Here is a 922746-nt window from a genome sequence, read left to right as displayed (position 1 = left end):
TCGGGAGGCAATCAGCAGAAGGTCGTCCTGGCCCGCGAACTGTCCACGGAGAAGCTGCAGTGTCTGGTCGCGGCGCAGCCCACCCGCGGACTCGACATCGGGGCGGTCGAGTACGTCCTGAACCAACTCCGCGGCTGCGCCTCCTCGGGAAACGCAGTCCTGGTCGTGTCCAGCGAGATCTCCGAACTGCTCGCGCTGTGCGACCGCATCTTCGTCAGCTACCGCGGGGCCCTGCTGGGGCCCGTCGACACGGCGGCGGCCTCTGCGGGGCAGCAGATCGGTGAACTGATGACGGGAACGGCGGCATGACTCGACTTCGAACCTGGGCACATCACCCACTTCCGGTGGCGATCGCCGCGATCGCCCTCGCGGGACTCGTCGGAGTGCTCCTCGCCGCGGCCGCGGGTGCCACCGTGACCGAGACCGCCGAAGCGCTGTCCGAGGGGATGTTCGGCAGCAGCTACGCGATCGGAGTCTCGCTCAACACTGCTGCGGTGCTGGCTCTCGTCGCGGCCGGATTCACCGTCGCGCACCGGGCCGGACTGGTGAACGTCGGCGGTGAGGGCCAGCTGTGCGTCGGGGGCATCGCCGCGACCGCGGTCGGCACCACGCTGGGGGCGGGCACCCCCGCGCCGATCGCCGTCACCGCGGTTCTCCTCGCCGCGGCCGGTGCCGGGTGGGCATGGGCTGCGATCGCCGCGTACCTGAGGGTCCGCCGGGGCACGAGCGAGATCATCACGACGCTGCTGCTGAACTTCGTCGGCCTCGCGCTGGTGCTGCTGATGGTGCACGAGCCCAGCCTCCTTCGTCAGCCCGTCACGTCCTCGGAGACACTGCCGCAGTCCGCGCCGCTGATCGAGTCCGCGCACCTGCCGTTGCTGGGGATCGAGCGTTCGCCGGGAACGATCGCGTTGTGGATCGCCGTGGTCGCGGTGCTGATCGTGGGCGTGGTCCTGCGCCGGACGGCGGTCGGCGTGCGACTGCGCTCGGTCGGCCTGAACCCGGACGCGTCGGCGCGGCTGGGACTGCAGGTCGGGCGGCTGCGCTTCCTCAGCCTGTCTTCGGCAGGCGCGTTCTCCGGGCTCGCGGGCGGGATCCTCGTCGCGACGGCACCGTTCGTGCTCGTCGAAGGATTCTCCTCCGGCTATGGGTTCTCCGGGCTGGTCGTCGGACTCCTGGCGCGCGGTTCCATGCTCGCCGTCGGCGCCGTGTCGCTGCTCCTCGGATTCCTCGTGTCCGGCGGAATCAATTTGCAACTCGCAGCCGGTGTTCCGGCATCGACCGTCTCGATCGTGGAATCGCTCATGATCATCCTGATCGCGGGAGCGGTGCTGTGGACCGCGACGGGCCGGAGATCGAGATCCGCGGCCGCGCCGACGGCGAAGACCCACGACGTCCCCGACCTGGCAGGAGCGAAGAAATGATCGACACGGTGTCGGACATCGCCGTCAGCGGCGTGGGATTCGCACTCCCGATCCTGGTGGCCGCGAGCGGGGAACTGGTGAGCGAGCGGGCAGGCGTGCTGAACCTCAGCCTCGAGGGCATGATGCTGACCGGGGCGTTCGCCAGCGTGCTCGGCGCCGTCACCACCGGATCCGCGGTGGGCGGTCTCGCGGCCGGACTGGCGGCCGGGTTGCTGTTCGGGCTGCTGCAGGCACTGCTGAGCGTCACGTTGCGGGCCGACCAGATCGTGGTGGGCATCGCGAGCAACGCCCTCGCGCTCGGTGTCACCACCTACGGCGCCCGGCTGCTGCTCGCGGACGGCAAGGGGCAGAACGCCCCGGGGTTCGCGGCACTCGAGATCCCGCTGTTGCACCGGATCCCGATCCTCGGACCGGCTCTCTTCTCCCAGACGGCTCTCGGCTACCTCTGCATCGCCGTGGTCGGGCTGCTGGCCGTCACCCTGTCGCGCCGGACGCGGACCGGTCTCGTCGTCGACGCGGTCGGGGAAGACGCCAAGTCGGCCGACTGGAGTGGACTGCCGGTGCGGAAGGTCCGCTACCTGTGCGTGCTCGTCGCGGGACTGGTGGCGGGCTTGGCCGGGGCGCAGCTCGCGCTGTCCGAGGTGCGGTCGTTCAGCGACAACATGACCGCCGGAATCGGATACCTGGCCGTCGTGGCCGTGATCGCGGGCAGGTGGCGCGCACTCGGCGTGATCTGCGCGTCCGTGTTCTTCGGGATCGCGCAGGCGCTCCAGTTCGCGTTGCCCGCCCTCGGTGTCAGCGTGCCGTTCGCCCTGCTCGTCATGTTGCCCTACGTGATCGCGATCGTCGCGGTCAGTGGATTCCTCCGCAACAGCCGCTCACCCGCAAACCTGACCGTCGCGTTCGCGCGCATGTCCTGATCGATCTCTCAGCGAGGAAACTCTTGTGACACTGATCCTTTCCCACTCCGACGTGGCCGGCCTCATCGACCGCGCCGAGGTGTTCGCCGCGGTGGAACGGGCGCACGCCGACCTGGCCGCGGGCAGGGCGTTTGCACCCGCCCCACCCGCTATGACCCTGCAGTCCGCGGCGTTCATCCCGATGGTCGCGGCGGCGACCTCGGCCGGCGCGGCCGCGGTGAAGATGCTCGTCGATCTTCCCGGCAACGCCGCCCGCGGTCTGCCCGTGCAACGTTCGGCCGTGCTCGTGACGTCCGCGGACACCGGCGAGTGCGAGGCGCTCCTCGACGGCCGCCTGATCACCGCCGTGCGCACCGCCGCCGCCAGCGCCGTGGCCACGCAACACCTCGCGCGCCGAGGCAGCCGGGTGCTGGGATTGGTGGGCGCCGGGACCCTCGCCGTCGAACACGCCCGGGCGATCACCCGGGTGTCGGACGTCGAGACGGTGCTGGTGTGGTCGCGCTCGGACGCAACGGTCGAGGAATTCCGCAGCCGGACAGAGGATCTCGGAATCTCGGTCAAGCCGATGGACTCGCCCGAGGCGGTCACCCGGTCTTCCGACGTTCTCTGCACACTCACACCGTCGAGGGACCCGATCGTGCGGGGAGCCTGGTTCGGCGAAGGCTTGCACGTCAACGCCGTGGGCGCGCCGCCGCGCGCGGACCACCGGGAGGTCGACGGCGAGGGCATGCGGCGTGCCCGCGTGGTCGTCGACTCGGTGGCCACCACGATGACCAAATCGGGGGAGACGCTGCTGGCGCTCGCCGAGGGCGCGATCATCGAGGACGACGTCGCCGTGGAGTTGGGCGACGTCATCGCGGGCCGCACCGTCGCCCGCACATCCGATCGGGACATCACGCTGTACAACTCCGTCGGGATCGGCCTCCAGGACCTCGCCGCGGCGCGCATACTGATCGACAGAGCCCGGGAACGGGGCGTCGGAACAGAAGTGGATCTGAGTCGATGAGCCAAAGCGATGTCGACGACGTGGACCTAGCGCACCTGCGGCGAGCCATCGAACTCGCCGACGAGACGGGCGACGCGGGCAACAGACCGTTCGGTGCGGTGGCGGTCGGGGCCGACGGTCACGTGATCAGCGAGGGCGCCAACTCCGTCGCGACGTCCGCCGACGTCACCGAGCATGCGGAACTCGACGCGATCACCACCGCCTGCGGTGAGGGACGAACCGGCGACCTCGTCGGCGCCACCATGTACGCCAGCGGCGAGCCGTGCCCGATGTGCAGTGCGGCGATGGTGTGGGCCGGCATCACGCGGGTGGTCTACGCGGCGTCGTCCGCGGACTTCTCCCGGATACTCCCGGACGGTCCACGGTTCACTCTGGGCTGCTCCGACGTACTCGAATCCGCGAGCGTCGAGATCGAGGTCAGCGGACCGCATCTCGGCGACGAGGCGCTCGCACCGTTCCACCGCTTCCTCGACACGGACTGACCCTCGAACGCCGTCAGCCCCCGGCACGGAGGTGCCGGGGGCTGACGGACGTGTGTGCCGGGACTCAGCCGAGCTGCGAGACGACCCAGTCGATGCTCTTGGTGAGCTGCGAGACGTCCTCGGGATCGATCGCCGGGAACATGCCGACACGCAGCTGGTTGCGGCCCAGCTTGCGGTACGGCTCGGTGTCGACGACGCCGTTGGCGCGCAGGATCTTCGCCACCTGGGCCGCGTCGATCTTGTCGTCGAAGTCGATGGTGCCGACCACCTGCGAGCGGTGAGCGGGATCGGTGACGAACGGGGTGGCGTATTCGCTGGCCTCGGCCCACTGGTACAGGCGCGAGGACGAATCGGCGGTACGCGAGGTGGCCCAGTCGAGGCCGCCCTTGCCGTTCAGCCAGTCGATCTGGTTGGCGAGCAGCAGCAGCGTCGCGAGCGCCGGGGTGTTGTACGTCTGATCCTTGGAGCTGTTGTCCACGGCGATGGGCAGCGACAGGAAGTCGGGGGTCCAGCGGCCCGAGTCCTTGATTTCCGCGACGCGCTCGAGCGCCTTAGGGCTCATCAGTGCGATCCACAGGCCACCGTCGGCGGCGAAGCACTTCTGCGGGGCGAAGTAGTACACGTCGGCGTCGGCGACGTTCACCGGCAGGCCGCCGGCGCCGGACGTGGCGTCGATGGCGATGAGCGCATTCTCCGAGCCCGCGGGACGCGAGACGGGGATCGCGACACCGGTGGACGTCTCGTTGTGCGCCCAGCCGATGAGGTCGACGGACGGATCGGAGACCGGCTCGGGCGCACTGCCCGGGTCGGCGGAGACGACGATCGGGTCGCCGATGAACGGGTTGTTCTTCGCGACCGACGCGAACTTGGAGCTGAACTCACCGTTCGTGAGGTGCAGCGACTTCTCCCGGATCAGGCCGAACGCGGCCGCATCCCAGAACGCGGTGGTGCCGCCGTTGCCGAGCACCACCTCGTAGCCCTCGGGCAGGGAGAACAGATCTGCGAGGCCGGACCGCACGCTGGCGACGACGTCCTTGACAGGCTTCTGGCGGTGGCTGGTGCCGAACACCGAGGAGCCCACCTCGACCAGCGACTGCAGCTGTTCGGGCCGAACCTTGGACGGTCCGCAGCCGAAACGTCCGTCGGCGGGCAGGAGGTCTGCGGGGATGATCGGTGTGGAGGTCATCGCTACTTTCTGTTCCTTACTGGTTCTGGCGGGGGAGACGGTCAGCTGGTGTGGGCGATCTGGTCCCAGCCCTCGACGGACTCGGGGGTGCGGGGCGCGGGTCCGGTGTAGATGGCGGCGGGGCGGACGAGCTTGCCGAGACGCTTCTGCTCGAGGATGTGGGCGCACCAGCCGGCGGTGCGGCCGCAGGTGAACATCGCAGGCATCATGTGCGCGGGGACCTCGGCGAAGTCGAGGATGACCGCGGCCCAGAATTCGACGTTGGTTTCGATGGCCCGGTCGGGGCGGCGCTCGCGCAGTTCGGCGAGGGCGGCCTGTTCGAGGGCGGCGGCCGCCTCGTAGCGGGGGGCGTTCAGGCGTTTCGCGGTGGCGCGCAGCACCCGGGCGCGGGGGTCTTCGGCGCGGTAGACGCGGTGCCCGAAGCCCATCAGCTTTTCCTTGCGGTCGAGGATGCCCTTGACCAGGGCGCGGGCGTCGCCGGTCTTTTCGGTGTCCTCGATCATCGGCAGGACGCGGGCGGGGGCGCCGCCGTGCAGCGGGCCGGACATCGCGCCGATCGCCCCGGACAGGGACGCGGCGACGTCGGCGCCGGTGGAAGCGATGACGCGGGCGGTGAAGGTGGAGGCGTTCATGCCATGTTCGGCGGCGGAGACCCAGTAGGCGTCGATGGCGGCGACGTGGGCGGGATCGGGGTCGCCCTTCCAGCGGACCATGAACCGTTCGGTGACGGTCTTGGCTTCGTCGATCCGTTTCTGCGGGACGGCGGGCTGGTAGATGCCGCGGGCGGATTGGGCGACGTAGGACAGGGCCATGACGGAGGCGCGGGCGAGTTGTTCGCGGGCGGTGTCGTCGTCGATGTCGAGGAGGGGCTGGTATCCCCAGATGGGGGCGAGCATGGCGAGGCCGGCCTGGACGTCGACGCGGACGTCGCCGGTGTGCACGGGCAGGGGGAACGGTTCGGCCGGGGGCAGTCCGGGGCCGAAGCGGCCGTCGACGAGCAGGGCCCACACGTTGCCGAACGTGACGTGCTTGGAGACCAGTTCTTCGATGTCGACGCCGCGGTAGCGCAGGGCGCCGCCGTCCTTGTCGGGTTCGGCGATGTCGCTGGTGAACGCGACCACGCCTTCCAGTCCGCTGACGAAATCGTCCGGTATTGCCGCGCTAGCTGACATAGCTCGTGGACTCTCCTCGTTCGAGTGCCCCCGGTCAGAGCGGCACTGTCTCGGCGTTCGACAATTGCGCTGGGCGTGCATGCGGGATGGGCAGGCACCTTCGTCCGCGCAATCGACTTCCCTTCCCCGGGCATCGCACGATCGCGGCTGCAATCCGAGGGGACGGGTTCGGTCCCCAAAACTTTAGCCGGTGTCACCGGAGAGTTGATCAGTGCATACCCGGGAGTAGCGTTCTCGGCTGTGTCTCCAGATGCAGAACAGCCGAAAACGGTGAACAAGGACCTCGCGGGCATGCGCGTCGGGTACGCACACCAGGGCGCTGACGGTCGGTACGTCGACTCCGATCTGGACGCCGACCAGCTGAGCGGCGGCTGGCTTCCCCTGATGCGCCTGTGGCTCGAGGACGCCGTCGAGGCCGGGGTTCCCGAACCCAACGCGATGACGCTCGGAACCGTCGACGAGCACGGACATCCGTGCACCCGCACCGTCCTCTGCAAGGGATTGAGTACCGACGGTGTGCTGTTCTTCACCAACTACGACTCGGACAAGGGCCGCCAGCTGGAGGCGGTGCCCTACGCGTCGGTGACGTTCACCTGGGTGCCCGTCGCCCGGCAGATCACCGTCCGCGGTCCCGTCGAGCGCGTGAGTGCCGAGGTCACGGACGAGTACTGGCACAGCAGGCCCCGCGGATCCCGGCTGGGGGCATGGGCCTCCGAGCAGTCGAAGCCGATCGGTTCGCGGGCCGAATTGGACGCCGCGCTGCTGCACGCGGCGGAGCGCTTTCCCGTCGACGTCGACATCCCGGTCCGGCCGGACTGGGGCGGAATCCTGATTCGCCCCGCGGTCGTGGAGTTCTGGCAGGGCCGCGCGAACCGGATGCACAACCGCATCCGGACGTCGCTGGTCGACGGCTCGTGGACGGTGGAGCGACTGCAGCCGTGACTGCCGGGGAATAGTGAGCATGGGAAACGAGCTAAGGGAAAAATGAGCGACACCGTCACCGAGAAGAAGAAGCGGCGGCTGCTCGCCGACACGGCGCCGCTGCAGAACCGGGACTACCGCCGACTGTGGGCGGCCGGGATCGTGACGGTGATCGGCGGGCAGCTCAGTGTCGTCGCGGTGCCGCAGCAGGTGTACGAGATCACCCGAAGCTCGGCGTACGTGGGTCTGACCGGTGTCTTCGCGCTGGTACCGCTGATCGTGTTCGGGTTGTGGGGCGGCGCGCTGGCCGACGTCATGGACCGGCGGAAACTGCTGACGATCACCACCGTCGGACTCGGTGTGACGTCCGTGCTGTTCTGGGTGCAGGCGGCGCTGGGCCTGGACAACGTGTGGCTGGTGCTCGGACTGCTGGGGTTGCAACAGGCGTTCTTCGCGGTCAACCAGCCCACCCGAAGCGCTATCATCCCGCGGCTCATCCCGGCGGAACAGCTGGCCGCCGCCAACTCGCTCAACATGACGGTCATGCAGTTCGGCGCCATTGCCGGACCGCTGCTCGCCGGCGTGATGATTCCGACGGTCGGGCTGTCGACGCTGTATCTCGTCGATTCGATCGCCCTACTGGCCACACTGTGGGCGGTGCTCCGGCTGCCTGCCATCCCGCCGACGGGGGAGTCGCGCCGGGCCGGGCTGCGTGAGGTGTTCGACGGGTTCGCCTACCTCGCGACGCAGAAGGTGCTGCTCGCGTCGTTCGTCGTCGACATCATCGCCATGGTGTTCGGCATGCCGCGGGCGTTGTTCCCGCAGATCGCGCACGACACGTTCGGCGACCCGGCATCGGGCGGTGTGGCGCTGGGCCTGCTGTTCGCGGCGATGTCCTTCGGCGCGGTGGCCGGTGGGGTGTTCTCCGGCTGGCTGCCGAGGGTCCGGCGCCAGGGCCTCGCCGTGATCGTGTGCATCGTGCTGTGGGGTCTGGCGATGGTCGGTTTCGGCGTGGTGGTGGGGATCGCGTCACCCGGCGACAGTCCGGTCCTGTTGTGGATCGCTCTCGCGTTCCTCGCATTCGGTGGTGCCGTCGACATGGTCTCCGCCGCGTTCCGCAGCACCATGCTCCAGCAGGTCGCCACGGACGAGATGCGCGGACGACTCCAGGGCGTCTTCATCGTCGTCGTGGCCGGGGGCCCGCGGATCGGTGACGTCGTGCACGGCGTGGCAGCGGCTGCGGTCGGGACGAGCGTGGCGGCCGCGGGCGGCGGCGTCCTCGTCGTCGTCGGTGTGGTGATCGCCGCGCTCGCGTTCCCGGCACTGGTGCGGTACAAGGTCACCCGCTAGGTTCCTGTGCGCCATCACATATCTCGCGCCCATCTCGGGCACACTGAAGTGCATGGGTGAACCGCAGTCTTCGAAGACGGACAGGCCTGCCACGGCCGGATTCGAGATCCGGGGAGGCGGCTACCGGGCCGGTATCGCGGCCACCGGCGCCGGACTCCGGCTACTCGAATGGGACGGTCCGGACGGGCCGACGGCGCTCACCGAGACGTGGGACATCGGAACCCGGCCACCGTTGTCGGCCGGTCTGATCCTCGCGCCGTGGCCGAACCGGATCCGCGACGGCCAGTTCGTCTTCGACGGCATCGACCATCAGCTCGAGATCACGGAACCGACATTCGGCAATGCCAGTCACGGATTCGTCCGCCGCCGGGACTGGCGTGTCATGAATCACGCCGACGACCGCATCGAGTTGTCTATCGACGTCGGCCTCCACAAGGGGTGGCCGTACCCGCTGCGGCTCACCGTTGCCTACGTCGTTGGCGACGACGGCCTCACCGTGACGCACACAGCCACCAACACGGGAGCCATCCCGGCACCGTTCGGGATGGGCTTCCACTCCTACGTCCGCGCCGGCGACTTCCCGCTCGACGAGTGCACGCTGCGACTGTCCGCCGGCACCCGGCTGCCGCTCGACGAGCGCATGCTGCCGAGTGGGGGTTCGCAGCCCGTGGCAGGCACCGAATACGACTTCACCAGCCCGCGCACGTTGGCGGGCGTCGCGCTCGACACCCCGTTCAGTGCACTGGACGTCGACGCGGACGGCAGGTCGCGGCACGAATTGCGTGCGCCGGACGGCACCGGAACGATCCTGTGGGCGGCTCGTGAGTTCGGCTGGCTGCAGGCGTTCGTCGCGGATCCCGACGCCGGGAAGTCGTACCCGGGCCGCGGGCGGGCGCTGGCGCTCGAACCGATGACGTGCCCGCCGGACGCGTTCAACTCCGGGATCGATCAGTTGGTGCTCGCTCCGGGGCAGCAGTGGACGGGTGCGTGGGGCATGTCCGCGTTGGGGTCGTAGCGGTTCAACTTTCGAGCATCGAGTGCCCACTTGGTGAGACGGTGTAACACCGGTCGCGGTCCGGCCGATACGTCGGGCGGGGGTTCTTCTGTCGCGGCTGCGGCGCTTTGTGTCACCCTCTGTTCTTCCCTCACCGCTTCGGGCACCGCGGTGTGCGTTCTCCACCGTCTTCGGCATCTGTGCAGGTAACGCGGCCAGTCCAGTCTCAGGTAACTGGCCCTCACCGATTCCGCTCCCGCGCCGTGCGGGCAAATCGGACACTCGCCGATCCCGTTCGGCGACCCTTCCCGGTGGTCGCCGCGCATCCCGCGGCGGACCCGGATCGCGGGCTCTGAGCGGACCCGCCTTCGGCACGCAGGCCAGAGTGGGACTAGTTTCTACCTGAATGAAGTTGTTACTCATTGGTTTGAGCTTGAGAGGGATGCTTCGTGCCTGACAATGACACAAAGCCCACGCTTACCTACCCTGGTGGTGAGCACACGATGTCCATTGCCAGGGCAACCGAGGGCAATGACGGTATCGAACTGGGCAAGCTGCTCGCCAGCACCGGGTACACCACCCTGGACCCGGGTTTCGTCAATACCGCCTCCACCAGCTCCGCGATCACCTACATCGACGGTGAGCACGGGATTCTCCGCTACCGCGGGTACCCGATCGAACAGCTGGCCGAGAAGTCGACCTTCATCGAGGTCAGCTATCTGCTGATCTACGGTGAGCTGCCCACCACGGCGCAGCTCGAGTCGTTCACCGACCGGATCCGGCGCCACACGCTGCTGCACGAGGACCTCAAGAGGTTCTTCGACGGATTCCCGCGGAACGCACACCCGATGCCGGTCCTGTCCAGCGCCGTCAACGCGCTGTCCGCGTACTACCAGGATTCCCTGGACCCGGCCGACCCGGAACAGGTCGAGCTGTCGACCATCCGTCTTCTCGCGAAGCTGCCGACCATCGCGGCCTACGCGTACAAGAAGTCCGTCGGGCAGCCGTTCCTGTACCCGGACAACTCCCTGAACCTGGTCGAGAACTTCCTCCGGATGACGTTCGGCTTCCCCGCGGAGCCCTACGAGATCGATCCCGAGATCGCCAAGGCTCTCGACATGCTTCTGATCCTGCACGCCGACCACGAGCAGAACTGCTCGACGTCGACGGTGCGGCTGGTCGGCTCGTCCGACGCCAACCTGTTCACCTCGATCTCCGGTGGCATCAACGCACTCTGGGGCCCGCTGCACGGCGGCGCCAACCAGGCCGTGCTGGAGATGCTCGACGAGATCAAGGCCAGCGGCAGCAACGCGGACGACTTCGTCCGCAAGGTCAAGAACAAGGAAGACGGTGTGAAGCTCATGGGCTTCGGACACCGTGTCTACCGCAACTACGACCCGCGCGCGGCGATCGTCAAGAAGACGGCTCACACCATCCTCGAGAAGCTCGGCGGCGACGACGAGCTGCTCGACATCGCGATGGCGCTCGAAGAGGCGGCGCTCACCGACGACTACTTCGTCGAGCGCAAGCTGTACCCGAACGTCGACTTCTACACGGGTCTGATCTACCGCGCGATGGGTTTCCCCACGCGCATGTTCACCGTTCTGTTCGCCATGGGCCGCTTGCCCGGGTGGATTGCACACTGGCGCGAGATGCACGAAGATCCCGCTACGAAGATCGGCCGTCCGCGCCAGATCTACACCGGTTACACCGAGCGTGACTACAAGGACGTCACAGGTCGCTGATCGCGAATACCTGTGCCGAACCATAGAGCCCTCACCGAGGAGGACATATGACCAAGCCCGAGATCGAATTCCAAGACGGACCTGCCCCGACCGACCTGGTCATCAAGGACGTGGTGGTCGGAGACGGCGCCGAGGCCGTTCCCGGGGGCACCGTCGAGGTGCACTACGTCGGCGTCGAGTTCGAGTCCGGCGAGGAGTTCGACTCCTCCTGGAGCCGCGGCGAGTCCATCCAGTTCCCGCTGCGCGGCCTCATCAAGGGCTGGCAGGACGGCATCCCCGGCATGAAGGTGGGCGGACGTCGTCAGCTCACGATCCCGCCGGAGCTGGCCTACGGTCCCGCCGGCGCCGGACATCAGCTGTCCGGCAAGACGCTGGTCTTCATGATCGACCTGCTGGACGTGAAGGAATAGTCTCCCCAGCACCGAAAGCCCCGCATCACCTCACGGTGACGCGGGGCTTTCCGCTTTCCGTGCTTCCGCTTTCGGGGGCTGGTGTGGGGTGTCGGTGTGGAGTTCGACGACGAGCCGGGCGCCACCGAGCGGGCTGACTTCGAAACGTGCGCTGCCGTTGTGCAGTGCCGCCTGCTGCGCGACGAGCGCGAGGCCGAGACCCGACCCGCTCTTCGTCGCGTTGGAACCGCGGTGGAACCGTTCGAACACCACGGCCCGTTCGGTCTCGGGCACCCCCGATCCGTTGTCGTCGACGACGACGGTGGTGATGCCGTCGGCCGCTCTCAGCGTGATCGTCACCGCGGTGGCGCCGCCGTGCCGGACCGCGTTCTTGATGGCGTTGTCCAGGGTGAGGCGCAGCCCACCGGGCATGCCGCGAACCGTCACCGGGGTCGCGTCGACGGTCACCTGCAGTCCCGGATTGTGACGCATCGCCTCCTCGGCGGCGAGGTCGCTGATGTCGACGAGGTCGCAGTCCACGAAGTCCTTGTCGGTGGACAGTTCGCCGCGGGCGAGGCGTTCGAGATCGGACAGCGTCGATTCCACCCGGCCTTGTGAGCGGGCGAGGTCGCGGAGGATCTCGTGCTGCTGTTCCGGCGTCAGGTCGAGAGTGGTGAGGACCTCGAGGTCGGTGCGCATCGCGGTGAGCGGGGTCCGGAGTTCGTGTGCCGAGACGGCCGCGAAGTCGCGTGCGGTGGCGAGCGCGGCGGTGGTCGCGTCCTGCGCCTCCGCGACGTCGCGCAGCATCGACTCCGCGGCGGAGGCCAGTTCGTCCGCCTCCCGTACACCGGAGGTCGTGGGCGTCAGCTTCGGTTCGCGGCGCACGATGCGGCCGGTCAAGTCGACCAGCGGTCGCACGGCCCGACCGCCGAACAACCAGCCGAGACCGCTGGCCGCGGCGATGGCGAGCACTCCGACGAGCGCCACCTGTCGTTGCTGCTCCGACGTCACGTCCTGGGCTTCGGCGTACGGCACGGCCAGGGAGATCCGGGTGCCGAGGAGCGGCACGGTCGCGGTGTACGCCCGGTACTTCGTGTCACCGACCTCGACGGTCTGCTGGCCCGGGTCGAGTTCGGGCAGCTGGGTGGGGGTGCTCACGAGCACGGTGTCGCCGTCGGCCGAACGGATCGTGATGGCGAACGCACCCTTGTCGCCCAGTGCCCCGAGGAACAGTCCCGCGGTGGCCGCGTTGGGAACCAGGACGTCCGACGCCGTCTCCAGCCGCCGGTCGAGTTGCGACAGGTTGTTCCGGTTGATCGCCAGCGACACCAGGATGCCGAGCGCCACGACGATGATCGTCGCCCCCAGCGCGGTCGCGGCGGCCACACGGGTCCGGAGGGAGAACGACCGTTTCACGACGGTTCCCGGAGCACGAACCCGACTCCGCGGACCGTGTGCAGGATGCGCGGTTGACCACCGACTTCGAACTTGCGACGCAGGTAGCCGACGAACACGTCCACGACGTTGGTGTCGGCGACGAAGTCGTACCCCCACACCAGTTCGAGGAGCCGTTCACGGCTCAGGACGATGCCGACGTTGCGGGCGAGCACCTCGAGGAGTTCGAATTCCCGTTTGGTCAGCGTGACCTCCTCGCCCGCCATGAAGACCCCGCGTGCGGACGTCCGGATCTCCAGGGCGCCGACGCGGATCGGTGGGGTCGCGGGCGAACCGGCCGGCGCGGCTGCCGTCGTTCCGTGCCGCCGCAGCATCGCCCGGATCCGAGCGATCAGTTCGGCGAGGACGAACGGCTTGACCAGGTAGTCGTCGGCGCCCGATTCGAGGCCGGAGATGCGGTCGTCGACGGTGTCGCGGGCGCTGAGCACGCAGATCGGGATGTCGTTGTTCATCGCGCGCAGGGCGGTCACCACACCGGTGCCGTCGATGACCGGCATGTTCATGTCGAGCACCATCGCGTCCGGACGTCGTTCGCTGACCACCCGGAGCGCGTCGGCGCCGTCGACGGCCGTGAGGACGGTGAATCCGGACAGGCGCAGGCCGCGTTCGAGGGACGTCCGCACGTCCTCGTCGTCGTCGACCACGAGGACACTGGCTGAGTCGGTGACGGTCACTCCTGCATTGTGCCGTGAGCGCGACCACTGAGCGTGCGGATGGCAGTTGTGGGAGCGTGTCTCGTCCGTACACTCGTTGGAGATGTTTTCTTCGCTGCAGGCATTCGAACTGACCGAAACCAACCGTGACTGGCTGATTCACCGCCCGGCCGAGATCGCGACCTACGTCGTCCTGGCGCTCGTGCTGCGTTTCGCGTTGCACCGGATGATCGACCGGATGACGCGGCCCCGGGAGCCTTCCGACAAACCGGCCATGCTCCGTCCCCTGCGGGAACGCGCCCCGCGCGGCGTCAAGGAGGCAATGGTCAACGAGCGCCGCGCGCAACGCGCCCGGACGATCGGGTCCGTCCTCAAATCGACCGTGTCGATCGTGGTGCTCATCTGGGTGGTGCTCCAGGTCCTCGCCGTCCTCGGCGTCAACGTGGCGCCGTTCATCGCGTCCGCCGGAGTGATCGGTGTCGCACTCGGATTCGGTGCGCAGAACCTCGTCCGGGACTTCCTGTCGGGCATCTTCATGCTGCTCGAGGACCAGTACGGGGTCGGGGACGTCGTGGACCTCGGCGAGGCCGTGGGCACGGTCGAGACGGTGGGTCTGCGGGTCACCACGATCCGCGACGTCAACGGCACCCTCTGGTACTGCCGCAACGGTGAGATCGTCCGCGTCGGCAACATGAGCCAGGGTTACGCGGTCGCGGTGGTCGATCTGCCGATCGCGCACGCCGCCAACGTGCAGCGGGCGTGCGAGGTGGCACTGGAGGCCGTCACCGAGGCGGCGAAGGGCGACGCGATCGCGGCCGACGTACTCGAACCCCCGGAACTGCTGGGCGTCAACTCGGTGACCGCGGAATCGGTCACACTGCGGATCACCGCGCGGACCAAGCCCGGCAGGCAGTGGGCGGTGCAGCGGACGTTCGCCCGCGCGGCGCTGTCGGCGTTCGAGCACTACGACATCGACGCGCCGTACCTGTCGGTGCTGTCGTCGGCTCGCTCCACCAACTGATCGGCCCGCGCTTCGTTACCGTGGCAGGTATGGACACCGCACTCGTCTGGTTCCGGCGCGACCTCCGGCTCGGTGATCTGCCGACGCTGCACACGGTGTCCGAGTCGGGGGCGCGGGCGCTCGGGCTGTTCGTCCTCGACGACCGGCTGCTGACAACATCGGGCGGTGCTCGCCGGGACTTCCTGTTCCGCAGTCTCGCCGCACTGGACGACCAACTCGACGGCCGGTTGCTGGTGGTGAAGGGCGATCCCGTCGACGTGGTTCCGAGGGTCGCGAAGAAGGTATCGGCCGAAGAAGTGCACGTGAGCGCGGACTACGGGCCCTACGGTCGCGAGCGTGACGCCGCCGTCGCGGAGCACGTCGATCTGGTGGCCACCGGTTCGCCGTATGCCGTGGCGCCGGGCCGGGTGACGAAGACGGACGGGGAGCCGTACCGCGTGTTCACCCCGTACTTCCGGCAGTGGCTCGAACACGGGTGGCGCGCGCCGATCGACACCGGGTCTGCGACGGTGGAGTGGCTGGACCCGAACGACGTGAAGGCGCGGCGGGTGGCGATCCCCGAACCGGAATCCGACGGGTGCCCCGCGGGTGAGGCGGCGGCGCTGCAGCGGTGGGCGGAGTTCTGCGACGACGACCTCGCCGGCTACGAGGATGCGCGGGATCGTCCCGGTCTCGACGCGACGAGCCGGATGTCCGTCTACCTGAAGTACGGCAACATTCATCCGCGGACGATGCTCCGCGATCTCGCGCGCCGCCGCAGCACGAGCGCCGAACAGTACCGGCGGCAGCTCGCGTGGCGGGACTTCTACGCCGACATCCTCGTCCAGCGCCCCGACAGCGCCCGCGGGAACTATGACCGTCGCTTCGACCACATCCGCTACGACAGCGGTTCCGACGCCGAGGAGGCGTACACGGCGTGGTGCGAGGGCCGCACGGGGTTCCCGATCGTCGACGCCGGGATGCGTCAGCTGAAAGCCGAAGCCTGGATGCACAATCGGGTGCGGATGATCGTCGCATCGTTCTTCGTCAAGGATCTGCATCTGCCGTGGTGGCGGGGTGCCCGCTACTTCATGAACCAGCTCGTCGACGGGGATCTCGCGAACAATCAGCACGGCTGGCAGTGGACCGCGGGATCGGGGACGGACGCGTCGCCGTACTTCCGGGTGTTCAACCCGACGACGCAGGGGGAGAAGTTCGACCCCGACGGCGAGTACGTGCGGCGGTGGGTGCCCGAACTGCGCGGCATCCCCGGCAAGGCCGTCCACGCTCTGAAAGACGGCCGCCCCGAGGACTATCCGCCACCGATCGTCGACCACGCCCACGAACGGCAGGAGGCCCTTGCCCGCTACGGCGAGATCAAGGCCCTGTGAGTACTTGTTAACCGCGGGCGGTTAATAAGTACTCACGGGCGCTTTGCGCATGAGAAGCCCGAGGAAGGCTGCCGCGGCGAGGACGATGACGAGTCCGCCGTAGATGCGGGTGGTGTCGACGAGCCCGACCTTCCCGACGAGGTATCCGGCGATCAGTGCCGGAACGCTGTTGGCGAGGTAGGCGATCACGTAGATGCTCGACAGCAGTCCCGCGCGCTCGTGCGGTTCGGCGAGCGGCATGACGGTGCGGATGGTGCCCTGGAAGCCGGCGCCGAACCCGACGCCCGCCACCGCGGTTCCCGCGAGAATCCACAGCGCCGAGGACGTTTCGGCGCCGACCAGGGTGATGGCGACCCCGGCGACGAGGGCGGACGCTCCGACGTACAGGATGGGGCGTGCCGCCACGTTGCGCAGCAGGAACACCGCGGATGCACCGGTCCCGGTGAGTGTCGCGACCATGACGGCGCCGATCAGCGACGTGTGGACGTCGAGCGCGTTGCGGGCAAGCGACGGTCCGAGTGACAGGTAGAAGCCGCCCAGCGCCCACACGGCGACCAGGCAGGGTCCGGTGAGGACGAGCATGCCCAGTGCGGTGGGCGGGACCGCGAGTGTCGGACGCATCGAGGCCAGAGCCCCCTTCTGCCGGACCGCCGTCTCGGGTGCCGCCCAGATGCCGAGGATTTCGAGGAGGAACAGCGCGAAGAACACCAGGAACACGGTGCTGGTGGGCCGGGGAAGGTGCTCGCTGATCAGGCTCGATCCGATGGCGCCCAGTGCGAGGCCGACGGTGGGCGCGATGCTGTTGACGGTGGCGCCGCGTCCGGGCGTGCGTTCGAGGTCGAGGAGTGTGGAACCGAGTGCGCTGATCGCGGCGCCGGTGGCGAAACCCTGCACGACGCGGGCGAACAGCAGGAGGCCGATGCCTTCGGCTGTCGCGAACATGATCATCGAGGCGGCTTCGACCACGAGTGCCGTGATCAGCACGGGCCGGCGGCCGACGTAGTCCGAGAGCGAACCGACGGTGAGCAGCGCCAGCAGCAGGCTCACGGCGTAGATGCCGAAGACCAGCGTCGACTGCAGCGACGAGAAACCCCAGTTCGACTGGTACACCTCGTACAGCGGTGTGGGTGCGGCAGACGCGCCGAGCAGGGTGGCGATCACGACCGCGACGAGCGTGAAGGCGGCTCCGCGGCGCAGTGCGGGTCGGGACGTCGGTGGTGCTTCGGGCGCGGCAAGCGTCGTCATGGCGTACTCCCGGAAACATTAATGCAAAAGGTTTGCGTTAATGTACGCTACGCCGCCACCATTCTTAATGCAACGTCTTTGCGTTAGCATGGGGGCATGAGTCCGGCTCCAGGTCCACGCCCCGGTGGTCGCAGCGCCCGCATCCAGCAGGCGGTGCACGCGTCCACGCGCAAACTTCTCGACGAGCGCGACCGAGCGGACATCACCGTCCCGATGATCGCCGCCGACGCCGGGGTCACCCCGTCGACCATCTACCGGCGCTGGGGGGACATCACCGAATTGTTCGCGGACGTCGCGCTCGAGCGTCTGCATCCCGACGCGCCCCCGCGTGAAACCGGCAGTGTGCGAGGCGACCTCGTCGCCTGGGCGCAGGACTACCTCGAGGAGATGTCCTCGCCGGTGGGGCGGGCGGCACTGCGCGACGTTGTGATGAGCGCCGACACCCTCAGGTCCGAGGACGGCACCAATCAGTTCAAGTGCGCGACGTTCTGCCGCACCCAGATCGAGACGATCCTCGGACGCGGCGAACCCGTGCAGGGCGTGGTCGAGCACGTGATCGACCACGTCGTGGCGCCGATCATCTACCGCATCCTGTTCGACCTCGACCCCCTCGAAGCGGACCGCGTCGAGGAACTGGTGGTTCACGCACTCGACGCGGCCGTCCGGGTCTGAGAGGTCAGCCGCCCAGCTGCTTCTTCAGCGCGTCGAGTACGGCGACGTCCTCGATGGTGGAGGGCACCGTGTACTCCTCGTGGTCGGCGATCTGCCGCATCGTCTTGCGCAGGATCTTGCCCGAGCGGGTCTTGGGCAGTGCCTGCACGACCGTCACGTCGCGGAACGTGGCGACGGCGCCGATCTGCTCGCGCACCATCGCGACCAGTTCGTTGCGGAGCGTGTCCGGGTCGATCTCGACCCCGGCCTTGAGCACCACGTAACCGCTGGGCCGCTGGCCCTTGAGTTCGTCGCGGATCCCGACCACCGCGCACTCGGCCACCGCGGGGTGCCCCGCGACCACCGCCTCCATGCTGCCCGTCGAAAGCCGATGTCCGGCAACGTTGATGACGTCGTCGCTGCGGCCGAGGACGAACACGTACCCGTCCTCGTCGATGTAACCGGAGTCGCCGGTCAGGTAGTAGCCGTCGAACGTGGCGAGATACGACCTCACGTACCGCTCCGGGTCACGCCACAACCCGGCCAGGGTGCCCGGGGGCAGCGGCAGTCCGATCACGATGTTGCCCTCGGCCCCGGCGGGAACCGTGTTCCCTTCGGCGTCGACCACCTGGACCCGGTACCCGGGCACCGGGACGGTGGGGGAGCCGGCCTTCAGCGGCATCGGTTCGAGCCCGCGCAGGTTGGAGCAGATCGCCCAGCCGGTCTCGGTCTGCCACCAGTGGTCGACGACGGGACGGCCGAGGACGCGGGTGGCCCACGCGTACGTGTCGGGGTCGAGGCGCTCGCCTGCCGCGAACAGCGTCTTCAGTGAGGAGATGTCGTACTTCTCGATCTCCTTCGCGTCGGGATCGGCCTTGCGGACGGCGCGGATCGCGGTCGGGGCGGTGAACAGCGCCGACACACCGTGATCGGAGATCACCCGCCAGAACGCGCCCGCATCCGGGGTCCCGACCGGCTTGCCCTCGTAGAGCACGGACGTGGCACCGGCCAGGAGCGGCCCGTAGACGATGTACGAGTGCCCGACCACCCAGCCCACGTCGGACGCGGTCCACCACACGTCGCCCGCGCCGATGTCGTAGATGTTGCGCATCGACCACGTGAGCGCGACGGCATGCCCACCGTTGTCGCGGATCACGCCCTTCGGCTTCCCGGTGGTGCCGGACGTGTAGAGGATGTACAGCGGGTCCGTCGCGGCCACCGGAACCGGCTCCGCGGGTGACGCATCCGCCATCAGCGCGTCCCAGTCGAACCACGCCGCCCCGTCACCCTGGTAGTCGGCGGCCGAACCGGGGACCTGCTCCCGGTCCTTGACGATCACCGTGTGCGGAGGGGTGCCGGACAACTCCAGCGCCTTCGCCACCATCGGCAGGTAGTCGACGGTGCGCCCCGGCTCGAGGCCGCCCGACGCAGTCACCAGGACCACCGGTCCGGCGTCGTCGATGCGGGTGGCGAGTTCCTTCGCGGCGAAACCACCGAACACCACCGAGTGCACGGCGCCGATGCGGGCGCAGGCCAGCATCGCGATCGCCGCTTCGGGGATCATCGGCATGTAGACGATCACCCGGTCACCGGCCACCACGCCCTGGTCCTTCAGGACGCCGGCGAACCGGGACACCTCGTCCAGAAGTTCTGCGTAGGTGTAGGTGCGGGACGCAGCGGGGGCCATCGCCGAGTCGTAGATCAACGCAGCCCGATCCCCGTTGCCGTCCCGGACGTGCCGGTCGAGGGCGTTGAAGCAGGTGTTCAGCGACGCGTCCGGAAACCACCGGTACATCGGGGCGGCGGAATCGTCGAGCGCCCGCGTCGGCGGCTTCACCCATTCCACGGCCTCGGCGGCGGCGAGCCAGAAGTCCTCGGGACTGTCGGTGCTCCGGCGGTACACCTCGGCGTAGCTCTGGCCATGGTCGTCGCTCGAAGGCGGAGTTCCCGGGGAGCTCATCGATGCACGTCCTCTCGTCGTCGTGTGACCCGCAACACCCTATGCGACGTCGGGTGTCCGGGACACCGTCCGGACGGCCGGGGCGGACGCCTGCGCTGGGCGGTGGTTTTTCGTCGCCCAGCGGAATCGCGTCGTGAATCGGTCAGAGGCCGAGGGAACCGGCGATCATCGGCCAGGAGTTGTGCAGGTCGTCCTGCCAGTAGCCCCACGAGTGGGTGCCGGTGGGCCGGAAGTCGTACGTGGCCGGGATTCCCAGAGCGTTCAGTCTGTCGGCCAGCCGATGGGTGCACTCGTTGGTTCCGGCCTCGATGATGCCGCCGATGATCACCTGGTTGGCCAGCACGCCGACGTCTCCGTTGATGTCCGGGCCGTTGAGGTTCTCGTGGATGCCGGGCAGCCCGGTGGCGTTGCTGATGTACAGGTCGATGCCGCGCAGCTTCTCGGCATTGACGACGGGGTCGTTGGCCACCCAAGCGGGGTCGTCGGGCGGTCCCCACATGTTCTCGACGTCGCCGCCTCGGAAGCTGACGACGAAGGTGACGTAGTCCCGGCCCGGTTTGGTGCTCGTCTCGGCGCACCCGCTGAACGCGCCGACTGCGCGATACAGCGACGGGGCCGCCTCGGCCAGGCTCAGGACGGATGTGCCCGACATCGACAGACCCGCGATGGCATTTTCACCGTTCGTTCCGAGTGTGGCGTCGACGATCGGCGGAAGTTCCTCGGTGAGGAAGGTGGTCCACTTGTTCACGCCGAGGACGGGATCGGGCTTCTCCCAGTCGGTGTAGTAGCTGTACGCCCCGCCGACGGGAGTGACGACGTTGACGTTCTTGTCGGCGAAGAAGTCGACCACGTCGGTCCTCGCCTGCCAGGTTGCCGAATCCTCGCCGCCACCGGCACCGTTGAGCAGGTACAGAGTCGGCCGGGGCACGCTCGTGTCGGCGGGGCGGATCACCTCGAGGAGAATCACTTTCTCCATCGCTGCCGAGTAGACGAACATGTTCAGTTGGCGGTCGTCGATCTCCTCGATGTGGTCGAGGACGGATCCGTCTGCCGACGCCGGCTTGTCGGCGGGAAGGGCCCGCCACTCGTCCGCCGACGCCGCTGCCACCTGACCGAACATGGCCGACGACGCAACGACGGCGACCGCCAGGAGTGCCCGACAGTGTCCGATCGCGCTCATAGCCGCTCCTCGTGCTTTGACTGCGGTGCCCGACAACCGTCCGGTGAATACTCAGAACATTGCCCCTTCACGGTAACCGGCAAACATTCCCCGGGGCGGCTGAACGGACACCGGACTTCGCCGCGACGCCCGCCCTATCGTGGAAGCATGACGCTGCTCGCCGAAGACCTGCTGTTGCTGCTGCTCGACGACACTTCGGGAAAGCCCGTCGTCGACGGGACCCGGATGCCGCGCGTCCTCGCCGGCGCCGTCCTTCTGGAACTGGCCCTCGGCGACGTCGTCACCCCGGCCGAACCCGGCGAGGATGTCAAGAAGGGGCGTCTCGTCGTCCGGGACGGAGTGCGGCCGCAGGATCCGCTGCTCGCCCGGGCCGTCGACCGCATCGGTACGTCCAAGCCGATGAAACCGGAAGCAGCCATCGAGAAGCTCGCCAAGAACCTGCGCGACGAACTCGCGAAGCGCATCGTCGACGCGGGATGGGTCCGCGAGGAGAAGGGCAAGGTGCTGGGCATCTTCCCCACCACCCGGTGGCCGGAGGTCGACGGCAGCCACGAACGCGCGCTGCGGTCCGCACTGGGCGCCGCACTCCTCGACGGGATCACCCCCACTCCGCGCACCGCCGCGCTCGTCTCGCTGCTGTCCGCCATCGTCGCGGGGAGTGGGTAGGCGGGCGGGCTCTGATCCGGGTCTTGTGGAGCGCAGGGGATTTCGCTAGCGTAGAACACATGTTCGATACGGGGGTATTCGATCGGGGGGTTCGCGAGACGGTCTGCTGTCTCGTCGACGGGGAATCCGATGTGGGTCTGGTCGAGTTGATGACCGACCTGCATCGCAGTGAGTCGGTGGTGGCCGAACGGAAGCTGGCGGTGATCGCCGAGCTCTTCGTACGCCGCACTGCCGAGGTCGAGTCCGGCGGGGCGTGGACGTCGACCGCACACGAAGTGGTCGAGGCCGAGATCGGTGCCGCGCTCACCATGGGGCGAGCGGCGGCGGGTCGGCTGATCGGCCTGGGCATATCGTTACGTACCCGGTTGCACACCACACGCGAGGTCATGGCGCGCGGTGATCTCGACATGTACCGGGTGCGCCTGATCGACGACGCGACGGCAAACGTCAGCGATGACCGGATCGGCGAGGTCGAACATCAACTCCTCGAACAGGTTCTGGCCCCACTTCGCTCCGGTGGAACCGGGTTGACCGGCCGCAGGCCGACGAATGCCGCCAACCGCATCATCGCAAGGCTCGACCCGGCAGGGGTGCGGGCCAAGCGGGAGAAGGCACAGGCGGACAGCTTCGTCGGAGTCGGTGCGGCGGAGGACGGCATGTGCCGAATCCTCGGTCCCATCCCTGCGGCGCAGGGTCGCGCATTCGACGCGAGATTGCGTGAACCGGCAAACACCGTGTGCCCGAAGGATCTTCGAACGTACGAGCAGAGACGGGCCGACGGATTGTCCGCGCTCATCGACGGGGTCGGGTTCGTGCACTGTGAATGCGGGCGAGTCGATTGCGGCAAGAGCTCCCGCATCGCGACGACCGCGCGCAAGCCCCTCGTGCACCTGATCATGCTCGACTCCACACTTGCGGGCGGCGACGAACCGGCCTACCTCGACGGCTACGGAATCGTCGACGCGGCGCACGCGCGCGAGATCGCAGCCGACGCGGATGTCGAAGCGGCGCGGGCACCGGGTTCTGTCGTCCCGACCACGTACCGTCCCGGCACCGTGCTCGACACCTGGATGCGGGTGCGGGCCGGCGGGTGCGAGTGGTTGCACTGCCTATTGTCGAAATCATCACCGGCTCAAACATTCCGGTCACTGGAGGGTGTCCGCTGGCGGTGGATTCGAGTTGGTCGCGCCCACCGGTCACCGATACCGACCGCGGTCGTCGGGGCTCCTGGGTGCCGGACGGAGCGATGCCGGCGGAAGCGACCACGGTGGCGGAAGCGACCGCGCCGCCGGAAGTGGCCATGCCGCGGCCGCGGCCCGCCGCCGCACCCGTGCGGAGAACACCGCTGCCCGGATTCGGGCGGAGCGCCGCCGACGGCAGGCGCACCTGGATGCGGTGCGGCACCGGTCGCCCGGTGCACGCGCATCCGAGGCCTACGCGACCGACGAACCCGCGCCGTTCCGACCGGCGGTGTTTCCGGGCCCACCGCCTGCGCGCCGAAAAGGGTTACCGTGGAATACAGGTGGTTAGCAAGAGTAAAGAACAGTCAATGTGATTGCTACGGTTCCGACTCGGTTCGCCACCTCGCAACTGACCACGCGCTGAAGGAAGAGCGCCAGCGACAGCCGGAGGAACACATGTGCGGAATCGCCGGATGGATCTCGTTCGAACGCGATCTACGCGTCGAACAGTCCACCGTGGATGCCATGGCCGAGACGATGAACTGCCGGGGACCGGACGATCGCGGTACCTGGGTCGTCGAATACGCCGCGCTCGGGCATCGAAGGCTCGCGATCATCGATCTGCCGGGTGGGCATCAGCCGATGAGCGTGGACACCCCCGGTGGGACCGTTGCGATGGTCTACTCCGGTGAGGTGTACAACTTCGGTGAACTGCGCGAGGAGTTGTACCGGCGCGGTCACCGGTTCGCCACCGACTCCGACACCGAGGTGGTGCTCCACGGATACCTGGAGTGGGGAGAGGCCGTCGCGGAGCGGCTCAACGGCATGTATGCGTTCGCCATCTGGGATTCGCGGACCGACACACTCGTGATGATCCGCGACCGGATGGGCATCAAGCCGTTCTACTACTACGAGACCCGTGACGGCGTCCTGTTCGGTTCGGAACCCAAGGCGATCCTTGCCAATCCGATCGCCGAGTCGACCGTCACAATGGACGGGATCCGGGAGCTGTTCGCGTTCGTGAAGACACCGGGACACGCCGTGTGGGACGGCATGCGTGAGGTGGAACCGGGCACGGTGGTCACCGTCTCGCGCACTGGACTGCGAACGCACCGGTACTGGACCCTGCAGACCCGCCCGCACACCGACGACCGGGACACCTCCGTCGCGCACGTCCGCGCACTCTTCGACGACATCGTGCGGAGGCAACTGGTCGCCGACGTGCCGCGCTGCACCCTGCTGTCCGGTGGTCTCGACTCGTCCGCGATGACCGGCATCGCCGCCGAGCAGCTCGCCGAGGTAGGTGAGACTGTTCGCACGTTCGCCGTCGACTTCGTCGGTCAGACCGAACATTTCGTAGCCGACGAACTGCGGGGCACCCCGGACACTCCGTACGTGCACGACGTGGCCCGGCGATCCCGGACCGCGCACCAGGACATCGTCCTCGACTCCGACGCACTGGCGGACCCCGCCGTGCGCGCGAAGGTCATCCGGGCACGTGACATCCCCATGGGCCTCGGCGACATGGACGCGTCGCTGTATCTGCTGTTCAAGGCGATCCGTCAGCACTCCACGGTGGCGCTGTCCGGTGAGTCGGCCGACGAGGTGTTCGGCGGATACAAACAGTTCTTCGACCCGAAGGCGCAGCAGGCGAACACCTTCCCGTGGCTCGTGCAGTTCGCCGAGCACTTCGGCGACGAGAGCAACATCTTCACCCCGGAGGTCACGGCGGGGCTGAACATGGACGACTACGTGCAGGACTCGTACGACGCAGCGGTGTCCGGGATCGACCGGCTGGACGGCGAATCCGACTTCGAGTGGCGGATGCGCAAGATCTGCTACCTCCATCTGACGCGGTTCGTCCGGGTCCTGCTCGACCGCAAGGACCGCGCGAGCATGGCCGTCGGACTCGAGGTCCGGGTGCCGTTCTGCGATCACCGGTTGGTGGAGTACGTCTACAACACGCCGTGGTCGCTGAAGACGTTCGACGGCAAGGAGAAATCGTTGCTGCGGGCGGCGACCAGGGACGTGCTGCCGCAGTCGGTGATCGACCGGGTGAAGTCGCCGTACCCGTCCACCCAGGACCCGAAGTATGCGGTGGCGTTGCAGCAGCACGGCAAGGACCTGCTCAGCGACCCCTCGCACCCGGTGTTCGGCCTGGTCAGTGCGGACTGGCTGTCCCGGGCGGTGTCCGTCGACACCCCACAGATCAGTCAGGTGTCGCGGCGCGGACTCGAGCGCACGCTCGACCTCGCGCTGTGGATGGACATGTACAACCCGACGATCAAACTGTCTTAGGTAGGCCGAGGTTCCGGTAGCGGGCGAGCCGGGCCGCGAAGCGTTCGCTTTCGGGAACCCCGGTCAGGGCACGGAGTTCCCGGGAGATGGCCTCGCCGACCCGCTTGGAGAAGTCGACGGCCTCGTCGGCGGCGTCCGGATGCTCGGGGATGATGGCGTCGATGACGCCGTCGCGCAGCAGGTCGAGCGAACGGATGCCCTGGGCGGCCGCCATCTCGGGGGCGTGTGAGGTGTCGCGGTGGACGATCGCGCTGGCGCCTTCGGGAGGAAGCGGGGCCAGCCACCCGTTCTGCGCGGCGAGCACCCGGTCGGCGGGGAGGAAGGCGAGCGCCCCGCCGCCCGTGCCCTGACCGAGCAGAACGGACACGGTCGGCGTCTTCAACGTCACGAGGTCGGAGATGCAGCGGGCGATCTCGGGGGCCAGGCCGCGTTCCTCCGCCTCCTGAGACAGTGCTGCACCGAGGGTGTCGATCACCAGGACCAGAGGGATCTGCAGTTCCTCCGCCAACCGCATGCCGCGGCGTGCCTCGCGGAGGGCGGCGGGCCCCATCGTGTTCAGCGCCGACTGCCCGGCGCGGTCCTGGCCCAGCAACACACACGGTGCGCCCCGGAAACGAGCCAGCGACAGCAGCACCGTCCCCTCGGTTTCGCCCTGACCGGTGCCGCTGAGGGGCACCTGCTCGGTGGCCGCGTGCCGTAGCAGGTGCCGGATGCCGGGCCTGTCGGCGCGCCGCGACAGCATCACCGACTGCCACGCGGGCACGTCGGGGATGTCGGCCTCCGGCGCCGGTTCGGTGACGGTGGCGGTCGGCGTCGGCGGATCGATCAGCACCCGCAACGCCCGATGGACGAGCCGGCGCAAGCGGGTGGCGGGGACGACGCCGTCGATGACGCCGTTGCGGTACAGGTTCTCGGACGTCTGCACGCCCTCGGGGAACTTCTCGCCGTACAGGGCCTCGTAGACGCGGGGTCCGAGGAACCCCACGAGCGCACCGGGTTCGGCCACCGTGATGTGCCCGAGGGAACCCCAGGACGCGAACACTCCGCCGGTGGTCGGGTTCCGCAGATACACCAGGTAGGGGAGATGGGCGGCCTTGTGGGTGGCGACGGCCGCCGCGATCTTCACCATCTGCACGAAGGCGACGGTGCCCTCCTGCATGCGCGTGCCCCCCGACGTGGGCGAGGCGAGCAGGGGCAGACCCTCACGGGTGGCGCGTTCGATGGCGGAGACGATCCGCTCGGCGGCGGCCACACCGATAGAACCGGCCAGGAACGCGAACTCGCAGGCGATCACCGCGACCGGGCGCCCGCGAACCGTGCCGACGCCGGTGATCACCGATTCGTCGACGCCCGACTTCTCGGCGGCCTTCTGCAGGTCGGCGCGGTACTTCTCGTTCGGCCGCGCATCGACGGGTGTGGTGTCCCAGGAGACGAAGCTGCCTGCGTCCAGTACCAACTCGAGCACGTCGTGGGCGGAGATCTTGGCGGCCATGGCCCTGAGAGTAGCGGTCGGGCCGGGGCTGCAGATGTCTGCTACGGCGGGTGACGGTCGCCCACGCGGCCGGAACACGGCACACAGCGCCCGGGTGGAACCCGGCAATTAACACCGAGACCGCCGCCACGGTGTCTAAAGTCAGGTGAGTTGACGCAGGCCGGGTACGAGAACGACGACACTTTTCCCGAGTGGAGCAGTCATATGGACCTCAACACCATCACCGATGTCGTTCGGCGTCCAGCCGACCGTCCGGGTGCGGCGTGGCGGGAAGGCGACGCGTGGCTGGCCGGGGGAACGTGGCTGTTCTCCGAGCCGCAGCCCGACCTGCGCCGTCTCGTCGATCTCACGACGCTCGGCTGGGACACCCTGGTGCCGAGCGACGCGGGCCTCGAGATCGGCGCGACGTGCACGGTCCGTGAGCTGTATGCGCTTGCGCCGCCGGACGACTGGAGAGCCGCCTCGCTGTTCGGAACGAGTTGCGAGGCCTTCCTGGCGTCGTTCAAGGTCTGGAACTCGGCGACGGTGGGCGGCAACATCTGTATGTCGCTTCCCGCGGGTCCGATGATCACGCTGACGGTCGCGCTCGAGGCGACGTACACGCTGTGGGCCGCCGACGGGTCCGAGCGCACCGTCGACGCCGCCGACTTCGTGACAGGCAACCGCGAGAACGTGCTCACACCGGGTGAGATCCTGCGCCGCATCGACATCCCGGTCGGTGCCCTCCGCAAGCGTCACACGCATCGCCGCTTCACCCTCACACGCCTCGGCCGTTCGACGGTGTTCATGATCGGCACCCAGGCGCCCGGCGGCGACGACCTGCTGCTCACGATCACGGCGGGCACCGCCCGTCCGATCCGGCTGGCCTTCGACGCCGTACCCGACGCCGACTCGCTCCAGCAGACCATCGACGCGATACCCGACGACGTGTGGTTCGACGATCCCAACGGCACCCCCGACCACCGTCGCCACCTGACGAAGCATTTCGCCGAGGAGATCCGGACCGAATTCACCGCAGGAGACCGGCAATGACGTACATCGTGAACGGCAGGGCGTTCGACGAGGAACCGAATCCGGGGCAGTGTCTGCGCACGTTCGTGCGGTCGCTCGGTCATCACGGCGTCAAGAAAGGTTGCGATGCAGGCGATTGCGGAGCCTGCACGGTGTGGCTCGACGGCGATCCCGTGCACAGTTGCATCACGCCCGCGTTCCGCGCGGAGGGGCGGGAGGTGACCACCATCGAGGGCCTCGGTTCGCCGGACGACCTGCATCCGCTGCAGCGGCAGTTCCGTGACGCCCCCGGGTTCCAGTGCGGATTCTGCACCGCGGGCATGATCATGACGTCGGCGACGTTCACCGACGCCCAGAAGGCAGACCTGCCACGCGCGCTGAAGGGCAATCTCTGCCGCTGCACCGGCTATCGGGCCATCGAGGATGCCGTGAACGGTGTCGCCGCGGTGGAGGTCGCCGAGCCGGGCCGCGCGGTCGGGACCAGCGTCGGGGCACCCGCGGCCACCGATGTGGTGACCGGTCGAGCCGAGTTCACCATGGACACCGAGATCGAGGGCATGCTGCACCTCGAGGTGCTGCATTCTCCGCATGCGCACGCCCGCATCGTGTCGATCGACACGACGGCGGCGCTCGCCGTCCCCGGCGTGCACCGTGTGTACACGTGGGAGGACGTGCCCCGGAAGCGGTTCACGACCGCCATCCACACCGATCATCTCGTCGACCCCGACGACACGTACATCCTCGACGACACGGTCCGCTTCGCCGGTCAGCGGGTGGTCGCGGTGCTGGCCGACACGGTCGGCGCCGCGGAGGAGGGCTGCCGCGAGGTGGTCGTCGAATACGACGTGTTGCCTGCGGTGTTCGACCCGGAGGAGGCGATGGCCGACGGCGCACCGCAGTTGCACGGTTCGGACGACCCGTTCGTCCGCGATCCCGTGCACAACATCCTGCTCGAGCTCCACGGGGAGGTGGGCGACATCGAGGCGGGGTTCGCCGAGGCCGACGTGATCCACGAGGGCACCTACTTCACCCCGCGCGTGCAGCACGCTCATCTCGAGACGCACGGGTCGATCGCCTGGATGGAGGACGGCCGCCTGCACGTGCGCACGAGTTCGCAGTCGCCGTCGATCGCCAAGGTCAAGCTGGCTCACCTGTTCGACCTGCGCCCCGACCAGCTGCGCGTGTTCTGCAAGCGTGTCGGTGGCGCTTTCGGCGGCAAGCAGGAGGTGTTCTCGGAGGATCTCGTCGCGCTCGCGACCCTCGACACGGGCAGGCCGGTCTGCTTCGAGTTCACCCGGGAGGAAGAATTCACGACGGCGTCGCCGCGGCATCCGATGAAGCTGACCATCACGCTCGGCGCCCGGTCGGACGGCACGCTCACCGCGTTCCAGGTGCGCAACGTGTCGAACACGGGGGCGTACGGGAATCACGGGGGTGAGACGTTGTTCGCGGCCGGTGCCGCCATCTCGGCGTACCGGTGTCTCAACAAGAAGTTCGATGCGTATGCCGTCTACACGAACAGCGTGCCCAGCGGAGCGCTGCGGGGCTACGGGATGACCCAGCCCGCCTTCGCGGTGGAGTCCGCGATGCACGAGCTGGCGGTCGCCCTCGATATCGACCCGCTCGAGTTGCGGCGCCGCAACATCGTCCGCCCCGGTGACTCACTCGTGGCGATCGACGACGTCCCCGACGACGTCGGGTTCGGGGAGGACGGACTCGGGCAGTGCATCGACCTCGTCGACGACGCATTGCGGCGGACCGCGAACGGGCAGGTGCTGGGCGACGACTGGCTCGTCGGCGAGGGCACCGCGAGTTCACTGCACGAGACCGCGCCCCCGACCGAACACATCTCCGAGGCGTGGGCGACGCTCGGCGACGACTGTGTGTACGAACTGGCCGTCGGCACCGTCGAATTCGGTGAGGGGACGTCGACTGCGCACGTGCAGATCGCGGCCACCCATCTCGGCACCACACCCGCACGGATCCGTCTCGTGCAGTCCGACACCGACCGTACGGGTTTCGACACGGGAGCCTTCGCCAGCGCCGGCCTCTTCGTCGCGGGCAACGCCGTGTCGAACGCCTCCGTCGCCCTGCGCGACCGCATCCTGGCGTTCGCCGCCGTGCACACCGGAGTCGACGTGACCGAGTGCTCGATGGACGACGACGGGGTGCTCTGCGGGAGCACCCGAGTGCCGTTGACCGACCTCGTCGCCGCGGCCCGTCGCCGGGGCATCCGGTTCACCGAGGCGCGCAAGGCGTACGGGTCGCCGCGCAGCGTCGTCTCCAACACCCACGGTTTCCGCATCGCCGTCCACCGGGTCACGGGCGAGATCCGAATCCTCTACAGCGTTCAGGCCGCGGACGTCGGGGTCGTCATCAACCCGGTGCAGGTGCGCGGCCAGATCGAGGGCGGCGTCGCCCAGGGAATCGGCTTCGCGCTGACCGAGAACTTCCACGTCGACGACAACGGCGTGATGATCAACCCCAGCCTGCGGAACTACCGCATCCCCACCTACGCCGACATTCCCCGCACCGAAGTGCTGCTGGTCGAGTCGAATGACTCCGTCGGGCCGATGCGGGCGAAGGGAATGGCGGAGTGCTGCATCAACCCGGTGGCGCCTGCGCTGGCCAACGCCCTGGAAAACGCGACCGGTGTGCGTTTTCGCGAGTTGCCGCTCACCCCGGAGCGGATCTACCACCGAATCGGCGAGAACCGATCGGTTCCGACGACCTGAGCCGTGAGGAGAGGGCGATGGACACCGAGAAGCCCACCGAGAAATCCACCGGCAACGCCGCGACGGTCATCATCGGCCAGAAGGTGCGCGCCGGATCCGAGGAGGCGTTCGAGGCCTGGCAGCAGGACATGAACACCGCCGCGTCCCACTACCCCGGGTTCCTGGGCGCCGAGATCTCCGCGCCCACCGCCGTGCAACCCGACTGGGTCGTGGTCTACCGCTTCGATTCCGTCGCCCACGTGCAGGCCTGGATCAACAGCGCCACCCGGCAGCAGCGGCTGGACGAGGGACAGCAGTACTTCGACGGCCCCGCTACCCAGCAGGTCATCAGCGGGGGCACACGCGAGTCGGATCCGCTCGTGACGGTCGTCGTGACGCACCGTGTCGGTCCGGAGCACGTCGACGATTTCCTCGCGTGGCAGGATCGACTGCGATTGGAAGAGAGCAAGTTCGACGGCTTCCGCGGCAGCGAACTCTTCCGGCCCATCGAGGGAATCCAGGACGAGTGGACCGCGCTGTACCGCTACGACAACGCCGCCGACCTCGACAGGTGGCTCACCTCGGCGAAGCGTCAGGAACTCCTCGCCGAGGGGGAGAAGTTCCACGACTTCGAATTGCGCACCATCGACAACTCCTTCGGGAGCTGGTTCGCGTTCGACGAGAACGGCAACGAGGCGCCGCCGCCGTCCGAAACCAAGACGTCGATCGCGGTGTGGGTCGGTCTCTATCCCACCGTCGTGATTCTCACCCTCGCGTTGTCGCCGCTGAAGATGCCGCTGTGGCTCGGTCTGCTCGTCGGAAACCTGCTGTCCAGCTTCATCATGAGCTTCGTGACGATGCCGTACTACGTGAACCGGGTTCTCGGGCGCTGGCTGCGGCCGCCACCGGACGTTCCGGAAGCGACGACGAACCGTCGAGGGATCGCGATCGTCGCCGGGGTTATGGTGTTCTGGGTCATCGTCTTCTACCTGGTGACCCGCCAGTTCTGGACCCTGCCCTGAGAAGAAAGAAAAGGGTGCCTCATGTCAGCCTCGGAGATCCGTGTGAGCCGAACGATCGATGCGCCCGTCGGCGCGGTCTGGGTGGTCATCACCGACCTGGACAACGCAGAATCGGTGCTGAGCGGTGTGGAGAAGCTCGAGAGGCTGGACTCGACGGAGTACGAAGTCGGCACGCGGTGGCGCGAGACCCGGGTGCTGTTCGGCAAATCGTCGACCGAGGAAATGTGGGTCACGGAGATCGACCCGGAGAAGCGCACCGTGGTGAAGGCGTCGTCCCATGGCGCGGACTACACGACGGTGTTCACCCTGGAGCCTGCCGGTGACGGCACCACCCTGACCTTCCACTTCTCAGCGGAAGCAAGTGGGCTCGGCGCAGTGTCGAGGTTCATGATGAAAGTGTTCGGTTCCTTCGCACTGAAGGCCACCACCAAGGCGATCCGGCGCGATCTCGACGACATCGCCGACGCCGCCGAGAAGCGGGCCGGCTGACCCCCTGCACCTATCTGCCACCGAGTGGCACGGACCCTTGCGCTGAGGGGAGCGCGGGGAGCGTGCCCAACGGCAGCGGCACCAGTGTGGTCGATCGGGGTTCGGCGCGGCCGAGCCCGAACTTGCGCACCTCCGTGCCGCCCGGCCCCGGACCGCTGACGAGCAGGTCGGCGCCGGTGGTGGTGCTGGTGGTGGCCACCTGAACCCCGCTGCCGGCAGGGCCGCCGGCGAACGGTGCGAACGACGCGATCTGAGTGAACACGACGTCGGCGGAGTGGTGGTTCGGGCTCTCGAGATACATCCTCGGCTCACCGTCGAGGCGTGACCCACTCGACCACACGCGAACAGTGCCGTCGCCGCCCAGCATGCCGGTGACGATGCTCTTCGCTCCGCCTTCGGCGCCGGCCACCCACCCCGTCGAGAGTGAGACACCGCCGAGGTAGCTCTCGTCGAAGGCCAGGAACTCCGACGTCGTCCTCGGTCCGTCGGTGTGGCCGGCGTGCTCGTCCGCGGTGCCGTCGGCAGTCGCGGCGGCGGTCGGCTCGAACAGGTCGTAGCGGAACGTCTTCACACGAGGCGCTTCTCCCGGCCCCGGGGCGGTGACGATGCTTGCCCGGCCGGAGGCGGCGTCGACCAGGCCCGTCGCGACCGTGACCCCGGACTGCGACCCGGGGTAGGGGGTGAAACTCGAGAAGACCTCGGGTGCTGTGCCCTTCTCCGTGGGCAGGCTGGACGAGAACACCTTCACCTGCGATTCGGTGCCGGGGCCCGTGCCGGCGATGATGTTGTCGGCCAGCGCGTTTCCGTCGATGTCTGCACCCGCGACGTTCACGCCTCCGCGGAAGCCGTCGGCGAACGGGGCGAACCGGGTCAGCTCGGCGGTGAACGGGCCGGAGCCGACATCGTTGCCGTCGTACGCGACGACCTCCGGTGCCACGCCCGCACCGGTCCCGGCGACGAGGTCGAGGATCATGTCGCCGTTGACGTCGGCCATCGCCACCGTCGGGGTGCCCTCGAACGACGGGAACGGTGTGACCGCGGCGATCACCTTGTCGCCGTTGCCGTCGTGGACCTGCACGGTCGCGGGGGTGCCCGCAGAACCCGGCACCGCCACCGCGTACGTCGACACCTCGGGAATCACGTTGACGGTGGCCATCAGTCCGTTGTCCTCGTGGTTGAGGCGATGGCAGTGGATCACGAAAGTGCCCGTGTACTCCGTGAATTTCGTGCGCAGCGTCACCGATGCGGGCACGAGCGGGTTCTCGTTCGCGTCGGTGACGGGCGCCGGCACGTTCACGTTGTCCTCACCCCACGGTTGCACCCCGGTCCGGGTGCCCGCGATCGGGTCGACGATCTCCATCACCTGGAAGTCGTTGACGTGGATGTGCATCGGATGTTCGTCGTTGTTGAGGTTCGTGATCAGCCATTCCTCGACCGAATTGAGGCGCGGCTGGATCAGCGGGATGTTCGGGAACGTGTTGTCGTCGAACTCGTAGGTGAAGGCCTTCGGGTCGCTGTTGCTGGCCTTCTCGTTGCCGAATCCGCCCGAGACCGTGAGGGTGCGCTTCACGTCGGGTGTCATCACCGACGTGTCCACGAAAGACGTGTACGCGTCGAGGTTCTGGCCGGGCTCGAACGGCGCGGTCCGCCCTTCACCGCTGTCGGGTGTGACGTGGAGGAGGGTCTGGGTGGGGAAGGTGAAGAAGCCGTCGGCGTAACTGATCACCGACGGGTCGACCGTCACCGTGCCCAGCTCGGCCGGCGGATTGTCGGTGCCGTTGTCGGTGTAGAGCACGCCGGGATTGGTGACGGGTTTCGCCCCTTCCAGCGGTGGCATGTCGAGCACCAGATCGCCGGTGTCCGGCATCGTCACGGCGATCGCGTACCGCGACCCCGGCGGGATGACGAGCCGGGTGCCGTCACCACCGACGGGCAACTGCACCTGGGTGAAGGGGTTTCCGTCCTGGCCGACGACGGAGAACGTCGGGTGGTTGCCCGTCGCGGTCTCGGTGAGTCTGAGCGGCATGTAGGCGAAATCGCTGATGTTCGCCAGCGACCAGATCTCCGTCTGGCCCGGCTTCAGTTTCAGCTCCGGCTGGAACTGCCCGTTGACGGTGTACTGCACGTCGCGTTCGTTGTCCGGCAGCGACGGGTCGGCGGGAATCTTCGTCGAATCACTGCTGAAGCTCTGGAGATTGCCCGGCACGAACTGGTTCTGCCCGCGATGATTCGCCGGCGACAGCGGCCCGGAATACCAGTTGGTGACGTACTGGGAGCCCTCCGTGGTCTCCGAGAAATTCACGGGCGCCAGACTCGGCTGGTACGTTCCGTCGGCGAGCTGGGTCCCCTCCGGCGGCTTCAGTGTGCTCACGAACTGTGGCCAGTTCGGGTCGTTCAGCTGGTGGCCCTTGCCTTTACGGTCGAAGACGAAGTTGTACTGCAGCGCCATGTCTCGGATGGGAACGTCGTTCTGCGTCACCAGCGGAAGGTTGCCGTCGGGCCTGCCGATCTCCAGCAGTCCCGCGAGCCCCGCGTACGTCTGTTGCGCCGTCATCGTGTGACGGTGGCTGTGGTACCAGTACAGCCCGTTCGGCATGTCCTTCGGCACCGCATAGTCGTAGACGTTGCCCATCCCGGCGGGGATGTCGAGCAGCACGTTGTCGGCGTTGCCGTCCGGGCTCACGTGCAGACCGTGGGTGTGCAGGTTCAGCGGCGCCGAGTCGAGGGCCGGGGGGTAAATCGGGACCTCCCCGCCCGCCGGCGTGAACGCGGGGTCGTAGAAGTCCTCGATCGTCAGGTTCCGGAGATCGTTGTCGTAGTGGATGATCAGGCGCTCACCCGGATCGACGCGCAACGTCGGTGCCGGGTAGACGTCGTCGCCCGTCGTCGAGCCGTCCGAACTCGTGCCCTGCAGAACCTCGTATCCGAAGACCAGGAAGCCCGACACCGGTTCCGAGACGGTGTCGAGGTCGACCGTGCCCTGGTGGGCCGACAGCCGAACCTCGAGCACCCCGTTCTCGCTCGACAGCTTCACCGGCTCCTCGTAGGCGACCGGGGTGCCGTCGGGGCCGGCGTTGCCACCGCGCGCAGTGGCCGGCTCGTCGGACGTGCAGGCCGTCAGCATCAACGTCATGGAGGCGACCACGGCGACGGCGATGGCGACGATCGGCTTCCTGCGACGGACGACCATGGGTGTTCCCCGTTCCACGACGGCAGCTGAGCAGCATCGATCGACGATTCGAAGACTACACAGGGAACTTGGCCGTGCGCTGGGAATTCTCTACCTCCCGAGCGCCTCCTTCCACGACACGACCTTGCCGATCCGCAGGATCGAGCGCTGGTAGATCTTCGCGGCCAGCACGCTGAGTGCGGCGGTCACCGCGAGCATCAGGGCCACCGTGACGACCACCTGGACCGGGGACGCCACCCCGGCGGCGATGCGCAGCGGCATCAGGATCGCCGAGAACGGCGGAATCCAGCTGAGGACGTTGCTGAGGGTGCCGTCCGGGTTGCTCACCGAGGAGAAGGCGCTGAAGAACATGATGACGATCAGCACCATCAGCGGCGACGCGGTGGCGTTGACGTCCTCCTGCCGCGACACCATCGACCCTGCCGCGGCGTAGAGGACGGCGAAGAATGCGAATCCGAGCACGAACCAGCCGAGCGTTCCGGCCAACACTCCGATCGCCGTCCCCGTCACGGTGAGCACCCCCGTCGCGAGTCCGGCCGCGACACCGGCCACACCGTAGGCGGTCAACTGGACGAGACCCACCGCGCCGATGCCGATCACCTTGCCCCAGAGCAGTTGCAGCGGGCGGAGGGTCGACAGGAGCAGTTCCACGACGCGGCTCGACTTCTCCTCCACCACACCCATCGCCACGTACATGCCGAACATCATGATCTGCATGTACAGCAGGACGACCACGGCGATGGAGAGGGCCACGCGCTGGCCCTTCTCCGGGTCGGGCGGATCGAGTGCGTCGACGGTGACCACCGCCCGGCCGGTCGCTTCGGCGAGTTGCGCGGGATCCACGCCCTGCGCGGCGAGCGCGCCGGCCTGAGCCTGCTGCAGAACGGCCGCGTCGATCACGGTGCGAAGCCCGGAACCGATCTCGGATTCGGTGACGGCCGTGACGGATCCGTCGATGCCGGGAATCAGGGCGACGTCGAGGTCACCGTTCTCCACCTCGTCCCGTGCGGCCTGTTCGTCCGTGGTCGGGACGACGTCGACCGGCGTCCCGACCGCGTCACCGGTGGCGACGAGAGCAGGCGCGAGCGACTGGTCGCCGACGAGTCCGATGGTGGCGCGTTCGTCGTCGCCGCCCGAGAACAGCGAGTACGCGACGATGCCGCCCACGATGGCCAGCAGGATGATCACGTTGCTGATGACGAAGCTCTTCTTCGCCACCTGTGTCAGGAATTCGCGGCGGGCCACGAGGCCGATCGCGCGGGCGGGGCTCAGTGGGGCACTCATGCCGTGACCACCTCTCGGAACAGATCGGTCAGGGTGGGCCGGTGCAGCGAGAATTCGTGCACCGGTCCGGTCTTCAGGGCGGTGTGCAGGATCAGCTGGTCGTCCACGTGGGCGTCGAGCGACAGCAGGGTCCGGCCGTCGAGGTGACTGATCGTGGTGACGCCCTCGAGATGATGGGCCCAGCCGACCGGCGCCTCCGGAGCGTGGACTTCGAGTTGGGCGTTGCCGCCGCCGCGGAGTTCGTCGACGGTGCCGACGGCACGCATCCGGCCGTGGCTGATGATGCCGACGCGGTGGCACAGGCGCTGGACGAGTTCGAGCTGATGGCTCGAGAAGATCACCGGCACTCCGGTGTTCGCCTTCTCCACCAGCACGTCGCTCATGACGTCCACCGCGACGGGGTCGAGCCCGGAGAAGGGTTCGTCGAGAACCAGCACCGCCGGATCGTGGACGAGCGCGGCGGCCAGCTGGACGCGTTGCTGATTGCCGAGCGAGAGTGCGTCGACGGTGTCGCCGACACGGTCCGCGATGCCGAGGCGTTCGGTCCAGCGGCCGACCGCCTCCCGCGCCGCCGAGCGGGAAATGCCGTGCAGCTCGGCGAGGTATTCGAGTTGCTTGCCCACCTTCATCTTCGGGTACAGCCCGCGTTCCTCCGGCATGTACCCGATGGTGCGCCGCACATCCAGGTCCACCGGCTTGCCGCCGAGCCGGACCTCGCCGGAATCGGCGGACAGGACGCCCAGCGCGATGCGCATGGTGGTGGTCTTGCCGGCACCGTTGCTGCCGACGAAACCGAAGATCTCACCGGGGCGGACCTCGAAGGACAGGTCGTCGAGCGCGACGACCTCGCCGTACCGTTTGGAGATGCCGTCGATCGTGAGGGTGTGAGACATGGGTCCTTCCCGTTCTCGAGTGCGGGTGTTCCTACGAAGCGAGGTCGTCGGGGTCGGGATCGGGTTGCGTCCAGCCGAGGATCATGGCGGGCGTGCACCCCCCGACCATCAGCGCGGTGACGACGAGCAGTCCCGCGGCGTACGGCACGTTGCCGTGATCGCCGTCCAGCGCGCCGACGAAGATCAGGTAGAGCGCGGGAACGAGCGTCAGTAGCTGGGTGACCGTGAGTCCGATCGACCGGGCACTGTTGCGCTGCTGGATCTCCCACTCGTCGAGGGCGTCGCGCGGAGCGTCGCCCTGCCGCCCGGACACGATCTGGAGCATCGTCCACAGCGGGAAGAACAGCAGGCACGCGGGCAACCACAGCAGCGGCCCGACGACCATGTCGAAATGGCACACGATGCCGACGGCGGTCATGAACACGAACGTCACCGCGAGGGCGATCACCAGGAATCGTCTGCGGCTGCGCGTCCGCCACGCCGGTAGCCACGTCCGGTACCGGCGTTCGTTCTGGAGGAATCTGCGCGTCCGGAACCCCTGGTACCGCTCGATCAGATTGGTCTCAGGCATCGGAACTCTCCCCGTTTCCTGTCGTGGACGGCGGTCGGTCGGTGCGGTACAGCTCGGTGGACAGGGGTCCGAACTCGGTGCGGGAGAAGATGGCCTCCACGGGCAGTTCGAACACCCACGAGATACGGAACGCCAGGTCGAGGCTGGGGTAGTGGTCGCCCCGTTCGAGCGCGCCGACGGTCTGGGGATTGACGTCGATGAGTCCCGCCAGCTGAGCCCGGCTCATCCCGCGTTCGGCGCGAAGGACGCCGATGCGGTTGTAGATGGGGAGGGCGTCCCCCCGCCGCACTGGGCTCATGCAACAAAGTGTTGTGAAAACCCAACAGTTTGTCAATGGGATACAACGGAGTGGGTGTCGCAGACCGCCGTCGACCTCCTCGCCGCCGGGCCGCACGCCGACAGGTTGACCTCGGGAAATTGAGTGGCAGAGTGGAGGCGATTCGCGCGGGACGGCAGGAAAGGACAGGATTACTGACGTGACCTATACCATCGCAGAGCCTTGTGTCGACGTTCTGGACAAGGCATGCATCGAAGAATGTCCTGTCGACTGCATTTACGAGGGCGGTCGGATGCTCTACATCCACCCCGACGAATGCGTCGACTGCGGCGCCTGTGAGCCGGTCTGCCCCGTCGAGGCGATCTTCTACGAGGACGACGTCCCGGACCAGTGGGTGGAGTACACCAAGGCGAACGCCGACTTCTTCGACGACCTCGGTTCCCCCGGCGGCGCGGCGAAGCTGGGCAAGGTCGACTACGACCCGCCGTTCGTCAAGGCGTTGCCGCCGATGGCCGAAGGCGACTGACTACTCCTCGGACAGCCGGCCGCCGTCCATCCGCCACCGGCGCGTGCTGCGCGTCGAATCCAGCATCCGCCGGTCGTGGGTGACGAGCAGCAGCGTGCCGTCGAAGTTCTCCATGGCCTGCTCGAGCTGTTCGATCGCGGGGAGGTCCAGGTGGTTGGTGGGCTCGTCGAGCACCAGCAGGTTGACGCCCCGCGCCTGCAGCAGGGCCAGGGCGGCGCGGGTGCGTTCGCCGGGTGACAGCGACGCCGCCGGCCGCAGCACGTGGTGTCCCTTGAGCCCGAACTTCGCGAGCAGTGTCCGCACGTCGGCGTCCGGCCAGTCCGGGACCTGCGCCGCGAACGCGTCGGCCACCTTCTCGCCGCCCTCGAACAGGCCGCGGGCCTGATCGATCTCGCCGACCGCCACACCCGAACCGAGTGCGGCGGTGCCCGCATCCAGGGCGATCTTGCCGAGCAGCACGTTCAGCAGGGTCGTCTTGCCGGAACCGTTGGCGCCGGTGATGAGGATCCGGTCACCCCAGTCCACCTGAGTGGTGACCGGACCGAACGTGAATTCGCGGTCCCCGCCCCATGCGACGGTGGCGCCGTTCGCCGTCGCCACGACCGATCCGCTGCGCGGGGCGGTGGCGATCTCCATCCGCAGTTCCCACTCCTTGCGCGGCTCCTCCACCACCTCGAGCCGCTCGATCCGGCGTTGAGTCTGCCGGGCCTTCGCGGCCTGCTTCTCGGTGGACTCGGTGCGCAGACCCTTGCCGATCTTGTCGTTGTCCTTCGCCTTACGACGCGCGTTCCGGACGCCGTGCTCCATCCAGTTCCGCTGCATCTGCGCGCGGTCCTCGAGGTCCGAACGGGTCCCGGCGTACTCCTCGTACGCCTCCCGCGCATGCCTGCGCGCGATCTCCCGCTCGGCGAGATACGAGTCGTAGCTGCCGTCGTAGACCGCGATCTGCTGCTGTACCAGGTCGAGTTCCACGATTCCGGTCACGGTGCGCGCCAGGAATTCTCGATCGTGACTCACCACCACCATCGCGGCCCGGCTCTCGGCGACGAAACGCTCGAGCTGCTCGAGCCCCACGAGGTCGAGGTCGTTGGTCGGCTCGTCGAGCAGCAGCACGTCGTACCGGGACAGCAGCAGCGACGCCAATCCGGCGCGCGCGGCCTGCCCACCGGACAGCGACGTCATGTGCGCGTCGAGCGGCACTCCCAGCCCGAGTTCGCTCACGACCTTCTCCGCGCGCTCGGCGAGGTCGGCGCCGCCCAGCGCCAGCCAGCGTTCGAGGGCGGGGGAGTAGAGATCCTCGTCCGACTCGCCGAGCGTTTCCGCGGCCGCGTTCATGGTGTGCTCGGCCTCGGTGACGCCGGTCCTGCGGCCGAGGAAGTCGAGCACCGTCTCGCCGGCGATCCGGTCGGGTTCCTGGGCGAGGTAGCCGACGGCCGCGTCGGGCGGGCTCAGCACGATACTGCCCTCGACGTCCGCCGAGCCGACCCCCGCGAGCGCGGTCAGCAGCGTCGACTTGCCGGCACCGTTCGCCCCCACGAGTCCGGTCACGTCGCCCGGGGCGACAGTCAGGTCGAGGCCGGAAAATAGGGTGCGCTCCCCGCGCGAAGCCGACAGTCCGCTGATGCGCAGTGTTGCAGTCACCAGGCGATTATCCACTCAGCGCTTGACGAGGCGGAACCAGCGGGGGTCGGCCTTCTTGAGCGGTCCCGGCATACCGGTCGTGTCCGCGTCGACGTCCGACACGAGTTTCCACTTCTCGAACGTCCGCTCCACGTCGGAGCGGGAGACCCCGCGCGGCAGGGGGCCGCGGTGCCCCGGCCCGAACGCGAACATCAGCAGGGTGGCGTGCGGTTCGCTCACGGTCGTGACGTTCTCGGCGTACGCGACCCGGTCGTGGTCGCTGAGCCCGTGATAGCACCCCACATCCAGGATCAAGTGGTACCCGCGACCGACGGCGTGCTCGAGGTCGGTGGCGTCCGCGTGCATGAAACGCACGTCGACGCCCGCCTTCCGGGCCTTGGACCGCGCCTTGTCGAGGGCCAGTTGGACGGTGTCGATCCCCGTCACCTGCCACCCCCGCCGGGCCATCTCGATGGCATGGTCACCGGTGCCGCATCCGATGTCGAGGACCTCTCCCGGTGGTGCGTCGAAGGGATCGAGCAACGTGTCGATCTGACTTCCGAAGACGCGGCCCGCTTTCACCCAGGGCGTGATCTTGAACCGATAGGCCAATGTGTATCCGAGGCCCATGTCCGCCCCTTCCACCGGGCGCGTCACCACCTGAACGCCGATGCCGTCGGATTACCCGGTCGTACCGAAACGACACGCGAAAGTCCACATTCTGAGACAGCGGGGAACATCTGGTCCGGGTCCCCGGTTGGACAGTCTCATGGGTTTCAACAATGCACAGAGTCCTGTACCTACGGTCACGCTCAACGACGGGAACAGCATTCCTGCCCTCGGCTTCGGCGTGTGGCAGGTGCCGGACGACGAGAGCCATGCCGCGGTCACCGAGGCGCTGAAGGCCGGCTACCGCAGCATCGACACCGCCAAGATCTACGAGAACGAAACCGGAGTGGGCCGCGCGCTCGCGGACTCCGGAATTGCCCGCGACGAGCTGTTCGTCACCACCAAGCTGTGGAACGAGGACCAGGGGTACGACTCCACGCTCCGCGCATTCGACGCCAGCCTGAACCGCCTCGGGCTCGACTACGTCGACCTCTACCTCATCCACTGGCCCGTGCCGTCCGCGGACCGCTACGTGGACACGTTCAAGGCCTTCCAGAAGATCAAGGCCGACGGGCGTGCGCGGTCGATCGGTGTCTCCAACTTCACCCCGGAGACCCTCGACCGACTGATCGCCGAGACGGGCGAGGTGCCCGCAATCAACCAGGTCGAGCTGCACCCGCGGTTCAACCAGGCCGACCTGCGCGCCTTCCACACCGGCAAGGGCATCGCGACCGAGGCGTGGAGCCCGCTCGGTCAGGGCACCGTCCTCGAGGACGAGTCCATCGCGAAGATCGCTGCAGCGCACGGTAAGACGACCGCACAGGTGATCATTCGCTGGCACCTGCAGATCGGGAACGTGGTGATCCCCAAGTCGGTGACGCCGGAGCGCATCGCCGCCAACTTCGACGTCTTCGACTTCGAGCTGACCCCCGACGAGATCAACACGGTCGGGTCGCTGACCCGGGCCGACGGACGCATCGGCCCCGACCCGGACACGCTGGGCGCGTAGGGCCTAGAGCCGGAAGTCCGCGAAGTCGAAGCCCGGGGTGACGACGCAACTGACGAGAGTCGGTTCGTCGCCCTCGGGCTTCGCTCGCTGCCAGTGTCGCGGCGGGACCAGCAGCTGTGGTTGCTGGCCCGCCGCGACGTCTGCGCCGAGGATCTGCGCGTCCGGATTTGCGGGTTCGCTTCCGTCCCCGCCGAGTTCGAGCCGCAGGGGGCTGCCCCGGTGGTACAGCCAGATCTCGGCGCTGCGCACGCTGTGCCACTCCGACTGCTGGCCGGGCATCAGCAGGAACAGGATCGCGGTACCGGCCGCCCTCGGTCCCGGGTAGTCGCCGGGCAGGCTCCTCTTCGGGATCGTGACGTCGCTGCGCCACGTCTCGCGGTACCAGCCGCCTTCGGGGTGCGGGGCGAGGTCGAGGGTTCGGGCCCATTCCGGTAATTCCGTCATGGCCGCCATTCTGCCGCCCGGCGCCGCGTCCGGGGGTGTGGTCGCACCACCCCTGGGGTGTCTTATCTCGGACGGCCGGAGCCGCGAGAGTCGTAGGTGTTCAGAAAGCGGGGGCACGAATCCCGCACACCAGCGACGAACAGGAGACAACATGCTCGGAATCATGCTCGGACTCGGCGGAGCCGCAATCGGACTCGGAATCGGCGTCATGGCCCTCGGGGTCGGACTCCTTCTCAGTGACGCGACGATCAAGCACGATGTCGGCGAACTCCCCGACTGACTCCATGTGGGTCGACACCCGTCGGGGGCGGGTGCGGGCGCGAACAGCGGCCCGTACCCGCCACCCGCTGGCGTGGTTTCACTCGGTTCTGACCCGCAAACGCGGTGTTGCCGTCCAGACTCCGCCTGCCAGTGCCGGTGAGGTGCTCGAACGCCTCGTCGACCTGCCGCTCAGCGTCTGGACCTACGGTTTCGATCACGAGTCGGTGCGGCACCTGGGCCCGATGGCGCAGGATTTCGCCACCGCATTCGGTCTCGGTTCCAACGACCGCCGGATCGCGATGGTCGATGCGAACGGGGTGTGCATGGCAAGCATTCAGGCCCTGTACCGGCGGGTCATCGCGCTCGAAGCGGAAGTCGAACGCCTGCGGAGGTAGCATCCTCGTCCGGTGCCGCATCCCGGCGTCCGCCCGGCCGCCACCAGTTGGCGTTGCCCAGCAGATACATCGTCGCGGGCACCAGCACCATCCGCACGATCGTCGCGTCGATGAGGACCGCCGTCGCGAGGCCGACGCCCATCATCTTCACGGTCACGTCGCCGTCGAGTGCGAACCCGGCGAACACCGCCACCATGATCGCCGCCGCGCTCGTGATCACCCGGCCCGTGGATGCCAGTCCCTCGACGACGCTCCGGTGCGAGTCGCCCGTGTCGAGCCAGCGCTCCCGTATCCGGGAGAGCAGGAACACCTCGTAGTCCATCGACAGTCCGAACAGGATGGTGAACATCAGGATCGGTACCCAGCTCGACACGGGAAGCGCATGCGGAAGGCCGAGTAGCTCCGCGCCCCAACCCCATTGGAACACCATCACCATCACGCCGTAGGCGGCGGCCACCGACAGCAGGTTCATCACGGCCGCCTTCACCGCGACCACCGGCGCGCGGAACACGAACGTGAGCAGCACGACGGACAGTGCGACGACGAACGCGATCACGAGCCACAGCCGTTCGGCGAGGCGGGCGGAGATGTCGGCGAACGTCGCGGTGAGTCCGGTGACGTGGACGCCGTCGGCGGCGTCGGAGCGGATCCGTTCCAGCAGTTCGGTGCTGCGGGGGTCGCTGGGACCGGTGGTAGGCTGCACGGAGATCAGCGCGGCCGTCGCGTCGGCGTTCGTCAGGACGGGCGTCACCGACGCCACCCCGGGTTCGGCTGCGAGTTCACGCGCGATCGCCGGAAGTTCGGCTGCCGGAACCGTGTTCAGGTCGACCGCCACCATCAGGGGTCCGTTGGCGCCGGGTCCGAACTCGGTGTCGATCAGGTCGTACGCCTGACGGATCGTGTTGGCGGCCGGCGCGCTGCCCGCGTCCTGCGGCCACGTCCGCATGCCCAGAACCGGAGCGGCCAGGAGCAGCAGCACCCCGAGCGCCGTCAGGGCCCACAGCCACGGGCGACGGCTCACCCGGATCGCCCACCGTTCCGTCAGCGGCGACGTCGTGCGACGTTCGGCCCGGGCACGGGACCGCTTGCCGAGCACCCGCGTGCCCGCCAGTCCGCACAGTGCGGGCACCAGCGTGACCGAGGTGAGCATGACGATGCCGACCATCGCGAACGTGGCGTAGCCGAACGACGCGTACATCGGCAGCCCGGACAGCCGCAGTCCGAACAGGGAGACGAGGACGGTGGTTCCGGCGAAGATCACCGACGTCCCGGCCGTGGAGTTGGCCGCGGCGACGGCGTCCCGGACCGACATCCCGGATCGCAGGCCCTCGGTGTACCGGGTGACGAGCAGCAACGCGTAGTCGATGCCGACGCCGATGCCGACCATCGTGGCGATGGTCGGGGCGATGGTGCTGATGCTGGTGAACCCGGCCATGATCGTGATGAGGCCCGACCCGATGCCGACGCCGACGAGCGCGACGGCCAGGGGCAGTCCGGCGGCCACCACGGATCCGAACGCGAACACCAGGATGATCAACGCCAGGACCATGCCGACCGCCTCGGCGGTGCCCGACGGTGTGGAGATGTTCTCCGGGACCTGCCCGCCCAATTCCACCTGCAGTCCCTGCGCCTGGGTGTCGGCGACCGCGGCGTCGAGGGCGTCGACCCCTTCGCTGCCGTGGAAGTCGGTGACCGGGATGCGGTAGTTGAGGCTGATCACCGCGGTGTCGGAATCCTGGGACAGGCGGGGCGGCGACACGGAACTCACGCCGTTCACCTCCGCCAGCCTGGTGCCGAGATCGGTGAGGACCGCGGGGGCGAGCGGGCCGCTGTCCGAGTGCACGACCACCCGCGCGTCCGCTCCCGACATCTCCGGGAATCGCTCGGTCAGCAGATTCGTCCCCTGCTGCGACGGCAGACCGGGCACGTTGTAGTCGTCGTGGTTGGTTCCGCCGAACGCGGACGCGGCGGCGAGCACCAGGACGAGCAGCGTCAGCCACGTGGCGATCACCCGCCAGGGACGGGTGGCGGCAGCCGAGCCGAGGCGCGCGAGCAGGGAACTCATGGGGAGCCTCCAGGAAAGCCGGTTGGTTCTGTCGCCTCCGACTCTGCGCCCGGCGGCTAGTGGCCCACTTGGAACTCGCTTGGGCGGGTCGTCACCCGGGTGCGCGCGGCCTCCACCCACGCCGGGCAACCGCAGCGTTCGGCCAGTTCGAGTGCCGCCGCGTAGTGCCTGCGGGCGTCGTCGGGGCGGCGGAGGAGCATCTCGAGGTCGCCGAGAATGGTGTCGACGGGGCCGACCGCGAACGCCGCCGTGTCGCCGCCGCCGATCTGGCCGCTGTACGGGCTCAGCTCCGCGTGCACCGAAGGCGCCTCGTCCCGCTCACCCAGACCCGCGACGACGATGCCCCGCAGCGACATCATCAGGGAATGGAAGAAGTCGCGGCGGACAGGGCGGAGGTGACGCCGGACCTCCCGCGCCCGGTCCGGTTTGCCGTTGCCGAGGAGTGCGAGGGCGTGCAGATCGGCGATCACGTCCATCGCCGCACTGTCGACGGTCTCGATCACCGCCTCGAGTTCTCCGGCGCGTCCCTCGGTGAGCCGGAGCGTGAACAGCGCGAGCGCGAAGACGCTGTCCGCGTCGAGGCCCGCCCTGGTCATCAGCTCGTGGCCGCGCACGTAGTGTCGTTCCGCCGTGGCCAGATCGCCGGTGAGGTGTGCGACCATCGCGCGGCTCATCTCCCGGGTGGCCTGCGCCTGCTGGAACTGATACCGGTCCGCCAGCTCCGACTGGATGCCCATGTGATGTTCGATCGCCGGGATGTCACCGTTGCCGGACGCGATCTCGGCCAGTAGGTGGTGGCCGAGCATGGTGAACACGGGGAGCTGTGTCCGGTCACCGATCTGGAGCAGCTCGTCACCGATGACGTGGTGGCCGAGCGTGCTGGTCGGGGAACCGGTGCCTGCATGGACGGCGCAGAGCACCAGCCCGAGCAGCACCGGATCGTCCAGGTCACGGGCGAGAGCCTCGGCCTCCCGGACCGCGGAACCGGTGCGCTCGTGATCCTCCGCCCCGATCTCGTGGACGAGGGTGACCAGCAGCCGGCACCGCACCGCAGGTTCCAGTACCTCGTCCCGCAGCAACGCCTCGATCTGATCGACGACGGCCGCGTCCACTTCGCCGTATCGCCGATTGATCCACGGCGTCGGGGTGTCGACGAACGCGAGCGCCCGGATCGCCAGGTCGGTGCGGCCCGCGTCCCGGGCGAGGGCGAGCGCCCGGTTCCGTGAGCGGGATCCCGCCAGTCCGATGCCGGCGGCGAGTTGCGTGCGACTGAGCTCGGTGAGGATTTCGACGCGCTCGTCCACGGACGCCGCCGCGTCCGGCGGCAACCGGTCGGCCGCTCGAAGGGCGTTGTCGAGGAAGCCGATCTCCGCGTCGTGGGCGTAGCGGTCGGCGGCCTGCGCCGCGGCCGCGACATTGTGGTCGAGGGCCTGCCGTGCGGTGGCGGCCGACAGCGCCTCGGTGAAATGGTGGGCGAGGGCCGCGACATCGTGCGGCCGCAACTCCTCGAGTGCCGTCCCGACCCGGGCATGCCAGCGGCTCCTGCGCAGCCGGGTGAGGTCGGAGTAGAGCGTGTCGCGGACGAGGGCGTGCGTGAACCGGACCGTCCCGGCGCGCGGCTCGCCGAGAAGACCGGCGATCACGCCCGACTCGAGGGCGTCGAACACGGTGTCCTCGTCGACCTCGGCGGCGCGGGTGAGGACGTCGATGTCGGATTCGCGGCCCACGACCGCGGCCAGCCGCAGGACGGACACGGTGAGTTCGGGGAGACGGGCGATCCGCCTGCGCAGGACGTCCCGGACCCCCTCGGGCACCTCCGACGTGGCCACCAGCTCGCCCTCACTGGCCAGGAGTCGGGCGCTCTCCTGCAGGTAGAACGGGTTTCCACCGGTCCGGTCGGCGAGCGCGCGGAGGGTGCCGGGATCGGGGTCGCGTCCCGCCACATGCCGGATCAGCTCAGCCGAATCGTCGGGGCCGAGTCCGCCGAGGCGGATGCGGGTCGGTTGTAGCGATGCGAGATCGGCGAAGCAGCTCTCCAGGTTCGGGTCCACCTCGTCCGGGCGGAATGCGAGGAGCAGCAGGATCGGGTGCCGCTGCTGCGCGAGCCGCACGAGGATCGACAGGGTGTCCTCGTCGGCGCGGTGGACGTCGTCGAGGACGACGGCGAGAGGGCCGTGATCGCGGACGGTCCCGATGTAGTCGGCGACGGCGCGGTGCAGCAGGAACCGTCCGCTCGGATCGTCCGGCCGCGCCGCGCGCGAACGGTCGTCGGAGAGCAGGGGTGCCAGCGCGTCGGTCTCGGCGCCGGGGTCGACCGTCTCGCGCAGCGCGCGCAGGATCTCCACCCACGCCCAGGCGGGTGGGGCGCCGTCCACTTCGGGGCAGCGACCCACCGCCACCTGCCACCCCGCGGTGTGCAGTGTTCGACGGAACCGGCGCAGCAGGGACGACTTCCCCGATCCGGCGTCGCCCCCGAGGAGGACGACGGGGGTGCCGGCGTCGGTCATCAGGTCGGTCAGGCTCACCAATTCCTCGGTGCGGCCGAGGAACCAGGTGTCCGGCGTCGTGTCGACCCGCCCGGCTGCGGGGGCGGGTGCGGGTGGAGACGGGACTGTGCCGGTGAGGATCTGTCGTTCGAGTTCGGTCAGGGCGGCACCGGGGTCGAGGCCGAGTTCGTTCGCCAGCCGGCCGCGGGCCTCGCGCAACGCGGCCAGGGCGTCGGCCTGTCTCCCACTGCGGTGCAAGGCCAGGGCGAGCAATCGCCACCCCTCTTCCCGGAGCGGGTGGTCCCGGGTGAGGGCCTGCGCGTCGAGCACGGCGCCGGCCGCATCCCCGCTCGCGACGGCCGCCGCCACCAGACGTTCGCGCGCGACCACCCGCAGTTCCTCGAGCCGGGCGATCTCGGCGAGAGCCCAGTGCTCACCGGCCACCTCGGCGAACGCCGGCCCCCGCCACAGGCTCAGCGCGTGTTCGAGATCTGCGCGCCCGGTATCGGCGGCCGACCGGATCAGGGTCTCGAATTCCCACGCGTCCACACCGGACGGGGGCAGGATGAGCGCGTAACCCGGGGCCCGGCTCACCAGGACGGTGGAGTCCGCCCGGGGCGCGCGGTGCGGCTCCAGCGCGCGCCGCAGATTCGAAATGTATGCCTGAAGTGCGCCGACCGCTCGCGGTGGGGGAGCGCCGTGCCAGAGGTCGTCGATGAGCCGATCCACTGGCACCACCTCGCCGTGCGCGACGAGCAGTAGCGCGAGCACGGCGCGCTGGCGGGGGCCGCCGAGGTCCACCGTCCCCGATTCGTCCTCCGCCTCGAGCGTTCCGAGTACTCGAATACGCAGCATCGTTCAGCCAGCGTAAGCACTAGTGGCCTCCAAGTCCTCTCCAAGACGCCGAACCGACCCTGAGTGCATGACTACGTCAACTGCTCACACAGTCCGTCCCGACACCCGCGAGATGGTGGTGGTCCACAACTGCTTCCGTCGACAGTTCGCCGCGCTGCCCGCACTCGTCCGGGGTGTTCCCGCCGGAGACACCGCCCGCGCCGGGGAGGTGGTGACGTTCTTCGAGGAACTCGCCACCGCCCTCCACCACCATCACACGAGTGAGGACGACCTGCTGTGGCCGAAGCTGCTCGACCGCGCGCCCACCGACGCGGCGCTGGTGCTGCGGATGGAGGAACAGCACGAACGCCTCTCCGAACTGCTGTCGCGGGCGCAGTCGCAGGGCGCCGCGTTCACGGCGGATGCGGTGGACGGCGAACCGCTGGCGAAGACACTGACCGCCCTGTCCGCCGCGCTCGACGAGCACCTCGGCGAGGAGGAACAGCGCATCCTCCCGATGGCGGAGCAGTTCATGACCCTCACCGAGTGGCAGGAGATGGGCGACCGCGGCCGCGCGTCGATCCCCAAGGACCGGCTCCTGGTGTTCCTCGGCTTCATCCTCCAGGGTGCGACCCCCGAGGAACGCCGAATGTTCCTGTCCGAGATGCCCTTCGCGGCCAGAATGGCGTGGTCGATCTTGGGCCGCCGGGCATTCCGCAAGGACTACCGGCGGATCTACCGCACCGAACCGGCCGCCTTCTGACGCCGGATCACCCTGCGTCGCAACCGGCCGCGGCTGGTCCGCTCCCAGAGGCTCGGCGGTGTGCGTTCGGGATCCATCAGTTCGTTCTCGGCAAGCGGACTGTCCTCGTCCTCGACCGTCTCCGGTTCGAACTTCTCGAGCGTCCGGCCGCCACCGCGCAACGCCTCCACGGTGCCCACGAACGACGACGTCTGTGCCAGCGTGTCCTCGAACAGTGTCGCCGGGACACCGAGGTGCTCGCAGACGAGCTGACGGCGAATGCCGAGAATGGTCTGCCGCAGCTCGTCACCGTTCGCGGTGTCGGCGGTGACCTCGACAGCCAGGTCGCACTCGGTGTCGAACCCCATCGACCGGTTGTTGAGGTTCGACGAACCCACGCGCAGGAGACGGTCGTCCATCACCAGCACCTTGGCGTGGACGTAGATCGGCTCACCGCCCGCCGTGACGGGGTAGTAGACGCCCAGCCGGTTCCCGACATCGGCCCGCCACAGCAGGTGCAGCAACCGGCGGCGGGCGCCGTCCATGGCCTTCTGCTCGAGCCAGCCGTCGGCGTTGCGCGGCAGCACCAGCACGATCTCCGGCCCGTCCGGTTCGCGTAGTCGCTCGGCGATCGCCTCGGCGAGGGTGCGGGAGGCCAGGTACTGACTCTCGATGTACAGCGACCGCTCGGCGCCCGCGATCGCAGCGAGATACAGGGCCTCGATCTCCCGGACCTCGTCCCGGTCGGCGAGCTCCGGCAGCGTGCGTGCGATGCCCACGTCCACGGAGCGCATCGCCGGCTTCAGCCCCTCCGGCCACGGCGTCGTGCCCGCGACCTCGTCGACGGGCGCCAGATCCTGTCCCGTGGCCGCCTTCCATCGGGTGCGGGCGAGCTCGCCGATGGCCTTCGCCGCGTCCCCGTCGACGGCGGTCGTCGCGTCGTGCCACGGCCCGTACCGCTTGCCGTTCGGCTGCGTCCGGTAATGGTTGCGATCCCGATGTTCCGGGGTGTCCCACCGGTCGACGGTCATGTCTATGCCGCCGCAGAACGCGAGCGCGTCGTCGATGACGACGATCTTCTGGTGGTGGGCCGAGCCGACCGGGTGGGCGGCGTCGAGTTCGAAGTGCAGGCGGCGGTCGGTCACCCAGTTGACCACGAAGATCGGTGTCATGCCGCGACCGATCGCGGTGAAGGCCCCGATGTTCCATTTGAGCAGGTAGATGTCGAGATCCGGGCGTTCCCGCGTCAGCCAGGCCAGGAACCGGCCGAGCTGGTTGGGGCCGTCGAGCGTCTTCTCGTCCGGCTCGAACTTGATCCTCGTGTCGAAGTCCCAGCCGATGAGGATGATGCGCCTGCGAGCCTGCAGCATCGCGGACTTGGCATGGCGGAAGTAGTCCGCCGCATCGACGATGCACGCGAGACGATCGGCGTGGGCAACCTGCCAGCACGTGTCGCCGGGAGTCAGGATCGTGCCGTCGTCGCTCATGTCTTTTCGGTTCTCCCCGTCGCGTTCGTCCGCCCCCCTGCGGGTGGCCGATTCACAGTACTGCGCCACCCCCACACAGCTACCGTTGAGAGGTGCGGAGGTGGTGGCGCATCGTGGCGTTGCTCGCACTGGTCAGCGTGCTGTGGGCACCAACTGTCGGTGCGGATCCGCTGCGGGCCGGATCGAGCCCCGGCACGGTCGTCGCCTCGTCCGAATTGCCGGCGGAGCTCTGGCTCCGCGGAACCGGCAGTGCCTACCGGATGACGTACCTGACCACCGACCGGCACGGCATCACCCCGTGCACCGGGATGGTGTTCGTGCCGCCCGGTGCACCGCCCGCCGGGGGCTGGCCCGTCATCGCGTGGGCGCACGGAACGGTCGGGGACTCCGACGCCGACGCACCCTCCGCGACCGGGGTCGACAAGGAATCCTCCGACTACGTGAGCAGTTGGCTGCAACTCGGTTACGCCGTGGCCGCCACCGATTACGTGGGCCTGGGTACCCCCGGGGTGCCGCCCTACCTCGACGGGAAGGTGGCCGGGCGCAGCGTCGTGGACTCCGTGCGCGCCGCCCGCGAGGTCGACGCCGATCTTTCCGCCACGTGGATGGCGGTCGGGCTGTCCCAGGGCGGGCAGGCCGCGGTGTTCGCCGCACACGCCGCCACGACGTACGCGCCGGAACTCGACTACCGCGGGGCAGTCGCGAACGGGGTGCCGTCGAACATCGAGATGGTGGCGAACTGGAGCGGTCCCTCGTTTCCGCCGCAGGGCCTCGCCGGACTCACCGTGTACATCTCGTACCTGATCGCCGGGGTCCGTGACGCGTATCCGGAGCTGGACATCGACAGCTACCTGACCCCGGTCGGGAAGCAGTTCGTCGACGCCGCGCCCGAAGTGCCGTTCCGGCAGTTCGCGGCCATGACCCGGAACGTGTCGGTGGCGCAGATGCTGTCGCGGGCACTCGACGTCCCGGCGCTGCAGGACGCGTTGCGCGAATACCTCGCGGTCCCGGTCGCGGGGTACGACCGTCCGCTGCTGCTCGTGCAGGGGGTCACCGACGCGTCGGTGCCGATCCCGCTGACGGAGAAGCTCGTCTTCGAGATGCACAGTGCGGGAACGAATCTCGATTACCGGGTGTACTCGGGTGGTCACTTCGGCAGCATGTACCAGGCCGGCCCCGACCAGGCGGCGTTCGTCGCCTCCCTGATCAGGTAGGGCGCGCTGATCCGGCCGACAGGCCGAGGTGCCGGGTGAGTTCGCGGGCCGCGGCCTGCCCGGCCCGGTTCGCGCCGATCGTCGACGACGACGGGCCGTAGCCCACGAGATGAATCCGCGGATCCGACGCCACCTGGGTGGCCAGGCGTCCGGTCATCGTGATCCCACCGCCCGGCCCGCGCAGCCGCAGCGGGGCGAGGTGATCGAGTGAACTGCGAAAACCGGTGCACCACAAGATGACATCGACCTTCAGTTCGCGGCCGTCGGGCCAGCGGACGCCGTCCGCGGTGATCTCACCGAACATCGGTTGCCGCGCCAGCACCCCGCGTTCGCGGGCGGCGCGGATCGCAGGCGTCACGGGCAGTCCCGTCACCGACACCACCGAGCCCGGCGGCAGCCCGCGACGGACCCGGTCCTCGACGAGAGCGACGGCGGCGCGGCCGATCTCGGGCGTGAACGGCTCGTCCCGGAACTCCGGTGGGCGGCGCGTCACCCACGTGGTGGTCGTGACGCGGGAGATCTCGTCCAGCAACTGCACCGCCGAGATGCCGCCGCCCACGACGAGGACGTGCTGTCCTGCGAAGTCCTGCGCCGAGGAGTAGTCCTTGGTGTGCACCTGGCGGCCGGTGAACGACTCGGCGCCGGGGTACCGGGGAATGAAGGGACGTTCCCACGTACCCGTCGCGTTGATCAGACCGCGGGCCGACACGACGCCGCGGTCGGTCTCGATCCGCAGCCGCTCGTCGCGGGCACACACCACCCGCGTGTGCACGGGACGGTGCACCGGCAGTTCGAACTGTTTCTCGTACGTCGCGAAGTACTGGGGAACCGCGCTCGCCGCATGCACCAGCGCGGCCTCCGGGTCGTTCGGGTCCACGCCGATCGTGTCGGCGAAGCCGAGCCCGGGAAGGTCGTGGACACCGTTGACGGTGCTCAGTGTCAATGACGGCCACCGGAACTGCCACGCGCCGCCGGGCCCCGGGGCGTGATCGAGCACCACGAAACCGGACTCCGGGTCCATCCCGAACCTGCGCAGATAGTAGGCGGCAGACAACCCCGCCTGCCCCGCGCCGATCACGGCCACGTCCACTTCGCTGTTCATGTCGGTCCTCACCTCCACCCTCACAACTACCGGAGAGGCTCGTGTGTTCCGGCCGATTCGAATGTGGTTGGCTGACAGGTGTCCAGTCGGGTGGGCGGGGGAAAATTGTCAGTGGACAGCAATCACGAAGAAAGCGAGTGGACATGATCGGGACGAGTCGTGACGGCGACGTCTTCACCCTCGAACTGCAACGCCCCGACCGTCGCAATGCGTTGAACACCGAGATCTGCGAACTCCTGCGGGAGGAAACCGAGAAGTCCGTCACCGACGGCGCGCGGGTGATCGTCCTCACAGGGCAGGGCAGCGCGTTCTGCGCCGGCGCCGACCTGTCGGGCGACGTGTACGCCGACGGATTCACGGACACCCTGCTCGAGATGCTGCACACCATCGACTCGGTGCCCGTCCCCGTCATCGCCGCGATCAACGGCCCCGCGATCGGTGCGGGCAGCCAGCTGTCGCTCGCCGCGGATCTGCGTGTGGTCGCTCCCGAGGCGCGCTTCGCCATCCCGGCCGCCAAGCTCGGCATCTCCGTGGACCGATGGACGGTGCACCGTCTGGCCGCCCTGATCGGCGGCGGACCGGCGCGAACGATCCTGCTCGGCGCGGAAGAGGTCGGGGCCGACGAGGCGCTCGCGCACGGCCTCGCCAACAAGCGTGGCGACCTCGCCGTCGCGCAGCAGTGGGCGCACTCGATCGCGCGTCTGGCGCCGCTGTCGCTGCAACACCTCAAAATGGTGCTCAACGACGACGGCACCCAGAGCCCGCCGCCGCCCGAGCAGCTCGCTGCGTTGCATGCGGCGTGGAAGAGCTACGACGCGCAGGAAGCGCGCGCGGCACGCGCCGAGAAGCGTCCGCCGGTGTTCCGGGGTCAGTAGCCGCTCGCCGCACCTTTCCCGCACGCGTGGTTACAGTTGTCGGGGTGAAAGCGAAGAACGCTGTGACGACAGTTCTGGCCACCGCCGCCCTCGGGTGGCTGACGCGGGCCGCGTGGGGGCTTCCGTCTCAGATCGGTGCGTCGCGGGCCAAGGTGCGCCCGTACGCCGCGACGTCGCCGCGGTACCGCGACCGGCAGTTCCACAACACCGATCCGAGCAGCACGATGATGCCCGGATCGGAGACCGGGATCGTCAAGGCACTGATCACGCGGGGCGCCGCGGGCCGCCCGCGCAGGCCGATCCCGCTCGCGACACCCCTCGCGCCCGTCGAGGCCGCCGACGTCGCCGTCACCTGGTACGGCCATTCGAGCGTGCTCGTCGAGGTCGACGGGTACCGGGTGCTGGCCGACCCGGTGTGGAGTGATCGGGTGTCGCCGTCCGCGATTCTCGGCCCGTCCCGCATGCACCCGACCCCGGTGCCGCTGGCCGACCTGCCTGTTCTGGATGCCATCGTCATCTCGCACGACCACTACGACCACCTCGACATGGCCACCGTGCAGCAACTCGCCGCCACCCAGAAGGCGCCGTTCGTCGTTCCGGTCGGGCTCGGTGCCCACCTGCGGCAGTGGCGGGTGCCGGAGGAGCGGATCGTGGAACTCGACTGGGACGAGTCGACCACACTCGGCGACCTCACGCTCACGTGCACCGAGGCCCGGCACTTCTCCGGCCGTGGGCTGGTGCGGAACACCACCCAGTGGGCGTCGTGGGTGCTCGCCGGACCGAACCGGAAGGTGTTCTTCGGCGGCGACAGCGGGTACACGCCGCGGTTCGCCGACCTGGGCCGCCGATACGGTCCGTTCGATCTCACACTCCTGCCCGTCGGCGCCTACGACACGCGGTGGGCCGACATCCACATGAACCCGGAGGAGGCGGTGCAGACCCACGCCGACCTCAACGCCGGCGACGCCCGCCGCGGACTGCTGGTTCCGGTGCACTGGGCCACGTTCAATCTCGCGTTCCATTCGTGGTCCGAGCCGATCGTCCGGTTGCTCGCCGCCGCGCAGGAGAAGGGCACCTCGGTGGCCGTGCCGATGCCCGGACAGCGGGTCGACGCGTTGAAGCCGACGGCCCAGACACCGTGGTGGTCCGCGCTCGGCTGAGTCCGGCGCGCATCCCCTCGGAGCGAAGACTCGTTGCGTAGCCTTTGACCATGGCATACGACGAAACGGGCACCGACAGCGTTGCAGTCGTCGCAGTGGAGGGGCTGACGGCCGCCCAGGTGGCGGAGCGGGTGGCGGCCGGCAAGACCAACGACGTTCCCGATCGGGCCAGCCGATCGGTCCGCGACATCGTGCGCGCCAACGTGTTCACCCGGATCAACGCGATCCTCGGTGTCCTCCTGATCATCGTGCTGGCCACCGGTTCGATCATCGACGGCATGTTCGGCCTGCTGATCCTCGCGAACAGCGGGATCGGCATCATCCAGGAAGTGCGAGCCAAGCGGACCCTCGACAAGCTCGCGATCGTCAGCCAGACCAAACCGGTGGTGCGCCGCGACGGTGCCGCGGTGGCGATGGCACCCCGGGAGGTAGTGCTCGACGACATCATCGAGCTCGGTGCCGGCGACCAGATCGTCGTCGACGGTGTGGTGGTGGAGGCGATGTCCCTCGACGTCGACGAATCCCTCCTCACCGGTGAAGCCGACCCCGTGCACAAGGACGCCGGCCAGCAGGTGCTGTCGGGAAGTTTCGTCGCGTCCGGCAGCGGCTGTTACCGCGCCACGAAGGTCGGAAGCGACGCGTACGCCGCCAAACTCGCGGACGAGGCCAGCAAGTTCACGCTGGTGCACTCGGAATTGCGCAGCGGCATCGACAAGATCCTGAAATTCATCACGTATCTGATGATTCCGGCGGGACTGCTGATCATCTACAACCAGTTGTTCTCCAGCGGCGAGTCGATCCGGCCTGCGCTGAGCGGGATGGTGGCCGCGCTGGTCCCGATGGTCCCCGAGGGACTGGTGCTGATGACGTCGATCGCGTTCGCGGTCGGGGTGGTCCGGCTCGGTCAGCGGCAGTGCCTCGTGCAGGAGCTGCCCGCCATCGAAGGTCTCGCGCGCGTCGACGTGGTGTGCGCCGACAAGACCGGAACGCTCACCGAGAACGGCATGCGGCTGTCCGAACTGCGCTGCGCCGACAGCGCCGACACCGCACCGTCCCGTGCGGCCCTCGCCGCGATGGCGGCGTCCGACCCGCGGCCGAACGCCAGCGTCCTCGCGATCAAGGAGGCGTTTCCCGACGACCCCGGGTGGGGTGACGCCACGGCGGAGGCGCCGTTCTCGTCTGCCAGGAAGTGGAGCGGGCAGTCGTACGGCGCCCACGGCAACTGGGTCCTCGGTGCGCCGGACGTGCTGCTCGACCCCGGCAGCGACATGGCCCGGCAGGCCGAGGCAGTGGGGTCCTCGGGACTGCGGGTGCTCCTGCTCGGCAGTTGCGACGTCCCGGTCGACCACCCCGCGGCGCCGGGTGCGATCACCCCGCGCGCGCTGGTGATCCTGGAGCAGCGGGTGCGTCCCGACGCCCGCGGGACCCTCGAGTACTTCGCGAGCCAGAACGTCACGGTGAAGGTCATCTCGGGGGACAACGCCGTGTCGGTCGGTGCGGTGGCCGGATCGCTCGGACTGCCCGGCGGCGACCGTCCCGTCGACGCCCGCGAACTGCCCGACGACCGCGACGCCCTCGCCGAGACCCTGGAGACGTCCACCACGTTCGGCCGCGTGCGCCCCGATCAGAAGCGGGAGATGGTGGGGGCTTTGCAGTCTCGCGGGCACACGGTCGCGATGACGGGCGACGGTGTCAACGACGTGTTGGCCCTCAAGGACGCCGACATCGGGGTGTCGATGGGCTCGGGCAGCCCCGCCACCCGCGCGGTGGCGCAGATCGTGTTGCTGGACAACAAGTTCGCCACCCTGCCCTACGTGGTGGGTGAGGGCCGCCGGGTGATCGGCAACATCGAACGCGTCTCGAACCTGTTCCTCACCAAGACCGTGTACTCGGTGTTGCTGGCGTTCCTCATCGGCATTACCGGTGTGCTGTCGCAGATCTTCCACTTCGAGCCCGTGCCGTATCCGTTCCTGCCGCGGCACGTGACGATCGCCGCCTGGTTCACCATCGGCATTCCCGCGTTCATCCTGTCGCTGGCCCCGAACAACGAGCGGGCGCGCTCCGGGTTCGTGCCGCGCGTGATGCGTCTCGCCGTGCCGTCGGGTGTGATCATCGGTGTCACGACGTTCATTTCGTATCTTCTCGTGTACGCGGGACCGGATCAGACGGAGGCAGAGAAGGTCCAGGCGGGCACGTCGGCGCTGATCACGCTCATCATGATCGCGCTGTGGGTGCTGGCCGTGGTCGCGCGGCCGTACGTGTGGTGGAAACTGGTGCTGATCTTCGGATCCGTAGCGGGATATCTCATCCTGTTCGCGTTGCCGTTCACACGGGAGTTCTTCAAGCTCGATCCGACCGACATCGGAGCCACGACCTCCGCTCTCGTGTGCGGGCTCGTGGGAGTGGTTCTCGTCGAAATCGGTTGGTGGGTGACGGGCCGCCTGCACGGTGAGCATCGCCGCCTGTTCGCTGCGCCGGAAGACCTGCCGGGCGTGCACTGACGCGAATACCGCTCGCGACGATTCGAACGGTTGGCGTCGCCGAGCCAATGCTGTGAGACTGGGTGTACGGCGAGTGATCGAACTCGGTCGGAATGCGTGCGCATGCACCGGAGGAGGAAGAACGATGAGTTTCGTCGACACACTGAAGGGCCTGCTGGGCAAGGGGAGGGAAGCCGCTTCGCAGAACGCGGACAAGGTTCACGGCGCCATCGACAAGGCCGCCGACGTCGCGGACAGCAAGACCGGCGGCAAGTACAGCGACAAGATCGACAAGGCCGCCGACGCGGCGAAGAAGGCTGTTCCTCCGAAGGAGTGAACTCTTCTCACACTCTGACGCGCGTGGGCCCCGGTTCTCGGATCGGGGCCCACACGCGTCTTCGGAGATGACCCGCACACGGCGGGCAGGCGCGGCAGAATCGGTGTCGTGAACGGCGTCCTCGTGCTCCTCGTCATCATCGCGGCCATTGCCGTGACGAGTTTCGCGAAGCGCCGCGACCTCCAGGCGCCGCTGGTGCTCGTGACCATCGGGTCGGTGGCGTCGTTCATCCCCGGGATGCCGCGGCTCGAACTGGACCCGGACGCCATCCTCGGTGTGGTGCTGCCGCCGCTGCTGTACTCCGCGGCGCTCAAGTTCTCGGTGGCCACGTTCCGGCGTCACCTCGCACCGATTCTCCGGCTGGGGATCTTCACCGTCCTGGCGACCGCCATCGGGGTGGCCTTCTTCGCCAACTGGCTGGTCCCCGAATTCACCCTCGGCGCCGCGCTGGTCCTCGGCGCCGTCGTCGCGCCGACGGACGCGGTCAGTGCCGTCGCGGTCGGCCGCAGGCTCGGCCTGCCGAACCGGGTGATCGCAATCCTCACCGGCGAGGGACTCGTCAACGACGCCACCGCGCTGACCCTGTTCACCGTCGCCGTCTCCGCCGTCGTCGGGGCCGCGATCCCGGTCCATCCCGTCGTGTTCTTCGGCTACGAGGTGGTCGGCGGGGTCCTGATCGGACTGGTGCTCGCGAGGATCGTCGAGTGGGTGCGCCATCGCATGTACGATTCCCCGCTGGAAACGGTGCTGGGGCTGATGCTCCCGTTCGTCGCGTACCTCGCCGCCGAGGAGGTGCACGCGTCCGGCGTGCTGTCGGTGGTCGCCGCGGGGTTCCTGATGGGGCACAAGGCCACCGACGCCTCCGTGGCCACCCGCATCCAGGAGCGGTCGCTGTGGGAGAGCGTCGATCTCCTGCTCGAGATGTTCGTGTTCGCCTACATGGGACTGCAACTGAAGTTCGTCATCGACGACGTCCGCGACCAGGGCCTACCGGTTCACCACGTCTTCTTCTACGGCTTCGCGGTCCTCGCCGTGGTCATGGCGATACGGCCGGCGTGGATCCTGCTGCACTGGCTCCGCCGTCGAGTCGGGCTGGCAATCGAGCCGCCGGGAGGCTCGGTGGAACTCGGGTGGCGGGAAAGCCTCGTCGTGTCCTGGGCGGGGATGCGCGGGGTCGTCACACTCGCCGCCGCGTCCGGTGTGCCCGTGGTGATCGCGAGCGGACAGCCGTTTCCGGGACGCGAGGTGATCCAGGCGATCGCGTTCGTCGTGGCCGTCGGCACGCTACTGATCCAAGGTGCCACCATGCCGCTGCTGATCCGGAAACTCGACCTGGCGGATCCCGGCGAACGCGAGCGCGAGGAGGAACAGGTGAAACTGGCGCGCGCGATCTCCCGCGACGCCGGCGAACGGGCGCTCGTCGAATTCACCGAACACCCGCCGGAGGGAATCGACCGAGCCGACCTGACCGACATCCTCGAACGGGTGCGGCGGTCGATGCGGGCCAGGCTCCAGGCCGAGGAGGCGGAGGACGGCGCGGAGAAGCAGCGGGCAGGCGCACTGTTCGACCACTACCGTCGCGCCGCCCTGCGCGCGCAGCGCGAGGCGATCATCGCCGCCCGCGACGCGGGAACGCTCGACGACGAGGTGATGCGTAGCGTGTTGGAAGGCCTCGATGTGGAGGAGGCAGCAGCCGAGGAGCGGGTGCGGAGACGTCGCGAATGAGGTGTGAGGTGGGTGTGCGTCCGGTGCGAACCGCCGTGGTCGCCCTTGTCGCTGTCGTGGTGCTGACCGCCTGCACCACGGACGAGGCGTCCCCGAGTCCGTCTCCTACGAGCTCGGTGGCCGCTGATTCCGGTCCTGTCGGCTCTCCGGCGCCGACCGGCGATCAGCGTGGCGCGCTCACCAGCCGGGAGCCGGTGCCCGACATCGATCCGGCGATTACCGCCCTCGGCGCGACCGCCACCCGCGTCGTCTACCGGTCGACGTCCGGTGTCGACGGCGGCGGCGCGGAGGTCGTGGGCACCGTGTTCACTCCGGGCGGCCCCGCACCGGACGGCGGCAGGCCCGTCGTCACGGTCGGGCACGGCACCACGGGCGTCACCGACGAGTGCGCTCCCTCGTCGTCACCGACCCTGCTGGGCACGACGAACCTCGTCCGCCCGCTGCTGCAGCGGGGCTACGTCGTGACCGTCACCGACTACCAGGGACTCGGCACCGACGGCCCGCATCCCTACCTCGAACCCGACACCGCCGCCTACGACCTGATCGACGCGGTCCGGGCGGCGCGCAACGTGGTGCCGGAGGCGTCGACGCGCTGGGCGGCGATCGGGGTCTCGCAGGGTGGTCAGGCGTCGTGGTCCGCGGCCGAGCACGCCGAGAACTACGGCGGCGGGCTCGAGTTCGTCGGCTCGGCGAATCTCTCACCCGCGGCCGATCTGTCGGGGATCGTCGCCGACGGGACCGTCGAACCACTGTCGTTGCCGCAGAAGATGTTCCTTCCCTACCTCCTCGAGGGACTGAAGGTGGTGCACCCCGAGCTGAATCCGGACGACTACATGCGCGGCGCCCTCGCCGCCACGCCCGACGTCACGCTGTCGTGCGTCGCCGCGAAACTCCCCGAGAAGTGGACGGTGGCAACCCAACTCGCTCCGGCCGACACGGGACCGCGGACGGAGGCCGACGCCGAGCGCATGCGAGGATGGCTCGAGGACGTCGCCCTGCCGAAGAACGGCGCGGGCGGGCCGATGCTCGTCGTGGTGGGGGAGCGGGACAACCTCATTCTGCCGCAATGGACTTCGCAGGCCGTCGACCGCGCGTGCGCACTCGGCGACGTCGTCGAGTTCGACTCCCGGCCCGGGGAAGGGCACGCCGACGGGCGCTCCGTCCCCGGCGCGATGCAGTGGATCGCCGACCGCTTCGCCGACGTGCCCGCCCCCGACACGTGTCCCGAGGGAGGAACACCGTGAAGAAAGCCGACCTCGAACGGCTGCGGACCCTGTGCCTCGCCCTGCCCGAGGCGACGGAACGGGTCAGCCACGGCGAACCGGCGTGGTTCGTCCGCAAGGCGCCGCAGTTCGCGTCACTCGCCGACCGCCACCACGACGACCGGGTGGCGTTCTGGGCGGCGGCTCCGCCGGGCGCGCAGCAGGATTGGGTGCAGCGTGACCCCGGCAGGTTCTTCGTCCCGCCGTACGTCGGGGGACGCGGGTGGATCGGCGTCTATCTCGACGTCCCGCAGGACTGGGCCGACGTCGCCGACGTCGTCGAGGACGCCTACCGCGCCGTCGCCCCGAAAACCCTGATCGCCCGACTGGACGACGGCGAATGACGGGAACCGTCGTCGCCGTCGTCGCGTTGCTCGTCCTCGTTCCCGTCGTCGCGTTCACTGCCGTGTGGCTGCGCGCCCGGCGCGAGCTGACGACACCCACCGAACGGGCCGTTCACACGACCCTCCACACGGCGTCGCTGGCGGCGCGGCCGTTGCGGCGGGGGCTGGACGAGATGTCGGCGGAGGAGGCCGCGCCGCACTTGCGCCAGCTGACCGGCGCGCAGGCGCTGGGCGTTTTCGACGCCGCCGGTGACCTCCTCGCGTGGAGCGGACCCCACGAGGCCATGACCGAACAACTGCACGACGCGGCCGCCCGCGCCGTCGACGGGGAGCGCCGGGTGCTCGTCGCCTACGGCGGCCTCGTCCGGGGCGCAGGCGACGACGCGGTGCGAGGGTTGATCGCCCAGCCCCTGCTCATCGAGGCCATCGGCGTGGTCGGGGTGCTCGGCATCGTCACCACGGAAGACCCCGGTCCGGGCATGCTCGGCGCCGTCACGGAGGTCGCCCGGTACGCGTGCAGCCAGATCGAACTCGCCGACCTCGACGCGTCCCGCGCCCGACTCGACCGCGCCGAGGTCCGGGCGCTGCGCGCACAGATCAGCCCCCATTTCATCTACAACGCGCTGAATACGGTGGCGTCGTTCGTCCGCACCGATCCCGATCGCGCCCGGGAACTGATCCTCGAGTTCGCCGACTTCACGCGGTACTCGTTCCGTTCGGCGGGGGAGTTCACCCTGCTCGCCGACGAACTGCGCAACATCGACCGGTACCTCACTCTCGAGCGCGCCCGGTTCGGCGACGCCCTCGCGGTGAAATTGCAGGTGGCGCCGGAGGTGCTGAACGTGGTGCTGCCGTTCCTCGCGCTGCAACCGCTGGTCGAGAACGCGGTGCGGCACGGGATCGCCGCCAAACCGGACGGCGGCACCGTCAGCATCGTCGCCGCCGACGAGGGCACCGACTGTGTGATCAGCGTCGAGGACGACGGCGTCGGCATGGATCCCGAACTGCTGCGGTCGGGGTCGCTGGACTCGGTCGCCGAGACGTCGGGGGTGAAGGAGGCGGCGCACGTCGGGCTCGCCAACGTCGACGACCGCCTGCGCGCCGCGTTCGGCAACGACTACGGACTCGTGGTGGAGACCGCGCCCGGTGCGGGCACCAAGGTGAGCATGCGCGTCCCGAAGTTCCGGCGGGGGATCTCGACATGAACGGGGAGGGTCCGTGCGACGATTGCTGTCGTTGTGAACCACACTGACGACAAGTCTCCGGACGCACCCCTCACCGTGCTGGCCGTCGACGACGAGAAACCCGCCCTCGACGAGCTGGCGTTCCTGCTGCGCGCCCAGGACGCGGTCGGGGACATCCGGACCGCGGGCGATGCCACCACGGCGCTGCGCATCCTCCGGGACGGGGAGATCGACGCCGTCTTCCTCGACATCAACATGCCCGGACTCGACGGTCTCGAACTGGCCGGGATCCTCGCGAACTTCGCGTCCCCGCCGCAGGTGGTGTTCGTGACCGCCCACGACGACCGGGCCGTCGCCGCATTCGACCTCGGAGCCGTCGACTATCTCCTCAAACCCCTGCGCGAGGAACGGCTGGCGGAATCCGTGCGCCGCATCGTCGAGGGGCGCCGCAGGCGGGTCGACGCCGGACCGGCCGCCCCCACCGACGAGGTGATCCCGGTCGAACTCGGCGGCATCACCACGCTCGTGCACCGGTCCTCCGTCGAGTGGGTCGAAGCGGACGGCGACTACGCCCGCCTGCACACCGCGGACGGCTCCCACCTCGTCCGCATCCCCATCTCGGCGCTGGAGACGCGCTGGGCGGACGCCGGGTTCCTGCGGGTCCACCGCTCGTACCTCGTCGCGTTGCCGCGGGTCACCGGAATCCGGACCGTCGGCAACGGTCTCGTCGTGTGCCTCCGCGCGCACGGCGACCACCCGCCCGTCGAACTGCCCGTCAGCCGCAGGCACACCCGGATGCTCAAGGACCGGCTGGTCCGGGCGCCGAAGCAAACGTGGACCGCGCGATGAGTTCGCCCGAGCGGGTGCGGGTCGTCCTCGCCCAGCGCCGCGGTGCGCGGATCGTCCGCACCCGCGTCGAGGTGCAGGAACAGACCGCGGTCGGGGACGCGATGATCCGGGGGCTCGTGCGCACCCAGCTCGTGCTGGCCATCCGGCTCGCGCTCCTCGCGGCGTGCCTGCTGTGCGCGGTGCCGCTCGTGATGTTCCTGTTCCCGGCGTTGTCCGACGTGGCGGTGCTGGGGATCCGGCTGCCGTGGGTGGTGCTCGGGGCGCTCGTGTACCCGGTGCTCCTGACCACCGGCTGGATCTACGTGCGGCAGGCCGAGCGCAACGAACAGGAATTCGCCGACCTGGTGGACGACTGAGCCTCCCGTGACCCCCGACCAACCCATTCCCTGGCTGACCCTGGCCGGGCTCGCCGCGGCCGCCATCGCGACGGTGGCCATCGGTATCTACGGAGTGCGGTTGGCGCGCACCACCTCCGACTTCCTCGTCGCGTCCCGCAGCGTCGGACCGCGGTGGAACGCCGCCGCCATCTCCGGCGAGTACCTCTCGGCCGCATCCTTTCTCGGCGTCGCCGGCCTGATCGCGAAATACGGTGCGGACGCCCTCTGGTACCCGATCGGGTTCACGGCCGGCTACCTCGGGCTGCTGCTGTTCGTCGCCGCACCGCTGCGACGCTCCGGCGCGTACACGGTGCCCGACTTCGCCGAGTTCCGGCTCGGCTCCCGCCGGCTCCGCACCCTGGCGATGCTCGTCGTCGCCGCCGTCTGCGCGCTGTACCTCGTCCCGCAACTCCAGGGCGCGGGACTGACCCTGAACATCCTGCTCGGGGTGCCGAGCTGGGTCGGCGCCGTCGTCGTCGGGCTCATCGTCATCGCCAACGTGGTGGGCGGCGGCATGCGGTCCATCACGTTCGTCCAGGCCTTCCAGTACTGGCTGAAACTCACCGCGGTCGCGATCCCGGCGCTCGTGCTGTCGGTGTACTTCTTCGGCGACCACCACGAATTGGGCGCCGCCGCACCACCCACCGTGAGCGAGCAGACCACCGTCGACATCACCACCGACGTCGTCGTGCAGGTGTCCGAACCGGTGACGGTCGGCGGGTCGGGGACGATCGACGGGGTCCCGGCCACCGGGGACGTTCGCCTCGAGCCGGGCGAGCACCACCTCGGCGAGGGCACGTCGATGACCCTCGAGGCGGGCGCACCGGTACCCGTGGTCGCGGGCGCTCCCGCCGACAACTCCGACTGGATCGCCCCCGGCTGGGGGTTCGGCGGCGACCACCCGATGTACCAGGTGTACTCGCTGATCCTCGCCACGTTCCTCGGCACGATCGGGCTGCCGCACGTGCTCGTCCGGTTCTACACCAACCCCGACGGGCGGGCCGCACGGCTGACGTCGCTGGCCGTCGTCGGGCTGCTCGGAGTGTTCTACCTGTTCCCGACGCTGCTCGGGGTGTTCGCGCGGCTGTACGTGCCGCAACTGCTCATCACCGGCACGTCCGACGCCGCGGTCCTGCTGCTGCCCGGCTCCGTGATCTCCGGGTGGGCCGGGCAACTCCTCGCCGCGCTCGTGGCGTCTGGGGCCATCGCGGCGTTCCTGTCCACGTCGTCCGGTCTGCTCGTCAGCATCGCCGGGGTGCTCAGCACCGACGTCCTGCGCGGACGGGTCCGGGACTTCCGGATCGCCGCAGTCCTGGCCGGGGCGGTGCCGCTGGTGCTGTCGCTGGCGGTGACGTCGCTGGACCTGTCGCGCACGGTGGGGCTGGTGTTCGCGGTCGCGGCGTCGACCCTCTGCCCGCTGCTCGTGCTCGGCATCTGGTGGCGTGGTCTGACCGCCGCCGGGGCGGGTGCCGGGATGGTCGCAGGCGGGCTCGTCGCCGGCTGTGCCGCCGGGATCTCGGTGCTCGGCGGCTTCACCGTCGACGTCTGGAACGGCTGGCCCGCGGCGATGGTCGCGTATCCGGCCGCCGTCAGCGTTCCGCTGGCCTTCGTCACGATGGTGCTGGTCAGCAAGGTGACCAAGCGTCAGATTCCCGCCGACGTCAGCCGGATCTTCACCCGCATGCACGCCCCCGAACGCCTCGACGTGGGCTCCGACCGCGAGAGGGAGCTCCGCTCCCCGTGAGTGCTTGACGAGTCCCTGCACTCCTCGAGCACGCACGGGTGGCGGAGCCGCTTGTCGCGGTCGGGTGACCGTTCGGCGCACAGTCCCGCAGCTCGCCGTGTGACAGATGCCACAACCTGTTTCTGTGACTCAACTCTCACTAACGTCGGTAGCCAGTTCACTTCACACGACCAAGGAGTCTGCAGTGACCACAGCCGATCTCAGTGAGGGCGCACCGCAGAAGCGGCGCGCTCCTGATGCGCAAGCCTTCGTAGACATGCAGGCGAGCCCGGAGTTCCAGGAGTTGCGACACCGCCTGCGTAGTTTCGTCTTCCCGATGACGGCGTTCTTCCTCGCCTGGTACGCGGCGTACGTCCTGCTGGCCACGTACGCGGCCGAGTTCATGGCCACCAAGGTGATCGGCAACATCAACCTCGGCATCATCCTCGGTCTCGGCCAGTTCGTGACCACGTTCGTGATCACCGCGCTGTACGTCAAGTTCGCCAACCGGGAACTCGACCCGCGCTCCGCCGCGATCCGCGACGAGCTGGAAGGACCCCTCAAGTGATCACCACGCTCGCAGTCGGCACCGACGTCGGCAACCCGCTCCTCAACATCGCCATCTTCGTGGCATTCGTCGTGATCACGATGACCATCGTGATCCGGGCGAGCCGCACCACCAAGAAGGCCTCGGACTTCTACACCGGCGGCGGTCAGTTCTCCGGACCGCAGAACGGTTTCGCCATCGCCGGCGACTACCTGTCGGCCGCCTCGTTCCTCGGCATCGCCGGCGCCATCGCCGTCTACGGCTACGACGGATTCCTGTACTCGGTCGGCTTCCTCGTCGCCTGGCTGGTGGCCCTGCTGCTTGTCGCGGAACTGCTCCGTAACACCGGCCGGTTCACGATGGCGGACGTGCTGAGCTTCCGCCTCAAGCAGCGTCCCGTGCGGATGGCCGCGGCACTGTCCACGCTGGTGGTCTCGCTGTTCTACCTGCTCGCGCAGATGGCAGGAGCCGGCGGACTCGTCGCCCTGCTGTTGAACATCGACGGCAAGGTCGGTCAGGGCGTCGTCGTCGCGGTCGTCGGCGTGTTGATGATCGTGTACGTGCTCGTCGGCGGCATGAAGGGCACCACCTACGTGCAAATGGTCAAGGCGGTGCTGCTGGTCGCCGGAGCCGGCATCATGTTCTTGCTCGTGCTGTTCGCGGTGCGCGGCAACTTCTCCCAGCTGCTCGCCGACGCCCAGGCGACTGTCAGCACTTCCACGAACGAGGCCATCGCGGGCCGCGACATCCTCGCTCCCGGCGCCAAGTACGGCATCAGCTCGATGAGCAAGCTCGACTTCATCTCGCTCGGCATCGCACTCGTCCTCGGCACGGCGGGCCTGCCGCACGTGCTGATGCGGTTCTACACCGTCCCCACCGCCAAGGAAGCCCGCCGCTCGGTCACCTGGGCAATCGGACTGATCGGCGCGTTCTACCTGTTCACGCTCGTCCTCGGCTACGGTGCCGCCAAGATGGTCGGCCCCGACGTCATCCTCGCAGCACCCGGCAAGGAGAACGCGGCGGCGCCGCTGCTCGCGTTCGAACTGGGCGGCACCATCTTCCTGGCGATCATCTCCGCGGTCGCGTTCGCAACGATCCTCGCGGTCGTGGCGGGGCTGGCGATCACGGCGTCCGCGTCGTTCGCCCACGACATCTACGCCAGCGTCATCAAGCGCGGACACGCGTCGGAAGAGTCCCAGGTGCGGGTTTCCCGGATCACCGTCGTCGTGATCGGTCTCGTGTCGATCGTCCTCGGCATCTTGGCCATGGGCCAGAACATCGCGTTCCTGGTGGCGCTCGCCTTCGCGGTGGCCGCCTCGGCCAACCTGCCGACGCTGCTGTACTCGCTGTTCTGGAAGAAGTTCAACACCACCGGCGCCCTGTTCAGCATCTACGGCGGCCTCGTCAGCTGCCTCCTTCTGATCGCGTTCTCCCCGGCCGTGTCCGGCAAGCCGTCGTCGATGTTCCCGAACGCCGACTTCGACTACTTCCCGCTCGCCAACCCGGGCATCGTCTCCATCCCGCTGGCGTTCGTTCTCGGCATCGTCGGCACCTATATCGGCCGCGGCAAGGCGGAGGATCCCGCCAAGCAGGCCGAGATGGAGGTCCGCTCTCTCACCGGTGTCGGTGTGGAGAAGGCCGTCTCCCACTGATGCCTTCGGCCTGTGAGTACTTATTAACCGCCCGCGGTTAATAAGTACTCACAGGCCGTTAGGCTGCACCAATGGCGAAACTCACGGTCAAGACCGATGTTCCCCTCAGCCCCCAGGACACCTGGGACAAGGCCTCGAATCTGCAGGACTTCGACAAGTGGTTCGTGGTCCACGACGGCTGGCGCGGCGAACTTCCCGAGACCCTCACGGCCGGAACCGAGATCAGTTCCGTCGTGACGGTCAAGGGACTCCGCAATCGCGTGAAGTGGACGATCAAGGAGTACGACGCCCCGAACCGCATCGTTCTCAAGGGTGACGGCAAGGGCGGCGTGAAGCTCGGAATGGTGCTCGACGTCAAGGCGAAGGGTGATGCGTCCGAGGTGGCGTTCACCATCGAACTCGGTGGCGCACCGCTGTTCGGGCCCATCGGCTCAGGTGTCGCGAAGGCGCTGAAGGGCGACATCGAGAAGTCCCTGAAGACGTTCGTCGAGCTATACGCCTGATCAGTCGAGGACGTGCGCGCCGCCGGTGTCGGTGATCCACTCGGCGGCAAGGGCGTCCAGCGTCCCGTCGGCGTAGAGCGAATCGACGGCCGCCGAGACGCACGCGGTGAGCGGACTGTTCTTCTCCAGCACGAGGCCGAAGAATTCGGTGACGGCGTTGGGGCGCGGGAACTGCCCGACGAGGACACTGTCCTTCACCTCGTTGGCGGTGATCTGAAATCCGGTCGGGATGTCGACCACCAGTGCGTCGATGTCGCCCGCGGCCAGGGCTGCCTTGGCGTCGTCGGTGGTGGTGAAACTGACCGGTGTCTGGCGGGGCTGCACGGTCTGGGTGATGGCGTCGAAACTGGTGGACCCCACCTGCGCCCCGAGACGGAACGGCGCGAGGTCGGCGAGCGACTTGGCTCGCGCAGCGGGAGAGTTCTTCAGCGCCAGCACCGACTGCGTGACGGCGTAATAGGGCGAACTGAAATCGACCGTCTCGCGCCGGGTGTCGACGATCGTGAACTGGTCGATGGCGAAATCGAAGTTCTTCTCGCCGGGCGCCAGCGCGTCGTTGAATGCGACGGTCTCGAATTGCACCTGGTCCGGACCGTATCCCAGCTTCTCGACCACTTCCCGGGCGACGGCGCCCTCGTAGCCCTTGCCGTTGGACGGGTCACCGTCGACGAACCACGGCTGGTACGACGGACTGTCGGTGGCGATGGTGACCACGCCGTCCCGCGCGGTGACGCCGCTGCCGGGGGCGCAGTCGCCGACCGCGCGGGTGGACGGAAGTTTGGTGAACGCTTCGGGAATCGTCGAGGCTTCGGCCTGGGCGTCGACCTCCGACGCGGTGTCGGTGGAGCAGGATCCGGCGAGCAATGTCAGTGCAGCGGATATGGCGGCGACGGCTGTCTTGGGACCTCGGTGCACCACGCCATCTTGCCTGGCGGGTGGCGATCCGGCCAGCGAAGCGGCCGCGCGGCGCACAATATGTATGTATCGGCGGAGGGAGGCGCGCGTGGCCACTGCGGGAACCCGGCAACTGACGGTCGACGGACATCGCCTGTCCCTGACCAATCTCGGCAAGGTCCTCTACCCGGAATCGGAAACGACGAAGGGCGAGGTCATCGACTATTACACGCGGATCGCCCCCGCCATGCTCCCGCACGTCGTCGACCGCCCCGCCACCCGTAAACGCTGGCCCAACGGGGTGGACAGCGAGCCGTTCTTCGAGAAGAACCTCGCGGCCTCCGCACCGGCGTGGTTGGAGCGCCGTGCACTCGAGCACTCGGATCGGTCGGTGCACTATCCGCTCCTGAACTCGGTCGCGGCCCTGGCGTGGGCGGGGCAGCAGGCCGCACTCGAACTGCACGTGCCGCAGTGGCGGTTCGACGGACCACATCGGGGTCCCGCCACCCGGATCGTCTTCGACCTCGACCCCGGTCCCGGTGTGGGCCTGGTCGAATGCGCGGAGGTGGCACGGGCCGTGCGCGACCTGGTCGCGAACCTCGGCTGGACCGCGTACCCGGTCACCAGCGGCAGCAAGGGTATTCATCTGTACGTGCCGCTCGACCGGAAGCTGGACGGTTCGGGCGCGTCGACCGTCGCGAAGCAGGTGGCGACGGGACTGGAGAAGCTGCGGCCCGAACTCGTCACCGCCACCATGGCCAAAGCGGTGCGCGCGGGAAAGGTCTTCGTCGACTGGAGCCAGAACAATCCGTCCAAGACCACCATCGCGCCGTATTCGCTGCGGGGGCGCGCCCAGCCGTATGTCGCGGCGCCGCGGAGCTGGGACGAACTCGACGACCCCGACCTACGGCAGCTGCGGTTCGAGGAAGTGCTCGAACGGTGGGAGTCGGACGGCGACCTGCTCGCCGGACTCGATCCGCCGATCGAGAACGACGCCACCCTCGCCGAGTACCGCCGCAAGCGTGATCCCGGACGGACACCCGAGCCGATGCCGGACACGGTGCAGCCAGGGGAGGGTAACAGCTTCGTCATCCAGGAACATCACGCCCGGCGTCTCCACTACGATCTGCGGCTCGAACGCGAGGGGGTGCTCGTGTCGTGGGCGGTGCCGAAGAACGTGCCGACGACGACGGGGGAGAACCGGCTCGCGGTGCACACCGAGGATCACCCGCTCGAATACCTCACGTTCTCCGGGACCATCCCGAAGGGCGAGTACGGCGGCGGCGAGATGACCATCTGGGACACGGGAACGTATGACACCGAGAAGTGGCGGGACGACGAGGTGATCGTCCAGTTGCACGGCGAGCAGGTGGAGGGCCGGTTCGCGCTGATCCGCACGAAGGGCGACCAGTGGCTGATGCATCTGATGAAGGATCAGACCCCGGGTGGGTCGCACACGTCCGAACTGCCGCGGGGACTGTCGCCGATGCTCGCGAGCCCCGGCACCCTCGACGGACTGGACGCCGACGAGTGGGCGTTCGAAGGAAAGTGGGACGGGATCAGGGTGATCGCCGAGATCAGTGGCGGCGAGCTGAAGCTGACGAGCCGGGCGGGCAACGACAAGACCCGCGACTACGCCCGATTGGGTTGGCTGGCAGACGCTCTCGGCGACCACGAGGTGGTCCTCGACGGTGAAGTGGTCGCGTTCGACGAGCGGGGTGTCGCGAACTTCGGCCTCCTGCAGCAGGGCAACGAGCCGCACTTCCTCGCGTTCGACGTGCTGTATCTCGACGGAGTGTCGTTGTTACGCAAGAAGTACACCGACCGGCGCCGCGTCCTCGAAGCCCTGGCGGCCAAGGTGGACGACCTGGTCGTTCCGCCGCAACTGCACGGGTCCGCGCAGGACGCTCTGGACGAGAGCCGCGGCAAGGGCTGGGAAGGTGTCGTGGCCAAACGCCGCGAGTCAGTGTACTTGCCGGGCAAGCGGGGGTCGAGCTGGATCAAGGTGAAGAACTGGCGCACACAGGAAGCCGTGATCGGCGGGTGGCGCCGGGGTCAGGGCGGGCGGTCCACGGGAATCGGGTCGGTCCTGCTCGGCGTTCCCGAGGACGGTGGGCTGCGCTACATCGGGCGCGTCGGAACCGGCTTCACCGAACGGGATCTGCAGGAACTCGCATCTACCCTGGGGCCGCTGGAAACCGACACCAGTCCGTTCGTCGAAGACCTGCCCACCGCCGACCGCAAGGGGGCCGTGTGGGTCACCCCGACACTGGTGGCGGAGGTGCGGTTCATGGATTGGACCGGCTCGAAGAGACTGCGGCACCCCAGCTGGCGTGGGCTCAGGGACGACAAGGCACCCGAGGACGTCGAAGTGGAGGTCTCGTGATGACCGGTATCCGATTCCAGTCGACCCCGGAGAACGAGATCCCCGTCTCCGTGCCGGTCGGCACCGTGCTGGCCCGCACCGAGTCGCTCGTGCTGTGGCTGACCGACGTTCACGTGTACAGCTGTGGTGTCGAATTCACGATCCAGGCACGCAGACCCGAGTCCACGGTGCTGCTCGACATGTTCGGCTTCGGCAAACCCGCGTCGGCGAAGAGCAGCGGGCCGTTTCTGTTCGGAATCGAGTACGCGGACGGCAGTGTGTTCACGAACCTTCCCGGCGCTCGCATGACCGACGGCCTGCACGGCGGGGCAGGGCGCGGCGGACCGCTCACCGCGGACAAGACGTATTTTCTCCAGCCGCTCCCGCCGCCGAAACGCTGGTCGATGATCACGGCGTGGCCCTACTTCGGGGTTCCGGAATCTCGGACCGACCTCGATTCCGCCGTCTTCGCCGAAGCCGCCGAGCGGGTGGAGACACTGTGGCCGGAACCGGTTCACGCGCTCGTCGAGGCACCGGACGGTCGACAGCAGCCGCCGGAACTCGAGTTACCGCCAGGGGGCTGGTTCGAATGGGCCGGCCGACGCGGTGTCGAATGACCCGGGCGGTTCCTGTGTCGGGGTGTGCAGCGCCGGGGGTGTGAAGACCGGTAGGGGCGCGGACGTCGTGTCCTCGTCCTGGTGCCGCTCGGAGACACTCACCTCGGCGGTCGGTGACGCCGTGCCGCCGGCGACGGCGATCCCGGCGGCTCCGACGACCGAGAGGACGAAGGCCGCGCCCCCGCCGATCGCGATACGGGTCTTGGTGTGGGACATGGTGTGGATTTCCTCCGGTGATCAGGGGCCGACGACGGTTCCGCCGTCGACGGGGCCGACTCCGCCGGGCGACTGCGGGGCCGCGGGCGGGGCAGGCTTCGGGCCGCCGCCGACGGGGAACGGATTGGTTTCGGGTTCGAGAACGCCCGGCTCGACCTGGCCCGGTCCTTCGAACGGACCCTTCGGCGGGTGAACAGGGTCGACGACGACGGGCGGGTCGACGACGACGGGCGGGTCCACCACGACGGGAGGCTGGGCGATGGGCGGCTGGGCGATGGGCTGCGGGACAACCGGCGGCTGGGCGATCGGTGCTCGGACGATGGGCGGTGCCGCCACGACGGGCGGAACGACACCCGGTCCCGGCGCAACCGTTTCGGTGTCTGCCGGGTAGCCGGGCGCCGAGTACCCGGGATTCACCGAGTAGCCGGGGTCTGCGACGACGATCCGACTCGGGGCCGGCGCGATCGCCGGAGCCGGCTGCTGCTGCGAGACGGCCCCCTCCGAACTCGGGGTCGGAGCCCCGTCGGTATGTCCACCGGCAAGAACGATCACTGCGGCTCCTGCGAGGGAGAACGTGAGGGCGGCGGTTGCGCCGATCGCGATGCGAGTTGCGGTGTGGACGATGGGATGCCTCCGGTGGTTTGGGGTGTCTAGCTGGGCTGATAGACCAAGCTTGCGCCGGGCGCGAGCCTTTCGACAGGCACCCCAGGGTGCGCATCTCCCACCCCGCGGCGGAACCGCGGGCAAACCTGCACAGAATCTTCACAAGCTCTGACGGGGATCCGCACGTGCGCCCAATACAGTCGGGGAATGGGCCAGCGAAGAGTGCTCGTCGTCGACGACGAGGCGACGATCCGCGAGGCGGTCGCGGCGCGGTTGCGGGCGGAAGGCTTCGACGTCGTGACGGCGTCGGACGGTCCCTCCGCCGTCGCTGAGTGCGAGGCCTCGTCGCCCGACGTTCTGGTACTGGACGTGATGCTGCCGGGATACGACGGCCTAGAGGTGTGCCGGCGCGTCCAGGCGTCGCGGCCGGTGCCGGTGCTGATGCTCACCGCGCGCGCCGACGAAACGGACATGCTGATCGGTCTCGGCGTGGGTGCCGACGACTACCTGAGCAAGCCGTTCAGCATGCGGGTGCTGGTGGCGCGGGTGCACGCGCTGCTGCGGCGGGCCGATCGTGCCCAGGAGACCGTGCCGGCCGAGCGGGACGGACTGTCCGTCGGCGACATCGAGGTGGACCTCGTGGAGCGTCGTGTCCGGCGCGGCGTCGACGAAATTCATCTGACGCGAACCGAATTCGACCTGCTTGCGTACTTCGCCTCCCGGCCGCGCGCGGCGATCGCACGGGAGTCGCTCCTCGCGGAGGTGTGGGGGTGGGGTGACGGGGCGGGTAGCCGGACCGTCGACAGTCACGTGAAGGCGCTGCGCCGAAAACTCGGCGGCGACCTGATCCGCACCGTGCACGGCGTCGGCTATGCCCTGGACGTGCAGCGGTGAGCGCGGGCCGGATCCTGGACAGGATGCCCCGACCTCTCGATCCGCTGCGATCGTTCAAGGTGAAGACCGGTCTTCTCGTCGTGGCCGCGTTGTTCTTCGCTTCGCTGACGTTCTGGGTGACCGCTCGCTGGCCGTTCCGATACGCGCTGGTGCTGGCGTTGCTGGTGTCGTTGGCCGTGACCCAGATCCTCGCGCACGGCATGACGTCTCCGCTCCGCGCGATGACCGCCGCGGCCCGCGCGATGGCGACCGGCGACTATTCACGCCGGGTGCGGTCGACGTCGCGGGACGAGATCGGCGAGCTGGCTCGCGCGTTCAACCAGATGGCGGAGGACCTCGAGGCCGCCGACCGGTATCGCCGCGAACTCATCGGCAACGTCTCACACGAACTCCGTACACCGATCTCCGCTCTGCAGGCACTCCTCGAGAACATCGTCGACGGGGTGGAGGAACCCGACCCCGCCCGGATGCGGGTGGCGCTCGACCAGACCGAGCGGCTCGGCCGCCTCGTCGCCGAGTTGCTGGACCTGTCGAGGGTGGAAGGCGGTGCGGTGCAACTCGAACGGGAGAACTTTCCGGTCCGTGAGTTCCTCGAGGACGTGGTGCGGCAGTCGGAGGACCCGCGGCGACCGCGGCAGGTGATCGTCGACGTGCAGCCGCCGCACCTGCGCGCCGACGCGGACACCGCACGCTTGCATCAGGTGGTGACGAATCTCGTTGACAACGCGTTTCGGCACGGCCCGGCGCGCACCCGGGTGGTCGTCCGTGCCAGACCGGACGCGGGCGGCGTGATCATCGAGGTGGAGGACGACGGCCCCGGTATCGCGCCCGGCGAGCGGTCGCGGGTGTTCGAGCGGTTCACCCGCGGCGGCTCCACCGACGGTGGGACCGGCCTCGGACTCGCCATCGCCCGCTGGGCGGTGGATCTCCACGACGGCCGCATCGAGGTCGTCGACACGGCCGAAGGCTGCTGTATCCGGGTGAGTCTGCCCGCCGCCTGACTACCGATCCACAACCGGGACGCGACGTCCCGCGATGACGCCTGCCTTCATCCGGCAGCGACAACCAGGGAGGGAACCATGACCATCGCACCCCCACAACCCGCCGCGCCCCCGTCGGGCGACTTCTGGCCGAGACGTGCCTGGCGCCGCGACCGGACGTCGATGGCTCCACGGCCGATAGTCCTCGCGGCCTTGGCGGCAGGCGTGGTCGCGGCGCTGACGCTGCAGGTCACGGTGGTCGGCCTCGGCTACGTCGTCACCGGCGCCGCGGTTGCCGTCGCGGTGTTCGCGACGCGCAGGACGATGCCGACGGCTGTTCAGTCCGTCGCGATCCTCGGTGCCCTCGCCCTGCTGGCCGTGCTCAGCGTCCGCGGTGCGGGGTGGCTGGCCGCGGTCTGTGTGGCGCTGAGCTGGGTGGTCGGGTCGTTCGCCCTCGTCGGCGGACGCACGTGGACGGGGTTGGCGGCCGGGTCGTTCGCGTTGTGGTTCACACCGCTGCGGGTGGCGCGGTGGACGCGTCGAGGTGTGAGGCGGTGGCATTCGAGCGGGAAGGTGCCGGTGGGTAGGGCTCTCGGTGTCGCGGCCGTGACGGCCGTGCTGCTCCTGGTCTTCGGTTCGCTGTTCGTCGGCGCGGACGCGGGTTTCGCCGCCTTGCTCGGCAGAGCCGCACCGACCGTCCACGTGTCGAATCCGGTCGGGCGGTTCGTGCTCGGCGTCCTGGTGTGCGGGGGAACGCTGGGGGCCGCGTACCTGCTGAGGCGGACGCCCCGCGTCGACGCACTCGCCCCCGGGCCGGGGCGTCCGGTTGCCCGGTGGGAGTGGGCGTTTCCGCTCGCACTGCTGGATCTGTTGTTCCTCGGGTTCGTCGCGGTGCAGTTGACGGTGCTGTTCGGTGGGAGCACGCACGTGCTGACCACGGCAGACCTGACGTACGCCGAGTACGCGCGACAGGGCTTCTGGCAGTTGCTGGCGGTGACCGCGCTGACACTGGTGGTGATCGCCGTCGCGGTCCGGAAGGCGGCGCGAGTGGAGGTGGTGGATCGCATCCTCGTGCGCGTGCTGCTGGGATTGCTCTGCGTGTTGACGCTCGTCATCGTGGCCTCGGCGATCCACCGGATGTCGCTGTACGAGAACCAGTACGGGTACACGCGGCTGCGGGTGACCGTGACGGTGACGGAACTGTGGCTGGGGTTGGTGTTCGTGTTGCTGATCGCGGCAGGCGTCCGGTTGTCGGGGCGGTGGTTGCCGCGTGCCGTCCTGGCATCCGCGGTGGGTGGGGTGCTCCTGCTCGCCGCGATCGATCCGGACGCGTACGTCGCCAGGAAGAATGTGGAGCGGTTCGGCGAGACCGGGCGGATCGACGTGAGCTACCTCGATTCGCTGTCCGTCGACGCCGTCCCCGCTCTGGATCGGCTGCCCGAACCGGAACGGTCGTGCGCCCTGTACCGACTCGACCGGCAGGTGAGGGGAGAGTCGCAATGGTACGAGTACAACGCGGCACGCAGCCGCGCGAAGGATCTGATGGCCGCGCATCCCGTCGGCTCGTGTGAGCGGGCGGGGTCGTAGCGGTTCTCGCGCGGTTTGCCGGCGGATTTGCCCGAGTCACAGGCAATTGCGTGGGAACCGGGCCAATGGCCGTGCGGCTGTGGCGCGCCGAGCGCTACCCACTCACGACCGGTCGCGGAACGTCATGACGAAGCCGGCCATGGCGGCGAGCACGGCCAGGACGTAGACCGGCACCTGCACCCAGACGGGTGCGGTGCGGTTCACGATCATCGCCGCCGCCAGTGCGACGACGATGAGCACCACACCGTAGAACGGGGTGCGCTGAGGGTGGTCGCCTCGTGCCATACCCACCAGTGTGCACCGCGTCGGCGGTTATCCGACCGTCTCGGGCACCCGCGTCTGCGCGACCCACCGCCCGCGTTGCCGGGTGATCTCGATCGGGTGGTCGAAGCATTCGCTGATGGTGTCGGTGGTGAGGACGTCCGTGACGGGGCCCTGTGCGATCACCCGGCCGTCGCGGATGAGGACGGCGTGGGTGGTGGTGGTCGGGATTTCCTCGAGGTGGTGGGTGACGAGGATGCTGGCGAGGCTCGGGTACGTTTCGCGCAGTTCGTCGAGTGCGGTGAGGAGTTGTTCTCGCGCAGCCAGATCCAGGCCGGTGGCGGGCTCGTCGAGCAGGAGGAGTTGCGGCTCGGCCATGAGGGCTCGCGCGATCAGGGCGCGTCCGCGTTCGCCCTGGGACAGGTTGGGCCACAGGGCGTCCGCGTGCTTCTGCATGCCGAGGGACGCGATGAGTTCGTCGGCGCGGGCGACCTGGCCGGCGGTCGGTGCCCACCTCGGCACGAACTCGGGTGTGTTGGTGAGACCGGTGAGCACGACGTCGCGCACCGTCAGCGGCGCGTCGATCCGGTGTCGCGGGTTCACGTGCCCGATGTGGGCGCGCAACTCCCGCATGTCGACCCGGCCCAGCTGATGGCCGAGGACGTGGACGGTGCCGTGGGTCGGATGAGCAAAGGCGCCGAGCATGCTCAGCAGCGTGCTCTTGCCCGCACCGTTCGCGCCGAGCAGCACCCAGTGCTGTCCGCGTTCGATGTGGAGGGTGATGTCGCTGAGCAGATATCGCCCGCTCCGCACGAGGTCGACGTGGTCGGTGCTGACGACCGAGTTGGGGGTGGTCACTGATGTTCGCCTTTCCGCAGAATCGACATGGTCGGATCGAGGTTGGCGGCGGTGGCGGCGACAGCCGCCCCGGCATCGCCTGCTTCCAGCGCGCGCACCAGGTCGTCGTGCGCGCAGCTGGTGTCGGGTCTGCCCGGTTCGTGGTCGACGAGTTCGGCGAGCGCGTCGACGAGCAGCGGCCGGATCGAATCGAACAGGGCGGACAGGATCGAGTTGCCTGCGATCTCCAGGATCGCGGCGTGGAAGTCGAGGTCGGCCGCGACGAAGACGGCGGTCGACTCGGTGGTGCTGTCGTGCCGGGCCGACAGCTGCTCTCGCAGTCGCCGCAGATCCTCGGGGCCTGCGCGTTCCGCGGCGAGTCGGGCGGCCTCGATCTCGAGGGCTCGCCGCACCTCGTACACCTCGAGCAGGCGGGCGCGGCGCAGCAGCTTCCCGAGTCCCGCACCGCCCGTGGGTGGTTTCGCGACGAACGTGCCGACGCCGTGCCGCACGTCGAGCAGGCCGTCGCGGGCGAGCAGCCGGACCGCCTCGCGCACGGAGGAGCGGCCGACACCGAGTTCGGTGGCCAGTTCGGCCTCGCTGGGGATGCGGCTGCCGAGGGCCCACTTGCCGTCACGGATCCAGGCGGTGAGGAGTTCCTCGAGCTGGGGTACCAGCGGTCCGCTGCGGAGGGTGTGACGTCCGGCCATTCGGCGACGCTAGCACAGTCCTCAGACGTCTGAGGACTGTGGTGGAGCCTATGGTGAACCGGAGAGAACCAACGCAGCAGAGGAGAGGTGCACCATGGCCATCGCCACCGCAGACCGTGTCACGCGGGAAGAGTTGCTCGACTTCGTCCGGCCCCGCCATCGCAGCGTGCTGATCACCCGGAAGCGCTCCGGCGGCCTGCAGATCTCCCCGGTCACGTCGGGACTCGACTCGGAAGGGCGGATCGTCGTCTCCACCTACCCGCAGCGCGCCAAGGCCGCGAACGTGCGACACGACCCCGCCGTGAGCGTCTGCGTGCTCTCCGACGAGTTCAACGGCGCTTACGTGCAGATCGACGGAACGGCCGAGGTACTGGACATGCCCGACGCACTCGAGCCGCTGGTGGAGTACTTCCGCGGCATCTCCGGTGAGCATCCCGACTGGGACGAGTACCGGGACGCCATGCGGAAGCAGAACAAGAGCCTCATCCGGATCACCATCGACGAGTGGGGACCCATCGCGACCGGTGGCTTCCCGCCGGACGCCGATCGCGGATAGGTCCCCGTCACCTACTCGACGGCACCCGCCGAGCGCAGCTGCTCGATGCGCGACGGGTCGTAACCGGCCTGCGCGAGGATCGCATCGGTGTCCTGCCCGGGCCGCGGGGCCGGCCGGGGAACGGGCGCCGGGGTGCGGCTGAAGCGCGGTGCCGGTGCGGGCTGGCGGATGCCACCCACCTCGACGAACGTCTCCCGTTCCTTGTTGTGGGGGTGCTCGTGCGCCTCCCACGGCGACAGGACGGGCGACACGCACGCGTCGGAATCGGCGAAGAGTGCCGCCCAGTCGTCCCGCGGCCGGGTCGCGAACACCTCGGCGAGGCGCTTCTTCAGTTCCGGCGCCGCATCGAGGTCGTACTGCAACGGCAGATCCTCGCCGCTCAACCCCAGCACGTCGAGGAGTTCACCGTAGAAGTGCGGTTCGACGCACCCGACCGCCACGTGCAGACCGTCGGCGCACTCGTAGGTGTCGTAGAACGCGGCGGCCCCGTCGAGGACGTTCCGCTCCCGACCCTCCTGCCACAGACCGGCGGCGTTCATGCCGTGGACGAACGCCGTCAGCAGGGCCGCGCCGTCGACCATCGACGCGTCCACCACCTGTCCGCGGCCCGACCGGGAACGCTCGTGCAGCGCGGCCAGGATCCCCATCGTCAACATCAGGCCGCCACCGCCGAAGTCGCCCAACAGGTTCAGCGGCGGCACCGGCCGCTCGCCGGCGCGCCCGATGGGTTCGAGCGCGCCCGCGAGCGCGATGTAGTTGATGTCGTGCCCGGCCCGCGGTGCGAGGGGTCCTTCCTGGCCCCAGCCGGTCATGCGCCCGTAGATCAGTCCGGGGTTGCGGGACAGGCAGTCGTCGGGGCCGATGCCCAGGCGTTCCGCGACGCCGGGACGGAAACCCTCGACGAGGATGTCGGCTGCTTCGACGAGTGTCAGGACGGCCTCCAGCCCCTCCGGAGTCCGCAGGTTCACGGCGATCGATCGTCGTCCGCGGTCGAGTACACCCGACGGCGCCATCAGCCCGCTGCCGCCGTCACCCGCCCGCTCGACGCGGATCACGTCCGCGCCGAGGTCGGCGAGGATCATGCACCCGAACGGGGCGGGCGCGAGGCTCGCAATCTCGACGACGGTCAGCCCGCTCAGCGGCCCGCCGGTCACGACACCCCCTGCGCGTCGCGGGGCAGTCCGAGCATGCGTTCCCCGATCACGTTGAGCTGCACCTCGGTGGTGCCGCCGTAGATGGTGGTGGCGCGGCCGGCGATCAACTGCTCCATCGCCTTGTCGCTCGGCTCCCCGGGAATGCTGACGGCGCCCGCCGCCCCCAGTTCGGCGACGACGAACTCGGCGATCGACTGTCCGAGCCCCATGCCCAGCAGCTTCCCGACGCTGGACGTGGTGCTCACGTCCGCCCCCGACAGTTGCTTCAGCACGATCCGTGCGCCGATCAGATCGATTGCCTGGCTCTCGGCAACCAGTTCGCCGACGCGGAAGCGTGCCAGCGGGCCGAGGTCGCGGCCGCGGGCGAACTGCAGCAGATCCTTGTCGGTGGCGTAGGCCTCCATCTTCTGGCTCAGGGCCACCCGCTCGCCCGCGAGGGTCGTGCGGGCCACGTTCCAGCCGTCGTTCACGTTCCCGACCACGTTCTCGTCCGGGATGAACACGTCGTCGAGGAAGACCTCGTTGAACAGGGCCGACCCGGTCATCTCGCGCAGCGGCCGGACGGTCACCCCCGGCGTCGACATGTCCAGCACGAAGTACGTGATGCCCTCGTGTTTCGGCCTGGACGGGTCGGTGCGGGCGATCAGCATCGCCCAGTCGGAGAACTGTGCCACCGTGGTCCAGATCTTCTGGCCGGTCACCGTCCAGCCGCCGTCGACCTTCTCGGCCTTCGTCGTCAGCGACGCCAGGTCGGAACCAGCCCCCGGTTCGCTGAACAGCTGGCACCACACGAGATCTCCGCGCAGCGTGGGGACGGCGAGATCCCGCTTCTGCGCGTCCGTGCCGTGGGCGACGACGGCCTGCACCGCCCAGCCGCCCATCAGCAGCTGCGGCATCGGGATTCCGGCGGCCTTGATCTCCTGGGCGATGACGATCTGCTCGAGCGGGGACGCGCTGCGCCCGTATGGCTTCGGCAGGTGCGGCTGCACCCATCCGCCGTCGCCGAGTGCGATCAGCTGGTCGTCCTCGTCGAGGCCCACCAGCGGGGCGAGTTCCGCCCGCACCTCGGCGCGGATCGCCTCGGCTTCGCCCGGCAGTTCCAGTTCGGAGGTGCGGGCGATGCCTGCGAGGGACTGGTCGGCAACCCGAGTGGCCCGCTCCTCCCGGGTGCCGAGGAGCCCCCGGATGGCCAGCGCCCGGCGGTAGAACAGGTGCGCGTCGTGCTCCCAGGTGAATCCGATGCCGCCGTGGACCTGGATGCAGTCCTGTGCGCACTGCACCGCGGCGTCGGGAACGACGACGGCGGCGATGTCCGCGGCGAAATCGGCGGTGTCGTCGCCGTTGTCGAGAGCGGAGGCGGCATCCCACAGCACCGCGCGCGCCTTCTCCAGTGCGATGCCCATGTGGGCGCACTTGTGCTTGACGCCCTGGAACTGGCCGATCGGACGCCCGAACTGCACCCGCGTCTTCGCGTACTCGGATGCGGTGGACACGCACCACGACATCACACCGATCGCCTCCGCACCGAGAACGACGGTGGCGACGGACCGGACGCGCTGCGCGCTCAGACCGTCGAGGATCCGGTCGGCGCCCACGTGCACGGCGTCGACCGTGATCCGTGTCGAACCGCGGAGCACGTCGATGCCGTCCTGCACCGTCACGGTGACGTCCGCCGAATCGACGACGGCCCAGCGGACGTCGTCGCCGACGGTGATCGGGAGTAGCAGGATGTCGGCGTGTTCGCCGCCGAGAACCGCGTCCGCGACCCCGGTGACGCGGTATCCGCCTTCGCGCGCCGACGCATCGAGTGGGCGGCCCAACGCGACTGCGGCGGTGTGTGATCCGTCGAGAAGACCCGGCATCACCTCGATGCCGACCTTGGAATCCGCGGCCGCCACGAGCGCGGCGGACAGCGCGGTCGGGACGAACGGACCCGGAGCGGCCGTCCGGCCCAGCGCTTCGAGAGCCACCGCCAACGTGAGGAGCCCGGCGCCGTGACCGCCCTTGTCCTCGGGGATGTGCAGTCCCAGCAGGTCCTGACTGACGAGTGCATCCCAGAACGGCGGGAACTTGTCCTCGCTGGTGGACTCGACCGCGGTCCGGACATGATCGGAGGTGATGGTGCGTTCGGCGAAAGCGCGGACCGAGTCGGCGAGGGCCCGGTGTTCCTCGGTCAGCCCGAGCCCGAGCTCGTACGTGTTCTTGGCCATGTCGGGGCCCTTCAGCCGAGCCGGTCGGCGAGGTCGGCGACGGTCCACGGGCCGTCGCTCTCGATGGTCGTGACGTCGTGCCAGCCGGCGAGCTCGGAGATGGCACCGCCCTGCACGGCGAACACCTTGCCGGTGATCTTGCAGTTCGCGTCGGCGAGACGCGCGACGAGCGGAGAGATGTTGGCGGGGCTGAACGCGTCGAACTCGCCCTCCGGCACCTCCTCGGCGAACAGCGCGCCCATACCCGGGGTGGCCAGGGTGAGCCGGGTGCGGGCGATCGGGGCGATCGCGTTGACCCGGACGCCGTAGCGTTCGAGCTCGTCCGCGGCGACCAGGGTGAGTGCGGCGATGCCGGCCTTCGCGGCGCCGTAGTTGCCCTGGCCCGCATTGGGCATGAACGTGCCCGACGCCGACGCGGTGTTGATCACGGACGCGTTCACGGTCTCACCCGCCTTGGTCTGGGCCTTCCAGTACGCCGCCGCGTGGCGCAGAGTGGCGGCGTGTCCCTTGAGGTGCACGGCGATGACGGCGTCCCACTGGCTTTCGGTCATGCCCGCGATGAAGGCGTCCCGCAGGATGCCCGCGTTGTTGACGAGGACGTCGAGGCGGCCGAATTCGCTCACCGCTTGGTCGACGAGTCCTTCGGCGCCGTCCCAGGACGCGACGTTGTCGGTGTTCGCGACTGCCCTGCCGCCCGCGGCGACGATCTCGTCGACGACCTGCTGCGCCGGGCCCGCGTCCTCGCCGGTGCCGTCGTTCGCGCCGCCGAGGTCGTTGACGACCACGGCAGCGCCCTCACGCGCGAAGAGCAGTGCGTGCTCCCGGCCGATTCCGCGTCCGGCGCCGGTGACGATGGCCACCCGTCCGTCGAGTGTTCCCATGTGTGTACTCCTAGGTTTCTGTGTCCGCGATGACGGCGAGGCCGTCCTTGATGACGAGTGCGTCGCCGACGGTGGTCTCGTAGGCGTACGACGTCGCCCCGCCCGTGGACTCGGCGACCTGCCGGAACTGCGTGGCGATGTCCTGACCGGGCAGGACGGGTTTCGCGAACCGCACCGCGAGCCGGCGGAGCCGTTCGACCCTGCCGTCGGCGAGTTCGGTGAGCGCCGCCCACGACGTGAACGCCATGGTGCACAGGCCGTGGTTGATGATTCCGGGAAGTCCGGACATCCGGGCGATCTCGTCGTCCAGGTGGATCGGCATCGGATCACCGGAGGCGGGCGAGTACCGGAACGTCTGGTCGTCGTCGATGTGCTGGGTGATCGACGCGACCGGGGCCTGTCCGCGCAGGGACTCGTCGAACCGGTGCGCGGGTGCCCGCTCGCCGAGTCCGGCTCCCGCGTCGACCTTCCGGAAGAACGCGGTCATCCACTGCTCGTTGACCAGTTCGCCGTCGTCCGTGGTGGTTTCGACGTAGACGACGACGGTGGAGCCGTTCTCCCGGCCCTCGAATCCGATCGGCTTCGCGCGAACCACGAGGGCGTCGCCGGGACGGATCGGACGGTGGAAGTGGAAATCCTGCTCCCCGTGCACGAGTTTCATGAGCAGTTCGACCGGGGCGACGGACAGTGCCGCCGGTGCCATCGACGTGAACGCGGGGACCACGGCGAACACCGGTGGCGCCACCTCGCCGGCGAGGTGGCGTGCGATGGGATCGTTGGTGGCCGCGGCATAGTCGGCGATGCGCTCGGCGGTGACCTCGAACCGCTGCGGATCGGTCCACTCGCCGAGGCCGTCCGTGTCGAATTCGACTGTGGGGGTGGTCATGCGGATCAGCCCACCATGTCGGCGAACCCCGCCAGGGACGCCTCCAGATCCGCCTTGGCGTTCTTGGCGACGGCCTTGCCGATGGGGCCGACGATCATCGTGCCGGTGAAGCTCGCGTCGATGATCGCCGTGGATCCGGCGCCGTCCGGCTCGACCTTCAGCGTGAATTCGACGGTGACCCCCGCCATGCCGGTGCCGGAGATCTTCACCATCTCGGGCACCTGCACCTCGGTGACGGTCCACTCGATCTTGTTGGCCATGCCCATCACGGAGACGACCTCGGTGAACTTCGATCCGAGTGCCACCTCGGCGGGGATCTCGCTCTTCCACGACTGGTGGATGGTGAGCCACTCCTCCCAGCGGGACAGGTTGGAGAGCGCGTCCCACGCCTTGTCGGGGGAGGCGGGCAGGGACGCTGCGACGGAAACGGAAGCCATGGTGTACTCCTGGTGCTCGACGTGAAAGGAATTGTGGGAGAGAAGAATCAGAGTGCGCGGTAGGCGGTGACGACGACGGCGCCACCGAGGCCGATGTTGTGCTGGAGGGCGACCGCGGCGCCGTCGACCTGGCGCTTGTCGGCCGTGCCGCGGAGTTGCCAGGTGAGTTCGCTGCACTGGGCGAGTCCGGTGGCGCCGAGCGGGTGCCCCTTGGAGATGAGACCACCGGACGGGTTGACCACCCAGCGCCCGCCGTACGTGGTGTCGTCGTTGTCGACGAGTTTGCCGCCCTCGCCCTCGCCGCACAGGCCGAGCGCCTCGTAGGTCAGCAGTTCGTTGGTGGAGAAGCAGTCGTGGAGTTCGATGACGTCGATGTCGTCCGGTCCGATGCCCGCCTGTTCGTACACGCGGGCCGCGGCCGTGCGGGTCATGTCCGCGCCGACCAGGCTGATCGCGCTCCGGTTTTCGAACGTGCTCGGGAGGTCGGTGACCATGGACTGGCCGACGATCTCCACGGCCTGCCCGGCGAGGTCGTGCTTGTCGACGAACTCCTCGCTCACGACGACGACGGCACCGGAGCCGTCGGAGGTGGGGGAGCACTGCAGTTTGGTGAGGGGCCCGTAGATCGGCTTCGAGCCGAGGATCTCGTCGAGCGTGTACTCGTCCTGGAACTGGGCGTACGGGTTGTTCTGTGAGTGGCGATGGTTCTTCACGCCGATCTTGGCGAACTGTTCCGCCGTGGTCCCGAAGCGTTCCATGTGTTCCTTGCCCGCGGCGCCGAACATGTACGGGGCAGGCGGCATCGCGAACTCCTGAAGTTCGGCGAGCGCGAGGAGATGGCGCATCATCGGCTGTTCCCGGTCGTCGTACGTGGACCCGAGCGAACCGGCCTGCATCTTCTCGAAGCCCAGCGCGAGCGCGCAGTCGACCTGACCGCTCCGGACGGCCTGCGTGGCGAGGAAGAGCGCGGTCGACCCCGTCGAACAGTTGTTGTTGACGTTCACGATGGGAATGCCGGTGAGGCCGAGTTCGTAGACGGCCCGCTGTCCCGACGTCGATTCGCCGTACACATATCCGACGTACGCCTGCTCCACGAGCCCGTACTCGATTCCGGCGTCCGCGAGTGCCCTGCCGCCGGCCTCGCGCGCCATGTCGGGGTAGTCCCACTCGCGTGCACCCGGTTTCTCGAACTTCGTCATCCCGACGCCGACGACGAACACCCTGTTACCCATTGCGGCTCCCTAGAGTCCGGAGAAATGTGTGTGTGACACCCTGTCCCACCAAAGTATGTGAGACAGTATGTCCAGTCAACAGTCGGATGGGTAACGTGTGCGTGATGCCGGACAAAGTGGAAACCGCCGCGTCGCCCCAGGGCGACGGCCGCGCCACGCGCTGGGAGGACCACAAGGCGGAACGCCGAAGCCGGATTCTCGAAGCCGCGATGGACGCCATCAACGAGGACGGCCCCGACGTGGGCGTCCAACAGATCGCCAACCGCGCCGACGTGCCGCGGTCGGTGGTCTACCGGATCTTCACCGATCGCGGCGACCTCGACGAGCAGCTGCGCCGACGTATCATCGAACGACTGATGACGGACCTCGCGCCCACGTTGACACCGGAGGGGACCGTGGGCGAGGCGATCGCCCGCGCGGTCGAGACGTACCTGCGGTGGATCGTGGAATATCCACGGCTCCACCAATTCCTCGGCACCGGATCGCCGAGCAGGCGCACGACCGGCTCGCGTGTGGTGACCGGAACGAAGACCGCGATCGCACTTCAGCTGTCGGGTCTGCTCGCGACGGTCCTCGACTCGGTGGCCGGCAATTCGGATCTCGCCGAGTCGCTGGCCTTCGGGTTGGTGGGACTCGTGGATGCCAGCGTCAACCGGTGGCTGAGCAACCCGCAGTCGGCGCTCGGCAGCGACGAGCTGGCCGAGTTCCTCGAGGTGTCGATCTGGCAAGTGCTGCACGGCAATCTGGCGCGGATCGGCGTCACCATCGACCCGTCGACCCCGGTGTCGGAACTGCAGTAGTCCGCTGGGCCTGGCCAGCTACCATGGCTTTCATGCCCTCCCGGCGAGGTTCACCGGCCGCTTCCGAGCAGGCCTGGGTGTCGGACACGGCGGTCGGCGACGCCGTCGCGCGTTTCGCGAGTGCCTGGGAGTCCTCGTCGTCCGCGCCCGATCTGGTCGCCTACCTGCCGGCGTCCCCCGCTCTCCGCCGGGTCACGCTCATCGAACTGGTCAAGGTCGACCTGGAGAACCGCTGGCTGCGCGGCGACCACCCGAAACGGCTCGCCCAATACTGTGAGGAGCTGCCCGAACTGCGGCGGTGGCCGCTGCCACCGGACCTGCTGTACGAGGAATTCCATATCCGGCGGCGCAGCGGGGAGTCGGTCGAGGCGAGCGAATACACGCAGAATTTTCCGGGTCAGGCCGGTCAGCTCGACGAACTGCTCGGCACCGGCGAGTACCAGAGCACCTCGCTCCACCACGGGGAGAAGACCTTGACGGTGTCTGCGGGAAGCGCAGGCACCCTCGACGATCTCGAGGTGGGTCAGCGGATCGACGACTTCGACCTGATGACCGGTCTCGGCCGCGGCGCGTTCGCGCGGGTGTTCCTCGCCCGGCAGCGGTCGCTGCAGAGGCTGGTCGCGGTGAAGATCTCCCAGGATCACGGCACCGAGCCGCAGACCCTGGCCCAGTTCGACCACGACTACATCGTCCGGGTCTTCGATCAACGACTCCTCGCGGGCCGCGACCTGCGACTGCTGTACATGCAGTACGTGCCGGGGGGAACCCTGCTCGACGTGGTCGGGCGGGTCCGTGAGACTCCGCCGGACTCGCGCAGCGGCGCCGTGCTGCTGGACGCGATCGACCGGGCGCTGGTGGGCAGGGGCGAGATCCGGCCCAGCGAATCCGGCGTGCGTCAGGAGATCGCGACGCTGAGCTGGCCGGAGGCGGTGGCCTGGCTCGGCCGCCGGCTGGCGCAGGCGCTCGATTACGCCGGCAGGCACGGCGTCCTCCACCGCGACGTGAAACCGGCAAACGTGTTGCTGACGGCCGAGGGTGTCCCCAAGCTCGCCGACTTCAACATCAGTTTCAGCGGGAACATCGCGGGTGCGAGCCCGGTCGCGTACTTCGGCGGCTCGCTGGCCTACATGTCACCGGAACAGCTCGAGGCGATCCACCCGGACCGGCCGGGCACACCCGGCGATCTCGACACCCGCAGCGACCTGTACTCGCTCGCCGTCGTCCTGTGGGAGTTGCTGACCGGCAGAAGGCCTTTCGATGACAGTGACGCCGAGCTTCACTCCCATCCGCCCGGCGACCGCACCACCCTCGACGCGATGCTCGCGCGGCGGCGGGGGGACGCCGAACCGGCCGCCGACGAACTGCCCGCCGACTGCCCGAACGCGCTGCGGCGAGTGCTGCTGAAATCGCTGGCGCCGGAACCGAAGGATCGGTTCTCCTCCGGTGCCGAACTCGCCCAGCAACTCGACGTCTGCCTCGACGCGCACGCCCGCGATCTGGTCGATCCGCCGCCGGGGAGCTGGAACCTGCGGATGCGCCGGTGGACGCACCCGATCATGTTCCTGGCCATCGCAGTTCCCAATCTGCTGGCCATCCTCTACAGCTACCACCACAACACCACCCTGATCATCAGCAAGCTGCCGCCCGACGCGCAGGAGAGCTTCGAGCGAATCACCCGGATCGACTACACGATTGCATTCCTGATCGGGACCGTGGGCACGCTGTCGATGGTGCTCTACCTGACGGTGGTGGCCGGCGGTCTGCGCCGGGGGAGGGTGTACTCCGGCGCCCAACTCGCCCGCGCCCGCCGGGACACCCTGCTGCTCGGCCAGCGGTGTGCGCTGCTGTGTCTGGGGTTGTGGGTGGTCACCGGCATCATCGTGCCGATCACGCTGGAGGTGAGCGGCAGTGAGGTTCCGTGGAACACCATCGTCCACTTCACCGCGTCACAACTGGTCTGCGGGGCGATCGCCGTGGTTTATCCGTTCTTCTTCGTGAACTTCTTCGCCGTGCGCTGCCTGTACCCGGTCTTTCTGCGGCACGGCGAGATCAGTGCCTCGGACGCCCGGATGCTGCGGCGGCTCGGGCGGCGCAGCACGTTCTTCCTCGCCGCGGCGGCCGCCGTGCCGTTGCTCGGAATCGCGGGGGCCACGTTCATTCCCCCGGAGGACCTGCCCCGGGTGATCGTCGCGCTCCGCGTCCTGTGCGTCGGCAGTGTCGTCGCGTTCGTCGGAGCCTATTGGATGTTCCGGATGCTGTCCGAGGACCTGCAGGCGCTGCATCGCGTCGTCTCCGGTGCGCCGCGACACGAGTGATCAGGCCGAGCCCGTGAACGTCAGCCACAGCAGCGACACGTTGAGCACGACGATCAGCGACGCCGCCACCCAGGCGGCGACCGTGGTGGCCGTCGCGTTGCGGTGGACGCCCATCAGGTCGTGGCTCGACGTCATCCGCACGAGTGGAATCACCGCGAACGGGATGCACAGGCTGAGCACCACCTGACTGAGGACGAGCGCGAACGTGGGATCCACGCCGACCGCCAGCACGACCAGTGCGGGAATCAGGGTGACCACCCGGCGTAGCAGCAGCGGGATGCGCATCGACAGCAGGCCGTACATGATCTCGGAGCCGGCGGCGCAGCCGATCGACGTGGACGCCAGGCCGGAAGCCAGCAGTCCGACGGCGAAGATGACGGCGACGGTGGGGCCGAGCGAACTCTGGATCGCGGCGTGCGCGCCGTCGATCGAATCGGTGCCGGGGATGCCGCGCAGGGCCGAGGCGGCGAGCAGCAGCATGCCGATGTTCACTGCGCCCGCCACGATCAGCGCACCGACCACGTCCCACTTCGTCACCCGTAGCAGCCGCGCGAGGCGTGGTCCTTCCAGGTCGTTCCCGTGCCGGTCGCGGGCGAGGGCGGAGTGCAGGTAGATCGCGTGCGGCATCACGGTGGCGCCGAGCATGCTCGCGGCGAGCAGGACCGTCTCGGTGCCCTCGAAACGCGGCACGAGTCCGGCGAGCGCGTCCGTGCCCGACACGTCGGTGAACGCGAGCCCGGTGAGGAACCCGACGGTGATGATCGTCAGGAGTCCCATCACGACGAACTCGAACGTCCGCTGACCGCGGCGACTCTGGATCGACAGGATGCCCATCGATACGACGCCCGTGATCAGGCCTCCGGCGAAGAGGGGAACGCCGAACAGGAGATTGAGTGCGATCGCGCCGCCGATCACCTCGGCGAGGTCGGTGGCGACGGCCATCGCCTCCGCCTGCAGCCAGAACGCGCGACGGTTACCGGTCCTCAGGCGGGTCCCCAGCATTTCGGGCAGTGATTTGCCGGTGACCAGCCCGAGTTTCGCGGAGAGGTACTGCACCAGCACGGCCATGGCGTTGGCGAGCACGAGGACCCAGACGAGCAGGTACCCGTACTTCGCGCCCGCGGTGAGGTTGGCGGCCACGTTTCCGGGGTCGACGTACGCGATGGCCGCCACGAAGGCGGGCCCGAGGAGCGCGACCGTTCGGATACTGCCCTTGCGGGGCGTGCGGCGCGGGAGGAGAGGGCGGGGTGCCTCGATGCTCACGGAGCTCCTGGTCCTGGTCTGTCGATCTACCTGCTGATTCGTATCTCCGCACTATAGATTTAGGTGGTACGAACTTTCAAGCGTGGGGTGCGGATCGGCTCGGAAATGCCACCTCGCGCTATATTGACTAGAACGTGTTCTACTCACGGTGGAAGGGAGTCCCGATGGGTCGGGTTCTCGACAGAATCGAAGTCGTCGCCGAGGAGATTCGCGGGCAGGCGGTCCAGTCGGAGGCGGACTGCCGGCTCACCGACGCCGCCGCAGGCCTCCTGCGCGACTCCGGGGCGATCCGGTTGCTGCAGCCCAAGCTCTACGGCGGCTACGAGGTGCACCCCCGCGAGTTCGCCGAGACCGTGATGGGAGTCGCCGCACTCGACGGTGCGAGCGGATGGGTCACCGGGATCGTCGGCGTGCACCCGTGGGAACTGGCGTTCGCCGACCCGCAGGTGCAGGAGGAGATCTGGGGCGAGGACAACGACACGTGGATGGCGTCGCCGTATGCGCCCATGGGTGTCGCGACACCGGTCGACGGCGGGTACGTACTGAAGGGGCGATGGTCGTTCTCGTCCGGAACCGACCACTGTCAGTGGGCCTTCCTCGGGGCGATGGTCGGCGACGGCGAGGGTGGCATCGCGATGCCGCCCTCGTCGCTGCACGTGATTCTGCCGCGCACCGACTATCAGATCGTCGAGGACACGTGGGACGTCATCGGCCTGCGCGGAACGGGAAGCAAGGACCTGATCGTCGACGGTGCATTCGTCCCGGGATACCGGACGTTGAACGCGGCGAAGGTGATGGACGGGCGTGCGCAGAAGGAGGCGGGCAGGCCGGAGCCGTTGTTCAACATGCCGTACTCCTGCATGTTCCCGCTCGGCATCACCGCCGCCGTCATCGGCATCACCGAGGGCGCGCTGGCCTGTCACATCGCGGTGCAGAAGGACCGCGTCGCCATCACGGGCCAGAAGATCAAGGAGGATCCCTACGTGCTCAGTGCGATAGGAGAATCCGCCGCCGAGATCAATGCGTCGCGGGTGTCCCTCATCGAGACCGCCGACCGGTTCTACGACAAGGTAGACGCGGGCAAGGAGATCACGTTCGAGGAGCGGGCGATCGGACGCCGCACCCAGATTGCCGCGGCCTGGCGTGCGGTGCGTGCCGCGGACGAGATCTTCGCGCGCGCCGGCGGTGGCGCGTTGCACTACAAGACTCCGATGCAACGGTTCTGGCGGGACGCGCACGCCGGCCTGGCCCACGCGGTTCACGTTCCCGGCCCCACCAACCACGCGAGCGCGCTCACCCAGCTCGGCGGCGAACCGCAGGGGATGATGCGCGCCATGATCTGAAAGCGCCGGGAGGCCGAGGCGCGCGCCTCGGCCTCCCGGCATCGGATCAGACTGCGGCTGCGGCGAATCCGGTCTCGAGGTCGGTGAGGATGTCGTCGATACCCTCGATGCCGACGGCCAGCCGGACCAGTCCGGGCGTCACACCGGCGGCGAGCTGCTCCTCCGGGGTGAGCTGCGAGTGCGTCGTGGACGCCGGGTGGATCACCAGCGAGCGCACGTCGCCGATGTTCGCGACGTGGCTGTGCAGGGTGAGCGCGTTGACGAACTTCTTGCCGGCATCGACACCGCCGGCCAGTTCGAATGTCACGATCGCACCCGGACCCTTCGGGGTGAGCTGCTGTGCGCGCTCGTGCCACTGCGAGGACGGCAGACCCGCGTAGGCCACGGATGTGACCTCCGGGCGGGCCTCGAGGAACTCGGCCACCTTCTGGGCGTTGGCGACGTGCCGCTCCACGCGCAGGCTGAGGGTCTCGATGCCCTGCGCGATGAGGAACGCGTTGAACGGGGCGACCGCGGAACCCAGGTCGCGCAGCAACTGAACGCGCGCCTTCAGCGCGTAGGCCGGGGCGCCGAGGTCCGCGAAGACGACACCGTGGTAGCTCGGGTCCGGGGTGGTGAAGTTGCCGTGGCGGCCCTGGGTCCAGTCGAACGTGCCGCCGTCGACGATGACACCGGCGATCGCCGTGCCGTGACCGCCGAGGTACTTGGTGGCCGAGTGCACCACGATGTCGGCGCCGTGCTTCAGTGGCTGCAGCAGATACGGTGTGGCCACCGTGTTGTCGACGATCAGCGGGATTCCGTTGTCGTGGCCGACCTTCGAGATTCCCGCGATGTCCAGGATGTGATTCTTCGGGTTGGCGATCGTCTCACCGTAGAACGCCTTCGTGTTCGGGCGGACGGCGCTGCGCCACTGCTCGAGGTCGTCGGGGTCCTCGACGAACGAGACCTCGATGCCGAGCTTGGGCAACGTGTAGTGGAAGAGGTTGTAGGTGCCGCCGTACAGGTACGGGCTCGAGACGATGTGGTCGCCCACCTCCGCGAGGTTCAGCACCGCAAAGGTTTCCGCCGCCTGCCCGGAGGACAGCAGCAGGGCGGCGACGCCGCCTTCGAGGGCGGCGATGCGCTGCTCGACCGCGTCCTGGGTGGGGTTCATGATGCGGGTGTAGATGTTGCCCGGCTCGGCCAGACCGAACAGCGCGGCAGCGTGATCGGTGCTGTCGAACGTGTACGAGGTGGTCTGGTAGATCGGCAGCGCCCGCGCCTTGGTGGTCGCGTCGGACGTCTGCCCGGCGTGGATCTGCTTGGTCTCGAACGACCAGTTGACGGTGGGATCGATGCTCTCGGTCACGAGTGGTGTGCTCCAGATTCGGTGAGGTGGATGTGGTGAATCAGTTGTCGCCGGTGAGTGTTTCGACCACGGTGTGGACCGGGGTCTGGTTTCGGGTCAGGTCGAGGACGGGGCAGTGCGCATCCACCGCCTCTTGCAGTTCGAGGTAGCGCTCCCGCGATTCCGGGCCGGTCAGCGTCACGACGACGCGCACTTCGCCGAACCCGGCACGGACGGCGTCGTCGAAGCCGAAGAACCCGCGCACGTCGAGGTCGCCCTCCGCGCGCGCCGAGATGTCGTCGACGCGGACACCGAGCTTCTCGGCCCAGAATCGGTACGTGACCACCTGGCAGGAGAGCAGCGACGCGAGGTAGTACTCCACGGGATTGGCCGCCGAATTGTCGCCGCCGAGCGCCGGCGGCTCGTCCACCTCGACGCTGTACTTGCCGAGCGTGACGGTGCTCGCGACGGCGTCGTGCGCCTGTGCGGAGGCGCGGAAGACGACGTGAGCGTTCGCGGAATCCTCGGACACGGCGTCGCGGGTGACGCCGATGACCGACGCGAGATGCGAAACGGATGCAGTGGTCATGACAGTACGAATCCTTAGAAAACGAGGGTGTGCAGGAAGAACCCGGCGTGAAACGTCACGCCGGGACGGGTCCGATCAGGAGATCGGACACCTCGAGGTACACACCAGTGCGAAATCGACATGGCGACGCCGCGTCAGCAGTTCACCTGAGTCGAGCACGCCGGATTCGGTCACGGATCAGACTGTAACCGCACGACACGCATTCCGACCAGTCCCATAGGAAATTCTGTTCACGGAGTGGGCAGCGCGCGGCACAGGGCGTCCAGAGTGGCCGAGAAACGCGCGGACGACGGTGTGCTGTAGCCGACGACGAGCCCGTCGGACCGGTCCGAGGGACCGTCCGGATGACGGAACGTGCGCAGACCCTCCACTGCGAGACCGAGGGCTGCGGCCCGGTCGAGGGTGGCCGCCTCGGTCCCGTCGGGAAGTTCGAGTACGGCGTGCAGACCGGCCGCGATGCCGGTGACGTGCACGTGTGGTGCACGGGCGGCGAGGGTTTCGACGAGGCTGTCGCGGCGACGACGGTAGAGGGTGCGCATCCTGCGGACGTGCCGATCGAATGCGCCGCTCTCGATGAAGTCTGCCAGGGTGAGCTGGTCCGGCGAGCTGACCCATCTCTCGTATCCGCCCTTGACTGCCAGGACGCGGTCGATCAGGCGTTCCGGCAGCACCATCCAGCCCACGCGGATCGCGGGGGAGAGGGTCTTGCTCACCGTGCCCAGATAGGCCACCTCGTCCGGGGCCAGGCCCTGCAGGGCGCCGACGGGTTGGCGGTCGTACCGGAACTCCCCGTCGTAATCGTCCTCGATCACGATCGCCCCCGTCACACGTGCCCATTCGACGAAAGCCGTTCTCCTGCTGGGATGGAGTGGCCCGCCGGTGGGGAATTGATGCGCCGGGGTGAGTAACGCCGCCGACAGTTGCCTGCCTGTCGCATCCGGGGGTTGCGCTCCGCGGTTGTCGAGGTGCAGGGGGACGGTGGAGACGCCGGCGTCGCCGAGAAGTTCGCGATGAAGATGCAGCCCGTACCCTTCGACGGCGATCGATCCCTTCACGGCGCGGGCGAGCAACCACAGTCCGTGCCCCGAGCTCGCACTGACCACGATGTGGTCGGGATCGGTGCGCACTCCTCGTGCACGAGAGAGGTATTCGGCGAGAGCGTGACGGAGCTCGGGACGTCCCCGCGGATCACCCGGTCCGAAGGCGTCGTTGGGTGCCGCGGTCAATGCGCGGCGGGCCGACGTCATCCAGGCCGTACGAGGAAACTCCCCGACGTCGGGAGAACCGGGCATCAGGCTCAACGCCGGTCGGGGCGTGGCCGCGGAGCGGGTGCGCGGACGCCGAGCAGGCTCGCCTGCCCGATCGGCGACCCGGGTGCCCGACCCCTGCCGGGCGGTGAGCCAGCCCTCGGCCACGAGTTCGGCGTACGCCTCGGCGACGGTGTTGCGGGCGATGCCGAGGTCGAGGGCCAGGGTGCGGGACGGCGGGAGAGTGGTGCCTGCGACGAGCCGTCCCGATCGAACCGACTCGCGCAGAGCGGAAACCAGGTTCGCGCGCACCCCCTGCGCCCGTCCGCCGCCGGACGCGGTGAGGTCGAGATGGAGGTCGCGGCCCAGACCCGAATTGGCCCAAGTTTCCATCACTGAATTGAACCATACAGATGGGCTATTCCGCGACTACTGTTCTCGTATGACCACAACAGAGCGCAAGACCCGAGTCGATCTCGCACGCAAGGCGCCCGCCGTCTACAAGGCCATGATCGCCCTGGACGCCGCGGCACGGCAGGGCCTCGACCCGGAGCTGGTCGAGTTGGTAGTCACCCGTTGCTCCCAGATCAATCACTGTGCCTGGTGCATCGACATGCACACCGCCGACGCCCGCAAGATCGGCATCAGCGAACAGAAGCTGTACCTGCTGAGCGCGTGGGAGGAGGCGCACGGGCTGTACACCGACAAGGAGCGTGCGGCGTTCGCGCTCGCCGAGGCGATCACCGTGCTGACCGACGGCTTCGTCCCCGACTCGGTGTACGAGGAGGCGGAGGAGTACTTCGAGGAGACGGAACTGGCGCAGCTCATCTCGCTGGTGCTCACGATCAACGCGTGGAATCGCATCGCCGTGAGCACGCGGAAGTCCCCGCGGGTGCGCTGATCCCGGGTACGGACCTGCCGCCTCGCGCCCGCTGCACGCCGCCCGCTCAGAAGTTTCCGCGGGCGGCTTGTTCGCGTTCGATGGCCTCGAAGAGGGCTTTGAAGTTGCCGATGCCGAAGCCGAGGGAGCCGTGGCGTTCGATGAGTTCGAAGAACACGGTGGGCCGGTCGACGAGGGGTTTGGTGAAGATCTGCAGCAGGTAGCCGTCTTCGTCGCGGTCGACGAGGATGCCGCGTTTCTGCAGTTCGGCGATGGGGGCGCGGACGTTGCCGATCCGGGCCCGCAGTTCGGGGTCCTCGTAGTAGGAGTCGGGGGTGGCCAGGAACTCGACGCCCTCGGCGGTGAGCTGGTCGACGGCGGTGAGGATGTCATTGGTGGCCAGGGCCAGGTGCTGGGCGCCGGGGCCGCGGTAGAAGTCGAGGTATTCGTCGATCTGCGAGCGTTTCTTGGCGAGGGCGGGTTCGTTGAGGGGGAACTTGACCCGGTGGTTGCCGTTGGAGACGACCTTGCTCATCAGCGCGGAGTAGTCGGTGGCGATGTCCTCGCCGACGAACTCGGCCATGTTCGTAAAGCCCATGACCCGGTTGTAGAAGTCGACCCAGTGGTCCATCTTGCCGAGTTCGACGTTGCCGACGACGTGGTCGAGGGCCTGGAACAGGCGCTTGGGTGCCCCGTCCCGTTTGGTGTGGCCGGAGGTGCGGGCGACGTAGCCGGGCAGGTAGGGGCCGGTGTAGTGGCTGCGGTCGACGAGGGTGTGGCGGGTGTCGCCGTAGGTGGCGATCGCGGCGAGGCGGACGGTGCCGTGGTCGTCGGTCACGTCGTGGGGTTCGTCGAGGACGGTGGCGCCCTGGGCGCGGGCGTGGGCGATGCACTTGTCGACGTCGGGGACGGCGAGGGCGATGTCGACGACGCCGTCGCCGTGGGTGCGGTGGTGGTCGATCAGGGGGCTGTCCGGGTTCACGGCGCCCTTGATGACGAAGCGGACGGCCCCGGATTCGAGGACGAAACTGTGGTGGTCGCGGTTGCCGGTGGTGGGTCCGGAGTAGGCGACGAGGGTCATCCCGAACGCGGACTGGAAGTAGTGGGCGGTCTGGGTGGCGTTGCCGACCACCCAGACGACGGCGTCCCAGCCGCTGACCGGGAACGGGTCGCGGGTGCCGTCGTACTCGACGAGCCCGACCAGCTGCTCGAGCTGGCCGAGGTCGAGACCTGCGAGGCGTTCCTTGTCGGTGAGAGTCTGCTCGATCGTCATGATGGTGCCTTTCCGTGCAAGGGTTTTCGGATACCGGGGATGTGCGTGCGACTGCGCACCGGGGGAGTGGCGAATGCCTGACACAGAGGTAACCGGGCCCCGATCCGGTCGTCAACCGACACCCGGACAACTAGCCGCATCGACGGATGCGGGCGGTCGCGCACCGGCTTTCCTATACAATCTGAATACTTCAATGGGGCAATAGAAATGGACTGCGATGGTTGCGCGGAGTGAGATCGGCGTCGGAGTGCTCGCCCGTGCGGTGGCGATCCTCGACGTCGTCGAGTCGAGCCCGATGGGCGCGAGCGACCTCGCCCGTGAACTCGACCTGTCCCTCTCGACCACGTACCGGCTGGCCACCGACATGGTCAAGCACGGCCTCCTGCGCAAGGATCAGGAAGGCCGTTTCTATCTGGGTCAGCGATTCGTCACCACGGCGTTGAGCGACCTCGCGATCCCGGCGCTGCGGGAATTGAGTGAAACGACAGGGGAATCCGCGCAGTTGTGGGTTCGCCGGGGCGAATCCCGTCTCTGCGCCGCGAGCGTCGATTCCCAGCACGAACTGCGGGTGGCACTGCCCGTCGGAACGTTGGTCCCGCTACCGCAGGGGTCGAGCGGCCACGTGTTGTCCGGAGACTGGGAGGCCGACCCCGAAGCCGTGAAATCGGGTTGGTGGGTGTCGGTTTCGGAACGGACACCGGGATCCGCGTCCATCAGTGCGCCGGTCCGCAGGCATGGCGAGATCGTGGCCGCCGTGTGCGTGTCGGGTCCCGAGGGGCGGATGGGGAAGAACCTGGGTGCGTCGATGGGCCGCGCAGTCGTCGCTGCCGCGCGGCAGATCGAGAAATCCGTTCCGGGCGACTGAGCCGCTCAGGCGATGTCGAACGTGGTGACGTCCGCCGATCGATGTTGCTGCGCCAGTTGACGGTAGACCGCGGCGTTGGCGGCGTTGTGGGCCACCTCGTCGTCGGTCAGTTCGCGACGCACCTTCGCTGGCACGCCTGCGACGAGTGAGCGCGGCGGAATTTGCGTGCCCTCGAGGACCAGTGCGCCGGCCGCGACCAGCGACTGCTCGCCGATCACCGCACCGTTGAGGACGGTGGCCCCCATGCCCACGAGGGCGCCGGCCCCCACGGTGCAGCCGTGCAGGACGGCGTTGTGCCCCACACTGACGTCCCTGCCGACGACGACGGGGAAGCCCGGGTCGACGTGAACGGCCGCCCCGTCCTGGATGTTGCTGCCCTCGCCGAGGGTGATGGAATCGCAATCGGCACGCAGCACCGCGCCGTACCAGACGCTGGTCTCCGCGCCGAGCGTCGTGGCGCCGATCACCGCGGCCGTCGGCGCGACCCAGGTGCTCTTCTCCGCGCGCGGCGAACGTCCATCGATCGCAACGACGTGTGGTTCTCTCACCGTGTTCTCCTCCTGTCGAGCAGCGGAATCCTGCTGCATTGCGCAGCGTCCCGTCGTCCATTGTCGTGTGGTGCGGACTCCGGGCATTGCCAATTGTGACTGCTGCCACTACCGTCATTCTTATCAGACGGGAATCTAACTGCCAAATAATGAGAATTAGCAGGTTAGGAGCCCAGCCGTCATCCAGTTCAGATCGACGAGGGAGAACTCTCACATGCAGGTCCCAGAGAACGGCCCACTGCACGGCATCCGTGTGCTGGAACTCGGCAACTTCATCGCAGCCCCCATGGCGAGCCGCATCTTCGCCGACTTCGGCGCCGAGGTGGTCAAGATCGAGCGACCGGGCGTCGGCGACGAACTGCGGGGTTGGCGTCGCCGCCGTGGCGCGACGTCGATGATGTTCCGCACCATCGCGCGCAACAAACGGTCCGTCACCCTCGACCTCCGGACCGACGAGGGCCGCGCGATCATTCTCGGCCTCGCCGCGAAGTCGGATGTCGTCATCGAGAACTTCCGTCCCGGAACGCTCGAGCGGTGGGGCATCGGTCCCGACCAGCTGACGGCCGCCAACCCCGACATCGTGCTGGTCCGGATCTCCGGCTACGGGCAGACCGGCCCGTACCGGGAGCGCACCGGATTCGGCGGTGTCGCCGAGGCCTTCGGCGGGCTGCGGCACGTCACCGGCTACCCGGACCGTCAATCGGTCCGGGCGGCCGCCCCCATCGCCGACACCCTCGCCGGGCTGCACGGCGCGATCGGCGCCCTGATGATGTTGCTGGCCAAGGCGAGACAGGGCGATCACTCGACCCCGCGGGTGGCGGACGTGGCCCTGTACGAATCGGTGTTCATGGCGATGGAGTCCCTCGTTCCCGATTACGACGCGTACGGCATGGTGCGCGAACGGACCGCGGGCAACCTGCCCGGCGTGGTGCCGAGCGGTGTCTATCCGTGCGACGGCGGCTCCGTGATGATCGCCGGTAACTCGAGCGGCGTGTTCGGCCGGCTGATGCAGGCCGTGGGGCGCGGCGATCTCGCCGACGATCCCGAACTGGCCGACGGGGATCAGCGATTCCGGCGGGAAGCCGAACTCGACGACGCGATCTCCTCGTGGACGTCGCAGCGGCGTCCCCGTGACGTCGTCGCCGAACTCGGCGCCGCAGGCGTGCCGGTGGGCGAGGTGTACGACGCGGTCCAGATCGCGGACGACGAGCACTACAACGCCCGCGGCATGTTGCAGAGCCTGAAGGTGTCCGTCGACGGGGAACCCGAAGAGGTGCGCTTCCCCGGAGTCGTCCCGCAGCTCGACGGCGAACCCACCCAGATCCGCTGGGCCGGACCCGAGCTGGGTGAGCACACCGACGAGATCCTCGGCGGATTGCTGAACCTGTCGGGCGATCAGCTCGACGACTACCGCGCCCGCGACATCGTCTGAATCGGAGAAGTGAAATGACAGTCACCATAACGGATGTCGTACTGCGGGACGGACTGCAGGACGAGAACGCGGTCGTCTCCACCGACCGCAAGATCGCCGTCGCGGACGCACTCGTCGCCGCAGGCGTGAAGCACATCGAAGCGGCATCGTTCGTTTCGCCCACACGCGTCCCGCAGATGGCGGACGCCGACGACATCATCGCCCGGCTGCCCCGCACCGATCCGTCGGTCACCTACAGCGCACTCGCACTCAACCCGCGTGGGGTGCACCGCGCCGCCGCGACCGGCATCGACGAGATCCAGGTCGTGACGTCCGCCAGCGCCGGGCACAGCACTGCGAACACGGGCCGGAATCCGGACGAGGCGCTGACCGGACTCGCCGAGGCATTGCAGAAGTACCCGGACCGGAGTTTCCTCGGAGGTGTGTCGACCGCGTTCGTCTGCCCGTTCGAGGGCATCATCGCCCCCGCCGCGCTGGTGCGGGTGGCGCGCGCGATGGCCGCGATGGGTGTACGCAGGCTCGGGCTGGCCGACACCCTGGGAACGGCCACCACCGAGCAGGTGCTTGCATCGGTCGGGGCGGTGCGCGACGCCCTCCCCGACATCGAACTGAGCCTGCACCTCCACAACGCGCACGGGCAGGCCCTCGGCACCGTGATCGCCGCGCACCGGCACCTCGGCATCACGCACTTCGACAGCGCCATCGGAGGGTACGGCGGCTGCCCGTTCGCCCCGGGCGCCCACGGCAATCTCGCCACCGAGGAACTGGTAGCGCATCTCCACGCGCACGACATCGACACGGGGATCGATCAGCAGGCCCTCGGCCTCGCCGTCGGCACCGTGAAACACGCTCTGGCCCAAGCTCGGCCCCTCTCCGCAGTGTGAACTGCGAACTCACCCCGAAAGGCCGACCATGGTCTACGCAATCTCCATCGTCGCTCTGATCGCGATCTTCACCGTGGCGACACTCACCCCGATCAACATGGGCATCCTCGCGTTTGCCGGAGCATTCGTCATCGGCGGCTGGGTGTCCGGGATCCCGGTCGAGGACATCATCGACGCCTTCCCCGGCAGCACGTTCATCATCGTCGGCGGCATCACGCTGCTGTTCGCCATAGCCAAGACGAACGGGACCATCGACCTCGTCATCGAGGCCTCGCTCCGACTCGTACGCGGCAGGCGGTGGGCGATCCTGTGGATGATGTTCCTGCTGTCCGGACTGCTGATGGCCCTCGGATCCGTCCTCGCGGTCGGGATGCTCGCCCCCATCGCGATGCCTCTCGCGGCCAAGAACAAGATCAACCCGTTCCTGATGGGCATGGTCATCAGTCACGGCGCCCTGGCCTGCGCGTTCTCGCCCATCAATCTCTACGGCGCATTCATCAACGGACTGATGGACTCGTCCGGCGTCGGAGCGAATCCCCTGGTCCTGTTCGCTCTGCCGTTCGTGCTCAACCTGGCCATCGCGATCGTGCTGTTCCTGATCTACGGCCTCGACCTGATCGGTCGCCGCACTCCGCGTCCCGTCGAGGAGACACCCGACGGCGGAGGATTAGGCGGTTTCTCACGTCGGCCGTCCGGTGGCGTGACTCCGGGCAACGGCCCGGGCGGGAACACCGCGACCCTCACCGATCGTGAGGTCATCGAGGAGGCGCTGATCCACGAAGGCGTGAAGCCGGTGAAGATGAATCGGTACCGGTTCGCGACGCTCGCCGGCATCGGCTTCCTCGTCGTCGGGTCGGTCGCGTTCGGAATCGACGTCGGCGTCAGCTCGATCTGCATCAGTGCGGTGCTGCTGCTGATGGCGCCCAAGTCGCACCCCAAGGTCATCGACAACGTGGCATGGCCGGCCGTGGTGCTCGTGTGCGGGATGCTCACCTACATGGCGGTCATGACGCAGAACGGCACGCTCGACTTCCTCGGCGATGCGGCGTCGGCTCTCGGATCGCCGTTGCTGACCGCGTTGATCCTCTGCTACGCGGTTGCGATCATCTCCGCGTTCGGATCGTCGATCGGTACCCTCGGCATCGCGTTGCCCCTCGCCGCGCCGATGCTCGCGATGGGAGAGGTGGGCGCCGTGGGATTCGTCGCGGCCCTGGCATTCTCCGCGACGGTGGTCGACGTCAGCCCGTTCTCGACGAACGGCGTGATGGTGCTCGCCAACGCACAGGTCGAGGACAAGGGTCGTTTCCAGCGCAAGATGCTCGCCTACTGCGGTCTGATCGTGCTGGCGGCCCCGATGTTCGTCTGGGCGCTGGTCGTCGTGCCCACGTCCGTGTAGGCCGGCCCGGCCGTGCCGGTCACCGTTTCCCGCGGTGACCGGCACGTCTCACGGTGCAAGGGTGGGCACGGTGAACTTTGTGTACTTTAAGCTTCATGTAATGGACTGTTGTCCAATAGTTTTCGATTCAACTGGTCGAAAAGCACTGTCACAGTGACACATGCCACAAGATCCCGTCCGTTTCGGGCGTCTCGTCGTTCTCCGCCCGTAAGGTGTCGTCATGTCGATCCTCGAGAACGAGAAAGCACCCCCATCCGGTGCCCCCGCCCCCGGACCGACCCTCGGCGAAAGGTTGCGAGATAACGCGCGATACGACCTGCCCGCGTCGCTGGTCGTCTTCCTCGTCGCACTACCACTGTCGCTCGGTATCGCGATCGCGTCCGACGCCCCGATCATGGCGGGGCTCATCGCGGCGATCGTCGGCGGTGTGGTGGCGGGTTCCATCGGAGGTTCACCGCTCCAGGTCAGTGGTCCCGCCGCCGGATTGACCGTGGTGGTAGCAGAATTGGTCGCCACGTTCGGCTGGAAGGCCACATGCGCGATCACCGTCGCGGCCGGATTCCTTCAAATCATCTTCGGACTCAGTAGAATTGCCCGTGCGGCCCTGGCCATCGCGCCGGTCGTCGTCCACGCCATGCTGGCGGGTATCGGAATCACGATCGCCCTCCAGCAGATTCACGTCCTACTCGGCGGTAGCTCGCACAGCTCGACCGTCGAGAACATCACTCAGCTCCCCGGCCAGCTGACGTCCGCCCGGTACAGTGACGTCCTCGTGGGATCGGTGGTCATCGCCGTCCTGCTGTTCTGGAAGAAGATCCCCGGCAAGCTGCAGGTGCTCCCCGGCCCGCTGGTCGCCGTCGTCGCCGCCACCGTTCTCTCCCTTGTCTTCCCACTCGACATCGATCGAATCACGTTGGACGGCTCCCTGTTCGACGCCGTGGCACTGCCTTCGATGCCGGAGGGCCCGTGGCTCGCAGTGGCCACCGGCGTACTCACGGTCGCGCTGATCGCGAGCGTCGAGAGCCTGCTGTCCGCGGTCGCCGTCGACAAGATGCACGGCGGCACGCGTTCGGAGTTCAATCGTGAACTCGTCGGTCAGGGCTCGGCCAACATGATCTCGGGTCTCATCGGCGGCCTGCCGGTCACCGGTGTGATCGTGCGCAGTTCCACCAACGTGGCCGCCGGGGCGCGCACCCGGGCGTCCGCCGTGCTGCACGGCGTGTGGATCCTCGTCTTCGCCGCGCTCCTCACCGGACTCGTCGAGCAGATCCCGATGGCAGCGCTGGCCGGCCTCCTCATCGTGATCGGCATCCAGCTCGTCAAGATGGCTCATCTGCGGACGGCCCGGCGCACCGGCGACCTGTGGGTGTACGGCGTGACCGTGGCCGGCGTGGTCTTCCTGAACCTGCTCGAGGGCGTGATCATCGGTCTCGCACTCGCGGTGGTCCTGCTGTTGTGGCGGGTCATCCACCCCAAGATGCGGGCCGAACCTGTCGGCTCCGAGGATTCCGGGCGGTGGCGCGTGACCGTCGAGGGGTCGTGCAGCTTCCTGTCCATGCCGGCGTTGACGGGGCTCCTCGCGAAGGTGCCCGGGGGTGCGCACGTCACCGTGGAACTGGCGGTCGACTTCCTCGACCACGCCATGTTCGAGGCGATCGACGACTGGAAGCGTCACCACGAGCGGAACGGCGGAACGGTCGTGATCGATGCGCTCGGCCCCGTCGACATGGACGCCGTCGGCGCGTCCCCGCCCCGGCGCGGCATTGGCGTGGTGAGCCCCCGCGGGTTCGCCCCGTGGAAGAGCTGGCAGCCGCGGCACAGCGACACCGCGGAATCCACCACCACACCGGCGGCGCTCCGACCGGTCCTCGCTGGAGTGTCGGAGTACCACCGACGGAACGCGGCTCAACTGCAACCGCACCTCGACGAACTGCGGGACGGGCAGCGCCCCGACTCGTTGTTCCTCACCTGCTCCGATTCACGCATCGTGCCGAACGTCATCACCAGCAGCGGTCCGGGAGACCTGTTCACGGTGCGCAACGTGGGCAACCTCGTCCCGATCGGGAAGCAGGACGTCTCCGTCGAGGCCGGACTGGCCTTCGCCCTCGACGAACTCGAGGTCAGCTCGGTGATCGTGTGCGGCCACTCCGGCTGTGGCGCGATGAAGGCCGTGCTCGCAAATGCGCAGCCCGAGAACGACAGATCCGATCGCGACGCCGTCGAACAGTGGCTGACGTTCGCGCAGCCGAGCCGCAACGCGTTCCTCAGCGGTCATCCGGTGGCGCGGGCAGCGGCCGAACTCGGATTCGACGAGGTCGACCAGCTGGGCATGGTGAACGTGGCGGTCCAGGTGCAAACCCTCGGGCGCCATCCCCTCGTCGGCGCGGCGGCGGCCGAGGGCCGAGTACGCGTCGCGGGAATGTTCTTCGACATTCCGTCCGCGCGCGTCCTCGAGATCACCTCGACCGGTGTGTCCTACCTGGACCACATCCCCACATGATTCAGAGGAGATGGACCCTCTTGTAGAGGCGCTTGGACGGGCCGCCGACGAGGCCGACGCCATCGAGGAACTGCATCAACTTGGAACCGGACGTACGAACGGTGTCCTTGTAGTGCTGGTTGTTCTTGGCCTCGGCGGCGGCCCGCTCCGGGTCGAGTCCGGCGTTCGCATACACGTCCTTGCGGATCATGCTCTTCATCACGAAATACACGACCACCGCGGTGTTGAGGCGCTCGAACTGCAGTCGTGCCCAGCTGGCACCCTCGATGCGGCGTCCGACCTCTTCGCGGGCGAAGCGGATGTGGCGGGCCTCCTCGAGGACGTGGATCTTGCTCACCGTTCGGGTGACGGGCTGCACGCGTTCGTCCTTCATGAAGTCGCGCTGCATCATGTCGAGGATCTCCTCGGCGGCCATCACACTGGCGTACGCGTTGGCGCCCCGGAAGAAGCCGCCCCAGATGCGTCCGAGCTTGTGGATCGCGGGGTGCGGGCCGTAGCTCGGCATGTTGAGGCGTTCACCGGCGCGGGCGAACATCACCGAGTGGCGGCATTCGTCGGCCACCTCGGTGAGCGCGAACTGGACGTGGCGCGAGTGCTTGTCGCGGCCGTACACGTCACGCAGCAGCATCTGCATGAGCAGGATCTCGAACCACAGTCCGACGCTGGAGACACTGGCGGCCTCGTGCTTGGTGAGTTCGATCTTCTGCTCTTCGGTCATCTCGTCCCACAGGGCGGTGCCGTAGAGCGTGCTCCACTCGGGGGTGAGACCGAACTTGTCGTCGGGGATCGGTGCTTCCCAGTCGACCTCGACCATCGGGTCGTAGGACTTGCGTGCCGACGACGCCAGCAAGCGCTGGGCGGTCTCTTCGCGGTCGGAGACGACGATCGATGCGGTCATCACTACCCCTTGATCTGTGACTAGGCGGCCAACTAACTGTGACATTCAGTAACTGATACTGAACGATACAATGACGGCGGTCACAAGGGCAATGTTCGCTCAGTCGACGTCGGCCAGTTCCTCGTCCTTCCACGGCGCCGGAGACGACCCTTTCCGGCCCGGCGCCCACACCGCGAGCACGACCGCGGATGCAAAGCACACGCAGGCCAGGGCGATGGACGCCTCGTCCATTCCCTCGAGGAACGCTTTCCGGGCGAAGCTCGCGAGCTGCTCACCCTGCGGTCCCGCCGACTGGGCGACGTGCAGCGCGGCGGCCAGGGAACTCGACACGGGCTCCTTCGCGACGTCGGGGACGGCGTCGACGGCCGGCTGGACGTGCCTGCCGTAGCCCGCGGCCAGGATGCTGCCTGCCAGTGCGACGCCGATCGCCGCCCCGATCTCGCGTGCCGTGTCGTTGACGGCGGACGCCACTCCCTGTTTCTCGTCAGGAGTGTTCTGCACGATCGCGGTGGTGGCGGGTGCGGTGCACAGGCCGATGCCGAACGCGGCCACGACCAGCGGCAGAGCCACCTGGGGGTAGCTCGAGTACTCGTCGAGCCGGACCATCAGCAGGATTCCGACACCGAGAATCGCGGCGCCGACGGAGAGCAACGGGCGGAGGCCGACATAGGGGAGGACGAACGGCATCCCCACGGACAGCATCATCACGGGTACCGCGATGGGGGCGAGCGCGAGCGCCGACTCCAGCGGCGAGTAGCTCAGCACCAGTTGCAGGTACTGCACCGCGAAGAAGAAGAGCCCGAGGATGGCGAGGAACTGCACCAGCAACGACATCGACCCCGACCCGAAGGCGCGGTTGGCGAAGAGCCGCACGTCGAGGAGCGGATGCTCGCGGCGCAGCTCGACGAGCGCGAACGCTACCGCGGCGGCGACGCCACCCGCCATGAGTCCGACGACGGTGGGATCCAGCCAGCCGCGGTGCGGCGCCTCGATCGTGCCGAGCACGAACAGGCCCACCGCCGCCGCGATCGTCACGGTGCCGGGAAGGTCGAGCGGTGCCTGGTCGGTCTGGCGTGAGGAGGCGATGGTGAATCCGGTGAGGAAGAGGACGCCGGACACCACGGCGAGGCTCACGAAGATCGCCTTCCACGACCACTGTTCGAGCAGCAGTCCCGAGACCAGCAGTCCGGCGATCGCGCCCGACCCGGCGACACCCGACCAGATGCCGACGGCCCGGCCGCGCTGGGACAGCGGGAAACCTGCGGTGAGCAGCGACAGCGTCGCCGGCATCACGAAGGCTGCGCCGATGCCGGCGACCGCGCGGGACCCGATGATCCACTCCGGGCTGTCGTTCAGGATCGGAATAGCGGCACCCAGGCCGAAGATCAGCAGTCCGAACATGAGGAGGCCGCGGCGACCGTACCGGTCGCCGAGCGCGCCAGCCGGAAGCAGGAGGGCGGCCAGGGTGAGGGTGTAGCCGTCGACGATCCACGTCAGCTGGCTCTGGGTCGCGCCCGTGTCACGCGCGAGGTCGGGCAAGGCGGTGTTCAGCGCGGCCATCGCCGCGACGACGAGCGCGACCGCGCAGCACGCGACGGTCAGCATCCAGATCTGCCGAAGGGTCCAGCCGGTGGTGTTGCTCTGTTCGATGTCCTGCGGTGGTGCGGAGTCCCGAGAGCGCACGATGTAGTCCCTCCGTGGAAGTAACGAGACTGCCAGTATCGTTGGTAGACTGACAGTTCACAAGAGGTCGGGCAGTGGCAGGAACAGGCGGTGCAGATGACCGAGCAGGATCCCCGCAGGCAGCGCTCTCGCGCGAGACTTCTCGACGCCGCGACAACTCTTCTCGCGAAGGGTGGCACCGACGCCGTGACGATCGACGCCGTCACCAAACTCGCGAACGTCGCTCGGGCCACGCTCTACCGCCATTTCGACAACGGCACCGAACTGGTCGCCGCGGCCTTCGGGCGGCTGATCCCACCCGCGCCGACAGTGCCCGCCGACGGCGACCTCCGTGACCGGCTCGTCGAGTTGATGGTCAGTCAGGCGAAACTGATCGAGAGTGCCCCCATGAACGTGACGGCCATGTGCTGGCTCGGCATGGGTCCGGCATTGGACGACTACTCGAGCGCGGCCGCCGTCGAGGCGGACAAACCGGAACTGCGGACGCTGAGGCAGACCATCGTCGAGCAGTACCGGGCGGCGTTCGACCAGGTCTTCGGAACACCCGAGGCGGCCGAACGCCTCGGCGAATTCGACTACGACCTCGCTCTCGCGCAACTCATCGGACCACTCGTCTTCACCCGGCTCGCGACCCTGACCCCACTGGGACGGACCGCGTGTGAGCAGATCGTCGACGACTTCCTCGCCGCACGCGCCGCCCAGGTCGCCGCCGGTCCGGCCACGCCGGCGCTCCTTGAGATACCGCCTGCTCAGGCATTGTGACGTCGACAGCTCCGCACGTCGTCATTACCGTGGCACGTGCGCGCGGCACCGGATGCCGCGCGTATCGAATGAATGGTGTGGGAAGGTTTCTCGATGATCACTGATGCACTCAACTGGCTCCTCGGTGCTTGGGGCGGCGTCGCCGCCGGCAGCAGCGGATACTCCATCCCGCCCGGAACCCTTCCCTTCGGAAGCTGACGGTCGCTAGGCGTCCCGGTCTCGGCGCAGCACGAACTGTTCGAGTCGTCGAATCCCTCGAACACGTCGTGGGCGTAGCTGCTTGAGGTAGTAACCGGGAGCGTCGGCGAGTTCGTGGGCGAGCGCCTCGTCGATCAGCACCGTGCCGGGACGCGCCGAACCGGTGAGTCGCGCCGCGGTGTTGACGACGGAGCCGTAGAGGTCGCCGAACCGGACGAGCACCGGACCCATCGCGAGTCCTACCCGCAGTTCGGGGTCCGTCTCGTCCGGCAGAACCTGCTCCCGCAGCTGCAGGGCGATCTCCGCCGCATCGGCCGGCGACTCGACCGCGAACATCACCTCGTCGCCGACCGTCTTCACCACCCATCCCTGATGCCGGCCGATGACCGACGTCGACGCCGACTCGAATCGTTCCAGAAGGTCGCTCAGTTCCCGGGCACCGAGCTGACGGGTCAGCGACGTGTACCCGACGATGTCCGCGAAGCCGACCACCAGTTTCCGGCTCGCGACCTCCTCGCCGGGATTCCCGACGTTGCGACCGGTGGTCGAGGCGATGTGCCTGCGCCACACGTACGCCTGCAACGACTCGACCGCCGGAAGGATCTCGGCGGTGAGTTCGCGCACCTGCTCCCGGATGGCCTGCTCGTCGCTGCCCGCGGACCCCGCGAGCTGATCGACGATGTGGGTGCTGATCAATGACACCTGCCATTCGGCGAGCCGCGACATCGCCTGGCCGAGTGCACGGGCCGCCGCCACCTCGCGTTCCGGCGAGATGATCCCCTGATCGACGAGCGAGGCGATGGTGCGCAACGCGGCGGCGTCCCCCTCGGTGAACATGACGCCGTCCGGATCGGTGTCGACCGCGAAACCCATCGACACCCACAGGCGGTCCGCCCGTTCGAGGGACACCCCCGCGAAGTCGGCGATCTCGGCCCGCGTGTAACGGCGGGGACCGCCCAGAAGCGATTCCTCGAGATCGGCCTGGACGTCGCGGAGCAGGGTCGGTGAGATCGGCGTCGTCGTTGCGGTCTCGTCGCCGTTCTCCGGTGCTTCCGAGGTCACGTCGTTCCTCTCGATACGTTCGATCCGCACGCATGGTCGCCGGTGCGTCCGTCCCCCTCAATCTGCCACTGTGCGAGCCCGTCCGATGCGGAACCGTCGGTGGGGTGTGCGAGAGTTGCGGTGCTCACGAGCGTAACCAGGACACAGACCAGAAAGGACAGCGCATGCCGCCCCGTAGACGTTCCGGTGCCGCCGCACCGGATCACCTGACCGCGGAGAATCTCGAGACCCTCGCTGCCGCGATCGCGGAAGGTAAGCGGGCCACCGTGTATCTGCGCGAGGCGATGCCCAGCCTCGGGCTCGAGGCCGGAGCCTCGGCGAAAGCTATCTCGGTGCAAGGCAATACGCTCTTGATCCGCCCCAAGGGTGTCGACGACGAGCTCCCCTTCGAAGCGGAGGAGCTTCTGATGAGACGAATTCCGGCCCCCAAGCCTGCGCCCGCACCCGCCGCCCGCGCGACACCGGTCGTGCACCAGGAGATCGAGCCCGGCCCGCCCCCTGCCTCCAAGACGCCCGCCGCCAAGACCGTCGCGACGCCTGCGCCCGTTGCCACCGCGGTTCCGAAACCCGCCACGGCACCGGCCAAACGCACCAGCAAGAAGGTGCCCGCGGGAGTCAGCGTCACCATCCACGCCGGCGCCGACAACGACTGGAGCGTCACCGTCGCGCACGGAGCCAAGCGTCCGGGCAAGGCCGTCCCCGTCTCTCCGGACGCCGTCGAGCGCGCCGTCCGGGAACTCGGCGAGGAGACGGCGATCGAAGCCGTCGAGTCGATCATCGTGGCGGCACGCAACCTCGCGGCGGCCCGGGTGGACGAGCTGAGCCGGCAACTCGAGGACGCCCGCAAAGCACTGGAGGCACTCGGCGCCGTCGAGTAGCGCCCGGGTGAGTAACGGGTCGCGGTCTCTACATCGGCATTCCCCCACACAGGTCTTGCGTGGGGTGGGATTCTTATGGGGAGACACGCGGCCGTCGGGGCTCATCCGGGAAGGTTCGAAAAATGTTGAAACGATTCGCGGCGGTTGTTGCGGCGACAGCGGGAATTCTGGGATTCGTTGCGGCGGGGTCCGCGACAGCAGCTCCGGCCGCCGTCTTGGGGGGCGGTTCGGGGATCGTGGTGAACGACGAACTCGTCTGCTCACTCACCACCATCGGCCACGACAACGCGGGCAGGCTCGTCGGCCTGACGGCGGGCCACTGCGGTGAGGCGGGCTCCTACGTGGTGCCCGAAGCCAGTCAGGACAGTGGCATCGTCGGAAAGTTCGTCGTCTCCAATCCCGCTCTCGACTACGCGGTGATCCAGTTCGACCCGGCGAAGGTCGTCCCGGTCAACCGGGTCGGCGGCGTCACCATCACCCAAATCGGCGCACCGGCAGCGTTCCCGCAGGTGGCGTGCAAGGAAGGCCGCACCACGGGCAACACCTGCGGCATCGTCTACGGCGACCTAATGCAGACGGGGGAGACGTGGACCCAGGCCTGCGTGATCGAGGGTGACTCGGGCGCACCGATGGTCGTCGGCACCACCCTGGTGGCCATGGTCAACGCCTACCTCGCGGCACCGTGCATCGGCCCGGAGATCGGCACCAACCTCAACTCCATCGTCGCCGATATGAACGCGAGCGGTGGTCCCGGCGCCGGGTTCCGGCCCATCTAGGCGCCTCCGGCGCCCGTGCGTGGTTAACGAGTCTCTGGACTCGTCAACCACGCACGGGCGCGAAGCGCCTACCCGCAGACGGCGCCGCCCGAGGCGGAACCGACGAGCTTCGTGTACTTGGCCAGGACCCCGCGGGTGTAGCGCGGGGGCAGAGGCTCCCACCCGTTCTTGCGGCCGGCGAGTTCCTCTTCGTCGACGAGCAGTTCGAGGGTGCCCGTTCCGACGTCCAGTCGGATCTGGTCGCCGTCGCGGACGAACGCGATGGGACCGCCGTCGACGGCTTCCGGTGCCACGTGGCCGACGCACAGGCCGGTGGTGCCGCCGGAGAATCGGCCGTCGGTGAGCAGGAGGACGTCCTTGCCCAGCCCGGCGCCCTTGATCGCGCCGGTGATCGCGAGCATCTCGCGCATGCCGGGACCGCCCTTGGGGCCCTCGTAGCGGATGACCACGACGTCGCCGTTCGTGATGGTGCCGTCCTCGAGGGCATCCATCGCGGCGCGTTCCCGTTCGAAGACGCGGGCGGTGCCGGTGAAGACGTCGGAGTCGAACCCGGCCGACTTCACCACCGCGCCGCCCGGGGCGAGGGACCCCTTGAGGATCGTGATTCCGCCGGTCGGGTGGATGGGCGAACTCATCGCGCGGAGCACCTTGCCGTCCGGGTCGGGAGGGGCGATGGCCGACAGGTTCTCGGCCATGGTCTTGCCGGTGACGGTGAGGCAGTCGCCGTGCAGCATCCCGGCGTCGAGCAGGGCCTTCATGATGACGGGGACGCCGCCGATGTGGTCGACGTCCTTCATCACGTGCTTGCCGAACGGTTTGACGTCCGCGAGGTGCGGGACGCGGGCGCCGACGCGGGAGAAGTCGTCGAGGGTCAGTTCCACATCCGCTTCGCTCGCGATCGCCAGCAGGTGCAGGACGGCGTTGGTGGAACCGCCGAAGGCCATGACCACGGCGATGGCGTTCTCGAACGCTTCCTTGGTGAGGATGTCCCTGGCGGTGATGCCGCGGCGGAGCAGTTCGACGACGGCTTCACCGCTGCGCCTCGCGAATCCGTCGCGACGACGGTCGGTGGCGGGCGGGGAGGCGCTGCCGGGCAGCGACATGCCGAGCGCCTCGGCGGCACTGGCCATCGTGTTCGCGGTGTACATTCCGCCGCACGCGCCCTCGCCGGGACAGATGGCACGCTCGATGGCGTCGACGTCCTCACGGCTCATCAGTCCGCGCGAACAGGCGCCGACCGCCTCGAACGCGTCGATGATGGTGACGTCGCGTTCGGTGCCGTCGGACATTTTTGCGACACCGGGCAGGATCGAACCGGCGTAGAGGAACACGCTCGCGAGGTCGAGGCGGGCCGCGGCCATCAGCATGCCGGGCAGGGACTTGTCGCAACCGGCGAGGAGCACCGACCCGTCGAGGCGTTCGGCCTGCATCACCGTTTCCACGCTGTCGGCGATCACCTCACGGGAGACGAGGGAGAAGTGCATGCCCTCGTGTCCCATCGAGATGCCGTCGGACACGGAGATGGTGCCGAACTCGAGGGGATACCCGCCTGCGGCGTGGACGCCGTCCTTGACGGCCTTCGCGAGCCGGTCGAGCGACAGGTTGCAGGGGGTGATCTCGTTCCAGGACGACGCCACGCCGATCTGGGATTTCCCCCAGTCGTCGTCGCCCATGCCCACCGCACGGAGCATTCCGCGCGCTGCGGTCTTCTCCAATCCGTCGGTGACGTCACGGCTGCGGGGTTTGGGATCCGGGGTACTCATGTCACCCAGCGTAGGCGGGACCCTCCGCGGCGGTTGGTTAAATGCGTTGCCGGGGATCGCGACCGGTCAGGGCGATCAGGCGATCCTGCAGCGGCGAGTCGTCGGGAACGTCGACGGGGTCGGCGAACAGTCCGCTCTCGGAGAGCATCTCGCGTTGGCCGTCGAGATCCGACCAGACGCCGGCGACGAGGTGCGGGTCGAGTGTGTCGTCGGATCCGGTGGCCTTGGCGAGGTCCCATGCGTGGATGGTGACGTCGGCGATCTGCTGCCGCAGATACGGCTCGAGCGGCACCGTCCCGTAGGACAGGTGGACCTGCGTCTGCGGGTCGGTCGACGACCACGCGTGGATGGCCGCGTCCGAATACCGCTGCCATTCCGACCGCATGTCGCCGTGCAGGGGCTCGATGTCCGGGGTCGCTTCGCCGACCGTCTTCCCGGCAAGCAGTGGGGGAACCCACTGCTGTTCCTCGATGACGTGCCGCACCAGGTGGGTGACGTCCCATTCGCGGTCCGGGGTCGGCGCCGACCAGTCGGTGATCGCGGCGACCCGTGCACCGAACTCGCGGTGGGCGATGCGGGCGAGTTCGAACCAGTCGAATGCCATGTCTTCAGGGTAGAGCCAGCCGGGTCACGATCAGCGCGATTCCAAACGATGCACCTGTCGGGGTGCTCGGGAAGGATGGTGCGCATGACCAACATCCCCACCGTGCAGTTGTCCGAAGGCCTCACCGTCAGCGCGCAGGGCTACGGCGCCATGTCCGTCGCCCCCGTGTACGGCCCCGTCGATGCCGCGGAGGCGCTCGCGACCCTCCACCACGCCATCGACATCGGAGTGACGTTCATCGACACGGCCAACGTGTACGGCGACGGCGCGAGTGAGATCGCGGTGGGCACGGTGCTGAAGGAACGCCGCGACGAGGTGCAGCTGGCCACCAAGTTCGGTCTCGTCGGCAACATCGCGAACGGCCGGCGCAGCATCAACGGCAAGCCCGACTACGTGGCGCAGGCCCTCGACGAATCGCTGTCCCGGCTCGGCGTCGACACCGTCGATCTGTACTACCTGCACCGCGTCGACCCCGAGGTGCCCATCGAGGACACCGTCGGCGCGATCGCGGAACAGGTGAAGGCAGGCAAGGTCCGCAACATCGGACTGTCGGAGGCGACCGGCGACGAACTGCGTCGCGCGTCACAGGTGCACCCCATCGCCGCGATTCAGAGCGAGTGGAGCATCTGGAGCCGCGACGTCGAGAAGCACGTCGTTCCCGCGGCGGCCGAACTGGGCATCGGCTTCGTGCCGTACTCGCCGGTGGGCCGGGGCTTCCTCACCGGAACGTACGACCCGGCCACGCTGGGCGACAAGGATCTGCGCCGCCGGTTCCCGCGTTTCGGCGACGATGCACTGCCGGCGAACCTGAAGGTGCTCGACGTCGTCCGCGAGGTCGCTGCCGAACTCGACGCGACGCCCGCCCAGGTGTCGCTGGCGTGGCTGGACGCGAAGGGCCGCGAGTTCGGGTTGCCGTCCGTGTCGATTCCCGGCACCCGGTTCGCGGCGCGCGTCACGGAGAACGCCGGCGCGCTCGCAGTCACGCTGACCGAGGGGCAGATCGCGCGCCTGGACCTGCTCGCGGATCTCACCGTCGGCGAGCGCACGGCCGATCCGACCTGGGTGTCGCTGGGCCGCGAGTGACTTCACTCAGCGGGTAATGCCTGCTGGGGGGTAGTTTGATCTGCGATGAGCAGAGTGTGGTTGGTGTGGGGCGTCGGGGTTGTCGCTTATATCGTCGCCGTCCTGCATCGAACCTCGTTCGGTGTGTCGGGCCTCGCGGCGACGGAACGATTTTCGATCAGTCCGAGTGTGTTGTCGGGTTTCGTCGTACTCCAGATCGTGGTGTATGCGGGGATGCAGATCCCGGCGGGTGTGCTCCTCGACCGGTACGGGTCGCGGATCATGATTTCCGCGGGCGCCCTCATCATGGCCTCGGCACAGATGCTCCTCGCGCTCACCGAATCGCTGCCGCTGGCGGTCGCCGCGCGCGTTCTCGTCGGCGTCGGCGACGCGATGACGTTCATCTCCGTGCTGCGCCTGGTGCCGCAGTGGTTCGCGCCGCGGCGGGTCCCGCTCGTGTCGCAGCTGACCGGCATCTTCGGTCAGATCGGTCAGATCCTGTCGGCGCTGCCGTTGATGCTGTTGCTGAACGGGCCGGGCTGGAGTTTCGCGTACGGCAGCGCGGCGTCGCTCGGTTTGCTGTCGTTCGTGCTCGCCGTGTCCGTCATCCGCAATGCGCCGCCCGGTCTGGAGGTGGTGGCCGCGCCCGCCGGACTGCGGGAGGTGGGCAAGCAGATCCGCGCCGTGTGGGGTCGTCCCGGCACCCGGCTCGGGTTCTTCACCCACATGGGCACGCAGTTCTCGATGACCACGTTCGCCCTGTTGTGGGGTGTGCCGTACCTGAGGTCGGCGCAGGGGTTGTCGCCGGCGGAGGCCGGTTCGCTGCTGACCCTGTCGGTGATCTCGGCGATCGTGGCCGGGCCGATCATCGGCATCCTCAGCGGCCGGTTCCCGATGCGCCGCTCCTATCTGGTGCTGGCGATCATGATCAGCAACGCGGCGATCTGGACCGTCGTCCTGTCGCTGCCGGGTCCGGCGCCGATCTGGTTGCTGATCGTGCTGGTGATGGTGATCTCGGTGGGCGGCCCCGGTTCGATGATCGGCTTCGACTACGCCCGCATGTTCAATCCCAGCACCAGCATGGGAACGGCGCAGGGAATGGTCAACATCGGCGGCTTCCTGGCGTCGTTGCTGGTCATCCAGGCGATGGGTCTCATCCTCGACGTGATGGGCGGGTACTCGTTCGACGCGTTCCGGGTGGCCTGGCTCGTGCAGTACCCGGTCTGGATCGTGGCGATCACGGGTGTTCTGGTGACGCGTGGGAAGACGCGGAGGCAGATGGGATTGGTGCTGCGGCCCATTCGTCAGGTGTGGCGGGAGCGGGGCGGTCGCTGAAAGGGCTAGTTACACTCTTACATGATGTGTAACACTATAACGCATGAGCAATGAGCGATCGGAAGATCACGCCGTCCTGACGGCACCCCCGATGCAGTGGGACGCCTGGGGTGCGCCGGAAAAGCACAAGGTCCTCTCGGACGGCGTCAAAGGACTGCTCCAGCAGGCCCTCGGCGTCACGATCAGGGAACCCTCCGACCGGGTGGCCGACGACGTCGTCCTGGCTCCCAGCGCACTGTCAGACCAGCAGATCGCCGCGCTCGCGGGCATCGTCGGAGAACAGTTCTGCAGCACCGCGCACTCCGACCGGCTGCTGCGTTCCGGCGGCAAGAGCACGCTCGACCTGCTGCGTCGCCGCAGCACCGAACCGCAGAATGCACCCGACGCCGTGATCACTCCCGGCACCGACGCCGAGGTCGCCGACGTGCTCCGATACTGCGCCGACCACGGCATCGCGGTGGTGCCGTTCGGGGGCGGAACGAGCGTGGTCGGCGGACTCGACCCCGTGCGCGACCGATTCGACGCCGTCGTCTCGCTGGACCTGCGCCGGTTCGACGCGCTCATCGACCTCGACACCGACTCCGGCATCGCGACGCTGGGCGCGGGCGTGACGGGTCCGCTCGCCGAGGAACTGCTCGGCGCGCACGGCTTCTCGCTCGGGCACTTCCCGCAGAGCTTCATGTTCGCGACCATCGGCGGCTTCGCGGCCACCCGGTCGTCGGGGCAGGCGTCCGCGGGGTACGGGCGGTTCGAGGACATGGTGCAGGGACTGCGGGTGGTGACCCCCACCGGGACCCTCGACACGGGGCGCGCCCCGGCCTCCGCGGCGGGTCCGGACCTCGGCGAATTGTTCGTCGGGTCGGAGGGCACGCTCGGCGTGATCACCCGGGTGCGGGTGCGGGTGCACGCGGTCCCCGACACCACCGTCCGGGAAGGGTGGAGTTTCCCCGACTTCGAGACGGGCGCGGCGGCTCTGCGTGCGTTGCGGCAGGAAGGTGCGGTCCCGACCGTGCTGCGACTGTCCGACGAGGCGGAGACGGCGGTGAACCTCGCGACCACCGACAAGATCGGTGAGGAGACCGTCACCGGCGGCTGCCTGGCGATCACGACGTTCGAGGGCACCGCCGAGCACACCGCGGAGCGGACGGCGGAGGCTCGTGCCGTGCTGGTGGCGCACGGCGGCACGTCCCTGGGCGAGGGGCCCGGAAACGGTTGGGAGCACGGCCGTTTCGACGCACCGTACCTGCGCGACTCGCTGCTCGACGCCGGAGCGCTGTGTGAGACACTGGAAACCGCGACCACCTGGGGCAACCTCGCTGCGCTCCGCACGGCCGTGACCACCGCGCTGACGGAGTCGCTGTCCGGGCAGGGCACCCCGCCGCTCGTCCTCTGCCACATCTCGCACACGTACCCGACCGGCGCCTCGCTGTATTTCACCGTCGTGTCCGCGCAGGCGGACGACCCGATCGAACAGTGGCGGAAGGCCAAGACCGCCGCCGGTGATGCGATCGTCGCCGCCGGCGGCACCATCACGCACCACCACGCGGTCGGAGTCGACCACCGCCCGTGGATGCGGGACGAGATCGGCGACCTGGGCGTCGCGATTCTGCGGGCGGTCAAGGACACGGTCGATCCGGTGGGAATCCTCAACCCCGGCAAGCTGATTCCGTGAGCACCCAGCAGGTGATCGAGAAGGTCACCGTCCTCGTCAACCCCCTCGCCGGTCACGGTCACGCACCCGTCGCCGGCCGCAAGGGGGTGGCCCGCCTGCGTGAGCGCGGGGTCGCCGTCACCGAGATCATCGGAACGGATGCCGATCACGCGCGCATGCTGGCCCGCCGGGCGATCGACGACGGCACCGACGCGCTCGTCGTCGTCGGCGGGGACGGCGCCATCAGCATCGGGTTGCAGGCGGCGGCGCAGTCCGGGACGCCGGTCGGGCTGATCCCGGCCGGCACCGGCAACGACCACGCGCGCGAATTCGGTATCCCCGTCGGCGATCCCGTCGCCGCGGCCGACGTGATCGCCGACGGGGAGGTGCAGGAGTCCGACCTCGCCAGGATCACGCTCACGGACGGCACGGTGGTGTGGGCGGGCACCATCGTGGCGAGCGGATTCGACTCGCTCGTCACGGACCGCGCCAACCGGATGTCCTGGCCGAAGGGTCCGATGCGGTACAACCTCGCGATGCTCGCCGAACTGACGCAGCTCCGCCCGCTGCACTACAGCATCGAACTGGACGAGGAGAGGTTCCAGGTGGACGCCACCCTCGTGGCGGTGGGCAACGGACGCTCCTACGGCGGCGGCATGCAGATCTGCCCGGGCGCCGACAAGACCGACGGCCTGCTCGACGTCACGGTCGTCGACTACGGTCGCCGGTCGAGGCTGGTCCGCTTGTTCCCCCGGGTCTACAAGGGCACACACGTGGATCTCCCCGACGTGCAGACCTACCGTTCACGAACGGTGCGATTGCAGTGCGACGGCATCACGGCCTACGCGGACGGCGACCGGGTCGGCCCGCTGCCCGTCACCATCGAGGCGGTGCCGGCCGCCCTGCGCATCCTCAGCCACACCCCGGCCTGAGCGGTCACGACCCGCGCAACCGGTCCATCTCGCGGCGTTCGCGTTTGGTGGGCCTGCCGGCGCCGCGGTCGCGCTGCGGTATCGACGCGAGGACTTCGCGCGGTGGGGGCGGTGGTGTGTTGTCGGTGTAGCACTCGACCGCCACCACCGCGCCGACCCGTTTGGTGATCGGCCGGACAACCTCGACGATGCGTTCGACACCCGCCGCGCGAATGCGGACCTCGTCACCGGCCTTGACCGGCTGCGCCGGTTTGGCGGTGGTGCCGTTGACCCGCACGTGCCCCGACCTGCAGGCGGCCGCCGCCGCGGAGCGCGTCTTGAACAGCCGGGTCGCCCAGGTCCAGCTGTCGACCCGGACGCTCGCGGGATCGGTACCGGAAATCGCCACCCGACCAGGATACGAAAGCGCGCGTGACGGTGTGGCCTGCGGGCGCGTCACCCGTTCGGGGGAGTACGGTTCGACCGGGCGAGGGTCGGTTGCACTGCCGGGCCGGTGACGTCGCAATGTGGTTTGCATGCAACCGAATCCGCGGGGGGAGTCGGCGGGGCGGGCGCCCGGATCAGGGCTGCGGCGATGGTCGCCCCGACCAGGAGCAGTGCGATGCAGATGTACATCGCGATGCGGAAGCCCTGCGAGAAGCTGTCGGGGTCGATCATGCTTTCGGCGTCGATCCCGGCGATCCCGGGGAGTGCGGCCACCGCCAGCAGCTGGCTGGTGCGCGCGACGGCGTTGTTCACCCCGGAGGCGATTCCGGACTGTTCCACCGGGACCGACCCGAGCACGGCGGCGGTCAGCGGCGCGACCATGGCGGACAGTCCGAGGCCGAAGACGACGACGCCGGGGAGCACGACCGTCCAATAGTTCGCACCCGGCCCGATCCGGGTCATCAACAGCAGGCCGATCGCTGCGAGTGCGGGCCCGACGGTCATCGGCAGCCGTGGGCCGTGGGTCTGGGCGTAGCTGCCGGCGCGGGAGGAGAACGCCAGCATCGCCAGCGTGATCGGGATGGTGGCGACTCCGGCTTCGATCGGCGAGTATCCGGCCACCAACTGCAACTGCAGGACCAGGAGGAAGAAGACGCCGCCGAGTGCGGCGTACACGGCGAGCGTCACCAGGTTTGCCACCACGAACATGCGCGACCCGAACAGGCTCGGCGGCACCAGGGCGTTCGGTGAGCGCCGTTCCACCACGACGAACGCGATCAGCGCGACGGTCCCGACCACCCCGGCGATCAGGTTCATCTCGATCAGACCGTAGGTGAGCGCGCCGAGGCCGATCACCGCGCACACCGACCCGAGCACGTCGAGGTGATCGGGCGGATGCGGGTCGCGGCTCTCCGGGACGTGCCGCATCGACGCCCACACGACGACGACGGCGAACGGAAGATTGAGCAGGAACACCGACCGCCAGCCGGCCACCTCCACCAGCCAGCCGCCCAGGAGAGGGCCGATCGCCCCCGCCACCCCGCCGAGTCCCGACCACAGTCCGATCGCGGCACCCCGGTCGTCCTCGTGGATCGAGGCCGAGATCAGAGCGAGGCTGCCGGGGGTCAGCATCGCGGCCCCGACACCCTGCAGAATCCGTGCGATCACGAGCATCGTGATGTCGGGTGCGATGCCGCACAGGAGTGACGCCGCCGCGAACCAGACCGTCCCCCAGACGAAGACGCGGCGCCTGCCCCAGCGATCCCCGAGCGCCCCGCCCAGCAGGATCAGCGACGCCAGGGCGAGGGTGTACCCGCTCAGTACCCACTGCATTCCCGCGACATCCGACCCGAGGTCCTCGCCGATGTGCGGCAGGGCGATGTTCACCACCGTGCCGTCCAGTAGCGCGAGGCTCGAACCGAGAACGGTCGCGGTGATCACCCACCGCCCTTGGCGGGTGCTCAGGCGCAGAACTGTCTCGGTCATCTCCCCATGGTGCGCCGCGGTTCAGGCAGCGCGGTACTCGTTGCGATTTCTCGCGCGGGCTTCGGCATACTCGACATCGTTGCCCGGTCGAAACCGAAAGTCGAGAGCCTGCACGTGTACATCGAAGTCGACGACCTGTCCCGCGAGGCCGTGCACGGACTGTTGGCCGAGCACCTGGCGGACATGCGTGCCACGTCGCCGCCCGACAGTGTTCACGCCCTCGATCTGCCCGGCTTGCGGGACCCGTCGGTCACCGTGTGGACGCTCTGGGACGAGGAGACGGTGCTGGGAACCGTGGCTCTGCGTGAGCTCTCGCCGGCCGAGGGCGAGATCAAGTCGATGCGGACGGCCACCGAGGCGCGCGGGCGGGGTGTGGCCAGCCGGCTCCTCGCGCATCTGGTCGACGAGGCGCGGGCACGCGGGTACGTCCGGCTCAACCTCGAGACCGGCACCGAGGACTTCTTCGCCCCGGCCAGGCGCCTGTACACCGAGCACGGCTTCACCGAATGCCCCCCGTTCGGGAGCTACGGCAACGATCCGAACAGCATCTTCTTCACACTCGCCCTGTGACGGCCCGGTCCGTGCGACACTTTCCGCCACGCACCTCGATATACGGAGAACTCATGGACATCATGCGCAAGGTCGCAGTCGGGGCCGTCGCGGTGGCCGGCCTGTCTTTCTTCGCCGCGGGGACGGCCGCGGCAGACCCGGTGCCGGCGCCCATGCCGCCGCCGCTACCCGCGCCGATGCCGGTCCCATTGCCTGCGGGGACATACCTCGGCACCACCAACGTTCTCGGTGGCGACCTGATCTGGAAGGGCAAGACGTTCGGGCCCGGCTGGGTCATGGACAACTTCGGTGTGTTCTTTCCGTACATCTTCGGCATGACCACCCCGGAAGCGAGCGGTTCCCTCGTCACCGACTACAGCCCTTCCGGGCTGCCGTTCCTGACCGACCGGATCACCCCGAGGCCCGACGGCACCTACGAGGGCACCGTCTACATCAACGGCAACCCCGTGGCGGGGTACGCCCTCCACAAGTAGGCGATCAGCAGGGCTACACCTTCGACGGTGCGAGCGGTTCGGGGGTAATCGAGTTCGGCGCTGCGGGGGTGACGCGGCGAGTGGGGATGGCCAGCGTGATGGCCGCGGCGACCAGTGCGACACCGCAACCGATCAACAGGCCGGTTCGGAAGCCGCCCTCGGTGGGCAGGGTGTGGCCGGCGACCTGGACGCTCATCTGGGCGAGAACCACACCGACGACGGCAGCGGACACCGCGGTACCGACCGAGCGCATCAGAGAATTGACGCTGTTGGCGGAGGCGGTCGCGGACTGCGGCACGGCGCTCATCACCAGGGCGGGCATCGCACCGTAGGCCAGACCGACGCCCGAGCCGCAGATACAGGTCACCACGACCAGGCCCCACGTCGACCCCATCAGGAACATCGACGATCCGTAGCCGAGCGCGATGACGAGGCTTCCGACGAGCAGGGTGACCTTCGGCCCGCGGGTGGATGACAGCTTGGCGCCGAAAGGGGAGACCGCCATCATCATCAGACCCGAGGGGGCCATCCACAGACCCATGGCCAGCATCGACTGTCCCAGGCCGTATCCCGTAGACGCCGGCAACTGCAGGAGCTGTGGAACGATCAGGGACTGGGCGTACATGGCGAAGCCGACGACGACGGACGCGGCGTTGGTCAGCAGCACCTGACGGCCGGCGATCACCCGCAGGTCGACCAGCGGTTCGGGAGTGCGGAGTTCCCACCAGCCCCAGGCCGTCAACGCGACGACCGTGGTCGCGAACAGACCGAGGGTGGTGCTGCTCGCCCAGCCCCAGTCGGCGCCCTTGGACACAGCCAGCAGCAGGGACACCAGTCCGACACCCAGTCCGACTGCGCCGATGGGATCGAAGCGGGCCTTGGGTCCGTGGACGGGTGTGGCAGGCACGAAGAACCAGAGCAGCACGGCGATCAGCGCGCTGAGCCCGGCGGCGCCCCAGAACAGCACGCGCCAGCTCGCATTCTCCGCGACCGTTGCGGCGAGCGGCAGACCGAGGGCGCCGCCGATGCCCATGGACGAGCTCATCAAGGCGATGGAGGAGTGCAGGCGCTCGGGCGGCAGCAGGTCCCGCAGTGCGCTGATTCCCAGCGGAATCATGCCCACACCGATGCCCTGCAGCCCTCGGCCGATCACCATCGGGGCCAGGGACGTCGCGACCGCACAGACCACCGAGCCCAGGACGAGCGGAACCGTGCAGATCAGCATCATCCGCCGCTTGCCGTACAGGTCGCCGAGACGTCCGGTGACCGGTGTCGCCACGGCGCCGGCGAGCAGCGTCGCGGTGATCACCCAGGACGCGTTGGAGGCGGTCGTGTCGAGCAGTCGGGGGAGGTCGCCGATCAGCGGCACCACGAGGGTCTGCATGAGCGCGGCGACGATGCCGGTGAAGGCCAGCACGGCGACGAGGCCGCCCGGTCGGACGGCGGGCGTCGGACTGTCCACACGAATCTCCTCAACTCAGCGAAACACAATTTGTGCACCATACACAGCGTATGCATGGTGCACAACGTATGTATCGTGCAATGAGTTCAGGTGGGGCGTTTTCCGAGGTAGGCGGCGGCGAGTCCGCACGCGACCACGGCAACCACCGACAGTCCGGTCGATGTCCACGCCCACGAGTCCGGCCCCGGCGTGCTCTCGGATCCGACGAGCGGCGCGTACGCCGTCCACCCGTAGTCGGCGATCAGCGGGACGGCCAGCGCGGCCGGCACCGCCAGCGACATCGCGGTGACCGATTCGCTCGACGGCAGACTCGACGCGACCGTGTACGACGCCGCGAGCGGAAGGAGGAGCCACGTCGCACCGGCGTGCAGGTTGTCCCACGGCGGGTGCTCGAACAGCGCCGCCGCGGCCACGACTGCGAGTGCCGCGATGCCGAACACCGGCTGCGGGAAGCGCCTGCCGAGCACGGCACCCGTCAACGCGAGCGCCGCGGGCACCAGCAGCCACGGCCAGGAGTCCGGGAACGCCACGCCGATGTCCCCCGCGGCGACGAAGGCCATCGCGGCAAGCAACACGATCCCGGTGCGGCCCTCCAGCCACAGCGAGGCGGCGATCACCACCACGACGAGGACGAGTCCGAACATCCACCGGCCCTGCGTCGCACCGTAAGTGCCCACGTCCCAGACACGACGAACGAACCACCAGCACAGCACCAGCCCGATCAACGGCAGAACGATCCCGACGACGAGGGCGCGCCCGCTCACCGCGGCGAGCGTCCGCTCACCGAAGTCGCCGGACGCGAGCGTGACGGCCAGAACCACGGCCGTGAGCGCCAGGACGGTCAGCATCACCGGCTCGAACAAGGGTTCCGGAAGGTAGTCCGCGTAGCGCCGGGGAACCGGCGTCCGGAAATGGTCGATCGGTCCGGCGAGGAGGAGTCCGGTGAGAACCCCCGCCGCGAGTGCGGTCTGCGACCACGCCCGGTCGGCGGTGGCGCACAGTCCGACGATGCCGCCGAGCAGAAGGCCCGCACCGACTCCGCCGAGATACACCTCGGACTCCCACGGCCCCGTCGCCGGAGCGACACCCAGCAGCGCCAGGCCGGTGAACGACAGCGTCGACAGGATCCGGCGGGCACGAACCAGCGTTGCCACCAGGACGGCGACGATCGCGGCGAGGAAGGCGCCTGCGGCCGGACCGACATACAACGCTTCCAGGCGGTCGCCGTCGACCACGAACGCGAACTCACTGGACGTGGTGGACCTCAACGCAATTCCCGCGACGAACCCGCCCAGCAGCAGGCACACGTGCGAGATACTGAATGTCATCCCCTGAGCATCGCGTAAGGGCACCGGCCTTGAAGTGACCGACGCGCAGGAGAAGGCTGGAGGTCGTGCTGTGCCCGCGGCAGAGAAGGGGTGGTCCGCTTGGTCATCGACAACGACGTCTACAACCGGGTGGGGGAGTCGTGGTGGGAGGAAGACAACCCACTCAACCTGCTGCACGGAAGTCTGACGCCGGGACGATTCGCCTACTTCCGAAAGGTGCTCGGCGAAACGGTCGGTCGTGACCATCGCGGACTCCGCCCCCTCGACGTCGGTTCGGGCGGCGGGTTCCTCGCGGAGGAGTTCACCCGCATCGGTTTCCAGGTGACGGGCATCGATCCGTCCCCGGTATCGGTCGACACCGCGCGGCGTCACGCGGCCGGCTCGGCACTCGACATCGAGTACCGCATCGGGTCGGGGGAACACCTGCCGGTGCCGGATGCCACGTTCGACGTCGCCTACTGCTGCGACGTCCTCGAGCACGTGTCGGATCTCGACGGAGTGATCGCCGAGACGTCCCGTGTGCTGAAACCTGGCGGCCTGTACCTGTTCGACACCATCAACCGCACATTCGCCAGCAAGCTCGTCGCGATCAAGATCATGCAGGAGTGGCGGATGACCCGGATGTTCGACACTCCCATCCACGACTGGTCGATGTGTATCCGTCCAGCCGAGCTGGCGCCGATCATGGAGCTGCACGGTCTGCGGCTCGGCGAGATCGTCGGGCTCGGGCCTCGGTCGAAGAATCCTCTCCGGCTCCTCGACCTCGCCCGGGCAGGCGGAACACGGCTCAGCTACGGGGAGTTGAGTCGCCGGCTCGACTTCGGGCAGATCCGGAGCACGGCCATCTCCTACATGGGATTTGCGGTCAAGAACGGCGAAAGCCCGCCGCGACGACGCGACGGGCTTCCGGACGGGCGTGATCAGCTGTAGTCGTAGAAGCCCTTGCCGCTCTTCTTGCCGAGCTGTCCGGCGTCGACCTTGCGCTTGAGCAACGTCGGGGGAGCGTAGTGCGGCTCGGCGAACTCCGCGTACAGCGACTCCGCCGCGGCGAGGGTGATGTCGAGACCGACGGTGTCGATGAGCGTCAGCGGGCCCATCGGGTAGCCGCAGCCGCCCTTCATGGCCTCGTCGATGTCCTCGGCGGTGGCGTACCCCGACTCCAGCATCCGGACCGCCGACGTGAGGTACGGGATGAGCAGCGCGTTCACGATGAAGCCCGCGCGGTCACCGGCCCGCACCGTCTTCTTGCGCAGCGTGTTCTTCGCGTAGTCGGTGACCGCGAGGACGGTCTCCTCCGACGTGACCAGGCTGACCACGATCTCCACCAGCGGCATCACTGGCACCGGGTTGAAGAAGTGGACGCCCACAACCTGCCCGGGACGCTGCGTGGCGTTGGCCATCTTGATCAGCGGGATGGACGACGTGTTGGACGCCAGGATGCCCGACGGCTTCACGATCTTGTCGAGCTTCTGGAAGATGTCGACCTTGAGCGACTCGATCTCCGGTGCCGCCTCGATCACGAGGTCGCGGTCCGCGAACTCCTCGATGTCGAGGGTGACCCGCACGCGGGCGAGCGCGGCATCCGCGGCGTCCTGGTCGAGCTTGCCCGCCTTGACCCCGCGAGCCAGGGACTTCTCGATCCGGGCCTGCGCGGCCTCGGCGAATTCCGGCTTGGTCTCGAGGATGAGAACCGAGCTGCCGGCCTTGATACATACCTCGGCGATGCCGGCACCCATGGTGCCGCCGCCGATCACGCCTACTAGTTCCACAAATTCTCCTCACGTAGCCGTGCGTGGTTAGCGAGTCCAGAGACTCGGTAACCACGCACGGGTGGCGTAGCCGCCTACTTCAACAGTGCACGCGACATCACGACGCGCTGGATTTGGTTCGTGCCTTCGTAGATCTGAGTGATCTTTGCATCACGCATCATCCGCTCGACAGGGAAGTCGGTGGTGTAGCCGGCGCCACCGAACAGCTGGACGGCGTCGGTGGTGACCTCCATCGCGACGTCGGAGGCGAAGCACTTGGCGGCCGCGGAGATGAATCCGAGGTTCTTCTCGCCGCGCTCGGCGCGGGCCGCGGAGGTGTAAACCATGAGGCGTGCGGCCTCGACCTTCATCGCCATGTCGGCGAGCATGAACTGCACGGCCTGGAAGTCGCTGATCGACTTGCCGAACTGCTTGCGGTCCTTGGTGTAGGCGAGGGCGGCGTCGAGGGCGCCCTGCGCGAGGCCGACTGCCTGCGCGCCGATGGTGGGACGGGTGTGGTCGAGGGTCTGCAGCGCCGTCTTGAAACCGGTGCCGGGCTCGCCGATGATGCGGTCGCCGGGGATCTTGCAGTTCTCGAAGTAGAGCTCCGCGGTGGGCGAACCCTTGATGCCGAGCTTCTTCTCCTTCGGTCCGACGACGAAGCCCTCGTCGTTCTCGTGGACCATGAACGCGGAGATGCCGTTGGCGCCCTTGTCGGCGTCGGTGACGGCCATGACGGTGTACCAGCTGGACTTGCCACCGTTGGTGATCCAGCACTTGGAGCCGTTGAGGATCCAGTCGTCGCCGTCGGCCTTGGCGCGGGTGCGCATGCTGGCGGCGTCGGAACCGGCCTCACGCTCGGACAGCGCGTAGGACGCCATGGCCTCGCCGGACGCGAGCTGCGGCAGGACCTGCTGCTTGAGTTCTTCGGACCCGTTGAGGATGAGGCCCATGGTGCCGAGCTTGTTGACGGCGGGGATCAGGGAGGAGGAGCCGCAGACGCGGGCGACCTCTTCGATGACGATGCAGGTGGCGACGGAGTCGGCGCCCTGGCCGTCGTATTCCTCGGGGACGTGGATGGCGTTGAACCCGGAGTTCACGAGGGCGACGCGGGCCTCTTCGGGGAAGCGTGCGTCCTCGTCGACCTGCTTCGCGTAGGGGGCGATCTCCTTCTCGGAGAGCGCGCGGATCGCGGACCGCAGTTCGTCGTGCTCTTCACCGAGCTTGAACAGATCGAAGTCCGGATTTCCGGCCATGGGGCGCTCCTTGCTGAGTCTCGACGGCACCGAGTCTGAATAGGCACTCCGTGCCAGGGTTATTGTCGTTCAGGTGGGCCGCAATGTTCGTGGTCGGCAAACTACTGCCACTACAGTGCAGTCAACCACGGCACTGAGTGCCAGTCAAGGGTGGTTGTCGTCACCCGGCCGCCTCAGCCCCGGCGCCGGGACAGCTGGGCCTGGATACGCCCGGTGATCTCGTCCACCGGCGTTCCCGGCGGGTACGACACCACCAGCACGGCGTCCTGTTCCTGCGTCGATGCCCCCGGAGCGACGCCGAACGTCCGGCGCACGTCGAGGAGGGCCCGCTCGAGTTCCTCGGCGGTGGCGTCGGGATCGCCCTTGATCATGTTCCGGAGCAGGAAGTTGTGGCACGCGGTGACAGCGGCCGCGAATCCGATGACCTTCAGGACCGGCTCGGTGGGTACGACACCGCGCAGGTAGTCGACGAACAACCGCTCGTAGCGGAAGCCGGTGACGATCTCCCGGTCGCGCAGGGCGGGCACCCGCTGCACCACCTGGTACCGGCGAGCCGACAGCTCCCGGTTCTCGCGGAACCTGTCGAAGACCAGGCCGGCCGTCCTGCAGACCGCGGCCCACGGGTCATCGGAATCCGTGGACAGATAATCGCCTGCCTGCTGCAACAGTGATTCGTGATCGGCGAAGATCACGTCCTCCTTGGAGCGGAACTGGCGGAAGAACGTCCGCCGGGACACGCCCGCCGCGGACGCGATCTGCTCGACGGTCGTCGCCTCGTACCCGTTCTCGGAGAACAGCCGGATGGCCTGCGCCACGACGTGGACGCGGAAGTCCGCGGGATCGATGCCGGGTGTGTCGACGCGCTCGGTCATGGGGCCCAGTATCCATCGGCGGCATTGGGCCCGCAGTGCCCTGGACCCGGCGCGCCTCGCGGGCGGATACTCGAAAGAGTGCGTCCGTCCTGGTTGGGCGGGGCGAGGTCGAGTTCGAGTGTGCCCTGGACAAGGTGAAGGACCCGTTCCAGGGGCGGGAGAAACGCGCCGCCCCGCGGACGTCCGTGTTCCGGACGGCGGCGAACCGATTCCGCTCTCGGCGGCCCAGCGGGCCACGTGGTTCGCGCAGCAACTCGAACCGCAGGTCCCGATCTCCATCGCCCAGTACGTCGAGTTCCACGGTGTCCTCGACATCGACCTGCTCCGGCAGGAGACGGTGGAAGCGGCCCGCGAATTCGAATCACCCTTCCTCAAGGTGTACGACGTCGACGGCCGGCCGCTGCAGTACGTGGACCATCGGACGGACACGTCCATCGCGTACGTCGATTTCCGCGCGGACGAGGACCCGGTGGCGGCGGCACACGCATGGATGGAACGTGATTACGTCACACCGCTCGATCTGAGCGCCGACCGGCTGGTCGAGACGTCGATCCTGCAGACCGGTGACACGCACTTCCTGTGGTACAGCAGGATTCACCACGTTGCTCTCGACGGTTACGGGGCCATGACGATGCTGCGCCGCATCGCACACCGGTATTCTGCGAAAGTCGCGGGCCGCGAACCGGATCCGAACCGGGCGGTGAGCCTGCGGCAGTTGTACGACATCGACAGCCGGTACCGCGCCTCCGAGCGGTTCGTGACCGATCGGGAGTACTGGGCGGGCCGGGTCGCCGGGCTCGAGGGCACCACGCTGGCGCGGACGGCGGGGCAGGTGTCGGCCACCAGCACGGTGGAGAGTGCCGTCCTCTCGGACGACGTCGTGGCCGTTCTCGATTCCCGCGACAGTCTGTCGGCGGCGACGATCATCGCGGCCGCGGCGTGCTACCTGTCGCGACGTACCGGCAGAACCGATGTGCTGGTGACCATTCCGGTGTCGGCCCGCACCACGGCGGTGCTGCGCAATTCCGGGGGCATGCTCGTCAATGTGGCACCGATGCCCGTCAGCGTCCGGGCCGACGACACCGTCGCGGAGCTGATCGAGAAGGTGCAGCGTGAGCTGGTCGCCGCACTGCGACACCAGCGGTGCAGCCTCGACGACATCCGCCGCGACGCCGGCGACACCGCGACGACGGCACTGTACGGGCCGATGGTGAACGTAATGTTGTTCCGCCAGGAGGTCGCGCTCGGTTCGCTCCTCGGCGATTTCCACATCGTCACATCGGGTCCGGTCGAGGACCTGCTGATCAACGTGTATCAGAGCGGCACCCCCACCAGGATCTTCGTGGACTTCCGCGCGAACCCCAGCCGCTATGAGGACGCGGAACTGCGGGAACACCATCGGCATTTCGTCGAACTGCTCGAGGAACTGGCCACCGCAGACCCGGCCTCCCGGGTGGGCAGCATCCACGAGACCAGTTCCCGCGCCGGCGAACGACTTCTGCGCGAGGCGGCGGAAATCGACTACTGGCGCCGGCAGCTGGACGGGTTGCCCGACCTCCTGCCGTTGCCCACCGACCACCCGCGGCCCGCGAGGTTGTCGCAGGCGAGCGACCGGGTCACCGTGGTGGTGCCGGGGGAGTTGCACCGCCGCGCCGCCGCTCGGGCCGACGCCGCAGGCACCACCGGCCGCACGGTGTTCCTGACGGCCCTGTCGATCCTGTTGGGCAGGGTCACCGGTAGCAGCGACATCGCCGTCGGAACGGCCGTGGACGTGGGCGATCGCACGGACGTCGTGGTGGTGCGGTCGCGGTACGCGAGCGAGGTGTCGTGCCGCGACTATCTGTCGCACGTCCGGGACGTCGCCACCGAGGCGGCCGCGCACACCGGTGTTCCGTTCGACCGTCTGGTGCGGGAACTCGGCGTGTCGGTGTCGGACGCGTACGCACCGATCGTCCAGGTGCTGCTCGACACCCGCGCGCCCGGCGCCACGGGTTCTGCCGTCTCCGGCCTCGACCTATGCGTGACCGTGACCGAAGCGGCCGACGAGTCGGGCGATCCGGCGGGTGTCACCGTCGAATTCGGTTTCGCCGCAGACCTGTTCGACGCCCACACGATCCGGGTGGCCGCCGAGCGGTACCTCCGCATCCTCGACGCGATGGCGGCCGATCCGGAGGTTCCGGTCGGTGACATCGAGATCCTCTCCGCAGACGAACGTTCCGCGCTGACGCCGGTACGAGGACGGCCGGGCCGGTCCGAGCGCACCCTGCCCGACCTCTTCGCGGATGCCGCGGCACTGGATCCGGCGGCGACGGCGCTGTCGCGGCAGGGCGAGGAGTTGTCGTACCGCGAGCTGGACCGGTGGTCGACGCAGGTCGCGCGCATGCTGATCGACCGGGGGGTGGGGCCGGAATCGTTCGTCGCGCTGGCGCTCCCGCGTTCGTTCCGGTCGGTGGCGTCCGTGTGGGCCGTCGCGAAGACCGGGGCGGCCTTCGTTCCCGTGGATCCGAACTACCCGGCCGATCGGATCGACTACATGCTCGCCGATTCGGGTGTGGTGCTGGGCCTGACGGAGGAGGCGGCGCGCGGTCGCCTGCACGACTCGATTCCCTGGTGCGTGCTGGACGATCCCGATTTCCAGGCCGACTGCGCCGCCCGCTCCGGCCGTCCGCTGACCGACTCCGACCGCATCCAGCCCCTGCACCTCGACAATGCCGCGTACCTGATCTACACGTCCGGTTCGACGGGGCGGCCGAAGGGCGTCACCGTCACCCACCGCGGGCTCGACAACTTCGCTGCCGACCAGCAGGAGAGGTTCGGCGCCACGAGATCGTCCCGGACGCTGCACTTCTCGACCCCGAGTTTCGACGCGTCCGTGTTCGAATACCTGCAGGCGTTCGGGGTGGGCGCCACGATGGTGGTCGTGCCGCCGTCCGCGTACGGCGGCTCGGAACTGGCCGATCTGCTGAGGTCGGAACGCGTCACGCACGGCTTCGTCACCACCGCGGCGCTGGGCACGATCCCGCCGGATTCGCTGGGCGACTTCCTCGACGTGGTGGTGGGCGGTGAGGCCTGCCCGCCCGAACTGGTGGCCCGGTGGGCGCCGGACCGCAGGCTGCACAACGCGTACGGTCCCACCGAAACCACCATCATGGCGAACATCAGCGTACCGATGACCCCCGGCGACCCCATCACACTCGGCGGGCCGATCCGGGGCGCCGAGGAAGTGGTGCTCGACGCCCGGCTCCGTCCGGTACCCGTCGGCGTCCCGGGTGAGCTGTACATCGCCGGCGCCGGTGTGGCCCGGGGGTATCACCGGCGGCCCGGTCTCACCGCGGCACGGTTCGTCGCCGACCCGTACGGCCGGGGCCGGATGTACCGCACCGGTGACGTGGTGCGGTGGCGGCCCGACCACACCCTCGAATATTTGCGGCGCAGCGACTTCCAGGTCAAGGTGCGGGGTTTCCGCATCGAACTCGGCGAGATCGACGCGATGCTGCAGACGCATCCGGACGTGCGACTGGCCGTCACCATCGGCAGGCCGGGACCGTCCGGGGACACCGTCCTGGTCTCGTACGTCGTCCCGGCTCCGGGCAGGCCGATCGAGACGACGGAACTGCTGCGACAGGTTCGGAACCGGTTGCCGGCGTACATGGTTCCCTCGGTCGTCGTGGTGCTCGACGAGATCCCGCTGAACCCGGTCGGGAAGCTGGACCGCGCGGCACTGCCGGAACCGCGGTTCCTGTCCGCGGCCGCCGAGTTCAAGGCGCCTACCGACCCGGTCGAGGAGTCGATCGCCGAGGTCTTCACCGAGGTCCTCGGCGTCGAACGGATCAGTGTCGACGACAGCTTCTTCGACCTCGGCGGCAATTCTCTCGTGGCGACGCGGGTGATCGCGCGCGTCAACGCGGCACTCGGATCGGATGTGGGTGTGCGGGCGTTGTTCGAGGCGCCCACCGCCGAACTGCTGGCCGCGTACGTTCGGCGTGCGGGGACGGAATTCGTGGACCGTCCGCCCCTGGTCGTCGGGGAGCGGCCCGAGCGGATCCCGTTGTCGCTGGCGCAGCAACGGATGTGGTTCATCAACCAGTTCGACACGTCGTCGGTGGCGTACAACATCCCGATGGCCGTGCGCCTCACCGGACCGCTGGATGCGGACACGCTGCGGGCCGCGGTGGGCGATGTGATCGAGCGGCACGAGTCGTTGCGCACCGTGTATCCCGCGTCGACGGACGGGCCCTACCAGGTGGTGGTCGACACCGCGGACGTCGTCCCGGACCTCACCCCGCACGTCGACGGCGACGAGTCGCTGCACGAGAGGATCGCGACCCTCCTCGCGGGCGGATTCGACGTGAGCGCGAAGGTCCCGCTGCGCGCGGCGCTGTTGTGGACCGGCCCCGACGAACACGTGCTGGTGATCGTGGTGCATCACATCGCCGCCGACGGGGCGTCGCTCGCGCCGCTGGCCCGCGACCTGATGGTCGCGTACTCGTCGCGCCGGTCCGGGACGCCGCCGAGCTGGGAGCCGCTGCCCGTGCAGTACGCCGACTTCAGCGTGTGGCAGCGTCGCCTTCTCGGCAGTGCCGAGGACGCGGACAGTCTCATGTCCCGGCAACTGCAGTACTGGCGCGGTGTGCTCGCCGAACTGCCGGAGGTCAGCGCCCTGCCGCTCGACCGGAACAGGCCGCCCGCCCGCTCGCTCGAGGGTGCGACCGCGGCGTTCGCGATCGACGCGGGCCTGCACCGGCAACTGCTCCTCCTCGCGCGCGAGCACCAGGCGACGCTGTTCATGGTGATGCACGCGGCGCTGGCCGTGCTGCTGTCGAGGATGTCCGGTTCGGGTGACGTCGCCATCGGCACCCCGATCGCCGGTCGCGGTGAGGCGGCGCTGGACGACCTGGTCGGGATGTTCGTCAACACGCTGGTGCTGCGGACTCCGGTGGAGCCGGGTGAGGTGTTCACCGACGTACTGGCCCGGGCCCGCGACACGGACTTGGGTGCGTTCGGGCACACGGACGTTCCCTTCGAGAGCGTCGTCGACGAGCTGGCTCCAGGCAGGTCGACGTCCCACTCGCCGCTGTTCCAGGTGCTGCTCGAATTCCAGAACACCGTGCGCGCCCACCTCGAACTGCCGGGCCTGACCGTCGAGGCGGTCGACGTCGACCCGGGAGTCGCCAAGTTCGACCTGCAGCTGTCGCTCGCCGAATACCACGATGAGAAGGGCACCGCCGCAGGCATGGCCGCCGCGTTCCTGTATGCGACGGACGTGTTCGACCGGACGTCGGTGGAGGGGTTCGGGGAACGCTTCGTCCGGGTACTGCGGGCGGTGGTCGACGACCCGGCGGCGGTGGTGGGGGACATCCCGGTTCTCGGTGCGGTCGAGCGCGACCTGGTGCTGGACCGGTGGAACCGCGAGGGTGTCACCGCCGACGCGCAGACCGTGGTCGAGTTGTTCGCGCGGGTGGCCGCGTCGACCCCGGACGCCACCGCGGTCGTGTGCGGTGACGAGACGCTGACCTACGGCGAACTGGACGAGCAGGCGAACCGGTTGGCCCGGTTGCTGATCGCCGAGGGGGTGGGAACCGAGTCGCTGGTCGCGGTGATGGTGGATCGCACACCTGCCCTCGTGGTGACGTTGCTGGCGGTGCTCGCCGCCGGTGGCGGGTACGTGCCGGTCGACACCAGCTATCCCGCCGAGCGGGTGGCGGCGATGTTCGACGACGCACGACCCGTCTGCGCCGTGGTGAGCGCCGAATTCGCGTCGCTGGCACCGGCCGGAATCCCGGTGGTGGCGATCGACGATCCGGCGACGGCCGGTGCGATGGCCGAACTGTCCGGGTTGCCGGTCACCGACTCGGATCGGTTGCGGCCGCTGTGGGCCGACGCCGTCGCGTACGTCATCTTCACGTCGGGGTCGACCGGGCGACCAAAAGGCGTCCAGGTGTCGCACCGGTGCGTCGACACGCTGCTCGCCAACACCCGGGAATTGTTCGGGTTCGACTCGTCCGACGTGTGGACGCTGTTCCACTCGTACGCTTTCGACTTCTCCGTCTGGGAACTGTGGGGTGCGCTCGTCCACGGTGGCCGGCTGGTGCTGGTCGACTACTTCACCGCACGGTCGCCGGACACGTTCCTCGAACTGTTGCGCCGGGAACGGGTGACGGTGCTGAACCAGACCCCGACGGCGTTCTACCAGCTGACGGAGGCCGATCGCGCGGCGAACGCCGTCGAGGACGCCGGCGGATCGCCACTGTCGTTGCGGCACGTGATCTTCGGCGGCGAAGCCCTCGACGTCGGGCAACTGGAGCGGTGGTACACCCGGCACGACGACCGGGCCCCCGTGCTGGTGAACATGTACGGCATCACCGAGACCACGGTGCACGTCAGCTTCCTCGCCCTCGACCGCGCGCTGGCGGCGTCCGTGCCGGGCTCGGTGATCGGCGGCGGACTCCCCGGTCTACGGGTCTACGTCCTCGACGGCCGGTTGCATCCGGTACCGCCCGGGGTGGTGGGCGAGCTGTACGTGTCCGGCGACCAGGTGACCCGCGGCTACATCGGCAGGCAGGGTCTGACCTCGACGCGTTTCGTCGCCGACCCGTTCGACCACCACCGGGCGGGGGCGCGCATGTACCGCTCGGGCGACGTCGTGAAGTGGGGTGCGTGCGGCCGGCTCGAGTACATGGGGCGCAGCGACTTCCAGGTGCAGTTGCGCGGATTCCGGGTGGAACTCGGCGAAGTGGAGGCGGCCCTGGCCGCGTGTGCCGGGGTCGCGCAGTCGGTGGTCGTGGTGCGCGGCGACGACCGGGACGGTGACCGGCTGGTGGGTTACGTGGTCCCGGAGACGGGTGCGGATGTCGACGCGGCGGCGGTTCTCGACGCGGTCGGGGAGAGCGTTCCGTCGTACATGGTGCCGGCTGCGGTCGTGGTGATCGACGCGCTGCCCCTGACGGTGAACGGCAAGCTCGACCGGAAAGCCCTGCCCGAAGCGGACTTCGGCACGTCGACGCTGGGTTTCGTCGCCCCGCGCAACCCGGTGGAGGAGATCGTCGCCGCCGTGTTCGCCGATCTGCTCGGCAGCGTCCGGGTGGGGGCGAACGACAGCTTCTTCGCACTCGGCGGGAACTCGCTGACCGCGACCCGGCTCGTCGCCCGCGTCAACGCCGCGGTCGGCAACCGTTTGGGCGTGCGGGACGTGTTCGACGCCCCGACCGTTGCCGGATTGGCCGCCCGGGCCGAGGCCGGGGACTCCCGCCCGGAATCCCGGCCGGCGCCGGCGCCGCGGGATCCGTCGCGGGAGGTCCCCGTCTCGCTCGCACAGCAGCGGATGTGGTTCATCAACCAGTTCGACACGGCCAGTGCGGCGTACAACGTCGCAATCGCGCTGCGCCTCTCCGGCACCCTCGACGCGCAGGCGCTGGACGCGGCCGTCGCCGACGTCGTCGAGCGCCACGAGTCCCTCCGCACCGTCTTTCCCCTCACCGACAACGGTCCGCGGCAGGTGATCCTCCCGGCAGAGAAGGTGGCGCCCCCACTCACACCGCACGCCGTCGCGTCGGCGGACCTCGACGCGGAACTCCACCGCCTGCTCTCCGCCGGGTTCGACGTGACGACGGAGGCGCCGGTGCGGGCCCGGCTGTTCGGAGTGAACGAGCACGAGCACGTGCTGGCCGTGGTCGTCCATCACGTCGCGGCGGACGGCTTCTCGATGGTTCCGCTCGCCCGCGACGTCCTGTCGGCGTACACCGCCCGGTGCCGCGGCGCCGCACCCGACTGGACCCCGCTTCCCGTGCAGTACGCCGATTACACACTGTGGCAACGAGACTGGCTCGGCGACGAAGACGACGACGGTTCGCCTCTCGCCCGCCAGCTCGACTACTGGACCGCGACGCTGGCCGACCTTCCGGATGTGCTGGAACTGCCGACGGACCGGCCCCGCCCGGCCGCCCGCACCCTTGGCGCGGGCCGCGTCGAGTTCGACATCGACCCGGACCTCCACCGGAGCGTCGTGCAACTCGCACGCAGGCACGGATCGACCGTGTTCATGGCACTGCACTCCGCGCTGACGGTCCTGCTGTCGCGGCTGAGTGCGTCGGACGACATCGCCGTGGGCACACCCATCGCGGGCCGCGGCGAGGCCGAGCTCGACGACCTGGTCGGGATGTTCGTGAACACCCTCGTGCTCCGCACCCCCGTCGACGGCGCCCGCACGTTCGCCGAGCTGCTCGCGCAGGTCCGCGAGGCCGATCTGGGGGCGTTCACGCACGCGGACGTCCCGTTCGAGCGTGTCGTGGAGAGCCTGCGGCCCTCCCGTTCGACGGCGTACTCACCGCTGTTCCAGGTGATGCTGGAATTCCAGAACACCGAGCGCCCCGAGTTGGAACTGCCGGGCCTCCATGTCGAACCCCTCGACCTCGCGTTCGACACGATCAATTTCGACCTCCAGCTGACGCTGCGGGAGAATGTCGACGCCGACGGTCATCCCGCGGGGATCAGCGCGGCGCTGGGGTACGCCACCGACATCTTCGACGCGGACACGGTGACCGCGTTCGCCGAGCGCCTGGTCCGGATCCTGAGCGCCGTCACCGAATCGCCGGACGCTCCGGTCGGCGACGTCGACGTCCTCGGCGCCGGCGAGCGGGCCGCACTGACGTCCGCGAGCGGAGGCCCCGGCGTGGCCGCGCGGACACTGCCGCAGATGCTGACGGCCGCCGCAGCCGCGGACCCGGCCGCCGTGGCGCTGGTCTCCGACGGACGTCAGGTGTCCTACCGTGATCTCGACGAGTGGTCGAACAGGCTCGCCCGGCTCCTGATCGAGCGGGGCGTCGGCCCGGAACAGGTGGTGGCTCTGGCACTGCCGCGGTCGATCGAATCCGTGCTGGCCGTCTGGTCGGTGGCCAAGACCGGGGCCGCGTTCCTGCCGGTCGACCCGAACCATCCGGCCGAGCGCATCGAGTACATGCTCGGCGACTCGGGCGCCGTCGCCGGTCTCACCACGGCCGCGCTGCGGTCGGCCCTTCCCGCGTCGATTCCGTGGCTGGTGCCGGGCGACCCCGGGACCGAGGCCGAGTTGGCACTGCTCCCGGCGGCGGCGGTGACCGACACCGACCGAACGTCGGCGTTGCACGTGGACCACCCCGCGTACGTGATCTACACGTCGGGATCGACGGGCAGGCCGAAGGGTGTGGTGACCACGCACCGCGGCCTGGCGAATTTCGCTGCGACGGAGCAGAACACGTTCGGTACCACCGCGGCGTCCCGGACCCTGCACTTCGCGTCGCCGAGCTTCGACGCCTCCGTGCTCGAGCTGATGCTGGCGATCGGGCCGGGCGCGACGATGGTGATCGCGTCCCCATCCGTCTACGGCGGCGACGAGCTGGCGGAACTGCTGCTGCGCGAGCGGGTCACGCACTGCTTCGTCACCCCGGCGGCGCTCGCCTCGGTCGATCCCGCCGGCCTGGAGAGCGTGCAGTGCGTCGTGACCGGCGGCGAGACGTGCCCGCCGGAACTTGTGGCCCGCTGGGCACCGGGCCGGGCCATGTTCGACGCGTACGGTCCGACCGAGTCGACCGTCGTGTCGAGCATCAGCACCCCGCTGGCACCGGGCGAACCGGTCACGATCGGCGCGCCGACGCTCGGGTTCACCGCGGCGGTCCTCGATCAGCGGCTGCATCCCGTACCGGCGGGGGTCGCGGGGGAGCTGTACCTCGCAGGACCGGCGCTCGCGCGCGGCTATCACGGCCGATACCCGCTCACCGCGGAACGCTTCGTGGCCAACCCCTTCGGGCCGCCGGGCAGCCGGATGTACCGGACCGGCGACCTCGTGCGCTGGACGGCGGACGGGCAACTCGACTACCTCGGGCGCACCGACTTCCAGGTGAAGATCCGCGGATTCCGGATCGAGCTGGGCGAGGTCGAGTCGGCGCTGCTCGCACACGGCGACGTGGCGGCGGCGGTCGCCGACGTGCGCCGGGACGAACGCTCGGGCGACCGGCTGATCGGATACGTGGTCCCCGAACCCGGAGCGGACATCGACCCGGGCGAGGTCCTGCAGTTCGCGGGCACGCGGCTCGCGTCGTACATGGTGCCCGCCGCCGTCGTGGTGATCGCGGCGCTCCCGGTGACGGTCCACGGCAAGCTCGACCGGAAGGCGCTGCCGGAACCGGACTTCGGTGTCGTCGTCACCGACAGTCGTCCGCCGCGCACCGAGACGGAGGCGTTGCTCGCCGGCCTGTTCCGGGACGTGCTGGGACTCGGGTCGGTGGGTATGGACGATTCGTTCTTCGCGCTGGGCGGCGACAGCATCATGTCGATCCAGCTGGTGGCCCGCGCGAAGGCGGCGGGTCTGATCCTCTCCCCGCGGGACGTGTTCGAGCGCAGGACCGTCGCCGGTCTCGCCGAGGTGGCCCACTACGAGCGCGCGGATGCCGTGGTGCTGGAGGAACTGCCCGGCGCCGGCGTCGGCCCGGTTCCGCTGACACCCGTCGTCGCGTGGATGCTGGGGCGCAGCGGCGGCCGGCTGAACCGGTTCTCTCAGGCCGTGCTGGTCACCGCGCCGCCCCGGCTCACCCGCGACGATCTCGCCGCCGCCGTCGACGCGGTGCTGGACCGTCACGACATGCTCCGCGCGCGGCTCGCCGTCGACGAGTCGGGGCAGTGGGCCATGACGGTGCTGCCGACCGGATCGGTGCCTGCCGATGCGCTGATCCATCACGTGCCCGTGACGTCGTTCGACGCCGGCGACTTCGATGCGGTGGCGAGAGCGGAACTGAACGCGGCGGCGGACCGCCTGGACCCGGCCTCGGCCAGCATGGTGCAGGTGCTCTGGTTCGACGGTCCCGGCGGGCAGGGGCGGTTGCTGCTGGTCGCGCATCATCTCGTGGTCGACGGCGTGTCGTGGCGGATCCTGATCGCGGATCTGGCGGCGGCCCACGCTCGCGCCGCCGAGGGTCTGCCCGCCGCGCTGCCTGCCGTGGGGACGTCGATGCGGCGGTGGTCGCACGGACTCACCGATGCCGCGGCGGCCCGTCGCACCGAAGCGGGGCGGTGGCAGTCGATCCTGGACGGCCCCGACCCGCTCCTCGGCTTCCGGCCCCTGGATCCGGCCGTCGACGTCGATGCCACGACGGGCCGCGTCAGCGTCGACGTCCCCCCACCCGTCACCGAGGCACTCCTCACCACACTGCCCGCCGCGTTCCACGGCACCGTCGGCGACGGCCTCCTCACCGCGCTCACAATGGCGATGATTCGGTGGCGGCGGCACCGCGGGGTCGAGACGGCCGACGTGCTGATCAACCTCGAGGGTCACGGCCGCGAAGACCACGTCGTGCCCGGCGCCGACCTGTCCCGGACCGTCGGGTGGTTCACCACCCTGTTCCCGGCGCGACTCGACCTCACCGGCATCGGCATCGACGCCGCCCTCGCCGGCGACGACGCGGCCGGGACCGCGATCAAGGCGATCAAGGAACAACTCCTCGCCATCCCCGATCACGGCATCGGTTACGGGATCCTGCGGTACCTGGATCCGGTCGGCTCGGAGGCACTGCGCCGATTCCGGCCACCGCAGGTGAGTTTCAACTACCTCGGCCGGGTGGCGACGAGCGGGGGCGACGTGTCCTGGCTGCCCGTCGCGGGCAGCGGGGACCTCGGCGGAACCCAGAACTACGACATGCCCGCCGCCTGGGTCGTGGACGTCAACGCCGCCACCACCGTCCGGGACGGCGCACCGGTACTCACGGCGACGTGGTCCTACCCCACCGGTGTGCTGGCCGCCGAGGACGTGGAAGAGCTGTCCGCGCTGTGGGTTCGGGGACTCACAGCCCTGGCCGAGCACGCGAGCCGTCCGGGCGCAGGCGGGCTGACGCCGTCCGATCTCGATCTGGTGTCCGTCGGGCAGGCAGACATCGACCGGTTCGAGAGCGCCTACCCGGACCTCGCCGACATCTGGCCGCTGTCACCGTTGCAGGCCGGTCTGCTGTTCCACGCGCAGCTGTCCGAACATCGCCTCGACGCGTATCAGGTGCAACTGGTCCTCGACCTGCGCGGCACCGTCGACTCCGCCAGGCTCCGCCGCGCCGCACAGGGCCTGCTCGACCGGCATGCGAACCTCCGGGTGGCGTTCGCCGACACCGGTGCCGGACCCGTCCAGGTGGTACTCGCCGGGGCGACCGCGCCGTGGACCGACGTCGACCTGTCGGATCTCGCCGACACCCGGATCGCCGCGGAGGCGGAGGCACTCGTCGCGGCAGACCGCGCCGTCCCGTTCGAGATGTCCGAGGCGCCGCTGCTCCGATTCACGTTGCTGCGCACCGCACCCGACCGGTACCGGCTGGTCGTGACCCATCACCACATCCTCCTCGACGGATGGTCGACGCCCCTGGTCATCAAGGACCTGCTGATCCTCTACGCCACGGACGGCGACACGACGGCCCTTCCCCGCGTCACGTCCTACCGCGACTACCTGCAGTGGATCGGCGCGCAGGACCACGAACGCTCCACGGCCGCCTGGGTATCCGCCCTCGCCGGCTCGGACGAACCGACATTCGTGGCCCCCGCGGCGCGCGGCGAGCAGAGCTTCGCCGAACCCGAGGACGTGCGCCTCGACGTGGGCGAGGAGAAGACCCGGGCGCTCGAGGCACTTGCACGGGAGCACGGACTGACGATGAACACCCTCGTCCAGGTGGCGTGGGGGTTGGTGCTGACCACACTCGGCACGCGCGAGGACGTGGTTTTCGGAGCCACGGTGTCCGGCCGCCCACCGGGCGTCGCCGGCATCGAGTCGATGGTGGGGCTGTTCATCAACACGGTGCCCGTCCGGCTGCGCCTGCGCCGCGAGGAGACGCTCGCAGAACTGCTGCAGCGCTTCCAGCGTGAACAGTCGGCCCTGCTCGATCACCACTACGTGGGCCTCACGGAGATCCAGCGCGCCGTCGGGGAAGGCGCCGCCTTCGACACGCTGACCGTGTTCGAGTCCTATCCGGTGGACCGCATGGGATTGTCGGAAGACACCGACATCGACGGCATGCACGTCGCCGGGATCGAGGGGATCGACTCCACCCACTATCCGTTCACCCTGATGGCGCACGTCGACACCGGACTGCACCTGCGCTTGCGGTACCAGCCGAACGTCTTCCGGAGCGAGTTCGCGGAGTCGGTGGCGGCCCGCGTCGCGCGCGTCGTGCAGATCCTGCTGTCGGACATCGAGACACCCATCGCCCACCTCACCCTGCTGTCGGAGGCCGAACTCCAGGAGTACACGGCGGTGTCCGGGGCCCCCGCCGGGCCGCCGAAGACCCTGCCCGAGATCCTCACGGCGTCGGCGGGGAACCGGCCGGAGGCGGCCGCGCTCGTCTGCGACGGACGCGAGACCAGTTACCGCGAGCTCGACGAGCGGTCGAGTGCGCTGGCCCGGGTCCTCATCGAACGCGGTGCCGGGCCGGAGACGTTCGTGGCGCTCGGGTTGCCCCGATCGCGGGAATCGGTGCTGGCGGTGTGGGCGGTCGCGAAGGCGGGCGCGGCGTTCGTGCCCGTCGACCCGAACTATCCCGCCGATCGCATCGAACACATGCTGGCCGATTCCGGTGCGGCACTGGGTGTGACGACGTCGGCCCACCGGCACCGTTTGCCGGGCTCGGTGCCGTGGCTGGTGCTGGACGATGCTGCCTTCGACCGCACGTGGGCCGCCGCATCGCCGGTCCGCGTCACCGATCTGGACCGCCGGTCGGTGCTCGACGTCGACCACGCCGCGTACGCGATCTACACGTCCGGGTCCACCGGCAGGCCGAAGGGCGTCGTCGTCACCCACCGCGGTCTGGCGAACCTGCTCACCGAGCAGACCGAGCACTACACCGTTTCACCCGACTCCCGGTGCCTGCACATCTGTTCACCCAGTTTCGACGTGGCGATACTCGAACTCGTCCAGTCGTGTGCCGCCGGGGCGACGCTCGTGATCGCTCCCCCCGACGTCTACGGCGGGGCGGAACTGGCGGCGCTGCTGCGGCGCGAACGCGTCACCCACGCCTGCATCACCCCGGCCGTCCTGGCCACCGTCGAGCGCGACGGCATCGAGCACCTCGAGGCGCTCGTCGTGGCCGGCGACGCCGTCGGCGACGAACTGGTCGCCGCGTGGGGTGCGGATCGGGCGATGTTCAACGGGTACGGCCCCACCGAGGCCACCATTCTCACCACCTTCAGCCGGCCGATGAGACCGGGCGAGCCGGTCACGATCGGGGGGCCCGTCCGCGGCATCGCGCTGTCGGTCCTCGACGCCCGGTTGCAGCCCGTCCCGGCCGGGGTGCCCGGCGAGTTGTACATCGCGGGACCGGCGCTGGCCCGCGGATATCACCGGCGGCCCGCTCTCACCGCGGAGCGGTTCGTCGCCGACCCCTACGGCGGTGGCCGGATGTACCGCACGGGTGACGTCGTGCGGTGGTCTCGTGACCACACCCTCGAGTACCTCGGGCGCAGCGACTTCCAGGTGAAGATCCGCGGTCAGCGTGTCGAACTGGGCGAGATCGATTCCGTTCTCACCACCCACCCGCACCTCGACTTCGCCGCGACCCTCGGCAGGCCGGGACCGCTGGGGGACACGGCGCTGGTGTCGTACGTGCTGCCGCACGACGGCGAGGAGGTGGCGGCGCCGGACGTGCTCGCGTTCGCGGGCCGGATCCTGCCCAAGTACATGGTGCCCGCCGCGGTGGTCGTCCTCGACGAGATTCCGCTGACCCCCGTCGGCAAGCTCGACCGGAAGGCTCTGCCCGCACCGGAATTCACGTCGGCGACCATCGGGTACCGGGCGCCCACCACTCCGGTCGAGGAGGCTGTCGCGCAGGTGTTCGCCGACGTGCTCGGCGCTCCGCGCGTCGGTGCGGACGACAGCTTCTTCGAACTGGGCGGCGACTCGCTCAGTGCCACCCGGGCGGTCGCCCGCATCAACTCCGCCCTCGACGCCGGGATCGGCGTGGCCGCGCTGTTCGACGCGCCGGTCGTCGCCGATCTCGCAGTCCGGATCGACTCGGCCGTAACGGCGGCCACCCCGTCGGTGGCACTCGCCGCACGACCGCGCCCCGACCGGATCCCGTTGTCGCTGGCGCAGCAACGCATGTGGTTCGTCAACCAGTTCGACACGTCGTCGCCCGCCTACAACATCCCGATCGCTCTGCGACTGACCGGAGTCCTCGATCACGCGGCCCTGCTCGCGGCGGTCGGCGACGTCGTCGCGCGGCACGAATCGCTCCGCACAGTGTTTCCCGGGTCGGTCGACGGACCGCACCAGGTGATCGTCGATGCCGGGCGGGCCACCCCCCGCCTCGATCCGGTGGCCGTCGCCGGTGACCGCGCACTGCGGGACGCCCTCGCAGCCCTGGTCGGCGCCGGTTTCGACGTCAGCGACGAGATCCCGTTCCGCGCAAGGCTGTTCGAGCTGGAACCCGAGCAGCACGTCCTCGCCATCGTCGTGCACCACATCGCGGCCGACGGCTTCTCCATGATGCCGCTGGCCCGTGACGTCATGCTCGCGTACACCGCCCGGACCGTGGGGGAGACGCCCGGCTGGACCCCGCTGCCGGTGCAGTACGCCGACTACAGCGTGTGGCAGCGGGACTTCCTCGGTGCGGTGGACGATCCGGACTCGGTGCTGTCGAGGCAACTGGGCTACTGGACGGACACCCTGTCCGGTGCGCCCGAGGTGCTGCAGATCCCGGTAGACCGGCCGCGCCCCGTCCAGCGGTCCTACCGCGGGGACGTCGTCGAGTTCGACGTGCCTGCCCGGCTGCACCGTGCGTTGAACACGATCGCGGCCCAGCACAATTCGACACTGTTCATGGCGGTCCACGCGGCCTTCGCCGTCCTGCTGTCCCGGTTGTCGGGCACGGACGACGTCACGATGGGAACGCCCGTCGCCGGTCGCGGGCAGGCGGTGCTCGACGACGTGGTGGGCATGTTCGTCAACACGCTCGTCCTGCGGACGGTGGTGGATCCGCGGGCATCGTTCGGTGAGGTACTGACCGCGGTGCGAGCGGCGGACCTCGGTGCGTTCGAGCACGCGGACATCCCGTTCGAGCGGCTGGTCGACCATCTCGCCCCCGAACGGTCCACGTCGCACACCCCACTGTTCCAGGTGCTCATCGAGTTCCGGAACGCGGAGGGCACCCACCTCGAACTGCCCGGACTCACCGTCGATTCGCTCGACGTGGACCTGGGCGTCGCGAAGTTCGACCTGGAACTGAGTCTCGCCGAACAGATCGACAGGGACGGCGCGCCCGCCGGACTCGCTGCCGGACTGCGGTTCGCGACGGACGTGCTCGATCGCGACACCGTGGCCCGATTCGGGGAACGGTTCCTCCGGGTGCTCGAGTCGGTCGCCGCGGCCACGGAGCTTCCCGTGGGCGACATCGAGATCCTGGACACCGCGGAGCGGGACCTGGTGCTGCCGCCGTTCGCCGAGCCCCCGGCCCCGGACGCGACCCTGGCGGAACTCTTCGAGCGGGCCGCTCAGCGATCCCGCCACGCGACGGCCGTCGTGTGCGAAGGCGTCTCGCTCACCTACGACGAGCTGGACACCCGGGCGAATCGCCTGGCGCGGTTGCTGATCGCGCGGGGCGCCGGCCCCGAGACCCTGGTGGCCGTCGCCGCCGCGCGGTCGGTGGAGCTGGTGGTGGCGCTGCTCGCGGTGGTGAAGTCGGGTGCCGGCTACGTGCCCGTGGATGTGACGTACCCGGCGGAGCGGCTCGCGTTCGTGTTCGCCGACGCCCGGCCGGTGTGTGTGCTGACCACCGAGGCCGAATCCGACGCGGTCCGGGCGAGCGGGGTCCCGCTCCTGCTCGTGGACAGCGCGGAAACGGTGGCCGAACTCGACCGTACGTCGCCGCTGCCGGTCACCGACGGCGACCGGACCGGGCCGCTGCGCCCGGACTCGGTGGCGTACGTCATCTACACCTCCGGCTCGACGGGGCAGCCGAAAGGCGTTCAGGTGGCGCACCGCAACGTCGTCACCCTGTTCGCGAACACGCAGCCGCTGTTCCGGTTCGATGCCTGCGACGTGTGGACCATGTTCCACTCGGCGGCGTTCGACTTCTCCGTGTGGGAACTGTGGGGTGCGCTGCTCCACGGCGGCCGGCTGGTGGTGGTCGACTACTTCACGACCCGCTCACCCGACATGTTCCTGCGACTGCTGCGGGACGAGAACGTCACCGTCCTGAATCAGACCCCCACCGCCTTCTACCAGCTTGCCGAGGCGGACCGGGTCGCCGGCGCCACCGAACTGTCCCTCCGCGTCGTCGTGTTCGGCGGCGAGGCCCTCGACCTGGGGCAGCTCACCCGCTGGTACGCGCGACACGTTGACACCGCCCCGGCGCTGGTGAACATGTATGGCATCACGGAAACCACCGTGCACGTCAGCCACCTGCCGCTGGACGCGGAACTCGCCGCGTCCGCGTCGGCCTCCGTGATCGGCCGGGCACTGCCCGGACTGCGCGTGTACGTGCTCGACTCCCGTCTGCACCCGGTGCCGCCGGGAGTGGTCGGGGAACTCTACGTGTCGGGCCCGCAGGTGTCCCGGGGCTATCTCGGACGGTTCGCGCTCACGTCGACCCGGTTCGTGGCCGACCCGCACACCCCCGGGTCGCGGATGTACCGGTCCGGCGACCTCGGCCGGTGGAACGCGGACGGTCAGCTGGAATATCTGGGCCGCAACGATTTCCAGGTTCAGGTCAAGGGCTTCCGCATCGAGCTCGGCGAGGTGGAGTCGGCGCTGCTCGCCTGCGAAGGAGTGGCGCAGTCGGTGGTGCTGGCGCGACGCGAACGACTGGTGGGCTACGTGGTGCCCGAGGCGGGCCGGGTGCTGGATCCGGCCGGAATCGTCGACGCGGTCGCCGGCCGGCTGGCGGCGCACATGGTGCCCGCGGCCGTGGTGGTGCTCGACGCCCTGCCTCTCACCGTGAACGGCAAACTCGACCGCAGGGCGCTGCCCGAACCGGACTTCGGACGGCAGGTGTCGCTCGGCCGCGCACCGGCGACGGAAACGGAGCGGATCCTCGCCGGCCTGTTCGCCGAGGTGCTCGGCCTCGAATCGGTGGGCGTCGACGATTCGTTCTTCGCGGTCGGTGGCGACTCCATCATGTCGATTCAGCTCGTCACCCGGGCGAAGGCGTCCGGGGTGGTGATCACCCCGCGGGACGTGTTCGAACGCAAGACGGTTGCCGCACTCGCGGAGGTCGCGACCGCGGGAGAGGAGGTGGTCACGCTGGAGGAGTTGCCCGGCGGCGGCGTCGGCGAATTCCCCCTCATGCCGATCGTGCACTGGATGCTGGGCAGGGGCGGCGATTTCCGCCGGTACTCGCAGGCCGCGCTGATCACCACCCCCGCCGCACTGGACGAGGACGCGCTGACTGCGGCGCTGCAGGCCGTCCTGGACCGGCACGACATGCTGCGCGCCCGGCTGTACCGGAGCGACCGGGCCGAGCGCGGTGCGGCGATGGCGGTCGCGCCGCCCGGCTGGGTGCGGGCGACCGCGGTGGTGCGCACGGTGTCACTCGACCCCGCGGACTCGTTCACCGTGGCCGCGTCCCGCGAACTGGACGCCGCCGCGGACCGGCTCGACCCGGAGTCGGGTGTGATGGTGCAGGCGGTGTGGTTCGCGAGCAGTGCGACACCGGCAGCCCCGGGCCGGCTGCTGATCGTCGCCCATCACGTGGTGGTCGACGGGGTGTCGTGGCGCATCCTCGTCCCCGACCTCGCCCTCGCCTGCGCCCAGGTGCTGTCGGGTGAGCCGCCGAGCCTGCCCGGCACCGGCACGTCGATGCGCCGGTGGGCGCACGCCCTCACGGATGTGGCGCAGGAGCCCTCTCGCACAGCCGAACTCGACCTGTGGCGGCAGGTGCTCGACACCCCCGACCCACCGCTCGGGTCGCGGGCCCTCACCGCAGCCGACGTCCAGACCTCCGACGTCGAGGTCCGGATTCCCGTCGCGGTGACCGAGGCCCTGCTGACGACGCTGCCCCAGGCCTTCCACGGGAGTGTCGGCGACGGACTGCTGACGGCGCTGGCGTTGGCGCTCGTCCGCTGGCGCCGGGCGCGGGGCATCGAGTCGTCCGGCGCGTTGGTGAATCTCGAGGGGCACGGTCGTGAGGAGCAGGTGGTTCCGGGCGCCGATCTCGCCCGCACCGTCGGCTGGTTCACCACGATCTTCCCGGTGGGCCTCGACCTGAGCGGCGTGGACATCGACGACGCATTCGCAGCCGGCCCCGCTGCCGGGGTCGCGGTCAAGGCGGTGAAGGAGCGGTTGCAGTCGATCCCCGACCACGGCATCGGGTTCGGGCTGCTCCGTTACCTCGACGCCGAGACGGCTCCGGAACTCGCGGCCCTGCCGGGCGCGCAGGTGAGCTTCAACTACCTCGGCAGGCTCGGTTCGGGTTCCGCTCCGGACGGCGACTGGACGCCGGTCTCCGACGAGGGCCTCGCCGCCGCCGCGCACTCCGGGCTGCCCGCGGCGGCCGTCGTCGACGTGAACGCCAGGACCACCGACACCGCCGCCGGTCCCGCACTCACCGCCACGTGGTCGTTCCCCGTCGGGGTGATCGCCGCCGACAACGTCGGCGAACTGGCCAGCCTGTGGGCCGACGCGCTCGAGGCCCTCACCGCGCACGCCCGGTCCGGTGGCGGCGGATTCACCCCGTCCGACCTGAACCTCGTCCGGCTCGGCCAGAGCGCGATCGACGACCTCGAGCGCCGCTACCCGGCGATGACCGACGTCTGGCCGCTGTCGCCGCTGCAGGCGGGCATGCTGTTCCACGCCGAACTGGCCGACGAATCGGTGGACGCCTACCTCGTCCAGCTGATTCTCGACCTCGGCGGCGACGTCGATGCCGCACGACTGCGCCGGGCCGCCGCCGCACTCCTCGACCGTCACCCGAACCTGCGCAGCGCGTTCTGTCACGACGCCGAGGGCGGGGCCGTGCAGGTGGTCTCGGGCCGGGTTGCCGTGCCCTGGCGGGAGAACGACCTGAGCGGACTGGACGAGGACGCGGCAGCCGCCGAGATCGAGCGACTGCTGGCCGCCGACCGGACCACCCCCTTCGACATGGCCACCGCACCACTGATCCGATTCCTGCTGGTGCGGACGGCCGGCGGCCGCTGCCGACTGGTGTCGACGAACCACCACATCCTCCTCGACGGCTGGTCGATGCCGCTGATGATCCGGGAACTGCTCACGCTGTACGCCACGGATGCCGACCCGTCGCCGCTGGCGCGCGTGCGGGACTACCGCGACTACCTGCTGTGGATGAGCGGGCGCGACACCGACGTGTCCGCGCGGGCCTGGGCGGACGCCCTCGCGGGGGTCGAGGAACCGACGCTGCTGGTGCCTGCCGACCGGGCTCGGCAGCTGTCGACCGTGTCGCGGGAGTGGGTGTTCGATCTCGACGAGGACCGGACCGACCGGCTCCGCGAATCCGCGCGGGCGCGCGGGCTCACCCTCAACAGCATTCTGCAGACGGCATGGGGCATCGTGCTGGCGATGCTCACCGGACGCGACGACGTCGTGTTCGGCGCCACCGTCTCCGGCCGGCCGCCGGAACTCTCCGGCATCGAGACGATGATCGGGCTGTTCATCAACACCGTTCCGGTGCGCGTCACGCTGCGCCCGGAGGAGACACTCGGCGCGTTGCTGGAGCGGGTGCAGGCCGAGCAGGCGGCGATGCTCGATCACCACTACACGGGTCTCGCCGAGATCCAGGACGCCGCGGGTCCCGGCGTCGGGTTCGACACCCTCACCGTGTTCGAGTCGTATCCGGTGGACCGGGCGGGGCTGTCGGAAGACACCGACATCGCCGGGCTCCGCGTGACCGGCGTGGATGCCCGCGACGCCGCCCACTACCCGCTGAGTCTCGTCGCGTCGGCGGCGGCGAGCCTGCACCTGAAGTTCGAGTACGTGCCCGACCTGTTCGCCCCCGGCGCGATCGAGGACATCGCCGAGCGGGTGGTGCGGGTGCTCGACGCCTGCACCGGACCCGACGTGCCGCTGGCCCGGCTGTCGCTGCTCACCGAGCGGGAACGCGCGGAACTGGTACCGGTCCGCGGTGGTCCCGCCGGCTCCGTCCGTACGCTCCCGCAGATCTTCACGGACGCCGTCGCGGTCGACCCGGATGCGGTCGCCCTGTCGTCCGGCGACGTCGAGGTGTCCTACCGGGAGCTGGACGAGCGGTCCAACCGGCTCGCCCGTGCTCTGATCGCCCGCGGACTCGGACCGGAAACATCGGTGGCCGTGGGTATCCCGCGCTCGATCGAGTCGGTGCTGTGCGTCTGGGCGGTGGCCAGGATCGGGGCCGTGTTCGTGCCCGTCGACCCGAACTATCCGGGCGAGCGCATCACGCACATGCTCACCGACTCGGAGTGCGCACTCGGGCTCACGACGTCCGAGCATCGCGCCCGTCTGCCCGAGAACATCGGCTGGCTCGTTCTCGACGACCCCGCGTTCGCCGCCGAGTGCGCGGCCGCATCCTCGGCACCGGTCGACGACGGCGACCGCACGGCACCGGTCACCCTCGACACGGCCGCGTATCTCGTCTACACGTCGGGGTCCACCGGCAGGCCGAAGGGCGTGACCGTGACGCACCGCGGTCTCGACAATTTCGCGCGCGACCAACTCGCCCGCTTCGGGGCGGATCCCGGGTCCAGGACGCTGCACTTCTCGACACCGAGCTTCGACGGATCCGTATTCGAATATCTGCAGGCGTTCGGTGCGGCGGCGACGATGGTGATCGTGCCGACCACCGTCTTCGGCGGCGACGAACTCGCCCAGCTGATCCGGGACCGGCACGTCACGCACGCATTCGTCACCACGGCGGCGCTCGCATCCCTCGACCCGGCGGGGCTGGATCACTTCACCGACGTCGCCGTCGGCGGCGAGGCCTGCCCGCCCGAACTCGTGTCCCGGTGGGCGCCGGGGCGCCGGTTGTACAACGCGTACGGGCCGACCGAGACCACGGTCATGTCCAACATCAGCGATCCCCTGACCCCGGGGGACCGCATCACCATCGGCGGACCGATCCGCGGTGTCACGGAGCTGGTGCTGGATTCCCGGTTGCAGCCCGTTCCGGCCGGGGTTCCGGGGGAGTTGTACCTCGCCGGTGCAGGACTGGCGCGCGGCTACCACCGGCGCCCCGGGCTGACGGCGGAGCGGTTCGTCGCCGACCCCGCCGAGGCCGGGCAACGGATGTACCGCACCGGCGACATCGTGCGCTGGACCCCCGAGCGCACCATCGAGTACCTCGGCCGCAGCGACTTCCAGGTGAAGGTGCGCGGGTTCCGCATCGAGCTCGGCGAGATCGACACCACCCTCACGGCCGACCCCGACGTCCGGTTCGCGGTCACGGTCGCCTACCGCGGTCCGGCCGGGGACACACTCCTCGCGTCGTACGTCGTGCCCGCACCCGAGCATGCCCTCGACACCGAGACGATCACCCGCCGTCTCGCGGGCAGACTGCCCTCCCACATGGTGCCGTCCTCGATCACGGTGCTGGACGAGATCCCGCTGAACGCCGTCGGCAAGTTCGACCGCAAAGCCCTGCCCGCACCACGATTCGACGTCGGCGCGCGCGAATACCGGGCACCCGCCGATCCGGTCGAGGAGACGGTGGCCGAGGTCTTCGCGGAGGTCCTCGGACTCGCCCGGGTGAGCGCGGATGCGGGATTCTTCGACCTCGGCGGCAACTCGCTGAGCGCCACCCGTGCCGTGGCCCGCCTGCGCGCCACACTCGACACCGACATCGGCGTGCGGGCGTTGTTCGAGGCGCCCACCGTCGAGGCATTCGCCGCGCGCATCGAGCACGCGGGAGCGGGTCCCTCCGGCCGTCCCGCCCTCACCGCCGGAGCCCGTCCCGACCGCATCCCGCTGTCCTACGCCCAGCAACGCATGTGGTTCATCAACCAGTTCGACACGAGTTCGCCCGCCTACAACATCCCGATGGTGGTGCGGCTCACCGGCGACCTCGACGTGGATGCGCTGACCGCCGCCGTCACGGACGTCGTGACCCGGCACGAGTCGTTGCGCACCCGCTTCCCGCTCCGCGACGGCGAACCAGTCCAGGAGATCCTCGCGCCCACCGCCCCGATGCTCGCGCCGACCGCGGTCGCGGACGACAGTCGGCTCCGGGAAGAACTCACCCGGCTCGTGACGGCCGGCTTCGACGTCGCCCAAGCCGTCCCGCTGCGCGTCGCCCTGTTCTCCCTGGACCCGACGGACCACGTGCTCGCCGTCGTGGTCCACCACATCTCGGCCGACGGCTTCTCCATGGCACCGCTGGTGCGGGATGTGATGGTCGCGTACGAATCCCGCGTCCACGGCCGCACTCCCGGATGGACGCCGCTGCCGGTCCAGTACGCCGACTACACACTGTGGCAACGCAGGCTGCTGGGTTCGGAGGACGACCCCGGGTCGCTGATCTCGCGGCAACTGGCCTACTGGGAGTCGGCGCTGGCCGGGCTGCCCGAACTCCTCGAACTGCCTGCCGACCGCCGGCGTCCCGCACAGCAGTCGTTCCGCGGCGAGCGGGTGCGCTTCGCGATCGACCCGGGCCTGCACGAGCGGATCCGGAAGGCGGCGCGAGAGCACCGGTCCACCGAGTTCATGATCGTGCACGCGGCACTCGCCGTGCTGCTCGGCCGGCTCGGCGGCACCGGGGACGTGGCGATCGGCACCCCGATCGCCGGCCGCGGCGAGGCGGCGCTCGACGACCTCGTCGGCATGTTCGTCGGCACGCTGGCCCTGCGCACCCCGGTGGAGGCGGGACAGCCGTTCCGTGACCTGCTTGCGCGGGTCCGCGACGCCGATCTCGGCGCCTTCGCGCACGCCGACCTGCCTTTCGAACGGGTGGTGGACGCCGTCGGACCGGTGCGGTCGACCGCCCACTCGCCGTTGTTCCAGGTGTCCCTCGAATTCCAGAACACCGAGAATCCCGCCCTGCGGTTGCCGGGGCTGACCGTCGAGGGGCTCGATCCCGACCTCGCCGTCGTGAAGGTGGACCTCGAGGTGATCCTCGACGAGCGGTTCGCCGCCGACGGCAGCGCGGCGGGCATGGTGGGTGCGATCGACTACGCGACCGACCTGTTCGACGCCGACACGGTGCGCGGGTTCGCGGAACGGTTCGTGCGCATCCTCGGCACCGTCACCGCGGAACCCGGTGTTCCGGTCGGCGACATCGAGATCCTCGGCACCGACGAAGTCGCGGCGCTCACCCCGGCGCGTGGCGCATCCGACGCCCCGAATGTCCTGCTGCCGGAACTGCTGTCGGCCGCGGTCGAACGAGACCGGGGCGCCGACGCGGTGTCCTACCGGGGCCGGACGATCGGCTACCGCGAACTGGACGAGGCGTCGAACCGGCTGGCGCGCCGCCTGATCGAGGACGGTGCGGGTCCGGGAACCACTGTCGCGCTGAGCCTGCCGCGCTCGATCGAATCGGTGCTGTCGGTGTGGGCGGTCGCTCGGACGGGCGCCGCGTTCCTGCCGGTCGACCCCGGGTATCCACTCGACCGCATCGAGCACATGCTCACCGATTCCGGGGCGGTGTCCGGGGTGACCCTGCGGGCACACCGGGATCAGCTGCCCGGCACCGTGAACTGGATCGTGCTCGACGACGCCGAAGACGAGGAACGGATCCGGCTGCAGTCGCCTGCCCCCGTCACCGACGCGGACCGGACGGCACCGCTGCACGAAGCACATCCCGCGTACCTCATATACACGTCCGGATCCACGGGCGTCCCCAAGGGAGTGGCCGTCACACACCGTGGGCTGGCGAACCTCGCCGCGGAGGAGCGCGACCGCCTCGCCGTCACACCCGGCGCCCGGGTGCTGCACTTCGCGTCGCCGAGTTTCGACGCGTCCGTGTTCGAACTGGTCATGGCATTCTGCGCGGGAGCGACGCTGGTGATCGCCCCGCCGACGATCTACGGCGGCACCGAACTGGCCGCACTGCTGAGCGACGAGCGGGTGTCCCACGGATTCGTCACCCCGACCGCACTGGCGTCGATGGACCCCCTCGGCTTCGAGTCGCTGCGGATGCTGGTCGTGGCCGGTGAAGCCTGTCCACCCGAACTCGTCGCCCGGTGGGCGCCCGGCCGCCGGATGTTCAACGCCTACGGGCCGACCGAGACGACGATCATGTCGAACATCAGCGACGCGCTGGTGCCGGGCGAGCCGATCACGCTCGGCGCACCCACCCGCGGCGTCTCCGAGGTCGTGCTGGATTCGCGGCTGCGCCCGGTGCCGGTCGGTGTGGTCGGTGAGCTGTACGTGTCGGGACGCGCTCTGGCGTCCGGGTATCACCGTCGGCCCGGTCTGACGGCGTCCCGTTTCGTGGCCGCCCCCTGGGGTCCCCCGGGCGAGCGGATGTACCGCACGGGAGACGTGGTGCGGTGGCGCCGGGACGGCACCCTCGAGTACGTCGGGCGCAGCGACTTCCAGGTGAAGATCCGCGGGTTCCGCATCGAACCCGGCGAGATCGACGCCGTACTCACCGATCATCCGGACGTCGGGTTCGCCGTCACCATCGGCCGTGCAGGGCCCGCCGGGGAACCGCTGCTCGTCTCGTATGTCCGGCCGATCGGCGGCGCGGACGTCGACACCGCGGAACTCACCCGTCTCGTCGGGGAGCGTCTGCCCGCCCACATGGTGCCCGCCGCGATCGTCGTCCTCGAACAGATTCCGCTGACGCCGGTGGGCAAGCTGGATCGCACCGCACTGCCCGCACCCGAGTTCCTGTCGGGCGCCGCCTTCCGGTTGCCGGCGAACGACCTCGAGGCGGCGATCGTGGACGTCTTCGCCGAGGTGCTCGAGCTCGACCGGGTGGGGGCCGAGGACAACTTCTTCGAGAGAAGCGGCAACTCCCTGCTCGCGACGAAGGTGATCGCCGCCCTGCAGGAGAGGCTCGGTCGGAAGATCCCGCTGCAATGGATGTTCCTCGATCCCACCCCGGCCGGCCTCGCTCGCAGGATCGCAGTGCCGTCGGCAGAGAGCGGGGTGACGGAGGCGCTGGGGGTGGTCATCCCGCTGCGAACCGAGGGCACCGGACGACCGCTGTTCTGCGTCCACCCGGGAATCGGGCTCTCCTGGGGATATGCGGGCCTCGTCCGGTATCTGCCCGCCGACCGCCGCGCGTACGGACTGCAGTTGCCCACGATCAGCGGAGACGGCGACTACCGGTCGATCGAACAACTCGCGCACCGGTACGTCGAGGAGATGAAGGCCATCCAGCCGGAGGGACCGTACGACCTGCTCGGCTGGTCGCTGGGCGGGGTCATCGCCCACGCGATGGCCGTCGAACTCCAGCATGCAGGCGACGACGTCGCCTCCCTCACCGTCATGGACAGCTATCCCGACAACGGCGAGGATCCGCTGTTCGGGAAGCTCGACATGCGGGATCTGCTCCGCGGCCTTGGGCTCGTCGTCGCCACCGACGGCGACCTCACGTACGATCGCGCGGCGCAACTGCTGAACGAATCGTGGGGCAGTGACACCGGACTGCGCGGAGAACACCTCGAGCGCATCAACGCCGGATACGAGAATTCGCGAAACCTCGTCCACCGGTTCGAGCCGCAGGTCTACGACGGCGAACTGCTGATCTTCCCCGCGACCGGCGACGACGACGGCACCACGCGCGCCCGGTCGGCGGACGAGTGGCGGCCGCTCGTGACCGGTCGAATCGTGGAGCACCGGGTGGACTGCGGGCACAACGACATGATCGAGCCGCAGTCCCTCGCCGTCATCGGGCCGGTGCTGTCGAGGTATCTCGAGGCCGGTCGCACCCGGCGCCGCGACGACCGAATCCGCTGAACGGGGCCGTGCCGCTGTGCAACGATGGGGTCTGTGCGCCCTGTGGACGGCGAACGAATTTTCTGGGGGACGGCGAAAAGTTACCGCCTCCCGCATTCGCGAGCCAGGATACGGACGCGGTCACGCTGTGAGTGGTCGGGGATACCTTATGGGGAGGAACCGCCGTGAAGCCCGTCGACGCGCGGAAGCCGGCCACACACGATTCGGAAGGGGAGCCGTTCCCGCTGTCTGCGGCGCAGCGTGCCACCTGGTTCGCGCAGCAACTCGACCCCGCGGTGCCGATCTCGGTAGCGCACTACGTGGAACTGCACGGCGACCTCGACATCGACCTGCTGCGCCGGGAGACCATCGCGGTGGCCCGCGAGTTCCAGTCGCCGTTCCTCAAGGTCGTCGAGGTCGACGGCCGACCGATGCAGTACGTGGACCACGCCACCGACACGTCCATCGCCTTCATCGACTTTCGCGGTGAGGACGACCCGGTCGCTGCCGCGCACGAATGGATGGACCGGGACTACCAGGCCCCCCTCGATCTCGACGCGGATCGACTGTTCGAGACCTCGATTCTCTGCGTCGGAGAGTCGCATTACCTGTGGTACAGCCGCATTCACCACGTTGCGCTCGACGGATACGGCGCCATGACGGTGATCAACCGCATCGCGCACCGGTACTCGGCCGTGGTGGCCGGGCGCGAACCGGATCCGAGTCGCGCCGCGACCCTGCACGAGCTGTACGACGTCGACGCCCGCTACCGGTCGTCGGATCGCTTCGTGGCCGACCGGGAGTACTGGGCGAAGCGAGTCGAGGCCGTCGACGGATCGACCCTGGCCGACGCGCCCGCCCCCGCACTCGCCAGGAGCAAGGTCGAGAGTGCCCTGCTGTCCGAGGCCGCCGTGTCCGGTATCCACGGCGCCGACAGTCGGGCAAACGCCACCGCGGCAGTCACGATCATCGCCGCCTTCGCCTGCTACCTGTCGCGGACCACGGCGAAAACTGATGTCCTCGTGAATGTTCCGATGTCCGGCCGGACCACGTCGGTGCTGCGCAACTCCGGCGGCATGATGGTCAGCGTCGCACCGCTGCCGATCACGGTCGACGAGGACGAGACGGTCGCGGACCTCGTGTCGCGGGTCAGACGTGAGCTGATGGGCGCGTTGCGGCATCAGCGGTGCAGTGTCGAGGACATCCGCCGCGACGTGGGCGCGGGCAGCGGCGCCGATCTCCACGGACCGATGGTCAACGTCATGCTGTTCCACCAGAACGTGCAGCTGGGCCCACTGGTCGGCGAATACCACATCGTCACGTCGGGTCCGGTGGAAGACCTCCTGGTCAACGTGTACCCGAGCGGGACGCCGGCCGAGATCTACGTCGATTTCCGGGCCAACCCGAACCGGTACGAGGACGCGGCGCTGCGCCTGCACCACCGGCACTTCGTCGAACTGCTGGAAGAGTTCATCTCGGCCGACCCGCAGGCCCGGGTCGCGACGATTCACGAGGTCACGGCCCGCGACGGCGAGCGACGACGCCTCGAGGCGCATCAACTCGCGTACTGGACGGATCAGCTGTCGGGGATGCCCGAAGTGCTGAATTTGCCGTCCGATCGGCCCCGGCCCGTCGAGCAATCCGGGCGGGAAGACCGCGTCGAAATTCAGATCGGCGCGGAAGCGCATGCCGCGGTGCTGGCCCTCGCGCACGAACACGACACCACCGCGTTCTCGGTTCTGCACGCAGCGTTCACCGTGCTGCTGAGCCGGCTGTCGGGGGCCTCGGACGTGATGATCGGAACCACGACCACGGCGGACCACGGCCGGAACCTCGTGGCGCTCCGTACCCGCGTCGAACCGGACACGCACTTCACGCATCTCCTCGGCCACGTCCGCGACATCGACCGGGAGGCGTTCGAGCACCGCGACGTCCCATTCGAACGGGTGGTCCGGACGCTCGCCCTCGGCGATTCGCCCGCGTACTCGCCGATCGTCCAGGTCCTTCTCGAGTGCCGTGACGAGGCGGAGACGTCCGGGATCGGCCGACTCGACCTCCGGGTGACCGCGACCGAGACCTCCGACGCCGACGGCATCCCGTCCGGCATCACGGCGACTCTCGGGTTCGCCACCGATCTGTTCGACCCCGACACGGTACGTCGCCTCGGCGAACGGTTCCGCCGAATCCTGGAGACGACCGCCGACGACCCCGGGCTCGTCGTCGGCGACCTCGACATCCTGTCCGATACCGAACGGGCCACACTCGTTCCGGTCTCCGGCAGTCCGGGGCGACCGGGCCGCACCTTGCCCGAATTGTTCTCCGCGGCAGCACGAACCAACCCCGACGGTATCGCGCTCTCGTATCGCGGTACCGAGGTGACGTACCGCGAAGTGGACGAGCGCTCGAACCAGTTGGCGCGCGTCCTCGCCGGACGCGGCATCGGGCCGGAGAACTTCGTCGCACTGGGCACGACTCGCTCGATCGAGTCGGTTCTGTCGATGCTGGCGGTGGCGAAGTCGGGTGCGGCCTACGTGCCGGTGGACCCGAACTACCCGGCCGAACGTATCGAGCACATGCTCGGCGATTCGGGTGCCGCCCTGGGCATCACGGTGTCCGCCGTCCGTTCCCTGCTTCCGGACGCGATTCCGTGGCTCGTACTCGACGACGACGAATTCCGGACCCACTGTGCGGCGCACCCGGTATCCGTCGTGACCGATGCCGAGCGGGCGCGGCCTCTCCGCGTGGAGAACCCGTCCTACGTGATCTACACATCCGGTTCCACGGGCAGGCCCAAAGGCGTCGTGGTCACACACGGTGGCCTGGACAACTTCGCGGCCGAGCAGCGCTCACGATTCGGGGCGACGGAGACATCCCGGATTCTGCACTTCTCCACACCGAGTTTCGACGCGTCCGTCTCCGAGTACCTGCACGTGTTCGCCGCCGCGGCAACCATGGTGATCGTGCCGCCCACGGTTTACGGCGGCGCCGAGTTGTCCCGCTTCCTGAAGTCGGAGCGGGTCACTCACGGATTCGTCACCACTGCCGCGCTCGGAACGGTCGAACCGGACGGACTCGCCGACCTCGGCGACGTGGTGTTCGGCGGCGAGGCGTGCCCGCCGGAACTCGTCGAGCGGTGGGCGCCCGGTCGCAGATTGAGCAACGCGTACGGGCCCAGCGAGGCCACCGTGATGTCCAACATCAGTGCACCGATGTCACCGACCGGCACCATCACGGTGGGCGGTCCGCTCCGCGGGTTCCACGAGGTCGTCCTCGACGCGCGGTTGCAACCCGTGCCGCCCGGCGTCGCCGGGGAGCTGTACGTCGCGGGTGACGGCCTCGCCCGCGGGTATCACGGCAAATCAGCGCTGACGGCCGAACGGTTCGTGGCCAACCCCTTCGGCGGCCCCGGCGAGCGGATGTATCGAACCGGGGACGTGGTGCGGTGGCGCACCGACCTTTCACTGGAGTACCTGGGCCGCATCGATTTCCAGGTGAAGATACGCGGATTCCGCATCGAGCCCGGTGAGATCGACACCGTCCTCCACGCCCATCCGCGCGTGCGGACCGCGATGACGATGCCGCGAACGGCACCGTCCGGCGACACGGTGCTCGTGTCGTACGTGCTGCCTGCGGCCGGGCACCAGCTCGCGACTCGCGAGTTGATCGACTATGCCGCAGAGCGATTGCCGACGTACATGGTGCCGGCGGCGATCGTGGTACTGGACGAGATCCCGATGACACCGGTGGGGAAGCTCGATCGTGCGGCACTGCCGGCGCCGGAATTCATCTCCACGGCCACCGAGTTCCGTGCACCTGCCACTCCGGTGGAGCGGGCCGTCGCGCGAGTGTTCGCCGACGTGCTGGGTGTCGAACGAATCGGGCTCGACGACAGCTTCTTCGACCTCGGCGGAAATTCACTGGTCGCGACGAAAGTGGTGGCGCGGGTCAACGCCGCACTCGGCATCGACCTCGTGGTGCGGACCCTGTTCGAGGCACCGACGGTGGAGGCACTGGCAGACCGGATCGAGGGTACTCACGCGAGGCGTCCCGACCGCCCGGACCTGGTGGCGCAGACACGTCCCGACCGGATCCCGCTTTCGCTCGCCCAGCAACGTATGTGGTTCGTCAATCAGTACGACACCTCGTCGCCGGCCTACAACATTCCGATGGCGCTCCGACTGTCCGGAACGCTCGACGTGGAGGCGCTCCGGGCCACGGTTGCGGACGTCCTCGAACGACACGAATCGCTGCGCACGGTGTATCCGGCGTCGGTGGACGGACCGCAACAAGTGATCCTGCCACCGGGGGAGGTGATTCCGGATCTGGAGCCGACGGTCTGCGAAGACGAGGACGCGGTGCGCGCGCGGATCGCCGAATTGACCGCTCGGGGCTTCGACGTGAGCACCGAGGTGCCCGTACGTGGTGCCCTGTTCCGGACCGGCCACGACGAGAACGTCCTCGTGCTGGTGGTGCACCACATTTCGGCGGACGGAGCGTCGCTGGCCCCGCTCGCGCACGACCTGATGGTGGCCTACTCGGCGCGGATACAGCAGCAGGCGCCGGACTGGCGGCCACTCCCGGTGCAGTACGCCGACTACAGCCTGTGGCAGCGGGCGGCCCTCGGCAGTGACGAGAACCCCGACAGCATGATGTCGGCGCAGTTGGAATACTGGAAGCAGACGCTGTCCGGCCTCCCCGACGCGATAGATCTTCCCCTCGATCGACCGAGACCCGCGGACAGAGCATTACGGGGTGGGATCGTCCGGTTCCCGGTGTCGGCGGAACAGCATCGGGCGCTTCTGCGCATTGCGCGGCAGCACAACTCCACGATGTTCATGGTGATGCACGCGGTGCTGGCGGTATTGGCGGCGCGGCTGAGTGGTTCCGGAGACATCGCGATCGGGACGCCGATCGCCGGGCGCGGCGAGGAAGCACTCGACGACGTGGTGGGGATGCTCGTCAACACTCTGGTCCTGCGGACGACCGTCGAGCCCGCAGCAACGTTCGCCGAGGTGCTGTCGCGGGCGCGGGAGGCGGATCTGGCAGCGTTCGGTCATGCCGAGGTGCCGTTCGAGAGCGTGGTGGACACGGTCGCACCGACCCGCTCGACAGCGTACTCACCGCTGTTCCAGGTTCTTCTGGAGTTCCAGAACACCGCCCCGGCGCACCTCGACCTGTCGGGACTGACGGTGGAGATCCTCGATGTCGATTCCGGTGTGTCCAAATTCGATCTGCAGTTGACGCTCGCGGAACGCTACGACGCGTCCGGGACGCCGGCAGGCATCGACGCGTCGTTCACGTTCGCCTCGGACGTGTTCGATCCGGACACGGTCACGGGATTCGGGGAACGGTTCCTCCGGATTCTGGCGGGTCTGGTTGCGGATCCGGACACCGCGGTCGGTGATGTGGAGGTTCTGGGGCCGGGTGAGCGGGCGTTGGTGGTGGGTTCGTGGAATGCGACGGGTCACCCGGTGCCGCACACCACCCTCGTCGACCTGCTCGACGCGCAGGTGGGGCGGACTCCTGGTGCTGCGGCGGTGGTGTGTGGGGATGTGGTGTTGTCGTATGGGGAGTTCGATGCGCGGGTGAATCGGCTGGCGCGGTTCTTGGTCGCGGCGGGGGTGGGTCCGGAGTCGTCGGTGGGTGTGGCCGTGCGTCGTTCGGTGGAGATGTTGGTGGGGATTTACGCGGTGGTGAAGGCGGGTGGGGCGTATGTGCCGATAGATCCGGGTCAGCCTGCCGAGCGGGTGGGGTATGTGGTGGGGATTGCGGATCCGGTGCTGGTGTTGACGTCGTCGGCGGATCGGGTGGTGGTGCCTGCGGGTGTGCGGGTGGTGGAGTTGGACACCCTGGATGTGTCGGGGTTTTCGGCGGGTCCGGTGGGGGACGGCGATCGATCGGGTCCGGTGCGGCCGGAGAATCCGGCGTATGTGATCTTCACGTCGGGGTCGACGGGTCGGCCGAAGGGTGTGGCGGTTCCGCACGAGGGTGTCGTGAATCGGTTGTTGTGGATGCAGGATCGGTATGGGTTGGCGTCGGATGATGTGGTGTTGCAGAAGACGCCGGTGACGTTCGATGTGTCGGTGTGGGAGTTGTTCTGGCCGTTGATCGTCGGTGCGCGGTTGGTGATCGCGGAGCCGGACGGGCACCGCGACCCGGCGTACCTCGAACGGGTGATCCGCGAGGAGTCGGTCACCACTGTGCATTTCGTGCCGTCGATGCTCGAGGTGTTTCTGGCGGGGGCGAACGTGGAGGGGTGCGGTGCGCTGCGCCGGGTGTTCACCAGCGGTGAGGCCTTGCCGTCGGCAACTGCGGCACGTCTGCGCGGGGTGAGCGGGGCGGAGCTGCACAACTTGTACGGTCCGACCGAGGCTGCGGTCGACGTGACGTTCTACGAGGTCTCCGGGTCGGATCGGGCGGTGGTCCCGATCGGGGCGCCGGTGTGGAATACGCAGACCTATGTGCTGGATGGGCGGTTGCGGGTGGTGCCGGTGGGGGTGGCGGGGGAGTTGTATCTCGGGGGCGTGCAGTTGGCGCGGGGGTATCAGGGGCGAGCAGACCTGACGGCGGATCGTTTTGTGGCGAATCCGTTCGGTACGGGGCGGTTGTATCGGACGGGGGATCGGGTCCGGTGGTTGCCGTCCGGTGAGTTGGAGTATTTGGGGCGTACGGATTTTCAGGTGAAGTTGCGGGGTCAGCGGGTCGAGTTGGGGGAGATCGAGGCGGTGTTGTTGCGCCGGGAGGATGTGGCGCAGGCGGTGGTGGTGCTGCGCGGGGATGGGTCGTCGGGTGATTATCTGGCGGGGTATGTGGTGCCGGTGGCCGGGGCGGTGGTGGACGAGCGGGTGGTGCGGGAGTCGGCTGCGGTGGCGTTGCCGGGGTTCATGGTGCCGTCGGTGGTGGTGGTGCTGGCGGAGTTGCCGGTGACGGTGAACGGCAAACTGGACCGCAAAGCGCTGCCCGAACCGGACTTCGTCAGCACCGCGGTGGGTTTCGTCGCTCCCCGATCCCCGATCGAGGGGATAGTGGCCGCCGTGTGCGCCGACCTGCTCGGCCTCCCGCGGGTAGGCATGAACGACGACTTCTTCGCCCTCGGCGGAAACTCTCTGATCGCCACCAGGCTGGTCGCGCGGATCAATGCCGCCGTAGGAGACCGGATCGGCATTCGCGACGTGTTCGACGCCCCCACCGTGGCAGGTCTGGCGGCACTGGCGGAGTCGCACGAGGGGCTGGAGGCCCGGCCACCGCTGAAGCCGAGGGAAGGTACCGCCGAAGTCCCCGTGTCGCCGGCCCAGCAGCGGATGTGGTTCGTCAACCAGTTCGACACCTCCTCGTCCGCGTACAACGTCGCGTTCGCGTTGAGGCTCGAGGGTCGGCTCGACCTGCATGCGCTCCAGGTAGCGGTGGCCGACGTCATCGAACGGCACGAGGCCGTGCGCACCCTGTTCCCGCTCACCGACGACGGTCCGCGCCAGGTGATCCTGCCCGCGGCGAGCGCGGTGCCCGACCTCCAACCGATCGCGATGTCGGGGGAATCCGAGCTCCGCGAACAGTCGCGGCGAGTGCTGTCCGCCGGATTCGACGTCACGACGCAGGTGCCGTTGCGCGCACGACTGTTCAGGCTCGACGAGGACGTGCACGTGCTGGCGGTGGTGATGCACCACATCGCGGCCGACGGCTTCTCGATGGCCCCCCTCGCGCGCGACGTCATGGACGCGTACGTGTCCCGGGTGAACGGGTCGGCCCCGGACTGGGCCCCGCTCGAGGTGCAATACGCCGACTACGCTCTGTGGCAGCGCGAGTGGCTGGGATCGGAATCCGACGAGAATTCACCCATTTCGCGACAGCTGACCTACTGGACCACCGCGCTGTCGGATCTGCCCGAAGTGCTGGAGTTGCCCACCGACCGTCCCCGTCCCACCGTGCGGTCACTTCGCGGCGGCCACGTCGAGTTCGTGATCGATCCGGAAGTTCATGCCGGTGTGGTCAGGCTGGCGCGGCACCACACCACAACGGTGTTCATGACGTTGCATGCCGCGTTGGCGATCATGCTGGCACGGGTGAGCGGCGCGGACGACATCGCCGTCGGGACGCCGATCGCCGGCCGCGGCGAACGCGAACTCGACGACGTGGTGGGCATGTTCGTCAACACCCTCGTCCTGCGCACCCACGTCGACGGCGGCGCCACCTTCTCCGAGTTCCTGGCCGGCGTTCGAGAAACCGATCTGGGCGCCTTCACCCACGCGGAGGTCCCGTTCGAACGGGTGGTCGAAGTCCTGAGTCCTTCCCGGGTGACGGCGTACGCGCCGCTCTTCCAGGTGATGCTGGAGTTCCAGGACATCGAGCGCCCCACGCTGGAATTGCCGGATCTGCAGGTCCGGAACGTCGACCTCGAGATCGACACCGTCAACTTCGATCTGCAGTTGACCCTGGCCGAGAACGTCGACGCCGACGGCAACCCCACCGGCATCGCGGCGGGACTGGGTTACGCGACCGATCTGTTCGACGAGGACACGGTGCTCGGCTTCGCGGAACGGCTCGTGCGCATTCTCGAAGCAGTCACGGCCGACCCCGGCGCCCGGGTCGGAGACATCGACATTCTCGGACCACTGGAGCGTGCCGTACTGGCCCCGGTGACGGGCGGTGCGGCGGTCGAAGCACGGACGCTGCCGGATCTGATGGCCGAGGCGGCCGTGAACGATCCGGAGGCCACGGCGCTGGTCTTCGACGGACGGGACGTGCGCTACGGGGACCTCGACAGGCGATCGAACCAGCTGGCCCGCATGTTGATCGAGCGCGGTGTCGGCCCCGAATCCGTCGTCGCAGTGTGTGTGCCGCGGTCCGTCGAATCCGTCCTGGCCGTCTGGGCGGTGGTCAAGTCGGGGGCCGCCTTCCTTCCGGTGGATCCGGACCATCCGGCAGCACGGATCGACTTCATGCTCACCGACTCCGGTGCCGTGTGGGGCGTGACGGGGTCGGCGCAGCGCGGCGCACTTCCGGACACGGTGCCGTGGCTGGTGCTCGATGACCCAGGCTTGGACGATCGGCTGTCGCACTATCCGTCGTCGCCGGTCACCGATGACGAGCGGACAGAGGCGATTCGGATCGACAATCCCGCCTACCTCATCTACACCTCGGGGTCCACCGGCCGGCCCAAGGGCGTGGTCACCACCCACCGCGGTCTCGCCGCCTTCGCCACCCAGGAGAGGGAGACGTTCGGCACGACGCCCGAATCCAGGACGCTGCACTTCGCATCACCGAGCTTCGACGCGTCCGTTCTCGAACTGCTGCTGGCGATCGGCGCGGCAGCCACGATGGTGATCGCACCGCCGTCCGTCTACGGCGGTGCCGAACTGGCGCAGTTGCTGGAATCCGAGCGGGTCACGCACTGCTTCGTCACTCCGGCGGCGCTCGCGTCGGTCGACCCCACCGGTCTCACCGCACTCGAGTGTGTGGTGACGGGCGGCGAAGCGTGTCCGCCCGAACTGGTCGCGCGGTGGGCGCCGGGCCGTCGCATGTTCGACGCGTACGGGCCGACCGAGTCGACCGTCGTGTCGAGTATCAGCGACGAACTGGTACCGGGGGCTCCGATCACGATCGGCACGCCCACGCTCGGTTTCGCCGAGGTCGTGCTGGACTCGCGACTGCACCCGGTGCCTGCCGGTGTCGCGGGGGAGTTGTATCTCGCAGGCCCCGCTCTCGCACGCGGGTACCGCCGGCGGTTCCCGCTGACCGCCGAACGATTCGTCGCCGACCCCTTCGGCCCGCCGGGAAGCCGGATGTATCGCACCGGCGACCGCGCGCGCTGGCTGTCCGACGGTCAGCTGGAGTACCTCGGGCGCACCGATTCCCAGGTGAAGATCCGGGGCTTCCGGATCGAACTCGGCGAGGTCGAGTCGGCGTTGCTCGCCCACGACTCCGTGGCCCACGCGGTCGCAGGCGTATGGAACGGGGACGGCGGCGGCGATCGGCTGATCGGTTACCTGGTGCCCGAACCGGGTGCGACGGTCGATGCGAGGGCTGTCCTCGACTTCGTCGGGGGCCGGTTGGCGTCGTACATGGTGCCGGCGGCGCTCGTGATACTCGAATCGCTTCCGCTGACGGTGCACGGAAAGCTCGACCGCACAGCGCTTCCGGCCCCCGACTTCTCGGGTTCCGAGAGTCGGCCGCCGCAAACCGAGACCGAGGCGCTTCTCGCCGGACTGTTCGAGGAGGTGCTCGGCCTGGACTCGGTGGGCGTGGACGACTCGTTCTTCGCCCTCGGCGGCGACAGCATCATGTCGATCCAGTTGGTGGCCCGCGCACGAGCCGCCGGTGTGATCCTCTCTCCCCGAGACGTGTTCGACCACCGGACGGTCGCCGGTCTCGCCGCGTCGGCGCGATTCGACAGCGACGGCACAGTGGCTCTCGACGAGCTGTCGGGCGGTGGTGTCGGCCCCCTGCCGCTGACACCCGTCGCCCGCTGGATGTTCGAGCGCAGCGGCGGACGGCTCGACAGGTTCACGCAGGCACTGCTGCTGGCGGCCCCCGCCGGTCTCACCCGTGAGGTCCTCGTCCGCGCCGTCGAGGCGGTAGTGGACCGGCACGACATGCTCCGCGCGCGTGTGTCCGGGGAAGACATGGACGTGCTGCCTGCGGGCGCGGTGCCGGCGGAAACACTGGCCCGCCGGGTGCCGGTCGACACGGTGGTGGGCGACGGCTTCACCGCACTCGCGACCGCAGAACTCGATGCTGCGGCCGACCACCTGGACCCTGCCGCGGCCCGCATGCTGCGGGTGGTCTGGTTCGACGTCCCGGACGGCGCCGGGCGACTGCTCGTGGTGGTGCACCATCTCGTGGTCGACGGTGTCTCGTGGCGCATCCTCGTCGCTGATCTCGCGTCGGCGTGCAGCCAACTCCAGGCCGGTCTCCCGCCGGCACTGCCGGCAGTCGGAACGTCGATGCGGCGGTGGTCGCACGGCCTGTCCGACGCTGCTCGGCACCGGGCCGGCGAACTGGCCTCGTGGGAGAAGATCCTGGACGGCCCGGACCCGCTGATCGGTTCGCGACCACTGGATCCCGCGATCGATGTCGACGCCGCCGTCGGCACCGTCACGGTCGACGTGCCGTCGGTGGTGACCGACGCCCTGCTCACCACGCTTCCGGCCGCGTTCCACGGGAGTGTGGGCGACGGACTGCTCGCCGCCGTCACGCTGGCACTGATCGCCTGGCGACGGGATCGGGGCGTCTCCGTCTCGGACGCTCTGATCACCCTCGAGGGCCACGGCCGCGAGCAGCAGATCGTCGTCGGCGCGGACCTGTCCCGCACCGTCGGCTGGTTCACCACCGTGTATCCGGCGCGGTTGAACCTCACTGGAATCGATGTCGACGACGCGATGGCAGGTGGTGTCGCGGCAGGGCGAGCAGTCAAGGCCGTCAAGGAGCAGTTGCTGGCGATCCCGGATCACGGGATCGGTTACGGTCTATTGCGCTACCTTGGCGACGAGACGGTGGAGTCCCTCCGCCGGTTCCCCACTCCGCAGGTGAGTTTCAACTATCTCGGTCGAGTGACCACCACGGACGGAACCGAGGACTGGCTGCCGGTGGAGAGCACGCTCGGCGGCACGCGCAACCCCGACCTGCCGGTCGCGTCCGTGATCGACATCAACGCCGTCGTCGCCGACAGTCCCGAGGGACCCCGGCTGAGGGCGTCGTTCGCCTTTCCTGCGGGGGTTCTCCGCGACACCGAGGTCGCGGCGTTCGTGGATCTTTGGCGCCGCGCCCTCGACGGACTTGCCGCGCACGCATCACGACCGGATGCGGGCGGGCTGACACCGTCCGACCTGCCGCTGGTGTCGGCGAACCAGCAGCAGATCGAGCGTTGGGAGGAGCGTTTCCCGGCGCTGCGGGACGTGTGGTCGCTGTCTCCGCTGCAATCGGGATTGCTGTTCCACGCTTCCCTGGCCGCGGAGTCGATGGACGTCTATACAGCGCAACTGCGCATCGACCTCGAGGGCGCGGTCGACGCCGAACGTCTGCGCGCCGCCGCCGCGGGACTGCTGGCCCGGCATCCCAGCCTGCGGACCGCGTTCGTTTACGACGACGGGGTGCCCGCACAACTGGTGGTCGACACGGTCGACGTGCCGTGGCGGGAGGTGGATCTCACGCTCGACGGGCCGGCCCCCGACACGGAACTCGCGCGCCTGCTCGACGAGGACCGCAGTGCCCGATTCGACCTCACCCGGCCGCCGCTGCTCCGGCTGACCCTGTTCCACACCGCACCGGAGCGCTTCGTGCTGGCGGTCACGAATCATCACATCATCCTGGACGGCTGGTCGATGCCGCTGCTGGTGCGGGAACTGCTGGTTCGCTATGCCGCCGACGGCGACCCGGCCGGGCTGCCGGAGCCGCCCTCGTACCGCACGTATCTGGACTGGGTAGCGACCCGGGACGCGGAGGCGTCGGTGCGGGCCTGGGAACGAGCGCTCGACGGTGTCGAGGAGCCGACGCTGGTGGCGCCCCACGCGTCCCCGGCGCTCTACGGTGTGCCCCACGAACTCGACGTCGAACTGCCCGCCCCGGTGCGGGGCGGACTCGCGGCGGCGGCGGAGCGCGCCGGCGTCACCGTGAACACGGTGATTCAGGCGGCGTGGGGGATGCTGCTGTCCCGGTTACTTTCCCGCGACGACGTGGTCTTCGGTGCCACCGTGTCCGGTCGTCCACCGCAGCTGCCCGGTGTCGAGAACATGCTGGGACTGTTCATCAACACGGTGCCCGTGCGAGTGCGGGTGGACCCGGACGAGAGCGTCGCGCGGCTACTCGTCTGCCTGCAGGACGAGCAGACGTCCCTACTCGACCACCATCATCTCGGCCTCGGCGAGATTCAGTCGCGGGTGGGTGTGGGCAATCTGTTCGACACGCTGTCGGTGTTCGAGTCGTTCCCGATCGACACGTCCGGACTGGACGAGAACACCGACATCGGGGGCATGCGGGTGACCGGTCTCGATGCCCGCGACGCCACGCACTATCCGCTCACGCTGCTGTCGATCCTCGAACCACGGCTGCGATTGAGTCTGCGCTACCAACCCGGAGCCGTCGACCGGGACGATGCCGGAGCGCTCGCCGACCGCCTCGTCCGGATTCTCGTGACGATCGCCGGCGATGTGGACACCGCGGTCGGTGATGTGGAGGTTCTGGGGCCGGGTGAGCGGGCGTTGGTGGTGGGTTCGTGGAATGCGACGGGTCACCCGGTGCCGCACACCACCCTCGTCGACCTGCTCGACGCGCAGGTGGGGCGGACTCCTGGTGCTGCGGCGGTGGTGTGTGGGGATGTGGTGTTGTCGTATGGGGAGTTCGATGCGCGGGTGAATCGGCTGGCGCGGTTCTTGGTCGCGGCGGGGGTGGGTCCGGAGTCGTCGGTGGGTGTGGCCGTGCGTCGTTCGGTGGAGATGTTGGTGGGGATTTACGCGGTGGTGAAGGCGGGTGGGGCGTATGTGCCGATAGATCCGGGTCAGCCTGCCGAGCGGGTGGGGTATGTGGTGGGGATTACGGATCCGGTGCTGGTGTTGACGTCGTCGGCGGATCGGGTGGTGGTGCCTGCGGGTGTGCGGGTGGTGGAGTTGGACACCCTGGATGTGTCGGGGTTTTCGGCGGGTCCGGTGGGGGACGGCGATCGATCGGGTCCGGTGCGGCCGGAGAATCCGGCGTATGTGATCTTCACGTCGGGGTCGACGGGTCGGCCGAAGGGTGTGGCGGTTCCGCACGAGGGTGTCGTGAATCGGTTGTTGTGGATGCAGGATCGGTATGGGTTGGCGTCGGATGATGTGGTGTTGCAGAAGACGCCGGTGACGTTCGATGTGTCGGTGTGGGAGTTGTTCTGGCCGTTGATCGTCGGTGCGCGGTTGGTGATCGCGGAGCCGGACGGGCACCGCGACCCGGCGTACCTCGAACGGGTGATCCGCGAGGAGTCGGTCACCACTGTGCATTTCGTGCCGTCGATGCTCGAGGTGTTTCTGGCGGGGGCGAACGTGGAGGGGTGCGGTGCGCTGCGCCGGGTGTTCACCAGCGGTGAGGCCTTGCCGTCGGCAACTGCGGCACGTCTGCGCGGGGTGAGCGGGGCGGAGCTGCACAACTTGTACGGTCCGACCGAGGCTGCGGTCGACGTGACGTTCCACGAGGTCTCCGGGTCGGATCGGGCGGTGGTCCCGATCGGGGCGCCGGTGTGGAATACGCAGACCTATGTGCTGGATGGGCGGTTGCGGGTGGTGCCGGTGGGGGTGGCGGGGGAGTTGTATCTCGGGGGCGTGCAGTTGGCGCGGGGGTATCAGGGGCGAGCAGACCTGACGGCGGATCGTTTTGTGGCGAATCCGTTCGGTACGGGGCGGTTGTATCGGACGGGGGATCGGGTCCGGTGGTTGCCGTCCGGTGAGTTGGAGTATTTGGGGCGTACGGATTTTCAGGTGAAGTTGCGGGGTCAGCGGGTCGAGTTGGGGGAGATCGAGGCGGTGTTGTTGCGCCGGGAGGATGTGGCGCAGGCGGTGGTGGTGCTGCGCGGGGATGGGTCGTCGGGTGATTATCTGGCGGGGTATGTGGTGCCGGTGGCCGGGGCGGTGGTGGACGAGCGGGTGGTGCGGGAGTCGGCTGCGGTGGCGTTGCCGGGGTTCATGGTGCCGTCGGTGGTGGTGGTGCTGGCGGAGTTGCCGGTGACGGTGAACGGCAAACTCGACCGCAAAGCGCTGCCCAAACCCGACTTCGGCACGCGCACGATCGGATATCGCGCCCCCACCACACCCGCGGAGGAAGCGATCGCCACGGCCTTCGCCGCCGTCCTGGGGGTCGATCGCGTCGGGGCCGACGACAGCTTCTTCGACCTCGGGGGAGACTCGCTCAGTGCCACCCGCGCGGTCGGACGCATCAACAGCGCACTGGACACGGCTCTGGGTGTCGCCGCGCTGTTCGACGCACCCGTGGTGTCCGATCTGGCCGTCCGGATCGACTCGGACGTGAGGACGAGTTCCGCCTCCCCGGCACTCACCGCGACGGCGCGGCCCGAACGGATTCCCCTTTCCCTCGCGCAGCAGCGCATGTGGTTCGTCAACCAATTCGACACCTCCTCACCGGCCTACAACATCCCGGTCGCCTTGGACTTGGACGGCGCGGTGGACCTGTCTGCGCTACAAGCGGCACTCGGCGACGTCATGGAACGGCACGAGTCGCTGCGGACCGTGTTTCCCGGTTCCGCCGACGGACCCCGGCAGGTGATCGTCGATTCCGCGCTCGCGACCCCCGAACTCGATCCGGTCCCGGTTGCCGAAGGGGCCCTTCGCGACTCGCTCACCGCATTCTTCGGCGTGGGATTCGATGTCACCGAGGACCTTCCGATCCGGGTGCGACTGTGGGAACTCGCTCCCGAGCGGCACGTCCTCGCCCTCGTCGCGCACCACATCGCGGCCGACGGCTTCTCGATGGCACCCCTGGCGCGGGACGTGATGCTCGCCTACACCGCCCGCGCACAGCAGCAGGCACCCGGCTGGGCGCCGCTGCCCGTGCAGTACGCCGACTACAGCCTGTGGCAGCGAGCGGCTCTGGGCACCGAAGACCAGCCCGATTCGATGATGTCCGGGCAGCTCGGCTACTGGGCGCGGACGTTGTCGGGCATCCCGGACGTGCTGCCACTGCCTCTGGATCGGCCACGACCCCTCCAGCGGTCGTTCCTCGGGGACGTCGTCCCGTTCGACATCCCGCCCTCCGTTCACAAAGCTCTGACCGAGCTTGCACGCCAGTACAATTCGACGCTGTTCATGGTGGTGCACGCCGCGCTGGTCGTGCTGCTCGAGAGAGTATCGGGATCGGACGACGTGGTGGTGGGAACCCCGATCGCGGGCCGGGGCCACGCGGCGCTCGACGACGTCGTGGGAATGTTCGTCAACACGCTGGTGCTTCGCACAGCGGTGGCACCAGGGTCGTCGTTCGCCGACGTGCTCACCGACGTGCGGTCGGTCGACCTCGGCGCGTTCGAGCACGCAGACCTCCCCTTCGAGCGTCTGGTGGACCAACTCGCACCCGAGCGGTCCACCGCGCACTCACCCCTGTTCCAGGTGTTGCTCGAATTCCAGAATGCCACCCGCACTCACCTGGAACTGCCCGGGTTGACCGCCCGGTCGCTCGACGTCGATCTGGACGTCGCGAAGTTCGATCTGCAGCTGAGCCTGGTGGAGCGGGTCGACGAGCAGGGGGTTCCGGCTGGGATCGGCGCCGGCCTCCGCTACGCGACCGACGTGTTCGATCGTGCGTCGGTAAAGAGTTTCGCGGAGCGCCTCGTGCGCGTGATCGAGGCCGTGACCACCGACCCGGCCACACCCGTCGGGGACATCGACATCCTGCACGCGCCCGAACGCGAACTCGTGCTCACCGCCGCGCATCGGCCGGGGACCGACGTCCCGCCGCTGTCGCTCGTGGACGCGTTCGATCGCGTGGTGGCATCCGCGGGCGACGCCGTCGCGGTGCGCTGCGACGGCGCGTCGATGACCTACCGCGCACTCGACGACCGGGCCAACCGGCTCGCGCGACTTCTCGTGGCGCAGGGGGTAGGTGCGGAAACGCTGGTGGTGGTGGGGATGACGCGGTCGATCGACCTCGTCGTGGCGCTGCTCGCGGTGGTGAAGTCGGGCGCCGGGTACCTTCCGGTGGATGTGGCCTCTCCTGCCGAGCGGTTGGCTTTCGTGCTCGGCGACGCCCGGCCGGAGTGTGTGCTCACCACGACCGCGGACGCGGGGACCTTCCGCGGCGCCGGGGTCCCGGTGGTGGTGCTGGACGACCCCGAGACCGTGACTGCGCTGCAGCAGTTCTCGTCGCTGCCGGTGACCGACGACGACCGTCGTACTCCACTGCACCTGGACTCGGTGGCATACGTGATCTACACGTCGGGTTCCACCGGGCAGCCGAAGGGCGTGCAGGTCTCGCACCGCAACGTGATCACGTTGCTGGCGAACACCCAGACGCTGTTCGGATTCGGACCGGCCGACGTGTGGACCATGTTCCATTCCGCCGCGTTCGACTTCTCGGTGTGGGAAATGTGGGGAGCGCTCGCACACGGTGGCCGGCTGGTGCTGGTGGACTATTTCACGGCGCGCTCACCCGAGAGGTTCCTCGAACTCCTGCGCGGTGAAACCGTCACGGTCGTGAATCAGACCCCCACCGCCTTCTACCAATTGGCGGAGGCCGATCGCCTCGCCGGTGGTCCCGGCCTGTCGCTGCGATACGTGATCTTCGGCGGGGAGGCCCTCGAATTCGGCCAGTTGCGGCGCTGGTACGCACGCCGCGGCGACGCCGCACCGGTCCTGGTCAACATGTATGGCATCACGGAAACGACCGTGCACGTCAGCCACCTGCCGATCCACCGGGACCTCGTCGAGGAGGAGTCCGCATCGGTGATCGGCCGGGGACTGCCCGGACTGCGCGTGTACGTGCTCGACGGACGACTCCATCCGGTGCCGCCGGGCGTGGTCGGCGAGATGTACGTCTCGGGTGCGCAGGTTTCGCGCGGCTACCTGGGCCGGGCCGCCCTCACGTCCGGCCGATTCGTCGCCGACCCCTTCACTCCCGGGGCCCGCATGTACCGGTCCGGCGACCTGGGCAGGTGGAACGGGCACGGACAGCTGGAGTACCTCGGCCGCAACGACCTCCAGGTGCAGGTGAAGGGCTACCGGATCGAACTCGGGGAGGTGGAAGCGGCGCTGCTCGCGTGTGAGGGGGTGGCGCAGTCGGTCGTGACTGCACGCGGGGACCGGTTGGTGGGGTACGTGGTGCCGGAGACCGGCGCCGCGATCGACCCGGCCGCGATCATCGATGCGGCCGCGGTGCGATTGGCGTCGCACATGGTGCCGGCCGCGGTGGTGGTTCTCGACGAGCTGCCGCGGACGGTGAACGGCAAACTCGATCGGAAAGCCCTGCCCGAACCGGACTTCGGACAGCGGGTGACGGCGGGCCGCGGCCCGGTCACCGAGACCGAACGGATCCTCGCCGACCTGTTCGCGGAGGTCCTCGGCCTCGACTCGGTGGGGGTCGACGATTCGTTCTTCACCCTCGGCGGGGATTCGATCATGTCCATCCAACTGGTCACCCGCGCCAAGGGCGCCGGGATACTGATCTCGCCGCGCGAGGTGTTCGAGCGCAAAACCGTTGCCGGGCTGGCCGCGGCTGCCGGGACGGAAGACGGGACGGTGGTTCTCGACGAGCTGCCGGGAGGCGGGATCGGCGAGATTCCGCTGACCCCGATCGTGCGGTGGATGCTCGCCCGGGGCGGGGATTTCCGCCGCTACTCGCAGTCCGCACTGTTCACGCTGCCCGCCACGGTGGACGAACGCACCCTGACGGAAGCTCTGCAGGCCGTGCTGGATCGGCACGACCTGTGGCGGGCCCGGCTGTACCGCACGTCCCGCACCGAAGAGGGCTGGTCGATGGAGGTGCAGGCCGAAGGATCGGTGCGGGCGACGACCGTTCTCCGCCGGGGGCGGATGGACGATGTCGGCGCCGAACTGGACAGCGCCCTCGACCGGCTCGACCCGGAATCGGGCGTGATGATGCAGGCGGTCTGGCTGGACGGGGCCGAACATCCGGCTCGCGTGCTGATCGTCGTCCATCATCTGGTGACGGACGGTGTGTCCTGGCGGATCCTGATCCCCGACCTCGCGGCGGCGTGCGCGCAACTGCAGTCCGGCGCGGCACCGGCGCTGGAGCCACCGGGGACGTCGATGCGCCGGTGGGCGCACGCACTCGCCGACGCCGCGCGTGAACCCCTGCGCACCGCCGAGGTCGAACTCTGGCAGGGAATGCTGAACGCGCCCGACCCGCTGCTGGGATCGCGCCGGGTGACCCCGTCGGACACCGCCGCGACGGCCGCGGACATCGCGGTACGGGTTCCGGCCCCGCTGACCGAGACGCTCCTGACGACCGTGCCGCGGGCCTTCCACGGCAGCGTGGGAGATGCGCTGCTGACGGCGCTGACCATGGCGCTGACGAGCTGGCGGCGACGACGCGGGGTCGAACTGTCCGGCGCGCTGGTCAGTCTCGAGGGACACGGTCGCGAGGAGCAGTTGGCGCCTGGCGCTGATCTCGCACGCACGATCGGCTGGTTCACGACGATCTTCCCGGTGCGACTCGATCTGAGCGGGGTGGACCTCGACGACGCGTTCGCCGCGGGCCCGTCCGCGGGGGCCGCGGTGAAGACCGTGAAGGAGCAACTCCTCGCCGTTCCCGACCACGGCATCGGTTTCGGGCTTCTCCGGTATCTGAACGACGAGACGGCGCAGGTTCTTTCGCCGCTGCCGATGCCTCAGGTCAGTTTCAACTATCTCGGCAGGATGGGCCCGACCGCCACGGCGACCGCGGAGGGGTGGGTGCCGGTCGACGAACCCGGACTGCGCGAGAAGTCGGCGGTGCCCGTCGCGGCCGTCGTCGACGTCAACGCGATGACCGTCGACTCGGGCGACGGCCCCCAGCTGAACTCCACGTGGACGTACCCGCCGGGCGTCCTCACCCGCGAGGAGGTCGAGGAACTCGCGCAGCTGTGGGTGCAGGCACTCGCTGCTCTCGGCGCGCATGCGGAGTCGGGCGGCGGCGGGTTCACACCGTCGGATCTCGATCTCGTCGAACTGCGGCAGGATGCGATCGAGGACCTCGAACACGTGTGTCCGGACCTGACGGACGTGTGGCCGCTGTCGCCCCTGCAGTCCGGCATGCTCTTTCACTCCGAACTCGCCGACGACTCCCTCGATGTCTACCTGGTGCAGGTGAGCCTCGAACTCGAGGGCACCGTGGATCCGCGTCGACTGCGCCGTGCGGCCGATGCGCTGCTGGACCGGCACGCCAATCTGCGCGCCGGCTTCCTGCACGACGCGCAGGGCAACGCCGTCCACGTGATCCGGCGACGGGTGGAGGCGCCCTGGCGCGACGTCCAACTCACGGCTCTGGACGAGGACGCCGCGGCGGCCGAGGTCGCGCGACTGCTGGCCGAGGACCGGGTCCGCCCGTTCGACCTGACACGTGCCCCGCTGATCCGGTTCATGCTGATCGCGACCGCCCCGAACCGCTACCGGCTGGTGTCGACCAACCACCACATCCTCCTCGACGGCTGGTCGATGCCGTTGCTGGTCCGGGAGTTGCTGACGCTCTACGCCACCGACGGGGACCCGTCGTCGCTGCCCCGCGTCCGCGGGTACCGCGACTACCTGGCGTGGATGAGCCGCCGAGATCGGGGCGCTTCCCGGGAGGTGTGGGGGCGGGTCCTCGCCGGGGTGGACGGACCGACGTTGCTGGCCCGCTCGGATCCGGGACGACGGCTGTCCACGATGTCCGACGAGTTCGTCTTCGACCTGGACGAGGACCACACCACCCGCCTGCGTGACGTCGCGCGGTCGCGTGGCCTGACGGTCAATACGCTCGTTCAGGTCGCGTGGGGGATTGTGCTGGGTACGTTGACCGCCCGCGACGACGTGCTGTTCGGTGCCACCGTCTCGGGGCGGCCTCCCGAACTGGCCGGCATCGAGACGATGGTCGGACTGTTCATCAACACCCTGCCCGTCCGGGTCAGGCTGCGCCCCGACGACACGGTGGGTGCCCTGCTGGAGCGCGTGCAGGCCGAGCAGGCGGCGTTGCTGGATCACCACTACCTCGGGCTGGCCGAGATTCAGAGTGCCGCCGGGCCGGAGGTCGGATTCGACACGCTGACGGTGTTCGAGTCGTACCCCGTCGATCGCGCCGGGCTCTCCACCGAGACCGACATCGCCGGAATGCGCGTCACCGGAGTGGATGCGCGCGATGCGGCCCATTATCCGCTGAGTCTCGTGGCATCCGTCGACTCTCGTCTTCGCCTGAAATTCGAGTACCTGCCGGACATCTTCGACGCGGACACCATCGACGACATCGCCGGGCGCGTGCTGCGGGTGCTCGACGCCTGCACTCGTCCCGACCGGCCGCTGGCCGCGCTGTCGCTGCTGACCGACCGGGAGCGCGCCGACCTGGTGCCGGTCCGCGGCCGTCCGGGTGGGTCGATACGCACGCTGCCCCAGATTCTCGCCGAGGGAGCCGCGCTCGATCCGGGCGCGATCGCACTGTCCTCCGAGGACGGCGACGTGAGCTACGGCGACCTGGACGAGCGGTCGAATCGCCTGTCGCGCGCACTCATCGCCCGTGGTGCGGGCCCGGAGACGTTCGTGGCCATCGGAATACCGCGGTCCCTCGACTCGATACTGTCGGTGTGGGCGGTGGCGAAGACCGGTGCGGCGTTCGTGCCGATCGACCCGAACTACCCCGACGAGCGCATCACCCACATGCTCGTCGATTCCGGAGTCACCCTCGGCGTGACCACGACCGCACACCGTGACCGGCTCCCGGGCGCCGCGCACTGGCTGGTGCTCGACGAACCCGCCTTCGCGATCGAGTGCGCCGAGCGCGCGGGGGCACCCGTGACCGATGCCGACCGGAGCGGTCCGGTCACGCTGGACACCGCCGCGTACGCCGTCTACACGTCGGGATCCACGGGTGTGCCCAAGGGCGTAGTGGTCACCCATCGCGGACTCGACAACTTCGCACTCGACCAGCTCGAACGTTTCGGGGCGACAACGCAGTCCCGGACTCTGCACTTCTCCACGCCGAGTTTCGACGGGTCGGTGTTCGAGTACCTGCAGGCCTTCGGTGCCGGCGCGACGATGGTGATCGCGGCGCCCACCGTGTTCGGGGGTGAGGAACTTGCGAGGCTGCTGGCCGACCGGCGCGTCACCCACGCGTTCATCACCACCGCTGCGCTGGCGTCACTCGATCCGGCCGGGCTGGTGCATCTCACGGACCTGGTGTTCGGCGGCGAAGCCTGCCCACCCGAACTCGTCGCCCGCTGGGCGCCGGGCCGTCGGCTGTACAACGCGTACGGACCGACCGAGACGACGATCATGTCCAACATAAGCGAGCCGATGGTTCCCGGAAACCCGATCACCATCGGCGGCCCGATCCGCGGGGTGACGGAACTGGTGCTCGACTCCCGGCTGCAACCGGTCCCCGTGGGAGTTCCCGGCGAGTTGTATCTCGCCGGCGCCGGCCTGGCCCGCGGCTACCACCGCCGACCGGCACTCACCGCCGAACGGTTCGTCGCCCACCCCGTTCGGCCCGGCGAGAGGATGTACCGCACCGGCGACATCGTGCGGTGGACGGCAGACCACAGCATCGAGTACGTGGGCCGCACCGACTTCCAGGTGAAGGTGCGCGGCTTCCGCATCGAACTCGGCGAGATCGACTCCACCCTCATGTCGGAGCCGGACGTCGGATTCGCCGCCACTCTCGCGCACCGCGGTCCCGCGGGAGACACCCTGCTGGTGTCGTACGTCGTTCCGGCGTCGGGGCGCTCCCTCGACCCGGTCGTACTCACCCGCCACCTGGCGGACCGCCTGCCGTCCCACATGGTGCCCACCTCCATCACGGTGCTGGAGCGCATCCCGCTGACCGCCGTCGGCAAGCTGGACCGCGCGGCACTGCCCGAACCCGACCTGCTCTCCGGGACAGGGCACGACCGGGTGCCGGTCGGTCCGATCGAGGACGCGGTGGCCGTCGTCTTCGCAGAGGTGCTTGGACTGGCGCGCGTCGGCGCCGACGCCGGTTTCTTCGACATCGGCGGCAACTCCCTGAGCGCTACCCGGGTGATGGCACGGCTGCGCGCGCTGCTCGGCACCGACTGTGGGGTGCGGGATCTGTTCGAGGCGCCCACGGTCGCCGCGCTGGCGGCACGGATCGAGCACACCGGCGCCGGGCCGTCCGGACATCCGGTGCTCGCGGCCCGCAGCCGGCCCGACGACATTCCGCTGTCGTACGCGCAGCAGCGGATGTGGTTCGTCAACCAGCTCGACACCACCTCGGCTGCCTACAACATCCCGATCGTGGTGTCACTGAGCGGGGCCCTCGATGTGGGAGCGCTGAACTCGGCACTCACCGACGTCGTCGCCCGGCACGAGTCGCTGCGCACGATGTTCCCGGTCCGCGGGGACTGGCCGGTTCAGCAGATCCTGCCCGCCGAGGGTGCCGTGCCCACTCTGACCCCCGTCCCCGTCGCGGACGAGCACGGCCTGCGAGAGGAGCTGACCCGGCTGGTCTCGGCGGGTTTCGACGTCACCGTGCGGATCCCGCTGCGGGCCGGACTGTATTCACTGAGCGACACCGAGCACGTACTCGCCGTGGTGGTGCATCACATCTCGGCGGACGGGTTCTCGATGGTCCCGCTGGTGCGCGACGTGATGACCGCGTACGGCGCCCGCGTCGGCGGCGGCGCACCCGACTGGCCGCCCCTGCCGGTGCAGTACGCCGATTACGCCCTGTGGCAACGGGAGTCGCTGGGTTCGGACGACGACCCCCGATCGCTGATCTCGCGGCAACTCGACTACTGGACGACCACACTCGCAGGCGCCCCCGACCTCCTGGAACTCCCCACGGATCGGGATCGGCCGTCCCAGCAGTCCTTCCGCGGCGCGCGCATCCACTTCGCCGTCGACAGCGACCTGCACCGTCGCATCGGCGAACTGTCGCGACGTCTCGGCTCCACCGAATTCATGACCGTGCACGCCGCACTGGCGGTGTTGCTCAGCCGTCTCGGGGGAACCCCGGACGTCGCCGTCGGCACCCCGATCGCCGGCCGGGGAGACCCCGCACTCGACGACCTGGTGGGCATGTTCGTGGGCACGCTCGCCCTGCGCACGCAGGTGGATGCGGCCGAGTCGTTCACCGCCCTGGCCGCGCACTGTCGCGACGTCGATCTCGAAGCCTTCGCCCATGCCGACGTTCCGTTCGAGCGGGTGGTGGACGCGGTGGGCCCGACCCGATCGACGGCGTATGCGCCGCTCGTCCAGGTCTCGCTGGAATTCCAGAACAACGAGCGACCGGTCCTGACACTGCCGGGGCTGGAAGTCCGCGGAATCGATCCCGGCCTCGCCGTGGTCAAGGTGGATCTCGAATTCCTCCTGGCGGAGGAGTTCGACCCGAACGGTGCGCCGGCCGGGATGAACGGCGCCGTCGACTTCGCCACCGATCTCTTCGACCCCGACACGGTCCGCGGCTTCGCCGACCGCTTCGTGCGCATCCTCGACGCCGTCACCGCGAATCCGGACCGGCCGATCGGCGACCTCCCCCTCCTCGACGAGGTGGAGTTGCGGGCGATGGTGCCTGCCCGCGGCGAGCCGCAGGTGCGCCCCGAGCTGTGGCCCGATCTGCTGACGGCCGCCGCCGCACTCGACCCGGACTCGGTGGCTCTGTCCTTCGAGGACCGGCGGGTCAGCTACCGCCAACTCGACGAGTGGTCCAACCGGGTGGCCCGGGTCCTCCGCGGACGCGGGGTGGGACCGGAGACGTTCGTGGCAGTCGGAATGCCCCGGTCGATCGAGTCGGTGGTCTCGATCTGGTCGATCACCAAGGCAGGCGCGGCGTTCGTGCCCGTCGACCCCACCTACCCGCGCGACCGCATCGACTACATGCTCATCGACTGCCGGGCTGCGCTCGGCCTCACCGTGAGAAGTCGCCGGAGCACCCTGCCCGACACCGTTCCGTGGCTGATCCTCGACGACGAGGACTTCGCCACGCAGGCGTCGGCCGTGTCGTCGGCACCGATCACCGACGCGGATCGGACGAATCCGTTGCACCTCGCTCACCCGGCCTATCTCATCTACACGTCGGGGTCGACCGGCAGGCCGAAGGGCGTGACCGTCACCCACCGGGGCATGGCCGATTTCACCGCGGAGACGCACCAACGGTTCCAGGTCACGCACGAGTCCCGGGTGTCGCAGCTGGCGTCCCCGAGTTTCGACGCCTCGGTGTTCGAGCTGATGATGGCGTTCAGTGCGTCGGCGCGCGTCGTGATCGTGCCGCCTGCCATCGTCGGGGGCAGCGAACTGGCGGATCTGTTCCGTCGCGAGCAGGTGACTCATGCGACCATCACGCCGACCGCACTGGCGGCCCTCGACAACGACGGACTCGATTCGCTCCGGGTCCTGGATCTGGTGGGCGAGGCGTGCCCGCCGGAGGTGGTGGCGCGGTGGGCTCCGGGTCGGAGCCTGCACAGCGGGTACGGGCCCACGGAGACCACGATCCAGGCGAGCGTCAGCGACCCGATGCGTCCCGGCGAGAGCGTGAACATCGGGGCACCCGCCCGGGGATTCGCTTTCCTGGTCCTCGACGCGCGGCTGCAGCCGGTCCCGGTCGGTGTGCCCGGCGAGTTGTACATCGCCGGACCGGGTATGGCACGCGGGTACCACAACCGGGCGGCACTCACCTCGGAACGATTCGTGGCCTGCAACTTCGGGGAACCGGGGTGCCGGATGTACCGGACCGGTGACGTGGTGCGCTGGCGTGAGTCGGCGAGCGCACTCGAGTACATCGGGCGCAGCGACTTCCAGGTCAAGGTCCGTGGATTCCGTATCGAACTCGGGGAGATCGACGCCGTGCTCGCCCGTCACCCGGCGGTTGCGTTCGCCGCGACCATCGGTCACACCGGCCCGTCCGGTGACACCGTGCTCGCGTCGTACGTGCGGGCTCAGGACGGGCAGGAGGTGCAGCCCGCGGGACTGCGCACCTACGCGTCCGAGCGACTGCCCGCCCACATGGTGCCGTCCGCGGTGGTCGTACTCGATCGGATTCCGATGACCCCGGTGGGCAAGCTCGACCGGAAGGCGTTGCCCGCCCCGGAGTTCGGTTCGACCGGTGCGGCGTTCCGGGCGCCGGCCACGGAAAACGAGCGCATCGTCGTGGACGCCTTCACGGAGGTTCTCGGGGTGGACCGGGTGGGTACCGCGGACAGCTTCTTCGATCTCGGTGGAAATTCGCTCCTCGCCACCAGGATCGTCGGCGCGCTGCAGGCTGCGCTTGACCGGAGGGTTCCGCTGCAGTGGATGTTCCTCGACCCGACACCGGCGGGGATCGCGCGCCGCCTCGACCTGCCGCATCGGAGCGCCGGCATGGAAGAGGCACTCGCCGTGGTGATTCCGTTGCGTGCGCAGGGAAGCGGGCGACCGTTGTTCTGCGTGCATCCGGGCATCGGCCTGTCCTGGGGGTACGCCGGGCTGGTGCAGTATCTCCCTCCAGACCGGCCGGCGTACGGACTGCAGCTGCCCACGATCAGCGATGACGGCGACTACCGGACGATCGAGCAACTGGCCCACCGCTACATCGAGGAGATGCAGGCCATCCAGCCCACGGGCCCGTACGACCTGCTCGGCTGGTCACTCGGCGGGGTCATCGCGCACGCCATGGCCGTCGAACTGCAGGCAGCCGGCGAAGAGGTCGCGACGCTTGCCGTCATGGACAGCTACCCCGTGGGCGGCGAGGACCCGCCGGCCGACCGGCTGGAGATCCGGGACCTCCTGCGCGGGTTGGGACTCCAAGCCGAGGGGGACGGTGAGATGACCTACGAGCACGCCGCGCGGTTGATCGACGAATCGTTCGGGACCGAGACCGGAGTGCGGGGGCACGACCTCGAACGCATCGCCGCCGGGTACGAGAGTTCGAGGTGGCTCGCCCACCACTTCGTGCCCCGGGTGTACGACGGCGACCTGCTCATCTTCCCCGCCACGCACGACGGGAACGGCACGACCCGGGCCCGGTCGGCGGACGAGTGGCGGCCGCTCGTGACCGGTCGGATCGACGAGCAGCCCGTGGACTGCGGGCACAACGAGATGATCGAGCCGCAGTCCCTCGCCGTCATCGGGCCGGTCCTCTCGCGCACGCTCTCCGAACGGCCGTGACTCGGATCAGGCGATGCGGAACTCTGCGAGACCGCGAATCGGCCACTCGCCGTTGACGTCCGATGCGTCCCTGCCCTGCCGGACGAGGTAGTCGGCGAAGTCGCGTTGCCGTTCTGCGTGCCAGCCGGCCTGATGCGTCATGATGTCGAGGGCCCGCAGATTCGGGTACTCCTGCGCGAGCGTCCGGGCGAGGTGTGCGGCGGCGATCGCGTCGGCCTCGGCCTCGTGGGCGTCCTCGAGGGCGATGCCGTAGTGCTCGCACACCGCGCCCAGTGTGCGCCTGCCCTTCCGGTACCGGTCCATCTCGCGGTCGATGACGTACGGGTCGACCACGATGCCGGTGACGAGTTCGGCCAGCCCGAGGCGCAGGCCCTCGGTGTGCATGACGGTCAGGTCGTAGGAGGCGTTGAAAGCGACGACGGCATGGTCGCGGGTCCATGCGTCGTGCAGAGCCTCGCGGATCTCCCCGTACCCGGTGGCGTAGTCCTGCCCGTGGGCCCGGGCGTACTCCGTGGAGATTCCGTGCACGTCCGAGGCGCCCTGCGGGATGGGAACCTCCGGGTCGAGCAGCCACGTTCGCGACTCGAAGTGGTGAGCGTCGACGACGGCGATGCACGCGGAGACGATGCGGGCGTCGGTGGGGTCGGGCCCCGTCGTCTCCAGGTCGAACGCGCAGATCGGTCTGTCCGACCAGCTGGTCATGGGGGCCTCTCGGTGGTGATTCGTTGCCCGCCCAGTATCGGCCGCGTCTGGCGCCGGATCCGGGACCGACACGGCGGGGATCCCAGGTTGTCGTGGCCGGTCGCCGGGGGTATCGTGTCCTCCGGTCTGCAGTTCGCCGAGGTCGTGAACTGCCATTTCGAGAGAGCAAGGAGGTGTGGCGTCCGATGAGAAGCCAACCTCCGAGTACCAACTGAAACCGTTCCACCGGTAGGTGCGCGGTTTCACGGTCCGTGTTCCTCAGCGCTGTTCCGCGCTGCCCACTTTCCCTCGAAAGCCCCGTGTCATGCCTCAGCTGCGCCCGATCCGTTCCCTTCTCCCCAGCCGTTCCGCCGGTCTGTCCGACGCCGACGCCGGTCACGCGGTGACCCGCCGGCCCGTCGAACCGACGCCTGCCGAGGAAACGGTGGTCAACAGCGCCGTCTACCGCGACGGCCGGAAGACGGCCACCCCGGCCACCCTGTCCGAGGCCCTCGCGAGCCTGCCGGACGCGTCGTCGATGGCGTGGATCGGGATGTACCGGCCGAACGACGCCCAGTTGTATGCGGCAGCAAAGCAATTCGACCTGCACGAGTTGGCCGTCGAGGACGCGATCGTCGCCCACCAGCGGCCCAAGCTGGAGCGTTACGGCAAGACGCTGTTCGTGGTCCTGCGCGCCGCGCGCTACTGCGACGAGACCGAGCGCGTCGAATTCGGTGAGCTGCACGTCTTCTGCGGTCCGACGTTCGTGCTCACGGTCCGGCACAGCGAATCCCCCGACCTGTCGGCGGTCCGCCGGCGGATGGAGAGCAACCCGGACCTGCTCCGGCTCGGACCCGAAGCCGTCCTCTACGCGATCCTCGACGCCGTGGTCGACGGGTACGCGCCCGTCGTCGCCGGATTGCAGAACGACATCGACGAGATCGAGACCGAGGTGTTCAGCGGAGCGCCGGGTGTCTCGCGGCGCATCTACGAACTCACCCGCGAGGTCATCGAATTCCAGAGGGCCACAAGGCCGCTGCTCGGGATGCTGCGCGGGTTGTCGGCGGGATTCGAGAAGTACAACACCGACGAGGAACTGCAGCGGTACCTGCGCGACGTCACCGACCACGCGACGGTTGTCGTGGAGCGGGCCGACGGCTTCCGTCAGCTGCTCGGGAACATCCTCACCGTCAACGCCACCCTGGTGTCGCAGGAGCAGAACGAGGAGATGCGCAACCTGACCCAGGCCAGCTACGCGCAGAACGAGGAGATCAAGAAGGTGTCGGCTTGGGCGGCGATCCTGTTCGCGCCCACCCTGATCGGGACGGTCTACGGCATGAACTTCGACCACATGCCCGAACTGCACTGGGTCGGTGGGTATCCGTTCGCCCTGTCGCTGATGATGCTCACCTGTGCCGGGCTGTACACGATCTTCAAACGCCGCGGCTGGTTGTGAGCGAGGCCGGCTGCGGGCAGTGTCCGCAGCCGGCCGGCGCCTGCTGTCAGAGTTCGTCGACGCAGACGACGAACTTGCGCTCGGGGTATTCGTATCCGTTGGACGACGTGCTGCACGAGTCCACGGACGTGGCGCCCTGCACGATCTCCGTCACCTTCACACCGTCGACGGCCGTTGTGTCGCCGCAGTCGATGCGCGCGGGATCCTCGCCGCCGACGTCCATGCACCCGCCGATAACCCAGTCCACGTCGAGGCAGATCGCGCCCTGCTCGATGCCGCCGAGGGTTTCGTAGTAGTACGAGTCGGCGTCGCTGATGCACTGGCTGTTCTTCGCGGCCTTGGCGATCACCTTGTAGTTCGAATCGGCGCTGCCGCACACCGCCTTGTCGATCTCGGCGTCGGAGACGGTGCCGCCGAGCTTCACGCACTCACCGATCGCGACCTCGAAGTCGACGTCGCCGCCGGCGTCCTCGCCTTCCTGCCCGTCGATCACGGTGGTCGATTCGCTGGACGTGGTGGCCGCGGAGGCACCCGACTCCGGCACCGCGGTGGGAGTCGTGTCCGAACCGCACCCGGCCACCAGAACTGCCGTCGCCGACAACGCGACGACTGCGGTACACACCCGCCGAACTAACCCTGTCATGTCTGACCCCTCCGTCAGGTGACCGTCCGCCACCTGTTCCTCCGAGATGACCGTTGCCACCCCGATCGTGTCCACCGCGATTGCCGTGTCGCGCATAATTTGATTACATCGCTGTCCGATTTGCCAATCGTGGTGACAGTATGGACGGGTGGATCTCCCCGTGATGCCTCCGTTACAGCCGATGCTCGCGAAGGCTGCGTCGTCCGTTCCGGCGCAACCGGAGTCCGGCCTCGCCTGGTCCTACGAACCGAAATGGGACGGTTTCCGCACCCTCGTCTTCCGCGACGGCGACGAGGTGGTGCTCGGGTCCCGCGGCGGAAAGGATCTGGCCAGGTACTTTCCCGAACTCGTCCGGGCAGTGAAGGACGAACTGCCGCAGCGGTGCGTGGTGGACGGCGAACTCGTCGTCCCGCGCAACATCGACGGCCGCACCCGGCTCGACTGGGAGTCGTTGTCGGAGCGCATTCATCCGGCCGAGAGCCGGGTGACGATGCTGTCCGAGAAGACCCCGGCGCAGTTCGTCGCCTTCGATCTGCTCGCCCTGGGCGACCGCGACCTCAGCCGGGAGGACTTCTCCGTACGCCGCGCGCAGCTCGTCGACACCATCGGCGGCGGACCCAGCTGCCACGTCACCGCCGCCACCGAATCCAGTGCGACGGCCACCGAGTGGTTCGAGGCGTTCGAGGGTGCCGGCCTCGACGGGGTGGTGGCGAAGAAGCTGGTGGGCCCGTACCTGCCCAACAAGCGGGAAATGGTGAAGGTGAAGCACGCCCGCACCGCCGACTGCGTCGTCATCGGATACCGGCCGCACAAGAGTCAGCCGGGGATCGGGTCGATGCTGCTCGGACTGTACGACGGCGACCAGATGGCGATGGTCGGCGGTGCGTCGGCGTTCACGGCCGCGCGGCGGATCGAACTGCTCGCCGAACTCGACGAGCTGCGCGTCGGCGACGACGTGGTCGCGGACGGCGCGCCGACGCGGTGGCAGTCGGGCAACGACCGAACCTGGGTGCCGCTGCGCCCCGAACGCGTCGTCGAGGTGGCGTACGACCAGATGGAGGGTGCCCGGTTCCGGCACGCCGCGCGGTTCCTGCGCTGGCGCCCGGACCGGACGCCCGACGAGTGCACGTTCCAACAATTGGAGGTCCCGGTGCGATACGACCTTGCCGACGTCCTGGCCGGAGGTTCCTAGATGGCGAGTCCTGCCGAAGAACTCGACGTCGACGGCGTCGCCGTGCGGCTGTCGAACCCCGACAAGATCTACTACCCGAAACTCGGTGCCGAGGGCGGCACGAAACGGCACCTGGTGGAGTACTACCGGACCGTGGCACTCGACGGTGCGCTGCTGACCGCCCTGTTCGATCGGCCGACGCATCTGCAACGGTTCCCGGACGGGATCGAGGGCGAGGAGATCTACCAGAAGCGGGTTCCCGCGAAGCGCCCCGACCACGTGGAGTCGTGCGAGGTCACGTTCCCGTCCGGCCGCAAGGCGGATGTGCTCCGCGTGCGCAGTGCCGCGAACATCGTGTGGGCGGCGAACCTCGGCAACATCACGTTCCATCCGTGGGCGGTCCGGTGCCCCGACGTCGATCACCCCGACGAACTGCGCATCGACCTGGACCCGCAGCCGGGAACCGGATTCGACGACGCCCGGGCGGTCGCGCTGGACGTGCTCCGGCCGCTGCTCGACGAACTCGGTCTCGTCGGCTACCCCAAGACGTCGGGCGGCCGCGGGCTGCACGTGTATCTCCGCATCGAACCGCGCTGGGATTTCATCGAGGTGCGGCGCGCGGGCATCGCCCTCGCCCGGGAGATCGAGCGGCGCAGCGGCGACCGGGCCACCACGTCCTGGTGGAAGGAGGAACGCGGCGAACGCATCTTCCTCGACTTCAACCAGAACGCCAGGGACAAGACCATCGCGTCCGCCTACTCGGCCCGCAAGACGCCGATCGCGACCGTGTCGACGCCCGTCACCTGGGAGGAACTGGTGGACGTCGACCCCGACGACTTCACCATCGCGACCGTGCCCGCGCTGCTCGCGAAGCGCGGCGATCCCATGGCGACCATGAGTGACGTGGCGCAATCGCTCGACGTGCTGCTGGAGATGGCCGAACGGGACGCCGCGAACGGTCTCGGAGATCTGCCGTACCCACCCAATTACCCGAAAATGCCGGGGGAACCCAAGCGGGTACAACCGAGTCGGGACCGAGACCGCAAATAGCCGGCGCTCACGTAGGCTCGGGACGGTCGGGTCGGGAACAATGTGAGGTCGCCATGGAACGTACGACAGTCGGTACTGCCGGACTCGTCCTCGGTGTCGTCGCGACGGCACTCGGGGCCCTGATGATCGCGCCGGCCACCGCGTCGGCCGTGTCCCTCTCCTGTGTGTCCCCACCGGGCCGGGGTGACACCACGGTCGTCGACCGCACCGCGTGCGGGGCCAACGCCGATACGAGCAGCAATTCGGCGGCGTTCGGCACGGACGGTGTCGGGTTCGCCGACGCAGCCCACGCGGGAGCGGCGCTCGGCGCCGGCCTGGGCGGCGGTGTCGGTGCCGCCGAGGCACGTCGCGGCGCAGTCGCCGCGGTGGCGGTCGGGCCCCAGAGCGTCGCCATCGGAACGGTCGACAGTGCCGGTCCCGCGCTGGTGCTGAGCGGTCCGGGAGGGCAGGCGCTCGTCGCGGATCCGGCCAAGGGCGTGGTGTGCGCCGGTGGACCGTCGCTCGCGATCAATTTCCTTGCAGGTCAAGCGTGTCTGAGCGACGGCATAACAGTGTGGCGGCTTCCCTGAACGGCACCCCGGTCCGCGTCGTATGGTGACGGTAGTCACAATGGGCTGACGCAACTGCCGTAGGAGATGCGGCAGCGAGATCGGAGGTGGTCGATGACGACCAGCGTTCGAGTTCCCCGGCCCGCGTCCGTGCCACGGACGGAGTTGCACGTGGATCCGCGGTTCCTGCCGCTCGCCGACCGATTCTTCGCGATGTACCGGCAACCACAGCACGGCGGCGGGGCGCTCACCGCGTACTTCCGGGGTGAGAAAGTCCTCGACATCTGGGCGGGCTGGGCTGACCGCGACCGCCGATGGGACCGCGACACCGTCGCCCTCTCGTTCTCGACGGGAAAGGGTGTGGCCAGCACGGTCGTCCACCGCCTCGCCGAGCGCAGGCTGATCGACTACGACGCGCCCGTCGCACGCTACTGGCCCGAGTTCGCCGCGGCAGGCAAGGACGACATCACGGTCCGCGAACTCCTCACCCACCGGGCCGGACTGCACAAGGTCCGGGGCCTGATGCGGAGCCCGCTCGATCTCCTCGACTACGACGCCGTCGTCCAGGCCCTCGCGGCCACCCCCGCGGATCCGCGCAGGCTGCGCGGTCCCGGGTATCACGCCGTCACCTACGGGTGGCTGGTGGCCGAGCTGATCGCACGCGTCACCGGGAAGCCGTTCGTCCAGGCCGTGCAGGACGAAATCGCGGGCCCGCTCGGCGTAGACGACTTCTGGTATCAGGTTCCCGGACAGCACCGTCCACGGATCGCGAAGCTGTTTCCGCACATCAACCCGGCCGGCCTCAACTGGGAGCTCACGTCGAACGTGCTCTCGCTCGTCGGCCCCACCCGGGGCCTCGCCGAGGCGGCGATGCCCCAGGGGTTCGACGTTCTGGTCCGGAACCCCGCGGTGTACGACGCGGTGATGCCCGGCTGGAACGGCGTGTTCAGCGCGCGGGCGCTCGCGCGCATGTACGGCGCCATCGCAAACGGGGGCAGGCTGGACGGACACCGGTTCCTGCGCAAGGCCACCATCGCGCAGATGTCGCAGGTACAGACCCACGACCGCGACTACGTCCTCGGTATCCGGCCGCAGTGGTCCCTCGGCTATCACCGGCCGATCCTCGCGTCCCGGGAACAACCGCGGAACGCGATCGGGCACTACGGCGTCGGCGGGTCCGGTGCCTACGCGGACCTCGACAGCGGACTGTCCCTGGGCTTCGTCACCAACCGCCTCGGGAGTTCCCTCACGGCTCTCGGCGATCTTCGTCTGGCCCGGCTCGGTGTCGAGGCGCAGGCGATCGTCCGGAACGGCAAGTAACCACGAAAGGAATCCCGATGAGTGATCACGTGTACCGAGTTGTCGAGGTCGTCGGTTCGTCGAGCGACAGCACCGATGCGGCCATCGAGAACGCCATCGCGCGGACCAACGAGACCGTGCGCAACGTCGAGTGGTTCGAAGTCGTCGAGACCCGGGGTCACGTCGAGAACGGCGCCGTCGCGCACTACCAGGTCACGGTGAAGGTCGGATTCCGTGTGGAGCCTGGCGACGCGGTCTGACACCGCGCACGGTTCTCGCGCAAAATTGGAACACGTTATAGTCTGGTGTCACATCTCGACGTCGGACTGCGCGTACTCAGGTAGGGGAGAACCGTGGCTTATGTGATCACGCAGCCGTGCTGCAACGACGCCTCGTGCGTCGACGTCTGTCCGGTCAACTGCATCCATCCCACACCGGACGAGAAGCCGTTTGCCACCACGGAAATGCTGTACATCGACCCGGACACCTGCATCGACTGCGGGGCCTGCGTCGAGGAGTGCCCGGTGGAGGCCATCTACGCGGAGAACGACCTCGACGAGGTCGACGAGCCGTACCTGGACATCAACGCGCAGTACTACACCAAGCACCCCATCGGCCCCGACTGGCCCGAGCCGCTCAAGCTGCCCCAGATCGATGCGGCCCTCGGCACACTCCACGTCGCGGTCGTGGGGTCGGGTCCGGCCGCCTGCTACGCCGCGATGGAACTCACCGCGAAGCCGCGCGTCGAGGTCGACATCTTCGACCGCCTGCCCACACCGTACGGACTGGTGCGCGCCGGTGTCGCGCCGGACCATCCGGGCACCAAGGGCGTCACGGACCAGTTCCGCTCCGTCGTCGGCAAACGCACGGTGCACTGCCACTTCAACGTGGAAGTGGGCCGGGACGTCAGTCATGAGGAATTGCTCGCGCACCACCACGCCGTCATCTACGCGGTCGGTGCGGCAGGCGACCGCACGCTGGGCATTCCCGGCGAGGATCTGGTCGGCAGCCACGCCGCCACCGAGTTCGTGGCCTGGTACAACGGTCATCCCGACTACGCCGACCGCACGTTCGACCTGTCGGGAGAGCGGGCCGTCATCGTCGGCAACGGCAACGTGGCACTCGACGTGGCCCGCATCCTCGTCACCGATCCGGAGATCCTGGCGAAGACGGATCTCGCGGAGCACGCCCTCGAGGCCCTGCGGGCGAGCAACATCCGAGAGGTCGTCGTTCTCGGCCGCCGGGGCCCCGCCCAGGCCGCCTACACCAACCCCGAGCTCCTGGCGCTCGGGCGCATGCCGAACGTGGACATCGTGGTCGACCCGGAAGAAGCGGTGCTCGACCCGGCGAGCCGCGCGTTCATCGACGGCGACGAGGCCGAGCCGTCGCAGCGCCACAAGGTGAGACAGGTCGAGGAATTCGCCCGGCGCACCGCCGATCCGGCGAAGAAGCGGATCGTGCTGCGTTTCCTGACGTCACCCGTGGAGATTCTCGGCACCGACACCGTCGAATCGGTTCGCATCGCGAAGAACGAGTTGGTCACGGACGCATCCGGCAGGCTCAGCGCCAAACCCTCCGACGTCACCTCGACGCTGGACACCGGCCTGGTGCTGCGCTCGATCGGCTATCGCGGCCAACCGGTGGCCGGGATCCCCTTCGACGACCGGCGCGGCGTCATCCCCAACGAGAACGGCCGGGTGATCGATCCGGAGACCGGCGCTCCCGTGCCCGGCGTGTACGTGGCGGGCTGGATCAAACGCGGGCCGACGGGCGTGATCGGCACCAACAAGTATTGCTCCGCGGAGACGGTCAGGATGCTGATCGACGACTTCTGCGCCGGGCGGCTCGACGCGCCCGCCGAACGCGAGGCCCTCGACCGGCTGATCGCCGAGCGTGCACCCGACGCCGTCGACTACCAGGGCTGGCAGCGGATCGACAAGACCGAACGCGCCGGGGGCAGGGCGGCCGGTCGGACGCGCACCAAACTGATCACCATCGAAAGCATGCTCGCCGCCGCCCGCGCCGAGACCTGATCGTGAGCACTTCTTGACCGCTCGGTGACACCACCGCCTCGCAGGCCGCGGAGCGGCAACGATTGCGGGCAAATTGCTCGTGGCCGGATGATGTGTGTTAATGGCAGTGCGCGATTGATAGGTCCGTCGGGGACGCGCGTTGCACACGTCGTCGAACGAGAGTGGTCATATGGGCAAGTCAGGAATCGGATTTTCCAGGAACAAGCACTGGTCTTCGCGCGTCGCCGTCGCACTGACCGGGGCCGTCGTCTCCGGAACTGCGCTGGTCGGGGCCGCACAGGCCGCACCGCTCTTTCCCGGTGGACCGGAGATTCCGAGTCTTCCCACCCTTCCCGGGCTGCCCGGCGCGCCGCAGCTGCCGCTTCCCGAGCCGGCACCCGCGCCTGCGAACTTCTCGGCTCCGTCCCTCAACCCGGGCGCGGGCGAGGTCGTGGGTGTCGCGCAGCCGGTGATCATCCGCTTCAACGAGGCGATCGGCGACCGCGCCGCCGCCGAGCGGGCAATCAAGGTCACCACCAGCCAGCCCGTCGAGGGTGGTTTCTACTGGATCAACGACAGCCAGGTGCGCTGGAAGCCCACCGAGTTCTGGCCCGCGAACACCGAGGTCACCGTGGATGCCGGCGATTCGCACTCCACGTTCACCATCGGCGACGCGCTGGTGGCGACCGCGGACGACAACACCAAGCAGATCACCGTCACCCGGAACGGCGAAGTGGTCAAGACCATGCGGACCTCGATGGGTAAGACCGATCACGAGACGCCGAACGGCACGTACATCATCGGCGACAAGTTCCGCGACATGTACATGGACTCGTCCACGTACGGTGTCCCGGTCGACTCGGCCGAGGGGTACCGCACGTACGTCGAGTACGCCACCCGCATGTCGTACAGCGGCATCTTCGTCCACGCCGCACCGTGGTCGGTGGACGCCCAGGGCAACACCAACGTCAGCCACGGCTGCCTCAACGTGAGCACCGAGGACGCCAAGTGGTTCTACGAGAACTCGAAGAAGGGTGACGCCGTGGTCGTGCAGAACACCGCGGGCGGCGTGCTGAGCGGCTCCGACGGACTCGGCGACTGGAACCGCTGACCCCGATTCCCACCGCGTTCTTCCCGTAGCCCGCACAGTTCAATGTGCGGGCTACGGCAATTCACCGGCTATTCGTCATCGGTCGTCAGACTGCCGCAGTGAGATCGAGTCCGCAACGTTTCCTGCCGTCGCCGGGAAAGCAGGGACTGTTCGGGCGTCCGTGGCGGGACTACGCGTTGTTCGCGGCGCTGGTGGGTCCCAATCTGGTTCTGCTCGTGCTGTTCACCTACCGGCCCCTGGTCGACAACATCCGGCTGTCGTTCTTCGACTGGAACATCGCCGACCCCGTCGCCACGTTCGTCGGATGGGACAACTACCGCGAGTGGTGGAGCCGGCCCGACACCTGGCAGATCGTCGGGAACACCGTCGTCTTCACCGTCGCGACCGTGGTGGGATCGATGATCGCCGGTCTCGCGCTCGCCGTGCTGCTGGACCGTAACCTGCACGGCCGCAACCTCGTCCGCTCGGCGATCTTCGCGCCGTTCGTCATCTCGGGCGCCGCGATCGGCGTGGCGTTCCAGTTCGTGTTCGATCCCCGTTTCGGGTTGATTCAGGATCTGCTGCACCGTGTCGGGGTCGACTCCGTCCCCGACTTCTATCAGGACCCGCACTGGGCGCTGTGCATGGTGACGGTTACCTACCTGTGGAAGAACCTCGGCTACACGTTCGTGATCTACCTTGCGGCACTGCAGGGCACGCGGCGTGAGCTGACCGAGGCCGCGGAGATCGACGGGGCCGGCAGGTGGACGACGTTCCGCCGGGTCATCCTGCCGCAGTTGCGTCCGACCACCTACTTCCTCTCGATCACGGTGATGCTGGGCTCCCTTCAGGTGTTCGACATCATCAACGTGATGACCCGGGGCGGTCCGCTCGGCACCGGAACCACCACGATGGTCTACCAGGTCTACAACGAGTCGTTCCGCAATTTTCGTGCCGGCTACGGCGCCACCGTGGCCACGATCATGTTCCTCGTCCTGCTCGGGATCACCGTCTACCAGGTGCGGATCATGGATCGCGGTGAGGTCCGGTGACCGCGGACACCCTGCGCGAACAGCGCAGCACGGAGGTGCCGGTGACGGCAGACCCGGCCCGTGACCATCGCCGCCGGGAGGTGCTCGTGACGGCCCTGGGATACGCCGCGATGGTGGCGGTGCTGGTCATGGTGGCCCTGCCGCTGTACTGGATCGTGATGACGTCCTTCAAGGATCGCCCGGACGTCTACACCCTGCCGGTCACCTGGTGGCCCGGCACCTTCCATCCCGAGAACTACTCGGAGGCCACCACGTCGGTGCCGTTCTGGACGTTCCTGCGCAACTCCGTGATCATCACCGGGGTGCTGGCCGTCGTGAAGTTCGCACTCGGCGTGTTCAGTGCCTACGGGCTGGTGTTCCTGCGGTTCCCGGGCAAGAACGTCGTGTTCCTCGGCATCATCGCCGCCTTGATGGTGCCCAACCAGATCACGGTCATCTCCAACTACGCACTCGTCGCCGAATGGGGCTGGCGGAACAGCTTTCACGGCATCATCGTTCCGCTCGCCGGGGTCGCGTTCGGAACGTTCCTGATGCGCAACCACTTCCTGTCGATACCCACCGAGATCGTCGAGGCCGCTCGGATGGACGGCGCAGGCCACTTCCGGCTGCTGTGGCGGGTGATCCTGCCGGTGTCGGGGCCCACCATGGTGGCGTTCGCGATCATCACCGTCGTCACCGAGTGGAACGAATACCTGTGGCCGTTCCTGATGGCCGACGACGCGTCCGTCGCGCCCCTGCCGGTCGGGTTGACCCAACTCCAGAACAACGACGGGCTCACCAACTGGTGCCCGGTCATGGCGGGAACGGTACTCACGATGCTGCCGATTCTCGTGGTTTTCCTTGTGCTGCAACGGCACATGATCAAGGGCCTCACATCGGGTGCGGTCAAGGGATAGCGGAGAACGAGGAGAGACATGAATCGGATGAACCGTCGAGGATTCCTCGAGCTGGCGGGCGCGGTGGCCGCCGGCGCCGCGCTGACGCCGCGCTGACGGCGTGCGCCGGGTCGGGGTCGGGCTCGTCGGCGACGTCCGGCGCGAACACCATCACGTTCTGGTCCAACCACCCCGGCAAGTCGCAGGACGTCGAACGGGAACTGATCAACCGGTTCGAGGCGAAATACCCCGACCTCGCCTTCCTCCCCGCGTCGGGCGCGCCGGGCTGCCCGACCGGTGGCGCGGGCCTCGCGATTCCGGCGCGGATCTCCGACGAGCGGAAGAAGAACGCGCTGACGTTCAGCGACTTCGTGACCAACGGCGAGAGCACCGCGTACTTCTCCCAGAACGTCGGGTACATGCCCGTCCGCAAGTCTGCTGTCGAGGACCCGAGCATGAAGGCGTACCTCGACGCGAACCCCAACGCGCGCACCGCCGTCGACCAGCTCGCGAAGACCCGGTCGCAGGACTACGCCCGGGTGTTCGTCCCCGGCGGTGACCAGATCATCGGCACCGGACTCGAGCAGATCGCGCTGCAGAACGCGGACGTGGCGGCGACGTTCGCCGGTGTCGGGACACAACTCCAGCAGATCATCGACCGCCAGATCACACCCAAGCTGCCCCAGTAGGAGGAGAAGGAATTTTCATGGCCCACGTGCAGTTCGCAGGTGTCACCCACCGCTATTCGGGAGCCGATCGACCCGCGGTCGATCGGCTGGACCTCGACATCGCGGACGGCGAGTTCCTCGTCCTCGTGGGTCCGTCCGGGTGCGGTAAGTCGACCAGTCTGCGGATGCTGGCCGGCCTCGAAGCCGTCGAGGCGGGCCGCATCGAGATCGGCGGCGCCGATGTCACCGCGCTGCCGCCCAGGGCGCGGGACGTGGCCATGGTGTTCCAGAGTTACGCGCTGTACCCGAACATGACCGTCGCGGACAACATGGGTTTCGCGCTCCGCAACGCCGGCGTCGGGAAGGTGGAACGCACCGCGCGGGTGCTGGAAGCGGCGCGGATGCTCGAACTCGAGCCGCTGCTGGATCGTAAACCGGTGAAACTGTCCGGCGGGCAACGTCAACGGGTCGCGATGGGCCGGGCCATCGTGCGGCACCCCAAGGTGTTCTGCATGGACGAACCGCTGAGCAACCTCGACGCCACGCTGCGGGTGAGTACCCGCTCGCAGATCGCGGGTCTGCAGCGCCGGCTCGGCACGACCACCGTGTACGTCACCCACGACCAGGTGGAGGCCATGACGATGGGCGACCGGGTGGCGGTCATGCAGGGTGGGCGCCTCCAGCAGGTCGCCCGGCCCCGCGATCTCTACGACGACCCGGTCAACACGTTCGTCGCCGGTTTCATCGGCTCGCCCGGGATGAACCTCATGGACACCCCGATCCGCGACGGCGTCGCCGAACTGGGCGGCCTGCGTATTCCCGTGCCGCACTCGGCGATCGGGGACGGCTCCGTGATCGTGGGGGTGCGCCCGGAGTCGTGGACGCTGGTGGGGTCGTGGCGTAAGGACTCGTACACGGTCGACGCCGACCTGCTCGAGGAACTCGGGGCGGAGTCCTTCGTGTACGCGTCCGGGACGTCCGGGAAGGTGGTGGTGCGGGTGGACCGCACCCGCACCGTCGCCGCGGGGGAGAGGGTGCACCTGCAGCCGAAGCCCGGTGCGGTGTACTTCTTCTCCGCGGCGACGGGGAACCGTCTGCGGTAGTCGCTACCAGATCTTGACGCGCTCCTCCGGATCGAGGTAGAGCGCGTCACCGGGCTTGACGTCGAACGCGTCGTGGAACGTGTCGAGGTTGCGGACCACGCCGTTGCAGCGGAACTCCGGCGGCGAGTGCGGATCGACGGCGAGCCTGCGGAGCGCCTCGGCGTCCCGGGCCTTGGTGCGCCACACCTGCGCCCAGCCGAAGAACACCCGCTGGATACCGGTGAGGCCGTCGAGAACCTCGGGCTCGGACCCTTCCGTGGCGATCCGGTACGCCGCGATGGCGATGGACAGGCCACCGAGGTCGCCGATGTTCTCACCGATGGTGAACTCGCCGTTCACATTGTGGCCGGGCAGCGCCTTCGGCTCGAACTCGTTGTACTGCTCGATCAACGCCTTCGTGCGCTTGCCGAACTCGGTCCGGTCGTCGTCGGTCCACCAGTCGACCATGTTGCCGTCGCCGTCGTACTTGGCGCCCTGATCGTCGAAGCCGTGGCCGATCTCGTGACCGATGACGGCACCGATTCCGCCGTAGTTGGCGGCGTCGTCTGCGGCGGCGTCGAAGAACGGAGGCTGCAGAATGGCTGCGGGAAAGACGATTTCGTTCATGCCCGGGTTGTAGTAGGCGTTGACCGTCTGCGGCGTCATGAACCACTCGTCGCGGTCGACGGGGCCGCCGAGCTTCGCGAGGTCGCGGTCGTACTCCGCCGCGTAGCCGCTGCGGTAGTTGCCGACCAGGTCGTCGCGGGAGATGGTGACGGCCGAGTAGTCGCGCCACTTGTCGGGGTACCCGATCTTGGGCGTGAACTTCTCCAGCTTGCGCAGCGCCGCCTGCCGCGTCTCGGGGCTCATCCAGTCCAGGTCGGAGATGTTGCGCCGGTACGCCTCCTGCAGGTTGGCGACGAGTTCCTGCATGCGGGCCTTCGCGTCGGCCGGGAAGTGGCGTTCGACGTAGAGCTTGCCGACGGCCTCGCCCAGCAGATCCTGCACCAGGGACACGCCGCGCTTCCAGCGCTCACGGATCTCCTCGGCGCCGGTCAGCGTCTTCCCGTAGAACGCGAAGTTCTCGTCGACCAGGGCCTGCGTGAGGTACGGGGCGCGGGAGCGGATGACGTTCCACGTCGCCCACGCCTTCCAGTCGTCGATGTCCTCGGACGTCCACAGCTCGGTCAGCGTGGTGAGGAAATCGGGCTGGCGGACCACGATCTCGGCGAACTGCTCGGACGTGCCGCCGAGCGCGCCGATCCACGACGACCAGTCCAACCCGGCGGGGAGCTGGTCGAGGGTGAGCAGGTTGTAGCTCAGCTCGGCGTCGCGACGCTTCACGACGTCCCAATGACCGGCCGCGATCTTGGTTTCCAGGTCGAACACGCGCTGCGCGTCGTAGTCGACGTCGGCGAGGGCGAACATCTTCGCGATGTGCTTCACGTACGCCGCGCGGATCTCCGCGTGGTCGTCCTGGCGGTAGTACGACTCGTCGGGCAGGCCGATGCCCGACTGGCTGAAGTGGACGAGGTAACGCTCGGAGTTCTTGGCGTCCGTGTCGACATAGTGGCCGACGGCTCCGCCGACCCCCGTGCGCTGCTGGCGGCCGATGACGGCGGCGAGCGCGGAGAGGTCGGCGGCCGAGGCCACGTCGGCGAGCTCGCCCGCGATCGGTGCGAGCCCCGCGGCCTCGACGACGTCCGCGTCCATGAAGCTGCCGTACAGGTCACCGATGCGCTGCGCGTCGGTCCCCGGCGCCGCGCCGGAGTCCGCCGCTTCCTCGATGATGGTCTGGACGTCGACCTCGGCCTTGTCGTACAGCGTGCGGAACGCACCGTCGATCGCCCGGTCCGCGGGAATCTCGTAGTCGTCGATCCACTTGCCGTTCACGTGGACGAAGAGGTCGTCCTGGGCGCGGGTGTCGTTGTCGAGGTGAGTGAGGTCGATGCCGGAGCGCTGAGCCGTGGTCATGCGTTCCATCCTTACACCGTTCCGGGCCGGGAGGTCCACCACTGCGCTCAGGGCGAAACAAAGGTCCGGGGATCGATCAGACGTCGATGCCGAGGTTGATCGCCGCGAGGTAGCCGTCCGACTGCTCGGCGACGGTCAGCAGGCCTGCGGCGTCGTAGATGCTGTCGGTGGAGTTGTTCACGTTGTTCTCGCGTCCGGTGTGGTCGGAATACGGTGCGGTCGCGTACACCTCGTCGAGCAGGGCCTCGTCGAAGAACAGCTGGATGGTGAGCACCGTCTTCTTGTCGATGTGCACCTTCAGGTGGATGTGCGTGGTCCGGCCGGTGTACCACCCGGGGAAGATGGTGGTGAACTGGGCGATGCCGTTCGCGTCCGTGGTCTGGGCGCCGCGCAGGTAGGTGCCGTCGTCCGTGGTGGCGGCCTCGCTGTCGCCGACGCTGTAGGACCCGTCGGACGTCTCACCCGAACCGCCGGACATGTCCCCACCGGGACCACCCGCTCCGGGACCACCGGGACCACCGGCCGGGGGCTGGCCGCCGCCACCGGGTCCGCCCACCGGAGGCGCGCCTGCGGGGGCGCCGTTGCCGCTGAGGTCCGCGGCCCTCGAACCCGACTCGAAGCCCGAGTACACACCACCCGCGTCGCAGTGCCAGATCTCCACGACGGCATTGCTCACCACCGCGGCGGAGCCGTCCGCGGAACAGTTCGTCAGGTCCTGCACCCGCAGTGCGAGCTGCAGCTTCGTGCCCGGCCGGTCCTCGCGGATGTCGCTGCGGATCGAGTCGACGTCGAACCAGTACGGTCCCTGCGTCTCCTCGACGGCCATGACGCACTGCGGGGCCTGGTCGAGCAGGGCGCTCACCGTGTCGGCGCTGGTCGTCGCGGCACTGGATGCGGCTGCGGTCGACGTGGCCGACGCCGACGTGCTGCTGCTCCCGTTCCCGGTGCAGGCGGCGATGAGCCCACCCAGGCTCACCGTTCCTCCGACCGCCAGCGCGCGGCGGCGGCTGATGCGCAGACGGCTCTTCTCGACGTCCTTGTTCACTGTGCGTACCTCTCCATGATCGGGCTGTGACCCGATCGTGGCGCACGAACCTGCGCGCAGCGTGCCGTCGAGCTGTGAACTTGCTGGGAACTCACCCGCCGAGGCGGGCGTGCATCTCCCAGACGAGGACCTCGGCGCCGGAGTGCGAGGTGACCTGCTGGCCACCGGAGGCGCTCAAACGGACGGCGTCCCCCTCGTACAGGGTGCCGACACCCTCCATCTCCGCGGTGCCCCGGGCGACGAACACGTGGAGGAACGGCGCTTCGGGAAGCGTCACCGATGCGCCTGGAAAGAGTCGCGCGACATGCAGGGCCGCGTGCTTGTTGTTGATCCGGATCGCCGAATTGTCCTTGTATTCAGGCATTCCGGACGCAACGGGCACCAGCCCGCCCTTGAGGATCTCGTCCTCGATCTCGAGTTGTTCGTAGCTCGGAGTGAGGCCGGCTTCGTCGGGTACCACCCACATCTGGACGAAATGCACCGGCTCGTGATGCTGCTCACCCTCGAGGCGCCAGCTGTCGTTCTTCTCGGAATGCATGATGCCCTTGCCTGCGCTCATGCGTTGCGCAAGGCCGGGATAGATGATGCCGGAGTGGCCGATCGAATCCTGATGCACGAGCGAGCCGCGCAGCACCCACGTGACGATCTCCATGTCCTTGTGCGGATGCGTGTCGAATCCCTGACCGGGGAGCACGGTGTCGTCGTTGTTCACGAGGAGCAGCCCGTGGTGTGTGTTGTCGGGGTCGTAGTGCTGGCCGAAGGAGAACGAGTGCTTCGAATCCAACCAGGAAATCTTGGTTTTCAGCCGATCGCCGGCACGATGAACATAGACATGAGGTGTGGTGACTGCTGGCATATCGGTCCTCCTTCGGGTGGTACCCGGTCCAGAGTACGAGGTGCCGGCTGCAGGTACTCGCAAGACGGTGTCGATTGTGCATCGAATTCATCGCCTGCCGGCAGCGGTGGAGGACCCGCGTCGAAGGCGAAATGAGGTTGCGCAGTGCGAGATTGGCGTACCTGGCGCCCGTAAGGCCGTGTTCGGCAACAGCTTTCATCGACGGTGCGAAACGCCTGAAAGACGGGCGTCCAGTTCGTGCCGCCGTGAATGCCCGCTTCGGCGGGGCCCGCGGCGTACAGTTCGAATTGTGCGTCCGGAAGTCGCAGGATTTGCGGCACGTCGCACACAGCGGAAGGAGCGTGATGAAGGCGAATTCGGATCGACACGATCAGCACCTCCCCGAGCACCAGCGGATCGCAGACCTCGTCGACGACATGGAAGACCGGCTGGTGGCCGAGCGTGAGGCGAAGGGAATCGCGGGCAATGCGTCCGAGCGGAAGCAGGCGGAACAGGTCGAGCCCGACGACCAGGCCCCCGAGTAGGCATGCGCCTTCGGCGCCTGTGAGTACTTGTTAACCGCGGGCGGTTAACAAGTACTCACAGGTGGGTCACTCGAAGAAGCGGTACACGGCCTCGACGACGACCGCGGGACGCTCGCTGCCCTCGAGTTCGATCTGCCCGGCGACGGTCACCTGGACGCCGCCCTTGGGCAGCTCCTCGACGGACTGCAGCGTCGCGTTCAGGCGGACGCGTCCCTCGGCGGGCACGGGGTTGGTGAATCGGACCTTGTTGAGACCGTAATTGACGGCCATGGTGACGCTGTCGACGGTCAGGATCTCGTCCCACATGGGGATGATCAGCGACAACGTCAGGTAGCCGTGGGCGATGGGCCCGCCGAACGGGCTCTCCGCCTTGGCGCGCTCGGGGTCGACGTGGATCCACTGGTGGTCGTCGGTGGCGTCGGCGAACGTGTTGATCCGCTGCTGGGGGATGTCGATCCACGAGCTGGTGCCCAGCGGCCGGCCCTCGAGTGCGGCGAGGTCGGCGAGGGTGGCGACCCGGGTGGTGGTTGCGGTGGTCACGATGAGTCTCCTGGTGGTTCGGTGGGGCAGGGTCAGTGCTTGATGCCGAGAACGCGCAGCGCGTTCTGCTTGAAGATCAGGGGCGCGACCTCGGGTTTGATGTCGAGGTTCGCGAAGTCCTTCATCCAGCGGTCGACCTGGACGACGGGGAAGTCGGAGCCGAACAGCACCTTGCCGCGGAGCATGCTGTTGGCGGCCTTGACCAGCTGCGGCGGGAAGTACTTCGGCGACCACCCGGACAGGTCGATGAAGACGTTGGCCTTGTGGGTGGCGATGGAGATCTGCGAGTCGACCCACGGCACCGACGGGTGCGCCATGATCACGGTGAGGTCGGGGAAGTCGGCGGCGACGTCGTCGAGCAGCATCGGGTCGGAGTAGCGCAGTTTGATGCCGTGGCCGCCGGGCAGCCCGGCGCCGATCCCGGTCTGACCGGTGTGGAACAGGGCGGGGACCCCGGCCTCGGTGATGGCCTCGTAGAGCGGGTAGAACTGCCGGTCGTTCGGTTCGAATCCCTGCATGCTGGGGTGGAACTTGAACCCCTTCACGCCGTAGTCGTCGACGAGCCGGTGCACGCGCCGCACGGCCGCCTTGCCCTGCCAGGGGTCGACGGATCCGAAGGGGATCAGGACGTCGTTGTGGCGGGCCGCGCCCTCGGCGATCTCCTCGACCGAGTTGGTGGGGTGTCCGCTGGCCGAGGCCGCGTCGACGGTGAACACGACCGCGGCCATGTTGCGGGCACGGTAGTGGTCGGCGATCGCGTCGATGGACGGGGTGCGTTCCTCGCCGGACTTGAAGTATTTCTCCGAGGCGGCCATCAGTTCGTCGTCGAGGGACCGGTGGCCGCAGCCGTCGATCTCGACGTGGGTGTGGATGTCGATGGCGTCGATCTTGTCGAAGTCGATGCCGTACTCGTAGCGGCTCACTTCGCCATCAGCTCCTCGGGGAATTCCTCGCCGACGGACTGGACGGCGTCGCCGAACGTGCCGGCCCACTGAGCCGCGATGTCGTCGGCCGACCAGCCACCGTCGTGGTACTCGACCGCGGTCAGGTCGGGGTGCGACCACAACGCGAGGCGGTCGCCACCGACGGCGAACGCCTGTCCGGTGATCTCGGCTGCCGCGTCGGACGCGAGGAACGAGATGATGCCAGCGGCGTCCTCGGGGGTGCCCAGGCCCACCTCGCGGCGGATGATGTCGGGCAGCGGCTCGCCGTTCTTCATGCCCTCGATGTAGGGGGCGAGGAACGGGACGGTCTCGGTCATCGCGGTCGCGGCGACGGGGCAGACGGCGTTGGCGGTGATGCCCGCACGCTGCAGTTCCATCGCCCACGTGCGGACCATGCCGACGATGCCGGACTTGGCGCCCGAGTAGTTGGTCTGCCCGAAGTTGCCGCGCTGACCGGCGGGGGAGCCGATGCAGATGATGCGACCACCGTCGCCCTGCTCGCGGAACTTCAGGACCGCTTCACGGACGCAGGTGAACGTCCCGCGCAGATGCACAGTGATCACGGCATCGAAGTCGTCGTCGGTCATCTTCCACAGCACCTTGTCGCGGAGGATGCCTGCGTTGGTGACCATGACGTCGAGGCGTCCGAACGCGTCGATCGCGCCGGCGACCACTTTCTGGGCGGTTTCGGTGCTGCCGACCGGGGCGACGACGGCGACGGCCCGGCCGCCCGCGGCGGTGATCTCGGCGACGGCGGCGTCGGCGGTGGCCTGGTTGACGTCGTTGATCACGACCGCGGCGCCGTGGCGCACCAGGTCCTTGGCGTATGCCAGTCCGAGGCCCTGTCCGCTGCCGGTGACTACGGCGACTTTGTTGCTGAGGTCCATGTCGTGATTCTCCTAAGGTCGTGTTCGCTGAATCACACGTAATCATTGATGATTGAGAATGTCAATGATTAAGGTCTGCTACTCTACCGACAATCATCAGAAGGGGGTCGTCGCATGGCAGAGTCGCAGGCGTTATCAGACGACATCGGGTTCCTGCTCTCGCGCGTCGGCGGAATGGTGCTGGGCGCGGTGAACAAAGCCCTCGTACCCACGGGTCTGCGGGTGCGCTCCTACTCGGTCCTGGTCCTCGCCTGTGAGCAGGCCGAGGGCGTCAACCAGCGCGGTGTGGCCGCCACCATGGGTCTCGACCCCAGTCAGATCGTGGGTCTGGTCGACGAACTCGAGGAACGCGGACTCGTCGTGCGCACCCTCGACCCCTCGGATCGCCGCAACAAACTGATCGCCGCCACCGAGGAAGGGCGCCGGCTCCGCGACGACGCGAAGGCGCGCGTCGACGCCGCGCACGGACGCTACTTCGAGGGCATCCCCGACACGGTCGTGAATCAGATGCGGGACACGTTGCAGAGCATCGCCTTTCCCACCTTCGTGGAGTAGCGCGCGCGATGACCGAGCTCCTCACCCCGGCACCGCCCGGCATGTCGTTCCTCGCCACCTTCGTCGTGGAGGTGGCCGAGCCGGTGGAGATCGGGTCCACGCCCGAAGGCACACGGCGCATCATCCCCATCGTCGGTGGCCGGGTCGAGGGCCCCGAGCTGCGGGGCACCGTGCTGCCGGTCGGGGCGGACTTCCAGCTGCTCAGCTCGTCCACGCTCACCGAGCTCGAGGCCAAGTACGTCATCGAGACCGACGACGGCGACCGCATCTACGTCACCAACTTCGGGCTGCGCTCGGGCACCGCCGAAGACATCGCCCGGCTGGTCGACGGCGAGGCCGTCCCGCCCGAGCGCGTCTACTTCCGCTGCACCCCACGGCTCACCGCCGCCGAGGGCCGGTGGTCGTGGCTGCGCTCGCGGATCCTCGTCGGCACCGGCGAACGCCTCCCCGGCGAGGTACGACTCGCGGTGTTCGTGGTGGACTGACCGGCCATGGAAATCCGCTGGATGAAGTCGTTCGTCGCGGTCGCCGAAGAACTCAACTACGGCCGGGCGGCCGAGGTGCTGCACATCGCGCAACCGGCCGTGAGCCAGCAGGTGCAGCAACTCGAGAAGCGCCTCGGCGTGAAACTGTTCGACCGCACCACGCGATCGGTCCGGCTCACCGCGGCGGGGGAGCGCTTCCTGCAGCCGTGCAAGGACGCGCTCGCCGGAATCGTTCGCGCCGTCGATGCCGCGGTGATCGCGGATCCGGCGGTCGAGGGTCGCGTCCGGGTCGGTTTCAGCGGCGCCTACGGGCAGACCGAATTGTCCTCTCTGGCACGATCGGTGCGCCGCCGGTACCCCCTGATCGATCTCGTCCTCGAGGGGGCGACGGTCAGCGGGCAGATCCTCGACGAAATCTGGGAGGGACAACTCGACCTCGGCATCGTCTCGGACGCGGTGTCCCACCCCCATGTGCTCACGCGGCAGATCTCGGTGGAGTACCTCAGTGCGCTGCTCCCGAGCGATCACCCACTCGCCGAACGGAAGTCGATCGACCTCGCGGAACTGCGCGACGAAACGTTCGTCGCGAATCCCGCCGCCACCGGATCCACTCTCCGCCGCGATCTGCTCGCCGCGTGCCGGGACGCCGGGTTCACGCCGAACATCGTGCAGGAGACCACCGACGGCATCGTGCTGACCGCCCTCGTCGCGGCGGGGGTCGGTGTGGCGCTCGTGCCGGGTGACGTCCAGACGTATCCCAATCGCGTGGTGCTCGTTCCCCTCGATGCCGGCCGATACGAAGTCCGGGCCGCGCTGGCCTGGTCGGACCGTCCCGTATCGCCCGTCGTGCAGACGGTTCTCGACCTCGCTGCCGAGGTGCTGCCGTCGCCGGACGCCCTCGCCGACGAGCAATAACGATCGCTTATCAATCACTACCGATACTGCTCTTGGACGGTGATCGGTTTCTTTGGCAGAGTCTCCCTCGGTGGCAGCGGATGTGACCTGGACAACTCCGATCCCCGGTGCCGCACCCGCCTCGAGGCCTCTCCGAACTCCCGGATGCCCTTCACATTCAGGTAGGAACCACATGACTTCCACATTCGACGGCCGCGTCGTACGCGCCGACACCAGCGTCCGATCGCCCCACGCGCGCCGGGCAGCCCTGGCCTCATTCGTGGGCAGCACACTCGAGTACTACGACTTCTTCATCTACGCCTCCTTCTCCGCGCTCGCGTTCAACACCCTGTTCTTCCCGGACCTCAGCTCGTTCTGGGGGACCATCGTGTCGATGGCGACCATCGGAATCGGTTACGTCGTCCGACCTCTCGCAGCCCTCGTCTTCGGGCACTTCGGAGACACGCTCGGGCGTAAGCGGATGCTGGTGGTCACGCTCGTGATGATGGGTGTGGCCACGTCGCTCATCGGCTGCCTGCCGACATACGGGGCGATCGGCGTCGCAGCACCGATCCTGCTGGTGCTGCTCCGGGCCGTTCAGGGCGCGTCGGCGGCAGGCGAATCGGCGGGAGCCGCGTCCCTGGCGCTCGAACACGCACCCGCCCACCGCCGGGCGCTCGCGGCCAGCTGGGTGAACACCGGCGCCGCCGCAGGAATGCTGCTGGCGTCGCTGGTCGTCCTCGTGTTCTCCGGACTGCCCGAGGACGCCTTCCTCAGCTGGGGATGGCGTATCCCGTTCCTGCTCAGCATCTTCGTCGCACTCGCCGGGCTCGTGATCCGCCGGATGCTGCCCGAGAGCGAGGTGTTCGAGGAGGCCGTGTCGACCGACGAGCCGAAGGAGATGCCGGCGAAGGTGATCTTCCGCGACCACTGGCCGAGCGTGCTGCGGGTCGTCGGGTGCGGACTGTTCGCGGTGGTCTCCACCATCTTCAGTGCCTTCGCCCTCTCGTGGGGCACCCACGAGGCCGGTGTGTCCCGGACCGTCATGGTCGGCGCTACCGTGCTCACCGCCGCACTCGCGCTCGTGGCCCAGCCCGCCGCGGGGATTCTCGCCGACCGGATCGGACGCAAGCCGATCTTCATCACCGGCAACCTCGTCTGCGCCGTCGCCATCTCCGGATTCTTCTGGGCGGTCAGCCAGCGTTCGACAGCCCTGATCCTGATCACGGCGTGCGTCGTGATGGTGGCCGGCTACTCGCTCGTCAACGCCGTCGGTCCCGCGCTGTACGCCGAGATGTTCGAGACGCGCATCCGTTATTCGGGCATGGCGATCTCCGGGCAGCTGGCGCTGGTGGCCACCGGATTCGCCCCCACCATCGCCGCGGCGCTCGTCCGGCCCGGACCGAACGGCTGGATCCCGGTGGCCGTGTTCACCGCGTGCTGCTGCCTGGTCAGCGCACTCACCACGCTCACAGTCCGCGAAACCTACCGGACCAGCACCACCGACCTCGGCAAATGACCGAACTCCCGTCGAAAGTGACCGAACCTGTGAAACACGATGTACTGATCGAGAACGACATCGAGGCGACGATGCGGGACGGGGTGGTTCTGCGCTCGACCGTATACCGCCCGAACGGATCCGGACGCTTCCCTGTACTGCTCACCCGCACCCCGTACGGCCGCGACCTGTCCGTGAACTCGGGCTACCTCAACCCCACCACCGTCGCGGCCGCCGGATTCGTCGTGATCATGCAGGACGTCCGCGGCAGGTTCGGCTCGGACGGCGAGTTCGTGCCGTCCGAGAACGAAGGTCCGGACGGTTACGACACGATTCAGTGGGCCGCCGAACTGCCGTACTCGACCGGCGCCGTGGGCATGTGGGGGCGGTCGTACTTCGCCGAAACCCAGTGGCGTGCAGCCCAGGAGAAGCCGCCGGCCCTGCGCGGTATCGCCCCGGGCATCTCCGCAGGCGGCAATGCGCGGTCCGGTGGACTCGTGCGCGGTGGCGCGATGGAATTCGGTGCCCGGCTCGGGTGGGGGCACCACTCGGCCGGACCGGCCGAGATCGCGAAACTGTCCCGCACCGATCCCGTCCGCGCCGAACGCGAATGGGCGGCGTGGGCCCGGATCGATCGGGCGATGTCGGAGGACACGTTCCTCGACACCCTCCCCGTCCGCGACATGGCCGCCGACGCCCCGGCGTTCTTCGCGTCGCCGATCGTCGAATCGCTCGGATTCCCGATCGATCACCCCACCCGCGACCTGTGGGACAGCGCGAGCGATCGGGCCGTCGACCTCCCCTCACTGCACATCGGCGGGTGGTACGACATCTTCGTGAACAGCACCCTCGACCAGTACTTCGGCCAACTGGCGCACAGTGATTCCGGGGCGGCCCCCGCGCCGTACCTGATCGTGGGCCCGTGGAGTCACACCAACTTCTCCGGGCTCGGTGGGTCGGTCGTGTTCGGAAGTCCCGCGAATCAGGCGGTGCTCGATTCGGGTCAGGACCTGTCGTCGGTCCACGCGCAGTGGTACGCGTCGGTGCTCCGCGACGAGGAACCCACCATGCCCCGCGTCCGGATCTTCGTGATGGGGGAGAACCGGTGGCGGACGTACGACCGCTTCCCGGAACCCGCGCGGACGGCCGAACTCTTCCTCGCTCCAGGCGGAACCCTCGTCGCGGACGCGGAGGACACCGACGGGCGCGTCGACTACGACTACGACCCGGCGGATCCGGTGCCGACGGTCGGTGGGGCGACGATGATGCCGGGAACGTTCGCGCCCGGCGCACTGGAACAGAGCCGCGTCGAATCCCGCGACGACGTTCTCGTCTTCACCGGTGAGGCACTCACCGAGCCGTTGACGGTGATCGGCCGGGTGTCCGCGACGCTGTTCGCGTCGTCCAGCGCGATCGACACCGATTTCGTCGTGCGACTGTGCCGGGTGACCGCGGACGGCACGTCGATCACGCTCACCGACGGCATGGTGCGGGCCCGCTACCGCGACTCCTACCGCACCCCCGGGACGTACACGTCCACCGAACCGAGCCTGCTCGTGCCCGGGGAGGTGTACGAGTACGCGATCGACCTGTGGTCCACGGCCGTCACGTTCCAGCCGGGCGAGCGGATCCGGGTCCACGTGACGTCCAGCAATCATCCCCGCTGGGACCGCAACCTCAACACCGGCGAATCCGCCTACGAATCATCGGAATCCGTGGTCGCCCACCAGACCGTGCACACGGGACCGCGTCACCCCAGCCGCGTGTCGCTGTCCGTGGTGCGCTGACGCGCCCTGTGAGTACTTGTTAACCGCGGGCGGTTAACAAGTACTCACAGGTCGCGAAGCGGCATGCGTCGCAGCCGGCTTGCCTTTCAGCAGGCCGGCTTTTGCGTAGACCAGGGAACCGGTGCAGACGCTGGTCATCAACGGAACGTCGGCGCGCTGCCGGCGGACCCAGTCGAGATGGGCGTCGTCGAGCAGTTGTGGTCGCGTGCCGTGAACCTGGTGGCTGACGCGCTCGTGAGTACTTGTTAACCGCCCGGGTCAAGAAGTACTCACAGGCTGCGAAGCGGCAAGCTTGCGCAGGTCGGGTTTGCGGATCTTACCGGTGGCGGTGCGGGGGAGTGCCTCCGCGATCTGGATGAATGTGGGAATCTTGAACCCCGCGAGCTTTTCTCGCAGCCGGGCGCGGACCGTCTCCTCGTCGAGTGTCGTGCCGTCGGCGGCGACGACGAAGGCCATGCCGGTCTCACCCCACTTCTCGTGGGGGACGCCGATGACCGCCGCCTCCCGGATGCCGTCCAGTTTCAGCAGCGCAGCCTCGACCTCGGCGGGGTAGACGTTCTCGCCGCCCGAGATGTACATGTCCTTGTAGCGGTCGCAGATGAAGAGGAAGCCTTCATCGTCGAAGTAGCCGGCGTCGCCGGTGTGCAGCCAGCCGTCGACGATGGTGCGGGCGGTCGCCTCGGGCTGATTCAGGTAGCCGAGCATCACGTTCGGGCCCTTGGCGACGATCTCGCCGATCTCGTTCGGTTCGGCGCTCGACCCGTCCGGGCGTACGACGTCGACGTCGGTGAAGAACGTCCGCTTACCGGCGGAACCGATCTTGGTGCGCACGTCCGCACTCGACAGCATGGTCACCGACGGCGCGGTCTCCGTCAGGCCGTACGCCTGCGTGATCGCGACGTCCCGGTCCTGCCACGGGGAGATGAGCGCTTCGGGCAGGGGAGCCCCGGCGACGCAGATGGCCCGCAGGCTGGACAGGTCGGCGTCCGCGAACCGGGGGTGGTGCCAGAGTTCCTGGATCATCGTGGGGACGGCGAAGAAGGTGGTGATGCGTTCCTTCTCGATCGTGTCGAGGACGACGCCGGCATCGAACTTGCGCAGCAGCACCACGGTGCCGCCGTTGAGCAGTGTCGGTGTGACAGCACCGCCGATCCCGCCGATGTGGAACAGCGGCGCCACCGACAGTGTGCGTTCCTTCGACGTCATGTCCTGGGCGAGAAGCTGGTTCAGTGCGTTCCACAGCATGTTGCCATGGCTGAGCATGACGCCTTTCGGTGCGCCGGTGGTGCCCGACGAGTACATCAGTACGGACAGGTCGTCGAGGCCGACCTGTTCGTCGATGCGGGTGTCCGGCTGCCCGGCGCGCACGCCCTCGTACGTGTGGGTGGACCACGAGCCGCCCAGGCCGATCCAGGTGGTGACCGGGGTGTCCGACTGCGCCAGCTCCTGCGCGACGTCGGCCTGCAGATCGCCGAAGATCACTGTGGTGCAGCGTGAATCGCCGAGCACGAAGCGCGCTTCCTCGGCGGTGAGGCGTGCATTGAGCGGGAGATACGTGGCGCCGAGCAGCCCGGCCGCGAACATCACCTCGAGCGCTGCCGGGTCGTTGAACCCGAAGAAGCCGACGCAGTCACCCTTCTCGACGCCGAGGGCGCGCAGGCCGTGGGCGAGTCGGCGTGTCCGCAGAGCCATCTCCTCGTACGTGACGGCCCGTCCGTCGAAGACGAGCGCCTCGTTCTTCGGCGTCATGGTGATGCGGCGCTCGAGCCACGAGCCGATGCCTTCGTTGTCCATGGTGACTCCTCGTTCTCTTCGAAACTACTCTCGAGCTTGTAGCGGGGTGGTGTGTCAGGCCGACGGGGTGTCGGCGGTCAGGTCGTTGTCCTTGCTCTCCTTCGTCGCGACGAGGAAGACGGCGCTGACCACGCACAGTGCGATGATGAACAGCCCGACGGGGAGGATCGATTTACCGGACGACGCGAACAGCGACGCCAGGATGACGGGGGTGAATCCCGCACCGATGAGGGTGGCCAGCTGATATCCGAGCGACGCACCGGTGTAGCGCGCCCGGGTGCCGAACTGCTCGGAGATGAACGCGGCCATCGGACCGTAGGTGGACGAGTGGCAGATGGTGTAGCCGACGAAGGCGAGCGCGATGAACAGGAACTGTCCCGTGCTCAGCAGCAGGAAGAGTGGGTAGACGCTGAGGATCATCGCGCCGAGTCCCGCGAGCATGACCGGGCGGCGGCCGATCCGGTCGGACAGTCGCGCCGATCCGAGGACCAGGAAGATCGCGCAGAACTGGCAGAAGGAGAACGCCAGTAGCGCGTCGGACCGCGCGGCGCCGCTCGACACGGCGTAGGTGATGGCGAACGTGGTGAACGCGGTTTGCATTCCGAAGCTCGCGATGCAGCTCATCGACGCCACGACGACCGCGCGGGGCCGCTTCAGGATGGTGACGATGGGCGGGGTGGTTTCCTTCTTCGCGGATTCCTTCAGCGCCGCCGTGAACAGCGGGCTCTCCGACACCTTGGACCGGATGAACAGGCCGAGGGCCAGCATGAACGCCGAAATCAGGAACGGGATGCGCCAGCCCCAGGTCAGGAACTGCTCGTCGGGGAGAAGTGACACGGCCGCCAGCGCGAGCGTGCCGAGCAGTGCGCCGGTGGGGGCGCCCGCGTTGGTGAACGCCGCGGCGAAACCGCGCTTGCCGGATTCGGCGTGCTCGAGCGACATCAGCGCTGCGCCACCCCATTCGCCGCCGACGGCGAGTCCCTGGCAGACGCGGAGGAGGACGAGGATCACCGCGGCCCAGGAGCCGATCATCTCCGGCGGGGGAATGAGCCCGATCGCGAACGAGGCGATGCCCATGACGGTCATCGAGATCAGCAGCATGGCCTTGCGGCCGACGGTGTCCCCGAAGTGACCGAAGACGATTCCGCCCAGGGGGCGCGCGACGTAGCCGGCGGCGAACGTTCCCATCGACGCGATGCTCGCGGCCAGGGGGTCCAGATCGGCGAAGAACACCGGGCCGAAGACGAGGGACGCTGCGGTGGCGTAGAGCAGGAAGTCGTAGAACTCGATGGTGCTGCCCAGGTAGCTCGACAGGATCACCCTGCGAACTTCCTTCTTGCGTTGGGTGGCCGACATGGTGCCGGCGGTGGCGGTGACCGTCATCGATACTCCTTGGCCGAAGCGTGGGACAACAGAGCGGATCGCGTGTGTAGCGCGGATCACAATTAAACATTAATCATTGAACTTGTCAATGGAAGAGATCGCCAACGCTTCTGTGGTAACTGCACCCGTCAGGCACGCGTGAGCTTGCGCCCGATGATTTCCTTCATGATCTCGGTGGTCCCCGCGTAGATCGGCCCGCCGCGGCAGTCGAGATAGTCCTGGGCGACGTCGTACTCGCGCATGTATCCGTACCCGCCGTGCAGTTGAACCGCGCGCTGGACGACCCGTTGCTGCAGCTCGGTGATCCACCATTTGGCCATCGCCGCGGTCACCTCGTCGAGCGTGCCGTTGGCGGCGTCGAGGATGCAGCGGTCCGTGAAGCACTGCGCGATCTCGATCTCGGTGGCGAGTTCCGCGAGGTAGAAGCGGTTGGCCTGGAAGTCGGCCACCCGCCGGCCGAACGCTGTGCGGTCGCAGCTGTACGTCAGAGCCTGGTCGAACGTGCGTCGCATCGACGCCATGGACGTGACGGCCACGCTGAGGCGTTCCTGGGGCAGATTGTGGCGCAGGTAGCCGAAGCCGTCGTTCGGCTCGCCCAGGACGTTCTCGCGGGGGACGCGGACGTCGTCGAACACCAGCTCGGCGGTGTCCTGTGCGGTCAGGCCGATCTTGTGCAACGGTCCGTTGCGGGTGAAGCCGGCCATCCCGTCTTCGACCACCAGCAGGCTCACGCCCTTCTTGCCCGCCGCCGGATCCGTCTTGGCCACGACGATCACGAAGTCGGCGAGCATTCCGTTGCTGATGAAGATCTTGGTGCCGTTGAGGACCAGGTCGTCGCCGTCGGGGAGGGCGGTCGTGGAGATCGCGGCCAGGTCGCTACCCGCCCCCGGCTCGGTCATGGCGATGGCGCCGATCTTCTCGCCGGTGCACAAGGGAGTCAGGAACCGATGCTTCTGCTCCTCGTTCGCCAGCGAGACGAGGTACGGCGTCACGAGGTCGTTGATGCCCGCCAGGCCCATCACCACGGCGGGGGCCCCGACGCGGCAGAGCTCTTCGATGACGATGGCGTTGAAACGGAAGTCGTCGATGCCGCCGCCGGCGAATCGTTCCTCGACGTCGATCCCGAGGAGCCCGAGCTTGCCGGCCTGACGGTAGAGGTCCCGGTCCACCTGTCCCGCCTCGGCCCAGTCACGAAGATGCGGGGCCACGTCACGTTCGGCGAACCGGCGCACCGTTTCCCGGAACGCATCGTGATCGGCGTCGAAGATGGTCCGTTCCAGTGCAACCGAAGACATGCGAGGTTCCTTTCGACGGCACACGTGCGGCGCACGCATGCATACTCGAAAGGAACCTATCTATCAATCATTGATAATGTCAATGATTGATTATGTCTGGCGAATGGGCGCCGGGCGTCAATACCAGTACTTCCGCCCGCCGACCGCGCGGCCCGTCGTGCCCAGCACGAGTAGCACGAGGCCGATGACGAGAAGGATGATTCCGATCGTCGTGAGGATGGAAATCCCCGCGACGAGGCCGATGACGAGCAGGATGATCCCGAGAACGATCACGGTCTTCCCTCTTTCGGTTGACGGTCTGGAACTACTGACTCGGTTGCGGCACTTCACAATCGATCTTCGGGTTCACACCCGCGTAGTTGAGTGGGCCGGCGATCACGGTGACCGCGATCGTTCCGGCGCTGGCGCAATCGGCCGTCGTGTCCTTGAAGTAACCGCGCTGCCACACGGCAACGGCGCCGATGATCAGCCAGATGATCACGATGAGCGTCACGAGCCGTCCGATACGCATTTCCGACCTCCCGTGTGGGCACCGGCGCCGAGCCGGTGCACATGTCGTACTCGAATGCTATGTCGACGACGTGTCGGTCGGCTTCGCGTGTGCTCCATGAGTATTCGTGGAGTCCGTGCCGTTGGGGCGACCGTTGGCAGGCCCTGCGCCCGTGGTTCGAGCGTCGGTGGCCCGAGTGTTCGTGGCCCCCGCTCCCGTGGTTCGAGCATCGGTGGCCCTGGCGTCGTTTGTCGCAGTGTCCGTCTTCTTGACGTCGGGATCGAGCTCGTCGGCGCGCTGCCACTCGTGCTTCAGGTCGTCACGGGACGTGGTCGCCGTGTTCTGATGCGTCTGCGCATCGACCTGCAGTCTCTTGGCCTCTGCCGCCTTGGCCTCGGCTTCTGCTTGAGCCCTTCTGGCGTTGGCTGCAGTTTCCTCCGCGATCGCCTCGCGCTTCTCGACGACGGACGTCTGCTCCTGCGCGTTTGCGCGGATGCTGTCGGCCTGCTGACGGTGGCGCTGGTTCCGCTTGCGCGATGCCGCAACGGCCAGCGCGATCAGGGCGAGAACGACGACGATCGCGACGATGATCCAGATGACAGTCATGGTGTCCATTGGTTACTCCCAGCGGTTGTGTTGTTAAGGTACCCCGCGCTGAAACCCGGCAAACAGACCGAGAGCCAATCGCAATCAACCTCGTATTTCGACACGACATAGGGTGCGGGCATGGAGATCCGCTGGATGCGCGCGTTCCTCGCCGTAGCCGAGGTGTCGAACTACGGCCGGGCGGCCGAGTCGTTACGCATAGCCCAGCCCGCGGTCAGCCAGCAGATCCAGCAGCTGGAGAGGCATCTCGGAGTGAAGCTGTTCGACCGCGGTACGAGACCGATTCGGCTGACCGCCGCGGGCGAGCAATTTCTCGAACCCTGCCGGGCCGCCATGAAAGCAGTTGCCTGGGCCGAGCAGTCGGCGTCGGCGGGCAATCCCGCGGAGGAGGGGCGTGTGCGGGTCGGATTCAGCGGTGCCTACGGACAGTCGAAGCTGCCCCTGTTCGCGCGGACCGTGCGCAAGAGGTATCCGAAGCTCGAGCTGGTTCTCGACGGGGCGAGGCCGAGCGGGCTGATCCTCGACGACATCTATTCCGGCAAGCTCGATCTCGGTTTCGTCTCGGCGGCTCTGTCGCATCCCGAGATTCGGACGAGAGTGATCTCGATCGAGCCACTGGGGGCGCTGCTCCATGCCGACCACCGACTGGCGAAACGCTCGGAGATCTCGCTGTCCGAACTGCGCGACGATCCGTTCGTCACCAACCCCGCGTCGTCGGGATCCACACTTCGTCTGGACGTGCTGGCCGCATGCCACGACGCGGGGTTCACGCCGGAGATCGCGCAGGAAACGTCGGATGGATCGACGCTGACCGCACTGGTCGCGGCCGGCGTGGGGGTGTCACTCATCCCGGTGAGTTCTCATCGCGCCGGAGCGGCCGACGCCGTCGTCGTGCCCACGGACGGCGGCCGCCACCGAATCCGCGGGGCACTGGCGTGGGCGGACAGGCCCCTGACACCGTTGCTCGAGACCGTCCTTGCGCTCGCGGAGGAGCTCATGCCGACGATCCACGGGATCGATAAGTAGAGCTTATCAAAAGTATGCCAAGTTGATCTTGGACGGTGATGAAGGGGTTTGGCAGAGTCGTCGGCGCAGCGGTGGTGTGATCCGCGGCACGTCATCACCTCCACTCCGGTCCGAAAGGCCTCCCATGAGCGTACGAGCTGGTTCTGCTGCGCACCCGGACGCGCAGCAGCCTGTCGGTACCCCGGCGAGTGTGCCTGCGCGTCAGCCGCGCAAGGCGGCTTTCGCGAGTTTCCTCGGCAGCCTCGTCGAGTACTACGACTTCTTCATCTATGGGTCGGCGGCCGCCCTGATCTTCCCGACGGTCTTCTTTCCGTCGGAGAGTCCGGCGACCGGCACGTTGGCGGCACTGGCGACATTCGGCGTCGGATACATCGCCCGCCCGATCGGGGCCGTCGCGCTCGGACACTACGGCGACCGCATCGGGCGCAAGCGTGTGCTCGTCTTCACCCTGGTCCTGATGGGTGTCTCGACGTTCCTCATCGGATGCCTGCCGGGCTTCGGGAGCATCGGGATCGCGGCGCCGATCCTGCTGGTGGTCCTACGGCTCATGCAGGGCGCGTCGGCGGCGGGCGAGCAGAGTGGCGCCAATTCGCTGACCCTCGAGCATTCCCCGGAGGGTTCGAGGGCGTTCTACACCAGCTTCACGATGAGCGGCACCCAGGCGGGCCAGCTCATCGCGACCCTGGTGTTCATCCCCGTCGCCGCGCTGCCCGAGGACATGCTGATGACGTGGGGATGGCGAATCCCGTTCCTCGTCAGCGGAATCCTGACGATCGTCGCGCTGTTCGTCCGCCGGACGATGGAGGAGACACCGGTGTTCCGGGAGGCGGAACGCGACAACGAGCTGGTCGAGATACCCGTCGTCGAACTGTTCACGAACTATCGGCTGCAGATGCTCCGGGTGATCGCGTGCTCGCTCTTCGCCGTGTCGGGCACGATCATGACGGTCTTCGCGCTCGCCTACGGTACCGGTGAGGCCGGGCTCGAACGGCAGACCCTGCTGTGGGCGGGCGTCATCGCAAACATCATGCAGCTGTTCGCAATTCCCCTCTGGGCGATGCTGGGAGACCGGATCGGCCGCCGGCCCGTGTATCTCGCCGGAATCGTCGGCGCCATCGCCGCGTTCTTCTTCTACTTCGAGGCGATGAGCATCGGTTCCGTTCCCCTGATCTTCGCGGTGTCGGCCTTCTTCGGTGCCGCCGCCTCCGGTGTCAGCGGTGTCGGTCCGACCTTCTTCGCGGAAATGTTCGATACCCGAGTGCGGTTCTCCGGCATCGCCATCTCGACGCAGATCGGGTTCGCCTTCGCGGGCTTCGCCCCGAGCATCGGCTATGCGCTGCTCGGAACCGGCACGCACGGGTGGATACCGGTGGCCGCGTTCGGCTCCGTCTGCCTGCTGGTGGCCGGCCTCTCGGCGGTGACCGCCCCGGAGACGGGCAGCGTCGCGATCACCGACCTGGGCAAGAAGTAATCGTTCCCCGAACCGCCTCGGTGCGGTTCCCCATCACGAGGAGAATCATGACGCTCGACCCCGACATGGCCGTACTACTGGACAAGTTGAACGACTGGGACGCCGCCGCAGGTCCGCAGACGACGATCGAAGGCGCCCGCAAGCGCATCGAGGAGATGCGTGCCCTCTACTTCGAACCCGAACTGCTCGAGGTGCGAGAAGTCGAGAACGTCACCGTCCCGGGTCCTGCCGGCGGCATCCCCGCCCGGATCTACCGGCCGGACACGGAGGAGTCGACCCTGCCGACCGTCCTGTACCTGCACGGCGGTGGCTGGGTGATGGGCGGCCTCGACTCGCACGAGTCACACGCTCGACGCGTCTGCGCTCGAACCGGCTCCGTCGTCGTCGCCGTCGACTACCGGCTGGCGCCGGAACACCCGTTCCCGGCCGGCTACGACGACTGCCTGGCATCGCTCCACTGGATCCACGACACCATCGATCAGCTGGGCGGCGACGCGTCCCGAGTTGCCGTCGCCGGAGACAGCGCGGGCGCCAATCTCGCGGCGTCGGTGGCCTTGGCGGCCCGCGACGCGCAACTTCCGCTGCAGGCACAACTGCTGCTGTACGTGCCGGTGCATTTCGCGAAGCGTTACCCGTCGATGGACGAACTCGCCGACGGGTATTTCCTCAGGATGCCGGCAAACGAGGACATGGGGGCCGGCTACCTCGAAGACCGCAGACTGTCAACGGACCCCCGCGTCTCGCCGATCGAGGGCGATCTGACGGGGGTGGCACCCGCCATCGTGTGCGGGGCCGAATGCGATCCGCTCCGAGATCACGCCCCCGCGTACGCCGCTGCGCTGGAGGCCGCCGGCGTGCCGGTGCGACTCCGGATCTCGCCGGGCATGCTGCACGGGTACTGGAGCATGGGCGTCGTGCCACGCGCCAACGACCTCGCGAACCAGCTGTGCGAGGAACTCGCGGAGTTGCTCACCCCGGAGTAGCTCGACATTCCACTACCGTGAACCGCATGAGCGAGTTGCTGGAACGTGAGAGCGTGCGCGGACATCTCCACCGCCCCACGGGTGACGGGGTGGCGGGGCTGGTTCTGACGCATGGAGCGGGAAGTGACTGCGACACAAAGCTGTTGCGTGCCGTGACCGACGGGTTCGTGGAGCGGGGCGTCGTCGTCCTGCGGTTCGATCTCCCGTTCCGTCAGCGCCGCGCGTCGGGTCCTCCGCATCCGTCGAAGGCGGCGGAGGATCGGGACGGCATCGCGGCCGCGGTGGCCGTGATGCGGGAGCTGGTGTCGGCGCCGGTGTGGGCAGGCGGGCACTCGTACGGCGGGCGGCAGGCGTCCATGCTCGCTTCGGAGCGACCGGGTCTCGTCGACGCCCTGTTGTTGCTGTCGTACCCGCTGCATCCACCGGCCAAGCCGGAGAAGCTCCGGACCGAGCACCTGCCCGGTCTCCGCACCCCGTCCGTGGTGGTGCACGGTTCGAAGGACCCGTTCGCGACCACCGGTGAAATGCGGTCGGCACTCGAACTGATCCCCGCACCGACGACGCTCGTCGAACTCGAGGGGGCCCGCCACGACCTGGCCCCGGACAAGTTCCCGGTGGTCGAACGCGCGGTCACGGCCATGCTCGACCTTCTGTAGGGCGGTCGAGGACGGCCGCGCGTCGTCGGTATGTTCGGTGAATGAGCAACGTGCAGACGGACGCGCCCCACTGGTTCACCACGGCGTTGGCGTCGCCGGTCGACACCGGCCGAGTCGACGTCGCAGGGGCGCAGGTCCACTACCGTGCGTGGGGGCCGTCGGGCTCACCCGGAATCGTGCTCGTGCACGGCGGCGCCGCCCACAGTCGGTGGTGGGACCATGTGGCACCCATGCTGGCCACGGGCCGTCGCGTCGTCGCACTCGACCTGACCGGGCACGGCGACAGCGACCGGCGCGCGGAGTACGGCCTGGAGCAGTGGGCGGAGGAAGCCCTGGCGGTGGCGAAGCCGGCGGGCATCTCGGGGGCGCCGGTGTTCGTCGGGCACAGCATGGGCGGCATGGTGTCCTACGTGGCAGCGCAGCTGTTCGGCGAGGATCTGGCCGGTGTCCAGCTGATCGATTCGCCCGTCCTCGCCCGCACACCGGAGGAGGAGGAAGCGCGCAAGCAGCGTGCCTTCGGTCCGAAGAAGGTCTACCCGTCCAGGGCCGAGGCGCTCGAGCGGTTCCGGTTCGTCCCGCCGCAGGACACCGCGGTGCCCGCGGTCCTGCGTCACGTCGCCGAGAACTCGATGGAGGAGGTGGACGGCGGCTGGTCGTGGAAGTTCGATTCCACGTTCTTCGCGCGCCACAGCAGCAACCACCTCGGCGGATCCGACCCACGCTGCCGCATCGCCTACTTCCGTGCCGAGAACGGCATCGTCACCGAGGCCATGATGGACGACATGCGCCGTCGATTCGGGCCCACCGCGGTGGTCGTCGAAATCCCCGACGCCGGACACCACGTGATGATCGACCAGCCGCTCGCGCTCGTCGTGGGCATCCGGACGGTGCTCGCGTCGTGGGACGTCGAAGATTCCGTGGCCGGGATGCCGGGCTGACTCAGTCGCCGGACCGGACGGCGGCGACGAACTGCTCGATCAGCGCCGCATCCTTCACTCCACGCGACGATTCGACGCCGCTCGACACGTCGACGCCCCACGCGCCGGTCGCGTCGACGGCGGCCCGCACGTTGCCCGGATGAAGTCCGCCGGCGAGGATCCACTCGCCGTCGGGACGGCTCTGGTTCGCCCAGTCCCAGGGCTCGCCCGCCCCGGCGGTCGCCCCGTCGACGAGGATGCGGTCGGCGCCGAAATCGCCCGACGTGTCACCGGCGACCACGGCACGGATCACGCCGAGCCCCGCCTCCCGCAACCGGGCGACGTCGTCGGCGGACGTCAGGTCGTGCACCTGGACGGTTCCGAGACCCGCCGCGGCGGCGACCTCGATCACCTCCGACACGGGACTCCCCTTGAACACACCCACCGCGACCGTGTGACCGGTGACCCGGCGGACCAGCGGCCCGGCGTCCGCGGGGGAAATCCGGCGGACGCTGTCGGCGAACACGAAACCCACGGCGTCGACGCCGAGGCGCACGGCCAGATCGACGGAGGTCTCGTCTCGCAGACCGCACACCTTGATGAATGTCACCCCGGCAATTTTACCGGTCGCTCCGAGTCGCCGACGCAGCGCGGGTTCGCGCTCTAGGCTTCGTGACGTGGAATGGCTCAGCGACCTCAGCGTGATCTCAGGGCCTCTGCCCTGGATCCTCACGGTGATCGGTGTGCTCGGCGGCGTGTGGCTGCTCGCCGCCCGCACCCCGTGGTACCGCAGGAAGGCGATTCCGATCTGCCTGGCCGTGTCGGTGGTCGTCACCGTCGTCCTCTACGTGATGGTCGAGAAGGTTCTCCGGCCGTTCCCCGACCCCATCGAGATCCCCATCTACGTGTGGATCGGACTGGGGCTCTTCGCGATCGTCCTGTTCGTGCCGAGGATTCGCGCCGGCCGGACGGTGAAAGCCGCCGTCGTGTCGGTTCTCGCGGTACTCGCCGTGCTTCTCGCGTCCGCGACGCAGATCAACCTGGTGTTCGACGCCTACCCCACGGTGGGCACGGCATTCGGGGCGGAGCCGTTCGACCGGGTTCAGATGAACGACCTCGGCAGCACCGCCGAGAACGTGGTGACGGGAACGCCTCTGGACTCGTCGTGGACCGCCCCGCCCGGAATGCCGAGCGAGGGACGGGTCCTGACGGCGGGCATCCCCGGAACGGCGTCGGGGTTCGCCGCCCGCGATGCCGAGATCTACCTCCCGCCCGCCTACTTCGCCAACCCGCGCCCCCTGCTGCCGGTGCTCGTGATGCTGGCCGGTCAGCCCGGTTCGCCGGAGGACTGGTTCGCCGGAGGCAAGCTCGCCACCACGATGAACGAATTCGCCGCGAAACACGGGGGACTGGCCCCGATCGTGGTGGTGGCGGACGGCACCGGCTCGCAGATCGCGAACCCTCTGTGTGTCGATTCGAAGCTGGGCAACGTGGCCACGTATCTGGCGAAGGACGTTCCGTCCTGGGTGAAGTCGAACCTGCAGGTGAATCCGGACCCCAAGGCGTGGGCCATCGGCGGCCTCTCCTACGGCGGCACGTGTTCGCTGCAGTTGGCCACCAACTATCCCGACGTGTACCCGACGTTCCTCGACATCTCGGGTCAGGAAGAACCCACGCTCGGCGACCACCAGCGCACCCTCGACGACGGATTCGGCGGTGACGAGGCGGCGTTCAAGCGGGTCAATCCACTCGATCTGATGGCGTCGAAGCAGTACCCGGATTCGGCCGGGGTCTTCGTGATCGGCAGCGACGACGACGCCTACAAGCCGGGGGCCCAGAAGGTCTATCAGGCCGCGAAGAACGCGGGCATGGACGTGCAGTACGTGGAAGTGCCGGGCGGGCACAGCTTCGCGGTGTGGTCTGCCGGACTGGAGAAGGAACTGCCGTGGCTGGCACAGCGGTTGGGGCTGATCGGCTCGTAGGCACTCGTCGCGGCGGAGAGGGATGGGATGACGGCGGCAGCGCACATACTGCGGGTGGGTTCGGCGTTGCCCGACCCGCCGTTCGAGTTCCGGGACGGCGGGGCTCCGGCGGGTTTCGATGTCGAGTTCACGCGGGCCGTCGCGCAGGTGCTCGGCCTCGAATGGTTGCTCGTCCCGTACCGGGGCACCGACTTCAACGGCATCTTCGATGCGCTGGCGGACGGTGAATTCGACTGCATCGCCTCGGGAACCACTGTGACGCCGCAGCGGAGGGCGCGCGCGGATTTCTGCGCTCCGTACCTCGTGTCGGGTCAGTCCCTCGCCGTCGACACGTCGCGGCATCCGGGAGTGCGCGGGGTGGACGACCTGGGCGGTCTCACCGTCGGTGTCCAGCACGGCAACACGAGTCAGCCGATCGTGGAGGGACTGGTTGCGGAGGGTCGCGCGGGCGCGATCCGGGTGTACGCGTACGACCGGATCGGGCAGGCTCTCGACGATCTGTCCTCGGGCGGGTGCGATGCGGTGATGAAGCTCGCGCCTGTCCTCACCTGGCTCGTCCGGGACCGCCCGCACGTGGAGGTGGTCGAACGAGGAATCTCCCGCGAGGAGATCGCTGTCGCTGTGCGCACGGGTGATGACGCGCTGCGCGAACGTATCGAGTCGGCGCAGCGCACCCTGGCCGCGGACGGCACCCTCGACCGGCTGAGGTCGACGTGGCTCGGGATCGGTGAAACGGACGGCAGCTCGTTCTGACCGGCACACCTGTCCAAGAATAGGAACGTGTTCTATATTTGCGGCAACCCTTTCTCTCAGTGACTGGAGTGCCCGGCATGTATGAGTGGTCAGATACCGACCTGATGTTCCGCGACGCGATCCGCGGTTTCATCGACAAGGAAATTCGACCGCACGTCGACAAGTTGGAGACCGGTGAGCTGCCTCCGTTCGACATCATCCGCAAACTCTTCGCCACCTTCGGTCTGGACGAGATGGCCCGTGATGCGCTGACGAAGTCGCTGGACCGCGAACGCAGTGGGGCCGCGTCCGGCGCGAAGGAAGAGAAGTCCGGCGGGCTCGGCGGTGCGGGCAGCATGGGCGTGATCATGAACGCCGAGTTGGCCGGCGTCAGCCTCGGGCTCGTTGCCTCGCTCGGGGTGAGCCTCGGGCTGGCGGCGGGCACCATCCGCAGTCGCGGGACGCTGGCGCAGAAGGAGCGGTGGCTGCCCGGCCTGGTCACGTTCGAGAAGGTCGGAGCGTGGGCCATCACCGAGCCCGACTCCGGCTCGGACGCGTTCGGCGGCATGAAGTCGTACGTGCGCCGCGACGGTGACGACTACATCCTCAACGGGCAGAAGACGTTCATCACCAACGGTCCCTACGCCGACGTCATCATCGTCTACGCGAAGCTCGACGAGGGAGACTCGTCCGTCGACCGCCGCGACCGGAAGGTTCTCGCCTTCGTCCTCGACGCGGGCATGGAGGGGCTCACTCAGGGTGCGCCGTTCAAGAAGATGGGCATGAACTCCTCGCCCACCGGAGAACTGTTCTTCGACAACGTGCGCCTCACCCGCGACCGTCTGCTCGGCGAGACGGAGGACGGCGGTAAGTCCGACGGCAAGTCCAGCGCGAAGGAGAGCTTCGCCGCCGAACGGATCGGCATCGCGTCGCTGTCGCTCGGGATCATCAACGAGTGTCACCGGCTGTGCATCGACTACGCCAAGTCCCGCAAGTTGTGGGGCAAGGAGATCGCCCAGTTCCAGCTCATCCAGCTCAAGCTCGCCGAGATGGAAATCGCCCGCATCAACGTGCAGAACATGGTCTTCAACGCCATCGAACGCACCGCGGCGGGCGATCAGGTGAGCCTCGCGGAGGCGTCGGCGATGAAGCTCTACTCCTCGCGGGCGGCTACGGAGGTGGCGATGGAGGCGGTGCAGTTGTTCGGCGGCAATGGGTACATGGCCGAGTACCGGGTCGAGCAACTCGCGCGCGACGCGAAGTCGCTGATGATCTACGCAGGCAGCAACGAGATCCAGGTGACGCACATCGCGAAGGGCCTGCTCGCGATGTGATGGGGGCGCCCGGGAACTAATGTCGTACGGCGTACGTTAGTGGGGTGTCGTCAACGAAAGGACACCACCATGAAGGTCACCGCGAGCGCACTGTCGCTGAACGTCGCAGACCCCAGTGCGTCGGCCGAGTTCGCCAAGTCCCACCTGGGCTTCGTCGAGGAGATGGCCGCCGAGGGCTTCGTGTCACTGAAGCGTGCGGACGTGGGCTTCAACCTCGTCTTCCTGAAGACCGGACTGGAAACCTTCAAGCCTGCGCGGATCGCCGGTGACGCCGGCCAGGGGTTGCTGATCGCGCTCGTCGTCGACGGTATCGACGCCGAATACGAGCGACTGCAGGCGGAGGGCGTCCCGATCGTGACGCCCATCGAAACCGAGCCCTGGGGCGAACGCTACTTCCAGATGAGTGACCCCAACGGGGTGATCATCCAACTGGTCGAATGGATGTAGCGGTCACACCGAGGCGAGGAACGGCTCGACGGCCGCGAGCACCTCGGGGCTCGCGGCCACCGCCGTCGAGTGGTCGAAACCGGGCAGGATCGTCAGCGACGCACCGGGAATCAGCGCCGCCACCCGCTGGGTGTCGCCGATCCGCTCGGCGTCGTTCGAACCGACGAACAACAGGGTGGGGACGGCGATCCCGCGCAGGACGTCGTCGTCCACTCCCGGCTCCACACCGGAACGCCGCATGTACGCGGCGAGCGCCTGCGCGTCGTTCGCCATGAACGCCGCCCGGGTGCCCGCGTCGATCGGCCACGAGCGCCGGGCATTCCACTGCGCCAGGAACGCATCCATGCCGTCCCGTTCGAGGACGTCGATGCAGCCCGGGAAGAACAGGCGGTCGAACGCGCCGGCCTGCGGGCGGCTGCTGCCGCCGCCGACGATCAGGCTCTCCAACCGTTCGGGCGCCCCGACCGCCAAGGCCAGCGCGACCCGGCCGCCGAGCGAATACCCCAGCACGTGCGCGCTCGGAAGATCCAGGTGATCGAGGACCGCTAGAACGTCGCCGCTGACCAGCTCCATGGCGTACGCGCTCTCGTCGTGCGGCTTGTCGCTGCACCCGTGGCCCCGCAGATCGACCAGGATCAGCCGGTACCGGTCACGCAGCGCGGCGACGTAGCCGAATCCACGCCAGATCGCGTGCGAGAGCGCCGTGCCGTGGATGAGAACGAGGGGCTCGCCGTCCCCGACGGTCTTGTACGCGATCCGGACACCGTCGACGGGATTCGTAGCATGCTGCACCCGCCCAGTCTGCATCACTCAGAAGTCGCGGCCCTCCGACACCCACTGCAGATCCTCCGAACGCGCACCCTCCACGTGTTCCCCGGCCGAGTTCAGTACCGCCAGCTGCTCCGCATCGAGTTCGATATCGAGAGCGCCGGCGTTCTCCGTCACTCGTTCCGCACTGCGGGTTCCGGGGATGGGTACGACCGGAAGTCCGAACGCGCGGCCTTGCGCGTAGAGCCACGCCAGCGCAACCTGTGCGGGCCTGGCACCCAGGTCGCCTGCGACCGAATTCACCGCGTCCACCACGCCGAGGTTCCGCTGCAGCGTGCCCGCCGCGAACCGGGGGAGAGTCCGTCGGAAGTCGTTGGGCGCCAAGGTGTCGACGCCGGTGACGGTCCCGGTGAGGAACCCCCGGCCGAGTGGCGAGTAGGGGACGAACCCGACACCCAGTGCGGCCGCCGCCGGCACGATCCGCGCCTCGACGTCGCGGCTCCAGATGCTCCATTCCGACTGGACTGCCGTGATGGGATGCACCGCGTGCGCGGACGCCAGCTCCCCGGCCGTCACCTCCGACAGTCCGAGATGTCGCACCTTGCCCGCCGCCACCAGTTCGGCCATCGCACCGACGGTGTCCTCGATCGGAACCGACGGGTCGGGGCGGTGCAGGTAGTAGAGGTCGATCGTGTCGATGCCGAGTCGGCGCAGGCTGGCGTCCACCGACTCGTGGACATAGGCGCGGTCGCCGCGGGTCGAGGCGCCGCCCTCGCTCCGCTTCCTCGGATCCCCCACAATCCCGAACTTGGTTGCCAGCGTGACTTCCTCGCGCCGGTCCCTCAGCAACTGCGCGATCAACCGCTCGTTGTCGCCGGCCCCGTACACGTCGGCGGTGTCGAGGAAACTCACTCCGAGATCCACCGCGTGATGCAGTGTCGCGAGCGCCTTCCCCGGTTCCACCCCGCCGTAGACGGGTGTGAGAGCCATTCCTCCGAAACCCATGTCGGAGACGGTGAGCGAGTCGCCCAGGGTTGTCGTACCGATGTCGGTCATGCTTCTCCTCGTCGTTGTCGGGCAGGGTCCTCGTCGGTCCCTGCGATGAGGGCCCGGTAGTGATCGACCTTGGTGTCGAGGGCGGCCAGGGCCTCGTCGAGCCTCGCCTGCTGGGCGAGGATCCGTTCGCGATGCGCGAGCAGCAGCGCCAACCGCCGCTCATGGGTCTCGGCGCCCCCGGCCAGCAGCACCGCGAAACGCTGCATGTCACTGGTCGGCATGCCCGTCGTCCGCAGCTTCACCAGCAGTTCGATCAGCCGCACGTCCCGCTCGCTGTAGCGGCGGCGACGGTCCGAACCCCGCGCGATCGTCGGGATCATCCCCTCACGCTCGTACCAGCGCAGGGTGTCCTGCGTGAGACCCGTGATCGCCGCGACCTCCGAGATACTCGCGAACGTTCCGGGCGGCTGCTCCAACTGGGTGGCCATGACTGAACCGTACGACCTGGAGTGCACTCCAACGCAAGGCCCGGGCCGACTACCGCCTCGTCGATCTGTCCGCACCGGGAGCCCGTTTGACGGACACATTGTCGGTTGTCGCTGCAGGCCTGGGCGAACACAGTGCTTCTATGGCAATTACCGAGGGCACCAGCAGCGAGGCGACGCCTGCCGAACGCGAGTACGGCGACCGCGTCCTGGCCGTCGAACCGGGCGGAAACGAATTCATTCCGCACGAGGTCCGCCACGGAACTCCACGCCAACTCTTCTGGACGTGGATGTCGCCGAACCTCGAGTTCGCCACGATCTTCATCGGGGTCCTGTCCGTGTCGGTGTTCGGGATGACGTTCTGGCAGGCGACGCTCGGGCTCGTCCTCGGAACAGGACTCGGGGCGGCAGCGCACTACGTTCTGTCCGCGCGAGGTCCCTCGCACGGCGTTCCGCAGATGGTGCTCGGACGCCTCGGCTTCGGCTATCGGGGCAACGCCCTTCCGGCGGCGTTCATGTCGATCATGTGCGGCGTCGGCTGGTTCGCCACCAACAGTGTCAGCGGCGCGTTCGCGCTCAACACGCTGACCGGTCTGGCGCCCCTGCCGTCCCTGCTCGTGATCGTCGTCATCCAGACCGTGTTCGCGTTCTTCGGGCACAACCTGGTCCAGGCGTTCGAGCGTTACGCGTTCCCCGTGCTGGCCGTGATCTTCGCGATCACCGCAGTGGTGGTACTCGCGAAGTCGAACCCGGGCGCGCCGGCGGTCGAGGGTGGTGTCGGCGGAATGGGCGGGTTCCTCCTCACCGTCGGAACGGCGTTCGGCTATGCCGCCGGGTGGACGCCATACGCCGCCGACTACACGCGGTATCTGCCGGCCACCGTGTCGAGGGTCCGCACCGGGCTGTTCGCCTCGGCCGGACTGTTCGTCTCGTGCGTCGCACTGTCGGTGGTCGGTGCCGCCTCCGTGACGATCGGCGCACCGTCCTCCGACAACCCGACCGACGCGTTCACCGCGAATCTTCCCTCGGCACTGGCGAACCTGACGCTGCTCGCCATCGCGCTCGGGGCGGTCGCCGCCAACGCCCTCAACGTGTATTCCGGGTCGATGGCCTTCGTGACCATCGGACTGAAGTTGCCGCTGAAGACTCAGCGGGCCATGGTCACCCTGATGTTCGGAGTCGTCGGATTCCTCGTGGCGTGGTGGGCGCTCGCCGACGCCGCCGCGAGCTACGAGGCCTTCCTGCTCATCGTCGCCTACTGGATCGGACCGTGGCTGGGGATCATGTTCGCCGACCAGTACCTGCGCCGCGGGCAGCGGATCGACAACCTTCTGTACGACCGCGGGTACAGCAACTGGGGTGGTCTGACCGCGTTCGTGATCGCCCTCGTCGGATCCGTCCTGTTGTTCTCAAACCAGGAGAAGTTCGTCGGCTACTTGGTGCGCGCTGTACCCGAACTCGGCGACATCACGTTCTTCGTCGGCTTCGTGCTGGCCGGTGCGCTCTACTTCGCGATCAACGGTGCCAGGATCTCACGTGGCCAACCTGTTGGCGCACAGGGCAAGTAGCAGCGAACCGTACATCGACGGCGAACCCGGGTCGTATCCGAGCAACGCCCGGATACGCTCCAGGCGCTGGTACATCGATTGCCGGCCGAGATGCAGCGCCGACGCCGAACTGGTGGCGCTGCACCCGTGCCGAAGGTGCACCTCCAGGGTGCGGACCAGGTCGCTCGAATGGGTTCGATCCCACTCCACCAACGGCGCAATGGTTGTCGCGACCATCCGCTCCCGGACGTCGGGAGGTAACCGGTCGAGCGCGAGTTCGGGGGCGAGTTCCCGTGTCGTCGTCACCACCCGCCCCGCCAACCACGACCGCCGGGCAGACATCGCGAGGCGCAGTCCCGAGCGGGCGGTGTGCAGCGCGGCGCCGACGTCCCCGGGAGCGAAGTCGCACGGATCGCCGACCACCACCGTCACCCCGTCGGTGATGTTGGACGCCAACGATTCCTGAAAGCAGTCGACGGCGGTCCCCACCGGGTCGACCACGGGCGCGGGGACCGCGATCAGGCCGAACGTGCTCGCGTGCACCTCCGCACGCAGGCACGGCTGCCCGAGCAGTTTGGCGGCCGAATCCAGCAACCGGGTCGCGATGCGCGAACCCGGGGAATCGATGGCGACCGCGACCACCCGGTTGCCCGGTGCAGGATGGAACCCCGCCGCGGCGGCTCGCACCGTGAGGTCGATCTGCCGAACGTCGCTGCGGTCCAGCAGGTCCGACACCAACGCGGCCGCGGCGCGCTGGGGACGTCCCGCGAGGCTGCCGGAGTAGGTCAGTGCCAACCCCAGCGACGCCGTCGATCGTTCGAGCAGCGCACGCAACACGGAAGGATTCATCGTGGAACCGGGGCCGGCCGTCAACGTCCCCCACGCGCCGTCGCGTGAATGGATGGTGGCCGTGACGGTTCCGGCGTCGGCCGCCGCCCAGGCTGCGCGGTCGTCGTCGACGCCGTGCGCCGCGACCAGTGCCCCGCTGCCGCTGGTGACGATCAGCGGGCAGCCGCTCGTCTCGCTGATGCGCTCGAGCAAGCGGGCCACCCCGTTGCCTGCCATCAACTCCGCTTCCAGCACACGGGACAGTTCGTTCTGGGTCCGCAGGGCCGACACCTCGCGGGAGATGATCTCGGTGTTGGCGTTCTGGCAGAGTTCGATGAACGGGACCACCGTCCGGAGCGCGATGAGCGGTAGGTCCAGGGCGGCCGCCTCTTCGATCATGTCACCAGGAACGACGTCGAACGTCCGGCCCAGCTCGATCGCCACGCCCGCGACATTGCGTTCCCCGACCTCGCGGAGATAGTGCCTGCGCGTCCCGGGATCCACACCGGACAACCCCAGCCCGGTGGTCAGCAGCAACTCGTCGCCGGACAGCAGCGGGCTTATCTCGTAGATCTCACTGGAATGCACCCAGCGCACCGCGCGGCCGAGCTGCGACTTCCCGGCCAGAACCTGCGGGTTCGCGCTGACGAACTGGTTCCGGAGCAACTCGCGCACGGTCAACGACATCGTCGAACCCTCCTCGGGAGGCGGACAGTCTGTACAGGTTAAGGCCCGTTCGTTACCACAGTGTGTCCGTTGTGGTCGCGGCGTCCGAGACGGAAGGTAGAGGCATGTCGATCTCTGTGAACCCTGCGCGGATGGCCCTCGACCCCGAGGAACTGCTGACCGTGGCGATCGCCGAAGCCGAACTCGGCAAACGCGAGGGCGGGATACCCATCGGGGCCGCACTCTTCGCCGGCGACGGATCCCTGCTGGGCAGCGGCCGCAACCGACGGGTCCAGCACGCCGATCCGTCCGTCCACGGTGAGACGGACGCGTTCCGGGCTGCCGGGCGCCAGCGCGACTACCGCTCGACGATCATGGTGACGACCCTGTCGCCGTGCTGGTACTGCAGCGGTCTGGTCCGGCAGTTCAACATCGGTGCGATCGTCGTGGGGGAGAGCGTCACGTTCACCGGCGGTCACGAATGGCTCCGTGAGAACGGCGTGGACGTGACCGTCCTGCGCGATCAGCACTGCATCGACCTCATGACCGAATTCATCGAGAACCAGCCCGAACTCTGGAACGAAGACATTGGAGTAGCCGAATGACCCCGATCGCCACCGTCGACATCGCCCTCTGGCGGGCGGGCGGGCCCTCCGCTGCGGCCGTCGCCAGGGACGTCGACGAGGGACTGCAGCGCGCCGGGTTCCTCCTCGTCCGCGGCCACGGAGTCACCCGCGAACTGGCCGCGGACGTACGGGCCGCCGCGCGCCGGTTCTTCGCACTCCCGGAAGAGGTGAAGGCGCGGTACTCGGCGATCGTGGGCGAGCGCGGCTGGATCGGGCCCGGGATGGAGGCCAACGGCTATGCCGAGGGCACCGAGACGCCTCCGGACCTCAAGGAGACGTTCGCCATCGGGGCCGAGACGCGTACCGGGGATCCCGTCGTCGACGACGTGTGGTTCAAGCCCAACGTGTGGCCCACCGAAGTGGCGGACCTGCGCGCCCTCCTCACCACCTACACCGAGGCGATGCGCCGGCTCTCCGACGACCTCCTCGCCCTGTTCTCGGCGGCACTCGCACTGCCCGCCAACCCCTTCGACGGACTCGCGGACCGCCCGACGTGGACGTGCAACATCAACCACTACCCGCCGATGTCCTCGGTGGGGGAGCCGGAACCGGGCCAGTTCCGTATCGGGCCGCACACCGATTTCGGCACCGTCACCGTCCTGGACCGGGAACCCGGCGCAGGCGGACTCCAGGTGTACACCGACGAAGGCGGCTGGGCGGACGCGCCCTACGACGCCGACGCTCTCACCGTCAACATCGGCGACCTCCTCGAGTACTGGAGCGGCAAGCGCTGGCCGTCGGGCCGACACCGCGTGCTGCCGCCGCAGGCCGACGCCCCCGAAGAAGACCTGGTGTCGCTCATCTACTTCTACGAACTCAACCACGACGCGCAGGTGACACCTCTCGAGCCGCCGATCGGAACCGTCGCCGGGCTCGGGCCCGTCACGTCGGCGGACTTCATCAAGACCCGCCTCGACGCGATCACCTTGTAGGCGCCTCCGGCGCCCGTGCGCCTTTCCGGTAGCCGGGGCTACCCGAAAGGCGCACGGGTCCGAAGGGCCTCGTCGGTCAGTTCCAGCCACCGGGTGACGCCGATGTCGTGGAGGAACTGCCGGTCGTGGCTGACCACGATCAGCGCGCCGCGGTAGCTGCGGAGCGCCTGCGTGAGGTGGGCGAGGCTCGGCAGGTCGAGGTTGTTCGTCGGCTCGTCCATCAGCAGCAGCCACGGGGCGGGTTCGGCCAGCAGGATGGTCGCGAGCGCGGCCCGCAACCGTTCGCCACCCGACAGCGCCGATGCGAGCACGTCGGAATCATTGCCCCGGAACAGGAACCGGGCCAGCTGGGCACGGATCTGTTCCTGCGACGCGTGAGGCGCCGCCGCGGCCACGTTCTCGGCGACCGTGAGCGATTCGTCGAACACGTCGAGTCGCTGCGGCAGCGCCTTGAACGGAACCCGCGGTCCCGCGGCCACGACGGCGTCGAGGAGGGTCGTCTTGCCGACACCGTTGCGTCCGACGAGGGCGATCCGCTCGGGGCCCACGACGTCCAGCGACACCTCCTGTCCGCTGAGCAGGCTCACGTCCCGGACGGAGACCACCTCCTGGCCCGAGTGCACCTGCGTGGCCGGGAGGTCGATGCGCACCTCCCGGTCGTCCCGTAGGGCACTTTCCGCTTCCGTCAACGACTCCCGCGCTTCGTCGACCTTCGCGATGTGGTTGTTCCGCAGCTTTCCCGCGGATTCCTGCGCCTGACGCTTCCGCAGCCCCATCACGATCTTCGGTTCGCGCTTGTTCTCGAACATCTTCTGCCCGTACCGCTTACGACGGTCGATCTTGATGCGGGCCTCGACGAGTTCCCGCTTCTGCTTCTGCACATCGCTGCGGGCATCGCGCACCGCCGACCGCGCGGCCTCCTGCTCCGCCTCGACGATCTCCTGGTAGGCGCTGAAGTTCCCGCCGAACACGCGGATCTCACCACCACGCAGCTCCGCGACGGAATTCATGAGATCGAGCAGGTCGCGGTCGTGGCTGACCACCAGCAGGGTGCCCGGAAACTGTTGCACCACCTCGTAGAGCTTGCTGCGGGACGCGCTGTCGAGGTTGTTGGTGGGCTCGTCGAGGAGCAGCACCTCCGGTTCCTTCAACAGTTGCGCGGTGAGGCCGAGCAACACCGTCTCACCGCCGGACAGGGTGCCGACGGTGCGATCGAGGTCGGACGTGCTGCCGAGCACACGTTCGAGACCGAGCCGGTGCAGGGTCGAGACCGCCCGCTCCTCGATGTCCCAACGGCCGGTCGCGGCATCGAAATCGTCGGGTGTGCCGTCGCCGGACTCGATGCGGTGCAACGCCGCCCGGAGGTCGGCGATGCCCAGGATCCGGTCGACCTTCAGCGTGGGATCGAGCGTGATGTCCTGCGGCAGGTACGCCACCTCGCCCTGCGCCGTCACCGACCCGCGGTCGGGGTGCAGGCGCCCGGCGATCAGCCGGAGCAGTGTGGATTTACCGGAACCGTTGAGACCGACCACCCCGGTGCGTCCGGGGCCGAAGACGGCGTCGAGGCCGTCGAAGACCGGCTCGCCGTCGGGCCAGGTGAACGTGAGGTCGGACAGGGACAGATATGACTGGGCCATGGCGTACTCCCGAGGTGTGTGCGGATGAAGACTCGCGTGACTACCTCGTCAGGAGCAATGGACCGTTCCCCTCTGTCTGACGCGCCCGGTGCGCATCGGTGACGTTCACGATAGGACGCCGCCGATGCCCGCGCAATCGAATTAGATCTGGGGCCCGTCGGCCCTGAGTTCGTCCACCTTCGCCATGGCTTCGCGGAGCTCGGCGAGCCACTGTTCGCTGTGCTGGCCGGCTAGGCGCACCGTCCACATCAGCGCGTCCGACCGCGACCGCGCCACGCCGGCGTCGACGAGCGTGTCGAGAACCTTGCGTTCGGGCTGGCGGAGCCGGGTCATCACCGGCACGGCGAGGTGAGTGAACAGCGTCTTGTGGCCGTCGAGGCTGACGCCCCACGCGACCTTGCGCCCGTAACGCCTCTCGGCCTCGTCGGCGATGCGCATCCGATCGCCCCGGGTCGTTTCGCGGAACCGGGAGATGCGTCCGTCGATCGCGGCCTCCGAACCGGAGTCGGCGGACTCGACGGGCGGCAATTCGCCGACCACGACGATCTCCTCGCGGTCGACCTCTACGGTCGCGGGGCCGGTGAACCAGTCGTCGGGAAGACGGCCGGTGAACCATTCGGCCGCGTCGCTCGCATCGGGGACATCCGCCTGCTGCCATCCACCGGGCCGGCCGAAGCGGCGGGGGCCCGGACCTTGTGTGTTCCTCATGGCGTCCTCCTGGGGACCCTGGTGCCGCGATCACTGTGATGCAGCACTGATTACATAATTACACCGATTATTCGAAGCGCGCCACCACGTCAGGCATGATCGAGTTCGTGCGCACCTCAACCGTTCGTCACAGCCCCATCCGTCCCACCCCCACCCGGAAGGCAGCGGCCGGAATCGCCGTCCTCGCGTCCGTGCTCTCCGCCTGCGGACTCTTCGGGCCGGACCAGCCCGACACCGTCTCGCAGCAGTTCGCCGACGCCCTCAACAGCGACGACGTGCAGGCCGCCGCCGAACTCACCACCGATCCGGCCGCCGCAACCGCCGCGATCACGGCGATGTACGACGGGCTCGGAAACAAGGACGGAACGTTCACCCGCACCGACGTGCAGGAGTCGGGTGACAACGGCGGCACGTTCACGATGGACGTGTCGTGGCCGTTCGCCCCGGGGCAGGAGTGGAAGTACAGCACCACCGGCAACGCCACCAAGGAAGGCGACGACTGGAAGATCGTCTGGGACCCGGCCGTCCTCGCACCCGGCCTCACCGACGACACCACCGTCCGGTACACCACCACGACCGGGGCGCCGCCGAAAGTCCTCGCCGCGGGTGGGGCGCCGATCCTCGAGCAACAAGTTGTGACGCTCGTCAACCTCGAACCAGGTGCGGACACCGCGGCGGTGGCCGCGTTGCTCTCGCCCATCGCCCCGACGATCACCGCCGCCTCGCTCCAGCAGGATCTGGCCGGTGCCCAAGGTCAGCCGGTCACGGCCATCTCGCTGCGCGCCGAGGACCTGGCGCCCATCGAACCGCAGTTGCGGCAACTCGCCGGAGTGACACTGGCCCCGCAGACCAGACTGCTCAGCACCGACAAGGCGCTGGCCTCACCCACCCTGGCGGGCCTCGGCGACCTGTGGCAGGAGGGACAGGACGCCTCCGCCGGCTGGGCGGTGCAGCTGGTCGGCCAGGACGGCGCGGCGAAGAGCATCGCCGGCGAGCAGGGACCCGACGCCCCCGACATCGCGACGACCCTCGACCTCCCGATGCAGATGGCTGCCGAGCGGGCGCTCGCCGACGTGCCGCAGCAGGCCGCGATCGTCGCCCTGCGACCCTCCACCGGGGAGGTGCTGGCGGTCGCGCAGAACGCGCCGGCCGACGCACTCGGGCCGATCGCGCTGACCGGCCTCTACCCGCCGGGATCCACGTTCAAGACGGTGACGACGTCCGCGGCACTGCAGGCCGGTGCCGCCACGCCGGACACCGTCCTGCCCTGCCCCGGCACCGAGAACATCGAAGGCAGGCAGATCCCCAACGACGACGAATTCGACCTGGGCGCGGTCCCGCTGCACACCGCCTTCGCGCGGTCGTGCAACACCACCATGGGACGGCTGGCGGTCGGCTTGCCGCCCGACGCCCTGCAGCAGGCCGCGCTGCAGTTCGGGCTCGGCGTCGACTACGTGACGCCCGGGCTGACGACCGTGACCGGCAACGTGCCCGTCGCCGACAGTCCGGCGGCCCGCGTCGAGTCCGGGATCGGGCAGGGGCAGGTGACCGCGACGCCGTTCGGGATGGCCATGGTGGCCGCCTCCATCGCGAACGGTTCGACGCCGTCGCCTATGATCGTGCAAGGCCAACCGGGTACAGCCGACAAGACGGCGCCCACCGTGCCTGCGAACGTCACCTCCGACCTCCGGACGATGATGCGTGAAACTGTGACGGGCGGTACCGCTACTGCGCTGCAGGACATTCCGGGACTGCTCGGCAAAACGGGGACGGCCGAGTCGGGAAATGGACCCGCGCACGGCTGGTTCGTCGGAATCAAGGACGACCTAGCATTTGCCGTATTTATAGCAACAGGTGACAGTTCGGCCCCTGCTGTGCAGGCTGCGGGGCGTTTTCTTCGATAAACCCGTTCGCGCGTTGCTGTTCGGGGATAAGTTGTGGCTCAACCGTAACTCCTTCGTAGGCAAATGGTGCTTGTTACGCATGTGACTGAAAGCAAGATGGTGGACATGGGGAATGGACGATCGCTTGGCCGCCGCAACAGATACGTGATCGCCCTGACGTCGGCTGTCGTTCTGGCGGTGATTCTGGCGTCGTGTGTGCTCTCGAAAGAGGAGGCGACCGCTGAGTCGGTCGTCGACGACTTCGTCAATGCGCTGAACGAGGGCGACGCCGCCGCTGCTGCAGCGCAGACCTCTTATCCCAACGCCGCGGAGACGGCGATTCAGCAGATGTTCGACGGGCTCAAACCCGAGGACGCCAAGTTCGACCTGACCCAGTTCATGGATCTCGGCTCGGACTCCGGCTTCTTCACCGTCGGTGCCGCTTGGCATTTCGGTGAGGGCAAAGATTGGACCTACCAGGTTCAGGGTGGTGTGCGGAACCTGTCCGTCGGCTGGCGCATCTCCTGGGATCCGTCGATCCTCGCGCCCGATCTGGGCAACGGGCGTATCGTCCGCTACGACCGGACGGACGCCGCTCCGCCGCGGGTCTTCGACGCGTTCGGTGCGTTGCTCATGAACGAGCAGACCATCAACTCTGTCACCCTCGATCCCGCCACGATGCCCGATCCCGTCGCGACCACCCGGCGTCTCGCGGAGGTCCTCGAGCCGGTGGCACCCCTCGTGACGTCCGACACGATGATGGCGGAGATGGCCGAGAAGCCCGGCCAGCAGGTCACCGCCGTGCTGCTGCGCGACCAGGATTGGGAGTACCTCGAGCAGGATCTCGCGATCCCCGGCGTCATCACCATCAAGACGCCGAAACTCATCACGGCGGATCGCCGCATCACGACGCCGCTGCTGGATCCGCTGCGCAAGGTGTGGCAGGCCAACCGGGACGCCACGGCCGGCTGGGCCGTCCATCTCGTGGACCCCGACGGCACGCTCATCCCGCAGGCAGGGTTCCAGGGCCCGCCTGGACCGGACATCGTCGCGACCATGGACTCCCGCCTGCAGCTGGCAGCCGAGGAAGCCGTGGTCAGTGTCGGCACCCCCGCGACGATCGTCGCGATCCAGCCGTCCTCCGGCGCGGTGCTGGCCGCCGCGCAGAACAATCAGGCGATGGAGCAGGGACCGATCGCATTCCAGGGCCTGTATCCCGCCGGGTCGAACCTCGACCTGGTGAAGAAGGCCGCCGGACTGCAGAAGGGCGTCGACCCGTCGTCGCTGTCGATCGAGGACATCGAGAAGGCAGGCAATCAGCTCGGGCTCGGCATGAACTACAAGATCCCGGGCCTCGACCATCAGACCGCCGTCTTCACCGCCGACCAGTCGGGCATGAACCAGGTGATGAACCGTAAGGACAGCGACCTGCCCGCCGTGACGCCGTTCGGGATGGCCATGCTGGCTGCATCGATCGCGCGGGGCAGCGCGCCCGCCCCGATGATCGTCCAGGGACAGCCGGGCACCACCGATGTGGCCGCTCAGCCGCTTCCGGCGAACGTCAACGATCAACTCCGCGGCATGATGCGTGACAACGTGGTGCGGGGCGGGGCGTCGTTCCTCAACGGCTACCCGGACCTCATGGGCATGAACGGTGCGAGCGGCGACGACCGCTGGTTCTACGGCTCACGCGGCGACCTGGCCTTCGCGGTCTTCGTCGCCGACGCCGACGGTGGCGACCGCGCGGTGAAGATGACCGACATGCTCTTCCGTGAGATGGCGAAGCCGGCGAACTGAGGACACGGAGATGGCGAAGCCGGCGAACTAGAGGGCGGGGCCGTCCACGCTGAGGGAGTAAGTGAGCAAGGGTAAGTTTCTACCTTGTGTCCCTGCTTGATATCGGTCTTCTCGTCGTAGCGGGGTTCTTCGCGGGACTGGTCGGCTTCGTCACCGGCCTGGCGTCCATCGTGTCGTATCCCGCACTCCTCGCGGTCGGTCTGCCGCCGGTGACCGCGAACGTCACCAACACGGTCGCGATGGTGGCGGTCGGCGTCGGCGCCTTGTCCAACTCGACGCGGGAGGTCGCCGACACCGGCCCCAAGCTGTGGCGCTGGGCGCTGTACTCGGCCGCGGGCGGCCTGGTCGGCGCGGGAATCCTGCTGGTGGCTCCGGCGGGGTCGTTCGAGGCGATCGTCCCGTTCATGGTGGCGTTCGCCGCGCTGGCGCTGCTGCTGCAACCCCGGCTCCGCGCGCTGGCGGGCGAGCGGGACATGCCACGCGCGTACTCGGTGTCGCTGTTCGTCGTCGCCATCTACGGCGGGTACTTCGGTGCCGGCGCCGGCGTGATCTTCCTGGCGATCGCCTTGATCCTCACCTCGGAGAAGATCTGGCGCGCGACCATCCTGAAGAGCTTCCTCCTGGGCGTCGCGAACCTGGTGGCGGCGATCGGGTTCGCGGTCTTCGGTCCCGTCCACTGGGGCGCCGCCGCCGCGATGGCGGTCGGCGCCCTGGCCGGTGGCTGGTGCGGGCCGCCCGTCGTCAGGCGGATACCACCGTCCGTCCTCCGCGTCGTCATCGCGATCGCGGGATTCGGGTTGGCCGTGTGGTTGTGGGTGCGCTGAGACGACGCTCAGTGCATCGTCAGTGCACGCCCTTCATCAGACGCCGGATCCACGGTGAGCCGATGGCGAGGAGCACACCGACGGCGATCGAGCCCAGCCCGACCGCGGTGAAGTACGGGACTTCGTTGTTCTCGTCGTAGTAGCCGGCCAGTGTGCCCGCCATGGCGGTGCCCAGGGCGACGGACAGGAAGAACAACGCCACCATCTGGGTGTGGAAGGCCTCGGGCGCCAGTTTGGTCGACAGCGACAGCCCGACCGGGGACAGCAGCAGTTCGGCGAACGTGAACAGCAACAGGATTCCGGCCAGACCCAGCAGCGGTGCACTGTTCGCGCCGCCACCCGACATCGGGATGAACGCCAGGAACGCGATACCCATGATGACGGTGCCCGCCGCGAACTTGATCGGCGACGACGGCTGTCGGGGTCCGAGCTTCGTCCACGCGGCTGCGAAGACGCCCGCGAAAATGATGATGAAGACCGGGTTGATGGACTGCACCCACGACGGCGGGAAGTCCCAACCGAACAGGTTGCGGTCGAGTCGCTTGTCGGAGTACACCGCGACGGTGGTGAACTGCTGCTGGAACAGCGACCAGAACACCGCGCTGGCGATGAACATCGGGATGAACGCGTAGACGCGGCTGCGCTCGACGGCCGTGATGCGGCGGCTCGACAACATGATCGCGAAGTAGCCGATCGCCGCGACGATGGTGAGGCCGACCACGATGTCCGACATGTTGGCCGCGGTGATCACCCCGGTCAGGGACAGGGCCGCAATGACCACGACCGCGGCGGCGCCGATCGCGATCCACTTGGGTCGCTGGGCGCGGGGGAGGGGATTGGGCGGTTCCGCACCGATGCCGCGGAGGTGCTTGCGGCCGAGTGTGTACTGGATCAGTCCGAGCGCCATGCCGATTGCGGCGAGCGCGAAGCCGGCGTGGAAGCCGATGGAGTCCTGCGCCCAGCCCGTCAGCAGCGGGCCGACGAGGGCGCCGAGATTGATCCCCATGTAGAAGATGGAGAATCCGGCGTCCCGGCGCTCGTCGTTTTCGTCGTAGAGATCCCCGACGAGGGATGTGGCGTTGGCCTTGAGCCCGCCACTACCGAATGCGACGCAGACCAGGCCGATTCCCACACCCCACAGTCCCGGGAACACGGCGAGGGCGATGTGGCCGAGCATGACGAGGATGGCGCTGTAGAACAGGGTCCGTTCGGAGCCCAGGAGCCGGTCGGCGATCCAGGCTCCGAGAATGGTGGACAGATACACCGTGCCGCCGTAGGCGCCGACGATACTGGTCGCGGACGATTCGGCGATTCCGAGGCCACCGTCGGCGGCCGAATAGTAAAGGTAGTAGATCAGGATGCCTTGCATCCCGTAGAAGGAGAATCGCTCCCACATCTCGACGCCGAACAGGTTCGCGAGGGCGGACGGCTGGCCGAAGAAGCCGCGGTCGGACCGCTTCTCGTCCCGGGCCGGATCGATGGTGTCACTCATGGGAAAACTGTCTCACCTCGAGCGGGTGTTCGTGTGCCGTCGGGGCGGATTCGCCGCTATCGGGTGGTGGCGCGCGACCTCGTCACGATCTTCGCGACGGCACGCCAGCCGAGGAGGAACACGGCGAGCACCGTGCCCGCCACGAGGACGAAACTGAACGCCGTTCCCTGGCCGCTGACGACGCGCAAGAGCATGCCCACCACGAGCGTCGACAGCCACACCGCGATGCCTGTCGGGACGATCAGGAACGCGTCGAACTTGTCGCGGTAGAGCGCGACGGTGGCGAGCCAGCCGACCGCGAGTCCGGTCAGGAACGGCCACGCCGTGGTGGCCAGACCTGTCAGGGCATTGGCTTCGTCGTGGCTGCGGCGGCCGATGGCACAGAACACGATCACGAGGACGACGTCCAGGGCGAGCGCGGGGAGGTACTTCTTCACACGGCCAGCCTAGAGGGGCCGCATTGCCGACGAGAGGTGGACTCATACCAACAGTGGACCGGGGAGAAAATTGTACTCGGTCCAAGTTGGGGTTAGGGTCGATTCATGGCTGCGGAGAGCGGATCAGGTCTGCGCGTCGCGAAGAAGCACGAGACGTGGCGGACGTTGCATGCGTGCGCCCTCGACCTGGTGGACACCCGCGGTTACGACGACGTCAGCGTCGAAGAGATCGCCGCCGCGGCGCGCGTGTCCAAGAGCACGCTGTTCAATTACTTCGAGTCCAAGGAAGCGCTGCTCTTCGACCCCGGACCGGGTGACCGTGAGCGGTGGCAGAAGCTGGCTGACGAGCGTCCCGACGGCGAACCGATGTGGGTGTCGGTCCGTGAGATCATCCGCGCGAACATCGCCCACAACGCCGCCACCCTCACGGTGCAACGGCGGATACTGGATGCGGCGCCCCACCTCGCGCAGTCGACGAAGGCCGCCGGCGAGCGATTCCAGCAGTTCGTCCAGGAGTGGGTCGACGCCCGGGTCGGACCGGATCAGGTCGACTCGCTCTGCAGTGCGCTGCTCGTCAACACGGCGTTCGCCGTCCTGCGCACGGCGTATCTGCAGTGGCAGCCCGGCGACGACGCGCAGCGGTTCCTCGCGTTGCTGGATTCGGCGTTCGCGGAGATCGAGGCCGGGGTCCTCGACCTACCCCGGTCGCGGACCGGCGTCGCGTCCCATGAACGTCACTGACGTGTGGCGCGGGCGCTCGATACCCAGGACGGCGTTGGCGCTCGCCGCGGCCGGTGCACTGGCCGTCGAGGTTCTGGTGTTGAGTCCGTACATCGCGCGAGCGTCGGGCACGTTGCTGCACCCGCGGTGGCGGTGGCTCGTGCTGGCGGTGATCGCCGAGATCGCGTCGATGACGACGTTCGCGCGACTGCAGCGGCAACTGCTCGCGGCGGGTGGTCTCCGGGTGGCACTCCATCGTTCGATCGCACTGACTTTCGCGTCCAACGCGCTGTCCGTCACGCTCCCGGCCGGACATCTCGTGTCTGCCGGATTCACGTTCAGGAGACTGCGCACGTGGGGCGCGAGCACGCCGCTGGTCGCCTGGACGATGCTCGCGTCGGGGATCATCAGTTCGCTCGCGCTCGGGGCCCTCGGAATTCTCGGGGCGACCGTCGGCGTCCGGGCGCATGCCGATCCGCTCACCGTCGGCGGCGAGATCCTGGGAGTCGTCGGCCTCGCCTTCGCGATCCGGGAACTGCTGCGTCGACCGGAACTGCTCGCGCATGCGGGGGAGCGGGTGCTCGGCTGGGCCAACGCGTTCCTGCGGAGACCCGCGGCTTCGGGCGTCGAACGTGTCCGCGCCCTCGTCGAGCAACTGTCCCTCGTCCGGCCCCGCCCGCGGGACTGGGTGCTGGGCGGTGTGTTCGCGGGACTGAACTGGATCGGCGACCTGCTGTGCCTGATCGCCGCGTGCCGCGCGGTGGGCGTCACCGACGTCGGGATCGGCCTCGCGATGACGGCCTACGTCGCGGGCATGGCCGCGTCGAGCATCCCGCTGATTCCCGGCGGGATCGGCGTCGTCGACGGCGCCCTGATCGTGGCGTTCGTCGCCGGCGGGCTGGGCGCGGACGAGGCGACTGCCGCCGTGATGCTGTACCGGCTGATCAGCTTCGCGCTCATCGGCGCGATCGGGTGGGCAGTGCTGTTCGCCGCCAGGTATGCCCGTCGCACGACCGCGCCCCGTCGTCCGGGTGGATGACGGGGCGTGTGGTGCGGGTGGGGTCAGGCCTGCAGGCCGGCCTCGATCTCGAGGGTGATGGTGATCTTGTCGCCGACGACGGCTCCGCCGCCTTCGAGGGGCATGTCGATGGTGATGCCGAAGTCCTTGCGGTTGAGGACGGTGGTGGCTTCGAAGCCGGCGACCGGTCCGTTGCCCATGCCGGGGTTGACGCCGTTGAACTCGAGGGCGAGCTCGACGGGGCGGGTGACGCCGTGGAGGGTGAATTCGCCCTCGACCACGTAGTCGTCGCCCTTGGCGCGGACGGCGGTGGAGGTGAAGGTGGCGGTGGGGTACTGCTCGGCGTCGAAGAAGTCGGCGGACTTGATGTGGGCGTCGCGGTCGGTGTTCTTGGTGTCGATGGACGCGACCTGGATTTCGGCGGTGACGGCGGCGGTGCCGTCCTCGGCGACGGTGATCGCGCCGGTGAAGTCGTTGAAGGTGCCGCGGACCTTGCTGACCATCAGGTGGCGGACGGAGAAGCCGACGGTGGAGTGGACGGTGTCGATGGCCCAGGTTCCGGCGGTGAGGTTGGGCAGGGTGGCGGTGGCGGTGGTCATGTGAACTCCTCGGAGTGTCGACTCAAATAGTTGAATGTTCAAGTTCTTGTAGCTTCAACTATGAACCCGGAGAATTTCTTCCGCAACCCGAATGTGATGCCTGTCACACGACGCAGGTGAGTGGCGCGGTGTGGCCGGGTCGCTTTCTCACTCACGTGGGGGGAGGCAGGCAGGCGCGTGCCGCGGCAAGGACCGTGGCGCCGGCGGCATCGAGTGGTTCGGTGCTGCGCAGTGCACGCGCGAGGACGAATGCCCCCTCCAGGCTGGTGACGAATCCCAGGATCAGGCGCCTCGCATCGGCCTCGTCGAATCCGCGCTCGCGCAGCAGGGCGCTCCCCGACTCGATCCAGCTCGTGAACACGTCCGCCGTGGCCACGCGAAGCACCTCGTTGGTGCTCGCGACCTCGAGCGCGACCGTGGCGATGGGGCAGGCGTCCGCGTAGTCGGTGGCCACCAGGGTCTCGCCCGCCAGCTGGAACCCCACCTCGATCCCTTCGAGGATGTCGGGATGCGCGTCGAGGATGGAGAAGACCAGCCGGGCGTACTCCTCGCCCGACGAGCGGATGACCTCCTCGCCGAGTTGCTGTTTGCCGCCGGGGAAGAAGTGGTAGATCGACCCGAACGGTGCGCGGGCCTCCGTGGCGACCTGCTTGAGGCCGGTCCCGGTGTAGCCGTTGCGGCGGAAGAGGTCGCTGCTGGTGCCGAGGATCCGGGCCTTCGTGTCGTTCACTTTCCTGCCCTCCGACCGTTGCGCTGGGTGCGTATCTCATCGTAACGTGATTCTCAGTAGAACGATCTATCAAATGGAGTGAGCGCCATGAAACAGATCGAGCTGTCCGCGGGCACCGTCGAGTACCGGGACACCGGGGGCGACGGCCCCGTCCTCGTGTTCATCTCCGGGCTGACCATCGACGGCACCGTGTGGCGACACGTGGTGGAGCAACTCGCCCCGGACTTCCGCTGCATCGTCCCGAACCTCCCGCTCGGCGCGCACCGCATTCCGATGCGCGAGGACGCCGACCTCTCGCTACGCGGACTCGGACTGCTCATCGGCGAATTCCTCGAACGGCTCGACCTCGCGGACGTCACACTCGTGCAGAACGACTGGGGTGGCGCGCAGGTGCTGATCGCCCTCGGCGACTCGAGCCGCATCGGGGCTCTCGTCCTCACCCCGTGTGAGGCGTTCGACAATTATCCGCCCGGAATTCCCGGTCGCGCAATCGGTCTCGCGGTGGCGATCCCCGGTGGTCTGGCGTTGACCATGCACGCGCTGCGATTCCGGGCGATGCGCCGGGCGCCCGCTGGTTGGGGCTGGATGAGCAAGCGGCCCGTACCGAAGTCGGTGATGGACGGGTGGTTCCGGCCCGCGACCACCGACCGCCTGGTGCGACGAGATCTGCGCAAGTACACGACCTCGGTGCCGCCGAAGTCGACGCTGCGGGAGTGGGCGGAAGCGAACCGGAGCTTCGACCGTCCGGTCCTCGTGCTGTGGGCCGTCGAGGACAAGGTGATGCCCCGCGACCACGGCCGGCGCCTGGCCGAGCTGTACCCGCACGCCGAACTGCAGGAGGTCGAGGACAGCTACACGTTGATGCCCGAGGATCGCCCGGACGTGGTCGCGGAGGCTCTGCGGCTTCGCCGCCCGTGAGTACTTGTTAACCGCGGGAGGTTAACAAGTACTCACGGCTCGGTACACCGCCCGGATCGCGGAGGCCGTCACCGACTGATGTGAGCCCATGCCCCACACCGTCCGATCCCCGACGCGGCACTCCGCCAACGTGATCGCCGCGCTGTCGCGGCCCGACCTCTGTGAGTGCTGGGTGAGGGAGAGGACGTCGACGTCCTTGCCCTTCGACGCGAGGACGTGGGTCATCGCCTCGACAGGGCCGGTGGCGACCGCCTCGCCCGACACTTCCACGCCGTCGACGTCGAACACGACGAACAGCCGGTCGCCGTCCGGGCCGTGCTCGACGGACCACCGGCCGAGGCCGCCCCGGTACCCGTACTCGGCGCAGAACAGCGTCCACAGTTCCTCGGCGGTGATCTCGAGCCCCGACGAGTCCGCCGCCTCCTGCACCTTCGCGGCGAAGTCGATCTGGAGCCGCCGCGGCAGTGTTACGCCGTATTCGCTCTGCAGCAGGTGCGCGATGCCGCCCTTGCCGGATTGGCTGTTGATGCGGATGACGGCCTGGTAATCGCGTCCCACGTCCGCCGGGTCGATCGGCAAGTACGGCACAGCCCACGGTGCGGTTTCCGCATCCAGCCCGGCTGCCGCCGCGGACGCCCGATGCTCCGCGAATCCCTTCTTGATAGCATCCTGATGGGTGCCGGAGAACGCCGTGTACACGAGGTCGCCGCCGTAGGGGTGCCGCTCGTGGACGGGAATCCTGTTGCAGTACTCCACGGTTCGCCGCACGGTGTCGATGTCCGAGAGGTCGATCATCGGGTCGACGCCCTGCGCGTGCAGATTCAGGGCCAGCGTCACCAGATCGACGTTGCCGGTCCTCTCACCGTTGCCGAACAGGCAGCCCTCGACCCGCTGCGCACCCGCCAGCACCGCCAGTTCGGCGCAGGCGACCCCGGTGCCGCGGTCGTTGTGCGGGTGCACCGACAGGATGACCGAATCCCTCCGCTCCAGATGCCGGTGCATGTATTCGATCTGGTCGGCATACACGTTGGGTGTCGAGACCTCCACCGTGGCAGGCAGATTGTGGATCACCGGACGGTCGGGGCTCGCGTCCCACAGCCGGGTCAGGCTGTTGCACACGTCGAGCACGAAGTCCGGTTCGGTCAGGTTGAACACCTCGGGTGAGAACTCGAAGCGTCGGCCCGGATGGTCACCGGCGCCGCGTGCCACCTCCTGCGCTGCATCGAAGATCAACCGGTGCAGCGCTTTCCGATCCCTGCCGAGAACGACGGAGCGCCACGTCGGCGCCGTCGCCGTGTACATGTGCACCACGACGTTCGGCAGTCCCTCGACCGACTCGTACGTCCTGGCGATCAGATCGTCGCGGGCCGCGGTGAAGACGACGATCGTCACGTCCTCGGGCACCAGGTCCAGACGCACGAGGTCGCGGACGAAGTCGAAGTCGGTCTGGCTCGCTGACGGGTATCCGACCTCGATCTCCTTGTAGCCGATCGAGATCAGCAGTTCGAAGAATCTGCGTTTGCGCTCCGGATCCATCGGCTCGGCGAGGGCCTGGTTGCCGTCGCGCAGATCGACGGGCACCCACAGCGGGGCGGTGGCAGTGCGTTGCGTCGGCCAGGTGCGGTCGAGGTCGGGGACGGGAACGCGGTCCCAGATCGCGCGGTAGCGATCGGAGGGCATCGGCGAGGGTTGCTGGTTGTTCCATGTGGGGACGGTGCCGGTCATGACGGTCTTCTCCTGGGAAATGGGATGCACGAGACGACCGACGCGGCGAAACCCCGCGGCAGGGTGCCGGCCTTCAGACCCCGCCGCGGCAGTGGAGGAGAAGTCCACGGAACGCCACGGCGCTAGACTAGGAGAAAATCACTCATCAGACAACCTGAGGAGTTCTGCGTGACCTCGTCGATACGACGCCACCTGCTGACGGACCAGGCGGCGGACCTGCTGCGCGCGCGGATCGCGAGCGGAGAGTGGGAGATCGGTGCCAAGCTCCCCGGGGAGACCACGCTGGCGGCCGAGCTGGGCGTCGGGCGGTCGACCGTCCGTGAGGCCGTCCGGATGCTCGCGGGCCTCGGCATGGTCGAGTCACGGCAGGGGGCCGGCGTGTTCCTCCGCAGGTCGTCGCCGCGGCAGGATTGGGACCGGGTGCTCCGGACCGAGGAGATCCGGCACGTCGTCGAGGTGCGCCACACCGTCGAGATCGAGGCGGCCCGGCTGGCGGCGTCCCGGCGCGACGAGTCCGATGTCGCGGCGCTCCGTCGGGCGCTGGACGCGCGGGCCGCGGCGTCCGGGGCCAGTGCTGCCGCGTTCGTCGACGCAGACATCGCGCTGCATCGCGCGGTCGTGGTCGCCGCACACAACCCGGTGCTGACCGAGTTGTTCGAGACATTCGTCCCGCGGCTGCGGGAAGCGATGCTCGACCTGACGGCGGCGCTGGACCTGAGTGCGGACAACGAGCCCGACGCGGACGCCCACCGACTGCTGGTCGAGGCGGTCGCCGACGGCGACGCCGAGGAGGCCGTCCGGGTCAGTACCGACCACCTCATGCGGCTTCGCCGCCCGTGAGTACTTGTTAACCGCCGGCGGTTAAGAAGTACTCACGGCTGGGAGTCGGGCTCGGGGTCCCCGGTGTGCGGCGTGCGCTTGGTGGTCGGTGAGGACTGCTCCCTGCGCTCGAACTCGAGGTCCATCTCCAGGTCTTCGTGCTGGTTGTGCCGGAACAGGATGAAGAAGACCACCCAGCCGACGAGCGCGACGAGGATGTAGCTCACGACGCGGTAGACGAACACGGCCGCGAGGGCCTGCGACGCGGTAGCTCCCGCCGCCGTCAGCGTCGCGATCAGGGTGCCGTCGACGAACCCCAGCCCGCCCGGGGCCAGTGGAATGCTGCCCACGGCCTTGGCCGCGGCGAACGCGATGAGCAGACCCGCGAACGACGGTTCCGCGCCCACCGCCCAGCACGCGAAACCGAGGCAGGCGACGTCGGCGAGCCGGTGCACCGCCGACCACCCGAACGTGATGACGGAATCCTTGCGGCTCAGCTCGACCGAATCGAGCTGGCTCAGGATTTCCTTCCACCGCTCGACGCCGGTCTCGGGGGGATTCTTGCGGAACTTGTTGTAGCGGGTCAGCACCCAGTGCCCGATCGACTCGATCGAGTCGGGATTACGTGAGATGTAGCGCAGCCCGTAGAACAGGGCGAACGCGGCCACCAGCGACAGCGCCAGCGTGACCGGACTCACCTTGGTGCCCACCGCGAACGCGCCTGCGGCGCCGAGCAGCGCGAGGCTGCCCGCGGCGATCACTCCGGAGATCGCCAGCTGCCAGGACGCGACGATGGGGGTGGCACCCCATTTGCGGGTCTGCTTGTAGGTGAAGGCGGTGGAGAACACCTGACCGGCCGGCAGGCTCACGGCCATCGCGGTGCTCGCGTAGATCACCGACACCGACTTCAGCTGACTGACGACGACACCGCCCGCCTGGAGCAGGCGCTGCTGGACTGCGCCGTACCCGCTCAGGGAGACGGCCTGGGCTGCGATACATGCCGCGACCCACCCCCAGTGGATCTCGGTGAGTGCTTTCCACGAGTCGCTGAGCGTGGGCCACAGGTAGATGCCCTCGACGGTCAGCAGGGCCAGGAGGCCGGCGCCGAGTAGCCATTTGATCCACCAGTATCGACTTCGCTGCCGAGGAGGCTCGGCAGTGGGCGGGTCGGATCGAGGCTGGGCCACCTGGCCAGCGTAACCAACGGGTAGCGGATCACTCCGGATAGTCCTCCGGCCAAGCCAGATGGGTGTTGCGGCGCCGCCCCCGCAACTGGACTTGTTCGCCGAGTTCCCAGTGCGCCTGTTCGTCGTCGTCCGCGAAATACAGGGCACTCGTCGAGGCCAGCACGCGGCTGGGGTGGAGTTTGGCGAGTTCGGTGAGCCGCGACGCCTCGTTGACGGGGTCGCCGATCACCGTGTACTCGAAGCGTTCGGCGGCGCCGATGTTGCCGGCGACGGCGAGGCCTGCGGAGACGCCGATGCCGACGTCGAGGCCGGTGATCTCGTTCAACGCGAACCGCAGCTCCCGGGCTGCCGCCAGCGCCGCCGTCGGTGCGTCGGGGCGGTCGAGCGGGGCGCCGAAGATCGCGAGAGCCGCGTCACCCATGAACTTGTTGACGAAGCCGTGGTGCCGGTCGATCACGTCGACGACGACGCGGAAGAACTCGTTGAGCAGGTTCACGACCTCGCCGGGGGGACGCTCCGCGGCGGCGCCGGTGGAGCCGACCATGTCGACGAACAGCACCGCGACGAACCTCGTCTCGCCGCCGAGTTCGGTACCGAACTGCAGTGCCCGCCGCGCGACGTCCTCGCCGACGTGCTGGCCGAACAGTTCGCGCAGCAGTCGCCGTTCGTCCGATTCGCGCATCATGCGGTTGAACCCGACCTGCAGTCGCCCGATCTCGCTGCCGTCGAACACCTCGACGCGGACGTCGGTGGCACCGCGCTGGACGCGTTCGATGGCCCGCCGCAGCTGCTTGATCGGGTCGGAGATCTGGCTGGCCGTCAGCATCGACAGCGCGAAGGCCTGCGCGATCGCGATGATCGACAGCAGCATGATCGCCCACGCGAGCGCGTTCGGGGAGAACACCAGGTCGGTGGTTATCTGCGTCACGCACAGCAGGATGATGCCGATGACGGGCATCAGCGTTCCGAGCCCCCAGGTCATGGCCATCCGGGTGCCGACGCCGGGCGCCATGGTCCGGTCGAACTCGCCCTCGCTGAGCGCGCGGGCGGCCACGGGACGCAGGATGCGTTCGCCGAGCATGTATGTGAAGCCGAACGTCGTGGTTGCGGCCATGCAGACGGTGACGATCACGGCGACGGCGAGTTCCGGCATCTCGGTGATGGTGAGCAGCACGAAGATGATGCCGCCGAGGATCCACAGCACCAGGTGCACGATCGCCTGCCGCAGCGGTGCGTGCAGCGCCGACATCTGCTCGCTGCGCGTCGGCGGACCCCCACGCAACTGCCAGCGGACGACCGACCTCAGCATCATCGCGGCGGCCGTGAGACTCACCACGGCGGCGAATGCGAGGTAGCCACCGAAGATCGCGACGTTGCGGACCCGGTCGGCGATGATTTCCTGCGATTCGGGGATCGGCACGCCGTACCGCACGAACGCGAAGACGAGGATGGCGCCGATGAAATTGGCGAGGAGCATCGAAACCATATAGAGCGGCCATCTGCTGCGGACCGTCGCCGCGATCGCTCTATAGGATTTCCGCACGCCGTTCAATTTAGCGGGGGGTGTACCGGGTGGCGTAGGACACGTCCCCTAAAGGGCGCATATGCGTTCCCCGCGCGCGTGTTTCCCACGCGAATCGCCCGGCACTGTCCGAACCTCGATACGCTCCGCACGTGAACGCGAACGAGCAACGCTCGGACACTGCCGCGGTAACACAGGGCGGGGGCCATCCCTCGGCGTCCGTGCACCCGGTGGTGCGGGTGGCGGCCGAATGGACGTGGCGGCTCCTGGTCATCTTCGCGGGTCTGCTGACCCTCGGCTACATCGTGACCAGGCTCGACACCGTTCTCATCCCGGTGGGTCTGGCGCTGCTCTCGTCGGCGCTGCTGGTGCCGCTCGTCGACTGGCTGCAGGCCAAGGGCGTGCCGCGGTCGGCTGCCGTCGTGGTCGTCCTCATCGGTTCGATCGGCATCGTCGCCGGGATCATGACGTTCGTCGTCGAGCAGTTCATCGAAGGTCTCCCCGGCCTCACCGAGCAGTTCGAGGCGAGCGTCACACAGATCCAGGGGTGGCTCACCGACGGCCCGTTGCACTTCAGCGAGGATCAGATCCGGCAGGCCGGCGACTCGGTGGTGAAATCCATCCAGGACAACCGCCAGCAACTGACGAGTGGGGCACTGACCACCGCCACGGTCGTCGGCGAGATCTTCACCGGTGCCCTGCTGACGCTGTTCACGCTCATCTTCTTCCTCTACGGCGGGTCTCAGATCTGGGAGTTCGTCACCCGACTCGTCCCCACCACGTCACGACGGCGGGTCCGGCTGGCGGGGAGCCAAGGGTTCGGCTCGCTGATCGGATACGTCCGGGCCACGGTGGCGGTGGCCGCCGCGGACGCCGTCGGAATCGGCGCGGGCCTCGCGATCCTGGGGGTACCGCTCGCCCTGCCGCTGGCGTCGCTCGTGTTCATCGGCGCGTTCATCCCGATCGTCGGTGCGTTCCTCACCGGATTCCTCGCGGTGCTCGTCGCCCTCGTCACCAAAGGATTCCTCACCGCGCTGATCGTGCTCGGCATCATCATCGGGGTGATGCAACTCGAGGCCCACGTGCTGCAACCGCTGCTGCTGGGGCGCGCGGTCCGGCTGCACCCGCTCGCAGTGGTGCTCGCCATCACCACCGGCATCGTCCTCGCCGGGATCGTCGGCGGCCTCCTGGCGGTGCCGATCGTCGCACTGCTGAACACGGCGGTGCGCTCGCTCCTGTCCACGGATCCCGACGCCACCTACGACGCGCTCGAGGTCGACGATCCGGCAGTCCCGCTCTACCCGGCGGAGGCCGACGGCCCGCACCCGCCGCACCCCGCCGACCCGCATCTCGATGACACAGCGCAGACCCATGACCGACCGGAATGAGCACCGCACCCGCCTCCACTACCGCCCACGAGCGACGACCGAGCTCGACACCCAGCCGGACGCACCGCTGTGGCGGGCGGCGCAGGCGTTCCGCCTCGTCACGCTGGTGTACGCGATCAGCTACCAGATCGTGTCCGTGCAGTACTACACCCATCAGCGGCTGAGCTGGTTCCTCGTCGCCCTGATGGCGGTGTGGTCGGGACTCTCGGCCGTCCTGCTGTCCCACGGGAAGGTCCCGCGCTACCAGGTGGTGATCGCCGACCAGCTGATCGTCATCGCGCTCATGGCATCGACTCGCCTTGTCTCCGATCACGATTGGTACAACCACCATCAGACGCTGCCGACGACGCTGTGGGTCACCAACGCGGTGATCTCCGCCGCCGTGTTCGGCGGTCCGTGGCTCGGGATGGCGTCCGGTGTGCTGATGGCGACGGTGAGCGCGGTGGTGCGCGACCAAGTCAACCTCGACCTGTGGCGGGACGCGACGGCACCGGTCCTGGTGTCGGTGGGTCTGGCGCTCGGGCTCGCCACCACCACCGCGAGGCGTGCGCAGGCCCAGCTGGAGCAGGCCGTGCGGTTGGCCGCCGCCACCGAGGAACGGGAACGACTCGCCCGCGAGGTGCACGACGGCGTCCTGCAGGTGCTCGCGCTCGTCCGTCGCCGCGGCAACGAGATCGGGGGACCCGCAGCCGAGCTCGCGGATCTCGCCGGCGAGCAGGAGGTGGCCCTGCGCATGCTCATCTCCGAGCAGGGGGCGGGTGTGGCGTCGGATCTGGGTGGAAGCGCGATCGACGTGCGACTGCTGCTGGGCACGCGGGCGAGCACCACTGTGTCCGTGTCGACGCCGGCGGATCCGGTGACGATCGAGCGTGGCCGGGCAACGGAACTCGTCGCAATCGTCGACACCGCACTGTCCAACGTCGCACTGCACGCGGGGACCGGCGCCCGGGCGTACGTGCTGCTCGAGGATCTGGGCGACGAGGTGATCGTCAGCGTCCGCGACGACGGCAGCGGAATCGCCCCGGGACGGTTGGCCGAAGCGGAGGCCGAGGGTCGCATGGGAGTATCGAAATCCATTCTGGGCCGCGTCGGTGCGCTCGGCGGCACCGCCGAACTCGACACCGAACCCGGTCAGGGCACCGAATGGGAGATCCGCGTGCCGAAGGGAGACGAAACGCATGGGTGACACGGAGACCGACGAGCAGATCACCGTGATGGTCGTCGACGACCACCCGATGTGGCGGGACGCCGTGGCCCGCGACCTCGAAGGCGCCGGATTCACCGTGGTCGCCACGGCCGACGGCGTCGCCACCGCGGGACGTCGGGCGGCGGCGACCCGACCCGCCGTCGTGCTCATGGACATGCAACTGCCCGACGGAAACGGTGCCGCGGCCACCGCCGCCGTTCTCCAGGTGTCGCCGGACAGCCGGGTGCTGGTGCTGTCGGCGTCGTCCGAGCGTGACGACGTCCTCGACGCAGTCAAGGCCGGCGCGTCCGGGTACCTCGTGAAGAGCGCGTCCGTGGTGGAACTGCTGGACGCGGTGCGGGCCACCGCGGCCGGGCAGGCGGTGTTCACACCGGGGCTCGCCGGACTCGTGCTGGGGGAGTACCGCCGGATGTCGAGTGCGCCCGCCGACGAGCAGGGTCTTGCCGTCCCCCGACTCACGGAACGGGAGACCGAGGTCCTGCGGTTCGTCGCGAAAGGGCTCAGCGCCAAGCAGATCGCGACCAAACTGTCGCTCAGTCACCGTACCGTCGAGAACCACGTCCAGGCGACCCTCCGCAAGCTGCAGCTGGCAAACCGCGTCGAGCTGACCAGGTATGCCATCGAGCAGGGCCTCGAGTAGCCGTGAGTACTTGTTAACCACGGGCGGTTAAGAAGTACTCACGGGCGCTAGCCTGGTCGGTATGGAGGCACGGGACCTACGCGTATCGGATGCGGAGCGCGAACACGTCGGCGAATTGTTGCAGCGGGCGGTGGGCCAAGGGATGCTCTCGCTCGGTGAGTTCACCGAACGGATGGACACGGCACTCGCCGCGAAGACGCGGGCGGAGCTGAACGTCGTCCTGGTGGATCTGCCGGGAATCCAGCTGATCTCCGAGTTCACGCCGCCGCCGTACCCCGACCAGCCCTACGTGTCTCGCCCGGCGCCGCCGGTTCCGCCGGTCGCGCACCGGTCGCCCGCGCCGCCGCCGGGCGCCGTCATCCGGGGCCGGATGTCGTCGGTCAGCCGCACCGGCTCGTGGAGCGTTCCTCCCGCCCTCGAGGTGAACACCCGGCTGTCGACGGTGACGCTCGACTTCACGCGGGCCGTCATGGCTACGCAGGTGGTGCACGTGACCATCGACGACTACGCGAGCACGATCTCGCTGGTCGTGCCGGAAGAGGCGACGGTCGACCTCAACGGCGTCGAAACGGTTGGCGGTTCCGCGACCAACAAGGTGCGGACCGGCCCTCCCATCGGCCCGCTGCACGTCGTCGTCCGGGGCAAGGTCAGGTTCGGGAACGTGACCGCCAAACACCCTTTCGGCACCTCGATTCGCCGAATGTTCGGGTAGCGCGACGCAGGCCTCTCGAGTAGGCCTACTCATGTGTGGGGGCCGTCGCCGCAGGACGATTGATCCATGTCCACACCTGGTACTCCTTCGATCGACCCGCGGCTGGTCGCGCAGCTTTCCGGTGACTTCTCGGCGCTCGGGCAGCAGATGCGTCACGTGGGTGAGAACCTCGCGGTCCTGCAGGCTCAGCTCGCAACCATCCAGAGGCCCCAACCCCAACCCCAGCCGGCGCCGCAGCCGATGTACCGACCCCCGATCGCCCAGCCGCCGCCACCCGCACCTGCCGTCCCGTACCGTCCCGCTCCGCCGCCACCGCCCCGGGTGGCTCGCGAACCCTGGTGGCAGCGCGACGGGGTGATCAGCCGCGTGCTGGCCGTCGCGGGTGTCGCCGTCACCCTGATCGGTGTCGTGATGCTGCTCGTGCTGGCGGCGCAGGCCGGATTCTTCGGTCCGGAACTGCGCGTCGTGGCGGGCGGGTTGTTCTCGGCCGGTCTCGTCTACACCGGTGCCCGTGTCTTCGGGCGGCCCGGCGGCCGGGTCGGCGCGATTGCGCTCGCGGCAACGGGTATCGCCGGCGCCTACCTCGACGTCGTGGCCGTCGCGGTCGTCTACCACTGGTTGCTGCCGGTGCTCGCGATGGTCGTGGCACTCGGGATCGCGGGAGCCGGTGTCGCACTCGCGGTGCGGTGGGGTTCGCAGCCCCTCGCGCTGCTCGTGGTGACCGGCGCCGCCGTGCTCGCACCCGTCCTCACCGACGGCATCACGCTCACCCTCATCGGATTCCTGTTCGTCATCCAGGTCGCCAGCTTCCCCGCGCAACTCGGTCGCGACTGGCTGTACCTGGCGATCGCGCGGACGTGCCCGGTGGTGATCGCGTTGCTGATCGCGATCGCGAGTTCCGGACTGTCCGACCGGCCGGAGAGGTTCTGGCTGCTCGCGTCCGCCGCTCTGGTCGCCCTGTTCGGGCTCGTCTCGTCGATCATCCTGTTGCGCAGCAATTCTCGTGACGTCACCGCGACCGCGATGATCGTCACGACGGCCGTCCCGACGCTGGTGATCGGCCACCTCTTCGACCGGCTCGGGTCCACGCTCATCGCGTTGGTCCTGGCCGCCGCGATGTTCGCCGCGTTCGCGGCGGCGCGGTCGTTGCCGCGACACGCACGGATCGCGCTCGCGGGCGCGGGTACCCTCGCTCTGCTCGAGGCCTGCCTCATCGGATCGAGCGAAGACCTCGCGCCGCTCGTCCTGCTCGGGGTGGCGGCACTGTTCCTCACCCTCGGCGGGCAGGCGGACTCGCGGATCACGTATGCCGTCGGTGCGGTCTTCACCGTCGTCGGCGGGTTCGCCTTCGTGATCACCGCGCCGCCGTTCGTCCTCGTCGACGAGGACAGCGCGCTCGACTCGCTCGGGGTGACCACGGTGCTGTCCTCGCTGGTGCTGGCGGGAACAGTGTTCCTGTTCGTCTGGTACGCGCACACGCTGAAACTGTTGAGCGACAACACCACCCAGCCGTGGTGGGTGCTCGCCGGGCTGGTGATCCTGTACGCCGTCACCACTGCGACGGTGTCCGCGGGCACGGCGCTCACCGGGACGACGGCAGGATTCATCGCCGGACACTGCGCCGCGACCATCGCGTGGATGGCGGCGGCGACGGCGGCACTGGTGTTCGGACTGGCCCGCCGCGACTACGCGCACACGGCACTCGGGGTCGGACTGGGACTGACCGCCGCGGCGCTGGCCAAACTGTTCCTGTTCGACCTGGCCACCCTCGACGGCCTGTTCCGCGTCCTCGCGTTCCTCGTGGTCGGACTGCTGTTGCTCCTCGCCGGCACCCGCTACGCGCGTGAGTTCGCGGAGCGGGAGGCCGGACGGGGAACGCCGAACGGCTCCGTCAGCGCCGGTTCTGCCGAGCGATGAGCTCGCTGACGCTGACGGCGTTGCCGTCGTCCGCGCGGTGCCTGCCGCTCGAGGCGTCGTCCGGATCGACGGGCGGTTCCTCGACGCTGCGGCGGCGCGAGCCGTTGGCAGGCGTTCCGTTGGCAGGGGCGCCGTTGGGCGGGGTGCCGTTGGGCGGGGTGCCGTTCGCGGGCGAGCCGTTGCTGCGCCGGCCGCCGTTCACGGGTTCCGAAGGCTCGGCGGCGCGACGTCTCGACGGAATCGGCGGCACCGGGCGGGCAGGAGACGACTGGGGGGTCTCCTGCTCGTACGGTGCGGGCACCGAGCGCGGCGAGCGGGTCGGCAGTGACGGCGCCGACGCACTGGGTCGCGGTTCGGCGGGCGAGGAGATCGGCCGCGGTTCGGCGGCCGACGTGGACCGGAGGTCCGCGAGCCAACTCTCGATCGGACGCGACTCGGTGGCCGGACCCGGTGCGGGGGCCGCCGGACGGGGCCGCGGAGCAGGACGCGACTGCGGTGCTGGGCGCGACTGCGGTGCTGGGCGCGACTGCGGTGCTGGGCGCGACTGCGGTGCGGGGCGCGGCGGAGCAGGTTGCGGCAGCACAGTGGTCTGCGGTTCCGCGGTCGGGGTGTCCTCGATCTCCTCCGGTGCCCGAGCGGGACGGCCGGTCGCCGACCGGCGGGCCTCGTTCTGCGCCCGGCGCGCCTTCGCGTCGTCCTCGGACATCTTCGCGGCCAGCGCCCGCGCGGTGACCAACGGGATCGGCTCGGTGAGCGGTTCCGGTTTGCGGGGTGCGGGCGGCGCCGCGAGCTTGCGCTGCGGCGGGACGGCACCGATCGGGGTGAGCTCCGGGACGTCGGTGGGCATCAGCTCGTTGTCGAGGATGGGCTCACCGAGACCCGTCTTCTCCTGGATTCGCTTCATCCACGCCGGCGCCCACCAGCAGTCGTCGCCGAGGAGTTTCATCGTGGCGGGGACGAGGAACATACGGATGAGGGTCGCGTCGATGATCAGCGCGGCGATCATGCCGTAGGAGATGTACTTCATCATCACGAGTTCCGAGAACCCGAACGCACCGGTGACGACGATGAGGATGAGCGCGGCCGCGGTGATGATGCGGCCCGTGTGCGCCGTGCCGATGCGGATCGACTCCGTCGTACTCGCCCCCTGCGCCCGCGCCTCGACCATCCGCGAGAGCAGGAACACCTCGTAGTCGGTGGACAGGCCGTAAACAATCGCGATGATCAGCACCAGCACCGGCGACATGATCGGGCCGGGGGTGAAGTTCAACCACTCCGAACCGTGACCGTCGATGAAGATCCACGTCAGGATGCCGAGCGTGGACCCGAGGCCCAGCGCGCTCATCAACGCCGCCTTGATCGGCAGCACCAGCGAGCCGAACGTCAGGAACATCAGCAGCGTCGTCAGGACGAGGACGGAGATCACCATCGTGGGCAGGTGGTCGAGCAACGCGGCGATACTGTCCTGCTCGATCGCCGGGGTACCGCCCACCAGTACCTGCACGCCGTCCGGATTGTCCATGGCGCGCAGATAATCGATGGTCGGCTTGGACTCGTTGCGGTCGACGAGACCGGCCTTGAGGACGACCACACCGTCCTTGGCCGCACCCTCCGGGGTGAAGCGCTCGATCAGCCCCGGCGCGCCACTGGCCTCCTTGATGATCTGGCCGAGCGCTTTGTTGTCGGCGTCGGACACGACCAGCTTGACCGGTTCGGTGCGCAGATTCGGGAAGATCTCGTCGAACTGTTCCTGCGCGGCGCGGGTCGAGCTGTCCGGGGGAAGATAGGTCTCGTTGATGCCACCGAACTTGATGCCCGTCAGCGGCACGATCAGCAGGAGCAGACCCACGACGATCGGGATGGTGACCTTGAGCGGGTTACGCATCACCCAGCGGGTGAGCCGGCCCCAGATGCTCGCCTCGATCTCTTCGGTGTTCTTGGTCTGACGGAAACGGTCGAGGCTGAGGGCGTCGATGCGCTTGCCGAGGATGCCGAGGATCGCGGGCAGGATCGTGATCGACGTCAGCGCCGCCAGGCCGACCGTCGCGATGGCGCCGTAGGCGACGGACTTCAGGAAGCCCTGCGGGAACAGCAGCAGACCGCCGAGGCTGGCGACGATCATCGTCGCCGAGAAGACCACGGTGCGACCCGAGGTCATCACCGTTCGGCGGACGGCGGAGCGGGTGTCGTACCCCTCCGCCATTTCTTCTCGGAACCGGCTGACGATGAACAACCCGTAGTCGATGGCCAGACCGAGCCCCACGAGGGAGACCACGGGCGCGACGAACGAGTTGACCTCGGTGAAGTTGGTGATCAGCCGGACGACGCCGTTGGCCCCGACCACGGTCAGGCCGCCGATGATCAGTGGCAGCGCCGCCGCGACGACACCGCCGAACACGAAGAACAGCAGGATGCCGACGGCCGGGATCGCGAGGATCTCCATTCGCCTGATGTCCTTGGCCATCGTGTCGTTGAGCGCACCCGACACGGGCTGGAGTCCGGCGAGCTGCACGTCGACGCCGTCGATGTAGAACTCGTCCTTGACGTCGCGGAAATTGGCCGTGACCTCGGTGTCGTTGTCACCGACGATCGCGATGCTCTCGATCGCGTGCTGCTTGTCGGCGTCCGCGGCGGACGCCAACTGTGGTGCGCTGCCGACCTTGAAGTAGCCGCCGTTGATCTTGAGGATCTTGTCCGGGTGTTCCGCGGCCAGCCGCTCGAGGTTCTCGACGACCTTCGCCTGGAAGTCGGGGTCTTCGATCGTCTTGCCCTCGGGCGCCGTGTAGAGCGCCACGACGTCGCTGTTGGTGTCGCGACCGAAGGTGCCGTCAGCCAGCTTCGCCGCGGCGACCGACTCCGAGCCCGGATCGTCCCAGCCGCTCTGGCTGAGATGCTTCTCGAGGCCCAGGCCGTACGCGGCCGAACCGAGCAACAAGGCAACCATGATGCCGATGACGGTGAATCGGGCCCGGTAGACGACGCTTCCCCAGCTCGCGAACACTGATCAACTCCTACTCGGCAGCACTCTTCCGCCCGACGAGCAGGGCGGAAAGCGGTCGGAACGGCTGCAACCAGGCACCCTCGTCGGGCAGTGTGTCGAGGCTGACCCGAGGGAGTGGCTCCCGGAACACGCCGGGGATGTCCTCGAGATCGACGAAGTCCAGAAGGTCGGACGCGACCGCCCAGCTGGCGTGCTCGCGGAACCCGAGTATCTGGACCGGAATGCCGGTCGCGGCGATGTCCTCCAACGGTTCGCGAAACGCTTGACCGTCGGCGGAGGCGACCATGACACCGGCCAGCCCCTCGCCGTGACGAAGGGCGATGTGGTCCAGCATGTCGGAATCGACGTCGCTGTCCTCATCGATCTTCGGCTTGGCGAACACCGCGAAGCCCACATTACGCAGGGCTTCGACCCACGGTCTCACGACATCGGCGCTGCCAGCCGCGATGTTGGTGAAGACCGTCGCCTCGGGTTCGAGTGTGTCGGTGCCGGACGCGGACAGTTCCGCGGTCCGGGAGAGCAGCCAGCGGCCGAGTGCGTCGAATCGTGGCCGGTAGGCCGCCGTGGGCCGGCCGCCGAGGATGGCGCCTAGACCCATGTCGAGGTTGGGTGCGTCCCAGACGAGAAGGACCCGCTTCTGGTGGCGTCCGTCACGTGCACCCACCACGGGAGATCCTGACGACACCGCGGTGCCTGCCGGGGCCGCACCGGCTATATCGGAGTACTGCTCGCTGACGCTCATGACCTGATCTTCCCCCAAATCAACTCGGTGATCGCACTGCCGACCTGGTGGGCCTTGTCCTCGAACTTCGTCACCGGACGCTCGTGCGTCATCGGCGATTCCCAGTCGAGGGAGGTCAGGAGGGGTTCCGCGTTGCCCGCCTCGGCGATGGCCTCGGCGTACTCGGCATGATCTGTTGCGACATGCAACACACCGCCGGCCTTCAGCCGACTCGCGATCAGGGCGAAAGTGGGGGACTGCAGCAGGCGCCGCTTGTGATGGCGGGCCTTCGGCCACGGGTCCGGGAAGAAGACACGGACTCCGGTGAGCGATTCCGGTTCGATCATGTTCTCCAGGACATCCATGGCGTCGCCGCGCAGGACCCGGATGTTCGGGATCTCGTCCCGTTCGATCTGTTGAAGCAACTGTGCGAGCCCGGGCCGGTAGACCTCGACGGCCATGAGATTCACGTGGGGTTCGGCCTTCGCCATCGCCGCGGTGGCGGTGCCCGTTCCCGAGCCGATCTCGAGGATGAGAGGAGCGTCACGGCCGAACCACGACGGCGCATCCAGGCGATGGTCCGAGACGTCCGCGCCGATCCGGGGCCATTGCCGGTCCCACGACTCCTGCTGCGCAACGGTCAGAGCGCCCCTGCGCGAGCGGAAACTTGTCACCCTCGGGTGTAGACGGGACCCCTTCGAGTCCTTCGTCTGCCCCTCCTCGGGGACGGCGGGTGCATCCTGATCAGCGTGGTTCACCGGACCATTGTCACGCATGAGGGGCGTTTCTGGCATACGGGTCTGAAGTTCACCTTGAGACTTTTTCGATAATCCGGTGCCCAGCCTGCACGGTTGCCCACGCCGATTCGGGGTGGGTCTGACAGAATCGGCGCGGGACGAAGGGGGGTGACTGCGTCGTGGGCACTGCTGATGCCGGGGGCAGGGAACTGGCGGATCTCGCCGAACGAGTGGCGGCACTGGACGGGGATTCCGGCGACCGTGTGCGCGACGCCGTGGCCGCGTTTCGGGCGCCGATCCGGGTCCAGACCGCGGGTCGAGCGGGTGTGGGCAGGTCGACCGTCGCCGCGGCACTGACCGCGAACGGGATCGCCGACGCCGTCGTGGAGGAAGCGGACGCCGTCGACGTGCCCGGCGCACCCGACCCCGCGCTGGACGGCGACGTCGTGGTCTACGTCCTCGTCGAGTCGGTGCGCGCCGCCGACCGGGACGCCGTGCGGACACTGGATCCGGCGCAGGCTCTGTTCGTCCTCAACAAATCCGACACGTTGGGCGCGTCGCGCGCGGCAGCCGACGCCTGGGCGACGGCGACCGCGCGTGCCGCCGAGTGCTCGGACGAAGGCGGCCTCCCGGCTCTGCCCCTCATCGGAACGCTCGCAGGAACGTCAGCGGAGTCCGGAATCGATGCGGTGTCGGCCGCCGTCACCGACCGGATCGCACGCACCCGGGCGCGCCGCGGCGAGACCCTGCTGAACGCGCTGCGGTCGCAGGCGGCGCGCAGCCCCGCGTCCCGCGACATGCTGGAGCGGTATCTCGCCGGCGACCACGCCGTCGCGCTCGCCGCCGCCGCGGCCCGGCTTCATCTCGCCGACTTCGCCGCGGAGGCGCCGGAGCCACCGCGCAGCGCCGCGGACGCGGCCCGGTGCGCGGACTGGTGGCGCGCGCAACTCGCCCGGCAGCCGACGGCCCGCCGCCGCCGGGCGGTCGTCGACGTCCGGCGTCACTACGTTCGCGTCTGGCAGCAGCTGAGCGGCAGCCCCGGAACGTGACGACGCAACAGCTGTCGGATCTACCCGCCGAGACCGTCGACGTGGTGACGCGATGGAACCCGGACGGCGTCGCCCGCCTGACGTCCGGTGAAGCCCCGCAGCGCGGTGTCTTCGTGGCGGGGCCGCGGCACGCAGGGAAGACCACGCTCGTCGGCGGGCTCCGCGCACTCGACGCGTCCGCGCTCGCGTTCGTGGAGGACCCGATCGACGCCCGCGTGATCCTGATGGTGTTCGATGCCGCGGGACCACTCGGACGGGAGGAGCTGTCCGTCCTCGACGTCGTCGCGCGACCGGCCCGTCCCGTGGTCTTCGCTCTCACCAAGACCGATGTCCACCGGAACTGGGCGGGTGTGAGCGAACGCAACCGGGCCCTGCTCGCCCGGCACTCGACGCGATTCGCCGACGCGGAGATCCACCCGGTGGCGGCGGGTGGCTCCGGGGCCGAGGCGCTGCTCGCGGCGCTCCTGCGTGCCGCCCGCGCCCAGGGCCCCGACCCGCGCTCCGCCACCGAGGCCGTGCTCGAGCAGACCCGGCGCATGATCGTGGCCACCGCCCGGTCCGTGCGAGAGACCGAGCCGGGCGCGGAACTGCGCGCCGAGCGGGTTCGCGCGCTGACGCTGCGGGACGGCAGGCGCACCGAACGGGTCGCGCAGCTCCGCGCTCAGGTCCAGCTCGCGAAGGTCGAGTTGATGCACGAGGTGGCCGCCCAGTGTCGCGCGGCCGGCACGACCGCACGCGCCGAGATCGACCGCGCCGGCCGCGGGACGCTCGAGGGTTACCCCGACCGGCTCGCCGAGATGGTGCGCGAGAGAAGTGGTGCGGTCGATGCCGCGGTGACCGCGCGCCTCGACGACCTGCGGTCGCGGGTCGGCGTCACCGTGTCCGCTTCCGGGGCCGCCGTTCCGCTGCCGGAGCCGGTTGCGCCGGACGGGCCCGAACCGCGACACCGCGGACTCGAGGACCGGATGACGATCCTGATCGGTGCGTCCGCCGGGCTCGGTCTGGGGAGGCTGGTCGTCTCGCCGCTGTCGATGGTGCCGGCGCTCGACATCGCGACCATCCCGCTCACCCTCGCGCTGGGAGCCGTGGCGGCGTGGTGGCTGACGCGGGCGCGCGGGCACGTCGCCGAGCGCGCCCACATGCGGCAGTGGGCCACCGATGCGTTGGTGCACGCACGGTCCCAGTGGGAGCAGTTCGTCCTCGGCCGGCTGCTGGCGGCCGAGGCTGAGGTGAGTGAGGCGATCCTCGCCGAGAGCCGGGTGTGCGCCCGGGACGTGGACGAGCGGGTCGCGCAGATCGACGGCGAACTCCGCCGCCTGGCCGCGAGACGCAACGGGCAGCTGTCGTCCTGCGAACGCGACCTCGGGGCCGTCGACCGGGGTCTGCAGGAGGTCCGCAGGCAGCCGGGGGAACCGAATCGCCGCAGCGAACGTCTGAATACATAGATGCCTGACCGGGGTTCGCCCGCTTTCGTGTGGAATCGTGTTGAATTATCTTGATATGTCTTGATTTGTGCGGGAAACTGGTCCGAAATGCGAAGGGAGACCGCGGTGGCGACGACTGAGAGTTTTCTGGTCCCGGACGTGCCGGACCTCGATCCGGACACGTTCGGTCACGATTCCGGGGCGGTCGCGCTCACCGATCCGACCCACGACATCGACGGAGACGGCGTCCTCGACACCCAGACCTTCGACGCGGGCGACGCCGTCGTCATCGCCTCCGACCTCGACTCGGACGGCGACGCAGACCATCTGACGATGATCCACGAGGACGGTGCCTATGCGTCGTGGGAGTTTCGCCGCGACGGCGACGGCGTCGTGCACTGGCAGCAGACCGATGGTGGGACTCTCGGTACCGGCTGAACACCTCCGAATCCGCACTGCAGACGCGGGAAAGGCCGCTGGTAGCTCTACTGAATCGTTTCTGTGACCATTCCAACCGCACCCGATTCCCCGAGATGGGACTCGCGGCGTTAACCTCTAGGGATAGGACACCCGGCGCCCGCGTCTTCCATGTGGCATGGACGGCCTGGCTGGACCCCGCCGAGAGGGGAAATCGGACCGTCTGGCACTCGCTGCGAGGTTCTCTCAGCGGACGGCAGATGGTCCGGTTCCGGCTCACCCCAGGAGAGTTTGATGACCTCAGCGACCATTCCCGGTCTGAACGGAACTGACGGCACGCCCCCCACGGAGCACAGTGAGCTGCTCGCCTGGGTTCGCGAGGTTGCCGAACTCACTCAGCCCGACCGCGTCGTCTTCGCCGACGGCTCGGACGCCGAATGGGATCGACTGACCGAGCAGCTCGTCGAGGCCGGTACGTTCACGCGACTCAACGACGAGAAGAAGCCGAATTCGTTCGTCGGCAACTCCGATCCGTCGGACGTCGCACGCGTCGAGTCCCGCACCTACATCTGCTCGCGTGAGGAGATCGACGCCGGGCCCACCAACAACTGGATGGACCCGACCGAGATGCGGTCGCTCATGACCGACCTCTACCGCGGCAGCATGCGCGGACGCACCATGTACGTGGTGCCGTTCTGCATGGGTCCCCTCGGTGCCGACGACCCGAAGCTGGGTGTCGAGATCACCGACTCCGAGTACGTCGTCGTGTCGATGCGCATCATGACGCGCATGGGTACCGCCGCGATGGAGAAGCTCGGCACCGACAAGCCGTTCGTGAAGGCGCTGCACTCGGTCGGCGCACCTCTCGAAGAGGGTCAGGCCGACGTCCCGTGGCCGTGCAACGACACCAAGTACATCACCCACTTCCCCGAGGATCGCGAGATCTGGAGCTATGGGTCCGGCTACGGCGGAAACGCGCTGCTCGGTAAGAAGTGCTACTCGCTGCGCATCGCGTCGGCCATGGCCCACGACGAGGGCTGGCTGGCCGAGCACATGCTGATCCTCAAGCTGATCTCCCCGGAGGACAAGCCGTACTACATCGCGGCCGCGTTCCCGAGCGCCTGCGGCAAGACCAACCTCGCGATGATCCAGCCGACCATCCCCGGATGGCGCGCCGAGACCCTCGGCGACGACATCGCGTGGATGCGCTTCGGTGAGGACGGCCGCCTGTACGCCGTCAACCCGGAGTACGGCTTCTTCGGCGTCGCGCCGGGCACGAACTACGGGTCGAACCCGAACGCGATGAAGACGCTCGAGGCCGGCAACTCGCTGTACACGAACGTCGCGCAGACCGACGACGGCGACGTCTGGTGGGAGGGTCTCGAGGGCGACCCGCAGCACCTCACCGACTGGAAGGGCAACGAGTGGACGCCCGAGTCGGGGGAGAAGGCCGCGCACCCCAACTCGCGCTACTGCACCCCGATGTCGCAGTGCCCGATCCTCGCGCCGGAGTGGGACGACCCGCAGGGTGTTCCGATCTCCGCGATCCTGTTCGGTGGACGCCGTAAGACCACGGTTCCGCTGGTCAGCGAGTCCTTCGACTGGCAGCACGGCACGTTCCTCGGTGCGACGCTGTCGTCCGAGCAGACCGCTGCCGCCGAGGGTGCCGTGGGCACCGTCCGCCGCGACCCGATGGCCATGATCCCGTTCATCGGCTACAACGCCGGCGACTACCTGAACCACTGGATCAACCTCGGCAAGCACGCGGATTCCGAGAAGCTGCCGAAGATCTTCTACGTCAACTGGTTCCGTCGCGGCGACGACGGCCGTTTCCTGTGGCCCGGTTTCGGCGAGAACTCCCGCGTGCTGAAGTGGATCGTCGACCGTATCGAGCACAAGGCCGGCGCCGAGTCCACCCCGATCGGATTCGTCCCGACCGCAGCCGATCTGGAGCTAGGCGGCCTGGACGTGGACGCCGACGACGTCGACGAGGCGCTGAAGGTCGACGTCGACGAGTGGAAGCAGGAGCTGCCGCTCATCGAGGAATGGTTCGAGTTCCTCGGCGAGAAGGTTCCCTCCGGTATCCGTGACGAGTTCGAGGCTCTGAAGCAGCGCCTGAGCTAGTCCCCCCCGGTGACCGAATGTCACAGTGGTTCAGTCCGACTGAACCACTGTGACATTCGTCGTTTCACGGGAGAAGTCTGCAGTAAACGCATACCATTCGGTTTGTAAAGCCTCGATTCTCGAAGCTCGCACCCGACGAAAGGATTGCAGATGCAGACAGGGACCAGTAGGGGCATGAAACGACTCGCCGGAGGTGCCGCACTCGCTGCCGCAGCCGCCGCTACCGTAGCCGTGACCATGCCGGCGACCGCTTCCGCAGCGACGGAAGTCCAGCCTCCCACCGTGGTGACCGCGGTCGATGGAAACACCCTCGACATCACCGTCACCAACCCCAACGTGTTGAATCTGCTGGACGCCCAGTCCTGCGGTGCCGTGGCATTCGACGCCACCAAGTTGCCCGCCGTACTCGCCGATCCCACAGTCGTCCTCGAACCGGGATTCGTCGCATGGGCTACCAACCCGATCGAGCGCGTCGTCGCGAACGCCGCAGGCAACGCGGTCAAGACGTTCACCACACCGGAACTTCCGGACGGCGCATACGCGGTCATCGCCGAATGCCTGTCGCTGACCACGGTCGCCAACCCCCAGACCACGCTGCCGCAGATCGTCCTCGTCGGCGGTCCGCTGGGCGGGGTCCAGTTCGGCAGTTAGGCGCTGCGCGCCCGTGAGTGGTCGAGGAGTCCCTGGACTCGTCAACCACTCACGGGCGGGCGAAGCCGCCTACCCCGTGTAACCGGGCGGCATGAGGACGGACTTGGTCTCGCAGAACGCTTCGAGCCCCTCCGGTCCGTTCTCACGACCGATGCCGGAGGCCTTGTAGCCGCCGAACGGTGAGCCGGGGTCGAATGCGTACCAATTGATGGCGTAGGTGCCGGTGCGGATCTGCTTCGCGACGGCGAGACCGTGATCGATGTCGGTGGTGTACACCGAGCCGGCGAGTCCGTAGTCGGAGTCGTTGGCGATCTTGATCGCCTCGTCCTCGGAGTCGTAGGGGATCACGGACAGGACGGGTCCGAAGATCTCCTCGCGGGCGATCGTCATCGAGTTGTCGACGTCCGCGAAGATCGTCGGCTCGACGTACCAGCCCTTGTCGAGGTCTTCCGGACGGCCGCCGCCGAGCACCACGCGGGCGCCCTGTTCCTTGCCCTTGGCGATGTAGCCCTCGACGCGGTCGCGCTGCTTCTCGGAGATCAGGGGTCCGAGTTGCGCGGCGGGGTCGGACGGATCTCCGACGGTCATGAATCCGGCACCCGCCACCAGGGCGTCCAGCACCTCGTCGTAACGGGAGCGCGGGGCGAGGATCCGGGTCTGCGCGACGCATGCCTGCCCGGTGTTCATGAGCCCGGACATCACCAGCATCGGCATCGTGGCCGCGAGGTCGGCGTCCTCGAGGATGATGGCCGCCGACTTGCCGCCCAGTTCGAGGGAACAGCGCTTGAGGTTCTGTGCGGCGATGGCGCCGATTTTGCGGCCGACGGGACTGCTGCCGGTGAACGTGATCTTGTCGATGCCGGGATGCGACACCAGGTATTCGCCGGTCTCGGCGCCGCCGGGCAGGACGGAGATGACACCCTCGGGGACCCCCGCCTCGGCGAAGATCTCGGCGAGAAGGTGTGTGGAGAGCGGGGATTCGGGTGCGGGCTTGAGCAGGACGGTGCAGCCGGCGAGCAGCGCCGGGGACAGCTTGTTGACGGCGAGGAACAGTGGCACGTTCCAGGCGAGGACCGCGGCCACGACGCCGACGGGTTCCCGCAGCACCTTGGTCTGTCCGAACGCGCCGGTGCGGGTCTGCTCCCACTCGAACTCGTTCGCGAGACCGGCGTAGAAGTTGAGGGTCGCGAGCGACGGTGTCTGCTGCATCATCCCGACCATCGCGGGCGGCTGACCCATCTCGGACGAGATCAGCGCGTTGAGGGCGTCGCCGCGCTCCTCGATGAGTTTCGCCGCCTTCGCGAGGATCTCGCCGCGCTCCGCAGGAGTGGTCTGCGGCCACGGGCCTTCGTCGAACGCGCGCCTGGCCGTGGCGACGGCGTCGTCGATGTCGGCCGGCGACGCGACGGGACAGCTGCCGACGCGTTCCTCGGTTGCCGGGGAGAACACTTCGAGCACCTGATCGGTGGCCGGGGCCACCCACTTGCCGCCGATGTACAGCTTGTCGTAGTCGGTCATGAGTCCATTCCTCGTGTCGTTCCCCCGGTCAGGAGGCGGTGTCGGTGAAACTGTCGAATCCGTATCGTGCGTGTGGGCCGATCGCCGCGACCTCGAACAGCCCTGTCCCGACGACGGTCCCGCCGCCGCCCTCGAGTCGGAAGCGGGTGAGATTGTCGACGGGGCAGAACATCCGGAGTCCCGGTTCGATCTCGGACGCTCGTTTGCGCAGTCCCTGCACCACGAGTTCGCCCTGCCACATGCCGTGACGCCAATCGGCTTCGAGGCCGTACCCCGTGCCGATACCGATGTAGTTGGGAACCAGGAGGTCGCAGGTGACGGTGACGACCTCGCCGGTTGGGCGGTGGAAACTCAGCGACGCCGACGTGACGTCTCGCGTCCCCGGTTCGAACTTCAGCTCGTGTTCGGGTCGGCCCAGCCATTCGGGTTCGCGGTCGGCGTCCGGCCAGATGCGCACGGCTTCCTCGACGATGCGCCTGCCGAGTTCGTCCTCCTGTAGGACGACCGAGACGGAATAGTCGTCGAACTGCATCACCGAGTAGATCCAGAAGAAGTTCTGGATCCCGTCGACCGCGCGTCGCCCGGGAGGCTCGGACTCGCCGACCGGGCGCACTCCCCACGACCGGTCGCGGTTGCCGCGCCAGGTGTCGGGGGTGACGGGGCGGCTCTGCCCGTCGATCGTGAGTTCACCTGCCCAGGAGCCGGTCTGGACGAAGCGGCTCGTGTCGAACGTGACGCGCTCGAGTTGCCTGCGGAAGTGGCGGGGCTCCAGCGTCGCGGGGATCGCGCCGTCGAAGGTGAGGTCGAAGGACAGGTCGTAGTCGCCGGGCTCGAGCACCACCCGCAAGCGTTGCAGACCCTCGAGGACCTCGACGCGGAACGGCCCGACGGTGCTGACGGCGCGGTCGTGACCCAGCGCGGCCGACCCGCGGACGACGATGTGGTCGTCGCCGCGGCGGAGCACCGCGAACGCGTCCGTCACGCCGAGATTGGGGTACTGCCCGAGACCGATGATGAGGAAGAGGTCGGACTCGGCCGAGGGATAGCAGTTGAAGTAGTAGCGGTCGTAGAAGTTGCGATCGGACGTGGCGACACGCCGGATGGGTTCGGCCACCTGATGGATGGGGTAGTCGTCCATCGGGGAGAGCGGGTTTCCCGCGTAGTCGGCGGTCATCGGATCTTCTCCCAGTACGTGCCGTCGAGCATTGCCTCGAGCGACGCGCGGTGCATGATCATGTCGTCCGGGTCCTCCGGAGCGACGGCCTGCCCGAAGTGGATGGCGCGCTCCTGGATCCGCAGCATGATGGTGGCCTGCCGCAGCGCCGCGTAGGCGGTGTAGTACTCGAGATCGCGGGGCGTGTGACCCGTCAGCTCCTCGTACAGGGCGGCGAGGTCGTCGAGGCGCAGGAAGTCCGGCATCCCGTCGAGTCCGGCTGACGCGGCGATGTCCTCGAAGAACCGGTGCAGATACGTCATCCAGCCCAGGTCGAGTTCGCGGGGCCCGAGTGTGGCCATCTCCCAGTCGAGTACGGCCACGGGCCGGAAGTCCTCGAACATCATGTTGCCGATGCGGGCGTCGCCCCAGCAGAAGACGGCGGGGGAAGGGTCGTCCGGGAGGTTGTCCTCCATCCATGCGAAGCCGCGTTCGATCAGCGGGGACCGGGGGCCGGACAGCGTCGTCCACTCGTAGTAGTCGCGTTGCTGCCGGATGTGCGCGGCGAGCGCCTCGGTGACGGTGGGGCCGGAGCCGGGCAGTTGCAGGAACGCGAACCGCTCCCAGGGCCGGTCGATGTCGTGCAGTTGCGCAAGCACATTCACCGCACTGTGCTGCAGCAGGGCGCGCTGCTCCTCGGTCGCCTCCGTCACCCACGACCCGAAGTTGTAGGGCATCACGTCCGGCGGGACCTGCCCGGAGACGCGGGCCATGACGAAGAACGGGGCGCCCAGCGGACCGGGATCGGATTCGGACCAGTAGACGACCGGGACCGGGACGGCGGAGTGCTCCCGGACCTGCGCCATGACCTGGAACTGTCCGTCGAGGTCGTACTCCGGGAAGACGGGCATCGTCGTGTCGGCAGGCGCGACCCGCGCGACCAGCGGATGAACCTCGCCGGACCAGGTGGCGTCGAACAGGATCGTCTCGCTCGACATGCCGTTGGCGTCGGGGAGATGGACGTGCGTGACCTCGGGTGCGGCGTCGGGGGGCAATTGGGCGGCGAGCCAGCGTTGCAGTGCCTCTCGCAGCACCTCCGGATCGCGGCGGGAGTCAGTGGGCCGAGCGACTTCGGACGAGTGATCGGAGTCGTCGGCGGATCGGGCAGTGCTCGTGCTCACGGTCACCTCCTCTCCTGAACGTGGTGTGACCCTGAACACTAGAACACGTTACAGAATTTCGGAACAGGTGAGGCGATCCCGCTGCGTCAGCCCTCGTCGACGGCCAGGACTCCCGCCCCGACGAGGGTTCCGGCGGCGCCGAGTTCCGCTGGGACCACCCGCAGATCCGCGACGAACGACAACCGGGCGTGGCGGGCGGCGGCCCTGCGCATCGGGTCCCACAACGCGGGCCCGGCCTGCGCGAATCCGCCACCGATCACCGCGAGGTCGACGTCGAGGAGGGCTGCCGCGGACGCGATGGCCTGCCCCAGTGCGGTCCCCGCGCGGTCGAGGGCGGCCACGGCGACGTCGTTCCCGTCCGCGGCGGCCCTCGCCAATTCGACGCCCGTCGTCCCGCGCCATCCCCGCGATCGGGCCCAGCGCACGGACGAGGGTCCGCTCGCCACCGTCTCCAGGCACCCCACCCCGCCGCACGTGCACGGCTCGGTTCCGCCGGGGACCACCAGGTGACCGATGTGTCCGGCGTTGCCGGTCCGGCCGGTGGCGATGCGGCCGCCGAGGACCACTCCGCCGCCGATGCCGGTGGACACCACCAGACTCAGCAGGTCGGGGACGCCGCGCCCGGCACCGCGGTGATGCTCGCCGAGAGCGGCGGCGGCGCCGTCCATCGCCAGCCTCGCGGGGACGCCGGGAAAAAGTTCCTGCACCAAGCCGACCAGGCCGAAGCCGCCCGACCACTCGTCGATGTTGATGGGTGACGCGGTGCCGGAGACCGTGTCGACCGGTCCCGCGCACGCGATGCCGACCGACGTGATCGTCGCCGCTCCCGCAACCTCCCGCAGCAGCGCGGCGCACGCGTCCGCGACTCCGGTCGCCGGCGTGGGGGTGGTCGCCGGATGCGGCACCGTGCCGTCCGCGTCGACGATCCCGGCGGCGATCTTGGTGCCGCCGATGTCGAGAGCCAGCGCGACCACGGTCAGTGCTTCCGCATCACGAGCACGAGGTTGCTCACCAGGAACTCCCGCAGTCCCGGGACGCGCACCATCCACCACGCCCAGCGCGGATGGTACCGGGGGAAGGCCGCCAGGAAATCCGCGTCCGGGGCGCGCCGGGCCCACCGAAGCCCTTCGGCCGCACCCACTTTGAACAGGGAGACGCCGTAGCGGTTCTTGGGTTCGCGGCCGTTCTTGCGCAGGTAGCGACGGGCCGCGTACTCGCCGCCCAGTGCATGCCACGGCCCGGTCTCGTGGCCGCCGAACGGGCCCCACCACAACGTGTACGACAGCACGATCAGGCCGCCGGGTTTCGTCACCCGAACCATCTCGTCCGCCATTGCCCACGGTTCACCGACGTGCTCGGCGACGTTCGAGGAGAAGCAGACGTCCACCGACGACGTCCGGAACGGCAGCGCCAACCCCGACCCGCGCACCGCGCCGCCCACAGCGAGGCCCGCGGCATGCATCTCGGACGGATCCGGCTCGACCGGGATGTACCGGGCGCCGGCCTGCTGGAACACGTCCGCGAAGTAACCGGGCCCACCGCCGACGTCCAGGACCGTCGTCCCGGTGAGATCCGATTCGGTGAGGCCGCCGTACAGGTCGCCGATCAGTTCGACGGAGTCGCGGGCGAGGGCTCCGTAGAACAGGTCGGGTGCGGTCTGTTCGTGCCGGAAGTCGCTGAGCAGGCCGAACGACCGCTTCAGGGTTGCCCGTCGACCGAATCGCCGGGTCACGGGAGGCGTCGTCACGAGACTGAACCTTAGCGAGTGCAGCCGCCGGGGCCGCAATCCGTTCGCGGTGGCTGCAACATCCGGTCGAACACGACCGATAGGGTGTTCGGGGACTACAGCGCGGAACGCCCGCCCCGAGACCACATGTACCGCACCGACCACAGGAGTATATGAACGTGCGAGAGGTTCTGCTGCTCTGCTGGCGCGACACCGGTCACCCGCAGGGTGGCGGCAGTGAGCGGTACCTCGAGGAGGTCGGCGCCCAGCTCGCGGCGCGGGGAATCAAGGTCACCCTCCGCACCGCCGGTTACCGCGGCGCCCCCAAGAAGGAGACCGTCGACGGCATCGAGATCAGCCGGGCGGGCGGGCGGTACAGCGTCTACCCTCGCGCCCTCGCCGCGATCGCCGCGGGCCGGCTCGGGTTCGGACCGCTGCGCGGCATTCGGCCCGACGCCGTCATCGACACCCAGAACGGCATCCCGTTCTTCTCCCGCGTCGTCGCCGGTGCACCCGTGACGCTTCTCGTGCATCACTGTCATCGCGAGCAGTGGCCCGTGGCGGGCCGGTTGATGGGCAAGATCGGCTGGTGGGTGGAATCACGGTTGTCGCCGCGCACCCACCGGGACGACCAGTACCTCACCGTGTCGCTGCCGTCCGCCGACGAACTCGTCGAACTCGGCGTCGAGCGCGAACGGATCGCGGTGGTACGCAACGGCGCCGACGACATTCCTGCCGGCGTGGACATCGGCGGCGCCGACACCCGGACCGCGCACCCCAGCGTGTGCGTCCTGTCCCGGCTGGTGCCGCACAAGCAGATCGAGGACGCCCTCGAGGCCGTGGCGTCGTTGCGTCCGACTATCTCCGATGTGCACCTCGACGTCATCGGTGGCGGCTGGTGGGAGCAGAATCTCCGGGACCGCGCGCACGAACTGGGCATCGGCGACGCCGTCACGTTCCACGGGCACGTCGACGAAACCCGTAAACACCAGTTGCTGTCGCAGTCCTGGGTGCATGTCATGCCGTCCCGCAAGGAGGGCTGGGGTCTGGCCGTCATCGAGGCCGCCCAGCACGGGGTCCCGACCATCGGTTACCGCAGTTCCAAGGGGCTGACGGATTCGATCGTCGACGGCGTGACCGGTGTGCTGGTCGGCAATGCGGAAGCGGCGACGGCCGACGTCGGCGAACTGACCGCGGCCGTCAACGCCCTCCTGCTCGACCCCGAGACGCGCATGGTTCTCGGTGAGAAGGCGCGGGTTCGCGCGGGTGAGTTCTCCTGGAAGCACACCGGTAACGGCGTCCACGAGGTGCTGGCGGCCACGGCCGCGGGCCTGCGGACGTCAGGGCTGGTGTCGCCGGCGCTGGCGCGTCCGGGCCTCGAGCACGCACGCGCCGAGTAGACCGCCGGCCAGCAGCAGCGCCCACAGCACGTGGGCCGCGACCACCGTCGCACGCACCCGGTCGGACGCCTCGTGCCGCGCGACGTCGCCGCCGACGCGATACAGCTCCAGATGCCCGTCCGAGAACTGTCGCTCCAGACCGGCCAGGGTGGTCGCGGATTCGCCGCGCGGCCCGGGCGTGTCGCGCTCGACCAGGACCCACCGGACGCCCAGCGACGCGAGTTCGGCGGCGGAACCGCCGGTGAGCAGCACCCGTTCCACCTGCTGCGCCCGGGACCCCTCGCCTTCCACCGTGCCACCCGCCACCACCAGTTCGCCCGTCTGCAGCACGTCGTCCGGCAGCATCCTCGGGGCGGGGTCCAAGACGGGAGCGGCACCGCTGTAGGAGAACTTGCGGAACATGCCGGTGGGCAGTACGGCGACGTCCCCGTTGTCCGACTCGTGCTCCATCTCGGCGGCTACCTGCTGCCACGACGGCGGATAGTGGACCGGGCGCAGCGCGCCACCGACGCCCCACGCGAGGTCGGGGAGGGCGAGCAGCACGACCAGGACGGCCGAGACGGACCACGTGCCGGGGCGTCGCAGCACCGCGGCCGCGGCGGCGAGCGCATACATCGGCGCCGCGAGCGCCACCCACTTCTGCGCGTCCCGGAGCAATCCCGCGCCGGGGACGTTCTGCACCAGCCAGCGGCCGGCGTCGAGTCCCCACGCGGTCGCGCCGAGTGTGGGCAGCAGCACCGCCACCAGCGCGAGCGCCGTCAGTGCGGCCACCACGGGGTGCCGTCGCCGCCGCCACAGCGCCGGGAGTCCGCACAGGACGACCCCGAGCAACAGAAGCGTTCCGACGAGGGCGAACAGTGTGGTCCGGGTGTCCGGGACGGCGGTCTCGTTCCACACGCCGCCGAGTCCGGCGAGACTGCCCAGCGTCGCCAGCCCCGGCTCGGCCCGCGCCGCGAACGCCGCGACCCCCGCGGGATCGGAGCCGTCCCCGCCGCCGCCGGCCAGTGCCGTGGCCGCCAGCCACGGCGCACTCGCGACGACGAACGAGCCCAGCGCGCCCGTCACCCGGAGCCACGCGGCCGATCGTCCGCCGGGGAGCGCGAGGACGGCCACCGCCGTCACCGCGGCGAGCAACGCCCCGGTGGGTGTCAGACCGGCCCCGGCGAGGCAGGCCACTAGGGCGAACCACCCCCGGCGGTGACCCCGTCGAATCGTGACCGCCGCGCACACCGTCCACGGCAGCGCCGCGTACCCGGTCAGCAGGCTCCAGTGGCCCTGCAGCAGTCGCTCGGCGACGTATGGGTTCCACACCGTCACCGTCGCGGCCACCAGCTGCGGTCCGAGCCCCGCCGTCGGCAGCACGGTGCGGACCATCCGGGCCGCGCCCCAGCCCGCCGCCCACAGCGCCAGCAGCAGAATCGCCTTCACCACCAGGCCGCCGTCGACCACGACGCTCAGCGTCGCGAGCAGAGCGTCCTGCGGCACGGCCCGCGCGGCGGCGTCCGTGAGGCCGAGCGCCGAGTCGGTGAGGTACGAGCGGGGAGTGCTGACCGCGTCCCGCAACAGCAGATAGCCCGGACCGAGCAGCGGCCCGAGGATCAGCAACGCCAGAAGGAGACTGTAGACCGGCGCGACGAACGGTGCTCGGCGCCGGGCGGTCATGGGCCGTCACGATACGTGGTGCATCGACCCGGCTCGCACGGCACGTAGTGCATCATGGGGCGCATGCCACGCCAGACCCTCACCAGCTCGGCGGTCGCCGGGGTGACGATGGTGACGGCGGGCTCGATGATCGCGAACATCGCGTCCTACCTGCTGCATCTGCCGGCGAGCCGCTGGCTCGGCCCGGCCGGCTACGGGGAGTTCGCGAGCCTGCTCGCGGCCCAACTCGTCCTCGCCGTCCCCGCCCTCGCGCTGCAGACCGTCGTCGCCCGCGAGGTGGTCCGGGGCAAGGGAGCCCACGCGGTCCGCCTGCTGGGGTACCGCTGCGCGGTGATCGTCGCGGTCGCGGCTATGCTGCTCGCACCCCTCGTGTCGTGGGCCCTCGACACCGGCATGCTCGCCACGTTCTCGGCGCTCATCACGGCACCCGTCCTGGTCCTGCTCGCCACCGAACAGGGACTGCTGCAGGGCGCGGCACGGTTCGGTCCGCTCAGCGTCGTCCTCGCGGCAGCCGGTGTCGCGAAGGTCGTTCCCGCGGTCGTGGTGCTGGCCGTCGGCGCCGGGCCGGGGCTCGCCCTCGCCGCCAGTGCGGTCGGCACGGGGCTGGTGGCCCTGTGTGCGCGCCTGTTCGCCGATTCCGCGATCACCGGGGAGTCGAGCACCCGGATCGGTGTCGCGGCCGTACTGAAGGCGTCGCAAGTGCAATTGGCGCTGATCGCGTTGTCGTCGATGGATCTGGTGATCGCCCGGATCGTGCTCAGCAATGACGACGCCGGCCTGTACGCGCTGGGCGCCGTCGCCACCAAGGCCGCGTTCTGGCTGCCGCAGGCAGTCGGGGTGGTGCTCTATCCGCGGATGGCGAATCCCGCGCACTCCGCCCAGGCGATCCGATCGGCGCTCGCCGTCCTCGTCGGACTCGGTGCGGTACTCGTCGCGGGCGTCGCGGTGGCCGCCCCCCTCGTTCCGCTCCTCGTCGGCGACGCGTACCAGCCCGTCCAGTCGCTGCTGTGGCTGTTCGCGCTCCACGGTGCCTGCCTGGCCGTCCTGCAGGGTGCCCTGCTGTCCGCCATCGCGGGGGAGCGGACGCACCTCGCCGTGATCGCCTGGATCGGCTTCGCCGTCGAGATGACCGGCATGCTGACCCTCGCGTCCACGATCGGCCAGTTCATCGCCGTCGCCGTGACGGTCGCGTCGAGCACCGCACTGGTTGCCAGCGTCCTCGCCGTGCGCAGCGCGCGGCGTGATGCCCCGCGCCCGATGTGACATCGGGCGACACCGCACGGGCCGCCCCCTGGGAACGACGAAGGGGACCTCGGTGCACTACCGAGGTCCCCTTCGCACCGGACTACGTGGCGTCCGGCTCTACAGCTCTAGCGCTCGTCGTACCTGCGCGGATCTTGCACGGGAATCTCTTCCGTCTTGTCCGTGGTCCAGTCGTGCTGCTCGGTGGGAGCCTCCGACTTGTCCAGGTCGACGTGGCGGCCACCGTCGCTCGGCGGGTAGTCGTCGCCGGCGGTGTGCGCGGGCTGCCTGCCCTTGCCGCCGCGCAGACCCAGGACGAGTCCTGCGATCAGGGCGATGACGCCGAGGATGCCGGCGATGATCGGCACGGTGCGACCGAACGTGCTGATCTTGTCCATGCCGTCCTTGGCCTGCTGGACCTGGTATTCGATGGTCTGCTCGTTGAACGGCAGTTCCACCTTCAGGACGTCGATCTCCGGCTTGTCCTTGTTGCGGGCGTAGTACTGGTGCAGCTGCTCCTGGCCCTTGACGACGACACCGGTCTCGGGCTCGACCCACAGGTCACGCACGTTGGTGTACCAGCGGGTCATCGTGACGGGGAGGGTGCCACCGGGGACGCCCCACGCCTCGGCGGGCAGCGTCAGCTTGTTGGTGGGCGAGTTGACCACCTTCGACAGGTCGACCGGATCGATCGTCTGGTTGTAGTGGTACACCTTCAGGCCGTTGATCTCCGTCTCCTCGACGAAGTTGATGTCCTGGGTGGCGCGCGCGCTCAGGTCGAAGTAGGGGTAGCTCTGCTTCTCCGAGTTGAACGGGAACTTGTACTGCAGTCCGTCGCGCGGAACTTCCTCGGCAGGCTGGTTGGGCTGCGTCTGGATGGTGCCCACCGGATCGTTGGTCGGCATCGACGTCTTGCGGTCGACGGTGTTGCGGTCGACGATCGCGGACAGCAGTCCGGTGTCGCCCTGCTTGTCGGTGCGCCGCAGCGTCTGCCCCGCCTGGAGAGTGACGACGTCCGCGTCCGCGGGGTCTTCGGTGGTGACGTAGCGCTGTGACACCAGTGGAACGTTCGTGTTGACTTCGGCCTTGCCTGCGAGAAGAGCCTGCGAGTTGAGCACGCTGCCGGAACCTTCGGCGATCGTGGTCACTTCGAGGTCCAAGGGCGTCTTCTCCAATTTGCCCACCGTGTAGGTGGGAATGAGAATGGCGACGGCCAAGAGGAAGGCACCGAGGCCCACCAGAATGCAAGCAAGTATCCGGCTCGGCCCTGAGCGCTCCGCCATGCTTTCTCTCCTAACCCAATTCTGTCGATTGAGATTCCCCCACCGGCAGCACGGCTGCACGGATCGCATGGAGCCCACATCGACACCACGTGAGGCAAAACACTAACAGTCTCGAATGCGCATTTGCCCCATCGGATAGTAAACGCATCGGCCGTTCGCCAACGAAGTGACTCGAACGGAGTTTTCCGTCACAGCCCCCGGACCAGGCACACTGTTGGTGATGAGCACCTCGGCCACCACCATGAGCACGACCGCACCGCCGCGCAGTTTCATTCCCGCACTCGAGGGAATGCGCGGTCTCGCGGCGTTGGGGGTGCTCGTGACACACGTCGCGTTCCAGACCGGTGCGACGCACGTGCCCGTTCTCGGGCGCATCTGGGGACGATTCGATCTGGCGGTGGCGGTCTTCTTCGCGCTGTCCGGATTTCTGTTGTGGCGCAGCCATGCCGGGGCGGCGCGGGGGATGGGCCCCGCCCAGGGAATCGTCCGGTACTGGATCTCGCGGGCGACGCGCATCCTGCCCGCGTACTGGGTCGCCGTGGCGGTGGTGTTGACGTTCCTGCCCACCGCGAACGCGAGTTACCGCACGTGGTGGGCGAATCTCGGACTCGTGCAGGTGTTCGTGCCCCTCACGCTCACCGACGGTTTGACCCAGATGTGGAGTCTGTCGGTGGAGGTGGCCTTCTACCTGGTGCTTCCGCTGCTGGCGTTCGCGCTGGTCCGGTTGCGGGGTCCGGCTGCGCGGCTGCGGGTTCCGGCGATTCTCGCGTTGATCGCGGTGAGTCTGACGTGGGCATTCGTGCCGGTGTCGACGCCGGGTGGCATTCATCACGACAACTGGCTGCCGGGGTACCTGCCCTGGTTCGGGGCGGGGATGTTGCTCGCCGAGCTGGCGGTGAGTCCGCCCGGCCGGATGCACCGCTGGGCGCATCATCGCGTCCGGATGTTTCTCGTCGCCGCAGTGGCATTCGCGCTCACCGCGACCGACCTCGCCGGCCCGGAGGGGCTGGTGCGTCCCGAACCGTGGCAGTACGCCGTCAAGATGGCGCTCGGCGCCGTCATCAGCTTCGCGCTGATGGCCCCGCTGGTGCTGTCCGACACGTCCACCCACCGCTACCTCGCGAGTCCGCTCGCTCTCGCCGTGGGCCGATGGTCGTACGGCATCTTCATCTGGCACCTCGCGGTGCTGTCGATCGTCTTTCCGGTGTTCGGGCTCGTTCCGTTCACCGGCCACTTCGTCTACATCCTGTTCCTGACGACCGTGATGAGCGTCGCGGTCGCGTCGGCCAGCTACGCGTTGGTGGAGGAACCCGCCCGCCGCGCCGTCAAGCGCTGGGAGGCGCGCGCCAGGAGCGCCGACCGTCCGAGTGGCAGCACGGCCAGCCCGGTGGCGACGAGCGCCAGCAGCAGCGGGAACTGAACGAGGAACGAGTGCCCCACGTACCCGCCGGGTGCCCGCCACGGGCCGGTGGAGAGCATCGCCATGCCCAGCATCGTCGACGCTCCGGCGACCCCCACCAGCACACGCGCGGCGGTGGCGGCTCCGCGTAGGCGGACGAGGGTCACGGCCAGCAGCGTCACCACTACCGTCGTCGCCGCGCCGACGGGACCACCGATCACGGTGGCGGCAGCGAGGATTCCCAGCCACCCGACCGTAGCGCTGCCCCAGGTCCGGGGTGCCGGGCCGGGATCGCGCTCGCGTGCACGGCGAGGCCACACTGCGGCGGCGATCAGCGGAATCAGCAGCAGCAGACCGCCGAAGATCCCCAGGCGGTACCAGTGGTCGGTGGGGAAGTCCAGGGTCACCGTCCCCTCGGTTCCCGCGGGCAGGATCCACCCCTGCTGCCAGCCGTCCACGACGATCGGTGTCAGTTCGCTGCCGTCCGGTGCGGTGGCCACCCAGCCGACGTTGGTGCTCTCGGGGACGACGACGATGCGTTCGGCGTCCGAGCGGGGCACCGTGAGTTCCCGGTGGTTCTCCGTCCATGCGGTGGTCGACACCTGCTCGGTCGGAACGGCCTGGGCCTGCGGTCCGGCGTCGAGGCGGAGACTGTCGACGAAGAACGCCGACCCCGGGTCGACGGTCACGTCCTGGGAGCCGGCTCCCAGCGGAACGGGGCCGGGGGTGTCACAGACGGTCGCGGGAACCGGGCCACCGGAGAGCACTTGCCCGACGGTTGCCGTGACGCTCGTCCGCACCGGCTGCCCGCCGATCGTCACGACCGGACCCTCCTCGCAGGGCAGCGTCACCGGGCGGGCGCCGGCGTCGTCGGCCGGACCCGAACCGGGCAGCAGGACGCCGTCCTCGCCCAGCACCCCGACCTCGGCGAGGCCCGCCGGCTGCAGTTGGGCGAAACCCAGCGCGTTCTGATCGAGGGTGCTGTTCCAGGACACGAGGCTGAGCACGATCCGGTCGGTCACCCGGGGTTCGACCCTCACGGTCCCGTCGTCGTCGACGTCGCGCACCTGCGGTCCGTTCCCGAGGTCGACGGCGACCCGGTCGGGGGCGGCGGGCACGGCGCCCGCGCTGGGCGTCAGTCGCAGGCCGGTGACCAGCGTGGGTTCGGGAAGGTCGATCGTGAGGGTCGGTTTCGCGCCCTTGCCGCTGGTGGTGTCCTGCTTCGCCGACCAGCTGGTGCGCGGATCGTTGTCGGTGGCGGCGAACGCCGACCCGCGAAGGTCGGTGATGTTGCTGGTCCCGTGGGCGGACGGTGAATCCTTTTGGGTGAGAAGCTCTTCCAGTGGTGCGCCGTGCCGTGCCCGCAGCATGAGCTGCGGTGTGACCGCGGTGGGTTCGGGCACCGACAACGTTCTCTCGAACGTGCCGACCTCCTCGGGCGGCAGGACGAAGGCGTTACTGCACCGCACGCGGTCCGGGGACTCGGCGCACGAGTTGCGGCCGGGGAGTTCCTGGCTGAGATCCCAGCCCGAGACGGACGCGCCCTCGGGGGTGGGAGGCAACACGGTCCGGTACCGGATCGGCACGGTGACCGGGGCGTCACGCTGGGAGAAGTCCTCGACCGACACCTCGCTGATGCCGAACTGCGTTCCCGCGGAACCGTTCTCGGTCCGGGTCGCGGTGATCCGCACCCACGGGGTGACACCGCCGGGAACGGACACGGCGATCGGTTTGCCCGGGGCGTCCACCTTCACGGCCGTGCTGCCGTTGGGGGTCGACACCTCCATCCAGCGGACGGGGGCGCCGATCGCGGCCGGGCTGGTCGTGATGTGCAGCAGAGAACTCGTGAGTGGGGTGTCGAAGTCGATCTGGAGCCACTGGCCCAGCGCCCGCTCGATGCCGTTGCTGAACCAGCCCGTCGCCGGGTCGCCGTCGACGGGCGCGGCGGCGCTGCTGGCGGGGGAGCTGCCGCCGAGTTGCGTGGCGTCGGACGCCGCGCTCGACACGCTCAGCGTCGCGCCCTCCCACTGCCCCTCCACCAGCGGGGTGTCCGCCACCGGATAGTCGGGGACGAGATTGAACGTGCGGCGGGCGTCGTCCGGGGTGCGCAGTGCCGAACTGTGATTGTCGACCTGGCCGTAGTCGGTTTCCCGGTTCCGGGGCGTGTCCGTGACGGTGACGTCGTCGACCGGCAGTCCGGCGCGCGTCGCGTCCGCGGCCAGCAGCACCGGTCCGGCTCCGGGCAGTGCGCCGTTCTCCCGCAGGCGTTGCAGCGATTCGGGCCCGCCCTGCACGCGGGGGATGCCGTCGAGGTTCGCGGTGTACGGCCCGCTCGTCGTCGGCGAACCGTCCGGCATCGACACCTCGAAGATCTCGATCGCCGGATACCGGGGCCGTAGGTCGCTGTCGATCACCAGGCCTTCGACGTCGCCGGGACCGATGTCCTCGCCGAACTCCGCGACTTGCGTGAATCCGGGCGAGCCGGTGACGGCCTGGTGCGCGAGCAGTGGGCGCGTCGATCGCGACGTCTCGGGGTCGAGGTCGTTGCGGAGGACGAGGTAGTGGATGCCCTGGCCGAGCAGGGTCTGCGCCATGCCGTCCGAGGGACGGCCGTCCGTGATGAGCCGCTGGATCGAGTCCATGGCGCGGATGGTGCCGGGCGGGGTGAGCGGGACGGCGTCGCGGGACGCCCACGGCGTGGACGCCAGCGCCTGCATCGGTTCGTCGCGGGTGAGACCCCAGAGCTGGCTGCCGAACGGTGCGCCGGGCACCACGAGCGCCCGCTCCGCGTCGGAACCGTCGGGGCTCGTGCCGCCGGCGTTGTCCTCCAGCCACGAGGCGGCCTGCTGCCAGTAGTCGGGGACCTCGGAATATGTGCCCCGCGGTGCGAGCTTGCCCGTCCACGCCAGCGACGTCGCCAGGGTGAGGGCGACCAGCACCAGGCTCGTCACCGCGACCATCGGTTCACGCTCGGGGTGCGCGAACGCGCTGCGCCACCGCGCGACCGGCACGGACCCGGGCAGCGGCACCTTCGCCAGCAGGTGCGCCAGCCCGAGCACGAGGGGCAGTCGGACGAGCGGCTCGAGTTTGTGGACGTTCCGGAGGGGCGCCCCGGTGGAGTCGAGGAACAGTCGCACCTGCTCGGCGAAGGGGGAGCCCAGTTCGCCGATGTATCCGGCCGCAAGTCCGGCGACACCGACGAACAGGATCAGGGTGAGGCGGCCGCGGGCCGGCATCGACCGCATGCACAGTCCGGCGAGCCCGGCGGCGGCGATCAGGCCGGTCGCCGCGACCGCGGCGGGCTGGGTGACGAGGACCGCGCCTGCGATGCGCTCGGGGGAGACGAACGGCGTCCAGCTGTCGGTGCCGCGGAGGATCTCGGCGAGGGACGTCCACTGCGTGGTCACCCCGGACGACTCGATGTAGTCGAGGAACGGTGGGCTCACCTTGCCGAGCAGCAGCAGCGGCACGATCCACCACAGCGTGGCCAGCGCCAGGAACGGGAACCACCACGCGGTGAACACCCACCACCGACGGTTGGGCCGGTGCGCGATCCACCACAGACCTGCGACGAGGCACGCGGCGACGGTCGCGACTGCGTTGACGGCACCCATCAACGCGACGGCGAGCGCCGACTGGGCCGCCAGCCGTGCAGGTGAGTGCCACCGTGTGTTCCGGGACGCTTTGTCACTCACCTGGGAGAGGGCGACGACCACGGGAAGAAGGACCCACGGCGCCAGCATCATCGGGAGGGTTTCCGACGAGATCGAACCGAGGGTCGTGAGGACACGGGGGGAGAACGCGAACGCGACACCCGCGATGATCCGGGACGAGCGGCTGCCGACGCCGAGCGCCTCGGCGAGACGGACGATGCCCCAGAATCCGGCGACGAGCAGCAGGGCCCACCAGATCCGCTGGGTGATCCACGGCGGGACGCTCAGGACGTCGCCGAGCGCGAAGAACGCGCCGTGCGGAAAGAAGTAGCCGTAGGCCTGGTTCTGCACCTGACCCATGGGGGCCTGGCTGCTCCACTGATGCGCGGCCCGTTCCAGGAATCCGATCGGATTCTGGGACAGGTCGTACTTGGTGTCAGCGGCGAGCCGACCGGGGGTTTGGAGAAACGCGAGAAGAAACGCTACGACAGAGGCGCCGAACAGCCACCGCCGTGACAGAGGCTCCGCCGAGGGCGCCATGGACGACATGGCCGCCGACTCGGGGGAAGTGCGGGAACTTGTTGAGCCGGCGCTCTCAGCGGCTGCCGTACTCAACCTGGTTCAGGAGCGAGGAATCCGCGTTGCCGCTGCGGTCGATCTCGGGACGCGTGTTGTCCTGTGCGGCTGCGGTGATGCCGAGCGTCGCCACGGTGCCGAGAGCGACACCGACCACGGCGCTGACCACACCGGGCACAAGGAACTTCCCCATCAGACATCTCCCACCGTCGTGCCATCGACGCACACGGCTACTCCCGCGTACGAATTGCTCGGGTCAAGGTATCACCCGCGGGCCGCCGAACTGCCGATTGGTGCTCGTAGGCCACCGTTTCTGCAGATCACGGGCCCTGCTGCACGCCGAGCGCCCGGAGCAGCGTGCGCAGTTTGGTGGTCGTCTCGTCGAGTTCGGACTCAGGGTCGGACTCGGCGACGATGCCCCCGCCCGCCGTCGCCAGTGCCTCGAGTCCGTCCGCGGCGATCTCGGCGCAGCGGATGGCCACCACCCAGTCGCCGTCGCCGTCGCCGTCGCACCACCCGACGGCGCCGCCGTAGAACCGCCGATCCTCCTCGACGTCCCGGATGGTGGCGAGGGCGAGGTCGGTGGGGGTGCCACACACCGCGGGGGTCGGGTGCAACCGGGTGGCCAGGCTCAAAGCGCTGGTCGACGCGTCGCGCAGCACGCCTTCGATGGGGGTCGCGAGATGCCACACCTCGTGGGTGCTCGTCAGAACCGGGGAGTCCGGGACGGTCAACTCGGTGCAGAGCGGCGCCAGGACGTCTCTGATCCAGGCCGTGACGAACGCGTGCTCGGCCAGGTTCTTCGTGGACTCCAGGAGTCCGCGACCTTCCTTCTCGTCGGCCTCCGGATCGGCGCGCCGCGGGGCTGTTCCGGCGAGGGGACGGCAGGTGACGCGTCGCCCGCGGCGGCTGAGCAGCACCTCGGGGCTGGCGCCGACGAGGCTGTGGCTGCGGAAGCCCTCGCCGGCCGCGGAGAGGTCGACGGCGAACCCGTTGGCGGTGGGATTCTGGTGAATCATTCTCGCGGCCAACGCTTCTGCGGAGATGGGGGTGTCGGCACGGAGGGTGACGCTGCGGGCTGCGACGACCTTGCCGAGCGCGCCCTCACGCAGTCGGTCGACGAGGGACCGCACCCGGGCCACGTGCTCGGTGGGGTCAGGAATTTCCCGCGTGAGGCGTACGGACGGGAGGTCGGGAACGGCACCGGGCCGCCACGGGCCGTCCGTGAACTCCCACGATTCCGGGGCGGTCAGCGCGGCAGGACGCTGGGGATCGAACGGCAGCGCTCCGACGATCAGTTCGGTGTCACCGTTCGCGAGGGCCGCGACAGCGGCTGCCGCGGTGTCGTACCCGTGCCGCGTACCGGACGTACGCAACGTCCGGTCGGCGCGGGAGAGAAGGAAGCCGTCCATGGTCACCCGACAGTAGTCGGGAGCCCGGACTACTTCCCGGGAGGCACGATCAGCACCGGGCGGTGACTGTGGCGCAACACGTGGTCGGCGACGCTGCTCTGCAGCAGTGACCGCAGACCTGTGGTGCCGCGGGTGCCGGTGACGATGATGTCGACCGCGAGTTCGTCGGACGTCTCGACGATGGCCGTCCAGATCGTGCTGGTGCATTCGATGCAGCGACCCTCGGTGGCAAGTCCGGCGGCCTCGGCGAGTTGGACGCCCTCTTCGTTGGTGACCTTGGCGTCGGAGAACGCGACGTCCTCGGTCTCCTCGTCGGGCACCCACTCGGGTTGCATCACACCGGACAGGCCCGACATGCGCGCGGCCTGACGGACCATCGGCTCCCACACCGTCACCAGCACAGCGCGATTGGAGGCGAGGAATCGACCTGCGCACTCCACCGCACGCTTGGCGTTGTCGGATCCGTCGTAGGCGATCAACATCAAACCACCGGGCACTACGACCTCCTGAGTACGGGCTTCCTCTGTGTCCAGATTACCAAGACGGGCGGCAGCGGTCGTCGATTCGGGACCTGCCGCGGGGGCGCCGACGGCGAACTGGGCTACCGTCGAACCCATGCGGATCAAGTATGCACTCGCGCTCGCTGCCTGTACCGGCCTCGTCGCCGGATGTTCGTCGGGTGGTGGCGAGACGGTCGCGGAGTCGTCGTCGACGACACCGTCGCCGTCCTCCGTCGAGCCGGCCTCGCATACCGGCACCGCAGCGCCCGCAGCCGCGCCGGCGTCGTGCGAGACGGAGTTCCTGCAGTCTTTGCCGTTGCGGCGCAAGCTCGCTCAGCTGCTGAACGTGGGAGTGACCGGCACCGCGGATGCGGCTCAGGTGGTCCGTGACGAGCAGATCGGCGGCATCTTCGTCGGAAGCTGGACCGACGAGGCCATGCTCGCGAACCGTGAGATTCCCCAGGTGGCGTCGGCGTCGTCGCTGCCGCTGATGGTGACGATCGACGAGGAGGGTGGGCGCGTGTCGCGCGTCGAGAACCTGCTCGGAGCCGATCCGTCCGCCCGGCAGACCGCAGCCACGATGACGGAGGAGCAGACGTACCAGATGGCGCTCGAGCGCGGTCGTGGACTGAAGGACCTCGGTGTCACCGTGAACTTCGCCCCCGACGTGGACGTGAGCAGTCAGCCCGACGACAGCGTGATCGGCGACCGCTCCTACTCCGACGATCCCGCCGTCGTCACCCGCTACGCGGACGCGTACGCGCGCGGAATGCGGGACGCGGGAATCCTGCCCGTCATCAAGCACTTCCCCGGCCATGGATCGGCGTCCGGCGACTCGCACACCGGGGCCGTCACCACCCCGCCGCTCGAGCAGTTGCAGACGAAGGACCTCGTCCCGTTCCGGAACCTGGTGTCCACGGGGGTCGGCGTCATGCTCGGTCACCTCGAGGTGCCGGGTCTGACCGCGCCCGGGATTCCCGCCAGCATCAGTCCCGACGCGGTGGCGCTGCTGCGCGGCGGCACCGGATACGGGGCGCCGCCGTTCACCGGACCGATCTTCACCGACGACCTCAGCGGCATGCAGGCGATCACCGACCGGTACGACATCACCGTCGCCGTCGAGACCGCGCTGGAATCCGGTGTCGATGTCGCCCTGTGGCTCACCACCGACGACGTCCCGCGGGTGCTCGATCACCTCGAAAGCGTTGTGGCCTCGGGCAAGCTGCCGCAGCAGCGTGTCGACGAGGCGGTCCTGACCGTCGCGCGCGCCAAGGGCGTCCTCGCCTGCTAGTGCGGGGTCCGCGACCGGGTGCTGGTATTCTTCTCGTCCGCCGGTCGGGCCCGCTTTATTACCGTAGAGTAAGATAGCGGGTTCGACGATGATGGAGGGCGAATGGCCGGCGGCACCAAGCGACTGCCGCGCGCAGTGCGCGAGCAGCAGATGCTCGACGCTGCTGTCGACGTCTTCTCCGACAGAGGTTTTCACGAAACGTCCATGGACGCGATCGCGGCCAAGGCGGAAATCTCGAAGCCGATGCTGTATCTCTACTACGGTTCCAAGGACGAACTGTTCGCGGCGTGCATCCAACGCGAGGGCCTGCGCTTCGTCGAGGCGCTCGCTCCGGCGGGCGATCCGGGGCTGAGCCCGCGCGAACAGCTGCGCCGGGCCCTCGAGGGGTTTCTCGGGTTCGTGGGCAAGCACCGCAAGTCGTGGATGGTTTTGTATCGCCAGGCGATGGGGCAGCAGGCGTTCGTGGGGTCGGTGCAGTCGAGCCGCGACCGGCTGATCGAGCTGACCGCGCACCTGCTCGAGTCCAGCACCAAGGATCCCGAGCCTGGACAGGATTTCGAACTGATCGCCATCGCCCTCGTCGGTGCGGGTGAGGCGGTGGCCGACCGCGTCGCCGGCGGCGAGATCGAGGTCGGCGCAGCCGCCGATCTACTGGAATCCCTGGCGTGGCGTGGCCTCGCGGGCAAGAAGAAGCCGGAGTGAACGGGACGCTCGTTCGATCAGATCGAACGAGCGTCCCGTTCGTCCGCGTCAGCGCAGTGTCGCGGTGAGGTGTGGGTACCCCTTCTTCGGGTGCTTGATCGACAGATCCCAGCCGTCGCCGGTCTGATCGGCGTACACGTTCAGCGTGGACGGCAGCAGGATCGGTTTGCCGAAGCGCACGCTGTACGTGACGGCGTCCGGGATCCGGCCCTCCACCGAGCCGAGGACGGCGGCCGCACTCCACATGCCGTGCGCGATGGTCTTCGGGAATCCGAAAGCCTTGGCGCCCAACGTCGACACGTGAATCGGGTTCCGGTCACCGGACACCGCGGCGTACTTGCCGATCGTCTTCTGATCGACCCGCAGCGTTCGCAGCGGGCGCGGCGGCTCCTCCTCGGCCTTCGGTTCGGGGCCGGGCTGACCGGACAGCGACGTCTTCTGCTGACGCAGGAACGTCGACGTCTGCTTCCATACCAGTTCGCGTCCGACCCGGATCTCGCTGATCACGTCGATCAGAAGCCCCTTGCGGTGCTCACGCAGATTCTCCGCGTGCACCGACACATCCAGGGGCTCGATCACCGAAATGGGACGGAACTGTTCGATGACGTTCTCCGCGTGCACCGAACCGATGGCGGGGAAGGGGAAACCGTCGGACACCATCAGCTTCATCACGACCGGGAACACCAGTGTGAACGGGTACGTCAGCGGCAGGTGGTCGCCGAATCGCAGTCCGGTCACCCGGTCGTACGCCGCCAGGTTGTCGGGGTCGACGCGCACCCCGTTCAAGACCAGCGTCGTGTCCGGGGCACTGTGCCCGCTCGCGCCGATGACCGGCAGCGCGCTGCGCACGGCACGGGTGTAGATGTCGAGCGTGCCCGGCTTCTCCGTGAGTTGCACGACCTTGCCGGACATCACGCCCCCAGCAGGCTCTGGCCGCAGACGCGGACGATCTGTCCGGTGACGGCGTTGGACGCGGGGCTCGCGAAGTAGGCGACGGTCTCGGCGACGTCGACGGTCTCGCCGCCCTGCAGCAGGGAGCTCATGCGACGTCCGGCCTCGCGGGTGGCGAAGGGGATCGCCGCGGTCATCGCCGTCTCGATGAAGCCCGGTGCGACGGCGTTGATCGTGATCTTCTTCGCCGCGAGCACCGGCGCGGAGGCCTGCACGAGTCCGATGACACCGGCCTTGGAGGTGCCGTAGTTGGTCTGACCCCGGTTGCCCGCGATGCCGGCGATGGAGGAGACGTCGATGACGCGACCGCCTTCCTTCAGTGCACCCTTGGCGACGAGGACGTCGGTGATGCGCTGTGGCGCAAGAAGGTTGACGCCGATCACCATGTTCCAGCGGCCCTCGTCCATGTTGGCGAGGGTCTTGTCGCGGGTGATGCCGGCGTTGTGGACGATGATGTCCGCGCCGCCGTGCCGTTCGAGGACGAACTCGGCGAGCTTGTCGGCAGCGTCGTCCGCGGTCACGTCCAGGGCGAGGGAGGTGCCGCCGACCTTGTTGGCGGTCTCCGACAGCGCCTCACCGGCGGCCGGAATGTCGGCGCAGATGACGTGCGCGCCGTCGCGGGAGAGGACCTCGGCGATGGTCGCGCCGATGCCGCGGGCCGCACCGGTGACGATGGCGACCTTCCCGTCGAGCGGCTTGTCCCAGTCGGCGGGTGCGACGGAATCCTCGGCGCCGACCCGGATGACCTGGCCGCTGACGAACGCGGACTTGGCCGACAGCAGGAACCGCAGCGTGGATTCGAGACCCGACACTCCTGCGGAGGCCTTCGGCGAGACGTAGACGAGCTGAGCCGTGGCGCCGCGCTTGACCTCCTTGCCGACGCTGCGGGTGAAACCCTCGAGCGCGCGCTGGGCGATGTGCTCGTCGACGCCGGACGTCTCCTCGGGGGTGGTGCCGATGACGACGACGCGCGCGGACGGCGCGAGGTTGCGGATGACCGGCTGGAAGAACTCGAACAGCTGCTCGAGCTCGGTGACCGAACCGATGCCTGTGGCGTCGAACACCAGAGCGCCGTACGTGTCGTCACCCGATCCCGCGGCGGGGTAGTCGGACAGCAGTTCGCGCAACGGCTCGACGAGACGGCCCTTGCCGCCGATCAGGACCGGGCCGGCGAGCGGCGGTTCGCCGTGCTTGTATCGCCGCAGGTTCTCGGGTCGCGGCAGTCCCGCTTTCGCGGCGATGAACGCGCCGGGTGCGGATGAGAGGAACTGGGAATAGAGGTCGGGAGCTCCCTTGCTGGCTGCCACGGTCCTACCTTCTGTCGTCGTTTGGCGGTCAGTCACCGAGCACCGAGTGAAGTGCGGTGTCGACAAGTAACTTACTCCTGAGTAAGAATAGTAGCCAACAGGTAATCGCACCAGATCCTTGGAGACGTCAGTGACCAGCAAAGCTCGCACCAATTCGAACTCCGCAGCGGCGCCGAAGCCAGGCGGAAAGCAGGAGCGTCCCGTCGCGATCGTCGGCGGAAACCGCATTCCGTTCGCCCGCTCCGACCGGAAGTACGCGCAGGCGTCCAACCAGGACATGTTCACCGCGACCCTCGACGGCCTCGTGAGCCGCTTCAACCTCCAGGGAGAAAAGCTGGGCCTCGTCGCGGGCGGCGCCGTGCTCAAGCACAGCCGCGACTTCAACCTGATGCGCGAATGCGTCCTGGGCAGCGCCCTCAGCCCGTACACCCCGGCCTTCGACCTGCAGCAGGCCTGCGGCACCGGACTGCAGTCGATCGTCGCCGTCGGGGACGCGATCGCGGCCGGCCGCATCGAGGCCGGTGTCGGTGGCGGTGTCGACACCACGTCGGACGCGCCGATCGGCGTCAACGACGAACTCCGCGAGTTCCTGCTGTCCCTGAACCGCGCGAAGAGCACCGGCGACCGCATCAAACTGCTCGGCAACGTCCGCCCGTCCATGCTCGGCATCGAGATCCCCCGCAACGGCGAGCCCCGCACCGGGCTGTCCATGGGCGAGCACGCCGCCATCACCGCCAAGGAATTCGGCGTCCGCCGCGAGGATCAAGACGCACTGGCCGCCGCCAGCCACCAGAACATGGCCGCCGCCTACGACCGCGGATTCTTCGACGACCTGGTGACGCCGTTCCTCGGGCTCACCCGCGACGACAACCTGCGGCCCGACTCCAGCGCCGAGAAGCTGGCCAAGCTGAAGCCGGTCTTCGGGGTGAAGGCGGGCGACGCCACGATGACGGCGGGCAACTCCACCCCACTCACCGACGGCGCGTCCGCGGTCCTGCTGTCCACCGACGAATGGGCCGCCGAGCGCAAGCTTCCGGTGCTCGCGCATCTCGTCGACTCCGAGACCGCGGCCGTCGACTACATCCACGGCAAGGACGGGCTCCTGATGGCGCCGACGTACGCCATCCCGCGCCTGCTGGCCCGCAACGGCCTCACCCTGCAGGATTTCGACTTCTACGAGATCCACGAGGCGTTCGCGTCCGTCGTGCTGGCGACGCTGCAGGCGTTCGAATCGGACGAGTACTGCAAGGAACGCCTGGGCCTCGACGGCGCACTGGGGTCCATCGACCGCAGCAAGCTGAACGTCAACGGGTCCTCGCTGGCGGCGGGCCACCCGTTCGCCGCGACCGGCGGACGCATCGTCGCGTCGCTCGCCAAGATGCTGGCGGAGAAGGGCTCGGGCCGCGGCCTGATCTCGATTTGCGCCGCCGGCGGCCAGGGTGTGACGGCAATCATAGAGGCGTGATCCGACTGGCCTTTCCGGTAGCTGGGAGACCGGAAAGGCCAGCGTGCACGCAGTGCGAGCGGGGATCCGGCAACGAGGGGTGGCCGGATCCCCGAAATCTTTTCCGACAGGTGTAACGCTGGAGATTAGCTGGCGATATCCCTGTCAGCCCCGTGTTGCTGCCTGACCCCCGACCTGGCAGCAGCGCGGGGCTCTTGCATTTCCGGCGGCCGGTACGCTGACGTGGGGGTCTCGACCGGGCCTCGCTCGGATCGGATCGCGCTTGAAATGCAACGAGCACCGACGGCAAGCTGAGGCCCGCACGAAGGACAACTCGGTGAGAGGGCCACGGTGAACGACGAAGACGGCGACAAGGGGAGCAAGGCACCCGAACGGTCGACGCCGGACCCTTCCGCGACGCCCGAGAGCGTCGAACCCGAGAACGTGGCCGACCCGCCCGCCCCGGAACCGGACGAGGTCCCGGCTCCCGACGAGGCTGCGGCTCCCGAAAACGCTCCGGCTTCCGACGAGGCTCCGGCTCCCGACGCTCCGGCGGAACAGCCGAACGCCGACGACGCCCCGACGACGCAGCTGAACCTCGGTGACCTCGGGGAACGCTCCGAGGAGCAGGCTCCCGACGCGCCGTTGTGGGTGGAGCCCCCGGCGAACGAGGACGTCACGCAGGTGATCCCCGCCATTTCGCCGGGTCCCGTTCCTGGGCCGACGCAGGCGTACACCACACCGGCGGACGAGCCGACCGTGGTGGCTCCGGCCGCCGCGGCGCAGATCACGCCGCAGCCGGCGCCGGAACCGTCGGCGCCCGCCGAGCCGTCCGCGGAACCGACCAAACCTGCGCGTGCTCCCTGGGTGAAGATCGCCGCGGTCACCGGTGGTGTGATCGCTCTGATCGGCATCGCCTACGCCGCGGACCTCGCGGTGTCCTCCGGAAAAGTCCCGCGCGGGGTGACCGTGGCAGGCGTCGACGTGGGCGGTTCGTCCCGCGAGGAGGCCGAGGCCATTCTGCAGGCGCAGGTCGGCCCGCGCGCCGATCAGCCGCTGACGCTGACGGCCGGCGACGTGTCGACGCAACTCGTTCCGTCGGCCGCCGGGCTCGGTGTCGACTGGGAGGCCACCCTCGACCGGGCCGATTCGCAGCCGCTCAACCCGTTCACCAGGCTCACGTCGTTCTTCACCACCGACGAGATCGGTGTGGTGTCGACCCGCAACGAGGCCGCACTGGCCTCCGCCGTCGACGGTCTCCGCACCGAGACCGATCGCGCGTCCCGTGAGGGGACCGTCGTGTTCGAGGGCCCGACCCCGGTGCCGGTGGACCCGTCGACCGGGCAGAACCTGAACGGGGAGGGCGCCGAGGCGGCGTTGACCGAGGAATGGGCGTTCGGCCGGACGGTGGAACTGCCCGTCGACGTCGTGCCCGTGACAGTGACGAAGGAAGGCGTCCAGCGGGCGCTCGCCGAGGTGGCGGTGCCCGCTGCCTCCGCCGATCTGGTGGTGACCGGTCGTGACGGCAAGGTCGCGACCGCGGCGCGTCAGCAGATCGGTGCCATCGTCGGCTTCGAACCGGACGGCAACGGCGGGCTGAAGCCCACCTACAACATCGAGGCGGCGATCGGCATTCTGGCGCCGCAGCTCGTCTCGACGGAGATCGCACCGAAGGACGCGACGATCACGCTCGACGGCGGATCGCCCACCGTCGTCCCCGCGGTCGTCGGCGACCTGGTGCAGTGGCCAAAGACGTTGGAAACGCTGCCCGAGTTGTTGCGCGGCAACGGTTCTCACGCCACCGCCGCGGTGTACGGACCTGTCCCGCCCGCCCTCACCACGGAGGCCGCGCAGGCGCTCGGCGTGAAGGAAGTGATCGGCGAGTTCACGACCGGCGGCTTCTCTGCGGCGTCGGGTACCAACATCCGGCTCGCCGCCAGCGAGATCAACGGGGCGCTCGTCAAGCCGGGCGACACGTTCTCCCTCAACGGGTACACCGGCCCGCGCGGCACGGCCCAGGGGTATGTGGAGTCGGGCATCATCAACAACGGTCGCCCGGACACCGCGGTCGGTGGCGGTGTGAGCCAGGTGGCGACGACGCTCTACAACGCCGCGTACTTCGCCGGCATGGAGGACGTCGCGCACACCGAGCACTCGTACTACATCTCGCGCTACCCCGAGGCGCGCGAGGCCACCGTCTTCGAAGGCGCCATCGACCTGCAGTTCCGCAACACCGGCAAGACGGGTGTGATGATCCAGGCCATCGGCGGCGCCTCGGATCTGACCATCAGGTTCTGGGGAACCAAGACGGTCGACGTCGAGTCGATCACCGGCAACCGGACCAAGCCGACGGAGCCCGACACGGTCACCCTGCCCGCCGGCGATCACTGCATCGCCTCCAGCGGCGCACCGGGATTCACCGCCAGCGACACCCGGGTGATCTCCGATCACGCCACCGGCCAGGAAATCTCCCGGGACACCAGGACCGTCCGCTACGACCCCGTCCCGATCGTCAAGTGCGAGGCACCCGGCCCTGCACCCAAACCCGACGAGCGCACCCCTGCCGCCTCGCCGGCCCCCTCCGCCCCGGCGGAAAGCCCGAAACCCACCACCCCGAAGCCGAATCCGAACGACGGCGAGTAGCCGCACTACTTCTCGGTTCGCGCACCCCTTTTCGAGCCCGAGAAGTAGGGCGTGAACCGAGAAACGGTGCGGCTATAGCGACCGCACCGTAAGCCGCTCGGCGGACGGGAGCGGCGCCTGCGTCACCCAGCCTCGTGGCGACCCGGCACGCGCGACCGCGCGACGGACACGCTCTGCCACCAGCCCCGGCGACCCGAGGTCGTCCCAGGTCCACCGCACCACCTGGAATCCGAGGTCGCGCAGCGCGTCCTCACGTTGCTTCTCGGCGAAGACAGCGTCGCCGGGGGATTGCCCGGGTTTCAGCAGCCGTCCGTACTTGACGCGTCCGTCGAACTCTCCGAGCACGATGCCGCCGAAGTGGAAATCGACGCGCCCGATTCGGCGCCCGCCGGGTTCGAACACCTCGCCTTGTTGGGACGGGGCGGGCAGCCCGGCACTCGACAACATGACCCGGCTTCGAGATTCACCGACGCTGTCGCTGTGCCCGCTCACGAAGCGGACGACCCTTCGCGCCGCATCGACGCCGTGACGACGCGCAGCGTGGGCGAGTTCGGTGTCCAGGTCTTCTCGGCTGATGCCGAACCTCCGGACGGCCGCGTCACCCACCACGACGGCCTGCTCGAACGGCAGAGTTCTCGCGAGGTCGATCACGGTCCGCGCCGGGAGGGTCAGCGAGTGCCCGTCCACCACTGCCACGTGCTCTCCGATGGGCGCGCAGTGCACCGTTTCTGGTGACGTGCACGCGGTCGAGGGGCCTCTTCCACAACGGCAGCCCGTACACGACGGTCGCGGATTGGTGGCTGAGCACCGCGTCGTCCGACACGGCGTGAATTGTCGAGTCGATGAGGAAGCGATGACGTTCCTCCTCGCCGAGCGCCGAGTACATCGACGCGGAGAGATATGCGCCGCGGCCGATGCGCTGCCATTCGCCGCGCGTGTACAGGCGTCGGATCTCGTCGTCGCTGTAGCCGCGGTTCAACGCCTCCTGGCGTCGCAGCATCGCGCCCGGGTCATGTTCCATGGGAACGATTCTGGCCGGAGCCGCCTGAAGAATCCGGTCCGAAGGACCCGGCTGTGGATGGACCGAGGCTTGTGGACAACTCCCGCACTCCTTCTCGGCTCCCGCACTACCTGTGGGGGCCGAAAAGGAGTGCGTCCACGGAGAAAGAGTGCCGGAGTCCACGTGGTCGGGACACGAAATAGCCCGGCGGCCGGGGAGGTACCCCGGCCGCCGGGCCGTGTGAAGCCGATCAGAACGCTGCTTCGTCGAGCTCCATGATGTCGTTGTCGATGTTGGCGACGATGCTGCGGGTGGCGGTCAGTTCCGGCAGCACGTTCTTCGCGAAGAAGGACGCGATGGCGACCTTGCCCTCGTAGAACGCCTTGTCCTTGTCGGAGGCACCCTCGTCGAGGGCCCTGATCGCGATCTCGGACTGGCGGAGGAGCTGCCAGCCGATGAGCAGGTCGCCGACGGACATCAGGAAGCGGACGGAACCGAGGCCGACCTTGTACAGCTCGGACGGCTGCTCCTGCGCACCCATGAGGTACCTGGTGAGGGTGGCGGCCATGGTCTGGACGTCCTCGAGGGCGGTGGCGAGCAGGGCCCGCTCGGCCTTGAGGCGACCGTTGCCTGCCTCGCTGTCGATGAACTTCTTGACCTCGCCTGCGACGTGGGCGAGTGCCACACCGCGGTCGCGGGCGATCTTGCGGAAGAAGAAGTCCTGCGCCTGGATGGCGGTGGTGCCCTCGTACAGCGAGTCGATCTTGGCGTCGCGGATGTACTGCTCGATCGGGTAGTCCTGCAGGAAGCCGGAGCCACCGAAGGTCTGCAGGCTGTCCGTCAGGTACTGGTACGCCCGCTCGGAGCCGACGCCCTTGACGATGGGGAGCAGCAGGTCGTTGACGCGGAACGCGAGGTCCTTGTCGGCACCGGACACCAGCTTGGCGGTGGCCTCGTCCTGGTGCGCCGCGGTGTACAGGTACACGGCGCGCAGGCCCTCCGCGTACGCCTTCTGCATGGCGAGGGCGCGACGGACGTCGGGGTGGTGCGTGATGGTGACGCGCGGCGCGGCCTTGTCCGTCATCTGCGTGAGGTCTGCGCCCTGGACGCGTTCCTTCGCGTAGTCGAGGGCGTTGAGGTAGCCGGTGGAGAGGGTGGCGATGGCCTTGGTGCCGACCATCATCCGGGCGTGCTCGATGACGTCGAACATCTGCGCGATGCCGTTGTGGACCTCGCCGACGAGCCAGCCCTGGGCGGGAATGCCGTGGCCGCCGAAGGTGACCTCACACGTGGCGGAGACCTTCAGGCCCATCTTGTGCTCGACGTTGGTGACGAAGACGCCGTTGCGCTCGCCCAATTCGTTGGTCTCGAAGTTGAAGTGCGTTTTCGGGACGAAGAACAGCGACAGTCCCTTGGTGCCGGGGCCTGCGCCCTCGGGGCGGGCCAGGACCAGGTGGAAGATGTTCTCGAACAGGTCGTCGGAGTCGGCGGACGTGATGAACCGCTTGACGCCCTCGATGTGCCAGGAGCCGTCGTCCTGCTTGATGGCCTTGGTGCGGCTTGCGCCGACGTCGGAACCGGCGTCGGGTTCGGTGAGGACCATGGTGGCACCCCAGCCGCGCTCGACGCAGGTGGCGGCCCACTTCTTCTGCTCTTCGGTGCCGTTGTGGAACAGCACGTCCGCGAACGCGGGTCCGGCCTGGTACATGTGCGCGGCCGGCTGGGCGCCGAGGATCAGCTCACTGATGGCCCACACGACGGACCGGGGGACGGGTACGCCGCCGATCTCCTCGGAGAGTCCCATGCGGTACCACTCGGCGTCCCACAGTGCGCGGAACGACTTCTTGAACGATTCCGGCAGGGTGACGGTGTGGTTCTCGGGGTCGAAGACCGGAGGGTTGCGGTCGGCGTCGGCGAAGGACTCGCCCAGCGGTCCCTCGGCGAGGCGGGCAACTTCGCTGAGCATGTTGCGGACGGTGTCGGCGTCGAGATCGCCCCACACGCCTTCACTCAGCGGCTGCTCGAGACCGAGTACCTCGAAGAGGTTGAACTCCAGGTCGCGGACGTTGCTCTTGTAATGGCCCATGTCTTCTGTCTCTCCCAGTGAGATGGTGCGGTCTATCCGTTAGTACCGCCCAAGTTATTACTCGTCGGTAACATCAGCGATATTACGCCCGATTTACCTGACTGCCAAGACTCGGGCGGTGCGCGACGACGAGCGCGTCGATCGCCGTTCCGGCGTCCGTCTCGCGGAAGCGCCGTTCGGCGACGTCGACGGAGAGCCGCCCGTCGAACGAGTCCACCAAATCATGTGGCGTGTAAAGGATTTCGGGGTCCTGGGGACCCCCGACTCCCTGCGACAAGTTAACGGTGTCATGCCCCAAAATCATGAGGATTCCATCAGGTTTCAGCGCAGATATGGCGCGGTTCACAACCTGCAGACGCTCCTCGGCGGCGAGATGGAGGTAGATCATGAGTACGAGGTCGTACTCGCCGCCGAGGTCCGAATCGGTGACGTCGGCGACGCGGTAGTCGAGCCGTTCGCGGACCGAGCGGGGCGCCTCGGCGGCCACCCGGCGGGCCTTGTCGACGGCCACGGCCGAGTAGTCGAGCCCCGTCACCTCCCAGCCGCGGGTGGCGAGCCAGTGCGCGTTGCGGCCCTCGCCGCATGCGAGGTCGAGTGCGCGGCCGCGGGGGAGCGAGGTGACCCGCTCGACCACGACGGCGTTGGGTGGCGCGCCCCACACCAAGTCGCTCTGTGAATACCGTTCGTCCCAGGCAGCTGCATCCATGCCCCGACGCTAGTACGCGGGCTACGGCGTGAGTGTGGTCCGCATGAGGAGCACGTTGTAGTTGTTGTGCACCGTCGTGAGGAAGTAGAGGTCTCGTCCCGACGACCACGGGTGGATGTAGGCGCCGTACGCGCTGGGCAGCTCCCGGGTGTCGACAAGCACCTCCGGTGGGCCCCACGGTCCGGTGACCGACGGTGAGCGGCGCATGACCACGGAGTTGTACTGGTCTGTGGTCAGCATGAGGTATTGGCCGAGGTACTCGTTGTACGCGACGGACAGTTCGCCGACTCCGCCCGGCATGATCGGCTTGGCGACGTCGGGGTTGCCCTTGATCCACTTGGCGCCGTCGAAGTATTCGTACGCGCCGAGGTCCATGATCTGGGGTTCCGGAACCCGTGCGATGTGGACGAGCCCGCCGCGGCCGGCGGGTGTTCCGTACTGGTAGACGAAGCCGTCGGCCTTGACGAAGGCACTCATCTGGAAGTTGGCGTTGCCGCCGACGTTCGGACGCTGCGTCTCGGGGGCGACGGTCCAGTTCTCGCCGTTGTCCTGTGAGTAGACGAGACCGGAGTAGTTGGTGTCCCACGTTCCCGCCGGTCCCCAGTTCTTCACGGACATCATGCTCAGAACCTGGGTGTTGCCGACGGCGACGCCGGCGGTGGGGATGCGGCTGATCTCGACGAACGGAATCTTCGGGCTCGGGACGAGCTCCTTGGACTGGCCGAAGATGTCACGGGGAGAGCTGTCGAAGTTCATCCCGTCGGCGAGGATGCCGTCCGAGCTGCGGAACAGTGTGCTGCTGCGCCAGGCCCACAGGCTGCCCGACAGCAGGTTGGGCAGTCCGAGGCCGGCGGAGTCGCCGAAGGCCGTGAGGACCTGGCCCTGGCCGTTGTCCCACATGATGCCGAGGTCGGTGCCGAGGACGTTGGCGTCCTGGGTGCGGTTCGGGCTGAGCATGCCAGTCTGCTGTGCGACTGCCTGGGTGCGTCCGGTGAGGTGCGGAATCCCGTTGGTGCCGTTGAGTCCGGGGATCGGATTGATGGCGTTGGGATTCGCGGCGGCCGGGCCGGCGAATGCGATCAACGTCACGGCCGCGCCGATGAGCGACGCTGCTGCAAGAGCTCTGGTTCGCTTCACGAAGGACACTCCATCTCTAGCAGCAGGCGGCACTGCGTGGCCCGAAGAGACCACTCCCCCTACCGGTGATCAACTGCTGGAAATCGCCAGAAGTCTAACAAGTCTGTCCTTACGAAAGTGTCGGTTTGACCGCCGTGTTCGTTTCATCGGCGCCTCCACCGAACCGATGTTACCGACGAGTAACAGGAACCGGTGCTACCCGCTGGGCGGTCGCCGACGTAACGTGTGCTGGCGACAAGTCCACACTGCGCGTAACCACGCGGGACCTGATGAGGAGATCGATCGATGGGAAAGCAGATTGCCACCGTGGCTGGAGGTCGGCAGTCCGCCCTTCTCGGGCTCGGCGTGTACCGGCCCGAACGGGTCGTCACCAACGACGAGATCTGTGAACTGATCGACTCGAACGACGAGTGGATCCAGTCGCGCTCGGGAATCCGCAACCGGCGGTTCGCGGCGGAGGACGAGAACGTCGTCACGATGTCCATCGAAGCCGGGCGTAAGGCGATCGAAGCGAGCGGGATCGATCCCGAGCAGATCGGCTGCGTCATCGTCGCCACGTCGACGTACCTCCTGCTGACCCCGCCCGCCGCGGCGGTGGTGGCCGACGCCCTGGGCACCAACGGGCCCGGAGCATTCGATCTCGGCGGTGGCTGCGCGGGCTTCTGCACCGCGCTGACCGTGGCGTCGGATCTGGTTCGCGGAGGATCCGTCGACTACGCCCTCGTCGTGGGTGTCGAGAAGATGAGCATCACCACCGATCCCACCGACCGCGCGACGCGGTTCATCTTCGGTGACGGCGCCGGCGCCGTGGTCGTGGGCAAGAGCGACGTCGCGGGCATCGGTCCGGTGGAGTGGGGTTCGGACGGCGCCCAGGCCGACGCCATCGTGCAGGACCTGGATTGGTACGAATACATCACGACGCCGGGTGCCACGCGCCCGTATATCAAGATGGCCGGTACCGCGGTGTTCCGCTGGGCCGCCTTCGAGATGGGCAAGGTGGCCCTGCGGGCGATCGAGAAGGCCGGCATGTCGGTCGACGATCTCGACGCGTTCGTCCCGCACCAGGCCAACTCGCGGATCACCGAGGTGATCGCCCGCAGCATGAAGCTCCCCGAGAACGTGCCCGTGTCCGACGACATCGCCGAGAGCGGCAACACGTCGGCCGCGTCGGTGCCCCTCGCCATGGAGGAGATGCTGCAATCGGGCGCCACCAAGCCCGGCGACACCGCCCTGCTGCTCGCCTTCGGCGCCGGGCTGTCCTACGCGGCCCAGGTCGTGACGATGCCGGTACTCGCGAAGGACTGACCCGGCCCCGTAGGGGACAGGAAAGCAGGGGTCGATGAGCGTCACCCGGCAGTCGGTCGCCGTCGCGGTGCTGATATCCGGCGCCGTGGCCCTCGCGGGCTGCGGCGGCGGGAGCACCGGCGGCGGCAGCACCTCGACGGTGTCCGGCTCTGCGGTGGAACTGAACTCGGGCGGTGACTGCGCGGGCCGCGACGTGATCGTCGACAGGGACGGTGCCGTGGTCGTCCTCGACGGCGAGTGCGGCACCGTCACCATCGAGGCCAACGGCGTCTCCGCGAACGTCGCGACGTCGAACGCGGTCGTCGTGAACGGTCAGGACACCAACGTCGTCGGCGGGCAGACCGGAACGCTCACGATCTCGGGGCGCAGCAACAGTGCCACCATCGACGTCCTCGAGTCGATCGACGTGCAGGGCAACGCCGTCACCGTGCTCGGCAAGCAGGCGGGGCGGATCTCGGTCAGCGGCAGCGGGAACTCCGTGACGGTGGACGACTCCGGTTCGATGACGGTGAGTGGCAACGACAACTTCGTGCGCGCCGTGTCTCTCGACTCCCTCGAACTCACCGGGTCCAACAACTCCGTCGACTGGGATTCCGGTGCGCCGGCCCCGTCGGTCGACACGGGCTCCGAGAACCGGCTCACCTCGCCCGGCGCGTGATCACCGGGCTCCACAACCGGTGAGCACCGCGGCCATCGCATCGCGCTCGGGCGGGGTCACCCAGAGCCGGTACGCCACTTTCACTTCCACCTGACGCGCCACGTAGGTGCAGCGGTACGCCGCCAGCGGGGGCAGCCATGTCGACGCGTCGGCATCGCTCTTGCGCTGATTGGTGGGTCCGTCCACCGCCTGCAGATTGCGGGGATCGTTCGCGAGGTCCGCCCGCGTCTGCGCGTCGAGGAGCTGAGCGCCCTTCTGCCACGCGTCCGACAGCGCCACCACGTGATCGATCTGCACGGCGTCCGACGTCTTCGTGCCCCTGGTGAACGCAATGATGGTGCCCGTGTAGAGATCCCGCAACGTGCCCGACTGCACCACGCAGTTGCGGGTGCGGTCCCGTGAGGTGATGTCGACGAGGTCGCGTCGCAGGATGTCGTTGCGGGTGTCGCAGCCGTTGCGTCCGAGTTCGACCGACACGTTGTCGGTCCAGCTGGCGCCGAACAGTTCCCGGTCGTACCCCGTTTTGGGTGCCCGGCCCTTCACCTCGAGGGTGGACAGCTGAGTGAACGCCGTCTGTATCTGTTGTGTGTCAGTGACTTCCGAGGGTGCAACTGGTCCGGTTCCGGCGGCAAGGGTGTCGTCGGGGTCGGGGGTGAGCATCGTGACGAGCACGACGACGAACAGCCCGGCGAGGATCCAGGGCCACTTCGTGCGGATGGTCGTGATGATGGAGCCGGTGTTCGGTACCGCAGAGCGGGGCATGAATCTCTCCTGAAATCAACGCTGTTCGTCATTTCTATCAGGAGTGGCCGCGCGGACCGGTGATCGACGCGGGTTTACGTGGTGGCGCCCTGCAGCAGAGGAATCAGCAACTCGTCGTCGCTGAGTGCGCCGTGCTGCCCGGGGAGGGCGGACAGCCTCGACTCCGCCTTGCGCCGGACCACCGCGACGCCGCCCTGGGCGATGGCGACGACGTCCCCGATGCGGCCCTGCACCTCGGACCGCACAGCCGGTCCGAACAGTCCCGCGGTGACGGCCTGGTCCCTCGTGCCGATCCACATGCGGTGTCCCAGTTCGCTCCTCCACCGGTCGGCGACGTCGCGCCCGGCTCCGGCGCGGGTGTGGACGTGCCTGCACCGCGGTTCGCCGGCGAGTGCCACCACGTCGTCCGACAGGGCGGGAGTGGCGTCGAAGTCGATCTTGTCGGCGTCGTCGACGGTGACCATGCCGTGGTCGGCGGTGACGTACAGGTGGGTGTCGGGTTGTGCCGCCGCGAGTCCCGCGGCGAGCTTCTCGACGAGCCGGTCGACGAGGGTGACCTGGTGCAGCCAGGATTCGGATCCCGGTCCGTAAATGTGCCCGAGCGTGTCGATTTCGCTGAGGTAGCAGTAGGTGAGGGTGCGGTCGCCTGCCCGGGCCGCGGTGACGACGTGCGCGATCAGGTCACCGTACGCGTGTATTCCTGCGAACGTGCCGCCGCGGAGGACGGCGCGGGTGAGCCCGGACCCGTCAAATTTCGCGGGAACCACCGTCGTGCACCTGATACCTGCTGCCGCGGCGCGTTCGAACACGGTCGGTGCGGGCTGGACGACCTCCGGCACCAGCCGGGTCAGTTCGTCGCCCTTGTGGCCCGCGCGCCACGACAACCAGTTGAGCGTGCCGCGAACCTCACGAACGTATGACTGGTAACCGGTGATGCCGTGACTGCCGGCCGGCAACCCCGTGCCGAACGACGCGATGCTGGTGGCGGTCGTGGTGGGGAAGCCAGCCCGGATCGGCCGTCCCGTCAGGCTGTCGAGAAACGGGGCGTGTTCGCGGTGACGACGCAGCAGCGTCCAGCCGAGGCCGTCGATCAGGAACACCACGGTGTGCCTGCTGTCCGGCAGGTGCAGCCGATTGGGTTCGCCGGCAACGCCCAGTGCGGCGAGAACGGACGGCATCAGCGCAGACAGCGTGGGCTGCGAATACACGTCGAGCGGGGGCGCCGTAACGGTCATGACTTCCACTATGGTGTATCGGCTCGGCCTGCACTACGGGTTGTCGGCTCCGGCTGCACTATGGGGTGTCGGCTCCGGCTGCACTATGGGGTGTCGGCTCCGGCTGCACTATGGGGTGTCGGCTCCGCCGACGCGGTGGTACAGGTCCACGGGCTGGCCGTCGGACGGAAACGGCAGAGACGTGTAATTGAGCGGGGCGACGTAGCCGGGGCTCACATGCCAGTGGAATCGCCGCAGCAGGTGGTGCATGACCGTCTTGATCTCGGCGCCCGCGAAGTGCATCCCCAGGCATTTGTGCACGCCGCCGCCGAACGGCTCCCACGCGAACCGGTGAACCTTGTCCTCGCGGCGTTCGGGTGCGAACCGTTCGGGGTCGAACCTCTCCGGATCGGGCCAGTACTCGGGCATGTGATGGGTGAAGTGCACGACCACCGACATGTACGTGCCCCGGGGGATGTAGTGGCCGAGCACCTCCGTGTCCTCGACCGCGCGGCGGGCGACCACCGGGACCGGCGGCACGAGGCGCAGGCATTCCTTCATCACGAGGTCGAGGTCGGTCAGTTCGTCGAGTTGATCGTAGGTCGGGGTGGACGTGCCCAGTGCCGCCGACTGCCGTCTGCACCGCTCCTGCCAGTCGGGGTGCTGACCGAGGTACTGCATCATCGTCGACAGCGTGATGGTGGACGTGTCGTGCGCCGCCATCAGCAGGAAGATCATGTGGTTGACGACGTCGTCGTCGCTGAACCGTTGCCCCTCTTCGGATTCGATGTGGCACAGCGCGGAGAAAAGGTCTTCGCCGGCGCCCGCGCGACGCGCGGGCAGGTAGCGGCGGAAGAACTCCTCGAGTCGTGCGCGCCCGTCGATGCCACGCTTCCATCGCGTTCCGGGCAGGGGATACCGGATCACCGACGTGGCGGCCTGCACACAGTCGATGAAGGCCCTGTTGATCTCGGCCATCTCCCGGGGCGTCGACCCCTCGGCGCCGCCCATGAAGATGCTCGTGGCGAGATCGAGTGTCAGCTCCTTCAGCGCCGGGTACGCGGCGAAGCCCGCGGTGGGCTGCCAGGCGTCGAGGCCCTTCTCGACAGCCGGATGGAGTGCCTCGGTATAGCGCGACAGCCGGTCGCGGGTGAAGGCCTGCTGCATGATTCGCCGGTGGGCGAGGTGTTCGTCGCCGTCGAGGAGCATCAGCCCGCGGTGGAAGAACGGCCCGATCAGCACGCTCCACCCGTCGCTGTTGACGAAGGCCCGGTCCTTGTTCTGCAGCACCGTCTGGCAGCCGTCCGGTCCGAGCACGGTGACCCACCGTTTGCCTGCCATGCTCAGCCACGACACGGGGCCGTAGCGATCCCAGCGACTCTGTAGCAGTCCCATCGGGTCGCGGAAGTAGTCCAGTGAGTGTCCGATGACGGGGAATCCGGCATTGCCCGAAATGGGTTGCAGGGTGCTTTGCGGTGGGGGAGCAGCGAGAACTTTGGGCATCGGCCCTCCTGGTGGCATATGTGACAGGACACGCTGTCAGATGCCTGTAGTGTGCGTCACACCGGCGGGTCTGTCAACATCGAGTCATGAGTTCACCGGCGCGCCAGTACCGCGGTCGAAGTTCGGAGCAACGCGCCGCGGAGCGCCGCGCGCGACTGCTCGAGGCGGGACTGCAGGTGTTCGGCACCGTCGGCGGCGAGAAGGCGACCATGACCGCGATCTGCGCCGAGGCGAAGCTGACGGAACGCTATTTCTACGAGAGCTTCCGCGACCGGGACGACCTGCTGGTGCAGGTGATCGAGGGCATTGCCGCGGAGATCGCGGAGGCGGCGCGGGTCACCCTCCAGACCGTGACCGGCGACCCCGAGGTGCGGGCGCGGGCGGCGATCGCGACGTTCGTCGACATCCTGACGGCGGACCCGCGAAAAGGTCGGGTGTCGATCATCGAATCGGCGGCTGCCGAACCGCTACGGACGCGACGGCGTGAGTTGTTACGGGCGTTCGCCCTGCTGGTCGCGGAGGAATCGAAGGAACTCTACGGCGACAGGGCGTGGTCGTCGCCGCAGGACGAGATCACCGCGCTGCTGTTCGTGGGTGGGCTCGCGGAGCTCATGACGGCGTGGCTGAACGGCGAGATCGAGGTGTCTCCCGAGCAGATCGTCGATGCCGCGACCTACCAGTTCACGTCCACCGCACACCGCTGAGCGGGTCCCGGGCGGAAACGTGACGGGTGTCACGTGCGAAGCTGTGGGCATGGTGGATATCGCACGCCCGCAGTTGGAGGGCACGGTCGCGGTAGGCGAGGGGCGTCGGCTCGGCTTCGCGGAGTTCGGTTCGGCACAGGGCAGGGCGGTGTTCTGGCTGCACGGCACACCCGGTGCGCGGCGTCAGGTACCGATGGAGGCCCGGGCGTTCGCCGAACGCGAGCACGTCCGGCTGATCGGGATCGACCGGCCGGGGGTCGGGTCGTCGACGCCGCACCGCTACGGCGCCGTGATCGACTTCGCCGAAGACCTGCGCACGGTCGCCGACACACTGGGCGTCGACCAGATGGCCGTGGTCGGCCTGTCCGGTGGCGGCCCCTACACGCTGGCCGCGGCGTACGCGATGCCCGACCGCGTGGTCGCGACCGGCATCCTGGGGGGTGTCGCGCCGACGAAGGGTCCCGACGCGATCCGCAGTGGGCTGATGGATCTCGCCGTCCTGGCGGCTCCGGTGCTGTCCGCGGGCGGTGTCCCCGTCGGGTTGGCGGCGAGTTCCGTGATCAGGCTGGCGAGGCCGTTCGCGTCGCCGATCATCGACCTGTACGGGCGGCTGTCGCCGGAGGGTGACCGCCGTCTGCTCGCGCGGCCGGAGTTCAAGGCGATGTTCCTCGACGATCTGCTCAACGGCGGCCGTAAGCAGCTCAGTGCACCGTTCGCCGACCTCGTGCTGTTTGCGCGGGACTGGGGATTCCGGGTGAATGCGGTGAAGACCCCGGTGCGGTGGTGGCACGGCGACTGCGACCACATCATTCCGCTCCGGCACGGGCAGCACATGGTGTCGCTTCTTCCCGACGCCGAGTTCCACACGATGCACGGGGAAAGCCATCTCGGGGGCCTGGGCATGTCGGAGGAGATTCTCCGCTCACTCCTCGACATCTGGGACGCCAAGGAGGCGCAGGCGCCGTTCGGCCCGGTGTGACGGTGGCGCGTTCTGCGCGCCACCGTCACCGGGTCAGGACTGCAGCGTCGTGATCTGGAAGGTGGCGCCGAGCGGGTCGGCGACGGACGCGAGCCGCCCGAACGGGGTGTCCTCTGGGGCGCGCCGGACGGTGCCGCCCAGTTCGGTCACCTTCGCGACCGCGGCATCCGTGTCCTCGACGCCGATGTAGAACTGCCAGAACGAGGGGACGCCTTCGGGCAGGAACGAGTCGGCGTCCATGACTCCGGCCACGGTGCGGTCGCCGAGGTTCGCCTGCGAGTACCGGAATTCGTCTGTGTCGCCGAGGGTCCGGAAGGTCCAGCCGAAGACGTCCGCGTAGAACGGGAGCGCCGCCGCGTAGTTCCGCGACAGCGTTTCGTGCCAGACGGGCGCGCCGGGCTCGTCCACGAGACCGAAGCCGCCGTGCTGATCGGCCTGCCACACGCCGATCACGGCGCCGGCCGGATCGCCGAGGATCGCCATCGTGCCCTGGTCGCCCACGACCATTGCGGGCATCATCACCTGGCCGCCCGCCTCGGCGGCCTTCGCCGCGGTGGCCTCCGCGTCCTCGGACGCGATATACGTGGTCCACACGTTGCCGTACGGGTTGCCCTGCTGTTGGGGGCCAAGGCCCGCAATGGGTTTGCCGTTCATGCTGAAGATGGAGTAGCCGCCGTACTGCGGATCCTCGTTGGTGTCGGACCTCCACCCGAACAGCCCGGTGTAGAACGGAATGACCTGTCGTGGGTCGGAACTGGTGAGATCGATCCAGCAGGGAGCGCCGGTGAGGGACGGGCGGTCGGGCATCTCGGTCTCCTAGGATGTCTGGGGTCGGTGTGGTGCCGGTCACAAACCTACGCGTCCCGACGACCTGCCGTCGGTTCGCGCCGGCCTGTGGAAGACTCGGCGCATGTCTGCGAGCGAGAACCAGGACAGCCCGGGCCGGGCCCGCCAGAATCTGATCTATCGCGACGGCGTCCTCGGTCGCACACCCTCCGTTCCCACCGACTTCGACACGCTGGAGCGGCGCGCGAAAAGGAAGATGAGCGCGAAGGGGTGGGCGTACGTCCACGGCGGCGCGGGGCTGGGTCGCACGATGCAGGCCAACCGCGATGCGTTCGACAAGTGGCAGATCGTTCCCCGGGTGTTGCGCGACGTCTCGAAGCGCGACATCGGGGTCGAGTTGTTCGGGCGCAGGATTCCGGCCCCGGTGCTGCTCGCCCCGGTGGGCGCGGCCGAACTGGCCAGCCCCGAGGCGGATGTGGCGATCGCCGCCGCGGCCGCCGAACTGGGTGTGCCGTACATCTTCTCCAACCAGGGCTGCGCACCGATGGAGGAGAGTGCGGCGGCGATGGGCGACGCACCCCGGTGGTTCCAGCTGTACTGGAGCACCGACGACGATCTCGTCGACAGCCTGCTCCAGCGCGCCGAGAACATTCGTGCGGACGCCGTCGTCGTCACCCTCGACACGACCATGCTCGGCTGGCGCCCGGAAGACCTCAATCTCGGCTCGCTGCCCTTCGCGCAGGGGCAGGGGATCGCGCAGTACACGTCCGATCCGGTGTTCCGCCGGATCGTGCACGAGCGGATCAAGGCCGCCGCAGGCAAGGCGGACGTCGAGGTGACACTCGGCGCGATCCGGTCACTGGTGTCGATGACCCGGCGCTTCCCGGGTCGCTTCCTCGACAACCTGCGGTCGCCGGAACCGCGGGCCGCCGTGGAGACGTTCCTCGACATCTACTCCCGGCCGTCGCTGAGCTGGGCCGATATCGAGACCCTCCGCAGCAGGACGTCGCTGCCGATCCTCCTCAAGGGCGTGCTGCACCCGGACGACGCCAGGCGCGCGCTCGACGCCGGGGTGGACGGCATCGTGGTGTCGAATCACGGTGGGCGGCAGGTGGACGGCAGCGTGTCATCGCTGGACGCGCTCGTGGACATCGCGCCCGTCGTCGCCGGCAGGCTGACGCTGCTCCTCGACAGCGGAATCCGCACGGGAGCAGACGTCTTCAAGGCCCTCGCCCTCGGTGCGGACGCGGTGACGCTCGGCAGGCCCCACCTGTACGGCCTGGCCCTCGCAGGTCAGGCGGGTGCGCGGGACGCCACCGCCAACGTGATCGCCGAGTTCGACCTCACGATGGGGCTCAGTGGCCTGACGTCGGTGGCCGAGATCGACCGGGACGCCCTGCGCAGGGCGTAGACATGTCAGAGTTCGGCGATCGTGATGATCCCGTCCTGAAGGGCCCGCACCAGCAGCGCCGTCTTGGTGGACGCATCACGTCCGACCAGCGCGTACTTCTCGCGGATGCGGGTCAGGTGTGTGTTGACCGTTCCGAGGGCGATGTGGAGGTCGGCGGCGACGGCGAGCTTGGAGTCGCCGCGCAACCAGTGGCGGAGAACCTCGATTTCGCGCGCCGACAACGCCGGCTTCGGATACGTGCGGGCGACTGCCGGCTCGTCCGTATGTGGGGGGTGCCCGAGTGCGTCGGGTGCAGTGGTCATGCCGATCTCATCTTTCTGACATGTACGAAAGCGATACAGGTACCCGACGTCCCTGCAGGCAGTTCAGGTTAACTGGTGACGGCGGCGCGTATCGCGCCAGGTCCGGATCAGCTCTCACAGCCGACGCCGTCGCCGTCGCGATCGAGGTGGGTGCCGTAGCCCGGCGCGCCGATGTGGACCGGCGCGGCACCGGCCGCCTTGGCCGCCGAACAGTTCTTGTAGTAGACGTCGCTCGGCGGTGCCGTGTCGACGAACGGGACGGGTGCGGGTGCCGGAGCGGGCGCGGGTGCCGGAACGGGCGCAGGTGCTGCTTCCGGGACCGTGCTGGTAGTCGGAGCGGGCGCGACTGCGGGCGCCGCCGCCCCGCAGTCCTGGAGAACCCGAGCAATCGCATCGTGCTCGGCCTGAGTCACCCACAGCCCGTACGCGGCCTTCACCTCCACCTGATCGGCCACGTAGGTGCACCGGTAGCTCTTGTTCGGGGGCAGCCAGGTTGCGGCGTCTCCGTCCGACTTCTGCTGGTTGGTGGGGCCGTCGACGGCTTTCAGGTTCCGCGGATCGTTCGCGAAGTTCGCCCTGGTCGCGGTGTCGAGCTGCTGCGCCCCCTTCTGCCAGGCGTCGGACAGTGCGACGACGTGATCGATCTGCACGGCATTCGACGTGTCCGCACCGCGAACGAAGGAGATGGTGTTGCCCGTGTACGGGTCGAGCAGCGTTCCGGTCTGTACCGCGCAGTCGCGGGTGCCCGGCTTGAACACGATCTGTTCGAGGTCGCGCCGGAGGATGTCGTTCCGCGTGTCGCACCCGTTGTGACCGCCCTCGACCGTGACGTCGTCGGTCCACGCCTGGCCGAAGAGATCCCGGTCGTAACCGGTCTTCGGTGCGCGTCCCTTGACCTCGAGGCCGGCGAGTAGCTGCAACGCGGCGGTCGCGTCCGCGCCGCCGGCCGCGGCGGGTTCGACCGGCGAGAGGGCGAGCGCAGACGGCACCGGTGTCAACGAACTCGACGCGACACGCACGGTCGTCGAATCGGCGACCGTGGGTGCCACGGACGCGGAGACCGCTGTGGCCTGGGCCGATTGGTCGTCCTGTCCGGGGCTGAGGAACGAGACCGCGGCCACGACTACGACGATCCCGCCGGTGATCCAGGGCCACTTCTGGCGAGTGGCAGGTGATGAGGGCGGGGGAAGCGTCATGCCGGTCCTTCAATGAACGTGGGGGGTCGAATGTTCATCGCGCGGAACGGCTCTTCCGTTACTCGGTATCGCGGGAACTGTTAGCATGCCCGGGACCGGAATTCGTGCGTGTGGAGGGCGGTAGTCGGTCGTGACACGACAGATCTTTCGGGGGAAATTGCGAACAGCGGCCGTGACGGCCGTGACAGTGGTCTCTCTGCCTCGGTGGCACCGTCGCGGCGGCCGCCGATCCGATCGTCGACACCGGTCAGGCGCTCGGTTCCGCGGTGGCGCCGAACGGGTCGACGCTCGATCACGTCACCGTGATCGATTCGAGACACCTGACGTTGCACGTCTTCTCGGCGTCGATGCAACGGGTCGTTCCGGTGTACGTGCAGCGCCCCGCCGACACGAGCGTGCCGAGGCCGACGCTGTACTTCCTCGACGGTCAGGTCCGTCGGGAGAAGACCGATGTCGAAGAGTTCCTGGCCGACCAGAACGTGAACGTCGTGAGCCCTTCCGGCGGCGAGAACGCGTATTGGACGGACTGGAAGAGCCCCGACCCGGTGATGGGAGTGAACAAGTGGAAGACCTTTATGACTCAGGAACTTCCGCCGGTCGTCGACGCAGCCCTCGGCACCAACGGAGTCAACGCGCTCGCCGGCATGTCACGGGTGGGTACTGCCGCTCTGCAGTTGGCGATCGCCGCTCCCGGCCTGTTCCGCGGTGTGGCCGCCTACAGCGGTTGCGCTCTGACCAGTGATCCGCTCGGTCAGCTCCTCATCAAGATCACCATGGACAACTACGGCTACGGCAACCCGGCCAACATGTACGGGAAGGCGGACGATCCGGCGTGGGCGGCGAACGATCCCTGCGTTCACGCCGCCGAACTGCGCGGAACGGAGTTGTTCCTCTCCAGCGGCAACGGTCTGCCGGGGCGCCACGAGACCCTGGACGGCCCCGGGATCGACGGGAACGTCGCGACGCTCGCGCGTCAGATCTACGCGGGTGGTCCCATCGAAGCGGTGACCAACTACTGCACCCATCGATTTACGGATCGCCTGGGGGAACTGGGAATACCTGCAACCGCGAGTTTCCGTGACTCGGGCACACACTCGTGGGGATATTGGCAGGACGACCTGCACGATTCCTGGCCGGTGCTGGCTCGGGCGCTGGGAGTGTGAGCGAAGTTCCTCCGGTGTTTCCCGGCGGCGAGGTCACCGACGACCTCGAGATCACGCGGTCGCTCGTCGTTCCGGCCGCCGAGTTGCAGTGGCGGTTCTCCCGCGCCGGCGGTCCCGGCGGTCAGGGCGTCAACACCACGGACTCGCGGGTGGAGTTGCGGGTGAACCTGTGGACGTTGTCGACGCTGTCGCGGTCCCAGCTCGAACGCATGCAGGTTCAGCTGGGACACAGGCTCATTGACGGGGTGGTCACCGTGACGGCGTCCGAAACCCGTTCGCAGCTGCGCAATCGGCGCGCGGCGCGGGCCCGGATGGCGGCGTTGTTGCGCGCGGCGGTCCTCGCCGAAACCCGCACCCGGCGTCCGACCAAGGCGACCAAGGGTTCGCACCGACGAAGACTCGACGCCAAGAAGCAACGCGGCCAGACCAAGAACCTGCGGAGGAAGCCGGACATGTAGGGGGTTGCGTACAGTCTGCGTGTTCTGAATGTTTGATGTCGTTTCGTGTTGTTTAGTGCAGTGATGTTGCGGGGTTGGGCGACCGGTGTGCAGTATCGGACCCCGTTGGTGTGGTTCCACGCGGCGGCACTGCCGGTCCAGGCTCACCGTTTGCTCTCGGAGACGATTGTGGTGGGGGTTCCGGCGGTCGGGACCCGGCGGTGGGTGCGTTGGTGCGTGTTGCCGGGTGTCGTCCTGTCAGTAGGCCGATCTGGAACGCCAGGCGGGGGTGTGGTGTGACCGAATATGGAACGCGGGGTCTGGGTGTGTCGAGGACGGTCACCGAGATCGGTTCCGACCACTACATTTCGCAGGCAAGTGGCTGATCCGATTGTGTCGTCGGCATCGGGACCGACTCGCCAGGTTCGGGTTCGGCCTCATCGAGGCTGTGTTGTCGGTGCCCTGTCGTACCGTGCTTGTGTTGACCGACGACGGGTGGTGATGATCTGGTGCGCGATATGACCGAGGTGAAGGCCTCGCTGTGTGCCCGCCGATGCGGGCGGCGTGGTTCACGCCGGAGTGCCGCAGCTGCGGTGACCGCTGCGGCGGATCTGTCGTGACGCCCACAGCTGTGCTCGCCGATCCCGGTGACCACGTCACGGCACCGGCTCCGGGCGCGGCGCTCGACCAGGTTGCGGACTCTTCTCGGACGGTGATCCGTGCCTACGTTTTTGTCCTCGAGCCGACCCCGGAGCAGGCGTCGGTGTTGCGGTCGCACTGTGGGGCGCAGCGCTTCGCCTACAACTGGGCACTGTCGCAGGTCAAGGCGAACCTCGACCAACGGACTGCGGAACGGTCTTACGAGATCCCTGACGCGGAGTTGACGCCGCCGGTGTCCTGGTCGCGGCGTACGGCCTGCGCAAACACTGGAACACCGTGAAAGACGACGTCGCCGTCAACACCGACACCGGGCAGGTGTGGTGGCCGGAGAACTCGAAAGAGGCCTACAGTTCCGGACTCGCGAACTGCGCGGCCGCCCTATCGAACTGGTCCGACGCCCGATCCGGAAAACGCAAAGGTCCGATGGGATTCCCCCGCTTCAAGGGCAAACGGGCGGTGCTGTCGTGCCGGTTCACCACCGGCAGTTTCGGGTTGGTCACCGACAGCGGGGATCGACGCCACATCCAACTACCACGGATCGGCGTGGTCCGGTCTGCCGAATCGACCCGCAAATTGGCACGAAAGACGATCGCCGGGACGGCGCGGATTCGGTCGGCGACCCTCTCGTTTCGTCGGGGCCGGTGGCAGGTGTCGTTCTCGGTCGAAATCGCTCTCCCCGCGCGGGCACTGCCACCCGCCACCACCGGTATCTCCGCCGCGGTCGGCGATTGCGGAGTGGTGGTCGGAGTCGATGTGGGGGTCAAACACCTCGCAGTCCTCTCGAACGGGGAGATGATCGAGAATCCGACGCACGCACGCAAGCATGCGAAACAACTTCGTAGCCTCGGGCGCCGTGCGTCCCGCCGTGTCGGCCCGGATCGTCGCACCGGTCAACAACCCTCCCGGCGCTGGCTGCGCACCCAGGAACAGTCCGGGCGGTGCGCATCCGCATCGCGAACAGTCGCCGCGATCACCTGCACAAACTCACCACCCGACTGGTGCGGGACTTCGATACCGTCGTCGTCGAAGACCTCAACGTCGCGGGAATGACCCGTTCCGGTGGCGCCTACAAGCGGGGGTTGAACCGGGCTCTGCAGGATGCGGCGTTCGCCGAGATCCGGCGACAACTGACCTATAAGTGCGAGTGGGCTGGCACCGGTCTGCAGGTGGCGGACCGTTGGTATCCGTCGAGTAAGACCTGCTCGAACTGTCAGGTAGTGAAAGCCAAACTACTCCTGAAGGTTCGGGTGTTCACCTGCGATGCGTGCGGATTCCGCGCTGATCGTGATCACAATGCTGCTCTCAACCTCGCTGCCCTCGCAGCGGTTGACGGTGGTGCGTCTTCGGCGAGTTGCGGACGAGACGTAAAAGACGCCCGACAGAAACCAACCATAAGACCCGCCGCTCGGTGGGCTGACGGTATTGCTGCGGGAACACCACTGAGTGGTGAACGTGACCGGGGTAACCCGGACACTCATGCAGAATGCACTAAACAACACTCAGCATGAACGGAACCTCCCGGATGTGTTGACCCCTGGTGTGCCGGAAGATGAGTACGGAAGCGCCGTGACGGGTGACCGGAGACGGCGAGGTCGGGGGATCGAGGGTCACATGAGTGTGCTTGACGGGGAATTACATTCGGCAGCGACGGCTGCCGCGGCGGGGGATCGCAAGGCCGTCGAGCGGGTGATGACGACGTTGTGGCCGCAGGTGGTGCGCTATTGCCGCACCCGCGTGGGGGATTCCACGCAGGTCACGCGGCCGGCGGACGAGGTGGCGCACGAAGCGTTACTCGCGGTGGCGCGGGAACTACCGGCTCTCGCGCGCAGTGATCATCCGGTCCGCGAGGTGTATCGCGTCGTGAGCCAGACCGTTTCGGATGCGCACGGCGGCACGGCCGGAAGTTCGGACATTCCGGCGGAAGTGGCCGGGCTGCTGCACCATCTCGACGTCACCGCCCGGGAGATCGTCCTGTTGCGGGTCATAGACGGGCTGTCCGTGCACGACACCGCGGGCGTGCTCGGGCTCCCGGTGGGCCGGGTCCTCGTCGTGCAGCACGAGGCGCTGCGGACCCTGCGGGCCAGGGTGGCGTGATCAGCGGTCGGCGTCAGCGCCTGCCGGACAGGACGCAGAACTCGTTGCCCTCGGGATCGGCGAGCACCACCCAACTCTGCTCGCCCTGACCGACATCCGCGTGCCGGGCGCCGAGCCCGAGAAGCCGCGCGACCTCGGCCTGCTGATCGTCGGGCCGGAAGTCGAGATGCAGCCGGTTCGGTATCTGCTTCCGGTCCGGAACCGCCACGAACAGGATCTCCGGGTGACTGTCGGCCAGGGGCCGGATGTGGACGTCGCCGTCGGAGTCGGTCACGGAGCCCCAGCCAAGGGCCTCGGCCCACCAGCCTCCCAGGGCTGTCGGGTCGAGAGCGTTGACCACCACGGCTTCCCATTGCAGTCCCATGCGTCAACGGTACGGGGAGCGGCGGACGCCCGTCACCGATTTCACCGCAGCGTCGGATCGATCGGTTCGACGCCGAGGCGTTCGGAGTACTGCTCGTTGAGTTCGCGCCAGCCGTAGTTCATCGCCTCGGCGCCGACAATCGGTCCGATCGGATTGCGTTCGAGCAGGCTGTCGGCGACGTCCAGGCACATGTGCCACCCGGCGGCCGTCATCGCCGCGGTTCGCTGGTCGTCGACCGTGTGGCGCAAGGTCAGTCGGGTGCCCGCATCGGTTTCCTCGATCGTCCAGAGCAGGACGTCGTCGCCCCACGCGTGTTCGAGGACGTGAGGTGATTCGGCCCGGGTCACGGTGCCGTCGAGTTCGGTGCGGTCCTGCCCGTCGACCATGATCAGGGTTGCGGGACCGACCGTTCCGAGGTTCCGGTCCGCGGTGTACGGCGCCCACTGCGGAAGTTCGCCGGGATCCGTGAGCGCGGTCCACAGCGCCGCCGGCGAGTGGGTGAAGTCGCGAACGAAGGTCAGAGCCCATCGGGTGCCGTCGGGTCGTGCCTCGACGTGCCGCAGTGGGCCGGGGCGGTAGTCGCGTCGTGCGTCTGATTCGGTCATGACGGGGTCTCCTTCGATTCGAGGTGCCGCTCGAGCGCATCGAGGTGATTCGCCCACAGCCGGCGGTAGGGCTGCAGCCACGCGTCGAACTCGTCGAACGGTTCGCGGTGCAGGCTGTAGATGCGCTGCTGGGCCGCGGTGCGGCAGGTGACGAATCCGGCCTGTCGCAGCACCCGCAGGTGTTTGGACACGGTCGGCTGGGGCAGGGCGAGTTGGTCGACGAGTTCGCCGACGCTGGCGTGACCGGCCCGCAGCCGTTCGAGGATCCTGCGGCGCTGTGGTTCGGCGACCACGGTGAACACGTCCGGTGCCATGACCCCGAGTATGCGCCTACGCGTATATACGCGTCAAGGAATATGAACGTCCGGTTGTGGCATGAACGCGATCGTCAGCAGGGACCGGACGAACTCGCGCAGAGCCCGCTCGTCGGACGTGTCCACGATCCCCTCCGTGATGATGAGCGAGCCGATGATGCGGAACGCCCACTCGGAGATGGCGGTGGGGCTCACGCCCGACAGTTGGTCGGGAGAGAACAGGCGCTCGAAGTGGGGAGTGAGCAGTTGCGCCCCGAGTTCGATCATCGGCTTCGCCTCGACCGTGAACCAGGGGAGCACCACGGCGGGGTCGTCGCGCAAACCCTTCTGCAGCAACCGGTGTCCGCGTGCGTACTGGACGGCGAACACGACGGCGTCGACGAATCGCACCTGGAGTTGGCTCTGCCGTCCCCGCAGCACCGGGTCGAGCACGACGAAGAACCGTGAGATCTCCCGCTGGAAGAGGGCCTCGAGAATGGCGGACTGATCGCCGACGTGTTTGTAGAGCGTGGGCCGGGACAGTCCCGCTCGCTCGGCGATGACCGCGTGAAGCCGGGTGCTGTAACCGAGTTCGATCAGGCATTCCTCGGCCGCGTCGAGGATCCGTTCCCGGAGTTCGCCGGGTGTCGGTGTCGTCGGCTGCGTCCTCACGGCCCTGATTGTGCTGTTCGGGTGGGGTGGGCGCAAACAGAAGCCACAAATGTGAACTGGAGTCACAGATAACCATTGACCTGCGTCACACCCGGGTTTACGTTTTACCTATGAACGGCAACGAGATGGAATCGCGCTCGACGAAGGGATCAGCGATGTCTCAGCGTTCACACACGATCGATCGGGAGGAAGTCGCCGGGCGGCTCCTCGCAGGCTCCGTCAAGCGTTCGTACGCCCCCGTGGTCGATATCGACTGGGACGCGCCCCTCGAGGACGGCAAGTACTTCCTGCCGCCGCAGGTCCTGTCCCTGTGGGGAACCGAGATGTGGGACCAGATGAGCGAGGCACAGCGCATCGAGTTGTCCCGGCAGGAATCGGCGAACATCCTCAGCGTCGGAATCTGGTTCGAGAACATCCTCAACCAGGCGCTCCTGCGCGCGCTGCTGCACAACGATCCGAGCTCGCTGCACACCCGGTACATGCTCACCGAGATGGGCGACGAGTGCAGGCACATGACGATGTTCGGGCGCGCCATCGAGCAGATGGGCGCCAAGCCCTTCCAGCTCCGGTGGTATCAGGCAGTCGTGGTCAACTTGCTGCCCAAGACATTTCGCGGAACCATGCTCTGGGTGGCCGCGCTGATCGGCGAGGAGATCTTCGACGCCACGCAGCGGCGCGTCCTCGAGGACCCGCAATTGCAGCCGATGATTTCCCGGCTGATGCGGATCCACGTCACCGAGGAGTCCCGGCACATCCGATTCGCGCGCGAGGGGGTGCGTCGCCGCATCGCGGAAGGCCACCGGATCGACCGGCTGTGGGTCGCAACGGTGCAGGGGATCGGCGGCCCGCTGTTCCAGCGGCTGTTCACCAACCCGGCCATGTACGAGCGGGCCGGGCTGGATCCGAAGGAGGCACGTCGACAGGCGTTGACAAATCCTCACTTTCGCGAGAATCAACGACGCGGGTTCGAGTCGCTGGCCGCGTTTCTCGAGGAGAACGGCCTGATGCGACCGACGTCCCGCGCGCTGTGGCGGCGCGGGGGATTCCTGTGACAACCGGGACCACCGAACCGGACGTCCTCGTCGTCGGCACCGGATTCGCCGGACTGTGCATGGCGATCAAGCTGAAGGAGGCGGGCGAGGAGAACTTCGTCGTTCTCGAGAAGGCCGACCGGGTGGGCGGAACGTGGCGGGAGAACACGTATCCCGGATGTGGTTGCGACGTGATGTCGCTGATGTATTCGTTCTCCTTCGCGCCCAACCGGAAATGGACCCGGATGTACGCGCGGCAGCCCGAGATTCTCGACTACATCGAACGGGTGGTCCGCGACTACGATCTGGCTCCACACATCAGGTTCGGCGCCGAGGTGATCTCCTACGAGTTCGACGAGACCACCGACCGGTGGCGGGTGGAGACCCGGTCGGGTTCGGTCTATCACCCCCGCATCGTGGTCGCCGGTCCGGGACCGCTGCACAAACCCAGCGTTCCGGATCTTCCCGGCCGGAAGTCGTTCTCGGGTGTGGCATTTCATTCCGCCGAGTGGGATCACTCGGTCGATCTGACCGGTAAGCGGGTGGCGGTCGTCGGTACGGGAGCGAGTGCCGTGCAGTTCGTTCCGGAGGTCGCGAAGACGGCCGCGCACGTCGACGTCTTCCAGCGGACGCCGCACTGGTTACTGCCGAAGCTGGACCGTCCGATCACCGCCGGTGAGAAGGCGGTGTTCAAGGCTGTTCCCGGAGTCCAGAAGGCATACCGCGGTGCGATCTACTGGAGCCACGAATCGCTGATCGCCGGTTTCCTGCACCCACGACTGATGACGGTGCTGGAGTCGGCCGCCCGGGGTCTGCTGCGCAGGCAGGTGCGTGATCCCGAACTGCGTGCCACGCTGACCCCCGACTACATCATCGGCTGCAAGCGTATTCTGGTGTCCAGCAATTTCTACCCGGCCCTGCAACGCGGCAACGTCGATCTGGTCACGTCGGGCATCTCGGAGGTCACCGAACGCGGGATCCGGACCGAGGACGGAACGATGCACGAGGCGGACGTCATCGTCTACGGCACGGGATTCGCAATCGGCGACCGATTCGAGAACGAGCACATCGTGGGCCGCCGCGGCCTGACGATCCAGCGGGCCTGGCGCGACGGCATGGAGGCCTACCTCGGTGTCGCGGTCGCGGGGTTCCCGAACTTCTTCCTCATGATGGGGCCGAATTCCGGTGGCGGCAACCAGTCGATCGTCTTCGTCATCGAGGCCCAGGCGCACTACATCACCCGATGCCTGGCGCTGATGAAGAAGCGCGACGCGACCCGGATCGAGGTGCGCGCGGGCGCGCAGCGCGAATTCAACCGGGTGGTCCACCGCAAACTCGCTGGCTCGGTGTGGAATTCGGGTGGTTGCCACAGCTGGTACCTCGATTCCACCGGCCACAATCGGGCGGCGTGGCCCGGGTCGAGCGCATCCTACTGGCGGCGCATGCGCACCCCGGACGACCGGCACTTCGAGCTGAGTTCGCTCGCCGAGCGCGAGGACGACACGGAGTACCGCGGGCCCGGCGTGCTCAAATCCGGCGACCTGACCGTGGCCGTCGAGGTCTTCCTGAACGGCCACATCGAACCGCTGGACGGCCTCTACCACTGGTACGGCCGCGTCGTCGGCGACGGCGTCGACGCGGCGAAAGGGCGCAACCGCACCCCGTTGTTCCTCACCATCGGGGACGGTCCGGAAGTGCCCGCGGCGCTCGCCGAGCGCGACCCGTGGGGCCACTTCCGGATCGCCGGGGTGGGCACGCCCCCGTTCCCGCTGGCGCCGGTCGAAGTCGAGGTTCCGATCTCCCGGGCCAAACTCGCCTCGGCGGAATAAGCTTGTTGCTGAGCGTGTATCACACGTCGGACTCGAGCGGGAAGGGTGCTGATGCGCGACGTGCTGGCGGACCTGATGGCGGTGTGGACCGCGGGCGGAACGGCGGGTGTCGGGACGGTGGTCCGCACGTTCCGCTCCGCGCCGCGACCGCCGGGGGCGTCGATGGTCGTGGCGCCCGACGGCAGCGCGTCCGGTTCGGTGTCCGGCGGGTGCGTCGAGGGGGCGGTCTACGAACTCGCATCCGAGGTCACGGCATCCGGCACGCCAGTGCTGCAGCGGTACGGGATCAGCGACGAGAACGCGTTCGAGGTGGGTCTCACCTGCGGTGGAATCATCGACATCTTCGTCGAGCCCGTGTCGCGGGACAATTTTCCGGAGCTCGGCGAGATCACCCGGGACATCGACAATCACCTGCCGGTCGCGGTCGCGACCGTCGTGGCGCATCCCGATGCGGCGCGGGTGGGGCGCCGGCTGGTCGTCCGGCCCGAGAGCGTGAGCGGTTCGCTCGGCTCGGACCGGGCCGATTCCGCGGTCACCGACGACGCCCGGGGCCTCCTCGCGGCGGGCGGCAGCACCGTCCTGACGTACGGCACCGACGGTCAGCGACGCGGCGAGGGCATGGAGGTGTTCGTCGCCAGTTACGCGCCGAGGCCGCGCATGCTCGTGTTCGGGGCCATCGACTTCGCCGCCGCGGTGGCCCGGCAGGGCGCCTTCATGGGATATCGGGTGACGGTCTGCGACGCCCGTCCGGTGTTCGCGACCCACGCGCGGTTCCCGACGGCCGACGAGGTGGTGGTGGACTGGCCGCACCGGTATCTCGCTGCGCAGGCCGAGGCCCAGGCCATCGACGGCCGGACCGTGATCTGCGTACTCACCCACGACCCCAAGTTCGACGTCCCTCTCCTCGAGACGGCGCTGCGCCTCCCGGACGTCGCGTTCATCGGCGCCATGGGCTCGCGCAGAACGGACCTGGACCGGCGTGAACGCCTACGTGAGGCCGGTCTGACCGACACCGAACTCGACCGGCTGTCGAGCCCCATCGGCCTGGACATCGGCGCCCGGACACCCGAGGAGACTGCGGTGTCCATCGCCGCCGAGATCATCGCCCGCCGGTGGGGTGGCACGGGGCGCCCGCTGGCGGAGTCGAGCGGCCGGATTCACCACGAGGAACCCGTCGATTCCTTCGTCGACTAGGGCGGTTCACCCGGGGTTGACGGACCACCGGTTCTTGCGCAGGCTGAAAGGATCCACGTTTGTGAGGTAGGTCACAATGCAAGTACCAGGATCCTTCGAATACGAGCGTGCAACGGGCGTCGAGGACGCCATCGCCCTGCTCGACCGGCTGGGCGACGAAGCCCGCCTCGTCGCAGGCGGCCACAGCCTGCTCCCCATGATGAAACTTCGCCTCGCCAATCCCGAGTACCTCATCGACATCAACGACCTCGAGGGCGAACTCGGCTACATCACGACCGAGCGGTCGAGGCTGCGGATCGGTGCGATGACACGGCACCGCCGGCTGCTCGAATCGGACGAGCTCGCGGCGGCATTCCCCCTCTTCCGCGACGCGGAGAAGGTGATCGCCGACCCGGTGGTCCGCAATCGCGGAACCATCGGCGGATCGCTGTGCCAGGCGGATCCGGCCGAGGACCTCACCACTGTCTGCTCTGTTCTCGACGCCACCTGCGTGGTGCGTGGGCCCGGCGGACGCCGCGAGATCCCCATGTCCGAGTTCCTCGTCGGGCCGTACGAGACGGCGCTCGCACACAACGAGATGCTCATCGAGATAGTGATACCCGTCCACGGCCACAGCTCCAGCGCGTACGCCAAGGTCGAACGGCGGACCGGGGATTGGGCGGTCACCGCGGCCGGAGCGGCCGTCACGGTGGAGGGCGGCGAGATCGCCCGGGCCGCGGTCGGCCTCACGGCAGTCAACCCGGATCCGTCCGGACTTTCGGACGTCGCCGACTACCTGACCGGGCGTCCCCCGTCCGAGGAGGCGTTCGCCCAGGCCGGGCGGATGGCCGCGCAGGCCTGCGAACCTGTCGCCGACGCCCGCGGCACCGTCGACTACAAACGCCATCTCGCATCCGAACTCACGATCCGCACACTCCGTACAGCGGTCGACCGGGTGCTCCGCAGCGACGTGGAGCACGAGCCGACCGGAAAAGAGGCATAGCCATGCAGGTGAACATGACCGTCAACGGTGAAGCAGTGAGCGCCGAGGTGGAACCGCGCATGCTGCTGGTCCATTTCCTCCGCGACCGGCTCGGCCTGACCGGGACCCACTGGGGCTGCGACACCAGCAACTGCGGCACGTGCGTCGTCACCGTCGACGGCGATCCGGTGAAGTCGTGCACGATGCTCGCCGCGATGGCGGGCGGGCACGACGTCCGCACGGTCGAGGGCCTCGAACACGACGGCGAACTCGATCCCGTCCAGCAGGGCTTCATGCAGTGCCACGGACTGCAGTGCGGGTTCTGCACCCCCGGCATGATGATGACGGCGCGGGCACTGCTCGACCGGGAGGAGAGCCCCGACGAGGCCACCATCCGGGAGGCGATCTCCGGGCAGATCTGCCGCTGCACCGGGTACACCACGATCGTGCGCTCGATCCAGTGGGCGGCCGACCATCGGGCGGGCGAGGCCGCCGAGCCGGAACCGGCAGGCGACTTCGACGCGGACGTGCAGGAGGACAAGACGCGGGGCGCCGAGGGCGCACCGATGACAGTCGAGGAACACGCGACGACTGGAAGTGCATCATGACCACCGTCGAATCCCGCCCGCCGTCTGGCGGCGCGGATATCGTCGACAACGACAAGAAGCCCTGCGGCCACGGTCGCATGCTGCGCAAGGAGGATCCCCGCTTCATCCGGGGGCTCGGAAATTACGTCGACGACATCACCCTCCCCGGCATGCTGCACCTGGCGATCCTGCGGTCGCCGGTCGCGCACGCGCGGATCGTGAACATCGATACCACTGCGGCACAGGAACACCCGAAGGTGACGGCAGTGGTGACGGGCGCCGACCTCGCCGCGAAGAACCTCGCCTGGATGCCGACGCTGTCCAACGACGTGCAGGCCGTGCTGGCCACCGACAAGGTGCGTTTCCAGGGCCAGGAGGTGGCGTTCGTCATCGCGGAGGACCGTTATTCGGCCCGGGACGCGCTGGAACTGATCGACGTCGAATACGACATGCTCGATCCCGTGGTCGACGCGCGCGCCGCGCTCTCGCCCGATGCGCCGGTGATCCGCGACGACCTCGAGGGCAAGACGGACAATCACTGCTTCGACTGGGAGACAGGCGATGCCGCCGCGACCGAGGCCGTGTTCGCGAAGGCGGACGTGGTGGTGAAGCAGGAGATCGTCTACCCCAGGGTGCATCCGGCGCCGATGGAGACGTGCGGTGCGATCGCCGACGTCGACAGGGTGTCCGGCAAGCTCACCCTGTACACCACGTCGCAGGCCCCGCACGCGCACCGGACGGTCTACGCCTTGGTCTCGGGGATCCCGGAGCACAAGATCCGGGTGGTGTCCCCGGACATCGGCGGCGGATTCGGCAACAAGGTCCCGATCTACCCGGGATACGTGTGCGCGATCGTGGCGTCGCTCGTGACGGGCAAACCGGTGAAGTGGATGGAGGATCGCAGCGAGAACCTGATGAGCACGGGCTTCGCCCGCGACTACATCATGGTCGGCGAGATCGCGGCCACCGCAGAGGGCAAGATGCTCGCGATCCGCACGAAGGTGCTGGCCGACCACGGTGCGTTCAACGGCACTGCGGCCCCGGTGAAGTATCCGGCCGGTTTCTTCGGCGTCTTCACCGGCAGCTACGACATCGAGGCCGCGCACTGCGCGATGACGGCGGTCTACACGAACAAGGCGCCCGGCGGGGTGGCGTACGCCTGCTCGTTCCGCATCACCGAGGCCGTGTATCTGGTCGAGCGGCTCGTCGACTGCCTGGCGTTCGACCTGAAGATGGATCCGGCGGAACTGCGGTTGAAGAATCTGCTGAGGCCGGAACAGTTCCCGTACACCAGCAAGACCGGGTGGGTGTACGACTCGGGCGACTACGAGACCACCATGCGCAAGGCCATGGACATGATCGGCTACCAGCAGTTGCGCGAGGAGCAGAAGGAACGCCGCGAACGCGGCGAGCTGATGGGAATCGGCATGTCGTTCTTCACCGAAGCCGTCGGTGCCGGACCCCGGAAGGACATGGACATCCTGGGCCTCGGCATGGCCGACGGCTGCGAACTGCGCGTCCACCCGACGGGCAAGGCCGTCGTGCGGTTGTCGGTGCAGACCCAGGGGCAGGGTCACGAGACGACGTTCGCGCAGATCGTGGCGGAGGAACTGGGGATCCCACCGGACGACATCGACGTCGTGCACGGCGACACCGACAACACGCCGTTCGGGCTCGGCACGTACGGCAGCCGGTCGACACCGGTGTCGGGGGCGGCCGCGGCGCTCGTGGCCCGCAAGGTCCGGGACAAAGCGAAGATCATCGCCTCGGGCATGCTCGAGGCCTCGGTCGCGGATCTGGAATGGGAAAAGGGCGAATTCCATGTGAAGGGCGATCCCTCGGCGAAGGTGACCATCCAGGACATCGCGATGCGGGCGCACGGCGCCGGCGATCTGCCGGAGGGAATCGAGGGCGGACTCGACGCGCAGATCTGTTACAACCCCGAGAATCTGACGTACCCCTACGGCGCGTACTTCTGCGTCGTCGACGTCGATCCCGGCACCGCGGTGGTGAAGGTGCGGCGGTTCCTCGCCGTCGACGACTGCGGCACGCGCATCAATCCGATGATCATCGAGGGGCAGGTCCACGGCGGCATCGTCGACGGCATCGGTATGGCGCTCATGGAGATCATCGAGTTCGACGAGGACGGCAACTGCCTCGGCGGATCACTGATGGACTACCTGATCCCCACCGCACTCGAGGTCCCGAAGCTCGAGACCGGTTTCACCGTGACCCCGTCGCCGCATCACCCGATCGGCGCGAAGGGCGTCGGCGAGTCCGCGACGGTCGGATCGCCCCCGGCCGTGGTGAACGCGGTCGTGGATGCGCTCGCCCCGTTCGGTATCCGGCACGCCGACATGCCGCTCACCCCGTCCCGGGTGTGGGAGGCCATGCAGGGCCGCGCGACACCCCCGATCTGAATGTCGCCCGTCGGCTGCGAGGAGGCTTGATGGATCTGAAAGAGCGTGCGGCGCAACTGACGCGCGACCGCAGGCCGTTCGTCCGTGCGACCGTGGTGCGGGCGCAGCCGCCCACGTCCAGTCACACCGGCGACGAGGCGATCCTCCTGCAGGACGGGACGATCGAGGGGTTCGTCGGCGGTCAGTGTGCGCAGAATTCGGTACGCATGGCCGCCCTGGGTGCGCTGGCAACCAACGAGAGCGTGCTGTTGCGGGTCCTTCCCGACGGGGCCGTGCAGTTCCCCGAGGCTCCGGGCGCGTCCGTCGTGGTGAATCCGTGCCTGTCCGGCGGTGCCATGGAGATCTTCCTGGAGCCGCAGTTGCCACCGCCGTTGGTGCGGATCTTCGGCACCACACCGATCGCGCAGGCGTTGGGGGGCATAGCGGAACTGCTGGGATTCACCGTCGAGCACGACGACGCCGGAATCGGGCAGTTCTCCGGCACGACGGCGGTGGTGCTCGCCGGCCACGGCGGACCCGAAGCGGAGGTCATCCGTGCGGCGCTCGACGCCGGGGTCGGATATGTCGGGCTCGTCGCCAGCCGAACACGCGGTGGGGCCATCCTCGACACCCTGGGGCTGACCGAGCCCGAGCGGGCGCGCGTGCACACCCCGGTCGGTCTCGACATCGGCGCGCGGACGGCGGCGGAGATCGCGGTGTCGATCGCGGCCGAGTTGGTGCAGGAACTGCGGACCGCGGGACTTCGCGCGCCCGAGGATGATTCGACTCCGTCGGTGGTGGTGACGGAGGTGATCGATCCCGTGTGCGGGATGCGCGTCGTCGTCGGGCCGGACACTGCCCACCTACGGCGCGGCGGCGACGACTTCTGGTTCTGCGGGCCGGGTTGCCGGGCATCGTTCGCGCAGGAGACGGGAGCGGTATGACGGCGGCATTCGAGGACGTGGCGGACGTGGTCCGGCGCTTCGACGCCGAGGACTACCTCCTGGACTTCGGAACCGCGTCGGCCCTGTATCTCGCGGCTGCTCTGCGCCGGCCGCTCCTGCTCGAAGGCGAACCCGGAGTCGGCAAGACCACCGCGGCGAAGGCTCTCGCGACCGTCCTCGGCGCCCCGCTGATCCGGTTGCAGTGCTACGAAGGCCTCACCGCGAACGAAGCCCTCTACGACTGGAACTACCAGCGGCAGTTGCTCACCATCCGGCTGGCCGAATCGCGGGGCGACGGCCTCACCGAGGACGACCTGTTCACCGAGGAGTTCCTGCTGGAACGTCCGATCCTCCATTGCGTGAGATATCGGGGACCGACCCCGCCCGTACTGCTGATCGACGAAATAGACCGAGCCGACGACGAGTTCGAGGCACTCCTCCTCGAATTCCTGGGGGAGGCATCGGTCACCGTTCCGGAACTGGGAACGTTCACGGCCGAACAGCACCCCGTCGTCGTGCTGACGTCCAACCGGAGTCGCGATCTCCACGACGCGCTCCGCAGACGATGCCTCTACCACTGGATCGACTATCCGGAGCCGGCACGGGCGGCCGCCATCGTGCGCCGCACGGTGCCCGCGGCGGCGTCGCCCCTCATCGAGCACGCCACCTGCTTCGTCGGCAGGGCGCGCGAACTCGATCTCGACAAGCCGCCCGGAATCGCCGAGACGATCGACTGGGTGTCCGCACTCGCGGCGCTGGGAGTGGCCGATCTGGTGCGCGACGACGCGATCCAGAGCCTGAGTGCCCTCGCGAAGACCCCGGACGACCGCACAATAGTTCAGGACGCGTTCGCCGACTACGCGCACGGCCTGGCCACCGGATGAGAGGCAACTGCCATGAAGATCGCCAACGAGTTCACCGTCAGCGCCCCGATCGAGCAGGCGTGGGAGGTGCTCAGCGACCTCGAGGAGGTTGCTCCCCTGCTCCCCGGAGCTCAGATGACAGGGCGGGAGGGTGACGATTACCTGGGGAAGGTGAAGGTCAAGGTCGGCCCGGTGACCAGTGAGTTCAAAGGCAAGGCCGCCTTCGTCGAGCGTGACCCGAAGGAGCACCGCGCCGTGATCGATGCCCGCGGGAGGGACTCGCGCGGGTCCGGCAACGCGTCCGCGACGATCACCGCCCAGTTGCACGAGGTCGGCGACCGCACCCGCGTCACCGTGGATACCGACATGAAGATCGTCGGCAAACTCGCGCAGTTCGGCAGCGGGATGATCCAGCAGGTGTCGGAGAAACTCATGGGGCAGTTCGCGGAATCGCTGGAAGCGAAGCTCGCCGGGGGACCCGCTGAACAGCCCGCGGCGGCGCCGGAGTCCACCGGCACCACGACGCTGTCCGTGGCCCGGCCTGCCGCCGAACCGGCGCCGCTGGACCTGCTGGCGTTGTCCGGCGCGGGGGCGTGGAAACGGTATGCCCCGATCCTCGCTGCCATCCTCGCCGGGATCGTGGTCGTCCTCGTGGTGGGCCGCCGCAGGCGATGACCGCGTCGGGCGTCCTGCGGGGCGTCGATCTCGCGGCGTTCGCGGTGGCACTCGTCGCCCGGTTGCGTTCCCGTGGCGTCGTCGTCTCCGCAAGCGGCCCCGTGGTGTTCGTGCAGGCACTTCATCTGTCGCCGCCGAGTTCGCGGTCGCGGCTGTACTGGTCGGCGCGTCTGACACTCGTCAACCGCGTCGACGACCTCGCGCCGTTCGACGCCGTCTTCTCCGCGGTCTTCGAGGACGCCCTGCTGTCCGTGGATCCGCATGCGCGGCGAGCCGCTGCGGGACGGGAGACGGCCCTCGCCGGTGTCCGAGACGGCCGCGACCGGCCCGGTGACGCGCAGGACGTCGACGGCGTGCCGTGGATGACACGACCGATGATGACCGGCGGCGACGACAGCGGCGAGGACGACATTCACGACGTGCTCACCGCCGTGCCGGACACCCTGCCCAGCAGGCTCGTGGTCCGCGCCGACGAACCCTTCGCCCGATTCGACGCCGGCGACCTCAGGCTCCTCGGGGCCTGGCTGGAGCAGGCCACCGCCGCGTGGCCGTCCCGCCGCACCCGACATCGCGAAGTGCATCGCCGCGGCCGGCGTATCGACCTGCGGGCCACCATGAACCGGTCGAGGGCCACGGGCTGGGAGCCGGTGGTCCTCGCGCGGAGCCGTCCGCGGAACCGTCCGCGGCGCATCGTGATGCTGTGCGACGTGAGCCGGTCGATGCAGCCATACGCCGCGATCTATCTCCATCTGATGCGGGCGGCGGTGCAACGACAGACCGCGGGCAGGCCGGAGGTGTTCGCCTTCTCCACGTCGCTGACGAGGCTCACGCCCGTGCTCGCGCACCGCAGCGCCGAGACCGCGGTCCGCAAGGCGAACGACAAGGTGGTCGACAGATTCGGTGGCACCCACATCGCAGGCAGCGTGAGCGAACTGCTCGCGTCCCCGCACGGCAACGCGCTGCGCGGGGCAGTCGTGGTCATCGCGTCCGACGGCTGGGACAGCGACGACCCGACGCGCCTGGCGCATGCCCTCACCCGGGTCCGTCGCCGCGCCCATCGACTGGTGTGGCTCAATCCCCGCGCCGGTGATCCCGACTTCCAGCCGCTCGCCGGATCGATGGCGGCCGCGCTGCCCTTCTGCGATGCCTTCCTCCCCGCACACTCCGTGTCCGCGCTCCGCGACGTGCTGGACGTGATCAGCCGGATGGGGTAGCGGGGGCGCGATTTCCACCCCCAGGGTGCCTGGCCGCCGTCGTGTGTTTCGCCGAAGCTCTAAGGACGGTGCACACCGTTCTTCAGCTCACAGGAGGAAACCCACATGTCGACTTCCAGAACTTCCGCCAGGATCGTGGCGGCCATCGGGGCGGTCCTCGCAGCCCTCTCGATCTCACTGGTGGGGACGGCCGAAATCGCCGGCGCCAGACCATGTCAGAACGATTGTCACGCACCGGTTCCCAAGCCGCCGGTCGACGGCTGCCAACTCTGCAATCCCAACCCACCACCGCCTCCGCCGCCACCGCCCCCGCCGCCACGGTAGGGAAGAGTTCGGCATGCGAGACACGCGCCTCGGCCGCACGGTCGGGGCGCGTGTCGCGTCATGGGGACGACCTCGGTCAGTCGTCCGCGATCAGTCCTCCGCGCCTCCGGGATCCGACTCGCCTTCGGCCTCGTCGCGGTCGGCCCACTCGAGCAGCGGCTCGAGCGAGAACACGGCGTCGTCGATTCCGGCATGCAGGTCACCGAGTTTCGCGAAGCGGTCGGGGACGGTGGCGATCGTGAACTCGTGCGGGTCCACGTCGTCGATCTCCTCCCACGTCACCGGTGTGGACACGGTCGCGTCGGGCACACCCCGCACCGAGTACGCGCTGGCGATGGTGTGATCGCGGGCGTTCTGGTTGTAGTCGACGAACAGCTTGCGCGGGTCCCGGTCCTTCCGCCACCAGGTGGTGGTGACGTCCTGCGGGGCCCGGCGCTCCACTTCGCGGGCGAAGGCCAGCGCGGCCCGCCGGACGTCGCCGAAACCCCAGTCGGGCCGGATCCGGACGTAGACGTGCATGCCGCTTCCGCCGGACGTCTTCGGCCAGCCCGTCGCACCCAGTTCGTCGAGCACCTCGTGCACCACCCCGGCCACGCGCCGCACCGTGTCGAACCCGCACTCGGGCATCGGATCGAGATCGATCCGCCACTCGTCGGGGCGTTCGACGTCCGCGCGGCGCGAGTTCCACGGATGGAACTCGACCGTGGACATCTGCACCGCCCAGATCACGTCCGCCGGGTGCGTCACGCACAGTTCGTCGGCGTGACGGTTGTACCGCGGAAACGTCACCCGCACCGTCTGGACCCAGTCCGGTGCACCGTGCGGCAACCGCTTCTGGTGCACCTTCTCCCCGCTCAGGCCGTCGGGAAAGCGGTGCATCATGCAGGGGCGTTCGCGCAGGGCGCGGACGATCCCGTCGCCGACGCTCAGGTAGTAGTTCGCGAGGTCGAGCTTCGTGGCACCGGTGGCGGGGAAGTAGACGCGTTCCGGGTGCGAGATCCGCACGGTCCGATCGCCGACCTCCAGTTCGACAGCGGGAACCTTGCTCTTGCCGGTCGCCATGCAGTCAACCTAACCCGCACCCGATCCTTCCCGCGCTGTTTGCAGACGGTTTCGCCGGAATCCCAGGCAATTGCGTGAGAATCCGGCCACTGTCCGTGCGTCTGTGGGGCGGGGTCAGAAGCCGGGCGCCCGGCCGCCGTTCCACAGTTGTTCGGTGACGTCGTGGAAGCAGACGAGGGTCACCGGATCGTCCTGACGACGGAGGATGGGCCGGCTGACGAGTGCGCGCACTCGGGATCCGTCCTGATGTGCGAGGTCGACGGGTGCGGTGGCGGACTCGCGGAGGTGTTCGACCGCGTCGGCACCCGCCGGTGCGTCGTCCAGGTCGAGGAATTCGGACACCGGACGTCCGCGCAGTGACGCAACGGGATGACCCAGCATCTCCTCGAAAGCACTGTTCGCGTGGACGACGGTGCCGTCGTTCTCGACCGCCAGGACGGGAACCGGAAGGCGTTCGAGCAGGACGAGGGCGGGTAGCTGCTCGAGGTAGCCCAAAGGAGTTTCCGGGGTCGGGCGACGTCTCTCCTCATACTCTGCCTGTGCGCTCACAGCCCTATACTCTCACCGATTCCGACCGCCCGTCCCGTTGTCGTCGTAGTCGGCGGTTCACGTCCTCCGTGGCCGGGATGTGCACCTGACTACCGGTAGCCGCGGCGACACCCGCCGCACTCGCTACAGCCTGGGATCGTTCCGAAAATCCGTTGCCCGACCTCACTGCGGTCCGTATCGTCACGTGGCTTTGTCAACCCGTCGAGAGAAGGAGTTCATCTCGTCATGGAACCCGTCACCGAACGCGACATCAGGTCGTCGTTCATCAATTGCTCCAAAGGCGACGCCAAGCGTCTGCCCATCCCTCGTGACTTGGACGATCGGCCCTGGGACGATCTCGACTTCCTCGGCTGGAGTGACCCGTCATTTCCGGGCCGCTGCTATGTCGTCGTGCCACGGGACGACGGTCTGGTCGGCGTCGCGCTGCGCTACGAAACGGGCGGTTATCGCCGCGCGCAAATGTGCACCGTCTGCATGACCACGCACGCCAATGGCGGCGTCTCGCTGATGACTGCGCGCAAGTCGGGTGAATCCGGACGCCGGGGCAACTCGATCGGCACCTACATGTGCGCCGATCTCGCCTGCTCGCTCTACGCGCGCCGGAAGAAGTCGCCCGCGCTGGGCAGGCAGTACCGCGAGGATCTCGAGCCCGAGGAGAGGATCGAGCGGGTCCGCGTCAACCTCGACGCCTTCATCTCGAGGGTCTACGGCTGACCGACCCGACCCGACACCCATCCATCGTGCAGCTCGCTAGCTGCTCGTGAGAACGGAGGTAGATGCCATGCGCCGACATTCGAGGAACCCGCGTCCCGGTGCACCCCGAGTTCGGAGACACTGCAACGACACTCGGGGTGTACGGGACTCCTCTCCGGTCGAGACGGCCCGGACATAGACCGGACCGTCCTGTCCGGAGAGGATTCCCGAACTATGCTCGTCGACGCCGAGAACTGAAGTGGGCAAATGCCTTCGCCATGATCGGGGTGGTGACGAGCATGATGACCAGGCGCAACACCTGAGCGGCCGCGACGAACGTGACGTTGGAGGCGGTGGATGCCGATACGGCCAGCACCGCCGCCAGGCCACCGGGCGTCGTGGCGAGATAGGCCTCGAGCAGGCTCACACCGGTGAGGTGGGAGAGTAGGACGCCCAGGCCGGCGCAGGCCGCCCCGACCAGCAGCGTGAGCAGCGCCGCGTACGGCAGGATTCGTCCGATCGCCCGCAGGCTCGCCCGGTCGAACGCGAGCCCGGCCTGCCAGCCGATGAGAATCAACGCGCCGGTCATCAGCATCGGCGGGACCGCGACCGCGTCGCTCCAGCCGCCGAGTTCGAACCCGGCGCTCACCGCCAGCGGACCCAACGTCGCGGGAGCGGGTAGTCGCACGAGTGATGCCACGGCGGTGCCGCCCACGATGAACAATGCCAGGAACGGCAGGGCCACATACCATTCGGACCCACCGCCCTCGGTGCCTGTCACGGTTTCCGCACCGGTATCGGCGCGGAAGCCGAACGTGACGATCATCGGCATCGACACGACGACGAGCGCCACCCTCAGGTACTGCACCACTGCGACGACCCGGTCGTCGCCGCCGAGTTCGCGGGCCATCGCGACGAGTCCGGTGGCGCCGCCCGCAGTCATGGCGAGGGAACCGGTCACCGCGTCCACGTCGCGGTGCAGCGCGAGCAGGGCCCCGGCCGCCACGCTGAGCGCGAGAGTCGCGGCCGCGATCGAGACCACCGGCATCCACATCGAGCCCAGTCCGGCGATCGTGTCCCGGTGCACCATCAGCCCGACCGCGCTCGCCAGCACTCCCTGCGCAAGCTTTCCCAGCGGGCGCGGCACTCGGGCCGGCCCCCATCCGGTGACGGCCAGGGTCGCCGCGACGATCAGGGCGGAGAAGAGACCGGCCGCCGTCAGACCGACGCTTTCGCCGAGCACCCAGCCGCCGACCGACAGTGCGATCAGTGCGGCCCATCGGAGTCCGTGCCGACGCAGTGCGGCCGCGCGCGTGGGCACGGATCGTTCGGGGGATTGCACGTCGTTCACGGGTGGGCGCCTACTCCGGGATGCTGTCCCTGCTCTATGGTGTGCATCAATGTATACCTTAACGGATGTCACTGCGAACGTTAGGATGTATGCATGACGGGTGGCAGCAAGAGCGAACAGGTATACGAGCAGCTCAAGCAGGACATCCTGAACGGTTCCCTGTTCCCGGGCCAGTCGCTGAGTGCCATCGACGTGGGCGCGCGGTTCTCGGCGTCTCGCACCCCGGTTCGCCAGGCCTTCCTTCGGCTCGAGGGGGAGGGGCTGGTCTCGCTCATCGACCGGCAGGGCGCACGGGTCGCTCCCATCTCGATCAAGAGCGTTCGGGACCTGTTCGAGCTACGCATCCTGCTCGAGGCGGCCGCCGCGCGCATGGTCGCCGAGGCCGTCGCCCGAGACGCCACGGCCCGGCAGCAGTTCGAACAGGTAGCGGACGCACTAGGGGCGATCTCCGAGGAGGACCCATCCGAGTCCCGGCGAGATCGTTTCTACGAACTCACGGAAACGTACGACCAGGCCGTGATCGCGCACACCCGGAACGCGCAACTAGCCCGATCGATCGCCGAACTCCGGCCGCACACCGAGAGGCTGCGCAACATCGCCCACTCTCGCCCGGACCGTCTCGACGTCTCGTTGGCGGAGCACCTGTCGATGTGCCGTGCGATCCTCGCCGGCGACGGACCGGCGGCTGCCGCGGCCTGCACCGAGCACCTGACCCAGACGCAGAAGACCATCCTCGACGCGGTCGTCGATCCGCAGGGAGCGGCCGTCGCCATCGACCTGGTCACCGCGTAGTCGCCGTGGTCAGAGCGCGAGGATGGCGGGGACGCTGAGGACTGCCACGTAGTACCCCATGAACAGGACGCCTGCGTGGATCTTGAACGCCCGCGACAGCAGACCGCCGACGAGTCCGACAGTGAGGGTGACGGCGAGGCCGAGGATGCCGCCCTCCCAAACGCTGATGACGACGACCAGGCCCGTGAACGTGGCGATGATCGCCTCGTGGCTGACGTACCGGACGACGAGCGTCGCCGCGCGGTGAGCGAAGTTCATCGCGAACGGGTACGCGATGATCGCGGCGATCACCACCGCACCGAGACCGTAGAGCAGGAACTCCCAGTTCGTCAGTGCCGTGGACAGGTTGCGGATCTGCCCGGTGCCGTCGTCGGTGGTGAAGACCGGCGGCGCGTTGAACAGGGGAGCGGCCGGGCCTGCCGCGACCGGGCTCAGCGGCAGACCGAACGCGATGAGCGGGATGAGCGCTTCGGCGATGTAGGTCGATTCGGCGGTTCCGTTGCGCGCGGCGATCACCGACGTCAACCGGTGGTAGCCCTGCTTGACCCGTGAACCGACGACCTCGCCCATGAGCACGGTCATCGCGACCGGGCTGAACACGAATGTGGCGCTCGAGACGGTCGCGGTCGCCGCGACCTGTGCGGTCTGCCTGCCGTCGAGCATCCGGAACGGGTTCGGGAAGTATCCCTTCCACCCCTTGATCTCCGGGGCGAGCCACACCGTCGCCGGTTCCTTGCGGGCCATGTCCTTGCGTCCCGACGCACCCAGTACGAGGAACAGTTCCGCGATGAGCGGGCCGACCGCGATGCCGAGGAAGTAGCTGATGTTCAGCGAGACGTCGTAGCTCTTCGTCAGACGTTCAGCTCCCGGGTCGCCGGATCGAACTCGGACAGGTAGGTGACGTCGGTGCCCATCATCTCGTGGGCGCGGCTTACCAACCGTCCGAGGAGGGCGTCGATGTCACGGAGTTCGGCGAGTTCGCGGGCACTCGAGAACAGCACCCCGAGTTCGCGTTCCCGTCGCCGCAAACGGGTCAGCTCGACCTGGTGCCGGCGCACCTTCTCCGCGAACGCCGCCCTGGCGGCCGGGTAAGTCCCTAGCTCATCCCTTCTTGAGGATCACGGTCTTCGTCTCGGTGTATGCGTCGAGGACCGCGCCGCCGTGCTCACGTCCCCACCCGGACTGCTTGTAACCACCGAACGGCAGGGCCGGGTCGAGGACGTGGTAGCTGTTGATCCACACCGTCCCAGCCTTGATGCGCGCCGCGACGTTGTGGGCCTTGGACACATCCGAGGTCCAGACACCGGCGGCGAGCCCGTAGTCGGTGTCGTTCGCGGTGCGGACGATGTCGTCGACCTCGTCGAACGGAGCGACGGTGACCACCGGTCCGAAGATCTCCTCCTTGACCACTCGCATGGTCGGGGTGGTATCGACCAGGACGGTCGGTTCGACAAAGTATCCGACGTCGCCCTTGCGGCCACCACCGGTCAGTGCGGTGGCCCCCTCGGCCCTGCCGCTGTCGAGGTATCCGAGGACCGTGTCGAGTTGCTTCTGCGACACCAGAGGCCCCATCTGGCTTTCGGGGTCGAGGCTGTCGCCCACCTTCAGGGTGGAGGCGATCTTGGCGACCCCTTCGACGACTCGGTCGTAGACCTTCGATTGCACGAACAACCGTGACCCCGCCTCGCAGGCCTCGCCCTGATTGAAGAAGATGGCCATTGCCGCACCTTCGATGGCGGCGTCGATGTCGGCGTCGTCGAAGATGATGTTGGGGGATTTGCCGCCGAGTTCGAGGGTCACCTTCTTCAGGTTTCCGCGTGCGGCACCGACGATGTGCCGTCCCACCTCGGTCGACCCCGTGAACGAGACCTTGTCGACGCCGGGATGAGCGCTGAGTGCGGCGCCGACGTTCTCGCCGTCGCCTTGCACGATGTTCACCACGCCGTCGGGGATACCGGCCTCGCGGAGCACGTCGCCGAGCAGCGCCGCGCTGAGCGGGGTCTGTTCCGCCGGCTTGAGGATGATGGTGTTGCCCGCGGCGAGTGCGGGGCTCAGCTTCCAGGCTGCGAGCAGCAGCGGGAAGTTCCAGGCGACGATCGCGGCGACGACGCCCACCGGCTCGCGCACGGTGTACGCCAGGTAATCGCCCGGCGCTGCGGTGGACGTGACCGGAATTGTGCTGCCCTCCAGTTTCGTGGGCCACCCCGCCATGTAGCGGAACCAGTCGGCGGACAGGGGGACATCGACCAGACGTGCGTAGGTCAGCGGCTTTCCGTTGTCGAGCGCTTCGACGAGCGCGAATTCCTCGACCCGTTCCTCCAGTAGATCGCCGACCCGCCAGAGAATCTTGCTTCGCTGTGCCGGAGTCATGCGTCCCCACGGTCCGTCGAGTGCTCTGCGAGCAGCCGACACCGCCCGGTTGACGTCCTCGTCGCCGCCGAACGCCACCTGCGCCAAGGCTTCACCATTGCACGGATTGAATGTTGCGAAGACTTCGCCGGAGGCGGACGGAACATTCCGGCCGTCGATCAGATGGAGAACGGGACTCGTCAGGAAGCGGGAGACCTCGGGTGACGGTGCGGGTGATGTCGTTGTCATGGTGTGCTCCTCGATGGTGTATTTGGCCTGTCGGCCGATGGTGGGCAGGGATGTGAACTGTGGTCTCGAACGGTGGCGCGGCTCTCTCTCCGCGCGGAAGATCGTCAATTGCCGGGAACCGCAGTGCAGTTCGTCATTCGCCGGCTCGTGGACGACGCTAGTCTCCCGCGCCGAACGTCATCTGTGTGGAAACCGGACAGTTTCTTGACAACCCCGTCGGAACGCGCAGAATTTGGAGTGCAACAGGCACCGGTTCCGAGTACCCGGCACCGGTGACCCTGCCCAGAAACCGGGAGGTGTCATGCCGTATTGGTCCACCTCAGGTCTGAGCACTCGCGATCAGGCGAGTTACTGGGGTGATGTCGTGTGTGAAGCCTTCACTCCACTGGCACCTCAGCGTGGGCGTGCCCAGACTGCGCGTAGCGCGACCCCGGACGGTATTCCCGGGTGGGTGCGCTCGGAGGCACTGGTCGAGACCAACTGCGCCGAGATCTCCTCGTGCACACAGCTACTGACCCACGGTCCCAGGGAAGTTCGCCGCGCACCCCTGGACGCCTTGTTCGTGAATCTGCAGTTGGAGGGAACGTGTTACGGAGAGCAGGATGGACGCCGTTGCATCGTCCATCCGGGCAGCTATGCCGTGTTCGACACGACGCGCCCGTACACCCTCGAGTTCCGGGAGCCGGACGACACGGCCAGTTGGCGGGTGTTGTCATTTCGCATTCCTCGGGATCAGTGGAGCGCGAACGTGCGGGGCGTCGGAGCGACGGCGCGCGCCATCGACACGACGAGCGGACCGGGAAACGTCGTCGGGGCAATGATGTCTTCCCTCTGGCGGGAGCGCCCCGCCTTCGACCAGACCACGGTGAGAACGCTCGAGCGTTCTTTCACGGATGTTCTCGCCGCAGTAACGGAGCCCCCGGCCGGAGGAACCCGCACCGAAGGTCGTGACGCGGCGCTCCGCCAGGTCGTCCGCCATTACATTCGCTCAGCAGTCCCTCTGGGCCGGGTTACCGCGGCGGCCGCCGCGCGCGAAGCCGCCGTCTCGGTGCGAACGCTGCACCGCCTGTTCCAGGCGGTCGGCGCCACGTTCGCGGAGTGTGTTCGGGACGAACGCCTGCAGGGGGCGATGCAGGACCTGGCGGTGGCGCCCGACTCGGTGACCGTGAGTGAGATCGCTGCGCGGTGGGGCTTCTACGACAGCTCCCACCTCACCCGCACGTTTCAGAGCTGTCTCGGTTGCACGCCCACGGAATTTCGCATCGCGAGCAGAGCGTCGGGTGACCGACCGGTCGTACGAGGTCAACCTGCCACGATTCCGGCGGCGGACAGCATCGGATCGTAGTCCGACCGCTTCATCAGGGCATGGAGCTGCCGGCGCCGAACGCCCATGTTGCCCCCGTCGTAGAGCGGGAAGCACAGGACGTCTTCCATGATTCCGGCGATTGGTGTCTGGTCTCCGTAGGAGTTCACTCCCACCACGCGCATCGTGTCGTACACCACCTGTACCGCAAGTTCGGACGCGTAGATCTTGACCATGTGGCCGAGCTCTTCGTCCGCGCCGCCCGTCTTGTCGTAGAGGTCGCATGCTTTCCAGGTGAAGTATCGAGCGGCCTCGATGCGGGTCTTGATGTCGACCAGCATGTACCCGACGTTTTGGTAGTCGATGATCGGGACCGGGCCCGAACGTCTGTCGCTCTTCGCGAAGGTGAAGGCGTAGTCGAATGCCGCCCGCATCCGGCCGACACACGCAGCCCCGATGATCGACGAGGTCCAGTTGAACGTCTTCCGGACGATCTCCATGCCGTCACCGGGCTTTCCGATGATGTTTCCGGCCGGCACGCGCACGTCGGTGAAGGTGATGCGAGGTGATGCCGTGGCACGGTGCCCCATGGTGTCGATATAGGACTCGACAGCGACGCCGGGCGTGTCCCCGGGTACGACGATCACGGCCATCGACTCGTTCAAGGGAAGTGTCGGATCCGTACGGCAGAGAACGCTGATCAGCGCAGCACCGTTGCCGTCCCATCCCGAACCATTGGTGGTGAAGTGTTTGTCCCCGTTGATCACCCATTCGTCGCCGTCCAAGCGCGCGAAGGTCTGCACACCTGCCGAGGCATCCGCATTGTCGAAGTTCGCGCCGCCGGCGGTCTCGGTGAACGCCCACGCCGCGAGTAACGGTTCACTGCCGGCGAAGGGCGGCAGGAACCTGGATTTCTGATCCGCGGTTCCGAAGTGGATGATGGGCTGCAGCCCCAATCCGGTGCCGAGCAGCGCACTGGGAACATTGATGTCGGCACGGGTGAGTTCTTCTGCCGCCAAGGCGAAATCGAGCGACGGCATAGCCGTGCCGCCGTACTCGACCGGCAGCAACGCTTTGAGGAATCCGGCATGCACCATGTCCTGATAGAACGGTTTGATCGCCGCGAAGCGCGCCTCAGGCGTCGGAAGTGGGGCGATGACGCCTTCAACGAGACTGAGCCGCTCGTCGGCGAAGGCTCGCGCCGCCTTCTGCAGGGCCGCCTGGTCTGGACTCAGGTCGAAGTCGATTGCCATTGGGATCAGATCCTCCGTCGATTGTGTGACCCCGGACACGTCCGGGCGTGACACATCAATAGTGGTCCCGCGCCGGCCCTCGAAATTGGACGGTTGCGCCAAAACTCGTGGATGGTTGCGCCAAGACCTGATCGATCCCTGTTGCCGACCGATCAGTCGGCAGCGCCGGCGATCCGCTGCGCCGCTTCGTGCAGGGCTCGGTGGTTCTCGTCGTGCCGCCCGGACTGTTCGGCTAGCTGCGGTCGGGTAGGTAGCCCGGTCTAGGGCATGTCTCCCAATAGTTTGAGCCATTCGACGATGCCGGCGAGAAGGAATCCAGCCCGGTAAGTCAGGGCAAGCTTGTCATACCGGGTTGCCACCGCTCGCCACTGTTTTGCCTTGTTGAAGGCCCTTTCCACCACGTTGCGGCCCTTGTATGACTCGGCATCGAAGTTCGGTGGCCGACCGCCCGCGCTGCCCTTGTTCTTGCGGTTGGCCACCTGATCGGACTTCTCGGGAATGACCGCCTTGATGCCCTTGCTGCGTAGCAGTTCTCGATTGGCCTTGGATGTGTACGCCTTGTCGGCACGGACCTCGTCCGGGCGCGTGCGGGGTGCGCCGCCACCGATGCGCGGCACGCAGATGCCCTCCAGGAGCGGGCCGAACATCGGGCTGTCGCCTGCCTGGCCAGGACCCACCAGCACCGACAAGGGACGTCCGTCGCCATCGCATGCCAGGTGGACTTTGCAGGTCAGCCCGCCGCGGGACCGGCCGATGCCGTGATCGACCGGTTCGTCAAGCAGATTCGTGTAATTCGGTAGATCCCCCTGTGTCACGCGCGGCGTTGGCGCCGTGCTGGTGCACCCGCACCACGGTGGAATCCACCGACACCGCCCAATCCAGGTCGCCACCGGCATCGGCCATCGCCGCCAGGGCTATGAGTACCCGATCCCACGTTCCATCCCCGGCGTAGCGTCGGTGCCGTTTCCACACCGTCTTCCAGGGGCCGAAATGCGCAGGTAGATCCCGCCACGGGAGCCCGGTACGCAGCCGGTAGAGCATCCCCTCCACCACGAGCCGGCTGTTCTGGAACTTCCGCCCCCGCAGCCCATCCGAACTGGGCAACAGCAGCGCAAGCAACTCCCACTGCTTGTCCGTCAACACCTCAAACCGATTAACAACGTCTGCCACAGCGAAGAGTCTGCAGCACAACACCCCAAATCATTGGGAGACACGCCCTAGTACTTCGGTCTATGTCGGATACTCTGGGTGTGCCGCGTGCTCGGCGAGCGAAAGGGTCTGCACATGCGAAACGACGACGACGCCCGGAGCGGCGGCTCCGTTCCGATGCCCCGGCAGGCCGTCACCATGCAGGACATCGCCGACCGCGTGGGCGTGTCGAAGGCATTGGTCTCCATGGTGTTTCGTCGCGTTCCCGGACCGAGTGCGGAGACACGGAATCGGGTCCTCGACGTCGCGGACGAGCTCGGGTACCGACCGAACCGTACGGCCGCCCTGATGTCGCTCCGGCGGACCCACCTCGTGGGTGTGATGGCGGATATTCGCAACAGCTTCCACGCCGAGATGGTCGAGTACATCGTCGCCGCCGCCGACGAGCACGGGTACGAGGTGGTGCTCGGCGCCCTGACTCCCACGCACGCCGAACCGAAAGTCGTCGAAACGCTGCTCGATTTCCGCTGCGAAGCCCTGATCCTGCTCGGCACCGAACTCGGCGCCGACGTGCTCGACACGCTCGGGGAACGGGTACCGGTGGTCGTGGTCGGCCGCCGCGTCGGTGACAGCGCGGTCGACGTCGTGCGGACGGCGGACGGCAAGGGGATCGGCACCGTCGTCGACCATCTCGTGGAGCTGGGACATCGCCGGATCACGCACCTCAGCGGGGGTACGGGCACGATTGCAGCCGACCGGAGGTCGGGGTACACCCGTGCCATGCGTCGTCACGGACTCGATATCGACGTCGTCGAGGGCGATTTCACCGACAGCGCCGGAACGGCCGCCGCGGGCACTCTGCTCGGGCGGTCGCAGCTTCCCACCGCGGTGATCGCGGCCAACGACCGCAGTGCCATCGGGCTGATCGGCGAACTGCGGAGCAGGGGTGTGCGGATCCCCGAAGACGTCTCGGTCTCCGGATACGACGACAGCGTGCTCGCCCAGCTGGCGCACATCGATCTGACGTCGGTCAATCAGCAACCGCGGGAGCAGGCCGCCACCGCGGTGGATGCGGTCATCCAGCGGCTGGACCGGGGGAGGACCGAATCGGTGGCGACCGTCCTCCGGCCGCGGCTCGTCGCGCGTCGTACCACCGGGCCCGCGCCCGTGCCGGTGGACGGATCCCGGTCGGGCGTGTCCTGACCTGCGACGGTCGTCAGTGTTCGGCGGGCCGGGGTTGCTCCGCCTGCGCGGGCAGTGTGCCCAGATCGTGGGTGTAGAGCCAGGTGGTGGCCCTTTCGTAGAAGTGCCCGAAGGCGATCGGCAGGACGAGGTCGCGGAGCCGGCGCACGAGCGGGCCGCTGGTCTTGGCGTCGCGGTTGGTGCGGGCCGCCTTGGCCATCTTCCCGATTCGGGCGCGCCGGAGCCGGTCGTACTCGGCAAGACCTTCCCGGTCGAGTCGGCCTCGGCGAGTGCCCGGGCCAGGACCACGGCGTCTTCGATGGCCATGGAGGCGCCCTGCCCCGCGCCGACCGGGTGGGCGGCGTCGCCGACGAGGACGACGCGTTCATCGTGCCAGATGGGGACTTCGGCCAGCGTGTGCATGAGCGTCGGACGGTGCAATTGCGCGGTCGCCCTGATGATCTCGAGCGGCTGCGGCTCGAACCGGTACAGCTCGGCGAGTCGGTCGAGCCACCGGTCGTCGCCGACATCTGTCGGTTTCGGTGGCCGGGGATCGGCAACCTGCGCGGACCACCACACGGTTCCGTCCGGAGCCGGGATGTGGAGAAAGGCGCCGCTGCGCGCGAAGACCATGTTGAACGTGCCGGTCTCGGCCGGGACGCCGTCGGCGAACTGCGCGCGGACACCGTCGCCCGCGGGCTCGGCGCCTACCAGTCGACGGCCCGTGACGATCCGTACACCGGCCTGCGTTGCGCACTTCCGCGGCACCTCGACCAGGGAACCGCGCATCAGCGCCGTGCTGAACGGCGGACCCCCCCGACAGCCGTCCGCGCGGAACTTCCGCGAGCAGCCTGCCCGTACTGGACCACATTCGCTGAGTGGGCACCGCGAAACCGGCCTGCTGCACCTGGTCCAGGCAACCGAGCGCCTCCAGCGCCCGCAGTCCGTTGGATGCCAGACTCAGAAATGAGCCCACCTGTCCTGCCGGATCGGAGTGTGTTTCGTAGAGGGTGACGTCGGAACCGATGCGGCGCAATGCGTTTGCAGTCGCGGTCCCGGCCACACCTCCGCCTGCGACGATGGCCTCCATGCTTCCTCCTGAACTGTCATTCACTGAATCAATGCTCAGTGAAAGTCTTCAGAGTGCGCGGGGAAGGGGTGTTCGTCAAGGGGTGCGGCTTGCTTGCCGGCCCGCCGGGCCGGGGCTTGACAGGGTGTCGTGACTCGGCTCATAGTAGTCGTACTAGACCGGTCAAATAGACCGAACTAGCCGGAGGGCGTCTTCACTCTCGTGCGGGTGTCTGCGGGTAGCCGACGGGCACTCCCGCCGGGTCAACATCACACCGAAAGGCTTCCACTCATGACTTCCAACTCGATCGGTGTCGCCGTCATCGGCGGCGGCATGGCCGGACGAGCGCACGCCGCCGGATATCGCATGGCGTCGACGCTGTTCGGAACCGACCGCCCCGACGTGCGTCTGGTCGCGATTGCCGACACCAACCAGGCCGTCGCCGACGACACCGCGAAGCGGTACGGGTACGAGCGGGCCGAGTACAGCTGGCAGGCCATTGCCGAATCGCCGGACATCGACGCCGTCAGCGTCGTCGTCGCCAACCAGCTGCATCGGGAGATCGTCGAAGGCCTCCTCGCTGCGGGGAAGCACGTGCTGTGCGAGAAGCCCCTGGCCGGGTCCATCGCGGACGCCGAGGCCATGGTCGCGGCCGCCGCGGACGCCGACACGATCGCGATGGTCGGGTACACCTACCGCCGGTCGCCGGCCATCCAGGCGATCCGCGACGAACTCGCGACGGGCCGCCTCGGCGACATCATCCACTTCAACGGGCACTACTGGTGCGACTACGGCCTCGACCCCGCCTCGCCGATCACCTGGCGGTACCGCGGCGGTCCCGGAACCGGTGCGCTGGCGGACGTCGGCAGCCACCTGCTCGACATGGCCGAATTCGTGTGCGGTCCGATCGTCGAGATCAGTGGCGCGACCTTCGCCACGGTGATCACGGAGCGTCCCGTGCCTGCCGGAGTCACCTACGGCCACACCAAGGCCGAGACCACCGGTGAGATGGCACCCGTCGAGAACGAGGACCTCGCGACGTTCACGGCGCGCTTCCAGAACGGCGCGGTCGGAACGTTCTCCGCTTCCCGTGTCGCGCACCAGCTTCCGGACGGGCTCGGTTTCGAGCTGTTCGGGACGTCCGGCTCCGCGGCGTTCGACCTGGCTCGCGCAGCGGAATTCTCGGTGTCGAGCGAGGGCCTCGACCGCACCGTGAACGGTCAGCGTCGGGTGATCATCGGACCGCAGCACCCGTACATCCAGGGCGGCCTGCCGATGGATGCCGGCGGCGTCGGCCACGGCAAGGCGGAGTTCTTCGCCTACCAGGCCCGTGCGTTCCTCGACCAGATCGCCGGCATCGACGTCCTCGGCCCGCTGCCGTCCTTCGCCCACGCCCTGCGCGGCATGCAGATCGTCACCGCCGTCGCGGAGTCCGCCCGCGCCGACGGAGCAGCAGTCAAGATCGGCTGAACAGCAAAACCCCTGAACCCCAACTGCTTCCCACCACGCAAGGAACCCTCATGAAACTCGGTGTGTACACCGCCGTCCTGCACGACCGCAGCCTGCGCGAGGCGCTGGAGACCATCGCGTCCCTCGGACTCGAAGGCGCGGAGATCAACGCGGGCGGCTTCCTGCCCACCCCGCACCTGCCCGTCAAGGAACTCCTCTCCGGTGAGGTGTCACCGCAGGAGTACCTGAAGGTCTTCGACGAGACCGGCGTCTCCATCGCCGGGCTGAACTGCAACGGCAACCCGCTGCACGCGGATCCCGAGGTGGGCCCCGAGGACGCCGAGGACCTGCGCAACGCCATCAAGGTCGCCGGCCTGCTCGGTGTGGACCGGGTGGTCACGATGTCCGGGCTGCCCGCCGCGCACGCCGGCGGCCAGTGGCCGGCATGGCACGTGAACACGTGGGACAGCGGCTACCTCGACTCCCTCGACTACCAGTGGGATCAGGTCGGGGTGCCGTTCTGGAAGGAGATCGACGCGCTCGCCCGTGAGAACGGTGTCAAGGTCGCGATCGAGATGCACCCGCAGAACCTGGTGTTCAACCCGCCGACCCTGAAGCGTCTGGTCGAGAAGACCGGTGCGACGAACGTCGGCGCCGAGATGGACCCGTCGCACCTGTTCTGGCAGGGCATCGATCCGGTCGCCGCGGTCGACTGGCTCGGCGACCTCGTCTTCCACGCCGCGGCGAAGGACACCCGGATCAACGAGAACTGCAAGATCTACGGTGTTCTCGACGACCGGTTCACCCGCATCCCGGCCGACCAGAACCCCACCGGACTCGGTGGCAAGCACGTCGTCAACAAGTGGCCCGAGGACTCGGCGTGGGACTTCGTCGCCGTCGGCCGCGGACACGACGTCGATTTCTGGTCCCGTTTCCTCGCTGCGCTGCAGCGGGTCGACCCCGACATGGCGGTCAACATCGAACACGAGGACGTCGAACTGGGACAGCTCGAGGGACTGCAGGTCGCGGCCCGCACCCTGAAGGACGCGGCTTCCGCCGTAGCCTCCCGCTAGACACCGGTGACGGCGGCCAGGCGGTCGAGGACCAGCCGCAGCGGCGGCCAGGTCGACCTTCCGCGGCGGGTCACGGCGTAGGCCGTCAGCACCACCTTCGGGTTGGTGAGCGGGCGGACCGTGACTTCCTTGCGCGTGGGACGGTCGGCGGGCAGCAGACCCACCCCGTAGCCGGCGGCGACGAGGTCCTCGACGAGGTCGAGGCTGTCGATCTGGTGGGCGATCTGCGGTGTGAATCCCGCGAGCGAGGCGAGGGTGCGGACGGCGTCCTCGTCGGCGGTGTTGCGGGAGTTCACGATCCAGGGTGAACCGGCGTAGGCGGCGACGTCTGCGGGTTCGTCGCCGGCGGGCGCGGGGACGCCGAGTCCCCAGGGAGTCGACCACAACGGGACGGCCTCGAGCGCGGTGCCCGGGGATGCCGGTGCCAGGTTGTAGTCGTAGGTCAGTGCGAGATCGAGTTCGTCGTCGGCGAGCAACGCGAACGCCTCGACCGGCTCGTACTCGCTGATCACCACGTCCACCTGGGTGTGGGTGCGGGCCAGTTCGGCGACGACCGGGAGCAGCGACACCCGGATGCCGGTCGCGAAACCCCCGACGCGCAGGGTGCCGACCGGCTCGGCGTGGGGGTCGAGGTCGAGCCGGGCGGCGTCGACGGCCGCGAGGATGGTGACGGCGTGGTCGGCCAGCCGGCGACCGGCCGGAGTGAGCCGCACCCGGCGGCCGGTCGGTTCGACGAGCTGCGCACCCGTCTCCTTCGCCAGTGCGGCGATCTGCTGGGAGACGGTCGAGGTGGTCAGCCGGTGTGTCTCGGCGACCTCGCGCATGGAGCCGAGGCGGGAGAGCTCGAGCAGGAGATGCAGGCGGCGGGTATCCACTCCCCAATTGTTCGCGATATCCGAACGGTTTGTCCATGAAAGTCACGTGGACGTGAACGGTCGAGGTGTCATTCAATGCAGGCATGACCAGGAACTCGACCCACGTCGGCGCGACGATGGCGCTGACCTCGATGCTGTGCGTACAGAGCGGACTCGCCATCTCCGTGGGCGTGTCCGAGCGCGTCGGCGCCGAGGGCGCCGCCTGGTTGCGCCTGGCGTGGGCGGGGGTATTGCTGGCCGTGATCGTGCGGCCTCGGCCGAAGGCGTTCACGCGTTCGTCCCTCGGCGCGTGTGTTCTGCTCGGAGTGGTCACGGCGGCGGTCACCCTGCTGTTCATGGCCGCGGTGGACCGGATCCCCTTGGGAACAGCCAGCGCGCTGGAGTTCCTCGGGCCCCTCGGTGTCGCTGTTCTGCACGGACGAGGTCGCCTGAAGTGGCCGGCGTTGGCGGCCGTGGGGGTGCTGCTGCTGACGCAACCCTGGGCCGGCGGCGTCGACCCGGTCGGAATCCTGTTCGCGCTGGGCGCGGCCGCGTGCTGGGCCCTCTACATCGTGCTCACCCAGCGCGTGGGCGACGAGGTGGCGGGTCTCAACGGGCTCGCGGTGTCCATGCCGGTCGCCGGGGTGGTCGCGACCGCGGTGGGAGGGCCGTCGATGCTCGGAAAGATGACGCCGGACCTGTTGATCATCGGGCTGGGTTTGGCGATACTGCTCCCGGTCGTGCCGTTCACGCTGGAGATGCTCGCCCTGCGCCGGCTGAACACCGCGGCGTTCGGGACGCTGATGAGTCTGGAACCGGCGTTCGCGTTGATCATCGGGCTCGTGGTGTTGCACCAGATTCCGGACCACGCTGCCGTCGCCGGTATCTGCTTCGTGGTCGCGGCGGGAGTCGGGGCGGCGCGGGCCGGGGCGCGCACGACGCCCGACCAGGGCGACGTCACGGAGTCTGCCGCACCGTTGTCCGCACCGACCTGATACCTTGAACGTCGTTCAAGTTTGCAGCAAGAGGAGTCGTCATGGCAGGTGTCGAGAGTGCTCGGGTGTCGAGGCTCGGTATTTCAGCGCGGGACATGGCGCAGATCGCGGTGTTCGCCGCGCTGATCGCGGCGCTGGGACTGCCCGGCGCCATCACGGTCGGCTTCAGCGGAGTGCCGATCACACTGCAGACGCTCGGCGTCATCCTCGCCGGCGCGGTGCTGGGCGCTCGCAAGGGCACAGCCGCCGTCGCGGTGTTCATCGCACTGACCCTCATCGGCCTGCCCCTGCTGTCCGGTGGCCGGACCGGACTGACCGCGCTCGCAGGCCCGAGCGCCGGATACCTCATCGGCTGGATTCCCGCGACGCTGGTCATCGGCCTCCTCACCGCTCGGATCCTGCCGAAGTACCCGATCGTTTTCGGTCTCCTGATCAACGCCCTCGGCGGGATCGTCGTCATCTACGTCTTCGGCACCGCCGGACTCCTGCTCCGCACCGATCTGGGTGTCGGCGCCGCCATCACCACCAACTTCGCCTTCATCCCCGGCGACCTGCTGAAGGTCGTCGTCGCGACCGTGGTCGCCAAGAGCGTGCATCGCGCGTACCCCGGCCTGATCCGTACGTGAGTTCCGAACTCGGCGGCTCCGGCGATCAGCCTGCTCTCGATTTCGAAGACCGCACCTACACGTACGCCGAACTCGACCGTGCCATCGACCGATGGATCCTCGAGCACGGCTCGGGTGCGTCAGCCTACGACGCGTCGACGTTGCCGGTCCCGGACGCCCTGATCTGTGTGTGCGCGGCGGCGCGGCAGGGGACGGCGGTGATCGTCGAGAACCCCGACGCGCGCCCGGACCGCACGGTGATTCCACCGTCCGCGTTTCTGCTGGTCGCGACGTCCGGCTCCACCGGCAGCCCGCGTCCGCTCGCGCGCACCGCGGCCTCCTGGTTCGACAGCTTCCCCGCCTTCACCGCGATCACCGGCATCGACGCGACCGACCACGTGCTGATCACCGGCCCGTTGCACGCCACGATGCATCTGTTCGGCGCCGTGCACGCGTTGTGGCGCGGCGCGTGCGTCACCGACGACCCGTCCCGCGCGACAGTCGTGCACGCCGTTCCCGCCGTTCTCCGTGAGGTCGTGGGGAAGGCCCCGAAGCTGCGCACGGCGATCGTCGCCGGGACCGCCCTGGACGACGGCGCCCGCGCGGTGGCGGAGGGCATCGAGATCGTCGAGTATTACGGCGCCGCGGAACTCTCCCTCGTCGCGGCACGCCGGGTGCCCGAACCGCTCCGGCTGCTGGACGGCGTCGACGCCGACATCCGCGACGGTCTGCTGTACGTCCGGTCGCCGTACAGCGTGATCGGAGTCCCGGAGTGGTTCGGCGTCGGTGACCTGGCCGAACTCGGAAATGATGGCGAGCTGACGGTGCGCGGCCGGGGCGAATCCGCGATCAACGTCGGCGGCACCACGGTGGTTGCCGAGGACGTCGAGCGCATCCTCGAGACGGTCGATGGTATCGCCGCGGCCGCCGTCGTCGGGTCGCCGCATTCGGTGCTCGGCGAGACCGTCACCGCCGTGGTGGAGCTAGACGGCGCCGCGGAGATCGGTGACGTCCGTTCCCGAGCACGCCGGATGCTGACGAAGGAAGCCCTGCCCCGCCGCTGGGTGCCGATCGAGTCGATGCCGCGGACCGCCAGTGGCAAGGTCGCCCGCGGCCGAGTGAGAGACTGGCTGGCATGAGCTCTGTCCCTGTTCTGGTGGCGCCGCGCCGGACGCCGATCGGCAATGCCGGGCACGGGTTCGCCGATCTGACCACCACCGATCTGGCCGCCCCGGTGTTGTGCGATGTCCTGACGTCGCTGCGGGAGTCGGGCCTCGACGCCGAGGTCGACGACGTCGTCCTCGGCAACTGTCTCGGGCCGGGCGGTGATCCCGCGCGGGTCGCGGCCCTGCAGGCGGGGATGGGCGTGGAGGTTCCCGGTGTCACCGTCGACCGGCAGTGCGGTTCCGGCCTCGACGCGGTGATGCAGGCCGCGCTCCGCGTGCGCAGCGGTGCCGACGAGCTGATTCTGGCCGGCGGCGTCGAATCGGCGAGCACGGCGCCGTGGCGGTTCTGGCCGCCGGTGTCGGGCGCCGATCCGGTGCGCTACACCCGCGCTCCCTTTGCGCCGCAAGACTTCCCCGACCCCGACATGGGAGCGGCCGCGGACGAACTCGCGCGGGTACGCGGTATCAGCCGTGAGCGGCAGGACGCGTACGCGGCGCGGTCGCACACGCTCGCCGCAGCCGCCGACTTCTCGTCGGAAATCGTGCCGATCGGTGACATCGCGCGGGACCAGCGCATTCGCGCAGGCATGACCGAGGCCAGGCTCGCGCGGCTGCGCCCCAGTTTCGGAGCGGGCGGAACGGCTACGGCGGGGAACTCCTGCGGCATCTCGGACGGCGCCGCCGTGCTGGCGGTGACGACGGAGTCGCTGTCCGCCGGACTGCCTGCGTTGCGAATCCTCGGCTCGGCCGTCGCGGGATCGGACCCGGCGCTGCCCGGTCTCGGACCGGTCCCCGCGATCCGCAAACTTCTGAAGAGAACCGGATACGACGTGGCGGATCTGGGCGTCGTCGAGATCACCGAGGCCTTCGCGTCGGTGGTCCTGGCGGTGTCGGACGAACTCGGCCTGGACGAATCCGTGATCTGCCCGCAGGGCGGCGCCATCGCCATGGGACACCCATGGGGAGCGTCGGGAGCGATCTTGCTGGTGCGCTTGGCAAGTCAGATGCTGCGCGAGGACGGACCCGCGCTCGGGCTCGCGGCCTGCGCCATCGGCGGCGGACAGGGCATCGCGATGCTCGTGGAGCGCGTGTCGTGAGTGAGATCGTCTTCGATTCGGTGACGCATGCCTTCGGGGACCGCCCGGTGCTCCGCGGCGTCGACCTGCGATTCTCCGAGCGTCGCGTCGGCATCATCGGATCCAACGGTTCCGGCAAGTCGACCCTGGCGCGCATGATCAACGGGTTGCTGAAGCCCACCTCCGGCACCGTCACGGTCGACGGTGTCGACGCCGCCAAAAAGGGCGCCCAGGTGCGCCGCAAGGTCGGGTTCGTGTTCACCGACCCAGACACCCAGATCGTCATGCCCACAGTGTCCGAGGACCTGGCGTTCTCGCTGCGCCGGTCCGGTCTGAGCAAGCCGGAGATCGCCGCCCGCGTCGAGGAGATCCTGGTGCGGTTCCGGCTCGACCAGCACGCCGATCACCCCGCGCACCTGCTGTCCGGTGGCCAGAAGCAGTTGCTCGCCATCGGTGCCGTCCTCATCCGCAGGCCCGAGGTGATCATCGCCGACGAGCCGACCACACTGCTGGATCTGCGGAACGCCCGCGTCGTCGCCGAAGCACTCGATTCGATGGACCAGCAGGTGATCGTCGTGACCCACCAACTGGCGCTGCTGGAGAGTTTCGAAAGGGTCATCGTCATCGACGACGGTCTCGTCGCATTCGACGGCAGCCCGGACGACGCCGTCCCCGCGTACCGGCAGTTGGTCGAATGATCGGCCTGTACCGCCCGGGCGACTCGCTCCTGCACAGGATGCCCGCCGGGCTGAAACTGTTGCTGTTGATCGCGTCGATCGTCACCGCCACCGTGTTCGTGCGTACCCCGCTCGAGGTCGGTCTCGTCATCCTGGTGGTGGGCCTGCTGTTCGCGGTGGCTGGCATTCCGTGGCGGGTCGCCGTGGCGCAGTTGCGTCCGGTGGTGTGGATGTTGTTGATCATCGCCGTGTTCCAGGTGCTGATCACCTCGCCCGCGCGCGCGATCGTCGTGTGCGGGGTGCTGCTGATCTCGGTGGCGCTCGCCGCGTTGGTCACGCTCACCACCAGGGTCACCGACATGCTCGACACGGTGTCGCGCGCACTCGGGCCCCTGCGGAGGTTCGGGGTCGACCCGGACCGGATCGGACTCCTGCTCGCGTTGGCGATCCGGTGTATCCCGCTGTTGACGGGAATCGTGCAGGAGGTGGCGCAGGCGCGGAAGGCGCGCGGGTTGCAATGGTCGATGACGGCGCTGGCCACACCGGTTCTGGTCCGCGCCCTCCGGACCGCGGATGCGATGGGCGACGCCCTCGTCGCACGGGGAGTGGACGATGACTGAGCTGCTCGCCGAGCGTGTCGCTCGACGGGCCGCCGAGAACCCGGAGACGACAGCGGTCGTGTCCACGCGCGAGACCGTCGACTACGGCCGGTTCTGGTCGCGGGTCACACGCACCGCCGCCGGGCTCGACGGCATGAACCGGGTCGCCGTGCTGCCGACGTCGGATGTCGGGTCGCTGGTCGTGGTGACGGCGGCGATGCACGCGGGAGTCAGTGTCGTGCTGCTGCATCGGCATCTCCTGCCCGCGCAACTGACGCGGGTGCTCGAGCTCGCGAAACCCGGCGCCGTGGTGGCCGCGTCACACCAGCACACCAGGCTACGGAGACTGGGATTCGACGGGACCGTCGAGATGGCGGACAGCCTCGAATCCGGCGGCGCCGCGGACCGGGCGCGTCCCGACGCCGAACTGCTGGTCGGCATCACGTCCGGCACCACCGGTGAGCCGAAGCTGTTCGTGCGCAACCAGCGATCGTGGGCCACGACCCTCGACCGCTCGGACGAGACGTTCGACATCGGCAGCGGCGACCGCGTGGCGGTGCCCGGAGTTCTCGACCACACCCATTTCCTGTACGGCGCGCTGCACGGGCTCACTCGCGGTGTGACGGTGGATCTGCGACCGGTCACGCACTCGCTGCGCGACGCGGCCACACATCTGTACTCGGTACCCACCATCGCCTGGGACGTGGTGCGGTCGGGGATCGGTCCGGTCGGCAGCGTCCGTGAGGTGCTGTCGTCGGCGGCCCGGTGGCCACGCACCGGGCGTGAGGCGTTGCAGGAGGTGCTGCCGAATGCGTCGCTCGTGCACTTCTACGGCGCATCCGAACTGAGCTTCGTGTCCTTCGACCGGGGTGTCGGCGCCGCCGACGAGCATGCGGCAGGCGAACTGTTCGACGGCGTCGACGCAGAGATTCGCGAGGGCCTCGTTCACGTGCGCAGCGACATGCTGTTCGACGGCTACCTCACCGAGGACGGCGTGGTGAACGGCCCCGCCGACGGGTGGATGACGGTGGGGGACCGAGGCCGGGTGGCGGGCAACAGCCTGCAGTTGTTCGGTCGCGACAGCGACACGGTGATCCGGGCGGGACTCAATGTGGAACCCGCGGCCATCGAGGCGGCGTTGACCGCACTCCCCGGGATCTCGGAGGCCGCGTGCATCGGAGTGCCCGACAGCCGGATGGGCGAGGCACCGGCCGCCGCGATCGTGATGGACGGCGACGGGCCGAGTTCCGGCGAGATCTGGCGGCATCTGCGCGCCACGTTACCCAGCCCGAGCATGCCGGTTGAGGTACTCGCGGTCGACAGCTTGCCACGCACGCCGCGCGGCAAGCTCGACCGTCAGGCGCTCGCCGCCACCCTGTCGGCGTCTCGGGACCGGAATCCCGCGTAACCCGTCAGATTTCGAGGCTCAGCAGGTGATAGCCCAGCGTCTTGCCGTGGCCGTCGAGTGCGGGTGAACCCGTGACGCCGCCGCCGAGGACGCCCGGCAACTCGAACACCATCGCCATCAGGTTCGGCTGGCAGGTGCGCCGGGCCGGGCCGGTGATCAGTCCAGGGTAGTGGGCGGCGACGACGTCCTCGGTCAGTCTCCGGGCGAGATGACGGTAGGCGGCGTCGTCCCGGGCCAGCACGGCGAGGATGAGCGTGTCCCCCTTGTCGCCGGCACGGACGTCGGCGAGGGTGTCGATCTTCTGAACCGTTGCGGGCGTGGTCATTTCGTCACCTCCGTGAGATGCACCCGGGTGGATGCGAGGTCGCGGGGGAGGGTGCACGAGCGGATCGCGAGTACCTCGGTCGCCGAGCGCCGGGCACCGCCGCCGCCGGCCGGTCCGTTGGTGTACAGACTTTCCACTTCCCAGCCGACGAGGTCGGCTTCCTCGCGGGTACGTGCGCGGGCGGTCACTCGCAGTCGAACCTCGCGGGCATCGGTGTCCGTGTCGAGGCCGCGGAAAGCCGCACCGGCGCCGATGTATTCGACGGAGACGGCGGCCTCGGTAAAACCGTGCACGTCCACGAGCCGTTCGGCGACGATGTCCGCGGCGAGCCGGGCGCGGGGGTAGGCACGCGGGCCCGCGTAGCTGATCTGCCCCTCACCGAGCCAGCCGCCGCGGAAGCCGAGGGTGACCTTCAGCTGCTGCGGCCGGGGGCGCCCCGTCGCACCGGTGATGGCGACCCGGTCGGGTCCGACGCTGGTGAACGACACGTTGCCGAAGTCCGCGGTGACGTCCGGCGTGAGATAGGCGGTGGGATCACCCACCTCGTACAGGAGTTGCTCGGCGCAGGTTCGTTCGGTGAGTATGCCGCCAGACCCGTCGAGTTTGCCGAATGTCGCCGATCCGTCGGCGAGGACGTCGGCGAACGGGAAGCCGAGATCGGCCATGCCCTTCACCGGTTTGGTGACGGGATCCGCGTAGTACCCGCCCGTGAGTTGTCCGGCGCACTCGAGCAAGTGCCCGATCGCGGTTGCGGCGCCGACGGTTTCGTGATCGGCCAGGTCCCATCCGAAATGGTGGGCGAGCGGGGCGACGTAGAGGGAAGGGTCGGCCAGACGCCCGGTGACGACGACGTCGGCGTCCAGTTCGAGCGCGGGGATCACGGCCTCCGCCCCGATGTACGCGTTCGCGGAGACGAGTTCCTCGTCGTGCTCCGCCAGGCGTTTCCCGGTTTCCCACACGACGGGGTCGTGGCGCAGCACCTGCTCGAGCACCGCGTCGCCCGTGATCGCAGCGATGCGCACCTGCCGGTCGGCGGACCGGGACGCGATGCCGGAGACCAGTTCGGCAGCGGCGAGAGGGTTCGCGGCACCGGCATTTGTGATCACCGTGGTCCCGGACGCGAGCGTGTGCGGGAGAACCGCGCGCATGCGTGCGGCGAGGAGCGGATCGTATCCTTCGTCCGGGTTCTCGAGGCGGCGCGCGTTTCCGGCGGCGACGGTGCGTTCGCCGAGGCATTCGAAGATCAGGTAGTCGAGGTCGGCGTGCCGGGCGAGTTTCTCGGCGGGGTCGATGCGATCCCCGGAGAACCCGGATCCGGCGCCGAGTCGCACGCTCCGCGAGGCTCTGTCGCGGGTGCTCGATGGTGTCACGGGCTCGAAGTCCTTTGCTTGTTCGACGGGTGGTGGGGTGGGCCGGCTGCGGTGATGTCGCGGACGATTACAACGAGAGGGCACCGGTGAGCAGCGCCACGACGGTCATCACGATGGTGGTCCCGAAGGCCCAGCCGAAGATGAACCGCTGGTGCTTGCCGAGGTCCACCTTGCTCAGTCCGATCAGGATGAACGTCGCGGCGGTCAGCGGGCTGAGCGGGAATCCGGTGGTCATCTGGCCGAGGATGGCGGCGCGGCCGATCTCCGCGGGGTCGCCTCCGAATGATGCCGTGGTTTCCGCGAGCACCGGGACGACGCCGAAGTAGTAGGCGTCCGGGGTGAAGACCAGACTGAGCGGCATCGACGTGACGGCGGTGATGACGGGGATCAGAGAGCCGGCGGACTGCGGGATCCAGGAGACGAAGGTCTGCGCCATCGCGGTGATCATCCCGGTGCCGTTGAGGATTCCGGTGAGCACGCCTGCCGCGAGGATCATCGCCACCACCATGGTGACGTTGCCGCCGTGCTTCGCGAACAGGGCCTGTTGGTCGTCCCACTTCGGGCGGTTGACGGCGAGCGCAAGTGCGAATGCGATGGCGAATGCCACCTCCAGCGGCACGAACTGGAACAGCAGGATCACGATCAGGACGAGCGTGAGCACGGTATTGAACGCCATCACCACCCGTTGGCGTCCGGTGCGCACCGGCGCGTCGGAGATGTGCGGCGTGCCGGGACCACCGCCGCCGGCAGATGCCAGTTCGGTCACGCCGAGCCGCTTACGTTCGGTGCGACCGATCATGTAGGCGGCGAACAGGACCCACAGGATCCCGGCGCCCATCGCGGGCAGGACCGGCGTGAAGATGTCGGCGCTGGTCAGGTCGAGCGCGGCCATGGCGCGGACGGTCGGGCCGCCCCACGGAATCATGTTCATCAGTCCCGCGGCCAGGCAGACGATGCCGGTGAGGACGACCGGGCGCATCCCGAGTTTCTGGTAGATGGGCAGCAACGCCGAGATGGTGATCAGGAAGGTCGAGGTTCCGTCGCCGTCGAGCGCGACGAGCAGGGTCAGTACCGCGGTTCCGACGGCGATCTTGGTGGGATTGCCACCTGCCCACCGGACGATCCGGCGGATCGCCGGGTCGAACAGTCCCACGTCGACCATCAGGCTGAAATACAGGACCGCGAAGGCGATCATGATGGCGACGGGCGCGACCTTCAGCAGACCGTCGCCCACCATCTCCCCGAGGTCGGGTGCCCATCCGCCCACGATCGCGAACGTGACGGGAACGAGGATCAGTGCGACGAGCACCGAGACCCGGCGGCTGAACGCCAGCGCCAGGAAACAAGCGATCGTGGCGAACCCGAGCGCGGCAACCATGTGACCTCCTTCGAAATGGAGTCTCAGTGTCGCGCGCCTCACATTTGCGCGTCAAATATCAATGGTTGATTGATTCATGAGTTCAACTCATGAATGAGGTGATGCAGCTCGGGCGGCGGGTACGCCAGCCCAACGCATGAATACCGGCCATACTGATGCGCATGAGCATCAATCTCGGGATCTCGCACCTGAGGAGCATCGTCGCGATCGCCGACTACGCGAGCTTCACCGCGGCGGCCCACGCACTCGACGTGTCTCAGTCCTCGCTGAGCCGCTCGGTCGCCGAGGCCGAGCGCAGACTCGACGTCACGCTGTTCGAACGCACCACTCGCCGTGTCGAGTTGACCACGCACGGGCACGAGATCATCGAGCATGCCCGGCGGATGCTCCACGATTTCGACGACGGACTCACGCAGATCGAACGATTCGTCACCGGCGACCGCGGAATCGTGACGGTGGCATGCCTGCCCTCACTCGCGGCCACGTTCCTTCCCCCCTATGTGGTGAGCTTCCGCGAGCAGCACCCCGACGTGCGCCTCCAGATCCGGGACGGACTACGTCAGGAGGTTCTCGACGCCGTGTACTCGGGCACGGTCGACCTCGCCCTGGTCACCACCTCGGGCATTCTGCCCGGACTGCAACAGGACGTCCTGACGAGCGACTCCTTCTATTGCGCTGTCGCGCCCACACATCCGTTCGCCGATCGGCCGGCGCTGAGGTGGTCGGATCTCGCCGGGCAGCCGTTCATCGCGTTCGGACCCGAGAGCAGTATCGCGGCGCCCGTCCGCCGGGCCGTCGAGGACGCACGCATCGAACTCGGTCCCGTCATGCAGGCGCAGAACATCGGCGCGGTAGCGGGATTGGCGGCGGCCGGGCTCGGCGTCACCGCGGTACCCGAACTCGTGCTTCCCATGATCTCGTTCGCCGGACTCGTCCACATACCCCTGCAGCCGACGGTCGAACGCACCATCTCCCTCGTTCAGGTCGCCGGCCGACCCCAGACGGCGAGCACCCGCGGTTTCGTGAACATGCTTCTCGCCGACCGAACTCCTGATCGAGGAGCCGATTCCGGCTAGAGTTCCGGCATGTCACCTTCTGGCGCAGATCATCATCGACTGAATTACGTGGAGTTGTCGGTCACGGACCTCGCGGACGCGGAAGCATTCTACCGCTCGGCATTCGGCTGGGAGTTCAATCCCTACGGCCCGCAGTACGCGGGGATCGTCGGTGCGGACGGTGAGGAAGTCGGCGGCCTGCTGCAGGTGCCGGAACGGAAGCCGGCAGGGGGACCGCTGGTGCTGCTGTACTCGGTGGACCTCGACGCGTCGGTGGATGCGGTGCGCGCGGCCGGTGGCATCGTGGTCAACGGCCCGTACGACTTTCCCGGCGGGCGCCGCTTCCACTTCACCGATCCGAGTGGCAACGAACTCGGTGTCTGGTCGGCGGCTTAGTATCCGGCAGCGAATCTAGTCGCGGTGTGCGACAGGGCCGGTGGTCGCGCGGCGGACGAGGTGCGGCGCGAGCACGAGGTCGACGGCCTTGTCGCCGGCGATCTGAGCCAGCGCTCCGTCGACGGCGGCCTCGGCCATGTGCGTCGCGTCCTGGGAGATCGTCGTCATCTGCACGTGCGGAATCCTCGCCAGGCGGGAGTCGTCGTAGCCCACGACGGAGATGTCCGCGGGCACGTCCCGGCCACGGCGGACCAGTAGGTCGAGCACGCCGGTGGCGCACCGGTCGTTGAAGGCGACGACGGCTGTCGGGGGAGTGGGCATCTCCAGAAGTGTGTGCATGCCTTCTGCGCCTTCGGTTTCCGTCGTACCGCCCGTCACGACCGTTGCCGAAGCCGACAGTCCGTGCCGGTCCATCGCGGCCAGGAATCCGGCCCGCCGGTCCGCACCGCCGGGAGCGTCGGCGCCGTCGATGTGCGCGATGTTCCGGTGCCCGAGTTCGGTGAGGTGGTCGACGGCCAGGGTGATGCCGGCGACGTCGTCGCCCCGCACGGCACCGACTCCGGGCAAGCCGCTCGCGCGCGCCACGACGAGGGCGGGCACGCGGTCGGCCAGCGCGCCGAGCTCATCGGTGTCGAACCGGGTGCCGAGGAGGATCGCGGCCTCGCAGCGCTCCCGCATGAGCGCCTGGACGGCGACCTTCTCGGCGCGACTCGGGGCGACCGCGCTGAGCATCACGTCATAGCCCCGGCGGGTGGCCGCCGCGTAGATCTGTTCGACGAGATCGCCGTGGAACGGCTGCTGCAGTTCGAACACGACTCCGAGCAACCGGGAACTGGCCTGGCGCAGTTTCTGTGCGCGACGGTCGGGAACGTAGCCCATCTCGTCGGCGATGTCGAGCACGCGCCTGCGGGTGGCCTCGCTGGCCCCGGGAACGCCGCGCATCACGATCGAGACTAGCGCTGTGGAGACTCCTGCTGCTCGCGCTACGTCGCCCATCGTCGGGCGGGCGCCGCCGGTCGATCCCGCCACCGGTTCGACCACGTGCACGGCTCCTGTCTTCCGGGCCCCGCGCTGCTGCGCTCGAGGCTGCTCTTGACCAATGATCGCACGAGTTCTACGGTCTAGAACTAGAACGTACTAGTTCGCCTCGACCTCCGCCCTTTCACTGCACTGGAGCGCACCCATGTCACTCACCGAAGCCGCAACCGTCCACTCGACGGCGCCCGCTTCCCACCCGGTACGCATCGCGTTGATCGGTGCCGGACGCATCGGCTCGAATCACGCGGAGATCGTGGCCCGCCTGGTCCCCGGGGCGTCGCTCGTCGCAGTCAGCGACCCGGTCGGCGAGTCCGCGCAGCGTCTCGCCACCACGTTGGGAGCGTCACTCGCCACCACGACCGTCGACGACGTACTCACCAGCGACGAGGTCGATGCGGTGCTGATCACCGCCCCCGCGCGGAGTCATACGGACCTGGTCGTCGCGGCCGCGGCCGCCGGCAAGCACGTGTTCGTCGAGAAGCCGATGGCGGTGACCCTCGCGGACGCCGACCGAGCCATAGCGGCGGCCGCCGACGCGGGCATCGTCCTGCAGGTCGGCTTCAATCGCCGATTCGCTCCCGGATTCGCCGCCGCCCGCGCCGCGATCGACGCGCAGAAAGTCGGGGCCCCGCAGTTGCTGCGTTCGCTGACCCGCGATCCCGGGCCGTACACCGCCGATCCGGCACGCGTTCCGCAATGGACGATCTTCCTCGAAACGCTCATTCACGACTTCGACACCCTCTGCTTCCTCAACCCGGATGCCCGCCCGGTGCGGGTGCATGCCGTGGCCGACGCCCTGGTGCGACCGGACGCCAAGGGCGCGGGCCACCTCGACACCGCAGTGGTGACGGTCCAGTTCGACAACGGCGCCATCGCCACGGCGGAGGCGAGCTTCAGTGCGCTGTACGGATACGACGTGCGCGCCGAGGTGTTCGGCTCCGGCGGCATGATCACCGCAGGCAGCGGGCTCAGCACCGACATGACGTACTACGGGCCCGACGGGATGCACGCCGACACCGCGCGCCGCGACACCGACCTCCTGCACTCCGCGTACCTGGGGGAACTGACCGCCTTCGTCGACGCGATCCGCACTCACACACCGGCCGTCGTCACAGGCCAGGACGCCCGCACCGCGCTGTCGATCGCACTCGCCGCCATCCGCAGCGTCGAGACCGGCTCCGCCGTCGACCTGGACGGGTGACACCGATGGCCACGTACACGCTCGCCGCCAGCGCCGAAATGCTCTACCTCGACCTGCCGTTCCTGGACCGCGTGCACCGCATCGCCGAACGTGGACTCCAGGTCGAGATCTGGGACTGGTCCACCAAGGACATCGACGCTCTCGCCGCCGTCGGCGCCGAATTCTCCTCGATGACGGGCTATCTGGAGGGCAACCTCACCGAAGCCGACGGCATCGAGGCCCTGCTCACCACGGCGCAGCAGTCCCTCGACGTCGCGAAACGGCTCGACTGCCCGCGGTTGAACCTGCACGGAACCGGACTCGACCACCGGGGCCTGCCCGTCCGGCCGGTCGAAACGGTCACGCCCGCAATGTGGCTCACCGCCGCCGACACTCTGCGGAAGGTCGCCGAACTCGGCGAACAGGCGGGACGGGTGTTCACGCTCGAGAACCTCAACCTCGCCGTCGATCATCCCGGTACCCCGTTCGCGACCGCGGCCGACACCCTCGCACTCGTCCGGGCGGTCGACAGCCCTCACCTACGCATGAATCTCGATCTCTATCACGCCCAGATCGGTGAGGGAAACCTCATCGAACTCATCCGAAAGGCGCTGCCCTACATCGGGGAGATCCAGGTCGCCGACGTCCCCGGACGCTGCGAACCCGGAACCGGCGAAATCCACTACCCGGCTGTCGCCGCGGCCCTCCGCGACATCGGCTACACCGGCGTCGTGGGACTCGAAGGGTGGGCGAAGAACGATCCGGACGACGCGCTCGACGCGTTCGAGGCGGCATTCGCGCACCCCTAGCCGTCCGTCCGTTCTTCACACGGGGGTCATCGTCGGCGTTCGCGCGCCGATCGGTCGCTGCTCGATCCCGTGGCCGGACAGTCGTCCGGTGTGGTGGGCCTCGATCATCCGCTGCTCCGCGCGCTGGGACCCGCGCAACGGCAGGGAGGAGGCGGCCGCGGTGTCGAGGAGCGCGCGCAATGCCGGTTGCTCGGCGGCCAGCGCTTTCCAAGTCACATTCAGGGGGGTGCCGTCCTCGACCGCCTGGTCGAGGCGGGCCGCGAGGTGATTGCTCCACCGGTGCTGAAGTGCGAGCAGGATGTTGTCGGTCGAGCCGAAAAGCTCGATCGCGCCGGGCACTTCGTCGAACCGCAACGCCTGTGCGGGGTCGGTGTGCGCCCGCGCCAGGATCTCTTCCAGTACCGCCCGGCGTGCACGGAAATCGTTCCACGACATCTCGGCCACCTCCGTAGTTTCGTTGATGGCGGCAACGCTACGGATCCGCGGCAGCGGTTTCGCCGTGCCACGGTCGCGTTCTCGTCTCCTACCGTGGGCGGAGGGGGTCTCCGCTCCGGAGAGGACGCGGTGCGGGTGGGTCTTCGCCTACGCTGGTCGTGTGCAGGTGACGGCATTTTTTCGTCGACGCGTGGCGGAGAGTGGGTACGACTACCCGCTCGCTGTGCCGGTATTCGCGCACATCGCCGTCGTGGTCATCGCCGGTGCGGCTGTCGCGCAACGCGACGGCTTCGTGCCGCCGGGGTGGGTTCTGCTGTGTGGTCTGGTCGCCGCGGTGACCCCCGTTGTGGGAGACATGATCAGGCCGGGGGTGGTGCTTCCGCGTCCGTTCCTGGCCGTCGTCGTCATCGCGGCGGCCGCACTGTTGCTTCTGCAGCAGCCCGACACGGCCTTCGACTTCGCTCCGCTCATCCTGGTGATCCTGACCGCCGAGGTCGCGGCAACGGCGTCACTGGCCGTCAGCCTCGCCACCTTGGCTGCCGCGATGGCAGTCCTGTCTGCGTTTGCACTGACGGGCCGACTCGACGGTGCGCCTTACGCTCTCGCGGGAGTCGTGCTGGGCTGGGCCTTCGGTTACCTGATGCTCACACAGTTGCGCCTCCTTCACCAGGAGCGGGCCTCGAAGGCGATTCAATCCGAGCAGGCCGCCACACGTGAGCGCCAGCGAATCGCCCGCGAGGTTCACGACGTCATCGCCCACTCGCTGAGCATCACGTTGCTGCATCTGACCGCGGCCCGTCGCGCGCTCGAGCAGGACCGCGACGTCGACGACGCGGTGGACGCGCTCTCTGACGCCGAGCGACTCGGGCGGCAGGCGATGGCCGACATTCGGCGCACCGTCGGGTTGCTCGACGCAGGTCCGTCGGGCACCCGTCCCGAGCCGGGCGTCGCCGACCTTCCCGATCTGATCGACGACTTCCGCCGTGCGGGTCTACCGGTGGCCTTCGACATGCAGGGCGACCTCTCCGCCGTGACCGGCACGGTCGGTCTCGGGATCTTCCGCATCACGCAGGAGTCGCTGGCCAACGTCGCCAAACATGCACCCGGCGCCAGTGCCGACGTGCGACTCACGATCGAGCCGGAACGCATCACCCTGGAAATCCGCAACCCGACCCGAGGTCAGGTGACCCCACCGAACGGCTCGCTCGGCTCCGGTCTGCGGGGCATGCGCGAGCGCGCCGCGCTGCTCGGTGGCACACTCCGCGCCGGCCCGGACGGCAGAGGATGGTCGGTGCACGCCGCGGTCCCATTGCCCCGAGATTCCTGTCGGCCGGCGATCCTCCGCCACATCCCGGGACTGTCGTGACGGGCCCGGAGATCAGGGTGCTGCTGGTCGACGACCAGGAACTCGTGCGGTCGGGGCTGCGCCGGATCCTGCGGCGCAAGGACGGCTTCGTGATCGTCGGCGAATGCGCCGACGGCGCGGAGGTGCCGGGCGCGGTGGCGGAGCACACTCCGGACGTCGTGCTCATGGACCTTCGGATGAAGAAGGTCGACGGCATCCGCGCGACCCGCGATCTCCGGTCGGGAGCGCAGCCACCGCCGGTGCTGGTGCTCACCACGTTCGACGATGACGAACTGCTGTCCGGGTCGCTCCGCGCGGGTGCGGCGGGTTTCATCCTCAAGGATTCGCCTGCCGAGGACCTGATTCGCGCCGTCCGCACCGTCGCCGAGGGCGGCGCCTGCCTCGACCCCGCAGTGACCGGACGCGTTCTCGCCACGTACCGCACCGTCGCGCCGTCGTCCGACGGGGGCCGGAACCACCTCACCGAGCTGACCGCGCGAGAACTCGATGTGCTCGCCCTCATCGGGCGTGGGCACAGCAACAGTGAGATCGGGCGTGAGCTGGGTATCTCGGGCGTGACCGTGAAGAGTCACGTCGGGCACATCTTCCTCAAGCTCGATCTCCGCGACCGCGCGGCCGCCATCGTGTACGCCTTCGATCACGGCATCGTCTCCCCGGGCGACGCCCGCCCGGATTAGGTTCCGACGGAGGGCTTTTCATCCCGGCATCGTTGGCGCGGTTACAGTCGAAGCGTGGGACCCGTTCACCGGGCCGGTGCGCGACCGGGGAGGGTGAGCGTAGGGGGTCGGTGTCGAAGGTACGGCTTCTCGGTATGGCCGCGGCGGTGGGTTCCACCGCGGGCGGGCTGGCGGTCTTCCCGGGTTCGGGAGTGGCAGTGGCGGAGTTGCCGTCGCAGTGCGTCCAGTCCCAGAAGGCGGTCACCTGCGCGTACACCGACAACACCGGCGAAGTGTCTCCTTCCGGAGGTGTCCACGGTGTACCGCTGAGGATTCCGGACGGCGTCTGGAAGGTGCACATCGAGGCGGTCGGCGGCCGAGGCGGTGACAGCTGTTGCCGCACGGTCTCCCGGCGGCCGGGGAGCGGTAGCCCGTGGTGACGCCTGGCTCGTTCCGGGATCGACGGTGTACGTCCGGGTCGGCGAGAACGGGCACGGCGGCGGACAGCCCGTGTTCGGATCCGACGGGTCGAGCCCGGCCAGCCTTGCCGGTGGTCCCGGATACGGCGGCAGCGCAGGAAGTTCCGGTGCGACGCTCCCGGGGCCGTCGGCGACGGGATCGGCGCCGGGGGCGGAGGTGGGGCCGGATGGGTACGGCGGCGGCGGAGGCGCCGCCGGGGGACGGATCGGTGGCACCGGCGAGGCGAACGAGCCGCCGGGCGGCGGAGGTGGCGGACTCTCCCTCGTGCCGTCGCGCGGCACGATCGGACTGTCTTCGCCGGATTCGGTGCCCTCGGTCGTCGTCACCTTCGAGCTTCCCTGAAGTTTGTCGGAGCCGCGGTCAGCCAACGGGCCAGGTGTGCGTGAGTCGAAGTCACGGCAAATAGTTTCCGCAAAGTCTTGGCTGAGTCCAGAAAAGTAAGTCATAGTGGGTGGGTGCCGTCGATGCCGGATTACGCAGCGCTGCTGCGCGGGGCTGAGCTTCGCGTGACCCGCCCGCGGGTCGCGGTGTTGGAGGCCGTGCACGCGCGTCCACATGCCGATACGGAGACGATTTTCGGAGCGGTGCGCACCGTTCTGGAAGGGGTGTCCCGGCAGGCCGTGTACGACGTGCTGCACGCAGTGACCGCTGTGGGATTGGTGCGGCGGATTCAGCCGCCCGGCTCCGTTGCTCGTTACGAGTCGCGGGTCGGAGACAATCACCACCACGTCATCTGCCGGTCGTGTGGGGCCATTGCGGACGTCGACTGTGCCGTCGGTGAGGCGCCGTGCCTGACCGCGTCCGACGACAACGGTTTCCTCGTCGAGGAGGCCGAGGTCATCTATTGGGGTCTGTGCCCCGACTGCTCGACTTCACAGACTTCTCGATCGAACCCATGACCACAGCCCAGTTTGGTCTCTCCCGGAAGGAATGTTGTGTCCGATAGCTGCCCGGTCGCTCATGAGGGAAACACTCAGAGCACCAGTGAAAGTGAAAACCCCGTAATCCCGTCTCCCACTCCGGCGGCGAACCGCCCGAGGAACAACCGCGACTGGTGGCCGAACCAGCCGGAGCTGTCGGTGTTGCACGCCCACACATCCAAGTCGAACCCGATGGGTGAGGACTTCGACTACGCCGAGGAGTTCGCCAAGCTCGACGTCGAGGCACTCAAACGCGACGTCATCGATCTGATGACGACCTCGCAGGACTGGTGGCCCGCCGACTACGGCCACTACGGCGGCCTCTTCATCCGGATGAGCTGGCACGCCGCGGGCACCTACCGCATCGCGGACGGTCGCGGCGGCGGCGGTCAGGGCGCTCAGCGGTTCGCCCCCCTCAACAGCTGGCCCGACAACGCGAACCTCGACAAGGCCCGCCGGCTGCTCTGGCCGGTGAAGCAGAAGTACGGCAAGCAGATCTCGTGGGCGGACCTCCTCGTCTTCGCAGGGAACTGTGCCCTGGAGTCGATGGGGTTCAAGACCTTCGGGTTCGGATTCGGCCGCGAGGACATCTGGGAGCCCGAGGAAATGTACTGGGGTCCCGAGGACACCTGGCTGGGCGACGAGCGCTACAGCGGCGATCGGGAACTCTCGGGTCCGCTCGGGGCCGTGCAGATGGGCCTCATCTACGTGAACCCGGAGGGGCCCAATGGCCAGCCGGATCCGCTGGCAGCCGCCCGCGACATCCGGGAGACGTTCAGCCGCATGGCGATGAACGACGTGGAGACCGCTGCGCTGATCGCAGGCGGCCACACCTTCGGCAAGACGCACGGCGCAGGCGACGCCGACCTGGTCGGTCCGGAACCGGAGGGCGCCCCGATCGAGCAGCAGGGCCTCGGCTGGAAGAGTGCCTACGGCACCGGCGTGGGCAAGGATGCGATCACCAGTGGTCTCGAGGTCGTGTGGACCCCCACACCGACGAAGTGGGACAACAGCTTCCTGGAGGTCCTGTACGGCAACGAGTGGGAGCTGACCAAGAGTCCCGCCGGTGCCTGGCAGTGGACCGCGAAGGACGGCGCAGGCGCGGGCACGATTCCCGACCCGTTCGATTCGTCGGCGGGGCGTGCTCCCACGATGCTGACCACGGACCTCTCGCTGCGCATCGACCCGGCCTACGAGAAGATCACCCGGCGTTGGCTCGACCACCCGGAGGAATTTGCCGAGGAGTTCGCCAAGGCCTGGTACAAGCTGCTGCACCGCGACATGGGACCCGTCACGCGCTACCTCGGCCCGTGGGTTCCCGAGGCGCAGCTGTGGCAGGACCCGGTCCCTGCGGTCGATCACCAGCTGATCGGTGACAGCGAGATCGCCGCGCTCAAGGGCAAGATCCTCGACTCGGGCCTGTCCATCCCGCAGCTGGTGTCCACCGCTTGGGCGTCGGCAGCCACCCACCGCAGCACCGACATGCGCGGCGGCGCCAACGGGGCGCGGATCCGGCTTGCGCCGCAGAAGGATTGGGAGATCAACAGCCCCGCCGAGCTGTCCACGATCCTGCAGACCCTCGAACAGATTCAGCAGGACTTCAACTCGTCGCAGTCCGGCGGAGTGAAGGTCTCACTCGCGGACGTGATCGTCCTGGCGGGTGCTGCGGCTGTCGAGAAGGCGGCGAAGAACGCCGGTCACGACGTCACGGTCCCGTTCACGCCGGGTCGTACCGACGCCACACAGGAGCAGACCGATGTGGAGTCGTTCGCCGTACTCGAGCCGAAGGCCGACGGGTTCCGCAACTACCTCCGGGCGGGGGAGAAGTTGCCTGCCGAGGCACTTCTGGTCGACCGGGCCTACATGTTGAACCTGACCGCTCCGGAAATGACGGTTCTCGTCGGCGGCCTGCGTGCACTGAACGCCAACTTCGGCCAGACGAAGCACGGCGTCTTCACCGACCGGCCCGAGGCGTTGACCAACGACTTCTTCGTCAACCTCCTCGACATGGGTACGGAGTGGAAGGGTGCGTCCTCGGCCGAGAACGTCTACGAGGGCACCGACCGTGTGACGGGTGCCGCCAAGTGGACCGCCACCGCCGTCGATCTCGTGTTCGGTTCGAACTCGCAATTGCGCGCTCTCGCCGAGGTGTATGCCGCCGACGACGCGCAGCAGAAGTTCGTGCAGGACTTCGTTTCTGCCTGGAACAAGGTGATGAACCTCGACCGGTTCGACCTCGACTGATCACGGTTTGATCGGCCTAGGCCGATCAAACCGTCATCTGGCCCGGCACCCGCGAGTGGATACTCACCGGGTGTCGGGCCGGATTGTGGCGTATGTCAGAGGTGTGGGAGCGCCGCGGTGAGAAAGACTGTGCCGGCGGCGATTCCGAACGCGCCGGTGAGAATGCCCAGCAGTGCTTCCAGAGACTTGGGCTCGCTTCCTTCGACGGCAGGGTGTCGGTTGGCGGCGATGCCGGCAGCGATGGCGCAGACGCCGAGAACGATGCCGAATCCGAACATCCAGAACATCACTATCGATAGTGCTCCCAGCATGACCGAGATGTCGCTCCAGTGTTCGCCCTGCAGGTGCTGTGGTCTGGTGAGCCGGGAGAATCGTGCGGGCGAACTGCCGGGATCGGGGCGGGATTGGGTCGTGGCGGTCATGGTCTTCAGGTCCTCGGTTGCGTGCTGACGCGGATCGGTGCGTGGATCGCGAACGGCGAGGGCTCTGGAACGGCATCCAGCAAAGATCGGGTCATTGAGTGGATGTCGGTGACGGGATCGTGACGCAGCACAGCAATACACCTCCCATGATCAGTCGATAGGCCTACCACCTCGGTAGACGCTCATCACTGTGCACGAGAAATTTAGCACTCGACTACCGCGAGTGCCAGAGTGGGTGGTGGTGCGCTTTCTGCACGCGGGAATCGGATTCTTCGCTACCCGGTGGTTAACGGTCGCGAAACGGTGGTCGTTCTGGCCCGGCGGTGCTAAATTTCGGTTTGCACAGTGGGCCGCGCCCGCCGCCGTGACGGGCGCGCAGGAATTCGGGAGGTGCAGTGCTGTGCGTCGAGAAGAAGGCGGATCATCGAATCAGCGTGCGCAACGTCGAGTAACGGAACTGCGTGAGGACGAGCCCATCCGGTGGCCGGACCCCAGTCCGCTCAGCAGTTGGTGGGATCGGGTCGTCTGGGGTGCGAGGGGATCGGCGACCTGACGAGTCCGTCTTCGTCCGACGCGGGGTTCAGTCGGTCGACAGTTTCTCGGCGTTACGCACCGCGGTCTCGAGATGTCTGTCCGCGGTGCTCAGGTCGAGTCGGGCGTCGCTGAGGCTGTCGATCACCTGTTCCCGCGACGCACCCTCGGTCGTGCTGTCGAGGAGGTCGAACGCGTCGGTCAACTCCTTGATGCGGTTTTCGAGTGCTTGCAGATCGAACCGCAACCGAGCGGTGCGCTCGACCAGGTCGTCGACGTCCACGGCTGCCCCTTTCGTCCCCGGACGCGCTGTCGCATCACCCTACGTCCGTCTACCCGTGGATCCGGGCGTGAAACCCCGCTGCGGGTGGTGCCTATCGGTACACCAGGCCGCCGTCGATCAGTCCCGATTGCCCGGTCATGTAGTCGGAATCCGGTCCGGCGAGATACGACACGTACGCGGCGACGTCCTCGGGCGTCTGCGCGCGACCGAGGGCGATGCCGCCGACGAACTTCTCGAACGTGGCACCCTTCGGTGCACCGGTGAGGGCCGCGAAGCGTTCGTCGATGGTGACCCACATGTCGGTGCCGACGACGCCGGGGCAGTAGGCGTTGACGGTGATGCCGTCCGACGCATACTCCTTCGCCGCGGCCTGGGTGAGTCCGCGGACCGCGAACTTGGTCGCCGAGTACACGCCGAGCATCGGGAATCCCTCGTGGCCGGCGATCGACGAGGCGTTGATGATCTTCCCGCCGTGTCCCCGCTCCCGGAACTTGGCTGCCCCGACCTGGATACCCCACAGCACGCCTTCGACGTTCACGGCGAGGATGCGTGAGACCTCCTCCGGTGTCACGTCGGCGATCGGGTTGACCTGGGCGATTCCCGCGTTGTTGACGATGATGTCGAAGCCGCCCAGTTCGCGCTCGGTCCGGTCGACAGCAGACTGCACCTGATCGCGGTCCGTCACGTCGGCGACCAGTGAGATCGCGTTCGCGCCTATCGCCCGGACCTCGTCGGCCACCGCATCGGCCCGGGCGCCGTTGACGTCGACGAGCGAGATGTCGGCGCCGTCCGACGCCAGTCGCAATGCGATCGCGCGTCCGATGCCCTGCCCCGCGCCGGTGACCAGAGCGACTTTGCCCTTGATGCTCATCCTTGACTCCTGTCGAGTGTGGTGGTCCTCACAGGTGGGCCAAGCATCCTCGACGGCGGGTGTGCAAGGGTTGCGCTCGGTTGCAGTGTGTTCCGTACGGCGCCGATTGCGTTCGCCTCCAATGGAAATGGAGGACACCGCCACTGGTTCGGCGTCCGCAATCCCGGTAGGCTCGGCCGGGTGAGTACTCCCGGTTCGGTTCGACACCGCCTTCCTGCTGTCGGCTCGGGCGTGGATCTGCCCCGGCACGCGCGACTGTTGAGTCAAGTGCACGATGCAGTGCTCTCGGGACGGCAACCGCCCGCGCAACCGCGCGACGTCGTCGGCCGGTCGTGGTCTCGGCTGCAAGCGGACGGCGTGAGTCCCGACCGTTGCGAGGACGTGGTGCGACTCGTAGTCGGGAGGGATTGACACGGCATTGATCGCGGCGCTTGACTGGAACGCAAGCTGGTGTGGCTCGCCCGATGGTGTTCCGGGAGGTTGACGTATGCGCGGCACAGGATTAGCGGGTCCGGGCCATCGACGCGGAGTAACCTCCCTTCGCAGGACCATCCCGGTACTGGCACTGGTGGGAATGTGCATTCTCTCCCTGAGTGTGACCCGAACAGCCGGCGCAGACCCAGCAGCGGACACCGTCGAGACCGGGTTCGCGATCCCCTTCGCCGGGGCGCCCGGCTACGAGAGCCTGGCACCGACGCAGGTGACCAACCCTGGGCAGCTCAACCAGCCACTCGGTCAGCAAGCGGCGGACGAGATTGCCGGCCAGGTGGGGCTCACCAGGGCTGACGCTTTGTCCGAACAGCAGTATCGCGACCTCGTCACCGGCGGCGGAGTCGGCGGCAGCCGCGACGCTGCCGAGGTGATCGATGCATGCGCCCAGATCCTCACCAATACGAACGGCCGTCCCCTGTATTCCGACGTCGCTGGCCAGTCCACGCCCTCGGTGCTGGCCAGCTACGGGCTCTACGTGAACGCCAGCGGGCTGCTGGAGAGTCCGGCCAATGCGGACGCCCCGACGAGGCAGGTGAACTCATTGATCGCTCCCGGTGGGTTCGTGGGCACCTGGTTGAGGAACAACGATGCGACGCGAACCCTGATAGCGCTGTACCGGTCGGCGTACACGGTGCAAGCGGTCTATGGCTTCGCATCGCAACAGATTTCGGGCGCGGCTCAACTGGTGACCAACACCAAGGGGGGTGTGAGTTCGGAGGTAGGCATGTCGATGGCGCCGCCGCTCTGGATTGTGAACTTCGCCCTGCTCTACGTATTGAATCCTTCCGTGGCCGCAGCGATGCCTGCCCACTGGGCTCCCATTCCGTCCGCGGTTGCCGACGCAATACACTCGAGCCCCACCGGCCAGGTTCCTTTCAGCGACTATGCGTCCTACTTCCAGTGACTCGATTCCGGAGCTCGGCGAGATGCATTGACGTCGAGATGGCCGAGTTGTTCGACCATGTAGGTCACGGCGTTGTCGATTTTGCGGCGCCAGGGCCGCGTCACCCCTTCGGGATCCTGGGCCTCGAGAGCATGGAATATCGCGGTGTCGTCGGCGACGATCTCATCGACCGAGTACGCGTATTCCAGACCGAGAATCGAGACGAACAACCGCAACTGCAGCGACAGGCGGAAGAACATCTTCTCGATTCTCGGCATGTCGGCTGCGGCAGCGAGGGCGTCCTGCCACCGGATATCGGGGTAAGTCCCTCGTCGACTCCGCGCGAATCTGACCGGCGGCACCCCGAATGCCCTCGTTCCGCATTGTTCCCACGTGACTCGCACGAGCCTGCGGGCAACGTTCTATGATGTTGCGATGACGGCAGATCCGCGCCGCGCACGGGTGGACGATGTGCATGAGTTGGCCTTGGGTATGCCCCACGTCAAGGTCGAATGTGGGCCGCGGGGCAATCCTGTCTATCAGGTCGGCGGCAAATCGTTCGTGTTCTTCCGAACGCCTCGCCCCGATGCCTTCGACCCTCGTACCGGTGAACGGTATACGGACGTGATCGTGTTCTGGGTGCCCTCCCAGTCCGACAAGCAAGCAATGGTTCAAGACCCGGCGTCGCCGTTCTTTACCACTCCACATTTCGACGGACATCCGTCGGTGCTGTTGCGGTCAAGTCGGATCGGCGATCTGACGCTGAAAGAACTGACCGAGGTGGTTCAGGATGCGTGGCTCTGTCGGGCATCGTCGGCCCGGGCTTCGGCATGGCTCGCCGCGCACCGTCTGTCGTAGTGACGGTTCTTCCCGGTTGCCGAAGATTCCCGTCACGTAGCCCGCCGGTGCACTGCACGCAGAACGCGCGGTAGTCGCGTCATCCGGCGTGGAATCGATTAATTTCGTGTCAGAACTTCCCGACGGCGTCGAGGTTGGCGAACACCTCACCGGCCATGAAGACGTTGGCACCTGCAGCCTCGTTGAGGGTCTGCGCGAAATACGGGGAGAAGCGGAACGGCCAATACGTGGGGCCGATCCCGCCACCGTGCGGCGTCATGACCGTCGGCATCATCTCACCCACGTTGTAGGTGGCGACCATCCTCTCGCCCTGGGGGACCCCGTTGATCGTCACAGTCCCGTAGGCGCCGTCCATCCGCAGCCAGATATCCTGAACCAGAACAGAGTTCCCGGTCTTGCTGACGAACCTCGGCCCGCCGGGGTAGAACACGCCCATGCATGCGTCGATATGGTTGGTCTGCGAGCCGATTGGCAGATAGAGACCGGTCTTCGCGGGCTTGGCCTCGAACGGTGCGACGCCTTCGACCGCGATCTCGTTTTCGTTCAGCAGCGCGACGATTCGCGGGGGGAAATCGAAGTTGGCATATCCGGACTGCGTGAAATATGGCAATCTCATACACTCGGCCTGAGCAGTCGGCAGGGGCGCGTGAAGAGATAACGCCAGCACCAGGAAAACCCAAGCGACCGCTCCTACAAACGCACGCAAGATACGCATCTCTGCTCCAATCTTCGGGTTTGTTCGGCGTGGCACCGGGCGGCAAGTGGCGCCAAGAAGCCACACATAGTACGGTACGCGCCCCGCGTCTGGCATCAAATCTCTATTTTTGCTGGGATTGACTTTCTCTTGGGGTAATCGTCATCGGTCCGCGGAGAAGACTGAGATGCCGCCTTCGCTGCTGGTACTCGACGTCGGGCTGTTGCCGATCACCTCGGTTTTGCGAGCAGACGCAGCAGTGTTCTTCGCGTTTCCGCAACACTGTCTCGGACGCGCGCTGGGCGCCCCGATATCCCAGTGCCGCAACGTAACCTGACGTACCGGCAACCTCGACCTCGTGCCGGGATCGCCGTGTCATGTCCGAAAGACGTAACCGATCCCCCGGACGGTGTGGATCATTCGTCCAGCGCTCGTGGCCTCGAGTTTGCCGCGCAGCGAACTGATACACACGGTCAGCACGTTCGACCGTGCGGCCACGGACACCGGCACCGCCCAGATGGTGCGGAGGAGATCTTCGCGGGAGACGATGCGCCCGACCTCCTTGGCGAGGACGACCAGAACATTGAATTCCTGTCGGCTCACATCGACCCATTGGCCGTTGGAGTAAACGGTTCTCCCGGTGACGCTGATGGTCAATGAGGGGAAGACGAGGTCCTCGATCGGTGCCCAGCGCACACGACGAAGGACAGCGCGGAACCGCGCTGCGAGTTCGGGCACGGTGCAGGGCATCACCACGTGGTCGTCGGCACCGGCATCGAGGATGGCGATGCGGTCGGCGCTGGACGCTGTGCCCGACTACATCTTGGCGTAGCGGGCCATGGCGAAGCTGTAGAGGCCATAGGTGATGATGCCGACGCCGGCGGCGATGAGGAGGGCCGCTCCGTAGGGTTGGGCGCCGACGGTTTTGAAGGCGCCGTCGAGGCCGGAGGCCTTATCGGGCTCGGATTGACTGACGGCGAGGATCACCAGCAACCCGATGGCGGCGATGGCCAGACCTTTCGCGATGTATCCGACCGTGCCCAGCCTGCGCACGAGTGGGCTGGTGGTTCCTTCCAGGTCGTCGAGGAAGCTGCGGCTGACTCCCTTGTAGACGTGGTATCCGCCGACCGCGATGATGACGAGCGCCGCGGCGACGAGGACGATCGTGCCGGCGGTGGTTTGCATCAGTCGGGCCGTGATCCCCGCACTCTGGCCGCTGCTCGACTTGCCGCTGCCGCGGGCAAATCCGAATGCGGAGAAGGCGAAAGCGAAGTAGACCACCGCCAGGGCAAAGGCCTTGAGACGATCGATGATTTCCGACTTCTTGCTGTCGGCGTCCGGACGAGACGAACTGCCGAGTGCCGCTTCGGCGAGCCGCCACAGTCCCATGATGGCGAACGCGACCACGCCCACCCACAGGGCGACGATGCCGCCCGGTTTGGCGGCCAGTTCCGTCATGGCACCGGATTGATCGGCGGTGCCGGCTGCGCCGCCGAGGGCGAGCCGGATGGCGATGTAGCCGATGATCAGGTGCACGATGCCGCTCACGACGAACCCTGCGCGGGCGAATCGTTCGAAGAAGCTGTTCTGGGCCAGCCGTCCTGCGGTGGAGGACGAGTTGTCCTGCGACGCCAGCGAAGAGGTGGCGGCGGGTGCCGGGGAAGGGGTGGTGTCAGGCATGGTGATCGTCCGATGTTGGTGGTGTCGACCGTCGGCGGGTGCGACGGTGAGTGGGCAGGGCTCGTAGGGCTGTCCGGAGCCCGATTCGGGAAGCCGGGGTCGATCCGATCGGCTCACCCGCGGTGCGGAATTTCAGTTCGGAGGCCGTCTCGGGGGCGTCGTCGACGGTCGCGCGCAGAAACCGGTCGGGCAGTGCGAGTTTGTGGATGGTGCGCAGTGTCTGCAGGTACTGCCCGGCCAGGGAGCCGGTGGTATAGGGCAGGTCATACTTCTCGCACAGTGCTTGCACCCTGGTGGAGATTTCCGCGTAGCGGTTGCTGGGGAGATCGGGGAACAGGTGATGCTCGATCTGGTAGCACAGGTTGCCGCTGAGGAACGCCATCACCGGGCCGGCCCGGAAGTTGGCCGCGCCGAGCATCTGCCGCAGATACCACTCCGGCCTCGTCTCGTTCTCGAGTTCGGCGAGGGTGAACTTCTCGGCGCCGTCGGGGAAGTGCCCGCAGAAGATCACCACGTACGCCCATACGTTCCGCAGCAGATTCGCGGTCACGTTCGCCGACAGTGTTCGCCGCCACCGCCGCCCGCTGAGGGCGGGAAAAAGCAAGTAGTCCTTGCCTGTCTGGCGGGCGAACTTCCCGATCAGTGCTCGCCGGTGGGCGGATTTCTCGGCGGCGGTGCCGGCCCGGGTCTGTTCGGAATACAGGTCGTGGAGGGCGATGCCCCATTCGAACAGAGCCGCCAGCAGCAGGTTTCGCAGCGGTTGCAGTAGGTGTTCGGGCTTCCACGGCTGGTCGCGGGTGATCCGGAGGACACCGTAGCCGAGGTCCTCGTCCATTCCGACGACGTTGCTGAACACGTGGTGGCGGTAGTTGTGGGAGTAGCGCCACTGCGACGACAGGCCGGCCATGTCCCATTCCCAGGTGGTGGAGTGGATTTCCGGGTCGTTCATCCAGTCCCATTGGCCGTGGGAGACGTTGTGGCCGATCTCCATGTTCTCCACGCTTTTGGCCACACCGAGTGCTGTCGTCCCGAGGACCCAGCCCGCCGGTCCTCTGCTGCCGTAGATCACCAGCCGTGCAGCGGCATCCAGTAGTCGCTGGAGGCCGATGGTGCGGCGGATGTAGGCGGCGTCGGCATCGCCGAGCGACTCGGTGACGTCCCGGCGGATGCTGGTGAGTTCGTCGCTGAGTGCCTCGACGTCCGCGTCGGTGAGGTGTGCGTATTCCTTGATATCGGAGATGGCCATGGTGTGCTCCAGGTTCCGGGCGAGCCCCTGTGCGGAACCTGGGTGGTGCCCCGTCCGGTGCGGCCTCAGGGGTCGGGTCAGTAGTAGTGGCGTCGGCCGGCGACCGCGTGGCCCATTGACCCCATGATCACCAGGACCACGCCGATGACGATGAGCGCGACCCCGACGTACAGGAGGATGGGAATGCCGGCGACCGCGCCGATGATGGCGAGGATGATTCCGAGAATGATCATGAGCACAACCTGATTTCGGGACAGAGAGCGGGTATTGGGGGTATCGGACGGTGTGAGCGGGTCAGTGTTTGAAGGTGTGCTTGATCTTCTGCCCTGCCTGCTTGAGCTTGTCGCCGGTTTGCTTGGCGTTGCCCTTGGCCTGCTCTGCACTGCCTTCGGCTTCCATGCGTTCGTTCCCGAGGGCCTTGCCGACGGTCTTCTTGGTGGCGCCCTCCGCGGTTTCGGTCTTGTGCCGAAGCTTCTTCACGATGCTCATGGCGGTACTCCTTCTCTCTCGGGTGATCGGCCGGGCGAGTGCGGCGGCCGATGTCAGTGGGGGACCGGTGCCGGGGTGTCCTCAGCGTGCGACGTCGTGAGTGGCCGCTGTACTGGTTGTTCGGTGGCCGAACGGGTGCCGCCAGTCCCGTCGCCCATCTCGCTGGTCGCGGCTTGTCCCGTGCGGTGTCCTGTCGACGGTGTCCGGGTTCGCGGCGACCCTGCCGCGCTGTTCGGCGAGGCGGTCCCGGTCCTGGTATGCATCCGCTGTTTCGCGGCGCGATTCGGTCAGGTCGCGGCGGGCGATGCGGCCGCGCCGGGAGGTGCGCCGGGCACCGGCCAGGAGCAGCCCGAGTCCGATGAGCCCTACCGCGCCGACGACGATGCCGTAGAGGAACAGGGTGCCGGTGGAGCCGGTGACGTGATAGCCGAATACGGCGAACCCGTCGGTCAAGGCGTGACCGTCGCCGCTGTTGCTCAGCACGCCGGTGAGTCCGACGATCACAGCGGCGAGAAGGACGACGAGTCCGAAGATGATGATCATGGTGGCCTCCAGGGCCTACGTTGTAGTACCCAGTCAACGCCGCATTGCCCAACTTGTCAACGGTGTAGATCTACGCTCTAGGCCTACGATGGGGACTACGATTTAGGCCTACAGTAAATAGTGAAATGGAAAGGAGCCTCGGATGGCGAAGGTGCCCGCTCCTCGCACGGCCGACCCAGACGGCGAGGGTTCTGAACCGGCAGCGCTGACCAGGGAGTTGATTCTCTCGCGCGCGCTCGGGATCATCGACCGCGACGGCATCGACGGGCTCACGATGCGTCGCCTCGGCAAGGCCCTCGACCGGGATCCGATGACCTTGTACCGGCACGCGCCGAACAAGGCAGCGCTCCTCGACGGCATCGCCGAAACCGTCCTCGAGCAACTCGTCGTCGACACCGAGGACGGTGAATGGGTGACCCAACTACGCACGGTCGCCCGGAGGTTCCACCGTCTGGCGCTCGATCATCCCCACGTGGTCCCGTTGCTGGTCACCCGGCCCCTGGCGACGCCCCTCGGACTGAAACCGCTGGGAACACTGCGCCCGCTCGAGAACATCCTGAGCTTGCTCACCCGGGCCGGATTCACCGGCGCCGACGCCCTGCACGTCTACCGGGCGTTGTTCGGTTTCCTCCACGGTCACGTCCTCAACGAACTACAGGAACTAGTCGAGCGACCCGACGAAACCGACGCGCTGCTACGACTCGGGCTTCACCGGCTACCGATCGGCGAGTTCCCCCTGGTGCGCGGCCTGGCGCCGGTTCTGGCCGCCTACGACGGTGCCGCCGAACTCGAGCGCGGCCTCGACATCCTCTTCTCCGGCCTGACCGCAACACTGCCCTCGACAGCTCAGCCGCTTCGGTGAGCTGAACCCAGGAGACGGAGGACACCCTTCCTCCCTGCCAATTCCTCGGTTGTGTGGCGAGAACTTCTACCCTCCCGGCGGACTCATGCCGCGCCGGGACCGCACCCACGTGAGAAGATCGGGCAGGGCAGAGACGGATAGGCGCGGTGCCCCGACACTCGTTTCTCCACCACTATCGGCTCTCCACAGTGGCGAACGTCGACGCTGCGATAGGGGCGCCGCCGGCACCGTTTCCGAGTTACGTGAATCCAGCTTCGAGCGCCTCGGTGGGCGGTGTCGGGACGTTCTGCTGGTTGAACAACGAGACGGGAGGACACAGTGTCGCCACGCAAGCTCGACTCCGTGATCCTGCACCACGATGTCCTCAGGTTCGTCGACGTCGGAGCGGGACCGCCGGTGGTGCTCGTGCACGGCCTGCTCGGCTCCCATGAATCCTGGGCACCGCAGATCTGAAGGCTCGCCAAGAAGCATCGCGTGGTGGCACCCGACCTGTTCGGGCACGGCCAATCCGACAAACCCTCCGGTGACTACTCCCTCAGTGCCCACGCGGCCACCCTCCGCGACCTGCTGGATCATCTCGGGATTTCCTCCGCCGCGTTCGTGGGCCATTCCCTCGGCGGCGGCATCGTCATGCAGCTGACCTACCTGTTTCCCGAGCGAGTCGACCGTCTGTGTCTGGTGAGCAGCGGCGGCCTCGGCCGCGAGGTGAGTTTATTCCTCAAGGCGGCCACTTTGCCTGGCAGCGAACTGGTCCTGCCCGTCTTGGCCTCCGACTGGCTTCGGCGCAACACCGAGAGCATTTTGAAACACTTGGGCCGGCTCGGGTTTCCTGTGCAGCCCAGTCGCAGCGCCACCGAAACCTGGCGATCCCTCGAGACCGTGTCCGACAAGTCTTCGCGAGCCGCGTTTCTCGCCTCCACCCGCGCCGTCGTGGAACTGCGCGGACAGACGGTCAGCGCCAAGCAACACTTCTCGAAGTTCGAGTCGCTTCCCTCGCTGCTGGTATGGGGTGGCCGAGACAAAATGATCCCCGCCTCACATGCCGAGAACCTGCGCCGAGTCGTGCCCCACAGTCGCGTCGAGATCTTTCCCCACGCAGGTCACTTCCCTCAACTCGACGAACCGGAATTATTCTTCCGCGTACTCGACGAATTCCTCGATTCTGCTTCAAAAACCCCCGGTGACACCGGCGCGGGACGGCGTCGCACAACGGCGGGAAAATCCGCGTGAAACCGGAATCACCGCGTCCAACGCCAGAACGCAGCGCCCGAGTCGGATCGCAGGCCCAATGGGTGAACTCAACAGGCTCTAACACGTGAACACCCTATGGATGGATGGAGGGGTGTTCACCTATGGCGAGCAACAGTGCTGGCCTTGGTTCTCCGCGAACTGACTGGGCGGTAATCACGCGCAAGAGGGGCATCTAATCACAACTGATTCCGCTTTGCTGCGGGCACGTTCGCGCACTACCGGCGAAATGGTGGTGATGGGTACAGATCATGCTGGTGGGCGGGCACCGGAGGATCTGCCGACCTCCGCCGGCGAGGAGTCCGTAGGTCGCTGCCAGTCTGTGGGATGACTGCTGTAAAAAAACATTTCCGCAGCATCTTCCGAAAAACAGCAGGGAGCACACTTTTCGCTCAGCAGAACGCTGTCGGTGCGACTCGAGGTGCTGTTTCGCGCAGGTAAAGGTCGGAAGCGGCCTGTCCAGGTCTGCGTTGGGCGCCCTCCGACGGGCCGCGGAAACAGCACAGTCGGCGATTGCGAAGTTGATCTTGTGCGGACACTGATTCTGATCGGAACGGCCCTCGGGCTCGGGGCGGGCCTGGTGTACCGGGTTGTTCGCCTGGTGGCTGTCCTACCCGGTGCACTTCTACGTGGGCAGCTACGAACCGCTCGGCGCCGGGGACACCACTGGGCGCATGGAATCGGTGGACCCGATCCCGTTCCTACCATCGAGGGCCTGGGCACCGTCCGCAACACGACGATCGTCAAGTAGGGGTGCACCCGGTGGGTTTTAACGATCTTCCCCTGGCCGAGCGGTTGCTGATCGCCCGCCGCGGCACCGCGTACTTCGCGCAACGCCTCGCCGAACTGTCCGACGAGCAGCTGTCCGAGCCGACCGGGTTGGCGGGGTGGTCGCGGCGACACCTGCTCGCGCACGTCGGCTACAACGCGGCCGCGTTGTGCCGGCTGCTGGACTGGGCGGCCACCGGGATCGAGACCCCGATGTATGCCTCGCCGGAGCAGCGGGGCCGGGAGATCGCCGAGGGCGCCACCCTGCCGGCGGCGGCGCTACGGAACCTGTTCGACCACACCGTCGCCCGCCTCGACGAGAAGTGGCGTCACCTGCCCGCCTCGGCGTGGGAGGCGCAGGTCCGCACCGCGCAGGGCCGTCTGGTGCCGGTGTCGGAGACGGCGTGGATGCGCACCCGGGAGGTGTGGATTCATGCGGTCGACCTCGGCAACGGCGGCCGGTTCGGCGACTTCCCCGACGTGGTCCTCGAGTCGCTGCTCACCGACATCGTCGGAATGTGGCAAAGGAAGGACCTCGGCGCCGGCCTCGTGCTCACGGTCGACGGAGGTGAACCGGTTGCGGTGCAGGAGATTCGGCACCGACGACGAAGGTGTCCGGTCCCCTCGCCGCGGTCGTGCGGTGGGCCGCAGGGCGCGGAGCCGTCGGGGGGGAACGTCGAGGGAGACGCCCAGGAGCCGCCGAGGTGGTTGTAAACGAGATATCCGGGTCTACTCGCTTTGCCGCGGAACCAAGCAGTGCCTTGTCTGTATTGCGGAACGCCACGTAGAAGCGAACTCTTCGCCACGTCGCCAAACTGGGCGTTCCGGACTGTTCCGGGCAGGTGTAGCGGTCACAGCGAAGCGGTAGACGGTTCCAGGCAGCGCCGGTTGTGTATCGACCGGTTTCCCGTTCGGTTGCTTTACCTAGCCGTTTGCCTCCACGGTTATCTTCGTACCGGACGGGCCGCACCGCCGCCGCCGTCACCGCCGAAGAATTCGCCCAAGACGCCGCAGTTGCTGCAAACGGGCGTGGTAGTTGAAGTGAGTCGTTCGAGTGCGGTGACCCCGCACCGGTTTTGGCGTCGGGCTCGCGAATCCGGGTATCGCACTGTCCACCGCGGTGGCAGGTGGCCAGCCACGGCCGGCCTGCCACCGAGTGGTTGTAAGTGCTCAAGTCAAGGCTGCGGAACTGCGCCAGAGCGGTGCGACGGTCTCGGCGTTGCTGAACATCTGTGTGGCGACCGCGCGCAATGCGGCGGCGAACTCGCGGGGTCGCTCCATGAACGGCAGGTGGTAGCCGGGGAATTCCGCCCATGGTAGGCCCAGTTGCTCGGCGATGATGATCGAGGGGAGGAAGTAGTTGCAGCCGCGGTCTTCACTGCCTGCGGCCATCACGATGGGTACTCCTGCCGCGCCCAGCGCGCCCCAGTCGGGTGTGTAGTCACCAAACGCAGCGAACTCGTTGGTGAACAGGTGCGTGACGTTGCCGAGGAACCGTTCATGCACGTCGGTGGGCCACGGATACGTGCCTTCTCCACGGACCGACTGTACGAAGCGCGCTCCGGCCGCCATGACACCGTGTTGTTCGGCGACGGCGAGAATTTCGGCGAAGAATCCGCGGTCGGGGTCACTGTCGGGGAGCACGCCGAGGATGGGCGGTTCATGCGCGATTAGTCCTTGCACCGAGGCTGGAAAGGCTGCGGTCAGTTCCAGTCCGATGATGGCTCCGCCGCTGTTTCCGAATACGAGTGCGCGGCCACCAGCGAGTTCATCGATGAGGGCCTTGGCATCCCGGGCTTGTTCACGCATCGACGTTTTTGTATCTCGGCGTCCTGTGCTTCGCGAATTGCCTCGGCGATCGTAGCTGATGACGGTGAACGAATTTTCCAAGATCCTGGCCGACTCCGAGTAGTAGCCTGCGTCGCCGCCGGCACCACTGATCATGAGCAGAGCGGGTCCTTGTCCGCGGATTTCGTAATATAGCTCGGCGCCGTCCACGTGCACTGTTCCGTTGAGCATTGTGATGACCTTCTTCAAATGATCCCGCCGCATCTATTTGCTAAGGGGCGGGTGGATGACAAGTTAAGTATCCGCTTCTCGCGCGGAACGGATGCTTAGCCCAGGTAGACGGACTTCAGCTGCTGGTAGTTGCCGAGCGCTTCGGGGCCGAGTTCGCGGCCGATGCCGCTGGCCTTGACTCCGCCGAAGGGGGCGCTGGGCTCGGGTAGATAGGTGTTGACGCCGATGGTGCCGGTCTGCACCCGCTTCGCCAGCGCCAGCCCGCGGTCGGGGTCGTTGGTCCACACCGTTCCGCCGAGTCCGTAGTCGGAGTCGTTCGCGATGCGGACGGCCTCGTCGTCGTCGGCGTACGGAATCACCGATAGCACCGGGCCGAAGATCTCCTCCTGGGCGATGGTGTGGTTGTTGTCGACGTCGGCGAAGATCGTCGGTTCGACGAACCACCCGGTGTCGCGGTCGGCGGGCCTGCCGCCGCCGATGGTGACGCGGGCGCCGTCGCCGCGGCCCTTGGCGATGTACCGCTCGACGCGTTCGCGCTGCGCGGCGGTGGCCATCGGACCGATCTGGGTGGTGTCGTCCAGGGCATCACCGACTTTCAGGGCGCCCGCGAAGTCGGTGAACAGGTCCACGATCTCGGCGTAACGCGAGCGCGGGGCGAGCACCCGGGTGCCGAGGAAGCAGGTCTGCCCGTTGTTGAGAAGTGTTGCCGTGAACAGTTTCTCGGCTACCGTCTGCAGGTCGAGGTCGGCGTCGTCCAGCACGATGGCCGCGGACTTGCCGCCCAGTTCCAGAGTGACGGGCCGCAGCAGCCGGCCGCAGACCTCGCCGATGGACCGGCCGGCCGCGGTGGAACCGGTGAAGCTGATCTTGTCCACTCCCGGATGTGCCACCAGGTACGCGCCGACCTCGCGGCCACCGGGCACGATGTTGACCACTCCGGCCGGGATTCCGGCCTCGGCGACGGCCTCGGCGAAGACAAAGGCGTCGAGCACGGTTTCCGGAGACGGCTTGATCACCAGCGTGCACCCGGCGGCCATCGCGGGGGCGTACTTGAACGCGGCGAGGGTCTGCGGGAAGTTCCATGGCACGATCGCCCCGACCACGCCGAGCGGTTCACGGCGGACCAGGGTGTTGCCGCCGAACAGTCCGGGGCGGGTCGCTTCGGTGGCGGTGTCCCGGGCCAGTCCGGCGTAGTAGCGCAGGAGGATGACCGGGAAGGCACCCTCGAGTTGGCGTGCCACCGCGACCGGCATCCCGTTCTGCGCGCTCACTCGCTGGACGACGTCCTCGGCGCGGCGTTCAAGGACATCGGCGAGGCGTTCCATCGCGGTCGCACGGTCGGCCGGGGCCCAGTGCGCCCACCCGGCCGGGTCGTCGAATGCACGTCGGGCGGCCGCGACGGCGGCGTCGACGTCGGCTTCCTGCGCTTCTGGTACCGAACCGATCGGCTGCTCCGTGCTCGCCGAGATCGCCGTGATCGTTGCGCTCGTGCTGGGTGCAACCCAGTCGCCGCCGATGAACAGAGAGGCGTAATGCAATTCCATGGAAGTTCCCTTGGTACGTAGTCGAGAGAAGATCAGAAGGTGATGACGCCGCGGAGATTTCGGCCGTCACGCATGTCCTGGTAGCCGGTATTGATCTCGTCGAGTTTGTAGCTGCGGCTGGCCAGTTCGTCGAGCTTGAGGTGTCCGCTGCGGTACAGGCCCAGCAGCTTGGGAATGTGCAGGCGCGGATTCGCCGTCCCGAACAGCGACCCGACGACCCGCTTCTCCATCAGCACGAGGTCCAACGCACTCATCGTCACGGTCTCTTCGGTGGCGCGGTGCAGGTTGGTCACGACCACGGTGCCGCGTTTGGCGGTCATCGCCAGGCTGGCACCGATCTGCTCGCCGTCGCCTACTCCGGTGGTGTTGACCACCACGTTGGCGCCGCGGCCGTACGTGAGGTCGGTGACCAAGGCATGTGCTTCCTCGCTGGTGGCGACTGCGTGGGTGGCTCCGAACTCGAGAGCCTTGTTCCGTTTGAACTCGACCGGATCAACGGCGACGACGTACTGTGATCCGCTCAGGGCCGCGCCCTGGACGGCATTGATACCGATGCCTCCGACACCCACGACCACCGACGTGTCGCCGGGCTGAACACCACCGGCGAAGACGGCCGATCCCCAACCGGTGACCACACCGCAGCCGAGCAGGCAGGCCTTGTCCAGCGCGATGTCGTCGTCGATCTTGATGCAGTTGGCCTCACTTACGACGGTGTGCTGGGCGAACGTACCCAGCAAACACATCAGTCCCAGGTCCTGTCCGCGGGCGTGGTGCCTCGCGGTATGGTCGGAGATCTGGGTGCCGTCGCCGAGGTACTGGCCCAGTTCGCAGAGATTCTGCATGCCGGCCGAGCACGCGGCGCAACGTCCGCACGCGGGGATGAACCCGAAGATCACTCGGTCGCCCGCAGTCAAGCCTTCGACACCCGGGCCGACCTCCACGACAGTGCCGGCGCCTTCGTGCCCACCGATCATCGGCAACGGCCACGGCAGGTCGCCGGTGAGGACGTGTTCGTCGGAGTGGCACAGCCCGCTGCCGCCCATTTCGACGAGTACTTCGCCGTGCCGGGGTGGATCAAGGTCGATCTCCTCGACGGTCCACGGTCCGCCGCGTTCCCACAAGATCGCCGCCTGAGTCTTCACCATGATCTCCTCTCAAGTAGCGAACATCACACCGAGTTCGCTTCTACGACGAGCATCACAGTTGGTCGGTGTCATTGCGTGTTCCATTTGTGGACACGCCACCTCGGCGGAGTCATGGAAACCTGATGGAATCGCCCGGAATGACAGAGTTGCTTTACGAAAGAAGTTCATGACAGTCGTTTTAACTGCGAACTGGACGAGTCCCAGGCACCGCAGAACGGTCAACTGGGTTACCGCCCTCACTATGCTCGCAGTGGTTTTCACGGGATACGACTTAGTGGTCTACGGCACCATTCTGTCGGTGTTGACCAGCGATCCCACCCAGATCGGTCCGATCTCACCTGGCGAGGCCGGTGCGCTTGGCTCGTACGCCGTGATCGGGGTGGGGGTCGGCGCGCTCGTCTCGGGCGCGGTGGGCGACCATCTTGGCCGCCGGCGGATGATGCTGATCTCTATTGTGTGGTTCTCGGTCGGCATCGCCACAACGGCTCTGTCGACCAACGTAGGCTCGTTCGGACTGGCACGGTTGGCCACTGGGTTCGCCGTCGGAGGATTGACCACGACCGCCACGGCGATGGTGGCCGATTTCGCACCCTCTGGAAAACGGAACCTGTACAACGCGGTCGTCTGTAGTGGCGTTCCGGTCGGTGGCGTGCTCGCTGCCTTCATGGCGATCGTGCTTCGGGACGCGATCGGCTGGCGCGGTATGTTCTGGATCGGGGTGTCGCCGCTGGCGGTACTGTTGCCGCTGGCTTTGGTCAGGTTGCCCGATTCTCCGCAATGGCTCATCGCTCGCGGCCGTGCCGACCTGGCTACCGTTGTGTCGCATCGCACCGGCATCCCGTTGCCCGCGACCCAGGCCGAAGAGGATCTCAGTGGTGGTGAGAAGTCCGGCTTCGTGGCCTTGTTCACTCGCCGATACGCCTGGGGCACCGTCTTTCTGGGCCTAATGAGTTTTGTCGGTCTGTTGCTGACTTATGGTCTGAACACGTGGTTGCCGAAGATCATGGAAGATGTCGGATTCAACGCCAAGGGGTCATTGACGTTCCTTCTCGTGCTCAACGGCGCTGCCGTACTCGGAGGCATTCTTGCCTCGAGGATCGCCGATGCCGTCGGGCCGAAACGCGTCATCGTCGCGACCTTTTTCTTGGCGGCGTTCTCGCTGACCCTCCTCACCGTCCGACTGCCGTTGCCAGCGCTCTTGGCAGCCGTCGCGGTCGCTGGCGTCGGCACTATGGGGACCCAGACCCTTGTGTACGGATTTGCATCAAACTATTACTCGGTCGCGGCACGCGGAGCCGGTGTTGCCTGGTGCGCAGCCGTAGGGCGCCTCGGCGGAATCAGCGGACCGCTGATCGGAGGGGCGCTGCTCAGCACTGGATTCGCCGCCACCACCTTCTATGTGTTCGCCGCGGTCGCCGTTGTTGGTGCATCGCTCACGCTATTCGTCCCAAACTCAGACGACGATCGAGATATATCTATCTCGGAGAACGAAGCCCTTCGCTGAGAGATGGAAGAATGACACGCGAACCGTCGGACATGGGCCCGACCCACCTCAAACGCGCATGCAAACTTCGTGGGCGGGTCGCAAGCGGAAGTGGCAGCAGCTAACTTTCCGTCTTCCCACCGATGCATACCCACAGATCCCATCTGTGCCGACGCGATTTGCAACAATCCACCCGCATTTGTGGCGCTCGTAGGCGACGACGCGGTGATAACGGCGAGGTCGTCAAGGGCGCCAGGCCGGCCGTCGCCGAGTCGTCGGGACGGAGACGAGAGCAGGGAAAGCGGCGGGCTAGCACGATCATCGCGGCGACCGGATTGCAGGCGGCACAGTTGGAATGGCCACAAGAACTAGACGTCCGACTGCCGGGGTGGCATCGTGACTATTCCGTATGTCCGGATGGCACGATAGAGCGTGGTGCGGCTGATCCCCAGCTGGTGCGCGGCCGCCTTCTTGTTCCCTCCGACGTCCTTGAGTGTCTTTACGATGGCGTCGCGCTCGGCTTGTTCCAGCGAGGTCAGCTGTCGGGTTACCCGGCCCCGCCACTGCTCGGGGAGGTCGCCGACCGTGATGTCCCCGACGCTGCGGACGTCGACGGCCGCCCTTACGGCAGTGTGCAGTTCGCGCAGGTTTCCGGCCCACTGCTGTCCGGCGAGAGCCTCGAGTGCCGCCGGAGTGAAACGCACCTGAGTGGCAGCGCCGAGGTCGGCGAGCATCTCGTTCACGAGCCGGGGAATCTCGGGCCGACGATGACGCAGTGGTGCGAGTTCGATCCGCTCGGTGCAATGCGAGACGAGGACAGCATGCTCCGGAGGCAGTTCGCCGATCGGGACACTCGTGACGATTACCCGGGCGCGGGCCGAACGGAGATCCTCGGCCGTACGCCGGGCGAGCGGCGCAGGAAGGAGATCGACTGCCTCGAGAATGACACAGCCCGGCTCGGCGAGCCTGCTCCGCACCTGCTCCGACCATGCCCGGCCGCCTACGTCGGCCACCTGGGACGCGTCGAACCAGATACTCGAATCCTCGGCGGCGGCGCGGGCCGCTGCGGTCCGACCGGTACCCGGCTCACCGGTGATCAGCATCGCCCCGATGGGCGCCATTGGCACAGGTGACAGCGGTGTTGATCGGGCGGTTGGACCGGACTCGAAAATGAACAGGGCTGCCCCGCTGGCGGGGACCCGCAGAACAGACGCAGCGAGGAGCCGTCCCGTCGACAGTTGCACGTCGCGCGTGATCTCCCGGTCCATCGGTGCCTCGACCGCCAAAGCCCGCAGCAGCGCATGGTCCGCCGGTTCGAGGATCTGTACGGCGGCGGTGTTCGCCAGGAGAATGTCGTCCCCTATGGCGATCACGGGCCGGGTCCGGGCCCGCAACGCCGCATCCTGGAAGCTGTTGAAGATTCGCTGCTCGGACTGCCGGGATTCCTCGAGGAGTCGCTCTCCGATCTGATTCGCCGAACGAATCACGAACGGCGCCAATAGAGGGCTGTCGTCCTCGCTGAGACAGGTGATATCGAGGACTCCTTCGATCCGCCGGGTGACCGGGTTGGCGACGGGCTGGCCGTAGCAGCTGAACTTCTTCAGCGCTTCGATGTAGTGTTCGTCGCCGCGCACGGCGAGTCCGCGGCGAAGTTCGAATGCGGTCGCGATCGAATTCGTGCCCGTGGTCTCCTCGAGGAAGCGGCGGCCTTCCACCGTGCCAACCTTTTCGAGTTTTGGCTGCAGGTGCCGTTCGCCGTAGCGGAGGTCGACGATCCGGGCGTTGCGGTCGGCGAGGATGACGGCGAACCCCGTGCCCTCGAGTTCCCCGGCCATCTCGTCGAGCACTGGCGTGGCCGCGACCATGAGCCGGCTACGGCGGTCGATTTCCTCGATCGCAGCGTCGTCGACGGACGCGCCCGGGAACAGACCGCTCATCGCTACGCGCTGCCAGGATTGCGCGATGAGTGGGCGTGCTAATTCATCGAATTCGGTCACTTCTCGACATTCCCGTCCGAATCATTTCACCGCAACAAGTGTGGAGCACTTGGCGGGGAGACACCGTCCCCGACGGATCGGTCCAAGGTTGGTGGGATAGTCCGACCGTGCCTGGGGTTCCGCACAAAGAAAGTGACGGTTCCCCCGACCAGCGCGAGAACGGCGAACACGTAGAACGCGCTCTGACTGCTCATACCACTGGCGAGCAGGACGCCTCCGATCACAGGGCCGAGGATGCCTCCGAGGCGGCCGAATCCGGCGCACCAAGCCACCCCGGCTCCGCGTGCAGCGGTCGAGTAGTAGCCGGCGACAAACCCGTAGATGAGCACCTGGGTGCCGATGGTGCCAACGCCGGCGACGGCAACGGCGACCAGGAGCACCGAAAGCGGGGCGCCGAGCGTGAGCAGTACCATTGCCAGCGCCGCCAGGAAGAACGTTGTGGTGATGACGCGCTTGGGACCGGTGGAGTCGGCGACCTTCGATGCGAACAGCCCGCCGAGGACGGCACCACCGTTGAGGACGAGCAGGAAGGACAGCGAGCCTTTGGCGTCGAATCCCGCGTTCTCCATGATCTTCGGTAGCCAGGTATTCAGGCCATACGACAACAATAGTGCGACGAAGCTCATCAACCCCAGAAGTGCAGTGCCCCAGCGGTATTGGCGGTCAGCCAACGCTGCGAACCCGACCTTGCCGGTATCCACGTCAGTGGTGCTATCGGTCGCGGGCAGCGGGATTCCGGTGCGCGCGGACACTTCGGTGGCGCGTTCGGTTCGGCCGCGGGCGATAAGCCATCGGGGTGATTCGGCGAGTTTGACCAGGGCCAGGGGGAGGAGGGTGATGAGCGGCAGTGCGCCGATCCAGAACATTCCACGCCAGCCGATCGCGTCGCGTAACACGATCGCGAGGAGGGATGCGAGCACACCGCCGATGGGGACGCCGCTGCAGACGATGGCGTTGTAGAGGTTACGTTTTCCGGCTGGCGCGAAGTCGCCCACGGTGGCCACCGTCGTGGCGACCAGGCCGCCGATGCCGATGCCGGTCAGCAAACGCATGATGCCGAACATCGTGAGATCGGTCGACAGCGCTGTCAACCCCATTCCGATCGAGAACCAGGCGATGTTGATCAGCATCATCCGCCGGCGGCCGAGGAAGTCACCGACTGCCCCCGCCAGTAGCGCCCCGACCATGACACCGATCAGTGCGTAGGACCCGAGGAGACCGGCATGGCTGGCCGTGAGCTGGCCGAGTTGGTTGGCATCATCGATGAGGATCGGCAAGATGGTGCCGTAGACGACCAGATCGTATCCGTCGAACATCATGACGAGGGTAGCCAGAGAGACGACCCAGAGGACGCTGCGGCGGTGGCGGGCGCTTTCCCAGGTGTCAAGCGGTGGGTGTGTCATTCCTATTTCTCCGTTGCTGTGGGGGAGGAGATCCTCTGTGAGTCGATGGTGGTATCACGTCTGTCTTCGTGGCTGCTTGTGCCTGGTCGCGACGGCCCGCCAGGTGGGGCGTACCTGATCGAGCTGTGAACGTGTCGCGGCGCGGCCCATGATCGGCGTGTGGGTCGCGCATCGGGTCACAGATCGAGGACAAGCACATCGGAGGTACTGCGTGAGACGCACACGCACATTTGCGAATCGGCGGCCTTCTCGTCGTCGGTGAGGTAGTCGTCGCGGTGATCGGGCGTTCCCGAGAGCACGCCACTTACACAGGTTCCGCAGATTCCTTGTTCGCACGAGACCGGTACCTCGAGACCACACCGTGCGAGCGCTTCGACGATCGATTCGTCCTCCCGTACTTCGGTCTCGACCCCGGAGTGCTGAGCTCGCACCACAAACGAACCTTGTGGTTGTCCGGTTGGCGTCCGGTCTGCCATGGTGTCGTCGGGAGCGAACTTCTCGAAATGAAGCTGAGCGTCGGCGAAACCGGCGTCCTTGAAGCAGCTCAGGGTCGTGGTCATGAACCCACCGGGCCCGCAGACGTACAAATGTGAGCTGATGTCGGAGTTGCGTGCGAGTTTGTCGAGTTCGGTGCGCACGCCTTCGCTGTCGAGGCCGAGAAGTATGCGCACGTGTTCACTGAAGTCCTGATCGGCCCATTCGTCGGCGAAGACGACGTGGGCCGGCGAACGCGCGAAATAATTCAGGGAGAACGGTTTTCCTTGCAGTTGGAGCGCCTTTGCCATCGAGGTGATGGGTGTGATGCCGATTCCTGCTGCGATGAGGATGGCCGGATGGGACGACTCGGTGAGCGGAAACTTGCTACGCGGCGGGGCGATGGTGATCGTGTCACCGGGTCGCAAGGTGGTGTGAACGTATTCGGAGCCGCCGCGTGACCGTGGTTCTCGTTTGACGGCGATCAGGTACCGGCGGTGGTCGGAACTGGCGCCACACAGGGAGTATTGCCGAATGAGACCGGGCCGCAGATGTAGGTCGATGTGGTCACCGGGTTGCCACGAGGGCAGCGGGGCGTCGTCGAGCGCGTTCAACTCGACGCTGACAACGTCTTCAGCCTCGTATCGAAGAGCGCTCACGCGCACGGGCAGCGTGGACGGATCAGGCATGGGCGGTGTCTTCCTCGTGGAGCAGTCTGTCCATGATTCGACGCCAGCGGACGATGCCGATATCCGTCTCGAGCATGACCTGGTCTCCCTCGGACGCGCCGGTGAGCGTGATGACCCGTTGCTGCGCCTGGATCATCGGTTCGTCCTCTTCCTCGAACGCGAATTTCCGCATGTCGGCGATAAGATCTCGCACTTCCTCCGTTTCCGAGCCGGGGCGGATGTTCCACCGTGCCGCGGAGGTGTGGTAGTGGGTGGTGGTCGTCGTCTCGGGGGTGAGGATATGAACACCGAAGTAGCCGGTGCCGCGTTCGCGAGGGGCGTCTGGTTCGGTGACTCCGACGTCGAGGAGCAGTGATGACGGCACATCCCAGCGGAAGTCGGTCCAGGTATCGACCGGCTCGCCGTTCTGCTTGTATTGCATGTCGAGCATTGCTGGCGGCTCCACGTTGCCGATCGTCCGAATCACGTTCAAGGTGTCACCGGTCTGTTCGATCCTCGTTGGGGCCGCGATCATGCCCTCGGTGCCGAGTACACCCTTGTGGAGGAAGCTGGTGTGGCTGCAATCGAGTAAGTTGTCCACGATGAGATCGAATGAGGCGTCCATGAGCAGGTAGTCCCTGCGGGTGACACCATTCGATTTCGTCAGAATGCTGTAGTCGGGAATCAGATCTTCATCCGGGTCTCGGTCTCCCATCCAGATCCACGCGATGGTGTCGCGCTCGACGACCGGGTACGCGTTCACGTGGGCGCGCTTGGGGATCTTCCCGGAGGGGTGAGGATTGCGAATGCAGACGCCGTCGTGGTCGAATTCGAGTCCGTGGTAGCCGCAGGCGATGCCTCGGTCGTTGAGTTCACCACGCGACAATGGCGCAAACCGATGCGGGCATCGGTCCATCAGTGCATGGGCAACCCCGTCATTTGATCGGTACAACACGACCGGAACTTCGATAATGGTGCGGGAAAGGAGTTTTCCGACACCAAGGTCCTGACTCCACGCGGCCATGTACCACGCATTCTTCAAAAACTGCACCCGAACTCTCCTTTGTGCATCGCATCGAGATCTCGCTGGCAATGGCATTCGGCGGTCCCGCATCTCGGGTATGACAGGCCAGCCAGGCGCTGGTGGACCCGACTTCTCGGCCCGCCCTGGACGATCTGTCTCGCTGAAGCTCCCGGGCGGGGAAACGCTCGCGAGAGCAATTAATGTACTCTCCGGTTCATGTATTGTGGGTCACACCGGCGGGGATGTCAAGGCTGGATCACACCGCTGTTGGTGACGAATGGACTCGGTCGAAGCGCCGAATCATGCATGTGTGCCAAGGCACTTCGGTTCGAGAAGTACGCGGAGGTGGTTTTTGTGGTGCCGGCTAGCGCTAGCGGGCTAGGGCGAGTACCAGGCTTAAACGATGGCTCGTCGAGGGGACGTTGTCGTGCGCGGCCCGCCGCGCAAGCGGGACGTGCGGGCCGGCATCGTCAAGGAACCGGCCGCACCGAGTCTCTACGCGATCAGCCCGCGGAGGACCAGATCGACGGCGGATTCGTCCCAGTCGTCTGGCATGTTCACTCCAGCAATGTAATCCGCGTAGAACAGTCCGATCAGCGCGCTGACGGCCGAGTCGGGGTCCACGTCATTGCGCAGATAGCCGCTGGCGATCCCCGCGTGAATGACGTCGAGGAAGGCGGCCCGGCGCGGCATTACCGTCCGTTTCCTCACGATCTCCAGTAGTTTGCCCGAGCGCGGCTCGTCGGTGAGGCAGCTACCCAAGATGCTCATCCCGCCGACTGCGTCGTACTGTCGGCGCATTGCCTGCAGCATGGCGACGAGGTCGGCGCGCACATCCCCGGTGGTCTCGGGGATATGCCCGAGCTGCAGATAGCCCAGCGCCGCTCCGATCAGGTCGGATTTAGATGCCCACCGCGAGTACATCGTGACCTTGGAGACCCCCGCGGCGGCCGCGACGCTGTTCATGGACATCCCGGCCACCCCCTCGGTCGCGAGAATCGTCAACGCCGCCTCGAGGACCGCACTCTCGACGGTGTCGTCGCGTGGTCGTCCGGCCTTCCTGCTGTTCGTTGCGCGCGCGGTACCCATGCACCGATGGTAAGTGCTCGGTTACAGCGGCCGTCCGGCGGAGCAGTGGCAGCGTGGATGACTCGGTCGGCCGGTGCCCCGAACACCCCCGGGGCAGCCAGCCTGGAAAGCATCGGAACGCATCAGGGCGGGGGAGAGGATGTCAGGGAAGGACGGCGCCCGAGGTCTGGGCGGTCGCGTACCTGCGGAGTAGCCGCGTGGCGTTCGTGCGGTCGATTTTAGCTCGCACCACCGGATCCAGGTCGAGCTCGTCGTAGAGGGCGCGGAAATAGGTCACGCCCTTCTCGGAAGCGTGTGGCCAGTCGCTTCCGAACAGGACGTGATCGGGGCCGAAGAAGTCGAGGACGGCGGGCAGGCTGGTTGGGCTCGAGGCCTGCGCGATGTCGACGTGGAAGCGGCGGAAGTCGTCGAGGAAGTCGTCGACTGTGCGATCGGCGTCGAAGGTCGACGTCATCGCCAGCCGGTAGGCCGCGAACGGGATGAAGCCACCGCCGTGGGAGAGGATGAAATCGAGATTGGGGTGACTCCGCAGGGTGCCGTTGCGGACAAGGCTCACCGCTGTGCGGGTGGTGTCGAGCAGGAAGTCGGCAATGTACGGCGGTATTCCGGATGCCGGCGGGCCGGGGAGCCGGGAGGGGTGCACGAAGATGGTTGTGCGCCGCCGGTCGAGTTCGGTGAACAGCGGCTCGAAGGCGGGATCACCCAGATAGGTGCCCTCGACGTTCGCCAGGAGGATGACGCCGTCGGCCCCGAGTTCGTCGAGTGCATAGGCCGCCTCGGCAATGCTGCCCTCCACGTCGGGAAGCGTGAGGGTAGCGAAGAAGCCGAAGCGTCCCGGGTGACGTCCGGCAAGCTCGCAGGCGAATTCGTTGACCTCTCGGGCGAGGTGCCTGGCCGCTGTGTCGTCACCGAAGTGGACACCCGGAGTGGAGACGGACACGATCGCAGTGCCGATCTGGTGGCGGTCCATAGCCGCCAGCGCGAGAGATTCACTCCACTCCGGGGTCGGCAGCCCTCCTGCGGTCAAACCCAGCTGGTCGAGACGTGCCCGGTAGGTGGGAGGGATGAGGTGGTTGTGGACGTCGATGCGGTCAGACATTGGGTCTTCCCCGTTCCTGTGAATGGCTACTGCCAGGGTTGGACGTTCGGTGCCGGATGATCGGGTGGCGGGAGCCGGCAGCGCTAATGCACCGCCGGCGGATATGTTTGGTACGGGGCGTCGAGCGAAGCACCTGGCGTTGTTGCGCCGGCGTAGATGCGTAATTGGTGAGCAAGAGCGAAACTCACCGCGTCGTGCTTGTCCGCCATCGTGTGGGGCCGATTGCCGCTGACCAGTTCGGCGAAGACCAGGCCACCGTGACCGGACGCGTCCAGCCGCAGGGCCAGACGAGGGACGGCACGCTTCCCGCTGTAATCCGGGTCGACGGCGACGACGACGAGGTGGCCGGGCCGGACCAGATCCCCGGGATCGGTGTGCGGATCGGCCAGCACCCGTGCTGTTCGAGCCCGGTCGGCCGCCGAGATTCCGGTGGTCACTCCCTGCGCGGCGTCGATGCCGATGCATTGCTGATAGCCCTGCGCCGACGGTCGGGACGGTAGGGCGGGTGTCAGCGGAATGAGATGCCGGTCGCAGGCAGGGGAGGGAAGTGCAATTTGCAGAAACCCGGCGGTGTGCCGGATTACGAAGGCTGTCTGCGCCGTGGTCGCAGTGTCGGCCGCGTAACCCAGCCACGCTCGCTCGTCGTCCCAGAGGACAATCGTCTCTCCCCGCGTGAGCGCGTCGTTCACCGCTGTCGACTCGATGGTTCGGCGCGATCGCTGACCCGAGGGGCGGATGGGTGCGTCGATGTCGATGGTCATGATGCTCCGAACAATGATGGTTGAGGACGGCGGTGCGAGACCTGGTGAGACCTCGTCAGCGGGCAAACGCGATCTGTGTCGAGGTGCGGGTTCGCGCCGAGGGTGCGATGAGCTCGGCGATGATGGCCTGGTGCCCCTCGTCGACGGCGTAGGACTTGTAGTGGGTGCTGTTGTCGAAGAGCGCGACGATCCCGAAATCGGCGGTGTTCTCCCGAAGCGCGAGATCGTTTCCGGCGCGGTAGAACAACAGGCCCGGGACGGTGGACGCGTAGGTGTTGAGTGCTTCGGCGACGCGGGTACCGTGATCGCTGTCCACGTTGTCGTTCCAGGTGATGTGCACGCTGTGGAGCACGGTCTCCGGTGATGGTGCTGTAGCGGGGAAGTTGTTCACGAGCGCTCCTTGCTGATGAGGACTCGGTTGGAGTCGGTGATGGTCGTTGCCGGATCGGGTGGGTGGCCTGCCCACGCCCGTGCCAGCAGGCTGTGAATGTCGTCTCTGCTGATCGGGCGCGGATTGTGGTAGGGGTTGGCCGTCACTTGGTGAATGACTTCGGGGAAATCGGTTTCCTGTAGCCCGAGGTCGGCCAGGGACAGGGGCATCGGCAGCGACTTCTGTAGTTGCCACAGCGCGGTCCAGGGGTCGCCGTCGCCGAAGACACCGGTCAGCGCAGTGACCATTTCCGGGGCGAAGGGGGCGTTGAATGCCAGCACGTGGGGCAGCACGATCGCGTGTGTTTGCGCGTGGGGCAGGTTGAACGTGCCGCCGAGGACGTGGCACAGCTTGTGGTGCAGAGACATCGTGGTGGCGCCCAGGACAGTCCCGCAGAGCCAGGCGCCGTAGAGGGCCTCGCCTCTGGCGCTGTGGTCGCAGCGGTGGTGGACGAGCCGGGGAAGGGCCGCGGCCATCGCCCGCGCACCCTCACGCGCCATCAGGGAGACGATCGGGGATCGGTCCGGTGCGTATAACCCCTCCACCGCGTGAGCGATCGCGTTCATCCCGCTGGCAACCGACACCGTCGCGGGGAGTCCGGTGGTCAGGGTCGGGTCATAGACGACCGCACGCGGGAGCACCACAGGATCCCGCCCGGTGCGTTTGACCCGATCTTCGGTGATTCCCCACACCGGGGTCATCTCCGAACCTGCATACGTGGTCGGGACTGCGATGATCGGCGCACCCGTGCGCAGTGCGAGTGCCTTGGCCAACCCGATCGCGGACCCACCGCCCACCGGGATGTATCCGTCGCAGCCCAGGTTTCGGCTCTGCCGTTCGCACCGGTCGACGACCTCGGCTGGCACGTGCATCACAGCCTCGGCCAGAATGCCGACGGCGGCAGCGCCGACGGTGTCCGTGACCATCTGGGCCAGCGGTCGGCGGTCGGGAGTGCAGATCACGACGGCCCGGCTGATCCCCAACGCCCGAACCTCCTCGCCGAGTGGGGTGAGGCCGTGCCCGAAGACCACCCGCATCGGCTGCCCGGTATAGGAGAAGCGGTCAGTGAACATCGGCACTCCCGGACCGGGCAGGCGCCAGCACCAAATCGACAGCGGCAACCGGTGATCCGATTTTGACACCGAACTGTGCGGCCTGTTCGGCGTCGCCGGTGCCGAACTCTCCGATGAGGGAGCGTTTGACGGCGAAGACGGCGTCCGAATCCAGATAGGGGCTGTCGGGGACGAAGATGTGGGTCGTCAGTGGGCGGTGCTGGTCGGCCCGCGCGATGAAGTGGATATGCGCCGGCCGATATGGATGCCGCCGGGTGGCCTCGAGCAACGTTCCCACCGGGCCGTCGGTCGGGATGGGGTAGTGACTCGGTGTCACCGTGCGAAACCAGAACCGTCCCTGCTCGTCGGTGGTGAACAGGCCACGCCCGTTTCCGGCCGGCTGGACATCGGGTTGCTGGACATCGTAGAAGCCCTCCTCGTTGCACTGCCACACGTCGACCGTGGCATGCGGGAGCGGGCTGCCGTCTGTGTTCCGCACCGTTCCGGTGACCAATAGTTCATCGGGGCTACCGAACTCGTCGATGGTGTCACCGAGTTGCCGGGTGGGGGACTCGGTCATGTGAAAGGGGCCCAGTACCGTGCTGTCCGTTGCGCCCGGTGCATGCTGGTCGTTGATCGTTTCGACAAGCATCGACACGCCCAGAACGTCGGAGAGTAGGACGAATTCCTGGCGAACCGAGTCGCATTTCTGGCCGACCGCTGTGAGGAACTCGATCGCGGTTTCCCACTCGGCAAGGGTCGGCTCGACGTCGTGGACGAAGGCGTGCAGGTGGCGCACCAGGGCCGTCAGGATGGATCTGGTCCGAGCATCGGGTGTGTCATCGAACGACCGGATCACGTCCTCGGTGAGGGTGTGGGCGTCGAGTTCGCCGATCTGCGTCGTTGTCATACTGCGGTGTCCTCGAAGTGGATGACTTGTGGTGTCTCGATGAAGAAGTGGCCGATGGCCTCACCGAGTTCCTTTCCGTTCGCCGAGGATGCAAACACGTCGGTGTGGTGTTCGACGGAGTCCCAGCCGACGCGCAGCAGGTAGAGACCGGGATGATCTGCGCTGCGGATGATCTCGGCGGTCTTGCCGCCGTTGGCGTCGAGAAGATACTTCCTCGCACGGGTGAAGGCGTCTTCGAACTCGATGCGCTTGCCGACGTCGATGGTGACGTAGGCGTGTTCGTAGATCATGGCTGCTCCGTAGGGATCATGGTAGTGGCGTCGGTGGTGGGGGTCATACGCTGGCGAGGTGGTCGAGGTTGAGGAAGGTGCCCTGGTGGTACACCAGCGGGAGGTCCTCGTGCAGGACGTGCAGCTTGCTCACCTCGCCGACGACCTGGAGGTGATCACCGAGCACGCGGGTGGGGTGCTTGGAGCATTCGAGGACCAACGACGCCTCGGAGAGCACGGGGTCTCCGTCAGTGGAGGCGGTCCAGTCGACGCCGGAGAAGCGGTCGACACCCCTACTGGAGAAGGACCGGCAACGCTCACCCTTACCGTGCCCGAGGATGTTGACGGTGAAGGTGCCCGAGTCCTCCATCAGCGGCCACGTGGTCGACTGCTTGTCGACGAAGAAGGTGACCAGTGCAGGGTCGAGCGACACGGAAGCGAACGATCCAACGGTCAGACCGATCGGTTGGCCTGCGGCGCTGGTAGTGGCCACAATGGCCACCGGAGTGGGTACGTGCCGCATCGATTGGCGGAATGCCGCCGGGTCAACCTTCGTGGCGGTTCGAGCAGAGTGCTGGTTCATCGCTACACATCCATCGTCAGTGCGTCGTCGGCGCCGATGAGCAGGCGCCCATAAACCTCTTTGCCGACCTCGGGGGTGACGTAGGCGTGCCGTCCGGCGATCTCGGCGTCGCGCCAGATCTGGTTGAGGATGTTGGCATCGGCGAACGAACCGGCCCCGTTGGTCGTCATCAGGATGTCGATACCGTCCTTGACCAATTCTGCAATGATGCCGGTGTTGTTGCGGATCCGGCCGCGGGTAATCAGGTCCGGCAGCTCGCCGCGGGCGGCGGCATTGTCGATGTCCGAGGTCGCCTGCTGCATCAACAGCTCCGCGAGGTTGAACTTGGTGGCGGCAGCGGCCACCCCGAGCTGATGCGTCGGAGAATTCTTCGCAGCCTTGTACTTGGTGTAGGCCACCATCTTGTTGGGCAGCTTCTCCAAGGTCAAATCCAGGGCGTGGCGGGCCAGGCCGAGCTGCGCGCCCACCAGGATCAGCGCGGCGACGGGAATGAACGCCATATTGGAATTGCGTTCTTCGCTCCTGTGTGGCGTGGCGAAATCAGCCTCCCGCATGTCGACGAACCGCTGAATCCGATGGTCGGGAACGAAGTGGTCCTTGACGACGATGGTGTCACTGCCCGACCCCTTCATGCCGGCCACGAACCAGGTCGGCTTGATCGTCCACGCCTCCTTGGGGATCAGCGCAAGCGCCCGCGGGTCCTCGCCCTCCGGCACGTCGAGGGCGATACCGAGGGTGCCCCAGTCCGCGGCGAACGATCCCGATGAGTACGGCCACTGTCCGCTGACGAGGTAGCCACCCTCGACCCGTTCTGCCTTGCTGCCAGGGGTGAAGATGCCACAGCACTTCGCGTCCGGGTTCGCACCGAACACGTCGTCCTGTGCCTGCTGGGAAAAGGTCGTGCCGAACCAGGTGCACACGTTGAGTAGCGCGACCGCCCACGCGGTGGAACCGTCACCGCGGGCGACCTCGGCGATCGTCTCCATTGCGGTCCGCAGGTTCTCCTCGTATCCGCCGTACCGGCGGGGAACGAAAAGTTTGAACAGGCCCTCGGCTTCCAGCGCGGCGATCACCTCGGGTGCCACCCGCCGATCGGCAGAGCCCTGTTCTGCGTACTGGCGGATGAGGGGAACGAGCGCGGTCGCCTTGGCGATCACCTCGCGTTTCGGACGCGAGGCGTCGACGTCGGTGCTCCCCGGGCTCGTGGGCTCGAGCGTCTGAGTCATTGAAGGTCTCCTCTACACTGATATCAAGCATGTGACCGGCGCCACTGTGAGTACAAAATTAGCGAGGGTTAACGAGCCGCGAAATCCGCATTACGCGATCGGGTGTCCGCTACCGGAAACGTATGGCGCCTCACACCGCAGGCACTCTGATGCAAGAGGTTGACATGAACGACAAAGTGCTCGGCCACGCCGACGACCGCCGCTCGGACTCGCACAGAGTCCTGGCCCCGGCTCCGCAGAGCCCCGCGGCGCTGCGCTGCGTCACCAGCGACATCGACGAGTTCACTGACAGCCTGAACAGTGTCTTCTATCCCGCCCACGTCAAACTGGTCGGAAGCCCAGCGCGGGCGTCCCAGGCGGAACTGTCCGCCGTCCGGCTGAACCACCTCACCATCGGCCGAGCCCGATTCGGGAGCGAAGCGCAGGTCGATCCCGGCGACCTGGGCACCTACCACGTCAATGTCCCGATTTCCGGCACGGTGTTCTCGCAGTGCGGAGACCAGCAGGTCATCGCCACCCCCGAGCGGGCGGCGATCTTCACCCCGAACGAGCACACTGTTCTCCCGCACTGGCACGCCGACGCGACGCAGATCTGCATCAAGATCCATCGCGCATCTCTGGAAGCCGAACTGGCCAATATCCTCGGACGGCCGATCGACAAGCGGATCCGCTTCGAGATGGCGATGGACCTGACCAGCCCGGCCGGAGCACGATGGTTGTCCATGCTCAAGATCCTCCTCGATACGCTCGACGACCCGGACACCCTCGTCACCACCGGTCTCCCGGCACACATCGACTACTTGGAACGAGCTCTCATCGCGGGCCTGCTTGTCCGACAGCCGCATTCTCTGACTGCACAGGTGAACACGCCTCTGGAGCCCAGCAACCCCCAAGCGGTGCAGAGGGTGATCGACCATGTCGAATCGTTCCCAGGCTCCCAATTCACCGTCGGTGACCTTGCGGCCATAGCTGGCGTCGGCGCACGCCAGTTGCAGAATCTGTTCCATGAGCAGTTCGGGATGTCCCCGACCACCTACATCCGTCACATCCGACTCGACGGTGTCCGCGCGGACCTGCTCCGCGGAAACGACAGCACAAAGGTTAGTAATGTGGCCTTCAGCTGGGGTTTCAACCATCTGGGTCGGTTCGCAAGCCAGTACGAGCAGAAGTTCGGCGAGACACCGTCACAGACACTGCGCACTGCGGTGCGCTCATCGCCGCGTACCCGCACCGGCGCCTGACCTGTTGAGCGGCGTGCGTAACCCACACGTAACCGCTTCGGATACCGGACACTCCATTTCGTGAAGTGGATTTTTTTTAGCGAGCGAGAGGCTTACTGTCAGCTCGGATGTAAGAACATCGCGAGATGCGCCACACACAAAGGGCAGCCAAGCTCGCAGACCATAGACCGCTTCGGCGCTCTTTCCGGACCCGGTTTGCTGTCCGACAGGTGCTATCCCGCACGAACAATTGTGAGTACTGGAGTCAGCCAATGGAACTGATGACACGTTCCGGTCGAGCGGTACTGTCACCGACAGTCGATGCATGGGCCTGGCAGGCGCATGCGCGATGCCGGTCGATGGATACCGAATTCTTCTTCTCCTACGACGGTGAACGACACGGCGTTCGGGCCCGGCGGGAACGAGCAGCTAAACAGATCTGTGCCCAGTGCCCAGTTCAGGCTGAATGCCGCATGCATGCGATCACTCTCGGTGAATACGGAGTATGGGGCGGCACCTCGGACGGCGACCGGCGAGCCACAGCACTTCCGGTCCCGCTGCACGCCGGCTCTTCGCATCCGCATTTCGCCCGCACGCGCAGTTAGATCAGCAATCTCATCTCTCCACATTCCGCACCGACGATCCGACATGAGGGACATCCATTGCCGTCGAAGACCACTCCCAACGCAGAACGTGCTCAATTATTGCTCACCGAAGCTGACATCATGACCGCTCATCTAGGCGGCAAGCTGAGCGTGGAAACCGTAGTGCCCCTGGAATCTCGTCGTGATCTCTCCATCGCGTACACCCCGGGTGTGGCCCAGGTCAGCCGTGCAATTGCAGCGGATCCTCTGTTGGCACGCCAGTACACTTGGACCGATCGACTGGTGGCCGTGGTCTCCGACGGCAGCGCAGTGCTCGGACTTGGTGATATCGGCGCGCGCGCCTCCCTGCCAGTGATGGAAGGCAAGAGTGCCCTCTTCAAGCGGTTCGCGGGTCTGAACTCCATACCCCTGGTGATCGACACCAAGGACCCCGATGAAATTGTCGACACACTGGTCCGGTTCCGGCACAGCTTCGGCGCCGTCAATCTCGAAGACATTGCAGCACCCCGTTGTTTCGACATTGAACGGCGCCTCGTCGAGGCCCTCGACTGCCCCGTCATGCACGACGACCAGCACGGAACGGCGATCGTGGTGCTCGCAGCTCTGATAACTGCCGCGAGGATCCAAGATCGTGACATCACCACCCTACGGACGGTCATCGCAGGAGCCGGTGCGGCGGGAGTTGCTTGCGCCAAAATTCTTCTGCATTACGGAGTCAAGGACGTCACCGTCACCGATTCGCAAGGTATCGTCCATTCACGTCGCGATGATCTGAACTCGTACAAGGCTGATCTCGCTACTACGACGAATCCTCGGGGTCTCGCAGGGACTCTCGCCGATGCGCTGGTCGACGCTGATGTCTTCATCGGTGTGTCCGGCGGAACTGTACCGAACAGCGTGGTAGCCACCATGGCTCCGCAGGCAATCGTCTTCGCGCTTTCGAACCCCGACCCGGAGATTCACCCCGAGATCGCCGCCCGACACGCCGCCATCGTCGCAACTGGGCGCAGCGACTTTCCCAACCAGATCAACAACGTGCTCGCCTTCCCCGGTGTCTTTCTGGGCGCACTCAACGCGCGGGCGACGGCTATCACCGAGGAGATGAAACTCGCGGCGGCGCAGGCCATCGCATCCGTGGTCCACGAGGACATGCGCACCGATCACATCGTGCCGAGTGCATTGGATCCGCGAGTGGCGCCCGCGGTGGCAGCAGCCGTCGCTGCAGCAGTCTAACGCCTATATCCGCCGCTGGTGCTAGACGGTTCTATTGCTCGCGAACGGGTTCGGCGGTGGAATTCTCGCCGATGCGGGCGCAGGCATTGTGCCATCGCGACCCGTGCCGACCGACCTGCCTATCCGCGTCCGTGAAGTCGCAGGTCACCGCCTCCGGTAACGTCTAAATCCGGGCGGCTCCCAAGGTTTCCTGCATGAGCGGTGATGCATCTGATGAAATACAGAGCAGTCGAGTTGACGTAATACCCGTTATCGAGAGTTTGGGAATTGCCGTCTGGCAGTGTATTTGGCGAATGGCGAATGGCGAATGGCGAATGGCGAATGGCGAATGGCGAATGGCGAATGGCGAATGGCGAGGCGCAGGCATCATCGCCGATAGCCTGGGCGACTTCACGGTCACCAGGTTTGCAGTTCCGAGCTGGTGGGTCGGCGCCGGGGTGCGCACCCACGGTGCGCGACTAGTGCACGACCCCATCGTTGGGGATGTCGCGTGGGGTTGTTTGGGGCGGGTGCATTTGTTTTCTGCTGACCGGACGTGTGGTCAGGTGCCGTTCGTGGCGAATTCGGTTGCGGCATCGCGGATGTTGTCGCGCACAGTGTCGAGGTTTGCGTCGCGGAGTAGCTGAGCGGGTGGTTGGTTGTCGAGGGCTGGGTTTCGTCCTTGGAACCAGGTTTGGGCGACGTCGGGGGTGTCGCGTGTGCCGATTCGTCGTGCGGCGTCGAGGGCGACCTGGAGTCGGTTGAGGATGGTGTGGTCTGGCAGTGTGCTGGTGCCGTCCACCTATCCGTGGACGGTGGCGGTGTCGGGTGCTTCGGCAAGGTATGCAACGAGTTTCGTGCCGAGGAGTGATCTCAGTTCGGTGATGAGGGTGCGCGCTGCCGTGTCGGATCCGGGGCCTGTTTTGACCATCTCGCGTCTCCTCGGTCATCCCCCCGTGTGCTGTTCACGCTACTCGGGTAAGGGTGGGACCTGCCACGTCGCGGTGCGTACGTTGTCGCTGGTCATGGCTTTTCTGGGCGGCTTTCCTGGATTAGCGTGAAGGTATCGGATCTGCCTCGCACGCTATATAGACCAGCAAGAACTTCATATATGCGTGCTCCGACAGGATGTGATCCGCTCAACTACCTTTGAACGCACCGAAAGACACCGAATGACGGTCGGTGTCTTTCGAATTCGTCAGCTGTGGTGCAGCTGACCTCATCTGATTCATGAGGAGTAGACACCCATGACGATACTCCCTTGCGTTCTGATCGGCGACGGAGCTTTCGGAAGTCACCTGTTCGAGAAAACGGGTGATCACCGATGACGGCCTACAAACGGCGCACTGATGACGCCGATGCCATCACGGAACGTATCCGGTGTTTTGAACCACGATCGGTCGATCCCGCCGTGTGGTCGGTGGTGGCGCCGTGGGTGCGTGAGACCGTCGAATTGTCGGAGCCCGCGTTGCATTGTCAGGCGGCGAACGCGTTGAAGGCGCTGTCGCGGTTCGCGGTGTGGGCGATCGATGTGGGGTACGAACTCGACCGGGAGACGGTGCTGGTTCCGGAGGTGGTCGAACGGTACCGGGTGACCGGGATGCGGGAGTTGGCGCCGTCCTCGCGGTCGGCGGAGGTCTCGCGGCTGCGCACGGTGGCGCGGGCGGTGACGCGGCGGGCGCCGTGGCCGGCACCCGGCGCTCCCGGGTCGCGGCAGGGCCTGTCCGCGCCGTACACGCACGAGCAGCTCGAGGCGTACTGGGAGGCCGCCCTGTCGCAGAACGGGCCGTTTCGGGTGCAGGCGATGACCGCGGTTCTGGCGTTGACGGCGGCGGCGGCGGGTGCCCGTCCGGGGGAGCTGTTCGCGATCACGGCGGCCGACGTGATCGGAGTCGACGGGGTGGTGGCGGTGGTGCTCGGACCGGAGTCGGAGGGCCGGGTGGTGCCGGTGCGGGCCGGGTGGGTCGAGAGGCTGGAGAGGGGTCGTTGCGGGGGCGGGTGCGGGGCCGTTGGTGGCCTCGCATCGGGCCGGCGCCGATCAGGCGGCGGCGTTGCTCGCCTCGTTCGAGTACCCGGCCGGGTTGCCGCGGTTGGCGGTGGCGCGGTTGCGGTCGACGTGGCTGACCGGTGTGCTGTCCGATTGTGGTGTGGCGGAGATCTTCGCGGCTGCTGGGATCGTGAGCGGGAAATCCTTCTCGGATCTTCTTCCGTATCTCGCTGTCCCGGAGGTCGGGTCGCCCGGGTGGCGGCGGTTGGCGGGAGGGCGGCAGTGATGGCGCCGCGGACATCGGAGGAGATCATCGAGCTGTACACCCCGCGGATGCCGGCGCAGCAGTGGGAGGAGATCGCGGCGTTCGTGCGTGACGTCGTCCGGCGGGGGTTCGGTCCGTGTTGCACGCGGCAGTGGTTGAACCGGATCTCAATCGTGACGTCGATGATGGCGTGGGCGCGCGAGCAGGGTTTGCGGCTGGATGTCGAGCAGATCTTTCATCCGGCGACGGTGAACCGGTACGCGGTCACCGTCCCCGGGTTGGCGGACGCGACGCGGTCCTGTCGCCGGTCGGCGCTGACGGCGTTGTCGCGGCGGGTCACGCGGGTGGCGCCGTGGGAGCCGCCCCGTCAGGCGTTGCCGCACAGCCCGGTGTCGACGCCGTACACGAGCGAGCAGGTGGAGACGTTGCTGTGGTGGGCGCCGCGGCAGGCGAGTGCGGTCCGTCGGCGGGGTCTGGGCGCGGCGGTGGCCCTCGGTGTCGGCGCCGGCCTGGCCGGCGCCGAGATGGTCAATGTCGGTGCGGCGGATGTGCGGGTCCGCGGCGAACATGTGATTGTCACCGTGTCAGGGGTCGGGCACGGCGGGTTCCGGTCCGGCCGGCGTACCGCGGGGCGGTGCTCGCGTCCGCGGAGCAGGCGGGCGGAGGGCACCTGTTCCGGGATCCGGTGCCGCGGGTCGAGTTCGTCGGGGAAGTGTTGGAGCATTGTGATCTCCCGGCCGGGCTGCGGCCGGTGACGTCGTCGAGGTTGCGGTGCACGTGGGTGTTGGCGATGCTGCAAGCGGTGCCGCTGCCGGTGTTCCGGGATCTGTCGGGGGTGGGCGAACGTCAGATCGTTGCGCTCTCGCGCAGTCTGGAACGCAGGCCGCGGCGGGCGTGGACGGCGGCCGAACTCGACGCCCTCGCCGAGGCGGTGCCCTGATGAGCGGGAAGGGCAGGGTTCGTCGTCTGCATGAGGTGTCCACCGCTGTCCATCGGACCGAACCCTGGCAGTTCACGCGGGTGGTCGCGGTGATCGAGCACTGTGCGGCGCGTGAGTTCGTGCGGGAGGTGTTCGACCACCATCGTGGCGCCCACCGCAAGTTCACCGCTGATGCGTTCCTCGCCGCGTATCTGCTGACACCGATGCTCGGCCTGCCGATGCACCAGACAAAGGTCGCGACGGTGGTGCGGGGATGGACCGATCGGCAACGCGCGGCACTCGAGCTGTCGGACGGTGTGCCCATCAGTTATAAGGCCATCAACGATGCGCTACGACGACTGATGAACGCGTGCCGATCATCTCGGTATCCCGAGTGGGACGAGCGGCGTTTCGCCCAGGCCCTGCTCGATGCCTCGTTGTGGTGTTACCCGCCGACCGGGGCCGTCGCACTGGATTCGACCGACATCTCGACGTGGGCGCGGGTGCGCTACCGCAAACCGCTCGTCGACGCCGACCCCGACGGGCTCCCGCCCCCGGACCATCCGCTCGCGCCACCGGATCCAAACCACCCGCATGCCCACCGGAGCGGTCACCACCTCCCGGACGCCCCGGTCGGGGCGGACGGCCGCTACATCTACACCGTGGATATCACCGCTCGAATGGGGTGGCGCAGCAGTGAGTTCGAGGAAACGATCTTCGACGACCTGCACCAGAAACAACGCGGTACGCACCCGGGGCCCGTGGGCTCACACGCGATATGGATCGACGGCACCCTGTACTCGGCGAGTCTGCCGGAGGGCCTCGAGGATCTCGACCCGATCGACGTCGAGATGAAGGACGAGGTCCGTGCCCGAACCGAACGACGCCACCAGGCCCGGCAGGCCTACGCCTTCGTCCCGCACGGGGCCCGGCACCCCGACGGATCCCGGCGTTACCGCGGGCCTGCCGTCCATCCTGCCCGGGTTCGCTGCCCGAACAATCCCGTCTCGATGCGCGCGCCACAGAGCGTGCCGACCACCTCCTGCACAACGGGCACGGCATGCGGTTGCGGGCGCACCATTACATTGAACGATTCGGATTACCCGGACATGCGGATGCCGTTCCAGCACGGCACCCTCGCCTGGGAGGCCTCATATCACCGCAGGGTCGGCATCGAGAGTCTGTTCGCCGACCTGAATAAGAACCGGCTCGGTGTGCACCGCGGCTTCTTCCGTGGCTTCGGAATCCGCCGCTACACACTGCTCGCAGGATTCACCCTCGCCGCCCTGAACATCCTCAGCCTGCACGACTGGGCCACCAGGCGCGGGATTCCCGATCCGTGGGCTCGGTACCTCGGAGAAGCTGCCGAGCGCACACCGGTTCGAGGGCGCCCCGGCAATCGAGCCAACAAGGGCCACACAGAATCGTCGTCTGCCACCCGTCCCGGCAGATAGCTACCCCGCCCCGGCACTGGAATCCACGGATCCCGGTAGCCGACCTCGCCTGTCCGTCGAAAATGGCCCATTATCAGGCACGGGTTCGCCAGATTCACCGCCCCACAGCGTCGAACGTCTCGCACACCGACCGAAGAAGCGGGCGTAAACCGCGTCGAATGCGCAGAAAGTAGGGTCTGAATCCGATCCCGGGCCTAATGGGTGAACCCAACAGGCTCTATTGGGTGAACACCCCGTGGGTGGTGGTGGGTGGAGCCGATGACGGGAATCGAACCCGCGTATTCAGCTTGGGAAGCTGATGTTCTGCCATTGAACTACATCGGCGCGCACGATATTGGGCGCCCGTAGGCAGGCCCAACACCCTGCGGCGGAAACATTATCAGATGGTGATCCGGACTACCCGGGCACACGCGCGGTGTGTCATACGAGGGGTTTGCCGGCCTTCATTCGGCGTCGCAGATCGAACATGAGCAGGTTGTAGGGGAACTCCCGGATGCGGACGGGGATGCGCCTGCTGACGGTGCCGATGGTGCGCAGGGTCCGGTCGAAGCGCTGCTGATCCTTGTCGGTCCATGTCAGGTGCATTTCGTCGCGGAACTGCTGGGGCAGGAAGCCGTTGGTGAAGAACATGTTGAGCCTGCCGAACAGGCGGGAGACGATGGCGGGCAGGAATTCGAGTTGTGCGATGGAGAGGACGTGTTCGCGGATGGTGTCGTCGATCGACACCTTGTCGAGGGCCTTGTTCCAGTACTCCTCGAATGCGACGCGGTCTTCGGGCCACATGTCCGGGGGCACCTGGAGGGTGGTGCCGAACGTGGCGCCTTCCTTGTAGAAGAACTCGGCGGCTGCGGGGGAGAGGTCGCCGTGCAGGGCGCGGTTGACGTCCTCGAACCCCCGGTAGATGCAGGCGGCCACCCACAGCTGCAGTTCGGGGTCGAACGCGTTGTACTGCACGGGGCTGTCGCGGGTGGAGTGCACCTTGGCGTGGGCGCGGTTGACGCCTTTGCGGAAGGCCGCCTTCTCCTCGTCGGTGCCGCGGGCCGCAACCACGAGGTAGGTCAGTGTGGTGCGGGTCCGCTTGATCGGATGCCTGAACAGCTGGCCGCTCTCGACCTTGCTCTCGTATACGCCGTACCCGACCCCGGGATGGGCGAGCTGCATGATGATGTTCGCGGCGCCTGCCAGTAGTCCGGCGCCGTCCATGACCTGATCGAGACGGTCCGGTACTTCGAGTGACGTCGACATTTGTGTTCCCTCTCCCCACACGGATTCGCCATCTGAACACGACCGTACTCACATATATGTTCGCCGTCCAGGGTTCGGTGGAAAGATGGTGCGCATGTCTACCGCACCGGTGAACGCGAACGTCGGAAACTCGACGAGCGACGGCGGGCGCGTCTATGGCGGCCAGGAGCGTGACCAGCGCAAATCGGAACGGCGCGGCCAGCTCATCGAGGCGGGACTCGACCTGCTGGGCAGCGCGGACGGCGACCACGCCCTGACCGTGCGCGGAGTCTGCAAGCAGGCCGGACTCGCCACCCGCTATTTCTACGAGAGCTTCACCGACCGTGACGCGCTGGCCGTCGCCGTCTACGACCACGTGGTGGACCGGATCGCCACCAGCACCCTGGACGCCGTGTCGAACGCCGGGCCGGGTGAACGCGACATCGTGCGCGCCGGCGTCCGCAACATCGTGCGCGAGGTTGCCGAGGATCCGCGTCAGGGCCGTCTCATGTTCTCGGTGGCGCAGTCGAGCGCGGTGCTGGCGCAGCGACGCCTCGACAGTTCGCGGCTGTTCGCGGGCCTGGTCACCAAGCAGACTGTCGGGTATTACGAGGTGGCGGAGAGCCCGCGTCTCGACCTGGCCGCGCACTTCATGGTCGGCGGCCTGGCGCAGACCCTGACGGCGTGGTTGAACGGCACCGTGACCCTCCCCGAGGAGGAGCTCGTGGACACCTGCACCGAACTGCTGCTCTCCATGGCCATCCACACCCGTTAACCTCTACCTGTGCTCCTCTCCGATCGCGATCTCCGTGCCGAAATTTCCGCTGGACGTCTGGGCATCGACCCGTTCGACGATTCGATGGTCCAGCCCTCGAGCGTGGATGTGCGCCTCGACAGCCTGTTCCGGGTGTTCAACAACACCCGCTACACGCACATCGACCCAGCTCAGCGGCAGGACGAGCTGACGACGCTGGTCGAGCCGGCCGAGGGGGAGCCGTTCGTCCTGCACCCGGGCGAGTTCGTTCTCGGCTCCACGCTGGAGGTGTGTTCGCTGCCCGACGACCTGGCGGGACGCCTGGAGGGCAAGTCCTCGCTCGGCCGCCTCGGACTGTTGACGCACTCCACGGCCGGGTTCATCGACCCCGGCTTCAATGGGCACATCACCCTGGAGCTCTCCAACGTCGCGAACCTGCCCATCACCCTGTGGCCGGGCATGAAGATCGGCCAGCTGTGCCTGCTGCGGCTGTCGAGCGCGGCGGAACACCCGTACGGCAGCTCCGCCGTCGGCTCTAAGTACCAGGGCCAGCGGGGCCCGACGCCGTCGAAAGCCTACCTCAACTTCGCGCAGAGCTGAGCCGCGCGGCCCGACGAAAAAATTGCAAACCGAGTGGTCCGCTACTCGTGTGTATTGCGGCGGGTGAGAGAAGACTGAGATTCGAAGCCGCCCTCTCCTGGGCGTTCGATCCCGGAGGCCGCCATGAAAGACGTAGTCGTGTTGTTGCCCGGCATCGGCGGGTCGGTCCTCGCCCGTGACGGCAAGGACGTATGGGCACCGACACCGGGTGTCGCGCTGGCGGGCGTGCTGTCGCTGGGCGGGAACATCAAACGCCTGAAGCTGGACGGCGACGATCCGGATGTCGACGACCTCGGTGACGGCGTCGTGGCCACCCGCCTGGTCCCGGACTTCCACTTCGTTCCCGGGCTGGACTGGAAGATCGACGGGTACACGAAATTCCGTGACGACGTCGTCCGCCGATTCGGGGTGGTTCCGGGCGACAACTATTTCGAGTTCCCCTACGACTGGCGGCGCGACAACCGGGTGGCGGCCCGCGCCCTGGCCCGCCGGACCCACGACTGGCTGACGCGGTGGCGCGAGAAGTCGGGGAACGCGGACGCGAAGCTCGTGCTGGTGTGCCACTCCATGGGCGGAATCGTCGCTCGGCTGTTCCTCGAATTCCTGGACGGGTGGCGTGACACCCGCACCCTCGTCACGTTCGGGACCCCGTACTCCGGTTCGGTCAATGCGCTGGACTTCCTCGTCAACGGTTTCCGCAAGGGCTGGGGCCCGTTCACCGTCGACCTCAGTGCGCTGATCCGGTCGTTCACGTCCGCCTACCAGTTGCTGCCGTCGTATCGGTGCATGGCGGGCGACGGCGGGTCGTGGCTCGCGCTCGACGACGAGAAGCTCGACTGGTCGGGGACGGGTCTCGACGCCGGCCGGATGGCTGCGGCGGTGCGCCTGCACCGAGGTCTGCGCGACGCCGTCGACGCACGGCTGAAGTCGGGACACGAGGGCTACGACATCCGGCCGGTGATCGGCGACTTCCAGCCCACCAGGTGGGCCGCCCGGCTCGCCGGGGCGAAGGTCGAGACGATGACCGTCCGCGGACCCGACGAGAGCGGCGGCGACGGCACCGTGCCGAAATTGTCGTCCACCCCGCACGAACTCATGACGGGATGGAAGAACGCGGCCTTCTTCAGCCAGCGGCACGGCTCCCTCCAGAACGACGACCCGGTGCTCGACCATGTGGGCGGAATCCTGAACACCGCAACGCTCGCGCCTCCGAACGTGTTTCCGGCGGTGAACGAATCGGTCGCGCTGGAAGTCGACGACGTCACGACCGCCGAGCCGCTGGTGATCCGGGCGCGCACCGGTGCCGGGGGCGCTCGGCTTCTCGCGACGGTCGAGCCGATGGCCGGCGGTCCGAGCCGGGAACACCCGCTGGTGTCGACCGCCGACGGCTGGCAGCAGACCAGCCTCGACGGGCTGACCGCCCAGGACTACCGGATCACCGTGCGCGCACCCGGGGTGCACCCGGTCGCCGACGTCGCGAGTGTGGTCGACGTCGACGAGATCGCCCGGTCCGTGGACGTCTAGGAGCGCGGACGCATGGGACCGACACCCGGTTTCGAGGCACTGGAGATCAGCGTTCTCCGGGCCGGCGACCACATCTGGCTCTCGGCGCAGTCGCGGATGGGTTCGGTCTTCGCGGTGCGGCGACCGGTCCCGGAATGGAAACTGCCGAACGATGTCACCGGGAAGACGATCGACACCCCGTCCGACTGGTTGACCGACACCGTCCGGCACGCGCGCACCGACGCCGCAACCCATGCCCTCGACGTCGGGCAGGTGTTGACGGATCTGGTGTTCGGGGTTCCGGACATCGTCACGCTGCTGCAGCAGAGCCGGGGGTTGGCCCGGACCACGGGAACCCAGCTTCTCCTCCGCGTCCTCGCCGCGCCGCAGGAAGTGTGTGCCTGGCCGTGGGAGTTGCTGCTGGATCCGCAACGACCCGACCAGTTCCTCGCCATGGCGCGCGACGTCCACGTGGTGCGGTCGGGACGGTCGCGCACCTACCCGTTGCGGCAGACGCCGATCGAGCCGCCGCTCAACCTCCTGCTGGTGATGTCGAGCCCTCTGCGGGAGGGCCCCGGGGATTCCGAGGCCCCGTTCGACCTGTATGCCGAGAAACGTAGCCTTCTGTCGGAATTGCGGCCCCTGGTGGACCGGGGTCTGCTCCGCGTTGTGGTCGAGGACCGCCCGTCGGTCGAACGGCTGCGCAGTCGAATGGGTATGCAGAGACGCGGTTTTCACCTCTTCCATTACCTCGGCCACGCCAATCCGGACGGGCTCAAGCTGGAGCGGCGCAACGGTCGCGGGATGCTGCTGCCCAGTCAGGAATTCGCGTTGCTGTTGCAGCAACTCCCGGACCTCCGGCTGGCGGTGTTCGCGGGGTGTGAGACGGCACGCGCGCCGGACGGTGCCGCCGACGACGATCCCTGGCCCGGGCCGCTGTCGTCCGCCGACATCTGCGTACGTGATGCGTGCCCGATGGTGATCGGGATGCAGGCGGTGCTGCCCTTCAGGACGGAGCGACTGCTGACGCGCTTCTTCTACCAGGCACTGACCGCCGGCCAGCCGGTGGCCGAGGCGTTGCGGCTGGCGCGGCTCGCGATCAACGGCGACGAGAACAGCGGTGACCCGCTGCTCGACTGGGCGGTTCCGTGCCTGTTCGTCGGGGGTAGCGAGCCCGGCGCGATCATCGATCCGGAGGCGCGGGCGCGGCCGGAGCCGCCGCCCCGGCGGGTCGGGTTGCGGCTCGGTATCCGCCAGGGTGAACTTCGTTTCATCTCCCGCCTCGCGGAGCTGCGCGAGGGGGTGGACGTGCTGTCCGGGCAGACGCCGGCGCGGTTGCTGCACGTCGTCGGAATGCCGTCGACGGGAAAGACCTCGCTTCTGGACCGGGTGCTCGACGAGCTCGATCCGCAGATCGCACATCTGTACATCAGCGCGAAACGGCTGCTCGCGGAACCCGACCCGGTCCGCGAACTGGCCCGCCTCGTCGACGAGCTGATGCGCGACGTCGGGGTGCGCACCGTCCGGCCGGGCAGATTCAGCGCCGGCGACTGGTGGGAGCGACTACTCGGCGACCTCACCGAAGTCCCGGTTGCGATCGTCATCGACGACGGTGACCTGCTGCTCGGCGACGCACCCGGCGCCCCGGGCCTCCTCGACGCGCTGGTCCTGCTTACACAGCGGCGCAGCAAGGCGCGGCTCGCGGTGGCGGCCACCGCGGACCTCGTCGAACTGACGCGACCGCTCCGCCCCTCGGAGGTGCGCACGATCCGCCTCGACGCCCTGTCGTGGCCTGAAGTGTGGCAATGGATCCGGCGCAATCTGCCGACCCTGACCCGCTATCCGGAGAAGGACCTGTCCCGGCTCTACGCGGACGTGCGACACCTGGAACTGTGGGAGAAGTTGGCCGATCTCGCCGCCCGGAACGGCACGTTCGACCCGCGGGACCTGCCGGTCCTCGTCCGGCAACTCGGCGTCGGCGCCCCGAAAGCGGCGCCCCAGGTATCGAACGGGTCCGACTTCTTCGGCGCCGAAACCGCTGTCCCCGAAGCGGAGGCAGCGGCAGCGTCGCCGGTGCGGCGCGCGTTGCGGTTGGCGGTCGCGGGTCCGTTCACGGTGGGCCGACGCGAGGAGATCGCCGTCGCTGTCACGCAGTGCGCCATCAAGCACGGGGTTCCGGGGCGGGTAGTAGCCGGAGAGACGGGGGAGGGTGAATCGGCACTGGCCGAACTCCTTCCCGGGGAGCTGGCCTTCGGCGACGGTGTCCCGTCCGAGCGCGACGTCTGCCGGTGGATGGAGGACGCGGCCCTGGCCGACGCGGACATCCTGGTGTTCGACTACGGCAACGCGGTGCCCTCGGATGCGCAGAATGCGGTGATTGCGCGCCTGGTGAGCGACGGCAGGCTGGTGATCGCCTCGGGCGACCACTCGGACGAACCGGCATATCCTGCGTGGAGTGCGGACGCGTTCGCCGTCGGAGCCGTCGAGGACGACGGCACGCTCACCCACGAAACCCCGTACTTCCCCGACGCGGGGAAACCCGACATCTACGCGCCGCGGACGATCACCGGGACAACGTGCGAGCAGCTCGTCGATCGACCGGAGATGGACGGCACGACGTTCGCCGCGCTGTACGTGGCGGTCGCCGCCATGCTGGTGTGGGCGACCGACCGCGACCTGACGGCGCCGGAGGTCCGGGCGCTGCTGGTCGAGACGGCGACACCGATACAGGCGACGCGCGGCGACACCGCGAAGCAACTCGACGTCGAGGCGGCGCTGGATTCCGCGCGGCGGAAGGTCATCGTCGGCGCGCTCGGGTCGGACGCACTCGAACTCGGGCAGCTCCTCGCGGAAACCCCCATCCGGCCGGAACTGGCGGTTCCGCTGCTCGACGACCTCGTGGCCGACGGCGACCGCATCCGACGGGTCGTCCGGAACGGCGTCGAACAGTACGAACGCACCGACACCGTGGCCGGGCCGAGAAACGAGTAGCCCACTACGCATGACCGACGTGCCCGCGACGAGCAGGCTCGCAATCGCAGGACGAGCCGCCCGACCTACGTGAGGACCGAGTCATGACCATCGTCGACAACATCGGAGACGGACAGGCGCAGCGCGCGATGCCCGGGGGAACGTTCGAGGCGGAACGGCAGCGACAGCGCGATGCGGCGGAATTGCGTGCCCGCGAACGGGCACCGCAGCGGGGCGAGCACGTGGACGCACTCAACGGCCCCGGAGGCGTCGCCGCCGCGGACACTCCCGAACGGATCGCGAAGCGGGTGAACCGGCTCGGTCGCTACTACGCGGAGGGGGACTGGGAGTCGGACACCCTTCCGGATCAGGTTCTCGAGAAAATAATCAACACAGCCGATTTCGTCGGCGTCCGATACCTCGATGCCGGCGCCGCCGCCGCCCGGTCGATCGGGCGCGTCAACATCCGCGACGCGCGGGGAACCCTGCAGGGCTACGGCACGGGCTTCCTCGTCTCACCCACGCTGCTGCTCACCAACCATCATGTGCTGCCGAACGCGGACACGGCGCGCAGCAGCGTGATCGAGTTCGACTACCAGGACGGCATCGACGGGAAACCGCGCCCCGTGCAGATGTTCCCGCTGGACCCGGGGCGGTTCTACCTCGCCGACCGGGAACGCGACTTCGCGCTCGTCGCCGTCGGAGCCGAACCCGGAACGCTCGCCCAGTTCGGTTTCAACCCGCTGATCCAGGCGGAGGGCAAGGCCGTCATCGGCGAATTCGTGACCATCGTGCAGCACCCCCGCGGCGAGAAGAAGCAGATCGCCCTGCGGGAGAACCGTATCGTCGACATACCCGAGCGGTTTCTGCACTACTCGGCCGACACGGAACCCGGATCCTCGGGTTCGCCGGTCTTCAACGATCAGTGGGAGGTGGTCGCGTTGCATCACGCGAGCGTGCGGGCGCCACAACACACCGAGTTCGGTGGTGTCCTCAACGAGGGCGTGCGCATCAGCCGCATCCTCGAATACGTGCGCGCGCAGAACCTCACCCCGCAGTCGCGTGACCTCGTCGACGACATCGTCCGCGCGGAGCGGACGGCACCGACGGAATCCCCGGCCGTCGAACACGAACGGGAAGTGACCGTCCGGGTTCCCCTCGAGATCACGGTGCGTCTCGGCTCCGTCGACTCACCGGCCGCCGCCCGGCGACCCGCTGAGCCCGAGGCGATCTCGATCGACCCGAACTACAGTACGCGCGGCGGGTACGACGCGAACTTCCTGCGTTTGCCGCTACCCCTTCCGCGGCCCGGGACACCGTCGGTCGCGTCACCGGAGTTGAAGTACCACCACTTCAGCGTCGTGATGCATCGCGAGCGGGCGCTGGCGCTGTTCACTGCCGTGAACATCGACGGAACGCAGTCGCAGAGCCCGCGGCGTGACAGCGACAGATGGATTCTCGACCCGCGACTTCCGGCCGATCAGCAGACGGGGGAGGACGTGTATCGCGACAATCCGCTCGACCGCGGACACCTGGTGCGCCGACTCGACCCGGCGTGGGGGCCGCTCGCCAAGGCGGCGAACGACGACACGTTCCACTTCACGAATTGCACTCCGCAACATCACAATTTCAACGCGGGCCAGACCCTGTGGCTGGGCCTCGAGAATTACGTCCTGAAGAACGCGGACAACGCCGACCTCGCCGTCAGCGTCGTCACCGGACCCGTTCTCGCGCCCGACGACCCCGAATACCGCGGGGTGGCGCTGCCGCGTCAGTTCTGGAAGACGGTGGCCATGGTCAAGCAGGACGGCGGTCTCTCGGTCACCGGATACCTGCTCAGCCAGGCCGCCCTGCTCGACGAATTCGCCGAGGGGGAGGAGGCGTTCTCCTACGGTGCGTACCGCACGTTCCAGGTGCCCGTGCGGCGGATCGCCCAGTTGACCGGGCTCGGGTTGGACCCGTGCATCGCGGCCGATCCGCTCGAGCGGATCGAGGCGAGCGCCCTGCCTCGCGAACTGATCCGTCCCCAGGACCTGATTCTCTGAAACCGAACGGGAGCCCGACGCCATGAGCACCAACGAATCAGCGATCGATCTGCCCGCGCAGCGCACCTGCGGGGCGATGGACGTGCACCGCCGGTTGTTGACCGAGTCGGAGTCGTATCGCATCGCCCGATCGGAGATCGAGAACCAGACCATCGACCTGGAATCGCTGCAGTCGATCGCTGCCCGCGGCCTCGCACGGATTCCGGTCGTCGTTCACGTCGTGTGGAAGGCTGCGGCGCAGAACATCTCCGACGCGCAGATCGAGAGCCAGATCGCGGTGCTCAACAAGGATTTCCGGGCCACCAACGACGACGTGGACGCCGTTCCGTCCGTCTTCGAGCATCTGGTCGGCGACGCGGGAATCGAATTCTACCTCGCCGACACGGATCCGGACGGACGGGCGACGAACGGAATCACCCGAACTGCAACCGAAGTCGACGCGTTCGATCAGAACGACGGCGTCAAGTCCGCGGAGACCGGCGGCGCCGATCCGTGGCCGACACAGAGATACCTGAACATCTGGGTCTGTGCGCTCGGCGGTGGTCTGCTCGGCTACGCGCAGTTCCCCGGCGGTCCGGTCGCCACCGACGGCGTCGTGATCACCTACACCGCGTTCGGGACGACGGGCACCGCACGGGCCCCGTTCAACCTCGGGCGCACCGCGACCCACGAGATCGGGCACTACTTCAACCTGTTCCACATCTGGGGTGACGACGGCACCGGGTGCCGGGGCTCCGACGAGGTCGGCGACACCCCCAATCAGGGCGGGCAGAACGTCGGGATGCCGCGATTCCCGCACATCAGTTGCGGGAACGGCCCCCACGGCGACCTGTTCATGGATTACATGGACTACACGGACGACGCCGGGATGGTGATGTTCACCAAGGGGCAGGGCGCGCGGATGGGAGCGTGCCTCGACGGCGTCCGGAAGCAGTTGTGGACCGGGCGGCCCGGGGGAACGGAGTCCGCCGCGTCCGCGCTGGTTTCCCGAAGTGCCGCGGGACGATGGCGGCACTCGTTCGAGGAGGACCACGACGGCGTCCGCGTGTACAGGCCCGCCGGATTCGACTTCCCGCGCGCGAGGGGGCGTGGCGGTATCGAATTCCGGCCGGACGGCTCGTTCGTCGACTGGGTGATCGGTCGGGGAGACGCCGACGAACCACGTGAAGGCACGTGGGTGCCCGCCGAGGACGGGCGGCTCGAGGTCACCACGGCGGCGGGCGACTTGCGCACCGTCCGGGTGGTGCGGCTCGAGGAGGACCGTCTCGAATTGGACGTGGGTGACGCCTCCTGACCCTGGCGGTGGGAGGTACCCGCGGGGATATAATTCTCTGACCTGGTATTCACACTCAGTGACGCGGTTCCGCCGTACTCGGGGAGACGGATTGGCGCGCCCCGAAAGGAATTCCGATGTCTACTCGACAAGTGGTGGGCCGGTTGGGTGCAGTGATCGCCGTGGCAGGCGCACTGTCGTTCGCAGTGCCCTCGGCCGTCTCCGCGGCGCCCTTCATCCCCGGCTCGATGTCGACCTGCGCCCCCGGCGCGTGGCTGACGTTCAACGCGGAGCGGGTCGCGCCCGACCGGATCCGGTACACCACCGCCGCGCCGCTCGCGCAGTGGAACGGCGCCGTCGTGCAGTTCACGAACCTCACCACCGGGTTCCGGGGTGTCGCGTTCGTCAACGACCCGGTTCCCGCCGCCGTGGGGTTCGGCCCCGTGCTGAGCGAGATCGCCGGACTGCTGCCGTGCTTCGTCAGCGCGGGCGTCACCATGTCCTGACCCCTCAGCTGGGGTCGGAGCCGCGGACGGCCGCCAACCACACCGCGACGGCCGCCGCCACACACGTCGCGCCGGCGAACGCCGGCAGCCCACCGCCCGCGACGTAGACCCACAATGCCCCGACGAACGGCGCCGCGACCGCGAATTGGGCGTCGAGGACGAGCCGGCGGACCGGCCGAGCGGTCGTCCGTGCGCGCACCGGACCGTCCGGATCCGGACGCGACGGGTTGTCGATCAACCGCCCGGCCGGCTCCGAGCGACGCGCTCGACCGGAGGGGAGCAGTCGACGGTTTTCCCAGACGACGACTCGGCGACGCCCCACGCAGTGGAGGGTCGCTGCGGTCGGGGTCGGCAGGGTGATCAGGACGGGATCGAAGAACACCGGAATCCACAGTGAACCCGGTTCCTCACGAACCTCGATCCAGGACCTGCTGGTCAGCCGATGCTGCTGGCGGACCCGGTGCACCGTGGCAGGGCGCCCCGGCTCCGACCCCGAACGGGTGGCAGCGAACAATGTGTAGCCGGTGACACCGAGCACCGTCGCCGCGACCACGACCAGTGCACTGAGCTGATCGGCGTCGGCGACGACGGCGAACGTGCCGCACACCACCAAAGCACACGCGCCGACGGCAACGGGGTAGCGGACGGCCGCGAACCCGCTAATTCAGGAAGCCGATCTTCGTGTAGTCGTAGGACGCGAGTCCGGCGGCGCCGAAGTTCGCCAGGTTGTCGCGCACCGCGACATTGCCCGGCGCCTGCACCAGCGGCAGCGAGAACCCCTCCTCGAACACCGCGGTGTCCACCTCGTTGGCCAGTTCGATCGCCTTCTGCGGGTCGAGTTCCGAGATCGTCCGCTCGATCAGCGCGTTCAGTTCGGGCGAACCGATCCGGCCGTAATTGCCCTGCAGGTCGTCGGGGTTGTACGCGTAGATCTGGGGCAGGCCGCTGAGCGGGAACGGGTCACCCACCCAGGAGAATTGGGCGATGTCGAAGTCGCCGGGCTGGATGACATCGGTGAAGAATCCGGTGCCGCCGCGGGTGTCGATGTTCAGTCTGACGCCGATCTGCGCGAGGTTCTGCTGAAGGATCTGTGCGATCTGAACCCAGGTGGTCGACTGGTACATGACGTCGCGGATCTCGAGCCTGCGCCCGTCCTTCTCCCGGAACTCGCCGTCGAGTGTCCAGCCGAGTTCGTCGAGCCGCCTCGCGGCCTCCTCGGGGTCGTAGGAGACGGCTGCGCTATTGTCCTGGTAGCCCTCCTGACCGTTGAGGTAGACGTGGTTGTTCAGTGGCTGGGGATCGTCGACCAGACCGTTCTGGATCGCGGTCGCGATGCCCTGCCGGTCGATGCCCTTGGACAGCGCCACCCGCAACTCCGGATCGGCGAGGATCGATCCCTCCGCGCCGTTGAACGTGATGTGCGAGAACTGGTTTCCCGGCGCCCGGCGGATCGCGATTCCCTCCGAACCCTGTGCGGTCTTCACCTCGTCGATGGTGCCCAGTCCGGACGCGTCGATCTCGTTGTTCTGCAGAGCGGGAATGCGCGCGGCGTCGTCGAGCACGCTGTAGGTGATGGTGTCGAGTTTCGGGGTGTCACCCCACCACGCGGGGTTGCGGCCCAGTGTGATTCGGTTCTGCGCCCTGTCGATCGACGCGATCCGGAACGGGCCCGACGTCAGCGTGACCCCGTCGCGCAGACTCTCGTTGAACGCCTCGGGGGTCGCGGTCACCGACTTCGGGTAGAGCATCGAATTGCCCGCGAACTGGCCCTTCCACTCGGCGTACGGCTCGGCGAACGTGATCACCGCCTGACGGTCGTCGACGCCGCGTTCGACCCGGTCGACCCGCTCGAACCCGGACGTGTTCGCGATCAGGAAGTCCTTGTTCGTCCCGCTCAGCGCCGCGGCCTGGGACTGGATGTCCGCCCACGTGATCGGGGTGCCGTCGGACCACACCGCCCTCGGGTCGATCGTGTACGTGACCTGCTGGGGGTCCGTGCCGGTGAGCGCCACGTCGGTGAAGTAGTCGTGATTGACCGACAGCGCCCCGGACGCGTCGGTGCTGAACGCCCGCGGCAACATCGGCTTCAACATGCCGGCGATCTCGGAGTCGTTGCCGTCGTTGGACAGGGCGTTGAAGTTCGGGGGGAAACCCGACAACGCCAACCGCAGATTTCCGCCGTCGCGCAGCTCGCTCGGATCGTGCGGATTGATGTCGTTGGTGGTGCCGATCGACCCGGAGCCGGCGTCGACACCCCCGGTGTCCGAACCCCCGCAGCCACCGACAATCAGGCCGACGGCCAGGAACGATACCGCGAGGCGGGTGCGCGCCGATCGAATCCTCATGGGATGCCCTTCCTCGAAGTTCGCTGAGGCTAGTGTGCCAAATACGTCGGATTCGGAACGGGAATTGCCTCGAGCAGTGCCCGGGTGTACTCGTGCTGCGGATTCTCGAAAATCGTCTGCGCGGCCCCCGACTCGACGATCCTGCCCCGGTACATCACCGCGACGTCGTGTGCGATGTTGCGGACCACCGACAGGTCGTGGGAGACGAACAGGTACGACATGCCCCGCTGCTCCTGAAGATCGCGCAGGAGGTTGAGCACCCCGGCCTGGATCGAGACGTCGAGCGACGACACCGGCTCGTCCAGGATCAGCAGTTCCGGGTCGAGTGCGAGCGCCCGGGCGATGCTGATCCGCTGCTTCTGGCCGCCCGAGAAATCCGCCGGATAGCGATCGGCGTGCTCGCGGCGCAACCCGACGAGGTCGAGCAACTCCGGTACCCGGCGGCCGACCTCCTCACGCCTGCGGCCGTCCAGCCGGAGCGGCTCGGCGAGAACGTCGAACACCGGCAGCCGGGGATCCAGGGACGCCGTCGGATCCTGGAAGACGACCGCCATCTTGCGCCGGATCGCACGTTTCTCGGGTGGGCTCAGCGCCGCGACGTCGGCGCCCAGCACCGCAATCGAACCGGATTCCGGCGCGGCCAGGTCAAGAATCTGCGTCAACGTGGTCGATTTGCCCGAGCCGGATTCACCCACCAGCGCCAGCGTGCGGCCGGCCCGGATGTCGAAGCTGATGCCGTCGACCGCCCGGATCTCGCCCCGCTTGCGGCGGAACACCAGACCGCTGGTGATCGGATACGTCTTCACCAGATCGGCCACCTGCAACACCACGCGGTGCTCGGGTGCCGTCTCCGCGCTGGGGGCGGGTGCCGGCTGGTCCCACCGATACGCCGTGAACAGATCTCGGGTGCCCGTCTCGTCGACGCGGATGCACGCAGCCTGATGACCGGGTCCGGTCGAGACGAGTTCCGGCTCGGCGAGCAGGCAGGCGTCCACCGCGAGCGGGCAGCGCGGCGCGAACGTGCAGCCCGGTGGCAGCGAATGCAACGCGGGCGGGGCACCGGCGATCGAGACCAGGCGGCTCCGGATCGGTGCATCCATCCGCGGCACCGACACGAGCAGCCCTGCGGTGTAGGGCATCCGGGGTTCGGCGAACAGTTCGCGCACCGGCGCCGACTCCACCACCCGGCCCGCGTACATCACCACCACGCGGTCGGCCAGCGTCGCGGCGATGCCCATGTCGTGGGTGATCATCACGACGCCGGCGCCGGTGAGGTCGCGGGCCTTGCGCAGCAGGTTCAGGATCTGCGCCTGCACGGTCACGTCGAGGGCGGTGGTCGGTTCGTCGCAGATGATCAGCGCAGGGTCGTTGGCGATGGCGATAGCGATCACGACGCGCTGGCGCATGCCGCCGGAGAACTCGTGAGGAAAGGCCTTGGCGCGCACCGCCGGATCGGGTATCCCTACCAGGTCGAGCAGGTCGACAGCACGCTGCGCGGCATCCTTCTTGCTGCTCGCCCTACCGTGGACGAGCAGCGCCTCGGCGATCTGGTCACCGACCCGGTACACCGGCGTCAACGCGGACAGCGGGTCCTGGAACACCATGCTGACCGTCTTCCCGCGCAGCGCCGACAGCTCCTTGTCGCCCATGCCCAGCAACTCGCGGCCCTGCAACCGGATGGAGCCGGTGACGCGCGCATGCTCGGGCAGCAAACCCATCACGGCGAGCGACGCCACCGACTTGCCCGAACCCGACTCACCCACGATGGCCAGCACCTCGCCGTCGGAGACGCAGTAGCCGACGCCGCGGACCGCCTCGATGCGGCCCTCCTCGCTGGGAAAGCTGACCCGCAGGTCCTCGATCTCGAGCAACGGTTGCCCGGTCACCGTTTCGCCTTCTTCCGCTTGCCGGACCGGGATCGCGTCGAACTGGGATCGACCGCGTCACGCAGACCGTCGCCCACCAGGTTCGCCGACAGCACGGTGATCACCAGCAGTCCGCCCGCGAACAGGAACAGCCACGGGTAGGTGAGGGCGGATTCGGTGCCGTCGGCGATCAGCGACCCCAGGGAGATGTCCGGCTTCTGGACACCGAACCCTAGGAAACTGAGCCCGGTCTCGGCGAGGATCGCGGCACCGACGTTCAGGGTCGCGTCGATGATCAGAATCGACGCGATGTTCGGGACGATGTGGCTCGTGATGATCTTGTGCGTGGGGGCGCCCATGTACCGGGCCGCCTGGACGAATTCCCGCTCGCGCAGGCTCAGCGTCATTCCCCGAACCATCCGAGCGGTGATCATCCAGCCGAACACCGCCAGCAGCAGGATCAGCAGGACTATCGAACTCGAGGACTTCAGCCGCGGAGTGAACACGGCGATGATGATGAAGCTGGGAACGACGAGCAGCAGGTCGACCAGCCACATGATCACCCGATCCGGCCAGCCGCCGACATACCCCGCCAGGGCACCGACGAGCGCCGCGATGGCCGTGGAGAAGATCGCGACGCAGATCCCGATGATCAGCGACTTCTGCAGCCCGCGCAGCGTCTGGGCGAGAACGTCCTGGCCGATCTGGTTGGTGCCGAACGGATGTTCGGCGCTGGGCGACTGCAGCAGCGCGGTGTAGTCGAGTTGCTGATAGTCGTAGGGGAGCAGGTGCGGTCCGACAAAGCTGCCCACGAACAGCAACACCAGGACGCACACCCCGGCGATGGCGGGCTTGTTCCGGAGAAACCGCCGCCACAACAGGGTCCGGCGACCGACGGCCGACACCGCCGCATCGGTGGACGCGATCTGGATCTCGGTCACCCGACACGCACCCTCGGGTCGAGCGCCGCGTACACCACGTCCGAGAGGAGTCCCGACAACAGCACGATCAGCCCGGTGAACGACGTGATCGCCACGACGATGTTCGTGTCCTGATTGTCGATGCCGATCACGATCCACTCGCCGATCCCGTGCCAGCCGAAGATCGTCTCGGTGAACGTCGCGCCGACGACCAGCGCCCCGAATCCGTAGGCGAACAGTGTCGCCATCGGGATCAGTGCCGTCCGGAGCCCGTGCTTGAGCAGTGCCGCCCGCCGGGTCAGTCCCTTCGCCCGCGCGGTCCGGATGAAGTCGCTTCCCAGAACGTCGAGCATCGCGTTGCGTTGGTACCGGCTGTAACCGGCGATGCTGCCCAGCGCCAGCGCGATGGTCGGCAGCACGAGATGCTGCACGCGGTCGACGAACTGCGGCCAGAACCCGGTGATCGTGCTGGCCGAGGACTCGCCGGTGTACAGGAAGATCTGGTTGCCGGTGACCGAGTTGATCTGGAGAGCACCGTATTTCAGCAGGGTCGCGACGAGGAACACCGGCGCACTGAGAATCAGCAGCGACACGACGGTGCTGAAATAGTCACTGAACTTGTACTGCCGGATCGCACCGGCGGCGCCGATCAGCACACCCACTACCGCTCCGATGACGGAACCGAGGATCAGCAACCGCATGCTCACCAGGATCCGGCGACCCAACTCGTCCGACACCGGCTGACCCGTGATGGTGGTGCCGAAGTCGCCGTGGACCACACCGCCCAGCCAGTTCGCGTACCGCACCGGGATCGGATCGTCCAGATGCAGCTCCGCGGCCTTCGCGTCGATCACCGATTGCGGTGGCCGCGGATTGCGCTGCTCCAGGCTGTCGAGCGGACGGAACGTGAGCGAGGCGAGACTGAACGTCAGGAACGACGCCAGCAGCAACAGCACCACGTAGTTGAGCGCTCGTCGTAGCAGGAAGCCGGCCATCCGTCCCCCTCGCAACTCGGGCTCAGGCTTGAAATTATAGGAGCGTGGCGTCGGACGTCAGCCCGTCTCGGCGAAACCGGCGCCGGGTCGGAGATCGCCGCCCGGCACGTCGCGTCCCCGCTTGTTAGCGTGGCGGGGTGATACCTCGTGCCGGGTCCGCCGAACCGCTGACGCGGCGCACGGCACACCTCACGACGTACGACGAGCACGCGGTGACCGTCCCGCGCTCCGGCGATCGTGCGGTGGTCGCGGTGCCGCGCGGGGTAACGCCGTCGGCGGTCGCGTACTACCTGCACGGGCGGACGGGGGACGAGAAGTCGATCGACGACCGCGCCGGCCTGCGGGACGGCCTGCTGGACGCCGGCTACCTGGTCGCCAGCCCGTACGTGCACGGCGACCAGTGGGGGAACCGGCCGGCGCAGGACGCGGTGGTCGCGCTGGACGAATGGGTGTCGCATCGGTGGCCGGTGACACGCCGCTTCCTGATCGGCGAATCGATGGGCGGCAACGCCGCCGCCAACGCCGTGCGCCTGCGGGAGGTCGCGTGGGACGGCGCCGTGCTCATCGCTCCGTCGCTGTCGCTGCGCGCGGTGTGGGAACGGGGCGAACACGGACGCGACACCGTGCGGGACGCCTTCCGCGTGTCCATGGACGGGCACGACCTCGAACCGAAGACCGAGCGCTGGGACGCCGTCCGGCACGAGCCGGGAGACTATGTCGGAGTGCCGATTCGGGTGTACGCGTCGCGGGAGGACGAGGTGGCGAACATCGCCGGCGTCACGGGACCGTGGGTCGAGATGGTCCGCCGCGGCGGAGGCACAGTCGAGTTCGTCGAGGTGAGCGGACCGCACGTCTCGGACGACCACTTCCGCACCGCGGAGGTCGTGGAGTTCTTCGGATCGATCCGGTGAACGTGGGGAGGCCTTCTCGGCGAAGACCTCCCCCGTGGTCAGGCCTCGGTGCGGTGCGTGGTGTCCAGGCGGAAGATGTTGGTGAAGAAGTCCTTGACGGCCTGGATCTTCTCGTTGGTCAGCTCGATGGCGTGGCGACGCGATTCTTCGAGCGCGGTGGACATGGCGGCTTCCTTTCGTCGAGGTGGCACAGCATGGCGATCGACAGTCTGCCTCAGGATGCTGACGTACGCATGACGAACAGGTGTCCTCCGCGCAACTCGAACCGCAAGCGGGGGAGCACGTTCGGTTAACCTGGCACGATGACGACGAGCAGCGCAGACGGCCGGGTCGCGATCACTTACTGCACACAGTGCCAGTGGCTGTTGCGTGCGGCGTGGATGGCGCAGGAACTACTCGGCACGTTCGGGCAGGAACTCGGCGAGGTCGCGCTGGTCCCCGGCACCGGCGGGGTCTTCCGCATCACCGTCGACGACGAACTGATCTGGGACCGCAAGGAGCAGGGCGGCTTCCCCGACATCACCGTGCTCAAGCAATTGGTCCGGGACCGGGTGGCACCCGACCGACACCTCGGCCACAGCGACCGTAAGAGTCCCTAGGGTCAGATTCCGACCGCGCGCTCGAGGGCGCGCAGTTCGTGCCCCAGCCGGGCGGGGATCGACTTCAGGTCGGGCACCGCGCTGCGGCAGCCGGTGACCCCGAACGAGATGATGTCGTCGTTGCTGGTGCAGGTGATGTTCAGGCCCTGGCCGTCGACGGGCACCGACAGCGGGTAGATCGCGTCGAGTCGTGCCCCGTTCCAGTACAGCGGCGAGCTGGGACCCGGAACATTGGAGATGATGAGGTTGAACGGCGGGCGCACCCGCGAGTTGTGCCCGAACAGCATGCTCGCGCCGATCGGTGCCGCGCCGAGAGCGCTCATCGCGAGGATCTGCGTCGCACTCATCGTCTCGTACGCCTCCTTGCCCTCGCGCATCGACGTCCGGATGGTGTCGAGGCGGTCCGCCGGGTCGGGGAGGTGGGTGCCGAGGTTGCACATGAGCACCCCGATGTTGTTGCCGTTCGACGCCTCGCGCTGACTCTTCAGCGACACCGGCACCATAGCGATCAGCGGCTCGGCGGGCAGGGCGTTCTGATCCTCGAGGTAACTGCGGAGTGCCCCGGAGGACATCGCGAGCACGACGTCGTTGATGGTGGTGTCGGACAGCTTGGCGACGAGCCGGAGACGTTCGAGCGGCCACGACTGCGCCGCGAACTGGCGCGCACCGGTGATCGGCACGTTGAACGGGGTCCTCGGTGCGGACAGGGCGAGCGGGCCGCCCTGGTCGCGGAACGCGCGGGACACGGTGCCGGCGAGCGCGGGCACGAGCCCGGCGACCTCACCGACGGTGTCGCGGGCGGTGCGGAACGTGGAACCGGCCAGACCCGACAGGCTGAACCCCTTCGACGGCGTCCGCTGCGGCCGCGGGCCCCGCGGCTGCCACGGAGCCGGCACGTCCCGATCCTCGGAGTTCTCGCTGAGCGCGTTGCGCAGCATCTTCATCGCGGTGACGCCGTCGGCGACCGCGTGGTGGATCTTGGTGTAGACCGCGAACCGTCCGTCGCTCAGTCCCTCGATCAGGTGCATCTCCCACAACGGGCGGCTGCGGTCGAGCAGCGATCCGTGCAGCCGCGAGCAGAGTGCCATCAGCTCGGCCTCGCCCCCGGGCGCGGGCAGCGCGTCGTGCCGGATGTGGTGACCGAGGTCGATGTCGTCGACGGTCTCCCAGCTCCACTGACCGAGCGTCGAGAAGGACCGGTGGGCTCGCTTGGCGAGCCGGGGGGTGACGATCCCGTCGCCGTCGGCGAGCGCGCGGTCGAGCATCGCGCGCATGTCGTACGTGTCGGCGCCTTCCGGGAGCTGGAAGATCTCTACGCCGCCGACATGCATCGGGTGCTCACGGGACTCGCCGAGAAGGAACATCGAGTCGAGAGGGGACATGGGGAGCGGCATCTAGGGCCCTTTCCATCCCGTAGACGACTTCCCGGATCGCGGGAGGGCTCGTCTGTGGTCTGAGGTAACGGGAGATGGTGACGTTCCGTTTGTCAGGGACCACCACCGGATAACTAATTGATATGGGACGGGTCACGAAAGCGTGACGTCGTATTTCTACAGGTTTCGCGTGAGCCATGCCACTAGACAAGCGTCCAGTTTGGATGGTGTCATTCGGGTGGAGTACACCGAACGTGAACTCCGTGTGAACATCCGAATTTTGTGCACTCAGTGCGGAATTCGCGAATCCGGGCCTGCATAGGGTCGAAAGTCCCTACTCGGTAAGAATTGTGGCATGAACAAGCCATGGGCGGTTGTAAAGCACGTGCCGTTCGAGGGACCGGCGCTCGTCGGTACTTTGCTGGCGGAGCAGGGAATTCGGTACACCGAGTACCCCATGTACCGGGCGTCGGAACTCCCGGCCGTTCACGACATCGGCGGCCTCGTGGTGATGGGCGGTCCGATGGGCGCACTCGATGACGTTACCCACCCGCAACTTCCACGAGAGCGAAACTTCATCAAAGAAATTGTGGACGCCGGACTTCCGATGCTGGGAATCTGCCTCGGCGCGCAGCTTCTCGCCGCCTCGTTCGGCGGCGCGATCCGCCGGGGGCCGACCCCGGAGAACGGCGCCGGGAGGGTCACCGTGTCCGTGGACGGGACGCGCGATCCCGTGTTCGGTTCGGCCGACGCCGAGGTGCCCGTCGTCCACTGGCACGGCGACACCTTCGACCTCCCCGACGGCGCGATCGGGCTGGCGAGCAGTCACCTCTACGAGAATCAGGCGTTCGCGATCGGCCGCCGGGCGTACGGGTTGCAGTTCCACGTGGAACTGACCCGCGCGCAGCTGCCGGTGATGCAGGCCCACATGCCGCCGGACACCGCGCCGTCGGGGGAGCACATGGCCGACGTGGAAGCGGCCGGGCGGATCATCATCGGCTCGTTCCTCGACCTCGCCGAGAGCTGAGGGGATCGGGCGAGCGGTCGCCGATGAGTTTTGCGCACTGCTGCGGTCTGTATCGATGACCTTCCGCACTGGGCGGAACCCGAGAAGGAGAATCACATGCCCCGGATGCTCTTCGTGAACCTGCCGATCAAGAACCTCGACGCGACGAAGACGTTCTTCGCCGGACTCGGCTTCGAGTTCAACTCCACGTTCAGCGACGACTCCTGCACCGCCATGGTGATCAACGAGTACACGTCCGTGATGCTCCTCGTCGAGTCCCGGTTCAAGGACTTCATCGAGGGCGGCATCTGCGACACCTCGAAGTCCGTCGAGGCCCTCATGTGTATCTCCGCCGACAGCCGCGAAGAGGTCGACAGCCTTGTCGGCAAAGCCCTCGCCTCCGGCGGGACGTCGTGGGGCAAGCTCCAGGACGAAGGCTTCATGTACGGACGCGCGTTCCGTGACCTGGACGGTCACGTCTGGGAGGTCATGTGGATGGATCCGGCCGCCGTGCCGGCGTAGGGGTCAGGTGGGCGGGGTCTCCGGTAGTCCGAACTTCTCGAACAGATCGACGTCGAAGAAGCAGACGACATGGGAGACCCCGTCGGCCGTCACGTCCAGCACGTGGAGCTGGAACGGGCGGTGGACGCCGTCCTCTCCGCGCATGTACAGGCCGAGAGCCGGCTGTCCGTTGGCCGCCGTGGACACCAGACGCATGTCGCCCGCAGCCTTGGCCGGACAGTTTCCGCTGATCAGGGTGCCGATCGCGGCGCCCCCGCGATACCAGCCGTCGAACGGTGGCATCTCCCAGACGGCGTCCTTGGTGAACAGTTCGACGATCGCGTCGATGTCGTAGTCCTCGAACGCGGCGACGTAGCGGTCGAGGAGGTCGCGCTCCTCGGGGGACTCCGGTTCCACGAGAGTGTCGGCCGTCGGCGTGGCCAGCTCGAGTTGCGCACGTGCGCGCTGCAGCAGGCTGTTGACCGCCGTGGTGGTGGTACCGAGAGCCGCCGCGACCTCCGACGCCTTCCACTGCAACACGTCGCGGAGGACGAGAACCGCGCGCTGACGTGCAGGAAGATGCTGAAGGGCGGCGATGAACGCCAGCCGCACCGACTCGCGCGACGTCACGACGGTGGCGGGATCGTTCGCGTCGTCGTCGATGAGGCGGTTGGGGAGCGGCCCGAGCCACGGCACCTCGTGTCGCTCGACGAGATCGGCGGTCGGGTCGGAGTCGGGAGCACCCAGCCCGCTCGGCAGCGGACGCTTGGATTTGCTCTGCAGGGCCGTCAGGCACGTGTTGGTGGCGATCTTGTACAGCCATGTCCGCAGCGACGCCTGCTGCTGGTAGCCGTCATACCCCCGCCAGGCCCGGATGAGGGTTTCCTGCATCTGGTCTTCGGCGTCGTGAAGCGAGCCCATCATGCGATAACAATGGGCGAGCAACTCGCGCCGGTAAGGGTCGGCGAGTGCGAGGAAATCCCCGTCGAGCGACTGCGCAGCCGTCATGGTTGGAGCTTACTGCGGCCGTCCGACAGATGTCGGGCCCTCGCGCCCACCGACCCGACGGTCAGCCCAAGTTCACCATCGGCTGCCCCGTCTCGAGCAGAGTCTTCATTCCGCTCAGCACCTCGTTCCAGCCGCCGCCCGCGCCCTCGGACTCCCGCTTGCCCGCGACCATCTCGGCCAGGCCCGGTGCGTTGGTGAGGTCGTGTGTGACAGTCAGTTTCGCGACTCCGGGTCGGCTCGACTGCACGATCTCGTAGGTCAGGGTGGTGAAACCCTCCACGTTGTCGGCGTCCATCAGCATCCGCCACGTCTGCACCAGCTTCTTCGGCGGATCGGACTCGATCACCTCGCCGTCGACGATCACGTCGGGCACGCCCGGGTATTCCTTCATCGCATCGTCCGCGCGCGATCGGAACGCGCCGCCCGCGCGGAGGTCGTAGTCGACCAGGCCGCCGTAACCGTACTGCTGCGACCACTCGGGTTTGGTGATGGCATCCCAGATGGCCTCCGGCGTCGCCTTGATGTAGACCGCATAGATCTGGATTGCGTCGGCGGTAGTCATTTCTCTTCCTCCAGTTCGGCTTTCAGCTGAGCGAGCGCACTGGTGTGACGCTCGGTGTATTTGTCGATCCACCGGTTGTGGATCAGCTGTATCGGCACAGGATTGAGGTAGTGAAGTTTTTCCCGGCCGGAGCGGCGCGTGACGACGAGCCCCGCGTCTTCGAGCACACGCAGATGCTTCATGACCCCGAATCGCGTCATCTCGACCTGCGACTCGAGTTCGGTGAGCGTCTGACCATCCTGGGCGAACAATCGGTCGAGTATCAGGCGGCGGGTGGAATCGGCCAGCGCCTTGAAGACGTGATCGTCGTCCATGAATCGACAATAGGTGACCATTTGGTCACATGTCAACGCCCGTGAGTACTTATCAACCGCGGGGGGTGAGAAGTACTCACAGGGGAAGTTCGCATGCGGTTCGCGCGCGGGCCTCGGCGTGGCACTGCGGGCAGCGTCGACGCCCTCGTCCGTCCGGCGTTCGTGTCCGCGGCGCCGGGGCAGGCGATCGGCTACGGACCGCTCGTGCCGGACCCGAACCGCATTCTCTCCCTGCCGGTTGGCTCTCAGCTGTTACCGTAATCCCTAATACTTTCTAGTCCTTCCTGTTGCTATCGGATCATGCGGATCATGCGGATCGGCGAGGCGGCGGCATACCCGAGCATGTCGGTGGTGGGGGGTACGGAAGGCCGCGTCGGAGGGCCGGTTACCGTCTCGGCGTACAGGTTCCGGTCAGCGAGTCTTCGATCGGGAGGATCTCGACGTCCACCTGGGCCGACCCACACTTGGGAGTGTGTTCCAGCCGACAGGGCGGACGCGTTGTACTGCCGGGTGTCCGGCTCTACCGGTCAGGAATCCTCGCTCGCCAATCAGGAGAAGATGCTGCGCGAGAGTGCCACCGGCACCGTGTACCGGGTCTACAGGGATCGTGGTTCAGGTCTGCGGGAGACCCGGCCGGGACTGAATCGGATGCTCGACGACGCAGCCAGGGTCACTTCGCGGTGCTGCGAGTGGTGTGGCGGGATCGGTTGGCGCGGTTTGCCGGTGGCGTGGATCGAGCGTTACCTGTCGGTGGTCGGCGTTAAGGTCGAGGCCCGGCGGGAGCATGGGGACATGTCGCTGGTAGAGGAGCTGTTGGATGACGTCATGGCAGTGCTCGCGTCGTTTTCCGGCCGCTTCCACCGATTGCGGTCGAAGCGGAGTCAACGTCGGCTTCTTCGGCGATGCGCCGGCACGGTGGGAGAGGTGCTAGCTGATGGCCGATGCCGGATTCACTGCGCTGCGGCAGTTCTCGTTCACCACCCGCCCCTACCTGGCTGTCGATGACGCGACCGGTGCGCCGATCGGGCTCGACGACCTCGACGTTCGTGTCGGGTGGATGCTCGACCTGATCTGGGGCGCCGAAGCGCACCTGCTGTCGCGGCTGTGGCAACCGGCCACCTTCGATGTCCTGGCCGCCGGATGTGACAGCCGAGGCCGGAAACTGCCGATGCAAGGTCATGTCGCTGCTGCGCGTCTGGGCTGGACCCCGCACTACCCGGACGGTGTCTACGTCCCGTCGCGTGTCACGCGGGTGGTGACCGCGCAGGCGGTAGGCACTTTGCGGGCGCTGGCCTACCGAGACACCGCGATCACCGCACTGTCGGCCCGGTTCGACCCGGCCACCGGCCGCATCGCCGCACCCACTACTGCTGCGGAGTACGTCCCGTGCGGATACGCCCGAGGTGTGGTGCGGCAGCTCACCGCGCGCTCACACCGCACCGCCGGCGTGGCCGCGGAGCGCCTGCGGATCACCGACGTGCAAGCACCACCCCAGACCTCGGCGATGGCTCGGCTTTCCGCAGCGGATCGACAACTCGCACACCTCACCGTCACCGACGCCGTCATGACGTTGACCGTCACACTACCCACCACTCCCGCCCCGGAAGGACGCGCGCAGTGGCGACGAGTCCGGGTGACCGCCGCGATCCCACCGCACCTGCACGCGCGGCCGATCAGCGAGTGGCATCTCCCGACCCTTCATCTCGACCACCGAGGTCTGCTGTTGCGGTGCGCTGCCACCGAAGCAGTCCCCGCCGCGGATATGAGATCGGGAACGACGGCGGTGGGCGTGGACTGGTCCCCGTCCACACTCGGTGCTGCTGCCGTCGCCACCGAAACCCCGGATGGTCTGGTCTCGGACTATCGGGGTTTCACGTACGACGACCGCGGCCTCGGGGCGAAGCTGGCCCGCCTACAGACCGAAGGGCAGATGCTGCACCGCAAAGCTGCTCGCTTGACACGGCTGGCCGCCACCGCCCCACCGGAGGTCCGCGCCGAGCTGGAGGCGAAGATCGCCGTCCTCGACGAGCACCGCACCGCGGTGGGTGCCAAGCGGGGGAAGATCAACCGGGAACTGGCGTTCCACTTCGCCCGCCAGGCCACCGACTACGCCGTCGACGCCCAGGCGCAGCTGATCGCAGTGGAAGATCTCACCACCCTCGAGACCCGCGGGCACGGACGGGTCAACAACAACCGGGCCGCGCAGTCCGCCCGCCGCCAAGCCGTGGTCGCCCTCGCGCACACCGCCGCGGAGGTCGGCATCACCGTGGTCTCGGTGCCCGCCCGAGGATCGTCCGCATTGTGTCCGGGCTGCGACGAACCACTTGCGCGCCCCGGCGGCTACCACACCGCGTGGTGTGCATGCTGCCGGGTCGGCGGCAACCGGGACCACATCGCCGGGGTGAACCTGGCCAAACGCGCGCTCCTCGGCAAGGGCAAGGTCACCCGCCGGCGTGGGCAGTTGCCCGCGATCCGGGTCGCCGAGCACGCGCCGGTGCGCCAGTGCCGCCACAAGAAAAGTCCCACACCGCGTCGGCCGCGACACCGCCGGGTCCGCCACAGCCTGCCGATCGCACCACAGCGGATGGGGGTGACTCCGAATCAGCATGTTCCTGCATCACAAGCGTCGGTGTGGGACACGGTCAAACCCGTACCGCCGCACGGTGATGCGGGTAGCCGTGACACACGTCCATCTCCCACGCCCGCCACGCAAGTGGTAGATAGTGTGAGATCTACGTAGACGCTTTTCGTACACCGTCGTCTCCGGTTCGGGTGAGACGCGAGCAGAAACCCGTCCTCCCCCGCGCGAGCCTCCGTCTCCTCACAGGTCAGCCACGTCCCCCACGGGGTGATGCCGCCTGCGCAGTTGTTCACGGTGCCCGCGACGCTGACGTACTGGCCCTGCGGTGCGCCATCGATGCCTACCGCGGTCGTGGTCGTGCCGCCGCGCGCGCCCGTGTCGTACGTCAATCCGTCGAGAGCGGGCACGCCGAACGGTTCGTCGCTGCCGATCTCGTGATTGGTGACGAGCGTGGAACCGCCGGATCGCGCGAACACCCCGATGGCGTCGGGATCGCTCGGCACCGGTACACCACCGTCCAACTGACCACGGTTACGTCTTCGAGGTGGACCCGGCGAGTCAGGACGCGAACAGGGGAAAAAGTCCTGTGCCGCTGAAGTTCCTGGGCCGGTACGCGCACGAGGCCGTGGCGGTGGATCCGGCGTCGAGCACCATCTACCTCACGGAGGACGCGTCCGGGCCGAACGGCCTGTACTACCGGTGGACGCCGCCGCAGGGTTTCCAGGGCGGGCCGAATGCGCTGCGCGAACTCGCGCAGTCTCCGGGCGGCGACACCGCGGGCGCTCTCCAGGCGATGGCGTGCTTCCAGGGCGGAGCGCACGTCCCGGACCTGTCGCAGGCCACCGAGCCGGGAACCGTGTACGCCGTGCAGTGGGTAGGTGTGCCGGACCGTGACGCGACGAGCACGCCGGTGCGCGAGCAGTTCGGGAACGACGTCGTCACCCGCAGTCGCAAGCTGGAGGGACAGTGGTGGGGCGACGGCGGCGCCTACTTCGTCGCGAGCTACGCGCGGACCAGCGACGGCAGCGTCGCCGAGCACGACGGCCAGGTGTGGTTCTACGACCCGGCGAAGCAGACCGTCACGCTGAAGACCCTGTTCGGTGTCAATCCCGATCCCGCAGTCGACACGGGAAACTACGACGGGCCCGACAACATCACCGTCTCGCCGTACGGCGGCGTGATCCTCGCCGAGGACGGCGAAGGAATCAGCCACCTCGTGGGCGTCACGGCGGAGGGCGAGCCGTTCGTGATGGCGCGGAACGAGTTGAACGACAGCGAATTCTGCGGTCCGGCGTTCAGCGCGGACGGGAAGATCCTGTTCGCGAACATCCAGTCGCCGGGGCTGACGTTGGCGATCACGGGTCCGTGGCACCGTCCCTTGCCGTGAGTACTTGTTAACCGCCCGCGGTTAATAAGTACTCACGGGCCGGAGGCATAGACCCATCCGCGGAGCGCGAGGAACCGCAGCCCGCCGACGACGGCGCTGACGGCGATGACGAGCGCGACCTGCGCCGGGCCGTCGGCGCCGGGGAAGAGCATGTGCAGCAGGGCGAGCGCGAGTGAGCTGACGGCCAGGCCGATCAGCGCGAGGGTTCCGCCTTCCCACTGTGCGACGAACCAGCGGACGCGGTCGACGGCACGGAAGGTGAGCCGCCGGTGGAGTTCGTTGGCCAGCATCGAACTGGTCACCACGCCGACGAGGTTGGCGACGAACGACCCGTACATGTCGAGGGTGAAGAACGCGAGAGCGTAGAGCACATTGCTCGAAGTGCCCACCAGCGTGAACCGGGTCAATTGAGCGAACACGCCGCCGGCCCGCCCACGTAGAGGGGGATACGTGGGCGGGCCGACGGCGTCGTGGAACTGAACGATCATGTCATTCAGCGGATGAGGGCACCGTTGCCGGTGTCCGTCACGTGGCCGCCGCCGAGGACGCCGGCCACTTGCTCTTCGCTCAGTCCCAGCTCGCGCAGGCGATCCCAGACCGCGTCGAATTCGACGAGCTTGGCGTTGAGATCGTTACGCAGCCGGTTGACCTCGTCGCGGATCTTCTCCGCTTCGTCGATCGCTTCCAGCGTCCGCTCCGGCTGGGGCAGCAGCATGGACAGGAGACGGTCCCGGGCGTCGGCGCTCAACCCCGCGAAGGGCTGCCGCTGATCGGCGGGGGCCTCGTGCCTGCCACCGCGGACGTCGGATGACTGGATCGGTGCCGTGTCGGGCTCGAGTGCGTACTCCGGAACGGGGGCGTACTCGGGTTCCTGGACCGGCTCCTGCTCGCTCGACAGGTCGATGGTGCGACGCAGCGGGCGGTTGGGCAGCAGGATGACGGCGATCAGGGTGATGACGGCGACGACGGCGGCGATCAGGAAGATCCGGCCGGTGGCGTCTCCGTATGCGGCGCGGATGACACCCTGCACGGGGGCGGGCATGGACGTCAGGTCCAGGCTTCCGCCGCCGCTGCTCGACCCGGCGGGGATGCCGAGTTTCGCGAAACCGTCGGCCGACAGGTCGGCGACGCGGGTGGCCAGCACCGAACCGAGAACCGAGACGCCGATCGCGCCACCGAAGGTCCGGAAGAAGGCAACCGAGCTGGATGCGGCACCGATGTTCTGGACGCTGACGGTGTTCTGCACCGCGAGGACCAGGTTCTGCATCAGCATGCCCATGCCGAGACCGATGATCGCGATGTACGCGCCGACGAGGGTCAGGCTGGTCTCGTGATCGATGGTGCCGAGCAATCCGAAGCCGACGATCATCAGGACGGCGCCGCCGACGACGAACGGCTTCCACTTGCCGAAGCGGGTGATGAGCTGTCCGGATCCGACCGTGCCGAGGAGCATGCCGGCGACCATCGGGATGGTGAGCACTCCGGCCATCGTGGGGGTGTAGCCACGCGAGGTCTGGAAGTACTGGCCGAGGAACGTGGTGGAACCGAACATTCCGACACCGACGGCGACGGACGCGATAATGGCGAGTCCGGTGGTCTTCTCCGTGACGATCTTGAGCGGGATGATCGGCGACTTGGCCTTGGCTTCGACGAGGATCGTCGCGGCCAGCAGGAGCACACCGGATCCGACGTACATGACCGTTTCACGGGAGAGCCACTCGTAGTAGCCGGCCTTGCCGGCGAACGAGACCCAGATCAGCAGGATGGACACACCGGCGGTCAGCAGCAGGGCGCCGAGCCAGTCGATGGAGACGTCGTCCTTCTTCTCGGTCGCGAGGTGCAGGGTGCGCTGCAGCAGGAATAGTGCGATGACGGCGAGCGGCACGCACACGAAGAAGCACCAGCGCCAGCCGAGGGGGCTGTCGACGATGACGCCGCCGAGGATCGGGCCACCCGACATCGACACGGCCATGACGGCACCCATGTAGCCGGAGTAGCGGCCGCGCTCACGGGGAGCGACGATGGTGCCGATGATGGCGACGACGAGCGCCGTCAGGCCACCCATGCCGATGCCCTGGATGACGCGTGCGGCGAGCAGGATCGGCACGTTGTGCGCGAAGCCGGCGATCACCGAACCGATGACGAAGATGACGATCGCGCTCTGGACGAGGACCTTCTTGTTGAACAGGTCGGCGAGCTTGCCCCAGATGGGTGTCGAGGCGGCGTTGGCGAGCAGCGCGCTGGTGATGACCCAGGCGTACGCGGTCTGCGTGCCCTTCAGGTCGCCGATGATCGTGGGGAGAGCGGTGGCGACGATCGTGCTGCTCAGCAGCGCGGTGAACAGCGCGGCGAGCAGGCCCGTGAGGGCTTCGAGGATTTGGCGGTGCGTCATGGCCGTCGTTTCTTCAACCGGCGGCCGAGTCTGTGTTTCGGTCATACGCTTTGTGTTCCAATCGGGTTCGAGCTCGTGACGATCCGGTGTTCTGGATCGAAGAGTGTTTCCTTCAGGTGCCGGATGGATTCGAGGGCAATCGCTGCCTCGGTTTCGTTCCAGCCGGTCATCAACTTCTGCATTCGTGCCGCTCGCTGTGTTCTCACGTGCTTGACGTACGCCATTCCCTCCGGCGACACGCGTATTCGGAATGCGCGTCCGTCGGCGGGATCCGAGTGGCGGGTGACGTAGCCGACGTCCACCAGATCGGTGATCTGGCGACTGAGTGAGGACTGGCTGACACACAGTTCGGTGGCGAGTTCGTTCTGCCGGCATTCCCCCCGAGCCGCGAGGACGAGGAGGACCCCCGTCAACGCGCGCGGGATGTGACCGTCGCCTTCCGACACCAGGGCGTCGCGAAGCACGCGGCCGAAGAGGAAGACCTCGTCGATGAGCGCTTCGGTGGTGCCGAGAGACACGGACGGCACGGTAGGCACTGACGAGACGGACATGGCAACCCCTGAAGGACGACTTACTTGATGCAAGCAACTATATACATCGTTAGCGCAAGCAAGTAAGTCGATTCGGTGTCTGATGCATCACAAAACAAAGTGACCTATTATCTGCGTATGAATGCAGATAAGCGCGCTTGTCGGCGCCGACTCGACGAAGACCAGGTCGGGCTGGTGGTCGAGGTCTTCCGCATGCTCGCCGACGCCACCCGGGTGCAGGTGCTCTGGCAACTGGTGGGAGGCGAGCTGTCGGTGAACGAGCTGGCCGAACGGGTGGGGAAGCCGGCACCGTCCGTCTCGCAACATCTCGCAAAGCTCCGGATGGCGCGGCTGGTGCGCACGCGGAGGGAGGGAACGTCCATCTACTACAGCGTCGCCAACGAGCACGTGCAGCAGTTGGTCACCGACGCCGTGTTCAATGCCGAGCACGCGGGCCCCGGCATCCCGGGACATCACCGCGCCACCGGCGACCTGCAGGTCATCCACGAGGGCGCAGACCTCGCCGCGGAGGGAGACGGCTCGTGAACGGCCACGGACATTCCCATGAGCACGGCCACGGCCACGGACATTCGGGCGGCGTCCGCGGGGCGATCCGCGAGATCTTCGCCCCGCACAGCCACGACTCCGCGGACAGCGTCGACGACGCGCTCGAGGCGAGCGAGATCGGGATCCGCGCGGTGAAGATCAGCCTGGTGGTGCTGGGAGTCACCGCCCTCGCCCAGGTGATCGTGGTGGCGCTGTCCGGGTCCGTCGCGCTCGCCGCCGACACCGTGCACAACTTCTCCGACGCGCTGACGGCGGTCCCGCTGTGGATCGCGTTCGCCCTCGGACGGCGGGCGGCCACCCGGCGATTCACCTACGGCTACGGCCGGGCCGAAGACCTCGCCGGGTTGTTCGTCGTGGTGATGATCGCGTTGTCCGCGGTCGTCGCGGGTGTGGAGGCGACCCGCCGCCTCCTCGATCCGGTGCCCATCCACCACCTCGGGTGGGTGGCCCTCGCCGGTGTCATCGGATTCGCCGGCAACGAATGGGTGGCGCTGTACCGCATCCGGGTCGGCAGGCGGATCGGCTCCGCCGCGCTCGTCGCCGACGGGTTGCACGCACGGACCGACGGATTCACCTCCCTCGCCGTGGTATTGGGCGCCGGCGGTGTCGCGGTCGGGTTTCCGCTCGCCGACCCGGTGGTGGGCCTGGTCATCACGGCCGCGATCCTGCTCGTGCTGCGGACTGCGGCGCGCGACGTGTTCCGGCGGCTGATGGACGGCGTCGACCCGGGACTGGTCGACGTCGCCGAACGGGCCCTCGCCGCCGAACCGGGGGTGGTCGGGGTGCGGAGTGTGAAGATGCGCTGGATCGGGCACCACCTGCATGCCGACGCCGAACTCGACATCGATCCCTCGACCAGCCTGCGCGACGCGCACCGCGTGGCGCACACCGCTGAACACACACTCACCCATGCGGTTCCGAAGCTGAGTACCGCCCTCATCCACGCCTATCCGGCGCACGACGCGGAGACGGTCGGTCAGACGGCGTGACTCGCAGTCATCGCCGGTCGGGGCCGGTGGCGACCGGCCGCCCGGGATCGGACGACCACTGCGACCAGGACCCCGGATACAGGGCGGCGTCGACGCCGGCGAGCGCGAGCGCCGCAACCTGGTGGGCCGCCGTCACACCCGATCCGCAGTACACGCCGACGGGACGTCCGGGTTCGGCGCCGACCGCGGCGAACCGTTCGCGCAGCGCCTCGGCAGGCGCGAACCGTCCGTCGGGCCCGAGATTCTCGGACGTCGGGACGCTGCGGGCACCGGGAATGTGCCCTGCGCGGGGATCGACGGGTTCGGTCTCGCCCGAGTACCTCTCGGCGGCACGGGCATCGAGAAGGCGACCGTGGGTGGCGAGTTCGGCGGCCTCGTCCGCGGTCAGCGTCGGCAGGTGGCCCGCGGTGAGCACGACGTCACCGGGCAGTCGTGGGTGCTCGTCGCCGGATCGGACGGGGTGGCCCGCCGACGTCCACGCGCCGAGACCGCCGTCGAGCATCGTCACGTCGGCAACTCCGGCCCAGCGCAGCAGCCACCACGCCCGCGCGGCGGCGAGGTTCCCCGTGGCGTCGTAGACCACGACCGGAGTGCCGGCCCGGACACCCCACCGGCGCGCGGCGTCCTGGAGGTCCGTCACCGTCGGCAGCGGATGCCGGCCCAGCTCCGGGGACCCCGGGGCGGCCAGTTCGGTGTCCAGATCGACGAACACGGCACCGGGAATGTGCGCGTCGAGGTAGTGCTGCCTGCCTTCGGTGTCGCCGAGCGCCCACCGCACGTCGAGAAGGACCGGCGGAGCGTCGCTGCTCAGCGATTCCGCCAACTCGTCGATCGTCACCACAGTGCTCATCGCACCACTGTCGCACAACGAAGGTTCGGTGTGCCGCGCTGCTGCTCGCGGCCGCGGTGTTCAGGCTGGCCGGGTGTCAGATCAGCCTCGACGCGCGGGTGCTCGCCCGTACGGTTGCCGCACAGGCGCGGCAATCGGCAGTTCGGGGATCGGCCGCGTCACCGGGAACGAGTCGAGTGTGAACGTGTTGCCGTGATGGGCGAGCTGAACCGGTTCGCCGGACAGCAGGCGGTAGATTGCGGTCTTGGCGCGGATGTCCACGTGGATCTGGCTGCCCCGCACCGTCATCCGGAATGACAGATTGACAAGCTGCGGTGGGATCCGCGGTGCGAACGAGATGTTGCCGCCGTGGTCGCGCATCCCACCGAATCCCGCGACGCACGCCATCCACGTCCCGGCGAGTGAGGCGATGTGCAATCCGTTCTCCACGTTGGCGTGGAGGTCGTGGAGATCGGTCAGAGCGGCCTCGGCGAGGTAGTCGTAGGCGAGTTGAAGTTGCCCGACCTCGGCGGCCATCACGGACTGCACGCACGCCGACAGGGACGAGTCCCGAACCGTCAGTGCCTCGTAGTAGGCGAAATTGGCGATCTTCTGTTCGTGGGTGAAGGCGTCGCCCCGAAGATACATCGCCAGCACCAGGTCGGCCTGCTTCACCACCTGCTTGCGGTAGAGATCGAAGTACGGGTAGTGGAGCAGCAGCGGATAGTGCTCGGGTGGTGTGCCTTCGAAGTCCCACTCGGCGTGGTGCGTGAAGGCGTCGGATTGCTGGTGGACGCCGAGAGCGTCATCGAACGGGATGCGCATGTGCTCGGCGGCATCTCGCCAGAGTGCTGCTTCCTCGTCGTCCACACCGAGCTCGCGCGCCCGGCCGGGGCGTCTCTCGCAGGCGGCCGCCGCGTCGTGCAGATTCTTCTGCGCCATGAGATTGGTGAACACGTTGTTGTCGGCGACGGCGGTGTATTCGTCCGGCCCGGTGACACCGTCGATTCGGAACTCGCCCTGCGCATTGTGATGGCCGAGCGACGTCCACAGCCGGGCGGTCTCCACGAGCAGTTCGACGCCGCATTCGGCTTCGAACTCCTCGTCCCCGGTCGCGGCCAGGTACCGGGATGTTGCCGCGGCGACATCGGCACCCACGTGGAAGGCCGCGGTTCCCGCGGGCCAGTAGCCCGAGCATTCTTCGCCGTCGATCGAGCGCCACGGGAACACGGCACCTGCCTGCCCCAGTTGTACGGCGCGGTTCTTCGCCTTGTCGAGCGTGGAGTGCCGCCAGCGCAGCGCGTCGCGGGCCGAGTCCGGCACCGTGTACGTGAGCAGCGGGAGGACGAACGTCTCGGTGTCCCAGAACGCATGCCCGTCGTATCCGGGCCCGGTCAGGCCCTTCGCCGGGATCGCCCGCGATTCACCGCGGGCACCGGCCTGCAGCACGTGGAACAGCGCGAACCGCACCGCCTGCTGCAGTTCCGCGTCGCCGTCGATCTCGACGTCCGCTGTCTCCCAGAAGGCGTCGAGATACTCGCGCTGGCGTTTCAGCAGGGTGTCCCAGCCGGTTTCGAGCGCTCCGGCCAGCGCCCCCTCCACCTGGCCGCGCAGGGCCGGAGTCGAGCGCCGCGCCGACCACCCGTACGCCAGGTATTTCGTCACCTTCAGGCGTTCACCCTGGGGGATGTCGACGGCCACGGTGAGCCGAGCCAGATCCTCCTCGGTCTCGATGCTGCACCGCCCGTTGGCGGGGTAGTCGACCTCGTGGTCCATCCCCGCGGCCATCCGCAGTCCCGACGCACGCGTGTGGTGGGCGAGGACCGCCCTGAGGTCGTGGGCGGCAGCGAAATCGGAGACCAATGGAGTATCCAGGGCGGCAGCGACTCGCGGGTCGTCCGTGCGGGCCGGGATGTGTTCGTTGGCGAGCAGATCCGACTGCAGGACGAGTTCGATGTCGCCGTCGAGCGGCTCGACCTCGTAACGGATGGCGGCGACCGCACGCGAGGTGAACGAGACCAGACGTTCCGAGTGGATGCGCACCCGGCGTCCGGTCGGCGACGTCCACTCGGTGGTGCGGCGCAGGGTGCCCGAGCGGAAGTCGAGGACGCGCTCGTGCGCCGGTGCACTCCCGTACCGCATGTCCAGGGGCTCGTCCTCGACGAGCAGGCGGATGATGCTGCCGTCGGTCACGTTCACTACGGTCTGCCCGTCCTCGGGGTAGCCGTAGCCCGCCTCCGCATATGGCAGGGGACGTTGCTCGTAGAACCCGTTGAGGTAGGTGCCCGGGAGTCCGCGCGGTTCACCCTCCTCGAACGTGCCACGAATCCCGATGTGTCCGTTGGACAGTGCGAAGGTGGATTCGGTGGCGTGCAGCGCCTCCAGATCCAGTCCGCGCCAGCGCAGCTGCCACGGCGAGATCTCGTAGCCCTTGTCGTCCATGCTCACCTTTCCAGGAGTTCGGCCAGGTCGTTCACCACCACGTCGGCGCCGTGCTCACGTAACGCCTCGGCCTGATCGTTGCGATTCACCCCGACGACGTAGCCGAATTGGCCTGCCCGCCCCGCTTCCACTCCGGACAGGGCGTCCTCGAAAACGGCCGCCTGATCGGGATGCACGTTGAGGGCGCGGGCGGCCGCGAGAAACGAATCCGGCGCGGGTTTCCCGCGGAGACCCTGCTCGCTGATCACCACCCCGTCGATGCGGACGTGCACGTAGCGGCTGAGATCGGCCGCGTCGAGGACGGCCTTGCCGTTCGCAGACGACGTGACGACGGCGATCTTCAGGCCGGCGTCGTACGCCGCGCTGATGTAGCGGACCGAACCGGGATAGGGGCTGACGCCCTCCTCCTCGATGACTTTCAGCAGCAGCCGGTTCTTGCTGTTCCCGACACCGTTCACGGTCTCGGCGCCGGGTGGATCATCCGGCGACCCCTCCGGCAACGTGATGTTGCGGGACGTGAGAAAGGTCCGGACCCCGTCGGCGCGGGGACGTCCGTCGACGTAGTCGTAGTAGTCCTGGTCGGTGAACGGCCGGAAGTTGGCGCCCTCGCGATGCTTCAGGAACTCGTCGAACGTGCGTTTCCACGCCTTCCGGTGCAGCACCGCCGTTGCCGTGAGCACACCATCGAGATCGAACAAGCAGGCCGAGATAGCATCAGGCAGTCCCATCACCTCCCCGACGGTACCGCCGTCGGCGGCGGTTTCGCTGAGGCGCGCGCAAATCCCGCACTCGAACGGACCCATCAGGTCGTTGACTTCCAGTCGAGGGCGGTCGAATACTGAGAGTTCCCACCGACTGTTGCGGAGTGCACCGTGAACATGGAGGAACCGGCCCCGTCGGAGCACGTGAAATCCCTCGCCGTTCGCGCGATGGAGATCATGGCGAACGGAAGCCGCGCCGATTTCGATTCCGTCGTCCACTCGGGCGCATTCAACCGGGAGAGCGCGACGGAACCCCCGCGGACGCGAGGGCGTGGACCCGACGCGTTCTACGCTACCGCCGTGTGGCTGCGCTCCGCGTTCGCCGAGCTGCGGTTCGACGTCGAGCATGTCGTCGTCGAGGGCGACCTCGCCGTCGTCTACACGATCATGAAGGGCAGGCACGTCGGACCATTCGTCGTCTACGACGAGCAGGGGTCGATCGACCAGGTGTTCGCGCCCACGGGACGATCGTTGGCGGTCAACCAGTCGCACTGGTTGCGCGTCGAAGACGGCCGCGTCATCGAGCACTGGGCCACCCGGGACGACCTCGGTCAGGCGGTCCAGCTGGGCTGGGTGCCGCCGACGCCGCTGTCGATGGTCCGGAATGCCTGGGCCAAACGTGCAGCGCGCAGGAACGCGGAGAGCTGAGCCGCCGTTCGTGTCGGAAGGGTGACGATTCCCCGCATAAACGCCAAAACGTACCAAACGGACCGTATGTTTTGTTCGATCGATAGATACTCGAACGAAGGAGATGGTCTTGAAACGCTCGGTGGTTATCGCGGCAAGTTGTGCGCTCCTGACGCTGTCGGCCTGCGGGTCCGACAGCGAACCGACGCCGACATCCGAAACGTCCGGCTCGACGACCAGGGCGACATCCGCCGCCGCCACGACCCCTCCGCCGACATCGGAGCTGGCACCGCCGGCTGTCGAACCCGAGTCGAATGGCAGTGGCGGTACGCAGGGGAGCGGGCAAGGAAGCGGACAGGGTGGTTCCGGCGCGGGTGTGCAGGCTCCGGTCGCCGGCCGGCAGCAGCCGCCGCCGGCGGTGGTGCCGCCGCCGGCCGTCGTCGAGAACCCGCCGGCGGCGGAGCAGACTCCCACCGAGCAGCCTCCTGCGGGTGAGAATCCGGATGCGGAAAACCCGGATGCGGAAAACCCGGATGCGGAAAACCCGGATGCGGAAAACCCGGATGCGGAGAATCCGGACGCGGAGAATCCGGACGCGGAGAATCCGGACGCGGAGAATCCGGACGCCGAGAACGCCGAAGGAGACACCCCCTAGTCGAATAACGGTGAGTGGCAGGGCATCGCGAGCATGCCGGCGCCCCGTCCTCGGGTGCCGATGTCCAGTGGCGTCGCCATGTCTACCGAGATTGCGGTGGGCCCTCTGGGATGCCGGCGCGTGAATTCGCCACCAGGGTCATGGGTGCCGATCCCGGGCTGCAACTGCGCGCATTGGCCGTACCGCCGCTGTTGACGGCCGATAGTCCGGGGATCATCGTTGTAGACATGATGGTCGGGTCGTCCCGCGACGTTGGATCTGTATGGGGACGGGACCACAGGCTCGACGAGATCACCCTGGAAACAAGTTGCAGTCCGGGCCGTCGTCTGACTCGAACCATTGGCACACCCATCAGGCGCGCCCCGAGCCCTGGAGGCACCCATGGCACGCATCCTGTTCGTCACCTGGGACGGCGGTGGCAACGTGCCACCCGCTCTCGGCATCGCGACGGAGGCACGCAACCGCGGTCACCAGGTTCGATTTCTCGGGCACGCCCAGCAACGCCGGCGGATCGAAAGACACGGTTTCCGGTTCACCCCCTACGCCCACGCGCGACCCTGGCAGTCGACCACAAATCATCCCGGTATCACTGGCTTGTACCAATCGCTTGCCGTCTTCACCGACGCCGGGCCTGGAATCGATCTACTCGACACCGTCGCGCGCGAGCCGACAGACGTGGTCGTGGTCGATTGCCTGCTGTATGGGGCCCTGCAGGCCGCCGACGACGCGCACCTGACGCGTGTGACGTTGGTGCACACCTACTACGAGTTCATGTATCAAGGCGTGACACGCGGGGTGACGCCCGTGATGGCCCGTCTGAAAGGTCAGCGGCCACTGAGGCTGTGGACGTCATCGGACCTGGCGCTGGTGACGACCGACAAGGACCTCGATCCGGCCTCCCATCGAAGCCTGCCCGCCTCAGTCCACTACACCGGGGTGGTGCGACATCCGATGCCGTCCCCGTTGACACCCGTGTCCGAACGCGATCCGCTGATCCTGGTCAGCCTCAGCAGCCTCAACTTCGACGGGCAACAGCGGGCCTTGCAGAACATCCTCGAGGCTGTCGGTGGACTGCCCGCCCATACCGTTGTCACCACCGGACCGTCCGTCGACCCGGCAGGCTTCACGGCGGGTCCGAACACCGAAGTGCACGGTTACGTTCCACACGAACAGATCCTGCCGACCGCCACCCTCGTTATCGGACACGGCGGACACGACACCACTATGCGCGCCCTCGCGCACGACCTGCCCTTGGTCATTCTGCCGATCCACCCGGCGCTCGATCAGAAGATGATCGGCCGCAGTCTGGAGCAGCGCGGCGTCGCCCGTTGCCTCCGCAAGACGGCAGCGCCCGAGCGCATCCGGTCGGCGGTTGGCGAGCTGCTCGTGGCCGGGCCACACAGGACGACCGCAGCAACTCTGGGAGCCCGGATCCGGGCCCATGACGGTGCCGTTCATGCCGCGGACCTCATCGATCAACTGCCGATCCGAGAACGACGGAGGGGAGTGCGATGACGGGAGGGCGTTGAGCAAGGCATGTATCTGCATCTCCGCCCCGTGCGGCCCTACTCTGAAATCCCTCGGCGTGCGGGGATCAGTCCGAAAGGCTGCCGACGCTATCGGCGAGCAACTCACTGTAGGTGCGATTGGTGCCCGGGGCGAGCCGCGCCCAGTAACTGGTGTGGTCGCCCCGGAACAGGTAACCGTTCACGTCGTCGATGGCCTCGGAGTATTGCTGCCACACCGTCCACGGTCGCCACCAGTTCAGGATCACCGCCTGCCACCTGCGGGTGCGGAGCCGGTCGAGGAGGTCCGCCACCCACGCCGCCGGGTCGGCGAGTGAGAAGGCCGCCGACTGGTCTGCGAACGTGCGCAGCGGCGAGTTGCCCGGACAGCAGCAGATGACGTCCAGCGGATCGGCGATCTGCCACACGGGCATCCCTGTGATCGGGCGTTGCCCGGCGATGCCCCACCCGGGCAGGTCCGGAGACGCCGGCCGCAGGGGATCGGCGATCAGTCCGACCCCACGCACGTCCAGGGCGGGGTGCTGGCCCCGTCCCACCTCCGCCGCCACGTTGCCGGCGAGCGCGGCGCCTCCCGAATAGCCGAGCAGAACAACGGGATTCGGGTCCTCCGCGATAATCCGCAATAGGAGTGTGCGTCCCTCGGACAGTGCCTTGTCGAACGCTGAACCACCCGGATCGGGCACCGGTCCGTAGCTCGCCTCCCACGGAACCTGCTTGACGACGAACCGCACGGGATCCAGCAGTTGTGTGGTGTTGGTGAGCATGTTGACGCCCCGATCCTCACCGATGCCGCGACAGCACAGAACGGTGATCATGCAACCTCCCATGTGAGTGCCGATGCGCACCCGAGCACACTGTGCCACTCACGTGCGGGGGTGTCCCCCGATCGGGGGAGGCGCGATTCATCCGATGCACGACCTGATCGGAGGACAGACGTGGGCACCGGGACGGGAGAGAGTTGTCTCGTACCGGGATCAGCCGTTCACGTAGACAGGAGCCTTCGGCATGTCACCTATCTCCCGCATCGAGGTCGCCCGAGCCCGGCGGTCTCGCCGCGTGTTGTTCGTCGGCAATCCCACCCGCTACAACGATGTGTCGCAGTGGGCGATGGTCCGGCAATGGGTGGCCCTGCACGGAATGGAACCGATCCACGAATTCGAGGGTGACGTGCTCTGCGTCATCGTCACCGAGGACGTCCTGGACGGACGTTGTTCGCCGAAGGAATCGGCTGCCGTTCAGCGCGCCCGTGCGCTCGGCGTGCCGTGCATCAGCGTCCATGACACCACCCTGATCTGGCAGGTCACCGCCCGTGTGCGGTCGCGGATACGCGAATCGGCGGTCGTACCTGCGGAAATGCATCGCGGCGGCGCGTGATCGAAGAGCAGTGAGTCGTCGGGTGCTTCAGAATCGTTTGTGGACGAGGCGTCGGGAGCGCCTCGGTAGCGGGTTCCACCATCCAGCTTGGTGGAATCCCCAGATCGCGATTCCGAGTGCGACCCCCGACAGCAGGTCGGACACGGTTAAACCCTGCGAGGAGTTGAGTTTCCACAGGATGTCGCCCTCGAGCGGGCCGTTGCCGAATATCCACAGCACGGCGGCCGCGACGGTGGCTGCGGCGGACGCGCGGGAGGGTCGTGCAAGGCACAGTGTGGTCGCCGCAAACAACAGGTTCATGAACACGAGTGGATAGAAGAGCAGCGCCATCCCGTCATTCTTCCAAGCTGCAGCGGGAACGCACCCGGTGGGGCGCGGTCATGCGACCGTTCGGTCGGGAGGGTCGTTCTTAGTCGTCGCGTCCTCTGTGGCGGGCAGTTCGTGCAGGTCTTTCTGCCGTATCGCTTTCCCGATGAGGATCGCGAGCGGCACCGACAGCGCTATCCAGGCGAGCGCGACCCAGGCTATCCACCACACACATCGAGTATGCCCGCCCCCTGGACGCCTACCCAAGGGCTACGAATACGCCGCGGTCCGTGGGGACTGGTCGGTAGCGGAAATTCGGAAAAATTACCTGGTCATCGCCGGTTTGCCGGACGAAGTTCGGGGCACCCCCTTCGATAGGGGTTGGTTCTCTTTTCAAGGAGGTGGGTGATGACGACACCAGGTATGTCGATCGAGAGACACCCTGATATCGCCGAGTTGCGGGCTCGCTACGACCGAGTCTCGGAACAGCCGATGACGCAGGTCACCGAGGGCCTGATGTTCATGGCGGGCCTCTACATGGCGGCGTCGCCGTGGATTGTCGGGTTCGCGAGCCAGTCGGGCCTGGCGATGTGCAACCTGTTGTCGGGTGTTGCGGTGGCACTGCTTGCCGTCGGTTTCACGTCGGCCTACTCACGCACGCACGGCATGGCGTTCGTCGCGCCGCTGCTGGGTCTGTGGATGATCGTCAGCCCGTGGCTGGTCGTCGGAGTAACCACCACGGCGGGAATGATCTGGTCGAACGTGATCTGCGGCATCGTCGTCTGTCTGCTGGGTCTCGGTATCACCGCCATGGGAATGGCAGACGGCGGAATGCGGATGAGGAGGAGGTAGTCGCGGCGCGTGCCTTCATGGGGATGGGGCACGAGTCACAGGAGCGCCCGCCGATTCGGTGGGCGCTTCGCTGAGTTCACCTAACGTTGTTTGAGGAACGCGTCGTGCTCCTGGTGTGAGCGCTTGATGAGGTCCATGAGTGTGGTTTCTTCGCGGACCATCTTCTTGAACTTCGGGTCGAGCTTCTTGAGCTGCTCTTCCTCGCCCCGCAACTTGTCGTACATGCGTTCGCGCTCTGCCAGGTCGGCGGTGTAATCGAGGTCGAGGTAGTTGATCGCGTGCCGCCGGGCACCGGCGATCGCGGACTGTGCCCTGCCCTTCTTGCTGGTGAGCGACGCGATCACGGTGATGACGAGGATGCCGATGATGACGGCCAGCGACGCGAACGTGCTGATCTCGATGACGTTCACCGGTTCGCCGTCGTTGACGAACGGCAGGTTGTTCTCGTGCAGCGCGTGCAGGATCAGCTTGACCCCGATGAAAGCGAGGATCGCGGACAGTCCGTACGACAGGTAGATGAGGCGGTCGAGGAGACCGTCGAGCAGGAAGTACAGCTGCCGCAGACCCATCAGCGAGAACACGGTGGCCGTGAAGACGACGAAGACATTCTGGGTGAGGCCGAAGATCGCGGGAATGGAGTCGAGTGCGAACAGGATGTCGGTGCCGCCGATCGCAACCATCACCAGCAGCATCGGCGTCATCGCCCGCTTGCCGTTCTCGACGGTGAAGAGTTTGTCGCCGTCGTAGTGCTCGGTGGTGTGCATGAACTTCTTCGCGATCCGGATGATGAAGTTGTCGGCCGAGTGCGAATCCTCGGTCTCGGGTCGCAGCATGTTGCCGGCGGTGATCAGCAGGATCAGGCCGAAGAAGTAGAACACCCACGCGAACGAATTGATCAGCGCGGCGCCGAGGAAGATGAACGCGGTCCGGGCGAAGATCGAGAACACGATGCCGAACAGCAGGACCTTCTGCTGGTCTTCGCGCGGCACCCGGAAGCTGGACATGATGATGAGGAAGACGAAGAGGTTGTCGACGGACAGCGCCTTCTCCGTGACGTAGCCGGCGAAGTACTCCGAACCCATGTCGACGCCGCCGAAGATCAGGACCGCGACGCCGAAGAGCAGCGCGAGGCCGACGTAGATCGACGACCAGATGGCCGCTTCCTTCAGCGTCGGGATGTGCGCGTGGCGGACGTGGAAGAAGTAGTCGAACGCGAGCAGCGCGACGATCACGATGATCGTCACAATCCAGGCGAACGGGGTCACATGCATCGTCTCTGCCTTTCAGCTGAAGCGAACGCGTCTGTTCGTCAGCGTAGTCGCGCGCGGGGCGCGACTTGGCAGAACCGCCGCTGTCGCCGGGACGGCACACGAGCTGCCGTCCCGGCGACCGGGCTCATCGTCGGTCGCCGAACACCGTCCGGTGCCAGTCCTTCTTGGCGGTTCCGGTGATGTCGGACATGACGTGCTTGACGTTGGTGTACTCGTCGAGCGAATACGTCGACATGTCCTTGCCGTAACCGGACGCCTTGTACCCGCCGTGGGGCATCTCGCTGATGATCGGGATGTGGTCGTTGAGCCACACACAGCCCGCGGCGATGTCGCGGGAGGCGGTCTGGGCCCGGTACAGGTCCCGCGTCCAGGCGGACGCCGCCAGCCCGAAGTCGGTGTCGTTGGCGAGTGCGATTCCGTCCGAATCGTTTTCGAACGGCAGGACGACGAGAACCGGGCCGAAGATCTCCCGCTGCACGATCTCACTGGACTGGTCGGCACCCACGACGAGCGTCGGCTCGTAGTAGAAGCCGGATGCGAGGTCGCCCCCGGGGACGGATCCGCCGCGGACGATCTTCGCCCCGGTGTCGCGCGCGCGATCGATGAACCCGGCGACGTGCTGCTGCTGTCGCCGCGACACCAACGGACCCATGTCGGTACCGGGATCGGACGGGTCGCCCAGTCGGACGGTATCCATGAGCGAGGCCACCCCGGCGACGAAGTCGTCGTACAGCGGGCGCTGCACGTAGGCGCGGGTGGCCGCGGTGCAGTCCTGACCGGAGTTGATGAGGGCGCCGGCGACGGCCCCGTTGATCGCAGCCTCGAGGTCGGCGTCGTCGAACACCACGAAGGGGGCCTTCCCGCCGAGTTCCAGATGGAGTCGCTTGCCCGCCGCGGCGGCCGCGATCTGCCGTCCCACGGGCGTCGATCCGGTGAAACTCACCATACTCACGTCCCGGTGCGACACCAGCGACGACCCGGTCGTCACGCCGCGGCCGGTGATCACGTTGACGACGCCGTCCGGCATTCCGGCACGGGACGCGGCCTCCGCGAACAGCAGCGACGTCAGGGGAGTGATCTCCGCCGGTTTGAGCACGATGGTGTTGCCTGCGGCGACCGCGGGCAGGACCTTCCACGCCGCCATCTGCAGCGGATAGTTCCACGGCGCGATCGAGCCGATCACCCCGACCGGTTCACGGCGGATGGTGGACGTGTGGTCGGGGGAGTACTCGCCCGACGCCTTGCCCTCCAGATTGCGGGCCGCGCCGGCGAAGAACGACACGTTGTCGATCGACCCGGGAACGTCGAACTCGGTCGACAGTTTGATCGGCTTGCCCGTCTGCCGGGTTTCGGTGCGCGCGATGTCGTCGGACATCTCCGTGAGCTCGGCAGCCCATCGAGTCATGACGGCGGAACGCTCCCCCGGGCTCGTCGTCGACCAGTCCGCATAGGCGGTCTTCGCAGTGGCGACCGCGTCGTCGACGTCCTCCACCGACGCCTCGGTGCGGGAGGAGATCACCTCGCCCGTGGCCGGATCGAGCACCTCGTACACCTCGGCGGCCCGGCCGTCCAGGTAGCGGCCGCCGACGTACAGCCCGGGAAGGTCCTGGTGGTTCACAGCAGGGTCCAGGCTTCGGTGAGGACGCTGCGGAGGATGTGTTCGATTTCGTCGAATTCGGTCTGCCCGCAGATCAGGGGTGGGGCGAGTTGGATGACCGGGTCGCCGCGGTCGTCGGCACGGCAGTACAGGCCGGCGTCGAACAGGGCGGTGGAGAGGAATCCGTGCAGGATCCGTTCGGCCTCGTCGTCGGTGAACGACTCCTTGGTGGTCTTGTCCTTGACCAGCTCGATGCCGTAGAAGAACCCTTCGCCGCGCACGTCGCCGACCATCGGCAGGTCGGTGAGCTTGTCGAGGGTGGCCCTGAACGCCGGTGCCTGCTCGGCGACGTGGGCGTTGAGGCCCTCGCGTTCGAAGATGTCCAGGTTCGCCAATGCGACCGCCGCCGAGACGGGGTGTCCGCCGAAGGTGTAGCCGTGCGCGAACATCGACGTCCCGTCGGAGAACGGTTCGAACAGCCGGTCCGAGGCGATCATCGCACCGATCGGCGAGTACCCCGAGGTCAGGCCCTTGGCGCAGGTGATGATGTCGGGCACGTACCCGAAGTCGTCGCACGCGAACATCGACCCGATCCGGCCGAACGCGCAGATCACCTCGTCCGAGACCAGCAGCACGTCGTATTCGTCGCAGATCTGCCGGACCCGCTCGAAGTAGCCGGGCGGGGGTGGGAAGCAGCCGCCGGCGTTCTGCACCGGTTCGAGGAAGACGGCGGCGACGGTGTCGGGGCCCTCGAATTCGATGGCCTCGGCGATCCGGTCGGCGGCCCAGATCCCGAACGCTTTCGGGTCGGAGCCGAGGGGTTCGGGGGCGCGGTAGATGTTGGTGTTGGGGACCCGGAACGCGCCGGGGGTGAGCGGTTCGAACGGGGCCTTCAGGGCGGGGATGCCGGTGATGGCGAGGGCCCCCTGCGGGGTGCCGTGGTAGGCGATGGAGCGGGAGATGACCTTGTGTTTGCCGGGTTTGCCGACCTTCTTGAAGTACTGTTTGGCCAGTTTCCAGGCGCTTTCGACGGCCTCGCCGCCGCCGGTGGTGAAGAAGACCCGGTTCAGATCGCCGGGGGCGTAGCCGGCGAGGCGTTCGGCGAGTTCGATCGCCGGTGGGGTGGCGTAGGACCAGAGCGGGAAGAACGCGAGTTGTTCGGCCTGCTTGGCGGCGGCCTCGGCGAGTTCGGTGCGGCCGTGTCCGGCCTGGACGACGAACAACCCGGACAGCCCGTCGAGGTAGCTCTTGCCGGCGGTGTCCCAGATCCGGGCACCCTCACCGCGGGTGATGATCGGCGGGGTGATGTCCTGCCCGTGGCGGGAGAAATGCCCCCACAGATGGCGGCGGGCGGCCGCCTCGAGGTGCGCCGTGGTGGGCGAAGAGTTGGTAACCGTAGTCATCGGGTTCCCCAATCATATTGCTGTTTGACAAGTTTCAGGTACACCATCGTCTCGGTGCCGAGCACACCGGGAATAGTGCGAATTTCTTTGTTGAGCACGGTCAGGAGGTGGTCGTCGTTCTCGCACACGATCTCGGCCAGAATGTCGTAGGCGCCTGCCGTCAACACGACGTAATCGATGGCGTCGACGTCCGCGAGGCGAGCGGCGATCTCGGTGACGTCCCCCGAGCAGCGGATTCCGACCATGGCCTGACGTGAGAATCCCACTTGCACCGGGTCGGTCACCGCGACGATCTGCGTGACGCCGGTGTCGATCAGCTTCTGCACGCGTTGGCGTACAGCCGCTTCCGACAATCCGACGACCTTGCCGATGGCCGAGTACGACCGTCGTCCATCCTCCTGAAGTTGCTCGATGATCTGCTTGGACACGGGATCGAGAGAGGCAGGCTGCTCAGACATGGTCGAATCCTCCCTTGCTCGTCGTGTCGAAGACAATCGGCTCGGACATTTCGGAACTATCGCCTCTTCCTGGTGACGTGGGTACTCACGACTCGGGCACCTTCACTTCCGTGTCGGCGGTGAGGGTGCGTCCGCGGAAGAAGTTCCGGGAGCCGGTCGCGAAACACAGCAGCATCAGGGGGATTCCGACGACCAGCATTCCGACGCCGAGAACGAACACGCCCCCGAACGGGCCGAACGCGGTGAATCCGTAGTCGGGACGCAGCATGTCGACGGCGCTCTGCACGAAGGCCCACGTCATGCAGAGGGCACCGAGCAGCGGAAAGATGCCGCGCATGAACAGGTTACGTGCCGAGTCGAGGAGGGTGCGACGGAAGTACCAGACGCACGCGTAGGCGGTGATGCCGTAGTAGAAGGCGACCGCGAGTCCGAGCGACGCCACCGAATCCTGCAGGGCGTTGGCGCTGGCGAACGACAGGACCAGGTAGAACAGCAGTGCCGCGGCTCCCATGACCAGGGTTCCGAAGCCGGGGGTCATGTACCGGGGGTGCACCGAGGCGAACCGGCGCGGCAGTGCCTCGTAGACCGCCATCGACAGCGTTCCGCGCGCCGTCGGCAGGATGGTGGTCTGGGTCGAGGAGAGCGCGGAGATCGACACCGTCAGCAGCAGCAACGAGGCTGCCACCGGCCCGGCGACCGGTCCGCCCAGCGTGGTCAGCACGTCGTCGACGTTCTCGGGGTTGTTCAGTCCGATCCCGGTGTCCCCGAACCCGGCGAACGACTGGACCGCGTATCCGACCAGGACGTACGTGGCGACGAGAATGACCGTGGTCAAGACCGCGGCACGGCCGGGCGTCCGCTCCGAATCCTTCGTTTCCTCACCGACCGCCAGGCAGGCATCCCACCCCCAGTAGATGAAGATGCACAGGATGATCGCCTGTGCGGCACTGGACATCGAGACGCCGGTCGGAATGATCCAGTCCAGTTGCGGGGTGACCGCCTGCGGGCCGGCGGTGCCGCCGAACACCTTCGACAGTGCGAGGACGCTGACCCCGATGAGGACGGTGAACTGCACCGCGATCAGGACATTCTGCAGTCGTTCGCTGATGAGGATGCCACGAAAGCTGACGTAGGTCATGGCCGCGATGAAGAAGCACCCCAGCAGCACCTTCGCGGTGAGCGACTCTGCCGCCGCGTGCAACCCGAGAACCTCGAACAGGTAGATCGCCGCGATCTCCGCGGTGTTGGCGAGGACGATGATCGCGGAGACGGCGAGTCCCCACCCCGCCATCCAGCCGATCCACGGGCCGAACGCCTTGGTGCCCCAGGTGAACGAGGTGCCGCAGTCCGGGGTGTCCCGATTGAGCTCGCGGTAGGCGAACGCCGTGAGCAACATCGGGATGAACGCGACGAGGAACATCGACGGTGCCTTGTCGCCGACTGCCAGGACGACGTATCCCAGTGTCGCGGCGAGACTGTAGGCGGGCGCGACCGAGGACAACCCGATCACCGTGTTGCCGATCAATCCCAGTGCGCCGCTGTTGAGGCCCTTCGCGATGCCGAGCGGGTTCTGGGTCTTCGAGGGCTGGGTCTTCAAGGGTGGCGGTTCGGCAATGCTCATCAAGTCTCCCTCGAGGTGTGCGGCTGCGGGCAGAGATGCCCGCGCGTGTGTGATGAAGGGGTGTAGTGGTTTTCGCGGTTACGTGGCCGTCTCGGCGATGAAGATCTTCCGCAGCGTGTCGCGCACGATCCACCGGGTCTTCTGCCCGGACCGCACGTGGACGACACTTCCGGGACCGAGTTCGAGATCGGGGGTGTCGTCGTCGAACTGCACTGTCGCGTCACCGCTGAGCACGACGAACACCTCGTCGATCTCGACGTCGGACGAGATGCTGGGCTCGATCTCCCATACGCCGACGGTGACACCGGCGAAGTCGCCGAGCACTCGTTCGCCGACCATCGGCACGCTGTCGCCGATCACCTGCTCGTCCGGGAGACGGTGGTAGTCGAGATCGGCGGTTCGAGCCTCGATGTGCGGTCCGGTTTCCCAGGCGACGACCCCGGTCGCGGGGTCGCTCACGAGTCGAACCCCAAGCCCACCGCGTCGAGGGCCTTGAGGAAGAGGTTCCGGCGACCTTCCGTGTGGTCCGCGCGATCGAGGGACCATCGGGTGGCGTTGATGCCGGCCGCCGCCAACGGTTCGGGCGGGAAGGGGAGGGGCATGGACTTCACCAAGTCCAGCTCCGTCAACGCCGTCGTCTCGCCGGACACCTTGTCGAGCATGACGTTCGCCGCGAAGCGGGAAGCGCCGACACCGAGACCGGTGAAGCCGGCCGCGTACGCGATCCGTCCCTTCGCCGCGGAGCCGAAGAACGAGCAGAAGCGTGTCGACGTATCGATGACGCCGCCCCACCTGTGGGTGAACTCGAGACCCTCGAGCTGGGGGAACGTCGTGAAGAAGTGGCTTGCGAGCCTCGCGTGGGACTCGGGGCGGTCCTCGAGGTCGTGGTGCATTCCCCGCCCGAAATGGTAGATCGCGTCGTAGCCGCCCCAGAGGATTCGGTTGTCGCGGGTGAGCCGGTAGTAGTGGAACTGGTTGGACATGTCGGCGACGCCCTGCCGGGCAGACCATCCCACCTCCGCGAGCTGTGCGTCGGACAGCGGTTCGGTCATGAGCACGTAGTCGTACACCGGAACCGTGTGCAGCCGGTACCGCTTCAGCAGGGACGGAAAAGCATTGGTTGCCAGGATCACTCGGCCGGCCGACAGGGTCGCGGACGCCGTCCGAACGCCGACCCGTGACGACGATCGGGAGCGGACGAGATCGAGGACCTTGGTGTGCTCGAACATCTCGACACCGTGCTGCGCACAGGCTCGGCCGAGTTCGGTGGCGAGCTTGGCCGGATGCACCAGCGCGGTGGACTGCTTGTCCCATACGCCGGCCAGATACGTCGGCGAGTTCACCTGCGCGCGCATCGCAGGGCCGTCGAGCACCGTGGTGGTAGCGCTCGGCGGCGTGTCGAGCACGTCCTTCGCCTGGTAATCGGCGATCGCGACCGAGATCGCGCCGTTCCGTTCGAAATCGCAGTCCAACCCCAGGGTGTGGACGGTCTTCTCGATGGCGTCGAGGTTCTCGAGTCCGAGCGCCTCCAGAGTGTCGATTTCTCCCGGCCAGCGTCGACGTCCGTTCTCGCTGCCGTGGGTCAGGCTGGCTTCGACGAACCCGCCGTTACGGCCGGATGCCGCCCATCCGATGGTCTCGCCCTCCACGAGGGCGACGGACAGGTCGGGGTGGCGCTGTTTCGCGAGCAGAGCACTCCAGAGTCCGGTGTATCCGCCGCCGACGACCACCAGGTCGTACGCGGCGTCGGCCGAGGCGGCCGGGTAGGTGGGGGTGTCGGCGACGTCCTCGATCCAGAACGGTGCCAACCGAGTGCGCCGGAGCGCATGGTCGACGACCTTCGCGTTCGGTTGATTCTTCTCGAACACTGTCTGCAGCATGGAGCACCTTTGTTGGTGGAATGACCGAAGGTGACGTGTGAGGCACGTCACCGTGGCACCCATCCTGACCTACGCTTGCCACTATTTCAATAGCAAAAGGCGAGAAACATTGCGGAATCAGTTGTCGAAGTGAGAATCGAAAACCGAATCGGTGGTTCCTTGCTGGCCTGCCTCGTCAGCGCGCGACCGTGCCGAGGTGCAGCGACACCGAGCGGACCGGGCTGATCCTGGCCTCGTCGCCGGACTTCACGGCGTGAACGGTGCCGAACTCGACGGTCTCGTCGGGGAAGGTGCCCGCGAAGGCGTAGGCGTAATAGGTCCCCGCGACCGCATCTCCCGGCACCGTGTACGCGACGGCCTCCTCGAGGACCTCGCCGGGCTGCAGATCGACGTCGATCGGCCCGAAGAAGGGGTCGCTTGTCTGGCCGTCCGCGGAGACCGCGCTGACCCATACCTGCCCCGCGTAGGGACGGTCCTCGGGTGCCTCGACGAGCATGGTGGTGTCGACGGTGCCGCCGCCCGCGGGCAGTGTGGTGTCGGAATCGGCGCGCAGCGTGACCCGCACCGGCAGGTCCGTGTCGGGGTTCGCCGGCCCGGTCGACGCGGGCGAACCGTCGCCCACCTCGGGCCAGCCGTTCGCCCACACGATCCGGTCCATCATCCCCTCGCGCCGGCGGGCTCCGCTGGGCAGATCCCGCTTGTCGCGCGGAATGGCGTGGTACACGATCCAATCCGAGCCCGCGTCGTCGGAGACCACCGTGTTGTGGCCCGGCCCCGCCCATGGTTCGCTGCCGGCGAGGATGAGGGCGCCGCCACCCTCGTTCAGGTCCTGGCCCTTCCGGTCGAGGTACGGCCCCGTCAGCGACTCCGACCGGCCGACGAGGACGCGGTAGGCGGTGTCGGCGCCGTTGCAGCAATTGCCGGCCGAGAGGAACAGGTAGTAGTAGCCGTCGTGGAACTCGACGAACGGGCCTTCGAAGCGCTCGTCCGCGACGCGTACGGGTTCGCCGGCCGCCGCGGTCCCGTCCGGGCTGAGCGGGATGGCATGAACGCCCTGGAAGTTGCCGACGAACATCGTCTTCGTCGTGCCGTCGTCCCACACGAACGGGTCGATGGTGCCGCCGACGCCGACGTCGTGGGCGCAGAACACGGGGCGGCCCAGATCGGTCCACGGTCCGGTGGGCCTGTCGGCGGTGGCGAGACCGATGCACGGGTTCGACTCGTCGTAGAGCGAGTAGTACAGGCTGTACTTGCCGTCGGATTCGAGGACGTTCGGTGCCCACGCGAGCTTGCCGTCTGGATGCCACGCGGGCCGGTCGGGGAAGACGTCGCCGAGGTACATCCAGTCCATGAGGTCGGCGGACTTGAACATCGACATGTTGTGCATGCCCTGGCCGTCGCCCCAGTCGTCGGCGGTCGTGTACATGTAGAACATGCCGTCGGATGCGCGGACGACGCTCGGGTCGGCGGCCACCGGTTGCACGATCGCTTCGGCTGTCGCCGACGGGGCAGGCGCGACCATGAGGACGAGAAGCGTCAGGGTCGCCACGATCCACCCGCGTCGCGGACGGTGTCGGGTGCCGAACTTGCGCAGCGCAGCATCGTCAGTGTCCACGTCACTCCCAACCTCGCCCGCCCGGAAGTCGCAATCTATAAGGGTGAGGTCGAGGTTAAGGGAGGAACCGGCTCACAGCGCCGGACTGCAACCGAACCGTGTTCTGCTGAGTGACCGCCGTCAGGTCGTGGGGTCGAGCAGAACCAGAGGGATCTCGCGGTCCGTCTTCTTCTGGTAGCCGGCGTACCCCTTGTAGGCGGCGGTCACTTTCGGCCACAGACGGGCCCGCTCCTCCGGGGTTGCCACGTGAGCGCGCATGGACTGCGCGGGGTTTCCCTGCAGCGACAGTTGGACCACCGGGTTGGCCTGCAGGTTCAGGAACCACGCGGGGTTGCGGTCATCGCCGCCGCGTGAGGCCACCACGACGAGCGTGTCGCCTTCCCGCACCGGCACGGTCAGCATGACGCTGTGCACCTTCCCGGTCTTGCGGCCGACGGTGGTCAACTCCACCGCCGGCATCTTGCCGAAACTCCGCCCCACCCGCCCGCCGGTAATGCGCAGGAGCGCGCGGTGGGCGGCGTTCATGAACTTGAGTCCGCGGTCCGAAGGCATGGTTTTCAGCGTAACGGGTCGGCGTCCTCACGTGCTTTCGTTCGGTCGCGCCCGCAGTTCCGACACGGATGTCGAGCGCGACCGGTCGGATGCCGGCGTAGAAACTTCCACTTCGGTATCAGACCACGCGGTCGCATTTTCCCAGGTGAGCGCTTACGCTCAGGTCATGGCGAGTGTCTGGCCAAAAGGTCGGACGTTCGGAGAACCACTCCCGATCGATGCGGTGAGGGGCACGAGCGACCGGCTCGTCGCCGTAACCACCCCGGAACCTGAAGCCTCGGGGCAGCCAGTCATCAACGACACGGAGATGAAGAAATGACTCAGCAACCGACCGCAGCCGACTACGTCATCGTAGGCACCGGCTCGGCAGGGGCCGTGCTCGCCAACCGGCTCAGCGCCGAACCTCACAGCGAGGTTATAGCCCTCGAGGCCGGACCGCCGGATAAGAACAAGTTCGTCCACATTCCCGCCGCATTCGCGAAGCTGTTCCGGAGCGAGGTCGACTGGGACTACCTGACGGAGCCGCAACCCGAACTCGGCGGCCGGCAGATCTACTGGCCGCGCGGCAAGATGCTCGGCGGGTCGTCATCGATGAACGCGATGATGTGGGTACGAGGGTTCGCCGCCGACTACGACGAATGGGCCGACCTCACCGACGACACGTCATGGTCATTCGCCGAAGTAGTCGAGTACTTCCGCCGCATCGAGAACGTGCAGGACGGCGCCCACCCGGACACCGGAAACTCCGGGCCGATCATCGTCTCCCACCAGCGCAGTCCACGACCACTCACCACCGCGTTCCTGGATGCGGTCATAGAAACGGCTACCCGATAGAGTCCGCCAATATCGCTCAACCGGAGGGTTTTTCGCGATCCATGGTCACCCAGAAGCGTGGTGCCAGGTGGAGCGCGGCCGATGCCTATCTCAAACCCGCCCGCCGACGGACGAACCTGACCGTTCTCACCGAGGCGCACGCCACCCGAATCCTGTTCGAGGGAACCGCCGCGGTCGGCGTCGAATACGAAAAGGACGGCGACCGCCGCACCGTCCACGCCCACAAGGAAGTGATCCTCGCCGGCGGGGCCGTCAACACACCTCAATTGCTGATGCTCTCCGGTGTCGGCGACGAACAGCTGCTGCGCCGGCACGGCATCGCGGTGCACCTTCACCTCCCCGAAGTCGGACGGGGCCTGACCGATCACTTCGTGTCCGCGTTCGGGTACAGCGTCGAATCCGGGTCGCTGTTTGCCGCCGACAAGATCCCCGAGCTTGTGAACTATCTCCTCCGACGCAAGGGCATGCTGACCTCGAATGTCGAGGAAGCGTACGGGTTCGTCCGCAGCCGCCCCGACCTGCCACTTCCCGATCTCGAGATACTCTTCGCCCCCGCCCCGTTCTTCGAAGAAGGGCTTGTCGCCCCCACCGCGCACGCCGTCGTCATCGGCGCCGTACTCCTCAAACCGGCCAGCCGCGGTCAGGTCACGTTGCGATCTGCCGATCCCACCGCGAAGCCGGTCATCGACCCTCGTTACCTCAGCGACAGCGATGGAATCGACCGGACCGCGATGCTCGAAGGCCTACGGATCTGCTCCGCTCTCGCATCCGCACCCTCGTTGAAAACCCAGCTCGGCCCGATCGTCCGGCCGACCGCCCCACCGGGAACACCCGACGAGGAGATGCTGACCCGTGCGCTCGAAGAGCTCGGTCAGACGATCTACCACCCGGTTGGTACCTGCCGCATGGGCCGAGATGCTGCCAGCGTCGTCACATCCGACCTCGAAGTCCGGGGCATCGACAAACTTCGCGTCGCGGACGCATCCGTGATGCCCGCCATCATCCGCGGCCACACCCATGCACCGTCGGTACTGATTGGGGAGAGAGCCGCCGATCTGATCCGCAATACCTGAGTTCCACAACCTACGCCCGCGACCTCGCGTTGTGCATCGCATCGGGTCGTTGGTCGACGAGTTCGCTCGGGCCGATTCCAGCCTCGCCGGCGATTCCGGCAAGTTCCGCGCCGACAGACTCGTGCGGCTCGCCCGCCGACGCCTTCTTCTGCGGTCCGGTGAGCAGCGAGGCGATTCCGCCGATAACGCACGCGACGATCGCGAAGGCGAACGCCATTGCGAGGCCGTCGGCGAACGGGCCGGAAATCAGCTGGGGAAAGAAGTCCAGACCGGTCAGGTGTGCCTGCTGCTGCTCGGCGAGTGACGACAGATTCGGCCCGAGCAGTTCCTGAATCGGGTTGACGCCGAGGAACGCCGCGAACAGCACGGCGACGGCGGGCAGATTCGCGATCTGAGTGGCCTGCGCCGCGGGCACCCCGTTCGCCATCAGTCCGTCGCTCATCGCGGCCGGAAGGTTGGAACTGAGGCCGGCGATCATCAGACTGAAGAAGAATCCGATCGACAGCACCATCGCCGCGTTCTGGAAAGTCGTCATCATGCCCGCACCGACGCCGCGCGCGTCGGCGGGAAGACTGTTCATCACCTCCGCCCGGTTCGGCGCGGAGAACATCCCCATTCCGATGCCGTTGATCAGCAGCGTCACGGCGAAGGCCCAGTAGTCGAAGTCGACCGGCAGGGCGATCAGTAGTCCGAACGTGCCCGCGGTGATGAACATGCCGGTGCTGGTGAACCATTTGGTGCCGAACCGGTCGGAGATGACCCCGGATACCGGCGCCGACAACAGGAACCCGATGGTCATCGGCAGCATGTAGATGCCCGCCCACAGCGGGGTGCGGCTGTAGTCGTAGCCGTGCTGCGGCAGCCAGATGCCCTGGAGCCAGATGATCAGGATGAACTGCAGCCCGCCGCGGCCGAGCGACGCCACCAGATTGGCGATGTTTCCCCAGGTGAACGACTTGATCTGGAACAGGTGCAGGTTGAACAGGGGATTCGCGACCCTCGTCTCGATGACGCAGAACGCTGCGAGGACGGCGAGGCCGCCGACGAGGCACCAGAGCACCAACGGACTGGTCCAGCCCATCGACGAGGAGCCGTACGGCTGGATGCCGTAGGTGATGCCGACCAGGACGGCGATCAATCCGACGGCGAACGTGATGTTTCCCCACCAGTCGATGTCGGCGTGCCGACGGACGCCGGTGTCGCGGAGTTTGAGGTAGGCCCAGATCGTGCCGACCACACCGAAGGGAACCGAGACGAGGAAGATGAGATTCCAGTGGATCGGCGCGAGGATGCCGCCGATGAGCAGGCCGAGGAACGATCCGGCGATCGCGGCGACACCATTGATCCCGAGCGCCAGCCCACGCTGATCGGCGGGGAAGGCATCGGTGAGGATTGCCGACGAGTTCGCCATCAGGAACGCTCCGCCCACACCCTGGACGACGCGCCACCCGATGAGCCACAGTGCCGCCTCGGTCCCGTCGAACCACGTCACTGCCAGGAAGATCGAGGCGATCGTGAACACCGCGAAGCCCATGTTGTACATCCGGGCGCGGCCGAACATGTCGCCGAGCCGTCCGAAGCTCACCACCAGGACCGCGGTGACGACGAGGAAGCCCATCATCATCCACAGCAAGTAGCTCGTGTTGCCGGGTTCGAGTGGGTTGAGGTGGATGCCTTTGAAGATGTCGGGGAGCGCGATCAGCACGATCGACGAGTTGATCGTCGCCACCAGCATGCCGAGGGTGGTGTTCGACAGCGCAATCCACTTGTAGTGCGGGCCGAGCTCGTCGAGGGTCCGGGTGCCGTCACCGACCGGGGCGGAAGGTTCCTTCGTGTGGGAGACCAAGGGATTTCACCTCTCGGGTTTTCATAGTTTCCAAAAGTAAGTAATCGGAAGGCAAAGTGTTCGGTTGCCGCGTGTTTCTTGTGGTGGGCAATCGGCTGACCGTGGCTTCCCCTGAATGGAAATGCCCGGTTTGTCCGTTATGTCGCTGTCGCTCAATCGGTTCCGTCGAGACGGTCGATCAGGTTTGTGATGATACGACGTCTCGTTCCACCCCGCACCCCAGGCGCTGTGGCCCGATCGGGGGACAGTCGAATCATCCCATTCAAGGCCCGATCGGGGGACAGTCGCGGCGCCCGATACGCGACAGGATGACTTTCATGCGAGTCGGACGCAGGAACAGGACCTAGAGGATGTCGACGATTTCGAGCACCACGTTGGCCGAGGTGGCGTCCGAGTGGTGCACCGAGGCGGAGATTCAGGTGCAGTCATCGGCCGTCGCGGGCGGGCGGAACGTCACGCGCAGCGTGCTGTTCATCGGCAACCCGTCCACCGTCACCGAAGTGACGCACTGGGCCGCCGTGCGGCACTGGACAGTGGAGCAGGGGCTGAAACCCGTACGCGAACTCCAGGGCGACGTGCTGTGCGCGATCGTCACCGAAGCCGTGGCCGACGGGACCGGTGCGTCGGCGGATGCGGCGGTCGTGCAGCGCGTGCGCGCCCTCGGCCTGCGCTGCATCCCCGTCTACGACATCGAGCCGTGGGGGAACGCCCGGTTGCCCGGTGCGCTTCCGCCTACGTCGGCTCCGTGAGCGCGCGTTGGGCCGCGGGCCAGAACTCGAATCCGGCGGTCATCAGCCCGCCGAGCCCGATGATGATCACCGCGGCGTCGACGCTGGTGCGCCCTTCCTTTGCCCAGTAGACGTCTTGCAAGTCCAGCAGCAACGCCAACTCGTCGACGATGAGCGCGGTGCCGACGCCGTATGAGATCGGCACTGTCGGATGGTGGCGCTGCTTCTCGGAGCCACGCACCGCCACCGCCCCGACCCCGGCCAGCGCTGCGATGCCGAGGTTGTAATGGTGGAAATGACGGCCGTGGAGACTCAACCCACCGCCGGCGGGTCCGTGCCCGCGCCTGATCCAGTGCGTCAACGCCCGCACCCCCGCGAACGTCAGCGTGAACGCGCCCCACGACACCACCGCCGACTGCTCACTCGGATCGAGCTTCCTCCGCCACGCGGCACGCAGACGGCGCAAGCGACTGCGGTGGGGTTCGGTCGCCGGATCCGGGGTTGTCACACCGTCAAGCGTGCCACCCGTTCGCGTACTTCGTATGTCGTTCCGGGACTTCTTCGGTGGGGTTACCCGAAGATCGCGGCTGTCACGAAACCATTGACTCGAACAAACGTTCGAAGTAAGATTCGAACATGGGGCTCGGGGGAGATATCCAGGGGGCGTTGTCGGACGAGATTCTGGCGACCGCGGTCGGTGATGCGTGGCGTCTGGCCGAGGCGGAGTTGCTCGAATCGGTCGTTCGTATCTCGGAGGAGATTCAGCGACTCGAAGCCTTGCGTGTCAAGCTCGTCGGGGCCGTCGACCATCGCTGCAAGGTCGACGTGCTGGGGTTTCCGAACGCCAAGATGTGGCTGGCTTCCAAGACGTTGCTCGAGGTGGGCGCGGCGGGGCGAATCGTGCTGTTGGGCCGAGGTTTGCGTCTCCAACCGGAGATCGCGGACGAGTACTTCGGCACCAACATTTCGGCGGAGCACGCAGCGCTGATCATGAAGTTCTGCGAACGGCCACCCAAGGGCATGCCGCTCGAAGCGTTGGATGACTGCCGAAATGCGTTGCTGTTCGCCGCAACCGGTCCCACCGCGAACACGGACGCGGTGCGCGCCGTGATCGCCAGGTTGGAACGCGCCTTCGAGTCCGACGATCCGCCGCCCAGTGAAGACACCGACCTCAACGAGTTCCACGCGTCCAAGACGCTCAACGGCCGCGTCGCCGTCAAGGGCGACCTGGATGCCGTGACCGGTGAGATGCTGCTGTCGGCGCTCTCCGGACTGTCCAAGCCGCGGCCCGCGCAGGACGGAACCAAGGACCCCCGCACTCCCGGGCAGCGGCGGGCCGATGGGTTCACCGAACTCCTGCGCCGCTATCTCGACTCCGGGATCGCGGGCGAAGAAGGCGGCGAACGACCACACGTCTCCGTCCACGTGAACGTCAAGGATCTCGCCGACCACACCGACTGCAGTGCACGAGCACAGCAGGATGCCGCCGCCTCGCCGGACGACTCGCTCTTCGCCGTCGATGGGGTGGCGTGGACCGAGTGGATGGGGCCACTGAGTCTCAGGGCAGCCCGGCTCCTCAGCTGCGATTCGATCTACACGCCGATCGTGCTCGACGACAACGGGGCGCCACTCGACCTCGGCATCTCCACCCGGACAGTCACGAAGACGCAGCGAAAAGCGTTGGTGGCGAGGGATCGAGGATGCGCATTCCCAGGGTGTGGTGCGCCGCCGTCCTGGTGCGAAGGTCACCACATCATTCACTGGTCCGCAGGCGGGCCGTCCGACATGGGTAACCTGGTGCTGCTCTGCGGCTTCCACCACCGGCTGCTGCACCACAGCGACTGGGAGATAGAGATGGGAGCCGACCGGCACCCCACATTCATTCCACCCCGGCAGGTCGACTGGGAACGAAAGCCGATGCCGGCGCACAACCGGGCCCGGCCCCGAGCCTCCTGACCACGCGACACCGCGCACCACGCCGACTCGGTGACAGGACAAATCCTGTCGTCGAGCCGGCAGGTCGTGGTGCCAGGAGTCCGGTCGGTGTCACCGAACCGTCGTGCCCATCGCCTGCGCAACGCCGTTGCGATCGGCGACGTCGAGCTTCATACACGCACGGTAGATATGCCCCTCCACCGTGCGCACCGAGACGAACAACCGATCGGCGATCTGCCGGTTCGACAACCCGGCCGCAACCATCGACCCCACCTCCCGTTCACGACTCGTGAGGGGGAGAGGACGGGCCGCTTCCACCAGTGCGGGTGACGACATGTGGTCGCATCGGGCCGACAGGGCTTCGGCCGCGGCAGCGCACTCGACAGAACGCCGCTTATCGCCGGCATGCGTAAACGCGATCGCTGCCCGAGCGTAGGCGTCGGCGGCATCCGGCAGAGCACCGATTCTCTCGAATTCGGCTGCTGCCGAGGCCACACCGCACCCGTTTCCTGCCGCGACTGCCGCTGCATGCCGGGCAACGATGTCGACGAGTTGGCCGTCGCAGATTTCGGCCAACTCGGCGAGCCGCGTAGCGGTCGTCGTGTCGCCGAACCGGGTTGCAAGGTGAAGCGCGACCGCCTCGATGCCGAATTGCCCTGATTTACAAGCGCACTCTGCCGCCGACCGCGACAGGTCGACGGCCCGCGAGGTTTCACCTCGTGCTGCGGCGAGCCACGCCTGCGACATCATCAGTTGGGGCCCGAACACGGCAACGTGCCGGCCGTTCCGAGCCTGCGCCGCGGTGATGATCCCGTCAGCCTCGTGAATGCGACCGAGTTCCGCATACGCCTGACCGAGCACGATGTAGGCGGGAAAACTCCACGAGATCGCATCGGCGGTATCGCCGACGTTGAGGGCGGCGATCGCCTGTTCGAGTCGACCCGCGGCGTCGGTGAACCGACCGCGGGCAAGTTCCACCGTCCCCACCAGGATGTTCGCAAGCCCCCACGCAACGTAGCGGCCGCTCGACGCCAACGAGAGGTATTCCTCGGCCCGGCGCTGCGCCGCGCCGAACTGTCCGGTGAGGGTCAACGCCAGGATCTCGCCGTGCGCGGCAGGGAACCGCAGCAACCCGTCGATCTGATCGGCCACCGCTGCGCTGCGTGCCGCCAGTTCCGGCACTTGGCCGCCGCGTCCCATGAGTGCCAGGGACAACCCGCCACCGAAGAACGCCCACTCGATCGCCCACGGCAATACTCGGGCGCAGGACAAAATCGCCTTCGCCGCCGCTGCTGCTTCCTCGGGCCGATTCTCGAACACCGCGCACACCGAGCCGATGCCCTCGATGATCGGCACGAGACTGGGATGCGTGACCTTCTCGCGGAGAACCGCGAGGACCTCGTCGGCCTTCTCCGACTCGCCGCTCGCCCAAAACAGGTTTGCGATCCGCGACGTACCCCAGCGCACCAGCTGCACCTGGTCCAGGGTGTCGGGCGAAAAGGACCGCAGCAACGATTCGGCCTCTGTCGCGTGCCCCTGCCACAGCAGAGCTCGGGCCAGGAGGTCGGCGGCCTCGAAGCTGCCGGTCTGGTCGAGTGCCGCGCGCGCGAGCCGTTCCCCCAGAGGAACATTCGCTAAACCGATTGCATCCTCGGCGGCGTTGACCAACAGATCGGGTTCGACGGACCGGTCGCTGTCGAGCGCCAACTCTGCCAGTCGAATTCGATTTGAGGATCCGACCACGGCCCGGCTGCTCAGCGCCTCCACGAGCTGTCCCCGGAGCCTCCGGCCCGCCGCGCGCCCCACCCGTCGTCGAATCACCTCACCGAACAGTGGATGCGTGTAACGGACGTCGAGCCGGTGTCCATCCTCAATGATTCTGACGAGGCCGCGTCGCTCGGCCTCCTCCACCGCGTCCTCACCCGCTAGCTGCCCGAGGATGTCCAGATCGAGCGGCTCGCAGAAGGTGAGAAGCTGCAACGCCTGCAACACGTCGTGGGGGATCTGATCGATCCGGTGCTCCAGCAGAGAAGCGAGTTCGGACGTGATGGCGGCACGGCCCCGCAACTGCCAGACGCCACCGGAACGGCGCAGCGTCCCCGCTTCGAGAGCGCCCTCCACCAGATGGCGGACGAACAACGCGTTCCCGCCGGACGCCTCCCAGATCATGTCCGCGCTCAGCCCCTCGAGGGGGCCGTCCAACACGGATTCGATCAACTCGACGCTCTGTTCCCGGCTGAACGGCGCCAGTTCGAGCCGCAGGAGGTGACCGTCCTTCCACAACGACGTGATCGCGTCGGGCACGGTCTCGCCGTTGCGAACGGTGGCCACGATGTGCACCGCCCGGTCGAGCGCAAGCTGATGAAGGAACGTCGCCGAGAGCTGATCGAGAAGGTGCGCGTCGTCGACACCGATCACTACATCACGACTGTGGCCGTCGTCGAGGAGCGCCTGCCGCGCCGCGGACAGAAAGGCGACCGGATCCCGGGAGGTGGACGCCCCGACCAGATGGGCAAACACACCCAGCGGGATGCTCCGCGCCGACTCGGTGCCCGCCACCCATTTCACGTCACGCGGCAACGACTCGGTGGCGAACCTCGCGAGGGTGGTCTTGCCGACGCCGGGATCACCCGTGAGGACGACACCGCATCCCCCGGACCGAGTCGTGAGCGACGCGGTGATCGCGTCGAACTCGACTTGCCGCTGAATCAGAGGCCACGTCGGACCCATGCACTGATTCTAGATTCTCACGGCACTGGTGACAGCACCGAGACGAGTATTGATCGCGAGTTCTCCAGCGAAACAGCGCAATACAACCTTGAGGTCGCTTTCGGCCGCAGTACGCCAGAAGCATCGGAGGGTTGAGTAGGAAGACACGGGCACGAGTTCGGTTTCGACATCGACCGAAAGCGCGTCCCGCAGGATCGGGTAGGACGCTACTCGCGAGATTAACCGACATCCGGGCGACGCTGAATGGGTATCGCGGAAAGTTGTTGCGTCGAACTACAGGAGCATGTCATGACCGCGCGGCCGGAACCCTTCTTCAGTTGGACGGCGAGACGAGTCGAACTCCGTGAAGTCGAGTCCGCTGTCCTGGTGTTGGACGAAGTCGTGCCGGTGGGAACCGGCACGGCGCGACTGATCGCCATCCGCGTCGACGACGTCGACTACCTTGCACTGGTCGTCGGCGACGTCGCCGACCGACACGACGTCGCGGTCCGCGTCGTCGACGAGGAGGCCCTCCTCATCGAGGGCAGTCGATCCGAATCCTCGCCTGAGATCCTGATCGGGTTACGGGCAGCACAGAGCATCTGCGGTTGCTCCGAAGCTCGGCACGTCGACAGCCAGTTGTGTCTCGACGGTCCGATCCGGACGATGATCGCATCGATCGGCGTGAAGTCCGTCGTCGTCGACTGGTACCACGTGATCTGTGCGGTCGCGTGAACCGAACTACCCACCCCGACAGCTAGGTCCGCGAGAAATTCGGGTAGCGCGCTACTCGCGGAAGTCGGGATCACATGCCGGACCGTTGAGTGTGTCCAACGAGCGTCACACACGAACGAAAACCGAAGGCAAGTAGACACATCGACGCGACGACGAGTGCGCCGCGATCCAGAGTAGAAGGACGAAACAGTGATATCTCGAGAAGATTCCGACCGCGACGGCGACGGGCCAGTCGCGGATTCGCGGGCCGAGACGACGGGCCGTCAGGTGGTGGTGTTCACGGACGACGGGAGGCGAGCGGGTCCCACAGCACTCCTTCGGTCCCTCACCGGGGGCTCGACTGTAACGAGAAGTAGCGAGTTCACTTCTTCGGCAATGGATCTCGAACTGGCGGCAGTATCCGACGCAATTCTGTTCGACGAACTCGGAATTGCAGTGGTGACCGCGGACGCCAACCAGTTGGCCGCACTCCACACCGCGGCCGCCTCGCCCGACATCGCGGTCCTCTCGGTCGAACCCGAATTGGTCCACCATGCGCTGGACAGTGAGGACACCGTCGTAGAGATCGCACGGCCTGAGAACGGTGCAGGCGCGGCAGAAGACACCGAGCACTTCCTGGATACGCCGGAGTTCACGTGGGGACTGCAGGCGACTCGCACCACGTCGTCGGCGTGCAGTGGGCGCGGTGTGAGGATCGCCGTCCTCGACACCGGATTCGATATCACCCACCCGGATTTCCACGGTCGCACCATCACGGCCCAGTCGTTCATTCCGGGCGCAGAACCTCAGGACGGGCACGGACACGGCACGCATTGCATCGGAACGGCCTGCGGTCCGGCGGCAGCGGCCGGCACCCGCCGATACGGAGTGGCTCACGAGGCCGACATCTTCGTCGGGAAGGTTCTGTCGGATCAGGGGCGTGGCGTGGATGGTGGGATCCTCGCAGGCATCGAGTGGGCCATCGTCAACGGTTGTCAGATCGTCTCGATGTCGCTCGGTGCCGACGTCGCGTCGGTGTCGGTCGCCTACGAGACGGTGGGGCAGCGTGCGCTGGCGGCCGGAGTGCTGATCGTGGCCGCGGCCGGCAACAATGCGAACAGAGCCGCAGGACGCCCGGGACTGGTGGACGTACCAGCCAACAGTCCGTCGATCATGGCCGTCGCTGCAGTCGACCCCGATCTCGGGCTTGCCAATTTCTCCGCCGCGAGCAACCCCGTCGCCGGTGGTCAGATCGACGTGGCAGGACCTGGCGTGCGGGTGTTCTCGTCTGTGCCGATGCCTGTGCGCTACGGCTCGAAGAATGGAACGAGTATGGCCACTCCGCACGTCGCGGGCATCGCTGCCCTATGGTGCGAGAAGACCGGGCGCACCGGCCGCGATCTGTGGTCACTGCTTACCCAGCATTCCCGGCGGCTCGCGTTGCCGTCACTCGACGTCGGTGCCGGGCTGATCCAGGCATCCGGATAGAAGGGCTCGACGTGTCGTGCCGGGCATCGTCGGAATCAGTGTGACGGTGGACGCCGACCACGTCGAGGACATCGACGTGGTCGGCCTCGCGCTGGCCGAGGAGGGCATGCGGGTCGACGCGGTGCATCGCACGATCGGAATCATTTCCGGTTCCGTCCCCGCGAGCCGACTCGCAGCCCTCGAGGCAGTCCCGGGCGTTCTGGCCATCGAACTGGAACAGCACGTCGACATCCGCCGCAGCGGCCCTGAACCGAGTTAGGCGACGCCCTCCGAATTCGGGAGGGTGGGCTATTTCGTTCGTCGTTTCTAGCTCACGCTGCCGAAATTGAGGGCGTGCAACAGCCCCGAGACGAACTGGGCGAACATGCCGAGTGGCGTATCCCAACGCTGCTGTCCATGAGCACCCTCCCGGTACGTATGACGAAACCCCGCACAACGTCGGGGAGAAGGCGGGGCTTCTGCGCCGGCTACCGGATGGGGTCCGCCGGCGGCGCGAGCTGATCATAAATGGACAACTCGATCACTGGCCAGTCAATATGAGCCGTGTATATCCTCCGAATGACAAGGGCATGAACCGCTTTCCATCCAGACTTGCTCAGCTTGTCCCTCGCGCCTCACGGAATGGGGGCTTTCGTCGCCAAGCACCCCATGAGTGCGCGTTCCAGTAAGAAGAACAGGAGAATGCTCCCCAAGTCGGAGAAACAGGAGACAAGGATGAAGATGACTTTGGTCGCGGTTCTGGCCGTGCTCGCGGTGACGCTCGGTGTCGCCCCGGTGGCGCAGGCGGGACCGACCATCCATGTCGGGCCTGGTACCGCCTACACCCCGTATCCGGACGTCGAGGGGTACTGCACGATCGGCGCGGTCGGCACCGACAACGCGGGCCGCTTGGTTGCGCTGACTGTCGGCCACTGCCATCAGGGCGCGGGTACGGCCGTATATAAGGTTGGTGAGGCTGCCAAGGGACCGATCGGGTGGGAGACCGACGTGTACTCGCGCAACACGGACGGCACGTTCACGGCACTCGATTATGCAGTGATCCGGCTGAACCCGGATGTTGTCGTGCCGAGCAAGTACAGCGACACCACCGACGTCGTCGTCTCGACTGTCGGCGACGCCTCGCTGTCGAACGTGGGGTGCAACCACGGGGCGACCACCGGCAAGAATTGCGGGATCATCGGCAAGGTAGACGGTATTCACCTCCAGAACTGGGCGGTGATGTGGCAAGGCGATTCGGGCGGTCCGATCGTGGTGGGGGAGACGCTCGTCGGCCTCAACATCGGCATGGACTTCGGAACCCAGCCGACGACGTTCTACGGGAAGATCACGCCGATTCTGGCGGATATCAATGCAAAAGGTAGCTATGGCGCCGGGTTCACTTTGGTGCAGTAACTGCAGGGTCCCACAACCACCTGAGGGTGGGCGTTTTGTTCTCTCTAGGAGGCGCTACCGGTGGTGAGGAAGGTGATGACTGGCGCTCAGACAATCAACCACTCCGGCCACATGCCACCCGGATTCCACCAATCGTCCATTCCATGTCCTCCTTCTGGAGGTGAGCGCGGATGCGACTGCCCTCCATCGGCACCCGTTTCCTGAATTGAACCTCGGTAGCCAGCTGTACCTCGAGCGGTCGGTCTGTGGCCGGATTGGCCTCACTACCAAGGCTCACGAAGACGCCCCCATCCTTCCGGACAGGGGCGTCTCGCCGTTTCTAGTTGACGCTGCCCCAGTTGAGGGCGTGCAGCACTCCCGAGACGAACTGGATGAACATGCCAGAAGGTGTATCCCAAACGCCGCTGTCCATGAGCACTCTTTCTGAAGGTAGGACGAAACCCCGCTCGACGTCGCGAAAGGCAGCGTTTCCGCGCCGGCCGTCGGAGGCGTCCGCCGGACGCGAGCTGATCATAAACAGGCAGGTCGGCTACCCACCAGTTCGGCTCGTGTGCGTATACCACCCGAATGACAAAGGGATGAAACATCTCTGGCCGGCACTGGATACAGCTATTCCCTACCACGTGTCGTGGTCAGGTTGGTGAGCAGTGCGTTCAACTGCGCTTCGAGTTGCATGACGCCGATGAGGTCGCCCTTCCCGTAGGTGTGTTTCAGGAGGGCGGCCAGGTCGTAGGGTCGGTCGGGAATAGAGTGCATGCCGAACCTCCGGAGCGCGTGCCTGAGCTGATGCTCATCGGGAACATGGGGAGCGTCGGCGTCACAACGATGTGGTCCGGCGGTGTTAGATCAGCGAGTGGAGGTCGAAACCCTTTCGGAACCAGTGGGCGAGCATTAGCGGGGTCTCTGCACTGGCGCTCGGTTGGGGGTCGCGACCAGTGTGTGCTGAGCGTATCCGCGGGTTCGGTTTGCCGCTACAGCGGCGAGTATCTCACCGCTGACTGCCTTCCACTCTGCCGCGGAAGCAGGATCTCGAACCCCTCTGCACGCCAGTCGTTGTCACTCGCAGGATGTGCATGGAGGTGTGTCGAGGGCGCTGCCGTTGCCAGGTCGAAAGTGTTGAGGAACAGGTTCATCGCCGTCGAACAGGGCGGGAATGGGAGATTTTGATGCTACAAGCTACGGTTGATCAAGTTTGCGGTCGCTTTTCCGGGTTCCGGATAGTCTTTTCGGTCAGTAGTGTAATGCGCTGACCTACTTCGGGATTGATGTGAATGGGCGAAACATCAATTCGAGTGTGATCAGCCGTCATGCCTGCATCGCGAAGGAGGGGGTTGGATCGTGAGAAAAAGTTCGTGCCCGCGGCTACCCTGCTGTTGCAAAGTCTTTCAACTCGTGTAAAAAGAACGAGTGCCCGGCAGGGGTACGGATCGAGATTCCAACACCATCGCCTCGGCAGGAGTGAAATATGTCTGTAGATTTCGCCAGCATCTCGGAATTGATCAACTTCTTTGCTTCGTTCCTGACCTTCAGTTCGGAGGGTGGGTCCGCCGGAGTGTAAGTCCGGTACCGATCTGAAACTGGGGCTCACAGAACGCTGTGGGCCCCAGTTTTGGTATCCGTGTCATCTGGTGTCGGGCCCTCACCCGAGTCAACCAGTCGCGTGGCCCGATCGGGAAGGATCGATTCGCGCGTTCGCACAGTTCGGCGGCCGGCGCTTGTCTTGCGTTGCCGTGGTTACGCGGCGGTCTGGTCGGGAGGCCCGCCGGTCCGGCTCTTGCGCCGGCGGGGCAACTTTTCGCGGCGGTCTTTCTGTCGCGCTGCCTTCCCGATCAGTATTGCGAGTGGCATCGACAACACCACCCACACTATGACGATCCAGAATATCCACCACACGACACCAGTATGCCGCACCTGTGCGGCCAGCCAGCTTAACGTACTGGGGAGTCCTATCTGCGAAAATGCTGAGAATTCACGAAGAATCACCGAGGGCGTCAGACTGGTGGTCGAAGCGCGTCATGAGCCGTTCACCACCGGTGGTCGCCCACACCATGCTGTGGGTCCCAGAACTCGATCGTCGTCGATCGACGCACCGGGCTCTGGCGTCCGATCAGAGCGCGGTCGGCTTTCGCGGGTTTGCTCAAGTGGAAGTGGCGGAGCCCCTGGGTGGTCGGGTCCGACACGCCGAGAATGGGCCAGACGTCTGCGATGACGCCTGCGGCGTTTGTTGCGATCAGTAATACGCGTTCGCCTGTTGCAAGGCGCTGGTGGAGCCTTGTGACCATCGCATCCGAGATATCGCGGTCCAGGCGCGCGTCCTCGGCCGACAATTCGAGTGAGTGCGTACCGCGGAGAGGCACCACGATTGCTGGATCGGCAGGTGCCGCGGGGTGATCGGGCGTCACGGATTTCCTTCGTTCGCACCAGAAGGGGCGTGTGGGAAGCGGATGGTTCGGGGCGAACCGGGTCAAGGGGCCGGCCGGGGCCCCGGGTCTGGACTGGGTGCTGCAACGGGGATGCTCCCATCGCACGTCCACAAGCCGCGGTGGGTATCGCGCGCCCCCGCTTCGGCTGAGAGCAGTTGGCTGGCAAGGCGTACCTGGTCGGTCGGGTGTGCTCGCGCTGCACCCTCGCGGGCAGCCTTGATCGCGTAGTCGCCGTCCATGTCATTGCCGAGGGCAACGCGCCGGACGAGCGCGCCGGTGGGATCGGTGTTCGGCAGTGTCGCTTCTGCCGACAGCACGACCTGCCGACCTACGAGGTGGTCCCTGGCGAACTGCGTCGACTGCGCGGCCCAGCATTCCTCGCCCTCGGGTGCGTCGATGCCCACAACACTGACAGCGAAGATCTCGCTCTTGTCGAGGTACCGCGCCACCAGCGTGTCTCCGTCGGCAACATCGACGATTTGCGCGGCCGCTGCCGCAACGTCCAGTGTGACTGGATCAGCCGCCGCGGGCCACACCACCGCGCACGCAATACTCAGAGCGCAGAGAGAGACTGCGGAGGATTCGAGGGCGCGAATCGCAGGGATATGTGTGACCGGCATTGTTCTCCTGAAGCGTCATAGGGCAGAGGGGCGGCGTCGTGGCGAGTGGACCATCGAGCCGTGCTGCCCGCGGGGGACGGATTCGAAGTTGGTTCGCCGAGTGCAGAGGGAAAGTTGCTGATCGTCTGCTGGCACGCTCATGCGCGAGCGCGCGGACCGCAGATCACTGATTCTCCTCATGCTTTGCTGGACATGCACCCGGTCTGGGCGTGCGGGTCCCGGGTTGTTGGAAGATACCAGACAAACTCGGCGTAAACAGATACTTGCCTGCGGCATCGGCTGACGCACATTGTCCACTCGTGCCCCGCATGCGCGGAGGAGCCGAGCGGTCGCGGCGAGCCGAGCAGATCCGGCTCACGTGCGGAGACGGACGGGCCATACCGGAGGCATCGGAGCTGCTTTGCGACGTTGGTCACGGACCGACTTCCCGTTCGTGTCCGGCCGTCAGGGTGGGCGAAAGTGGCCGAGCGATAACTGACATACACCGCTCGAGTCCGAGACGTGTGTGGGACCCCCGCATCGGCGGCGGTGCTTCGGCGGGTAAATTCTCGGCCGGAAACAAATTGGGCGGTACTGGGTCCTGCGGTGTTCGACCCAGGTGCTCAGGCTTGATGTGGAGAGCTGGAACAATCAGGTGTCATCGCTGGACAATCTCGAAAGCAGTGCTCCTCATACAGAGTCCGTGACCGGAAACACTCCGGGGCAATCCGATCTCTTTCCTCTTTCTGCTGCTCAACGCGGTATATGGTTCGCCCAACACCTCCTCGGCGAGGTGCCGATCGCGATCGCTCAGTACGTTGAGATCGCGAATTTCGACCTCGACATCGACCTGCTGAGCGCGATCGGGCCGGTCGCGCTCAGGGAACTCGGCACCGGACTGCTTCGGGTCGTCGAGTGGGACGGTGAGCCGTTCCAGCAGATCGACGAGGCGCTCGCATTCGAGATGACTCATCTCGATCTCCGGTCCGAAGACGATCCGCTGGTAGCCGCGCAAGCATGGATGCGCGGCGAGTACAGCAGCCCCATCGACCTCGTGAACGACCGGCTGATTCGCACGGCGATGCTGCGTCTCGCCGACGATCACTACTACTGGTACTCACGAATCCATCACATCGCGCTCGACGGCTTCGGTGCGATGACGTTCATGAACCGGGCAGCGGAGCTGTACACCGCAGCAGTGGAGGGGCGCGAACCGGCGACGTTCCGGGCCAGCGGATTGCGTGAGATCGTCGAGGAGGAGGCGCGCTACCGCACCTCCACCCGGTTCGAGAAGGACCGCACGCACTGGGCCGAGCGCAGCCGTCACTTCCCGCACCCGATCAGCCTCGCCGGGCGCGCCGCCGGCCTCGGCACACCCTCGCTGGTGGCCAGCGCACCGCTGCCCAGCGCCACGGAGATCGCGTTGCGGAGGCTGCTCGAGCGGCAGCAGGGCGCGACCTTCGCGGTCGCCGCGGTCGCCGCCGTAACCGCGTTCCTGTCACGCCTGACGGGCGAGGGCGATGTCGTGCTGAGCCTGCCGGTCTCGGCGCGCACCACCGCGAAGCTACGCAACTCGGGTGGCATGGTGTCGAACGTGGTCCCGGTCCGCCTCCCCGTGCACGCCGAGACGACCTTCGCCGACCTGATCCGGCAAACGCAGCTGGAGTTGACCGGCGCGCTGCGGCATCAGCGGTACCGGCACGAAGACATTCGGCGGGACGCCGGCGTCGGGGGTGATCGTCGCGGCTTCTTCGGGCCCTCGATCAACATCATGATGTTTCACGACGAGATTCGGCTCGGCCCCGCAATCGGCCGGCTCCACGTGCTGACCACCGGTCCGGTCGAGGATCTCGCCGTCAACATCTATCCCGGCGTCGCGGGCCACCCGGCGCACATCGACTTCGAGGCCAACCCCAATCTGTACACAGAGGAGCAGCTCCGCAGTCACCACGCGCGGTTCCTCGAATTCTTCGCCGCCGTCGTGGAGTCCGCCGCTAGCGACCGCATCGGTACCCTCGACGTGCTTCACGCCGATGAACGCGCAGATCTGGTCCCGTTCCACGGTCCCCGGATCGAGCCGTCCCGGCTGCTTCCGGAACTGCTGGCAGACGGGGTGGCTGCCGCACCGAACGGCGCCGCAATCCAGGTTTCGGGGCGGGAGATCAGCTATCGGGATCTCGACGCGGATTCGAACCGGTTGGCGCGATTGCTGATCGAGGCGGGCGCCGGGCCGGAGACCTGCGTGGCGCTGAGTCTGCCCCGGTCGGCGGAGTCCCTCCTCGCGTTCTGGGCAGTTGCGAAGACCGGAGCCGCGTTCGTGCCGATCGACCCGAAACTTCCGACCGAGCGGATCACGCACATGCTTGCGGATTCGGGTGCGCTCGTCGGGATCACTCTGGATGAGCTTTGCCCGTCGTTGCCGGACACCACCCGCTGGATCGTCCTCGACGACGCTACGGTGCGCGCGCGCTGTGCCCGTCTGTCCGATGCGGCGATCACCGACTGGGATCGGCGCGCCCCGCTGTCGGTCCACAACGCCGCCTACATGATCTACACGTCCGGCTCGACCGGCGTTCCCAAGGGTGTTGTCGTCACGCACAACGGGCTGGCGAACTTCGCGGCCACCGCCAGGCCGGAACTCGGTATCACCCGCGAATCACGAGTTCTGCGGTTCTCATCGGCCAGTTTCGACGCGTCCGTCTTCGAGATGATCCAGGCATTCAGCGCCGGCGCCACGATGGTCGTCGCACCACCCGAGATGTACGGCGGCAGCGAACTGGTCGATCTGCTGCGCGAACAGCGGGTGACCCATATCATTTCGGCTCCGACCGTGCTGAACACTGTCGACCCGGGTGGGCTCGAGCAGCTCGAGGCCGTGGTGGTCGGCGGGGACGTGTGTACTCCGGACCTCGTCGAGCGGTTCGGCGCGGTGTGCCGGTTCACCAACAGCTACGGGCCGACCGAGACGACGATCATCATCACGGTCGGCGAGCCGTTGACGCCGGGTGCGCCGATCACCATCGGTCGGCCGATCCAGGGCGCGAGCGTCGTGGTGCTCGACCGCAAGATGCGGTCGGTGCCGGTCGGGGTGGTGGGTGAGCTGTATCTCGCCGGTCCCGCGCTGGCCCGCGGCTACCACAATCGGCACACACTGACCGCGGAACGGTTCGTGGCCAACCCCTTCGGCGAGCCGGGTTCGCGACTCTATCGGACCGGTGACGAGGTGCGGTGGGTGTGCTCTCCGGGGGCGGCCGGCGACGACTACGCCCTCGAGTTCATCGGTCGGTCCGACTCCCAGGTCAAGATCCGCGGGTTTCGTATCGAGCTCGGCGAGACCGACGCGGCGCTTCTGGCGCAGCATGGTGTGAACTTCGCGGCTACCGTCATTCAGCAGACCGCCGGTGGAACGCCGACCCTGGTTTCGTACGTGCGCCTCGACGCCGGCTGCGAATTCGATCCTGTTGCGATCGTCGAGGGCGTCGCAGCGGTCGTGCCCTCGCATATGGTGCCTTCGATCGTGATGCGGCTCGAGCATGTGCCGGTGACTGCGGCGGGCAAACTCGACCGCAGCGCCCTGCCACAGCCTCATTTCGGTTCCCGTGAACACGAATTCCGCGCCCCGTCGACGTCGGCGGAGAAGCTGCTCGCTGACCTTGTCGCCGAGACGCTCGGGCTGGAACGGGTCAGTGTGGACGACTCACTGTTCGGGCTCGGTGGCGACAGCATCGTCGCGATGCAGATCGCGGCCCGCGCCAGAGCACTCGGACTCAGCTTCACCGCGCGGGCGGTCTTCGAGCACAAGACCATCGCCGCAATCGCCCGGGTGGCGGAGCAGGTGGAACCGGAATCAGCGGTCGTCCTCGAAGAACTGGCCGGCGGGGGTGTCGGCCGTATCCCGCTGACGCCGATCATGTACTCGATGCTCGAGCGGGGCCCCTTCGTCGACTTTTCCCAAGCGGTGCTGCTGACCCTGCCCGCCGATGTCGACTCGGATCGGTTGAGCGCGACGCTGGCGGCCGTGCTCGATCATCATGACGTGTTGCGCTCGAGGTTCTTCCACGACGGCAGTACCTGGGTATTCGAAACGGTTGCCACCGGAACTGTGGCAACCGATCGACTGATCTCGCAGATCCCGGCGCCGGCGGCCCCGGGCAGTCGTGCGTTCAGCGACATGGTGAGTGCCGAATATGCCGCAGCGGTGGGCCGCCTCGACCCGGAGAACGGGATCATGCTGCAGCTCGTGTGGTTTGCACCGGACACCGCGCACGCACGCGGCCGGTTGCTGATCGTCGCGCATCACCTGGTGGTGGACGGGGTGTCGTGGCGGGTGCTGTTGCCGGACTTCGCGATGGCGTGGCTTCGACTGGGTGCCGGACAGGCCTCGGTATCGGCTCCTGTGGGCACCTCGTTCCGCCGCTGGGCCCACGGCGTGCGGGACGCCGCCGACCGTGGCGCGCACGCCGGTGAACTGGCGTACTGGCAGCAGGTTCTCGGCGGCCGTGATCCGTTGATCGGCGCTCGTGCGATCGAGCCGTCAACCGACACCATGGCTACGACCGAGCGGGTGCACATCGAAGTCAGCGCCGCCGTGACGGAGACCGTACTCTCGCACCTTCCGGACGTCTTCGGGTGCGGGGTCAACGATGGTCTCCTCTCCGCGCTGGCGTTGGCTATGGCCGAGTGGCGGCGCTCGCGCGGTGTCGACGAACCGTCTGTGCTGCTGACGTTGGAAGGTCATGGCCGCGAGGAAGACGCCGTGGCGGGCGCCGACGTCGCGGGTACCGTCGGTTGGTTCACCAGTGCCTTCCCGGTTCGGCTCGAGGTGCCCGTCGTCGAGCTCGCCGAGGCTTTCGAGGGCGGACACGCCGCCGGTGACGTCATCAAGGCCGTCAAGGAGCAACTCGTCGCCGTGCCCGCCCGCGGCGTCGGATACGGGGTGCTTCGGTACCTCGACGAGACCACCGGGCCGATACTCGCGGCCCTGCCGACGCCCCAGATCAGCTTCAACTACCTGGGCCGGCTCGGCGGGCAGCACCTTGCGGAGGAGTTGCAGGAACTGGGCTGGATGCCGGACCCGGAGACTCCGGATCTCATCGCGGCGAGCGGGTCCGCCATGGCGGTGGCGGCGACGATCGATATCAACGCCGTTGTCGTCGACAGCCCCGAGGGGCCTCGCCTGGTGGCGTCGTTCGCCTACCCGCGCGGGGTGCTCCGGGATTCCGACGTCGCGACACTGGCGGATCTGTGGCGGCGCGCCCTCGACGGTCTCGCCGCCCACACCGCACTTCCCGGGGCGGGCGGTCTGACGCCGTCCGATCTGCCGCTGGTGTCGGTGGGCCAGCAGCAAATCGAGCGTTGGGAACGGCGGTTCCCCGCCTTGCGCGAGGTCTGGTCGTTGTCCCCGCTGCAGTCCGGGCTGCTGTTCCACGCCACTCTTGCCGCCGAGACTCTCGACGTGTACACCGCGCAACTGCGCATCGATCTCGAGGGTGCGGTCGACGCCGTGCGGCTGCGCGAGGCGGCGTCCGGCCTACTCGCTCACCATCCGGGCCTGCGGACCGCCTTCGTGTACGACGACGACGGAGTGCCCGCGCAGTTGGTGGTCGACGATGTAGAGCTGCCTTGGGAAGAGGTCGATCTCGTCGGGACCGACACCGCCGATGGCGAGCTGATCCGTTTGCTTGCCGAGCACCGCACCGCCCGATTCGACCTGACCGGGCCGCCGCCGCTGCTGCGGCTGCTGCTTGTTCGCACCGCACCCGAGCGTTACGTGCTTGCTTTGACGAATCATCACATCATTCTCGACGGCTGGTCGATGCCACTGCTGGTGCGCGAGCTGCTGGTTCGGTACGCCGCCGGAGGCGCCCCGGCCGCACTGCCGGAGCCGCCCCCGTACCGAACCTATCTGCACTGGGCGGCGAACCGCGATACCGACGAATCGGCCCGTGTCTGGGACACCGCGCTCGACGGATTCGAGGAGCCCACGCTGCTCGTGCCCCAGGCATCGTCCCCTACGCACTACGGTGTGCCGGGTGAGGTCGACGTCGCGCTGCCCGTCACGCTGATCGAGGCACTCGCGGCCCTGACGCAGCGCGGTGGGGTCACCATGAATACGGTGGTACAGGCGGCGTGGGGACTGGTGTTGTCCCGGCTGCTCTCCCGCGACGATGTCGTTTTCGGCACCACGGTCTCGGGTCGACCTGCGCAGCTGCCGGGCGTCGAGAACATGCTGGGGCTGTTCATCAACACGCTGCCCGTGCGAGTGCAGGTGGATCCGGGTGAAACCCTCGAGCAGCTGCTCACCCGACTGCAGGACGAGCAGGCGACGCTGCTCGATCACCATCACATCGGGCTCGGTGACATCCAGTCGCGTGTGGGGCTGGGGAACCTGTTCGACACGTTGTCCGTGTTCGAGTCGTATCCCGTGGACAAGTCCGGGTTCGACGAGCACACCGACATCGCGGGTATGCGTGTGAGTGGCATCGATGCCCGTGATGCCACGCACTATCCGATCACTGTGCTGTCGATCCTCGAACCACGCTTGCGGCTGAGTCTGCGCTACCAGCCGGCAGTCGTCGACCGCGATACGGCCACGACGCTCGCGGCCCGCCTGACCCGGGTTCTCGAGACCATCGCGAGCGATACGGAGACGAGGGTCGGTGCCCTCGACTTGTTCACCGCGGGTGAACGAGAACTGGTCGTCGACACCTGGAACGCGACCGAACACCTGCTGCCTCGACTCACTCTCGCCGAGCTGTTCGTCGCGCAGGTGGCTCGCACCCCTGAGGCCCCGGCGGTCGCGTTCGGGGGGACGATGTTGTCGTACGCGGAGTTCGACGCCTGCGCGAATCGGCTGGCCCGGCACCTGATCGGTGCGGGTGTGGGTCCCGAAGCGCTGGTGGGTATCGCGGTGCGCCGGTCGGTGGATCTGCTGGTGGGTATCTACGCGGTGATCAAGGCCGGCGGCGCCTATGTCCCGATAGACCCGGACCAGCCTGCCGAGCGCACTGCGTACGTGCTGGCAACGGCGGATCCGGTTCTGATCCTCACCACCACCGGCGACCGCGTGGCACTGCGTGCGGCCGCCCCGATGGTCGACCTCGACACCCTCGATGTGTCCGCCGAATCCTCCGACCCGGTCGGGGACCGGGACCGGCTGGCGCCATTGCATCCTGACAATCCGGCATACGTCATTTTCACGTCCGGGTCGACGGGCAGACCCAAGGGTGTCGCGGTGCCGCACGAGGGCATCGTGAACCGGCTGCTGTGGATGCAGCATCGGTACCCGCTGGGCGCCGGTGACGTGGTGCTGCAGAAGACTCCCGTGACGTTCGATGTGTCGGTGTGGGAGTTGTTCTGGCCGTTGCAGACCGGTGCGCGGCTGGTGATCGCCGAACCGGATGGGCACCGGGATCCCGTCTATCTCGAGCGGGTGATCCGCGAGCAGTCGGTGACCACCGTGCATTTCGTGCCGTCGATGCTCGCGGTGTTCCTGGCCGGCGCGCATGTCGAGGGGTGTGGTTCGCTACGCCGGGTGTTCACCAGCGGTGAGGCGCTCCCGCCTGCGACGGCGGCGGACCTGAACCGGGTGAGCGGCACAGAGCTGCACAACCTGTACGGTCCCACCGAGGCATCGGTCGACGTCACCGCCTACGAGACGCGGCCGGACGAGAACGTCGTGCCGATCGGAGCCCCGGTCTGGAACACGCAGACGTATGTGCTCGACGCGCGTTTGCGTCCGGTTCCCCTCGGGGTGGCGGGGGAGTTGTACCTGGGCGGGCGTCAGCTGGCCCGCGGGTACCAGCGCCGGGCTGACCTGACTGCGGATCGGTTCGTCGCGAACCCCTTTGCGGCTGCGGGAGACGGCCGGGGCGGTGCCCGGCTCTACCGCACCGGCGACCTGGTGCGGTGGCTGCCGAATGGGCAGCTCGACTACCTGGGCCGTACCGACTTTCAGGTCAAGCTTCGCGGTCAGCGCATCGAGCTCGGTGAAATCGAGGCCGTGCTGTGGCGGCACGACGATGTCGCTCAGGCGGTGGTGGTGGTTCGCAACGATGGCTCCACCGGCGACTACCTCGCCGCGTACGTCGTACCCGCAGTCGGGGCGGCCGCGGACGAGCGCGCTGTCCTCGACTTCGCGGTGGCCCTGCTGCCCCGCTACATGGTGCCGTCGGCCCTGGTTGTGCTCGAGGCGCTGCCGGTGACCGGAAACGGCAAGCTCGACCGCAAGGCACTACCGGTCCCGGAATTCGCAGGTTCAGCGGAGTACGTCCCGCCGAACACACCGACCGAGCATGCTCTGGCGGAAATTTTCGTGGACGTCCTCGGAATCGACCGGATCGGGGTGTCGGACAGCTTCTTCGACCTCGGGGGCAACTCGCTCGTGGCCACGCGGGTGCTGGCCCGGATCAACGCCGAGTTCGGTGCGGTGGTTACGGTGCGGGAGCTGTTCGAGGGGCCGACTGTCCGAGCTCTGGCAGCTGTGGTCGCTCGCGCGAATGTCGGCGCGCGACGGCTCCCCGTTCTCGCGGCCGGACCGAGGCCGGACCGGATTCCGCTGTCCCTGGCTCAGAACCGGATGTGGTTTCTCAACCGATTCGACCCGGGTTCCGGCGCCTACAACGTGGCGGCGGCCCTCCGGCTGTCCGGCACGCTCGACGTCGACGCACTCCGGCGCTCCGCCGCGGACATCCTCGAACGGCACGAGGCGCTGCGGACGATCTACCCCGACTCCCCGGACGGTCCGCATCAGGTGATCCTCCCGGCCACTCACTCCGAGGCTGACCGGGACCTGCTGCGCGCGGCGCCCGAAGTGGTGGACACCGATCTCGGTGAACGGATCCGGGAGTTGGTGGCCCGCGGATTCGATGTCACCACGCAGATCCCGATCGCCTTGACGTTGCTCCCGACCGGGGACCCGCGCGAGCACGTGCTGGTGATGGTGGTGCACCACATCAGCATCGACGGCTTGTCGATCCAGGTACTCGCCCGGGACCTGGTGCATGCCTACTCGGCCCGCACCGCCGGTGATCCGCCCTCATGGACCCCGCTGCCGGTGCAGTATGCGGATTTCGCCCTGTGGCAACGATCGGCGCTCGGGGACGAGGCCGACCCGGAATCCACGACGGCCACGCAGCTCGCGTACTGGTCCCGGCACCTGGCGGACGGCCCCGCCGTGCTGGATTTGCCCGCAGACCGTCCCCGCCCTGCGCGGGCGTCGCATCGCGGGATACGCACCGAATTCATCGTCGACGCCGATCTCACCGAACAACTCGCCGCGCTGGGACGCGAGCAGGGCGCCACGATGTTCATGGTGTTGCACGCCGCCCTGTCGGTGTTGTTGGCGCGGCTGAGCGGGACCACCGACATCGCGGTCGGGAGCCCGATTGCCGGTCGCGGTGAACGGGCGCTCGAGGATCTGGTGGGCATGTTCGTCAACACGTTGGTGCTGCGCACTCGGGTCGACCCGGCGTGGAGTTTCATCGAGCTGCTCGCGCACGCGCGGGCCACCGATCTGGCCGCCTACGACCACGCGGACGTACCGTTCGAACGTGTGGTGGACGCGGTCGCCCCGCCGCGGTCACCGGCATATGCGCCGCTGTTCCAGGTCGCGCTGTCATTGCAGAACCACGGCGTCGCGACCCTCGAACTGCCGGGCTTGCACATCGACCCGGTCGATCCCGGCCTGGACGTCGCGAAGTTCGACCTCGAGCTGACCCTGCGTGAGCAGGACGGCGCACTGGCGGCCGCGCTCATCTCGGCCGCCGATCTGTTCGACGAGTCGACGTCAGAGCGATTCGCCGCGCGATTCCTCCGGCTACTTACGGGCATCGCCGCGGACCCGCGGATGCCCGTCGGCGATATCGACGTGATGGGCAATGCCGAGCGGGGGCGGATGCTGGCCGCCGCGCAGCCGCAACCGCTGAGGGTGCCCGGGCGGACACTGCCGGACATTCTGGTGGCCGGCGTCGCGGCGAACCCGGGCGGTATCGCCCTGACCTGCGGCGGTGCCGCGATGACTTACGCCGAGCTCGACGCCCGATCGAATCGTCTGGCGCGGTTGTTGATCTCGCGGGGTGTCGGACCGGAATCGTTTGTGGCATTGGCGTTCCCCAGATCGATCGCGTCGATGGTGGCGGTGTGGGCGGTGGCCAAGACCGGCGGCGGATTCGTGCCGGTCGATCCGAGCCTGCCGACCGAACGAATCGAGCGCATGGTCGTCGACTCCGGTGCGGTGATCGGCCTCACCAGTGTTCAGACGACTCGCCTGCCCGGGGAGATCGACTGGGTGGTGCTCGATGACGCGGGAGCACACGGTTCGTGCGGCGAGCGTTCGACGGCGGCCCTCACCGACGACGAGCGCACCGCTTCCCTCCAGCTGTCCAACGCGGCGTACATGATCTACACCTCCGGCTCGACCGGCATACCCAAGGGGGTCGTGGTCAGCCATCGGGGGTTGGCGTCGTTCACTGCCAGCTCCCGCCAGGAGTTGGGATTGACGACCCGCTCTCGGGTTCTGCGGTACTCGTCGTCGAGTTTCGATGCGTCGGTGTTCGAGATGATTGCGGGCTTCACTGCCGGCGCGACGATGGTGATCGCGCCGCCCGACATCGTCGGCGGCGCCGAGCTGACGGAGGTGCTCCGGGGCGAGCGGGTCACCCACGTCATCACGGCGCCGGCGGCGTTGGGAACGGTCGACCCGACGGGCCTGAGGGACCTCGAGACCGTCGTCGTCGGCGGGGACGTGTGCCCGCCGGAGTTGGTCGCGAAGTTTGCTCCCGGGTGCCGTTTTGTCAACAGTTACGGACCCACCGAGACGACCATCGTCATCACGATGACCGAGACGCTGGCGGCGGGAGATCGGATCACGATCGGCGTCCCGATCGCGGGTGCCGGAGCGGTGGTCCTCGATGCGCGGCTGCGTCCGGTGCCGGCCGGGGTCATCGGTGAGCTGTATCTGTCGGGGAGTGGGCTGGCCCGGGGATATCACGCCCGCAGTGCGCTGACTGCCGCACGGTTCGTGGCCAATCCGTACGGCGGTGTCGGCGAACTCATGTACCGCACGGGCGATGTGGTGCGGTGGACTCTCAGCGGAACGTTGGATTTTGTGGGTCGCAGTGACTCGCAGGTTCAGTTGCGTGGTCTCCGGATCGAGCTCGGGGAGATCGAGTCGGCGCTGGTGGCGTGTGAGTCGATCGCGCAGGCGGTCGTGATCGTGCGCGAGGGTGACGTCGCCCAGCAGTTGGTCGGGTATGTGGTGCCGGCGAGCGGGCACATCGTCGACGTCGATGCGACGCGTGAGGTTCTGGGGCGGTCGCTGCCTCGGTACATGGTTCCGGATGCGCTGATGGTGCTCGACGCGTTGCCGTTGAGCACGAGCGGAAAGCTCGACCGGCGTGCGCTGCCGAATCCACTCGTCCGCACGCGCGAATTCCGGGCGCCGACCAACCTCGTCGAGGAGACCGTGGCCGGGGTGTTCGCCGACGTCCTCGGACTCGAGCGGGTCGGACTGGACGACGATTTCTTCGACTTGGGTGGCAACTCGTTGATCGCCACTCGGGTGATCTCCCGGTTGGAGGCGCAGCTGAACATCAGGGTCCCGGTGCGGATGCTCTTCGAGGTGTCGACCGTGGCGGCCCTGGCAGTGCGCGTCGCGCAGCATTCCGGTGCCGGGGGCCGACCGGCGTTGGCGCCGCGGCCCCGGCCGGAACGGATTCCGCTGTCGCTGGCCCAGCAGCGAATGTGGTTCCTCAACCGTTTCGATACGTCCTCCGCGGCATACAACATTCCGTTGGCGATTCGGTTGTCCGGGGATCTCGATGTGGCTGCGCTGCAGGCTGCGATACACGACGTGATCGGGCGTCACGAGGCGCTGCGGACGGTGTTCCCAGATTCGGATCAAGGGCCGACGCAGGTGATCGTTCCCGCATCGCAGGTGACGATCGACCTCACGCCGACCCCGGTCGCCGACGAGGACGAGCTGCTTGCCCGGGCGGCGGCAGTGGTGACGACCGGTTTCGATGTCACCGAATCGGTTCCCGTGCGCGCCGCCCTGTTCCGCAAGTCCGAGTCCGTGCACGTACTGGCGGTGGTGGTGCACCACATCTGCGCGGACGGGTTCTCCACGGGACCGCTGGCGAGGGACGTGATGGTGGCGTATGCGACCCGATGCGCAGGGCACGATCCGGGCTGGGCGCCGCTCGAGGTGCAGTACGCGGACTACACCCTCTGGCAACAGGAGGTTCTCGGGTCCGAGGACGACCCGGCGTCGCTGATCTCGCAGCAGATCGACTACTGGACCGACGCGTTGGCGGGTCTGCCGGACGTGCTGGCGCTGCCCACCGATCGCCCACGCCCCGCCGTACGGTCGGGCATCGGCGCCAGTGTCGAGTTCACGGTGCCGGCCGCAGTCGGCCACCGCCTCCACGGAGTGGCCCGGGACCAGGGTGCGACACCGTTCATGCTGGTGCATGCGGCCCTGGCGGTCCTGCTCGCCAAACTCGGTGGCACGTCCGATATCGCGATCGGGTCGCCGGTCGCCGGGCGCGGCGACGAGGCACTCGACGACCTGGTCGGCATGTTCGTCAACACCGTGGTGCTCCGGGCCGATGTCGTACCGAACCAATCGTTCACGAAACTGCTGGGCCGGGTGCGCGACACCGACCTCGAAGCCCTCGCCCGTGCCGAGGTGCCCTTCGAGCGGCTGGTCGAGAAGCTGAACCCGACACGATCGCAATCGTTCTCGCCGCTGTTCCAGGTGATGCTGGCGTTCCAGAATTTCACTCAGCCCTCGGTCCAGCTTCCGGGACTGACGGTGTCGCCACTCGACGTTCCGTGGGAAGCCGCACAGTTCGACCTGTCGATGACCCTCGGCGAGCCGGCCGGCGGCGAAGGGGAGTACGTCGGCACGCTCGCATACGCGACAGACATCTTCGACGCCGCAACGGTGCAACGGATCGCCGCACAATTCGTTCGGGTTCTGGGTGCCGTGGTCGAGGATCCGTCGGTGTCGGTGGGCGATATTTCGATAGTCGACGATGACGAGCGCAATCGGGTGCTGCGGGACTGGAACGACACCGGGCACCCGGTGCCGGAGAAGCTGCTGCTCGATGGGTTCGACGGACAGGTGGCGCGGACCCCGGAGGCCGTGGCGGTGGTCTTCGACGGCGAATCGCTGACCTACGCCGAACTCGCTGTTCGGGTGAACCGCCTTGCGCGTTATCTGATCTCGTCGGGTGTGGGGCCGGAGACGTTGGTGGCGTTGGGGATGCGCCGGTCGTTGGATCTGGTCGTGGGAATGTATGCAGTGGTTCGCGCGGGCGCCGGATATGTGCCGCTGGACCCGGATCACCCGGCCGATCGGGTGGGGTACATTCTCGATGCCGCGGATCCCGTGGTGATCCTGTCGACCGAACGCGACGAGTTCGCGGCGGCGGGACAGAGGTCCGTCGTGCTGATCGACACCCTCGACCTGTCCGGATTCTCCGATGCGGCGATCTCCGACGCGGATCGTGTGGCGCCGGTACATGCCGATGACCTGGCGTATGTCATTTTCACCTCGGGGTCGACGGGACGACCGAAGGGTGTCGCGGTCAGCCATCGCGCGATCGTCAATCAACTGGTGTGGATGCAGGCCGAGTACCGGCTCGACGAGCACGATGTGTACCTGCAGAAGACGGCGACCACCTTCGATGTGTCGCTGTGGGGGTTCTTCCTGCCCTTGCGGGCCGGTGCCACAGTGGTGGTGGCGTCCCCGGATGGTCACCGGGATCCGGCATATCTTGCGGCGACCATCGTCGGACACGGGGTAACGGTGACCGATTTCGTGCCGTCGATGCTGGCGGCCTTCGCCGCTGGGGTCCGGTCCCGGGATCTGGAGTCCCTGCGGGATGTGTTCGTCGCCGGTGAGGCACTACCGGCGTCGACGGTGCGTGACTTCGGCCGGGTGTCGAGCGCACGAGTCCACAACCTCTATGGTCCGACCGAGGCCGCGGTGTCGGTCACCTTCGCCGACGTGACGGGTACGGATGCACCCACTGCGGTGTCGATTGGCGTCCCGGAGTGGAACAGCCGGGTATACGTTCTCGATGCCCGGCTGAATCCGGTGCCATGGGGGGTGCCGGGCGAGCTGTATCTCGCCGGTGTGCAGTTGGCACGCGGATACCACGGCCGGGTGGACTTGACCGCGGATCGATTCGTGGCGAATCCATTCGGAGCAGCCGGGGAGAGGATGTATCGCACGGGTGACCTCGTGTCCTGGGAGGCCGATGGTCGACTACGGTACCTGGGCCGCACGGACTTCCAAGTGAAGCTCCGTGGCCAGCGAATCGAGCTGGGCGAGATCGAGTCGGCGTTGCAGGCCCACGCGTCGGTGATGCAATCGGCGGCATCGGTCGTATCGACGCCGACGGGTCAACACCTGGTGGGGTACGTGGTTCCGGCCGCCGGCTCCGAATTCGATCTCGATGCGGTGAAGGCGTCGGTGTCGGAGGTGCTGCCGTCGTACATGGTTCCGGGGGCATTCGTGGTGCTCGATGCGTTCCCGCTGAATACCTCGGGCAAACTGGACCGCAATGCATTGCCGGCGCCGATGTTCGAGGCCAAGCAGTTCCGGGCGCCGTCGACCCCGGTCGAGGAGATCGTGTCTGCGGTGTTCGCGGAGGTGTTGGGAGCCGAGCGGGTGGGTGCCGACGACGACTTCTTCGAGCTCGGTGGTAATTCGCTGATCGCCACCCAGGTCGCGGCCCGTTTGGGTGCGGCGTTGGCGACGCGAGTGCCGGTGCGAGTGTTGTTCGAGGCCTCATCGGTGTCGGCTCTGGCCGCTCGAGTTGCGACACAGAAGGGCGTCGAAGCAGGAATCGCCCTGGTGCCGCGGCCGAGACCGGAGCGCTTGCCCTTGGCACGGGCACAGCAGCGATCGTGGTCGGAGAACCGAGCCGACCCGAACTCGGCGAAGCGCAATCTGCCGATTGCACTCAGGATTACGGGAGCGCTCGATGTAAAGGCGCTGAACGCCGCGCTGGTCGATGTGGTGGCGAGGCAGGAGATCTTGCGTACCGTCTATCCGGATGTTGACGGCGTCGGCTACCAAGAGCTGTTGCCGCTGGACCAGATCGGCGTAGATGTGGGTCCGGTGGCGGTCGATGGCGACGCCATCTACGCCCGCGTTCTCGACTTCGTGAAGCAGGGGTTCGACGTGACCCGGAACGTGCCGTGGCGTGCACGGCTGTTCCGAATCGCCGAGGACGACTACGTGTTCGCTTTCGTTATTCATCACATTTCCGCTGACGGCTACTCGATGGAACTCCTCATCCAGGAATTCATGACCGCGTACCTCTCCAGGTCAGCGGGAGCGCCACCTGGCTGGGCGCCGTTGCCGGCGCAATATGCCGACTACACGTTGTGGGAAGCTGAAAGGCTCGGTTCCCCCGATGATCCGGACAGTCTGATGTCGTTGTTGACGGAGTTCTGGGCGCCGCTTCTCGAGGATCTTCCGCTCCTGCAGTTGCCAGCCGACCGGCCGCGCCCGTCGGTCGAATCACACCACGGGGCGACTCTGACCCGGGACATCGACGCCGCACTGCATCAGGATCTGGTCGACCTGGCACACAGTGACGGCTCGACCTTGTTCATGGTGTTGCACGCGGCATTGCTGGTTCTGCTCAACGAGCTTTCCGGTGCCACCGATGTCGCCGTTCTCACCCCGGTGGCGGGGCGGGGCGAACCGGAGCTCGACAACCTGGTGGGGATGTTCGTGAAATCCCTCGTCCTCCGCACCGAGGTCGATCCCGACCAGCACTTCACCCAATTGCTGGCCAGAGCACGAGAGACCGACCTCGCGGCATTCGCCCGAGCCGATATTCCCATCGACACTCTGGCCGAGTCGCTGAACGCCGACCGTGACACGGCGTCGGGGCCACTGACTCCGGTGTCGTTTGCGTTGCAGAACTTCGGTGGCGAGTCTGCGCCGAACCGCCAGTCCGTCAAGTTCGGTGGTCTGTCCGTCAGCGAATTCGCCATCGACCTGGAGGTCGCAAAGACGGATCTTCGTGTGACCATGGTCGATGGTTACGACGATGCCGGCGCGGCAACCGGGATCACCGCGGCCTTCACCTATCCGACCGATCTGTTCGACAGTGCGACCATCGCCGGTTTCGTGGATCGGTTCGAGCGACTCCTCGCGGCATTCGTGGCCGATCCGTCGACGACGATCGGTGAGGTGCAGACTCTCCGGCCGAAGGCGGCGGCCGAGGAGACATTGGCCGGAACCACGTGAACGGCAACGGGCGTTAATGGCCCCGAGACAAGAGAAGGCGGAAACTCGGATGTAAGGACGTTTCATCACGGGGTCTGGGATGCGTAGGCGTTGGATTGCGGGTGTGTTGAGCGCCGCGGCTGTCGCGCTCGGCCTGGCGGCGGCGCCTGCGAGCGCCGCTCCGGAGACGGCGCAGTCTGCGCCGGTTGCGTATGTCGACCACATCGACAAGATCGACGACCGTCAGTGGGAGGTATTCGTCTACTCGACGTCGATGGATCGGGTGATCGGGACTGCCCTACGGGCTGCGCGACGGAGAGATCCGCGCCCTGGCCCACCAGAAGGCGGTGGCGTGAGCACCCCGGACGCAACACGCGCGCGGCCGTCCACAGGTCTGACCCCCGTGCCTACGGCGTGGTCGCCCACCTGATTGACCCCGTATGTTGCTTCGCCGCGCCGCTCCATGCCCGCACCGCCGGGCGAAGGGAGACCGGCAGCCGAGGAAGCTCGGCCCTGCCCAACCCCAAACGCATCACACTTCTATGGGGAAGGTGGGGGCATGCCTGTTAACCGGCTAATCCACCGGATCGTTACCCATGAATCGACACGCCGTCCACGGAAATACTTGACCCCCATCGACGGTGGCGTTACACCTGTCTCATGACGAATCAGCACACGCTGCGTCTGGAGGCCGGCACCGACGTCGCCTGGATGTTGTCCGGGCCCAATGCCGACAACTACCCGCTGGTCAACCAATACCTCGGCTACCTCGCCGACCGAAACTATTCACCACGTACCCTGCGCGCCTACGGCTACGATCTGCTCGCATTCTGCCGCTGGCTCGAATCCCGGAACTACGACCTCGAATCGGTCACCACCAACACGGTATTGGACTTCATGCGGCATTGCCGCGAGACCTCGATCGTGGGACGCCCCGCGAACGTGCTGTCGATGACCGGCAAGCGCCTCGACCATTACTCGGCGACCACCATCAATCACCGGCTCGCCGCCCTGACCGGGCTGTTCACCTTCCGCACGCTGCGCGAACCCGACCTGCGCAACCCGATGCCCAGCGGACGGGAAGCCCGCAGAGTCAGCGCCGAGGAGCGCAGCGGTCTACTCGGACACCTGGTGCGACCGAAACGCCGATCGGTTCTACGCCTGCGGGAGCCGCGGCGACTACCACGGTCCCTGGATCGCCGGGAAACAGCCGACCTGCTCTCCAGCCTGCGGACGTGGCGGGACCGATCCCTCGCCGGTCTGATGTTGCTGTCCGGGTTGAGATCCGGAGAACTGTTGACCCTCGAAGTTACCGACGTTGACATCGGCGCCCGCTGGATACGAGTAGTGGGCAAAGGCGCGAAGGAACGCCGGGTGCCACTCGATGTGGAGGTCGCAGGGCTGATCCAAACGTATCTGCTCACCGAGCGGCCCGAATCGTCGAGCACTCGCTTGTTCCTCGTCGCCAAAGGCCCGAACAGAGGTAAGCCGTTGACGGCGGCCGGGCTGCGCACCATCTTCCGGTATCACCGGCTCAAAGCCGGAGTGCCCGCCGGGCACCCGCACGCACTCCGTCATACCTTCGGCACCGCGATGGCCGAAGCCGGTGTGGATCTGGCAGTGATGCAAGCACTGCTCGGGCACGCGCACGTCGACAGCACAGCCCGCTACATCCATTTGGCACCAACACATGTCAAGGCGGAATACGATGCAGCCCGCACACGACTACGCGCCCGCACCTGAGAGTCCGGCGGATATCTACGCCGCCTACCTGGTCCACCTCGAGCGGCGCCGTCGCGGCAACACCGCCTACACCCAAGCCGCTCGCTCGTTCCTGCGGCGCTGGCCGCAGGTCCAGCGGTGGGCCGACCTGCCCCTCGACACACGGTTGGCTGCGAACTGCTCGACCCGTCCGTTCATCACCTTCCTGATGGTCAGCCGAAGGCTGCAACCGGGCTACGACTACCTCGTCTCCCGCAAACTCGCGAGCCTCTGGCACGAACTGACCGACAGTTGCCTCGCACCGGACCTGAATCAGTTCATCTCCGCAGCATTGGAATTGGGATTCACCCAGCGCGTCGCATCGGCCATCGGGTCGCAAATCATCGCGAGGCTGCTGATTCAAACCGAACGTCCCCTGGCCGATCTACGCGAGAGCGATGTGCAGGACCTGCTGGACGCGTGCGATATTCGCCAGATGCGCACCGGCCGAGGTGCGAGGCACTACCGGAGCACCACCCACAGCGCGCGGCAGATTCTCTTTCACCTCGGGATCCTCGACAGTGAAGCCCGACCGGCAGTCACGCCGCTCACCCTCGACGAGCGGATGGCCGACGTCCCCGCGGCGCTGCGTCCGGCGTTCGTGGCCTACCTGCACCGCAAACGCGCCACCTGCGTGGCCAAGACGGTCAGCAGTCTCGCCACCCGCTTGGCGCACTTTGGCAGGTACCTCGCCGCCATCGACCCCGACATCGCCTCGCTGTCCGCGCTGGACCGGCGCCGACACATCGAACCGTTCATCACCTCACTGACCACCACCGTCAACACCGTCACCGGTGAGCCGATCACCGTCGCGGACCGGATCCGGCGCGTGCATGCGGTCGGCAATTTTCTCGCCGAGATCACCGAATGGGGCTGGGACGACGTACCCGCGCGGCGGCTGATCTTCCGCACCGATCTGCCCCGTCCGCAACGTTTCCTCCCTCGATACCTACCCGTTGATGCTGACCGCAAACTTGCTGCAGCACTGTCGGACTCGCCCTACAGACTGGCAGCCGATGCACTGTTGGTGCAGCGGGCATGCGGGCTGCGGATCGGTGAACTCCTCGACCTCGAACTCGACTGCATCCACGAAATACCCGGCCAGGGATCCTGGCTGAAGGTCCCCCTCGGCAAACTCGACTCCGAACGGATGGTTCCGCTCGACGAGGAGGTCCTCACCCTCGTCGATCGCATCACCGCCACCCGCTCACCCGGCCGACCCATGCGCCATCCCCGCACCGGGGCGCCCGCGGATTTCCTGTTCACGCACCACGGAAAGCGGCTCTCGCAGAACGCGGTGCGAGCAGAACTGGACCGAGCAGCCGAGACGGCAGGCCTTGGGCACGTCACGCCGCACCAACTCCGGCACACCTACGCCACCGCGCTCATTAACGCCGGGGTATCACTGCAAGCGCTGATGGCACTTCTCGGACACGTCTCGAGCCAAATGAGTCTGCGTTACGCGCATCTCTTCGACAGCACCGTGCGCACCGAATACGAACGCGCCTTGAACCTGGCGAAAAGCCACATCGGGCCGATGCCCACCGGCCGAACCCAGCTCCCGATCACCGACATCACCGACGGCGGGTGGAAGGACGCACCGGCGATCAAATCGCGCCTGGCCGGCGGCTACTGCCTGCGGGCACCCGCGCAAGGCTCTTGCCCTTACGCAAACATCTGCGAGCACTGCCCGAGCTTCCACACCGACTCCACCCACCTCGGAGTACTCGCTGCACAACGCGTGGATGCTCACGATCTCGCCGAAGATGCGGAAAAGCGCGGATGGATCGACGAGGCGAAGCGGCATCGCACCCTCGTGTCCCGACTCGACGCGCTCATCGCGCAATCGGACACCGCATGAGCGAGAACGCCCTGGTCAGGGTTGAACGGATCTGCGCCGAACTCGCCACCACGGGACAGCCGATCACCTTCACCGCCGTCGCCGAACAGGCCCAGATCGGCCGGGCGACGCTCTACCGGGACAAGCAACTGCGCGCCGTCGTCGATGAACACCGCACCCGACAAACCGACGCCCGCACCCTGACCGGTCTCGCCACCGAGGTCGCGCACCTTCGCACCGTGGTCGAGGCGCTCGCCGCCACCGTCACCAAACACGAAGAACAACTGCGCCGCCTTCGCCGCAATCCACCGCCCCGACGATGAACCATTCTGACCTCGATCGGCACAAACTGGGCCGCGATTAGCCGGTCAATGTGGTGACAATGCGGCGATGGAATCGTTCTTCGCGTTGCTGCAACGCAATGTCCTCGACCGGCGCCGCTGGAGCAGCCGTGAGGATCTGCGGTTGGCGATCGTCGGGTGGATCGAGAAGACCTACCACCGGCGGCGCCGGCAACGCCGTCTCGGTCGACTGACGCCCGTCGAATATGAGACGCTCCATCAGACCGCACACGCGGCCTGAATCTGCACACCCGTGTGTCAACCAGGGTGGGGGCAGTCCCCTGTTGGGGCATGGCGCTCCCGCGCTGACATCAGCATCACACCGCCGCACTGACATAGGGAAGATGACCCAGGGATAGTGGAAACCCGCTTCCCATGCGAAACCCGGATCCACGTATGGTTTTGGTGGCGAAACGAAGCCATTGATTAAAGGGGTCGGCAAGTTCGCCGACACTGTCATCGGTTTGCCTTCCCTGTTTCGCCCAACCGACTGCGATGACGGACGTGTTCCCTTGGCTCCGTGTAGAAAAGACGCGCTGACCGTGCTCGGCTGCCGGCTCACCCGTGAGTGTCACGCAAATGTGAGTCTCAACGGACGTGGCTGGTGACGTGCTCGGGAATGACTCGAAAGCCGTGCTGTCAAGAGGATTTAGCTCTTACTCGTCGGTAACTCGAACGCCATCGCCGGGAAAGTTCCGGAGCGCGTTATGATTTCCATCACATTCCACCTGGGTTCTGTTGGGTTTTGGGCGGCCCGGCGGCGACGAAATAGGCCTGACCAGTCGGTTCTGTTTGGGTGTTGCCACTGGTGCTGTTCTGGGAAGATTCACGCTTGCCAGTAATGAATTCGCCGTGAGTGCGATCATCTAGTCGGCAGCCTTCGGGGGAGCGGTCTTTCTTCTTCCGTCATGCATCGTGAGCCACATGGGCGGCCGACGGGGAACGGCTTTTAGGTGGCTTTAGGTGGAAGGCGTGTGATGGTTACGGCATTCAATGTGCCCCTCAGCCCCACGGTGGGTGCAGAAGGTTCAATGAGCGTCGCGGGGGCTGGGAAGGTTGGCAGTCGTCGAGACTGGCAGGCAGCTTACGTTCGGAGATTGACAATGTCGGACACCCTGATCGTGATCGCGGCGGTAGCGATTGCGCAGTGGGTGCGCTTCGGCGACCGCGACGTTCTGGCTTCGGCCCATGCGATCCCGAACTTGAGTTACTCACTCATCTCGGCGGCACTCATCGTCATGTGGCTCGGCACGTTGGTGATTTTTCGGACCCGCACGATTCGAGTGGTCGGGAGCGGCCCGGAGGAATACCGGCGGATTTTCGCCTCCACGATCCGTCTCTTCGGTATCATCGCGATCGTATCTCTGCTGTTCAGGATCGATTTGGCGCGGCTCTACCTCGGTATCGCCTTCCCGGTCGGATTGGCGGGGCTCATTGTCAGCCGATGGTGCTGGCGCCGCGTGGTCGCGCGCAAGCGGGCCCGGGGAGAATTCCAGACGTCCGTCCTCGTGGTCGGTGGTGAGCGGTCAGTGCGTAGCCTCGCCGAGTCTTTTTCGCGTGGTACCGCCGATGGGTACCGTGTCGTCGGCGTCTGCACTCCCGGGCGTAGTGCCGAGTGTGGGCAGGCAATCGTGGTCGGCGGGCGCGAAATCCCCGTGCTCGGCGATGAGCGCCACGTGTTGAGCGCGTTGACGTTCTGTGGTGCGGACACTGTGGCTGTGACGGCCACCGAACACCTCGGCCACGACGGTATGCGCGCCCTGGCCTGGGCCCTGGAACCCCACCATGTGGATTTGGTGGTGGCGCCCGGAATGATGGACGTTGCGGGTCCACGTCTTTCGATGCGCCCGGTGGCCGGCCTTCCGCTGATTCACGTCGAGAAGCCTCGGTACCACGGGGCTCAGAAGTTCATGAAGACCGGATTCGACTTCGTGTTCGCGAGCCTGGCCCTGTTTGCCATCAGCCCGCTGATGCTCGCCGTCGCAGTCGCGATCAAGCTCACCAGCAATGGGCCGGTGTTCTACAAGTCGGAGCGGATGGGGTTGGACGGTAAGCCCTTTCCGATGTTCAAATTCCGGAGCATGGTGGTGGACGCCGACAGACAGGTCGCTGCGCTCATGAAGGCCAACGAGGGTGCCGGCGTCCTGTTCAAGATGCGGGAGGATCCGCGGGTAACCAAAGTCGGACGGATCATGCGGAAGTTCAGCATTGACGAACTGCCCCAGTTCATCAACGTTTTGCGCCTTGAGATGAGTGTGGTTGGTCCCCGCCCGCCGTTGCGCCGAGAGGTGGAGGCATACGACGGCACCGTGCGACGCCGACTCCTGGTGAAGCCCGGAATCACAGGCTTGTGGCAGGTCAGTGGGCGATCGGACTTGTCGTGGGAAGAGACTGTCCGGCTTGATCTTTCTTACGTGGAGAACTGGTCGATGACGGGTGACGTGCTGATCATCGGGAAAACATTGAAGGCGGTGGTGTCGAGCGATGGAGCCTACTGATGATCGCCATCCAGCCCGGCATTCTTCCCGACGACCGCAAAACCCACCCAGAGGGATGTAGGCATCGCCTACCTGCTCAAAGGTTGTGGGTTGCCGCCGCACGGCAGTAGATGACGCTGGGCGATTGTGTCGGGGACCGCCACGAGGTTGACCGTATCTGCCTGGCCGTACCACTTCCCTCGCCGACGAGGTTGTCACCCGCACGTTCGCTGGATCCGTCGGGCGGCTCAATGTTTGACGAAGACGAAGCGCTGACCGGAGACGACCCTTGTCGGGACCGGCTGCGATGGCGTTGAAATCAGGGCGCCGATCGACGGCGGGACCGGGCGGTGCGCCAACTCGCGCAAGACCCGAGATCGGGTTTCAATACATTCACACATTTCATCGAGGGGGAGGCACTTCATGGGGATCGACTCTGCGCCTGACGCGGTCATTCTGGTCGGTGGCATGGGTACCCGCCTTCGACCGTTGACGCTGTCTGCTCCCAAACCGATGCTGCCGACCGCGGGGTTGCCGTTCCTCACACATCTGCTTGCCAGGATCAAGGATGCGGGCATCACCCACGTGGTGCTGGGAACCTCGTTCAAGGCGGAGGTTTTCGAAGACCATTTCGGCACAGGCGAGGCGATGGGCCTGGACATCGAGTACGTCACCGAGACCGAGCCGCTCGGCACCGGTGGCGGTATCCGGAACGTCCTGCCTCAGCTCCGCGCCGACAACGTCATGGTGTTCAACGGCGACGTGCTGGGAGGTACCGACCTGAGGGCCGTGTTGCAGGCACACGCCGACAGCGCCGCCGACGTGACCATGCACCTGGTCCGGGTCAGCGATCCGCGTCCATTCGGCTGCGTGCCGACCGATGAGGATGGCCGCGTGACCGCCTTCCTGGAGAAGACGCCAGATCCGCCGACTGATCAGATCAACGCCGGTTGTTATGTCTTCAAGCGTGAGTGGATTAAGAAGATCTCGTCAGGGCGCCCAGTGTCAGTGGAGCGCGAGATATTTCCTGCGCTGCTCGAGGATGGCGCGCGGGTGTTCGGGCACGTCGATGCCGCGTACTGGCGGGACATGGGAACACCCGAGGACTTCGTTGCGGGTTCCGCGGACCTGGTGCGCGGGATCGCGCCCTCGTCGGCGCTCACCGGGGAGCGCGGTGAGTCGTTGATCCATTCGAGTGCGGCGGTTGCTCCCGGTGCGTTGCTGATCGGTGGCACGGTGCTTGGCCGGGGCGTGTCGATCGGTGCGGGTGCGCGGCTGGATGGTGCGGTGGTGTTCGATGGCGTCCACGTGGAGGCCGGGGCGGTGATCGAACGATCTATTTTGGGATTCGGTTGCCGGATCGGACCGCGGGCGTTGGTGCGCGATGCCGTGATCGGTGACGGCGCGAATGTCGGTGCACGGTGTGAGCTGCTGCGCGGCGCTCGCGTCTGGCCGGGAGTGCTGTTACCGGATGGCGGCGTACGGTTCTCGACGGATGTCTGACTCATGAAGCGACTTAGAGCGTGTCTCATGTGGGGTGCCTCTCTGTTTGTCAAGCGGCCCTTGCGGAGTGATTGTTCTCTGGTTGAAGACGACGCTTTTCGTCGGACAGCATGATGCGCCAGACGTGATCGGACAGGTGACGTTTGAGGGCGCGCCTGGCCGCTGCCGGCTTCTTGCCCTCGGCGATTTTCTTCTCGAAATAGTTGCGCCCGGCGCTGGCGCGCATCCGGATCTGAACCACAGCGACGGTGTAGAGCGCGCTGTTGAGCTGCCGGTCGCCGTAGCGTGAGAGTCGGTGCCGGTCGGTGTCGGCGCTGGCGATCTGGACCGGTGCCGAGCCGTTGTAGTTCGCATAGGCCGCCGCGGTCGGGAAACGATCTGGCCGACCGGTGCGGCCGATCAGCCGGGCCGCGGTCACCGCACCGATTCCGTCGACCTCGCGCAGGCGGGTGCCGTGCTCGTCGAGGGTCTCGGCCATCTGCTTCTCGTTCGCCGCGAGCTGGTCGTCGAGGCGTCGGATGTCCGCGATGAGATCTCGACACAGCCCGACCCGCATCCAGTCGACAGGGCTCTTGGCGCGGAAGCTTCGTAACAGGGCGGCTGCCGCAGAGGCGGTGAGCGAGGTCGGGGCACCCCCGGCAAGCAGCTGCCGCAGTAGCGCATGCAGCTGATTCATGTTGCGGGTTCTACTGTTGGACAGATTTGTTCGTCGCTCGTCGAGTAGTCCGAGAATCTCGGCGGGACCCTCCGGGTCGACCGGGCGGGCGTCGCCCTGCAGCGCGGCCACACACGCCGCCGCGGCTGCGTCGATGCGGTCGTTCTTGCGGCGGCCGCCGCGGGAGAGTTCCCGCACCCGGGCGGTGGCGGTGGTCGGAACGTCGAGGGTAACCTCCCCGAGGACGAGCAGCCACTGCGCAAGGTGATGTCCGAGGCCGTAGGCATTCTCGACCGCCCACTGGCGTTGCGGCCAGGACTTGGCCCAGGCAATCAGCGTCTTGTAGCCGGTGAGGGTGGCGTCGATGCGGATCGAGCCGAGGTCGGTGTTGGTGGCCGGGTCGACCGCGGTTGCGGTGTGGGTGGACTTGTGCGGGTCGATACCGATGACGATCATGGAAGACGGTTCCCTTCTCTGTCAGGATGGGATCCGCGGAGGACAATCCGACTTCAAGTACCTCTCACAGCAGCTTGGGGTCACGCCTCTCTTCAGTCACTCCGCGAACGCAGACCGGGAGGGTTGGACACACCCCACAAGGGTCAACCCACCGTGCGGGTGACAGGAGCTTCTCGAGTCAGCCCTTCCGGTCTGCTACGGGACGCTACGGGTAGCTGACCCGATCACGAACCGCTGACACTCATACAAGTCGGAGCTTCTTGAAGCAGGTGAGTGCGGCGGCGAGGTGAAGGAAGCCGGCGAAGTGTTCGCCGTGGCGCTCGTAGCGGATGGTCATGCGCCGGTAGCCGGTGAGCCAGGCGATGGTGCGTTCGATCTTCCATCGGTACCGGCCGAGGCGATCGTTTCGCTCGATGCCGCGGCGGGCGATCCGCGGGACCATGCCTCGTTCGCGCAGCCACCGTCGGTGAATGTCGTAGTCGTAGCCCTTGTCGGCGCGAAGCTTTCCCGGCTTGCGTCGGCGCGGTCCGCGCCGAGACTTCACGCCCGGAATCGCTGCCACCAATGGTTGCAGCATCGTGCTGTCATGGGTGTTCGCCCCGGTCACGCCCACGACCAGTGGAATTCCATTCGTTTCGGACAGGACGTGGATCTTCGATCCCTTCTTACCGCGGTCGACCGGGCTGGGACCCGTCAGTGAGCCCCCCTTTTCGCCCGCACGCTTGCCGCGTCCAGGATCGCTGCCGTCCAGTCGAGTTCGCCCGCGCTACCGAGTCGATCGAGCACCTCGCAATGGAGTTTCTCGAACACCCCATCCCGCACCCAGGCACTGAACCGTCGATGCGCGGTCGGCACGGTCACCCCGAACGAGGGCGGCAGGTGCCGCCACCCACATCCGCTGGTGAGCACGTACACGATCGCGGTGAACACCGCCCGGTCATCGGCCGGCGCACTGCCACCTCCCTGCGGCCGGGGGACAAAAGGAGGAATCAACGGTTCGACTATCTCCCACAACGCATCCGGAACCAACCTCAGTGACAACTCATCTACCACGCGTCACATTATGTCCCACAGGTCACTTCATCCACATGAGACACCCTCTAATAGGTGCGGTTCGGTCGTACGCATGGGGTTCGCACACCGTCCTCGCTCAGTTGACCGGACGGCCCTCGCCGTCGGAGCATCCGGAAGCGGAACTGTGGCTCGGTGCGCATCCCGCAGACCCGGCGCAGCTGTTCGATGCCGGACGCACCACATCGCTTCTCTATGAGATCGCAGCAGACTCGCGTCGTCAACTCGGCGCGAACCACGCGCAGATCTTTCAGGACCGGCTGCCTTCTTGCTCAAGGTCCTCGCTGCAGAGCAGCCCTTGTCGCCGCCGGCGCACCCCAGCGCAGCCCAGGCGCGCGACGGATTTGAACGCGAGAACGCGGCCGGTATCGCATTGGTCTCGCCCGTGCGCAACTACCGCGACGACAGCCACAAACCGGAACTTGTCGTGGCATTGAGCAAGTTCGAGGCGCTAGCCGGTTTCCGAGATGCCCGGCGCACAGCCGAATTGTTGACGGCCCTCGGTGTTGCGGAACTCGACCCATATGTTGAGCAGCTTGCCGAGCATCCCAATTCCTCGGGTGTGCGTGCGCTGTTCACCCAGTGGATGTCTGTAGGGTCGCCAGATGTCACCCTGATCACGGACGTGCTTGACGGATGCGAACCTTACCTTTCGGCGCAACCCCACGGCACAGCCGGTGAATTCGCCGCAGAAGTGCAGACCGCTCTGGATCTGGGACGGCGGTATCCCGGGGATCCCGGTGTGTTGGCGTCGTTGCTGCTGAACCGGGTGAGCCTCGAGCCGGGGGAGGGCCTGCATCTCGCGGCCGGCAACCTGCACGCATACCTCCGGGGGACGGCCGTTGAGATCATGGCCAACTCGGACAACGTGCTTCGCGGCGGTCTGACGCCGAAGCACGTGGACTTGCCCGAGTTGCTGCGGGTGCTCGACTTCGATCCGCTGGAGGTGCCCATGCTGCGGCCTGCGGCCAACGGTCTCGACGGAACGCTTGTATACGAGACAGCGGCACCCGAATTTCAACTAACCCGCGTGGAACTCGACAAGTCAGGGCCGCATGGCCCGGACGCGATCAGCATTGAAGTCGATGGACCTCAGATCCTCGTGTGCACAGCGGGGTCGGCCGTGGCATCATCCGGTCTGGAGAAGTTCAATCTGCGTCAGGGTCAGGCTGTGTGGATTTCGGCATCGGATCCCGCGATCAGTCTCCAGGCCGAAAAGATCAAGCGCAGATCGTTGTGGCCACTATCGGAATCAGTGTTGGTGGGCTACCATAGCGAAGGCCTTCGGGAGGGAAACCCGCAGGGCACTGAGCAGGAAGCGGTCTGACGATTGTTCTAGTCCAGCCGACGGCATTCTCATCAATGTTCAGAAAATCTCCTCGCGTACACAACGGTGTTAGGCAGCCGTGCGGTCGGGACGGTCGCCTTCGCGTTTCTCGTTTCGCGGCATGCGGTGTGCGTGCAGGTCTTTTCGTCTGGCTGCCTTCCCGATCTGAATTGCGAGCGGCACTGACAGTGCCACCCACACGAGCACCACGAATTCGTCCGCAATCCTCGCCCAGATCGGCGACCTCTACTAGTGTTCTGAGTTGTTGTTCAGTTGATTAATCCGCGTGCAGTACTTGGCGAGGTTGTCCAGGATTTCGTCTGCGGTTTTGGTCCACACGAAGGGTTTTGGATCGTCGTTCCATGCGTCGATCCAGGCTTGGACGTCGGTCTCGAGTTCTTTCACGCAGGGGTAGGTGGATCGGCGGAGCTTGCGGTTGGTCAGCTCCCCAAACCAGCGTTCGACGAGGTTCAACCAGGAACCGCTGGTCGGGGTGAAATGCAGATGGAACCGCGGGTGGGCGGCCAGCCAGGTCTTGATCGCCGGGGTCTTGTGGGTGGCGTAGTTGTCGCAGACCAGGTGCAGGTCCAGCTCGGCGGGGGGTGTTCTTGTCGATGGTCTCGAGGAACCGGAGGAACTCCTGATGGCGGTGTCGTCGCTGGTGCTGGCCGATGACCTTGCCGGTGGCGATGTCGAGGGCGGCGAAAAGGCTTGTGGTGCCGTGGCTGATGTAGTCGTGGGTCTTGCGGCCGGGCACGCCGGCATCATCGGGGCGGTGCGGTCGAGCGCCTGCATCTGCGACTTCTCGTCCACACACAGCACCAGTGCCTTCTCGGGCGGGGCGAGGTAGAGGCCGACGATGTCGTGGACCTTCTCGATGAACCGTGGATCGGTGGACAACTTTCAGGTGTCCACCAGATGCGGCTTGAGGCCGAAAGCGCGCCAGATGCGGGAAATCGCGGTCTGGGACATGCCGGTGGCACGGGCCATCGACCGGGTCGACCAGTGCGTGTCCCCGTTCGCCGGCGTCTCCTCCAGGGTCTTGACGATCACCGCCTCGACCTGCTCGTCGGTGATCGTGCGCGCCGTACCGGGCCGCGGCTCGTCGGCCAGGCCCGCCAGTCGATCTTTGACGAACCGGGCCCGCCACTTGGACACCGTCTGGGGCCAGATTCCAAGCCTCGCAGCAACATCCTTGTTCGTCACGCCCTCCGCGCACGCCAGCATGACCTTCGCCCGCAGCGCCAACGCCTGCGACGTCTTCGCGCGACGAGCCCAACCGAGCAGCGTGTCACGCTCGACACCGGACAGAACCAACTCCGCCTTCGGGCGACCAGAAAGTGCCATCACCCGATGCTACCCGACTTATTCAACGGATCAACAACTCAGGACACTAGTAGTACTTTGTTAGCTCGGCGTGTCGGCTCGAGTTTTCGCGACTTTCTCGAGAGCATGCGGGCATGGATGCAGCCGCTCTCGACCGTGTCGGGGAACAGTTGGATACGTTTGTCGGTGAGGTGTTCTCGTCGCTGCCGCGCAAGGATCAGCGCGAGAAGGCGGGACTGTATGCCCGGGGGTTGATGCTCGACGGCCGGCGGAAGTCGATGCTGCCGATGGCGCAGCGGTTGCAGGTCGATCACCAACAGTTGCAGCAGTTCGTGACCACTTCGCCGTGGGATGTCACACCTGTGCGGAAAACACTGTCGCGCAGGGCGTGCGGTCTGATCACCCCGGATGCGTGGGTCATCGACGACACCGGGTTCATCAAGGACGGACCCGCCTCGCCGGGCGTGGCCCGGCAGTACTCGGGCACTCTCGGCAAGGTCGGCAACTGTCAGATCGCGGTCAGCGTGCACGCCGCCTCCGATGCCGCGTCCGCCCCACTGGACTGGCGGCTGTTTCTGCCCGAGAGCTGGGACGATCAATCGGCCGCCGACCCCGACGCCGTCGCGGCGATCACCGCCCGCCGGCGACGGTCGGCGATCCCCGACACCGAGCATCACCGCCCCAAATGGGCGATGGCGATCGAGATGATCGACGAGCTGATCGAGTGGGGCCGGATCCCGCCGGTCGTGGTCGCAGACGCTGGCTACGGCGACACCACCGCCTTCCGGCTGGCGCTGACCGAGCGGGGCATCGACTACGTCGTCGCCGTCAAGGGCGCGACCAGCGCCCATCCCGGCGACGCGGTCCCGGAGACCGCGGCCTACACCGGCCGCGGGCGCCCGCCGACGCCCCGTTACGGCCCGCACGCGACCTGCAAGGACCTCGTCCTCGCTGCCGGACGCAAGTCCCTGCGCACCGTGACCTGGCGCCGCGGCAGCAAGACCGACCCCACCAATCCGACCGCGTCGATGCGCTCGCGGTTCGCCGTGTTGCGGGTCCGTCCGGCGAACCGCGACATCCCCCGCGCCGAGGACGGCACCCTGCCCGCGGTGTGGTTGCTCGCCGAGTGGCCGACCGGCGCCGGCGAGCCCACCGACTACTGGCTCTCCACCCTTCCCGCCGACACCCCGCTGCCCGAGCTGGTACGGCTGGCGAAGATCCTCTGGCGCGTCGAGCACGACTACCGGGAGCTGAAAACCGGTCTCGGACTGGATCATTTCGAGGGCCGATCCTGGCTCGGCTGGCACCACCACGCCACCCTGGTCACCGCCGCCCACCTGTTCCTCACCACCCTCCGGCTCACCGACCCAAAAGCAGCCGGGCAGGACTGACGCTTTACGCCGTTCTCCGCGAACTCCAACGCGCACTTACCCGTTGTATCTACCTGCCCACTGTGCCACCACACCTTCCCCACATAACAAAGTCCTACTAGCAGGCCGTCGCATTAAAGATGTTTCGGTAATAGGGTGTGTCGTTGCGCGTGATTCGCACCGTGCTGCTTGATCATTGATGAATGGCAGGGAAGGAAATCGGTTCCGGCGAGGAGTCCGACGCCCGGAAGGTCAAGCAGCGCGGCGGTCGCCGTGATCTCGACGCGTTGCGTGACCGGCGGATGCAGGCCGCGGAGATGTTTGCCGCAGGACGACGACAGATCGATGTCGCGGTCGAGTTGGAGGTATCTCAGCAGACCGCCTCACGCTGGCATCGACAGTGGATCGAAGGAGGCAACGAGGCATTGGAAGGTGCCGGTCGTGCGGGACGCCGGCCCCGGCTCGATGACGGCCAGATCGCCGTGATCCGAGAGGAATTACTCAAAGGACCCCACGCTCACGGCTTCGCGACCGGAGTGTGGATTCTGGGCAGGGTCGCGATCGTGATCGAGCGGCTCACCGGCGTGACCTACGGACCCACCCAGACCTGGTCGATCCTGCGGACTAGGCTGGGCTGGAGCCGGCAACGTCCCGCACGGCGGGCAGTCGAACGCGACGAGGACGCCATCGTCGCCTGGCGCGAGAACGAGTGGCCGCGGATAAAAAAAATAGCGCGGCGCCAAGGTGCATGGATCTGCACCCAGGACGAAAGCGGTGTCTCGCTGCTCCCGGTGGTCCGAGCAACCTGGGCGCCGAAAGACGTGACACCTGTGCTGCATCACCGATTCTCCTGGAAACGCATGTCCGTGGCAGGAGTCCTGGCCTATCGACACGACCGCAGTCGCAGCGCATTCGTGTTCTCCATGACCGACGGCGCCTACAACACCGACAAGCTCATCGACTCCCTCACCGAACTACGCGCCCATTTCGCCGGCGAGAAGGTCATCGTGATCTGGGACGGGCTCATGGCCCACCGGTCCCGCGCGATGACCGCGTGGCTGGCCACCCAACGCGACTGGCTCCACGTCGAACGCCTCCCTGACTAAGCGCCTGAGCTCAATCTCATCGAACAGGTCTGGGGCTGCATGAAATCCACCGAACTGGCCAACCTGCGCCCCGATACCCTCGACGAGGTCCGTGTGGCGACCGAGTCCGGGCTGACTCGGATCGGCTCGAGCTACGACCTGTGTCACAGCTTCCTCGACCACACCGGACTTCCTTATGATCAGTTCTCACTCAATTACCGAAACATCTTTAAGCGAAGGGAATCGGCAGTTCCGCGGACCCCAGGAAGACAGGAATCAGGCGGAAGAGGAATGATCTACGAGGTTGGGACTCCGGGGTAGAAGCCCCTGAGCGCTCCCAAGACCTCGGCGGCGATTCGCATCTCGCCGAGGTTGTTGGGGTGGAAATTGTCTGCGCCAAAGGGCTCTGCCACATTGGAAGCGGGTCCGCGATTCTGAGGGTCCTCAAACAGGAAGTTGATCGGAACGTAGTAGCCGCCTGCCCGCACGCACAATTCGCGAGCGGTTTCCTCGTGTGCGTTGGGACTCTCTAGGCTTGCCCACGCGCCGGGGCATACCAGCGTGGCGTTCGGGTTCTTCTGTCGAAAAGTCGTAATGAGTCTTCCGAAGTTTTCGCGGTAGGCGTCGAGTTCGGTCTTGGACTTGTCGTTGGTAACCAATTCGACGACGCCCAGATCCAACCCGGCAGGGATAGCTTCGGGGGCATACGAGGATGTGGTCGCGGCAGTACCGGGTGGTTCGGGAAGTTTCGGAATTGCGATTCGCTCGACGGGGCCACCCTGCCCAAGTGCCTGAACGACTAGATTGGGCCACGCATACTGGAGCGTCGATGACGCCATGCCTGATGTGATCGACGTGCCGAGGAACAGTGCTCGCATCGGGCGGCCCTCAGGACGAATCTGTGATGGGCTGACGACAAGTGGCGTCTGGTTCGTCTGACTCGGCTCCGCGGTGTAAGAGCTTGTGAAGTCCGCACTACCTCGTGTCCCGGAGATCGCTGCCGCGACCAGTAGGAGGACGGCGACAACGGCCGCCGTCGAGCCAGCGATCATCCGGCCCCGCTTCGTCTGAAGGAACTTCATCAACGACCTTATTTTCGCGCTTTGCACGCCTCAGTATATGACTAGACACCGACGCCACAATCCTGGTATTCGCCTGTGATCCTGCCCATAGTTTCGGTTCTTCGAAGTCGCTATGGGCCTGGACAAGTGAAATTCGCCTACCAGTGCCATCATGTGCGTGTGCGCAGGGGGCTGTCGGCACTGCACACACCCTATCCATCGAGAGAGGTGTCGACCTGACGGAGTCCGACTGAGCAAGCCCGTATTCCGAACAGCCGTAGTGCCCGCGGCTGGTATGGGTACGCGATTTCTGCCCGCCCCCAAGACGGTGCCGAAAGAACTGCTGCCCGTAGTCGATACGCCTGGCATCGAGCTGGTGGCGGGGGAAGCCGCCGATTCGGGTGCCGGACGGCTAGTGATTGTAACTTCACCCGGCAAGGACGGTGTGGTAGCGCATTTTGTCGAAGACCTGGTGCTCGAGAGCAAACTTGAGGCCGCCGGCAGGCATCACCTGCTCGAGAAGGTGCGCAAGGCGCCGGGATTGTTGGCGGTGGAATCCGTTGTCCAGGAGCAGCCGGATGATCTGGTGCTGCCGAATGGTGTTCTCGAAATCATGGCGCGGGTGCGCGCGAAGCGTGGCGGAACAGTGCTGTGCGCCATCGACGTTCCCAAAGGTCAGGTGAGCGCGTACGGCGTCTTCGATGTCGAGGCGGTGTCCGACGCCGTGAACCCGGACGTGCTGAAGGTAATCGGCATGGTGGAGAAGCCGAAACTGGAGGACGCCCCGTCGACGCTCGCAGCGGCGGGCCGCTACCTCCTGGACCGAGCGATCTTCGACGCGCTCCGGCGGATCGAACTTGGCGCCGGTGGCGAGCTGCAGCTGACCGACGTGATCGCACTACTGATCGCGGAGGGTCACCCAGTGCACGTGGTGGTGCACCGCGTTTCGCGGCACGACCTCGGCAACCCCGGCGGCTTTCTGCGCGCGTCCGTTGATTTGGCGCTCGAACATCCGGACTACGGCCCCGGGCTTCGTGAGTGGCTGGGCGAACGACTGCTTCCTCGGCCGATAGGCAGCCACCGCTCCCGGCTGTCGATAGCATTGCGTAATCGGTACCGGTGGGCCGTTATCTTGGTGTTACCCCCTAGGGAGCCTTGGTCCCTAGGACTCAAGGAATTGTCTCGAGTTTTCAGCCGGGAGTAACGCACGTATTGTCCGCTCCACATTGCAGGCACCATGCCTGAACAGCCACTTTGCGGATGGCACGGCCGGCGAGCGATCATCGGACTTCGGCGCAGCGGACCGCGGCGGTCGGCCTGACAGACCGCAGGTCCCTGGTGGTGTGCGGCCACATGCTGGTCGGGACGCAAACTGAACCACCAACTCGGCGGTCAGAGGCGAAGCCTCACTGGTAGTGAGTGCGCAAAATACATAGACCCTGATCAAATTGCCAGCACGAACTGCAGGTACAGGGTTCACGGGGCGACAACTCGCTGTCATTCACGCAGTATATTTTCACTGTGACCTGCAACAGGAACGTGTTCTCACGGCACGTTTGGCCTTGGTGTGACTCTCACCACTGTCTCACCACTCGATGTGTAACGGAGTGGTCAAGAGTGCGATCATCAATCCAGCAACAAAACAGGGGGGCGGGTCTCATCCACCGCCACGCGGTCCGAAACAGCAGCGCTTGCTGGCTTATAGGTGGAAGGCACGAATGTGACAGCATTCGATTTTTCGGCAAGCACCACCTCTGGTGCGCCGGATGCGACGACGATCCCTGCGGAGGCTGTCAGGCTGGGTAATCGGAGAGCCTGGCAGGCGGCCTACATCAGGCGGTTGTGGATCTCGGACACGTTGGTCGTGATCGCCGCAGTGGCGCTCGCGCAATGGGTGCGATTCGGAGACAGCGGCACTCTGAGTACTTCCTCAAGCGTTCACACTCTCAGCTACACGCTCGTTTCAGCGGCGCTGATCATCGCGTGGCTCGCGACTCTGGTGATCTTCAGGACTCGCACCGTTCGGGTGATCGGAAGTGGGCCGGACGAGTACCGCCGGATCTTCGTGTCGACCGTGCGCCTCTTCGGTCTCATCGCGATCGTTTCACTCTTGTTTCGCCTCGATCTGGCGCGCCTGTATCTCGCCTTTGCGTTTCCGGTGGGCTTGCTCGGGTTGGTAGTGAGCCGGTGGGTGTGGCGTCAAGTAATCACGCGCAAGCGTGCGCGGGGAGAGTTTCAGACCTCCGTCTTGGTGGTGGGTGGCGAACGCTCTGTGCGGAATCTCGCCGAATCTTTCGAGCGCGGAACGGCTGACGGCTATCGCGTTGTGGGCGTGTGCATCCCGGGAGGTAACGGCAATCGCGGCGACGAGATCACCGTCACCGGACACGAAATCCCCATACTTGGCGACGAGCGCGACGTGGTGAGGGCGTTGGAGTTCTGCCACGCCGACACCGTTGCCGTGACGGCGACCGAACATCTCGGTCACGAAGGCATGCGCAATCTCGCCTGGGACCTAGAGCCGCACCACGTAGACTTGGTGGTTGCCCCTGGGATGATGGACGTCTCTGGGCCGCGCCTGTCGATGCGGCCCGTCGCGGGCCTTCCGCTGATCCACGTGGAGAAGCCGCAATACCACGGTGCGCAGAGGTTTTCGAAGCTCTTGTTCGACTTCGTGTTTGCCACACTGGCGCTGATCCTCATCAGTCCCGTGATGATCGCGGCCGCACTGGCGATCAAACTCACGAGCAGGGGCCCGGTATTTTACCGGTCGGAGCGGATGGGCCTCGACGGAAAGCCGTTTCCGATGCTCAAGTTCCGCAGCATGGTGGTGGACGCCGACAAGCAGGTGGCCTCGCTAATGAACGGGAATGATGGTGCCGGCGTGTTGTTCAAGTTGCGTGAAGACCCCCGGGTGACGAGCGTCGGCCGAATCATGCGCAAGTACAGCCTTGACGAGTTGCCACAGTTCATCAACGTGCTGCGTCGTGAGATGAGTGTGGTGGGCCCCCGTCCGCCCCTCCGCTGCGAGGTGGAAGCCTACGACGGCACCGTGCGCCGCCGACTGCTGGTGAAGCCCGGCATTACCGGCTTGTGGCAGGTGAGTGGACGCTCGGACCTATCGTGGGAAGAGACTGTGCGCCTAGATCTCTCGTATGTGGAGAACTGGTCGATGGTGTGGGATGTGCTGATCATCGGCAAGACCGTGCGGGCGGTGGTGGCGGGTGACGGAGCGTATTGAGGTCCAGATCCAGACCGAATGCACGTCGGCGCAATTGCTTTGCTCGACAGGACGAAACGATAAGGAACATGTATGACGCGGTCCGTAGCGATCCTTGGAACAAGAGGCTATCCGAGCTATTACGGTGGCTTTGAGACTTTGGTGCGGCGATTAGCGCCATACCTTGTCTCGCGTGGCTGGGACGTTACTGTTTACGGTCGCAAAGGGTCTACCACAGATGACGACCCCAACCGGGATCTTCAGGTGAAGGCGACAACGACAGTTGGCATCGAGTCGAAGTCTCTCAGCACCCTTTCATACGGGCTGACGTCAACATTGAACGCCGCAGCCTGTAACCCTGACGTCGCACTTGTGATGAACGTCGCTAATGGATTCTGGCTGCCAGCGTTAAAAGCCCGCGGAATTCCGACGGTTGTCAACGTCGATGGCATCGAGTGGGAGCGCGACAAGTGGGGGAAGCGTGCGAAACAAGTGTTCTATGGCGGCGCGAGACTGACCGCGAAATATGCGACTCGACTCGTCATGGACTCTACGGAGATCGAGCGCCGATGGGTTCGAGAGTTCAGGCGCTCGGGGGACTTTATTCCCTATGGAGGGGAGTTAGTTCAATCGATGGGGCCAGTCGAAGGCCTCACCCCCGGTGAGTATGTACTTCTAGTCGCTCGATTTGTTCCAGAAAACACGGTGCCGGAGTTCATCGCAGCGGCGGAGGTATTGAGTCGTGACCACGATGTAGTCATCGTCGGCTCCTCTGGGTACGGAGGGGTATTGGACCGTGCAGTCGAACAGTTGGTTGAGCGCTCGTCCCGAATCCGGTGGTTGGGCCACGTAAGCAACGACTCGACCCTTTTCGCTCTCTGGCAAAATGCAGGTGCCTACTTTCACGGTCACAGCGTGGGGGGAACCAATCCGGCGTTGGTACAGGCCATGGCGTGTGGCGCGCCAATCGTTGCCCGAGACACCGTCTACAACCGCGAGGTTCTTCAGGATAGTGGTCTATTCGTCCAGCCGAATCCGAACGAAATCGCCGCAGCATGCACTAGGTTACTAAATAGCCCAAATCTCCGGCTCGATATATCTCAGCGTTCTTCTGCTCGCGCCCAACAACATTATTCATGGGATTCCGTATGCAGCGAATATGAGAAATCGCTCTTAGGTGCAATCGCAGGAAGGACGGCTGGGAGGACTCGCGGCTATGCTAATTAATCTTCTGAGTCATTATGCATCACGGCTCAAGGGGGGGGACTATCAAATAGACACCCGGCTAGATCTTACTGACGTCATATCATTAGTAAGACGGCGCCTGGCGATGAAGACACGCGGTTATATTCGTTTTCCGTTTCGGGGACATCGGCCATTTATAGGCTCGGGAGTCCGAATACGCGCTCGAGGGCGTATAAAGTTCGGTGGCTCGCTCACGATTGATGATGGCGCCTTTATAGACGCGACGTCTGTGAACGGGGTGAGGCTAGGCCACAATGTATCACTAGGACGAAACTCAAGAATCGAATGCACGGGCAATATACAGAACTTAGGAACAGGGTTCTGTGCAGGTGACAACGTCGGTTTGGGCACCGACAACCTATTCGGAAGTGCAGGCGGGATAAAAATTGGACGAGAAACGATCATAGGAAACTATTGCTCGTTCCACTCCGAGAACCATAACACCTCCGACATCAAGACCCCGATCAGAATGCAGGGAGTCACGCGCCAGGGCATTGAGATCGGGGAGGACTGCTGGATCGGGTCGCGCGTCACCATACTGGACGGCGTCACAACGGGGCGCGGGTGCATCTTCGCTGCCGGTTCTGTAGTCCGTTCCGGATATTACGAAGACTTTGGAATCTATGCAGGAGTGCCGGCGAAACTTGTTCGGTTCAGGGATGGTGAGAACGGAAATGCTGCCTAAAACAATACTTGTTGCCCATCCATCGCCTGACCTTTATGGATCAGATCTCCAGCTGTTGGAAAGTGTTCGCGGGCTACTCGAATTCGGTTACAGAGTTGTTGTCACGATACCGCGGTGCGGGCCACTCGCTGAGCATCTCGAACAATTAGGAGCCCAGATACAGATTCTGGAAACTCCAGTGCTTCGGAAATCTGCGCTTTCGCCGATCGGGCTAATTCGTCTGTTCTTCGCAAGCCTGACCGCAGTCTTCTCGCAAGTACGCATGCTCCGACGAATGAGACCCGAGATATTATACGTCAATACGATAACGATTCCATCCTGGTTGATTGCGGCTCAGTTGACACGCAGTACGTCGATCTGCCACGTTCACGAGGCCGAAGATCGAGGTAACCGATTAATCCGAAAGGCCATAATAAGCCCACTTTGGATGGCTGATTGTGTATTGGTTAATAGTAATGCATCCCGGCACGCAATCGTCAAGGTTGCTCCGAGTCTCGATCACAAGCTATCAAAAGTATATAATGGAATTAATGGTCCAGATTATATGCCGCAGCCTCCCCCAGTTCCCTCGCGAGGCGATGAGGTTCGCATAGCACTCGTAGCGCGTTTGTCCCCGCGAAAAGGGATCGATATCGCCCTGGAGGCTATCGCGGAACTCCGCCGTGAAGGCCGGAATGTAAAGATTGAGATTTGTGGTTCAGTCTTTCCGGGCTACGAGTGGTTCGAGGATTCTCTGCGAAGGCGGGCTGCTCAGCCCGATCTTATCGGAGCCGTCCGCTTCTCGGGATACGTATCTCCAGTCTGGCCGATGCTAGCAGCGAGTCACATGGCAGTTGTGCCCTCGCGGGCTGAGCCATTCGGGAATACCGCCGTGGAAGCGCAGCTGGCGATGCGCCCGGTTGTCGTCTCTGATACGCAGGGCCTAAGAGAGATAGTAGTGGATCGCGTAACTGGCCTTCTCTTCCAACCGGGAAGTTCCATCGAATTAGCTCAAAGGCTCCGTGAATTAATTGAGTCTCCGGATCTTGGCGGGACAATAGCACTAAACGGCTATAAGGATGCGCACAAGCGTTTCAGTACTGACCGGTATCGATCTGAAATATGTCAACACGTCGCCAGACTCGACGGAAGAGTGCCCCTTAAATTGGGGGGCCGAAAGTATGAACCCGATGTCGACGATGTAAAGCACCAGCGCGTGATGCGGTCATTTCGACCGGCGCTAAATAGAGCAAAGTATGCACTTAAGATGCCTGAGGGTAAACGATACGTAGAGAGAATCTTCGCGGTAAGAGTAGCGATGCTTCCGGGATTCCCTCACCGTGCTCGGTTGGTGTTGCTGCGCCGCATAGGAATTGAAGTAGCGCATGCGAGCATCTCCCATTCTGTAACTTTTCGCAACACGAACGTTCGCATCGAAAAGGGTGCGGTTATTAAGGCGGGTACTCGATTCTTAGGAACAGCGGCGATAGTTGTTGGCGAGAATGTAACAATCAGCAAAAATAGTAAAATTACAACTCGTGTCGAGCATAGGAATCCGCTTGATAACGGTCCAGCGCTCTGGCTTGATCATCCAGTTCGGTTGGTAATGGAAGGTGATACTTGGAACTTCGGGAAGACCGGAAGCCAACAGCAAGTGGGGGGGGACACATGATTCGCCTCCTAGGCGGTTGGGGCTACGAGAATCTGGGCGACGAAGCGATACTTGCGGGTTACGTGCAGTACCTCGGTGCGAGAGAGAGATTCCACATTGCGTCGGCGGCGCCACCGCGAACCCGGATTGCGCAAGGCGGTGCAGTTGATGTGAGGCGCGAGGGTCAACCTTGGCACGGTGCGTCAAACGTCCTCATCGGCGGCGGGGGATATATCAATGGCGGGTGGCTTCCGAACATTTACACGAAGCTCGGCGCCCTTGCATGTGATACCCGGCAGGCTCAAGTTGTGGCCCACGGAATCGAGGTCCGCAAGATGAATAATCGAACGAAGCAAGCCCTTCTAGCTCGCGTACTACGAGGCGGTGAAGTGGCGGTTCGAGATGCAGAGTCAGCGGCGGAGCTCGAAAGGTGCGACGTCAATAGTGTGGACATACTTCCAGATGCAATATCATTGCTGGTCCCTCATATCGAGAAGTATCTAGAGCCTGCGCCAAGTCTGAAAGGGAAGATCCTTATCAATCTTCTCGACGTACCTGGCCGCAGTGACTCAGATGAATCCGAGCTTAATGTTCGTGCGTGGAATGAATTTGCGGATTCGCTTTTGACGAAACTCGGTGATCGAGCGGTAGGTTTGATTGTTGGGGCTTATGACCACGAGTATATGAAGAGGTTTCGTCATCTAAGTTTCGTGGAACCGCGTACCGTTGGGCAACTCCTTTCGGTCATTGACAACGCTGCTGGGATTGTCTCGGTTCGCATGCACCCGGCACTACTAGCTTCCGCCATGGGCAAGCCTGTCGTTGCGATACCCTATTGCGGAAAGGTACGACCGACCCTGTCGCGGATCGGTATTCATTCAAGAATTCTCGGTCGGCTCGACGTGGATTACGCCCTCGATCTTCTCTCTGAACCGTACTCCGCGGCCTCTGCGTGGGAGAAAGCGCACCGAGAGAACGAAGTTTGGCTGGATGACAAGCTATTCCAAGTACAGCCGAGCGTGCGAGGAGAGTTCCGATGAATGCCGATCATCCATCGCTGGAAGCTGTTCAAAATTCTGTCGGAGTGGTTATTGTTCACTATTATCGATTCAGCGACCTCCTTCACTTAGTTTCGGAACTTATCGAGACACAGGGTGTATGCCCGACTAATATAGTTGTTTGTGACAATGGATCGAACCCGGGCGAGATGGAAACCCTGCATTCCTGTCATTCAAGAATCGAAATCCGGGCATTTCCTAATGTAGGCTATGGCGCCGCCGTTAATCACGGCGTCGCCGCATTGCCGGCATCGTGTGACTTCATCTTCATCGCTACTCATGAACTGCGCTTGGACGAAGGTTGTCTCGCGGCGCTCGCAAGCGTGATGCAGTCCGACGACAATCTGGGTATGGTTGGGCCCCTACTGAAGCATCTGGATCGCCCTGCCGAGGTTTGGTCCGTTGGGGGTCAATTCCGTGGTTTGCGACGGCTTCCAGAACATTTGCTGGAGGTAGGGTCGGAAGTGCCGGTCGCGAGAACCTGTGACTGGTTGGACGGCTGTGCCGTTCTCGCACGGCGCACTTCACTTCGGCACGTTGGTGGGCTTGCTGAGGCGTACTTTCTCTATTTCGAGGATGTCGAACTGGGATGCGCAATGCGAACAGCGGGTTGGGGTGTTGCATCCTATAGTGGCGCTGTAGCATATCAATCCCCTGGTGGTCATATGGATCACCGCTTGGCCATACGAAACTTAGCCTGGTTGCATCGGCAATACGCGCACTGGATTCCCTATGCGTTATGGACTATTGAAAACCTCGTTCGGGTTGTGGTGGGGACAATCGTCCGACCGCGCGGCGCTCTGATACGCCAGCGAGGTCGGGTCTTGGGCTTGATCCAAGCGTTTCGATTGCCCGACGAATTGCACTCAAGGAGACTGAATATGCGGACATCTGCGATCAGGCCGTTGGTGGCTACGACCAGCTCGACGCGTGCCCAGGGCGGTTATCCGGATGCAGAGTGATTCATCAGTCCAGGAAGTCACATGTGTGGCATGGGCATCCTCATACATCCGTGCAGACGGCGGCGGACAACGTGTGCAAGCATTGGCCCGTGCTTTGGAGAACTCGGGGATTGTGATTCGGCGAATCGGCATAGGTCCCCAGGAACCGGCTGAGATCGCGGCTAGAAACTCCGGGTTACACGAACTGAAGCGAAAGTTCTTGCCGGTGCCACTTCGCCGCCGCATGGAAAGGGAGTTGAGTTCCAAGTTAGCCACGGACAATGCAGTTAGCTTCGTTTCAGGTACACACCGCTGGTGTGTTCAGAACTCTACCAATACTTGGATCGACTATCCCGATCTCTGGAGTGAGTACGCGCGAAACAATGCTAGGTCAGTGGGATACATTCCCAGCATCACTAGCCGGCTTCAGGCTGAAGTATGGTCTCGGCGGGAAATTGTCGAGTCGTCCGCTGCTCGCGTAGTTACGACCGCGTCGTGGACGGATTCGGAAATTCTGGGCGGCGCGGCCGTGTGGCTTCCGAACCCGACCCACGAAGCGGCTCAGCTAGCGAGCAAAAAGGTGGCGCCTGGGTCGGGTGAGCCAATATTTGGCATGCTCGCAAACTTTGACTATCCGCCAAATAGGGACGCGTATCGTCGACTCATTGAAGAGTGGATTCCTCATCTTGGGCTCAACTCGAATCGGGTCATTGTGGCGGGTTTTGGATCTAACGACCTACCGGTCAACGAGTGCATCGATATGTGGGGTCCGTTGGAGTCAACGGACGAATTTTATCGTAGAGTCGATGTCGCGCTTGCCCCTATCGCGTTGGGTGGTGGAATGAAAGTTAAAGTCGTTGAGGCCATGGCTCACGGTCTGCCGGTGATTACCACCGAGCAAGCACGTGCGGGGCTTCCGCCCGCTATTCGAGCGGAATGTATAGATTGGCGCGAATTCGCACTTGCCAATCGTTGTGTGGTCAAGGATCCACGAGATAATGCCGACGTCGCCATAGAACTTCGAACATTTAGCCGTGAGTGGTTTGACGCGAAGGTATTAGAGTTATGGTCTGAGCGGATTGCGCCGTTATGACCACCACAAAGGCAGGGCGGATCGACGACCTGTTGGATCGAAAGCCCGGCGAAGTCTCGCGTTGGCCGGCGGTCGTTGCAGTAGTTGCTGCGTTTCTAATCCCAGTCTTCGACACTATTGGCGCCGGCCCAATTCTCTTGGCCCTTATAGGCATTGTGGCTATCTGGACGCTTCCGAACGCGCCCCGGATCGGAGTGAACCTTGCAGTAGCGGGAGTGATAATCTTCGGCCTCAGCATTGCCCTCTACGAAGGGGGCGGTCGCGGAAACTACTTCTATGATGTCGGTATCGTCTTGGGTGTTGCGCCCTGTGCGTACCTCCTAGGCCGTCGCCTCGGATCTGCAAATCTCGGACAGGTATATGTCCTGCGAGCAGTAATCATTCTATCTCTGGTGGGCGTGATTGTTGGAATTTTGGAATACCTGGAGTCGCGATACTTAATCTCCAACAGTCTCTTTTCCGAGACTCCAACACGGAACGGTCAGTTTCGGTCGCGTGGTCTATTCCCGCAATCGTTGGTCCTCGCGCTATTCTGTGCAGTCAGCATCCCGCTTACGTTTGATAAGAGAGTGGTCTCTCGGACTTTACTGAGGGTCCTGACAGTAATGGTCCTGGCTCTTGGAATCTATACGACGGCTTCTCGCGGTGCGCCGCTTGCACTATTCTTAGCTGGAGTTGTTTGGTTAATTTGCTACGCCGTTACTACGAAATCGGCTCGCATTGCGTTCTCGCTTTTCGCAATTCTCGTTGGATTTGTTGCTCTTCTAGTTGGATCTGGGAACCCATTCTCTGGCAACCAAACGTCGCTCGTGACTTCATCGGATGGCGCTGTAGCCTCCGCCCAGTACCGCGCTGAACTTTATAGGCAAGTACTGCCAGTCGTCGCTGAGAAACCTTTTGGATTTGGGCTTGGAAGGGTGCCCGAGCATATCATTGTATTCCATTCGTACTTCGGGACCCTCGATGCGTCTCGTACAGTTGATAGTGAGTATGTTCTCGGGTTGTTGAAATTTGGGCTAGTGGGTCTCGTTTTCTATCTGTATCTTTGGTATATGGTGGTGCGTCGCTTGTCGGAAAGGCCGACAGCGGTTGGATTCGCGCTCGTTGTCCTCCTATTTTCAGGCGTATTCCTCGCACTTCAGTCGTGGTTAACGGTCGTCTTCATTCTTCCGCTGCTATTTGGCTTGCAAATCGGTGAGGTTGGGCGAGCTGGAGCGCGAGCGAGTTGATCAAACTCATAATTGTAAGTAATTGCATGCCGGGGCGGGTCTTGCCCGCAGGCCGGTCGCATCTGGTCGAGAGGGGATGGCGATGGTTCGCCATCGAGCAGTAGTGAAGGTCACCCCAAACGCGAATCGCAGCATTCTCTGGAATTTGGTAACCGGTCCTGTTGTTCTTGGGCTGAATCTGATACTCGTCCCGATTTCAATTTATGTTGCCGGGGCAAGTGATTACGGTGTCTGGGCATTGTGTTTCGGGGCGGCCTCACTTCTGGGGCAGGCTGATCTTGGTCTGGGGACCTCGGTGGTCCGACAGCTTGCGGCGTGGCGGGCTCAGCGGGAAGTTGAGAGAGAGGGCTACGCCAAAACTGTGGCGATGGGGCTCTTTCTCTGCTTGGGAATCACGCTTTCGTTGACGATGATTCCTGCAATGAACCTGTACTTTTCCGGTAGGCATGTTTCGGACGAGTTGGAGCTGCGGTGGTTTCTGATACCTGCAGCCGCAAGTCTATTGCTGATGATTCTTTCTCGATATTCTATTTCTGTCATACAAAGTTATGGATGGTTCTATCCCGAGCGTATCCTTGCGATTCTGGGGATTGTGGTGCGAGGTTGTATATTGCTGACTGGGCTTGTTACCGGAGCGGGAATCGGTTTTGTCATAGTTGCGGACATCTCGGCGGTAGTGGTGCTCGTCTTTGGGTCCGCTTTGTATATGTATTATTCGGGTATAGGCCCTGAGTTTAATATCATTTTTGCTGCGCGTAGTGGTGTGACGCGTCCCCTGCTGCAGTTTGGGGTTCCTACCTTTCTTTCAAGTATATCCTCGCTAGTTGCGCTTCAAGCGCCTCTCTTTTTCGTTGGCTGGTCCGCAGGATACGCAGACGCGGCCGTGTACTCCGCAATAACGAGAATTTTTATGAGTGCACGGATGTCGTTTGGTTGGGTTACTGGCCCCTCCCTGCCTGAGATATCGGCCGCCGCACATGTGAGTGACCATCGTGGAATCGCACGGAAGAATGTCCGATCCGTTTTGATCTTGTGCGCCGTCGTTAGCTGCCTAGTTGCGCCATGCCTGGTCGCTGGGGACGAACTTCTGGGGGCGTGGTTGGGTGCTGAGTTTAGTGAGTTTGGGCCAGTCCTTGCTATTGTTTCGATCGCAATATTTCTCTATGCCCTATATGCGCCCGGTGTCGTTTTTGCGACCGCACTCGGCCACCCCGGCGTTGTGGCAGTGCAAAACGTCCTTCTTTGCGGTCTTACGGTAGTGCTCTGCGTGTTCCTTGTTCCAGATCATGGTGCCGAAGGCGCGGCAATCGCCTCCCTTTTGGGAATAGGTATCTTGTTCCCGGTGAATCAGGTGTCGCTGAAGAAGATTACCGGCTTTCCTTGGTTGACCACGACCTTCCTTTGCGTACTGTATCTTTCGTTGCTTTCCCTCCTTGTCTGGATCTCCGGTCTGATACTAGACGATCTTTCGGCTCCGACAGTTGTAAAGATCTTGATATTTGGTGCTGAGTGCGCCGCCTGTGGGATGATTACTGCTCGGTACTTGGTACCCCGTTTCGGTGGGAAAGTATGTCTGAGACGCCCTTGAGCTGAGCAGTGGGCGCGGGTGCATATGCCATTTCATCCTTCGTTACTGGGCGTACTGTCCTTGTCTCCCGCTTCGATCAAGTCCTGACCTGAGTTGGCTCACGTTTCGGGCGGTGAACGGGTACTCACGCCTGTGACCTGCTCGTTCGTATTCGTATCGGGCGGATTTCACGCACTAATCGCATCGGTTTAGGCTAGGTTTACGCTCGGCGGGTGGCGTTTATCAGGAAGGTGCGCACCAAATTCGGGGCCACGGCCGTGCAGATCGCCCGATACGCAAACGGCCGGCAGGAGATCGTCACACATATCGGCTCCGCCCACACCGACCTCGAACTCGGGATGCTCCTCGAACGCGCCCGAGCATGGCTCGAACCCGACCAGCAGGCTCTCGATCTGGATGTCACACCCCAGATCCCGGTCGAAAAACCCCTGCCCACCGGTCAGAAGGCACTGCTTGACCCCGCCGAGAAACCCGCGAGGATCGATGAGCCGGGACGTACCGAATCCACCGGATCGGTGCTGCTGCGCCAGGTGATGACCGACGTGTACGAGCAACTCGGCTTCGGAATCGTCGGCTATGAGGTGTTCCGCGATCTGGTGATCGCCCGCATCGTCGAACCCGGTTCGAAACTCGACGCCGGCCGGGTCCTGCAGGACCTCGGCGCCGACCCGCCCAGCTACGCCACGATCAAACGCCACCTCAAGCAGGTCATCACCGGCGAGTACCGGGACAAGATCGCCGAGCAGTGCTTCGCCCACGCTGCTGAAACCGGCGGCCTGAGCCTGTTGCTCTACGATGTGACGACCTTGTTATGCCGACGTCGGCATAACAAGGTTTATGCCGACGTTACGGTGATGCCGATGTCCGGGAGGGTTGCGCAGGTCAGCCTGTAGTTCTCCGCGGCTGTTGGCGGCATAACGAGCAGGTGCAAGCCTACGAATAGTGTCTATTCGGAGGTGGTTCTCATGAAAACGGTGATGCCCGCGACGGGTCGTGGACCGCTGTCTGGGGCGGTGATGGAGCAGCTGTCGGCGTGGCTCGCAACAGAACGATACGCCAGGTCGATGGTTCCGCAGATCCTGGGAGTGACGCGCGGACTGAGCGCGTGGATGGACGATCACGACATCGCGTTACAAGCCCTAACGGTCGGTGTTCTCGACTCGTTCGAAGCCGCATACGGCCGGACAGTGCCAGGCCATACACTCGTCGCCACACGGATGCCGCCGCTACGCCGGTTCCTCACCGAGACCGGATATCTACCCGGTGTCGAACTGGCGCGCAGACAAGTTCGTCGACCGGTCAACAAGCCCGCACCACCGATCAGCACAGCCGCGGATCGTGAGCTCGATCAGTGGGCACGATGGCAGCGTGAGGTCGGTGGAATCGGTGCCGGCTGTATCGGGCATCGACGAATCTGGATGGCCGAACTGGTCGACTCGCTGTGCCCGACCGATGACCGTATCGACTGGAGCACCTGCGACGTCGCGACACTCAACACGTTCATTGTGGCCCGCTCGGCCGGACTCTCGTCGGCTTCGTGCACGCTGATCGTCGACGCGACACGATCGCTGATGCGATGGGCACTGGCAACCGGCCGGGTGACACACGATCTGACGGGCGGGATCCTGCGGACCCGTGCCACACGAGTGACGTTGCCGCGCGCGTTGTCACCGACCCAGGTCGAGGCCCTGCTCGCCGCGTGCCACCCGAAATCGGTTTCCGGTGTCCGGGATCGAGCCGTGATCACACTATTGTGGCGGCTCGGACTGCGAGCCGGGGAGACCGCACACCTGTGCCTGGACGACATCGACTGGGCCGCAGGGAGGCTGAGCGTGGTGGGCAAAGGGCCACGGCGGTTGACCCTGCCGCTACCTGTCGACGTGGGCCGGGCGCTGGTCACCTGGCTCGCAGTGCGGCCCACGAACGCGTGCGACCGGGCGCTGTTCGTTCGGGTGCGTCCCCCGATCCGCGCGTTGTCCAGCGGGGGGATCTCCGACATCGTCAAGCATCGCGGCGAGGCAGCCGGTCTGGGTGCCGTCCACGCACACCGGCTGCGGCACACCGCAGCGATGAACGTCATCGCCGGCGGCGGGAACCTGATCGAGGCCCAGGAACTTCTCGGGCACCGCAGCGCGGCCAGCACCCAGACATACGCCAGGACCGACGTGACATCGTTGCGGACCCTGACGGTGCCGTTCGGGCAGGTGCCACGATGAGCCTGCACGACGATCTCGACGTCTACCTGACCCAGCGTCGCGGGCTGGGATTTGCACTGAAGACGACCGAATACCTGCTGCGTCAGTTCTGCGGTTGGCTCGAAACCCGTGGCAAGTCCGATACGTTCACCATCGACGACGCGGTGGCATGGGCCCGTGACCGCCCCGACGCAGCACCGGTGTGGTGGTCGCAGCGACTGACCGCCGTGTGCCCGTTCGCGGCCTGGCTGAACGCATCCGACGCGGATATCCCGGTCATTCCCGCAGCACTGCTGCCCACCGGAACGACCAGACAGATCCCGTTCATCTACTCCCAAGAGGACCTGGATCGGCTGCTCGGCGCGTGCCCGGCCTTCTTCCCGAGCCCGAGAGTGGCCGCGACGATGCGCACGATCATCGGGCTGCTCGCCGCCACCGGACTACGAATCGGTGAGGCGCTTCGCCTGACCATCCCCAACATCGACGTCGCCGAGCATCTGCTGACCGTTCACGGCACGAAAACTCCGCTCGACCGGCTCGTGCCGCTGGATCCGACCACGACCGGCACGCTGGTCGAGTACGTGAATTCGCCTGCACGGCTGGCGACCGGCCCGTCACCGAGCGGACCGATCTTCGTGAACAACCGCGGCGGCGCCTTCGTCGTCGAAACGATAGAACAGCACTTCGCCTCGCTCGTCGACACCCTCGAACTGACACCCGCCGGACAGCGCAGACCCCGGCTGCAGGACCTGCGGCATACTTTCGCCACCCGGCACATGATCGCTGCCTACACCCGTGGCGCCGATCCCACCCGCACCCTGACACTGCTGTCCACCTGGCTCGGACACACCGGCCCGGAACACACCTACTGGTATTACTCCGATTCTCGGGTTATTCCGATGCCCGCTCCTTCCTGCGCGTAAGAGGCCTGGGACCTTGGCTGACGCGCTCTGGCAACTATCGCCTGTCGGAATAATCCGGTGTCACTCCTTAAGTCCGCACAGGCGCTGGATGATGTCCTCGCGGTCGTGCCAGAGCGGGGTCGGCAGAGGGCTGCGGGTTGTTGCGCTGTTTGCTTTCTCGAGAGCGTGGCGCTTCATCTCGGTGTCGGCGTGTGCGTAGATGAGCGTGGTCTCAGGGTCGGCGTGCCCGAGCCACTCGGTGAGCAGGGCCAGTGGCATGCCGGCCTGGTAGAGGTGCATCGCCCGGGAGTGCCGGAGCATGTGCGGGTGGATCCGGGCCGGGACGTCGGAGCATCTGGCTTTAGCGGTGGCGGCGTGCTGGCGAATGAGCCTGGCGACGTTGTCGTCAGACATCCGCGTCGGACGATGATTCCGCCTGGTGTAGAACATCGGGGTCGCCGGTTCCGGGCTGGGGTGGAACACCGCGGCGTAGCGGCCGAAGTGCTGGGCCGTCTCGCTGGTGATGGGCAGGCGCCTGGGTTTGGAGCCCTTCCCGAGCAGGTCCACGGTGAGTCGCCTGGTGTCGATGTCGGCGAGGGTCATGGCGAGCATCTCGGCGTCTCGGGCAGCCAGGTCATACATGAGGATCATGAAGAACTGGTCACGCAGCCCGATCCGGGTGCCCGGGTCCGGGGCGGCGAGCAGCGCCGTGACCGCCTCTGTGCTCATGTACTTCACCGGTGCCGCGGCCGGAGCCTTGAGTCGCGGGATGGCGGCGAGGTCGGCAAGGTAGATCGTGAGCGTCGGCTCAGCGGCCGCCGCGTAGGTGAAGAACGACCGGATGCACGCCAGTCGCTGGTTGTAGGTCGAGGGCGTCCACGACTTGGTGGCCCGCATGTGTTCAAGGAACCCGGTGACGGTGACCCGGTCAACCATAGTGAAGGTGACCTTCTCGACACCGATGTGGTGATGTTCGGCGACGTAGCCTAGGAGCATGTTCCAGGTCTGGCGGCACGAGGTGATCGTGTTCTCGGCTGCACCACGCTGGCGGGGCAAAAACGCTGTGAACCACTCGCGAAGGTGCCGGTAGAAGCCGTCCGCAGCCTGCTGGCGGGTCTTCATGACGTCACCGCCGGGATGATGCCGGCCGCGCGGGTCAGGCCGGCCGCTGCGAGGCGCTCGGGCAGCAAATGCACGTACCACGCTGTCGAGGAGTACTTCTGGTGTCCCATGTAGGCGGCGAGGTAGGGCAGCCATGCCTCAATGTCTTTGCCTTCTTCGACCCACCGCATCAGGGTGCGCGCGGCGTAATTGTGCCGCAGCGTATACGGGGTTGAGGCCGGCGCGATCCCGCCCGCACGTTCGCAGCAGCGGTGGTAGCTGGCGATGAGCCAGGATGGGGAGTACTGACAGCCATGCTGGTCCTCGAAGAACCACTCTCGGTCCGCGCGCCGCATGTCGGCTAGGTGATCGAAACGGGCAAGCAGCCCGGCCAGGTCCCCGCTGACGGGGACATGGCGGTCCTTGTTCCGTTTGGAGCGTTCGATCATCACCATCGCGCCTTCGGCGTCAACGTCGTGGCGGCGCAGGCGGCGGGCTTCGGGCGGGCGCAGGCCCGCGCCGAGGATCAGCCGGAAGATGACCGGGATCGTGTACTCGCGGAACGGGCTGCGGTAATCGGCGTCGATGGAGTCGGCCGCCCGGAAGAACGCGGCCAGCTCCTCATCGGTGAACATGTGCGGTAGGCCGCGGGTCGGGCTGGCGATCCACGCGGACGGCACGATGAACGCGTCCACGCCGGCCAGTTGGAGGTACTTGCCGAACTCACGGACCGCGCGGCTCCGGTAGGCGCCCCAGGTGCCCGTCGCGGTGTCCCTGCACCAGGCGGTCGCCAGTTCCCGGGTCAGCACCGTTTCGCCGGGGTGATGCGATGAGCAGAACCTGTCGAAACCGGCCATCGCGTTTCGCATGTCGCGCAGGCTGTGTCCGAGCGAGGTTCGCCATTCGAGCATCGCCTCGATGTGGGGTGCGAAATTGCTGGTGAATGTGTTCATCGCAGCCCCTCCTTCGTGCAGGCGAGATCCTGCAGCGGCAGGCAGCACTGTCGGAGCTGCTCGCTGGCCAGAGCGAAGTAGGGGCGGGAGGAATTGATGCGGGCGTGGCCCAGGATCTGCGCGGCCAGCGGCAGGCCGGCGCCCGACTCGATGAGCCTTGTCCCCGCGGTGCGCCGCAGGGCATGGAAGGACTTGCCGTCGTGGGCCACATGCTCGATGCCGGCCCGGGTCAGGCGGCGGCGCATGAGGGTCGAGCCGGTCGAGTTCCCGAGCTTCACGAACGGCGCTTGGAGCCGGACGAACACTTCCGGGGCGTCACAATCGGGCCGGCCATGCAAGATCCATTCAGCGACGGCGTTACCTGCCAGTGCTGACAGCGGCAGTACCAGCGGCCTCGATGTCTTGGCCTGGACCAGCCGGATCTCGTCGCGGCGCCAGTCGATCTCATCCAGGCGCAGTGCGACGATGTCGCAGCACCGCAGCCCGGTCGAGACCGCGAGCAAGACCATCGCGTAGTCCCTCTTCCCGCAGGGGGTCTCGGTCTCGATCCTTTCAATGAGACGGCCGGTCTCCTCACGGGTAAAGCACGGCAGCGCCCGCACCCGCCGCGGCGCGGCATACGCGAGCAAGCCATCGATGCGCACGTCACTAAGCCCGGCGGCGTTGAGGAAGGCGAAGAACCTCTTGAGCGACCACACCAGGTTGCCGATGCCCGCTGGCCGCTTGGGCGCCATCTCGACCATGAACCCTCGTACGTCGTCTGCAGTGACGGTACCGGGAGCACCCCGGCCGATCCGGTCGAGGTAGGCCAGGAAATGACGGATCTCGCTGGCCAGCAACCTCACTGACCCCGGGGCCAGCTCTAGGCCGGCCGCCGCGGCGAACTGTTTCAGTACGGCACGGGAACTCTCGCTGAGCGTGAGATCAGGGTCTGGGCTCATCATCCGCCAGACCACGGCGCCGGTTGCCTGGAGCTCCAGCATCATGCGGGCTGACTTCACCAGAGCCTTTCGCCTGTTCGGGCCGATCTCACCGCGGCGGGCACGCTCCTGCTGGCACGCGACGAACTCGTCGACCACCCTGGCTGACAGCGCGTCGAGGCCCCGCTGCTCACAAAACTTCACGACCACGCCGCAGCACTTGCGGTAGCGAGCGACCGTGTCTGCCGACAAGCCCACGCTTGCCACCACGCCGAGCACGGCATCAGCCAGCTCGGACACCATCAATCCCATGACATCGACCTTTCATTCGATGGAGCCGCCGGTTCGGATGAATATGGCGGCACCGTCACCATGGGCGGAGAACGTCAGGGAGAGGAAGAGGTCCCGTGCGCGCACCGGATTATTCCGACAGGCGATAGTTGCCAGAGCGCGTCAGCCAAGGTCCCAGGCCCCTTACGCGCAGGAAGGAGCGGGCATCGGAATAACCCGAGAATCGGAGTAATACCAGTTATTCCGACCTCGGAATAACTGGTATCTCAGTGCGGTTCCCGAACTGCTCGCCGCTGCAGCAGGACGCCTCGAACCCGAAGGGCCATCGACATGACCACGCTCACCGGGGAACTACAAACCTACTTCTCCACCTTCGCCCGAACCCAACGAGACTTGTCCGAACACACCATCGCCGCATATCGGGACACCTGGCGGATGCTCCTGACGTTCCTCACCGACAGGACCGCCACCAGGGTTGAAGACCTCGATTTCGACCAGATCGATGCTGTGAACGTCACCGCATTCCTCGACCACCTCGAACAAGAACGCGGCAACAGTGTCGCCACCCGAAACGCCCGGCTCAGCGCGATCCGGGCCGTACTCTCCCACGCACTTCCACACCAACTCGACCATGCCGCAACGATTTCCCGCGTGCTCGCGATCCCACCCAAACGGCACCTCACACCGATACTCGAGTTCCTCACCGCCGAGGAAACCGATGCTTTGATCGCCGCGCCCGATCGCACCAGATGGACCGGTCGCCGCGACCATGCGCTGCTCGTTTTGGCCATTCAGACCGGTCTGCGGATCAGCGAACTGTGCTCGCTGACCTACACCGACCTCCACCTCGGTGTCGCTGCGAGCGTCTCCTGCACCGGGAAAGGCCGCCGCACACGGGCAACCCCGCTGACCTCGACCACAACCGCGGTCATGACCACCTACCTGACCGAACGCCGATCTCGGCCCGGCAGCGCCCTGTTCTGCGGACCGCGGGGACAGCGGCTCTCGCGAGACGCCCTCGAGCACCGCCTCGCGGTCCACGCCGCCACCGCTGCAGCGACGTGCGCGAGTCTGGCCGACAAGCACCTCACCATGCACACCCTGCGACACACCGCCGCGATGAATCTGCTCGCCGAGGGCGTCGACATCTCTGTCATCGCGCTGTGGCTTGGACACCAACGAACTCAGTCCACCGACGTCTATATGCACGCGGACATGACCATCAAGCAATCAGCACTCGACCGCACCCGGCCCACGAACATTCCGCCCGGGACCTATCAGCCCGAAGCCGACATTCTCACCTGGCTCGCAGCGTTATGAATATGCCGACAACAGCCGCGGGAAACTACCCGCTGACCTGCGCAACCCTCCCGGACATCGGCATAACCGTAACGTCGGCATAAACCTTGTACCTCGAAGCCGAAAAAGAGGATGACCTGCGCAAAGTCGGGTACTCGAAGGAACGTCGGGTCGACCCGCAGATCGTGGTGGGGTTGCTCGTCGACCGCACCGGCTTCCCCCTCGAAATCGGATGCTACGAAGGCAACGCCGCTGAAACCCACACGATTGTGCCGATCGTGCGCCAGTTCCAGGCCCGCCACGACCTCGAGGGCGTCGAGATGGTCGTGGCCGCCGACGCCGGGATGCTGTCGGCGGCGAATCTGGCGGCGTTGGATCGGGCGGGCCTGAAGTTCATCGTCGGGTCACGGGTGACGAAGGCGCCCGGGATCTCTGTTCCCATTTCCATTGGAACGGTACAGTTTTCAAAGATGGGCAGATCATCGACACGATCACGCCGCGGCATGGTCGCTCCGTGGTGAACAACACCCGTAAACGCGCCGAACCCGTCTGGAATCAGGCGGAGCATCCGAATGCGTGGCGGACGGTGTGGCAGTACTCGCGCAGTCGGGCCGCTCGTGACGAGAAGACCCTGAACGCGCAGGAGGCGCGGGCTCGTGCTGCGGTCGACGGTGACACCGTCCCGAAGTCGACACGGTTCGTCAAGGCGACCGCGAAGGACCGACGGCTGGAGACGGCCTCGCTGAAGCGGGCGCGGATGCTCGTGGGCTTGAAGGGCTATTTGACGAATCGTCCTGTGTCGGTAATGGATCCGGGTCAGTTGATCGGGAAGTATCACGAGTTGCGGGATGTGCAGCAGTCGTTTCGGATGTCGAAGACGGATCTGCGGGCGCGGCCGATCTTCCACCGCACCCGTGATGCGATCGAGGCGCACCTGACCGTGGTGTTCACGGCGTTGGCGGTCTCGCGGGTGGTGCAGGAACGTAGCGGATTCGCGATCAGGAAGGTCGTGAAACTGCTGAGGCCACTACGGTCGGCGACCATCGCGATCAACGGGACTCGCCACATGTTCCCACCCGACGGCGAGGCCAACACGCAGGCCCTGCTCGACCGGATTGTGGAGCCCTGAGTTCACGCATTAACGAAATGAGCCAACTCAGGCCTGATCTTCCTGCGAAAGTGTGTCGCGTGACATTCCTGTTTCCGTCGCAATCTCGTCAACAGGTTCATCCCTTCGTAGTTGAAACTTTCCGTTGACGAACAGATGGCGGATATGTATGTCTTCGACACACTGACCTCCTGTTAGTGAGTCTGTCTCAACTTACAAAAGGGCTCTTCGCGGTTCCGCGTGAAGTTTGATCCGCTGCGGGATGTGTATATGCCGCACCGCGGGTGTTGGGTGTTGATGAGAATGCAGACGATGGCGTCACGGAATTTGCAGGGGTAGTTGTCGCCGTTCATCGGCAGGCTGGTGGGTTCGTCGGCACGGTGACTGCTGTGCGTCATTGTGAACGCCGATGATCGGCACGGTGACGGCCGGATCCAGGCGCTGGAGGGCCCGGCGGGGCGGTCGTGTCAGCTCGATGGTGGTTGGGCCGGCAGTCAGCCTTTGTGTAGTTGCCGATCAGGTTCAACGGTGGGTCGGTGAACCCGTAGCGGCGACGATCCTCGGCCGTCGCTGCCGCGAGGATGTACACGGCGTGCAGCAGCGGGTTCCCCGTATGCCGGATCTCGGAAAACACTTCGCGGGCGACTCGATCAGCTGCCGGGTGTCCTGGTGACCCATCCGCTGCAAATGCTCATCGGTGGTGCGGCGCAGCCAGCGGCGCACCGTGGACGGCGAGCGAGCCAGCCGGTCGGCGCTACGCCGGAACCCCAGGACTTTCGCCTTGTGGATCAGGGCGCTGCCGATCACCTCGGTGGTGTCGGCGCGGCGGGCGTGCATGGCTGTGGGCAGCAGGATGTGGGTGGCGGTGCATTCGCGGCTGCGGACCCGACTTGGGCGCACGGTCGCGGCGCCCGGGGGCGCGGACGGTGCGCTCGTGACCGTAGCCCTTTTGGCCAGCGGCCCCCGGCAGGACGGGCAGACCATGGTGCCGGTGTCGAGGAGTTTTTCGGCCTCCTCGGGCCGGCGAATGATGATCACTTCCGATGGCTCCGCTCATGACTGGACCAGTCTTGACTACCCGACGGGGCCGCGGCAGGGGCCGTTCATGTTGGCGGCGCAGTGTTTCGTGTCGCGCCGTCACCGCCGATGCCGACGACCGGGCCGTCGTCACCCCGCGATCTGCGTTCGACAGGCCGTGCAGCCCTAATTCGGCGTCGCCCCGTCGTCGGCGCTGTGATGATACGCATGATCGGGCCTCCACCCGGTACACATCGGTATCGGCAGTGACGATCACCGGCCCAGTGGTCGCCATTTGAAGAGACACTCAACAGCGGGCGGCACTGGTGAGCAGAATACGGGGGCGGCAGCGCTTCACGTCCCTGAACCCGCGGCGGATGCGTTTGATGTTCTTGATGCCGGTGTTCGCGGCCTCCGTTCTGGCGTTGGGGTACAACCGGCTCGTGAAAGCCGTCAAGCGCGCCGGTTGGGGGTTCCGAAATCGTGAGAATTCGGCCCGCCGGATACGCTTCCACTGCACCCGCACCCAGCGGGCCGCAACTGAGACTTCATGCTGATTGCCCGACAAAGTTGTAGAGCCGGCATTCCTGCGATCTGGACGTAGTGGGCCAACAACCGGCGGAGTTGTTCCCTGATGCCCCACGCGGCGGCGAGCTCTCCGGTCGGATCGTCGTGGGCGAAGACCGACCGAAGCCGTGCCCACCCGGCGGAGACAGGGTGTCCGCCCCGTGCAGGAGCAGCCTGTTCGCCCAAGACAGATCACCCGACCGGCCTCGCTGGTTCTTGTATTGCTGTAAAAGACGTTGCCGCACAGTCGTAACCATGTCGTTTGCTAGCTTGGCCAGGTGAACGCGTCGACACTGATCCGCAGCGTTCGGCAGGTGGGTTCGGATCGCTTTCGCGAACGCCGCGGACGGATCGATCGCGACCACCTCGATACCGTACCGCCACACCTACGGATGGGCAGCGAGCCACATGGCGACACCCTTGTTGTCGCGGCCGTCGACCACACCGAGGACCCTGCCGGTCTCTAGGCCGACGATCGTGGACATCCAAGGCTCATACCTGCGCCACGTGCCGGTCGAAAGGCGGAAGTACCGGACTCGCCGGTACCGGCATTCGTCGATACCGATCCGGCGCACGGCAGTTCGTCGACGTCGGCGATCATCGCCTCCGCGGCGGTGAGTGTGGCCTGGACCAACCACCATGACACGGAAGACGAGCCGGCGTCCTCGCTGGCAGCGCGCCCACACCGAGTGACCGCATCGACGAGTGCGTCCCGCAGCGTCATCGTCGACCGTGCGAACTGCGGCATCTGGACAGTCAATTCGGAGAAGGCCCGCTTCGGGCAGGTGGTGATGTCTCAGAACTAGTGTCCTGAGTCTTTAATTCTGGCGCAGTAGTGTGCGATGGAGTCGAGGATCTGGTCGGCGGTCTTGATCCAGACGTAAGGTCTGGGGTTGTCGTTCCAGGTCTCGATCCATGCCCGGATGTCTTTGTTGAGCTGTTGGACCGAGGTATGCGTGGAGCGTTGGAGCTTCTTGGTGGTCAGTTCGGCGAACCAGCGTTCGACGAGGTTCATCCATGATGAGCTGGTCGGTGTGAAGTGGCTGACGAAGCGCGGGTGCGCGAGGAGCCATCGTTTGACCGCGGGAGTCTTGTGGGTCGATGCATTGTCCATCACGAGGTGGACATCGAGATCGTCGGGAACCTGAGCGTCGATCTTGCGGAGAAATGCGATGAATTCTTGTGCGCGGTGACGTGAATGGAGTGATCCGATCACCTTCCCCGAGGCGATGTCGAGAGCGGCGTACAGGCTCGAGGTGCCGTTGCGGACGTAGTCGTGACTGGCGCGTTGCGGGGTGGTGGGAAGCATCGGGAATATCGGTTGGGTCCGGTCCAGTGCTTGGATCTGAGTCTTCTCGTCGACGCAGAGCACCAGAGCCCGCTCGGGCGGGTTCATGTACAGGCCGACGACGTCACGGACCTTCTCCGTGAACAGTGGATCCTTCGACAGTTTCCACGAGTCTTGTTTGTGCGGGGCCAAACCGAACGCGCGCCACACCCTCGAGACCGTCGATTGCGAGATATCGAGATGCTCTGCCATCGATCGTGTGGACCAGTGTGTGGCGTTCTTCGGTGTCGTTTCGAGGGTCGAGGTAATCAGATCCTTGATCTTGTCGTCGTCGATCGTCCGGGGACGGCCGGGGCGTGGTTCGTCGAGCAACCCGTCACATCGGTCCTCGACGAACCTGTCGCGCCACCGCCGCACCGTGCCTCGGTTCAACCCCAGCCTCTGCGCCACTTCGGTATTCGATCCACCATCGGCAGCAGCGAGGATGATTCGCGACCGTACCGCCAAACCTGCAGCGGTCTTGCGTCGCCGCGACCACCCCTCAGGTTCTGCGCGTTCGGTCTCGGTCAGCACAATGTCCGTCGGTCGCGGACCGCGAGTTGCCATGACCAATCTTAACAACCGATGGCTTATTTATGACTCAGGACACTAGCGGCGCTTTGCCAGATCACGACGAGTGCACCCGCGATCGGATTGTCACGCACCCGCTGCGACCTGGATGAATGCACCCTAATGCCGGGACGGTGAACAAGGGGCACACGGCCTCGCTGGTGATCTCAATGTCCGCCTACCGACCGAAAGTCGGTTCCTCACCAACGGCGACCACACGATATTCGGGCAGTGCGAACAGGGTGTCGCAGCATCGCGTTGCAAACCGATAGGCTCACTCACGCCTCGTGGGATTCCTTGCTGTGCTTTTACGTCGGCAACACACATCGCAGCAGACCCACGGGCCTTCAATGTCTTACGACACGCGACCCATCTTTACGCGCTACCGAGAAGAGAGCCCACAAAAGTCGTGTGCATCCAGCGTACGCATCGGTTGCGTCCATGACGATGGTGTACGAGCCGGATCAGGACGTCACCGGCGTGTCGTAGCCGGAAAGTAGGCGGTCATCGCGTGATTCTTCGAGAGAGCTACCAACTCGACTCGACGAAAGAGCACGCGATGACCACTGCCCACGATATCGACCTGCACCAGTTCCTGACCGATCGCCTCACCGACGCCAGCCCCGACCTGCTGCGCAGCCTGCTGTCCACGTTCATCGACGCGCTGATGGGCGCCGAGGCCGACAGCCTGTGCGGCGCCGGTTTTGGTGAACGCTCCGAGGACCGCACCAACAGCCGGAACGGTTACCGCCACCGGGACTTCGCTCCCCCAAGCACTGCGTGCAGGGCGGTACCCCCACCCGCGCCGGAACCCTTGACATCGCGATCCCCAAGCTGCGTCAGGGCTCGTACTTTCCTGATTGGTTACTGCAGCGCCGCAAGCGTGCCGAGCGGGCCCTGACGTCGGTAATGGCCACCTGCTACCTGCTCGGGGTCTCGACCCGCCGGATGGAGAAACTCGTCGACTCGCTCGGCATCACCAGCCTGTCGAAATCCCAGGTGTCCGTGATGGCCAAGGACCTCGACGCCCAGGTGGAGGCGTTCCGCAGCCGCCCGCTCGACGCCGGCCCGTACACGTTCGTCGCCGCCGACGCCCTCGTCCTGAAGGTCCGCGAGAACGGCCGGGTGGTGAACGTGCACGCGCTCGTCGCGGTCGGAGTGAACGCCGAGGGCTACCGCGAGATCCTGGGAATCGAGGTGACCTCCGCCGAGGACGGGGCCGGTTGGCTGGCGTTCTTCCGGTCGCTGGTCGCCCGCGGGCTGTCCGGCGTGCGGTTGGTGACCTCTTCACGCGCACGCCGGCCTCGTGTCGGCGATCGGCGCCACCTTGCCCGGAGCCGCTTGGCAACGCTGCCGAACGCATTATTCGACCAATCTCATGTCCCAGACACCGAAGAACTCGTGGCCCTGGGTGCGTGCGCTCCTGCACTCCGTCTACGACCAGCCGGACGCCGATTCCGTTCATGCTCAATATGGTCGGGTGATCGACGCCTTGTCGGAGAAGCTTCCGAAGGTCGCCGACCATCTCGACGCGGCTCGCCCGGATCTGCTCGCGTTCACCGGCTTCCCGAAGCAGATCTGGCGTCAGATCTGGTCGAACAATCCCCGATCGGTTAACCGGCTCTCGGGCGACACGATTCTATGCGCGGCGTGAGGTCCGGGGCCGATGGCCGGATGGGGCGCATGCTGACGGTGTCGGCTCGATCGGAGAGGAGCAGGCGATGGCCGTTCGGGTGCACGCGGTGGACGACGGTTATGTGGTGGTCGGCGAGTGGGAGGGTTGCGCGGCAGCGAACGCGTTCCTCAAACATCTGGCCGGGCGTGCGTTCAGCGTGGCGACGGTGCGGGCGTATGCCTTCGATGTGCTGAACCTGGCGCGGTTCCTGATCGCCCGCGATCTCGGATTGGCGTCGGTGACGCCGGTGACCGTGTTCGAGTGGATCGACTGGCAGGGCGTGCGCCGTGATCCCCGACCCGGCGCAACGACGAGGAACGGCAGGCAGCGCACGGCGGCGGCGTCGACGATCAACCGGCGGGTCGCGGCGGTGCGGGCGTTGTTCGAGTACCTGGTGATGACCGGGGTGCGCGCCGACAATCCGGTGCCCTCACCCCGGCGGGGTCAAGGGTTACGTCCGTCGGGGCGGGGTTTGCTCGGGCATCTCGGGCCCGGCCGGCCCCGGGCCGGAGGCCGTCTGGTGCGCCAGCCGCGGTTGCTGCCCGAATCCCTCGACGCCGACGCGGTGGACGTGTTCGTCTCGTCGCTGCGCACCCATCGGGATCGGGCGATGGTGTGGGCGATGCTGCTCGGGGGTCTGCGCAGCGCCGAGGTGCGATCGCTTCGGTTGGCGGAGGTGGATTTCGGTCGACGCCGGCTGCGGGTGCTCGGCAAGGGTTCGAAGGAGCGTGTGGTGCCGGTCGATGCGGTGTTCTTCACCGAACTATCGGCCTATCTGCGCCTCGAGCGGCCACCCGGGTTGGTCACACCGGAGTGCTTCGTGGTGCTGCGGGGCCCCACCGTGGGGGCGCCGGTGACCGAGGCCGGGTTGCGATCGTTGTTCCGGCGGCACCGGGACCTGTCCGGCGCGGGTCGGGTGCGTCCGCACCGGCTGCGACACACCTACGGCACCGAACTCGCCTCCGCGGGAATCGATCTGATGGTGCTGCGGGAGTTGATGGGGCACGCCTCCCCGGAGACCACCGCCGAGTACGTGCACCTGTCGATCGAGCAGCTCGCCGCCGAATACGGCGCCGCCCGGGCCAGTCTCGCCGGGGCACGGCGATGACCACGGCATGGCCGACCGTGGTGGACCCGGATACGGTGCTGGCCGGCTATCTCGACCACGTCGCCACCCTCGGGCTGGGCGGAAGAGCCGTCCGCGGCCGCACCCGCATCGCAACCGCATTCCTGGCCGTGCACCCGGATCTGCGGGAATGGATGGCCCGGCCTGCCTCGGACCGGCTTACCGAACTCCGCAGCACCGGGGCGTGGCCGCTGTTGTGTCACGTCATCGGTCGAGACGAGCTGCGACTGGACCTCGAGTTCGCCGCGGTCAAGAACCTCACCGGACTCGGGAGTGCGGTCGAGGCCCGCGACCCGGACGGGTTCGCCGCGGCCCGGACTGCCGGACTGGCCTTGGGCTGGGCACCGTCGTGGGTCGAGACCGTCCTCGGCGAGTGCCTGGCGGTGCTGCTCGCCTGGCATGGCGGACTCGTCAGCGACATCACCAACGACACCGTCGACGATTTCGACGCCGCATTGGCTGCAACACAATCTATTCCGCCGTCGTCTCGGCGGGCATACCGCAACCGGATCGCGGGTCTGCGGCAGGTGCTGTTCGAGGCCCGCATCGTCGACATTCCACCACGGCGCCGGTCCTGGGCCCGCAGCCACGCCCAACGGTTCGCCGACGTTCCGATGGCAGACGCGATCCGCGAGACGTTGTTGCGCTACGTCACCGTCCGAGCCGCCGTGCTTCGCCCGAAATCCGTCGAATCACTGATCAACGACCTCCTGCCGTTCGCCGACTACCTCACCACACACCACCCCGAGGTCACGTCCCTCGACGGCCTCGACCGCAGTCACATCGAGGGCTTCCTCGCCTGGAACCGCACCCGCACCTGGCGTGGGCAACGCGCCGCAGCCGGCGCCGGACGCACCATCTCGAGGGCCGTGATCCAATCGGCGGTGCTGAGCCTGCGCAACCTACTTGACGATCTCACCGAATGGGGCTGGGAGCAGGCACCACCGCGTCGGCTGGTCTTCGCTGCCGACGTCCCCAAGCTCGACCAACCCTTGCCCCGCGCACTGGCACCCGACGTCGACGGCGTGGTGATGAACGCTGTTGCCGGATTGGAGGATCCGTTCGCCCGCATCGGGTTGACGGCGCTCCGCGGGGCGGGGTTGCGGGTCGGGGAACTGCTCGATCTCGAGCTCAGCAGCGTCGTCGACTACGGCCCGGCCGGGACCTGGCTGAAGGTGCCGCTGGGCAAACTCGCGACCGAGCGCATGGTGCCGCTCTCGGCCGCCACCGTCGCGGTGTTGGACGAGTGGACCACCCAACGCGGCGTCTGCCGACCACTGCCGCATCCGCGCACCGGAGCTTTGACCGATTTTCTGTTCGTCGCGCACGGCCGCCGCCTCGGCCAGACCCGGCTGCGCAACGGGCTGCTCGCCGCCGTTGAACGGTCTGGGTTGCGCGGCACTGGCGGCGGGCCCCTGATTGTCACCCCGCACCAGCTGCGGCATACCTGGGCCACCGAGCTCGCCAATGCCGGGATGAGCCTGCAGGCGTTGATGGCGCTGCTCGGGCACGTCACTCCTCAGATGACTCTCCGCTACGCCACCCTCGCATCGCCGACGTTGCGCGACGCCTACGACCAGGCCATGGGCAAGATGCGCCGCCGGTTCACCCTTACCCCGGTCGGCAAGCCGATCGTTCCCGACACCGTCAGCTGGCTCGGCAGCGAGATGCTCAAAACCCGTGTTGCCCATGGCTACTGTTCTCGGCACGAAGCGGCCGGAGCCTGTCCCTATGCCAACATCTGCGAGACCTGCGACAACTTCGTCACCGGACCCGAGTTCCGCGGCGCGCTCGAGGCGCAACGCACCGACGTCCAGGCACTCGAAGCCGATGCCTGCGACCGCGGCTGGCCCGACGAAGCTGCTCGCCACCACCGCGTTGCAGACGCCCTGACCGATCACCTCCACCGGCTCGACCGCTGACTCCAGATCGCCAGTCTGCGATTGACCCACACGCGAAGGCCGGTTAAAGGAGAGATTGAACAAGGAGATCCGCCGGAGGACTGATGTCGTCGGGATCTTCCCCGATCGCACCGCCCTGATTCGGCTCGTCGGCGCGGTACTCGCCGAGCAGCATGACGAGTGGATCGAAGGCCGCCGCTACCTCGGCCTCGACGTGCTCGCCCGGTCTCGCGGCACCCACGCAACACCCGAACCTACCGAGGAGGTGACGCCGGCGGCTCTGACCGCATAACCCCACGAGGAGTCACGCGTCGACCGTCGTACACCACGCCCTGGGACTTGACCTACGCATCACCTGGACCTGCTCGCCGGGCTACAGTCAGGAGGAACGGGTAGGTCACTCCCATCGATCGACCTCTCGTATTGGTCGCGCCGGGTTTCCGCCGACTAGCCAATTTGGCGGCACATCATTAGTCACTACGGACCCGGCGGCTATGACCGCGCCATCGCCAACCGTAACACCTTTCAGGATGATCGCTCCCGTCCCAACGAGGACGTGGGAACCGATCGTGACAGGTTTGGATGATGCCGGCACCGCCCCGTCGGTATAGTGAATCTTATGGAAATCTGTATCCATAATTTGGCAATTCCAAGATACTTGTGAATCTTCGCCAATGCTCATGCCCGACGCTACGTTAAGAATTGTCCGCTCTCCTATTGATGAGCGGGGACCCAACCGAAGTATGGCCGGGTGATCTGCCGTTCCAATTACGGCTATCCGGACTCCGGTGCGGAAGGTCGCGCCGTTCGCACAAATTTTGCCGTTTTGTCGTACGATCTTTACTTGGGAGAGCACTCGTGCGCCGTGAATTCCGCGCAAGCGTCCTCTTGCTCGCGAACTGATTGCGATGGCTATGGAGCGAAGGCGGGGCACTGCGTCCTCTCTTTAGCTCTTGTTGTACGGGACGTTTCCCATTGCTTGAATCGATAATGGAGAACTGGGCACGTGGCCGGTATTGTCACTAATGCGCCGTGCAATTGGAGTTGCGCGGCCTTACGGCATCATTTTCTCAAATTTTGATCTGGAGGTCATGCTGAACCATCGCCTCGACGACTTCCTGGAAGGTTTTCGTTGGTACCCAGCCAAGTTCCTCGCGTGCCCTCGTTGCGTCGCCAACGAGTTGTAGAGAGTCGTTTTGTCGCAAGAGTTGGCGATCGATCGTGACATAACGCGACCATTCGCTGATGCCGACGGCATGGAACGCTCTGACGACAAAGTCTTCGACAGAATGCGACTTCCCGGTCGCGACGATGAAGTCATCGGGCTGTTGGTGCTGTGCAATTCGGATTGCGCAATCGACGTAGTCTGGTGCCCATCCCCAGTCACGCCTTACGTCAAGTCTGCCTAGCTCGAGTATGTCGGTACGCCCATGGAAAATTGCCGCGACGCCAGCGGTGATCTTGCGTGTAACAAATTGGGTGGGTCGGCGAGGTGACTCGTGATTATAGAAGATCGCGTTACTCGCATGCAGACCGCGTGCTCTGAATGTCTGGACCATGTTGTGTGCAAATGCTTTGGATGCGCCGTATGGATTGACCGGCGCAATCGCGGTCAGTTCATTCTGTGGGGACTGACCGGTGCCCGCGAAGATCTCTGCGCTTGATGCATTGACGAAGCGAATTTCCCGTCCGTTAATTTCTTGAAGGCGGTGGCAGCCTTCCATCAGTGCTACCGCGGAGATCCCGTTTACTTTCGCTGTTTCAAGCGGCTCATCCCACGAGTGGGAGACCGACGAGACCCCCGCGAAGTGGAACACCGCGTCAGGAACCGTGTCCAGAACGAGCTGCCGACAGGTGTCGGCGTCCGAAAGGTCCGCCACGCGAAGTTCGAGTCTAGAGGCATCAGGATGAAGGCGTTGAGTGCTCGACATGGATTGCACAGTCCCGTGTACGTGCCACCCGTCGTCAAGAAGGCGCTCGACAAGGTAGCTCCCGTCCTGGCCGGATGCGCCGGTGATCAGGGCGGTCTGTCTATCCCCCTTCAGCCCAAGCGTCACGAACGAGTTCCGGTCGAGAGCTTGGACTGTTCGTCCACGTCATTCTGGACCATCATCCGGACCAATTGCTCAAAGCTGACCTTCGGTGACCAGCCCAGCTTGTCTCGGGCCTTCGATGCGTCGCCAATAAGGTGGTCGACCTCCGCAGGACGGAAGAACTTTGGATCCGAGTAAACGAGATGGGACCAGTCGGAGATTCCTACCTCGTTGAAAGCAATGGTGAGGAGGTCGCGGATCGAGTGCGACTCACCAGTGCAAATGACGTAATCGTCGGCCTCGTGTTGCTGGAGCATAAGCCACATAGCCTCCACGTAATCACCGGCGAAGCCCCAGTCGCGCTCCGCATCGAGGTTGCCGAGTGCGATGCGATCCTGCAGCCCGAGTGAAATGCGAGCGACCGATTGGGTGACTTTGCGAGTTACGAACTCTTGTCCACGGCGAGGAGATTCGTGATTGAAAAGGATGCCCGAGCTTGCGTGAAGGCCATAGGACTCTCGATAGTTGATAGTGAGGTGGTGACCGTAGACCTTCGCGACCGCGTAGGGGGAGCGGGGCCAAAGCAGCGTGCTCTCACGCTGCGGGACCTCTTGGACTTTCCCAAACATCTCCGAGCTTGAGGCCTGGTAAAAGCGTACCTGCTTGCCAGTCTGATCCTGGTAGAAACGCAGAGCCTCAAGCACGTTGAGCACACCGCCGCCAGTGACGTCGGTGGTTAGGCGCGCATTCTCCCATGAGTAGGCGACGAACGAGATCGCTCCCAGGTTATACACTTCGTCTGGCTCGGCGGCAGAGAATGCTCGCATCAAGCTTGAGAGATCGAGAAGATTGCCACTGAGGATCTCAACGTACGGATGGGTTTCCGCGAGCCTCGCCGCCTTCGGGTTGTTCTGTCCTTGGATGAGACCGTAGACTCGGTACCCCTTCTCATAGAGAAGTTCAGCGAGGTAGGGGCCGTCTTGGCCAGTAATTCCGGTGATAAGGGCGCTCTTCATGTAGGCCTCATTCCGATAGCTTTGGGGTTTGCCTCTTCTGGCGAGCTGATTGTAAGCGAGGACTTGCAATTGAGCCCGGTCGGTGCTCCCAGTGAACGCTGTATCCGCTCAGCGTCGGGTTTGCATGTCCTCAATGGGACGCAGGGCCCCGGTCCCTAGACGGGCCGGTGATACCCTGATCGATCTGTTCGTCAACTCCCGGGCAGGACTATCGAAGCGCAGTGTCCCGGAGCACTTCGAGGTGGTGCCTCTGACGCCTACGCGAAAATTGGAGTTGGACGTCTAGGGTTGGAGTTGGACGTCTAGGGTCAGATCTGCGCGGCGTGCGCTTCCGGTGGGTGGCGGTCGACAATGTCGGTCGGCGAATGGCGGGCACCTTCCCGTCGCGGGTCGGCGCTCCGGCGCGCCACCGACGGGTCTGGACCTGCGGCAGATCACGTCTGAGCCACGATGTCGATGCTGCGGTTGCGTACGATTTGTTGGTCAGGCGACTAAACAAGCGCATTCGGATGCAGGTGGTGTGTCATAGGACACTGTATCGGCCGCTGGCAGTGTGGCGTCGGGGCTAATAGCCTCTGGTACGCGGTGTGGATTCAGAACACCGGCATGAGTGCGAATTCCCGCGGAACATGGAGACAATGTGCGGATTTTGGTCACCGGTGGTGCTGGTTTCATCGGCTCGAACTTTGTGAATGACACCGTGCGCGATCGCCCGGGTATCGAGGTGACGGTGCTCGATGCGCTCACTTACGCGGGTTCGCAAACCTCGCTGTCTTCAGTCCGAGACTCGGCCAACTTCGTCGAAGGTGACATCACCGACGCCGACCTGGTCAACACACTCATTTCAGAGTCCGATGCCGTGGTGCACTTTGCGGCAGAGTCCCACAACGACAACTCACTCGCCGACCCGGGTCCATTCGTGCAGACCAACGTCATCGGCACTTACACCTTGCTGCAAGCCGTTCGCGAGCACGGTGTGCGATACCACCACGTGTCGACAGACGAGGTGTACGGCGACCTTGAGCTGGACGACCCGGCGAAGTTCACAGAGCACACGCCCTACAACCCGTCAAGTCCGTACTCGTCGACAAAGGCGGCGTCGGACATGCTCGTTCGTGCCTGGGTTCGGTCGTTCGGTGTACAGGCGACGTTGTCTAACTGTTCCAACAACTACGGGCCGTATCAGCACATCGAGAAGTTCATTCCGCGGCAGATCACCAACATCCTGGCCGGCGCGCGTCCCAAGCTCTACGGCGCGGGTAAGAACGTGCGCGACTGGATCCACGTCGAGGACCACAACTCAGCCGTGTGGCGAATCCTCGAGTCGGGGGAGATCGGCCGTACCTATCTCATCGGTGCAGACGGCGAACTCGACAACCTCTCAGTCGTACGAATGATTCTGGAACTGATGGGCAAAGACCCTGACGACTTCGACCACGTCACCGACAGAGCCGGGCACGACCTGAGGTATGCCATCGACTCGTCCACGCTGCGCAATGAACTCGGTTGGAGGCCGCGCTACACCAATTTCCGTGAAGGTTTGCAAGCCACGATCGACTGGTACCGGGACAACTGTTCGTGGTGGGAAGACGGCAAGGTCGCCGTCGAGGCCAGATACCAGTCACAGGGGGCATGACGGTGGATATCCGTGAGTTGAAGGTAGCGGGGTCGTGGGAAGTAACCCCGAAGCAGTTCGGGGACGACCGAGGAGTGTTCCTCGAATGGTTCAAAGAACCAACGTTTGTGGATGCGGTGGGGTATTCGCTGAACCTCGCGCAAGCCAATTGTTCCGTGTCGGCAGCCGGGGTCCTCAGGGGCATCCATTTCGCGGATGTGCCCCCCGGCCAGGCGAAGTACGTGACATGTGTCAGGGGAGCCGTCCTGGATGTGGTCGTCGACACACGGGTAGACTCGCCCACCTTCGGAACGTGGGACTCGGTATTACTCGACGATGTGGATCGCCGTGCGATCTACCTCTCCGAGGGATTGGGTCACGCATTCCTCTCGCTCGAGGATGATTCGACGGTCGTCTATCTGTGCTCATCGGGCTACGCACCCGGCCATGAGCGTGGAATCAATCCACTCGACCCCGAGATCGGTATCGAGTGGCCGACAACATCGCGGTCTGGATCCACGCTCGAACTCAGTCTGTCCGAGAAGGACACGTCGGCGCCGTCTCTGTCCGAGGCAACGGACCAAGGGCTGTTGCCCAGGTATGACAACGTGAGGGACTGGGTTGATGGTCTCACTTAACGAGCTCCGCAGTTCGAGCACAACACCTGGTGTGAAAGGGATTCGCGCATGAAAGGCATCATCCTCGCCGGCGGTTCCGGTACACGCCTGCATCCGATCACCATCGGCATTAGCAAACAGCTCGTACCTGTCTACGACAAGCCGATGATCTACTACCCGCTCACCACACTGATGCTCGCAGGCATCCGTGACATCCTCGTGATCACCACTCCACACGACGCCGAACAATTCCAGCGTCTTCTAGGCGACGGCTCCCAATTCGGGGTCAACCTGACCTATACCGTTCAACACGAGCCGAATGGGCTCGCGCAGGCATTTGTGCTCGGCGCCGACCACATCGGCAGCGACCCCGCCGCGTTGGTTCTCGGCGACAACATTTTCTACGGTTCCGGCCTCGGCCATCAGCTCGGCAGATTCGTTCACCTGGACGGCGGAGCCATCTTCGCCTATTGGGTTGCCGATCCGTCCGCTTACGGAGTCGTCGAGTTCGACGACCGCGGCCGAGCACTCTCGCTGGAAGAGAAGCCCTCAACACCAAAGTCCAACTTCGCGGTGCCCGGGTTGTACTTCTATGACAACGATGTAGTGGAGATCTCCAAGCATCTACGGCCCTCGGACCGCGGCGAGTACGAGATCACCGACGTCAACCGTGCGTACCTCGAGCAGGACCGCCTTAACGTCGAGGTTCTGCCGCGAGGAACCGCCTGGCTCGACACAGGTACGTTCGACTCGCTGCTCGAGGCGTCCAACTACGTCCGCACTATCGAGCAACGGCAGGGCCTCAAAATCGGCGCTCCCGAAGAAGTTGGTTGGCGACAGGGATTCATCTCCGATGACGAATTGCGTCTCCGGGCAGAGAAACTAGTAAAGTCCGGCTACGGCTCATATCTCATCGAGCTCCTCGAGCGTGGCCGAGACTTGCAGTGAACTTTTACTAGCCCTGAGGTTGGTGACATGCGGCGTGCAACGACGGTGCTGGTCGGCGCGATGAGTGCGCTCGTCGTCGTCGTTGGCGTCGTGGGCTTCTTCGTCTATACCAAGGCTCGAGTCGACCCCGTGAAACCCGTTGACGCCATCGTCGTACTCGGTGGTGGGCACGACGGGCGCGAAGAGTACGCCATGGAACTTGCGCGGCTGGGGGTCTCCAAGAACCTCGTCCTGTCCAACGCCTACGGGACAGGTGACAAGAGGATGGCCGCGTACTGTGCGACCAAAGATCCATGGTTCACTGTCACGTGTGTGTCCCCAGTCCCTGCCACGACACGGGGAGAGGCGCAATTCACCCGCGAACTCGCGGAACAAACCGGGTGGCACAGCATCCTGGTGATCAGCTGGCGATACCACCTGCCGCGCGCGCGTTATATCTTCTCCCAATGCTTCGACGGTGAGATCGTCATGCGGCCCGTGCCACGCGAATACACCTTTAGCCTCGCCGAGTGGGAATACACGTACCTGTATCAAACGGTCGGGTTCATCAAGGCCGTAGTGCAAGGGGCGTGCTAGCGGAGGCTGCCTGGAACCTTCTCGAACGCGATGCTGCCGAGATCGGCGAGAATGTATCCGACTATCGCCATCGACACGCCAGCCAATGCAGTCCACATCGCGAGCAATATCGTGCGGCGCCGAGACCGAGGACGAGTGCGGTCTAATGCCTGCCCGGCAAGTGCGGTAAACGGCGCGACCGAACCGAGTACGCCGACAGCGAAGAACGCGTAACCATGCCCGCTCCGGCCCGATGCGACGACGATGCCGAGCAGCATACACGCACACGAGTTGAGTAGCAGCGCAACTCGGCCCGCACCGATGCGGGGGCCGGCGACCGTCACGGCCAGGTAATGCACTAGTGCCCCCACCGCACCACCGGCCGCGACCCACAACACATAGTTGATCGACGTTGACACGTTCATTGCGCATGTTTCCCCACACGACTGCTGCGCTTCGACAGGACCCACCCGCACGCCCTGCCGGCCCACGCCGCACCGACAGCCAAAACTGGCGTCAACGCCAGATACAGCAGCCCCATCCGGGGAGAGGTGAGCGCGACACCCTGTACCGCAAAGAAGCTGAACGTTGTAAAACCGGCAAGTACACCGTACGTAAGGAACGCATGCACGAGGGCCGTCGAATCCTGATTCCCGTCCGGAACCGCGCCGATAGAGAAGCCGAACAGGAAGCACCCCACCGCATTGATGGCGAACGTGGTGAGCGGAAAGTGCATTGCGTCGTCCGGCCACCACCGCCACATCTGGTATCGGCACGCAGCGCCCACCGCGCCACCGGCCGCCACAGCCAGGGCGGTGGCGGCGGTGCGAGAGGTGTCTGAGAGCATTCCGAATCAGGCGCCGCAGTTCGGCACGTCCACGATGACAGTTGGATCATCTACCAGGGGTTGCACCGGAACTCGCGCCTCGCCCGGGCTGGCGGGCTCGGTCAGCTGGTATTTGATTTCCGTCGTCTGGCCCTGCCTCACGGGAACCAGCACGTCGAACAGTGGGTGGCCCATTTCCTTGCCCGTCAGGAACACGGCCGGCTTGCCGTCCACCGTCACGTTCCGTAGCTGGGCGCCCTGTGTCGCAAGAAGCGACACAGCCGACACGTTGGTGCCCTTAGGTACGCCGAGGGTGTTGATGAACGTTCCCGCGACGTAGTCAGGGAAGTCGCCCGCCGGTGTGTTGTTCGTCAGCTTCACTATCACCGTCGAGCGGCGGGTGTCGCCGGCGCAACTCTCAGCCGTGTAGTCGATCTCACGCGTCGTGTGGTAGTCGAGTTTGCCACCAGCCTGGTTGTTGATGACGACGCCGGCGAATGGTGCCGCGTCGTCGGGGACGGTGTGACCGAGGGGGGTCCCGGCCAGAACTTGCTGCTCCTCAGGGTGCGAGCTCCACACGGCGATACGGCGCTCACCGGCCGCGCGGCCGAGGGCGTCTAGCAACTTCTGGGGGGACTGGATCTGACCGGTCATCTTGTCGATCACCCGAGCGGCCACCGTCTGAAGATACTGCTTACGGGCGTTGTTGTCGTCCGCAAACCGGACGTAGGCGGTCGACTCGGTCAGTTCCACCACGTTGTCGGCGTTGATCACCTCTCCGTCCGGCATTTTGACCGGGCCGATGGCGCCGAGCACGTAGCTGAGCGCGATCGGGTCGGTGGCAATCGCACCGTCCACCTGCTCGCCTGATTCCTGGGCCCACATCGATTTCCAAATCTGCGCTGCATAGGGAAAGTGTGAACTCAAGTTACTGTTACGGATGTCTGTGGTCGGTCGGCTCTGCCCGTATTGGGCGGCGAATTCTGGTCCCAGGTCCAACGGCGCTGCTGCGCCGACAAGGTCCGAGTTCCGCCCTAGCGTGTCTACCCGTGCGACACCATCATTCGCACGAATGACACCGTAGCCACCTAGCAGGCCGCCCGTTCCGCGAGCCTCGGCGTTGGTTTGGAAGGCCATGAAGTAGTTGCGGGGGCCGTCTGCGCCCAACATTGCGGGTGCCAGCTGTGCGGCAATTGCGGTATTTCCCAACAGCTTCGAGAGCTCCGAAAGCTGGTCCTGCAGTTGTGTACGAGCGTCGGAAACCGACGTCAGGTATGTCGGAGCCGCGATAGCCTGTGCCTTATCGTTCCACCGCTGCGCAGCGACGGCAGTCTGATCCAGTACTGGCGCAGCATCCTGTAGCGGCTGCAAATTTACCTTGCCGCCGGAAGCGATGAGTTGGTTTGGCGCCAGAGAGGTTCCGGCTGCCACGGCGGGTGTGAGCACCTCTGATGTCAGGCCTCGTACAACTTCGGAGATCTGCTGCGATGTCTCGAGCGGGCTGCCCAGCCACGGAATGGCGGACGCGACGCTCCATGGAACGTTGTGTGTGTAGTCGTACGCCTGGTTCGCGTACTTGTCGGCGTCGGCGGATGAGCGCTCTGCGTCTTCTGTATTACCGTCCAGTAACGCGTCTTTCGCGAGCTGTGCGTGGTTGCGCGACTCGTACAGATTTGCGCGTGCTTCCCTAGCCGAATAGCCGAGCCACAGACCCAGTGCCACTACCACCAGCGAAGCCACAAAACCGCCCGTGATCAGGGAACGCTTGCGCTTATAGGACTTGCTGCGGACACTCGTGCGCTTGCGGATGCGACGAACCGAGGGCTCGCCCGCGGAAGTGCCCGAAGCGCCAGGGTTCTCGGCGTCACCGCGGGAATGATCGTTCACGGATCGTGGCTCCTGTCATCGTGGTTGCGTAGAGGATACTGTGACGTGCGTCGCAGGTTTGACCCCCGCGTAGTGAGCAACGCGCTTGCTCATTATTGTCTGAGTAGAGGATTTCGCGAACCGGGAGTCATCAAGGTCCAGGCCCATCCAGATCGTGAGTGGGCCAATTCACAGTAACGAAGCGGCGTGCAGGCCCGATTTCTGCTCGGATCGGGAAACATGGACGGGGGACAACCACTGTGAGTGAGTTCCCCCTGTCGAGAGCACAACAGGGACTCTGGTTCGCCCAGCAACTCGACCCGAGCGTCCCCCTCAATGTGGCCCAGTATGTGGAGATTCAGGGACACGTCGACGTGGGGTGCCTGGTGGACGCCACCGACCGTGCATCCCGTGAACTGGAGTCGCCATTCGTCCTGCTGGTCGACGGTCGTGATGGAACCCTACAGAGTGTCGACTTCGGTATCGAAGACGCTCTCGCTTACCGCGATCTACGCGGCGTCGACAATGCAATCGCTGAGGCCCACCGCTGGATGACCGCGGAGTACAGCCGCCCGCTCGACGTGCTGAAAGACCGGCTGATCATGGCCACCCTGCTGCACGTCGGCGAAGACCACTACTTCTGGTTCTCCCGCGTCCACCACATCGTCATCGACGGCCACGGCGGCATGGTGCTCACCAACCGTGTGGCCGAGATCTACAGCCACCTCGTGAACGGCACTGAACCGCCGCCTTCCAAGGCGCTGAGCCTGCGCGAGCTGTATGACGCCGAAGACACCTACCGATCCACGAGCCGGTTCGAGACGGACGGAAAGTATTGGGCCGAGCGCATCGCCGGCCTGCCCGACCCCGCCCGTCTCACCGCCCGGGAAGCGCCACCCGTCGCACCCTCGCTTCTCCTCGGCGGCACCATCGCCGACGGCATTTCCCAGAGCATCGGCGACGTTGCCCGACGCTGGAATTCGTCCGACGTCCCCGTCGTCGTCGCCGCGTTCGCCGCCTACCTCGCACGAATGACCGGCGCCACTGACATCGTGCTGAGCTTGCCCGTCTCCGCTCGCACCACCGCGGCCACACGGCGCTCGGCCGGCATGGTGTCGAACATCGTCCCGCTGCGCGTGCAGGTGGACGCCGACGTGAGCGGTGCGGAGCTCGTCCGACGGGTGCAGCTCGAGCTCACCGGGGCGCTGCGGCACCAGCGCTACCGCTACGAAGACATGCGACGCGACCTCCCCGACGGCGGTGCGCGGCGCGGCGGCTTCGGCCCCACCGTGAACCTGATGATCTACCACCAGGAGATCGTGCTCGGAGACGTCGTCGGCGTCTTCCATCCCCTCACCAGTGGGCCGGTAGACGACCTCGCACTCAATCTTTACCCATCGGTAACTGGCCGGGGTACACGCGTCGACTTCGAAGCCAACCCCACCCTCTACGAAAAAACCGAGCTGCACGCTCAGTACCGCCGCTTCCTGAACTTCCTCGCGACGTTCGTCGGCGCGGAGGGCGACACCCCGGTCGGAGCACTGCCGATTCTCGATGAGACCGAGCAATCGGCACTGGTGCCCTGCGCCGGCCCATACGCCGTCCCGCCGGCGACGCTGCCCGAATTGCTCGACGCCGGTCTGCGTGACCCCGACGCAATCGCACTGCGGCACGCGGGTGCCGACCTTTCCTATGGACAGCTGGACGTGTGGTCGAACCGGCTCGCCCATCGGCTGATCGAGCGCGGTATCGGACCCGAAGACGTGGTGGCCGTGATGCTGCCGCGCTCACCCGAATCGGTGGTGGCACTGTGGGCCGTCGCGCGCTCGGGCGCGGCATTCCTGCCCGTCGACCCCGGCTACCCGGCGGAGCGCATCGCGTTCATGCTCGCCGACTCCGAGACCACAGTGGCATTGGCCGCAGACGCCTCGGTGGTGCCCGCGGGAATCGACTGGGTGGAGGTGGCCGACCGGCCCGGCGACTCGTCACCCGTTGCCGACGCTGATCGTGTCCGCCCGCTGCGCATCGACCACCCCGCGTACGTGCTCTACACCTCCGGCTCCACCGGAACGCCCAAGGCGGTGACGGTGACGCACCGCGGCCTGGCCAGCCTGGCCTCCGCGCGCGACGGACTCTACGACGTCGACGACTCTGCCCGCGTCGCACACTTCGCGTCCCCGTCGTTCGACATCTCCCTGGACGAACTGCTGCTCGCGTTCACCGCCGGAGCCGCGTTGGTGATCGTGCCGCCCGACGTCTTCGGGGGCGAGATGCTGACGGAGCTGTTGCGCACGGAGCGTGTGACGCACGCCATACTGACCCCCGCGGTCGTAGCCACCCTGGTGCCGTCGGAGCTACCCGACCTCCGCGTCCTCGACGTCGGCGGCGAGGCTCTGACCGGCGCACTGGTCGCGGCGTGGGCACCCGGCCGCGTCATGGTCAACGGCTACGGGCCCACCGAGGCCACCGTCACCACCCTGTTCAGCCCACCGCTGGTACCGGGTGAGCCGGTCGCGATCGGCCGTCCCGTCCCGGGCACCGACGCAATCGTGCTCGATACCCGACTCCGTCCGGTCCCCGTCGGCGTCGTCGGTGAGCTGTATCTGGCGGGGGAGAGCCTCGCGCGGGGATACCACCGGCGCACCCGACTGACAGCCGAGCGATTCGTCGCCTACCCGCACGGCGCCGGGTCGCGGATGTACCGCACCGGTGACAGGGTGCGATGGACCCCCGACCACCAGCTCGAGTTCGTCGGCCGCACCGACACCCAGGTGAAGATCCGCGGCTTCCGGGTGGAACTCGGCGAGATCGACGCCGTGCTCACCGCCGCGCCCGGCGTCGATCACGCCGTCACCGTGGTACACGGTGCCGGAATGTCCTCGGGCACAGTGGTGTCGTATGTCAGCGGCGCGGCCGACCCGGACGCAGTGCTTGATTTCGCCGCCGCCCGGCTGCCGCACTACATGGTGCCGGCCTCGGTGACCGTGCTCGAGCAGATGCCGCTCACCCCCAGCGGCAAGACCGACCGCGCAGGCCTCCCCGAACCGGTCGAGTCACCGTCCCGCGCGCCGCACGGCGAGGTCGAAGAACTCGTGGCCGCGGTGATCGCTGACCTTCTCGGACTGAACTCCGTAGGAGCCGACGCCGACTTCTTCGCGCTCGGCGGAAATTCGCTGTCCGCCACGCAGGTCGCTGCCCGGCTCTCGGCCCGAGGACACGCGGTCGGGGTGCGCGACATCTTCGAGGCACCCACCGTTGCACTTCTGGCCACCAGAATGGGCGCTTCGCGCTCGCACGTGGCCACAGCGCCTCTGCGCCGTTCTGACGCCCACGGGAGCACAGCGCCATTAGCACCCGCGCAACAGCGACTGTGGCTTCTGGCGCAGGCCGCGCCCGAATCGCCCGCCTACAACGTGCCGTTCGTCGTCGAACTCGACGGTGAGCTGGATGCGTCGACTTTGGCTGCGGCGGTGCACGACGTTCTTGACCGGCACACGGTGCTGCGCACCGTCTACCCCGAGACCGACAACGGTCCAGTACAGGTGGTCACCCCTGCCGTCGTGGATCTGACACCAGTTGGGCTCGAGCCCGACGCACTTGAGGCCGCCGTGGCCGACCTGGCGGGCCGCGGTTTCGACGTCACCACCGAGACGCCGGTGCGCATCCGCCTCTACCAGCTCGCTCCCACCCGCCACGCCCTCGTCGTGATCGCGCATCACATCGCGATGGACGGCTTGTCGTTCGCGCCGCTCACCCGTGACGTGATCACCGCTTACGAGGCACGTCGCTCCGGCACCGCGCCGAGCCGGCCCGAGCTCGACGTGCAGTACACCGACTACGCCCGTTGGCATCGCGACATCGTGGACGCCGCCGCTCCCGGCGACATCGACTACTGGACCACTCAACTCGATGGTGCGCCCGAGTTGCTGCCGCTGCCCACCGACCGCCCCCGCCTAGCGGCAGGGTTGCACCCGGCGGGGACGGTACCGCTGGCGTTCGACGCCGACCTGCACCGGTCGGTGGAAGAGCTCGCGCGGACACATGATTCGACGCCCTTCATGGTGGTGCACGCCGCACTGGCCGTCACATTGAGCGCGCTGGCGGGCACCGACGACATCGCCATCGGGACAGCGGTATCGGGGCGCACCCATCCCTCGCTCGACGCATTGGTCGGCATGTTCGTGAGCAACGTCGTGCTCCGCACCCAGGTATCCGCGCATCAGACCTTTGCCGACGTGCTGTCGGACGTTCGCCGCACCGACCTGGACGCCTTCGCGCATTCCGAGACACCGTTCGACCGAATCGTCGACGCCGTGACGGGTGGGGTGTCGGCGCCGCACCATCCGCTGTTCCAGGTCGCGCTGGCATTCGAGAACGCTGCCACCGAACCCGAACTGAACCTCGCCGATCTCACCGTGCGCGCATACGCCGTCCCCGCACCGGTCGCACGCTTCGATCTGGAACTGGAATTGGCCGAACGGCATTCGCCGGATGGTTCTGCCGCCGGGCTGCTCGGTGCCGTCACCTACTCCCGCGCACTGTTCGACGAGACCACCGTGCACCGCTGGACGCGACTGCTCGAACGGGTGCTGCGTGCCATGGTGGCGCGCCCCGACAGCCCAGTGCGCACGGTGGACCTGCTCGACCCCGCCGACCGGGCCGCACTGATCCCGCAACACGGACCCGCCGCCACACCGGCCGTCACCCTGCCGGCGCTGCTGGACGGCACCGGCATCGCAGTCGTGAGCGATTCCATCGAGCTCACCCCCGCGGAACTCGACGATCGGGCCAACCGGCTTGCACACCAACTGATCGAGCGCGGCCTCGGCCCCGGCGACGTGGTGGCCGTGCAACTGCCGCGGTCCGTCGAGTGGGTGGCCGCACTGTGGGCGGTCGCACGTACCGGTGCGGCGTTCGTGCCCATCGATCCCACCTACCCCGAAGCGCGTGTGGCGCACATCCTCGCCGACTCCGGGGCGCGCGCTGTACTCACCGACAGCGACATGCAGCACCTCGGCGACAACCCGTCCCCGGTCGCCGACGCCGACCGGGTGCGCCCGCTGCGGGTGGACGATCCCGCGTACATCATCTACACCTCCGGGTCGACCGGAACTCCCAAGGGTGTCGTCGTCACCCATCGCGGGCTGTCGAGTCACGCTGCGGCCCTCCGAAAGTCCTACGCCGTGGACAGCGGGTCGCGGGTACTGGCGTTCGCGTCGCCGAGCGTCGACGCTTCCGTCCACGAACTGCTGTCGGCGTGCGGCGCGACCCTGGTCCTCGCGCCCACCGACGTCTACGGCGGCGACGAACTGACGGAACTCCTGCAGCGTGAACGCATCACCCACTGGACCACCACCCCGGCCGTCCTCGCTCTCACCAAGCCCGACGGTCTCGACCGCCTGCGTGTCGTCGCGGTGGCCGGGGACGTGTGTCCGCCGGAACTGGTGTCGCGGTGGTCGCCTGGCCGCACCCTGCTCAACCTGTACGGCCCCACCGAGGCCACCATCTGGGCCACCGGCACCGCACCACTATCCGCCGACGACCCGGTGACCATCGGCAATCCCATCGACGGCATGTCGGTGCTGGTGCTCGACGCGGCGCTGCGTCCGGTCCCCGTCGGCGCGGTGGGAGAGCTGTACCTGGCCGGACCGGGCCTCGCCCGCGGATACGTCGGCAGACCCGGGTGGACGGCGGAACGCTTTGTCGCCAACCCGCACGGCGACGGTCGCATGTACCGCACCGGAGACCTCGTCCGGTGGACAGCGTCGCACCACCTCGACTTCGCCGGACGCGCAGACGATCAGGTGAAGATTCGCGGGTTCCGAGTGGAACTCGCCGAGATCGATGCGGTCCTGGGGGCGGTTCCCGGCATCGACACGGCGGTGACGATCGCGCGCGACGGCGCCCTGCACTCCTACGTCCACGGAACCGACGTGGACACCGACGCCGTACTGACCTTCGTGTCGCAGCACATGCCCCGGCACCTGATTCCCGCATCCGTGACCGTCCTCGAGCACCTGCCGCTGACGCGCGGCGGGAAAGTCGACCGGGCGGCGTTGCCCGAACCCGTGATCCGAACTGCGGCATCGGGCCGGGAAGCGCGCACCGCGACGCAGGAACTGGTGGCCGCCGCCTTCGCGACCGAGATCGGGACCGCAGGCATCGGTCTCGACGACAGCTTCTTCGACCTCGGCGGAAACTCGCTGGGAGCGACACGCCTCGCCGCCCGTGTCGGGTCGGTGCTCGGGCGCAGGGTCTCGGTGCGCGACATCTTCGACCACCCCACCGTGGCCGAACTGGCCGCCCACATGACGGGGGCCGCCGACCGCCCGGCACTCGTCTCACACGAGACGTCGGGACCGGTACCGCTGTCGGCGCAGCAGCAGGGACTGTGGCTGGTAAACCAGCGCGACCCCGCCGCCGATCCGTACGCCATGGGATTCGAGGTGGACCTCGACGGCACCCTGGACGTGGAAGCGCTGCGGGCCGCTGTCCGGGATGTGCTGCACCGGAATCGGATGCTGCGCACGGTGTTCCCCTCGTTGCACGAGCAGGTGGTGCTCGACGAGGCGGACGGAGTTCTGGACGATGCCGCCATCGGCGGTCTCGACCTCACGCGTGACCTTCCGATTCGGGTGACGCTCTTGCAGCGTGCCCCCGACCGGCACACCGTTGCCATCCTGCTGCACCACATCGCCGTCGACGGACTGTCCCTGCGGCCGCTGCTGCGCGACCTCGCCGTCGCCTACTCCGCGCGCACCGCCGGCCACGTTCCCGACTGGGCCCCACTGCCCGTGGAGTACGCGAGCTACGTGCTGTGGCAGCGAGAAGTACTCGGAGACGCGGAAGGCCCCGACAGCCTTGCCGCCCGCCAACTGACGTATTGGGCAGAGGCATTGGACGAGCTTCCGGCAGTGTTGCCGTTGCCGCTCGACCGACCTCGGCCCGCCGGCGCGCTGACGCTGGGACACACAACGTTCGCCGTCGGCGCCGAACAGCACCATGCACTGATCCGGTTGGCGCGCGAGCACGACGTGACCCCGTTCATGGTGCTGCACGCAGCCCTCGCGGTGCTGCTGCGTGCCCTGACCGGCACCAACGACATCGCCGTCGGCACGTCCACGGGTGGTCGCGCGGATCCGGCACTCGACGACCTGGTCGGCATGTTCGTCGGCACCCTGGCGCTGCGCACCCCGATCGACCCCGCCGCGAGCTTCGCCGAACTCCTCGAGACGGTGCGCACAGCCGACCTCGGGGCCTTCGAGCACGCCGACGTGCCCTTCGAACAGGTCGTGCGACAACAGGGGACGGAATCCGGCCAGCTCGAGCACCCGCTGTTCCAGGTGATGTTCGCGTACGAGAACTTCGGCGCAGCCGAGGTGGCACTGCCCGGTCTGACGGCCCGAGTCCGGGACGTCCAGACCCACGCCCGACCGTTCGACCTGGACCTGACCGTACGGGAGCGAGCCTCGGACGACGGCACCCCCGACGGACTGCACGCGGACGTGAACTTCCCGCGGGAACTCTTCGACACCGAGACGATCGACCGGTGGATGGCATTGCTGCAGCGAATACTCCTCGCCGCAACATCGGATCCGTCGGTGACGGTCGGGAATCTGGACCTGCTCGATCCGGACGAGCACGCCGCACTGGTCCCGCGCGTCGGGCCGGTCGCCGTACCGTCCGCGACTCTGCCCGAACTCCTCGACGGCAGCCACGATGGGGTGGCGGTGCGGTGCGCCGGCGTCGACGTCACGTACCGCGACCTGGATGCCCGGGCCAACAGGTTGGCCCGGCGGCTGATCGCGCGCGGGATCGGACCCGAGGATCTGGTGGCCCTGATGCTGCCGCGATCTGTCGAGTCGATCGTCGCCGTGTGGGCCGTCACGCGCAGTGGCGCCGCGTTCCTCCCGGTGGACCCGGGATATCCGCCGGAGCGGATCGCATTCATGCTCCAGGATTCCGGTGCCACGGTGGCGCTGGCCGCCGACGCGGCGCACGTGCCCGACGGTGTCGCGTGGATCGACGTCGCCGACGGCCCGGGTGACGCGGCCGCAGTGACCGACGCAGATCGAGTCCGTCCGCTGCGGGGCGACCATCCGGCCTACGTGCTCTACACGTCCGGCTCCACCGGAATGCCCAAGGGTGTGGTGGTTACTCACCGCGGACTGGCGCCACTCGCCGACGCCAACGCCACGCTGGGACTGCTCGATTCGGACGCACGGGTCGCGCACATTGCGTCGCCGTCGTTCGACCTCTCCATCAACGAGATGCTGCTCGCCTTCACCGCGGGTGCGACCCTGGTGATCGTGCCGCCCGGGGTCCTCGCCGGCGACGAACTCGCCGACGTGCTGCGCCGCGAACGCATCACCCACGTGATGGTGACACCGAGTGTGCTGGCGTCACTGGAGCCGTCGTCGGTACCGGACCTGCGGGTGATCGACCTGGCCGGCGAGGAACTGCCGTGGGAACTCGCTCAGCGATGGGCGCCCGGACGCATAGTCGTCAACGGGTACGGGCCGACCGAAACCACCATCGTCAACTTCATGAGCGACCCCCTCACACCGGGCGGCCCGCTGACCATCGGCGGCCCCATCGAGGGAACCGAAGTGCTGGTGCTGGATTCGCGACTGCGTCCGGTTCCGGTCGGTGTCACCGGCGAGGTATACCTGGCGGGGGAGAGCCTCGGCCGGGGCTACCACGGCAGGCCGGGACTGACCGCCGAGCGGTTCATCGCCTACCCGTCCGGCAACAGCACACGGATGTACCGTTCCGGCGACCTGGCCCGATGGACACCCTCACACGAACTGGTGATCGTGGGGCGCGCGGACAACCAGGTGAAGGTCCGCGGGTTCCGGGTGGAACTGGGCGAGGTGGACGCCGCACTGCGAGCGGCACCCGGTGTCGAGAGCGCGGTGACGCTGGTGCACGGCACCGCGCTGGCGTCGTACGTCACAGGATCTGTGGAACCGGCTGCGGTGCAGGAGTTCACGGCCGACAAGCTGCCCCACTACATGGTGCCCGGTTCGGTCACGGTGCTCGACGCGATGCCGCTGACCGCCAACGGCAAGGTCGATCGGGCCGCTCTGCCCGAACCCGGGGCATCCGTGGTGCGGTCACGGAAGCCGCGCGGCGCCACCGAAGAGGTCGTGGCCCGGGTGATCGCCGACGTGCTCGGTCTGCCGTCGATCGATGCCGAGACGGACTTCTTCGCGGTCGGTGCCAGTTCCCTGACCGCCACCACCCTGGCGTCGAGGGTCGGGCATGCCCTCGACCGGCAGGTGAGTGTGCGCGACGTCTTCGAGGCTCCCACCGTGGCGGCGCTGACATCCAGGCTGCTCCGCAGCCCGTGCGTGCGCGAGGAGTCTCTGCACTCGTCGTCGGCCACGCACGGGCGCGAAGCGCCTCTCGCGCCGGCGCAGGACCGGTTGTGGCTGCTCGACCGGATGAACCCCGGCGCCGCCGACTACGTGGTGCCCTTCGCGATGGACCTGAGCGGCGACGTCGACGTCGCCGCACTGGCCGCCGCCGTGCGGGACGTGGTGGACCGCCACGAGCCTCTGCGCACGGTGTTCCGGGAGACCGAGAGCGGAGCGGTGCAACGGGTATCCGAGGTCGCATTCGATCTCACCCCGGTCGCGGTCGACGAACACGGACTCGGCGAGGCGATCACCGGACTGACAACCGAGGGGTTCGATCTCACCCGGGATACGCCGATTCGGGTCCGGCTCTTCGACCGCGGGTCCCACGGCTACACCGTGGCCGTCGCCGCCCACCACATCGTCTTCGACGGACTATCGGCCGCCCCACTCGCCCGCGACCTGATGGCCGCCTACCGCGCGCGGCGGGACGGCCACGCTCCCGGCTGGGACGCCCTACCGGTCCGGTACGGCGACTACGCCCGATGGCACCGGGGGATCGTCGAGGAGGGCGCCGACCGAGACCTCGCGTTCTGGAAGACCACCCTCGACGGACTGCCGGAGCGGCTGCAGCTACCCACCGATCGGCCGCGTCCGGCGACGGCAATCACCCCGGATCGCGTCCCGTTCACGGTGGACGCGAGTACCCACCGTGCCGTGGAGGAACTGGCCAGACGATGCAGCGCCACCCCGTTCATGGTGGTGCACAGTGCCTTGGCCGCCACCCTGGCCGTCCTCACCGGTACCGACGACATCGCCGTCGGCACGCCGGTGTCCGGTCGCGGCGATCCCGTCCTGGACGATCTGGTGGGCATGTTCGTCGGCACCATCGTTTTGCGTACCCGGGTGGATCCGAGCATCCCGTTCGCCGACCTCGTCTCGTCCACCCGCGTCGCGGATCTGGCGGCATTCGCGCACAGCGAGCAACCGTTCGACCGAGTGGTCGACGCCGTTGCCCCGACTCGCTCCACCACGCATCACCCGCTGTTCCAGGTGTTGCTCGCCTACCGGAACTTCACCGAACCCGAGATTCGATTCGACGGCGTCACCGTACGCAGTCGCGACACCCCGAGCAGTGTCAGCCGCTACGACCTGGAGATCGAGATTCGGGAACGGCACGCCGAGGACGGCACCGCAGCCGGACTCGACGGCGTGATCGCCTACCCGACAGAACTGTTCGACCGTGCCACCATCGCCCGGTGGTCGAGACTGCTGCAGCGGCTGCTGCAGGCAGCCGCGGTGGACCCGTCGGCGGCGGTCGGCGATCTCGACGTGCTCGAGCCGTCCGAGGCCGCCGACCTGGTCCCCGCGGGCGGGGCGGTGGCACTCTCGCCGATCACCCTTCCCGAGCTTCTCCGTGGCAACTCCACACACGTTGCGGTGCGGTGCGGCGAGGACGAACTGACCTACCGTGAGCTGGACGAGCGAGCGAACCGGCTGGCGCGCAAGCTGATCGGACTGGGAATCGGACCCGAGGACGCGGTGGCGCTGCTACTGCCCCGCTCGATCGACTCGGTGACCGCGGTGTGGGCCGTTGCCCGTAGCGGTGCCGCGTCGCTGCCGATCGACCTGGACCATCCGGCCGAACGCACCGCCCGCATCCTCGCCGCCGCTGGAGTGCGCGTCGCGATCGCACACGACGCCGAGCTCGTTCCCGACAGCATCGTGTGGATCGATGCGCGCGACCAGCAGGGGGATTCGGCACCGATCTGTGACGGCGGGCGCGGCCGGCTTCTCTCGGCGGATCACCCCGCGTACGTGGTCTTCACGTCCGGGTCGACAGGTGAACCCAAGGGCGTCGTGGTGACCCACCGCGGCTTCGCGAACCACGCCGCCGAGGTCCGCGCCCGCTACCGAGTGGGGCCCGACTCCCGCGTCCTGCACTTCGCGGCCCCCAGCTTCGACGGCGCCTTCCACGAAATTCTCGTAGCCGCTATCGGCGGCGCCACCCTGGTGATCGCCCCACCGAGCGTGGTGGGCGGAGACGAGTTGAAGGACCTGCTCCTCCGCGAACGCGTCACCCACTGGACCACCACCCCCTCGGTTCCCGCGCTGATGGACCCGGAAGGCCTGGACTCGCTCGAGTTCCTGGCCGTGGTGGGGGAGGCGTGCCCACCGGAAGTGCTGGAGCGATGGGCCCGGAACCGGACTGTCGTCGACCTGTACGGACCCACTGAACACACCGTGTGGGCCACCGGAAGCAGCGAGTTGCAGCCCGGCGATCCGATCACCATCGGCCGTCCGATCCGCGGTGCGTCCGCGGTGGTGCTCGACGCCCGGCTTCGGCCGGCGCCGGTGGGTGTCATCGGTGAGCTGTACCTGTCGGGTCCGGCGCTGGCCCGCGGCTACCTCGGTGCACCCGCCCTGACCTCGCAACGATTCGTCGCGAGCCCGTACGGATACGGTCGTATGTATCGGTCGGGCGACCTGGTGCGCTGGACCGCAGACCACGCCCTCGAATTCGTCGGCCGCGCCGACAGCCAACTCAAGATCCGTGGATTCCGCGTGGAACTCGGTGAGATCGACGCGGTGCTGTGGTCGGCCCCCGGCGTCGACACCGCCGTCACCGTGCTGCACGACCACGGCCTCGCCGCGTACGTCCACGGCACCGTCGAACTCGACCCCGCAGCATTGCGGGCGTACGCGGCGGAGCGCCTGCCGCACTATATGGTGCCCGCCACCGTGACCGTGCTGGACGCCGTGCCGCTCACGGTGAACGGCAAGGTGAACCGTGACGCCCTGCCCGCACCCGAACTTCCGGCGGCGACCCGGCCCCCGCAGACCCCCGTCGAGCAGACGGTGGCGGACGCAGTGGCAGCCGTCCTCGGGATCCCTGACATCGGCGCCGACGCGGATTTCTTTGCTTTGGGCGGAAATTCGCTGTCCGCGACCCGGGTTGTCTCGCACCTGTCAGCGGTGTCCGGACTGCGCATCGGTGTGCGCGACCTGTTCGACCGCCCCACCGTTGCCGCGCTCGCCGCCCTGATCGAGGAGGGCGGTGACCAGCGTCCACCGCTCGTCGCCGAGCACGCCGACCAGCCGGCGCCGCTCGCCTACGCGCAGCAACGGCTGTGGTTGCTCAATCGGGTCGACCCCCACTCTCCCGCCTACAACGTGCCGTTCGCCGTCGACCTCGACGGGGACCTGGACATCGCCGCACTGTCCGCCGCCCTGCACGATGTGGTCACCCGACACACCCTGCTGCGCACCGTCTTCCCCGACACCGAGGCCGGACCCGTCCAGGAGGTCGTCCCCGCCGCAGTCGACCTCACGCCCACCGAGGACGAGACCGCCTTCGCCGTCCGCGGATTCGATCTCACCACCGAGCCACCGCTGCGCGCCGCTCTGTTCGAGGTCGCGCCGTACCGCCACACCCTCGCAGTGGTGCTGCACCACATCGCCGTCGACGGCCTGTCGTTCGGGCCGCTGATCCGGGACGTGGCCATCGCCTATCACGCGAGGACATCCGGCCGTGTTCCCGGCTGGGCACCGCTTCCCGTCGTCTACACCGACTACGCCCGGTGGCAGCGCCGCGTCCTCGGCGACGCCGCCGACCCCGACAGTCGTATACGACGCGAACTCGACTACTGGACATCCGCACTCGCCGGACTGCCCACCCTGCTGCCGCTGCCCACCGATCGGCCACGACCCGCCACCGATCGGCTGACCGCCCGGCACCTCCCGTTCTCGGTTCCCGCCGAGTTGCACCGACGCCTGGAAACAGTGGCTCGGCAGCAGAACGCGACTCCCTTCATGGTGCTGCACGCCGCACTCGCCGTCCTGCTGTCCAAGCTGACCGGTGCCGACGACCTCGCCATCGGAACACCCACGTCGGGGCGCATCGACCCGGCGCTCGACGACGTGGTCGGCATGTTCGTCGGCACCGTGGCCCTGCGCAGCAGGATCGACCCACGTGTTGGGTTCGACGCACTACTCGCCGCCGTTCGGGAATCCGACCTCGCCGCGTTCGCCCATTCCGAGATGCCGTTCGACCTGGTCGTGGATGCGGTCGCGCCTACCCGCTCCGTCGGGCATCACCCGCTGTTCCAGGTGATGCTGGCATTCGACAACTTCACGTCCGTCCCGGCCGTGGCGCTGCCGGGGCTGGATGTTCACGGCCGTGAACTCGGCACCGGCACCAGCCGCTTCGACCTCGAGGTGTCCGTCCGCGAACAGCGCGGCGAGAATGGTGAACCCGTCGGTCTCGACGGCGTATTCGTCTACCCGGCGGAGCTGTTCGATTCCGAGACGGTCGAGCGGTGGGCGGAACGCCTCCTGCGGGTGCTGCGTGCGGTGACCACCGATGTGCAGGTGCCTGTCGGGTGGATCGACGTACTGAGCGAGTCCGAACGCGACGCGAGTGTCTCGGGTGTCGACGGGACTGCCCCGGAAGCCACATCTCTGGCGGAACTGTTCGAGCGGCGCGCCGCCGAGAATCCCGACGCGGTGGCAATCACGTTCGGTGACAGCACACTGACCTACGGCGAACTCGATCACCGCTCCGCGGACATGGCCGAGAACCTGCGGGCATCCGGCGTTGGAGCCGAAGACCTGGTTGCCCTCGTGCTGCCGCGCTCGGTCGATCTGGTGGTGGCGATGCTCGCGGTGATCCGGGCCGGTGCCGCATACCTGCCCATCGACGTCGACTACCCCGCCGAACGCATCCGCTACCTGCTCGACGACGCTGTTCCGACGGTCGTGATCTCCGAGATGCCGCAGGTGAGTGGCACTGTGTCCACGGGTGCGTCTCGTCGCTCACCTGAGGGAGCGGCGTACGTGATCTACACGTCGGGCTCCACCGGGCAGCCGAAGGGCGTGACGGTCACCCACGCCAACGTACTGTCGCTGCTCGCCAACACACGCGAGGAATTCGGCTTCGGCCCAGGCGACGTGTGGACGATGTTCCACTCACACACCTTCGACTTCTCGGTCTGGGAGATGTGGGGCGCCCTCACCACCGGCGGACGACTCGTACTGGTCGACCACTACCTCGCCCGCTCACCCCACGAATTCGCCGATCTGCTGGTACGCGAAGGCGTCACCGTCCTCAACCAGACGCCGTCCGCCTTCGGACAACTCGTCGAGCACATCGACAGCTCCTCGCTGCGGCTGCTGATCTTCGGCGGTGAGGCACTCGACCACACCCTCGTGGCGTCATGGCTCGGCCACCACCCGAACGTGCGCGCGGTCAACATGTTCGGCATCACCGAAACCACAGTGCACGTCACACGACACGACCTGCAGTCGGGAGATGAGCACCGGTCCGTGGGCAGGGCGCTGCCGGGACTGCGGACGTACGTCCTGGATGCGTCTCTGCATCCCGTGCCCCCGGGGACGGTCGGCGAACTGTACGTCTCCGGCGCACAGGTCGCGCGCGGCTACGTGGGACGCCCCGCCCTCACCGCGGAACGGTTCGTCGCCGACCCCTTCACTCCCGGCACCCGCATGTACCGGACGGGAGACCTCGCCCGATACCGCTCGAATGGTGAACTCGACCACCTGGGCCGCGCCGACACCCAGGTGGCGGTGCGCGGCTACCGCATCGAGCCCGGAGAGATCGAGGCGACACTTCTGCGGCGTCCCGACGTCGAGCACGCCGCAGTCATGCTGCGGGGCAGCGCCGTCGGCGACCAGCTGGTGGCCTACGTGGTGAGCGCAGCGGACCCGCGCACACTCCTCGGCTACCTGCGGTCGGTGTTGCCCGAGTACCTCGTACCGGGCGCGGTGGTGCCCGTCCCGACCTTCCCGCTGACCCCCAGCGGGAAATTGGATCGTCACGCCCTGCCCGAACCGACCGTCCTCGCTGCGGACTCCCATGCACCCCACGGGCCGATCGAGGAAGTGGTCGCAGGTGTGTTCGCCGAGCTTCTCGGCGGCATCGAGGTCGGTGCCCGGCAGAGCTTCTTCGACCTGGGCGGCAATTCGTTGATCGCCACTCGGGTGGCCGCCCGGCTCAGCGCCGTCTTCGACACGGACGTGACGGTCCGCGACCTCTTCGAGGTACCCACCGTCGCCGAACTGGCGACGCGGGTGGAGGAGCGGGCCGGGGACGGCCGCCGCCGACCGCCTCTGGTGCCAGCCGCCGCCGGTGAGCAGCTTCCGCTCTCGCCGGCGCAGGAACGGATGTGGATTCTCAACCAGTTCGACACGGGCGCAGCCGGATACAATATTCCGCTCATCGTCCGCCTCGACGGCGACCTCGACGTGGAGGCGCTGGCCGCCGCGGCACGCGACGTCGTGCAACGTCACCGCACCCTGCGCACCGTGTACCCACGGACCGCTGACGGTGTGCGGCAGGTGGCGCTCGAGGCCCACGAGATCCCGCTGGACCTCACGGCGATCGCCATTCCCGACGACGCCGTCGACGCCCACGTCCGGGCCCTCACCGGTGACGGTTTCGACGTGGCTGCAGAACCGCCGCTGCGGGCGCGCCTCTACCGGACCACCGCAACCACCCACGTGCTCACCCTGGTGGTCCACCACATCGCGGCCGATGCATGGTCGCTGACCCCGCTGATCAGGGACACCCTGGAGGCGTATCGGGCCCGGCTGAGCGGCGTCGGACCCCAATGGTCCACGTTGCCTGTGCAATACAGTGACTACAGCATCTGGCAGCGTCGGATGCTGGCCGAGGACAGCGAGAACACCGAGAACGCATTGTCGAACTACTGGTCGGGTGCCCTGGCAGGGCTGCCCGAACAGGTGACGCTCCCGCCCGACCGTGCCCGCCCCGCCATCCCGTCGGGGGAGGGCGCCGCCCACTCGGTGGTGGTGGACACCGCGCTGCACGAGTCACTGACCGCGCTGGCGCGCACCTACCGGTCCACGACATTCATGGTGTTGCACGCCGCACTCGCGGCGCTGTTGTCTCGGTACAGCGGCAGCCCGGATGTGCCCATCGGCACCGCCGTAGCCGGCCGCACCGACCCGCAACTCGACGACGTAGTCGGCATGTTCGCCAGCACCCTGGTGTTGCGGGCAACCGTCGACCCGACCGCCGGCTTCGCCGAACTGCTCGCCCAGGTACACGAACGTGACATTGCGGCCTACACCCACGCCGACATGCCGTTCGAGACGCTGGTGGAGTTGCTCAACCCGCCGCGATCGGCATCGCACCACCCGCTGTTCCAGGTGGCACTGTCGATGCAGCGACACCGCCCCGGACACCTCACCCTGCCCGGGCTGACCGTGACCCCGGTGATCCCCGACGTCGAGCACGCGAACTTCGATCTGCAGCTCACCGTCGCCGAGCCCGGCCCCGATGAGCCGATGGCACTCCACTTCGGCTACAACGCGGAACTCTACGACCACGCCACCGTCGTCGAGTTCGCAGCGCAGCTGGTGCGGTTTCTCGAGGCTGTAACGGCCAACCCCGACATCTCTGTGGGCGATGTGGACCTGCTGAGCGCACGCGAGCGTTCCGTCCTGGTCCCCGCTACCGGACCCCGCACACCGGGTGCGCTGACGTTGCGGGACATGATCACTCGCGGCGCCCAGGTGGCGCCGGATGCCGTGGCGGTCCGCGACTCCAGCACGCAACTGACGTACCGGGAACTCGACGCCCGCTCCGACGTCGTCGCGAGCGAACTGCTCGAATCGGGTGTGCTGCCGGGTGAATGCGTCGTCTGGTCAGCGCCTCATTCGACCGAGTCGGTGGTGAAGTTGTGGGCGATCGCGAAAGCAGGCGCAGCGCCCGTCCTGATAGACCCGGCTCTGCCCGAAGCGCGGGTGGCCGTGATGCGGGGCATCGCCGACAGCCTGCCGCGGGCGACCGGCACAGCGTACGTGGTGTTCACGTCCGGCACCACCGGCACACCCAAAGCCGTGGTGGTCACAGACTCCGGCCTAGGCGCGCTGGACACGGACGTCGCATCGCGCTTCGGCGCCGCACCGGGATCGCGCGTGCTGCACCGCGCCGCCGCCGGGTTCGACATGACCCTGCTCGAGGTACTGATCGCAGGTGCGTCGGGGGCCACACTCGTGATTGCCTCCGACACCGAGTTCGCCGGCCCCGCACTGGGTGAGCTGCTTCGCCGCGAACGGATCACCCACGCCTGTGTCACCCCCACCGTTCTCGCGACCGTCGGCGACTTCGCGCTGCCCGACCTGGAAGTACTGATGGTGGGCGGCGAGCGACTCGGAGCCGAACTGGTCGACCGTTGGGCCCCTGGTCGCCGGCTGATCAACGGCTACGGCCCCGCCGAGTCGACGATGTACACCATCGCGACTCGTCCGCTGTCGTCCGGAGCGCCGGTGACCATCGGCACACCCATCCCGGGCGTCGCAGCCCTCGTGCTCGACGAGCGGCTCCGCCCCGTGCCGGTGGGCGTGCCCGGTGAGCTGTACCTGTCGGGCAGCGCGCTGGCCCGCGGCTACGCCGGACAACCCGGGCTGACGGCGGAACGCTTCGTCGCCGGACCGGACGGCGCACGCTTGTACCGCACAGGTGACCTGGTGCGCTGGCGAGGCGGTGACGAACTGGAGTACCTGGGCCGCAACGACAGCCAGGTCAAGATCCGAGGCGTCCGCGTCGAACCGGGTGAGATCGATGCCGCCATCGCCCGAGTCGCCGACATCGACTTCGCGGCCACGATCGTGCGCCCCACACCCACCGGCTCCGACTCACTCGTCTCCTATGTGTTGCCGCAGCACGCAGGCTTCGACGCGGACGGACTACGGCGCCGCCTGGCCGAACTGCTGCCGTCGTACCTGGTACCGACGGCCGTCGTGGTGCTCGATTCGCCGCCGCAGACGCTCAACGGCAAGCTCGATCTGCGTTCGTTGCCCGCGCCCGAACTCGGTGCGGGTGAGCACGAACCGCCCGTCACGGATACCGAACGTGCCGTGGCCGCGGTCTTCGCCGAAGTCCTCGGACTGCCCGGGGCCGGTCGCGGAGCGCACTTCTTCGATGCGGGTGGCAACTCGCTGCTGGCAACGCAACTGACCGCGCGGCTTTCCGAGGTGATGGGCCACCCGGTCCCCTTGCGTAGCCTCTTCGCTCACCCCACGATTGCCGAACTGGCCACCGTCCTCGATGGTGCCGTCTCCGAGCCGGATCTGCGCCCCGCGCTCGTCTCGCAGCCGCGTCCGGATCGAATTCCATTGTCGCGCAGTCAGTACCGGATGTGGGCGCTCAACCGTCGCGACCCGTCGTCCGCGGCCTACAACCAGCCCGCGACACTCCGCCTGGACGGGTCACTCGACGTGCTCGCGTTGTCGGCGGCGCTCGCGGACGTCGTCGCCCGGCACGAAGTACTGCGCACCCAGTACCCCGCCGCGGCGGGGGAACAGCCCCACCAGCAGATCCTCCCGGCCGGCGAACTGGACCTCACGCCCCGGGACACGCCCCCGGAGTCGGTGGAATCCGTCGTGGCCGCATTCGCGTCCGAGGGGTTCGACCTCACCTGCGAAATGCCCCTGCGGGTCCGTCTGCTGCAGATCGGTCCCGACTCACACGTGTTGGCCGTGGTGCTGCACCACATCGCCGCCGACGGTTGGTCGCTCACCCCTCTGGTGACCGACGTGCTCACCGCCTACGACGCTCGTCGCGCCGGCCACGCACCCGGCTGGGCGCCGCTGTCCATCCATTTCGCCGACTACGCGCTGTGGGAGCAGGAACTGCTGCGCAGCGGGTACGTGGCGCGCGGTATCGAGCATTGGCGGCGTGCGCTCGACGGCGCCGAGTCGGGTGCCGCACTCGTCCCGGATCGGCGACGGGGCATCGGCGCAGCGGACGGCGCCGCCGAGGTGGTGACCTTCCGGATCCCCGCCGCGGTCCAGCGAGCGGTGCACCGGTTGGCTCACGACCACCGCGCCACGCCGTTCATGGTGCTGCACGCGGCGCTGTCGGTGCTGCTGTCGCGGCTCGGCGCGCAGCGCGACGTCACCGTTGCCACCGCGGTGGCCGGCCGCGGCGACCGCATCCTCGACCCGCTGGTCGGAATGTTCGTCAACACTCTCGCGCTGCGGGCGCAGGTCCAGCCGGACATGCCGTTCGCGGGACTGCTGGCCCAGGTGCGCGACTTCGACGTGGATGCGTTCGATCACGCCGACGTGCCCTTCGAATCGATCGCCGACCTGCTCGGGGGTCGCACACCACAGGTCGCACTTGCAGTGGAGAACCTCGACCTTCCTGCCGTCGACGTGGCCGGCCTTCGCGTGGAAGTCCGGGAAGTCGATACCCGTACAGCAAAATTCGACCTCCATGTGACGGTTCGCGAGCACTGGGACGACGAGGAGCCCGGCGGTATGGACGGGGCCGTCGCCTACGCCGCCGACCTGTTCGATCGCGGTACCGCAGCCTCACTGGCGTCCCTGCTGGGGCAGGTGCTAAACGCTGTCACACTCGATCCGCAGGTGCTGGTGGGGGAGATCGCTCTGACTCCGGCACCGCCGCTCACCGGTGGGCCCGCCGACGACACCCGCACCCTCACCGACATCCTCCTGTCCACCGCTGCCGCGCACCCCGACCGTCCGGCTCTCACCGATGGCACCCGGACACTCACCTACCGAGAACTGGCCGCGGCGTCGGAACTGCGGGCCGGTCAGCTTCGCGCCGAGGGCACCGGACCCGGAACGGTCGTGGAAATCTGCATGCCGCGCTCGATCGACTTCGTGGTCGAACTCTGGGCCGTAACCCGGACCGGGGCCACCTTCCTGCCGCTCGACCCGACCCACCCCACCGAACGCCGGGACGCGATGGTGGCGCAGGCGCAGGAGTGGGCACAACCCTCGGTGGCGTACATCATCTACACATCCGGATCGACCGGCGCCCCGAAAGGCGTGGCCGTCACGCACCGCGGACTGGGCGCCCTCGCCGACGAGGCCGTCCGCCGGTACCGAGTACATCCCGAGGCGCGGGTACTGCACGGCTACAACCCCACCTTCGACGCAGCGCTGCTCGAGATGCTGCTGGCGTTCCGGTCGGGCGCCTGCCTCGTGGTCGCACCCCCCGACGTCTACGGTGGCGCCGAGCTGCAGCACCTTCTCACCGCTCAGGACGTGACGCATTACCTCTCCACGCCCTCGGTCCTGGCGACCCTCGAGCCGCGGGAACTGAACGCTCTCCGGGTGGTCGCTGTGGGCGGCGAGGCCTTGAGCCCGGAGCAGGCCGCAGCCTGGAGCGAAGGGCGGCTGATGCTCAATGCCTACGGACCCACCGAATCCACTGTGGTGGCCACACTGGCCGAGATGGGCGCCGACGTCACCATCGGCGCACCCGTCCCCGGCACGACAGCGACGGTCCTGGACGACCGGCTGCGTCCGGTACCGCTCGGGGGCGTCGGCGAACTGTACCTGGAGGGACTGGGACTTGCCCTCGGCTACGTCGCGGACCCAACGCTGACGGCCGCGAACTTCGTTGCCGGACAATCCGGAATCCGCCGTTACCGCACCGGCGACGTGGTGCACCGTCGCGTCGACGGCACACTGTCCTACGTCGGACGCGCCGATCGTCAGGTGAAGGTGCGCGGCATGCGCATCGAGCCCGCCGAGGTGGAAGCCGCACTGCTAGTGCAGCCCGATGTCACTCAGGCAGTGGTGCTGCTGCACCACGGACGGCTGGTCGCCTTCGTCACGGGGTCGGCTGTGGACGCCGAGTCGCTCCGCGCGCAATTGATCCGGCAACTCCCGGCACACTTGGTGCCGCAGCGGATCATGATCCGCGACAGTCTACCGCTCACACCCAACGGCAAACTCGACGTGCAGGCGCTGGAAGCGAACGACATTGACAACGACACCGACTCGCCGGAGCCACTGCGGACCGTGACCGGGGAACTGGTTGCCGCGGTGTTCGCGGCAGTGCTCGGCGAGGTGAGCGTCGGTGCCCACAGCAACTTCTTCGACATCGGCGGCGACTCCCTCTCCGCCACCGCGGTGACAGGACGGCTGTCGGCGTCGTTCCGCGTGGACGTACCCGTCAGAGCGCTGTTCGAGCATCCCACCCCCGCCGGGATGGCCGTGTGGCTCGACCAGCGGCACACGGTTGCGACACGCATTCCACTGGTGCGACGAGACCCGGACGCCCGGATTCCGCTGTCGCCGGCGCAACAACGGATGTGGCTGCTTCACCGCGTCGATCCGAGCGCCTCGATGCACCATCTCGTGTTCGTGCATCGTCTCGGAGGCGACATCGACCTGGGCGCACTGCGGCACGCACTCGCGGACGTGGTGCAGCGGCATGCCGTGCTGCGCACAGTCTTTCCCATGGACGGCAGCGGACCATACCAGATGATCGTCCCCGTGGACATCGACCTGCATCCCGTCCACGGCGCCGACGTGTCCGCGGAGGTCGCGGAATTCGTGCGGCGACCCTTCCGCCTGGAGTCGGAAACCCCGCTACGCGTGCAACTGTGGTCCGAAGTCGACGGTGACCACGTGCTCGCCGCCGTTGTGCACCACATCGCGCTGGACGGCGGATCCATGGACCGGTTGGCCATCGATCTCGAAGCTGCCTACACCGCTCGCCGCGGAGGACGCGAACCACAATGGGAGCCGCTCCCCGTCGATTACGTGGACTACAGCGTGTGGCTGCGTGAGGTCCTCGGCGACCCCGCGGACCCCGACAGTGTCGCCCGCGCTCAGCTCGACTACTGGACCCGGACGCTCGACGGCGTCGACGCCCCGATCGCGTTGCCCACGGACCGTCCGCGGCCCGCCCAACCGAGCCACACGGGCGCCACTGTCGAGTGGACCCTGAACCCCGAAGTGCGTCAACGGTTGTCCGACGTCGCCCGCAGCCAGGGCGTCACGGTGTTCATGGTGCTGCACGCGGCGCTCGCCGTTCTGCTGTCTCGCGAAGGTGGGCACCCGGACGTCGTGATAGGGACCGCCGTCGCAGGACGACCTGACCCGGCGCTCGACGCACTGGTGGGGATGTTCGTCGGCACCGTCGCCTTGCGCACCGAAGTGAACTCGGCTGCAACCTTTGCCGCGTTCCTCGACCACGTGCGTTCGGTTGACCTCGACGCGTTCGCCCACGCCGACGTGCCGTTCGACGACGTGGTCGCGCGCGTGGCACCCCGCCGCTCTACCTCGTACAACCCACTGTTCCAGGTGATGCTCGCGTACCAACACGCGGCGCCGCGGCCGGGCGGTCTGCCCGAAACCGAGACCGAGTCGATCGGATCCGCCACTACCACCGCCGAATTCGACCTGGTGTGGGATTTCACGGATTCGGTGGGAGAGCTGACATTGCGGCTGTTGTACGCCACCGACCTGTTCGACGACTCCACCGCCCGGGCGCTGGCGCAGCGCTTCGATCGAATCCTCGACGCAGCCCTGACCGATCCGTCCGAGGTGGTCGGCGACATCGACATCCTCGAGGCGAGCGAACGTGCGGCCCTCGTCAGTGGCCCTGCACGGAACTATCAGCCGAAGACTCTCGCCGAGATCTTCGAGACACAGGTAAGGGCCACCCCGCACGCCGTCGCCGTAGAAGGCGGCGGCGTGCAGTGGACATACGAAGAACTGGACGATGTAGCGGAACGGTGGGCCCGGGCGCTCTCGGACCGTGGCGTCGGACCCGAGGATGTGGTCGCGGTCGCCACCGGTCGTGGCCGGCACTGGGTGGCCGCCGTGTGGGCTGTGGCGAAAGCGGGCGCGGTCTGGCTGTCGCTGGATCCAACGCATCCCACCGAGCGTCTGGAATGGATGCTCGCCGACTCCGGTGCCGTGGTCGGGCTGACCGTGCCCGAACGCATCGCCGAGCTCCCAGCCACAATCCCGTGGCTCCCACCCGTGAGTACTTATCAACCACCCGCGGTTAAGAAGTACTCACAGGTGGAAGGCGCCGCCTACGTGATCTACACATCCGGCACCACCGGAACGCCGAAGGGCGTCGTGGTGCCGCATCGCGGCCTGGTGAATGTGGTTGCCGCACAGGCGCCAGTGCTCGACATCGACGGCGACGTGCGGGTTCTCCAGCTGGCTTCCCCCACCTTCGACGCCTCACTCTTCGAAATGCTCTACGCGCTATCGTCCGGCGGCACCCTCGTGGTCGCACCCGACTTCGGCTACGCCGGCGATCAGCTGGCCGACGTGGTGCGCCAGGAGCGCATCACCCACCTCATTGCGACACCCACTGTCCTCGCCACCCTCGATGCCGACAGCCTGGGCGACGAAGTACCCCGGACCGTGGTGTCGGTCGGCGAACGCCTACCGCCCGCGCTGGCGGCGACCTGGGCGGCGCGTCACCGGCTCTTCAATGCCTACGGTCCCACCGAATTCACGATCCTGGCATCGGTCGCAGGACCGCTCACACCGGCCGACATCGATGACGGCGTCGACATCGGGGACGTGATCGACGCTGCCGCCGCCCTCGTGCTCGACCCGCGGCTGCACCCGGTTCCCGACGGCGTGACAGGTGAGCTCTACCTGTCCGGAACCAGCGTCGCCCGTGGCTACCTCGGCCGGGGTGGTCTCACCGCCGCGCAGTTCGTCCCGAACCCGTACGGGAAACCCGGCGACCGGATGTACCGCACCGGAGACCTCGTGCGCCGCAATGCACACGGTGCCCTGGACTACCTGGGACGCAATGACGCTCAGGTGCAGCTGCACGGCATCCGCGTCGAACCTGCCGAGGTGGACGCCGCCCTGGCCCGCCATCCTGACGTCCGGTTCGTGATCACCACACCGGTGACGGCTCCCGGTGGACAGCCCGTCCTCGTCTCCTACCTGGTGGCCGAACCGGACTCCACGCTCACCACACACACAGTCCGCGACTTCGCCCGGACGGTCCTGCCACGCCATCTCGTACCGTCCGCCGTCGTCCTGCTCGACAGCCTGCCGGTTCTGCCGTCGGGCAAAGTCGACCGATCCGCCCTTCCCGAGCCGGAATTCGATCCGGACACGCCAGTGACACCGCCGACCGGATACCTGGAGACCGTGGTCGCCGAGGTAATGGCAAACGCCATCGGAACGGACTCCATCGGCGCGGATCAAGATTTCTTCGCCCTCGGCGGCACCTCCATGGGCGCGGTGGCAGTCGCCGATGAACTGCGCACCAGGCTGGACCGGGACGTGCCCCTGCAATGGCTCTTCACCGACCCCACCGCCGCGCGACTAGCCAAGCGCATCGAATCCGGCAGCGATTCATCCGAAGATCCGTTCGCCGCCGTGGTGCGCCTCGGCGGAGACGGCGACGGTCCACCCCTGTTCTGCATCCACCCCGCGGCGGGAATCGCATGGTGCTACACCGGACTCGCTGAACATCTCCCCGGACGTGTGTTGTACGGAGTGCAGGCAACCGGTGGCGCGGACCTGCCCTCGTCCATTACCGAGCTGGCCAGCCGCCACATCGACACCATCCGCACGGTGCAACCGGCCGGTCCGTACCACCTGCTCGGCTGGTCGCTGGGCGGCACCGTGGCACAGGAGATGGCCGTGCAACTCCACGAAGCGGGCCACGAAGTGGCCACCCTCGCCATGCTCGACACCCTGCTGCCCGAACACCGCGCCGCGCTCGTGAACCCCGGCGACGACAACCAGCCCGAGCTGGGCCTACCCCCAGAGCTTGGAGCGGCGGTGTCGCCCGATCGAGTCCAGTCACTCGGCGAGCTACTCATCCGTCTCGAACAGATCGCATCGACACATCAGCCCCGACACTTCGAGGGCGACGCCGTGTTCTTCACCGCTGCACATGATCTCGACCTTCATCCGGAACTAGTCCCGGACTGGCGGCGACACTTCGGCGGTGCCGTCACCGAACACCGCATCGATGCTGTGCACGCAGACATGGTCGGGCGTGGACCGGTGGCCGTGATCGGACGAAGACTCCGGGGATCGGGAGGCCACTCCGGACCGTGAAGCACCCCGCCGCCCCTGACCGCGGCCATCACTACGATGCAGAGGTTCAGTCGGGTCGAAACGAAGTAGATGACAGCACGATCACGCAAAGCCCCGAGCGTGAAGTCGATGGGAGACTCGATAATGGAAATTCAGGACTACCTGCGAATTCTGCAGTCACGATGGAAAATCATCGCGATCACCACCGTGGTCGCTATTCTCGGCGCGCTGGGAGCATCACTACTCACCACGCCGATGTATGAGGCGTCGACCCGTATGTTCGTCTCCACCTCGTCCGGGGCATCAGTCAACGAGATATACCAGGGCAACCTGTTCTCGCAGCAGCGAGTGACGTCCTACACCAAGCTGCTCACCGGTGAAAATCTCGCGCAGCGAACCATCGACAAGCTCGGCCTCGACATGACGGCGCCCGCACTCGCATCCCAAGTGAAGGCCAGCTCCGCGCCGGACACCGTCCTGATCGACGTCAAGGTGCAGGATCCGTCGCCGGAACGCGCCCGCGACATCGCCAACGCCCTGTCCGACGAGTTCGTCGTCATGGCAAGAGAATTGGAAACGCCCGAGCGTGGCGGCGCCCCGGCGGCGCGCGTCGTCGTCGAGCAGCAGGCACAGACGCCGACGGTGGCGGTCTCCCCAAAGACCATGCGCAACCTGGCGCTGGGTGCAGCGGTGGGATTGCTCCTCGGCATTGCGCTGGCAGTCCTGCGTGATCGCCTCGACAACACGGTCAAGGACCGGCGCACCGTCGAGGAACTCGCCGGGTCGGCACTGATCGGCACCATCCCGTTCGACAAGGACCGGCAGACACAGCAGGCCATCAACTTCGCTGAAGGCCACTCGTCGAGCGCCGAGTCCTACCGCGAGCTGCGGACCAACCTGCAGTTCCTCGAAGTCGACAACCCGCCGCGTGTCATCATCGTCACCAGTTCGCTGCCCACCGAGGGCAAGACCACGACCGCCATCAACATCGCGCTCGTGCTGGCGGAGGGCGGCCAGAACGTGTGCCTGGTCGAGGGCGACCTCCGCAAGCCGCGGGTGTCGAAGTACCTCGGCGTCGTCGGTTCCGTCGGTCTCAGCAGCGTCCTCGCCGGCAAGGCCGACCTCGACGCCGTGCTCCAGCCGACGCAGTACTCGGGTCTCACGGTCCTGGCATCCGGACCGATCCCGCCGAACCCGAGTGAGCTCCTCGGAACGGAGACGGCCCGCCAGGTGCTGGCCGATCTGCGGGGGCGTTTCGACTACGTGATCGTCGACGCGTCACCGCTGCTGCCCGTCACCGACGCGACCGTGCTGACCGCAATGTCGGACGGCGCGCTGGTCATCGCACGGCACGCCGAAACCAAGCGGGATCAGCTGTCGAGGGCGGTGGGCAACCTGCACAGCGTAGGGGCAACCATCCTCGGAACGATCATCACGATGACGCCGAGCCGCGGGCGGGGCGTCTACGAGTACAAGTACTACTACGAGACCGACAAGTCTCTGCCGCAGATGCAGCAGGCCGCCGCCGTGCAGCCGCCCGTGCAGCAGCAGCCCCCTCAGCACCAGGCACCCCAGCAGCCGGCACCCCAGCAGCCGGCCCCGTACGTTCGCGACGAGTACCCGCCGCACCAGTACGGTCCGAACGGGGGAGATCAGCAGGAAGTGCCCGCCTATCAGGGCGCCCCGGCCTACCAGGGCGACCAGAGTCAGCAGTGGTACGGCGGTGCCGACCACTACGGCAACGAGCAGCAGGCGGGCGCGCCGGTGCCCCCCGCACCGAGACGCACCCGCCGCTACCGCGACGACCAGGAAGCTTGGTCAGAGACGGACGCTCCGCGCGACCACACCCAGTAGATCGGCGATCTCGGACCCGATGGTGAGGAATGTGTCCTCGTCCTGCCCCATCGGGTCCGGAACGTCTTCCGGGGTCTCGTCGGCCTTGTGTTTGGGACGTGCCGCAGCCAGGTCGGCCACCGACTTTGCATCCGCTGCTTCCGCGAGCCGAGCCGCTTCCCGGAGCGTGAACGTCTTCTTCAGCTGCTCCGGGGCCAGCGCCAGCACCTTCTCGCGCTGACGCTCGGTCATCGTCAACACCAGATCGGCGTCCGCCGCCAGATCGGCGGTGAGCATCCGCGCGGTGAAATCGCTCGGATCACCGCCGAGCCCTTCGAGGACTTGCGCGGCCGTCGGTTCCATCGGGCGTCCGACCGCGGCGCGGGTACCTGCACTTTCGGCAGTCAGATCGGTGATCCCGAGCTCCTCGGCGTATGCCACTGCGAGGCGCTCAGCCGTTGGGGAGCGACAGACGTTTCCGGTGCAGACGAAGAGAACATGCATGGGCGAAGCATAGGGTCTCGCCTCGCACCGTTCGTACACGCACTGTTGGCTTCGAACATCAGTCGGGTAAATATCGCGCTCACCTGCGCTGGTTATCAAGGGTGCATGCGCTGCACCGTGTTTGGAACCGGATACCTGGGAGCCACCCACGCCGCCTGCATGGCGGAACTGGGCCATGAGGTCCTGGGCGTCGACATCGATCCCGGAAAAGTGGCGAAGCTCTCCTCCGGGGAGGTCCCGTTCTACGAGCCCGGGCTGGGGGAGGTGCTGCGCCGGAACATCGACGCCGGTCGACTGCACTTCACCACGTCGTACAGCGAGGCCGCCGAGTTCGCGGACCTCCACTTTCTCGGTGTCGGCACCCCGCAGAAGAAGGGGGAGTACGCCGCGGACCTGCGGCACGTGCACTCGGTGATCGACACCCTCGCGCCGCTGCTCGATCGTCCCGCCGTCATCGTCGGCAAGTCGACCGTTCCCGTCGGGACGGCGGCGGAGTTGGGTGCGCGGGCCCGGGCGCTTGCGCCGGCGGGTGACGCCGTGGAGGTGGCGTGGAATCCGGAGTTCCTGCGGGAGGGCTTCGCCGTCGAGGACACGCTGCACCCCGACCGGATGGTGCTGGGTGTGGACCGGCAACGCCCCGGACGCGCGGAGACCGAGTTGCGTGAACTGTATGCCCGACTGCTCGGCGAGGACATTCCGTTCCTGGTCACCGACCTTGCCACCGCGGAACTGGTGAAGGTCTCGGCCAACGCGTTCCTCGCCACCAAGATCTCGTTCATCAACGCCATCTCCGAGGTGTGCGAGGCCACCGGCGCCGACGTCACCCAGCTTGCCGACGCCCTGGGATACGACGCGCGGATCGGCCGGCGATTCCTCAACGCCGGTCTCGGGTTCGGCGGCGGCTGCCTGCCCAAGGACATCCGCGCCTTCATGGCGCGGGCCGGTGAGCTGGGCGCGAACCAGGCCCTGCACTTCCTCCGGGAGGTCGACAGCATCAACATGCGGCGCCGCACCCGGATGGTGGAGTTGGCGGCACAGGTGTGCGGAGGTTCGCTGCTCGGCGCCAACGTCGCCGTGCTCGGCGCGGCCTTCAAACCCGAATCCGACGACGTCCGCGACTCGCCGGCACTCAACGTGGCGGGGATGATGCAGTTGCACGGGGCGGTGGTCAGCGTCTACGACCCGAAAGCCCTGGACAACTCGCGCAGACTGTTCCCGACGCTGAACTACGCGACGTCGGCGGTCGAGGCATGTGACAACGCCGACGCGGTGCTGCTGCTCACCGAGTGGGCGGAGTTCGTGGCCCTGAAACCGGAGGATTTGAACGATGTGGTCCGGGCCCGGGTGATGGTCGACGGCCGCAACTGTCTCGACGCCGCGGACTGGCGCACCGCCGGGTGGGTCTATCGAGGTCTCGGGAAGGGATAGCGCGCTCGGATAACGGTTTGTGACCTTGCGGTCGCCTGCGATAACGGGTTGACGATCTCCGCTCCCGGGAACATCGCGGGCGGTAGCGTCAGCCTCAATCGCAACGGAGGGCTGGCGATGTGGAAGGCACGTCACGGATCCCGATTCGCATTCCTCGCTGCCGTTGTCTGTATCTGTGCGCTCGGGGTCGCCCCGGCTCAGGCGGCTGAAGTACCGACCCTGCCGGGGCCGGCGCAATCCGACGCCGGTTCGGCGATCTCCTACGCGAAGCACCATCCGCATTCTGCGCCGCCCGGGACCAACGATTTCTCGTGCCGCCCCGGTCCCGCGCACCCCCACCCCGTGATTCTCGTTCACGGCAGCGACGGCAGTGCGTACTCGAACTGGGCCGGGTTGAGCCCGAAACTGAAGGCCGCCGGCTACTGCGTGTACGCCCTCAACTACGGACGGAAACCCGGTACCGAACACTTCGGGATGCAGACCATGACCGACGGGGCGGCCGAACTCGAGGTGTTCGTCGACGACGTACTGGCCTCAACCGGTGCGGACGAGGTCGACCTGGTCGGGCACTCGCAGGGCGCGACGGTGGCCCGGTACTACATCAACAGGCTCGGCGGGGCCTCGAAGGTGAACCGCTGGGTCGGTCTCGCGTCGCCGTCCTACGGTGGAACGTTCTTCGGGATCGCGACGGCTTTGCAGACGCTGCCCGGCGGCAACGAGTTGATAGTGGGGATCGGTTCGGAGGCCCTCGCCGAGCAGGTGCAGGGATCGCCGTTCCTCACCGCGCTCAATGCGGGCGGTGACACCGTCCCCGGCGTCGAATACACCACGATCGGCACGCGGTACGACGAGGTGATCCAGCCGTACACCAACGTCGCGCTGCACGACCCCGGTGCCACCAACATCCTCGTCCAGGACCTGTGCCCGCTCGATCAGACCGGACATTTCAACCTGCCCTACGACCCGTTCTCGCAGCAACTGGTACTCAATGCGCTCGATCCTGCACACGCGATCGTGCCGCCGTGCACGTTCGTGCCGCTGGGCACGGGCATCGCGGGAGTGATCATCGCGAGCAATTTCTGAGTTGCCTCGCGCCGAACGGTTGCTCGGTTGCCCCGTCGGACCGCTTCGCTAGACTGCGGGCCATGGAGTGGGGGGATTCCGGATCGAACCCGTGCACAGTCGAGTCAGGCGGCCCATGAGTTCGGTTCTAGGTGTGTCGGTCGGTGCGAGCGCGGTGCGCTTGGCACGACCCGACTCCGTGAACCGTGACGACGCCGGGAGCCGGCTCCTCCCCGATTTCCGGGCCCAGGTCGTCGCCGCGGGGCGGGACCTACCGGAGGAACTCGCCGCCGAATCGATCGGCGTCGTCCTCGCCGGGGCACCCGACGCCGGGCAGGTCCGAGCCACCGGGGTCGCCTACCGCGACGAAGCCCAGGCAGGCGCCGTCCAGGCGGCGATGGCCCGGCAGCAACTCGCCAACTACCAGCTCGTCACCGAAGCGTCGGCGGCACTGAAGTTCCTCGACGTCTCGGGCGCCCTCGGCGACCATGCGACGCTCCTGTTCTACGACCTGGGCAGCTCCGGACTCACCGTGAGTGTCGTCGACCGGGCGACGGGGGAGGTGATGGAGACGGTCCGCACCGACACGGTGAGCGGAGACGTCTTCGACCGGCTGATCCGCGACAACCAGTTGGAGAACAAGCGGATCGAGGAGCCCGGCGACGCGGCAGCCGGGCTCGCGCTCGACCTCCGCTGTCGTGAGGCGAAAGAGCGGCTGTCCACCGGCGGCGCCGTCGCGGTGCCCGGTGACGGCGGGCTGCTGTTGCTGTCCCGCGACGTCTTCGACGCGCTGATCGGTGTCACCGTCGAATCCTCGGCACGCCTCGCCCGCGACGTCATCACGAGGTCGGGACGAACCCCCGACGTCGTGGTGCTCATCGGCGGCGGTGCCCGCATTCCCCTCGTGCGGTCGGTGCTGCAGTCGTGGCTCGGGTTGCCGGTCGTCGTTCCCGATCACCCGGAACTCGTTGCGGCACAGGGTGCTGCGCTGCTCGCCCAGCAGGTGGTGCAGCCACCCGCCGAGGTCGTCAGGGTCATCCCGCCGCCCTACACACCGCAGTCCGCACCGGACACAGTCGTCGCCACCTACCAGGCTCCGAGCGCGACCGTCGCACGCACCGGTGCGCCGTCGAGTACTCCGTCCTGGCTGAGCGCCGCCGCGCCGCCGCCGAGTCAGCAGGTGGCCAAGCCCCAGATCCGGGGGGCCGCGCTGGCGGGCAGCGCACTCGCCGTGGTCGCGGTGATCGGTCTCGGGCTCGGGTACGGCAAGAACCTGCTGGCCCGCACCGAGGGCTCGTCTCAGCCGGTGACCACACAACTCACCACCGAATCGCCGGTCGTCACCGAGGTGGCCACACCGTCGGCGACGACGCCCCCGCCGCCTCCGACGTCCGAGGCCGTCGAAGCGCCGGTCCAGACGGCGTCGCAGATCCGGATTCCCGAACCGGCGCCCGCACCGCCGGCCCCACCGCCCGCGCCGCTGTTCCCCGGTCTGCCGCAGATTCAGTTGCCGCCGCTCCAACTGCCCGAACTCCCCAGGTTCCCCGGAACGTAGTCGCCGCCGTTCTCCGGGCCTACGATGGGAATGGTTCCGGCGTAGAGAGGATGTGTGCAGTGACTGCAAATCCAGCGGAGTTCCACAGCACTCCCAACGTTCCCAGGCCCTCGGCGGCCTCGCCGGCAGACACGCGCCGGCTCGTCGCCTACTCCAAGCCGATCCTGAAGATGTTCCCGCCCACCAGCGAGCATGCGGCCAAAGTGACGATGCTGACCGTCTACGCGCTGATGGTCATCGCCATCATCTTCATCGTCCTCCGGGAGTTCGGCGTCTTCAGCTAGCGGTCGCCGCGCTACTTGGAATGGCGGCCACCGCGTGACGGCTTGATCGCGGGCGCCCCGCCGGAGGGACCCGCGCCGATCGGACGTGCCAGCATCACCGCGATCGCGGTGGTCAGCGGAACCGACAGTGCCAGGGCGATGCCACCGACCGCCGAACGCACGATCTCGATGGCCACGGCATCACTGAGCAGCACGTCCTGGATCGACCGCCCCGCCACACTGAACAGCAACAGCAGCGGCAACGCCCCGCCGGCATACGCGAGGACCAGGGTGTAGACGGTGCTGGCGATGTGATCGCGACCGACGCGCATCGCCGAACCGAAGATCTGACGCCGGGACGCGTCGGGGTCCAGCGACGCCAGTTCGAACGCCGATGCCGCCTGCGTGATGGTGACGTCGTTGAGCACACCCAGCGAGCCGATGATGAACCCGGCCAGCAGGAGCCCGGTGATGCTGACGTGCTGTATGTACGTCTGTACGTTGGTGTTCTGTTCCTCGGAAAGCCCTGTCAGACGAGTCATCTCGATGGTGGCGTAGGACAGGATCGCGGCCACCAGCATCGACGCGAGAGTGCCCAGCAACGCCGAACTCGTTCGCAGGGAGACACCGTGCGCGAGGTACAGCACGGCATACAGGATCACCGCGCCCGAGACGAGAGCCACCGGGATCGCGGGCTTTCCGTCCAGGAGGGCCGGGAGCGTGAACAGGACGAGCACGCCGAACGAGACGACGATGCCGACGAGCGCCCGGAATCCGCGCCAGCGCGCGACCGCGATCACGACGGCGGCGAACGTGAGTGCGATGAGGGTGACGGGCAGGCCGCGGGCGTAGTCCTCGAACGAGTACTCCGTCGTGCCGTTCACGTCCGTCTGGCGGGACAACCGGATGCTCTCGCCCACCCGGAGGTCGGGCTGCCCGGGGCCGGGAATGATCTCGAGGAGCGTCTGGGTGCCGGTATTGGGACCGGACTCGATGTCGACGATGCTGCGCTGGCACTCGTACGCGCCGGCGGGCGGCGGCAGCGGGGTGCCGGTGAAGACGTGCCCGGCCGACGGACTTCCGCAGTCGCCGATGTTCTGCATCGTGACCGTGCCCGACTCCGTGACGACCGCACCGCCCTGGGCGCTCTGGAAGGGCTGTTCGACGTCGACGCCCGGCTTGCCGGGCCACAACGCGATAACGCCGATGAGCACCGCGACGCCGATGGCGACGAGGAGCCCGACGACCACCTTGGCGGCCACGGGCCCCATCGGAGCCGGTCCGCCGCTGTGGCCGTGTCCGTGGCCGTGTCCGTGGAATTCGCTCATCGGCCGCATCGCGTCGGCTGCTGGGGGGATTGTCTCGGCACGCACGACAGGGTAGTCGGACGGCGACCGGCGACGCTGTGACGGAAGTGGCGTGCGGTGCCAGTGTTGCCGAACTGTCAGGCTCGTATTGCTCTCGTGTCGCTTATATGTCGCCGGTGTGATTAGATATCCAAGCATGGCACGCAGCAGCTAATCTGCAGCGAACGCCGAACTCCACGCAGGGGTGTCCGGAACTCCGAACGAGGGGTGTGTTCCGCGGACGACGAGCCGCTGCGTGGAGAGATTTGCCGAGCTGGGTGGCGGGGTACAGGGGGGGTTGACCCCGCCACCAACCTGGCGCCCACAGGGGGGGAGGGGCGACAGGTGCTCGAGGCACTCGAGGTGCCGGTTGCCAATCTACCGACACGGTAGGGGTATTCGTCAACCGGGTAGGTGAAATCGCCCACATGTCGTGACCTCGCACCCCGACGGCCTACGATTATGGCCGTTCGGAGGTGTTCCAGTGCGAATCTCGCGGCAGTCGCGATCCAGCAACCATCTTCGCCGGATCGTGGCGGAGATGGGTATTCCGGTGCCCTGGAACAGGGATCAGCTCGTCGCCGGCGTCGCAGCCCGTCGTGGACGCCCGATTCACCTGGTCCCGGTCTCGCACGCCCTGGTCCACGGCGGTCATTCCGGTCTCTGGCTCGCGAGGGCCGAGGACGACGTGATCCTGTACGCAGCAGGGACGTCGGACGTGCACGCCACCCACATCATCTGCCACGAACTGGCACACATGGTGCTGGGCCACGATCGCGCGGCACTCGGTGATCGGTCGGTGGACACCACGGCGCTGTCGACGGCCGCGCCGTCGATCGCCCCCTCGAGCGTCGTCACGGCTCTCGGACGATCGAACTATTCCAGCGCGCAGGAGTACGAGGCCGAGTTGCTGGCCACGCTCCTCATGGCCCGCCGAAGTCGTAACATGTCCGCTGCGACGACGGACCCCCGTGCCTCCCGGATTCTCGGGTCCTTCTGACCGTGTACACGCCACCGGGATTCGTCAGTTGGTCACTCCTTGCACTGATTTGGGGCACCACGGCGCTGCGGCTGGTTTTCGTCCGGTCCACTGTTGCCGAGCGGCGGATCAACGCGGCGCTCGTCTTCGCTTCCCTGTCCGTCGCCCTACGTCGGCAGTGGGTACGTGACATCGTGGACGGGATATTCGGCGCCGGGATCTCGAGCCCGCTCGGCAACGCGTGCATCATCTTCACCGCGGCGTCGCTGATCAGTCTGTTCTCGACCTGGGCGTTCGGTCCCGACCGGTTCCGGCGGATCCACGCCGTCACACTCGCAGTCGCCGTCCTGCCTGCCGCGGCGCTGATCGTGCTCAGCGGCCCCGCACGCGCGCAGGGTGTCGGAGTGAAGGAGGCGGGCGGATGGCAATACACCGCCTTCTGCATCGCCTATGCGCTCCCGATCCTCCTCGCGTCGCTACTCATCGCGGGGATCTCGATCAGAAGTGTCCGCGCCGCGGCGTCGGGGCGGGACCGGTGGGTCTTCGCTGCGGTCATCGCGCTGTCGGTGTTCGAGGTGGTGAGCATGGTCGTCATCATCATCGATGGGGTGATGCGAACCTCCGCCGCCGACGACGCCGTCACCGAGAGCCACGCCGAGGCGGGCGTTTTCCTGCGGCTGCTCGTGGTCGCCGCCGGTGCCGTCATCGCGCTCGGTCCAGTACTGCGAGGGCTTCACCGGCGGTACCGGTCCGGACTCAGCGCCCGGCGACTGCTACCGGTATGGCGGACGCTCACCGCGGCGGTCCCCGAGGTCGTGTTCGAACTTCGTCCCGAGGACCGCGGGGCACTGTCTGCGCGTGCCCGCCGGGATCGCATGGAGGTAGAGATCCGCGACGCGATCCTCGTCGTCGATCGGTATCTGCCCGGCGACGTCGGCAACCCGACCGCACCACCCGCCCGCGCCGCGGCCACCCGACTACACCTCGCCTGCCTCGCCCGCGCGGCCGGTCACCCACCGGTCGCCTCGACGCAATCGGAGTTGTCACAGCCGGGCGGCGAACCGTGGGAGCTGGCCCGGCTGGCCGATCACTGGCGGGACGCCGAGCACGTGGCGGCCGAACTGTGGGCGCGTCGCCTCCCTCCGTTCGGCGGCCCCGCCGACCCGTCGGCGCGCGTCCCCGCTCAGGTCTGACGAGGGTCCGGCGCCGCGACCGGCAGCGGTCCGTGACTCCGCCGCAGATTTTCCAGAAGGGGAATCAGCGATTCCATCTCCGCCGTGGTCGGCTCCGCGGACGCATCGAGCGATCGCATCGACAGGTGCCGGACGCCGGCCTCGCGGACCGCGATCTTGAAACGGACCAGCGTGTCGTAGTCGTGGTAGCCGTCGGCGGCGAGGTACTGCTCGGGGGCATGGAAGTGCTGCGCGACCGCCCGCAGGACGTCGGGCTCGGGCGCGTGGTGATCGTTTCTGCGCAGGGACTCGATCTCGGACGGCTCGACGGGACGGCCGAGTATCCGCGACACACCCGCGGCGACGGTGTCGTCACCCGGTTCGGGACCGTCGAGGTCGTGGGCCAGCGCGAAGAGGCGATTGACCCGCACCGACAGTGGCACGCCGTTCATGCGTTCACCTCCGCGTCTCCGCTGCGTTCGGGATCCTCGGTGGCCACGAGTTTCACCGCGTCCTCCCATCGACGCCAGAAGCGCTCCCGGGTGGCCGCGTCGAGATCCTCTCCCCGGCCGTAGAGGAAGCGGCGATACCGCGCTTCCTCGAGTTCACGCGGGTCGGTGACCGTGGTCGGTTCCTCCAGCAGGTGACCGAACGCGAATTCCACCAGGGGTTGGCGTGGTCCGGTGGGTCCTCCGTTGACTTCCAGCAACCGCGTCACGTACGCGCCGGTGATCTTCGAGACAACCCGGCTCAGTTCCCCCGCTGCCTCGGCCAGCCCCGGAACCTCGGGATGCGCCGCGCTCAGCTTGGTGATCTGGGTGTGCGGCCCCAGGATCTCGATGATCGTGTCCAGATCCAGGGGAATCTCCGACGGCCCGAGCGTCAGCGGGCGCGCGGCCGGCGACCGGTCCTCCCCGTCGAGCGCCTCGAGCGGGGTCGGATGACCGCCGTCGAGGGTGCGGGCCGCGCTGCCCGGAGCCCAGCGGAGCGCGACGTCCAGTTTGCGGAGGGTCTCGATGCTCGGATCCGGGCCGGTCCCGTTCTCGGCGCGCGTCTGAGCTGCGTCGGACGGGCCACCCGCGGCCGTGACCTCGTCCTGTGTGAGGTTCAGCAAACGCCGTCGCCGGTGGACGAATTGTCCGAAACGCGCGCGGGTGCTGGTGACCATGCTTTTCCCCCAGGAGACACGCAAGCGACGCGCGTGTCGCTTGCTGTGTCTCGATCCTACTGCTTGTAGCTGGTGAGGAAATTTCCGAACCGCTCGATGGCGACAGCGAGATCACGCGCCCACGGTAACGTCACGATGCGGAGATGGTCGTGGTCCGGCCAGTTGAAGCCGGTGCCCTGGACCATCAGGATCTTCTCCTGCAGCAGAAGGTCCTGGACCAGCTTCTCGTCGTCGTAGATCTCGTACACGTTCGGGTCGAGGCGGGGGAATGCGTACAGCGCGCCCTTCGGCTTCACGCAGGAGACACCGGGAATCATGTTGAGGCGTTCCCACGCCACATCACGCTGCTCGAGCAGTCGCCCACCCGGCAGGATCAGGTCTTCGATGCTCTGGTGCCCACCGAGCGCCACCTGGATGGCGTGCTGACCGGGCACGTTCGGGCACAGACGCGTCGATGCGAGCAGGTCGAGTCCCTCGAGGAAACCCGCGGCGTGTTCCTTCGGGCCCGTGATGGCCACCCAACCGGACCGGTAGCCGGCGACGCGGTACGCCTTCGACAGGCCGTTGAACGTCAGGCACAGCAGGTCCGGGGCCAGCGTGGCGAGTGAGATGTGTTTGGCGTCGTCGTAGAGGATCTTGTCGTAGATCTCGTCCGCGAGAAGCAGCAGCTGATGCTTGCGCGCCAGGTCGACGAGCTGCTGCAGCACCTCCATCGAGTACACCGCACCCGTCGGATTGTTCGGGTTGATGACGAGCAGCGCCTTGGTCTTGTCGGTGATCTTCGACTCGATGTCCGCGATGTCGGGGTTCCAGTCGTTGCCCTCGTCGCACAGGTAGTGCACCGGGGTGCCGCCGGCGAGGCTCGTCATCGCCGTCCACAGCGGGTAGTCCGGTGCCGGGATCAGCACCTCGTCGCCGTTGTCGAGGAGCGCCTGCATCGTCATCGTGATGAGCTCGGACACACCGTTGCCCAGGTAGATGTCGTCGACGTCGAGTTCGGGGAACCCGGCGACCAGCTCGTAGCGCGTGACGATCGCGCGCCGCGCCGACAGGATGCCCTTGGACTCGGAATACCCCTGCGCGTACGGGAGCGCGGCGATCATGTCGCGCATGATCACGTCCGGCGCGTCGAAACCGAACGGCGCGGGGTTGCCGATGTTGAGCTTGAGGATCCGGTGGCCTTCCGCCTCCAGCCGGGCGGCGTGGGCATGTACCGGTCCACGAATCTCGTAGAGCACGTTCTGAAGCTTGGTGGACTGCTCCAGCTTGCGGTGCGGCTTGCGGTGATGGCCGTGGTCTGGGTTGCTCACGAGCGTCATTCTCCCACTCCCGGGCAACCGGATTTCTACTGGTGGGTACAGGACCGCCGGCGCGTCGTCGAAACACCCCGCCCGCGCAGGTGGCCGCCGTACCCTCGAGAGGGGGTCGGATCCGTCTCGTGTTCACCGCGCCCGGAGGGAATGACGAACATGTCAGCACCGGTATCCCGTCGTCCCGGACCTGTCGACATCGCGCACCACAGCCATCTCGTCGGGGTGTTCGCGCCGCAACGGGAGGAGGTGGACGTCCGGGGTCTCGAGGTGATCGGCGAGCTGCCCGCCGATCTGCACGGCGCCTATCTGCGCAACGGTCCCAACCCGCGGTTCGACCCGATCGGCACGTACGTCTACCCGCTCGACGGCGACGGCATGGTCCACCGAATCGAAATGGCCGACGGCACGGCCCGGTACACCAACCGCTTCGTCCGAACCCCGATGGTGCAGGCGGAGGAGAAGGCCGGGCACGTCATCTGGCCCGGGGTCACCGACCTCTACACACCGACGGAGGACGAAGTCGGCCCCGAACTCGCGGGCACGTCGCGCGAGCTGCCCGACATCAACATCGTCCGGCACGGCGGACGGCTGCTCGCGATGGCCGAGACCACGCTGCCCTTCCGCCTCGACCCCGCCGACCTGAGCACACTGGGACGGGAGAACTGTGACGGCGCCATGGGTGTGGGGAGCACCGCGCACCCCAAGATCGACCCGCTCACCGGACAGATGGTGCTGTTCAACTACATGCTCGAGGCCCCGTACCTGACGTGGTCGGTGGTCAACCCCGACGGCTCGGTCGCGCGGACACCGACCGTGGTCGAGGGCGCGGACACCCCGCTGATGATCCACGACATGGCACTGACCGAGCGCTACATCGTTCTGATGCTGTGCCCGCTGGTCTTCGACATCGCCGCCGTCCTGACCGGCGGGTCCGTGCTCGACTGGCGGCCGGAGGACGGCACGAGGATCGCGCTGGTGCCCCGCGACGGCGGTCCGGTCCGGTGGTCGATGCACGACGCGTACTGGGTGTGGCATTTCGCGAACGCCTTCGATCTGCCCGACGGGAGGGTGAGCGTCGACTACGTGGAGTGGACGTATCCCGGTGGATTCGCGAAGGCCCCGTCTCCGTCGCTCGGCTCCCTGGTTCGCGCCGTCGTCGACCCCGACAGCGGGCGGGTGACACGAGAGGTGGTGTGCGACCGCGACGTCGAGTTCCCGCGGGTCGACGACCGCGAGCTCACCCGAGGGCACCGGGCGGTGGCGACCGTCGGCAAACTCGACCGCAGCCAGGGACGGCAGGATTCGCTGTGGTTCTTCGACACGGCCCGCGGCACCGAGGCGCACTGGGATCCGGGGAGCGTGTCGGTGGGTGAGCCGATCTTCATGCCCGGCGCCGAGCACGAGTACTGGGGAATGATCGGCACCGACCGGCGCGACATGTCGTCCTGGTTCTTCGTGCTGCCCGCCGACGACCCCGGGGCGGGGCCGATCGGGAAGGTGCGGCTGCCGATCCGGGTTCCGGCGGGCCTGCACGGCGCGTGGCTGCCTGCGGAGTAGGGGACGGCGGAATATCCTCGGCGGATGACCTCTGCGCCTTACGGTTCCTGGCCCTCTCCGATCGCGGCGGCGGATCTCGCCTCCAGCGGCCACCCCGTCGAGGGCGGCCGGTACGTGGGCGACGACGTGTGGTGGTCGGAACTGCGACCCAGCGAAGGCGGGCGGGTCGCGGTGCGGCGCCTCGGTCTGGACGACGAACCGGAAGACGTCCTGCCCGCGCCGTGGAACGCCCGCACCCGGGTTCACGAGTACGGCGGCGGCGCCTGGACCGTCACCGACGCCGGCCGCCTGGTGTTCGCCGAGTTCAGCGATCAGCGTCTGTACCTGCTCGAAGGCGGGACCCCGGTGCCGCTGACACCGGAACCGCCGCAGCCGTGCTCGCTGCGGTACGGCGACCTGTCGGTGGTCGACGGCGAGGTGTGGGCCGTCCGCGAGATGCACGACGCGGACGGCGGCGTCTCCCGCGACATCTGCGTGATTCCGCTGGACGGGTCGGCGGCGAACGATCCACACCGGGTGCGGTCCGTCGTCGCCGGCTCCGATTTCCTGGCCAATCCGCGGCTGTCCCCGGATCGCAGGCACCTCGCCTGGATCGCATGGGATCACCCGCAGATGCCGTGGGACGGCACCGAGCTCAGGGTCGTGGCGGTCGAGGGCGGCCGCGTGACCGGGAAGGTGCGGACACTTCTCGGCGGTCCCGAGGAATCGGTGCTGCAACCGGAATGGGTCGGGCCCACCGAGCTGTACACGATCAGCGATCGCAGCGGCTGGTGGAATCTCTACCGCGTCGGCATCGACGATCCCGACCCGGTCGCGTTGTGCCCGATGGACGCCGACTTCGGCGGCGCGCTGTGGATGCTCGGCGGCCGCTGGCACACCCGCCGCGACGACGGCACGCTCCTGACCGTGCGGACGTTCGGAACCGACACCCTCGCCGTCCTCGATCCCGCGACCGGTTCGCTCGTCGACATCCCGCTGGACGGGCTCACCAGCGTCGGCCTCGGGGACCGCAACGGCAACCGGATCCTGCTGCTCACCGGCGGCGCCCAGACCCCGTCGGGCCTGCGCGAACTCGACCTCGACACCGGCGCAATCCGCACGGTCCGGCTGTCGGTCACCGAACTTCCCGAGGCGGCATATCTCCCCGAGGCCCGGCAGCTGACGTTCCAGGGCGCCGAACGTGAAGTCCACGTGATCGCCTACCCGCCGCGTCACCCGCGGTACCGGGGCGAGGACGGGGAGTTGCCGCCGTATGTGGCGTTCGTGCACGGCGGACCGACGTCGCGGGTCGCGCCTTCGCTGAATCCGGTGTTCGCGTTCTTCACCAGCCGCGGCATCGGCGTCGTCGACGTGAACTACGGCGGTTCCACGGGATACGGGCGCGAGTACCGCAACCGGTTGCGGGGACAGTGGGGGGTCGTCGACGTCGAGGACGTGGTGACGGCGGTGACCGGCCTCGCCGACGCGGGCATGGCGGACCCCGGCCGGCTCGCGATCGAGGGCGGATCCGCCGGCGGGTGGACCGTGCTCGCGGCGCTGACCACGTCGGACGTGTTCGCGTGCGGTGCGTCCTACTTCGGGGTGGCCGAACTCGACGGGTTCGTGAAGGAGACGCACGATTTCGAGTCCCGGTACATCGACGGCCTGATCGGCCCGCTGCCCGAGGCGGCCGACCTCTACGCCGAGCGTGCCCCGCTGAACAACGTTGCCGGACTGAACTGCCCGGTTCTGCTCCTGCAGGGGCTCGACGATCCGATCGTGCCGCCGTCGCAGGCGGAACGGTTCCGGGATGCGCTCGTGGAGAAGGGCATCCCGCACGCCTACCTCGAGTACGAGGGGGAGTCGCACGGATTCCGGAAGCTCGCCACCCTGATCAGCTCCCGCAACGCCGAATTGTCTTTCTACGGACAGGTACTGGGATTCGAGCCACCGGACATTCCGCGACTCGAACTGTGGCGGCCGCCCAACGGCTGACCGTCCACCCGGAATCCAAACGGCGTGATGCACAAAACAAACCATTTGTTGTGCTCTTCTCTGATCGCCGAGATTTAGAGACCGCGCGGTATCAACGGAGCGAGGTATCGCGTCGACGGCTGGGCCGCGAGTAGCGTCGGAAAGAGGAGTCGATAACCGCAGCTGAGTGAAATAGGTGTTCCCCTTGGCGCGCTTCAGTGTCGATATATGGATTGCCGAGGGCCGAGGGTGTCATCGCTGGACGATTTCGATACGACTTCGGTCCTTTCGGACACGGTGATGGTAAAGGCTGTATGGCCGTCCGAGCTGTTCCCACTCTCCGCCGCTCAGCGTGGAATGTGGTTCGCCCAGCACCTGCTGGGCGACGTTCCGATCGTCATTGCTCAGTACGTGGAGGTCGATATCGCTGATCTCGACATCGGCCTGCTCGCACGGATCGGACCCGCCGCACTCCGGGAACTCGGTACCGGACTGCTCCGAATCGTCGAGTGGGACGGTGAGCCGCTCCAGACGGTCGACGAGTCGCTCGGCTTCGAGATGACACATCTCGACTTCCGTTCCGACCCTGATCCGCGGGCTGCGGCTCTCGCGTGGATGCGCGCCGAATGCAGCAACCCGATTGATCTCCTCCATGATCGGCTGATCCGTTCGGCAATGTTGCGCGTCGCCGACGACTGCTACTTCTGGTACTCGCGAATTCACCACATCGCCCTCGACGGCTTCGGCGCCATGACGTTCATGAACCGTGCCGCGGAGCTGTACACCGCGGCGGTCGAGGGTCGCGCGCCGGCCGAATTCACCGCCAGTGGACTGCGGGAGGTCGTCGAAGAAGAGGCGCGCTACCGCACCTCGAGCCGGTTCGAGACGGACCGCAAGTACTGGGCCGAACGCAGTCGCAATCTTCCACCGACGATCAGCCTCGCCGGGCGGGCGGCCGAGATCGGCGGGCAGTCGCTGGTGAGCAGCGCACCGCTGTCCGCTGCCACGACAGCCGCACTGCAGAGTCTGACCGGCCGGGTACCCGGGGCGACGTTCGCGACAGCCGCGGTGGCTGCCGTCGCTGCATTCTTGGCCCGCCTGACCGGCCAGGACGACGTGGTGTTGAGCTTGCCGGTCTCGGCACGCACCACCGCCCGGCTGCGCCGCTCGGGCGGCATGATCGCCAACGTCCTTCCGATCCGACTCTCGGTCGGGGACGAATCGACCCCCGTCGACTTGATGAGACGGACGCAACGGGAGTTGACCGGAGCACTACGTCACCAGAGGTACCGGCACGAGGACATACGGCGGGACGCGGGCGTCCTGGGTGGTCGCCGGGGGTTTTTCGGGCCGTCGATCAACATCATGATGTTCCACGACGAGATTCGGCTCGGTCCGTCGATCGGCCGGCTCCACGTGCTGACCACCGGACCGGTGGAGGACCTCGCAGTGAACATCTATCCCGGTGTCGCAGGCGACGTGGCGCAGGTCGACTTCGAGGCCAACCCGAATTTGTACACCGAACAGGAGCTGCGCGGTCACCATGCCCGGTTCCTCGAATTCTTCGCCGCCTTCGCGTCAGCGGCCACCGACCGCATCGCCGCTCTCGACGTGCTGCACGCCGACGAACGCGCGGATCTTGTGCCATGTCGCGGTCCGCAGGCAGAGCCGGAGCGGCTTCTCCCCGACTTGCTGGCCGACGGCGTTGCCGCCGCACCGGACGCAGTCGCGATTCGGGCGTCGGGACGGGAGGTCACCTACCACGAGCTCGACCAGCGATCCACTCAACTGGCCCGACTACTGATCGAATCGGGGGCCGGACCGGAAACCTTCGTCGTACTGAGTCTCCCCAGGTCGGCGGAGTCACTCGTCGCGTTCTGGGCGGTCGCCAAGACCGGGGCCGCCTTCGTGCCTGTCGATCCGAAGCTCCCACCCGAGCGAGTCGCGCACATGCTGTCCGATTCGGGGGCACTGGTGGGGCTCACACTGCACGAACTGCGTGCAACACTGCCCGACGGAATTCACTGGCTCGTCCTCGACGACGACGAGGTGCGCGCACACCGTGACCGACAGCGGAGGGCCGCGATCGGCGACGCGGATCGCCGCGCCCCGCTGTCGGCCCACCACCCCGCGTACATGATCTACACATCGGGATCGACCGGGCTTCCGAAAGGGGTCGTCGTCACCCACAGCGGTCTGTCGAACTTCGCGGCCGGCGCCCGCCCGGAACTCGGCATTCACCACGAATCGAGGATGCTGCGGTTCTCGTCGGCCAGCTTCGATGCCTCGGTGTTCGAGATGATCCAGGCCTTCAGCGCCGGTGCCACGATGGTCGTCGCCCCGCCCGAGGTGCACGGTGGAAGCGACCTCGTCGACCTGCTGAGCGAACAGCAGGTGACCCACATCATCACGGCTCCCACGGTGATGAACACAGTCGACCCGCGTGGGCTCGAACATCTCGAGGCGGTGGTGGTCGGCGGTGACGTGTGCACCCCCGACCTCGTGGAGCGGTTCGGGCAGGTGTGCCGCTTCACCAACAGTTACGGGCCGACCGAGACGACCATCATCATCACCGCAGGTGAGCCGCTGACGCCGGGCGAACCGATTACCATCGGCCGCCCGATCCAGGGTACGAGCGTCGTGGTGCTCGACCGCAAGCTCCGCGTGGTGCCCGCCGGGGTGGTGGGTGAGCTCTACCTCGCCGGCCCCGGAATCGCACGCGGCTATCACCATCGGCACGGGCTGACGGCGAACCGATTCGTGGCCAACCCCTTCGGTGAGCCGGGGTCTCGGCTCTACCGCACCGGTGACGAGGTGCGCTGGGTGCGGTCGTCTCAGGGAACCGAGGCGGGGCACTACACGCTCGAGTTCATCGGCCGGTCCGACACCCAGGTCAAGATCCGTGGCTTCCGCATCGAACTCGGCGAGATCGACTCGGCACTGCTCGTCCAGGACGGCGTCAACTTCGCGGCGACGGTGGTTCATCGGACGGCGGGCGGCACGACGGCGCTGGTCTCGTACGTGCGCCTCGACACCGGCCGTGAATTCGATCCGGTCGCGATTGTCGAGGGCGTCGCCGAAATCGTGCCGTCCCACATGATCCCGTCGGCGGTAATGCGGCTCGAACACGTGCCGGTGACGGCGGCCGGCAAACTCGACCGCAGTGCACTGCCGCAACCACACTTCGGATCAACTGAACACGAGTTCCGCGCCGCGTCGACACCGGCGGAGGAGCAGCTCTCGGGTCTCGTCGCCGAGGCACTCGGCCTCGACCGGGTCAGTGTGGACGACAGTCTCTTCGCGCTCGGCGGCGACAGCATCGTAGCGATGCAGATCGCCGCCCGAGCCAGGGAGTTCGGTCTCAGCTTCAGTGCGCGGGCCGTGTTCGAGCACAAGACGATTGCCGGAATCGCCGCTGTGGCGGTGCCGGTGGAGGCAGAATCGGCGGTCGTCCTCGAGGAGCTCGAGGGCGGCGGCGTCGGGCGTATCCCACCGACGCCGATCATGTACTCGATGCTCGAGCGGGGCCCCTTCGCCGACTTCTTCCAGGCGCTGCTGCTGACCTTGCCGTCTGATGTCGATCCGGATCGGTTGAGTGCGACGCTTGCGGCGGTGCTCGATCACCATGATGCCCTGCGTTCGAAGTTCGTCCCCGACGACGACGGTACCTGGGCGTTCGAAACGACGGCTGCCGGTAGCGTGCCGGCCGGCGATCGGATTTCGAGGATCGTCACGGCGGCGGCACCCGGCAGCCGCGCGTTCACCGACGTGGTGAGCGCCGAGTGTGCGGCGGCTGCGGCCCGCCTGGACCCGGAAAACGGGATCATGCTCCAGCTGGTGTGGTGTGTCTCCGAATCTGCGGGCGCACCAGGCCGACTGCTGGTTATCGCGCATCACCTGGTGGTGGACGGTGTGTCGTGGCGTGTGCTGTTGCCGGACCTCGCGACGGCGTGGCTGCAGCTGGGCGCGGGGCAGACGCCGACGCTGGCCCCGGTGGGCACGTCGTTCCGCCGCTGGGCGTATGGGCTGCAGGACGCGGCAGATCGAGGAGCGCACACAGACGAATTACCCTATTGGCGAGAGGTTCTCAGCGGTCCTGACCCACAGATCGGCACACGACCGATCGCGCCCGCGATCGACGCGATGCGCACGACTGAGCGGGTACATATCGATGTGAGTCCCGCAGTGACCGATGCGGTGCTCGCTCGACTTCCCGATGTGTTCGGCTGCGGCGTCAACGACGGACTCCTGTCGGCGCTGGCGATGGCGGTCGTGCAGTGGCGACACTCGCACGGGATCGACGAGCGTTCGGTGTTACTGACGTTGGAAGGTCATGGGCGTGAGGAGGAGGCGGTGGCCGGCGCGGATCTTGCACGTACCGTCGGTTGGTTCACCAGCGCCTTCCCGGTCCGGCTCGAACTGCCGGCCGTCGAACTCGGCGGGGCGTTCGAGGGTGGACATGCTGCCGGTGTCGTGATCAAGGCCGTCAAGGAACAGCTCGTCGCGGTGCCTGCCCGTGGCGTCGGATTTGGATTGCTTCGGCATCTCGACGAGAGCGCGAGGTCGATTCTCGGGGGTCTTCCGGAGCCGCAGATCAGTTTCAACTACCTGGGCCGCATGGGCGTGCAACACCTCGGCGACTTGCAGGATCTCGGCTGGCTGCCGGACCCCGAGGCACCGGACCTGATCAGAGCGAGCGGATCCGGCATGGCCGTGGCTGCGGTGATCGACATCAACGCGATGGTGGTCGACAGCCCCGAGGGACCCCGGTTGACGGCATCGTTCGCGTATCCGACCGGGGTGATCCGCGACTCCGACGTCGCCGCCCTCGCGGATCTGTGGCGAAGCGCCCTCGATGGTCTTGCCGCGCACACGGTTCAGTCCGTCGCGGGTGGTCTGACACCGTCCGATTGCCAGCTGGTCACGGTGAGCCAGAGTCGGATCGAGCATTGGGAGCGCTTGTACCCGGGGCTACGAGAGATCTGGTCGCTGTCCCCGTTGCAGTCCGGTCTGCTGTTCCACTCGACGCTGGCCGCCGATTCGCTGGACATCTACACCGCGCAACTGCGCATCGAACTCGCGGGCGCGGTCGACTCCGCGCGGTTGCGCCGTGCCGCCGCAGGCGTGCTCGCACACCACGCCAATCTGCGTGCCGCCTTCGTGTACGACGACCACGGTATCCCGGCGCAGTTGGTTGTCGACACCGTGGACGTGCCGTGGCGTGACGTGGATCTGACCGGGTACGGGACGGCCACCGGAGAGGAACTCGAGCGTCTCCTCGACGACGACCGTGTCGCCCGATTCGACCTCACCCGTCCTCCGCTGCTGCGACTGCTGTTGATCCGCACCGCACCAGAGCGTCACGTGCTGGCACTGACGAACCATCACATCATCCTCGACGGATGGTCGATGCCACTGCTGGTGCGCGAGCTGCTGGTTCGCTATGCCGCGGACGACGCTCCCGCCCTCCCGGAGCCGCGGCCGTACAGCACGTACTTGGAATGGGTGGCGACACTCGACCGGGACGCGTCCTTCCGCGCCTGGGAACGTGCGCTGGCGGGGCTCGACGGTCCGACACTGCTGGCGCCGCACGCGTCCTCGAAACAATACGGCGTGCCGGCTGAGGTCGACATCGCGTTGCCCGCGGCCCTGATCGATGCGCTCGACACGGTGGTGACGCGCCACGGAGTCACCATGAACACCGTCGTCCAGGCGGCGTGGGGAATACTGCTGTCCCGGTTGCTCTCCCGTCGCGACGTGGTGTTCGGTGCCACCGTGTCGGGTCGGCCGCCGCAGCTGTCCGGTGTCGAGAGCATGCTGGGACTTTTCATCAACACCGTGCCCGTGCGAGTGCGGATCGACCCGGACGAGACGTGTGCGCAGCTGCTCACCCGCCTCCAGGGTGAGCAAGTTTCCCTGCTCGATCACCATTACCTCGGGCTCGGTGACATCCAGGCACGCATGGGTCTGGGCAACCTGTTCGACACGTTGTCGGTGTTCGAGTCGTACCCCGTCGACAAGTCCGGATTCGACGAGCACACCGACATCGCGGGGATGCGAGTGACCGCTCTCGATGCGCGTGACGCCACGCACTATCCGATCACCCTGCTGTCGATCCTCGAACCTCAACTGCGGCTGAGCCTGCGTTATCAGCACGGAATTTTCGATCGCGCTACCGTCACGACACTGGCGGCGCGCGTGATCGGGATTCTCGAGACCATCGCGCGCGATGCGGGCACACCGGTCGGCGACGTCGACCTTTTCGTTCCGACGGAACGGGAGCTGGTGGTCGACACCTGGAATGCAACGGAACACCAGGTGCCGCGCCTCACCCTCGCCGAGCTGTTCGACGCGCAGGTGGCACACACGCCGAACGCCCCAGCCGTCGTGTTCGAGGGGACGGTGGTGACGTACGCAGAGTTCGACGCCCGCGCGAATCAGCTGGCGCGGTTCCTGATCAGCGGCGGTGTGGGGCCCGAATCGCTCGTGGGTGTAGCGGTGCGACGCTCGGTGGATCTGCTGGTGGGAATCTACGCCGTGATCAAGGCCGGCGGCGCGTACGTCCCGATAGACCCGGACCAGCCGGCCGAGCGGATCGCGTACGTAGTGGCAACCGCCGGTCCAATCGTCGTTCTCACCATGACCGCCGATCGCGTCGCGCTGCCCGCCGAGGTTCCGGCCGTCGACCTCGACACCCTCGATGTCTCGGCGCTGTCCGATGACCCCGTCCGGGACCGGGACCGGTTGGGGCCGTTGCATACCCGAAACCCTGCGTATGTCATCTTCACCTCCGGCTCCACAGGCCGACCCAAGGGTGTGGCAGTGCCGCACGAGGGCATCGTCAACCGGCTACTGTGGATGCAGCATCGGTACCCGCTGAGCGACGACGACGTGGTTCTCCAGAAGACCCCCGTGACGTTCGACGTGTCGGTGTGGGAGTTGTTCTGGCCGTTGCAGACCGGCGCGCGACTGGTGATCGCCGAGCCGGACGGGCACCGGGACCCCGCCTATCTCGAGCGGGTCATCCGCGCAGAGTCTGTGACCACGGTGCATTTCGTGCCGTCGATGCTCGCGGCATTCCTGGCCGGAGCGCATGTCGATGGGTGCAATTCGCTGCGCCGGGTGTTCACCAGTGGTGAGGCGCTGCCGCCTGTGACGGCGGCGTATCTGCACCGGGTGAGCGGGGCGGAGCTGCACAACCTGTACGGTCCCACCGAGGCATCGGTCGACGTGACCTCCTACGAGACCGGGCCGGACGAGACCACCGTGCCGATCGGAGCACCGGTCTGGAACACCCATACGTATGTGCTCGACGGACGCCTGCGTCCCGTCCCCGTCGGGGTAGCGGGGGAGTTGTATCTCGGCGGTGTCCAGCTCGCGCGCGGATACCAGGCCCGGTCCGATCTGACGGCGGACAGGTTCGTCGCGAACCCCCTCGCGGCCGCGGGAACCCTGCGAGTCGGCAGTCGGCTGTACCGCACCGGTGACCTTGTTCGGTGGCTGCCGACCGGGCAGCTCGAATACTTGGGCCGCACGGACTTCCAGGTCAAGCTTCGCGGCCAGCGCATCGAACTCGGTGAGATCGAGTCGGCGCTGCTCCGGCACGGCGATGTTGCACAGGCGGTGGCACTGGCCCGCAACGACGGGTCCACCGGCGACTACCTCGCCGGATACGTGGTGCCTGCGCCCGGGAGGTCCCCAGACGAGCGGGCGCTACTCGACGCGGCCGCAACGGAGCTTCCCCGCTACATGGTGCCGTCGGCGCTGATCGTGCTCGCGGAACTGCCGTTGACTGCGAACGGCAAACTCGACCGCAAGGCACTGCCGGTCCCGGAATTCGCGAGTTCGACGCAGTTCGTCCCGCCCGGCACCCCGACCGAATACGTCCTCGCGGAGATTCTCGCGGACGTACTCGGTGCTTCGCGGATCGGTATGTCGGACAATTTCTTCGATCTCGGGGGCAACTCCCTCATCGCGACCCGTGTGGTAGCCCGGATCAACGCTGAGCTCGGCACCGGGTTGAACGTGCGCTCGCTGTTCGAGGCGCCCACCGTCGGGGTTCTGGCCACCGTCGTCGACCGGACGCACGCCGGTGCGGGACCGCGCCCCACGCTCGTGTCCGGCCCGAGGCCGGGCAGGCTTCCCCTGTCCTTGGCTCAGACCCGAATGTGGTTCTTCAATCAGTTCGATCCCACGTCGAGTGCCTACAACGTGGCGGCGGCACTGCGGCTGTCCGGCTCCCTCGACGTCGACGCACTCCGCCGGGCCGCCGCGGACATCCTCGATCGGCACGAATCGCTGCGGACGATGTTTCCCCAATCCCCTGACGGCCCGTATCAGCTGGTGCTGCCGGCCGACCACGCCGCGACCGGCGATCTGATCGACGTTGTGCCCGACGTTGTCCCGGCCGCTGCTCTGGATGCACGGATCCGAGCGGCAGTGACACGCGGATTCGACGTGACCACGCAAATCCCGATCGCTCTGACATTGGTGCGGTGCGAGGCTCCTGACGAACACGTGTTGGTGATGGTGGTGCACCACATCAGCATCGACGGTTGGTCGATCCAGGTTCTTGCCCGCGATCTGGTGCACGCGTACTCCACGCGCACAGCCGGCGACGCGCCGTCGTGGACCCCGCTGCCAGTGCAGTATGCGGATTACGCCCTGTGGCAACGTGACGTTCTCGGCTCGGAGGACGATCCCACGTCGCTGATGTCGCAGGAGCTCGAGCACTGGGCGGATGCGCTCGCGGGTCTGCCGGATGTGCTGGCTCTGCCGCTCGACCGGCCACGTCCGGCGGTGCGGTCGGGGGCGGGCGCGAGTGTCGATTTCGCGGTGCCGGCGGCAACAGTGGTGTGTCTCGCGTCGCTGGCCCGTGGGCATGGCGCGACACCGTTCATGGTTGTGCATGCGGCGTTGGCGGTGCTGTTGGCGAAGTTGAGTGGGTCGACCGACATCGCGATCGGGTCGCCTGTCGCGGGCCGTGGTGATGCGGCGTTGGACGATCTGGTGGGCATGTTTGTCAATACGTTGGTGCTGCGGGCCGATTGTGAGCCGAGTCGGTCGTTCGCGGAGCTGGTGGGGCGGGTACGCGATTCGGACCTCGAGGCGTTCGGCAGGCCTGATGTTCCGTTCGAGCGGTTGGTGGAGAAGCTGAATCCAGTACGGTCGCAGTCGTTCTCGCCGTTGTTTCAGGTGATGTTGGCGTTCCAGAATTTCGCGCCGTCGAGGGTGGAGCTTCCGGGGTTGACGGTGTCACCGGTGGCGGTCGAGTGGGAGGCTGCGCAGTTCGACCTCTCGATGACGCTGAGTGAGGAGGGCGGGGGCGGGTATGGGGGGAGGCTGTCGTACACGACTGACATCTTCGATGCTTCGACGGTGCGCGGCATCGCAGAAGGGTTTTTGCGGGTGCTCGAGGCGGTCGTCGAGAATCCATCCGTCCCGGTGGGCGACATCGACGTGCTGGGTCCGGCCGAGCGGCAACGGGTGCTCGCGGGTGCGGCCCCGGTGCCACTGCCTGTGCCGGCACGGACGTTGCCGGAGATTCTGGCGGCCGGCGTCGCGTCGAACCCATTGGGTGTTGCGTTGACCTGCGGTGGCGTGGAGATGTCGTATCCGGACCTCGACTCCCGATCGAACCGACTGGCCCGATTGTTGATCTCGCGGGGTGTCGGTCCCGAGACATTTGTCGCGTTGTCCTTCGCTCGATCCATCGAATCAGTGGTTTCGGTGTGGGCGGTCGTGAAGACGGGTGGCGGGTTCGTGCCGGTCGATCCGAAACTGCCGGTCGAGCGGATCGAGCACATGTTGGTCGATTCCGGGGCCGTCATCGGTCTTACCAGTGCCGAAACCACGTCACTCCCGGGGAAGGTTGCCTGGCTCGTACCCACCGCGGGCGAAGTGCAGGAACTGTGCGACGGGTTTTCGTCGGCAGAGATCACCGACGCCGAGCGGCGTGCGCCGGTGACATGGACCAATGCGGCCTACATGATCTACACGTCGGGTTCGACCGGGGTTCCGAAGGGAGTTGTCGTAGCCCATGCCGGGCTGGCGTCGTTCTGTGCGGACGCCCGCCTCGAACTGAACTTGACCGGCAACTCCCGGGTGCTGAGGCTCTCGTCGTCGAGCTTCGACGCGTCGGTGTTCGAGATGATCGCGGGGTTCAGTGCCGGAGCCACCCTGGTGGTCGCCCCACCCGAGATCATCGGTGGCAGCGAGCTCGCGGAGTTGCTGCGCGTCGAACGGGTCACCCACATCATCACGGCCCCGGCGGCCCTGGGGATCGTCGACCCGGGCGGGCTCGACGAACTCCAGGCCGTTGTCGTCGGCGGAGACGTCTGCCCACCGGAGTTGGTCGCGAAGTTCGCACCCTTCTGTCGTTTCTACAACAGTTACGGTCCCACAGAGACCACCATCATCATCTCCATGACCGAGGCGCTCGTCCCGGAGGAACGAATTACGATCGGCACCCCGATCGAGGGCGCCGGAGCGGTTGTCCTCGACGCGAGGCTGCATCCCTCTCCGGTCGGCGTGATCGGCGAGCTGTATCTGTCGGGCCGTGGGCTCGCCCGCGGCTACCATGCCCGCGGTGCACTCACGGCAGCTCGATTCGTGGCCAATCCGTTCGGGGGTTCCGGCGAACGGATGTACCGCACGGGCGATCTGGTGCGGTGGACGAGAGACGGGCGACTGGACTTCGTCGGGCGAATCGACTCACAGGTGCAATTGCGAGGTCTGCGGATCGAACTCGGCGAGATCGAGGCAGCGCTGAGCAGGTGCGAAGGAGTCGCGCAGACCGTCGTGGTCTTGCGCCACGATCCCCACACCGGTGAACAACTGGTGGGATACGTAGTGGCCGATTCCAAGGCGGCCCTGGACCCGGAGGCGCTGCGCATCAGGGTGGGTGAGACGCTGCCGAACTACATGGTGCCGTCGCAGGTGATGGTCGTCGACGCGTTGCCGTTGAATCCCAGTGGGAAGCTCGACCGACGGGCGTTGCCCGCGCCGTCGTTCGTCGTTCGGGAGTTTCGGGCGCCGACTACGCCGGTCGAGGAGGTCGTGGCGGGTATTTTCGCGGAGGTGCTGGGGCTCGAGCGGGTCGGTCTGGATGACGATTTCTTTGCGTTGGGCGGTAATTCGTTGGTTGCGACGCAGGTGGTGTCCCGGTTGGGTGCGGCGTTGGACACGCGTGTGCCGGTTCGGGTGATCTTCGAGGCGTCGACGGTGGCGGCGCTGGCGGTGCGGGCCGAGCAGCATGCCGGTGAAGGTGGGCGGCCGGCGTTGACGCGGCGGGTGCGGCCGGCGCGGATTCCGTTGTCGTTGGCGCAGCAGCGGATGTGGTTCTTCAACCAGTTCGATCCGGAGTCGGCGGCCTTCAACATTCCTCTGGCAATTCGGCTGTCCGGTGATCTGAACATCGAATTGCTGCAGACCGCGCTGGTCGACGTGATCGACCGGCACGAAGCGTTGCGCACGATGTTCCCGGACTCGGACCACGGACCCTCGCAGGTAATCGTCCCCACATCGGCGCTCGCGCTGACTTTGACGCCGGAGCGGGTCGCTCCGGAGGAGGTCCATGCCCTCGTGTTCGACTTCGTCGTGTGCGGGTTCGACGTGGCCCGGGAAGTCCCGTTGCGCGTGAAGCTATTCCAGCTCGGCGACCACGAGTTCGTGCTGGCGATGGTAGTGCATCACATTTCCAGCGACGGCGGCTCCGCAGCGCCGATGTCGCGCGACATCGTGGTGGCGTACGCCGCGCGGCGTGAGGGACATGAGCCCGGCTGGTCGCCGCTCGAGGTGCAATACGTGGACTACACCCTGTGGCAGCGGGAGATTCTCGGCGCGGAGGACGATCCGACGTCAGTGATCTCGGAACAACTGCGGTATTGGACCGAGGTACTGGCAGATCTGCCGGAGATGGTGGAGCTGCCGACGGATCATCCGCGTCCGGCAGTACAATCACCGCGCGGCGCCAAGGTCGGCTTCACCCTGAGTTCGAATCTGGCCGAGCGTATCGAATACCTTGCACAAGAATATAACTCGACCTTCTTCATGGTCGTCCACGCGTCGCTGGCGGTGCTGATGGCCCGCCTGAGCGGAACTGAGGACATCCCCATCGGCACACAGATAGCCGGACGCGGCGACCCGGCACTCGACGACCTCATCGGCATGTTCGGAAACACGCTGGTGCTGCGCAGCCGCGTCGACCCCGCAATGTCGTTCGCCGATATTCTGGCCGATGTCCGGGAAGTCGACCTCGCCGCATTCGGCAACCCCGACGTTCCGCTGGAACGCCTGGTGGAAGTCCTCAATCCCAGTCGCTCCACGGCCCATTCAGCGCTGTTCCAGGTACTGCTGGTGGTTCACAATTTCGTCCGGTCCAGGGTGACTCTGCCGGGCCTGGAAATCGCCCCGCTGGAAACGGACATCGTCGGTGCGAAACTCGATCTGGAGCTCCATTTCACCGACACCTCGGATTCCGAGGGGCATCGGACCGGAATCGAGGGATCAATCGTCTATGCGCTCGACCTGTTCCAGCAATCGACGGTCGCCCGATTCGCGACCCAACTCGTCACCATCCTCGAGGCGGTCACACGCGATGTGACGATACCGGTCGGCGAGATCGAGTTGCGAAGCGTCGACGAGCGTGCGGCGATGGATCGATGGAATGCCACAGCCGTGGTTGTCGAGGGCGGGACCCTGGTGCAGCTCTTCGACGAGCAGGTACGCCGGACGCCGGATGCGGTGGCGGTGGTGTTCGAGGAACAGTCGTTGACATACGCCGAGTTCGATTCTCGCGCGAATCGGCTGGCCCGATACTTGATCTCACGAGAGGTAGGACCGGAGTCGCTGGTGGGGCTGGGCATGAGTCGCTCCCTCGAGATGATGGTGAGCATTTACGCTGTGCTCAAAGCCGGTGCCGGGTACCTGCCGCTGGATCCGGAGCAACCTGCACACCGCACCGAGTACGTGATTGCGACCGCGAAACCTGTTGTGGTGCTGACCACGTCCAGGGACCGCGACGACCTGCCGGCGGCGGTGGACGCCGTCGAAGTCGACGTGCTGGACCTGTCGGTCTTCGACGCGGAGGCGGTGACCGACGCGTCCAGGCTGGCTCCGCTGCGGCCCGAGAATCTCGCCTACGCGGTCTTCACGTCCGGATCCACCGGGCGACCGAAAGGCGTCGCGGTCAGCCACCGCTCGGTGGTCAACCAGATTGCGTGGATGCGTAGCCGCTACGCGCTCGGCGATCGCGACACTGTGTTGCACAAGACGCCCATTACGTTCGACGCGTCGGTGTGGGAGTTGTTCTATCCACTACAGGTCGGTGCTCGATTGGTGATTGCCGCGCCTGGAGGACATCGTGATCCCGAGTACCTGATGCGGATATCGGACCGGTGGCACGTCACGATCTTGGAATTCGTGCCGTCGATGCTCGCGTTGTTCCTCGCGGAGTCGTCGCTCGCGCTGCCGCGGTCGCTGCGGTATGTCTCGGTCGGCGGAGAAGCGTTGCCCTCGGAGTTGGCTGCTCGGTTCGCCGCGCGCACCGAGGCAGTGCTGGACAATACCTACGGTCCGACGGAAGCGACTGTGACCTCGACCGTGCATCGCTGCCTGGCGGGCGCGTCGGGTCCGATACCGATCGGGAGACCGATACGGAACACTCGCACGTTCGTGCTGGACCGCCGGTTACACCGCGTGCCCGTCGGCGTGCCGGGGGAGTTGTATCTCGCCGGAATCCAGCTCGCCCGCGGCTACCACGCCCGCGGGGCGCTGACGGCAGAACGTTTCGTCGCCCATCCCTTCGCCGACTCCGGTGAGCGGCTGTACCGCACGGGTGATCTGGTGCGGTGGAATTCGAATGGTGACCTCGAATACCTGGGCCGCACCGATTTCCAGGTGAAGCTACGTGGTCTGCGGATCGAACTCGGGGAGATCGAGACCGTGCTGACGGCAGACGAGTCGGTGGACCAGGCCGTGGTGGTCGTGCGCGACGGTGAATTCGGTCAGCAATTGGTCGGGTATGTGCTGCCGTCCCGCGGGCGGACCGTCGACGTCGAGGCGACACGCGAGGTGGTGAGCACATCGCTGCCGAACTACATGGTGCCTGACGTGCTGGTCGTGCTCGACGCTTTGCCGTTGAATCCCAGTGGGAAGCTCGACCGACGGGCGTTGCCCGCGCCGTCGTTCGTCGTTCGGGGGTTTCGGGCGCCGACTACGCCGGTCGAGGAGGTCGTGGCGGGTATTTTCGCGGAGGTGCTGGGGCTCGAGCGGGTCGGTCTGGATGACGATTTCTTTGCGTTGGGCGGTAATTCGTTGGTTGCAACGCAGGTGGTGTCCCGGTTGGGTGCGGCGTTGGACACCCGTGTGCCGGTTCGGGTGATCTTCGAGGCGTCGACGGTGGCGGCGCTGGCGGTGCGGGCCGAGCAGCATGCCGGTGAAGGTGGGCGGCCGGCGTTGACCCGTCGGGTGCGGCCGGCCCGGATTCCGTTGTCGTTGGCGCAGCAGCGGATGTGGTTCCTCAACCAGTTCGACCCGGAGTCGGCGGCATACAACATTCCGCTTGTGGTCCGCCTGTCCGGTGAATTGGATGTGGCAGCGATACAGGCTTCGGTGCTCGACGTGTTCGCTCGGCACGAGGCCTTGCGGACGGTGTTCCCGGACTCGGACCTGGGGCCGGCACAGCGCATCGTGCATGCGTCGGGAGTGTCGATGGACCTGACGCCGATTCCGGTCGCGGACGAGGAAGAGCTGCGGATGCGGGTGGCTGCATTGCTCACGGCGGGCTTCGAGGTCACGGAATCGGTGCCGGTGCGCGGGGCGCTGTACCGGGTGTCGAAGTCCGAGCACATCTTGGCGGTGGTGGTTCACCATATCTGCGCGGACGGTTTCTCGACCGGACCGATGGGCCGAGACGTGTTGGTGGCATATGCCTCCCGGCACGCAGGGCATGAGCCGTCCTGGACGCCGTTGCCGGTGCAGTATGCGGATTACGCGTTGTGGCAGCGAGAGGTGCTGGGTTCGGAGGACGATCCGGGATCGTTGATGTCGCAGCAGATCGCGTACTGGTTGGATGCGTTGTCGGGGCTGCCGGATGCGCTGGCGTTACCTACCGACAGGCCACGCCCGCCGGTGCGGTCGGGCCTCGGTTCCAGCGTGGACTTCACCGTGCCGGCGGCAACGGTGGCGCGTCTCGTGTCGCTGGCGCGAGAGGCGGGTGCGACGCCGTTCATGGTGGTGCATGCGGCGTTAGCGGTGCTCTTGGCGCGGCTGAGTGGGGCGACCGATATCGCGATCGGGTCGCCGATCGCGGGCCGTGGTGATGCGGCGTTGGACGATCTGGTGGGCATGTTCGTCAATACGTTGGTGTTGCGGGCTCAATACGAGCCGGACGAATCGTTCGCGGAGCTACTGGGGCGGATGCGCGATGTCGATCTCGAGGCGTTCTCTCGGGCGGACGTTCCGTTCGAGCGATTGGTGGAAAAGCTGAATCCGATTCGTTCTCAGTCGTTCTCTCCGTTGTTCCAGGTGATGTTGGCGTTTCAGAATTTCAATCGGCCGACGGTAGAGCTTCCGGGATTGACGGTCTCGCCGGTGGAGGTCGATCGGCAAGCGGTGCAGTTCGACCTGTCGATGACTGTGGGTGAGTCGGCAGACGGCGGGGGTGGATTCGTGGGAAGGCTGTCCTACGCGACGGATGTATTCGACGGCGCGACTGTGCGCGAGATCGCGCGGCGGTTCGTACGAATTCTCGAAGTGGTGGTGGATGATCCGATGATTCCGGTGGGCGACGTCTCGATCGTCGAAGAGAACGAGCGGCGTCAGATGCTGCGCGAGTGGAACATCACAGGACACGACGTCCCGGATGGATTGCTGCTCGACGGATTCGATGCGCAGGTGGCCCGAACACCGGACGCAGTGGCAATCGTGTACGACAACGAGTCGCTGTCCTATGCCGAGTTCTCTGCTCGGGTGAACCGATTGGCCCGTAGATTGATCGACGAGGGTGTGGGACCGGAGTCGTTGGTGGCATTGGGGATGCGCCGGTCGCTGGAGTTGGTGACGGGAATCTACGCGGTGCTCCGAACGGGTGCTGCATTCGTGCCGTTGGACCCTGATCAACCCCCGGCACGCAACGACTACATCCTGGAAACCACAGGACCCGTGTGCGTCCTGTCCACCGCCCGAGACGGATTCGACACGTCCCGGAATCGAGTGCTGAACATTGACGCCCTGGATTTGTCGGTGTATTCGTCCGAGCCGGTTGGGGAGTCCGAAGTCGTGACGTCCGCACGGCCGGAAAATCTGGCGTACGTAATCTTTACATCGGGATCGACCGGACGACCCAAAGGGGTTTCGGTCAGCCACCGCGCGATTGTCAACCAAATGTCTTGGTTGGCAGCCGAATACGAGCTCGGCGACTCGGATGTCGTGGTGCAGAAGACGCCGGTGACGTTCGACGTGTCGATGTGGGAATTGCTGGTTCCGCTGGCCGTCGGTGCCCGGATGATCGTCGCGCGTCCAGACGGGCATCGGGATCCGGACTATTTGCTGTCACTGATGCAAGACTCCGGTGTTACCGTGGCCGCGTTCGTACCGTCGATGCTGGCGACGCTCCTGGCCGATCCGGAGGCGTTTCTACCGGATTCGTTGCGGTGTGTTTTTGCCGGTGGGGAAGAATTGCCGGTGGAGTTGTCTGGGCGATGTGCGTCGCGGTCGAAGGCTCGTCTCGACAACAAGTACGGTCCCACCGAATATGCGGTCACTGCGACGTCCCACCGATGCGACGGACTCGAGCGGGAATCAGTACCGATTGGTGAACCTGTGTGGAACACCACCGCACTGGTCTTGGATCGACGTCTCCACCCGGTGCCCGTCGGGGTCGAAGGAGAGCTGTATCTGGCAGGAGTGCAGCTGTCCCGCGGCTATCATCGCCGCCAGGGGCTGACGGCGGAGCGATTCGTGGCCGATCCGTTCGGGGCAGCAGGGACGCGTCTCTATCGCACGGGGGACGTGGTCAAGTGGAATCCACGCGGACAGCTGATGTATCTGGGTCGGTTGGACTCTCAGGTGAAGGTGCGCGGGCTGCGTATCGAGCTTGGCGAGATCGAGACCGCGCTGGTGGCGCAGCAGACGATCGCGCAGGCCGTTGTGATCGTCCACGACGGCGACTTCGGTCAGCAGCTGGTCGGGTACGTGGTCCCCGAAGGGGGTCGGTTGGTCGACGTGGAATCGGTCCGTGCCACGGCCGGCAGGTCGCTGCCCCAGTACATGGTGCCGGATGTGCTGATGGTGCTCGACCAATTGCCTCTGACCGCGAGTGGCAAGTTTGATCGGAACGCATTGCCGGCCCCGGAGTTCACGAAGCGGGAGTTCCGGGGGCCGACGACGCGCGTCGAGCGAATCGTTGCCTCGGCCTTCACCGACATTCTCGGTGTCGAACAGGTGGGGCTGGATGACGACTTCTTCGCGTTGGGCGGCAATTCCCTGGTCGCGCCCAGGGTCGTCGCCCGATTGAAGCAAGACCTGAGTGCGGCAGTTCCGTTGCAGTGGCTGTTCACGGATCCCGCCGTCGAAGCATTGGCCGCTCGGATCGAGAACGGAGCCACGGGTCCGGTGGAGGAAGGGTTCGGGCCGCTGCTTCGGATCCGAGCGGACGGTGAAGCGGGAGCGCCGCTGTTTTGTATCCATCCCATCGTCGGACTGTCGTGGTGCTACTCGGGTCTACGTCAGTACATCGACTCTGATCTGCCGATCTACGGGATCCAGAGTCCGTCGATTCTCGAGGACAGCTATCTTCCGGAGTCTCTCGATGAACTTGCGGACCGTTACATCCGTGAGATCCGCCGTATCCGACCATCCGGTCCGTACCGACTGCTCGGCTGGTCACTCGGCGGTGTCATCGCGCATGCGATGGCGATCCGGATTCAGGCAGCCGGCGAGGGTGTGGAATTGCTGGCCATGATGGACAGCTTCGCAGGCGCGACGGCGGTCGAGGAAGGGTCGCCCACGGATGTCTCGGTGAGTGAGTTGCTGGGTGGGTTCGGTCTCGAAGAGACAGCAGTCGAGCGCATCTCCGACCCGAGCCTCGGTGGTGTCGCTGTCGCGCTGGCCGAAATGTCCGGGCACTCCGTAGAGCAAGCCGTGAAGGTCGTGGGGCGGCTGGTGTCGGCGGCGGACCGTAACTCGAGGTTGATGTCGGAATACCGGCCTGCATGCTTCGACGGAGACATTGTGTTCTTCACCGCGGCGGCCGACGATGCCACCGGCGCGAGGGCGGCCCGCGGATGGGAGAACGCGGTCACGGGGGTGGTGCACAACCATGCCGTGGCAGTCACGCATTGGCAGATGACGTCACCGGACGCTCTCGCCGTCGTCGGCCCGATCTTGAACGAGGCACTGGGAGAGCAATCAACATGATGGGTGAACCGGTCAGTTGCGGTCGTCGACGCGCGGGAACCGGGCGATCGGCCTGTCCGAATAGCGTACAGATCAGACGAAGTCGCCCGACGCCGGCCGGTCAACGCGCGAGCAGCGCCTCGCAGGAACGCGCCGCGCACGCGCACGCATGAACCGTCGCCGTGTCGATGGCCGGGCGTCCCGCCTGGGACCGCCAGAACCGCAGGGCCGTCAGCGCGACGCGCGAGATCTGCTCCGGGGCGGCGTCGGCGGGCATGCCGAGGCGGGTGTGTGGCGACATGCCCTCGCCGCCGAGCACCCGCTCGAGCAGGACGACGTCGGTGTCGCACAACTGCAGACCGCTGGTGCGCAGTCCCGACAACACCCGCAGTTCCCGGAACACGTGGGTGTCCGCGAGCAGCCGATCGGCGGCCCTGCTCAGGCTGCGGCTCGCCGACGACGGTGTGCGGGCCACCACGGCCTTCAGCGATCTGAGTGCGGAGTGCGCCTTCAACTCGGTGCTGCGCTGGCCGAACTGCAGATGCAGCGTGCGGCGGAGATCCTCGAGGCCGCTGTGCGCCGTCAGCTCGCGGGCCAGCGTCGGCGCGTCGGTGGCGCCCGCGCGAATCAGCCTGACCGCGAACCGGATACCGAAGAGGCCGAAACAGTCGAGGAGGTCGCGTCGTTGCCGGGGCGGAAGTAGGAGATCGGCGTCCTCGGCGGTGAACCGGCTGACCGAGCGCAGAGCGGACTCGAGTGCGCTGTCCGGGAAGGCGGCGAGCACGGCGAGGTCGTCGAACTCGGTCTGACGCAGAGTGCGGCCGCGGAGCGCGAGAAGTCCCGACACGGGGAGCAGGCTCCGCTGCACCCGGCGGCCCGCGTCGTCCGCGGCGGCCCGGGCCGCGTCGAGGGTGCGTTCGCGGCCGCCCTTCACCTCGTCGGCCCGAGACAGCACACCGACGATGCCGAGCGGTCCGGCGGCCGTACCGACCCGGGTCTGTAGTTGGTCGAGCAGCCGCACGTCCGCCGCGTCGGTACCTCGGGTCAGGTAGACGACGGCGTCGACGTCGCACGGCCGGTCCTCGGGAAGGAGCAGCGCCCGGGTGCGCGCCGACACGTCCCGCGAGTTGGACGACGTTCCGGGAGTGTCGACGAGCGTGAACTCGCCGAGCAGCGCCGACGGCCATCCCACCTGCAGCCGCTCCACCCGATCCGCGGTCACCGTCCCCAGATCGAGCGACAGCCTGCCCTCGTCCCGGTGCACCGGGAGTCGCGTCCGGCGTCCGGAGTCGTGGGTGAGATCGATCCGCGGCGTGGCGGACTGCTCGAACCACGTGACCACCCGGGTGCACTCGGTGGCGTCGGTGGGCGCGATCTCCTCACCGACGAGGGCGTTGAGCAGCGTCGACTTCCCGGCCTTCAGCGTGCCGGTGAGGGCAACGCGGAGCGGCTCCTCGAGGCGGGCGCCGCAGTGCCGGAGTTCCTCGACGGTGGCGGGGTCGCTGCGCAGTTCGTGCCGGGCGGTCTCGATCAGCTGACGGGCCTGGGATCCCAGGCGAGTGACGCTCATGCCGACACCTGCCCCGCGAATCCGGCGGCCTGCATTCGGATCTGCCGCAGCGTGTCGAGTTCCCTGCGGATTTGCGCCGACCGCGTCGCACGGTGATCGTCGTGCATCTTCGACGCATCCGCAGCGGCGCGCAGCGAATCGTCGACGGATCGGAGCATCTCGGTGGCCAGGTCGGTGAAATGGTCGCGCAGGACGCGCTGCATCTCGCGGAGCCGCTGCTTCGACTCCTTGCCCACCTGGAAGATCACGTCGTCCATGAACCGCGACACCGCCACCTTCGCCTCCGTCTGCCTGCGGGCGGTACGCGCCTTCCGGTCCTCGCGATACGTGTTGGCGCCGAGCAGGACTCCCGCGCCGATCGAGAAGGGATTCACCAGTGCCAGGCCTGCGAGGCTCGTGACGAGGCCGACCATGAGCACGCCACCGTACGACCCGCGCATGCTGGAGAGGACGCGTTGTGTGAAACCCTGTGCGCTCTCGAGGGATTCGAGAGTGTTGACGGGTTCGAGCACATGATCCACGTTGTCGATGCGCAGCGCGGGAACCGGGACCTTGCCGTCCTCGGCGAAGCGCCCCGCGACCGAGAGGGCGAGGGCCTGCGAACGGGTGTGGGCCATCACGAAGTTCTCCCGCACACATGTCGCGATCTCGCCGTCGAGCCAGGAGCCGAACTCCTCCCATCGCGGCGCCGGGTCGGACCTGCCGATGTCTTCCTCGGCCGCGCGGACGACGGTGCGCAGACGATGACGCAGGTCGTGCTCGATGTCCGTCATCAACTCGATCGCGCCGTCGGCCAGCGTGTACTGCCAGTTCGCGGATCGCTGACGGAGCTGATCCGCCGCCGCACGGGCATGGGTCATCTGCTCGAGCAGTGCGGCGCCGCGATGCGGATCGTGCAGCGCATCCAGTTCGGCACTCAGCGTCAGCGACAGATGGTCGGTCACGGTGCGAACATCGGCGATCACCGCATTGCGGCGCACGACATCCGCCTGTGCGACGACCTGTTTGCGCAGATAGTCGACCAGTTGCGGGATGCCGGATTCGACGTCGAGCGCGTCGTCGCCGGTCTCGCGGGCGTCCGCGTGCATCAGTGCGGACACCGGCAGCAACGGCAGCGGTAGGTCCGTATTCTGCAAGTGGGTGCGGTTGGCCTTCTGAATGTCCGCCCAGCGCGGATAGAAGTCGATCTTGTTGACGACGCAGATCACCATCGGGCACAGCGTGTGCACCTGCGTGAGCAGAGCGATCTCGGGTTCGGTGTATTCCTGGCTCGCATCGGAGACGAACAGCACCGCGTCGGCCGTGGGGACGAGGGCCAGGGTGTCCGCGGCTCGGGCGGGGGCGTGACCGGAGAATCCGGGGGCATCGACCAGTACCAGTCCCTCGGCGAGCAGGTCGTGGGGGAGCGTGACCGTCGAATCCGAGTCCGACGCGACAGGCCCGTACTCGACGACTACCGCCTCGTGCCGGGACTGCGCGGTCGCCGACACGTCCGCGTCGACGAGCGCACCCGCCACCGAACTGACACCCTTGCCGGTCAGGCCGAGAACCACGACCCGCGTGCGCGGATCGGCGAGACGAGACTCGGTGTGCGACAGCCGGGTCAGGAGATCGCCGCGACCCGCAGTCCGGGTGAGTTCCGCGAGCTGCGCCAGCAGCGCAGCCATCGACGCAGTGGTCTCGGCAGGAAGATTCGGGCGCGAAGGGGTGGCGACGGCTGGGAATTCGACGGTGGCGTTCATGATCTCCGCAAGAGTGGGTGACGGGCGTTCGGGAGAGGGGAGTGGCGGGCCCGCGTGCAGGGGAGTCGGCGGGCCCGCCACGTCGAGGTCAGAACACGTGCTGGTCGACAGTCGTCGTCGCAGTCAGGCTCTGATCGTGGGTGTCGAGAGGGGTACCGGAATCGGCCGTCAACCCCGACGAGAGGCTCGTCGCGCTCGTCTCATCGAGTGAGGTGCCGGTGTCGAGGGTGGTGCCGGAGTCGAACGCGGTGCTCGAGTCGTACGCGGTACTGGAGTCGTACGCGGTGCTGGAGTCGTGCGAGGTCGGCGTGTCGAAGGTCGTTGCGGTGTCGGTCGTATTCGTGAGGTGGGTCGTGGTGTCGGTTGTCGTGGTGTCGGTTGTCACGGTGTCGTTGCCGAGACCCGTGTTCGAGGTCGTGTGATCGCTCGACGAAAGACCACTGGCCGCCGCTGCTGCCGTCGTGTGGTCGTCGGTCGCGACGGACGATGCTGCCGTCGTCTGGGACCCGCCGAGATCCGCGGTGGGTGCGCTCGCGCTCTGTGTGGTGGAGTCGGATGACGTCGCCGCTGCTCGCGTGCTCTCGTCGGCCGAGGTCGATGTGGCCTCCGAACCCCGCGTATTCTGTTGATCCGCAAACTGATTCACCTGCGCGGACGTCGCCGACACGGAAGTCGGTTCGGCGTTGCTCTGCCGGATCGTCGTGTCGAGGGGCTGCGACGTCACCGCCGCATCGGAGTGAGTCGACACCGGGGTCGTCGTGATCGGCTGGGCCGCGGGCGCCGCACTCGCTGCGGCAGTCTGCATTGCGGCGGGCGACGTCGGTGAGGACACCGACGTCGCCGGTGCCGGAGTCGACGGCTGCGTCGCAACCGGGTTGGCCTGAGTGAACGCGGGCTGGGCCGCGGAAGCGCCGGCCTGCGCGTTCTCGTGGCCCGCTCCTGCGGTCGCCGCATTGTGACCGTCGGTGCGGCCGTCGTGGTCGGCGGCAGCGTTGTTCTGGTGGGCCTGATTGCCGGCGTTCTCCAATCCGCGACCGCTGTTGTCGCGCGGTGCGTCGTGGCGTGATTCGTCGGCTGGCCGCGAATTCTGCTGCGGCGCATCGTGCTGAGCGGCTTCTCCGGCGGCGGGGTTCGTCGGGTGGAGGTCGCGCAGGAGCCCGTCGAGTCCGTTGCGCAGAAGGTCCGCCGCCGGGGGTGCGCCGCCCAGGTCGGGCTGTGGTGCCTGCACGTCCATCGCGGCGTGCGGGGCGGGGACGTCGTGATCGAGGACGGCCGATGGGTGGATTTCGCTTCTCGTCATGAGTGCTCCTTCATCTCGGGTCTGTCCCTTCGAGGCGACTGCCGACGACGTTATGGGCCGTTCCTGGGAAGACCATGGGAGGACGCTGCACCTTCCCTAGGGGCGCGCGACGCCGCGTACACAGGAACATCGCAGGAAGCGCACAGCGGTCGGCACAGGAAGGCGGTTTAGCGTTTCGATCGGCAGGAAAGGCGCCTGCCGTCACCACGGAACGGAGATCACGACATGCGGACATCGATGGGGATCAGCATGGGTTCCGACTCGTTCGTGTCCGCCCAGATGCACGGTGAATCGCAGATGCACCGGGAGCACGACGGATTCACGGTGGTGCGGCACTCGGCCGAACTCGCGCTGTCGTCGAGCAGCGCGCCGGCTCTCGGCCCGCACCGCAGCGGACCGCCTCAGGGCAGCATCGTGTTTCGCGACTTCGTCGACAGGGTCGGCGATCCCGTTCCGGTGATCGGGGACGACGGGACCCGGACCCCGGCCGTGCAGCTGGTGACCACCGCGCTCGACTGCCTCGTCCGTGGCCGCACCCCGGCGCCCGACCATGTGGTGGTCGCGGCCCCGGCTGCATGGTCGGGATACGCCGTCGAGGAACTCGAGAACGAGATCCGACGCTGGGGCCTCCTGCAGAACCGCACCGTCACCGTCATCCCTGACACTAGCGCGGCACTCACGTGGATCTCCCTGGTCGAGAAGCTCGACGAATTCTCGACACTGCTGTTGTGCGACGTCGGAGCCCATTCCCTCGACCTGACCCTGGCGACGAGGCGCGGCGCCGAATTCGGTGTGGTCCGATCGACGCGGAGCACCGACTTCGCCGGAGACCACGCCGACCGGCTGCTGATAAGACATGTGGTCGCGCTCGTACAGAACGCGAACCCGGACTTCGACGTCGAGGATCCCGCCCACCGCGCTGCGCTGGCCGAACTCGCCGCCCGCTGCCGGATCGCGAAGGAGCGGTTGTCGCAGGACACCTCGGCCGTGGTGACCGTCGAGCTTCCCGGCATCCGACGCCGGATACGCGTCATGCGCTCCGAATTCGAAGACGTCATCCGCGTATCACTCACCCGCGCCGCGAACACGGTGGCACGCGAACTCGAACGCCTCGCCGAGACCGGCACCCCCGCCGACGCCGTCGTCGTCCTCGGCGGCGGAGCAGCGGTCCCGCTCGTGACGGAACTGCTCTCGACGGCCGTGGACGTCCCGCTCGTCGTGTCACCCGAGCCGGCGACGGCGTCCGCCCGCGGTGCGGCGGTCGTTGCCGAGCGGGCATCGCTACACCAGTCGGGTTCCCGGGTGATGTCGGCACCGGGACCGCGGGTGAAACCACCGGCGGCACCACGACCGATCGCGGCAGCAGCGTCGTCGCGCGTGCTTCCCCCGTCCGCATCAGCCGAGGGGCCGACCCCCGTTGTCGCGCCGACCAGTGTGCCGGTGAGGAAGACACCGAGGTCGGGAATCCGGGGATGGATGGTGGCGGCCAGCGCCGCCGCGCTCATCCTTCTCGGTGCAGGCGCGGCGGCGACCCAACTGATCGGCCGGGACGACACGCCCTCGGCGACGACCACCACAACCTCGTCCGTCGAACAGGCCTCGTCGGCCGGCGAGACCGGGCAGGAGTACACGGTGCAGGACCCGGCACCCGCCCAGCCGATGGGCGGCGGAACGCCGGGACGCGGCGGCGCCGGACCGCGGTAGGTCAGACCTCGGTGAGTGCTCCGGCCGACAGTGAGGCGTAGATGAGCATGAACACGAACAACATCCAGCCCGCACCCTGCCAGATCGGCCACCGGCCACCGGCCCGCCACACCCGGTAGGTCTGGACGAAGGCTCCGACCCCGCCCAGGAGCAGCAACGCGGGCGGGCCGAAGACGAGGACGTACTTTTCTCCGCCGGCACACTCCATCATCGACTCGGCGCAGTCACCGGACCCGATCGACATCCACGCGACCGAGAGGAGCGCAACGACGACGGCACCGCCCATCACCGCCGCCGTGTACGTGGCGGCGCGGCGAAAGGTGAGATCGGCGCCCGAGGTCATCATGTCGGAGGTTACGCGGTTCGCGACGCGGGCCGTCACGGAAAACAGCAGCGCCCCCACCGATCACGGTGGGGGCGCTGCTGTTCACTGCTGTCGGCTAGCTCTTCCGGCCGGGTGCCTTCGCGCCTGCCTTGAAACCGAGTCCGCCAGGCTTGGCCGGCGGCGGAGCCTTCACCGTTTCCGGTGCCTTGCCGTTGGATCCGTCGCCGTTCGACTCCTCGACCTTCGGAGCCGTGGTCTCGGTTGCCTCGGCCTTCGGTGCTTCAGCCGCGGGAGCCTCGGCCTTCGGTGCTGCGGCCGCGGTTGCCTCGGCCTTCGGTGCTGCGGCCTTGGGAGCCGCGGCCTTTCGGGCTCCGGGAGCCTTGGCGCCGCTCTTGAAACCGAGCCCACCGGCCTTCGCCGCCGGGGGAGCCTTCGGCGCCTCGGCTGCGGGGGCCTGCGGTTCGGACGCGGGAGGCTCGGCAGCCTGGGCTTCGGCGACTGCCGGCTCGGCGGGAGCGTCCGTAGGAGCGGCCTTTGCGCCGGGAGCCTTCGCCTTGCCCTTCATCTGCAGACCCTTACCCGGTGCCTTGGCACCGGACGCGAGACCGAGTCCCTTCGGCTTCGCCGCGGGGGCATCCTGAGCAGGGGTTTCCGCTGCGGGAGCGTCTGCCGCCGGTGCGTCGGCAGCCGGAGCGGCAGCCTTCGCGCCGGGAGCCTTGGCGGCACCCTTCATCTGCAGACCCTTGCCGCCCGGTGCCTTCGCACCACCGGCGAGTCCCAGACCCTTGGGCTTGGGTGCCTCCGCGGCGGGCGCCTCCGAACCGGCAGCCTCGGCCGGAGCGGGAGCGGCCTTCTTGGCGCCGGGAGCCTTCGCCCCGCCTGCCATGCCGAGTCCCTTGCCGGGTGCCTTGGCGCCGGGAGCCTTCGCCCCGGGTGCCTTGGCCAGGCCCTTCATCGCCAGGCCCTTGCCCGCCGGAGCTTCTGTGGCAGCCGGCGTTGCAGCGGCCTCCTCGACCTCTTCGACGCGCTCCTTCTCGACCACCTCGGCCTTGGCCTCGGCCGCTGCCGGCGATGCGGCCGGTTCGGCCGGTTTCTCGCGGGGGATGACCTTGATGTTTTCGCTCAGCTTCTCGGGCTCGAGACGCGTGATGGACGAGAGCATCAGCTGGGCGACGTCGACGACCTCGACGCCCTCGCCCTGGCCGGACTCCTGGCGAGCCGTGACACCGTCGGTGAGCATGACGCGGCAGAACGGGCAGCCGGTCGCGATCTTCTTCGGATCCGTGCTGAGTGCCTCGTCGACCCGGTCGATGTTGATGCGCTTGCCGATGTTCTCTTCCATCCACATGCGGGCACCACCGGCACCACAGCACATGGACCGCTCGCCGTGACGAGGCATTTCCTTCAACTTCGCGCCGGACGCCTCCATCAGCTCGCGGGGCGCGTCGTAGACCTTGTTGTGGCGGCCGAGGAAGCAGGGGTCGTGGTAGGTGACGTCCTCACCGACGGACGCGACCGGAATCAGCTTCTTCTGGCGGACCAGGCGGTTGAGCAGCTGAGTGTGGTGAACCACCTCGTAGTCGCCGCCGACCTCCGGGTACTCGTTGCCGAGTGCGTTGAAGCAGTGGGCGCAGGTGACGACGATCTTGCGCTTGCGCTGCTCGACGCCGTCGAAGACCGAGTTCAGCAACTCGATGTTCTGCATGGCGAGCTGCTGGAACAGGAATTCGTTACCTGCGCGGCGAGCGGAGTCACCGGTGCACGTCTCGTCGGCGCCGAGGACCATGAACTTCACGCCTGCGGTGGCGAGCAACTCGGCGACGGCCTTGGTGGTCTTCTTGGCGCGGTCCTCGTAGGCGCCGGCGCAGCCGACCCAGAACAGGTACTCGTAGTCCTCGAAGCTGTCGGCATCCTGACCGAACACCGGGATCTCGAAGTCCATCTCACTGATCCAGTTGAGACGGTCCTTGGAGTTCTGGCCCCAGGGGTTGCCCTTGTTTTCGAGGTTCTTGAACAGGCCGGCCAGCTCGGACGGGAACTCCGACTCGATCAGCACCTGGTAGCGGCGCATGTCGATGATGTGGTCGACGTGCTCGATGTCGACGGGGCACTGCTCGACACACGCGCCGCAGTTGGTGCAGCTCCACAGCGTCTCGGCGTCGATGACCGGGGCCAGCTCGCCGTCGACGGTCTCGCCGACCAGCTTGCGCTCGGCCTCCCGGCGCGCAGCCTCGGGGATCGCGGCCAGCTTGGCCTCGTCCACGGCGCCGTCGCCGTCCACCAGGCCGATCTCGTCGCCGCCCATGTCCTTGCGGCCGCCGGCCAGCAGGTACGGGGCCTTCGCATAACCGTGGTCGCGGAGCGAGGTGATCAGCAGCTTCGGGGACAGCGGCTTGCCGGTGTTCCAGGCGGGGCACTGCGACTGGCAGCGCCCGCACTCGGTGCAGGTGGTGAAGTCCAGCCAGCCCTTCCAGGAGAAGTCCTCGATGTTGCCGGCGCCGAACGTGTCGGTGTCCGGGTCGGCGTCCTCCATGTTGATGGGCTTGCCACCCGACATCATGGGCTTGGCCGCGCCGAGGGCGACGTCGCCGTCGTCCTCACGCTTGAAGTAGATGTTCGCGAACGCCGCGAAGCGATGCCAGGCGACACCCCAGGTGATGTTGCGTCCGACGACGTAGAGCCAGATCATGCCCGACATCAGCTTGACGAAGGCGAAGAACGCGACCATGTTCGGGCTCGCGGGCAGCAGCTTCGCGAGGTTCATCGTGAAGAAGTCGGTCCACGGGTTGGCGTGGCCGTAGGTGGCGATCTTGCCGGCCTTCACGAAGATCATGCCCAGGCCCTCGATGAGGACGACTGCCTCGACGAAGTACGCGGCCTTGAAGTCGGAGCCACTGAACCGGGACAGCCGGGCGGGCACGCGGGGGTGGTTGAGCTGGCGGATCACGATCAGCGTGGTGATACCGATGACCGTGCCGAGGCCGAGGATCTCGTCGATGAAGTGGTAGACGGCGGTGTTACCGACCAGCGGCCAGTGGAACGCCGGGTCGAACGTCTGCCCGTACGCCTCGAACCACACGATGGCTCCGAGCATGAACCCGACCATGACCAGCCAGTGAGCCCAGCCGACGGTGCGGAACTTGCTCATGCGGGTGTGCGCGATGAACTCCACGCACATCTGCTTGAAGCGCGGGAAGAAGGGGCGCCATCGGTCCGGGGCCGACTGGCCGATCCGGACGACGTTGACCATCTTCAATGCGCCAGTGATGAAGGAGAACCAACATACGAGGCTCAGCAGCACGCCGATGGTGCCCAACGTGATCGTCAGGGCATTCATGTCGCGGCCTTTCGTTTCAGGGCGGCAGGGCGGCCACCTCGGGACTGCTCGTGATCCTAACGCTTGCTAAGTTACCCGCTAGTAACTTATTCAGTGTACCTGCGGGTAACTTACCGGCGCTCAGCGGGATCTCTGCAGCTCGGGCGCCGATGAGGCATGTGATGCATGCCACAATCGGACTTTCTGTTCGCCACGTTAAAGGGTCGAAATTGCGGCGTTCACCCAAGGTCGCCCTAACTTCGGCCGACGGCCGCCGGAGGCGGTCCGCGGCGCTCCCGGAGAGGGCTCCGGCGGTCGTTTTCGTCACGAATCCGATGCGGTCGCATTGCGGCCGGATAACGATAGGTGGATATTCCGGGTGCTCACGTCGACGCTGCCGAAATCCCTCCCGAGTGACGTAATTCATGCCGTGTAATTCGCGCGAATTACACCGATTCGAACCGCTACTGATCGGTAACTTGCGGGTGCGATGAATTTTTCGTCAATGAACATTTCGGCCGTGATTCCGCTGTTACTCTGAGCGTGTTTTCCGGCCCTGGCCAGCGGCCGCACGGGGGGCCGAGCAGTGCACTTCGATCACACCAGAACTTCGTCGGGACGCTCCTGAAATGAGGCATCAATGATCGTGAGAAAAGCTGCAGTCACGGCAGGGATGGCGGTCGCCGCCATGGGGCTCGCTGCCGGGGTTTCCCATGCAGGGCCGGTGGCAGCACCTGCTCCAGGGGCGCCTGTTCCGGCAATAGCGGCGCCCGCGGTTCCTTCGCTGCCGTTCCACGACGTCGCGTCCCGCGAGGAGAACGACAGGGCGTTCGGTCAGTTCGGTGCGCAGGTCGGCATCGCCGTCACGGTCGGAAGCCTGGTCGGAACCATAGCTGGGGCCGGAATCGGTTGTATCGCAACACTTCCCGCTGGCTGCGTCGCCGGACTGGTGACCGGAGCGGGGATCGGCGGGGTCATTGGAACCATCGTCGCCGGTGGCCCCACCCTCGGCGTCAGTGCGTACCAGTTGTGGGAGACGTACAACGCCGCTCCGGGGACCTCGATCTACGCGGACAGGGGCGAGTAGAGCCCTCGTGTCAGCGCCCGGCCCCGTCGTGCCTCGCACGGCGGGGCCGAGTCGTGAGTGGAGGCCACCGCGAAGAAACCGACCGGTTCCCCGCTTTGTGTGGGAATAACTGCATCCCTGACTGGTGCAATTCTTGAAATTCGATCCCGATGCCGTTCTGGGCGCAATTTTTCATAACCCTGAGCAGACTATTTCGTGAGCGCCTTTTCTCTAGGCGAGACTCAATTGGGATCTGTCACAGCCGCAAGTTACTGTTTAGCAACGGATGGGGTTGAAACCTTAAGGGGATGGAATGAAGTTGCGTCGTATCGTTACGACTTCGGCACTGGTGGGTGTGCTCGCGACCGGGTCCGGGGTGGCGGTCGCGGAACCCGTCGCCGAGCCAGGCACCGAGATCGGATACGAATCCCACATCGAGGACCGCACGGTCGTGACCACGCTCGACGCCGGCGCCTTTGCGCTCGCATCGGACGGGAAGTCCGTCGCGATCAAGGATGTGGGTGGGGCAACTGTCGTTTCCCTGCCGCTCGCGTACCGATTCGACGGACTGCAGTTTCCGTTCGAGGAAGAGATCACCGAAAACGGAAAGACCCTGCGTCTGACGCCGAGTGTCGACAAGGCCGAGGCAACGCCGATCTCACCCGAGGATCGGATCACGCCCATCGCGCTGCACGACGTGGCGTCGATCGACGAGAACACCAGGGCCCAGTCGGCGTTCCAGCAGCAGCTCGGCATCGCGATGACGGTCGGCAGTCTCGGCGGCACCATCGTGGGTGGAATCCTGGGATTCGCCGTCGGTTGCGTGGTCGGGACACCCGTGGCCGTCTTCGGATGCCTGCCGTTCGGCGTAACGGGAGCGGGGATCGGTGCGCTACTGGGCACGATCGTCGTGGGCGGCCCGACGCTGGCGATCGCCGGTATCGACCTGATCAACACGCTGAACGCACCGCCCGGCACCACGAAGTGGGTGAAGTAGCCCCACCCCGCGGTACTCAGACGCCGCCCGCCTCCCTTCGGAGGCGGGCGGTTCGTCGTTGCGCCCCCCGCGGGAGTGAACCTCGTCACACCGGCGTATCTGACCTGCCGGGTCAGCCCATGCTTAGGCTAACCTTCGTCCGTCACAGCGCTGCTCTCGAAACGGATCTCGATGAACCTCCGACGGTTTACTGCCACCTCCCTGCTCGTCGTCGCGGCGATGGGCGTCGGGGCGGCCACGTCATACGCCGATCCGGCCGCCGCACCCCAGCCGGGCGCGGAACAGGGCATCCCGAACATCAACTACCAGACCGCCCGCGACGGTGACGCCGCTGTGGCCACCCTCGACGCCGGCACCTTCTCGATCAACGCCGCGAACGACACCGTCGACGTGGTCGACCACGGCGGCCGCGTCGTCGCGTCCATTCCCACGTTCTTCCGGGTCGACGACCTGCAGCATCCGTTCGCCGTGGTGGTCGATGAGACCGCTCGCGGCCTGCGGCTCGTCCCGAACATGGATCCGTCGGCAGCGACCCCCGTCCCCGTGTCGGAGCGGCTGACTCTCGACGACGTCGCCGCACCGCAGGACAAGCAGGAACGCGACGACCGCGCACTCGACGACTTCCAGCAGCAACTCGGGATCACGAGCGCGATCACCGCGATCGTCGCGGCCATCATCGGCGGGGCGATCGGCTGCGCGATCGGTGTCATCCCCGGCACGGCTGCGCTGGTGATTCCGTTCCTCGGCCTCGCCGGTCCGGTGGCCGGGTGCATCGGAGGTGCGCTGATCGTCGCACCCGTCGTCGCGCTTGCCGGCACCATCGTCGTCGGCGGTGGCGCCCTGGTGGTTCTCGGAATCCAGTACTTCAACACCATCAACAGCCCGTTCGTCGCACCGGAACCCACGGCATGAGCGGCCGGTTCGCACGGAACCTGCGGGCCGTCACCGGGGCAGCGTTCCTCGTCGTCGCGGCACTCGGAATCTCCGCCGGGACCGCACACACAGCTCCACTGGCGCAGCGGGATTCGTTCGACATCGGCTACGAGGCGCACGCCGAGGGGGAGTCCGTCGTCACGTCGATCGACGCGGGCGCCTTCCGGATCACCGAAACCCGGGAAGCGATAGAGGTGGTGGACGACAGCGGCAAGGTGGTGGCTGCGCTGCCGCTCACGATTCGCGTCGGCGACGCCGTCTATCCGATCGACGCCGACCTCGATGGGCGCACGGTGACGCTCACTCCGCAGGTTCCCGCCGACGTCGCGTCCTCCCTGAAATCGGTTGCGCAGGACGGATTCGACACTCAGGAAGAGCGTGACGACTCGGCGCTCGCCGACTTCAACAGCTACCTCGGTTACGCGACACTGATCGGCGGCCTGATCTTCGGTGTGATCTTCGGTGCCGTGGGTCTCGCGGTCGGGTGCGGCCTGTTCGCCGTGACGGTGATCGGCACGCCGGTCGGGTGCCTCGGCGGGCTGCTGGCGGGATTCGCCGCCGGCGGGTTGGCCGGAACCATCTTCGTGGGCGGCGCCGCACTGGTGATCCTCGGAATCCAGTACCTCGTCACCATCAACACGCCGTTCGTTCCGCCCGCGCCCGAGCCCACCGCCTGATCAGTTCCCGCGCGCTCGGTAGCCGGTTGCCGTGATCGTCGGCAGCACCAGAGAGGGCAGGTTCGCACCCACCGTCGCCGACTGGTTCGTTCGCGCCGCGGGGAAGTGCGCGCCGCTCTCGACGTCATCGACCTCGCGGACGTCCCACTGCCCGTGGTCGTCCCGGCTTTCGGCACCGACGCGTAGCCGACGGTGGCCGCAGTGGGGGCGCGGCTCGCGGCCGCGGACGCCTTCGTCGTGGTGACCCCGTCGGCTTCGTGTCGTACGGCGGGATGGGCGGGGGACTCCGCGCGGTGGAACAGCTGCGGTTGGGTTTCGCGGAACTTCACGCGGTCACGGTCCGCGACAGTGTCAGCTTTCACGGCGCGTGGGCGGTGTTCGACGAGAACAGGGAACCGCTCGACCAGATCGAATGGTGGGGCACCACCCTGCGGGATGCCCGGGCGGTCCGGCCCTACGCGGCCTGAGTGCACGACCGACGACAGCGGCCCGCCTCCCGAGAGGGAAGCGGGCCGCTGTCTTCTGTGGAGTGCGTTACGAGGTGCGCACGCGCAGACCCGGGTTCTCGGCCAGCACCTCGTTGATCGGCGTGGCGAACAACTCGGGGCTCTCGCCGAGGACGAACGTGACGACGTCCGCGACCTGGCAGATCGGGTACTGCCCGACGTTGGACGCGCTCGAGATTCCGAGTGCCAGCGTGCCCGTCACGATCGTGCCGCCGCTGTCGCCCTGCAGGGCGCACATGCTCGTCGAGAAGCTGTCGGCCAGCGTGCGCTCACCGACCGAGACGGTCTGCGCCACGGACGTGACGACACCGCACGTGAAACCGGTGGTCAGACCCGACTTGCACACCGGGGCGCCGACAATCGGATCGGCGGTTCCGGTGATGGCGACCGGCGCTGCGCCGGGAACCCGGACGCCGTTGTTCTCGAACCGGTGTGCGGCGTTGTCGTCGGCCCGGATGATCGAGTAGTCGTGGATGTCCAGGCTGGTCTTGGCGAAGGTGCCGATCCGCGGACCGGTGCCACCCGGGACCAGCGAGAACGCCTCTGATGCCTCCGAGGTGCCGGCAGCGTCCCGGTTGGGGTCGCAGTGTCCGGCCGTGATGTTCACCGGGCCGCCCGAGCTGTCGGTGCCGTTGAAACCGAGCGAGCAGCGCAGCCCCACTCCGCCGCCGAGCGAGCCGTACGCGTCGCCGCCCAGCAGGGCGTCGGCGGGGAGCGGTTCGGCGATGGGGGTGAGGTCGGTGGACGGCAGCGGAGCGGCCGTGGCCGGCGACTGCACGACGCGTGCGCCCTTCAGGAAGTCCGGAAGCTGCAACCCGCCCACGTTGTCCGCGCGGAGCACGAGATCGTTGTTCACGATGTCGATGGCCACACCGCGAACGAGATCCGCGACGGCGGGCGGCTGGGTGTCCAGCCAACTGTCGAGCGACTTCACCTGAGCCTGCAGGCTGCTCTCGCTCTGTGCCACATCCTTCACCTGGAAGCCGGCCTTCTCGGCCGCGGCGACCGCGGCGTCCTTGTCGGCACCGTCGGCGAGCCCGACGATCGGGGTGCCGGCGTTGTCGAGCCAGGTTCCGGCGAACGCATCCGGGAACTGGATGCGGGCGATCTTCGCGAACTCGGCCAGCTTCTGGCCCAGCTCGGAGTGCTCCAGGTACTGGTCCGGGCTCAGCGACAGATCACGCTGGATAGCGTCGATCAGTTCCGCGGGAAGCTTGGCGGCCTGGCCGGACACTTTGGGCTCGACCGGATCGGCCTGAGCGGATGCGGCGACCGGACCGAGGAGCAGCAGCGCGGCGGAGCCGAACACGGCGGCACGACGTGCGATGGAGCTTCGCATGGGGGCCTTTCTGATGTTTGTTTGTTCGCAGTTGCCTCGCGGGCGCATACGAATACGACCCCCCGACAGGTAAGGCCGTACACAGTCGGAGTCGACTATATGGGTTCGCCCCGTCTATTCCCACCTGTAACACTCTCGGTGGACGACGCAGCAGGACAAAGCGGACACGAGGCCGGAATACGCCTGTGCCCGGTGTCCGAGCGGAGCGGACACCGGGCACAGGGTGGGGCGGTGGGGAACTAGTCGGAGATGGTGCGCACGCGCATCCCGGATCCGAGCGTGTCCACGATGTCCGCGACGGGGATGCCGAGGCTCGCGGTGCCACCCTCCGGTGCCAGCACCAGGTTCGCCTCCGTGCAGTTGGGGGCGCCACTGGCGTTGGAACCACTGGTGATGCCCAGCGCGAGGGTTCCGGTAACGATGGCGCCGCCGCTGTCACCCGCGAGGGTGCAGGCCGTGCCGGCGAAACCGTTGACCACGCGGCTCGAACCGTCGGCGACGAACAGCTGCGTCTCGACGCGATCGGCTGCCACGACACCACACGTGAACGACGACGTCTGGCCCGACTTGCAGATCGGGGCGCCGACGACGGGCCGGGCGGTGCCGGTGATCTCCAGCGTGGTGCCGTTCGCGCCGCGAACCGCGGGACGGTCCAGACCGGCCTTGACGCCAGCCTCGTTGAGCTTGATCACCGAATAGTCCAGCTTGTCGGCCGGGTTGCCGACCGACGACTTCGAGAACGCGCCGATCTGCTGGCTGTCGTCCACGTTCTGGTGATTGGGAAGGAACACCGGCGACGGCTGACCCTCGGCGGGGTTGCAGTGTCCGGCGCTGATGTTCACGGCCTGGCCGCTGTCGTCCACGGCGTTGAAACCGAGCGAGCAGACGGAGATCTCCGAGATCGGCGTCTTCGGCAGCTCACCCGCGGTGGTGATGTAGGTGTCACCCGCGAGGGGACCTCGCTCCACCGGACCGCCGCCGCCGGGGCTCAGCATCACCTTGACGTTCGCGAGCAGCGTCGGCAGGTTCAGCGCCTGGCCGATGGGGCTGTTGACGACATCGATGACGACGCGGTTCTCGAGGACGTCGATCGACGCGGAGTTGACCTGGGAAGCCACGTCCTTCGGCAGTCCCGCGATCCAGCCGTTCACGTCGGAGAGGGTCTTCTCCAGGCCGTTCGCGGACACGGGCGCAATGCGGGTGTCGTACCCGGCCTTGGCTGCAGCGTCGGCTGCCTCGTTCGTGGTGACCGCGACGACGGGCTGGCCGTCGAGGCCGATCCAGGCCCCGGCGAAGTCGTCGGGATGCTGCTCCCGGAAGTCCTCGGCGTAACTACCCAGCTCCTGTGCCTTCGCGGCGCGGTCGAGGTACTCCTGCGGGCTGATCTTCAGGTCGCGGGTGATGGCCTCGACGAGTTCGGCCGGCAACTTGTCGGCGCTCAGCTGAGTGGTGTCGGGCTGCGTAACAGGGTCGGCCTGGGCGGCAGTGGAAAACGGGAAGAGAAGAAGCATTGCCGAGGCGCCTACAACAGCGGCGCGGTGCGCCAGCACGTTACGCATGAAATCCCTTCTGCACGGAATCCGTTCACTGAGGATTCCTTCTGGGGTGGGTATCAGCGCCCCACCTTAAGCTACGGACGAGTCAGACGGTCGGGGAGGTGTGACCAGAGCCTCACTCACCTGGGCTTTTGAGAGCCGGCAACGCGGGTGTGGTCGTGGTGGTGGCCGCGGCCGCGGGTTCCTTCATCGTCGTCGTGGTTGTTGTTGTCGTGGTGGTCGTCTCCGGCGGCGTCGTGGTCGTCGCGGCAGTCGTCGTCGTGGTGGTCTGCGTGACCGTGGTGATCGAGGGAAGGGTGATCACCGGCGTCGTCGTCGGGGGCGGAGGCGGCGGCACGAACACGGATGTCGTCTCCACCGGTGCAGGCGGGGGAGCCACCGGGATGGGGGCCTGAACCTCCGTCGTGACGGCCACCTCCTGCGTGCTCGCCGTCGGCAAGACAACGGACGCGGCCGGCGTGGGTCGTGCGCTGGACGTCGTCACCGACGCGGTCTGGGCGTCCTGGATCGACGGGACCGGGGTGCTGCCGCCGCCGGTGAGTGCGAACGCGAGCGCCCCACCGGCCAGCGCCAGGACGGCCGCGGCGACACCGGCGATGATCAGCGGCCGACGGTCCGTGCGCTTGGCAGGTGGGGTCGATGTGCTCGCGGCACCGGCCGCCTCGGTCTCGGCGGGCTGATACGCGTCGGCGGCAGCGGCCGCGGCCGCGGGCACCGCCGTCACGGCGGAGTACGCGGTGGGCATGGGGGCCTCGACGATCGGAATCGACTCGGTGTCGGCGCTCGTGTCCTCGTCGGTCAGTGCCAGCCCGGCCGCCAGCAGTGCGGCGCCGTGGGCCGGGGACTCCGGCGAGGCGGCGAGCGCCACGGACTCCGGGATGAGTGTCGCGTCGCCCAGACCCATGTAGTCGAGGGATTCGCGCAGTTTCGTGACGATCTCCGGCGCCCAGTCCGACGGATGGGTCGCGGTGACCTTCACCGTCCCCGACAGTCCGTCCGCGGCCTCCCTGAAGAGGCAGAACATCGCCGTCGCGACGAGGTCCTCGGCGCGGGTCAGCGAGCCCGCGTACTCGATGCCCGCGGGCTCACCGACGCGGGCCAGGAAGTCGCGGACGGCACCGGTCGATTCCGTGCCGGGGTCGCCGAGCTGAACCGTGCCGTCCGGGGCCGTGAAGAGGACGGACGGGTGTTCGATCGTCCTCACGTCGGTTCCGGAAGCGGTCACCACCGCTGTGGAAACCGCATCGCCGACGGTGAGTCCGACTCCGGTGGTCATGAAAGATCCTTACTGGCACAGTTCGAGGGGTGCCTCATCGCACCATGTGCACAGTGTGTCGCCTGCCGCAGTCGAATGGTTACACGGGGCGCTGCTGCGCCTTCGGCGCCCGTGAGTACTTATTAACCACCCGCGGTTAATAAGTACTCACGGGTCAGGAGTCGGCGGAATACCCGTGGCCCATCGCACGCAGCATCGACAGCAGCTCGGACCGCGACCCGGCGCCCAGCCGCCGCCGGATCCGCGCGACGTGGTGCTCGATGGTCTTCGCGGAGATGTAGAGGCGTGACCCGATCTCCCGGTACGTCAGCCCCTGGACGAGTAGTTCGGCCACCTCGGCCTCGCGGTCGGTGAGCGATCCCGGTGTGCTCGGACTCGACACGACCGCGGAGTCGGCACCGTTGCCCGCGGATGTCGGCTGCCGCAGGGCCCTCGCGACCTGCAGGAGAGCGGTCGCGACCCTCGTGTCGGACGCACGCAGCGCGGCTTCACCCGCGAGGCGCGCACCGTCCCACGGCAGGCCGATCCGGTCGAGGGTGCGGGCCGCGTCTTCGACGGATGCGGCGTCGATGTCGCCCTGTAGCACGCGCAGCCAGGCGCGACCGGCGGTGGCGAGCCCGGACGCGTACGTGCTGACCTTGGCGGCCTCGCCGAGTGCGCGGGCGTGGGGCATCAGGTCTGCGGGGCATTCGGCGAGGATCGAGGCCTGCACGCCGTACCAGTGCAGCGCCGATCCCCACATCGCCGGCTCGCCGAGCGTCCGCAGCAACGACTGCGCGTCCTCGACGAGGTGGGTGATCCGGGCGGGTTCGCCGACCCGGATCGACGTCAGCCACAGTTCGCCGAGCGGCAACAGACTCAGCAGGTCCACCGAGTATTCGGCGAGCACGCCTTGCGCGCCCGCCCAGGCCTGGAGCAGTGCCGCGTTGTCGCCGGTGCGCCGGGCCAGCCCGACCCGCAGGCCGTGGACGAACAGCAGATCGCGTTGCCGCATCGACGCGGCGTCGAGGCCGTCGAGCCGGGACTGCGCCGCGGCGAGGTCGCCGCGGACCATGGACGTCCAGGCGGTGAGCAGCTGATGCCGGTTCGCGGTGACACTGCCGGGCCGTTCGGTTTCCCGTGCCCGGGCGAGGACCGCGTCCGCGTGCGCGAGTTCGCCGCAGTGGAGCGCGGCGAGGGCGGTGATCGCGGCGGGGGAGTCGGGCAGTACCCGTGGCCGGGACGCGCGACCGGGCAGCGACAGTGCACGCGTCAGTGAGTTCAGTGCGGCGTTGGCGGACGCGGTCGCCGACTGGACGAGTCCGGTCGCGACGAGTGCGGCGCCGGCGGTGGTGGCCGTGGGGGGTGCGCCCGCGCTGGTGGCGAGGACGGCTTCGGCGTCGTCGAGTCGCCCCGCGACCACCAGGACGGAGGCGGCGAGGGAGGCGTCGGCGCCCGCCCGGTCGGCGCCGAGCCAGGCGTACAGTTCGGCGCTGCGATCGATCATGCCGCAGAACGCGGCACCGGCGGCCGAAATCCTGACCGCCGCAGCGAGTTCCGCATCGCCGACGGTGCCGGACCGTTCGAGGACCGAATCGGCCAGGCCGACCGCGGTGTCGAGGTCGCCGTCCAGGGCGCAGGCCTCGGCGTATGCGACGACGGCACTGTCGCCGAGCCTGCCGACCCGGCCGGCTTCGGCGTACAGGGCGACCGCGGTGGCCGGTTCGGCGAGTTCGGCCTGGGCGCAGAGAAATTGGCTCAGATCGTCGCTCGGTGTGCCGGTCGCGGCGACCGCGCGGGCGACGGGAAGCGTGAGCGTTCCGCCGTCGACGTGGTGGGTGAGCAGGCGGCGGGCGAGCGTGGTCAGCCGGTTTTCGCCGAGCGTTTCCGTGAGATGCGTGTGGTCCGCCAGAACCAGCGTGTCCCGTTCGTCGACCCAGCCGTCCGCGCGGAGCGCGTCGACAGCGGCCCGGGCACGGTCGGGTTCGATGTCGAGTACTCGGGCGACCACGGTCTCGTCGAGGTCGCTGCCGAGCAGAACCAGTGCGAGAGCGGACAGTTGCGGGCCGTCGAGCTCCGCGAGTTCCGTGGGAGGAAGCGGTGAGGGCAGCGTGGACACCGGCGCCCTATCCGCCGTTGCCGAGGACGCCGGGCACCAGGCCGGTGACTCCGCCGACGACGCCGCCGACCGTGTCGCCCACTCCGTTGACGGTGTCACCCACCGCGCCGGCACCGCCGACGATGGTGTTGGCGATCGCGGCACCGCCGTCGGTCTGGGGAACGCTCGGGGCCGGAGCGGGGGCCGGTGCGGGCGCGGGGGCCGGGGCTGGTGCGGGTGCGGGTACTTCGGCCGCGGGGGCCGGTGCGGTGCCGGGCGCTGCAGCGACCGGTGCGGCCCCGGCCGGTGCCACGGTGCCGGGTGGGACGGTGCCGGGTGCGGCGACCGGGGTCGCCACGCCGGCCGCGGTACCGGGTGCCCCGGTCGCGGCGGCGACGCCCGCCGCCTCGGTGCCGGGAGCGGCGGCGCCCGTCGCGGCGGCCTCGGCCGGAACACCGGACGTGGAGGCCGCGCCCGCCGACGTGCCCGACGACTGCGAGGTGGTGGAACCCGAGTTGGACGACGACGGTGCGACGTCGAGGGCGGTGCCGAGCGACAGCCCACCCGCGGCGAGCAGGGCGATGGCTGCGGCGGAAGCGGTGATGATCCCGGCCTTCTTCTTCCGCGACATCCCGGTGGCGGCGGGCTCGCCGAGGGTCGGTGCGGGGGTGCGGGCGGCGAAGGCGACGGTCTCGGCGTCCGACTCGGTGACCGGGGCGGCGGCAGGCGCTGCGGCGGCTGGTGTCGCGGTGGGCACGACGACCGGCATCCGCGCGACGGTCGGGGCGGCGGCGCGTCCCGCATTGTCGTCGGCGGCGAGCAGGGCGGCGCCCAGGGCCGCGGTATGGCCCGGACGTTCGGCGGCGACGACGGGAACACGCAGTTCCGCCGACAGGAGTTCGGCGACCAGCGGGATCGCGGCGCTTCCGCCGGTGAGCACCACCTGGGTGACGTCGCTGGATTCGAGGCCGGCGGCGTGGATGCTCTCGCGCACCAGCGTCACCGATTCCTGCAGGGACGCGCGGATGAGGTCTTCGAGTTCCGAGCGCACGAGCCGCACGTCGGTGGAGACGCCGGGCAGCTCGATGCCGATGGTGGCTTCGGTGTCGGAGGACAGCGCCTCCTTCGCCGCGGTGCAGCGGGTCCGCAACCGGGTGAGGGCGGCGACCGTGTCGGGTGCGAACGGGTCGATGTCGCCGAACTCCTCGGCGACGTTGCCGAGGACGTACTGCATGGTGGCGTGGTCGAAGTGGGCGCCACCGAAGTCCTCGGACCGCACCGGCTTGCCGAGGACGCCGGTCTCCGTGCCGTGTGCGTCCGAACGGAAGAGGGTGATGTCGAGTGAGGTGCCGCCGAGGTCGTAGATGACGGTCAACGCGTCGCCGAGGGTGCCGCGGGTCCGTTCGAGCCACGTCATCACCGCCTGCGCCTCCGACACCAGGGTCGCGTCCGTGACGCCGGCCTGCTCGAGCGCGTCGGCGAGGACACCGACGGTGTACGGCGGCCAGACGGTCGGGTGGGCGACGACGGTGGTCGGGAGGCCGTGGCGGCCCGACGCGGCCTCGTGCACGATGCAGCTCACGGCGGTGGCCACCAGGTCTTCACCGGAGTAGGTCGAGCCGTCGTCGGTGAGGATCCCGACCGGGTCGCCCACGCGGTTCGCGAAGTCGGACACCGTCACCGCGTCCGGTTCGCTCGTGTCGTCGCCGAGGACGGGAGCGCGGTCGGGGGAGAGGTGGAGAACACTTGCACGGGACAGGACGGTGAGGTCGGCGGCATCCGTCACGCTCGCCCCGTCCGTGTCGACGGCGGCCACCGTATTGACCGATCCGACACCGATGCCGAGCGCTGCAGCCATGTTCCACTCCTGTGGTCCGGGCGGGCGTCACGCCGCCTGCGTCAGGCGGACGGTGCCGCCGTCGTATGTGACGGCCGAAGCCGTCGTGGTCACTCGAATTGTCGCGTGGAGTGGCCGTTTCGTTACGCCGACGCCGCTGGTCTACGGCAGTTACGGGGCCGATCCCCTAATGGCCCCCTATCCCCTAACGGGGAGGCCCCGACCCCCGATGGGAGATCCCCGATGCCGGGGTCCCCGAGTAGGGGGCGCCGCCCCGTTGGGAAGGGGGCCGCCGATCCATAACGTGTATTTCACTCGCCGTCACAGCAGTTGTGGTGGCCAACCGAACTCCCCGAACCTCGACTACAGGAGAGCTGCCATGGCTACCAACGCCGTCCTCGACTTCATTCTCGGCCTTCTTCGCGACGAGCAGGCTGCGGCTGCCTACTGCGCCAACCCGACCGAGGCGCTGTGCGCCGCCGGCCTGCAGGGTGTGAGCCACGCGGACATCGTCTCCGTTGCTCCCCTGGTCGCGGAGTCGGGACTGTTCGCAGGTGGCGGGGCCGACCTGGCCGCGATCGTCAACGCCGGTGCCGACGCCGCCGGTGACGTGGCGGGCGGTATCGGCGCAGGTGTCGGTGGCGGCCTGGGCGGCGGCCTCGGTCTCGGCGGCGGTCTCGGCGGTGCGGTCGGTATCGGTGCCGGTGCAGGCCTCGGTCTGGGTGCCGGCCTGGGCGGCGACTTCGACTTCGCGGCGGAACTGGCTGCCGGCCTGAGCGCCGCGCTCGGTGCGGCGCTGGAGATCGGCGGCGAGATCGGTGCGCAGCTCGGCGCCGCGCTGGGTGCAGCCCTCGACGCAGCACTCTCCCTCACCGGTGGCCTCGACCTCGGTAGCGCACTCGACATCGGCGCCGCGATCAGCGGGGCCCTCGGAGGCGCGCTCGGGCTGGGCGCCGACCTGACGGCGCAGCTCGCCACCACCCTCACCGCGGCGATCACGGCCCTGCCGGTGGTCGACGTGGCCGGTGGTCTCACCGGGATCCTCGCCCCCGCACTGTCGATCGGCGGCGACCTGGGCGCCGAGCTGGGTGCGGCTCTCGGTGCCGCCCTCGGAAGCGTCGTCGACCTCGGCGGCAGCCTGGACGGTGACATCCTCGCCGGACTCGGTGGCGGCCTCGACCTCGGTGCTGTGCTCGGAACGACCCTCGGCGGCGTGCTCGGTGTCGACGCCGGTCTCGGCGGCGCGCTGGGCGGTGCGCTCGACGCGGCGATCGGCGCGGGCGGCGGGCTGGGTGCCACCCTCGAAGGCCTGCTCGGCGGTGAACTGCTCGGTGACGTTGCCGGCTCGCTCGGCGGAGTTCTCGGCACCGACCTCGGCGCGGTCCTCGGTGGTGCTCTCGGTGGTGTCCTCGGTGCGGGCGGCGACCTGAGCGCAGACCTCGGTGGCGCACTCGGCGCGACCCTCGGTTCGATCGCGGACCTGGGCGGCGGACTGGACCTCGACGCGATCCTCGGTGCGGGCGGCAGCCTCGGCGGTGCGCTGAGCGGACTGCTCGGCGGTGAACTCGGAGTCGGCGGCGACCTCACCGCCGGTCTGGGTACCGCGCTGGACGCCGTTCTCGGTGCCGGTGGCGGCCTCGACCTCGGCGCCGTTCTCGGTGCCGACGGCGACCTCGGCGGTGCGCTGAGCGGCATCCTCGGTGGCGTGCTCGGCGCGGGCGGTGACGTCAGCGGCGATCTCGGTGGAGCCCTGGGCGGTCTGCTCGGCGGCGCCCTCGATCTGGAGGGTGGCCTCGGCGGCGCCCTGTCCGGCGCACTCGACAGCGGATTGGGACTGGACGCCGCACTCGGCACGGTCCTCGGCGGAGCCCTCGGCCTGGACGGTGGCCTGGCCGCCGAACTGGGCAGCACCCTCGACGCCGTGCTCGGCGCGGGCGGCGTGACGGACATCGACCTGGGCGGTCTGCTGGACGGCGGACTAGGCCTCGGGCTGGGCACCGACCTCGGTCTCGGCGGGGAACTGACGTCGGAGCTGACGACGGCGCTGAGCGGGGCCCTCGGGCTGGGCGGCGAGGCAGGCGCGAACCTGGGCACGGTCCTGGGCGGCGCCCTGGAGAGCGGCCTCGGGCTGGGCGGTGTCCTCGACACCGGTGCCGACCTGGGAACCACCATCAGCGGCGCGCTCGGTGGGGTGCTCGGAGTCGACGGTGACGCCACCGCCGGTCTGGGTGCGGCCCTCGACGCGGTGCTCGGCGCGGACGGCGGAGTCGACCTCGGCGGCGTGACCGACCTGGGCGGCCTGCTCGGCGGTGCGTTCGGTGTCGGTGGCGGTGCGGGCGCAGACCTCGGCGCGGCCCTGGGCGGAGTGCTCGGCGGTGCGCTGGAGACCGGCGGCGCCCTCGACCTGGACAGCGTTCTCGGCGCGGAGGGAAGCATCGGCAGCACGCTGGGCACCGCTCTCGGCGGCGTCCTCGGAGCCGACGGCGACCTCAGCGCGACCCTCGGTTCCGCACTGGAGACGGCTCTGGAGGCCGGTGGCGGACTTGATCTGGACTCCGCTCTGGACGCCGACCTCGGACTCGGCGCCGCAGCCGGCGTGGGCGGCGCCCTGGACGGTGCGCTCGACGCGGGCACCGATCTCGCGGGTGGCCTGACGGGCGGCATCGACGGCGCGCTCGGCGGACTGCTCGACGTGGGCAGTGACGTCACGGGCAATGTGGGCGGCGCTGTCGGCGGCGGCGTGGCGGGCGGCGCGGACGCCGCGGCAGGCATCGGTGCCGGTGTCGCCGCGGGTGTCGGTGCGGTTGCCGACGCCGGAGCGGACCTCGGCGGCAGCCTCGGAACCAACCTGGTCGGCGGACTGGACACGGCCGGTGGCCTGGGCGCCGGTCTGACCAGCGGTCTCACCGGTGGTCTCGGTGGAATCTTCGAAACCGGTGCGGGCCTCGGTTCCGCACTGACCGGCAGCGTCGGCGGTGCCGTCGACGCGGTGGGCGAGGCAGGCGCCTCGGTCGGCGCGGTCGCCGACGCCGGTGCGAACGTGGACGCGAACCTCGGTGGCGCCCTGGACACGGCGGCCAACCTGGGTGGCACGGTCGGTGGCGCCCTGGACACGGCCGCGAATCTCGGCGGAAGCCTCGGCGGCACGGTCGATGCCGCGGCCGGTGTCGGCGGAGACGTGGCCGGTGGAATCGAAGGCGGCCTGGACAGTGCGGTCGACGCCACCGCCGGTCTGACCGGTGGCCTGGATGCCACCACCGACGCGGTCACCGGCCTCGGCGCCGGATTGTCCGGTGGCGTGGGTGGCCTCGGATCGCTCGGCACCTCGGTCGGAGGCGCCCTCGACGGTGCGGTCGGCGGAGCGGTCGACGGTGGAGCCGCAGTGGGCGGCGCGGTCGACGGCGGAGCGTCCGCCGGTGGTTCGGTCGACGGTGGAGCGTCGGCAGGCGGTTCCGCCGACGCGGACGCGACCACGGACGGTTCGGCCGACCTCGGTGCGGTCGGCGGGGTCGTGGCCGACACCACCGGGTCGATCGCAGGCGGACTGGGGTCCACCCTGGGCGGTGCCGTCGACACCGGCGCCGACACCTGGTCGTCGATCGACGCGGACAACGCGTTCGGCGCCGACTCGGGCCTGCACGCGGACACCGACGGCTCGCTGTTCGGTGACACCGACACCTCGGTGGCCACGACGCACGACGTCACGGACGTGGTCGATCACCTCGAGCCGTGATGAGACGGCGGTTCCGGCATCCCCCAGACGGGGTGGCCGGAACCGCCGTACGATGTAACGAAATCAGCCCCGGACGCGTTATGCGTGCGGGGCTGTTTCACACAGTCGGGTGTCGGTGCACTGAACGTGGTGTCCGCACAGAGGTCGGAAGAATTGCGGGTCAACGAAGCTCATGGACAGTGCAGCCGCCGAGAAGAGTCCAGCCGGGTCCCAGTCGATGACGGCGTTGCTCGAGCAGGCCCTGGTCGTGGCGAAGAGGTTCGGTCGTGGCGATTTGGCGCAGCGCCTCGACTCGGCCCGGACCCGGGTGCAGGATCCGCGGATGCGGATCGTGGTGGTCGGACCGCTCAAGCAGGGCAAGAGCCAGTTCGTGAACTCCCTCCTCAACCTCACCGTGTGCTCGGTGGGCGACGACGAGACCACCGCGATCCCCACTGTCGTCCAAAACGCCGAGACCGCGTCGGCGGAACTGCTCCTCGCCGATCCGGGTGCCGACCCGATCCGGGTTCCTCTTCCGCTCGACGAGCTGAACGGCATCACGCCGGCCTCGCCCCGCGCCGAGGGCAGGGAGGTGCTGCGGGTGGAGGTCAACGTCCCGAGCCCGCTCCTCGCCGACGGTCTGGTCCTGGTCGACACGCCCGGCGTGGGCGGTGCCGGCAACCCGCACGCGGCGAGCACACTCGGGCTGATCCCGGCGTCGGATGCCGTGTTCGTTCTGTCCGACGCCAGCCAGGAATTCACCGAACCGGAGCTCGGCTTCATCCGCCAGGTCACCAGCCTGTGCCCGTCGGTGGCGTGCCTGATCAGCAAGACCGACCTGTACCCGCACTGGCGCGAGATCGTCGAAGCCGACCGCGGGCACCTCGCGCGGGCCGGTCTCGACGTTCCCCTGATCCCGATCTCCTCGGTGCTGCGTTCGCACGCGCTGCGACTGCAGGACGAGGAACTCAACACCGAGTCCGGTTTCGTCGACCTGTACGCGTTCCTGCGCGAGCGGGTGGTGGCGCGGGCGGAGGCGAACACGCGCCGGGCCGTGTCGCTGGACGTGTCCTCCGCGGCCGAGCATCTCACCCTGGGGATCGGCAGTGAGCTTGCCGCCCTGCGCGATCCGGCGAAGGGCGTCGCCGCGGTCGCCGAACTGCAGAAGGCGAAGGCCGCCGCCGAGGAGCTGCACAAGAAGACGTCGCTGTGGCAGCAGACGCTGGGTGACGGTATAGCCGACCTGGCCGCGGACATCGATCACGACCTCCGGGACCGGTTGCGCCGCGTCACCCGGGAGGCCGAGGAGACCGTCGACGAGGGCGACCCCGGCAAGGATTGGGACGCGCTGGGTCAGTGGCTCGAGCAGGAGTTCGCCACCGCGATCGGCGACAACTTCGTGTGGGCCCACGACCGCGCGCTGTGGCTGGCCGAGGTGGTGGCGCAGCACTTCGCCGAGACGGGTGCGGTCGAGCTGCCGCACCTGGACGTCGCGGACGTCGACGGTGTCCTCGAACCGGTGGCCTCGCTCGCGGACCTCGAGGCCGGACGTATCGGCATCACGCAGAAGGTTCTCGTCGGGATGCGCGGGTCGTACGGTGGCGTCCTCATGTTCGGTCTGATCACCACCATGATGGGGATGGCCCTGGTCAATCCGATCTCGATCGGCGCCGGAGTCCTCCTCGGCACGAAGGCGTACCGGGAAGACAAGGAGAGCCGGATCCTGAAGCGGCGGGCGGAGGCGAAGGCCGCGATCCGCCGGTTCGCCGACGACGCCAGCTTCCAGGTGGGCAAGGAGTCGAAGGATCGGCTCCGGTCGATTCAGCGGTTGCTGCGCGACCATTTCAGTGCAATCGCCGAGCAGGCGCTGCGGTCGATCAACGACTCGCTGCGCGCCGCGCAGGAGGCGGCGAATCTCGAGTCCACCGAACGGACCCGCCGGATCGCGCAGCTCGAGAAGGACCTGCACGTTGCATCCGAACTGAAACAGCAAGCCGCGCAACTCGTCGCAGGCGACGCGGGAGCGGTCACGGCATGACGGCCGCTCCGCTTCACGAGGCCCGGGCACTCATCGCGTCCGCCCGGCAGTTGTACGCGGGCAGACCCGAGATCCGGGATCAGCTGACCGAATGCGCGCGGCGACTGGAACAACCGTTGAGGGTCGCTCTGGCCGGTTCGCTGAAGGCCGGCAAGTCCACTCTGCTCAATTCCCTGGTGGGTCAGGACATCGCGCCCACCGACGCGACCGAATGCACCCGCGTCGTCACCTGGTACCGCAGCGGGTCGACGCCCACCGTGACGGCCTGGTACCAGCCGGACCCCGGTAGCGGCGCCCAGCGTTCCGCCAACGTCCCGGTGCTGCGCCGGGACGGACATCTCACGTTCGACCTCGGCCACCTCACCGCCGACCAGGTGGACCGCCTCGACGTGGAGTGGCCGTCGTCCGCCCTGGCTCATACGACGATCATCGACACCCCGGGCACGTCCTCGCTGTCGAGGGACGTCTCGGCCCGCACCCTCGAGATGCTCACCCCCGACAACGAGGCGTCCGGCGCCGACGCCGTGGTCTACCTGCTGCGCACGCTGAACGCGACCGACGTCCAGTTCCTCGGTCAGATCGGCGACCACGTGGGCGACGAATCGGGACCGCTCGGTGTGGTCGGTGTCGTGTCGCGGGCCGACGAGGTGGGGGCGGGACGCCTGGACGCCATGATGTCCGCGAAGGAAGTGGCGTCCCGGTTCGCGGGCGAACTCGAGCGCACCGGGCTGTGCCAGGCCGTGGTCCCCGTCGCGGGTCTGCTGGCGCTCGGTGCCCGCACGATGCGTCAGGCCGAGTTCACCGCGTTCCAGCATCTGGCCGAGGTCCCGGTGGACGACCTGAACTTGGCGATGCTGTCGGCCGACCGGTTCGCGCGTGAGGACAGTCCGCTTCCCGTGGACGCCCGGATGCGCGCTCAGCTGGCAGACCGCTTCGGGCTCTTCGGGATCCGGATGGCCGTCACCCTGATCCGGCTGGGCACCAAGGACTCGCCGACGCTGGCGGCGGAATTGGTGGAACGCAGCGGCCTCGACGAATTGCGTCAGGTGATCGACATCCAGTTCGGGCAGCGGGCCGACCAGTTGAAGACCCACTCGGCGCTCGTGGCACTCAAGCGGGTGCTCACGGCGCATCCGATGCCGGGTGCGGGTGAGATCCTGATGTCGGCCGAACGGCTGCTCTCCGACGTGCACGGTTTTCAGGAACTGCGCCTGCTCGGGCGCCTGCGGTCCACCGAGGTGGGGTTGCCCGCCGACGACGTGGCCGAGTTGCAACGCCTGATCGGCGGATTCGGGATCCAGATCGCCGAACGACTGGGCACCGACGGCGACGATTCCGTGGAGTTGCAGCGGATGCGGGCACTCGCCGCGGTGCGGAAGTGGCGCGAACGGGCACGCCACCCGTTGCTCGACCAGTTCACCGCGCGGGCCTGCATCGTCGCCGCCCGCAGCGCGGAAGGTGTTCTGGAGGAACTGAACACCGTCCGACTGTAGCTCGGTTACGTCGCGGAGACGCCCGCGATCTCGCCCTCCCGGAACGCGTTCACGAACAGTTGGTGATCCCTGCGGCTCACCTCGGCGTACGCGATGCCGAAGTCGATGATCTCGCCGACGAACTCGTCCAGCCTGCCGTCGACGACGTTCCGGATGGCGTCCTCGGTCTGGAACGTGACGAGGGTCTGATCGCTGTCCTCGTCGGAGACGCAATGCACCTTCGCCGTCGCCCGGCCGAGGTCCTCGAGCACCGGCGCGATGTCCTCCGGTTCGGTGAGATCCGACCAGTCGAGGTCCAGTTCGTACGGGGAGAGTTCGGCGACCACGAAACCGGTGCCGCCGATCTCCGTGTAGCCGAGCAGCGGATCCGTGTGGACCTGCAGCGCGCGCTGACTCACCACCGTGCGGTGTCCTTCGTGCTCGAAGTAGTCGCGGACCCGGGATTCGTCGACGACCCGGCTCGGCGCAGCGACGTTGCCCTGCTTGAGTGAGAGCACGATGTCGTTCTCGAGCGCCTGGGTCGCTCCTTCGATGAGCACGTTGTAAGCCGGGAGGCCGGCGCTACCGATTCCGAAGCCCTTCCGCCCGACCACGTCCTTGACGCGATAGAACACCGGTCGCGTGGACCGCTTGCTGCTGGGAACCCTCTCGATGTACTTGTCCAGCGCCTCGCGCACGGTGGTGCGTTCCTCCTCGTCGAGTTCGCGGACACCGCGGCCCCGCCGGAAACGCCGGTCGTAGTCCTCGATCACCGTGACGGACTCGAGCAGGTCCACCCGGGTGGCGAGCCGTGCGCTCAGCAGCAGGTCCTGGATGGCGCCGCGCGAATTGTCCAGGCGCAGCGCGTACGCCTCGTCCGCTTCCCGCTGCACGTAGTGCAGGACGTGCTCGACGTAACTGCGCAGGTAGGTGTCGGCGAGTGCCCGGATATCGCTCTCGGGGAGGGCCTTCTGCCACCCCATCAGTGCGAGACTCGCGACGAACCGGCGAAGATCCCAGCTGAACGGCCCCACGTACGCCTCGTCGAAATCGTTGACGTCGAAGACGAGGGTGCCCTCCGCATTCATGTACGTGCCGAAATTCTCCAGATGCAGATCGCCGTGAATCCACACCCGGCCGGTGCGCTCGTCCGCCCACGGATCGTCGAAGTCACGCAGATCGTCGTAGAAGAGGCAGGCGCTGCCCCGGAAGAAGGCGAACGGATCGGCGGCCATCTTCCGGAACTTCGTGCGAAACGCACTCGGATCCGCCTCCATCAGATCGGCGAAGGCCTCGACGAGGACCTCCACGATCCGGCCCTGCCTCGCGGAATCGTCGACGTCCACACCAGCCTCCTTCTCGCGGCCGACGGGGCGCCGCACGCCTCGTCACGACCGCACTGCACCACGGTAGCGTTCCCGCGCGCCCAGCGACTGCAGATACGTCCACGCATCGGCCACGATCGAATCGAGGTCCGTGTGTCTCGGTCGCCAGCCCAGTTCGGCCTGCACACGTTCGCCGGACGCGATGAGGACCGCTGCTGCAGGATGCCCGCTTTCATGACGGCCACGCGGTCGCCCATGGTCATGGCCTCCACCTGGTCGTGGTCGTCGAAGGGGATCTCAGAGTCGGTGCGCCGAGCCTGACGGCTCGGCGTGCAGGAACTGGGGGACGGGCAGGGACGCGGTGCCGGCGCGTCGGGCGACGTTCTCGACGACGCCGTCGACCCGGTCGGCGGGTACGAGGGCGATCGCGGAGCCGCCGAAGCCGCCGCCGGTCATCCGCGCACCCCAGGCGCCGGCCTCGAGGGCGGCGTCGACGGCGGAGTCGAGTTCGACGGAGCTGACCTCGTAATCGTCGCGCAACGAGGCGTGCGAGCGGTTCAGGGCGTCGCCGATGTCGGCGATCCGGCCGCGGTCGAGCAGGTCGGCGACTTCCCGGACGCGGCGGATCTCGCCGAGCACGTGCCGGACCCGCTGCGCTGCCGGGGAACTCAGCGCCGCGACGGCGGCGTCGGGGTCGGCGACGTCGCGCAGGGTGGCGACGCCGAGGTCGGCGCAGGCCTTTTCGATGGCGGCGCGCCGGTTGCCGTACTGGCCGTCGACCAGCCGGTGCGGCGCGTTGGTGTCGATGACCACCAGCCGGGCGTCCGCGGAGTCGAAGTCGAGCGGAACGTGCCGGGTGGCGCCGTCCCGGCAGTCGAGGAGCAGGGCGTGGCCGGGGCGGGCGAGCATCGCGACCGACTGGTCCATGCCGCCGGTGGACGCGCCGGCGATCTCGTTCTCCGCGAGGATGGACGCGGTGATCAGCGGCCGGCGGCCGGCGTCGTCCGTGGGCAGGCCGGCGATGTCGGCGACGGCGAGCGCGAAGGCGCACTCGAGCGCGGCCGAACTCGACAGCCCGGAGCCGACGGGGACAGTCGAATGCACTGCGACGTCGAAACCGGTTCCCGCCGTGAGGTGTCCGGACCGGCGTAGCGCCCACACCACCCCGGCGACGTACGCGGCCCAGCCGGCCGGGTGGCCCGGGGCGACGTCGTCGAGCGGACCGCGCCAGGACTCGCCGGTGTGCGTGGACACGGCGTGCAGGATCCCGTCGCCCCGCACACGGACGGCGACGACCGTCACGTAGGGGAGCGCGAACGGCAGGACCAGTCCGCCGGCGTAGTCGACGTGCTCACCGATGAGGTTGACTCGGCCGGGTGCCGTCCAGACGCCGTCCGCGGCGCCGCCGAACGTGCTGCGGAACAGCGCCTCCGCGGGGCCGGCGACCGAGGCGGCGTCGACGGGGGTGACCCACTGCGCACCATTCACGACGCCACCTCCCGCAGCCGGTCGGCGATGCGCTCGGGGGTGGTGTCGTTGACCCACGCCCCCATCCCGGACTCGGATCCAGCCAGGTACTTCATCCGGCCCGGCGACCGCATCATCGAGAACAGTTGCAGGTGCAGGCGTCCGAGCGGACGGTCCTCGCCGACGGGCGCCTGGTGCCACGCGGCGATGTAGGGCACGGCGTCGACACCCTCGAAGAACCGGTCGACCCGCCGCAGCAGTTCGAGATAGACGTGGGCGAGTTCGTCGCGCTCGTCTTCGGACAGTTCGGTGAGGTCACGGACGTCGCGGTGCGGTGCGAGATGCACCTCCAGCGGCCAGCGCGAGGCAGCGGGAACGTACGCGGTCCAGTGCTCGGCGGCCAGGACCACGCGCCTGCCGGATCGTGTTTCGGCGTCGAGGACGTCGGCGAGCAGCAGCCGCCCGGTGCTCTCGAAGTGCTCGCGGGAGCGCCGGATCAGTGCGTCCGTGCGGGGCGGCAGGTACGGGTAGGCGTAGATCTGTCCGTGCGGATGGGTCAGGGTGACGCCGATTTCCTTGCCCCGGTTCTCGAAGCAGAACACCTGCCGGACCCCCGGCAGCGTCGACAGTTCGGCGGTGCGGTCGGCCCAGACGTCTACGACGGTGCGGACCCGGGCGACGCTCAGGGTGGCGAAGGCGGCATCCGGGTTGCTGGTGAAGCACACGACCTCACATCTGCCCGCTCCCGGTGCCAACGGCCACAACGCTTCTCCGTCGACGCAGTCCGGAAGGTCCTGCTCGGCGGCGGCCGTCGCCAGCGACGGGAAACGGTTCTCGAACACCACCACGTCGTAGTCGTCGGCCGGAATCTCCGTAGGTGCCTTGCCCGGCACGCTCGGGGCGAGCGGCGACGCGTCCGGCGGCGGCAGGAACGTGCGGTCCATCCGCTGGGCAGCGATGACCACCCATTCCCCGGTGAGCACGTCGAACCGCATCTGCGACTGCGACACCGCCGGCGGCAGCGGACGTGAATCCACCAGCTCGCGGGTGGCTCCGCCCGACACGTACGGCTCGGAGTCGTCGAAGTAGATCAGTTCGCGGCCGTCCGCGAGGGTCGTCCGGGTCTTGCGCATCCGGAGCCGTGTCCCGGTCTCCCGCGCATCCTGTTCGTCACGCACGGTCATCGACGAGTCCTTCCCGGTTCTCCCGTGTCACCAGCCCACCGGGAATGGTGGGACGGATTCCGTACAGGACTGCTGTCCCAGGCAACGCTTGCAGCCCGAGGTTTGGTCACTGGGATGTTCGGTGAGTCCAGATCCGATTCTGTCCTCTGCCCTTCGAAAGTCAACACAAACGAACAATTTTGCAACTTTTCGATCATCGCGAGTTGGACGCCGATGAAGTGCACAGTTGTCGAGAACCCCCGCCTGCTCCGCCGCGCCGAATGCAGGATCGAAGAAGCCCAGCGAGAGGTGGCGAGAAAACAGAAAGGATCCAACAACCGACGAAAGGCGGTTCGCAAGGTCGCTCGCCTGCACGCCAGGGTCGCCGATGCACGCAGGGACCTTAATCACCAGACTTCGACCAGCATCATTCGCGATAACTAAGCGGTGTACATGGAGAATTTGGCCGTGAACGGTCTCGCTCGCACGCGGTTGGCGAAGTCAGTTCACGACGCCGGCTGGTCAGCTTTCGCGTCGATGCTCGAGTACAAGGCGATCCGTTATGGACGCACATTCCATCGTATCGATCGGTGGTTTCCGTCAACCAGGATGTGTTCGACGTGTGGGACTGTCGGCGAAAGGAAGCCACTGAACGTCCGCGCGTGGACTTGCGGATGTGGCTCCGTCCACCACCGAGACCACAATGCAGCCAAGAATATCCTCGCGGCGGGACGCGCCGAGAGACTAAACGCCTGTGGAGCGAGGGTAAGACCGGCAGCGATGTCGGCGCAGCGCGGCGAAGCAGGAACCCACCGAGGTAGCCGACCGGCTGCGGTAGAAAATCCCGACCCCAGGGTCGAGGAGGATGTCAAAATGACTTTTTCTGGGCAAGAAGAAGCTGGGGAGGCGAGTACCACTTTGAGGTAAGGGCCACCTGATAATGGGTTGGGTCCCGGGTGGGGAACCGTACCCCTGGGGTAGGTAGCCGGTGCCCCCGCGGCGGGGCACCATGGTTTTCACCAGTCGGCGAAAGGTTGGACCGCAGGAGGTAAGTCAACACTCGAAACGCCACATGCTGAGAAGAGAACACCTCACCGGAACCCGAACCCGGTGAGGTGTTTTCGTCTGTTCTGCCGGGTGGGTCAGAACTCCATGCCCGCGTCGGCGCCCATCTGCATGGTGGTGTTTCCGCCGTCGAGGGATTCCCGGATGATGTCGGCGTGACCGGAATGGTGGCCGGTCTCCCGGATGATGTGGAGCAGGGTGCGGCGGATCGTCCACCACTGCCGCTCGGGCGCCCAGGGTGCGGTGGGCAGGGGGACGAGCACGTCCAGGTCGTCGAGGCCGGCCACGGCGGCCTCCGTCGCGCGGGCCACCTCGGCGTACTCGGCGAGCAGTCCCTCGAGGGTTTCGTCGTCGCGCATGTAGTACTTCTCCATCGCCCACTCCATGTCGAATTCCGCGTTCTCGTCCGGCTCGAGAATGGTTTCGACCCAGTGCTTTTCCGTGTGGGACACGTGCTTGATCAGTCCGCCGAGCGTCAGGTCGCTGACGGTCGAACGCTGCCGTGCCTGTGCGTCGTCGATGCCGCGGACGGTGATCAACAGGGTGGCTCGCTGCTCCTGGAGGATCTGGAGGAGGTCGGCGCGCTCACCGGTGGCCGGGGACTTCTGCGAAGTGGTCATGAGAAGAACAGTAGAAGCAATTGAGGTCAGAAACGGTCCTCATTAGGAAGGCCTTCTCAGGGTTTTTCTCGGGGTCCAAGTTGGGTGCCTTCCTGGATGTGCGGAAAGCGTCCGCCGCGAAGGATTCTCGGTATGAACTTCGACTCTCCGACACCGGCGCCCCGGCCTTCGCGCCGACGCGTGTGGCCCCGCGTTCTCGGCGGCATGGTGTCGCCCGTCCTCGTCGCCGTCACGGTGGGAGTCGGCACGTTCGCCTACGCCTCGACCGCCGCGGAGAGCGACGCCGGCGGGCAGATGGAATTCAGGCGAGCCCTGACGATTCCATCGCTCGCGCCGGGTGTTGCGGGCCCCTATTTGGGTACCCCCACGGTGACGCGCCATCTCGATATCGCCGGGTCGAGCCGGATCGGCGCGGGCGAACCCGCGATGCCCCACCAGCCCGCACCCGGGTGACCCCGCCCGGTTCTCTCTTCGGAGTCCGCCCAGCCCACCGATGATCAGCCCACCGATGAAAGGAATCATCATGATCCGCACGACGATGACCGCACTGGCAGCCGTGGCTCTCGTGTTCGGCGCCGCGTCCGTGACCCAGACCGCTGCCGCCCACCCGGCCTGCAACTCCTCCTACGAGGGCACGACCAACGACGAGTACGACCCGGACCCCGACTTCACGGGGACGACCAACGACGAGTACGACCCCGATCCCGAGTACTCGGGCACGTCCAACCGCGAATACGACCCGGACCCGGAGTTCCACGGCAGCACCGATCCGTGCCAGGTGTGAGTCCGGTCAGCGGTTCCGGCGCAGCCACGGAGACACACCGGGAGCGAACAGGGCGAGCACTCCCACCGCGACGAGGGCGCTGTAGGCGAGCGGCGCCCATTGCAGCACACCGGCGGTCGCGTCACCGGCGTCGGACAGCAGGGTCCACAGGCCCACTCCGCCGGCGACGCTGAGGACGCCGACGACGGCGAGGGTGATCTGGCCCGCCGGTTTCCGGGCGCGCAGGAGTTGTATGCCCAGCAGTCCGAGGAGGATCAGGACGACGGCGATGGCACCGCTGCCGATCAGCGTCAGGTTCACCGTGTCGGTGATGTCCGTCGCGGAGTCCCCGGGATTGTCCGCGGCGACCGACGCCTCGAGGGCGTCGCGGACGGCGCCCAGGTCGAGCGCGATGGCGCCGGCGATTCCGGCGAGAACGACGAACGATCCCACCCAGGCGGACAGCGACACCGCGACGGCCTTCGGGGTGTCATCGGTGGGGGTGGCGCGCAGCGGGCTGACCGCGAACTCCGGACGCGGCGGTACGGGTCGCGGCGGTTCGGGCCGGCGTGGCGGCTGTTCGGGTGTCGTCACGCTGCGATCCTATCGACCTGCCGTAGCGTGGCGTGCCGACGCGCGGGTCCGCGTCGGCGGCCTCGCTACGGGAAGGCCTCGAAACAAGGCGCCGAAAAAAGATGTGGGCATCCGGGAACAAATCTCCGCACCCCTCCGTTGAGCCTTACGACAACATGAGCGTGCAAGACTCAAGTTCGAATTGACTCCCGACGGTGTCGGAGTGCAAACTTGAGCGGAGGGCGCTCACTAAGCGCCAACATCGCAGTTCAGTAATGAAAAACCTGCCCACAGGACTGCAAAACGAAAGTGAGGAACACTATGGCTCGTGCCGTCGGTATCGACCTCGGTACAACGAACTCGGTCGTGTCTGTGCTGGAAGGCGGCGAGCCCGTAGTGGTCGCCAACGCCGAAGGTTCACGCACCACCCCGTCGATCGTCGCCTTCGCCAAGAACGGTGAGGTGCTGGTCGGTCAGCCCGCCAAGAACCAGGCCGTCACCAACGTCGATCGCACCATCCGCTCCGTCAAGCGCCACATCGGTACCGACTGGAACGTGGAGATCGACGGCAAGAAGTACACGCCCCAGGAGATCAGCGCGCGCACGCTCATGAAGCTGAAGCGCGACGCCGAGGCGTACCTGGGTGAGGACATCACGGACGCCGTGATCACCGTCCCCGCGTACTTCGAGGACGCCCAGCGTCAGGCCACGAAGGAAGCCGGCCAGATCGCCGGTCTCAACGTCCTGCGCATCGTCAACGAGCCCACCGCGGCCGCACTGGCCTACGGCCTGGACAAGGGCGACAAGGAACAGACCATCCTGGTCTTCGACCTCGGTGGCGGCACCTTCGACGTCTCGCTGCTCGAAATCGGCGACGGCGTCGTCGAGGTTCGCGCCACGTCCGGTGACAACCACCTCGGTGGTGACGACTGGGACGAGCGCATCGTCACGTGGCTCGTCGACAAGTTCAAGGCTCAGAACGGCATCGATCTGACCAAGGACAAGATGGCACTGCAGCGTCTCCGCGAGGCTGCCGAGAAGGCCAAGATCGAACTGTCCTCGTCGCAGAGCACGTCGATCAACCTGCCCTACATCACCGTCGACGCGGACAAGAACCCGCTGTTCCTCGACGAGCAGTTGTCCCGCAGCGAGTTCCAGAAGATCACGTCCGATCTCCTCGATCGCACCCGCGCGCCGTTCCAGGCCGTGATCAAGGACAGCGGCATCGCCGTCAAGGACATCGACCACGTCGTGCTCGTCGGTGGTTCCACCCGTATGCCCGCAGTCTCCGATCTGGTGCGCGAGCTGACCGGTGGCCGTGAGCCCAACAAGGGCGTCAACCCGGACGAGGTCGTCGCCGTCGGCGCCGCCCTGCAGGCCGGTGTCCTCAAGGGCGAGGTCAAGGACGTGCTGCTCCTCGACGTCACCCCGCTGTCCCTCGGCATCGAGACCAAGGGTGGCGTGATGACCAAGCTCATCGAGCGCAACACCACCATCCCGACCAAGCGTTCCGAGACCTTCACCACCGCTGACGACAACCAGCCGTCGGTGCAGATCCAGGTGTTCCAGGGTGAGCGCGAAATCGCCTCGCACAACAAGCTGCTCGGCTCGTTCGAGCTGGCCGACCTGCCGCCCGCCCCGCGTGGCGTGCCGCAGATCGAAGTCACCTTCGACATCGACGCCAACGGCATCGTGCACGTGACCGCCAAGGACAAGGGCACGGGCAAGGAGAACACGATCAAGATCCAGGACGGCTCCGGTCTGTCCAAGGAAGAGATCGAGCGGATGGTCAAGGACGCCGAGGCTCACGCCGAGGAAGACAAGGCCCGCCGCGAAGAGGCCGAGGTGCGCAACCAGGCCGAGTCGCTGGTGCACCAGACCGAGAAGTTCATCAAGGACAACGAGGACAAGGTGCCCGCCGACGTCAAGGAGAAGGTCGAGGCTGCCATCAAGGAAGCCAACGACGCTCTCGCAGGCACCGACATCGCGGCCGTCAAGACCGCGGTCGAGAAGCTGGCCACCGAGTCGCAGGCCCTCGGCCAGGCGATCTACGAGGCCAGCGCCGCTGAGGAAGCCGCCAACACCGACGGCTCCGGCGCGAATGGTGCCGACGACGTCGTCGACGCCGAGGTCGTGGACGAGCCGTCCGACTCGGAGAAGAAGTGACGTCCGACAACACCGAGCAGGAACCGGTCACTTTCGTGGACAAGCGGAAGATCGACCCCGAGACCGGTCGGACACGGGACGCGGAGCCGGTAGTGGAGCCCCTCGCGGGCACCGCTGCCGCCCCGCAGCCCGGCTCGGTGGACGAAGGGGCCCTGCCGGAGACGGCAGCTCCGGAGACGGACGAGTTGGCGGAGCGCACCGCCGACCTGCAACGACTGCAGGCGGAGTACGCCAACTACCGCCGCCGCGTCCAGCGCGACAAGCAGGCCGACATCGCGAACGCCAAGGCGTCCGTCGTCGGTGAGCTCATCGCGGTGCTGGACGACCTCGACCGTGCACGCAGCCACGGCGACCTCGACTCGGGGCCGCTGAAGGGTGTGGCAGACAAGCTCACCGGCACTCTCACGTCGCTCGGCCTGAGCGAGTTCGGCGCCGAGGGCGACGCATTCGATCCGGCGCTGCACGAGGCGGTGCAGCACGAGGGCGAGGGTCACGACCCCGTTCTCGGCACGGTGATGCGAAAGGGCTACAAATTCGGTGATCGCGTCCTGCGGCATGCGATGGTAGCTGTGATCGATCGCGCAGGCGATGCCGGCGCGAACACCTCCGACGAGGCGGCGAAGCCCGCCGAGTCGGAACAAGAGTAAGAGCGAGAGGAGGAGACGCCCAGTGAGCCAACGGGAGTGGATCGAAAAGGACTTCTACAAGGAGCTGGGCGTCTCGTCCCACGCATCCGCGGACGAGATCAAGAAGGCGTACCGCAAACTCGCCCGCGACCTTCATCCCGACGCGAACCCCGGCGACACGAAGGCCGAGGAGCGTTTCAAGTCCGTCAGCGAAGCACACGCCGTGCTCTCGGACCCTGCCAAGCGCAAGGAATACGACGAGGCCCGGCGACTGTTCGCGAGCGGCGGTTTCGGGCAGGGCGGCGGCGGATTCAACCCCGGAGCCGGTGGTTTCGGCCAGGGCGGATTCGACATCAACGACCTGTTCGGTGGCGGCGGCGCGGCGGCCGGTGACGGCGGCCTCGGCGACATCTTCGGTGGCCTGTTCAATCGCGGCGCCGGTGGCGGCGGCGCGACCCGCACGACCAACCGTCCCCGTCGTGGCAGCGACGTCGAGACGGAGACCACCCTCGAATTCCGCGAAGCCACGCTCGGCGTCACGGTTCCGCTGCGTCTGACCAGCCCGTCGCCGTGCACCACCTGCCACGGCAGCGGTGCCAAGCCGGGAACCAGCCCGCGAGTCTGCCCGCGTTGCAACGGGACCGGAATCGTCAGCCGCAACCAGGGCGCGTTCGGGTTCAGTGAGCCGTGCGACGACTGCCGCGGTACCGGCTCCATCATCGACTCGCCGTGCGAGGTGTGCCACGGCAACGGCGTCACCAACCGGACTCGCACCATCACCGTCCGCGTCCCCGCGGGTGTCAGTGACGGACAGAAGATCCGGCTGGCAGGCCAGGGTGAGGCCGGCCTGCGCGGCGCACCGTCCGGCGACCTGTTCGTCACGGTCCGGGTGCGTCCCGACAAGGTGTTCGGCCGCAACGGCGACGACCTCACGCTCGTCGTTCCCGTCAGTTACGGTGAGCTCGTGCTCGGAACCACCGTCTCCGTCCCCACCTTGGAGGGGCGTGTCGGTGTGAAGATTCCGGCGGGCACCGCCGACGGCCGGGTTCTGCGGGTGCGCGGGCGAGGCGTCCCCAAGCGTGCCGGTGGCGCCGGTGACCTATTGGTCACGGTCAAGGTCGCCGTTCCGCAGAAGCTCGACGACCCGGCCACCGAAGCATTGAAGACCTATCTGGAAGCAGAGAAGGCCAGCGGATTCGATCCGAGGGCCGGGTGGGCGGGTGCTTGATGAGCGATACGACTCAGGATCCACGCGAGAGCGCCGTTGATCCGGACGCCCAGATCTTCGTGATCTCGGTGGCCGCGGAACTCGCCGGCATGCATGCGCAGACGTTGCGCAACTACGACCGGCTCGGTCTCGTCACCCCGCACCGCACGTCCGGTGGCGGCCGACGGTACTCGCCGCGGGATGTGGCGTTGCTCCGCGAGGTGCAACGCCTCTCGCAGGACGAGGGTGTCAACCTCGCCGGCATCAAGCGGATCATCGAACTCACCAACCAGGTGGAGGCTCTGCAGCACCGGGTTCGCGAGCTGGCCGAGGAGATCGCGAAGATTCACGCCGGGTACCGGCGCGACCTCGTTCCGATCCCGCGGAGCAACGCGCTCGTCGTGTGGAAGCCGCGGCACCAGCGCTGACCCGGCGATCTCTCGGGTGAACCGAACCGATGTCGCACTGGTCCTGTCGGAGTGAACCAGTGCGACATCGGGCCCCAACCCCCGGCTTATCGGTCGCGGTTGCCCCAGCGGGGCCCGCGACGGGTGCGTGATCGCGGAATGTTCATCTCCTCGAGACGTGCCTTGATCTCCTCGGTGGTCCACATCGTGCGGGAGACGGTGGGGGTGGGGGTCTCGGTGACGTGCATGATCATGTTCTGCGGCTTTCGTCGAGTGTTCGGTGGATGGTCGGGATCGGCTGTCAGGGGTGTCCGTACAGGTGGTAGCCGGCGTTCATGTTCGGGTAGCCCGAGTCGATCCAGCTGCTGATGCCGTAGGCGTGGCCGTAGTTGGCGTCGACGCGGGTTCCGTCCACGTCGGTCGTGTTGCTGTAGTTGTCGGCGCGGAACACGGCCTGGGCACCGCCGGGGAGCGAGTACGTGGCATCCACCTCGACGCCGTTCGGGTCGGTGGAGAATGCCTTCACGATCTGGCTGCTGTGCGGGGCGAGGTAGTCCGACGGCGCCTGAATCCACTGCCCGTAGGGGTTCGACGAACCCGCGAGGACCATCGGCAGGTCGGTGTCGTTGCTGATCGTCATCGCGATCGTCGGTCCCGATGTCGGCATCGTGCCCGCCGTGGCAACCCCGGCGGCGGCGATGGCGAATCCGGTGACGGCCACTGCGGTGGCGGGCAGTGCGATGAAGAGTGCGACGCGGCGACGGGCGGTGGTGCGCATGATGGCTTCTCCTGGGTTCTGGAACTTCGGGGGTCTGACGCTTTGGGGTGGAACGTCTGGGGCCGTGGGGTTTTCGGTTTCCGATCTCCCCGTTTCCGGTGTGTGTCAACTATGTCGTGAATGCGCGCCGTCGTCTGTCCACCGACAGGACGGAGGGCGGGATGAATCCGGTGTCCACCGATCGGGGGACAGCGGGCCCGCGAAGTGCTCCGCGCGGGCCTGCTCTCGTGAGAAAGTGAGCAATGGACTTCGCTGGAGTCGCTTCGCATCGGACCACGCCGTGAGCGCCGTGCGGGTCGTGGTGGGCGACGACCACCCGATCTTTCGGGACGGTGTCGTCCGTGCGCTCCTCGCGAGTGGCGACATCGAGGTGGTCGGTGAGGCGGACGACGGTGCGGCGGCGCTCGCCCTGATCCGCGAACTCGCCCCCGACGTCGCACTGCTCGACTATCGGATGCCGGAGCTCGACGGTTCCCAGGTGGCGGCGGCCGTGCGACGAGCCGAACTCGCCACGCGCGTGCTGCTGCTGTCTGCGCACGACGAATCCGCGATCGTGTACCACGCGTTGCAGGAGGGGGCGGCGGGATTCCTGCCGAAGGAGTCGACCCGGGCGGAGATCGTGAAAGCCGTCCTGGACTGCGCACAGGGCCGCGACGTCCTCCCCGCCTCCCTCGCGGTCGGACTGGCAGGCGAGGTGCGTCGTCGCAGTGAACCGGTCGGGCCGGCGCTGAGCGGTCGGGAGAAGGAAGTGCTGGCGCTCATTGCGCGCGGGCAGAGCATTCCCACGATCGCCGGTGAGCTGTATCTGGCGCCGTCGACGGTCAAGACCCATGTCCAGCGCCTCTACGAGAAGCTCGGGGTCAGCGACCGCGCGGCCGCGGTGGCCGAGGCGATGCGACGCGGCTTGCTGGAGTGACGTGCCGCATCCGTCCCAGAGTCGCGTAGTTCGTCGTTACAGCACCGAGGCGGTCCGGGTGACCGCCATACTCCGGTTACCGCTGATCGGTCTGATGGCGCTGCTCGGACCGGTGATCCGCGTGACGCACTGGCAACCCGACGTCTTCGCGGGGCTGCTGATCGGGTATGCGGCGGTCGCTCTCGGCTGGCTGATCTTCGTCCTGGTGCGGGACGTCGGACCGTGGGCGGGCTGGGTGTCCACGGCCGCGGACGTCACCGCGGTGGTGGCGTTGTGCGTCGTCTCCGGCGGCGCGACGTCGGTGCTGCTCCCGGTGTTCTTCCTGTTGCCGATCTCGGTGGCGTTTCAGTACCGGCCGCGTCTGACGGCGATCGTCGGCGTCTGCACCGCCGTCGGGTACCAGGTGGTGTGGATCGTCTACTCCAAGCGCGACGACGCAGTCGGCTTCCCCGACGAGGTGTACCTCTACTTCGGTTTCCTGTTGTGGCTCGCGGCCGCGACGACGGCGTTGTCGTACGTGCTGGTCCGGCGCTCTGCGACGGTGATCTCGCTGATGGATGTGCGCAGGCAGTTGATCGCCGAATCGATGGGTGCCGAGGAACGCGAGCGACGGCAACTGGCCGAGGACCTCCACGACGGGCCCCTGCAGAATGTGCTGGCGGCCCGGCTGGATGTGGAGGAGGCCCTGGAGCGGAACCCGGACGACATGCTCGTCGCCGCCGAGTCCGCCCTCCGCGAGACCGCGGCGCAGCTGCGGTCCACCGTCACCACACTGCATCCGCAGGTCCTCGCGCAGCTGGGCCTCACCGCGGCGCTGCGCGAGCTCGCGGATCTCTACGCCCGGCGGGGGTTCGAGATGACGGTGAGCGTCGACGACGTCGGTCACCCCGACTGCCAGGAGCTGCTCTACCGGGTGGCGCGGGAACTGCTCACCAACGTGTCGAAGCACGCCCGCGCCACCACGATCGAACTCGCACTCACCCGCGCCGGCGGGCGGACCACGCTGACGGTCGCCGACGACGGCGCCGGATTCGACCCGGCCGTCGTCCCGGAACGGGTGGCGCAGGGGCACATCGGACTGGCGTCGCACATCGTGCGGGTCGAAAGCCTCGGCGGCACCTTCGACGTCACGTCCTCACCCGGATCGGGCACCCGAGTGGTGGTGACGGTCCCGGACTCCGGCTGATCCAGGCCCGGCGAGGTCACTGTGGGTGGCGGCCCTCGGCGAATTCCTCGACGATCTTCGCGCAGAACGCGGGTAGGTCGTCGGGGTTGCGGCTCGACACCAACCCGTTGTCGACCACCACTTCCTCGTCGACCACGGTTCCGCCCGCGTTGCGGATGTCGGTGCGCACGCTGGGATACGACGTGAGAGTGCGGCCGCGGACGACGTCGGCCTCGACCAACGTCCACGGTCCGTGGCAGATCACGCCCACCGGTTTGCCCGAATCGACGAAGTCGCGGACGAAGGCGACGGCGGACGCGTCCATCCGGAGGTGGTCGGGGTTCGTGGTACCGCCGGGCAGGATCAATGCGTCGAAGTCGGCGACCGACACGTCGCCGACGGCGGCGTCGACGGCATAGGTGCCTGCCGCGTTCACATCCGAGTTCATGGCCTGGATCTTGCCGGGGGACAACGAGATCAGCCGGACCTCCGCGCCGGCGTCCTCCACGGCCTTCCGGGGTTCGACGAGTTCGACTTCCTCGACGCCGTCGGTGGCCAGGATCGCGACCTTCCGGCCGCGAAGTGTCTCTGCCGATGTCATGGGCACTTCCTTCCTTTCGTGGGAACAAGCGACGGGTACCCAGGTGGCCCGCGGCCAATCGGGTGGGGATCAGAGCCGTCGGAGATCGGTGGTTGCGGGGCCCTCGAGAAGTGTTCCGCCGGCAGTGAATCGGGACCCGTGCAGCGGGCAGTCCCACGACGCCTCCGCATCGTTCCAGCGGAGCACACCACCGAGGTGCGGGCAGACGGCGCAGACCCGCTCGGTGTGACCGTTCGAGGTGTACTCGCCGACGGGCAGCAGTCCCTCTCGCACGATGCGAGCCCGGCCCTTCCCGCGGTGTCTCCCCACGAGTGCGTCGCCCCAGCCCGCAGCCATCTCCCTCGCTACCTCGCCGTTCGCCTTCACCGCCGCGGGAAGGTCGAAAAGCTGCGTCGGCGAATAGCTCTGGAAGGCCTCCGCCCACCGCATGTGGCCACCGAGAATGCGTCCGGCGAGCGCAAGAGCGGCGGCGACGCCGTTCGAGAGTCCCCACTTTCCGTACCCCGTCGCGACGAGAATGCCGTCTCTGCCGGGAACCAGTGGGCCGACGTAGGGAAGCGCGTTCAGCGAGGAGTAATCCTGCGCCGACCAGCGGTGGGTCGGCGTCGCCCCGGGAAAGTGACGGCCGGTCCAGGCCAGCAGATCGTCGACCGCGGCCTGTGGCGACGTGCTTCGCCCGACGTCGTGACCGTTGCCGCCGACGACCAGAACACGGCCGTCGTCGGCCGGGCGCAGCGACCGTGTGGGCTGATCGGCGGTCAGGTACATTCCACCGGGGGCACCGCCCGGCACCCGGAACGCCGCCGCATAGGATCGCTCCGCCGTCAGCCGCGCGAAGAATCCTCCGCGGTCGAGGATCGGCGTTCCCGTCGCGAGAACCACGCGGCGGGCTTCGATGTCGCCGTCCGGCGTCGACAGGACGTGGAATCGCACCAGCGTCCGGACCGATGTCACGCGACGGTGCTCGAACACGTCGCCGCCGTGCGTGATCAGGTCGCGGGCCACCGCATGGAGAACGGGCATCGGGTCCAGGAACGCCTGGTCGTCGATTGTGACGGCGTCGACGTGGGGCACCGGGATGTCGAGTTCCGGCACCAGGCGGACGGGCAGGCCCGCCGATCGGGCGGCCGTGTACTGAGCGCGCACCGCGTCGACGCCGGACTCGGTCTGCGCGAACGTGAAATCCGGTGCCGTGCCGACGGGAATCTCGCGGTCGTGGCAGTACCGGAGCAGCCACTGCTGGCCCTCCAGATTTCCCTCGACGTACGACCGCAGGATGTGCACCGCGTGACGTCGGCCGATCTCGGCGAGCCGGGTACCTTGCAGCACACTGACCTTGCCCGTGGTGTTCCCCGTCGTGACGGCGCCGATGGTCCGCGCTTCCACGACGGCGACGTGTTGTCCCGCACGGGCGAGCAGCAACCCGAGGATCAGTCCGGTCACCCCCGCGCCCACCACCACGGTGTCGTACCGTCCACGTTCGTCCCATGACCGCCCGGTGACCGCACCGCGGTGCCCGGCGACGTGATCGAGCCACAGAGAAGGCATTACGGCTTCAGGAGAATCTTCACAGCGCCGTCTTCCTTCTTCTGGAAGATCTCGTACGCGTGCGGCGCGTGGTCCAGTGGCAGTTCGTGAGTGGCGAACGTGTCGACGCCCAGGGGGTCGGCGTCGGTGAGCAACGGCAGAATGTCCGGGACCCACCGCTTGACGTTGGCCTGGCCCATCCGCACCTGAATCTGCTTGTCGAACAGGGTGAGCATCGGTATCGGGTCGGCCATTCCGCCGTACACCCCGATGAGCGAGAGGGTTCCGCCGCGCCGCACGATGTCGATGGCCGAGTACAGGGCGTGCAGCCGGTCGATTCCCACCGTCGACATCAGCGGGCCCGCGAGGGCGTCGGGCAGGTACGACGTGACCTGTTGCAGGAGTTTCGCGCCGGGGGAGCCGTGCGCTTCCATGCCGACGGCGTCGATGACGGAATCGGGGCCGCGGCCGCCGGTCATCTCCCGGATCACGTCGCCGAGTTCGCCCTCGGCGTCGGTCAGGTCGACCGTCTCGATGTGTCGTGCCTGCGGGCGGGCGAGACGCTCGGGCACGAGATCCACGCCGATGACACGAAAACCCTTGTGCGCAGCGATACGTGCCGCCATATCACCGATCGGCCCGAGCCCGAGAACGACGACGGAACCGCCGTCGGGTATGTCCGCGTACTCGACGGCCTGCCACGCCGTCGGCAGCACGTCGGACAGGTACACGAAGCGCGAATCCGGTGGGCCGTCGGGAACCGTGATGTGGGTGTTCTTCACGTGCGGCACTCGAAGATACTCGGCCTGGCCGCCGGGAACGCTCCCGTACAGTTTCGAATACCCGAACAGCGCCGCACCCGTGCCCTCGTCCCGGTTCTGGGTGATCTCGCACTGCGTGAACAGCTTTCGGTCGCACATGTGGCAATTGCCGCAGGATATCTGGAACGGGATCACCACCCGGTCGCCGACCTTCACGTCGGTCACCTCGGACCCCACCTCGCGGACGATGCCCATCGGTTCGTGGCCGAGGATGTCGCCCTCGCTCATGAACGCGCCGAGCACCTCGTACAGGTGGAGGTCGGAGCCGCAGATGTTGGTGGTGGTGATCTCGACGATCGCGTCGGTCTTCTGTTCGATCACGGGGTCGGGGACGGTGTCGACGCTGACCTTCCGTTTGCCCTGCCACGTCACGGCTCTCATCGGGCTCTCCGGTTCGCCTTCTCGATCGCGTCGACGAGTTCGTCCTTGGTCATCGTGGACCGGCCGTGTATGTCGAGCCGCTGCGCGATGTGCACGAGATGGTCTTTGCTCGCATTGGCGTCGACTCCCTCGGCCGTCTCACCGGACGCGTTCGGGCCGCCGCTCTTCGCGCGCTCGTCCGACGGGCCCTTCTCGTCCTTGGCCTCCCAGTGGTCCCCGACCTTCTCGTAGCTGTGTTTGAGGGCGTCGTACGCGACGCGATGTGCCCGTTCCTCGTCCCCGTACTGATCCATTGCGGAGTCGTACACCTTGGCGAACGTGCGCTGCGCCTTCTCGGACGACTTCTTCAGCGTCTCGGGGAGCTCGCTCTTCTTCGGCTTGCCGCTGTCGGTGGTCTTCGGCACGGAATTCCTCCTCGGGTGTAGCGGTGCCCGTTCGGACGAATACCCGACTCTCGGAGATCTATGCGAGCGGGGGAGGAACTCGACCGGGCGCGGAGACCAACGCCTGCTCGAGCAGTTCCAGGGCACGGTCGGTCGTTGCGGTCACGACGTCCTGCGGTTCACCGTCGAATCGGTGCATCTCGGTGTCGATGCGGCCGTGAGCGAAGAGTCCGAACCAGACGGTCCCCGGCGGTTGCCCGTCCTGAGGGTCGGGGCCGCCCGCACCGGTCACCGCGACGGCGATGTCGGCTCCGAGCAGTTCGGCGACCGCTCCGGCCATCGCGCGGGCACTGGCCTCGCTGACGACGGGACCGTCCGGCACCTTCAGCACCCGGTGCTTCACTTCGCTGGAATACGCGACCACGCTGCCCCGATACCAGTCGGAGGAGGCGGGCGCCGCGCCGAGAATGCACGAGATCTGCCCGCCGGTGAGCGATTCCGCCGTTGCGAGGAAGACGTGCGCGCTCTGCGCAGCGGTCGAGATCCGTTCTGCGATTCGGTGCTGCGGACTCATGGACCTCACGTTATCGGACGTGTTCCGGCGCGGAGTTGCCGTCGGCACCCGCGAGCTAGGTGGAACAGGTTTCAGTTTTGCCGGTTTCCGGTTAGGGTGTCGGTGACCCAGGACACAGAAAATCCAGGCCGCCGGACCACGCGCCTCGGCGTCGCGGGAGTAGAAGGATTACAGATGACCGACGAGTTCGCAGATCTGCATCGACCCGCCTTCGCTGCAGACCTCCTCATCACTGCACTGGAACGCAACTCCGACAAGCCTGCGCTCTACCTCGGCGACGTCGTCCTCACCGGCGGTGAGATGCGCGATCAGATCAGTTGCTTTGCGCAGGCACTGGCTTCGCTCGGAATCGGTAAGGGCACGAGCACCGCCATGCTGTCCAAGAACAGGCCCGAAGTGCTCATCAGCATGGGCGCCACCATGATCTCCGGATGCCGCGCCAGCGCGCTGAACCCGATGGGCTCGCTCGACGACCATCTGTACATCGTCGGCGACGCCGAGATCCAGACGTTGATCTTCGATCCCACCGCCTTCGAGGAGCGCGCCGCCGAACTGGTGGCGCAGTCGCCGTCGATCGAGAACGTGTTGTCGTTGGGGCCGTCCGAAGTGGGCACCGACATTCTCGCGCTCGCCGACACGTTCACTCCGCAACGCCTGCGGGCGGCGGACGTGGCGGCCGACGACAACAGCAGCATGGTCTACACCGGCGGCACCACCGGCAAGCCCAAGGGCGTCGTCGGCTCGTACCAGTCCGGCGCGACGCTCAATCAGATCCAGATGGCCGAATGGCAGTGGCCCGACGAACCGCGTTTCCTCATCTGCACGCCGCTGTCGCACGCCGGCGCCGCGTTCTTCATCCCGACCCTGCTGCGTGGTGGCGCGCTGATCGTGCTGCCCGCGTTCGAGCCCGGTGCCGTCCTCGAGGCGATCGAGAAGCACAAGATCTCGGCCACGATGCTCGTCCCCACCATGATCTACCTGCTGATGGATCACCCCGACCTGCCGAAGCGGGACGTGTCCAGCCTGCAGACGCTGTTCTACGGCGCCTCGGCGATGTCGCCGGCCCGGTTGAAGGAGGGCATCGAGAAGTTCGGCCAGATCTTCTTCCAGTTCTACGGCCAGACCGAATGCGGAATGACCATCGCGGTGCTGCGGAAGGAAGAGCACCTCGCGGACGATCCCAGCCGGCTCGCGACGTGCGGGCGTCCCGTGCCCTGGCTGAACGTCGCCCTGCTCGACGACGACCTGAACGAGGTCCCGCAGGGTGAGCTCGGCGAGATCTGCGTCCGCGGCCCGCTGGTCATGAAGGGGTACTGGAAGAAGCCCGACGAGACCGCCGAGGCGTTCCGCGGTGGCTGGCTGCACACGGGCGACGTCGCGCGCAGGGACAAAGACGGATTCATGACGATCGTCGACCGCAAGAAGGACATGATCGTCACCGGCGGATTCAACGTGTTCCCCAGGGAGATCGAGGACGTCATCTCGGCGCATCCCGCCGTCGGCTCGGTCGCGGTGGTCGGCGTTCCGGACGAGAAGTGGGGCGAGGCCGTCAAGGCGTGCGTCGTGTTACGGGCCGGGCAGACGGTCGATGCCGCCGAACTCGTCGAACGGGTACGGGCCGCGAAGGGATCGGTGCACGCCCCCAAATCGATCGACTTCGTCGACGCGCTGCCGCTGACCCCGCTCGGAAAACTGGACAAGAAGGCGCTGCGCTCCCGGTACTGGGAAAGTGCAGACCGAGCGGTCGGATAGCACGACCAGGACAGGAAACAAGGGACCTGGTCTGCGGCGTGGCGCCCGCGCCTATAGTCTGCCCAAGTACTTCGCGGCGGGGCCGCGTTCGGTCGGTGACGAGGATGCGCGGTGGATTCACAGGCAATATCGCTGGTCCGGTCGAGTTTCAAGGCTATCGCGGCGGTGCCGGACGGGCCTCAGACTCTGTCGCGGTCCTTCTATGCCCTGCTGTTCGCGCGGTATCCCGACGCCCGGGACTTCTTCCCCGCGGCCATGGACGCGCAGCGCGACCGGTTGATCTCCGCCGTCCAGTACGTGATCGAACGGCTCGAGGAGGAATCCGGGCAGATCCTCGCCTACCTCGCCCAGCTCGGCCGCGACCACCGCAAGTACGGAATCGAGGACGCGCACTACGTCGCCGTCGGCAACTCCCTGATCGCCGCGGTCGAGCAGTTCCCCTCGACCGAGCCGTGGACCGACGAACTCGAGCAGGCGTGGCGCGACGTCCTCGCCGTCGTCGCCGCCACCATGATGGATGCGGCCAACGCCGAGAGCGGCCCGCCGGCGTGGGGCGCGACCGTGATCGAGCACCTTCAGGTCCGCAAGGACGTGTCGATCGTCCGCCTGCAACTCGACGAGCCGATGACCTACACCGCCGGCCAGTACGTGAGCGTGCAGGTGCCGTCGCGTCCCCGGATGTGGCGGTACCTGTCACCGGCGAACCCCGCCAACGACCAGGGCATCATCGAGTTCCACGTCCGACGGGTGTCGGGCGGTTGGGTCAGCCCCGCCATCGTCAGCCAGACCCTCGTGGGTGAGCGGTGGGCGATCGGATCCCCGCTCGGCGACCTGGGAGTCCGCTACGGCAACAGTCGCGACATCCTCATGATCGGATCGGGGACGGGCATCGCCCCGCTGCGCGCGCAGATCCTCCAGATGTCGCAACGCGGCCAGGACCGCCGCGTCCACCTCTTCTTCGCCGGCCGGTACCCCTGCGACCTCTACGACCTGGGCACCCTGTGGGCACTCGCGGAGCAGAATCCGTGGCTGACCGTCGTCCCGGTCACCGAGGAGGACGAGGACCCGTGGTGGTACACCGGCCCGAGCAGCGCCGCGTTGCCCGGCATGCACCGCCGGCTGACCGGCAAAGTGGGGCAGGTCGTCGCCGACTTCGGGACGTGGGCCGAGCGCGACATCCAGCTCGTCGGCTCCGACGCGATGATCAACACCACCAAGTTCCGGCTGCACGCGGCGGGCACTCCGCCGGAAAACATCCGGCACGATCCGTCCTACTGACCCGAAGGCTCAGTAGGGGTCGAACTGAATGTTCGCCGTGGGCGTCCCGGTGTCGCGGAGACGGTCGAGGGTGGCGCGGACCATCGCCGCCGAACCGCACACCAGCACCTGGTGCTCGGTGAACGCGCCGTAGGACGTCACGACGTCGGGCAGTGAGCCCTCGATGAGATCGTCCTCGGTGAACCCCACGTCCACTCTGGTGCGCTCGTACCATTCGTCGGTCCAGTCCGGATTCACGACGTTCTCCACCACCGGAATGACGGTGAGCCACGGCAGATCCTGCAGCAGCAGGTAGAGCATGTCCGACGCGTAGAGATCGCGCGGCGTCCGATCGCCCGTGAACAGGAACACCCGCGGCGGATTCGGCCTGCGCGACAGGTCCAGCAGGATCGACCGGAACGGGGCCAGGCCGGTGCCGCCGGCGATCATGATGACGTCCGGCCCGTCCTCGTCGACGGACATCGTGCCGCGCGGCTCGAGGATCTGCCACTGGTCGCCGGGCGAGGTCTCCGTGACGATGTCGCCGCTGACCCAGCCGCCGGGAACCGTCCGGACGTGGAATTCGAGCTTGCCGTCCAACGACGGCGGCAGAGCGGGGGAGAGTCTGCGCAGCAGCCGCGGGTTCTGGGGCACGCTCACGTCCACGTACTGCCCCGGCACGAACGGGACGTAATCACCGACGAGGCGGATCACGGCGAGGTCGTGCCGCAGACGGTGATGCTCGACGACGGTGCTGGTCCAGGTGGTCTGCGTGGCTTGCATGGCGTGATGCTCTCCCGACGGTCGAACCGGATGGCGGATGGGCGGGGACGGCTGCGGAACTAGATCAGGGGGTCGTGCCGGATCAGTTCGGGCGGTGTACCGCCGCCCTGCAACGCGTACACGGTGGTCTTGATCATCGCCGGCGAACCGGAGATCTGGATCTGCCGGTCCGCCCACGACCCGAACCGGGCGACGACGCGGCCGAGCTGCCCCTGGAGTCGTTGATGCAATCCCGGCGGCGCCTCCGGAGCGGGAATCGTGTGCCACCACGGGTCCTCGTCCTCCTCCGACACGGGAACCACGGTCAGCCACGGATTGCTCAGCGACAGATGCCACAGGGTCTCGATGTCGTACAGATCGCACGGGTACTTGCCGCCCACGAACATGTGGACCCGCGGATTGTTCGACCGCATCGCCATTTCCATCACCTGGGCGCGCAGCGGCGCGATGCCCGTCCCCGAACCGATCATCAGGACGTCCTGCCCGCTGTCGCGGTCGACCTCGAGGCCACCGAGCGGGGAGCTGAGCAGCCAGCGGTCGCCCACCTGCGTCTCGTTCACGATGGCGGGGCTCACCCACCCACCCGACACGCGGCGCACGTGGAACTCGAGCTGACCGTACGGATTGGCGGGGATGGCCGCCGACAGATACCGCCACATCCGGGGCCGTTGCGGGATCTGGACGCTGAGGTACTGGCCCGCACCGTAGGGGATGGGGGAGTCGGTCTCGAGACGGACGATCGCGAGGTCGTCGAGGCGGCGTTCGTGATCGACCACGGTGGCGCCCCACGCGGCGGGCAGGTCGTCGTTGTCCGCGGCGTCGGCCATCGTGTGGAGGAGGAGGTCGAGCAGTTCCGTCCAGGCCGCGGTCAGCGAGGGTGTCCAGATGGCCTGGGTGAAGGAGCTCTGCACGGAGACCAGCAGCGCATTGCCCGACGCGAAGTAGTGCCTGCCCTCGACGCCGTACTTGCGGTGGTCGCGGCCGAGCTGGCTCAGGAAACCGAGGACCCGGCCCTCGTCGTCGAGGTTGTCGATGACGAACTGCAGTGCCTGGAACAGGCGGTGGCCCTGCTGATCCAGCGCAGCAGGGAAGAGCGCGCGGAATTCGGGGTGTTCGGCGAACAGGGTGGCGTAGAACGTGGTGGTGAGCCGGTTGCGTCCGTGTTCGGTGGACACGATCGACGAAAAGCTGGCGCGCAGACGCGAAATCACGAGCGGATCGAGGCAATCTCGTGTCAAGCCGTCCCCTGCCTCCGTGCCTGCTGATTCGAACACCCGCATTCTAGCCGTCCCGCGCGCGGACCCGGGGTTACGGCAACGGCCGGTTGGGCGTTCGCCCCCGGTATTTCGGTGGGTCGCCATTGAGCTGTGACCACCGGCAAGGCACGATGCATCCAGTAAACAGGCGGCGTTACCGAGGGGGGCCCATGAGAGTTGGCTGTGTGCGGGATCGGGGTCGGTTTCGTCCGGGGGTGGCCGGTTCGGTCCGGGTTCGCCGGACCGCCGCCGCCGTCGTGGCGGCCGTGATGTTGACGGTGATCAGCGGCGGAAGCGTCGTCTCGGCGGAACCACGGACGACGATCGAGTCGATCTCGGCCGACGAGGCGCCCGACGGTTCGCGGTTGATCGAAGTCACCCCGGTGGGTGAATCGCAGATGAGCTTCACCGTCCACTCGACCGCCATGGACAAGGACATCACCGTCCGGGTCATCCGGGCCGCGTCGGAGAAGCGTCCCACCGTCTACATGCTCGGCGGCGTCGAGGGGAACTCCGAGCAGTTCGGCTGGGAGCAGAAGGCGGACATCGAGAAGTTCTTCTCAGACAAGGACGTCAACGTGGTCATCCCGTTCGGTGGCCAGTCCAGTTACTACGCGGACTGGAAGCAGGACGATCCCGAGCTCGGGCGGAACAAGTGGCAGACGTTCCTGACGAAGGAACTGCCGCCCATCGTCGACTCGGCGCTCGAGACGACCGGGAAGAACGCCATCGCCGGGCTGTCCATGTCGGCCACCAGCGTCCTCAACCTCGCGATCTCCAAGCCCGGGCTGTATCAGAGCGTCGGGGCGTACAGCGGGTGCGCGATGACGAGCGACCCGGTGGCGCGCCGGTTCGTCGAGATCACGGTGTCGGACTTCGGCGGCAACCCCGAGAACATGTGGGGTGCGGCCAACGATCCGCTGTGGGCCGCGAACGATCCGTACGTCAACGCGGAGAAGCTCCGGGGGACCACCCTCTACATCTCCAACGGCAGCGGGCTGCCGGGACCGTACGACACTCTCGACGCCCGGACCGTCGGCGGCGACCGCCGCAACCTCGCGACGCAGGTCGTGGTCGGTGGTGTCATCGAGGCCGTCACCAACGACTGCACGATGCGGCTGGCGGAGAAACTCCGCGCCCTGGACATTCCGGCCACGGTCGACCTCCGGCCGGTCGGAACACACTCGTGGGGGTACTGGCGCGACGACCTGTCCGCGTCCTGGCCGACGATGGCGGCCGCGATCGGGGCCTGACATCCCGCCCCGCGAAGCGTCGCGGGGCGACAGAATGGGTGTAGCGGAAAATTTTCAAAGTTGAGCGGAACAGACTCAACCCTTCGCGCGTTAAAAAGATGACAGCGTCGCCACGTGCCACTCGGCCGCAGGCGGCGGACCGCTCTACAACGCCAGAAGAGGTGAACAGTGGACTCGTTCAATCCGACCACCAAGACCCAGGCCGCGATGACCGCTGCGCTCCAGTCGGCGTCGTCGGCCGGTAATCCCGACATCAGGCCCGCGCACCTGCTCGTGGCCCTGCTCGACCAGACCGACGGCATCGCCGCCCCGCTACTCAAGGCGGTCGGCGTCGATCCCACCGTGGTCCATCGTGAAGGGCAGGATCTCGTCGACCGGCTGCCCAAGACGACGGGCGCCACGACCACACCGCAGCTCGGCCGCGAGGCCCTCGCCGCACTCACCGCAGCACAGCACCTCGCCACCGAACTCGACGACGAGTACGTGTCGACGGAACACCTGATGGTCGGTCTCGCCTCGGGTGAGTCGGACGTGGCCGGACTGCTGAAGCGGCACGGCGCCACCCCCGAGGCGCTGCGTGATGCGTTCACTACGGTCCGCGGCAGTGCGCGCGTCACCAGCCCGGATCCGGAAGGGACGTACCAGGCGCTCGAGAAGTACTCCACCGACCTCACCGCGCTGGCCCGCAACGGCAAGCTCGACCCGGTGATCGGCCGCGACAACGAGATCCGCCGCGTCGTGCAGGTACTCAGCCGCCGGACCAAGAACAACCCGGTGCTGATCGGCGAACCCGGTGTCGGCAAGACCGCCATCGTCGAGGGACTCGCCCAGCGCATCGTCGCAGGCGACGTTCCCGAATCGCTGCGCGGCAAGTCCGTGATCTCCCTCGACCTCGGATCGATGGTGGCGGGCGCCAAGTACCGCGGCGAGTTCGAGGAGCGACTCAAGGCCGTCCTCGACGACATCAAGAACTCGGCCGGTCAGGTCATCACGTTCATCGACGAGCTCCACACCATCGTCGGTGCGGGTGCCACCGGTGAGTCCGCGATGGACGCGGGCAACATGATCAAGCCGATGCTCGCCCGAGGTGAGCTGCGGCTCGTCGGCGCGACCACGCTCGAGGAGTACCGCAAGTACATCGAGAAGGACGCCGCCCTCGAACGTCGCTTCCAGCAGGTGCTGGTGGGTGAACCCTCCGTCGAGGACACCGTCGGCATCCTGCGCGGGCTCAAGGAGCGGTACGAGGTGCACCACGGTGTGCGCATCACCGACTCCGCGCTCGTCGCCGCCGCCACGCTCAGCGACCGCTACATCACGTCCCGGTTCCTGCCGGACAAGGCGATCGACCTCGTCGACGAGGCCGCGTCCCGGCTGCGGATGGAGATCGACTCGCGACCCGAGGAGATCGACACCGTCGAACGCATCGTCCGCCGGCTCGAGATCGAGGAGATGGCGCTGCAGAAGGAATCCGACGCGGCGTCGAAGGACCGGCTCGAAAAGCTGCGGCAGGAACTGGCCGACGAACGCGAGAAGCTCAACCAGCTGACCACCCGCTGGCAGAACGAGAAGCAAGCCATCGACTCCGTGCGCGGGGTCAAGGAGCAGCTCGAGACGCTGCGCGGCGAGGAGGAACGCGCCGAACGCGACGGCGACCTCGGCCGGGCCGCGGAGCTGCGGTACGGCCGCATCCCGCAGCTCGAGAAGGAACTCGAGCAGGCGGCCCGCGAGTCCGGCGCCGCCGCCGACGGCGACGTCATGCTCAAGGAGGAAGTGGGTCCCGACGACGTCGCAGACGTGGTCGCGGCATGGACCGGCATCCCGGCCGGCCGCATGATGGAGGGCGAGACCGCCAAGCTGCTGCGGATGGAATCCGAACTCGGCAAGCGGGTCGTCGGCCAGGAAGAGGCCGTCGTCGCCGTATCGGATGCGGTTCGCCGCGCCCGCGCCGGAGTCGCCGACCCCAACCGGCCCACCGGTTCGTTCCTGTTCCTCGGGCCCACCGGCGTCGGCAAGACTGAACTCGCGAAATCCCTCGCCGACTTCCTGTTCGACGACGAGCGCGCCATGGTCCGCATCGACATGTCCGAGTACAGCGAGAAGCATTCGGTGGCCCGGCTCGTCGGCGCCCCGCCCGGATACGTCGGGTACGAGGCGGGCGGCCAGCTCACCGAGGCCGTGCGACGGCGTCCGTACACGGTGGTGCTGTTCGACGAGGTGGAGAAGGCGCACCCAGACGTGTTCGACATCCTGCTGGCCGTCCTCGACGAAGGCCGGCTGACGGACGGTCAGGGACGCACCGTCGACTTCCGCAACACCATCCTGATCCTCACGTCCAACCTCGGTGCGGGTGGATCGCGGGAGCAGGTGATGGATGCGGTGCGGCACGCGTTCAAGCCGGAGTTCATCAACCGGCTCGACGACGTCGTGATCTTCGAGTCGCTCACGGAAGAGCAGCTCGAGTCCATCGTCGACATCCAGCTCGACCAGCTGTCCCGCCGGCTCGCGGCGCGGCGGCTGACGCTGGATGTATCCGACTCGGCCCGCTTCTGGCTGGCGGTCCGCGGCTACGACCCCATGTACGGGGCCAGGCCGCTGCGCCGGCTGATCCAGCAGGCGATCGGCGACCAGCTGGCGAAGCTGCTGCTCGCCGGTGACGTCAAGGACGGCGACACCGTCCCCGTGAAGGTGTCCGAGACCGGGGACGCGCTCGTCCTCGGCTGATCCGTAGGTGAGTGGCGCGGTGTGCTCCCGCACGCCGTGCCACTCACCTGTGTTTTCACAGCGACGTCTTAAGTTTCGCCGTTACCCTGGACCGTCCGTAACCGCAGCACACCGGCCAGACGAACCCGAGGGAGGGGCCGATCATGACGAACCCCGACGACCCGCGCACCCCACAGGAACGTGCGTACGACGGAACGGAGTCGTGGACCCCCGACGATTCCGCGTCGAGGGCTGGTGACGAGGACCCCACCCAGGCATGGTCGCGACAGGACCAGCCGACCGAGCACCTCGGATCGGCTGAGCAGCGCACCGAGCACCTGGGTGACGCAGGCAGGCCGACCGAGCAGTTCTACACGTCCGATCCGACCGCGGCGTACGGGCAGAACCAGCCCAATCCCACCCAGGCCTACCCGACCTACGATCCGCGGTACGACCCGCAGGCTCCGCCGCCGAACGCCACGCAGGCGTACCCGCCGTACGACGCCCAGCAGTACCAGGGCGAGTATCCGACGGGGCAGTACCCGAACCCCCAGTACCCGGGCTCGCAGTACCAGGCGCCGGTCGCGGAGAATCCCGAGGAGAAGAAGCCCCGGCGGATCGGCACCTGGATCGCCGCCACGGCAGCCGCACTGCTGTTGATCGCCGTCATCGGTTTCGGTGTCGCCCTCGTCACGTCCGCGCCCAACAACTCCTCGAGCACCACGGCCGCAGGCCCGACCACGTCCCGTCCGCCCGCCACGACAGCGCCGCCGAAGACGACACCGCCGCCGTCGACCACGTCGGAGTCGCCGCTCGATCAACTTCCCGGCGGAATCGGCGAGGCCATCGGCGCTGCGGGCGCCGCGTTCGGAACGATCAGCGCCAACGACGGCTCCACACTCACCCTGGACGCCCTCGGCGGTTCCCGGTTGACGGTTCAGACCAACGCGCAGACCAACGTGATCGCACTCGACGGCACCACGGTCGCCGATCTGAAGCCCGGGTTCACCGTGATGGTGCAGGGAACGAAGGTCGAGAACGGCACGATGATGGCCGAGACGATCATCAGCACCGAGCTGCCGAAGCTCGGCGGTAACTGAGACGATGGGTCCGGGCAAAACCGACACGGGGTGTCCGGGTACCGCTTCGCCTCGTAACGGCGTCGACTCGCTAGGCTGATCACCGATGACGGGAATGTGGTTCGTACTGGCGTTGATCGCACTCGCAGGCGCGTGCGCGCTGCTCTATTTCGATCGCTCGCGTCGTGATCAGACAGGTCGGGTGCGGCAGATCTGGGCCAAGGCCCAGGGCTACACATACGACAACGTCGAAGAGAAGCTGCCCGGCCAGTTCCATCGCGCCGCGCTGGCCAAGCAGGAGTACCTCAGCGCCATCGATGTGGTGAAGGGCGAACGCCGGGGCGAGTCGTTCATTCTGTTCGACCTCGAGGAGACCGCGACCATCGTCGCCGTGCGCCGCCGTGTGGGCTCAGACGTCGACATCGACCTGCGCCTCAAGTCGACCCCGCCGCCGAAGGACTCGGATCTCGAACTCCTCGGTGCCATCGGACCGCGGGTCGTGTTCGCCACCGACCTCGAAATCGCCCGCAGGGTCTGTGATCAGCGCATGGTGGCGTTCACCGAGTCGGTGCCGCCGCACGTGAACATGCTGTGGAGCGAGGGCGAGTGGACCCTCGGTTCGCTGCCCATCGGCAGCAGCGGACGCGAGTGGGATTCGGCCATCGAGGCCGTCGCCCGGCTGTCCGGCATCCTGCACGTCCTGCCCCCGATCACCGAACCGCGGGGACTCGACCGTGGCCACCACGACCCGAGCCGGCCGCGACTGCGGGAAGGCGCTCCCGCCGAGGCGCGTCCCGCGCGTCCGGCGTCTCCCCGCCCGCCGGCCCCCGGCGCTCCCCGTCAGCAGGCCCCCGGCACTCCCCGCCCGCCGGCCCCCGGCGCTCCGCGCCCGTGAGTGCCTGACGAGTCCTGGGACTCGTTAACCGCGCACAGGCGCGCAGCGCCTTGCTACCGTCACCGGTATGTCGACGCCCCCCAGTTCCGCCCGACCCGTTGCCCTCGTCACCGGCCCGACGTCGGGGCTCGGTGCCGGTTTCGCGAGGAAGTTCGCGTCTCTCGGTTACGACCTCGTGCTCGTCGCGCGTGACGAATCCCGCTTGCAGGCCCTCGCCGACGAGATGAAGGCGTTGTTCGACACCGAGTCCGAGATCCTGCAGGCCGATCTGGCCACGGCGTCCGGGCGCGAGGAAGTGGCGCAGCGCCTCGGGAAGGGTGTCGAGGTGCTGGTCAACAATGCGGGATTCGGCACGTCGGGCGAATTCTGGACGGCGACGCCGGAGCTGTTGCAGTCCCAGCTGGACGTGAACGTCACCGCCGTCATGCAGCTGACCCGCGCGGCGCTGCCCACGATGATCGCGTCGGCGAACGGCACCGTCATCAACGTGGCGAGCGTCGCCGGCCTGCTGTCCGGGCGGGGATCGACCTATTCGGCGAGCAAGGCGTACGTGATTTCGTTCTCCGAGGGATTGGCGAACGGGCTGGGCGGCACGGGTGTGCGGATCCAGGCGCTGTGCCCGGGGTTCATTCGCACCGAGTTCCACGAGCGCGCGGGCATCGAGATGAGTTCGATTCCGAAGCCGATGTGGCTGAGCGTCGACCAGGTGGTCGCGGCGTCGCTGGCCGACCTCGAGGACGGCAAGGTCGTGAGCATTCCCGGTCTCCAGTACAAGGTGCTGACGACTGCCGGTCGCCTCGTCCCGAAGAGTCTGGTCCGAAGGTTGACCAACGTGTTCGGCCGGGGGCGTGCCCGCACGTAGAGGTGGGTAGGGTTTCGGGCATGAGTGATCGCGAGGATCTGGCCGCGTTGGTGCGTGAGCTGGCTGTTGTGCACGGCAAGGTGACGTTGTCTTCGGGCAAGGAAGCCGACTACTACGTGGACCTTCGCCGCGCCACGCTGCATCACGAGGCGGGCCCGCTGATCGGGAAGTTGCTGCGTGAACTGGTGGCGGACTGGGATTTCGACGCCGTCGGCGGACTGACGATGGGTGCCGACCCGGTGGCGATGGCCGTGATGCACGCCCCGGGCAGGCCGATCGATTCGTTCGTGGTGCGCAAGGCCGCGAAGGCGCACGGCATGCAGCGGCAGATCGAGGGGCCGGACGTCGTCGGCAAGCGTGTCCTCGTCGTCGAGGACACCACGACCACGGGCAACTCTCCGCTCACCGCGGTGAAGGCGTTGCGCGACGTCGGGGCGATCGTCGTCGGTGTCGCGACCGTCGTCGATCGCGCTACCGGTGCCGACGAGGTGATCGCGGCCGAGGGTCTCGAGTACCGTTCGCTCCTGGGTCTCCCCGACCTGAATCTCTGACCGCACACATGAGTGGCGAAGTGTGCCGAGGCACGCTTCGCCACTCACGTGGGGTGGTCAGTCGGCGTCGGCGACCGTGACGGCCAGTGCTTCCTCGACGCTGTGCGGTTCGGGATCGTGCTCGTCGACGTGGGCGAGGACCTTGCGTCCGGTCGCGAGCACGATGATCGCGGCGGCGGTGCACACGGCGCCGACCCAGAACGGCATGTGGATGTTGCTCTCACCGAGCTTGCCCGCGACCCACGGTGCGGCCGCGCCGCCGCCGAAGCGGACGAAGCTGTACGCCGCGGACGCCGTCGACCGCTCGACAGGTGCGGAGATCATGACGGTCTCGGTGATGAGCGTGTTGTTGACACCGAGGAAGAGCCCGGCGAGCACGACACCGACGACGAGCACGGTCTTGTTGTCGGTGAATGCGGCCATCATGGCGAGGTCGAGGGCGAACAGCGCGAGGGCCAGCATCATCATCGGCAGCGTGCCGAAGCGCCGCTGCAGCCGCGGGGCGAGGAACACCGACGCGACGGCCAGCGCCAGGCCCCACCCGAAGAAGATGAATCCGATCGAGTACGTACCCATGTCGAGGGGGAACGGTGTGTACGCGAGCAGCGTGAAGAAGCCGTAGTTGTAGAGCAGTGCGGTGATCGCGACGGTGAGCAGGCCGCGGTGGCGCAGGGCGAGGAACGGCGCGGCGATCGACGTGCGGTGCTCCGGTTTGGGCGCGGACGGCAGCATCACGACGATGAGGATGAACGCGACTGCCATCAGGGCTGCGACGCCGAAGAACGGTGCGCGCCAGCTGATGTTGCCGAGGACACCACCGACCAGCGGGCCGACGGCGATGCCGATGCCCAGCGCGGCCTCGTAGAGGATGATGGCCCGGGCGACGCCGCCGCTGGCCGCGCCGACGATGGCGGCGAGCGCGGTGGCGATGAACAGGGCATTGCCCAGTCCCCAGCCGGCGCGGAAACCGACGATCTGCCCGATGGTGCCGGAGCTGCCTGCCAGTGCGGCGAACACGACGATGACGGCGAGTCCGGTGAGGAGGGTCTTCTTGGCGCCGATCCGGCTCGACACGACGCCGGTGATGAGCATCGCGACACCGGTGACCAGCATGTAGCTGGTGAACAGCAGTGACACCTGGGACGGCGTGGCGTCGAGTTGTTCGCCGATCGGCTTGAGGATCGGGTCGACGAGCCCGATGCCCATGAACGCGATGACGCTGGCGAAGGCGACTGCCCACACCGACTTCGGCTGGTGGAGGAGGCTCGGTGGAGCCTCGCTGGATGTGCTGTTCGTGACGGTTGCGGTCGTGGTGCTCACGGCCACCTCCTTCGATGTACGTCGGGGTGTGGGTGGGTGGTCAGGCGCGCGCCGACGACTTGACGATCGAGCGCAGTTCCGACAGGCCCTGCGTCAGTCGTTCGAGTTGCTCGGGTTCGAGGTCCGCGAAGTGCGGGGCGAGTGCACCCGCGATCTCGTTGCGGGCCACGGTCAGCCATTCACGGCCCAGGTCCGTGATGGACACCCGGACTGCCCGGGCGTCCTCCGGATCGGGTCGGCGGGCGACGTATCCGCGATCGGCCAGCTTCTGGAGGAGGGCGGTGGCGGACGGTTGCGAGCATCGGTCGATGCGGGCGAACTCGCTGATCCGAATCTCGCCCTGGTCGTCGAGTAGGGCGAGGGCACGTGTCCACGGCCGGGGGTGAGCCTCGGATCCGAAGGAGCTCGCGAGCCTGGTGAATCGGTGAGAATTCGTGACCAGGTCGACGAGCAGGCTCTGCAGCCGTGTGTCGTCGTCCATGGCAAACACATTACATAGGCTAACTAACTATGTAAACCCGACGAAGAGCTGCGCGGCCCGCATCCGCCCCTCGGCGAGTGCGGGCCGCGAAGCTCAGGACGAGTGCTTCGCGCCCTGCTCGACCTGACGCCGCAGGGTGGCGTCGGTATGGCGGATCGCCTGCGCGACGAACGGCTCGATGATCTTGCCGAGCGCCTTACCCGCGAGTCCACCGGGCAGGTCGTAGCGGAAGTCGACCGTCAGGCGGGTCTCGGTCTCGCCGATTGCCTCGAACTGCCACCGCGACTGGGTGTACAGGCCGTCGATCGATTCGAGCTCGATCACCGAATTGCGTTCCCACCCGGTGACCTTCACCACAGAGTCGAGAGTCTTGGGGCCGACCTTCATCGCGGCGTCGTAGACCGCGCCGAGGCCCCGGTCCTGGTCGCCGATCGGATCGAACTTCGTGATCCCGAACATCCAGGACGGGACGTGGCGATAGTCGTCCACGTAGTCGAACGCGGCCGCGACCGGTGCGCCGGCGACGGCAGTGTGATGGATCTCGATCATCGTGACTTTCCTGACGGGTGGAGGGCGGGGGACTGCTCTGTCCGGTATGGCCGGATGGCGTAGTTCTCGAGGTCGAATCGGGCGAGGCGACGGCGAAGGGACCCGGTGGACCAGGGCCACGCGGCGAAGTTCCTGCCGTCGGCGTCGAGGTAGTAGCTACTGCAACCGCCGTTGTTGAAGACGGTGGGCTCCAGACCCTTCTGCACGGCGTCGTTGAACCGGCGGAACGGCTGATCGCGCACTTCGAGCACTTCGATGCCCTGTCGCTCCGCCTTGGTGAGTCCGTCGATCACGTAGTCGAGCTGGGTCTCGGCCAGTCCGAGAAACGAGTTGTACACCAAGATGTTCGGGCCCAGCATGATGTACGCGTTCGGTGCGCCGGGCGTCGTGGTGGCCAGGTAGGCCTCGGGGCTCTTCGACCACTTCTCCGACAGCAGCGTTCCGTCCCGGCCGCGGATCCGGCTCGCGATCGGTGGATGGCTCACGTCGAAGCCGGTGCCGAAGATGATGACGTCGACCTCGCGGCGGGTGCCGTCGGCTCCGACGACCACGCGTCCGTCGACCTCGGCGAGGGCGTGCGGAATCAGCTCGACGTTGCTTTTCGTCAGCGCCGGAAGATACGTGTTGGACAGCAGGAGGCGTTTGCACCCGAGCGTGAAGTTCGGTGTCAGGGCCGCGCGAAGTGCCGGGTCCGGTACCTGCCTGGCCAGCCACCGGGTACCGATGGGGTTGAGGAGCCGGGCGGTACGTTCGCGGCGCATCACCAAAGTGAGTGTCCGCAGGATGACATCGAGGAGCCGCCGGAACGCTCGCTGCACTGCGGGCACCCGCGCGAACGCCCACTGGGCGATTCGGGGGAACGGAAAGTCCAGGCGCGGCACCACCCAGGCCGGGGTGCGCTGGAAGACGTACAACTCCTCGACGTCCGGCTGGATCTCGGGGATGAACTGCACCGCGGACGCGCCGGTGCCCACGACGGCGACCCTCTTCCCGGTGAGGTCGACGTCGTGGTTCCAGCGGGCGGAGTGGAAGACGTCGCCGTCGAATCGGTCGATTCCGGGTACGGCAGGCGTGCTCGGTTCGGTGATGGGGCCCGCCGCGAAGATCACGTGCTGGGCGACGATCGTGCCGCGGCTGGTGTCGAGGATCCAGCGTCGGCGCTCGTCGGACCATGCGGCTTCGCGAACGTCGGTCTGCATCGAGATCCTGGACTGCAGACCGAACGTGTCGACGGTGTCCTCGATGTAGGACAGCAGCTCCGGCTGCAGGGCGAAGTTGCTGCGCCACCGCGGATTGGGGTGGAAGGAGAACGAGTACACGGGGGCGGGGATGTCGACACCGCACCCGGGGTACGTGTTCTCCCGCCACACGCCCCCGACGCGATCGGACTTCTCCAGGACGACGAAGTCCGTGATGCCGGCGCGTTCGAGCTTGACCGCGGCGGCGATCCCGGACAGTCCGGCGCCGACCACGACGACGCGCAGGTGCCGCTCGTCTCCGCCGCCGTCGGGTGCGGCGGCGTGCTGAGTGGTTGTCGCTGTCATGGCTTCTTCCCTGGGTGGATGCGGAACCGTCGTCACCAGTCCAGTTATCTGAGACGCATTGTCACAGTAAAATGAAGTATGTGTCTTGGCAAGTGCCGTCGGTAACCCCGGGTGGACGGGTCCTGGAAGAATGTCCTCCGTGACCGAGCGCAAACCTCCCGGGGTGAGCTTCGAGAGCTGGATCGACAAGCAGATCCGGTTGGCTCAGGAGCGCGGCGACTTCGATGATCTCCCCGGCGCGGGCAAGCCGATTCCGGCGGGCGATGTCGACGACGAACTGTGGTGGGTGAAGAACTACCTTCGCTGCGAGAATCTGCCCACCGACTCGCTGCTTCCCACTCCGCTGCAGCTGCGGAAGGAGATCGAGCGGTTGCCCGACACGATCCGCGGTCTGCCGTCCGAGCGGGCGGTGCGGGACGTGGTGGCCCAGCTCAACCTGCAGATCGTCGCCTGGTTGCGGGCGCCCTCCGGTCCGCGGATCCCGGTGAGCCCGGTCGATGCGAACGAGGTCGTCGCGACCTGGCGGCAGCAGAACCGGCCGTCGCCGAAGCCGCCGGTGACGGCGTCGCCGGAACCCGATCCGGATCCGCCCCGGACAGGCACGCGGTGGTGGCGGCGGGGACGGTGACGGATCACTCCTTCCGGAAATCCCCCGATTCCATCACCCGGGACACGAGCAGTCCGGCGATCAGCCCCCAGAATGCGGCCCCGATGTTGAGGAACTGCACGTTCGACACGGTCACGAGGAAGGTCACGAGAGCGCCGAGCGTGTGCCGGGAGCTGAACGCGGCGACGAACGAACCCTGCAGCGCCCGGAGCATCGCGAGCCCGCCGAGCGTGGCGACGAACGCGACCGGGGTGGCCAGCATCAGCTGAACGAACAGCGGCGCGAACAGGCCGACGACCATGGCGAGCAGCCCGCAGACGACGGCCGCCGTGTACTGCCTGGTGCGCTGCCCCGACGCCACCAGCAGGGCGTTGGTCGGACCCGTCAGGCACGTCGAGACGGCTCCGACAGCGGAGGTGGCGAGGGACCAGACCCCGCACAGGACGGTGCCGACGTTCATCGGCGGCTTGTGGCCGGCGGACGTCAGCACGGCCGCGCCCTGACCGTTCTGCACGACGATGACCGTGATCGCCAGCGGCACGACCAGTTCGGTGATCGCCTGCCAGGTGAACTGCGGAGCCTGGAACATCGGTGCCGCGATCCAGGGTGTACCCGAGCCGGTCGGGTGGAAGCGGCCCGTGACCGCCACCGCGGCTGCCCCGACGAGCAGTGCGCCGAGGATCGGTGGCATCCACCGGCCGAGCGCGGCGCGCGATGCCAGGACGACGAAGACGACGACCATCGGAACGGCCACGGCCGCATCGGTTCCCACGGCACGGACCAGGTCGGTGCCGAACTTCAGGAAGACGCCGGCCACCATGGCCATGACGATCGGCATCGGGAGCATCGCCATGACCTGACGCACCCGCCCGGTCAGTCCGAGGGTGAGGACCAGTAGCCCGGTCACCAGAAACGCGCCGAGTACCTCCGGCCACGACAGGTGGGTGAGCGAGCCGCCGACGATGATCGTGCCGGGGATCGTCCAGAAGAACGCGAGCGGCTGACGGTACAGCCAGCTGGCGAGGGCGGTCATGATGCCGTTGAGGAAGAAGACGCCGAAGATCCACGACGCCATCTGCTGGGGCGACAGTCCGCCCGCGGAGCCGGCGGCCAGGATCACGGCCACGGGCCCCGTCGCGGAAAAGATCAGGCCGATCAGCCCGTTGGCGGCGTAGGTGGCGCCGAGGTCGCCGATCAGGCGGCGCGGGCCCGCGGGCGGCCACGGCGGTCGTTCGAAGCGAGGGGGACGCGTCTGCACGTCGTCGCTGCGAGTCGGTTCCTCGGTGGTCGTCATGAGGCCTTCCTGCTCGGGCGATGCTCAGGATGTACGCAGAGCGGTCATTCCATCCGCACTGCGTACATCCTGGCTGTGGTCTGGATAATATCCACCCGCGTCCCGAAGCCCCACGCCGGGCCGCTGAACCCTGGGTGGGGCGCATTCCATCCCTGGGGTGCACGACACTCGGGCGGCATCACGACAGACTCGAAAGTGTCGACTCGACACCACCCGCACCGACGAACCATGCGAAGAAGGGCCACATGGCTGAACTCACCCGAATTCCCCGGGAGCGACGCACCGCGTCCGCGCGGCGCGCCACGGTGGCACCGCAGCGTGAACCACGTTGCGTAGTCGAACGGTCGTCGACGTTCCTGGCCTACGGCCTACTCGCGTTGTTCGGCGGGCTCGGCATCTTCGGAACGATCTGCTCGGTCGATGCCATCCCGGACGGCGCGCGGATCGCCGTCGTCCAGCCGACGCCGACGCAGTCGCACCCGCTCGATCTGCCACATCCGGCGCCGGACACTCCCGAGCCCACTCCCGGCGGGGTCTGAGCCCGTCAGGACGCGACGTCGTCTCGCAGTGACGCGAGTTCGAGCAGGCGGGGCAGCATGTCCTCCGACGCGATCGAGGGCAGGAGCAGCGCCCACATGTCGGCCAGTCGCTCGTACAGGTCGGAACGTCCGGTCAGTGCCTCCGACACCAACTGCATGCCGGTGAACGAACTGACCAGGAACCGGGCGAGTGCCGCGGGGTCGACGCTCGCGCGCAGTTCACCCGCCTCCCGTGCCTTGCCCGCGAGTGCGACGAGGGTGTCGGTCCAGTCGATGTAGGGATCTGTGGCCGGGCCGCGGGACGTACCGAGTTCCAGGGTGAGTCGCACCCCCGCGCGCACGATGGGTTCGGTCAGCAGCTGGCGCGCCATCTCCTTGGCGCACAACAGGATCGCCTCCATCGGTGACTGCGCCGTCGCGAGCACTCGCTGCGCTGCCAGCATCGCCATGGCGTGCTGTTCCTTGATCACGGCCCAGGCGAGTGCTTCCTTGGACTCGAAATGAAAGTACAAGGCGCCCTTCGTCACGTCGGCATAGGAGAGGATCCCGCTCAGGCTGGCACCGCCGTACCCGAGCTTCTCGAAGCTCAGTGCCGCGCCCTCGAGTACCTGATGGCGGGTGGCTGCCGCGCGCGCCTGTTTTGCCATCACCTGTGCCCTCACAATCGCGGATTCTCCGTCGCGTCCACTCTCAAGTCAACCACTCTTCGGGCCGGTAACCTCGGCACGTCCGCGAGTGTGGGAGGAAGACGTGAAGTCGAAGAACAACTGGGGTGTCGAGCACGCGGTGTTCGCCGGTGCGACACTGGCCACCGTCGTCGGGGCCGTCACCGGACGTGAACGGTGGCAGCAGGTCGCGAAACCACTGATCGCGCCCGCGCTCGCCGCCCGCGTGCTGCGGCGCCGCGCCGACACGGACCCCGCCGACGCCGCGCTCCTCCTCGCCGGTCTCACGGCCGCGACCGTGGGCGACGTCTTCATGATCGATCCCGACGACGACGCCCGCCTGGTGCGTGGCGCGTCCTCGTTCGCCGTCATGCAGGTCGGCTATTCCGCGTTGTTGCTGCGCCGGGGCGCCCGGCCCACCGCGCCCGCACTGCTTCCCCGGTTCGCCGGCTGGGCAGGCGCGGCGGCGCTGCTCCGCGGGCGGGCGAAGGAGGTCGCCGTGCCGCTGACCGCGTACGGGTCGCTGCTCGGCACCACGTCGACCCTGTCGGCCGATCCGTCCCTCGCGCCCGGCGCGGCCGTCGTCGCGAATGTGGCCGTGCCCGGAGCCGACCGTCGAAGCTGGCTCGGCGTGGGCGGGATGCTGTTCACCGCCTCCGACGGCCTGATCGTGGTGCGGCGCTTGTTCATCCGGGGTGAGCGGGGGAGGGCTGTGGCGGAAGGCGTGATCCTCGCCAGCTACGCGGCGGCCCAGTTGCTGCTCGTCGAGGGGATGCTCACGCTCGGGCGCCGCCGGGTCACGGGCAGAGCATGATGTGGTCCCGGTCCTTCGGATCCACGAGGATGGTGATCGTCTCGCCGGGAACGAAGCGGGTCGCGTTCTCCCGCCGCACCTCGTAGACGACGCGTCCGGCGTAACTCTCGGAACCGGGCACGGTCAGCCGCAGATCCAATTCGGTGAGCTCGCCGTTGTCGGGAGTGCGGCTGAGCGGAGTGGCGTGCTCGATCCGCGCCCAGCCCTCGAGCCCGTGTCGTTCGAGTAGGCGGTCGGCGCGGCTGGGCCGTTCGGCCGCCATCATCCCGAACCCCAGCGCCGAACCGAAGGCGGCGACCAATCCCATGATCTGGTACGGGATGGTGGCCGGAGGGGTGTGCTCGATCAACCATCCCAGCCAGACGGCGAGGACGATGACGTAGCCGACCGTGACGAAGCAGACCGTCCGCACGATGCGCTGATGATTCATCGATTGCCTCCACCTCCAGGTTAGCCCGTCCCGGCGTCGCCGAGGCGGCCCCACCGCCGCACTGCCGTTAGAGTGCAGTGTCGGCAGCAGGTAAGCGTGTGTGGAGGTGGCCGTATGGCGTGGCGTCGGGTGTCGTTGGTGTGTCTGAGCATTGGCTCGGCCATGATGCTCGCAGGATGTGGTGGGTCCTCGGACGCCGTGGCTCCGCCGCCGTCCACGACGACTGTCGCGGCTCCTGTGACCACCACCACGACCACGGTTCCGCCGACCACCACCACGACCGTTGCGCCGCCGCCCACGACGACGGAAGCGCCGACCACGACGCTCGTCGACGTCCCCTACGAGCACAACGAGTCGTACTTCTTCACGTCCCCGGACGGCGGGTTCCAGTGCGGCATCATCAAGCTGCCGAACCGCACCGAGGCCGGATGTCAGGGGTCGACGAGCCCGGTGCCGCCGCGCCCGGCCGACTGCATGGTCGACTGGGGTCACGGCATCCGCGTCGAGAACGACGGCGAGGCGTCGTTCATGTGCGCGGGTGGCCTCGTCTACACGTCGGGCGGCGACGAACCGGACGCGGCCCTGCCCGCCGGGGCGAAACTGACCAAGCTCGGCTACACGTGCAGCACCACGGCCACGGCCGTCACGTGCACCAACGACGAGACGTCGCACGGTTTCACCGTCGCTCCCGATTCGAACCAGACGTTCTGACGTCATGAGCGGAGTCGAAACCGGCCGGGTCGAGGTCGAAAACGCCGAGGCGGGGCCGACCGAATGGGGGGACAACCCGAACGGCGTGGGCCCGTGGACCGAGGAACACGACACCCCGGTCCCCGCCGACCCGCGCTACGACCCCGAACTGCTGGCCGGCGGCGATCGCCGCAACGTGGTCGACGCCTACCGGTACTGGACACGGGAAGCGATCGTCGCGGACATCGACAGCCGCCGCCACCCGCTGCACGTGGCCATCGAGAACTTCGGCCACGACGCGAACATCGGGACGGTGGTGCGCACCGCCAACGCGTTCGCCGCAGCCGCAGTCCACATCGTGGGACGTCGACGCTGGAACCGGCGCGGGGCCATGGTCACCGATCGGTACCAGCACGTCCTCCACCACTCGGACGTCGACGGCCTCGTCGAGTTCGCACGTGAGCGGGGTCTCACCATCGTGGCCGTCGACAACACGCCCGGATCCGTCCCGCTCGAGACGGCGAGTCTGCCCCGTGACTGCGTGCTCCTGTTCGGCCAGGAGGGGCCGGGAGTCACGGACCAGGCGAAAAAGGTTGCGGCGATGACGGTGTCGATCGCCCAGTTCGGTTCCACCCGCAGCATCAACGCGGGCGTAGCCGCAGGAATCGCCATGCATGCGTGGGTTCGTCAGCACGCCGACCTCGACCGTGCCTGGTAGCGGAACCCCCGGCGAATAGGCAAGATCAACTCTCATGCAGGACTCGTGGTCGGCGCGCGCGGACGCCGCTGAAGAAGCGGTGGTGAGCAGGCACCTTCGCCGGCTGTGGGCGCTCCCGGGCACCACCCTGGGCGTCGTCGCCTGGCCGGCGGTGCGGCGCGAGCGGCTGTTCCTCAGCTGGCACTACTGGTGGCAGGCCCACCTGCTCGACTGCGCCGTGGACGCGCTCGAACGGGACCCCACGCCGCGCCGTCGCCGTCGCATCGTGAAACTGGCGCGCAGCCACCGTCTGCGGAACGTGTCGGGCTGGACCAACAACTATTACGACGACATGGCCTGGCTGGGTATCGCCCTCGAGCGTGCCCAGCGAATGCACTTCATAGACAACAGAAGTGCGGTGCAGGCGCTCGAATCCCAGTTGTTCGACGCCTGGGCGCCCGAGGCCGGGGGCGGCATCCCGTGGCGGAAGGGCTCGAACTTCTACAACGCACCGGCCAACGGGCCCGCAGGGATCATGCTGGCCCGCACCGGAAAGCTGTGGCGCGCCCAGGCCACGGCCGACTGGATCGACGACACGCTGCGGGACGTGCACACCAACCTGATCGTCGACGGCATCCATCCGGGCGGTGAAATCGAAAGGAACGTCTACTCGTATTGTCAGGGCGTCGTGCTCGGTCTCGAAACCGAACTCGCCGTGCGCCTCGGTTCGCCGCGGCACCGCAACAGGACGCACCGGCTCGTCGACGCCATCGACGAGCACCTCGCACCCGACGGCGTCATCGACGGCGGCGGTGGGGGAGACGGTGGCCTGTTCAACGGGATCCTCGCGCGGTATCTGGCGTTGACCGCGGTGATGCTGCCGTGGGAATCGCCTGCCGACATCAGGGCGCGGGAGATCGCCGCCCAGCTCGTGCTGAGCTCCGCGGAATCGGCCTGGGAGAACCGGCTGCAGATCGAGGGGCAGCCGCTGTTCGGCCACGATTGGACCAAGCAGGCGCAGCTGCCTGGGCTGGGCGGGGGAATCGCCACGTTCACCGGGGGCACCGTGCGGTCGTCCGGGATCCCGGAACGCGACATGTCCGTCCAGCTCGGAGGCTGGATGCTGATGGAGGCCGCGCACATGGTCTCCGCGGCAGGGTATCCGCGACGCTAGAGCGACGGTTCGAATCACGCGAAAATTAACCGTGTCGTCCCCGATTCGGCGCTGTTAGACAGTTCGTTATGTCAGATCAACAGCGGCAGCTGAGTCTCAACGCGTTCATCTACCCGGCCGGGCACCACGAGTCGGCGTGGCGCCACCCGCTCACGACGCCCGAGCGGCTGTACGACGTCTCCTACTTCCAGGACATCGCGCGGACCGCGGAAGCCGCGAAGCTGGACGCGATCTTCTTCGCCGACGGCCCGGCCCTGCGCAGCGACGTCGAGCACGGCGCCGCCGGAGCGCTCGAACCCATCACGCTGCTGACCGCCATCGCGACCGCCACCGAACGGATCGGTCTGATCGCGACCGCGTCCACGACGTACTTCGAGCCCTACAATCTGGCGCGGCTGTTCGCCTCCCTCGACCACATCTCCCACGGCCGGGCCGGCTGGAACATCGTGACCACCGGAACCGACCTGGCGGCCGCCAACTTCGGGCTGGCCAGCCACCCCGACCATGCCGACCGCTATGCGCGGGCGCGGGAGTTCGTCGACGCGACCGTCAAGCTGTGGGACAGCTGGGAAGACGACGCCATCCTGATCGACAAGGCCGCGGGCATCTACGCGGACCCGTCGAAGATCCACGAGATCAACTACGTGGGCCGCCACCTGCGGGTGCGGGGACCGTTCAACGCGCCACGCTCCCCGCAGGGCCACCCGGTGCTGGTGCAGGCGGGTGCGTCCAACGAGGGCCGCGCATTCGCGGGCCAGTACGCCGAGGCCATCTTCACCGCGCACCAGCGGCTGTCGGACGGGCAGGCGTTTTACGCGGACGTCAAACAGCGCGCGACGCAGTACGGTCGCAACCCTGAGCACGTGAAGATCCTTCCCGGTATCAGCCCGTTCCTCGGCGACACCGAGGCCGAGGCCCGCGACCTGGAACGCGAATTCAACGAACTCACGTCGCCCGAGTACGGGCTCGCCCAGCTCGAGGGCCTCACGGGTTCGAGCGTGCGACACCTCGAACTCGAAGCCCCCGTGCCCGCCGGACTGTTCGGCGACGCCGGCGACGTCACGGACAACCAGCAGAGTCGCCTGCAGGTGATCGCCGGGATCGTCGAGCGGGAGAACCCGACTCTGCGTGGATTGCTGCACCGTCTCGCCGGTGCGCGCGGGCACCGGGTGGTCGTCGGGACGCCGCTGCAGGTGGCCGACACCATCGAGGAATGGTTCACGCAGGGCGCGGCCGACGGTTTCAACGTCATGCCGCCGTACTACCCGGGCGGTCTCGAGGTGTTCGCGGAGAAGGTGGTCCCGATCCTGCAGGAGCGTGGACTGTTCCGCACCGAGTACTCGGGCACCACACTGCGCGACCACTTCGGTTTGCCCCGCCCCGAGAGTCAGTACGCGGACGCGTCCGGCGCTGTCGCGTTGTAGTCGAGTACGCCGGCGAATCCCGGCTTAATGAAAACAGTTATCATTTCTGGATGACTGTCACCCGGCCACTCCCCGTCACCGTCCTGTCCGGCTTCCTCGGCGCGGGCAAGACCACCCTGCTCAACCACCTCCTCGCGAACCGGGACGGCCGGCGCGTCGCCGTCATCGTCAACGACATGAGCGAAGTGAACATCGTCCCCCAAGCACTTCGTGCAGGGGGTCCCCCAGCCGCCCTCGTCGCCGGGCAGGGACACCTGGACCGGACGCAGGAGAAACTCGTCGAGCTCACCAACGGCTGCATCTGCTGCACCCTGCGGGAAGACCTCGTCGAGGCCGTCGCGCGGCTGGCGAAGGAGGGCCGGTTCGACCATCTCGTCATCGAATCGACCGGCATCTCCGAACCGATGCCCGTCGCCGCCACGTTCGACTGGGAGTTCGAGGGCGGGCTCAGCCTCGGATCGGTGGCCGCCCTGGACACGATGGTGACGGTCGTGGACGCGTCGACGTTCCTCGGCGAGCTGGCCAAGGGCGAGCGACTCGACGACCGCAACCACGAGGCGGGGGAGGGCGACGAGCGCAGCATCTCCGACCTGCTCGTCGACCAGGTGGAGTTCGCCGACGTCATCCTGCTGAACAAGACGGATCTGGTGAGCGAGAGTGCTGCCGGCGCGGCGGAAGCCACGGTGCGCAGGCTCAACCCCACCGCGAGACTGCTGCGCACCGCACGCGGCGTCGTGGATCCCGGCGAGGTTCTCGGGACGGGCCGGTACAACCCGGAGGCCGCCGCCGAGCTGCCCGGCCGGGCCGAGGAACTGGCAGGGGGCCACACCCCGGAGACCGAGGAATACGGCATCCGCAGCGTCACCTACCGGGCGTCGCGGCCGTTCCACCCCGCCCGGCTCGATCAGGCGCTGGGGCGGTTCACCGGCGTGCTCCGGAGCAAGGGGTTCTGCTGGATCGCCAGCCGCCCCGACCTCGCCGCCGTGTGGTCGCAGGCCGGCCCGAACCTGGTGATCGAGCCGGCCCAGCTGTGGGCGTCCGCGGACGAGACACCGGGGCAGGAGATCGTGTTCATCGGTGTCCGCCTCGACCCCGACGGTCCGCGGCGCATCCTGGACCCGGCGCTGCTCACCGACGACGAACTGGCGTCAGGATCGGCGGCGTGGGTGCGCTTCGACGACCCGCTGCCCGCGTGGGAAGCGGTGCATCGGCACTAGTCGAGTACTTCTTCGACGGCCACTTCTTCAGGCGGCCGCGCCATCTCCTGCCGGTAGTGCCACACCCCGAGCGCGGTGCCGATCACCAGCAACGCGACCATCCCGGCGAGCACGGCCGGCATCAGCCACGACACCCGGTCCAGGAACGAGCCGAAGTAGAAGCCGATGAGCAGCAGAACAGGTGCCCAGAAGATGGCGCCGATGGTGCTCGCGATCGTGTACTTGGTGTGGTTCATCTTGGCCGCACCGGCGACCAGCGGGCACAGGGTGCGGACCCACGGAATCCAGCGGGCGATGAGCACTGCCCAGAAGCCGTGCTTCTCCAGCAGGACGTTGACCTTGTGGAGGTTGGCGTAGTTGAGATACTTCCCGCCCTTGCGGGCCAGGATGCGGTTGCCGGTGCGGTGACCGATGACGTACCCCACCTGGTTTCCGCAGACGGCGGCGATCATCGCGCCGACCGACAACGCCCACACGTGGCCGGAGCCCGACGCATGGTTGGCCAGCACGATTCCGGCGGTGATCAGCATCGAGTCGCCGGGCAGGAACAGGCCCAGGATCACCGCGCACTCGATGAACACGAACGCGAGGACGACGACCCAGACCAGCGCTGGGCCGGCCGAGACGAGAGGCCCGAAGCTGCCTGCTGCCGTGGTGACCATCGTCAGTGCGCTACCCCGATCGGTTTCAGGACGTCGGATCGGTGGGGGTGGTGACGGGTTGCGCGTCCTCGGTCGTGGAGCCCGCGCTCTGACGGGACCTCACGACGCGCTTGCCCACCTCGACGATGATCGGCAGGACCGACACGAAGACGATCAGCAGGAAGATGATGTCGACGTTGTCGCGGATGAACTCGATCTGACCGAGCAGGTAGCCGAGCAGTGTGACACCGGCGCCCCACAGGACGCCGCCCACGATGTTGTACGTCAGGAACAGCGAGTACTTCATCCGCGACGCACCCGCGACGACCGGCGCGAACGTACGCACGATCGGAACGAACCGGGCAAGGATGATGGTGATCGGGCCGTGCTTCTCGAAGAAGGCGTGCGACTCGTCGATGTACTTCTTCTTGAAGAACCGCGCGTCGTCGTTCTTGAACAGGGCGGTACCGCCCTTGCTGCCGATGAAGAAGCCCACCTGGTCGCCGAGGATCGCGGCGATCGGGATCAGAACCAGAAGCACCCCGATGGGGGCGAACGGTTCGATCTCCGTCGACTTCGACGCGGCGATGAGTCCCGCGGTGAAGAGAAGCGAGTCGCCGGGGAGCAGGGGGAACAGCAATCCCGACTCGATGAAGACGACCAGGAGAAGTCCGACGAGCACCCACGTGCCGAAGGAGTTGAGGAGGTTCACCGGGTCGAGGAATCCCGGCAACAACGCGAGGTTGGTCACGGAATCCGATGCTGCCTGCACAATCACGGCCCTCAGCGTACCGGCGTATTCCCCGACTGACGGAATACTGCAGGTCATGGAGTTTCGGCCGGGTCGTGGACGTGCCGAAACGGGGTGCCGCGACAGCCACCGGGCGACGTACGCTACCGGTATTGCCATACTGCTAGGACCACATCGCGCGCTGCGCTGATCGCGCGCGCCGAAATCGACTCTTATTGGAGGACTGCCGCCGTGCCAATCGCGACTCCCGAGGTCTACGCCGAGATGCTTGGTCGGGCCAAGGAGCACTCCTTTGCCTTCCCCGCCATCAACTGCACTTCTTCCGAAACCATCAACGCCGCCATCAAGGGCTTCGCGGACGCCGGCAGTGACGGCATCATCCAGTTCTCGACCGGTGGCGCCGAGTTCGGTTCGGGCCTGGGCGTCAAGGACATGGTGACCGGAGCGGTCGCACTCGCCGAGTTCGCGCACGTGATCGCCGCGAAGTACGACGTCACGATCGCCCTGCACACCGACCACTGCCCCAAGGACAAGCTCGACACGTTCGTCCGGCCGCTGCTCGAGATCTCGAGGCAGCGCGTCGAGGCGGGCCGCAACCCGCTGTTCCAGTCCCACATGTGGGACGGGTCGGCTGTCCCGATCGACGAGAACCTGGAGATCGCCAAGGAGCTCCTCGCGAAGGCGAAGGCCGCCAACATCATCCTCGAGGTCGAGATCGGCGTCGTCGGTGGCGAAGAGGACGGCGTGGAAGCCGAGATCAACGACAAGCTGTACACCTCGCCCGAGGACTTCGAGAAGACCATCGACGCCCTCGGCGCCGGCGAAAACGGCAAGTACCTGCTGGCCGCGACGTTCGGCAACGTGCACGGCGTCTACAAGCCGGGCAACGTCAAGCTGCGTCCCGAGGTGCTCGAGACCGGCCAGAAGGTCGCCGCCGCCAAGCTGGGCCTGTCCGACAGCTCGCAACCGTTCGATTTCGTCTTCCACGGTGGATCGGGCTCGCTGAAGTCGGAGATCGAGGCTGCGCTGAACTACGGCGTCGTCAAGATGAACGTCGACACCGACACCCAGTACGCGTTCACCCGGCCGATCGTGGGCCACATGTTCGTCAACTACGACGGCGTCCTGAAGGTCGACGGCGAGGTCGGCAACAAGAAGGTCTACGACCCGCGCAGCTACCTGAAGAAGGCCGAGGCCGGCATGACGGCCCGTGTCATCGAGGCCTGCAACGACCTCAAGTCCGCGGGACGTTCCGTCTCCGGATAGGCGCTTCGCGCCCGTGCGCCTTTCCGGTAGCCACCGCTACCGGAAAGGCGCACAGTCGTTTATCGGGGGTCGCAGATCTTCCAGGTGCCGTCGACCTTCTCGAGGTTGAACGTGCGCCACGACTGCTCGCCGGGGTTGGCGGCCGTGTGGGCCTTCACCTGGGCGATGGCGGTGTCCCCGGTGATCTGCACGGCGTCGACGCCGCCGACCACGGGAATGTTCTGCTGCGTGACGGCGACCTGGTGGACCTCGGCGAAATCCTGATCCGAGAGGCCCTGGTAGTACTCGGCGAGGCTGCCGCAGGTGCTGGTGCGCAGCGTCGCCAGGTCGCCCTGGGTGAGTGCCGCGACGAACGTGTCGATCGTTCCCTGCACCTGGGCCTCGGGGGAGTTCTCGGCCTGGTTGTTGTTGTAGACCACCACGCCGGCGACCGCGATGGCGGCGACGACGATGACGCCGGCGGCGATCGCGGCGAACAGCCACACCTTCCCGTGCTTCTTCGTGGGCTGCTGCGCCGCGGGGACGCGCTGCGGCGCGCTCTGCTGGGGCGGCAGCACCCGCTGCGGTGCGGCCTTCGGCGGTGTGGGCGCCGGCCGCGGGGGAGCGGGCGGCGGCGGCACGGGCCGGGCGTTCTGAGGCTGGTTCGCCTGTGCGGCGGGTCGGGGCGGTGGCGGCGTCGCCGGGACCGCGGGCTTCGTCACCGGGATCGCGACCGTCTCGTCGTCGGACGGCGGTTTCGCCTGCCCCTGCGCCGCCGGGTTCTGTGTGGTGGGTGGGCGGTGCATCTTCACCGTCGCGGCGTCGCCCGAGGCCGGCACGCCCTTCTGCGTCGGGATCGCGGTGGTGGCCGCCTCGGATGCCTTGTCCGCGGGTTGCGCGGTGGCGTTCGCGCCGGCCTGAGGTGCCTCGGCTCGCGGGCGTGGCGCGGGAGGCTTGGGCAGTTCGGGCTGCGGCTTGTCGGCCTTCTTCTCTGCTGCCTTCTCTGGCGCCTTCTTCTGCGGGGGCTTCGGCTCGGGCGACTTCGGTGCGGCGGGCTCTGCGCCCGCCGCGGTCTTCGCAGGCTTCGCGGTCGTGTCGGCGCCACCCGTGCCCTTGCCGGTGGTAGTGCCGGCCGCGGCCGGGCCGGACGGTGTGTCCGCGGCCGGCTTCTGAGTCGATTCGTCTTTCTTCGGGTCCTGCACTCGCTGCCCCTCGGTCTGCAGAGAAATGAACGTTGGGGGCAGCCTAACGACATCGTGCGTCATCGGAGACCGCGACAGGGCGCGTCGCGGACGCGGGCCGACGCAGTGACGGCGCCGCGGCGGGGGCACAATAGGCGCATGACGTCTTTCGGTGACCTTCTCGGACCACAGCCCACGCTGCTCCCCGGGGACGACGAGGCCGAGTCGGCCCTGTTGAACCACGAGGATCCGGCTTCCGTCGCAGCCGCCCATCCCACCGCATCCATCGCATGGGCCTACCTGGCCGAGGCGGCCCTCCAGGCCGACGAGACCATCGCGGCGTACGCCTATGCGCGCACTGGGTACCACCGTGGACTGGACCAGTTGCGTCGCAACGGGTGGAAGGGTTTCGGCCCGGTTCCGTACAGCCACGAACCCAACCGTGGTTTCCTCCGGTGCGTCGCCGTGCTGGCGAAGGCGGCGAAGGCGATCGGCGAAACGGACGAGTACGCGCGGTGCCTCGATCTGCTCGAGGACTGCGATCCCCGAGCCGCCGAAGCGCTTGGCGTCGGTTAACGCCCTCAGCTCGGCGAAAGTCCGTGGCCGGGACGGGCTGAGGACTTCGGCCCAGCGACTGCGGGTGTCGGCACTGCCCATCCTGCAGTGCGCGATCGCTGCCGGCGCCGCCTGGTGGGTGGCGACGGTGGTGATCGGTCACCCGACGCCGTTCTTCGCGCCGATCGCGGCGGTGGTGTCGCTGGGGCTGTCTCTCGGCGCCCGCCTGCGCCGTTCCGTCGAATTGGTGGCTGGTGTCACGATCGGGATCGGGGTCGGCGACCTCATCGTCTCCGTCATCGGGAGCGGTACCTGGCAGATCACTCTCGTCGTGATGCTGGCGATGTCCGCGGCCGTATTGCTGAACAGCGGACCGATCTTCTCGATGCAGGCGGGTAACTCCGCGGTGCTCGTGGCGACGCTGCTGCCACCCGGCGGCACCGCGGGCATCGACCGCATGGTGGACGCGTTGACCGGTGGTCTGGTGGGGATCGCCGTCGTCGCGCTGATTCCCACACATCCCGTGGGGCGGGCGCGGAAGTACGCCGCGAACATTCTCGGGACCGCGTCCGAGGTGATGCAGCTGCTGGCCGACGGTCTGGTGGCCAACGACGACAAGCCCATCGAGCAGGCCCTCCAAAAGGCGCGGGCAACGCAGGCGTCCATCGACACGCTGCGGACCCACCTCGCGGGCGGCCGTGAGATCAGCCGAATCTCGCCGCTGTACTGGAACACCCGCGGCCGGCTCGAACGACTCACCGCGGCCGCGGACCCACTCGACAATGCGTTGCGCAACATCCGGGTTCTCGCGCGGCGTTCGCTCACGCTGGTGCGTGACGACGAGATTCTCAACCCACGGCTCGTCGACCAGGTGGAGAAACTCGCCCACGCCTTGGAGACCCTCCGGCAGATGGCGCTCGCCGACCCCGGGCAGCAACCCGATCAGGCGGAGGCGGCGCGGGTGCTGCGTTCGGTGGCGTCCGGATTGAAACCGGAACTGGTGGAGAACGCGGGCTTGTCGGCCACGGTCGTCTTCGCGCAGATCCGGTCGCTGACCGTCGACCTTCTGCAGGTCGCAGGGCTGAAACGCATCTCGGCTATCGCCACCCTGCCGCCGACCGTGGAGAAGCCGGCCTATCGTCCCGAGCTCTGACCGCCCGAGCGCGCTGTTGAACATATGCGTATGTACGCATATGATCGGCACAACTCGGGAGGAGGCTCACCCATGGGAGTCGGTCACGGCCATTCGCACGGCCATACGCAAGGCAGCGGTGAGGTAGGCCCGTCGCGGGGGCGGATCCGCCGCATGGTGATCGCTCTCGTCATCCTCCTCGCATTCCTGGTTCTCGAGGTCGTCGTCGGTCTGACCGTCAACTCCCTGTCGCTGCTCGCCGACGCCGGGCACATGCTGACCGACGTCGTCGGAATGTCGATGGGGCTCGTCGCACTTGTCCTGGCACGCAAGGGCAGTGCCACCGCGGCCCGGACCTTCGGCTGGCATCGCGCCGAGGTGCTCACGGCCATGGCCAACGCCGCGATGCTGCTCGCCGTCGCGGTCTGGGTGTTCTACGAGGCGATCTCCCGCATCGGCGACGCCCCCGAACTTCCCGGCATGGCGCTGATCCTCACCGCAACCGTCGGACTCGCCGCGAACCTCGTGGTGATGCTGATGCTGCGCGCCGATTCCAAGGACAGCCTGGCAGTCCGCGGCGCCTACCTCGAAGTGCTCGCGGACGCCGTCGGCAGCGTCGGCGTCCTCATCGCCGGCGGCGTCGTGCTGGCGTTCGACTGGGCCTACGCCGACATCATCGTCGGTGTCCTCATCTCGCTGTGGGTGGTGCCGCGGGCGATGAAACTCGCCGCCGCGTCACTGCGCATCCTCACGCAGGCATCCCCCGAGGACGTCGATGTCGAATCGGTGCAGGCCGACCTCGAAGCGCTGCCAGGGGTCACCGGTGTGCACGACCTCCACGTGTGGACGCTCACGACGGGAATGGACGTGGCCACCGTCCACCTCACCACGGACGCCGACTCGTCCGTCGTCCTCGAATCGGCGCGGACCGTCCTCGAGAGCCACTTGCTCTCGCACGCGACAGTGCAGGTGGAATCCACCGCCAACGGACGCCACTGCGCCGAGAACGTCACCTGGTAGGCGCCCTGTCTGTTTCGTCCGGTATCGCGGCGGGAAATCGTTGCGGGACGACTCACGAAGGGGAACATCATTCGTCCGGGCCGCTCGTGAACGAGGAGGGCGACGCCGAAGGGCCGGAGAAGGTTTTGCCCGGATTCACAGCCCATCTGATCCCCGGCGGAACCTACGATCCGGACGGTCCTGCCAAGAACGGCGCTGCAACCTGCCCCCTCGGTTTCGGATTCGCTGTCACGCAGTGACCGTCACTTGGTGAACCGGGTGACCTCCGCACCCGGCCGCCACAGATCGACGTACAGGTGGTCGCCGTCGACGGTGGTGAGCACCACCTCGTCGAGGCCGAGTTCGAAGACCTCCGCCTCGGGGATCTCGTCGGGGTAGTGCGCGAGGATCTGCTGTTTCCGCTCCCCGAGAATCTCCTCTGCGCGGCCGCTGAGCTTGGCGTCGCCGCCTTCCATCGTGTGGTGACCGGGGTTGCAGTGGAGAGAGAATCGCGGATCGCGTTGCAGGTCCTGCACTTTGCGGGCACCGACCATCGAGCCGAGTAGCAACGCGCCTTCGTAGAATTCGACCTCGGTGCCGCTCACCCTCGGGGAACCGTCCTTGCGGAGCGTCGCCAGCACGTGGTGCTTGTGCGCCTCGAAGCGTGCGGCGACAGCCTTGGCGAGGTCGGGTGCTTCGGTCTCGAACTGCGTCCAGTTGGTCATGCCGACCAGTGTGCTCTCCTATCCCTGACATCTACTGTCGGTGATTTTCACTAGAATCGGAGAATGCGTTCGAGTCGGCTGGTCGAGGTGATGCTCCGTCTGGAGGGCAGTCGCGGGGCCACCGCGCAGCAACTCGCGGACGAACTCGGGGTCTCGGTCCGCACCGTGTATCGCGACGTCACGGCGTTGTCGGCGGCCGGTGTGCCGTTGTGGACGGCGAGCGGACCCGGTGGCGGAATCCGGTTGCTCGACGGCTGGCAGTCGAAACTCGGTGGCATGACGGGCGCGGAGACGTCCGCGTTGATGTTGCTCGGCGTCCCGTCGATCGCCGACGATCTCGGTCTTCGCGACGTCACCGCTGCGGCGCAGTCGAAGCTGTTGGGGGCGTTGCCGGTCCCGTTGCGCGCAGGGGCTCAGCTGTGGCGGGATCGGCTCTACGTCGACGCCCCCGGCTGGTTCGACGGGCCACGCGACAACGGCGAGCTCCCGGTGGTGGCGTCCTCGGTGCTCGAGGGCCGGCGTCTCGGCATCCGCTACCGCAAGGGGCGTCGTTCGGCAGCACGAACTCTCGACCCTCTGGGGTTGGTGGCGAAGGCCGGTGTCTGGTATCTCGTTGCGCAGCATCGCGGACGGACACTGTCGTATCGCGTGTCGCGGATCAGTGACGCGACCGTGCTGAAACAAGCGTCGGTGCGGCCCGACAACTTCGATCTGGGTGCGTGGTGGACGGCGTCGGTGGCCGAATTCGATCGTGCGCTCCTGCGATTCCGGTGCCGGGTGCGGCTCTCGCCCGCGTCGTGGCGCCGGCTGCCCCGGGTGGTCGGTGTGGAGGCCGCACGGGTCGAACCCGGACCGCCGGACGGCGACGGCTGGGTGACCGTCGACCTGGTACTCGAGGCCGAGGACGTGGCGCTCGACCAGTTGACCGTTCTCGGCGGGGGAGTCGAGGTGCTCGAGCCGCACTCGTTGCGAGAATCGCTGCGTGCGGTGGGAGACGCGATCGCCCGCCGGAACGGCTGAGGTGGACTACTGCCGCGTCACACGAGTCGTTCGAGCACCGTGGCATTGGCGAGTCCGCCGGCCTCGCACATGGTTTGCAGCCCGAACCGGGCCCCGCGCTGCTCCATCGCGTTCACCAGCGTGGTCATGATGCGGGCGCCACTGGCCCCCAGTGGATGTCCGAGTGCGATCGCACCGCCGTGCACGTTGACGCGGTCCAGGTCGGCTCCGGTGTCTACCGCCCAGGCCAGGACCACCGGCGCGAACGCCTCGTTGACCTCGAACAGGTCGATATCGGAGATGTCGAGTCCGCTGCGCTGCAGCACCTTGCGTGTCGCGGGAATGACGGCGGTGAGCATCATCAGCGGGTCGTCGCCGACGACGGCGAAGCTGTGGAGCCGGGCCAGCGGCCGCAGTCCCAGGCGTCCCGCGATCTCACTCGTGGTGATCATCAGCGCCGCACTTCCGTCGGACAGGGGACTGCTGTTGCCCGCGGTGATCGACCAGTCGATCTGGGGGAACCGCTCTTCGTAGAAGTCGCTGCGGAACGCCGGTCGCAGGCCGGCGAGCGCGTCGAGCGTCGTGTCCGGCCGGAGGGCCTCGTCGACGCTCAGCTCCGGCAGGACGGCGAGTTCCTTCGCGAAGTTCCCGGCACTCGTTGCGGCCGCAGCCTTCTGGTGGCTGCGCAGGGCGAACTCGTCGAGCTGGGTGCGGGACAGTCCCCACCGGGCGGCGATGAGTTCGGCGCTGATGCCCTGCGGGACGAGGCCGTCGGGGTAGCGGCGCTCGAAGCCCACACCCATCGTTTCGCGTCCGATGCTGCTGGACCCCATCGGAACTCGGCCCATCGATTCGACACCGGCGGCGACGACGATGTCGTAGGCACCCGACATCACGCCCTGCGCTGCGAAGTGCACGGCCTGCTGGCTGCTGCCGCACTGCCGGTCGACGGTCGTTCCGGGCACGGATTCGGGGAATCCGGCGGCCAGAAGCGCACTGCGGGTGATGTTCTGGCTCTGGTCGCCGACCTGGGTGACGGTGCCGCCGATGACGTCGTCGATCAGTGCGGGATCGATTCCCGTGCGTTCGACGAGGGTCGACAGGCTGTGGGCGAGAAGGTCGACGGGGTGCACTCCGTGCAGGGCGCCCGAGGGCTTACCCTTACCGATCGGCGTGCGGACGGCCTCGACGATGACGGCGTCTCTCATGATCGTTCCTTTCGGTGCTGTGAGTACTTGTCAACCGCGGGCGGTTGACAAGTACTCACGGGGTGGATTCATCCGTGTGGCGGCGAGAGCGGCGACGACGGCCGCCGCGGCCACCGCCGACCAGGCGAGTTGGAACGCGGAGTGGGTGTCTGCGTAACCGGTGGTCGTACCGAGGATTGCGACCAGCATGCTCACACCCAGCACGGTTCCGACCTGACGACTCATGGTGACGACGGCGCTACCGGTGGCCGAGCGCGACTGCGGTAGTCCGGCGGTGGCGGACGACAGGATCGTCGGCAACGCCAGTCCGACCCCGACACCGGCGATCATCCAGCCGGGCAGCAGTTCCGAGGCGTACTGCGGTTCACTCCCGACGGACGAGAGAACGAGCACGGCACCGGCCGCCCACAGGGCACTGCCCGCCGCGGTGAGCGCTGCGGCCGAGAACGTGCGGGACAGGAACTGGCCGACCACCGCGAACACCGGCACCATCAACGGGCCCGGCGCGATCGCGAGACCCGTCAGCAGCGCGGAGTAGCCCCACACCTGCTGCAGCCACAGGATGTTCGCGAGCAGGCCGGCCGCGAAGGCGGCACTGAACGCGAGCGCGGTCACGTTCGACCAGGCGAACGTGCGCACCTTCAGCAGGGCGGGTTCGATGAGCGGCTCACGCTGTCGGCCGTTGCTCCACCAGAACAGTGCGACGGACACGGCAGCGACGGTGAAGGCTAGCGCGATTCGGGGGTCGCCCCATCCCCAGTCGGGTCCCTGGACCAGTCCGAGTGCGAGGGCGCCGATACCGACGGTCAGTAGTGCAGCTCCGAACAGGTCGAGGTCCGCGTCGCGGGCGGCCGGGCGGAAGTCGGGGACCAACCGGACGGTGGCGATCAGGAACGCGATTCCGATGGGGACGTTGATCAGGAAGGCCCAGCGCCACGACGCCTCGACGAGCAGGCCACCCACCACGGGTCCGAAGGCCGCAGCCGCGGCGCCTGACGCGGCCCAGATCCGGACCGCGCCCGCACGTCTGGCTTCGGGGACCGTGCTGATGAGCAGTCCCAGGCTGGCTGGGGTCAGGGCGGCCGCCCCGACGGCCTGAAGGAGTCGGAAGGCGACGAGCAGCCACAGCGAGGGGCTCAGCGCGCATGCCGCACTGGCCGCGGTGAACAGCGCCAGCCCGAGAAGAAATCCGCGCCGGCGGCCGACGCGATCGGCCCAGCGTCCGAGCGGAACCAGGAGTGCGGCGAACACGATCGCGTAGCCGCCCAGCACCCAGCTGAGGTCGCCGAGGCTGTACCCGGGATAGCTCGCCGCGATGTCGCCGAACGCGACGTTGACGACGAACAGATCGAGGCTGGCGACGAACGACGCGCCGGAGAGGACGGTGAGGAGCGGGCCGAGCCGCACTTCCTCACGCACCTGACTATTGAGGGCCATAGTCAGCAATTTACACCTGACTATGGCGAAGGCAAGTCAGGTGTGACCGACACCTCGGATCGACGGTTTGCGCTGCGAAGACCCCCGCGGCGGTCCTAACGTGAGGCATGGCTGTTCTGACCCCCGGCTTCCACGGCAGACCTCGCAGCGAGCACTCACTTCCGCCCGGGCAGTACGAGGTCGGCGATTTCCCGGTCCTCTCGGCAGGACCGACGCCCCGCGTCCCGACCGAGACGTGGACGTTGACCGTGACGGACGAGACCGGCCGGCGCCACGAGTGGTCGTGGGCCGAATTCACGAAGCTCCCGCAGGATCGGCCGACGGTCGACCTCCACTGCGTCACGCGATGGTCGAAGTTCGGAACCTCGTGGAAGGGCGTCTCCCTCGACACCCTGTTCGCGGACGTCGAGACGTCCGCGGGATTCGTCCTCGTCGGCTGCGACGGCGGCTACACCACCAACCTTCCCGTCTCCGACATCCTCGGCGGCAAGGCGTGGATCGTGCACACTTACGAGGGCGCGCCACTCGCGCCGGTGCACGGGGGTCCGGCTCGCCTGCTCGTGCCCCATCTCTACCTGTGGAAGTCCGCGAAGTGGGTTCGGACGATCCAGCTCGTCACCCAGGACGTCCCGGGATTCTGGGAACAACTCGGGTACCACGATCGCGGAGACCCGTGGCGGGAGCAGAGGTACCAGGGTGACCAGTGAACTTCTGGGCCGCGCCGTGCTCAGCTGGCGAGTGGCGGAACTCGTCGAGTCGTGGCCCGAGACGGCGAGCGCGCGGGCCCTGGTCCTCGAGGTCCCGGACTGGCCTGGGCATCGCGCCGGGCAGCACGTCGATCTCCGCCTGACCGGTCCCGACGGATACACCACCGAACGGAGCTACTCGCTGGCGTCGCCGGCCGAGCGTTCACCGGACGGGTGGCGACTGCAGTTGGTCGTCCAGCGGGTGGCGGACGGCGAGGTGTCTCCGTATCTCACCGACGTGTTCGCCCCGGGCAATCTGATCGAGGTGCGCGGACCGATCGGTGGCTGGTTCGTGTGGTCGCCGCGCGAGGGTGGCGGCGCGCCGGTGCTTCTCGTCGCGGGTGGGTCGGGGATCGTGCCACTGACGTCGATGATTCGCGAGCGCCGGTTCCGCCACGACCGCACGCCGTTCCGGCTCGTGTACTCACTCCGGACGCGGGCCGACGAATTGTTCGCGGACGAGCTGAACAGGCCCGGGAGCGGCGACGGGGGAGTCGAGACGTTCGTTCTCCACACCCGCGAGGACTCGCCGCGGCGCCCGGCCGGTCGGATCACTGCCGCCGATCTCGCGGCGTGGGGATGGCCCGCGGACTTCGCGCCGCGCTGCTTCGTGTGCGGGCCCACCGGATTCGTCGAGGAGGCGGCTCGCCTGCTGCTCTCGCTCGGGCACTCGCCGGACGACATCAAGACCGAGCGGTTCGGTCCCTCGGGGCCGTGACCGGAGGAAGGAATTGTCGATGAGTACGTTGCAGGGCAACGACTTCGAGGACGGGAACGTTCTCGGCGGGCCGTTCGCGGAGATCTTCGTTCACGACCTCACCGCGGCGACCGGACAGTGCCGGTTCTGCGGTCTCGACGGGCCGATGGCGGCCGTGCACGTCTATACGCGTGCGCCCGGTGTCGTCGTGCGGTGCCCGGGGTGTCAGGAGGTGCTGCTGCGGCTGGTGTCGACTCCGCGTGGGCTCGAACTCGACGCCAGCGGGCTGTCGCACCTGTCCTGGAAGTTGTAGCTGCTGACTATGGAATTTGAAAGTCAGCTATGCTGAGGTGTATGGACGCGGCACGGTTGGACGGCTTTCTGGCAGATCGCGACACCTGGCGGGCGACGCACTGCTCCATCGGCAAGGCGATGGACGTGATCGGCACGCGTTCGGCCGTCCTGATCCTGCGCGAGGCCTACTACGGCACCACGCGATTCGACGACTTCGCGAAACGGGTCGGCATCACCGAGGCCGTGGCGGCGTCCCGGCTGCGTGAACTGACGGCCGAGGACCTGTTCGAGCGGCAACCCTACAAGGAGCCCGGGCAGCGCACCCGCTACGAATACGTGCTCACCGAGAAGGGGCGCGACCTCCTGCCCGCCGTGCTCGCGCTGATGCAGTGGGGCGACAAGTACCTCCAGGGCAAGCACGGTGCGCCGATCGGGATGCGGGACGATGCAACCGGCGAAGCCGTGCGCGTCGAGGTCCGCAGCCCCGACCGCGAGGTGCCGTTGGCGGAACTGCGGCTGACCCCCAACTTCACCGAAGTGGATGCGCGCCGGTCCCGCTCGTGAGTACAAGTACTCACGGGTCAGAGCCAGAAGCGCATCAGGTAGTTGCCGTACTGCGCGTAGATCTCCGGCACCCCGGACAGTTCGAACAGCCGGTAGATGACGTCGAAGAACACCACGTTGATCGACGGCACGAACAGCAGCGCCACGAGGATCAGGAGGCCGTACGGCTTGAACTGGTCGACGGACCTGCGGGTGCGCGGCGGCAGGAACGGTTCGAGCGCGGCGTACCCGTCGAGTCCGGGGACCGGCAGGAGATTGAGTACGGTGGCCATCACCTGCAGGAACGCGAGAAAGCTCAGTCCCGTCCAGAACACCTGGTGGTCGCCGCCCAGCCCGAACCAGCGGATCACGGCGAGCAGGACGATCGCGGACACCAGGTTCACGGCGGGTCCGGCGAGCGACACCCGCGCCTGCACCTTCGGCGAGAACAGTCCGGTGCGCAGGTACACGGCGCCGCCGGGCAGCCCGATCCCGCCGAGCGCAATGAACAGCACCGGCAGACCGATCGACAGCAGCGGGTGGCTGTACTTCAACGGGTTGAGCGTCAGGTAGCCGCGTACCTCGACGTCGGTGTCGCCGTGCCGCCACGCGGTGTACGCGTGCGCGAACTCGTGCAGGCAGAGCGTCACCACCCATCCCGCGACCACCAGCAGGAACACCCCGACGTGGCCGAGCACCGACTCCAGTTCGGCGCGCCACGCGAGAACGCCGCCGGCGACCGCGACAGCGACGACCAGAAGGAACACCGGGCTGGGACGGACCGCGGTGGTCCGCGCCCTGGGCAGGCTCATCGGACCAGCAACCACTCTTGATCGTGCCGGTAGAACGTCGAACGCTTGACCTCGCGCGGGTTCGGCACGCCGTCCCGGTTCAGCGCCGCCGCGGGCGACCCGAGTTGCACGGCGCGACCCTCGACCCAGCGGCGGGGCAGCCAGCGCCTGCGAGGCTCGACCGACGCCCGCAGACCGGGCATCCGTGGGGTCGGGGCGACGTTCATGCTCGGCGTCGTCCCCGAGAACAGCCGGGTGTCGTCGACGTAGGCCTCGCCGACGAGCGGACCCCCGTCCGGACCCGTGACGGTGGCGCACCCGACCAGCGCGATCCCCGCGTCGTCGCGGATGAGGGGGACCGGCCTGGCCGTCCCCTTCAGCGCGGTGCGGGCGCCGCGGGCACCGGAGGACAGGTGGTAGGCATCGGTCGCCTCCGAACGATGCTCCGCGACGTACGCGAGTTCGATGTGAAGGCGATCGGTGCGCATCAACCGGGTCAGGGTGGCCGCGAAGGCGGCGTCGCTGCCCACCACGATCAGTCGCGGATCCACGACGACCTGAAGTTTGGAGAAGACCTCGTCGAAGTCGTCCTTGTCCGGGACGGCAGGTGCGCTCGAGGTCGAAATGGAGCCCAGAGGCAGGGGAAGCGGCACGTCGCCGCAAATGAGCACTACGGGGGTCAACGCCACTCCTCGCCCGGATGTCCCGCCGCGATTTTCCGCAGCTTCCCTTTCGGATCATCCTAGTGGCACGCCCGAGATGGCCTCCCCAGCCGTACTGTGGGGTCTGTTCTCCGTGCCCTCGGCTAGACTGTTCCCCCGGCCACTGCCTACGAACGGCAGGACCACGCAGTCGGATACGACTGTACGTCGACCGTAGGAGACAACGTCATGCCGGCAATCGTCCTGATCGGCGCCCAGTGGGGCGACGAGGGCAAGGGCAAAGCTACCGATCTACTGGGCGGACGCCTGCAGTGGGTGGTGCGCTACCAGGGCGGTAACAACGCCGGACACACAGTGGTTCTTCCGAACGGCGACAAGTTCGCTCTCCATCTGATCCCGTCCGGAATCCTCACTCCGGGCGTCACGAACGTCATCGGCAACGGTGTCGTGGTGGACCCGGGAGTGCTGCTCACCGAACTCGCCGGACTCGACGAGCGGGGCGTGGACACCAGCCGCCTGCTGCTCTCGGCCGATGCGCACATGATCATGCCGTACCACGTGGCCATCGACAAGGTCACCGAACGCTTCCTCGGGGCCAAGAAGATCGGCACCACCGGCCGCGGCATCGGGCCCTGCTACCAGGACAAACTCGCGCGTGTCGGCGTCCGCGTGCAGGACGTGCTGGACGAGAAGATCCTCACCCAGAAGGTCGAGGCGGCACTCGAGTTCAAGAACCAGGTGCTCGTCAAGATCTACAACCGCAAGGCCCTCGACCCGCAGCAGGTCGTCGACGAGGTGCTCGAGCAGGCCGACGGTTTCAAGCACCGCATCGCGGACACGCGCCTGCAGCTCAACGAGGCACTCGAGCGCGGTGAGACGGTGCTGCTGGAGGGTTCGCAGGGCACACTCCTCGACGTCGACCACGGCACCTACCCGTACGTGACGTCGTCCAACCCGACGTCCGGTGGCGCAGCGGTCGGTTCGGGCATCGGACCCACCAAGATCACGACGGTGCTGGGCATCCTCAAGGCGTACACCACCCGCGTCGGCTCGGGCCCGTTCCCGACCGAACTCTTCGACCAGAACGGCGAATACCTCGCCAAGACCGGTGGCGAGGTGGGTGTCACCACCGGCCGTGCCCGTCGCACCGGATGGTTCGACGCCGTGATCGCCCGCTACGCAACGCGTGTCAACGGCATCACCGACTACTTCCTCACCAAGCTCGACGTGCTCAGCAGCCTCGACACCATCCCGATCTGCGTCGGCTACGACGTCGACGGCGTGCGGTACGACGAGATGCCCATGTCGCAGACCGACGTTCATCACGCCAAGCCGATCTACGAGGAAATGCCCGGCTGGTGGGAGGACATCTCCCACGCCCGGACGTTCGAGGAACTCCCGAAGAATGCGCAGAATTACGTCCTGCGCCTCGAGGAGCTGTCGGGAGCGTACATCTCCTGCATCGGCGTCGGCCCCGGCCGCGACGAGACCATCGTCCGCCGCGACGTGGTGCGGTAGCCTGCGCTCTTCTTCGCTTGACCCTTCGCCCGATGTCACCGCGGTTCCGTCAGATCGAACCGATGTGACATCGGGCGACGCGTAGGTGGCGCGGCAACCTACAGTGTTGCGGGCAGGGACGGCGCGAGGCGCTCCAACGTCGGCTTGCGCCCGTGCTCGATGTGAGCGAACGCGCTGGCTTCCGCGAGTCTCCCGTTTCCGCTGCGGATCGCTTCGACGAGTTCCCGGTGCGCCGCACACGACACCGCGGGATTGTGGTGCCACGTCAGCCGGAACAACCAGTGGACCCGGCCCATCAGCGAATTCATCACCGATACGAGTAACTTGTTGCCGGACAGTTCGACGACGTCCATGTGGAACCGCGCGTTGACCGCCGGGATCAGAAGGGGTTCGTCGTTTCCGATCAATTCCTCGGTGCGCGCCATAGTCGACAGCAACGCCTCCATGGACGCACCGCGAGCGACGTTCTCGGCTGCGCATCGTGCCGCATACGGTTCCAATGCCAGCCGCACGTCGAACAGTTCCTCGATGTCGCGTAACGACAGCTGAGTCACGACCGCGCCCCGCCGCGGCAGGATCTGAATGAAACCGTCCCATTCCAACTGCGGCAACGCCTCGCGGAGCGGGACCCGCGAGACGTCGAACTCCTGCGACAATTCGCGCTCCCGCAGGCGACTGCCGGGTGGATACGCGCCCGAGATGATGCGCTCACGAATCACCGAATAGATCTGCTTCGGGAGTGGTACGTCCGACAGTCCGCCGGCCACGCCCGTGCCCAGAGGCGACGCCGTGGATTCCGCGACCCCGATCTCGCCGTTCAGGTTCACCGTCATGAACCGATCATGGCATACCAAGATGAAGTCGACCACTGGACACGTTTCACGACAGTGCAGGTCAGAGGGATTAACCCGAATGTAACGCTCCACGCTTGGCGCTCGGGTTCCGCACTTGGTAGACCATATACATCCGGCCCGGCAGCGCAGTGTGGCGCAAATTCGGTCGCCGCTCACTTCGTCGAAAGCTTCGGAACTACCCTCTCCATTCGGAAGGATTCCCGTGTCCACTGAACGAAAAAGGCTTGCTCGCAAGGGTTTCGGGTACGCGCTGATCGGCCTGGCGGTCACCTCGGCCTTGGTGGCGTGCACCAGCGCGGCCAGGACCGACGTAGGAGGCGGACCGGGCGACCGGCCTGTCGTCCTGGCCTACCAGAATCAGATCTCCACGCTCGACCCCATCCGCGCCGACTACGCTCAGACGAACTTCGTCGACCAGGCCTTGTACGACACCCTGGTCACATACGACGCCGACAACGAGATCGTCGGTCAGCTTGCGTCCGAGTTCGTCCCGTCTCCGGATGCTCGATCGATCCAGATGACCCTGCGCGGGGCTACCTTCCACGACGGTGCCCTTGTCACCCCAGAGGACGTCCGTTACACGCTCGATCGGACGGCGGCGCTGGGGCAGGGCATTGCCGGCCAGATGACTGGATACCTGGGTACCACGGTCACCGGCCCGCAGAGTCTGACGATCGAACTGACGGAACCGAACTCGCTGTTCCTCGGCGCTCTCTCGAAGATCTACATCCTCAACTCGGCCCTCGTGAAAGCCAACGAGGGGACCGACCGGGGCCAGGCCTATCTCGCGGGCCACGACGCCGGGTCCGGGCCCTACTTCCTGGCAGGCCCGGGTGGTGCAGACACGTACACGCTGTCACGATTCGACGACTACTGGGCGGGCGACGAGGGGCGTCCGGCCTCGCTCGTCTATCGACGAATCGACGAGAGCGCCACGCAGAGTGCGGAACTGAAGGCCGGCAACATCGATGTGTCCTTCGGGCTCACCAACGCCGACGCCGAGGCGCTGGACGGCTTCTCCAGCGTGACGGTGCAGAGTCAGCCGGTCAACCTTCAGGCGAACATCTTCTTCAACGTGATGAACGGGCCGACGGCGAACAAGGCCGTACGACAGGCCATCCAGCTGGCGTACGACTACACCGGTGGCCTCGCCACGATTCGTGGTGGCAACGGCAGCATCGCCACCGGCCCGCTGCCCGGACAGTTCTCGTGCCGGCCGGAGATGCCCGCCTACGGGCAGGATCTCCAACAGGCGAAGAAGTTGCTCTCCGACGCCGGGATGTCCGACCTGACCCTCACCATGAAATTCCAGCCCGTCTTCAAGGAGCAGGAACGCGAGGCGACGCTGCTGCAGTCCAACCTCGCGCAGATCGGTGTCACGCTGGATCTCGAGCCCATCGCGTACGCGGATTATCTGTCGGCTCTGAAATCGCCCGACTCGATTCCGCAGATGATGCTCGCCACCGACTTCGCGCAGTACCCGGATCCCGGAGTGATGCTCGTCAAGACCTACAAGTCGGACCAGGTCGGAACGAACAAATCCGGCTACAGCAATCCCACGGTGGACGAGTTGCTCGGCCGCGCGGCCGAGACATCCGATGCCGGGGCGCGGTGTGACCTGTACAAGCAGGCTCAAGAGGATATTCGCAACGACGCGGTGGCCGTCAACATGTACACGCTGGGGCAGACCACTGCTCACAGCAACAGGGTGACCGGTGTCGGTCCGGCGGTCGTGGGCAGCGGAGTCTGGGTTCCCGCGATCCGCGTGGCGTGAGGGAGTGCCCGATGACGACACTCGACATGCCTCGCGCCGTACATCGCCTCACGGCGCCGGCGGCGTTTCTCGGCCGCAAACTGGGCGCAGCGCTCCTCACCCTGGTCGGACTGGCCACCATCGTCTTCGCCATGACCAAGGTGATTCCCGGGGACGAAGCGCAGGTGGCCGCGGGGGAGAGCGCAACTCCGGAACAGGTGGAGGAGGTGCGTAGTCAGCTGGGTCTGGACAAGCCGGCGGTCATGCAGTATTTCGACTATCTCGGCCGGATGCTCCACGGCGATCTGGGCACCTCGAGTTCGACCCGCCAGCCGGTGCTCGACGACGTTCTCACGCGACTGCCCGGAACGCTCGAATTGGTCCTTCTCGCAATGGTGCTCGCGGTATCCTTCGCGGTTCCGATGGCGACGATCGCAGCGGCGCGATCACGAGGAGGATTCGACAAGGTCAGCCGCGTCGGTGCGATCGTCGCATTCGGGCTTCCCGGTTTCTGGCTCGCCCTGATGTTGCAATGGGTGCTGGGCTCGTGGCTGCAGATCCTGCCGATCTCGGGACGTATCTCGGTGGGCGTCGACGTCCCGCACCGAACGGGGATGACACTCGTCGACGCCGCCCTCGCCGGAGACTTCGCTGCGTTCAGCAATGCGTTTCAACACCTGATGCTGCCCGCGTTCGTGCTCTCCGTCGCCGTCGCCGCACAGATGTTCCGGGCTCTCCGTGCCGATCTCCTCCGGGTCCGGGGCCGCGATCACATGACCGTTGCCCGAGCGAAAGGTGTTCCAACCCTGCGTCTGTGGACCAGGCATGCACTTCCCAACGCGACCGGACCACTTCTGAACATCATCGGCATCGAGATCGGCATGCTCGTCGGTTCCGCGATCTTCGTCGAGTCCGTGTTCGGGTTGTCCGGGGTCGGCGACTACCTCTCCAATGCGGTCAGTCGCAAGGACATCACCGCGGTCATCGGCACCGTCACCGTCGTCGGCGTGATCGTCGTCGTCGCGAACTTCATCGTGGACATGCTCCAGCTGGCCCACGACCCACGGCTGCGTACACCCGGAAAGGTGCAGTGAGTCCGATGAGTATTGCAGCGAATGTCACCGGAGTGACCGCAGTGGTCGGCCGATGGAGATCCGCCTCGATTCGCGGGCGTCGACCCCGATCGCGATGGGGACTTCTCGACGGCGTCGTCGTCGGTGCTGTCGCCGTGATCGTGGTGCTCGCCGTCGCCGGTCCCTGGGTCGCACCGGAATCCGTCTACCGGTCGGATATCGCGAACGCCCTTACCGCTCCCAGCAGCGAACACTGGCTGGGGACCGACGACCAAGGGCGCGATGTTCTGTGGCGCACGATCGCGGGCGCCCGGTCGTCGGTGCTGTCCGCAGTTCTGGTCGTCGCCGCGTACTCGCTCATCGGAACGGTCCTCGCCACGATGGCCACGGTCGGAGGGCGGTGGGTCGACGAAACTCTCATGCGAGTGACGGACATCGGGTTCGCTCTCCCCGGACTCGTCGTGGCACTGGGTATCGCCGCTGCACTCGGTCCGAGCCTGAGCAGCGCTCTGATCGCGATGATCGCCACCGGCTGGCCGTACACGGCGCGACTGCTGCGCGGGGTGATGCGCGAGACGATGGCGTCGCCGTTCGTGGACGGCGCAGTGGTCCTCGGGGTCAGTCGATGGCGCCTGATGACACGGCACGTGCTGCCGAACTCGCTCGACGTCATGACCGTCAAATGGGCAGGGGACATCGGCAACACCGTTCTGGTGCTCGCGGGTCTGTCGTTCATCGGTGTCGGCGCGCAGCCGCCCAGCGCGGAGTGGGGCGCGGCCGTCGCCGGCGCACGTGACTACCTGTCGACGGCCTGGTGGGCTGCGCTCGTGCCGGGCATCGCGATCGTCATCACGGCCGCGGCCTTCGGCCTGCTCGGTGACATGTTGCACGAGCGGCGCGACCCTGCACGACAAGGAGCGTGATCGAAAATGACGACAGAAACAGTTCAGCGCACGGCACTTCTCCAGATCTCCGGGCTGACCATCGACACGGAGCCGGGCGGCACGTCCGTCCGGTTGGTGGACGGCGTGGATCTCACGGTGGCGGCGGGCGAGCGCGTGGCTCTGGTAGGCGAATCGGGTTCGGGAAAGTCGGTGACGGCACGCGCACTCATGCGTTTGGACGATTCACTGACAATCGGCGGTTCGATTCGGCTGGGCGACACGGAGATCCTGGCGCAGACCGAACGCCGCCTCAGCACGATCCGGGGCAATCGCATCGGGATGGTGTTCCAGGACCCGATGGGTGCGCTCGACCCGCTGCAGTCGATCGGCGCACAGGTGAGCGAGCCACTCCGGCAACGCGGCATCAGGAAGAAGGACGCACTGCGGCGGGCTGCCGAGGTGCTGAGCGAACTCGGGGTGGTGCGTGCGCACGAACGACTCGACGCCTATCCGCACGAATTCTCCGGGGGCATGCGGCAACGGGTAGTTCTCGCGATGGCCCTCATCGGGGAGCCGGAAGTTCTGATCGCCGACGAACCGACGACCGCACTCGATGTCCGAGTGCAACAACAGGTGCTGAATCTGCTCGACGAGGTCACCCGCGAACGAGGACTCGGTCTCCTGTTGATCACGCACGACCTCGGGGTCGTCGCCGGACTCGCCGACCGTGTCGCGGTGATGTACTCGGGGCGGATCGTGGAGGATCGCCCGGTCCGGGCACTGTTCGCGGACCCTCTGCACCCCTACACCGCAGGACTGCTCGCTGCGGTGCCGAGGCTGGATGTTCATCTCCCGCGGATGACCACCATTCCCGGCGCGCCTCCGTCACCGGCGCTGCGGCCCGCCGGTTGCCCCTTCCATCCGCGATGTCCTGTCGCGATGGAGCGCTGCGCGAGTGAAACCCCACCGACGACGGCGACCGCTGACGGCGGACGTCTCGCCTGCCATCTCGATCAAGGGAGCGGGAACTGATGAACGGAACACCTCTTCTCGACATCCGAGCTCTGAACAAGTCTTTCGGAGGATCCCGCGGCAGCAAGGCGCTGGACGACGTGTACCTGTCGGTACCCGAGGGCGGAACGTTCGGGCTGGTCGGCGAATCCGGTTCCGGCAAGTCCACGCTCGTCAAGTGCATCGTTCGGCTCGAGCGACCGGACTCCGGGACCGTCACCTTCGAAGGGCGTGACGTCCATGCGCTCCGGGGCGGAGAGCTGCGCCGGTTTCGTCGCGACGTCCAGTTGGTCGCGCAGGATCCGTACGCCAGCCTCAACCCTCGGATGACGGTGGAACAGATCGTCGGGGAGGGGCTCGTCGTGCACCGCCTGGCCCGTACCCGCGCGGAGCGGCGTGAGCGGGTCGCACAGACGCTGATCGAGGTGGGTCTCGACCCGGATGCGATGGGCCGATTGCCGGCGACGTTCTCCGGTGGACAGCGGCAGCGTATCGCCATCGCACGTGCCCTGATCCTTCGCCCGAGGTTGCTCGTGTGCGACGAACCGGTGTCGGCCCTGGACGTCTCGGTACAGGCACAGGTGATCAACCTGCTGGCGTCCCTGCACGAGGAGCTCGGGGTGACGATCTTGTTCATTGCGCACGATCTCGCGATCGTGCAGCAACTCTGTTCTGAGGTGGCGGTCCTTCGATCCGGCGTGGTGGTGGAGGAAGGGCCCACCCGGCAGGTGTTCTCCACTCCACGTCACCGATACACCCGCGAACTGCTCGAGGCGGTGCCGGTTCCCGACCCGGTTCTGGCACGTGCCGGGCGAACCATCCCCGGTGGCGCCCTGACTCTGCCGTGAGGCCGTCGAGTCTCGGCCTCTCATTACATCGATCATCCCTGACGGAAGAAGGAAGACATGCGAATTGGTGTAGACGGACGCAAGATTCCCGAGAGCCGCACTCGGGGTCCCGTGAACAGCCTCGAACACGCCCACGAACTGGGTATGGCCGGCCTGTTCTTCCGGACCGTACTCGATATGAGTCCGGCCCTGGACGCCGCTGAACTGCGCGACATCCGGTCCAAGGCAGACGAACTGGGTATGTACCTGGAGACCGGTCTGGGCAAGGTCAATCCCTACGCGAACCCGGAGGCGCCGGAGCTGCGTGCCGTCGGCGACGGCGACATCGTCCTCGGCTTCCGCCGGATGATGGAAGCCTGCGCCGCCATCGATTGCCGTGAGCTCTGGGTGGCCACCGCGAACTACAAGTCGGCGTACCGCGGCCGCTGGGCATACGACCGCTTCCGCACCGACGTGACGTGGACGGAACAGCTGGCTGCGACGGCGCGTTTCCTCGGAACACTGGCTCCGATCGCACGAGACCTCGGTATACACCTCAACCTGGAAACACACGAGGAGATCACGTCGTTCGAACTCGTCCGGCTGGTGGAGGCGGCCGGCTCGGACGTGGTCGGGGTCGTGTTCGACACCGCGAACGTGCTTCAACGTCTCGAACATCCCGTCTGGGCGGCCGAACGGCTGGCACCTTACGTGCGTCAGACACACATCAAGGACGCCGCGATCACCCACACCGAGGGTGGTCTCGCCTATCAGATGCGCCCATGCGGCACCGGCGTCGTCGACTTCGATCGCATACTGCCGGTACTCGCGGCGGCGAATCCGGCGCTCAATCTCACGATCGAGAACGACGAGTCGCTCGACGACCTGCCGCGTCCCCGGCGGACGATGCTCATCGAAGCGTTCGATTCCGAATTCCTCGACGGCCATCCCGATCTGACGGTCCAGGAGATGGCGGCGTACGTGGACATGGTGCAGTCGTACGACCGGCAGATAAGGTCGGGGGAACGGATCGACAACGCCACCTATGCCGCGCTGCCGTACGGCTACGCGGAGACGGTGTCGTACATCAGATCGAGTGCGGACCACGTGCGAAGTGTGTGCGCGGAACACAATCTCCCCGTCGAATCGGACACGAGGGCAGGAAATCTCGCGGAGTCGGCCCGGTGATCGTCGGTGAGGACGTCGGCACCGTTCGCCGGGACATCGGAGCGTGCGCGCGTGCGCTGGGCGAGGAATCAACCCCACGGGAGACCATCCGCACGGCGTCCGGTCTCGGTCTGCGGCACGTGGAATTCGCCTCTCCTTTTACGATTTCGCCCGCGCTCGATCCGACCGCCTTTCGGGCACTCGCCGACTATGGACGTTCACTCGGTGTCCGGCTGAGCTGCGCGCTGGGAATGGTGTCCGCCGGGCATGCCGAACGAACCCCGCGATTCCGCGAGGAAGGGCGAGGCGATCTGGTGGCGGGACTGAGCAAGGCGTTGAGGGCCATCGGGGAACTCGACACCGACTACGTCCAGGTCGTCGTGGGGATGCTGGACGACCGCTATGACGCATCGGTCGTGTGGCCTGAGCAGCTCGACGCCACGGCGCAGTTGTATCGGAACCTGTCCCCGGTGCTCACCGACCTGGGCCTGAAACTCGCGGTCAAGACGCACGAGGAGATCACGTCACACGAAATCCTCCGGCTCATCGACGCCGTCGGCTCCGACCATCTGGCGGTGGGCCTCGATCCCGTCAACCTGCCGGTGCGAGGCGAGGATCCGGAACTGGCGACCGCCCGGCTCGCACCGCACGTCGCCCGGGTTCACTACGACGACGCGTGGATCACCTTCACCGGCCGCGGTCTCGCGCGACGGTTGTGCCCGGGCGGTGAGGGCGACATCGACTGGGGAGCGATCTTCCGGATCCTCGACGACGCAGGCTCCAGCGCGCCGGTCCTCGTCGATCTGCACCGCGGAGAGTTCGAGATGCCGGTGTGTGACGAACGGTGGCTACTGCAGAACAGCGACGTCTCACTGAGAGAACTCTCCATCCTGTCGTCCAGGGCGCGGCCCGACCGGCCTCCGGTGATGGCCGCGGCGCCGCGACTGCGGGCTGCGCTGTCCGAACTGGCAACGATGATGCACGGGACGGCGGCATGACCGCGATGGTGTTGTACGGAGCCACGGTCGTGACGGTGGACCGTGAACGCCGGATGATCGAGGACGGCGCCGTCCTGATCGACAGTGGCCTCATCAGCGCGGTCGGTGACAGCCAGGCGCTCCTCGCTGACACGGATCCGTCCGTCCGCCGAATCGATTGTCGGGGAAAGCTGGTGATCCCCGGGCTGGTCGACGCCCACGGTCACGCCGGCCACTCGCTGATCAAGACGCTGGGATGCGACAGCCCGGCGTTCTGGATGCGAACCGTCACACCTGCGTACTTCCACGCGACGACACCGGAGTACTGGTATCACGACGGACTCGTGTCCGCACTCGAGCGCGTCCGCGCCGGAGTGACGTGCGGCGTCAGCGTGATGGGATCACGGCCCCGGAGTGACGATCCCGAGATCTCACTGGCTCACGCGCGTGCCTACCGGGAGGTCGGAATACGCGACATCGTGTGTGTCGGGCCGGCGGGTTTGCCGCTGCCCCATCCGGTCACGCACTGGTCCGGCGGCGTTCCCCGTCGACGTGAGGTCGGATTCGACGAGATGCTCTCCGGTGCCGAAGCGGTGATCGAGACCGTGAACGGCTACGAGGGCGATCTCACGTCGGTGTTCCTGACACCCTTCACGATCGTCCCCTCGGTCGACCCGTCCCACCCGTCGCGACCCGACGTCGCCACCCATCTCACCGAAGACGATCGATACCAGGCGCGCCGGGTCAGGGAAGTGGCGGAGCGCTGGGGTGCCCGCATCCACTCGGATGCCTTCGGCGGCATGGTGCGGCTCGCGGCGAAGGATCGGGAAAATGCGCTCCTCGGGCCGGACGTCCATCTGCAACACTGCACGGGTTTGTCTGCCGAGGAGGTCTCGATCCTGGCGGAGACCGGGACGTCCGTGGGCCATGCACCGGGAGGACGTGCGCCGGTACCTCAGATGTTGCAGGCAGGCATCACCGTCGCGATCACCACCGACGGTTCGTCGCCGCGGCGTCCCTTCGACCTCTTGCAGGCCGCACGCGCCGCTCAGGCCGCCAATCACATTCTCGCCGACGATCCTTACCTGCTGCCACCAGGTCGATTGCTCGAGATGATCACGATCGATGCTGCGGCCGTCCTCGGAATGGCCGACGTCATCGGATCCATCGAAGTGGGTAAACGCGCCGATCTCGCGATTCTCGACATGCGCAAGCCGCATCTCGTACCCAACTGGATGCCGGTGCATCGCCTCGTCTATGAGGCGACCGGAGCCGACGTGCAGACGGTGATCGTCGGGGGAAGGGTGGTCATGGAAGACCGCATCGTGTGCGGAGTCGACGAGACGGCGGCGCTGGACGAGGGCGACCGGCACGCCCGACTGCTCGTCGAACGCGCCGGCCTGGCGCACCACCTCACCGATCCCGGATGGCGAAGCAACAGGCGTGAATTCGACGAGCCGATCGAGGTGACGGTGCCATGACGGAACCTGTGGTCAGAATGACGGCGGCCCACGTCCTGGCCTATCGCGACGGCGACCACGTGCTCGTCTCCGACGGAGGGATCGTCTATCAGGGCGCGCGGATACTGCACGCGGGACGGGAATGGGACGGCCCGGTCGACGAGACGGTCGACTGCGGTGATGCTCTGATCATGCCGGGATTCATCGACCTCGATGCGCTCGCAGACATCGATCACGCGCTGCTCGATTCCTGGGCAACACCCGATCTGGCACTCGGGCAGCAGTGGTCGGCGGACTATTTCCGATCGGGGCGGCGCGACGTATTCGACGCACCCGAGCGAGCCGTCATCCGCGAATACGCTCTGTCGCAGCTTCTTCGGCACGGTATCACCACCTTCATGCCGATCGCGTCGGAGTCTCACAGCAAGTGGGCGGAGAGCTACGAAGACATGGTCGAGGTGGCTCGGATCGCGAAGCGTCTCGGAATTCGGGGATACCTCGGTCCCGCCTACAGGTCCGGTGTCAACGTCGTCGACGGTGGACGCCGGTCGGTGTTGTTCGACGAGGAACAGGGGCGCGCCGGGTTCCGGGACGCCGAGCGCTTCCTCGATCATGCCGCCGACCACGGCGGCGATCTCGTGCACGGCGCTCTCCTGCCCTGCAGGATCGAGACCCTGACAAGGGAACTGATGGCGGCGACCGCACAGTTGGCGATCGCCCGCGACACGGTGGTGCGACTGCACTGCATGCAGGGTGAAGTGGAGTTGGCGCTGCTCGACGAGTGGTACGGGATGCGCCCTGTCGAACTCCTCGAGGCGTCCGGACTTCTGGAGACGCGTCTGCTGGTGCCCCACGGCATTCATCTCAGCGCGCCGGGTGGCGGTCGCGGCCGGCAGGCCGACCTGCGGCGACTGGCGGAGGCGGGGGTCACGGTCGTGCATTGCCCGATGACGTCCATTCGATACGGGGCGGTCCTGGAGTCGTACGACCGGTACCGAACGGCCGGTGTCCACATCGCCCTGGGAACCGACTCGTTTCCCCCGGACCTCGTCCGTGGCATCGACTACGGCACCAATCTCGCCAAACGGGCCGACAGGTCACTCGCGGCGGGTGCCACAGCCGATTACATCCGTTCGGCAACGATCGGCGGTGCTCGTGCCCTCGGCAGACCGGATCTGGGACGCCTGCAGCCCGGAGCCAGTGCCGACTTCATCGTCGTCGATCTCGCAGACTTCGCCATGGGTGTCCGCGACGATCCGCTCCGCACACTCACGATGAACGGATCTGCACGCGACGTCCGCCGGACCGTCGTCGCCGGCCGGACGGTCATGGTCGACGGCGTCGTGCTCGGCGCTGACCACACGCGGCTGCAGGCACACGCACAGGCCCTGTTCGAACGCATGAGAGCGGCATACAGCGAACGCGACCACCGGCGCAGATCGCCGGCCGAGCTGTTCCCTCCGACCTTCCCCGACATCACCAAAACCACCACACCGAAGAGGTATTCGCATGATCAATCCTGAGCGCTCCCACCTCGTGGAAGGCAGTCACTGGGTCAGCCCGTTCAATTTCGACACCACCGTCCAGTCACAGTTCGACTGGCCTTCACCGTTCGCGCTGATCGACAGCACTCTGCGGAAGACGCTCTTCACCGCAGGCGCAACCACGTCGATGGACGGATTCGTTCGGATCGCCGCGGCGCTCGGTGCCGCGGGGATCCGGGAGGAGAGCGTCAACATCAACTGGGGTGGCGGAGCGTCACCGATGCCGCGCGAAGCGGCGCTCGTTCGCGCCGTCACCGCCCGGGACTTCGGATTCCGGCTCAATGTGTACGCCGACACCCTGCTGTCGGACGGAGAGAACTACCAGCAGGTCGGCATGAAGGAAACCGTCGATCAACTGCACGAATGGGGGGTGCGCACGTTCGCACCGGGCATCGTCCCGGCACCCTCGGCCGCCGCCCGGTCACGTCAGTACCGTGACCTCGAGAAGTTCTTCGAGTACCTGCGTGAGCTGGGCGGCGACGCCACGATCACGCTCGCCAACGTGGGCCGCCGCGACTTCGACGATCTGGTGGCAGCCTGCAACGTCGCCGTCGAACTCGGTGCGCGGCGCCTCGATCTGATGGACTCGACCAGCAGTCTCGGCCCCGAAGCGATGAAACTGTTCGTCCGGACGTTCCGGGAGCGCCTCGTCGACGACGTGCCGATCACGATGCACGTACACGACGACTTCGGTCTCGGCACCGCCACGGCCATCGCGGCCGCAACGGCAGGCGCGAGCCCGGACGTGTCGGTGTCCGGAATGTCCTACCGCGCCGGCTTCGCCGCGCTGGAAGAGGTGGTTCTCGCTCTCGAAGTGCTCTACGGAGTGGACACCGGGATCCACGTCGAACAGCTGACCTCCCTGGCGCAACTCGTCGCGACGGAAAGTTCGGTGAGCCTGCCGCCGCTCAAGCCGGTGGTCGGAGGATATGCCCACCTCAAGCACATGCCCGGCGACGTCATCGCTGCGATCGCCGGGGGACCGGATGTGTTTCCGCCGGTCTCGTCGTGCGTGAGCCCCGCAGTGGTGGGCGGTCGGCAGGAATGGGTGTGGGACAGCCTGACCACCGACCGTATGGCCGACGTGCTGCTGCGGTCGCTCGGACTCGAGGCCGACGCGGAGGAGATCGCGTTCGTCCGCACCGCTCTGGACGACGCGGTGGCAGCGGTGACGTCCTATCCACGCTGGCTGACGGCCGGGGAGGCGGCCCGGGTGGCGGAGGAAAGCCTCGCACTCCATCGGCGTGCGAGGGCCCATGCCTGACACTGCCGTCGTGACACTCAACGCCCTGGACGAGTCCGCTCTGGAGAAAGAGCTGTTGACCTGCACGCCGTCGCGGACCTGGGCAATCGCGGTGCTGTCGGCACGCCCGTACGCCGACCGTGAGGACCTCCTCGCGGCGGCAGCGGCCGCGTGGCGGTCCATGACACTCGATGACGTCGCGGCGGCACTGGAGAACTACCTTCCGCTCTCGGACCCTCCCGACTCGGCTCATGCCGCCGCCGAGCACGGTGCACTCGTCGCCAGTTCGGCCGGGAGACTCACCCTCCTGCGCCGGCGGGAGTCCCGGTATCGCGCTCGGTTCGGCTTTCCGGTGGTCATCGCGGCGAAGGGGCTCACCCTCGACCGCATCCTGGCGGAGATCGACCGAAGAGTGACCAACGACCGAGCCGACGAGTTGGCTGTCGCCGCGCGCCACATGGTCGCGATCGGAGAGGGGAGGATCGCGACGTTGATCGCGAGGTGTGAAGAGCCGGGGTGAACTGCGATACATTCGAGCCGATGATCAGGACTGTCGAAGCGAGTACCCGGGCACCGGCCGGCCGGTGGTACGACAGCTTCCATGCAGCGGCCGCCGTCCTGGAGGCATTCGGGTACGACTCGTCGGACGCCGGCAGGTGTGTGGCGGTGGTGTCGACGGATCTCGGTGTCTGGGTGTTCGAGGGCGACCCGCGGTCGACGGTCGACGCGTTCGTTCACGCCGTGGGGCGGGCGATCGTCGCCGGCGGGCAGGCGTTCGTGCTGGGATGCGCCGGGGTGACCGGGGTCGATCAGCGGGTCGTCCGGACCCTCCGGGTTCCCGACGGCGACAGGATGGCGGCGGCCGCGGCGCTGGCGCGTGAACTCGTCGACGACCCGCAGCCTCTGATCAGAACAGCACCGGGTCGTCGAAACCCGGAGTGTGTTCGAGGGCCAGCAGTTCGCGCTTGGTGAGGGTGCCGCCGCCGGCGGAGAAGCCGCCCACCTGCCCGCCTGCGGCGAGGACGCGATGGCACGGGATCACGATCGGCAGCGGGTTGCGGCCGAGGGCTTGACCGACGGCCTGCGCGGCCCCCGGCTTGCCGAGTTCCGCCGCGATGTCGCCGTAGGTGAGTGTGGTGCCCGGGTCGATCGCGCGTGCGATGTCGTAGACGGTGCAGTCGAATTCGGGGACTCCCTCGAAATCGAGGTCGATCCACCGCAGATCGTCGAGTGCGCCGCCCAGATGTTCGCGTATCCCGTCGATGGCCCGCTGGACCGGTGCCGGCGGCTGGTGCTCCACCGCATCCGGGAAGCAGTGTTCGAGACGCTGCCGGGTGGATTCGGGTGAACCTTCGGGCAATTGCACACCCACGATCCCGGCGGCCCGCCATGCGATGGCGCAGGTGCCGAGGGCCGTGTCGAACAGGGCGATTCCTGTGGTCACCAATCCAGTATGCCTCCCACATCTGACGTTCACCTTCCGTTGACCACGGTTGGACATCCTCGAAGCTCGCCGACCGAGGAGATGTTTTCGTGTATCTGTCCCGCCGTACCCTGCTCCGCTCCACCGCACTCGGGTTGCTGGCCGTGCCCGCTGCCGCGTGCTCCGACTCCGGCAGCACGGGTCCGGCGCTGGTCCGTGAACGACCCACCCTGACGCACGGTGTCGCGACCGGGGACGTGCGGGCCGACGGTGCGCTCGTCTGGGCGAGGTCCGACCGTCCCGCCACGATGATCGTGGAGACCTCGGCCACCGAGTCCTTCACCGACCCGGTGCGATTCGTGGGTGGACTGCTCACCCCGGACACGGACGGCACCGGACGGCTGCGAGTGACCGGACTACCCGCCGGGCAGCAGGTGCACTTCCGGGTGACCCTCGAAGGTGACGACGGCGCCACCTCGGAGGCGGTGACGGGTGTCTTCCGTACCGCTCCGAGCGCCGCAGGCGACATCCGGTTGCAGTGGTCCGGGGATACGGCGGGTCAGGGATACGGCATCAACCCGGACATCGGAGGAATGCGGATCTTCGACACGATGGCCGCGCGCGACCCGCACCTGTTCCTGCACTCGGGCGACGTCGTGTACGCCGACGGTCCGCTGAAGGAGTCCGTCACGCTGCCGGACGGACGCGTGTGGCGGAACACGGTCAGCGAGGCGAAGAGCGCGGTCGCGCAGACGTTGGACCAGTACCGCGGCCAGTACGCGTACAACCTCACCGACGACAACTACCGCAGGTTCAATTCCTCTGTGGCGCAGATCGTTCAGTGGGACGATCACGAGACCGTCAACAACTGGTACCCCGGTGAGGTCCTCGACCTCGACGCATACACGGAGAAGAACGTGGACGTGCTGGCGCAGAGGGCATTCCAGGCGTACCATGAGTGGCTGCCGGTGGAGCCGGCCGACGGGGTCGACGGTCGCGTGTACCGCAAGATCGGGTACGGCCCACTGCTCGACGTGTTCGTCCTCGACATGCGCACCTACAAGGACGCGAACGGGGTCAACACCGGTGCGGCCGGGCAGATTCTCGGTGCGGCCCAGAAGGACTGGCTGATCCGGGAACTCGGTACGTCGACGGCGACGTGGAAGATCATCGCCAACGACCTCCCGCTCGGCGTTGTGGTCCCGGACGGCGACACCGCGTTCGAGGGCGTCGCGAACGGGGAGCCCGGTCAGCCGTCGGGCCGGGAATCCGAGATCGCCCAGGTGCTGTCGGCGATCAAGGCGGGACGGATCACCGGGACGGTGTGGCTCACCGCGGACGTGCACTACACCGCCGCGCACCGGTACTCGCCCGACCGCGCCGCGTACAAGGATTTCGACGAGTTCTGGGAGTTCGTCTCCGGTCCACTCAACGCGGGCGGCTTCGGTCCCAACGACCTCGACGCCACGTTCGGCCCCGAGGCCGTGTTCGTGCACGCGCCGCCCGCACCCAACTCGTCGCCGCTCGACGGATACCAGCACTTCGGTGAGGTGTTCATCGACGGGCAGACGTCGGAGTTGCGGGTGGACCTCCTTGACGCGGCCGGGACGGTGCTGTTCAGTCAACTGCTGCCGCCGCCGGTGCGCTGATCGTCTGGAGAAGGCCAGTGCGGATCTTCTGGACTGCTCGACTGGTCGGGAAAGATCCCACCGAGTGGGGCGCCGATGCGGAACTGCTCCAGGCGAAACAAGCCCGTACCTCCCTCTTTGGGGCCGTAGCGCGCGACCGCTGCGGCCAGGAGGGCCATGCATGCGAGGGTGGTCAGTGTCGTCATGGATTCGAGCTTCGCTAGAACTGGCTTTGAGTTGAATAGCCAAGAGGTTGATACTGGACTGCATGATGACTCGCGTACTCGGTGCACGCTCCCTGGCCAGGGACCTCGGTAACTGGCAAGACGACAGCGGCCGCCGGTCGGCGGCGCGGCCCGCCTACCGGGCGCTGGCCGACGGGATCCGGTTACTCGTGCACGACGGCCGCATCCCGCTGGGGGTCGCGTTGCCGAGCGAGCGCGAACTGGCGTCGATGCTGGAGTTGAGCCGGACCACGATCACGTCGTCGTATTCGGTGCTCCGGGACGAGGGGTATCTCATCAGCCGTCAGGGGTCGCGCAGCACCGTCGCGCTGCCGCTGGGGGCACGGCAGAACGGGCTGATGTTCCGGGCGCACCAGCCCGGTTCCGACAGCTCGGTGGTCGACCTCAGCTACGCCGCGATGGCCGCGCCGGCGGAAGCGGTCGAGCAGGCCTACTCCTATGCATTGCAATCGCTTCCGCAATTCCTGCCCACTCACGGGATGGAGCCGGTGGGGATCGGCGCGTTGCGGGACGTCATCGCGGCGCGTTACCGGGCGCGCGGGCTGGAGACCTCGCCCGAGCAGATCATGGTCACCTCCGGCGCTCAGCATGCGCTGCGACTGCTCCTCAACGTGCTCACTGCGCCGGGGGAGCGGGTGCTGGTCGATCACCCCACGTACCCCAACGCGCTGGAGGCGATCCGCAGGGTCGGTGCGCGTCCGGTCCCGGTTCCCGTCCGTCCGGAAGGCGGGGCCTCCGGGGCGTGGGATCTCGACGGAATCCGCAGCGCCGCCCGGCAGACCGCGGCCCGGATGGCGTACCTGATCCCGGACTTCCACAACCCCACCGGACTGTGCCTCGACGCGTCCGGGCGGGCCGAACTGGCGCGGATCGCGCGCGACACCCGCATGACACTGGTGGTGGACGAGACCATGGTCGACCTGTGGCTGGACGAACCGTCACCGGGGCCGGTCGCGGCGCACGGCAGGGGCGCCGCGAAGTCGGAGGTCGTGACGATCGGGTCGGCGGCGAAGTCGTTCTGGGGCGGGCTGCGCGTCGGCTGGATTCGCGCCGATCCGGCGCTGATCACCCGGCTCGCCGGGGCGCGGGCCGCGGTCGATCTGGGCACGCCGGTGATGGACCAGCTCGCGGCGGCACATCTGCTGTCCGACGACGAACTCGTCCTCGCCCGGCGCCGGGCGGAACTGCGGGAACAGCGGGGCGCGATGCTCGACGCTCTCGCCGACCGCCTGCCGGACTGGGTCCCGACCATCGGTTCGGGAGGAATGTCGCTGTGGCTATGCATGCCCGCACCGGTGTCGACGGCGCTGGCCGCGACGGCCCCCAACTTCGGGGTGCTGCTGGCGGCGGGACCGCGGTTCGGGGTGGAGGGCGCGTTCGAGCGGTTCGTCCGGCTCCCGTACGCGCGGACGTCCGACGAACTGCGTCGCGGTGTCGACTGCATCGCGGCAGCGTACGAGACGCTGGCCGTCGACCGAGAGCTCACGGAACCGTCCCTCGTCGTCTGAGCACGTGAGTGGCGAAGCGTGCCGGAACACGCCTCGCCACTCACGTGGGGGTCAGGTCCAGACGGTGTCGATGTCGACGCCTTCGCGGGCAGGCGGGGTGGGTGCGCCGGCCGGGGTGCGGGAGAACCGCGGCGCCGGGGCGTGCTGCGTGACGCCGTCGAGGTCGATCAGCGATCCGCGGGCGGCGATGTGCTCGTTGGACGGCGCCTCCGCGAACGTCAGCACGGGCGACACGCAGGCATCGGTGCCGAGGAAGATGGCCGCCCACTCGTCGCGGGTCTTCGACAGGAACTTCTCGGCGAAGACCTTCTTCATCTGCGGCCACGCCGAGATGTCCATCTGCTGAGGGAGTTCGGCGGGGTCGAGTTCGAGGCCCTGCAACAGCAGAGCGTAGAACTGCGGCTCGATCGAGCCGACGGCCATGTACTTGCCGTCGGACGTCTCGTAGGTGTCGTAGAACGGCGCGCCGGTGTCGAGCAGGTTGACACCCCGCTCGTCGGACCAGACGCCGCGGCCGCGGAACGCCCACATCATGTGCGACAGGGCCAGCGCGCCGTCGACCATGGCCGCATCGACGACCTGGCCCTTGCCGGACGTTTGGCGCTCCACCAGCGCCGACAGGATCCCGAAGATCAGGAACATCGAACCGCCGCCGAAGTCGCCGACCATGTTCAGCGGCGGCACGGGACGCTCACCCTTGCGGCCGATGGCGTGCAGGACCCCGGTCAGCGAGATGTAGTTGATGTCGTGCCCGGCCGCGCTGGCCAGCGGACCCTCCTGGCCCCAGCCCGTCATCCGTCCGTACACGAGTCGCTCGTTGCGCCCGAGGCAGACGTCCGGGCCCAGGCCCATACGCTCGGTGACACCGGGGCGGAAGCCCTCGATCACGACGTCCGCGCGCTCGATCAGACCGAGAACCTTCTCCACCTGCTCGGGGTCCTTCAGATTGGCCTCGACGACGCGACGACCCCGCTGGATCTGGTCGTACGGGCCGTCCGGCGGAATCACTCCGGGACGCTGGACGCACACCACGTCGGCGCCGAGATCGGCCAGGAGGGCGGCGGCGTGCGGGCCCGGTCCGAGGCCTGCGAATTCGACGACGCGAATGCCCGCGAGGGGGCCCTTCTTCTCTGTAACTGGAGCAGACACGCGAGTTCCTCATTCCGGTACGAGACAACCTGTCGAATCGACGTTAACTTGCGACCCTCGGTCCGTGTGCCCCGGGTCACGGGATACCGCCGTCGGTGAGCCCGCGCTCTTGCCTGCCCGCGGGTGCGCGGGGCACAGTTGATTCATGAGTTTTCAGGGTGAGCTCGTGAGTTTCGTGGCCAGCACCGATCTGGACGTCTCGGAGATGTTCTACGTGGAGACCCTGGGGCTGACGCTCGTCTCACGGGACGAGTTCGCGTTGGCCCTCGATTGCAACGGCTCCCTGCTCCGGGTCACGCTGGTGCAGGCGAAGGCCGACACCGGGTACACGGTGCTGGGGTGGAAGGTCGGCGACCTGAACAAGGTCGTCGAAACACTGCGCAGCAAGGGCATCGAGTTCACCGAGTACCCGGGCATGGATCAGGACGAGCACGCCGCCTGGCGCGCCCCGGACGGCATCCGCGTCGCGTGGTTCCGGGACCCGCACGGCAACGTGCTGTCGCTCTTCGAGGATCCGAACTGACCGGCGTCAGCGGCGGGCCGCACCGCGGCCGGCGAGCAGTGCCTCGGTGGCGTCCCACAACCGCGCGGCGAGTTCGGCGTCACGTGCGTCCTTGCTCGGCTGAACAACCTTGCAGCCCTTGACGTATTCGCCGGTGAACTTGCCGCTCTCCGTCGCGGTGGCGGTCCAGACCACCGTGTCCGCTGCCTTCGCGACGTCCGACGCGAACGGGGTCAGGAGTGTCCCCACCACCTGGTAGCCGAACAGACCCCGCCCGAGGGAGGTGCCGCGGACGAACCCGGGGTCGGCGCAATTGACGACCAGCCTCGCAGGATCGGACCGGCGCGCCAACTCGCGGGTGAACAGGGTCAGGGCGAGTTTGGAGTTGTTGTACGCACGCTGGCCGTGGAACGTGTCCTTCGTGCCGTCGAGGTCGTCGAAGTCGAGGTGCCCACCGCGATGTCCCGACGAGCTGACGTCGACGATGCGTGCCGGGTGCCGGTAACCGGCGGCGTCGGCGGTCGACGCCTGCGCCATCGCCGGAGCCAGCGACGTCGCCAGCACGAACGGCGCGAGGTAGTTCACGGCGAACATCTCTTCGACGCCGTCCACCGTCAGTTGACGATGCCCCACGTCGATGCCCGCGTTGTTCACCAGCACATCGATCCGCGGGAACCGGTGCAGCAGTTCCTCGGACAGCCTGCGCGCACGGTCGAGCGAGGACAGGTCGGCGAGCGCCGAGTTCAGCCGGTCGCGGTCGGTGTTCTCGGACAGTTCGGCGATCACCGCGTCGATCCTGTCCTGGTCCCGGCCGACCAGAACGACGGTGGCCCCGCGGCGTGCGAGTTGGCGGCAGGTCTCCAGGCCGAGCCCCGAGGTGGCACCGGTGACCACCATGGTGCGGCCTGCGAGATCGTTCGACTCGGTCATTCTCGCCTCCCGAATGCAGGTCTCTACGAGACTAGGGCAACCGGGAGGGTCGCACCATGGAACGAAAACACCGCGAATCCGCCCGCGACTGCCGCCGGCTAGCGTCGGTGCTCGTACCCCAGCCAGGCGCGTCGACGCTCACCGAGCGGATCGTTCTCCACCCGGCTCGTGGCGTCGATGATGAGCGTCTCGCGGCGCTCCGGCGAGTACCGGGGCCATCCGGGTGCCGGGGTCCCGTGCCGGGCGAAATGCAGCCAGTGCGACTGAACGGTGTCGGTGACGGCCAGCAACCCGCGGCGGCCCCCGAACGCGGTGAGCAGCCGCGCCCACGGCCCGGTCAGCCCGAACACCGCGTACATCTCCGTCGCGTGAGTGGCGCCCAATCCGAGGATGTGAAGCAACCGGGGTGCGAAGTCGTACCGGTAACTGTAGGTCGGTGCGACGGTCGTGTGACCCTGCGCGCACAGGACGGACGGTTCCCAGAACGTCACGTCGCCGCCGAGGTCCGCGGCCGCACGCCTCCCGGGATAACCGGGGTAGGCGGCGATGGCCCGTTCCTTCACCGACGCGTCCACGTGCGAGAACATCTTGTCGATCCGGGTGGGATCGGTGGGCAGAATGTTCAGGAACCGGGGAAAGACCCTGCCCTCGTGACGGTTCGTGCCGATGATCAGCGGAACCGGGTGCCCGGAACCGGACGCGAAGCAGTCGAGCGGATGCGTGGGAAGGAAGAAGCCGTCGACAACGGGCGCGAACGCGCGGGTTCCCGGTTCTTCATCGGCGCCCCGGCGCGCCAGTGTCGTCCCCGCTTCGACGAAGCCGGCGGGGTCGGCGGTCTCGAGCCACGTCGCGGCCTCGGAGAGCGGGACCCCGGCGATCTCGAGGAATTCGCGCGACCACCGCGCGGCCCGCTCGGGGTGGTACGCGGACGCCACCGGTGGGCTCTCCGCGATGGCCTGCGCGAACAGGCCTTTCGCGGCGGGGGTGGTCATGAGTGTGGTGACGGCGTTGGCGCCCGCGGATTCGCCGAAGACGGTGACGTTGTCGGGGTCGCCGCCGAATTCGGCGATGTTGCGCTGCACCCATTCGAGTGCGGCGACCTGGTCGCGGAGTCCGAGGTTGGAGTCGAAAGGTCGTTCGGGGGTGGAGAATTGGGTGAAATCGAGGTATCCGAGCGATCCGAGGCGGTAGTTGATCGACACGTACACGATGTCGCCGCGGCGGACCAGCGATTCGCCGCTGTAGAGCGACGAGGACGAGGTCCCCCCGGAGTAGGCGCCGCCGTGGATGAACACCATCACGGGTCGCGGCGACTCGGATGTGGACCCGGGTGCGAGCACGTTGAGCGTGAGACAGTCCTCGTCGGTCTCGTCACCCTGCGGGGCGGGGGACCCGAAGTGGAAGGCCCGCCGGACCCCCGACCACGGTGCGACCGGTTGCGGGGCCCGCAACCGCAGCGGCCCGACCGGGGGAGCGGCGTAGGGAATCCCACGCCATGCGGTCAGGTCGTCGATCCGGCGTCCTCCGACGGCGCCGGCTTCGGTGTGGACCTCGAGAGCGCTCACAGGCCCTGCCCGTAATAGCCCCGGTACCCCTGCCAGGCCAGCCTGCGCTCCCGGCGCGGATCGTCCTGGACGGTGGTGACGGTGTCGAACACGAGTGTTGCCCTCCTGTCGGTGTCGTACTTCGGCCACGACGCCAACGGTGTTCCCTGCGAGGCGAAGTGCAGCCAGTGTCGCTGTACGGTGTCCGTCACGTCCTTGAGTCCGCGACGACCGCCCGGCAGGGTGAGGCCGCGGCCGATCAGGGTGTCGGCGATGTCGAACACCGCGAACAACTCGAATCCGTGTGTGGCGTCCAGTCCGAGCCATTTCATGGCGCGCGGAGCGAAGTCGAAACGATAGCTGAAGGTGGGGGCGAACGCGCAGTGGGCCTCGGCCAGTTCGATCGACGGCTTCCAGAACGTGAGATCGCCGCCCAGGTCGGTGGCCGCGTCCGGCGCCGGGTAGCCGGGATACGTGGCGGTGACGCGGGCCTCGGCGCCGGGGTCGGTGAGTGCGAACATCCGCCCGATCCGGTCGGGGTCGGTCGGCAGCGCGTCGAGGAGTTTCGGGAACAGGGTGCCCTCGCGGGCGTTGGTACCGATGATCAGCGGAACCCGGTGCGCCGAGCCGTCGGCGAACGCGTCGAGCGGAGGCTTCGGCAGGAAGTCGCCGTCGATCACGGGTCCGAACGGGTGCAGTCCCGGCGTCTCCGACAGCACCTTCGCGCCGAGACGATTTCCGGCCCTGCCCAGTGCGCCGACCGGTGACGAGGCGAGGGCCTCTGCGGCGGTGTCCGGTTCGGCCCCGAGCAGCGTCACGTAGTCGGATGCCCACCGGGCGGCGCGGTCGGCGGTGGTGACGAGGCCGGGGGCGGAACTCTCCGAGATCGCCCGCGCGAACAGTCCTTTCGCGGCGGGGGTGGTCATGAGTGTGGTGACGGCGTTGGCGCCCGCGGATTCGCCGAAGACGGTGACGTTGTCGGGGTCGCCGCCGAATTCGGCGATGTTGCGTTGCACCCATTCGAGTGCGGCGACCTGGTCTCGGAGTCCGAGGTTGGAGTCGAAAGGTCTTTCGGGGGTGGAGAATTGGGTGAAGTCGAGGTATCCGAGCGATCCGAGGCGGTAGTTGATCGACACGTACACGATGTCGCCGCGGCGGACCAGCGACTGTCCGCCGTAGAGCGCGGTGGCCGACATGCCCAGCGTGTACGCGCCGCCGTGGATGAACACCATCACCGGGCGCGCCCCGGATGTGCCGGGCGTGGCCAGCACGTTGAGAGTCAAGCAATTCTCGCTGGACGGCTGATACTTGCCCGGACGGAGTGCGGTGAACTTCTTGTGCTGCACAGCGGCGTCGCCGAAGTCGGTGGCATCGAGCTCGCCGGACCACGGCGTGACCGGCTGGGGTGCGCGAAACCGCAGCGGCCCGACCGGGGGCGCCGCGTAGGGAATTCCCCGCCACGCGACCAGGTCGCCGACGCGCCGGCCGCGGACCACCCCTGCGGTCGTCCTCACCAGCGTGTCGGTCGTGAGAGTGTCAGACGCCATGTCCGAAACTATACGGAGATCACCTGAGAGGGCGTTCAGGTCCGCCGGCGGCGCTCCACACGGCTCAGCTCCGCGCCTCCAGCAGCCGCAGCCACACCTCGCTCACGGTCGGGTACGACGGGACCGCGTGCCACAGCGTGTCCAGCGGCACCTTCCCGACCAGCGCGATGGTGGCGGCATGGATGAGCTCGCCGACGTCCGTGCCAGCGAACGTCGCCCCGACCAGGGTGTCGGTGGCCCGGTCGATCACGAGCTTGGCGTGACCACTGAAATCGTCGCGCGCCAGTGACGAGCCGGCGACGGCGATGTCGACCTCGACGGTCTCCACGTCCACGCCGGCGCCGCGTGCCTCCCTCTCGGTGATCCCGACGGCCGAGACCTCCGGGTCGGCGAACACCACCTGGGGAACCTGGCCGTGGTCGGCGGTCGCCCGGAACCGGGCCCCCTCCAGCGGCCTGCCCTCGGCGCGGGCGGCGATCACGTCGCCGCAGACGCGGGCCTGGTACTTGCCCATATGAGTGAGCAACGCGCGGCCGTTGGCGTCGCCGACGGCGTACAACCATTCGTCCGCCGTCGTCAGGTGGTCGTCCGTGGTGAGGAATCCGTGGGAGTTCAGCAGTCGCGCGTCGAGGCCGAGCGTCGACGTGGCCGGAGCGCGCCCGGTCGCGACGACGACTTCGTCGACGACGAGCGGATCCTGTCCCGCCACGTCCAGCGTCACCGGACCACCGTGGATGCGGCCGATCCCCGTGTCCCGGGCGTCGGCTCGCTCGACGCCGCGAAGGTCCGCGCCGAACAGGATCCGCGCACCCTTCTTCTCCAGCGAGCGGGCCACCCGCTCACCGGCGAACGGCTCGTTCTTGGGGAGCAGCGCCCGGCCGCGCACCACCATCGTCAGTTCCTCGACGCCGAGGTCCAGTAGCCACGTCGCGCTCTCACATGCCACGACGCCGCCGCCGATCACGGCGACCCGGCGCGGAATCTCTCTCAGGTTGGTGGCGTCCCGCGAGATCCACGGCAACGACGCCCGCAGGCCGGGGGTGTCGGGGACCGCGGCGGTCGTCCCGGTGGCGACCACGACGGCGTGCCGGGCGCGCAGCTGACGGGAATCGCCGACCGTCACCGTGCGGTCCCCGGTGATGCGTGCCGATCCGCGGATGACGTCGATTCCCTGCGAGTCGGCCCACATCACCTGCGAGGAGTCGTCGTGGTTGCTGGTGAACGAGTCGCGTCGCGCCAGCACGGCGTCCACGTCGAGCGGCCCGGCCGACACTCCGGGCATGTTGCGCGCCGCCCCGAGGACCTCACCGGGACGCAACAGTGCCTTGCTGGGCATGCACGCCCAGTACGAGCATTCCCCGCCGACGAGTTCGTGTTCGATCAGCGCCGCGGTGCGGTCGCTGCCCGCGATGGCGTAACTCGCCGCGTTCTCACCGGCGGGGCCGCCTCCGATCACGATGACATCGAACTCTTCCGCGCCGCTCCCAGAGTCAGTCATACCTGTAACCGTAAGCCGGTCGGTGCTGGATGTCAGAGGTTCCGGCGGGCCTCTCGCGTTGTTACCCGCGGGTAGATAGTGTGGCGGAATGACACGGCAGAAGATTCTGATCACCGGTGCCAGCTCGGGACTCGGCGAGGAGATGGCTCGCCGGTTTGCCGCCCAGGGACGAGACCTCGCGCTGTGTGCGCGACGCGTCGAGCGGCTCGAGTCCGTGCGTGACGAGTTGCGGGCGGCGCATCCCGGGATCACCGTCGCCGTCCGTGAACTCGACGTCACCGACCACGACGCGGTGATCCGGGTCTTCGGCGAACTGCGCGACGAGCTGGGCGGGCTCGACCGCGTCGTCGTCAACGCCGGACTCGGCAAAGGGGCCCGGATCGGAACGGGCCGGGCCGACGCCAATCTCGCCACCGCCCGCACCAACTTCGTCGGTGCCCTGTCGCAGTGCGAGGCGGCGCTCGGCATCTTCCGCGAACAGAACGCCGGGCACCTGGTGCTCGTGTCCTCGATCAGTGCCGATCGTGGTCTGCCCGGCCCGAAGGCGGCGTACTCGGCGAGCAAGGCGGGAGTGTCGGCCCTCGGTGAGGCGCTCACCGCGGAGCTGGCGAAGAGCCCGATCGTGGTGACCACGCTGCTGCCCGGGTACATCGCCACCGACATGTCGGGCAGGGCCGGCGACAGTGCCAAGATGACGGCCACCCTCGACGACGGCGTCGATGCGATGGTCGCGGCCATCGAGAAGGAGACGAACCGCGCTGCGCTGCCCGGAATCACATGGCGAGGAATCGACCTCGCATTGAGATTCCTTCCTCATGCATGGACATCCCGGTTCGTGTAGGACTGACCTATGACGACCGCCCAGGAATCCTCGTCCCTCGGCCTGCAGCGTTCGAGGCCGCGTGTCGTCATCGTCGGGGGAGGGTTCGGCGGAATCCACGCCGCCCGGCGGCTCCGCGACGTCGACGTGGACGTCACCCTGCTCGACCGGGGAACCAGCCACCTCTTCCAGCCGCTGCTCTATCAATGCGCGACGGGGTTGCTGTCCGAGGGCGAGATCAGCAGCCCGCTGCGGCACCTGCTGCGCGGCAACCGCAACGTGCACGTCGCCCTCGGGGAGGCGCACGCGATCGACGCCGTCAGCAGGGTCCTGACCGCCAGTCGCTTCGACGGATCCACGTTCGACCTGCCCTACGACTACCTGATCGTTGCGGCGGGCATGCGACAGACGTACCACGGGCACGACGAGTACATCCAATGGGCGCCGGGGATGAAGACCCTCGACGACGCGCTCGCCATTCGCCGGAAGCTGATCTGCGCCTTCGAGATGGCCGAATCGCTGCCCACTGCGGAGGAACGCAGGCCGTGGCTGACCTTCGCCGTCGCGGGCGGTGGGCCCACCGGGGTCGAACTGGCGGGCCAGATCCGGGAACTCGCCGTGCACGCTCTCGCCCACGAGTTCCAGTCCATCGACCCCTGCGAGGCCCGGGTCCTGCTGTTCCACGGCGGCGACCGCGTTCTCCCGTCGTTCAATCGGAAACTGTCCGCGGCGGCGCAGCGGACCCTCGACAAGATCGGCGTCGAAACGCACCTCGGTGTGCACGTCACCGACGTCTGCGAGACCAGCATCGAGACGACGGCCAAGAACGCCGCGCGCACCAAGAAGCGCTACGGGGCTCGCACGATCCTCTGGACCGCAGGCGTCGAGGCCGTGCCGTTCGCGGAAGCTCTCGCGAATGCACTGGGCGTGAAGCAGATTCAAGGCGGGCGCATCGCCGTCGAACCCGACCTCACCGTGCCCGGACACCCCAACGTCTGGGTGATCGGCGACCTGATGTCGCTGAACGACCTCCCCGGCGTGGCCGAGGTCGCGATGCAGGGCGGCAGGCACGTCGGTGGGTGCATCGCCCGCACAGTCGCGGGGGGAACGCCCGACCGCAAACCCTTCAAGTACCGCGACCTGGGGAGCGCGGCGTACATCGCCCGCAGGCACGCGCTGCTCCAGGCGGGCCCGATCCGGATGTCCGGGTTCCTGGGCTGGGTGTCGTGGGGCGCCATCCACATCGCGTTTCTCGCCGGGTACCGCAACCGGCTCGGCACCCTGCTCAACTGGGCCGTCACGCTGGCGTCGCGAACGCGCCGGGAGCGGGCGATCACCTACGGCGATCCGCAGTCGGCGCGTCTGCCCTACGCCGAACCCGCGTCCGAGTCCTGACTCACCAGCCGCGGGCATCGAGACCGTGCCGGGCGAGGACGGTCGTCGCCCGCTCCCGGAGTTCCGCGCGGTCCGGACTGTCCAGCGACTCGAGCGCGAGGGTGTAGCTGCCGCCGAATCGGCTGAGATAGGCGGACAGCCGGGTGCGGCTGGTCACGACACCCGGATGCACGGCCCGGGTGGCGATGCCGGTGGCGCGGTGACCGCCGATCGAGACGAGGGCCTCGGGTAGCGGTCCGATGTTCGAACACAGCACGTCCCGTTCGCCGGGGTTGCCCGTGAGGGCGTGCGCCATCCGGTCGGGGACCAGTTGCAGCATTTCCTCCGGGAACCCGGCCGGGCTCGTCATCGCGGGCGCGGAGAACGCCGCGCGGCTCGCGGCCCGCACATCCGCGACGGTGTCCTGCGGGTGGAGGTCGACCTCGACCATGGCGACGGAGTTCGCGGTACCCGACGAGGTGGCCGCGCCCCGCAGGTCCATCGGCACACTGATCGTGAGCGGGCGGGTCTCGCCGTCCCGCCGCGCCACCTCGGCCACCACGGCCAGGAACAGGCTGTTCGGCGTTCCGCCTGCCTGCTCCGCGGCGGCGTCCCACCGCTCGGCGTCCACGTCCAGCACCGCCGACACAGGTGAGTGGCAAAGTGTGCCGGGGGACGCTTTGCCACTCACGTGCAGGAAACGCCGGAATTCCGCGCGACGGGCCCCGCTCACCACGAGACCGGCGACCGCACGCGCGGTTCCCTCGGTCACGCGGCGGGCGAGCCGGGTGGCGTCCCACATGTCCGCGACAGCGCCTTCCGCACCTCCCGGATCCGACGGGGGCAGTCCCTGCAGCGCCGCCGCGATGGCGGCCGCCAGTCCGCGCGCATCTGCGATCACGTGCGAACACACCAGCGACAGCACCGTGCCCCCGCCCGCCGGTCGTGCGCACGCCAGACGCCAGGCGGGACCCCGCTCGGGGTCCACCGACAACGAGCCCTGCTCGTCGGCCCACGCGAGGACCGCCCCGGCCTCGATCTCCGCGTCCTCGACGGGAAAGGCGTCGATACTCGGCTCGAACCGGGGCCGCGCGCCGGGAATCCGCGGACGCACCACCCGTTTGCCCAGCGGTCCGCGGGCGAAGTCTGCGCTCAGGGCATCGAGGGTCGAGGCGTTCACCTCCCCGTCGGTACGCCACAGTCCCTGCATCACGATCGGCGTTCCCCACCCCCGATGGGTGCGCAGGAACATCTCGTCGACGACGCTCAATCGGGCGCTCACCAGCGAAGTGTACGACCGGTCGAGGTGGGCGCAGGACGCCGACCTCTGGACAGCCGGCGCATACTGGAAGTGCAGCGCTGTACGGACCGCACACGGAGAACGCCATGGTTAGCGTCGAGAAATGGAAGGTGTGGGGTTCCGTCGTGGAAGTCGACGTCACCGAAGGCGCCGCCCTACCCGAGGCTGCAGCGCTGATCGCGGCCGTCATCGACGAGACCGAATCGGTCTGCGACATCCACCGCGGCGACGCCGAGATCCACGCCGTCAACCTCTCGCAGGGCGCGCCGGTGAAGGTCAGCCGGCGGATGTCCGCACTGCTGCGGTCGGCGCTCTGGGCCGCCCGGATGACCGACGGGGTGGTGAACCCGCTCGCCACCGAATCCCCCGACGAGGACCTGATCCCCACCGTGCACCCGGCACCCAGCTTCCTCGACGTCCAGATCGACGACGACGTCGTGTTCGCGCCGTGGGGCGCCTCGTTCGACATCACCGACACCGCCAAGGCCGACACGGTGGACCGGGCGGCGGAACTGGTGGCCCGGCAACTCGAGTGCGGGGCCGCCGTGCGTATCGGCGACGTCGTCGCGACGGCCGGGCACTGTCCCGCCGGCGGTTGGCAGATCCCGGTGCCCGGCGACGGCGAGGTCGAACTGGTGAACGGGACGGCGATGGCGACGGCCTTCGCGCCCCCGGCTGCCGAACCACCCACCGCCACCGAGTGGGAGACCGTGTCGGTGATCGCCGACGACGCGCTCTGGGCATACGCGGCCAGCGTCGCTGCCCTCGCCCGCGGCATCGGTGCGATCCGCTGGATCGAACAGCACGAATTGCGCGCCCGGCTGGTGGATCGTTCGGGCCGGGTCTACACCACCGAGAGCTGGTGAGTCAGGCCCGTCCGCGCTGACGGCGGTACCAGCGCACCAGGCTGTCCGTCGACGAATCGCTTTGCGCGGCCGGTTCTTCCGCCGCGGTGAGCACCGGCTGCAACTCGACGGCCTGCGTCTTGCCGAGCTCGACACCCCACTGGTCGAACGAGTCGATGCCCCACACGACGCCCTCGACGAACACCTGGTGCTCGTACAGGGCGATGAGCTGTCCGATCACCGACGGGGTGAGCTTGGGCGCGAGGATCGTGGTGGACGGCCGGTTGCCGGGCATGACCTTGTGCGGCACCAGATGTTCGGGCGTTCCCTCGGCCGCGATCTCTTCGGCCGTCTTGCCGAACGCCAGGACCTTCGTCTGGGCGAAGAAGTTGCTCATCAGCAGGTCGTGCATGCTGCCGGTGCCGTCCGCAGTGGGCAGGTCGTCGGTGGGTTCGCCGAAACCGATGAAATCGGACGGGACGAGCCGCGTGCCCTGGTGCAGGAGCTGATAAAAGGCGTGCTGCCCGTTGGTGCCGGGTTCACCCCAGAAGATCTCACCGGTGGACGTGAGGACGGGCGTACCGTCGGCGCGCACCGACTTGCCGTTCGATTCCATCGTCAACTGCTGCAGATAGGCCGCGAACCGCACGAGGTCGTTGGAATACGGCAGCACGGCACGGGATTCGGCGCCGAAGAAGTTCGAGTACCAGAGGCCGATCAGGCCGAGCAGAACCGGTGCGTTCTCCTCGAGCGGCGCCGTCCGGAAGTGTTCGTCCACGGCGTGGAAGCCGGCGAGGAACTCCGCGAACCGCTCCTTGCCGATCGCCGCCATCACCGACAGCCCGATGGCGGAATCGACCGAGTACCGGCCACCCACCCAATCCCAGAATCCGAACATGTTGGCCGTGTCGATTCCGAACTCCGCCACCCGATCGGCGTGCGTCGAGACGGCGACGAAATGCTTTGCGACCGCTTCGTTTCCGAGGCCGAGACCGTCCAGCAGCCACCGCCGCGCGGCGGTGGCGTTGGTGAGCGTCTCGAGCGTCGAAAACGTCTTGGACGCCACGATGAACAGGGTGGTGGCCGGGTCGAGGCCCTGCAGGGCGCGCACCAGGTCGGCGGGGTCGACGTTGGAGATGAACCGGACACTGATGCCCGCGTCGGCGTAGTGCCGCAGCGCGCGGTACACCATCACCGGACCCAGATCCGATCCGCCGATACCGATGTTGACGACGGTCTTGATTCGCTCGCCCGTCGCGCCGCGCCATTCACCGGAGCGCACCCGATCCGTGAAGTCGCCCATGCGGTCGAGGACCTCGTGGACGTCGGCCACGACGTCCTGCCCGTCGACGACGAGAGACGCGTCGGCGGGCAGCCTCAGCGCCGTGTGGAGGACGGCACGGTCCTCGGAGGTGTTGATGTGCTCGCCCGCGAACATCGCGTCCCGGCGTGCCTCCAGGTCGGCGCTGCGCGCCAGTTCGAGGAGCAGCCCGAGGGTGTCGCGGTCGATGCGGTGCTTGCTGTAGTCGATGTACAGGTCGCCGGCCGTGACGGTGAGCTCCTGCCCGCGTGCCGGGTCCTTCTCGAAGAGTTCTCGAAGATGGACGGACTGAATTTGAGCGTGATGATCACGCAATTTCTGCCAGGCAGCGGTTCCGGTGATGTCTGAGCTCACGAGATTTGAGCTTAATGCCCGCGCGTCGAAACTTCCGTGCGAACTTCGGTGCGGCGCATGATGGACGTCATGGATGCTGTCGAACTCATGCGAACCGTTCCCACAACCCTCTTCCTCGGCGGCGAGAAGCGTGACGCCGAGAACGGCGCCACGTTCACCGTTTTCGACCCCGCCACCGGTGACGCCCTCACCGAGGTCGCGGACGCCAGCCCCGCCGACGCGATGAAAGCGCTCGACGCTGCGGTCGCGGTGCAGCGGGAGTGGGCGGCGACGCCGGCACGTGAGCGCGGGGAACTGCTCCGCGCGGTGTTCGAGAAGATCACGGCCCGGGCCGACGACTTCGCGCTGCTGATGACCCTGGAGATGGGCAAGGCGCTGCCGGAGAGCGCGGCGGAGGTCAAGTACGGCGCCGAGTTCTTCCGGTGGTTCAGCGAGGAGGCCGTGCGTATCGCCGGCCGCTACACACCGGCACCCGCGGGGAACGGACGCATCCTGGTGACCAAGCAGCCCGTCGGGCCGTGTCTGGCCATCACACCGTGGAACTTCCCGCTCGCGATGGGCACCCGCAAGATCGGTCCCGCACTGGCCGCCGGCTGCACGATGATCGTCAAACCTGCCTCGGAGACTCCGTTGACGATGCTCCTGCTCGCCGAGGTGATGGCCGACGCGGGGCTCCCGAAGGGCGTGCTGTCCGTGCTGCCGACGTCGAAGTCGGGGGAGGTGACCGGTCCGCTGCTCGACGACCCCCGGCTGCGGAAGCTCACGTTCACCGGCTCGACCGGGGTCGGCCGGATGCTCGTCGAAAAGTCGGCGAAGGGGCTGCTGCGCACGTCCATGGAACTCGGTGGGAACGCGCCGTTCGTGGTCTTCGACGACGCCGACGTGGACAAGGCGGTGGCCGGCGCCGTCCTCGCCAAGATGCGCAACGGCGGCGAGGCCTGCACCGCGGCCAATCGCTTCCACGTCGCCAACAGTGTGCGGGAGGAGTTCACCGCGAAGCTCGTCGACAAGCTGTCTTCGTACACACTCGGACCCGGCACGGATTCCGGCACGACGCTCGGCCCGCTGATCAACGCGGATCAACTCGAGAAGGTCGGGGAACTGGTGCAGGACGCCGTCGGCGCCGGTGCCCGGGTGCGGCTCGGCGGGGTCGCACCGGAAGGTCCCGGTTACTTCTACCCGGCGACCGTGCTGGACGAGATCCCCGCGCAGGCTCGGATCCTGAAGGAGGAGGTGTTCGGTCCGGTGGTCGCGATCGCCGGGTTCGACACCGAGGAGGAGGGCATCGCCGCGGCCAACGACACGGAGTTCGGCCTGGCGTCGTACATCTTCACCCGGGATCTGGACCGTGCACTCCGTGTGGCCGACGCCCTCGAATCGGGCATGGTCGGCATCAACCGGGGAGTCATCTCGGACACCGCTGCCCCCTTCGGCGGCGTCAAAGCGTCAGGCTTCGGGCGCGAAGGGGGCAGTGAAGGCATCGAGGAGTACCTGGAGACCAAGTACGTGGCACTCGAGCCGTAGCGACCGCCGTCGGGGGACGGGCGGGCCGCTTCGGGAAATCAGTGACCGAGGCGGCCGCGCCCGAGGCGCAGCAGCAGCATGGCGAGTGTGTGGCCTTCCTGGCCGAGCTCGTTGAACCGCTCGAGCACCTTCATCTCACGGCTGTGGACGAGGCGGGGACCGCCGGACGCCATCCGGGTGCGCCCGATGAGCTGCGAGACCTCTGCGCGGCGCTTGATAGCGGCGAGAATCTCGGCGTCGAGCTTGTCGATCTCCTGGCGGAGAACCTCGATCTCGGCCTCGCTGGTGGGCACAGCGGTTTCCTTGGCGGCTGATGCGACGGTCTGAGTGCTCATTGGTTCGTCTCCCTCTTGTCAGAACTTGGATCGTTGTTTTGGCTCGAGTCGTTACCGATCCAGGCTCGTTTGACGAAAAAAGCCCCGGATCCGGTGCGGACCTCGGGGCTCGTGAGCTGTTCAGTTCACGGGCACCGGAGGCCGGTACCCGTAAAAAATCGCCACAGGGGGCGCGACGGCGGACTGAACATGTGTACCAGTTTGCCATGGCGGTACCGCGCAGGCCAAGCGGCTGTGACGCTGTCGGTACACGCCGGTAAGTTTGATAGACGATGAACACTATCTCCGGCACCGCTTCTCCCCTGAGCGCCACGTCGACTCCGCACGCCGCCGCACCGGCGCGCGCAGGGTCCGATGCGCTCCTCCAGGGCCTCAACCCACAGCAACGGGAAGCGGTCGTGCACGCCGGTTCTCCGCTGTTGATCGTCGCGGGTGCGGGCTCGGGCAAGACGGCTGTGCTCACCCGCCGCATCGCATATCTGCTGGCCGAGCGGGGGGTGATGCCCGGTCAGATCCTGGCCATCACGTTCACCAACAAGGCTGCCGCGGAGATGCGGGAACGCGTCGCCCACCTCGTCGGCCCCAGGGCCAACAGCATGTGGGTGTCCACGTTCCACTCGAGCTGCGTGCGGATCCTGCGGGCCCAGGCGGCGCTGCTCCCCGGCCTCAACTCGAACTTCTCCATCTACGACGCGGACGATTCGCGGCGACTGCTGACGATGATCGCCAAGGATCTGAACATCGACACCAAGCGCTACTCGGCTCGGCTGCTCGCCACCCACATCTCGAATCTCAAGAACGAGCTCGTCGATCCCGAGCAGGCGAGTGCCGACGCCGACAAGGATCCGGCGGAACTGCCTCGGCTGATCGCCAAGGTGTACGGGCACTACCAGCAGCGGTTGCGTTCTGCGAACGCGCTGGACTTCGACGACCTGATCGGCGAGACGGTCGCGATGCTGCAGGCGTTCCCCCAGGTGGCGGAGTACTACCGCCGGAGGTTCCGCCACGTGCTGGTCGACGAGTACCAGGACACGAACCACGCCCAGTACATGCTGGTACGCGAGCTGGTCGGCGGAACCGCGGACGGCGAGGACGCGGACCACCGGGTCGCCCCGGCCGAGCTGTGCGTGGTGGGCGACGCGGATCAGTCGATCTACGCGTTCCGCGGCGCCACGATCCGCAACATCGAGGAGTTCGAGCGCGACTACCCGGACGCCCGCACCATCCTGCTGGAGCAGAACTACCGTTCCACCCAGAACATCCTGTCGGCGGCCAACTCGGTGATCTCGAAGAACACCGGCCGGCGTGAGAAGCGGCTGTGGACCGATTCGGGTGTGGGTGAGCTCATCACCGGCTACGTCGCGGACAACGAGCACGACGAGGCGTCGTTCGTGGCGTCCGAGATCGACAAGCTCGTCGATTCCGGCGACGCCAAGTTCGGTGACGTCGCCGTGTTCTACCGCACCAACAATTCGTCCCGTGCCCTCGAGGAGATCTTCATCCGGCTCGGCGTTCCGTACAAGGTCGTCGGCGGAGTGCGGTTCTACGAGCGCAAGGAGGTGCGCGACATCGTCGCGTATCTCCGTGTCCTCGCGAACGAGGACGACACCGTCAGCCTGCGCCGGATCCTCAACACACCCCGCCGCGGCATCGGCGACCGCGCCGAGGCGTGCGTGGCCGTCCATTCCGAGCAGCGGGGCATCAGCTTCGCCGAGGCACTGCGGGACGGCGGTGAGGGCCGGGTACCGCTGCTGAACACCCGTTCCCAGAAGGCCATCGCGTCGTTCCTCGAGCTCATGGACGGACTGCGGGTGCTGCTCCCACCGGAGACCACTGCGGACGACGTCGTCCCCGACCAGCTCGGCGACATCGGCGACGTCGTCGAGGCGGTCCTGGAGCGGACGGGATACCGCGCCGAACTCGCGGCGAGCAGTGACCCCCAGGACGGGGCGCGCCTCGACAACCTCAACGAGCTCGTCAGCGTGGCGCGTGAGTTCAGCTCCGACGCGCGGAACGCGGCCGGCCTCGTGGAACCGCCGGAGGACGGCGACGTCGACGCCCGCGACGGCGAACCGGACCCCGGTTCCCTCGCCGCCTTCCTCGAGCGAGTGTCCCTGGTCGCGGACTCCGATCAGCTGCCCGACAACGACGAGGGCGTCGTCACGCTGATGACCCTGCACACCGCGAAGGGGCTCGAGTTCCCCGTCGTCTTCGTCACCGGGTGGGAAGACGGTCAGTTCCCGCACATGCGAGCGCTCGGCGACCCCACGGAACTGTCGGAGGAGCGCCGGCTCGCGTACGTCGGCATCACCCGTGCCCGGCAGCGGCTGTATCTGACGCGGGCCGTCATGCGGTCGGCGTGGGGCCAGCCCATCCAGAACCCGGAGTCGCGGTTCCTGCAGGAGATCCCGTCGGATCTCGTGCACTGGCGTCGTGAGGACCCCGGCACCGGTATCGGTTCCGGTGGTGCGATCGGCGGTGGCCGTGCGCGTGGATCGGGATACGGCGGTCAGGGCTTCGGCGGCGGTTCCGGTTACGGCGGCGGGTCGGCAGGCACGCCGAGCTTCGGTGCCGCCCGCACCCGCAACAACAACCTGGTGCTCACGGTCGGCGACCGCGTCAGTCACGACAAGTACGGCCTCGGCACGGTCCTCGAGACCAAGGGCGCCGGGCCGACCGCGACGGTCACCATCGACTTCGGCAGCGCGGGCAAGGTCCGGCTGATGCTGATCGGTGGCGTCCCGATGGTCAAGCTGTAGAGACACGAAAAGACGACTGCGGCGCATGCAATGCATGCGCCGCAGTCGTGTGTTCGGGTGGTGCCGAGAGGTTTCGGTCAGTCCATCTCGGGGCCGAGGCTGATGCCGCGGGAGGCCAGCCAGGGGAGGGGATCGATCTTGTTCTCGCCAGCGAGGTGAACCTCGAAGTGCAGGTGCGGGCCGGTGGAGAAGCCGCGGTTGCCGACGGTCGCGATCTGGTCGCCCGCCATGACCTTCTGGCCGACGGTGACGGTGGAGGTGTTGATGTGGCCGTAGACGGTGATGGTGCCGTCGGCGTGCTTGAGGCGGACCCACATGCCGAACCCGGAAGCCGGACCCGAGTCGATGACCTCGCCGTCGGCGACGGCCACGATGGGGGTGCCGATGGGGGCGGCGATGTCGACGCCTGCGTGCAGGGTGCCCCAGCGGCTTCCGAAGTTGGAGGTGAAGGTTCCCACGGCGGGGAGGACGAACAGGGGGCGGCGGGCAGCGGCTTCGCGGGCGGCGCGCTCTTCGCTGAAACGCTGTCCCTTGGCGAGCAGGTTGCTGAACTGCGACAGGTCGGTCGGGTTCGCGATGTTGAGGACCTGCGGGGCGTTCGAATCGGACGCGGCGGTGTCGGCGACCGTGGAGAACTGGGCGGCCTGCGGCTCGGCGGTGGTTCCGATGGTGCTCGACTCGTCACTGGCGAGGGCGACCTCGGAGTGGTCGGAGGAGCTGGACGATCCGCTGGTGACGGCGGCCTGGCCTGCGGCGACTACGGCGCCCGCTGCGACTGCGAGGACTGCGGCGCGACCTTTGAGAGCTGAGGGGGGAGTCGGGATGCGGTGGGCTCCGCGGCGGGAGTGGGAGGGTGCGCCCTCGAAGGACTCGGAACCGCTGCGGGGGGTGAAGCCGGGAATCTCGGACTCGGTGTCGACGGTCTCGAAGCCGGTGCCGGCGTCGACGCTGTCGGGGGTGGAGCGTGGGGACTGCGAATTGCGGAAGAACATGCTGGAAATCTCAGAACTATCGGTCTCGGGATAACGCTCGACCGACCTCGAGGGGTACGTGGGCGCGACTTCGTCGTTGTGACCCCGCAACTCGTCATCGTGGTGACTCACAAAACGGCTGGCCGTGAACTGGCTGCGATGGTGCATACGCCCGTCCGTCCTCCTGCTCGTGACCTGCCTGTGACTTGGACCCTGGCGACGGTAACGAAACGGTTGCGATGCGCGCAACCTGTAACGCGGAGGAACGGCTACATGTGACGGGCATCACAAACTGAGCTGGGGAAACGTCGAACCCACTTTTCGTCTCGGTTCAATCTCGCCCCTGCCCACGCGTGTCACAACCCCGGGGAGACAGGGGGTTAGCGCTAGCGTCGGCGTGTGGCGTCATCAACTCGATCCCCGGACGGGCGTAGGGCCGAGCCCGAACGTATTCCTTCGTCCGGCGGCGCCGGTCTGTCGGCCGTCGACGAGCCCGATCCCGCCCGTGCGCGCCGGGGGTGCGTGTTCGCGGTCGTCCTGGGTCTCGTCGGGGGCGTGGGGGTGGCGTCGGCGCCCGTCCTGCATGCCGTCCGTTCGGTCGACGGGGCAGCCGCGCCGTCTGCGATCGGCACAGCCGCGCTGTGGGCTGCCGTCTTCGCCGTCGCGGCACCCGTCCTGGCCGTCCCCGCGGTTCTCGCGCGCCGCACCGCAATCGCGGGGGCGCTGCTCGCCGGTGCCGGTGCAGTGTCCGTCGGCGCCGCCGTGCTCGACACGCAGCTGTGGACGGACGCCATCGACGCCAATCGACTCGAATTGTTCCGGCCCGAGACGGCGGCCGAACTCGCCGCCGGGTCCGGCGCCTACGCCGCCCTCGCCGGACACGTGCTGATCGCCTTCGCGGGCCTCCTCGGCATGGTCGCGGTCCACCGGGAATCGCTGATGGACGGTTACGGCGACGCACGCAGCTCCGAACAGGTCGGACGGGCGACGGGTGCCCGCGTCGGGTTCCTGCCGTCCGCGGTCGCGGTGGTCGCCGCCGTCGTGCTCGTCGGCGCGCTGTTCGCTCCCGCCTTCGTGTCCGAGGACCCGGTCATTCTCGTCCCGACGGTCGTGGAGTCCGATCTCGCCGCGTCCGCAGGTGCCGGGCTGCTGGCGGCGGCCGTTCTGATCGTGGTCGCCTCCGCACTGGCGTCCATCTCGCCGCCCGTCGCGTCCGGCGCGCTCGTCGGGGCCGGCCTGGCCGCGCTCGGCGTCGTCGGGACCCGCCTGGTGGCCGGACTCGCCGCGGGCGAAAGGATCCATCCCGGGCCCGGCGCGGTGTGGGGCACGGTCGGCGCCGGTGTCCTCGTGCTCGTCGGCGTCTGCATCCCGATGGTCGACCGGGCTCGCGACAGCAGGATCCTGAAGACGCTCGCCACCCCCTCGTCGTCCGCGCCCGCTCAGGGCGGCCCGGCGAAGAAGGGGGCCGTCACCCCGTCCGCGAAGGGCGTCGCCAAGGCGGCGCTGCGAGCCGAGGCCGCCGCGGCTCGCGCCCGAATCGCCCGCTGGCACGTGGCCGCCGGGACCGCCGGAATCGTCACCGCCCTGCTGGCCGCCGCCGGGGCCCTGCTCCCCGTCCTCGACATCCCGACCGACGCCGTGCGCCCCGACATCTACGCCACCCGCGTCGTGCTCGTCGCCGCCCTCGTGCTCGTCGTCGGCTGCGTCTGGCTGCTGCTGTCGGAGTTCGCCTCCACTGTCCGACCCGCGGTCGGAGTGCTGTGGGTGACGATCCCGTTCTCCGTCGCCGCGGTGTCGCAGTCCGTCGTGCTCGCCACCGACGTTCCCGGAATCGGCGCCGGAATCGGCGCGGCGCTGCTGTGGTGTGCGGCCGTCACCGCCGGCGTCACCGGCGTGCTGACGTGGTTCGCCGGTTCGGCGGAACGCGAGGAGATCGACACGTCCGAGGAGCCGTCCACCTCGATCGCGGTCCTCGCGGTCGGTGGCCTCGGGGCGGTCGCCGCGTTCGTGGGCCTGGGACTGCCGCTCTTCCACGGGACCGACGCACGCGGCGACGAATACGCGCCGGCGTCGTTCGCGGAGTTCCCGTGGAACCTCGACGTGTGGGGACGCGTCATGCTGGGCGTCGCGGTGGTCCTCGCAGTGATCGTCGCCTCACGTGCCCGGCCTGCCAGGGCGGTGGCACTCCTGCTCGGTTCGGCCGTTGTCGTGGGGGTATACCTCCTGTCGTGGCCGCTCACCGCGGCCCGGGTGACCGACCCCTCAATGGGGGCCGGTGTCGTCCCGACAACGGTGGGCATAGTGTTGATTGCGGCTGCCGCGGCCCTCACGACACGCAGCAGAAATCGGTGAGGTCCGCCCCGTCGACTGCGGTGAGGCCCGCCTCAGTACGTGTTATCGCGTGATGTGGACCACATAGCAGACACGCGGGCGCAGACCGGGCCCGGCAACTGGTTAAAGTCCAAAACAGACCCGCTCCTACCCCTCGAGCGGGTGTCAACGCAGACGAGACGGTGAGCAGATGGATCTCTTCGAATACCAGGCGAAGGAACTCTTCGCCAAGCACGAGGTGCCGACTTCGGCTGGGCGTGTTACCGACACGGTCGCCGGCGCACGCGAGATTGCCGAAGAAATCGGCAAGCCCGTGATGGTCAAGGCGCAGGTCAAGGTCGGAGGCCGCGGCAAGGCCGGCGGCGTCAAGTACTCCGCCGACGCCGATGCCGCCCAGGCCAACGCCGAGGCGATCCTGGGCCTCGACATCAAGGGTCATGTCGTCAAGAAGCTGCTGGTCGCAGAGGCGAGTGACATCGCCGAGGAGTACTACATCTCCTTCCTGCTCGACCGCACCAACCGCACCTACCTGGCCATGTGCTCGGTCGAGGGTGGCGTCGAGATCGAGGTCACCGCCGAGGAGAACCCCGACGCTCTCGCGAAGATCCCCGTGGACGCCGTCAAGGGTGTCGACCTCGCGTTCGCGCGCAGCATCGCCGAGGCAGGAAAGCTGCCCGCCGAGGTGCTCGACGCAGCGGCCGTGACGATCCAGAAGCTGTGGGAGGTCTTCATCAACGAAGACGCTCTCCTCGTCGAGGTCAACCCGCTCGTCCGCACGCCGGACGACCAGATCCTCGCACTCGACGGCAAGGTCACGCTCGACGAGAACGCTGCGTTCCGTCAGCCCGGCCACGAGGCGTTCGAGGACAAGGACGCCACGGACCCGCTCGAGCTCAAGGCCAAGGAAAACGACCTCAACTACGTCAAGCTCGACGGTGAGGTCGGCATTATCGGTAACGGCGCCGGCCTGGTCATGTCGACCCTGGACGTCGTCGCCTACGCAGGTGAGAAGCACGGTGGCGTGAAGCCGGCCAACTTCCTCGACATCGGTGGCGGTGCCTCCGCAGAGGTCATGGCGAACGGCCTGGACGTCATCCTGAACGACGCGCAGGTCAAGAGCGTGTTCGTGAACGTTTTCGGTGGCATCACCGCGTGTGACGCGGTCGCCAACGGCATCGTCGGCGCCCTGAAGACGCTTGGTGACGAGGCCAACAAGCCGCTGGTCGTCCGCCTGGACGGCAACAACGTCGAAGAGGGTCGTCGTATCCTCGCCGAGGCCGCCCACCCGCTGGTCACGGTCGTCGGAACCATGGACGAGGCTGCCGACAAGGCTGCCGAGCTGGCCTTCGCCGCAAAGTAAAGGGACTCAAAAAACATGGCTATCTTCCTGACCAAGGACTCCAAGGTCATCGTCCAGGGCATCACCGGCGGCGAGGGCACCAAGCACACCGCGCTGATGCTCAAGGCCGGCACCCAGGTCGTCGGCGGTGTCAACGCCCGTAAGGCCGGCACCACCGTCACCCACGACGGCGGCGTCGAGCTGCCCGTCTTCGGCACCGTCGCCGAGGCCATCGAGAAGACCGGCGCGGACGTCTCCATCGCGTTCGTTCCCCCGGCCTTCGCCAAGGACGCCATCGTCGAGGCCATCGACGCGGAGATCCCGCTGCTCGTGGTCATCACCGAGGGCATCCCGGTGCAGGACTCGGCGTACGCCTGGGCGTACAACGTCTCCAAGGGCAACAAGACCCGCATCATCGGACCCAACTGCCCCGGCATCATCACCCCCGGCGAGTCGCTGGTCGGCATCACCCCGGCCAATATCGCGGGCACCGGCCCGATCGGTCTCGTGTCCAAGTCCGGCACGCTGACCTACCAGATGATGTTCGAGCTGCGTGACTTCGGCTTCTCCACCGCCATCGGCATCGGCGGCGACCCGGTCATCGGCACCACCCACATCGACGCCATCGAGGCGTTCGAGAAGGACCCCGAGACCAAGGTCATCGTGATGATCGGTGAGATCGGTGGCGACGCCGAGGAGCGTGCCGCCGACTACATCAAGGCGAACGTCACCAAGCCGGTCGTCGGCTACGTCGCGGGCTTCACCGCCCCCGAGGGCAAGACCATGGGCCACGCAGGCGCCATCGTCTCCGGTTCCTCGGGCACCGCGCAGGCCAAGAAGGACGCCCTCGAGGCTGCCGGCGTGAAGGTCGGCAAGACGCCGTCCGAGACCGCTGCGCTCGCTCGCGAGATCCTGCAGAGCCTGACCGTCCAGGCCTAGGCGCTCCGCGCCCGTGCGTGGTTGACGAGTCCAGACACTCGTCGACCACGCACGGGTCGTTCAGGCATCGACCCACATCTCCCCGGCAGGATCGAGTGTCCCCGTCCCCGACGTGACGGCAGCGACCAGATCGGCCAGCTCCGCCGAGTCCCTCGCCGCGAGGGTGAGGACCGCGGATTCCCCGTATGTCGTGTCCACCACGACGACGCCCCGCCCACGCAACTCCGACTCGACGCGTCCCGCCTCGACGTGGCCGACGGCGAGGGTGTGCAGGTGGCGCAGTTCCCTTCGGACGAGCGGTGCGGCATCGACCGCCGTGGCCACCGCGCCGGAGTAGGCGCGCACCAGTCCGCCCGCCCCCAGCTTGATTCCCCCGAAGTACCGTGTCACGACCACCGTGACGTCGACGAGATCACGGGCCTTGAGTACCTGCAGCATCGGTATGCCTGCGGTGCCACCGGGTTCGCCGTCGTCGCTCGCACGCTCGACCCGGTCACTGGGCCCGTTGCCGATGATGTACGCCGAACAGTGATGTCGCGCATCGGGATACGCGCGCCGCTGATCCTGGACGAAAGCCTGCGCCGCCTCTGTGTCCTCGACGCGCCGCAGGGCGGCGATGAAACGGGAGTGCTTCACCTCCGTCTCGAGGGTGAGATCGGCGGTGCGGGGAGCGAGGGTGTACGGCACCGGACCATTGTCTCCTGCGCTGTTCCCGCCGCTGCGTGCCGCGAGTGACGGCAGTGACCGCCGGGTATACGTAGGCTAGCGTCGGAAGAGCGCACGCAGACGACCACTTGTCGACTAGGAGAAGTCATGACGTTCACGCCCGGAGGACCGAGTTACGGTCCGCCCGCGCAACCGACTGCAGGGGGAGAACCGAAAGGCCTGGGCTTCTTCCTTCTGATCGGTGTCGCAGTTCTCGGTGTCCTCAACCTACTGCTCGGGTTCGCCCCGTACGCCACCTTGGCGCGAGAGTCCGTGAACTCGTTCGAAGCGAACACGGACGGGCTCGGCCTGCTGTTCCTCGGTGGTCTCCTCGCGGCGGTCTCGCTCCTTCCGAAGCAGTCCTATGCGGGCGCGGCAGCGGCGGCGTCCGTCGCTGGCTGGGTTGTCGCGTTGTTCGTGTTCCTGAACGTCGACGCGGATTCCGGTTGGGGCGCGATCCTGATCCTCGTTCTCGGATTCATCCAGTCGGCTGTGGCCGTCGCGGCCACACTGTTCGACATCGGTCTTCTCAAGCAGCCGGCGCCCAAGCCGTCCGCGGCCGCAGGCTTCGGTCAGCCCGGTCAGGCGTCGCAGGGTTACGGCCAGGGCGCCCCGCAGGGCTACGGGCAGGGCTCGCAGCAGTCGTACGGACAGCCGCCGCAGGGCTACGGCCAGAGCGCGCCGCAGGGTTACGGGCAGCAGAGCCAGTCGCAGCCCGGCTACGGGCAGCAGAACCAGCCCGGCTACGGCCAGCAGGGTTACGGCCAGCAAGGTCAGCCCGCGCAGGGCCAGCCCGGCTACGGCCAGGGCTACGGGCAGCCCCAGCAGCCCGGTTACGGGGCCGCTGCGGGTGCTGCCGGGTCTGCGTCGTACGACGCCCCGACCACCGCCTACCAGCAGCCGCAGTACCAGGGGTACTCGCAGCCGTCGAGCCCGTCGCAGTCCACCGGAACGCCCAGCTCGCAGTACCCGGCCGGGACCAGCTACGGTTCCGCGCAGCACGCGGCGCCTGCGTACGGCTCGCAGTCGGAGTCGTCCCCCGTCGAGCGCACGCTGGAGTACGGCGAGCAGCCGTCCACCGAGGAAAAGCCGGCCGAATCGGTCGACAAGCCCGAATCGGAGGGCTACAGCGCGCCGACCCAGGCGTTCGACACGCGTGCCGACAGGGACGACAAGTAGCGGCCCAACCAGCAAGGTGGCCTCTGACCGAACGTGGTCGGAGGCCACTTCTGTGCGGCGCGCCTGACCGCTGTCGCGGCGTCGGAGTGCCACTCTCGAGGGGATGAGTTCTTTGGTTGATCGTGCGCAGCGCGTCGCGCAGGGTGCTCGACGGCGAGCCGTCGGTGACGAGGAGCGGCAAGTCCCGCGACAGCGACCCGTGCCCGACGCCGACGAGATGCGGGCATTGCTCGCTGTCGCGTTCCGGCCGGCGGGCGTCACCGTCGTCCTGTTGTCCGCACTCATCGTCGTCACGCTGGTGGCAGCGAACAGCGACCTCACGGGAACGTTCGGTGCCATCGCGGCGTCGTGGCTGGCGATTCACCAGGTGCCGTTGACGATCGACGGCACGTCACTCGGAGTCCTCCCGTTGATCCCGACAGCGGGGATGGTGTGGGTGGTCGCCCGTGGCTGCGCCGGCGTGGTGCACCCGGCGTCCTCGCGGCGGCACGCTCTGCAGGTGATCGGCGCTGCGGTGGCCGGACCGCTGGTCGTGACGGCGATCAGCCTCGCTGTCATCGCGGACGCGTCGGCGGTCATCCCGTTGTCTTCCCCGAACGCGCTCGCCGCGTTCGGGTGGGTGCTGTTCGTGCACCTGCTCGCGTCGGTGATCGGTGTGACGGTCGCGATGTGGCCGACGCTGGGTGCGCAGGTTCCGTCGTGGGTCCGGGACGCGGTGCGGCCGGGACTGCGTGCGTTGACGGCGATTCTCGGTGCCGGCGCGGTCATGGTCACGATCTCGCTGCTGATGGAGTGGTCGACGGTCGGCTCGCTGCTCGAACGTGGCGACGGCGTCGTCGGAATGCTCGGACTGACGATCTTGTCGGTGCTGTATCTGCCGAACGTCGTGGTGGGTGCCGCGGCCGCGGTCATGGGAGGGACGGCGCAGATCGGGGACGTCTCGGTCAGCGTGTTCGGGAACGTCGGTGGTTCATTGCCGCCGTTGCCGCTGCTCGGCGCCGTTCCCGACGGGGTGTCGGGTGGCGCGTGGCCTGCGCTGCTGGTGATTCCGCTGCTGATCGGTGTGATGCTCGGACGCGATTGCGGGCGCCGCGTCGCCGGGCAGGAAGCGCTGTTCACCGTGCTGACCGCTGCCGCTGGGGTGGGCGTGGTGACGGCGGTACTCGGCCTCGTGTCCGGCGGCAGGCTCGGCGCATTCGGCACGGTCGAGCTGAACTGGTGGGCGTTCGGGCTGCTCACGTTCGCATGGCTCGGACTCGCGGGCGCGGTGACGGCGGTGGTCGTGGCCTGGCATCGGAGCCGGGGCGCCGCGGACGAGGACGACGCCGACACCGAGGACGAGGAGCCGCACCTTCCCGGCGCGGAGGAGGTCCCGGCGATCGCCGCCCCGATCACCGAGGAGCCGGTGGTCCCTGAAGACGTCGCGCCGAGTCGGGTGATCGAAGCCGAACTCGTCGATGACGCCGAAGCACCGGCGGCGCCGGTTGCACCGCAGGACACCGACTCCGACGCCGAGGTCGTGGTGGATGTCGAGGTCGAGGACGACACGGCGGCGGAGGAACCCGAGGGGTCCGGAGACGCCGCCGAGAGCCCGGAAGCCGACCTGCCCCGAGGGCCCGCAACCCCCAGCGACTAGGCTCTTGGTCGGTCGACGATGCGACCGCCCCCATTTTCGCCCGTCTTTCGATTCACCCGGCCTTTCGATTGTTCAGGAGTAGAGCGCTGACTTCCTCGCGTGACCACCTGGAGCCCACGACCGGTTCGCCGGCGCGGATCGTCGTACTCGCCTCCGGTGCGGGAACCCTCCTGAGGTCGCTGATCGAAGCAACACACACGGACGGGTATCCCGCCGAGATCGTCGCCGTCGGCGTCGACCGCGACTGTGACGCGACCACCCACGCGAACGCGGCGGGCATTCCCCACTTCCGGGTGAGCCTGCGCGACCACGCCGACCGTGCCGCCTGGGACGTCGCGCTGACCGAGGCCGTCGCCTCGCACCAGCCGTCGCTCGTCGTGTCGGCGGGGTTCATGAAGATCCTCGGCCCCGCCTTCCTGGATCGCTTCGGCGGTCGCATCATCAACACGCATCCCGCGTTGCTGCCCGCATTCCCCGGCGCGCACGCGGTCCCGGATGCGCTGGCCTACGGCGTGAAGGTGTCGGGATCGACCGTCCACCTCGTGGACGCGGGTGTCGACACCGGCCCGATCCTGGCGCAGGAACCCGTGCCCGTGCTCGACGGCGACGACGAGTCGACCCTGCACGAGCGCATCAAGACTGTGGAGCGACGGTTGTTGGCGGACGTCATCGCCGCTGTCGCCACCCGTGGAGTTGTTTCCGATGGACGAAAGGCCGTGATCCCCAGTGAGTGAACGCAAGGCAGTACGCCGAGCGCTCGTCAGCGTCTACGACAAGACCGGTCTGGTCGAACTGGCTACGGGCCTGCACAAGGCAGGCGTCGAGCTGGTGTCGACAGGGTCGACCGCAGCGAAGATCGCCGACGCCGGCATCCCGGTCACCCCCGTCGAGGCGCTGACGGGCTTCCCCGAATGCCTCGAGGGCCGGGTCAAGACGCTGCATCCGCGGGTGCACGCCGGCATCCTCGCCGACACCCGGAAGCCGGAGCACCTTGCGCAGCTCGAGGAACTCGGCATCGAGGCGTTCCAGCTGGTGGTCGTGAACCTGTATCCGTTCACGCAGACCGTCGCATCGGATGCGACCCCCGACGAGTGCGTCGAGCAGATCGACATCGGCGGGCCGTCCATGGTGCGCGCCGCCGCGAAGAACCACCCGTCGGTCGCGGTCGTGGTGGATCCCGCCCGCTACGAAGACGTGCTCACCGCGGTCGCCGACGGCGGTTTCACGCTGCCCGAGCGCACCGCGCTCGCCGCGCAGGCGTTCCAGCACACCGCGTCGTACGACGTCGCGGTCGCCAGCTGGATGACGTCCACGCTGGTTGAACCGGGTGACTCGCAGTTCCCCGAATGGGCAGGCGCCACCTGGGACCGCTCGGCCGTCCTGCGGTACGGCGAGAACCCGCACCAGGCTGCCGCCCTCTACGTGAACCCCGCCGCCCCGGCCGGTCTGGCCCAGGCGGAGCAGTTGCACGGCAAGGAAATGTCGTACAACAACTACACCGACGGTGACGCCGCCTGGCGTGCGGCCTTCGACTTCAGCGAACCGGCTGTCGCGATCATCAAGCACGCGAACCCGTGTGGCATCGCGGTCGGAGCCGACATCGCCGAGGCGCACCGCAAGGCGCACGCCTGCGACCCGGTCAGCGCGTACGGCGGAGTCATCGCCGCGAACCGCGAGATCACCGTCGAGATGGCCGAGCAGGTCGCCGAGATCTTCACCGAGGTGATCATCGCCCCGTCCTACGCGGACGGTGCGCTCGGAGTCTTGCAGCGCAAGAAGAACATTCGCGTCCTCCTTGCCCAGGCACCCACCGCGACGGGAATCGAACTGCGTCCCGTGTCCGGGGGAGCGCTCCTCCAGGAGCGCGACGTGCTCGACGCCGAGGGCGACGACCCCGCCAACTGGACGCTGGCCGTCGGCGACGCCGCCGACGAACAGACCCTCAAGGATCTCGAGTTCGCGTGGCGCGCGTGCCGTTCGGTGAAATCCAACGCGATCCTGCTCGCCTCCGACGGTGCGTCGGTCGGCGTCGGCATGGGCCAAGTCAACCGCGTCGACTCCGCGCACCTTGCGGTGCAGCGGGCCGGTGACCGGGTGGTCGGGTCGGTGGGCGCGTCGGACGCGTTCTTCCCGTTCCCCGATGGACTGCAGGTGCTCGCGAACGCAGGCGTCAAGGCAGTCGTGCAGCCGGGTGGTTCCGTCCGCGACAACGAGGTGATCGACGCGGCCAAGGAAGCCGGCATCACCATGTACCTGACGGGTGCGCGGCACTTCGCGCACTAGCATTCGGCAGCTCTCGAACGGGTCTCGGCGTCATGCCGGGGCCCGTTCTGCGTCGTCAGGCGGCTGCGGCCCCGTGGGCTCGGCCCGTGCCCTGGAGTTCGCGAGGCGAACCGGTGATGACCACGCGGGCGGCGCCGCGGCTGCGGACCTCGCTGATCAGCACACCCAGGCCGGCCTCGTGGGCGGCATCGCAGTGCGACAGGTCGAGGGTAACGGCGTAACCGGTGAGGTCGTCCGGCAGATCGAGATACGGGGGAGAAGTGGACAGTTGGTTGATGCGAAGTTTCATGGGGTGCTCCTGAAAGTGAAAGGTAAAAGAAAAGGCACCCGAGGGGTTTGCCCTGGGTGCCCGAGAATGACTTGGTTGAGTCTCAACATTCTCGGGGTGCGCCGAACTTGGTGATGTGCTTGTCGGCGAAGCAGCGACGCCATGCGGGTACGGATGCGAAGAGCGCGTGAAGCTGCATCATGGCCGTACCTTTCTGCGTGTCGTTGCTGGTTGGTAGATGACCGTACATCACCGGTTGAGGGTTTGCACTTCCAATATCCGGCCGCTGCGCAGAAATGCAGGGTTGTACTCGATGTTTACCTACAGTTCTGCGCAGTGACGCTTCTGTGGATCGCGACATGCGTTATCCACAGACCCGGAATTCGCGACTCTTGTCGAGTGCCGGACTGTCAGGGTTCGACGATGGGGGAATTCCAGCAACCGTTCCGGGGATCGGAAGCGCTGCGAGACGGGCAGCTCACGCGGCACGGTCTACGCACCTACCGGCGCCTGCACCGGGACGTGTACGTGCACAGAAGTGCCGAGGTGACAGCACTCTCCCGCGCACGTGCCGCGTGGCTGTGGGCCAACGGTGAGGCGGTACTCGCAGGCTTCTCCGCGGCCGCCGTACACGGAACCCGGTGGATCGGCGGGGGTGAGTCGGCTACGCTCATCCGGCGAGGCAGCCGGCGATCCGTCGACGGCATCGAAGTGCGTGCGGATGCCCTCCTGCCGGACGAAGTGTGTCACGTGGGCGATATGCTCGTCACCACTCCGGCGCGGACAGCCTTCGGCCTGGGCCGATGGCTGCCCGCCGACCGCGCCGTCGAGGTACTCGACACCCTCTGCCACGACACCGGACTGCGCCCGGCGGAAATTTCTTCGGTGGCAGGACGGCATCGGGGCGAACGTGGACTCGCGTCGCTGCGTGACGTCGTGTTGCTCGTGGATCCCGGTGCCGAGTCCCCACCGGAGACGCGCACTCGCCTCGTCCTGATCCGTGGCGGGCTGCCCGCACCGGAGACTCGGATACCGATCGAGGATCGCCGCGGCCGCGTCTTCGTCCGTGCGGACCTGGGCTGGAGGAGGTGGAAGGTGCTCGTCGAGTACGACGGCGAACAACACTGGTCGGACGAACGTCAGCGCACGTGGGACATCGAGCGGATGGAACGGCTCGCCGAGCTCGGGTGGGTGGTGGTGCGGGTGAACGCGGAGCAGTTGCGTCGGCGGCCGCAGGTGATCGTCGCGCGAGTGCGGGACCGATTGCGGCAGGCAGGCGCCCCGGTGTGAGTGCGCAGAACCGCAGGCCTCCTCTCGGCGTTTGCCTGCGGAACTGCGCGTTGGGCCCCACACTTTGGTCACAGGTTGCTTTCGATCCGGCCTCGAGCTGCCCGCACGCACGGTGCAGCTGATTCACTCGGGGCTGATGTGACTCGAGTGGCACCTGTGGAAGGAGAGTGGCGCCCGGACTGCGACGGTGCGCCCATCCCCGTTATGAACCGATTTGCGATCAAGGCCGGCCTCGGCGCCTGCGTCCTGGGTGCGTCCGTGCTCATCCCTGCTCACGTTTCGGCGGAACCCGCGGCGACGGCGACCGGCACCGAACTGTCCGGGATGACGGTGTTCCTCGACCCCGGACATCAGGGTTCCAGCGAGGGCCACGACCTCGCGCAGCAGGTGAACGACGGCCGGGGCAACACCAAGGACTGCCAGACGAGCGGCATGACGTCGCTCGGCGGGGTGCCCGAGCACACCATCAACTGGAACGTCTCCCAGCTGGTGAAGAGCAGCCTCGAGAGTCTCGGCGCGAAGGTCGTCCTGAGTCGGCAGGACGACACCGGCTGGGGCGGATGCGTCGACGAAAGAGCGCGTGCGGCAAGCGAATCGAATGCCGATCTCGCGGTGAGCATTCACGCGGACTCGACGGCGCAGGGCGAGGACGCGAGCAAACACGGATTCCACATGATCATCCCGTCGCTGCCCATCCCCGACGAGAAAGCGGACGCGGCGCAGTCCGGCGGCGGCCTCGAGGCGTCGAAGATGATGCGCGACGCCTACAAATCCGACGGCTTCGTTCCCGCCAACTACGCCGGCGTGAACGACGGCCTCCAGACCCGCGCCGATGTGGCCGGACCGGCGCTCACTCAGATTCCGCTGGTGTTCGTCGAGATGGGCAACGGGTCCAACAAGGAGGACTCCGCCCAGCTGGAGAGCACCGACGGCCAGTTGAAGCACGCGATCACCATCACGACGGGCATCGTCACCTACCTGCTGACGGGGTCGGAGGCGGCGCCTGCGGAGGAGCTGGCGGCGGCACCGGCGGCCACCACGACGACGCCCGAGGCGAGCGAGGACAGCGCGTCGTCGACCACCACCACGACCCCGAAGGCGACCACCCCGAAGGCGGCACCGAAGTCGACGGCACCCGATTCGGCGCAGTTCTCCGAGTTGATGGAGATGCTGGCGCCGCTGCTCGAGGTCGAGGGCCTCGACGGGCTTCAAGACCTCGTCAACGACAAGAACCTGGGGCTCGTTTCCGATCTGGCGAGCACGCTGATGGCCGTGATCACCGGGGCGGGCGGGAACTGATCACAGCGCGGCGATCCACCTGCTGAACGGTTCGGTGAATTCCGCCGAGTAGGGGAGCGGTTCCACGTAATCCGGTCCGGTGGACGGACGGTCGCCGACGTCCTTGAGGACGTGATTGGCGTTCGTCATCCGCACCGGTGTCAGCGCGGTGTGCGCGAGGGCGGCGTTCAGGCCGTCGACGTCCGCCAGCTGCACCTGAATGTCCTTGGCGGAGCAGCTCGTGAGGACGGGGAAGCCGGCGGGCAGCCTGCCGGCCAGCGCGCGGGGGTCGAGCGCGTCCTCCTCCGCGAGCGCTTTCGCGTTGGCGTGCACCAGCCCGGCGTTCTGCAGGGGTTCCGGAAGGTCGTCGGGGATCGTCCCCGACGTGCGCAGGGATTCGACGGTGTCCGCGAGGGCGAGCCGGAGTTCGTCGGCCAGTTCCACCGGCAGCTGGCCGGTGCCGACGACGGCGTCGAGCTGTCCGTGGATCTGCGTGGTGAGCAGATCGAGGAGCCGGACACTCAGCGGTTCGAGCAGTCCGACGGCGCGCACGCGCGACTCGTCTTCCGCGGTGGCGAGAGCGAGGGCGACGAGCCCGCCGTCGCTGTGACCGATGACGATCAGCCTGGACGGGTCGACCCCGGGTTGGGCGGCCAGGAAGTCGAGGCCCGCGGACGCGGCGTCGACGAAGGTGGTGAATCCGAGACCCCCGACCTCTTCCACCTCGTAGGGGCCGAGGGCGGTCTCGCCGCTGCCGATCTTGTCGTAGCGCAGGCTGGGGATGCCGTGCTGTTCGAGCACGTCGGCGAGGTGGCGGAGCGTTCCGATGTCACCGGGGAGCAGGGCGCTGTCGCCGTTGCGATCGGTGGGACCGCTGCCGGCGAGCAGCAGTGCGGCAGGCGCCGACCCGTTCGCGTGGTCGGGGGTGCGGAGGCTGCCGTAGTACGTGACGGCACCGCTGTCGAACGTGATCTCGGTGTCAGGCATGGGGACTGTCTACCAGTTCACGTCGCGCGCAGTCGCCGCACCCGTTGCACCCCCCGCCACGGGGCCGGTGACGTTGCCGATCACGGACAGCACGTTGTCGACGAACGGGATGAGATCGGCGGTCAGTTCCAACAATGTCGCGATCGACAGCGCCACCAGCGCCCCGGTCGAACCGAGCCACCGCATCGACTCGTTCAGGGTCACCCCGAGCACCTCGAAGTGCACCGCGGCGCTGAGCATCAGCAACGGCAGGAACGTGCGCAGTCCCGACGCGGCGGCGAGGCCGAGACCGAGCAGTCCGGGCAGAACCCAGGTCTCCATGCACGGAGTGTAGGGGCCCGGCGACCACGGCAGGCGGGCATCGCGGCCGAGATCTCAGAGAAGCATCACAGAACTCACACAATCGGCGATTAGCGTCTGCATCACTAGTTGTTCCAACGGATTACGTCCGAGACAGCCCCGACTCCAGGAAGGTGCCGCACCATGAACGTCGTACAGCTGACCGCCGGTGATGTCGTCGCCGCCATGTTCTCCCTCGACTTCGTCGACGGCGGATTCCGCCGGGAGGCGCTCGAGCGGATTCACCGGGGAGCGATCGACGAGTGGGTGATGGCGCTCACCGGGTCGGGTCTGTTCTCGAACCGCGCGGTCGCGGACGTCGTCCGGGCATGGCGCGAGGATCCGCGAGTACTGCTCGATTCCCTTCTGGTGGAGGCTGATCCGGTGACGTTCGACCGCTACCGCTCCGCCTGGTACGAGTTGGACGCCGTGGCAGCGTACGGTGCCGCCGCGTAGGCGGGCACTCAGGGAATGCTGAAGATGTCGGCGAACGTGGCGAGCAGCGCCGGGTCGCCGGTGACGGACACGCTGCCGAGGGCGATGGCGTCCTCCGGGGTGATCTCGCGCGCCATCAGTGCCTTCACCGCAGGCCCGGTCTCGATCACGAGGTCGGGCCGGTCGGCCGCGCCCTCCACGACCTCGAGTTCGCCTCGGTCGATGCGGGCCGACAGCACGATCGGCCCGAGTCGCAGTTCATAGGTGAGGCTGACGTCCCGCGCGATGTCGGGGTGGAACGTCGACCGCAGGGCCATCACCATCGAGTCGACGGTCACGGCATCGTCGGGGTCGGGTTCGCCGAGAGTGCGCGCACCCCACCGGCCCAGCGACTTCACGGCGTCCTCCAGAGCGTTGCCGTAGTCGGTGAGTTCGTAGACCACGGCGTTCGACGGCCGGGGCAGCGCGCGGCGCGCGATCACGTCGGCGTCCTCGAGTTCCTTCAGACGGGCCGACAGGATGTTCGACGGGATGCCGGGCAAACCATGCTTGAGATCCGTGTATCGCCGCGGTCCGACGAGGAGATCTCGGACGATGAGCAGTGCCCAGCGTTGTCCCACGATGTCCAGGGCGTGTGCGAGTCCGCAGTACTGCCCGTAAGCGTGCCGTGCCATGGTTTCAACTATAGACCAAAGTTGCCTATTTATATCAGCAGGTTTCTTTTTACAACATTGGTACGTGATCTGCTCTACAAAGGTCGCATGGCTCGTCACTTGAATCGGCTCCACCTCACCGACGGAAAGAGAATTCGATGTCGACCATGATCTTCGTGAACCTCCCCGTGAAGGATCTCGGCAAGTCGACGGCCTTCTACGAGGCGCTCGGCTATAAGAAGAACCCGCAGTTCTCGGACGAGAACGCGTCGTCGATCGTCGTCAGCGAGCAGATCCACGTCATGCTGCTGACGGAGAAGTTCTTCTCCACCTTCACCAAGAAGGCCGTCGCCGACGCCACCACGACCACCGAATCCATCATCTGCATCTCCGCGGACAGTCGTGAGGCCGTCGACGCGCTGGCCGACAAGGCGCTCGCGTCGGGCGGATCCTTCTCCAACGACCCGATGGACGAGGGGTTCATGTACGGCCGCAGCTTCCAGGACCCGGACGGTCACCTCTGGGAGATCATGTGGATGGATGCCGCTGCGGCACAGGGGCAGGAATCGTGAGCACCGCGACCACACCCGTCACGGCGGAGTCGGGAACCGCGCGCACCAACTGGCGCGTCGAGAAGCCGTTGTTCAGCACTGTGCTGTTCGCGGTGTACGTCGGAATCGCGGTCTGGGCGGGTCTGTACCTGCGCGATCGCACGGTCCGCGAACTGCTCCCGCTGCGCCGTGAGGGCTGACCCGGGCGGGTCGGCGCGAGTTAACCGCGTGCCGATTCGCGCGAACCCTCGTAGCGTGGAGTGGTGACGTCATCGGAACACAGACCTTCCACCGTCGGCGAGCTCCGCGAGTCGGGCCACGTTCAACGCACCGTCAAGGAGGAGATCCGCGAGAATCTGCTCGCGGCCCTACGCGACGGTCGTGATCCGTGGCCCGGCATCGTCGGTTTCGAGGAGACGGTGGAACCACAGCTCGAACGGGCTCTCATCGCGGGTCACGACGTGGTGTTGCTCGGCGAACGTGGTCAGGGCAAGACCCGCCTCCTCCGCACCCTCAATCTGCTCCTCGACGAATGGACCCCGGTGATCGCCGGTTCCGAACTCGGGGAGCATCCCTATGAGCCCATCACCCCGGCGTCGATCCGCCGGGCGCAGGAACTGGGCGACACCCTCCCCGTCGCGTGGCGGCACCGCAGCGAGCGGTATTCGGAGAAACTCGCGACCCCCGACACGTCGGTGGCGGACCTCGTCGGCGACGTGGATCCGGTCAAGGTCGCGGAGGGCCGGAGTCTCGGCGACCCGGAAACCATTCACTTCGGGCTCGTTCCCCGCGCCCACCGGGGCATCGTCGCCATCAACGAACTGCCCGACCTCGCCGAACGCATCCAGGTGTCGCTGCTCAACGTCATGGAGGAACGCGACATCCAGGTCCGCGGGTACACCCTCCGGCTCCCGCTGGACGTCCTGATGGTGGCCAGCGCGAACCCGGAGGACTACACGAACCGCGGTCGCATCATCACCCCGTTGAAGGACCGGTTCGGTGCCGAGATCCGCACCCACTACCCGACCCGGCTCGACGACGAGGTCGCGGTCATCCTGCAGGAAGCGCATCTCACCGCGGAGGTGCCCGAGTACCTCCTCGAGATCCTGGCCCGATTCACCCGTCTGCTCCGAGAGTCGACGTCGGTCGATCAGCGGTCGGGTGTGTCCGCCCGCTTCGCGGTGGCAGGCGCCGAAACCGTCAGCGCCGCTGCGGTGCATCGCGGCGCCGTGCTCGGTGAGGCCGACCCGGTCGCGCGGCCTGTCGACCTCGAGACCGTCGTCGACGTGCTGCGGGGCAAGGTGGAATTCGAATCCGGTGAGGAGGGGCGCGAGATCGAGGTCCTGGAGCACCTGCTCCGGCGGGCGACGGCCGACACGGTCCGCACCCGGCTCGGCGGCATCGACCTGGCGGAACTCGTGGACGCGGTCGAGCAGGGCGACCCGGTGGTGACCGGTGAGCGGATCACGGCGAAGGCGCTGCTGAACGAGCTGCCCGAACTCGAGGTCCTCGACGAGCTGGCAGAGCGTCTGGGCGCGGAGTCCGACGGCGAGAGGGCCGCGGCCGCCGAGTTCGCCCTCGAAGGGCTGTACCTGGCGCGGCGGATCTCGAAGAACCCGGACATCAACGGGCAGACGGTGTATTCGTAATGACCCGCAAGGCGGAGCGCGGACCGCACAACGCGCGGTACGGGCCGTACGAGGGTGGTGATCCGCTGGCACCGCCGGTGGACCTGCGCGAGGCCCTGGCCGCGATCGGCGACGACGTGTTCGCGGGCACGTCGCCGCGGCAGGCGCTGCGCGAGATGCTCCGGCGCGGCAACCGGGACATGCGCGGCCTGGACGAGCTTGCGGCCGAGGCCAATCGGCGTCGCCGTGAGCTGCTGAAGCGGAACAACCTGAACGGCACACTCGAAGAGGTCCGGGAACTCCTCGACCGCGCGGTGCTCGAGGAACGCAAGACACTGGCCCGCGCGCTCGACGACGACGCCCGCTTCTCCGAGATGCGCCTCGAGGAACTGTCGCCGTCCACCGCGCAGGCCGTGCAGGAACTCGCCGACTACGACTGGCGCAGTTCGGAGGCCCGCGAGGACTACGAGAAGATCCGGGACCTCCTGGGCCGAGAGGTGCTGGACCAGCGGTTCGCCGGCATGAAACAGGCCCTCGAGGGTGCCACGGAAGAAGACCGCGAACGCATCCGCGAGATGCTCACCGATCTCAACGACCTGCTGGACAAGCACTCCCGCGGTGAGGACACGCAGGAACAGTTCGACGAGTTCATGGACAAGCACGGGGAATACTTCCCCGAGGACCCGCAGAACGTCGAGGAACTGCTCGACTCACTGGCGCAGCGGGCGGCGGCGGCGCAGCGCCTGCGGAACTCCCTGTCGCAGGAGCAGCGCGACGAACTTGATGCACTGGCGCAGCAGGCGTTCGGCGATCCGTCGCTGATCGGACAGCTGGACCGGCTGGACCAGCATCTGCAGGCCGCGCGCCCGGGTGAGGACTGGCAGGGCGCGCAGCGGTTCCGCGGCGACGACGGCATGGGCCTGGGCGAGGGCACCGGGGCGTTGCAGGACATCGCGGAACTCGAGTCGCTCGCCGAGCAACTGTCGCAGCAGTATGCGGGCGCACAACTCGACGACATCGATGCGGACTCTCTGGCGCGGCAACTCGGCGACGAGGCGGCGGCCGATGCGCAGACCCTCGCCGAACTCGAGAAGGCCCTGCGCGATCAGGGCTTCTTCGACCGCGGGGCGGACGGCCAGTGGCGCCTGTCGCCCAAGGCGATGCGGCAACTCGGTCAGACGGCTCTGCGGGACGTGGCGCAGCAGCTGTCTTCGCGTGGCGGGCAACGGGAGACGCGCCGCGCCGGGGCGATGGGGGAGCCGACCGGAGCGTCCCGAGAATGGGCGTTCGGCGACACCGAGCCGTGGGACGTCACGCGCACGATCACCAACGCCGTGCTGCGGGCGGCGTCCGATCCGGTCGAGCGCGGTCGCGTCCCCGTCCGGTTGTCCGTGTCGGACGTGGAGGTGATGGAGACCGAGCAGCGGTCGCAGGCGGCGGTCGCGCTGCTGGTCGACACGTCGTTCTCGATGGTGATGGAGGGCCGGTGGGTGCCGATGAAACGCACCGCCCTCGCCCTGAACCACTTGGTGAGCACCCGGTTCCGCAGCGACGAACTGCAGCTCATCTCGTTCGGCAGGCACGCGCAGGTGCTGACGCCGTCGGAGCTGGCCGGCCTGGACGGCGCGTGGGACCAGGGCACCAATCTGCATCACGCGCTGCTGCTGGCGGCCCGCCATCTGCGCCGGCACCCCAACGCCCAGCCGGTGGTCCTGATCGTCACCGACGGTGAGCCGACGGCCCACCTCGAGCCGGACGGCTTCGCGTACTTCGACTACCCGCCGAGCGCCCGGACCCTCGGTCTGACGGTCCGGGAACTCGACACCCTCGCCCGCCTCGGCGCTCACGTCACGTTCTTCCGGCTCGGTGAGGATCCCGGTCTCGCGCGGGTGGTGGACCGGATGGCCGAGCGGGTCGGCGGACGCGTCGTGGCGCCCGGGCTGGACGGTCTGGGCGCGGCCGTCGTCAGCGACTACATGCGTCGCCGCCGCTAGCCCGTGAGTACTTGTTAACCGCCCGCGGTTAAGAAGTACTCACGGGCGCGTCAGCGCACGGCGGGCTGATGCTGGGTGATGCAGTGAATTCCGCCGCCGCGCGCGAAGAGCGGGCGGGCGTCGACCGACACGACCGTGCGTCCGGGGTAGGCGGCCGACAGGATCGCGACCGCTTCCTCGTCCGCGGGATCGTCGAAGCTGCACGCGATGACGCCGCCGTTGACGACGAAATGGTTGATGTAGCTGTAGTCGACGAAACCCTCCTCGTCGCGCAGGACCGTCGGCGCGGGGACGGTGATGATCTCCCACGACTCACCGCGGGCGTCGGTGGTCTGCTTCAGCAGGTCGATGACGGCCTTGCTGACCTCGAAGTCGGGGTGTTCGGGGTTGCGCTGGTCGTGCACCAGGACGACGCCCGGTGACGGGATGGCGGCGACGATGTCGACATGTCCGCGCGTGCCGTACGTGTCCTGGTCCCGCGTCAGTCCGCGCGGTAGCCAGATGACCTTCGTGGCACCGATCGTCCGGGCGAGCTCGGCCTCGATGTCGGCTTTCGACAGTTCGGGGTTGCGGCCGGGGTCGAGTTGCACGGTCTCGGTCACGAGCACGGTGCCGAGGCCGTCGACCTGGATGCCGCCGCCCTCGTTGACGATGGGAGAGTCGACGAGTTCGGCCCCCGACCGCTCGACCACCAGTGCGCCGATCTTCGAGTCCTTGTCCCACTGGGCCCAGTCCTGGCCGCCCCAGCCGTTGAAGATCCAGTCGACGCCGCCGAGGCGTCCGTCCTCGGACAGCACGAATGTGGGTCCGATGTCGCGCATCCAGGCGTCGTTCAGCGGCGCCTCGACGATGTCGATGTCGGCGGGCAGGTATTCCTTGGCTGCGGACACCTGTCCGGGGTCGACGACGACGGTGACGGGCTCGAACCGGGCGACGGCGTGCGCCACCTCGGCCCACGTGGTGCGGGCCTCGTGGTGTTCCTCGGGGGTGTCGCCCAGGGCGTAGCCCTCACTGGGGTAGGCCATCCAGGTGCGTTCGTGCAGTTCGCCTTCCGCGGGCATGCGCCAGGTCATCAGGCCCTCCCGAACGGGGAGGCGTGATCGACCGGCTCGGTGAGGACGCCGTACGTGTCGGGGCGCCGGGTGGCCAGGAACGGGAACAGGGCCAGCCAGTCTTCGCGCTGCTGCAGGTCGAGGTCGGCGACGAGGACTGCGGATTCGTCGCGGGGGGCCTGCGCGAGGATCCGGCCGTAGGGGTCGGAGATGAACGACGAGCCGTAGAACGTGATGAGGCCTTCGCTGCCGTGGCGGTTGGGCACCACCATGAAGGTGCCGTTCGCGATGCCGTTGCCGACGATCACCTGCTGCCACAGCGGCTGGGTGTCGAACTGCGGGTGGTCGGGCTCGGAGCCGATCGCGGTGGGGTACACCAGGATCTCGGCACCGCCGAGCGAGTACGCGCGGGCGACCTCGGGGAACCACTCGTCCCAGCACGTCGGCAGTCCGAGCTTCACCCCGCCGAGTGCCTCGGCGGTGTGGACGGGGTACGGATCGGTTGCGGGACCGCCGCGGAAGTAGGTGTCCTCGTAGTAGCCGGCGGTGACGGGAATGTGCAGCTTGCGGGTGCGCGCGAGCAGTTCACCGGAGGGGGCGACGAGGATGGCCGTGTTGAACCCGAGACCGTCCTCGTACTGCACGCCGTCCTCGGAGTCGTTCCGCTCGTACAGCGACGCGTGGACGAGGACGCCGTGTTCCGCGGCGGCCTTGGCGGCGAACGTGAACGTGGGGCCGGTGAGGAGGTCCTCGGCGGTACGTCCCGGGTTGTCGCCACCCGGCGTCGACGCGGGGTAGCGGCTCAGTGTGAGTTCGGGGAGGAACACCACGCGCGCGCCGAGTTTCGCTGCCGCGGCGATGCCCTCGTCGAGTTCGGCCCGCAGGTCCTCGTCGTTGTCGTGCCAGCGGTGCTGGACGAGGCCGACGCGGAGCGGGGTGCGTCCCGTCTCGCGCGTCCTCGACAGGGACTCAGGAGGGGTGAGGGCGGTAATCGTCAACATTGTGTTTCCTCGGATGTTCGGTTCGGCGAGCGCCTAAAACGAATTGGATTCGTTAAGTATGGTGGGTGAATGCTCGGCGATCAAGGGGTGGGGCGTGACGATTTCGATTCCTTCGGTATCCACCCTGGTCGCCGGTGACACACACCGACCAGGAGGGCACCCATGCCACGGCCATCACAGCGACTGCTGTCGCCGGAGATCATCACCGAAGCTGCCATGCGCATGGTGGACCTCACCGGTGATTTCACGATGCCGGGTCTCGCCGAACGGCTGAAGGTGCGGCCCTCCTCGCTGTACAACCACGTGTCCGGGAGGGCGGAGATCATCGAATTGATGCGTGCCCGCATGATGGCGGGCATCGTGGTGGCGGACCCCGACGGCAAGTGGAGCGAGACGGTGGCCGGCCTGGCGCGCGAGTATCGGCGCAACTACGCCGAGCATCCTCGGCTGATTCCTCTGTTCACCGCGCACACAGTGCAGTCCGGTGTGGCTTTCGGGCTGTACAACGCGCTGGCGCAGGCATTCTCGGACGGTGGCTTCACGCCCGAGGAGATTCTGCACGCCATCACGACGGTCGACAGCTTCGTGCTGGGGTCGGCGCTGGACCTCGCCGCCCCCGAAGTGGTCTGGGCGACCGCTCCGGAGGCGAACGAGGCCATGCTGGCCGCCCTCGCCACGTCCGGGCCGAACCCCGGACGGGCGGATGCAGCATTCGAGTTCGGGCTGCGGACGCTTATCGCGGGCTTGGTGGCGCAGGCTCCGATCGAGCCGTGAGATCGCCCTCGTCCCGCAACGCGGACGTGTCGCGGTTGAGGGTCTCGCCCCGGAAGAAGGCGGGACTGCGGAAGCGCATGATCATCATCAGCACGGCGCCGAGCAGGAGGATGCCGAAGCCGAGGAAGAAGACGAGGCCGATGCCGCCGATGGACGCACCGCTGGCGTTCTCCGGGTCCATGCTCTCCTGGATCGAGATCACGAACACCGCGAGCAGCATGAGGCCGCCGAGCAGCGGGAACGCGAACCGGAAGACGATATTGCGGAAACTCGTGAACAGGCTGTCCCGGAAATACCAGACACACGCGAATGCCGTGATGCCGTAGTACCAGCAGATCATGATGCCCAGCGCGGCGATCGTGTCGAGCAGCGTGCGCTCGGACAGGAACGTGACGACGGTGTAGAAGACCGCGGTCACCACACCGGCGACGACTGTCGCGTAGGACGGCACCAGGAATCGCGGCGACACCTCGGCGAGCTTCTTGGGGAACGCGCCGTAGGCGCCCATCGCCAGCATCGTGCGTGCTGCAGGCAGGAACGTGGTCTGCAGGCTCGCGACCGAGGAGACGAATACCGCGAGGAACAGCAGCATGCCGCCCCAGTTGCCGAGAACCGGGTCGGCGAGGGCGCCGAAGACGTTCTCGGAGTTGTCCGGGTTGCCGAGACCGAGGCCGTCCTCGCCGACGCCGGCGTACATCATCGCGGCGACCGACACGAGCAGGTAGGTCAGCAGAATCGTCGCGACGCACAGCAGTCCGGCGCGACCGGGGGTCTTCTTCGGGTTCTTCGACTCCTCGCCCAGCGTCAGGCAGGTGTCCCAGCCCCAGAACGCGAAGATCGAACCCGTGAGGCCGATCACGAACGCGCCGAGGGCCAGTCCGGTGAACGGGTTGAACCAGCTCAGGTCGAACGAGAGCCCGGCGGGGGCGTCCCCGTTGCCGACGTGGACCAGTGCCACCACCGCGAACGCGATGAGCAGCACCATCTGGAAGCCGACGAGTGCGACCTGCAGGCGCTCGCTGGTGGTGATGCCGCGACTGGCGATCCACGTGGCGAGCGCGATGAAGAGCAGGGTGGTGCCCACATTCACGAATTTGTTGCCGGGGAGGTCGGCGATGCTCGGGGCGTCGAACAGTTTCGCGATGAACAGATAGAAGAACTGGACCGCGATCGCCGCGAGGTTCGAGAGCACGATGATCGTGGCGATTACCATGCCCCAGCCGCACATCCAGCCGACGTACGGTCCGAACGCCTTGGTCGACCACGTGAACGACGCACCGCAGTCGGGGGATTCGGAGTTGAGCTCACGGTAGGCGTACGCCGTGAGGAACATGGGAATGAAGCCGGCGATGAAGATGGCGGGCATCTTCAACCCGACCGCCGCGACGATCAGTCCGATGCTGGCCGTCAGCGTGTAACCCGGTGCCACGGAGGAGATCCCGAGGATCGCCCCGGAGAAGGTTCCGACCGCGCCGGTGGCCAGCCCCTTGGCACTCACGGCGCCGTCGGCCGACGCCGGTGCGCCTTCGCTGTTCGTCATGTCTGAACCTCCGGTCGGGAACGAGCGTGGATCCGGGGCGGGTGTCGCGGACGGTTTACTCACTGTTGGGGAACTCCTGCTTGGGGACGACCACCATGGGCACCGGCAGGACGCGGAGCATCTTGGCCGCGGTGGATCCCAGGAACAGTCGATGAGGTTGGGCGAGCCGGCTGGAGCCGACCATGACGAGGTCGCCGTCCTGCCAGTCGAGTGTGCGGACCGCCGATTCCACGGAGGAGCCGTCGGCGATCGTGACGGACACGGGAAAGTCTTCGGGAAGAGCCGATTTCGCCACTTCGAGGGTGCTCTGCGCGTGGGCGACGGCCCGGTCGCGGATGTCGTCGGGGGTGTCCCGGTGATCGCGGAGGTCGTTCTGCGGGTCGAGTGCGACGAGGGAGACCAGGCGGAGTGGGGTCTTCATCCGCTCGCACGTCCGCACCGCGGTGCGCAACAGCACGTCGGCCCCGGTCCGGGTCCCGAGAGCGCAGGTGACCTCGCGGATCTTCTTTGCGGAGGAGTGCCGCGCCCCTCGGGGTGCGAGGGCCAGCGGAACGTGCGCCGAGTGCAGCAGTTCCGTCGACACGGAGCCGACGGAGTGCCGCCCCAGCAGGCCGTCGCCGGCGGCGCCGACGACGATCGCCTGCGCCCCCAGCCGGGACACCTCGTCGATGAGACCCTGCGCGAACGATTCGTGGAAGCTCAGGTGGACTTCCACGTCGATGTCGCTCGGCACCGACGACTTCGCCTCGTCCAGCCAGCGCTGGGCGCGGGAGGCGAGAATGTCGTCGTAGCCGGTTTCTGCCGGAACTCTCGCCGGGACCGTGCGGTCCGGCGGGAGCACCATGCAGATGTCGAGCTGTGCGCCGAGACTGCGGGCGAGCTGCGCCCCGAGGGCCAGACCGTCCTCCCCGCTGGGGGTGGCGAGATATCCAACGACCAAACGCATGGTGACGGTTCCGATCTGTCTCGGGGCGGGTGGTTTACGCGAAGCCGACGTACTTGGTCTCGAGGTACTCCTCGATGCCTTCGGTGCCGCCTTCGCTGCCGAGGCCGGACTGCTTGACTCCACCGAACGGCGCGGCGACGTCGGAGATCACTCCGCGGTTGACGCCGACCATGCCGCTCTCGAGCTTGTCGGCGACGCGGAACGCACGGTCGACGTTCTGCGTGTAGATGTACGCGGCGAGACCGTATTCGGTGTCGTTGGCGGCGGCGACGCCCTCGGCCTCGGTGTCGAAACCGGTGATCGCGGCGACGGGTCCGAAGATCTCCTCGCGGACGATGCGCGCGTTCGCGGGCACCTCGTCGAGGACGGTGGGCTCGAAGAAGTAACCGGGACCGTCGACGGACTTGCCGCCGGTGCGGATCCGGGCGCCCGCGGCGACGGCGTCGTCGACGAGGGACGCCACGTTGCGGCGCTGCTTCTCGTTGACGAGGGGGCCGACGTTGGTTCCTTCTTCGCTGCCCGGTCCGACGGTGAGCGCGGCGATCCGGTCGGTGAGCTTGGTGGTGAACTCCTCGCGCACCGAGTTGGCCACGATCAGTCGGTTGGCGGCGGTGCAGGCCTCGCCGCCGTTGCGCATCTTCGCGGCCATCGCGCCCTCGACCGCGGCGTCGATGTCGGCGTCGTCGAACACCACGAACGGGGCGTTGCCGCCGAGTTCCATCGACGTGCGCAGCACCTGCTGTGCGGACTGCTCGATGAGGATCTTGCCGACCCGGGTGGATCCGGTGAACGTCACCTTCCGCAGCCGCGGGTCCGCGAGCAGCGGTTCGGTGACGGCGGCGGCGTTCGACGCGGGCAGCACAGACAGCACACCGGCGGGCAGGCCTGCCTCGGCGAAGATCTCGGCGAGCAGCAGCATGGTGAGCGGGGTGTCCTCGGCGGGCTTGACGATGATCGTGCAGCCTGCGGCGAGCGCGGGGCCGATCTTGCGGGTGCCCATCGCGAGGGGGAAGTTCCACGGCGTGACGGCCAGGGTGGGTCCGACCGGAACCTTGGTGACCATGATCCGTCCGCTGCCCGACGGGGACGTGGTGTAGCGGCCCTGGATGCGGACGGCTTCCTCGCTGAACCAGCGCAGGAACTCGGCGCCGTAGTTCACCTCGCCGCGGCTCTCCGGCAGTGCCTTGCCCATCTCCATCGTCATCAGCAGCGCGAGGTCGTCGGTGCGCTCGATGACCTTCTCCCACGCCGAACGCAGGATGATCGACCGCTGCCGCGGCGCGGTCGCCGCCCATTCCTCCTGGACCGCCGCGGCGGAGTCCAGTGCGCGCATCGCATCCTTGCCACCGGCATCCGCGACGTCGGCGATGAGAGTGCCCGTGGCCGGGTCGTAGACCGGGAACGTGCCGCCGTCGATCGGGTCGGTCTGGGCGCCGTCGATCCACAGACCGGTGGGCAGGGTGGCGCGGAGCCGTTCGAAATCAGTCATCGGAGTCCTCGTGGTGGGAATGGTGGTGATCGCACGCCTCCGGGGTGGGGGCGACGTCGAGGGCGGGGTTGCGGTCGAAGAATCCGACCGGCTTCAGCCAGAAGGACACGGTGTCCGCAGGCATGATCGGCCAATCCTCCGGCCGGGGAATGTGGTGGATACCGAACGTGTACCAGAGCACCACGTCGGTGTTCTCGATCGGGCGGTTCGCCTCGGTCCAGGCGGGAAGTCCGTGATCGACCTTGCTCTGGTTCACGAATTCCCCGGCAGGCCAGCGTTCGTCGGGTGAATTGGGTGTCACCCAGACGGTGTGGCCGATCGCACCGGTGCGCTGGAAGATCGGCGACGCCGGGTCGAACATCGACGGTATCGCGCCGCCGGGAACGAGCTTGTAGGCGGGGGCGGTGCCGAGCCCGGTGGTCACGTTGTCGTTGACCACCTTCCACGCCCGCTGGCTCTGCCAGTCGAAGTCCTGGCGGCCTTCGTGTTCGGTGCGCAGCGGGGTGTTCTTCTGGCGCAGCGCGAGACCGAGAGGGTTGTCCGGGCCCATCGGCACCACCTCGGTCTCGGTCGCGTACACCGTGTTCTCGGTGCCATCGACGTCGAGATCGAGGCGGGCGACCAGGAAGTGCTGGTGGAACGGCGCGTACGTGCGGTTGTCGACGAGCGTCCCGCTGGGGTGCTCCCCGCCTTCGGGGAAATGGCTGACCACCATGATCCCGGTGGCGCGGACCTCGCACTCGATGTTGCCGTCCTGGTAGAACCGCCAGTAGACGAGATATTCGTAGTTCGCGACCGTCACGTGCGTCGACACCGTCAGCCGCCGCATACGGCGCACCTCGGCGCCCGCGTCGTGGTCGACGTGCTTCCAGAGGACGGCGTTGTCCTCCTCGTGGATACAGATCGCGTTCTCGATCGTGAACGGCACACCGTGGCTGTCGTGGAGGACGGCGTCGAGGTACCGGATCTCACCGAGGCAGTCGCAGCCCAGGGTCAGCGACGTGGTCATGAACCCGATGCCCCACTCGCCGATGTCGAAGGCGGTGCGGCGGTAGTGATCGGTGCTGGTGTCGCGATACGGCACCGCCATCTCCGCGAACGACATCCGGTTCGCGATCGAGCGCACCCGGCCGTTGTCGTTGTACGTCACTGCGTGCAGGGTCATGCCCTCGCGGTAGTTGAACCCCACCCGCAGCGACCAGTTCTGCCACTCGAGCTTGTTGCCCTCGAGCGTGAACGACGGTCCCTCCGGCTGGACGATGTCCAATGGTGTCAACGGCGGCCGGGTGCTCGCGTCGCGGATCCGTTCCGGGATGTGCCGGGGCACGTACTCGCCCATGACCTCGGGACGTTCGACGCTGAACGTGTCCTCGATCTCGAGCAGTTCCATCTTGTTGACATCGATCACGCAGTGGAAACCGTTGACCGGGCCCGCATACGGGTTGGCGCCCTCGGCCGCCCGCACCCAGGTGTCCGACCAGCCGAGCCGGCGTCCCTTGTACTTCTCCGGGGTCACCGCGTCGCCGTACGTCCACACGTCCATGAACACCAGGCTCATGTCCGTGATCCCGCGCTTCGCGAGTGCCGCGATCACGTCCGGGTGCCCGCGGAGGAAGGCGTCCGCCTCTTCCCATTCGTCCACCGTGAAATTGGCCTGGACGTCCGGGATGTGCTCCCAGGAGACCACGTTGTCTCCCGTGAGCGAGACGAGCGCTTTGTAGGTGTCTCCGCTGCTGCGGTCGAAGCACACGACGACGGCCCGGCGGTCCGGGACGGTGCCCGACGTGTCGAACGCCGACACCTCGGCCTTGGCCGGCTCGGCCAGTTCGATCGACGCGAACCGCCAGCCGTCCCCGACCCCGTGTTCCCGGGCGAGGACGGCCGCGGCCTTCGCGAATTCGTCCGCCCCCAACGGGTCCAGAGGATGGAACGTGCCGGTGGTCGTCCGGGTCATGGTGTCTCCTCTGGTCGTGGGGTGGGCCTTTCGTGCTCGTGCGCCTTTTCGGTAGCGGTGACTACCGACAAGGCGCACGGGTCAGACGAGCGAGCGCACGATCTGCTCGATGACGGTCAGGGCGTCGTCGAGCAGGTCGTCGCTGATCACCAGCGGCGGAAGCAGTCGGATGACGTTTCCGTAGGTACCGCACGTCAGCAGAATGACACCTTGTTCGAGCGCATGTGCGGCAATCGCCTTCGTCAGTTCGGCGTCCGGCTCGTCGGTGCCGGGCTTGACGAACTCCATCGCGAGCATCGCGCCGCGTCCGCGCACGTCACCGATGACACCGACGTCGGCGGCCAGGGCCTTCAGCCGCGGCAGGGCCAGGTCGCCGATGTGCTGTGCGCGAGCGGGCAGGTCGAACTTCCGCATGCTGTCGATCGCGGCGAGCGCGGCGGCACACGCGACGGGGTTGCCGCCGTACGTGCCACCCAGACCGCCGGGGTGCACCTTGTCGAGGAGTTCGGCGCGGCCCGTGATCGCGGACAGCGGCATGCCGCCCGCCATGCCCTTGGCCATCGTGATGATGTCCGGGACGATCTCCTCGTGCTCGCACGCGAACCAGGCGCCGGTGCGGGAGAACCCGGTCTGCACCTCGTCGGCGATGAACACGACGCCGTTGGCGCGGGCCCAGTTCACCAGGGTGGGGAGGAATCCCTCGGCGGGAACGATGAATCCGCCCTCGCCCTGGATCGGCTCGATGATGATCGCCGCGAGTGAATCGGCGCCGATCTGCTTCTCCATCTGGCTGATGGCGCGCTGGGCGGCCTGCTCGCCGGTCAGTCCGTCCTGGTCCCGGTAGGGGTAGGACATGGGGAGCCGGTACACCTCGGGAGCGAACGGACCGAAGTGAGCCTTGTAGGGCATCGACTTGGCGGTGAGGGCCATCGTCAGGTTCGTACGACCGTGGTAGGCGTGATCGAACGCGACGACGGCGTCGCGGCCGGTGGCGAGGCGAGCGACCTTGATCGCGTTCTCCACCGCCTCCGCGCCCGAGTTGAACAGGACGGTGCGCTTCTCGTGATCACCGGGGGTGAGGGCGGCGAGCTCCTCCGCCACGCGGACGTAGCCCTCGTACGGGGTGACCATGAAACAGGTGTGGGTGAAGTGCCCGACCTGCTCCCGGACCGCCTCGGCGACGGCCGGATCGGACGCGCCCACGCTGGTGACCGCGATGCCCGAGCCGAGGTCGATCAGGGAGTTGCCGTCGACGTCGACGACCACACCACCGTCGGCATCCGCCGCGTACACGGGGACGCTGGAGCCGACGCCCGCGGCCACGGTGGCGCGGCGGCGTGCGGTGAGGGCCGCCGACTTCGGGCCGGGGAGCTCGGTGACCAGGGCGCGCTTCTGCGGCAGCCGGTACTGGATGTCGTTCATGATGGTGCAGTCCTCAGGGTCGTGACGTGGATGGGTAGGGGGTGGGCGACGTCAGTCGTTGGAGCTCATGACGTGCTTGATGCGGGTGTAGTCCTCGACGCCGTAGCCGGAGAGGTCCTTGCCGTAGCCGGAGTACTTGAATCCGCCGTGCGGCATCTCGGCGACGAGCGGGATGTGGCAGTTGATCCACACGGCACCGAAATCGAGTGCGGCCGAGAGCCGTTGCGTGACACCGTGATCGTTGGTCCACACGCTCGACGCCAGACCGTACCGGACGTCGTTGGCGAGGGTGACGGCCTCCTTCTCGTCGGAGAAGCTCTGCACGGTGAGGATGGGACCGAACGTCTCCTCCTGCACGATGTCGTCGCGCTGGTCGACACCGGTGATCACGGTGGGTTCGAAGAAGAATCCCTGTTCTCCCGAACGCTTTCCGCCGGTGACGATCTTGGCCGAGGTGGGGAGCGCGGCGATCTTGGAACTGACCGCGTTGAAATGGTTGACGTTGTTGAGCGGGCCGTAGAACGTGTCCGGGTCGTCCGGCAGGCCGGGCTTGAGCGTCTCGGCCTTGCGGACGAGTGCGTCGACGAGCTGGTCGTGGATGGACTCGTGGACGAGGACGCGGGTGGCGGCGGTGCAGTCCTGCCCACCGTTGAAGAAGGCGGCCTCGGCGATGCCACTCGCCGTCTTCTCGATGTCGACGTCACCGAAGACGATGGCGGGGGCCTTGCCGCCCAGTTCGAGGTGCGCGCGCTTGAGCTGGCGTGCGGCGGAGACGGCGACGGCGATGCCCGCCCGAACGGATCCGGTGATCGACACCAGTCCGAGGGCCGGATTCTCCACGAGGGCGGCGCCGGTCTCACCGTTGCCGAGGACGACGTTGAAGACGCCGTCCGGCAGGATCCCCTTGGTCAGCCGAGCCAGGACGAGCGTGCTGTTCGGGGTGGTGTCGCTGGGCTTGAGCACGATCGTGTTGCCTGCCGCGAGCGCGGGGCCGATCTTCCACAGCGCCATCATGAACGGGTAGTTCCACGGGGTGACCTGACCGACGACACCGATCGGCTCGCGGCGCACGTACGACGTGAAGCCGTCCATGTACTCGCCGGCGGCCTTGCCTTCGAGCATCCGGGCCGCGCCCGCGAAGAAGCGGAGCTGGTCGGCGCCCACCTTGATCTCTTCGTCGGCGATGACCTGCTTGGGCTGCCCGGTGTTGCGGCATTCGGCCTCGACGAGTTCGTCGCTGTGCGCCTCGATCGCGTCGGCGAGCTTCAGCAACGCGGTCTGCCGGACGCTCGGAGTGGTCTTGCCCCACGAGACGAAGGCCCGCTCGGCCGCCTCGACGGCGGCATCCACGTCGGCCTTGGTGGAGACGGGCGCACGCCCGACGACGCTCTCGTCCACGGGGTTGATCAAGTCCAGCGTCTCTGTCGCGGATGAGGCGACGAACTCACCGTTGATGTAGTTCTCGAGTACGTCGATCGACATTCGTACCGGTTCCTCTCGTGGGGTCGAAACTCGTGGGTCGAAACTCGTGGGTCGGGACGGACCGTCGGTCGAACAGTCCGACCGGCGTCCGGAGTTGCAGAACATCTGAAAACAAGTGTGCGCTGCCTCACAAGCCGAGGGCAGCTGACAAAATGGTGAAAGACGCGCCCCCCGCCGCGCCGAGTTGTCCAATCCGAAAGTCACCCGTGCGAGCAGGTGTGCCCGGCCGCGCCGGAGCCGGCGAACGGCACGTCCGCACCGGCGCTCGCGGAGTCGGCGTCGGCGTCGTGCACGATCGCGCCGCCGACGAGGGTGAGGTCGGCCCGCTGGTCCAGCAGTTGCCCGGGTTCGAGCGCGTAGAGGTCCGCCGACCAGACGACCAGGTCGGCGCGGGCACCCGGACGGATCACTCCGAGCTCGTCCTCGGCGTGCCACGCCCAGGCGCCGCCCCGGGTGTACGCCCGCAACGCCGAATCCAGGTCCATCCGCTCGCGCGGAGTCCAGTCGGTGCGGCCGTCCAGGCCCGAGCGGGTCAGGGCCGAGTACAGGCCGACGAGCGGATCCATCTCCCCGACCTGCCAGTCGCTGGAGAACGCCAGCGCCGCCCCCGACTCGGCGAGCGAACGGAACCGCCACGCCCGGTCCCACCGGTCCTCACCGACGTTCTCCATCCACGTTCCCGCGACGAGGTCGGGAGAGCAGTGCCGCGGCTGCATCGCCGCGACCACGCCGAGCTTCCGGAACCGGGGAAGGTCCTCGGGGTGGAGGCATTCGACGTGGACGATGCCGTGCCGTCGGTCGGCCGTCCCGTTCACGCGGCCGGCGTGCTCGATCGAGTCGAGCGCCAGCCGGATACCCCAGTCGCCGGTCGCGTGGGTGTGCGTCTGGAAGCCGAGGCGGTCGAGTTCGGTGAGCATCGCGGTGAACTCGTGCGGCGGCAGGCTGGGCGCGCCGCGGTGCCCCGGCCGGTTCGCGTAGTCGGACAGCATGGCGGCGGTGTGCGGTTCGATCACGTCGTCGGCGTACAGCTTCACCGGCCCGAGCCGCAGCATGTCGTCGACGGGTGCGCTGTCGACGGCCTCCCGCAGGTCCCGGCGAAACTCGGCGTCGGCGCCGACGGGGTGGAACAGGGCGGTGATCACCCGCGAGTTCATCCGTCCCTCGGCGCGGGCCCGGTACATCAGATCGAGTTCGGCCAGCGGGACCTGTGGTTCGACGACGGTGGTGATGCCGCTCGCGGTCGCCATCTCCAAGCTGGACGTGATGCGGCGATAGCGGCGGTCGGGGGAGTACATCGGGATGTCGCGTTGGAGACCGGCCAGACCGGCCCGCGTCATCGCGCTGGTGTAGAAGTCCGTGACCCAGCCGGTGGGTACGCCGGTGTCGTCGAATTCCGGCCGCCCCCAGGGAATCTGGGTGCCGCGGTCGATTCCGAGGACACGCAGTGCGGCGTCGTTCAGCCACACCGAGTGCTGGTCGTAGGTGGTGATGAAGACCGGACGATCCGTGAGGCCGGCCAGGTCGGCGGCGTTCGGTCGCCGCCCGGTCACCACGGAGTAGACGGCGTTCTCGGCGCAGATCCAGTCGAGGTCGGGGCGGGCGGCCGCGTGCGTGCCGATCCGTCGCCGGACCTCGGTGAGGTCGTGTGCGCCTTCGAGGCTCACGGCGTCGGGATCGAATCCGAGGAGCAGGTGGTTGTGGCTGTCGATGATGCCGGGGGTGAGCAGCCTGCCTCGCAGGTCGATGGTGCGCCGGGCGGCGGGTGCGTCCTCGGTGGTTCCGACGTACCGGATCCGGCCGTCCGCGATGCCGACGGCCTCGGCCCGGCCGGTGGTGTCGAACGTGCGCACGACGCCGTTGGTCAGAAGTAGGTCGAGCATCAGCAGTTCTCCTCGGGTGCAGCGTTCAGCAACAGCAGGTGGGTGTGCTTGCGCGGTCGCAGGTACAGGGCGAAGTAGACGAAACCGGCGGCGACGAGTCCGAGGGAGATGCCCAGGCTGGGCCACTGCTCCGGGTCGAGCAGCGTGACGACGAAGACGAGGCCGAGTGCGGCGATGCAGATTCCCGGGGCCAGCGGCCACAACGGCATCCGGTAGCCGGTTCGGGTGGCTCCGCCGCGGCGGTGGTTGATCGCGGCCAGCGCGATGAACAGGTACGTGAACGTCAGGGTCGACCCGGTGGCGGTGAGCAGGACGTCCAGCGGGACGAAGCACGCGGCGAACGCGATGGTGCCCATCACGACGGTGGCGAGGACGGGGACGCGGCCCTTGATGCTGACGGTCTGCAGCGGCGCGGCGACGGTCTCGGGGAGAGCGCGGTCGCGAGCTGCGGCGTAGAGGAGCCTGCCCGCCTGCAGCGTGATCGCGATGATCGCGTTGATCACGGCGAGGGCGATCGAGAGCAGGACCACCATGGCGACGGCGTGACCGGCGCGTTCGGTGAGGAATGCCTCGACGGGAAGGCTGGAACCGAAGAGTTCGGTCTGCGAGCGGGCGCCCACCAGGATCGCGATGAGCGGGACGAGTTCGGTGGCGACGGTGATGACGGCGCTCCAGATCACTGCTTTCGCGATCGAGCGGGCGGCGTTCTTGGTCTCCTCGGCGAAGTACACGGCGCCGCCGTATCCGTTGTACGCGAAGACCCCCTGGGTGACGGCCAGCATCAGTCCGGAGATCGCCAGCGGCGCGAGGTTGCCGGTGCTCGGATCGAGGACCTCCGGGCTGAGAAGGCTGGTGAGTGGCCGTTCCATGTGGACGAAACCGAGGACGGTGAGCAGAGCCAGCGCCGCCATCTCGACGCCCAGGAAGACGCCGGTGAGCCATGCGTTCGTGCGGATGTCGAAACACGCGGTCACGGTGGTGATCGCGACCACGACGAGCGCGGTCTGCTGCGGGGACAGGCCGTGGATCGCGACGCCCAGGTAGTCGGCGACCCCCAGGGCGAAGACGGCGATGATCAGCGGCAGGGAGATGAGGCTGATGAAGAATGTGGCGACGCCGAAGGCCGGTCCGAGTGCCCGCGACACGAGCGAGTAGTCGCCGCCGGCAACGGGATACGCGGAGGCGAGTTCGGCGTAGCAGAAGGCGATGAGAATGCTCACGATGCCGGCGATGAGGAACGCCCAGAACACGCCGGTGCCGAACAGGGCGAGCGCCGAGCCGCCGAGGATGAAGACGCTCGACGCCGGGGAGATCGACGACAGGGTGATCAGGATGTTTCCGCCGACGCCGATGCTCCGGGAGAGCGAGGCCTCGTAGGTGCCGGGTGTGGCGGTGGGAGTGGCGGTGGGTGGCCGGGCGGTCTGGTCCATGAGCTGTCCGTTCGGGGAGGGGGAGGGCCGGAAATAGTTTTTTGACGGGTCAGTCAAACAACTGGGCCGAGTGTCACAGATCACGTCGGCTAGTGTCAACGGCATGGCGCGACCGAACACTCAGAAGCAGCGGCGTTCCGAACTCATCGAGGCGACGCTCCAGGCGGGATCCGCGCACGGGCTCAGGTCGCTGTCCCTGACCGATGTCGCGAAGCGCGCGGGCCTGACGCGCGGCGCGCTGCTCTACTACTTCGACGATCTGGATTCGCTTCTCGTCGAGGCGCACCGGGCCGGCACCGAGCGCTACTGCGATCTGCGCGACGAGGCGGTGGCCGCGCAGTCGTCGTACGCCGCCAAGCTGCGGACGGCCATCGACGCCGGGCTGCCGAGTGGTCCCGACGACACCCTGATGCGGTTGCTCTACGAATTCGACTTCATGACAGGCACTTCGGCGCTGCACGACGAACTGGTCCAAAAGATGTATCTGCGGCAGCTCGCGACGTACCGCGCCATCCTCGGCGACGGGCACGCGGCGGGGGAGTTCGCCGTGCGCGGCGACATCGACCAGGCGGCAATGAATCTGGTGGCCCTCGAGGATGCGTACGGTTTGCACATCGTCGGCGGAAACAGCCTCATCACCGTCGATGCCGCGCGCACAGCCATGCTGGGGTTCTGTGAACAGATCGGCTGCGGCGTCACGGAAGACGCCGCAGCCGAACGGGACTGACCGGGTCGGCTACACGGGGTGGCTGCCTGCCACCTCCGCTTCGTGGCGCACGGAGCCGGCCACCACGGTCAGCTGCACCCGCGCTGTGAGGAGGGAATCGGCGCCCGCGGTGAACGGATCCCCGTCGAGGACCACGAAATCGGCGGCCTTGCCCGCCACCAGTTGACCGGTGAGATCGTCCCAGCGGCACGAGTAGGCGGCGTCGCGGGTGGCGTGCGCGAGCGCGTCCGCCATCGGCAGTGCGTACTCGGGCAGGTTCGGTGCGAGCGCCGGATCGATTGCGGACTTACGCGTCGTCGCGATGTACATGTTGGGCAGCGGGGGATGCGGCGCCGTGGGGGCGTCGGACCCCAGCGCGAGGACGGCGCCCGCGGCGGTCATCTCGGGCCACGGGAACGCCCGCTCGACCCGATGGTCGCCCAGCATCGCCCGCCAGTTGTCCTGGATCGCCGGATCGGCATGGACCGGCTGCATCGACGCGACGACCCCGAGGCGCGCAAGGCGCTCCACATTGTCCTTCGTGATCGTCTCCAGGTGCTCCATCCGGTGCCGGCGCGGGCGAATCCCGTTGGCGGCGATCGCCTGTTCGAGCGCGGCGAGCGCGATCTCCGACGCCTCGTCGCCGATCGCGTGCAGCGCCACCTGGAGGCCGGCGGCATCCGCCGCGACGACCACCGGTGCCAGCGAGGCGAGGTCCCAGATCGGTTCGGCATTGGTGCCGTCCGAGTACGGTTCCTTCATCGCCGCGGTGCAGCTGTCGATGACGCCGTCGATGATGATCTTGATCCCGGCCATCCGCAGCCACGGACCCTGCAGTCGCCTGTGGTGCTCCACCGCCTCGTGCACCTGGCGGACGTTCTCCTCGTCCGAATCGGTTCGTTCGATCAGCCAGTGGCCGGCCACCCGGAGCGGCAGCGTGCCCCCGCCTGCGGCCAGTGCGCGTTCGAGCGCCTCGACCTCGTCCGCGCCGAGCGCCATGTCGACCGCCCCGGTGACGCCGTCCGCGAGATACTGCTCGAATGCGGCCGCGAGGGCGACGTCCCGCTCGGTGTCGCTGACCAACTTCGCGAGGGCGGGCCACACGATCTGGGTCACCGCCGTCTCGTAGAGCATGCCGGTGGCCTCACCGGTGACGGGATCACGCTCGATCCGGCCGCCGATCGGGTCGGGAGTGTCTGCGTCGATGCCGAGTTCGCGGAGCGCGGCCGTGTTCACCCACGCCGAGTGCACATCGTTGGAATCGAGGTACACGGGGCGGTCGGCCTCGGCCGCGTCGATCATCTGCCGCGTCGGCGGGTGTCCGTCGAGTGCCGCAAACAGCCAGCTGCGTCCCAGGAGCCGGGGCGCGTCCGGGTTCTCGGCGGCGAATCGGCGGATGCGGTCCTGGATGTCGTTCAGATCGGCGGCGCTCTGCAGGTCCAGCTTCTGGAGGGCCTGGCCCATCATCAGCAGGTGGGTGTGGGCGTCGATGAAGCCGGGCAGGACGAAGGCCCCGCCGAGTTCGACGACGCGGGCGTCGCCGGACAGCGTGTCGGCGGTCGCGGTGTCGCCGACGTACGTGAGGCGATCGCCCTGGACGATCATCGACTCGGCCCAGGCGGGTTCGGCGGCGGTGAAGATCCGGCCGCCGCGGTAGTGGGTCGTCGTGTCGGTGTTCATGGTGTTCTCTCTTTCCGTCAGACGACGACCGAGGTGGTGTACCGGGCAGTGGGATCCTGTCCGGGTGACGCGGAGGCACGCTCGGTGCGCGTCGACAGGCGGGCGATCGACACGATCGGCACCAGCAGGACGAGGCTGATGCCCGCGAGGACGACGCCGAACGCGACGTAGCCGACTGCGCCGGTCACGAGGGTGCCGAAGAGCGGGGCGAACGCGGACCCCACCAGATACGTTCCGAGGAGCGGGGCGGACCAGCGGCCGGACGAGTCCAGCGCGGCCGCGATGGCGACCACGTAGATGAAGGCCGCGGCGTACACCGTGTTCCAGGCGATGATGAGCACCAGATACGTCGTCGAATCGGTGGCCAGGCACGAGCCCAGTTTGAGGGCGGCGCCGAGCACGAGGAGGACGGCGGTGGGGACGGTGCGTCCGAGGCGTGACCCGAGCGCCGTGAGGACGAGGGCGGCGCCGATGCCGCCCGCGGTGGAGAGGCTCAGGGCCAGGCCCATCTGCTGTTCCGTCAGGGCCGCGTGTTCGGCGCCCATGATGCCGGACACCGCCCACAGCGAGTCCTCGCCGATCGCCCAGACGGCGAAGAGTACGAGCAGGGTGAAGCCGGCGACGGCCAGTTTCTTCTCGGTGACGCCCTCGGGCAACGGGGTTCGGGTGTGCGCGGTGCTCGCCGAGTCGTCCACGACGGCGGGGGCGGACGGCAGCCAGGTGATCGTGAACACCGTCGCCAGCGCCAGCACCGCGACGATCCCGAAGGCATTGGTCATGTGCAGGCCGAGGATCGGGATCAGTGCCAGTACCCCGGTGACCGCGGTGCGGTTGACGAGCCCGTTGATCCCGGACACCCGGTTCGGATTGTTCAGCGCGGCCAGGGCCGCCCCGCCGACCGCGACCGCGCCACCGGCACCGATCCCGCCGACGAGGATCGCGACGCACGCGATCGGCGCCGAGTGGACGGTGGCGGCGACGGCGAATCCCGCGGCCATCACGACGAGGCTGACGCGGCCGAGCAGGTGGCGCGAGCGCCCCGCCGCCCACCGGGTGGTCGCGAGACAGACGAGTGCGGTGGCCAGCAGGGAGCCGGTGAGGACGGCGCCGGCGACGGTCTGGGTGATGCCGAGATCGTCGACCATCGCGATGATCATGAGCGGGATCAGATTGGCCGTGATGTAGCCGACGACGAAGACGCTGAACGTGGCGATACCGCGGCCGAGTGTCAGTGGGACGCGGACTGCGGCGGTCACGTGGGGTTCCTGGGGTGGGTCAACGACAACTCCGTGTCTCGGGTGGCGGCCCGCGTGAGACGTGGGTCACTTAGCGAATGGGATTCGTTAAGTATGCGGAGGGCGCGTCCCGTACGCAAGGGGTCAAACGAACTCAATTCGTTAATGTGGGGTTTCGGCGTCGCCCGAGGGTCGACGTCTGACACAATGGAGTAGTCGTCCGTGCTCCGCTGGCCAACTTGTCCAGCGCTATCCCGATCCCGACCGGTCAGGGTGGCACGGACCCGACCGCAATGCGCAGGAGCCGACATGACCGTTCCCGTTCGCTGGATGTTGTCCCAGCCGGACCTGGCTCTCGAATTGAAGGGTGGCGCCGCCGGTCTCGGCAACGAGATCACGTTCGCCCACACCACCGAACTGCAGGACCCCTTCCGGTGGCTCTCCGGCGGAGAACTGCTCCTCACCACCGGAATCCGGCTACCGTTGACCGCCGCCGACCGGGCCCGATACCTGCGCGGCCTCGGTGAAGCCGGGGTGGCGGCGGTCGGGTTCGGCACCGGTCTCTCACATCCGGAGGTGCCCGAGGACCTGGTCGCCGTCGCCGACGAGATCGGGCTGCCGCTGCTCGAGGTGCCGTTGCCGACACCGTTCGCGGCCGTGATCAAGCGGGTCATGAACCGACTCGCGGAGCAGGAGTACGAGGCGGTGCTGCGCGCATCCCGGGCGCAGCCGCGGATGACCCGCGCCGTCATCCAGGGCGGCACCGGTGCCACTGTGCGCGAGCTGGCCGTCGCCACGTCGGCCACCGTCCTGCTCCTCGACCTGTCCGGCCGGGTGCTGGAGTCGCATCCGGCGCAGCCCGCGGAGGACGTACTCGGGGAACTGCGGGAAGTGCTGGAGGCGGGCACCGGCGGCGCGTCGAGCAGCGTGTCGCTGGCACGGTCGGGCGCGTCGATCACGGTGCAGCAGATCAGCGTCGGCAGCACACCACACGGACACCTCGCCGTGATCAGCCCCACCGCGCTCAGCCACGTCGACCAGATCCTGCTCGGTCATGCGAACTCGTTGCTCGCCTTGGATTTCGAGAAGCCGGTGCGACTCCGGACCGCACAGAACCGGCTCAATTCGCACGCCCTCGGCCTGCTGCTCACCGAGGACCGCGACCTCGCGCCCGCCTGGTCGCAGATTCGGCACGCCGCGGACGCCGACGGGATGGTCCGCGGACTCACGGTCGTGGCCGAGACGCCGGCACTCGCGGAACGGGTGGAGTCGGCGGTCGCGGTCGCGATGAACAAGGCCGGGCGGCAACTCTTCTCGCGCCGTCACGATACGCGGGTCACCGTTCTGCTGCGGGGCACCGACGACGTGGACTTCGCGCGGGCGATGCTGCGCGGACTGTCCGCGCCGGCGCGGAAGGCGATCCGTGCCGGGCTGAGCGGGAAGCGGGAGGTCGCCGGTCTGGTGGCGGCGATCGAGCAGTCCCAGCTCGCCGCGTCGGCCGCCGAGGCGGGAGCCGAGCCGTTGGAGTTCGCGGCGCTCACCGGCAGCGCGCTGCTCGCCTTCAGCTCGACGCGGGAGGTGCTGAACTCGCTGGCGGACACGATGATCGCGCCGATCGACGAGTACGACCGCACCAACGGCACGGAACTGTTGGGATCGCTGCGGGCGTTCCTCGAGGCGAACGGGCACTGGGAGTCGGCGGCCGCGGCGATGGGCGTGCACCGGCACACCCTGCGCAGCCGCATGTCGCGGATCGAGTCGTTGATCGACTGCCGGCTGGACGTGGCGCGGGTGCGCGCCGAACTGCTGCTCGCGATCATCGCCCGGCAGTCGTGACTGCCGGGCGATGATCGGACGGGACTACTTGCCGAGGCGGGCGACGATGTCCGCGGCGGTGCGCTGACCCATCCGCACGGCGCCGTCCACGTGCTGGTAGCCCTCGGCGGCGATGTCCGAGCAGGAGAAGTGGAACGGTCCGACCGGCGTCCGCGTGTCCTTCCCGTACCGGTGCAGACCACCGAGGTCGAAGCTCGCGGCGTACGCGCCCCGGGTCCATTCCTCCGAGCCCCAGTCGGACTCGTAGTAGACGACCGGCTCGGCGGCCTTCGGTCCGAGGTAGCGGGCGAGCGAACCGAGGATGGTGGCGCGGCGCTCCTCTTCGCTCAGTTCGAACATCGCGTCGGCCTTCTCGTCCGACACGAACGCGACGAGGGTTCCCCGGGTGTCCTCGTGGTTGGTGTTGTCGTACACCTCCTGGACGACCTCGGACGCGCCGAATCCGGTGCCTGCGAGACCGTCCTCACGCCAGAACGGGGTCTCGTACACCGCGTGCACCTTGATGACGAGTCCCAGCGACTGGTGCTGGTGCATCTGGTGCTGGCGGCGCGGCAGCGGCGGGTCGTAGGAGATGCGGGAGTACAGGTTCGGCGGGACGGCGAGCACGACGCGGGACGCCTCCACACGAATGTCCCCGTCCGCCAGCACGACTGCGCCGTTCTCGCTCCACTGGACGGTGCGCACGGGCGCGTTCAGGAAGACGTCGTCGCCGAGCGCGGCGGCCATCCGGATCGACACCTGCTGCATGCCGCCGATGACGCGCTTGTCGAGGATGAAGTCCTCGTCCACCAGGTGTGAGAACGATCCGGCGGACGCGGCCATGAGCACCGCCTGCAGCGCCGAGAACGAGTGAGCGGGCTTGGTCAGCATGCCGCCTGCGATGAACAGGCCGATGTTGTCGCGGGCTTCGGCGTCGTCGGACTGCTCGATCAGCCAGTGCTTGAAGGAGATCGTGTCCAGTTCGCGGGCCAGCGGGTGCGCCCAGGGCTCCTCGGCCCCGACCTGCGCGGCCAGGTCGTCGAGGATCTGGATCAGCCGGTCCATCTCCTTGCGGGTCGTCTCGTCGACGGGGAAGGATTCGCCGGTGTAGCGGGTGCGCTCGCCAGAGGCGGAGATGTAGACGGACTCACCCTCGCGGTACCGGTCGAACGTCTCGAGTCCGAGTTCGTCGAGCAGCGAGATGAGCGTGGTCTGGTCGGGGGAGACCCACTGGCCACCGATCTCCAGCATCGCGCCGTCGATGGTGTCGGTCCAGGTCCGACCTCCCACGCGGTCGCGCGCCTCCAGGACCGCGACGGACAGCCCCGCCTTGCGCAGCGCGGTGGCTGCGGCCAGGCCGGACGGGCCGGCGCCGACGATGGCGACATCACGTTGGAGAGTAGGCACTTTCGAGCTCCTTTGGTTGAAGTGCTGACGGATTCGTGAAAGGTGGTTCGGTTAGCAGCGGGTGAGCGCGAGCGACAGTTCGGCATCGATGACGCAGATGCTCGAGTTGTCCACGCGGTCGTGGCTGCGCAGCTCGCCCAGCATCTGGGCCAGGCGGTCCGCGGCGGTGGCGTGTTCGGCCAGCCAGCCGGCGACGGCGTCGGCGGCGGACGTCGCGGGCGAGGCGTCGCGCAGTACCAGTCCGATCAGGCCGTGCCAGTGCTCCTGCAGGTTGTCGACGAGGACGGCACCCGCCATCGCCTCCCAGTAGGCGGTCCCGGTCTCGCCGACGGAGAACCGTTCCGACAGCCAGTCGAGGCCCACCACACGACCGAATTCGCGATACGTCTCGGCGACCTGGGTGATCGGCAGGTCGAGCGACTGCGCGGTGGTCTCCAGGGCGAAGCCCTGCGCCAGGATCCGCAGCGTGCCCAGGTCCTGGGCGGGCGCACCGGTGAGGCGCGGCAGTGCCGCCGCGAGTTCCTGAACCGGCTTCGCGAACCGCTCGATGAGCTGCTGCGCATCCGTGCCCGCGGTGCGATGCCGCAGCAACCACGACGTGGTGCGTTCGATCAGGTCCTGGATGCCGAAGTGCAGGTTCAGCCGGGTCCGGTGGGACGCGCCGGGCAGGGTGAGGACCTCGTTCCACAGGCGGTCGATGTCGAACACCTGCCGCACCACCGCGTACGCGACGGTGATCTCGGGGGTGCCGACGCCGAGCCGCTCCTCGAGGCGGTGGATCAGGCCGGGGCCGACACGGTCGATCATGTCGCCGGCCACGATCACGGCCACGATCTCCCGGGCGAGCCGGTGACCGCTGATCTGCTGGGGGACGCGTTCGCGGATGGACGCCGGGAAGTAGTCGGCGAGAACACCGTCGAACACGGCGTCGTCGAGCACGGGGGAGGCGAGCAGTTCGGTGACGACGAGGTTCTTCGACTGTGCGAGCAGAACAGCGATCTCCGGCCGGACCAGTCCCTGGCCCGCGCGGTGCCGGGCGGACAGTTCCGCCGCCGACGGCAGCACCTCCGCGGCGCGGCTGATCCCGGCGTCGCGCTCGAGGTTCTCGATCAGCCGCTCGTGGCGTCCGAGCAGGAACGGTGCGTGGACCTCGGCGAGGCTGATGGCGAGCGTCTGGGAGGCGGCGTCGGCAAGCACCGATTCGCCGATCTCGTCCTGGACGCGGGCGAGCAGAGTGTTCCGTTCCTCGGCGGGGAGTTCGCCCGCCGCCACGGCCGCGTCCAGCGCGACCTTCAGGTTCACTTCCCGATCCGACGTAGCGACGCCGGTGGCGTTGTCGATGAAGTCGGCGTTGATCCGGCCGCCGTTCAGCGCGTACTCGATGCGGGCGCGCTGCGTGAGGCCGAGGTTGCCGCCCTCGCCGATCACCGCGGCGCGCACATCGCTCGCCTCCACCCGGACGGCGTCGTTGGCCGGGTCGGCGGCGTCGGCGTGCCCCTCGGTGGAAGCCTTGACGTACGTGCCGATTCCGCCGTTCCACAGCAGATCCACGTCCGCGGTCAGCAGCGCCTTCACCACCTCGTGCGGGGGGAGTTCGGTGGCGGTGACGCCGAGGCGTTCCCGCACCTGCGGCGACAGCGGGATCTTCTTCGCCGTCCGCGGCCACACGCCGCCGCCCGCCGAGACGAGGCTCCGGTCGTAGTCGTCCCAGCTGCTGCCCGCCACGGAGGCGAGGCGCTCGCGCTCCCGGTAGGACGCCTCGGAATCCGGTTCGGGATCGAGGAAGATGTGCCGGTGGTCGAACGCGCCGACCAGCCGGATGGCGCGGCTGAGCAGCATCCCGTTGCCGAACACGTCGCCGGACATGTCGCCGATGCCGACCACCGTGAACGCGTCGGTGTCGACGTTCTTGCCCATCTCCGCGAAATGCCTGCGGACGGAAACCCATCCGCCGCGCGCCGTGATACCCATCGCCTTGTGGTCGTAGCCGGCGGAGCCACCGGACGCGAACGCGTCGCCGAGCCAGAAGCCGCGACGCGTCGCGATGCTGTTGGCCAGGTCGGAGAACCGGGCCGTGCCCTTGTCGGCGGCCACCACCAGATACGGGTCGGCGTCGTCGTAGATCACCGTGTCGCGGGGGTGGACCACCTCGCCGTCGACGATGTCGTCGGTGACGTCGAGCAATCCGTCGATGAAACTCGTGTACGCCGCACGGACCGCGTCGGGCGTCGTCTCGGTGCGCACCACGAACGCGCCCTTCGCGCCCATCGGAACGATCAGCGAGTTCTTCACGTGCTGCGTCTTCATCAGACCCAGAACCTCGGTGCGGAAGTCGTCCTTGCGGTCCGACCACCGCAGGCCGCCGCGCGAGACCGGACCGCTACGAACGTGGCTGCCCTCCACGATCGGCGAATGCACGAAGATCTCGCGGTACGGGGTCACGGCCGCGGACAGCGACAGCAGCGACGGGTCGATCTTGAACGCGGCGGGGGCGGCGCTGATCGTGCGGTCGTGCTGGAACCAGTTGGTGCGCAGCACCGCCGACGTGAACGACAGCAGGCCGCGGAGCAGACGGTCCTCGTCCAGCGTCGCGGTGCGGTCGATCGCGTCGAACAGCACGCGCTCCGCGTCCGCGACCGCGCTGTCGCGGTCGGTGCCGGTGACGGCGGGATCGAAACGGGCGGTGAACAGGTCGCGGAAACCGCGCACGAAATCGCTGTGCCGCAACAAGATTGCCACGATGTTGGGTTCCGACAGACCCAGCCCCACCTGGCGGAGGTAGCGGCAGGCCGCCCGGACCATGACGGCGTCCGTCCACGTCAGGTTCGCCGCGGCGACGAGCCGGGTGAACCCGTCGACCTCCAGATGTCCGGCGGCCGCGGCCTCGAACGCGTCGGACAGCAGGCCCGGAGTTTCGGCGTCCCAGGCGAAGTCGCCGGTGCTGAAGTCGAAGCGGTGGACCAGCGGGCTGCCGGGCTCGCCCGCGGGCAGCTGTTCGTGGGACGCGACCCGCAACCCCAGGTCCGCGAACAGCGCGACCAACTCGGCGAGCAACGGGGTGCCCTGCGGCCAGACCATGACGGCGGCCGGCTCGGGCAATGCATCCGCGGTGTCGACGAATCGCAGCCGCGGAGTGGTCCCTCCGGACGCCAGGACCGCGCTCGACACGGCGGCCTCGTCCTGGCGTGGACGGGGTGTGTCGGTCGTGCTCGGAATGACACCGGTATAGCTCATCGTGTGGCTCCTGACCCCTGATCTGGCAAACGCGTGACTTGGGAACCAGTGTGTCGAGAAGAGACGCACGCCACATCCGACGAAGTGGAGCGTCGTGTGGCGACGGACGCGACGTTTCGGAGCTGTGAGTACTTGTTAACCGTGGGCGGTTAACAAGTACTCACGGCTCGCCAGGTGGAGACCGCTGCGGTGCCGAGCAGTCCGCCGGTGATCACGAAGATCGACGACGTACCCGCGACCCCCGCCGCGGCGCCTGCGGCCAGCGGAATCAGTACCTGCCCGAGCCGGTTGCCGGTCAGGCGCAGCGACAACGCGGCGGCCCGGTTGGCGGCGGTGACGAGCCCGGCCACCCACGTCATCGTCAGTGGTTGACCGATGCCCCAGAAGAATCCGGCCACGACGAGGAGCAGGGCCATCCAGACCGGGTGGGGCACGAACGGCAGCAGGGCGGTGGGCAGCGCCGAACACAGCGTGGCGGAGATCAGCAGCTTCTGCCGCGGCACTCGGGTGAGCAGCCACGGCAGGAACGCGCGCGACACGATCGACGCCGCGGTCCGCGCGGTCAGCAACAGCGACACCAGGAGGACGCTGAAACCGAACTCGTGCCCGAGGACGGGGAGGTACGCGACGACGACGTCGACCGATGCCAGCACGATCAGACTGCTGAACACGGCCGGCCGCATCCCGGTCGTCGAGATCATGCTGAACACGGACTGCCGGTCGCCTTTCGACGGCGACTCCGCCGCTTGCGGGCGTTCGCGTATCGGCCAGGCGAACGGGATCGCGGCCAGCGACACCACACCCATCACCGTCAGCGCCAGAGTGGTTTCGACGACGCCGCCGTCCGAGCTCATCGCCGCGATCAGTCCGACCAGCGGAACACCGACGGCCTGGCCGATCGAGACGCCGAGCGTCAATCCGGCAAAACCCCGGTCCAGCTCACCGGGCGGGGAGAGGAGCGTGATGAACCCCTGCCCGGCGACGGTCACGAGGATCTGGCCGAACCCGAGGATCACGTTGCCGAGGCCGAGGACGATCAGGTCGTCGCTCACGGCGATCACCAGGACACCGAGCGAGGTCAGCACCACGCCGGTCCGCAGGACCGCGGCAGCGTGCCGCCGGTCCACGGCGCGTCCGATCCGGACCGCGACGAGCAGCGGTGCCAGTGAGAACAGGGCGGTGACGACGCCGATCGTGACGGCGTCGCCGCCGAGCGCGAGGACGCGGTAGGAGACGAGAACGCGGACAGCGTGATAGACGGCCTGGAGGAGAGCAGTGGCAACGCAGACGTTGAGGAACCAGTGCTTCACCACGTCATCCGTTGATCACCTGGCGATTGCCGAGTGGCGCCTGCAACGGGACTTCGAGGGTGCCGAACACGGCGACGAGAATGCACATCTTGTCGGCGGCCTCCGGGAGGGTGCCGGTGCGCAGCGAGATCGTGACGGTGGTGTCGGTCTCGGTGACGGTCGCGTCGGCGCCGTAACACTCCGGGGTCCCGGTGACGAAGTGGATCGCCACCGTGTTGCCGTCCGCGCGGGACCACGACTCGAACGGCGTCGGATTCGCCCGGACGATGTCGGGGCGCGACTCGAAGACGGTGCCGAACTCGCCGCCGGGCACTTCGGAGGGAATCGGCATCCCCGACGACGGATTGGTCGGGCTGGGATCCACTGCGGACGCGATCTCCGGGGGAATCGTCGGTTCGTCGGTGCTCGAACCGGACCCGCATCCGGCGAGGGCGAGGCAGGCCAGCACTGCGAGGGCGATTACGCGCATATGCCACGGTAACCTCATCCCGCGAGCAGGCCGGAGACCAGCGCAATCCCCGGAATCGCGGCCAGAGTGGTGACGAAGGCCGTGTCTCGCGCCAGCACCGTTCCCACCCCGTACCGGCTGGCGTAGACGAAGACGTTCTGGGCCGTCGGCAGTGTCGCCACCACCACGATGGCGAACAGTTCGTGGCCGTCCAGCCCGAGCAGGAAGCGCGCCATCAGGTAGGCCAGCACCGGTTGCACGACGATCTTGAGCACCGACGCCAGCGCGACGTCGCGTCGCGGGCTCGTCCCCTTCTCCAGCACCCGCACCCCGTACAGCGAAATGCCGAACGCGAGCAGCGCGCCCGGCACCGACGCGCCGCCTAGGAGCCGGAACGGCTGCATCAGGGCTTCCGGGGGTGTCCAGCCGAGGAGTGCGATCAGCAGTCCCGCGGCACCCGCCACGACGATCGGGTTCTTGAACGGCGCGGTGATCGTGTCGAGTCGCGACGCGCCGCGTCGGAGCGTGGTGACGTCGAGGATGGTGAGGGCGATGGGGGAGTACGCGATGATCTGGAACAGCAGCAGCGGCGCCACGAACGACGCGTCCCCCAGCACGAACACGGCGATGGGTATGCCGAGATTCGCGGAGTTCACGTAGGACGCCGACAGGGCGCCGATCGTCAGTTCCGGAAGGGACCTGCGTAGCCACACTCTCGCAATGACCATGTACAGTGCGCCGACCGTCAATGCCGTGACAGCCGCGACGGCCAGAGTGGGCGAGAAGATCACCGAGAGGTCGGACGATGCGAGCGAATCGAACAGCAGCGCCGGTGTGGCGACGAAGAACACCAGCCTGCCCAGGACGGTTTCGCCCTCCGCACCCAGCGTCCCGCGACGGCCGAGCAGGTAGCCGATCGCAATGATCACGAATATGACGGTGAATCCCGCAACAATTCCCGACACGCTGCGGGGCACCTCCTCGACAGGTAAGCCTCCTGTCGGCAAACCTTCCGAAGTCTAGTGCTCGGCGTTCGGGTGGGTGACAATAGCGTCCGGTCGGGGAGATCGTCTGTGCGCGCGTTCCGTCGCGCTCGAGGAGTCGCAATGCTGCGTCGAACGACCGTCCTCTGTGCGCTGTTCTGCGCGTGGACCCTCGCCTGGGGCGCGGCTCCCGTGGCGTCGGCGCTGGCCCCGCCGTCGAGCGGGGATCCGAACCTGATCGCGCTCGCCGGGCAGGTGCTCGGGCGCAGCTACCGCGAGAACGCGAGCGTCGCGTACATCGACGCGTCCGGCACCCGGTTCGCGAATTTCGGGGCCACCGAGGACACCGACTTCGAGATCGGTTCCGTCACCAAGACATTCACCGCGGAATTGTTCGTCGACGCCGTCGCCCGGGGTGAGGTGCGCGAGGACACGAAGGTCGGAGATTTGTTGCCGTTGCAGGGCGCACCGGTCGGCGACGTGACGCTGCTCGAGCTGGCGTCCCACACGTCCGGGCTGGCGCAGTTCCCGATGAGCACCGACACCGTGGTGGCCGTCGGGCACTGGGTGGTCGCGTCCAACCCGTTCACCTACGACCGGGACACCCTGCTGCAGCAGCTGCAGTCGGCGCCGCTCACGACCCGCGGCACGTACTCGTACTCGACCGTCGGCTTCGCGCTGCTCGGTCAGGCGCTGGCCGCGGCCGCGCACACCGACTACCCGTCGCTGCTCCGCGAGCGCATGCTCGTCCCCCTCGGACTGTCGCAGTCGTGGATGCCGCTCACCGCCGCCGACCTGCCCCCGAATGTCACCCGAGGATTCGACGTCCTGCACCGGTCGCAGGACCCGTGGCCGTTGGATGCCTACGCCCCGGCCGGCGGGTTGCGGTCCACGGCGAACGACATGTCGGCGTACGTCCGTGCACTCCTCGACGGGACGGTCCCCGGCGCCGCGGCCTTGGACTCGCGGTGGATCGGTGACAACTTCCGCGCGCTGACGTGGTCGATCGTCCCGTTCGAAGGTCGCGAGTACACGCTGCACGGTGGCGCGACCGGTGGTTTCCAGTGCACCGTCGTGCTCGACCGCGAGAACGACCGCGGGCTCGTCATCCTCACCGACACCATCGGCGGTCTCGAGCAGCAGGGTCTGGAGATCCTCGCCCACACCCCGATGTGAGTGTTTTCGCGTCCCGGGGCACACATTGTCACTCACCTGCCCAGGTACCCCCGCTGGGTATGTCCGGTTACAGTGGTCGTGTGGAGACGGCAACCGGGCGGACGCGCACAGTCGCGGCGCGTGCCGCGCTGCTGATCGCCGTCGCCGCCGGGGTGCTCCTCATGCACAGCCTGATCGCGCCGACCGCGATCGCCGCGGCGCACGGGCAGCCCTCGGTCACCGCGTCCCACGCCGAAGACCCCCACGGATGCGGCGGGGACGGCTGCGAGCAACCCCATCTCACCGGACATCAGTGTGCCGGCGTGATCGTGGTGATCGCCGCGCTGACGTCGGTGATGTTGCTGTGGTGGCATTCCGTGGATCCCGCCGCGCGACGGTCGCGGGTGAGCGCCGACCGTGTGCAGTCGGGGCGCGGACCACCACCGTGGACGGTGCTTTCTTTGGCGGAACTCTCGATTCTGCGGGTGTGACAGGGAGCCCGGGGCGCGTGCCCCGGCGGATCCGGCTGTCATTTCCCGAATCGATCTCGAGGAGTTCTTCATGCGCACCACCATCACTGCCCTGATCGCCGCCGCGGCAGGCGCGGCTCTCGTCCTGGCCGGCTGCGGCACCGACTCGGCAGGCACCTCGTCGACGTCCGGCGCCTCGACGTCCGCCGTCGAATCGCAGGCACAGTTCAACGATGCCGACGTCGCGTTTCTGGAAGGGATGTACCCGCATCACGCGCAGGCGGTGGAGATGGCCGACATGGTCGCCGGCCACACCGACAACGCCGACGTGGTCGCTCTGGCCGCCGCGATCAAGTCGGCGCAGCAACCGGAGATGGACCGGATGACCACCTGGCTCCAGCAGTGGGGGCGACCGGTTCCGCCCGACATGTCCGGCATGCACGGCATGAACCACGACGACGGAATGATGTCGGCCGATCAGATGGACGCCCTGACGGCACTGACGGGCACGGAATTCGACCGGCAATGGCTGACCATGATGATCGAGCACCACGAGGGCGCGATCGACATGGCGAACACCGAACTGGCCGACGGTGAGAACCCGGAGGTCAAGCAGATGGCCACCGGCATCGTGACCGCCCAGCAGAAGGAGATCGCCGACATGCAGGCCGCGCTCGGCTGACCGGAATGACGAAAGGCCGCGTAATCCGAGGATTACGCGGCCTTTTCGGTGCCTACGTGAGTTACCGGCTCGTGAAGGGCAGCAGAGCCATCTCGCGAGCGTTCTTGACGGCGACGGCAACCTGACGCTGCTGCTGCGGGGTCAGGCCCGTGACGCGGCGGCTACGGATCTTGCCGCGGTCCGAGATGAACGTGCGGAGGAGGTTGATGTCCTTGTAGTCGACGTGCTCGATCTTGGCCGCGAACAACGGGTTCTTCTTGGGCTTGCGGCCCTCGACGGGACGCGGCTTCTTCGACGGTGCTCTCTTGACTGCCATCTGCTTCCTTTACCAGCTCGACTTGTGGACGCCTGGCAGCTCCCCGCGGTGCGCCATCTCGCGAACACGCACGCGAGAGAGCCCGAACTTCCTCAGGTGGCCGCGCGGACGTCCATCCGCAGCGTCTCGATTGCGCAATCGTACCGGACTCGCGTCGCGGGGCAGACGCTGCAGTGCCGCCCGGGCCTCCGCGCGCTCGTCTTCGCTGCTCGACGGACGGCGGATGGTCTCCTTCAGCTCTGTGCGGCGCTCGGCCCAGCGTGCCACGACGATCTTGCGCTGCTCGTTCTTCGCGATCTTCGACTTCTTCGCCATGTCGGGTGTCTTCTACTTCTCTTCTCGGAAATCGACGTGCTTCCGCACGACCGGGTCGTACTTCTTCATCACGAGACGATCGGGGTCGTTGCGGCGGTTCTTGCGGGTCACGTACGTGTATCCGGTGCCTGCCGTCGACTTCAGCTTCACGATCGGGCGGATCTCGTTGCGGGCGGCCATCAGATCTTTCCCCCGCGGGCGCGGATCCGGGCGACGACGGCCTCGATGCCGTCCCGGTCGATGGTCTTGATGCCCTTGGCGGAGAGCGTGAGGGTGACTCGCCTGCCCTCGCTGGGCAGGACGTATGTCTTCTTCTGGATGTTCGGATCCCAGCGCCGGTTGGTGCGCTTGTGGGAGTGCGATACGGACTTGCCGAATCCTGGCTGGCGTCCGGTCACCTGGCAGTGCGCCGACATGGGCGTTCCTCTCTGTCCTCTCGTGGGACCGCCCCGAGAGGGTGATGACAATCATTTTCGACAACAACGAGATTCCAATGTAGCGTTTCGTCCACGTAATGACAATCGTTATCGAAAGGGTGCTCGTGAGTGAGATACTCGACGGCCGGACGCCGCTGATCCTGGTTTCCGGGTGGAACGGCCCCACCGAGGACGCGGCGCGGTCGCTGCTCCGCGACGGCACCGTCGTCGTGCATCACGACCTCGACCTCGTGCACGAAGGCGTCGTGCGCCGGACCGTCACCACGCTGGAGTCGGGGGCGCCACGCGAGCGCCTCGGCATCCTCGAACTGGCGCACGGCTGCATCTCCTGCACGCTGCGCGAGGACCTTCTCCCGCTGCTCCGCCGTCTGCACACCCGCAGTTCGGTGCAGCGCATCGTGCTGCACCTCGACCGCCGGCTCGAACCCGAGGCCGTGTGCTGGGCGGTCGAGCACGTGGCGGTGTCCGGCGTGGTGGGGCAGATCGACGGTCCGGCATCGCGGGACGTGCGCGTCGACGGCGTTATCACCTGCCTCGATGCGGGATCGTGGCTGTCCGACGCCACCGGCGACGACGCACTGGACGACGACCGCACCGTCGCACAGGTCGCAGTCGGGCAGGTGGACTTCGCCGACGCCCTGGTGGTGTCGGGCAACGCAGGCGACGGCTGGCAGCAGGCCCGGCTCCACGCCGTCCTGACCCGGCTCGCACCGGGCGCACCGATCGTCTGGGACGGGGAAGCGCCCGACGTCGAGCGCCTGCTCCTCGACATCCCGGCCGGCGCGCGGCGGGGTGAGCTGTCCCACGCCCACTCACCGCTGCTGCGCGGGCAGCCGCCGCTGTCCCACGACTGCGGCGTCATGCTCGTCGAGTTCACCGCCACCCGGCCGTTCCATCCGGAACGACTGCACGAGGCCGTCGACGTGCTCCTCGACGGAGTCGTCACGTCTCGCGGCCGCGTGTGGGTCGCGACGCAGCCGGACGAGGCGCTGTGGCTCGAGTCGGCCGGTGGGGGACTGCGGGTGGCCAGTGCCGACCGCTGGCTGGCCGCGATGACCCCGGAAGAACAGGAACAGGTCCCGACTGCACGCCGCGCGATGGCCGCGCTGTGCTGGGACGAGCGCTTCGGCGACCGGCACACGTCGATGGTGGTGCTGGTCCATGCCGCCGACCCCACCGAGATCGACCGCACGTTGCAGTGGGCGCTCGTCACCGACGACGAACTCGCGGACGAGGCGGCCTGGCAGTCGTGGCCAGACCCGTTCGGGCAGTTCCACGAAGACCCCTGCGAGAGCAGCCAATCACCCTATGCAGAACCCGAATCGAGAGAGGGACATGAATGAAGGCGAACATCCATCCCGATTACCACCCCGTGGTGTTCCAGGACGCGAGCACCGGAACGACGTTTCTCACGCGGTCGACGGTGACCAGCGACCGCACCACCCTGTGGTCGGACGGCAACACCTATCCGCTGGTGGTCGTGGACGTGACCAGCGAGTCGCACCCGTTCTGGACCGGCGCGCAGCGCGTGATGGACACCGCGGGCCGCGTCGAGAAGTTCGAACGCCGCTACGGAGTGCGCAAGCGCCCGTGAGTACTTGTTAACCGCCCGCGGTTAACAAGTACTCACGGGTCGACGAAGGAGGAGACAGAACATGGCAGTACCGAAACGCAGAATGTCGCGATCCAATACGCGTAGCCGGAGATCGCAGTGGAAGGCCCAGGCACCCGACCTCGTCGGGGTGACGGTGGGCGGCGCGACGCATCGCGTGCCGCGCCGGCTGGTGAAGGCCGTGAAGCTGGGATTGGTGGACCCGGCCGGGAAGTGACGCTCCTCGTGCGAACCTTGGCGGGTGCTGCTGTACATCCTGGAACTGGTGGGCATCGCGGTGTTCGCGGCCTCGGGTGCCCTGGTGGGGGTGACGAAGCGCCTCGACATCTTCGGTGTGTGCGTGGTCGGTGTCTTCACCGCTCTCGGTGGCGGCATCGTCCGCGACGTCCTGCTGGGCATCCACCCGCCGACGTCACTGGGTAGCTGGCCGAACCTCGGCACGTCGTTCGGCATGTCGTTGCTGGTGTTCTTCCTGCATTCGACTGTCGGGCGACTCCGCCGGGAGATCCTGGTGCTCGACGCTCTGGGCATGGGCCTGTTCGCGAGCACGGGCGCGGTGATCGCGCTCGACCACGGGGCGAGTCCGCTCGCGTCGTGCCTCATCGGCGGGACGGCGGCGATCGGCGGCGGGATCTTGCGCGACGTGCTGGTGAACGAGGTCCCGTTGCTGCTGCAGCGGGACTTCTACGCGGTGCCGGCGCTGCTTGGTTCGGCGCTAGTGGTCGTGGTGAGCGAGTGGGGTTCGGGCACCGACGTGGCGCTGGTGGTGGGCACGGTGTTCGCGTCGGCGCTGCGGGTGCTGGCGCTGTGGCGGAACTGGGGTCTGCCGGGTCCGCGGGTCCTCGACTGACCGCCGCCGGGGCACTTCGGTGATCCCTTCTCAGACATATCTCAGTTGATCGGGCCAAACTGTCGGGTATGCGCATTTTGGTGGTCGACGACGATCGCGCCGTGAGGGAGTCCTTACGGCGGTCTCTCAGCTTCAACGGGTACTCGGTGGAACTGGCCGTCGACGGTATCGATGCTCTCGAGAAGGTGGCGAACGCGCGCCCCGACGCGCTCGTGCTCGATGTGATGATGCCGCGCCTGGACGGTCTCGAGGTGTGCCGTCGGCTGCGGAGCACCGGCGACGACCTGCCGATTCTCGTCCTCACGGCACGCGACTCCGTGTCGGAGCGGGTGTCGGGTCTGGACGCCGGAGCCGATGACTACCTGCCCAAACCCTTCGCTCTCGAGGAATTGCTGGCCCGGCTGCGCGCACTTCTGCGCCGCGCCGCGCCGGAGCCGGGCATCGACTCGGAGAAGATGACGTTCGAGGACCTCACGCTCGACCCGGTCACCCGCGAGGTGACGCGTGGCGAGCGGTCCATCAGCCTCACCCGCACCGAGTTCTCGCTTCTCGAGATGCTGATGGCCAACCCGCGCCGGGTGCTGACCCGCGGCCGCATCCTCGAGGAGGTGTGGGGTTACGACTTCCCGACGTCCGGCAATGCGCTGGAGGTCTACGTCGGGTATCTGCGTCGCAAGACGGAGGCGGACGGAGAGACCCGCCTGTTGCACACCGTCCGCGGAGTCGGCTACGTGCTGCGGGAGACTCCTCCGTGATGGCAGTTCCGTTCCACAAGACCGCCGACAAGTCGGGGGCGAAGCACGACTCGCACCACATTTCCCGGCACCCCACAGGCCCGATTCCGTTACCGCCCGAGATGCGCCCTCCGATGCCGTTGACGCGGTCGGTGTCGTTGCGGTGGCGGGTGACGCTGCTCGCCGCGTCGGTGGTGGCCATCGCGGTGGCCGTGATGGCGATCGCGGCGTACGCCGTGGTGTCGCGGGCTCTGTACGCGGATGTCGACAACCAGCTGCGCACCCGCGCGTCGGCGCTGATCGACAGCAATCTGGTGACGTTCGATCCGCGCTACATCGCGGGCGCGACGCTGTACACGACGGACATCAGTGTGGCGCTGATCTTCCCGGACCTCGACACGTACACGCCGCCGGGGTCGAGTGTTCCCATCGGTGAACCCGAACTGTCCGTGGCCCGCGGCGAGCGCGACACGTCGTTGCGGACGGCGGAGAATCAGCGGGTGCTGGCCGAGCGCACCCAGGACGGCAGCACGCTGGTGATCGCGCAGCGACTGGCGCCGACGGGCGCCGTGCTCGACCGCCTCGCCTGGGTGCTGTTCATCGTCGGCGGGTGCGGAGTGGTCCTCGCGGCCGCCGCCGGAACGACGGTGGGACGCACCGGTCTGCGTCCGATCGCCCGGCTCACCGCCGCCACGGAACGGGTGGCCCGGACCGACGACCTGACGCCCATGCCGGTGACGGGCAACGACGAACTCGCCCGGCTCACCGAGAGTTTCAACACGATGCTGAGGGCGCTCGCGGAATCGCGGGAGCGGCAGAGCAGGCTCGTCGCCGATGCCGGACACGAACTGCGGACGCCGCTCACGTCGTTGCGCACCAACATGGAGTTGCTGATCGCGTCGAGTCGTCCTGGCGCACCGCACATTCCGGACGAGGACATGGCCGAGCTGCGCACCGACGTGGTGGCGCAGATCGAGGAACTCTCGCAGCTGGTGGGCGACCTCGTGGATCTTGCCCGCGAGGACGCACCGGAAACCGTCTTCGAGAGAGTCGATCTCAGCGAAGTGGTGGAACGAAGCCTCGAGCGGGCACGCCGCCGGCGCAACGAGATCGACTTCACCGCCGTCACCGTTCCCTGGTTCGTCTACGGCGACCACGCGGGACTGTCGCGGGCGGTGCTCAACGTGCTCGACAACGCGGCCAAGTGGAGTCCCACCGGTGAGCAGGTGCGCGTGGCGATGAAGCCGGCAGGCGACGGCCTCCTCGAGCTGACGGTCGACGACGCGGGCCCGGGCATTCCGGAGGAGGATCGGGAGCTGGTGTTCGACCGCTTCTACCGGTCGACGGCCTCGCGCTCGATGCCCGGCTCCGGGCTGGGTCTGGCGATCGTCAGGCAGGTGGTGGTCAAGCACGGCGGCACGATCGCCGTCGACGTCTCCGAACGGGGTGGTGCGCTCATCCGGATCGTCCTTCCCGGTGAACCCGAAGCGGAATAGTCTCAGGGTCTCGGCTAACTCCAAGGCCGGTCTCAGGACCTTCTCAGTCCCACCGGGCACTCTCGTAGCCAGAGACGGTGCGACTGCCCCTTGCGGGCGGTCGCAGGAGATGGAAGTGATGCGATGACCGAAGATCGAAACAGTCACGACGGCAACAGCCGCGACAATGCCGGTGGCGATCAGGGCGCGCGCCCCGATCAGCCCGCCCACCCGCAGTCGACGCCGGGTTACCACCCGACCGAGCAGTTTCCGGCCACTCCGCAGAATCCTGCGGGCGGTCCGACGGGTCAGCAGCCCTACGGCGCGGCCGGGTACCCCCAGGGCAATCCGTACGGTGCGCCGCAGCAGCCCACACAGCAGTTCGGCCAGCCTCAGCACGGCGCTCCCGGACACCCGGGTGCCCAGCACGCGGCCGGGCCGCACGGGGCGCCTCAGGGCCCGTTCCCCGGCCTTCAGGGCCCCGGACAGGCCGGCGCGGGGTCGACGGCGACCGCGACCAAGCGTCCCGCCCGCACCGCCATCGTGGTGGGCGCTGTGGCGCTCGCTCTCGTGAGCGGTGGCATCGGTGGCGTCGTGGGCTCCCTGGCAACCGACCGGAACGGCAGCGGCGCCGCGGTAACCAACTCCCTCGACGCCCCCAAGAACAACACCGCGACCCCGGCCGCGAACGCACCGGCGGGTTCGGTGCAGGCGGTCGCGAACAAGGTGGTCCCGAGCGTCGTCCAGATCGAGGTCGCGACCGCCGGCGGTTCCGGTGGCGAAGGATCCGGCATCGTCATCTCGTCCGACGGCATGATCCTCACCAACAATCACGTGGCAGGCGCGGCCGCCAAGGGTGGCAAGCTGACGGTCGCCTTCTCGGACGGCAGCACGGCGGACGCCAAGCTGGTCGGCGCCGACCCGGTGTCCGATCTCGCGGTCATCAAGGTGGACGGCAAGACCGACCTGACTCCGATCGAGCTGGGAACGTCCGGCAACGTCCAGGTCGGACAGCAGGTCGTCGCGATCGGGTCGCCCCTCGGCCTCGCCGGAACCGTCACCGAGGGCATCATCTCGGCGCTCAATCGCCCGGTGTCCACCAGCGGTGAGTCCGGCAACCAGAACACCGTCATCGACGCACTCCAGACGGACGCGGCCATCAACCCGGGCAACTCCGGCGGCGCCCTCGTCAACATGGACGGCCAGCTGATCGGCATCAACACCGCCATCGCGAGCATCGGCGGTTCCGGTGCGGGTGAGCAGAGCGGATCCATCGGACTCGGCTTCGCGATCCCGGTCGACCAGGCCCGGCGCATCGCGGACGAGCTCGTCAAAACAGGCAAGGCCACCCAGGCCGTCATCGGGATCCAGGTCCCGTCACAGGACGCCGCCAACGGTGCCACCGTCGTCGAGGTCACGGCGGGCAGCCCGGCGGAGAAGGCAGGAATTCCGAAGGGGTCGGTCATCACCAAGGTCGACGACCGTGTCATCACCAGTGGCGACGCACTCATCGCCGCCATCCGCTCACACGCACCGGGAGACAATGTGTCCATCACCTACACCGACGGGAACGGATCCAATACGAAGACCGTCGACGTCACGCTCGGAACCGCCGAACAGGGTGGCCGCTGATGAACACGGGGATTCTCGGGCAGGTCGAGTCCGTTCTGAACGGGGCCACTACGGTAGGGACCATGGACATCGAAGCCTCGCTGGCCGGCCGCGCGCTGGTGGTAATCGTCGACGACCGCACCGCTCACGGTGACGGCAAGGACTCCATCGGGCCCCTGGTGACAGAACTGCTGAACGAGGCCGGCTTCATCGTCGACGCCATCGTGGCGGTGGCGGCCGACGAGGTGGAGATCCGTAACGCGCTCAACACCGCCGTCATCGGCGGCGTCGACCTCGTCGTCTCCGTCGGCGGCACCGGCGTGTCGCCGCGCGACGTCGCACCCGACGTCACCGCCGAGGTACTCGACCGTGAGATTCCGGGAATCTCGGAGGCCCTCCGCTCCTCGGGTCTCGCCGCCGGTTCGCTCGACGCGGGCCTCTCCCGCGGGCTCGCCGGCGTGTCCGGCAGCACACTCGTGGTAAACCTCGCGTCCTCCCGCGCCGCGGTCCGGGACGGCATGGCCACGCTGACGCCGCTCGCGGCACACGTGATTTCCGAATTGTCCGGCCTGGAAGGCTGAGACGATTTCTCGTTCCGACGAGCCGGACTCGCCCAGCGAGACCGACGAGCAGGCAGTTCCGAGCCGGGCCCCGATCGACAGGGCCCGGCTCGAACGCATCTTCGGGGACGTCTTCCCCGACACCACAGCGGACGAACGCGAACCCGGGGAAGGGCCCGCCGCCGCTGCCGGCGACGAATGGCTGCGCCGCCAGCGCCCCCCACATCACGGGTAGTTACCTTCGAAAGCCTCACCTTAAGCGAATCGTGATCTGCGGTCCCGCTCTGCGATCAGCGTGAGTATTTATGCTTCCGTCCGGGCCGTATTTCCCCGGTGACAGGTCGCCTTCAGCGTTCTTTCAGGCAGCACATTTCGGTCAGAACAGACATCCTTCGAGCTTGTGAACCGAATGTAAACGTTACCGAACTTAACGTGAACAGCCAGTGAACCTGCTGGTCAGGGCGGTGGCGAGTGGTCGGAATTCTCGCGCAAATCCCACACATTGGACACGTTTTCGGGTGTGGCATACATCACGATTCTGTTTCCGATGGAATTAATTGCTTAGGCAACCACCTGCCGGTTACTGTCCTCGGCGAGTCAGTACTGGAGATGGAGGGCAGGGTCGATGTGCCGTTGCCCAGTCGGAACCTGACGCTTCGTCAGCGATTTCGTCTTCAGCGCGGTTATCGAGCTGTGATCATCCGTAGTTCACTCTGCGGACATCACAGCTCTGGATACTGCGCTGGGCCCGACATGGACCACTCCTCAGTCTCGAAGGTCGTGACTGGGAACCAGCAGAATCCTGATGAGGGGAACGAATGAGCGAGAACCGAAAGACCGGCCTGCGCCGTGGAGCCCGCATTGCCGGCCTTGGTGCCGCTGCGGCTGTAGTCCTCGGCCTGATGTCCACGGGTGCGGCGAACGCCGACACCTTCGTGCCGCTGCCGGGTGGCGAAAAGGTCGTCAACGCGGGAAGCGTCACGGCCAAGATCGCCCGCAACGCGGAGAGCGCTCTGGTTTCGCCGTCGCTGGCCGCCAATGGCGCGGGCCGCACGGCTTGGGTTTCGGGTGACGTGTTCGCTGAGCTCGGTGGTGAGATCCCGGAGGAAGGCGCGACGCTGACCACCGGTTACATCGTGGGTTGCCAGATCGACATCACCGGTCTCGAGGGCAAGCTCAGCGCCGACCTCGGTTTCGATGCGCTGGGGATGGGTGGCTCGCTGTCGGTGCCGATCGAGGCCGGTGAGGTCAAGTTCGCGAAGATCAAGACCAAGGAAGACCTGAAGCCGGGTGTGTCGGCGATTCAGTACCGCGATCAGCAGATCGAGGTCCAGGGTTGCGGTGGGTACGCGCAGGCTCGGGCATACACCGTGGTGGAGGTTCCGGGGAACCACTACGTGAAGGCCACCCTCTACGGGCAGCCTTTCAGCATCGGCTGATTGCCGCTCCCAATCGATTCCATCCACGACTCTCGCGTAAGCGATCAGTAACCCTAGAGGGGAACCATGAACAGCAAGACCCTGCGCCACGGCGCCAAGGCTGCCGGCGTGGTCGCCGCGGCCACCGTCGCGATCGGCCTCTTCTCCACCGGTGCGGCCAACGCCGACACCTTCGTTCCGTTGCAGGACGGAACCATCACCCAGACGCTGCTCGACGGCACCGTGGTGACCGTGCGTCAGACCGCCAACTCGGCGAACATCAGCCCGTCGATGGGTTCGACCCCGCTGCACCGCAACGTGTGGACGTCGGGCTCGATCGATGTATCGATCAATGGTGGCACCGCCAAGGGCGGCACCATCGATGCCGGGTACATCGTGGCGTGCCAGCTGAACTTCGGTGGCGCGGTGTCCGGTGAGGCCGGCGCCGAGGTCACGCCTTCCAAGGTCGTCGGTGCGGCTGCCGGTGGCGATCCCGCCAGCATCCCGGTCGAGGGTGGTGCCGGTAGCGGCGTCTCGATCGGACCCGGTAAGGCCACCAACGTGCCGATCCTCGACATCGAGTACACCGACGACTACGGCGCCGAGGCTCACAAGAGCAGCTTCAAGTTCAAGGGCAACAGCGGTGGCTTCACGTACTCGGACGAGACGTTCGGTGTCTCCGGTTGCGCCGGCTACGCGCAGGCCCGCTCCTACGCCAAGGTCACCGTCTCGACCGACTCGGTTGACGGCACCGTCACCCTGTGGGGACAGCCCTTCAGCCTCGGCTGACGCGTGACGCCGAAAAAAAATTGAACAATGTAATACCTCGAGGTTGGGGGCGTACGGCACTTCCGTACGCCCCCAACCTCGCTCTATGCGCTGTTACGTATGTCACAGTTCGGACACGGAGGCTGGGACGAAAGCAGATTCGGACACGTAGCTATAACATTTGGACGTTGTTTCAGCTAACTTTATCCCGTCAAGAGGTAAAGACTGCCTAGCCGAACGCCGGGTAGGTGGTACCTGATGAGGGGAACGAATGAGCGAGAACCGAAAGACCGGCCTGCGCCGTGGAGCCCGCATTGCCGGCCTTGGTGCCGCTGCGGCTGTAGTCCTCGGCCTGATGTCCACGGGTGCGGCCAACGCCGACACCTTCGTGCCGCTGCCGGGTGGCGAAAAGGTCGTCAACGCGGGAAGCGTCACGGCCAAGATCGCCCGCAACGCGGAGAGCGCTCTGGTTTCGCCGTCGCTGGCCGCCAATGGCGCGGGCCGCACGGCTTGGGTTTCGGGTGACGTGTTCGCTGAGCTCGGTGGTGAGATCCCGGAGGAAGGCGCGACGCTGACCACCGGTTACATCGTGGGTTGCCAGATCGACATCACCGGTCTCGAGGGCAAGCTCAGCGCCGACCTCGGTTTCGATGCGCTGGGGATGGGTGGCTCGCTGTCGGTGCCGATCGAGGCCGGTGAGGTCAAGTTCGCGAAGATCAAGACCAAGGAAGACCTGAAGCCGGGTGTGTCGGCGATTCAGTACCGCGATCAGCAGATCGAGGTCCAGGGTTGCGGTGGGTACGCGCAGGCTCGGGCATACACCGTGGTGGAGGTTCCGGGGAACCACTACGTGAAGGCCACCCTCTACGGGCAGCCTTTCAGCATCGGCTGATTGCCGCTCCCAATCGATTCCATCCACGACTCTCGCGTAAGCGATCAGTAACCCTAGAGGGGAACCATGAACAGCAAGACCCTGCGCCACGGCGCCAAGGCTGCCGGCGTGGTCGCCGCGGCCACCGTCGCGATCGGCCTCTTCTCCACCGGTGCGGCCAACGCCGACACCTTCGTTCCGTTGCAGGACGGAACCATCACCCAGACGCTGCTCGACGGCACCGTGGTGACCGTGCGTCAGACCGCCAACTCGGCGAACATCAGCCCGTCGATGGGTTCGACCCCGCTGCACCGCAACGTGTGGACGTCGGGCTCGATCGATGTATCGATCAATGGTGGCACCGCCAAGGGCGGCACCATCGATGCCGGGTACATCGTGGCGTGCCAGCTGAACTTCGGTGGCGCGGTGTCCGGTGAGGCCGGCGCCGAGGTCACGCCTTCCAAGGTCGTCGGTGCGGCTGCCGGTGGCGATCCCGCCAGCATCCCGGTCGAGGGTGGTGCCGGTAGCGGCGTCTCGATCGGACCCGGTAAGGCCACCAACGTGCCGATCCTCGACATCGAGTACACCGACGACTACGGCGCCGAGGCTCACAAGAGCAGCTTCAAGTTCAAGGGCAACAGCGGTGGCTTCACGTACTCGGACGAGACGTTCGGTGTCTCCGGTTGCGCCGGCTACGCGCAGGCCCGCTCCTACGCCAAGGTCACCGTCTCGACCGACTCGGTTGACGGCACCGTCACCCTGTGGGGACAGCCCTTCAGCCTCGGCTGATAATTCGTTCCACCCATGACTCCGGGCCCGTGCACGCAGCTGCTGCACGGGCCCGGAGTCGTCGGAAGCTATTCGCGGGTCTGCTCGAGGTTCGCGGCCTTGTCCGCGGTCATCGCGTGCGCTCCGTCGGGACTCGCTGTCGCGCCGTTGGTTTCGAGGCTCGATTCGAGGATGTCGCGGATCTGGATCAGCAGGTCGGCCTCGCTGGCCTTCTTGTCTGCGGGCTCGGTGATGAACCGCTTCTTCGCGGCGTTGGCCGGGACGATGAGAATGAAGTACACGACCGCGGCGATGATCACGAAGTTGATCACGGCCGTGATGACGGCGCCGATGTTGATGAAGGTGGCCGGGTTGTCGGAGAGAATCTGGTAGCCCCAGCCCAGATCGTTGGCGCCGCCCGCAACGGCGATCAACGGATTGATCACGTTGTTGGTGAACGCTGTGACGATGGCGGTGAACGCGGCTCCGACTACGACCGCGACGGCGAGGTCGAGGACGTTCCCCCGGAGCAGGAAGTCCTTGAATCCCTTGAGCATGTCGACGTCTCCTCGAGTGGGTGGCAAGTCATCCAGCACTGTTCGCAGAAAAGCCTAGATGAGCGCGGCTCGGTGTGACGGGTCACTGAAAGGTCACGGTGATCGCGCTCGTGAGAGATGCCGCGGCCACCGTCGTGGCCTCGGATGCCGGCAGGGCCAGCATCACCACGCGTTCGCGCTGGTCACGTCCGTTCTCGGAGGGTGTCACCAATACCACGACGGCGCGGGATGCCAGCACGGTGGCGCCGGAGCGCCGGTCCGGATTCGCTGGTGTGTCGGGATCGACCGTGAGCACGTCGACGCGATCGCCCTCCCGCAGAAGTTCCGTGACAGCGGGGTCGGCGAGCCGGACGGGGACGATCCGGGCGTCGTCCATGCCGGCTGCGGCCGCGGCGAGACGGGGACCCAGTACCCGGACGTCGGTGAGGGCTTCTCCGGCGCGGGTCGGTCCGGCGAGGGTGCGCCCGTCGACGTCCGCCAGTGCGGTGACGGCGCCGTCGGGCAGGGTCCCGGCCTCGAGGTCCACCAGTTCCACGTCGGCGTCCGTGAGAACGACGCCCGGTTGTAGATCCCGGGCGGCCACCACGACTGCGGAGCGGGCGGAGTCGGGGCCTCCGCGGGCGAGGAGGGCGAGTGCGAGGCAGACCAGCGCGGCGGCCAGGACGCGTCTGGCGACGAGAGTGCGGGCCCAACCGGGATGGGCGAAATCCGACAGCCGGTCGGCCCACGACGGGCTCAGGCTTCGGTGTGCTCGGTTCGACCGGCGGCGACCGGTCGGGACAGGGTCGAACGACATGGTTCGACGCTAGGAGACCGGCGGGCCCATGGGTACGCCGAAAGAGCCCGCCTGTGGATGGACGAGAGGTTGTGGATAACTCGCGGAGACGCGCGAACTAGCTGGCAGCAGCCTTGGCCGGTGCGGCGGCCGCGGTGCTCGACGAGCTGGACGAGGCCGTCGACGAACTTTCCGACTTCGCGGCGGGAGCAGAGTCGGTCTTGGCAGGCTCGCTGGCCGCGCCGGACGTGCCGCGGCTGTCGGTGCGGTAGAAACCACTGCCCTTGAAGACGATGCCGACGGAGTTGAACAGTTTGCGAAGTTTGCCCGAGCATGCGGGGCAGACGGTCAGGGAGTCATCACTGAACGACTGGACGATGTCGAAACGGTTGTCGCATGCCGTGCACGCATATGAATAAGTAGGCACCGGGGTTCCTCCGCACTGTGTAGTCAAACCGCAGGTTTTAGCACTCTACAGTCGACAGTGCCAACAACGCTAATCAGAGAACTATTCCGGGCCGGACACGTCCTCAGCGGTCGCCGAGCGGGACGAGGCCCGAGCCGGGGGTGAGTGCCCAACCCATACGTACGTCATGGGGATCCTCGGGCAATTCGGATACCAGTTCCTCGTCGCGGACCACCGTGATCAGCCGTGCGTCGGAGGAAGCGAGCCCGAGACTCCGGTCGTAGAAGCCCGCACCGCGGCCGAGTCGCACGCCTCTCCGGTCGACGGCCAGGGCGGGCACGAAAATGGTTCCGGCCGAACGGATCTCGTCGGGCTCCCACACCGGGCCGGTCGGCTCGCGCAGGCCGTAACTCGCGTCGGCGAGACCGTCCGCGCCCGTGAACTCGGACCAGTGGAGCGGGCCCGGATAGCGGGTGACGGGCACGAGGACGCGTCCGGCGACCCGCCGGAGGGCATCGAGAAAGTCCAGTGATCCCGGCTCGAGCGCGGTGGGAACATAGGCGCAGACGGTGGATCCATCGGCGATTCCCTGTGTGACGAGTGCGACGAGCGCCCGGTCCTCGGCCGTGCGGAGTTCGGGGGTCAGAGCTCGTCGCCCGGAGAGCACCAGTTGCCGCCACTCGTCCTTCGTTCGTGCGTGCATGCCCCAACCTTAGAGCCGACCGGCGAGCGTCCCTGACGGGTTCCGGGAGGTTACTGACAGGATCTTGGTGACTGTCGAGTAGGTCCGCACAGTTATGGTGTGGGCATGACAGACGCCGCACCGCACACCGCCAGCGCCTTTCGCACGGCTGTCGTGCCCGCAGCGGGAATGGGCACGCGATTCCTCCCCGCGACCAAGACCGTGCCGAAAGAGCTGCTCCCGGTCGTGGATACCCCGGGTATCGAACTCGTGGCCGGAGAGGCCGCGGATTCCGGTGCCGGCCGGCTCGTGATCGTGACGTCGCCGGGCAAGGACGGAGTGGTCGCCCACTTCGTCGAGGATCTCGTGCTCGAGAGCAAGCTCGAGGCCAGCGGCAAGTATCACCTGCTCGAGAAGGTGCGCAAGGCTCCCGGCCTGCTCGAGGTGGAGTCCGTCGTCCAGGACGAGCCTCTCGGCCTGGGCCACGCGGTCGGCTGCGCGGAGTCGGTCCTCGACGACGACGAGGACGCCATCGCCGTGCTCCTCCCGGACGACCTGGTGATGCCGCGCGGAGTGCTCGAGACGATGTCGCGGGTTCGCCGCAAGCGCGGGGGCACCGTCCTCTGCGCCATCGACGTCCCCAAGGATCAGGTGAGCTCGTACGGCGTCTTCGAGGTCGAGACGGTTCCCGACGCCACCAACCCCGACGTCCTCAAGGTCATCGGCATGGTCGAGAAACCGGCCATCGAGGATGCGCCGTCCACGTTCGCCGCCGCAGGTCGCTACCTCCTCGACCGCGCGATCTTCGATGCGCTGCGGCGGATCGAACCCGGCGCCGGCGGGGAGCTCCAGCTCACCGACGCCATCGCCCTCCTCATCAAGGAAGGCCATCCCGTTCACGTCGTCGTGCACCGAGGCACGAGACACGATCTCGGAAATCCCGGCGGCTACCTCCGCGCTGCGGTTGACTTTGCGTTGGACATGGACGAGTACGGCCCGTCGTTGCGCGAATGGCTGATCGACCGATTGAAGCGGACGGATTCCTAGAAGCTCGGGAGGCAAGAACTTGCGGTCGGTCGAGGAGCAACAGACGATCGTGACCGCGGCCGCAGTGGCGCCGCGGCCGGTCCGTGTGGCGATCTCCGAAGCCCAGGGGCTGCTGTGTGCCGAAGAGGTGGTCACCGAGCGTCCGCTTCCCGGTTTCGACCAGGCTGCGATCGACGGCTATGCCGTCCGCAGCGTCGACGTCCAGGCCGCCGGAACCGACATCCGCGACGACGACGGTGCGCCCGTCGAACTGTCGCTTCCCGTGGTCGGTGAGGTCACGGCCGGTTCGCGGCAGCCGATCCGGCTGCAGCCGCGTCAGGCCGTCAAGGTCGACACGGGTGCACCGCTCCCGACGCTCGCCGACGCCGTCCTTCCGCTCGACCGCACGGACGGCGGCCGGGCCCGCGTCAAGATCTACAAGCCGGTCCGCTCCGGCGACTACGTGCGCCGGGCCGGCGACGACGTGCAGCCCGGAGACGTCGCGGTCCGGGCGGGCACCATCATCGGAGCCGCGCAGGTGGGGTTGCTGGCGGCGGTGGGCCGAGACAAGGTGCTCGTGCACCCCCGGCCCCGGCTGTCCGTCATCTCGGTCGGCGGCGAACTCGTCGACGTCGACCGGACCCCCGGTCCCGGCCAGGTCTACGACGTCAACTCCTACGCGCTGGCCGCCGCCGCCCGCGACGCAGGCGCCGACGTCAACCGGGTCGGTATCGCGAACGCCGACGCCCGTCGCCTGCGCGAGGTGGTGGAGGGTCAGCTGATCCGTTCCGAGATCGTCGTCATCGCGGGTGCCGTCGGTGGCGGCGCCTCCGAGGACGTGCGGGACGCACTCGCCGACCTCGGCAACCTCGAGGTCGACCGGGTCGCGATGCATCCGGGATCGGTCCAGGGTTTCGGTCAGCTGGGCCGGGACGAGGTCCCGACGTTCCTGCTCCCGTCCAACCCGGTGAGCGCCCTCGTGGTCTTCGAGGTGATGGTGCGCCCACTGATCCGCATCGCGCTGGGGCGCAGGCAGCCGATGCGACGCGTCGTCACCGCTCGCACCGTCGCGCCGATCACGTCCATCGAGCACCGCAAGGGTTTTCTCCGCGGTCAGCTCATGCGCGACGAAGCCACGGGGGAGTACCTCGTCCAAGCTCTCGGCGGGGCGCCGGGCGCGTCCTCGCACCTGCTCGCCACGTTGGCCGAGGCCAACTGTCTGGTCCTCATCGACCCCGAGATCACCGAGGTCCGGACCGGTGACCAGGTGGACGTGGCCTTCCTGGCGCAGCGGGGCTGATGGCACCGCGACAGTGTGAGACGGGATGACACAGCATCCGGGTTGGCCGCCGCATCTCGGGCCCCTGCGCGTGAAGGGTGGCGTCGTCACCGTGCGCGCCATCAGGTTGCGTGACGCGTCGGCGTGGAGCCGTCTGCGCACCCGCGACCGCGCGCACCTCGAACCGTGGGAACCGACCGGGGAGGCGCCCTGGGAAGCGCGCCACCATATTTCGGGATGGCCCGGACTGTGCAGCAGTTTGCGTTCGGAGGCCAGGAAGGGTCGCATGCTGCCGATGGCCATCGAACTCGACGGCAATTTCTGCGGCCAGATCACGATCGGCAACGTGGTGCGGGGTGCGCTGCGCTCCGCCTGGATCGGGTACTGGGTGGCCAGCGACGTCAACGGGCTCGGGGTGGCCACCGGCGCGCTCGCGCTGGGGCTCGATCATGCCTTCGGACCCGTGGGGCTGCACCGCGTCGAGGCCACCGTGCGTCCGGAGAACCTGGCGAGCCAGGCGGTGCTGCGCAACGTCGGCTTCCGCGAGGAGGGTCTCCTCAAGCGCTACCTGGACGTCGACGGGCAGTGGCGCGACCACATTCTGGTCGGCATGACCGTCGAGGACGTGCCCGGCACGGTGGCGGATTCGCTCGTGCGGAGTGGCAAAGCCACTTGGGGCTGATCGCCGAAGCGGACATGGACAAACGTCCAGCTACGCGGCAGTTATCTCACGGTATCAAAGCTTCCTGACCGGGGCTCCGCTTTCGGCGAGTCTTTGCCGGATCGTTCTCTCTGCCTTATCGGGGCATATCGAGCACCACATTTTCGCGTTACGCATGTGACACCTGAGTATGGTGAGATCGGCGCGTCTGCGAAGATGTGCGTGTTCATGCGGTTAGCCTGGGTGGGTCAACAGCGGTATCCATGCTGGTAGACGATTGGGAGGAGGTCGCCGTATGCCGAACTCGTTTCTCTGGATCGGGCTCGTCGTCGTGTGGCTCTTCGTCCTGGTCCCGATGCTGGTGAACAACCGCCCCCGGATTCGACAAACCAGTGACGCAGCACTCGCGACGCGCGTGCTGCACCGCGGTGACGAACGTCCCGTGCAGCGTGGACCCGCGGCTGGACACCGCAGCGATCCGTACTGGCAACCGGAACCGGACCACTACGGCTACGACGCGGAGGACCTTGTGGACACTCACGCAGAGGAAGACGAGTTCGACGGTGAGCGGGCACCGGTCGGTGAGTACGTACCGGCGCGCCGGGGGCGTGGCGGCTTCGACCCCGAGGCCGACGCGATCGCGCGCGAGGCCCGGTATGCGTTCCGGCAACGGTCGGTTCTCGGGCTGGTGTTCGCGACAATCATGTCGGCGGCGCTCGGGCTCATCATCTCCCCGCTGATGTGGTGGGCGTTCGCTGCCGGTGTGGTCGGCCTCTTCGGGTACTTGGCGTATCTGCGCCGGCAGGTTCAGATCGAGCAGGAGATCCGTCGCCGGCGGACCGCCCGACTCAACCGGTCGAGGTTGGGTGTCGAGTCCCGCAGCGACGAGGAACTCCGCCTCATCCCGGCCCGGTTGCGGCGTCCGGGCGCCGTCGTCCTCGAAGTGGACGACGAGGACCCCGAATTCGATCATCTCGAACACTTCGACGACGCGCCGATGCAGCAGGCCACGATGCGCCGAGCAGCCGGTGAGTAGCCGGGCGAATCGGGCCGAATGCCACGTCGGTGTAGGCGATTCGCTCCCGCCGCGGGTGGCCTGCTAGAGTTTGCCGAGCGGATCGCAGGATCCGCACGGGGCTGTGGCGCAGTTGGTAGCGCGCTTCGTTCGCATCGAAGAGGTCAGGGGTTCGATTCCCCTCAGCTCCACCACAGAAGAGGCACTCACTCCATCCGGACTGGGTGCCTTTTCTGCATTCCGGCCCAGGTGAGCGTCGTCGTCAGGGGTGCAAGAGCGTGGCACCGCGCGAATGGCCGACTCTTGGATTTGCCAAAAGGTAACTGAATGCTGTGTACTGTCCGTAGGTCATCAAGGGGTCGATCGCACGGGGTGGAAATACATGCAGGCAATGGACAAGATCTCGAAGTTCTTGGAACCGGCGACGGTGGTCGCGACCATCACCGCGACGATGTTGCTGGTGAACGTCCTGTGAACTCCGGCCGACCAACCGACGTCGCGAGGGCCGCGTCGGAGACGCCGACCTTCCGCTGACCGCTCAGCACCTCCAGGCCGCAACGCCGAACCCGCAGGGGTTCTCGGAAGCTGCTCGAGTCCCACCTGGCTCGGGCACCGCTGGTGGTGCCGGTTCCCCGACACCGGCACCACCAGCACCTCTACTCGATTCGCTCGATACCATGACAGCGGCGACGTCGCCGTAGACGTGGTGTCGTGTCGTGAATACGAGGGGGGTGCACAGTGAGCGCGCGTCGTGCTGTTCGAAGGCTGACCATGGTCGGACTGGCGCTGGCCTTCTTGTCCGGGCTCGGCTGGGTCACCGTCTCGGTGTTCCCGTCCGACGCCTCCGCCGACCCCCAGTACCACGACTGCGCCAGTAGTCGCGGCTGCGGCGGAGAGCCCAGCGAGACACGGGAACCGAGCGAGACACGGGAACCGAGCGAGACCGGGAAGCCCAGCGAGACGGCCGAGCCGTCCGAGACCACGGAACCGTCCGAGACCACGGAACCGTCCGAGACGACCGAACCGACGGAGACGTCGACACCTTCGACATCACGGGTCGTGGTCGCTCCGCCCCGTCCGATCACGTTGCCGCCGGTGGGCGAACCGACCATCGCGCGCCCGGACACGTCCGGGGACGACGATTCCGGAAACGACTCGGCTTCCGATGCTGCGGAAGCCGCTCCGGGCTCGGAGGGTCCTGCAGCACCCCCGCCGTCCGGGGGAGCGCCGGCCGGAGGTTCCGGTTCCGGAACCGCCGCGGCAGCTCCGGGAACGAGTGGTCCCGCAGATTCCGCACTCCAGGATCAGCCTGCCGGGGAGGCCCCGAGCGGTGACGGCCCGTCGCCCGCTGCGGGCGCACCGGCCCAGGACGATCCGGCCGCCGCGCCGCCGGGAATGGTTCCGGTGGTCCACAGTGAGCCGTTGCCTGCGATCACCGTTCTCGGTGGGGTCGGCGTTCTGCTGTGCTGCGCCGGCGGGGCGGGTGCGCTGACCTTCAAGGGTGCTCGCGCACAACAGGCGCGCATCGCGGCCGCGCGGGCGGAATTCTTCCCGCCCGCTTCGAGTGGAGGGATGTAGTCGTGGGGGCGAACAGATCTCATCGTCGGGTAGCGGCGGCCGTGGATGCGGTGTGTGACGCGGCGGCCCGGGCCGAAGCCGTGTCACTCCGGCACGTGGTGGACGCGGTGGCCCGCGAACGGCAGCGTCCCATCGAACTCGACTTCACGAAGCCGATGGCACCCGGTGTGTGCGGCCAGAGGCGCGCGTACCCGGACCGGGACGTGATCGTGCTGGCGCCGGGCCTGCCCGACCTCGACCGCACGCTTGCGCACGAGCTGGGTCACATCGTGTTTCGGCACGAAGGAGCCGAGATCGTCGCCGCGACGCTCGAAGCCGGTGACGATCTGATCGCCTACATGCTCAGCCAGCGGTCGCGACGGCGGGGAGACGAGCAGCCGTCCGACGAGGTGGCCGAGTGGGAGGCCGAGACGTTCGCGTCGATGCTCCTCATCCGGTTGAACACGATGCAGGGGCGCGGAACTCCCGTGTCCGTGCTCCGTTACGACGAGGCGATCGGCTGATGGGCTGGCTGGTTGCGCTCGTCGTCTGGACTGCCGCGGGTGCCCGGATAGGCCGGGTCGCCGCGCGTCAGCCGACGCCGCTGCGCGTGGCGATGGTGATGGCCGTGTCCAGCGCGGCCCTCGCGTCCACGTTGGCCGTCCCGGACGTCGCCGGGCGCCTCGACACCGTGGCCCCGGGAGTCGGGCTGTCGGAGATCGTCCTCGAACTGGCGTGGACGCTGTTCGCCGCCGCGAGCGCGGTCGGCGCGATCTCCGTGTGGCCGATACTCCCGCGTCCTGCGCTGCGTGCCGTCGCCGCGGTCGTCTACACCGTGGCCGTCGTGCTCGGAATCGGGCTTGCCGGTGGATATCCCGTTCCCGCGCTGGTGTTCATCGTGATCGCGCTGACCGCGGTGGTCGTGACCGGAGTCCGGCACGTCGCGTGGACACCACTCGGCCGCGGAATCTCACTGATCGTGGTCGGATCGGCGATCGTCCTGGCTGCGGCGGTCGTCGGACTGGTGCGTGAGGTGTCGGGCGAGACGTGGGCCGTCGGCTCCTCGCCGGCGTACACCATCGCGGCCGTGATCGTCTCCGTCGGCACCGTCTGGGTGCTCGTCGAAACGTGGCTGCGCGCACGGCAGGACCTGCGCCGCATGAACACACTGCATTCGGTGCTCGTTTCACGGTTCCCCGAAGTGGTCGAGGGCGACGGCAAGGGGAGCACGACCGTCCTCCGCGCCTCCGACGCCGTCGCACACGTCATGGATGCGCTGTACCTGCAGGCGGGCGCGGGCATGCTCGAGACGGACGAACAGGATCTTCCGGAATCTGCCGCCGAACGCGCCCGGATTCTCGCCCGCTGGATCGACGACCCGGTCGCCTCGGACGTCCTCGACACCGAGTGGATCGCGCCGCCTCAGGGCATGTCGCCGCGCCGATGGGTCCTCGATCTGGCGGACGCGTACGCAGACTTCCGGAAGTCGGCCCCCGTTCCTGCCAAGGCGGACACCGTCGAATCAGCCGCGGAATAGCCTTCAGCCGCCGGTCAGTCCGGCGAACCGGTGACGAGCCACCCGCAGGGCGAGGCGAGGTCTTCGGCCTCCGGCGGTCCCATGGACCCCGCGGGGTACGGCTTGGCAGGGGGAGGGTCACGCAGCAGTGCGTCGGCGACGGTCCAGACGTGCGCCAAGCCGTCGGGGCGCGTGAACAGCGACCGGTCGCCGTGGAGGACGTCGAGGATGAGCCGCGAATACGGTGCGAGGGCGTGGGCGAGCGGCACCGTGTCGAGGGGCAGTCCCAGGTGGCCCACCGTCAAGCTGTCGTCGGGTCCGGGTTCCTTGACCACCATGGAGATGTCGATCTCGCCGTCCCCGGACAGATCGAACGTCAGGACGGCGCCGTCCGGCGGAATGTCCGTGAGCGGGCCACGGGGACTTCGGAAGACGAGGCTGACCCGTTGCCGGCTGACACCCAGCATCTTTCCGGTCCGGAGGAGGAACGGCACCCCACGCCAGCGGTCCGTGTCGACCCACAGCCGTGCGGCGACGAACGTCTCCGTCGTCGAATCGTCCGCGACACCGTCGACGTCGCGGTACCCCTCGTACTGGCCGAGCACCACGTCGGCCGTGTCGAGGGGGCGGAACGCCCCGATCACGGATTCGCGGGCGGATTGGAGATCGTCGGCGCCCAACGTCTCCGGCGGTTCCATCGCGATCTCGGCGGCGACCTGGAACAGGTGTGTCACCAGCATGTCCAGGACGGCGCCGGTGGCGTCGTAGAACCGGGCGCGGTCGTCGATGTCGAGTGTCTCGGGCACGTCGATCTGCACCTGCTCGACGTGTTCCCGGTTCCAGACGCCCTCGATCAGCCCGTTGGCGAAGCGCAGGATGTGCAGATTCTGGGTGCTCTCCTTGCCGAGGAAATGATCGATTCGGTAGATCTGCTTCTCGTCGAGGACGTGGTGCACGGCTTCGTCGAGTTCGGCGAACGCCTCTCGAGACGTCCCGAACGGCTTCTCGTACACGACGCGTGCGCCACGGGCCAGGTCGTGCGTGCCGAGCGCGCGGGTGGTCTCGGCGAACGTGCTGGGTGGCAGGGCCAGGTAGTGCACCAACTGCGCGTCTGACGCGTCGAGGTCTTCCCGCGCCTGCCGAACGGTCGCGGGAAGTGTTCCCGGGTTGTCCGGGGTGAAACCGCCGCCGGCGAATCTCAGCCGCCGGGCGAACGCCTCCCAGTCGGTGTCGTCGTGCGGCACGGCGAACTGGTTCAGGACGTCGCGCACGTGGTCGCGGAACTGGTCGTCGGAGACGTTGCCCCGGCCTGTGCCGATAAGCATCCACTCGGAGTTCAGGAGCCCCGACTGGGCGAGTTGGAAGAACGCGGGGAGGACCATGCGTTTGGACAGGTCCCCGGTGGCACCGAAGAGGACGAAGATCGTGGGACCGAGCTGCGGTCTGTCAACCATTGCTCCATCATGCGCCACACGGGCACACAGGGCAGGGCATTCCGGCGGTGTCGTCCGGTGCGCCCGGTGAGTTTCAGCCGGACGTCGGGTGCAACCTGCGGCGAACCCGTTGCCGCCCAACGGCTCCGGTGATCAGCGGGACGCGTCCGGCGGGACCTCCGGCAACCCCTCGCTGGCACGAAGTTTCTCGGCCATCGTGGTGAGCAGGTTCTGCGACTCTTCGGAGAGGTCGAACGCGCGGCTGGAGAGCTTGCGTAGTCCGTATCCCTGGAGTTGCGAGAGAAGCTCGAGATCGTGGTCGATCTTCGCGGCGTAGATGTCGTTGAAGAAGTAGTCGGGCTTCACCTTGAAGAAGCGAGCGAAGGCCGCGACCGTCTCGTCGGAGGGGTTGGTGCGTTGTCCCGACCGGAGTTGGGAGATGTAGGGCTTCGAGATCTGATGTCCGTCTGCGATGAGTGCCGCCGCGACCTCAGCGTTGGTATGCGGTTTACGTCCCGGAGGGTGGACCGTGTCGAAAAGCTTGTTCAACCGCGCAGCAAAATCTGCCATTGTGAGCCGCCGGGTCCTCTCTCGTGCGCGCGTCAGTCGTGTGAACGACACCGTACCACGATGATAACCGATTGATAACTCACGGACATAGAGGCAAAACGTCGTCCGCCGATGCCGCGCTTATCTCATATATGTTTCAACGACTGCCTGCTGTGCGCTCGCGGATCGCCGACATTTCGGGCGTCCTCTGCGCTCGTCACGCGCGTTCTACCGTTGAAAGTTCAAGAGAGGCGTCGGTGCGTGGCGCGCGAAGGCTGCCTCGCCGGTTGCGGTCGCCGGCACGCGTGCGTGGTTGCCGTTTCAATCACTGGAAGTTAGCTGGCAATGTCGTAGGGGTGTGTGCCGTGAGGCGGTGGTGCCTATAGTCCCAGTTCAGCGCCATTGTGTTGCGTTGCGCATCGCAACGTAGCGAGGTCGCTCGCGGCCCGCGGGGCCTGGTGAACACTACTGTGAAGTAGGGGCATTCGCACGGGCGCCGGGCCGCGCGCCGCCGATCCGACTCTCGGTCGCCGCGTGATCCGTGCGGCTCCGCTCCGTCTAGTTGGACATATGTCCAGCTCAGGCGGGGTTCCGCCGCTCCGGCACGCCCCCCCGAGTCTGGCCAAATCTGAAGCCGTCGGGGATGATTGTGATATGGAACACAGAATGAGTGACGCCGAGCTTCGGAAGGCGATTCGAGTTCTGCGCGAGCGCGCCGACGACGCCCGGCACCGAGGAAACGACGACGACGCCAACGGAATCGAGAGGACGATTCGTACCTATCAGGAAGAAATGACTCAGCGGTTGTGAACCGTCACGAACCGGCCCGGCGCGGGCCGGTTCGCGTTTCTTCTCGGGAAGGGCGCCCTGCAGTTGCGTGCGCGCAATCAGATTGCGTGCGTAGACTTCCAGCCGACACGGATCGGTGACGACGGGGGCGCGCACGGCTATGGCGATCAAGACGCTGGACGGCAAGAACTGCCTGATCACGGGTGCAGGTAGCGGGATCGGGCAGGCGACCGCCCTGGCGGCCGCGGCGGAGGGCGCCGAACTGTTCCTCACCGACATCAACGAGGTCGGCCTGGCTCAGACGGTCGAACAGGTCGGCAGCCGCGGGGGCACCGTCAGCTTCTCGCGCGCGCTCGACGTGTCCGACTACGACGCCGTCGCCGCATTCGCCGCCGACGTGCACGATCAGTTCGGCAGCCTCGACGTCGTGATGAACGTCGCCGGCATCTCCGCGTGGGGGACGGTCGAGAATCTCGAACACCGCCACTGGAAGTCCATGGTGGACGTCAATCTGATGGGCCCGATCCACATCATCGAGAGTTTCCTGCCCCCGATGGTGCGGGCAGGACGCGGCGGTCACCTGGTCAACGTCTCCTCCGCCGCCGGTCTGCTGGCACTGCCGTGGCATGCGGCTTACAGCGCAAGCAAATTCGGGCTCCGCGGAGTGTCCGAGGTTCTGCGATTCGATCTCAAACGGCACGGCATCGGCGTGAGCCTCGTGGTTCCCGGCGCGGTCAAGACGCCGCTGGTGGGCACGGTCGAGATCGCCGGGGTCGATCGCGACGACCCGCGCATCCAGAAGGCCATCCACCGCTTCGAGAAGCGGGCCGTCACGCCCGAGAAGGTCGCGTCCTGCATCATCGCCGGCATCAAGAAGGACCGGTACCTGGTGTACACGTCGCCGGACATCCGGTTCGGCTACTGGTGGGCCCGCAAGTTCTCGCCGCCGTACGACTTCGTGATGCAGAGGGCCAACGACCAGTTCAGCAAGTTCCTGTAGGAGCTAGAACTCTCCGCCCCGACCGGGGGCGCTCGGGGCCAGAACCGTCCCGTCGGTGAATCGGACGCCGTCGGTGCACCGGCACTCGACCTGCCCGCCACCGAACTGCTCGGCGTGGAGCCGCGCGTACAACCCTTGTCGTGCAAGGAGTTCGGTGTGCGTTCCGCGTTCTATCAGCGTTCCCTCGTCGATCACGAAGATCACGTCGGCGTGCTGAATGGTGGACAGCCGGTGGGCGATCGCGAGGGTGGTGCGTCCGCGCATCACCTCACCGAGTGCCCGCTGGACGAGTCGCTCGGAAACCGTGTCGAGTGCGGACGTCGCCTCGTCGAGGATCAGTACGCGGGGGTTCTTCAGCAGCACTCGCGCGATGGCCAATCGCTGCTTCTCGCCACCGGACAGGCGGAATCCTCGTTCGCCCACCAGGGTGTCGTATCCGTCGTCGAATCCCAGGATGCGGTCGTGAATGTTGGCGGCCTCCGCCGCGGCCTGCAGTTCGGCATCGGTCGCCTCCGGTTTGGCGTATCGAAGGTTGTCGGCGATCGAGGCGTGGAACAGATACGGGTCCTGGGTGACCATTCCGACCGCCTCGGCGAGCGAGCTCATGGTCAGGTCGCGCACGTCGTAGCCGTCGACGAGGACGGCGCCACTGTCCACCTCGTACAGGCGCGGAACGAGGTAACAGAGCGTGGTCTTGCCTGCGCCGGACGGTCCGACGAAGGCGGCGAGCTGACCCGGCTCGATCTCCAGGGACGTGCCCGCGACCGCCCAGCGCCGGCTGCGACGTTCCGCCGGTTCGGTGTCGGGCGCCGCCGCCGGGAAGCGAGGCGCGACGGCCGCGACGCCGCGCATGCCGCCGCCCCCACCGCCGCGCCCCAGGCTGCGCAGTGCCACCGGGTCGGGGTCGGCGGTGGCGAGCCGGACGGGCGCGGGATACGCGAAGTACACGTCGTCCAACTCCACCCGCCCGGGGGAGTCCGCGGGCAACTCGACGGCGTCCGGGCGGTTCACGATCGCGGGTTGCAGATCGAGGTACTCGAAGATGCGGCGGAACAACGCCATCGACGTCTGGACGTCGAGGGTCACCCGCATCAGCGAGACCAACGGTTGCAGCAACCTGGCCTGCAGAGTCGAGAACGCGACGAGTGTGCCCGCCGAGAGCGCCGCGGAACCGCCGCTGACGAGATACCCCGCCAGCAGGTACACGAGTGCGGGAGTGATCGCCATGAACGAGCTGACGACGGCGAAGAAGCCCTGGCCCGTCATGGCCTGCCGCACCTGCAGTTCGGTCTGCCGCGCGTTCTCGGTCCGATACCGGTCGAGCTCGGTGTCGGCCTGGTTGAACACCTTCGTCAGCAGAACACCCGAGACGCTCAGCGCTTCCTCGGTGATTGCGGTCATGTCCGACAACGACTCCTGCGTCTTGCGCGCCAGAACCCGTCGCCGGGCGCCGACCCGCCGCTGCAGGTAGACGAAGCCGGGGAGCAGTGCGACCGCGAGAAGCGTCAGCTGCCACGACAGCAGCAGCATCGCGATGAGGGACGCGGTCACGGTGACGACGTTCGACAGGATGCTCGACGCCGTGGACGTGAGGACGGACCGCACCCCGCCGACGTCGTTGGCCAGACGCGATTGGATCGAGCCGGTCTTGGTCGACGTGAAGAACGCCAGTTCCATCTTCTCGAGGTGGGCGAACAGACGCTCCCGGAGATCCGCCATCGACAGGTTGCCGACCTTGGTGGTGAGGTAGCTCTGGCCGACGCCGATCAGCGAACCCGTGAGCGTCACCGCGATCATGGCGACGACCAGCCACAGCAGCAGTGTCAGATGGACACCGCTGCCGTCGGTGGGAAACAGTGCGCGGTCGAACACCGCCTTCGTGAGGAAGGGATTCACGATGCCGAGCAGTGAGGACACGACGATGGCGGCCGCGACGAGCACCAGCCACCCGCGGTAGGGATGCAGGAGCGCCCAGATGCGGGGGAGCAGCGAAGACTCGGCGGGTGCCTCCGAGGCCTGCTGTGTCGATGAGGAACCGGTCGCGGGCATCTCCCCATCGTGCCCATCCGCCGCGCTCCTGGCGAGCCGATTCGACGCGGCCCCGTCGTCCTGCTCCGGTCCGGTGGTTACGGTAGGTCCCCCTCCTCGGGGATGCCGAGTTCGTCGCGCACCGCGGCGAGGAAATCGTCCTGGGCGCTCATCCCGGCCTGGAAATGGTCGGCGAACTGCTGTTGACGGGTGGACAGGGCGTCCGCAGACACGGCGTCATCCGTCGCGAAGTCGGTGCTCAGCCAGCCGACCGTCTCGGATCCGGCCAGGTATTCGACCACCATCCGCCGTGCCGATTCCACGACCGGTTCCGATCCGATGAGCTCCACCGCCGTGAATTTCGAGCCGAGGACGATGTTCTGTTGCGGTAGCGGACGGAGGACTTCGGCGATCATGGTCATGAGATCGGTTCCGTCGAAATGGTCGAAGGCCACCGAGACGGAACCCGACGTGATACGCACCTCGTTGGCCGCGGTCAGGAGCTCCGAGTAGATCTGCTGCCGCTGCGTCCGCAGGAACTCGTTCGAGGATTGGCTCACCGTCGCCTCCACCTGATTCGACGTGTTCAGCAAGGTGAACACCCCTCCGCACACGGAGCCGATCAGGGTGCCGACGACGGCCATCGACGCCACGAGCATGCTGAGCCGAAACTCGTGGCGCCGCATATCCGTTCGGTCGGGAGGCGTGACGCCATCACGCTCGCTCATCGTCCTGCTCCCTTCGATGCATCACCGGTTCACCCCGACTCTCCCGTACGGCCGGCGACCCGTCGCGCGTAGTCGACTACTCGGGTTGCGACACCCCGTGGCGAGCGCTGAACCGGGCCACCAGCGTCGGTAGGCCCCGATCGAGGTTCTCTACATCCCTCGGGAACGTTGTTCGAAGAGATCTTTCAGCGATGCCCGGCGTGCAGGCAGTCTTCGAACAGGGTGCGCACTTCGTCGACGTGCCGGTCGAGATCCGCGAGGTTCCAGCCCTCGGTCGGCACGGGTGCGAGGACGTCGACATCGACGGTGCCGGGGTGCGCGACGAGCGAGTTCCGCCACATCCGTTCGCCCGCGTTGTGGATGACGATCGGCACGATCGGCACTCCCGCCTGCATCGCCAGGTGGAATCCGCCCTTCTTGAACTTGCCGAGACGCGGCGTCGGCGATCGGGTGCCCTCGGGGGCGATCGCGATGGAGACGCCGGACTGCAGTTTCTCCACGGCCGGGCGGAGGGCAGCCCTCGCCTTCGTGCTGTCCGCCCTGTCGATGTACGCGACGTCGAGCAGCGCCCCCACGGGAATGAACCGGGGATCGCGCGCGGCCTCCTTCTTCGCGACGCCGGTGACGTCGCGACGGATGACGCTGCCGATCACCAGCATGTCGAGCGAACTCTGGTGATTGAACATGAAGACCGCGGGCCTGGCCGACCACGCGTTCTCCTTGCCCTTGATGCGCACGTTGATCCCGCAGATCGCGAGCGCGAGATCCGGGCCGAAGCTGCCGACCAGGTTGGCGCCCGTCTGCCGGTTCTGGGTGAGCAGGCCGGCGGAGACGCCGAACGCGGCCGCCCCCATCAGGGCGCCGATCGCAGTGGTGGTGCGGGCGATGGACATCGGGTCGGCGCCGCTCTCCGGAGGTCGCAGATTCACCGACGGCCACCCGTTCTGCCGCGCGGTCGCCGCAAGCTTGCGGTCGGGGTTCAGGGCTACGGGATGTCCCACCGACTTCAGCATCGGAACATCTTCTGCGCCGTTGGAGTACGCGAAGCTGTCACCCAGAACCGCGCCGTGCTTCTCGGCGTATTCGCGCAGTGCCTCGGCCTTGGCCGGGCCCCACAGCGGCGGCGATTCAAGCTTGCCGGTGAGCATCCCGTCCAGCACCGCGGGCCGGGTGCACAGCACGTCCTCGGCGTCGATGTCGAGATCCGCGGCCACCGACAGTGCCTGATAGGGGGTGGCGGAGGTGGCCATCACCACCCGGTGACCGGCGTGCCGGTGCGCGGCGAGCAGTCCGCGGACCTCCGAGAAGATCATCCTCGCGATCTCCTGACGGAACAGCCGCTGCCCCCACTCCTGCATCTCGTCCTCCATGCGCCCGGCCAGGCTCTCCACTCCGATGCGCATCAAATTGCTGACGTCGGCACCCCGGAACCGGGTCTCCACCGCCGCACCCGTGGTGCGCAGAAGCTCTGCCACGCTGATGTCGAAGCGACGCAGGCGGTCCCGGTAGACGACGCTCGCGGAGTACCCGCTGATCAAGGTGCCGTCCAGATCGAACGCGGCGAGGGTGCCCGGTCCGGGAACGGCGGCCGCGATGTCGTCGTGGAGACTGCGGAGATCGCTCATCTACTCACCTACCACCCATCTGGTCGAGATTTTCGTGCGCGATGGCCCGGATACGGAGAACCTGATCGATCAGGGTCTGGAGTTCGGCGTCGAACTCGACTCGCCGGGCCGCCATGTTCTCGGCGTTCGGTTCGACGAGCCCCCGGTTTCGTGCCAGCTTCAGTGCGGTCGTGAACAGTTCGGCCGAAATCGACTCGCTGCTCCCGATCTGCTGCCGGAGACGTCGCTGCTCGGCGAGCGCGAGGCACGACGTCATGAACGCCTTCTCGTCGAACTTCCGGTCCACGGGAGTGCGGAGCAGCTGACCTGCGACCACGGCGTACGCCTCCAGAAACGGTTGCAGAACCCGGTGAGCCAGATGAATACGCATCCCGGACAACAGGTTCGCCGCATGCTGAGGGTCACCCAGATTCGACTCCCACGCCCGGTCGATCAGATCCAGTTCGGCCCGCAGTTCCTTCCGGAAGCTGTCCTTCTCGCTGAAGAAGAACTCGAACTTGAGGAGATCGCGGATCCGCAGCGCCAAATTCCATCCGTCCTCGAGCGGGTCGGTGAACTTCTGATCGACAGCCGCCCGCAGCACCATCTCTGCGATCGCCCGCATCACCAGGAAGTGAATCGTGTTGTTGCGGTAGAACGCTGCCACGAGATGCTGATCCCGCCCAAGGTAGAACACCCGTTCACTGCCCTGGTCGAAACTCCGCAGAACCCCGGAATCGAGGTGGGTGCGCACGGCCTTGCGGATCACCTTCGGATCCGTCAGATCCACGTCGCCCGCGGTCGGCAGCGAGCGCGCCGTGATGTAGTCCACGAGTGGTCCGAGGATGGCACCGACCTCGGCAACGGTGAGCGCCCGGTCCTCGATGCCGAGGAACGCGAGCATGACGAGCGACGACGCGGTGACCGGCGTGACCTCGTTGATGCGGTGACACACCTCGAACGCCGTCTTCTGTACCGCCAGGCGCAGGTCGACCTCCTGGCCGAGGTAGTCCGCCAGTGACATCGGCCTGCCGACGTTGACGTGCGCGACACCGTGCCGTTGACCCTGTGCCCGAACGTATCCGAAGAGCCAGCGCAGACTCTCCTTGCTCTTCGCCTGGCCGTGTGCCTCCGCCGCCATCGCCCCGACCTCGTACAGCTGGTCGTAGGTCAGCGACACCGGAACGAGATACACGTCGGACATCCCGCTGTCCTCGAAGGCTTTCGCGAGGTAGTTGAGCAGACCGAACCGCGGCGGCCGCAGTTTCCCGGTGCGGCTGCGCCCGCCCTCGATGTACCACTCGAGGTTGAACCGTTTCGTGAGCAGATAGCGCATGTACTCGCGGAGCGTCCACTTGTAGATCTCGTCGCCTTCGATCTTCCGGCGAATGAACACGGTGCCGCTGCGCTTGCCGATCGGTCCGATCGGCCAGAAGTTGATGTTCAGACCGCCCATCACGTGGTTGAGCGGAAGATCGTTCGCGAGCAGCGCCGGCCGCAACACCAGCGGGTCGAGGTACGAGCGGTGGCTGGGCAGGAACACCAGGGAATGTTCCTTGTTCAGCTCCCGCAGCTTGTCGAGCCGGGTGGTGTCGACGTCGAGGCGGTACGCGCGGGAGAAGTAGCGGCCCAACTGGTCCCACAGCGCGATGGCCCGCCTGCTCTGCGCGGCGACCATCTCGTCCAGTGCCCCACGGGCCCGGCGATCCACTTCGGCGACGGGGAGGTTCAACTTCGCGGACAGCTCCCGGGTGCCGTCGTGGTACCGGCTGGCGTCGGTGATCTCGTCGACGACGAACTTCGACACCTTGTACTGCGTGCCCAGCAGGGTGCGCTCGGCCCGCTCGAGGGTCAGCGCCGCCTGGCGGCGAATGAAATCCGGAAGCGACCCGCCGCCGTTCTCGGCGAGCCGGCGTTCGAGGTCGCTCAGCGGGGCCGGGTCGCCTTCCAGGACCTGGCACCGGGCCGGGTCGTCGCGCATCACCCGGCGCTGCATGTTCTGACCGGGGTGCAGCGGATCGCGCAGCGACAGCGTCTCCCGGAATCGCTGCGCGCCGTCCGGATGGGTCTCCTTCGGCAGCCAGACCACGCGCAGCGGGGTGAGCAGCGGATCATCCTTCCGGCGCACGAGGTCGGCGAGGGCCTGGTCGGTGACGCGGACCGTCGGCGGCGGCTGACCGGAATCGTTCGCCTGCCGCTCCAGCCACGTGCGGAGAACGTCGTCCTCCATGTCGCTCATCGTCTCGATGAGGTAGACCCGTGGCCGTGTCGTGTGCTCGTCCATCGCGCCAGCCTTTCCTTTCACCCGCGGCCCAGTTCGACGATCTCGTCGAGACTGTCCTGCAGGCACTGCATGAACCGTGCCGGCTCGGTGACGGCGGCGGTGTCGAGATTGACGCCGATGCAACACGTGCCGACGTGGGAGACGAGAGTGGCCATGACCGCACAGCCGGGGGCCGGGCCGAACGGGAACATCCGCTCGATCCGGGCACCCGCCAGGTACACCGGAACGGGGACCCCGGCGACGTTGCTGGCCTGCAGATCGAGACCCGTCGACTGCGAGAGATACCAGTTCGCCAGCACGACCGTCGGAAGCCGGACCAGGAGCGGGGCGGCCGAATCCAGTAGTCCGAGTGCGGGTTCCTGGCGCAGCCCCAGGATGATCGCGCGCACCTTCTTGATCCGCGCGACCGGGTCGCGTTCACCGACCGGTCCGGCGAATCGGGCCGCGGCGAACCGGTTGCCGCCCGTCGGATCCGCCGCCGAACGCATGCTCACCGGCATGCCCACCGGAATCGTCTCGAGGTCGCGGCCGAACGATTCGTGGTAGCGGCGGAAACCGCCCAGCAGGGCCGCCACGTACGCGTCGTTCAGCGACCCTCCGGCGACGTGGGCGGCGGAACGCAGTTCGTCGACACTCACCTCGAGCACCCCGAACCAGCGTCCGAGTCCGCGGTCGCGCAGCAGGTCCGAACCCGTGGTCGGGGGAGGGGTCACCACCCTCCGGATCGAGTTCGCGTAACCGGCGACCTCCGTGACACTGCCCACCGGGTCGCCGACGACGGTCATCGCCGTCCGCACCGCTCCGCGGATCAGGCCGCCGAGACGGCCGGGGGCGCTGCGCACGTTGTCGAGTGCCTGCTCGAACAGGGCGCCGCCACCCGACATCTGCTCCGGCAACGGCGCAGGCCGATCCGGTTTGTCCGGCGACGGTTCGGGGCGCCTGCTGTGCAGCAGCGTCATCAACTGGATGCCGCCGAGCCCGTCCGTGATGCTGTGGTGCGTCTTCACCACGTAGACGGCGCGGCCGTCGTCGAGTCCCTCGATGAGCATCGCGCTCCACGGCGGCCGGGCGCGGTCGAACGGCTCGGTCGCCATGTGCCTGCACATCCGGAGCGCGTGGTCGAACGTCGCCGGCTCCGGCAGTCGCACCCGCGACAAGTGATAGTCGAGGTCGAACTCGGGGTCGACCGACCACATCGGATTGCCCAGCCGCAGTGTCGGCTCCACCACCCGCATCCGGATCCGCGGCACCATGTGCGACGCCCATTCGTGGGCGCGCACCAGCCGGTCCCAGTCCGGCGGTTTGTCGAGCACGTCGACCGCGACGATCGGTGAGCGCAGCTTCGGCTGCACCTCCTCCATCCGCCACATCCCGGTCTCGAAGTCGGACATCGTGCGGTCCGCTCCCCAGGCGACGTCGGAGAAATCCACGTCGACGGCACTCGGCGGTATCAGAGGTTCGCCGTCGGCCATGCCCACCCTCATTCGGTTGCTCGAGTTGCCCTCAGCTGCTGCTTTTCCAGTGTGGACCCGCCCCGCAGATCGCGTCCCTGGTTCCGGCGGATTGCGCACCGGACTTTCTGTCTAAGGTGAGGACGTGCCGACTCTCCACCACGCGACGCTCGACAGGATCGACCCGGCCACGCTCTACCGGATCATGGTCCTGCGGACCGACGTGTTCGTCTTCGAGCAGGGCATCGTGTCGGAACCCGAACTCGACGGACGCGACCTCGAACCGACCACCACCCAGTTCTGGGCGGAGGAGGACGGCGAGGTTCTCGCGACGCTGCGTGTGCTGGCCGACGAACCGACACTGCACCTCGGACGCGTCGCCACCGCCGCCCACGCCCGTGGGCGCGGACTCGCGGGTCGGCTGCTCGAAGCCGTGTTCGAGGCGTTCCCGGGCCCCGTCGAGATCTCCGCCCAGGCCTACCTCGAAAACTGGTACGGCCGTTACGGTTTTCGCAGAACCGGCGAGAACTACCTCGAAGCCGGCATCGACCACCTGCCGATGAGGCGCTCCGCGCCCGTGCGTGGCTGACGAGTCTCTGGACTCCTTCACCACTCACGGAGTTGTCGTAGGCTGCCGTCATGGCGAAAAGCTTCGAATACTCCGAACAGATCGCGTACCCGATCGACCGGGTGCACGCGACGGTGACGGATCGGGCGTTCTGGCAGCACCGGTTCGAAGAGGCGCCGGAGAAACTCACCCTCGACGACAGCCGCGGCCCCGGCACCCTGACGGCGACGATGCGCGACACCATCGGCGCGTCCTCCCTCCCCGGGCTGGTCCGCAAGGTCGTCTCGGGTGAACTGAAGGTCGAGCGTGCCGACGAATGGGGCGCCCTCGACGGCGACCGCGCCGACGGCCGGATCAGTGGCAGCTCCACCGGGATCCCGGTGAAGATCGAGTGCACGTCGGTACTCCGCGCGTCGGGCGACGTCACCGTCCTGGACGTCGCCGGAGCGGTGCAGGTCAAGATTCCGCTCGTCGGCGGGCAGATCGAGTCCCTCGTCAGGAAGCTGGTCGGCGACATGGTCGGACAGGACCGCGACGCGATCGAGAAGTGGCTCGGCGACAGCTGACGCTCACGCCCCGGACGCCGGGCCGTCGAGTTCGACGTCCAACGTGCGGGCGCCCGGCCCCGCCGTGCCCAGCCGGTCGTGGCTGTTGACGATCGCGCAACTCCCGAGCGAGAGGCACCCGCAGCCGATGCAGCCGGTCAGGTTGTCGCGGAGCCGGATCAGCTGCTCGATCCGCTGATCCAGATCCGCATGCCACCGGGTCGAGAGCTTCTCCCAGTCCTTCCGGTTCGGCGTCCGGCCCTCGGGAAGGGTCGCGAGGGCGTCCCGGATCTCGGCCAGCGGAATCCCGACCCGCTGGGCGATGCGGATGAACGCGACCCGCCGCAACGTGTCCCTGCGGTAGCGACGCTGATTGCCGGACGTCCGCCTGCTGGTGATCAGCCCCTCGCGCTCGTAGAAGTGCAACGCCGACACCGCCACGCCACTGCGCTCCGACAGCTGCCCCGGCGTCAGTTCCTTGGCTCTCCACTCGGGCATCTCCACGACAGGCAACCTTTCCGCGGTTACCTGAACAATACTCGAGGTCAGTCGCGGCGGAGATGTCCGTGCAGGTGGTGCGTGAGCGGAGTCAGGTCGTGCGCCATCCACAGGTCGTACGTGAGGTCGCCGCCGCGCACCGACAACTGTCGCCGGATGCTGTGCACCGGTTTCGCGTCCGGGGACGCGCTCAGCACCACCATCGACAATTCGATGGTCCCCTCCCGGACCTGACCACGGTGGATCTCGGTGAATCCGGTCGGCTGGGCCACGAGCAGTTCCGCCTCGTCCTCGCCGACGAGCCGCAGAAACCCGGACTCCGAGTGCAACGGCCGACCGCTGCCCGCCTCCCTCGTCCGAGACCGGTACGCCAGGAACGGTTTACCGGTGGGAGCGAATTCGATCTCCTCGGTGTACGCGAAGTCGTCGATCGTCGGGTACGCGCCCTCGCCCTCGCCGCGCCACAGACCGGCGAACGGTGCCAGGGCGGAAGGAACGTACGGAAGTGGCGGCGTGTTCGCAGACGAACTCGCCGCCGCATCCGAGTGCGCCGGCGAGAGAGTCGAGTTCTCGTCCATGAGATACCTCCGCCGTTTCACGGTACTCGCCTGCGGCGCCGAGGGACACGGGCGGCGACGGAGTGTTTGAGCGTGCCTGCCGGGCCCGCCGGCATTACCGTCTAGACATGAACGCGTCCGGTTCTGCACCGCTGGGGGCCAACTCCGAAGTCGGGCAGCTGCGTGCCGTCCTCCTGCACCGGCCCGGGGACGAACTGAAGCGGCTCACGCCCCGCAACAACGACCAACTGCTCTTCGACGGACTGCCCTGGGTCGACCGCGCGCAGGAAGAGCACGACGCGTTCGCGGACCTCCTGCGCAGCCGCGGTGTCGAGGTCCTGCTGCTGTCCGACCTGCTCACCGAGACGCTCGGCGCCAGCGGCGCCGCCCGCATACAGGGCATCGGCGCGGCCGTCGACGCCCGCAAACTCGGGCACACCCTGGCCCAGGAATTGGCCGCACACCTCCGCGGTGTCCCGGCCCCCGACCTGTCCACCATCCTCACCGCGGGCATGACCTTCGACGAACTTCCCGTCGCCGCCAACACGGCGTCGCTGGTCCGGCGCATGCACCACGGCGGCGACTTCGTCATCGACCCGCTGCCCAACCTGCTGTTCACCCGGGACTCGTCGTTCTGGATCGGACCCCGCGTCGCGATCACGTCCCTCGCCCTGCCCGCCCGCGTCCGCGAAACGTCCCTCACCGACATCATCTACGCCCACCACCCGCGTTTCCGCGGCGCCCGGCGCGCCTACGAATCCCACACGGCCCCCGTCGAAGGCGGCGACGTCCTGCTCCTCGCACCGGGAGTCGTCGCCGTCGGGGTGGGGGAGCGCACTACACCGGCAGGCGCCGAGGCGTTGGCGCGCAGCGTCTTCGAGGACGAACTGGCGCACACCGTGCTGGTGGTGCCAATCGCGCAGGCCCGGGCGTCGATGCACCTCGACACCGTGTGCACGATGGTCGACCACGACGCCGTCGTGATGTACCCGATCATCCAGGACACGCTGTCGGCGTTCACCATTCACCGCGAAGACAAGGGTGTGTCGATCCGCGGAGCCGATCCGTTCCTGACCGCCGCCGCCGAGGCCATGGGCATCGGCAAGCTGCGCGTCATCGACACCGGACTCGACAACGTCACCGCCGAACGCGAACAGTGGGACGACGGAAACAACACGCTCGCACTCGCACCAGGCGTCGTCGTCGCATACGAACGGAACGTCGAGACCAACGCCCGGCTCGAGGCGTCGGGCATCGAGGTACTGCGGATCGCCGGTTCCGAACTCGGCTCCGGCCGCGGCGGGCCCCGCTGCATGTCCTGTCCGGTTGCTCGCGACCCGCTATAGGCGCCCGGAGGGCCTAGAGGACCTCGCGGACCTTCTCGGCCGGGCGGGCGAGGACGGTGCCCTTGTCCGTCACGACGATGGGTCGCTCGATGAGGATCGGGTTGTCCACCATCGCTTCCAGCAGTTCGTCCTCGGATGCTTCGGCGAGCCCGAGTTCCTTGAAGACAGTCTCCTTCGTGCGGATCGCCTCGCTCGGCTTCAGCCCGGCGTCGTCGAGAAGTTTGCGCAACCCGTCCCGTGAGGGCGGGGTCTCGAGGTACTTCACGACGGTCGGCTCGATGCCCGCGTCCCGGATCAGTCCGAGGACGGTGCGGGACGTGTTGCATCGCTGGTTGTGGTAGATGGTCGCGGTGTTCGCCATACCCGACATTCTGCACCGGGGAACAAACCCGCCCGCACGGAGCGCTGAACCAGGGGTAGTAACTCGTGAATAGTCGACGAAAGAGGGAGATCGATCATGGCCGAGCACAGGGACGCGACTCCGCGGCGCATCGTCATCGCGGGTGGACACGGGAAGATCGCCCGTCACCTCATCAAGATTCTCACCGCGCGCGGTGATCGCGCGGTCGCGCTGATCCGCAACCCCGATCACGAGCACGACGTGGCGGCGCTCGGCGCCGAACCGGTGGTGATCGATCTGGAGACGGCGAGCCCGGACGACGTGGCGAAGACGCTCGTCGGTGCGGACGCCGCGGTGTTCGCCGCGGGCGCAGGCCCGGGCAGCGGTATCGCACGCAAGGACACCGTCGATCGCGGGGCCGCGGTTCTCCTCGCGGACGCCGCCGAGAAGGCGGGAACGCGGCGATTCGTCCAGATCAGTTCGTTCGGGGCGGGGGAGCCGATCCCCGAGGGCACCGACGAGGTGTTCGCGGCCTACCTCGTCGCGAAGACGGCCGCCGAGGAAGACCTGCGCGCCCGCACCCACCTCGATTGGACGATTCTCCGTCCGGGCGGTCTGCTCGACGACGACCCGACGGGTCACGTCACGCTCACCGCGCCTCCTCTCGAGCCCGGCACCGTCCCGCGCGCCGACGTCGCCGCAGTGGTCGCGGCGCTCCTGGACCACCCGGAGACTGCCAAGAAGACGCTGATGCTGACGTCCGGCCCGACGCCGATCGAGGAGGCCGTCGCCGCGGTGTAAGCATTGCGGCGCCGCAACCGCGCAACTACGGTCTGATACAACGCGTGGAACAACGGAGGTGGCGCCGGCCGTGGACATCGACATCGATCCGGATTCGTCGACCGCCCCGTTCGATCAGTTGCGATTGCAGATCATCGAGCAGGTGCGCAGTGGGCAGCTGATCGCGGGAACCAAGATTCCCACGGTCCGCGCACTCGCCGTCGAGGTGGGTCTGGCCCCGAACACGGTGGCCAAGGCGTACCGGGAACTCGGCGAGCAGGGTGTCATCGAAACCCGGGGCAAGCAGGGCACGTTCATCGCGAGCGGCGGCGACCCCATTCGCGCCGGGGCCGAGAAGGCCGCAACACGGTATGTGCAGGACCTGCGGAAGCTGGGGGTGTCCGACGAGGAGATCCTCGGCTTCGTGCAGTCCGCTCTCCGCGGCGCCGAATGAGGACGGCGCCGCATCCAGAAGGTGTGACCCCAGAAAGGTAGACACTCGGTATGGCTTCCGCACTCTTCCGCGACCTCGCACTACTGATTGCCCGGATCGGACTCGGCGTCGTCTTCGTCGCGCACGGCTGGCAGAAGTTCTTCGACTACGGAGTGAAGGCCACACAGGCGTCGTTCGCCGAAATGGGCGTCCCGCTTCCCGACATTTCGGCTGTTGCGGCCGCCACTATCGAACTCGCGGGTGGATTTGCTCTCATCGTGGGAGTGGCCACGCCGATCGCCGGAATCCTGCTGTTCCTCGACATGCTCGGGGCGCTGATTCTGGTACACGCGGACAAGGGCGTCTTCGTCGCGAACGGCGGGTACGAACTCGTTGTCGCACTCGGCGTCGGGTCACTTCTTCTCGCCGTGATCGGTGCCGGACGCCTCAGCATCGACGGGCTTCTCGGAAGAGGCTCGGGATGGGGAAAAACCGCAGCGTGACGATGCCGTAGGCTGGGTCTCGATTCGGTGTGAGGCGATGGGCTAGCTTGCTTTTACCATCGAAAATGACCAACGTAGTTGTTCATGGCAATGAATACTGATCTGCCTGATCAAGGTTCCGAGACCGCCGACGCGAGCGTCGGCGGAGGGCTCAAACGGGTCGGTGTTCGCACCGACCAAGTCGTGTTCTCCGCCGCTGCCGCCGCGGTCTCGGCAATCGTCGTCTGGGGGCTCGTGGCCCCCGACAATCTCGACTCCACGACCGGCAAGGCACTCGACTGGCTGGTCACCGACATGGGCTGGTTGTTCGTCCTGTCGGCGTCCGGATTCGTCCTCTTCTCACTGTGGCTCGCGTTCAGCAAGTTCGGTCACATCCCGCTCGGCAAGGACGGCGAGAAGCCCGAGTTCCGGACGGTCAGCTGGATCGCGATGATGTTCAGCGCCGGCATGGGCATCGGACTGATGTTCTTCGGTGTCGCCGAACCTCTCGCGCACTACGTGACACCCCCTCCGGGTTCCAACGGTGGCATCGGAACTGCGATGGCCACCACCATGTTCCACTGGAGCCTGCACCCCTGGGCGATGTACGCGGTTGTCGGACTGTCGATCGCGTACGGCTCGTACCGCAAGGGTCGCAAGCAGCTGTTCAGCTCCGCCTTCATCCCGCTGCTCGGCCGTCGCGCCGAGGGGCCGATCGGCAAGTTCATCGACGTTCTCGCGATCTTCGCGACGCTGTTCGGCACCGCCGCTTCGCTGGGCCTCGGCGCACTGCAGATCGGGTCCGGTTTCCAGGTCGTCGGGTGGATGTCGGAGGTCAGCACGTTCCTGCTGGTCGCCATCGTCGCCCTGCTGACCCTCGCGTTCGTGGCATCCGCCGTGTCGGGTGTCGCGAAGGGAATTCAGTGGCTCTCCAACACCAACATGGTGCTCGCCGTCATCCTGGCCCTCTTCGTGTTCGTCGTGGGGCCGACGGTCCTGATCCTCAACCTGCTGCCCACCACGATCGGCGCCTACGCCGCGCAGCTCGCGCAGATGTCGGCCCGCACCGGAGCGTCGTCCGATCCGGCGACCGGCGAATGGTTGTCCTCGTGGACCATCTTCTACTGGGCGTGGTGGATCTCCTGGACCCCGTTCGTCGGCATGTTCCTGGCACGCATCAGCCGCGGCCGGACCATCCGCCAGTTCGTGGTCGGCGTGATCGTGGTGCCGAGCGCCGTGAGCCTCGTGTGGTTCGCGATCTTCGGTGGTGCCGGAATCAGCGAGCAGCGTGACGGAATCGACCTCGCCGGACAGGACACCCAGGAGGGTCAGCTGTTCGGCATGCTCAACCACCTGCCGCTCACCGGCATCACGACCGTCCTGGTGATGATCCTCGTCGGGATCTTCTTCGTCTCCGGGGCCGACGCCGCATCGATGGTGATGGGCACCCTGTCGCAGCGCGGTTCGCTGGAACCGCAGCGCTGGGTGGTCGTGTTCTGGGGTGTGCTCACCGGTGGCGTCGCCGCGCTCATCCTGTGGACCGGCGGCGACACCGCGCTGGACGGACTGCAGACGATGACGATCATCGCCGCGGCGCCGTTCGTCCTCGTGATGATCGGGTTGTGTTTCTCGCTCTACAAGGATCTGTCCCGCGACCAGATGATCGTCGACGGCCGGGAAATGCGGAGAGAGATGCGGAGAGTGGCGGCCAAACGTCGTCGCGACCGGATTTCGTCCCGCTAGAGAAACAGTCTGCGAGCCGCTCGGTGTCCCACGGGACCCGGGCGGCTCGACTCATTCCGGGGTCAGCGCCAGCTGGGATAATTCCGGGGTCAGCGCCAGCTGGGGAGCCACAGTTGGTGCTGCCACGTGTCCGGGGTGATCGGGACGGCCGTGAGGATCGGCCACAACCAGATGAAGTTGGCGACCACGAGCCCCACATAGAGGCAGACGGCGAGCAGGCCCGTGGTGCGCCGTTCGAACGACGCCTTCGCGCTACCCAGGATGTCGCCGAGGACCAGCGCGAGACCCATCACCATGAACGGCGCCAGGGCCACCGCATAGAAGTAGTACATCTGGCGGTCCAGGGTGGTCAGCCACGGCAGGAACGCGGCGCCGTAGGCGGTGAGGACGGTGGCGTACCGCCAGTCCTTCCGCACCGCGGTCTGCCACAGCGCCCACACGAGCATCGGCAGTGCCAGCCACCACATCGCGGGCGTCCCGATGAGCATGACGGCCTTGACGCAACTCGACGCTCCGCAGCCGGTGACGTGATCACCCTCGGCGAAGTAGTACAGCATCGGGCGCAGACCCATCGGCCACGTCCACGGCTTCGACTCCCACGGGTGATGATTGCCCGCCGAATTGGTGAGGCCTTCGTGGAACTCGAGGACGTTGCCGCTGTAGTACCACAGCGACCGGAGCGCGCCCGGCACGAACGACCAGGTGCCGCCCGTCCCGATCTCGTTGCCCACGGCATGCCGGTCCACACCCGTCTCGCTGGCGAACCACGCCCAGTAGCTGGCGAGGTACACGAACAGCGGCACGACGACCAGCGCGTACAGCGCCGGGCCCACATCGCGGACGCCGGCACCGAACCACGGTCGCCGCACCCCGTAGGCGCGCCGGGCCGACACGTCGAATGCGACGCTGAGAAGCCCGAAGAACACGATGAAGTAGACGCCCGACCATTTGGTGCCGCACGCCAGACCCAGCATGACCCCGGCGCCGAACCGCCACCAGCGCACTCCGAGTCGCGGACCCCAGTCGCTGTCGCCGATCCGGCCCTCGTCGTACACGCGGGCCATCCGCTCACGGACCTGGTCGCGGTCCACCACCAGGCAGCCCAGAGCGGCGACCGCGAATACTGCCAGGAAGATGTCGAGCATGCCGAGCCGGGACGAGACGAACGTGACGCCGTCCGCGACCAGCAGGATCCCGGCGAGGCCGCCGATCAGAGTGGATCGGGTGAGCCGGCGGACGATGCGGATCACCAGCAGAACCATGATCGTGCCGGCCACGGCGGAGGCGAAACGCCAACCCCAGCCGTTGTAGCCGAAGATCGCCTCGCCCACCGCGATCAGCTGTTTGCCGATCGGCGGATGCACAACCAGTCCGTAACCAGGGTTGTCCTCGAGCCAGCCGCCGGTGAGCACCTGCCAGCCCTGGGGCGCGTAGTGCTTCTCGTCGAACACGGGAGTGCCCGCGTCGGTCGGGTAACCGAGCATCGTGAACCGGGTGATCGCCGCGATCGCCGTGACGAACAGGGTGACCACCCAGCCGCGGGCGCGGTCGACGGGACCGAAGTCGGGGGGCGGCACGAGGGGCGCCGGTCCGACCATGGACGGCTGTCGTGCGGAGGGCGTCGGTCGCTCGTCCGTCAGCATCGTCACGCCGCAATCGTAGGCTGTGGGTCATGACTGGTCGCCTAGTGCTCGCCGCAACACCGATGGGGGACGTGGGTGACGCCTCGCCGAGGCTGCGTACGGCGCTCGGGACGGCCGACGTCGTCGCCGCCGAGGACACCCGCCGCACCAAAGCTCTCGCCTCTGCTCTCGACGTGACGATCACCGGCAAGGTCGTCAGCTTCTACGACCAGGTCGAGACGGCCCGGCTGCCCGCCCTCGTCGCCGACGTCGCGTCCGGCAAGACCGTTCTCCTCGTCACCGACGCCGGCATGCCCTCCGTCAGCGACCCCGGGTACCGGCTGGTGTCGGCGTGCGTGGCCGAGGATCTGGCGGTGACGTGCCTGCCCGGACCGTCGGCGGTGACGACGGCGCTCGCGCTGTCCGGGTTGCCCGTCGAACGGTTCTGCTTCGACGGCTTCCCGCCCCGGAAGCAAGGCCAGCGCAAGACGTGGTTGCGGGCCCTGGTCGCCGAGCAACGCGCGTGTGTGTTCTTCGAGGCACCGCACCGGCTCGCCGACTGCCTGGCAGACGCGGTCGAGGTGCTCGGCGGAACCCGCCGCGCCGCCGTCTGCCGGGAACTGACCAAGACGTACGAGGAGGTCCGCCGCGGCACCCTCGCCGAACTCGCCGAGTGGGCCGCCGACGGTGTCCGCGGCGAGATCACGGTGGTGGTGGAAGGCGCCACTCTCGTCGCGTCCGACCCCGCCGACCTCGTCGACGAGGTGGAGCGACTCGTCGCGGACGGCACCCGGCTCAAGGATGCGTGCGCGCTCGTCGCCACCACCGGCGTGTCGAAGCGGGAACTCTACGAGACGGTGCTGGCCTCCCGGAAGGACTAGGTGCCCTCCGGCGAGCGCTACCGCCGGAGGGCACGCTCTCCGGGAGCCAGCGACGCGTCGTCGGCGGCGGCCTGTCCGGCGTACCAGCCGTTGGCGTCGACAGCCCTGCCGCGCGCCTTCTTGGTACGCGGAAACAGACGGTCGAACTCGGCGTCGACGGCCTCGGATTTGGTGGCCAGAATCGGCAGCAGATCGTCGACAGCGATCGACGCCTCGTCGGCGGCCTCGGCCGTGGCCCGGCTGTCGGCGTCGCGCAACCGCTGGCCGATGCGGCTGGCGAAGCCCGCGAGGAAACCCTTCCGGAACGACGTGGTGCGTGAACCACTGCGACTGTCGGCGTCCGCGAATTGCATTGCGCGCGTTGCCTGCACGAGCAGCGAGGTGAACAGCATGTCTACCTGTTGCAGGTCGAGGGGGGTTCCGACCACGGTCGCGATGGCGAGAGAGCTGAACCACACGGTGCGTACCCGGTTGGAGTCACCGATCTCGGTGAGGAGGTGCACCTTCTCCTTGACATACGGATTCTCCAGGTGGATGCGGCGACTGTGCACCGCCGTGTTGCCCACCCCGTTCTGGGTGTGGAGGAGAGCGGCGTTGATCGCGTAACGCGTCATCAACTCCTGCGCCTTCGCGGTGAAGATCTCGGCCTCCTCCGCGAAATCGGTGGCCTCGGCCTTTGCGAGCAGCCCGCGGATCCTGTTGAGCACCTTCGCGTCGGCCTCGGTCTCGCCCGGCACGGCCGCGGCCGGGTCGGCGACCCGCACGACGGGCCACGTCGACGGCGGGGGAGCGAGCACCGTCCAGCCGGGCAGATTCGTCCACGTCAGTGACAGGTCGGTGAGCTGGTAGACGGAGTGGTACGGGTCTTCGAACAGCAGTCCGGCGGCCAGCGCCCGAACGTCGGGACCGTCGACCGGAACCCGCCCGGCCAGGTGCGACGCACCGGGGTACTGCTCGCCGATGGTGCGGAGTTGCTCCACCCAGTCCCGCGGCGCCCGGTGCGCGGCCCGCGTGCGCTCCGCCTCGTGCAGCACCAGGGCCGCCGCCAGCGCCGCGTCGGACGGCTCCTTCGATCTCCGCGCAAGATGCACGACGTCGGCGGGCTGCCACCCACGCTCGTACGCGGCCGACAACTCACCCATCAGGGTGTGGACCGCCGCGGCGGCCTGGGGGCTCACTTCGTCGTCGAACACGCGCGCTCCGTTCCCGAATCCACCGTGATGAGATCGAATGTATGTTCTATTCGGCGTCATGGGGAGAGTGTGCATGCGGGGTCCGACAAGAACGGACCCCACACGGATCAGTCCTCCACGTAACGCGGGAACACGCCCGACGGCGCCGGCAACGGGGTGCCCGCCACGATGCGTGTCGAGAGGTCGCTGAACTGCCGGGCATCGGCCTTCTGGCCCAGGAGGTCGAGGATCTTCTCCGCGGCGTCCGGCATCACCGGCTGCACGAGGATGCCGACGATCCGCACCACCTCGAGCGTCACGTACAGCACCGTCGCCATCCGCTCCGGATCCGTCTTCCGCAGAACCCACGGCTCCTGCTTGGAGAAGTACCGGTTGGTCTCGCCGAGAACCGACCAGATCGCCTCCAGCGCGAGATGCAGTGCCTGGACGTCGTATTCGGCGCGAACCCGCCCGAGCAGCGCATCCGCCTGCGCGAGCATCGCCGTGTCGTCCTCGGTCAGCTCGCCGGGGGTCGGGACCTGGGCGTCGCAGTTCTTCGCGACCATCGACAGCGACCGCTGCGCGAGGTTGCCGAGCTCGTTCGCCAGGTCGGCGTTGATCCGGGTGACGATGGCCTCGTGGCTGTAGCTGCCGTCCTGGCCGTAGGAGATTTCGCGGAGCAGGAAGAAGCGCACGGCGTCGAGGCCGTACTGCTCCACCATGGCGACGGGGTCGACGACGTTGCCGACCGACTTCGACATCTTCTCGCCCTTGTTGTAGAGGAATCCATGCACGAAGACGCGCTTCGGCAGTTCGATTCCCGCCGACATCAGGAACGCCGGCCAGTACACGGTGTGGAACCGGGTGATGTCCTTGCCGATGATGTGCAGGTTCGCCGGCCAGAACTTGCCGAACTGCTCGGAGTCGGTGTCCGGGTATCCGGCGCCGGTCAGGTAGTTGGTGAGCGCGTCCACCCACACGTACATCACGTGCTCGGGATGGTCGGGGACCGGAACGCCCCAGTCGAACGTCGTGCGGGAGATCGACAGGTCCTTCAGTCCGCCCTTGACGAAGCTGACGATCTCGTTGCGGCGAGTCGCGGGTGCGATGAAGTCGGGATTCTCCTCGTACAGCCGGAGCAGCTTGTCCTGGTACTCGGACAGCTTGAAGAAGTACGTGGACTCCTCCGTCCACTCGACCGGGGTGCCCGTCTCGGTGGACAGGCGTGAACCGTCGTCCTGCAGGGTGGTCTCGGCCTCGGTGTAGAACGCCTCGTCGCGGACCGAGTACCAGCCCGAGTACGTGTCGAGGTAGATGTCGCCGTTGTCGAGCATCCTCCGCCAGATCGCCTTGCTGGCTTCTTCGTGATCGGCATCCGTGGTGCGGATGAACCGGTCGAAGGAGATGTTCAACGTCTTGTCCATGGCCTCGAACACGTCCGAGTTCCGCGCGGCGAGCTCACGGACGTCGATGCCTTCCTTGGCCGCCGTCTGCTGCATCTTCAGGCCGTGCTCGTCGGTTCCCGTCATGAAGTAGACGTCGAACCCGTCCAGACGCTTGAAGCGTGCGAGGGCGTCCGAGGAGATGTACTCGTAGGCGTGGCCGATGTGCGGGACGCCGTTCGGGTACGCGATCGCCGTCGTCAGATAGAAAGGTGGCCGCGAGGCGGTGGAATCAGCAGCATTCATGGTGCGACCACTCTATCTGCGCGCCGCCGTTTCGTGACGCGCAGATTCGGGTTCTAGGCCTGCCCGGCGCCGCCCTCGTCGGTGACGGTGCGTGACTCGTACGCCGCGCGGGCCGACTTGTTCGTGGACCTGACCTGGTCGGGGACCATGCGGCGGATCGCGAAGTCACGGGCGAACTGCGGAAAGACGGTGACCAGGCGCGCAAGCGGGCCGACGTACCGGGGGATGGTGACCTCGAACCGGGGGCGGTGGATCACCGCGACGACGGTCTTCGCGACGTCGGCCGGCGTCAGCAGTTTTGCCGCGCCCGTCGCCGTGCCGGCCGCGAGTTCGGTGTCGACGACAGCGGGCATGATCACCGAGATCTGCACGCCCGACCCGCGGAGTTCCTCGCGGACACCGGTCAGGTAACCGAGCACGCCGTGTTTCGTCGCGGCATACGTCGACTCGCCGGGGGGTGCGACCTTCGACGCCAGCGACGCCACCGTGACGATCTGGCCGCGGCCGCGCGCACGCATCGCCGGCGCCGCCAGTCTCACCCCGCGGATGACGCCGTGCAGGTTCACGGCGAGCTGCCGATCCGTCGCGGACTCGGGTTCCTCGTCGAACCTGCCGACCCACATCACGCCCGCGTTGTTGACGAGTACGTCGATCCTGCCCCAGTGGTCCTCGACGGCCGTGAGGAATGCCGCGAACGACGCGGTGTCGGTGACGTCCAGTTCGAGACCCTCCACCGTCCCGCCCGCCCGGCCGAGTTCGTCCGCCGTCCTGCGGGCGGCGGCGCCGTCGACGTCGCCGATCGCGACCCGGGCGCCGGCCAGTGCCAGCTGTCGGGCGACCTCCCTCCCGATTCCCCTCGCGCCACCGGTCACCGCGATCACGCGGCCGTTCATCGAGCTCGAAGTCATGGACACGGCTCCCTCCCCGTCCGGGAGAAAGTACCGCATGTGACACGTGCGGCGGCGGCGTCGACAATGTCCGCATGAGCAAAGACCGTCCCGCCCCGGAAGCCCCCGCGCCGCTGTTCCCGCTCGTCGACTCGCACACCCACCTCGACGCGTGTGGTGCCTCGGACGCCGCGAGCGTCACGGCGATCGTCGACCGGGCCGCCGCGGTCGGGGTGGAGCGGGTGGTCACGGTGGCCGACGACCTGGCGGCCGCGCAGTTCGCCGTCGATGCGGCCCACTGGGATCCCCGCGTCTACGCGGCCGTGGCCATCCACCCCACCCGGGCGAACGTGCTCGACGACGCGACCCGGGCGGAGATCGAGCGACTGGCCGGTGATCCTCGGGTGGTCGCGGTGGGGGAGACGGGACTCGACTTTTACTGGCCCGGGAAACTCGACGGCTGCGCCACGGTCCCCGAGCAGACCGAGGGCTTCCGCTGGCACATCGACCTCGCGAAGCGGCTCGGCAAGACGCTGATGATCCACAACCGGGAGGCCGATCAGGCGCTGCTGCAGGTGCTGCGTGAGGAGGGTGCGCCGGAGACGGTGATCTTTCACTGCTTCTCCTCGGACGCCGAGATGGCGCGCGAGTGCGTCGACGCCGGTTACGTCCTCAGCTTCTCCGGCACCGTCAGCTTCAAGAACGCGAAGGCCTTGCGGGAAGCGGCCCCCCTGGTGCCATCGGATCAGTTGATCGTCGAGACGGATGCGCCGTTCCTCACTCCGCACCCGTTCCGGGGCGCTCCCAACGAGCCGTACTGCCTCCCGTACACGGTCCGGGCGCTCGCCGAGATCCGTGGCGAGGATCCGGACGACCTGGCGAAGGCGTCCACCGCGACCGCCGAGCGCGTGTACGGCCTCCGCCCCGTGAGCGGTTGACGAGTCCCTGGACTCGTCAACCACTCACGGGGCCGAAAGCCCTATGTTGAAGTTTCAAGTTAGAGAACTTAGGATCGTTGCTTGTTCAACCAACGGTCGTCCCGGTCGCGCGGGGACACCACGATGAAAGGCACATCCATGAACAACCCCGCAGTTCGAAGCCTGGGAATCCTCGTCGCCCGCGTGGGCATCGGCGTCATCTTCCTCGCCCACGGCTGGCAGAAGGCCTTCACCAACGGACTCGACGCCACGACCGCCGGCTTCGAGGCCATGGGAGTTCCGCTTCCCGGCGTCTCGGCGTTCCTCGCGACGTGGATCGAGCTGATCGGCGGAATCGCACTCATCGTCGGGGCGGCCGTCCCGATCTTCGGCATCCTGCTCTTCCTCGACATGGTCGGCGCCTTCTTCCTCGTGCACGTCGACAAGGGAATCTTCGCCAGCGAGGGCGGCTACGAGCTGGTGCTGGCTCTGGGAGTCGGCTCGCTGCTGCTCGCCGTCGTCGGATCGGGCCGGTTCGGCGTCGACGGACTGCTCGGCCACAAGGTTCCGTGGGTCGCGAAGGAACGCGCCACCGTCTGACCCCATGTAAGTGGCGAAGCGTGCCCCGGCACGCTTCGCCCCTCACGTGTCAGAGGACCTTGTTCAGGAAGTCCTGGGTGCGGGACTGCTGCGGGTCGCCGAAGATCTGCTCCGGAGTGCCCTCCTCCACCACGTAACCGTCGGCCATGAAGATCACCCGGTCGGACACCTCGCGGGCGAAGCCCATCTCGTGCGTGACCACGACCATCGTCATGCCACCCTTCGCGAGGTCGCGCAGAACCTGCAGCACCTCGCCCACCATCTCGGGGTCCAGGGCGCTGGTCGCCTCGTCGAACAGCATGATGTCCGGGTTCATCGCCAGGGCCCGCGCGATCGCGACGCGCTGCTTCTGCCCACCGGACAGGTTCGCCGGCTTCGCGTCCGCCTTCTCCGCCAACCCGACCTGCTCGAGCAGCCGGACCGCCGTCGCCCGCGCCTCCTCCTTGGAGGCCCGCTTGGTCTGCACGGGCGCGAGCATCACGTTCTCGATCGCCGTCATGTGCGGGAACAAGTTGAAGTGCTGGAAGACCATGCCGATGTGCTGACGCACCCGGTCGATGTCGATCTTCTTGTCGCTCACGTCGAACCCGTCGACCACGACCTTGCCGTCCGTGATGTCCTCGAGCCGGTTGAGGCAGCGCAGGAACGTGCTCTTGCCGGAGCCCGACGGCCCGATCACGCAGACCACTTCACCGCTCGCGATGTCGACGTCGAGGCCCTTGAGGACCTCGTTGTCGCCGAACGACTTCTTCAGACCCTTCACCCGGATCTTCGGGTCGGCGGTCTCGGCCTTGTTCTCTGTCACCGGTGTCTCGGTCACTTGTTGATCCTCTTCTCGAGCCGGTTCGACAGCTTCGTCAACGCCATGATGATGATGAAATACATCACGCCGATGATCAGCCACATGTTGAAGGACTGGAAGTTGCGGGCGATGATGATCCGCCCGGTCTGAGTGAGCTCGGCGAGCCCGATCACGGACAGGATCGACGTGTCCTTCAGCGTGATCACGAACTGGTTGATGTACGACGGGATCATCGTCCGCACGGCCTGCGGCATCACGACCTTCTGCATCGACTTCAGGTAGCTGATGCCGAGGCTCCGCGACGCTTCCATCTGGCCCTTGTCGACGGACAGGATGCCGCCGCGCACGATCTCGGCCATGTACGCGCCGGCGTTGAGGCTCAGCGTGATGATGCCCGCCGTGAACGCCGACATCTGGAAGTCCAGGGCCGCCGGGATGCCGAAGTAGATGAAGAACGCCTGCACCAGCAGCGGGGTGCCGCGGAACACGTCGACGTAGGTGGTGCCGATGCCGCGCAGGACGATGTTGGTCGACACCCGGAACAGGCCGAAGATCGCACCGAGGACGAGCGCGATGGCGATCGAGACCACGGTCAGGACGATCGTGAGCCACAGGCCCTCGAGCAGCAGCGGGTAGGTGCTCTTGATCAGGCCCAGGATCGAGTTGTCGTCGTCGGATGCGTCCGAGTTGAGGTAGGTGTCGAGGATCTCGTCGTACTGGCCGCTAACCTTCAGGTTGGCGAGCCCGGTGTTGAATTCCTGCAGGAGCTGCGCGTTCTGGCCCTTCGCGACGGCGAACCCGTAGCTGGCGCCGGGGACCTTGTCGGTGACCGTCTTGAACCCGTTGCCCTGCTTGATGCCGTAGGCGAGGACGGGGTAGTCCTCGAACACGGCCGCCGAGTTACCCGTGCGGACCTCGTCGAACATGCTCGACGAGTCGGCGAAGTACTTGGTGGTGAATCCGTACTGGTCCTTGATGGACTCCGCGTACGTGGCGCCCTCGGTGCCGTTCTTGACCGCGACGGATTTGCCGCGCAGGTCCTCGTACGAGGTGACCGAGTCGTTGCTCTCGAGCACGCCCATCTGGACGCCCGACTCGAAGTACGGATCGGAGAAGTCGAACGTCGCCTTGCGGGCGTCGGTGATCGACATGCCGGCGATCATGCCGTTGGCCTGACCGCCCGTGACCGCCTGGAGTGCGGCGTCGAATCCGACGGCGTTGACCTGGTAGGTGAACCCCTGGTCCTCGGCGATGGCGGCGAGGAGATCCATGTCGATTCCGACGAGCTTGCCGCTCTCGTCCTGGAACTCGAACGGGGCGAACGTGATGTCGGTGGCGATGGTGTAGTTGTTGCCCGGTGCGGGCTCTTGTGCGCCGGCGAGGCCGGGCGCGACGAGTGTGACGAGCAGCGTCAGCGCGGCGATCACCGCGGGCACTCTCGGACGTCTGACGAGTCTCAGAAGTCGATCGGATCTGCTGCGCACGGAACCCCAGCTTTCTCAGTCAGTAGTGCCCGGTCGCTTCCGGGCTTCTTGGTGCATGTCGCAAGATACTGCGTTTCGCACGTGGTCCGGACCAGAAGCGATCCTTCGCGGTGAAGTGAAAACTGTCCCCGATCTCAACCTTTTCGTGATCTCGCGCGCAGGTCGTAGCGGCAAAGTTGCCAGACCATCGCCGATTCGTTACCGTACCGTGATCAAACCTTCGCCAGCCTTGGGAATTCATGTGTCGCCTTTAGCCAGAATCAACAACGCCAAATCGCCCCTTCTCTACGTAGTCGTCGCGGCACTGCTCGCGACGCTCGTCGTGGGCGGTGCGCTGGCAGTGGCGCGGCACAAGACCATCACGCTCGACGTCGACGGCGAGACCATCTCGCTCGGGACGATGGCCTCCGACGTCGGCGGCGCGCTCGACGACGCCGGGTACGCCGTCAGTGAGCGTGACGCCGTCGCTCCCGCAGCCGACGCATCACTCTCCGACGGCGACACCGTGGTGCTGCGGCGTGCCCGCGAGATCGACCTCACGGTCGACGGGCAGCCGAAGACAGTGTGGACCACCGCCCTCACCGTCGACGACGCACTGAAGCAGTTCGAACTCGCCGACGACGTCCACGTCTCGGCGTCCCGCTCCGAGCGCCTGCCGCTGGAAGGCACCTCGCTCGAGGTCGTCAACGCCAAGCTCGTGAAGGTCGCCGACGGCGGCGCACCGCTCACGGACGTCCGGCTGGCAGCCCCCACCGTGGGTGAGCTCCTCGCCGCCAACGGCGCCCCGCTCGAGCAGGCCGACACCGTCGTTCCGCCCGCCGACGCCCCCGTCGTCGAAGGCACCGAGATCCACGTGACCCGCGACCGCACCGAGACTCGCACCGAGACGCTGCCCATCGCACCGCCCGAGAACCGCGTCGAGGATCCCGCGCTCGACAAGGGCAAGACCGTCGTCGCGAACCCCGGAGTTCCCGGCGAGCGCACCGTCACCGCATCCGTGAAGACCGTCAACGGTGTCGAGGCCGGACGCCAGGAGCTCAGCTCTCAGGTGCTCCGCGAGCCCGCGCCGGCACTGGTCAAGGTCGGTGTGAAGGAACTCGCCATCTCCAACGCCTCCACCTGGGATTCGATCGCGCACTGCGAGGCCACCGGCAACTGGGCCATCAACACCGGCAACGGGTTCTTCGGCGGACTGCAGTTCACCCAGAGCACCTGGGAGGCGTTCGGCGGCAGCCAGTACGCCGCCCGCGCCGACCTCGCAACCCGCGAACAGCAGATCTCCGTCGCCGAGAAGGTCCAGGCGGCACAGGGCTGGGGCGCATGGCCCGCCTGCACCAGCAAGCTCGGACTCCGCTGACGGTCTGAAGTAAAGGAACACGATGTCGCCCTTCGCGAAGATCAACTCGGCTCGCTCGCCGCTGCTCTACACCGTGGTGGCCCTGCTTCTCGCCACACTGATCGCAGGCGGAGTGATGGCCGTGGTCCGGCACAAGACCGTCACACTCGACGTGGACGGCGAGAAGATCTCGCTGAGCACCATGACCACGAGCGTCGACGCCGCCCTGTCCGACGCCGGGTACTCGATCAGCGACCGCGACGCCGTGGCACCGGAACGTGACGCGAGCCTGTCCGACGGGGACACCGTGGTGCTGCGCCGCGCGCGTGAAGTGACGCTGACGGTGGACGGTCAGCCCAAGGCGGTGTGGACTACCGCGCTCACCGTCGAGGACGCGCTGAAGCAGTTCGAACTCGGCGAGGACGTGCACGTGTCCGCGTCCCGTTCGCAGCGACTTCCGCTCGACGGTGCAGCGCTCGAGGTGCTCAATCCGCTCGTCGTCACGCTCGCCGACGGCGCGCTGCCGGTCACCGATGTACGCATGGCCGCGCCGACGGTCGGGGAGTTCCTCGCCGCGCACGGCGCGCCGCTCGAGCAGGCCGACACCGTCGTCCCGGCCGCGGACACCCCGCTGACCGAGGGCATGGCCGTGACCGTCACCCGCGACCGCACCGAGACGAAGGTCGAGACGTTGCCGCTGGCTCCGGAGGAGCAGCGCATCGAGGACCCGACGATGAACAAGAGTCGAACCGTGCTCGAGAATCCGGGCGTGCCCGGCGTCCAGGACATCACGTTCGCGGTCAACACCGTCAACGGCAGGGAAGTCGGACGCAACCAGGTGTCCGCGACGGTCACGACGCCGGCGCAGCCGAAGGTGATCCGCGTCGGCGCGAAGCCGGGCACCGAGGTGCCGCCCGTCGAGAACGGTTCGGTCTGGGACGCGCTCGCGCAGTGCGAGGCCACCGGTAACTGGGCCATCAACACCGGCAACGGATTCTTCGGCGGCGTCCAGTTCGACCAGAACACGTGGGAGCGTCAGGGCGGCCTCAAGTACGCGCCGCGCGCCGACCTCGCCACCCGCGAGGAGCAGATCGCCGTCGCGTCGCAGACGCAGAAGACACAGGGCTGGGGAGCGTGGCCGTCGTGCTCGGGCAGGCTCGGCGTGCGTTAAAGTTCGGCTGGTGTCCGAAGCCGAAGTACCCCCCGTCGCTCGAGGTCAGGCCGCACTGCTCGGCCCCGCCGAGGTGCGTGCGCTAGCCGAGGAGTTCGGCGTGCGCCCCACCAAGCAGCTGGGGCAGAACTTCGTGCACGACGCGAACACGGTCCGCCGCATCGTCGCCACCGCGGGCGTGGGACGCGAGGACACCGTCCTCGAGGTCGGGCCGGGGCTCGGTTCGCTCACGTTGGCGCTGCTCGATGTCGTCGACAAGGTGATCGCCGTCGAGATCGACCCCAACCTCGCGGCGCGACTCCCGGTCACGGTCGCCGACCGGGCTCCGGAACTCGCGGACCGGCTGACCGTGGTCGGCGCGGACGCGATGCGGGTCAAGCCGTCCGAGATCCCCGGTGAGCCCACGGCTCTCGTCGCGAATCTGCCGTACAACGTTGCGGTGCCGGTGCTGCTGCACCTGTTCTCCGAACTTCCCAGTCTCCGAACCGCTCTGGTGATGGTGCAGGCCGAGGTCGCCGACCGGCTGGCGGCGTCCCCGGGCAGCAAGATCTACGGTGTGCCGAGCGTGAAGGCCAATTTCTTCGGCGCCGTGCGGCGCGCGGGCGCCGTCGGGCGCGCGGTGTTCTGGCCCGTGCCGAAGGTCGAGTCGGGTCTCGTGCGCATCGATCGGTACGCCGAACCGCCGTGGCCCGTCGACGACGCACACCGCCGCCGTGTGTTCGCCGTCATCGATGCGGCTTTCGCTCAGCGCCGCAAGACTTTACGCGCCGCGCTCGGCGGTTGGGCCGGTTCACCCGCGGAGGCGGAGCGGCGACTGCTCGAGGCCGGCATCGCACCGTCCGCCCGCGGTGAGACCCTCGACGCGGCGGCCTTCGTGCGTCTCGCCGCCACCCAGCCGTGAGTACTTATTAACCGCGGGACGTTGATAAGTACTCACAGGGGGGGTATCCCACGGTCATCGGCATCCCGCCGTTTTCGACGGTGCAGGGTGAGGCGTGGCCGGTTCCGGGACGACCGGGGTCGGCGCTCGTCCGCTGGAGTGCCTACGCGGGGCTGACAGCGGGCGCCGGACGGGATCGTGGCGCCCGTTGCTCCCGGTGTGTACGCCAATTTCATCCCCTGACCTGCGCGAGTTCGGCCCGGGGGAGACAACCGGCCGGATGTGTGGTTCACTATTGGAGGTCGTAAGTTTTGTGTTTGTGTTTCCCACGCTCGCAAATCGATGGTTGCGAGCGTTTGGACGTCCTCCACAGGAATTGTCATAGACGGTCGTGTTCAATGACCCAGGTAACCGAGCCGGTTGCTTGAAGAAGTTACTGTGTTAGAGGAGATTTACATGGCAGAGGGCATCGTGAAGTGGTTCAACTCCGAGAAGGGGTTCGGCTTCATCGCCCCCGAGGATGGCAGCGCTGACGTGTTCGTCCATTACTCGGAGATCCAGAGCGGCGGCTTCCGCACGCTCGAGGAGAATCAGCGCGTTTCGTTCGAGATCGGCCAGGGCAACAAGGGCCCGCAGGCCACCGGCGTCACCCTGATCTGAGAACGGCCATGACTTCCCGGTTCGCCGGGACATGACGTTCGAGCAAGGCCCCACTCGTCAGAGTGGGGCCTTGACTCGTTTCCGACCGGCTACGCCGACCGCAGGTGAGCGGCCTGATACCCGAGATTCATGGCGCAGACCAGCCAGAGTTGCAGTGCGGAATTCTCCGACGGACCGAACAGCCCGATCACCGCAGCGGCTCCGAGCGCCGCGGCGACGAAGAACGTGGCCGTGCCGAGCGCCCGCCGGGGCCTCGACGAGAAGATCACCACACCCGTCACGAAGAGCGCCCACAGTGTGGTGGCGAGGATGGTCGCGGTGACGAACCAAGCCGTCGAGTACCTGCTCGGCCACGTCCACGGCTGGGTTCCGTTGTCGAGGGTGCACACGAACGCCAGCGAGAACGCCATGATCACCACCGTCGCGCCCGCGAGCGCCAGATGGCCCCCGACGAGCACCTTCCCGACTGTTCCCGTCCCCGCAGGCGCCCGCGCGCGCCCCTCCTCGACAATCGTGTGCTGCATCCCCGACTACCCCGCCCTTTCTGTCGTCACCTGGTTGGACGCCGCGCAGGACCGTTCGGTTCCCACAGATTTTCGGTCCACGGTGACGGCTGAACGGCGTCTCGGTCAGGCGTTACCGTAGCGGTCGGCGAAGAGGCGGTGGCGCTCACCCACCCGCCGGCACTCTTCGCGCAGCTCAGGAGGGTCGAGGACGGTGAAGTCGACGCCGAATGCGCTGAGCCAGTTGGCTATCGACGGCACGGAGTCGCCGCCGAGCGCGACCGCGCATCGTCCGTCGGGCATTTCTTCGAGGGTTCCCCAGTCTTCGTGCACCAGGGTCGCCATCTCGTCGATCGACGCGTGCAGCAGCACCCGTGCGCGGATCCGGGTGACGGCGCGGTTGATGCCGCGTGCGACGAATTCGGCGGCGCCGCCGGGCGGTAGTTCGCGGGGCGCGAACCGCGGTCCTGTCGGGATCTTGGGTGTCAGGCGATCCATGCGGAACGACCGCCAGTCGGCGCGCGTGAGGTCCCAGGCGACGAGGTACCAGCGCAGCCCGGATCGGACGAGACGGTACGGCTCCACTTCACGCCGGCTCTCGGTGCCGTCGTGGGTGCGGTAGTCGAACCGGAGTCGTTCGTGGTTGTGGCACACGGAGGCGACGGCGGACAGGATCTGCGCGTCGACGGCGCTCTTCGCGGGCTCGCGGTGGACCACGTCGACCTGCAGCGCCTCGAGGCGGTGCCGCAGACGGGACGGCATCACCTGCCGGAGTTTGGTGAGCGCTCGCATCGACGCCTCCCCGATGCCCACCACGGACCCGGTCGCACCGGATTGCAGGCCGAGTGCGACGGCCAGGACTTCCTCGTCGTCGAGGAGCAGGGGCGGCATTTCCGCGCCCGCGCCGAGTTGGTAGCCACCGCCCACCCCGACGGTCGCGTCGACGGGGTACCCGAGGTCGCGGAGTTTCTCCACGTCTCGCCGGACCGTGCGTGGGGTGATGCCGAGCCGGTCGGCGAGTTCTGCCCCGGACCAGTCCTTTCGGGTCTGGAGCAGCGACAGTAGCCGGAGGAGTCGTGCCGAAGTTTCCCGCATGCGTCCCAGAATGCCATCGATAGAGGACATCTTCGGTCCTCTATCGACTGCGGGTAACGGTAAGTAACGATTTTCCCACCAGCCCCACGAGTGTCACTACACTGGCGCCGACGCTCCACGGACCATCGCATGTGTACTTCGTGAAAATCCGACGGAAAGGTCTCAGCGTGACGCAGTTTCGTGTTCGGCCCATTTCTTCAGCAGTCAGGGCGCTGCTCGCCACCGTCATGACCACCGCCTTCTGCCTGGCTCTGGCGGTCTCGACCACCGCGACGGCATCCGCCTCGGCCGCCGACCTCTTCAACAGCGCGCAGGGCAGATTCGCCGCGGGTGACACCCGTGGCGCCCTGGCGGACATCGGTGGCGCCGTCGCCGGCGAACCCGGCGACACCAATGCGCTGGCGTTGCAGGCCATCTACGCCGACGCCGCGGGCGACCCGGTCACCCGGGAGACCGCGCTCGCCCGGCTCGGCGCGATGGACGGTGGGATGCGCGCCGGCGTCGACGGGATGCTGAACGCGATCAGAATTGCGTCGTTCACGCCCCCGAACCCACTTCCGGCCATCCAGGGTCCGTCCACCGCGATCATCGTCCTCGGTTACGGACTGCTACCCGACGGCGCGATGCGACCGGAATTGATCAACCGCCTGCAGGCCGCGCTCGTCCAGTCGTGGGCCTCGCCGATGTCGCCGATCATCGTCACCGGCGGCAACCCGCAGAACGGCATCACCGAGGCGGCCGCGATGCAGGGATGGTTGCAGTCGCACGGTGTCCCGGCGCAACGCATCCACCCCGAGCATCGTGCCGGATCGACGGTGGGCAACGCGCTCAACTCCGTTCCGCTCGCGCGCTCGCTCGGCGCGGGGGGTGCGATCATCGTGACGTCGGCCAACCACATCCGCAGGGCAACGGTCGATTTCAACGTCGCCGGACTGCCGGTGGTCGGGGCGATGAGCGCGATCACCAGTGCCGGTCAGCTGATCGCCGAAGTCATGCCGCTGACCAAGGATCAGCAACTCGGCATGTACCGCGACGCGATCAGGGTCTTCGGCATTCCCGCCGGCTACTGACGCGACTCGTACTCGGCCACGACCGGCGGCTGCGCGACGGGATCCGCGCCGCCGGGGCTGAGCCTTCCGTTTACGGCGTCCTGCATCTTCTGCTTGTCGAGCTGGCCTTCCCAGTTCGAGACGACGAACGTGGCGACACAGTTGCCGAGGAGGTTCACGAACACCCGCATCGAGTCCATGATCCGGTCGGCGCCGAGCAGCACCGCTACCGCCGCGACGGGGAAGATTCCGAGCGCGGTCGCGGTCGCCGACAGCGCGAGGAACGACGACCCGGGTACGCCTGCCATGCCTTTCGACGTGAGGAGCAGGATGAACAGCGCGCCGAGCTGGTCGGCGACGGACAGGTCGTGGCCGGTGGCCTGGGCGAGGAACAGTGTCGAGATGGACAGGTAGATCGCGGCCCCGTCGAGGTTGAACGAGTATCCGGTCGGCACCACGAGCCCGGTCGCGGCCTGTGAGTTCCCGGCGCCGACGAGCTTGGTCATGATGCGGGGAAGCACTGCCTCGGACGATGCGGTTCCCAGCGCGAGACCGAACTCCTCCTTGGTGTAGCGGATGAACGTGAAGACGTTCAGTCCCACGGCGACCTTCGCGATCAGCGCGAGGACGAGGACGAACAGCGCTCCGGCGAGGTAGCAGCAGGCGATGAGCTTGGCGAAGCTGCCGAGTGTGGAGATTCCGTACTGGCCGATGATGAACGCCATCGCGCCGAACGCGCCGATCGGGGCGAGCCGCATGATCCAGCCGATGATCATGAAGATGATGTGGCTGAGGTGGTCGACGAGTTCGAGGACCAGCGGGGGACCGTGCTCGCCGTACTTGGCCAGCGCGATGCCGAAGAGCACCGCGAAGAAGAGGACCTGCAGAAGTATGTTGTCGGCGAACGCGCCCACCACACTGGTGGGGACGATGTCCATGAGGAATTCGACGGCGCCGGGGAGTTCGCCACCGCCGGTCTTCTCCGCGATCTGCTCGGTACCGTCGGCGAGAGTGGCCGGGTCGATGTCGAATCCGGCGCCGGGCTTGACGATGTTGCCCATGACCAGTCCGAAGAGCAGCGCGAACCCGGTGACGGCGGTGAAGTAGATCAGTGCCTTCACCCCGATGCGTCCGACGGCCTTGACGTCGCCCACCTTGGCGATTCCCGTGACGACCACCGTGAAGATCAACGGCGCGATGAGCATCTTGATCAGCTTGACGAACGTGTCGCCGATCGGTTTGAGCTCCGACCCCACCGTCGGCCACAGCCAGCCGAGAGTGATGCCGCCGACGATTCCGACGAGAAGCTGGACGAACAGGTTGGTGTACCAGGGCGATCGCGTCCCGGTTGTCGACACGTCGCCGCCGGGTGGGGGATGGGCGTCAGTGGAGATGGCCATTGGGGGAACGCTAGGAAGGTGCTGTGACGGGTTCGTGTCACGAATGTTTCCGCGGTGAGAACGGCGGCCGTTCCGGGCGTGGGCGGTGCCACACTGCAGTTCGTGGCAGTATTGCGACGCACCGACCGCAGGAGGACATATGCGCTTGTCGCCCCACGAGCAGGAGCGTCTGCTCCTGAGCTACGCCGCGGAACTCGCGCGCAGGCGCCGGCAACGCGGCCTCGTGTTGAACCATCCGGAGGCGGTGGCCCTCATCACGGATCACATCCTGGAGGGGGCCCGCGACGGCCGGTCGGTGGCGGAGTTGATGGTGTCCGGTCGTGAGGTGCTCACCCGGTCCGACGTGATGGAAGGCGTCCCGGAGATGCTGCACGACGTGCAGGTGGAGGCCACGTTCCCGGACGGAACCAAGCTCGTCACCGTCCACGATCCGATTGCGTAGGGGTGACCGTGATTCCAGGTGAAGTCGTGTGCGCCGAGGGCGTGATCGAGCTCAACGAGGGTTCTCCCCGCACCGAACTCGAGGTGGTCAACACCGGTGACCGCCCGGTCCAGGTCGGGAGTCACGTTCATTTCCCACAGGCCAATCACGCCCTGCAGTTCGACCGTTCCGCCGCCCACGGGCTGCGGCTGGACATTCCCGCCGGCACCGCGGTGCGCTTCGAACCGGGTATCGCGCAGACAATTTCACTCGTCCCCCTGCGCGGGACCCGTGAGGTGCACGGGCTGAGCCTCACTCCTCCCGGAAAGCTGGACGCGTCATGACCGAACTCAGCCGCGCACGTTACGCCGAGCTGTTCGGTCCCACGACCGGTGACCGCATCCGGCTCGCCGACACCGACCTTCTGATCGAGATCACCGAGGACCGCAGCGGTGGGCCGGGGCTGGCCGGCGACGAGGCGGTGTTCGGTGGCGGAAAAGTGTTGCGCGAGTCCATGGGTCAGGGTCGCGCGACCCGCGCCGAGGGCGCCCCCGACACGGTGATCACCGGCGTGGTGGTCGTCGACCATTGGGGAATCATCAAAGCGGACGTCGGTATTCGGGACGGACGCATCGTCGCGCTCGGCAAGGCAGGCAACCCCGACACGATGTCGGGTGTCCACCCCGATCTGGTGGTGGGTCCGTCCACCGAGATCATCGCCGGGAACGGCAAGATCCTCACGGCCGGCGGTATCGATTGCCACGTGCACTTCATCTGCCCGCAGATCATGGACGAGGCGCTGGGTGGCGGCATCACGACGATGATCGGCGGCGGCACCGGCCCCGCCGAGGGCAGCAAGGCCACCACCGTCACCCCTGGTTCGTGGCACACCGCCCGGATGCTGGAGGCACTCGACGGCTGGCCGATGAACATCGCGCTGCTCGGCAAGGGCAACACGGTCAGCTCCGAGTCGATGTGGGAGCAGTTGCGCGGCGGCGTCTCCGGGTTCAAGCTGCACGAGGACTGGGGTTCGACTCCGGCCGCCATCGACGCGTGCCTCACCGTCGCGGACGCCGCGGGAGTGCAGGTGGCCCTCCACTCGGATACGTTGAACGAGGCCGGTTTCGTCGAGGACACTCTCGCGGCCATCGCCGGACGGGCGATCCACGCCTATCACACGGAGGGGGCGGGCGGCGGCCACGCGCCGGACATCATCACGGTGGCCGCGCACGCGAACGTTCTGCCGAGTTCGACCAATCCGACCCGGCCACACACGGTCAACACACTCGACGAGCATCTCGACATGCTCATGGTGTGCCATCATCTGAGCCCGAAGATCCCGGAGGATCTGGCGTTCGCGGAGAGCCGCATCCGGCCCTCCACCATCGCGGCGGAGGATCTGCTCCACGACCTCGGCGCCATCTCCATGATCGGCAGCGACTCGCAGGCGATGGGACGTATCGGCGAGGTCGTGTTGCGCACGTGGCAGACGGCGCACGTGATGAAACGCAGACGGGGATTCCTGCCCGGCGACAACGGCGCCGACAACCAGCGCGTCCAGCGGTACGTGGCGAAGTACACGATCTGCCCTGCCGTCGCGCACGGGTTGGAGGACGAGATCGGATCGGTCGAGGTCGGCAAGCTCGCCGACCTGGTGCTGTGGGATCCGGCGTTCTTCGGTGTCCGGCCGCACGCGGTGATCAAGGGCGGGATGATCGCGTGGGCCGCGATGGGCGATGCCAACGCGTCCATACCGACTCCGCAACCGGTGCTTCCGCGTCCGATGTTCGGGGCGGCGCCCAAGGCGGCGGCCGCCACGTCCGTGCACTTCGTCGCTCCGCATGCGCTCGAGGACGGACTGGCCGATCGGTTGGACCTGAGCCGTCGACTGGTGCCGGTCGCGAACGTGCGGTCGCGGGGCAAGTCGGACATGCCCCGCAACGACGCGCAGCCGCGGATCGAGGTGGACCCGGACACGTTCACGGTCCGCATCGACGGCGACGTGTGGGAAGAGCAACCGGCGGCGGAACTGCCGATGGCCCAGCGATACTTCCTGTTCTGATGCGCCTCGCTCACCTGATGTCTCTCGCCGACTCGCGGCTGCCCACGGGCGGCCACGTGCATTCGGGCGGCATCGAGGAGGCCGTCGCCAGCGGTGTCGTCCGCGACGTCGCCACGATGGAGGCGTTCCTGCGTCGCCGGATACGGACCGCCGGGCTCGTCGGGGGATCGATCACCGCGGCGGTGTGCGCCGGCCGGCTCACCGCCGAACACGCCGACGCCGAGATGGATGCGCGAACCCCGTCCCCGGCGGCGCGGGCGTCGTCGCGGGCGCAGGGGAGAGGTCTGCTGCGGCTGGCCCGCACCACGTGGCCGGAGCACGACTGGTCGCCGCTGGGCACACGCCCGCACCTGCCCGTGGTGTCGGGGGTGGTGGGATCCGTCACCGCGGTCGAACCGCGGGAGGCGGCGCTGGTCGTCGTGTACACCACCATGACCGGGTCCGCGATCGCCGCGCAGCGTCTGCTCGCTCTCGATCCCGCGCAGGTCGCCGCGTGCACGTTCGCACTGTCCGACCTGTGCGACGACGTCGCAGGCCGGTGCGTGACCGGACTGTCCAGCGTGTCCGACCCCTTCATGGATGTCGTCGCCGAGCGGCACGTTCTGCGGGATCGCCCCCTGTTCGTGTCGTGACACTCAGCTGTATCCCAGTAAGGAGAGATCAACCATGCCACCGCATTTCATCGATGGTGAACCCCACGACCACCAGCACGACCGTCCCCGGCGGGTCCGGGTGGCGGGGGAGCCGGTCCGGATCGGGATCGGTGGGCCCGTCGGATCGGGCAAGACGGCGCTCGTCGCCGCGCTGTGCAGGCAACTGCGCGAGGAGTTGTCGCTGGCCGTGCTCACCAACGACATCTACACCACCGAGGACGCGGACTTCCTGCGCCGCCACGCCGTGCTGCCGGACGAGCGGATCGCCGCCGTGCAGACCGGTGGGTGCCCCCACACGGCGATCCGCGACGACATCACCGCCAACCTCGACGCCATCGACGACCTGATCGCGGCCAACCCGCCGCTCGATCTGATCCTGGTGGAGTCCGGTGGCGACAACCTCACCGCGACGTTCTCCTCGGGCCTGATCGACGTGCAGATCTTCGTCGTCGACGTCGCGGGTGGTGACAAGGTTCCCCGCAAGGGTGGCCCCGGTGTGACGTTCTCGGATCTCCTCGTCATCAACAAGACCGACCTCGCACCCATGGTCGGAGCCGACCTCGGGGTGATGCGCCGCGACGCCGAGCGGGTCCGCGAGGGACGGCCCACGGCGTTGATCTCGTTGACGGAGGACCCGTCGTCCGGACCGGCTCTGGAGTGGGTGCGCGAGCAGGTGCGCACCCTCGCCGACGTGCACCAGTAGTGCGCACCGAACTGACGATCGTCGCGTCCCCCGACCGCAGTCCGCGGATCTCCGCGGTCGGGGGACTGGCGGCGCGGATCACCGGCCGCGACACGGTCCACGTGATCGGCACCGCCGCGACCCCGCTCGGCGGCGATCACTGGGAGATCACCGTCCGGGTCCTGCCGGGTGCCCGGCTGACGCTGCGCAGCGTCGCCGCGTCGCTTGCCTTGCCCGGTCGGGGTCGTGTGCTGTCCACTGCGCAGTGGTCGGTGGAGGTCGAGGACGACGCCGTGCTCGACTGCGCGCTCGAACCCACGGTGATCGCGGGCGGCGCGGAGCATCGCGTCGAGACGACGGTGTCCCTCACCGAGTCGTCGACGTTGCTGCTGCGTGAGCGGGTGCAGATCGGCCGGGCGGGGGAGAGCGCGGGACGCTGGGTCGGGGTCACCAACGCCGACCTCGGCGCCCTGCCGTTGCTCCGTCACCAGCTGGAACTCGGCGTCGGCACCGTTTCGCACGACGTTCTGGACGGCCCCGCGGCCGTCACGAGTGAACTGCGGTACCCGGACGACCGGGTCGCGGACGTCACCGGTGACATCCGGTCGGCGCGGACCCGTCTGCCCCTCGCCCGCGGCGGCAGCCTCACCACCCGGCTCGGCCCGCGCCTGTGACGCGGTGAGCGGCAAAGTGCGTGATGGTGCGCATTTCCGCACCCGTACCGGGAGCGCCTAAGCTCTACCCTTGTGCTTTCCGTCGTTCCTCGCCCCGTCGTAGTCAGGGCCCCGTCCAAGGTCAATCTGCATCTGGCCGTCGGGGACTTGCGTGACGACGGCTATCACGAGCTGAACACGGTGTTCCAGGCGCTCTCGCTCAGCGACACGGTGTCGGTGGTCCCCGCGGAGACGCTGTCGGTGACGGTCCGCGGTGAGGACGCCCGCGTCGTGCCGACCGACAGCAGCAACCTCGTGTGGCAGGCCGCCGAGATGCTCGCGGCCGAGTCGGGGCGGCGCCCGGACGTCGAGATCGCCATCGACAAGGGCATCCCGGTGGCCGGGGGCATGGCCGGCGGCAGCGCGGACGCCGCGGCGACGTTGGTCGGGCTGAACGCGCTGTGGCAACTCGACCTGTCGCGGGAGGAACTCGACGGGTTCGCCGCGAAGCTCGGCAGCGACGTTCCGTTCTCCCTCCACGGTGGCACCGCGGTCGGCACGGGACGCGGCGAGCGACTTCTGCCGGTGCTCTCCCGCAGCACGTTCCACTGGGTGCTCGCGCTCGCGAAGGTCGGCTTGAGCACACCGACCGTGTTCCGGGAGCTGGACCGGTTGCGTGCCGACGGGAATCCGCCGCGACTCGGCGGACCCGAAGACCTGATGCACGCGCTCACGACGGGCGACGCCGCGACGCTGGCCCCGTTGCTGGGCAACGACTTGCAGTCGGCCGCGCTGTCGCTGAATCCGGGCCTGCGGCGGACGCTGCGAGCCGGGGTCGCGGCGGGCGCACTGGCCGGAATCGTCTCCGGGTCCGGTCCGACCTGTGCCTTTCTTTGTGCTGAAGCGGATGCCGCGGTCCGGGTCAGCGCAGAACTCGCAGGTGCGGGGGTGTGTCGCACGGTGCGGGTCGCCAGCGGACCCGTACCGGGCGCCCGAATAATCAACGACGCGGCGGAGGGATCGCACTGATGGCGAATCTGATCAATCTCGAGCAGGTATCGAAGTCCTTCGGCATCAAGCCGCTGCTCGATTCGGTATCGCTCGGAGTCCAGGAAGGCGAACGCATCGGCGTCGTCGGCCTCAACGGTGGTGGCAAGACCACCCTGCTCGAGGTGCTGGCCGGCGTGGAGGCGCCCGATTCCGGGCGTGTCAGCCGGGTCGGCGGCCTGCGCATGGCGGTCGTGACCCAGCGTGGCGTACTGCCGCCCGGCTCGAGCGTCGGCGACGTGGTGCTCGGACCGCTCGGGGTGGCCGACCACGAGTGGGCGGGCGACGCCCGCATCCGGTCGATCCTGGCCGGCATCGGCATCGACAACCTGGGCCTCGAAGTGTCGGTCGACGGGCTGTCCGGTGGTGAGCGGCGACGCGTCGCACTGGCCGCCGCGCTCGTCCAGGACCTCGACCTGCTGGTGCTCGACGAGCCGACCAACCACCTCGACGTCGAAGGTGTGCAGTGGCTGGCGGAACATCTCGTCGGCCGTCGCAGCGCGCTGGTGGTCGTGACCCACGACCGGTGGTTCCTCGACACCGTAGCCAACCGCACGTGGGAAGTGGTGGGCGGCAAGGTCGAAAGCTACGAGGGCGGATACAACGACTGGATCTTCGCCCGCGCGGAGCGTTCCCGGCAGGCCGACGCGTCCGAGGAACGTCGCCGCAACCTCGCCCGCAAGGAACTGGCCTGGCTGCGGCGCGGTGCACCCGCCCGCACGTCCAAGCCCAAGTACCGGATCGAGGCCGCCGAGGCGTTGATCGCGGACGTCCCACCGCCCCGCGACAACGTCGCGCTGGCGTCGTTCGCGCAGCGCCGGCTCGGCAAGGTCGTCATCGAACTCGAGGATGCGCGCCTGGAGACGCCGGACGGCCGGGTGCTCGTCGACGACCTCACGTGGCGGTTGGCGCCGGGGGAGCGGGTCGGCCTGGTCGGCGTCAACGGCTCCGGCAAGACGACCCTCCTGCGCACGCTCGCCGGGGAGATCTCGCCGGCGTCGGGCAAGCGCATCCAGGGACAGACGGTGCACATCGGCTGGCTTCGTCAGGAACTCGACGATCTGCCGACGAACATGCGGGTGCTCGAAGCAGTCAAGGACGTCGCCGAGCGGATCACGTTGGGCGACAAGGAGGTGTCGGCCGGGCAGCTCGCCGAACGGCTGGGCTTCACGCCGGCGCGGCAGCGGACACCGGTCGGTGACCTGTCCGGTGGCGAGCGTCGCCGGCTGCAGCTGACCCGTGTGCTGATGTCGGAGCCGAACGTACTGCTGCTCGACGAGCCGACCAACGACCTCGACATCGACACGCTGCAGCAACTCGAGGACATCCTCGACGGCTGGGCGGGCACGATGGTCGTCATCAGCCACGACCGGTACCTGATCGAACGCATCTGTGACTCCACGTGGGCGTTGTTCGGCGACGGTAAGCTGACCAACCTGCCTGGTGGGATCGAGGACTACCTGCGTCGCCGGGCGAAGATGGTCGACACCGGCGCGCCGTCGGTGGCGTCGACGGCAACCGGTGCGTCGGCCCCCAAGCAGGTGCGGGACGGGGCCGCCGAACGCGCCGCGCGCAAGGAACTGTCGCGTCTCGAGCGGGCCGTGGCGAAGCTGGACGACCGGGAACGGAAGCTGCACGAGAAGCTGGCGGAGGCGGCCACCGATCCGGACAAGCTGCAGAAGCTCGACACCGAACTCAAGCAGGTCGTCGCGGAGAAGGAAGCCACCGAGGAACAGTGGATGGCGCTGGCCGCCGAACTGGATTAGCGTCCCCGGCCGGTCAGAACCGCAGCGACAGGATGCCGTCGCGATCCGTGACGTCAACGGACCGCCCGATCACCGACCGCGCCGGGGTCTGCGCGAACGCGGACAGTGCGAGCGCCTCCTCGGAGCCTGTGTGTCCGGCCAGGCGCCGGCCGTCGGGGGTGTGCGCGACGACGAAGCCGGTCGCGGGGGCGCCGTCCCGCCCGTGCTCCACCGTGGATGTGACGATGTCGGCTCGTCCTTCGTAGCCGGTGACCAGTTCCGGCGCCTCCGACGCGAGCTGCACCGGCTCCGGATCGCCGACGTATCCACCCGGGTGCGGGGCGCCTGCCAGCAACACGACGTGCTGGTACGTCAGATAGCCGCCGTTGCCGTGGACCAGGGCCGGTCCCGCGCCTTCCCGCAGTCGGCGGGTGACCTCGGCGATCGAGTGCAGGGTGTAGCTGTTGAGGGGACCGCCGAAGAACGAGTGGCCGCCCGTCACGCTCGGCACGATGCTTTCGGGCAGGCCGAGCATGCGGGTGAGTAGCTTCGGTACCACCGGGAAGCAGCTGTACGCGTCGACGATGTCGAGTGCCGAGGCGTCGATCGATGCCCGCGACAGTGCCCGGTGCACCGCGTTCGTCATCGCGGCGGACGTGCCGAAACCGTTGCGGCTCAGTACGTCCACGGGGTCGGCGGCTCCCGCGCCGCCCCACAGGTACACCGTGCGATCCTCCGGAACGCCGTGGTCCCGCGCGACGGCCAGCGAGCACACCAGCACCGCGGCGGCCTGATCGACGAACGGCATGGCGTTGAGCATCAACGGGTACGGCTCGCACACCATCCGGTTGCCCGGACCCACCGTGGCGATCTCCTGAACGGAGTACACCTCGGACGTCCACGACGCCGGGTTCTTCGCCGCCAGTTCGGAGAACGCCGAATACATCCGGGCCGACTCGGCCAGCGACTGATCGGGTCCGACACCCGACTCGTGCGCCACCCGGTTCTCGAACAACGGGTACACCCGGGTCGGAACGATCAGGCCGGCGCGCTGCATCGCGGGACTCCCGAGATCCGCCGGGTCGAACGCGGGGGGACCGCCCGGCGCCGACGCCCAGCCCAGTGACGCGGGATCGGTGCCCGACTTCCGGAGCGCCGTCATGGTCGCCTGCGCCTCGCCGCCGACGAGGAGCGCCGCCGACGACCGGCCCGCGGCGATGTCGTCGCCGATGCGGTCGAGGAACGCCGCGGGCCAGTGGCCGCCGATCGGGGACGTGCTCGATCGTGGTGACGGCAGATTCAACCGGGCGGCCAGCAGTCCGGGGAGGTCGTCGTACGACCAGCTGACGGTCTTCACCGCATGGATCGCGTCGATCCGGGAGCCGAGGGTAGCGGACCCGCTGTCGGCGAGAGCGGCGCGCGCGGCGTCGGTGATCAGGTCGAGCGGTTCACGCGGGGCTGCCGGATCGCCTGCTCGGCCGGAGCGGATGTCGCCGACTCCGACGATCACCGGTATGCGGGTCGGATCCATGGATTCCCCTCTCGCGTGACCACGTCAGCGTCACCATAGCGCCGGACGAGATACCTGTGGATCCGGGGTCACAGCAATCCTGACCGGATTTCGAAAGGTTCTGTGTAGCAGTAGAACTGGAATGCCGATGCTCGGGGGTGCGAAATCTTCGGGCCCGCGGAGGCCGGCGGCCCCGGGCCTCGCCAGGTGAGGGTAGCCTAAGGTAGTGTGACTGGTATGCGGGTGCGCAGGCCATGCAGTCATTTCGTAACCTTTTCGTGTCCCGGATCACGGCCTGAATATGCATGATCCGGGCAAAACGGGGGAAACCAAGGCGAACCTGCAGATTATCCGACTAATCTGCAGTCCAGGGCTTGCATGTTCGCTGCACAGGAGGCGGGGGTCATGGATCTCGAAGCAATCAAACAGATCGAGCAGCTCAAGCACCGTTACTCACGTGCTCTCGACACGAAGTCGTGGGTGGAGTTCGCCGACACGATGGTCCCGGACGTCACGGCGACGTACAGCGAATACCTCACGTTCGATTCCCGTGACTCGTTCGTGTCCTTCCTCGAGAACACTCTCGGGACCCACGTCATCACCGAGCATCAGTGCGGCCAACCCGAGATCACCGTGACCGGTGACACCGCGGTAGGGGTGTGGTTTCTCGCGGACACCACGCTGATTCCCGAGGACGGCATGCTGCTGCGCGGGTCTGCCTATTATCACGATCGTTATCTTCGGTGCCCCGACGGCAACTGGCGGATCACGCACACCGGCTACGAACGCACCTGGGAATCGGTTGCGGCGCTCTCCGACTTCCCGAGCTTCCGGCTCACCTCCAACAAGTGGGCGATGTTGCAACCTCCGGCGTCAGCCTGAGGGAGCACACTGGGACTCGACGCACCGCGGACACTGGGAGGTGACGATGGCTCCGGACGTCCCTGTTCCCGGCGCGCTGCCGTACCTGACCGTGCGGCGGGGTGTCGAGGCGATCGAGTGGTATTCCAAGGTATTCGGCGCCGAGGTGGTGGGTGAGCCGATCGTCATGGACGACGGCCGGGTCGGTCATGCGGAACTGCGGTTGCCGACCGGCATGATCTATCTCGCCGAGGAATTCCCCGAGATGGGCCTGACCGCGCCGGAATCCGGTTCGACGTCGGTGAGTCTGATGTTGTCCGTCGACGACCCCGATGCCGTCCTGGTGGGTGCCCGCGACGCCGGCGGCACGGTGGAGCGGTGGATCTCGGAGGGGCACGGACACCGCAACGCGACACTCATCGATCCGTTCGGCCACCGTTGGATGCTGGTGGGGCCGACGGATCCGGCCGCGTCGGCCTGAGGGTCCGGGCGCAGCTACTGTCGGCGCATGCCGACAACACCCGACCGATCGTCGTTTCCGGACACCCGCGCATGGATTCGCGCCCTGCCCGGACTCGGCGGCGAGACACCTCCGCCCGTCGACGCGCTTCCGGATGCGCCGACCACACTGTTTCTCGACTGGATCACGCAGGCTGCGGCGGCCGGTGTTCCGGAACCGCACGCGGCTGCGTTGTCGACCGTCGATGCCGACGGCAATCCTGACGCGCGTTTCCTGCTCCTCAAGGACGTCACGGAGCAGGGCTTCTGGTTCTCGGGTGACACTCGCTCACCGAAGGGTCGTGAACTTGCTACGAATGCCGTTGCGGCACTGTCGTTCTACTGGCGCGAACAGGGTCGGCAGGTGCGGGTGCGCGGTTCCGTCGTCGAGGGCGATCCGGCACTGTCCGCCCGCGACTTCCGCGAACGGTCGGTCACCGCGCGGGCCGTGGCAGCCGCCAGTCGTCAGAGCGAGGTCCTGGACGATCCCGCCGACTACGAACGGGCCGTCGCGGCGGCGGTGGCCCGCATCGAGGCCGACCCCGACTTCGTGTCGGGCACCTGGCGGGCATGGTGCATCGTCCCCGACAGTGTCGAGTTCTGGCAGGCGGACGCCGGGCGCAGGCACGTGCGCCAGCTCTACCGCCGCGAGTCCGGCCGGTGGATCCGCGAGGTGCTGTGGCCCTGACCGCGCCCGGCGGCGGGGGTCAGCGTGCGGTCGCGGACGGCGAGCGCAGGTCGACGACGATCGACTGGCCGTTCAGCTTCGCGTGGATCTCGGGGCGCTCGAACCCGGCCGCGACGAGGTACTCGCCGAGCAGCGCCAGCAGTTCGTCGGCGTCCACCGTGGGATCGGCGGAGTGACTGCTCGCCGAAGCCTGGTGCTCCTCGAGCAGTTCGGTGTGTGCAAGACGGCCCGCGACTCGCACGGCTGCCACTCCCATCGCGTTGCGTCGCATGACGGTGCGTCCACGAGATGCGGGCGACGCCGTCGTGTCGGAGGCCTCGGCCGGCTCCTCGGTGCTGTGCGAACCCGAGCTGCGCGTCGGCAGCGGGAAGGTGAACTTCTCGGCGGAGCTGGCCGTGGACTTGCCGTTGCCATTGCTGCCGGTCAGCCCGCCCGTGCTCGGTTCGGCGAAGGGGGACTCCGACGCCGAACCCGTGCCGGCGGAGCCGTTGCTGCCCGATCCGTTGGTGGAAATGCCGTTCTCCATCGTGTCGCTTCCTGCTCGTGGCCAAACGGGTACCGCGCAAAGCCCGTCAGTGTGCTCGATTCGACCTGAAAGCTACCAGGAGGGTCCGGCGGGCCGCACACCTCAACGGCTCACCGGACCCCCTCGGCCCTCAATTCCCGGGCCCAGGCGGACGCGTGCTTCGTGAGCACGCCGGCGATCCGCTCCAGCTCACCCGGGTACGACGCGACCTCGGCGGGCATGGACACACTGAGGGCGTCGGTGGCGGGGATCCGGTAGGGCACGACGGTCGCGATACACACCACGCCGACCGTCCCCTGTTCCCGTTCCAGGGCCCACCCGCGGTTGCGCACCTCGCCCAGTTCGGTGACGAGGTCGTCGATGTCGGGGGATCGCCCCGGTGATGTGGTGCGCCGGGTCCGCCGCAGCCTGCCCACCGTGACACCGCGGATGGAGGTGACTCCGAAACAGCATGTTCCTGCACCACGAGCGTCGGTGTGGGACACGGTCAAACCCGCACCACCGCACGGTGATACAGGTAGCCGTGACACACATCCATCTCAACTATCCGTTGCGCCAGTGGCGGAGAGTGTGAGATCTATGTAGACGCTGTAGTAGAAGACGCTAGTCCGCGGCGGCCACGAGCGGCTCGAGCGTGAGCTCGGGCAGCTCCTTCTGGATGTACTGCAGGCGCCACTTGTCGCTGACCAGAGCGAGCATCACCCCGTCCGAGCGGGTGAACACCTCGACGCCGCGCTGACGGTTCAGCTCGTCGGCCGACTCGGCGTCGGTGCGCCGCGCCAACGCGTAGCCCAGGGGTTCCATCCGGGCCTCGACGTTGAACTCGGCCTTCATCCGCGCCGCGACCACCTCGAACTGCATCGGGCCGACGGCCGCCATGACCGGGGAGGCGTCGCCACGCAGGTCGTTGCGGAGGATCTGCACGACACCCTCGGAATCGAGCTGATCCACGGCCCGCCGGAACTGCTTGTACTTGCCCGCGCTCTCGGCCCGCAGGATGGAGAAGTGCTCCGGCGCGAACGACGGGATCGGCGGGAACTCCACCTTCTTCTCGAAGAACAGGGTGTGGCCGGGGGCGAGCGCGGTGGCGTTGACCAGTCCGACCACGTCGCCGGGGTACGCCGATTCCACGGTCGAACGCTCGCGACCGAACACGGTCTGCGCGTACTTCGTCGTGAACGGTTTACCGGTCTGGGCGTGGGTGACCACCATGCCGCGCTCGAACACGCCCGACACGATGCGCATGAACGCCAGCCGGTCGCGGTGCGCGGTGTCCATGCCTGCCTGGACCTTGAAGACGACCGCGCTGAACGGGTCGGTGACCTCGCGAGGGGCGCCGGCGACGTCCTCCCGGGCGCGCGGCGGCGGCGCCAGCTCGACCAGCGTGTCGAGGATCTGGCGGACACCGAAGTTGAGCATCGCCGACGCGAAGATCACCGGCGACGTCTGGCCGCCGAGGAACAGCTCCTGGTCGTGGTCCTGACCGGTGGCCGACAGCAGCTCGCTCTCCTCCGCGGCGGTCTCCCATTCGTAGCCCTCCTTCGCGAGAGCGGCGTCGGCATCCATGACCTCTTCGGGGGCGATCTTCGCACCACCCGCGGTACGCGTGAACCGGATGTACTCCCGCGGGGCACCGTCCTCGCCGCGCCGCAGCAGGCCCCGGAAGTCGCCGGCGATCCCGACGGGCCAGTACAGGGGAGTGGGGGTGAGACCGATGCGTTCCTGGATCTCGTCGAGAAGCTCGAGCGGCGTCTGGCCCGGCCGGTCCCACTTGTTGATGACCGTGATCACCGGGATTCCGCGGTGACGGCACACCTGGAACAGCTTCAGCGTCTGCGGTTCGAGACCCTTCGCGGCGTCGATCAGCATGACGGCGGCGTCGACCGCCGTCAGGACGCGGTACGTGTCCTCCGAGAAGTCGGAGTGACCGGGAGTGTCCACCAGGTTGATCACGTTGTCGACCGGCTCGTCCGCCGACGCCTCGGTGGAGCGGTAGTTGAACTGCAGGGCAGTGGAGCTGACCGAGATGCCGCGGGCCTTCTCCATCTCCATCCAGTCGGACACCGTCGACTTGCGGCCCGCCTTGCCGTGGACCGCGCCCGCTTCGGAGATGACCTTCGCGTGGAGCGCGAGAGCCTCCGTCAGCGTCGACTTACCGGCGTCGGGATGCGAGATCACGGCGAACGTGCGGCGGCGCGACGCCTCCGCCCGGACACCCTTCTCGGATTTCCCCTCCGGTGAGCCGGATGTGGCGACAGGCGCCGCCTCGGCTGGAATGGTGTCGGCCGAGTCGGACGGGGTAGTCAACGAAGAACCTCTCGGGGGACGGGATGCGTGCAGGAAGGCCGTGTGGCCGCATACCAGGTTACTCGGGTACCGAACACGTACTCGCAGCACAGTCACATCCAGGGAGGAGTAACGATCGGAGGCCGGTGAGGGATTTATATGGGTGAGTCGTCGGGGCGCTCCGGAGTTCACCGTTTCTGCGTTCGGACACCCGTATGTGCAGGAGGAAGACTGTGAGCAAGTTCACCGACGAGATGTACGCGACCGCGGCGAGCAGCACCCGTGGCCTCAACACGGGTGAGCCCGACGCGCCGCTGCGGCAGCCGTGGGGCGAGATCCACAAGGCCGCGCGCCGCATGGCGGGTGCGCTCGCCGAGACAGGTATCGGTCACGGCGACGCCATCGGCATCCTCGCCGGTCAGCCCGTCGACATCGCACCCTCCTGCCAGGGCACCTGGATGCGCGGGGCGTCCGTCACCATGCTGCATCAGCCGACGCCGCGCACCGACCTGGCCGTGTGGGCCAAGGACACCGAGACCGTCATCAACATGATTCAGGCGAAAGCCGTCATCCTCGGTGCGCCGTTCGACGCCGCCAAGCCGCTGCTGGAGGAGCGTGGCATCACCGTGGTGACGGTGGCCGAGCTGAACGAGGGCACGGAGACCGACCCGGTCGAAACGTTCGAGAGCGACATCGCACTGCAGCAGCTCACGTCCGGTTCCACCGGTTCGCCCAAGGCCGTGCAGGTCACGCACGAGAACTTCTACACCAACGCCTACGCCATGATCGACCGGATCAAGTTCTCCATCGAGGACGACGTGATGATCAGCTGGCTGCCCCTGTTCCACGACATGGGGATGGTCGGGTTCCTCAGCGTTCCGATGCAGGTCGGCGCGGAGGTCGTGAGCATCACCCCGATGGACTTCCTCCGCACGCCGCTGCTGTGGGCGGAGCTGATGGGCAAGTACAAGGGCACGGTGACCGCCGCCCCCAATTTCGCGTACTCGTTGCTCGCCCGCCGCCTCAAGCAGGCGGAGGACGGCGCCGTCGACCTCAGCACCGTCCGGTACATGTGGAACGGTGCCGAGCCCGTCGACCCCGAGACGATGAACAAGCTCGCCGAGGCGGGCGCCCGCTTCGGCCTGAACCCGTCGGCACTCGCCCCCGTCTACGGCATGGCCGAGACCACCCTCGCCGTCTCCATTCCGGATCCGGATCAGGGCCAGGTCCTCGACCTCGTCGACCCGGATCTCCTCGAGGCGATGCAGCGTGCCGTCCCGTCGAGCAAGCCGAACGCGCGTGCCCTCGCCACCCTCGGAAAGATGGTGCCGAACCTCGAGGGTCGCGTCGTCGACAGCGAGGGTGAGCTGCTCCCGACCCGCGGCGTCGGCATCATCGAGGTCCGCGGCAAGGCGGTCACACCCGGCTACATCACGGTCGACGGGCACAAGCCCGCGCAGGACGCGGACGGCTGGCTGAACACCGGCGACGTCGGCTACTTCACCGAAGAGGGCCTCGTCGTCGTGTGCGGTCGCGTCAAGGACGTCATCATCATGGGCGGCCGCAACATCTACCCGACCGATATCGAGCGGGCCGCGGGCACCGTCGCCGGCGTGCGTCCCGGCAACGCGGTGGCCGTGCGCCTCGACGCGGGGCAGAAGCGGGAAAGTTTCGCCGTCGCGGTGGAGACCAACGACTACCAGGACCCCGAAGTGGTCAAGCGCATCGAGCACGAGGTAGTGCACGCCGTGTTCTCCGAGGTCGGCGTACGACCCCGCACCGTCGCCGTCCTCGGCCCCGGCAGCATTCCCAAGACGTCGTCGGGCAAACTCCGCCGCGCCACGTCGGCGAATCTGGTCAGCTAGGCGCTTCGCGCCCGTGCGTGGTTGGAGAGTCCACAGACTCGTTAACCACTCACGGGCGCGAAGCGCCTAATGCAGGCGGTTCTGCGCGGCCTCGAGCCCGACGCGCAGGACCAGTTCGACGGCGTCGGCCGACTCTTCGCAGACCAGGTCGAGTTCCTTGCGTTCCACCGAGGAGAACGGCTTCAGCACGTACGACGCCGGATCCATCCGTCCGGGGGGACGGCCGATCCCGACGCGGGTGCGCAGATAGTCCTTGGTGCCGAGTGCGCTCGAGATGGACCGCAGTCCGTTGTGTCCGCCCTCGCCGCCGCCCTGCTTGAGGCGAATGGTCCCGAAGTCGAGGTCGAGTTCGTCGTGGATGACCACGATGTTGCCCGGATCGACGGAGAAGAACCGGGCCAGGCCGGCAACGGCGGAACCGGACAGGTTCATGAACGACCGCGGCTTGGCGAGGATCGTCGGACGGCCCTCGAGTCGGCCCTGGACGATCTCGGCGCCGCTCTTCTTGTGCACGCTGAACTTGCCACCCATGCGAGCGGACAGCACGCCGGCCACCATGAAGCCGACGTTGTGCCGGGTCTTCTCGTACTGCGGTCCTGGGTTGCCCAGGCCCACCACCAGAGCGGTGTCTTCACTCACCGACAGGGTCCTTCCATGCGTGAGGGGGTCGTGTCAGACGACAGCGGCGCGTCACCCCGGGACAATCCGGGACGACGCGCCGCCGACATCAGTGCGGTTGCGAGAGGATCAGCTCTCGGCGCCCTCTTCGGCCGGAGCCTCGGCCTCGGCCGCGGCTTCGCCGGTCTCCTCTTCGAGGTCGGCAGCGGTCGGGGCTGCGACGACGTTGACGATGAGCAGTTCCTCGTCGGCCTGCAGGGTGGAACCCTTGGGCAGCTCGAGCTGGTTGGCCAGGATCTGGGTGCCGACCTCGAGGCCCTCGACCGAGACCTCGATCTGCTCGGGGATGTGCAGCGCGTCGGCCTCGAGGGAGATGGTGGCGGCGTCCTGCGCGACCAGGGTGCCGGCAGCGGCCTCACCGGTGACGACGACGGGAACGTCGACGGTGACCTTCTCGCCCTTCTTGATGACGAGGAGGTCGGCGTGCTCGATGTAGTTGCGGATCGGGTGAACCACGACCGACTTGGTGAGCGCGACCTGCTCCTTGCCCTCGATGTCGAGGGTCAGGATGGCGTTGGTGCCGTGCGCGCGCAGGATGGCGGCGAAGTCGCGGGAGGGGACGTTCAGGTGGCGGGGGTCCTCACCGTGGCCGTACAGGACTGCGGGGACCTGGCCGTCGCGGCGCGCGCGGCGGGCGGCGCCCTTGCCGAACTCGGTGCGCACGGCGGCTACGAGGCGATTTTCGTCAGACATGGTGAAACGGCTCCTACAACTCACGGTGGTAACTGGCGGGCGGTTCGAGTCGACGAGGGACGAACACGCGACGGCCAGGAGCGAAACGCTCGAGCAGAGCCGTCGCCGCGTCGATCACGGTGAGCCAGCCAATTGGAACTTCTGGTTCACCCTCGCCGAGACAACTTATGGAACTCTACCGGATGGCCCGCTGACCTGCTAATCGGGTGTCCTCGGGAGGCTGCGCGGCGCCGAGGTGAGGTCGGTGCAATCCGATGCAACCCTGCCGCACCGTCCTTGTGACCCGTATCACAGAGGTATCGAACTTCTCGATTGCCGACGACGGAGGACACCATGACCGCCACACTCGACGCACCCGTCGACACCAACATCCCGCAGCCGGGTGACATCGCCCGGCGCTGGCTGGCCGGATTCGGTGCCACCCTCGAACGAGGCGACGCGCGCGGGGCCGCCCAGCACTTCCTGGTCGATGGTTGGTGGCGCGACCTGCTGTCGTTCACCTGGGATCTGCACACCGCACACGGTCGCGCGGACATCGAGTCGCGCCTCGCGGATTCGGTTCCGGTGCACGAGCCGCGCCACCTCGTCCTGTCACCCGCGCACCCCGCCGAGGCGGTGGCTGATCCGGAGGGCGACTGGATACAGGCCTTCTTCACATTCGAGACGACCCTGGCCCGCAGCCGCGGTTTCGTTCGGCTGAGGCGCGACGACGACGGAGAGTGGCGCGCCTGGACGTTGATCAGCGCGATGGAGGAGATCAAGGGCCACGAGGAGAAGAAGGGGCATCGGCGGGTTCAGGGCACGAATCACGGCGCCCACCGCGGCAAGATCAACTGGCTCGACCGGCGAACCGCCAAGGGCGAGTTCGAGACCGAGCAGCCGGCCGTCGTGATCGTCGGCGCCGGCCAGGGTGGTCTCGCCCTCGCCGCCCGTCTGGGACAGCTCGGAGTCGACACCCTGCTGGTGGAGCGAAACGACCGGATCGGTGACAGCTGGCGAAAGCGCTACCACTCGCTGGTCCTGCACGACCCGGTCTGGTACGACCACCTGCCGTACCTGAACTTCCCCGACCACTGGCCGGTGTTCACGCCCAAGGACAAGCTCGCGAACTGGTTCGAGTTCTACGCCGACGCAATGGAACTCAACGTGTGGACGGGAACCGAGTTCACCGGCGGCAGCTATGACGACGCCACCGGCGAATGGACCGTGACCGTCGCCCGCGACGACGGCTCCACCCGCACGCTGCACCCCCGGCACGTCGTCCTCGCCACGGGAATGAGTGGGGTGCCGAACATTCCGCGGATCGCTGGTGCCGACACGTTCGAGGGAACCATCGAGCATTCGAGCTGGTTCGTCGGCGGCCGGGAGATGCAGGGCAAGAAGGCCCTCGTCGTCGGCTGCTGCAACTCGGGCCACGACATCGCCCAGGAACTCAACGAGCAGGGTGCGGACGTGACCATCCTGCAGCGCTCGTCCACGTATGTGATGAGCAGCAAGCACGGCATCCCCGGACTGTTCGGCGGCGTGTACGAGGAGGGCGGGCCCGCGGTGCAGGACGCCGACCTGATCTTCGCGTCGCTGCCGTACCCGTTGCTCGCGGGAATTCACGCCGGGGCGACGGAGGCCATCGCCGAGAAGGACGCGGAGATGCTCGACGGTCTGCGGAAGGCCGGATTCAAGGTCGATTTCGGCGAGGACGGCAGTGGCCTGTTCATGAAGTACCTGCGACGCGGCGGCGGCTACTACATCGACGTCGGCGCATCCGAGCTGATCGCGAGCGGCGAGGTGTCGGTGAAGCAGGGAACCGAGATCGATCACTTCACCCCGGACGGGGTCGTGTTCGCCGACGGCACCGAGATGCCGGTGGACGTGGTGGTTCTCGCGACCGGATACAAGAACATGCGTGAGAGCGCCCGCAAGTTCCTCGGCGACGCGGTCGCGGACCGCTGCCAGGACGTCTGGGGCCTCGACGCCGAGGGCGAGCTGCGCACGGTGTGGCGCCGGTCCGGTCATCCGGGTTTCTGGTTCATGGCAGGCAACCTGCATCAGTCCCGGCACTACTCGAAGTATCTGGCCTTCCAGATCAAGGCCCAGGAGGAAGGGTTGCAGCCGATCCGATGACGGACAGTGGTGTGGCTCACAACGCCGGGGGTAGCCTCGGCGTTGTGAGCGCTGAACGTCCGACCGCAGACCGGCTGACCGCAGTGGCAAGCGGTGTGGATCTGCCGCGACATGCCCGGCTGCTCAGCCAGGTGCACGACGCCGTGCTGTCCGGGCAGCAGCCGCCCGCCCTTCCACGGGACGTGGTGGCGCGGTCGTGGTCCCGTCTGCAGGCCGGCGGTGTCAGCCCGGACCACTGCGCGGACGTGGAGCCCGCCGACTTCTCCGAGATCGAGGCGCGGCGCACCCGGACGGCGCTGCGAACCGTGCTCCCGGAACTGCGCAGCACGTTGACGCAGGTCGCGGACGATGCGAACTTCATCGTGGTCATCGCCGACGCCGACGGTGTCCTGTTGTGGCGGGAAGGTTCCCGCGGGGTCCGGAAAGCGGCTGATGCCCTGGGGTTCACAGAGGGTGCGCGCTGGGCGGAGCAGGCGGTCGGCACCAACGCGATCGGCACGGCGCTGATCGAAGATGCTGCGGTGCAACTGTTCTCGGCCGAGCACTATGCCCCCTCGCATCACGGCTGGTCGTGCACCGGGTCGCCGGTTCACGATCCGCGCACCGGTGAGATTCTCGGCGTGGTCGACATCAGTGGGTCGGCGATGTCGATCCACCCGACCACGGTCGCGCTCGTCCGCACCGCGGTGCGTCTGGCCGAGGCGACGCTGTGGCGTGAGCACACGGCGCAACTGGACAAGCTGCGCGGCAGGGCGGCACCGTTGCTGGCGTCGGCGGGCGGTCCGGCGCTGGTCGTCGACAAGCACGGGTGGGTCGCGGAGGCGAGTGGCATCGCGGCCCCGGAGCGGGTCTCGCCGCCGAGCCTGGACCGGCCACTGCTCGTCCCGGGGCTCGGGCTGTGCGTACCCGAACCGCTCGGCGACGGCTGGCTGGTGCGCAGGCGCGTCGACGGGACGGCCATCGAACTGGAACTCGACCTCGGCGACGCACCGCACGTGACGGTCCGGGGCGACGTCAACTGGACGCGGGCCCTCTCGCCCCGGCACGCCCAGATCCTGCGGGTGCTGTCGGTCGCGGGACCGGCGGGCGTCGACGCCGCCTCGCTCAGCGAATCGTTGTTCGGCGACCGCGACCACGTGGTGGCGGTCCGCGCCGAGGTCTCGCGTCTGCGCAAGAGTCTCGGCGCGGTCCTGAGCACCCAGCCGTACCGGTTCGCGGCCGGCGTGACGGTCCGGCTCGTCGGGTAGGCCCGGTCAGGCCTGCTTCGCGGCACTGATGCCGGCGCGGCGGCCGTAGAAGCTGCCGTCGCCGAGCGAGGTGCCGCTGGCGTAGCCGCCCGCGCACACGCCGGACGTGCACCGTCCCGCCGCGAAGAGGCCGGGGATCGGTTCGCCGGAGACGTGCAGTACCTCGGAGTTCAGGGTCGTCCGCAGGCCGCCGAGAGTGAAACCGAGGGTGAACCCGCGCAGGTCGAGTGCCGCGACGGGGGTGCCGATCGGCTTCACCCACTCGGACTTCTTGTGCAGCAGCGGGTCCGATCCTTCGGCGGCGTGCTTGTTGTACACCTCGACGGTCGACTGCAGTGCGCCGGCGGGCAGGCCCATGTCGGATTCGAGTTCCTCGACAGTCTCCGCCGCCCACTTCGGCTGGACGCGCAGGAACGGCGTGGCCGTGGTGGCGGCCGCGCCTTCCTCGTACGACGCCTCGTCGATGATGAGGAATGCCTGGTTGTCCTGGTGGAACAGGGTCATCTGGCCGATCCGCCCGGAGTAGGTGTCCTCCGGAACGTAGCGCTGCCCCCGGCCGTTGACGAGGATGCCGCGGACGATCAACTGGGGGTCGCAGACGAACGCGACCTCGGTGGCGTCCATGTGGGCGAGATCGGCGCCGAGGGCCTGCGCCATGAGGATCGACCGTCCGTCGTGCTCCTCGATGGCGGCACCGGGGCGGCCGATGAGTCGCGGCGCATGGGCCTCGATCATCTTGTCGTTGTAGGCGAAGCTGCCGGTGGCGAGGACGACGCCGCGGCGCGCCCGGACCGCCACCTCCTTGCCGTACTGCTTGGCGACGATCCCGACGACGCGACCGGTGTCGTCCGTGACGAGAGTCTGGACGCGCATGTCGTATTCGGCTCGGACCCCGAGCTTTTCGGCGGTCTCGACGAGCGGCTTCATCAGCATGTAGCCGCCGCCCTTCTCGCCGGTCCTCTTGCCGTCCATCTGCGGAACGTGGCCGCGCGGTGCGGGGGTCGCGATCTCGTTGAAAGGCGCCGCGTTCTCGCCGCCGGAGTACATGAGTCCGTCGTCGAACGGGGGTTCCCAGCCGGGTTCGCCCCAGAAGCTCTCCTTGAACGGGACACCGCAGTCGACGAGCCAGTTGTAGTGCTCGACGCTGCCCTCGCAGTAGTCGGTGATCTTCTCCTCGTCGGCGCCCGGGCCGAGCGCCGCCATCATGAACGTCTTCATGTTCTCGGGGGAGTCGTCGAACCCGCACGCCTTCTGCAGCGGCGTTCCTCCGCCGAGGTAGATGAAGCCGCCGGCGAGAGCGGCGGCACCGCCCCAGCCACTGGTGCGTTCGAGGACCAGGACGTCGGCGCCGGCGCGCGCGGCCTCGATGGAGGCGGCCACACCGGCGATGCCGTAACCGGCGACCACGACGTCGGCCTCGTAGTCCCACTCGGTGACCGTTGTTGCGGACCGGGGGCGGATCGGTGTGGCGTCGACCATGGGTGGAAGTCCTCTCGGGCGGTCACGGGTGTGGTGTGACGTGGGTTACCCTCAAACTGTAACCTGTTACAAAACCCGAATCGGTGGATCTCCCGGTCAGTGGGACGTCGCGTCCGGAGGTCGGCGAGCGCCCGCAGCCCGCGCCTCCTCGCCGGACAGCAGTCGCGCCGTGGCCTGCGCCTGCGGGCCCGTCGGCTTGCCGGACCACGTGCACGGACGGATCCGGACGTCGGGAAAAGTGCGCAGCCGCGTGTGCTCGGCCGCCCGGCCCGGGGGGAGTTCGCGCTTACTGCGCTAGTTCGCGAGCGTCCGCACCTCCGCGAGGAACCGGTCGAGGTCGTCCGGGGAGCAGAAATAGTGCGGCGATGCCCGCACCACGGCGTCCAGTCCGCGGGCGCTCATGTCCAGCAGTGTCGATCCGCGCAGGCTGGCTGTGACGGTGACGTTGCGGGCAGCCAGCTGTTTCCGGACGTCGCCGGGATCGAACCCGTCGACGGTGAACGAGACGATTCCGCAGCGGCGGGCGCCGAGGTCGCGCACGGTGACACCGGGGATCGCCGCGAGCCCCGACCGGAGGTGCTCGGCCCCGGCCGCAACGGCCGCCTCGACCTCGGCCACACCGAGGTCGAGGAGATAGTCGGCCGCCACCCCGAGTCCGAGGCGTGCGGCGACGTCGCATTCCCAGAATTCGAACCGGCTGGCATCGGTGGCGAGCCGGTACGCATCGGCCGCGGTCCACTCCGCGCTGTGCAGGTCGAGGGCGGCCGGCTCGAGGGTCGCGGCCAGTTCCGGCCGGACGTACAGGAAGCCGGTGCCCCGAGGTGCACGAAGCCATTTGCGGCCGGTGGCCGAGAGTGCGTCGACGCCCATCTCGCTCGCGTCGAGGGCGATCTGGCCGACGGACTGACACGCGTCGAGCAGCACCAGCGCGCCGTGCGAGTGTGCCAGCTCCGTCACCTCACGGACGGGATTGACCAGGCCGCCGTTGGTGGGCACGTGCACGAGGGACACGAGACGGACCCGGTCGTCGAGAAGCGTTTCGAGGGCGGCGACGTCGATCTGGCCTGCGGGGTCGCTGGGGATCACGTCGACCGTCGCGCCCACGGATCGGGCCCGCTGTAGGACGGCGATGGCGTTGCTGGCGTACTCGACCTCCGAGATCAGCACACGGTCCCCGGCCTCGAGCGGAACGGCATGGAAGAAGTCGTTCCAGGCGGTGGTGGCGCTGTCCACCAGGGCGATGCTGTCGGCGCTCGCCCCGATCAGCCGGCCAAGGGACGACTTCACGGCCGCGAGGTCGTCGGCCCGTTCGGCGGCCGCGACGTAGCCGCCCACGTCGGCCTCCCGGCGCAGGTGCGCGAACACGGCGTCCAGGACCGGGGTCGGCGGAAGCGAGGAGCCCGCGCTGTCGAGGAACACCTTGTCGAGGCAGCCCGGGGTGTCCCGTCGCGCCTGCTCGAGGTCGAGCATGTCCGATACCTCCCTTTTCGCGGTGACTGGACTCGAACGTACCCGTGCAGGTTCCTCGAAAAGTATGCCGATGGGGCGTGCATCGACGGCCGAGGCGCTCTAATGTCGATAACGACGTTCAGGCGGCGCCCGAAGGGGAGGGTCGAATGGCTACTGCAGTTCAGTCCGTCGAGGCAACGTGTTTCACGTCGCGGCCGGCGGCGGAGGCGTACCTGGGTGGTGTCTGCTTCAAACTGGGGCCACCGCAGCTGATCGGCGCGGAATTGGAGTGGCTGACCGCGCAACTGCCGGAATACGTGCGCCCCGACCTCGCCGCTCTCGCCGAAGCTCTCGGGCCGCACACCCCCAGAACCATCGATCCTACTTCTCCTGCTCAGCCCCTTCCCGGTGGCAGCGCCGTCACGGTCGAACCCGGCGGACAGATCGAACTGTCCAGCGCCCCCTATTACTCCGCACGCGAACTGTGCGACTATCTCGCCGCCGATCAGGCGGTTCTCACGGACCTGTTGTCTTCCCGATCGATCCTCATGTCGTCCGAGGCCGCGGACACCCGCCGGCCCGCGCAACGTCTCCTCCAATCGCCGCGCTACTGCGCCATGGAATCCCGTTTCACCGGCATCGGGCCCTTCGGGAAGCTGATGATGTGCAACACCGCCGCAACGCAGATCAGCGTGGACGCCGGGGCCGATCCGGTTGCGGTGGAGAAGCGGTGGCACCTGCTTCATGCCATCGGTCCCGCATTGATCGCGGCCTTCGCGTGTTCGCCGCGGCTCTACGGGGTACCCGACGGGCAATGGGCGTCGCAGCGGATGCGAACGTGGCTCGAACTCGATTCGCCGCGCACCATCGGAACCCCGCACGTCGCGGACTATGCGGGGTGGGTGCTGGACGTGCCGTTGCTGTGCATCCGCAACGACGGAACGGACTGGACAGCGCCCGACGGTGCAACTTTCGCGGACTGGGTCGAGGGCGCACTGGATGACGTGATCGGTCGCCCGACGCCCGCCGACCTCGACTACCACCTCACCACCCTGTTTCCGCCCGTGCGCGCGGCCGGTCATCTCGAGGTGCGGTACCTCGACGCGCAACCGGGCGACCAGTGGCGGGTTCCCATCGCGGCGATCGACGCGCTGCTGTCGGGCCCGGGCGCCATGGCCGAGGCGCTCGACGCGGCGCTGCCCACCGCCGAACGCTGGCGGGACGCGGCCGAGTTCGGCCTGGCCGACCTCGAATTGCGCGCTGCGGCAACAGCTCTGCTGTCGCTGGCGGCGGCGTACTCGCCCGACCCCGAATTCGTCAGACTGCTCGATGCCGGCGCCGAACGATGTTGCCAGGGCCAGGCGCCGAGCGAGGAATGCTGATGGGTACCCGCGAGAAGATCGAGACGGTGTTGACACGGGCGCGGGAGCGCACCGCGGGGTTGACGGACTGTGTGGGCGGGGAGGACCTCGTTGCACAGCATTCCCCGTTGATGAGCCCGCTCGTGTGGGATCTCGCGCACATCGGCAATCAGGAAGAGCTGTGGCTCGTGCGGGACGTCGGTGGACGGGAACCGGTCCGCCGCGACATCGACGAGTTGTACGACGCATTCAAACATTCGAGGAACTCCCGGCCGTCCCTGCCGCTGCTGGACCCGGACGAGGCCAGGGAATACGTACGTACCGTTCGAGACAAGTCGTGGGATGTTCTCGACCGCAGCACGTTCCGGGGCCGGCCGCTCGAGGAGAACGGATTCGCGTTCGGCATGATCGCGCAGCACGAGCAGCAGCATGCCGAAACGATGCTCGCCACCCATCAACTGCGCACCGGCCCGGCTGTGCTGGCCGCGGAGAGCGCACCGCGTGTCGGCGGGGCGATCGACGAGGACGAAGTGGTCATTCCCTCCGGCGAATTCACGATGGGAACGTCGGACGATCCGTGGGCGCTCGACAACGAGAGGTCCGCGCACCGCGTGCACGTTCCGGCGTTCGTGATCGACGCCGTCCCCGTCACCAACGGCCGCTACCTCGAGTTCATGGACGACGGAGGTTACGCGCGGCCCGAGTTGTGGAGTGAGCGGGGATGGGCGCACCGCCTCGAAGCCGGGTTGGATGCTCCCCAGTTCTGGGAGAACGACGGCTGCGGAACCTGGTGGCGACAGAGGTTCGGGGTGACCGAGCCGATCCATCTCCAGGAACCGGTCGTGCACGTCTGCTACTTCGAGGCCGAGGCGTTCGCACGCTGGGACGGCAAGAGACTTCCGACCGAAGCCGAATGGGAGAAGGCCGCGCGGTGGGATCCGTTCACCGGCCGGTCGCGCCGATTCCCTTGGGGCGAAGCCGAACCCGACTCCTCGCTCGCCAATCTCGGGCAACGTCACCTCGGTCCCGCGGTGGTCGGGGCCTATCCGTCGGGGGCATCCCCGCTCGGCGTCCATCAGCTGATCGGCGACGTGTGGGAGTGGACGTCGTCGCCGTTCGAGCCCTATCCCGGGTTCTCGGCGTTTCCGTACCGCGAGTACTCGGAGGTGTTCTACGGCGGCGACTACCGCGTGCTGCGCGGCGGTTCGTTCGGCACCGATCCGGTAGCGTGCCGTGGGACGTTCCGCAACTGGGACCACCCGATCCGGAGGCAGATCTTCTCCGGATTCCGCTGTGCTCGGGACCTTCCGGGGGACGACCGCTGAGATGTGCCGACACCTGGGCTATCTGGGACCGGAACAGTCGGTGGGCGACCTCTTGAGTCGCGGCGAGAACTCGCTCCTGCGCCAGTCCTACGCGCCACGCGACATGAGAGGTGGCGGGACCGTCAACGCCGACGGATTCGGTGTGGGCTGGTGGGGATCGGACGGTTTCTCCCGCTACCGCAGTGCCCAGCCGCTCTGGTCCGACCCCGTCGTGCGAGAGACGTTGCCGAACATCCGCTCCCGCGCCGTGGTGGCCGCCGCACGGTCGGCGACGGTCGGGATGCCCGTGCAACACACGGCCTGCGCGCCGTTCTCCGACGAGACCTGGGCCTTCAGCCACAACGGGGTGGTCCGCGGGTGGCCGGAGTCGCTTGGCGCGCTCGCCGCGGAGCTCCCCGTGAACGATCTGCTGCAACTCGAGGCACCGACCGACTCGGCCGCGTTGTGGCTGCTCCTACGCCGGGCGCTCGGCGAGCAGGACCCCGAGAAGGCGATGAGTGCGCTCGTACAGGACGTCGTCGCTGCGGCCCCGAACTCGCGATTGAATCTGCTGCTGGGCAACGGCAGTGAACTGTGGGCCACCACCTGGCATCACTCGCTGTCGGCGCTCGTCGACGACGAGCGGGCCATCGTGATGTCCGAACCCTACGACGACAACCCCGCATGGCAATCGATTCCGGACCGTCACTTCGTCAGCGCACGTCCCGGACACCTGATCGTCACCCCGCTCGAGATGGGAGCACGATGACCACCACACCGACCCTCGAGGTGTACCTGCAACCCGAGCAGCTGAAGGCCGCTCTGTGCAAGGACGCCACCGTCGGGCTCACGTCGAACCCGAAATGGCTGCCTCCCAAATACTTCTACGACGCCCGCGGGAGCGAGCTGTTCGAGCAGATCACCGCGTTGCCCGAATACTTCCCGACGCGTACGGAACGGGAACTGCTCAGACGATATTCGGGGGAGATCGCCGAGGTCACGGCGCCGGAGATTCTCGTGGAACTCGGATCCGGGTCGTCGGAGAAGACACGGCTCCTGCTGGGCGCCGCTACGCGGCACGGAAGTCTCCATACGTACGTACCGCAGGACGTGTCGGTGTCCGCTCTCGAGGGTGCGGCAGAGCAGATCGGCGTGGAGTTCCCGCATCTGACCGTGCGCGGCGTCGTCAGCGACTTCACCGAGTCGCTGCACCACCTTCCACGCGGTGGCCGCCGCACGATCGCGTTCCTCGGGGGAACCCTCGGAAACATGGTGCCGGCCGAGCGGGCGGAGTTCCTCTCCGGAATCGCCGACGTCCTCGAACCGGGGGAGCACCTCCTCCTCGGTGTCGGATTGGTGATCGATCCCGCCGTCCTCGTCCCCGCATACGACGACGCCGCCGGGGTGACGGCCCAGTTCAACCGCAACGTCCTGCAGGTACTCAACACGCAGCTCGACGCCGACTTCCCGGTGGACGAGTTCCGGCACGTCGCGCTGTGGGACGCCGACAACGAGTGGATCGAGATGCGGCTCGAGGCCGAGCGTGCGATGTCGATCCGCGTGGGCGAGCTGGATCTGGACGTGGAGTTCACAGCGGGTGAGCAGCTGCGGACGGAGATCTCGGCCAAGTTCACCCTCGACGGGATCCGACGGGAGCTGGCGGAGGCGGGATTCGACGTCGAACGCACCTGGACCGATCCCGACGACCGCTTCGCGCTGGTGTGCGCCGCGCGGAACTGACCGGCAAGATCAACTTCGGGCACGATCGCGCTTATAGTGACCGCGTAGTGCGCAATCGACCCGAGGAGAACTTGTGCGTCCTTCGAAGCTCGCTGTCCTCGCTCTCGCCACCGCGTCCGTGATCGGACTCCCCGCCGCACAGGTCTCCGCTCAGCCGCTGCCCTTCCCGTTCGACACGGGAAGCCTCGGTTCGGGTAGCGACGGCCCGGGAATTCCCACGGAGGACACCCTTCCGGCGCTGACGGTCACTCCGGTTCTCGACGGGCTCGACCATCCGTGGGACGCGGTGCAGGCCCCGGACGGCGCCGTCCTCACCGGTCAACGGTCGGGCGGGTTCTTCGTCCGGCGTGCGGACGGAAGCACCGGCCCGGTCACCGCCGATCTCTCGGACCTGTACGCGCAGTCCGAGACCGGGTTGATGGGTATCGCCCTCGCGAGCAATTTCGCGAACACGCGCACCCTGTACACGTGCCAGGGATTCCAGGGAGGTGGCGTCACCGACATCCGGATCCAGTCGTGGACCGTCGACGCCGGCTGGACGACGCTGACCCGCGGTTCCGCAATTCTGACCGGAATCCCCGTCAACGAGGGACGTCACGGCGGTTGCCGGATACTGACGGCCGCCGACGGCACCCTGTTCATCGGCACCGGCGACACGGCGCAGCCGACCGTGTCACAGGATCCGAACTCGCTGGGCGGCAAGACCCTCCACATCAATACGGACGGCACCCCCGCAGCCGGAAATCCGGACCCGGCGAGCCCCGTCTACACCCTGGGGCACCGGAACGCGCAGGGTCTCGCGCAGCAGCCCGGCACGGGCCGCATCTACGCCGTGGATCAGGGAACGACCCGCGACGACGAGGTGAACCTCCTGGTCGCGGGAGGGAACTACGGCTACAAGCCCGATCGGATCCCCGGCATCTACGACGAATCCGTACCGATGACGGATCCGTCGCGCGTCCCCGGAGCTGTTGCCGCGGCGTGGAGTTCGGGCAGCACGACCCTCGCAACCGGAAGTGCCGCCTTCGTGACCGGCCCCGGCTGGGGACCGTGGGACGGCGCACTCGTCATGGGCGGCCTCAAGACGAAGCAACTGATCTTCCTGCGTCTCGCCGCGGACGGGCAGTCGGTGACGGCGCAGACGTTCGGCCTGCAGAACCAGTACGGTCGACTCCGGTCGGTCACCCCGACCGCCGACGGTTCGCTGCTCGTCACCACGGACAACGGTTCCACCGACCAGGTTCTCCGCGTCACCCCGCAAGGCTGACCTTCACACGTCAGAACCACGCGAGGGTCCGGCAGGGACCGCCGGATCCTCCTGCGTGGGTGGGGGCGCCGACCATGACGGTTGCGCCGGACGGCGGAACCTGTGACAGATTCGCGAGAGCTTCCACCGCGTACTTCCCGGCGCCGAGTGCCGCGAGATGCGCTCCGTACGTGGTGCTACGCCCCGCGTCGACACTGAGGGTGTCCGATCCCAACGCGACGATGTCGCGTTCCCGGACGAGGAACTCGACGGCGTCCGGGTCGAATCCGGGTGTGTGCTGCACACCCGTGGTGTCCTGATTGGTGAACGTCGCGGGCTGAGCGGCGCGGCTGTCCCATCCCGAGTTCATCGCCACCATGCAGCGGTCGGGGAGTGGACCGTGATCGGACTCCCAGTCGAGGAGATCCTGCCGGGTGAGCAGCGTGTCGTTGTCGGCTCGGGCCCGCACCGAAATGTCCACGACGGCGAGCGGTACCACCAGGTCGCGGGGCGGAATCTGTTCGACGGTGAGGCCGTTCACGCTCGCATGCGCCGGCGCGTCGACGTGCGTGCCGGTGTGCTCGTCGTAGCGGAGTTCGTTCTTGTAGAACACACTGGGAGCGCCGATTGCGACGGAGCCGAGCAGAATCGGAGCGCCACCGATCCGCGCCACCGCTCGCATCGCGAACTGCTGGGCGCCGGGCCACACGGGAAAGCTGGGAGTGAGCACATGGGTGAGGTCGACGATCGACGCCTCCGATGTCGGGGCAGCTGATGCCGTCGCCGGTGCGACCGCTGCCGCCAGTGCTGCCGCGCCCACCGCTCCGAACAACGACCGTCGACTCATCGGGGCGCCGCGTTTCTCGATGGTTCCGTAGACGTGAGTCATGATGCGGGGCGAGCACATACGCGGCTCCTTCGCTGGTCGGTCGCGGTTCGCTACATCATAGGGTTCGCCGCGCCGGTATCCCGGAGTGCGCACGTGCGACGTGGTCGATCGATACAGTCGAAGAGCCGGAACATGATTCCACGACGTGACGAAGGGTTGACCATGGCAACGAGGAACAGACGTCTCGGCACGATCGTCGGCACCTGCGCCGCAGCGGTGGCGCTCACCACCGCGTCCGCCGGCATCGCCGCCGCCGTACCGGATCCGGTGTCGGTGACCACGACGGCGTTCCAGGTCCCGTTCACCGGGGTCATCGGTGACCCGTTTCCCTTCGCCACGGTGTCGCTCGCCGCATCCACCGGCGCGAGTCCGGGACCGGGCGTCGCGCGGCTGTCGGCGACGAGCATGTGCCCGGCGTTCACCCCGGGAGCGAACTGCACGACGTACACCTCCGCAGCCACGGTGCGGTGGCTCAATCTCAGCACGGGGGCGACCGGAACAGTGACCGTTCCGTCGGGCAGTTTCGGAATGCCGGGCAGAGAACCGGTCGTCGACGTGCCCACAGGGTCGGGGCACGTGACGGCGACCGTCCTCGGCGAATCCTCGGCGACGATCGTTCCGGGCCTGGGGTACTTCTTCGTCCCCTGAGCGTCCTCGCGGATCCCCGCGCTGCTCCGCCCCCGCACGAACGGGACGCTTGTTGCGTCAGATCGAACGAGCGTCCCGTTCGTCCGGAGGTGGCAGGTGTCAGGCGCGTCCGGAGTCGTGCTCGGCGAGTGCCGGTGCGACGAACTGCTCGAGCATCGTGCGTTCGTCGGTGTCGTCGACGCCCGGGACGGTGAGCAGGGAGACGATGATCCGGACGAGCCACCGTGCCTTTCGGGACGTCTCGTCGCTGGAGAACCCCGCCTGCCCCAGGAAGGCGGAGCCCAGCGATTCGATGACGTCCGACGAGTGCGCGATCTGCGCGGCGAGTCCGGAGTCGCCGAGCTGGAACCAGGCGGCCAGAGTCGGGTCGGCGCGCACCAGCCGGATCGCGGCCAGCATCGCCTCCACGATCACATCCTTCGGATCACCGGCCGCGGATACCTCCTCCGCGACCAGCGCGCCGATGCGCCGGGCCTCGCGGTGAACGAACGCCAGCTGCAGCGACTGCCTGCTGTCGAAGTAGCGGTACAGCGTGGCCCGGGAACATCCGGCCGCCCGTGCGACCTCGGCCATACCGACGGCCGCGATGCCGTTCTCGACATACAGCTGGGCCGCGACGTCGAGGATCCGCTCGGCGGCGAGGCGGGGGCGTTCGTCCCGCATCCAGTCGGCGGTCATGCTTCACGCACCCGGAACGGGACGCTCGTCGGGCGGCGCACGTAATTGCCGTCCGCATAGACGACGGCGTCGATGTCGACGGTGAAATCGGGGCAGCGGGCCAGCAGTTCCTCGAGCGCGATCCGCGCCTGCATCCGTGCCGCGGCCGCACCGAGGCAGTGGTGGGCCCCATGGCTGAAGGTGAGGATCTGCTTCGGACTGCGATGCACGTCCAGGACCTCGGCATCCGGTCCGAACCGGCGCGGATCGCGGTTGGCGGAGCCGTACAGCAGGAGTACCTTCCGTCCCTCGGGAACGACGGTGCCGTCGATCTCGACCTCGCGGGTCACCGTGCGGGCGAGGCCCTGGACGGGGGCGGTGAGCCGGAGCAATTCCTCGACGGCGTCACCGACGAGCTCCGGATGTTCGATCAGGTCGCGTCGCTGATCCCGGTGCTCGGTGAGCAACTGGACTGCGCCGCCGAGCATCCCGGTGGTGGTGTCGTTGCCGCCGGTGACCATCGTGAACGCGAAACCGAGGATGGAGAGCAGCCCGGTGATGTCGCCGTCGGCTCCCATCCCGCCCGCGACGAGGTGCGAGATCGTGTCGTCTCCGGGGTCGGTGCGCCGCCGCTCGATCAGTCCGGTGAAGTAGCCCATCAGTTCGGTGACCGCACCCGTCGCCTGCAGCGTGTCGCCCTGCGCATTGGCCGCGACGATGGCCTCGGTCCACCCGTCGAACTGCGCCCGGTCCTCGTCGGGGACACCGAGGTAGTGGGCGACGACCATGCTCGGCAGCGGCTTGAACAGTTCCTTCACCACATCGCCCTCGCCTGCCTCCCGCAGTTGTTCGATGCGCTCCACCACGAACGCCCGGACGTCCGGCTCGACGGCGGTGACCTGCCGTGGGGTGAATCCCTTCGACACGAGACGGCGGAACGCGGTGTGGTCGGGCGGGTCGAGCATCACCAGCGGCGGATTGTCCTGCAGGCCGATCTTCTCCAGCTCGCCGTATGTCGTGGTGAGGCCGGCGGCGGAGGAGAACGTCTCGGGGTCCCGGGCCGCCGCGTAGACGTCGGCGTGCCGGGACAACACCCAGTAGTCGTTGCCGGGTGCGTCCTCGGGGACGACGTGATGGACGGGGTCGTGGTCGCGCAGGCCTGCGTACATCTGCCACGGGGCACGCCACGACTGTCCGGACCTCGGTACGAACGAAACGCTCGACACATGTGTGGTCATGTATCGATGGTGAGACACATTGCCCATTGTGTCAATGGTGCGGCCGCGGGCGCTCTAGCCGAACAGGGCGAACGCCACGACAGCGAGGATCAGGACGAGTACCGGTGTGAGGATGAGCAGCAACCCGAACAGTCCGGGATTCTTCACCGGCCGATGGTCGATCGCGCCCTTGCTGAAACTGCTGAACGGCGACGCGTAGTACACCGGGGGAGCCGGGTGGTACCGGTTGTCGACGGTGATCTGCGCCCTGCCCTGCTCCCAGATCCACGGGACCGAGATCTGGATGTGGTGCACGCCCGGCGGTGCCGGAATTTCGTTGTGTCCCCATCGAAGCGGCACGGGATGGCCGTTGATGCGGGCATTGGGGGTCACCAGCATCGGGCCCATCGGCGGCTTCTTCGCGTCGATGACGAGCGCGGTGGGTGAGGAGGCGGGCTGCATGAAGGGCGAGAGTATCACCCGGACGCAGCCCGAAAAGTACGGCCTACTGGCCGGCCGCGATCCGGGCCTTCTCCAGCGCCGCGAGGGTGCGGAGCACGGTGGCGCGCTGCTTCTCGAGGTCGCTGATTCGAGCACGCGCGGCAAGGCCGGCGGGCTCGCCGATCAGGTTCATCTGGGCGTCGATGGCCGAGAGCTGATCGAGCAGGCCCGTGACGCGCGATTCGAGTGCGGCGACGTCGACGGCATCGGTGCGCACCGGTGCCACCGGCGGGGTGGCCGACGTGCGGGACGCACTCGGGCGGGTCGACGCGGAGGCCGACGACGTTCCGGAATGAGCGGTGCTGCGCGGCTCCGACACCACACTGGCCGCCCGGGGGCGCAGGGCCTTGCGGACGGCCGCCGGGTCCGGGAGTTCCGCGAGCTTCATCTCGTTGAGTTCGCGGCGGGCGTCGCGGGCGTTGACCCGGTGCTCACGCTCTTCGTCGTCGTCCGACTGCAACGTTCCGCCGAGCGGACGCAGACCGTACATGCCCAGGAAGCGGCGGGCCTCGTCGATGACCGATTCCTTCTCGCGGCAAGTGCCACAGCGAGGTTCGTTACGGAACATCTCGACGGCGTTGTCGTCTCCGCACCACACGCACGCCCCCGGCGACCAACGCCGGACGTTTCGAATTGCAGCGATATCGATAGGGCCGGAGAGAGTCTGCGCGTCGATCACGACGAGCCACAGTAGGGGAATTCGGGCGTGCGAGTCACATCGCCGTAAGTACGACCTGCGGTTCTGTGGCCGAGCGTGACGAAGATCATGCCGAGGCGCGCAAACTGCTCCGCAAACGCTGTGTGCCACACGTGTTTTCCCGACCGGTAAGTTTCATTCTCCGGCACCGATGACGGTGGTCAGCCACTCGACGAGCGGCCGCATCGAACGCCAGGCGGTGCGCACTTCGTCAGCGGCGCGGGGAGTTTCGATCCAGTCGGGGGAGAGGTAGCTCCGGCTGGCCGTGAGCGACCTGTGACGCATCAGGTCGAGTCGCGGGTGGTCCTCGGCGACGCCGCGAGGACGGGTCTTGAGTGTGTCGCCGCCGATCTCGAATCCCGACGACCGGGCCTTCTTCACGAGCCGGACGAGTTCGCGGCCCTTGCGGTCGTCGTCGACGGCGTCACGGAAACGCCCGACATGGAGCGGGGTATGCGAATAGAAGCCGCCCGCGACGAACAGTCCGGCGGCATCGATCTGCACGTAGTAGCCCACGCCGGGACGGGTCTCGACGAATCCGCCCTGATGGGTCTTGTAGGGCGTCTTGTCCTTCGAGAACCGGACATCGCGGTAGGGGCGAAACACCTTGCCCGCGCCGAACTCCGATTCGAGTTCCGCGAGCAGGGCGGTCATGGGTGCGCGCACGGAGTCGTCGTAGACGGATTTGTGCGCGGTCCAGAAGCTCTTGCTGTTGTCTGCCTCGAGGTCCTCGTAGAAGTCGAGAGCAGCGGTGGGGATCCCGGTGAACACAGGGAAAGGCTACGCCTGTGAGTGGTTGACGAGTCTCTGGACTCGTCAACCACTCACAGGCGCGGAGCGCCTAGGCGTTGCCGTTGAACAGCGACGTGACCGAGCCGTTCTCGAAAACTTCCTTGATGGTGCGAGCCAGCAGCGGCGCGATGGACAGCACCGTGAGGGTCGGGAACTTCTTCGACTCGTCGATCGGGAGCGTGTTGGTGACGATGACTTCCTTGGCACCACACGCGGCGAGACGCTCGGCCGCCGGATCGGACAGGACACCGTGGGTGGCGGCGATGATCACGTCGCCCGCGCCGGCCTCCTTGAGGATCTTCACGGCGCCGGCGATGGTTCCACCGGTGTCGATCATGTCGTCGATCAGGATGCAGGTGTGGCCTTCGACGTCACCGACGACGCGGTTGGACTTCACCTGGTTGGGCACCAGCGGGTCGCGCGTCTTGTGGATGAATGCCAGCGGCGCGCCACCGAGGGTGTCGGCCCACTTCTCGGCGACCCGGACGCGACCGGAGTCGGGGGAGACGACGGCGATGTTCTCGGTGCCGTAGTTGCCGCGGATGTACTCGGCGAGCTGACCCTGGGCGTGCATGTGGTCGACGGGGCCGTCGAAGAAGCCCTGGATCTGGTCGGTGTGGAGGTCGACCGTGATGATGCGGTCGGCGCCTGCCGTCTTGAGGAGGTCGGCGATCAGGCGAGCCGAGATGGGCTCACGGCCGCGGTGCTTCTTGTCCTGGCGTGCGTACGGGTAGAACGGCAGGATCGCGGTGATGCGCTTGGCCGATCCGCGCTTGAGCGCGTCGATCATGATCAGCTGTTCCATCACCCACGTGTTCAGCGGGGCCGGGTGGCTCTGCAACACGAAGGCGTCGGAGCCGCGGACCGACTCCTCGAAACGGACGAAGATCTCGCCGTTCGCGAAGTCACGGGCAGTCTGCGGGGTGACCCGCACGTCGAGTTCCTTCGCTACCTGTTCGGCCAGCTCCGGATGCGCGCGACCAGAAAAAAGCATGAGGTTCTTCTGGTTGTCGATCCAATTCGCGGTCACTGCTCTATGCCATCCTTTAAATCTTGCTTCTCGGTTTCGTGCAGATCTGAACTGTGGTGCAGTCCCGCGGCGGCTGCCGCCTCGGCGGCGGCGGTACCGGGGCGATTTCGTTGCACCCAGCCGTCAATATTGCGCTGCTTCCCGCCGGAGACCGCGAGTGCCCCCGGTGGAACGTCGAAACGCAGCACCGTGCCGGCGCCGGTGTAAGCACCGTCACCGACCTGTACCGGAGCGACGAACATGGTGTCCGATCCGGTCCGGACGTGTGACCCCACCACCGTACGGCTCTTGGCGACGCCGTCGTAATTGACGAACACGCTCGACGCACCGATGTTGCTGTACTCGCCGATCGTGGCGTCGCCCACGTAGGTCAGGTGAGGAACTTTGGTGTGCGCCCCGATGTCGGCGTTCTTCGTCTCGACGAAGGCGCCGAGCTTGCCGGACGCCCCGAGGACGGTGCCGGGACGCAGGTAGGAGAACGGGCCGACGGTGGCGCCCGCGCCGATCGTCGATTCCGAGCCGTGGGTACGCACCACGCTGGCGCCTTCGCCGACCGTCACGTCGGTGAGGGTGGTGTCGGGACCGATCACGGCGTCCTCGCCGACGGCGGTGGTGCCGAGCAGTTGCACTCCCGGATGGATGGTGACGTCGCGAGCGAGTGTGACGCCGACGTCGATCCAGGTGGTCGACGGATCGACGACGGTGACCCCGGCCCGCATCCAGTTCTCGACGGTGCGGCGATTGAGTTCGGCAGCCAGCCTCGACAGCTGGACGCGATCGTTGGCGCCTGCGACCTTCGCGGAGTCGGCCAGGTGGGCGGCGAAAACGGGTGCGCCGGCCTTGCGGGCGATCTTGACGACGTCGGTCAGGTACAGCTCGCCCTGCGCGTTGTTCGCATTGAGCTGCCCGAGCGCGGAGCGCAGGAACTCGGCGTCGAACGCGTACACGCCGGCGTTGACCTCGGTGATGGCCGCCTGCTCTTCGGTGGCGTCGGCCTCTTCCACGATCTCGGCGATCTCACCGTCGTGGGGCAGTCTGACGATCCGCCCGTAGCCGCGGGGCTCGGGAGCGGTGAACGTCAGCACGGTGACCGCCGAGGGGGTCGGCTCGCTGCGGTGCTCGTCGACGAGAGCGTGCAGCGTGCGGCCGTCGAGCAGCGGGACGTCCGCGGCGGTGACCAGCACGGTCCCACGGAAATCGGCGGGCAGGGCGGACAGGCCGCATTCGACGGCGTGTCCGGTGCCGTTCTGCTCGTCCTGGACGGCGATCGCGATCGGGCGGCCCAGTTCGGCCTCGAGGGCGCTGACGGCGACCCCGACGCGTTCCTTGTCGTGCCCGACGACGGTGACGAGGTGCGTCGGATCGACCTCGGCGGCGGCGTACAGGGAGTGCGCCAGCATCGTGCGTCCGCCCAGAGTGTGCAACACCTTGGGGGTCTTCGACCGCATCCGAGTTCCCGCGCCGGCGGCGAGGACGACCACGGCGGTCTGCACTGGCATGAAGCTCCCTCTGAGTCGTTCCGCTCTTGCTGTTCTCGACAGCTCCACCTGCAGGAATGTGCTCCGCAGGCTCCGCTCCGCCGCCAGGACTCGAACCTGAACTATCTGAACCAAAATCAGAGGTGCTGCCATTACACTACGGCGGATTGCCACGCACACGGGGTGTCACGCCCGTTTGCGCGAGAGAATCCTCGCATGCCGACCCGCCGCCCGTCGAACCGCTGCGGAAATTTGTCTCGATCGTCCCGATAGAGTGGGTGCTACCTGCAGTGTTTCCGCGCTGCCCGCGGCACTTCGTCGTCGCGAGTGTCAGGAAAGGAAGGTGCCTCGGTGCCCCGACCCACGGAGTTGGACGCGACCCCCGAGAGGGCGGTCCGCACCCGGATGACCGGTACTCAACGGCGGGAGCAGTTGATCGAGATCGGCCGTGCCCTGTTTGCCGAGCGAGGGTACGAGGCGACGTCGATCGAGGAGATCGCACAGCGGGCCCACGTCTCCAAGCCTGTCGTCTACGAACACTTCGGCGGCAAGGAGGGCCTCTATGCCGTCGTCGTGGATCGGGAGATGTCGCGACTGCTGGAGATGGTGACGTCCTCGCTGAAGCAGAATCGCTCCCGGGTCCGGGTCGAGCGGGTGGCGCTGGCGCTGCTCACCTATGTGGAGGAGCACACCGACGGGTTCCGCATCCTCGTCCGCGACTCTCCGGTGGCGGCACCGGACGGTACGTACTCGAGCCTGCTGAACGAGGCCATCGGTCAGGTCGGGCACATCCTGGCCGGCGACTTCTCGCGGCGTGGTTTCAATCCCGATCTGGCCCTGCTGTACGCGCAGGCGCTGGTCGGGATGGTGTCCACCACCGCCACGTGGTGGCTGGACGAGCGGACGCCGCCGAAGGAAGTCGTCGCCGCGCATCTCGTCAACCTGTGCTGGAACGGGTTGACCAATCTCGAGGCGGATCCGCAGCTGGGCACTGATCGGCCCCGTACGACACCTCAGTGAACGTGTTCTCGTTTCCTGACTCGCGGTTCAACTTCCCTAGGGCTGCGCCTGTCAAGTGCTAGGGTTCGCTGGAGTTTGCGCGCCCCGTCGGGGGGGTTGTTCGGGAGGCAGTCGATGGCGAGACAGGTTCGAGCAGAGGTAACTCGGGCGTCGGTCCTCATGGCGGCGGCCGACGTATTCTTACGTCTCGGTTACGCCAACGCGGGTCTCAACGAAATCATCGAGCAGTCCGGTGTGACCAAAGGTGCGTTGTACTTCCACTTCAGTTCCAAGGAAGACCTGGCGCGCGGCGTCATCGACGAGGGGCAGATCCGTCTGACCGCCGGAATGACATCCGTCAGCGACGGGCCGACGCCGGCTCTGGAAGCGCTCGTCGCCCTGTCCTACGTGGCGATCGAGGCGGCGAGTTCCGATCCGATCGTCGCGGCCATGCTGCGACTGCAGCACGAGATCGGCGACTACCAGGGGACGCACGGCAACGTGGTGGCCTCGTGGCAGCAGGGCTTCGAGCGACTCGTCGCACGTGCGGTCGAGGAGGGCGACATCCTCACGGAAGACGACGTCTCCGCGGGAACTCTGTCCACGTTCCTGCTCGGGTCGCTGCTCGGTGCCCACGTGGTCGCGACCGCGACCGGCGCCTTCGACGATCTTCCGCGTCGCATGGAACGGGTCTGGTACTTCATTCTTCCCGGACTGGTCGAGCCGTCGAAGCTCGTGTACTTCCGCCAGTTCGCCTCGCGGCGCTTGCTGCGCTGAGCGATCCCCGCGGCTGCACGATCAGTCCGATGTATCGGTCCGGCGGGGTGCCGCATAACGGCGCAGTGCAGGGGCGACGGGGCGGCCACGGAGAAATCCGGCCACGCCGCCGGATTCGATTGCCCTACTGTAGATTTCGAGAGCGCGATGGATCACTTCCAGAGTGAGATCGACGTCGGCCGAGCGGTGCGCCGCAGACGTGACAAACGATTGGCACAGAACGCCACCTGACAAGAGTTCTTGCAGGAAGAGCGTCCGGAATTCCTGTGATGGCTGATAGTTCAGGTCACGCGTGACGAAAATCAGGCATGAAGGCCGGCCGATCACCTGGACGTAATCCGCAATCCCCATATCTGCAGCGGCTGCGCCGACTCCTTCGGCGATGCGCCTGCCGGACTGCTCCATGCGCGAAATCGGATCCTCGGTGGCGTAGGCGTGTACGACTGCGCGGAAAGCCGCGAGCGCTCCGCACTCGGGTCCGTGGGTCGTGGACAGGAGGAAGACCCGGTCGTGGTCCGTGTTCAGCCCGCCGAACTCCATGTACTCGCGTTTGCCCGCCAGGGCTGAAATCGGGAAGCCGTTACCCATCGCCTTACCCCAGCACGACAAGTCGGGTGTGACCGCGTACTCCGTTTGTGCGCCGCCTTGTGACCATCGGAATCCTGTGATCATCTCGTCGAAGATGAGAAGGGCTCCGCGCTCGTCGCAGAGCGACCGAACGGCGTCGAGGTATCCGGGTGTCGGCTCAGCTGTAGCGGTGGCTGCCTCCATGACGACACAGGCCACCCGGTGTGGATTCTCGTCGAACACCGAGACAAGTGAATTGAGGTCATTGAATCGGAAGCCGCGTGTCTTGGCGGCGACATCGGAGGGAACACCGCTGTTCATTGCGGTTGTGCCGATGAACCAGTCGTCCACGGAGAAGAACGGTTGATTGCAGACCGCCACCAGCTCGCGTCCCGTCACAGCTCGGGCGAGGCGGACCGCCGCAGTGGTGGCGTCGGACCCGTTCTTGGCAAACTTCACCATGTCTGCACCGGGAACGAGTTGGAGAAAGTCCTCGGCCGCGTGCAATTCGAGTTCCGTCGGACGGCTGAAGTTCGTACCACGGGAGATGGCCGCACACACGGCGTCGACCACGGGGGCGTACCCGTGTCCCAGTGTCACGGACCGGAGACCCATGCCGTATTCGACGAAACTGTTCCCGTCCACATCCCATACGCGGGCTCCCTTCCCGCCGACAAGTACCGGCGCCATGTAATCCGGGTACTGGTCGGGACCGCGCGCATAGGTATGCGCTCCGCCCGGCACAAGTTTGTTCAGCCGTGCCTGCAGCTCGTTCGAGCGAGAAAAGGAGCGACTGACCGCGTCGTCCTCGAGGGGCATGGCGACCTCCATGGCTCGGAGATGCATCGCGACGCAATTGTGTCACCTGGTAGGTCGACTGTTGTGCTGAACGGGAGAAACCGGTCGACGACACGCCGGATGTGGATGTCGAGGTCGGGGAGCGGACCGTGGTGTGGAGGAAAGGGTTGCGGTATCGTCGAATCGACCTCTACCTGTCCCTTTCGGACTGGGCTGACATAGTGTGCTACCCGCTCGGGGGTCGCTGCCGTCCTCTCGCGAATGAGTGTCCGAAGGGGCCGATATGGAGAATCGCGAGTCCCGCGCAACGCCGACCGGCGGATCGAGCATCCGTGTTCTTCTGGAAAACGGCGAGTACTGGCTGAACAACAAGGGTGACCTGGCGATTCTCAACGTCACGGTGCGCAGGATTGCAGAGCGATGGCCCAACGCCACAATCGGTGTCCTCACCAGCAGATCGTCGCTGTTGAAGGCCTATGAGCCGAACGCGGAGCCGATTCGGTATCAGCAAGGCGGCGATTGGCCGAGACGGCGTGGTTGGGGAGGGCTGGCCGGCCGTTTCGGTCCCGAGGCGGCGGGACCCTTCCTCGAGGGGTGGGAATCCGCGGCGGCCGCACCCGCGTCTCTCGTGCGGCGGGCACGTCGGGTCGTCCTTCGCGGGAGCGGGGGTAAAGGTACGAACGGTGAGTCCGGCGCGATGACAACGAATTCGGAACGGTTGCTACTGAGTCGTGACGGTGGGCGGCTGCCGAATGCCATCGACGGCGCATCTTTGGTGCTCGCGATCGGCGGTGGGTACCTTACCGATATCGATCGGTTCCAGACCGAGCGCACACTCGATTTACTCGAGTATGCAACGAATCATCGAATCCCTACCGCGATGGTCGGGCAGGGGATAGGCCCGATTCACGATCCCGCGCTGCTGGAACAGGCCGCTCGAGTGCTTCCGCAGGTCGATTTCATCGCGCTTCGCGAAGGACGGCGGGGCCCTGAACTATTGCATTCTCTCGGTGTTCCGGCCGAACGTGTCGTAGTTACCGGCGACGACGCGGTGGAACTCGGTTACTCGACTCGGCGCGGGGACCTCGGCACTGACATCGGCGTGTGTCTCAGAGTTGCGGATTACTCTCCGGTCGGAGCCGAGGTGCAGGAAGTGTTGGGTCGCGTCGTTCGGGACGTGGCCGCCGAATCCGGTGCTCGACTGGTTCCGCTGATCGTGTCCGAGTACGACGCCGAAGACCGTCGCTCGACGATGCCACTCCTCACCGGGTTCCCCTCCGTTGTACCGCCCCTAGGTCGTTTCGCCAGTGCGCAATCACTCTCGCGGCGGATCGCCCGATGCCGGATAATCGTCACGGGTGCTTACCACGTAGCGGTCTTCGCCCTGTCTCAAGGAATTCCTGTTGTCGGGCTGTCGACCTCACGGTATTACAATGACAAGTTCGAGGGCTTGGCCGCGATGTTCGAAGCCGGAGTCGAGTTGGTAAGGCTGGACGGGGAAGAGGTCGACGACCGACTTCGCTGCGCGATGCGCAGCACATGGTCGCGCGCTCCGGAACTGAGGGCTGGATTGCTGGGTCGGGCGGTAAGCCAGATCGAAGCGAGCAGAGCCGCTTTCGACCGTGCCGCGCAGCTTGTCAAGGGTGACATCACGACGCGGTCGAATTCGAATCCCGGGCCGACTTGGCCGCCCACATCGTCGACGTAATTGCCCACAGGTCGTGATCCTTGCGTCGACCGCCGACGTCGAGATAACTCGCCATCGTGCCCTCTCGCTGCATCCCGACCTGTCGTACGAGCCGGGTGGCAGGCTGGTTGTCGACGCATACCGGAGCAGTGACCCGGCGCAATCCGAGTATGTCGAACACATACTGCGCGAGGAGGTTCGCAGCTGCCAGCGCGATGCCCTGTCCTGTGAGAGTGGAATCGATCCACACGCCGACCTCTGCGCTCTGCGCTCCACAGTCGATGTGCTCGACGTTGAACTGACCGGCGAATCGGCCTTCAACCTCTATTACCAGCGGCAATGCGCGGCCTGCGCGGGCCTCCTTGCGCATGTGTAGAAGTTCGTCTATCCAGGCGCCCTCGGTGTGGCGCCTGGACCAGGATTTCGAAGACGACACCCAGAACGGCTCGATCAGATGCTGATCCCGTATCCGCAGGGTTTGCCACGCCGACGCGTCCGAAAGCCTGGGCGAGCGAAGAGCAACGCGATGCTCGGCCGCCATCACAGGGCCAAGCCGGATTCCAGCGCTGGGTACACGGTGCGATCCGATCCGATGCCTGAGGGGCCTCGAATAAAGCTTGCCAGCCGCGACGAGGACCACCAATGATCGTGGAGGCTTCATGCTTTCACCTCTGGCCAGCAAGCCTGACTGAAGCAGTCGATCTGCCACGCCAGACGACGACGGTGGAGAGCTTGGAGTAAGCCTACCCGAACCGAGGTCCCGAAAACATGGGGGACGGCAGAGAAGGCGAACCCGGATAGGTGTCGCTACCTGCAGGAATGCGACTTTCGCTGAAGCCGGGCTGGTATTGTCGGCGGTGTTGGTCGACGGGTCGCCCGCGCAGATCCGAAAGGAAGGTGTGTAGCGTGACTCCCTCCGCCGCAGGCAACGCCCAACGGGATTCTCGATGACCTCTCCCCGCGTCGCGCTCGTTCATGAGCGATTTACCGAAGTCGCCGGTTCGGAGCATGTTGTCGAACAATTGTCAGCACAATGGCCGGATGCGCGCGTGCATGTGCCGATCGCGCGTCCGACGGGGATCCCCTCGGGACTGCGGAGGGCGCCGGAGACCACTTGGCTCAATCAGTTGTATCGACTCGGTGGTGAGCGGTCCTATGCGCCACTGATGCCGTTGATGCCGAATGCCTTCCGACGAATGGACATCGGAGATGCTGCCGCGGTGATCATCAGTCATCACGCATTTGCGACCCAAGCCGTTTTCGCGACTTCCGCCGCCACAATCGCCTATGTGCACAGCCCGGCCCGCTGGGCATGGGACAAATCACTCCGTGAGGGTGAAGCAGGCGGGAGAGCGGGCGCTGCCGCATTGATGATGCTCGCGTCGACAGCGCGACGTGCCGAGCTTGCTGCGGCTCCGTTGTTGAATCAATTGGTGGCGAATTCGACGACCGTTGCGCAGCGCATCAAACAGTGGTGGGGCCGCGATGCGGTTGTGATTCATCCGCCTGTCGACACCGATGCATTCACGCCTGACCCCGCTACCCGCCGCGATAATTTCTTCTTGGTCGCAGGGCGCCTCGTGCCCTACAAGAGGCCCGATCTGGCAATTCTCGCCGCGAATGCCGCGGGCGTGCCCCTCGTGGTTACGGGGGACGGCCGCAGCCTCGAGTATTGCCGCAGTATTGCGGGTCCCACGGTTGTCTTCCTGGGGCATGTATCGCATGCGCAGCTGTTAGAGCTGCTGCGCCGAACTCGTGCGCTGCTCATGCCTGGCGTAGAAGATTTCGGAATAGTCCCGGTGGAGGCCATGGCCTGCGGAACGCCGGTGATTGCGCTCGGCAGAGGTGGTGCAGTCGACAGCGTGGTGCCGCATGTTACGGGCCAATTCGTCTCCGGCGTTCTCGACGAGGAGATAGTGGCTGGTTTCGTGAGCTCGATGCGCGCGTTCGACGGCTCGATCTATGACGCAGCTGCAATCCGTCAACACGCCGAGCTGTTTTCTCGTAGCATCTTTCGGCGCAGAATGCAGCAAGTTGTCGATGGCGTGCTGGCATTGTGACCGAGTTACACGGTGATTGGTATTTCAACACCCTCGATCGGTGAAGGCATTGAGGTATCCGGCGGATTGGCGGATGTACATTCCTGCCCAGAAGGGCAGCCCGGACGGGGTAGGGCTTGCGACCATTGTCACTTCGCCGTCGAAGCACTTTTCGACGATGTACCTCGCCCGAGAGATGTGGGGTGTGAACGTCACGACGATGATGTGATGCCACCCTTGCTGGGCGGCGCGGCGCCCAATCTCCTGGGCTTCTCCCTTTGTCGTCCACGGATCGGGCTCGAAGCAACTCACCACGAAGTCGAAGTGGCTATGGCAGTACTTGTCCATCGTCCTGTCGCCACTCCCGACGGAGTTCGAGATGACGAGTTGTGGTGCGTATCCGCGCTCGGCCAATTCGACGCCGATGTCGAAACGCTCGTACGGAGTCCCGCCGAGAACCACAATGGCATCCGCTGTTCTCAACGGGTCGATCTGCGGATGTACGTAGACAGGCCAGCCCGCCGCCGTAATCGCGGCAGCAGTGGTGAAGAGGATGATGATCATCCAGAGTGCACGCTTGAACAGGGCCGGTGCCTTTGGAGAATGCGCACATTCAGGTTGTCGGCCCGACCGTGATTCGGGGTCGCGAGGCGAGCGGCGCATGCCTAGCCAGTCGGTCGGCGCCTACCGAGCGGGGCGGTCTTCACGCTGCCATCGGTCGAGACCGTCAGTCTCCAGTAGTTGTCGGCCGAATCCTTCAGCACGACTCCACTGTCGGCTCGGTCGACGAGCCACTCTCCGGTCGGCAGAACCGCGGAAAGTACTTCACCATCGGGGGATTGCGCCTGCAGGAGGTCAGCACTGTCAATGCCTGCGCGAGTAATCACGGTTCCTACGAAGGTAACTCCACTTACCTGCCCGCGACCAGTCACGCTCCACCCTTCAGGAAACGATTTCGGATCGATGTCGGAAGTTGTGCTGGAGAGCAGATTGACAGCGGTGCCGTCCGGACACCCCTCGGGATCGACGCGGACTTCGATTGCCGGGCGCTGGATATCCGAATCGAACTGGACGTTGGCAAGGTAGGGCTGTCGGCAATACACCATGTCCATACACACCGAGCGTGCTGCGACCTTGCAGTTGACCAGGCCGAACTGTGCAGGCCCACCACGATCGCGATTCCCGATCGACAGGGCGATGTCGGCGCCCTCGAACCATACATTTGTCAACCACCAATCGTTTGCCGCTCCGTCGATCAACACGTGCTTGTCCGTAGTGTTCGGATCGGTGTCGGATACGAATTCGACGTTGACCATTGACAGCCCGGCACTATGATCATTTCCCGTCCCCAGGACTCCGACGTAATTGCTCGTAAACTTCGAGGAGGTGACGTAGTTCTGAATGCATCTGGTCGTGAGCCCGATTCCGAAGTTGTTGACATCGCAATTGATGAACGCAGTGCCACCCGTGTTCTGGTCGAGTATGACCCCTCGCTGCTGTGCAAACTCGGGATAGTTGCTACTGACGTGTCCGCCGCGGAATACGACGGAATCGAACGAGCATCTGAAGCATTCGGACAGGGACACCGCCGCGCCGGTTGCGCCGGTCACGTAGATCCCCAGGCGCTTGAAACTCACCCGATGCTTTCCTCGAAGTGTGATCAATGGTCCGTCCCCGGCGTAACCGATGGTCGTGACGTCGCTGCCGTCCCCGACGACAGCGGCGTAGTCGGGCAGGTCAGGCCATGCAGTGACGCGGTAAGCACCGGCGGGCAGGTAGAGAACCAGGGGGCCCTCGCCGACCGCACAAGCGGTGGCGATCGCCGTCGTGTCGTCGGCCTTGCCATCGCCGACAGCCCCGAAATCCCGGACGTTGCGCGCGGAGGGGACATCGGAGACGTGTGGCGAGGTGAACTCGACAGTCGGTTCCTCGGCTGATGACGTACACGCGGCAGCCGCCAGTGGTAGTGCTGCAGCGACACCCAGTGAACGAGCCAGCAACCGCCGCCGATTCAGGACATCGTCTGTCACCGGTCCGCCTCGAGTGTGTCTGCCGTTGCATCGAGGACGATCGCGGGTTCCTCCTTCTGCGGTTCCGTGCCGGTGTTCCATGTTCGGATTGGTCCGCTGTTCTGCCGGCGGAAGATCTTGCGGAGCCAGTTGGCGTGCTTCTTCGATATTGCTACGGCTCCGATCAGCCGGGATCCACCTTGATCGAACGTCGCCAGTGCGCCGAGTACCTGCGGCGACGTGGATCTTCCCATTTCGACGACAGCGACTGTGCCGTCGCAACGCCCGGAGAGCGTCAATGCGTCGGCGGCAGATCCGACCGGGGCGGCGTCGATGACGACGTAGTCGAAGTCGAAACGGAGTGCGGATACGATCTGGGTGAGGCGCTCGGATGCGAGCAGATCACTGGTTCGATCGTCGACAGATCCGATGGCCAGCACGCTGATCCCGGAGTCAGCGCATGTAGACAACTCGTCGACGGGGGACGAAGTCGTGCGCAGGAGGTCTGCGAGACCCGAGTCGGACACGGGAAGATGGTTGGAGATGCCACCTCCCGTGGTATCGGCATCGATCAACACGACCCGCCGACCGCTGTCTGCGAATGCCTTCGCGAGCATGACCGAGACATCCGGTTGTGAACGTGCCGAGAGACTTGTGAGCAACACTGTCATCCCGCTGTCGCCACCACCCGCCTGGATCAATCGAGTGCGCAGTCGCCGAGCCTCCCCGATGGCACCGGGTTCCCCGACATCGAGAATGGCGAGAACGGGGATCGGCAGAATTTCACCGAGCTCATGCGATGTCCGGATCGTGCGGTCCATGCGGTCCTTCACAAGCGCCGCCAGACAACCGAGCGCCAATCCGGCGAGCAGGCCGATACCGAGCAGCCGCCGCGAGTTGGGTCCATTGATCGCGATGGGATCTGTGGCCGGATCGACGACCGAAACTCTTGCAGCAGGAGCCGCGTCGGTCTGGATGGTCTCCAATTCGTCTACCAGCCTTCGAAACTGAGCTACCACGGCGTCGGTCAACATGACGGCACCCTCGGCCGTCGAATCGGTGACCGTGACGTCCAGCAGCGCGGTGGCCGGGGGGAATGAGGCCGAGATCTTGCCCTGCAGCTCGCCGGCAGACATCGGCAACCCGAGTTGGTCGACGACGCGTTGAGCGACGTTGGAACTCGCGGCGAGGTTTACGTATGACGTCACTCGCTGCTGGGCGGCTAGACCACCCTGGTAGACGTCGTTCACCGACGTTCCGGTTGCCATCGTCACATACAGTCGGCTGGTCGATTGATATGTGGTCGGTTGCATGGAGCTGTAGCCGGCGGCGCCCGCCACACAGAGAATTGTGATCGCCGAGATGAGAATCCAGCGGCGGCGAGCTATGTGCAAATAATCGATCAATCGCATGTCCTTCAACCTTTCGACCCCGCCGCGTCGACGAGTGTGTGTGGCGGCTCTTGCGGTTTCTGTTTCGACGACGCTTCAGTGCGTCTTCGGTATTCTCCGGCGAGCAGGTAGACAATCCAGACGAGAATGGCCACCTGAAGTGACTTTCCGAGGAGGTCGATTCTGCCCAGAATTCCCCGCTCGAAGGAGACGGGAGCTGCGCGCGTTCTCGGTGGACCGACCGTGAAGGGCGGGGTGATCGCCGACTGCGCGGGCCGGCCGATCGGCGAGATCGGCGGGCCAGTCCAATCTTTCGACCGCGCCGCGTCGACGAGTGTGTGTGGCGGTTTCTGCGGTTTCTGCGGTTTCTGTTTCGACGACGCTTCAGTACGCCTTCGGTACTCTCCGACGAGCAGATAGACAATCCAGACCAGAATGGCCACCTGAAGTGACTTTCCGATGAGTTCCATGCTGCCCAGAATTCCTCGCTCGAAGAAGACGGGTACCTCGATCAGCATGAGACCCATAGAGATCGGAATGATGTGCCGTGAATGCAGCGCACGTACACCCGCCAGCACCAGTACGAAGGTGAAGACCACGCCGAGGACGACTCCGAGATACCCGCCGACTACGAAACCCTCGTTGATGTTTCCCTCTGCCAGTGAGACGGACACCCTGGTCATGTCGACAGACGACCCGCGAACTTCGATTGCCCACGCGGTCCCGGACTGGAACTTCGCGGTCCCGAGGAGCTGTTCCGGCACCATGCTGATGAGCGCATGGTGTGCGACGTCCGACAAGGTGAGCCAAGGCCGTCCGCCAAGGTAGTAGCTGTCCGTCGCAGCCTCGAGGAGATCGAATCTGCGCAGGATGCTGAGGAATGGCTGCATGGCTACGGGATAGTTCGCATCAAGCATCTCGGACTGTGCTCGCGCGAGAGCGGAAGCCTTGATGGCCTGCAACCAGCCGAACGCGGCTATTCCCAGAACCGAGATCGCCGCGATCGCGGCGACCTTGACCCTGGACCATCCGGTGAGAGCGAAGCGCACCGCAATCGCGAGCGCGGCGCCCATGATCGGTGTCTTCGATTCGATTGCGACGGTCCACATCAACTCCATGACGGTCAGCGCACCGATCACCGCGAGAGCAACTCTGCGATTGGCCGGTCGGTAGAAGACGATCAACCCCAGGGCACCGATTACCGCCATCAGCGTCACGAAGCTGAGTAGCGGGTTCGGACTTTGTGTTTGGCCCGCGGAGGCGGTGGAACCTGCTGCGTACGATACAACTCGCCCGAGAACACCGATTGCGTAGATGGTCCACAGTGTGGGAATCAGATTCCCGTCGTCGGCGGATCGCACGGAATTCCGTGCGGCACGGTCACGTCCTGCGCGATGCCGGCTCCAGACCGCGTATGCCACAACGACGATCGCGTACACCCACAGGCCGAACGCAACGGGCCGCAGCACCATCGCGATCCCGTGGTCGTAGCCGATTGTGACCAGTCGTGGATCGGCGATGCTGTCACCGAACCGTGGTTGAGGTCGCACCCATAGGAGGACCATCGGACGCGCAACGTAGGACAGGCTCCAGTACGCCGCCTGCGCGACGAGGAAGACGCGTGCGATACCGTGAACGTACGCAGCGGCGACGACTATTGTCGCCAGTGCGCCGATGACGAGCAGTATCTCGAAGTCGGGGTTGCTCATAATTCGCGTTCCGATACTCGATGGTCAGCAGATTTCATCGACGATCTCTCGGGCACGATCCACATATCTGTGCCTACCCTCCACGATCCGCCGGAAACCCGACTCTGCAATCTTCTCTGCCTGCCCGGGACTCATCACGCACCATTCCAGGATCTCGTCCAACTCGTTCTCGTTCGAAAACAGGAGACATTCCGTGCCCTCCTCCAGAAGTTCCGCATGTTCGCTCGTCCTCTCGCCCACGAAGAGTCCGCCGGACGCGGGCACTTCAAAAGTTCTGCAGGTATGTGTGTCCCGGTTGTCGGAGTTGAGCAGAACGAGGTTCGCCGTCACGGACGCGATTTCCGAGGCGAAATGCTCTCCGTACACCGGACCCGCGACTTCGGCACTGGTGACCTGCAACTCGGGCACACGGCACCAGCCGGGCCCGCGAACGAGCAAATTCTTGCCGTACTTTCGTGCCAGTGAGATCAAGCGATCGCGACGGTCGGGACGGCAGGCTCCGATGAAGCCGACGACGTATCGTCGGGAGTCTCGTCGTGCCGCGAGGTGGTGCCACGCAGGGTCATATGCGCTGAGCACGAACTTGACGGCGCGCGCACCACGTTCGAGTAGCTCAGGGACGTTGTGGCGCTTGGTCGTGACGACGAGGTCCCATTCGCTCTCCAGTTCCAGGTAGCCGGGCGATGTGTTGTAGGGGTTGGAGGTGTCGTCGGGGCTGTAGTGAACATGGAACTGCGCCGGGACGTCGAGGAGACGCCGTTGGTCGAGGAAGACGGCCTTGAATCCGAACACCATGTCGGGTTTGAATTCGGCAGCGATGGCATCGATGCGCGATTGAACGGCTTCGATACTCCAGCGCGCCCGCCGGCGAGTGGCCTTCGCGTAGATCCACGGGGGTGACAGCCGCGGAGGAAGTGACACCGACGTCGAGTCGACGACGACAACGTCGTGTCCCGCCTGCCGGAACCCGTTGGCGAGCGATCGAGCGTTGCTTCCGACCCAGTCGTCGCCGACATACAGGATCTTCATAGCCGATTCTCCTTGTGAACCAGCGCGACCTCTGTGGCGGTGCCGCCGGCATTGCGTTCTTTTCGCTCGCGACCGGCGAGTCGCCGCATCCGGACGACGTACCACAGCGCCACGGAGAACTCGCAGCACAATGTGCCGTAGACGAGGGCCCACACCGATTGTGTCAGTGCAGCGACGAGTAGTGACGCGGCTGCGACGAAGGTTCCGATGGTTGCGCCGATCAAGACGCCGCTCGTGTCCTGCTTGACGGGTAGGACCGCGGTGGTGACAAATGACGTCAAGGCGGTCGCGGGCAGTATGAGCACCTCGACTCGCAGGAGCGGAATGGCCTCGGAAAAATCGCTTCCGAAGACGAGGTTGATCAGGGCCGGCGCCGCAATCCATACCGCGACCGTCGCAACTCCGGCCGCGCAAAGACATACGATAAGCGCCTGGGTTGCGCGTCGCCAGAATTGATCGTCGGTGCTGTGGCGGGCCATGCGTGGCAGTAGCGCGAAGCCTATTGGATCGAGCAAGGACTGTATGGCTCGCACCAGCCGATCTCCGGCAGAATACAGGCCGATGGACACCGCGTCGAGCACCGAGGAGTACACCGCAACAGCGCCCTGCCCGTAGCTTGCTACGAGCAGACGTGAGGTGAGGACGGGTGCTCCCATTCGGAGAATTGTCGTCACCTCGCGTGGACGACATGGGCGGCCGAACTTCTTGAGAGAGTCCCTCCAGGTCAGTGCGACGGTCAGTGTGGACGACACGAGTAAGCAGAGGATGGCGACAGAGGGATGGGGCAGGCGCGGGAGCAACGACATCAGGAGTGCGAGGTACGCGATTCGGCCGACGCCCTGATATGCCATCGACGCTCCGAATCGTCCTTGCCCTATGAGAACCCAGTCCTCGGAGATGGACCAGAAGCCGCCGGCGAACAACCCGAGCAGAATCATGTGAAGGTGGATATCGACGCCGTAGACGAGGCTGGCGAGTAAGGCGGCACCTATGGTCCCGAGAATTGCCGCACGGATTACGAGATAGTTTCCGCGGAGCTGATTGATGTCTGCGCTGTGGACCATCGCGGCGAGAAACTGGGTGATCCCGAGATCGACGAGCAGGGATCCGATGAAGTAGGAAGACATTCCGATCGCGAGAAGCCCGAGTCCTTCGGTTCCGAGAACTCGCGCTATCAACGGAAGCGTTACCACCGTGATCACATACTGGCCGTACTTCCCGAAGCTCACGAAAGCGATGTCACGCACGACAGTGACGATGTGGTTTTCTCGTCGGTCGTCAGCCATGCGCTGCTCGCTTACGTTCCGGCGTGGCAGACACGGTGTCGAGAAATGACGCTATATCGCGAGCGGACTCGGCAATATCGAAATGAGTTGCGCGTCGTCGGCCCGCTGCCGAAAGACATCGACGAAGCTCACGGTCGCCGATCAATGTATTCAGCGCCGCTGTCAGTTGCTCCTGATCACCGCCGTCGACGAGTAGCCCGTTGATCCCCGACTCGACGATCTCGGTCGGGCCGCCTGGGCCCGAGGCGATTACCGCGCAGCCCGCGTTCATCCCCTCCACAACGACCTGACCGAACGGTTCCGGGATGACGGAACAGTGCACCAGAATGTCTGCATGCCGCATGTAGGCGTCAGGGTGGTCGACGTGTCCCGTAAAGATCACTGGAAGGTCGAGTTCGTGTGCGAGACGCTCCAGGCTTTCACGAAAAGCTTCCTCGCCGAAGAATGTCCCTCCGACGAGATAGACGCACTGAGGTCGAACAGTCGTATCGGCCAGCGCGCGCAGGAAAACGTCCTGCCCTTTCCAGGGCGTCAAGCGCCCGACGGCGACGACAACAGTTTCGGATGGGCGACGTTGGCTTACGTGATCGGCAAGCCTGCTCGGTTCGACGCCGGGGTAGGCGACGAGCGTTGCCCTGTGCCAGGCGAACAGCGTACTCATCGTCGATCTGCTGTTGGCGATGTAACCTCGGCTGAACACCCAGCCGAGCCCGCGAACTACGCCGGCGAGGAGACCCCCGAAGTATTCGGCGGATATCCGGTCGTGCACCTGCCATACAAGTGGGATCCCGGCGCGTCGCGCAGCGACTGCGCCGATGACCAATGCCTTGGTACTTTCTGCGACGAGAACTGTCGCCCCTGTCGCCCTCGCGGTCGCGCCAGCCGACCATCCGATCTTGGCGAGTCCGAAGAATCCCAGGATCAGTCGGCGCAAGCTCCTGCTTCGGACGGTCACGGCGCGGCTGTCGAAAGTGTTTGGCAAAATGATGGTTTCCAGACCGGCCTCGCGCATGCGATCGACGACTGGCCCGCCCTGAGCACAGGCCACCGAGACATCGACGCGTCGCCCCGTGTCGCCTGATCCGTTGTCGCGAAGAGCGATTGCCAATCGAAGTGTCGCCAACTCGGCACCAGAAGGTGCGGCTGTGTGTGTGATGAACAGGGCCTTGGTCATGAGACCAGTTCCTCGTACATCGAGATGTGTTGCTGCGAGGCGGCGTCCCAGGAGAATGTTTCGGCGTGAGTGCGACACTGCCCGGGACCGGGAATGTGTCCGTCCAGAGCCCGGACGATGCGCTCTCCGAGCGCATCGGCGTCGCCGGGGGGAACGATCAAGGAAGGGTCGAGTTCCTGCACGGAGTCAGGTAATCCGCCGCACTCGGTCACGATCGGGGCGCGCCCGGCGGCCAGGGATTCCAGCGCAATGAGCCCGAACCCTTCCAACGCAACGGATGGCACGACGGTCAGAGCCGCCTGCCCGTACAACTGAGCCAGTCGTCCGTCGGTGGCAGTTCCCTCGAATGTGATCGAGTCCAGGTAGCCAGCCTCGGCAGCTTGTCCTCGGAGGGCCGATTCTTCGGTACCTGTACCGACTATCACCAGGCGGGCGTCGGGATGGGCAGCGATGACGGCTCGCCACGACCGGAGCAGAACATGGATACCCATCCTCCGCTCGAGGCGTCGAACACAGAGGATGGTGCATGACGCCGAGGGAGAGTCCGATGGGCGAAAGCGGGCGAGATCGACACCAGGAGGAATAACCCTGATCTTGCGTTCCGGAACCCGATAGCACTCGACGAGCAGACTTCGGAAGTGCTTGGACAGCACGACGAAGCGGTCTGCGCCGGCGTAGCGGAGCCGTTCGATCCAGTACTTCGACCGCGCAGTGATCTCACTGGCCCCAACCATGCGACTTTCGGCTGCCCAGGGCCCGTGAAAGTGGACAACGAGGGGATGTTTGCCATGCGCGCCGATCGCCGAGCGCCCATATAGGCAGAAATGGCGGTCGATGACCGCGTCCGGCGGTAGAGCGCTGGTGTCGCGAAAAGCGGTATATGCGCGGCGCAGTGTCGATGCACCGACCGGGCCCCACGAATGCCCGCCCTGTTCGGGCTTACCGAACGCTGCAGCGGAAACATCGACGCCCGGGCGTTCATTCAGTGTGGAATACAGGTCGGTGAAGTATCGGTTCAATCCACCATGTCCCGACGTGAACCACTCCGCCCCCGTCATATGGAGCCGCAGAGACCGAGTGTTGTCGAGTTGTGGACTACCCACCGTAAAGTTCATGTCGCGCCGGCTGTCGTTGCTATTGCGCTGTCACGCCGGTCCATTCGGTACCGGATTACTAAACTCTACATTGCTGTGCACGGACGCGCGATGTCGTTGCGGGACTTTCGCAATGCTCGTTCGGCCCGATGTCTCGAGCCGCTCCGCGTGATAGAATCGAAGGCAGTCCTGTCACCAGGAAGCATTGGTACACAACGAGATCATGATTGTCGTTCGCGTCGAGGGTTTGGTGGAGAATAGCGATGGCTGCTGCCACGGTTTCCGTCTGCGTTCCGGCATATAACGCCGCCAGCACTCTCGAAGAGACGGTGCGATCGGTCCTCGACCAGGACGTCGAAATCGATCTGGTAATTCTCGACAATGCGAGCGAAGACGCCACACAATCTATTGCGCGCTCGTTCAGCGACCCACGGGTGCGAGTCTTTTGCAACGACGTCGTTCTGCCGATCGGCGCCAACTGGAACAGGGTAGTGGGATTCTCGACCGGCCGATTGGTGAAGGTCGTCTGTGCGGACGATGTCCTGATGCCCGGATCGCTCGAAATGCAAATTCGTGTAATGGGCGATCCGGCAATAGCTCTCAGCTCCGCCAAGTTCGACGTGATCGACGAGGGCGGGGCGCTGCGTGAGTCGCGATTGGGGATTCCCGGCTTGGAGGGGCTCCATACTCCGCGCACTTTGATGAGGACAATTGTCCGACGAGGGCCGGCCGACTTCGGACCGACAGCGGCCGCGATGTTCAGGCGAGAGCATTTTGATCGTGTGGGCGGATTCCGCGGTGATCTCGTTTTCCCCATGGACGTTGATCTGTTCGCGCGAGTGACAGCCTTCGGGATGTTCTTCGGGATGTCCGAACTCGTGGCTGCGTGGCGGGACTCCACGTTCAACATGTGCAGTCGGACATCGACGGTCAGCAAGTTGTCGGATATGCTTCGCTTCCATCACCGAATTGCTCGTGACTATCCCGAGTTCGTCTGTCCTGCAGATGTTCTTGCTGGTGATATGCGCCTGATGAGAGCGGCGGTTCAGCGGCTCGCCGTGCGATCCCGCACCGTTGTGGCGCGAAGGACTCGGTTGCAAGTCGACTGCTGAGTCGCCCTGGGTGCCGTAGCCATGGGTGCCGTACTGTGTGCCCACTTTCCGGGGGAATTTCGCCATTGCACATCTGTCGCTGGCTACTTTCCTCCGAGTTTGATCACCGCCACTGCCGTCAGGAGTAGTACCTTGACATCGAACCACATGCTCCAATTCTCGATGTAGTAGTTGTCGAAGCGGGTGCGATTCCCGATCGACGTGTCGCCGCGTAGGCCGTTGACTGCGGCCCATCCCGTTATTCCCGTCGGTACGCGGTGGCGCGCTGCATAATTGGGAACCGTGGCCCGGAACTTGTCGACGAAGTGGGGACGTTCAGGCCTCGGACCGACGAGTGTCATGTCTCCCCGAATTACATTCCACAGTTGCGGCAATTCGTCGAGCGAGGTCGCTCGTAGGATCCGACCGAGGCGCCCGATCCTGGCGTCATGTGCAATGCACCAGTGGGTAGCGGATTCGTGGTCGCTTGCCGGGTTCATTGTTCGGAACTTGAGAAGTTCGAATATCCGGTCGTCCAAGCCGACTCGCTTCTGTCTGAACAACACCGGTGCCGATCGGTCCGAAAAATACACCGCGACGGCGATCGCGAGAAGTGTCGGGGCCAACGCTACAAGCATCGCCGCGCTGAGGACTCGGCCCATCCATAACTTCACCCGCCACAGGAACGATCGGTGTGCCGCTCGCCGAAACTTCTTCAGTGGGACGGCACCGATGTGTTCCATGTCGCCGGTGACCGCAGTGAGCTCCCACAGTCGGGGAACTGCGAATATTTCGCAGTCGATGCGGTCGCATTCACGCAACGCGTGGATGATCGCGCCGTCGACGGCGTGGGGAAAGGCGAGTACCGCCGTGTCGATGTGGTGGGTCGTAAGGTACTCACACAGGTTCCCTCGCAGTGGGGTGATCGGTACGTTCCCATTGTGCGCGGTCTCGGTGAGTAGGGAGTCGTCGAGAAGTCCGATCAACTGCAGTCCACATGACGGCTCAGCGACCATACTGTTCGCCAGTATCTTCGCGACAGGTCCTCCACCGATGATCACCGTTCGACGACCACCGCGGAGCTTCCGTCTGAAGTAGCGTTCGACCGCGTTGGTGGCGTTGCGGGACAGTACGAGGGCAAAGAGGGTTACTGCTGCCAGCTTGACGGCGCCCACCAATGTGCCGTTCGGGGTCAAGATCACTGCCGTGCCCATTGCTGCCAGTGTGCTTGCGAGTGCAAGTCGGGGCAGGGTGTCGAGTACTGAGAGCGTCAGGTGGGGGTGGTACGCACCTGTGAGCGCCAGGATCGCCACGATTATCGCTGCGAACTGCGCGGGACGATCGATCCGTGTCACTGAACAGACGATCGACAGCACGATGAAGTCGGTCGCGATCGGTAACAGGTAGGTTCGTGCACGCTTGCTCGACAAGGGTCGGCTTGGAGCCGGCAGCGAATCCGGAACGATATCTGCGGAGTGGCGGACCGCGCGCGTCAGGGGAGGTCGTGGATACAAGGGTCCGATTCGCAATATCCGACGGGTGCTGGTGGTCATGGCTGTACTTCATCTCGGTTGCTGGCGGTTGAACGCGAATCGAGCAGGCCGTCTCGGCCCATCTGCGTGCCCGCGTATGTATCAGGGTGTCTCGGCGCCGGGTGCTCCCGACTCCGAGGTCCGACGAGCGCTGGAGCCGGGACGCGTTGCGTCTCAGATGGCAGGACCCACCGTCCGGAGAGTTCCGGATAGCGCTGCGACACTTCGGGAAGTAGATCCGGCAGCGTGAGCGCAACCTTGTCCGGCTGAGCGCGAAGTAGTTGCTCAGGCGAAATGATCGGCACATCGGTGCCGGGCATTCGCCGCCCTTGTTTGGCGGTGGATGCGTCGGCTACGGCCGCGACAAGGCCTCGGTCGACGCCCGCGTGGGCGAACAGTGGTACGGCCCGAGATGCGGCGCCATAGGCAAACACTCGACAATGCCGCTGTGACATCGCTGTCAGCCAGTCGCGAAAGGCTGTCGCATTCGTGTCCGCGGCGAGTTGCAAGGATTGCACGGTGACGGGGTTCGTGACTCCGGTCATGCGCTCATCCGCGAGTATGCGATGAACACGGGGTGTCGGGGGTGCGCACGGCGAACGGCGTGCGGCGGCCAAGACCGTGCCGCCATAGAGGTCGAAGACCCAGGCGTGTGTGAGGTGTAGTCCTGCGTCGGTCAGTAACCGGCGCAGTGAGGTCAAGGAATAGTATGCGAAATGACCGTGCCGGAGTGCCGTCCACTGCTGATGCTTCACAATCGTAGTGAGAGAATGAAATTGGATGAGCAGGGTGCCGTCTGGGTCGAGTGCCGCTGCCCGCGCCGACAAGGCCACCCGCTGGTCGGGTTCGTGCATGATCCCGAAGCAATCGATCACCACAGAGGCTGTCCGGCGGTCTGTCGCGACACGGAACCCCCGCGAGGTGAGCAGTGGTAACCATGTTCCGCCGTGTGGGCTGCCGAACTCGGTGACGGTGTCGCCCGTGAGGTATCCGGCATCGGCGACGGCACGGACAGCTGTGCATGCTTGCGTTCTCAAAGCCTCTGGTTCGACGCCACGTGGCTCCTCCGGAACGGTGTCGTCGTCGACGAGCTGAGCAAGGCCGCACTCTCGACACAACGCCATTGTCAGGCGGTGCGCCGATTCGGCCGCGGTGATCGGACTACCGACAGGAGGGAAGAAGTCGGCCGCGGGCATCGAACCGAGATCGAGTACCCGATCGAACACGGCAACCCCACAGCCCCGACAGGCCATCATGTCGGAACCTCGGTGCGATGGAATCGGTGCCCGACCCGGCCCTTGTGCGCAAGAATTGCAGCGTGCATGTTGAAACCACCGAATTGACGGATGTCCGGGTATTCCGGCCCGTGCCGTATCGCGACGACAGAGGTCTCTTCACTCGTACGTTCGAAGCCGGCCAGTTCGATGAACATGTGAGCGAGACCGGAATTCTGGCCGCCGATTTCCTGCAGGATTCGCAGTCCCGGTCGTGGCGCGGCGTGGTGCGGGGCATGCATGGACGCGCAAATCCCGGTGAGGCGAAACTTGTCCGGTGTGCGCATGGCGCAATTTACGACGTCCTGGTCGATATCCGCAGGGGGTCGCCGACGTTCGGGCAGAAGGAGGCATTCCGACTCGACGACGTGGACTTCGCGCATCTTTATGTCCCGCCCGGATTCCTGCACGGATTCCAGGCACTCACCGAGGTCGCGGATGTGTGCTATCGAATCGATCGTGAGCACGATCCGACGGCTGACATCGCGGTGGCCCACGACGACCCGTCTCTTGCGATAACGTGGCCGCTTCCGGTCTCGCTGATCAGTGACCGCGACGCCGCGGCGGGGAGTTGGACGGCCTTGCTCGAACGGTTGTGATGGTTCCTGGGAGTTCGCGTCATTCATGGCCGGCCCCAACTCGCTGGAACCGCAGGGACTCATCGAGTTCACCGGCGCGCTCGAGTTGCTGAAGATGGGCGAGTCGGGTGAAGCGCTGCGTGAAGAGCACGTCCGTGAGGCCCCAGCGGGTACACCGGTCGTACAATTCGGCCGCTCCGTCGACGATGCTCCATCGCGGCACGAAGTCTTCGAATGCCGTGCGGATGGCCGAGAAGTCGACGCGGTAGGACCGCGGGTCCGCGCCCGTCTCTCCCGTAATGAGCACTTGTGAGCCGGGGACCGCCGCGGCGGCGGCCTCGGCGATCTGTGCCACCGTCACATTGTTGGTCTCGGTCCCGACGTTATAGGCGGCGCAGTGGATCCGATCGACCGGCGCGGTGAGTGCACACGCGAACGCGGTGGCGATGTCCTGGGCATGTACCAGCGGGCGCCACGGCGTGCCGTCCGACGAGACTCGCACTGTGCCCGTCAGCATCGCAGTACCGACCAGGTTGTTGAGGACGATGTCGGCGCGGAGCCGGGGGGAGAATCCGAAGGCGGTCGCGTTGCGCAGGAAAACCGGAGAGAACCCGGAGTCGGCGAGTTCGGCTACGTCTTCCTCGACGCGCACCTTGCTCTCGGCGTATGGCGTGAGTGGACGCAGTGGTGCGGACTCCGTCACCAACTCGTTACCGGCCGAACCGTATACGGAGCATGTCGAGGCATACAAAAATCGCCGCACACCGGCTTGCTTCGCCAGGCGAGCCAGTCGGACGGACGCGCGATGGTTGATTTCGTACGTGATGTCCGGCGCGAGAGACCCCAGCGGGTCGTTCGACAGGGCAGCGAGGTGAATTACGGCATCGAAGCCGCACAGATGCTGCTCTGTCACGTCCCGCAGGTCTACCTGGAAAGAGGGAGGGTCGGCGGGTGCAGGACCGAGTACGCATCCGGCGAAGAGTCCGGAATCGAGACCCACGACGTCGTGCCCGCGCGTCTGCAATACCGGAACCATGACCGAGCCCAGGTATCCCTGGTGGCCGGTAAGGAGCACTCGCATGTCAGGTCCTTCCGAATCGGATGGTTGCCTTTTCGAGGACGAACGCCTCCGCGTGGGGTTGTCTGCACTGCACACCCCGCAGCCGTGACAGCCCGAGGAAGGAGTCTTCGTCGAACCAATCGTGGTTGGTTTGGGAGGGGTAGTGCTTCAGCAGTATCCGCGCCTTTTCCGTCGCCACAGCGCGGGTGAGCGGGTGGTAGATCGACGGCCGAGGTGTGTCGGTTTCCCACTTGAGGATTTCGTACCCCAGGATCAGGTGGTCACGGAACACCGTCGGAACCAGCTCCGCCAACATACGGTGGTCCTGGTGTGCGTCGGCTCGGTGCGGAGCGAATACCACATCGGGATGACAATCGCGCCCGAACGCCTCGACTGCCTTCTTGATCGGCTCCCAATATGCCGGTGCGTACCCGTCCGGAACGTCGAGAACCGTGAGCTCGAGGTCGGCGGCGGGACACAATGCCGCCAACGCATGACGCTCCTCTATTTCGCGCCGGGCGTCGGCGCCGGCCAGCACGAGCGCCCGGACGCGAAGGCCGGGAGTGCTGGAAGCAACTGTGAGAAGGGTGCCTCCGAGCCCGATCGCAACGTCGTCACAGTGCGCACCGAGCACCGCTACTTCGCGGAGCCCTCGTGTGTCGAGGCTGATCATCACGCGCTGTGTGCGGGCTGCGACGGCTCCCACACCATCCACGGATGGATGCCTTGCGAGTAGTTCGAATCGAGTTCGGCGCGCTCCTTGAAGGTGTCCGCCGGCTTCCAGAATCCCTCATGGCGATACCCGAACAAGCGGCCTTCACCGGCAAGGCGTTCACACACATCAGCCACGAGATCGCCGCCAGGGGGAAGAAGATCGAAGATCTCCCGGCTAAGGACGAAGTATCCGCCGTTCTCCCAGATGGGCAGCCGGCTGACCGGGATGATCTCCTTGACTTCGCCATTCTCGGCCACGTTGACGCAGTGGAACGAGGACTGGGGCGTGACGACGAGCATGGATGCAGCCGCGCCCGACTCGTGGAACTTCGTGATGACATCGTCGAGGGGGGCGTCGGTGAGTACGTCTGCATAGTTCGCGAGAAAGTACTCGTCTTCGCCGAGGTGCCGTCGAACACGTCGCAGACGCTCGCCGATCGCGGACTCCAGACCAGTATCGACGAACGTGATCGACCAGTCGCTGATGTCGGAGTTCAGCAGCTCGATCTTGCTCGCGCGCAATACGAAGTCGTTGGATTCCGCTTCGCGGTAGTCGAGGAAGTAGTCTTTGATGGCCTCCGCACCGTACCCGAGGCACAGAATGAACTCCGTGTGGCCGAAATGAGCGTAGTAGTGCATGACATGCCATAGCAGCGGACGTGGTCCGACCATCTGCATGGGTTTCGGGATCACGTCGTTGTGGTCGTTGCGCATGCGTAGGCCGTATCCGCCGCAGAACAGGACAACTTTCATGTCGTGAGCCTCCTTGCCACGCTCTCGGGTTGGAATGTCGCTCTGTGCAGGGAGGGGAGCGGGTACACGAGCTCTCCGCCCCACTCGGTGATGTAGTGCAGTTGTTCGGTCAGCTCCGTCTCGAGGTTCCACGGCAGCGCGAGGACGACGTCCGGCCGATCCTTCTCGATCTGCCGGGGATCGAGAATCGGGATCCGGGTGCCCGGCGTGTACCGGCCGTGCTTGTACGGATTACGGTCGACCGTGTATTCGAGTAGGTCGGGGCGAATTCCGCAGTAGTTCAGCAGGGTGTTTCCCTTGCCGGGAGCGCCGTAGCCGACGACGGTCCTGTTCTGGGCCCGGCAGTCGAGGAGGAACCCGAGCAGTTCTTGTCGAGCAACTCTCGCCTGAGTTTCGAGTCGGCTGTATCCGTCGACGGTGTGCAGTCCGGCGTCTTCTTCCGCCTTCAATACGTCGGTGACGCGCGGGGTGGGCACCTCGCCGGCAGTGCCGGGACGTGCCCAGATCCGGATCGAGCCGCCGTGTGTCTCCAGAAGTTCCACATCGACGACCGAGAGGCCGGCCGTGGCAAGCGCACGCATGGCGGAGAGGAGCGTGTAGTACTGAAAGTGCTCGTGATAGACCGTGTCGAATTGCCCGAGGACGATCAGATTCAGGGCGTGGTGCACCTCGATACTCAGCTGGCCGTCGTCGGCGACGAGGGTACGCAGCGCGCGAGTGAACCCGCGGAGGTCGGGGATGTGCGCATACACGTTGTTCGCAACCACGAGGTCTGCCGGACCGTGCTCGGCGCGGATGTCGGCGGCGAGTTCCTCGTCGAGAAATGCGGTGAGAGTGGGAACACCTCGTTCACGTGCGGCCGCGCCGACGTTGTGCGACGGTTCGATTCCGACGCAGCGGATCCCGGCGTCGACCGCGTGCTGCAGCAGGTAACCGTCATTACTCGCGACCTCGACGATCAATGATCTCGAGTCGAGGCCGAGCCGCGTCACCGAGGAGCCGACGAACTGCCGTGCGTGTTCCACCCATGAATCCGAGTAGGAGGAGTAGTAGGCATAGTCGGTGAAAGTGTCCTCCGGGGAGATCAGGGCCGGAACCTGAAGTAGGAGGCAGTCCTCGCAGATGCGCAGGTGCAGCGGATAGTTCGTCTCGGGGGCGTCCAGGCCTTGCTCGGTCAAGAAGAGCTCGCACGGCGGCGTCGCCCCCAGATCCAGGACGCTTCGCAAGCGATCGGAGTCGCACAGTCGGCAGCGCACGGGCAGTCTCCCCTCGTCATCGAGACCTGGAGGTCGCTCTGTGTGTTAGTTGCGTCACACCCAAGGTCTCGATCCGTCCAATAAACCACACTCCAAGTCGTCTTGCAAGGCCTGAAACCAACTTCAAGTATGTTAATCCTCGGGAATAACGGATGGTTGCCCTTTTGTTTGACGTCTCGCGGAGACTTGATCAAATAAGTGATGACTTAGCCATGTAGGTTTTTCGCGACTAAGGACGCAGACCGCGGATCCTGGACGAGGTATGGTGATATCTCGTCCTCCGAATTAAAGGCGGGCGAGCAATAATTGCCATTGAAGCCAATGTGCCGATGACATCGGAGGGTGCCCGATGCCGTTCGTCATAGTCGAACGCGAAGAGACACTGGTCGCCGGACTGGCCGTCCGCAGTCCGAAGAGGGCGCTGGGAAAAGCGCGCGACAAGGACCTCGAAAAGACGTGGTCGACCCTTCTCGCGCAAAACGTGGACAGGCCGTTGGCTTCTGCTTATGTCGACCACGCTCCCGAGATCAACTCGTATTACACGCAAATCGTGGGCTACGAGTGCTCTTCGATCGATCAGGTCGGACGCGGGCATCTGGTATCGCGGATTCCTGCGGGGACCTATGCGAAGTTCTCCTCCGTGGGAACCTTCCCCGACCTCTTCGACGCGCTCTGGGGGCAGATTCGTGATGCGGAGGAATCGCGGCAGATTCAACGCTCCTACACCGGTGACTTCGAGTTCTACCCGCACGCCTTCGGGATCGATTTGTATGTGGCGATAGTGCCACCCGCCACGAGGTAGGGGCCACAATGAGTTTCGAGATCGTCAAGCGTGAGTCCGCCGACTTCGGCGGGCTGGTTCTGCCGCGCATGGAGCTGGGTTCGTCGGCGCACGCGAGCGATCTGATGAAGTTCACTCGGGAGCGCGTCCAGCAGCGTGGTGTCGAGGAGCTGATCACCGTTTACGTCGCCGTCCCGGATCTGGGGTGGACCGCGGTGATCGGATACCGGTGCATCGATGTCGGTCATCTCGAGATCGGTGACGTGCTGGTGCGTGTCCCGGCCGGCTTTTTCGCCAAGTTCACACCTGACGGGCGGTCATCCGACCCGATCGAAGACGTGTGGATTCAGGCCGAGCTGGCCGAGAAGGAAGGGCGCATCGAGCGCGCCTACGCGGAGGAGATCGAGGTCTTCCGCGCACCGAACAGCGTTGAGCTGTTCATTTCCCTCACCTAATTCCGGGTCGTCAATTACCGACCTGAAGTTTGTTTTTGGGCCCATTCATGGCATCACAGGTGACAAATCTGGTGTAAACGCGGAAAATAGGTAGCCGCGGGGCTGTGACCGGGTTCGTCTGTCCAGTTCTTGGGGTCTTTACGTAACCCGTGAGTCCCCGGAATTGCCGCACCGACGCCCGATGGGAATACCAATGTCTGTTGAACAGCTGACGAATCCGCAGATAGACGTCTGGTCGACGGAGACCATACTCGATCGAACTCTGAGTGTGTGGGATCCGCGGTCGGAGTGTCGCTTCGTCGTCGCCCGGCCCTCCGACGAGCCGACGCTCTGGGAAGAGTATCTCGAGGGAGCACTCGCGGGCTATCGCAAGTACGGCGCCGAGAAGGCGCTCGAGTACCAGCGGATTCAGGCCGGCGACACCACCGCACTGTTCTTCGTCGCCATCGCACCGGACGGTTCGGTCGCAGCCGGCGTCCGCGCCCAGGGTCCGTATCTTGTCGCTGATCAGGCGCATGCGATCACGGAATGGGGAACAGATCCCGGAGCTCCCGCCGTCCGCCGGATGATCGAGGACCGGCTTCCGTTCGGTGTCGTGGAAGCGAAGGGCGCGTGGGTGGCGGACACGGCCGCCAGGCGGGGTGAACTCGTCGGCGCATTGGGTCGCATCGCCACCTTCTCGATGGATCTGCTCGACGTCCAGTTCATGCTTGCGACCGCCGCATCCCACGTCCTGGACACGTGGCGAACCACCGGTGGCGTGGTGGCCGACCACATTGCTCCCGTGCCCTATCCGGATGACCGCTACGAGACGCGGCTGATGTGGTGGGATCGGAGTAGGCGCAGGGGCCGCGCCGAATCCATGCAGCTGGCCCAACTGTTACTCACGACGTCCCGACCGACGCCGTCGGCAGGCATCGCGACGGGGACGGGAGGAAACGTCGTCCGGCCGATGCGGAGCGTCTCGTGAACGAATCCCGCGGTGACTACACCGCCCTGCTGCTCGACGAGGACCACTCCGAGGACGCGGCGGTACTCGACCGCCTCCGCCGCGACCCCGCGGTGGTCTTCGTCGACCGGCTCGGCCAACAGATCGACAGCCTCCGTTCTCTCGTGCCCACACCGGGACCCGGCGTGCTGGACGAGACTCCGGTGTGGGCGTACTACTCGTGGCGACGGACCGTGGTGCGTCTGCTCGGCCCCGCATCGTTCCGGCTGCTGCGGCTGGACCGGAATCGGAACAAGATCACCGCGCAGGAACAGGAACGCCTCAGAGACGTGACCGTGGGGATCGTCGGTCTGAGCGTCGGTCACGCGGTCGCGTTGGCTCTCACGCTGGAAGGTGCGTGTGGCGGTCTGCGGCTCGCGGACTTCGACACCCTCGAACTGTCCAACCTGAACCGGGTTCCCGGAACGGTTCTCGATCTCGGTGTGAACAAGTCCGTGGTCGCTGCCCGCCGTATCGCGGAGATCGACCCTTACGTCACGGTGACGTTGTGGGAGGACGGTCTCGACGTCGGGTCGGTGGCCGAATTCCTGGACGGCACGGACGTGGTGATCGACGAATGCGATTCCCTGGACGTGAAGGTATCCCTGCGGCGGGAGGCCCGCCGCAGGGGATTGCCGGTGCTGATGGCGACCAGTGACCGGGGGTTGCTGGACGTCGAGCGATACGACCTCGAACCCGATCGGCCCGTCTTCCACGGAGTGATCGGCGACGTCGACGTGGAGTCGCTGGCGGGGCTCGGCTCGCGGGACAAGATTCCGCTCGTCCTTCGGATTCTCGACGCCGGACAGCTGTCGGCGACGATGGCGGCGTCGTTGGTGGAGGTGGACGAAACCATCTCCACGTGGCCTCAGCTCGGGGGCGAGGTGCTGCTCGGCGGTGCGCAGGTCGCGGCGGCGGTGCGGCGCATCGGGCTCGGACAGCCGCTCGCATCGGGTCGGTGCCGCATGGATCTGGACGAGCGTCTCGATTCCCTCGCCGATCCACCGCCACCGCACGACCTGCCGGAGGAGCCCGAAGATCGTGCGGTGCCCGCAGCAGTCTCGGACGACGCCGTCGACGCCGTCGTGCATGCCGCGTCCCGCGCGCCGTCCGGCGGCAACGTCCAGCCGTGGACGATCGCGGCGGACAACACGAGGCTGACCATTTCAGTGGCCCCTGAGTACACGACGGCCATGGACGTCGGTTACCGCGGCAGTTGTGTCGCGGTCGGCGCCGCGCTGCACAACGCCCGGATCGCCGCGTCGGCCGCCGGACTGCTCGGCGCCGTGACGGTCCACGACGGCGATGCCGGACTTCCCGCCGCCACGATGACGTTCGGCAGCGGGAACGACCGGGAACTCACCGACCGCTACGAACACATGCTCGACCGGACCACCAACCGCAGGCCGGGCGTGCCCCAGCCGTTGGACGACACGCAGGCGGGACTTCTCGCGGAGGCGGCCTCGCGCGAGGGCGCACGCCTCTGCCTGGTGACCGACCGGGACGACATCTCGACGATCGGCGCCATTCTGGCGGAGTCGGACCGAATCCGATTCCTCACGCCGACCCTGCACCGCGAGATGATCGGCGAGTTGCGGTGGCCGCCGCTGGATTCGGTCGAGACCGGCATCGACGTTCGTGCACTGGAACTCGATTCGGCGGAACTGTCGACCCTCGCGCTGCTGCGGAGACCCGAGGTAATGGAACGACTCGGCGCACTGGACGAGGGACGCGCGCTGGGCAAGTCCACCGCGGACCGTGTGGCGTCGAGCTCGGCTGTCGCGGTCGTCGCCATACCGGGCAGCACCCCTCGGGACTACGTGCGCGGCGGTGAGGCGACCGAGAGCGTGTGGATCCACGCCCAGGCGCTCGGGCTCGCCGTCCAGCCGATTTCGCCTGTGTTTCTCTACGGTGTGGAAAGTGCGGAACTCGAACAAGTCTCACCACGGTATGCGGCACCATTGGAGAGGCTGCGGGAGGAACTGTTCGACGTCGTCGGTGCGAAGGCGGGTGAAGCGCTCGCCATGGTGTTACGGCTCAGCCATGCGCCGGGCCCGTCGGTTCGGAGCGAGCGGCTCGCCGACCGAGTTCGCAGGCGGATATCGTAAGGACAGGAGGGCCCGTGAACACCGAGAAGCAAACCGAAAAGCTCGAGACCCTGGTGACGACCGTAGCGTCCCGGCTCACGCCTGTCGATGCGGTCTCGTTCAAGCCCGTGGCCACCCGCGTGCTGCAGGATCTCGTGGAGCACTTCGAGGTCGACACCAGCTTCCTCCGGTTCACAGACCACGAGATCGCGGCGACGGTCCTGGTCGCGGAATACCCGCTCCGGCCCTTCATCCCAGACCCCGACCCGCTCGGCATCGTCTACTTCAAGGACGCCGACTCGACGTTCGCCCAGATCGAGCACCAGAAGGAAGTGGCCATCTTCCGGCCGGAGGTGTCCGGTCCGGATTACAACGAGCGGGTTCGCGAGGCGTCCGGGGTGCCGCAGGTGTCGCTCGCAGCCGTTCCGCTGCTGTCCGGTGACACGACGACGGGCACGCTCGGATTCATCAAGTTCGGCGACCGCGACTGGACGCCGCCGGAGCTCGACGTCCTCAAGGCGATCGCCGCCCTGCTCGCCCAGGTTCAGGCGCGCATCGTCGTCGAGGAGCAGTTGCGCTACTCGGCCGACCACGATTCCCTCACCGGTCTCAGCAACCGGCGCGCGCTCTACCACCACCTGGACACTCGTCTCGCCGAGTCCGAAGCCGGGCCGGTCGCGATCCTGTTCCTCGACCTGGACCGGTTGAAGCCTCTCAACGACTTCTTCGGTCACGGAGCCGGTGACGGATTCATCTCGACGATCGCGGACCGGCTCAGATCGACCAGCCAGACCGACGACCTCGTTTCCCGGCTGGGCGGCGACGAATTCGTGCTCGTGCTCGGCGGATCGGTGGGGCTGGAGGAGGCGGAGGTGCGGGCGCAGCACATCCGCGACGTCGTGACCGAGCGGGTGCGTCTCGGCCGCGAGGTGGTCAGCCGCAGCGTCAGTATCGGCGTCGCGGTCGGAATTCCGGGCAAGGCCACCACCAGTTCGCTCCTCAGCCAGGCCGACCAGGCCGTCATGGTCGCGAAGACCAAGGGTGGGAACGCGATCAGCGTCTTCACCGACGAGATGCAGGAGGAGAGCGAGAAACGCAACATGATCGAGCTCAGTCTGCGTGCGGCCATCGCGGACGAGTCGCTGTTCCTCGAGTACCAGCCCGAGGTCGATTTGCGGACCGGCCGGATCATCGGGGTGGAGGCCCTGGTGCGGTGGAATCACCCGCTGCTCGGGTTGCTGCAGCCGGCGTCGTTCATCGACGTCGCCGAGGCGACGAATGTTGCGGGGGAGCTCGGGCGCTGGGTGATCCGGAAGGCCTGCCGGCAGTGGGCCGACTGGCGGTCGCAGGTGCCCGAGCTGGATCTGGATCTTCGCGTCAACGTCTCGCCGGGGCAGTTGGCCGGTCTGGATTTTCTCGACGTCGTCGCGAACGCGTTGACGGAATTCGACCTTCGGAAGGGCGCGCTGTGCCTGGAGATCACCGAGAACGCAGTGCTCAGTGATCTGACCTGGACGCGTGAAGCGCTCGAAGGTTTGCACGCGATGGACGTGGAGGTCGCGATCGACGACTTCGGCACCGGGTTCAGCTCCCTCAGCCACCTCAAGGCGCTGCCGGTGGGGACGCTGAAGATCGACAAAGGTTTCGTGATGAACCTGGATACCAACCCCGAGGATCGGGCGATCGTGAAGTCCATCATCGGTCTCGCCGAATCGTTCGGCCTGGAGCTGGTCGCGGAGGGCGTCGAGAACGTCGAGTCGGCCCGGCAACTCCTCGACATGGGATGCCATCGGGCGCAGGGCTTCCTGTTCAGCCGGCCGGTCTCGGCGGAGAAGATCGGTAAGTTGCTGGCGGCCGGAGCCATCGAGGTCGGGCTGTAGCTCGACTACCAGCCCGGTGCGTCGGTGAGTTCCAGACGAGTCGCGTGCGTCGGAGTTGCTGCTTGATCGCGTTGCCAGGACAGCGTTACAGACCCAGGGTATGTTTATGCCCACACCGCAGTACCTCTTGTCTTGAATTGCCGGTGTGCGGTAACTTCTCGAAGGGTTTGCTGGAGAGTCGCTGAGGGCGACTGTCGAAGACTGGAGCAGGGGGATCGATGTCTGGTGGTTCTGTCTTGTCGATCCCCGAATCCCGTATCGGGTGCGACGTGATGACGGTCGGGCACGTGCGAAGCAGCGTCGAGCGGTTCGGCGACCGCTACCTGACGAGAATCTTCACACCCCACGAACTGGAAACCTGCGAAGGACCTGCGCGGGCCCAACGGCTGGCCGCCCGGTTCGCGGCCAAGGAGGCCGTGGTCAAGGTGTTGCGACCCGGGGACGTCGCCTTGCCGTGGCAGTCCATCGAGATCCGGCGCGAGAGCTGGGGCGGATGCGGAGTGCGCCTGTCCGGCAACGCATCGGACCTCGCCGAGCGGCAGGGGCTCGGTGGATTCGACGTCTCGATCTCGCACGAGGCCGACGTCGCGATCGCGATGGTCACCGCGTCCCGGCTCGGCACCCCACCCCATCACCAAGGAGAACGCCACCCATGAGCGAGCAGACCATCCGCAAGGTTCTCGGCGACCACGCCCGGCTGTCCGTCGATGCCGCGAGCATCGCCGTCGGCGCCGATCTCTACGAACTGGGTTTGACGTCGCACGCGAGCGTCAACGTCATGCTGGCGCTGGAGGATTCGTTCGACGTCGAGTTCCCCGACGAGCTGCTGCGCAAGAGCACGTTCGCGAGTGTGGATTCCATTCGGGGCGCACTCGTCGAACTCGGAGTGGCATGAGCATCGCCCTGGGGAGCGACACCGGGATCGAGTCCGCGCAGTCGTGGGGACCGGCGGCGCGAGCCGAGAGGGTCGTGGCCGAGGTGGCTGCGCGCTGGGCCGTCGACGTCGATCGGGACGCGCGTTTTCCGCAGGAAGCGATCGACGCGCTCCGGGACCAGCGGTTGCTCTCGTGTGCCGTTCCCCCGGAACTGGGTGGCGAAGGTGCGACGCTTCGCGAACTGTGCACGATCGCCCGGACCCTCGGGCGCCACTGCGCCGCGACGGCGATGGTGTTCGCGATGCACCAGACCCAGATCCTCTCGCTCGTACGACATCCGGGTAGCGACGGCGTTTCCGGCTTCCTGCGTGACGTGGTCGCCGGGCAGTTCCTGCTGGCATCGGCCACGACGGAACTGGGCATCGGGGGCGACGTCCGGCGCAGCACGTGCGCGGTGGAGCAGTCCGGCGGGGTGGTGACGCTGGTCAAGAATGCCCCCGTGATCTCCTACGGCGAGTACGCCGACGCGATCCTCGCGACCGCGCGGCGCACCCCCGACAGCCCGCCGAGCGACCAGGTGCTCGTCGTCTGCCGGCGTGCCGACGTGACGCTCGAGCGCACCGGTGACTGGAACACGCTGGGACTGCGCGGAACCTGCAGTCCCGGATTCGTGCTGCGTGCCACCACGACACCCGATCTCGTCGTCGCCGATCCCTATGCGGAGATCTCGGCGGCGACGATGCTCCCGGTGTCGCACTCGGTGTGGTCGGCCGTGTGGCTCGGCATCGCCGACGCGGCGGTGGAGAAGGCGCGGCGGTACGTGCGAGCGGCAGCGCGTAAGCAGCCGGGCGTGGCCTCGCCCGCGGCATCGCGTCTCGCCGAGGCGGCCGCTGTGCACCAGCAGTTCTCGGACATCGTGTTCGCGGCGGCCCGCCGGTTCGACGACGCCGATGCGGCGCCCCCCGGTTCGCCGGAGGCCGAAATCGCGGGTGGAGTGGGCTATTCGCTGGCGATGAACAACCTGAAGGTGACGGCGTCGACGCTGGTTGTCGACCTGGTCGGCAGAGCCCTGCTGATCTGCGGGATCGCCGGCTACCGGGAAGACACGGAGTACTCGCTCGGCCGGCACCTGCGCGATGCGCACGGAGCGGCCGTCATGGTCAACAACGATCGAATCATGGCCAACTCGGCGCAGATGGCCACGGCATACCGGGGGACGATATGAGTACGGATACAGCAGTGGAACGGGAAGAGACGAGCGAACTCGAGCGGGCCCGGCGTGCCTTCCGGGCGGAACTGCTGGACGCCGGACTCCTGGTGGACACGTCCGTCGCCGGCCTATACGGACGGTCGGGGTTGTTCGAGGACATCGTCGACGGCATCGACGCGGTCGTGCGAGCAGCAGGGCCGGGCGCGTCCGCTGCCCGATTCCGGTTTCCTCCGGTGTTCCCGCGCACCAGTTTCGAGCGCACCGACTACATCGCGTCGTTCCCCAACCTGACCGGGGCGATCAACACGTTCACCGGCACCAACGCCGAGCACGCCCAACTGCTGGCGGCGCGAGCCGACGGTGAGAGCTGGGACAAGTGGCTCGAACCGACCGACACGGTGCTGGTGTCGGCGGCGTGCCACCCCGCGTACCCGATGTTCACGGGTGTGTTGCCGGACGGCGGTGCGCTGCTCGACGTGTACGGCTACTGCTTCCGGCACGAGCCGGCGTTCGATCCCGCCCGCATGCAGGCGTTCCGGATGCACGAGTTCGTGCAGATCGGCACGGCGGACCAGGCCGCGACCCACCGTGATTCGTGGATCGAGCGCGGGCTCGAGGTGCTGTCCGACCTGTGGCTGGACGCCACGCCGGTGGTCGCCAACGACCCGTTCTTCGGCAGGGTCGGACGCATGCTCGCCGCCAACCAGCGCGAGGAGAACCTCAAGACCGAGCTCACGGTGCGCCTGTACGGCGATCTCGACGAGGGGACCGCCGTCGTCTCGTGCAACTGCCATCAGGACCACTTCGGTGTCACGTTCGACATCGCCACCGCGGACGGCGGCGTCGCCCACAGTGCGTGCGTGGGATTCGGGATGGAACGCATCGCGCTCGCGATGCTGCGGACCCACGGCATGGACCCGTCGCGCTGGCCGAGTGCGGTGAAATCCCGGATGTCGCTGTGATGTCCCGGCTGATCGACATCTCGCCGGACGGATACGAGCCGCACTCCATCCACTCCGACGAGCGGACGTGGACCGAGACCAACTGCTACCTCGACCTGTGGGTGGAGGTGCTCCACTCGCTCGGGCTCGATCCGGTGCCCGCCGCCGCGTGCGCGTTCGGCGCCCGGTTCGACGGATCACAGTGGACGTTCCTGAAGTTCAAGCCGGAGGATCTGTTCGCGCTGTACGGGATCGACGTGGGGGAGATGAACGTCTGGCGCCGGGTCCTCGACCACGTCGAGGACAACCTCGCTGCGGGAATGCTGTCGACCGTCGAGGTGGATGCGCACTGGCTCCCGGACACGGTGGGCACCGGGTACCGCGAGAGTCACACCAAGACGACGATCGTCGCGAACTACGTCGACCGGGAGGCCGGTGCGCTCGAGTATTTCCACAACAGCGGGTATCACCGGTTGGCCGGTGACGACTTTCGCGGGTTGTTCGGGCTCGACGTCGCCGGGTCGGCGACCTTCACCCCCTACGTGGAGCAGGTCCGGTTCGACGGGGACCCGGGGTACCGTCCGGCGCGCTTCGAGGCGGTGCTGCGTCATCATCTCGCCACCCGGCCGGACGGGAATCCGGTGCGCGAACTCGGCGAACGAGTGGTCGCCGACGTGCCCTGGATCCGCGACGCCGGCATCGACACGTTCCACCTGTGGACGTTCGGGGTGTTGCGGCAGTGCGGTGCCACCGCGGAACTGGCCGCCGACGTCTGCGAGTACCTCGAGCGCAACGGGTTCGCGGGGGCAGCGGCGTTCGCGCCGGGCTTCCGGGCGGTGGCGCAGGGCGCGAAGGGCGTGCAGTTCCAGATGGCGCGGGCCGCTCGCGGACGCAGTGTCGACCCGTCGGCGCAACTCGACGGCATGGCCGAGGCGTGGGAACGGTCGGTGGGTGGCGTGGCGCGAATGGTCGGACGCGCGTAATGGATCTTCTCGCCGGCGCGCGGTGGCGTTGCGTGGCAACGGAACCGGGCTCGGTCACCGATCCGTCGGGCCTGGCTTGTGTGCCGGGTCCGTGGTATCCCGCGCAGGTGCCGGGTACCGCGGCAGGCGCGATCCGGGCGACCCACGGCGTTGCGGCGGCGCGGGCGACGAAGACCGATACGGTGGACTGGTGGTTCGTCACCGACGTGTCCGGCGGCGGCCCGGGGCCGTGGCGGCTCGAGTTCGACGGCCTCGCCTCGCACGCGCAGGTGTGGGCCGGCGAGGACCTCGTCCTGTCTTCGGAGTCGATGTTCGTGCCTGCCTCGGTCGAACTCGCCTCCCGCCCCGGCACGGTCACGCTGGCGATCCGATTTCCGTCGCTCGATGCCGCGCTCCGCCGCCGGCGGCCACGCGGACGCTGGCGGTCATCGCTGGTGAGCGCGCAGGGCCTGCGCTGGGTTCGCACGAGCCTGCTCGGCCGCGCCCCGGTCTTCGGTGGTGTGCCGGCCCCGGTGGGTCCGTGGCGGGCGGTGCGACTGCGCGACCGCGCCGCGCCTGTCCTGTCGGACCGTCACGTGGTCACCGCCGTCGAGGACGGCACGGGCGTGCTGGACCTCGCCGTGCGTGTGCATCGTTCGGCCGGACCGGCTCCCGTCGTGCGGCTCGGCGACCTCACCGTGGACGCGGAAATCGTGGACTTTGGGCGGGGCGCGCAGGAGATCCGCGCCCAACTGCGCGTCCCCGACGTCCGGTTGTGGTGGCCCCACACCCACGGCGCCCCCGCGACGTATCCGCTGAGCATCGTCCTGGGGGAGCACGTCGTCGACCTGGGTGCGGTCGGATTCCGCACGGTGCGTGCGGCGTGCGGCGACGGCGGATTCCGGCTGTCGGTCAACGGAATCGACGTGTACTGCCGCGGCGCCGTCTGGACGCCCGTGGATCCGGTGGGGCTGGGCGGCCGGGATCAGGCTCGGGCCACCCTCGAGCGGGTGGTCGAGGCCGGCCTGAACATGGTCCGCGTGCCGGGCACGACGGTGTACGAGGACGCCGCGTTCTGGGACGACTGTGCCGAACTCGGTGTCATGGTGTGGCAGGACGTCATGCTGTCGACGTTCGACCCGCCCGACGACCAGCCGTTCCTGGACCTGCTGACCGCCGAGGTCGAGGCGGTGCTGCGGCCGCTGTCCGGGAACCCCGCGCTCACCATGTTCAGTGGAGGCAGCGAGACCGAACAGCAACCGGCGATGCTCGGACTTCCGTCGTCGCACATGACGGCGGTGCACGACGTGATTCCGGCGGTGGTCGGTCGGACGGCGCCGGGGTTGGTGCGGGTGTCGTCGTCACCGACCTCGCCGCCGGGCGACGACGCGCTCGCGACCCATGTGGGGACGGGTATCGCGCACTACTTCGGGGTCGGGGGATATCGGCTTCCGCTGTCCGACGTCCGCCAGGCCCGGGTGCGGTTCGCCGCCGAATGCCTCGCGTTCTCGATCCCCCCGTCGGACGCGGCGATCGAGGCCGAATTCGGCAGCCTCGCGGTCGCGGGCCACCACCCACGGTGGAAGGCGGCCGTGCCGCGGGACAACGGGGCCCCCTGGGACTTCGAGGACGTCCGCGATCACTACGTGCGGACGCTGTTCGGCGAGGAGCCGTCGACGGTCCGGTGGAGCGACCCCCAGCGGTACCTCGCCCTCGGCCGGGCCGCCGTCTGCGAGGCGTTCGCGGCGACACTCGGATACTGGCGGCGGCCCGATTCGGGATGCGACGGCGCGCTGGTGCTCGCGCTCCGCGACCTCGAACCCGGCGCCGGGTGGGGGCTGCTCGACTCCGACGGCAGGCCGAAGGCGCCGTGGTTCGTGATGCGGCGGATGTCGCTGCCGGTCGCAGTCCTCCTCGCCGAGGACGGATTGGACGGACTGCGGATCGACGCGGTCAACGACTCCGACCACGAGGTCGCGGGGGAGTTGCGGGTGCAGGTGCACACCCGCACGGGTGCCCGGGCGTTCGACGTCACCGAACCGGTGACCGTCGCCGCGCACGCGGCCCGCCGGTGGTCGCTCGACACGGTGCTCGGGCGTTTCACCGACGCGACCCACGTCCACCGCTTCGGTCCCCGCGGCTACGAGAGCGTGACCGTCCTTCTGTCGAGTGAGGACGGTGTCGTCGCCGAGTCCGTTCACCTCGTCGGCGGACCGGCGCGCGCCCTCGAACGGACCGTCGGCCTGACGGCGGCGGCGCGGCAGACGGCGTCCGGCGACTGGGTCGTCGACGTCGGTACCGACGGCGCTGCGCAGTACGTCCACCTCGAACTCCGCGGCTTCGAACCGGAGGACTCCTGGTTCCATCTGCCGCCGGGCGGAGCACGGATCGTGCCGGTGCGCAGGACCGGGACAGCGGACGCGGTGACCGGGCACGTGCGGGCGCTGAACTCGATGACCGTCGCACCGGTCGTGCAGGCCGCCACCTGATACGGACCCCGGTCCGTCCGTGTGCGATATCGACTAGGCTGGCTCAGTCCGCAACTGGCCGCTCGTCCCGGCCCGAGCTGTTCGCCGGCAGTTCGTCATCACTGCTCAGGAGTGCGTCGTTGTCTTCCCCGCTCATCGCTGCCGAGCCCTCGTCCGACACCCCGCTCGCCGGTCTGGCGAAGATCGCGCTGGGCGACGCAGTCATCGCGCAGGTGACCGAGGCTCTCGGACGCCATCACCTCGACATCGTCGCGCCCGGACCCGCCCGGCCGTTCGTGGCCGCGGCCCTCGCCGAGCGCACCCATCTGCTGCTGGTCACCGCGACCGGCCGCGAGGCCGACGACCTCACCGCCGAACTGCGGGAGATGATCGGCGACGCCGTCGCGCAGTTCCCGTCGTGGGAGACGCTGCCGCACGAACGGCTGTCGCCGAGCGCCGACACGGTCGGTCGCCGCGTGGAGGTGCTCCGCAGACTCGCGCGGCCGGACGACCGCTCGTACGGGGCGCCGCTCCAGGTCATCGTCACCACCGTCCGGTCGCTGGTGCAGCCCATGGCACCGGGACTCGGTGAGATCGAACCCGTCACGCTGCGCGTGGGCGTCGAGCACGACTTCGACGGGCTGATCCAGCGGCTCGTCGAAATGGCGTACACGCGCGTCGACATGGTGGGCAAGCGCGGCGAGTTCGCCGTCCGCGGCGGCATCCTGGACCTGTTCTCGCCCACCGCGGATCATCCCGTGCGCGTCGAGTTCTGGGGCGACGAGGTCACCGAACTGCGCGCGTTCTCCGTCGCGGACCAGAGGTCGCTGCCCGAACTCGACATCGACGCGGTGATCGCCCCGCCGTGCCGCGAACTGCTCCTCACCGAGGACGTCCGCGACCGGGCCGCGCAGCTCGCGGTCGACAACCAGGCCGACGCCGCGCTCGTCGAGATGCTCGACAAGATGTCGGCCGGCATCCCGGTGGAAGGCATGGAGGCACTGCTGCCCGTGCTGCGGCCAGGGCAACTGCAGTTGCTCACCGACGTGCTGCCCGAGAGCGCACACGTGCTGCTGTGCGATCCGGAGAAGATCCGGACGCGCGCCACCGACCTGGTGCGCACCGGTCAGGAGTTCCTCGAGGCGTCGTGGACGGCGGCCTCGATCGGCGGCGCCGCCCCGCTCGACACCTCGGTGCTGAGGGGTGACGGCATCGATCTCGGCGCCTCCGCCTACCGCTCGCTCAGCCAGGTCCGTGAATCCGCGGAGGCCAGGGGCCTGCCGTGGTGGACGCTGAGCCCGCTCGCGTCGGGCAACGGCGAGGAACTGGAGCTGGCGGTCACGCCGGCACCGCAGGTCCGTGGGTCCGACGACCTGCTGTCGGAACTGTTCGTGAGTCTGCGCGCCCACGTCACCACCGGCGGGCGCGCCGTCATCGTGGTCGCGGGCGCCGGCACCGCGCATCGCGTGCTCGAGCGTCTGCGCGAGGCCGAGGTGCCCGCGGCGGAACTCGCGCCCGGCACCGAGCCCCCGCGGGGCCAGGTCGGGGTGCTGCGCGGTTCGCTCCACGACGGCCTGGTCTTCCCCGGCGACGACTCCACTGCCGGACTCGTCATCGTCACGGAGGCCGATCTCACCGGCAACCGGGTGGCCGCGGTCGGCGACGGCAGGAGGCTGCCGGCGAAGCGCCGCAACCAGGTGGACCCGCTGGCCCTGACCGCCGGGGACATGGTGGTGCACGACCAGCACGGCATCGGACGATTCGTCGAGATGGTCGAACGCACCATCGGCGGCGCCCGCCGCGAGTACCTGGTGATCGAGTACGCCGCCAGCAAGCGCGGACACCCGGGCGACCGTCTGTTCGTTCCGATGGAGTCGCTCGACCAGTTGTCGCGGTACGTCGGCGGCGAGTTGCCCGCGCTCAGCAAGCTCGGCGGTTCCGACTGGGCCAACACCAAACGCAAGGCGCGCAAGGCGGTTCGTGAGATCGCCGGTGAGCTCGTCCAGCTGTACGCGGCGCGGCAGGCCGCACCCGGACATGCGTTCGGCCCGGACACCCCGTGGCAGAAGGAGATGGAGGACGCGTTCGCGTTCACCGAGACCCACGACCAGCTGACGGTCATCAGCGAGGTCAAGGCCGACATGGAGAAGGCGGTCCCGATGGACCGCGTCGTCATCGGGGACGTCGGCTACGGCAAGACCGAGATCGCGGTGCGGGCGGCGTTCAAGGCGGTGCAGGACGGCAAGCAGGTGGCCGTCCTGGTGCCGACGACGCTGCTCGCTCAGCAGCACCTGCAGACGTTCACCGAGCGCATGGCCGCGTTCCCGGTGACGGTGCGCGGGCTCTCCCGCTTCACGGATGCGGGAGACTCCAAGGAGACCATCGCCGGCATGGCCGACGGCGAGATCGACGTCGTGGTCGGCACGCACCGGCTGCTGCAGACCGGGATCCGGTGGAAGGACTTGGGCCTCGTCATCGTCGACGAGGAACAGCGCTTCGGTGTGGAACACAAGGAGCACATCAAGGCCCTGCGCACCCACGTGGACGTTCTCACGATGTCGGCCACGCCGATCCCGCGAACGCTGGAGATGAGCATGGCGGGCATCCGCGAGATGTCCACGATCCTCACGCCGCCGGAGGAACGGCACCCCATCCTCACCTACGTCGGTGCGTACGCCGACAAGCAGGTGGCGGCGGCCATCCGACGGGAACTGCTCCGCGACGGGCAGGTGTTCTACGTCCACAACCGGGTCAGCTCGATCGACAAGTCGGCCCAGCGGATCCGCGAACTCGTCCCCGAGGCGCGGGTCGTGGTGGCACACGGGCAGATGAACGAGGACACCCTGGAACGGACCGTGCAGGGCTTCTGGGAACGCGACTACGACGTGCTGGTGTGTACCACCATCATCGAGACGGGTCTCGACATCTCCAACGCCAACACGCTCATCGTCGAACGCGCCGATTCCCTCGGCCTGTCGCAGCTGCACCAGTTGCGCGGGCGCGTCGGGCGGAGCCGGGAACGCGGCTACGCGTACTTCCTGTACCCGCCGGAGAAGCCGCTCACCGAGACTGCCTACGACCGCCTCGCGACCATCTCACAGAACTCCGACCTCGGTGCCGGCATGGCGGTCGCGATGAAGGACCTCGAGATCCGCGGCGCCGGAAACGTGCTGGGCGCCGAGCAGTCCGGTCACGTCGCGGGTGTCGGGTTCGACCTGTACGTGCGGCTGGTAGGGGAGGCGGTCGAGGCGTTCCGGGCGGCGGCCGACGGCAGGCCGATCACGACGGAGGACGCCCCGAAGGAGGTCCGTATCGACCTGCCCGTCGACGCGCACATCCCTCCCGACTACGTCACCAGCGACCGCCTCCGACTCGAGGGCTACCGCAAGCTCGCGGCGGCCACCGAACTCGACGGCATCACGGCCGTGGTCGACGAACTCGTCGACCGGTACGGACCGCTGCCCGAGGAGGTCCGCCGACTGGTCTCGGTGGCCAAGCTGCGCCTGCTGGCCCGCGAGTACGGACTCGAGGAGATCGCCGTGGTCGGGACGCAGCTGAAGATCGCACCGATGGCCCTGCCCGACTCGAAGCAGTTGCGCCTCAAGCGGATCTACCCGAGCGCCCAGTACCGTGCCACCACCGGAATGGTGCAGCTGCCGCTGCCCCGGGCGGGGTCGGGCGGAATCGGCGCGGAGCGGGTGCGTGACGTGGAGTTGCTGCAGTACATCGCCGACTTCGTGGTCGCGCTGGACGGCAAGGCCGCCGGGTCCGTGGTGATGGAGGCCTGACCCGATGACGGTGGTCCTGCTCGACCCGTTGCGGCCGACGACGATCCCGATGGAGGCCGTCGGGGTGGTCGGTGACGGGGTGGAGTTCACCGACGAGGTACCCCAGGGCGTGCGGACCCTGCTGACCGAAGCACCCGGGGCCGCCGTCCTCGTCAGTACCGACCCCGACCACCCCACCGTGCGCGAGTGGGTCGCATCGGGGTCACGCGTCATCGCGGCACCGAAGGTCCCGGGCGACAACCTCGTCGAGGCCGCCGAGGTGATGGACCGACTGTGGAGTTACGGCGGCTGGGAAGTGACGCAGACGCACCGCACCCTGTCGCACTACCTCGTCGAGGAGACGTACGAGGTTCTCGACGCGATCGAGTCGTCCGAACCCGCTGACCTGCGTGAAGAACTCGGAGACCTGCTGCTGCAGGTTCTGTTCCACTCACGCATCGCCTCGGCGTCGGGCAATTTCGACGTCGACGGCGTGGCCGCGACCCTGGTGGCCAAACTCGTGCACCGCAGTCCCCACCTCGGGGAGGACGTCGTCGGACCGATCGACATCGCGGAGCAGGAACGGGCATGGGAGATCCGGAAGGCGGCGGAGAAGGCGCGGAGTTCCTGCCTCGACGGCGTCGCGATGAGTCAGCCCGCGGCGTCCCTCGCGGCGAAGGTGATCGCCCGCGCGAGCAAGGCCGGCCTGCCGCCGGAGCTCGTGCCCGTGGAGATCGAGTCCGGTCTGGCAGCTGAGGCGGAAGCCGAGACGAGACTCCGGGCGGCGACGCACGCGTTCATCACCCGGATCCGGGCAGCCGAGAATGCGGCGCGTGCACAGGGCAAGTCCGCGCTCGGAGCAGCGGACTGGGCGTGTCACTGGCCGTCGTGAGAACGACCGGTCCGCGCGATCGCTCCGGTTTGCCGAAATGTAACTGAGTTGTAAGTCACTCCGCGTTAACTGGTGCACAAGAAACAAACTTGAGATAGGTTTATCCCTGCAAAGAAGACCGATAGTCGAAAACATTGATGTTTTCTGAACTGCGGGGGTTCGAACGGTCTCTGCTTCCTTTGCACGCTGCACGTGGTGAGGACATCACTCCAGACACGGGGTGGTCAGTGCTCGCATGGGACGACTGTGATGCTGCCGGGCCATTCGCCCGACGAGGAAAGACGGACAAATGAGCCTCTACACGCCTGATCGCCTGGAACCCTCCGACGGTACCGACGTCGTGGGCGTCGACCAACGCAAAGGCGAAGACAACGGTCGCAACGACGGGGACGGGTCGCAGCGGCCGACGGTCACGGTCGTCGTGCCTGCCATGAACGAAGCCAAGAACCTCCCGCACGTTGCCGCGCGGATGCCGGCCGACATCGACGAGATCGTCTTCGTCGACGGACATTCCGTCGACGACACGGTCGAGGTGGCCAGGAGTCTCTGGCCCGACGCCACGGTCGTGACACAAAGCCGAAAAGGCAAGGGCAATGCCTTGGCCTGCGGTTTCCTCGCCTCCACGTCGGACATCATCGTGATGATCGACGCCGACGGATCCACGGACCCGGCCGAGATCCCGCTGTTCGTCGGGGCACTCGTGGCAGGCGCGGACTTCGCGAAGGGAACGCGCTTCGCCGCCGGCGGCGGAAGCTCGGACATCACGTTCAGCAGGAAGCTCGGAAACAAGGCGTTGAACGCCATCGTCAACCTCAAGTTCGGGGCGTCGTTCAGCGATTTGTGCTACGGCTACAACGCATTCTGGCGTCACCACGTCCCGGTGATGGCGCTGCCATCGGTCGACGCGACAGAGGCGCAGTGGGGCGACGGCTTCGAGATCGAGACGCTCATCAACGTGCGAGTCGCCAACGCGGGTCTGAAGATCACCGAGGTCCCGAGTTTCGAACAGGACCGCATCCACGGCGAGAGCAATCTCAACGCGGTACGTGACGGGCTCCGGGTGCTGCGCACCATCAGGAGCGAACAGCGCACCCCCGCAGCGGACGTGTCCCCGGCCCCCGTCTCGCGAGGCTGAGCAACCATGACGGTGTCCACCCTCGTGTCCTGCTCCGTCGTGATCTGCGCCTACACCACCGAACGGTGGACCGACCTGTGCGCCGCAGTCGACTCGGTGCTCACCCAGAACGTGCCCGTGCTCGAGGTGCTGGTGGTGATCGACCACTCCGAGGAACTGTTCTCGCGTGCCGAACGGCACTTCGCCGGGCAGACCCGGGTGACCGTGCTGCGTAACTCCGGGTCGAAGGGGCTCTCCGGAGCCCGCAACACGGGCGTGCGCGCGGCCCGCGGTGACGTGATCGCGTTCCTCGACGACGATGCGCGCGCCGAACCCGACTGGTATCGCGTGTCCGCCGCCCACTATTCCGACCCCGACGTGCTCGGCGTGGGGGGATTCGCCAGTCCCGTGTGGCCCGCGGACCGCCCCGTGTGGATGCCCGCCGAGTTCGACTGGGTGGTCGGCTGCAGCTACGTCGGCCAGCCGACACGTATCGAGCCGGTGCGGAACTTCATCGGCTGCAACATGTCTCTGCGGCGCACGGTGTTCGACGCCGTCGACGGGTTCAGCGACGGTATCGGCCGGGTCGGGAAGACACCGGTCGGGTGCGAGGAGACCGAACTCTGCATCCGGATCCGCGCCCACCAGCCCTCTGCGCGGCTGCTGTTCGACCCCGCGATGAGGGTGGCGCACCGCGTCTGCGACGACCGCACCACGTTCCGCTACTTCCTCTCGCGCTGCTTCCACGAGGGCGTGTCGAAAGCGCTGGTCGCCGATCTCGTCGGGGCCGGCGACGCGCTCAGCAGCGAGCGGGCGTACACCGCACGCGTTCTCCCGCGAGCTGTCGTCACGGGGATCGCATCCCCGCGGCACGGCGGGCTGGCCCGGGCCGGTGCCGTGGTCGCGGGGCTCACGGCGACCACTGCCGGCTACGTCCGCGGTCTCGTCGGTCTGCGATCGAAGCGGGTGACGGCATGACCGGAACACTCGATCGCCGGATCGACCTGGTGCCTGCTCTCGTGAGCGATCACACGCCGACGTGGGCCGGGGCCGTCTGGGTCGGCGAACTACGCGGACCCGTGCAAGACGACACCGAATACCGGCTGGAGCGCGCCGAGGGGTATCGGCGTGCCCGGCTGCTCGTGCGAGAAGACCGCACCCTGCTGGGATTCGTCGAAATGGACATCGAGGACGGCCGACTCGAGGCCGGTGCACTGCGGCGTGCACTGGACGGGCTGCTGCCGGAAGCGGTGGCCGAAAGCATCGCCGCCACCGACGCATCCGGCCCCTCCGTCACCGTGGTGGTCTGCACCCGGGATCGGGTCGACAGCCTGAAGGTCGCCCTCGAATCGATCCTGTCGCTCGACCATTCCGACTACGAGGTGATCGTGGTCGACAACGCATCCCGCACGGATGCCACGCTGCGGTACGTCGCCGAACTCGGTGACCCCCGTGTGCGCGTCGTGACCGAGCCCCGCCCGGGCCTGTCCCGGGCGCGCAATGCGGGCGTCCGCGCGGCGAACACGGAGATCGTCGCGTTCACCGACGACGACGTCGTCGTCGACCCGCACTGGCTCACCGAACTCGTCGCCGGCTTCGGCGCCGGGAAGGCAGTGGGGTGCGTGTGCGGAATCGTCCCGAGCGGGGAGATCCGCACACCCGCGCAGGCGTACTTCGATCAGCGGGTGGGATGGGCGAGTTCCTGTGTCCCAAGGTTGTTCGACCTCGCGCACCCACCCGCCGACGTGCCGCTCTTCCCGTTCCAGGTAGGCGTCTACGGGACCGGTGCGAATTTCGCTGTCGATCGGCAGGCCGTGTTCGCGCTGGGGGGTTTCGACGAGGCGCTCGGGGCGGGAGCCCCCACCGACGGTGGCGAAGACCTCGACATGTTCTTCCGTGTGCTGCACTCCGGGCGGCAGCTGGCGTACCGGCCCGGGGCGGTCGTGTGGCATCGGCACCGGGCGGACAACGAGGCGCTTGCCGTCCAGGCGCGCGGCTACGGCCTCGGGCTCGGCGCGTGGCTGGCGAAGATCGCCGTCGACCCCCGCACCGCCTGGCTCGCAGTGCGCATCGCCGTGCGGCAGGCGCCGGCGTTTCTTCGTCTGTCGCGGAAGATGTCCCGCGTCGCCACCCCTCCGGACGGTCTCGCCGACGACCTTCCCGTGGGGATCGGGGCCACCGAACTGCGGTCCATCGCGCGTGGCCCGCTCGCCTATCTGAAGGCCCGCGTGGAGGGCCGGGATCCGGCGCCGATGAGAGGGATGACCCATGACAGCCCATCCTGATCTCGCCGGCCGCACCGACCGCACCCGGTTCGCCACCTGGTTCGGACCGGCGGACGCGCCGCTGTTCGGCGTCGTCGATCTTCCTGTCGACGGCCGCTGCCGCGGTGCCGTCGTCCTGTGCCCGCCGATCGGCAAGGAACAGGTCGACTCGTATCGCGGAATGGTGTACCTCGCCCAGCAATTGCGGGCTCGGGGGCTTCTGGTGTTGCGGTTCGACTACCGCGGCACCGGTGACTCGCCGGGCGCCCAGGACGAGTCCGACGCGGTCGCGGGGTGGCTCGACAGCATCCGGACGGCCGTCGACTTCGTGCGCAGCTGCGGCATCACCGACATCGGGCTGGTCGGCCTCCGGGTCGGCGCCCTGCTCGCCGCGCAGGTCGCCGTAACGTGCGGTCCGGTGCGGGCCGTGACCCTGTGGGATCCGGTGGTGCGCGGCCGCGCCTACCTGCGCAAGCAGACTGCGCTCCACCAGCTGGTGGTCGGTCCCGAGGACGCGGACGATCCGCGGGTCACCCTCATCGGTGCAGTGCTCGCACCGGCCGCGGCTACGGCCCTGTCGGCGATGAGTCTGCGAGCGGCAACCCCGCCGTCGGGCGCGAAGGTTCTGATGGCGTTGCGGGACAGCGAGGTCGATTCCGTCGGGATGCGTGAGGCCGTCGCCGCCTGGACCGCCGAGCACTTCACGGTTCACGACTACGAATCGTTTCTCGAGCCGGCGGACTTCGTGGTCCGGCTCCCGTTCGGTGACATCGACCGGATCGCCGACTGGATGTCCGCGTCCTTCGGCAACCACCACACCGGTGCCACACTCGATCTCCGCGCCACCGCCGTCGTGGATCGGACCGTCGACGGCAGGCAGGTCATCGAGACTCTGGGCTTCGAGGGAGCGTCCGAACTCTTCACGATCCGCACGTCCGTCGCGGCCGAGCGGGATGCGGCGCACACCCCTGTGGCGCCGACGGTGATCTTCCACGGCACCGCCGGCGAGCACCGCGTCGGGCCCGTCCGGCTGTGGGCCGAGACTGCCCGCGAACTCGCGGCCCACGGGATCGTCAGCGTTCGCTTCGATCGCCGCGGCACCGGCGACACCGGCACGGTGCAGCACGGCGAATCCACCACCATCTATACGGACGAATCCCGGGACGACGCCGTCGACATCATCTCCGTCAGCGGTGCGCAGCCCGAATCGGCTGTGCTCGTGGGCATGTGTTCGGGGGCGTGGAACTCGAGTTACGCCGCCCTCCGGCGTCCGGTCCGGGCGGTGGTCCTGGTCAACATGGCGGACTGGACCATTACCCGTAAAGCCTTCGTGAAGCAGTCGACGATGGACGCCGGCCAGGGTTCCCTGACGGGTGCCGCGCTCGCGCTACTCCACCGGTACGCGACGACGTCGAAAAAGTACCTCCGGGTGTGGATGCCGTACCGCGGCTGGTTGTGGCTGGGCCGGGCCGGGTTGCTGCAGGTGCCGGAGGTCATGCTCGCTCCGCTGAACGACCGTGGCGTGCACACCACCGTCCTCCTCTCACCGATCGACTACGCCGCATTCGTCGAGAACCAGGGAGAACGCAGCCTTCGCCGGCTCCGGCGCGCCGGCTGGAACGGACGCCTGGTGACGTACCCGTCCGGCGATCACTCGCTGTACAGCACCGCCCTACGGGACAGGGTCCTGCGGGACGTCCTCGCCACCGCGCTCGGTGAATTGACCGTGGACAGCGTCGACGACGCCCGTGACGATTCCCGGCCGGAATTGGTCGGGTAATCATGGGATCCCCGACAGCGACGCAGTCGCACCTACGCGCGAAGCACCGTGCCGAGCAGGCACCGCGATCCGCGGGGCGGAATCTGCAGCTCAACTCGATGGCACTGATGCTGTCGAGTGTCGTCACCGGTGTACTCGGCCTCGCCTTCTGGGGTGCGGCCGCGCGATTGTTCCCCGCCGATCAGGTGGGCGTGGCGTCCGCACTCATCTCGACGGCGATCATGCTGTCGACGCTGTCGAATCTCAGCCTGGGCTCGATGTTCGAGCGCTTCCTCCCCGTGGCGGGCCACCGCGCGGGACCGTTGCTGGTCAAGGGTTTCGCCGCGGTGGCCACGCTGGCCTTCGTGTCGGCCGTCGGGCTCATCGTCCTCGGTCCGCGGGACACGCTGTTCGAGAACAACCTGGAAATCGCGATCTATCCGGTGTTCGTCGTCGTGCTCGCGCTCTTCGCCCTGCAGGACCAGACCGTCTCCGGGCTGGGCGTGGCCCGCTGGGCGGCGTCGAAGAACGTCTTCCACGCGCTGGCCAAACTCCTCGCGGTCGTGGTGCTCGCGGCGTCGGGGTCGGCGCTCGCCATCGTCGCGTCCTGGGGGGTCACCGCGGCGATCGCCGTTGCGGTCGTGTTGACGTCGATGGGCCTGCGCATTCGGTCCGACCCTCGGTACCGGCAGGTACCCGCGCTGCCGTCCAACAAGGAACTCGGTGTGTACTTCGGCTCCTCGTACGGCATTTCGGCGCTGGGGGCCATCGCCCCGCTCGTCGTCCCGCTGATCGTCGTCACCCGGGTCGGCACCGCGGCGAACGCCTACTTCGCAGTGACGTGGTCGATCGTCAGCGCCCTCTACATCATGGTGAACCTCATGGTGGGCCCGTTCGTCGCCGAGGCCGCCGCGCATCCGGACAAGATCGTCAGCCTGTCCCGCCGGTTCGTTCGCACCATTGCCGCGGTCGCGGTGGTGGGCGGATTCGGGCTGGCCTTCGTCGCGCCGGCGGCGCTCGGATTCATCGGCGACGAATACCGGGCGCAAGGAACTCCTCTGCTCCATCTCGCCGCGGTATTCGTGCCTCTCACCGTCATCGGCGCCGTCTACGACGGTCTCGCGCGGGTGTACCGCCGGCTGACCCTCGCCGTCGTCACCCAGTGCCTGGCCACGGTGGTCATCATCGTCGGCAGCCTGGTCTTCAGCGCGTCGGTCGGCGTCGCGGGGGTGGGCTGGGCGTATCTCGCCGCGGAGACGCTCACCGCGTTGATCCTCGCCGGACCGCTCATCTCCTGGCTCCGCCGACTCCAGAACCGCTCCAAGTGGGAGCGGTGGCTGGCGAAGAAGAGCGTGAACCAGCAACCGATGTGGCAGGTGTCCGATGTCGACGCATAGAGCCAGTTCCCGCGACCTGATGCGCAGCGGGAGCCGGATGATCACCGCGATCGGTCCTGTCCGACTGCCGAGCATCGGCGAGATCCGCGACACGCTGACGCAGCTCGCGCACGCGGGCGGACGGCACACCCCGATCGGCCTCGTCCCGACCACCGAGTCACGCCGGTGGCAGCACCGACCGCAGGACTTCCTCGGGCAGGTACGGGATCTCGGACCCTGTACCCGGGAGGAGGTGCCGCAGCTGCTGACCCGGCTGGCACGGTCGGGTGCGTCCGCATACTCGCTGAACGTCGCGGTCGCGGGCGATTTCCTCCTGCTCGACATCTCCCACGGACTCGGCGACGGCAGGCTCGCGCTGTCTCTCGTCCGTGCCGTTGCCGGTGGACGCATGGGGACGCCGGTTCCGGAATGGGCGCGGACACGCGACAGCGCTCTACCGCTCGCGTGCGCCCTGGTCCGGACCTTCGCGTCGTCCCCCACGCGTGTCGTGAGGCTCCTCGAATCCCGGCGCGCTGCCGCACACGGTTCCGGATCCGCCGAGGTGGTCGTGCCGTGGCACTGCGCGCCCACCGCGGTCATCGCGTCGACAGCGTCGGGCACCACCGCAGAACTGCGTCGCTGGCGGGATCGGGAAATGCCCCAGGCATCGGTGTCGTCGTTGCTGTTCGCGGCCGTCTCGCGCGCGATGCGCAGTCGTGGTCTGGCGATCGACGACGAGGTCGACGTCCTCTTCGACTGCCGCCGGTACCTCCCGGAGGCCGCGACGGTGAACGGCAATTTCGCTGCCCTGGTGCGGTTCTCACTGTCGGACCCGGGTGATGCCGCCGAGATGAGTGCGGCGATCGCGCAGGCCACGGCGTCGGGCCGGCCGCTCGCCTCGCTCGCACTCAGCACCGCCACGTTCCGCAGGCGGGTGCGCGCCGGTGTTGCGCACGCGCGGGCCACTCACGTCGCCGCGGACCCCCGGGCGAGGCTCGTGTACTCCGACATGGGACAGGCCGCACTGCTGGCCGATCTCGACTGGACCGACGGGCCCGGCCGGCGTCTCGTCACCGCGCTGAGCGAACCGGCCGACCCTGCGTCGATCGTCTTCACCGCGGTGCGCCACGGTCCCGACCTGGACGTGTCGGCATCGCTGCACGACAACGTCTTCGACCCCGAACTCGTCCGCAGCGCCCTCGCGGACGCACTGTGCGACCCACTGTCTCTACTGTCTCGAAGGATCTTCTGACCATGCCCTCACACGTCCTCGAGACCTCGAAGCGCGCTCCGCTGTACCTCACCGTTGCCGTACTGCAGTTCTTCGTCGTCGAATTCCTCGTCGCCGGCACGTGGCGCGGTCACTACAGCTACTCCGCCAACTTCGTCAGCGACCTCGGCGTCCCGTTCTGCGGCACGGACGGAAACGCGCCGTGCAGCAAGACATCCCTGCTGATGGACGCGTCGTTCGTGGTGACCGGACTGGCCTACCTGGTGGCCGCCGTCCTGTGGCACCGCATCGAACGGGTGCTGCCGCCGGCCCCCGTCGTCTTCCTGGTGGTGGCCGGGATCGGCGGAGTAGTGGTCGGTCTCGCGCCGTCGAACACGCATTGGGAAGTGCATTCGCTCGGCGCCACGCTCTTCCTGATCTTCGGCAGTCTCTTCACGCTCACGACGGCACTCACCGTCCGGCCTCAGATATCCGGACCGGCAACGTACGTCGCCCTCGCACTGGGGGTGCTCGGACTGGTGGGGTACTTCTGCTTCACCTACTCCTGGGACCTCGGTCTCGGCGTGGGTGGTATCGAACGGGTTGCGGCCTACTCGGCGATCCTCGGGTTCGTCGTGTGCGTCCACCTCGTGACACAGCTGCAGTCGGTCCGACGTTCGGCTGTCGGCCCGGTCGGAGACGATGCCGGTGCATAGGCAGCTGAACCGTCCACGCAGGACCCGCGCCGTGTCCGCGGCGACGGTGTTCCTCGCGCTCGTCTGCATCGGCGCCACCGGGTGGTACGCGTCGAGCGATGTCGCCCAGGCATCGAGGAAGGGCGAGTCGGTGCTCATGTTCGACGATTTCGTCGGGCCCGCCGGAACCTCGCCCGACCCCCGCTACTGGGGACATGCGGTCGGGGGAGGCGGCTGGGGTAACGACGAGGCGCAGGTGTACACGGACGATCCCGCCAATTCCAGGCTCGACGGCGAGGGCAACCTCGTGATCGAAGCCATTCCCGACGGATCGGGGTACACGTCCGCCCGGCTTGTCACCCTCGACCGCTTCGCATTCCAGTACGGACGGGCCGAGGCCCGCATCAAGCTGCCGAGCGGACAGGGCCTGCACCCGGCGTTCTGGTTGATGGGCACGGACGTCAACCGTGTGGGCTGGCCGCAGTCGGGGGAGATCGACGTGATCGAGACGATCAACGACGCGTCGTTCTATCACAGTGCGCTGCACGGCCCGTCCGCGGACGGCACCCCGTGGGAGGTGAAAGCCGAAGGCAGCGGAAACATGTCGGACGATTTCCACGACTACTGGGTGGAGCGGTCGCCGGACCGGATCACGTTCGGCATCGACGACGCGGTGACGGGCGAGTTCTCGCGTGCCGACCTGGACCCGGGGCAGGAGTGGGTGTTCGACAAACCGTTCTCCCTGTTGCTGAATGTCGCCGTCGGTGGACGGTGGCCGGGCGACGTCGGAGCCGACACGACGTTTCCCGCCGCGATGCTCGTCGACTGGGTGAGGGTCACCGATGAGTGATCTCCTCACTGTGGAGCGCCTCGACACGAGGGCTCCGGAGCTGCCCCGGTACTACGACGTCGCCGCGCTGGCCTCGGCGGTCGCGGGACTGACGTCCCTGGCGCCGCTTCCGTCGTGGGTGAGTGCGGTGCTGCTGACGGTGTTCGTGTTGATCGGACCGGGGCTCGCGATCGTGACGTGGTTGCGGATACCGCTTCCCGCAGCCGTCGCGGCCGTCCCCGTTCTCGGGTTGTCCGTGGTGACTGCGGCCACGACCGTCCTGGCCTGGTTCTACCGATGGCCCGCGACGGGTCTGCTGCTGGTGATGGTCCTGGCCGTCGTTGCGTCCGCGCTGCGGCACCGCTGGCAGGACACCGGCGCCGAGCCGGTTCGCGCGGTGACCGTGCAGCAGATGTCGTTCCGTCTGTCGCAATGGTGGCACGCCGCCCGCCGGAACCGGCCGCTGATCCTCGTTGCCGTGGCCCTTGCCGCGTGGGTGGTGGTGCTCTTCGGTCTCGGCTCCACCGCGTATTCACAGTTCGGTCTGCTGTTCGTCGGAAGCGGCCCCGGCCTCGTGGTGTGCGCCCTGATGATCCTCGGCGCGTTCGTCTGGGCTCTTCGCGAGAGGGCTGTCGGGACCGCTGCCGTTGCCGTGCTCGGCGTGATCGCGGTGGAACGGCTCACCCCGACCCTCGTCACCGACGTTCCCATCTACGGGTGGACGTACAAGCACCTCGGCGTGGTCGACTACATCCAGCAGTTCCAGACTCTGCCGCCGAAGGGCGTCGACATCTACGGCGAGTGGCCGGGCTTCTTCACCGCATTCGCGTGGTTCGGCGACATCACGTCCGTGGACATGATGTCGATCGCCCACTGGTTCGCGCCGGTGATCCACGTACTGCTGGCCGTCGTGATCGCCGCGATCGCCCGGCTCCTCGGGTTCGGCATGCGGGTGGCACTGACGGCCGCGTTGGTGGCGGAACTCGCCAACTGGGTAGGGCAGGACTACTTCTCGCCGCAGGCCGTCGCCCTCGTCATGGCACTGGGTGCGGTGGCCCTGCTCGTGGTGTCGACGGAGCACCGCTCCGCGGCGTACCTGTCGATCCTCGTGTTCGCAGCCCTGGTGCCCACCCATCAGCTGACCCCGTACTGGCTGTTCGGCGTGACGGTTGCATTGGCGGTGACGCGGAAGATCCGCCCGTGGTGGCTCCCCGTTCCCTACTTCGCGATCCTCGTCGCCTATCTCGTTCCCCGGCTGGACACCGTGGCACCGTACGGGCTGCTGTCCGGTTTCAACCCGGTCGACAACGCCGCCAGCAACGTGACCGCCGTCGGCACGTTCGGGAAGATCTTCACCTCCGCCGTGTGCCGATCCCTGTCCGCGGGCATCATCCTGCTCGCCGTGGTCTGCGCGATCCTCCTTTGGCGTCGCAAGCGTTCCGCCTGGGTCGGGACCGTCATGGCGTTCAGTTCGTTCGCGCTGCTGGCCGGTCAGAGCTACGGCGGTGAGGCGATCTTCCGGGTCTATCTCTACGCCGTGCCCGGGTGCGCGATTCTCATCGCGCCGATCCTCGTGGACGCTCTCACGATCAGGTTCCGGTCCGGAGTGCTTCGCCGAGTCGTCCCGGTCGGACTCGCGAGCGGACTGGCCTACGTGACGTTCGCGGGCCTGCAAGGCTATTTCGGGTTGTGGTCGCTCGTCATCGGATATCAGTCCCAGGTGACGTTCGCGGAGGACATCCTCGCGAACGAGAAGCCGCCGGCGACGGTCATGTCCCTCTATCCCGCCGGTCTTCCCACTCGGATCAGCGCCGACTACATCAAGTTCGCCGTCGTCGACAAGGATTTCGATCAACCCTTGCTGGCCTTGCCCCCGGCCGTGCTGGAGGGCTTCCCCCGCGGCGGCCAGATCGAGATGCTCACCGCGGATGCGGCGGAACGCGACGGCGACACGTATCTCGTGTTCAACACGCAGGGCACTGCCGCCATCCGCTACTACGGTTATCTACCCGACGGATCCGTCGAGAACTTCGAGGACCAGATGCGGTCCAGCCCCGACTGGTCCGTGTACGCGCAGGACGACAACAGCACGATCTTCCGTTACACGGGGCCGCGCCGGTAACGGCCACGTCGCGTATTCGGTCACGACCGGTCACGGCGACGCCTAGCATCGGCACATGCAGCGGACGCGCTCGGCCCTGTTCGAGATTGCGTTGACGTGCTCGGTGGCGCTGTGCGCGCTGTCCCTCACCCCGGCTGTTGCCGCCGCCGCGCCCGGCGGTGGAGGCCTCCGGACCGCCTACCCCGGATACGCCGTGATCGGCAGCGACGAATTCGACGGACCTGCAAACGCGGCACCCAATCCACTGTTCTGGGGCTACGACCTCGGAGGCGGTGGGTGGGGCAACAACGAGAAGCAGGTGTACACCGACTCCCGCCAGAATTCGCGACTCGACGGCAACGGTCGTCTCGTCGTCGAGGCCCGCAGAAACGGTGGCGGGTTCACGTCGGCGCGGCTCGTGACGCGTGGAAGGTTCGAATTCACGTACGGGGTGATCGAGGCCCGGATTCAGGTACCG

744 protein-coding genes, 3 tRNA genes and 24 pseudogenes (2 of these 771 running past the window's edge) are annotated in these 922746 nt (G+C 67.4%); 422 read left to right on the top strand and 349 right to left on the bottom strand.

The genetic code is table 11. From position 1 onward, the window contains the following. The 5 genes in view from JVH1_RS11370 to JVH1_RS11350 are tightly spaced (at most 25 nt apart) and all read left to right on the top strand, a layout consistent with a single transcriptional unit that may run on beyond the window. Positions 1–309: the end of an ABC transporter ATP-binding protein gene (locus JVH1_RS11370; protein WP_009478034.1), read on the top strand. It extends 1239 nt beyond the left edge of the window; only the last 309 of its 1548 coding nucleotides appear in the window; the start codon falls outside the window, past its left edge; it ends in the stop codon at positions 307–309. After that, positions 306–1424 carry an ABC transporter permease gene (locus tag JVH1_RS11365; protein ID WP_011597261.1) on the top strand — a complete coding sequence of 373 codons (1119 nt, stop codon included), beginning with the start codon at positions 306–308 and terminating at the stop codon, positions 1422–1424. The genes JVH1_RS11370 and JVH1_RS11365 overlap by 4 nt, the downstream gene beginning before the upstream one ends. Next, positions 1421–2344: an ABC transporter permease gene (locus tag JVH1_RS11360; RefSeq protein WP_043780989.1), complete on the top strand. Its 924-nt coding sequence runs from the start codon at positions 1421–1423 to the stop codon at positions 2342–2344. The genes JVH1_RS11365 and JVH1_RS11360 overlap by 4 nt, the downstream gene beginning before the upstream one ends. Positions 2345–2369: 25 nt before the next feature. Then, positions 2370–3350: an ornithine cyclodeaminase family protein gene (locus tag JVH1_RS11355; protein ID WP_009478035.1), complete on the top strand. Its 981-nt coding sequence runs from the start codon at positions 2370–2372 to the stop codon at positions 3348–3350. Then, positions 3347–3832 carry a nucleoside deaminase gene (locus tag JVH1_RS11350; protein WP_005255312.1) on the top strand — a complete coding sequence of 162 codons (486 nt, stop codon included), beginning with the start codon at positions 3347–3349 and terminating at the stop codon, positions 3830–3832. Before JVH1_RS11355 ends, JVH1_RS11350 begins: the two co-directional genes overlap by 4 nt. Before the next feature lie 64 nt (positions 3833–3896). Here the strand turns inward: JVH1_RS11350 and serC are convergent, their stop codons facing one another. Together serC and JVH1_RS11340 are read right to left on the bottom strand one after the other, a co-directional pair. Continuing rightward, on the bottom strand, positions 3897–5018 hold the full coding sequence (gene serC, locus JVH1_RS11345; protein WP_009478036.1) for a phosphoserine transaminase: 1122 nt from the start codon (positions 5016–5018) through the stop codon (positions 3897–3899). 41 nt (positions 5019–5059) lie between these two features. Then, the gene (locus tag JVH1_RS11340) at positions 5060–6190 is read right to left on the bottom strand and encodes a citrate synthase 2 (RefSeq protein ID WP_011597263.1); all 1131 of its coding nucleotides are present in this window, start codon (positions 6188–6190) and stop codon (positions 5060–5062) included. 270 nt (positions 6191–6460) lie between these two features. Between JVH1_RS11340 and pdxH the strand changes: the two genes are divergently transcribed. The 5 genes from pdxH to JVH1_RS11315 all read left to right on the top strand — a co-directional run bounded on the left by pdxH (position 6461) and on the right by JVH1_RS11315 (position 11610). After that, on the top strand, positions 6461–7132 hold the full coding sequence (gene pdxH, locus JVH1_RS11335) for a pyridoxamine 5'-phosphate oxidase (RefSeq protein ID WP_009478038.1): 672 nt from the start codon (positions 6461–6463) through the stop codon (positions 7130–7132). A gap of 42 nt (positions 7133–7174) precedes the next feature. Further along, positions 7175–8461 (top strand): MFS transporter, encoded by a 1287-nt coding sequence (locus tag JVH1_RS11330; protein ID WP_009478039.1) that lies wholly within the window; start codon positions 7175–7177, stop codon positions 8459–8461. 52 nt (positions 8462–8513) lie between these two features. Continuing rightward, positions 8514–9476, top strand: coding sequence for an aldose 1-epimerase family protein (locus JVH1_RS11325; protein WP_009478040.1), 963 nt, complete (start codon positions 8514–8516; stop codon positions 9474–9476). Between the two features lie 428 nt (positions 9477–9904). After that, a complete protein-coding gene (locus tag JVH1_RS11320; protein ID WP_005263314.1) occupies positions 9905–11200 on the top strand; it encodes a citrate synthase in 1296 nt (431 codons plus the stop codon). A 47-nt stretch (positions 11201–11247) separates the two neighbouring features. Next, a complete protein-coding gene (locus JVH1_RS11315) occupies positions 11248–11610 on the top strand; it encodes an FKBP-type peptidyl-prolyl cis-trans isomerase (RefSeq protein WP_005244090.1) in 363 nt (120 codons plus the stop codon). A gap of 30 nt (positions 11611–11640) precedes the next feature. Here JVH1_RS11315 and JVH1_RS11310 read toward each other — a convergent pair whose 3' ends face one another. Both JVH1_RS11310 and JVH1_RS11305 read right to left on the bottom strand, forming a co-directional pair. Then, positions 11641–13005 (bottom strand): HAMP domain-containing sensor histidine kinase, encoded by a 1365-nt coding sequence (locus tag JVH1_RS11310; protein WP_011597266.1) that lies wholly within the window; start codon positions 13003–13005, stop codon positions 11641–11643. Next, entirely contained in the window at positions 13002–13718 is a 717-nt protein-coding gene (locus JVH1_RS11305; RefSeq protein ID WP_009478043.1) for a response regulator transcription factor, read from the bottom strand. The genes JVH1_RS11310 and JVH1_RS11305 overlap by 4 nt, the downstream gene beginning before the upstream one ends. Positions 13719–13800: 82 nt before the next feature. Here JVH1_RS11305 and JVH1_RS11300 point away from each other — a divergent pair, with 82 nt between their 5' ends. Together JVH1_RS11300 and JVH1_RS11295 are read left to right on the top strand one after the other, a co-directional pair. After that, the gene (locus tag JVH1_RS11300) at positions 13801–14718 is read left to right on the top strand and encodes a mechanosensitive ion channel family protein (RefSeq protein WP_009478044.1); all 918 of its coding nucleotides are present in this window, start codon (positions 13801–13803) and stop codon (positions 14716–14718) included. A gap of 29 nt (positions 14719–14747) precedes the next feature. Further along, a complete protein-coding gene (locus tag JVH1_RS11295) occupies positions 14748–16088 on the top strand; it encodes a deoxyribodipyrimidine photo-lyase (RefSeq protein WP_009478045.1) in 1341 nt (446 codons plus the stop codon). A 21-nt stretch (positions 16089–16109) separates the two neighbouring features. Here JVH1_RS11295 and JVH1_RS11290 read toward each other — a convergent pair whose 3' ends face one another. Beyond that, positions 16110–17333, bottom strand: coding sequence for an MFS transporter (locus JVH1_RS11290; protein ID WP_009478046.1), 1224 nt, complete (start codon positions 17331–17333; stop codon positions 16110–16112). 96 nt (positions 17334–17429) lie between these two features. Here JVH1_RS11290 and JVH1_RS11285 point away from each other — a divergent pair, with 96 nt between their 5' ends. Next, positions 17430–18005: a TetR/AcrR family transcriptional regulator gene (locus tag JVH1_RS11285; RefSeq protein ID WP_011597271.1), complete on the top strand. Its 576-nt coding sequence runs from the start codon at positions 17430–17432 to the stop codon at positions 18003–18005. Between the two features lie 4 nt (positions 18006–18009). Here the strand turns inward: JVH1_RS11285 and JVH1_RS11280 are convergent, their stop codons facing one another. Further along, complete coding sequence (locus JVH1_RS11280) at positions 18010–19944, bottom strand: propionyl-CoA synthetase (RefSeq protein WP_009478048.1); 1935 nt, start codon at positions 19942–19944, stop codon at positions 18010–18012. A gap of 142 nt (positions 19945–20086) precedes the next feature. Continuing rightward, positions 20087–21124, bottom strand: coding sequence for an alpha/beta hydrolase family protein (locus tag JVH1_RS11275; protein WP_009478049.1), 1038 nt, complete (start codon positions 21122–21124; stop codon positions 20087–20089). A 147-nt stretch (positions 21125–21271) separates the two neighbouring features. On the opposite strand from JVH1_RS11275, the pseudogene JVH1_RS11270 reads away from it, so the two are divergent. The 3 genes and pseudogenes from JVH1_RS11270 to asnB all read left to right on the top strand — a co-directional run. Further along, positions 21272–21778: pseudogene (locus JVH1_RS11270) on the top strand (GPP34 family phosphoprotein); the annotation flags it as partial. A gap of 71 nt (positions 21779–21849) precedes the next feature. After that, positions 21850–22785: pseudogene (locus JVH1_RS11265) on the top strand (DUF222 domain-containing protein); the annotation flags it as partial. Positions 22786–23427: 642 nt separating this feature from the next. Then, positions 23428–25269 carry an asparagine synthase (glutamine-hydrolyzing) gene (asnB, locus tag JVH1_RS11260; protein WP_043781053.1) on the top strand — a complete coding sequence of 614 codons (1842 nt, stop codon included), beginning with the start codon at positions 23428–23430 and terminating at the stop codon, positions 25267–25269. On the opposite strand, the gene JVH1_RS11255 is transcribed toward asnB, so the two are convergent. Then, the gene (locus JVH1_RS11255; RefSeq protein WP_009478052.1) at positions 25256–26761 is read right to left on the bottom strand and encodes a carboxyl transferase domain-containing protein; all 1506 of its coding nucleotides are present in this window, start codon (positions 26759–26761) and stop codon (positions 25256–25258) included. The genes asnB and JVH1_RS11255 overlap by 14 nt on opposite strands. A 204-nt stretch (positions 26762–26965) precedes the next feature. On the opposite strand from JVH1_RS11255, the gene JVH1_RS11250 reads away from it, so the two are divergent. The 4 genes from JVH1_RS11250 to JVH1_RS11235 are packed head-to-tail and all read left to right on the top strand — an operon-like array spanning position 26966 to position 31997. Then, positions 26966–27793 (top strand): xanthine dehydrogenase family protein subunit M, encoded by an 828-nt coding sequence (locus JVH1_RS11250; protein WP_009478053.1) that lies wholly within the window; start codon positions 26966–26968, stop codon positions 27791–27793. Next, complete coding sequence (locus tag JVH1_RS11245) at positions 27790–30507, top strand: molybdopterin-dependent oxidoreductase (RefSeq protein WP_009478054.1); 2718 nt, start codon at positions 27790–27792, stop codon at positions 30505–30507. Before JVH1_RS11250 ends, JVH1_RS11245 begins: the two co-directional genes overlap by 4 nt. 17 nt (positions 30508–30524) lie before the next feature. Beyond that, positions 30525–31508, top strand: a complete 984-nt coding sequence (locus tag JVH1_RS11240; RefSeq protein WP_009478055.1) for an antibiotic biosynthesis monooxygenase — start codon at positions 30525–30527, stop codon at positions 31506–31508. Between the two features lie 21 nt (positions 31509–31529). Further along, the gene (locus JVH1_RS11235; protein ID WP_043780995.1) at positions 31530–31997 is read left to right on the top strand and encodes an SRPBCC family protein; all 468 of its coding nucleotides are present in this window, start codon (positions 31530–31532) and stop codon (positions 31995–31997) included. A 10-nt stretch (positions 31998–32007) separates the two neighbouring features. Here the strand turns inward: JVH1_RS11235 and JVH1_RS11230 are convergent, their stop codons facing one another. The 5 genes from JVH1_RS11230 to JVH1_RS11210 all read right to left on the bottom strand — a co-directional run bounded on the left by JVH1_RS11230 (position 32008) and on the right by JVH1_RS11210 (position 38233). Then, positions 32008–35187, bottom strand: coding sequence for a multicopper oxidase family protein (locus tag JVH1_RS11230; RefSeq protein WP_009478057.1), 3180 nt, complete (start codon positions 35185–35187; stop codon positions 32008–32010). 90 nt (positions 35188–35277) lie between these two features. After that, positions 35278–36471, bottom strand: coding sequence for an ABC transporter permease (locus tag JVH1_RS11225; protein WP_009478058.1), 1194 nt, complete (start codon positions 36469–36471; stop codon positions 35278–35280). Then, positions 36468–37364, bottom strand: coding sequence for an ABC transporter ATP-binding protein (locus JVH1_RS11220; protein WP_009478059.1), 897 nt, complete (start codon positions 37362–37364; stop codon positions 36468–36470). Before JVH1_RS11220 ends, JVH1_RS11225 begins: the two co-directional genes overlap by 4 nt. Positions 37365–37395: 31 nt before the next feature. Beyond that, positions 37396–37935 (bottom strand): hypothetical protein, encoded by a 540-nt coding sequence (locus JVH1_RS11215; RefSeq protein WP_007298196.1) that lies wholly within the window; start codon positions 37933–37935, stop codon positions 37396–37398. Further along, on the bottom strand, positions 37928–38233 hold the full coding sequence (locus tag JVH1_RS11210; RefSeq protein ID WP_037196307.1) for a helix-turn-helix transcriptional regulator: 306 nt from the start codon (positions 38231–38233) through the stop codon (positions 37928–37930). Before JVH1_RS11210 ends, JVH1_RS11215 begins: the two co-directional genes overlap by 8 nt. A 178-nt stretch (positions 38234–38411) precedes the next feature. Between JVH1_RS11210 and fdxA the strand changes: the two genes are divergently transcribed. After that, entirely contained in the window at positions 38412–38738 is a 327-nt protein-coding gene (gene fdxA / locus JVH1_RS11205) for a ferredoxin (RefSeq protein WP_005244047.1), read from the top strand. Here fdxA and JVH1_RS11200 read toward each other — a convergent pair whose 3' ends face one another. Then, positions 38739–40379, bottom strand: a complete 1641-nt coding sequence (locus tag JVH1_RS11200; protein ID WP_009478062.1) for an ABC-F family ATP-binding cassette domain-containing protein — start codon at positions 40377–40379, stop codon at positions 38739–38741. Between the two features lie 15 nt (positions 40380–40394). Continuing rightward, positions 40395–40988: a class I SAM-dependent methyltransferase gene (locus tag JVH1_RS11195; RefSeq protein ID WP_009478063.1), complete on the bottom strand. Its 594-nt coding sequence runs from the start codon at positions 40986–40988 to the stop codon at positions 40395–40397. A gap of 139 nt (positions 40989–41127) precedes the next feature. On the opposite strand from JVH1_RS11195, the gene JVH1_RS11190 reads away from it, so the two are divergent. Further along, positions 41128–41976 carry an aldo/keto reductase gene (locus JVH1_RS11190; protein WP_009478064.1) on the top strand — a complete coding sequence of 283 codons (849 nt, stop codon included), beginning with the start codon at positions 41128–41130 and terminating at the stop codon, positions 41974–41976. Between the two features lie 3 nt (positions 41977–41979). On the opposite strand, the gene JVH1_RS11185 is transcribed toward JVH1_RS11190, so the two are convergent. Then, positions 41980–42420, bottom strand: coding sequence for a cupin domain-containing protein (locus JVH1_RS11185; RefSeq protein WP_029538390.1), 441 nt, complete (start codon positions 42418–42420; stop codon positions 41980–41982). Between the two features lie 151 nt (positions 42421–42571). Here JVH1_RS11185 and JVH1_RS11180 point away from each other — a divergent pair, with 151 nt between their 5' ends. Further along, a complete protein-coding gene (locus JVH1_RS11180; RefSeq protein ID WP_009478066.1) occupies positions 42572–42700 on the top strand; it encodes a hypothetical protein in 129 nt (42 codons plus the stop codon). A 4-nt stretch (positions 42701–42704) separates the two neighbouring features. Beyond that, positions 42705–43076 carry a hypothetical protein gene (locus JVH1_RS11175; protein ID WP_009478067.1) on the top strand — a complete coding sequence of 124 codons (372 nt, stop codon included), beginning with the start codon at positions 42705–42707 and terminating at the stop codon, positions 43074–43076. On the opposite strand, the gene JVH1_RS11170 is transcribed toward JVH1_RS11175, so the two are convergent. Next, entirely contained in the window at positions 43036–45141 is a 2106-nt protein-coding gene (locus tag JVH1_RS11170; protein WP_009478068.1) for an MMPL family transporter, read from the bottom strand. The genes JVH1_RS11175 and JVH1_RS11170 overlap by 41 nt on opposite strands. A gap of 56 nt (positions 45142–45197) precedes the next feature. Further along, positions 45198–48482: a BTAD domain-containing putative transcriptional regulator gene (locus tag JVH1_RS11165; protein WP_009478069.1), complete on the bottom strand. Its 3285-nt coding sequence runs from the start codon at positions 48480–48482 to the stop codon at positions 45198–45200. 67 nt (positions 48483–48549) lie between these two features. Here JVH1_RS11165 and JVH1_RS11160 point away from each other — a divergent pair, with 67 nt between their 5' ends. Beyond that, positions 48550–49224 (top strand): hemerythrin domain-containing protein, encoded by a 675-nt coding sequence (locus tag JVH1_RS11160; protein WP_009478070.1) that lies wholly within the window; start codon positions 48550–48552, stop codon positions 49222–49224. On the opposite strand, the gene JVH1_RS11155 is transcribed toward JVH1_RS11160, so the two are convergent. Further along, complete coding sequence (locus JVH1_RS11155) at positions 49197–50690, bottom strand: phospholipase D-like domain-containing protein (RefSeq protein WP_043780999.1); 1494 nt, start codon at positions 50688–50690, stop codon at positions 49197–49199. The two genes, JVH1_RS11160 and JVH1_RS11155, sit on opposite strands and share 28 nt — an antisense overlap. Before the next feature lie 113 nt (positions 50691–50803). Between JVH1_RS11155 and JVH1_RS11150 the strand changes: the two genes are divergently transcribed. Beyond that, on the top strand, positions 50804–51904 hold the full coding sequence (locus tag JVH1_RS11150; RefSeq protein WP_009478072.1) for a lipase family protein: 1101 nt from the start codon (positions 50804–50806) through the stop codon (positions 51902–51904). Here JVH1_RS11150 and JVH1_RS11145 read toward each other — a convergent pair. Then, a complete protein-coding gene (locus JVH1_RS11145; protein WP_009478073.1) occupies positions 51897–53006 on the bottom strand; it encodes an NAD(P)-binding domain-containing protein in 1110 nt (369 codons plus the stop codon). The genes JVH1_RS11150 and JVH1_RS11145 overlap by 8 nt on opposite strands. A gap of 143 nt (positions 53007–53149) precedes the next feature. Here JVH1_RS11145 and JVH1_RS11140 point away from each other — a divergent pair, with 143 nt between their 5' ends. The 14 genes from JVH1_RS11140 (at position 53150) to JVH1_RS11075 (ending at position 68024) form a co-directional block, all read left to right on the top strand. Further along, entirely contained in the window at positions 53150–53881 is a 732-nt protein-coding gene (locus JVH1_RS11140) for an enoyl-CoA hydratase (protein ID WP_043781055.1), read from the top strand. Between the two features lie 44 nt (positions 53882–53925). Continuing rightward, a complete protein-coding gene (locus tag JVH1_RS11135; protein ID WP_009478075.1) occupies positions 53926–55041 on the top strand; it encodes an MBL fold metallo-hydrolase in 1116 nt (371 codons plus the stop codon). Between the two features lie 50 nt (positions 55042–55091). After that, on the top strand, positions 55092–57542 hold the full coding sequence (locus JVH1_RS11130; protein ID WP_009478076.1) for a cation-translocating P-type ATPase: 2451 nt from the start codon (positions 55092–55094) through the stop codon (positions 57540–57542). A gap of 124 nt (positions 57543–57666) precedes the next feature. Next, the gene (locus JVH1_RS11125) at positions 57667–57858 is read left to right on the top strand and encodes an antitoxin (RefSeq protein WP_005244012.1); all 192 of its coding nucleotides are present in this window, start codon (positions 57667–57669) and stop codon (positions 57856–57858) included. A 108-nt stretch (positions 57859–57966) separates the two neighbouring features. After that, entirely contained in the window at positions 57967–59583 is a 1617-nt protein-coding gene (locus JVH1_RS11120; protein ID WP_009478077.1) for a Na+/H+ antiporter, read from the top strand. Beyond that, positions 59580–60827: a lipase family protein gene (locus JVH1_RS11115; protein WP_051033758.1), complete on the top strand. Its 1248-nt coding sequence runs from the start codon at positions 59580–59582 to the stop codon at positions 60825–60827. Before JVH1_RS11120 ends, JVH1_RS11115 begins: the two co-directional genes overlap by 4 nt. After that, positions 60824–61189 (top strand): MmcQ/YjbR family DNA-binding protein, encoded by a 366-nt coding sequence (locus JVH1_RS11110; protein WP_009478079.1) that lies wholly within the window; start codon positions 60824–60826, stop codon positions 61187–61189. The genes JVH1_RS11115 and JVH1_RS11110 overlap by 4 nt, the downstream gene beginning before the upstream one ends. Next, positions 61186–62394 carry a sensor histidine kinase gene (locus tag JVH1_RS11105; RefSeq protein WP_009478080.1) on the top strand — a complete coding sequence of 403 codons (1209 nt, stop codon included), beginning with the start codon at positions 61186–61188 and terminating at the stop codon, positions 62392–62394. The genes JVH1_RS11110 and JVH1_RS11105 overlap by 4 nt, the downstream gene beginning before the upstream one ends. A 33-nt stretch (positions 62395–62427) precedes the next feature. Then, positions 62428–63222: a LytTR family DNA-binding domain-containing protein gene (locus JVH1_RS11100; RefSeq protein WP_005244000.1), complete on the top strand. Its 795-nt coding sequence runs from the start codon at positions 62428–62430 to the stop codon at positions 63220–63222. Continuing rightward, positions 63219–63578 (top strand): hypothetical protein, encoded by a 360-nt coding sequence (locus JVH1_RS11095; protein WP_011597296.1) that lies wholly within the window; start codon positions 63219–63221, stop codon positions 63576–63578. The genes JVH1_RS11100 and JVH1_RS11095 overlap by 4 nt, the downstream gene beginning before the upstream one ends. Before the next feature lie 7 nt (positions 63579–63585). Further along, positions 63586–65343, top strand: coding sequence for a cation acetate symporter (locus JVH1_RS11090; protein ID WP_009478081.1), 1758 nt, complete (start codon positions 63586–63588; stop codon positions 65341–65343). A 184-nt stretch (positions 65344–65527) separates the two neighbouring features. Beyond that, positions 65528–65890, top strand: coding sequence for a DUF485 domain-containing protein (locus JVH1_RS11085; protein ID WP_009478082.1), 363 nt, complete (start codon positions 65528–65530; stop codon positions 65888–65890). Next, positions 65887–67521 carry a cation acetate symporter gene (locus tag JVH1_RS11080; RefSeq protein WP_009478083.1) on the top strand — a complete coding sequence of 545 codons (1635 nt, stop codon included), beginning with the start codon at positions 65887–65889 and terminating at the stop codon, positions 67519–67521. The genes JVH1_RS11085 and JVH1_RS11080 overlap by 4 nt, the downstream gene beginning before the upstream one ends. A gap of 71 nt (positions 67522–67592) precedes the next feature. Beyond that, positions 67593–68024 carry an SRPBCC family protein gene (locus JVH1_RS11075; protein WP_009478084.1) on the top strand — a complete coding sequence of 144 codons (432 nt, stop codon included), beginning with the start codon at positions 67593–67595 and terminating at the stop codon, positions 68022–68024. Here the strand turns inward: JVH1_RS11075 and JVH1_RS11070 are convergent, their stop codons facing one another. Further along, a complete protein-coding gene (locus JVH1_RS11070) occupies positions 68025–68939 on the bottom strand; it encodes a transporter substrate-binding domain-containing protein (protein ID WP_029538401.1) in 915 nt (304 codons plus the stop codon). It lies immediately after the preceding gene. Positions 68940–69003: 64 nt separating this feature from the next. Between JVH1_RS11070 and JVH1_RS11065 the strand changes: the two genes are divergently transcribed. Together JVH1_RS11065 and JVH1_RS11060 are read left to right on the top strand one after the other, a co-directional pair. Next, positions 69004–71304, top strand: coding sequence for an ATP-dependent DNA ligase (locus JVH1_RS11065; protein WP_043781004.1), 2301 nt, complete (start codon positions 69004–69006; stop codon positions 71302–71304). Beyond that, positions 71304–71900 carry a hypothetical protein gene (locus JVH1_RS11060; RefSeq protein WP_011597301.1) on the top strand — a complete coding sequence of 199 codons (597 nt, stop codon included), beginning with the start codon at positions 71304–71306 and terminating at the stop codon, positions 71898–71900. The genes JVH1_RS11065 and JVH1_RS11060 overlap by 1 nt, the downstream gene beginning before the upstream one ends. Here the strand turns inward: JVH1_RS11060 and JVH1_RS11055 are convergent. Continuing rightward, positions 71850–72116 carry a hypothetical protein gene (locus JVH1_RS11055; RefSeq protein WP_011597302.1) on the bottom strand — a complete coding sequence of 89 codons (267 nt, stop codon included), beginning with the start codon at positions 72114–72116 and terminating at the stop codon, positions 71850–71852. The two genes, JVH1_RS11060 and JVH1_RS11055, sit on opposite strands and share 51 nt — an antisense overlap. Positions 72117–72137: 21 nt before the next feature. Further along, positions 72138–72668, bottom strand: a complete 531-nt coding sequence (locus tag JVH1_RS11050; protein ID WP_009478088.1) for a hypothetical protein — start codon at positions 72666–72668, stop codon at positions 72138–72140. Between the two features lie 258 nt (positions 72669–72926). On the opposite strand from JVH1_RS11050, the gene JVH1_RS11045 reads away from it, so the two are divergent. From JVH1_RS11045 to JVH1_RS11035, 3 genes are all read left to right on the top strand, one after another. After that, positions 72927–73613, top strand: coding sequence for a response regulator transcription factor (locus JVH1_RS11045; RefSeq protein WP_011597304.1), 687 nt, complete (start codon positions 72927–72929; stop codon positions 73611–73613). Positions 73614–73636: 23 nt separating this feature from the next. Then, complete coding sequence (locus JVH1_RS11040; RefSeq protein ID WP_011597305.1) at positions 73637–74614, top strand: HAMP domain-containing sensor histidine kinase; 978 nt, start codon at positions 73637–73639, stop codon at positions 74612–74614. Between the two features lie 78 nt (positions 74615–74692). Then, on the top strand, positions 74693–76180 hold the full coding sequence (locus JVH1_RS11035) for a DUF4153 domain-containing protein (RefSeq protein ID WP_009478092.1): 1488 nt from the start codon (positions 74693–74695) through the stop codon (positions 76178–76180). Positions 76181–76282: 102 nt separating this feature from the next. Here JVH1_RS11035 and JVH1_RS11030 read toward each other — a convergent pair whose 3' ends face one another. Genes JVH1_RS11030 through JVH1_RS11020 form a run of 3 tightly spaced genes read right to left on the bottom strand, consistent with a single transcriptional unit; the run spans position 76283 to position 77988 of the window. Then, positions 76283–76465: a hypothetical protein gene (locus JVH1_RS11030; RefSeq protein ID WP_025431930.1), complete on the bottom strand. Its 183-nt coding sequence runs from the start codon at positions 76463–76465 to the stop codon at positions 76283–76285. Between the two features lie 27 nt (positions 76466–76492). Beyond that, positions 76493–77299, bottom strand: coding sequence for an ABC transporter ATP-binding protein (locus JVH1_RS11025; RefSeq protein ID WP_009478093.1), 807 nt, complete (start codon positions 77297–77299; stop codon positions 76493–76495). Then, the gene (locus JVH1_RS11020) at positions 77296–77988 is read right to left on the bottom strand and encodes a FadR/GntR family transcriptional regulator (RefSeq protein WP_009478094.1); all 693 of its coding nucleotides are present in this window, start codon (positions 77986–77988) and stop codon (positions 77296–77298) included. The genes JVH1_RS11025 and JVH1_RS11020 overlap by 4 nt, the downstream gene beginning before the upstream one ends. Positions 77989–78082: 94 nt before the next feature. Here JVH1_RS11020 and JVH1_RS11015 point away from each other — a divergent pair, with 94 nt between their 5' ends. Further along, positions 78083–78544 carry a PPOX class F420-dependent oxidoreductase gene (locus tag JVH1_RS11015; RefSeq protein ID WP_009478095.1) on the top strand — a complete coding sequence of 154 codons (462 nt, stop codon included), beginning with the start codon at positions 78083–78085 and terminating at the stop codon, positions 78542–78544. An 11-nt stretch (positions 78545–78555) separates the two neighbouring features. Here the strand turns inward: JVH1_RS11015 and JVH1_RS11010 are convergent, their stop codons facing one another. From JVH1_RS11010 to JVH1_RS10985, 6 genes are read right to left on the bottom strand one after another with little or no spacing between them, the layout of a single operon-like run. Then, positions 78556–79698 (bottom strand): CaiB/BaiF CoA-transferase family protein, encoded by a 1143-nt coding sequence (locus JVH1_RS11010; protein ID WP_009478096.1) that lies wholly within the window; start codon positions 79696–79698, stop codon positions 78556–78558. Beyond that, positions 79695–81908 (bottom strand): acyl-CoA dehydrogenase, encoded by a 2214-nt coding sequence (locus tag JVH1_RS11005; RefSeq protein ID WP_009478097.1) that lies wholly within the window; start codon positions 81906–81908, stop codon positions 79695–79697. Before JVH1_RS11005 ends, JVH1_RS11010 begins: the two co-directional genes overlap by 4 nt. An 11-nt stretch (positions 81909–81919) precedes the next feature. Further along, positions 81920–82789, bottom strand: a complete 870-nt coding sequence (locus tag JVH1_RS11000) for an SDR family oxidoreductase (RefSeq protein WP_009478098.1) — start codon at positions 82787–82789, stop codon at positions 81920–81922. Between the two features lie 10 nt (positions 82790–82799). Next, positions 82800–83675, bottom strand: coding sequence for a MaoC/PaaZ C-terminal domain-containing protein (locus tag JVH1_RS10995; RefSeq protein ID WP_009478099.1), 876 nt, complete (start codon positions 83673–83675; stop codon positions 82800–82802). Positions 83676–83680: 5 nt separating this feature from the next. Next, positions 83681–84112, bottom strand: a complete 432-nt coding sequence (locus tag JVH1_RS10990; RefSeq protein ID WP_005243970.1) for an SRPBCC family protein — start codon at positions 84110–84112, stop codon at positions 83681–83683. Between the two features lie 47 nt (positions 84113–84159). Then, positions 84160–85344, bottom strand: a complete 1185-nt coding sequence (locus JVH1_RS10985) for a lipid-transfer protein (RefSeq protein ID WP_009478100.1) — start codon at positions 85342–85344, stop codon at positions 84160–84162. Between the two features lie 104 nt (positions 85345–85448). On the opposite strand from JVH1_RS10985, the gene JVH1_RS10980 reads away from it, so the two are divergent. Both JVH1_RS10980 and JVH1_RS10975 read left to right on the top strand, forming a co-directional pair. Continuing rightward, entirely contained in the window at positions 85449–86144 is a 696-nt protein-coding gene (locus JVH1_RS10980) for a TetR/AcrR family transcriptional regulator (RefSeq protein WP_009478101.1), read from the top strand. A 23-nt stretch (positions 86145–86167) separates the two neighbouring features. After that, positions 86168–88459, top strand: coding sequence for a serine/threonine-protein kinase (locus JVH1_RS10975; protein ID WP_371112978.1), 2292 nt, complete (start codon positions 86168–86170; stop codon positions 88457–88459). Here JVH1_RS10975 and JVH1_RS10970 read toward each other — a convergent pair whose 3' ends face one another. Further along, on the bottom strand, positions 88460–89722 hold the full coding sequence (locus tag JVH1_RS10970) for an Nramp family divalent metal transporter (RefSeq protein ID WP_009478103.1): 1263 nt from the start codon (positions 89720–89722) through the stop codon (positions 88460–88462). Between the two features lie 164 nt (positions 89723–89886). On the opposite strand from JVH1_RS10970, the gene JVH1_RS10965 reads away from it, so the two are divergent. After that, positions 89887–91065 (top strand): acyl-CoA dehydrogenase family protein, encoded by a 1179-nt coding sequence (locus tag JVH1_RS10965; protein ID WP_009478104.1) that lies wholly within the window; start codon positions 89887–89889, stop codon positions 91063–91065. A gap of 46 nt (positions 91066–91111) precedes the next feature. On the opposite strand, the gene JVH1_RS10960 is transcribed toward JVH1_RS10965, so the two are convergent. The 3 genes from JVH1_RS10960 to JVH1_RS10950 all read right to left on the bottom strand — a co-directional run bounded on the left by JVH1_RS10960 (position 91112) and on the right by JVH1_RS10950 (position 94621). Then, positions 91112–92413, bottom strand: coding sequence for a bifunctional o-acetylhomoserine/o-acetylserine sulfhydrylase (locus JVH1_RS10960; protein ID WP_009478105.1), 1302 nt, complete (start codon positions 92411–92413; stop codon positions 91112–91114). Between the two features lie 40 nt (positions 92414–92453). Further along, complete coding sequence (locus JVH1_RS10955; RefSeq protein ID WP_009478106.1) at positions 92454–92981, bottom strand: OsmC family protein; 528 nt, start codon at positions 92979–92981, stop codon at positions 92454–92456. Positions 92982–93211: 230 nt separating this feature from the next. Continuing rightward, complete coding sequence (locus JVH1_RS10950) at positions 93212–94621, bottom strand: PLP-dependent aminotransferase family protein (protein ID WP_009478107.1); 1410 nt, start codon at positions 94619–94621, stop codon at positions 93212–93214. Between the two features lie 49 nt (positions 94622–94670). On the opposite strand from JVH1_RS10950, the gene JVH1_RS10945 reads away from it, so the two are divergent. Further along, entirely contained in the window at positions 94671–95129 is a 459-nt protein-coding gene (locus JVH1_RS10945) for a carboxymuconolactone decarboxylase family protein (RefSeq protein ID WP_009478108.1), read from the top strand. A gap of 46 nt (positions 95130–95175) precedes the next feature. On the opposite strand, the gene hppD is transcribed toward JVH1_RS10945, so the two are convergent. Beyond that, a complete protein-coding gene (gene hppD / locus JVH1_RS10940; RefSeq protein ID WP_009478109.1) occupies positions 95176–96381 on the bottom strand; it encodes a 4-hydroxyphenylpyruvate dioxygenase in 1206 nt (401 codons plus the stop codon). A 217-nt stretch (positions 96382–96598) separates the two neighbouring features. Between hppD and JVH1_RS10935 the strand changes: the two genes are divergently transcribed. After that, positions 96599–97246, top strand: coding sequence for an IclR family transcriptional regulator (locus tag JVH1_RS10935; RefSeq protein ID WP_009478110.1), 648 nt, complete (start codon positions 96599–96601; stop codon positions 97244–97246). A 5-nt stretch (positions 97247–97251) separates the two neighbouring features. Here the strand turns inward: JVH1_RS10935 and JVH1_RS10930 are convergent, their stop codons facing one another. Next, positions 97252–97794: a gamma carbonic anhydrase family protein gene (locus JVH1_RS10930; RefSeq protein ID WP_192817862.1), complete on the bottom strand. Its 543-nt coding sequence runs from the start codon at positions 97792–97794 to the stop codon at positions 97252–97254. 214 nt (positions 97795–98008) lie between these two features. On the opposite strand from JVH1_RS10930, the gene JVH1_RS10925 reads away from it, so the two are divergent. From JVH1_RS10925 to JVH1_RS10910, 4 genes are all read left to right on the top strand, one after another. After that, positions 98009–99226 carry a CaiB/BaiF CoA-transferase family protein gene (locus JVH1_RS10925; protein ID WP_009478112.1) on the top strand — a complete coding sequence of 406 codons (1218 nt, stop codon included), beginning with the start codon at positions 98009–98011 and terminating at the stop codon, positions 99224–99226. A gap of 14 nt (positions 99227–99240) precedes the next feature. Next, complete coding sequence (locus JVH1_RS10920; RefSeq protein ID WP_009478113.1) at positions 99241–100110, top strand: hydroxymethylglutaryl-CoA lyase; 870 nt, start codon at positions 99241–99243, stop codon at positions 100108–100110. A 28-nt stretch (positions 100111–100138) separates the two neighbouring features. After that, positions 100139–101506: an SLC13 family permease gene (locus tag JVH1_RS10915; RefSeq protein WP_009478114.1), complete on the top strand. Its 1368-nt coding sequence runs from the start codon at positions 100139–100141 to the stop codon at positions 101504–101506. Positions 101507–101726: 220 nt separating this feature from the next. Then, a complete protein-coding gene (locus JVH1_RS10910; RefSeq protein WP_009478115.1) occupies positions 101727–104006 on the top strand; it encodes a bifunctional SulP family inorganic anion transporter/carbonic anhydrase in 2280 nt (759 codons plus the stop codon). A 1-nt stretch (position 104007) separates the two neighbouring features. On the opposite strand, the gene JVH1_RS10905 is transcribed toward JVH1_RS10910, so the two are convergent. Together JVH1_RS10905 and JVH1_RS10900 are read right to left on the bottom strand one after the other, a co-directional pair. Beyond that, positions 104008–104904 (bottom strand): diiron oxygenase, encoded by an 897-nt coding sequence (locus JVH1_RS10905; protein WP_005255915.1) that lies wholly within the window; start codon positions 104902–104904, stop codon positions 104008–104010. A 99-nt stretch (positions 104905–105003) separates the two neighbouring features. Beyond that, the gene (locus tag JVH1_RS10900; RefSeq protein WP_009478116.1) at positions 105004–106587 is read right to left on the bottom strand and encodes an MFS transporter; all 1584 of its coding nucleotides are present in this window, start codon (positions 106585–106587) and stop codon (positions 105004–105006) included. Between the two features lie 90 nt (positions 106588–106677). Here JVH1_RS10900 and JVH1_RS10895 point away from each other — a divergent pair, with 90 nt between their 5' ends. Then, positions 106678–107349 (top strand): TetR/AcrR family transcriptional regulator, encoded by a 672-nt coding sequence (locus JVH1_RS10895; protein WP_009478117.1) that lies wholly within the window; start codon positions 106678–106680, stop codon positions 107347–107349. Positions 107350–107553: 204 nt separating this feature from the next. Here the strand turns inward: JVH1_RS10895 and JVH1_RS10890 are convergent, their stop codons facing one another. Further along, the gene (locus JVH1_RS10890; RefSeq protein WP_009478118.1) at positions 107554–108609 is read right to left on the bottom strand and encodes an adenylate/guanylate cyclase domain-containing protein; all 1056 of its coding nucleotides are present in this window, start codon (positions 108607–108609) and stop codon (positions 107554–107556) included. Positions 108610–108773: 164 nt separating this feature from the next. On the opposite strand from JVH1_RS10890, the gene JVH1_RS10885 reads away from it, so the two are divergent. Both JVH1_RS10885 and JVH1_RS10880 read left to right on the top strand, forming a co-directional pair. Then, the gene (locus JVH1_RS10885) at positions 108774–109487 is read left to right on the top strand and encodes a DUF6319 family protein (protein ID WP_009478119.1); all 714 of its coding nucleotides are present in this window, start codon (positions 108774–108776) and stop codon (positions 109485–109487) included. Positions 109488–109609: 122 nt separating this feature from the next. Next, a complete protein-coding gene (locus JVH1_RS10880; RefSeq protein ID WP_009478120.1) occupies positions 109610–110263 on the top strand; it encodes a S1 family peptidase in 654 nt (217 codons plus the stop codon). Positions 110264–110331: 68 nt separating this feature from the next. Here JVH1_RS10880 and ilvD read toward each other — a convergent pair whose 3' ends face one another. Further along, a complete protein-coding gene (gene ilvD, locus JVH1_RS10875) occupies positions 110332–112026 on the bottom strand; it encodes a dihydroxy-acid dehydratase (RefSeq protein WP_009478121.1) in 1695 nt (564 codons plus the stop codon). A 37-nt stretch (positions 112027–112063) separates the two neighbouring features. Next, a complete protein-coding gene (locus JVH1_RS10870; RefSeq protein WP_009478122.1) occupies positions 112064–112630 on the bottom strand; it encodes a TIGR03086 family metal-binding protein in 567 nt (188 codons plus the stop codon). An 84-nt stretch (positions 112631–112714) separates the two neighbouring features. Between JVH1_RS10870 and JVH1_RS10865 the strand changes: the two genes are divergently transcribed. The 4 genes from JVH1_RS10865 (at position 112715) to JVH1_RS10850 (ending at position 117610) form a co-directional block, all read left to right on the top strand. Next, positions 112715–113713, top strand: a complete 999-nt coding sequence (locus JVH1_RS10865) for an aldo/keto reductase (protein WP_009478123.1) — start codon at positions 112715–112717, stop codon at positions 113711–113713. A 45-nt stretch (positions 113714–113758) separates the two neighbouring features. Then, a complete protein-coding gene (locus tag JVH1_RS10860; protein ID WP_043781012.1) occupies positions 113759–115027 on the top strand; it encodes a nitrate/nitrite transporter in 1269 nt (422 codons plus the stop codon). A gap of 91 nt (positions 115028–115118) precedes the next feature. Beyond that, entirely contained in the window at positions 115119–116699 is a 1581-nt protein-coding gene (locus JVH1_RS10855) for an FAD-binding oxidoreductase (protein ID WP_043781060.1), read from the top strand. Continuing rightward, positions 116696–117610, top strand: coding sequence for a diacylglycerol kinase (locus JVH1_RS10850; RefSeq protein ID WP_009478126.1), 915 nt, complete (start codon positions 116696–116698; stop codon positions 117608–117610). Before JVH1_RS10855 ends, JVH1_RS10850 begins: the two co-directional genes overlap by 4 nt. 4 nt (positions 117611–117614) lie before the next feature. On the opposite strand, the gene JVH1_RS10845 is transcribed toward JVH1_RS10850, so the two are convergent. Then, positions 117615–117998, bottom strand: a complete 384-nt coding sequence (locus tag JVH1_RS10845; RefSeq protein ID WP_009478127.1) for an RNA-binding S4 domain-containing protein — start codon at positions 117996–117998, stop codon at positions 117615–117617. Positions 117999–118045: 47 nt separating this feature from the next. Beyond that, positions 118046–119521 carry an MFS transporter gene (locus JVH1_RS10840; protein WP_043781014.1) on the bottom strand — a complete coding sequence of 492 codons (1476 nt, stop codon included), beginning with the start codon at positions 119519–119521 and terminating at the stop codon, positions 118046–118048. A 6-nt stretch (positions 119522–119527) separates the two neighbouring features. Between JVH1_RS10840 and JVH1_RS10835 the strand changes: the two genes are divergently transcribed. Both JVH1_RS10835 and JVH1_RS10830 read left to right on the top strand, forming a co-directional pair. Further along, on the top strand, positions 119528–120091 hold the full coding sequence (locus JVH1_RS10835; protein ID WP_009478129.1) for a GNAT family N-acetyltransferase: 564 nt from the start codon (positions 119528–119530) through the stop codon (positions 120089–120091). A gap of 53 nt (positions 120092–120144) precedes the next feature. Further along, complete coding sequence (locus JVH1_RS10830) at positions 120145–120564, top strand: hypothetical protein (protein ID WP_005561883.1); 420 nt, start codon at positions 120145–120147, stop codon at positions 120562–120564. Between the two features lie 13 nt (positions 120565–120577). Here the strand turns inward: JVH1_RS10830 and JVH1_RS10825 are convergent, their stop codons facing one another. Further along, on the bottom strand, positions 120578–122026 hold the full coding sequence (locus tag JVH1_RS10825) for an MFS transporter (protein WP_009478130.1): 1449 nt from the start codon (positions 122024–122026) through the stop codon (positions 120578–120580). An 86-nt stretch (positions 122027–122112) separates the two neighbouring features. After that, the gene (locus JVH1_RS10820) at positions 122113–123354 is read right to left on the bottom strand and encodes a membrane protein (protein ID WP_009478131.1); all 1242 of its coding nucleotides are present in this window, start codon (positions 123352–123354) and stop codon (positions 122113–122115) included. A 90-nt stretch (positions 123355–123444) separates the two neighbouring features. Between JVH1_RS10820 and ubiG the strand changes: the two genes are divergently transcribed. After that, positions 123445–124284, top strand: coding sequence for a bifunctional 2-polyprenyl-6-hydroxyphenol methylase/3-demethylubiquinol 3-O-methyltransferase UbiG (ubiG, locus tag JVH1_RS10815; protein WP_043781017.1), 840 nt, complete (start codon positions 123445–123447; stop codon positions 124282–124284). Here ubiG and JVH1_RS10810 read toward each other — a convergent pair. The 3 genes from JVH1_RS10810 to JVH1_RS10800 all read right to left on the bottom strand — a co-directional run bounded on the left by JVH1_RS10810 (position 124275) and on the right by JVH1_RS10800 (position 127230). Continuing rightward, a complete protein-coding gene (locus JVH1_RS10810) occupies positions 124275–125123 on the bottom strand; it encodes a 3-hydroxybutyryl-CoA dehydrogenase (protein ID WP_005561875.1) in 849 nt (282 codons plus the stop codon). The genes ubiG and JVH1_RS10810 overlap by 10 nt on opposite strands. 74 nt (positions 125124–125197) lie before the next feature. Continuing rightward, complete coding sequence (locus JVH1_RS10805) at positions 125198–126358, bottom strand: acyl-CoA dehydrogenase (RefSeq protein ID WP_009478133.1); 1161 nt, start codon at positions 126356–126358, stop codon at positions 125198–125200. A gap of 173 nt (positions 126359–126531) precedes the next feature. Then, positions 126532–127230 (bottom strand): TetR family transcriptional regulator, encoded by a 699-nt coding sequence (locus JVH1_RS10800; protein WP_009478134.1) that lies wholly within the window; start codon positions 127228–127230, stop codon positions 126532–126534. A 118-nt stretch (positions 127231–127348) separates the two neighbouring features. On the opposite strand from JVH1_RS10800, the gene JVH1_RS10795 reads away from it, so the two are divergent. Continuing rightward, entirely contained in the window at positions 127349–154048 is a 26700-nt protein-coding gene (locus JVH1_RS10795) for a non-ribosomal peptide synthase/polyketide synthase (protein WP_009478135.1), read from the top strand. A gap of 164 nt (positions 154049–154212) precedes the next feature. Next, on the top strand, positions 154213–180774 hold the full coding sequence (locus tag JVH1_RS10790; RefSeq protein WP_371112977.1) for a non-ribosomal peptide synthase/polyketide synthase: 26562 nt from the start codon (positions 154213–154215) through the stop codon (positions 180772–180774). A gap of 6 nt (positions 180775–180780) precedes the next feature. On the opposite strand, the gene JVH1_RS10785 is transcribed toward JVH1_RS10790, so the two are convergent. Then, a complete protein-coding gene (locus tag JVH1_RS10785) occupies positions 180781–181476 on the bottom strand; it encodes a 3'-5' exonuclease (RefSeq protein ID WP_043781131.1) in 696 nt (231 codons plus the stop codon). A 304-nt stretch (positions 181477–181780) separates the two neighbouring features. On the opposite strand from JVH1_RS10785, the gene JVH1_RS10780 reads away from it, so the two are divergent. Beyond that, positions 181781–182911 (top strand): magnesium and cobalt transport protein CorA, encoded by a 1131-nt coding sequence (locus JVH1_RS10780; protein WP_005253068.1) that lies wholly within the window; start codon positions 181781–181783, stop codon positions 182909–182911. A 46-nt stretch (positions 182912–182957) separates the two neighbouring features. Here the strand turns inward: JVH1_RS10780 and JVH1_RS10775 are convergent, their stop codons facing one another. After that, the gene (locus JVH1_RS10775) at positions 182958–183650 is read right to left on the bottom strand and encodes a hypothetical protein (RefSeq protein WP_009478140.1); all 693 of its coding nucleotides are present in this window, start codon (positions 183648–183650) and stop codon (positions 182958–182960) included. 52 nt (positions 183651–183702) lie between these two features. On the opposite strand from JVH1_RS10775, the gene JVH1_RS10770 reads away from it, so the two are divergent. The 12 genes and pseudogenes from JVH1_RS10770 to JVH1_RS10715 all read left to right on the top strand — a co-directional run bounded on the left by JVH1_RS10770 (position 183703) and on the right by JVH1_RS10715 (position 194422). Next, entirely contained in the window at positions 183703–184746 is a 1044-nt protein-coding gene (locus JVH1_RS10770) for an ATP-dependent DNA ligase (RefSeq protein ID WP_011597343.1), read from the top strand. Further along, on the top strand, positions 184747–185775 hold the full coding sequence (locus JVH1_RS10765; RefSeq protein WP_009478142.1) for a DNA polymerase domain-containing protein: 1029 nt from the start codon (positions 184747–184749) through the stop codon (positions 185773–185775). Positions 185776–185828: 53 nt separating this feature from the next. Continuing rightward, the gene (locus tag JVH1_RS10760) at positions 185829–186344 is read left to right on the top strand and encodes a DUF6764 family protein (RefSeq protein WP_009478143.1); all 516 of its coding nucleotides are present in this window, start codon (positions 185829–185831) and stop codon (positions 186342–186344) included. Positions 186345–186437: 93 nt separating this feature from the next. After that, positions 186438–187643: a serine hydrolase gene (locus tag JVH1_RS10755; protein ID WP_043781135.1), complete on the top strand. Its 1206-nt coding sequence runs from the start codon at positions 186438–186440 to the stop codon at positions 187641–187643. Between the two features lie 17 nt (positions 187644–187660). After that, positions 187661–187882 (top strand): dodecin, encoded by a 222-nt coding sequence (locus JVH1_RS10750; protein WP_009478145.1) that lies wholly within the window; start codon positions 187661–187663, stop codon positions 187880–187882. A 93-nt stretch (positions 187883–187975) separates the two neighbouring features. Beyond that, positions 187976–189655: an FAD-dependent oxidoreductase gene (locus JVH1_RS10745; protein WP_043781138.1), complete on the top strand. Its 1680-nt coding sequence runs from the start codon at positions 187976–187978 to the stop codon at positions 189653–189655. 169 nt (positions 189656–189824) lie between these two features. Next, complete coding sequence (locus JVH1_RS10740; RefSeq protein WP_009478147.1) at positions 189825–190745, top strand: Ig-like domain-containing protein; 921 nt, start codon at positions 189825–189827, stop codon at positions 190743–190745. A 122-nt stretch (positions 190746–190867) separates the two neighbouring features. Beyond that, entirely contained in the window at positions 190868–191776 is a 909-nt protein-coding gene (locus JVH1_RS10735; protein ID WP_192817863.1) for a carbohydrate ABC transporter permease, read from the top strand. After that, on the top strand, positions 191773–192672 hold the full coding sequence (locus tag JVH1_RS10730) for a carbohydrate ABC transporter permease (RefSeq protein WP_043781142.1): 900 nt from the start codon (positions 191773–191775) through the stop codon (positions 192670–192672). The genes JVH1_RS10735 and JVH1_RS10730 overlap by 4 nt, the downstream gene beginning before the upstream one ends. Positions 192673–192690: 18 nt before the next feature. After that, positions 192691–192768 (top strand): twin-arginine translocation signal domain-containing protein, encoded by a 78-nt coding sequence (locus JVH1_RS10725; RefSeq protein ID WP_371113090.1) that lies wholly within the window; start codon positions 192691–192693, stop codon positions 192766–192768. Between the two features lie 17 nt (positions 192769–192785). After that, positions 192786–193340: pseudogene (locus tag JVH1_RS10720) on the top strand (extracellular solute-binding protein); the annotation flags it as partial. 17 nt (positions 193341–193357) lie between these two features. Then, the gene (locus JVH1_RS10715) at positions 193358–194422 is read left to right on the top strand and encodes an ABC transporter ATP-binding protein (protein ID WP_009478149.1); all 1065 of its coding nucleotides are present in this window, start codon (positions 193358–193360) and stop codon (positions 194420–194422) included. Between the two features lie 3 nt (positions 194423–194425). Here the strand turns inward: JVH1_RS10715 and JVH1_RS10710 are convergent, their stop codons facing one another. The 3 genes from JVH1_RS10710 to JVH1_RS10700 form a co-directional block, all read right to left on the bottom strand. Then, positions 194426–196375, bottom strand: a complete 1950-nt coding sequence (locus JVH1_RS10710; protein ID WP_009478150.1) for a M13 family metallopeptidase — start codon at positions 196373–196375, stop codon at positions 194426–194428. A 76-nt stretch (positions 196376–196451) separates the two neighbouring features. After that, complete coding sequence (locus JVH1_RS10705) at positions 196452–197420, bottom strand: intradiol ring-cleavage dioxygenase (RefSeq protein ID WP_009478151.1); 969 nt, start codon at positions 197418–197420, stop codon at positions 196452–196454. A 91-nt stretch (positions 197421–197511) separates the two neighbouring features. Then, positions 197512–198276 carry a pirin-like bicupin family protein gene (locus tag JVH1_RS10700; RefSeq protein ID WP_009478152.1) on the bottom strand — a complete coding sequence of 255 codons (765 nt, stop codon included), beginning with the start codon at positions 198274–198276 and terminating at the stop codon, positions 197512–197514. 344 nt (positions 198277–198620) lie between these two features. Here JVH1_RS10700 and JVH1_RS10695 point away from each other — a divergent pair, with 344 nt between their 5' ends. Then, a complete protein-coding gene (locus JVH1_RS10695; protein WP_005243850.1) occupies positions 198621–198800 on the top strand; it encodes a hypothetical protein in 180 nt (59 codons plus the stop codon). 66 nt (positions 198801–198866) lie between these two features. On the opposite strand, the gene couM is transcribed toward JVH1_RS10695, so the two are convergent. The 3 genes from couM to couN are packed head-to-tail and all read right to left on the bottom strand — an operon-like array spanning position 198867 to position 201171. Continuing rightward, positions 198867–199340, bottom strand: a complete 474-nt coding sequence (gene couM, locus JVH1_RS10690; RefSeq protein ID WP_009478153.1) for a p-hydroxycinnamoyl-CoA hydratase — start codon at positions 199338–199340, stop codon at positions 198867–198869. 32 nt (positions 199341–199372) lie between these two features. Further along, positions 199373–200263 (bottom strand): 4-hydroxyphenyl-beta-ketoacyl-CoA hydrolase, encoded by an 891-nt coding sequence (gene couO / locus JVH1_RS10685; RefSeq protein ID WP_371112976.1) that lies wholly within the window; start codon positions 200261–200263, stop codon positions 199373–199375. Beyond that, a complete protein-coding gene (gene couN / locus JVH1_RS10680) occupies positions 200260–201171 on the bottom strand; it encodes a 4-hydroxyphenyl-beta-hydroxyacyl-CoA dehydrogenase (protein WP_009478156.1) in 912 nt (303 codons plus the stop codon). The genes couO and couN overlap by 4 nt, the downstream gene beginning before the upstream one ends. Positions 201172–201285: 114 nt before the next feature. On the opposite strand from couN, the gene couR reads away from it, so the two are divergent. From couR to JVH1_RS10655, 5 genes are all read left to right on the top strand, one after another. Then, positions 201286–201726 (top strand): MarR family transcriptional repressor CouR, encoded by a 441-nt coding sequence (gene couR, locus JVH1_RS10675; RefSeq protein WP_009478157.1) that lies wholly within the window; start codon positions 201286–201288, stop codon positions 201724–201726. An 8-nt stretch (positions 201727–201734) separates the two neighbouring features. Then, on the top strand, positions 201735–202211 hold the full coding sequence (locus JVH1_RS10670) for a DUF3237 domain-containing protein (protein ID WP_009478158.1): 477 nt from the start codon (positions 201735–201737) through the stop codon (positions 202209–202211). A 6-nt stretch (positions 202212–202217) separates the two neighbouring features. Beyond that, positions 202218–203126: a LysR family transcriptional regulator gene (locus JVH1_RS10665; RefSeq protein WP_043781153.1), complete on the top strand. Its 909-nt coding sequence runs from the start codon at positions 202218–202220 to the stop codon at positions 203124–203126. A 172-nt stretch (positions 203127–203298) separates the two neighbouring features. Continuing rightward, a complete protein-coding gene (locus JVH1_RS10660) occupies positions 203299–204624 on the top strand; it encodes an MFS transporter (protein WP_009478161.1) in 1326 nt (441 codons plus the stop codon). Further along, on the top strand, positions 204621–206390 hold the full coding sequence (locus JVH1_RS10655) for a CocE/NonD family hydrolase (RefSeq protein WP_009478162.1): 1770 nt from the start codon (positions 204621–204623) through the stop codon (positions 206388–206390). The genes JVH1_RS10660 and JVH1_RS10655 overlap by 4 nt, the downstream gene beginning before the upstream one ends. A gap of 258 nt (positions 206391–206648) precedes the next feature. Here the strand turns inward: JVH1_RS10655 and couL are convergent, their stop codons facing one another. The 6 genes from couL to JVH1_RS10625 all read right to left on the bottom strand — a co-directional run bounded on the left by couL (position 206649) and on the right by JVH1_RS10625 (position 211967). Beyond that, complete coding sequence (couL, locus tag JVH1_RS10650) at positions 206649–208184, bottom strand: p-hydroxycinnamoyl-CoA synthetase (protein WP_009478163.1); 1536 nt, start codon at positions 208182–208184, stop codon at positions 206649–206651. Positions 208185–208238: 54 nt separating this feature from the next. Next, positions 208239–209567: a p-hydroxycinnamate MFS transporter gene (gene couT, locus JVH1_RS10645; protein ID WP_009478164.1), complete on the bottom strand. Its 1329-nt coding sequence runs from the start codon at positions 209565–209567 to the stop codon at positions 208239–208241. 128 nt (positions 209568–209695) lie between these two features. Further along, on the bottom strand, positions 209696–210862 hold the full coding sequence (gene couH / locus JVH1_RS10640; protein WP_009478165.1) for a dihydro-p-hydroxycinnamoy-CoA dehydrogenase: 1167 nt from the start codon (positions 210860–210862) through the stop codon (positions 209696–209698). 117 nt (positions 210863–210979) lie between these two features. Beyond that, the gene (locus JVH1_RS10635) at positions 210980–211135 is read right to left on the bottom strand and encodes a DUF6131 family protein (RefSeq protein WP_007299239.1); all 156 of its coding nucleotides are present in this window, start codon (positions 211133–211135) and stop codon (positions 210980–210982) included. A gap of 31 nt (positions 211136–211166) precedes the next feature. Beyond that, positions 211167–211373 (bottom strand): hypothetical protein, encoded by a 207-nt coding sequence (locus JVH1_RS10630; protein WP_005571421.1) that lies wholly within the window; start codon positions 211371–211373, stop codon positions 211167–211169. A 57-nt stretch (positions 211374–211430) separates the two neighbouring features. After that, positions 211431–211967 carry a hypothetical protein gene (locus JVH1_RS10625; protein ID WP_009478166.1) on the bottom strand — a complete coding sequence of 179 codons (537 nt, stop codon included), beginning with the start codon at positions 211965–211967 and terminating at the stop codon, positions 211431–211433. Between the two features lie 111 nt (positions 211968–212078). Between JVH1_RS10625 and JVH1_RS10620 the strand changes: the two genes are divergently transcribed. The 5 genes from JVH1_RS10620 to JVH1_RS10600 all read left to right on the top strand — a co-directional run bounded on the left by JVH1_RS10620 (position 212079) and on the right by JVH1_RS10600 (position 217032). Beyond that, positions 212079–212984, top strand: coding sequence for a LysR family transcriptional regulator (locus JVH1_RS10620; RefSeq protein ID WP_009478167.1), 906 nt, complete (start codon positions 212079–212081; stop codon positions 212982–212984). Positions 212985–213108: 124 nt separating this feature from the next. Further along, a complete protein-coding gene (locus JVH1_RS10615) occupies positions 213109–214455 on the top strand; it encodes an MFS transporter (protein WP_043781155.1) in 1347 nt (448 codons plus the stop codon). A 47-nt stretch (positions 214456–214502) separates the two neighbouring features. Next, complete coding sequence (locus JVH1_RS10610) at positions 214503–215438, top strand: alpha/beta hydrolase (RefSeq protein WP_009478169.1); 936 nt, start codon at positions 214503–214505, stop codon at positions 215436–215438. 26 nt (positions 215439–215464) lie between these two features. Beyond that, a complete protein-coding gene (locus JVH1_RS10605) occupies positions 215465–216094 on the top strand; it encodes an alpha/beta fold hydrolase (protein WP_371112975.1) in 630 nt (209 codons plus the stop codon). A gap of 41 nt (positions 216095–216135) precedes the next feature. Beyond that, complete coding sequence (locus tag JVH1_RS10600) at positions 216136–217032, top strand: alpha/beta fold hydrolase (RefSeq protein ID WP_041811990.1); 897 nt, start codon at positions 216136–216138, stop codon at positions 217030–217032. 1 nt (position 217033) lies between these two features. On the opposite strand, the gene JVH1_RS10595 is transcribed toward JVH1_RS10600, so the two are convergent. Beyond that, on the bottom strand, positions 217034–217621 hold the full coding sequence (locus JVH1_RS10595; RefSeq protein ID WP_009478172.1) for a phosphoribosylanthranilate isomerase: 588 nt from the start codon (positions 217619–217621) through the stop codon (positions 217034–217036). A gap of 67 nt (positions 217622–217688) precedes the next feature. On the opposite strand from JVH1_RS10595, the gene JVH1_RS10590 reads away from it, so the two are divergent. The 4 genes from JVH1_RS10590 to JVH1_RS10575 all read left to right on the top strand — a co-directional run bounded on the left by JVH1_RS10590 (position 217689) and on the right by JVH1_RS10575 (position 221506). Further along, positions 217689–218993, top strand: coding sequence for an esterase family protein (locus tag JVH1_RS10590; RefSeq protein ID WP_009478173.1), 1305 nt, complete (start codon positions 217689–217691; stop codon positions 218991–218993). Positions 218994–219020: 27 nt separating this feature from the next. Then, positions 219021–219746 carry an ABC transporter substrate-binding protein gene (locus JVH1_RS10585; protein WP_009478174.1) on the top strand — a complete coding sequence of 242 codons (726 nt, stop codon included), beginning with the start codon at positions 219021–219023 and terminating at the stop codon, positions 219744–219746. Between the two features lie 77 nt (positions 219747–219823). Next, positions 219824–221059, top strand: coding sequence for an acyl-CoA dehydrogenase family protein (locus JVH1_RS10580; protein ID WP_009478175.1), 1236 nt, complete (start codon positions 219824–219826; stop codon positions 221057–221059). A gap of 69 nt (positions 221060–221128) precedes the next feature. After that, entirely contained in the window at positions 221129–221506 is a 378-nt protein-coding gene (locus JVH1_RS10575) for a VOC family protein (protein ID WP_009478176.1), read from the top strand. Between the two features lie 3 nt (positions 221507–221509). On the opposite strand, the gene JVH1_RS10570 is transcribed toward JVH1_RS10575, so the two are convergent. From JVH1_RS10570 to JVH1_RS10560, 3 genes are read right to left on the bottom strand one after another with little or no spacing between them, the layout of a single operon-like run. Continuing rightward, complete coding sequence (locus JVH1_RS10570) at positions 221510–222316, bottom strand: alpha/beta fold hydrolase (protein WP_083849820.1); 807 nt, start codon at positions 222314–222316, stop codon at positions 221510–221512. Continuing rightward, positions 222317–223330, bottom strand: a complete 1014-nt coding sequence (locus JVH1_RS10565; protein WP_009478178.1) for an aldo/keto reductase — start codon at positions 223328–223330, stop codon at positions 222317–222319. Then, positions 223327–223758 carry a MerR family transcriptional regulator gene (locus JVH1_RS10560; RefSeq protein WP_009478179.1) on the bottom strand — a complete coding sequence of 144 codons (432 nt, stop codon included), beginning with the start codon at positions 223756–223758 and terminating at the stop codon, positions 223327–223329. The genes JVH1_RS10565 and JVH1_RS10560 overlap by 4 nt, the downstream gene beginning before the upstream one ends. A gap of 140 nt (positions 223759–223898) precedes the next feature. Between JVH1_RS10560 and JVH1_RS10555 the strand changes: the two genes are divergently transcribed. Continuing rightward, a complete protein-coding gene (locus JVH1_RS10555; RefSeq protein ID WP_009478180.1) occupies positions 223899–225323 on the top strand; it encodes a cytosine permease in 1425 nt (474 codons plus the stop codon). Here JVH1_RS10555 and JVH1_RS10550 read toward each other — a convergent pair. After that, positions 225288–226817, bottom strand: coding sequence for a PucR family transcriptional regulator (locus tag JVH1_RS10550; RefSeq protein ID WP_009478181.1), 1530 nt, complete (start codon positions 226815–226817; stop codon positions 225288–225290). The two genes, JVH1_RS10555 and JVH1_RS10550, sit on opposite strands and share 36 nt — an antisense overlap. A 104-nt stretch (positions 226818–226921) precedes the next feature. Between JVH1_RS10550 and JVH1_RS10545 the strand changes: the two genes are divergently transcribed. Continuing rightward, positions 226922–227401: a nucleoside deaminase gene (locus JVH1_RS10545; RefSeq protein ID WP_009478182.1), complete on the top strand. Its 480-nt coding sequence runs from the start codon at positions 226922–226924 to the stop codon at positions 227399–227401. Next, positions 227398–228354, top strand: coding sequence for an isopenicillin N synthase family oxygenase (locus tag JVH1_RS10540; RefSeq protein ID WP_009478183.1), 957 nt, complete (start codon positions 227398–227400; stop codon positions 228352–228354). Before JVH1_RS10545 ends, JVH1_RS10540 begins: the two co-directional genes overlap by 4 nt. A gap of 38 nt (positions 228355–228392) precedes the next feature. Here the strand turns inward: JVH1_RS10540 and JVH1_RS10535 are convergent, their stop codons facing one another. Both JVH1_RS10535 and JVH1_RS10530 read right to left on the bottom strand, forming a co-directional pair. Then, the gene (locus JVH1_RS10535; protein WP_009478184.1) at positions 228393–229991 is read right to left on the bottom strand and encodes an ABC-F family ATP-binding cassette domain-containing protein; all 1599 of its coding nucleotides are present in this window, start codon (positions 229989–229991) and stop codon (positions 228393–228395) included. Between the two features lie 141 nt (positions 229992–230132). Beyond that, positions 230133–230699, bottom strand: a complete 567-nt coding sequence (locus tag JVH1_RS10530) for a hypothetical protein (RefSeq protein ID WP_009478185.1) — start codon at positions 230697–230699, stop codon at positions 230133–230135. Between the two features lie 95 nt (positions 230700–230794). Between JVH1_RS10530 and JVH1_RS10525 the strand changes: the two genes are divergently transcribed. From JVH1_RS10525 to JVH1_RS10515, 3 genes are all read left to right on the top strand, one after another. After that, complete coding sequence (locus JVH1_RS10525) at positions 230795–232603, top strand: penicillin-binding transpeptidase domain-containing protein (RefSeq protein WP_009478186.1); 1809 nt, start codon at positions 230795–230797, stop codon at positions 232601–232603. 96 nt (positions 232604–232699) lie between these two features. After that, positions 232700–234379: an NTF2-like N-terminal transpeptidase domain-containing protein gene (locus JVH1_RS10520; protein ID WP_009478187.1), complete on the top strand. Its 1680-nt coding sequence runs from the start codon at positions 232700–232702 to the stop codon at positions 234377–234379. Between the two features lie 86 nt (positions 234380–234465). Next, complete coding sequence (locus JVH1_RS10515) at positions 234466–235203, top strand: sulfite exporter TauE/SafE family protein (protein ID WP_009478188.1); 738 nt, start codon at positions 234466–234468, stop codon at positions 235201–235203. Positions 235204–235222: 19 nt separating this feature from the next. Here JVH1_RS10515 and JVH1_RS10510 read toward each other — a convergent pair whose 3' ends face one another. Then, positions 235223–236695, bottom strand: coding sequence for a peptide MFS transporter (locus JVH1_RS10510; protein ID WP_009478189.1), 1473 nt, complete (start codon positions 236693–236695; stop codon positions 235223–235225). Between the two features lie 56 nt (positions 236696–236751). Further along, positions 236752–237132, bottom strand: coding sequence for a DUF3054 domain-containing protein (locus JVH1_RS10505; RefSeq protein WP_009478190.1), 381 nt, complete (start codon positions 237130–237132; stop codon positions 236752–236754). 105 nt (positions 237133–237237) lie between these two features. Here JVH1_RS10505 and JVH1_RS10500 point away from each other — a divergent pair, with 105 nt between their 5' ends. Both JVH1_RS10500 and JVH1_RS10495 read left to right on the top strand, forming a co-directional pair. Beyond that, on the top strand, positions 237238–237873 hold the full coding sequence (locus tag JVH1_RS10500) for a TetR/AcrR family transcriptional regulator (protein WP_009478191.1): 636 nt from the start codon (positions 237238–237240) through the stop codon (positions 237871–237873). Continuing rightward, positions 237860–238891 (top strand): YbhN family protein, encoded by a 1032-nt coding sequence (locus JVH1_RS10495; protein WP_237735254.1) that lies wholly within the window; start codon positions 237860–237862, stop codon positions 238889–238891. The genes JVH1_RS10500 and JVH1_RS10495 overlap by 14 nt, the downstream gene beginning before the upstream one ends. A 23-nt stretch (positions 238892–238914) precedes the next feature. On the opposite strand, the gene JVH1_RS10490 is transcribed toward JVH1_RS10495, so the two are convergent. Further along, complete coding sequence (locus tag JVH1_RS10490) at positions 238915–239469, bottom strand: YceI family protein (RefSeq protein WP_009476977.1); 555 nt, start codon at positions 239467–239469, stop codon at positions 238915–238917. A 151-nt stretch (positions 239470–239620) separates the two neighbouring features. Then, on the bottom strand, positions 239621–240199 hold the full coding sequence (locus JVH1_RS10485; protein ID WP_009478193.1) for a TetR/AcrR family transcriptional regulator: 579 nt from the start codon (positions 240197–240199) through the stop codon (positions 239621–239623). Positions 240200–240286: 87 nt separating this feature from the next. On the opposite strand from JVH1_RS10485, the gene JVH1_RS10480 reads away from it, so the two are divergent. Next, positions 240287–241117 carry an alpha/beta fold hydrolase gene (locus JVH1_RS10480; RefSeq protein ID WP_009478194.1) on the top strand — a complete coding sequence of 277 codons (831 nt, stop codon included), beginning with the start codon at positions 240287–240289 and terminating at the stop codon, positions 241115–241117. A gap of 21 nt (positions 241118–241138) precedes the next feature. Here JVH1_RS10480 and JVH1_RS10475 read toward each other — a convergent pair whose 3' ends face one another. Continuing rightward, complete coding sequence (locus JVH1_RS10475) at positions 241139–242842, bottom strand: 2-isopropylmalate synthase (protein ID WP_043781160.1); 1704 nt, start codon at positions 242840–242842, stop codon at positions 241139–241141. Between the two features lie 168 nt (positions 242843–243010). On the opposite strand from JVH1_RS10475, the gene JVH1_RS10470 reads away from it, so the two are divergent. Next, positions 243011–243682, top strand: coding sequence for a FadR/GntR family transcriptional regulator (locus JVH1_RS10470; RefSeq protein WP_009478196.1), 672 nt, complete (start codon positions 243011–243013; stop codon positions 243680–243682). A gap of 32 nt (positions 243683–243714) precedes the next feature. Here JVH1_RS10470 and JVH1_RS10465 read toward each other — a convergent pair whose 3' ends face one another. Both JVH1_RS10465 and JVH1_RS10460 read right to left on the bottom strand, forming a co-directional pair. Next, positions 243715–244848: a YbhN family protein gene (locus tag JVH1_RS10465; RefSeq protein WP_009478197.1), complete on the bottom strand. Its 1134-nt coding sequence runs from the start codon at positions 244846–244848 to the stop codon at positions 243715–243717. A gap of 28 nt (positions 244849–244876) precedes the next feature. Next, a complete protein-coding gene (locus JVH1_RS10460) occupies positions 244877–246334 on the bottom strand; it encodes an adenylate/guanylate cyclase domain-containing protein (protein WP_005258596.1) in 1458 nt (485 codons plus the stop codon). Between the two features lie 188 nt (positions 246335–246522). Here JVH1_RS10460 and JVH1_RS10455 point away from each other — a divergent pair, with 188 nt between their 5' ends. The 5 genes from JVH1_RS10455 to JVH1_RS10435 all read left to right on the top strand — a co-directional run bounded on the left by JVH1_RS10455 (position 246523) and on the right by JVH1_RS10435 (position 252234). After that, positions 246523–247758, top strand: coding sequence for an AI-2E family transporter (locus JVH1_RS10455; protein ID WP_016883805.1), 1236 nt, complete (start codon positions 246523–246525; stop codon positions 247756–247758). After that, positions 247742–248944 carry a MacS family sensor histidine kinase gene (gene macS, locus JVH1_RS10450; protein WP_009478199.1) on the top strand — a complete coding sequence of 401 codons (1203 nt, stop codon included), beginning with the start codon at positions 247742–247744 and terminating at the stop codon, positions 248942–248944. The genes JVH1_RS10455 and macS overlap by 17 nt, the downstream gene beginning before the upstream one ends. After that, positions 248937–249605, top strand: coding sequence for a response regulator transcription factor (locus JVH1_RS10445; protein ID WP_009478200.1), 669 nt, complete (start codon positions 248937–248939; stop codon positions 249603–249605). The genes macS and JVH1_RS10445 overlap by 8 nt, the downstream gene beginning before the upstream one ends. 61 nt (positions 249606–249666) lie before the next feature. Then, the gene (locus JVH1_RS10440) at positions 249667–250317 is read left to right on the top strand and encodes a DUF1707 domain-containing protein (protein WP_009478201.1); all 651 of its coding nucleotides are present in this window, start codon (positions 249667–249669) and stop codon (positions 250315–250317) included. A gap of 66 nt (positions 250318–250383) precedes the next feature. Beyond that, positions 250384–252234 (top strand): DUF2339 domain-containing protein, encoded by a 1851-nt coding sequence (locus JVH1_RS10435; protein ID WP_009478202.1) that lies wholly within the window; start codon positions 250384–250386, stop codon positions 252232–252234. On the opposite strand, the gene JVH1_RS10430 is transcribed toward JVH1_RS10435, so the two are convergent. Genes JVH1_RS10430 through trmB form a run of 3 tightly spaced genes read right to left on the bottom strand, consistent with a single transcriptional unit; the run spans position 252209 to position 256750 of the window. Beyond that, positions 252209–255235 (bottom strand): MMPL family transporter, encoded by a 3027-nt coding sequence (locus tag JVH1_RS10430; RefSeq protein WP_009478203.1) that lies wholly within the window; start codon positions 255233–255235, stop codon positions 252209–252211. The two genes, JVH1_RS10435 and JVH1_RS10430, sit on opposite strands and share 26 nt — an antisense overlap. Before the next feature lie 10 nt (positions 255236–255245). After that, positions 255246–255977 carry an NYN domain-containing protein gene (locus tag JVH1_RS10425; protein WP_009478204.1) on the bottom strand — a complete coding sequence of 244 codons (732 nt, stop codon included), beginning with the start codon at positions 255975–255977 and terminating at the stop codon, positions 255246–255248. Then, the gene (gene trmB, locus JVH1_RS10420) at positions 255974–256750 is read right to left on the bottom strand and encodes a tRNA (guanosine(46)-N7)-methyltransferase TrmB (protein ID WP_011597391.1); all 777 of its coding nucleotides are present in this window, start codon (positions 256748–256750) and stop codon (positions 255974–255976) included. Before trmB ends, JVH1_RS10425 begins: the two co-directional genes overlap by 4 nt. A 122-nt stretch (positions 256751–256872) precedes the next feature. On the opposite strand from trmB, the gene JVH1_RS10415 reads away from it, so the two are divergent. The 5 genes from JVH1_RS10415 (at position 256873) to JVH1_RS10395 (ending at position 262358) form a co-directional block, all read left to right on the top strand. Continuing rightward, entirely contained in the window at positions 256873–257742 is an 870-nt protein-coding gene (locus JVH1_RS10415) for a hypothetical protein (RefSeq protein WP_009478206.1), read from the top strand. Beyond that, positions 257739–259187: a hypothetical protein gene (locus tag JVH1_RS10410; protein ID WP_009478207.1), complete on the top strand. Its 1449-nt coding sequence runs from the start codon at positions 257739–257741 to the stop codon at positions 259185–259187. The genes JVH1_RS10415 and JVH1_RS10410 overlap by 4 nt, the downstream gene beginning before the upstream one ends. Before the next feature lie 105 nt (positions 259188–259292). After that, complete coding sequence (locus JVH1_RS10405; protein ID WP_009478208.1) at positions 259293–259604, top strand: DUF6802 family protein; 312 nt, start codon at positions 259293–259295, stop codon at positions 259602–259604. 273 nt (positions 259605–259877) lie between these two features. Further along, positions 259878–261707 carry a phosphoenolpyruvate carboxykinase (GTP) gene (locus JVH1_RS10400; RefSeq protein WP_009478209.1) on the top strand — a complete coding sequence of 610 codons (1830 nt, stop codon included), beginning with the start codon at positions 259878–259880 and terminating at the stop codon, positions 261705–261707. Between the two features lie 150 nt (positions 261708–261857). Continuing rightward, the gene (locus JVH1_RS10395; RefSeq protein ID WP_043781167.1) at positions 261858–262358 is read left to right on the top strand and encodes a hypothetical protein; all 501 of its coding nucleotides are present in this window, start codon (positions 261858–261860) and stop codon (positions 262356–262358) included. Between the two features lie 69 nt (positions 262359–262427). Here JVH1_RS10395 and JVH1_RS10390 read toward each other — a convergent pair whose 3' ends face one another. The 5 genes from JVH1_RS10390 to JVH1_RS10370 form a co-directional block, all read right to left on the bottom strand. After that, on the bottom strand, positions 262428–263876 hold the full coding sequence (locus JVH1_RS10390) for an aldehyde dehydrogenase (protein WP_009478211.1): 1449 nt from the start codon (positions 263874–263876) through the stop codon (positions 262428–262430). Positions 263877–263904: 28 nt separating this feature from the next. Continuing rightward, positions 263905–265050, bottom strand: a complete 1146-nt coding sequence (locus tag JVH1_RS10385; protein WP_009478212.1) for a hypothetical protein — start codon at positions 265048–265050, stop codon at positions 263905–263907. Continuing rightward, positions 265047–266216: a phosphotransferase family protein gene (locus JVH1_RS10380; RefSeq protein ID WP_011597398.1), complete on the bottom strand. Its 1170-nt coding sequence runs from the start codon at positions 266214–266216 to the stop codon at positions 265047–265049. The genes JVH1_RS10385 and JVH1_RS10380 overlap by 4 nt, the downstream gene beginning before the upstream one ends. 80 nt (positions 266217–266296) lie before the next feature. Then, positions 266297–267184, bottom strand: a complete 888-nt coding sequence (locus tag JVH1_RS10375) for an ROK family protein (protein WP_009478214.1) — start codon at positions 267182–267184, stop codon at positions 266297–266299. A 2-nt stretch (positions 267185–267186) separates the two neighbouring features. Continuing rightward, positions 267187–267942, bottom strand: coding sequence for a class I SAM-dependent methyltransferase (locus tag JVH1_RS10370; RefSeq protein ID WP_043781169.1), 756 nt, complete (start codon positions 267940–267942; stop codon positions 267187–267189). A 173-nt stretch (positions 267943–268115) separates the two neighbouring features. Between JVH1_RS10370 and JVH1_RS10365 the strand changes: the two genes are divergently transcribed. Next, positions 268116–269336, top strand: coding sequence for a glycosyltransferase family 4 protein (locus JVH1_RS10365; RefSeq protein ID WP_011597400.1), 1221 nt, complete (start codon positions 268116–268118; stop codon positions 269334–269336). Here JVH1_RS10365 and JVH1_RS10360 read toward each other — a convergent pair. Next, positions 269277–270998 carry a hypothetical protein gene (locus JVH1_RS10360; RefSeq protein WP_009478217.1) on the bottom strand — a complete coding sequence of 574 codons (1722 nt, stop codon included), beginning with the start codon at positions 270996–270998 and terminating at the stop codon, positions 269277–269279. The two genes, JVH1_RS10365 and JVH1_RS10360, sit on opposite strands and share 60 nt — an antisense overlap. A gap of 63 nt (positions 270999–271061) precedes the next feature. On the opposite strand from JVH1_RS10360, the gene JVH1_RS10355 reads away from it, so the two are divergent. Further along, on the top strand, positions 271062–272261 hold the full coding sequence (locus JVH1_RS10355) for a polysaccharide biosynthesis protein (RefSeq protein WP_043781183.1): 1200 nt from the start codon (positions 271062–271064) through the stop codon (positions 272259–272261). A gap of 107 nt (positions 272262–272368) precedes the next feature. Here the strand turns inward: JVH1_RS10355 and JVH1_RS10350 are convergent, their stop codons facing one another. Continuing rightward, on the bottom strand, positions 272369–273523 hold the full coding sequence (locus tag JVH1_RS10350; RefSeq protein WP_009478220.1) for a DUF3068 domain-containing protein: 1155 nt from the start codon (positions 273521–273523) through the stop codon (positions 272369–272371). Between the two features lie 220 nt (positions 273524–273743). On the opposite strand from JVH1_RS10350, the pseudogene JVH1_RS10345 reads away from it, so the two are divergent. After that, a pseudogene (locus tag JVH1_RS10345) lies at positions 273744–274790 on the top strand (acyltransferase family protein); the annotation flags it as partial. A gap of 23 nt (positions 274791–274813) precedes the next feature. Here JVH1_RS10345 and JVH1_RS10340 read toward each other — a convergent pair. The 4 genes from JVH1_RS10340 to JVH1_RS10325 form a co-directional block, all read right to left on the bottom strand. Beyond that, positions 274814–279124 carry an alpha-(1->3)-arabinofuranosyltransferase gene (locus JVH1_RS10340; RefSeq protein ID WP_009478222.1) on the bottom strand — a complete coding sequence of 1437 codons (4311 nt, stop codon included), beginning with the start codon at positions 279122–279124 and terminating at the stop codon, positions 274814–274816. Positions 279125–279170: 46 nt separating this feature from the next. Next, positions 279171–279344: a DUF2613 domain-containing protein gene (locus tag JVH1_RS10335; protein ID WP_005258546.1), complete on the bottom strand. Its 174-nt coding sequence runs from the start codon at positions 279342–279344 to the stop codon at positions 279171–279173. 127 nt (positions 279345–279471) lie between these two features. Then, the gene (locus JVH1_RS10330) at positions 279472–280563 is read right to left on the bottom strand and encodes an isochorismate synthase MenF (RefSeq protein ID WP_009478224.1); all 1092 of its coding nucleotides are present in this window, start codon (positions 280561–280563) and stop codon (positions 279472–279474) included. Between the two features lie 29 nt (positions 280564–280592). Continuing rightward, positions 280593–281060: a universal stress protein gene (locus JVH1_RS10325; RefSeq protein ID WP_005243718.1), complete on the bottom strand. Its 468-nt coding sequence runs from the start codon at positions 281058–281060 to the stop codon at positions 280593–280595. Positions 281061–281178: 118 nt separating this feature from the next. Between JVH1_RS10325 and JVH1_RS10320 the strand changes: the two genes are divergently transcribed. Both JVH1_RS10320 and JVH1_RS10315 read left to right on the top strand, forming a co-directional pair. After that, complete coding sequence (locus JVH1_RS10320) at positions 281179–282354, top strand: glycoside hydrolase family 3 N-terminal domain-containing protein (protein ID WP_009478225.1); 1176 nt, start codon at positions 281179–281181, stop codon at positions 282352–282354. A 102-nt stretch (positions 282355–282456) separates the two neighbouring features. Then, positions 282457–283056, top strand: a complete 600-nt coding sequence (locus JVH1_RS10315; RefSeq protein ID WP_009478226.1) for a TetR/AcrR family transcriptional regulator — start codon at positions 282457–282459, stop codon at positions 283054–283056. A gap of 48 nt (positions 283057–283104) precedes the next feature. On the opposite strand, the gene JVH1_RS10310 is transcribed toward JVH1_RS10315, so the two are convergent. Both JVH1_RS10310 and JVH1_RS10305 read right to left on the bottom strand, forming a co-directional pair. Beyond that, a complete protein-coding gene (locus tag JVH1_RS10310) occupies positions 283105–283968 on the bottom strand; it encodes a MaoC/PaaZ C-terminal domain-containing protein (protein ID WP_009478227.1) in 864 nt (287 codons plus the stop codon). Beyond that, entirely contained in the window at positions 283968–285314 is a 1347-nt protein-coding gene (locus tag JVH1_RS10305) for a 3-oxoacyl-ACP reductase (RefSeq protein WP_009478228.1), read from the bottom strand. The genes JVH1_RS10310 and JVH1_RS10305 overlap by 1 nt, the downstream gene beginning before the upstream one ends. A gap of 130 nt (positions 285315–285444) precedes the next feature. Here JVH1_RS10305 and JVH1_RS10300 point away from each other — a divergent pair, with 130 nt between their 5' ends. Then, positions 285445–286779 carry an acetyl-CoA C-acetyltransferase gene (locus JVH1_RS10300; RefSeq protein WP_009478229.1) on the top strand — a complete coding sequence of 445 codons (1335 nt, stop codon included), beginning with the start codon at positions 285445–285447 and terminating at the stop codon, positions 286777–286779. 330 nt (positions 286780–287109) lie between these two features. After that, positions 287110–289401, top strand: coding sequence for a VanW family protein (locus JVH1_RS10295; protein ID WP_009478232.1), 2292 nt, complete (start codon positions 287110–287112; stop codon positions 289399–289401). Positions 289402–289473: 72 nt separating this feature from the next. On the opposite strand, the gene JVH1_RS10290 is transcribed toward JVH1_RS10295, so the two are convergent. From JVH1_RS10290 to JVH1_RS10270, 5 genes are all read right to left on the bottom strand, one after another. Continuing rightward, entirely contained in the window at positions 289474–290097 is a 624-nt protein-coding gene (locus tag JVH1_RS10290) for a hypothetical protein (RefSeq protein ID WP_337460974.1), read from the bottom strand. Continuing rightward, the gene (locus JVH1_RS10285) at positions 290000–290422 is read right to left on the bottom strand and encodes a hypothetical protein (RefSeq protein ID WP_337460976.1); all 423 of its coding nucleotides are present in this window, start codon (positions 290420–290422) and stop codon (positions 290000–290002) included. The genes JVH1_RS10290 and JVH1_RS10285 overlap by 98 nt, the downstream gene beginning before the upstream one ends. A gap of 229 nt (positions 290423–290651) precedes the next feature. Continuing rightward, positions 290652–292487, bottom strand: a complete 1836-nt coding sequence (locus JVH1_RS10280; RefSeq protein ID WP_009478235.1) for an acyl-CoA dehydrogenase — start codon at positions 292485–292487, stop codon at positions 290652–290654. Between the two features lie 82 nt (positions 292488–292569). Then, positions 292570–293193 (bottom strand): bifunctional 2-polyprenyl-6-hydroxyphenol methylase/3-demethylubiquinol 3-O-methyltransferase UbiG, encoded by a 624-nt coding sequence (locus JVH1_RS10275; protein ID WP_043781173.1) that lies wholly within the window; start codon positions 293191–293193, stop codon positions 292570–292572. A 21-nt stretch (positions 293194–293214) separates the two neighbouring features. Continuing rightward, on the bottom strand, positions 293215–294330 hold the full coding sequence (locus JVH1_RS10270) for a DUF4185 domain-containing protein (protein ID WP_009478237.1): 1116 nt from the start codon (positions 294328–294330) through the stop codon (positions 293215–293217). Positions 294331–294615: 285 nt separating this feature from the next. Between JVH1_RS10270 and JVH1_RS10265 the strand changes: the two genes are divergently transcribed. Both JVH1_RS10265 and JVH1_RS10260 read left to right on the top strand, forming a co-directional pair. Further along, positions 294616–295635, top strand: coding sequence for a beta-ketoacyl-ACP synthase III (locus tag JVH1_RS10265; protein ID WP_009478238.1), 1020 nt, complete (start codon positions 294616–294618; stop codon positions 295633–295635). A 34-nt stretch (positions 295636–295669) separates the two neighbouring features. Continuing rightward, positions 295670–296293, top strand: a complete 624-nt coding sequence (locus JVH1_RS10260; protein ID WP_009478239.1) for a DUF3060 domain-containing protein — start codon at positions 295670–295672, stop codon at positions 296291–296293. Here JVH1_RS10260 and JVH1_RS10255 read toward each other — a convergent pair whose 3' ends face one another. The 3 genes from JVH1_RS10255 to JVH1_RS10245 all read right to left on the bottom strand — a co-directional run bounded on the left by JVH1_RS10255 (position 296294) and on the right by JVH1_RS10245 (position 299772). Continuing rightward, entirely contained in the window at positions 296294–297055 is a 762-nt protein-coding gene (locus tag JVH1_RS10255) for an HNH endonuclease family protein (protein ID WP_009478240.1), read from the bottom strand. It abuts the gene before it with no gap. 74 nt (positions 297056–297129) lie between these two features. Continuing rightward, on the bottom strand, positions 297130–298290 hold the full coding sequence (locus tag JVH1_RS10250) for an alkaline phosphatase family protein (protein WP_009478241.1): 1161 nt from the start codon (positions 298288–298290) through the stop codon (positions 297130–297132). 108 nt (positions 298291–298398) lie between these two features. Continuing rightward, complete coding sequence (locus JVH1_RS10245; RefSeq protein ID WP_009478242.1) at positions 298399–299772, bottom strand: cytochrome P450; 1374 nt, start codon at positions 299770–299772, stop codon at positions 298399–298401. Positions 299773–299858: 86 nt separating this feature from the next. Between JVH1_RS10245 and JVH1_RS10240 the strand changes: the two genes are divergently transcribed. After that, positions 299859–300476 (top strand): TetR/AcrR family transcriptional regulator, encoded by a 618-nt coding sequence (locus tag JVH1_RS10240; RefSeq protein WP_009478243.1) that lies wholly within the window; start codon positions 299859–299861, stop codon positions 300474–300476. A gap of 49 nt (positions 300477–300525) precedes the next feature. After that, positions 300526–301455, top strand: a complete 930-nt coding sequence (locus tag JVH1_RS10235) for an alpha/beta fold hydrolase (protein WP_011597417.1) — start codon at positions 300526–300528, stop codon at positions 301453–301455. A gap of 33 nt (positions 301456–301488) precedes the next feature. Here the strand turns inward: JVH1_RS10235 and JVH1_RS10230 are convergent, their stop codons facing one another. Then, on the bottom strand, positions 301489–302262 hold the full coding sequence (locus JVH1_RS10230) for a VOC family protein (RefSeq protein ID WP_009478245.1): 774 nt from the start codon (positions 302260–302262) through the stop codon (positions 301489–301491). A 103-nt stretch (positions 302263–302365) separates the two neighbouring features. Here JVH1_RS10230 and JVH1_RS10225 point away from each other — a divergent pair, with 103 nt between their 5' ends. Further along, on the top strand, positions 302366–303652 hold the full coding sequence (locus tag JVH1_RS10225; RefSeq protein ID WP_009478246.1) for a lactate 2-monooxygenase: 1287 nt from the start codon (positions 302366–302368) through the stop codon (positions 303650–303652). 5 nt (positions 303653–303657) lie between these two features. On the opposite strand, the gene JVH1_RS10220 is transcribed toward JVH1_RS10225, so the two are convergent. Then, the gene (locus JVH1_RS10220; protein WP_005574983.1) at positions 303658–303954 is read right to left on the bottom strand and encodes a response regulator transcription factor; all 297 of its coding nucleotides are present in this window, start codon (positions 303952–303954) and stop codon (positions 303658–303660) included. A gap of 107 nt (positions 303955–304061) precedes the next feature. Continuing rightward, positions 304062–305150 carry a DUF1524 domain-containing protein gene (locus JVH1_RS10215; protein WP_009478247.1) on the bottom strand — a complete coding sequence of 363 codons (1089 nt, stop codon included), beginning with the start codon at positions 305148–305150 and terminating at the stop codon, positions 304062–304064. A gap of 172 nt (positions 305151–305322) precedes the next feature. Here JVH1_RS10215 and JVH1_RS10210 point away from each other — a divergent pair. From JVH1_RS10210 to JVH1_RS10185, 6 genes and pseudogenes are all read left to right on the top strand, one after another. Next, positions 305323–306313: pseudogene (locus JVH1_RS10210) on the top strand (alpha/beta hydrolase). After that, the gene (arfB, locus tag JVH1_RS10205) at positions 306310–306771 is read left to right on the top strand and encodes an alternative ribosome rescue aminoacyl-tRNA hydrolase ArfB (RefSeq protein WP_016883776.1); all 462 of its coding nucleotides are present in this window, start codon (positions 306310–306312) and stop codon (positions 306769–306771) included. Before JVH1_RS10210 ends, arfB begins: the two are co-directional and overlap by 4 nt. Positions 306772–307366: 595 nt before the next feature. Continuing rightward, complete coding sequence (locus tag JVH1_RS10200) at positions 307367–307690, top strand: helix-turn-helix domain-containing protein (RefSeq protein ID WP_157174051.1); 324 nt, start codon at positions 307367–307369, stop codon at positions 307688–307690. Then, positions 307687–308460, top strand: a complete 774-nt coding sequence (locus JVH1_RS10195; RefSeq protein ID WP_009478253.1) for a transposase — start codon at positions 307687–307689, stop codon at positions 308458–308460. Before JVH1_RS10200 ends, JVH1_RS10195 begins: the two co-directional genes overlap by 4 nt. Next, a complete protein-coding gene (locus JVH1_RS10190) occupies positions 308349–308918 on the top strand; it encodes an RNA-guided endonuclease InsQ/TnpB family protein (RefSeq protein WP_371112974.1) in 570 nt (189 codons plus the stop codon). Before JVH1_RS10195 ends, JVH1_RS10190 begins: the two co-directional genes overlap by 112 nt. A 103-nt stretch (positions 308919–309021) precedes the next feature. Beyond that, complete coding sequence (locus JVH1_RS10185) at positions 309022–309504, top strand: sigma factor-like helix-turn-helix DNA-binding protein (RefSeq protein ID WP_009478255.1); 483 nt, start codon at positions 309022–309024, stop codon at positions 309502–309504. Between the two features lie 13 nt (positions 309505–309517). Here JVH1_RS10185 and JVH1_RS10180 read toward each other — a convergent pair whose 3' ends face one another. The 4 genes from JVH1_RS10180 to JVH1_RS10165 are packed head-to-tail and all read right to left on the bottom strand — an operon-like array spanning position 309518 to position 311438. Next, complete coding sequence (locus tag JVH1_RS10180) at positions 309518–309868, bottom strand: VOC family protein (RefSeq protein WP_011597426.1); 351 nt, start codon at positions 309866–309868, stop codon at positions 309518–309520. Between the two features lie 41 nt (positions 309869–309909). Next, the gene (locus JVH1_RS10175) at positions 309910–310473 is read right to left on the bottom strand and encodes an SRPBCC family protein (RefSeq protein WP_009478257.1); all 564 of its coding nucleotides are present in this window, start codon (positions 310471–310473) and stop codon (positions 309910–309912) included. Then, a complete protein-coding gene (locus JVH1_RS10170) occupies positions 310470–310787 on the bottom strand; it encodes a helix-turn-helix transcriptional regulator (RefSeq protein WP_009478258.1) in 318 nt (105 codons plus the stop codon). Before JVH1_RS10170 ends, JVH1_RS10175 begins: the two co-directional genes overlap by 4 nt. A gap of 33 nt (positions 310788–310820) precedes the next feature. Then, positions 310821–311438 (bottom strand): TetR/AcrR family transcriptional regulator, encoded by a 618-nt coding sequence (locus JVH1_RS10165; RefSeq protein ID WP_009478259.1) that lies wholly within the window; start codon positions 311436–311438, stop codon positions 310821–310823. 125 nt (positions 311439–311563) lie between these two features. Between JVH1_RS10165 and JVH1_RS10160 the strand changes: the two genes are divergently transcribed. The 10 genes from JVH1_RS10160 (at position 311564) to JVH1_RS10115 (ending at position 323135) form a co-directional block, all read left to right on the top strand. Beyond that, a complete protein-coding gene (locus JVH1_RS10160; protein ID WP_051033763.1) occupies positions 311564–312490 on the top strand; it encodes a diiron oxygenase in 927 nt (308 codons plus the stop codon). Then, positions 312487–314298 carry a DUF4873 domain-containing protein gene (locus JVH1_RS10155; RefSeq protein WP_009478261.1) on the top strand — a complete coding sequence of 604 codons (1812 nt, stop codon included), beginning with the start codon at positions 312487–312489 and terminating at the stop codon, positions 314296–314298. Before JVH1_RS10160 ends, JVH1_RS10155 begins: the two co-directional genes overlap by 4 nt. A 51-nt stretch (positions 314299–314349) precedes the next feature. Next, a complete protein-coding gene (locus JVH1_RS10150) occupies positions 314350–315492 on the top strand; it encodes an XdhC/CoxI family protein (protein ID WP_043781187.1) in 1143 nt (380 codons plus the stop codon). A gap of 76 nt (positions 315493–315568) precedes the next feature. Beyond that, on the top strand, positions 315569–316474 hold the full coding sequence (locus tag JVH1_RS10145) for a xanthine dehydrogenase family protein subunit M (protein WP_009478263.1): 906 nt from the start codon (positions 315569–315571) through the stop codon (positions 316472–316474). Between the two features lie 2 nt (positions 316475–316476). Then, positions 316477–317061, top strand: a complete 585-nt coding sequence (locus JVH1_RS10140; RefSeq protein WP_009478264.1) for a (2Fe-2S)-binding protein — start codon at positions 316477–316479, stop codon at positions 317059–317061. Continuing rightward, the gene (locus JVH1_RS10135; protein WP_009478265.1) at positions 317058–319460 is read left to right on the top strand and encodes an aerobic carbon-monoxide dehydrogenase large subunit; all 2403 of its coding nucleotides are present in this window, start codon (positions 317058–317060) and stop codon (positions 319458–319460) included. Before JVH1_RS10140 ends, JVH1_RS10135 begins: the two co-directional genes overlap by 4 nt. Positions 319461–319489: 29 nt before the next feature. Then, positions 319490–320383: an XdhC family protein gene (locus tag JVH1_RS10130; RefSeq protein ID WP_009478266.1), complete on the top strand. Its 894-nt coding sequence runs from the start codon at positions 319490–319492 to the stop codon at positions 320381–320383. Then, positions 320380–321267, top strand: coding sequence for a MoxR family ATPase (locus JVH1_RS10125; protein ID WP_009478267.1), 888 nt, complete (start codon positions 320380–320382; stop codon positions 321265–321267). The genes JVH1_RS10130 and JVH1_RS10125 overlap by 4 nt, the downstream gene beginning before the upstream one ends. A 12-nt stretch (positions 321268–321279) precedes the next feature. Beyond that, positions 321280–321921 (top strand): SRPBCC family protein, encoded by a 642-nt coding sequence (locus JVH1_RS10120; protein WP_009478268.1) that lies wholly within the window; start codon positions 321280–321282, stop codon positions 321919–321921. Beyond that, complete coding sequence (locus tag JVH1_RS10115; RefSeq protein ID WP_009478269.1) at positions 321918–323135, top strand: VWA domain-containing protein; 1218 nt, start codon at positions 321918–321920, stop codon at positions 323133–323135. The genes JVH1_RS10120 and JVH1_RS10115 overlap by 4 nt, the downstream gene beginning before the upstream one ends. A 414-nt stretch (positions 323136–323549) precedes the next feature. Here the strand turns inward: JVH1_RS10115 and ligD are convergent, their stop codons facing one another. Both ligD and JVH1_RS10105 read right to left on the bottom strand, forming a co-directional pair. After that, positions 323550–324521 (bottom strand): non-homologous end-joining DNA ligase, encoded by a 972-nt coding sequence (ligD, locus tag JVH1_RS10110; protein WP_009478270.1) that lies wholly within the window; start codon positions 324519–324521, stop codon positions 323550–323552. A gap of 114 nt (positions 324522–324635) precedes the next feature. Next, positions 324636–325070 carry a PAS domain-containing protein gene (locus JVH1_RS10105; RefSeq protein ID WP_043781178.1) on the bottom strand — a complete coding sequence of 145 codons (435 nt, stop codon included), beginning with the start codon at positions 325068–325070 and terminating at the stop codon, positions 324636–324638. Between the two features lie 225 nt (positions 325071–325295). On the opposite strand from JVH1_RS10105, the gene JVH1_RS10100 reads away from it, so the two are divergent. Then, positions 325296–325784, top strand: a complete 489-nt coding sequence (locus tag JVH1_RS10100) for an FBP domain-containing protein (protein ID WP_009478273.1) — start codon at positions 325296–325298, stop codon at positions 325782–325784. Positions 325785–325995: 211 nt separating this feature from the next. Here the strand turns inward: JVH1_RS10100 and JVH1_RS10095 are convergent, their stop codons facing one another. Further along, a complete protein-coding gene (locus tag JVH1_RS10095; RefSeq protein WP_009478274.1) occupies positions 325996–327114 on the bottom strand; it encodes an AbrB family transcriptional regulator in 1119 nt (372 codons plus the stop codon). Positions 327115–327207: 93 nt separating this feature from the next. Here JVH1_RS10095 and JVH1_RS10090 point away from each other — a divergent pair, with 93 nt between their 5' ends. Further along, entirely contained in the window at positions 327208–327906 is a 699-nt protein-coding gene (locus tag JVH1_RS10090) for a GntR family transcriptional regulator (protein ID WP_009478275.1), read from the top strand. Between the two features lie 9 nt (positions 327907–327915). Here the strand turns inward: JVH1_RS10090 and JVH1_RS10085 are convergent, their stop codons facing one another. The 3 genes from JVH1_RS10085 to JVH1_RS10075 form a co-directional block, all read right to left on the bottom strand. Beyond that, a complete protein-coding gene (locus tag JVH1_RS10085; RefSeq protein ID WP_337460994.1) occupies positions 327916–328650 on the bottom strand; it encodes a hypothetical protein in 735 nt (244 codons plus the stop codon). 107 nt (positions 328651–328757) lie between these two features. Beyond that, entirely contained in the window at positions 328758–328964 is a 207-nt protein-coding gene (locus JVH1_RS10080) for a hypothetical protein (protein WP_009478277.1), read from the bottom strand. Between the two features lie 43 nt (positions 328965–329007). Continuing rightward, positions 329008–330504: an aldehyde dehydrogenase family protein gene (locus tag JVH1_RS10075; protein WP_009478278.1), complete on the bottom strand. Its 1497-nt coding sequence runs from the start codon at positions 330502–330504 to the stop codon at positions 329008–329010. 301 nt (positions 330505–330805) lie between these two features. On the opposite strand from JVH1_RS10075, the gene JVH1_RS10070 reads away from it, so the two are divergent. Continuing rightward, the gene (locus tag JVH1_RS10070) at positions 330806–331849 is read left to right on the top strand and encodes a helix-turn-helix domain-containing protein (RefSeq protein WP_083849823.1); all 1044 of its coding nucleotides are present in this window, start codon (positions 330806–330808) and stop codon (positions 331847–331849) included. Here the strand turns inward: JVH1_RS10070 and JVH1_RS10065 are convergent. Both JVH1_RS10065 and JVH1_RS10060 read right to left on the bottom strand, forming a co-directional pair. Further along, the gene (locus JVH1_RS10065; RefSeq protein ID WP_009478280.1) at positions 331807–333060 is read right to left on the bottom strand and encodes an acyl-CoA dehydrogenase family protein; all 1254 of its coding nucleotides are present in this window, start codon (positions 333058–333060) and stop codon (positions 331807–331809) included. The genes JVH1_RS10070 and JVH1_RS10065 overlap by 43 nt on opposite strands. Before the next feature lie 260 nt (positions 333061–333320). Next, positions 333321–334230 (bottom strand): IS5 family transposase gene (locus JVH1_RS10060; RefSeq protein ID WP_255284983.1). Its coding sequence is split into 2 segments (ribosomal slippage): positions 333321–333878 and positions 333880–334230, totalling 909 coding nucleotides; the frame shifts between segments, so codons are not numbered across the junction. A 114-nt stretch (positions 334231–334344) separates the two neighbouring features. On the opposite strand from JVH1_RS10060, the gene JVH1_RS10055 reads away from it, so the two are divergent. Next, positions 334345–335412: a LacI family DNA-binding transcriptional regulator gene (locus tag JVH1_RS10055; RefSeq protein ID WP_083849828.1), complete on the top strand. Its 1068-nt coding sequence runs from the start codon at positions 334345–334347 to the stop codon at positions 335410–335412. A 13-nt stretch (positions 335413–335425) separates the two neighbouring features. On the opposite strand, the gene JVH1_RS10050 is transcribed toward JVH1_RS10055, so the two are convergent. From JVH1_RS10050 to JVH1_RS10040, 3 genes and pseudogenes are all read right to left on the bottom strand, one after another. Then, entirely contained in the window at positions 335426–335611 is a 186-nt protein-coding gene (locus tag JVH1_RS10050) for a hypothetical protein (protein WP_009478282.1), read from the bottom strand. 119 nt (positions 335612–335730) lie between these two features. After that, positions 335731–336024, bottom strand: a pseudogene (locus tag JVH1_RS10045) (salicylate 1-monooxygenase); the annotation flags it as partial. Between the two features lie 385 nt (positions 336025–336409). Continuing rightward, positions 336410–336481: pseudogene (locus JVH1_RS10040) on the bottom strand (hypothetical protein); the annotation flags it as partial. A 270-nt stretch (positions 336482–336751) separates the two neighbouring features. Here JVH1_RS10040 and JVH1_RS10035 point away from each other — a divergent pair. Then, complete coding sequence (locus tag JVH1_RS10035) at positions 336752–337930, top strand: Gfo/Idh/MocA family protein (RefSeq protein ID WP_009478284.1); 1179 nt, start codon at positions 336752–336754, stop codon at positions 337928–337930. Between the two features lie 50 nt (positions 337931–337980). Then, on the top strand, positions 337981–338982 hold the full coding sequence (locus JVH1_RS10030) for a sugar phosphate isomerase/epimerase (protein WP_009478285.1): 1002 nt from the start codon (positions 337981–337983) through the stop codon (positions 338980–338982). Here the strand turns inward: JVH1_RS10030 and JVH1_RS10025 are convergent. After that, the gene (locus tag JVH1_RS10025; RefSeq protein ID WP_009478286.1) at positions 338979–339857 is read right to left on the bottom strand and encodes a LysR family transcriptional regulator; all 879 of its coding nucleotides are present in this window, start codon (positions 339855–339857) and stop codon (positions 338979–338981) included. The genes JVH1_RS10030 and JVH1_RS10025 overlap by 4 nt on opposite strands. 83 nt (positions 339858–339940) lie before the next feature. On the opposite strand from JVH1_RS10025, the gene JVH1_RS10020 reads away from it, so the two are divergent. The 7 genes from JVH1_RS10020 to JVH1_RS09990 are packed head-to-tail and all read left to right on the top strand — an operon-like array spanning position 339941 to position 346362. Continuing rightward, complete coding sequence (locus JVH1_RS10020) at positions 339941–340831, top strand: DMT family transporter (protein WP_083849824.1); 891 nt, start codon at positions 339941–339943, stop codon at positions 340829–340831. Between the two features lie 41 nt (positions 340832–340872). Further along, on the top strand, positions 340873–341457 hold the full coding sequence (locus JVH1_RS10015; RefSeq protein WP_009478288.1) for a biotin transporter BioY: 585 nt from the start codon (positions 340873–340875) through the stop codon (positions 341455–341457). Beyond that, positions 341454–342575, top strand: a complete 1122-nt coding sequence (locus JVH1_RS10010; RefSeq protein ID WP_009478289.1) for a class I adenylate-forming enzyme family protein — start codon at positions 341454–341456, stop codon at positions 342573–342575. Before JVH1_RS10015 ends, JVH1_RS10010 begins: the two co-directional genes overlap by 4 nt. Next, positions 342572–343699, top strand: coding sequence for a thiolase family protein (locus tag JVH1_RS10005; protein ID WP_009478290.1), 1128 nt, complete (start codon positions 342572–342574; stop codon positions 343697–343699). Before JVH1_RS10010 ends, JVH1_RS10005 begins: the two co-directional genes overlap by 4 nt. After that, positions 343696–344376: an energy-coupling factor ABC transporter ATP-binding protein gene (locus JVH1_RS10000; RefSeq protein WP_009478291.1), complete on the top strand. Its 681-nt coding sequence runs from the start codon at positions 343696–343698 to the stop codon at positions 344374–344376. The genes JVH1_RS10005 and JVH1_RS10000 overlap by 4 nt, the downstream gene beginning before the upstream one ends. Next, positions 344373–344975 (top strand): energy-coupling factor transporter transmembrane protein EcfT, encoded by a 603-nt coding sequence (locus JVH1_RS09995; protein ID WP_009478292.1) that lies wholly within the window; start codon positions 344373–344375, stop codon positions 344973–344975. Before JVH1_RS10000 ends, JVH1_RS09995 begins: the two co-directional genes overlap by 4 nt. Then, positions 344968–346362 carry an AMP-binding protein gene (locus JVH1_RS09990; protein ID WP_009478293.1) on the top strand — a complete coding sequence of 465 codons (1395 nt, stop codon included), beginning with the start codon at positions 344968–344970 and terminating at the stop codon, positions 346360–346362. Before JVH1_RS09995 ends, JVH1_RS09990 begins: the two co-directional genes overlap by 8 nt. Positions 346363–346366: 4 nt before the next feature. Here the strand turns inward: JVH1_RS09990 and JVH1_RS09985 are convergent, their stop codons facing one another. The 3 genes from JVH1_RS09985 to JVH1_RS09975 all read right to left on the bottom strand — a co-directional run bounded on the left by JVH1_RS09985 (position 346367) and on the right by JVH1_RS09975 (position 349435). Continuing rightward, complete coding sequence (locus JVH1_RS09985) at positions 346367–346687, bottom strand: hypothetical protein (RefSeq protein ID WP_009478294.1); 321 nt, start codon at positions 346685–346687, stop codon at positions 346367–346369. Beyond that, entirely contained in the window at positions 346684–348057 is a 1374-nt protein-coding gene (locus tag JVH1_RS09980) for an acyclic terpene utilization AtuA family protein (RefSeq protein ID WP_009478295.1), read from the bottom strand. The genes JVH1_RS09985 and JVH1_RS09980 overlap by 4 nt, the downstream gene beginning before the upstream one ends. A 67-nt stretch (positions 348058–348124) precedes the next feature. After that, positions 348125–349435, bottom strand: coding sequence for a CitMHS family transporter (locus JVH1_RS09975; protein ID WP_009478296.1), 1311 nt, complete (start codon positions 349433–349435; stop codon positions 348125–348127). A gap of 155 nt (positions 349436–349590) precedes the next feature. Between JVH1_RS09975 and JVH1_RS09970 the strand changes: the two genes are divergently transcribed. Together JVH1_RS09970 and JVH1_RS09965 are read left to right on the top strand one after the other, a co-directional pair. After that, positions 349591–350511 carry a LysR family transcriptional regulator gene (locus JVH1_RS09970; RefSeq protein WP_011597463.1) on the top strand — a complete coding sequence of 307 codons (921 nt, stop codon included), beginning with the start codon at positions 349591–349593 and terminating at the stop codon, positions 350509–350511. 9 nt (positions 350512–350520) lie between these two features. Next, positions 350521–350886 (top strand): VOC family protein, encoded by a 366-nt coding sequence (locus tag JVH1_RS09965; protein ID WP_011597464.1) that lies wholly within the window; start codon positions 350521–350523, stop codon positions 350884–350886. 15 nt (positions 350887–350901) lie between these two features. On the opposite strand, the gene JVH1_RS09960 is transcribed toward JVH1_RS09965, so the two are convergent. Next, complete coding sequence (locus tag JVH1_RS09960) at positions 350902–351927, bottom strand: LacI family DNA-binding transcriptional regulator (RefSeq protein WP_009478299.1); 1026 nt, start codon at positions 351925–351927, stop codon at positions 350902–350904. Positions 351928–352069: 142 nt separating this feature from the next. On the opposite strand from JVH1_RS09960, the gene JVH1_RS09955 reads away from it, so the two are divergent. Both JVH1_RS09955 and JVH1_RS09950 read left to right on the top strand, forming a co-directional pair. Then, a complete protein-coding gene (locus tag JVH1_RS09955) occupies positions 352070–353125 on the top strand; it encodes a Gfo/Idh/MocA family oxidoreductase (protein WP_009478300.1) in 1056 nt (351 codons plus the stop codon). Positions 353126–353130: 5 nt separating this feature from the next. Continuing rightward, the gene (locus tag JVH1_RS09950) at positions 353131–353913 is read left to right on the top strand and encodes a TIM barrel protein (protein WP_009478301.1); all 783 of its coding nucleotides are present in this window, start codon (positions 353131–353133) and stop codon (positions 353911–353913) included. A 15-nt stretch (positions 353914–353928) separates the two neighbouring features. On the opposite strand, the gene JVH1_RS09945 is transcribed toward JVH1_RS09950, so the two are convergent. Further along, positions 353929–354357 carry a hypothetical protein gene (locus JVH1_RS09945; protein ID WP_043781209.1) on the bottom strand — a complete coding sequence of 143 codons (429 nt, stop codon included), beginning with the start codon at positions 354355–354357 and terminating at the stop codon, positions 353929–353931. Positions 354358–354373: 16 nt separating this feature from the next. On the opposite strand from JVH1_RS09945, the gene JVH1_RS09940 reads away from it, so the two are divergent. From JVH1_RS09940 to katG, 6 genes are all read left to right on the top strand, one after another. After that, on the top strand, positions 354374–355714 hold the full coding sequence (locus JVH1_RS09940) for a histidine kinase (RefSeq protein ID WP_043781211.1): 1341 nt from the start codon (positions 354374–354376) through the stop codon (positions 355712–355714). 17 nt (positions 355715–355731) lie between these two features. Next, complete coding sequence (locus JVH1_RS09935; protein ID WP_009478304.1) at positions 355732–356391, top strand: response regulator transcription factor; 660 nt, start codon at positions 355732–355734, stop codon at positions 356389–356391. A gap of 110 nt (positions 356392–356501) precedes the next feature. Next, positions 356502–356810, top strand: coding sequence for a hypothetical protein (locus JVH1_RS09930; protein ID WP_009478305.1), 309 nt, complete (start codon positions 356502–356504; stop codon positions 356808–356810). A 25-nt stretch (positions 356811–356835) separates the two neighbouring features. Next, positions 356836–357192, top strand: coding sequence for a hypothetical protein (locus JVH1_RS09925; protein ID WP_009478306.1), 357 nt, complete (start codon positions 356836–356838; stop codon positions 357190–357192). Positions 357193–357305: 113 nt separating this feature from the next. Continuing rightward, positions 357306–357749 (top strand): Fur family transcriptional regulator, encoded by a 444-nt coding sequence (locus tag JVH1_RS09920; protein ID WP_043781216.1) that lies wholly within the window; start codon positions 357306–357308, stop codon positions 357747–357749. Positions 357750–357785: 36 nt separating this feature from the next. Beyond that, entirely contained in the window at positions 357786–360014 is a 2229-nt protein-coding gene (gene katG / locus JVH1_RS09915) for a catalase/peroxidase HPI (protein WP_043781218.1), read from the top strand. A gap of 95 nt (positions 360015–360109) precedes the next feature. Here katG and JVH1_RS09910 read toward each other — a convergent pair whose 3' ends face one another. The 3 genes from JVH1_RS09910 to JVH1_RS09900 all read right to left on the bottom strand — a co-directional run bounded on the left by JVH1_RS09910 (position 360110) and on the right by JVH1_RS09900 (position 362121). Further along, a complete protein-coding gene (locus tag JVH1_RS09910; RefSeq protein WP_009478310.1) occupies positions 360110–360436 on the bottom strand; it encodes a hypothetical protein in 327 nt (108 codons plus the stop codon). A 580-nt stretch (positions 360437–361016) separates the two neighbouring features. Then, entirely contained in the window at positions 361017–361250 is a 234-nt protein-coding gene (locus JVH1_RS09905; RefSeq protein ID WP_009478313.1) for a hypothetical protein, read from the bottom strand. 91 nt (positions 361251–361341) lie between these two features. Then, positions 361342–362121 (bottom strand): acetoin reductase, encoded by a 780-nt coding sequence (locus JVH1_RS09900; protein WP_009478314.1) that lies wholly within the window; start codon positions 362119–362121, stop codon positions 361342–361344. Positions 362122–362301: 180 nt separating this feature from the next. On the opposite strand from JVH1_RS09900, the pseudogene JVH1_RS09895 reads away from it, so the two are divergent. Both JVH1_RS09895 and JVH1_RS09890 read left to right on the top strand, forming a co-directional pair. After that, positions 362302–362505 (top strand): annotated as a pseudogene (locus tag JVH1_RS09895) (transcriptional regulator); the annotation flags it as partial. 103 nt (positions 362506–362608) lie between these two features. After that, positions 362609–363517, top strand: a complete 909-nt coding sequence (locus JVH1_RS09890) for a hypothetical protein (protein ID WP_043781223.1) — start codon at positions 362609–362611, stop codon at positions 363515–363517. Here JVH1_RS09890 and JVH1_RS09885 read toward each other — a convergent pair. Beyond that, complete coding sequence (locus JVH1_RS09885) at positions 363505–363774, bottom strand: hypothetical protein (protein WP_043781225.1); 270 nt, start codon at positions 363772–363774, stop codon at positions 363505–363507. The genes JVH1_RS09890 and JVH1_RS09885 overlap by 13 nt on opposite strands. 157 nt (positions 363775–363931) lie before the next feature. Between JVH1_RS09885 and JVH1_RS09880 the strand changes: the two genes are divergently transcribed. Beyond that, positions 363932–364354 (top strand): MmcQ/YjbR family DNA-binding protein, encoded by a 423-nt coding sequence (locus JVH1_RS09880; protein WP_043781227.1) that lies wholly within the window; start codon positions 363932–363934, stop codon positions 364352–364354. A 109-nt stretch (positions 364355–364463) separates the two neighbouring features. Here JVH1_RS09880 and JVH1_RS09875 read toward each other — a convergent pair whose 3' ends face one another. The 7 genes from JVH1_RS09875 to JVH1_RS09845 form a co-directional block, all read right to left on the bottom strand. Further along, entirely contained in the window at positions 364464–365069 is a 606-nt protein-coding gene (locus JVH1_RS09875) for a hypothetical protein (RefSeq protein ID WP_011597479.1), read from the bottom strand. A gap of 354 nt (positions 365070–365423) precedes the next feature. Continuing rightward, positions 365424–365798, bottom strand: coding sequence for a winged helix-turn-helix domain-containing protein (locus JVH1_RS09870; protein ID WP_371112973.1), 375 nt, complete (start codon positions 365796–365798; stop codon positions 365424–365426). A 66-nt stretch (positions 365799–365864) separates the two neighbouring features. Continuing rightward, complete coding sequence (locus JVH1_RS09865; RefSeq protein WP_009478321.1) at positions 365865–366728, bottom strand: DUF1206 domain-containing protein; 864 nt, start codon at positions 366726–366728, stop codon at positions 365865–365867. Beyond that, complete coding sequence (locus JVH1_RS09860) at positions 366721–367974, bottom strand: acyl-CoA desaturase (RefSeq protein WP_009478322.1); 1254 nt, start codon at positions 367972–367974, stop codon at positions 366721–366723. The genes JVH1_RS09865 and JVH1_RS09860 overlap by 8 nt, the downstream gene beginning before the upstream one ends. A gap of 77 nt (positions 367975–368051) precedes the next feature. Further along, positions 368052–368207: a DUF6131 family protein gene (locus JVH1_RS09855; protein ID WP_009478323.1), complete on the bottom strand. Its 156-nt coding sequence runs from the start codon at positions 368205–368207 to the stop codon at positions 368052–368054. A 61-nt stretch (positions 368208–368268) separates the two neighbouring features. Then, a complete protein-coding gene (locus JVH1_RS09850; RefSeq protein ID WP_009478324.1) occupies positions 368269–368463 on the bottom strand; it encodes a CsbD family protein in 195 nt (64 codons plus the stop codon). Positions 368464–368544: 81 nt separating this feature from the next. Next, entirely contained in the window at positions 368545–369006 is a 462-nt protein-coding gene (locus JVH1_RS09845) for a hypothetical protein (RefSeq protein WP_009478325.1), read from the bottom strand. A 142-nt stretch (positions 369007–369148) separates the two neighbouring features. Between JVH1_RS09845 and JVH1_RS09840 the strand changes: the two genes are divergently transcribed. From JVH1_RS09840 to JVH1_RS09830, 3 genes and pseudogenes are all read left to right on the top strand, one after another. Next, on the top strand, positions 369149–369868 hold the full coding sequence (locus JVH1_RS09840; RefSeq protein ID WP_009478326.1) for a TetR/AcrR family transcriptional regulator C-terminal domain-containing protein: 720 nt from the start codon (positions 369149–369151) through the stop codon (positions 369866–369868). 318 nt (positions 369869–370186) lie between these two features. Beyond that, positions 370187–371098, top strand: a pseudogene (locus tag JVH1_RS09835) (alpha/beta fold hydrolase). A gap of 780 nt (positions 371099–371878) precedes the next feature. Then, positions 371879–372598: pseudogene (locus JVH1_RS09830) on the top strand (maleylpyruvate isomerase family mycothiol-dependent enzyme). A gap of 456 nt (positions 372599–373054) precedes the next feature. Here JVH1_RS09830 and JVH1_RS09825 read toward each other — a convergent pair. From JVH1_RS09825 to JVH1_RS09815, 3 genes are all read right to left on the bottom strand, one after another. After that, positions 373055–373921 carry an alpha/beta fold hydrolase gene (locus JVH1_RS09825; RefSeq protein ID WP_202803496.1) on the bottom strand — a complete coding sequence of 289 codons (867 nt, stop codon included), beginning with the start codon at positions 373919–373921 and terminating at the stop codon, positions 373055–373057. A 77-nt stretch (positions 373922–373998) separates the two neighbouring features. Then, entirely contained in the window at positions 373999–375447 is a 1449-nt protein-coding gene (locus JVH1_RS09820; protein WP_009478332.1) for an aldehyde dehydrogenase, read from the bottom strand. 32 nt (positions 375448–375479) lie between these two features. After that, complete coding sequence (locus JVH1_RS09815) at positions 375480–376589, bottom strand: NDMA-dependent alcohol dehydrogenase (RefSeq protein ID WP_009478333.1); 1110 nt, start codon at positions 376587–376589, stop codon at positions 375480–375482. Between the two features lie 169 nt (positions 376590–376758). On the opposite strand from JVH1_RS09815, the gene JVH1_RS09810 reads away from it, so the two are divergent. Continuing rightward, on the top strand, positions 376759–378096 hold the full coding sequence (locus JVH1_RS09810) for an MFS transporter (protein WP_063720703.1): 1338 nt from the start codon (positions 376759–376761) through the stop codon (positions 378094–378096). Between the two features lie 347 nt (positions 378097–378443). On the opposite strand, the gene JVH1_RS09805 is transcribed toward JVH1_RS09810, so the two are convergent. The 13 genes from JVH1_RS09805 to JVH1_RS09745 form a co-directional block, all read right to left on the bottom strand. Beyond that, positions 378444–380012: a sigma-54-dependent Fis family transcriptional regulator gene (locus tag JVH1_RS09805; RefSeq protein WP_063720704.1), complete on the bottom strand. Its 1569-nt coding sequence runs from the start codon at positions 380010–380012 to the stop codon at positions 378444–378446. 86 nt (positions 380013–380098) lie between these two features. Next, positions 380099–381475, bottom strand: coding sequence for an aromatic acid/H+ symport family MFS transporter (locus tag JVH1_RS09800; protein ID WP_009478337.1), 1377 nt, complete (start codon positions 381473–381475; stop codon positions 380099–380101). 176 nt (positions 381476–381651) lie between these two features. Continuing rightward, positions 381652–382638 (bottom strand): PDR/VanB family oxidoreductase, encoded by a 987-nt coding sequence (locus tag JVH1_RS09795; protein WP_009478339.1) that lies wholly within the window; start codon positions 382636–382638, stop codon positions 381652–381654. Beyond that, entirely contained in the window at positions 382631–383731 is a 1101-nt protein-coding gene (locus JVH1_RS09790; protein WP_083849826.1) for an aromatic ring-hydroxylating dioxygenase subunit alpha, read from the bottom strand. Before JVH1_RS09790 ends, JVH1_RS09795 begins: the two co-directional genes overlap by 8 nt. 405 nt (positions 383732–384136) lie before the next feature. Further along, positions 384137–384730 (bottom strand): TetR/AcrR family transcriptional regulator, encoded by a 594-nt coding sequence (locus JVH1_RS09785; RefSeq protein WP_009478341.1) that lies wholly within the window; start codon positions 384728–384730, stop codon positions 384137–384139. Between the two features lie 142 nt (positions 384731–384872). Then, positions 384873–385829, bottom strand: a complete 957-nt coding sequence (locus JVH1_RS09780; RefSeq protein ID WP_009478342.1) for an amidohydrolase family protein — start codon at positions 385827–385829, stop codon at positions 384873–384875. Positions 385830–385912: 83 nt separating this feature from the next. Further along, a complete protein-coding gene (locus JVH1_RS09775) occupies positions 385913–386590 on the bottom strand; it encodes a 3,4-dihydroxy-2-butanone-4-phosphate synthase (protein WP_009478343.1) in 678 nt (225 codons plus the stop codon). 55 nt (positions 386591–386645) lie between these two features. Continuing rightward, the gene (locus tag JVH1_RS09770; RefSeq protein ID WP_009478344.1) at positions 386646–386981 is read right to left on the bottom strand and encodes a Dabb family protein; all 336 of its coding nucleotides are present in this window, start codon (positions 386979–386981) and stop codon (positions 386646–386648) included. Continuing rightward, on the bottom strand, positions 386978–388093 hold the full coding sequence (locus JVH1_RS09765; protein WP_009478345.1) for a maleylacetate reductase: 1116 nt from the start codon (positions 388091–388093) through the stop codon (positions 386978–386980). Before JVH1_RS09765 ends, JVH1_RS09770 begins: the two co-directional genes overlap by 4 nt. After that, positions 388083–388982: a dioxygenase gene (locus JVH1_RS09760; protein ID WP_009478346.1), complete on the bottom strand. Its 900-nt coding sequence runs from the start codon at positions 388980–388982 to the stop codon at positions 388083–388085. The genes JVH1_RS09765 and JVH1_RS09760 overlap by 11 nt, the downstream gene beginning before the upstream one ends. Further along, complete coding sequence (locus JVH1_RS09755; RefSeq protein ID WP_009478347.1) at positions 388979–389272, bottom strand: antibiotic biosynthesis monooxygenase; 294 nt, start codon at positions 389270–389272, stop codon at positions 388979–388981. Before JVH1_RS09755 ends, JVH1_RS09760 begins: the two co-directional genes overlap by 4 nt. A 43-nt stretch (positions 389273–389315) precedes the next feature. Beyond that, positions 389316–389774: a flavin reductase family protein gene (locus tag JVH1_RS09750; protein ID WP_371113089.1), complete on the bottom strand. Its 459-nt coding sequence runs from the start codon at positions 389772–389774 to the stop codon at positions 389316–389318. A 62-nt stretch (positions 389775–389836) separates the two neighbouring features. Beyond that, on the bottom strand, positions 389837–391060 hold the full coding sequence (locus tag JVH1_RS09745; RefSeq protein WP_009478349.1) for an acyl-CoA dehydrogenase family protein: 1224 nt from the start codon (positions 391058–391060) through the stop codon (positions 389837–389839). 164 nt (positions 391061–391224) lie between these two features. Between JVH1_RS09745 and JVH1_RS09740 the strand changes: the two genes are divergently transcribed. From JVH1_RS09740 to JVH1_RS09730, 3 genes are all read left to right on the top strand, one after another. Next, on the top strand, positions 391225–392301 hold the full coding sequence (locus tag JVH1_RS09740; protein ID WP_157174052.1) for an AraC family transcriptional regulator: 1077 nt from the start codon (positions 391225–391227) through the stop codon (positions 392299–392301). A 125-nt stretch (positions 392302–392426) separates the two neighbouring features. Beyond that, positions 392427–392885, top strand: a complete 459-nt coding sequence (locus tag JVH1_RS09735; protein WP_371112972.1) for a WhiB family transcriptional regulator — start codon at positions 392427–392429, stop codon at positions 392883–392885. Positions 392886–393005: 120 nt separating this feature from the next. Continuing rightward, positions 393006–394118: an NADP-dependent malic enzyme gene (locus tag JVH1_RS09730; RefSeq protein ID WP_083849830.1), complete on the top strand. Its 1113-nt coding sequence runs from the start codon at positions 393006–393008 to the stop codon at positions 394116–394118. Positions 394119–394659: 541 nt separating this feature from the next. Here the strand turns inward: JVH1_RS09730 and JVH1_RS09725 are convergent. Together JVH1_RS09725 and JVH1_RS09720 are read right to left on the bottom strand one after the other, a co-directional pair. Further along, positions 394660–394899, bottom strand: coding sequence for an antitoxin Xre/MbcA/ParS toxin-binding domain-containing protein (locus tag JVH1_RS09725; RefSeq protein ID WP_009478355.1), 240 nt, complete (start codon positions 394897–394899; stop codon positions 394660–394662). Continuing rightward, positions 394900–395028: a hypothetical protein gene (locus tag JVH1_RS09720; protein WP_009478356.1), complete on the bottom strand. Its 129-nt coding sequence runs from the start codon at positions 395026–395028 to the stop codon at positions 394900–394902. Positions 395029–395421: 393 nt separating this feature from the next. Between JVH1_RS09720 and JVH1_RS09715 the strand changes: the two genes are divergently transcribed. Genes JVH1_RS09715 through JVH1_RS09705 form a run of 3 tightly spaced genes read left to right on the top strand, consistent with a single transcriptional unit; the run spans position 395422 to position 398722 of the window. Next, the gene (locus JVH1_RS09715) at positions 395422–397104 is read left to right on the top strand and encodes a hypothetical protein (RefSeq protein ID WP_009478358.1); all 1683 of its coding nucleotides are present in this window, start codon (positions 395422–395424) and stop codon (positions 397102–397104) included. A gap of 35 nt (positions 397105–397139) precedes the next feature. Next, on the top strand, positions 397140–397289 hold the full coding sequence (locus JVH1_RS09710) for a hypothetical protein (RefSeq protein WP_237735260.1): 150 nt from the start codon (positions 397140–397142) through the stop codon (positions 397287–397289). A gap of 35 nt (positions 397290–397324) precedes the next feature. After that, on the top strand, positions 397325–398722 hold the full coding sequence (locus JVH1_RS09705) for a hypothetical protein (RefSeq protein WP_043781263.1): 1398 nt from the start codon (positions 397325–397327) through the stop codon (positions 398720–398722). Between the two features lie 250 nt (positions 398723–398972). On the opposite strand, the gene JVH1_RS09700 is transcribed toward JVH1_RS09705, so the two are convergent. Beyond that, a tRNA-Gly gene (locus JVH1_RS09700) sits at positions 398973–399046 on the bottom strand. A 96-nt stretch (positions 399047–399142) separates the two neighbouring features. Beyond that, the gene (locus tag JVH1_RS09695; RefSeq protein ID WP_009478361.1) at positions 399143–399967 is read right to left on the bottom strand and encodes an oxygenase MpaB family protein; all 825 of its coding nucleotides are present in this window, start codon (positions 399965–399967) and stop codon (positions 399143–399145) included. An 85-nt stretch (positions 399968–400052) separates the two neighbouring features. On the opposite strand from JVH1_RS09695, the gene JVH1_RS09690 reads away from it, so the two are divergent. The 7 genes from JVH1_RS09690 to JVH1_RS09660 all read left to right on the top strand — a co-directional run bounded on the left by JVH1_RS09690 (position 400053) and on the right by JVH1_RS09660 (position 409597). Then, a complete protein-coding gene (locus JVH1_RS09690; RefSeq protein ID WP_043781236.1) occupies positions 400053–400721 on the top strand; it encodes a TetR/AcrR family transcriptional regulator in 669 nt (222 codons plus the stop codon). A 9-nt stretch (positions 400722–400730) separates the two neighbouring features. Then, complete coding sequence (gene dcd, locus JVH1_RS09685; RefSeq protein WP_005238072.1) at positions 400731–401300, top strand: dCTP deaminase; 570 nt, start codon at positions 400731–400733, stop codon at positions 401298–401300. A gap of 123 nt (positions 401301–401423) precedes the next feature. Further along, the gene (locus tag JVH1_RS09680) at positions 401424–402824 is read left to right on the top strand and encodes a hypothetical protein (RefSeq protein ID WP_009478363.1); all 1401 of its coding nucleotides are present in this window, start codon (positions 401424–401426) and stop codon (positions 402822–402824) included. Between the two features lie 12 nt (positions 402825–402836). After that, positions 402837–405794: a CHAT domain-containing protein gene (locus tag JVH1_RS09675; protein WP_009478364.1), complete on the top strand. Its 2958-nt coding sequence runs from the start codon at positions 402837–402839 to the stop codon at positions 405792–405794. Between the two features lie 83 nt (positions 405795–405877). Further along, a complete protein-coding gene (locus tag JVH1_RS09670) occupies positions 405878–407818 on the top strand; it encodes a DNA/RNA non-specific endonuclease (RefSeq protein ID WP_009478365.1) in 1941 nt (646 codons plus the stop codon). Positions 407819–407840: 22 nt separating this feature from the next. Next, the gene (locus JVH1_RS09665) at positions 407841–409112 is read left to right on the top strand and encodes a zinc metalloprotease (protein ID WP_009478366.1); all 1272 of its coding nucleotides are present in this window, start codon (positions 407841–407843) and stop codon (positions 409110–409112) included. Positions 409113–409228: 116 nt separating this feature from the next. Next, positions 409229–409597 carry a hypothetical protein gene (locus JVH1_RS09660; RefSeq protein WP_009478367.1) on the top strand — a complete coding sequence of 123 codons (369 nt, stop codon included), beginning with the start codon at positions 409229–409231 and terminating at the stop codon, positions 409595–409597. A 4-nt stretch (positions 409598–409601) separates the two neighbouring features. On the opposite strand, the gene JVH1_RS09655 is transcribed toward JVH1_RS09660, so the two are convergent. Genes JVH1_RS09655 through JVH1_RS09635 form a run of 5 tightly spaced genes read right to left on the bottom strand, consistent with a single transcriptional unit; the run spans position 409602 to position 415722 of the window. Beyond that, positions 409602–410207: a hypothetical protein gene (locus tag JVH1_RS09655; protein ID WP_009478368.1), complete on the bottom strand. Its 606-nt coding sequence runs from the start codon at positions 410205–410207 to the stop codon at positions 409602–409604. 49 nt (positions 410208–410256) lie between these two features. Then, positions 410257–411942 (bottom strand): ABC transporter family substrate-binding protein, encoded by a 1686-nt coding sequence (locus tag JVH1_RS09650; protein WP_009478369.1) that lies wholly within the window; start codon positions 411940–411942, stop codon positions 410257–410259. 29 nt (positions 411943–411971) lie between these two features. Continuing rightward, complete coding sequence (locus JVH1_RS09645) at positions 411972–413828, bottom strand: ABC transporter ATP-binding protein (protein ID WP_009478370.1); 1857 nt, start codon at positions 413826–413828, stop codon at positions 411972–411974. Beyond that, positions 413825–414748 (bottom strand): ABC transporter permease, encoded by a 924-nt coding sequence (locus JVH1_RS09640; RefSeq protein WP_009478371.1) that lies wholly within the window; start codon positions 414746–414748, stop codon positions 413825–413827. Before JVH1_RS09640 ends, JVH1_RS09645 begins: the two co-directional genes overlap by 4 nt. After that, complete coding sequence (locus JVH1_RS09635; protein ID WP_009478372.1) at positions 414745–415722, bottom strand: ABC transporter permease; 978 nt, start codon at positions 415720–415722, stop codon at positions 414745–414747. The genes JVH1_RS09640 and JVH1_RS09635 overlap by 4 nt, the downstream gene beginning before the upstream one ends. Before the next feature lie 137 nt (positions 415723–415859). Here JVH1_RS09635 and JVH1_RS09630 point away from each other — a divergent pair, with 137 nt between their 5' ends. Beyond that, positions 415860–416633: a S9 family peptidase gene (locus JVH1_RS09630; protein ID WP_009478373.1), complete on the top strand. Its 774-nt coding sequence runs from the start codon at positions 415860–415862 to the stop codon at positions 416631–416633. A gap of 38 nt (positions 416634–416671) precedes the next feature. Here JVH1_RS09630 and JVH1_RS09625 read toward each other — a convergent pair whose 3' ends face one another. Further along, entirely contained in the window at positions 416672–416797 is a 126-nt protein-coding gene (locus JVH1_RS09625) for a hypothetical protein (RefSeq protein ID WP_005257351.1), read from the bottom strand. A gap of 138 nt (positions 416798–416935) precedes the next feature. Here JVH1_RS09625 and JVH1_RS09620 point away from each other — a divergent pair, with 138 nt between their 5' ends. Next, on the top strand, positions 416936–417232 hold the full coding sequence (locus JVH1_RS09620) for a SelT/SelW/SelH family protein (protein ID WP_009478374.1): 297 nt from the start codon (positions 416936–416938) through the stop codon (positions 417230–417232). A 2-nt stretch (positions 417233–417234) separates the two neighbouring features. Here the strand turns inward: JVH1_RS09620 and JVH1_RS09615 are convergent, their stop codons facing one another. Then, complete coding sequence (locus tag JVH1_RS09615) at positions 417235–418626, bottom strand: wax ester/triacylglycerol synthase family O-acyltransferase (protein ID WP_009478375.1); 1392 nt, start codon at positions 418624–418626, stop codon at positions 417235–417237. A 334-nt stretch (positions 418627–418960) separates the two neighbouring features. On the opposite strand from JVH1_RS09615, the gene JVH1_RS09610 reads away from it, so the two are divergent. Then, a complete protein-coding gene (locus JVH1_RS09610) occupies positions 418961–419632 on the top strand; it encodes a type 1 glutamine amidotransferase (RefSeq protein WP_043781240.1) in 672 nt (223 codons plus the stop codon). Between the two features lie 96 nt (positions 419633–419728). Beyond that, positions 419729–420133: a VOC family protein gene (locus tag JVH1_RS09605; protein WP_009478377.1), complete on the top strand. Its 405-nt coding sequence runs from the start codon at positions 419729–419731 to the stop codon at positions 420131–420133. Positions 420134–420136: 3 nt separating this feature from the next. Here the strand turns inward: JVH1_RS09605 and JVH1_RS09600 are convergent, their stop codons facing one another. From JVH1_RS09600 to JVH1_RS09590, 3 genes are all read right to left on the bottom strand, one after another. Continuing rightward, complete coding sequence (locus JVH1_RS09600; RefSeq protein WP_009478378.1) at positions 420137–421120, bottom strand: sigma-70 family RNA polymerase sigma factor; 984 nt, start codon at positions 421118–421120, stop codon at positions 420137–420139. A gap of 61 nt (positions 421121–421181) precedes the next feature. Continuing rightward, on the bottom strand, positions 421182–421682 hold the full coding sequence (locus tag JVH1_RS09595; RefSeq protein ID WP_009478379.1) for an SRPBCC family protein: 501 nt from the start codon (positions 421680–421682) through the stop codon (positions 421182–421184). Further along, positions 421679–421996 carry a helix-turn-helix transcriptional regulator gene (locus tag JVH1_RS09590; RefSeq protein WP_005573288.1) on the bottom strand — a complete coding sequence of 106 codons (318 nt, stop codon included), beginning with the start codon at positions 421994–421996 and terminating at the stop codon, positions 421679–421681. The genes JVH1_RS09595 and JVH1_RS09590 overlap by 4 nt, the downstream gene beginning before the upstream one ends. A gap of 300 nt (positions 421997–422296) precedes the next feature. On the opposite strand from JVH1_RS09590, the gene JVH1_RS09585 reads away from it, so the two are divergent. The 3 genes from JVH1_RS09585 (at position 422297) to JVH1_RS09575 (ending at position 425964) form a co-directional block, all read left to right on the top strand. Next, positions 422297–423001, top strand: coding sequence for a recombinase family protein (locus tag JVH1_RS09585; RefSeq protein ID WP_371112971.1), 705 nt, complete (start codon positions 422297–422299; stop codon positions 422999–423001). Further along, a complete protein-coding gene (locus tag JVH1_RS09580; protein ID WP_371112970.1) occupies positions 422931–424736 on the top strand; it encodes a zinc ribbon domain-containing protein in 1806 nt (601 codons plus the stop codon). The genes JVH1_RS09585 and JVH1_RS09580 overlap by 71 nt, the downstream gene beginning before the upstream one ends. A gap of 385 nt (positions 424737–425121) precedes the next feature. Then, the gene (locus tag JVH1_RS09575) at positions 425122–425964 is read left to right on the top strand and encodes an alkaline phosphatase PhoX (protein ID WP_157174075.1); all 843 of its coding nucleotides are present in this window, start codon (positions 425122–425124) and stop codon (positions 425962–425964) included. A gap of 32 nt (positions 425965–425996) precedes the next feature. Here JVH1_RS09575 and JVH1_RS09570 read toward each other — a convergent pair whose 3' ends face one another. From JVH1_RS09570 to JVH1_RS09560, 3 genes are read right to left on the bottom strand one after another with little or no spacing between them, the layout of a single operon-like run. After that, positions 425997–426452: a GtrA family protein gene (locus JVH1_RS09570; protein WP_005238131.1), complete on the bottom strand. Its 456-nt coding sequence runs from the start codon at positions 426450–426452 to the stop codon at positions 425997–425999. Positions 426453–426457: 5 nt separating this feature from the next. Further along, entirely contained in the window at positions 426458–428401 is a 1944-nt protein-coding gene (locus JVH1_RS09565; protein ID WP_009478692.1) for an MDR family MFS transporter, read from the bottom strand. Further along, positions 428398–428907 carry a MarR family winged helix-turn-helix transcriptional regulator gene (locus JVH1_RS09560; RefSeq protein WP_016883656.1) on the bottom strand — a complete coding sequence of 170 codons (510 nt, stop codon included), beginning with the start codon at positions 428905–428907 and terminating at the stop codon, positions 428398–428400. The genes JVH1_RS09565 and JVH1_RS09560 overlap by 4 nt, the downstream gene beginning before the upstream one ends. A 117-nt stretch (positions 428908–429024) precedes the next feature. Here JVH1_RS09560 and JVH1_RS09555 point away from each other — a divergent pair, with 117 nt between their 5' ends. Then, positions 429025–429432 (top strand): metalloregulator ArsR/SmtB family transcription factor, encoded by a 408-nt coding sequence (locus JVH1_RS09555; protein WP_051033783.1) that lies wholly within the window; start codon positions 429025–429027, stop codon positions 429430–429432. Then, complete coding sequence (locus JVH1_RS09550; RefSeq protein ID WP_009478695.1) at positions 429429–430442, top strand: cation diffusion facilitator family transporter; 1014 nt, start codon at positions 429429–429431, stop codon at positions 430440–430442. Before JVH1_RS09555 ends, JVH1_RS09550 begins: the two co-directional genes overlap by 4 nt. Before the next feature lie 7 nt (positions 430443–430449). Here JVH1_RS09550 and JVH1_RS09545 read toward each other — a convergent pair whose 3' ends face one another. The 3 genes from JVH1_RS09545 to JVH1_RS09535 all read right to left on the bottom strand — a co-directional run bounded on the left by JVH1_RS09545 (position 430450) and on the right by JVH1_RS09535 (position 434441). Next, a complete protein-coding gene (locus JVH1_RS09545; RefSeq protein WP_009478696.1) occupies positions 430450–431283 on the bottom strand; it encodes a sulfurtransferase in 834 nt (277 codons plus the stop codon). A 90-nt stretch (positions 431284–431373) separates the two neighbouring features. Beyond that, entirely contained in the window at positions 431374–433713 is a 2340-nt protein-coding gene (locus JVH1_RS09540; RefSeq protein ID WP_009478697.1) for a glycoside hydrolase family 65 protein, read from the bottom strand. Positions 433714–433715: 2 nt separating this feature from the next. Then, on the bottom strand, positions 433716–434441 hold the full coding sequence (locus JVH1_RS09535) for an HAD family phosphatase (RefSeq protein ID WP_083849859.1): 726 nt from the start codon (positions 434439–434441) through the stop codon (positions 433716–433718). A 150-nt stretch (positions 434442–434591) separates the two neighbouring features. Between JVH1_RS09535 and JVH1_RS09530 the strand changes: the two genes are divergently transcribed. From JVH1_RS09530 to JVH1_RS09520, 3 genes are all read left to right on the top strand, one after another. Further along, the gene (locus JVH1_RS09530; protein ID WP_043781532.1) at positions 434592–435122 is read left to right on the top strand and encodes an ester cyclase; all 531 of its coding nucleotides are present in this window, start codon (positions 434592–434594) and stop codon (positions 435120–435122) included. A 109-nt stretch (positions 435123–435231) separates the two neighbouring features. Continuing rightward, positions 435232–435756 carry a hypothetical protein gene (locus tag JVH1_RS09525; RefSeq protein WP_009478700.1) on the top strand — a complete coding sequence of 175 codons (525 nt, stop codon included), beginning with the start codon at positions 435232–435234 and terminating at the stop codon, positions 435754–435756. Positions 435757–436137: 381 nt separating this feature from the next. Next, positions 436138–437271: a glycosyltransferase gene (locus JVH1_RS09520; protein ID WP_009478701.1), complete on the top strand. Its 1134-nt coding sequence runs from the start codon at positions 436138–436140 to the stop codon at positions 437269–437271. 79 nt (positions 437272–437350) lie between these two features. Here the strand turns inward: JVH1_RS09520 and JVH1_RS09515 are convergent, their stop codons facing one another. Beyond that, the gene (locus JVH1_RS09515; protein WP_009478702.1) at positions 437351–438097 is read right to left on the bottom strand and encodes an alpha/beta fold hydrolase; all 747 of its coding nucleotides are present in this window, start codon (positions 438095–438097) and stop codon (positions 437351–437353) included. A 190-nt stretch (positions 438098–438287) separates the two neighbouring features. Between JVH1_RS09515 and JVH1_RS09510 the strand changes: the two genes are divergently transcribed. Then, a complete protein-coding gene (locus JVH1_RS09510) occupies positions 438288–438656 on the top strand; it encodes a hypothetical protein (protein ID WP_009478703.1) in 369 nt (122 codons plus the stop codon). 27 nt (positions 438657–438683) lie between these two features. On the opposite strand, the gene JVH1_RS09505 is transcribed toward JVH1_RS09510, so the two are convergent. Further along, positions 438684–438986: a hypothetical protein gene (locus JVH1_RS09505; RefSeq protein WP_009478704.1), complete on the bottom strand. Its 303-nt coding sequence runs from the start codon at positions 438984–438986 to the stop codon at positions 438684–438686. A gap of 384 nt (positions 438987–439370) precedes the next feature. Between JVH1_RS09505 and JVH1_RS09500 the strand changes: the two genes are divergently transcribed. Continuing rightward, positions 439371–439814 carry an SPW repeat protein gene (locus tag JVH1_RS09500; protein ID WP_011597573.1) on the top strand — a complete coding sequence of 148 codons (444 nt, stop codon included), beginning with the start codon at positions 439371–439373 and terminating at the stop codon, positions 439812–439814. 80 nt (positions 439815–439894) lie between these two features. Here JVH1_RS09500 and JVH1_RS09495 read toward each other — a convergent pair whose 3' ends face one another. The 9 genes from JVH1_RS09495 to JVH1_RS09455 form a co-directional block, all read right to left on the bottom strand. After that, positions 439895–441085, bottom strand: coding sequence for a TerC family protein (locus JVH1_RS09495; protein WP_043781536.1), 1191 nt, complete (start codon positions 441083–441085; stop codon positions 439895–439897). 124 nt (positions 441086–441209) lie between these two features. Continuing rightward, positions 441210–442703 (bottom strand): gamma-aminobutyraldehyde dehydrogenase, encoded by a 1494-nt coding sequence (locus JVH1_RS09490; RefSeq protein WP_009478708.1) that lies wholly within the window; start codon positions 442701–442703, stop codon positions 441210–441212. Beyond that, complete coding sequence (locus JVH1_RS09485) at positions 442700–444085, bottom strand: aspartate aminotransferase family protein (protein ID WP_009478709.1); 1386 nt, start codon at positions 444083–444085, stop codon at positions 442700–442702. The genes JVH1_RS09490 and JVH1_RS09485 overlap by 4 nt, the downstream gene beginning before the upstream one ends. Further along, positions 444082–444543 (bottom strand): Lrp/AsnC family transcriptional regulator, encoded by a 462-nt coding sequence (locus JVH1_RS09480; protein WP_009478710.1) that lies wholly within the window; start codon positions 444541–444543, stop codon positions 444082–444084. The genes JVH1_RS09485 and JVH1_RS09480 overlap by 4 nt, the downstream gene beginning before the upstream one ends. Before the next feature lie 85 nt (positions 444544–444628). Continuing rightward, a complete protein-coding gene (locus JVH1_RS09475; RefSeq protein WP_009478711.1) occupies positions 444629–446164 on the bottom strand; it encodes an APC family permease in 1536 nt (511 codons plus the stop codon). Between the two features lie 78 nt (positions 446165–446242). Further along, the gene (locus JVH1_RS09470; protein WP_009478712.1) at positions 446243–446623 is read right to left on the bottom strand and encodes a cupin domain-containing protein; all 381 of its coding nucleotides are present in this window, start codon (positions 446621–446623) and stop codon (positions 446243–446245) included. After that, positions 446620–448044 (bottom strand): FAD-binding oxidoreductase, encoded by a 1425-nt coding sequence (locus JVH1_RS09465; RefSeq protein ID WP_009478713.1) that lies wholly within the window; start codon positions 448042–448044, stop codon positions 446620–446622. Before JVH1_RS09465 ends, JVH1_RS09470 begins: the two co-directional genes overlap by 4 nt. 175 nt (positions 448045–448219) lie before the next feature. Continuing rightward, on the bottom strand, positions 448220–449659 hold the full coding sequence (locus JVH1_RS09460; RefSeq protein WP_009478714.1) for a family 43 glycosylhydrolase: 1440 nt from the start codon (positions 449657–449659) through the stop codon (positions 448220–448222). Between the two features lie 120 nt (positions 449660–449779). After that, positions 449780–450211, bottom strand: coding sequence for a nitroreductase/quinone reductase family protein (locus JVH1_RS09455; protein WP_009478715.1), 432 nt, complete (start codon positions 450209–450211; stop codon positions 449780–449782). A 315-nt stretch (positions 450212–450526) separates the two neighbouring features. Between JVH1_RS09455 and JVH1_RS09450 the strand changes: the two are divergent. Beyond that, positions 450527–452118 (top strand): annotated as a pseudogene (locus JVH1_RS09450) (GMC family oxidoreductase). A gap of 10 nt (positions 452119–452128) precedes the next feature. Here JVH1_RS09450 and JVH1_RS09445 read toward each other — a convergent pair. Beyond that, positions 452129–453964, bottom strand: a complete 1836-nt coding sequence (locus JVH1_RS09445) for an MFS transporter (protein WP_009478718.1) — start codon at positions 453962–453964, stop codon at positions 452129–452131. A 350-nt stretch (positions 453965–454314) separates the two neighbouring features. On the opposite strand from JVH1_RS09445, the gene JVH1_RS09440 reads away from it, so the two are divergent. Further along, complete coding sequence (locus JVH1_RS09440) at positions 454315–454713, top strand: hypothetical protein (protein ID WP_009478720.1); 399 nt, start codon at positions 454315–454317, stop codon at positions 454711–454713. On the opposite strand, the gene JVH1_RS09435 is transcribed toward JVH1_RS09440, so the two are convergent. Beyond that, the gene (locus JVH1_RS09435) at positions 454697–455200 is read right to left on the bottom strand and encodes a hypothetical protein (protein WP_009478721.1); all 504 of its coding nucleotides are present in this window, start codon (positions 455198–455200) and stop codon (positions 454697–454699) included. The two genes, JVH1_RS09440 and JVH1_RS09435, sit on opposite strands and share 17 nt — an antisense overlap. Positions 455201–455328: 128 nt before the next feature. Between JVH1_RS09435 and JVH1_RS09430 the strand changes: the two genes are divergently transcribed. Then, positions 455329–456648 (top strand): HNH endonuclease signature motif containing protein, encoded by a 1320-nt coding sequence (locus JVH1_RS09430; protein WP_009478722.1) that lies wholly within the window; start codon positions 455329–455331, stop codon positions 456646–456648. 90 nt (positions 456649–456738) lie between these two features. Here JVH1_RS09430 and JVH1_RS09425 read toward each other — a convergent pair whose 3' ends face one another. Further along, positions 456739–459357: a LuxR family transcriptional regulator gene (locus tag JVH1_RS09425; protein WP_009478723.1), complete on the bottom strand. Its 2619-nt coding sequence runs from the start codon at positions 459355–459357 to the stop codon at positions 456739–456741. A 288-nt stretch (positions 459358–459645) separates the two neighbouring features. Between JVH1_RS09425 and JVH1_RS09420 the strand changes: the two genes are divergently transcribed. The 4 genes from JVH1_RS09420 (at position 459646) to JVH1_RS09405 (ending at position 462930) form a co-directional block, all read left to right on the top strand. Continuing rightward, entirely contained in the window at positions 459646–460071 is a 426-nt protein-coding gene (locus tag JVH1_RS09420; RefSeq protein ID WP_009478724.1) for a hypothetical protein, read from the top strand. A gap of 189 nt (positions 460072–460260) precedes the next feature. Continuing rightward, positions 460261–461538, top strand: a complete 1278-nt coding sequence (locus JVH1_RS09415) for a S8 family serine peptidase (RefSeq protein ID WP_009478725.1) — start codon at positions 460261–460263, stop codon at positions 461536–461538. A gap of 16 nt (positions 461539–461554) precedes the next feature. Continuing rightward, positions 461555–461797, top strand: a complete 243-nt coding sequence (locus JVH1_RS09410) for a hypothetical protein (protein WP_009478726.1) — start codon at positions 461555–461557, stop codon at positions 461795–461797. Between the two features lie 455 nt (positions 461798–462252). Further along, entirely contained in the window at positions 462253–462930 is a 678-nt protein-coding gene (locus JVH1_RS09405; RefSeq protein ID WP_009478727.1) for a hypothetical protein, read from the top strand. Positions 462931–463539: 609 nt separating this feature from the next. On the opposite strand, the gene JVH1_RS09400 is transcribed toward JVH1_RS09405, so the two are convergent. The 3 genes from JVH1_RS09400 to JVH1_RS09390 form a co-directional block, all read right to left on the bottom strand. Then, positions 463540–463686 carry a hypothetical protein gene (locus JVH1_RS09400; RefSeq protein ID WP_009478729.1) on the bottom strand — a complete coding sequence of 49 codons (147 nt, stop codon included), beginning with the start codon at positions 463684–463686 and terminating at the stop codon, positions 463540–463542. A gap of 1268 nt (positions 463687–464954) precedes the next feature. Further along, entirely contained in the window at positions 464955–465257 is a 303-nt protein-coding gene (locus tag JVH1_RS09395) for a hypothetical protein (protein ID WP_371112967.1), read from the bottom strand. A gap of 137 nt (positions 465258–465394) precedes the next feature. Next, positions 465395–465973 (bottom strand): thermonuclease family protein, encoded by a 579-nt coding sequence (locus JVH1_RS09390; protein ID WP_009478732.1) that lies wholly within the window; start codon positions 465971–465973, stop codon positions 465395–465397. A 682-nt stretch (positions 465974–466655) separates the two neighbouring features. Here JVH1_RS09390 and JVH1_RS09385 point away from each other — a divergent pair. The 7 genes and pseudogenes from JVH1_RS09385 to JVH1_RS09355 all read left to right on the top strand — a co-directional run bounded on the left by JVH1_RS09385 (position 466656) and on the right by JVH1_RS09355 (position 490129). Next, on the top strand, positions 466656–482228 hold the full coding sequence (locus JVH1_RS09385; protein ID WP_237735276.1) for a non-ribosomal peptide synthetase: 15573 nt from the start codon (positions 466656–466658) through the stop codon (positions 482226–482228). 639 nt (positions 482229–482867) lie between these two features. Beyond that, positions 482868–483950 carry a tyrosine-type recombinase/integrase gene (locus tag JVH1_RS09380; RefSeq protein WP_268789437.1) on the top strand — a complete coding sequence of 361 codons (1083 nt, stop codon included), beginning with the start codon at positions 482868–482870 and terminating at the stop codon, positions 483948–483950. Further along, on the top strand, positions 483916–485829 hold the full coding sequence (locus JVH1_RS09375; RefSeq protein ID WP_043783108.1) for a tyrosine-type recombinase/integrase: 1914 nt from the start codon (positions 483916–483918) through the stop codon (positions 485827–485829). Before JVH1_RS09380 ends, JVH1_RS09375 begins: the two co-directional genes overlap by 35 nt. Then, positions 485826–486131 (top strand): hypothetical protein, encoded by a 306-nt coding sequence (locus JVH1_RS09370; RefSeq protein ID WP_009480802.1) that lies wholly within the window; start codon positions 485826–485828, stop codon positions 486129–486131. The genes JVH1_RS09375 and JVH1_RS09370 overlap by 4 nt, the downstream gene beginning before the upstream one ends. Positions 486132–486174: 43 nt before the next feature. After that, positions 486175–486390 (top strand): annotated as a pseudogene (locus tag JVH1_RS09365) (IS3 family transposase); the annotation flags it as partial. A 790-nt stretch (positions 486391–487180) separates the two neighbouring features. Continuing rightward, positions 487181–488647, top strand: a complete 1467-nt coding sequence (locus JVH1_RS09360) for a sugar transferase (RefSeq protein ID WP_371112966.1) — start codon at positions 487181–487183, stop codon at positions 488645–488647. 402 nt (positions 488648–489049) lie between these two features. After that, complete coding sequence (locus JVH1_RS09355) at positions 489050–490129, top strand: sugar phosphate nucleotidyltransferase (protein WP_009478738.1); 1080 nt, start codon at positions 489050–489052, stop codon at positions 490127–490129. Between the two features lie 49 nt (positions 490130–490178). Here JVH1_RS09355 and JVH1_RS09350 read toward each other — a convergent pair whose 3' ends face one another. Continuing rightward, entirely contained in the window at positions 490179–491240 is a 1062-nt protein-coding gene (locus tag JVH1_RS09350) for an IS110 family transposase (protein WP_009480589.1), read from the bottom strand. A 241-nt stretch (positions 491241–491481) separates the two neighbouring features. Next, positions 491482–492293 (bottom strand): IS5 family transposase gene (locus tag JVH1_RS09345; RefSeq protein WP_371112965.1). Its coding sequence is split into 2 segments (ribosomal slippage): positions 491482–491943 and positions 491946–492293, totalling 810 coding nucleotides; the frame shifts between segments, so codons are not numbered across the junction. Between the two features lie 35 nt (positions 492294–492328). On the opposite strand from JVH1_RS09345, the pseudogene manA reads away from it, so the two are divergent. Further along, a pseudogene (gene manA, locus JVH1_RS09340) lies at positions 492329–493586 on the top strand (mannose-6-phosphate isomerase, class I). A 301-nt stretch (positions 493587–493887) separates the two neighbouring features. Here the strand turns inward: manA and JVH1_RS09335 are convergent. Then, positions 493888–494985: pseudogene (locus JVH1_RS09335) on the bottom strand (IS630 family transposase). A 113-nt stretch (positions 494986–495098) separates the two neighbouring features. Here JVH1_RS09335 and JVH1_RS09330 point away from each other — a divergent pair. Beyond that, positions 495099–496355: an IS701 family transposase gene (locus tag JVH1_RS09330; protein ID WP_009478742.1), complete on the top strand. Its 1257-nt coding sequence runs from the start codon at positions 495099–495101 to the stop codon at positions 496353–496355. A 182-nt stretch (positions 496356–496537) separates the two neighbouring features. Continuing rightward, complete coding sequence (locus tag JVH1_RS09325) at positions 496538–497440, top strand: IS630 family transposase (protein ID WP_009478743.1); 903 nt, start codon at positions 496538–496540, stop codon at positions 497438–497440. Between the two features lie 275 nt (positions 497441–497715). Here the strand turns inward: JVH1_RS09325 and JVH1_RS09320 are convergent, their stop codons facing one another. Then, the gene (locus JVH1_RS09320) at positions 497716–498501 is read right to left on the bottom strand and encodes an SGNH/GDSL hydrolase family protein (protein WP_009478744.1); all 786 of its coding nucleotides are present in this window, start codon (positions 498499–498501) and stop codon (positions 497716–497718) included. Between the two features lie 229 nt (positions 498502–498730). Between JVH1_RS09320 and JVH1_RS09315 the strand changes: the two are divergent. From JVH1_RS09315 to JVH1_RS09255, 13 genes and pseudogenes are all read left to right on the top strand, one after another. Next, positions 498731–499537: pseudogene (locus JVH1_RS09315) on the top strand (UTP--glucose-1-phosphate uridylyltransferase); the annotation flags it as partial. Between the two features lie 663 nt (positions 499538–500200). Next, positions 500201–501721, top strand: coding sequence for a sugar transferase (locus JVH1_RS09310; RefSeq protein ID WP_009478745.1), 1521 nt, complete (start codon positions 500201–500203; stop codon positions 501719–501721). 72 nt (positions 501722–501793) lie between these two features. Next, positions 501794–502927, top strand: a complete 1134-nt coding sequence (locus tag JVH1_RS09305) for a glycosyltransferase (RefSeq protein WP_043781564.1) — start codon at positions 501794–501796, stop codon at positions 502925–502927. Then, the gene (locus JVH1_RS09300; RefSeq protein WP_063720711.1) at positions 502917–503630 is read left to right on the top strand and encodes an acyltransferase; all 714 of its coding nucleotides are present in this window, start codon (positions 502917–502919) and stop codon (positions 503628–503630) included. Before JVH1_RS09305 ends, JVH1_RS09300 begins: the two co-directional genes overlap by 11 nt. Then, complete coding sequence (locus tag JVH1_RS09295; protein ID WP_043781566.1) at positions 503569–505281, top strand: glycosyltransferase; 1713 nt, start codon at positions 503569–503571, stop codon at positions 505279–505281. Before JVH1_RS09300 ends, JVH1_RS09295 begins: the two co-directional genes overlap by 62 nt. Beyond that, on the top strand, positions 505278–506300 hold the full coding sequence (locus JVH1_RS09290; RefSeq protein ID WP_083849861.1) for a polysaccharide pyruvyl transferase family protein: 1023 nt from the start codon (positions 505278–505280) through the stop codon (positions 506298–506300). Before JVH1_RS09295 ends, JVH1_RS09290 begins: the two co-directional genes overlap by 4 nt. Further along, on the top strand, positions 506297–507280 hold the full coding sequence (locus JVH1_RS09285) for a glycosyltransferase (protein ID WP_083849862.1): 984 nt from the start codon (positions 506297–506299) through the stop codon (positions 507278–507280). The genes JVH1_RS09290 and JVH1_RS09285 overlap by 4 nt, the downstream gene beginning before the upstream one ends. A gap of 592 nt (positions 507281–507872) precedes the next feature. Then, on the top strand, positions 507873–508352 hold the full coding sequence (locus JVH1_RS09280; RefSeq protein ID WP_157174079.1) for a glycosyltransferase family 4 protein: 480 nt from the start codon (positions 507873–507875) through the stop codon (positions 508350–508352). After that, complete coding sequence (locus JVH1_RS09275) at positions 508349–509581, top strand: O-antigen ligase (RefSeq protein ID WP_083849864.1); 1233 nt, start codon at positions 508349–508351, stop codon at positions 509579–509581. Before JVH1_RS09280 ends, JVH1_RS09275 begins: the two co-directional genes overlap by 4 nt. Positions 509582–509684: 103 nt before the next feature. After that, positions 509685–511169 (top strand): lipopolysaccharide biosynthesis protein, encoded by a 1485-nt coding sequence (locus JVH1_RS09270; RefSeq protein WP_157174080.1) that lies wholly within the window; start codon positions 509685–509687, stop codon positions 511167–511169. Positions 511170–511381: 212 nt separating this feature from the next. Next, positions 511382–512062: a hypothetical protein gene (locus JVH1_RS09265; RefSeq protein WP_371112964.1), complete on the top strand. Its 681-nt coding sequence runs from the start codon at positions 511382–511384 to the stop codon at positions 512060–512062. A gap of 72 nt (positions 512063–512134) precedes the next feature. Beyond that, positions 512135–513385: a tyrosine-type recombinase/integrase gene (locus JVH1_RS09260; protein ID WP_043781577.1), complete on the top strand. Its 1251-nt coding sequence runs from the start codon at positions 512135–512137 to the stop codon at positions 513383–513385. Continuing rightward, on the top strand, positions 513382–514287 hold the full coding sequence (locus tag JVH1_RS09255) for a tyrosine-type recombinase/integrase (RefSeq protein ID WP_371112963.1): 906 nt from the start codon (positions 513382–513384) through the stop codon (positions 514285–514287). Before JVH1_RS09260 ends, JVH1_RS09255 begins: the two co-directional genes overlap by 4 nt. Positions 514288–514347: 60 nt before the next feature. Here JVH1_RS09255 and JVH1_RS09250 read toward each other — a convergent pair whose 3' ends face one another. Genes JVH1_RS09250 through JVH1_RS09240 form a run of 3 tightly spaced genes read right to left on the bottom strand, consistent with a single transcriptional unit; the run spans position 514348 to position 517552 of the window. Then, positions 514348–515388 (bottom strand): tyrosine-type recombinase/integrase, encoded by a 1041-nt coding sequence (locus JVH1_RS09250; protein WP_371112962.1) that lies wholly within the window; start codon positions 515386–515388, stop codon positions 514348–514350. After that, positions 515385–516320, bottom strand: coding sequence for a tyrosine-type recombinase/integrase (locus tag JVH1_RS09245; RefSeq protein WP_043783120.1), 936 nt, complete (start codon positions 516318–516320; stop codon positions 515385–515387). Before JVH1_RS09245 ends, JVH1_RS09250 begins: the two co-directional genes overlap by 4 nt. Further along, entirely contained in the window at positions 516317–517552 is a 1236-nt protein-coding gene (locus tag JVH1_RS09240) for a tyrosine-type recombinase/integrase (RefSeq protein WP_371112961.1), read from the bottom strand. The genes JVH1_RS09245 and JVH1_RS09240 overlap by 4 nt, the downstream gene beginning before the upstream one ends. 309 nt (positions 517553–517861) lie before the next feature. Between JVH1_RS09240 and JVH1_RS09235 the strand changes: the two genes are divergently transcribed. After that, positions 517862–518851 (top strand): tyrosine-type recombinase/integrase, encoded by a 990-nt coding sequence (locus tag JVH1_RS09235; RefSeq protein ID WP_009480585.1) that lies wholly within the window; start codon positions 517862–517864, stop codon positions 518849–518851. 83 nt (positions 518852–518934) lie between these two features. Then, positions 518935–519959, top strand: a pseudogene (locus JVH1_RS09230) (IS1634 family transposase); the annotation flags it as partial. 501 nt (positions 519960–520460) lie between these two features. On the opposite strand, the gene JVH1_RS09225 reads toward JVH1_RS09230, so the two are convergent. The 4 genes from JVH1_RS09225 to JVH1_RS09210 all read right to left on the bottom strand — a co-directional run bounded on the left by JVH1_RS09225 (position 520461) and on the right by JVH1_RS09210 (position 523416). Continuing rightward, positions 520461–520976 carry a hypothetical protein gene (locus JVH1_RS09225; RefSeq protein WP_009480582.1) on the bottom strand — a complete coding sequence of 172 codons (516 nt, stop codon included), beginning with the start codon at positions 520974–520976 and terminating at the stop codon, positions 520461–520463. A gap of 286 nt (positions 520977–521262) precedes the next feature. Then, a complete protein-coding gene (locus JVH1_RS09220; RefSeq protein WP_371113088.1) occupies positions 521263–521475 on the bottom strand; it encodes a transposase in 213 nt (70 codons plus the stop codon). Positions 521476–521503: 28 nt separating this feature from the next. Further along, positions 521504–521908 (bottom strand): transposase, encoded by a 405-nt coding sequence (locus JVH1_RS09215; protein ID WP_083849925.1) that lies wholly within the window; start codon positions 521906–521908, stop codon positions 521504–521506. 416 nt (positions 521909–522324) lie between these two features. Beyond that, the gene (locus JVH1_RS09210; protein ID WP_043782849.1) at positions 522325–523416 is read right to left on the bottom strand and encodes an IS630 family transposase; all 1092 of its coding nucleotides are present in this window, start codon (positions 523414–523416) and stop codon (positions 522325–522327) included. Positions 523417–523978: 562 nt separating this feature from the next. On the opposite strand from JVH1_RS09210, the pseudogene JVH1_RS09205 reads away from it, so the two are divergent. The 4 genes and pseudogenes from JVH1_RS09205 to JVH1_RS09190 all read left to right on the top strand — a co-directional run. Further along, positions 523979–525028: pseudogene (locus JVH1_RS09205) on the top strand (IS256 family transposase); the annotation flags it as partial. A 112-nt stretch (positions 525029–525140) separates the two neighbouring features. Then, positions 525141–526202, top strand: a complete 1062-nt coding sequence (locus JVH1_RS09200) for a tyrosine-type recombinase/integrase (RefSeq protein WP_043783004.1) — start codon at positions 525141–525143, stop codon at positions 526200–526202. Next, entirely contained in the window at positions 526199–528142 is a 1944-nt protein-coding gene (locus tag JVH1_RS09195; RefSeq protein WP_043783006.1) for a tyrosine-type recombinase/integrase, read from the top strand. Before JVH1_RS09200 ends, JVH1_RS09195 begins: the two co-directional genes overlap by 4 nt. Before the next feature lie 49 nt (positions 528143–528191). Next, positions 528192–528413: pseudogene (locus JVH1_RS09190) on the top strand (transposase); the annotation flags it as partial. Positions 528414–528518: 105 nt separating this feature from the next. On the opposite strand, the gene JVH1_RS09185 reads toward JVH1_RS09190, so the two are convergent. The 3 genes from JVH1_RS09185 to JVH1_RS09175 all read right to left on the bottom strand — a co-directional run bounded on the left by JVH1_RS09185 (position 528519) and on the right by JVH1_RS09175 (position 531170). Continuing rightward, positions 528519–528758: a DapH/DapD/GlmU-related protein gene (locus JVH1_RS09185; RefSeq protein ID WP_272943942.1), complete on the bottom strand. Its 240-nt coding sequence runs from the start codon at positions 528756–528758 to the stop codon at positions 528519–528521. Positions 528759–529191: 433 nt separating this feature from the next. Beyond that, positions 529192–530178 (bottom strand): GDP-mannose 4,6-dehydratase, encoded by a 987-nt coding sequence (locus JVH1_RS09180; RefSeq protein WP_043781583.1) that lies wholly within the window; start codon positions 530176–530178, stop codon positions 529192–529194. Beyond that, the gene (locus tag JVH1_RS09175) at positions 530175–531170 is read right to left on the bottom strand and encodes a GDP-mannose 4,6-dehydratase (RefSeq protein WP_043781586.1); all 996 of its coding nucleotides are present in this window, start codon (positions 531168–531170) and stop codon (positions 530175–530177) included. The genes JVH1_RS09180 and JVH1_RS09175 overlap by 4 nt, the downstream gene beginning before the upstream one ends. 640 nt (positions 531171–531810) lie before the next feature. Between JVH1_RS09175 and rfbB the strand changes: the two genes are divergently transcribed. Genes rfbB through JVH1_RS09155 form a run of 4 tightly spaced genes read left to right on the top strand, consistent with a single transcriptional unit; the run spans position 531811 to position 534926 of the window. Further along, entirely contained in the window at positions 531811–532806 is a 996-nt protein-coding gene (gene rfbB / locus JVH1_RS09170; RefSeq protein ID WP_043781589.1) for a dTDP-glucose 4,6-dehydratase, read from the top strand. Continuing rightward, positions 532803–533423, top strand: a complete 621-nt coding sequence (locus tag JVH1_RS09165; RefSeq protein ID WP_043781591.1) for a dTDP-4-dehydrorhamnose 3,5-epimerase family protein — start codon at positions 532803–532805, stop codon at positions 533421–533423. Before rfbB ends, JVH1_RS09165 begins: the two co-directional genes overlap by 4 nt. Before the next feature lie 48 nt (positions 533424–533471). After that, positions 533472–534350, top strand: coding sequence for a glucose-1-phosphate thymidylyltransferase RfbA (gene rfbA / locus JVH1_RS09160; protein ID WP_043781594.1), 879 nt, complete (start codon positions 533472–533474; stop codon positions 534348–534350). 27 nt (positions 534351–534377) lie between these two features. Continuing rightward, complete coding sequence (locus tag JVH1_RS09155) at positions 534378–534926, top strand: YdcF family protein (protein ID WP_043781596.1); 549 nt, start codon at positions 534378–534380, stop codon at positions 534924–534926. Here the strand turns inward: JVH1_RS09155 and JVH1_RS09150 are convergent. From JVH1_RS09150 to JVH1_RS09140, 3 genes are read right to left on the bottom strand one after another with little or no spacing between them, the layout of a single operon-like run. Further along, positions 534923–535330, bottom strand: a complete 408-nt coding sequence (locus JVH1_RS09150; protein WP_043781599.1) for a hypothetical protein — start codon at positions 535328–535330, stop codon at positions 534923–534925. The genes JVH1_RS09155 and JVH1_RS09150 overlap by 4 nt on opposite strands. Further along, a complete protein-coding gene (locus JVH1_RS09145) occupies positions 535327–535752 on the bottom strand; it encodes a CrcB family protein (RefSeq protein ID WP_043781601.1) in 426 nt (141 codons plus the stop codon). Before JVH1_RS09145 ends, JVH1_RS09150 begins: the two co-directional genes overlap by 4 nt. A 6-nt stretch (positions 535753–535758) precedes the next feature. Next, positions 535759–537618 carry a DUF4012 domain-containing protein gene (locus JVH1_RS09140; protein ID WP_043781603.1) on the bottom strand — a complete coding sequence of 620 codons (1860 nt, stop codon included), beginning with the start codon at positions 537616–537618 and terminating at the stop codon, positions 535759–535761. 239 nt (positions 537619–537857) lie between these two features. On the opposite strand from JVH1_RS09140, the gene JVH1_RS09135 reads away from it, so the two are divergent. After that, complete coding sequence (locus JVH1_RS09135; RefSeq protein WP_237735279.1) at positions 537858–562820, top strand: non-ribosomal peptide synthase/polyketide synthase; 24963 nt, start codon at positions 537858–537860, stop codon at positions 562818–562820. Between the two features lie 123 nt (positions 562821–562943). Then, positions 562944–564653 (top strand): polysaccharide biosynthesis tyrosine autokinase, encoded by a 1710-nt coding sequence (locus tag JVH1_RS09130; protein ID WP_043781608.1) that lies wholly within the window; start codon positions 562944–562946, stop codon positions 564651–564653. On the opposite strand, the gene JVH1_RS09125 is transcribed toward JVH1_RS09130, so the two are convergent. Continuing rightward, positions 564618–565136: a protein-tyrosine-phosphatase gene (locus tag JVH1_RS09125; protein ID WP_011597644.1), complete on the bottom strand. Its 519-nt coding sequence runs from the start codon at positions 565134–565136 to the stop codon at positions 564618–564620. The genes JVH1_RS09130 and JVH1_RS09125 overlap by 36 nt on opposite strands. A gap of 105 nt (positions 565137–565241) precedes the next feature. Here JVH1_RS09125 and JVH1_RS09120 point away from each other — a divergent pair, with 105 nt between their 5' ends. The 4 genes from JVH1_RS09120 to JVH1_RS09105 all read left to right on the top strand — a co-directional run bounded on the left by JVH1_RS09120 (position 565242) and on the right by JVH1_RS09105 (position 569465). Beyond that, positions 565242–566564: a UDP-glucose/GDP-mannose dehydrogenase family protein gene (locus tag JVH1_RS09120; RefSeq protein WP_043781611.1), complete on the top strand. Its 1323-nt coding sequence runs from the start codon at positions 565242–565244 to the stop codon at positions 566562–566564. Positions 566565–566681: 117 nt separating this feature from the next. After that, the gene (locus JVH1_RS09115) at positions 566682–567647 is read left to right on the top strand and encodes a triacylglycerol lipase (RefSeq protein ID WP_043781614.1); all 966 of its coding nucleotides are present in this window, start codon (positions 566682–566684) and stop codon (positions 567645–567647) included. Between the two features lie 115 nt (positions 567648–567762). Further along, on the top strand, positions 567763–569181 hold the full coding sequence (locus tag JVH1_RS09110) for an Hsp70 family protein (protein WP_051033786.1): 1419 nt from the start codon (positions 567763–567765) through the stop codon (positions 569179–569181). Positions 569182–569240: 59 nt separating this feature from the next. After that, the gene (locus JVH1_RS09105) at positions 569241–569465 is read left to right on the top strand and encodes a hypothetical protein (RefSeq protein WP_011597648.1); all 225 of its coding nucleotides are present in this window, start codon (positions 569241–569243) and stop codon (positions 569463–569465) included. 11 nt (positions 569466–569476) lie between these two features. On the opposite strand, the gene JVH1_RS09100 is transcribed toward JVH1_RS09105, so the two are convergent. Continuing rightward, positions 569477–570772 (bottom strand): YibE/F family protein, encoded by a 1296-nt coding sequence (locus JVH1_RS09100; protein WP_237735280.1) that lies wholly within the window; start codon positions 570770–570772, stop codon positions 569477–569479. A gap of 502 nt (positions 570773–571274) precedes the next feature. Between JVH1_RS09100 and JVH1_RS09095 the strand changes: the two genes are divergently transcribed. Then, a complete protein-coding gene (locus JVH1_RS09095; protein ID WP_043781617.1) occupies positions 571275–571790 on the top strand; it encodes a hypothetical protein in 516 nt (171 codons plus the stop codon). Positions 571791–571792: 2 nt separating this feature from the next. Next, the gene (locus JVH1_RS09090; protein WP_043781619.1) at positions 571793–572962 is read left to right on the top strand and encodes an MAB_1171c family putative transporter; all 1170 of its coding nucleotides are present in this window, start codon (positions 571793–571795) and stop codon (positions 572960–572962) included. Here the strand turns inward: JVH1_RS09090 and JVH1_RS09085 are convergent. Genes JVH1_RS09085 through JVH1_RS09075 form a run of 3 tightly spaced genes read right to left on the bottom strand, consistent with a single transcriptional unit; the run spans position 572953 to position 575428 of the window. After that, complete coding sequence (locus JVH1_RS09085; protein ID WP_043781621.1) at positions 572953–573393, bottom strand: hypothetical protein; 441 nt, start codon at positions 573391–573393, stop codon at positions 572953–572955. The genes JVH1_RS09090 and JVH1_RS09085 overlap by 10 nt on opposite strands. Next, positions 573390–574109, bottom strand: a complete 720-nt coding sequence (locus JVH1_RS09080; protein ID WP_011597654.1) for a helix-turn-helix domain-containing protein — start codon at positions 574107–574109, stop codon at positions 573390–573392. Before JVH1_RS09080 ends, JVH1_RS09085 begins: the two co-directional genes overlap by 4 nt. Before the next feature lie 56 nt (positions 574110–574165). Then, positions 574166–575428: a pyridoxal phosphate-dependent aminotransferase gene (locus JVH1_RS09075; RefSeq protein WP_011597655.1), complete on the bottom strand. Its 1263-nt coding sequence runs from the start codon at positions 575426–575428 to the stop codon at positions 574166–574168. A gap of 150 nt (positions 575429–575578) precedes the next feature. Here JVH1_RS09075 and JVH1_RS09070 point away from each other — a divergent pair, with 150 nt between their 5' ends. From JVH1_RS09070 to JVH1_RS09060, 3 genes are all read left to right on the top strand, one after another. Then, positions 575579–576979, top strand: coding sequence for a carotenoid oxygenase family protein (locus JVH1_RS09070; protein ID WP_043781688.1), 1401 nt, complete (start codon positions 575579–575581; stop codon positions 576977–576979). Positions 576980–577003: 24 nt separating this feature from the next. Next, positions 577004–578953 carry a prolyl oligopeptidase family serine peptidase gene (locus tag JVH1_RS09065; RefSeq protein ID WP_043781625.1) on the top strand — a complete coding sequence of 650 codons (1950 nt, stop codon included), beginning with the start codon at positions 577004–577006 and terminating at the stop codon, positions 578951–578953. A gap of 207 nt (positions 578954–579160) precedes the next feature. Next, positions 579161–597352, top strand: a complete 18192-nt coding sequence (locus JVH1_RS09060) for a non-ribosomal peptide synthetase (RefSeq protein ID WP_043781626.1) — start codon at positions 579161–579163, stop codon at positions 597350–597352. A gap of 100 nt (positions 597353–597452) precedes the next feature. Here the strand turns inward: JVH1_RS09060 and JVH1_RS09055 are convergent, their stop codons facing one another. From JVH1_RS09055 to JVH1_RS09045, 3 genes are all read right to left on the bottom strand, one after another. Then, positions 597453–598901 (bottom strand): dynamin family protein, encoded by a 1449-nt coding sequence (locus JVH1_RS09055; protein ID WP_043781629.1) that lies wholly within the window; start codon positions 598899–598901, stop codon positions 597453–597455. Then, the gene (locus JVH1_RS09050; RefSeq protein ID WP_043781631.1) at positions 598898–600643 is read right to left on the bottom strand and encodes an isoniazid-inducible protein iniA; all 1746 of its coding nucleotides are present in this window, start codon (positions 600641–600643) and stop codon (positions 598898–598900) included. The genes JVH1_RS09055 and JVH1_RS09050 overlap by 4 nt, the downstream gene beginning before the upstream one ends. An 88-nt stretch (positions 600644–600731) precedes the next feature. Next, positions 600732–601943 carry a hypothetical protein gene (locus JVH1_RS09045; protein ID WP_043781633.1) on the bottom strand — a complete coding sequence of 404 codons (1212 nt, stop codon included), beginning with the start codon at positions 601941–601943 and terminating at the stop codon, positions 600732–600734. A gap of 225 nt (positions 601944–602168) precedes the next feature. Between JVH1_RS09045 and JVH1_RS09040 the strand changes: the two genes are divergently transcribed. Continuing rightward, positions 602169–603647 carry an Hsp70 family protein gene (locus JVH1_RS09040; RefSeq protein WP_371112960.1) on the top strand — a complete coding sequence of 493 codons (1479 nt, stop codon included), beginning with the start codon at positions 602169–602171 and terminating at the stop codon, positions 603645–603647. A gap of 1 nt (position 603648) precedes the next feature. Here the strand turns inward: JVH1_RS09040 and JVH1_RS09035 are convergent, their stop codons facing one another. Together JVH1_RS09035 and JVH1_RS09030 are read right to left on the bottom strand one after the other, a co-directional pair. Next, positions 603649–604050: a hypothetical protein gene (locus JVH1_RS09035; protein ID WP_016883579.1), complete on the bottom strand. Its 402-nt coding sequence runs from the start codon at positions 604048–604050 to the stop codon at positions 603649–603651. Positions 604051–604087: 37 nt separating this feature from the next. Beyond that, positions 604088–607309, bottom strand: a complete 3222-nt coding sequence (locus JVH1_RS09030) for a (Fe-S)-binding protein (protein ID WP_043781639.1) — start codon at positions 607307–607309, stop codon at positions 604088–604090. A 619-nt stretch (positions 607310–607928) separates the two neighbouring features. Here JVH1_RS09030 and JVH1_RS09025 point away from each other — a divergent pair. The 5 genes and pseudogenes from JVH1_RS09025 to JVH1_RS09005 all read left to right on the top strand — a co-directional run bounded on the left by JVH1_RS09025 (position 607929) and on the right by JVH1_RS09005 (position 611428). Then, a complete protein-coding gene (locus tag JVH1_RS09025; RefSeq protein WP_043781646.1) occupies positions 607929–608375 on the top strand; it encodes a hypothetical protein in 447 nt (148 codons plus the stop codon). Between the two features lie 292 nt (positions 608376–608667). After that, the gene (locus JVH1_RS09020) at positions 608668–609351 is read left to right on the top strand and encodes a hypothetical protein (protein WP_043781652.1); all 684 of its coding nucleotides are present in this window, start codon (positions 608668–608670) and stop codon (positions 609349–609351) included. Between the two features lie 171 nt (positions 609352–609522). Further along, positions 609523–610263: a hypothetical protein gene (locus JVH1_RS09015; RefSeq protein WP_043781661.1), complete on the top strand. Its 741-nt coding sequence runs from the start codon at positions 609523–609525 to the stop codon at positions 610261–610263. After that, the gene (locus JVH1_RS09010) at positions 610260–610961 is read left to right on the top strand and encodes a hypothetical protein (protein ID WP_043781666.1); all 702 of its coding nucleotides are present in this window, start codon (positions 610260–610262) and stop codon (positions 610959–610961) included. The genes JVH1_RS09015 and JVH1_RS09010 overlap by 4 nt, the downstream gene beginning before the upstream one ends. Positions 610962–610992: 31 nt before the next feature. Beyond that, a pseudogene (locus JVH1_RS09005) lies at positions 610993–611428 on the top strand (NADPH-dependent FMN reductase). 67 nt (positions 611429–611495) lie between these two features. Here the strand turns inward: JVH1_RS09005 and JVH1_RS09000 are convergent. From JVH1_RS09000 to JVH1_RS08980, 5 genes are all read right to left on the bottom strand, one after another. Beyond that, positions 611496–612806 carry a S1 family peptidase gene (locus JVH1_RS09000; protein WP_043781672.1) on the bottom strand — a complete coding sequence of 437 codons (1311 nt, stop codon included), beginning with the start codon at positions 612804–612806 and terminating at the stop codon, positions 611496–611498. Positions 612807–613045: 239 nt separating this feature from the next. After that, positions 613046–614365 carry a S1 family peptidase gene (locus JVH1_RS08995; RefSeq protein ID WP_011597672.1) on the bottom strand — a complete coding sequence of 440 codons (1320 nt, stop codon included), beginning with the start codon at positions 614363–614365 and terminating at the stop codon, positions 613046–613048. 112 nt (positions 614366–614477) lie between these two features. After that, positions 614478–615638 carry a hypothetical protein gene (locus tag JVH1_RS08990; RefSeq protein ID WP_043781675.1) on the bottom strand — a complete coding sequence of 387 codons (1161 nt, stop codon included), beginning with the start codon at positions 615636–615638 and terminating at the stop codon, positions 614478–614480. Between the two features lie 154 nt (positions 615639–615792). Continuing rightward, complete coding sequence (locus JVH1_RS08985; protein ID WP_043781678.1) at positions 615793–617736, bottom strand: LuxR C-terminal-related transcriptional regulator; 1944 nt, start codon at positions 617734–617736, stop codon at positions 615793–615795. Positions 617737–617743: 7 nt separating this feature from the next. Continuing rightward, entirely contained in the window at positions 617744–619573 is a 1830-nt protein-coding gene (locus JVH1_RS08980) for an Hsp70 family protein (RefSeq protein WP_371112959.1), read from the bottom strand. A gap of 358 nt (positions 619574–619931) precedes the next feature. Here JVH1_RS08980 and JVH1_RS08975 point away from each other — a divergent pair, with 358 nt between their 5' ends. The 3 genes from JVH1_RS08975 to JVH1_RS08965 all read left to right on the top strand — a co-directional run bounded on the left by JVH1_RS08975 (position 619932) and on the right by JVH1_RS08965 (position 626795). Next, positions 619932–623285, top strand: a complete 3354-nt coding sequence (locus tag JVH1_RS08975; RefSeq protein ID WP_009478748.1) for an IniB N-terminal domain-containing protein — start codon at positions 619932–619934, stop codon at positions 623283–623285. 172 nt (positions 623286–623457) lie between these two features. Beyond that, entirely contained in the window at positions 623458–625302 is a 1845-nt protein-coding gene (locus JVH1_RS08970; RefSeq protein ID WP_009478749.1) for a dynamin family protein, read from the top strand. After that, complete coding sequence (locus tag JVH1_RS08965) at positions 625299–626795, top strand: dynamin family protein (RefSeq protein ID WP_009478750.1); 1497 nt, start codon at positions 625299–625301, stop codon at positions 626793–626795. Before JVH1_RS08970 ends, JVH1_RS08965 begins: the two co-directional genes overlap by 4 nt. A 5-nt stretch (positions 626796–626800) precedes the next feature. On the opposite strand, the gene JVH1_RS08960 is transcribed toward JVH1_RS08965, so the two are convergent. The 5 genes and pseudogenes from JVH1_RS08960 to galT all read right to left on the bottom strand — a co-directional run bounded on the left by JVH1_RS08960 (position 626801) and on the right by galT (position 630750). Beyond that, positions 626801–628120, bottom strand: a complete 1320-nt coding sequence (locus tag JVH1_RS08960; RefSeq protein WP_009478751.1) for a DUF2252 domain-containing protein — start codon at positions 628118–628120, stop codon at positions 626801–626803. 42 nt (positions 628121–628162) lie between these two features. Then, a pseudogene (locus tag JVH1_RS08955) lies at positions 628163–628312 on the bottom strand (UDP-glucose 4-epimerase GalE); the annotation flags it as partial. Next, a pseudogene (locus JVH1_RS08950) lies at positions 628285–628413 on the bottom strand (sugar ABC transporter ATP-binding protein); the annotation flags it as partial. The pseudogenes JVH1_RS08955 and JVH1_RS08950, both read right to left, overlap by 28 nt. After that, a complete protein-coding gene (gene galK / locus JVH1_RS08945; RefSeq protein WP_009478753.1) occupies positions 628397–629587 on the bottom strand; it encodes a galactokinase in 1191 nt (396 codons plus the stop codon). The pseudogene JVH1_RS08950 and the gene galK, both read right to left, overlap by 17 nt. Beyond that, a complete protein-coding gene (gene galT / locus JVH1_RS08940; RefSeq protein ID WP_009478754.1) occupies positions 629584–630750 on the bottom strand; it encodes a galactose-1-phosphate uridylyltransferase in 1167 nt (388 codons plus the stop codon). Before galT ends, galK begins: the two co-directional genes overlap by 4 nt. A gap of 114 nt (positions 630751–630864) precedes the next feature. Between galT and JVH1_RS08935 the strand changes: the two genes are divergently transcribed. Then, entirely contained in the window at positions 630865–631173 is a 309-nt protein-coding gene (locus tag JVH1_RS08935) for a transposase (protein WP_083849868.1), read from the top strand. Positions 631174–631182: 9 nt separating this feature from the next. Then, the gene (locus JVH1_RS08930; protein ID WP_237735282.1) at positions 631183–631656 is read left to right on the top strand and encodes a transposase; all 474 of its coding nucleotides are present in this window, start codon (positions 631183–631185) and stop codon (positions 631654–631656) included. 215 nt (positions 631657–631871) lie between these two features. On the opposite strand, the gene JVH1_RS08925 is transcribed toward JVH1_RS08930, so the two are convergent. After that, positions 631872–632414: a DinB family protein gene (locus JVH1_RS08925; protein WP_009478755.1), complete on the bottom strand. Its 543-nt coding sequence runs from the start codon at positions 632412–632414 to the stop codon at positions 631872–631874. Positions 632415–632546: 132 nt separating this feature from the next. Between JVH1_RS08925 and JVH1_RS08920 the strand changes: the two genes are divergently transcribed. Both JVH1_RS08920 and JVH1_RS08915 read left to right on the top strand, forming a co-directional pair. Next, positions 632547–632867: a hypothetical protein gene (locus JVH1_RS08920; RefSeq protein WP_009478756.1), complete on the top strand. Its 321-nt coding sequence runs from the start codon at positions 632547–632549 to the stop codon at positions 632865–632867. Positions 632868–632937: 70 nt separating this feature from the next. Then, on the top strand, positions 632938–633198 hold the full coding sequence (locus tag JVH1_RS08915; RefSeq protein WP_005238337.1) for a hypothetical protein: 261 nt from the start codon (positions 632938–632940) through the stop codon (positions 633196–633198). 6 nt (positions 633199–633204) lie between these two features. On the opposite strand, the gene JVH1_RS08910 is transcribed toward JVH1_RS08915, so the two are convergent. After that, positions 633205–633771 carry a hypothetical protein gene (locus JVH1_RS08910; protein WP_009478757.1) on the bottom strand — a complete coding sequence of 189 codons (567 nt, stop codon included), beginning with the start codon at positions 633769–633771 and terminating at the stop codon, positions 633205–633207. 300 nt (positions 633772–634071) lie between these two features. Here JVH1_RS08910 and dnaK point away from each other — a divergent pair, with 300 nt between their 5' ends. The 4 genes from dnaK to JVH1_RS08890 are packed head-to-tail and all read left to right on the top strand — an operon-like array spanning position 634072 to position 638177. Further along, positions 634072–635916, top strand: coding sequence for a molecular chaperone DnaK (gene dnaK / locus JVH1_RS08905; RefSeq protein WP_009478758.1), 1845 nt, complete (start codon positions 634072–634074; stop codon positions 635914–635916). After that, the gene (gene grpE / locus JVH1_RS08900; protein ID WP_009478759.1) at positions 635913–636563 is read left to right on the top strand and encodes a nucleotide exchange factor GrpE; all 651 of its coding nucleotides are present in this window, start codon (positions 635913–635915) and stop codon (positions 636561–636563) included. Before dnaK ends, grpE begins: the two co-directional genes overlap by 4 nt. A 22-nt stretch (positions 636564–636585) precedes the next feature. After that, positions 636586–637770, top strand: coding sequence for a molecular chaperone DnaJ (gene dnaJ / locus JVH1_RS08895; protein WP_005238348.1), 1185 nt, complete (start codon positions 636586–636588; stop codon positions 637768–637770). Then, complete coding sequence (locus tag JVH1_RS08890) at positions 637770–638177, top strand: heat shock protein transcriptional repressor HspR (protein ID WP_011597686.1); 408 nt, start codon at positions 637770–637772, stop codon at positions 638175–638177. The genes dnaJ and JVH1_RS08890 overlap by 1 nt, the downstream gene beginning before the upstream one ends. An 86-nt stretch (positions 638178–638263) precedes the next feature. Here JVH1_RS08890 and JVH1_RS08885 read toward each other — a convergent pair whose 3' ends face one another. Then, positions 638264–638410, bottom strand: coding sequence for a hypothetical protein (locus JVH1_RS08885; RefSeq protein WP_009478761.1), 147 nt, complete (start codon positions 638408–638410; stop codon positions 638264–638266). A gap of 47 nt (positions 638411–638457) precedes the next feature. Then, positions 638458–638934 (bottom strand): hypothetical protein, encoded by a 477-nt coding sequence (locus JVH1_RS08880; RefSeq protein ID WP_009478762.1) that lies wholly within the window; start codon positions 638932–638934, stop codon positions 638458–638460. Between the two features lie 289 nt (positions 638935–639223). Here JVH1_RS08880 and JVH1_RS08875 point away from each other — a divergent pair, with 289 nt between their 5' ends. After that, entirely contained in the window at positions 639224–639850 is a 627-nt protein-coding gene (locus JVH1_RS08875) for a response regulator transcription factor (RefSeq protein WP_025432069.1), read from the top strand. Between the two features lies 1 nt (position 639851). Beyond that, on the top strand, positions 639852–641036 hold the full coding sequence (locus JVH1_RS08870; RefSeq protein WP_009478763.1) for a sensor histidine kinase: 1185 nt from the start codon (positions 639852–639854) through the stop codon (positions 641034–641036). A gap of 16 nt (positions 641037–641052) precedes the next feature. Here JVH1_RS08870 and JVH1_RS08865 read toward each other — a convergent pair whose 3' ends face one another. The 5 genes from JVH1_RS08865 to JVH1_RS08845 form a co-directional block, all read right to left on the bottom strand. Further along, the gene (locus tag JVH1_RS08865) at positions 641053–641616 is read right to left on the bottom strand and encodes a type 1 glutamine amidotransferase domain-containing protein (RefSeq protein WP_009478764.1); all 564 of its coding nucleotides are present in this window, start codon (positions 641614–641616) and stop codon (positions 641053–641055) included. Positions 641617–641685: 69 nt separating this feature from the next. Continuing rightward, entirely contained in the window at positions 641686–643164 is a 1479-nt protein-coding gene (locus JVH1_RS08860) for an FAD-dependent oxidoreductase (RefSeq protein ID WP_009478765.1), read from the bottom strand. After that, a complete protein-coding gene (locus tag JVH1_RS08855) occupies positions 643164–644345 on the bottom strand; it encodes a zinc-dependent alcohol dehydrogenase (RefSeq protein ID WP_043781703.1) in 1182 nt (393 codons plus the stop codon). The genes JVH1_RS08860 and JVH1_RS08855 overlap by 1 nt, the downstream gene beginning before the upstream one ends. After that, the gene (locus JVH1_RS08850; protein ID WP_009478767.1) at positions 644342–644749 is read right to left on the bottom strand and encodes a ChaB family protein; all 408 of its coding nucleotides are present in this window, start codon (positions 644747–644749) and stop codon (positions 644342–644344) included. The genes JVH1_RS08855 and JVH1_RS08850 overlap by 4 nt, the downstream gene beginning before the upstream one ends. Positions 644750–644807: 58 nt before the next feature. Further along, positions 644808–645302 carry a CinA family protein gene (locus tag JVH1_RS08845; protein WP_009478768.1) on the bottom strand — a complete coding sequence of 165 codons (495 nt, stop codon included), beginning with the start codon at positions 645300–645302 and terminating at the stop codon, positions 644808–644810. 174 nt (positions 645303–645476) lie between these two features. Between JVH1_RS08845 and JVH1_RS08840 the strand changes: the two genes are divergently transcribed. Then, positions 645477–647054, top strand: a complete 1578-nt coding sequence (locus JVH1_RS08840) for an AMP-binding protein (RefSeq protein WP_009478769.1) — start codon at positions 645477–645479, stop codon at positions 647052–647054. A gap of 111 nt (positions 647055–647165) precedes the next feature. Next, complete coding sequence (locus JVH1_RS08835; protein WP_009478770.1) at positions 647166–648332, top strand: FAD-binding oxidoreductase; 1167 nt, start codon at positions 647166–647168, stop codon at positions 648330–648332. Positions 648333–648341: 9 nt separating this feature from the next. On the opposite strand, the gene JVH1_RS08830 is transcribed toward JVH1_RS08835, so the two are convergent. Continuing rightward, a complete protein-coding gene (locus JVH1_RS08830) occupies positions 648342–649094 on the bottom strand; it encodes an FAD-binding oxidoreductase (RefSeq protein ID WP_009478771.1) in 753 nt (250 codons plus the stop codon). A gap of 59 nt (positions 649095–649153) precedes the next feature. Continuing rightward, positions 649154–650374 (bottom strand): globin domain-containing protein, encoded by a 1221-nt coding sequence (locus JVH1_RS08825; protein WP_009478772.1) that lies wholly within the window; start codon positions 650372–650374, stop codon positions 649154–649156. A 191-nt stretch (positions 650375–650565) separates the two neighbouring features. Here JVH1_RS08825 and JVH1_RS08820 point away from each other — a divergent pair, with 191 nt between their 5' ends. From JVH1_RS08820 to pyrE, 6 genes are all read left to right on the top strand, one after another. Next, the gene (locus tag JVH1_RS08820) at positions 650566–651603 is read left to right on the top strand and encodes an alpha/beta hydrolase family protein (RefSeq protein ID WP_009478773.1); all 1038 of its coding nucleotides are present in this window, start codon (positions 650566–650568) and stop codon (positions 651601–651603) included. Between the two features lie 168 nt (positions 651604–651771). Then, positions 651772–654324, top strand: coding sequence for an ATP-dependent chaperone ClpB (clpB, locus tag JVH1_RS08815; RefSeq protein ID WP_009478774.1), 2553 nt, complete (start codon positions 651772–651774; stop codon positions 654322–654324). A 143-nt stretch (positions 654325–654467) separates the two neighbouring features. After that, positions 654468–655403 carry a DUF5666 domain-containing protein gene (locus tag JVH1_RS08810; RefSeq protein ID WP_009478775.1) on the top strand — a complete coding sequence of 312 codons (936 nt, stop codon included), beginning with the start codon at positions 654468–654470 and terminating at the stop codon, positions 655401–655403. 94 nt (positions 655404–655497) lie between these two features. Continuing rightward, complete coding sequence (locus tag JVH1_RS08805; protein WP_009478776.1) at positions 655498–656277, top strand: hypothetical protein; 780 nt, start codon at positions 655498–655500, stop codon at positions 656275–656277. Between the two features lie 67 nt (positions 656278–656344). Then, positions 656345–657139 (top strand): SDR family oxidoreductase, encoded by a 795-nt coding sequence (locus tag JVH1_RS08800; protein WP_009478777.1) that lies wholly within the window; start codon positions 656345–656347, stop codon positions 657137–657139. A 20-nt stretch (positions 657140–657159) separates the two neighbouring features. Next, positions 657160–657690, top strand: coding sequence for an orotate phosphoribosyltransferase (pyrE, locus tag JVH1_RS08795; protein WP_005238397.1), 531 nt, complete (start codon positions 657160–657162; stop codon positions 657688–657690). A gap of 57 nt (positions 657691–657747) precedes the next feature. Here the strand turns inward: pyrE and JVH1_RS08790 are convergent, their stop codons facing one another. The 4 genes from JVH1_RS08790 to JVH1_RS08775 form a co-directional block, all read right to left on the bottom strand. After that, positions 657748–659016, bottom strand: a complete 1269-nt coding sequence (locus JVH1_RS08790; protein ID WP_043781709.1) for an MFS transporter — start codon at positions 659014–659016, stop codon at positions 657748–657750. A 34-nt stretch (positions 659017–659050) separates the two neighbouring features. Then, entirely contained in the window at positions 659051–659491 is a 441-nt protein-coding gene (locus tag JVH1_RS08785) for a MarR family winged helix-turn-helix transcriptional regulator (protein ID WP_009478779.1), read from the bottom strand. Positions 659492–659584: 93 nt separating this feature from the next. Then, positions 659585–660040 carry an SRPBCC family protein gene (locus tag JVH1_RS08780; protein ID WP_009478780.1) on the bottom strand — a complete coding sequence of 152 codons (456 nt, stop codon included), beginning with the start codon at positions 660038–660040 and terminating at the stop codon, positions 659585–659587. After that, positions 660037–661584 (bottom strand): NAD(P)/FAD-dependent oxidoreductase, encoded by a 1548-nt coding sequence (locus tag JVH1_RS08775; protein WP_009478781.1) that lies wholly within the window; start codon positions 661582–661584, stop codon positions 660037–660039. The genes JVH1_RS08780 and JVH1_RS08775 overlap by 4 nt, the downstream gene beginning before the upstream one ends. A 130-nt stretch (positions 661585–661714) precedes the next feature. Here JVH1_RS08775 and JVH1_RS08770 point away from each other — a divergent pair, with 130 nt between their 5' ends. Next, positions 661715–662212 carry a DUF1992 domain-containing protein gene (locus tag JVH1_RS08770; protein ID WP_043781712.1) on the top strand — a complete coding sequence of 166 codons (498 nt, stop codon included), beginning with the start codon at positions 661715–661717 and terminating at the stop codon, positions 662210–662212. 4 nt (positions 662213–662216) lie between these two features. On the opposite strand, the gene JVH1_RS08765 is transcribed toward JVH1_RS08770, so the two are convergent. Then, complete coding sequence (locus tag JVH1_RS08765; RefSeq protein WP_009478783.1) at positions 662217–663485, bottom strand: benzoate/H(+) symporter BenE family transporter; 1269 nt, start codon at positions 663483–663485, stop codon at positions 662217–662219. Between the two features lie 245 nt (positions 663486–663730). Between JVH1_RS08765 and JVH1_RS08760 the strand changes: the two genes are divergently transcribed. Further along, positions 663731–664024 (top strand): hypothetical protein, encoded by a 294-nt coding sequence (locus tag JVH1_RS08760; protein ID WP_043781714.1) that lies wholly within the window; start codon positions 663731–663733, stop codon positions 664022–664024. Positions 664025–664029: 5 nt separating this feature from the next. Here the strand turns inward: JVH1_RS08760 and JVH1_RS08755 are convergent, their stop codons facing one another. Continuing rightward, a complete protein-coding gene (locus tag JVH1_RS08755; protein WP_016883548.1) occupies positions 664030–664671 on the bottom strand; it encodes a ScbR family autoregulator-binding transcription factor in 642 nt (213 codons plus the stop codon). A gap of 103 nt (positions 664672–664774) precedes the next feature. Between JVH1_RS08755 and JVH1_RS08750 the strand changes: the two genes are divergently transcribed. Continuing rightward, entirely contained in the window at positions 664775–665503 is a 729-nt protein-coding gene (locus tag JVH1_RS08750) for a lysoplasmalogenase (protein WP_009478786.1), read from the top strand. Here JVH1_RS08750 and JVH1_RS08745 read toward each other — a convergent pair. Continuing rightward, positions 665487–665933 (bottom strand): hypothetical protein, encoded by a 447-nt coding sequence (locus JVH1_RS08745; protein WP_009478787.1) that lies wholly within the window; start codon positions 665931–665933, stop codon positions 665487–665489. The two genes, JVH1_RS08750 and JVH1_RS08745, sit on opposite strands and share 17 nt — an antisense overlap. Before the next feature lie 114 nt (positions 665934–666047). On the opposite strand from JVH1_RS08745, the gene JVH1_RS08740 reads away from it, so the two are divergent. From JVH1_RS08740 to JVH1_RS08720, 5 genes are all read left to right on the top strand, one after another. Further along, the gene (locus JVH1_RS08740) at positions 666048–666644 is read left to right on the top strand and encodes a hypothetical protein (RefSeq protein ID WP_009478788.1); all 597 of its coding nucleotides are present in this window, start codon (positions 666048–666050) and stop codon (positions 666642–666644) included. A gap of 4 nt (positions 666645–666648) precedes the next feature. After that, on the top strand, positions 666649–667341 hold the full coding sequence (locus JVH1_RS08735; protein ID WP_009478789.1) for a TrmH family RNA methyltransferase: 693 nt from the start codon (positions 666649–666651) through the stop codon (positions 667339–667341). 34 nt (positions 667342–667375) lie between these two features. Then, entirely contained in the window at positions 667376–668494 is a 1119-nt protein-coding gene (locus JVH1_RS08730) for a glycoside hydrolase family 76 protein (RefSeq protein ID WP_009478790.1), read from the top strand. Positions 668495–668562: 68 nt separating this feature from the next. Next, on the top strand, positions 668563–669918 hold the full coding sequence (locus JVH1_RS08725; RefSeq protein WP_009478791.1) for an LLM class flavin-dependent oxidoreductase: 1356 nt from the start codon (positions 668563–668565) through the stop codon (positions 669916–669918). Between the two features lie 50 nt (positions 669919–669968). Next, entirely contained in the window at positions 669969–671135 is a 1167-nt protein-coding gene (locus tag JVH1_RS08720) for a GTP-binding protein (RefSeq protein ID WP_009478792.1), read from the top strand. On the opposite strand, the gene JVH1_RS08715 is transcribed toward JVH1_RS08720, so the two are convergent. Both JVH1_RS08715 and JVH1_RS08710 read right to left on the bottom strand, forming a co-directional pair. Next, positions 671132–671797: a DedA family protein gene (locus JVH1_RS08715; protein WP_009478793.1), complete on the bottom strand. Its 666-nt coding sequence runs from the start codon at positions 671795–671797 to the stop codon at positions 671132–671134. The genes JVH1_RS08720 and JVH1_RS08715 overlap by 4 nt on opposite strands. A 25-nt stretch (positions 671798–671822) precedes the next feature. Beyond that, positions 671823–672554 carry a VTT domain-containing protein gene (locus JVH1_RS08710; RefSeq protein ID WP_009478794.1) on the bottom strand — a complete coding sequence of 244 codons (732 nt, stop codon included), beginning with the start codon at positions 672552–672554 and terminating at the stop codon, positions 671823–671825. 204 nt (positions 672555–672758) lie between these two features. Here JVH1_RS08710 and fbaA point away from each other — a divergent pair, with 204 nt between their 5' ends. Then, a complete protein-coding gene (fbaA, locus tag JVH1_RS08705; protein WP_009478795.1) occupies positions 672759–673793 on the top strand; it encodes a class II fructose-bisphosphate aldolase in 1035 nt (344 codons plus the stop codon). A 59-nt stretch (positions 673794–673852) separates the two neighbouring features. On the opposite strand, the gene JVH1_RS08700 is transcribed toward fbaA, so the two are convergent. After that, positions 673853–674974 carry an alginate regulatory protein AlgP gene (locus tag JVH1_RS08700; RefSeq protein ID WP_009478796.1) on the bottom strand — a complete coding sequence of 374 codons (1122 nt, stop codon included), beginning with the start codon at positions 674972–674974 and terminating at the stop codon, positions 673853–673855. 138 nt (positions 674975–675112) lie between these two features. Here JVH1_RS08700 and JVH1_RS08695 point away from each other — a divergent pair, with 138 nt between their 5' ends. From JVH1_RS08695 to JVH1_RS08685, 3 genes are all read left to right on the top strand, one after another. Then, positions 675113–675529 carry a DUF3151 domain-containing protein gene (locus JVH1_RS08695; RefSeq protein WP_005260038.1) on the top strand — a complete coding sequence of 139 codons (417 nt, stop codon included), beginning with the start codon at positions 675113–675115 and terminating at the stop codon, positions 675527–675529. Positions 675530–675593: 64 nt separating this feature from the next. After that, a complete protein-coding gene (locus tag JVH1_RS08690) occupies positions 675594–676661 on the top strand; it encodes an aromatic acid exporter family protein (protein WP_009478798.1) in 1068 nt (355 codons plus the stop codon). A gap of 72 nt (positions 676662–676733) precedes the next feature. After that, positions 676734–677660 (top strand): cation diffusion facilitator family transporter, encoded by a 927-nt coding sequence (locus JVH1_RS08685; RefSeq protein ID WP_009478799.1) that lies wholly within the window; start codon positions 676734–676736, stop codon positions 677658–677660. 242 nt (positions 677661–677902) lie between these two features. Here JVH1_RS08685 and JVH1_RS08680 read toward each other — a convergent pair whose 3' ends face one another. Further along, on the bottom strand, positions 677903–678364 hold the full coding sequence (locus tag JVH1_RS08680; RefSeq protein ID WP_009478801.1) for a pyridoxamine 5'-phosphate oxidase family protein: 462 nt from the start codon (positions 678362–678364) through the stop codon (positions 677903–677905). A 63-nt stretch (positions 678365–678427) separates the two neighbouring features. Here JVH1_RS08680 and JVH1_RS08675 point away from each other — a divergent pair, with 63 nt between their 5' ends. Continuing rightward, entirely contained in the window at positions 678428–679384 is a 957-nt protein-coding gene (locus tag JVH1_RS08675) for a YafY family protein (protein ID WP_009478802.1), read from the top strand. A gap of 17 nt (positions 679385–679401) precedes the next feature. Here the strand turns inward: JVH1_RS08675 and JVH1_RS08670 are convergent, their stop codons facing one another. Together JVH1_RS08670 and JVH1_RS08665 are read right to left on the bottom strand one after the other, a co-directional pair. Then, positions 679402–680571 (bottom strand): thiolase family protein, encoded by a 1170-nt coding sequence (locus JVH1_RS08670; protein WP_009478803.1) that lies wholly within the window; start codon positions 680569–680571, stop codon positions 679402–679404. A 30-nt stretch (positions 680572–680601) separates the two neighbouring features. Continuing rightward, positions 680602–682008, bottom strand: coding sequence for an MFS transporter (locus JVH1_RS08665; protein WP_009478804.1), 1407 nt, complete (start codon positions 682006–682008; stop codon positions 680602–680604). Between the two features lie 107 nt (positions 682009–682115). On the opposite strand from JVH1_RS08665, the gene JVH1_RS08660 reads away from it, so the two are divergent. The 4 genes from JVH1_RS08660 to JVH1_RS08645 are packed head-to-tail and all read left to right on the top strand — an operon-like array spanning position 682116 to position 684309. Further along, a complete protein-coding gene (locus tag JVH1_RS08660) occupies positions 682116–682715 on the top strand; it encodes a molybdopterin-dependent oxidoreductase (RefSeq protein ID WP_009478805.1) in 600 nt (199 codons plus the stop codon). After that, entirely contained in the window at positions 682705–683472 is a 768-nt protein-coding gene (locus JVH1_RS08655; RefSeq protein WP_009478806.1) for a ferredoxin reductase, read from the top strand. The genes JVH1_RS08660 and JVH1_RS08655 overlap by 11 nt, the downstream gene beginning before the upstream one ends. Before the next feature lie 19 nt (positions 683473–683491). Then, a complete protein-coding gene (locus tag JVH1_RS08650) occupies positions 683492–683764 on the top strand; it encodes a DUF6510 family protein (RefSeq protein WP_005238458.1) in 273 nt (90 codons plus the stop codon). Positions 683765–683805: 41 nt separating this feature from the next. Continuing rightward, positions 683806–684309: a helix-turn-helix domain-containing protein gene (locus tag JVH1_RS08645; protein WP_009478807.1), complete on the top strand. Its 504-nt coding sequence runs from the start codon at positions 683806–683808 to the stop codon at positions 684307–684309. A gap of 17 nt (positions 684310–684326) precedes the next feature. On the opposite strand, the gene JVH1_RS08640 is transcribed toward JVH1_RS08645, so the two are convergent. Beyond that, positions 684327–685100, bottom strand: a complete 774-nt coding sequence (locus JVH1_RS08640) for a site-2 protease family protein (protein ID WP_009478808.1) — start codon at positions 685098–685100, stop codon at positions 684327–684329. Beyond that, a complete protein-coding gene (locus tag JVH1_RS08635; protein WP_029539526.1) occupies positions 685097–685750 on the bottom strand; it encodes a hypothetical protein in 654 nt (217 codons plus the stop codon). The genes JVH1_RS08640 and JVH1_RS08635 overlap by 4 nt, the downstream gene beginning before the upstream one ends. Positions 685751–685969: 219 nt before the next feature. On the opposite strand from JVH1_RS08635, the gene JVH1_RS08630 reads away from it, so the two are divergent. Further along, the gene (locus JVH1_RS08630; RefSeq protein WP_009478810.1) at positions 685970–687259 is read left to right on the top strand and encodes an adenylosuccinate synthase; all 1290 of its coding nucleotides are present in this window, start codon (positions 685970–685972) and stop codon (positions 687257–687259) included. A gap of 98 nt (positions 687260–687357) precedes the next feature. Here the strand turns inward: JVH1_RS08630 and JVH1_RS08625 are convergent, their stop codons facing one another. Then, entirely contained in the window at positions 687358–688092 is a 735-nt protein-coding gene (locus tag JVH1_RS08625) for a GntR family transcriptional regulator (RefSeq protein ID WP_237735283.1), read from the bottom strand. A gap of 223 nt (positions 688093–688315) precedes the next feature. On the opposite strand from JVH1_RS08625, the gene JVH1_RS08620 reads away from it, so the two are divergent. From JVH1_RS08620 to JVH1_RS08565, 12 genes are read left to right on the top strand one after another with little or no spacing between them, the layout of a single operon-like run. Next, positions 688316–689887: an ABC transporter substrate-binding protein gene (locus JVH1_RS08620; RefSeq protein ID WP_009478812.1), complete on the top strand. Its 1572-nt coding sequence runs from the start codon at positions 688316–688318 to the stop codon at positions 689885–689887. A gap of 11 nt (positions 689888–689898) precedes the next feature. Continuing rightward, on the top strand, positions 689899–690960 hold the full coding sequence (locus JVH1_RS08615) for an ABC transporter permease (protein WP_009478813.1): 1062 nt from the start codon (positions 689899–689901) through the stop codon (positions 690958–690960). A gap of 5 nt (positions 690961–690965) precedes the next feature. Further along, on the top strand, positions 690966–691862 hold the full coding sequence (locus JVH1_RS08610; protein ID WP_009478814.1) for an ABC transporter permease: 897 nt from the start codon (positions 690966–690968) through the stop codon (positions 691860–691862). Positions 691863–691868: 6 nt separating this feature from the next. Then, a complete protein-coding gene (locus tag JVH1_RS08605) occupies positions 691869–692855 on the top strand; it encodes an ABC transporter ATP-binding protein (RefSeq protein ID WP_009478815.1) in 987 nt (328 codons plus the stop codon). After that, positions 692855–693682 carry an ATP-binding cassette domain-containing protein gene (locus JVH1_RS08600; RefSeq protein ID WP_009478816.1) on the top strand — a complete coding sequence of 276 codons (828 nt, stop codon included), beginning with the start codon at positions 692855–692857 and terminating at the stop codon, positions 693680–693682. Before JVH1_RS08605 ends, JVH1_RS08600 begins: the two co-directional genes overlap by 1 nt. Before the next feature lie 57 nt (positions 693683–693739). After that, positions 693740–694849, top strand: coding sequence for a sugar phosphate isomerase/epimerase (locus JVH1_RS08595; protein WP_043781727.1), 1110 nt, complete (start codon positions 693740–693742; stop codon positions 694847–694849). Next, positions 694846–695826, top strand: coding sequence for a sugar phosphate isomerase/epimerase (locus JVH1_RS08590; protein WP_043781729.1), 981 nt, complete (start codon positions 694846–694848; stop codon positions 695824–695826). Before JVH1_RS08595 ends, JVH1_RS08590 begins: the two co-directional genes overlap by 4 nt. Then, on the top strand, positions 695823–697286 hold the full coding sequence (locus JVH1_RS08585) for an amidohydrolase family protein (RefSeq protein ID WP_043781731.1): 1464 nt from the start codon (positions 695823–695825) through the stop codon (positions 697284–697286). The genes JVH1_RS08590 and JVH1_RS08585 overlap by 4 nt, the downstream gene beginning before the upstream one ends. Further along, a complete protein-coding gene (locus JVH1_RS08580; protein WP_063720712.1) occupies positions 697283–698788 on the top strand; it encodes a chlorohydrolase family protein in 1506 nt (501 codons plus the stop codon). Before JVH1_RS08585 ends, JVH1_RS08580 begins: the two co-directional genes overlap by 4 nt. Beyond that, positions 698775–700073 carry a 2-isopropylmalate synthase gene (locus JVH1_RS08575; protein WP_009478817.1) on the top strand — a complete coding sequence of 433 codons (1299 nt, stop codon included), beginning with the start codon at positions 698775–698777 and terminating at the stop codon, positions 700071–700073. Before JVH1_RS08580 ends, JVH1_RS08575 begins: the two co-directional genes overlap by 14 nt. Positions 700074–700083: 10 nt before the next feature. Then, the gene (locus JVH1_RS08570) at positions 700084–700572 is read left to right on the top strand and encodes a 2-oxo-4-hydroxy-4-carboxy-5-ureidoimidazoline decarboxylase (RefSeq protein WP_371112958.1); all 489 of its coding nucleotides are present in this window, start codon (positions 700084–700086) and stop codon (positions 700570–700572) included. Positions 700573–700592: 20 nt separating this feature from the next. Beyond that, positions 700593–701024, top strand: a complete 432-nt coding sequence (locus tag JVH1_RS08565) for a racemase (RefSeq protein ID WP_083849871.1) — start codon at positions 700593–700595, stop codon at positions 701022–701024. Here JVH1_RS08565 and JVH1_RS08560 read toward each other — a convergent pair. Then, positions 700960–701553, bottom strand: a complete 594-nt coding sequence (locus tag JVH1_RS08560) for a methylated-DNA--[protein]-cysteine S-methyltransferase (RefSeq protein WP_371112957.1) — start codon at positions 701551–701553, stop codon at positions 700960–700962. The genes JVH1_RS08565 and JVH1_RS08560 overlap by 65 nt on opposite strands. A gap of 32 nt (positions 701554–701585) precedes the next feature. On the opposite strand from JVH1_RS08560, the gene JVH1_RS08555 reads away from it, so the two are divergent. Beyond that, complete coding sequence (locus JVH1_RS08555; protein WP_009478820.1) at positions 701586–703124, top strand: alkaline phosphatase; 1539 nt, start codon at positions 701586–701588, stop codon at positions 703122–703124. Here JVH1_RS08555 and JVH1_RS08550 read toward each other — a convergent pair. Beyond that, positions 703097–703309, bottom strand: coding sequence for a hypothetical protein (locus JVH1_RS08550; protein WP_009478821.1), 213 nt, complete (start codon positions 703307–703309; stop codon positions 703097–703099). The genes JVH1_RS08555 and JVH1_RS08550 overlap by 28 nt on opposite strands. Positions 703310–703371: 62 nt before the next feature. On the opposite strand from JVH1_RS08550, the gene JVH1_RS08545 reads away from it, so the two are divergent. Next, the gene (locus JVH1_RS08545; RefSeq protein WP_009478822.1) at positions 703372–704856 is read left to right on the top strand and encodes a PLP-dependent aminotransferase family protein; all 1485 of its coding nucleotides are present in this window, start codon (positions 703372–703374) and stop codon (positions 704854–704856) included. A gap of 51 nt (positions 704857–704907) precedes the next feature. Here JVH1_RS08545 and JVH1_RS08540 read toward each other — a convergent pair whose 3' ends face one another. Next, positions 704908–706005 carry a CaiB/BaiF CoA-transferase family protein gene (locus JVH1_RS08540; protein WP_009478823.1) on the bottom strand — a complete coding sequence of 366 codons (1098 nt, stop codon included), beginning with the start codon at positions 706003–706005 and terminating at the stop codon, positions 704908–704910. Positions 706006–706150: 145 nt separating this feature from the next. On the opposite strand from JVH1_RS08540, the gene JVH1_RS08535 reads away from it, so the two are divergent. Then, on the top strand, positions 706151–706528 hold the full coding sequence (locus JVH1_RS08535) for a VOC family protein (protein ID WP_009478824.1): 378 nt from the start codon (positions 706151–706153) through the stop codon (positions 706526–706528). 6 nt (positions 706529–706534) lie between these two features. Here the strand turns inward: JVH1_RS08535 and JVH1_RS08530 are convergent, their stop codons facing one another. The 4 genes from JVH1_RS08530 to JVH1_RS08515 form a co-directional block, all read right to left on the bottom strand. Further along, on the bottom strand, positions 706535–707437 hold the full coding sequence (locus JVH1_RS08530) for an SDR family oxidoreductase (RefSeq protein WP_009478825.1): 903 nt from the start codon (positions 707435–707437) through the stop codon (positions 706535–706537). A 98-nt stretch (positions 707438–707535) separates the two neighbouring features. After that, the gene (locus JVH1_RS08525; RefSeq protein ID WP_011597728.1) at positions 707536–709002 is read right to left on the bottom strand and encodes a carboxylesterase/lipase family protein; all 1467 of its coding nucleotides are present in this window, start codon (positions 709000–709002) and stop codon (positions 707536–707538) included. After that, positions 708999–710528: a carboxylesterase/lipase family protein gene (locus JVH1_RS08520; RefSeq protein ID WP_043781738.1), complete on the bottom strand. Its 1530-nt coding sequence runs from the start codon at positions 710526–710528 to the stop codon at positions 708999–709001. The genes JVH1_RS08525 and JVH1_RS08520 overlap by 4 nt, the downstream gene beginning before the upstream one ends. 64 nt (positions 710529–710592) lie before the next feature. Next, positions 710593–712026, bottom strand: a complete 1434-nt coding sequence (locus JVH1_RS08515; protein ID WP_009478826.1) for an NAD(P)/FAD-dependent oxidoreductase — start codon at positions 712024–712026, stop codon at positions 710593–710595. A gap of 88 nt (positions 712027–712114) precedes the next feature. Here JVH1_RS08515 and JVH1_RS08510 point away from each other — a divergent pair, with 88 nt between their 5' ends. Together JVH1_RS08510 and JVH1_RS08505 are read left to right on the top strand one after the other, a co-directional pair. After that, on the top strand, positions 712115–712867 hold the full coding sequence (locus JVH1_RS08510) for an SDR family oxidoreductase (protein WP_009478827.1): 753 nt from the start codon (positions 712115–712117) through the stop codon (positions 712865–712867). A 9-nt stretch (positions 712868–712876) separates the two neighbouring features. Next, complete coding sequence (locus JVH1_RS08505; protein ID WP_009478828.1) at positions 712877–714241, top strand: NAD(P)/FAD-dependent oxidoreductase; 1365 nt, start codon at positions 712877–712879, stop codon at positions 714239–714241. 1 nt (position 714242) lies between these two features. Here JVH1_RS08505 and JVH1_RS08500 read toward each other — a convergent pair whose 3' ends face one another. After that, positions 714243–715502 (bottom strand): hypothetical protein, encoded by a 1260-nt coding sequence (locus tag JVH1_RS08500; protein ID WP_051033787.1) that lies wholly within the window; start codon positions 715500–715502, stop codon positions 714243–714245. Between the two features lie 104 nt (positions 715503–715606). On the opposite strand from JVH1_RS08500, the gene JVH1_RS08495 reads away from it, so the two are divergent. Continuing rightward, positions 715607–716386, top strand: a complete 780-nt coding sequence (locus tag JVH1_RS08495; RefSeq protein WP_009478830.1) for an FAD:protein FMN transferase — start codon at positions 715607–715609, stop codon at positions 716384–716386. Position 716387: 1 nt separating this feature from the next. Here the strand turns inward: JVH1_RS08495 and pgi are convergent, their stop codons facing one another. Beyond that, on the bottom strand, positions 716388–718040 hold the full coding sequence (gene pgi / locus JVH1_RS08490) for a glucose-6-phosphate isomerase (protein ID WP_009478831.1): 1653 nt from the start codon (positions 718038–718040) through the stop codon (positions 716388–716390). A 69-nt stretch (positions 718041–718109) separates the two neighbouring features. Here pgi and JVH1_RS08485 point away from each other — a divergent pair, with 69 nt between their 5' ends. Then, complete coding sequence (locus JVH1_RS08485; RefSeq protein ID WP_192817874.1) at positions 718110–719564, top strand: NAD-dependent succinate-semialdehyde dehydrogenase; 1455 nt, start codon at positions 718110–718112, stop codon at positions 719562–719564. Positions 719565–719602: 38 nt separating this feature from the next. Here JVH1_RS08485 and JVH1_RS08480 read toward each other — a convergent pair whose 3' ends face one another. Beyond that, positions 719603–719899, bottom strand: a complete 297-nt coding sequence (locus JVH1_RS08480; protein ID WP_005238528.1) for a chorismate mutase — start codon at positions 719897–719899, stop codon at positions 719603–719605. Positions 719900–720171: 272 nt separating this feature from the next. Between JVH1_RS08480 and pcrA the strand changes: the two genes are divergently transcribed. Then, positions 720172–722658: a DNA helicase PcrA gene (pcrA, locus tag JVH1_RS08475; RefSeq protein WP_043781743.1), complete on the top strand. Its 2487-nt coding sequence runs from the start codon at positions 720172–720174 to the stop codon at positions 722656–722658. A 77-nt stretch (positions 722659–722735) separates the two neighbouring features. On the opposite strand, the gene JVH1_RS08470 is transcribed toward pcrA, so the two are convergent. Continuing rightward, positions 722736–723797, bottom strand: coding sequence for a M23 family metallopeptidase (locus JVH1_RS08470; RefSeq protein WP_009478835.1), 1062 nt, complete (start codon positions 723795–723797; stop codon positions 722736–722738). Positions 723798–724028: 231 nt separating this feature from the next. Here JVH1_RS08470 and JVH1_RS08465 point away from each other — a divergent pair, with 231 nt between their 5' ends. The 3 genes from JVH1_RS08465 (at position 724029) to sucD (ending at position 728238) form a co-directional block, all read left to right on the top strand. Beyond that, positions 724029–725981, top strand: coding sequence for a hypothetical protein (locus JVH1_RS08465; protein ID WP_009478836.1), 1953 nt, complete (start codon positions 724029–724031; stop codon positions 725979–725981). 169 nt (positions 725982–726150) lie between these two features. Then, positions 726151–727320 carry an ADP-forming succinate--CoA ligase subunit beta gene (gene sucC / locus JVH1_RS08460; protein WP_005238541.1) on the top strand — a complete coding sequence of 390 codons (1170 nt, stop codon included), beginning with the start codon at positions 726151–726153 and terminating at the stop codon, positions 727318–727320. A 15-nt stretch (positions 727321–727335) separates the two neighbouring features. Then, a complete protein-coding gene (gene sucD / locus JVH1_RS08455) occupies positions 727336–728238 on the top strand; it encodes a succinate--CoA ligase subunit alpha (RefSeq protein ID WP_005238543.1) in 903 nt (300 codons plus the stop codon). Positions 728239–728298: 60 nt separating this feature from the next. On the opposite strand, the gene JVH1_RS08450 is transcribed toward sucD, so the two are convergent. After that, complete coding sequence (locus JVH1_RS08450; protein WP_009478837.1) at positions 728299–728925, bottom strand: YigZ family protein; 627 nt, start codon at positions 728923–728925, stop codon at positions 728299–728301. A gap of 126 nt (positions 728926–729051) precedes the next feature. On the opposite strand from JVH1_RS08450, the gene JVH1_RS08445 reads away from it, so the two are divergent. From JVH1_RS08445 to purH, 4 genes are all read left to right on the top strand, one after another. Further along, complete coding sequence (locus tag JVH1_RS08445) at positions 729052–730122, top strand: DUF5336 domain-containing protein (protein ID WP_009478838.1); 1071 nt, start codon at positions 729052–729054, stop codon at positions 730120–730122. A 112-nt stretch (positions 730123–730234) separates the two neighbouring features. Then, positions 730235–731758, top strand: a complete 1524-nt coding sequence (locus tag JVH1_RS08440; protein WP_009478839.1) for a DUF6350 family protein — start codon at positions 730235–730237, stop codon at positions 731756–731758. Between the two features lie 68 nt (positions 731759–731826). Then, positions 731827–732492, top strand: coding sequence for a phosphoribosylglycinamide formyltransferase (gene purN, locus JVH1_RS08435; RefSeq protein WP_009478840.1), 666 nt, complete (start codon positions 731827–731829; stop codon positions 732490–732492). Further along, complete coding sequence (gene purH / locus JVH1_RS08430; protein ID WP_009478841.1) at positions 732485–734041, top strand: bifunctional phosphoribosylaminoimidazolecarboxamide formyltransferase/IMP cyclohydrolase; 1557 nt, start codon at positions 732485–732487, stop codon at positions 734039–734041. Before purN ends, purH begins: the two co-directional genes overlap by 8 nt. Before the next feature lie 55 nt (positions 734042–734096). On the opposite strand, the gene JVH1_RS08425 is transcribed toward purH, so the two are convergent. Further along, the gene (locus tag JVH1_RS08425; RefSeq protein ID WP_009478842.1) at positions 734097–734330 is read right to left on the bottom strand and encodes a hypothetical protein; all 234 of its coding nucleotides are present in this window, start codon (positions 734328–734330) and stop codon (positions 734097–734099) included. A 402-nt stretch (positions 734331–734732) separates the two neighbouring features. Between JVH1_RS08425 and JVH1_RS08420 the strand changes: the two genes are divergently transcribed. Then, positions 734733–735599: an endonuclease domain-containing protein gene (locus JVH1_RS08420; protein WP_043781745.1), complete on the top strand. Its 867-nt coding sequence runs from the start codon at positions 734733–734735 to the stop codon at positions 735597–735599. A 204-nt stretch (positions 735600–735803) separates the two neighbouring features. Continuing rightward, positions 735804–736898: an N-acetylmuramoyl-L-alanine amidase gene (locus JVH1_RS08415; RefSeq protein WP_009478845.1), complete on the top strand. Its 1095-nt coding sequence runs from the start codon at positions 735804–735806 to the stop codon at positions 736896–736898. Here JVH1_RS08415 and JVH1_RS08410 read toward each other — a convergent pair whose 3' ends face one another. Continuing rightward, entirely contained in the window at positions 736899–737864 is a 966-nt protein-coding gene (locus JVH1_RS08410) for a serine aminopeptidase domain-containing protein (protein WP_009478846.1), read from the bottom strand. Between the two features lie 15 nt (positions 737865–737879). Further along, positions 737880–738185: pseudogene (locus JVH1_RS08405) on the bottom strand (DUF4126 domain-containing protein); the annotation flags it as partial. A 162-nt stretch (positions 738186–738347) separates the two neighbouring features. On the opposite strand from JVH1_RS08405, the gene JVH1_RS08400 reads away from it, so the two are divergent. Beyond that, the gene (locus JVH1_RS08400; protein ID WP_009478848.1) at positions 738348–738659 is read left to right on the top strand and encodes a hypothetical protein; all 312 of its coding nucleotides are present in this window, start codon (positions 738348–738350) and stop codon (positions 738657–738659) included. A gap of 8 nt (positions 738660–738667) precedes the next feature. Here the strand turns inward: JVH1_RS08400 and JVH1_RS08395 are convergent, their stop codons facing one another. Beyond that, entirely contained in the window at positions 738668–739312 is a 645-nt protein-coding gene (locus JVH1_RS08395; RefSeq protein ID WP_009478849.1) for a winged helix-turn-helix transcriptional regulator, read from the bottom strand. Between the two features lie 137 nt (positions 739313–739449). Between JVH1_RS08395 and JVH1_RS08390 the strand changes: the two genes are divergently transcribed. The 4 genes from JVH1_RS08390 (at position 739450) to JVH1_RS08375 (ending at position 743464) form a co-directional block, all read left to right on the top strand. Continuing rightward, positions 739450–739863, top strand: a complete 414-nt coding sequence (locus JVH1_RS08390) for a VOC family protein (RefSeq protein ID WP_009478850.1) — start codon at positions 739450–739452, stop codon at positions 739861–739863. Next, positions 739860–740042, top strand: coding sequence for a hypothetical protein (locus JVH1_RS08385; protein WP_009478851.1), 183 nt, complete (start codon positions 739860–739862; stop codon positions 740040–740042). Before JVH1_RS08390 ends, JVH1_RS08385 begins: the two co-directional genes overlap by 4 nt. Positions 740043–740105: 63 nt before the next feature. After that, on the top strand, positions 740106–741491 hold the full coding sequence (locus JVH1_RS08380; protein ID WP_009478852.1) for a sigma 54-interacting transcriptional regulator: 1386 nt from the start codon (positions 740106–740108) through the stop codon (positions 741489–741491). Further along, on the top strand, positions 741491–743464 hold the full coding sequence (locus JVH1_RS08375) for a VWA domain-containing protein (protein WP_009478853.1): 1974 nt from the start codon (positions 741491–741493) through the stop codon (positions 743462–743464). Before JVH1_RS08380 ends, JVH1_RS08375 begins: the two co-directional genes overlap by 1 nt. A 50-nt stretch (positions 743465–743514) precedes the next feature. On the opposite strand, the gene JVH1_RS08370 is transcribed toward JVH1_RS08375, so the two are convergent. Together JVH1_RS08370 and JVH1_RS08365 are read right to left on the bottom strand one after the other, a co-directional pair. Further along, entirely contained in the window at positions 743515–744537 is a 1023-nt protein-coding gene (locus JVH1_RS08370) for an agmatine/peptidylarginine deiminase (protein WP_009478854.1), read from the bottom strand. Continuing rightward, complete coding sequence (locus JVH1_RS08365; RefSeq protein ID WP_009478855.1) at positions 744537–745517, bottom strand: nitrilase-related carbon-nitrogen hydrolase; 981 nt, start codon at positions 745515–745517, stop codon at positions 744537–744539. The genes JVH1_RS08370 and JVH1_RS08365 overlap by 1 nt, the downstream gene beginning before the upstream one ends. Before the next feature lie 162 nt (positions 745518–745679). Here JVH1_RS08365 and JVH1_RS08360 point away from each other — a divergent pair, with 162 nt between their 5' ends. After that, positions 745680–746291, top strand: coding sequence for a TetR/AcrR family transcriptional regulator (locus JVH1_RS08360; protein ID WP_005238594.1), 612 nt, complete (start codon positions 745680–745682; stop codon positions 746289–746291). Here the strand turns inward: JVH1_RS08360 and JVH1_RS08355 are convergent. The 8 genes from JVH1_RS08355 to JVH1_RS08320 form a co-directional block, all read right to left on the bottom strand. Next, positions 746251–747831, bottom strand: a complete 1581-nt coding sequence (locus JVH1_RS08355; protein WP_011597750.1) for an APC family permease — start codon at positions 747829–747831, stop codon at positions 746251–746253. The two genes, JVH1_RS08360 and JVH1_RS08355, sit on opposite strands and share 41 nt — an antisense overlap. Positions 747832–747886: 55 nt before the next feature. Beyond that, positions 747887–748777, bottom strand: a complete 891-nt coding sequence (locus JVH1_RS08350) for a universal stress protein (RefSeq protein ID WP_009478857.1) — start codon at positions 748775–748777, stop codon at positions 747887–747889. Between the two features lie 34 nt (positions 748778–748811). Beyond that, positions 748812–750266 carry an NAD-dependent succinate-semialdehyde dehydrogenase gene (locus JVH1_RS08345; protein ID WP_009478858.1) on the bottom strand — a complete coding sequence of 485 codons (1455 nt, stop codon included), beginning with the start codon at positions 750264–750266 and terminating at the stop codon, positions 748812–748814. Beyond that, positions 750259–752220 carry a primary-amine oxidase gene (locus tag JVH1_RS08340; protein WP_009478859.1) on the bottom strand — a complete coding sequence of 654 codons (1962 nt, stop codon included), beginning with the start codon at positions 752218–752220 and terminating at the stop codon, positions 750259–750261. Before JVH1_RS08340 ends, JVH1_RS08345 begins: the two co-directional genes overlap by 8 nt. An 81-nt stretch (positions 752221–752301) precedes the next feature. Continuing rightward, on the bottom strand, positions 752302–753642 hold the full coding sequence (gene gabT, locus JVH1_RS08335) for a 4-aminobutyrate--2-oxoglutarate transaminase (RefSeq protein ID WP_005238605.1): 1341 nt from the start codon (positions 753640–753642) through the stop codon (positions 752302–752304). Between the two features lie 51 nt (positions 753643–753693). Further along, entirely contained in the window at positions 753694–755124 is a 1431-nt protein-coding gene (locus JVH1_RS08330) for a gamma-aminobutyraldehyde dehydrogenase (RefSeq protein WP_009478860.1), read from the bottom strand. A gap of 200 nt (positions 755125–755324) precedes the next feature. Next, positions 755325–757004: an amidohydrolase gene (locus JVH1_RS08325; protein ID WP_009478861.1), complete on the bottom strand. Its 1680-nt coding sequence runs from the start codon at positions 757002–757004 to the stop codon at positions 755325–755327. Continuing rightward, positions 757004–758434: an APC family permease gene (locus JVH1_RS08320; protein WP_009478862.1), complete on the bottom strand. Its 1431-nt coding sequence runs from the start codon at positions 758432–758434 to the stop codon at positions 757004–757006. Before JVH1_RS08320 ends, JVH1_RS08325 begins: the two co-directional genes overlap by 1 nt. Positions 758435–758537: 103 nt before the next feature. On the opposite strand from JVH1_RS08320, the gene JVH1_RS08315 reads away from it, so the two are divergent. Further along, positions 758538–759161 carry a TetR/AcrR family transcriptional regulator gene (locus tag JVH1_RS08315; protein WP_009478863.1) on the top strand — a complete coding sequence of 208 codons (624 nt, stop codon included), beginning with the start codon at positions 758538–758540 and terminating at the stop codon, positions 759159–759161. 9 nt (positions 759162–759170) lie between these two features. Here JVH1_RS08315 and JVH1_RS08310 read toward each other — a convergent pair whose 3' ends face one another. Next, entirely contained in the window at positions 759171–760820 is a 1650-nt protein-coding gene (locus JVH1_RS08310; protein ID WP_009478864.1) for an amidohydrolase, read from the bottom strand. Between the two features lie 17 nt (positions 760821–760837). Continuing rightward, positions 760838–762076, bottom strand: coding sequence for an MFS transporter (locus tag JVH1_RS08305; protein ID WP_009478865.1), 1239 nt, complete (start codon positions 762074–762076; stop codon positions 760838–760840). A 288-nt stretch (positions 762077–762364) separates the two neighbouring features. On the opposite strand from JVH1_RS08305, the gene JVH1_RS08300 reads away from it, so the two are divergent. Then, on the top strand, positions 762365–763891 hold the full coding sequence (locus tag JVH1_RS08300) for a PucR family transcriptional regulator (RefSeq protein WP_009478866.1): 1527 nt from the start codon (positions 762365–762367) through the stop codon (positions 763889–763891). A 24-nt stretch (positions 763892–763915) separates the two neighbouring features. Here the strand turns inward: JVH1_RS08300 and JVH1_RS08295 are convergent, their stop codons facing one another. From JVH1_RS08295 to JVH1_RS08275, 5 genes are all read right to left on the bottom strand, one after another. Continuing rightward, positions 763916–765277, bottom strand: coding sequence for an NAD(P)/FAD-dependent oxidoreductase (locus JVH1_RS08295; protein WP_009478867.1), 1362 nt, complete (start codon positions 765275–765277; stop codon positions 763916–763918). A gap of 51 nt (positions 765278–765328) precedes the next feature. Continuing rightward, the gene (locus JVH1_RS08290; RefSeq protein WP_009478868.1) at positions 765329–768511 is read right to left on the bottom strand and encodes an NAD-glutamate dehydrogenase domain-containing protein; all 3183 of its coding nucleotides are present in this window, start codon (positions 768509–768511) and stop codon (positions 765329–765331) included. Positions 768512–768660: 149 nt separating this feature from the next. After that, a complete protein-coding gene (locus JVH1_RS08285) occupies positions 768661–769824 on the bottom strand; it encodes an MFS transporter (RefSeq protein ID WP_043781748.1) in 1164 nt (387 codons plus the stop codon). Position 769825: 1 nt separating this feature from the next. Further along, positions 769826–770290, bottom strand: a complete 465-nt coding sequence (locus JVH1_RS08280) for a hypothetical protein (protein WP_009478870.1) — start codon at positions 770288–770290, stop codon at positions 769826–769828. 14 nt (positions 770291–770304) lie between these two features. After that, positions 770305–771234: an AEC family transporter gene (locus tag JVH1_RS08275; protein WP_009478871.1), complete on the bottom strand. Its 930-nt coding sequence runs from the start codon at positions 771232–771234 to the stop codon at positions 770305–770307. Positions 771235–771375: 141 nt separating this feature from the next. Between JVH1_RS08275 and JVH1_RS08270 the strand changes: the two genes are divergently transcribed. The 3 genes from JVH1_RS08270 (at position 771376) to JVH1_RS08260 (ending at position 773559) form a co-directional block, all read left to right on the top strand. Further along, the gene (locus JVH1_RS08270; protein WP_009478872.1) at positions 771376–772428 is read left to right on the top strand and encodes a serine hydrolase; all 1053 of its coding nucleotides are present in this window, start codon (positions 771376–771378) and stop codon (positions 772426–772428) included. Between the two features lie 80 nt (positions 772429–772508). After that, entirely contained in the window at positions 772509–772898 is a 390-nt protein-coding gene (locus JVH1_RS08265; protein ID WP_237724128.1) for a DUF6153 family protein, read from the top strand. Positions 772899–772968: 70 nt separating this feature from the next. Continuing rightward, positions 772969–773559: a DUF305 domain-containing protein gene (locus JVH1_RS08260; RefSeq protein ID WP_009478874.1), complete on the top strand. Its 591-nt coding sequence runs from the start codon at positions 772969–772971 to the stop codon at positions 773557–773559. Between the two features lie 61 nt (positions 773560–773620). Here JVH1_RS08260 and rpsR read toward each other — a convergent pair whose 3' ends face one another. From rpsR to rpmB, 4 genes are read right to left on the bottom strand one after another with little or no spacing between them, the layout of a single operon-like run. After that, positions 773621–773875: a 30S ribosomal protein S18 gene (gene rpsR / locus JVH1_RS08255; protein WP_009478875.1), complete on the bottom strand. Its 255-nt coding sequence runs from the start codon at positions 773873–773875 to the stop codon at positions 773621–773623. Between the two features lie 9 nt (positions 773876–773884). After that, entirely contained in the window at positions 773885–774190 is a 306-nt protein-coding gene (gene rpsN / locus JVH1_RS08250) for a 30S ribosomal protein S14 (RefSeq protein WP_009478876.1), read from the bottom strand. A 12-nt stretch (positions 774191–774202) separates the two neighbouring features. Beyond that, positions 774203–774370 carry a 50S ribosomal protein L33 gene (rpmG, locus tag JVH1_RS08245; RefSeq protein WP_005238642.1) on the bottom strand — a complete coding sequence of 56 codons (168 nt, stop codon included), beginning with the start codon at positions 774368–774370 and terminating at the stop codon, positions 774203–774205. Next, positions 774370–774606 carry a 50S ribosomal protein L28 gene (gene rpmB / locus JVH1_RS08240; RefSeq protein WP_009478877.1) on the bottom strand — a complete coding sequence of 79 codons (237 nt, stop codon included), beginning with the start codon at positions 774604–774606 and terminating at the stop codon, positions 774370–774372. The genes rpmG and rpmB overlap by 1 nt, the downstream gene beginning before the upstream one ends. A 98-nt stretch (positions 774607–774704) precedes the next feature. Here rpmB and mrf point away from each other — a divergent pair, with 98 nt between their 5' ends. The 12 genes from mrf (at position 774705) to JVH1_RS08180 (ending at position 785315) form a co-directional block, all read left to right on the top strand. Beyond that, the gene (mrf, locus tag JVH1_RS08235; RefSeq protein ID WP_051033788.1) at positions 774705–775970 is read left to right on the top strand and encodes a ribosome hibernation factor-recruiting GTPase MRF; all 1266 of its coding nucleotides are present in this window, start codon (positions 774705–774707) and stop codon (positions 775968–775970) included. Further along, complete coding sequence (locus JVH1_RS08230) at positions 775967–776221, top strand: type B 50S ribosomal protein L31 (RefSeq protein WP_009478879.1); 255 nt, start codon at positions 775967–775969, stop codon at positions 776219–776221. The genes mrf and JVH1_RS08230 overlap by 4 nt, the downstream gene beginning before the upstream one ends. A 61-nt stretch (positions 776222–776282) precedes the next feature. After that, positions 776283–776456: a 50S ribosomal protein L32 gene (gene rpmF, locus JVH1_RS08225; protein WP_009478880.1), complete on the top strand. Its 174-nt coding sequence runs from the start codon at positions 776283–776285 to the stop codon at positions 776454–776456. Positions 776457–776480: 24 nt separating this feature from the next. Continuing rightward, entirely contained in the window at positions 776481–777089 is a 609-nt protein-coding gene (locus tag JVH1_RS08220) for a trimeric intracellular cation channel family protein (protein ID WP_009478881.1), read from the top strand. A gap of 68 nt (positions 777090–777157) precedes the next feature. After that, complete coding sequence (locus JVH1_RS08215) at positions 777158–777844, top strand: response regulator transcription factor (protein ID WP_005238656.1); 687 nt, start codon at positions 777158–777160, stop codon at positions 777842–777844. Beyond that, positions 777844–779319, top strand: coding sequence for a HAMP domain-containing sensor histidine kinase (locus JVH1_RS08210; RefSeq protein ID WP_043781755.1), 1476 nt, complete (start codon positions 777844–777846; stop codon positions 779317–779319). Before JVH1_RS08215 ends, JVH1_RS08210 begins: the two co-directional genes overlap by 1 nt. Before the next feature lie 123 nt (positions 779320–779442). After that, positions 779443–780930 carry a S1C family serine protease gene (locus JVH1_RS08205; RefSeq protein ID WP_011597773.1) on the top strand — a complete coding sequence of 496 codons (1488 nt, stop codon included), beginning with the start codon at positions 779443–779445 and terminating at the stop codon, positions 780928–780930. Then, entirely contained in the window at positions 780930–781490 is a 561-nt protein-coding gene (locus tag JVH1_RS08200; protein ID WP_005567398.1) for a molybdenum cofactor biosynthesis protein B, read from the top strand. Before JVH1_RS08205 ends, JVH1_RS08200 begins: the two co-directional genes overlap by 1 nt. A 797-nt stretch (positions 781491–782287) precedes the next feature. Continuing rightward, the gene (locus tag JVH1_RS08195; protein WP_005254568.1) at positions 782288–782908 is read left to right on the top strand and encodes an MspA family porin; all 621 of its coding nucleotides are present in this window, start codon (positions 782288–782290) and stop codon (positions 782906–782908) included. Between the two features lie 66 nt (positions 782909–782974). After that, on the top strand, positions 782975–783676 hold the full coding sequence (locus JVH1_RS08190; RefSeq protein WP_009478886.1) for an MspA family porin: 702 nt from the start codon (positions 782975–782977) through the stop codon (positions 783674–783676). 250 nt (positions 783677–783926) lie between these two features. Then, entirely contained in the window at positions 783927–784547 is a 621-nt protein-coding gene (locus JVH1_RS08185; RefSeq protein WP_005254568.1) for an MspA family porin, read from the top strand. Positions 784548–784613: 66 nt separating this feature from the next. Next, complete coding sequence (locus JVH1_RS08180) at positions 784614–785315, top strand: MspA family porin (RefSeq protein WP_009478886.1); 702 nt, start codon at positions 784614–784616, stop codon at positions 785313–785315. Positions 785316–785383: 68 nt separating this feature from the next. Here JVH1_RS08180 and mscL read toward each other — a convergent pair whose 3' ends face one another. The 4 genes from mscL to JVH1_RS08160 form a co-directional block, all read right to left on the bottom strand. Further along, entirely contained in the window at positions 785384–785851 is a 468-nt protein-coding gene (mscL, locus tag JVH1_RS08175) for a large conductance mechanosensitive channel protein MscL (RefSeq protein WP_009478887.1), read from the bottom strand. Positions 785852–785933: 82 nt separating this feature from the next. Then, positions 785934–786647: an SAF domain-containing protein gene (locus tag JVH1_RS08170; protein WP_009478888.1), complete on the bottom strand. Its 714-nt coding sequence runs from the start codon at positions 786645–786647 to the stop codon at positions 785934–785936. Between the two features lie 97 nt (positions 786648–786744). Then, on the bottom strand, positions 786745–787053 hold the full coding sequence (locus JVH1_RS08165) for an FmdB family zinc ribbon protein (RefSeq protein ID WP_009478889.1): 309 nt from the start codon (positions 787051–787053) through the stop codon (positions 786745–786747). Positions 787054–787156: 103 nt separating this feature from the next. After that, positions 787157–787735 (bottom strand): 5-formyltetrahydrofolate cyclo-ligase, encoded by a 579-nt coding sequence (locus tag JVH1_RS08160; protein ID WP_009478890.1) that lies wholly within the window; start codon positions 787733–787735, stop codon positions 787157–787159. Positions 787736–787840: 105 nt separating this feature from the next. Between JVH1_RS08160 and JVH1_RS08155 the strand changes: the two genes are divergently transcribed. The 8 genes from JVH1_RS08155 to JVH1_RS08120 all read left to right on the top strand — a co-directional run bounded on the left by JVH1_RS08155 (position 787841) and on the right by JVH1_RS08120 (position 794789). Then, a complete protein-coding gene (locus JVH1_RS08155) occupies positions 787841–788761 on the top strand; it encodes a UTP--glucose-1-phosphate uridylyltransferase (RefSeq protein ID WP_009478891.1) in 921 nt (306 codons plus the stop codon). A gap of 19 nt (positions 788762–788780) precedes the next feature. Further along, complete coding sequence (glp, locus tag JVH1_RS08150; RefSeq protein ID WP_005238688.1) at positions 788781–790040, top strand: gephyrin-like molybdotransferase Glp; 1260 nt, start codon at positions 788781–788783, stop codon at positions 790038–790040. Between the two features lie 25 nt (positions 790041–790065). Continuing rightward, positions 790066–790701 (top strand): GNAT family N-acetyltransferase, encoded by a 636-nt coding sequence (locus JVH1_RS08145; protein ID WP_011597779.1) that lies wholly within the window; start codon positions 790066–790068, stop codon positions 790699–790701. Positions 790702–790975: 274 nt separating this feature from the next. Continuing rightward, positions 790976–791716: a gephyrin-like molybdotransferase receptor GlpR gene (gene glpR / locus JVH1_RS08140; RefSeq protein ID WP_009478893.1), complete on the top strand. Its 741-nt coding sequence runs from the start codon at positions 790976–790978 to the stop codon at positions 791714–791716. Between the two features lie 97 nt (positions 791717–791813). After that, positions 791814–791889, top strand: a tRNA-Ala gene (locus tag JVH1_RS08135). 577 nt (positions 791890–792466) lie between these two features. Then, complete coding sequence (locus tag JVH1_RS08130) at positions 792467–793273, top strand: hypothetical protein (RefSeq protein ID WP_051033789.1); 807 nt, start codon at positions 792467–792469, stop codon at positions 793271–793273. 2 nt (positions 793274–793275) lie between these two features. Then, the gene (locus JVH1_RS08125) at positions 793276–793776 is read left to right on the top strand and encodes an ImmA/IrrE family metallo-endopeptidase (RefSeq protein ID WP_011597782.1); all 501 of its coding nucleotides are present in this window, start codon (positions 793276–793278) and stop codon (positions 793774–793776) included. Then, positions 793776–794789: a hypothetical protein gene (locus JVH1_RS08120; RefSeq protein WP_009478898.1), complete on the top strand. Its 1014-nt coding sequence runs from the start codon at positions 793776–793778 to the stop codon at positions 794787–794789. The genes JVH1_RS08125 and JVH1_RS08120 overlap by 1 nt, the downstream gene beginning before the upstream one ends. A 14-nt stretch (positions 794790–794803) precedes the next feature. Here JVH1_RS08120 and JVH1_RS08115 read toward each other — a convergent pair whose 3' ends face one another. The 3 genes from JVH1_RS08115 to JVH1_RS08105 all read right to left on the bottom strand — a co-directional run bounded on the left by JVH1_RS08115 (position 794804) and on the right by JVH1_RS08105 (position 797710). Continuing rightward, the gene (locus tag JVH1_RS08115) at positions 794804–796222 is read right to left on the bottom strand and encodes a glucose-6-phosphate dehydrogenase (NADP(+)) (RefSeq protein WP_009478899.1); all 1419 of its coding nucleotides are present in this window, start codon (positions 796220–796222) and stop codon (positions 794804–794806) included. 132 nt (positions 796223–796354) lie between these two features. Beyond that, on the bottom strand, positions 796355–796771 hold the full coding sequence (locus tag JVH1_RS08110; RefSeq protein WP_005238699.1) for a helix-turn-helix domain-containing protein: 417 nt from the start codon (positions 796769–796771) through the stop codon (positions 796355–796357). Positions 796772–797329: 558 nt separating this feature from the next. After that, positions 797330–797710, bottom strand: a complete 381-nt coding sequence (locus JVH1_RS08105; protein WP_371113109.1) for a hypothetical protein — start codon at positions 797708–797710, stop codon at positions 797330–797332. On the opposite strand from JVH1_RS08105, the gene JVH1_RS08100 reads away from it, so the two are divergent. Beyond that, the gene (locus JVH1_RS08100; RefSeq protein ID WP_009478900.1) at positions 797700–798539 is read left to right on the top strand and encodes an SDR family oxidoreductase; all 840 of its coding nucleotides are present in this window, start codon (positions 797700–797702) and stop codon (positions 798537–798539) included. The two genes, JVH1_RS08105 and JVH1_RS08100, sit on opposite strands and share 11 nt — an antisense overlap. Positions 798540–798542: 3 nt before the next feature. Here JVH1_RS08100 and JVH1_RS08095 read toward each other — a convergent pair whose 3' ends face one another. The 5 genes from JVH1_RS08095 to JVH1_RS08075 form a co-directional block, all read right to left on the bottom strand. Continuing rightward, positions 798543–800588 (bottom strand): ABC transporter ATP-binding protein, encoded by a 2046-nt coding sequence (locus JVH1_RS08095; RefSeq protein ID WP_009478901.1) that lies wholly within the window; start codon positions 800586–800588, stop codon positions 798543–798545. 77 nt (positions 800589–800665) lie between these two features. Further along, a complete protein-coding gene (locus JVH1_RS08090; RefSeq protein ID WP_011597787.1) occupies positions 800666–801295 on the bottom strand; it encodes a hypothetical protein in 630 nt (209 codons plus the stop codon). Between the two features lie 185 nt (positions 801296–801480). Continuing rightward, complete coding sequence (locus JVH1_RS08085) at positions 801481–802920, bottom strand: HAD-IB family hydrolase (RefSeq protein ID WP_009478903.1); 1440 nt, start codon at positions 802918–802920, stop codon at positions 801481–801483. Positions 802921–802924: 4 nt separating this feature from the next. Continuing rightward, entirely contained in the window at positions 802925–805183 is a 2259-nt protein-coding gene (locus JVH1_RS08080; RefSeq protein WP_009478904.1) for a glycerol-3-phosphate 1-O-acyltransferase, read from the bottom strand. Positions 805184–805200: 17 nt separating this feature from the next. Further along, a complete protein-coding gene (locus tag JVH1_RS08075) occupies positions 805201–806655 on the bottom strand; it encodes a wax ester/triacylglycerol synthase domain-containing protein (RefSeq protein ID WP_009478905.1) in 1455 nt (484 codons plus the stop codon). A 124-nt stretch (positions 806656–806779) separates the two neighbouring features. Between JVH1_RS08075 and JVH1_RS08070 the strand changes: the two genes are divergently transcribed. Together JVH1_RS08070 and JVH1_RS08065 are read left to right on the top strand one after the other, a co-directional pair. Next, positions 806780–807223, top strand: a complete 444-nt coding sequence (locus tag JVH1_RS08070; RefSeq protein WP_009478906.1) for a GNAT family N-acetyltransferase — start codon at positions 806780–806782, stop codon at positions 807221–807223. Positions 807224–807273: 50 nt separating this feature from the next. Further along, positions 807274–807768, top strand: coding sequence for a DUF2505 domain-containing protein (locus JVH1_RS08065; protein WP_009478907.1), 495 nt, complete (start codon positions 807274–807276; stop codon positions 807766–807768). Positions 807769–807771: 3 nt separating this feature from the next. Here JVH1_RS08065 and soxR read toward each other — a convergent pair whose 3' ends face one another. Continuing rightward, positions 807772–808251, bottom strand: a complete 480-nt coding sequence (gene soxR, locus JVH1_RS08060; protein WP_009478908.1) for a redox-sensitive transcriptional activator SoxR — start codon at positions 808249–808251, stop codon at positions 807772–807774. A gap of 41 nt (positions 808252–808292) precedes the next feature. Then, entirely contained in the window at positions 808293–808823 is a 531-nt protein-coding gene (locus JVH1_RS08055) for an FABP family protein (RefSeq protein WP_009478909.1), read from the bottom strand. 107 nt (positions 808824–808930) lie between these two features. On the opposite strand from JVH1_RS08055, the gene arcA reads away from it, so the two are divergent. Beyond that, entirely contained in the window at positions 808931–810148 is a 1218-nt protein-coding gene (gene arcA / locus JVH1_RS08050) for an arginine deiminase (RefSeq protein ID WP_009478910.1), read from the top strand. Positions 810149–810161: 13 nt separating this feature from the next. Here arcA and arsC read toward each other — a convergent pair whose 3' ends face one another. Continuing rightward, entirely contained in the window at positions 810162–810518 is a 357-nt protein-coding gene (gene arsC / locus JVH1_RS08045) for an arsenate reductase (glutaredoxin) (RefSeq protein ID WP_009478911.1), read from the bottom strand. Between the two features lie 87 nt (positions 810519–810605). On the opposite strand from arsC, the gene JVH1_RS08040 reads away from it, so the two are divergent. From JVH1_RS08040 to JVH1_RS08025, 4 genes are all read left to right on the top strand, one after another. After that, on the top strand, positions 810606–811289 hold the full coding sequence (locus JVH1_RS08040; RefSeq protein ID WP_009478912.1) for an NAD(P)H-binding protein: 684 nt from the start codon (positions 810606–810608) through the stop codon (positions 811287–811289). A gap of 58 nt (positions 811290–811347) precedes the next feature. Continuing rightward, positions 811348–811722, top strand: a complete 375-nt coding sequence (locus JVH1_RS08035) for a GntR family transcriptional regulator (protein WP_016883479.1) — start codon at positions 811348–811350, stop codon at positions 811720–811722. A 50-nt stretch (positions 811723–811772) separates the two neighbouring features. Continuing rightward, the gene (locus JVH1_RS08030) at positions 811773–812204 is read left to right on the top strand and encodes a DoxX family protein (protein ID WP_009478914.1); all 432 of its coding nucleotides are present in this window, start codon (positions 811773–811775) and stop codon (positions 812202–812204) included. A gap of 90 nt (positions 812205–812294) precedes the next feature. Next, positions 812295–813926, top strand: coding sequence for a BCCT family transporter (locus JVH1_RS08025; RefSeq protein ID WP_371113087.1), 1632 nt, complete (start codon positions 812295–812297; stop codon positions 813924–813926). Between the two features lie 89 nt (positions 813927–814015). Here JVH1_RS08025 and JVH1_RS08020 read toward each other — a convergent pair whose 3' ends face one another. After that, positions 814016–815524 carry a dolichyl-phosphate-mannose--protein mannosyltransferase gene (locus JVH1_RS08020; protein WP_043781916.1) on the bottom strand — a complete coding sequence of 503 codons (1509 nt, stop codon included), beginning with the start codon at positions 815522–815524 and terminating at the stop codon, positions 814016–814018. Positions 815525–815598: 74 nt separating this feature from the next. Here JVH1_RS08020 and rsmI point away from each other — a divergent pair, with 74 nt between their 5' ends. Next, the gene (rsmI, locus tag JVH1_RS08015) at positions 815599–816429 is read left to right on the top strand and encodes a 16S rRNA (cytidine(1402)-2'-O)-methyltransferase (RefSeq protein ID WP_011597796.1); all 831 of its coding nucleotides are present in this window, start codon (positions 815599–815601) and stop codon (positions 816427–816429) included. Positions 816430–816446: 17 nt separating this feature from the next. Here the strand turns inward: rsmI and JVH1_RS08010 are convergent, their stop codons facing one another. The 3 genes from JVH1_RS08010 to JVH1_RS08000 are packed head-to-tail and all read right to left on the bottom strand — an operon-like array spanning position 816447 to position 820236. Beyond that, the gene (locus JVH1_RS08010; RefSeq protein ID WP_050787398.1) at positions 816447–817682 is read right to left on the bottom strand and encodes a DUF2786 domain-containing protein; all 1236 of its coding nucleotides are present in this window, start codon (positions 817680–817682) and stop codon (positions 816447–816449) included. 47 nt (positions 817683–817729) lie between these two features. Further along, complete coding sequence (metG, locus tag JVH1_RS08005) at positions 817730–819289, bottom strand: methionine--tRNA ligase (protein WP_009478919.1); 1560 nt, start codon at positions 819287–819289, stop codon at positions 817730–817732. Between the two features lie 53 nt (positions 819290–819342). After that, positions 819343–820236, bottom strand: a complete 894-nt coding sequence (locus tag JVH1_RS08000; protein WP_051033790.1) for an SDR family oxidoreductase — start codon at positions 820234–820236, stop codon at positions 819343–819345. A 35-nt stretch (positions 820237–820271) separates the two neighbouring features. On the opposite strand from JVH1_RS08000, the gene JVH1_RS07995 reads away from it, so the two are divergent. Together JVH1_RS07995 and JVH1_RS07990 are read left to right on the top strand one after the other, a co-directional pair. Continuing rightward, complete coding sequence (locus tag JVH1_RS07995; protein WP_005255429.1) at positions 820272–821114, top strand: TatD family hydrolase; 843 nt, start codon at positions 820272–820274, stop codon at positions 821112–821114. Positions 821115–821252: 138 nt separating this feature from the next. Beyond that, on the top strand, positions 821253–821693 hold the full coding sequence (locus tag JVH1_RS07990) for a DoxX family protein (RefSeq protein ID WP_009478921.1): 441 nt from the start codon (positions 821253–821255) through the stop codon (positions 821691–821693). Between the two features lie 49 nt (positions 821694–821742). On the opposite strand, the gene JVH1_RS07985 is transcribed toward JVH1_RS07990, so the two are convergent. Together JVH1_RS07985 and JVH1_RS07980 are read right to left on the bottom strand one after the other, a co-directional pair. After that, positions 821743–822513, bottom strand: a complete 771-nt coding sequence (locus JVH1_RS07985; RefSeq protein WP_009478922.1) for an amino acid ABC transporter ATP-binding protein — start codon at positions 822511–822513, stop codon at positions 821743–821745. After that, positions 822510–823979, bottom strand: coding sequence for an amino acid ABC transporter substrate-binding protein/permease (locus JVH1_RS07980; protein WP_371112954.1), 1470 nt, complete (start codon positions 823977–823979; stop codon positions 822510–822512). The genes JVH1_RS07985 and JVH1_RS07980 overlap by 4 nt, the downstream gene beginning before the upstream one ends. A 241-nt stretch (positions 823980–824220) precedes the next feature. Here JVH1_RS07980 and JVH1_RS07975 point away from each other — a divergent pair, with 241 nt between their 5' ends. From JVH1_RS07975 to JVH1_RS07960, 4 genes are all read left to right on the top strand, one after another. After that, the gene (locus JVH1_RS07975; RefSeq protein WP_009478924.1) at positions 824221–825336 is read left to right on the top strand and encodes a resuscitation-promoting factor; all 1116 of its coding nucleotides are present in this window, start codon (positions 824221–824223) and stop codon (positions 825334–825336) included. A gap of 22 nt (positions 825337–825358) precedes the next feature. Beyond that, positions 825359–826486, top strand: coding sequence for a resuscitation-promoting factor (locus JVH1_RS07970; protein ID WP_009478925.1), 1128 nt, complete (start codon positions 825359–825361; stop codon positions 826484–826486). A 10-nt stretch (positions 826487–826496) separates the two neighbouring features. Further along, entirely contained in the window at positions 826497–827387 is an 891-nt protein-coding gene (gene rsmA, locus JVH1_RS07965) for a 16S rRNA (adenine(1518)-N(6)/adenine(1519)-N(6))-dimethyltransferase RsmA (protein ID WP_011597804.1), read from the top strand. A 435-nt stretch (positions 827388–827822) separates the two neighbouring features. Then, entirely contained in the window at positions 827823–828026 is a 204-nt protein-coding gene (locus JVH1_RS07960) for a cold-shock protein (RefSeq protein WP_005255446.1), read from the top strand. A gap of 89 nt (positions 828027–828115) precedes the next feature. Here JVH1_RS07960 and JVH1_RS07955 read toward each other — a convergent pair whose 3' ends face one another. Together JVH1_RS07955 and JVH1_RS07950 are read right to left on the bottom strand one after the other, a co-directional pair. Then, positions 828116–828550: a hypothetical protein gene (locus JVH1_RS07955; protein WP_043781808.1), complete on the bottom strand. Its 435-nt coding sequence runs from the start codon at positions 828548–828550 to the stop codon at positions 828116–828118. A 105-nt stretch (positions 828551–828655) separates the two neighbouring features. After that, positions 828656–829624 carry a YafY family protein gene (locus tag JVH1_RS07950; protein WP_029539518.1) on the bottom strand — a complete coding sequence of 323 codons (969 nt, stop codon included), beginning with the start codon at positions 829622–829624 and terminating at the stop codon, positions 828656–828658. A 227-nt stretch (positions 829625–829851) separates the two neighbouring features. Between JVH1_RS07950 and JVH1_RS07945 the strand changes: the two genes are divergently transcribed. Next, a complete protein-coding gene (locus JVH1_RS07945; RefSeq protein WP_043781811.1) occupies positions 829852–830694 on the top strand; it encodes a YdcF family protein in 843 nt (280 codons plus the stop codon). Here the strand turns inward: JVH1_RS07945 and JVH1_RS07940 are convergent. After that, a complete protein-coding gene (locus JVH1_RS07940) occupies positions 830688–832073 on the bottom strand; it encodes a C4-dicarboxylate transporter DctA (RefSeq protein WP_009478931.1) in 1386 nt (461 codons plus the stop codon). The genes JVH1_RS07945 and JVH1_RS07940 overlap by 7 nt on opposite strands. Before the next feature lie 139 nt (positions 832074–832212). On the opposite strand from JVH1_RS07940, the gene JVH1_RS07935 reads away from it, so the two are divergent. The 8 genes from JVH1_RS07935 to JVH1_RS07900 all read left to right on the top strand — a co-directional run bounded on the left by JVH1_RS07935 (position 832213) and on the right by JVH1_RS07900 (position 839357). After that, positions 832213–832515: an urease subunit gamma gene (locus JVH1_RS07935; protein ID WP_005238744.1), complete on the top strand. Its 303-nt coding sequence runs from the start codon at positions 832213–832215 to the stop codon at positions 832513–832515. An 8-nt stretch (positions 832516–832523) separates the two neighbouring features. After that, on the top strand, positions 832524–832838 hold the full coding sequence (locus JVH1_RS07930; protein ID WP_029539516.1) for an urease subunit beta: 315 nt from the start codon (positions 832524–832526) through the stop codon (positions 832836–832838). Beyond that, positions 832835–834556: an urease subunit alpha gene (locus JVH1_RS07925; RefSeq protein ID WP_009478933.1), complete on the top strand. Its 1722-nt coding sequence runs from the start codon at positions 832835–832837 to the stop codon at positions 834554–834556. The genes JVH1_RS07930 and JVH1_RS07925 overlap by 4 nt, the downstream gene beginning before the upstream one ends. Next, on the top strand, positions 834556–835188 hold the full coding sequence (locus tag JVH1_RS07920; protein ID WP_009478934.1) for an urease accessory protein UreF: 633 nt from the start codon (positions 834556–834558) through the stop codon (positions 835186–835188). Before JVH1_RS07925 ends, JVH1_RS07920 begins: the two co-directional genes overlap by 1 nt. A gap of 34 nt (positions 835189–835222) precedes the next feature. Then, a complete protein-coding gene (gene ureG / locus JVH1_RS07915) occupies positions 835223–835912 on the top strand; it encodes an urease accessory protein UreG (RefSeq protein ID WP_009478935.1) in 690 nt (229 codons plus the stop codon). Further along, positions 835912–836565 carry an urease accessory protein UreD gene (locus JVH1_RS07910; RefSeq protein ID WP_009478936.1) on the top strand — a complete coding sequence of 218 codons (654 nt, stop codon included), beginning with the start codon at positions 835912–835914 and terminating at the stop codon, positions 836563–836565. Before ureG ends, JVH1_RS07910 begins: the two co-directional genes overlap by 1 nt. Before the next feature lie 72 nt (positions 836566–836637). Next, positions 836638–837573 carry a 4-(cytidine 5'-diphospho)-2-C-methyl-D-erythritol kinase gene (locus JVH1_RS07905; protein WP_007300086.1) on the top strand — a complete coding sequence of 312 codons (936 nt, stop codon included), beginning with the start codon at positions 836638–836640 and terminating at the stop codon, positions 837571–837573. Beyond that, entirely contained in the window at positions 837573–839357 is a 1785-nt protein-coding gene (locus JVH1_RS07900; RefSeq protein ID WP_009478938.1) for an ABC-F family ATP-binding cassette domain-containing protein, read from the top strand. The genes JVH1_RS07905 and JVH1_RS07900 overlap by 1 nt, the downstream gene beginning before the upstream one ends. 13 nt (positions 839358–839370) lie before the next feature. On the opposite strand, the gene JVH1_RS07895 is transcribed toward JVH1_RS07900, so the two are convergent. Further along, positions 839371–840867, bottom strand: a complete 1497-nt coding sequence (locus tag JVH1_RS07895) for an acetyl-CoA acetyltransferase (RefSeq protein WP_009478939.1) — start codon at positions 840865–840867, stop codon at positions 839371–839373. 384 nt (positions 840868–841251) lie between these two features. On the opposite strand from JVH1_RS07895, the gene JVH1_RS07890 reads away from it, so the two are divergent. The 3 genes from JVH1_RS07890 to JVH1_RS07880 are packed head-to-tail and all read left to right on the top strand — an operon-like array spanning position 841252 to position 842893. Continuing rightward, positions 841252–841728, top strand: a complete 477-nt coding sequence (locus tag JVH1_RS07890; protein ID WP_009478940.1) for a nuclear transport factor 2 family protein — start codon at positions 841252–841254, stop codon at positions 841726–841728. A gap of 46 nt (positions 841729–841774) precedes the next feature. After that, entirely contained in the window at positions 841775–842188 is a 414-nt protein-coding gene (locus JVH1_RS07885; protein ID WP_009478941.1) for a glyoxalase/bleomycin resistance/extradiol dioxygenase family protein, read from the top strand. 27 nt (positions 842189–842215) lie between these two features. After that, positions 842216–842893, top strand: a complete 678-nt coding sequence (locus tag JVH1_RS07880; protein WP_009478942.1) for a pyridoxal 5'-phosphate synthase — start codon at positions 842216–842218, stop codon at positions 842891–842893. 19 nt (positions 842894–842912) lie between these two features. Here JVH1_RS07880 and JVH1_RS07875 read toward each other — a convergent pair whose 3' ends face one another. Both JVH1_RS07875 and JVH1_RS07870 read right to left on the bottom strand, forming a co-directional pair. After that, positions 842913–843419: a hypothetical protein gene (locus tag JVH1_RS07875; protein WP_009478943.1), complete on the bottom strand. Its 507-nt coding sequence runs from the start codon at positions 843417–843419 to the stop codon at positions 842913–842915. Positions 843420–843529: 110 nt separating this feature from the next. Next, a complete protein-coding gene (locus tag JVH1_RS07870) occupies positions 843530–843835 on the bottom strand; it encodes an IclR family transcriptional regulator C-terminal domain-containing protein (protein ID WP_272943943.1) in 306 nt (101 codons plus the stop codon). Here JVH1_RS07870 and JVH1_RS07865 point away from each other — a divergent pair. Further along, positions 843810–844004 (top strand): annotated as a pseudogene (locus JVH1_RS07865) (DNA-binding protein); the annotation flags it as partial. The gene JVH1_RS07870 and the pseudogene JVH1_RS07865 sit on opposite strands and share 26 nt — an antisense overlap. An 18-nt stretch (positions 844005–844022) precedes the next feature. Here the strand turns inward: JVH1_RS07865 and JVH1_RS07860 are convergent. Beyond that, positions 844023–845726: a peptide chain release factor 3 gene (locus JVH1_RS07860; protein WP_009478945.1), complete on the bottom strand. Its 1704-nt coding sequence runs from the start codon at positions 845724–845726 to the stop codon at positions 844023–844025. A gap of 212 nt (positions 845727–845938) precedes the next feature. Between JVH1_RS07860 and JVH1_RS07855 the strand changes: the two genes are divergently transcribed. Then, positions 845939–847570 carry a fatty acyl-AMP ligase gene (locus JVH1_RS07855; RefSeq protein ID WP_009478946.1) on the top strand — a complete coding sequence of 544 codons (1632 nt, stop codon included), beginning with the start codon at positions 845939–845941 and terminating at the stop codon, positions 847568–847570. 66 nt (positions 847571–847636) lie between these two features. Here the strand turns inward: JVH1_RS07855 and pth are convergent, their stop codons facing one another. Continuing rightward, a complete protein-coding gene (pth, locus tag JVH1_RS07850; RefSeq protein WP_009478947.1) occupies positions 847637–848209 on the bottom strand; it encodes an aminoacyl-tRNA hydrolase in 573 nt (190 codons plus the stop codon). A 108-nt stretch (positions 848210–848317) separates the two neighbouring features. Then, entirely contained in the window at positions 848318–848941 is a 624-nt protein-coding gene (locus JVH1_RS07845; RefSeq protein WP_009478948.1) for a 50S ribosomal protein L25/general stress protein Ctc, read from the bottom strand. Between the two features lie 333 nt (positions 848942–849274). On the opposite strand from JVH1_RS07845, the gene JVH1_RS07840 reads away from it, so the two are divergent. Next, complete coding sequence (locus tag JVH1_RS07840) at positions 849275–851062, top strand: NAD(P)/FAD-dependent oxidoreductase (RefSeq protein WP_009478950.1); 1788 nt, start codon at positions 849275–849277, stop codon at positions 851060–851062. Further along, positions 851059–852309, top strand: a complete 1251-nt coding sequence (locus JVH1_RS07835) for a GAF domain-containing protein (protein WP_016883463.1) — start codon at positions 851059–851061, stop codon at positions 852307–852309. Before JVH1_RS07840 ends, JVH1_RS07835 begins: the two co-directional genes overlap by 4 nt. Positions 852310–852315: 6 nt before the next feature. On the opposite strand, the gene JVH1_RS07830 is transcribed toward JVH1_RS07835, so the two are convergent. The 3 genes and pseudogenes from JVH1_RS07830 to JVH1_RS07820 form a co-directional block, all read right to left on the bottom strand. Beyond that, positions 852316–853788, bottom strand: coding sequence for an FAD-dependent oxidoreductase (locus tag JVH1_RS07830; protein WP_009478952.1), 1473 nt, complete (start codon positions 853786–853788; stop codon positions 852316–852318). Between the two features lie 126 nt (positions 853789–853914). Further along, positions 853915–854061: pseudogene (locus JVH1_RS07825) on the bottom strand (PPOX class F420-dependent oxidoreductase); the annotation flags it as partial. A 21-nt stretch (positions 854062–854082) separates the two neighbouring features. Continuing rightward, entirely contained in the window at positions 854083–855258 is a 1176-nt protein-coding gene (locus JVH1_RS07820; RefSeq protein WP_009478953.1) for an aminotransferase class V-fold PLP-dependent enzyme, read from the bottom strand. A 146-nt stretch (positions 855259–855404) separates the two neighbouring features. Between JVH1_RS07820 and egtA the strand changes: the two genes are divergently transcribed. The 5 genes from egtA (at position 855405) to JVH1_RS07795 (ending at position 860909) form a co-directional block, all read left to right on the top strand. Beyond that, a complete protein-coding gene (gene egtA / locus JVH1_RS07815; RefSeq protein ID WP_009478954.1) occupies positions 855405–856619 on the top strand; it encodes an ergothioneine biosynthesis glutamate--cysteine ligase EgtA in 1215 nt (404 codons plus the stop codon). Then, positions 856619–857923 (top strand): ergothioneine biosynthesis protein EgtB, encoded by a 1305-nt coding sequence (egtB, locus tag JVH1_RS07810; protein ID WP_009478955.1) that lies wholly within the window; start codon positions 856619–856621, stop codon positions 857921–857923. Before egtA ends, egtB begins: the two co-directional genes overlap by 1 nt. 1 nt (position 857924) lies before the next feature. Continuing rightward, positions 857925–858671: an ergothioneine biosynthesis protein EgtC gene (gene egtC, locus JVH1_RS07805; RefSeq protein WP_009478956.1), complete on the top strand. Its 747-nt coding sequence runs from the start codon at positions 857925–857927 to the stop codon at positions 858669–858671. Continuing rightward, a complete protein-coding gene (gene egtD, locus JVH1_RS07800; RefSeq protein WP_009478957.1) occupies positions 858668–859642 on the top strand; it encodes an L-histidine N(alpha)-methyltransferase in 975 nt (324 codons plus the stop codon). Before egtC ends, egtD begins: the two co-directional genes overlap by 4 nt. A 73-nt stretch (positions 859643–859715) precedes the next feature. Then, entirely contained in the window at positions 859716–860909 is a 1194-nt protein-coding gene (locus JVH1_RS07795) for a sorbosone dehydrogenase family protein (RefSeq protein WP_009478958.1), read from the top strand. 10 nt (positions 860910–860919) lie between these two features. Here JVH1_RS07795 and JVH1_RS07790 read toward each other — a convergent pair whose 3' ends face one another. After that, entirely contained in the window at positions 860920–861795 is an 876-nt protein-coding gene (locus JVH1_RS07790; protein WP_009478959.1) for a cyclase family protein, read from the bottom strand. A 144-nt stretch (positions 861796–861939) separates the two neighbouring features. Between JVH1_RS07790 and JVH1_RS07785 the strand changes: the two genes are divergently transcribed. Next, entirely contained in the window at positions 861940–862425 is a 486-nt protein-coding gene (locus tag JVH1_RS07785; RefSeq protein WP_043781817.1) for a hypothetical protein, read from the top strand. 99 nt (positions 862426–862524) lie between these two features. Here the strand turns inward: JVH1_RS07785 and JVH1_RS07780 are convergent, their stop codons facing one another. The 8 genes from JVH1_RS07780 to JVH1_RS07745 all read right to left on the bottom strand — a co-directional run bounded on the left by JVH1_RS07780 (position 862525) and on the right by JVH1_RS07745 (position 868964). After that, on the bottom strand, positions 862525–863103 hold the full coding sequence (locus tag JVH1_RS07780) for a TetR/AcrR family transcriptional regulator (protein ID WP_009478962.1): 579 nt from the start codon (positions 863101–863103) through the stop codon (positions 862525–862527). Beyond that, a complete protein-coding gene (locus JVH1_RS07775) occupies positions 863100–864320 on the bottom strand; it encodes a cytochrome P450 (RefSeq protein WP_043781819.1) in 1221 nt (406 codons plus the stop codon). The genes JVH1_RS07780 and JVH1_RS07775 overlap by 4 nt, the downstream gene beginning before the upstream one ends. A 54-nt stretch (positions 864321–864374) precedes the next feature. After that, positions 864375–864761, bottom strand: a complete 387-nt coding sequence (locus JVH1_RS07770) for a hypothetical protein (protein ID WP_009478964.1) — start codon at positions 864759–864761, stop codon at positions 864375–864377. Positions 864762–864804: 43 nt separating this feature from the next. Beyond that, positions 864805–865479 carry a hypothetical protein gene (locus JVH1_RS07765; protein WP_009478965.1) on the bottom strand — a complete coding sequence of 225 codons (675 nt, stop codon included), beginning with the start codon at positions 865477–865479 and terminating at the stop codon, positions 864805–864807. A 153-nt stretch (positions 865480–865632) separates the two neighbouring features. Further along, positions 865633–866268 carry a DUF2461 domain-containing protein gene (locus JVH1_RS07760; RefSeq protein WP_009478967.1) on the bottom strand — a complete coding sequence of 212 codons (636 nt, stop codon included), beginning with the start codon at positions 866266–866268 and terminating at the stop codon, positions 865633–865635. A 70-nt stretch (positions 866269–866338) separates the two neighbouring features. Next, positions 866339–867319 (bottom strand): ribose-phosphate diphosphokinase, encoded by a 981-nt coding sequence (locus JVH1_RS07755; protein WP_005238800.1) that lies wholly within the window; start codon positions 867317–867319, stop codon positions 866339–866341. Next, positions 867316–868818 (bottom strand): bifunctional UDP-N-acetylglucosamine diphosphorylase/glucosamine-1-phosphate N-acetyltransferase GlmU, encoded by a 1503-nt coding sequence (gene glmU / locus JVH1_RS07750; protein ID WP_043781821.1) that lies wholly within the window; start codon positions 868816–868818, stop codon positions 867316–867318. Before glmU ends, JVH1_RS07755 begins: the two co-directional genes overlap by 4 nt. Positions 868819–868893: 75 nt before the next feature. Continuing rightward, positions 868894–868964 (bottom strand) — tRNA-Gln (locus JVH1_RS07745). 238 nt (positions 868965–869202) lie between these two features. On the opposite strand from JVH1_RS07745, the gene JVH1_RS07740 reads away from it, so the two are divergent. Both JVH1_RS07740 and JVH1_RS07735 read left to right on the top strand, forming a co-directional pair. Next, on the top strand, positions 869203–869817 hold the full coding sequence (locus JVH1_RS07740) for a TetR/AcrR family transcriptional regulator (RefSeq protein WP_206031502.1): 615 nt from the start codon (positions 869203–869205) through the stop codon (positions 869815–869817). A 114-nt stretch (positions 869818–869931) separates the two neighbouring features. Continuing rightward, positions 869932–870573, top strand: coding sequence for a ScbR family autoregulator-binding transcription factor (locus tag JVH1_RS07735; protein WP_009478970.1), 642 nt, complete (start codon positions 869932–869934; stop codon positions 870571–870573). Positions 870574–870594: 21 nt separating this feature from the next. Here the strand turns inward: JVH1_RS07735 and JVH1_RS07730 are convergent, their stop codons facing one another. Beyond that, complete coding sequence (locus JVH1_RS07730; protein ID WP_043781824.1) at positions 870595–871971, bottom strand: glutamate-1-semialdehyde 2,1-aminomutase; 1377 nt, start codon at positions 871969–871971, stop codon at positions 870595–870597. Between the two features lie 250 nt (positions 871972–872221). On the opposite strand from JVH1_RS07730, the gene JVH1_RS07725 reads away from it, so the two are divergent. Then, the gene (locus JVH1_RS07725) at positions 872222–873646 is read left to right on the top strand and encodes a polysaccharide pyruvyl transferase family protein (RefSeq protein ID WP_043781827.1); all 1425 of its coding nucleotides are present in this window, start codon (positions 872222–872224) and stop codon (positions 873644–873646) included. Here JVH1_RS07725 and JVH1_RS07720 read toward each other — a convergent pair. Continuing rightward, positions 873588–874286 carry a GNAT family N-acetyltransferase gene (locus JVH1_RS07720; RefSeq protein ID WP_083849873.1) on the bottom strand — a complete coding sequence of 233 codons (699 nt, stop codon included), beginning with the start codon at positions 874284–874286 and terminating at the stop codon, positions 873588–873590. The two genes, JVH1_RS07725 and JVH1_RS07720, sit on opposite strands and share 59 nt — an antisense overlap. A 286-nt stretch (positions 874287–874572) precedes the next feature. Between JVH1_RS07720 and JVH1_RS07715 the strand changes: the two genes are divergently transcribed. After that, positions 874573–875685, top strand: a complete 1113-nt coding sequence (locus JVH1_RS07715; RefSeq protein ID WP_009478974.1) for a glycosyltransferase — start codon at positions 874573–874575, stop codon at positions 875683–875685. A 24-nt stretch (positions 875686–875709) separates the two neighbouring features. Here JVH1_RS07715 and JVH1_RS07710 read toward each other — a convergent pair whose 3' ends face one another. Genes JVH1_RS07710 through JVH1_RS07675 form a run of 8 tightly spaced genes read right to left on the bottom strand, consistent with a single transcriptional unit; the run spans position 875710 to position 885320 of the window. Beyond that, positions 875710–876327: a YdcF family protein gene (locus JVH1_RS07710; RefSeq protein ID WP_043781833.1), complete on the bottom strand. Its 618-nt coding sequence runs from the start codon at positions 876325–876327 to the stop codon at positions 875710–875712. A gap of 2 nt (positions 876328–876329) precedes the next feature. Continuing rightward, positions 876330–877694, bottom strand: coding sequence for a glycosyl hydrolase family 28-related protein (locus tag JVH1_RS07705; protein WP_009478976.1), 1365 nt, complete (start codon positions 877692–877694; stop codon positions 876330–876332). Then, positions 877691–879085 (bottom strand): polysaccharide biosynthesis tyrosine autokinase, encoded by a 1395-nt coding sequence (locus tag JVH1_RS07700; RefSeq protein ID WP_043781836.1) that lies wholly within the window; start codon positions 879083–879085, stop codon positions 877691–877693. The genes JVH1_RS07705 and JVH1_RS07700 overlap by 4 nt, the downstream gene beginning before the upstream one ends. A 5-nt stretch (positions 879086–879090) precedes the next feature. Further along, positions 879091–880773 carry a hypothetical protein gene (locus tag JVH1_RS07695; RefSeq protein ID WP_009478978.1) on the bottom strand — a complete coding sequence of 561 codons (1683 nt, stop codon included), beginning with the start codon at positions 880771–880773 and terminating at the stop codon, positions 879091–879093. Between the two features lie 24 nt (positions 880774–880797). Continuing rightward, the gene (locus JVH1_RS07690) at positions 880798–881802 is read right to left on the bottom strand and encodes a glycosyltransferase (protein WP_009478979.1); all 1005 of its coding nucleotides are present in this window, start codon (positions 881800–881802) and stop codon (positions 880798–880800) included. Then, positions 881799–883088 carry a lipopolysaccharide biosynthesis protein gene (locus JVH1_RS07685; RefSeq protein WP_009478980.1) on the bottom strand — a complete coding sequence of 430 codons (1290 nt, stop codon included), beginning with the start codon at positions 883086–883088 and terminating at the stop codon, positions 881799–881801. The genes JVH1_RS07690 and JVH1_RS07685 overlap by 4 nt, the downstream gene beginning before the upstream one ends. Further along, a complete protein-coding gene (locus JVH1_RS07680) occupies positions 883081–884262 on the bottom strand; it encodes a glycosyltransferase family 4 protein (protein WP_043781840.1) in 1182 nt (393 codons plus the stop codon). Before JVH1_RS07680 ends, JVH1_RS07685 begins: the two co-directional genes overlap by 8 nt. Beyond that, complete coding sequence (locus JVH1_RS07675) at positions 884259–885320, bottom strand: glycosyltransferase family 4 protein (RefSeq protein ID WP_043781842.1); 1062 nt, start codon at positions 885318–885320, stop codon at positions 884259–884261. Before JVH1_RS07675 ends, JVH1_RS07680 begins: the two co-directional genes overlap by 4 nt. Before the next feature lie 299 nt (positions 885321–885619). On the opposite strand from JVH1_RS07675, the gene JVH1_RS07670 reads away from it, so the two are divergent. Continuing rightward, positions 885620–886468 carry a glycosyltransferase family 2 protein gene (locus tag JVH1_RS07670; protein WP_009478981.1) on the top strand — a complete coding sequence of 283 codons (849 nt, stop codon included), beginning with the start codon at positions 885620–885622 and terminating at the stop codon, positions 886466–886468. Positions 886469–886551: 83 nt separating this feature from the next. Here JVH1_RS07670 and JVH1_RS07665 read toward each other — a convergent pair whose 3' ends face one another. Together JVH1_RS07665 and JVH1_RS07660 are read right to left on the bottom strand one after the other, a co-directional pair. Further along, complete coding sequence (locus JVH1_RS07665; RefSeq protein ID WP_009478982.1) at positions 886552–888000, bottom strand: sugar transferase; 1449 nt, start codon at positions 887998–888000, stop codon at positions 886552–886554. Continuing rightward, on the bottom strand, positions 887997–889235 hold the full coding sequence (locus JVH1_RS07660; RefSeq protein WP_083849874.1) for a methyltransferase domain-containing protein: 1239 nt from the start codon (positions 889233–889235) through the stop codon (positions 887997–887999). The genes JVH1_RS07665 and JVH1_RS07660 overlap by 4 nt, the downstream gene beginning before the upstream one ends. Positions 889236–889252: 17 nt before the next feature. Between JVH1_RS07660 and JVH1_RS07655 the strand changes: the two genes are divergently transcribed. Then, on the top strand, positions 889253–889852 hold the full coding sequence (locus JVH1_RS07655; protein WP_083849875.1) for a dTDP-4-dehydrorhamnose 3,5-epimerase family protein: 600 nt from the start codon (positions 889253–889255) through the stop codon (positions 889850–889852). A gap of 19 nt (positions 889853–889871) precedes the next feature. Here the strand turns inward: JVH1_RS07655 and JVH1_RS07650 are convergent, their stop codons facing one another. Genes JVH1_RS07650 through JVH1_RS07635 form a run of 4 tightly spaced genes read right to left on the bottom strand, consistent with a single transcriptional unit; the run spans position 889872 to position 893614 of the window. Then, entirely contained in the window at positions 889872–890912 is a 1041-nt protein-coding gene (locus JVH1_RS07650) for an NAD(P)-dependent oxidoreductase (RefSeq protein WP_009478986.1), read from the bottom strand. 1 nt (position 890913) lies between these two features. After that, positions 890914–891564 (bottom strand): PIG-L deacetylase family protein, encoded by a 651-nt coding sequence (locus JVH1_RS07645; protein ID WP_011597868.1) that lies wholly within the window; start codon positions 891562–891564, stop codon positions 890914–890916. Then, positions 891564–892358: a glucose-1-phosphate cytidylyltransferase gene (locus JVH1_RS07640; RefSeq protein ID WP_009478988.1), complete on the bottom strand. Its 795-nt coding sequence runs from the start codon at positions 892356–892358 to the stop codon at positions 891564–891566. The genes JVH1_RS07645 and JVH1_RS07640 overlap by 1 nt, the downstream gene beginning before the upstream one ends. Next, positions 892355–893614 (bottom strand): class I SAM-dependent methyltransferase, encoded by a 1260-nt coding sequence (locus JVH1_RS07635; protein WP_011597869.1) that lies wholly within the window; start codon positions 893612–893614, stop codon positions 892355–892357. The genes JVH1_RS07640 and JVH1_RS07635 overlap by 4 nt, the downstream gene beginning before the upstream one ends. A gap of 349 nt (positions 893615–893963) precedes the next feature. On the opposite strand from JVH1_RS07635, the gene JVH1_RS07630 reads away from it, so the two are divergent. From JVH1_RS07630 to JVH1_RS07520, 23 genes are all read left to right on the top strand, one after another. After that, complete coding sequence (locus JVH1_RS07630; RefSeq protein ID WP_009478990.1) at positions 893964–894416, top strand: GyrI-like domain-containing protein; 453 nt, start codon at positions 893964–893966, stop codon at positions 894414–894416. An 8-nt stretch (positions 894417–894424) separates the two neighbouring features. Then, entirely contained in the window at positions 894425–894850 is a 426-nt protein-coding gene (locus JVH1_RS07625; protein ID WP_009478991.1) for a hypothetical protein, read from the top strand. 193 nt (positions 894851–895043) lie between these two features. Next, the gene (locus JVH1_RS07620) at positions 895044–895820 is read left to right on the top strand and encodes a hypothetical protein (protein WP_009478992.1); all 777 of its coding nucleotides are present in this window, start codon (positions 895044–895046) and stop codon (positions 895818–895820) included. Further along, positions 895817–897946 (top strand): Rv1355c family protein, encoded by a 2130-nt coding sequence (locus JVH1_RS07615; RefSeq protein WP_009478993.1) that lies wholly within the window; start codon positions 895817–895819, stop codon positions 897944–897946. Before JVH1_RS07620 ends, JVH1_RS07615 begins: the two co-directional genes overlap by 4 nt. Before the next feature lie 14 nt (positions 897947–897960). Beyond that, positions 897961–899805, top strand: a complete 1845-nt coding sequence (locus JVH1_RS07610) for a bifunctional diguanylate cyclase/phosphodiesterase (RefSeq protein ID WP_009478994.1) — start codon at positions 897961–897963, stop codon at positions 899803–899805. A 218-nt stretch (positions 899806–900023) separates the two neighbouring features. Continuing rightward, positions 900024–900461, top strand: a complete 438-nt coding sequence (acpS, locus tag JVH1_RS07605) for a holo-ACP synthase (RefSeq protein WP_009478995.1) — start codon at positions 900024–900026, stop codon at positions 900459–900461. Beyond that, positions 900458–900700, top strand: coding sequence for an acyl carrier protein (locus tag JVH1_RS07600; protein WP_009478996.1), 243 nt, complete (start codon positions 900458–900460; stop codon positions 900698–900700). Before acpS ends, JVH1_RS07600 begins: the two co-directional genes overlap by 4 nt. Then, a complete protein-coding gene (locus JVH1_RS07595) occupies positions 900697–901905 on the top strand; it encodes an acyl-CoA dehydrogenase family protein (protein ID WP_009478997.1) in 1209 nt (402 codons plus the stop codon). The genes JVH1_RS07600 and JVH1_RS07595 overlap by 4 nt, the downstream gene beginning before the upstream one ends. Next, positions 901902–902852, top strand: coding sequence for an amino acid--[acyl-carrier-protein] ligase (locus tag JVH1_RS07590; protein WP_011597873.1), 951 nt, complete (start codon positions 901902–901904; stop codon positions 902850–902852). Before JVH1_RS07595 ends, JVH1_RS07590 begins: the two co-directional genes overlap by 4 nt. Then, complete coding sequence (locus JVH1_RS07585; protein ID WP_043781847.1) at positions 902852–903814, top strand: DUF1839 family protein; 963 nt, start codon at positions 902852–902854, stop codon at positions 903812–903814. The genes JVH1_RS07590 and JVH1_RS07585 overlap by 1 nt, the downstream gene beginning before the upstream one ends. Then, a complete protein-coding gene (locus JVH1_RS07580) occupies positions 903814–906282 on the top strand; it encodes a glycosyl hydrolase family 2, immunoglobulin-like beta-sandwich domain protein (protein ID WP_009479000.1) in 2469 nt (822 codons plus the stop codon). Before JVH1_RS07585 ends, JVH1_RS07580 begins: the two co-directional genes overlap by 1 nt. Before the next feature lie 119 nt (positions 906283–906401). Then, on the top strand, positions 906402–910049 hold the full coding sequence (gene mfd, locus JVH1_RS07575; protein ID WP_009479001.1) for a transcription-repair coupling factor: 3648 nt from the start codon (positions 906402–906404) through the stop codon (positions 910047–910049). A gap of 4 nt (positions 910050–910053) precedes the next feature. Next, positions 910054–910920, top strand: coding sequence for a MazG family protein (locus JVH1_RS07570; RefSeq protein ID WP_009479002.1), 867 nt, complete (start codon positions 910054–910056; stop codon positions 910918–910920). A gap of 289 nt (positions 910921–911209) precedes the next feature. Then, on the top strand, positions 911210–912055 hold the full coding sequence (locus tag JVH1_RS07565; protein WP_009479004.1) for a glycosyltransferase family 2 protein: 846 nt from the start codon (positions 911210–911212) through the stop codon (positions 912053–912055). Positions 912056–912061: 6 nt separating this feature from the next. Then, a complete protein-coding gene (locus JVH1_RS07560) occupies positions 912062–913012 on the top strand; it encodes a glycosyltransferase family 2 protein (protein WP_043781850.1) in 951 nt (316 codons plus the stop codon). Next, positions 913009–914319 carry a glycosyltransferase gene (locus JVH1_RS07555; protein WP_043781855.1) on the top strand — a complete coding sequence of 437 codons (1311 nt, stop codon included), beginning with the start codon at positions 913009–913011 and terminating at the stop codon, positions 914317–914319. The genes JVH1_RS07560 and JVH1_RS07555 overlap by 4 nt, the downstream gene beginning before the upstream one ends. Further along, positions 914303–916078, top strand: a complete 1776-nt coding sequence (locus tag JVH1_RS07550) for an alpha/beta fold hydrolase (RefSeq protein WP_009479005.1) — start codon at positions 914303–914305, stop codon at positions 916076–916078. Before JVH1_RS07555 ends, JVH1_RS07550 begins: the two co-directional genes overlap by 17 nt. A 2-nt stretch (positions 916079–916080) precedes the next feature. Then, the gene (locus tag JVH1_RS07545) at positions 916081–917454 is read left to right on the top strand and encodes a lipopolysaccharide biosynthesis protein (RefSeq protein ID WP_009479006.1); all 1374 of its coding nucleotides are present in this window, start codon (positions 916081–916083) and stop codon (positions 917452–917454) included. Further along, positions 917441–918685: a hypothetical protein gene (locus tag JVH1_RS07540; RefSeq protein ID WP_043781858.1), complete on the top strand. Its 1245-nt coding sequence runs from the start codon at positions 917441–917443 to the stop codon at positions 918683–918685. The genes JVH1_RS07545 and JVH1_RS07540 overlap by 14 nt, the downstream gene beginning before the upstream one ends. 2 nt (positions 918686–918687) lie before the next feature. Beyond that, positions 918688–919359: a DUF998 domain-containing protein gene (locus tag JVH1_RS07535; protein ID WP_009479008.1), complete on the top strand. Its 672-nt coding sequence runs from the start codon at positions 918688–918690 to the stop codon at positions 919357–919359. A 31-nt stretch (positions 919360–919390) separates the two neighbouring features. Further along, positions 919391–920188, top strand: coding sequence for a glycoside hydrolase family 16 protein (locus JVH1_RS07530; protein ID WP_009479009.1), 798 nt, complete (start codon positions 919391–919393; stop codon positions 920186–920188). After that, positions 920181–922289: a hypothetical protein gene (locus JVH1_RS07525; RefSeq protein WP_043781861.1), complete on the top strand. Its 2109-nt coding sequence runs from the start codon at positions 920181–920183 to the stop codon at positions 922287–922289. Before JVH1_RS07530 ends, JVH1_RS07525 begins: the two co-directional genes overlap by 8 nt. A 55-nt stretch (positions 922290–922344) precedes the next feature. Further along, positions 922345–922746, top strand: the 5' portion of a protein-coding gene (locus JVH1_RS07520; RefSeq protein WP_009479011.1) for a glycoside hydrolase family 16 protein. Its footprint extends 438 nt past the window's final position; only the first 402 of its 840 coding nucleotides appear in the window; the start codon lies at positions 922345–922347; its stop codon lies beyond the right edge, outside the window.

The sequence above is a fragment of the Rhodococcus sp. JVH1 genome, from assembly GCF_000280725.2.
GTDB lineage: Bacteria > Actinomycetota > Actinomycetes > Mycobacteriales > Mycobacteriaceae > Rhodococcus_F > Rhodococcus_F jostii_A.
Note: the sequence above shows the minus strand (reverse complement) of the source record. Positions and strands in the feature narration are given on the sequence as shown.

Bases quoted from the DNA above. Each gene is read 5' to 3' on its own strand.
- JVH1_RS10715 (WP_009478149.1), top strand. From the start codon at position 193,358: ATGGCCCACGTGCAGTTCGCAGGTGTCACCCACCGCTATTCGGGAGCC.
- JVH1_RS11210 (WP_037196307.1), bottom strand. From the start codon at position 38,233: ATGAGCCCAGTGCGGCGGGGGGACGCCCTCCCCATCTACAACCGCATC.
- JVH1_RS09730 (WP_083849830.1), top strand. From the start codon at position 393,006: ATGACCGCTCATCTAGGCGGCAAGCTGAGCGTGGAAACCGTAGTGCCC.
- JVH1_RS08325 (WP_009478861.1), bottom strand. From the start codon at position 757,004: ATGCTCGACCTACTTCTGACCAACGGCGTCGTGCGCACGTTCGACACC.
- JVH1_RS08120 (WP_009478898.1), top strand. From the start codon at position 793,776: ATGGGCTGGCTGGTTGCGCTCGTCGTCTGGACTGCCGCGGGTGCCCGG.
- JVH1_RS09085 (WP_043781621.1), bottom strand. From the start codon at position 573,393: ATGAACGGCGTGCCACTGTCGGTGCGGGTCAATCGCCTCTTCGCGCTG.
- JVH1_RS10750 (WP_009478145.1), top strand. From the start codon at position 187,661: ATGAGTGATCACGTGTACCGAGTTGTCGAGGTCGTCGGTTCGTCGAGC.
- JVH1_RS09020 (WP_043781652.1), top strand. From the start codon at position 608,668: ATGAAGTTGCGTCGTATCGTTACGACTTCGGCACTGGTGGGTGTGCTC.
- JVH1_RS10695 (WP_005243850.1), top strand. From the start codon at position 198,621: ATGAAGGCGAATTCGGATCGACACGATCAGCACCTCCCCGAGCACCAG.
- JVH1_RS09775 (WP_009478343.1), bottom strand. From the start codon at position 386,590: ATGACCATCGACATCGACGCACCCATCCGCCCCTCGGGTCAGCGATCG.
- JVH1_RS07740 (WP_206031502.1), top strand. From the start codon at position 869,203: ATGACCGGTACTCAACGGCGGGAGCAGTTGATCGAGATCGGCCGTGCC.
- JVH1_RS07955 (WP_043781808.1), bottom strand. From the start codon at position 828,550: ATGCAGCACACGATTGTCGAGGAGGGGCGCGCGCGGGCGCCTGCGGGG.
- JVH1_RS08805 (WP_009478776.1), top strand. From the start codon at position 655,498: ATGTGGTTCGTACTGGCGTTGATCGCACTCGCAGGCGCGTGCGCGCTG.
- JVH1_RS07710 (WP_043781833.1), bottom strand. From the start codon at position 876,327: ATGCGCCGCTCGCCTCGCGACCCCGAATCACGGTCGGGCCGACAACCT.
- JVH1_RS08510 (WP_009478827.1), top strand. From the start codon at position 712,115: ATGACACGGCAGAAGATTCTGATCACCGGTGCCAGCTCGGGACTCGGC.
- JVH1_RS10560 (WP_009478179.1), bottom strand. From the start codon at position 223,758: ATGGCCACCCAGTTGGAGCAGCCGCCCGGAACGTTCGCGAGTATCTCG.
- egtC (WP_009478956.1), top strand. From the start codon at position 857,925: ATGTGCCGACACCTGGGCTATCTGGGACCGGAACAGTCGGTGGGCGAC.
- JVH1_RS08415 (WP_009478845.1), top strand. From the start codon at position 735,804: ATGAACCGATTTGCGATCAAGGCCGGCCTCGGCGCCTGCGTCCTGGGT.
- JVH1_RS09750 (WP_371113089.1), bottom strand. From the start codon at position 389,774: ATGCGGCACGTACCCACTCCGGTGGCCATTGTGGCCACTACCAGCGCC.
- JVH1_RS08080 (WP_009478904.1), bottom strand. From the start codon at position 805,183: ATGGACGAGCACACGACACGGCCACGGGTCTACCTCATCGAGACGATG.
- JVH1_RS10740 (WP_009478147.1), top strand. From the start codon at position 189,825: ATGGGCAAGTCAGGAATCGGATTTTCCAGGAACAAGCACTGGTCTTCG.
- JVH1_RS11095 (WP_011597296.1), top strand. From the start codon at position 63,219: ATGAGTTCGCCCGAGCGGGTGCGGGTCGTCCTCGCCCAGCGCCGCGGT.
- JVH1_RS08560 (WP_371112957.1), bottom strand. From the start codon at position 701,553: ATGTCCAACCGTGGTCAACGGAAGGTGAACGTCAGATGTGGGAGGCAT.
- sucD (WP_005238543.1), top strand. From the start codon at position 727,336: ATGGCTATCTTCCTGACCAAGGACTCCAAGGTCATCGTCCAGGGCATC.
- JVH1_RS07995 (WP_005255429.1), top strand. From the start codon at position 820,272: ATGAGCAAAGACCGTCCCGCCCCGGAAGCCCCCGCGCCGCTGTTCCCG.
- JVH1_RS07950 (WP_029539518.1), bottom strand. From the start codon at position 829,624: ATGCGGGAAACTTCGGCACGACTCCTCCGGCTACTGTCGCTGCTCCAG.
- rpmG (WP_005238642.1), bottom strand. From the start codon at position 774,370: ATGGCCGCCCGCAACGAGATCCGCCCGATCGTGAAGCTGAAGTCGACG.
- JVH1_RS09100 (WP_237735280.1), bottom strand. From the start codon at position 570,772: ATGAGCGAATTCCACGGACACGGCCACGGACACGGCCACAGCGGCGGA.
- JVH1_RS10520 (WP_009478187.1), top strand. From the start codon at position 232,700: ATGGTGGACATGGGGAATGGACGATCGCTTGGCCGCCGCAACAGATAC.
- JVH1_RS09400 (WP_009478729.1), bottom strand. From the start codon at position 463,686: ATGCACTCTATTCCCGACCGACCCTACGACCTGGCCGCCCTCCTGAAA.
- JVH1_RS08930 (WP_237735282.1), top strand. From the start codon at position 631,183: ATGGAGAATTTGGCCGTGAACGGTCTCGCTCGCACGCGGTTGGCGAAG.
- JVH1_RS08345 (WP_009478858.1), bottom strand. From the start codon at position 750,266: ATGACTGATTTCGAACGGCTCCGCGCCACCCTGCCCACCGGTCTGTGG.
- JVH1_RS10240 (WP_009478243.1), top strand. From the start codon at position 299,859: ATGAGTTCACCGGCGCGCCAGTACCGCGGTCGAAGTTCGGAGCAACGC.
- JVH1_RS10055 (WP_083849828.1), top strand. From the start codon at position 334,345: ATGCGAAACGACGACGACGCCCGGAGCGGCGGCTCCGTTCCGATGCCC.
- JVH1_RS10725 (WP_371113090.1), top strand. From the start codon at position 192,691: ATGAATCGGATGAACCGTCGAGGATTCCTCGAGCTGGCGGGCGCGGTG.
- JVH1_RS09675 (WP_009478364.1), top strand. From the start codon at position 402,837: ATGGGACCGACACCCGGTTTCGAGGCACTGGAGATCAGCGTTCTCCGG.
- JVH1_RS09485 (WP_009478709.1), bottom strand. From the start codon at position 444,085: ATGACTACGGTTACCAACTCTTCGCCCACCACGGCGCACCTCGAGGCG.
- JVH1_RS08190 (WP_009478886.1), top strand. From the start codon at position 782,975: ATGAACAGCAAGACCCTGCGCCACGGCGCCAAGGCTGCCGGCGTGGTC.
- pcrA (WP_043781743.1), top strand. From the start codon at position 720,172: ATGAACACTATCTCCGGCACCGCTTCTCCCCTGAGCGCCACGTCGACT.
- JVH1_RS08585 (WP_043781731.1), top strand. From the start codon at position 695,823: ATGACCGCGATGGTGTTGTACGGAGCCACGGTCGTGACGGTGGACCGT.
- JVH1_RS08480 (WP_005238528.1), bottom strand. From the start codon at position 719,899: ATGAGCACTCAGACCGTCGCATCAGCCGCCAAGGAAACCGCTGTGCCC.
- JVH1_RS09515 (WP_009478702.1), bottom strand. From the start codon at position 438,097: ATGATCACCGTTCTGTGCTGTCGCGGCATCGGTGAGGATCGGGGCGTC.
- JVH1_RS09755 (WP_009478347.1), bottom strand. From the start codon at position 389,272: ATGATCTACGAACACGCCTACGTCACCATCGACGTCGGCAAGCGCATC.
- JVH1_RS11060 (WP_011597301.1), top strand. From the start codon at position 71,304: ATGACCGGTATCCGATTCCAGTCGACCCCGGAGAACGAGATCCCCGTC.
- JVH1_RS10935 (WP_009478110.1), top strand. From the start codon at position 96,599: ATGGTTGCGCGGAGTGAGATCGGCGTCGGAGTGCTCGCCCGTGCGGTG.
- JVH1_RS10625 (WP_009478166.1), bottom strand. From the start codon at position 211,967: ATGGACACCATGACTGTCATCTGGATCATCGTCGCGATCGTCGTCGTT.
- JVH1_RS10475 (WP_043781160.1), bottom strand. From the start codon at position 242,842: ATGACCGGCACCGTCCCCACATGGAACAACCAGCAACCCTCGCCGATG.
- JVH1_RS10775 (WP_009478140.1), bottom strand. From the start codon at position 183,650: ATGCGCGACACGGCAATCGCGGTGGACACGATCGGGGTGGCAACGGTC.
- JVH1_RS07545 (WP_009479006.1), top strand. From the start codon at position 916,081: ATGGGATCCCCGACAGCGACGCAGTCGCACCTACGCGCGAAGCACCGT.
- pyrE (WP_005238397.1), top strand. From the start codon at position 657,160: ATGAGTGATCGCGAGGATCTGGCCGCGTTGGTGCGTGAGCTGGCTGTT.
- JVH1_RS10250 (WP_009478241.1), bottom strand. From the start codon at position 298,290: ATGACCGTTACGGCGCCCCCGCTCGACGTGTATTCGCAGCCCACGCTG.
- JVH1_RS10445 (WP_009478200.1), top strand. From the start codon at position 248,937: ATGGGTGACACGGAGACCGACGAGCAGATCACCGTGATGGTCGTCGAC.
- JVH1_RS08200 (WP_005567398.1), top strand. From the start codon at position 780,930: ATGAACACGGGGATTCTCGGGCAGGTCGAGTCCGTTCTGAACGGGGCC.
- JVH1_RS10140 (WP_009478264.1), top strand. From the start codon at position 316,477: ATGCAGGTGAACATGACCGTCAACGGTGAAGCAGTGAGCGCCGAGGTG.
- JVH1_RS08055 (WP_009478909.1), bottom strand. From the start codon at position 808,823: ATGGACGAGAACTCGACTCTCTCGCCGGCGCACTCGGATGCGGCGGCG.
- JVH1_RS07625 (WP_009478991.1), top strand. From the start codon at position 894,425: ATGAGTTTCGAGATCGTCAAGCGTGAGTCCGCCGACTTCGGCGGGCTG.
- JVH1_RS09850 (WP_009478324.1), bottom strand. From the start codon at position 368,463: ATGAGCATCGTGAAGAAGCTTCGGCACAAGACCGAAACCGCGGAGGGC.
- JVH1_RS10865 (WP_009478123.1), top strand. From the start codon at position 112,715: ATGACCAACATCCCCACCGTGCAGTTGTCCGAAGGCCTCACCGTCAGC.
- egtB (WP_009478955.1), top strand. From the start codon at position 856,619: ATGGGTACCCGCGAGAAGATCGAGACGGTGTTGACACGGGCGCGGGAG.
- JVH1_RS09855 (WP_009478323.1), bottom strand. From the start codon at position 368,207: ATGATCATTCTCGGAATCATCCTCGCCATCATCGGCGCGGTCGCCGGC.
- JVH1_RS10125 (WP_009478267.1), top strand. From the start codon at position 320,380: ATGACGGCGGCATTCGAGGACGTGGCGGACGTGGTCCGGCGCTTCGAC.
- JVH1_RS09610 (WP_043781240.1), top strand. From the start codon at position 418,961: ATGAACAAGCCATGGGCGGTTGTAAAGCACGTGCCGTTCGAGGGACCG.
- JVH1_RS10945 (WP_009478108.1), top strand. From the start codon at position 94,671: ATGACCACAACAGAGCGCAAGACCCGAGTCGATCTCGCACGCAAGGCG.
- JVH1_RS07770 (WP_009478964.1), bottom strand. From the start codon at position 864,761: ATGCAGCCCGCCTCCTCACCCACCGCGCTCGTCATCGACGCGAAGAAG.
- JVH1_RS08720 (WP_009478792.1), top strand. From the start codon at position 669,969: ATGACTGTCACCCGGCCACTCCCCGTCACCGTCCTGTCCGGCTTCCTC.
- JVH1_RS09740 (WP_157174052.1), top strand. From the start codon at position 391,225: ATGAACGACAAAGTGCTCGGCCACGCCGACGACCGCCGCTCGGACTCG.
- JVH1_RS10905 (WP_005255915.1), bottom strand. From the start codon at position 104,904: ATGACCGCATCGATCGTCGTCTCCGACCGCGAAGAGACCGCCCAGCGC.
- JVH1_RS07590 (WP_011597873.1), top strand. From the start codon at position 901,902: ATGAGTACGGATACAGCAGTGGAACGGGAAGAGACGAGCGAACTCGAG.
- JVH1_RS11315 (WP_005244090.1), top strand. From the start codon at position 11,248: ATGACCAAGCCCGAGATCGAATTCCAAGACGGACCTGCCCCGACCGAC.
- egtA (WP_009478954.1), top strand. From the start codon at position 855,405: ATGGCTACTGCAGTTCAGTCCGTCGAGGCAACGTGTTTCACGTCGCGG.
- JVH1_RS08280 (WP_009478870.1), bottom strand. From the start codon at position 770,290: ATGCGCGTAATCGCCCTCGCAGTGCTGGCCTGCCTCGCCCTCGCCGGA.
- JVH1_RS09940 (WP_043781211.1), top strand. From the start codon at position 354,374: ATGGCGGCAACGCTACGGATCCGCGGCAGCGGTTTCGCCGTGCCACGG.
- JVH1_RS09280 (WP_157174079.1), top strand. From the start codon at position 507,873: ATGCTCGCAAACTTTGACTATCCGCCAAATAGGGACGCGTATCGTCGA.
- JVH1_RS09295 (WP_043781566.1), top strand. From the start codon at position 503,569: ATGCAGGAGTGCCGGCGAAACTTGTTCGGTTCAGGGATGGTGAGAACG.
- JVH1_RS10340 (WP_009478222.1), bottom strand. From the start codon at position 279,124: ATGTCGTCCATGGCGCCCTCGGCGGAGCCTCTGTCACGGCGGTGGCTG.
- JVH1_RS09785 (WP_009478341.1), bottom strand. From the start codon at position 384,730: ATGGGTACCGCGCGCGCAACGAACAGCAGGAAGGCCGGACGACCACGC.
- JVH1_RS10600 (WP_041811990.1), top strand. From the start codon at position 216,136: ATGAGCAACGTGCAGACGGACGCGCCCCACTGGTTCACCACGGCGTTG.
- JVH1_RS07690 (WP_009478979.1), bottom strand. From the start codon at position 881,802: ATGAAGATCCTGTATGTCGGCGACGACTGGGTCGGAAGCAACGCTCGA.
- JVH1_RS09560 (WP_016883656.1), bottom strand. From the start codon at position 428,907: ATGTCCGTCTCGTCAGTGCCTACCGTGCCGTCCGTGTCTCTCGGCACC.
- JVH1_RS09260 (WP_043781577.1), top strand. From the start codon at position 512,135: ATGAAAACGGTGATGCCCGCGACGGGTCGTGGACCGCTGTCTGGGGCG.
- JVH1_RS09115 (WP_043781614.1), top strand. From the start codon at position 566,682: ATGTGGAAGGCACGTCACGGATCCCGATTCGCATTCCTCGCTGCCGTT.
- JVH1_RS09745 (WP_009478349.1), bottom strand. From the start codon at position 391,060: ATGACTCAGACGCTCGAGCCCACGAGCCCGGGGAGCACCGACGTCGAC.
- JVH1_RS09210 (WP_043782849.1), bottom strand. From the start codon at position 523,416: ATGGCAACTCGCGGTCCGCGACCGACGGACATTGTGCTGACCGAGACC.
- JVH1_RS07585 (WP_043781847.1), top strand. From the start codon at position 902,852: ATGTCCCGGCTGATCGACATCTCGCCGGACGGATACGAGCCGCACTCC.
- JVH1_RS09060 (WP_043781626.1), top strand. From the start codon at position 579,161: ATGGATTGCCGAGGGCCGAGGGTGTCATCGCTGGACGATTTCGATACG.
- JVH1_RS09615 (WP_009478375.1), bottom strand. From the start codon at position 418,626: ATGCCGCTCCCCATGTCCCCTCTCGACTCGATGTTCCTTCTCGGCGAG.
- JVH1_RS09710 (WP_237735260.1), top strand. From the start codon at position 397,140: ATGCTGCAAGCGGTGCCGCTGCCGGTGTTCCGGGATCTGTCGGGGGTG.
- JVH1_RS09015 (WP_043781661.1), top strand. From the start codon at position 609,523: ATGAACCTCCGACGGTTTACTGCCACCTCCCTGCTCGTCGTCGCGGCG.
- arsC (WP_009478911.1), bottom strand. From the start codon at position 810,518: ATGTCGGGTATGGCGAACACCGCGACCATCTACCACAACCAGCGATGC.
- JVH1_RS09425 (WP_009478723.1), bottom strand. From the start codon at position 459,357: ATGGGTCCGACGTGGCCTCTGATTCAGCGGCAAGTCGAGTTCGACGCG.
- glmU (WP_043781821.1), bottom strand. From the start codon at position 868,818: ATGCCAGTGCAGACCGCCGTGGTCGTCCTCGCCGCCGGCGCGGGAACT.
- JVH1_RS09125 (WP_011597644.1), bottom strand. From the start codon at position 565,136: ATGCATGTTCTCTTCGTCTGCACCGGAAACGTCTGTCGCTCCCCAACG.
- JVH1_RS11365 (WP_011597261.1), top strand. From the start codon at position 306: ATGACTCGACTTCGAACCTGGGCACATCACCCACTTCCGGTGGCGATC.
- JVH1_RS10490 (WP_009476977.1), bottom strand. From the start codon at position 239,469: ATGACCACCGCCACCGCCACCCTGCCCAACCTCACCGCCGGAACCTGG.
- JVH1_RS08630 (WP_009478810.1), top strand. From the start codon at position 685,970: ATGCCGGCAATCGTCCTGATCGGCGCCCAGTGGGGCGACGAGGGCAAG.
- JVH1_RS07835 (WP_016883463.1), top strand. From the start codon at position 851,059: ATGACGGACAGTGGTGTGGCTCACAACGCCGGGGGTAGCCTCGGCGTT.
- JVH1_RS09300 (WP_063720711.1), top strand. From the start codon at position 502,917: ATGCTAATTAATCTTCTGAGTCATTATGCATCACGGCTCAAGGGGGGG.
- JVH1_RS11005 (WP_009478097.1), bottom strand. From the start codon at position 81,908: ATGGCCAAGAACACGTACGAGCTCGGGCTCGGGCTGACCGAGGAACAC.
- JVH1_RS09305 (WP_043781564.1), top strand. From the start codon at position 501,794: ATGACGCGGTCCGTAGCGATCCTTGGAACAAGAGGCTATCCGAGCTAT.
- JVH1_RS09065 (WP_043781625.1), top strand. From the start codon at position 577,004: ATGACCTCTGCGCCTTACGGTTCCTGGCCCTCTCCGATCGCGGCGGCG.
- JVH1_RS10135 (WP_009478265.1), top strand. From the start codon at position 317,058: ATGACCACCGTCGAATCCCGCCCGCCGTCTGGCGGCGCGGATATCGTC.
- JVH1_RS11190 (WP_009478064.1), top strand. From the start codon at position 41,128: ATGGGTTTCAACAATGCACAGAGTCCTGTACCTACGGTCACGCTCAAC.
- JVH1_RS10100 (WP_009478273.1), top strand. From the start codon at position 325,296: ATGGAACCCGTCACCGAACGCGACATCAGGTCGTCGTTCATCAATTGC.
- JVH1_RS08600 (WP_009478816.1), top strand. From the start codon at position 692,855: ATGAACGGAACACCTCTTCTCGACATCCGAGCTCTGAACAAGTCTTTC.
- JVH1_RS09795 (WP_009478339.1), bottom strand. From the start codon at position 382,638: ATGCCTGATCCGTCCACGCTGCCCGTGCGCGTGAGCGCTCTTCGATAC.
- JVH1_RS08365 (WP_009478855.1), bottom strand. From the start codon at position 745,517: ATGTTGACGATTACCGCCCTCACCCCTCCTGAGTCCCTGTCGAGGACG.
- JVH1_RS10035 (WP_009478284.1), top strand. From the start codon at position 336,752: ATGACTTCCAACTCGATCGGTGTCGCCGTCATCGGCGGCGGCATGGCC.
- JVH1_RS09585 (WP_371112971.1), top strand. From the start codon at position 422,297: ATGCGGATCATGCGGATCGGCGAGGCGGCGGCATACCCGAGCATGTCG.
- JVH1_RS09990 (WP_009478293.1), top strand. From the start codon at position 344,968: ATGACTGAGCTGCTCGCCGAGCGTGTCGCTCGACGGGCCGCCGAGAAC.
- JVH1_RS11045 (WP_011597304.1), top strand. From the start codon at position 72,927: ATGGGCCAGCGAAGAGTGCTCGTCGTCGACGACGAGGCGACGATCCGC.
- JVH1_RS10020 (WP_083849824.1), top strand. From the start codon at position 339,941: ATGACCAGGAACTCGACCCACGTCGGCGCGACGATGGCGCTGACCTCG.
- JVH1_RS08350 (WP_009478857.1), bottom strand. From the start codon at position 748,777: ATGCGTTTGGTCGTTGGATATCTCGCCACCCCCAGCGGGGAGGACGGT.
- JVH1_RS10285 (WP_337460976.1), bottom strand. From the start codon at position 290,422: ATGGAACATGACCCGGGCGCGATGCTGCGACGCCAGGAGGCGTTGAAC.
- JVH1_RS08315 (WP_009478863.1), top strand. From the start codon at position 758,538: ATGGCGCGACCGAACACTCAGAAGCAGCGGCGTTCCGAACTCATCGAG.
- JVH1_RS10500 (WP_009478191.1), top strand. From the start codon at position 237,238: ATGGCTGCGGAGAGCGGATCAGGTCTGCGCGTCGCGAAGAAGCACGAG.
- JVH1_RS08890 (WP_011597686.1), top strand. From the start codon at position 637,770: ATGAGCGATACGACTCAGGATCCACGCGAGAGCGCCGTTGATCCGGAC.
- JVH1_RS09695 (WP_009478361.1), bottom strand. From the start codon at position 399,967: ATGTCGACGTCACTCGAAGTACCGGACCGTCTCGATCAGGTCATGGAC.
- rpsN (WP_009478876.1), bottom strand. From the start codon at position 774,190: ATGGCGAAGAAGTCGAAGATCGCGAAGAACGAGCAGCGCAAGATCGTC.
- JVH1_RS10335 (WP_005258546.1), bottom strand. From the start codon at position 279,344: ATGGGGAAGTTCCTTGTGCCCGGTGTGGTCAGCGCCGTGGTCGGTGTC.
- JVH1_RS11235 (WP_043780995.1), top strand. From the start codon at position 31,530: ATGTCAGCCTCGGAGATCCGTGTGAGCCGAACGATCGATGCGCCCGTC.
- rsmI (WP_011597796.1), top strand. From the start codon at position 815,599: ATGACTGGTCGCCTAGTGCTCGCCGCAACACCGATGGGGGACGTGGGT.
- JVH1_RS08775 (WP_009478781.1), bottom strand. From the start codon at position 661,584: ATGACAGCGACAACCACTCAGCACGCCGCCGCACCCGACGGCGGCGGA.
- JVH1_RS11015 (WP_009478095.1), top strand. From the start codon at position 78,083: ATGGCCATCGCCACCGCAGACCGTGTCACGCGGGAAGAGTTGCTCGAC.
- JVH1_RS09165 (WP_043781591.1), top strand. From the start codon at position 532,803: ATGACGGTGGATATCCGTGAGTTGAAGGTAGCGGGGTCGTGGGAAGTA.
- JVH1_RS10225 (WP_009478246.1), top strand. From the start codon at position 302,366: ATGTCTGCGAGCGAGAACCAGGACAGCCCGGGCCGGGCCCGCCAGAAT.
- JVH1_RS10385 (WP_009478212.1), bottom strand. From the start codon at position 265,050: ATGACCGCCGACTACGCGGGAAACCCGCTCTCCCCGATGGACGACTAC.
- JVH1_RS08660 (WP_009478805.1), top strand. From the start codon at position 682,116: ATGGCTGTTCTGACCCCCGGCTTCCACGGCAGACCTCGCAGCGAGCAC.
- JVH1_RS10245 (WP_009478242.1), bottom strand. From the start codon at position 299,772: ATGCCCAAAGTTCTCGCTGCTCCCCCACCGCAAAGCACCCTGCAACCC.
- JVH1_RS07845 (WP_009478948.1), bottom strand. From the start codon at position 848,941: ATGTCTGACGAAAATCGCCTCGTAGCCGCCGTGCGCACCGAGTTCGGC.
- rfbA (WP_043781594.1), top strand. From the start codon at position 533,472: ATGAAAGGCATCATCCTCGCCGGCGGTTCCGGTACACGCCTGCATCCG.
- JVH1_RS11055 (WP_011597302.1), bottom strand. From the start codon at position 72,116: ATGTCCCACACCAAGACCCGTATCGCGATCGGCGGGGGCGCGGCCTTC.
- JVH1_RS08920 (WP_009478756.1), top strand. From the start codon at position 632,547: ATGAACTTCGACTCTCCGACACCGGCGCCCCGGCCTTCGCGCCGACGC.
- JVH1_RS10260 (WP_009478239.1), top strand. From the start codon at position 295,670: ATGAGCGTCACCCGGCAGTCGGTCGCCGTCGCGGTGCTGATATCCGGC.
- JVH1_RS08545 (WP_009478822.1), top strand. From the start codon at position 703,372: ATGATGACTCGCGTACTCGGTGCACGCTCCCTGGCCAGGGACCTCGGT.
- JVH1_RS09555 (WP_051033783.1), top strand. From the start codon at position 429,025: ATGAATGCAGATAAGCGCGCTTGTCGGCGCCGACTCGACGAAGACCAG.
- JVH1_RS07580 (WP_009479000.1), top strand. From the start codon at position 903,814: ATGGATCTTCTCGCCGGCGCGCGGTGGCGTTGCGTGGCAACGGAACCG.
- JVH1_RS08025 (WP_371113087.1), top strand. From the start codon at position 812,295: ATGAATACTGATCTGCCTGATCAAGGTTCCGAGACCGCCGACGCGAGC.
- trmB (WP_011597391.1), bottom strand. From the start codon at position 256,750: ATGCCAGAAACGCCCCTCATGCGTGACAATGGTCCGGTGAACCACGCT.
- JVH1_RS10015 (WP_009478288.1), top strand. From the start codon at position 340,873: ATGGCAGGTGTCGAGAGTGCTCGGGTGTCGAGGCTCGGTATTTCAGCG.
- JVH1_RS08110 (WP_005238699.1), bottom strand. From the start codon at position 796,771: ATGGCAGATTTTGCTGCGCGGTTGAACAAGCTTTTCGACACGGTCCAC.
- JVH1_RS08730 (WP_009478790.1), top strand. From the start codon at position 667,376: ATGCAGGACTCGTGGTCGGCGCGCGCGGACGCCGCTGAAGAAGCGGTG.
- JVH1_RS08625 (WP_237735283.1), bottom strand. From the start codon at position 688,092: ATGACGGTGAACCTGAACGGCGAGATCGGGGTCGCGGAATCCACGGCG.
- JVH1_RS09660 (WP_009478367.1), top strand. From the start codon at position 409,229: ATGTCTACTCGACAAGTGGTGGGCCGGTTGGGTGCAGTGATCGCCGTG.
- JVH1_RS10985 (WP_009478100.1), bottom strand. From the start codon at position 85,344: ATGGGTAACAGGGTGTTCGTCGTCGGCGTCGGGATGACGAAGTTCGAG.
- JVH1_RS11040 (WP_011597305.1), top strand. From the start codon at position 73,637: ATGCCCCGACCTCTCGATCCGCTGCGATCGTTCAAGGTGAAGACCGGT.
- JVH1_RS09670 (WP_009478365.1), top strand. From the start codon at position 405,878: ATGACCATCGTCGACAACATCGGAGACGGACAGGCGCAGCGCGCGATG.
- JVH1_RS08885 (WP_009478761.1), bottom strand. From the start codon at position 638,410: ATGATCATGCACGTCACCGAGACCCCCACCCCCACCGTCTCCCGCACG.
- JVH1_RS10495 (WP_237735254.1), top strand. From the start codon at position 237,860: ATGAACGTCACTGACGTGTGGCGCGGGCGCTCGATACCCAGGACGGCG.
- JVH1_RS08810 (WP_009478775.1), top strand. From the start codon at position 654,468: ATGACGAACCCCGACGACCCGCGCACCCCACAGGAACGTGCGTACGAC.
- JVH1_RS10665 (WP_043781153.1), top strand. From the start codon at position 202,218: ATGGAAATCCGCTGGATGAAGTCGTTCGTCGCGGTCGCCGAAGAACTC.
- hppD (WP_009478109.1), bottom strand. From the start codon at position 96,381: ATGACGATCGAGCAGACTCTCACCGACAAGGAACGCCTCGCAGGTCTC.
- couT (WP_009478164.1), bottom strand. From the start codon at position 209,567: ATGACGGTCACCGCCACCGCCGGCACCATGTCGGCCACCCAACGCAAG.
- JVH1_RS08735 (WP_009478789.1), top strand. From the start codon at position 666,649: ATGAGCGGAGTCGAAACCGGCCGGGTCGAGGTCGAAAACGCCGAGGCG.
- JVH1_RS07730 (WP_043781824.1), bottom strand. From the start codon at position 871,971: ATGGAGGTCGCCATGCCCCTCGAGGACGACGCGGTCAGTCGCTCCTTT.
- JVH1_RS09900 (WP_009478314.1), bottom strand. From the start codon at position 362,121: ATGAGCATCAAGGGCAAAGTCGCTCTGGTCACCGGCGCGGGGCAGGGC.
- JVH1_RS10760 (WP_009478143.1), top strand. From the start codon at position 185,829: ATGGAACGTACGACAGTCGGTACTGCCGGACTCGTCCTCGGTGTCGTC.
- JVH1_RS09330 (WP_009478742.1), top strand. From the start codon at position 495,099: ATGGATGCAGCCGCTCTCGACCGTGTCGGGGAACAGTTGGATACGTTT.
- JVH1_RS08375 (WP_009478853.1), top strand. From the start codon at position 741,491: ATGACCCGCAAGGCGGAGCGCGGACCGCACAACGCGCGGTACGGGCCG.
- JVH1_RS09800 (WP_009478337.1), bottom strand. From the start codon at position 381,475: ATGACACACCCACCGCTTGACACCTGGGAAAGCGCCCGCCACCGCCGC.
- JVH1_RS09075 (WP_011597655.1), bottom strand. From the start codon at position 575,428: ATGACGCTCGTGAGCAACCCAGACCACGGCCATCACCGCAAGCCGCAC.
- JVH1_RS09145 (WP_043781601.1), bottom strand. From the start codon at position 535,752: ATGCTCTCAGACACCTCTCGCACCGCCGCCACCGCCCTGGCTGTGGCG.
- JVH1_RS08615 (WP_009478813.1), top strand. From the start codon at position 689,899: ATGACGACACTCGACATGCCTCGCGCCGTACATCGCCTCACGGCGCCG.
- couL (WP_009478163.1), bottom strand. From the start codon at position 208,184: ATGGACAACGAAGGCATCGGCTCGTGGCTCGAGCGCCGCATCACCATG.
- JVH1_RS08715 (WP_009478793.1), bottom strand. From the start codon at position 671,797: ATGGTCACCACGGCAGCAGGCAGCTTCGGGCCTCTCGTCTCGGCCGGC.
- JVH1_RS09565 (WP_009478692.1), bottom strand. From the start codon at position 428,401: ATGACCGAAACACAGACTCGGCCGCCGGTTGAAGAAACGACGGCCATG.
- JVH1_RS09650 (WP_009478369.1), bottom strand. From the start codon at position 411,942: ATGAGGATTCGATCGGCGCGCACCCGCCTCGCGGTATCGTTCCTGGCC.
- JVH1_RS10230 (WP_009478245.1), bottom strand. From the start codon at position 302,262: ATGCCCGACCGCCCGTCCCTCACCGGCGCTCCCTGCTGGATCGATCTC.
- JVH1_RS08195 (WP_005254568.1), top strand. From the start codon at position 782,288: ATGAGCGAGAACCGAAAGACCGGCCTGCGCCGTGGAGCCCGCATTGCC.
- JVH1_RS08425 (WP_009478842.1), bottom strand. From the start codon at position 734,330: ATGAAACTTCGCATCAACCAACTGTCCACTTCTCCCCCGTATCTCGAT.
- rpmF (WP_009478880.1), top strand. From the start codon at position 776,283: ATGGCAGTACCGAAACGCAGAATGTCGCGATCCAATACGCGTAGCCGG.
- JVH1_RS08130 (WP_051033789.1), top strand. From the start codon at position 792,467: ATGGTCGGACTGGCGCTGGCCTTCTTGTCCGGGCTCGGCTGGGTCACC.
- JVH1_RS10540 (WP_009478183.1), top strand. From the start codon at position 227,398: ATGACCCCGATCGCCACCGTCGACATCGCCCTCTGGCGGGCGGGCGGG.
- JVH1_RS08800 (WP_009478777.1), top strand. From the start codon at position 656,345: ATGTCGACGCCCCCCAGTTCCGCCCGACCCGTTGCCCTCGTCACCGGC.
- JVH1_RS09880 (WP_043781227.1), top strand. From the start codon at position 363,932: ATGACGGCAGATCCGCGCCGCGCACGGGTGGACGATGTGCATGAGTTG.
- JVH1_RS08580 (WP_063720712.1), top strand. From the start codon at position 697,283: ATGACGGAACCTGTGGTCAGAATGACGGCGGCCCACGTCCTGGCCTAT.
- JVH1_RS10910 (WP_009478115.1), top strand. From the start codon at position 101,727: ATGTCGATCCTCGAGAACGAGAAAGCACCCCCATCCGGTGCCCCCGCC.
- JVH1_RS07600 (WP_009478996.1), top strand. From the start codon at position 900,458: ATGAGCGAGCAGACCATCCGCAAGGTTCTCGGCGACCACGCCCGGCTG.
- JVH1_RS09870 (WP_371112973.1), bottom strand. From the start codon at position 365,798: ATGCCCTGCACCGTGCCCGAACTCGCAGCGCGGTTCCGCGCTGTCCTT.
- JVH1_RS09885 (WP_043781225.1), bottom strand. From the start codon at position 363,774: ATGCCGAGAATCGAGAAGATGTTCTTCCGCCTGTCGCTGCAGTTGCGG.
- JVH1_RS10400 (WP_009478209.1), top strand. From the start codon at position 259,878: ATGACCTCAGCGACCATTCCCGGTCTGAACGGAACTGACGGCACGCCC.
- JVH1_RS07675 (WP_043781842.1), bottom strand. From the start codon at position 885,320: ATGACGGGGGCGGAGTGGTTCACGTCGGGACATGGTGGATTGAACCGA.
- JVH1_RS10615 (WP_043781155.1), top strand. From the start codon at position 213,109: ATGAGCGTACGAGCTGGTTCTGCTGCGCACCCGGACGCGCAGCAGCCT.
- JVH1_RS10275 (WP_043781173.1), bottom strand. From the start codon at position 293,193: ATGGATGCAGCTGCCTGGGACGAACGGTATTCACAGAGCGACTTGGTG.
- JVH1_RS09195 (WP_043783006.1), top strand. From the start codon at position 526,199: ATGACCACGGCATGGCCGACCGTGGTGGACCCGGATACGGTGCTGGCC.
- JVH1_RS08645 (WP_009478807.1), top strand. From the start codon at position 683,806: ATGGACGCGGCACGGTTGGACGGCTTTCTGGCAGATCGCGACACCTGG.
- JVH1_RS10425 (WP_009478204.1), bottom strand. From the start codon at position 255,977: ATGAGCGTCAGCGAGCAGTACTCCGATATAGCCGGTGCGGCCCCGGCA.
- JVH1_RS09380 (WP_268789437.1), top strand. From the start codon at position 482,868: ATGACGAATCAGCACACGCTGCGTCTGGAGGCCGGCACCGACGTCGCC.
- JVH1_RS11220 (WP_009478059.1), bottom strand. From the start codon at position 37,364: ATGTCTCACACCCTCACGATCGACGGCATCTCCAAACGGTACGGCGAG.
- JVH1_RS09080 (WP_011597654.1), bottom strand. From the start codon at position 574,109: ATGGTCACCAGCACCCGCGCGCGTTTCGGACAATTCGTCCACCGGCGA.
- JVH1_RS08020 (WP_043781916.1), bottom strand. From the start codon at position 815,524: ATGGTCGGACCGGCGCCCCTCGTGCCGCCCCCCGACTTCGGTCCCGTC.
- JVH1_RS09955 (WP_009478300.1), top strand. From the start codon at position 352,070: ATGTCACTCACCGAAGCCGCAACCGTCCACTCGACGGCGCCCGCTTCC.
- JVH1_RS09505 (WP_009478704.1), bottom strand. From the start codon at position 438,986: ATGGCGCTGCTCTTCTATCCACTCGTGTTCATGAACCTGTTGTTTGCG.
- JVH1_RS11155 (WP_043780999.1), bottom strand. From the start codon at position 50,690: ATGAGCGACGACGGCACGATCCTGACTCCCGGCGACACGTGCTGGCAG.
- JVH1_RS07790 (WP_009478959.1), bottom strand. From the start codon at position 861,795: ATGTGCTCGCCCCGCATCATGACTCACGTCTACGGAACCATCGAGAAA.
- JVH1_RS09540 (WP_009478697.1), bottom strand. From the start codon at position 433,713: ATGGACGACAAGGGCTACGAGATCTCGCCGTGGCAGCTGCGCTGGCGC.
- JVH1_RS10965 (WP_009478104.1), top strand. From the start codon at position 89,887: ATGGGTCGGGTTCTCGACAGAATCGAAGTCGTCGCCGAGGAGATTCGC.
- JVH1_RS10355 (WP_043781183.1), top strand. From the start codon at position 271,062: ATGCCACGCCAGACCCTCACCAGCTCGGCGGTCGCCGGGGTGACGATG.
- JVH1_RS08980 (WP_371112959.1), bottom strand. From the start codon at position 619,573: ATGGCTGCAGCGCTCGGCATCGGTGTCGGATCGGTCAATACGGTGGCC.
- mrf (WP_051033788.1), top strand. From the start codon at position 774,705: ATGACAATCGTTATCGAAAGGGTGCTCGTGAGTGAGATACTCGACGGC.
- JVH1_RS08090 (WP_011597787.1), bottom strand. From the start codon at position 801,295: ATGAGCGAGCGTGATGGCGTCACGCCTCCCGACCGAACGGATATGCGG.
- JVH1_RS07715 (WP_009478974.1), top strand. From the start codon at position 874,573: ATGACCTCTCCCCGCGTCGCGCTCGTTCATGAGCGATTTACCGAAGTC.
- JVH1_RS08300 (WP_009478866.1), top strand. From the start codon at position 762,365: ATGACCGTTCCCGTTCGCTGGATGTTGTCCCAGCCGGACCTGGCTCTC.
- JVH1_RS09625 (WP_005257351.1), bottom strand. From the start codon at position 416,797: ATGTCCACCGCGCTCGAAGAATCGCGTCGCCACGCCATCGAGCTGACC.
- JVH1_RS09050 (WP_043781631.1), bottom strand. From the start codon at position 600,643: ATGAACGCCACCGTCGAATTCCCAGCCGTCGCCACCCCTTCGCGCCCG.
- JVH1_RS08845 (WP_009478768.1), bottom strand. From the start codon at position 645,302: ATGAGTCCGCAGCACCGAATCGCAGAACGGATCTCGACCGCTGCGCAG.
- JVH1_RS08860 (WP_009478765.1), bottom strand. From the start codon at position 643,164: ATGCCTTCTCTGTGGCTCGATCACGTCGCCGGGCACCGCGGTGCGGTC.
- JVH1_RS10170 (WP_009478258.1), bottom strand. From the start codon at position 310,787: ATGGCACCGGACGTGTTCACCGTGGTCGCCGAACCACAGCGCCGCAGG.
- JVH1_RS07660 (WP_083849874.1), bottom strand. From the start codon at position 889,235: ATGATGGCCTGTCGGGGCTGTGGGGTTGCCGTGTTCGATCGGGTACTC.
- JVH1_RS10955 (WP_009478106.1), bottom strand. From the start codon at position 92,981: ATGACCACTGCATCCGTTTCGCATCTCGCGTCGGTCATCGGCGTCACC.
- mscL (WP_009478887.1), bottom strand. From the start codon at position 785,851: ATGCTCAAGGGATTCAAGGACTTCCTGCTCCGGGGGAACGTCCTCGAC.
- JVH1_RS10565 (WP_009478178.1), bottom strand. From the start codon at position 223,330: ATGACCGACATCGGTACGACAACCCTGGGCGACTCGCTCACCGTCTCC.
- JVH1_RS07695 (WP_009478978.1), bottom strand. From the start codon at position 880,773: ATGAGCAACCCCGACTTCGAGATACTGCTCGTCATCGGCGCACTGGCG.
- JVH1_RS07720 (WP_083849873.1), bottom strand. From the start codon at position 874,286: ATGAAGCCTCCACGATCATTGGTGGTCCTCGTCGCGGCTGGCAAGCTT.
- JVH1_RS09185 (WP_272943942.1), bottom strand. From the start codon at position 528,758: ATGGATACAGATTTCCATAAGATTCACTATACCGACGGGGCGGTGCCG.
- JVH1_RS11285 (WP_011597271.1), top strand. From the start codon at position 17,430: ATGAGTCCGGCTCCAGGTCCACGCCCCGGTGGTCGCAGCGCCCGCATC.
- JVH1_RS10835 (WP_009478129.1), top strand. From the start codon at position 119,528: ATGGTGCGCCGCGGTTCAGGCAGCGCGGTACTCGTTGCGATTTCTCGC.
- JVH1_RS11340 (WP_011597263.1), bottom strand. From the start codon at position 6,190: ATGTCAGCTAGCGCGGCAATACCGGACGATTTCGTCAGCGGACTGGAA.
- JVH1_RS08685 (WP_009478799.1), top strand. From the start codon at position 676,734: ATGGGAGTCGGTCACGGCCATTCGCACGGCCATACGCAAGGCAGCGGT.
- metG (WP_009478919.1), bottom strand. From the start codon at position 819,289: ATGAATGCTGCTGATTCCACCGCCTCGCGGCCACCTTTCTATCTGACG.
- JVH1_RS07540 (WP_043781858.1), top strand. From the start codon at position 917,441: ATGTCGACGCATAGAGCCAGTTCCCGCGACCTGATGCGCAGCGGGAGC.
- JVH1_RS08785 (WP_009478779.1), bottom strand. From the start codon at position 659,491: ATGGACGACGACACACGGCTGCAGAGCCTGCTCGTCGACCTGGTCACG.
- JVH1_RS08675 (WP_009478802.1), top strand. From the start codon at position 678,428: ATGCGTTCGAGTCGGCTGGTCGAGGTGATGCTCCGTCTGGAGGGCAGT.
- JVH1_RS08650 (WP_005238458.1), top strand. From the start codon at position 683,492: ATGAGTACGTTGCAGGGCAACGACTTCGAGGACGGGAACGTTCTCGGC.
- JVH1_RS09595 (WP_009478379.1), bottom strand. From the start codon at position 421,682: ATGACTACCGCCGACGCAATCCAGATCTATGCGGTCTACATCAAGGCG.
- JVH1_RS10610 (WP_009478169.1), top strand. From the start codon at position 214,503: ATGACGCTCGACCCCGACATGGCCGTACTACTGGACAAGTTGAACGAC.
- JVH1_RS09290 (WP_083849861.1), top strand. From the start codon at position 505,278: ATGATTCGCCTCCTAGGCGGTTGGGGCTACGAGAATCTGGGCGACGAA.
- JVH1_RS09810 (WP_063720703.1), top strand. From the start codon at position 376,759: ATGACAGTCGTTTTAACTGCGAACTGGACGAGTCCCAGGCACCGCAGA.
- JVH1_RS08290 (WP_009478868.1), bottom strand. From the start codon at position 768,511: ATGAGCTATACCGGTGTCATTCCGAGCACGACCGACACACCCCGTCCA.
- JVH1_RS11240 (WP_009478055.1), top strand. From the start codon at position 30,525: ATGGACACCGAGAAGCCCACCGAGAAATCCACCGGCAACGCCGCGACG.
- JVH1_RS09535 (WP_083849859.1), bottom strand. From the start codon at position 434,441: ATGGGACTGCCTGATGCTATCTCGGCCTGCTTGTTCGATCTCGATGGT.
- JVH1_RS09255 (WP_371112963.1), top strand. From the start codon at position 513,382: ATGAGCCTGCACGACGATCTCGACGTCTACCTGACCCAGCGTCGCGGG.
- JVH1_RS08075 (WP_009478905.1), bottom strand. From the start codon at position 806,655: ATGGCCGACGGCGAACCTCTGATACCGCCGAGTGCCGTCGACGTGGAT.
- JVH1_RS08515 (WP_009478826.1), bottom strand. From the start codon at position 712,026: ATGACTGACTCTGGGAGCGGCGCGGAAGAGTTCGATGTCATCGTGATC.
- JVH1_RS11125 (WP_005244012.1), top strand. From the start codon at position 57,667: ATGAGTTTCGTCGACACACTGAAGGGCCTGCTGGGCAAGGGGAGGGAA.
- JVH1_RS08595 (WP_043781727.1), top strand. From the start codon at position 693,740: ATGCGAATTGGTGTAGACGGACGCAAGATTCCCGAGAGCCGCACTCGG.
- JVH1_RS10435 (WP_009478202.1), top strand. From the start codon at position 250,384: ATGTCCACACCTGGTACTCCTTCGATCGACCCGCGGCTGGTCGCGCAG.
- JVH1_RS07670 (WP_009478981.1), top strand. From the start codon at position 885,620: ATGGCTGCTGCCACGGTTTCCGTCTGCGTTCCGGCATATAACGCCGCC.
- JVH1_RS10870 (WP_009478122.1), bottom strand. From the start codon at position 112,630: ATGGCATTCGACTGGTTCGAACTCGCCCGCATCGCCCACCGCGAGTTC.
- JVH1_RS11160 (WP_009478070.1), top strand. From the start codon at position 48,550: ATGACTACGTCAACTGCTCACACAGTCCGTCCCGACACCCGCGAGATG.
- JVH1_RS09820 (WP_009478332.1), bottom strand. From the start codon at position 375,447: ATGGAATTGCATTACGCCTCTCTGTTCATCGGCGGCGACTGGGTTGCA.
- ligD (WP_009478270.1), bottom strand. From the start codon at position 324,521: ATGGCGACCGGCAAGAGCAAGGTTCCCGCTGTCGAACTGGAGGTCGGC.
- JVH1_RS07880 (WP_009478942.1), top strand. From the start codon at position 842,216: ATGCCGACAACACCCGACCGATCGTCGTTTCCGGACACCCGCGCATGG.
- JVH1_RS07565 (WP_009479004.1), top strand. From the start codon at position 911,210: ATGAGCCTCTACACGCCTGATCGCCTGGAACCCTCCGACGGTACCGAC.
- JVH1_RS09465 (WP_009478713.1), bottom strand. From the start codon at position 448,044: ATGCTGCAGACAGTGTTCGAGAAGAATCAACCGAACGCGAAGGTCGTC.
- galT (WP_009478754.1), bottom strand. From the start codon at position 630,750: ATGACCGTGCGTGACGAACAGGATGCGCGGGAGACCGGGACACGGCTC.
- JVH1_RS09975 (WP_009478296.1), bottom strand. From the start codon at position 349,435: ATGGTTGCCGCGCTCGGGTTCGCCACGATCGCTTGTTTCCTGGCGCTG.
- JVH1_RS08085 (WP_009478903.1), bottom strand. From the start codon at position 802,920: ATGAGCGATCTCCGCAGTCTCCACGACGACATCGCGGCCGCCGTTCCC.
- JVH1_RS09910 (WP_009478310.1), bottom strand. From the start codon at position 360,436: ATGACCGCCACGACCCAATCCCGCCCCGATCCCGGCAGTTCGCCCGCA.
- JVH1_RS10975 (WP_371112978.1), top strand. From the start codon at position 86,168: ATGGCTTTCATGCCCTCCCGGCGAGGTTCACCGGCCGCTTCCGAGCAG.
- JVH1_RS07990 (WP_009478921.1), top strand. From the start codon at position 821,253: ATGAACAACCCCGCAGTTCGAAGCCTGGGAATCCTCGTCGCCCGCGTG.
- JVH1_RS08260 (WP_009478874.1), top strand. From the start codon at position 772,969: ATGCGCACCACCATCACTGCCCTGATCGCCGCCGCGGCAGGCGCGGCT.
- JVH1_RS10130 (WP_009478266.1), top strand. From the start codon at position 319,490: ATGGATCTGAAAGAGCGTGCGGCGCAACTGACGCGCGACCGCAGGCCG.
- macS (WP_009478199.1), top strand. From the start codon at position 247,742: ATGACCGACCGGAATGAGCACCGCACCCGCCTCCACTACCGCCCACGA.
- JVH1_RS10030 (WP_009478285.1), top strand. From the start codon at position 337,981: ATGAAACTCGGTGTGTACACCGCCGTCCTGCACGACCGCAGCCTGCGC.
- JVH1_RS08340 (WP_009478859.1), bottom strand. From the start codon at position 752,220: ATGACCCGGACGACCACCGGCACGTTCCATCCTCTGGACCCGTTGGGG.
- JVH1_RS08410 (WP_009478846.1), bottom strand. From the start codon at position 737,864: ATGCCTGACACCGAGATCACGTTCGACAGCGGTGCCGTCACGTACTAC.
- JVH1_RS07525 (WP_043781861.1), top strand. From the start codon at position 920,181: ATGAGTGATCTCCTCACTGTGGAGCGCCTCGACACGAGGGCTCCGGAG.
- JVH1_RS11020 (WP_009478094.1), bottom strand. From the start codon at position 77,988: ATGGCCGGACGTCACACCCTCCGCAGCGGACCGCTGGTACCCCAGCTC.
- JVH1_RS09325 (WP_009478743.1), top strand. From the start codon at position 496,538: ATGGCAGGGAAGGAAATCGGTTCCGGCGAGGAGTCCGACGCCCGGAAG.
- JVH1_RS07620 (WP_009478992.1), top strand. From the start codon at position 895,044: ATGTCTGTTGAACAGCTGACGAATCCGCAGATAGACGTCTGGTCGACG.
- JVH1_RS10360 (WP_009478217.1), bottom strand. From the start codon at position 270,998: ATGACCGCCCGGCGCCGAGCACCGTTCGTCGCGCCGGTCTACAGTCTC.
- JVH1_RS10005 (WP_009478290.1), top strand. From the start codon at position 342,572: ATGAGCTCTGTCCCTGTTCTGGTGGCGCCGCGCCGGACGCCGATCGGC.
- JVH1_RS11295 (WP_009478045.1), top strand. From the start codon at position 14,748: ATGGACACCGCACTCGTCTGGTTCCGGCGCGACCTCCGGCTCGGTGAT.
- JVH1_RS10915 (WP_009478114.1), top strand. From the start codon at position 100,139: ATGGTCTACGCAATCTCCATCGTCGCTCTGATCGCGATCTTCACCGTG.
- JVH1_RS10440 (WP_009478201.1), top strand. From the start codon at position 249,667: ATGGAGGCACGGGACCTACGCGTATCGGATGCGGAGCGCGAACACGTC.
- JVH1_RS08855 (WP_043781703.1), bottom strand. From the start codon at position 644,345: ATGAGAGCCGTGACGTGGCAGGGCAAACGGAAGGTCAGCGTCGACACC.
- JVH1_RS10070 (WP_083849823.1), top strand. From the start codon at position 330,806: ATGCCGTATTGGTCCACCTCAGGTCTGAGCACTCGCGATCAGGCGAGT.
- JVH1_RS10620 (WP_009478167.1), top strand. From the start codon at position 212,079: ATGGAGATCCGCTGGATGCGCGCGTTCCTCGCCGTAGCCGAGGTGTCG.
- JVH1_RS09860 (WP_009478322.1), bottom strand. From the start codon at position 367,974: ATGGCCATCTCCGATATCAAGGAATACGCACACCTCACCGACGCGGAC.
- JVH1_RS11115 (WP_051033758.1), top strand. From the start codon at position 59,580: ATGAGGTGTGAGGTGGGTGTGCGTCCGGTGCGAACCGCCGTGGTCGCC.
- JVH1_RS09155 (WP_043781596.1), top strand. From the start codon at position 534,378: ATGCGGCGTGCAACGACGGTGCTGGTCGGCGCGATGAGTGCGCTCGTC.
- rpmB (WP_009478877.1), bottom strand. From the start codon at position 774,606: ATGTCGGCGCACTGCCAGGTGACCGGACGCCAGCCAGGATTCGGCAAG.
- JVH1_RS08865 (WP_009478764.1), bottom strand. From the start codon at position 641,616: ATGACATCGGCAGAGACACTTCGCGGCCGGAAGGTCGCGATCCTGGCC.
- JVH1_RS09510 (WP_009478703.1), top strand. From the start codon at position 438,288: ATGTCACCTATCTCCCGCATCGAGGTCGCCCGAGCCCGGCGGTCTCGC.
- JVH1_RS08640 (WP_009478808.1), bottom strand. From the start codon at position 685,100: ATGAGCCTGCCCAGGGCGCGGACCACCGCGGTCCGTCCCAGCCCGGTG.
- JVH1_RS08565 (WP_083849871.1), top strand. From the start codon at position 700,593: ATGATCAGGACTGTCGAAGCGAGTACCCGGGCACCGGCCGGCCGGTGG.
- JVH1_RS10670 (WP_009478158.1), top strand. From the start codon at position 201,735: ATGACCGAGCTCCTCACCCCGGCACCGCCCGGCATGTCGTTCCTCGCC.
- couR (WP_009478157.1), top strand. From the start codon at position 201,286: ATGGCAGAGTCGCAGGCGTTATCAGACGACATCGGGTTCCTGCTCTCG.
- JVH1_RS09865 (WP_009478321.1), bottom strand. From the start codon at position 366,728: ATGCCTGACACCACCCCTTCCCCGGCACCCGCCGCCACCTCTTCGCTG.
- JVH1_RS10315 (WP_009478226.1), top strand. From the start codon at position 282,457: ATGGCCGGCGGCACCAAGCGACTGCCGCGCGCAGTGCGCGAGCAGCAG.
- JVH1_RS11035 (WP_009478092.1), top strand. From the start codon at position 74,693: ATGACCATCGCACCCCCACAACCCGCCGCGCCCCCGTCGGGCGACTTC.
- JVH1_RS07920 (WP_009478934.1), top strand. From the start codon at position 834,556: ATGCGCCTCGCTCACCTGATGTCTCTCGCCGACTCGCGGCTGCCCACG.
- JVH1_RS09890 (WP_043781223.1), top strand. From the start codon at position 362,609: ATGCGCGGCACAGGATTAGCGGGTCCGGGCCATCGACGCGGAGTAACC.
- JVH1_RS10655 (WP_009478162.1), top strand. From the start codon at position 204,621: ATGACCGAACTCCCGTCGAAAGTGACCGAACCTGTGAAACACGATGTA.
- ilvD (WP_009478121.1), bottom strand. From the start codon at position 112,026: ATGAGTACCCCGGATCCCAAACCCCGCAGCCGTGACGTCACCGACGGA.
- JVH1_RS08185 (WP_005254568.1), top strand. From the start codon at position 783,927: ATGAGCGAGAACCGAAAGACCGGCCTGCGCCGTGGAGCCCGCATTGCC.
- JVH1_RS09475 (WP_009478711.1), bottom strand. From the start codon at position 446,164: ATGAGCATTGCCGAACCGCCACCCTTGAAGACCCAGCCCTCGAAGACC.
- JVH1_RS07785 (WP_043781817.1), top strand. From the start codon at position 861,940: ATGGCAACGAGGAACAGACGTCTCGGCACGATCGTCGGCACCTGCGCC.
- JVH1_RS08760 (WP_043781714.1), top strand. From the start codon at position 663,731: ATGGCTGAACTCACCCGAATTCCCCGGGAGCGACGCACCGCGTCCGCG.
- JVH1_RS08975 (WP_009478748.1), top strand. From the start codon at position 619,932: ATGGCTACCAACGCCGTCCTCGACTTCATTCTCGGCCTTCTTCGCGAC.
- JVH1_RS10320 (WP_009478225.1), top strand. From the start codon at position 281,179: ATGCGGATCAAGTATGCACTCGCGCTCGCTGCCTGTACCGGCCTCGTC.
- JVH1_RS10950 (WP_009478107.1), bottom strand. From the start codon at position 94,621: ATGGAAACTTGGGCCAATTCGGGTCTGGGCCGCGACCTCCATCTCGAC.
- JVH1_RS10885 (WP_009478119.1), top strand. From the start codon at position 108,774: ATGCCGCCCCGTAGACGTTCCGGTGCCGCCGCACCGGATCACCTGACC.
- JVH1_RS07645 (WP_011597868.1), bottom strand. From the start codon at position 891,564: ATGATCAGCCTCGACACACGAGGGCTCCGCGAAGTAGCGGTGCTCGGT.
- JVH1_RS08840 (WP_009478769.1), top strand. From the start codon at position 645,477: ATGACCGACGAGTTCGCAGATCTGCATCGACCCGCCTTCGCTGCAGAC.
- JVH1_RS10545 (WP_009478182.1), top strand. From the start codon at position 226,922: ATGTCGATCTCTGTGAACCCTGCGCGGATGGCCCTCGACCCCGAGGAA.
- JVH1_RS09500 (WP_011597573.1), top strand. From the start codon at position 439,371: ATGACGACACCAGGTATGTCGATCGAGAGACACCCTGATATCGCCGAG.
- JVH1_RS10555 (WP_009478180.1), top strand. From the start codon at position 223,899: ATGGCAATTACCGAGGGCACCAGCAGCGAGGCGACGCCTGCCGAACGC.
- JVH1_RS08180 (WP_009478886.1), top strand. From the start codon at position 784,614: ATGAACAGCAAGACCCTGCGCCACGGCGCCAAGGCTGCCGGCGTGGTC.
- JVH1_RS11215 (WP_007298196.1), bottom strand. From the start codon at position 37,935: ATGCCTGAGACCAATCTGATCGAGCGGTACCAGGGGTTCCGGACGCGC.
- JVH1_RS08495 (WP_009478830.1), top strand. From the start codon at position 715,607: ATGGTTAGCGTCGAGAAATGGAAGGTGTGGGGTTCCGTCGTGGAAGTC.
- JVH1_RS08990 (WP_043781675.1), bottom strand. From the start codon at position 615,638: ATGACCACCGGAGTCGGACTCACCGTCGGCGATGCGGTTTCCACAGCG.
- JVH1_RS09150 (WP_043781599.1), bottom strand. From the start codon at position 535,330: ATGAACGTGTCAACGTCGATCAACTATGTGTTGTGGGTCGCGGCCGGT.
- JVH1_RS09985 (WP_009478294.1), bottom strand. From the start codon at position 346,687: ATGACCACGCCCGCAACGGTTCAGAAGATCGACACCCTCGCCGACGTC.
- JVH1_RS11030 (WP_025431930.1), bottom strand. From the start codon at position 76,465: ATGGCACGAGGCGACCACCCTCAGCGCACCCCGTTCTACGGTGTGGTG.
- JVH1_RS08270 (WP_009478872.1), top strand. From the start codon at position 771,376: ATGCTGCGTCGAACGACCGTCCTCTGTGCGCTGTTCTGCGCGTGGACC.
- JVH1_RS07665 (WP_009478982.1), bottom strand. From the start codon at position 888,000: ATGACCACCAGCACCCGTCGGATATTGCGAATCGGACCCTTGTATCCA.
- JVH1_RS09780 (WP_009478342.1), bottom strand. From the start codon at position 385,829: ATGTCTGACCGCATCGACGTCCACAACCACCTCATCCCTCCCACCTAC.
- JVH1_RS08040 (WP_009478912.1), top strand. From the start codon at position 810,606: ATGGCCGAGCACAGGGACGCGACTCCGCGGCGCATCGTCATCGCGGGT.
- JVH1_RS09370 (WP_009480802.1), top strand. From the start codon at position 485,826: ATGAGCGAGAACGCCCTGGTCAGGGTTGAACGGATCTGCGCCGAACTC.
- JVH1_RS11245 (WP_009478054.1), top strand. From the start codon at position 27,790: ATGACGTACATCGTGAACGGCAGGGCGTTCGACGAGGAACCGAATCCG.
- JVH1_RS07685 (WP_009478980.1), bottom strand. From the start codon at position 883,088: ATGGCTGACGACCGACGAGAAAACCACATCGTCACTGTCGTGCGTGAC.
- JVH1_RS07700 (WP_043781836.1), bottom strand. From the start codon at position 879,085: ATGCGATTGATCGATTATTTGCACATAGCTCGCCGCCGCTGGATTCTC.
- JVH1_RS08740 (WP_009478788.1), top strand. From the start codon at position 666,048: ATGGCGTGGCGTCGGGTGTCGTTGGTGTGTCTGAGCATTGGCTCGGCC.
- JVH1_RS10525 (WP_009478186.1), top strand. From the start codon at position 230,795: ATGATCGAGTTCGTGCGCACCTCAACCGTTCGTCACAGCCCCATCCGT.
- JVH1_RS07820 (WP_009478953.1), bottom strand. From the start codon at position 855,258: ATGCTCGACCTCGAGCAGGCGCGACGGGACACCCCGGGCTGCCTCGAC.
- JVH1_RS09635 (WP_009478372.1), bottom strand. From the start codon at position 415,722: ATGGCCGGCTTCCTGCTACGACGAGCGCTCAACTACGTGGTGCTGTTG.
- JVH1_RS07945 (WP_043781811.1), top strand. From the start codon at position 829,852: ATGACCACCGCCTTCTGCCTGGCTCTGGCGGTCTCGACCACCGCGACG.
- JVH1_RS09805 (WP_063720704.1), bottom strand. From the start codon at position 380,012: ATGAGCGGTCTGTTCCCGGGCGCGTCCGTCGACGACGCTGCGATCGAG.
- JVH1_RS09040 (WP_371112960.1), top strand. From the start codon at position 602,169: ATGCGGACATCGATGGGGATCAGCATGGGTTCCGACTCGTTCGTGTCC.
- JVH1_RS09790 (WP_083849826.1), bottom strand. From the start codon at position 383,731: ATGCGGGACCGCCGAATGCCATTGCCAGCGAGATCTCGATGCGATGCA.
- JVH1_RS10805 (WP_009478133.1), bottom strand. From the start codon at position 126,358: ATGGCCGGAAATCCGGACTTCGATCTGTTCAAGCTCGGTGAAGAGCAC.
- JVH1_RS10980 (WP_009478101.1), top strand. From the start codon at position 85,449: ATGCCGGACAAAGTGGAAACCGCCGCGTCGCCCCAGGGCGACGGCCGC.
- JVH1_RS11195 (WP_009478063.1), bottom strand. From the start codon at position 40,988: ATGGGCCTCGGATACACATTGGCCTATCGGTTCAAGATCACGCCCTGG.
- JVH1_RS08745 (WP_009478787.1), bottom strand. From the start codon at position 665,933: ATGAATCATCAGCGCATCGTGCGGACGGTCTGCTTCGTCACGGTCGGC.
- JVH1_RS07570 (WP_009479002.1), top strand. From the start codon at position 910,054: ATGACGGTGGTCCTGCTCGACCCGTTGCGGCCGACGACGATCCCGATG.
- JVH1_RS09760 (WP_009478346.1), bottom strand. From the start codon at position 388,982: ATGACAACGACGCAGATCGGCGAACTCGACGCCCACACCCTCACCGAG.
- JVH1_RS09440 (WP_009478720.1), top strand. From the start codon at position 454,315: ATGTCGACGATTTCGAGCACCACGTTGGCCGAGGTGGCGTCCGAGTGG.
- JVH1_RS11350 (WP_005255312.1), top strand. From the start codon at position 3,347: ATGAGCCAAAGCGATGTCGACGACGTGGACCTAGCGCACCTGCGGCGA.
- JVH1_RS09715 (WP_009478358.1), top strand. From the start codon at position 395,422: ATGACGGCCTACAAACGGCGCACTGATGACGCCGATGCCATCACGGAA.
- JVH1_RS07735 (WP_009478970.1), top strand. From the start codon at position 869,932: ATGGCGAGACAGGTTCGAGCAGAGGTAACTCGGGCGTCGGTCCTCATG.
- JVH1_RS08445 (WP_009478838.1), top strand. From the start codon at position 729,052: ATGACGTTCACGCCCGGAGGACCGAGTTACGGTCCGCCCGCGCAACCG.
- acpS (WP_009478995.1), top strand. From the start codon at position 900,024: ATGTCTGGTGGTTCTGTCTTGTCGATCCCCGAATCCCGTATCGGGTGC.
- ureG (WP_009478935.1), top strand. From the start codon at position 835,223: ATGCCACCGCATTTCATCGATGGTGAACCCCACGACCACCAGCACGAC.
- JVH1_RS09390 (WP_009478732.1), bottom strand. From the start codon at position 465,973: ATGCCGGTCACACATATCCCTGCGATTCGCGCCCTCGAATCCTCCGCA.
- JVH1_RS09495 (WP_043781536.1), bottom strand. From the start codon at position 441,085: ATGCATGTGACCCCGTTCGCCTGGATTGTGACGATCATCGTGATCGTC.
- JVH1_RS10920 (WP_009478113.1), top strand. From the start codon at position 99,241: ATGACAGTCACCATAACGGATGTCGTACTGCGGGACGGACTGCAGGAC.
- JVH1_RS07970 (WP_009478925.1), top strand. From the start codon at position 825,359: ATGTCGCCCTTCGCGAAGATCAACTCGGCTCGCTCGCCGCTGCTCTAC.
- JVH1_RS08155 (WP_009478891.1), top strand. From the start codon at position 787,841: ATGACAGACGCCGCACCGCACACCGCCAGCGCCTTTCGCACGGCTGTC.
- JVH1_RS10840 (WP_043781014.1), bottom strand. From the start codon at position 119,521: ATGACCGAGACAGTTCTGCGCCTGAGCACCCGCCAAGGGCGGTGGGTG.
- JVH1_RS08575 (WP_009478817.1), top strand. From the start codon at position 698,775: ATGATCAATCCTGAGCGCTCCCACCTCGTGGAAGGCAGTCACTGGGTC.
- JVH1_RS09520 (WP_009478701.1), top strand. From the start codon at position 436,138: ATGGCACGCATCCTGTTCGTCACCTGGGACGGCGGTGGCAACGTGCCA.
- JVH1_RS07885 (WP_009478941.1), top strand. From the start codon at position 841,775: ATGGCTCCGGACGTCCCTGTTCCCGGCGCGCTGCCGTACCTGACCGTG.
- JVH1_RS11300 (WP_009478044.1), top strand. From the start codon at position 13,801: ATGTTTTCTTCGCTGCAGGCATTCGAACTGACCGAAACCAACCGTGAC.
- JVH1_RS10090 (WP_009478275.1), top strand. From the start codon at position 327,208: ATGACGGGTGGCAGCAAGAGCGAACAGGTATACGAGCAGCTCAAGCAG.
- JVH1_RS09405 (WP_009478727.1), top strand. From the start codon at position 462,253: ATGAAGATGACTTTGGTCGCGGTTCTGGCCGTGCTCGCGGTGACGCTC.
- JVH1_RS08670 (WP_009478803.1), bottom strand. From the start codon at position 680,571: ATGAGAGACGCCGTCATCGTCGAGGCCGTCCGCACGCCGATCGGTAAG.
- JVH1_RS09845 (WP_009478325.1), bottom strand. From the start codon at position 369,006: ATGATCATCATCTTCGGACTCGTCGTCCTTCTCGCCGCTGTGATCGTC.
- JVH1_RS10550 (WP_009478181.1), bottom strand. From the start codon at position 226,817: ATGTCGTTGACCGTGCGCGAGTTGCTCCGGAACCAGTTCGTCAGCGCG.
- JVH1_RS07775 (WP_043781819.1), bottom strand. From the start codon at position 864,320: ATGACCACACATGTGTCGAGCGTTTCGTTCGTACCGAGGTCCGGACAG.
- JVH1_RS10755 (WP_043781135.1), top strand. From the start codon at position 186,438: ATGACGACCAGCGTTCGAGTTCCCCGGCCCGCGTCCGTGCCACGGACG.
- JVH1_RS09130 (WP_043781608.1), top strand. From the start codon at position 562,944: ATGGAAATTCAGGACTACCTGCGAATTCTGCAGTCACGATGGAAAATC.
- JVH1_RS08605 (WP_009478815.1), top strand. From the start codon at position 691,869: ATGACGACAGAAACAGTTCAGCGCACGGCACTTCTCCAGATCTCCGGG.
- JVH1_RS10050 (WP_009478282.1), bottom strand. From the start codon at position 335,611: ATGGCCAAGGCGGCCCGCACCAACCGCGACGCCAAGACCAGCGGCCCG.
- JVH1_RS08770 (WP_043781712.1), top strand. From the start codon at position 661,715: ATGTCCTCCGTGACCGAGCGCAAACCTCCCGGGGTGAGCTTCGAGAGC.
- JVH1_RS07725 (WP_043781827.1), top strand. From the start codon at position 872,222: ATGGAGAATCGCGAGTCCCGCGCAACGCCGACCGGCGGATCGAGCATC.
- JVH1_RS08390 (WP_009478850.1), top strand. From the start codon at position 739,450: ATGTCGACCATGATCTTCGTGAACCTCCCCGTGAAGGATCTCGGCAAG.
- JVH1_RS08355 (WP_011597750.1), bottom strand. From the start codon at position 747,831: ATGACGAACAGCGAAGGCGCACCGGCGTCGGCCGACGGCGCCGTGAGT.
- JVH1_RS11130 (WP_009478076.1), top strand. From the start codon at position 55,092: ATGGCATACGACGAAACGGGCACCGACAGCGTTGCAGTCGTCGCAGTG.
- JVH1_RS08470 (WP_009478835.1), bottom strand. From the start codon at position 723,797: ATGCACCATCGCAGCCAGTTCACGGCCAGCCGTTTTGTGAGTCACCAC.
- JVH1_RS08965 (WP_009478750.1), top strand. From the start codon at position 625,299: ATGACGGCCGCTCCGCTTCACGAGGCCCGGGCACTCATCGCGTCCGCC.
- JVH1_RS10880 (WP_009478120.1), top strand. From the start codon at position 109,610: ATGTTGAAACGATTCGCGGCGGTTGTTGCGGCGACAGCGGGAATTCTG.
- JVH1_RS09045 (WP_043781633.1), bottom strand. From the start codon at position 601,943: ATGACGAGAAGCGAAATCCACCCATCGGCCGTCCTCGATCACGACGTC.
- JVH1_RS09600 (WP_009478378.1), bottom strand. From the start codon at position 421,120: ATGACGGCTGCGCAGTCGCTCGACGGGGATTTCCTCGCACTCGCCGAC.
- JVH1_RS08530 (WP_009478825.1), bottom strand. From the start codon at position 707,437: ATGACCGAGTCGAACGATCTCGCAGGCCGCACCATGGTGGTCACCGGT.
- JVH1_RS07890 (WP_009478940.1), top strand. From the start codon at position 841,252: ATGGATCTCGAAGCAATCAAACAGATCGAGCAGCTCAAGCACCGTTAC.
- JVH1_RS11330 (WP_009478039.1), top strand. From the start codon at position 7,175: ATGAGCGACACCGTCACCGAGAAGAAGAAGCGGCGGCTGCTCGCCGAC.
- JVH1_RS08320 (WP_009478862.1), bottom strand. From the start codon at position 758,434: ATGGACCAGACCGCCCGGCCACCCACCGCCACTCCCACCGCCACACCC.
- JVH1_RS09175 (WP_043781586.1), bottom strand. From the start codon at position 531,170: ATGAAGAGCGCCCTTATCACCGGAATTACTGGCCAAGACGGCCCCTAC.
- JVH1_RS11000 (WP_009478098.1), bottom strand. From the start codon at position 82,789: ATGGGAACACTCGACGGACGGGTGGCCATCGTCACCGGCGCCGGACGC.
- JVH1_RS09245 (WP_043783120.1), bottom strand. From the start codon at position 516,320: ATGAACACATTCACCAGCAATTTCGCACCCCACATCGAGGCGATGCTC.
- JVH1_RS08935 (WP_083849868.1), top strand. From the start codon at position 630,865: ATGTTCGGTGAGTCCAGATCCGATTCTGTCCTCTGCCCTTCGAAAGTC.
- JVH1_RS08420 (WP_043781745.1), top strand. From the start codon at position 734,733: ATGGGGGAATTCCAGCAACCGTTCCGGGGATCGGAAGCGCTGCGAGAC.
- JVH1_RS09680 (WP_009478363.1), top strand. From the start codon at position 401,424: ATGAAAGACGTAGTCGTGTTGTTGCCCGGCATCGGCGGGTCGGTCCTC.
- JVH1_RS08000 (WP_051033790.1), bottom strand. From the start codon at position 820,236: ATGCGGTACTTTCTCCCGGACGGGGAGGGAGCCGTGTCCATGACTTCG.
- JVH1_RS08995 (WP_011597672.1), bottom strand. From the start codon at position 614,365: ATGCGTAACGTGCTGGCGCACCGCGCCGCTGTTGTAGGCGCCTCGGCA.
- JVH1_RS08065 (WP_009478907.1), top strand. From the start codon at position 807,274: ATGGCGAAAAGCTTCGAATACTCCGAACAGATCGCGTACCCGATCGAC.
- JVH1_RS09375 (WP_043783108.1), top strand. From the start codon at position 483,916: ATGCAGCCCGCACACGACTACGCGCCCGCACCTGAGAGTCCGGCGGAT.
- JVH1_RS07630 (WP_009478990.1), top strand. From the start codon at position 893,964: ATGCCGTTCGTCATAGTCGAACGCGAAGAGACACTGGTCGCCGGACTG.
- JVH1_RS10510 (WP_009478189.1), bottom strand. From the start codon at position 236,695: ATGAGTGACACCATCGATCCGGCCCGGGACGAGAAGCGGTCCGACCGC.
- JVH1_RS10350 (WP_009478220.1), bottom strand. From the start codon at position 273,523: ATGGCGGAGCGCTCAGGGCCGAGCCGGATACTTGCTTGCATTCTGGTG.
- JVH1_RS07960 (WP_005255446.1), top strand. From the start codon at position 827,823: ATGGCAGAGGGCATCGTGAAGTGGTTCAACTCCGAGAAGGGGTTCGGC.
- JVH1_RS10995 (WP_009478099.1), bottom strand. From the start codon at position 83,675: ATGACCACCCCCACAGTCGAATTCGACACGGACGGCCTCGGCGAGTGG.
- rpsR (WP_009478875.1), bottom strand. From the start codon at position 773,875: ATGGCAGTCAAGAGAGCACCGTCGAAGAAGCCGCGTCCCGTCGAGGGC.
- JVH1_RS08825 (WP_009478772.1), bottom strand. From the start codon at position 650,374: ATGCGGGTGTTCGAATCAGCAGGCACGGAGGCAGGGGACGGCTTGACA.
- JVH1_RS09025 (WP_043781646.1), top strand. From the start codon at position 607,929: ATGATCGTGAGAAAAGCTGCAGTCACGGCAGGGATGGCGGTCGCCGCC.
- JVH1_RS09110 (WP_051033786.1), top strand. From the start codon at position 567,763: ATGAGTTCGGTTCTAGGTGTGTCGGTCGGTGCGAGCGCGGTGCGCTTG.
- JVH1_RS09875 (WP_011597479.1), bottom strand. From the start codon at position 365,069: ATGCGTATCTTGCGTGCGTTTGTAGGAGCGGTCGCTTGGGTTTTCCTG.
- JVH1_RS07550 (WP_009479005.1), top strand. From the start codon at position 914,303: ATGACAGCCCATCCTGATCTCGCCGGCCGCACCGACCGCACCCGGTTC.
- JVH1_RS07535 (WP_009479008.1), top strand. From the start codon at position 918,688: ATGCCCTCACACGTCCTCGAGACCTCGAAGCGCGCTCCGCTGTACCTC.
- JVH1_RS10820 (WP_009478131.1), bottom strand. From the start codon at position 123,354: ATGACATTCAGTATCTCGCACGTGTGCCTGCTGCTGGGCGGGTTCGTC.
- JVH1_RS08610 (WP_009478814.1), top strand. From the start codon at position 690,966: ATGAGTATTGCAGCGAATGTCACCGGAGTGACCGCAGTGGTCGGCCGA.
- sucC (WP_005238541.1), top strand. From the start codon at position 726,151: ATGGATCTCTTCGAATACCAGGCGAAGGAACTCTTCGCCAAGCACGAG.
- JVH1_RS08695 (WP_005260038.1), top strand. From the start codon at position 675,113: ATGACGTCTTTCGGTGACCTTCTCGGACCACAGCCCACGCTGCTCCCC.
- JVH1_RS10575 (WP_009478176.1), top strand. From the start codon at position 221,129: ATGAAGGTCACCGCGAGCGCACTGTCGCTGAACGTCGCAGACCCCAGT.
- JVH1_RS11275 (WP_009478049.1), bottom strand. From the start codon at position 21,124: ATGAGCGCGATCGGACACTGTCGGGCACTCCTGGCGGTCGCCGTCGTT.
- JVH1_RS10630 (WP_005571421.1), bottom strand. From the start codon at position 211,373: ATGCGTATCGGACGGCTCGTGACGCTCATCGTGATCATCTGGCTGATC.
- JVH1_RS10085 (WP_337460994.1), bottom strand. From the start codon at position 328,650: ATGGCCCGCAAGGAACCGGCGACGGTGTGGCTCGCCCCGGAGATCAAG.
- JVH1_RS09665 (WP_009478366.1), top strand. From the start codon at position 407,841: ATGAGCACCAACGAATCAGCGATCGATCTGCCCGCGCAGCGCACCTGC.
- JVH1_RS11250 (WP_009478053.1), top strand. From the start codon at position 26,966: ATGGACCTCAACACCATCACCGATGTCGTTCGGCGTCCAGCCGACCGT.
- JVH1_RS11165 (WP_009478069.1), bottom strand. From the start codon at position 48,482: ATGCTGCGTATTCGAGTACTCGGAACGCTCGAGGCGGAGGACGAATCG.
- JVH1_RS10925 (WP_009478112.1), top strand. From the start codon at position 98,009: ATGCAGGTCCCAGAGAACGGCCCACTGCACGGCATCCGTGTGCTGGAA.
- JVH1_RS08370 (WP_009478854.1), bottom strand. From the start codon at position 744,537: ATGACCTGGCGCATGCCCGCGGAAGGCGAACTGCACGAACGCACCTGG.
- JVH1_RS11105 (WP_009478080.1), top strand. From the start codon at position 61,186: ATGACGGGAACCGTCGTCGCCGTCGTCGCGTTGCTCGTCCTCGTTCCC.
- JVH1_RS09995 (WP_009478292.1), top strand. From the start codon at position 344,373: ATGATCGGCCTGTACCGCCCGGGCGACTCGCTCCTGCACAGGATGCCC.
- JVH1_RS09420 (WP_009478724.1), top strand. From the start codon at position 459,646: ATGACCGCGCGGCCGGAACCCTTCTTCAGTTGGACGGCGAGACGAGTC.
- JVH1_RS09950 (WP_009478301.1), top strand. From the start codon at position 353,131: ATGGCCACGTACACGCTCGCCGCCAGCGCCGAAATGCTCTACCTCGAC.
- JVH1_RS10150 (WP_043781187.1), top strand. From the start codon at position 314,350: ATGCGCGACGTGCTGGCGGACCTGATGGCGGTGTGGACCGCGGGCGGA.
- JVH1_RS11230 (WP_009478057.1), bottom strand. From the start codon at position 35,187: ATGGTCGTCCGTCGCAGGAAGCCGATCGTCGCCATCGCCGTCGCCGTG.
- JVH1_RS10660 (WP_009478161.1), top strand. From the start codon at position 203,299: ATGACTTCCACATTCGACGGCCGCGTCGTACGCGCCGACACCAGCGTC.
- JVH1_RS09455 (WP_009478715.1), bottom strand. From the start codon at position 450,211: ATGCCTTCGGACCGCGGACTCAAGTTCATGAACGCCGCCCACCGCGCG.
- JVH1_RS10700 (WP_009478152.1), bottom strand. From the start codon at position 198,276: ATGCCAGCAGTCACCACACCTCATGTCTATGTTCATCGTGCCGGCGAT.
- JVH1_RS11075 (WP_009478084.1), top strand. From the start codon at position 67,593: ATGGCGAAACTCACGGTCAAGACCGATGTTCCCCTCAGCCCCCAGGAC.
- JVH1_RS08170 (WP_009478888.1), bottom strand. From the start codon at position 786,647: ATGTCGTTCGACCCTGTCCCGACCGGTCGCCGCCGGTCGAACCGAGCA.
- JVH1_RS08100 (WP_009478900.1), top strand. From the start codon at position 797,700: ATGGCGATCAAGACGCTGGACGGCAAGAACTGCCTGATCACGGGTGCA.
- JVH1_RS08765 (WP_009478783.1), bottom strand. From the start codon at position 663,485: ATGACGACCACCGAGGAACCGACTCGCAGCGACGACGTGCAGACGCGT.
- JVH1_RS08780 (WP_009478780.1), bottom strand. From the start codon at position 660,040: ATGATCGAGATCCATCACACTGCCGTCGCCGGCGCACCGGTCGCGGCC.
- JVH1_RS08160 (WP_009478890.1), bottom strand. From the start codon at position 787,735: ATGCACGCACGAACGAAGGACGAGTGGCGGCAACTGGTGCTCTCCGGG.
- JVH1_RS11360 (WP_043780989.1), top strand. From the start codon at position 1,421: ATGATCGACACGGTGTCGGACATCGCCGTCAGCGGCGTGGGATTCGCA.
- JVH1_RS10535 (WP_009478184.1), bottom strand. From the start codon at position 229,991: ATGGCCCAGTCATATCTGTCCCTGTCCGACCTCACGTTCACCTGGCCC.
- JVH1_RS10530 (WP_009478185.1), bottom strand. From the start codon at position 230,699: ATGAGGAACACACAAGGTCCGGGCCCCCGCCGCTTCGGCCGGCCCGGT.
- JVH1_RS09350 (WP_009480589.1), bottom strand. From the start codon at position 491,240: ATGATCGTCATCGGTATCGACCCGCACAAGTCCACCCACACCGCAACC.
- JVH1_RS09240 (WP_371112961.1), bottom strand. From the start codon at position 517,552: ATGGGATTGATGGTGTCCGAGCTGGCTGATGCCGTGCTCGGCGTGGTG.
- JVH1_RS10480 (WP_009478194.1), top strand. From the start codon at position 240,287: ATGAAACAGATCGAGCTGTCCGCGGGCACCGTCGAGTACCGGGACACC.
- JVH1_RS08925 (WP_009478755.1), bottom strand. From the start codon at position 632,414: ATGACCACTTCGCAGAAGTCCCCGGCCACCGGTGAGCGCGCCGACCTC.
- JVH1_RS11140 (WP_043781055.1), top strand. From the start codon at position 53,150: ATGATCGGGACGAGTCGTGACGGCGACGTCTTCACCCTCGAACTGCAA.
- JVH1_RS08665 (WP_009478804.1), bottom strand. From the start codon at position 682,008: ATGGCCCTCAATAGTCAGGTGCGTGAGGAAGTGCGGCTCGGCCCGCTC.
- JVH1_RS11255 (WP_009478052.1), bottom strand. From the start codon at position 26,761: ATGGCCGCCAAGATCTCCGCCCACGACGTGCTCGAGTTGGTACTGGAC.
- JVH1_RS10065 (WP_009478280.1), bottom strand. From the start codon at position 333,060: ATGGCAATCGACTTCGACCTGAGTCCAGACCAGGCGGCCCTGCAGAAG.
- JVH1_RS09480 (WP_009478710.1), bottom strand. From the start codon at position 444,543: ATGTCTGAGCAGCCTGCCTCTCTCGATCCCGTGTCCAAGCAGATCATC.
- JVH1_RS08145 (WP_011597779.1), top strand. From the start codon at position 790,066: ATGACACAGCATCCGGGTTGGCCGCCGCATCTCGGGCCCCTGCGCGTG.
- JVH1_RS10075 (WP_009478278.1), bottom strand. From the start codon at position 330,504: ATGACAACGACATCACCCGCACCGTCACCCGAGGTCTCCCGCTTCCTG.
- JVH1_RS09055 (WP_043781629.1), bottom strand. From the start codon at position 598,901: ATGAGCGTCACTCGCCTGGGATCCCAGGCCCGTCAGCTGATCGAGACC.
- JVH1_RS10235 (WP_011597417.1), top strand. From the start codon at position 300,526: ATGGTGGATATCGCACGCCCGCAGTTGGAGGGCACGGTCGCGGTAGGC.
- JVH1_RS10580 (WP_009478175.1), top strand. From the start codon at position 219,824: ATGTATGAGTGGTCAGATACCGACCTGATGTTCCGCGACGCGATCCGC.
- JVH1_RS09120 (WP_043781611.1), top strand. From the start codon at position 565,242: ATGCGCTGCACCGTGTTTGGAACCGGATACCTGGGAGCCACCCACGCC.
- JVH1_RS07780 (WP_009478962.1), bottom strand. From the start codon at position 863,103: ATGACCGCCGACTGGATGCGGGACGAACGCCCCCGCCTCGCCGCCGAG.
- JVH1_RS11290 (WP_009478046.1), bottom strand. From the start codon at position 17,333: ATGACGACGCTTGCCGCGCCCGAAGCACCACCGACGTCCCGACCCGCA.
- JVH1_RS09235 (WP_009480585.1), top strand. From the start codon at position 517,862: ATGACCACGCTCACCGGGGAACTACAAACCTACTTCTCCACCTTCGCC.
- JVH1_RS08115 (WP_009478899.1), bottom strand. From the start codon at position 796,222: ATGGTTGACAGACCGCAGCTCGGTCCCACGATCTTCGTCCTCTTCGGT.
- JVH1_RS09355 (WP_009478738.1), top strand. From the start codon at position 489,050: ATGGGGATCGACTCTGCGCCTGACGCGGTCATTCTGGTCGGTGGCATG.
- JVH1_RS10605 (WP_371112975.1), top strand. From the start codon at position 215,465: ATGAGCGAGTTGCTGGAACGTGAGAGCGTGCGCGGACATCTCCACCGC.
- JVH1_RS10710 (WP_009478150.1), bottom strand. From the start codon at position 196,375: ATGACCACGGCTCAGCGCTCCGGCATCGACCTCACTCACCTCGACAAC.
- JVH1_RS08030 (WP_009478914.1), top strand. From the start codon at position 811,773: ATGGCTTCCGCACTCTTCCGCGACCTCGCACTACTGATTGCCCGGATC.
- JVH1_RS07650 (WP_009478986.1), bottom strand. From the start codon at position 890,912: ATGCGAGTGCTCCTTACCGGCCACCAGGGATACCTGGGCTCGGTCATG.
- JVH1_RS08395 (WP_009478849.1), bottom strand. From the start codon at position 739,312: ATGGCACGGCACGCTTACGGGCAGTACTGCGGACTCGCACACGCCCTG.
- JVH1_RS07925 (WP_009478933.1), top strand. From the start codon at position 832,835: ATGACCGAACTCAGCCGCGCACGTTACGCCGAGCTGTTCGGTCCCACG.
- JVH1_RS09580 (WP_371112970.1), top strand. From the start codon at position 422,931: ATGGCCGATGCCGGATTCACTGCGCTGCGGCAGTTCTCGTTCACCACC.
- JVH1_RS07680 (WP_043781840.1), bottom strand. From the start codon at position 884,262: ATGACCAAGGCCCTGTTCATCACACACACAGCCGCACCTTCTGGTGCC.
- JVH1_RS08550 (WP_009478821.1), bottom strand. From the start codon at position 703,309: ATGACGACACTGACCACCCTCGCATGCATGGCCCTCCTGGCCGCAGCG.
- JVH1_RS09970 (WP_011597463.1), top strand. From the start codon at position 349,591: ATGCGCATGAGCATCAATCTCGGGATCTCGCACCTGAGGAGCATCGTC.
- JVH1_RS10175 (WP_009478257.1), bottom strand. From the start codon at position 310,473: ATGACCGAATCAGACGCACGACGCGACTACCGCCCCGGCCCACTGCGG.
- gabT (WP_005238605.1), bottom strand. From the start codon at position 753,642: ATGAACGACATCCAGTACCGGCTGCCGCAGAAGCGCGCCCTGGTCACC.
- JVH1_RS09010 (WP_043781666.1), top strand. From the start codon at position 610,260: ATGAGCGGCCGGTTCGCACGGAACCTGCGGGCCGTCACCGGGGCAGCG.
- JVH1_RS08680 (WP_009478801.1), bottom strand. From the start codon at position 678,364: ATGACCAACTGGACGCAGTTCGAGACCGAAGCACCCGACCTCGCCAAG.
- JVH1_RS07895 (WP_009478939.1), bottom strand. From the start codon at position 840,867: ATGGATCCGACCCGCATACCGGTGATCGTCGGAGTCGGCGACATCCGC.
- JVH1_RS11065 (WP_043781004.1), top strand. From the start codon at position 69,004: ATGTATCGGCGGAGGGAGGCGCGCGTGGCCACTGCGGGAACCCGGCAA.
- JVH1_RS08360 (WP_005238594.1), top strand. From the start codon at position 745,680: ATGCCACGGCCATCACAGCGACTGCTGTCGCCGGAGATCATCACCGAA.
- JVH1_RS08880 (WP_009478762.1), bottom strand. From the start codon at position 638,934: ATGCGCACCACCGCCCGTCGCCGCGTCGCACTCTTCATCGCACTGCCC.
- JVH1_RS09965 (WP_011597464.1), top strand. From the start codon at position 350,521: ATGTCACCTTCTGGCGCAGATCATCATCGACTGAATTACGTGGAGTTG.
- JVH1_RS11280 (WP_009478048.1), bottom strand. From the start codon at position 19,944: ATGAGCTCCCCGGGAACTCCGCCTTCGAGCGACGACCATGGCCAGAGC.
- JVH1_RS07555 (WP_043781855.1), top strand. From the start codon at position 913,009: ATGACCGGAACACTCGATCGCCGGATCGACCTGGTGCCTGCTCTCGTG.
- JVH1_RS09720 (WP_009478356.1), bottom strand. From the start codon at position 395,028: ATGGTCAAAACAGGCCCCGGATCCGACACGGCAGCGCGCACCCTCATC.
- JVH1_RS08535 (WP_009478824.1), top strand. From the start codon at position 706,151: ATGAGTTTTCAGGGTGAGCTCGTGAGTTTCGTGGCCAGCACCGATCTG.
- JVH1_RS09285 (WP_083849862.1), top strand. From the start codon at position 506,297: ATGAATGCCGATCATCCATCGCTGGAAGCTGTTCAAAATTCTGTCGGA.
- JVH1_RS07640 (WP_009478988.1), bottom strand. From the start codon at position 892,358: ATGAAAGTTGTCCTGTTCTGCGGCGGATACGGCCTACGCATGCGCAAC.
- JVH1_RS11170 (WP_009478068.1), bottom strand. From the start codon at position 45,141: ATGAGTTCCCTGCTCGCGCGCCTCGGCTCGGCTGCCGCCACCCGTCCC.
- couH (WP_009478165.1), bottom strand. From the start codon at position 210,862: ATGTCTTCGGTTGCACTGGAACGGACCATCTTCGACGCCGATCACGAT.
- JVH1_RS10220 (WP_005574983.1), bottom strand. From the start codon at position 303,954: ATGACCACTGCACCCGACGCACTCGGGCACCCCCCACATACGGACGAG.
- JVH1_RS08205 (WP_011597773.1), top strand. From the start codon at position 779,443: ATGACCGAAGATCGAAACAGTCACGACGGCAACAGCCGCGACAATGCC.
- JVH1_RS09840 (WP_009478326.1), top strand. From the start codon at position 369,149: ATGGCGAAGGTGCCCGCTCCTCGCACGGCCGACCCAGACGGCGAGGGT.
- JVH1_RS10145 (WP_009478263.1), top strand. From the start codon at position 315,569: ATGCAAGTACCAGGATCCTTCGAATACGAGCGTGCAACGGGCGTCGAG.
- JVH1_RS08755 (WP_016883548.1), bottom strand. From the start codon at position 664,671: ATGGCAAAACAGGCGCGCGCGGCAGCCACCCGCCATCAGGTACTCGAG.
- JVH1_RS10160 (WP_051033763.1), top strand. From the start codon at position 311,564: ATGGAATCGCGCTCGACGAAGGGATCAGCGATGTCTCAGCGTTCACAC.
- JVH1_RS08485 (WP_192817874.1), top strand. From the start codon at position 718,110: ATGGATGCTGTCGAACTCATGCGAACCGTTCCCACAACCCTCTTCCTC.
- JVH1_RS09620 (WP_009478374.1), top strand. From the start codon at position 416,936: ATGACGACGAGCAGCGCAGACGGCCGGGTCGCGATCACTTACTGCACA.
- JVH1_RS09070 (WP_043781688.1), top strand. From the start codon at position 575,579: ATGTCAGCACCGGTATCCCGTCGTCCCGGACCTGTCGACATCGCGCAC.
- couN (WP_009478156.1), bottom strand. From the start codon at position 201,171: ATGGACCTCAGCAACAAAGTCGCCGTAGTCACCGGCAGCGGACAGGGC.
- JVH1_RS10460 (WP_005258596.1), bottom strand. From the start codon at position 246,334: ATGGTTTCGATGCTCCTCGCCAATTTCATCGGCGCCATCCTCGTCTTC.
- JVH1_RS10800 (WP_009478134.1), bottom strand. From the start codon at position 127,230: ATGACCGAGCGCGTCGACACACCCGGCATCGATCCCGCGGACTTCCGC.
- JVH1_RS10310 (WP_009478227.1), bottom strand. From the start codon at position 283,968: ATGTCCGGCAAGGTCGTGCAACTCACGGAGAAGCCGGGCACGCTCGAC.
- JVH1_RS08915 (WP_005238337.1), top strand. From the start codon at position 632,938: ATGATCCGCACGACGATGACCGCACTGGCAGCCGTGGCTCTCGTGTTC.
- JVH1_RS08230 (WP_009478879.1), top strand. From the start codon at position 775,967: ATGAAGGCGAACATCCATCCCGATTACCACCCCGTGGTGTTCCAGGAC.
- JVH1_RS10180 (WP_011597426.1), bottom strand. From the start codon at position 309,868: ATGGGACTGCAATGGGAAGCCGTGGTGGTCAACGCTCTCGACCCGACA.
- JVH1_RS09430 (WP_009478722.1), top strand. From the start codon at position 455,329: ATGGGGCTCGGGGGAGATATCCAGGGGGCGTTGTCGGACGAGATTCTG.
- JVH1_RS10395 (WP_043781167.1), top strand. From the start codon at position 261,858: ATGCAGACAGGGACCAGTAGGGGCATGAAACGACTCGCCGGAGGTGCC.
- dnaK (WP_009478758.1), top strand. From the start codon at position 634,072: ATGGCTCGTGCCGTCGGTATCGACCTCGGTACAACGAACTCGGTCGTG.
- JVH1_RS07935 (WP_005238744.1), top strand. From the start codon at position 832,213: ATGCGCTTGTCGCCCCACGAGCAGGAGCGTCTGCTCCTGAGCTACGCC.
- JVH1_RS07840 (WP_009478950.1), top strand. From the start codon at position 849,275: ATGACCGCCACACTCGACGCACCCGTCGACACCAACATCCCGCAGCCG.
- JVH1_RS07560 (WP_043781850.1), top strand. From the start codon at position 912,062: ATGACGGTGTCCACCCTCGTGTCCTGCTCCGTCGTGATCTGCGCCTAC.
- JVH1_RS09605 (WP_009478377.1), top strand. From the start codon at position 419,729: ATGCCCCGGATGCTCTTCGTGAACCTGCCGATCAAGAACCTCGACGCG.
- JVH1_RS07900 (WP_009478938.1), top strand. From the start codon at position 837,573: ATGGCGAATCTGATCAATCTCGAGCAGGTATCGAAGTCCTTCGGCATC.
- egtD (WP_009478957.1), top strand. From the start codon at position 858,668: ATGACCACCACACCGACCCTCGAGGTGTACCTGCAACCCGAGCAGCTG.
- JVH1_RS09690 (WP_043781236.1), top strand. From the start codon at position 400,053: ATGGTGCGCATGTCTACCGCACCGGTGAACGCGAACGTCGGAAACTCG.
- JVH1_RS10215 (WP_009478247.1), bottom strand. From the start codon at position 305,150: ATGACGCTTCCCCCGCCCTCATCACCTGCCACTCGCCAGAAGTGGCCC.
- JVH1_RS08210 (WP_043781755.1), top strand. From the start codon at position 777,844: ATGGCAGTTCCGTTCCACAAGACCGCCGACAAGTCGGGGGCGAAGCAC.
- JVH1_RS11180 (WP_009478066.1), top strand. From the start codon at position 42,572: ATGCTCGGAATCATGCTCGGACTCGGCGGAGCCGCAATCGGACTCGGA.
- JVH1_RS10185 (WP_009478255.1), top strand. From the start codon at position 309,022: ATGAGTGTGCTTGACGGGGAATTACATTCGGCAGCGACGGCTGCCGCG.
- JVH1_RS07830 (WP_009478952.1), bottom strand. From the start codon at position 853,788: ATGGTCGACGCCACACCGATCCGCCCCCGGTCCGCAACAACGGTCACC.
- JVH1_RS10265 (WP_009478238.1), top strand. From the start codon at position 294,616: ATGGGAAAGCAGATTGCCACCGTGGCTGGAGGTCGGCAGTCCGCCCTT.
- JVH1_RS10585 (WP_009478174.1), top strand. From the start codon at position 219,021: ATGACGGCGGCAGCGCACATACTGCGGGTGGGTTCGGCGTTGCCCGAC.
- JVH1_RS07595 (WP_009478997.1), top strand. From the start codon at position 900,697: ATGAGCATCGCCCTGGGGAGCGACACCGGGATCGAGTCCGCGCAGTCG.
- JVH1_RS10990 (WP_005243970.1), bottom strand. From the start codon at position 84,112: ATGGCTTCCGTTTCCGTCGCAGCGTCCCTGCCCGCCTCCCCCGACAAG.
- JVH1_RS09200 (WP_043783004.1), top strand. From the start codon at position 525,141: ATGGCCGTTCGGGTGCACGCGGTGGACGACGGTTATGTGGTGGTCGGC.
- JVH1_RS10280 (WP_009478235.1), bottom strand. From the start codon at position 292,487: ATGGGCCATTACAAGAGCAACGTCCGCGACCTGGAGTTCAACCTCTTC.
- JVH1_RS10785 (WP_043781131.1), bottom strand. From the start codon at position 181,476: ATGACCAGCTGGTCGGACAGACCGATCTGCGCGTTCGACCTGGAGACG.
- JVH1_RS10115 (WP_009478269.1), top strand. From the start codon at position 321,918: ATGACCGCGTCGGGCGTCCTGCGGGGCGTCGATCTCGCGGCGTTCGCG.
- JVH1_RS10765 (WP_009478142.1), top strand. From the start codon at position 184,747: ATGGCGAGTCCTGCCGAAGAACTCGACGTCGACGGCGTCGCCGTGCGG.
- JVH1_RS08830 (WP_009478771.1), bottom strand. From the start codon at position 649,094: ATGCAAGCCACGCAGACCACCTGGACCAGCACCGTCGTCGAGCATCAC.
- JVH1_RS07875 (WP_009478943.1), bottom strand. From the start codon at position 843,419: ATGGAGAACGGCATTTCCACCAACGGATCGGGCAGCAACGGCTCCGCC.
- JVH1_RS11175 (WP_009478067.1), top strand. From the start codon at position 42,705: ATGTGGGTCGACACCCGTCGGGGGCGGGTGCGGGCGCGAACAGCGGCC.
- JVH1_RS09530 (WP_043781532.1), top strand. From the start codon at position 434,592: ATGGAGGAACCGGCCCCGTCGGAGCACGTGAAATCCCTCGCCGTTCGC.
- asnB (WP_043781053.1), top strand. From the start codon at position 23,428: ATGTGCGGAATCGCCGGATGGATCTCGTTCGAACGCGATCTACGCGTC.
- JVH1_RS09765 (WP_009478345.1), bottom strand. From the start codon at position 388,093: ATGTTCACTGACCGCTTCTCCTATACCGGGCAGCCGATGCGGGTGGTC.
- JVH1_RS08520 (WP_043781738.1), bottom strand. From the start codon at position 710,528: ATGGCGTCTGACACTCTCACGACCGACACGCTGGTGAGGACGACCGCA.
- JVH1_RS09250 (WP_371112962.1), bottom strand. From the start codon at position 515,388: ATGAAGACCCGCCAGCAGGCTGCGGACGGCTTCTACCGGCACCTTCGC.
- JVH1_RS10120 (WP_009478268.1), top strand. From the start codon at position 321,280: ATGAAGATCGCCAACGAGTTCACCGTCAGCGCCCCGATCGAGCAGGCG.
- JVH1_RS10860 (WP_043781012.1), top strand. From the start codon at position 113,759: ATGAGCAGAGTGTGGTTGGTGTGGGGCGTCGGGGTTGTCGCTTATATC.
- JVH1_RS08400 (WP_009478848.1), top strand. From the start codon at position 738,348: ATGAACGTCGTACAGCTGACCGCCGGTGATGTCGTCGCCGCCATGTTC.
- serC (WP_009478036.1), bottom strand. From the start codon at position 5,018: ATGACCTCCACACCGATCATCCCCGCAGACCTCCTGCCCGCCGACGGA.
- JVH1_RS07655 (WP_083849875.1), top strand. From the start codon at position 889,253: ATGGAATCGGTGCCCGACCCGGCCCTTGTGCGCAAGAATTGCAGCGTG.
- JVH1_RS11225 (WP_009478058.1), bottom strand. From the start codon at position 36,471: ATGAGTGCCCCACTGAGCCCCGCCCGCGCGATCGGCCTCGTGGCCCGC.
- JVH1_RS10390 (WP_009478211.1), bottom strand. From the start codon at position 263,876: ATGACCGACTACGACAAGCTGTACATCGGCGGCAAGTGGGTGGCCCCG.
- JVH1_RS08095 (WP_009478901.1), bottom strand. From the start codon at position 800,588: ATGCCCGCGACCGGTTCCTCATCGACACAGCAGGCCTCGGAGGCACCC.
- JVH1_RS10855 (WP_043781060.1), top strand. From the start codon at position 115,119: ATGCAGTGGGACGCCTGGGGTGCGCCGGAAAAGCACAAGGTCCTCTCG.
- JVH1_RS10330 (WP_009478224.1), bottom strand. From the start codon at position 280,563: ATGGACGGCTTCCTTCTCTCCCGCGCCGACCGGACGTTGCGTACGTCC.
- JVH1_RS09275 (WP_083849864.1), top strand. From the start codon at position 508,349: ATGACCACCACAAAGGCAGGGCGGATCGACGACCTGTTGGATCGAAAG.
- JVH1_RS08330 (WP_009478860.1), bottom strand. From the start codon at position 755,124: ATGTCGATCGACGTACTCGAGAACTACATCAACGGTGAGTTCGTCGCC.
- JVH1_RS08310 (WP_009478864.1), bottom strand. From the start codon at position 760,820: ATGAACACCGACACGACGACCCACTACCGCGGCGGCCGGATCTTCACC.
- JVH1_RS08215 (WP_005238656.1), top strand. From the start codon at position 777,158: ATGCGCATTTTGGTGGTCGACGACGATCGCGCCGTGAGGGAGTCCTTA.
- JVH1_RS09570 (WP_005238131.1), bottom strand. From the start codon at position 426,452: ATGATCGTTCAGTTCCACGACGCCGTCGGCCCGCCCACGTATCCCCCT.
- JVH1_RS09320 (WP_009478744.1), bottom strand. From the start codon at position 498,501: ATGAAGTTCCTTCAGACGAAGCGGGGCCGGATGATCGCTGGCTCGACG.
- JVH1_RS09000 (WP_043781672.1), bottom strand. From the start codon at position 612,806: ATGCGAAGCTCCATCGCACGTCGTGCCGCCGTGTTCGGCTCCGCCGCG.
- JVH1_RS08970 (WP_009478749.1), top strand. From the start codon at position 623,458: ATGGACAGTGCAGCCGCCGAGAAGAGTCCAGCCGGGTCCCAGTCGATG.
- JVH1_RS08010 (WP_050787398.1), bottom strand. From the start codon at position 817,682: ATGACGCCGAATAGAACATACATTCGATCTCATCACGGTGGATTCGGG.
- glpR (WP_009478893.1), top strand. From the start codon at position 790,976: ATGCCGAACTCGTTTCTCTGGATCGGGCTCGTCGTCGTGTGGCTCTTC.
- JVH1_RS10780 (WP_005253068.1), top strand. From the start codon at position 181,781: ATGCCTCAGCTGCGCCCGATCCGTTCCCTTCTCCCCAGCCGTTCCGCC.
- JVH1_RS10255 (WP_009478240.1), bottom strand. From the start codon at position 297,055: ATGCCCCGCTCTGCGGTACCGAACACCGGCTCCATCATCACGACCATC.
- JVH1_RS11145 (WP_009478073.1), bottom strand. From the start codon at position 53,006: ATGAACAGCGAAGTGGACGTGGCCGTGATCGGCGCGGGGCAGGCGGGG.
- JVH1_RS11325 (WP_009478040.1), top strand. From the start codon at position 8,514: ATGGGTGAACCGCAGTCTTCGAAGACGGACAGGCCTGCCACGGCCGGA.
- arcA (WP_009478910.1), top strand. From the start codon at position 808,931: ATGAACGCGTCCGGTTCTGCACCGCTGGGGGCCAACTCCGAAGTCGGG.
- JVH1_RS08505 (WP_009478828.1), top strand. From the start codon at position 712,877: ATGACGACCGCCCAGGAATCCTCGTCCCTCGGCCTGCAGCGTTCGAGG.
- JVH1_RS09360 (WP_371112966.1), top strand. From the start codon at position 487,181: ATGAGCGTCGCGGGGGCTGGGAAGGTTGGCAGTCGTCGAGACTGGCAG.
- JVH1_RS09590 (WP_005573288.1), bottom strand. From the start codon at position 421,996: ATGGACGACGATCACGTCTTCAAGGCGCTGGCCGATTCCACCCGCCGC.
- JVH1_RS09030 (WP_043781639.1), bottom strand. From the start codon at position 607,309: ATGAATGCCCTGACGATCACGTTGGGCACCATCGGCGTGCTGCTGAGC.
- JVH1_RS07940 (WP_009478931.1), bottom strand. From the start codon at position 832,073: ATGGCCATCTCCACTGACGCCCATCCCCCACCCGGCGGCGACGTGTCG.
- JVH1_RS11185 (WP_029538390.1), bottom strand. From the start codon at position 42,420: ATGACGGAATTACCGGAATGGGCCCGAACCCTCGACCTCGCCCCGCAC.
- JVH1_RS09735 (WP_371112972.1), top strand. From the start codon at position 392,427: ATGCGCCACACACAAAGGGCAGCCAAGCTCGCAGACCATAGACCGCTT.
- JVH1_RS08725 (WP_009478791.1), top strand. From the start codon at position 668,563: ATGTCAGATCAACAGCGGCAGCTGAGTCTCAACGCGTTCATCTACCCG.
- JVH1_RS10830 (WP_005561883.1), top strand. From the start codon at position 120,145: ATGGACATCATGCGCAAGGTCGCAGTCGGGGCCGTCGCGGTGGCCGGC.